We start from the raw sequence: 922,746 nt of genomic DNA on the forward strand, positions 1-922,746 counted from the left end.
TTGTACAGCTTTTCGATAGTCTCCAAAGAAGCTTCATCATTGAGATATTCTGTTTCCTCTCCAAAGAAAATAGTAGCCCAATCCTTATAGAACTCTGGGTCAGTCGAGAGGTGCTTTAGGGTAAATATCTCTTGCTCAGTCTCGAACTGCCAAATAAGTTCCCAAGGCTTATTCTCTTGAGCATAGATCACAAAAGGAATATCCTGTTCGTGATAATTTTTTCGATAGAAAGCCTGAAATTCCTTAGGAATCCGTTTTTCAAAATCAGCTGAAACTGTCTGAAAATTCTCACAGACACTGGGGACGATGATACACCCTTTCTCTGTGAAGAACAAATGAAGGGAAGGGCCATCTTCTTCCTCAAAATCAAAGCCTATACGTGCTTCTTGTCCCTCATATTCTTCTTGAATAGCTGGTGCATATCGGTGATAAGTCTCGAACTCTTGTCCACAGATAAGCAAGTCCAATACGGCTTGTGCCTTACAGATTTTTTTTAACGTCAACCAATGAGGTATCTGCTCTAAATCAGGAGTAAAATTCATTTTTGGTATATCAATTTAATTTAATTTTTTGTCTTTTCTGTACATATTTGGCCACAAATATACTTGCCTCATAGAGTATAAGTATAGGAATAGAGACGATCACCTGACTGGCCACATCAGGGGGAGTGATAATTGCAGCAACGATTAAGGTAACTATAATGGCATGCTTACGATACTTGCGCATGAAGTCGGGAGTAACAATTCCTAATTTTGCTAAGAAATAGATTATCACAGGTAGCTCAAAGATAAGCCCGCAAGAGATAACTGAAGAGCGTAGCATATCTATATAAGAAGCTATATCTATCTCATTCTTAACCATTTGCTCTCCTCCTACGACAGAGTAGGTAGCAAAGAAATGAATCGATAGAGGGGCTATGACATAGTACCCAAAAAGTACCCCAACAAAGAATAATACAGAAGTAACCCCTATGAATCCTCGTGCCATTTTTCTCTCCTTTTCATAGAGCCCTGGGGAGATAAAGCGCCACATCTCATACATCAGGTAGGGGAATCCAACTACAATACCTGTCCAAAATGAAATCCATAGGGTGGCCGAGAACTGTCCTGTCATCGTTCTATTCTGTATCACCAGTGGCAAACGGTCATTACAGAAATCTGTTTCAGAACCTAAGAACCGCCCTATCTCACAGAAAAATTTGTACGTAGGAAAGTTCCCCATGGTATGGGGTAGAATCACATATTTGAAAATGTAACTCTTAAAGAAAAAGGCTAAGAGAGCTACAGTGATGACAACAACGATAGAGCGAATCACATGCCAGCGCAACACTTCCAAATGGTCAAGAAAAGACATTTCCTCTTGAGGTCTCTCCATTACAAATCTATTTTTTGAGTATCGTTATAATTTACTTTTTGCTTGATCGTACCTCTCTCTAAGCGAATCACCGCTGGATTGGCACGTACCATTGTTTTCAGCGGGGTAACATCCATCGCATAGAAATCAAAAGAAAGTCCATATTGTCCCAATAGTTCCTGAGCTTTCTCAGGAGAAGGAGTAAGTCCTATGACCTTGTACCCTTGCTTGAGAGCCTTATCTGTCAGTTCTTTGATAGGACGGAAACCCTCCAAATTGGCTTTTCCCAGATCATAAGAAGTAACCAAAAGTAACTTGGGTTCAGCAAGTATTTGATTGGTAACATCCTCTGCGTCTTTCATTATCACAAAATCGTGAACAGGAGGCTCATACCCCTTGGAAACGAGCTCTGTTTTTACAGAAATGTAGGTACCTCCTTCCACTTCGGGGTAAGCCCCTTGAGTGGTAATAATCTGTTCTTTGTCCCCTACTTTGAATTTCCAATGATAATCATATACTGCCTTGGGAGCATTGGCGGGAATTTCCTTTTCCTTATTGATATCCACCCCTACTTTATAAGGACGAAAATCAATTATAGGTAAGTGATTGTGAGTGTAGTATACCAATCCCATACAAGCAAGCACCGTGATTACCAATATAGTAAGACATTTTTGGGGTGAGAAGAGAGGGCTTATATATCCACGAGCATACCACAGTGCAGCTGCCAATACCAAGAGTACCATATCCTTGGTAAAAGATCCCCAAGGGGTAAACTTCAGTGCATCTCCAAAACAACCACAATCTGTAACTTTGTTATAATAAGCACTATAGAAGGTAAGAAAACCGAAGAAAATAGTTAGCCCTAAGAGAGAAAGTAGCGTAAAATTTCTCAGATACCCCAAAAGCAACAACACTCCCAGAATAAGTTCAAATGCCACCACAAAAATAGCTATAGGGTAGGCATAAGGAATAAAAAAGGGCATGTCAAGTACATGGGGTTCGAAGTATTCTTCCAGTTTGAAAGAGAAGCCTACAGGATCGACCAGCTTCACAAAACCACTAATAATAAATACCACCCCTACTAAGAGGCGTACCAAAGAAACGCTAATTTTTTTCATTGTTTTTTATATTATTTTCTTGCGAAAGAATCAGTGCAAAAATAGCATAGTTTATCATATCTTGATAATTGGCCTTAACTCCTTCACTGATAAGCGTTTTTCCATCATTATCTTCTATTTGTTTGATTCTAAGAACTTTTTGAAAGATCAAATCCGTTAGAGAACTAATACGCATACTGCGCCATGCTTCCCCGTAATCATGATTTTTGCGGAGCATTAGTGCGCGTGTCTCCTCCACCATCTGCTCATAGAGGGATAGTGCTTGTTCGTAATTCAGATCAGGTTCATTAACTACTGACTTTTCTATTTGTATCAGTGCCATGATGGAATAATTGACTATTGCTACAAACTCGGTAGTCTCATCTTCCTGTATTTTTCGTTCTTTAGTCTCCTGAAGGGTGCGTATACGCTGTACTTTAATATATATCTGATCCGTAAGTGAAGGCAAGCGAAGGGTTCTCCAGGCACTCCCATAATCCTTCATCTTATAAGAAAAAATAGACTGACAGTGTGCTATTACCTTATTATATTGGGAAATGGTTTTATCCATAACTGCTTTAGAAAATTGCCGTAAAATTCGTTTAAAAAAACAAGAAATCTAAAAAAATAACAAATCTTTAACCTTAGCAAAAGATTATTTGTTTTACGGAACAAAAGTATAAAAAATATTTTGATATTCAAAATAATTTTCCAACTTATTCAAACTATTTTTTAACCCAAGATATTAAGGTATATATCAAATAAAAATAGTATCTTTGCCCCAAAAACCATGCAATTATTCTACAACGATTCCCTATATCCTCAAGTACAAGAAGTTACCTTTGACAAGGAAGAGAGCAACCACATTCACAAGGTATTACGAAAAAAAACGGGAGATCTACTCCACATCACCGATGGCAGAGGATACCTGTATGAAGCACAGATACAATATATTACAGACAAAAAATGCACTGCCCATATCCTCTCTCATAGCCTCGCCCCTACCCCAGCTTACCACTTACATATAGCTGTTGCCCCTACCAAGATGAACGAACGCTATGAGTGGTTCTTAGAAAAAGCCACTGAAATAGGTGTACATGAGGTTACACCTATCCTATGCGATCATTCTGAGAGAAAGACAATCAAAACCGAGCGCTTTGAGAAAATTCTCCTCTCGGCCATGAAACAATCCCTACAATGCTATAAGCCACAACTGAACCCTCCCATAAGCCTACTTGAATGGTTGGATACCATAGAGAGTAATAGTGTTGGAAAATATGTCGCCCACTGCCAAGAAGGAGCACGTGTACTCCTATTGGATAGGCTTGAGGAGCTTCCTCAAGAGACCACCAATCTTTGGGTACTCATAGGCCCTGAAGGAGATTTTTCTCAAAGAGAAATCCAAAAAGCATGCTCCAAGGGGTTCCTACCTGTCTCTTTATCCCCTAACCGATTACGCACGGAAACCGCTGCCATCGTCGCTTGTAGCTGTATTTCCGATATTTTTCAAAGAAAAAAGTAATTTTTTCAGTCTTCTATTGTATTTATTTTCAATCTTTTATAAGAGTCCCTCGTCTTTATTTTCAGGATATTTACAATTTTTTTGCGATTTTTTTTGGCAAATTGACGAAAAAATTGTAATTTTGGGGAAAATTAATCACAATAGTATTTCATTCAATGTCAGAAAACGAAAAAAAATCCATCAACGAAGTTTCTTTGGAAACTCCCTTGCAGGAGAAGCTAGAAAACACCTCTCTTGAATCATCTCCCGATTTCTTAAATGAAATCCAGCAGGAGAATGCTCGCAGTGCCGAAGATGCGGAGGAGAAAAAACGACATGATATTCCTATGCTCAATTATGAGAATATGGATTTGGAAACACTACAGCATGAGCTGAAAAAACTCATAGATACTGAAAAAATCCCTTCTATCAAGACTCACGTAGAGGCTATTAAAAAAGCCTTTGATAACCACTATGCTCAGCTTATAGAAGAGAAAAAACAACAATTCCTAAGCGAAGAGGGGGCTGAAGAAAAAGATTTTTCTTTCTCCCTTCCTATTCGTGATACCTTCTACAAAACTTATCAGCTATACAAACAACAAAAAGCTGCTTATCAAAAACAAATAGAAGGAGATCTCAAGAAAAACTTAGAAAGTAAACAAGAGATTATCAATGAAATAAAGAATCTTGTTTCCTTGGGCAAGGACGATATCGCATGGGATACCAATACCCTCTTGCGCAAATTCCTTGACCTGAAGAAAAAATGGTATGAGATAGGAGCTGTCCCTAGAGAACATTATAATGACATTTGGAATAACTTCAATCATCATACAGATAACTTCTTTGACTATCTGAGCCTCACGCGTAACTATCAAGAAAACGATTTCAAGCAAAACTTGGAAAAGAAAAACAAACTGATAGCAAGAGCAAAAGAACTTCTTCAGGAAGCTGATATTCAGAAGGCTTTCCGCGAATTACAACTTCTTCACAAAATCTGGAAGGAGGAAACCGGACCTGTGGAAAAAGAATACCGTGAAAAGCTATGGGAAGAGTTCAGTACTATTACTAAGGAAATTCACGATAAGCGACAAGCCTTCCTCAAGCGCTTAGAGGCTTCTTTTGTAGATAACAAACATAAAAAATTGGGCGTAATTAGCCAAATAGAAGAAATCAACAAACAACAATTCTCCTCTCACAATGATTACCAAAAAGCCATTGCAAGGGTGAACGAATTGCGCGAAGAGTTCCAAAAGATAGGTCGTGTACCTCAGGAAGATTCTGAACCTATTTGGCAACGATTCATCGAAGCTATACGCACTTTCAGCAAGCAAAAGAACCACTTCTACAAAGAGAATAAAAAGACTCAAAATGAGAACATAGCAAAACGCCAAGAACTGATTGCTATTGCCAATGAGCACAAAGATAGCTCTGACTGGGAAGTGGTAACCCCTCTTATCCAAAAAATCCAAGAAGATTGGAAACAGATAGGAGCAATCCCTCGCAAGCTCTCCAATGCCTTGTGGGAAGAATTCCGAGGCGCTTGTAACCATTATTTCGACAGACTACACAAGGAAAGAAAGAAACAGCACAAGGAAGAAGATGCTCATATAGAACAGAAAAAAGCACTCCTTGATCAGCTAAAAGCTTTCGTCCTTACAGGCAATAAAGAGGAAGACATAAAAGTCCTTGAAGATTTCCAAGAAAAATGGAATGCTTTAGGCAAACTTCCTGAAAGATTGCGTATGGTAGACACCCGATTCAATAAAATTATGGAGGCTATCTATAAGAAATTGAATTTCGATAAAAAGCAAATAGAACTTATCAAATACAATAACAAGCTTGATCATCTCCCTGAAGGAAGTAACTCTCTTATGCGAGAAGAAATCTTCATCCGCAAGAAAATAGAAGATACCCGTAAGGAAATTCTACAATTGGAGAACAACTTACAATTCTTCACCAATATGGACGAAAAGCATCCTCTGATGAGAGAGGCAGTAAAGAGCCTTCATGATCATCGAGAATCCTTAACTCTATGGGAAGAAAAATTAAAAGAACTTCGCCTAAAAGAAGCTAAGGAAGAAGCTGTCACTGCGGAGGAAAAAGCCTAAGGGAGAGCATTTCTACTGGAATAATTCCGAAAAGAGTGTCATACTATTTGTAAAAACTGCTCTTGTAAAGAGGGCAGTTTTTCTTTCCTTGATATAACTATATTGATTTTCAATTCTTTATTTTTAAAGAAAAAAAATCATTCAAAATATTTGTAAATACAAAAAAAAGTTGTATCTTTGCACCCGCAATTAAGAGTTATTATTATTTGCAATAGTGAGTTTATAGTTATGGTTTAGGAGAGGTGCCGGAGTGGTAACGGAGCAGATTGCTAATCTGTCGGCGGGTAACTGTCGCCTGGGTTCGAGTCCCAGTCTCTCCGCTTTTTTATCTTAACTTATTCGGGGTGTAGCGTAGTCCGGTTATCGCGCCTGGTTTGGGACCAGGAGGTCGTAGGTTCGAATCCTGCCACCCCGACTTTATTTTTTGTGGCATAGTTAATTTTTTAAATTTGAGGTCACGTAGCTCAGTTGGATAGAGCATCTGCCTTCTAAGCAGACGGTCACAGGTTCGAATCCTGTCGTGATCACCTTCGGGGTGTAGCGTAGTCCGGTTATCGCGCCTGGTTTGGGACCAGGAGGTCGTAGGTTCGAATCCTGCCACCCCGACAATAATACTTCTTATATATCTTCCTCCCTACTTTTTTATAGTTCCCTTTTTTGAAAGAAAGCTACTAATTTATCCAAGGCTTTTCCTCGGTGACTTATGTTATTTTTTTCTTGAGGAGTCATTTGGGCAAAAGTAAGTTTTTCCCCTTTGGGTAAAAATACAGGATCATAGCCAAAACCACCTTCTCCCCTACGTTCTTGAGTGATCTCCCCTTGGGCTATCCCTTCAAAAGAATAATGTTGTTCCCCTACACAAAGGGCAAAAACAGTCTTGAAGCGAGCCTGTCTTTCCCCTTTACCCTCCATATTCTTGAGCAATAGGGATATATTAGCTTCATTATTTTTCTCTTCCCCAGCATACCGTGCTGAATATACCCCAGGAGCATTGTTCAAAGCCTCAACTTCCAAGCCTGTATCATCAGCAAAGACATCATATCCATATTTCTCTTTTACATATAGCGCCTTTTGCAGTGCGTTTTCTTCTATAGTGGGAGAAGTCTCAGGAATATCCTCAAAGCAGCCGATTTCGTCCAAAGTAAGGAGTTCTATATCAGCAGGGAGCATACTCTGTACCTCCTTTAGTTTATTCTTATTATGAGTAGCAAATACCAATTTCATTTGATTACATTTTTACAGTTGTCATAATTTTCTCAACCAAGGAGCTACTTACTATCTTTTCATCCTCAGGATAGGTAAAAAGAATCATCTGAATAGCCTCTCCTCTTATAAAGAAGTAACTCTGATAGCGCATCTTTCTCACCTCTTTTTCCTTTTGTGTAAAAGAGCCAAATACCTTGTGCCCAGCTACCCCTTGTGCTGTGGTGTAAGTATCATCTTTTATGAGTATATTCTCCCCTTTGAAGTATTTCTTTAGCTCCTTTTCTATCATCCTAAGAACTAATTCGTTGAGCTCTTCTTGGGTTCTTTCTTGAGAAGCCTCCCCTTCTTGTCCTGTATAAAACTCGCTTAGATATTCCTTCAAGCTATTAGTAATCAACATGATAGAAATCGGACTATCGGAAGTAATATAAGTGAAGCGGTCTAACTCATTGGCTTTCTTTTCCCTTTTGAGCACCTCTGGAGTAGAGAGAGTAACAGCAGGATAGCCATAGGAGCTGGTGATCCAATGTTCTGTATTGAAAGTCTTTTCTTTACCTATGGTAAAGGCATACCAAGTACCTGCTAACAAAGCAAAAAGCAGTACTACCGCTGCCGATAGGGTGATTATATATTTTCTCCGCTTGCTTTTTCGCTGTTTTTCAAGCCTTATACGCTGATATTCGTCCTGCATATCCTCTTCTTGGGTCATATCAGGTAGCCCTTCATTGGTTTTTACCACGATAGACTCTATGGCCTTGCGATCACTCTCAGCCTCGTAATCCTCGGGTTTGGACTTGGCAAACTTAACCAAATCGGCTTTCTTCAATACCGTTCTGAGTTCATCCATTACTTGAGAAGAGAGATGGAGCTTTCCTGCATCCAAGAATACTTGTAGTTTGGCTAAAAGCTCATCAGTGGTACTTTCTGTAGCGGTGATATGTATCTCTTCTTCCAAATACTTACGAATAATATCTGTGAGAACGGAATAATATTCCTTGTGATTGGATTCTAACAAATAGCGAGAATTTTGCAAGTTTTTGAGCTTGAGTAATGCCCTGTCAAAAGGAGGTAGTGCTGCCTCTGTATCCAATTGTTGGCCTTTCTTTTTCCTGATAAAAAACCAATAAAGACTAAAAAGTACAGTCAAAAATACAATCCCTCCTACTATCCAATACCAAAAAGAGCTATCACTCTTAGCTTTTTTTACTTCTATAGCTGGCTTTATAGGATAGAGAGGCTGCTTAAGAGTATCCAAGACCACATCATGAACCACAAAAGAGAGAGAATCAGTCTGGTACTGATCCTTATTAACCCCAATTCGCAGCGAAGGCAGGGTATAATGTCCTGAATCGAACTGAGTGAGAGCATATTCCTTAATCAATCGGAATCGGTCACGCTCCTTGAAGGTATCCACAGGAGTCTGGCTAACGACCTCAAAGGGAGCAAACTGTTGCGCATCGGGAAAGGAAACCCTGGCGGTAGAGTCGGCTTCTACAGCAATTTTATAATGAATCTGTTCCCCTATTTTCATCTCACTGCGATCAGGGGCTGCCGAAATTTTCACCTGTTGCCCATAAGAGAGGAAAGGCAACAGCAGAAAAAGGAGATATATTTTTGTTTGCATAGCTTAAGCCCTATATTTGAAATATCCTAATAGTTTCTTGGTATAACTCTCATCGGTGCGGCACTGAAGTATTCCTGCTCCCAAGCGCCGGAAGGTTCTCTCGAAATAGTTGGTTCGCTCCTTATAGAAAGCCTCATAAGCTTTTTGTACCTTACTTGAGGTAGTATCTATATAAGAGAGTTCTTCTGTCTCAGCATCTTTGGCCAATATCACCCCTACATTAGGCAGGGTCATTTCTCTAGGGTCATATAAGCGTATACCTGTCAGGTCATGCTTACGAGCGGCTATCTGTAGAGGTTTTTGGTAATCATTCCCTATAAAATCCGATAGTACAAAAGTAATGGTTTTCTTCTTAGTTATCTTATTGAGAAACTCAAAAGCTTTGGCTATATCCGTCTGTTTGTTCTTAGGCTGAAACTCAATGAGTTCTCGTATGATACGTAAGATATGAGATTTCCCTTTCTTAGGTGGGATATAGAGCTCTATCTGATCAGAGAAGAGTATAAGTCCTGTCTTGTCATTGTTTTGCAGGGCGGCAAAGGCCAAGGTAGCCGCTATTTCAGTGAGTATCTCATTTTTGAACTGTTGTAAAGAACCAAAGAGCTCACTACCACTGACATCCACCAGTAGCATGAGAGTAAGTTCTCGCTCTTCTTCAAAGACCTTGACATAGGTTTCGTTGTAGCGAGCTGTTACATTCCAATCAATATTACGGATATCATCTCCATATTGGTAAGGGCGTACCTCGCTGAAGGTCATCCCACGCCCCTTGAAAGCAGAATGATATTCCCCTCCGAAGATGTTGTCACTCAGCCTCTTGGTCTTTATCTCTATCTTTCTTACCTTCTTTAAAATTTCTTTTGTATCCAATTTTTTAATGATTAATTATCAATAGTCAATGGTTAATTATTAATGATTAATGATTAATGATCAATTATCAATAGTTAGTACTATTATTACACCAACATTAATCACTAAACATTGATCACTGCTACAAATATCATGCAAAACTACAATACTTTTTCTAAAAGTTTTTTTAAAATGGAATATTTTTTTACTATAGGAGAAAAATTATCATCCAATTAAGAAATCTATTTTATTTTTATATATTTTTTATATAAAACAAGGGCGAATCAAAATTCGCCCTTATTCCTTTTATCATTTACTATTAATCATTGATAGCCTTAATACCTGGGAGTATCTTTCCTTCCAAGCTTTCCAACATGGCACCTCCACCGGTAGAGACATAGCTCACCTTGTTTTCGAAGCCAAATTGTTTCACTGCCGCTACTGAGTCGCCACCTCCTACTAAGGAGAAAGCTCCTTTTGCTGTTGCTTCAGCGACAAATTCGCCTACTGCAATAGTCCCTTTGGCAAAATTAGGCATTTCGAACACCCCTACAGGGCCATTCCAAAGAATAGTTTTAGAAGCCAAGATTACTTTCTTGAAGATTTCCAAGGATTTTTCTCCAGCATCCAAGCCTTGCCATCCATTAGGGATTTGGTCGATAGGCACTAACTGAGTAGATGCATTGTTATTGAAGTCATTAGCTGCTATTACATCCACAGGGAGATGTACTTGTACACCCTTTTCTTTAGCTTTTTTAAGAATATCCAAAGCCAAATCCAGCTTATCTTCCTCACAGATAGAGTTACCTATCTGTCCTCCTTGTGCTTTGACAAAGGTAAAAGCCATCCCTCCACCAATGATTAGATGGTCTATCTTATCCAAAATATTTTCTATGATGGTAATTTTGGAAGATACCTTAGAGCCTCCTAAGATAGCCGTTACAGGTTTTTCACCTGATTTCATCACCTTGTCGATACTTTCTATTTCCTTGGCAAGGAGATAACCGAAGTACTTATCATGAGGGAAGAACTTGGCTAAGATTGTAGTAGAAGCATGGGCACGGTGAGCAGTACCAAAAGCATCATTTACATATATATCCCCAAGCTTAGCGAGCTTAGCGGCGAAAGCTTCATCTCCTTTTTCTTCCTCAGGATAGAAGCGTACATTTTCCAGTAGGAGTACCTCCCCTACAGGTAGGTTTTTAGCTGTATTTTCAGCAACATCACCTATACAATCAGGCGAAAAATGAGTAGGTAACCCCAATACTTGACCAATTTGTTTTACCAAGTGAGAGAAAGAATACTTATCATCCTTACCCTTAGGGCGTCCAAAGTGAGAGAGCAGAATAGCACTACCTCCATCCCTTACGATTTTCATAATCGTAGGCTTAGCCGCCTCAATACGAGTGGTATCGGTGATTTCAAATTGTTCATTGACAGGCACATTGAAATCCACACGCACCAACACTTTCTTGCCTTTGCAAGAGATATCATTGATGGTCTTCATATATGATAAATTTAATCTTGTTCAGTTTTTAAGCCGCGCAAATATAGGTTTTTTTCTTGTAATAAACAAGATTAATTACTAATTTGTCATTTTATTAACCACCTCTTTCCCCTCTCTCGTATCCACTTCCCAATCGTAGGAAACTCCTTTGGGAAGCTCTTTGTAGTACTGTATCTTACGAATGCGAGTGAGGTAGGATTGCTGGGCGATAGCCCGCTTATGATCATCGGCAATTATGGTGATAAGGGTACGCTGAGGGTGGGTAAGCAACCATAGGAAATCTGCCTGACCATAGTCATCCGCCCAGTGAAGGATAATCCCCTCCTGAGGTAGGACAAGGGAAAGACGATGATACTGCCCTTTGCGCTTTTTAAAATCAGCTCGGACGGCATCTACTATATAAAGTTCTTTGTACAAGTAGCTCAAAAAAAGCTTCTTCTTGAGATAGTCCTCTCCCTCTATACGCTGGCGTAGTAGGGAAAATTGCTCTCGAAAGTACTTGCCTATTGCCTTAGCACGTTCTCTTGGGGATGAGCCAAAACGAGGATCATCGGGAGCTATCTGCTCAGTGGCTACCACAGTGATACTACCATCATAAATAACGAAATCCCCCTTGGGCTGCACCTCAGAGTTTCCATGTATGTAGACTAAGGTCAGTGGCTTTTTAAAGTGCTCAGCTACCACAAAAGCTCCCTTATGGAAGCGGTGAATCACATTGCTCTCCGAGCGCTTACCCTCAGGGAAGATCATAGCGGAGTAGCCATTGACAAAGTTCTTAGCAAAAATAGGCATTCCTTTTTCTATTCCCTCAGAGGCTGGGTAAAAGTCCATCGCTTGTACATAACGACCGAATACTATGGAATGATACACCCAATCATTGACCATATAGCTTACCCGTGGGGTGAGCATACCTATGGCAAGGGTATCGAGCCAAGAGCTGTGATTGGCAATCATCACCGAAGGCTTGGAAAAATCAATCTCTGAGGGATTCTCCACCCGCTTGCGCACAAAGGGATTCGAATAGAGTACCGAGGTGGTGAGCTTGGCGGCCAAGGTACGCAACCAGAGGGTTTTCCTCTTGGGAAATATTTTTAGAAGTAACCACCCTATATTTGAGAGAATTATAGAGAAAACTACATAATAAGTAATAGATAAAATGGCATTTACAAATATCCTCAACGAGATAGGTGACAGCCCCTTCTCTGGGCGACGACTAATAAAAAACTTAAACAGAGAAGGATAGAAAACAAAAGTCAAAAGCAAGGCTGAAAATATCCCAATCAGAGATACTGACGCGATAGACTTCAGAGCGGGATGCTTAGCAAAAATCAAAGTTCCTATGGCTAAGAAAGTAGTAATAGAAGCGAGCAATACCGAAACCTTATATACTGGGAGTTCATCCTTGCCTGTAGAATATTCCTTCTGTAGGGCGCAGGTCATAAAGATACTGAAATCCACCGAATGCCCCAGTACTAAGGTACAGACGATCATGCTAAAGACATTGAACTCCAAGCCAAATAGATTCATTAGCGCCGTAGTCACTACTCCTGTAAGAGCAATGGGAATAAGAGTAAGTAGCACCAGCTCTATACGGCGGAAGAAGAGCAGGAGGATAAAGAAAATCGCAAAGGAGGCATAGGAAGCCAAAGCCACCACATCATCCTTGAGTTTGCCTAAGAAAGTTTCACTAATCTGTTTGCGGTCTATGACGATAGTGGGAGTCTGGCGTTGTATCTGCTCAATAAAAGCCGTACGCTGCCCCTCGGTGAGCTTAACCAAATTGGCTATTGTATAGAAGCCATCCTTTTCAGTAATAAAATCCCCAATAGGAATAGCTGAAAGTGCTTTATAGGTTTGTAAATCGGTTATTGGTTGCTTAGGCTCACCGAGATAGGCAAAGAAAGGAGTATACATAGCAGGCTTAAACCCTGCTTCTTGTGCAAGAGTTGCCAGAGTGTATTCAAGTGTAGCACAGCGTTCTACATTCCAGAAAGTCCTCCATCGTGTCAAGCGCCTTTGCTGCTCTGCCAAGGGGAGTACGATTCCTCCTAAGGAGGAGAATTGTTGGAGCTTACCCTGATCCTTTAGCTGAGTGAGGGCATGGTAGAGCTGAGTATTTTGCGTCAGTGCCTCATCCAATGAATTTCCATAAGCAGTGGTATAGAGCGACTTATACTTACTATCGGTAAGGTTCTCCAAATGTGTCTGTGCCTTCTGGTAGCGCTCACTGAGAAAATTAACAGAAGCTATATCCCCATTGAATCTCACATCATGAAAGGCAGCAAAACTCCCTACTATAAGCAAAAAAGCCCCTGCCACCACCCATTTATTACGATGGAAGGGATACGCCCCTACCCTATCGAGTATGGTTTTGCGGGCTTCTATATTTTTATTTTTCCTATAGAAATGAGGAATGATCACCAAAGAGAGTAAGGCGGAGATCATAATTCCTACAGAGGCGAATATTCCCAAATCCTGCATAACCTCGGAATGTACAAAGAGGAGACATAGGAAGGAAATCGCTGTGGTGATGCTACTCAGTAGTATGGGAGTAGTTACCGAATGATAGAGTTCTTGTGTATCCTGAGTAGCCTTGTAGTGGGTGAGGATATGCAAAGAATAATCGATAGTCACTCCCAGCAATACTGCCCCTAAGCTAATAGAGATGGCTGAAATACTTCCCTTGAGTACATAGAGAAAAGCCAAGGCTGTAAGTACTCCAAAGAGAGAGGGTATAAAAGCAATCACAGGCACTGTAACACTTCGGTAGAAGAAGATAAGAAGTAGGCACAAGGCTGAAAGAGAGATCAGTACTGTGGTGAGTATATCTGTTTTGATTTGTGTGGCATTGCTTACCGAGATAAAGGGAGCTCCAAAGAACTCACAAGAAGCTTTACCAGCATATTGCTGATTGAATTCTCTCTGCAATTTTTCCAAAGCAGCTACAAAGGCGGCATTGTGCTCTGTGTCATTCCTATCAAAAGTAGGGTTAAGGAAAAAGAGGATATGGCGCTGATCTTGAGTGGTCAGATACCCTTGAGAGAGAGTGAGTTCTGTACCTACATTGAGCTGCTGGAGCTTTTGAAGTCCTCTGAAGGTTAGGGAAAAAGGATCCTTACGAACAAACTGTTGGGCTACCATACCCGCAGGGGTGAGCATCATGCGATAGTGAGCTCCCACCAAAGCACGCAGGCTATCGGGTTCCAACTTTCGAGAGAGGTATTGGTAATCCTCCTCTTCCAAAAACAAAGGCAGGTGCTCATAGACAAATCCCCAAGCCTCATCCACCTCTTCTTCTGGTACAATTCCTTGAATATCAGAAAAATAATTAGAAACTCGCTGGCGAAGACTGTCACAGAGCGCATCGGTAAATGATTGCATAGTAGCGAAATCCCCTTCTGCCTCTTGAGTGATGATCACTGAGACCTTATCAGAAAAGTTCAGCTGTTTGAGCACCTTAGCTGTAAGAGAGGTTTTTTCATTCTGTGGAAGTACCTTGGTGATATCCTCTTCAAAGTGTAAGCGCACCACTCCCCACAATGCTATTCCTATCCAAAGAACCAAGCATAAGAAAGAGAAAAATTTGTGTTTGGAAACAAAATTAAAGATTTTTACCAACATTATTTTTGGATATTCATTACTTTGCGTATTTCTTGCATGATACCCTCTCCGCCACTATGGAGCAGTTCTTGGGCACAATCTTCCGGAAAACTTCCTATACTATGGATGGGTATAGATTTTCTAACCTCTACAGCCTGTTTTCCATCCAAAGAAAAGAGATTTCCTACGAAGGAAAGGGTATCGCCTTCGAGAGTAGCTTTGGCACCAATAGGTGCTGTACAACCTCCTTCTAAGCGCTTGAGAAAGCGGCGTTCGATCTGGGTTTCTGTATCGGCTTTAGGATCATTGATCAAAGAGAGAGCCTCTAAAGTATAAGGATCACTATCCATAGCTACCGCCAAGATAGCCCCTTGCGCAGGAGCAGGAGTCATCCACTCAAGAGAGAGGCGCTGTAGGTGGTCTTGCGCTAAGCGTTCCAATGCCGCTGCAGCAAAGATAGCCCCATGCCAAGGGTGCTCATGTAGCTTGTGAAGCCGAGTAGCAATATTTCCTCTGAGATTCTCCACTTGGTGGGTGGGATAGCGGCGCAGCCATTGAGCCTTGCGCCTAAGACTTCCTGTGGCTATGGTAGCCTGTTCTTGGCTGAGAAAGTCCAAACCGTCCTTATAGACTAAGACATCCTGCACATTGGCTCGAGTGAGTACGGCACCCTTGACAATCCCTTTGGGGAGTGAAGTAGGAACATCCTTCATGCTATGTACGGCTATATCTATAGAGCCCTGTAACATAGCCACATCGAGCACCTTAGTGAATACCCCAGTGATTCCCATCTCATACAGAGGAATATCTAAAGAGAGGTCACCCTGCGACTTCACGGGGACTAAAGAGGTAGTATATCCAAAATTTTCTAAGAGTGTTTGTACCTTCTTGGCTTGCCAAAGTGCCAACTGGCTATCACGAGTACCTATACGTAGGGTCTTTTTCATTTTTTTCCTAATAACGGCCAAAGGTAGCACTTTTTTTACATCTACACAAGTAAAAAATTAATCCTTGATAATTGGTCATTATTTTGTACCTTTGTCCTCTTAAAAAGTCCTTTCCTATGCACCCACTTGCCTTAGAAATACTTAAGAAACATTGGGGATATGAGCAGTTCCGTCCAGCACAAGAGCCCATAGTGACTTCAATCCTTGAGGGAAAAGACACCTTAGCCATGCTACCTACAGGCGGGGGAAAGTCTATTTGTTTTCAAGTCCCTGCCATGGTCAAAAAGGGCGTTTGTCTGGTAATCTCTCCCTTGATTTCGCTCATGGAAGACCAAGTCAAGAACCTCTCAGAGCATGGTATTCCTGCCTTAGCCCTCACAGGAAGTATTCCCTACTATGAAATAGAGCGACTAATGCACAATGTGCAACATGAAGCCTACAAATTCTTATACCTTTCCCCTGAACGACTTGCAAATGAGGAAGTAATCTTCTATCTAAAAAGTACCCCACTGAACTATATAGTTATCGATGAGGCGCACTGTATTTCCCACTGGGGAAAGGACTTCCGTCCTGCTTATTTAGCCTGCAAAAACCTCAGAGAATGGTTCCCTACCCTCCCTATCATAGCCCTTACAGCCACTGCTACTGAAAGAGTCCAAAAGGACATCATAGAACACCTACAGATTCCACAAGCTCAGATCATCAAGGGGAGTCTTATCCGCTCCAATTTAGCCTATATGACCTACTGTATAGATGATAAGTGGGAACGCCTCACTCGTATTCTTCTCAAAAACAAAGAAAGTAGCATTGTGTATGTACGCAACCGCCGACTTAGTGAAGAACTGGCACAGCATCTGACTGACGAAGGCTTCACCGCTACAAGCTTCCATGGAGGATTGCCTGTGGAGGAAAAGAGCAAACGCTTAGGCATGTGGAAATTAGGCGATGTGCAAGTGATGGTCGCCACTAATGCCTTCGGAATGGGGATTGATAAGGCCGATGTACGCACCGTTATCCATTGGGATTTGCCCAGTTCCTTGGAAGACTATTTCCAAGAAGCAGGTAGGGCAGGTAGGGATGGACACAAGGCTTTTGCTATTGTGTTATATAACGATAATGATGTAAAAAAACTCTTAGTGGATACCCAGAGGAGCCAAGTGTCCCCTGAGTTTCTCAAAGAACTCTACCCCAAGCTATGTAGCCACTTTATCATCGCTACTGGAGAAGGCGAAGGAACAAGCCATTTGTTCAACTTGGCTGATTTTGCCTCCAAAACACAGATGGATGCTCTAAAGATCTATCAAGGATTGGAGGTATTAGACCGCAATGGGGTACTCTCCCTAAGCCAAGCCTTCTTCCGAAAAGCCAATGTACAGATTCTCCTCTCAAGTCGTGAGGTAATTGACTATTTGGACAACAACACCGAGCTAAAAGAACTGCTTTTTTTTCTCATGCGCAAATACTCAGGGATACACGAACAAGTTATTTCCTTCAGAATAGAAAAAATAGCTGCCAACCTACACCTGACCTCTCCAGAGATTCAGCAAAAATTAGAAAAACTACAACAAGATGGTATTATCAGCTACCGTAGTGAAAACACTGATGCTGAAATCACCTTTCTCATGCCTCGTGATGACGAGAGAACAATCAACTACATCTCCCCACAGGTGAGGTGGTACAATGAGAACAAAGTAAATCAATGTAATGAAGTCCTCGCCTATATAGAGCAAGAAGAAAAGTGCAACCAACGATTTCTTTTGGAATACTTTTCAGAAGAGACAAAGGAAGATTGTGGAATCTGTTCCTATTGTATCGCTCGCAAACAGAAAAATCTCTCAAAGACCTCTATTGAATCCATATCCGAAGAAATACTACGCCTTGTAAGCACCCATCCCATGTCCTCTCAGGAACTCTGTCGCAAGAGCTCTTATCACGAATGGGAGATACTACATGTACTCACCCTTCTGTTGGACAAGGAGAAAATCCGACTACTCCCTACCAATCAGTGGAGTGCCTGACTCCTATCCAAAAGCATTGCGCCAACAAGCGGGCAACGATGCGATAGGATCATCAACTGTAGAGGCGAATCGCAATTCGCCCTTTTTTAAAGTAGTGGGCAATTCGCTTTTCTTTAAAGTAGTGGACAATTCGCACTTCTTTAAGGTAGAGGGCAATTCATCCTTCTTTAAAGTGGAGGACAATTCACCCTCCTTTAAGGTGGAGGACAATTCATCTTTTTTCTTCAAGGGGAATACTGTCTCTTTTTCAATAGAAGGCGCTATGAATTCCTCCTTACTTTCAGTTTTTTCATTTACAACAGAAGTAGTATCCATGGTTTTTACAGAAAGTATTTCTTGATTATCCATACTATTTTGTTGTACAAATATTGACTGCTGTAGTACAAGGAGCTCTTCTTCCCAGCCTTTGATACTCATGAGAGTTTTGATTGCACTAAGTTGTTCCCGTATGGAAGGATAGACGATTTTTTCATTTTGCTTCTGACCTACTCCATTGGCAATAGACCAAAGCACTTGAATTACTTGTTTTTTCATTTTGTATAAGATTATTCAGGATATAGGGTTACCCTTCATTTCTAAATTTTTCAGATATCCAGATGCAAAATTACAACTTTTAAGAAGTAAAATCAATAGCAAAAATACTAATAAAAAGTTAAAACAATTTTCTATACACTTTAATGATACAGAACCTCAACTCTTTCCTATATATAGATATTGAAAATCAGAAAGTTACTTTATTTTAATCCTAATTTCAATCAAAAACTGAAAAAATGTCAGTTTTTTTTGATGGGTAAGCAATATTTTTTGTACTTTTGTCAGCTAAATTAACTGTGGTATATTTTTTGAATAGAGTATACCGTTTTTTTAAAATTTATTTAATCAAAAATTAATCAAATACATTTTATGAGTTTTATAAGTTCATTAATAAAAATCTTTGTCGGTGATAAGGCCAAGAAAGATATGAGAGAGATCGCCCCTTTGGTAACTCAAATCAACGCCCATCAGGCTCAGTATAAGTCATTGACTAACGATCAGTTACGAGCAAAGACTACAGAGTTCAAGGAGCGTATAGCCACCGCTCGCAAGGAGTATGAAGAAAAAATCCAATCACTCAAAGCACAAGCGGATACCACCGAAGACATTGACCAAAAAGAAGATTTTTATACTGAAATAGATAAGCTGACTGATGAGGCTTACAAAGCTGGAGAGAAAGTCCTCAATGACATTCTTCCTGAAGCTTTTGCCGTTATGAAAGAAACAGCACAGCGCTTTGTAGACAATTCTACTATTGAGGTAACTGCCGCACCTTATGACAGAGAACTTGCCTCCCTAAAAGATTATGTAACTATCGAAGGAGAAAAAGCCCTCTGGAAAAACTCATGGGATGCAGCTGGAAAGGCTATCACTTGGGATATGGTACACTATGATGTACAGCTTATTGGGGGGATTGCTCTTCACCAAGGAAAGATTGCTGAAATGCAGACTGGGGAAGGAAAAACATTGGTAGCAACCCTACCTCTCTACCTCAATGCTCTCACTGGCAATGGAGTACACTTAGTCACAGTCAATGACTATTTGGCACGCCGAGATAGCGCTTGGATGGCACCTCTCTTTCAGTTCCATGGACTTAGAGTAGAATGTATTGACAACTATCAGCCTAACTCACCAGGTCGCCGTATGGCCTATGCTGCGGATATCACTTATGGTACCAATAACGAATTTGGTTTCGACTACCTACGTGACAACATGGCACATACTCCAGACGAGCTGGTACAACGCCCTCACAACTTCGCCATTGTCGATGAGGTAGACTCAGTGCTTATCGATGACGCTCGTACACCACTTATTATATCTGGACCTATGCCTCGTGGAGAATTCCATGAGTTTGATGTATTCAAACCTGCAGTAGAAACCCTTGTGGAGAAACAACGCAAGCACTTAACCAATGTCCTTGCCGAGGCTAAAAAACTCATCGCAGAAGGCAATACCAAGGACGGAGGCGTACTCTTACTCCGTGTACACCGCGGTCTACCTAAGAATAAAGCACTCATCAAGTTCCTCAGTGAAGAGGGTATGAAGCAGCTCTTGCAGAAGACTGAGAACTACTACATGCAGGATAACAACCGAGAAATGCATAAGATAGATGAGGATCTACTCTTTGTTATCAATGAGAAAAACAACCAAATAGAACTCACTGACAAGGGAATCAATGAGATGTCCCAAGGGGAAGATAAAAACTTCTTCGTGATGCCTGATATCGGAGCTGAAATTGCCAATATAGAGAAACAGAACCTTCCTAAGGAAGAAGAAAATGCTCTTAAGGACAAGCTCTATCAAGAATTTGGAGAAAAGAGTGAACGTATTCATACAGTAAACCAATTGCTGAAGGCTTACACCCTATTCGAAAAAGATATAGAATATGTAGTTATTGACAACAAAGTCCTTATCGTAGATGAGCAAACAGGCCGTATCATGGACGGTCGCCGCTATTCCGATGGATTGCATCAGGCTATTGAAGCCAAAGAAAACGTACAGGTAGAAGCCGCTACCCAGACCTATGCGACCATCACCCTACAAAACTACTTCCGTATGTACCGCAAGCTCGCTGGTATGACAGGTACTGCCACGACAGAAGCAGGTGAGTTTTGGGAAATCTATAAGCTGGATGTAATGGAAATCCCTACCAATCGTCCTATTGCTCGCAAAGACCAAAATGACCAAATCTATAGAACCAAACGTGAGAAATACAATGCAGTTATCGAAGAGGTAGTTAGCCTATCTCAAGCAGGTCGCCCTGTACTGATTGGTACTACTTCTGTAGAAGTATCTGAGCTACTAAGCCGTATGCTTAAGCTTCGCAATATTCCTCACAATGTATTGAATGCCAAGCTCCATAAAAAAGAAGCTGAAATCGTAGCTGAAGCTGGTAAAAAAGGAGTTGTCACCATCGCTACCAATATGGCAGGTCGTGGTACGGATATCAAGCTCACTGATGAAGTAAAAGAAGCAGGTGGGCTAGCAATTATTGGTACAGAAAGACATGATTCCCGCCGTGTAGACAGACAGCTACGTGGTCGTTCTGGTCGTCAAGGAGACCCCGGTAGCTCTAAGTTCTTTGTTTCCTTCGAGGATAACCTTATGCGCCTCTATGGTATGGAGCGTGCCATTAAGTTCCTTGACCGCTTAGGACAAGGTCTCAAAGAGGGAGAAGTATTGGAACATCCTATCATCACTCGCAATGTAGAAAAAGCACAGAAAAAAGTAGAGGAAAACAACTTCGGTATCCGTAAGCGTTTGCTTGAATATGATGACGTAATGAATGCACAGCGTGAGGTGATTTATAAGCGTCGTCGCCATGCCCTATATGGAGAGCGCCTACAGGTGGATATTGCCAACATTATCTATGATACCTGTGAGGCTATCTTAGAGAGCAACAAACCTGGAAATGACTATAAGAATTTTGAGTACGAACACTTCAAATATTTTGGTATAGAACCTAAAATATCTGAAGAGGATTTTCACAAAAAACCTCAGAAAGAGCTTATCAAAGTCCTCTATCCACAACTCCTTGCCCTTTACAAAGAGAGATGTGATCGCAATGCTGCTATTGCTTATCCTGTGATCAAGAATGTATATGAGGATCAGAGCAATCAGTTCGAACGTATTGTCATTCCTTTCACTGACGGACAGAAGGGTATCAATATCACCACTGACCTGAAGGAGGCATACGAGAGTGAAGGTAAGCAAATCATTGTGGATTTTGAAAAAAATATTTCCTTGGCCATCATTGATGATGCTTGGAAAACCCACCTCAGACAGATGGATGAACTCAAACAATCTGTACAGTTGGCCACTCATGAGCAGAAAGATCCACTTCTTATCTATAAGTTCGAGGCTTACAATCTCTTCAAGGATATGGTGGATAAGGTGAATAAGGAAATTGTTTCCTTCCTTTTCCATGCACAACTCCCTACAGCGGAGCCTCCTGTACAAGAAGCTCATGAAGTAAGACGTGCCCCTGAACACTTACAAACTTCCAAGGAGGAAGTACTCAACTCCGATGAGTTAGCACAGAGAAACAGAGAGGTAGGACAACAAGCCTCCCCTGCTCCTCAGGTAACAGAGCCTATCGTACGTGAACAACCTAAAATAGGACGTAATGACAAGGTGACCATTCAAAATATCCTCAATGGAGAAACCAAAGAGATGAAGTACAAACAAGCCATTCCTTTCTTAGAAAAAGGAGAATGGGTGATCAAACGATAAACCTCATTTTTTAAGTTTTAAATTAATTTCAAAAAGAAGTATTTTCCCTTCTCTGGGAGATACTTCTTTTTTTGGTAATAAGGACTGAGTAAAAAAGTAAAGAATAAGCAGGAGGCTTTTCTTCATTCTTCACTCGAAGATGTTCTTCACTTTTTTTAAATAATGCTTGTATAATAAAAAAATTTTTTTTTACATTTGCCCTTCGAAAGTCTTTCTTTTCCAAATACTTGGATAAGGCATTCGCTAAAGAAAAATCAAAATTAATACCTTAATAAATTTCAAAACAATGAAGAATTTTTTTACCTTTTTCATTGCCTTATTCTTGGTAGCCTCATGTGCCAAGAAAGGTGGTTTCAAAGACAGTGATCCTACTCTTTTCAAGGAGTATATCTCTGGTTTTAGCTCAGGATACATCTCTGCAGATGCCCCTATCGAAGTAGTCCTCACCCAATTGGACAGTAAAGCACTTGAAGGGGTAGAGGTAGATAAGCTCTTCGACTTCTCTCCTAAAGTAGAAGGAAAGACAACTATCAATGGGAATTTCGTAAAATTTACCCCTGAAAATCCTTTAGAACATAACAAGGAATACCAAGTCACTTTCCATGTGGACAAGCTCTTTAAAGTAAAAAAGGACTTGGCCAATTTCTATTTCCATATCCGTACCAAAAGCCTTCAATTCGAGGTAAATGTACGTGATTTGCAATCCTATAACCAGAACTACTATTTCCTTAACGCCTCTATTGAAGCTAGTGACAATCTCTCCCCTGAGATTGTCTCTGATATCGTAAAAGCGAATATCAATGGGAAATCCCTTAGTGTAAGGGCCTTGACCAACGAAAAAAATACTGAAATACCTATTATTATTGACAGCATTCCCACCCCTATCGATCAGAGCCAAACCCTGATTATAGAATGGAATGGTAGTCAATATGATATAGAAAGTAGTGGCAGCAGCTCACTGAATATCCCTACCAATAACGATTTTGGAGTGGTACAGCTTCTGCAAAACGAAGGGGAAAACAATTCTTTCAATATAGTATTTTCAGCTCCCTTGCAGAAAAATCAAGAATTCCGAGGACTGATAGCTGCCGAAAACTATGATGGAGATTTCCGCTTCTCTACCTCTGGGAATACCCTGAAAGTATATGCCGACTCCAACTTTGAGAACGAAGTAAAAATATCTGTTTTCCAAGGAATTAAAAGCCAATATGGAGAACGCATGAAGTATGATTTCTCCGGAAAACTTGCCTTTGACCCTATCAAACCACAGGTGAGATTGGTACGCAATGGTACTATCCTACCCAGCTCACAGAACCTCAAGGTTAATTTCCAGACAATCAACCTGAAAGCAGTAGAGATTAGTGTACTAAAAATCTATCAGAACAACATATTACAATTCCTTCAGGAGAATGATTTGGGTGGTGCTTATCGCCTTCGTCGAGTGGGAGCTACAGTTGCCCAAAAGGTAGTTCCTATACAGGCTACCACCAAGAATTCCCTCTCCAAATGGAGTACTCATGCCATAGACCTCTCCAGGATTATCACTCCTGAACCTGGAGCTATCTATCGTGTGAAGATTGACTTCAAAAAAGAATATGCTCTAAATTGTAACAACGACAAAACTCCTATCAAGGAAGAAAATCTATTGGTCTTAGAAGAAGACGGCAATAGTGATTACTATGACTATGACGACTACGATTATGACTATGACTGGGAGGAAAGAGACGATCCTTGTAAGGATAGTTATTACTACCGTAAATCAGTAGAAACCAATATCTTGGCAACTGACTTAGGAGTAGTAGTAAAGCGTGGTCAAAACAATGACTATACCGTGGTGGTCAATAATATTCTTACTACCGAACCTGTAGATGGAGCTAAGATAGCCCTCTTTGACTATCAGCAACAGAAACTTACAGAAGCCACTACCAACAATGAAGGAAAAGCCCTCATGACGACCCAAAAACGTGCCTACTTTGCCGTTGCTTACAAGGACAACAATACTACCTATGTCAAAATAGAAGATGGTGCTTCCCAATCGGTAAGCAACTATGAGGTAGGAGGTATGGAATTAGAGAAAGGGCGTAGTGGATACATCTATACTGAGCGCGGAGTATGGCGTCCTGGAGATACTATCTCTGTAGGCTTTATCTTCAATGACTTTGCCAATAAGCTACCTGAGAGCCTTCCTATTAAGCTCACTTTCTCCGATCCTAATGGAAAAGTAGTACAACAGTTAGTCAAGAACTCCACCGCTGAAAACCACTACCTCTTTACCCTTCATACACAACCTGAGGCTATTACAGGAAATTGGTCATGCCAGATAAAAGTAGGAGCTTCTACCTACTCCAAAACAATTAAGATAGAGACGATCAAGCCTAACAGACTCAAAATCAACAACAGTCTGTCTGAGAAATTTATCTCCAACGAGGGACAAAATGCTTCTCTACAAGTAGACTGGCTACAAGGTACTCCTGCAGGTAATGTAAAAGTAGAGATTACAGGAAAACTTTATCCAAAAGTGAATCCTTTCAAAGGCTACGAAAGTTATACTTTTAACAATACTTCTTTCCCTTCTTCCTCCGAAGAGATTCCTATCTTTGAGGGACAAACCAATGAAAGAGGTAGTGCTTCCTTCTTCTTCCAACCCAAGAAGCTGGAAAATGCTACCCAGATGCTTCGAGTAAACTTCCTGACCAAAGCCAATGAGCAAGGTGGAGACTTCAGTACCGATGTGACTTCGGCTACTTATTCTCCTTTTGCTACCTATGTAGGGATAAAAGCACCTAATGACAACTATTATTATGAGACTGGAAAGGCTACGAAATTCCAAACGGTAGTCCTCTCCGAGGGAGGAAAACCTGTGGCAGGCCATAGGGTAAAACTCTATGCTTATAAAATAGAGAAAAACTGGTGGTGGGATATCTCAGAATACAATATCTCCAGCTATAATTCCTCAGACTCCAAAAGTCCCGCCTTCACCACCGAAGCCACTACAGGACAGGACGGAAAAGCCACTTTCAATATCCAAATAAAAAATGGAGAATCAGGCCGCTACTTCCTCTTGGTAGAAGACAGCCAAAGTAAGCACGAGGCTGGTATCGATGCACGCTTCTACTCTTGGGGAGAAAGTGGAGAGAATACAGGTACCGAAGCTACGATGCTCATGCTCACCACTAACAAGAAGGACTACAAGGTGGGGGAAAAAGCCATCGTTACCTTCCCTTCAGATGCTAACGGACGTGCCCTCATCTCGGTTGAGAATGGTAGCAAAGTGCTCAGAACCTATTGGGTAAATACCCAAAAAGGAAAAACCACTTATGAGGTTCCTGTATCAGAGGATATGGCACCTAATGTGTACCTATATGTAACCCTCCTACAACCCCATGCTCAGACCAAGAATGATGCACCTATCCGCCTATATGGTATCGCACCTATCTCGGTATATAATCCTAAGACCAAGATAGAGCCTATCATAGAAATGCCAGAAGTACTTCGCCCTGAGAAACAAGTAACTATCAAGGTCAGAGAAAAGAGCGGCAAGCCTATGACCTACTCCTTGGCTATCGTAGAGGACGGTCTATTAGACCTTACTCGCTTCAAGACCCCTAACCCATGGAATACCTTCTTTGCCAAGGCTGCTTTAGGAGTGAAAACCTGGGACATCTACAACGATGTTATCGGAGCCTTTGGAGGCACTATCAATCAGATATTTAGTATAGGTGGTGACGAAGATTTAGGAGCTGGAAATACCAAAAAAGCCAATCGCTTCAAGGCCTTAAGTATCGTAGAAGGTCCCTTCACCCTGAGTGGTGGCACCAAGACCCATCAGATCAAGCTACCTAACTATATAGGCTCTGCCCGTGTGATGGTAGTGGCTTCCGATGTGAAAAATAATGCTTTTGGTAGTGCTGAGAAAACCGCTACTATCAAGAGCCCTGTGATGGTATTGGCCTCTCTTCCACGAAAAGCCGTACCTGGAGAGACTATCACCCTGCCTGTTACTGTTTTCGCGAACGAAAAACAGGTGAAAAATGTTAGTGTCAGTGTAAAGACAAATGATAAATTCTCCCTCAGCAGTAGCACTCAACAAGTGAGCTTCGACCAGCCAGGAGAAAAAATGGTATACTTTACCCTAAAGGTAAAAGAAATAGGAATAGGCAAAATCACCGTAGAAGCCCTCTCCGGTGGAGAAAAATCCACCTATAGTGTGGATATGGATGTACTCAATCCTAATCCTAAGATATACCAAGTAAAGAATGTAATCCTACAGCCCAATACTTCGCAAAGTATTGCCTTTGAGGTATTTGGAGAAAAAGGAACCAATACAAGCACTTTGGAGCTATCCTCCTTCCCTGGAGTGAACCTTTCCCAGCGCCTCAAGTACTTAATAGAATATCCACATGGCTGTGGGGAACAAGTAACCTCAGGCGCCTTCCCTCAGTTGTATCTATCTGATTTTGAAAATCTTTCTTCAAAACAACAGCAAGAGGTACAACAGAATGTAAGTGCAGCCATACGCAAGCTCTCTCAGCATCAGCTTTCCAATGGAGGGTTCTCCTATTGGCAAGGTTCCGATTATGCCGATGAGTGGGTAACCTCCTATATCGGGCAGTTCTATATAGAAGCCGAGAAGAAAGGATTCTCTCTTCCTATGGGCAGCAAATCCAAGTGGTTGAACTACCAAAAGACTATGGCTCGCAACTGGACGTATAATGGAGCTCATTCCACCTTCAATCAGGCCTATCGCCTTTATACCTTAGCCCTTGCTAAGAGTCCCGATATGGCCTCCATGAACCGATTGAGAGAGACCAGCAGTATCTCCAACGAAGCCCTTTCACGCTTGGCAGCAGCCTATGCTATAGCTGGACAAAAAAATGTAGCCGCCTCCCTATTTAGCAAGGTAACCTTCGATAGTGGAAGTGAAGATAGTTACTACAGCTATGGCTCTCCTATACGCAACAACGCGATGTCCTTGGAGACTGCCCTATACTTAGGCAAATCACAGATTGCCGCTGAGTTGGCATTGAAGATTTCAGAAAAGCTCTCTTCCAGTGAGTGGCTTAGTACCCAGACAACTGCTTATGGCTTGTATGCCATGGCACTCTATGTATCCAAGAACAAGACCGGCAAGTCATGGACAGCTACCTACCAAGAAGGAAAAGACTCAGGTAGCCTTACGAGCAGTTCCACCGGATATGCCTCAAAAGCCCTTTCCTCACAGATAGGTAACCATAAGGTTAGTGTACAGAACAAATCGGCAGTAACCCTCTATGCTCGCGTAGTAAGCAGTGGTATCCTCCCTGTAGGAAAAGAATTGGTACAAGAGAATGGTCTTTCAGTAAGCACCCACTATTCGAATAAGAATGGCAGTCTTTCTGTAGAATCTCTACCACAAGGAACCAGCTTTACCTGTGAGATTTCGGTGAAAAACACCACTCAGAGTGCCGTGTCCAACATTGCTCTTACCCAATTTGTCCCCTCCGGATGGGAGATTGTGAACACCCGCTTTACCGACTATGATACCGATAGTAGCAAGTGGGATTATGCCGATATCCGTGATGATAGAGCCCATATCTATTTTGGACTTAAGGCAGGAGAAACCAAGAAGTTCACCCTCCAGCTCAACGCCTCTTATAAGGGTACTTACTACCTTCCAGGCAGCTTTGCAGAGGCCATGTATGATGCTAAGTATAACACCCATAACAAAGGCAGCTGGATCAAAGTAGAATAGCCTATGCTATTTTTAAGTTTTATTTATAGAATAAAACATGTGTTTTATAGAAAAAAATTCGTATCTTTGCAATCAAATACACAAAATATATGATTTCATTTGACCAAATCGACTTAATTCTATTAGATGAATTACAACGTGATAGCAAGCAATCCGTCAAGGAGCTCGCTAAGAAAGTGAATCTTTCTATCACCCCAGTACATGAGCGTATCAAGAAATTGGAAGCGCTGAATGTAATCCAAAATTATGTAGCTGTAGTCAATCCCGATGCCTTAGGGAAGACCTTGGTAGCCTATTGCCAAGTGAAGCTTGTACGCCATCAGGAGACACTCTTTGAGGAGTTTGAACAATATGTTCGCAATTTGGACGAAGTACAGGAGGCCTATTACATGGCTGGTCCTTATGACTTTTTGCTCAAGCTTATTCTTAAGGATATGAAAGACTATCAGAACTTTGTGGTTCACAAGATCTCGAAATTGGATATTATCTCCAATATTCAAAGTGCTTTCACTATCCAAAGTATTAAGAATACCTCTATGATCAAGTGTATATTGGACGAAGAAAATAAGGAGAACTAAGATGCACTTTGCTATTGCTGGAAATATAGGGGCGGGGAAAACCACCCTAACAGGGCTTCTTGCCAAGCATTATAAGTGGGAAGCACATTACGAAGATGTGTCCGACAATCCCTATCTGGATGATTTCTATGCCAATATGGAGCGATGGAGTTTCAACCTGCAGGTATTTTTCCTCAATAGTCGCTTTCGCCAAATTGTGGATATTCGTCAAAGCAAAAAGAACTTTATCCAAGATAGGACCATCTATGAGGATGCTTACATTTTTGCGCCCAACCTACATGCAATGGGGCTCATGACAGAAAGGGATTTCTGTAATTATCGTTCGCTCTTCGAACTTATGGAAAGTTTCATTCAGCCACCTGACTTGCTCATTTACCTGAGGAGTTCTATTGCTAACTTAGTGAATCAAATCCAAAAAAGAGGTCGCGAATATGAGAATAGTATCTCCATAGAGTACCTAAATAGGCTCAACCAGCGCTATGAAGACTGGATACGTAGCTATGATAGGGGAAAACTCCTCATTGTAGAGGTCGATAATATGGATTTTGTAAAGAATCCAGAAGATTTAGGAGAAGTAATCCAGCGTATAGATACTTCGATACATGGACTTTTCTGAGAAATTGATAAGAAAAAGGATTGCCCTAAGATAGGCAGTTCTTTTTCACTTATCTATATGAGTGAGGTAGTAGATCAGCATACCTGTCACATAATCATAATTCTGTATCCCCCCCTCTTGGGCATTGGCCTTGAGAAAGGTATCATAACTATTCTTGAACACCTCTTCCATAGGATTCTCATATTGACTCCAAAACTCAAAAGCTTCTGTATAGTTCTGCAAGACCCCAGCACGTAACTGCTGTGTATACTCCTTGTGCCGCTCAGGCGACAACTGCCTGACCTCCTTGAGCACATAGCGTAGAGCAAAAAGTGTTGCACTATACCTGAAGTAAGGTTCCCTGTGATGGTAAGTGGCCAAAAAGCCTATAAAATTAGCTTCCTTTTCGGAGGCATATCCCAGTTGATGGGCAACCTCATGTGCTGCTGTCACAGGGAAACTATAATGAGTAGCCAAATCATTGACCTGAGCTTCTCCTGTGAAGGGATTCAGATAACCACTATACCCCATATAGGTAAGCGCCTTGCTATATAAAGAGGATTTGACACTAAGGGTGTATAGGGCGAATCTCGGGAACTTATCAGAAAGCTTGCTATAACCCTGAGGTATTTTCTCATAGACCTCTCTAGGGGCGAATGGCATTTTCACCGCTTGTGTGTCAGCGGTGGACAATTGTTTATGTAAGGTATTAGCTTCTATGATAAGCCTCTTGGTAACCGCTTCTAACTCTGATTCAGTATAGGAAAAATCCCAACCCAACTGCACCGATAAGGGTTGCCTATAATAGTTGAATCCCCATAGAAAATAAAACAAACTCACTACCAAAACAAGACTCTCCCCTACCCTTTTAAGAAATCGAAGAGGTACCTTACGTATCTTTCCAAAATACTTGATTATATAGAGGATAGCTCCCAAGAGAAGTACTGTATATAGAATATCTCCTACAGAAAAAGGAATCCAACCGAGCAAAAAACGTACTGTCCTGCCTATATAGGGATAAATTCCTGTACTATACCACTGCTCAGTAAGTGTTGGCTCATAGCGGAAAACCCCATACAATACTACAAATAGCCCTATATAAAGGAGCTTTCCATAAGTTGTATATTTCTTTCTCATATTTCAACTGTTTTCAAATAACCTTCAACAAAACTCTTAATAGTTTCTGAGGAATAGTCTCCTCCTTTGGCATAAGAGATACCCATAACTTCTAAAGCTATAGCTTGGCACTGCTCATCATTAATAGTAATGGCTTTACTATCTAATATTTCTCTAACAATAACCATACATTTTTGCAGGTCTTCTGTTGTAGCATAAGGAGGTAAAGTTATTTTCATCAGAAATGGTACTTCACCGTGTCCTGTTACTCTATAGGCTTCTTTCCAAAATGTATGGCAACATTCACATCTATAAAGGGTAACCCATTGTGTAGGATAAAAAGCTATCTCTTTATAAGCTATTTTACCTTGAAAGTTTTTGATTGATTCCCCCTCTACAATATCTGTTAACTGGTTACAAACACATTGTTTCATTGTATAATTTCAAAATTACTTCCTTTAGTACTTTCTACAAGTATAATCCCTCCATCACAGATAAGACAAAACCCATTTGCCTTATCTTCAATAAGATATTCTTAGGTTATTTCATTATAGGTAATCTCAAAAGAAGGATTGTGCCAGCTGAAATTTCCTTGTATATATTTACTTCCTATAACTATAAGATATAAGGTTGCTGTTGTGCCCTTTTTTGTAAGGTATAGCACTACTCTCCTAAATGTAGGAGTATACTGAGTCAGAAGAACACTATCCGCTTTGAATTCTTTAAGTATAGTACCAATAGTTGTGAGGTCTGTTATAGTATTCATTTCTGTAATTTCTTTTCAAAATTCTTATAATCCATTAATTTCATTTAGATTGAGGATAATATTGTTGTGTTCTGACATAAAATCACGTTTTTCTTTATCCAAATAATAGATGGGTATATGATCATATTTAGGATGGGTAGGTTTTAGGTCACACAAATCGTTATCCCAATCATATTCTAAACTGAAATCGGTAACATCTACTATAAGTGCTTGTATAGGAGTCAGTTCTACAAATATATCTATGTTGTTCTGAATATAATTAGCCTCTAAACTTCCTTTATAAGGATAAATACCTATGAGCTTAAGCATTCCAATAGTATCATTTTCAGATAGAAATGTTTCTATTGTTACTTTGCTTAGCTGGCTATCTCGTTCTAATTTTTCCATTTTAGGCAATTGCTCATAATGCTTATATGAGGCATTGGGAAACTTTTTGATGTTCTTTTCTATCAAAAAATTGATAGCATCCAGTTTGCTTGTAAAAGGATTGGAAAATACTTTTTGAAGTGAGATAATCACTTCCTCTCTTATATTAGGAACAGTGTTGAAAATCAATTCTGTAAAATCTAAAATGCGACATACAGCTTTAGCGTTTTCATCTAAATTCTTTTCTATAAAGTAGCTCAATAATTGTTGCTCATCAGGGGTATTTATACGCCCCTTAAACTTTAAGTAAGTTATCTGAAAATAGGTGTTTTTGAAAACTGTCTTTTCAATAAACTCCAACCGAAAAGGAAATTTATCCTCTATATTGAAAGGAATAAAGTGTACTTGTTTTTCCATATCAAAACGGCTCTCCCACTATACGGGTTTTATACTCGCCTTTTACTATTTGCCAGCATACTTCGTAAGCATTAGCACCACTACCATTATGGGCAATAATGTAAATTGTATCTTCCTCTTTGTCATAATATACCGCATTATTATCAGTATACATAGCTACTTCGTACAAATCATCATAAGCACTTTTAGGGATAGATACGTTTTTGCCGTTGATAGTTACAATGATACTCTTGTAATGGTCTTCAGGTATAAAGGAGGTGTCCGTACCTTGAGCTCTCTTACCATCAATGATTAACTCCTCATAATATTTATATTTTTTCTTGGTAATCTTATGCTTAGTTTTGTCAAATGGCTGTCTGGTAAGGGTTACACTGATACCTTTACCAGCAATAGTAATACTATTGCCTTGCTCTTTACCTTTGCCGATAGAAGGCAAGTCTCGCACTTTCTTTAGGCGACTTTTATGTACATACCCTTTATCTACATACAACCAATTAAAAAATATCTCTTCACCAGTTTCATCTTGTATAGTATCAAATAAAGTATATACAAGCGTGTTGTTAGGCAAAGTGCCTACAATTTTGCTTTTTACGTTTCCTTTAGCACGAATGTTCACATAGCCGTCTTTGTCTTTTACTACGGCATAATCTCCAAGAGGACCTTGCGCAAAGGCATTGGTCGTAAGGAGGAAGAATAAAATAAGTAAGTGTTTCATATTCAATAGATAATTTATAATGAGTTTTTTTATCAAGTTATTTGTCGCTTTCCATACTTATATAAGTATCGTTTGAAAGTTTTTTAATAGATTTCAGATAATCTACTTTGTCTAAAACAACACGTTGTTCTTTGATGGTTTCTACTAAAATTTTAAAACGTTCTTCTTTGGCAATATTGTGTTTAATCAGAGAAGCATTAAGACTCTCTATATTGCTGAGTATAGCTAATTCATTAATACTGGCGATGTCCCTTATATTTTCACCCTTTAATGCTCTTTCAGGATTAGCTGCTTTCCATTGTTTAGCTGTACAGCCAAACATAGCGAGATTTAGCAAATTGGCTTCATCGGCATATACAAAGGCTTCTTTTAGGTCAGAAAGAGTGGGAAGTATATAGTTTTTAACAGCATCGGTATGGATATGATAGTTGGCCTTGCTTAAAATCCTTTTCACATTCCATTCCAAATTGTACTGATTGCTCTCTAACTCTTTAAGACGCTGATATTCTTTTATCAGATATAGTTTAAAAACAGGACTTATAGCTGCTCCAAATTCAAAAGCAATATCTTTATGGGCATAAGTACCTCCATATTTTCCTTTTCGTGATAAAATTCCAATAGCATTTGTACTCTCTACCCAATTTGAAACGCTAATAGTAAATGTTGGCAATCCTGCTTCTTTTTTAAAGTGGTCGAATTCGACCACTTTAAAATTAGGGTTATAAAGTATTTCCCAAGTACCTAAAAATTCTAATGTACTTCTATTTCTTATCTAGTTTTTTATTATATCAGCAGCTCTTGCTTCATCATTTTTACCTTTAGCCATATCTGTTAATGAAATATAATCCTGATTGTCTATTGTAGCTAAAGATATTTCAACATCTTGTACTTTAAGTTTATTATTTGTTGGTGTCATATATTTGGTAATTTTAGTTACATCATTAAAGTTGTCCTATAATACGGGTTATGTACTTGTCTTTTACTATTTGCCAGCACACTTGGTAAGCTAAACCAGCTTCGCCATTAACTGCATAAATATAAAGTGCCTCCGCTTCCTCATCGTAGTATATGGAACTGCTAAAATAGGAAATTTCATACAAATCATCATAAGCACTTTTAGGGATAGGTACATTTTTGCCTTTCATAGTTACAGTAATACTTTTGTAATGGTCTTGAGCTAGTGAACCGTCCCATCCATATATTATTTCTTTACCATCAATGATTAATTGTTCATAACTTCCCTGGCCTTTCTTAGTAATCTTGTGCTTGGTTTTGTCGAACTTCTGTTTGGTAATGGTCACTTTTACGTCCTTATCATCAAAAATAATACTATTGCCTTGCTCTTTTCCTACTATAGCACGAAAGTCAAATATTCTTTTCAAGCGACTTTGATGCACATACCCTTTATCAACTTCAATCCAGTTAGTAGGGTTAAATTCTTTATCAAAGAAACCATATACAAGTGTATTGTTAGGCAAAGTACCTACAATTTTGCTTTTTACATTTTCTTTGGCGCGAATGTTTACATAGCCGTCTTTGTCTTTTACTACGGCATAATCTCCAAGAGGACCTTGCGCAAAGGCATTGGTCGTAAGGAGGAAGAATAAAATAAGTAAGTGTTTCATAAGGTTTTCATTTTGAATAATCTTTCCACATGACAAAGAAAAGAATTTATTTTGACATAAAAAAGGATTTTACACTTTATTTACTCACAATTCAAAAAAAATACGTACTTTTGCCAAAAAAGTAAGATTTGAACCAGAGAACCCTTTTATTAGAAGTAAATCCACAGTCGTTCTATGGAGAACAGAACAGTAATATCGAACTACTTAGGAGCTATTTCCCAAAAATAAAAATTGTAGCTCGTGGTAATGAGATTCACATCTTCGGAGAAGAAGCCATCTTAGATGAGTTTGAGAGACGTGTAGAACAGCTTACTCTACATTTGGAAAAATACAATCACTTGGATAGAAATGTGATTGAGCGTATACTCACCTCTGATCATGGCACTTTGTTACCCTCTACCCTTTTGGACAAAGACTTCATTGTTCATGGAGTAAAAGGGAAGATCATCCGTGCCCAGACCCCTAATCAGCAAAAATTATTGGAGCTCATTGGGAAAAACGACATGGTTTTTGCCATAGGTCCTGCAGGTACAGGTAAAACCTATACAAGTGTAGCCCTTGCGGTAAGAGCGCTGAAAGACAAGCAAGTCAGGCGTATTATCCTCACACGCCCTGCAGTAGAGGCAGGAGAGAACTTGGGCTTCCTTCCGGGAGACCTCAAGGACAAGCTTGACCCCTATATGCAACCCCTCTATGATGCCCTGATGGATATGATTCCTATCGACAAGCTCAATAACTTCATAGAGAATGGCACCATTCAGATAGCTCCCTTAGCCTTCATGCGAGGGCGTACCTTGGACAATGCTTTTGTAATCTTGGACGAGGCACAGAATACCACCTATGTACAGATGAAGATGTTTCTCACTCGTATGGGACGCAATGCCAAGTTCATCATCACAGGAGACCCTGGACAGGTAGACCTCCCTAAGAAGGTAAACAGTGGACTGAGTGAAGCCCTACATATCATAAAAGGAATCAAAGGGATAGGCACCTTATTCTTGGATGATAAAGATGTAGTACGCCACCCCTTGGTCAAGGAAATCATCAATGCCTATAGCCGTGCTGAGAAGGAAGAAGATTAGAGACGCCTTTGAAGGAAGAAATCCTTAACTATCTGGCTACAAGGCTCTTCCAACACTCCCTGTACTACCTGAGTCTTGGGGTGTAGCAAATTACCAAAAAGATGGTAACCCCGCTTGGAATCCGTAGCTCCATAGACCACCTTGCCTATTTGACTCCAATAGAGCGCCCCTGCACACATGACACAGGGTTCCAAGGTTACATATAAAGTACAATCCATCAGATACTTACCCCCTAAATACTCACTTGCAGCTGTAATGGCTTGCATCTCGGCATGAGCAGTGACATCAGTAAGTTTTTCGGTAAGATTATGAGCCTTAGCAATAATTCGCTCCCCGATAGTAATAACAGCCCCCACAGGCACTTCCCCTTGTTCAAAGGCAATTTGAGCCTCTTGTAAGGCCTTTTGCATGAAGTAAGTATCCGATAATATCATAAAAATCTATTTATTAAAAACAAAATAAACTATGGCAGAACATAATGATTTTGGCAAAGAAGCCGAAGAGGAAGCCACCAACTACCTCAAAAACTCAGGTTATGAAATCTTAGCACGGAACTTCTATTGGCAGAGTGCCGAGATAGATATCATCGCTAAAAAGGATAATATTCTTGTGATTATAGAGGTAAAGGCAAGAAAATCAGCCTATTTCGGAGAGCCCTATTCCTTTGTCAACCCCCATAAGATACAGCTATTGGCCAAAGCCACCAATCACTATATCAAGATCAATGACTTAGATATGGAAGTAAGGTTTGACATCATCTCTATTGTAAAAAACAATGCCGAGTATCACTTAGAACATATAGAAGACGCCTTCTATCCCTTTTAAGTGATTGATTTATAAAGAAAAAACTACTTCAAAAGAGTAGTTTTTTCTTTTTTATCGTTTGTTTACTTTCTCTAAATATTTTTCGAGAGCCATGGTCATAGAAGGAGTCTCAGGCAGAGGTGCTTGAATATCAATTCGCAAGCCCGCCTCCTCAGCTGTTTTAAGAGTAGAAGCCCCAAAGACAGCCACTCGAGTAGTTCCCTGCTTGAAGTCAGAAAAATTCTGGAAGAGGGACTCGACCCCTGCTGGACTAAAGAAAGCGATAACATCGTATTTTACATCCTTTAGGTCGGTAATATCGGCATGAGCTGTCTTAAACAAGATTCCCCGCTTCCAATTAATTTTCAGATCATTCAATGACTTTTCTATGGCAGGGCTCAAGAGCTCAGAGGTTGGGAAGAAAAATTTTTCTTCCTTATGCTTTTTAAGGAAAGGAATAAGATCCGCAAAATCCTTCTTTCCTACATAAATCTTTCGCTTTCTATAAGTTATATACTTTTGCAGATAGAAAGCTACCGCTTCAGAGAGACAGAAATAGCGCATAGTGTCAGGCACTTTAAAGCGCATTTCCTCGGCTACTCTAAAGAAGTGATCTACGGCATTCCTGCTGGTGAGAATAATAGCCGTATGTTGTTGAAGTTCAATCTTTTGCGCTCTCAAATCTTTTCCTGTTACCCCTTGTACTTCAGTAAAAGGACGAAAATCAATTTTTACTTTGTATTTCTCTATAATCTGATGATAAGGTGAATTTTCTGATTGTTCAGGTTGAGAAACCAAGATTGTTTTAACTTTCATAAAATCTTTATTTATTGAGATATAATCAAATAATTAACAAAAACATAAGGTGCTATTTCAAAGGTGCAAAGGTACAAAATAAAATAATACCAATATTGTTTTATTTCATTTTTATATAGCTTGGCAAATGAAATGACTCCAAGAATTTGTATATACAAAAATATTACTAATGAAAAAGCCAAGAGATATATATTATTTCCAGTGGCATATATATTCAAAAAAAGTAAAAATACCAAAACAAAAGCGGCATAATTAGAATAGCTTAAGCGAATGAACAGGAAGGAACGAGAGAAAGTGTCAAAATCAAACACATAACTTACGAATCGCTGAAAGATAAATTTCAAGAATATAAAAAGTCCCACTCCCAACATCACCAGATACTGCTGAGGTATATTATAAAAAGAAATTTTTATAGCAAAAAATTCTAACAATAGCCAAATCGCTACACTAAGTATCCCTCCTTGTACCAGTAATAACAAAAAGGTAAAGAGTACGCCACTTCTTTCCTTTTTATTGAATATAATAATATACTTATTATTGACCAATAGATTCAGAAACTCCTTGAATCGAAAGACATGATATGTCTTTATAAAAGCCAAAAGAGCTAAGATTGTTACAAATAGGAAAGATATCCAATCCTTATTTTCAAAAGAGACAGGGATCCACTTCATACATCTTATTTTAAAGTATCAGAGGGCAATTCCTCCTGAGGGGAGGGTGGCTGAGGAGGTGTCAGCTGTTTTTGCAATAGGCTATCCTCCTTATTCAGTCGCATACTCACGGCGGAGAGTATCTTATTACACTTCTGGGGGTCGGAGGAATAATAAGAAATATTTTCTGCCAATTGTAAGCTATCTACCCCATATTTTTTATACAACATCGTTGAGGTGAGTATACCGCTCTGCTCATAGAAAGTAGCGTCTATGCTTTTGGCCGCATTGAGCAAGGCCAGATCATAGAACACAGCTTCCATCTCCTCTTCCGATAAGAGTTTCTTCGGGGGAGTAACTACTTGAGAACAAGCTATCAAGCACAAAAAAAGGATATTCAGATAGCAATATTTCACTTTCTCTTTTTGATTAACGGGGCAAAATTACAATATTTATTTTAAACCAGCAAAACAATTCAGGATAAAAATCTATAAAGTAAAAGAAAGAAGCAAAGAAAAACCTTAACTTCTTTCTAATTACTACTATCTTTTATATAAATTTCTCATTATTTAGCGATATTCACAGCTCTTGTTTCACGGATAACGGTAACTTTTACCTGACCAGGATAAGTCATATCCGTTTGTATTTTCTGAGAGAGATTGAAGGAGAGTTCCGCTGCTTTTTCATCGGATACCTTTTCACTTTCGACAATCACACGCAGTTCACGACCCGCCTGAATTGCATAAGCTTTTTTAACCCCTTGGAAAGAGAAAGCGGTATCTTCCAATTCTTTAAGGCGCTGGATATAAGAATCAAGCACTTGTCTTCGTGCTCCTGGTCTTGCTCCTGAGATTGCATCACATACTTGTACAATAGGAGAAAGCAGAGAAGTCATCTCAATCTCATCATGGTGAGCCCCTATAGCATTGCACACTTCAGGTTTTTCCCCATATTTTTGAGCCCACTCCATACCCAAGAGAGCGTGAGGAGTTTCAGTATCTGTTTCGGGAACCTTACCTATATCATGAAGAAGCCCTGCGCGCTTAGCCAATTTGACATTAAGTCCTAATTCGGCAGCCATGAGTCCACACAAGCGAGCCACCTCACGAGAGTGTTGCAAGAGATTTTGTCCGTAAGACGAACGATACTTCATACGCCCTACCGCTTTGATAAGTTCGGGGTGCAAGCCATGTATTCCTAAATCAATAATGGTGCGCTTACCTATTTCAGCAATTTCATCTTCTACCTGTTTAGTTGTTTTTTCTACGACTTCTTCAATACGAGCGGGATGGATACGCCCATCAGTCACGAGCTTATGAAGAGAGAGGCGTGCAATCTCCCTACGTACGGAATCGAAGCAAGAAAGGATAATAGCTTCGGGAGTATCATCTACAATAATTTCCACTCCAGTGGCAACCTCCAAAGCACGTATATTGCGTCCTTCACGACCGATGATACGTCCTTTTACATCATCTGATTCAAGATTGAATACAGATACACAGTTATCAATAGCCTCTTCCGTACCTATTCGTTGTATAGTATTGATAATAATCTTTCTGGCCTCCTGACGGGCAGTAAGCTTGGCCTCCTCGATAGTTGTCTGGATATAAGCCATAGCATCGGTCTTAGCCTCATTCTTGAGAGAGTCTACCAATTGAGATTTAGCTTCTTCGGCAGTTAGTCCAGATATTACCTCCAACTGTTTCACCTGACTCTTGTGCAGCCTGTCTACCTCTTCCTGTTTTTTATCTACCAAAGACATACGATGAGCGCACTCTTGATTTTTCTGTTCAAGCTCTTCATTGAGTTTTTTAGTTTGAGCCAGTTCATTGGATACTTGAGATTCTTTATCCTTAATACGCTTTTCTGCTTCAGATATTTTCTTTTCTTTAGAAAGAATCAGTTTTTCATGTTCAGACTTAAGTTCCAAGAATTTTTCTTTAGCTTGGTAGATTTTTTCTTTTTTAATATTTTCAGCCTCTACTTTAGCCTGCTTAAGGATATTCTGTGATTCTTCTTGAGCATCTTTCACTACCTTGAAAGCATATTTTTCTTGTTTTTTCTTCAGGACAAACCACACCAAAATACCCCCTATGAATACTCCAATAATGGCACCTACTACTAATGTTGTTATTTCCATAAAAATAAAATAATTATACAAAAAGCCTGCAAGAAGAAATCATATGAATAAACTCCTAAAAGCATATTTAGAGCTACCAAGCCCTTCAAGTATCCGCCAAGTGAAGACGGCACGCTTTGGTGGCTTGACTCACCCTTCTGAATTATTTTCTGTTGAGTTTACCAAAAAAACTATTCTTGCAGGCAGTAATCTTTATTACTTAGTTCTGTCAGTGTTTGATATATATTTTTTAATTTTTCAATATTTTCTTCTGTTTGGTATTCTTCAGTCAAGCCTTCATGAGAGAGAGGCATGGCTAAAGAAATAGCACACATAGCTAAGGAATCTTGTCTGTCCTTCACTGGAAAGTTTTGCTCAAAAAACCTAATCTGCTCATTGATCCTTTGCGCAGCCTTACGATAGGCTTCCTCTTGTTCAGGAAAAATCTTCAAAGGATATACCCTATCGGCTATTTTTAAGGATATGCGTAATTTTTCACTCATTATTGGGTCACTTATCTTGAGAAAGTTGGACAATACATTGTTCTATTTCGCGAATAAGGCTATTTATTTTGAGTTTGGCTTCCGTTCTTTTTTCATCACTGCCTAAAAGAGCTTGGGTTACCTTTAGGGCTTCATACTTTTGTTCATAGGCTTGTTTTTCACTTTGAGCCTTGTCAAGCATATGAGTAAGAGCTTCAACTTGCCCTAATAGCATACTATTTTTTTCTTCTAAAGAACGTACATATAGCTGCACTTGAGGAAGTAATAATTCTATTTTTTGTATCCATTCTTCCATAATTCTATAGAGAAAAACCCCTTACTTTTTGGTTGCAAAGGTAATACTTTTTGGAGTTATAAGCAACTATTTGTAAAAATTTTATTTCATTAATTTTTTTAATCAACATTTATGATTTTTTAATATCTTTGTACTATCAAAAACACAAATTCAAAATTATGTTATCAATCAATGATACTCAATTAGTTATACTTGACTTTCAGGGCAAGTTATCCCAGATTGTATACCAGAGTGAAACTGTCCTATCGAAAGCAAGTGCCCTTATCAAAGGTATTAGGCACTTAGAAATCCCTATCACTTGGGTAGAACAGACTCCGGAGAAATTAGGACAGACCACTCCAGAAATTGCCGAATGCCTCAGTGGACTGTCCCCTATGGAAAAATGTACTTTTTCAGCCTATGCCACTGAAGAAATTGCGCAAAAAATCCAAAGTCACCAGCGCAAGCAAGTCCTACTAATAGGAATAGAGACCCATATCTGTATCTGGCAAACCACAGAGGATTTGATTCAAGCAGGTTATGAAGTTTTTGTCCCTTGTGATGCAGTCTCCTCACGTACTCTGGAAAACAAACAAATAGGACTTCAGATGATAGAACAAGCACAAGGAAGGCTCACCTGTGTAGAGGGAGCCTTATTTTCACTTTTGAGAACTGCTAAGCACGAGAAGTTCCGAGATATAGCGAAACTTATCAAATAAAATCTTTTAGAAAGGTACATCAGGAATATCACTTCCTGAGCCGAAAGCATTGTTAGGATTTCCCTTAGGGAGTCCTGTAGAAGAAGCTTCCTCTTCCTGATTATTATATTTAGAAGAGAAGGATTGTACCTGGTCGGTCTGTTCCTCAGCATACAAAAGGTTTTTGAGATTGCTAAAGACCCCATTGACAAACTGCAGGCGAATATTGTCTAAGCCACCATTACGGTGCTTAGCAACAATAAATTCGGCTTGGTTTTCCGTAGGAGTCTGTGCGCTATCATCCCATGTTTCTAAGTTATAATAGCTTGGTCTATAGAGAAACGTAACGATATCCGCATCTTGCTCAATCGCTCCAGACTCACGAAGGTCAGAGAGCTGAGGGCGCTTATGTCCTGGCCTACTCTCGACATTACGCGAAAGTTGAGAGAGCGCTATCACGGGCAAATTCAATTCTTTTGCCAGCGCCTTGAGGTTACGAGAGATGGTTGAGATCTCTTGTTCACGATTCCCTGCCCCCTTGTTGGTCGTATTGGCCGTCATTAGTTGAAGGTAGTCAATAAAGATAATCTTAACCCCATACTTAGATACCATACGGCGCGCCTTGGCACGGAGGTCAAAGATAGAAAGTGAAGGCGTATCGTCGATATACAAAGGAGCTTCTAAGAGTTCCTGAGTCTTGGTATTGAGGCGTTCGAAGTCCTCCACATTGAGTTTTCCTGTACGGAGCTTATCAGAGCTTATCCCTGTTTCAGAAGCAATAAGCCTGGTAATAAGCTGTATAGAAGACATCTCCAAGGAGAAGAAAGCCACTGGAATCTTGCTATTGACAGCGATATTACGTGCCATACTAAGGGTAAAAGCTGTTTTTCCCATAGCAGGACGAGCTGCCACGATGATAAGATCCGTAGGCTGCCAACCCGCTGTGAGCTCGTCCACCTTGGTAAATCCTGAAGGAATCCCACTGAACTCCTCCTTTCGGTTATGGAGTTCCTCTATTTTCTTACGTGCCTTAATGACCAATTCCTTGGCAGACTCTGAAGTACGAGTAATATTTCCCTGAGTGATAGAAAAGAGCTTTCCCTCGGCGCTATCGAGCAAGTCAAAGACATCCGTTTCCTCATCATAAGCCTCTTCGATAATCTCATTGGACATTTTGATAAGTCTACGTTGGATATATTTCTGGATAAGGATACGGGCATGAAACTCAATATTAGCCGAAGAGGAGACCCTTTCGGTAAGATATACCAAATATCCCCCCCCTCCTATTTCCTTGAGCGTACCATCCTTGAGGAGCTGATCCTTAACAGTCATCAAATCTATCGGTTGAGAATCCTTGAACAACTTATAGATAGCCGCATAGATCTTCTGGTGAGCTGGTGAATAGAAAGCCTCGTCGGAGAGAATATCTATCACCTCATCGACTCCTCGTTTTTCTATAAGCATTCCCCCAAGCACCACCTCTTCCAGCTCCAGGTCCTGAGGCGGAATTTTCCCCCTTTCGAGGGTTGGAATGGTACGAGAAGAGGTTACGACCTCCATAGGTTGAGGAGAAATATTTTCCATATCTTTAATAATTAATCAATTACAAAAAAGGACAGTTTCCTTTTTTCTTTTGGCAAAAATACACGCATTTTCTCAATCTTTTCCCTTTTAGTTTTTCAACAAATCCGTGAGTATTGTGTAAAAGTTTGCTTACCTATTGATTATCAAAATAGAATTATAGCAAAAATCGTTCAAAAAATTATTTCTGCAAAAACTTCCCGACAGATAGTTTGTTGTTTTTAATAATTTTCATACCTTTGCAGTTGGTAATCTATATCTGAAAAAACACATGAGAGAAGTCACTCGCTTGTTCGATATTCCCTATTATCAGTTAGAGAAATATCCTATTGAGAATGCTTTAGTCACTAAATATAACAATACATGGACTCCTATTTCTTCTGAAGAATATGTAAAGAAGATCAACCAAGTAAGTAGAGCCTTATTGCGCTTAGGAGTACAGCCCCATGACAAGATAGCCATGGTTACCTCTAATAACCGTACAGAGTGGCATATTTTAGATATGGCTATCATGCAAATAGGCGCCCACAATGTTCCTATATACCCAACTATCCCCAAGGAAGATTACATATATATCCTGAACCATGCTGAGGTAAAATATTGCTTTGCATCGGACAAAGAGCTGTTTGAGAAAGTAAGTAGTATAGTTTCAGAAATAGCCACTTTGGAAGAAGTATTCACCTTTGATGCGGTAGAAGGCGCCAGAGGATGGAGGGAAATTCTTTCCTTAGGAGAGGATAATACCAATCAAGCTCAGGTAGATTCTCTCAAGGAACAGATTCAGCCAACAGATATGGCAACCATCATCTATACCTCAGGGACTACAGGTAAGCCCAAGGGAGTAATGCTCTCTCATGATAATATTATTAGTAATATCAAGAACTGCCAGGAGCGAGTTCCTGTAAAATCGGGAGATATCTGTCTTAGCTTCTTGCCTGTATGCCATGTCTTTGAGCGTATGCTCACCTACCTATATCAGTATAATGGAATACGCCTCTACTTTGCCGAATCCTTTGAAAAAGTAGCTGTAAATATTGGTGAAGTAAAGCCCCGCCTAATCACGGTAGTTCCTCGTGTAGTTGAGAAAGTATATGATAGTATCTACAGCAAAGGAGTTGCCCTCTCTGGAATAGCTAAGAGCCTATTCTTCTGGGCATTGCGATTAGGCTACCAATACGAGCCCTATAACCAAAAAGGATGGTGGTATTCGCTGAAGTTAAAAATCGCACGTAAACTCATATTCTCCAAATGGAAGAAAGCCTTAGGCGGTCAGCTACAGATGATCTGTGGAAGTGCTGCCCTGCAGCCACGCTTGGTGCGTGTATTTTCTGCTGCAGGTATTCCTATCTGGGAAGGATATGGTCTTACGGAGACCTCGCCTGTAATCTCAGTGAATTGTAAAAAGGGATACTTGTGGAAGATAGGTACCATAGGCAAGCCTATTGACCATATCGAAGTAAAAATAGCCGAAGATGGAGAAATCCTCTGTAAAGGAAGCAACATCATGCTGGGATATTATAAGAATGAAGAGCAGACCCACAATGCCATAGATGAAGATGGATTCTTCCACACTGGAGATATAGGCTTTTTGGACGAGGAAGGCTTCCTTACGATCACCGACCGTAAGAAAGAAATGTTCAAGACCTCAGGAGGTAAGTACATTGCCCCGCAATATATAGAGAACAAGCTCAAGCAATCCCGCTTCATAGAACAAGCAATGGTCGTAGGAGAAGGTGAGAAAATGCCCGCAGCCTTCCTACAGGTCAATTTTGCCTTCGTTCGCGAGTGGCTCAAGCGCCATGGAGACAAACAAACCCTTAGCAATGAAGCTCTTGTAAAAGACGAGCGCGTACGAGAACGCATAACACAAGAAGTAGAACACATCAATAAAAAATTAGGAAAATGGGAGCAAATCAAGGTCTTCGACCTCACCCCAGATGAGTGGAGTATTGATGGAGGCCACCTCACCCCTACCCTAAAGCTCAAGCGCCGTATTATCCTTGAGAAATACAAAGATATGTACAATACATTTTACAATAAAGAATCTTAGAAAATACTGATTATGATATACCGATTTAGAGTTATTTTGGATGTAGATACGGATGTATTCCGTGATATAGAAGTAGAAAGCCATATCAACTTAGAAGACTTTCACCAATGTATATCGAAATCCTTCGGGTTCAATGGAGAGGAAATGGCTTCCTTTTACAAGAGCGATGAGGACTGGAACCAAGGAGAAGAATATAGCCTTTTTGATACCGAAGGAGATACCCCAGTGATGGCCGATACCATTCTGGAATCCGTTATGGACGAAGATAACCGACATTTCCTCTATGTATATGACTTCTACAATATGTGGACTTTCTTTGTCGATCTCAAAGAAATAGGCCATGAACAAGAGGGAGTAAGCTATCCACATATACTAACTACCCATGGTTTTGTCCCAGAAGATGCCCCTGAGAAGAATTTTGTAGCTGAAGACTTCAATGAGTTCGACTCAGAGTTCAATGATTTCGAATTTGACCAAGATGAATTTGACGAATATCATGGTTACAATGATGATGAATTTTATTCCTAAGTAGCCAATGCCCCTTACTGACGTAGTTTTTTTTGGTATTCTTATAGTCACTATAGGAATCAGCTATTATGGCTTTACCCATGAGGTTTTCTTTAGGCGCTATATGTTCAATGTCAAAGCCGTACAAGGTGGAGACTACATACGCCTACTCTCGGCAGGCTTCTTACATGCCGGTTGGGAACACTTGATATTCAATATGATATCTCTATTCTTCTTTCATAAGGTTATTCTTGTAGGAATGGGAGTAGATGTCTTTATGCTTATCTATATAGGAGCCATTGTTTTCGGTAATCTTTTTTGCCTATATATCTATAGGCATCAGCCTTATTATTCCGCTATTGGGGCATCTGGAGGAGTTTCTGGAATTATCTTTGCTTCCATAGCACTTATGCCACACCTGAGAGTCAATTTTATTCCAGGTTGGCTCTTTGGGACGATCTATTTTGGTTATTCGGTATACCGGATGCTTGATCCTCGTATGGGGGACAATGTAGGACATGCTGCCCACTTAGGGGGTGCCATCTTTGGGATTTCCGTTATAGCTTTGTTGAAGCCCTTATTCATAGTTGAGAATGCACTCTACTTGGGGATTATGGCGCTCCCTTTAGCCTATATGGGATACCGATTGCTAAAAAAATAATTTTTTATACCTTTGCCCCCATCTTAATCAATCATTCACCATGTTAGAACTCTTTAATACCCAGATAGAATCTCTTTCGATTCATCAGGTAGGAAATATGCAAAAGGGAGAAAACCTATTTCTCTCCCAGCAACCCTATGCCCTTGATGACCAGATAACCAGTGTGCTCAAGGAATATTTCTTAAAACCTTTCAGAGAGAAGGAGGAAAACTTTATGCGCTTTGTGAACGACACCTCACTGGAGTTCAATGAGATGTTTGCCATAGTTACAGAGATTTTCGAAAACCCTTCGACTATACACACCCATTCGTTACGAATTGCCCAGCTACTATATGAACAGTCCAACCACCCTCATATCAAGTCTGGAGAGCTATATGTAGCCTACCTGACACACATCACCCTTGACAATACCAAGGTAGAAGCCATTGGTATCTTCAAGTCCGAGATGAAACAGAACTTCCTACAATTCGAACAAGGGCACAACCAATTAGATATTCTATTAGAAGAAGGAGTGAATGTCAATAAGTTAGACAAAGGATGCCTGATTTTCAATATCAACGAAGAAGAAGGCTATAAGATCCTCTCGGTAGATAGCAACCGCTATGATACCAAATACTGGACTGAACAGTTCTTAGGAATCGATGCTCTTGCCGATGATGCCTTCTTCACCAAGAAATACCTAAAGATGTGTCAGGACTTCGCCAAGGAAGTTGTCCTCCCTGCCGAAGGCAAACAAGAAGAAATCCTATTCATGAACCGAGCTGTGAATCACTTTGCTAAGAATGACGAGTTCGAGGAAACCCACTTCCTCAACGAAGTATTGGGAGACAAAGTATTCAAGAAAGAATATGCTGCCCATGAGGACGACGAAGACCAAAGCCCCAAGCAGGGTTATATGGATCTGATTCCAGAGTTTCACAACTTCAAAGAAACCAAGGGAAAGAAATACTATATAGAGGATGTCTCCTCCTTCCCTATTGTGAATAAAGCCGTATCGGACATGCGTAAGAAAATCAAGAATATCATTGACTTAGATACCAATATACAGATACGTATGGACTTCATCAACCCTGAATCCGCTGAGAAATTTGTAGAAAAAGGTTGGGATGAAGAACGTGGTATGTTCTACTATCTTATTTATTTTAATGAAGAAAAGAAAAGCTAATGAAAACACTTCCTACATGGGCAGAAAAGCTCAATGAATTAGGAGCCAAACACACTCCTTGTTTTTTTACAATCAATTATCAAGGGACTCAGGGGCATGTATTTCCCCTTACAGACCTACCCGAATCTGTTCGTTTTTCTTTCTCAGAGAAGACAGCCCCAACAGAGGCACCTATCACTATAGAAAAGCACCCTGTTCCCTACGAAGTTTTTGAAAAATCCTTCCAAAAAGCACATACCCACTTGGAAAAAGGAGATACGGAGCTAATCAACCTAACCCTTGCCACCGAAATATCACCCGTTTCCTTAGAAGAGGTATACCAAAAAGCCAAAGCCAAGTACAAGATTCTTTACAAAGATGAATGGGTATGCTTTTCCCCAGAGATTTTTGTAAAAATAGAAGATAACCATATAAAAACCTATCCTATGAAGGGTACCATCAGCGCTACTCTGCCCGATGCAGAAGCATTGTTGCTGAACAATCCTAAGGAGATAGACGAACACAAAAAAGTTGTCGCACTCCTTTCGATGGACTTAGCACAAGTGGCCTCAGATATACATGTAAGCCGATTCCGCTATGTAGATGTGATCGAAAAATCCACTGGTGACCTATTGCAAACCAGCTCGGAGATCATAGGTACCCTTCCCGATAATTGGCAAGCACAATTGGGCACGCTCCTTAGCAAGCTCCTTCCAGCAGGCTCCATCTGTGGGGCACCCAGAGAGAGCACTATGAAAGTCATCGCTGAGGCAGAAACCTATGACAGAGGATTCTATACAGGTATTGCAGGCGTATTCGATGGAAAGACCTTGGATACTTGTGTACTGATTCGCTTTATCGAACATATAGGGAAGAAATTCTATTACAAAAGTGGAGCAGGCATTACTGTACAGAGTAAGCCAGAGAGTGAATATAAGGAAATATTAGAAAAAATATACATTCCTAACTAAGAATGGAAGAAAGCAAGTTTATCGAGACTCTTAAACTTCTAAATGGAGAAATCTGTCATCTGAAGTGGCATGAAAAACGCTTAGGAGATACCTTTTCACATTTTTTTCCAAAAGAAAAGGTATTTCCTTTGACAGCCATCCTAAAAGAACAAGAACTTCCAGTGGAAGGAATCTATAAAATTCGCTTTGTATATAGTAGCCACAACTATATGATAGAGATACTTCCCTACCAGATAACCCCTATTGAGTCCGTAAGTTGTGTAAGTGCAGATGATGTAGAATATAGCTATAAGTATGCCCATAGAGAAGCCCTACTTCAGCTAAAGAAAGAGGCCAAAACAGATGAGGTGATCTTTGTGAAGAATGGCTTAGTGACCGATAGCAGCTATGCCAATCTTGTTTTCTTTGATGGCACAGAATGGGTTACCCCTACGACCTTTCTGCTGAATGGTACCTGCAGACAACGCTTATTAAGCGAAGGAAAAATAAAAGAACGGATTATTCATGCTACTGATATTCCCTCCTTTACCCATATAGGACTTATCAATGCCATGATTGGTTTAGGAGAATTATGCTTACCCCTGGATCGGATTTTTATAGATGAATAAATAATCCCCCTCTACATTATGTACTGATTCCCATGGCTGCTGCAACAGAGGTGCCTTAATCCCTTCAGAGAACTGGGATTTTCCTACGAAAATACGAGCTTCATCCCATAGCCCCTCACTTATGAACTGCTGGAGTACTTGTGCCCCTCCCTCTACAATGAGACTCTGTATTTGTCTATCATACAAATAATTACACATCTGATTTGGCATAGAAAGATCAGAAGAAAGACTCTCATAAGATACATGTTCGGTATTAGGAGACTGTTTAGAAGAAAAAACCACTGTAGGTTCCCCCCGAAAAACATTGAAGGTATCAAGCAAGGAATGCTCTCCCTCTATAACCAATCTTAAAGGATTTTTCCCCACCCAATGTCGTACTGTAAGAGAAGGATTATCCCTCTCCACTGTAGTTCTCCCCACTAAAATAGCACCTTCTTCGGCACGCCACAAGTGAGTTAGTTGCTGAGAGAATTCATTAGAGATCCATACAGGAGCCTGTTGCTCTTGGCGTAAAGGCGCTATAAGACCATTACGTGTCTGTGCCCACTTGAGAATAATATAAGGGCGTCCTTTGGAGTGAAAAGTAAAAAAACGAGAGTTCAGTGCTCGACATTCATTTTCCAAGACCCCTACAACCACCTCACGACCAGCCTTCTGCAGACGCTCAATACCCTTGCCTGCCACCTTAGAAAAAATATCCATACAGCCGATAACAACCTTAGGGATTTCCTTTTCTATAATCAGATCTGCACAAGGGGGTGTTTTCCCAAAATGTGCACAAGGTTCCAAGTTGACATACAAAACACTTTCCTTAAGCAGACTTGAATCCTTGACCGAAGCAATAGCATTGACCTCAGCATGAGGTTCCCCCGCCTTGGTATGCCATCCCTCCCCTATAATCTTACCCTGGTGGACAATCACACTGCCCACCAAAGGATTAGGATAAGTATAACCCAAAGCCTTTCCCGCCAAGGATAAGCAACGCTGCATGTATCTCTGGTCTGTAGTCATATTATATGCGCTGAAATTTGGCAGATACCCAGTTATTTCTCTCTATATGGCTTATATAATGAAGTCCTGCCGCCTGACTACACTCCTGAATAGCTGTCAAATCCTCCAGATAGAAGCCACTGACTAAAAGCACCCCCTGAGGAAGCAATGACTGGGCATAAGCAGGAATATCCGAGAGCAGTATATTACGATTGATATTGGCCAATATAAGGTTGTATTTCTCTCCAGCAATAACTGAGACTTCTCCTTGCTTTACAGTGATAAAATCACAATTGTTCTGCTGGACATTCTCTGTAGCATTCTCCACACACCAAGGGTCTATATCTATAGCTGTAATATCATGAGCCCCTCGTAGGGCTGCCATAATAGCCAAAATCCCCGTGCCACAGCCCATATCCAAGACCTTAACCTCCTGAAGAGATAGAGGAATAAGCTGCTGAAGCATCATATAAGTAGTCTCATGATGCCCAGTGCCGAAACTCATTTTTGGAGTAATCACAATATCATAGAGAGTAGAAGGTATTGGGTGAAAATTAGCCCGTACTGTACAGAGATTCTCTACTACAATAGGAGAAAAATTCTTTTCCCACTCCTCATTCCAATTGATCTGCTCTATCTCAGTCACTTGGTAAGAGATGGTAAATTCTGGATTGCCCAACAGATAAATATCCTCCAGAATATCCTCCCTCCAGAGGTCTTTGGAAATGTAAGCTTTGAGCCCCGTAGGAGTATCCACAAAACTATCAAAGCCTACTTCGGCAAGTTCTGCTGTAAGGATTTCAGCTCCCATCTCTGTAGGAGAAACTGTAAAATCGTATTCTATATAATTCATCTATAATAATTAATGATCAATGGTTAATGGTAGGTGCAAATATAGGAAGAATCACAATAACCACCAAATATTTCTCTTGTTTTTCTACTATAAAAATCGTACATTTGTGTATCTTTTACAGCGTCTCCCTACCCATGAAAAAATATACATCAGGCTACCGGTTTTGGACAAGAGGACAAAAGCGAGGCATTTTAGGCTTAGTTCTCTGTTGTACACTATTGCAAGTAGCTTATTTTGTAATAGATATACCTACACATACCACAGCTTTTTCTCAAGCACAGCTCTTGAGCTTTCAAGAGCGGATAGATAGCCTAAAATCCCAAGAACAAGCCCAGAAATATACTTTAAGCCCCTTTAACCCCAACTTTATCTCTGACTACAAAGCCTATCTCTTAGGGCTCTCCAAAGAAGAACATGCTCGGCTACAAGCCTTTAGAGAAGGAGGAAAGTATGTTAACTCCGCAAAAGAGTTCCAAAAGGTTACCAAAGTATCCGACTCCCTTTTGACTGTCATAGCCCCTCTGTTCAAATTTCCCGACTGGGTAAATCGAAAAAAAATGAACGATTCCTATCAAAGCAAATCCCCCGAAAAAATCATCAAGAAAGATCTCAATACTGCTACCGCCGAAGACCTATTGCCCATACGAGGAATTGGAGAAAAGCTCTCCGAACGTATCATAAAGTACCGAGAGCGCTTAGGAGGTTTCTCTCATAAGAAACAATTGAACGAGGTATATGGCCTTTCTGAGGAAGTCATCACAGAAGTATGGAAATACTTCGACCTACTCACTCTTGCACAGATTACCAAACTTGATCTGAACCAAGCCTCCAAAAGAGAATTGGCTAAGATACCCTACTTAGGTTATAAAGAGGCTGAAGCCCTCTTGATCTTCCGCTCAGAAAAGGGAAACATACAATCATTGGAGGAATTGCAAGCCTTAGGATACTCCCCTGAAAAGATAGAACAACTTAGCTGGTACCTAAAAGTGGAGAAATAAGGGCTTTTCTTTGGTTAATTGCATAATATATTGTACTTTTGCACTTTCTTTTTACAAAAGACTCACCTATGAATAAGAACCATTATGCCATCATCATGGCAGGGGGTGTTGGCTCTCGTTTTTGGCCTGTAAGTACTTGGGCTTTCCCTAAGCAATTTCACGATATGTTGGGTACAGGACAAACCCTTTTGCAGCGTACTTACCAGCGATTGACTAATTTTATCCCTAAAGAAAATATTCTTATTTCCACCAATGAGATTTATAAAAACTTGGTCAAGACACAACTCTCAGGTATCTCAGATGAGAACTTAGTCTTGGAGCCCTCCATGCGCAATACAGCACCCTGTATCCTCTATGCTACTATGAAAATCCAGAAACGCAATCCCAATGCGGTTTTCATTGTAGCTCCTTCAGACCATTGGATAGAACAAGAAGAAGAATTTCAAGAGAATGTAAAAGATTGTTTTGCCCTATGTGAAAAACAGGATATCCTGATGACCTTAGGCATCAAGCCTACTTTTCCTAATACCGGTTATGGCTATATACAGTACGACAAAACAGATCCACAACAGAGCAAAAAGGTACTCCAATTCACCGAAAAGCCTGACTATGAGCGAGCAAAACAATTTCTTTCGGAAGGGAATTACCTTTGGAACGCTGGTATCTTTATTTGGCACACCCAGAGTGTATTAAAAGCCTTTGAGAAATACCAACCTCAGATGTATGCGCTCTTCCAAGCAGGAGAAGCCACTTACAACACCCCTGAAGAATGGGAGTTTATCAAGAATAATTATGGAAAAGCAGAAAACACATCGGTGGACTATGCTATCATGGAACCCTCGGACAATATCTATGTATATCCAGTAGGGTTCGACTGGAATGACTTGGGTACTTGGGGTTCTCTTCATGAGAAATTGACTAAAGATTCCAATAACAACGCTGTAGTTAATGCCCTGACCTTATTCAAAAACGCTTCAGACAATATCATTCGTACCGATACCAACAAAGTAGTGATTGTAGATGGAATAGAGCACTATATCATAGTGGATACAGCTTCGGTACTGATGATCTACCCTAAAGAAAAAGAACAAAGTATCAAGGAACTCTTAGGAGAAGTCAAAGAGAAATTCGGCAGCAATCTCTCCTGATGGATTAAGAAATCATTTTTTGATATACCTTCAACAGATTTTCACAGACCTTCTCGTCTGTGAATTTTTGTACATAGCTGTAGCCTACTTCCCTCATCTGTTGTATACGCTCAGGGGAAGCAAGGAGTTGTTCTATGGCTTGTCGGATCTCCTGTGCAGTATTCTCAGTAGGATTCACATATATACTCCCCTTACCGCCAGCCTCCTCAAAGCAACTTCCCTGAGAGGTAATCACTGGAGTTCGGGAGAAAAGCGCTTCTATGATAGGGATACCAAATCCCTCAAATACAGAAGGGTAGCAGAAGATAGTTGCCTCTTGGTATATCATAGCCAGTTCCTGCATAGAAACTCCAGAAAGCACTCTTATCTGTGATTCCATATTATTCTCCTGGCAATAGGTTGCTATTTTTTCATAATAAGCAGTCTTCTTCCCTACCATAACCAACGGTAGGTCTGTCCCTTTGAGCGCTTTTACAATCTCCAAAGCATTCTTTCGCTCCTCTATAGCTCCTACATTGAGTACAAATCGGTCAGGAAGTGCATACTTTTCTCGTATTTTAGTTTTCTCCTCCTCTGTATAAGTTTGCTTAAAAGCGGCATGGCATCCCTGATATACCACCGATATTTTATTGGGATCTATATGGAAATAATCCACTATATCCCGCTTAGTCTGTTCACTAATGGCAATAATATGCTGCGATTTCTGGGCAGCATAGCGGAACTTAAGAGTATGTATTTTCCTATCAAAAGCAGTATACCATTGGGGGAAACGCAAGAAAATAAGGTCGTGTATGGTAACCACTGTAGGTACCTGCTTGTATATACCTATAGGAATCTCTCCCGAAAGTCCATGATAGATATCAAGGTGCTCCTTCCGAGCAAGAGTTGTGATATGAAAAAGACGCCAAAGACTCTTGAACCGTTTCCAGAAGAAACCCTTAGGAGTAATCTCAGTAGTCTTAGGAGAGAGTTTCACCCCTAAGAATTTCCTTTTCAAAGGATTAAAGAGCACCAATTCTGTATCAGTTCTCTCTTGTAAGATACGGATCAGGTCACGGCTATAGTTTCCCAAGCCACGAAAATTATGAAAAGCCCGCTTAGCATCGAATCCTATTCTCATTTCTTTGTTTTTAAAACCTCTTTCAAGAACTTAGCTGTATAGCTCTTTTTATTCTTGGCCACTTCCTCTGGTGTCCCGATAGCTACTACCTTTCCGCCACCCTTTCCGCCTTCGGGGCCTATATCAATAAGATAATCCATCATCTTGATTACATCCAAGTTGTGCTCTATGATAAGTACAGTATTACCCTTTTCAGTGAGTTTGTTAAGCACCTCCATCAGAATCTTTATATCCTCAAAGTGCAGTCCTGTCGTAGGCTCGTCCAAAATATAGAAGGTATTGCCTGTATCACGCTTAGAAAGTTCAGTAGCCAGCTTGATACGCTGCGCCTCTCCTCCCGAAAGAGTTGTAGAGGGCTGTCCTAAGGTAATGTATCCCAATCCCACCTCCTGTATGGTCTTGAGCTTTCGGTAGATTTTCGGGATGGGTTCAAAAAAATCTACAGCCTCATCTATAGTCATAGCCAATACATCGGCTATAGATTTTCCTTTGTAGCGAATCTCAAGAGTTTCTCGGTTAAATCGCTTACCATGACAAGTCTCACACTCCACCAACACATCGGGGAGAAAATTCATTTCGATGACCTTCATTCCTCCTCCTTCGCAGGTCTCACAGCGTCCCCCCTTGACATTGAAGCTAAAGCGCCCTGGTTTGTAGCCTCGAATCATTGCCTCAGGGGTATGAGTAAAGAGATCTCGTATCTCGCCAAAAACTCCTGTATAAGTAGCAGGATTCGAGCGCGGAATACGCCCTATAGGAGACTGATCTATATCAATCACCTTATCAATATGTTCCAGCCCCAAAATCTGCTTATAGGGCATGGGTTTCTTGAGCGCATGGTAGAAATGTGCATTGAGAATCGGGTAGAGAGTTTCATTGATCAAGGTAGACTTCCCCGAACCTGATACCCCTGTAACTCCAATCATCATTCCTAAAGGAAACTTTACCGATACATCTTTGAGATTATTCCCTGTACACCCTATGAGTTCTATAAAGTGTCCATTGCCCTTGCGTCGTTGTTTGGGTACCTCTATTTCCCGTTCTCCATTGAGATAAGAAGCTGTCAAGGTATGTGCTTTAAGCATTTCTTTGGGAGTCCCTGCAAAAATTACTTCTCCCCCGCCCTTGCCTGCTTTGGGACCAATATCAATCACATAATCCGCATGGAGCATCATATCGGCATCATGCTCTACCACCACTACAGAATTTCCTATATCTCGAAGTGATTTCAAGGAATTAATCAATCGTTCATTATCACGCTGATGCAATCCTATACTGGGTTCATCCAAGGTGTAGAGTACATTGGTAAGCTTTGAACCGATCTGGGTAGCCAAGCGGATTCGTTGTGCTTCTCCCCCTGAGAGGGTCTTAGAACTTCTTCCTAAGGAAAGATAGTCCAGGCCTACATCCAAGAGAAAACGTAAACGCTCATTGATTTCCTTAAGAATCTCATGAGCGATCTTCTCCTGCCTGTCAGAGAGTTTTTCAGGCAAGGTATCGAACCATTGCATAAGCTCCCCTATATCCATAGCCGAAAGCTGAGCTATATTCTTATCAGCTATATGAAAATACAAGGCTTCCTTCCTTAGGCGAGAACCCTCACACTCAGGGCAAGGCTTTTCTTCCATAAAATCCTTTGCCCAGCGCTGTATGGAGGAACTGCTTTCGGAATCTTGGTATTGTTGTTCTATAAAATTGACAATTCCTTCAAAATCAATAGAGAAATCACGGGTTACCCCCATTGTTTCAGACTTTTCGGAGAATTTTTCTTTCCCTCCAAAGAGAATCATATCTATAGCCTCCTTAGGGAGTTTTTCTACAGGATCAGAGAGCTTATGACCGAACTTTCGCAGTATTGTCTCCAATTGTTCGAATATCCAAGTCTTCTTCTCTGCCCCAATAGCTATAATTGCCCCTTGCTTGATGGAGAGTGACATATCAGGAATCAGCTTGCTTAGAGTTACCTCCTGTACTGTCCCCAATCCATTGCAGTGAGGGCACATTCCTTTAGGAGAGTTGAAAGAAAAAGTATTGGGCTCGGGCAGTGGATAGGAAATTCCAGTAGTGGGACACATTAGGTTACGGCTAAAATAGCGAGGAGCATCCTTTTTTTCAGTAAGAACCATCAGAATGCCGTTGCCATGGCGCATGGCCGTCTGTATACTCTCGCTCAAGCGGCGATGAGTGGTGTCATTATCCTTTATCTCCAAGCGGTCAATAACCACCTCAATATCATGGGTTTTGTAGCGATCAAGCTTCATACCATACTCTATCTCACGGATCTGACCATCTACACGTACTTTGAGAAACCCCTGCTTGGCGATTTGCTCAAAGAGCTCGCGATAATGTCCCTTACGTGACTGTACTACAGGTGCTAAGATATGGATTGTTTTGTCCCGATAATCCTCCAATATCAGCTGTTGTATCTGACCATCAGTATAGCTGACCATCTTCTCGCCTGTACGATAACTATATGCATCGGATGCACGTGCATAGAGCAAGCGCAGAAAGTCATAGATTTCGGTAATAGTACCGACGGTAGAGCGGGGCGACTTAGAAGTAGTCTTTTGCTCAATAGCTATCACAGGAGAAAGTCCGTCAATCTTATCCACATCGGGACGCTCTAATCCACCTAAGAACTGACGTGCATAAGCAGAAAAAGTCTCAATATAGCGGCGCTGTCCCTCAGCATAGATGGTATCAAAAACCAAAGAAGACTTTCCACTTCCTGATAAGCCTGTAACCACAACCAATTGATAACGAGGTATTTGCACATCTATATCCTTTAAGTTGTGAACTCTGGCTCCTTGTACTATAATATTTTTATCCTTTTTCATTCTATTATAAATAGCGGATTATGTTATGCGAAAAGCTACTTATCTTTGCCCTACATGCCTTATGTACATGCTCCGCTGGGGACAAAGATAAGTAGTTTTGTTATATACACGAAGAAAAACTTCTAACTAAGAAACTTAGGTAGCTCCCAATGATATTTTAGAGAAAGCATACGTACAGCAATCACCACACAGATGGTAATAAAAACGACCCATGAGTGATACTCAGCCATAACCCCATTGAGCAAGAAATACACTGTACCTCCTGCTACACAAGCTGTTGCATAGATTTCTTTTTGGAAAATAGCAGGCATCCTATTGGCCAAGACATCACGAATCACCCCTCCGAAACTTCCAGTCATAGTTCCCAGAACAATCGCAATGGTAGGTGAAAGGTCAAATCGAAGTGCCTTTTCTAAGCCAATGATGGTGAATACTCCCAACCCAATAGCATCAAAAAGTAATAGCCAGTAGTTCCAGTGTGCGGCAAACTTGTTTTTAAAAAACAAGGTAAAGACGACACTCACACCAATCATAAAGATATACATGAGATTCTTCATCCAGAAGACAGGAATACTTCCGATCATAATATCGCGAAGGGTTCCCCCACCAACCCCTGTGACGAAAGCCAAGATGAACATCCCGAAAATGTCCATACGACGCTCTAATCCGAGCAACACCCCAGAAATCCCAAAAACAAAAGTCCCTATAAGATCCCATAGATAAATAGGGTCAGAGACAATTAACCTCATTTCCTGGCTTAGGGAAGCAAGCCCATCGCTCAGACTTGAAATCACTTCATTCATTGTTATGATTCTATAAAAGATTTTATTGCATTTATCAGGTTAGCACTGGGTTGAAGCGCCTCTATACGCCATACCAGTTCCCCTTTGTGGAAAATCATATAAGTAGGAATCCCATTAATTTTTAGCTTTTGAGTAAGCTCTTTATTCTTATCAATATCGATCTTAATGACACGTACAGCATCGCCTAAAGAATCTGCCACCTGCTGAATAGAATCGGTCGCATCCTTAGCCAAATAATGCCATCCCGCATAAAAGACAATAAGCACAGGCTTATTAGTACTGATTATATCTCCAAATACAGACATGTTGATTATAGTTTTTACATTGAACCTAATATTTATAGGTTATTATTCACATACAAATATTTCAAAATCAGTTACTTATTAAAATTTTTCTGTACTACTATACCTATAAAATACAGCAAATATACAAATAGAATATTCCAAAATAAATGAGAATTATTCCATAACCTATTTATCCCTAAACAATTTTCCCCTACATAGTCATATTGATAGTAAGTAAAAGGGAAGCCTATATGTATATCATAGACTCTTGCTTGCTTTGGAAAAGGGAAAAAAGAGAACAAAGAAATACTAGAAAATATCAAGATGGGGAAAACAATTTTGTAAGATAATCTCAATATTTGCTTGAGTTTTCCTTCTGTCCTTTTATATAGTGCATACATTCCACAGCTAATTAGCATCGGAAATATAAGATCACATAGTAAAAATAATAAATTATCACTATGAGTATAAATGAAATATTGACAACCATCTCCCATAAAATTATATTGGAAAAAGGGAAATGGAAATCCTATCTGAATATTCCAAAAAGGATTTTTATCTATAAAAAGAAAAAAACTTATAAATGAAATAGTAAGGAACAATAATATTGTTACAAATACTAATTCACTGGTTTTTGATATTTTTCTGACCATAATTTTATATCTTCTTTCCTTATCATTTGTACTCCCCCTTTTCCTAATCCTCTTATATTTCCTTCATTTACTAAAAAGTCAATCATATTTTTTAGCCTAACAATATCATTTTTCATAAAAACAAAAATCCGTTGCAAATGTATAATTTTTTCTTCAAATAACAAAGAAAAATCTTCTATTTCCCTTCGGAAGAAAGAGCTTCTTTCGTTTTCTTTTTCAGTTCAATAACGGTGATTTCAGGGGGCATACCTACACGACCTGGAAAAGCCAAATAGCCAAAGCCACGATTGACATTGATATACCTATCCTTTTCCTTATAGACCCCTCCCCAATACTTATAGCGCCATCCAGCAGGGCTCCACTTGATCACTCCTGGAATCTCTATTCCAAACTGCATACCATGAGTATGCCCACTTAGGGTCAAGTGAATGAAATTAGGATCCTTGAGCACCTCATACTGCCAATGAGTGGGGTCATGAGAAAGCAATATTTTGAAATCCTTCTTATCTACTTGGCTTAAGGCTTGCTTTAAATTTCCTTTTTTGATAAATCCCTGTCCCCAGTTTTCCACTCCTACTACTGCTATACGCTGCTGCCCACGAGAGAGAAACACAGATTCATTATTGAGCAAACAAAAGCCTAACTGCTGATGAATCTGCTTGAGTGTCTCTAAGTTTTTAGCTTTTTCATCTGGGGAATCCCACTGCAGATAATCACCATAGTCGTGATTTCCCAATACGGAATAGACTCCATCCTTGGCATGTAGCTGCTTGAAGTGAGCTATCCAAGGACGCATCTCTTCAGCTTTGTTATTGACCAAGTCACCTGTGAAAAAGATAACATCTCCCTGTTGAGCATTGATCATATCAATCCCATATTGTACTTTCTCAGCATTGTCAAAGCTTCCTGAATGAATATCTGAGATATGCACTACTCGATAACCATCAAAAGCCTCAGGAAGATCATCAAAATATAGGGTATGCTTTACCACCCTATAGTTATACCTTCCCCAAAGCATCCCATAGATCATCCCCGCAAAAGGAATTGCCGCTACCCCCATCCCTATGAGGCTGACAAAACGTCGACGTGAGGGGATAACTTTCTCTTTTTTGGTACGGAAAGGTGCACAAAACAAGCGTACCAAGGTCTCTCCCATGAAAAATATACTGATAAGCGTAACAAATAGTAACCATGAGAGGAACAATCCAAAGGAAAACTGACGATGTTGATCCCATACACCAGCAAAGGATTCATTCCAAAAATAAAGGAAATAAAAAAAGAAAAAAGCCGATGCTGTATAATACAAATAAGTAAAAATCTTATACTTTACTGCCTTACGCACACAGAAAGCACCTAAAAGCACCATCAGTACGTAGAAAATACATAAATAATTAATAAAATGATGCATAATAATTAATGATTAATGACCAATACTTAATGATCAATAACAAATATTGCGATTACTTTCTTCTTTTTCTTTTAGAAGAGAAAGTATTAGAAGCTTCTTTACGTTTGCCACCTTTCTTCTTATCCTCTTTGTGAGAGAATTTTTTATCCTTGCTCTCTTTTTTTTCCTTTCTATCCCGTCTGTCTTTTCTTCCTTTACCCTCTGAGGAACGTTGTTGAGAGATTTCTATATGAATAGCACGATTATCCATCTTGAAATCGGCAAAGGTATCCAATACCAGCTGGGTCATCTCCGCTTCGGTATTGAAGAAAGAAAAAGTATCTTTTACATCTACCTTGAAAATATCATTTTTACCCAAACCAATATTTTCTCTAAGGAAATCCTTAAGTAGTTGCCAATTATAACCATCACGTTCCCCTATATTGATAAAGTAGCGTGTTTCGCCTTCAGAGGAGAAGGACTTGCCTTCGGAGGGTTCCGCATTGAGATCTTTGGACTTGCTATAATAGTTGTAAAAACGATTGAACTCTACCGCTACCATACGCTGGATCAGTTCCTCACGGTTTAGATTGCTCAGTACATCGTAAATGGCTGGCAGATACTCATTGACCGCTGGATTCACCTGTGTATCCTTAATCGTATTGGCCAAATGGTAGAGCTGTATCTCACAGATTTCCATTCCACTGGGGATAGACTTATACTCAAAAGTCTTCTGGATGATCTTCTCAATGGTCTTGATACGCTTAGCCTCACTCTTGGTTAGTATGACCATGGATACCCCCGACTTGCCTGCACGCCCTGTACGACCACTGCGGTGAGTGTAGGTCTCTATCTCGTCAGGAAGTTGATAATGAATCACATGGGTAATATCATCTACATCTATTCCGCGAGCTGCCACATCGGTTGCCACGAGCATCTGAATTTGCTTGGCACGAAAACCCTTCATTACCAAATCACGCTGGTTCTGGCTTAGATCACCATGTAGAGCAGCCGCATTGTAACCGTCCTCTATAAGTTTTTCGGCTACTGCTTGGGTATCACGCTTGGTACGGCAGAACACCACCGAAAATATAGATGGATTGGCATCAGCCAAGCGCTTAAGTGCCTCATAGCGCTGACGCCCATTAACAATATAACATTCGTGAAGTACATTGTTGGAAGCCTGATTCTTATGTCCTATAGTAATCTCCTTAGGATGGTGCATGAACTCTTTGGCAATTTTGGCCACCTCGGCAGGCATCGTAGCTGAGAAGAGCCAAGTATTCTTATCATCAGGTGTTTCGGATAATATAGAGCGGATATCCTCATAGAAGCCCATATTGAGCATTTCATCAGCCTCATCGAGCACACAATAGCTGATCTGCGCAATAGAGGTAAACTCACGGCGCATCATATCCTGCATACGGCCAGGGGTCGCCACGATAATATGAGCCCCTTTCTTAAGGCTACGAGCCTGTTCCTCTATACTTGCTCCTCCATAGATAGCCACAATATGCACCTGTGGCATATACTTAGCATACTGCTTGAGTTCGGAGGCGATCTGCAAACACAATTCACGAGTAGGAGCTAAGATGAGCCCCTGAGTCATACGCTGGGTAGGATCTATGAGTTGAAGAAGTGGAAAACCAAAAGCAGCAGTTTTTCCTGTTCCTGTTTGTGCCAGTGCCACCATATCGGTAGGCGCTTCAAGCAATACAGGTATAGCGGCTTGTTGTACCTCAGACGGACGCTCGAAGCCCAAGTCATCAATAGCTTCGAGTAGGGGTGCGCTTAGCCCCAATGTTTTAAATAAATTCATACAAATAGTAATAGGGTGCAAAGATAGAAATTAATTATCAATTACACCCTAATAATTTAGAAAATATATTTTTGCTATGCCTCTTGCAGGATTTTTATAAACTCGCGGAATAAGGTAATCCTTTGATATAATCTTCCATAAATTGCCAATCAGGATAAATCTTTTCTGAACTTGTTTTTTTTATAGGAAGTTTGATCTTTGAAATTTTTAATTTTTTCTGACTACATTTTCTTCCATAGTTATAACGATATTGCTCCCTATTTATGAGAGTTGTTATAAAAATTGCTATATAAATATTACAACCTTCAAATCTTGGCACAAGTTTCTCTACATGATCTGAAGCTGAAAAATTAAGTTTTTGATAGGCACAAAATCCTAATACTGCACTATCTATTGTAAACACATTTCCCTCCTCAGTATAATAGTTAAAATAATCTTCTATTCCATTATTTACTGCTTGTGTTGTAACATATGGATATACTCCTTTTCCATATTCTTCTAATACAATTAGAGGAGTTGTTTTAGAGCCTTTAACATCAAAAATTTCACTATAATCAAACCATGCCCATTCTCTATCACCCAATGAAACTTTATTATCTGAAAAAGATGTATTTGTAAAATTAAATATTTCAGAAGTATTGCTTTGATCCACTAAAAAAGAAACATAACTTCGCATTTTTCTTATAAAATCTTCATCAGTAAGAGTGCTATAGTCTGTTTCCATATAGGCTTCTACACACCATTCATCTTCTGCCTTTATCTCTTTTCTTACTGAAAGACCTGCTATTTCATCAAAATTATCATAAGCTGAAAGCCAACGCTTCTTTATATTTGTATAACGATTTCGTGCATCTATACGTCCCAAGTTTTTCCGTTTTTCAAAACCATCATCTTTGAAGTATCCAAACCATGTTTTACGTCCCTCATTAGGTCTATTAGCTTCAAATACCATTATGCAAGTAACTACACCTACAGGATAAAATAAATCATCAGGCATGGAAAGTACAGCCTTCAAATGGTGTTTTGCTAATATATTTTTTTTAACAGCTATCAATTCTTTTTCATTCTTTATAGCACAACTCATTTGTACAATAGCTACCACACGCCCATCTGCTTTAGGATCAAGTATTGAAAGAGCATGTTCTACAAACCGCATTTGCTGGGCATTACCTACATCATAAGGAGGATTAAGAAAGGCTACAGTTGGTTTATGATTATCAGCTATACTTTGGCCATTTATAAAACAACTTCCATTATATATATTTGATTTTCCATCTCCTCGGAAGCGCATACTTGCACAAGCATATGTAAACATATCAGAACGTAATTCACACCCACATATTTGACTTTTTCGGATATACTCTTTTTGAGCTATATCACTCCCAGCCATCTTGAAAAGACGTTGCATTCCTGATACTAAAAAACCTCCTGTTCCACAACAAGGGTCATAAATAATATCATTTATTTTCAGAGCTACTAAATCACAAAATAATTCCGTTATATGAGGAGGAGTAAGCACTAATCCTGATTTTTGTTCACTTCCTGCATATCGAATAAACTCAATATAAAATCTTCCTAATACATCATATGCTATATCTGAATGATTCACTAATGGAAGAACATTCTTTTCTAAATAAGAAATAAATTCTTTAGCAACCTCGAGAGTACTACGTGGATGCTTTTCTTCTTTATGTTTTATTGTAGTTTGTACAAAAAGAGGTTCATTAAGGATATTTTCAAATTCTCGTAAAAGAACTGTCTTGCTACGAACAATATCTTTTTCTACCTCAAAAACTGTATTGATAGCTGACAACATTAATCCTCCCAAATTTGTAATATTATCACTATTAGGGTATTTAACTTTAAAATTATCATTAATCAGAGCCAATAACATTGCTGTTATCATTGTACAACGCTTGTATTCAGGAATTGTATAAGCCTGAAACTCCTCATTCAAATATCTAGCTTTAAAAGCAATATCTTGAGTATAGAAACTCTGAATGAAAAACTGATCTTCAAAGAGCTGTATATAATCATCTATACCTAGTAATTTAGTATCTGTAAGTTCTGTATATGTTTCATTTTCTTTCTTCCAATAAAAGTGAGATACTTGTAACTCGGCTTCTGTTTCTCCACTTACGGCTATAGCTACTACATTGAAATCTTTAGATAATGCTTTTGCATAATGTAGTGCTCCATCCACAGCATAATCTTTAGACTTATTAAGCTCAACTGAACGATGTTTACTTACTTTAGGTTTACATTCAATAACAATAAGATAATTACTATTTGTTGGAAAAGATATAAAGAAATCTGGATAACCATTACCTTTTCCTCCTTTACTCTTACCTTTAAGCAATTCTATAACCTGCTTATTTGTAGATTTTTGTTCTTCTATTTTTATAGAATTAGGGTTTTTAGGAATGTAGAAAGGATCTTTCTTGAAGTGTGTTCTTACAATTTCTTCTGTGAGTCGTTCATTTGCCATTTTGATAAAGGATTTTTTTTCTCTATTCCAAACAGCAATAAAAAAACGGGACTGTTTCTTTAATTGCTTATTTATACTGAAGGAATCTGGTATATCCACGACACAAATAAGCACGAAACAGCCCACGCTTATGTGCGTGAGCTATTCGTCTGCTTATTCCTGTGTCTTTAAAATTTACCAGATTTTTCAGTATAGGAATAAAAGCCGAAGCTCTAAGTATTTTATATGTTAGTTATTACTTCACTCTTCTGTAATATGCGACAAAAGTAATATTATTTCCTGAAATACCCAAACATTATCATAGCAATTTTTATCTATGCAAATTAAATTCTTTTTAAACAATCAGATTTTTTATATCTATAAGCCCTCCTCTCTAAAATAAGCCGCTGGGTTATTAAGAAAAGTTTTGATAACAATATAGTGCTATACTTGTTCCAAGGGCGTGGCATTCATACCTGTCTCTGTGATTTCATAAATCAGAGCCCCTGGCATGGCCATGAGTATAGGTGAGTGGGTAGCGATGATAAACTGCGAATCCTCCCGCTTGAGGTGTTCCCTAATAAGATAGATCAGCGATAGCTGGTGTATAGGGGAAAGGGCGCTCTCTGGCTCATCGAAAATATAAAGCCCCTGCTTCTTCGTCCGCTCTGTGATGATATGCAAAAAAGCCTCTCCATAGGAAAAGGACGAGAGTTTCTGTCCATAATTCCACATCATGTTCTTGTACTCTCTGGTATTGTTGTTCACTGCCTCTAGCATACGAGAATGAGGCAATTCCTTAAAGGCTTGATAAGCCCATGACTTAGCATAATCATCTACTTTGGCTACATAATCACCAAAATCCTCTGCCCGAAAGAAAAAACCTTTGACCTTTTCGGTATTCATCTCCAATTTCATACATTCAGAAACCCTTTCTATAGGCTCAAAGGACTCTTGCATATAGTCCAAATAGCTATCTATACGGGGCAAACCCAATTTGTAGGCAATACTCTCTATCAGAGTGGATTTCCCTACGCCATTATCCCCTACGATAAAGGTTACCGCCTGCCCCATATCTATATGCTTGGCATAGCGTACAGCATAGGTGTTATAGGGAAAACTCTTGGTTCTCTCCGTTTCTATGTGTAATGAGCGTATATAGATAGATATCGTTTTTTATCTGCGGCAAAGTTGCTATCACTATTGGCCAAACTGTGACCGACTAATCTTTATGTTTTGTTAAAGTTTTCTTCTTTAAAATAGCAAACAAATGGCACTTGAGTCGTATAGAATATTTTCCTCCAAAAACTTGTATATTTCGCTGAAAACAAGTGCCCCATAGCCGAATAAAAAAGTTCATTTCTGCAAAAAGTAACAACAAGTGTTACCTTATGCAGAAATGAACTATCCATTTTTAATTATTTTTTAGCAGATATAAACTACATACTTATGTCAGCTCATCGACTCATTACCTCATTGACAAATTGGCTAATTGACAAATCAACTCATTGCCTCATCAGCTAGTTACCTCATTTCCTTAAGATCGGATTCAGCTCCTCATCGTTATACATCTTCATCTGTTTGTATACTTTCATATATTTTCGCCCTGCGGCGATGTCATCCAAGAGTTGGTCAAGGGCAAGAGAGAGGTCTTCTCGCTGTTGTAGAAGCACTCGTAGCTTTTCCTGGCACTTAGCAATATGTTCAGGGGTGGCATCAGTGCGCTCGGTTTCTTGCTGCATATGATAGATTTTTAGGGCTAAGATAGAGAGCCTATCCACTGCCCATGCAGGGCTCTCGGTGTTGATCGTTGCTCCTGCTTGAGGGACTACATCCTTATATTTATGAAGGAAATAGCTGTCTATATACTCTACTGTATCGGTGCGGTCTTGGTTGGAAGCGTCTATTTTTCGCTTGAGTAGGAGCGCTTCTTTGGGATCAATCTCAGGGTCACGAATGATATCTTCATAATGCCACTGTACGGTATCTATCCAATTTTTTCGATATAGAAGATGCTCAATAGTCTTACTATCGTACGGATTCTCAAAGGGTTGATTCACATCATCGGCTATATGATAGCGCAGGATACTCTCCCAAAAAATGTCATAAGCTAATTTACTAAACATATTCCTTGTTTTTTTTGCAAAAATATCGTTATTTTGCGTAATAAAAAAATTTATTTTTGAACAAATGATTATCCATCCTTTTGACCAGAGTCCATCATTGTTTTTAGAGTTTGTCGCCGAACTCAGAAATGTTGAAATACAAAAAGATAGAATGCGTTTTAGGAGAAACTTAGAGCGTATCGGTGAGCTATTGAGCTATGAAATGAGCAAGACCCTCCCCTACCAAACCCAACGGGTTGTAACCCCCTTAGGAGAAAAAGACATTCCCCGTATTAAGGATAAGATTGTGGTTTGTTCTATTCTTCGTGCAGGATTAGCCTTGCACCAAGGGATATTGAATTTCTTCGACAAGGCGGACAATGCTTTTATCTCGGCCTATCGCAAGCACACCTCCCCTTCGGAGTTTGAGATCTTGGTAGAGTACTTAGCCTCTCCCTCACTTGAGGGGAATATCCTGATCTTGGCCGACCCTATGCTGGCCACAGGACGCTCGTTTGTCAATGTATACAACTCCCTCCAGAGGCTGGGTACTCCAAAGGAAATACACCTTTTTGCGGTCATAGGTTCCCGACAAGGATTGGAGTATGTCAGTGAGCATTTCCCTGAGAACGCCCACTTATGGATCGCTACTATAGATGATCACCTGAATGAAAACAGCTATATCGTTCCTGGCTTAGGTGATGCTGGTGATTTGGCCTTTGGGGAGAAAATGCAGGGATAAGGATATCAAAATAGGAAAAGTTACTCTCTTTTTTGAAGAAGAAAAAATGGATAGTTTATACTATTTCCCTTCTACTATATAAGAGAGTGTATAGGAACCTGAAATAGAGACTAAAAAGAGAATATAGTTAAGAATTATAACGATACAAAAACGGAAGTGATCAACTCTTTTCCTATACTTATACACAACCGAGCTTGGTAGAATAGGAGAATTTTATTCAGTAATAAAAACGAAATATACTAACTTTTTTTGAGAAAACTGTCTTTTTTCATAGCTCTTATAGCCTTTTTTGGGTGTCAGTTGGTGCTGGCGCAGGATACGCTACGTACCAAAATCATCACAAATGACTCTATAAGGATAAAAAGTGACTCCTTATATAAGAGGATAGAGCGTAAAACACAGAAAAGCAAGCTTACTCGCAAGCTCCACGAATGGCTTTTCTCTTCCGTAAAGACAGATTCGTCCTCCCCTACTCCTGTCAAGAAGAAAGAAATATCTCCTTGGGGAGCTTACCAAGGAAAAATTATCCGCCATATCCATATCACCACTTATGATCCTCTGGGGTTCAATGAGCGGGATAGTACCCAACAGCCTAACAAGTGGGAAGTATTAGGAAACCGCTTTCATAACAAGACGAAAAACAAAGTAGTAGAGCGCTTATTACTCTTTAACCGCTATACCCTTTTAGACTCTATCAAGATCAAAGAGTCGGCTCGTGTATTGCGTAATCAGTCTCATATCCGTAGGGTCAGTATAGAGCCTATCCCTACCCATAGTCCGGATTCAGTGGATATAAAAGTAAATGTATTGGATAGCTGGAGCTTCTATGCTGATGCCTCAGGTTCCTTGAGAGAAGGAACCGTACGCGGATTTGAAAGAAACTTTTTAGGACTGGGACATCAGATCTCCACTCGCTATAGCCAGGAGATTCGAGGGAGTGCACGCCCGAGCTTTGGGATAGACTATGCCATTCCCAACCTATATGCTACCACTCTGAATACCGCCATAGGATATTCGTTTGACTTTGACCGATATTATTATAAATATGCCTCGGTCACCCGCCCATACTACTCTCTCTATACCCGCTGGGCAGCAGGGACAAATGTGTATGTACGCACCTTTGAAGATGGAATCCTAAAAAATGACTCTATCTACCGACAAGATTTTAAAGTAGCTGGAAAAAATATCTGGGGGAGTACCTCCGTACCGATTCTCAAAAGGCACACCCCTGCCAACCGAGTAACCAATTTAGTTTTTTCTTTGCGCTATTACCAAATAGGCTACCAAAAAGCCCCTGATACATTTCTTGATCCCGATCGTTTTTATTCGGATAAGGATACTTATTTGGCTTCTGTGGGGATCAACTATATAGGATATGAACAAGATAGGTATATCTTTCGTCATCAAGATATAGAAGATATTCCTATAGGAAAAAGTTTTACCCTTATAGGAGGCTTTCAGGAGAATTTAGGAGAAAGAAGACCCTACTTAGGGGGACGACTGATGTATGGAGATTATTTTTCCTTAGGATACTTTTCTGGGGATGTACAGATAGGGAGTTTTTTCAGCCATGACACACACAAGCAGAGTACCCTACGATGGGAATTCACCTACTTCTCCCCCTTGTTTCAGATAGGCAGATGGCACTTTAGACAGTTTGGCAAATGGCGTTCTGTGATAGGTCTCTCCCGCAAGGACTATATAAAAGATCGTGTGACCCTCAATGGCTCCACAGGGATTGTGGGCTTCGATAGTCCCACACTCACTGGAGTACATAAGTCTATCTTTACCCTACAGACCCAATCCTATTCGCCTGTTTCTCTCTGGGGATTCCGTGTCAGCCCCTTTCTGATGGCCGATATAGGCTTTATAGGTGATGACAATCATTCATTTTGGAAAGACCAAATACTAACCAAGTTTGGTATAGGGTTCTACATTACCAATGACTATGTTCCTTTGGGAAATTTTCAATTTTCCTTCATCTATATGCCACGTATTCCAGGGGTGGGAAATCACATACAGAAGTTTAGCGGGATAAGCAATACCGATTTCAGGCTTCCTTACTTCAACTATCATATTCCTGAGCTTATCCGCTATGAATAGGAAAAGTGTCTGCAACAGATTGGTTACAGACACTCTTTAGCTCTAAAGAAAACTCTCTCCAGTACTAATCCTCATAAAGCGGATTGGTATCCTGTTTGGAGAGTTCCTCTACCCTATTTTGTTTGTTAGTTTTAGCACGGGTGACAATTTTGCTGATGACATACTCCTCTTCCTTTTTCTGTCCTTGGAAGATAAGCTTTCCTGCCTTGGCTATATCCCCTATATATTTTTTGATCAAAGCATACATTTCCTTATTGGCTTGTGTATGGTACTTTCTCTCATTCATTAGGGTATTTTGCAAGACATTTAGTGCATCCAGCTGCTTGGTCTGTTCCACTATTTTTTCCAAGAACCCTTCAGGCATATCAGCAATTCTCTCTATATTATCGCTATAGTAAGGGATGGCATCGCGAACAGCCTTGACCACTCCTGCGATATTTCTACCATTGATCTTTGTCACCACCACCTTCAGCAGAGAAGTATCCAAACCAGATCGAGTGGCATAATCCTTAAGGAAAGTGATATTGCGGCGCAACTCATCAGCCTGTTTGTATAGATTAGCTGTAGTTTCCTTCTGCTTGATCACAATAGCATTGGTTGAATCATTGTTTTTCAGTTGGCTAATTGCCTTTTTGAAGTTCTCTAAATAAGAGGCATTCATAGTCTTATAAGTAGATGAAAAAGAATCCAAGTCCCTTTCAAAACTCACAGCGATAAAATCAGCTATTACCGCATAATCTTCATGCTTAATAGTAGGTGCTTTCATAAATATATTGGTTATAGGAGCTAAGAGATAGTAGCTCACAAATGATTGTGCAAAAATATATGTTTTTTTCTTATTTCACAAATTTATTTTAATTTTTTTCTTTCTTTTGGGTTTTAGAAAAAATAAAAGGCAAATGAGCATGAGACTCAGTTACCTTTTACATTTTTACTGTATAATATAATAGAAGTTACTGCATTTTTTTAGCTTCTATACTTAGGGTGGCGTGTGGTACTGCTTTAAGGCGTTCCTTATCAATAAGTTTGCCCGTTACACGACATACTCCATAGGTTTTATTTTCTATACGGATAAGTGCATTTTTCAGATCACGAATAAACTTTTCCAAACGGGTAGCCTGTGCCATATTGGATTCCTTACTCATCATCTCAGAACCTTCTTCGAAAGCCTTGAATGTAGGAGAAGTATCATCCACACTATTGTCTGCTCCATTGAGATAAGAATTGCGTAAAAACTCCAAATCCATTTGGGCTTTTTCCAACTTCTGTTCTATAATTGCCTTAAACTCTTGTAGGTCCTTATCCGAATAACGGACTTTTACTTCTTCCATAATATCAATGTTTTATTTACACTTATTTTTCCCTAAGAAATTTATAGAGAAATCCTTTTTTTGAATTGTGCAAAGATACAACATTTTTTTGAATATTTATAGCTTTTTTACAAATAAGTGTATGTCTTCCAGTAAAAAAATGACTTAAGTGTCTCTTTCTTAGTAAAATAATCACTTTTGTTAAACCTATCATACTTGAGTAAATAAGGAATTACTAAGTTCCTATCTCCATCCAAAAAGTTCGATTTTACCACATTGCTTTACCCCACTGAGTCCTTCAAAGGGATTTTTGTGTATTATTTGATATGCTTTATATTTTATTGAAAAACAATTAGTTACAATATTAATCTCCTGCTTTCAGGTTTCCTTGCAAATCCATATAGACCCTTTTCCCATTGAGGTATGCCATTATGCTCCCTTCTCCCGAATTGCTAAGAGAAACGAAATCATATATAAATGGAATGACTTCCTTGCCTTGGGTATTGACAAAACCATATTTTCCATCACGCATTGCCTCACAGATACCCTTGAAAAAGTAATCTCTTATCTGATCATATATCACAGGAATAACCTCCTTGCCCTGCTTATTGACATACCCCCATTTGCCATTGCGCTGCACTCTGGCTATGTTGAGTTCTTCTAAGGAAAAGTTTGCTGAAAAATAATCCGCCTGATCATACACAAAAGGAACCACAATCTTATCCTGCTTATCAATATAGCCCCACTTGCCATTGTACTGAACAGGGATGAGGCCGTCTCTAAAATAATTACTCTTAACCGCTTCATACTTACAGGGGACTATTTCCTTTCCTTGGTTATTGATAAAGCCATACTTTCCTCCAAGCATGACCAAGGCAGTTCCTCCATGGAATTGGCTCTTATATGGGTGGAAAAGGGCAAATCTCTCATAAATGGGCGGAGTCAAGACCTTTCCTGTTTCGGTTATATATCCCTTTTTCCCCTCCTTAACCACTACATAAATCCCCTCCGTAGGTGGATATATGGAAGCATAATCTAAGGGGATAATCACTTGGTTTTGCCAATTGATCAGCCCCATCTTGTTGTTCTTTATCACTCTTATCTGCTCTTGAGGTTTAGGGTAATATTCTTCTGTATAGATACGGTCATATTCGAAAGGGATGAGTGTTTTTCCTTCTCTGTCAATAAATCCCCACTTACCTCCCTTTTTTGCCTCAGTATAAGGAGTATTGTAACGGAATGATTTTGCTTCTTCATATAGAAAAGGGATAACCTTATTTCCCTTTGCATCCACAAAGCCCCACACCTTGTCAAGCCTCACTAATGCTCTATCGGAAACAAACTCCTCTGCCTGATCATACACAAAAGGAATGACTAATTTCCCTTGAGGGGTGATAGCCCCCCACTTATTGTTTTTCTTGACCCAAGCTATCTTATCTGGATAACCAAAGGGCTGAGCTTGCTCGTATTCAAGGGGGATGACCACTTCATTTTTAAGAGTTACATAACCATATTTTTTTGTTTTCCTATCTTGGACAATAAGGAGATCTACAAGCCCACTTCGCTTAATAGAGTCATATTTTTTTTGCCAATACTGAGCGAAACTGCTCACTCTTTTACCATAGAAATCCACCCCCGAGGAGAGTATCATTGGACTTTCTAATAGGTGCTTATAGGAAATAGTATCCTGCGCCATAAGTACGTGGACTAAGAAAAATGATATCCATAAAAAAACTGTTTTCATAAGATTTGAGCTATAATGAAACTAAGACAAATTATCTCTCTTCTTCTACCTCAACTAACAGCCAAATTAGCTACAATCCCAATTGTATAGGACATCATCAAACTTACAATGGGCTAAATCTTCTCTATTGATAAAGAAGTTCGCCACCCCTGCATCTCCAAACATCACTGAATACTGTTGGTTCCACTCAGATTCTATTTGTAATAATAGTGTATCATGAAAGTTATCATCTTCTCTTGGATCATATTGGGCAAAATCAGGATAACCTCCTATTTTATGTCCCACTCCATTAGACAGATATTTGTAAAACACTTTTAGCACTTCCTCTGGTAGCCCCCATAATCCTGGAAATTCTTCCGAAAAAGCAGCTTCCCATATCTTCTGCATCTCATCATAGAAATGTACATCTGCATAAGAGATGCCTTCTACTGACTTTTCAAAGCCCAATGCTAAGCTTTGGTTAGGATTAAAAGGAAGCTCAAGGGCATTTTCCTGTGTGAAAATATTATTTGTTTCTCTCTTTGAGGTACTTATCTTCGTATAAAGCTCCTTAATATATGCTATAGGAAGGCTTTCCTGTATCTCTGGAAAATAGCATATCCTCTTGGTATCATTCTGGCAACGATTCTCAAAATCAGCACCATAATACTCATCGCTGGCTATCCAAAATTGCAACAATCCTTTCTTAGGATATAGACTATTTTCAGGCAGTTGCTCACAATTGATTTGTGCCAACATAAAGAGAGGCTCGCCCTGAGAGGTAGTAGGTAATGTGCCCCCCTTGGTTATATAGGGAAGCCCTCCCAACTTACTCTCTGTAAGAGCCAGATTTTCACCCACTGAAAGGGTAATGTGTATTACCTCTCGTGCTGTCTCTACATTAAGCGAATCCGCCAATTGTTTGATTTGTTCTTCTGTAAATGTCATGACCTAAAAAATAGTTGTCAAATCAATTTGTAACTGAGGAAATTTCTCAGGGGCTACTATATCACCCGCAAAGAGCGGAAGCTGGGGCACATACCTGCCCTCTCTAAGTAGGTATATATCCAATTCTTTTTCTTCAGGACGTATCACCCAATACTCAGACACTTGAGCCTCTTGGTAAATCTCCATTTTCTTACGGAGTTCCTTCTCGGCATTGCTGGGCGAGACGATCTCCACCACCCAATCAGGTGCTCCATTACAACGCTTGCCGTCCTTGAGCTTCTCAGGATCACAGACGACACACAAATCGGGTTGTAGTACTGTGTTCTCCTTTCCGTCAGAAGAGGTCAAAACCACATCAAAAGGGGCTACAAAAAGCTCACACACCTTTCCTTCAAGGTAGTTATCTATCTGAGTAGAGAGCTTTCTTGATATCCGCTGATGCGCCACTGAAGCCCCTGACATTCTAAAGATCCTTCCTCGAAGCAGCTCCACCCGTTCCTCAAACTTCCACAACAGATAGTCTGCATAAGTGTAAAGACCATTGATAAGGTCTAACTGATTTATATTAGTAATTTCCATACATTTAATATTTAGTAGGGAATTGACATCCTTTCAATAGTTTTTATACTTTGGTTACTTTTATCATGTTATTTTATTTGAAATACTCTATTTTTCGTTCTACATAGAGAATAGGTACACCTTGTTCATAGTTAATGAGCTTGATCCAGTTTCCTTGTTTGTCATTTGTATAATGAAAAGTACTAAGTTTGTTAGAAGAAAAGGTCAAATGCTCAATTAAGCGACCATCTGGAGAGAATTTATTCAAAAAACCATTTTTCTCATTGCCATTTATCATAATATACTCCTCACTTAGTTTCTTATTCTTATCATAAATGTATTTAGAATCCCATATCGCATTTCCCACTCCTTGGAACAGGGAACATATCAGCTGATTTTCAGAATTGTACTGATAGAGTGCACGAGCACTTAGTTTCTCATTTCGGTAAGTATCTTTGCTGACAAGCTGTTTGTCCTTATAGGTATAGACTTCCTTAGCACTTGGGAGTTTATCTACATCTATATAGTTACATTCTATAAGCTGTCTATCAACATTATAGCTATATTTGCAAGTTACCCCTCCTTCCCCTTCTATCTGATTGAGAAGCTCCTCTGTTTTCTCTCCATCAGCATTGTATCTGTAAGAATCTCTTACGACTAATTGGTCTCGTACAAAAGTTGATTTGTCAATAAGCTGATTTTTCGTATCGTAAGTATATACTATCTTCTGGTGCAGTGTAGTGTCGAACAAACGTTTCTCTACTAAAAAACCATTGGAATTATAGGTAATTACCGAAGGTACAATATCTATCAAAAAGGCAGCAAAAAAGGCAACAGCCCCCATTCTCTGCATCAGGTACATTTGCTCTATTTTCTCAGATGGATAAAACCCCATAGAGAAAGGGTCTCCCTTGGTTATTTTTCCATCTTTCTCTATAGTAAAATAGAATGACGTTTCTACCGATTTCACCCTACCTTTCAGCCCCATCTTTGACCAATCAGTAGTTGCTGACTGTGCATAACTACACAGATAAGGTACTAATAACAATATGAATATGTGAAAAAACTTCTTCATCCCTCAAATTGTTTTTATCTTGTTCCTTAAAAAGTTACCTTAACTTGTTCAATTTACTTTCTTTATAGACCATTTTCCTGAGGTCACGAAAATGGTCATCTACATTGATACTCTGAGTTTTACATGAATCTACAGATCTATGAATAGCAATAATAAAATTCTCCCAGCGAGCATAGCCCAATATGGCTTGCAACTCACGTGCAAACCATATTTTCAACTCTCTCCTGTCTGTCTTCACTCTCTATATAATGTGTTATACTATCAAATGAGAGTTTGTACTGTACAATACTATTCTTGTCCATTATATTTTTTCAACAGCAATCTTAGTCACAATATCATCAAAAGCGACTTCTTCTCCTTGGAGAGTGTCGGCAAAGAGGATTTCATTGGCTAAGGTCTCTGCTTTGATATAGGCTTCATTGGCACGAACAGCCTTCTCAAGTGTATCTTGCTGTTGCAGGCGTATACGAATCCTATCGGTTACCTCAAGACCTGTATCTTTGCGAAGGTTCTGGATACGATTGACCAGTTCACGAGCGATACCTTCTGCGCGTAATTCATCTGTAATAGTAGCATCCAAAGCCACTACCAAACCTGTAGAGGAGCTAGCCACAAGCCAGCCTTCTATATCCTGAGAGGTGATTTCCACATCATCAAGGGTCAGTGTTAGGACTTTTCCATCAAGAGTGATTTCTTTAGTGCCTTGGCGCTCAAGAGCTTGTATGTCTTGCTGGGTAAAGTCATTGATTACCGTCGCTATATCCTTCATTTGTTTGCCATACTTAGGCCCTAGAGTTCGGAAATTAGGCTTGATTTGTTTTACCAAAATACCAGAAGCATCATCGATAAACTCAATCTCTTTTACATTCACCTCGTGCTTGATGAGATTAGCCACCGCCAATATCTCAGTTCTTTCGGCTTCACTAAGGGTAGGAATGAGTATCTTCTGCAAAGGCTGACGCACCTTGATCATCTCCCTCTTGCGGAGGGAAAGTACCAAGGAGGAGATATTCTGTGCTTTCTCCATCTTGCTTTCCAGCTGTTTATCAATGTATTCTGACTTGCTCTGAGGGAAATCCGTAAGGTGTACAGATGCTGCTTTATCCTTTCCTGTAGCCCCATTGAGGTCACGATAAAGCTTATCCATAAAGAAAGGTGCTACTGGAGCAGAGAGCTTGGCCACCACTTCCAAACAGGTATAGAGGGTTTGGTAAGCGGATATCTTATCCTCTTCGTACTCTCCCTTCCAGAAACGACGACGGCAGAGACGTACATACCAGTTACTTAGGTTCTCTTGTACAAAATCCGAGATGAGTCGGGTAGCTCGAGTAGGTTCATAATCCAAGAAAGCTTCTTTTACCTTGGCAATAAGCGTATGTAACTCGGAGAGAATCCATCGGTCTATTTCTGGACGTTTCTGCAAAGGCACTTCCGCCTCAGCATAGGTAAAGCCATCCAAATTGGCATATAGAGCAAAGAAAGAATAGGTATTATAAAGTGTTCCAAAAAACTTACGGCGTACTTCCTCAATTCCCTCTACGTCAAACTTAAGATTATCCCAAGGATTGGCATTGGAAATCATATACCAGCGAGTAGCATCTGCACCATATTTTTCCAAAGTTTCAAAAGGATCTACGGCATTGCCCAAGCGCTTGGACATCTTTTGACCATTTTTGTCCAATACCAAACCATTGGACATCACATTTTTATAAGCTACAGAGTCGAATACAGAAGTAGCAATAGCGTGAAGTGTATAGAACCAACCACGAGTCTGGTCAACCCCCTCGGCGATAAAGTCAGCAGGAAAAGCCTTGCCCTTATCGATAAGGTCTTTGTTTTCAAAAGGATAATGCACTTGTGCATAAGGCATAGAACCGGAGTCGAACCATACGTCTATCAGGTCACTTTCACGCTTCATAGGCTTTCCAGAGTCCGAAACTAAAACAATGGTATCTACAATATTCTTGTGTAGGTCTATTAGGTCATAGTTTGCCTCAGACATATCTCCAACCTTGAAATCCTTAAATGGATTTTCCTGCATGAGACCTGCCGCTACCGACTTGTTAATTTCAGTGATGAGCTCCTCAACCGAACCAATGATTTTCTCCTCCTTAGTATCCTCGGTACGCCAGATAGGTAGCGGGATTCCCCAGTAGCGAGAACGAGAGAGGTTCCAGTCGTTGATATTCTCCAACCAATTGGCAAAGCGTCCTTCACCGGTGGCCTTAGGTTTCCAGTTAATCTGCTGATTGAGTGATACTAATCGATCTCTTACCGCAGTCATCTTAACAAACCAAGAGTCCAAAGGATAGTAGAGCACGGGGGTGTCAGTACGCCAGCAATGAGGATAGCTGTGGACATATTTTTCCACCTTGAATGCCTTATTTTCGGTCTTGAGCAGAATAGCCAATTCTACATCCCAAGACTTCTCAGGTGCTTCCCCACTCTTGTAATATTCGTTCTTGATATATTTTCCTGCAGAAAGCTCAGGCACTTTGTCTCCTTTGAGAAAACGTCCTTGTAAGTCCACCAAGGGAACCAAGTTGTCATTCTCATCATGAACCAACATAGGAGGGATTCCATTTTCCTTCCCTACACGAGCATCATCCGCCCCAAAAGTAGGAGCTATATGTACGATACCAGTACCATCCTCAGTAGTTACAAAGTCACCCGGAATCACTCTAAAGGCTTTTTCTGGATTTTCAGCAGGAAGGAACCAAGGAATCAGCTGCTCATAGGTAGTGCCCACAAGGTCAGCACCCTTACATTCGGCCACGATCTGGTAAGGTACCTTCTTGCGATTTTCATCATTGGCATAAGCCACAAAATCAGCCTCCTCGGAGGTTTCAAAGAATTTTCCGGCAAGTTGTTTGGACACCAATGCTTTTGCCAATATCACTTGTATAGGTTCGAATGTATATTGATTAAAGGTTTTCACCAATACATAATCAATATTTTTACCTACTGCCAAAGCTGTATTGGAAGGCAAAGTCCAAGGAGTGGTCGTCCAAGCTAAGATATATACAGTCCCTTCAGGATTTCCGAGTTCCTTTGTTGCTTGAGGGGCAAAATTCTTTACCCTGAACTGGGCTACGATTGTCGTATCGCTTACATCGCGGTAGCAGCCTGGTTGGTTTAGCTCATGAGAGGAAAGCCCAGTCCCCGCCTTGGGTGAATATGGTTGGATAGTATATCCTTTGTAGAGCAAACCTTTGTTATACAATTGCTTAAGAAGCCACCATACCGTCTCCATATATTTGGGCTTATAGGTGATATAAGGATCGTTCAAGTCCACCCAATAACCGATCTGCTCAGTGAGGTTGTTCCAGATGTCGGTATAGCGCATCACCGCCTCCTTACAAGCTTTGTTATAGTCAGCCACAGAGATTTTCTTACCAATATCATCCTTGGTAATGCCTAATTCCTTTTCCACCCCCAATTCCACAGGAAGACCATGGGTATCCCAACCTGCCTTGCGGAATACCTGCGCTCCCAACTGGGTATGGAAGCGACAGAAAATATCCTTGAGGGCACGAGCCATCACATGGTGGATACCAGGCAGCCCATTGGCAGAAGGAGGTCCCTCATAGAAAATAAAAGGCTCCTTGCCATTACGGAAATCTATACTCTTTTGGAAGATATCATTGTCTTTCCAAAATTGCAATATCTCTTGGGCTATCTTGGTTAGTTCTAAGGCTTTGTACTCTGTAAATTTCATTTTTCTAATTATTAAATTGTCAATTGTTACATACTGTGGATTTCACAGCTAATTTTAAGGAAGCAAATTTACAACTTTTTCTCAATAAATCAAGTATTATTTTTAATTTTTAATATCGTTGCCCTTCTATTAGTCTTTGCAAAAATTTAACTTTACAGATATTGCTGTGTATGATAAAGTTTGTATATTTGCATATTCTTAAGCCTACTACTTTTAGTAGAGATATGAATTTTTAATTTGAGATAAAGAAACATAACATATTAAGCGTTTCGCTTTAGCACTTCCCGTTATAGAAAACGACCAATTTTTTAAATGTTACGAGGAAGTAAAAGTAGAAATGCCTGCGATTAACGTAGGCATTCCTTTTGCTTTGTAACATAGCCTTTGGTCGGGCTTCTATAACGAGTATAAAGGAATGTTTGCGTTTTTTTATTCATCAGAGATCCGCTAATCAAATTTTAATAAACAATGAATAAAATCTTCACATTAATCGCAGTTGCTTTAGTGGGATACACCCCTATTAAAGCCCAAAATGTCAAATTAGGAGTTAGAGCTGGTGCCAATATATCCACTCTTACAAATTTTAGTTCATATAGAAATACTCCCGAAAAAATAGACACCAGTGAAATAACTACTGGTCTTAGAATGGGAGGATATATAGGTTCCTTTATTGAATATCATATCACAGAACGAATCGCAATAGAGGGAGGATTTACTTATTCTTATCAAGGTGCTAATTTCAAAACAGGAAAACATACTACTACTGATACAAAAAATGGCAATACCATAAGAGAAGAAACTTATAATTTTAATAAAGGTAGCCACATTGTCTTCAATCAACTGAACCTACCTACATGGCTCAAATACAATTTCACTTCATCACTACAAGCTAAGACGGGAATAATCTTGGGATATCTTTTGAGTTCAAATGTTAAAAACAGTAATGACTCTTATAGTCCTAAACCTATAAACCGCTTAGATGTAGGATTGGGCATTGGAGGAGAATACAATTTCTCTTCAGGATTATTTATTGACACTAATTTTACCTTAGGACTTACTGAACTAAAAGTAAAAAATAGCAATAATTATACAGACCCAAGTTTTGAAAATCGGGTATTCCAAATAGGAGTTGGATACAAATTCTAATAATTTTAATAGGATAACAAAAAAACACTGCAAAGAAATTGCAGTGTTTTTTGTTATAAAATTTTTAGGCTTTTTAGTTTTCTCCATTACTAACAGCTACTAAAAAAAGTATCTCATTGGGCTTGGATATTTTTTAAAAATTATAAATATCTTTCTCTCCATTTAGAATCATTTCAAAATTCTATGTATTTCCTGAAAGAGAAAATGTAAAAGATTATCTTCTCCTCCTGATCCTTATAATTGTATTTCCTATTATTTGATAAGTATCTATATGCTTATAATACTTACAAACTCGACTGTTTTTAAAAAAAACTATGTGTAGTTACTCAATTTTTGCTAGAGATAATAGTCAGTTTTCCACATTCATCAATTGTTTGAGATTGTTCATTAACTATTTTGGACTCTAATTGTCAAATACCAGTAATGCCTCTAGAGAAATCATCACTTTTTGGAAAAAGAAAATAAACAAGGCCATAGGAGCCATTGCTGATAATAAAATTCTTCACCACGTACCAATCTATGGACACTCGTTAGTTATATTCTTCACTCCCCTATTCCTTTTATCTTTACGCCAAGTAGTGCCATGGAGGTCAGTACAGCCCCTATGGTTACTCCTACCAAACCATGCATATTGACCGATTGTCCCGTAACGTATAGGTTGGGAATATGTGTCTGTGGCATAATATGGTTTTGTCTTGTTCTGAGGATATTCTTCTCATAGCCATAGATAGCCCCTGTAGGGTTGCCTATATAATCGCGATAGGTCAGCGGAGTAGCGGTATATTGCGCTACTATACACCCCTTGAGCTGTGGAAAACGCTGATATACTACCTCCAAGAGTTGTTGGGCTTTTCGAGCCTTGAAGGCCTCATAGTCCACACCCCTACCCTGTGGTGCTATGAGTGTATGGGTTGTGCTTTCCCACTGACTGAGCTCTTGAGCATTCATGTAGGTTAGGATCGTCATATTATCAGCATAAGCCCCCCCATCCTTAGGTGGGTTCATGGAGAGCATATAGGTAGTGGGGAAAGTATCTGTTGTGTAATGGGTAGCCTGCCATACCTGAGAAGAATCTCTATGCCAATAGATATTATAGGGCAAGTAAGGAAAAGACTGCTTCTTGAGTACCAAGTGCAGCGAGAAGACCCCTGCAACGGGTGTCAATGCGTCTATCCGCTTGTAGTAGGCAGGTCTGAAATGGGTTCTCCCCGCTATGGATAGCAGCTGCTTTATATCTATATCCGAGACAAAGTCCGTAGCTATATATTTTTCCTGCTGAGAGGTAATCACCGAATAGATTTTCCCCTCTCTGTACTCAAAAGCAAGTGCCTTATTCTCAGCAAATAGTTCCACTCCTAAAGCACGTAATTCCCTAAGCAGTAAGGAGGTAATCTGAGAGCCTCCTTGGCGAAAACGCCAGGCACTCTCTATGTAAGAATTGACCGAAAGGGCATGTACATACAGGGGCGTGTACTCCCCTACGCCCCCATATAGAAAATTACTCCCTAAGAGTACAGCCTGCAGGCGCTCATTGGCAGTAAGGCTTTTGATATATTCCGTAAGAGATTGCTCCAGCCAAGACTGATCGTAGCTCCCCTCCAAGCGGAAACGATATAGGGGGAAGGCATCACAGACCTCTTTTATTTTAGTTATATATTGTTCCAAGGCCTCATGCTCTTGGGGAAAATAGGGTAATAATGCCCTTACAAAAGAAGTATATCCCTGTGCATGAGGATAAGCTATCTCCTCCTGACCAAAGCAAATATAATCAAACCCCTCCTGTGGCATGCGCTCTAAATCCAAATAAGGGAGGATACCTGCATAAGAAAAATAACTATAGAGGGTCTGCCCCTTATCAAGGCTACCCACATAGTGAACTCCCGTATCAAATAGGATTCCCTGACGCAAGAAAGTCTGCAAGTTGCCACCAAACTGTTTGTTCTGTTCAAGTACAGCTACTTTTTTACCTTCTTTGGCTAAGATAAGTGCGGTCATCAGTCCCCCAAGACCACTTCCTATGATTATTGTATCGTATTTCGAACGCATGGAAAGTTCCTTATATTGAAGGGACAAATATAGATATTTTTTACGAGATTAGAAAATTAATATTTCTAACTTCTTTTCTCGAATATTATTGTATATTTGCACTTGAATAGTTTATACGCAAGAATACATAGTGGCTATGGAAGAAATTTTATACAAATATCTCCCTCATGAATCGGTTATTCCTTGTTTTGCTCTGATTAAGGAATTGGGAATCTACCTAAAAATCGTCAATGAACGACAGAGTCGTCATGGGGATTATCAGCGGCTTCCTAATGGGCAACACAAAATTACGATCAATGCTAATCTGAACAAATACCGTTTTCTGATGACCCTCATTCATGAGATTGCCCACCTTGTAGCCATCGAGAAGTACGGTCGCCAGATCAAGCCTCATGGCAATGAGTGGAAACTGACTTACCAAGGGCTGATGCAGCCTTTCCTCCGTCCTGAGATATTCCCTAGGGAGCTGCTCTCCTATCTTGTTATTCACTTTCAGAATCCGTCGGCCAGTAGTGATACCGATGTACACCTATCTCTGGCCATGCAACAATATGATACAGAAGAACGCCGCAAACACTATCTCTTTGAACTACCTACAGGGAGCTTCTTTCGTACCGATGACGGACGTCTCTTCCGCAAAGGAGAAAAGAAAATCAAGCGCTATGAATGTACTGAGGTGGAAACCAACCGAAAATTTGTTGTACAGCCCCACGCCTTAGTAGAACGAGTAGAGCTAATATAAAAAGCCACTTGACTGCTCAAGTGGCTTTTTAGTATTTTAGAATCTATACGCTTATATGGCTTTACATCTTTCCTTGAGCCAAGCACGTTGTTCTTCACCTACTAAAGGACTAATTTTTTCCTCTACCCATTTGTTATAGTTATTGAGCCAATTGCGTTCTTCCTCGGTAAGTAGAGCAACATCAATGGCACGGGTATCCAATGGGCAAATAGTAAGTGTCTCCAATCCGTAAAAATCTCCAAACTCAGAAGTACCCTTTTTCTGTACTACAAAGAGGTTTTCTATACGAATACCATAACGTCCTTCGCAGTAGAGACCAGGTTCGTTAGAACATACCATGTGCTCAAGTAGAGCGACATCTCTTAGATCCTTACGAAGACTCTGAGGTCCTTCATGCACACAGAGATAGCTACCTACTCCATGGCCAGTACCATGACCAAAATCACGCATATTTCTCCATAGGATAGCCCTTGTAATGGCATCGAGCTGTACCCCACGAGTACCTGTAGGGAATAGAGTATTGCTTAGAGTAATCATGGCCTTCATCACCAAGGTGTAATCCTTCTTGAACTCATCAGAGAATTTTCCTAAAGGAATAATACGAGTAATGTCGGTAGTTCCTTCAGTATAGTGAGCTCCTGAATCGATTAGGATAGTACCTTCTGCCTTGACAGGCACCCCTGGTGTCTCGGTAGCATGGTGGTGAACTATAGCCCCATTGCCCAAATAGCCTACAATCATCGCAAAGCTATTGCCCAAGAAACCTTCTTGTTCGGCACGGAACTTATCCAAGATTTTCCCTAAGGAGTATTCGGTGAGCTCTACCTTACCTATATTCTTATCAAGCCAACAGAAGAAATTGGTCAGTGCCACCCCATCCTTAATCATCGCCTTGCGGAAGCCTTCGAGCTCTGTTTCGTTCTTAACAGCCTTGAGTAGCTGAATAGGAGAAACTTCTGTATATATGGTATTTTTAGGTTCTACTGTATTGAAAATAGATTGGTTAGCATCTGGAGAGAGCAATATTTTTTCTCCGTTTATATGACTAATTTCTTTGAAGAAATCGTGATAATCCTTCAGTTCTATATGATGCTGTTTCAGATAAGCCTTTACCGAATCATCACACTGTTTTAGCTCTGCAAAAAGCGTTGCTTTCTCTGGAGTAATAGAAAGGTAGGCGAGGAATACAGGATTAAAAACTATATCATTACCACGTAAGTTGGTTACCCAAGCCACATCATCCAAAGCTGTTACCAAAAAGTGAGTCACACCCTTCTTCTGCATTATCTTCCTAAGGGAAGCAATCTTACTAGTAGCAGATTCGCCTGTATATTTTTCAGGACGCACATAGATAGTTTGACGCTCATCCTTAGGTCTTTCCTTCCAAATCTTTTCGATAAGAGGAGCATCCACGATGGTAATATCTTTACGCTTGAGGGTCTGACTGAGCAAAACCCAAGTGTTATGAGGAGTACAAAGAGCATTGCATCCTACCTTAGCCCCCTGATGAAGTTCATCCAAGAGCCATTGATCACTCTCAGGGGCATCCTTAGTACCTTCTATATAGAAATCCACCCCTGTACCTGTGAGCTGATTTTTGGCCTGTACTAAGTAGCGACCATCTGTCCAAAGCACAGCCTTATCTTGGGTGATAAATACATAACCTGCTGAGCTATCGAAACTTGTAATCCATTTTCTTTCTTCCCAATAAGGGGTAAAGTACTCACTCATGTGAGGATCCGCATTGAAAACCACAAAAGCGTCCAAGCCATTGGCTTTCATCTCATTACGAAGTAATGATAATTTTTCTTTTGTTGTCATTATTTTTCTTTTTTAAAATATAGTTTGCAAAAACACTTCTGTCGCCCCTATCCCATAGCGAGCATAATCAGCATCTTGGTAGATGAGGTTGCTATAACGAGCAAAGAGTGTCTCCAACTCCGCCTTGAGCACTCCCTCCCCTACTCCATGTATAAAAACAATACGTGGAATCCCACGCTTGATGGCAAATTCTAACTGATGCTTAGCTTCTTCTATCTGAGTGGTGAGTATATCATAGTTGGTCATGCCGCGAGGGGTGGCAACCAATTTCTCTATATGTAAATCTACCTCCATGGCAGGAGCCACTTTTTTCTTAGCTTTTTTCCCTTTTAGTGTAGCTGTTTTTGTATTTTTTTCTTCCTTAGGAGCTATCCCTGTCATTCTGTGGTAATGCAAAGAAGCGTTTTCATCTATTTTGATCAATTCCTGAGGTAAAAAAGTAAGCAATAAGCCCTCTGAGGTCTCTACACACACACCCTGGGCAGTAATCTTAGTTACTTTCCCTTTGATAGATTCATCTATCACCTCCACTACATCGCCAATCGCTACCATTTTTTATTCTTAAAATGTTTGCAAAGGTACAAAAATAATCTTTAATTATCAACGATTATCGAATAATTAACACTTGACAAATTCCATAAAAAGGTGTACCTTTGCAAAATATTTCAAGTGTATACTTTCATGACATTTAGAACCTATATTTCCATACTATGTACCCTGATTCTTCTCTCCTGCAGCAAGGTAGAACCTGAAAGCTATTACCTGCAAAAGGCTACCCAAAAAGCATTGACTGAAGATGTCAACTATACTGTAAAAGATTTTATCTGGCGAGGACTAAACCAGTATTATCTATGGCAACCACAACAGGAGCTACTCTCCGATACACGATTCTCTCCGGCAAATGCTACCAATCCTGCTTATGTAAATTTCTTAAAAAGTTTTTCTTCTAATGAATTGCTTTTCAATTCATTGAAATACGAAGGGGATCGATTTAGCTATATCACTGACAACTATGAGGAATTGGAGGAAGAACTCCAAGGAGCATTACTCAGTACAGGTATGGAGTTTGGCATAGCTCAACTTACGGATATGAATAATATTATTATCGGGTATGTCCGCTATGTGATTCCTAATTCTGATGCTGAAAAGCAAGGAGTCAAGCGAGGAGATATATTTCTGGAGGTAGATGGAGAAAAGCTCTCCACTGAGAATTATCAAAGGCTACTGAGGGACAACAAAAACAAATCCATTACTTTTTCTTTTTACACCATCTCGGATGGAGGATTTCAGTTTTCAGCACATAAAATCATCTCCCAGCATACACTTCATGAAAATCCAATTCTCTTACACAAAATTCTTCAAAAAGGAGATAAGAAAATAGGATATTTGTTATATAATTCTTTCCTTAACCGTTATGATAAGGAACTCAATGAGGTATTTGGAACATTTAAATCAGGTGGAGTGACCGATCTTGTCCTTGATCTGAGGTACAATCCTGGAGGAAGTGTACAAACGGCCATCTATTTAGCCAGTATGATAGCCGGTACTGATACCCAAAAATTATTTGTTCGACAGACCTCTAATCCTAAAATGAAAGGTCGCTGGAAGAGCGATTATGCCTTTGAGGACAATATTGCAGGCACCCCTATCCACAGCCTAAAACTCTCCTCGGTATATATACTTACCTCCCGACAGACAGCCTCCGCTTCAGAATTGATTATCAATGGATTAAAACCTTACTTAAAAGTCATACAAATAGGGGATGTTACTGTAGGAAAGCCCTTAGCATCTATTACCATCAAGGATACCAAAAACAAAGATAACAAATGGGCTATGCAGCCTATTGTTCTTAGATCAGAGAATGCTAATGGATTTGGAGCTTATGAAAATGGAATTGCCCCTGATATCTTTCTAAGAGAGCAACTGGGTAGGTTGGGGGTCTTGGGTGATGAGAATGAGCCCCTACTGGCCAAGGCTATAGAAGAGATCACAGGTGTCCCTCGCTTTACTGCTTCCACCAGAAGCCGCCGCAGTACAAGAACAAAGGAACTATCCTTCAAGGATATAGACAATTCCAGAAGCGGTGCTGCCTATTATAACCGAATGTATATACCTAATCAAAATACCGATGAATAAAGAAATTCCTTGGCAAATAGCCAAAAACTATGAGGATATTACCTATAAGAAATATAATGGCGTGGCACGTATTGCCTTCAACCGTCCTGAAGTAAGAAATGCCTTTCGCCCTCGTACTACTTCCGAACTTATCGATGCTCTGAGAGATGCCACAGAGGACACCTCTATCGGGTGTGTGCTTATTTCCGCCGAAGGGCCTTCGCCTAAGGATGGGGTATGGTCATTCTGTAGTGGTGGAGACCAGCGTGTACGGGGTAAGCAAGGATATGTAGGAGAAGATGGTGCCCACCGCTTGAATATCTTAGAAGCACAGCGCCTAATCCGCTTTATGCCTAAGGTGGTTATTGCCGTAGTACCTGGCTGGGCTGTGGGGGGCGGACATAGCTTGCACGTGGTGTGTGATCTTACCTTAGCCAGCAAAGAGCATGCTATCTTCAAACAAACAGATACCGATGTAGCAAGCTTCGATGCTGGGTATGGTTCGGCTTACTTAGCCAAAATGGTCGGACAGAAAAAAGCTCGTGAAATTTTCTTCTTAGGAAGAAACTATTCTGCTCAAGAGGCTTTCGAGATGGGAATGGTCAATGCTGTTATCTCTCATGAAGAACTGGAAAGTACAGCCTTTGAGTGGGCACAGGAAATCCTTCGAAAATCACCTACCGCAATCAAAATGGCCAAATATGCCATGAACCTTACCGATGATGGTATGGTCGGACAACAAATATTTGCAGGAGAAGCCACTCGCTTAGCTTATATGACTGATGAAGCCAAAGAAGGTAGAGATGCTTTCTTAGAAAAGCGCAAACCTAATTTTGAAAAAAAATGGATTCCTAATTAGTCATTTTTGCCTAAATCCACCTCTCAAAAACTCATACCCACCGAGAGCAGCATGCCCGAAAACTTAGCAGAAGCTATATTGTGATATTGGTATTTTACCCCCATGTAGTAGTTCTTATAATAGTAATTACCTCCTACAGAAACAGAGAACATATCTGAGTAGTCAAAGGTAGTAAATTGTAGTGCATAGGCTAAGGAAAAAGGCTTACGAATAAAGACTTCTCCATCGCTGGTTAGGGCAAAGCCCCATTGTCGGACTTGGTTTCCTACATAACTTGCCCCTACCCCCCATGCTAAAGAGACATGCTCGGTACGAATACGATAGTATTGGGCTGTTAGGGACAAAGCGTCCAAATGTTCGGTGGGGTAACCTCGCCATTTCTCCCAAAAGTGTCTATAAGAGAGCTTGGCACCAAAGCGACTAGCAAAGCGTATCTTTGCTTCCAAGTGATTTTGGAAGAGGTGTTCACTTACAAAAAGTTCATTACTAAGCACTGTACGAAAGAGGGAAAAATCCTCTATCGAATGCTTATCATAAGTATAATCTCCCTTATCCTTATAATAGGGATAGGGAGATAATTCTGCGTGACGCATACGCCCTGACTTTTCATAGCTACTCTCTACCATTAAGTTATACCCCAAAACTAATGTAAGGTCTAAGAAAGCAGGCCAGAAGGAAATATCATCCCATGAGGAATTGTTTTGAGGGCTATCCTCGTAAGTACTATAAGTGTGTACCTCCTTTGACTCAGAGGAAGTACTCATAGGCGGAGAGGAGAGCTTATCTTTAGCTCTTTGTAGCTCTCCCTGTCCGTATCCTATATAAGTGAGTAGCAAGCTACTGATCATCAAAAAGAGTTTCATAATTTGGAATCGATGGCGTTTTTAAAATCCTTGATGATTTTTCTTTAGCAAATCATTTACAGACTTCACAGGGTTAAAGGTAATCTGAGGTACTTCTACAAAAATGCTTATCCATCCGGCCATTCCTCCATTCCACAAGCCTGGGAGTTCTAAGGCTTTTAAGGGGCGACCATCGTAAGATTTTTCAGTGATAAAGCTAAGTTTTTTGTCTTGGAACTCTTCCAAATCAAAGATTTCACCTTTGTAATTCTTGATACAGCACACTATATCTACCGGATTGAAGTGAGTAGAGGCTTTCAAGCGTTCCCATTGTTGGGGATTGTTCTTATCTATTTGAGCCATTTCAATAATCTGTAAGGACTCATTGCCATCCATATCTTTCACCCAGAAAGGTCCACCTCCTATTTCACCTTCATTCTTAACCATACCACACACACGTATAGGGCGATTGAGCACCTGATAGATATACTCAATCATATAGCGCTTAGCAAACTTATATACATAAGCAGGCACCTTGATATTCAATTCAGGAAGGAACTTGAGCACCTCAGGAAGATCCTTTTTCTTGAGTTTTTCCTTCTGAATCTGTCGGAGAATCTTATGTACCTTAGAGCGTGTATCCTCGAGCTTTCCTGCGAGTACTTCTTTGTAGAAAATAGCCTCATCGGTATAGGCTTCTGCTACCACATTGTCAATATTCTTGATAAAGATAATATCAGCATTGAGTTCGTTCAGATTTTTAAGCAAGGCGCCATGCCCAGCTGGGCGGAAAAGCAGTTGATTGTTTCTATCTCTGAAATACTCGTTGTCTAAGGTAAGCGCTACAGTATCAGTGCTTTCACTCTGATGAGAAAAAGAGACTTCAAAATGTACTCCATAATGCTTTTCTAAGTTAGGGCGAATCTCAGCCAAAGTATTGAGGAAGAGAGAAGTATACTCCTTATTAATCGTAAAATGAATATTGACGATTTCCCCTTGAGAGGCATAGAGAAAGGCTTCACGGAAGTGCTCTTCGAAGGCTGTTACTACCTTTTCCCCATATTTGTGGAAAGGGAAAAGTCCCTTAGGCTTATTCTTATAGTTGAAAGGCTCTTCTTCCAAAAGCAGCTTAGCTATACGGAGTTTCTGCTGATCTGAGGAAAGCCCCTCCAAGAGCTTGTGCTGCTCTATATATTTCTGTAGGGAATCATAAAAAGCAAACTGCGAGAGATACTCAAAGAAAATTTCTGCATTCACATTACCACTTTCCTTGATATACGCCTCAAAAGTCTGTTTCTCAGGATCAAAATCAGTGATAAAGGAAGAGAGAAACTGGAACATACGGGTAGCAGACCCTGAGGCAGGGACAAACTTAAGGATATCCAACCCGTTTTTTTTCTTCTGGTAGATGGCTACGTACTGAATGGCCTCATCGCGCGAGAAGGAGAGGATTCCACTGCCTACATGGGCAGGTGCTACCAGATTCACTGGAGGAACCCCTGCTAAGAAAATAGCTACTTGCTCTTGCAACTTGCTCACTTTAATCCCTTTTTCTCCTAAGAGAAGTTGGTCATACTCGGTCAATTCTTTCATGCTTTTAGTTTTTGGTTAATCTGTTGGATTCTGCTATCTAAATCCCCTTTCAAAACATAGAAAGGGATAGATTTTTTCTGTAAAAACTCCTTGAAGAAAGCAAAAATCTCTGCTCTCTCAGTTGGCTTGTCCCTAAGGTCATCAGCCACCCATGGAGTATCTATGTAGGTTAGGAAATAATGATCATACCGATGTGTGAAAGCATAACGCTCTATAATAGGATCAGACTTTCCATAATATATATAAGAATAAATAACTAACTCTATCAGACAAGTATCACAGAAGACATAGTCGTGAGCTCCCTGTACCGCCTTATTCTCCAAGTCCACTTGTCCTTTGGCTATAGGCAGCAAATCCTCCCAAGTACAAAGCTGCCGAAACTTATCCCACTTCTCTTGCAAGTAGAGTCGCATATATTCTGGAACCCATTGTGTATGGTAAGCCGCCGCCATGTATTGGCTTAGGGTCGTCTTTCCGGTGGATTCAGGGCCTAAGAATACGATTCGCTTACAAGAGCTGGGGTATTGTACAAATTCTTTCTCCATTCTCTATAGGCTAAAATAGCTATAATTGTAAAAATCACATATTGTAAAGCTGTGACTACAAAACCTTTGTAGGTATATAAAGGAATAGAAATCACATCCCCTACTATCCAAAAGAGCCAATTCTCTATCTTGCGCTTTGCCATAAGCCACATTCCTACCAAGAAAATAGCCGTTGTAAAAGCATCTACCCAGTCCGTCCACACAAAGTGCCCCCAACCTAAGGCTATCCCCTCCATAGAAAAATCATTATTGATATAAGGCTTAAAATAATAGACCAACATCACAAAAAGTCCACTCAGTAGAGCAAGGTATAGTGTTATCTTTCGATCCTTAGCCCCCATAGTAGCAATCTCCACATGAACATTATCCTGACTGTTTTTTGCCCAAAGCACCCAACCATACACACTCATAATAGTATAGTAAGCATTGATCAACATATCGCCAAAAAGCCTTCCTACCCATAGAAGATAGACAAAAAGTACTGTGCTGATAATTCCGGTAGGATATACCCAAATATTTCTTTTCTTTGAGAAAAGAACACTAAGCAATCCGAACAATACACCAAAAACCTCTACATAGATCAGATGAGTAGGTACGCCTTGGTATTGAGCAAATACCCAATCAAAAATGTGGTTCATAGTCGTGGCGATCAGATTTTACAATTTTTATATAAATAAGACCTTTCTCCAAGAGTTCAAAAACCTCCTTTACCTCATTGGTTAGCACCTCCATTACCCGATCATACTCTCCATATATCTGGGTGCTCAGCGGGTTCTCATATACGATAAGCCCTGAGGTCCTGAGCTTCTTGATAAAGTGAATAATCGGTGCTTCAAATTCGTCCTGCAGAGGACTAAGAGTAAGTTCTACTGATACTTTCATTATAAATTAAGATTTATTTTCAGATAGCAAATATACTAAAAAAAAACGAAACCACCTACATTTTTTGAATATATTTTTGCTCAAAAACATAAATAGTAGTATCTTTGCCTGCTGTAAAGCTAATTCTAACAATGATGGGTATAAAATTGCGTTTTTCTAAAAAATTCCTAAAAAAAGGTATGTTCTTCATCCTCTTTGCTTTACTGTTGGGTATAGTAGTGATCCACAATGCCAATAGTACTATCCACAAGAATGCTGAAGGAAAACTCTACACAGAGGTAGATAGTATTCCTAAGAACAAAGTAGCCTTACTCTTAGGCACAGGCAAATACCTCAAGGATGGACAGCCTAACCTGTATTTTCGATACAGAGTAGAGGCAGCAGCAGCTCTTTTCAAGGCTCAGAAGGTAGATTTTATCCTTATCAGCGGAGATAATAGCAGACAAGGATATGATGAGCCTACCGATATGAAAGAAGCCTTGGTAGCTATGGGCATTCCTGAGGGGAAAATATATTTGGACTATGCCGGATTTCGCACCTTGGATTCTGTCGTACGAGCTAAAGAAATCTTTGATCTGACAGCCTTCACAGTAGTCTCTCAGGCTTTCCATGACGAAAGAGCCATCTACTTAGCTGAGAAATACGGTATCAAGGCAATAGGCTTCTGTGCCCGAGATGTAGATAAATATTCGGGGATGAAGATAAGGCTGAGAGAGTATTTTGCCCGTGCTAAAGTGTTTTGGGACTTGAGCCTTGGGGTACAACCTAAGTTCTTAGGTGAGAAAATAGATATCCATTAATTGATGAAAAAAATAGGTGACTTATACTTAATCCCCAACTTATTAGGGGAAAGTGCAGTGAATGATGTTCTTCCTCTCAGAGTAACAGAGGTAGTCCTTCTATGCAATCATTTTATTGTAGAAAACCCCAAGAATGCTCGTCGGTTTATCAAGGCTATTGCTCCTGAAAAATCACAAGAATCCTTAGAACTTTTTCCGTTGAACAAACATACCGATCAAGCGGATAAGGAGACTTACCTATCCCACTGCTTGGAAGGGCTTCCCATGGGTATTATCTCCGATGCAGGTTGTCCAGCTATTGCAGACCCTGGTAGTGAAATCGTTCGTATGGCACACCAGCACGGGATTCGTGTAATTCCCTTGGTAGGCCCCTCCTCTATCCTACTGTCTCTGATGGCAAGCGGAATGAACGGGCAGTCATTTGCCTTCAATGGATACCTACCTATAGATAAGGACGAACGTAAAGCATCACTCAAGCGATTGGAAAAAAGAGCTAAGGAAGAACGTCAGTCTCAATTATTTATAGAAACTCCCTATCGCAATGAAGCCCTACTGCAAGAAATGCTACAGGTACTCTCCCCACACACCTCCCTATGTGTTGCCACCAATGTAACCCTTCCAGAAGAAGCTATCCACACCTATACTATAGGAGAGTGGAAATACCGATTCAAGGAGCTCCACTTAGAGAAACAACCCACTATTTTTATCCTATTATAAGATAGCTTATTAATCATTTGTTTATGCTTGAAAAAAAGAACTTAGAATATGAAAAAACTGTTTTGGTAGGAGTAATTACTGCCACCCAAAACGAAGAAAAAGCTCACGAATACTTAGATGAATTGGAATTTCTCACCTATACAGCAGGAGGAGAAGTCGTAAAGCGATTCACCCAACGCTTGGATACCCCCAATCCTAAAACCTTTATCGGAACAGGAAAGATGGAAGAACTCACCCAGTTTGTCCAAGACAATGAGATAGGCACCGTTATTTTCGACGATGAACTTACCCCTGCCCAACAGAATAATATAGAGAAGATACTTAGAGTCAAGATACTAGATAGGACAACCCTTATCTTAGATATCTTTGCCCAATGTGCACAGACCAGCTATGCACGTACTCAGGTGGAATTGGCTCAGTACCAATACCTACTCCCCCGCCTCACCGGTCTTTGGACTCACTTGGAACGCCAGCGAGGAGGGATAGGTATGCGCGGTCCTGGGGAGACAGAAATAGAAACTGACCGCCGTATTGTCCGTGATCGTATAGCGCTACTGAAGAAAAAACTCGAAACCATAGATAAGCAAATGGCTACACAAAGAGGAAATCGTGGCGCCTTGGTACGGGTAGCCCTTATTGGCTATACCAACGTAGGGAAATCCACCCTGATGAACCTTATCAGCAAGAGTGATGTCTTTGCAGAAGACAAACTTTTTGCTACCTTGGATACCACGGTACGCAAGGTAGTTATAGGAAATCTTCCTTTTCTACTGAGTGACACAGTAGGTTTTATTCGAAAACTTCCTACCGAGCTTATCGAATCCTTCAAGAGCACCTTGGATGAAGTAAGAGATGCCGATCTTCTCCTGCATGTAGTGGACATCTCTCACCCTAATTTTGAAGATCACATCGCTTCAGTGAATCAAATATTAGGTGAGATAAAGAGCATCAACAAACCTACTATCATGGTATTCAACAAGATAGATGCCTATACGCACCTAACTATAGAAGATGACGACCTAATGACCGAGAAAACCTCCCGTCACTTCTCTTTGGAAGAATGGAAACAAACATGGATGAATCGCATGAATGGAGATGCTATCTTTATCTCGGCTATCAACAAGGAAAATATACAGGAATTTAGAGAAAAAGTATACCAAAAAGTACGAGAAATACACGTCACACGCTTCCCTTATAACAATTTTCTATATCCAGAAATCGTTATAGAAGAAGAAGCTAATTCGTAAATCATACAAAAGTTTCGCAAGATTTTTAATTCATTGACTTTTAATACATTATAAAAATATTTATCTCCTAAAAACATCTTGCGAAACTTAAAATGAATGAACTGGTAAATCCTTTTTATTTTCCTATGCAGAAGCGAGAAAATATATTCCCCAACAGTTCATCATTGGTCACTGCTCCTGTGATACTACCCAAGTGATAGAGTACTTCTCGTATATCAATAGCCAATAAGTCCCCTGAAAGATGATTTATAAGCCCTTCTTCCACTTTCTCAAGAGCTTCTAAAGCATTTTTTAAGGCTTCATAATGGCGTATATTGGTGATAATAGTAGCACTTTCTGTTGAGGTGAGCTCCTTGGCATAGAAAGAAAGGAGTTCCTTGAGAGCATCTATATTGATTTTCTCTTTGGCGGAAATTCTTAGTTGTGTATAACCATATTTTGGTTCTATCTTATGAAGTTTTAATGATATTTCGCCATCAAATTCAGATAATCCTATATATTCATTATCTATTTTGTTATGCAAAAGCAATATCTTAAGTCCTTTTCGATAGTTTTCTTCTACAAATTGTACTACTTCATCGGTAGTATTCTCTTTTTCATTATAGAGATAGAGTACTATTTGTGCTTTTTTTATTTTTTCTTTGGCTTTTTCTACTCCTATAGCTTCTATTTTGTCTTGTGTGTCACGGATACCTGCGGTATCAATAAAGCGGAATGTAACCCCTGCTATATGGAGTATTTCTTCTATGGTATCGCGAGTAGTCCCCGCAATGTCCGACACGATAGCACGCTCCTCATTGAGCAAGGTATTAAGTAGGGTTGATTTGCCTGCATTGGGTTTGCCTACAATGGCCACTGGTATCCCATTCTTGATAGCATTACCTGCAGAGAAGGACTGTACCAGCCCTTGTAGAGTTGTTTTTATCCTTTTGAGTAGTTGTTCAAACTGACTTCTATCAGCAAACTCTACATCTTCTTCTGAGAAATCCAATTCCAATTCTATCAAAGAAGCAAAGTTAAGTAGTTCCTGTCGTAAATCTTCGATTTCAGAAGTAAAACCACCTCGCATTTGTTGCAAAGCTACTTGGTGAGAGGCTTTACTATCTGAGGCAATAAGGTCAGCAACTGCTTCGGCTTGGTTAAGAGCTAATTTTCCATTGAGGAAAGCTCGTTTGGTAAATTCACCAGCCTGGGCAAGCCTTGCCCCATTTGCTAAACACAATTTTATTACTTCCTGAGTAATATAAGCACTTCCGTGACAAGAAAACTCTACTACGGGTTCGCCTGTATAAGATTTCTTTCCTTTGAAAATAGTTGCTAAGCACTCATCAATTACTTGGTTTTCGCTTTTGATAGTTCCCAAATGAACGGTATGAGAAGGTGCTTCGGATAAAGGCTTTCCACTTACTGTTTTGAATATTTTGTCAGAGAGTTCGATAGCTTCTTTTCCTGATAAACGTATTACCGAAATAGCTCCCACACCTGTGGCAGTAGCCAAAGCAACAATAGTATCATCGGTATAAGGTGTTTTTTCTTGATTCATAGGTGAAATATTCTTTTTTATAGCTTTTAATTTTTATTTTTAATGATAAAAAGCCTATAAGTATTATAGAATTTATGATTTTTATAAGCAAATAATGCATAATCCCACTTAGGATGGGTATATACTTGATAGTTTTCGTATTGTTCTAAGGTTCCTCCTGAGATCGTACGATAAATCGTGCTGCTCTTTAATAGGTTTTCTCCATCGAACATAGTCATTTCTTTTTTCAGATGAAAGATTTTTCCATTTACCTCAATAGAAAGGAAAAGAGTACCTTCTTCCCAAGTGGTACGATAAGAGATTGATCCGCCTCCAATTCCTGAACCGGTATTACTTCCTGAACCTTCCACTTTGAAATATTGAGGAATGATTTTCTCACGTCTTTGGCTTTCTTCTTTAGGAATATTTTCATTTTTTTCAGAAAATAAGTCTATTCTTTTTCCTTTTGACATCTTATCATCATCAATGATATTCTCTTTTTCATAATCAGAAAGCTGTTCCATAGACCGAAAAGACTTATTGCCATCTATCGCCCAAGAACAATAACGATTCCCTTTGAAATCTACCAAATAATCCCCATAGAACCCATCAAAAAGATTCTCTATCCCATCTATTTTTTCTATTTTCAATGTATCAATCCTGTTTCCTTGCGTATCATATTTGGATAAATAACCTAAAGGTTTATCATCACTTATAATAAGTTCATTTTTCTGATTGACAAAAGCAAATTCTATTATTTTATCTTCTCCTTCAGGAAGCATCACCATCGTATTTCCTTCATAAGAAACAGTATTTCCACTAAGTGCTACATACTTTTTATATTTAGAAGGAAGTGTCATATCCGAAAATGTTTTTGCTATAGAATTATAAAGAGAATCATAACCAAAGAGACTTGCTATCAACGGAATGGCAAAAAGCCCCGAAATAAAAAGTCCTATTTTAGCTATTTTCCTTACTTTTTCTGATTTGTAAAAGAAAGAAAAATAGATGAGAACCCCAACCACTAATGTAAGTGTTATAGAAAGATATAGCATAGCAATTATGATAAAGAAAAATAACATATATTTTGCTATATCAGAATAAAATGCATAGAAAATCAAAAGTCCCAATACTAAAAGAAGAGGGCTTATAAGTACAAGGAATAATTTAGTATCTCCTGAAGCCTCTATATTATATACCACAATCATAAAGTACAAAGCATATAGTAAGATACTAACAAGAAAAACTTTCCAAAATCGTGGTTTTTTATTTTCCATAAGTGTAAAATTATTTTATAAGAGATGAATTATGTACTTTGATACATTTTCACATAGAGATATATAGCCAAAACCATATTATTGACATTACGAGTAAAATACTTGTTATCCAAAGTCCTTTCTTTGCCCATCTGTAGAAAAAACTATAAAATAAAAAGAATAATAAAGCTATAAACAAAGGAACTACTATAAGATTTATATAAAAATAGATCATCCAAGTATGGAAACTACTAAAATCAAAATAGTCCCAGTAGGGAAGGTATTCCATAATGATATAATAAAAATTGATAAGCAAAAGAATTATACTTATAACAATGCCTACTGAGATAGTCGGTTTCTTTTTCATAAACTAATGATAGTATAAAATATTATCTTTATAAATAAAGATAAATAGCAATTAGCAAAGTAATAACCAATCCTATTCTCGCCCATTTATAGAAGAAACTATAAAATAGAAAGAATAATAGATTGATCCCTATGATAAAATGGAATATATAGAATATAAAAAGATAAATAAAAAACTCTAAACTATTGTAATTAAGTTCAAAACCACTTTTTTCTATATAATATAAAAACGAATAAACAATAGATAACACAGTAAGTGCTATGTTTATAATGATTCCTATTTTGATATTCGGTTTCTTTTTCATATAATTATTTTTTGATTGAATAGAATATAAAAATACCTTGTAAGGATAAGAATCCTACAAGGTATTTTTTCTTATCGCTTGTCCTCAATCCCGAATTCCCTCCATTGTGTTTGTGGAATATCAATTTTTATAAGTTTTTTAAGGAAAGTAACCTTATTCTCCACCTCAGAGATAGCTTTGTTAAGCTCTTCGGTTTTTGTTTTGAGGTCAGCTTTTAGCTTTTCTTGCTCACTATTGAGCGTTTCCATTTTCTTACGAAGCTCCTCGAGCTTGGTAATGTCTTCAGCCTTTATTCCCAAAGGCAATTTGTCATTACGACCCTTTAGCCCATCTATCATTACAGATGATTCAGCTAAGTTTGTTGAAAAATTTTTTCTCGGCATAAATTTACTTTTTATATATTAAACAATGAATGAAAAGAATTTATTTTATACAGAAAATAAATTAGTATTCTTGAAAATCACGAATGAAATCACATAGAAAACCAATATACATACCACAAAAATAGTGCCAAAAATAATGAGAAACTTCTTTAATTCTCTATAATAGAAAATATAAATACTCAAAAAGAAAATTATTAATAATAATGTAACGAGAATAGCACATTTAATTGAAAAAAATAAAAGTTCAGAAGAATCATCAATCCACCAATTAGAAATTATAAACAAAATAGAAGGAACATAAATCATATATAGAATAATTATACTGCATAATACTATTCCTATTTTGTTTTTCTTATATATATAATACCCTAACAAATTCACTATAATAGAATAAATAAACAAATAAGAACAAATAATTGATGTAGCTATAAATTTGTCATTCATACCTTCTCTTATGAAAATATATAAAATATAAATTGAAATCAATAGAAAAAGTATAGAAAATACTTTTATCATTATTCTAAAAAAATGAGTTTTTTTCATATTTTTTTATTTTTATTTAATTATACAAATAGTTTATGTGATTTTATACCTTGTAAATGAACTACACAAGATGGTTATTTTATTTTACAATATGGAAAACGGATTAAACAAGATGTGTTTTCCATTTTACAAGATAGAAAATGAATTATACAAGGTTGTTTATTCTATTTACAAGATGGTATTTTCTATATTTTTGTGTTTTTGGATAGTTATGCTGAACAATATACAAAAATAATGCAATATAATAAAATAACCAACCAATGATATTTCTTTACATAGGTAAGCATATTGGCAAGCGAGATAAGCCAAGCTATCATTCCTATCATAATATAAATAAAGAATGTAACAACTTTTTCGTTCTTGATATTAAGTATATATACCTTATATTGCATAACATAATATGCCACAAAAGGAAGCCAAACCAATAAGGGAAATCTTTTTTTATGCTGTGTATGCTCTTTCATAATCTTTAAAATTTATTTTTTATTAAATAATATTGATATCCTGTGCTGAGTAAGTAATAAGATAAGTATTTATTTCTATATAATCTTATTTTATTGTGTATTTCAAGGGTTTCATTTTGATTTTCATAATAGCGAATGCCATCAGAGGTATCATCAAAAGGAAAAAGATTTTGACTATAGAAAGTCTTTAGGTGTAGTTCTTGTTCGTCCAAGAGTAAATTAAAATATACATAGCCTTGACTCCAATCTTCTTGAAAAGATTTCTCTTTTCCAAATAGATGAAGTCCTGAATTGGATGTATATTCCTTCAGATAATACATATATTTTATAGGGCTTTCTTGAGGAGCTATTCCTTTTTCTTTAGGAGGTTTTATGAAGTCGTTAAACAAATTAAAATCATCTGAAACAGGAAAATCCATATATTTTAGATAATAAAACTCTTGTGTATAGAAATAGTACAACTTATTTTCTTTTTTAATAATAACCATTGCATCTCTTTCGCTATCTTTTTGAATAATAACTATTAAATTGTTATTAGAATTTTTAAATGTACGTTCTTCCATATCTTTTTCTGAAGGTTGTTCCTCTTTTTTTAGCTCTTTCATAGGTAGAAAGTCCCTATTGCCATCTATCAAAAAAGAAGAATAGGATTTTTCATAAATATCTATCAAATATTTTTTTCTTACCACGATGTCTCTTTTTTGATTCACAAAATTTTCCAAATATAAAGTTTCCATATGGTTTCCTTCAGTATCATATTTCAATATACAATCTATATAAAATGTAGTTTCATCATCATAAAATTTATAATATATGAACAGATGACCTTCTTTATCAAGGAAAAATTCATGACCGGCGGGTATTTTACTTTGAGAAATAGGAGAAATTATTTTTCCTCTTTGATATATCTCTTTATTATCCAACAAATCATATTTTCTAAGTTCTTTGGGCATTTCTCTACATGAAACAAGGTATTTGTAATAGGAATATACCGAATAAGAATGTTTGAAAAGAAAAAATACAAGCATACAAATAGGAAATATACGTATAAAACGCTTGGTTATACTATTCTTTTGGAAATAATAATAAGCGAAAACACCTATTCCAAAAAAAAATGCGTAAAAAACATATAGTAATATTTTTTTCCTCTAAAGATGACTTCATAATCCCAATAAATAATCAATAAATAGGTTAATAAGAAAATAATTCCTGTAAGAGAGGCAAAAAACAGATGTGATAATTTCTTTTTCATCGTCATAAAATATTTATTTTATCATATAAACATATTCCCCATCATAGAAAATAGCATAAGATAGATGCTTATTGGTATAAAGAAACATATCTTTGTACTTCTCTAAAGTTTCTTCTTCATTTTCTATATAATAAGTAGGGGTTTTAAGTTGGTTATATCCTTTATAGTTAGATACTTTTTCTTTCTTAAAGTGAAAAGTATCTTTTCCTATTTTAAGGTCAAATAACAATTGTATATCAGAATAAGTCACCTCGCAATTTTCCCCTTGGTCATTCCTAAAAAAGCCATTCATAGTAAGATACTCATAATAAAAATCTTGTGGAAGAATATTTCTCCGCTCGAAAGAATACGCTCCCTTTTCTTCCTCTTCTTCTAATATAGAGAACAGATTACTTATTAGCATATTTTCATCCTGATCATCTCTGTACTGAGTATTCTTTTCTGACGTAGGAGGGAAAAAGTAATAGGCTTGGTCATCCTCTATAAATATTCCTATTATTGCAGGATATCCTCCACATTCTCCTTCATCAGAAAGGAATGTTTCGTAATAAGATATAGGTGCCCTCGTTTCTCTATGAGCAGGATCATATCCTGCCAAATATTCCATAGGTTGCATAATAAATGATCCGTCATAGGTATAATTTGCATATTCATAAGTACTAAGATCTATAATATAGTTTCCTTTTAGCAAAAACTCTCCTATTGCTTCTTCCTCTGGATGTGCCAAGAAGACACTGTACTTAACTTTTCCTATTGTATCATACACAACCATATAAGGAGGTGTCTCAAAAGGATCTTCACCTACAAGTTTCCCTGATATATAGAAAGGATTTTCCACATAATGCTTTTCTGTATATAGTACTACTAACTCGTGATTTTCATTAAGCAAACATTGTTTTATCTGATATCCTTCTTTAGGGGAAAGTAGTGAAAATCTCGTATTAGCTGTAACTCTTGTCGTATCTGCTAAGGAAAGGAAACGGTGTGCTTGTTCTTGCTTTCCGATACGTGAATATTGCAGAAACACTTCTTGGCATATATTGGGTGAATAAAGTACAAAGAGTACAAAAGCTGTAAACACCCCTATTCCATAGAAAAAAAATCTTTTAGCCCAACGATAATAAAAGCTATAGAAAACCAACATTCCCAAGGCAAAAGGGATAGGAACAAACTTTGCTAAGAACTTACCTCCCATTTGTGTAACTAAAGTATATATCTTATACACTATAAAAGCATAAGCTACAGCAAAAGCAATTCCTGTAAGAGAGGCAAAAAACAAGTGTAATAATTTCTTTTTCATAACTATAAAATATTTATTTTATGATGTAAAATCCTAACGGGGTGTGTAGTAGATAATATTTTAGATTTTTATTACTATACAAATATATATATTTACATTCTTCAATGGTTTCGATGTCGTTTTTCCAATAGTAAGTAGGGTGTTTTATACTTCTTTCATGATTTCCGTAGGTGCGATAATCCATTTTCAAAGGAAGTATTTTATCTTCTATCTTTAATCTGTAATATAACTCACCGTATCCTTTTCCCACCTCAAAAGACCAAGAAGGATGAAGTGGTTCTAGTCCTCTACATTCTATCATTTTGTCCAAATAATAAACGGGATCAATATGGGTACGTTGTGATGATTTTTCCCCTTTTACTAAATGGTCTTCATTATATAAGAACTTATTTCTGTAAGCTAATAGGAGAGGAGAGGATGTATGTTCAGGGAATTTTATTACATATTTTTCGTTATAGAAATAAAAATCGTCAGTAATATCATAAGAGGTAATGTAATAATATAATTGATTATCTTTTAGGAAAACAATTATAAATTGAGGGTCACCTGACTCGGGGAAATCACCTTTATCAGGAAGTGACCAATAAGAATTTTTTATAATATGACAATAAGGAGAATCTTTAGTTCTGTTATAATGAAAGTCTTTTACTTGTTGGAAATTCCACTTTTGAGAACCTTCTACTAATTTCATAGGACGAAATTCTTTATTTCCATCTACAAACCAAGATTTGTTATAAGTCCGACTATAAATATCTATTAGGCAATCCTCTATGAGAAATACTTTACTTTCTTTCTCCTTTGAATAATGAAAAGAAAGAGAATCGATAACCTCTCCCGCAGTATCGAATTTCCTCACAAGAGCTTCTAAGTCTCCTTCCTGAGGTCTTGAATCCCTATAGAGAGCAATGAGTTCGTTTTTCTCAGACATTGTATAGTTTTCCAAATCAAACCATTTGTAAGAATTAAAAGGAATAATCTCTTTTCCTTCTACAGAAATGGGATTTTCTCCTAGGGAAACGAATTTTTCAAGTGCGGGAGGAAAGTTTCTTTTGGAGTTGTAGAGTAAAAGTTTGCTAGACAATTCTCCACCATAATAAGTAAGGAATACTCCTATGAGCACTAAGAAAACAAAAGCAAGAATATAGATTCTTGAACCTTTGTGATGGATTCCTATATGAAAGAGAATGTTTGCAAAAGCAAGCAAGGCAAAAAATCCATAGAGATAGAAAAAAAGATACATAAAGTATCCGTTTCCTGTAGTACTAATTAAAATTATATTAAGAACTACAAGAATAAGAAATAATATAAAATAATTCTTCAATATATTTATCATAATTGTATTATATCTTGTATTCTACTATTATTTGGTTTAAGATTTCTACAAAGTTATGTTTTCTTTTATAGATTGTTTTAAGTTCGAGTACTAATTTTTTTATTGTATCAAGCTTCTCAGGGACTTCTTTAATCATATAGCGAATAGCTTTCCCTATAGTTTCATAGTCATTTTTTGTATACATTCTTTCGCAAAAGAAATGAACTAAATAGGCTAATCTTTCTATTATTTCTTCCTTGTAATATTTCTTTAGGTAAGGTAGGAAATACAAAGTAGTCTGAATATCTAATTCTTTTACATAATTCCAAAGCTTTTCATACTTATCTTCTTGTTCGTAAATAAAGAATAATGTAGGAGAAACGATTGAATAATTCCAATAACTTGATTTTTTTTCTCTTTTTTGGTTATAATCATCTTCGAGTTCCTTAATTTCTTTCTCTATCACCTCCTGTCACTGTTTTTCTGGATAGGTTTTTTTCCATTTTTCATAGTATTCTATACTTCCTTTGTCTTCCAAAGCAATTTCTTTAGCATAATGACGAATAGTTGGGATATCTTTTTCTAACTCAGCAATGTATACTAGGACTGCCTTCCATTCTTTTATTATATTTTGATTCCTTCCTTTTTGAGTTAGTGTCTTTATCCCTTCTTCTAGTAGTTTTTTTGCTGTTTTTAGATCTCTTTCTTCTATACAAGCTTGTATTTTTATTTTTCTGAGTTCAGGATCCTCAAGATTCTCATCAATTATCTTATTAACTCCCTCAGTATCTCCTTTTTGAGAAAGAATACTTATTTTTTCAGCTGTATAAATACGTTTGTCATACCCCGAAAGGTTCTTTTTAGAAAGAATTCTATCTAAGGCAGCTAAATATTCCTCTTCTTTTTGAAACTGTAGACAAATTCTCTTAGAAGCCTCTGTTATTTTCTTTCCATAATAATCATATTCGTAATTTGTCGCATTATATAATTCTTTTAATAGAAAAGAAGTAGCTTTTTCTTTTAGAGCAAGTGGCACTCTTTCGTCTTCAGCTAAGAAGATAATTGTATGAATCTTTGTCGGTCACAGTGGCAACCCATAGCCCATCCTCAAGTTCTTCTATGGAAGAAACTTTACCTTTTTCGAAAACTTCTCTGCCTTGTTTTACCAAAGTTTTATCAACAAACTTATCAAAATTCTCAATTGTCATAAGATCATATTTTAAGGAACAAAGATAGTGATAATAATGGTTAATTGTTGATTATTAATTGTTAATTATCACCTCCTTGTTCTTTATCTCTGAGTACTAAAGATAATTTTCCAATAAACAAAATATAACAAGTTAATAATCATCTGATTACAATAATTAAAAAAATACCACATAATATATAATTACAAACTAAAAAAGGGCAAATGAATCATTCGCCCTTATAATTATATAATTTATTAACAATTGACCATTAATCATTAACTACAATGTCTTTATTTACATTTCTGCTACCTACAAGGGCGTAGTATAGGATATACAAAAGGCCTATAATAACCACCCAATAGCTTTGTACATAGCCAAAGAGGTCAGCTATATAGCTCTGAAGAGTGGAGAGTATACCTCCTCCACAGACCATGACCATAAAGATACCAGAGGCAGCAGCTGTATACTTGCCTAACCCCTCAGTTGCCAAGTTAAAAATACCACCCCACATCACTGAGGTACAAAGTCCACAGAGGGTTAAGAACATGACACTTGCAGGAACTTCAGCCAGTCCAAAGGAAATATTTTTGTTGAAAACTGGCATATTCACCACTACATCTGTAGGTAAGAAGATAGCCAATAATACAAACAATAAGCCTAAGGAAGCGACAAAAGAAAGCATCACCTTGCTAGAGAACTTAGCCCCTAAAGCCCCCCCTACAAATCGGCCAACAAACATCAAGAACCAGTAAGTACCGACTACAGAACCTGCCGTTGTCGCATCGATTCCTAAGCCACCTTTGTCAACCTGAGCTGTCATGAAATAGTTCTCCACCCCTGGAATCCCTACTTCTACCCCTACATAGACAAAGATAGCAATAATACCAAATACAAAATGTCTGAAAGACAAGGCACTATGAGATTCTTTTGCCTTATTTTCTACTTTTTTTACAATATGGGGTTCTGGGATTTTCATCAAGGATAGTACGATAAAGACCAAGGCAAAGGTTCCCATGGCTAAGTATAAGGCAGGATTGGCCTTGTCTATAGAGGCTTTTTCTATATTCTCTCCTATGAGATAGCCTACAAAAACAGGGACAATAGTCCCCCCCATAGAGTTGAGCGCCCCTCCAAACTGTAATAATTGATTGCCTCGCTTACCTTCGCCTCCTAAAGTATTAAGCATAGGATTGACCACTACATTGAGCATACACATAGAAAAACCTGCAACAAAGGCTCCTATGAGGTAGACTGCATAACTCTCCATTGCACCCGATAGGAAGATGATACACACCCCTACAAATCCTACTATTACAGCTGTCAGGGCAGTCTTCTTATAGCCCTTTCGTTGTAACATTTGCCCTGCAGGAATTCCCATGAAGGCATAAGCAATAAAGTTGGCCAAGGTTCCCAATTGTGCTTGAAAATTGCTCGCCATAAATTGGCTCTTTATAATCACTCCCATAGGACTTTGCAAATTAGTCACAAAGGCTATCATAAAGAATAGGGCAAACATCATCAGAATAGGTAACAGATAATTTTTGTTTTCTTGATTTTGTTCCATCTCTGCTAAAATTTTTATTATAGCGACAAAGTTAAAAAATTATTTTATCATATCAAAGAAAAATTTTGCTTTTTTTAAGGATAATACTGCCATAAAAGTAAAAAATATAGGATAGGAATACACTCTACCAAAAGCCCACTATAGAAGGGAGATTGCTCCTCACGAGCAAAGAGAAGAAATAAAAGAGTAATACAAGCTATCCCTATTTGTATCAGTCGTAATGGAAGGGAAGTATGATAAAAGGAAAGTAGAAGATAACATAGCATAGTGATTATCCCTATAATTTTAGTCTTTCTCACTCCTAAGACTGTAGGAAATGTGTGCAGATAAGCACGATCCTCTATCCTATCACGAATATCGAAAGGGAGAATCAGTACACATATCCATAGAAAATATTGCAAGGAAAGCAGCCATACTTGCCAAGAGAAAAAGGATATAGCACTCTCTGACAAAGGCAGAAAAACCGCAGATAGTACCCAACAGAAGGCAACAATAGCTATTTTGAGAAAGGGAATACTCCTAAGATTTTGACTAAGAAAAGGAGCATTGTATAGGATACTCAACACCCCAGAGAGGAATAGTAGTATCTTCCCCTGTAAGTTGAGCAAAAAGAAACAATACCCCACTATAAGAACACAGCTCCACCATAAGGGATCCCGATACTTGAAGATGCCTTCCTTAGCAAAAGAATAAGACAAGATAGCCCCTGCCCATAAAGATAACAAATAAGGATAGGCTATTGGTTGATGAAAAATATAAAAGGTAGAAAGAGCTAAAGCTGTTACTGCAGAAGCTACAATAATATTTTCTCTGATAAAAAAGTGTAAAATAGTATAGAGTGTGGCTCTCATGGGGTTACCACCTCTATATTTACTTGTAGATTTCCTTTGTTAGGATTATCTGTAATATCCATAAAGGCTTTACGAGAGAGGTCTAACTCTTTTCCTTTGGTAAAGGGGCCTCGGTCGTTGACTTTTACCACTACTGATTTCCCGTTGGCCACATTGGTCACTTTCAGATAAGTACCAAAAGGATAGGTACGATGTGCTGCTGTGAGTTTGTTGTTGCTGAACACCTCTCCACTGGCAGTCTTACGTCCATTGAATTTGTTGTGATAATAGGAAGCTACTCCTGTAGTTGCCATAGTAGAGACTGTAGAAGAAGCCTCCGCTACTGATTTGTCTTTTTCAGATGTTGTTTTTTTCTTTTTGACAGCCATTTTGCTATTTTTATGAGTTGCTTTTCGCTGTTGTGTCATTTTAGAACTATGGCAACTCACCAAAAGAAAGAAACAACATAGCTTTAGGATAGAAGAAAGTTTCATAAGGAATATAATTTAATTGGTTATTCTTGCATATATAAGTCGATAAGTCCTTCAGGGGTTTCCACTATGATCTTTTTCTCTTTGCGATTGACCTCTTTGAGGAAGTTGTCATGTAGGGGAATAAGGATTTCCTTACCCTCATGCATTATTTCAAAAAGAGGTTGAGAGGAATTATCATTGATATGAGTGATGGTACCTATAGCCCCATAATTCACATCAAACACTTGAAAACCAATCACCTCATGATAATAGAACTTATTTCCTGTAAGCTTAGGCAAAAGGGTTAAGGGCAGGAATAAGTGATGCTTTAGGAGCGCCTCAGCATCGCGCTCAGTATCGACCTCCTCGAACTTGATACGTAGTAGGTCGGACTTATGCAGATTACATTTTTCTATGAAAAAAGGAACCAGTTCCTTGCCTAGTTCGACAAAGACTGATTCCATATTTTCAAATAAGGAAAGATCATCCGTGTCGGTCTTGACAAGGACTTCCCCCTTGAAGCTGAATTTGGAGACAATTGTTCCTACAAAGAAGCAATCTTCCCTCCTCATTAAGCTTCTGTTTCGTTAGCGGTTTCTTCAGAAGAAGATTCAGCAGGAGCTTCTGGAGCTTGAGCTTTAGCAGCAATAGCCTCTTTGCGTTTTTGGCTATAAGCTTGTTCTGCTTTTACGCTTTCTTGTTTGGCCGATGCTTTACCTTTTTGAAGAGCATCTTTCTTTTGGCTGATTTTTTGCTCTTTTTCACTAAGCCAAGCAGCGAATTTCGCATCGGCTTGTTCTTGAGTAAGGGCACCTTTCTTCACCCCTCCTTGCAAGTGGTATTTTAGCAATACTCCTTTGTAAGAAAGGATACGACGTGCTGTCTCAGTAGGTTGTGCACCGAAGTGAAGCCACTTAACAGCTTCATCAATATCAATCTCTATCTGAGCAGGGTTAGTGTTAGGATTATAAGTTCCTATCTTTTGGAGGAACTTACCATCGCGGGGAGCTCGCACATCAGCAGCTACTACCCAATAAAAAGGTTTACCCTTTTTACCATGTCTTTGTAATCTAATTTTTACAGGCATATTAAGACAATTAATGAGGTTCTCGACCTCTGTTATGTAATTTGGGCGCAAAAGTACTATTTTTTCTTCTGACAAACAAACTTTTTTAAAAAAATAATAACCCTCCCCTATTCGTTTGATAATCAAAATAGTAAATGCTTTTGTGAGATTTATTCTAAAAAAGGATGGATATTTCTTGTTATTTCCAAATAAATTAAATATCTTTGCGCTCAAAATAATGCGCTTTTTTTAAATAAAAAATATGGCTCAATACAAAGGTAAAATAGCACAGGTAATCGGTCCTGTGGTAGATGTTATGTTTCCTTCTGAAAAGGAAATGCCTAAAATTTATGATTCATTAGAGATTGTAGGTAAGGACGGACACACCTTGGTTCTGGAAGTACAATCTCACATAGGAGAAGATACTGTTCGTGCTATCTCAATGGATGCTACAGAAGGACTTAGCCGAGGTATGGAAGTAACGGCTACTGGTCGCCCTATCCAAATGCCTATCGGACATGATGTCTTTGGTCGCTTGTTCAATGTCATCGGTGATGGAATCGATGGGTTAGGCAACTTGCCTAAGGAAGGACAACATGGGCTCCCTATCCACCGCAAAGCTCCTAAGTTCGAGGACTTATCCACTGTAACAGAAGTACTTTTTACAGGTATTAAGGTAATTGACCTTATTGAGCCTTATGCAAAAGGAGGAAAAATTGGACTTTTTGGAGGTGCTGGAGTTGGAAAAACAGTACTTATCCAAGAACTTATCAATAACATTGCTAAAGGGCACGGAGGTCTCTCTGTATTTGCTGGTGTAGGTGAGCGTACTCGTGAGGGAAATGACCTTATGAGAGAAATGCTTGAGTCTGGTATCATTAAGTATGGAGAAGAGTTCATGCACTCTATGGAAGAAGGAGGTTGGGACTTGAGTAAAGTAGACAGAGAAGCTCTCAAGGAATCCAAAGCGACCTTTGTATTTGGACAGATGAACGAACCCCCTGGAGCTCGTGCTCGTGTAGCCCTTTCTGGGCTTACCATTGCCGAATATTTCCGTGATGGTGCTGGCGATGGAGAAGGAAAAGATGTACTTTTCTTCGTGGACAATATATTCCGCTTTACCCAAGCGGGGTCTGAGGTATCTGCTCTATTAGGGCGTATGCCTTCAGCAGTAGGATACCAACCTACTTTGGCTACTGAGATGGGGGCTATGCAAGAACGTATTACCTCTACCAAGAAAGGGTCTATCACCTCTGTACAAGCGGTATATGTACCTGCCGATGACCTTACTGACCCTGCCCCTGCGACTACTTTTGCGCACCTTGATGCCACCACAGTACTCTCTCGTAAAATTGCAGAGCTTGGGATCTACCCTGCTGTAGACCCATTGGATTCTACCTCTCGTATCCTTACTCCTGAAATCCTTGGAAAAGAACACTATGAGTGTGCACAGCGAGTAAAAGAGTTGCTTCAACACTACAAAGAACTACAAGATATTATTGCTATCCTAGGTATGGAGGAACTCTCCGAAGAGGACAAGCTCGCCGTAGCCCGCGCACGTAGGGTACAGCGCTTCCTCTCTCAGCCTTTCCACGTAGCAGAACAGTTCACCGGTATCCCCGGGGTATTTGTAGATATCAAGGATACAATCCGCGGGTTCAATATGATTCTCGATGGTGAGTTGGATCACCTCCCTGAAGCTGCTTTCAACCTCAAAGGAACTATCGAAGAAGTAATAGAAGCTGGTGAGAAAATGCTTGCTGAAGCACAAAACTAAGATATTATGGTATTAGAAATAGTAACTCCAGAAGCTGTGCTTTATAAGGGAAAGGTGAGTGTTGTTACGCTCCCTGGTGCTAAGGGCTCTTTCCAGATATTGGAAAACCACGCTCCTATCGTCTCCCTCTTGGAAAAAGGCACTCTTTCTTTCAGGGAAAGTGAAGCTCCTACTATCTGTGTGCAAGAACGCTTTGCTCAAGAAAAAGGAGAATACACCCTACCTATAGAAGAAGGGGTAGTAGAACAACAAGAAAACAAAATAATAGTACTTGCTCAATAGTTTATAAAGTTTAATTAGCTAAGTTAAAATGTAGGGGTCGAGTTTCTCTCGCCCCTACATTGTATTTTATGAATCATTTCTTTATCTCTTTCATTAAAATATTCACATGGGAAAAGACAAAAAACCTCTTTTGATAGAAAATGTTACCATAACCGATGCAGGTGCTAAAGGAAAAAGCATCGCACATGCCCCTGATGGTCGGGTTATATTTGTAGATAATGCGGTGCCTGAGGATATTGTTGATATATTGGTGACCAAGAAAAAAAAGGCTTTCTATGAAGGGACAGCTGTGAAGTTCCACCAAGAATCTCCACTGAGAGTAGTCCCCGTATGTGAGCACTTCACCTATTGTGGAGGGTGCCAATGGCAACATATGAACTACCAAAGTCAGCTCCACTACAAGCAAAAAGAGGTAGAGAACAATCTTAAGCGATTGGGAGGAATAATCCCTGAGGAGATCTTGCCTATTGTAGGTTGTAACAAACCTTATTTTTATCGCAATAAGATAGAATTTTCCTTTAGTGAGACACGTTGGCTTACCCCTGAGGAGATTACGAGCAAAGAGGAAATCGCAGACCGTCAGGGTCTCGGATTCCATATCGCTGGCGCTTGGGACAAGGTCTTGGACATTCGTAAGTGCCATCTGCAGGAAGATCCTTCCAATGCCATTCGCAATAAGATTCGAGAATATGCACTCTCACATGACTATTCTTTCTACAATCCTCGCAGCCACTCAGGGTGGCTACGTACTATGATGATTCGTATTTCCTCCATAGGGGAGATAATGCTCGTGATACAGTTCTTAGAGGAGAGAAAAGAGCCTCGGGAACAGCTACTTAACTATCTCCTATCGGAATTTCCTACCCTTACCTCGTTACAATATATCATCAATAATAAACCCAATGATACAATCTATGACCAAGAGGTTATCTGCTATCATGGGAGGGACTTTATCTATGAAGAAATGGAGGGATTGTGCTTTAAGATCAATGCTAAATCTTTCTTTCAGACCAACTCAACTCAGGCTTACGAACTCTACAAAGTAGTCAGAGACTTTGCCGCCCTCACAGGAGAGGAATTGGTATACGATCTCTATACAGGGACAGGTACTATTGCACAGTTTGTCGCTAAAAAAGCTAAAAAAGTCATAGGAGTAGAAGCAGTACCTGAAGCCATTGCTGATGCTAAGGAAAATGCTCAAAACAACCAAATAAGCAATGTAGATTTTTTTGTAGGAGATATGAAAAATGTCTTCAATGAAGAGTTTATCACCACTCATGGACTTCCTGATGTAATCATCACCGACCCACCTCGCGATGGTATGCATAAGGATGTAGTAGCTCAGATACTCCGTATAGCTCCCAAGAGGGTTGTCTATGTAAGTTGTAATAGCGCTACCCAAGCCCGAGACTTAGCCTTGCTACAAGAGAAGTATAAGGTGGTCAGAATATGTCCGGTAGATATGTTCCCCCAGACCTATCACATCGAAAATATAGCCCTATTGGAGGCAAAGTAGTCATAGTATTTGTCCTCCTTTTGGGTCTTTATAGCTCATTTTTGATAGATAGCAGGGTCTGCTTAACCTTTTTAAGTTTTTCGATAATTTCTATAGTGGAGAGCAGCTCTTTGGGTTTTTCCTTGAGCTTTAGCTTAGCTCCTTCTAAGGTATGTCCCTGCTCTTCTACCAGATGATATATCTGGCGAATATTTTCTATGTCTTTGTCTGTATATCGGCGTGTCCCTTTGGGGCTTTTCTTAGGAGAGAGTATTTCAAACTCTTTCTCCCAAAAGCGTATTTTTGAAGTATTCACGCCAAAGATATCAGCAACTTCCCCTATAGAATAATAGAGTTTTTTATAAGGAGTTGGCATTAGTCTAACGATTGGTTTCCTTGAGAAGATTTCTTGAGCATCTCTGCATATTCTTCTGCTGATAAGCTTCCATAATAGAAGTTGATAGGATTGAGGTGCTCCCCATTCTTCTTCACTTCATAATGCAAGTGAGGAGCCTCCGAACGCCCAGTGCTGCCTACATAGCCGATTACATCCCCTCGCTTTACTTTCTGTCCAGGACGGACATTATATTGGCTTAGGTGTCCATAAAGTGTCTCATAGCCATATCCATGATCTATGCGAATATGTTCTCCATATCCAGAAGAGTTGCTATCTGCTCTGGTTACCACTCCATCCCCTGTAGCATAGACAGCTGTTCCTGTAGGAGCAGAAAAGTCCATGCCATAATGGAATTTTCTTACTTTAGTAAATGGATCTGTACGAAATCCATAACCAGAAGCCATACGCTTAAGATCCTTGTTTTGCACAGGCTGAATGGCAGGTAAGGCCTGTAGTAATTTTTCTTTTTCTTTGGCCAGAGCCGCAATATCATCCAAGGATTTGGACTGTACAGCCAGCTCTTTTTGAAGTGTTTCCAATCGCTTGGTCATATCAATTAGCATGGATGAATTGCTGAATTTTTCTAGATATTCATATCGATTGACCCCTCCAAAACCACTCTTTCTCTGTGCATCAGGGATAGGAGTCATCTCAAAATAAGTACGATAAAGCGTATTATCACGATCAGCTATACGATCTAGCACCTCTTCTGCTTGTTGCATTTTTTTGTTCAAAATGGCAAATTGTGTCTCATTCTCCTTAAGTTCTCTCCTGAGAGAAAGCTCTTTAGGGGTCTGCATAAAGTTGATATTGTAGAGGATTAGAACTATAATCAGCGCAAAGAGAAAAGAGGAAAGAAGAAAGAAAAATAAGTACTTGAGGCGCCTTTTCCTATTATTAATTTGTTTGAAGGACAGCGTCTCAGAATCGTAATAATATTTAATCTTTGCCATACTTATTTCTTTATATTAGTTCTGTTACGGAGGCAAAAATACAATTTTTGTATTAAAGAAAAAAGCTTTTTATGATTTTTTACTTTTATTCATATTCTTCTCTATTACCCAAACGCTCTCTAAACAAGACATGTTATTGCTCTTTATGCTACTTTTATGTACAAATCTACCTGTACAGTTAGAAACATTAAATCCCTTGTCAGAAAACCCTTTCACAGATAATAGTATTAGGCAAGATTGCTCCTATATTGCTTTTTACACTTTCTTTAGTTCCTTATATTCATATAGTTATCTTTGTCTTTTATACTACAACATATTCTCCAAAAACCCCTTGGAGAAAGTTATTAGCTCTAAATAAGTAAATGTTTTTATAAAGTCTTGATTTATTCATTTATTTCCCAAGGAAAATAACTATCATAACTCAAAAAGTGCAATTCAAAGCCACCTGCTACAATATGATATTGAATTCCTTTATTAACCCCTTCTGCAGAAAAAGTGAATAAATCCCCAACTCCATTATGATTGTCAAGAAATCTGTTTTTATAGTTCTCATTCATTTTCTTCTTGAGCTGTAAATACTATTGGATTTTCTGAAGTTAAATCTAATTCCCACATAGTAGGCATATCTATATAGCAGACTTTTTTCAATATTATTTCCACTTGTTTGCCAAAAGAAGCATCCTTAGTTCCAAATAGTATTATCTCCTCTTCGTTAAAATCTACCATATAAATATCAAGCCAAAGAAATTTTTTCAGAATAATATTTGCTTCTGCAATCTTGTTAGTTCTAATCATCTCTCAAATGTATTCATTAAAAATGTTTTTATAAAGTTTCCCTTAATATCCTACGCAAGTAAGAACCTATCTTTTCAACTATTATTGGGGAATTTTTCCAAACAAACAGTTCAATATGAACTTCATATTCCATTCTTATTTTTAGGCAATGTTTCAAAAAGTTTATCTTCTATCCTTTTGGGAAAGACAAACTACTCCTCCCCTTTTCAGTAAATATGAGCTTGAGACTTGTTTTTATACTTCATTTTATTGAAGATACTCACTAAAAAACACCTCCAACTTATCAAACGGAAATACTCCAGCTTGATTGTCGTAAAAATCGGTGTGGCGGGCATTAGGGACAATCAGCAGTTCTTTTTTCTCGCTCCCAATTAACTTGTAGGCATCTTCGCTCATATAGCGCGAATGAGCATTTTCTCCTGCAATCATAAGAGTTGGTACCTCAATTTCATTAGCATAGGACAGTAGCGGGAAATTCATAAATGAAAGCAGCGTAGTGGCTGTCCAAACGTGATTAGAAACTGAACGCTCGTGGAAACCTCGTGGTGTTTTGTAAAACTCAATATAATCATTTAAGAATTGAGGCACTTTATCGGAAGGAGCATCCGGCATAGGATAACCTGGGGAAGGAGTTCCCGTCTCAGCATCCGTCCAACGGATAGCATTGAGTGAACGCTTCATTTCCAGACGCATTTCAGGCGTATTGGCATCAAAATAGCCTTTGCTGAATACGCGTGACATATCGTACATTACCATTGTGGCAACAGCCTTAATACGTGTATCGATAGCTGTAGCATTCAGGGCAAAGCCTCCCCAACCGCAAATACCGATGATTCCTATTTTTTCTCTATCTACAAAAGGTTGAATTCCTAAGCAATCTACTGCTGCTGAAAAGTCTTCTGTATTGATATCGGGTGATGCTACATTACGAGGTTCTCCACCACTCTCTCCAGTATAGGAGGGGTCGAAAGCTAAGGTTACAAAGCCTCTTTCAGCCATCGTCTGTGCGTAAAATCCTGAGGTTTGTTCTTTTACAGCTCCAAATCCGCCGCAAACAGCAAGGGCAGCGAGCTTCTTATCTTCGCTGTTTTTCGGGAAGTACAAGTCACCAATAAGGGTGATACCATAGCGGTTTTTGAATGACACTTTTTTGTGTTCAACTTTATCGCTTTTAGGGAAAATCTTATCCCAAGAAGCAGCATTTACAGGGTTTTCAGTGTTTTTGTTCATATTGCTAATATTTTAGTTTATACGATTTATTCATTATGAAAGAAGACACTCTTTACTTTTTCGTATTCTCCTTAGATACAAGCCTATAGCCAAGTATATCAATGTTGGGATGAGGCCAAAAAGAGGGGATACTAAAAGTGTTTTATCAGGTAAAATAATAGTAAATCCTTCTGAAATGAGAGGATTAAGGGCGTCTTTCATTGAGTGCATCAAAACTACCAATAAGAGTGAACGCGAGAGAAAGAAAATTTCGGTGTACATTATTGTCCAAACAGCAATGACCACAAGGCTCACCAAAACAAATAACTCTTTGCTATAAGGGAAAAAGGTTGCCTGATAAGCATCGTCTAAGAATATAAGATTGTATGGCAGGTGCCATATTTGACAGACGAATGCCACCACTACATAAATCACCCATTCGTTTTTGGTGAGTTGTTCCATTTTTACAGTGAGATAACCTCGAAAAGCCGTCTCTTCTAAGATATTTTTGATAAAAATGGGTAAGAAAGCAGTAGCAAAAACAGGGAGATAGGCGGCAAGACTAAACTTACTCACATCTACCCAACCTAATAGCTTGCCAACAAACATTGTTATACCAATAACCACGGGATAGACTGCAATAACAAAGATATACCAACGACTGTTTTGCTTGAAACGAGGTTTTAAAGGGAAATCTTTCCAACCATCGCCACCGAAAAGGCGGAGCAAAATCATACACACAATAGGAGAAGCAATAAAAATCCCTGATCCCAAAGACTCTAAATTAGAAGGTTCGCCAAGTAACTGGTTTACCCCAACGCCTATCCATCCGCAAGAGATGGCTACCAAGCTAAATAGGATTACATTCCGAAGTGTTTTTTTATTGGTTCTCATATTAAGGCAGATTTATTTTAATATTTCTAAAATTTTATCTTCGTCGTAAACAAGCATACCCACTGCGACCAATGAAGCGATACCATGTGCCAACATCCAACCTTTAGCAATGTCATTCTTCAGCTCTTGATCAGATATGTCTTGACATTCCTCGCTATTTTTCATTATTTCTACCACCCGCTCACTTTCGGGAAAAATGTCAGTAAGTTTTACATTGGTAACATTATCCATATAAAAAGCCTTGAATAGGGCGGGCTCGGTGTGTGCCATCCGTACGTATCCAAGTCCTAAATCCAAAAGAGTATTGCCTGTTTTTGAGTAACTAAGCATTACATTTTGAAGGAAAGCTAGTGCTTTTTTGCAGATTTCGGCTTTGAGATCCTCCATATTTTTATAGCACCAATAAATGGGCTGAGTGGAGCAACCTATTTGCTTAGCAATATTTCGGGCAGAAAGCACTGCAAAACCTTCCTTTCGTACCATCTCAAAAGCTGTTTCTATAATTATTTCTTGAGTTATTGTTGTAGGTTTCGGCATATATTTCTTTATATAACAATTGTAATATAACACCTGTTATTTTCGAGGCAAAAGTAGTACATTTTTTTGAATCAACAAAATATTTAAACAGAAAATAGAAAAACTACCTGTCAAACTAGCAAATACAACTTGTTTTATAGGAGATTTAGCATTTATCTACAATACAAAAATCTACACCATCACCTTCTATATAAAGGTTTACAATACAAGCGTTCTTATTTTGCAATTTGAGTTTAAAAGCCTTTATCTTATCCCCGATAATTTCATCAACCGAGAAAACACCTTCATTAACTAATTTACATTGTTTATCCAACAAAGAAATAAGCGCTTCGGGAATGTTATACGTATTAGTAATCTCCCCTACAAAATGTTGATATTGTATCCCCTTAGCCTGATACGTTCTATGCCAATGATAGGTGATTTTCCAAAAAGGAGTATTGTGTCTATCGGTAATAAGGTCTATCAAATTCATATCACTAACTTTTTAAAATCTCCCGTAAAGTATTAAAAACTTTCAAAGAAAAATCATTTTCATCAATGGCTTCTGGAAGCACTAAGTAATAGTAATATACCTTTGAAAAAACACAATAAAAATCATTGTAAAAACTATCATAAGGCTCCTGCTCAAACTCAAAGTATTTTGCCCCACAGTTTAGATTAGTTTCCTTTAGTTCCAAACAAAAACAACCTTCTCCATTGATAAGAGTGTTATAACCTTTCTCGTCGTGTAGAGTAAGCATCTTTTTATTCTTCCAAAAGAAATAACCTCTGTGGTCATATTCTTCTTGATTGAAATATTCCCATTGATACCCTATACTCTTAGCAAAATCCAACATTTTTTGTACGACTATCTCTATTGGTTTGTCCGAATAAAAGGGGTAAAACGCTCCTGTAAATTCCATAAAACTACCATTTTAAAAATTTATTGAGTTATACTCTCTACTCTTCCTCTGCTGCCCAATCATAAAAACTGCTTTTGCGCAATTGGGCTTCATACTGCTGAATGGTTTTTAATATTTGGTTATATTGTTTGTTCAGCTATAATTAGTTCTTTTATTTGAGTAGTAGGGCATTCTCCTTCTAAAAATAGCACTCCTGTACACCCTAAATCTATAAAATCAATAGAACGACCATATATTTCTATTTGTTTTAGGGTGAAATTTACCTCTACCAAAGTGTTATTGTCTTTTTTGCAAAGATTGAAAACCTCTCTTTTGTGAATAATATCCCCTGCAATCACTCTTCCTGCTACTGAAAATGTATTTTCATTAGTGTTTAAAAGCTTTTCTACTTGAAATATTTTATTCATAACATCAGTATTGTCAAAAGAAAAAGAATATCCCTGTTTTGTATTCTATAGCTTTATGAAGCATTACTAAAAATTCCTGCCCAATAGGTAGTTTGCTTATGGTATTAGCTTCTGTAACTTCATAGGCTTTTTGTAGCGCTTCTATCCCTATAATATCCTCCCATTCATAGTCATCAATAAGTTTATCTAATTCGTAATTAAGTTCGTGAAATAGGTGCGAGTTCCAAAGCTGTTGAAACTCTTCTTCTGTTAAGTTCCAATCTGTAAAGCCTTCTTCCGAATTCACATCGTTGATAAACTTATCCATTGCCTCCACACTTGTGAATGTTGATATTGTTTTAGAACTATGACTCATTGTTATCTATTTTAGGCAAAGATACTCTTTTTTTATTTTCTACTCTTCCTCTGCTGCCCAATCGTAAAAACCGCTTTCTCGCAATTGGGCTTCATACTGCTCAATAGTTTGTTCATCATAGTTTTCTCTTTGGATGAACTTTTCCTTTCCAAAATAAATATCCATTGGGTTCAGTCCATAGAGTTGAGCGATGAGAGTTGCTAAGTTCATACCAGAATAATGCTTGTGAAGCACATAAATCATTAGCCTAAAATCTGTTTCCTCTATTTTCGGAAAAGCCTTTTTGATAAACTGGAGTGATTTCTCAAACCACACTTTCTCTGGGGTTACTACCTTATTCAGCCAGTCGGTATACCACATTTCAAAGGTGAGTTTTTCTCCTTTTTCATTAAACTCAGGCGACAGTCCACCATAATCCTGACGACTATCGAGCCATATATAGCCTTTTTCCTTACCATTCACCACCAAAAGATAAGAAGCTCCGTGCCCTATATGGCATATTTGCAAGCAACCACTGATGCGCTTTGTATCCATATAGGCTTCCAGCTGCTCTTGGGTAGGGCGTTCACCACCGTCCCAATCAATACTATTAAGCCATTCTTCTTCATTCCAATGCTCGGTGTAAGGGAAAGGCATAGAGAGGTCTATAGTCCGGTCTTTCCACATCAAATCTTCCGTTGCTTCTTTAAGGGAACGCAATCCGTAATCGGGCCCCACACAGCCATTGGCGATTTGGGTAATGAAAGTACGATAATCGGCAGGGAAAGTGATGCGATTCTCTTTCTCTATTTTGGCTACTTTTGCTTCTTCCAATACGGGGTTCATATATACTTCTCTGTGTTTTTTTAGCTGAGGAAGTTCCAAAAGTATTTGCAATTTCTTTTTAATTTCTTCTATATTCATATATGTTGAATTCTGCGAATAGTGCACGCTGTTTTTTCTTTATCCTGCCATTACAGACTCTATAAAAACCAATTTTTGATTTTTCCATTTGAATCTCCAATAAGTAGCACTTTCTATAACTTCGTATTCACCAATATCGTATGCTCCTTTGATTTGATCTTCAGATACTTTTTCAGAGTAGCCATCTTCAAAACACACAATCTCAACCTCGCTACCCTCTATAGATATATAATATTTGTTGGTGCCTCTAAAATTATCAACCTTTACACTATAATACCCCTGATTTTTAATCCAATGAATATCATCTATATCTATTTTAGCAATGGTTTTACTAAAATGCTCATTATAGTTGTCTGTAGGAATAGGACTATGCTCTCTCTGTACTTCTGCTTTTAAACTTCGCAATGCTTCTATGAGTTTTTCTCTATCAGCTTTTAGTATTGCTGTGCGTTCTTGAAATAACTTTACATTCTGCTCTTCCACTACGTTGAGTTTCACCTTACTATTGTCACTTACAGGCTTATACCACGGTTTTTCATTAAAGTAATTGCTTATTTCATAGTCTTTAAACTTATAGCCTTTGCGAGCGTAGAGGTCATTGGTGAGGAAGCGTAATTCATCAATGCTCAATTTGCTGATTTGTTGTTCCTTAATCACTTGGGAGGCACAAGTGGCGCAATCTTTTAGCTGTGCCGTAGCGCTTAATGAGAACAACACTATTGATAAGAAGTATAAGTGTTTCATTGTAAAGTAATTTTTTCGCAAATATACTGATTTTATTTTATCTTCCCACAATTGACTGATAAATAACATCACTAAGACCTTGAGGATTTTCCCAAGCCATAGAATGACCTGCATTAGGAATTACCCTTACCTGAATATGTTCTGTTTGTAGTCTTTCCCAATCGGGGTCAGGCAAAGATTGTTCTCCAAAAATGAAGACTTTAGTAGTAGGAAGCTTATAAAGTATCTCCCTCCATGTAGGGAATTGCCCCTCTACTAAGGAAAGAGACTCCTTGAAAATAGCTGTTGGGTTTGTCAGAGAAAGACTTTTTGCCCACAATCTATTATTGTTTTGAATATTCTCTCTAATAAGCTCTTCATGTCCAAATTTTATAAAATCCTCGTAGGAATAGTTTGCTATCTTTTTGGAAAAAAATCCTCCTCCATTGTCCAAATTGGCTTCACTTAGGAGCAATAACTTTACTTTTTTGTCCAATTTTTCAGCTAATTTTATAGCTATTGCTCCTCCCATACTATGTCCGTAGATAACCAATTCCTCTAACTGTAGGTTTTCTACAAAGCTTTTTAGCAGGGAGGCATGACTTTCTATAGTATAAGGGAAATCATCACTATAATCACTAAATCCTGAACCTAATAGGTCTGGAATAATCCTGCGATGTGCCTGAATACTCCCTGAAGCAACAGTGAGATAATCCATAGAACCACAACACCCTAAACCATGTATAAAGAGGATAGGGATAAGACTGCCTGACAAATCGTGATAACGCAGCTGTCCAAAGTTTGTTTGATATACTTGCATACACTTATATTTTTGTCAAATAATTAAAAGCTTTTCTACTTGAAATATTTTATTCATAACATCAGTATTGTCAAAAGAAAAAGAATATCACTTTTTCTCTTTATCCTGCTAAAATAAACCTTACAAATACCAATTTTTGCTTATCCCAGCGGAACTCCCAACCTATATTGCTTTCCATAACCTCAAACTCATTTGTGTCATAGACTCCCTTAATCTTATCTTCTGATACTTTTTTAGAATGCCCATTTTCATCACACTGAATTGTCACTTTATTACCTTCAATCCATATAAAATATCGATTTGTCTCCTTAAAATCATCAATTTCTGCACTATAATACCCTTGATTTTTAATCCAGTGAATGTTATCTATATCTATCTTAGTAATCACTTTATTAAAATATTCTTCTCCATTATTTTTTAAAATAGAAATATTTCCTTTTTGAGCTTCTGCTTTTAAACTTCGCAATGCTTCTATGAGTTTTTCTCTATCAGCTTTTAGTATTGCTGTGCGTTCTTGAAATAGCTTTACATTCTGTTCCTCCACTGCGTTGAGTTTCACTTTACTATTGTCACTTACAGGCTTATACCACGGTTTTTCATTAAAGTAATTGCTTATTTCATAGTCTTTAAACTTATAGCCTTTGCGAGCGTAGAGGTCGTTAGTAAGGAAGCGCAATTCATCTATGCTTAATTTGCTAATTTTTTGTTCCTTAACCACTTGAGTTGCACAAGTAGCACAATCTTTTAGCTGTGCCATTGCGCTTAATGAGAATAACGCTATTGATAAAAAGTATAAATATTTCATATAGTCTCTAAACAGATTTGTTTTCTTTCTTGGTGCCACTTCTTAGCAATATATATCCCAAAGCCCCTGCAAGTATAGAGGCCGTTAGAATAGCAAATTTGGCTGCATCTTGTAATTCATGTTCCTTAAAGGAAAGCAAGGAGATAAAGATAGACATGGTAAAGCCTATCCCTCCCAATAGCCCTACGCCTATCATGTGTATCCAACGACTGGCATGTGGTAAGGTGCTTATCTTCAGCTTAACGGCTATAAAGGAGAAAAGGTTGATCCCTACGAGTTTGCCCAAGATAAGCCCTAAAACAACTCCTACTCCCAAAGAAGAGGATAATCCCTCTATCATACCTGACTTATAGGTGATATTGGTATTAGCCAAGGCAAAAACGGGCATAATGATATAGCCTACAGGGATTTGTAGGGCATGTTCCAGCTTTTCTAAAGGAGATTTTTTACCTTTTTCCGCATTAGCAGGCATAGTAAAGGCCAAAATAACCCCTGCTATAGTAGCATGTATTCCTGAATGGTGCATACAATACCACAAGAGTACTCCTAAGAGCAAGTAAAATACGATTTTTCTCACCTTAAGATAGTTCAACAAACATAATACGGCTATGATTCCCCCACTATAGAGCAGGTAACTCCAGTGAATCGCATCGGTATAGAAGAGGGCAATCACCACAATAGCTCCCAAGTCATCTACTATGGACAAGGCTACTAAAAAGACCTTAATCGCTATAGGCACCCCCCTGCCCAACATAGAGATGACTGCCAAGGAAAAGGCAATATCTGTAGCCATAGGAATCGCCCAGCCCTTGCTATAAGGTGTCCCATAATTCAGTAAGGAAAAGATAACCGCAGGCACGATCATCCCCCCTATAGCAGCTACTATCGGGAGGGAAGCACTCCTGATATCCGAGAGTTCGCCCTTGAGGATCTCCCGCTTGATCTCCAATCCTAGCAATAGGAAGAAGATAGCCATCAGGGCATCATTAATCCACATACTGATCGAATAAGGCCCTACCTCTTGGTCTAAGAGTGCCTGAAAACTTTCCGCCATAGGGGAATTGGCGATTGTCAAAGAAAGTACTACACAGAGGATCAACAACACCCCTGAGGATTGATTCTTAAGGAAGAATTCTTTTAAAATTGTAATTAGCTTCATGATAATTAATCTTTTATTATAATTTGATATTTAAATATTTATAATTGGGGAATCTGTGATTTATACTTAGTTTTACAATACTGAATTGTGCCAATAGTGGCACGCTTTAATAACAAAAAGAGACTATCCTTATCGGGGTAGTCTCTTTGGTATATTAGAGTTCTCTGAGACGTTATAGTCCAAAAGCCTTTCGGATGGTCTCTACATAGTCTAATTTTTCCCATGTAAAGAGCTCTACCTCAATAGTTTTGGTATTATGATAAGGAGAAGCGAATACTTTCTTTACCACCTCAGGACTTCTTCCCATATGACCATAAGCGGCTGTTTCGCTATAAATAGGATAACGCAGTTTCAAGCGCTGTTCTATATCATAAGGGCGTAGAGAGAAGATTTCTCTGACCTTCTGAGCGATTTGTCCATCGGTAAGTGCCACCTTGGAAGTACCATAGGTATTGACATAGACCCCTGTTGGCTCGGCTACCCCTATGGCGTAGCTTACCTGCACAAGCATCTCATCGGCTATGCCTGCCGCTACCATATTCTTAGCAATATGGCGGGTGGCATAGGCAGCACTTCTGTCTACCTTGCTAGGATCTTTCCCTGAGAAAGCACCCCCTCCGTGAGCTCCCTTGCCCCCGTAAGTATCTACAATAATCTTACGGCCTGTAAGTCCTGTATCTCCGTGAGGTCCTCCAATAACAAAGACCCCAGTAGGATTAATATGATATTTGATATTTTCATCAAAAAGATGCGCATAGTTGGAATACTGCTCTTTGATACGAGGGATAAGTATCTGAATCATATCCTCTTTGATCTTAGCAAGCATCTTTGCTTCGGTATCAAAAGGATCATGCTGAGTGGAGATCACAATACTATCTATGCGAACAGGCTTATTATCATCGCTATACTCAAGGGTTACTTGGCTCTTGGCATCGGGGCGTAAGTAAGTGATTTGGTTATTTTCACGGCGTAAAGTAGCCAATTCCCGTACAATGGCATGAGAGAGTGCCAAAGGCAATGGCATATAAGTATCCGTCTCACGAGTAGCATATCCGAACATCATTCCCTGATCGCCTGCTCCTTGTTCCTCTGGAGAGTGACGCACCACTCCTTGATTGATATCAGGAGACTGTTCATGTATAGCAGAGAGTACTCCACAAGAGTTGGCTTCGAACATATAATCACTCTTGGTATAGCCTATTCGCCTAATCACATCACGAGCGATTTGCTGTACATCGAGATAAGTTTTGGATTTCACTTCTCCGGCAAGAATCACCTGTCCGGTGGTTACTAAAGTTTCGCAAGCTACTTTGGACGAAGGGTCAAAAGCGAGAAAGTGGTCAATGAGAGCATCGCTAATCTGGTCAGCGATTTTGTCAGGGTGTCCTTCAGACACTGATTCGGAAGTAAATAAATATCCCATAAATTAAAGTTTATGAGGAGATTACTGGTTTAGCATCTTTTATCGTCATTGCGATGAGGTGGCAATCAGTCAAATCTGTCCTCGATTAATAGTGGGGCAAAGTTACGGTTTTTCATTGAGAAATAAAACAAATCAGTCTATTATTTTTCTCAGATAGATTTTTTTTCATTTTTGTTTGGTAGAAATAAAAAAATGTCTTACCTTTGCACCGTCAAAATGCGGGAGTAGCTCAGTTGGTAGAGCGTCAGCCTTCCAAGCTGAATGTCGCGAGTTCGAACCTCGTCTCCCGCTCGTTTTTTCATATTATTTTTAGATTTGTTGCGGGAGTAGCTCAGTTGGTAGAGCGTCAGCCTTCCAAGCTGAATGTCGCGAGTTCGAACCTCGTCTCCCGCTCGAAAAAAATCCTTGATGCTTCATCAAGGATTTTTTAGTTTATAAGGACGAATTGACTCACAAAAGAGTGAATTGACTCACAAAAGAGTGAATTGACTCACAAAAAGGGCGAATTGACTCACAAAAAGGGCGAATTGCAATTCGCCCCTACAGGGAGATTACCCTAATTTCTTCATTGATAAATACCAAAAAAGATTGTATTACCTCCCAGCCGGTTTGCTCAAGGGTCTGGGCATAGCGCCTTAGTTGTGCTTGATACTGGGGGTGATCTTCCCCCGTTTTGTAATCAATAATCACAGCTCTCTGTGTAGGCTTATGGTAAGCGACACGGTCAGGACGGAGGTACTCCCCTGTGATATCCAACCATTCACGTTCGTTGTAAATGATATACTCCTTAGTATAGTACTCTTTTAGCAAAGGATGAGTGGTAATTTTCTCCAATTGATGGCTCAGAGGTGCCATTTGCTCCTGAGAGATGCGTCCTTCCAAGAAAAAATGATGCAACAATTCAGGTATATCCTCCTGAGTGATAAGCTGTCCGAGGATCTCATGTAGAAGATTTCCACGAGCGATCGCCTCCTCTCGAGAGGTATTCCACATAGAACCTGATCGGGTTACGATAGTATAGGAAGGGGATATAACAGACCTTTGCTTAAAAGGAATATAATCATTCTCTCCTAAGGTAGCCCTCTCTATAGGAAGTATCTGACCAAAGGTATAGTGAGATTCAGAGGGATTCCACCTACCTTCGGCCTGTAGATAAGCCTGTAGCACCCCAGAAAGAGTAGAGATCTTCTCCTGTTCCTTCTCCTTGGGGCGCTGGCTGAGGATATAGAGCAGATCCTTGGGGCGTGTCATAGCCACATACATAGTATTGATAGCATCCAAGAGTTCCATTTGGCTCTGTTGTAGTACAATCTCCGCATCTATCTTTTCCAGACCACTATAGTCATCTATAAGCAAATGTTCAAAACCATGATATTGCTCCTTAGGTACACGTATCCAAAGGGTATCCTTACCTGAACGCAACGAATCATTAACATCTGTATAAATAACCACAGGAAACTCCAACCCCTTACTTTTGTGAATGGTCATAATAGATATTGCATTGACCCCTTCAGGAGCACTAATGGCCAGCTTGTCCTTCTTTTCTTCCCAATAGGTCAGGAAATCCGCAATATTACCATTGCGCACACTCTTATATTCGTATATGACATTGAGGAACTGTGCCAAATAAGCATCCGAAGGCTTGGTCAAACCAAATACTCTTATTGCATAACCGATACCCTCATAGAAAGAATATAAGTGAAAATGAGACAAAGAAAATCCCATAGCAGAGAAGAAAGCCTCCACTGGCTTATGAACATACTGACTCATAAAAGCGTGTAGTTCTGTAATTTGCTTCACCTTGGCATAGGAGAAAAGCAAGGCTATCTTTTCCTTTTCATTGGTTTGATATAATGAAATAGATATTAGGTGAATCAAAAACTGTATTTCAGGAATATTTTTAAGCAATAAAGCTTCTGAAGAAATAACATTATATCCTTTTTCAGACAATTGTGCAGCTATCTCAATACATTCTTTATTTCTCCTAGAGAGTATACAAATATCTTTATCCAAATAGCCATAACTTTTTGCTTCTTTTATATACTTTTCAATCGTTTCTATACGAATATCTGTTTGCTCAACTACATTTTCTCCTTCTATAACCTCTTCTTCCGAATTATTTGCTTCTTGAATGTTCTTCTTATCAATAAATTCTATACTTATAAACCCTCTTTCCGCTTCCCTGTCAGGAATTTTCTGTTCTGCCTCGAGATATAGCTCCCCATACCGATGCTTTCCACTATTATTAAAAAGCAAAGGATGAGTGGCCACAAAGTGGAAAAAACTGTTATTGAAGGCAATCACCTCCCGACGGCTTCGATAGTTATAGTCGAGATTCTGAACTTCTTGTATCAGGTGAAAAGGTTTCTTTTCCTTGTTATAGAGTTCCATGAACTGCTCTGCCCTACCCCCACGCCAGCGATAAATAGACTGCTTAGCATCACCCACGATAAGCAGTGACCCCTGCTGCTTGCTGAGGTTTTCACTATGTACTGCATCGGCTACTAAAGGGAGCATATTCTCCCATTGTAGGGTGGAAGTATCCTGAAATTCGTCTATGAAATAGTGTTGATAGCGGGTACCTATCTTCTCATATATAAAGGGAGAAGGTTCATCAATAATTGTCTGGTGGATAATGCTATTGAACTCAGAGATAGGCAATATATTTTCTTCCTCCTTGATTGCGATAATTTCCTCTTGTAGACTTTTGAGTACTGCCAAAAGAGTAACATTTTTTATCAAACGCTTATAAAACTGATCCCACCAATAACTTTTTTCTATAGAATGTAACAAATCGGATATCCATTGTTGATTTTCATCCAATAGTTGTGCTATTGCTGGATCCTTTTTTAATAATCCATTAGAATAAAGCGGTTTTTCTTCAGATTCGACAAACCAAACTCGGTCAAATACCCCCTTATCTATAGCAAAAAATCCGTTTTTTCTAATTTTATCAAAGAAATTATATAAAGAACCTCGGGTGAAATGATCCGCCGTGATTCCCTCCTTTTGAGTAAAAGTAAAGAAATGTTTTACAGCATCCTCTACCACTGTATACAATCCTTTACGCTGCTGTTTCAAATCTTCTTTGAGAGACTGAAAATCAGACAATTGTTTTTCTTCTAATTCCTTTATATAGGTATAATGATTCTCATTGGTCAAGAGCTTAGCGATATCAAAGAGCTCAGTCTCAATATCCCAATCCTTATCCTCTTCTATTTTATTGCGAGAGAACTCCAAAAGAAGTTTTGTAAGGAGCTGATTTTCATTAGCTTTCTTAAACAAATTTTCTATAGCCAAGCGCAAAAGATCATCTGTCTCCAAGAAAACTTCAAAATTAGGATTGAGCTTTAGGTCAAACGCAAAAGAGCGTATCAACCGCTGGTTAAAACCGTCAATAGTAGTAATAGTAAATCCTGCATAGTTATGCAGGATATGCTTTAAAACCTTCTGAGAACGCTCCTGTAACTCTTCATGAGAAAGAAGTAGCTCCTGAGCAAGCTGGACAAACATAATATCGTCCGAGGCCTTTTTCTCCCCTTCCTCTACCAAAGCATCGGGCGTAGAGAAAAGGAGTAACTGATTGATTACTCGTTCCTTCATCTCATTGACCGCCTTATTGGTAAAGGTAATGGCCAAGAGTGTCTTGTAGGCCTCTACATTCTTAGTAGCTAAAATAAGCTTAAGGAAAGACTTTACCAGTGTGAAAGTTTTCCCACTACCTGCCGATGCATTGTAGATTTGGATATTTCCCATAGGGCTTTACTTATTGTTATACAGATTCATAGTTGTATCCGCTCCTGCCAGACCAAAAGAGAGTATCGCCTCACTGATCTTTTCCAATCGTTCAGGAAGCAAAGCTACTTCATCTTCCCTCCAGCGCCCCAATACATAATCTATCTGGGTACCCTTAGCATAGTTGGCACTGATACCAAAGCGCAAGCGGGCATAAGTGGTGGTCTGGAGTTCCTCTTGGATATTCTTAAAACCATTATGCCCTCCATCCGAACCCTTTTTCTTGATACGAATACTCCCAAAAGGAATATTCAGGTCGTCGGCAATCACTAAGAGATTTTCTATAGGTATCTTTTCCTTTTCCAACCAGTACTTTATTGCTTTTCCACTCAGATTCATAAAAGTAGAAGGTTTCAGAAGAATAAAGGTACGCCCTTTGTGAGAAAAAGTAGCCACATCCCCCAAGCGTACTGTCTCAAAAGAGACACCCTTCTGCTGGGCTAAGTGCTCCACTGCTAAGAAACCTATATTGTGGCGTGTGTAATGGTATTCCTCCCCTATATTTCCCAGACCTACGATAAGATATTTCTTCATAACTTACTGCTGCTTAGCATATTGTACAAGATGTTGTAAGCGACGTATTGTCTCCTCACGCCCTAAGATAGCGATGATAGAGAACACATCTGGCCCCTTCATCTCCCCTACTAAAGAAAGGCGGATAAGTGGCATTACTTGTCCTAAATCAAGGTTATTCTGGGTAATAAAATCCTTGATCTGTGTCTCTATATGATGAGGAGTAAGGTCGGTAAGTCCTTCTATCACAGTTACCAACTGTGTTGCTATCTCGGCGGAGTTTTCCTTCCATTGTTTTTTGAGCGCCTTGGCATCGTACTGGGTAGGAGCTTCAAAGAAGAAGTGAGCCAAATCCCAAAGGTCAGTGAGGAAAGTCACGCGTTCGCGGATAAGAGACACTATCTCTGTAAGTTTGTCCTTGGAGACCTTTACACCTTTTTCTACCACTATGGGTGAGAAATCCTCCACGAGAGTAGCTACAGGTATTTTTTGCAAATATTGGTGATTGAACCACTTGATTTTTTCTATATCAAAGTGAGCACCCGCCTTATTGACCTTTTCTAAATCAAAGAGAGAGATCAACTCCTCTACTGAGAAGAGTTCCTGCTCTACTCCAGGGTTCCAGCCCAACAGCGCTAAGAAGTTCACTAAGGCCTCAGGCAAATACCCTCCTTCGCGGTAGCCCTTGGAGATATTTTTAGTTACAGGATCCACCCATTCCAGAGGAAATACAGGAAAGCCCATCTTGTCACCATCACGCTTACTAAGCTTTCCATTGCCCATACCCGCTGGCTTGAGAATCAGCGGCAGGTGAGCAAACTGAGGTGCCTGCCAGCCAAAAGCCCTATACATAAGCACATGCAGCGCCATAGAAGGTAACCACTCTTCGCCACGGATCACATGAGTAATCTCCATGAGGTGGTCATCCACAATATTAGCTAAGTGATAAGTAGGCATACCATCGGACTTGAAGAGCACCTTGTCGTCCAAGAGCTTGGTATCGACCACCACCTCACCACGGATAAGGTCGTGCAGGGTAAGAGTTTCTTGAGGCATCTTAAAGCGTACCACATATGGCACCCCTTCTTCTATACGTTTTTTCACCTCTTCTGGAGAAAGAGAGAAAGCATTGTTGAGCTTTTCGCGGTTATGCCAATTGTAGATAAAAGTCTCTCCGCGTTCTTCATAGGCCTTACGCTGCGCATCCAGCTCCTGAGCAGTATCAAAAGCATAGTAAGCCTCGCCCTTGTCCAAAAGCATCTGGGCATACTCAGCATAGATTGCCTTACGCTCGCTCTGGCGATAGGGAGCATGAGGCCCTCCCTCCTTGCCTACCCCCTCGTCATAGGTGATGCCGCACCACTGGAGGGCTTCCATGATATAGGCTTCTGCCCCCTCCACATAGCGCACTTGGTCAGTATCCTCAATACGCAAGAGGAAATCCCCACCATGCTTTTTAGCAAATAAATAGTTAAAGAGGGCAGTACGTAGCCCCCCTATATGTAACGGTCCTGTAGGACTGGGTGCAAAGCGCACCCGTACACTCTTAGCCATAAAATATATACATTTATCAGAGGGCAAAAATACGAATTATTTTCCAATTAGCACAGAAGCTGATTTGGTAATTTAAGATACAAGAAAAATCAAAGAATTTATCCTATAATCTAAAAATAGGCTGCCTTGAGAGGCAGCCTATTTTCATAAATCAATAAATCTAATTTTCTTTTAAACCATTCAACACCTTTTCTTCTATTTCTTTAAAACGTCCAAAAGATTGATATTTTTCTTCATTTTGATATAGTATCTTTAGAACTTCTTTACATTTACCTTCCTTTAATAAAGTTTCTAAATTATCAAAAAACGATTCAAGTTCTCCTTCCTTTTTCTTTGAAAGAGCTTGTTCATGTAGCTTACTAAATCTACTATATATTGCATAGGTTTCTTTATTTTCACTCAAACTTCTTAGAACAGATTCATAATCATTTTCATTCAAAAGCTTTTCTAAAGAATCAAAGTAATTCTTTGCTTTCATTAAACTCATTTTATAATCCGCTTTTCGCATCAAAGTAAAAAATTCTTCATAGGAAGAATAATTTGTAGCATTAGCATTTAATAGCTTTATTGCTTCTTCGCACTTTTCTTCATCTAATAGATTTTGTATTTTATTAAAGAAACTCCTAGCCTTTATATGTTGAATATTTTGTACTATTTGTTCTTTAGCTAATTTAAACTCTGGTAAAAAACCATATTTCTCCTCTTTTTGTTCTAAGAGCATAAGAGCTCCTTGAAGTTCATTCTTATTTCTTAGTTTCTGAAGCTCATCAAAAAAACTCTGAATATCTTTTTTATTTACTTCATTAAATGCTTCAGAATCCGAAGAATTAAGTTCTTCTTTGGATATTTCATTAGAAAAATCATTCTCTTTAAGACTGGCTTCTTGGAGTCTCAAACGCATATAAGCTACCTGTATCACACAAGGAATTGTAACTCTATAGGCAGGAGAGGCTATATCTATAGCTGTCCATAGTGCTGTAATAATCCAACCTATAGGGCCCAAAGCCACTCCTAAAGTTCTTGTCAGAGTAGCATTCCCTGCAAGAGTCAATCCTCTTCCTAACAAACTTTTTGCAACTGCATTAGCTACAACTACAGCCACTTTATAGGTTCCAAAACCTCCTAATCTAAGAGCTGTTAGAGCTCCTGCTGTTAGAGCTTGTTTTGTTCCAACTATTTTTCCAGCATTCATTTCCTTAAGGAAGTTTTTTAGTTCTTCCTCTGACATTCCTTCAATAGTTTTCTCCATAATAGATTGTAAAAAATATTGTTCTATTTGTTCTACACTATTGTTAGAATTAAAATTTACTTTCTGTTTTCTAGTTACATCTTCCAATATTTCTCTATAGGTAACCCCTGTTCCACGAAAAGTATTAGCAAAAGTATTTCCTCCATAATGTTGTAGTTCTTCTGCTATTTCTTTCCACATTATGGGTAAACTATGTGGATAATATTTTTTATAAGATTCTTTAGTTGTCAATTCTTCAGAAACACGTAATTGACCATCCTTGTCTTTAGTTAAGTAATCTACCAATATTTGTAGATCCTCTGTACTACAATATTGTAGAAATTCTAAATTTCCATCCTCTAAATATGCCATATTTTTATTATTTTTAATGTTTTAAGAATTTTCTAACTATATAAATATAATACTATTATTCTCATATTTACTATTATTTCTATATAAGAAAAGCTAACCCATTCTCAAAAAAATTATGAGCTGATTAGCTTATGTCAAAAATTTTACCATACGTCTATGAGCTATGCTATTTATAGTGCATGGAAATATTTTATTTGCTTGGGTCCTATTGTTTTGTGCTATAAGAACACTATTTTTCATTTGTTTAGAATTAACCTAATTGATAGATCAAAATTACGAATAATTTTTTAAATAAACAAAATTTTTAGAGATTATTTTTTCTTTTTGTAAAAGGTATTTTCTTACTTCATTGGTAGAAATAAAGAAATGCCCGTAACCTTTTTCTGTCAGACCTGAAATAAGTTTCTTGTCTAGTGACCATATTTTATGTTTGTATTGTAGATGAAAGGCAATGAAAGGGATATCGTCCACATCTATATCTTTAGTTATTTTCTCTGCTTTTAACAGGTTTGCCTCCGTTATATCCTTAGAAGTAAGAATAACAAACTCTTCTAAAATATTATAGAATTCTGTTTTTATCTGTTTTTGTGTTTTCTTAGTAATCTTTGCTATATCTGGCAAATGTTCTTCAATTTCTTCTAAAAGATAATCAGGAACTAAAAATTGTACATTTTTTCTTTCTGATAGTATTTTTGCTATCTCACCATGAGGTGCAGGGCACTATAAAAGATATTAGTATCTGTAATGACTATCATGATATACTTTTTTCAGCCCTTTTCTCATAAAATCGTTTAGTTGCTGCTTTCTTTGTTTTTTGAGAAAGCGCCAGTATCTCCTCTTTATATTTAAGAGGTATTCCATTTTCATCTTCTTCCAATAGTTCGGAGGCTGGCGTAGCCTTTGCTTTGGTAGTTATCTTTTTCTTTGTCTCCTTAGTTTTTGTAACCTTTACAAAATCAAGGGTTTCGGCCTCCTTTATATAGGCTAAGGCCTGGGGGCTATCATTGAGTACAGTAATTGTATATGGCATAAGTATTAGTTTTGAGTTTTGAATTCTTAGTTTTGAGTACAAAGGTAGAAATTATTTCCTAATAGTAAGCACAAAAATTATACCAAGGTAGAGATTAGAACGAAAAAGTGAAGAATCACATGAGGTAATTCTTCACTTTTCATTATTTATTCTTCACTTAAGAAAGTCTATTTTTTATCTTTCTTAAAGTGGGGTTTGTCTTTTTTTTCCTTATCGGAATGAGGTTTTTCTCTCTTTTCGAGATTTTCCGGACGTGGAAGGAGTGCCTTGCGAGATACACGAGTTTTCTTCGTCTTAGGATCTATACCAAGGTATTTCACTTCGATAATATCGCCTTCTTTGAGTACATCTGAAGGTTTCTCTACACGCTCCCATGCGATTTCGGATACATGTAGGAGCGAGTCCTTACCTGGGACAAACTCTACAAAGGCACCAAACTCTACCAAGCGAGCTACACGTACCTTGTACACCTCACCTTCTACAGGCTCAAAGGATACATGGTATACAGCATCTACCGCTTCTTGGATACCATCAGCATCGGTACCGAGGATCTCTACAATACCTAATTCGCCCACTTCTTCTACCACAATAGTAGTCTTAGTTCTTGCTTGTAGGTCTTGGATATTCTTACCACCAGTACCAATGAAAGCACCGATGTATTCCTTAGGCATCTCAAGGCGTACAATCTTAGGCGCATGTGGCTTCACAGTTGGGTTTGGCACGGCTATAGTATCGGTGATTTTACCAAGGATATGCATACGTCCTTCACGGGCTTGCTCTAAGGCTTTTTCCAAGATTTCATAAGTGAGTCCCTTGATCTTGATATCCATTTGGCATGCAGTGATACCATCCTTAGTTCCTGTTACCTTGAAGTCCATATCGCCCAAGTGGTCTTCGTCGCCCAAGATATCGGAAAGTACAGCGTATTTGTCGCCATCAGTGATGAGCCCCATGGCAATTCCTGAAACAGGTTTTTTCATCTGGATACCTGCATCCATAAGGGCTAAGGTACCTGCGCACACTGTAGCCATAGAAGAGGAACCATTGGACTCCAATATCTCAGAAACCACACGTACAGTATAAGGGCAATCCTCTGGAATCATACGCTTAAGTGCACGCTGAGCAAGATTTCCATGTCCTACCTCACGGCGAGAAGTTCCTCTAAGCGGACGAGCTTCCCCTGTGGAAAAAGGAGGAAAATTATAATGCAAGTAGAAACGTTCTTCTCCCTGTTCGGAAGGAATATCTATCACATTGGCCTCGCGAGAAGTTCCCAAGGTCACAGTAGTAAGAGACTGTGTCTCCCCACGGGTAAAGATAGCCGAACCATGAGGAGAAGGCAAGTAGCCAACCTCGCACCATATAGGACGTATTTGTTTAGTATTTCTACCATCCAAACGGAGATCCTCGTTGAGAATGAGGTTACGGACAGCTTCTTTTTGTGCTTTAGAGAAGTATTTACTTACCAAAGGAGCATATTCTTCCAATTCTTCTTCACTGAAGAGTGCTTTGCAAGCTTCTTTTACTGCGTCGAACTTGTCACTACGCTCATGCTTAGTTGTATTTTCCTTGGCAATAGCATAGCATTTATCATAGCAGAAATCATAGATCTTCTTAGCCACTTCTTCGTTCTCCTGTGGTACCTCATAGGTTCGTATAGTTTTCCCTACACGCTCACGGAGACGCTCTTGTGCTTCTATCTGTACCTTAATTGCTTCATGAGCAAAATGGATAGCATTGGCCATATCCTTTTCAGATACCTCATCCATTTCCCCTTCTACCATGGCAACAAACTCCTTAGAGGCTCCGACCATGATATCCATATCCGATTCTGCCAATTGCTGTGCACTTGGGTTGATGATGAACTCCCCATTGATACGCCCTACGCGTACCTCGGAGATAGGTCCATCGAAAGGGATGTCCGATACCGCCAAGCAAGCAGAGGCAGCGAGTCCCGCCAAGGCATCAGGCATCACGTTCTCATCATGAGACATGAGCTGAATCATCACCTGTACTTCGCAGTAGTATTCCTTAGGGAAGAGAGGTCGCAATACCCTATCCACCAAGCGCATTGTAAGGATTTCCTGATCACTGGGGCGTGCTTCACGCTTGAAGAAACCACCGGGGAAGCGCCCAGCAGCAGCAAATTTTTCACGATAATCTACGGTCAAAGGAAGGAAATCCACACCTTCACCTGCTTCCTTATTAGCAACGACTGTGGCCAAGAGCATGGCATTGCCCATTTGTACCACTACGGAACCATCGGCCTGCTTGGCCAATTTTCCTGTTTCAATGGAGATTGTACGTCCATCGGCAAGAGTAATTATCTCTTTTTTTACTTCTGGAATCATAAAAGTTTTTATTAAAATGAAACAAATAGTGTTGTGTTGCTATTGCTATTCCAATGAAAAACTATTTAATAAATATTTTAATGGCTTCTTTTTAAGAAAAAAGGGGCATAGAGCCCCCTTTTGTTGTGTAACAAAATTATTTTCGGATACCTAATTCCTTAATAATAGCACGATATCTCTCAATATCTTTTTCTTTTAGATAGTCTAACAGACTTCTGCGCTTTCCTACGAGCCTTACTAACGAACGCTCTGTATTGTAGTCCTTACGGTTGGCACGCAAGTGCTCTGTTAGGTGATTGATACGGAAGGTAAATAGAGCGATTTGCCCTTCTGTGGAACCTGTATTGGTTTCACTTCCTCCATGCTTTTTGAAGATTTCTGCTTTTGTTTCTTTTGTTAGATACATTCCAATATTGTTTAAAATGATTATTATGTATTTTTTAAATCGGGGGCAAAGGTAGTATAAATATTTTTTATACACAACTTTTTCTAAGAAAATCTTTATTCCCTCGAAAAAAGAAATACTCCTGCTATTGCAGAAGTATTCCCCACTCTATTCTTAACTTAATCATCATCTTCTTCGTCTTCATCGTCATCTTCGTCATCATCATCTCGCTGATCATGATAATCATCTCTGTAATGCTCCTCCTCTTCTTCTTCCTCTTCCTCATCATCATCGATATGAAGTGATGCTTTTGAAATATCCTTCTTACGCTTGAGGGCAATTTCATCCTCTCTGGACATTTCTAATGTGTCTGAATAATAATCGTCCTCATCCTCATCATAACGTTCCATAGAAGTAGCCAATCGAGTGCTTACTTTTACTAAATAAATAGTATCCTCTGTACGCACTTCTAACGCCTCTACAGTTTCATTTTTAGCATTCTTGAATCGGATAACATCATGATCTTGATAACCTTCTGGATATTTTTCTACCAGCAAAGCCAAGATGTCTTTGGTTAGTTTCTTATAGTCAACAATGGCTCTTTTCATTTATTTGTTTAAGATTTAAGCGGTGCAAAATTAAAAGAAAAAAATAAATATGCACTTTATCAATACGTTAAATAAAAAGTTATTTTTCATATTTAATTTAACTGATTTTACATTTTTTAGAGCTTTTGTATAGATTAAATTATGTTAATTATTGAAGTAATTGCCACAATCTATCCTTTAGGATTGTTATTCCTTGCTGAGCAACAGAGGAGATAAGTAGGTAAGGAAGGTCTAAATAAGCTGCCTGAAGTTCCTTCTCAATAAGTCCTTGAAGTTCTTGGTCTAACAAATCGGTTTTTGAGATAGCAAGGAGGCGCTGCTTGTCCAATAATTCTGGATTGTATTTCTCCAATTCTTTCAGAAGAATATGGTATTCCTCCACTATATTAGGGCTATCAGCAGGTACCAAGAAGAGCAATACAGAATTACGCTCTATATGTCGCAGGAAATAATGTCCTAAGCCTTTCCCTTGAGAGGCTCCTTCTATAATACCTGGAATATCAGCTATAACAAACGATTGAAAATCACGATATCGTACAATTCCTAAATTAGGTTTTAGAGTTGTAAATGGGTAATCCGCTATTTTGGGTTTGGCTGAAGTAAGCACTGAGAGCAGTGTAGACTTACCTGCATTGGGGAAGCCTACCAATCCTACATCGGCAAGTACCTTGAGTTCCAAGAGCAGTTCCCTTTCTTCTCCTGGGATTCCTGGCTGCGCATAGCGTGGAGTCTGGTTGGTCGAAGTGCGAAAATGCCAGTTACCCAATCCTCCTTTCCCTCCCTTGAGGGCTATTTTTTCTTCCTTATCTTCGGTAATCTCAAAAAGAACCTCGTCGGTTAGTGCGTCTTTGACAATAGTACCCAAAGGCACCTCCAAGTACACACTATTACCATCAGCTCCTGTACTACGATTGGCTCCACCATCTCCGCCATGTTCCGCTCGGAAGTGCTGTTGGAACTTAAAATTGATCAGTGTCCATAGGTTTTTATTACCTCGTATGATAATATCACCACCTCGACCTCCATCTCCTCCATCAGGCCCTCCTTTTTCTACAAATTTTTCTCGGTGCAAATGAGTGGATCCTTTACCTCCATTACCGGAGCGAACGTATACTTTTACATAGTCTGTGAAATTTCCTTCTGTCATAACATTCTACTATTTAATATATTATATGTATAAAATCTTTATTATTAAAATTACTATCAAAGGGGCTAGAAGAGGAAGAAGTAAGTTTGCATTTCTCTTTCCATAGGCTTTTTGTTTGTGTAATAAAATAGCCTCTATAATAAGGTATATAATCCAAATAGCAGAAGCTATTAGAGTGAAAAAAAATATTGTAATCGCATCCCCTGTACCACAGAAACTATGTGGATTGATAAAAGCAAAAGAGATACTTATGGCAACCATAATAAGTCCTACTAAGACTAATATACGATAAAAAATATGCATTAGAACTATCATAATATATGTAAGAAAAACAATCTAAGGTATACTAAAAAGAGAAGAAACGCTGCTATCTAAATTAGTTCAATAATAGATAATAGTTTTTTCATCACAAAATAATATTGTTAATTAATCATTAATCATTGTTCATTAATCATTAATTTTGTATCTTTGCTCTTTGATTATAATCATTCATTACTAATGAAAGTAGCTGTAGTTATGGGAAGTCAAAGTGATCTTCCTATCATGCAAGAAGCCATTGACTTCTTAAAAGAGAAAAAAATCCCTGTTTTGGTGGATATAGTCTCTGCTCACCGCACTCCGGAGAAACTTATTTCTTTTGGAAAAAATGCACATTTGCAAGGAATAGATGTCATTATAGCAGGAGCAGGGGGTGCTGCACACCTTCCTGGTATGCTTGCTGCTGTAAGTCCACTACCTGTCATTGGGGTACCTATCAAGAGTCGTAACTCCATCGATGGCTGGGACTCTGTACTTTCTATTCTTCAGATGCCCGCTGGTGTTCCTGTAGCTACGGTTGCCCTGAATGGAGCTAAAAATGCGGGAATCCTCGCTGCTCAGATCTTAGGTGTAGCCCACAAGGAGGTACAAGAGGAAATCTCCAAATACAAAAAATCCTTAGAAGAAGCGGTATTAATGATTAATATTCAATGATTAATCTGTTCGCTGACTTCTGTTACTTATTACCTAATTAAGTGTGGTATATAGATAAACATTAGTACTGCCACTACAGCAAAAAAGATCATGGTCACAGCCCCAGCAGCAATATCCTTAATCTCCCCTATTTTGGTATGAAAATCAGGGTGAACGAAGTCACAGAGCTTTTCCAAGCCTGTATTGAGCCCTTCTATAGCTAATAGCGCCCCGAAGGACAAAAGCTGAACCATCCATTCTGTTGGGGTAAGTTCGAAATAAAAGCCTAATCCTACAAAAACAAGAAACCCTATACTATGGGTGATAATAGCATCCTCAGTACGAACCAAGAGCCAAAAGCCTTGTAAGGCATAGCGAGTACTCTTGATTCGACCTATTACAAACTTTTTCATTTCTTTAATTTTAAAAAGCTATCCTCCTACACGCTTCACTTTGAAGCCTTTCCCTTTAAGAAATACCATGATCTTATCTCGGTAATCCCCTTGAATGATAATTTTTTCCTCTTTCACAGAGCCCCCAACTCCTAAGTGAGTTTTAAGCTCCTTAGCCAATATCTTGAAATCAGCATCGGCACCTGTATACCCTTCTATAAGAGTAACAGGCTTTCCATTACGCTTTTCATATTTACACAAGAGAGGTTCATCCTGTAACCAAATATTGGAAGAGGATTCCTCAGCAAGTACTTCCTCCTTATGGTCAGGAAAGAGCTTTTGGAGTTGTTCTCTTAGCATATTATTTTCTTTTTAGTACCTTTTCTACAGCACTGAGGATTCCCTCCTTGTCCAAACCATATTTACGCATGAGTTCGGCAGGAGTACCACTCTCGCCAAAGGTATCATTCACTGCTACTAACTCTTGTGGTACAGGATAGTGCTGTGCCAATACACGAGCTACACTCTCTCCTAAACCACCATAGTAGTTGTGTTCCTCACAGGTTACCACCGCTTTGGTCTTACGTACAGAGGAGAGAATTATTTCTTCGTCCAAGGGCTTAATAGTGTGAATATCAATCACCTCAGCCGAGATACCTCTTTGTTCTAAGACCTCACAAGCTTGTAATGCTTCCCATACTAAATGACCTGTAGCAATGAGAGTAACGTCGGTTCCTTCATTGAGCAAGAGTCCTTTTCCTATCTCGAAAGTCTGGTCTTCTGGAGTAAAGTTTGGTACAGCAGGGCGGCCAAAACGCAGGTATACAGGTCCTACATAGTCAGCGATTGCAATAGTTGCGGCTTTGGTTTGATTGTAATCGCAAGGGTTGATGACCACCATATTCGGTAGCATTTTCATCAGCCCTATATCCTCCAATATCTGGTGGGTAGCTCCATCCTCTCCGAGAGTCAATCCTGCATGGGAAGCACATACCTTTACATTCTTATTTGAATAAGCGATAGATTGACGTATTTGGTCATATACACGTCCTGTAGAGAAGGCTGCAAAAGTACCTGTAAAAGGGATTTTTCCACCTATAGTAAGCCCTGCGGCAATGCCCATCATGTTGGCTTCGGCTATTCCCACTTGAAAAAAGCGTGTAGGGTTCTCTTCTATGAATTTTTCCATCTTGAGCGAACCTATAAGATCCGCACAGAGAGCTACTACGTTGGGATTCTTGCGTCCTACTTCAGCAAGTCCTGCTCCAAAACCGCTTCTGGTATCTTTCTTACCTGTATCTGTATATTTTTTCATCTGACAATATTTTTAATGCTTTTATTTTTTCTTTCTAAACCTATTTGTGAGCTCTACAAAAAGAAGACTCAACAGCATAAAAGGAATGGTTATCACCATTAAGAAAGAGTTCCAAACTTTCCCGATAAGGGTCTCCTTTAGCTCAAACTCTCCATGGTACAACTCATTTCGCCTGTAATAGTTAGCAAATCGCCTTGTCTTAAGTAGCTCTGTTATGAGCGGCTTGGCAGGTGCATACTGATGTATGATTCCTAAAGTATCTATGGCATAAGCCACTACAGACATATTCTCTTTGAGAGCGAACTCCTTTTGAACAAAGGGCAATAAAGTATCCAACTCAGAGGGCGGGGTGAGCCAAATAGCCATAGTTTGTATGGTTTCTTTTTGTATGTCGGAGATAAAATCAGCTGCTTTTATATGCTGCCAACACTCTTGTAACACAATGGGTTCTGCCTGATTTTCCTCTGTAATAGGATAATCTTCTTCCTCTATATCCTCCCAATCATAGAAATCGGTCTGCTTGGCTGCCTTTTCATAAGTTTTGAGAAATGAATCCAAACTCTTGAACTGTGGTGCAAATACCGCCTCATCGTGCCTTACGATCGTAACTTTTCCTTTTAGAAAGCCCGAAGTATAGATAGCCACACAATCACTTTCTTGGTTGGAGAACAAGGGAAGTAGCTCAAAGCCTAGGTTACACTGCCTTATCCACTGAAGGGTTACCTCTCGCTCATTGTCATCCATGAGAATAACACCTCCATAAGGTTTGAAGTTCTGCAAAGGTAGTGGGTCTATCCCCTTTATTTCTAATAAAGTGGTCAGTTTCATTGCACTTGTGTATCAGAGTGCAAAGATACTATTTTTAATTCTATAAAACAAAAAAACTTTGTCAGCCTTTTGAGCTGACAAAGTGAGAAAAAGGAAAGTAATTGTTTCTACCAAGTGAAGGAAAGTCCTCCAATGATATTTCTTCCTACCCCTGGGATAAAATTAGTTTTATCATCGGGAGTTGCCACAGGGTTAAGGCGCATAGGAGGTGCGGTAACTTCTGCTTGCACCAGATAGCTGGAGGCGTATACCTTATCAGCTAAGTTATTTCCTTGTACAAAGAAAGTCCACTGACCTTTTTTATACCCCAAGCGAGCTCCTACAAGGCTGTAGGGATCTTGGTATAAAGTGTTTTTATGATCTATAGGAGTCTTTTGAGGAAGAGATTCGAGATTTACTTCTGCAAAAACACCTGAAGGATGTTTATAGGTGAGTGCCCCAAAAAGATAATGGGTGGGGATTCCTGCAATCTGATTTCCCTTGAGTTCTCCTCCATCGAAGTAAAAATCACTATAGTTATAGTTGATTGAAAGGGTGAAAGAGTCCTCAGCTGCAGAAAAGACATGAGTAAGGAAAGTAGATTGTAATCCAGCTTCTACCCCTCTGTGAATGGTAGCATAAGGAGTATTAACAGTATTTCCTCCTACCCCTACACTACCATCGGCTATGGTGAAGATCTCATCCTTTACCCATGATTGGTAAGCGCTGACATTCCACAGAAGTACCTGACCTATATTACCTTTGGTACCTACCTCCGCAGTGGAGGCTTTTTGTGCTTTTAGGTCGGAGATGGTAATAGTAGTAGGTCCAGAGTTTACATTAGAGCTATTGCTGTACACCACAGGAGGCACTGGAGGGCGGTTAGGATTAGGGGTAGCGCTTCCTGTAAGGCGTACAATCTCTAAGAAGGTGGGCGGTTCATAGCTGCGAGAGAAGTTGGCAAAAACCTGTGCACGATCATTGAGCTTATAGATAAGTCCGACCTTAGGATTAATGGCATTGTAAGAGAAATCCCCTATCACAGGAGTGGCCGCATTAGGGTTCGGTAAGGCACGTGCTTGCAAGCCATTGGGGGCAACAAAAAAGAATGGACGCCTTGCCCCAACAAACTTATCCTCTACTTTACGAGTGTCGTAACTTCCTTGTACACTTACATTGGCTAAGAAATTTGGAGTAATCTTATAAGTATCAGACACATAAGCTATAGCATGGCGTGCGGTAAGATCTTGCTTGGCAAAGAGTGCTCCAAAACTGCCACGATCGTTATGAAAACGAGATTGGTGCATCAGTCCTTGACTATATTGTAAACCTATGGTAAAATCGTTCTTCTCAGTAGTATTGGTATAAGAGAGACGTACCCCATAGTCATTATTGAAATCCTGACGGATACCATTGGCAATAGGATAAGTAAAAACATCATCGGCATATTGATAATAGAGAGTAGCCAAAATAAGATTATTGGCATTGATCTGATAAGCCAATTTGGTACCAAAGCGGGCAATTTTACTACTTCGGTTAGGCTTATCTCTCAGTACATTAGGTCCAAAGGCATAAGGGAAAGTAGTCTTAGGAGCCTTATTGATTTGTTTGTTATCACTTTCCATCTGATGACGAGTCAAAGGCCCTGGTATATCAAAATAAAGATCGGTAAAAGACGCATATAGTCGTGCTTCAAACTTATCAGAGAACTTATGTCCTGCATTCAAAAGTGCATTGAATCGCTTAGAACTATTATAGGTACGATATCCATCACTATGGTTATAAGAAGAAGCTACAAAAAGGTCACTTTTCCCTGAAGAAAAACCAGAGGATATGGTACTATTGAAGTAGTTAAAACTACCCGCTTCCATCTTGACACTTAGTGGAGAAGCATTATATCCATTCTTAGTTACAAAGTTCATCGCTCCCCCTAAAGTAGCGCCACCATACTCAAGTGCATTGGCTCCTCGATAGATTTCCACCAAGTTACTCACTTGAGGTTCCAATACACCTATAATGTAAGATCCATCAGCAAAGTTAATTGGAATACCATCCTGGGAGAGTGCCACCCCTCGAGATTGAGGGTTGCTCTGGATACCTGAACCACGGATATTCAGGCGAGGTTGGTCATTCCCTCCGAAGAAATCCTGAATGATAATTCCAGGCTCTCGCTGGAGTGCATCCTTAAGAGTCTGCGAACGCTGTATGTTTAAGTTCCTCAAATCCGCTAAGTTGGTACCTCCAGCTACCTTATCTAGCTTTGCCTTAGTCAGCCCCACGGAGTTGGCCACCAGACTTGGATTGTCTGAGATCGTCACAGGTTGAAGCTCTACAACTCCCGAAAGAGTCTCCTCTACCCCTCGGTGGAGAGTTGTTTCCACATAGGTCACCCTATTTTCGTTATCTTGCAATACTACAGGAAATTCCAAGGGAGTATATCCCTCCCGACTGACCTGTAAGGTAGGGTGTTCTTCCTCTACTAATAAGGTATATTCCCCTTTTGAGTCAGTAAGCACTTGTCTGCCTGAGGAAAGTGTGCGTACTAAGACCTCTGAGAGAGGCTCTTTCTTCTCATCAAGGATCTTCCCTTTGATTTTATACTGTTGAGCTTGCAGAGATAAGCCAAAGAAAATAGCTACAAAGAGCAAAAGATTTTTGTGTAAAATCATATACAATATATTTATTTAGACTGAGGCAAAATTACAACTTTTTTTTAGATATTTTTATTGTTTTGAAAATAAATTATTTTTTAACTAATTTACTTATTTTGATTGAATAAAAATTATTATCTCATAAATATTTGTAAATCAAATACCCATTTAAGATTTCATATTCTCAAACTCAAAATACACAAAATATTTCTGTAAAAGGGCTTTTTACCTATTAAAAAACTTTAACATAAAAAAAATGATGAAAGTACTTGCTATTTGAAAAAAAATAATTATATTTGTGGCGAAGTAAAAACAGGACATGAAAACTTTATTAAAATCTGTAACTATCATAGACAAGGAAAGTTCCTATCATGGAAAGAAGCAAGATATCCTTATAGAGGATGGCATTATCAAGCAAATTGCTTCCCAGATTCCTTCCTTAGACGATTGTCAGACCATAGCCGGTGGCTATATCTCACAAGGATGGGCAGATAGTAGTGTAAGTTTTGGAGAACCTGGATATGAAGAGAGAGAGACCTTAGCACATGGTATGACAGTAGCTGCTCGCAGTGGCTTCACCCAAGTGATGCTCAACCCTACCACTCACCCTATTACAGATACACGCAGTGGAGTAAACTATCTGAAGAGTGCTACAGTAGGAGCTATTGCAGAGGTCTTCCCTATAGGAGCTCTTACCACAGAGAGCAAAGGAGATTACTTAGCAGAGCTTTACGATATGCAGCGGGCAGGAGCGGTTGCCTTTGGGGACTATAAAAGAGGAATCTCTCAGGCAAATTTACTAAAAATAGCTCTACAATATACCGCCCCTTTTGGAGGAATTGTCCTCTCTTTCCCTTGTGATGCTTCTATCATGGGCAAAGGGGTTGTCAATGAATATATCACCTCTACCCGATTGGGACTCAAAGGGATTCCTGCCTTGGCAGAGGAGATCATTGTAGCGAGGGATTTGGCGATCTTAGAATATGCTGGAGGAAGACTCCACATTCCAACCATCTCCACTGCAGGCTCTGTAGCCCTTATCGCACAGGCTAAAGCAAAAGGACTGGATGTAAGCTGTAGTGTTGCCCTTGGGAATCTACACTTCACCGATGAGATATTAGAAAATTTTGATACCAACTACAAAGTACTTCCTCCCCTACGCCACGAGGAGCATGTGGAAGCCCTACGAGAAGGGGTAGAGAATGGTACTATTGATATGATAACTTCTGATCATTATCCCTTGGATATAGAGTGCAAAGCAAAAGAATTTGACCTTGCTGATTTCGGAAGTATAGGCTTAGAAGCCACCCTAGGAATACTTCTTACGCATTTTTCGGTAGAGAAAACCGTAGAAATGCTCACCAATGCTAAAAAGCGTTTTTCCCTTCCTTCTACACCTATTGAAATAGGAAAAAAAGCTAACATTACCCTCTTCACTGATCAAGGAGATTGGGTGATGAACAAAAAAGATATTATATCTTCTTCTAAAAATTGTGCCTTTGTAGGTGAAAACTGCAAAGGAAAAGTACAGGGCGTTATCACCGAAAGAGGACAATGGCTCGTGTAAATGCTACTCTTAACTTCTACAAAAAGTATTGTAATTAATTGTTTAACTTCGAGAACACTAAAAATTTTAAAAAAACTACTACCTATATTATATAGGCACTCTTATTCTACTTACTACCAAAAAGATGAAAGGTTTTTCTTTAAATTATTTGGTAAGACCTGCTATCATAGAGCAGGAGAATGGCAAATCTCCCGCCATCTTCATGCTACATGGCTATGGACAAAACAAAGAAGAATTCTTCTCTATAGCCAATGAACTCCCTCAGGAGTATATTGTTATTTCGGTACAAGCTCCCTACAAGCTATCCGATAGCCAATTCTTCTGGTATGCTATAGAGCTTGTCTCCTCCAAATGGTATGATATTGTGCAAGCGCAAGCTACCCAACACAAACTCTTGACCTTCATAGAGCAAGCTTGTGATCGGTTCAATATCGACATGGATAAGGTAACTTTCATAGGCTTCGACCAAGGGGGTATTCTAAGCCTCTCCTTGGCAATATCCTTCCCTGAAAAGGTACAAAGAGTGGTCGCTATCAATAGCTATATTGATAAAAAGCTCTTGAGCTTTAACTATCAAAAGAATAACTTTGCCAACCTAAGGGTCTGTTTGCTTCATGGTTATTCGAATGAGGTAGTTCCTTTGGAATGGGCAGAAGATACCATAACTTTCCTCAAGAATTTACTCATCCGTTATGATTTTCAGACTTTCGCCTCTGGACATGTATTTTCCGCAGAGATGTTCTATGCGGTCAAGACATGGATAGAAGAAAACAGTATTGCTGAGAATAACCCCTCATAACCTACTTATGTAAGTGCAAACCACATTCTTTGTTGGTTTTGTTCTCCCACCACCAGCGGCCAGCTCGGAAGTCTTCTCCTTCGCTGACGGCTCGGGTACAGGGAGCACAGCCAATACTAGGATATCCTTTGTCATGCAGGGGGTTATAGGGGATACCATGGCTACGCAAGAAGGATAGCACCTCCTGAGTCTTCCAGTGTAATAATAGGTGTACCTTGATGATCTGGTTGCTCTCATCCCATTCTACCATAGGCATCTGCTGCCTGTGAGGGGATTGCTCTGCCCTGAGTCCAGTGATCCATATTTTGTTCCCTGCTAAGGCTCGCCTGAGTGGTTCCACCTTGCGGATATGACAACAAGTCTGTCGCAAAGCGACTGAGTTATAGAAGGCATTGATACCATTATTCTGTACATATTCCTCTATTGCCTGTGCCTCTGGGTAATAAGGAGTGATCTTCGTATGGTAATATTCATTGGTCTGCTCCCAAGTGGTATAGGTCTCATAAAAAAGACGTCCAGTATCCAGGGTAAATATCTTGACATCAAATGAATTCTTGAGAATAAAATCTGTAATTACCTGATCCTCCATACCAAAGCTGGTGGAAAAAACTACTTTCCCTGGATATTTCTCAGTGATCAAGGCCAATATCTCTGTCTCTGAAAGAGTCTCTATAGCAGTGAGTAAGTTTGTAATTTCAGTGTTCATAAGTTCTTTTTGTTAGCGAAGGCAAAAGTATAAAAAATTATTTGACAAATTACTTTTACACATGCAAAATCTTTGTAAATTTGCAGAAAAATTCAAATAAGAATGATTCCTTTGTTTATAAGCACTCCTGAATTACTTTTTGTTCTCTTCGTAGCTGTATTGCTCTTTGGTACAGACAAGATTCCTGAAATAGCCCGTACCTTAGGCAAGGGAATGCGTCAGCTTAGAGATGCCACCTCTGAGATAAAGAATGAAATCAATAAAAGTGTAGACAAGGCAGGAATAGATACCTCCCTGATTGATGAAGTCAAAGAAGAAGTAGAAAAAGCCAAAGAAGGATTGGAAGATCCTTTTGGAAGTATCAAACGAAGTAGATAATTTGTCACAACAATACACAAGGGATTCAAAGAAATCCCTTTTTTAATATCAAAAACTAAAAATATATGGCCAAAGCAAGCAAAGAAACCCCTCTGATGAAGCAATATAATCAGATTAAGGCAAAGTATCCTGATGCCTTATTACTCTTCAGGGTTGGGGATTTCTATGAGACTTTTCGAGAAGATGCAATCAAGACCTCCCAAGTCTTAGGCATTGTGCTGACCAACCGAAACAATGGTGGAGAACAGACCGAGCTGGCTGGATTCCCTCACCATTCCCTGAACAGCTATCTCCCTAAGCTAGTCAAGGCAGGCTATAGGGTGGCTATCTGTGACCAACTGGAAGATCCTAAACTGACCAAGACCATTGTAAAGCGTGGTGTTACAGAACTGGTAACCCCTGGGGTAGCACTCAATGATGATATCCTACAGAGTGGACAGAACAATTTCTTAGCCTCCGTATGGCTGGATTCTCCTGAGAATGGTATCGCTTTTTTGGACATCTCCACTGGAGAATACTATGTAGCCCAAGGAGACAATGCTTATACAGATAAGCTATTGGAGAATTTTCGCCCTAATGAGGTATTAGTAGCCAAGAAACAAAGAAAGGATTTTGAGACACTCTTTGGCACACATTTTCATTGCTTTTCATTGGAAGACTGGGTATACAAGGGAGATTTTGCTTATGAGGCTCTTACCAAGCAGTTCAACACCAATTCTCTCAAAGGCTTTGCTATAGAGGAACTATCCAATGGTATCCTCTCGGCTGGTGCTATCCTACACTATCTATCAGAGACACAACACCATCACCTACAGCACATTACTTCCATCAAGCGAATTGTCAGTCAAGAGGCAGTATGGCTTGATAGGTTTACCATACAAAACCTTGAGCTCTATGGTGGGGCAAGCAACACCTCTGTTTCCCTTCTTGCTGTCATTGACAAGACTCTCTCTCCTATGGGTAGCCGTACCCTCAAGCGCTGGCTTGCCCTGCCTTTGACCTCTTTAGAACAGATACAAAAGAGACATCAAGTGGTTGCTTATCTAGTCGAAAATAGTGAAGTGCGAGAGAAAGTACGAGAGCAACTCCAGCGGGTCAATGACTTAGAGCGCCTTCTCTCCAAGGTTGTTACTACCAAGATAACCCCTCGCGAGGTTATCTACCTGAAGAACTCCCTAAGGGCTATCCTCCCTATACGGGAGCTTGCGCTCTCTTCCCCCTGTGCTGCCTTGACCTCCTTGGCTCAGCAAATACACCCTTTGGATACTCTCTGTGATCGGATAGAGACAATGCTCAATGAAGATGCTCCTGTCAATATCCTAAAGGGAGAGGTCATCAAAGAGAATTTTTCATCTGAATTAGACGAATTAAGAAATCTCTCTGTATCGGGGAAAAACTACCTTGATCAGATGCTCGAACGTGAGATACAGCAGACTCATATCTCTTCGCTGAAGATAGATAGCAATAATGTCTTTGGCTATTATTTCGAGGTACGCAATGTACACAAAGACAAAGTTCCTCCACACTGGATTCGCAAGCAGACTCTGGTGAATGCCGAGCGCTATATCACCGAAGAACTAAAAGAATATGAGGAGAAAATCACCCATGCCCAAGAGAGAATCACCGCTCTCGAACAGGAATTTTTCTCCCAGCTCATCACTGAGATTATCCAATACATCTCTCCTATACAACAGACAGCCACTGCCATAGGACAGATAGATGCCCTCTGTGGATTTTCTACCTTGGCTGTGGAGAATCACTATAGCTGTCCTACTTTGGACGATTCTCTTGTGATAGACCTCAAGGGAGCTCGCCACCCTGTAATAGAGAAGCAGCTCCCCCCTACTCAGCCTTATATTGCCAATGATATCTATTTGGACAATGAAAGCCAACAGATTATGATGATCACAGGGCCAAATATGAGCGGTAAGTCAGCCCTATTACGCCAAGTAGCGCTGATTGTACTGATGGCTCAAATCGGTAGTTTTGTTCCTGCAACAGACGCTAAGATAGGCATTGTAGACAAAATCTTCACTCGAGTGGGTGCCAGTGACAATATCTCCCAAGGAGAATCTACCTTCATGGTGGAAATGAATGAAACGGCACTAATTCTCAACAACCTATCCAACAGAAGCCTTATCCTCTTGGACGAGATAGGTCGCGGTACCAGCACCTACGACGGGATCTCCATTGCATGGGCAATTGCCGAATATCTACACGAGCACCCCACCCATGCCAAAACCCTATTTGCTACTCACTATCACGAACTCAATGAGATGCAAAATGAGTTCTCCCGTATCAAGAACTTTTCTGTATCGGTCAAAGAGGTCAAGGGTAGCATCCTTTTCCTACGCAAACTCATAGAAGGTGGTAGCGAACACAGTTTTGGTATCCATGTAGCAAAAATGGCGGGTATGCCCCAGTATGTAATCGAAAAAGCCAATAGTGTCCTAAAGAAGTTGGAGCGTAGTCATCAGTTAGAGGACAACAAAAAGCAACTAACCCAAAAGGAAGGGATGCAACTGAGTTTCTTCCAATTGGACGACCCTCTTTTAGAAGATATCAAGCGACAGATTCTCGATACCAATATTGATAACCTTACGCCTATAGAGGCACTAATGAAGCTAAATAATATCAAAAGAATGCTCCAAAAATAGATTCAAAATAGCCATCTTGATTCCTTTTGTAGCCTTGTGAAATCGATAAATTACAACTTAAATATCTCTATAGGAGTACCTTGTAACAAGTTTTCCAAAGCTTCAAAAGGATCACTTCCATAAAGAAGAAGCTCAAACCCTTCGGCATAGACTCTATTATCTTCACCAATAACTAAGGTGTAATAATCATCATATACCATTGCAAAAGGGATTAAGTTCTTTAAGTCAAAACTACTCTCTATGTAGGAATAATGTCCTTTGTTATTGCTTGTCAAAACCTTTTCTAAGGTAAAATCTATATAATTACCTCTTGCAGAGAAACTTTTATTTAAGAAATACCCCAAAAAGAGTATTAGTGAATCATTGATTGGCTCATAACCTTTTGATCGGTATAAGTTGATTATAAAATCTTTCTTGGCACTAAACTCTGTGGGGCTAATTTTATAATCAATAGCTATGTTGTTCTCAAGAAGTAGTTTCTTTAATCGATTTGTTATCATTATTGACCCTCTTCTATTTCCATTAATAAATGTTCCTGCAAACTCCCACTTACTTTTGTACCATTACAGAAGAGTTCAAAGGGATATTCTTGTTCATTAAAAGTAGCTATTCCATCAACATAGGCAAGCAGTTCTGTGATCGTCTCTATCATAATCATCTTAACAAACTCTCTAAGATTATTCCGATTATCCTCATCTATTGATTTATAAAGGGCTTGCGCTTTTTGCCAATAAAGATTTTTATAGGGTTCTTTGTTGAGCCCCTCCTCTAAAATACGAAAGTACCTCTCATATTCCTTCCTAAAGATTTCTTCTTTAATATTTTGAGCTATTAATTTTTCATCCATAATTGCTACTTTTATATCCACTAAAAAATAATCTTTTACTTATATCTGCTCTATTATAAAAGACTCAAAGTTCTTGGCTAATAGTTCTTCTTCATTAGTATCGTGATAGAATGTTTTTACTTTGTTCTCTGAATCTATAAAGATAATATCCCCATTTCCCTCTATGATATAACATATCCTGATTGGATACTATGGCAAACATTTATTTCTTTATAATAGTCTCTTATAGATTTTGTATAATCTAAAATGGTCTCTTGATTTTTATTATTAGGATCTTTAGAACAAGGTAACAAATCTACCCCTATGTATGCCCCTCCATAGGTCAATAGTACATATTTGAGAGCATCATCTATTGTAATACCCAATTCTTTCTCTGTACAATCAATATCCTTAGCATCATTTTTATAGCGAATGAAAAGCTTTCCTATTTCTGAGGAAAGGTAGGAATCTATTGTATTTTTAAAATTGTTTGTCATTACTTGTATTTGTTTGGGTTATCTTTTTTATAATTCTGCTACTAATTATCAACTTGTTGTCTTCCAATTTTCATTTATGTATATTGCCAAAATCCAGCTATAATTTCACCTGTTTTATTATGTTTGTAAAGATAAACTGCCCCATAAGAAAATATAACCATTTTCATAGATGGTACATCATAACCTTCTTCATCTATTGATAAGTAGAAACTGTAATCATCTGCTAATAATTTTTCATAATATACAGGATCATCATCTATAAAGTCAGGTGTTCCTCCTACTTGTACCAGATTAAACTTTTGTTTATCACTACTATAATTACTAATTGAGGAAGTTTTTCCTATCTGAGGTAATGAAAGATTATATTTATCTCCTTCATAAGAAAAATTATGTTCAACTACTTTGATAAGAATGTTTGGATAAGATTGATGATGTATCAATTGATTAAAATCATTAGAAATCAAAATAGATAACATCTTATCTTCTTTCTCAGGATGAACAAGTGTTGCATAGAAAGCATATCCTTCAGGGATTTCCGTTTCTATATTTATGGGAGGGTTCCCTCCTATACGTCCCTTAATACTTTCCTTATAGGGGATACATTGTGCATATAATGAGGTCATACTTAATCTTCCAACAATTCGTTTAAATCATTTACTAAATCATCTGCCACATCTTCAAGTATTTGTTGGCGATAATACTTATTGTTCTGTATTTTTTCTAAAATACTTACATATTGTACTACATCATAGGAGTTTAAAGTATAGGTTAAGTAATACAGTTCTCTTACTTCCTTTTCTTTCAAATAGTAAAGATCATTGAAAAGTATCGTTGATATATCAGTTACAACTATGTATTGTAGTACTTTTTCTTGATTGAGAATAAAATAAAGATTTTCCGTAATCTTTAAAATCACCAAATCTAATAGTTTATTACAATTGGTATAACTAAATACAAGGTTATCTTCACATAAGTACGAACGTGTATGAGTATAATCATCCACTTCAAAAGTAAAATCCTCTCGTGAAAGCTTGGTAAGTGTTGTAGGTTTTTGTTCTTCCAATAAGAAGGAGGGTAGAGAGGGAAGTATACAACTCCCTACATTGTGTTGCAAAATAATATTCACACCACTAAGGTGATTATTGATGTCAAAGAAAAATACATCGCCTGCTTCTTCTAAGCAAGTGTCGCTTTCTCCCCATTCCAAAAGTAGGGTTCTATTGATGATTTTATTCATAAGATCTAAATTCAAATATTAAACGTAACCTTTTGTGCCAATTCCACACTCACAATTATTTACAAGCATTCACAAAGGAGCTTAACTACAATCCCAATTGTATAGTACATTGTCAAATTGGCAAGCCGCCAGATCTTCAGGGGAGATAAAGAAGTTGGCTACACCACAATCGCCCCATAGGATTTCCTTGTTATCTACCTCATCAGTATCTATTTGCAAAAGAAGAAATGTATGAGGATCGTTCTCTTCACGAGGATCTACTTGTGTAAAGTATGTATATCCTCCTATCTTATGCCCTGTAGGATCTTTTAGTAATAAGTTATCAATTATTTGGCAAGTTTCCCGAGGTAAATCCCACATTTCCTTTATATCATCCGAAAAAGTCTCGTTCCACTTTCTTATAAACTCTCTTTCGGCGGCTTTTTCTTCTATTGAAAAGGTCTCAGTACCGTTGGTAAAGTGCAAAGCAAACTGCAAATTGGCATCAAAGGGTAAGTAACAGTTTTCAAAAGTATATTCTTCTATAAAATTCTCTATAGGTAAAGCTTCACCAATAGCAGGATAGTAGATCACACGTTTGTTATCATTGTTACAAAAATTGTTGAGATCTAAGCCATATAGATAATCTTCCGTAGCCGCTATCCAAAACTGCAAGAGTCCTTTTTGGGGGTACAAAGTATTCTCCGGCAACTGCTCACAATTAATTTGCGCCAACATAAACAGCGGTTTACCTTCGGCACTGGTAGGTAGAGTGCCGTCCTTAGGGATATAGGGTGTCCCACCAAATTTGCTATCGGTAAGGGCTAAGTTATCAGCTAAGGACAGCGAAATGTGAATCACCTCCCGCTGGGTAGTGGTGTTGAGGGCAGTAACGAATTGTTCGATCTGTGCTTGTGTAGGGGGCATATTTTTATTTTTGAAGTGAGTTAGAAAAAAGTATAGTGACGTCGCCTATCCTCTCCCCCCTAAAACCTGCTCCCTACAACTGCAATGTAATAGGGTCATTATTTTCTGATCTGAGGGTAACGGCTTTGCTGGTTTTTAGTGTGTTTTTGGTTACATCATCACCTGAAAGGTTCTGCTTGTCCTGAGTGTAATAGACTACAAAATGATAGATTTCACGCTCATCAAATTTATCTACACTTAGGGTAAAAATAGCTTTACCATTGTCATCAGTAGCTGTCGATTGGGCATGGAAAGTAGGTCTTGAACCATTTTTATTCTCCCAAGCCCACTGGTTGTAGGCGTAGACTACCCAGTTTTTTAGTGCATTGCCATTGGCATCCTTTAAGTAGAGGGTTACATCTACTTTGCCTTCCAATTTCTTAATTTCTTCCTTGCTACAAGCCACGATAGCAAGTACAATCAATAGGGTTACGATTATTTTTTTCATTTGATTACTTGTATTTAGTTGTTAGACATTAGTTTTGAGAAGACAAAGATAGTAAAAATTTTTTATATTTACACTTTTATCCCCAAATTCAAAGAAATAGATGATTTTATTCATAAAATTATATCTTTAGCCCTGATAATTATCTTCCCAATGAAAAAATATATTGTCAAACTTACAATTATCCAAATCTTCAGAGCTGATAAAGAAGTTAGCTATGCCTCCGAGATTTCCCCAACAAATCTCTTCCCCTTCTATGTTATCAATATCTATTTGCAGGAGCAGGAAAGTATGAGGGTCATTTTCTTCACGAGGATCATACTCAATAAAGTAAGGATAACCGCCTATTTTGTGTCCAGTAGGTTCTTTCAGTAGATAGGCATTGATTTCCTCACAGATATCATCAGGTACTTCATCAAAAAACTCATCAATGGTAGTTATATGAGTTGAAAAGGCTTCGTTCCATTTCTCAAAAAAGAGTTGGCTAGCAGCCCTTTCTTCTAAAGAAATACTCTCTGTGTCCTTTTTGAAATGCAAAGCAAATTGCCTTTTAGAATTAAAAGGTAGATTCTCATCATCGAAAGTATAATCGTTGATAAAATCGTCTATAGGTAGAGCTTCTCCAAAAGTGGGATAATGGATCACCCGCTTAAAATCATTGCTACAAGGAGCTTCATAATCCAACCCATATAGAGGAGCTTCTGTAGCCGCTATCCAAAACTGCAAGAGTCCTTTTTTGGGGTACAAAGTATTCTCCGGCAACTGCTCACAATTAATTTGCGCCAACATAAACAGCGGTTTACCTTCGGCACTGGTAGGTAGAGTGCCGTCCTTAGGGATATAGGGTGTTCCACCAAATTTGCTATCGGTAAGGGCTAAGTTATCAGCTAAGGACAGCGAAATGTGAATCACCTCCCGCTGGGTAGTGGTGTTGAGGTCAGTAACGAATTGTTCGATCTGTGCTTGTGTAGGGATCATATACTAAAAATTAAAAACTCAGAACTCAAAACTACATCAAGGATTCCTGTACTACTTTTTGGATTTTGGCACGGATATTCTCGGTAATCAGTTTTTTGTTATCAGAGGTGGGAAAGGTACGGTTGGAGAGGAATACATAAATGGTCTGAGTGGTGGGGTCTGCCCAAGCCAAGGTACCTGTAAAGCCTGTATGACCAAAGCTCTCAGGCGATACACAGCCACAGGTATAACCTCCCTGCCCTGGAAGCTGAGGTTTATCAAAGCCCAAGGCACGGCGATTGCGTTCGGAGATAAAATAACTCTTATTAAAAGCATCAAAAGCATTGGCGGAGAAGTAGCGTACTCCCCCATAGTAACCTTTCTGTAAGAAAAGCTGCATCATCTTGGCTACATCATTGGCCGTACCGAAAAGCCCTGCATGACCAGCTACTCCACCAAGCATCGCTGCTCCCTGATCATTTACATACCCTCGAAGAAGCTGTTGACGAAAACTCTTATCATCCTCAGAAGGCGCTATCTGTTCTTTAGGAAAGTGCTTTAGGGGTAGAAAAGTGAGCTGATAAGCACCCATACTTTGGTAAAAATCCTTTTCTACAGCCTCATTCAGCGGTTTTCCTTTAGTCATTTCTATATATTTCTGAAAAAGGTAATAGGAAAGATCACTATAAAGGTATTTTTTTTGCTTTATAAGATCACTTTGAGCTATTGATTGAAGAATAGTATCGCGATAATTCTCCTTTATAAAAATATTCTCCGCTACTTGAGTAGGATATTTGGGTGTAAGTGTTGCATTATAGATATCAGTAGAAAGAACTTTTGTCTTGCTATCGATAGTTTTACGATAGAAAGGCAACCAAGCTTGTAACTGTCCATAGTGAGAAAGAGCTTCCTTGACTGTGATATCTGCCTTGTTTGTTCCACTAAGCATAGGCAACAGGGTAGCGAGGGAAGCATTGAGTTTGATTTTTTGTTTGTCATACAGATCAATCAACTCAGGTACTGTAGCAAGTATCTTGGTAAGAGAAGCTAAGTCATATAAAGTATTATTGGTTACCTGTTCGGCATTCTTGTCATAGGTGCAGCGTCCAAAACTTTTTTGATAAACTACTACACCATTGCGTGCCACCAATACTTGTGCTGAAGGAGTCATCTGTTTTTGGATAGCATCGGTTACAATGGAGTCTATTTTGTAGAAATTGGCTGAGTTCAACCCTGCATTCTCCGCTAGGCCATAAGCCAAGCGGTTAAGAGGCTTGGTCGGGAGGTTACGCCCAAAAAGGATCCCTTTATGAGCCGTTACTGGCAATACCCCTTCAAAAGGAATCGCACCATAGATGAGCTGGGCGGCCTTCTGCTGAGCAAAGGGAGCATTCTGATAAGCTACGACCACCGCAGCAAAAGGGCTTAAGTCTGGCACATCCAAAAGCGCATAAGGCTTAGTAAAGACCGTGAGTATCACTTCCTTCTTCTCTCCAACAATTTTCTGTAAGAGGGCAAGCTCTTGTGTATTGAACTTATAGTCTGCCCAGGGAGAAGCATTGGATCGGTGCAAACCTATGATAATACGATCATAGGGTGCCATTTCCTTCTTGAGTGATTCCCAAGAGCCACTCTTGAGCTGTACTACATCCTGATAGTAGCGCAAGTTCTTGAAGAACTCCCAGCCTGAATCGTCTCCGAACTTGATATAAGCAGTTTTCTTAGTATCTAAGTTCTTCAGAGGAAGTACATTTTTAGCATTCTGCAGAAGAGTAATAGCTTTCTCATAAATCTTCTCAGTAAGGAGATCATCTTCCTTGGTATTGAGATCTTTGGTCAGATTGGTCAGAGCCACTGGTTTGTACTTATTGAGCCCTGCCCAATACTTAGCTTTAAGAATTTTCTTGACAGAATGTGCCAAACGATATTCGTTGATAGTACCAGCACTATACGCATTTTTGAGTGTCTCTATTCCCTTGATAGGATCAGAGGACATAAGTAACACATCATTTCCTGCCAAAAAGGCCTGTAAATCCACCTGAGAGGATTCTGCATAATCGGCTACCCCTTTCATCCCTAAAGCATCAGAGAAGATCAGCCCTTGGAAACCCAGCTGTTGCTTTATGAGTCCAGAGACAATTTTATAAGAAATAGATGCTGGCTTGCCTTCGTCCAAGGCAGGAACATTCAGGTGTCCTACCATTAGAGAGGCTACCCCTGCTCCAATGAGTTTTTGGAAGGGGAAAAACTCGGTACTTTCCAAGCGTTCGCGGGAAAAAGAAACTGTAGGAAGGGTCTTATGAGAATCTTTTTCAGTATCACCATGCCCAGGGAAGTGCTTTCCACAGGCCAAAACTCCTACACTCTGCATCCCTTTGGTAAAAGCCACCCCCTTTTGAGCAACATTGAACTTGCTTTCGCCAAAGGATCTGTTGCCTATGATAGGGTTTTGTGGATTGGTATTGATATCTATATCAGGAGCAAAATCAATATGTACGCCTAAGCGCTTACAGTGCTGAGCGATACGCTTTCCTGCTTGCTCCACCAAGGCATTATCCTTGAGAGCTCCGAGAGTCATATTCCACGGAAAGGCATAGACAGAGTCCAAGCGCATAGCCAGTCCCCATTCGGCATCCATGGCAATCATTAAGGGTACCTGAGCGGCTTCTTGAAACTCATTGGTGAGCTTGGCTTGAGCTACAGGACTTCCCTTGGAGAAGATAATCCCTCCTATATGGTACTTTTTGACAAGTTCCTTGATAGGTTTTTGTTGCTTGGCTGTATGTGAGCTAAATGCTTGTACCATAAAAAGTTGCCCTATCTTTTGCTCTAAGCTCATCGTTTTATAAATACTATCGACCCAGCGGGTTTGTGCTTGTTCGTCTTTGGTACGAAGTGGATCTATATTCTGCGAAAAAGAAAAAATAGGAATAAAAAGTAGTAAGGTAAAAAATCTCATTTTTGGTTTTTGTATTTTAAAGAGCAAAAATAAGGAAAAATAGCTCCTTACCAAAAGATAATTTATAAACAACTGCTAAATGAGCTCATTAGCAATTTAGCGGATCATCTACTGCCTTAGTGAGATAATAAAAGAACAAATTGAAGAAAATACATGGGGTGAATTGAAAGAAATACATGGGGTGAATTGAAAGAAATACATAGGGTGAATTGAAAGAAATACATAGGGTGAATTACAAAATACAAAGGGAAAATTGTAAAAATACAAAAGAGCGAATTGCAAAAATACAAAAGGGCGAATTACAATTCGCCCCTACAAGATTAACAATTAACCATTAACAATTAATAATTATTTAAAAAGTGTATTTATCTGAGTAATGGTTTGATCAAGGTCGCCCGAGGAGGTAAGAGCGACAATGCTGGTACCGACAATCACTCCATCAGCATACTGCCGCATCTGTTCTACATCGGCATGGGTTTTGATGCCAAAACCTAAAGATACGGGAAGGGAAGTCTGTGCTCTTACCTGAGTAATAAACTCCTTGAGACGTGGTAGATCCACCTGCTTACTTCCTGTAACCCCTAAGGAACCAATTGCATATACAAAACCTTCTCCCAAAGAGACAATAGGAGCAATACGCCCCTGTGAGGTTACACTTACCAATGGAATAAAGGCTATATGATGTGCTCTAAGCTTTTCTACTAACTCTTGTGCTTCTTCATAAGGCAAGTCTGGAATAATCAATCCTCGAATACCTACCGCTACACATTTCTCTAAAAAAGCATCTATCCCATACGCAAAGATCAAATTGTAATAAACCAAGAAGACCAAGGGCTTATGCACCTGCCCTTTTACCGAAGAGAGCAGGTCAAAAACGGTATCGGTGGTTACTCCTGCTTGGGAAGCAGCAAAGGAGGCCTGTGAGATGAGCTTACCATCGGCCAAGGGATCAGAGTAAGGAATGCCTATTTCCAAGATATCTATAGCAGTTCTATCAAGCTGAGAGAGAAACGCCTTAGTAAAATCCACATTGGGATAACCCGCTACAATATAGCCTATATTGACCTTTTCTTTTGCTGCGAATACTGCATTTATACTATTATTATTCATATTTTTCTCCTTTTAAGATTGAAAAAACGGTGTGCATATCCTTGTCTCCCCTACCCGATACATTCACTACAATAGTTTGTTTCTTATCCTTAGGAAGCGTCGGACAGAGTTTGCTTAGATAAGCCAAAGCATGGGCGCTCTCTATAGCGGGGATAATTCCCTCCTTACGAGTCGTGAGCAATAGAGCCTCCATAGCCTCAGTATCGGTAATAGGAGCATAGTGAGCTCGCTTAGTCTGGAACAGATGGGCATGCTCAGGGCCTATACCTGGGTAATCTAAGCCAGCAGAGATAGAATGTACAGGGCTTATCTGGCCGTACTTATCCTGCAGAACATAGGTTTTCATCCCGTGAATAATTCCCTCTCGCCCCAGAGTAAGAGTAGCCGCATGTCGGTCTGTATCTATCCCTTCACCTCCGGCTTCTACCCCATAAAGCTGAGTAGCAGGATCGTCCAAGAAGCCTGCAAAGATACCTATAGCATTGCTTCCTCCTCCTACACAAGCGATAACATGATCGGCATGTCTGTCTTGAGTAGCTAGTTGCTTACGAGCTTCACGACCTATTATGGACTGGAAATCTCTCACTATAGTAGGGTAAGGATGAGGTCCCACCACTGAACCAATCACATAGAAAACAGTTTCTATCTCAGCTACCCAAGACTGTATCGCCGCTGTAGTAGCCTCTTTGAGGGTCTTGAGACCGTCCTCTATAGCCACCACCTTGGCACCCAAGAGCTCCATCCGGAAGACATTCAGCTGCTGACGCTCCATATCTACAGCTCCCATATACACCTCACATTCTAATCCTAAGAGGGCAGCAGCGGTGGCGGTAGCCACTCCATGCTGACCTGCCCCTGTCTCGGCAATCACCTTTTTCTTGCCCATACGCTTGGCCAAGAGTACCTGTCCTAAAGCATTGTTGATCTTATGTGCACCTGTATGGTTAAGATCTTCCCGCTTAAGAAAGATATCATGCCCGTAGTGTGCGCTGAGGTTCTTTGCATAGTATAAGGGTGTTGGGCGTCCTACATAATTCTTAAGCAAATCCTCCAATTCTGCCTGAAAACAAGGATCATTTTTAGCTTTTTCATATTCTTTTTCCAACTCTATGAGAGCAAACATGGCCGTTTCAGGCACATATTGCCCCCCAAAGTTTCCAAAATAGGCTTTATTTGTCATATTATTAGTTTATTTATTATATTTCTCTATTCCTCTCCTATATTTCTCCATTTCTTTTATCAGCTTTTCTATAAGCTGACGACTCTTTCGGTTGTCCTGCTCTACTTTGCTATTGACATCTATGATCGCAGGTTGGTAGCTAAGTGCCTTTTGTACATTCTCTGCAGAGATTCCTCCTGCCAAGATAAAGCTGTAAGGTGTAAGCCTCTCCAATAGTTGCCAATTGAAAACCAATCCATTGCCTCCTTCGGATACCCCCTTAGTATCCAACAGAGGTAAATCCATATAGGGTAAATAGTCCTCCATAGGTAAAAGCTTATCCTTTATAGAAAATGCCTTCCATACCGTTATCCCTTTTGTTGTCAGCATCTTACAAATATCTGGAGATTCTTCTCCATGGAGTTGTACCACATCTATCCCTGTAAGGTTCACTGTATCTGCGATTTGCTCAAGTGAAGCATTTACAAAGACTCCTACAGTCTGCTTGCCTTCGCTATGAGCTATCTCGGTAATTTCTTTGGCTAATGCCAATGATACACAGCGAGGACTCCTTGGAGCAAAGATACACCCAAAATAATCAATGGGCAAGTTCTTCAAGTCCTGTATCTCCTCCAAACTACGGATACCGCATATTTTCAAAGCTGTTTTTTCCATCAGAATAAAAGTCCTTTCATGAGAGCTTCCCCTATAAGAAGTGCATCCACTCCAAGAGTCTCAGCATAATGTAGATCTTCCTTACTAAGGTAGCCACTCTCACTTACCACCAAGAGTGGAGCGCGTTGTTCTTCGGAAATCAAAGAAAGCAAACGTTCAGTAGTCTGCAGGGAAACCTCAAAAGTATTGAGGTTACGGTTATTAATTCCCAATATCTTTAGCTGAGGAATACGTAATGCTCTCTGCAGTTCAGCTTCATCATGTACCTCCACCAATACATCCATTTGCAAGTCATAGGCCAAGGCATGTAGTGCTTGTAACTGCTCATCAGAAAGCATTCTGACAATCAACAAGATAGCAGAAGCCCCTAAGAACTTAGCTTGTGCTACCTGAAAAGGAGTATAGATAAAGTCTTTTCTAAGGATTGGCACTTTAGGAAAAGCCTCCACCACTTGGGGAATAAAAGTGTTATCTCCCTTGAAATAAGCCTCTTCCGTTAGGATAGAAAAAGCCGCTACTCCATGCTCCACGTAATGAGTTGCCTGTTTTAAGAGGTCGAAATTCTCCAGTGCGATCTGTCCCTTAGAGGGAGAAGCCCGCTTGATCTCGCCTATAATACGTATGCCTTCTTGTGACAGCGCTTTATGGAAAGAAGGACGCGCCACAGAGGCCAGCTCCCGCTGGAGTTGGAGGTCTCTTTGCTGTTTTATTTGTGATAGTATATCCAAAGTAACTGTTAATTATTAATTATTAATGCTTTCTATTTCTTTAATGAGCCTATTTGTCAGAAGAACATATATAAGCATAAGCATAGGAAAATACCTATAAGAATCCCAAAATATGGTAATCCATGTCTCCTTTAGAGAGTAAGTACTCCAAGCGGCTACTCTATCTACAAAGAGCATATAATCAATACTATAGAATATGGATAATAGAGAAATCAAAATCAGCCCATACAAATACCCTCTTTTTTTCACTATTCTAAATAAAATAGTGAGTAGTATAGCCAAAACACCCATTCCTATAAGTAAAAATACAAAAATATCTTTCCAAAAAGAGCATTCTAAGCAAGAGGAGGACATACTATCCTTATAATCCTTCATGGATAAGAATAGGAAAACAGCATCTGTTACAAAGATAGCCATTATAAATAGTACGTATTTTAGTAGTTTTTGTCTCATTATTTCTGAAATGATTACTCTTTGTTGGCATTAATCATTTTAAGATAGTGTTCATACACTTTTCCGCTTCGGATAGCCTCCTGAATAAGAGGTTTAGCATCGGCAGGGTGCTTGACAAAGTCAGCTGTATAGAGTGCAAACATAGCATTAAGAATCACTATATCCGACTTGGGTGATTGCTCTTCTCCTTTGAGCGTTCTTAGAAGTATCTCGGCATTTTCCTCTGGGGTGCCTCCCTGTATATCCGCATGGAAAGCCCTTTTGAAACCAAACATCTCAGGAGCGATGGTATATTCAAGGATCTTTCCGTCCTTGACTTCTACTATCTTAGTCTCATCGCAGAGGGTAATCTCATCCAAGCCATCATTACCCCTTACGACCAAGGCATGTTTCCTGCCCAATAGCTGGAGTGTCTCGGCATATAAGCGCTGTACAGGCTCGTGGTAGAGACCTACCAGCTGATATTTGAGCTTGGCATTGGGGTGTAATAGAGGGCCTAATACATTGAATACTGTACGTATACCAAGCCTTTGTCTTACCTCCTTCACCTCCCCTACCAAAGGATGGAAGAAAGGTGCATGGAAGAAAGCCAAGTGTTCCTTTTGTAGGTGTTCCAATTGGGTTAAAAGATTGTTTTCCAATGGAATACCCAACTGACCTAATACATCGGAGCTACCACTCTGGCTGGTTACTGAGCGATTGCCATGCTTGGCTACCTTCACCCCCATAGCTGCTACAATAAAGGCTACTGTAGTAGAGATATTGATTGTTTTGAGGCCATCTCCCCCTGTACCACAGAGGTCTATCATAGGACTCTCATCGGCAAAGGTGGTACTATAGGCTAAAATATTCCTTACAAAAGCTGTTAAGGATTCCGGATAGAGACTCTTTTCAGAAATTAAAACCAAAAGAGCCCCTAACTGAACGATATCATACTGTTTGGTATGGATAACCTCACAAATTTCCTTGAAATCTCCATCGGTTAAAGGAATATTCTCCTGTAACTTCTTCAGTGCTGTCTTGAATACCTCATTGGCTCTTGCCTTCTCTTGAGCATGGTCGTCAGCCACTGAGGGCTGTAGCTTCTGAGTATAGGTAATAAAGTTCTTAATAATATGTTTGCCATACTCAGTAAAGAATGATTCGGGATGAAACTGTATACTATATATAGGCTTTTCCTTATGTTCTAAAGCCATAATGATATCATCGTCTGAAAGAGCTGTAATACGAATATTCTCAGGAAGTTGCTCCTTTCCTACATAGAGAGAGTGGTAGCGCATTACCTGAAACTGCTTAGGCAACCCTCTAAAGAGTAAGGTGTTATCATCAGTTACCCTTAGAGCAGAGGTTTTCCCATGTAGCGGCATTTCCATACGCTTAATTTCTGCCCCATTGACCATGCCAAAAGCCTGATGTCCTAAGCAAATTCCTAAGACAGGAATAGTGGTGTTTTTCTGAAGAATCTCCAAACAAATTCCACTATCCTTAGGATGCTTTGGTCCTGGGGAAAGTACGATGCGAGAGGGATTTAGAGCTGTGATCTCCTCCCATGTAATGGCATCATTACGCACTGTTTTGACCTCCTCTTCTGTGAGTTCCTGGAGATATTGTGCTACATTGAATACAAAAGAATCGTAATTATCTATCAGTAGTATCATTTCTCTTTGCAATTTTTAGTAAATACATTCAGTACAGAAGCCCGCTTATGACAGATCTCGTCATATTCCTTCTCCGAAACCGAGTCATATACAATGCCAGCTCCTGCTTGGATAAAGACCTTTGATACTTGCTCATTCTCAGCATTGGCTTTTTCAAAGAAGGCACTACGTATAACTATGGCCAATTGTACATTGCCATTGAAATGCAGAAATCCGATACCCCCTCCATAGACATTGCGCCTAAAAGATTCTAATTCATTAATAATCTCCATAGCCCGTATTTTCGGAGCACCACTGAGGGTTCCTGCAGGAAAGACGATGGAAATCACCTCAAAAGGAGACACTTCTGTTCGCTTGTCACCATACACATGGGATTCTATATGCATGATATGTTCGTAGCGAAGTATCTGCATCATGTCCTTGACTACCACAGAACCCTTTTGAGCGAATTTACCTATATCATTACGCGCCAAATCCACCAACATACGATGTTCGGCACACTCTTTAGGATCAGCCAATAGCTCCTGTTCCAACCGCAAGTCCTCATTAGCATCCTTCCCACGTGGACGTGAGCCTGCTATAGGGGCTATATGAATCTGACTACCTGTGATATCTACCAGAATCTCAGGCGAAGAGCCTACTACCTCGCCATAAGGAGTAGGAAAGTGAAACATATAGGGAGAAGGATTGGCCTGACTTAAATAACGATAGAAATCTAATGAATCCAAGTTACTTTCCAAAGATAACTGCTCACTTAGTACCACCTGGAAAATATCGCCAGAGCGTATATACTCTTTGGCTTTCTCTACCATTTGGTAGAAATGAGCCCGCTCTTGTGCAAGATCTGTATGCAATTGGTAGAAAACCTCAGGACCTGTAGGATTCTCTTGAACGGTAGCTTCTTCTAAGAAGTGGAAATACTGTTGCTCATCCCCATAAAAAGAATATACTTTGCTCACCTTAGAATAGTGCAGATAAGCCTTGGCGTTGGCAAAAACAAAAGCAGGAAAGTCATATTGCTTTTGACTTTTCTCAGGAATTTGTTCAAAAAAATGAATAGTCTCATAAGAGAACACCCCGAAAAGCCCTGCAAAAGGAGCAATAGATTTCTGTCTTTGGTGGTATTGCTCTAAGGAGGTATAACTATACTTGTAGGCATCCAAGTAATCACAGTCAATCCCAATAATCACCTGATTGACATCCTCGGCCAAGTAGGAGTTCTTATATCTTTCTTTGATAAAAGTATAATAAAAAAGAGGAGGAGCAGTTAAGAACATATTTTCATGTTGTTAGTGATTAAAGGCGCAAAGATATTAAATTAATTAAAGAAAAACAAGAAAATTTTCATACATTTGAGAAAGAAAATAATTTTTTTATCTAACATAAGCTATCAAACAATAAATATTCGTATCTTTGTCCCCAATAGCTTCTATGTAAAGAAACTGGCAAGATTTTTGCATATAGAAATCTTAAAAAATTTATTTTAAAAGTAAAATAAAATGGCAAAGACAAAAACCGCTTTTTTCTGTCAGAATTGCGGGGCTCAATATAGCAAATGGCAAGGACAGTGTTATGCCTGTAAGGAGTGGAATACCATTGTGGAAGAAGTAATCCAAAAGGAAGAAAAACACCAATGGAAAAAGGACGATGAGTCAGATACTCCTCGCTCGAAGAAAACTAACAAATACATTCCCCTGCATGAGATTACCACGGAAAAGGAAATGCGATTGGACAGTGGTGACCAAGAACTGAACAACGTACTTGGGGGCGGGATTGTCCCTGGCTCGGTGGTACTTATAGGAGGCGAGCCTGGAATAGGAAAAAGTACATTGTTGCTACAGATTGCCATGCGCATGCCCTACAAAACCCTATATGTATCGGGTGAAGAAAGCCAAAAGCAAATCAAAATGCGTGGGGAGCGTATCACCAATGCCCGCAACAACTGCTATATACTTACCGAGACGAAGACTCAAAACATCTTCCAACAGATAAAAGAACTTGATCCTGAAATCCTTATCATAGACTCTATACAGACCCTCCACTCGGACTATATAGAGGCCTCTGCAGGAAGTATCTCCCAAATACGAGAATGTACAGCAGAGCTCATCAAATATGCCAAACTCACAGGAGTACCCGTGATCATTGTAGGGCATATCACCAAGGACGGTACCATAGCAGGCCCTAAAATATTAGAACACATGGTAGATACTGTTCTACAGTTCGAGGGCGACCGCAACCATGTATTCCGTATCCTCAGAGCGCTGAAAAACCGCTTTGGTTCTACCTCCGAATTGGGTATCTATGAGATGCTTTCCACAGGCCTTAGAGAAGTGAGCAATCCTTCCGAAGTACTGCTCTCCAAGACAGATGAAAACAGTTCTGGTACCGCCATTGTAGCTACTATAGAGGGTATGCGCCCACTCATGATTGAGATACAAGCCCTTGTGAGTAGCGCTGTATATGGAACCCCTCAACGCTCTACTACAGGATTCAATGCTAAGCGCCTGAATATGCTCCTCGCGGTACTGGAGAAGCGTGCAGGCTTTCGCTTAGGGAGTAAGGACGTGTTTCTGAACATCACAGGGGGTATCTCGGTAGATGATCCTTCCACGGACTTGGGTGTGGCTATGGCGATACTCTCCTCCAACGAAGATGTGGCGATCCCTAAGACCTTTTGCTTTGCCGCCGAAGTAGGTTTAGGAGGAGAAATACGACCCGTACAGCGAGTAGAACAACGTATCTCGGAGGCAGAAAAGCTCGGTTTTGATACCATTTTTATCTCCAAATACTGTAAGCTCACCGCTGGTAAAAGGAATATCAATGTCATCACTTATGCCAAAGTAGAAGAGGTCATCGCTCACCTATTTGGCTAACTGAAATATTCCGACAAGGCACTCATAACTGGTTGTTTTGGAAAGAATCCTTACCTAAAATACTCCGTTCTGTGAGATAATTTTAATTTATAACGCTATGAAAAACTATTTACTCCCTTTTTTATTCCTTTTCTCTATTGTTATATGGGGAAAAAACGATCCTTTACCGAGAAAAAATAGAAAAACACATAAAACAATAGGCGATTTTTTTGGAAAAGTAAAATCTCTAAGTTCTATTAGCTGTAAGGTTATAAACGATTATAAGGGAGATATCATAAGAACAACTCGTGAGAATTATGATCATGAATATTATTATCTTTTTGATGAAAAAGGTAATATAACTCAAACTAATAAATATGATAATTCAAACAAACTCATAGAAGAGAAAAAATTTCTATACTCCTATAATGAAAATGACTTACTTATAAAAGAATTATATTATAAAAACAATGATTTGATAGGAAGCTATACTTACAAATATGACAAAAACGCCAATAAAATAGAAGAAACCTATGAAGATACTCAAAAAAACTACAAATATATAAGAAAATATAAGTATGATGACAAAAACCGCCTTATTTTTGTAAAAGAAAAAAACACCGATAGAGAAGACACACTCAATATTTTCAAAAGAACTTACAAAGATGATTTACTAATGGAAGAATATTATGGAGAAAAAAACTATTCTTATACCCATACTTATTTCTATGAAAATAAAAAATTAAAAACTAAAAAAGAAGAAAGTAGCAGTTTTGAAGGGTGTTATTTTACAAATACAGAAACTATATATACACACAATGACAAAGAACTTCCTATATCTTGTGATGTCTATATAAGTCATAAATTACAAAATAACATAACATATGAGTATGATGAAAAAGGAAAAGAAATAAAACGTGTCTATACTTTTCCTGATGATAGTCAATATAATTCTTATGTTACATACCAATACGATAAAAAAGGAAATTTGATTGAAGAAAATAATAGTCGTCTTTCTGAAAAAATAATCTATTTTTATGACGAGCATAATAACTGGATCAAGCAGGAAGTATATTACAACGACAAACTATCCCATATCTATGAAAGAGCTTTTACCTATTACGAATAAAATTTTAACACTATGAAAAACTATTTACTCCCCTTTTTATTTTTTTGTAGTACTTTAGTTGCTCAAAATACAACATACAAAGACACTACTTCCTATAAAACAAATGAAAAATACGACCAATTTTTCCCTAAACCACTTCGTGGGAAGATAAAAACGATGCATACGGTCGGTTGTAGGATAGAATATCAGGAAGATACTCCTGTTGCTGTATATCATCTTTTCCATAAGAATAAAATTGATCCTTATACCTACACCTATCACTTTGATAAAAGAGGTAATGATATAGCTTTTTATACTTATGATGCACTGGGAAATCTGATGGACTGGGAGATAAAAACTTTCAATAAGGCAGACAGTCTCACCTACCGAAAAATCTCTTATGTAATAGATAGTATTCGCCACTCTGCAGAAAGGTTCAATCTATATAATGATAAAAACTTACTTGTAGAGAGAAAAGACATAGACCGTTATGGTTCAAAAGTTTCTCTATATTTTTATAATGAGGAAGACAATATAATCAAAGAGGAAGACTATTATAAGGGCAAATTATTCTATACTGCTCTCTATACTTATGATGCTAAGGGTAAACTCCTCGAAAAAAAAGAAAAAGAGAAAAATCCTAAAAAACATTCCACTACTATATACGAATATGATACCTTAGGAAATCTTATTCGTATTACAGAAAAAGAAAAAGGAGAAAAATCCTATATCCTTACCAATAGAATTTATGAAAATAATACACTTATCAAAGAATATGATGATCATTCCTACGTATTGTACACTTATAAAGAAGGAAAACTTATAGAAACAGAAAGTTACTATACAGGAATAGGAATTGACTATATCATAGATAGAAAAGTTATTACCAAATATAACGAAAAAGGTCAAATAATTAAAAAATTAGAATATCAAGGAAATATTTTAGAGCAAGAAACAAACTATTTCTATGATGAAAACGGAAAAGAAATCAAAGGTATTTTATACAAGGGAGGAAAAGAAAAATCCAGATGGGAAAATAAGTATTCTCCTAAAGGATACCTTATAGAAAAAGCTTGGAAAAGGGAAAAAGGAAATCCAAAAACACTTTACTATTATGATGCTATAGGAAATTGTATCAAAATAGAGGAATATTATAAAGGAAAACTAACTAATATCTACGAAAGAATTTTTACCTATTATGAATAAAATATTTTAATAATGAAACATCTTTTAATCCCATTTCTATTCATTACTACTGTAATAGTTGCACAAAATACAGCTAACAAAGTAGAAAAATACAAAATAGATTCTGACTTAGCTTATCCTTTTGAGAAACCTCTTTTAGGAAAAGTAAAAAAAGTACATACAGCTCACTATTCTACAGTTGTAACTGTATTGAAAGATACTATCAAACGAGAACATTTTGTTGAAAATTATACTTATGGCTTTGATGAAAGAGGAAATGAAATAGAATTTATCAAGTATGATAAAGAAGGGAATATTTGGAATAAAGAAATAAAAAAATATAATGAAAAAGACCGTTTGCTCTATTCAAAAGAGACAAAAATCTTGGGTGAAGATGAAACTTATATAGAAGAAAACTCCTATTCATATAATGATAAAGGGTTTCTCATTGAAGAAAAAAGTTATGAAGAAGATCCTGATACAGGTATCTCCCATAGAAGAGAACTTTATAAATACAATAATGATCAAAAACTTATAGAAAACTCTTATTACTCAAATGATTCTTTGAAGAGACAAGTTCTTTATTGGTATGATAATAAAGGAAATCTTTTAAGGAAACTTTTTTATCTTGATAATAAGCCATATACTGATACAAAATTTGAATACAATCATATCGGAAACCTTATAAAAAAGACTGAAAACTATATAAAAACAGATTATAAACACGTAAAACAATACGAATATGATGCAAAAAACAGACTTATTCTTTTTACAAAGGAAGATGATGATACAAAAGAAATTATTTTAAAGATTATATATAAAGATGACTTACTTATAGAAATTTATGATAATAGAGATGATGAAGAGGTACATATTTTTTATTCTTACAAGAATAAAAAATTGATAAATAAAGTTATTTCTAAAAGTTTCTTTAATGGATGTTATTATGATTATATCAAAGAGAAGATTTTATATGATGAAAAGGGTCGTATAAAAAAATCATTTGATTACAAACAAAATAAAATAAAAAAAACCTACACCTATTATTACGATAACAAAGACAGAGTCATAAAGACAGAGCTATTATATACAGGAGACAAAAAGGAATATTGGATAGATAATTATGACACAATAGGAAACCTAATAGAAACTATTTATAAGAACGATGATTATAGAGATAAAGATAGCTACACTTACGACAACAACAATAACTTGCTTTCTAAAATAACTTACAAAGGAAATAAAGCAATAGAAAAAACATTTTATACTTATGATAAGTACCAAAATATTATAAAAATAGAAAAATATAATAATGGAAAGAACTATATTTACGAAAGAACATTTACCTATTACGAATAAAATATTTTAACACTATGAAACATTTTTTAATCCCATTTTTATTTATCTCCACTGCTGTATTTGCTCAAAATACAGCTAACAAAGTAGAAAGATATAAAATAAATCCTGCTATAAACGATGAGTTCAAAAAACCTCTTTTAGGAAAAGTAAAAACTATGCATACTGCCCATTATTTTATAGAGTATAATAAATATGACACTATAAAAAAGGAGCTTTTTGATAATAATTATACTTATGGCTTTGATAAAGAAGGAAGAGAAATTCTATTTATCGAATATGATATGCACGGCAATATAAGTAGCAAATATGAAAGGAGATACAACGAAAAAGATAGTCTTACTTATTTAAGAAAATTTATATGGGGAGAAAACTTTGGAACTTATATAGAAGAAAAATCTTATTTCTATAATCCATTAGGACTATTACAAGAATTAAAAGGTTATAGTCTTAAAGAAAGTGATCCTCTTTTTATTTACCGAGAGCTATACAAATATAATGACAAGCAACAACTCTTAGAAAGTCATTATTATAGCAATGATACACTCACAGAAACTACTATCTATTCTTATAATAACAAGGGAAAGCTTATAAAGAAGCTTGATTATTTAAAAGGAAAATTAGACTCGGAATACAAACTTGAATATGATGAAAGAGGCAACCTTATCAAAAAAGATTATCATTTTACACAATTCTCTATCAGTCAAAAAAGTATCACTAAGTACCAATATGATGACCAGAACAGACTTATCTTGGCTACAGAAAATATAGATGGAGATGAGAATATTCTCATTAAGAACATTTATAAAGATAACTTACCTATAGAAATTTATGAGAAGAATAGAAGTGAAGACGAAATACATATATTTTATCATTATAAAGAAAACCAACTTATAGAAGAAGAAAAATATACCAGATTTTTTAATGGACATTATTACAGTACTACTAAAGAAAAAATACAATATGATGAAAAATGTCGTATAAAGAAATTCTATGATTATGAAGAAGAAAAAATAGTAAGAACTTATACTCATTATTATGATGATAAGGATAGAATAATAAAAACAGAACTATTATACAGCAATAATAAAAAAGAATATTGGACAAATAGTTATGATATGACTAATAATCTTATAAAAACTATTTATAAAAATAATAAAGAAGCCGATAAAGATATTTATAGATATGACAAAAACAATAACTTACTCTCTAAAATAATTTATAAAGGAAATAAAGAAGTATATAAAGTACTTTATACTTATGACAAAAATAATAACTTACTTTCTAAAACAACTTACAAAGGAAATAAAGCAATAGAAAAAACATTTTATACTTATGATAAGTACCAAAATATTATAAAAATAGAAAAACAGTATAACGGAACAACTGATATTTATGAAAGAACATTTACCTATTATGAATAAAAATTTTTAGTCCTATGAAATATTTTTTATTTACCTTATTATTTTATTTTTCTTCCTGTTTTTATGTATCTCTTTTAGCACAAGAAGATGACCCTAATAGATATAGGGAGGAACACCTTAGAAACTTAGGCATTACTCCTCAAGGGAAAGTAAAATCAGTAGAAAAATTCATTTACCATTATGAAAATAGAAACGGAAAAGAGGTAAAGATATTCCCTAAGAATGCCAAAGTAGAACGTATGCCCGTACATAGCCGATATACCTTTGATAAAAAGGGAAATATTATAGAATTTTATAACTACCATACCGATGGAAAACTTTTCCAAAAGATATTTTACCAATACAACGGGGATAATCTACTTACAAAAGCAGACGAATACAAATACATAGAAGAAAACAATCCCCAGCACACAGAAGAAGAAATTTTCTACGAGGGAAAAGTAATGATCTCTAAAAAATACAAAATTGATGGCAACTTATTTGAAATAAGAATGTTGTTTGATAAAAACAAAAGGAAAAAAGCTATTTCAGAATATAGGAATAATACGCTCATTAATAAAAATAAATATTCCTATAATAGCAAAGGGAATATTACATACGAAAAAAACAAATCTATGAGCCTTTTAGGTGATGAAGCCTATGATACTTGGTATACATATACGAAAGATGGCACATTGCTTGCTGAAAAGAAAGAATGTTACTCCATATTTTGTTTTTATACTACTTACCAATATTTAGCCAATGATGAGGTATATGAGGAAACCACTTATACTACTCCCCTATCCGATGAAAAAGACGTCTCTAACAAGAAAACAAAATACTACATCTATGACTCCAAAGGAGCTATAGTAGAGATACAAACATACAAGGGAGAGGATTTTCGTTCCTACCACTGTATGGAAAACGATAAGGAAGTAGAAACTTATAGTTATTTTCTGGAAGGAGAGGTTATAAAGACTCTTTTTTCTTACAACAAGGACAACCAACTCATCAAGGAAGAAAATTTTAATCTCCTTACAGGCGATTTTACCTCTGGAACGTATTATATGTATGATGAGAAAGGAAATTTGCTACAAATAGATGACGGACAGATTCCTTCCCCTAATAGAACCATCTACCACTATGACAAATTCAACAATTGTACTGAGGAAATCTATTACAAGAATAATAAGCGTGTTGCTATTGTAGAAAGAATTTTCAACTATTATTAATGACTAATGACAAGAGGCTTCCCTTCTACTTATCAAAGATAAATGCTAAAAAGCATCCTGTAGCATAGCAAAGAATATCTTCAAAAGAGAAATAATTTCCTAGCAGAATATACCCAAGGGTACCTTTGCCAAAGCCAAAGAAAGCTGCCAGTTTAAAGTATTGTAGTATCTCTACAAATACGGCAAAGCAGAAAATCCCTATAAGTAATTTCTTGGTGTTCTTGATATGAAAAAAAGCTCTAATAAAACAATAGATCAGTATCACTACCAAAATATCTCCTAAGTATGCCCTTACAAAGGGAACACTCTTGAATACAGTGGCTATGGCTACCTCTACCAAAAAGATAATTAGGGCAGCGAAGAAGTATTTGGAATTGAATTTCATTGGTTTAAGTAATATTTTTCAATGACTGTTCTTACAGAGACAAAACCTATTTTACCTAAGTCTATTTCAGATAAGGGAATCCATTGTAAAGACTTGATTTCATCTTCCGCTCTTACAGAAACAGGGACATCCAAAGGACATTCATAAAAAATATCCATAGTACGATAAGGAATATTTTTGTACAAATAGTGATTGGGCTGGGTAGTAAGGTATTTTAGCTGATTAGGTACTATCTGTAAACCCAATTCTTCATTTACTTCACGACAAACAGCGGCTTCAGCATTCTCATCAGGATCTATAAAGCCTCCGGGGAGGTCTAACTTTCCCTTATCAGGATCTATATTGCGCACTGTAAAAAGAATTTCATCCTTACGCCTAAAGATAACCGCTACCGCAGCAGCTATATTGTGATAATACACAAAACCACATTGGTGACAAAGAAAACGTACCAAGCGAGGAAACTCCACATCTGTGCTGCCACAATGAGGACAATAGGTAAAAATATTCTCCATGATTACTCATTTTACAAGGACAAAGGTAGTAAAAATTGCACATATAAACACACAGAAAAAGAAAAATCATTTTATTCTCCAAAAGTCATTATTTTTTTGTATATTTGCTCTACACAAAAATTATCTATTCAAAAACAAAGATCATGTTAGTAAAGATCTATGGCAGTGCTGTTTATGGTGTAGAAGCCATCACTATTACCATTGAAGTAAATATAGATAAGGGTGTAGGCTATCACTTAGTAGGTCTCCCAGACAATGCCATCAAGGAGAGTAACTACCGCATAGAAGCCGCCCTACACAACAACCAATATAAAATCCCTGGAAAGAAGATCACCATCAATATGGCTCCTGCCGATATGCGCAAGGAGGGATCGGCCTATGACCTAAGTTTTGCTATAGGAATTTTAGCTGCTAACGGACAGATACAATGTGAGGAGATAGAGCGATATATCATCATGGGAGAACTCTCTCTGGATGGCAGCCTACAACCCATCAAAGGGGCGCTCCCTATTGCCATACAAGCCAGAAAGGAAGGATTCAAGGGCTTTATTCTACCTATACAGAATGCCAAAGAAGCCGCTATTGTGAACAACTTAGAGGTATATGGAGCAGAGAATATCAAGCAGGTTATCGACTTTCTCAATGGAGAAAATACCCTCCAGCGAGTGGAGATCAATACCCGTGAGGAGTTTTTCAAACATGTAGAGACCCCTGAGTTTGACTTTGCCGATGTAAAAGGCCAAGAGAGTGTCAAGCGCTGTATGGAGATTGCTGCGGCGGGTGGACATAACATCATACTGATAGGCCCTCCAGGTTCAGGAAAGACGATGCTCGCTAAGCGCCTTCCTGGCATACTTCCGCCTATGACCCTACAAGAAGCCTTAGAAACCACTAAAATCCATAGTGTAGTAGGGCGGGTAAAGGACAACGGACTTATCTGTCAGCGCCCTTTTCGTAGTCCGCACCATACCATTTCGGACGTGGCACTGGTAGGAGGGGGCAGCTATCCCCAGCCTGGGGAAATCTCCTTGGCACACAATGGTGTGCTCTTTTTGGACGAACTGCCAGAATTCAAGCGTAGTGTATTGGAAGTGATGCGCCAACCTTTGGAGGACAGGGAGGTTACCATCTCTCGTACTAAATTCTCCATCACCTATCCTGCTTCGTTCATGTTGGTGGCCAGTATGAACCCTTCACCCAGTGGTTACTTCAATGACCCTGACGCGCCTATGACCAGCTCTCCTGCCGAGATGCAGCGCTACTTGAGCAAAATCTCAGGCCCCTTGCTTGATCGTATAGACATTCATATAGAAGTGAATCCAGTACCCTTTGAGAAACTTTCTCAACGGGAAAAAGCAGAAAGCAGCACCTCTATCCGTGAACGGGTGATACAAGCTCGAGAGATACAAACACAGCGGTTTGCCCAGTACGAACACATCCACTACAATGCCCAGATGGGGAGCAAACAGATCAGGGAATATTGCCATGTAGAAGAAGCCTCCTTAGCTATGCTCAAGAAGGCAATGGAGCGACTAAGCCTCTCGGCACGTGCCTACGACCGTATCCTTAAGGTAGCCCGTACCATAGCCGATTTGGAAGGTAGTGAAAGCATTAAGGAATACCATATAGGAGAGGCCATCCAGTACCGAAGTTTGGATCGTGAAGGGTGGTTAGGAGGGATTTAGTAAGTAAGAAAGCTATTTTTTGTACATTTCAACGGGTTGTACACTGAGCAAGTCCTCCACAAGATTCTGGAACAACAATTGTGCTATACGTTCGGTTCCTTTATCTGAGAAATGTACCAAATCACTGGCAGCCATACGGTTATCATACCATATTTTCATAGAGTTTTTCCCACCCATTGCCTCATACATACTGAAGAAAGCAAAGCCATTTTCGGCGGCTTGTTTTTTCATTTCTGCTACCAGCTCAGGGATAATATCATAGGTAGTTTTGCTACTTCTACGGAGCATATCACTCGGCCCTATGAGCAAAAAGAGAGCATCAGGATTGCGTTTCTGTACCCATTGCATATTGGTAATAATACGTTTTACACTGGGAACTACCTTATTCTTGGTAAGATAAGGAACAAGATTCCCACCAAACTGGAAAATAATAATATCCGGTTTAAGCTCTCGGCTCATCGCATCATAAGTATCTTGTATACGTGTAAAATGGAAGCCAGAATCTCCACGTGTGGGAATATTATCAACTTGTACTCCCTGAGCACTCCCGACAGTTACCCCATAGAAATCAGGACTTTTGGTGCCAGAAAACTGAAATCTAAGCTTCTTCGGAGTGGCTGAGAGGTGAAGCTTATAGGCATGATAAGCACCATCGGCTATAAGTGTATCCTTCTTTATCTCTGTATTATTTTCATAGACTGTAACTAAAACAGGAACTGTACAATTACCATAGTGAACAGAAATATCTGTATATTGGCTCAGTGTAGGATAGTAAGAATAAGAGGGCGAAATAGTAAAAGAAGCTGTCTTTAGCCCAGCTGTTTCTCCACGAGCTGGTGCAAAACGACATACATTGGCATAGAGCCCATATTGGTTATTTGTTAAAAGATCTTTATTCTTACGCTGTTCAGCATTAAAGAGGGCATATCGATACCAATTTCCAGAAGTTTGCTCTATAATACTATGCTGTCCATAAGGCATCTTAATGGGAAAATACCCCGGTCCTGTCCCCCCATAGAGTAGCTGCAGGCCATTGCGCAAATAGGCTGTAATACGGTCTCCTTCTATTTTGGAATCTCCATAATGTAAAATACGACATGAAGGTTGGCTAAGCTTCTGGTGGAGCTTCTTAACAAAATCTCTTGGCGGATTAGGATAATATATCTGCCCCTCTACATTGCTCACAAGTTTAGGATTCCCGCCTTCCAAGAACACACCTATGGAATCTCTTAGCTGGGTCATATCCTCTGGAAAGACAAACGTTTTTGTATTGAATTGACCGGTTGCCAGAGTATCCTTTTTAGAAGTATTCTCTGGTGATTTCCCTTGTATAATGGCCATAGCCTTATCATTCTTGATGGCCTCTGTATGAGAGAATATATCCCAAAAGGTAGGGTATTTTAACTGAAAACTACCTATCTTTATTCCATGGGCAACCTCATTCTCTTCGTCCATATATTCATTACTGAGAAAGGTAAGCCATAGAAGAGATACCAAGACACTAATCATAAAGATTACTATTTTTTTAGGGGACATGTATGCTTCTTTTTTTCGGGTGCAAATATAGGAATAAAAATACAATCATAGGGGAACGGCTTTGTTTTTTAATCAATTACTTTTCAACAAAAGGAAGTTCTGGATCATATATTTCTTTAAGTAGTTCGATCAATTTCTGTTCAAATTCTTCACGTACTTGACTATCCACAAGGCTTATTTCCTTATCTTTTTGATTTCTAAACCCTATAAATCCCAGTTTCAATCTCCTAAAAGAATAGTTACCTACATATACATTGTCCGCATCTTGTATTATACCCATTTTGAATAATAGATAAGCATACATCAGCAGTTGAAAGGCTTTTGAATATTTGTAGTCTAATATAAGATTTTCCCAACCTTTATCCGAGAGTTTTACATCTTCCCTATCCACAATACCGGACTTATAATCCACTATATAAATATCGTTCCCTCGTCGTTCTACGCGGTCAATTGTTCCATTGAAACATATTGGAAAAGGAAATTCATCAAACTTTATATCTATCTGTATTTTTTGCTCTACAGAAAGTAATGTTACTACATTTTCAGAGACATTTTTTTCATCTATCGCTAAGAATTTCATCACATATTCTTCTATTGTCTGCTGTACAAATATATTTTTCCCAGATATTTCATCATTTTGTTGGTACTCTTTGAATACTATTTCTGTAGTTTCCCTTACTTTTTTTCTTATTTCATTTATATTCTTCTTAGAAATTATAGAATTTACATAAGGGGTATAAAGTAATTCCAATATTCTATGTATAATGGTTCCCAAGGAACGATCCTCTACAATTTCTTCTACTTCTGCCTCATCTCTTATATCTAATATTTGTTGCTGGTAGAAGTCTATAGGATTTCTCACATAAGTCGTAAGAGAGGAGGGCGAGAATCCTTTTCTATGTTTGGGATCTATTTTTGTAGCTATAGCAACCAATTTCTCTATAATATTCTTATCTTTTGCAATTTCTATCTGATTTTGTTTTATTATTTTCACCTCAGGGAACTTCACTTGAGATCTTATTCTATAATCAGATAACAATTGTAATACGAATCGACTTCTTTCACTTCCTCTGAGACCATCTGTATCTGTATTATAGAGCAGTATCGCTCGGTGAGTATGCTGGAGTATTCTATAAAAATAGTAAGAATACATATAGTCCGATTCTTTGTAAGTTGGCAATCCTAAATTAGCTCTTACATCAAAGGGAATTAACGAATTTACAGAATTCCCTTTAGGGAATATGCCCTCATTCATAGAGGTTATTAGCACATTTTTAAAATATATATTCTGCGCTTCCAATACTCCCATTATTTGCAAACCTCTTAGAGGTTCTCCTCTGAAACTTAACTTCTGTTTCACGAGCAAATCATTATATATATAGTATAAAGACTTCACATTATCTATATAATTATATTTTTTTTGCAGATAATGTATCTGGTTGAACAATTCATAGAAATTATATATATACTCTAAGTTTAATATATTCTCTTTATCACTTTTTTCTAAAGATTCTTTGATAACAAACAAGAGTTTTATAACATTTTCTATTAATTTACTTACCGAAATATCCTTTTCATCATCAAATAAAAGATTTATAAGCTCCCTATCTCCTTCTTTTACATACAAATCTAAAGTTTTCTTATATACATAAGAAAAATTATGTTCATTTATATAAGTTATTGTATCTCTTTTATAGTTTTCAGAAAGCAAATTACTCAAAAAAGGTTGTTCTAATAGTGCTTTTATTTCCTTATGATACCATCTACCAGAGATATATAACTTAAAATAAGCTGAAATCAAGTCATGTACAGGGGTCTGCTGCAGAGGATACCCCATAGTGATATTGATTGGGAGTTTATTGGTATCTATGGCTTGTAGTAAGGGAAGTAACATATCACTATCACTAAGCACAATTGCTGTTTGTTCCCATTCCTTCTCTGGAATTTCCTCTAAGAGAGTTGTCAGCAGATGTATTTGATTGACTTGCTTAGGAGTTCCATATATTTTTATCTCAGGCAAAGTCTTTTCCTCTGTAATCCATTTAGGTTTTCTTTCTCTTTGATAGTACTTCCACCTTCTTAGATAATTTTCTATAAAGTATCCTGCACTGTGTTGGTTATTGAGGAAGTGCTTTTCTATATCCCAATAGATATCCGCTTGCATTTCTTCCAGAATATATTGTATAATCTTTTCTTGAGCCACACTTAGCGCATTGAAGCCAACAAAAAGGTGTAATTTTTCTTTGTTTGCCTGCCTATAAGCATCAATCTGTTCGTAAGCTATTCTCGCGATAAATCCTTGATATCCTTGTTTTTGTTGGTACATCACCTTGTGGATTGCATTGTAGTATGTACCTAAAGTACGCCAGAACTCCAAGTGTCTTTGCTGCATAGGAGTAAGCTCCTCCCCTACCGACCAATGTTCGGCCTCCTTGATTGCCTCCATATAAGGGAATATATCCTTATAGGCAATCAGGTACTGGTCTATATCACTAAAATCCTTCCACAACATTCGTCCCCAGCCGACAAATTTTTCAAAATCATCGACCTCGGATTCTGTATGCTCCTTATACACCTTATAAAGTTCAAACAATCCTTGTAAGTCTGGCATCTTCTTTATTCCAGAGATGCGCTCCAAAAGATTGTCTAAAGTAATAAATTCTGGTGATATAGCAGCTTTGTGCACTTTTTCTGAGAAAATTTTCCTTAAAAAAAGAGCAGAACGCCTATGAGGGGTTATAAATATAACCTCCCCAGTAGGCGTATCAGCATAGTTTTCTAAATAGTCCTCAATAACTTGCTCTAAAAACATAACAATTTGAGTTTTCAGTTTTCAGTTCTTAGTTTTAAGCTTGAGCATACAACAACTCAAAACTCAAAACTATTTATCATTTTCCCTTTTTCTTCTTAGGCTCTTTGTTATTTTTATTATATTTGTGGTAGTAAGCCAACATTTTATAATAAAGCTTGGCCGCCAAGAAAGCCGTAGGTTTTGCTTGAGGACTATCCATGAGTTCTACTATATCAAAAGCTACTACATTACACTTTTTAAAAACCTTTTTCAGTAATTTTAGCGTAGGATACCACTGCAAACCACCTGGTTCAGGAGTTCCAGTAGAGGGGGCTATAGAAGGATCAAAAGCATCCAAATCTATCGTAATATATACATTACCTGATACTTTATCCAATACATCCTTGATCCAATTGTCATTCTTAGCAATCTCATGAGCGAAGAAAACTCTTTTGTGAGGCAAGTATTGCTTTTCCTCTGCATCCATTGAGCGAATGCCTACCTGCACAAGCTTGTGTTTTTGATTAGCCTCGAAAACCGCACAAGCGTGATTGTTCTTAGATCCGTGATACTCAGGGCGCAAGTCGGTATGTGCATCGAGCTGTAGGACAGTTAGGTTATGGTACTCCTCACCTACTGCTCTTATAGAACCTATTGAAACAGAGTGCTCTCCCCCTATTAGGGTAAATAATTTTTCTCTATCCTTAACCAATTCCTTTGTTTTTTGGTACACAGCCTCTACCATCTTCTCTGGAGAGCTTTTTTCAGAGACTTCCCCTGCCATATAGATCCCTTGCAAATAAGGTTCTGTATCTGTCTCTATATCATATAGTTCCATATTCTCAGAAGCATCCAAGAATAATTCAGGCCCTTTGTCAGCGCCTTTTCCCCAAGTGGAGGTACCATCATAAGGTACTGTTACCAATACTACTTTTGAATTTTCATAAGTCGCATTCTCAGCAGGTATACCTGCATATGTATTTTCCATCTTTGTATGTTTTTAAAATAGGGGTAAAAGTACAACTTATTAAGGAAATCACCATTGGATTTAACTGTATTTTATGAATTTTATTTGTTACTTTATTTGTGTAGATATTCTTTCTATATGTGGTAAAAAATATGTACTTTTGTGCGCTTTTCTCCCCTTAGTAAGGAGAGAGACTTCTTAACCCCTCTTTTTATGGACTTTGAAACGGTTATAAGCAATTCGTTTGCTGTCAAATATCTAAAAGAAACTATCGAGAATGATCGTATAGCCCATGCCCAACTATTCTCTGGAGAGGAGGGAGTGGGTACTCTTGCGATGGCCATTGCTTATGCTACAGAACTGCTGAGCAAAACAGGAGATACTAATACCAAGCTCAAGTGTGAACACCTCACTCATCCAGACTTACACTTTGCCTATCCCACTGCCACTACTATCAGGGTAAAGGATCACCCTACCAGCTCACTTTTTTTAGAAGAATGGCGTGAGTTTGTTCTTAGAAATCCCTATGGAAGTCTCTTTGACTGGTATCAGTTCATTGGAATTGCCAACAAACAAGGAAAGATAGGAGTGGATGATGCTAAGGAAATCACCTCTAAACTCTCTTTGAAATCCTTCGAGGGCGGGTACAAAGTGATGATTATTTGGATGGCAGAGCTAATGAATACCGAGTGTTCCAATAAGCTCCTAAAACTCTTAGAAGAACCTCCTGCACAGACTATTTTCATTTTGGTAGTAGAGAATGAAAATCTCCTCTTGGACACCATTCTTTCTCGCTGCCAGATCACACGTTTTACCAAATTGGGAGATGAGGTTATCTCCGATGCTCTGATAAAACAAGGTATAGATCCCTCTCAGGCACAGAAAATAGCCATTCGAGCCCAGGGAAACTACAACAAAGCGCTTTCTTTTCTGAATCAGAATAACGACAACCAATTCGAAGATTGGTTTGTTCGCTGGGTACGTATGGCCTACAGTGCTAAAGGAAATACAGAGGTACTTCCTCTCATACTTGCTTGGAGTGAAGAAATAGCCAAAGAAGGACGAGAGACACAAAAACTATTCTTGGAATACTGCTTAGAGGTGTTCCGCCAAGCACTCCTTGCCAACTATGGAGTAGAGAGCTTGGTATATATGCAGTTCAATTCCAATTTCAAAATACAGAATTTTGCCCCTTTTGTCCATCAGAACAATATCCAAGCCATTCAGAAGAATATAGAAGAGGCCATCTATCATGTCGGGAGAAATGGAAACTCTAAGCTGATACTTACTGACCTTTCCATCAAGCTCATTCGCCTGATTCACACCAAGGGATAAGGGGGTAAATATATTTCCCCTTGACTTTTCTCTGAAAATATTGTAACTTTGCAGTCCATAAATAAGTGAAGAGTGAAGAGTGAAGAGTGAAGAGTGAAGAGTGAAGAGTGAAAAGTGAAGAGTGAAAAGTGAAAAGTGAAAAGTGAAAAGTGACGACTGACAACTGACAACTAATTTCTGATAACTGACAACTAAAAAAACATCTAAATGTCTGAACGTTATACCATTACGGCAGCTTTGCCTTATACCAATGGACCTATACACATAGGTCATCTTGCAGGTGTGTATGTACCTGCTGATATTTTTGCTCGTTACCAACGATTGAAAAACAATGATGTTGCTTTTATCTGTGGTAGTGATGAACATGGCGTGGCTATCTCCATCAAAGCAAAAAAAGAGGGGACTACTCCTCAAGAGATTATCGACAAATACAACAAAATCATCAAGGATTCTCTCTTTGACTTTGGGATTTCTTTTGATAACTATTCCCGTACTTCCTTACCAATACATTACCAAACAGCTTCAGAGTTCTTCCGCACCCTCTATGACAAAGGAGATTTTATAGAAGAAACCTCTGAGCAACTCTATGACGAGCAAGCGGGGCAATTCTTAGCAGATCGCTTTGTTATAGGTACCTGCCCTAAGTGTGGCAATGAGGAAGCTTATGGAGATCAGTGTGAACGCTGTGGTACATCGCTCAATGCTACCGACCTTATCAATCCTAAGTCCACCCTTACAGGGAGCAAACCTGTACTTAGACAGACCAAACACTGGTTTCTACCCCTACAAGATTATACTGAATTTCTCGAAAAATGGATCATCGAAGGCCACAAAAACGATTGGAAACCCAATGTATATGGTCAGGTGAAAAGTTGGATAGATGATGGGTTACGTCCTCGTGCAGTAACACGTGACTTGGACTGGGGGATTCCTGTTCCTGTAGAGGGAGCTGAAGGAAAGGTACTCTATGTATGGTTTGATGCCCCTATCGGCTATATCTCCTCTACCAAGGAGTGGGCTGCTCGTGAGGGAAAGGATTGGGAACCCTATTGGAAAGATAAGGAAACCAAGCTCATTCACTTTATTGGAAAGGATAATATTGTATTCCATTGTATCATATTCCCTGCCATGCTCAAGGCAGAAGGTTCCTATATCCTTCCTGAAAATGTGCCTGCTAATGAGTTTCTGAATCTCGAAGGCAACAAACTCTCCACCTCTAAGAATTGGGCTGTATGGCTCAATGAATATTTAGAAGAATTCCCTTCCCAACAAGATACTCTGAGATATGTGATCACAGCCAATGCCCCTGAAACTAAGGATAATGACTTCACTTGGAAAGATTTCCAAGCCAGAAACAACAACGAATTGGTAGCTATCTACGGAAACTTTATCAATCGTGTGATGGTACTGACCGATAAGTACTACAAGGGAGTTGTCCCTTCTGTAGGAGAACTTACTCAAGTAGATAGGGAGGTTTTTGCCCAGATCAAAGAACTTATCCAAAAGATAGAACAATCCTTGGAGCGCTATCGTTTCCGTGAAGCCCAACAGGAACTGATGAACATAGCCCGCTTAGGTAATAAGTACTTGGCCGACGAAGAGCCTTGGAAACTTATTAAGGAAGACCCCAAAAGAGTAGAGACTATCATGTACATAGCTTTACATATAGCCACAGCTCTGGCTGTAACTTCTGAACCTTTCTTGCCTTTTACCTCTGAAAAACTCAAGCGCATGCTCAATTTTTCTACTATGGAAAAGGCACCTACTTGGCAGGATATACCTCTTTCAGATCGCTTGATCCCTCAGGGACACACTATAGGTGAGTCTGTCTTGCTCTTTGAAAAAATAGAAGATGAGGCTATAGAAAAGCAAATAGCAAAATTGGAAAAAAGCAAACAGGCCAATAAGCAAGCCATTACAAATGACCATACTACTGTAGTTCCTCAAAAAGAACTTATCTCCTATGAGGATTTCGCTAAGATGGATATTCGTATAGGTACTATCTTGGAAGCCGAGAAAATGCCTAAGGCGGATAAGCTCCTTATTCTAAAAGTAGATACTGGCATCGACCAGCGTACTATCGTCTCTGGAATCGCTCAAAGCTTTGATCCTAAGGAAATTATAGGAAAGAAGGTTACCGTACTTGCCAACCTCGCTCCTCGCAAACTACGTGGTGTGGAAAGTCATGGTATGATTCTTATGGTTGAAAATAGTGCTGGAAAATATGTATTCCTAAACCCTGATGCAGAGGGGATTGCCAATGGAACTGAAGTAAAATAAATTCAAAATAGCATCATGAAACAGCTTACATTACCTTTATTTTTATTAGGAAGTACCCTTGTACTTTCTTGTAAGAATAATACAGAAGAGAAAAAGACCCCTGAGAAGGAGAATACAACCATATCGGTAGAACGCCTGCAAGATTCCATTCAAAAGCTTTCTGACGATTTGGCTGAAGAGCGGTATTTTGATATCTCCTTTAATGAAGATGCGAGATACTTCTTCCATGAAAATGGAATAGATGACCCAAAAGAGTTTGTATTACAGCAACTTATGGCAACCAATATCACCAAAGACGAAAACCACCCCTTGATCTCTTACCGCCCTCGTCGCAACGCTAAGTTCCAAATCAATAAGATAAAACTGCTCAATCACCGATGGGTAATTTGCGACTTTTCGGATGGTTTGGATTGGGGAGAATTGTTACTGAAAATGACTCTTAATGACAACAAAACGCTTTCCTTTGAAGTATTGGATCAAACACTCTATGTAAGCGAACAAAAACCTTAGTATTATGAACATAAAGAATGCACAACTTGTCGTAGATAATTGGATAAAAGAACATGGTGTACGCTACTTCAATGAGTTAACAAATATGGCTCAGCTAACCGAAGAAGTTGGTGAAGTGGCGCGTATTATCGCCCGCCGTTATGGTGAGCAATCTGAGAAAGAAAGTGACAAGGCCAAAGACCTCGGAGAGGAACTTGCCGATGTTGTTTTTGTGGTGCTCTGTTTGGCTAATCAGACAGGGATTGACCTACAAGAGGCCTTTGATAAAAAAATGGAAGCCAAGACTAAGCGTGACCACGACCGACACCAAAACAATCCTAAGTTGAAATAACTCCTTTTTGACACCTATCTATGAAGCAGTTTTTCCTCTACCTATTACTTTTCTTTGTAGGCAACTCTCTCTATAGCCAAGAAAAAATCCGTTCGCTTACAGATCTCAAGGGCAAGGACCTCAAAGTAGGTTTAGTCCTTAGTGGCGGTGGTGCTAAGGGGCTGGCTCACATAGCTGCCTTGGAAGCAATTGAACAGGCAGGGGTAAAGATTGACTATATAGGAGGTACCAGTATGGGGGCTATCATTGGGGGGTTATATGCTGCTGGATATACCTCTCATCAGTTGGATTCTATCTTCCATTCAGTAGACTTTGAACGCATCATTCAGGACAATGTTCCCCGCTCAGCACAGAATTTTTACGAAAAGGAAAACCGAGATCGGTATATGATTTCTTTAGCTTTGCGCGATGGTAAGTTTGGTCTCCCTGCGGGACTCTCTCAGGGAGTGAATCTCTATAATTTCCTTAGCCAACTCACCTTTGGAGTCAGAAAGATTGATGATTTCTCCAAGCTGCCTATTCCCTTTCTCTGTATGGCTACCGATGTAGAGACCGGAGAGGAGGTTATCCTCGAACATGGGGATCTGGCACAAGCAATCATGGCCAGTGGCTCCTTCCCTACCCTGTTTGCTCCAGTAGAGATGGAAGGACGCTTCCTTACCGATGGGGGGGTGATGAACAATTACCCTATAGACGAAGTAAGGGCTAAGGGAATGGATATCATCATCGGGGTAGATGTACAATCTCCCCTAAAAACACGTAAGGACTTACGCTCTGCCAATAGTGTCTTATTGCAAATTACAAGCTATAAGATAGCCAATGATATGAAGGAAAAGCGGGAGAAAACGGACATCTATATTCATCCGGATATGAGCAACTACAATGTCATCTCCTTTGCTGAAGGACAAGCTATTATTGATTCTGGACGGGTAGCTACCAAAAAAGTATTCCCTCACCTACAATGGCTTGGGGACTTCCTTAAAAAAGAGGAAAAGCCTTTGCCTAAGATAAAAGTACATGATTCACTGCATATTGGCAACATAAGTTTTTCTGGTAACAAACACTATTCAGATGCCTATCTCCGTGGAAAATTAGGATTCCAATGGGGGGAAAAGATCTCTTTCAAGAATCTCAGAGACGGAGTGCAAAATATCATGGCCACTCAGAACTTTAAGAATATCAACTACCACATCTGTTCCATGGAGGAAGGGGAAGAATTGCGGTTCAACATAGAAGAAGCCCCCGCACAGACTTGGCTGAAGATGGCTGTTCACTACGACAATCTATACAAAACAGGAGTGTTGCTCAATATAAGCCGCTCCAGCCTCTTACAGAAAGACGACTTGTTCTCCTTTGATTTTATCGCAGGAGACAATATACGATACAAGCTAGATTATTATGTAGATAAGGGGTTCTATACCAGTTATGGTTTTCAGAGTCGGTATGATCGTTTCCGTCGAGACATCGCCTTTACTGGTTTTTCCCTCAACACAGGAGATACCAATATAGCACTCACCAGGCTCAAGAACCAATTCTATATACAATCCATCTTCCTTAGACAAAAATTTCTTGTAGGAATAGGTGGGGAACACGAATTGTATAGTATAAAGCTACAACCTGATAACTTCAATGAAAAAGTCAACTATTACTCTGCTTTTGGATACCTAAGATATGACTCCCTGGACGATGCTCATTTCCCAACAGAAGGAATATACTTCAATGCCACAGGACACTGGTACTTATATTCTCAAGGATATGGAGAAAGAATCAATCCCCTCTTTTTAGCTAAAGCTGATTTAGGAGGCGCTTGGAGATTTTCAGAAAGACTTTCTGCTAAGGCTATTTTCTCTGGCGGATTTCATTTAGGGCTTCCCAATGCGCCCTTTCTTCAGTATGTGTTTGGAGGACAAGGAGATAACCTATTCGGCAACTTACTTCCTTTCTATGGATATGATTACCTCAGTTTTGGAAATTATGACTTTCTCAAGGGGGAAATGACCCTAAGCTATCGTTTCTATAAGCGAAACTACATAAAAGCTATTGCCAATATAGCCAATGCCGAAGATAACATGTTTACTGAAAACAAATGGTTTTCTAGGCCTAAGTATACAGGATATGCCTTAGGGTTGAGTTCGGATACTATTATAGGCCCTATTGAGATCAAAGCCACTTACTCGCCCGAGACGAATAAGTTTCTTTGGCTTTTTAACATTGGTTTTTGGTTCTAATTTTCAAGTAGTTTTTGGATAATTGCCCCTGCCATATGTATACCAAAAAGGGCAGGCATATAGCTCATAGTCCCATAGTAAGAACGCTTGAAATTGGCACCATCGGTAAGTTCCATCATATCTTTGGCAGGCAATTCCAAGGAAAAGACAGCCTTGAACTTAGGATTAATTTTTTCCTTTTTGAGACGTTTGCGTATATGTCGAGCTAAAGGACAGTCTCTTGTTTTGGAAATATCAGCTACTTTTACCTTGGTAGGATCCAGTATGCCCCCTGCTCCCATACTACTGATAACCCTCACACGGTTGTCATGGCAGGCTCTTAGTAGGTTTAGCTTAGGGGTTATACTATCTATGCAATCAGCCACGTAGGAAAAAGTCTGCTCACTGACCAATTGATAGGCCATCTCAGGGGTGAGGAATTCATTGATAATAGTAAGTTTTAAGTCTTTATTGATGTCCTTAAGGCGTTCACCCATGAGTTGCGCTTTGCTTTTACCCATAGTAGAATCAAGGGCAACGAGTTGTCGGTTTTTATTGGTTGTATCCACCACATCTCCATCTACAATAGTTAGTTCTCCTACCCCAGCACGAGCTAAGAATTCTGCTACAAAGGCACCTACTCCTCCCAATCCTACCACAAGGACATGTGATTGCTCCAGCTTATGTATTCCTTCGTCCTTAATTACTAATCTTGTTCTTTCTCTCCACATGGTATTTAATGATTAATGTTCAATGATTAATGATAATAATCCAAATATTTATGTTATAGGCGAATTTTCTGACATATTCAATGATTCCAACTCGCAGACTTCACCCCTATACAATACTTTTCTGTCTTCATTTTTCATTCTTCACCGAATTTTGGCGGGCAAAGATACAATCTTTTTGTTAAAAGACAAAGTAAAAAACACCTTAACTCAAAATATTTCTCTAAGCCATTGTATTTCTTATTATTTTTCCCTACTTTTGCCCCTAAAAACATATACCATGAGAGTAATACATTTCTACAAATATCAGGGCACTGGCAATGATTTTATCTTAATTGACAATCGACTCAATACCTTTCCTAAAGAGGATACCAAGCTTGTAGCTCAACTATGTGAGCGCCGCTTTGGGGTAGGAGGCGATGGACTTATCCTTTTGGAGGATGACCCTGAGCATGACTTTTCGATGATATATTACAATTCCGATGGAAACCCAAGTTCCATGTGTGGTAATGGAGGGAGATGTATTGTAGCCTTTGCCCAAAAATTAGGCGTTATCCAAAAAGAAGAAACTACCTTCTCTGCCCCAGATGGACTGCACAAAGCACTTTTCAAAAACAACCTTATCCACCTACAAATGCAGGATGTAAGCCATATTGAAAAAGTAAAAAAAGGACTATTCCTCAATACTGGCTCTCCTCATTATGTAGAAGTAGTAAAAAACTTGGATAGCATGGATGTCAAGAAAAAAGGAGCAGAAATACGCTATGGAGTCCCCTTTAATATAGAAGGTGTCAATGTTAATTTTGTAGAGCCTATCGACGAAAATCATTTTAAGGTACGCACCTATGAGCGTGGCGTGGAGGATGAAACCTATTCCTGTGGCACCGGTGCTACTGCCACCGCTATTGCTATGCACAAAGGAGGAAAAACCAAGGCTGAGTACATCATCCTAGAAACCAAAGGAGGAAACTTAGAAGTTACTTTCGAAGTAAAAAAAGAATTTCTTGGACTAAAAATAAAAGAGTATACCAATGTATGGCTCATCGGAGAAGCGAACTTTGTTTTTGAAGGAACGATAACTGTATAGTTTTATGGTACGATTACGCGCTTTGGAGAAAACTGATTTGGATTTCCTTTACCAGTTAGAGAACGATCAGAGCCTATGGGAGGTGAGTGAGACACAAGCTCCTTTTTCCCATGAGACCCTCAGAAGCTACCTCGAAAATGCCCATCTGGATATATATGAGGCACGACAACTTCGTTTTGTCATTACGTACAAGGACAAAGCAGTAGGATGTATTGACCTATATGATTATAACCCGAAGAACAACCGGGCTTCTATAGGCATTGCTCTTATGGATTCTTTCAGGGGAAAAGGCATTGCCCATAGTGCCTTGCAACAATTGTGTAATTATGCTTTTTCTTACCTGAATATACATCAGTTGATAGCCTATATACCTCAGGACAATCTCCCTAGCCAAAAGCTTTTCAAAAACATAGGTTTTTTATGTATAGCCACTCTCAAGGATTGGTTGTTCTTCGAAGGAAAATACAAAAATGTGCTCATGTATCAGTACTTAAAAACTTAACTATAAGAGGTCTGTTAAGAAAAAATATACTTTATTGCACCACAATTCGTATTTTTTTCGTAACTTGCGCCTCTATTTCATAGGCTCTTTTTATAGAGCCATTAAACTTGGATTCTTATGACAAAAATTACAGCTGCTATAACAGGTGTAGGAGGATATGTGCCTGATTTTGTGCTATCTAATAGTTTATTAGAGCAAATGGTTGATACTACTGATGAGTGGATTACCACTCGTACAGGTATCAAGGAAAGACGTATTTTAAAGGAAGAAGGCAAGGGGGCTTCATTCTTAGGAAAGAAAGCCGTGGAGGATTTGTTCAGAAAAACAGGAACCAATCCAGCTGATATTGATTTGGTAATTTTCGCCAGTGTGACCCCCGATATGCCTGTGGCCATCTCTGGTGCTTACTTGGCTACCGAAATAGGTGCTGTCAACGCCTTTGCTATTGACCTTCAAGCAGCTTGCTCCAGTTTCCTATATGGAATGTCGGTAGCTGCCCGATACATTGAGTCTGGAAGATACAAAAAGGTACTCTTGGTAGGTGCTGACAAAATGTCCTCTATCATTGATTATACAGACCGAGCTACTTGTATCATTTTTGGAGATGGAGCAGGAGCTGTACTCTTTGAACCTAATTACGAAGGATTAGGAGTACAGGACGAGTACTTGCGCAGTGATGGTACAGGACGTGAATACTTGAAAATAGAAGCAGGAGGCTCTATACTTCCCACTACTATAGAGACTCTACAAGAAGGTAAAAATAACCTCTACCAAGATGGTAAAACTGTCTTCAAATATGCAGTATCTCGTATGGCTGATGCGACTGATATCATCCTTGAGCGCAACCACCTGAATGCTGAAAACTTAAATTGGTTGGTTCCTCACCAAGCCAACAAACGTATTATTGATGCGACTGCCGATCGTATGGGACTTACTCATGACAAGGTAATGGTCAATATCCAACACTATGGAAATACAACTTCGGCAACTCTTCCTTTGGCTTTGTATGATTACGAAAAACAGCTCAGAAAGGGCGACAATATCATCTTTGTTGCTTTCGGGGGAGGATTCACTTGGGGAGCTTTGTACCTCAAATGGGCATATAACCTCATACAATAACCTTTAGATTCTGGCAAAAAAGATAGAATTTGTTTAGGAAAATAGAAAGTGATTCCTATATAAAATAATTTTAGTATCTTTGCACAGAATTATTTCACCATTTATTAACTTATTAGATAATGTTTAACTCATTGAAAATATAATTATTTGCTATGGATTTAAGAGACATTCAGAATCTGATCAGATTCGTTGCCAAGTCAGGTGCCAGTGAAGTAAAATTAGAAATGGAAGATATCAAAATCACCATTAAAACCTCTGGAGAGGAAGGACGCCCTGAGACTGTTTTTGTTCAACAACCTTATGTAGCACAAGGACTTCCACCACAAGTACCTGTAGCTCCAATACCTCCTATGCCTGTGAGTGATCCTGCCAACATAGTGGCTACCAAAGAACATGATGATGAAGAAAACGGTAAGTATATCACTATCAAATCCCCTATTATTGGTACTTTCTACCGAAGACAAGCACCTAACAAACCCTTATTTGTAGAGGTAGGTGATAATATCGTACAAGGACAAACCCTTTGCGTGATTGAGGCCATGAAGCTATTCAATGAAATAGAATCCGAAGTATCTGGTAAGATCGTCAAAGTATTGGTGGACGATGCTTCCCCTGTGGAGTATGACCAACCTCTCTTCTTGGTAGATCCTTCCTAAGATGTTGTGCTAACAAACACTTCCTTAAGAGAAACAACTTAACTAACATTATATACTATATTGTATAGTATGACCTAAATAGTAAAGAAATGTTTAAAAAAATATTGATTGCTAATCGTGGTGAAATTGCTCTTAGAGTGATTCGTACCTGTAGAGAAATGGGAATAAAGACCGTTGCGGTATATTCCACAGCGGATGCCGATAGCCTACATGTACGCTTTGCCGACGAGGCTGTATGTATAGGCCCCGCTCCCAGCAAAGATTCCTACCTAAAAATAACAAATATTATCGCAGCAGCGGAAATCACCAATGCTGATGCCATCCACCCTGGTTATGGTTTCCTTTCAGAAAACGCTAAGTTTTCTAAAATATGCGCTGAGAATGGAATCAAATTCATTGGGGCTTCTGCAGAAATGATTGACAAAATGGGAGACAAGGCAACAGCCAAAGCTACCATGAAAGCGGCTGGAGTACCTACCATTCCTGGCTCTGACGGGCTATTGAAGGACATTGCTGAAGCTAAGAAAATAGCTAAGAAAATGGGCTATCCTGTAATGCTCAAAGCCACTGCCGGAGGTGGAGGAAAAGGAATGCGTGCTGTATGGAAAGAAGAAGACCTCGAAAAAGCGTTCGAGAGCGCTACTCAGGAGGCTGCTGCAGCTTTCGGTAATGATGGCATGTATATGGAAAAACTCATAGAAGAGCCTCGCCATATCGAAATCCAAATCGTAGGTGACCAATATGGAAAAGCTTGCCACCTTTCCGAACGAGATTGCTCTGTACAACGCCGCCACCAAAAACTCACAGAGGAGACTCCTTCGCCTTTTATGACCGATGAACTTCGTGCCAAAATGGGAGAAGCAGCTGTAAAAGCAGCTGAATCCATCAAATATGAGGGCGCTGGTACTGTAGAATTCTTGGTAGACAAGCACCGCAACTTCTACTTTATGGAAATGAATACACGTATCCAAGTAGAACACCCTATTACCGAACAAGTAATTGATTATGATCTTATCAAAGAACAAATCTTAGTGGCTGCTGGAGTACCTATCTCCGGACGCAACTATACTCCAAAACTACATGCTATTGAGTGCCGTATCAATGCGGAAGATCCATTCAATGATTTCCGTCCTTCCCCTGGTTGTATCACTGCTTTCCATGCTCCAGGTGGCTTCGGGGTACGTCTTGATACCCATGTGTATGCGGGTTATACAATCCCACCTAACTATGATTCCATGATCGCCAAACTTATCGTTACCGCTCAGACCCGTGAGGAAGCGATTGCTAAGATGAAGCGCGCCTTAGACGAATTTGTAGTAGAAGGTATCAAAACAACTATTCCTTTCCACAAACAACTTATGGAAAATCCTGACTATATAGCAGGAAACTACACTACCAAATTCATGGAAGATTTCGTCCTCCAGCCCAAAGGGAAAGACGAAGAATAAAAATAATTTTTTATACCAAAGTATTATGTCTGTAGAAAAAATCAAATGCTTAATTATAGGCTCAGGCCCAGCGGGGTATACCGCTGCTATCTATGCCGCAAGAGCCAATCTCTCTCCTGTATTGTACCAAGGAGAACAACCAGGAGGACAACTTACTACTACCAATGAGGTAGAAAACTTCCCTGGCTACCCTGAAGGAATTACAGGAACTGAGATGATGATGCAGTTTGAACAACAAGCCCGCCGCTTTGAGGCTGATATTCGTTCTGGCTGGGTTACCAAAGTAGATTTCTCTGCCAAACCCCTCAAAGTATGGGTGGAGGATAAGGAAATTCATGCCGATAGTATCATCATTAGTACAGGAGCTTCGGTCAAGTATCTCGGACTACCTTCCGAACAACATTATTTGCGAACAGGAGGAGGGGTATCTACCTGCGCCGTATGCGATGGCTTCTTTTACAGAAACCAAGAGGTGGCTATCGTAGGAGCAGGAGACTCTGCTTGTGAAGAAGCGCTCTACCTTTCCAAAATATGTAGAAAGGTAACCATGATTGTGCGTCGTGATGCTTTCCGTGCCTCTAAGATTATGGAAGAACGTGTAAGAAAAGTGGAAAATATTACTATTTTGTTCAATACAGAAACCGAGGAGATCCTCGGTGATGGACAAGTGGTTTCTGCTATCAGAGTACGTAACAACAAGACTCAAGAACTTTCCGAATTTCCTATCACAGGCTTCTTCGTAGCTATCGGTCATAAGCCTAATACAAATATTTTCGCTCCTTACCTCTCTTTGGATAAGGAAGGATATATTGAGAATGTACCAGGCTCCAGCCGTACCAATGTAGAAGGGGTATTTGTAGCGGGTGATGCTGCTGACAAGCACTACCGACAAGCTATTGTTGCTGCAGGAAGTGGTGCTATAGCTGCTATGGATGCCGAACGCTATTTAGCTTCTTTAGAACATTAATATTAATCTATTACTTATGGAGGTACATATCAGCCCTTCTTGGAAATCGTTGTTAAGCGAAGAATTTGAAAAACCTTATTTCAAATCCCTAACTGATTTTGTCAAAAAAGAATACAAAGAGCACACTTGCTATCCAAAAGGAAAAGATATATTTGCTGCCTTCGACCAATGCCCTATAGATAAGCTAAAAGTAGTACTCTTAGGACAAGATCCCTACCACGGAGAAGGACAAGCCAATGGCTTATCCTTCTCTGTCAATGAAGGAATTGCCCACCCTCCTTCCTTAGTGAATATTTTTAAGGAAATCCAAGAGGATATAAATGTACCTTATCCAGAGAGTGGTAATCTCTCTCGCTGGGCACAACAAGGAGTACTTCTGCTTAATGCCACTCTTACAGTACGCGCCAACCAGGCCGGTAGCCATCAGCATCAGGGATGGGAAACTTTTACCGACACTGTCATCAAGCTTGTCTCTGACAACTGCCAAGGGGTTGTCTTTCTTCTCTGGGGTGGTTTTGCCAAAAAGAAAACTTCCTTGATTGACACTAAAAAACATTGTGTACTCACCTCTGGACACCCCTCTCCCCTTAGTGCTAACCGAGGTTATTGGTTCGGGAACAAACACTTTAGTCAGGCCAATGCATACCTCTCCTCAGTAGGCAAAGAAATCATTGATTGGAAATAAAAACTGACATTTTGTCACAATTTTAGGTTTGGCATAGTCCTTGAAGATAGGTAAAGCGTACTAATTAAGATAAAAAAGATCAATACGATTATGAGTAAAATTATTGGAATAGACTTAGGAACCACCAACTCGTGTGTTTCCGTAATGGAAGGTAATGACCCTGTGGTTATTACCAATGCCGAAGGCAAGCGTACTACTCCTTCCGTAGTTGCCTTCGTAGATGGAGGGGAAATAAAGGTAGGAGATGCCGCTAAGCGACAAGCTGTTACCAACCCTAAAAAGACTATTTATTCTATCAAACGATTCATGGGGAATAAATTCTCTGATCTGGGAAAAGAAATTGGACGTGTGCCCTACGCTGTAGAACAAGGAGATAACGACACTCCTCGTGTGGATATTGATGGTCGTCTATATTCTCCTCAAGAAATCTCTGCAATGATTCTTCAGAAAATGAAAAAAACTGCTGAGGACTTCTTAGGACAACCTGTAAGCCGTGCCGTAATCACTGTACCTGCCTACTTCAACGATGCGCAGCGCCAAGCTACCAAAGAAGCGGGTGAAATCGCTGGATTGAAGGTAGAACGTATCATCAATGAACCTACTGCTGCTGCTCTTGCTTACGGGCTTGACAAGCAACACAATGATCATAAGATTGTGGTATTCGACTTCGGGGGCGGTACACACGATGTCTCTATCCTTGAATTGGGAGATGGGGTATTTGAAGTACTTTCTACTGACGGGGATACCCACCTTGGAGGAGACGATGTAGATGAAAAAATCATCAACTGGCTCGCTGAAGAATTCGAAAAAGAAGAAGGTCTAGACCTCCGCAAAGACCCTATGGCACTACAGCGACTCAAAGAAGCTGCTGAAAAAGCTAAAATAGAGCTTTCTTCTTCTATGCAGACAGAGATTAACCTTCCTTATATCACTGCTACTGCTACAGGACCTAAGCACTTGGTACGTACTCTTACCCGTGCTAAGTTCGAACAGCTTATTGAAGATTTGGTAGCTCGTACTATCGAACCTTGTAAAAAAGCGCTTGAGAATGCAGGTCTTCAAGTGAGTGACATCAATGAGGTAATCCTTGTAGGAGGTTCTACTCGTATCCCTGCTGTACAGGAAGCTGTAGAGAAGTTCTTTGGAAAGAAACCTAATAAGAGTGTAAACCCTGATGAGGTAGTAGCTATCGGTGCAGCTATCCAAGGTGGAGTACTTACTGGAGATGTAAAAGATGTATTGCTCCTTGACGTAACTCCGCTTTCCCTTGGTATCGAAACTATGGGAGGGGTGATGACTAAACTCATCGAAGCCAATACGACTATCCCTGCTAAGAAATCTCAGATATTCTCCACTGCCGCTGATAACCAGCCAAGTGTAGAAATACATGTACTACAAGGGGAAAGACCTATGGCTGCGGACAATAAGACTATCGGACGCTTCCACTTGGATAGTATCCCACCTGCACCACGTGGCGTGCCTCAGATCGAAGTAACTTTCGATATCGACGCCAATGGTATCATCAATGTATCTGCTACAGACAAAGGAACAGGCAAAACTCATGATATTCGTATCGAAGCTTCTTCTGGACTTACCCAAGAAGAAATCGAAAGAATGAAACGAGACGCTGAAGCCAATGCCGAAGCGGATAAAAAAGCACAAGAAGTAGCTACTAAAATGAATGAAGCTGATGCGCTTATCTTCCAAACTGAAAAACAATTAAAGGATTTCGGTGATAAGATCCCAGCTGATAAGAAAAGTGCTATCGAAAGTGCTTTAGAAGAACTCAAAGGCGCTTACGAAAGTAAAGACATTGCGGCTATCAATGTAGCTTTAGAAAAAATCAATGAAGCATGGAAAAAAGCTTCTGAAGATATCTACAAAGCACAACAAGAAGGTAGTGCTGCAGGAGGTCACTCCTCTTATGAAGCACAAGACCAACAGCCTAACAATGGCGGTGGCGACAACAATGTTCAAGATGTAGATTTTGAAGAGGTAAAATAAGCGTTGATTAGCAACGATTAGTAAATATTAAAAACTACTATAAACAATTTGGTTTATAGTAGTTTTTTTATTTTTAAATTAATATGGGCAATAGTTTAGATACTAAACAAAGTCATAAAGAGCAATGAGGATAACATAGAAAAACTGGCTGATGTAGTTTTTGCTTATCAAGATATTTTAAATTTAGTAGGTGAGTTTGAAAGCTCAGCTAGTTCACTAAATCATAGAATAAATAATTTTAAAACTTTATTTAAAGACATTTCTAAACAAATTGAAAGTACTACAAAATTTATTCCTAAGAATATCAAAACGGATTTATCTGAAAATACACTTTCAAGATTAGAACATTTCGAGAAGAAATCGAAATCATTAAAATACTTATTGATAGGTAGTTTTGTTTCTTTAGGAATAGCGATTATTGTAATGTTCTTATCATTTTATCTTTCTAAACAATGATATAGCACTAGTATAAAGACCAAAGAAGAAATTAGAAGCCAAATTTTTTAAGAAATGAGAGCAGAAGACAAGGAGTTTTATGATATATAAGTATTTAATCAATTGAAAATGAATAGTGAAATCATCAATAAATGGATTGAGAGAAATCCAAAACAAGGAAACAATTTTTTAAAATTTAAGGAAGGGTATGAAGCGAAGTGATTTTTTTAACTGTATTATTATTTATAATCAATTTATTATTGTATCTTTGCAAAATTAAACAGAAGATTGAATGCTTTTGATAAACATATGAATCAATTCAAAGATGAGTTTACCAAAAAGGACAAAGCAAATGTAGTTCCAAATGAATAATAGTTTCTATTATGACAGCACTTAAAAAATAAAATAAGAAAAAACTTCCTCTTCTTCAACGAACCTGATGTGAAGTAGGTTAGGCTGAAGAGAATAGTAAATATTTTCTATATTAGATATCATTGCAACAATTAAGAGGGTTATCAGAAGATAAAAAACTATTGGAAGTATCTCAAAAAGTTGAAGAGTGAGAATAACAAACTGTTTCTTGTAAACTAATTAGTTTAACTGCAAGCTCCTGATAAAAAATAGAATAAATGACTGTTTGTTGTTTTATTTATAAAAGTAATATTCAATATCAAAGTAAGAGATTTCAAATAGTTTGCTTATTAAAATAATAGTAAAGAAAGCCTACTAACTTTTCTAAAAAAGTATATTGAAAGGGGCATAGTCTGGCAATATAAAATGTCTGCAACAGATACACACTTATCTCTTTGGAGGGGTGTAGGAGTTTATACGAGAAATCTGAACTAAAAAGATATCCAAAGGAGGTTTTATTTTTTACTAATTATATTCACTTTCCTAATTTAGAATGAATGCCCCAAACTATCTTTGATGAGATTATAAACAAACATGTTGGAATGGATCTAGCTTATTTTTTTATTGAATGTAATAGTCACAATACCTCCATTTAGCTCAACCTTATCTAAAACGCTCTCTTAAACAATGTATGGATTTGAGTCAAAAAAAAAACACATATTTGTCAGCAGTGTGTGAGACTATTCCAGATAGTACATATTTTAAAGTATGGTTAAACCTATTGATGATTAAGAAATAAAAGATATTAATTATTCATACTATGTATGATCAAAATGAATAAGTTATAAAATAGGATACAATTCTATCAATGATTTGAAACTCTACTTCTTGTTACAGCTTAACTTCACTGATAAATATATTTAAAAGGAGTAAATCTACAAAATATAGAAGAATAAATTAATGTAAAAATATAGAAAAAATTAATATAAAAATAACTATTTATTATTCAAATTATATATACACAAGAATTTAAATTAAAAAATTATGGCACTTTCATTGACAGCAGAACAAAAAAGCCTTTCAGATATTCTATCTAAAAGAGAACAAATAATTATACCTCCATATCAAAGACCATATAGTTGGGGAATAGAAGAATGTTATCAATTATACCAAGATTTTTTAGATGCATATAACTCAGACTCTGATTATTTCATTGGTAATATAATATTAGCAGTTAGTGAAAATGAAAAAAAATTACCACGAATTATTGATGGACAACAACGTATAATCACAATATGGTTAATTTTCAAAGTGCTATCTACTTTTTATGAAGACCTTAGAATTCTTAAAGATATGACTCGTACATACGAATGGGATGGAAACCAAAGCAAAATAAAGATTAAATCCGATGTTATAGAATCTAAGGATTACCAAGATTTAGAAATAGTTTTCAATTGGGGTCTTTCTGATTTTTCAGATAATTTAAAAGAATGTCAGACTAAAACAGGTATCTTTTTTAGACCAACTAATCTCTCTCCTATCAAAGTAAATGGATTGTATTTCTTTTATTTATTCAAAGAGTTTGAGGAAAAAGAGGAAATAAATAAATTAAAGTTTTTTATTCGATTTATGCTTGAACGAATTTATTTATTACCTATAGAATTAAGTGATACGACTATTGATAGTGCAGAAAACAAAGCTCTAACTATATTTGAAACTATAAATAACAGAGGGATGGACTTGCAAGATGCTGATATATTTAAGGCAAAACTATACGCTAAAGCTATTTCTGAATCAGAAAAGGATAATTTTATCAAATTATGGTTTCATTTTCGTGACGAATGTGAATCTATAAAATTAAGCGTTGATGAAATATTTCGTTATTATTCTCATATTATTAGAGGTAGAGATGGTAATACCAAAAATGAGATTAGTATAAGAGAGTTCTTTACAGGTTCCAATTCCCCAATAAGTCGTAACACACAAAATGAGACTATGACTGATTTGTTGAAAATAACTTTGTTATTAAAAAAATATGACGAAAAGAAAAAAGAAGAAACTGAACTTGCAGCGTGGCTTCAACTAATAGATATCTATAGTAATAGGTATCCAAAATATGCTATTATTACATATTTATTCAAATATGGGTTCTCAGAAGAGATAGAACTAATTCATGTTTTAAAGTCTGTTGTTCGTTATTGTTATTTTAAGGGATCAACTTCTTCTATAAAATTTGGTATATATATAATTATAAAGCAAATATCATCGGGAGAGCGTATTAAGGACTATTATCAAGACGATGTTGATTCCGATCAATTTAATTATCTTGGAAGACTTAAATATGGATATGCACTGTTGGCTCACTATCTAGAAAATCCAATTTGTATTCCTGATTATAAAACAGATCGTCTATTAACATTACGTGATGAAGATAATCTTTCAGAAGATTGGAATAACCACCCACTATCTACACATATAGATGATTTAGGAAATTTAGTTATTCTTGATATTCATAAGAAGAATGAAAAATATTCAGATAAAATAGACTATTATCTTAATACAAAAAATGAAGAGTTAAAGAAATTTCTTATAAATAATAGAGATGGTATAAGTTATGCCGCTTTACAGAAAAGAACAAAATATAAAAAACAATTATTAGTTAATTTTTTCAATTTACATACAAACAATATTACCTATGAAAAAAATTGAGATAAATAATTTCAAGGCTTTTAATGCAGTGTTATCCTTAACACTAGAAGCTACAAAGAAAAATTTATTGCTATATGGAGAAAATGGTTCGGGGAAAAGTTCTATATTTGAAGCAATAAAGCTTATCTTCTATAACGATAGATTACTAAAAAATATTATATCTACTGGAGCAAATGAGGAACAAAAAGAAAGCGAGATAGAGGATTTTTATAATAATTATAAACATAAAGCTATAGCTTCCCCTATTGATATAAAAATTAACAATAGTGATTTTAAAAGTTTTAATATATCAGATTACCATTGCTATATGCTTTCACATATAGATATTTCGCACATGTCGCATAAGATAGAAGATGGCAAAATAATAAATATTGATATTATAAATTTAAAAAAAATATTAGAAAATCGTTTTTTTCCAGAGTTTGATACAAAAGATTTTTACGATAGATATAAGGAGAACATAATTACTGAGGTAAATAGAGCTTTAAAGGATGAGTTTATAGAAACACTTCAAATAGGTTTAGAAAATGAGGATTCAGATATATTTCTTGAAGATAAATCACACAATTTAAGAGAAAGTAATGGACTTAGCACCATTTTTAATGAGGCAAGATTACATTTAGTTGTAACCCTACTATTGTTAAGTATCATATTGAAATTGGAAGAAAAAGATTGTGTGTCTCATAAAATTATAGTCCTTGACGATATTGTTAATAGTCTTGATTCTAGTAATAGGAAATTTATTATGAAGTATCTTTTATCCAAATTTGCTAGTTTTCAAAAATTTATCTTTACTCATAATCTCGGATTTAATAATATAGCTGAAGATATAATTAAAAACAATAACGATGAGAAAGATAAATGGCATACAATGAATTTGTACCTAACTAATAGGGGGCCACAGTTATATGATTATGATGAAATAGCAACACCCGATAAAATAGAAGAAAAATTTAATAAAGGTGATTTAGGTCCCAGTACAGTTGGTAACATCATTAGAAAAAGATTTGAAGCAGACTTGAATGAGTTCTGTAAGATAATTCACGTGGGGAAAATAGAATTATCTAATTCTATAATTAAAAATTTATATAATAATAAACCACAATATTTTTTGAAAGTTGGAGATAAAATATCAGATGCTAATAATCTTGTGCAAGAAATCTATGATATCGTCCAATTAAAAAAATCAGATAAGAATAAAATAAGTGATATAAAAAATAGAATAAACGATTATACCAATAATGAAGATTTTTGTTCTCTATTATCAGTAATAAAAGAATTTACAGAAATAGAAAGGCATTTTATACATGGTTTATCTCATAGTTCAACAGCAGGAATGCCCGAATTTCAGCAGAAAGAAATGAAGGCGAGTATATTATTGCTAAAAAAATTTGAACAAGGTCTGAAAGGTCTGAAAGGAGGACTAGTGCAATGAAGTGTTCTGCACTGATATAATATAAGATACTTAGTAATCAATACTCTATTTTTAAGAATCAAATTTGTACCACAAATTTATAAATTATTGATTTTCAGTAATGGTTATATTTGAGAAAGTAAAATAATCGTTGATAATCAACGATTAGTAAATATTAAAAACTACTATAAACACTTGGTTTATAGTAGTTTTTTTAAATTAACGAGTAATATTTGTTTTTCTCATTTTTAAAATTATTATTAGATGAGGTATTATATTATTTTTAAACTAATCAAATAATTCAACTTGTTAATTGAATTATTTATTGTATCTTTGTCCAAAGTTCCCAAATTTTAGTGTCTTTTTCTAAATCACAAAACACTGATTTTTGGAAGCTTTTACTTTATTGAGAAAGTTTAAACAACTTCATGTATGAATCCAGAAACCAATCGTATAGAATACAAACAAGAACTTATAGATGATTTGGAGAAAGAGGTAGTCGCTTTTCTGAATTATCAAGAAGGAGGGATAATTTATATTGGAATTGACAAGAAAGGAAAGGCTGTGGGTGTCTCTGACATTGATGGAGATATGCTTAAAATCAAAGACCGACTAAAAAATAATATTATGCCTTCTTGTATGGGTTTGTTTGATGTATCTGCAGAAACTATAGATTCAAAAAATGTAATTAAAATCACATTGGCAAGTGGTACTGAAAAACCTTACTATATCAAGAAACTTGGGATGTCGGAAAAAGGTACATTTATTCGTATTGGAACAGCTGCCGAGCCAATGCCCATAAAAATGATAGAATCTCTGTTTGCCAAACGCACTCGTAACTCTATAGGCAAAATCAAGTCTCCAAACCAAAATCTTACTTTTGAGCAACTCAAAATATATTATGAAGGTTCAGGAAAAGAGCTAAATCAGCAGTTTGCACCCAATTTGGAACTTCTTACTGAAGAAGGACAATACAATTATGTAGCATATCTATTAGCTGATACTAATGGAATATCTGTAAAAGTTGCAAAATATGATGGTTTGGATCGTGTTGACTTGATCGAAAACAACGAGTATGGGTATTGTTCTTTGATAAAAGCAACCAAGCAGGTATTGGATAAGATAGGAGTAGAAAATAAGACATTAGCAAAAATCACACCCAAAGAACGAAAGGAAACCAAATTATGGAATCCCGTTGCCTTGCGTGAGGCTGTAATTAATGCTATTGTTCATAACGATTATACCTTGGAAGTACCTCCCAAATTTGAGTTCTTTGATGACAGAATTGAGATTACCTCATTTGGTAGTTTGCCACAAGGCATGACAGAGAAAGAATTTTTTGAAGGCTATTCGGTACCACGCAATAAAGAGCTGATGCGTGTATTTAGAGATTTGGATTTAGTAGAACATTTGGGGTCTGGCGTCCCTCGTATTCTAAGAAGCTATGGAAAAGAATGTTTCAAGTTTACAGAGAATTTTTTACGAATGATATTTCCTGTCTCCGAGCAAATGACCCAGCAAATGACCGAGCAAGTCACCGAGCAAGTCACCGAGCAAGTCACCGAGCAAGTCAAAGATTTGATTAAAATACTATCCGAAGAGATGGATAGACAAAAAATACAAGATATATTGGGACTTTCTCATAGGGAACACTTTCGAGCAAAATATCTAAAACCTGCATTGGAACAAGGATTTATTGAAATGACTATTCCTGACAAACCTAATAGTAGGTTACAAAAATATCGACTAACCATCTTGGGCAAACAATTGAAAGATAAACTATAAACTTAGATAGAAGTAGTAACTACCCAAGAAAGTGCTACTAAGTCAAGTAAGCAAATCACAACCTAATTTGCATCATAAAATATCAAGTAATTGATTTGCAATGATTTTCGTCTTTAAAGTTTTAAAATAAGATACTTCACTCAATAAAAAAACCACTCAAGAGAGTGGTTTTTTTATTATTCACTATTCATTTTCATTCTTCACTTAGAATGAGGTAAGAATACTTCTGCCAACATACAGCGAGCACTACCTCCTCCACAGATTTCTATAGTGGAAAGATCACTATAAAGAATCTGAGTATGTCGCTCTATAGCCTCGATTTGCTGAGGAGTAAGTGACTCGTAAGCTGTTTGGCTCATCACTAAGTAAGAATGTTCTTTGCCTTTTACCTCAAGCATATTACCTGCGTAATAATCAACCTGTTCTCTACTAATGGTAATGATTTCCTTTTTATCTTCTTTTAAATGGTTCAATACATTTTTGCGTTCCTTTTTATCCTCAATAGTATCGAGACAAACAATCGCAAAAGTCCTACCCAAGGCCATCATCACATTGGTATGATAAATAGGTTTTAGCTCCCCATCGGTTTTCTGAAAAGCTCTAAATATGACAGGAGTATATTCAAAATCCTCACAGAACTCAATAAATAATTCCTCAGAGGCTCTGGGGGATAGGGCACAATAGGCCTTGCGGTGTATCCTATCCAAGACCATGGCGCCTGTTCCTTCCAAGAAAATACCTTCATCCTCAGCTTCTGTATAGTCAAATACATTTTCTATCTCGAAGCCTGCCTCTTCGACTATATCGAGAATATCTTCTCGACGCTCTCTACGTCGGTTTTCAGCAAACATAGGATAGATGGCTACATCTCCATTGTTGTGGAAGCTAATCCAATTATTAGGGAAGATAGAATCGGGCGTATCCTGCTCGTATATATCCTCCACTTGAATGACATGTACCCCCACTTCCCTCAGCTTTTGAACTAATGTATCGAACTCCTGTTGTGCTTTCCGGTTGATTTCTTCTTGGGTAATATTTATTCCCTTCTGGAAATAATTATTGACAATCGTCTCCTCATTCGTCCTAAAACGAACAGGGCGTATCATCAATACAGTATCGGTAATTTGTTTTTTCATCTCCTAACACATTATTAATGATTAATGAGCAATGATTAGTGATTAATGTTTAATGATTAGTGATTAATGATCAATGATTCTATGTTTACTGTTTACTGTTCACCAATCACTGATCACTGCTTACTGTTCACTGATCACTGCTTACTGATTAAGTATATAAGCAAATATAAGAGGAGCAACAATAGTTGCGTCGGATTCTACGATATATTTAGGAGTATCTATATCGAGCTTACCCCAAGTTATTTTCTCGTTAGGCACAGCTCCTGAGTAAGAACCATAGCTGGTCGTAGAGTCAGAAATCTGGCAGAAATAAGACCAGAAAGGCACATCCTCCCATTCTAAGTCTTGATACATCATAGGTACGACACAGATAGGGAAATCTCCTGCGATTCCTCCTCCTATTTGGAAAAAGCCCACACCCTTACCTGAAGAATTATTTCTATACCACTCAGTAAGGTATATCATATACTCAATACCAGTCTTGACCGTAGAAGCCTTTAAGTTGCCTTTGATGACATTAGCGGCAAAGATATTTCCCGTAGTAGAATCTTCCCAACCTGGGCATATAATAGGAATATTTTTCTCCGCTGCAGCAAGTATCCAAGAGTTCTTTGGATCTATTTCATAGTATTGTTCCAATACTCCAGAGCGTACCACTTGGTAGAGAAATTCATGAGGGAAATAGCGTTCGCCCTTTTCCTCAGCCTTGTACCATACTTCTTCCAAATGTTTTTGAAGGCGGCGGAAAGCCTCTTCTTCTGGGATACAAGTATCAGTAACTCGGTTGTAGTGACTGTCCAAGAGCTCTCTTTCCTGTTCAGGAGTAAGGTCTCTGTAGTGAGGTACACGCTTGTAGTGAGAATGAGCCACAAGGTTCATAACATCTTCCTCAAGGTTAGCCCCTGTACAGGAGATAATATCTATTTTGCCTTGGCGAATCATCTCCGCCAAAGAAATTCCAAGTTCTGCAGTACTCATAGCCCCAGCAAGTGCCACAAGCATCTTACCACCTCCTTGTAGGTGGGCTTCATAACCCTTAGCAGCATCTACCAAAGCAGCTGCATTGAAGTGTAGAAAGTTCTTCTCAATGAATTGAGAAATAGGTCCTTTATTCATTTTTTTAAATATTTATTAAGTTATACATCTTTTAGAAAGGATAATTTATCCCTATATTAAAAACAAAATTAGAAAGTTTCAGCTCATTTGTCCAATGATGTGTCGCATATTTGGAAGGGTCATAGAGCTTCATTCCAAAATCACCACGGATAACAAAATAGTTCAAATCATAGCGCAATCCAAACCCTGTAGCCAGTGCTACATCTGCAATATCCGAGAAGCTATCGAGCTTATAATCTGTATTTTCTTCATCATCCATCAGGTGCCATACATTTCCAGCATCCAAGAACAAAGCCCCTTTGAGTGCATTGGCTATGGTAAATCGGTACTCGGCATTGGCGGTAAACTTGAAATTGGCTTCATTGAACTCCAAGGGAGAGCCCGAAGAACCTGGACCCAGAGAGTACGCTCGCCACCCTCTGTTGTCATTGGAACCTCCTGCAAAGTAGCTTCTGGAAAAAGGAATACTTTTCCCATTGCCATAGGGCATAGCAAAACCTATAAAGGTGCGAAAAGCAAATACCTCTCCTCCATTCTTCCTTATAGTCAGTGGAATGTGCTTGATATACTCAAGCTCCGCCTTGGCATATTGTGCATAGGTGACATCCAAGAACTTGCGCTGCCCTTGATCATCCTTAGGGAGCTTACGTACTATACTGAGCAATTGAGGGATATTACCTGCTGTCTCCACTTTTACTCGAAACTGCTCATAATCAGGATCGTAATAGTTAAATGTATTGTTAGACATATAGGTAAAACTCGTAGCCATGATAAGATCATTCTTAGTCATTCGATAATATCTCTGGAAGATATTATACAAATCCTTAGTATCTTGTGGATAGCCCGCATAGCCTCCCTGTTTGGACGCCCAGATCACATAAGCAATAGCCCCCTCTCGATCATTGAGATTGCCATCATTGTCCATCACAGCGGCGGGAGCATTGTGCTTTTTAGCCAAGTCATTCAGAGCGTTATACGAAGACCTGTACAATCGGAAATAGTTTTCAGGATTTTTGTTTCGGACAAATTCCACATCCAAGAGCTCCAATATATTGCGATTCTGTGTATTAGGACTCCAAGTATAGCGCAGCACTCCACTTGTCTTCTGCTTATCCAACCCTATATTCTGCTGGGTACTGGTAGTAAACTGCAAGATTGTCTGTGGAGTTTTGGAATAAGGAATCAGGGATTCTATACTTCCGAAAAACCAAATACGTGGTATCGTAAGGCGCAATCCTCCTCCATATTCGAATATATTAAAGAAAGCCGACGTTCCATCCAGAAATTGCTGTGCTCCCAGGGTTACACGAGGAGTTATCTCAAGGGTTTCCGCTCCTCGGAAAACATTCCTTGCGATCAGAGAGGTATTGAATCCTATTCCAAATTCCTGTATAGAAGAGCGAGAAAGCTCCAAGTTGGTCTCTATAGAGAAGCGAGAAAGTGGCTCCAAGAATATATCAGCCTCCAGAGTTCTTTCCAAAGAATCCTTCTTGGCATAGCGGTACTGTATGTTAGGGTACTTAAAAGCCCTAAGGTTATTGATCTGTCGGTAAGCATTGTTGCGGTCTATATCGCGATAGAGTGTATTGGGACGCAGCGCCATAGCATCATAGAGCGTCTGCTTACGATAGCGCAGCTTATTGCGATAGTAGTAGGTAATCCCCTTGTACTCCACAGAATCATAGGTAGTAGTTTGCAGAGAGGAGTCATAATCTGTATAGAGATATACTTTTTTGATAAGGTGTTTCTTATAAGTTTTTTCAGTAGGAGGATCCGTAGAGCGATCGGTATAATTGGCAATGGTGGTTGTTACATTGATCAACGAATCATTATTATAAGCTATAGTATCCCGCGCGATGGTAAAATCAATCGCACTTTGTTGGAAGTTATAGAACCCATTGTTACGCAAGAGGGTGGTGATACGAGAGCGTTCATTGGTAAATTTCTCCAAGGAGTAATGGGTATGATTCTTGATCAGTCGTTCACCTATATGCTTTTTGTAGAGTGTATCTATCTCAGGAGAGAGGATACGAGTATCCAGAGAATCAATATAGTATCGCATTCCCTTTTCTATAGAGTAGACTACAGCCGCCTCTTTTTTCTTTTCCAAAGGAAGGATGTCATGCTCCACCTTACTGTTATAGTACCCCACACTGTTATAATAAGCCTTGAGGACTTTGGTGGATTTGTTCACCTGAGCGGTATCCAATATAGCTGGAGGCTGTCCCATTCGTTGCAAGAGCCTGTCTTTTCCAGAGACCAAGAAAGATTTTCCCAAGCGCTGAGTTTGCTTTTTAGAAAGGAATCCATCCAAGAATCGATGCCATCGGGGATGGCGCTCGAGCCATTTTTGATAATTTTCTTCTGACTGATCATCCGCTAAGTTATAGATCAAAAGCCCTATAGGAATCCCCAACAATCTGGAGTTCGGTTCCTGGCGCAAGTATCCATATACATGGCTGTTCTTAGGCGCTTTTCCGTCCACATTGATATCATTTTTGCGCAAGAGATACGCTCCTTCAGGTACCTTCTTAGTAGGACTACAACCTGAAAGAGAGAACAAACACAGTAATAATAAGGCTTTTATAACAAAATTACACTTCATCCAGCAACTTAAAAAATTCGGCTCAAAATTACAAATTTTATATGGTATATCAATAATAAAAAAGCGTTAATTCTCTATTTTTAAGTAAGAAAGATAATTTTACCTTCTCATTCCTCATTTTCTAAGATGAGTACAATAGTTCTCTCTATCACAGCCATTATTACTTGCTTTTTTTAAAATTATGTTGTATTTTTGTGCAATAAAATTAAAGATTAATTTATATGGAAACAGAAGAAATTCTATTGGACTACATCCACCGTTGGTTTATGATATATAGACCTGAACTGGATTTGAGAAAGAACGAAGCTGAAAGAATTTTCAAAGAAATTCAGCAGGAACTTAATTTAGATGAAGTAGATAAACAATTTACTCAAGAAATTGATGGAAAAGTTTATTCTATAGAAGGAGCAAGAGAAGCTAAATACTCTATTATTAGGGAATATCTTGATGAAGTGTATTTTAGTCCTACCAATCAAGTATGTATGGAAGTGGCTGAAGAAAGAGAATTTTATCATACCACAGAATATATGAAAGATTTAGGTTTTCTATACTATGAGGAAATGGAAATGTTTATAGAGGTAGTTAAAAAATCTGAGTGGTTTAAAGAATATGAAGATACCAAAGAACTTCTAACTAATGAGGAATTTAGAAATAAAATAAGACAACTTTTCAGAGATAGGAAATGGAATAATTTTCTACCAGTACGAGAAGAAGAACCTTTCGACCCGACTATAATAAGTGCCTATCCTCCAAGAAAGGATTGAGACACCTCATTTTCATTATAACAATCTTTCTGCTGAAAAACAATTCCCTGTAGGTAAGGGCATAGTGTCTTTACCTACAGGGAATTAAAAAATACTGATATTTTCTTTTACTTTCTTCTTTTCTTAACAAAAATCACCAAAGCAATAAGTGCTACTAAGGCAGCAAGTCCTACCCAAAGGATATTGAGAGAGACTTTCTTTTTCTCTTGAGCAGTAGAGGTTTCTTCCTTTTTCAGAAGCTTACCATCCTTACTATCCTGCAGCTGAGTGGAGGACTCTTTCGCCTGCTTGAGCTGCTTTTGGTAGGCCTCAGCATTGGCTTGAGGTGCTTTTTGTGATATATAGGCTTGGAGCTTCTTATTCTCTGAAGAAAACTCTGATGAGGTTACCCCAAACTCTTTCACCAAATCCGTATGCAGGGTAGCGAGTTTGCTTATTTGTGCCTGAGATGCCTTCCACATTCCCTTACGAGTAGCCTCAAGCATCACTGCGGTGACTTCCTCCAAGGCTGTTGCATTCTCTCGACGAATAAAGTCGGTTACCCCCAATTGCTGTTTGTCCTCTATATAAGTAAGATACACTTCCTCCCATAGAGCATCATCGATCAGTTCTGGGCGAGTGGCTTCCCAGCCATGCATATTGGTTACAATTTCTTGGATTTGCCCTGCTGCAGCAGCTTTTCCCTTCATCATCTCCTTGATGTATTTAGGGTTTAGGATTGTTGAGCGTGCTTCCACTCCTATAGCTTCCTTGAGCTCTTGCATATGCATATTCTTATGATTGCGGTAATCCGCCAAGTATGCATCAGGATCCTTTCCTGTCACCTCCTTGATAGCGGCATTCATTCCTCCCATGAACTCATACACATGGTCAAGGCTCAGAGCTCCCCAAGTATTGTTCTGTCGGGGCTGGATGAGTACATCCGCATTCTTGATAGCTGCACGGAACATTCCTTCTTGAAACTGGCTCCAATTGTCTTTGCTACCATAGAAAGCGCCCATGTTATGCATATACACCTGAGCGATATCCTTTTGGGTTTCCCATTTATCTCCAGCATTGATCAGTTCCTTAATTCCTGTGTCGTACCTACCTTGCAAGCCTCCAAAAATACGCTGAGTGGCCATCTGTCGGGCTTGTTTTGGGGGTACTCCTGCTGCTACCAATTCTTTTTCTATATCCACACTACCAGCACTTACTTCATTAGTATAGGTCTCCTCTGGTAGGGCGCTGACCATTTCTATCGCCTTGGTAATAAGGAACAAGCGAGAAGCAGCCAAGTCACGGAACTGACCAGAGGTCTGTATCACCACATCGATACGAGGCCTACCCAACTCATCCGAAGGAATCAGGCGGATATCGCCTACCCTGCCAAAAGTATCCCATACTGGTTCTACTCCCAGCATATACAGTGCCTGTGCTATAGAAACCCCTTCTGTTTCGACAAATTCCGAACTCCAGAAAGTATAGGCCACCTTCTTAGGAAAATCCCCATGCTTATCCTTGTATTCCTTTAGGACATTCTGAGCCAAAGTCACTCCTCTGTCCCAAGCCAACTTGGAAGGAGTTGCCTCCGCATTGACTGCATACAGGTTATGCCCTGTAGGAACTCCCTTAGGATTGGCTACGGCATCCCCCCCTGAAGAAGGCGGTGTATAGCCGCCCTTAAGAGCGTTAAAGAAAGCTTTTTCCTCTGCTTGAGGACTATTTTGCAACCCCTCACGATAGGTAGCCACACTTAGGATTGACTTCTCGATATCCACAATAGCTTGTGCTCTATTGAGCTTGGCTTTCTTAGCGGCTATCTCTGCCAGTTCCTCCGGAGTCAGGGGTTTGCTTTCCACCTTCTTAGCCGGTGCTTTTTTGGTTTTTGTTGCCTTGCCTACGGCATCTGGTTTTTTCCCTTGTCCCTGAGAAGAAGGAGGTGTTGCTTTTTTCTCCATCTGTTTTTTCAAGAAATAAGGCATCCCACTTTCTGCTTCTTTGGCCAAAAGTTCCTTGGCTTTTTCCAGATCTTTAGGGACTATATGTGCATAGCTACAAATAAGCTCCGTGGTGACAGGCTTTCCTGAGAGAATCTGTCTGACCAAAGCTTTTGCTGGATTTAGGTATTTCTCAGAGAAGAAAACCTTTCTTTTAAGCTCTTTCTCAGTCACCTTCCCTTCGAGCTTATCCAGAGCAGCTATACTATAAGCGATGGGATCTGCGGACATCGCCATCACAGTGGAGAGAATCTTATCAGGAGCATAAGGTGTTCCCATGGTGTAGAGCTCCCCATTGATTTTCTCTGTAGCTATCTCTTCGGCAAAGTTGGACAAGCGGTCTATCTCCTCCTCGGTAAATGGTTTGGAAAGAATACTATCCAAACGCAAATCGCGATGTAAGCCCATACCTACGGCTAACTTTTTGATATGCAGAGAAATCGTATTTTTATCTACTTCTTGTTTGGATTTCTGATAAGCAAGAATCGCATTCTCTAATTCATTGAAAGTGTTGCGCATGTCACTTTCGGTAAAAGCAGGTGTCAGATAAGAGACTAAGGAGCCATACGAACGGCGCTTAGCAGTCATAGCTTCCCCTATATTTCCGATAGTATAGTAGTAAAAGTGTGGTACTGTGCCTACCAGAATATCCCCCCAATCGTAATCCGAGAGTGTCACCTGCTTATTAGGCGTAAATTCCAAAGAGCCATGAGTACCAAAGTGAATCAATGCATCCGCCTTTAAGCCATGTTGTATCCACAGATATGCCCCTATATAAGCATAAGGAGGAATCTCCTTTACTCCATGCTGCACCTTGAAATCATCCTCAGTACTGATGGCTGCGGGAGGTTGTGGAAGTATGGTTACATTACCAAAAGTAAGCTGAGCTACCGCCAAGTACTCTTTTCCTCCTTTCTCTGTGGAGAGATAAGTGCCAGGAACTGCTCCATTGCGAGTGATTACCTCCTTATAGAGCGAGGTAGGCAAGGCTTGTTTGAGCCAACTATCGAATTCGGTAGCCTCTACCAAAGCAGGATTTCCCTGAGAGAGAAAGCGCTCTATCTCCCCTTTAGCTCCTGCCCTATAAGTATTGGCATGATTGACCAGTAGCGTATTGAACTCCGCCACTGTAGCAGGGAGACCTTCTACCCGATACCCCTCCTTCTTGAGCTCTTGTAGAAAATGGTAGAGCGACTCGACCACCTCCAAGCCTTGTGCTACAGGAGGGTTAAGCCCTACCCCTTTGAAATATACAATAGCCAATTTCTTATCTTGATTGGCCTGCTTTTTCAGTTGGGTAAAATTGTGTATAATCTTAGCAAACTTAGCTGCACGGTTCTTGATGGCATCAAGGTAATAATAGCCATCCTTATTCTTCTGCTGAGCGATGACTACATAAGGATAAAGTGCTCCATCCAACTCAGGCATTACCACTGTTTGTCCTAAGAAGCCCCCTGCCATTCCCATAGGATCTTTTTCCCAATCTTCCTGCAAACTCAGTACAGAGAGCCCCGTAAAGAAAGGAATATTCTTTTGTTTTATCCAATTGATAAATGTCTCTGGAGCTCCCATCATCATCTGTCCATGAGGAAAATAAACAATCGCATCAGGGTTAATCTCTTCCAAAAACTCAATACGCTTGGACTGAGCCGTAAAAGGATATACATTCATACCCTCCTGTTCTAAGGCAGAAATCACCCCATTGAGATGTTCCTTATTTCCACCGAAAGGCTCATGTAGTCCTGCTACGATTGCTATACGAGGGGCACCTTCCTTATAAAAATTATGCTCTCTAATATATTTTTCATAAGCCTGTAGTGAATCAAAAGAAAGGTCATCATCCAAGTGAAAATATACATTCTCCTTGCGCTCAATAGCTGGTGCTGGTTCTTGGGCAAACCATTTCTTATCAATATACTTACGTACATAACGAGCCAAATTCTGGTAATTATCCCTATTGGCACTCTCCAAATACTCCGATATACGTTGGCTATCGGTTGCCCCTAAGCTATTGATATCATTGTCAGGATTGGTCACAGAAAAACTGTGGAAAGGCACCTTCTGAGAGATTTCTTGAAGAAGTTCCCGCTGCTCTTGGGTTATTTTCATTCCCATTCCCCAAATAAGTACAAAGTCATACCCTCTAAGCCGGTCGAGCTCTTCCAAAGGTACCTCATCGAAGCGGATAAACCTATCCTTGTTGGACAAAATCACATTGGACGATTGATAGCTTAGGAAGTTCACCAAGGCGATTCGTGTAGGCGCCACATACTTGCGCCAGAGAAAATACCCCCCTCCACAGAGAAGCAATGCCAGAAACAGCCATACTATTTTTTTTCTCATAGCATACGTAATTTACTCTTTTTTGTTATTAATATTTAGATTTATTTTATATAATTTACAGTAGCGCAAAAATACGATTTTTTTTGAAACTTCTCACTATGAAACGATTTTTTATTTTAGCAAGGGTCATTGAGTATAACAGAGGAAAGAGAATTGCACTATAAACAAGAGCGAATTGCCTGATGAGTAGGGAAAAATCGTTTCTTAAATCACGGGCGAATTGCAATTCGCCCGTACTGCTCTACAATAGCTTTACTTACACACTCATTCACACGACTTTCCCTATATCTCCCTATTCTCTGCTCTAAATGTTATCAACATTCATTGTGTTTTAATTATAAACATTTATAATTTATTTAATATAAATTCATATTAAAACCAACTAATTAACAACAGTAGCGTTTTTGTTGAAAATTATTTCATTATCGTTAATTCCTTATGCTAAAAACCCTCTTAAAACAAATACAATATGCTTATTTTCAATATATTACCATTAAATGTTTTTATAGCCATTTTTCTTAAAAAATGAACACTTATTATAGTTATTCACCATCCTTTTGCCAGAGATTCCCTCAATAGCTCGTAATTTTGCACTAACAATTTAGAGCCCAAAGAAGTGATAAACATTCCCCCTATAGAGACTCAAAAGGTTCCTATTGACTATCCTCATGGGATAGAATTATATATAAAGCGAGAGGACAAGACCCATGTACATGTTTCGGGAAACAAGTATAGAAAGCTTAAATACAATGTCCAAGAAGCGCTATCTAAGGGATACAAACGACTGATAACCTTTGGTGGCGCCTATTCCAACCATATAGCAGCCACTGCCTATGCAGGGAAAATGATTGGCATAGAGACCATTGGAGTAATTCGTGGCGACGAATTAGCCTCTGCTGTAACGACAAACCCCACGCTCCATTTTGCACAAGAGTGTGGTATGCAGTTTCACTTTGTCACTCGTGAGGATTTTCGCCTAAAACATACGGAATCCTTTAGGGAAGCACTTTTTGAGCGCTTTGGGGACTATTACTATGTCCCAGAGGGGGGTACCAATGCTCTGGCTATCAAGGGCACCGAGGAAATCCTTACGCCTGAAGATACCATATACGACTTTATCACCACCGCCGTGGGTACAGGAGGTACCATAGCTGGGCTTATCAATAGTGCTGCTCCTCACCAAAGAGTACTGGGATTCCCTGCCCTGTGTGGAAGGTTTTTAGAAGAAGAAATAAAAAAATGGATACACCCCAATGAACATTGGCAACTGATCCATGACTATAACTTAGGCGGATATGCCAAGGTAAATGATGATTTTATCCGCTTTCTAAATGATTTTTTTAGGCAAACACATATCCCCTTAGACCCTGTATATACAGGAAAGATGATCTATGGGGTTACCTGCCTGATAGAGAAGGGATTTTTCCCTGATAACAGTAAAATAATGGCTATCCACACTGGTGGATTGCAAGGCATATATGGAATGAACCAAAAACTTAATAAAAAAAAGAAAGAAATATTGGATTATGAAAAAGAAATTACTTAGCCTCTTAGTCCTGGTCGCGCTTGTAAGCTCTTGTGGTACTACCCAAAAAACTATTAGTTCACACAAGCCTATTGTCTCGCGTGTACCAGAGAAGGTACTCACTGAGAGCAAGCGCAGTGAAACCTATATCAATAAGGAAGTCCCTGAAACTCCTGAGGAGCTGAAAGCCACCTCGGCGGTGAAGGTAACCCCTGCCCTTATTCGTGAATATATCAACACCTATAAGGATATAGCTATGGTCGAGATGCAGCGCTATGGTATCCCTGCCAGTATCACCTTAGCCCAAGCCATCTTGGAGAGTGGCTCTGGACAAGGGCGCTTGGCACGCCATGCTCGCAATCACTTTGGCATCAAGTGCCATTATGGTTGGGAAGGAGATACCATCATCCATGATGACGATGCCAAAGGAGAATGTTTTAGAAAATACGAACATGCTGAAGCCTCTTTTGAAGACCATTCGCAATTCCTAGTAAACCGCTCTCGCTATGCCTCCCTCTTTGAGTTAAAGGCTGGTGATTACAAGGGCTGGGCTCATGGTCTAAAAAAAGCTGGCTATGCCACTGACCCTGGCTATGCACAAAAGCTCCTTTTGCTTATCAATAAGTACGAGCTACACCAGTATGATACAGAAGTACTTGGGTATGCCTACAAGGAAGAGAAATCCCTCTCCCCTATTCCCAACACCCCTCCCCTACCTATAGGTGCTAAGAAAGAAATAGCCAAAACAGCTCCTGCGAAGACAAACTCAACTCCTGCTAAGAATAGCACGGCTGTAGTACCCACTGGAGAAAAGAGTGTTGCCAAAAGAGAAAATACCCAGAAAAAGGACACTACAGCCCTTACTCAAAAAGTGGATAGCACTCAGGTTACACAAAAAGAAAAAGCTATTGTCAGAAAAGATAGTACTGAAGTGAATAATACCTCTGTCACAAAGCCCAATACACAGGCCAAACCTGAGGAAGTAGCTATGGAACTTATCAAAATGTACATTGTCAAGAAGGGAGATACTCTATATAATATATCCCGCCGATCAGGAGTGAGTGTAGAACAACTCATGAGCCTGAACAATATGAACAACTCAAATATCAATTTAGGACAAGTCCTCGTGATACGAGAATAAAACACCCCTACATGAAGCATATATGGAGCGCACTCTCTTGGGTAGAGAAAATCATTTTCATAATCAATGGAGGGATAGGCGTAATATTACTTTTCGCCTATCTACTCCCCTTTATACCTCCTCGCTACTTTGAGTATGCCTCCTTGAGTGTTTTCACTCCGATACTAATGCTTCTGAACATTGTTTTTATAGGTATATGGATCGCCCGAGGTAAGTGGATTTTCCTCTTCTCGGGCATCCTCTTTTGTATAGGACTTCCCTTTATACACCGTTTTGTACAGTTGCCTAAAAACAATGTCACTTCCCCTGAACAACTCAGTGTAATGAGCTTCAATGTACGACTGTTCAACCACTACAAATGGAGTTCTGATACGCTGCTAAGGGAAAAAATCCTTACCTTTGTCAAAGAAGAACATCCCAAGATCCTTGCTTTACAAGAATTTTACTACAAAGAAAAAGAGAGTTTCCCTTTTTACAAATATAAGAAATTCATCTACAAACACAAAAAAGATAAGATAGGACAAGCCATTCTCAGTGACTATCCTATTATAAACAGTGGCTCTTTGGACTTCCCCCACACTGGAAACAATGGAGTCTATGCTGATATTGTAGTCAATGGAGATACCCTAAGAGTATATAGTCTTCACTTTGAATCTTTTCACATAGAAGACACCGACATATCCCAAGAGAACTCCAAGCGAATTTTCCTAAAGCTACCTCGCAGGTTTGCCATTCAGCAAGCACAGGTAGAGCTTTTCAATGCCCATGCCGACAGCTGCCCCTACCCTATTGTGGTATGTGGGGACTTTAACAACACTGCTTTTTCCTACCTCTACCAGAAGTTCCAAGATAGGGGCTTAGTGGATAGCTTTGAGGAAGCAGGTAGCGGATTCGGGCGCACCTATGACTTCCCTTATTTTCCTTTCCGTATCGACTATATACTGGCTGATCCTTACTTTAAGATTACCTCCCACAAGGTATATACAGGAAGAGATTATTCCGATCACTTCCCTATCAGGGCCACCCTTAAAAAGAGGCAGTGAGCAGGGAACACAAAGCAGGGAAAAGCCTTCTGTAAATAGGAGACGGCTCTTAGTAGTCGTAGAATGAAGGCTCTTTACTTTTCACTCTTCACTACATACTCAAACTCATTTGCTTGACTACACTTTTTAGGGATGGCCCACGGATGAAAATTAACAATTAGCCCTTGACAATTAACAATTAAAATTCGTACTTTTGTGCCTTATAAAAATAATTCACATGGACTGGAATCCCAATCAGGTACTACTTGACCTGCATTTCATACAGATACGCTACTATAGTCTGATGTTTGTAATAGCCTTTTCCTTAGGCTTTTACATCATGAAAAAGATTTTTATATCTGAACATAAATCCTTGGATAAGCTTGATGCTTTAGTCATTTATGTAGCCATTGCGACCCTCTTAGGAGCTCGCTTAGGACATGTTTTTTTCTATGATTGGGACTATTTTAAGGAACATCCATTAGAAATCATCCTTCCTTTCCGCTTCTCTCCCACCTTCGAGATTACAGGTTTTTCAGGCTTGGCCAGTCATGGTGCTGCGGTAGGGATTATCCTTGCGATGATTCTATACATTCGTAAATATCCTGAGTTCAAACTCTCTTGGATACTTGACCGCATTGTGATACCTATCACCATAGGAGGTATGTTTGTTCGTTTTGGAAACTTTATGAACTCTGAAATTGTAGGAAAAGTGGTGGATAAGAGTTTTCCCTTAGGTGTAAAATTTCTACAATCAGGAGACTTTCCCATTAGCCAAGCCATGCAGCTCACAGGAGAGAATACCCCACAGAAAGCCTTTGCTATGATAGCCCAGAACCCTCAGTTTGTCGAGATCTATAACCAGATACAATACCGTCATCCTGTACAGTTATATGAGGCTATCTGCTACTTCTTCCTTTTTTGGCTGCTTTACTATCTCTACTGGAAAACCAACAAGAAAAACCAACCTTACTTTATCTTTGGAGTATTCCTCATTGCCCTTTGGACAATACGTTTCTTTACAGAATATGTCAAGGACAGCCAAGGAGGTATAGAAAATACCTTAGGCATCTTCTCCACAGGACAGTGGCTGAGTATCCCCTTTATCCTCGCTGGAGTATTCTTACTGTTTTTTAAGAAAAGAAATGTGTAACCTACTCATCACAAATGCTAAAGAAACTATTCTATAACGAACGTTTTGCAGCTATCCTTTGGGTGGGCTTGGCATTGGCTACTGTGATCCAAAATGTAGTCATTCGAGGTAGATTCAATAATTACCTTATCTTCGAAGGCGTATTCAATCACACTATCAAGCAATTGCCTCTCTTTGTTGCCTATCCTGAGGAATATGCGGATATGAACCATTATGGAGTATTCTTTAGTGCTATTATCGCCCCCTTTGCACTCTTACCCTCTGCGGTGGGGTGTAGTTTGTGGATTTTAGCCAATGTAGCTTTCCTCTTCTGGGCGATTCGTCAGTTGCCACTCTCCAAGGGTGTCATCATAGGTATTCTCCTTATAGCTGCACACGATATGTATACAGCTGCTGCTATGCAACAGTTCAACATCAGTGTCATTGCCCTATTGGTTGCTGCTTTTGTATTTGTAGAAAAAGGAAAAAGCCACTGGGCAACACTTTTTATTGTAATAGGTACCTTGACAAAGCTCTATGGCATTGTCGGTCTGGCATTCTTTTTCTTTGCAAAGGACAAAGGGCGTTTTATATGGTCAGGACTATTATGGTTAGCATTACTCTTTTGCTTGCCTATGCTATACTCCTCCCCCGAATATGTGCTTTCCCAATATCATGATTGGTATATTTCCTTATCTGAGAAGAATGGAGAGAATATGGATACCACTCACTATAATCTACAGAACCTCTCCTTTTTAGGATTTTTACAACGTACAAGACTGTTCAACAACAACCTAATTGTAATTGCCATAGCCTTAGTCCTTTTTGCTCTTCCCTATCTGCGTATAGGACAATACAAACACTTACGCTTTAGGCTCATGTTCTTAGCCTCAGTGAGTATATTCTTATGTCTGTTCAGTACAGGAACTGAAAATAGCACCTATATCATAGCTTATGTGGGTGTTGGCATTTGGTTTATGGCTTCCCCTAATACAAACAAAACTCTAAAAATCATCCTTTTAGTTTTAGCCTTTTTAGCTTCACTTTCTCCTACTGACCTTTTCAAACCACTGAAGGAGCCCTATATTATCCGTTATTCCCTTAGGGCTATACCTGTCACTCTTGTATGGATCACTCTCATTTGGGAAATGTGCTGCTTGGACTATGGAAAAGAGGATACTAACCCTAATGAAGTTTCGCTATGAAAAAGATAGATATCATCGTCCCTTGCTATAATGAGAGTGAGAATATCCGCCCACTATATGAGGCCATTAAGGAAGTTTTCGCTAAAGAGCTACCTGAGTATGACTTCAATTTATTATTCGTAAATGATGGTAGTGTGGATAGCTCCCTTCTTACACTTGAACAATTGGCCAAGGAAGACGAGCGAGTAAAATACCTTTCTTTCTCTCGTAATTTCGGTCATCAATTAGCTGTGAAAGCAGGCTTAGATCATGCCTTTGCCCCAGCGGTCATCTCCATGGATGCGGACCTACAACACCCACCAGCTCTAATCCCTACACTCATTCATAAATGGGAAGAAGGTGCTCAAGTAGTAGCTACCCTGCGCACCTATCCTCCAGAAATTTCTAAGAAAAAACGCAAGAGTTCCCAACAGTTCTACAAGCTGATCAACCTACTTTCTGATATTGAAATCAAAGAAGGCTCGGCTGACTTTAGACTACTGGATCAGACAGTGATAGAAGTCATTCGCCAGATGAAAGAGAATGAACCCTTTCTACGCGGTATGGTACCTTGGGTAGGTTTCAACCAAGTATATGTACCCTATACCGCTCAAGCACGCCATTCGGGAGAGACCAAATATACAATCAAAAAAATGTTCCAACTTGCTCTAAGTGGAGTTACTTCTTTCAGTGTAAAACCCCTCTACTTTGCAGTATTCTTAGGCTTTTTCTTTTCCCTACTCTCGGTGCTATATGTCCCCTATGTGATATATTCCTTTCTTAACGGATCAGAAATCTCAGGTTGGGCTTCCCTTATCATGACTATTGTATTTTTCGGAGGATTACAACTGATCATCTTGGGGATTATAGGAGTATATATTGGAAAAATATTTACCCAAACCAAAGAGAGGCCTGCTTATATTATTCAAGAAAAGCACTTATAACATAAAAACAACGAGAAACTAATGATTTACCTAAGTTTTGACATAGAAGAGTTTGACATGCCCAAGGAATACGGCTTTGATATTCCTTTTGAGCGACAGATGTCCATCTCTCGAGAGGGTCTTATTGCTATCTTGGACTTACTCAAAAAGCATGAGGCCAAGGCTACTTTTTTCTCTACAGTAGTTTTTGCTCAGAATGCCCCAGATCTTATCGAGCGACTCCTTGGTGAAGGACATGAGTTGGGCTCACATACCTATTACCATTCCAACTTTGCTATAGAGCACCTACTCTCTTCCAAGGAAGCCTTGGAAACTGAGTTTGGCGTAACTATAGAAGGGCTTCGTATGCCTCGCATGCTGGAGGTCGCTGCCACTGATGTCAAGCAAGCAGGCTATCTATACAATTCGTCTATTAACCCCACCTTCCTCCCAGGCAGGTACAACAAGCTACATGTCTCCAGATCCATGTTTTGTGAAGAAGGTCTCTGGCAGATACCTGCAGGGGTAAGTCCTTGGCGTATTCCTCTCTTTTGGCTTTCCTTCCATAACTTCCCCTTGTGGTACTATAAGCACCTTTTGAGCCGTACTGTAGGGAGTTTAGGCTATGCCGCCCTTTACTTCCACCCATGGGAGTTTACCGACCTACACCAAAAAGAGTTCAACTTTCCCTTCTACGTGATGCGCAACACAGGAGATGCTATGATTGCACGTTTTGATAAACTACTTAGCTTTGCTAAAGAGAAAAATTGGAAAGTAGAGAGATATAAAAAATTGATTGAAAGATAACAAAAGAATGAAAGTAAACAAAGATTTTTTTAGTAATATCATTAGCTACTTACCAGTAGCCGTGTGTTTGTTCTTATTAGCAATAAGTGTTACTTATATCTCTAATTACAGAGATGTTTGGTATGCCTTAACTATTACCTTTTGTGTAGATTTTTTTTACAATAAAAGATATCTCTCTTTCAAATTTAATAAAATAAGAATCTATTATAGTGTTGTTTTTCTTTTTTTCTGTTTATTTTTCATCTATCAACCTTTTGAGAATAGCTCGACCTATTCTCATTTATTATTAAGAAATAGAATCTGCCTATCGGGGCTTGCTCTTTGTGGGTTCTTCGGACTTAATAACAAACACAAATTGAGTTACTATCTTAACACAATTATTATTAGTGCAGTTGCTTCTATTATATACTTAGTATTTTTTAAAATAGGTTTTTTATCCTTCTGGGAAGCAGAGAATAAAATGGCTATCTTCACTCCTGCTCGAATTGAATTTATAAATAATCATATGGTATATAATGTCTATATGAATTTGGCTATTATCAGCATATGGTATATTGTATCCAATCAATACAAAATGCTACAAAAATGGAAACTGGGATTATATATTTTAAGTTTTCTATTTATTTTTGGGGTCTTATCTATTTCTGAAGGTAGAAGTGGATTCTTGATGTCTCTATTTATTATTTCTTGTATTTGCTTAAGAGAGGTTTGGAAAAGAAATAAATATGTTACCCTGATTGTAATAGGAATACTTTCAATTTTTGTATATAATAAAGTCACCCATCATCAACGTATTTCTGAAGAACAAATAAAGGGAGAACCACGCCTATTTTTGTGGGAAACAGCCAAAGAGGTTATTATGGAAGCTCCTATATTAGGAAGAGGAGCCAATGATGCTCAAGAAGCTTTTAACAAAGCCCGAACAGAAAGCTTAGATGAAACTTTTAAGCATTTTTGGCAACCTACAGATTTTGTAGATAGTCATAACCAATATATACAAACCACTATGGAATTTGGCATTGTAGGGCTTTGTCTGCTATTATTCATTTACTTTTCTCCTTATTTTTTTGCTGAAAAAAGGAGAAAAATATTCTCCTTTTTTGTCATTACTATCTTAGCTTTTCAATCAGTTTTCGATATGTTTATTACAGGACAATTTGCCAATTTGTTTATGGTATGTACCTTTATGATTCTACAATGTAGAGATGATATCAGCCCAAAAGACAATCATATAACCAAGCTTTGAAGGAATAGCTCTCTACTACCTCAGTAGGGAGTTTCTCATAATCAGAACGTATAAACTTTTCTAAGTCTTCTAAACTATCCTTATGTAGAATAAAAATATTATTAGGATTGTAGAAATCATAATCAACAACAGAGGTGTTATTGGTAATTAGCTTTTTTTCATACTTTAAAGATTCAAAAAAACGCAAAGAAAGTCCATTGTGCCCTATTGCTTTAAAATCTAAAAGGATTTTAGCATTTTTAACCATTTCTAAGTATTCTCCAAAGTCTATTTGCTGATCAAACAATCCTATATTTCTATTATTTATAGTAGGTCTTTTATCCTTATAATGAAGTAACTGAACATCGATAAAAACATCATATTTAGCTAATTCATTAACCACAAGAGTTGTGTCCTCTATTCGAGAAGGTGAATAACTTCCTCGATAGAAAACACCTTCATTTCTATAGGTCTTATTTGTGACCTCTTCTCCCTCAAAAAAGAAATTATGAGTCAGTCGCAAATTTGAATATGTTTCTTTGTATTTTTGATAATCTTCTGGGTCAAACACATAAAAAGTATCAAACATTGGAATACAAGCAAATACTTCTGAATATATATTGAGTCCATCCCACTGGTATCCTATTGTTTTTTTTCCTAATCTTAATAAATCTTGTAAAGCTTCTTGAGGGATCAGGTCTGGACGTATAATAAGTACATAATCAAGACTTTTTTCTGGTATATCCTTAACCCATTCTTTATAACAATCTATATCAAACTGCCTTCTTAGCTTGTTTTTATATTTTTTGTCTAAGAGAAATGTTTTCCTCAGAAAATTAATTATCTTTTCTTTCTTCTTTCTATAATGAAAGAAATTAGGAGGAAGTATAAGTTTCAAGTCCATTCCAACCTCCTTCATACCTTGAGAAAAATTTTCATATATGCTGAAATGATCAGGCATACATAATAAGATTTTTTTTTCCTTTAGTAAAGAATACTCTCTATTTTTTTTTGTATTATTTATAATCATTATAGCGCTATCTTTTTAATGCTATCCACACAAGCAATCATATATCCAAGAACTGAAAGAATACTTTTCTACCAATTCAGGAGGTAATTTTTGATAATCTGAATGCAAAAAGGTCTCTAAGTTCTCTAAATTATCTTTATGTAGAATAAAAATATTATTAGGGTTGTAAAAATCATATTCCTTTACTGAAAAATTGTCTGTAATAATCTTTTTCTCATACTTTAGAGCCTCAAAGAAGCGGAAAGAAAGGCCATTGTGTCCCAACTTGAAATCCAAAAGAATTTTAGACCTTTGTACTTTCTTTAAGTAATCTATAAAATTTATTTTCTCAGAAGTAATTTTTATATTTTTATTCGATAAAAAAGGTCTCTTATCCTTATAAACTAATTCAATATCTGTAGGAATATTATATTTATCTAATAATTTTTCTACAAATATAACATTTTTTATTCTATCTTCAAAATAACTTCCTACATAAAGAGCCTTTTTCTCTATGTTGTCTACTGTGGTTGTATTCTCTATATTTTCAAAAAAGAAATTATGACTTAATTTTATATTTGGGTATATTTCTTTATATTTCTGGTAGTCTTTAGGATCAAAAACATAAAATGTATCAAACTGACCAATATTATCAAAAACCTCTCTATCAGGATATTGTTCTAATCCATTCCAATGATAAGCAATATTTTTCTTTCCTATACGCAAAAGTTCCCCTATCTGATTATCTGTGACAAGATCTGGTTGCACAAAAAGCATATAGTCAATACTTTTAGATTCAATATTAGTTGTCTTATCAAGAAAATATTCAATATTAAATTGTTTTATCAGTTTATTCTTATATTGTCTGTCTCCTAAAAATAGTTTTCTAAAGAAATTAATTACTCTATCCTTCCATCTTTTATAGTAGAATACAGGAGGAACTATTAGGATTAGCTCCATCCCCAATGCCTTAATATCTGCTGCGAACAGCTCATATATATTAAAATAATTTGGCATACACAGAAGGATAGTTTTCCCTTTTAGTTTGGAAATGTCTTTATATTTATTTGTGTTGTCCATATACTTTGCTAAAGTTATATTTGTACCCAGTAAGGAGGATATGGTGATTTCTCTGGCATCGGTATTTTCCAAGGTTCCTTGGGAACGATAATATTTGCTCGCTCTTTATATTTGGAAAGATAAGCTCCCCACCAAGAGAAGGTACTATTTCCAATCACATAGTTCTTAAATTGGGTAAGTAAGTATAAATCTTGGAGTACTGTATTTCCTTTAACTAAAACTACTTCATATTGTTTGGACAGAGTTGTAATAATATCTTCTATTCCTTCAAAATCATCAGAAAGAATATACACCTTTTCCAGATTAATTCCTTGAGAGAGCTTAGCCAATCCCTCCAAATAATGAGGTGTTTCAATAATATGAAATAGAGCCCTGTTTTTTTCCTTTAGAAAATCTCCTCTGCGAATATGGAGTACTACATCATTTTCAGTGATGGAAAATTGTCTTGTATTTCCTGCTAATTCTTCTATAATTTTGTAAAGTCTCTCTATAAATTCGGGGGTTTGATAAAGATAAGACTGATACCACCCCATATGAAGATATATCTTAGATTCATATTGAGTCGCTGGCTCTTGGAAAACAGCAAATTGTCCTTCTTTTTCTACTTGTAATGCTATATAATTTTTAAAAAAAGATTTTTTAGCCATCTTTTTAGCCATTGAAAAAAAGAAATAGCTTAACCTACTGATAGGAAAACCTAATTTTTCAGTAATTTGAGAATAAACATTGCGCTTTTTCTTGTCCTTTGTATCCTTTTTCTGACGATCTGCACTATACATACATAAAGGCCCTACTCCTTTTTCTTTTAAATAAAAAGCATAAGCCAATATGTAAAGTTGATTCCCCAGTCCCCCTTGCTGGTATATATAATGTTTTTGTTTCATTTCTTTTTAAATTGTATATAAGTATTATATAAAAAAGGAAGTTTTATAAAAGAGAAAATCTTCCATCTGTATTTGAAAGGGATTTTTTTGTATTCATTTGAATAAAAAGAAGTTAGTCTTTCTTTCATCACTTGTTCTATAGATTTTTCTACCTCTTTAGAGAAAAGATAAAAACGTTTAATAGCGAAAAGACTTTGCTTGGCTGTCTTTTCAACAATTCTATTCCAATTAGGAAGTTTTTCTTTGTATTGGCAAGCAAAATCATACATTTCCATCACTCCCAAAAAGAAATGAAAAAATTTCTCTCCGCCTTTTTTATTAGAAAGACTATTAGAGTACTGAATATAATTGTATAAACAGTTATTAATAGTCACCATTTTTGTTGCTTTATCAAAAAGAAAAAACATAGATGCATAGTCTTCAAATATTCTTCCCAATGGAAAAGAAAAATTCTCTAATAATTCCTTTTTGAATAGTTTCCCCCAAGCATAACTTTTTAGTTGTCCATCTTCCAATAGTAAAGCTAAAGCCTCTATATGAGAGAATAGTTGTACTTTCTTATCATTCACTTGTGGAATTTCTTTTCCTCTAGTATCTATAAGTGTATACTGACAGACACTTATATCAGCACTGTTATCTATTAGTGCTTTATAAAGTTCCTCACAATAGGTTGTGGTTACATAATCATCACTATCTACAAAACATACAAAATCCCCTTCAAAATGTTTCAGACCTAAATTCCTAGCTCCTGAAAGTCCTTTATTTTCTTGATAAAAAACCTTTATTTGTGGATATTGCTCATACTGAGAAAGAATCTCTGCTGTTCTGTCTTGACTCCCATCATTAACCACTAATATCTCTATGGGAGCATAGGTTTGATCCAATAAAGAATCTAGACAACGTGCCAAATAAGTCTCTCCATTATACACAGGAACAATAATAGATATAAGTGGATTATTCATAGATTTTTACTTGCTCAATTAAATTATTTATCTGTTCCACTCCATTTGTACAACGGATATTTTTATTTTTCTTCAGCTCTTCTACCATCCGCAAGTGAGCCTCTGTAGGCTGCTTGGGATAGGTATTATGCTCCAAATGGAATTGTATAGCACCGAACTTTAATTTTCTTTGTTTGCAACCAAAATGAACCAATCGTTGAGCAAACTCCCAATCTTCAGGCCCCCAACCTTGAATATCCATATTATAACCATTGATGGCAAGAGCATCTGCTTTCCAATAAGCCATATTTCCACCTCCTACTCCATCTCCTGTTGCTTTTTCTTTAGGAGAAAACAACTGATTATAGAAAGGTATTCTAATACCGTGTTCTCGCATGGTTGTCCCCTGAAGAAAAATAGAAACCTTGAGACTCTTTTCCTTAAGCAATCTATCTGTTTCCTTCTGGCTAAGACATACTCGACGTCCTTTAGCTATACACTTTTCCTTAGCAAAATTAATATGATCTGCTATGAAATGTCTACCCAGTATTAAATCTCCATCTACTTGAATAATATAATCTCCTTTAGCCACCAAAAAAGCTCGATTGAGAATCACTGTTCTACGAAATCCCTTATCTTCATGCCAAATATGTATCACAGGAATAGGAAATTTTGTTCGATAAGTATCTATCAGTTCTTTTGTATTGGCAGTTGATCCATCATCAGCAATCAAGACTTCATCAGGTAAATGTGTCTGTCTCAGTACGCTCATCAGACATAATTCTAAAGCATCTGGTCGGTTGTAGGTAGTAATGAGTAAAGTTGTTTTCATCGGTGTAATTGCTGATATTCATATATTTTTGCCAAACAAGAGAATTTGTATTGAGCTTTGAGTACAGCAAAGATAAATCCTCTCTTGCCATCTAAGCAACCCTTCTTGATAAAATAGTACTTTATAAACCAGAAGAAAGGAGAAAAGAGCAGTTTGCCCCAACCTATACGCTTGCCTTTGCGGCGTTCCACCTCTTGAGTACTATAATTATTATTCTTACTGAGAATGGTTGTTACAGAATCATTAGCCAAGTGCTCTGAAGCTAAGTCTGTTCTATGGCGTGGTATCTTGATAACCTCCCCTTGTACCTTTACTGTTGAGTGAATTTCTTTAGGCCAATCGGCTCCTTCTTTCTTAAAAAAACGCAACTTGAAATCAGGATAAGCCGAACGCATATACTGATCTATAAAATAATTTTTAAAAGGAATATACACCCCTCCTATGGTAGGATTTTCTGTAATTTGGTAAAGGTATTCTCGGAGCTTGGTAGGAATGGTCTCATCAGCATCTATTACCAATACCCATGGATATTGTGCCTGAGCAATAGCAAAATTCCTTGCAGGCTCTACATAGGGATAACGCTCACAATAGACAATTTTGCACCCATATTGTTCTGCTATAGCAATGGTTCGATCACTGCTGTGCATATCACAAATAACAACTTCATCAAAATCCTTCGCTGTTTCTAAAACAGTAGCCAAATGTTTTTCTGCATTGTAGGTATTGATAATAACAGATATTTTCATAGAAAAGAGCCCTTGCATGATTTCTAAAGTGCAAATTTACTACTTTTTATTAAACGAACAAATTTATTTTTATGAAATTTTACACCGGCTGTCGCTTGTCCATCTCATGAAAAAAACTTATCTTTGCCCCGAGATACACAAACTCAAGATACAACATGAAAAAAGCTTATATCTTCCCTGGACAAGGTTCCCAGTTTGTGGGAATGGGAAAGGACTTATATGAGAGCAGTCCCCTTGCCAAATCACTCTTTGATGAAGCTAACCATATCTTAGGTTTTGCTATCACTGACATCATGTTTGCTGGTGATGAAGAGGCACTTAAGCAAACGCGTGTTACCCAGCCAGCTATCTTCCTCCACTCTGTGATCCAGCGACAAGTCTTGGGTGAAGCCTTCACCCCTGATATGGTTGCAGGACACTCCTTGGGGGAATTCTCTGCCTTAGTAGCCAGTGGAGTACTAACCTTCGAACAGGGTCTGCGCTTGGTAGCCAAGCGTGCTGAGGCTATGCAAAAGGCTTGCGAACTTCAGCGTGGCACTATGGCTGCTATCTTAGGGCTGGACAACGCTGTAGTTGAACAAGCCTGCAAAGATATCGAGGGCGTGGTAACTCCAGCCAACTATAACTGTCCTGGACAGTTGGTTATCTCTGGAGCCTATGAGGCGGTAGAGCAAGCCTGTGAAACACTCAAGGCGGCAGGTGCCAAGCGTGCTCAGATTCTTGCGGTAGGAGGCGCTTTCCACTCTTCTCTGATGAAACCTGCCGAAGAGGAATTGGCCAAGGCTATCGGAGAAATCACTTTTCAAAAACCGCTTTGTCCTATCTATCAGAATGTGACTACCACTGCCATGACCGATCCTGAGACTATCAAGAAAAATCTTATCGCTCAGCTAACTGCTCCTGTCAAATGGACACAAAGTGTACAACAGATGATTCAGGACGGTGCTACTACTTTCGTTGAACTTGCTCCTGGAAAAGTACTTCAAGGGTTAGTTAAGAAAATCAACAAAGAAGTAGAGGCTATCTCAGCTTAAAAGAAAATGTAAGAAAGCTATTGTCGTTCTCGAAAATAATCGTAACTTTGCCTCGCTTTAGGTAAAGCATTTAGAATAGTTGCTCATAATATGAAGATTAGAAAAGGCTTTCATCCTGCATGAAAGTCTTTTTTAGATTAAAAACCCTTATCATATAGAAATTTCCTATGGAATTGATCCGTGAAAAATTAGTTTTACCCAATGGAGGCAAGAAGCTTCTCTTGCACTCTTGCTGCGCTCCCTGTTCAGGGGAAGTAATGGAAGCTATCAGTGCCTCAGGTATTGAGTACACCATTTTCTTCTATAATCCCAACATCCACCCTAAAAAAGAATACGAAATCCGCAAGAATGAGAATATCCGCTTTGCTGAAAAACTCGGTATCCCAATTGTAGATGCAGATTATGATGTGGACAATTGGTATGAGAGAGCTAAAGGGATGGAATACGAGCCTGAGCGTGGCAAGCGTTGTACTATGTGCTTTGATATGCGTTTTGAGCGCACCGCTCTCTATGCATACGAACATGGTTTTGACACTATTACCAGTTCCTTGGGCATTTCTCGCTGGAAAAATTTTGACCAAATCAATGATAGTGGCTTACGTGCCGTTGCCCCGTACGAAGGGCTAACCTACTGGACACACAATTGGAGAAAAAAAGGAGGGTCTGCTCGTATGTTGGAGATAAGCAAACGTGAGCACTTCTATATGCAGGAATACTGTGGTTGTGCCTATTCTCTCCGCGATACTAACCAATGGCGCTTAGCCAATGGGAGAGAACGTATCCAAATAGGAGTAAAATTCTATGGAGTAGACGATAATGATAATGATAAACAATAAGAGTTATGCAACTAATTACTGATTATCAAAATGAGTTTGTTGCCTTTATGCAAGAGCACTTAAAGGAGCGAGAACCAAAAAATTTGTATGATCCTATCCATTATATCCTCAATGTAGGAGGGAAGCGCCTACGCCCGACCCTTACGATGCTCAGTGCAGATATTTTTGGAACAGATTACCACAAAGCACTCTATGCTGCCCTTGCGGTGGAGATTTTTCACAACTTCTCCTTGGTGCATGACGATATTATGGATGCAGCACCTCTTAGGCGTGGGCATCCTACAGTACATACTAAGTGGAACCTCAATACAGGAATCCTCTCTGGTGATACTATGCTTATTCTTGCCTATCAGTATTTTGAGCAGTATGAGCCAAATATTTTTCAAGAATTAGCCAAAATCTTCAGCAAAACTGCTATTGAAGTATGCGAAGGACAACAGTATGATGTAGATTTCGAGCAACAAGCACAGGTCTCCACTGACCAATATCTCAAAATGATTGCTTACAAAACAGCTGTCCTTGTGGGGGCTGCACTCCAGATGGGAGCAATCATTGCTCAGACCACAGAAGAAAATAAGCAAAAAATATATGATTTTGGGCTTGCCTTGGGCATTGCTTACCAATTACAAGACGATTATTTGGATACCTTTGGCGATGCTTCCTTTGGTAAGAAAATAGGAGGAGATATCCTCCAAAACAAAAAAACGCTCCTCTATCTCAAGGCTTTAGAGAAAGGTACTCCTGAACAAAAACAAGAATTGCTAACACTCTATTCCACTGAACCTAAGAGTGAAGAGGAGAAAATCGCTCGTGTAACTGAGCTTTTTATAGCTACTGAAAGTCATACCTTCCTTAGAGCACAAGTAGAGGCTTACACGCTAAAGGCATTTGCTATCTTAGATACTCTTGATGTCCCTGAAGAGAAAAAGAATATTCTAAAAGAATTTGGTAGTAGCCTTATGAATAGAACAATTTAATGGGTAATTATCAATTGTTAATGGGTAAAAATATATGAAAGTATTTGAAGAACTTAGAAAAGCTGGGATTGATAGCCATGACATAGAACAATTAGAAAAATTCTATGGAGAAGAGCGTTTTATCCGTGGAAGAGATGGTTTTATAGCTGTTGAAGATGAGGATTTTGAAGGAATGCAGGATTTTTTCAATGATTATACACTCTTTAATGATCTGAAAGTGATTCTTACCGATGAAAATTCCAATTATTGGTGTGTATTTGTAGGAGGGGCACGCAAGGGAATGGTTTGTCATCTTGATCACGAGTTCCAAGACCAACAACAACCTCGCTTTAAGAGCATCAGTCGTTTGCTTGAGGTTATTGAGCAGCATGAGGAGGCTTATGACTTCGATGAACTAAGAGAACTTCCTGAAAATGTATTTGACTTTCCTTCCAAAACCTTAGAAGACTTTCAGGGAAGAAAGCAGATTATAGAGCAGCTCTACCAAGAGATTGACAACCTTGACACAGAAGATGAGAGTTATGATCAAAACCGCTCTTCTCGTATCTACTCTATCATAGTCCTTTCTATTGCTTCGGAGGTAGAGACTCATATAAAACCTTTCCTTGACGATGAAGACGACTATGTGAGAGAGTTTGCCGAAACGGCTATGAAGTTCTGGAGAGGGAAAATAGTGACTTTTTAATTTTACTATTTTAGATACTTTATGAAATGGGTTACTTATCATAGGTTATTGATTATCCCTTCAGGGGTTAGGGGAATTATTTACCTCTTTTTCCTTTTCGGTTTCTGTGTAAGAGCCCAAGAGGTAGATTCCTATGAAGAGTTTGAATCCCTCAAAGGAAAAGTTCTCTCAGTGGAAGAGAATTACTATACTTCTTTGGAGCATTACCGCAATCGTACATATGAAACAGCGTACAAAACCCTAGAGATAGTAAAGCGCCGTATTACTTTTGATGAAAAAGGAAAAAAACAAACCTATGAGGAATATGATACGCCTACTCATTGTATAGTGAAGACCACTTTCCTATATGATAAGCTATATCGCCTATCAAGCTATACTAAAATCTATGACACAGGGGAACTTTCTGAAAAAGAACGAGATCATTGTTGGTCTGTCATATATCAGTATGATCCAATGGACAATGACCCAAAGGCAAGAAAAACCTCTGCGCTAACCTATCAAGGGAATCTGCTTAAGGAATATCGTACTTATACCTATGATTCTTTAGGACAACTGACAGAAGAGAAGATTTCCTCTATACAACAAAATCAAGGGAAAATATATGCTTCTACAACACATCTTACTTTTACTTATGACAAAGAAGGGAAAGTTACTTCCCTCAAGTGGGCAGCAATTCCTTCAGGCGATGTGCAATACCATGATGTTTTTGTCTATGATACTCAGGGAAAGATAAGTAAAAAAGAACATTGGTGGGACAATACTTCTTTTATAAAGTATTCGTATGAGTACAACGAGAAGGGGGATCTCGCTATAGAACAGAAAAAAGAAGGGGATGTTTTAGAAACTCCCAAAGTAAAATGTAATAATTCTTATCACTATACCTATACCTATGACACCTTTGGCAACTGGACTCAAAGAATATCGACCGCCGATGATGAGGTATTCCTTGTTACTGAAAGAATTATCAAATACAAAGAACCAGGAAACAGTCCCTCTTCGGAGGTAGTAAGATTTTCGAAGGGTAGGAGGAAGTGAACAAGGAATAGAAATTGTCCTTAACAACTATTCTCTTTAAAGAAAAAGAATAACTAGTATTTGCAACTAAAACCAATATTTGATGAGAAAATACCTACTTCTATTAGTATCACTTTACTCATTATTTTGCTGGGGACAAAGAAAAACCCATTTGCAAGAAATGAAACTTAATGGCGAGGTAAAATACCTAAAAGTGTATGAATACAACGATAAGGAATTGGATTTTGTAAAGGAATATTTCTTTAACCGTCAAGGAAACATTGAGAGAAATAATAATTATCAGAAAGGCCAGTTAAACAGTGAGTTCATCTATCATTATGATGATCAAGGAAGGTTTTCTTTCTATGAAATGAATTTCTATGGAGACTATGCCAAAGAAGGAAAGATTGTTTTTTCCTATAATAGAAAAGGAGATGCCATTCAAGAAGAGTATTACGAAAATGATAAACTCATACAATATACACAAAATAAATATGACAACAAGCATCATATCATTCTTTCCACAATTTATAGAGAGGAAAAAGAACTTTCTCATACAGAATTTGTTTACAATGACATAGACCAATTGGTAGAGGTAAGTAATTTTAATAATAAAAATGAATTACAAAGCACCCTTAAAAACTACTATGATTCCTTGGGAAATCTTTCCAAAAGTGACACTTACAATGCTAAGGGAGACAAAACTACTTCTCGAGAAATGGAATATGATGCATATAATAATGTGATCAAGGATAAGATTATTCTCGAGAGCAAGCGCTCTTTAGAGTACAATTACCGATACAAATATGATTCTCACCAGAACTATATTATGAAAGAAGACTCTAATACAAAAGTTAAAAAAGGAAATTTTGAGAGTGTATATCTGAAAGAAGAACGACAGATAGAGTATTATTAAGGATTAACCTTCAGTTACTAACGACAAAACCTAACAACAAACAACTATGGATTACGTATATACAACCACAACTGACAGTATCGCTACTGTAGAATTTGCCTCCGAACAGGCCAATGCACTCTCTATGGAATTACTGCAGCACTTGACCAAGGAGCTGGACACCCTCTCTGCTGACAAGGAAATAAAAGTAGTTATCCTCCGCAGTAAGGGCGAAAAAGCCTTCTGTGCAGGTGCTTTTTTTGACGAACTTGTGCAGGTAGATTCCTTAGAAAGTGGGCAACGTTTCTTCAGTGGATTTGCCCATGTACTCTGTGCAATTCGCCGTTGTCAAAAACCTGTCATAGGCAGGGCTCATGGCAAGGCTGTTGGTGGAGGGGTAGGCATATTGGCTGCCTGCGATTATGTATTTGCCACAGAAGCAGCTTCTATTCGCTTACCTGAACTGAGTATCGGAATAGGCCCCTTTGTCATCGCTCCTGCTATTGAACGAAAAATGGGGGTAGGTGCCCTTGCAGAACTCTCCTTGGCCCCTGACCTGTGGAAAAATGCATATTGGGCAGAGCGTAAGGGGCTCTATGCCTGTGTTTTCGAAAATATAGCAGACATGGACAAGGAAATTGGTTATTTTTCCCAAAGACTTGCTTCTTATCCTACGGAATCCTTAGTAGCAATCAAGCAAATTCTATGGAAGGATACCCCCTCTTGGGAGCCTCTTCTCTTTGAAAATGCAGAAATTACAGGGAGATTAGCCTTATCCCCTTATACTAAAGAAAAATTGAAACCTAAGAACAAATGATCTCACTACAACAGAACATCGCCGAGATACAAGAAAAAATAGCCAATGCCCCCGACAACAGCTATGCCATAGGGGTACTCATAGGGAGTCTCTTACCCTTTGTGGTATTAGTTATTTTAGGGTATCTCTTATATTCCTATTATAAAAATAAAAAACAGTCATAGAAAAATGTCAGTGCAAGAAACTACTTTGGAGATTCACTTGGACAATCTCCAGCACAATGTACGTCAACTCAAAAAACATCTCAAGGAAGGCACTCGCTTTTTAGCCGTAGTCAAAGCCAACTCTTACGGAAATAGCTCCGTTGCGGTAGCACAGTATTTGGAGAAAAAGGACTTAGCGGATGAATTTGCCGTGGCCTTCACCAGTGAAGGAATAGAACTTCGCAAGGCTGGAGTTACTCGTCCTATTCTTATTTTCCACCCTCAATTGGTGGATTTTGAAGACATCGTTCGTTATAACTTGGAACCTACCCTCTATTCCAAAAGGCTCATCACCCATTTTATAGACTTTGCCAAGGAAAAACAGCTACACCAGTATCCCTTCCACCTTAAGTGTAATTCAGGAATGAATCGTTTGGGTTTTTCAGTAGAAGAAATTGATGAGGCTTGTGAGCTACTCAAGGGACATGAGGAACTCAAAGTAAGAACTGCCTTTTCTCACTTATTAGCATCCGAAGACCTTCAGGCACGCCCTTTTATGGAAAAACAGATAGCTCTCTTTAAGGCTTTCCAGAAGAAATTGGAGAACCACTTCTCACACAAGATCATCTATCACAACTGTAATACCTCTGGTATACTCAACTACCCTGAAGCACATTTCGATATGGTACGCAGCGGGATAGGAATGTATGGATTTGCCAATGACCCTCGCCTACAGAAGGATTTCAAACCCATAACAACTCTCAAGAGCATCATCTCCCAGATACATACTATCCAGAAGGGAGATTATGTAGGATACAATTTTGGATTTCAAGCACAGAAACCTATGGAAATAGCCACCATTTCAGTAGGACATGCCGATGGGCTTAACCGTATCTATGGTAAGGAGGTAGGATTTGTTTTTATCAAAGACAAAAAATGTCCTATCGTAGGAAATGTATGTATGGACATGATCATGGTGGATATTACAGGATTGGGCTGTGAGGAAGGAGAAGAAGTTATCATTTTTGATGAGCGACACACCTCAGAGACCTTAGCTGAAAGCGCAAAAACTATCTCCTATGAACTAATTACCTCCCTTTCGCGAAGGATAAAAAGAGTATTCATAGAAGATTAATCTATTTATCTTAAAAATTTCTAAGGAAACTTTCTTAAAATACTCTTTAAGAAAGTTTTCTTTTTTTCTTGTTTTTTTTACATAAAAAATTAGGTTAATTCCTCCTTTATTCTTAACTTTGTGGTGATCTTACAAACAATGGAATCATTTCAGCTAAAAACTAATGCTATGAAAAGATACATCATTTTAACTATCTTATTGATAAGCAGTTTTACTATTACCAACTGTCAGAAAGAAACTGTAGTGGAACGTACCGAAGTACAAAAAGGCAACCTTATCCACTCAGGAACTGGAGCTCCCGATGCCTCCTTAGGTAGTATTGGAGATTACTATTTAGACCTTTCTACCTCCAACCTCTATGGAGCAAAGACAGCACAAGGCTGGGGAAACCCTATTTCCCTAAGAGGATTACAAGGAGAGAAGGGGGAGAAAGGGGACAAGGGAGATAAAGGAAATAAAGGAGACCAAGGCAACAAAGGAGACCAAGGTGAACGAGGCGAGCAAGGAGTCAAAGGGGATAAAGGGGAAAAGGGAGACAGAGGACTCAAAGGTGAACGAGGCAAACAAGGATTCAAGGGAGAGCAAGGACCTAAGGGTGAAGATGGAAAGCAAGGACCCAAGGGTGAAGATGGAAAGCAAGGACCCAAGGGTGAAGATGGAAAACAAGGACCTAAGGGTGAAGACGGAAAGCAAGGACCTAAGGGTGAAGACGGGAAGCAAGGACCTAAGGGTGAAGACGGGAAGCAAGGACCTAAGGGTGAAGACGGAAAACAAGGACCTAAGGGTGAAGACGGAAAACCTGGTTCTAATGGAAAAGATGGACAAGCAGGAGTCCCTGATAAAGGTGTAGGTCGTCTATTCTCGGGAACAGGAGCCCCAAAAAAAGAAATAGGCCAAGATGGAGATTTTTATATTGATATACTCCATAAAAGACTTTATGGACCCAAAGAAGGAGGAAACTGGGGAGATAACTTTATCAGTTTAATCCCTCCTGAGATACGCAGCTCCGATTATGAAATTGGAAATGATGAAGAAACAGGAGAGCAGTCCCTAACAAAATGGTTCTTAAAAACTATCAGGAAATTAGATATGAATAGTGTAGAGGAGTTGAGAAATGTAAAAGGTATTAGAATAGAGGTCTTCAAGGAATGCAAAAACTTGGAATCTATTATAATAGGGGAAAATGTAAGAATTATTGGATATGCAGCCTTCTCTGGACTCGATAATTTAAGCAAAATCACCTTAAATAATCAGTTAGAGAAAATCAATGGATATGCCTTTGCAAGTACAGGTATTACCAGTATCACAATCCCTAAAAATGTCAAAAAAATTGCTCATAATATTTTTGATAATTGTCAGAATCTAAAAATTATTATCATGAAGTCACAAAATCCACCTTCTTTAGATAAAGATTCATTCAAAAATATTTCTATAACAAAAATAATTATCTATGTTCCTGACAATAGTGTAGATACCTATATAAATGATTCTCAATGGAGTAAATATGAGAGATATATAAAACCTATTTCTGAAAAACCTAAAGACTAATAGGGGTATATTCATTTATACAATTTCTCGATATGAGTGGCACAAGCTACAAACTTGCACCAGCATAGAGGCACAAGAATTGTATCACTATATGAATATAAGATACAGATGCAATAAATTGCATCTCTGCCATGCGATTAATCAAAAGAGAATCACCTGATTGGTGTCTTTCTATATTACTCAAACTTTATAGCCTTAATGGGAGATATTCTGCTTACTATATAAGAGGGAACCAGTAACATGAGTAGGCAAGTGATAAGAATTCCTACATTAAGTGCTATGATATAGCCCATATGTAAGTAGATAGGAACTTCGGTTACATAGTACACAGTAGGATCCAGTTTCAGAGGAGCAAAATAATACTGTATACAGAGCAAACTAAGCCCTATAAGGTTTCCCCAGAAAAGCCCTAAGCCTATCAGGTAAGCTGCATTGTAGAGAAATATCTTACGAATATTCCAGTTGGTCGCTCCCAATGCTTTCAGCGTACCTATCATAGGTGTTCGCTCTAAGATCAGCACTAGGATGGCAGTAATCATATTCACCCCGCCTACAATCACCATTATAGCAATGATGATGAAGATATTGAGGTCAAAGGTATGAAACCACTCAAAAATAGTTGGATACTTCTGAGCAATTGTCTGTGAATCATAGGTAGTAGGAATATGATTATAGACATATTCCCCTACAGAATCCATCTGATCAAAGTCCTTGATAAAAACCTCAAAAAGCCCTACTTGTTGGGGTGTCCACTTATTTATTTTTTGTAGTTGGCGAATATCCACAAGAATATAAGTAGCATCAAATTGCTGAAAACCAGAAGCATATATTCCTGCTATAGTAAAATTGCGTTGGTTCGGTATCCCTTCACTCTCTTCCCTAAGGAAGAGAGTATTACAAGTGTCCCCTACGGAGAGTTCTAATCGGTTGGCCAAATATTGCGATATAAGTACCTCATTGCTAAGAGTATCAGAACTGAAATCAGGGAATTTTCCTGCTTTGAGGTAAGCCTTCATATACTGAGCATCAAAGTCCTTCCCTACTCCCTTAGCAATAATCCCCTCAAAAGTTTTTTCAGTACGGATAATCCCCCCCTTGGTGATAACCCCTTGTAGATGTAGTACCTTTTTCCCTTCTCGGTTGAAGAACTGAGGGTCTGTATAGAAATCCTCCTGATTCGAAATAGGCACAATAGAGACTTCTGAGCGATTGGTATCGTAATTGAATATCTGGATATGCCCATTGAGAGAGGCTATTTTCTGTCGGATACGTTCCTGTAAGCCCCTCCCTGTTGCAATAGCAATAAGAATCATTACCACCCCAAGTGCAATAGCACTGATGGCGATTTTGATAATTGGAGAAGAAATACTACTTTTGCCCCCTGAATTATGAACCAAACGACGGGCTATAAAAAATTCAATATTCAAAATAAAAAATGCAATTTTAGAATGAGCAAAATTACACTTTTTTTATTACTTATAGGTGTTTTTGGACAACTTTCTGCACAAAATATTTCTATTAAGAAATATGAGTATGTAGGAACTGGTGCCAACCAATCCTATCAGTACCTTCCTATGCTTGCAGGCAAGCGTATAGGAGTAGTTACCAATCATACAGGGATTATTCAAAAAATTGTCCATGAAAAGGACAGCACCATCACAGTACAGAACGAACATTTGGTGGATTTTCTTCTTGCCAAGAAGATAAACATCTCCAAGGTTTTTGCTCCTGAGCATGGTTTTCGGGGTACAGCTGATGCTGGAGAAGTAATCAAGGATGGAGTAGATCCCAAGACTAAACTACCCATTATCTCCCTATATGGGAAGAATAAGAAACCTACAGCAGAACAGCTTAAAGGAATAGAGGTCATGCTCTTTGACCTACAGGATGTAGGGGTGCGCTTCTACACGTATATCTCGACCCTACACTATGTGATGGAAGCCTGTGCTGAGAACTATATTCCCTTGGTAATCCTTGACCGTCCGAATCCTAACGGTCACTATATAGATGGGCCTGTACTGGAATCTTCTTATAAAAGCTTTATAGGTATGCACCCCGTCCCTGTGGTCTATGGAATGACCATTGCCGAATACGCCCAGATGATCAACGGAGAGAAATGGCTTAAGAACGGTATCCAGTGTACCCTGAAGATAGTGCCCCTTAAGAGCTATGACCGCAAGGCTATCTATCCCCTACCTGTAGCTCCCTCTCCTAATCTCCCCAATATGACTGCGGTAAACCTATACCCAAGCCTATGTTTCTTCGAGGGGACTAACATCAGTATGGGGCGTGGTACCCAATGGCAATTCCAAATATATGGCTCTCCCTATTTGGAAAAAACAGCCTTTACCTTCACCCCTAAGCCCAATGCTGGGGATAAGAATCCTAAATACAATGGAAAAGTATGCTATGGAGAAGATCTAAGCCATACTCCTACACTATCCACACTGAACCTTTCTTGGCTAATAAAGGCCTACGAACAGACTTCTGCTGTGAAGGTTAACTTTTTTTCGTCTTCCTTTGATAAGCTGGCAGGTAACAAAACCCTCAAAGAGCAGCTCCTCCAGCACAAGAGTGAAAAAGAGATCAAAGCAAGCTGGCAAGATGCTTTAGAAAAATTCAAAAAGACACGAAAAAAATATCTTTTGTATCCCTCTGATTTTTAAACTATAAAGAGTTTTTCCTTTATTTTTAAGAGGGTTAAAAATAAAAATTGTGGAGAAAATTATACAAAAAATATGCGCTATGTAAATTATATTTTTTATTTTTGTGCCATGAAAAGAGGGTATATTTACTCAAAAAACACCTATCAATAGAGTAAATACCTATCTTACAAGAACTTAAGTTTCTATGTTACATAAAGTTACCGCAAGTCAGATTGCACAAGTCCTCAATGGAACTGTCACTGGAGACCCTGAAGTAGAGGTTTACAAACTCTCCAAGATTGAAGAAGGGTGTCCTGGGACTATTACCTTTTTATCCAATCCTAAGTACAAGCACTTTATCTATACGACAGAGGCTTCTGTGGTGATTGTAAAGGATGACTTCCATCCAGAACAACCTATCAAATCTACATTGATTAGGGTAGCTGATCCTTATTTGGCATTTACACAACTATTAGAGTACTATAATCAAATGCGTATAGCTACCAAAGTAGGCATAGAAGAACCCGTGTTTATCAATTCTTCTTCTACTTTAGGAGAGAATGTGTATATAGGTGCTTTTACTTCTATTGGGGCACATTGTAAGATAGGCAACAATGTAAAGATATATTCCAACACCAACATAGGAGACAATGTCACAATAGGAGACAACACTATTATCTTCAGTGCAGTAACCCTCTGTGCGGACTCTGTAATAGGTGCCAATTGTATTCTCCACTCAGGGGTAGTCATTGGAGCGGATGGCTTTGGCTTTGCCCCTCAAGAAGATGGTTCCTACAAGAAAATCCCTCAGATAGGCAATGTAGTGATTGAGGATGAGGTAGAGATTGGAGCCAATACCACTATAGACCGTGCCACTATGGGCTCTACCATTATCCGAAAAGGGGTAAAAATAGACAACTTAGTGCAAATAGCTCACAATGTGGAAATAGGAGCTCATACGGTTATTGCCTCTCAAGCAGGGGTAGCAGGTTCTAGTAAGATTGGCGCACATTGTAGCATAGGTGGACAGGTCGGCATTGCAGGGCACTTCACTATAGGTAATAATGTAAAAATACAAGCCCAATCAGGAATTGGTAGAGATGTTAAGGACAATGAAGTAATTCAGGGTTCACCTGCCTTTACTTATATGGATTACAACAAATCCTATGTAGTATTCAGAAAACTTCCTGAATTGTTCAAGAAAATCGGTGAATTAGAAAAAAAGATTGATTCTTAACCTATTATGAATATTGAGCTATTGAAGGAATCTTTGAACCTACTCAATGATTTTCCAGAACATATATATTATATCAATTCAGGAGCAGAGTATCTAAGTATTTACAAACGTTGCCTGAAGGATATAGAGCAGATTGCTCAAGAAAGAGGCTCCGCTTATATAAAAGGCAAACTAAAAGAATATCCTACTCTTACAAGTAAAGAGGTTGATGAATATATTAGACTAAAAAGTGATGATAAAAGCCTGCTTTCCTTATTTTTTGAACGTATCTATATAGAAAACATTATTTGCTTATTTAGAACAGGAAGTTTTCCCCATAGTATAAAGAAGAAAATTTGTAAAGTAGCCAATATAAATCAGGAAATATTTAGAGTTATTGAAAAACCCATTTTAGAAACAATACTTTAATAGATATTAGAAAATTACGTAATTAAAAAATATATCTTGTGAAACAATATACATTAGCTGCCCCAGTTACCTTACAAGGAAAAGGGCTCCATACAGGAAAGAATGTAACCCTCACCCTAAAACCTGCCAATGAAAATACAGGGTTTGTATTTGTACGAGTAGACTTGGAGGGCAACCCAGTCATAGAAGCAGAAGCTTCCTATGTGACCAGTACCGAAAGAGGTACTGTCTTGGAGAAAAAAGGAGTTAAAATACAGACCTGTGAGCATATTCTTGCTGCATTGGTAGGTATGAACTTGGACAATGTCATCATGGAATTGGACGCACCTGAGCCTCCTATCATGGATGGTTCTGCTAAATATTTCGTAGAAGCCATTGAAAAAGTAGGGATTGTAGCCCAAGAAGCTGAGCGCCATGAGTATATTGTACACGAGGTAATTTCTTATAAGAATGAGGAGACAGGTTCTGAGATCACCCTTATCCCTGCCGATGAGTACCAAGTAACCACCATGGTGGACTTTGGCACTAAAATACTCGGTACCCAAAATGCCTATATGCACTCGCTTTCTGAGTTCAAGGATGATATAGCCAATGCTCGCACTTTCAGCTTTTTACACGAACTTGAAGTACTTTTGGACAAGGGACTTATCAAAGGAGGTGATCTGAACAATGCTATTATCTATGTAGATAAAGAACCTTCCAAGGAGACTATGGAGAAGCTTAAAAAAGTATTCAATCGTGACAATGTTACAGTAAAGCCTAATGGTGTATTGGACAATATAGACCTCCATTATTCTAATGAAGCAGCTCGACACAAGCTCTTGGATGTAGTAGGTGATTTAGCTCTCGTAGGAGTGCGTATTCGTGGAAAAGTAATCACTAACAAACCTGGACACTTTACCAATACTCAGTTTGCTAAAAAACTCTCCAAAATTATAGCCAATGAGCGTAAAAACGATATACCTAAAGTAGATATCAACCAAGCACCACTAATTGATACTGTGGGAATTATGAAACTTCTTCCCCATCGTCCGCCTATGCTCTTGGTAGATAAGGTATTCGAACTTTCTGATAAGCATGTCATTGCCACCAAGAGTGTTACCATGAATGAACCTTTCTTTGTGGGACATTTCCCTGGAGCACCCGTTATGCCTGGAGTCCTACAGATAGAAGCTATGGCTCAGGCTGGAGGGGTACTGATCCTTAGTACAGTTCCCGATCCAGAGAACTACCTAACTTATTTTATGAAGATTGACAATGTCAAATTCAAAAACCCAGTACTCCCCGGAGATACCCTTATCTTCAAGTTAGAGTTACTCACTCCTATCCGTCGAGGTATCTGCCATATGCAGGGGTATGCCTACGCCAATGGTAAACTCGTAACCGAGGGAGAACTTATGGCTAAAATAGTAAAAAGAGACGATAATCAAGAGTAATATGATGTATCCCTTAGTCAATATACACCCTGAAGCTAAAATCGCTCAGAATGTGGTAGTAGAACCTTTCTCTACTATTTGCAGAAATGTAGAGATTGGAGAAGGCACTTGGATAGGTCCTAATGTAACCATTATGGAAGGGGCTCGTATCGGGAAAAATTGTAAAATATTCCCAGGAGCAGTTATCTCAGCCATTCCCCAAGATCTTAAGTACAAAGGAGAAGAAACTACTACCCATATAGGGGACAACACTACCATCCGTGAATGCGTTACTATCAACAAAGGAACGGTGGATCGCATGCGTACTGTGGTGGGAAATAACTGCCTGATTATGGCTTACTCCCATATCGCTCACGATTGTATCGTGGGGGACAATTGTATTTTCTCCAATGGCACCACCTTAGCCGGACATGTAACTGTGGGGGATTGTGCTGTAATGGCTGGAATGACAGCTGTCTATCAGTTCTGCTCTATTGGGAGCTATGCTTTTGTTACAGGGGGTTCCTTAGTAGGAAAAGATGTGCCTCCTTATGTCAAGGCCGCTCGTAATCCTCTCTCCTATGTAGGGGTGAACTCTATTGGCCTACATCGTAGAGGATTCTCTACCGAGAAAATTCGTGAAATACAAAATATCTATCGTATCCTTTTCCAAAAGAAACTCAGTACTTCCCACGCCTTAGAATATATAGAGGCTGAAATGGAGGCTACTGTAGAGAGAGACGAGATCCTACAATTCGTTCGTCGCTCCCAACACGGTATTATGAAAGGATATGCAGGTATCCTTCCAGATGAAGGAAATATATAAAGTGCTATTTTCTTCTTAGCTTATAAAAAAGAGATGCAAATCATTGTATCTCTTTTTATTTTTCTATAATAGTTGTATCTTTGCCCTTTCATCATTAAAATACGTATAATATGTTTCAAACTCCTTATAACGCGGCGCCCTTTTCGCGCTTTACTGCTACCGACTATCTGCCAGCTATAGAGAAAGCTATCGGCGAAAGCCTTGCTCAAATCGATAGTATTACCCAAAATCCTGAACCTGCTACTTTTAAAAATACATTAGAAGCCTTAGCTTACACAGGCTTGGCGCTCGACCGACTTACAGCTATGTTCTTCAACCTCAACAGTGCCGAGACCAACGACACCCTGCAAGCCGAAGCCCAGCGCATCTCGCCTCTGCTTACTGACTACGGCAATGATATCCGCCTGAATGAAGCCCTCTTCAAGCGAGTAAAAACAGTGTATGACCAGCACGAAAACCTATCACTCACTGCAGAACAACAGACACTCCTTGAAAAAACTTACAAAAGTTTTACCCGCAATGGGGCTAATTTGTCACTTGATGACAAAGAGCGTTTGAGGAAAATAGACAAAGAGTTAGCCACACTCAAACTAAAATTCTCTGAGAATGTACTCGCCGAAACCCAACATTACCAATGGGTGATTACCGATAAAAATACCCTCAGTGGGCTACCTGATTTTGTCCTTGAAATGCTCGCCCAAGAAGCTAAAAAACGCAAGGTACAAGGCTGGGTCATTACCCTCGATTTACCTGTATATACTGTGGTAATGAAATATGCTGATAACCGCGACTTGCGTCAGAAACTCTTTACCGATTATCACAGTCGTTGTGCAGGAGAGAGTGCCTACAACAACGAAACCAATGTGTTGCATATTACCCAATTGCGACAAGCACGCGCCTCTTTGTTAGGCTACCCTAATTATGCTACCTTTGCTTTGGAAGAGCGTATGGCGGAAACTCCCGAAAAGGTGATAGCTTTCCTCAACGAACAGTTAGCAAAAGATAAACCTCAAGCTATTAAGGAATTAGAAGAGCTCAAAACTTTTTCTGGTCTCACCGATTTTCAGCAGTGGGATTTTGCTTACTATGCCGAAAAGCTGAAACAAGAGCGCTACCAAATAGACGATTCGCTCCTCAAACCTTATTTGGCATTAGAGAAGGCAGTGGAAGGAATGTTTGCGGTGGCACACAAGCTTTACGGCTTGCACTTCACTCTTACCGATGAGGTAGAAAAATACCACCCCGAAGTACAAACTTACAAAGTAACCGATGAAAACGGCAATTATCTCGCCCTTTTCTACACCGATTTTTTCCCTCGTGCAGGCAAACGCAATGGGGCGTGGATGACCTCGTACAAGGAGCAGTATAAAGATGAACAGGGGAACGATTCCCGTCCGCACATCTCTATAGTGTGCAACTTCACCCGCCCAACAGATACCGCTCCTTCTTTGCTCACCTTCAGCGAGCTAACGACCCTCTTTCACGAGTTTGGACACGCTCTTCACGGAATGCTTTCCAAGGTAACCTATCCTTCGCTCAGTGGTACCAATGTAGCCCGCGACTTTGTGGAACTCCCCAGTCAGCTGATGGAAAATTGGTGTTATGAAGAAGAAACTTTGCGCCTTTTTGCCACTCATTACCAAACGGGGGAACCTCTGCCTATAGAATGGGTGAAGAAAGTAAAAGCTGTTGAAGATTTTATGAAAGGCATTTTGAATGTACGTCAGTTAAATTTTGGATTTTTAGATATGGAGTGGCATACCTATCCTCATTTGGAACGCCTTGAAAATGTTCGTACTTTTGAACAGATAGTTACCAAAGCAACACAACTCTATCCACCTATTGATGTGATGTGTATTTCTCCTGCTTTCTCTCATATTTTCAATGGAGGTTATGCCGCAGGCTATTACAGCTACAAATGGTCGGAAGCCTTAGAGGAAGATGCTTTGGAAATATTTAAAGAAGCAGGCTTTTTCAACAAAGCAGTAGCTACGCGTTTCCGCAAAGAAATCCTTGAAAAAGGCAGTAGTGAAAAGGAAAGTATTCTCTATAAACGTTTTCGCAACTGAAATACATATCTTTGCTCGCTAATCATCATTATAAGTTCGATAATAAAAATCAAAATCAAAAATAAAAATGAATCAATCCCTCATCACCGCCATTGCTGAAGGCGATTTCTCAGCAATCCTAAACATTACAAGTCAGCTCACCGATAGTGAGCGTTATAGCACCATCACTGCTATCAAAGCATTAGACCCCTATTCGGAAAAAGATTTCCCAAGAAAGAATGTTGCAGCAAAAGACATTTACCACCATAACCATCTGGTATCTCAAGCTTTTTACTACGCTCTTATTACTATGGTACGCGAGGAAAGCGACATTGCTAAAGTGATGATGGACAGAAAGAATTATATAGGCGAACCTTATCAAGAAAACCCTTATGGGCTCTTCCGCTCTCGCTATATACAGTCTGTCATAGACTATTACGAGCAATTTCCGCCTGATGCTTATATCAAAAATGTGCTTAAAAAATGCTATACCAAAGAGATTAACGGACTCTCCTTTGGTTTCCAATGGTATTTCTATAAAAAAGGCTGGATTCCTTTTGACGAGGAACGTTTTGTTAGAAACTTATTGGAAGTGGATCTAATGGGTAACCGCTCAGTAACCGCCGATGCCCAATTCCTATTCCAATACCCCGAAGCCATTGAAAAAATACTTTTGCAGCTTTATCGTATAGAAACCAAAGTACTCGACCTTTCCAAATGGGAAAGCGATAACCCCTCAAGCAAAATGAGTACCTCTGGTGTTGCCAAAGTAACTACCTATTGGGACGAGGTATTTGAATTATTGGTGCATTATGGTTACCAAATCCCCCGTAGTTTTGTAGGGCAGCTTTTAGAATCATTGCTCAACCAATGGAAGAAACCCCACCTCGATTGGCACTGCCGTTTGCTCAAATGGCTTGCTCCTACCCAAGAGGAACTTTTAGCTCATCAACAAACGCTCTTTGCCGTTTTAGGCACTGGGGTAGGCAGTGTAGTGAAAACCGTTATGGAATACATTGTGTCTATTGCTAATGCGCCACAGTTTGATTTTGAGAGCTTTATGCAACAATTCCCGCTCGCCTTTACCGTAGAGAAACAACCTAAAGCACTCCTTCAAGGAGTAGAAATTTTGGCAAAGGAGTTCAAAAAGCACCCTCCTACCGATGTCAGCTACCGCGAACAATTAGCAGTCCTCTTCACTCAGCCCGATGTAAAACTACAAGAAGCTGTAGCTGAACTACTCACCACCTATTTCAACCAAGAAGGTCTCCCCGAAGTCATCGCACCTTATCGCGATTACCTAAAAGGCAAAGCCCAAAACCTCCTTGCAACCCTAAGTCCTTCAGAATCGTCCGCCCCGTCCGACTTGTCCGACAGCTCAGCCTCGTCCGAGAACTCCCAAACTGCCTATGCGGCTCGCTCTGCCTGTGCGGCTCGCACTCTGACACCTATTCCCTGTCCCCTGACACCTGAAAATCTCCTCTTCCTCCTTGGTGATTGTATCCGCGAGAAATCAGCCGCTACTATTGATGTTTTCTTTGATGCGCTGGTACGCTTGCAAGACCAAATCCCCGCGGATTATGCTGAGCAGATAAAGCCTTACCTCAAGCAACTTCTCGCTCGAGAGTGGTTTATGGGAACGATGCCTCTACTATACTTATTTTTAGACTCTTGGAGCAACCAAAGCCCTACCCCCCTTGTCTATGATACCGACAAGGAATGGAAAGAAATCCAAAAACTATACAAAGAAGATAAATATACACAAGCCGACAAACTCGACAAACCAAGAGTGATGCACATAGCTGCCAATCAAGCACAGCAGACTTTCCCTTATCTGTTTAATAAAATAGCACGCACACTCCAAAAGCTCAAAGAGAAAGACACCTTGCCTTTCCTTTCTACCCCTACACACGAACCTTTCTATATAGAGGCAGAAGTATTGGTCGATAAGCTCTTGCAATACGAAGCCCAAGGCAAAGCCCCCGACCTCGACGACCTGATTGTCGCCTGCAACCGCCTGCTCTTTTGGGAGGTTTCGGCAGCAGCCAAAGAAAAAGCCCAACAGCTCAAAGGCGACTATGCTCCTGCTATTCAGTATTACTTAGGTCTTACTGATAAGATACAATTAAACGAAGCACTTCTACCGCTATGGACGCAAATCACTCGCCTAAAACACCCCGATGAGGAGTTCAAAGTATTTGAAAATACTCAGGCAAAGAATATCCTTAGCGTAGTAAAACCTTTCTATATACGTTATGGTTGGGAGAAAAGAACTTATGCCAATGGTGAAGTAGGCGAAGAGTTCACCTATCACTGCAATCATTATTACAAATACAAGAATAAGAAAAGCCGTCCTACTCTTTACAACTATTACAATGCCAATGAAGGGAAATGCACTTCGGCTCAAGAGGCAGAATATAAATTAAGTCTCAACCCTCACTATCCTGATGCGATATTATGTGCTCACATAGCGCTCTGGGCAACGATGAATGAGGCAGACCAAGTGCGCGATATGACCCTACCTTTGGAAGCTGTTTTGCGCTACGACCTGCGTGTACGCCATAGCGGTTGGCTGTATATAGGCGCGTGTTTGCTCTTTGAAAAACGCCCCTCACGTGATTTGGCGTATGAGTATATTTGTCAGGCAATTGCTCGTGGTGAAGACTTAACTCACTTGAAAACTTACCTTGCCAATGTACTCGCTTGGGATTATCTGCCTATACCGCGCTTTATAGAATTCCTCGACCGCCCTAATCCACCAGCCGTAAAAGCCTTTGGCAAAGAAGTAGTACAGCTCTATTTAGAAGAAGTGAAGAAGCAGGACAAACTCCCGCGCAATCACAAAAAGTTAGCAGCTTTTAATGATTAGTCACTATTCATTTTTCACTTTTAAATTTTTTAGTTATGGAAGAAAACTTACTTTCTGCCATTAAGGCACACGATTTTACCGCTATACGCAATATTTGCTTTGGTCTTTCTGAGGAAGAGCGCAATAGCCTTATACATACCTTGCAAACAGTCCGTTGGGAACAACTATATCACAATACTCAAAATAAAGCTCCTCGCTTGGCTTTAGAAGAAAGAAATTATTTTTCGTATTCACTTTTATGTCTTTGTAGGACAAGTGAAGAATTGAAAGAAATAAAGTTGTCAGGAGAAACAATTTCTTCTAATGATCAGATGATACTCTATATGAGTAGAATTCACTTTTCAGAGATATTGAATTTGATAGAAACCCAAGAAGGAAAATACCTCATTACTTTGTTTAAATCTTTTTCTGAAGAAGATTTGCTAACCGAATTTGCCTTTCAGAACCTTTGGACTCTTTATCAAAAGGGTATTATTACCTATAATGAAAATCTCTTTATAGAAAAATTCTTCTTTTGGAACAATAAGCATATTACCGATGAACCTTTTGTAAATTTCTTATTAGAAAACAAGGAAATCAGTAAAAAGATTTTTGCTGTAGTACCCCAACATATCACCCAAGAGGTACCCTATCCTTCTGATGCTTGGAAAGAGTTGTACAGTATTTTGCAAGCTAAAGGATATTTCGCAGACCGTAGTATAGTAGGTAGTCATATAGAGGCATTACTAAATCCTTACAAAAAGAATGTGCTTGACTTTTATTGCCGTATTATTGAAACATTCGAGCCTACCCCGCAAGAACTTTTATCTAACCAACACACCCTTTTTGCCCTGCTTAGTAGCGACAAGACATCGGTGGTGAACTTTGTGATGAAACTCATCAAAGAGATATCCAGCGAAAAGGGCTTTGACTTTCAATCTTTTGCTGATAACTTTGCCCTATGCTTCACTACCCAAAAGATAGCCAAATCACAACTTATAGGTTTGGATATTTTAGCAAAGCATTACAAAAAGCAAGCCCCTACTAATCCCGACTACCGCGAACAATTAGCGGTACTCTTCACCGTCCCTGACGTAAAACTCCAAGAAAAAGTTGCCAACCTCCTCACCACCTATTTTAACCACGAAGGTCTCCCTGAAGTCATCGCCCCTTACCGTGATTACCTAAAAGGCAAAGCCCAAGACCTCCTTGTAACCCTAAGTCCATCAGAAAATTCAGAGAACTCCGAAAACTCCGAGAACTCCCACACCCCAAAAATTGCTCCTGTCGCTCGCATTCCTCATACTTGGGACGACCTGCTCTTCCTTATTGGCGACTGCATTCGTGAGCGTTCGCCTCTTGCTTTAGATCTTTTCTTTGAGGGCTTGAACCAGTTACAAGCGCAAATTCCAGCTGACTTCTCTCAGCAGATAAGTCCATACCAAAAGCAGTTGGGCGACCAGCCTTTTGAGTTCACTACTTACCGAAAATGTATGCGCTGGGTGATCGATGTTTGGGAGGGCAAAGCCTCGCTCTCTGATGATATTTTTGGCAGAAAACTCTATAACCCTGTGCCTTTCCTCCGTGATAAAACTAAGCGACTGCTACTAAAACTCAAGCAAGGCAACTCGCTTCCCTTTGTGAGTACCCCTACCCATAGTCCTTTTTATATAGATACACAGACATACTTGGAGCGCATTATCCAATATGAAAAAGCTGGCAAAACGCCTATGTTAGAAGATGTTATCGTGGGGCTTAACCGTTTGCTGCCTACGGAAGTTACCGAAGAGCAAAAGCAATTAGCTCTTTCACTCACAGGTGAGTATGCCACTGCCTTGCAATATTACTTTGAGGTAAACAAGCAAATAGCTGTAACTGATGCTACGCGAGTACTCTGGGGGCAAGTGTTACGCCTAAAAGACGTTGATGGGGTATTTTCGGAGTTAGAAATCCCACAAAAAACTAACTTACAAGGCTTGGTACGTCCGTTTTATCTGAAATACGAAGTGAAGCCTACCAAAATTAACGGTGTAGAACGGAATAAAATTATTTTGGAGGACAATTGGGATAAAACTTACGCCACTTATGTGTATTACAACGAGTTTGGAGCCAATTATTACAATGTATCGCCGATGAGCAAGGGGAAAGATGAGGATATTGACTATCAACTCAGTGTGAACCCACGCTATATAGATGGTTGGCTGTGCAAGTACCTGCTCACTTATGCCCAAGGTGTGGACGGAGAATCCCTTACTGAAGCTACTCGTGTGATGAGTCTGCTTTTGCAACACAACTTGCTTATTTATCACAGCGGTTGGCTAATGGTCGCTACTTGTCTTTTAGCCGAAAGGAAGGATTTGCGTGATTTGGCTACTGAATATATACTTTTAGCCCTCCAAAGAGGGGAAACGCTCACCTACCTTGCCGAAGCCATCGGGACCCTTTTAGCGCATAAATACGCTCCCATAGCCCGTTTTGTGGAGTTTTTGGATATCCCTACCCGAGACCCTAAAATAAAGGCTTTCCAAAAAGCGGTAGTAGAAGCCTATTTGCCTTTGGCTGAAAAATTAGAGAAGAAACCTACAAACCATAAAAAATTAGTAACCTATAATCTTTCATAAAAAATGAGAATCATAATTGTAATTTTTTTGTTAGTATCTGTGCGACTCTGGGGACAGCCTGGGGGAGGCGGCGGATTGCGTGTGTTGAATGTATATGATGAACACAAACGACCTGTTGATGTTGAACAATTAAAAGTAAAGCTTTTAAAACTGGACAGAGTGGCGAATATCGTTGCTGAGGAAGATTTTTATGTAGGAAGAAATGAGGAAAAAATGATAGTTATACCTCCTTCCAATCATTTTTCAAAGACTCAACAAGGGCTTGTTATTACCTATAAGAATAAAACTTATCGCATTGATTTTGAAGGCGTTATAGGTACGAATGGCGCTGGCCGTGTAGAAGAAATAGATTCTTTGGTACTGTTCAAACCTTATATACTGAGTAAACGCTCTTATGACTACCAAAGTCTCGGCAGGGAAGAGTTTAATAAATACTACATATTACGCGAAATAGCTGATAAGTATCTGAGTTGGGGAGTTACACCTGAAACCTATAAACACCTCTCGGTTATCGACCTAATGTATGACTCTCCTAAGTATGCCAACAATCGTAAGCCCAAGCCTTGGATGGAGAGTTTCAAGCAACTTAATGTTGATTACGGAGATAGCAATACGCACAGCAAGGAGGAATACGCTGATTATCTGAAAAGAATAGATGAAATGATATCCAAATATGGGGATTTAGAACCTTTTGTGATATTCAAAATGCGCTTTTTGTACAAAGAAGCTCATTATAAGGAGTTTATATCCTACTATGAAAAGAAATCTGCAGGATATAGGAATTTTTCTGGAAGAGCCATACAAGCCTATTGCTACCTAAAAGAATATGATAAAGCCATTGCTTTGGCTAAAGAGAGGGCGTCAGAGGAAAAAAGAGAATCCGAAGAATATTTCGGGAAGTTTGTTTATATATCGTATAATTTTGATTGGCTTTTTATAAAATCATACTATAAAAATGAATCTATAAAAAACGAGTTAGAATCCTTTGTCAGTGGAATTGATTTGGACAAAGATGACAGAAACCATTTAACAATTTTGAAAAGATTTGAAGAACTGAAACGCTACGACAGTTATAGAGAAAAGAAAAAACTCACTGACAAAGAGAAAGAACAGAAAAAATGCATGGAAGCCAATCTGCTGAAGGTATTTAAAGAAGGTTGCATTTTGTGTGATGATTTTGAGGATTGTCTTAAGGATTAATATAAATATGGTATCTTTGCCTAATAAATTGATAAATTAAATGAACGACTTTGAATATGCTTATCCGTTTGCCTCGGTGATAGAAGAGGCGAACGCTCACGAGAAGAATTTTATCTTTTCACACTGCTCAGAACTTAAAGAAGACAATGCAGTACCTTGTTTTTTCTGGGGGAATATCACGCAACCTTTTGTAGTAGCTAAGTGTCTTGCTACCCTGGCGAAGACCGTAGCCTCTCAGTTTGCTATCGCCCCAGGAGTGCTTGCAAAATTGCGTGACCCCATTATCTCGGTAGGGAATGGCGAATTGCTTTTTGAGGGCTTCTCTTCTTGCAATAGCGTTTATGCCCGTGTAGGGTTACGCAATGATGTGTTGGACGGCGATTTCTTGCAGAGCGGTTGTACTAATATCGATTTCAACGATGTAACCGTGCGCGCTTTCAATGCAGTAACCGCTTCGGAGAAAATGGTGCTTGGGATAGGACAAAAGCAGACGCATTTCATCACCGAAAAGCACAAATCTGTAGAGAAAAAAGTAACGCTTCCCAACCGCTGGATCAAAGGATTGGGCAACGTACAGGTATATCTTTCGGAAATGGATTTGGCATACCGCCTCAATAAAGCCGAAGCCATACAGCTTTTCCGCTCTTTGCCCAAACAAGCTGTGAAAAACGATTATTACTTGGTAAAACGCGGTGTAGGTTATAGTTTTGCCCCCACAGCAACTGCTGGAGCTATCAAAATAGGAGGAGTACACCGCTTGAACCTCTTACAGGGCTTACTATTGCTTGCCGATAGCCTGTATGTATACCGCAGTAGCAGTGAGCAATCAGTAGCTTTTGTGTTGCATTTCAAAGGGGTAGAAATGCTCTTTTTACTCTCGGACAATGTATATCGAGGTTTTTCGGGCGAAGGAAAATACTTGGAGCATATGATCGAAGAAGTACCTATGGAATGGCTTGTGGGGATTAACAATTTCTTCAAAACTAACGAAGTATTCTCACCAGCAATGGTAGCTATTGAAAACGATGTGAATATGGGCACGATGGCGACCCTGCAAGCATCGCTCTCGAGTATAGGGCTATTAGGCTACAACCTAACAGACAGCAATTATTTCTACCGCCGTTTGCCTTTCAAACCCCAGCGTTTGATCAGTTTGAATCCGCGATTGCAGAATGCCAAAAAGCTCACTGAAAATAATGAAGTACAAATCGTAGAGCAACGTGGTGATTATGTAAAAGCCATTGTAAAAGGAACAGGAGGAGTTACGCATACCGTTATTCTCGACGGCGAGAAAGCACAGTGCACTTGCAATTGGTACACCAATCACCAAACCAACAGAGGGTTGTGCAAACATATTTTAGCGACCAAGATGGTGAGTCAGTAAACTGATGAGTTAGTGAGTTAGGCGTTGTAGAATAAGGGATCGCACCTCTTCGCGTAGGGTATCTTTATCTTCAAGAGTTTTGCCATGTGTATAGACAGGAGGTAATACATCTACCCTCATCACGCCCATACTACCAGCGAAGAAGCGGAAAGGAAATCGTTTTTTGGTATCGTAGAAGATCATAGGCACGATAGGTATTTGGCACTCAATAGCGATGCGAAAGGCGCCATCTTTGAAGTTATCTAATACAATGCTCTCATCATCGGGGACACCTCCTTCGGGGAAGATACAGATGCTGAGACCTCTGTTGATACGTTCCATAGCTTGGGTATAGACCTCCCTCCTACTCTGAGGGCTTTTTCTATCTACCATTATAGCCACTCGCTTGTAGAAATAGCCGAAGAGAGGCAGTTTGGAGAGTTCTTTCTTCCCTACAAATACAAAGGGATTTTTACTGCAATAGAGCATCAACATAATATCCATCATACTATAATGATTGGCGACCAGCATATAGCTATGCTGGTCGTTTGGCACTGTATATTCACGTCTTATTTTAGGGAGAAAGCCCATCGCATAGAGTATAGGTGTAGCCCACAGGTGTCGCATTACCCAATAGAGGGAGCGATACCATTTTTTATGAGTGGTAAGCAGAAGCAATACTGGCAATAAAAGCACTATAAGAGTACCTACCAATATATAAAACCAAGTTCTCCAAAGTAACCAGAAGAGATATTTAGGAATTAGGGAGTAGCTATTAGGTATTGAAGGAATCACTTAATGAGCAGATTTTTTCAAGTAGCGATTAAAAAGAAAAATAGAAAAGGCCGTCAGTACCCCTAATCCGAAGATGATATACCAAAACTTATTAGGATGATAAGTATTCCATAACAGATCTGAAAGTTCTGTAGCAGAAAGATGCAATTTTTCTTGAGCTAACTCAAAGTATTGCTTCTTATTCAAGCTTTCAGGCAAAGTAATAGCACGTTTCTCCAATTCCATTTTTAGCAAAGAATGCTTATCCGACCACTTATCATATAAGTCCCCTGAGAAAAAACCTGTGAGATAACTCCCCACGGCCATAGGTAAGAAGTAAGTCCCTTGGTAGAGAGCCTCTTTCCCTTTAGGAGTGATTTTAGCAATAAAAGCTGAAATAGTAGGACCCACTGCTATTTCCCCTATCGCAAAAATAGCCGTTCCCAATACAGTGAAGATAACTTCCTTGAACATGAAAGTAAGAGTAACCCCTATGGTCATAACTATAGTCCCTCGAATCATAGCAGAGACCTGATCCATTTTCATCACAAAATAGGAAATTACCATCTGAGTTAGGATAATCATCACACAATCTATATTGCCAAACCATTCCGCTTTTATCTGTCCATTTTCAGTAAAAGTACTTCCAAAGAAAGGAATATTACGATTGATCCAGTCACTTTGCTGAGAAGAATCCACCCAATCTTCTATAAAATTGGGTAAAGTGTAAAACAATTGATTAAAAACTGTCCAAAAACCAACCATAAGAAGTAATAATATGGTTAGTTTTTTATCCTTAAGAGCACCTACTATGTTTTGTACAGAACCTTTTATCTCAGTTAGTAAGGGTATATTATACTTTCTTTCGGCTTTAGGCTCCTTATAGAAAAAAACAACTACCAAGAGATTAAAGACAATCACTACCATAGCTTGTACAAAAATCACCTTCCAACCCATAGTAGTACGTAGGTAGGACGACATCGCTGGTCCCAATAGTCCTCCTATATTACCCACCATATAGAAAAAACCAAAACCTAAGGTACTATTCTCTTCAGTGGTATGGCGTGCGATAATCCCCTGCACTACAGGGCGGAAAAAACTACATCCCACTGCAGCTAAGAGGAACGCAAGATAAATATCCCAGTAGGAGACAGCTGCACCCATTAGGTAGTAGCCTACTCCCATAATGAGACAAGAGATTAGCAAGGAAAGCTTATAACCTATCCTATCGGCAATCACTCCAAAGAACAGCGGCAAAAGAAATAAAATGGCGGTGATTTGTGCCATAATATTTCCTTTTTGGGTATGAGTAAGCCCCAAGCCTCCCTCATCGGTACCAGCTACCAAGTAAAGGGCTAATAGTGAAAAGATACTAAAATACGCCCATCGCTCAGTTAGTTGTAGGAAATTTCCTACCCAAAAAGTAGATGAGAACGATTTTAGAGTCTGTGTATAGGTTTTCTTTGTTTCTGACATTCGTTAGTATTTGTTATGGGCGCAAAAGTACAAAAATAATGCCAAAAAACAAACCATTGTCAAGTATAGTCATGTGGGCAATCAATAGCCTCATCTCTCTTTAGTCTTTATCATCATTTTATTATAGATATAAACAGAGATTATAGTGAAAGCCCCCATCGCTAAAACAAGAAACCACAGCTTATTAGGTTGGTAAGTATTCCAAAGAAACTCAGTAAGCTCAGCGGGGGACATGTGTAGTTGTTGCTCAGCTTGCTCAAAGAACTGTTTTTTGCTTAAGCCCTCTGGTAGAGAGAGCTGGCGCTGAAGAAGTTCCACTTTGAGCAAGGAATACTTATCCGACCACTTTTGATACAGATCTCCAGTAACAAAGCCTGTAAGATAATTCGCCACTGCCACCGGCAGGAACAGAGTCCCTTGGTAAAGAGCCTCTTTCCCTTTAGGAGTTATCTGAGCAACATAGGCATAGAGAGTAGGCCCTGCAATCATCTCCCCTATGGCAAAAATCACCGTACCTATGATGGTAAACCATACATTGTTAAAAACAAAAGTAAGCACTACTCCCAAAGTAGCGATCAGTGTTCCGCGAATCAGGGCACTGATTTGCCTAATACGCATCACCATATAGGAGATTGATACCTGAAAAAGAATAATCATCACACAATCGATATTCCCATACCACTCTGCTTTGATCTGTCCTTTCTCAGTAAGAGTAGTTCCTAAGAAGGGAATATACTTATTGATCCAAGCACTCTCTGGGGCAGAATCCACCCAGTCCTCTATGAAGTTGGGCAGGGTATAGAAAAGCTGATTATACACCATCCAATATCCCACCATAAGGAACAGAAGTATAGACAATTTCTTATCCCTAAGCGCTTCTATGATATTGCCAAAAGAACCCTTTATCTCCTGAAGAATAGGTACATTATACTCTCTGTTTATTTTTTTCTCTTTGTAGAAAAACAATACAACCAGAAGGTTGATAAAAATAATGATGGCTCCCTGTAGGAAGATAATACGCCACCCCATAGTAGTACGCAGGTAGGAGGAAAAGGAAGGACCAAAGAATCCCCCTATATTAGCCATCAGATAGAAGAGCCCAAAGCCCATAGTATTGGTCTGTTCATCAGTAGTACGGGCAATAATCCCTGATGCTACTGGTTTGAAAAGGCTACCTCCTATAGCCGCAAAAAGGAAAGCCAGATATACTGCCCAATAGCTACTTACGGTTCCCATCAGGTAATATCCCACACCTATGATTACAAAAGCAATAATAAGAGAAATCTTATAGCCTATACGATCTGCAATCACTCCAAAGAAAAGAGGAAGAAAGAATTGTATGGCTGTTACATTGGCTAATATATTTCCTTTTTCTATATGACTGAGCCCTAATCCCCCCTCATCCGTGGAAGCCACTAAGTAAAGACCTAAAAGAGAAAAGATACCAAACCAAGCACCACGCTCCATGATTTGGAGAAAATTAGCAACCCAAAAAGTAGGCGAGAAAGACTTAATTGTCTGAGAAAAAGATGGTTTGTTCTCCTGCATTTTTTATGTTTTAAAAAAAGACAAAACTACGTTTTTTCTCTTATTTAAAAGCAAATTATTTGTTAAAAATTTACTTTATGACTCACCAATTGAACTTTACCATAAACTCATGGATATTGCGTATACTTGCTGAGGCCTTGGGCTGTAGCGTACTTTCGAATCCATAACCTACTGAGAGATAGAACTTAGGAATATTGAACAATATATATCCATTGGCCGCTTGAGTGGTTCTATAAGTAGCCCCAGCCTCCAAGAAATCCCTATAAATAACAGAAGCTGTAGCACTCAGCTGATATTGACTCCCTTTGGAAACATAGAATAGATAAGAAGGCTTCACTGTAAAGTCCTCTGTAAGAGGGAAGTAATAACCCCCAGTACTATAGAGAAGCATTCTTTCAGAGACTGTGGTTACCCTATCCTCTACAAGCTTTGTTTTATCCGAAGCGAGCAGGTTGGGAGCTGAAGCTCCTATATAGAACTGCGGTCTTGTATAATAAACACCTACCCCTACATTGGGCTGGAATTTTCCTGAAATCCCTTGTAGATAAGGGTCATACTCCTTGTTATAGGTCTTAAAGCGTGTTCCATCAAGGTAATATAAGTTTCCTCCAGCCTTAAGCCCTAAATAAATAGTAGAGCTTTCTGTAAGAGGCAAGGAATAAGAAAAATCAGCAAAAAAAGCCGTTTGCCTCTGTAGAAATACCTTATCACTGACCACCGAACCAGCCAGTCCTATACGATTGGTAATACGGTGAGTGGTATTGAGTGTCTGTACTTGAGGGGCATCTACATTCAAGGATTGCATCCATTGGCTACGCAAGTTCAGTGAAATTGTATGTCCTTTTTCTTCTCCTACAGCAGCAGGGTTATTTATATTCTTGAGCTGATCATAGAAGATAAAATCTGTAGATTGTGCATTGAGAACTTCCCCAAAAAGGGTTACTGTCAGAAATAATAAGATTTTTTGTGCTTTTTTCATTTGTTAGTAATTAATATACAACCATCCTTCTTTGGTTTCTTTCGCTTTTTTAAGAGTAAGTATATAGTAATAGAACCCTTGAGGTACTTTCATACCATCGGTACCTATTCCCTGCCATTGGTTTTTATATCCATTTGCCTGATAGATAAGCTGTCCTTGACGTGTGAATATTTGTAAGGTATTCTGTGGGTACAAGCTTATTCGCTGTATGTAGAAACTGTCATTGATTCCATCACCATTAGGAGTGAATGCATTAGGAATCAGCACTATATCAAATTCGTTATCCTCCTCATCAGCTATTCCATCTCCATCAGCATCGGTATCACATACGTCCCCTACTCCATCCTTATCAGTATCTTTTTGATCAGGATTTGCCTTCGTAGGACAATTGTCTTTCTCATTAGGGACACCATCCCCATCTATATCGTCATCACATACATCGCCTATGCCATCTCCATCAGTATCTGCTTGATCAGGATTGGCTACATAAGGACAATTATCCCGAGAGTTAGGGATACCATCATTATCCATATCCTCATCACATACATCCCCTACTCCATCTCCGTCAGTATCTGTCTGGTCAGGGTTTGAGGTCTTAGGGCAGTTATCCTGGGCATTGAGTATTCCATCTCCATCTATATCCTCATCACAAGCATCCCCTATACCATCCCCATCGGTATCCACTTGGTCAGGATTAGGGGTATCAGGACAATTATCTACCTCATCCAAGACCTTATCATTATCCCTATCCCCACTACATATATCACCTTTTCCATCTCCATCAGAATCTTTTTGATCAGGATTGGGTTTGTAGGGGCAGTTATCCCTACCATTGGGGACACCATCCCCATCTATATCCTCATCACACACATCCCCTATACCATCTCCATCAGTATCTTTCTGGTCAGCATTGGGAGTATTGGGGCAATTATCATATGCATTGAGTACCTCATCTCCGTCCAGATCATCATCACATACATCCCCTATACCATCTCCATCGGTATCCTTTTGGTCAGCATTGGGTGTTTCTACACAATTATCTTGGCTATCCAAGATTCCATCACCATCCATATCTCCATCTTCACGTACTGTGATTGGCGCGAGGTTCACCGCCAAGAAAATATTCTCCTCAGCCCGAATCATAAACCTTCCTTGAGTGGTGGCCAAAGAAGTAGGAACTGTAAAGGTATAGCTACCATTATTCGGAATATTCCGAGCCAATACGATAGGAAAAGTTGCTCCTTCATCCAAAGAGAAATAGATACTGACCTTCTGGGTATTGACACTTCCTTTGTCTGTATCAGCCACATCCCAAGTGATGGTATGAGGCTTATTGACAAACCAATATGCTCTATTCTTATCCGAGGTAACCTTAAAAGGCCCTGCATCGGAGGCTACATTGATCTCCATCAGGGCATAACTGGTATTCCCTGTTACCCGATCATGCTCCCTATCATTACGTGCTCCTACCTTCTTATCCATTACTACAAAAGCCCATGTAAGTTTTCTCTTCACATTGGAGACTGTCTCCCAAGCACTTCTTCGGGTAGGATTTCTTTCGGTCAAAGTTCCTTGTAAGATACGTGACATACGAGGGATATAGCGCTGGGTAGACTCAGTGGGAGGAAGTGAACGTGCCATAGGCCCACGAGGAATATTGGGAGAGAAGCGATCATAAGTAATAGAACCCAAATTATCTGCTTGCTCCCAAGTGTAATAGAGCTTATCCCCATCAGGATCTGTTGCTGTACCATCAAGTACATAGGCAGTCCCTTTAGGAATGGTATAATTGGGCAAATCCGCTATCTGAGGGGGAGTATTACTTACATTCTCAGTGGTGGGACAACTTTGTTTTTTGATATAATCCACTATTTGTCGGACACTGATATGATTAAAATAAGGATCTGTACGAGATTGTACATCATTATTACCTGTAATCCCTGCATATCCCATGATTGTAGATCCACTACCTGGTTCTACCTGTACTCCATAACCTTCATTCTGCAGATTGTGTGTATGGTTTGCTCCCATTTGGTGCCCCAACTCATGGCAGAAGAAATCAATATCAAAGCGATCTATATCCATCGATCCTAAGTTTCCTGCTGAAAAAGCCTTTCCCTTGCTGTTATCATCACACACACAGCCTATGCACCCTGCATTCCCATTGGGATTAGTGGTATTGTGGAACAAGTGACCTACATCATAATTAGCCGTTCCGACCCTATCATCCAAGAATTTCTGTAACTGAGAACCTGTCCAATTTTGATTGATATAGTTTGAGAGATTATCATCCCTTCTATGTTCGATAAGTGTCTCCTCCCCACTGACCAATTGGAACTGTACAGACATCTGGGAACGATATACTTGGTTAGCTCGCTGAATGGTTGAAGCGATCTGAGCAAGCGTCTGAATTTTCCCTCCGAAGTATTGTGTAAAACTGCTGGTAGCAGCCACAGCAATACGTATAGTCCGCAATGTATGTTCGCTCTCATAGCTATTACGTTGTGTAGGAGAAGAAGTGGGTGTTTTCTTAGTGGCACCTTGGGTAGTACAATCAAAATGTACACTCTCTAAGACATCACTTCTTTGATACACCTTATGATTTTTCCCTCTCCTATCGATAGGTTGTACAAAAGTATAACTAAAATCCTGTTGAAATATAGCCGACAACCCCGCTGGAGACCAAGTGAAGCTAACTAATTGATCTGAATTATCAAGAGCATAGCCCGAATAGGTCTCTATCTGAGGATATCTCTGTGCCAACTCAGGAGAAAGCACTGCTGTCCTGCGTACCTTATAGGTTTTTACGGAAGTACCATCCGGTATATCTATATAGGTATAGTCTTGGGACGAACGTGCACTTGTGTTGTGCAAAGCTTTTTCAAAAGCTTTTCTTTCAAGAGTGTAATAAGTGTAAGTTTTTTCCTGTGCTGTAGATCGTTGTGTATTATTCTCTTTCCAATAAGATTGTGCGTAGAGTTTTGGCCATGAGAATAAAAGTAATAACAACACCAAAGAACGTAATTTGATTGTGAACATGAAGATTTGTTTTAGATAAAAGTATTTTTATTTAGATTATTTATTTGTTTTTATAAGCGTTGCAAAGTTACCACTTTTTACTGAGATTTTTAGATAAATTTTATATCCTTGCTAAGATTTCTTCTTTAACACACTACAAATGAATATATTAATTTAAAAAATTTAACATTTAATCAAAAATATGTTAGTAAATATCACTATTAATTTAGATATTTTTAGATATTTTTTTTGATTTACATCTTAAAAATATTCTATCCTAATTTGGATTAAAAAAGAATTAAACGTAAATTTGCAGCCAAAGATGTTATTTATAATTAATCTTAGTTTATTTCTACATTTCTAAAGATTATCATACATGAGCCTTATCTTAAGTTCATATAAAATAAGAATTAATTTTTACAATCTATAATTTACACAAAAATGAGAAAAATAATCATCTGCTCAGTGATGCTCCTAAGTCTCACTACTACAGTGCAATGTACTAAACAAACTACCGAAGAGCGTGAGGTAGAACAAGCTGGATCTGCTATCCTAAGGGGGGAAACGCCTCCTGTGGATAGTGTGGGAAAAGTTGGGGATTATTACATTAATGAAAAAACAGCAGAGTTCTATGGTCCCAAAAAATCTGCCGAAGAGGGAGGTTGGGGTGCTCCTGTTCGCTTTGGAAAAGATATCAGTAGCAAAGCACGTATCCTCTCCGGCACTGGAATGCCTAAGAATACCGATGGAAACGAGGGAGATTGGTATCTTGACAAAGAGACTAAAAAACTCTATGGCCCCAAGACTAAAAACCAATGGGGAAATGGTATCGTACTGGGAGGAAACCCTAACAATGGTTCCAATCAGGATAACGATGCTTCCTTACCTAATTACCGCTTAGGAGATGAAGGGAAAACCCTACTTGCTTGGACGAACCCCAAAACTCAAGTTATTGATATGCGTAAGGATGCCAAGCTAAACCAAGTAGAAAAGCTCGAAATTGGGGCTGTTTCTGAGCAACGTGCTTTACAGAAATTTGTTCTCGGCGACCAAGTGGGAATCATAGGAGCCTCTGCTTTTAAGAACTGTTTTTATTTGGAAGAATTTGTATTCAATCGCAAACTAACTACCATAGAGGAAACTGCCTTTCAGTATTGCTTATACTTGGAAACCATGGAGCTCCCTGAAGGATTGGAGGTCTTAGGCCAGCAAGCCTTTGTCAGCTGTGTAAAACTTAAAAAAGTAGTAGTTCCTTCTACTTGTAAAAATATACATGGGGCTGCTTTTGAGAAATGTGAAGCCTTAGAAGAAGTTGTCCTCAAAGAAGGTATAGAGAATATCTATACCAATGCTTTTCAAGGTTGTAAAACCCTACGAAAGGTGGTATTCCCAGCTTCTTTGAAAGGCTTAGGTGCTGGAATCTTCAAGGATTCTGGGGTGACAGAGGTAACCTTCAAAGGAAATGTCCCTGAGAGTGGTCTCGGACAGGGTACTGGAAGTCCTTTCGAAGGAGTCGCTACTCTTGAAAAAATCTATGTCCCTGAGCAGTTCATAGAGGATTATAAAGCTCAACTCTCTGACTATAAAAATATTATTCATCCTATTAAATAATAATTCCATGGGAAATCTAATCAAATCAATTGTTATATCTACCTTGGGATTATTCACTATCGCCTTTATTTCTACAAGTTGTAACAAGGAAACAGTAGAGCAGCTCAAGGTAAAAAAAGCCAGTCGTATCTATATAGGTGACGGCACTCCACTCTTGGACAAAGGAGAAGCAGGTGATTATTATATTGATAAGCTCACAGGACTTCTCTATGGCCCCAAATCCGAAGAAAATGGTTGGGGAAAAAATCCTATCAAGCTCCTTGATGACAAGCAGTTATCTGGTAATACTTTTGTATCTGGTCAAGGTGCTCCCTCAGCTGACCAAGGAAAAATAGGTGACTTATACATTGACAAACAGAATCTTAAGATGTATGGTCCTAAAAGTGAACAAGGTTGGGGCAACCCTTACGAATTGGGGGATAGAACCCCTCATACTCCCAAAGACGAATGGCCTGACTATAGGCTTAGCAAAGATGGCAAAACCCTCCTTGCTTGGGTAAACCAACGTACTATACACATTGACATGCGTACTGACTCGAAACTCAATCAAGTAACTACTATTGCCAAAGAAGCTTTTACCCCTTCGTATGGTCTTACTTCTATTATCATTTCTGACAATGTAACCAAAATAGAAGAAAGTGCTTTCTCCGCACTGCCCTTCTTAGAAGTGGTCACTCTTCCTGGTAGTATCAAGGAAATTGTACGAGGACTATTCAACCAATGTCCTAGACTTAGGGTCATCAATCTTAATGAAGGAATACAGAGCATAGGAGATTTTTCTCTCTCAGATGCAAGTTTTGAAGAAATTAACCTACCTTCCTCCGTACGCAAGATAGGTGGATATGCCTTTGCCAACAATGAAAAACTACTGAAAATAAAACTGCGTGAAGGCCTTAAAGAAATCGGAAGTAGTGCTTTTGCCCATTGTACAGAACTCACTCATTTTGAGATTCCTGCAAGTGTAGAACGCATAGGAGAAGGAGCATTTTCAGACTGCCATAATGTAAATACCCTTGTACTCCACTCCAAAGAGATTCCTAAGTGGCCTAACTATCACTTAGCTGATTTCGAAGAACTTGTGGACATATACGTTCCTGATGAAAGTGTAACCCTCTACAAAAATGACCCAGAATGGGAACCCGATTGGGGAAAGATAAAACCTATCTCCAAAATGCCCAAACAATAAAAAGGAGTTTGACTTAGCCTGCATCAGTGTAGGCTAAGTCAGCCCCTAATCATTCTTCTATTTTTTAATTCCAACTATCACTTTATGAAAAAAGTATTCTTAGCCAGTTTAGCCATTTTCACAGCTATTCTTATCCTCAATTGTAGCAAAGAGGAATCCAAAAACAACGCTTCTTTGAAGCCGTTCGAACTTACCCCTACCGAGGTAAAAGTACCCATAGGAGAAACTACAACACTTACCATTAGCTCTGGCAATGGCTCATATAGAATTAATCAAAGTACTGAAAGTAAGGAAATTGCAGAAATCACTCTAAACAACGAAAATCAAAATATCCTTATAAAAGCTCTTAAGTCAGGTACTACAACCGCCTCTGTCACTGATCTGCTCAGCAAGACAGATCTTACTATCTCCATACAAGCAATCATTCCTCCTTCTTACTATACCTTGAGTGAAGACAAAAAAACACTGCTTAAGTGGAATGATACTCATTTGGAAGAACTTGACCTTTCTTCTGACCCTATTCTCAAAGAAATTACTTCTATCGGACAAGGTGCTTTCAAGGAAAATAGTACCCTAAAGAAAATTACACTTCATGAAAAGATTGTTTTCCTCTCTAAGGAAAGCTTTGCAAAGGTATCCAAATTAGAGACTATCAAGCTACCTAATTCTATAACTTCTATAGGTGAAGGTGCTTTTGCTGGTTGTACAGCACTAAAGGAAGTTACACTTCCTGAAAATGATTCCTTTACCTCTATTCCTAAAAGAGCTTTTGAAGAATGTAAGAGCCTTAGTACCTTACACCTTCCTAACACAATTAATGAGATAGGTATTCTTGCTTTTGCTGATGCAGGGCTCAAGGAAATACATTTCCCTGAGAACCTACTGACAATTAACCAGCAGGCTTTTGCTGGCAATAAAGAGCTTACTGAAATCACAATTCCTAAGAATGTGACCCTTATCAGCTTAGCGGCTTTCCAAGAAACAGCCCTGAAGACCATTAAGATAGAAGCCACCCTCCCACCTGCCCTGAAGTTTGGCATAGATTCCCAAACACAACAAGCGATAGAACCTTTCCCCTCCTCTACCCTACAGAATATCTTTGTACCAGAGCATGTGACCCAGACCTATCGTGACAAAGAAGGATGGCATAACTACGCTACTATTATCAACAAAAACAAGGAATTCAAGCACTTAGTTATCCGCCCTACTGAGGTAACTCTTTTTGTAGATGAGGTAAAACAGTTAGAAATTGTATCTGGAAACGATGATTATGATCTCGAAAGACCAGAGAGCTCTAAAGAAATTGCGTTTATTGGAATCACTAACAATCAGAAAATATTAGGTGTCCGAGGGAAAAAAGTAGGCGCTTTCAAAGCTATCATTGTGGATAAGATAACCAAAGAGAAAGTAGAAATCTCTATCACAGTACTCAATCCTTTTACACTTTCTCCCAAGCAATTAACTCTTACTGTTGGGCAGAGCAAAGAAGTCATCATAGATGGCAATGGAGACTATGAAATCCCTACCAATGCTCATGTAAACCTCAGTCTTTCTGGAGATAAAAAGAAACTTATAGTCAAGGGATTACAAGAGGGAGATACACAAGTGGTTATCAAGGATAAGAAAGCCAATCTGTCAGCTACCCTAAGTATCAAAGTAACGGCCGCAGCACCCTCTATCAAAGAATTTAGCCTATCTGCAAGCCAACTCACTCTAAAGATGAACGAAGAGAAAAGAGTAATCCTACAAGGAAATGAAGATTATGAGATAGGAAACAGCCAAATGGCACAGCTTACCCTATCAGATGATAAGAAAACGCTTATCGTAAAAGCTATAAAAGCAGGAGAAGAAACCATTAAGATAAAAGACAAAAAGGCGAACAAGGAACTGCCCTTACATATTGCTGTCCTAAGGCCTTTTAGTATCAATCCAAGTACCTTGAATATCAAAGTAGGGCAAACTCAATCCATTGCTGTAGAGGGAGGAGGACGTTACCAGATAAGTCAAAACTCTTTGGTAGAGGTAGTCTCTCAGACAGAACATCTGATTACCTTCAAAGGGAAAACTGTAGGTAGTGGAAGTATCTCTATCAAAGACGAGCGTGCCAATAAGACCCTTGAGCTTACTGTAAAAGTTACACAAGCTTTAGTTCCCTTTCATATCTCCCCTTCTACCATACATGTGAAAGTAGGTGAGACAAAAACTGTAACTATCACTGGCAATGGAAAATATGAATTAAGTAAAACCTCCAGCCTTTATGTAGAACTAACCTTTAACCAAGCAGGAACACTTACTATCAAAGGGAAAGCCAAGGGAGAAGAAACTCTCTATGTACGTGACCTCAATAGTGTTAGTGAAGAGAAAGACAAAAATGACAACAAGGATCATGATTCCGAGGACAATGAAGAAGCCAAAAACTATGAGTCTCGTAAACTCACCATTACAGTAGTCCCAGCTGCTATGGCAAAACCATTCGAATCAGATGGTTATACTCTTAGCAAATGGCTAGATACCAATGAAGAAGTAGCGGATCTTACCAAATATCCTGAACTAAGTGAGGTAGAAATGATTGGTGAGGGAGCTTTCAAAGGACTTCCTAACTTAAAAACAGTTATCCTAACCGATAAAATCAATTTTATAGACAGTGAAGCCTTTATAAATTGTACCGCTTTAGAAAGTATCAAGTTTGGAGCAAATCTTGATGAAATAAGCGCTAGAGCTTTCTCAGGATGTACTAAACTTGCCAAAATAAATATTCCTAAGTACGTCAGACGTATAGGAGGTGGTGCTTTTGATGATTGCAATGCTTTGAAAACTATCATATTGCGTCATACACAAGTAGCTCCTTTCCACAATCAATTAGGTTATCTAAATGCTACCATCTATGTCCCTAATGATCTTGTAGATGAGTACAAGAACGATATGGATTGGGAACCCTATAAAAATAAAATAAAATCTATTTCTGAGCTAACTAATAGAAAAACAAGAAAATAATTACTTATAAAGATGAAAAGAATATATATACTTTCCTTACTTTCCTTACTGCTATTTGCTTGTCAAAAGGAGAACTCTCAAGGAAAAGAAAACCCTGGCAATCCTACACCAGAGAAGCCTCAGCCTACACCTATACCTCCTACTCCACCCACCAAGGAGAAGACCCCCGAGGAATTACTCGAAGGAGAATGGCGCTTACTTTCTATCAAAGATAGCAATGATCCTTTGGAGAGAGAGCTCTCCAACTGTAAGCGACAATCCTCTATTACCTTTTCCAAGGAGTACAAGGCATCAGAAGTTTCTTATTACTTAGACAAAGAATTGGGAGAATGCAAACATAATTCTCACCAATATACCGTAAGTATTCAGAAAGATCAACTTACCCTTACAGAAGGAGCCCAAAAAGAGACTTACACCTATCGGATTAAGGAAAATATTCTTACCCTTAGTTTTCCTCTAAAACAGAAAGATGGAAAAACTATCACAGTAACTACCACCTATAAAAAGGATTACCTATACAATCCTAAAAAGGAATTGGTGGGTACTTGGTATATTCATCACTTAAAAAGAGCGGGATATGATTACAATGATATACTGGAAAATGGACAATGTATGACTAAAGAAAAAATCATATTTACAGATACAGATATCAAAATCTATCAATATGATTTGGGTAGCTTACAGTGTAAAGAAGTCATCTACCAAGGAGCGTATGAGATTTCTGAAGATCTGAGTAAAATCATCGTTACCTCCAAAAGGAATGGATTCAAAGGTAACCGAGAATTCTTCCTCAGCGATGGCACCTTGGAACTATTTGGATATATAGCCAATGGGGATTTAGAACAGAAATTTTATAGAAAAGAAAAGAAATATACTGATGAGTAATAGGATTTTTTTTACCTTATTTTTCTCTTTATTCCCATATATCCTCCTATCTCAAGAAGAAAAAGATAAGATGTATTCTTTGGATTCTGTGGTCGTATCTGCTCAAATAGAACCCCAATCAATTAAGAAATCTGTTAAGAATGTACAGGTCATTAGCAAAGAACAGATTCAAAAAATGGGTGCAGTAAACCTCGCTGATGTGCTCAACCAATATGTCAATATCTCAGTACTTCCCAATGTAAATACTGGAAAACAGACAGTATCCATGATGGGATTAGGAGGAAACTATTTCAAGGTTCTGGTAGATAATATTCCCTTAGTCAGTGAGAATGGTTTTGGTAATAATACAGACCTTTCTCAGGTAAACTTGGATGATGTAGAACGTATCGAAATTGTAGAGGGAGCTATGGGAGTCACCCATGGAGCTAATGCTGTCACGGGTATACTCAACATCATTACTAAGAAAACAAACAAACATCGTTGGGAAGTGGGCTATACTATACAGGAAGAAAGTATCGGTTCCGAATACAATCTTTCGAATAAGGGGCGGCATATACAAACCTTCAAGGCCTCTCATAGCCTAAATGATTCTTGGTTTTTCTCCTTGGGAAGTACTCACAATAAGTATCAAGGATTTTGGAATGGATATCATGGAAAAAACTATTTCCAAACAGATGGGAAAAGAGGGTATCGTACCTCACCCTATGAGAGCCTACAGAGCAATGCTCTACTTAGCTATCGAAAAGATAAGCTAAAGCTCCTCTATAAGTTTGAATATATGAACGAACGGTTTGAAGCTTATGATCGCACTGCTGAATCTACCTTTAGTCCTCTCTACAGAAGTTATCATTTTGGGGATGACCGTCGTGACTTTTATTTGCGCTATTTCCATCATCTGAATCTCAATGGAGCACTCTCCAAGTGGCTCTATAATGTTTCTTTCTCTTACCAATACCAAGAACGCAAAGAAGAAGAGTTTCGCTATATGATCGAGTATCAAAAGGAAATCAATAATAAGGAAAGAAAAACACATTCGATGCGGGTATTCTACTCCACCGGAAGTGTAAGTCGTCCCTTAGCCCATAAGAAACTCCTCTGGCAAATGGGGTATGAACTGACACGTAATACGGGATTCTCCTTGATCAGCGATCAAGGACAAACCCTCAAGGAGGTAGAGCGACAGGTGGATAACTATGACCTATATTCTGTATTAGAATGGCATCTTTCTGATCATTTTTCCCTTCGCCCTGGGGGCCGAGTTTCCTTCCAGCGCCTTTTTCAGAACCAATATGCTTATTCCTTGGGTAGTAGATGGACTCTTGATAACCATTGGGAATGGAGGGCTTCTGTAGGAAAATCCTATAGGACTCCCAGCTTTGAGGAACTCTATACTAAGAGTGTCTTCTTAGGGCATGCTTTCTTAGGAAATGAGAACCTACTTCCTGAAAAAGGCCTCTCGGCAGAGACTAGTATCAAAAAAACTTCTCTCATAGGAGAAGAAGGGGTACTAACCCAGAGCTTAGGGCTTGATTATAACAATATCAAGGACAAAATCCATAGTGTACTCTTGGATATGACCAATGGAATGCCGCATACACAATATATTAATATCAGTAAGTACACAAGCTATAACCTCTCTACCTCTCACAGTCTAAAGTTATCAGCCTGGGAGGCTTCCCTAAGAGGTGCTTTTACTTGGATTTCTCAAAAAATTGATACAGAACGCTATAGAACTGATGATCGCTACCTACTGAATATCAATGCCAATGCTAGCCTTTCCTATACAATAGAGAAGTGGAATACTTCTTTTTCAGCTTATTACAAATTTGTAGGAAAGTCTCAGATGTGGCAAATGTCCAGTACAGGATATGTCATAGCTGACTTAGACCCCTATGGGTGGTTGGATGTTTCTATACAAAAAAGATGCTTTCAGCGAAAGTTAGAAATCACCTTAGGCTCACGAAATGTACTTAATACTATGGATGTGGGACTGTATCAAAAAACTATGGCTGGGGAAAAAGTGCGACTTAACTTTCCTATGGGAAATGGACGAAACTATTTTCTAAAGCTTACTTATAACCTGAATATAAATTAATTACATAAAGATATGAGAAAATATTTTTTGATGCTCTCCCTCATTGGAGGGCTATTGGTAAACTGCTCTAAAGCAGATGAAGCGGAGAAAAAACCGCTCCCCCCTACCCCCTCCCCAGCTCCTACCCCTTCTCCTGAGAAGAATCTTATAGAAGCAGGTAAGGCATATACCCTACTCCCTGAAGTAGGTGGAGCTAACGAACCCAATCAGGTATATGTAGATCTCAGTTCTGGGAAAATGACTTCCATAAGAAGAGATGCTTGGGACTTAGCTTTCTATTGTGGAGACGATTTCAGGGTTATCCTAAATCCCTCTATTGCTATGACGGTAAAGGAAACTCCTTTTACCGATATACACAAGTTTGTAGCTCCTGTATCTGAAATTCTCTTTGATGATGACCCTAAGCTACCTTCTCGAAAACCTATTGCCGATCACCTAATTGATGATCCTAGAGGTATCCTACAAGAAGAAGCAGGACTAAAAGGAACCGGTACGGCTATTGCACAGATTTCTGAAAAGGAAGGAGAAAATAAAGTATACCTCCTAAACCTTGGGAATGAGATAAGTACCACTACTCCTGAAACTGGAGGTATAAACCTACAAGGAGCACACCGAGGTTTTATGAAGATACGTGTAAAAAGAAGTGGTAATGGATATGAGATCTCTTATGCCAAAAATGATGAACTCAAAGATATCAAAACTGTTACTATCTCAAAGGATCCTGAATATAACTTTGTCTTCTTAAGCCTTACTACTGGACAAAAGGTACAAGTACAGCCTAAAAAGAAGAACTGGGATCTATGCTTTACCCCCTCTACTAGTTGGTTCAGTACTGAAAAAGAGAAAATAGGTTCTCCTTTTAATAGTACTACTTTTTTTCCTGATATGATTATCAGTAACCTACATGGCCAAACCAAAGCTACTATATTTCAATCCTCTGATAAGAGTGAAGAAAAGCGTAATGTTGAATATAGCGCTTATACGAAGGAGAAAGCCTTGAAAATTAATTTTTCTTTAGAAAAATATAATAACCAGATGATTATAGGTAGAAATTGGCGTGATAACCAACAGGGAGCTCTTATAAGAAATGAGTTATTTTATCTTATCAAAGATGGAGATGGAAACTACTTCAAGCTCAAGATATTATCTATGAAAAATGATAAAGGAGAGCGTGGTTACCCTGCCTTCGAATATGAGTTGCTAAAGTAGAGACAAAGGGTAAAACAAAAAGGCTGTCTGAAAAGTCTAAAATATTGTCTTTCAAAAGTTTAAATTGAATATTTTTATATTTTATTCTATTGAAAATCAGGTATTTTAGATTCTGTTATAGGGGCAAAGTCCGCGAACAAGCGGAGTATGTGATGCAATTTGCCCGCTAAAAACAAGACTTTTCGGACAGCCTCTTTTTTAGCACCTCTCGGCTACTTCCTTACAATCTCGCCTTATCTTCCTATAGAAAAGCGGATAGGTAAGCCAGTAGAAGAGCCATACAATAGGCATTAGTATCCATATAGCAAAGTACAGATATGCATGGAAACACTTAAGGAGAAACTTCCTTCGGGGACTCTGATAAATAGCTCTTGCCCAAATGCCAAACAGACGATTGGCTTTCTTTTCAGCTGAGAGTAGAAAGGGCTTTACTTGTACCCCCCCTTGAGCAACAATCTCTTTTTGCAAAGACTGCTGATACTCTCCTTTTTGTGAATGGTTTAAAACCAATTCTCCGTATTGAGTAGCATTGGTTATATCCTTTTGAGAAACTCCCGGTAGAGGAAAAATACCTAAGTACTTATCTTTCTTGCCTGTAAAGAGCCAATGAACAATTGTCAGTACACTGATATGGTTATAATGACGATCGGTAAGAGCAATATTAGCTACTATACGGGCACCCTTCTTCACAAGCATATTTCGTACTTTCTCTTGTGCTTTTATCCACATATTACGAGTCCCTGAGAGAGTTACTACTGGTTTTCCCTCCAAAAGTACTCGTGCTTGCTCACTTTTAAGAAAGGAAGTCACCGGAATAGATGGGGAAAGATACCATACTTGGTAGGCTAAAACCACAAGATCATATTCTTGTGTCTCGATATCAGGAGGCATTGCCTTTATTGGTTGAGGTAACTCTAAAAAAGACTCTGGAAAAGCCCCAAAAAAACTCTCATTTGTCCATGGAAAAGAATAAGGAGTCTCCATTTGTATCTCATAGAAATCTACAGGGATCCCTTGTTTTTGAAAAGGAGCTACAAAATTATCCGCTATTTCCTTGAGTTGACCTGACTGGGTGTAATATATTACTAATATACGTTTCATCCGAATTCTATTTCTCTGCATTACGCGCTTCAATCCACTTGCGGGCATTGATAAACGCCTCTAACCAAGGACTAACTGCTGTTTTTTCACTCGGATAGTACGCCCATTGCCAAGGGAAAACCGAACGCTCTATATGGGGCATTGTTACCAAATGTCGGCCTGTTTTGTCGCATAACATAGCCGTGTTGTAATCAGAGCCATTAGGGTTGGCAGGGTACTCCTGATAAGCGTATTTACCTACGATATTATATTCGGTTTCTGCCAATGGCAAGTGGAATTTCCCTTCGCCGTGTGATATCCATACCCCTAAGGTACTACCGGCAAGGGTGGAGAGCATCACCGAGTTGTTCTCTGGAATGGTTACTGATACAAAGCCACTTTCGTGCTTGCCACTATCGTTATGCCACATTTTTCCGTGCTCTGCGTGCTCAGGATTGATGACTTCTAACTCCATAAACAACTGACAGCCATTACAGATACCTACTGAAAGGGTATCGGGGCGGGCAAAGAAGTTATCCAATGCTTTTTTAGCTTGCTCGTTGTAGAGCAAAGCACCTGTCCAACCTTTGGCACTGCCTAAGACATCGGAGTTAGAGAAACCACCTACAGCCCCTATAAATTGTACATCTTCTAAGGTTTCACGTCCGCTGATAAGGTCGGTAGTATGTACGTCTTTCACATCAAAGCCTGCTAAGTATAGGGCATTTGCCATTTCGCGCTCGGAGTTGCTACCCTTTTCGCGTATCACTGCCGCTATAGGGCGTTTGCCTGCGGGGCGTGCGGGTTTTTCGCCCGTGAAATGTGCTGGGAAAGTGTATTGTAAAGGCTGTTCGGAGTAGTTTTGATAACGCTCGGTTGCCTTGTCGTTTTGAGTTTGTTGTTTATCTAACAGATAAGAAGTGAGATACCACACATCGCGCAATTCAGGGATATTGAAATGGTACGATTTTCCGAAATGGTGAATGGTAAGTTCTTGTGAAGTAGTTACTTCACCTATATTAGCCCATTCTAAGAAGTGTGCTTCCAAAGTAGCTTCAATGCTGCTATCGGCTTGTATTACCACCCCTGCATTTTCGGCAAAAAGGGTTTTGATAAGGTCTTCATCGGCAGAGAGTCCGCTCAAATCGATGGTAGCCCCTAAGTCGTTTTCGGCAAAGCACATCTCTAAGAGCGTTGTGATAAGTCCGCCACTACCAATGTCGTGTCCTGCTTGTATTTTACCTTCTTTTATGAGTGATTGTAATACGTTGAAAGCTGTTTTAAAACCTTCGGCATCTGTTACGGTAGAGGCTTTATCGCCTATTTTGTTTAATACTTGGGCAAAAGCTGAACCCCCTAATTCAAATTGAGCACCCGAGAAGTTGATATAATAAATGTTGCCTCCATTGCGTTTCAATACAGGTTCTACTACTTTTTGTACCTCAGTACAATGGGCAGCCGCCGAAATAATCACCGTACCTGGAGCAATTACATCACCACCGTCGGGGTATTTTTGTTTCATTGATAGGGAATCTTTACCGGTAGGGATATTGATGCCCAATTCAATTGCGAAATTAGAAGCGGCTTCTACAGCTTCGTACAAACGCGCGTCTTCTCCTTTATTGCGGCACGCCCACATCCAGTTGGCGGATAGCGATACACTTTGCAAGCCGTCTTTTAGTGGCGCCCAAACGATGTTAGTCAGTGCTTCAGCGATAGCATTACGACTACCTGCGGTAGGGCTGATGAGTGCCGTAAGAGGCGAATGACCTATGCTAGTGGCGATTCCTTCTTTGCCATTGTAGTCCAAAGCCATAACCCCTACGTTGTTCAAAGGGAGTTGTAGTGCGCCTGCACATTGTTGTTTGGCGACTTTACCCCCTACACAACGGTCTACCTTATTGGTAAGCCAGTCTTTACAAGCCACACTTTCTAATTGCAGTACTTGTACCAAATAGTTCTGTAACTGACTTGCATAGTAGTGTAACTCTTCGTAGTTAGTAACTACTGTTTCATCGGTCATTACGGTTTTTGGCGAACTGCCAAAGAGCGCGCTGAGGTCTAAATCCATTGGGCGGGTACCTTTCTTTGCAGAAGCAATGCTGAAATGCTTGTCGTTGGTAACCACACCTACCTCGTACATAGGCGCACGCTCGCGGTCGGCAATGGTTTTTAGTTTGGCAATAGCCTTTTCAGGCAATACCAATCCCATACGCTCTTGAGATTCGTTACCTATAATTTCCTTGTCCGATAGGGTAGGGTCGCCTACGGGCAGTTTGTCTAAGTCGATTTTACCACCGGTTTCTTCTATGAGTTCCGAAAGACAGTTGAGGTGTCCGCCAGCCCCGTGGTCGTGTATAGAAACGATAGGGTTCTCGTCCGATTCTACCATTGCGCGGATAGCATTGGCAGCGCGTTTTTGCATTTCGGGGTTAGAACGCTGTACGGCATTGAGCTCGATACCTGTGCCAAAAGCACCAGTATTGGCAGATGATACAGCAGCACCTCCCATACCGATGCGGTAGTTTTCACCGCCTAAGATAACGATTTTGTCGCCTTCCTTGGGGGTGTGCTTTATGGCTTGTGAGGCTTTGGCATACCCCACGCCTCCTGCTTGCATAATCACTTTGTCGAAGCCTAATTTGCGTCCGCCTTCTTCGTGTTCAAAGGTGAAGAGAGAGCCCGTAATGAGCGGTTGCCCGAATTTATTACCAAAATCGCTTGCCCCGTTAGAGGCTTTGATGAGGATATCCATTGGTGTTTGGTACAACCATTGGCGTTCTGCCATTCCTTTTTCCCAAGGGCGGTCTTCTTCTAAGCGAGGGTAAGCCGTCATATACACCGCCGTACCTGCCAAAGGCAAAGAACCTTGTCCGCCTGCGAGACGGTCGCGTATTTCACCTCCCGAACCTGTAGCCGCCCCGTTGAAAGGCTCTACCGTAGTGGGGAAGTTGTGGGTTTCGGCTTTGAGTGAGAGCACTGCCTCAAAAGGTTTTACCTCGTAGAAATCGGGTTTATCGGCACTTTTAGGTGCGAACTGGTCAACGGTAGCCCCTTTGATGAAAGCCACATTGTCCTTATAAGCCGAAACAATGCTATTAGGGTGTTCTTGCGAAGTCTTTTTAATGAGTTTGAAGAGGGTAGAAGGTTTTTCCTCACCATTGATAACAAAAGTACCATTGAAGATTTTATGGCGACAGTGTTCGGAGTTGATTTGCGAGAAGCCAAACACCTCCGAGTCGGTGAGTTTGCGCCCGAGTTGTTGAGAGAGATTTTGCAGATAGGCAACTTCTTCGGCGCTTAGCGCAAGTCCCTCTTGTTGGTTATACGCCTCGATATCATCGATTTCGAGTGTTGTTTGCGGTTGAATGTCGATAGTAAAACTATCTTGGGTAAGACCGTTGTATCGCTCAAAGAGCATAGGGTCGAAAGGCGTATTGGGGTCGGTTACCTCGTGGAACTCCTCGATGCGGGTAATCCCCTGAATGTCCATATTTTGGGTAATTTCCACCGCATTGGTACTCCAAGGGGTAATCATTGCCGCACGGGGTCCGATGAAAGTACCTTGAAGTGTTTGCTGATTGAGTTGCTCAGCATTGCCAAAGAGCCATTTGAGTTTGTTGAGGTCGCCCTCAGTGAGGGCAGCTTCAGTAGCTATCACATAGATAGTGTTTTTTGGGTTTTTAAAGAAGAGAAGCATTTTTTCAATAATTAATGGTTAATGATAAATGACGAATGACAATGTTAGTTTGTCATTCGTCATAAATGATTAGTTTTTTGCTGTATAAGTTACTTTTCCATCTATGGAAAGCTCTTGTGTTTTAGGATTATAGATATATTTACCTCCTTTGTAAGTACCATTGGTTTCCTGTTTTAAAATAGGATTCTGATCTTCATTTGTAATAAATAGCTCTACTTGGCTGTTGTCACCATCTTTGGCTACAATAAAGGCACTGATTACAGCCACTTCTTCCTTCTCTTCCACAGGATTCAGGCGGGTACCTACCTCAAATACTTGGATACATTCTCCACGAAGGACACTCCAAGTGAATCCTGCACTACCTATACAACCATGCTCATCTCTGTCATCTCCTACCATAGGAGTGTCCTGAGTAACTTCAGAGGTGCCTGTAGTGTTTTCTGATTGGTTGGGAGTGGTATTGTTACATGCGGTAAAAGAAACAGCAATTATAGGAAGTATAAATGTTGCTTTCATGAAACTTCATTTTGGATTAAGGCACAAAGATAAGAAATAAAAAGCAAAATAACATCCTCTGAGAAAAAATAATTTTTATCTTTCACACTCTACAAAAAATATGTACATTTGTAAAAAATTTCATCATGAATATTCTCTATACCTTAATCACTCGCTTGGTGGCCTGTGCCCTCCCCCTACTCTCTTTGTTTAGTAAGAAGATAAAGCTCTTCTACCGAGGGCGGAAGGAGAGTTTTCATATCTTAGAGACACATATTCAGGAGGATGACCAGATCATCTGGCTACATGCAGCCTCACTTGGCGAATACGAACAAGGACTCCCTATTATTAAGAAACTAAAAGAAGTATTCCCTGAGAAAAAAATTGTTGTTACTTTCTTCTCCCCCTCTGGCTATGAGGCGAAAAAGCATAGCAAGGATGCCGATGTTATTCTCTATCTTCCTATGGATATCCCTAAGAGGGTGAATCGCTTTCTTGATTTACTACATCCTGAAATGGCTATTTTTGTCAAATACGAATTTTGGCAGAATTATCTATTTGCTCTTAAGAACAGACACATACCTACTTATCTGGTTTCTGGTGTGTTCCGTAAAGACCAATTATTCTTCAAAAAAAGAAGCTATGGAATGCGTGCTGTGCTTCCTTGTTTCACTCATTTCTTTGTTCAGAATGAGAATGCCAAACTGCTATTGCAATCTATAGGATTTACCAATATAACAGTAAGTGGAGACACTCGTTTTGACCGAGTGATGGAGATACTCTCTCGTGATAACAAGCTTTCTTTCGTAGAAGAATTTCTCTCTGGTGCTCCTTGTATGGTTTTTGGTAGTTCATGGAAGGCTGACGAAGATGTATATATTCCTTTTCTAAATTCTTACAAAGGAAATATGAAGTTTATCATTGCTCCTCATGAAGTAGGTAACAAGGATAAAATATTATCTCTCAAAGAAAGAATTCATAAATATGTAGGCATTCTTTCTGAAGTAGATAAACAAAAATTACCCTCATACGAAGTTCTTATAGTAGACAAAATTGGTCTACTTACTAAAATATATAGTTATGCTTCTATTGCTTATGTAGGAGGAGGAATGGGGAAAAAAGGATTGCACAATATTTTAGAGCCTGCTGTATTCAGTATTCCTGTAGTAATAGGGAAAAATTATGAAAAGTTCAACGAAGCTAAAGATCTGATAGAAAGAGAAGGAGTTTTTTCTATAAAAGATACTGATGAATTTACAAAAATCGCTTCTTTTTTATTCACCAATGTTATACAAAGGAAGAAAGCTGGAGTACTTAACTATAATTATATCATTTCAAACACAGGAGCTACTAATGCTTTCGTTGATTTTGTAAATAAATAATATTATTTTGCATATATACAAAGAAAAACAGAATAAATAGCCTACTATTTATTCTGTTTTTATATACTTTTATTTAAGTATTTTTCTAATTATCCGACTGTACAACAAAAGGCAAAACCGATGTCTGTCTGATCAATTGAACTCTTTAGCAATACAGTACTATCTTAGAAAAAAGACTATTCACAAAGTGAATAGTCTAAATTTTTAGATATATAATTATTAAAAACAAATAAAACCCTTATAAGGGTTTTATTTATTTCTTTTTCAAGAATTCTTCTGCTAATTCTGGAGCCATTACTCCTTCGACGAAGGTATAAGCACCTGTTTTAGGAGATTTTACCATCTTTATTACTTTGGTCAATCTCTTTGATTTTCCTTGTAAAGTTGCTACTGTTTTCTTTGCCATAGTTTCGTTTATTTAATTTCTTTGTGAACAGTTACTTTCTTCAAGATAGGATTGTACTTTTTAAGCTCTAGCCTATCTGGAGTATTCTTTTTATTTTTAGTAGTAATATATCTTGAAGTTCCAGGCATTCCTGAATCTTTGTGTTCTGTACACTCTAAGATTACTTGTATTCTATTTCCTTTTTTAGCCATTGTTACAGTAAATTAATGAGTTATTTTATAAATCCTTGTTTTTTTGCTTCTTTGAGTACTGCGGAAATTCCTTTTTTATTGATGGTTTTTATTGCATTGGTTGATACACGCAAAGTAATCCATCTGTCTTCCTCTGGAATATAGAAACGCTTAGTGGTTAAATTCACCTTAAACTTTCTTTTTGTTTTGTTCATAGCGTGAGAAACATTGTTTCCCCCCATAGCTTTTTTACCTGTCAATTCGCAAACTTGTGCCATTTTATCACTTTTTAGTTTATTATTCAATCAGGGTGCAAAGTAACGAACTTTTATTGAAACCACCAAATTTTTTTTCATTATTTTTTTTCAATAAATCATGAATCATACTTTTTCATTCTTCACTTTTAATTCTTCCATCTTGCATAGTGAAAACCTTATCCGCCATTTGAGCTAATTCATTATTATGAGTAACAATTACAAAGGTCTGTGAGAAGGTATCTCTCAGGTCGAAGAACAATTGATGTAATTGCTGAGCACTCTCTGAATCAAGGTTTCCACTGGGCTCATCGGCAAAAATCACCGAAGGTTGATTAATCAACGCTCTGGCTACCGCCACCCGTTGTTGCTCCCCCCCAGAGAGCGCTTGTGGCTTATGAGTGATGCGATGAGAAAGTCCCAAATAGCCCAACAGCTCCTTTGCTCTGGCCTCTGCCTGCCTCTTAGATAGTCCTTTGATAAATGCCGGTATGCAGACATTCTCTATTGCTGTGAACTCAGGCAGAAGCTGGTGAAACTGAAATATAAATCCTATCTGCTCGTTGCGAAACTGTGCAAGCTTCTTTGCCGAAAGCTTTGTTACATCTATATCATTGATCTGAAGAGAACTACCCTCGTGCTTGGTCATCGTATCCAAAGTACCTAAGATATGTAACAGTGTAGTCTTCCCTGCCCCAGAAGCTCCCACTATGGAAACTACTTGAGCTTTATCTACCTGTATATCTACTCCTTTGAGTACATCTACTTGTCCAAATTTCTTATGTATATTTGTTGCTTTTATCACACCATTAGTTGTTAGTATTCGAAGGATCAGAGGTTAGTATCAATACCGATCACTGTTTTGGTACTTTGATAACATACGTCTTACCTGTCTTATTCTCCAAGGTAAAATCACGTATCCAAGGATTGAGCAAACGGATAGTCTTATAATTGGTTTTATAGAGCTTGGCAAAGTTTGCCAAATTTGTAATGGTTGAATCCACTGTAACATATTGTACTGGTTCTAGATCGTACAACTGACTTTTCTTATAGATAAATCCATATTTTTTAGGATTCTTCATTATCTCCTTTAGTGCCAAGATACGAAATACATAACGACTGGTTTCATTATTCAAGTGCAGATCGTAATAATCATTCACTTGTTGTTTGTTCAGCTGAGTACGGATACCACTCTTACCAGCATTATAGGCAGCAGCAGCCAATGTCCAGCTCCCCATTTCTTCTTTTGCTTTTTTCAGATACAGACAAGCGGCTTCTGTAGCTTTTTCTAAGTGATAGCGCTCATCCACCGTATTTTCCATTTCTAAGTTATATTCCTTCGCTGTTCCTTTCATAAACTGCCAAAATCCCGCAGCTCCAGAGGGAGAAACGACATTCTGTAATCCACTTTCGATAAGTGCCAAGTACTTAAAGTCATTAGGCACATCATACTTGGCTAGGATAGGTTCTATAATAGGAAAGAACTTATGGGCACGCTTGATCAAGAGAAGTCCATTGGATTGCCAATATACATTGATAAGCAGTTCACGGTCCAAGCGCTCACGCACATCTGATATTTGCAGCGGCACAGACTCACCTGCAAAATCCATTTTCTTAGGTAAGTCCCATGCCTTTATCTGATAGGTAGGCAAAGTATCTCTTTCGCCTGAAGCAGCCAACATCAAAGGATCATCCTCACTTAGAGTAGGTACTGCCACCTCTGTAGGAGCTGCTACTGCATTGATAAGCAACAAAGCAACTGCAGCAACCCCTATCCCACTGAATACTTTTTGGCAAATAGAACAAACTTTTTTCATCTTTTATTTATTACATCATTTATTATTAGTGTTTTTACAGCCTGACTTGTATAAATCATAACCCTACAACACCTTATCATTTTCAATCTGCAAAGGTAAATATTTTTCTTATAGAATATCAAAATATTTTTCTATTATATTTTTTTTGTGCTTTTTTAAGAATACAAGAAAAGACTGCCTGAGAAATTCAGACAGTCTTCTTTATATTGTTCAGGTATCAAGACCTATTAATCTTCATTTTTCCCTTTGCGAGAGAGTCCACTCCATACAAGTACTCCTATGATAGCTACCGCTACCAATTTTCCTCCATAACGAGTATAGAAATCCAATTTGTTAAGCTTTTCGCCATCCAAATTATTCTCTTTTAGGATTGCATCCATATCTTCCTTCTTTATATCATAATAAGCATCCTTATTATTGGCTTCTATAAGGACCAATTTAGGTTCTTCTTGTATCCAGAGAGGAAGGAAATAAGCTACATTGAACTCTTTGTGAAGACGGCCTATATCCACATAAGTAGACCCATTTTTGTACTCGTCTGTATCAGGTAAATCATGTACTTTCTCTAATACCTCACGACTCCCAATAGGAATTCCTACCTTAGCAAAGGCTTGTGTGGAAGCAAGTAGGAGAAATGCTCCCAAGAAGAATAATCTATTCATGGTAAAAAAATATTAAGAATTGAGCGACAAAAGTAACATTTATTTCACAATAAACAAATATAGAAGATAGTTATTTTTTTGTTAAATAAAATATCCAAAATTATTTCCTTCAAATATTGGTCATTTCAAGTATTTTTATTACCTTTGGCACTTAAAAAAAATGCAAAAAACCGTACATTTATGGACAGCCGATATACGATGCGTGGTGTCTCTGCCACCAAAGAAGAAGTACATAATGCTATCAAAAATATAGATAAAGGTTTGTTCCCTAAAGCCTTTTGTAAAATAGTACCCGATGATCTTACAGGCGATGAGAACTATTGCTTAGTGATGCACGCTGATGGTGCCGGTACCAAATCGGCTTTGGCTTATATGTATTGGAAGGCTACAGGCGACCTAAGTGTATGGAAAGGTATTGCCCAAGATGCACTTATTATGAATATAGACGATCTAATATGTGTAGGAGCTGTAGACCACATTATGCTTTCCTCTACCATCGGTCGTAATAAAAATCTTATCCCTCAGGAGGTGATTTCAGCTATTATCAATGGGACAGAAGAACTGATTGCGGAATTGAAAACTTTTGGGATAAACATCCATTCTACAGGAGGAGAAACAGCTGATGTAGGCGATTTGGTACGCACTATTATCGTGGACTCTACCGTTATAGCACGTATGAATCGTAGAGATGTAATTGACAATGCCAATATCAAGGAAGGAAATGTAATTGTAGGCTTGGCTTCGTATGGACAAGCTACTTATGAAAAGGAATACAATGGTGGTATGGGGAGCAATGGGCTCACTTCAGCACGCCATGATGTATTTGCAAAGGAATTAGCGTATCAATTCCCTGAAAGCTTTGATCCCTCCGTACCTAATGAGCTTGTGTATGCAGGTAGCAAACAACTCACTGATAGGGTAACTAATAGTCCTTTGGATGCTGGTAAACTTGTCCTCTCCCCTACCCGCACTTATGCTCCTATTATCAAGGAGATATTAAGACACTACAACAATACACAAATATGTGGGATGGTGCATTGCAGTGGTGGTGCGCAAACTAAGATATTACACTTTATAGACAATCTACATATTGTTAAAGACAATCTCTTCCCAGTACCTCCTCTCTTCCAGCTTATTCAAAAAGAATCTAATACTGGTTGGAAGGAAATGTACCAAGTGTTCAACTGCGGCCATCGCATGGAGCTGTACGTACCAGAAAAGGTTGCCACTGATATTATAGCTATCTCCGAATCTTTCGGCGTGCCAGCCCAAGTAATAGGACACGTAGAAAATTCAGATAAGAAACGCCTGACTATAAAAAGCGAATATGGCACTTTTGAATATTGTTAAAAACTAAATGGCAATACCCTTTGCGAAATCATCTTAATTAAGTATCTTTGCCACTGTTTTTTTTAATTTTACAAAGAGCTATCAGCCAATGTCAAAAACCAAATCCACCCCTGCAAAGAAAGAAACCAAAAAAAGTTCCACTTCCTTCCTTGAGAGAAAAGTCTCAATAGGAGTGGTTCTGCTATTTGTTTGTTTTATCCTTTGTGTCTCTTTCATCTCATTCATTTTCAGCTGGCAAGCAGACCAAAGTATTCTTTCAGAGCTTGCCGATAGGAACATACAATCACAGAATATTTTCAATAAGGTAGGCGCCTATATTGGGAATCTATTTATATACAAAGGGTTTGGTATTGCAGTCTTCATTCCCTTAGCTATCTTATCCCTTACTGCGCTGAAGCTCATTCTTTCGACCAAAACCAAGCTGCTCAACAAATGGTTTTGGGGAATTTTGTGGATGCTCTTCATCTCAGTTTCCTTAGGCTTTTTCTCCTCCGATGCAACTATCCTTAGTGGAATAGGTGGATACGAAATCAATGCCTACCTAAGAGACTACATAGGACGATTGGGAACAGCCTTGTTGTTACTTCTCATTTTATGCTTATACCTCATTGGGAAGCTACACCTTACCCCTGAAAAAATAAAAAATAGTTTTTCTTCAGGAGAGCTTTGGTTGAAAAATAAAAAAACTATCTGGAAATCCTCTGAGAAAATAACAAAAGAGGAAGATAAAACAGCAGAAAAACCATCTCACTTACCAGAAGAAGAAATTTTCACAATGCCCTCTACTGAGACAGAGGAAGAAAGAAAAGAGGAGGAGGACAATGCTATTGATATCTATACCCACAGGAAAGATATTCCTCTGCTGTATGACCAAGAGGAAAGCCCAGACACCACCATAGAAGATAAAGAGTTCAAAGTAGAAATCAAACAAGAGGAAATGGTCAATCCAGAGGATGTAGCTCGCCGCTTGGTGGAGGATTTCGGAGAATATGACCCTACCTTAGAACTCAAGAGTTATCAATTTCCTCCTATAGACCTACTCAAGGAATACAAAGAAGCAGGTGTAGTACGCAATGATGAAGAATTGGAGGAGAACAAAAACACCATTATCCAGACACTGCGTGATTACAAGATTGAGATTTCTCGTATCACAGCTGTCATAGGTCCTACCGTTACTCTTTATGAAATAACCCCTGCTCCTGGGGTACGTATCTCTAAAATAAAAAGCTTAGAGGATGATATTGCTCTATCCTTAGCCGCCTTAGGAATTCGTATCATTGCCCCTATCCCAGGAAAAGGTACTGTAGGTATAGAAGTCCCTAATAAAAATGCAGCCATGGTGCCTATGCGTTCGGTTATCAGTTCTGTTAATTTCCAAAAAGCAGAAATGGAACTACCTATCGCCTTTGGTAAGACTATTAGTAATGAAACCTTTGTCGTTGACCTTGCTAAAATGCCACATATGCTCATGGCAGGGGCTACAGGACAAGGGAAATCCGTTGGGCTCAATGCAGTACTTACCTCCTTACTCTACAAAAAGCACCCTGCCGAGGTGAAGTTTGTCCTTGTAGACCCGAAGAAGGTCGAGCTTACACTCTATAACAAGATAGAGCGCCACTTCTTGGCAAAACTCCCTGATAATGAAGAAGCTATAATTACCGATACTACCAAGGTTGTCAATACACTGAACTCTCTGTGTATAGAAATGGACAACCGATACACCCTACTAAAGAATGCTATGGTGCGTAATATCAAGGAATACAATGCCAAGTTCAAAGCACGCCAACTCAATCCTAATGATGGTCACCAGTTCTTACCTTATATAGTATTGGTAGTAGATGAGTTTGCTGACCTTATCATGACCGCTGGCAAAGAGGTAGAACTTCCTATCGCTCGCTTAGCACAGCTAGCACGTGCGGTGGGAATCCATCTGATTATCGCAACCCAGCGACCTTCAGTCAATGTGATTACAGGTCTTATCAAGGCCAACTTCCCTGCTCGTGTAGCCTTTAAGGTTTCTCAGTCCATTGACTCCAAGACTATCCTGGATGGTCCTGGTGCCCAACGACTTATCGGGAAAGGGGATATGCTCTACACCCAAGGCAATGACTTGATACGTATCCAATGTGCTTTTGTCGATACCCCTGAAGTAGAACGTATCGCCAACTTCATAGGTTCCCAGCGAGGATACCCTGATGCCTTCCTACTCCCAGAATATGTAGGAGAGGAAAGTGGAGGAAGTAGCCCTGAGGTGGATATGTCCAAAAAAGATTCCCTCCTGAGAGAGGCTGCTGAAGTCATCATCAGTGCTCAACAAGGATCTACTTCATTGCTCCAGCGTAAGCTGGAGATAGGTCATGCACGCGCCGGACGTATCATGGATCAGCTAGAAGTATTGGGAGTAGTAGGCCCTTTCAAAGGAAGCAAACCCAGAGAAATTTTCTTTGCTGATACGATGAGTCTACAAGAATTTTTAGATGAAAAAGGAATTTAGATTAAGTAAGATATAGAAGTACAATGAATACTATAAAGATAGCGGTTATTGGTCTGGGATATGTAGGCCTCCCGTTAGCACGCCTTTTTGCAACACGCTACCCCGTAGTAGGTTACGACAAAAAACAATCACGCGTAGATTCTCTAAAAAAAGGAGAAGATATCACCTTGGAAATAGACAGTTCCCTCCTTCAAGAAGTCTTATCTGAAAAAAATCCTACTACTACAGAAGGTGAAAAAGGGCTTTTTTGTACTGATAACTCAGATGAATTAAAGGATTGTAATTATTTTATCATCACTGTACCTACTCCTGTGGACATACATCATCGTCCCTTGTTGACCCCTTTGTATTCAGCGAGTGAAGTGGCAGGTAAATATCTCAAAAAAGGAGATATTGTCATCTACGAGTCCACTGTATATCCTGGTTGTACCGAAGAGGAATGTGTACCCATCTTAGAACAAGTCTCTGGACTGAAATATAACGAAGATTTCTTTGTAGGATACTCACCGGAACGTATCAACCCAGGGGATAAGCTCCATACTGTAGCGCATATTCTAAAAATCACCTCCGGATCCACTCCTGAAGTAGCTCAAAAGATAGATGCTCTATACCAGTCTGTCTTAGAAGCTGGCACTCATTTGGCACCTACTATCAAAGTTGCTGAAGCTGCTAAGGTTATAGAAAACTCTCAGAGGGATATTAATATCGCCTTTGTAAACGAACTGGCCAAGATATGCAACCTCTTGGAGATAGATGTAAGAGCCGTTTTGGAAGCCGCAGGCACCAAATGGAATTTTCTAAGATTCTCTCCCGGACTGGTGGGAGGACATTGTACAGGAGTAGATCCATATTACTTAGCCCAAAAAGCACAAGAGGTAGGCTATCACCCAGAAATTATCTTAGCCGGACGCCGAATGAATGATTCCATGGGAAAGTATGTAGCTGATCAAGTAATCAAACTCATGATAGCGCGCAATATCACCATTCATAAAGCCCATATTTTAGTATTAGGTATTACTTTCAAAGAAAATTGTCCTGATGTACGCAACACTAAAGTTACCGATGTGGTACGTCAGTTAGAATCTTTCCATACCCAAGTAACTGTATATGATCCATGGGCTAACCCTAAAGAAGTATGGGAAGAGCATCAGATACACTCTGTAACTACACTTCCTATCGAAAAATATGATGCTATTGTACTGGCTGTTGCTCATAAGGAATTCCTTGACCTCCCTTGGAAGGAATTGAGAAAAACACACAGTATTCTCTATGATGTAAAAGGAATACTCCCCGAGGCCGATGGACATTTATAAAAAATAAAAGCGTAGTTACCTACGCTTTTATTTTTTCTTGAGCCAATTGTACAATCTGGGAGACTACCTCAATAACTGTAGTGTCTGAATTGTCTATTTCTATAGCGTCGTCTGCTTTCTGTAGGGGAGATTCTGTTCTGTGAGTATCCTGATAATCACGCTCTTGTATATTCTTAAGTACCTGTTCATAGGAAGCCTGTTCCCCCTTCTGTTGTAGTTCCTCAAAGCGTCTTTGCGCACGTATTTGCTCTGAAGCTGTCATGAATATCTTTAGTTCGGCTTCAGGAAATACGACAGTACCTATATCACGTCCGTCCATAACTATTCCCTTTTGCTCTCCCATTTGTCGCTGTAGGTTCACCAAGTAAGCACGTACCTGTGGAATTTTAGCCACCTCACTCACATAGGTAGCTACTGTCATACTACGTATCTCTTTTTCTATATTCTCCCCATTGAGATATAGTTCAGAAGCTCCCCGCTGGGAGTTATATCGAAAGCTGATAGCGCTTTGCTTAAGAGCTGTCAATAATCCCTGCTCGTCTATAGACTGTTTTTCTTTTCCTTCTTCAGAAGAAGAAAGAAACTTCTGTTGGAGTGCCAAATAAGTTACAGCTCTGTACATAGCTCCTGTATCTATATATACATATTGCAAGGCATTAGCTACGAGCTTGGCTGTTGTGCTCTTTCCTGTGGAGGAATAGCCATCTATGGCAATGATAATTTTTTTCATGGTTTTAGGCAAAAAAATAACTTACCAAAAAACAAAATATGATTTTCAGTAAGTTATATTATTAAAGTATGATTTTGATTATTGTTCGAAAGTTGTTGTATTAGAAGGATTTTGCTTCAGCTTCAGTGCGTATTTTTCGGATAAGGAGCTTAGCCATACCTATATTGGCTGTATCGTCCAAGATAATATGATGCAATATTTTTCTACTTTGCAAGAGTCCTATAAGATGTGTCTGCCCCTCATATACCAAGCACACATCATCCACACTTTTATCAGCCAACCCTTCTGTATTTTCAAAAGAAAGTACTGCATTTCGAAAGATTTCTACTTGATAAGAACTGGCCAAGCGATTATCTACCCCAGGACGCGCCTTGTAAGCCAAGATAGAGCCATCCAAAGTACTTACCAAAGATACAGAAATAGTACCTGATATATTAGAAAAAAGCTCTTCTACATATCCGTTAAGAAATTGTTCCATGATTTAATGCTTTAGCTAAAAAATAATTTTCTGAAATGACTTTCCTTTTTAGGGGCTTCCTGTGTTATTTTAGGATAAAGCTCTGTTTGTACAGAGTCAAAAGTAACCACCTTAGTCATCGCTTCATAACATTTTTTATGGATGATACTAAGGATTCCATAGTTTACTTTTTTGGCATCAGTAATAAGATGTATAAGGTAATCAAAATCCTTAGACACATAGATCACATGAATCTGTTGACTGTTTGAGATAGTAATCTCTCGAAGAGAATCCTGGTATATATTATCAATATATTTGATCTCCTGAAGCGCATTTTTAGCTATTTCTGCTTCAAACTTTGCAGTAGCAGTATAATCGAATCCACTAAAAGATTGATTGTACAAGACTTCGCCATGTTCAGTTCCTATGAAGCTAACTGAGAGTATACCAGAGAGTTGAGCTCCCATCTGGTCGGCATATTTTTTGAATTCTTCTAAAATCATACTTTTAAAATTTTAATTAGGTTATCACACTGCAAATCTACAACGTTTTTCTGTAAAAAGCAAGTATTGTAATAGAATATAATCAACAAAATAACAAACCCTGTTAATAACAACACAAGATATTGTAAATTAATTCATTACAAACAAACATTACTTTTTACTTATCAATATATTTATCAGAAGCCAAATATCTGAGCATCTTCCTTATTCTGCTTATCTCTGGCCTTTTTCTTTTCTATATATTCTATATCTCTGTACCGATCATAGAAGCGGTAAGAAACTCCTACCCCTCCAAGATATCGTGTAGGAGTAGTTTTCCAACTGGCTCCTATAGAAGCATTTATCTGAAAATTCTCATCTATCAGATAGGAAGCTCCCATCCTTAGCAAAGAATCCTTGTAATAGTCACTGGTAATCCCTTCACTTTCCAAGAAAATACTCCAACGATCATCATAAAGATTGTGTGTTAGAGTAAAAATATAGCTATATTGTGCATGTTTAGAAGCCATATTGTTCCCCACCAAGTTCAAGACCAAAGCCACTTCGTTAAGTGGATGGCTCTGTAGAGCTATAATAGCCTTAGGAGTTATAATCTTATAATCCTCATTGTTTAATTCATAGAGATAGCGATTTTTCTCTAATATATTGAATCCAAGATACAGAGAGATAGCAGGAATCATCTTTCTCCAACTAAAATCGGCATTGGCCTTCCAGCTATAGACATTTGATTTGCTCAAGAAAACAGGATCATAGAAGAGGTATTTCGCACCTATGGTATTGCGCAGGAAGCCCAACTTACTGGAAGAAAGACCTTCTGCTGTGCGATTGCTATATAGAAAAGTACCATCACCAATGATCTCAAACTCATTTCTCCATACTCCATAACGAACCATATAGTTAAGCCCTATATTCTCCTGTGAAAGGTTGAGTGCTTCGTGTTTGTTTGTCTCATAATACACATCTGCTTCGGCTTGAGCTACCTTTTGCCCTACAGAATATGCTCCCATAGACCTTCCTGGCTTATTAGAGTTAATAATATCTGTATACTGAGCATGGGCTGTAATAGCCCATAGTACAAAAAAAGAAAACAACCCTTTTTTCATAAACAAAATCCTTTTATTCATATCTAATCTTATAATTTAGTATCACAATCTATAAAATAATTTCTATTTTTTCCATAGGTATTATAAGGCACAAAGATAAAAAAATTATTATTACAAACCCTATTTTTGTGTATTTTTTATTTGCAAAAAAAAACAGCAATAAGTTTCCCTATTGCTGTAAAAAATATAAACTATGAAAAAATTTTACATTTCGGTAATGATAAATTCACTACGTCTGTTCTTTTGATGTTCTTCTTCAGAACAAGGAACTCCATTGGAGCATCCATTAACGAGCTGTGTTTCTCCATATCCTTTAGCAGTGAGCCTGCTTCTATCAATACCTTGCTGTACCATCCACTCTAAAGTAGATTTTGCACGCCTATCAGAAAGAGCTAGGTTATAAGCGTCAGAACCACGGCTATCCGTATGAGACTTGATGGCAATCTTAATAGTAGGATGTTCCTTCATTACTTCAACAATCTTAGCCAAGTCCACAGCTGCATCCGGACGGATATTTGATTTGTCAAAATCAAAGTATATAATTTCTATATTAAAGAATTTAGCCAAATCATCCCCTACAGTAACTTTTTTCTTGATACTCTTTAGGAATATTTCTTGGTGAATTTCTCCATTCTGACGAATATTGATTTGTTCTTCAGCTACTGCATAATCTTCCTTCTGAGCTCGTACAAAGACAAAAGTATCATCACAATCTACAGGATTTTTTCCAAAGTCAAAAGTACCATTTGCTTCATTAGTTTTTTGGGTAATCTCTTTCTGTTGGCTATCAGAAAGAGTAAGCAATACATCGGAGAGTGTCTCGTGAGTATCAGCATCTTTTACAACACCCTTTATCACTTTATAACAATCGAACTCCAAAGGTCTGTTCTGTATAAAAGAGTAAATATCATCTTTTCCTTTCCCTCCAGGTCTATTAGAAGAGAGGAATCCCATGCTCTTTTGTTCATCAAGAATAAAAGCAAAATCATCATCGGGAGTATTCCCAGGACGACCTATATTCTGTAATCCTTTGAGAGAACCATCCTGATTGATCTTTACAGCAAAGATATCCAATCCTCCTAAACCAGGCAATCCATCAGAAGCAAAAAATAGTACATTATTCTGAGAGATAAAAGGAAAAGTCTCTCTTCCTTCGGTATTGATAATCTCTCCCAGATTCTCTGGTTTGCCATAGGTACCTTTATCATGATTTATTTTCACTCTGAAAATATCAGATTTCCCATGAGTTCCTACAATATCTGCAGCAAAATAGAGATATTTTCCATCAGGAGTAAGTGCAGGATGAGCTACACTATATCCGGTAACATTGAAAGGTAAGCGTACAGGCTCTGCCCAGGTATTATCTCCTTTCTTAACAGAACGATATAGCTCCAAGAGTATCTTTTCATCTCTATTTTTCTTTTTCTTTTCCTCTTTTGTAAGTGGTACCAAGTAGTTACGAGTAAAATAGATAGTATCCAAACTCTTAGTAAAAATAGGACTTGATTCATTGAGAGAGGTATTCAGTACAGAAGAGAAACGCTCTTCTCCATGTAAATTACCGTCTTTCAAAGAGGTCTTGAAAAGATCATAATATCCTTCTCCTGTCCACTTGGAAGCTTCTCTAAATAAAGAAGGTTTTCTACTTGCTGTAAAGACAACCGCATCAGGTCCATAAAAAGCAGTACCATACTCAGAATATTCTGTATTGATATCGACTGGTTTTATAGTAAGCCTGCCTGAATTATCTTTGATAACTTTCAGATAATCAGTATTTTCTTCCAATTTACGAGCTCTGATATCCTCACGACCAGTAAGCTTCATGAATTGTTGGAGTATAGCAGTAGCCTCTTGGTAACGTTCTGCAGATTTAAGAGTTTGAGCATAACGATAATAGTACTCTGGAGTAAGGGTATAATTATCCTTTTGCGCATTTTTGAACAGTTGGTCATACCATTTTAAAGCATTTGTATAATCTGCATTAAAATAATAGGAATTCCCCAAATTCTGCAAAATGGTCTGGTCTACATATCCTTGTTCTGCTATGCGTTCGTATATTTTGATAGCGTCCGCATAGGCATACTTACTATATAGTTCATTGGCTTTCTGTGCCTTTTTTTCATTTTCTTCTTTTTGTTTGTCATCTACTTGTGCAAAAATAGTTGAGAAAGGAAAAAGAAGAAGCATCAATATTGTTATCCTTTTTATCATTTTCCGTTTTTTTATTAGTCTATTATTAGAAGAATCGAGGAGAGATAATTTTCTTAATATCTCTGTAGAACTCATATCTGAGGAAAATCTCATGAGATCCAGAATTATACTTTCTCAATTCAGTAGTTTCCCAATCATAAGCATATCCTACAAACCAGTTTCTATCTATCTGGAAACCAGCCATAGCACTCACAGCAGCACTCCATCGCCAAGCAGCCCCTAGGACAAAACGCTCGTTGAAAAGGAAGTTCCCTGAAAGGTCTAACTGCAAAGGGCTCCCTGATACAATCTTCATCAGTGCTGCAGGTTTGAACTTAGTATTCTCAGAAAGGTCGAATACATATCCCCCCATGATATTATAATGCGGTTTTTCATTGATATCAGAAATAATTTTTCTTTCATCACTTCTAGAAAAAGTCTTTGTATCCAACAGGTAAGGAATAGAGAAACCTACATAGTATTTTTCTCCATAATAGTATAGACCAGCACCTATATTAGGTAAGAAAGAAGTCTCTTTTCCCTGAAAAGCATAATCATCAGCATCTACCAGATTCATCTTACTTCTATCAAATCGGTAGAAAGCACCTGCTGCTTTCAGACCAAAAGCCAACTTAGATTCCTCAAATTCCAAAGTATAAGAGAAATCTACATCTATCATATTGGTAGATTGAGGCCCTATACTTTCATGATAGATAGCCCCTCCCAAGCCAACATGTTTGCCTTCAATAGGAGTATGGATACTCAAAGATGCTGTCTTAGGAGCTCCATCCAAGCCTACCCATTGGTTACGATACAATCCAAATATACTGGTTGCTCCTCGAGAACCTGTATAAGCTGGATTTACCATCATTGTATTGTACATGTACTGTGTGTATTGCGAATCTTGTTGCGCTTTTGCTTGGTCTGCAAACAAAATCAACACGAACAATACGATCAATTGCGTTCCTTTTTTTAACATATTCTTTTTATTCATGAGCGTGCAAAGGTACAATAAAAACAAATGAATAAACAAATATTAGCTATCTATTCGAATCATTTTTTACACATTTTTAAATAACTTAATGAAAATCAATATTTTACGCATTTAAAAGTTATTAACAATTATAAGTTATTTTTTAAATACGAATAAATATATTTTGTGAAAGAAAATATATTTTTCTTAGCATATAAAATAAACAAAGGCTATCATATATTATGATAGCCTTTGTTTCTAAAATAATTAAATGTAACAGATATTTTATCTAATTCCGTGCATCATACGTTCTATAAGTCTATTGAGAGAAACCATGAGGATACCCAATATAAGCACAAAAGTTGAAATAGAAGCAAATACAGTACTTGCTCCAAGCTCTACTACATAGGAAGAGATAAGTCCTGCAAGCATATTAGCAAAAGCAGCTGCCATAATCCACACTCCCATGAATAAGGACGCAAAGCGAGCAGGAGAAAGTTTGGTTACTATAGAAAGTCCTACTGGAGAGAGAGAAAGCTCACCTATAGTATGCATCAAGTAAGTAAGAATCATCCAGATCATACTTGCCTTAACCATTTCGTTAGAGTTGTCCACGATATTGAGTCCTCCTTCCCATACAGCTCCTCTTTGGAAACCAGCTATGAGCATAAACCAGAACCCTATTCCCAATACAATGAGACCAAATCCCATCTTCAAAGGAGTATTAAGAGCTTGTCCCAAACGTGTATTCCAGAAATAAGCAAATACTGGAGCTAATAGTATCACAAAGAAAGGATTAACCATCTGCAACCAAGCGGTAGGTACTTCAAATCCGAATACATTTCTATCTATATATTTATTAGCATATAGATTAAAGGAAGCTCCTGCTTGTTCCATACCAGCAAAGAAGAAAACAGCAAAGAAGAAGAAAATAAAGATTACAGCAATTCTCTCTTTTTCTACACGAGTAAGAGGTGTCTTTTCTTCTTGTTTTTCTCCTGCTTCTAAGGAGTGGACATTAGCATTCTTAGGTTTGATTCCTATATCTCCTAAATATTTATTACTCAAGAATACAAATAAAAGCTGTCCTAATAGCGCTCCTATAGAAGCTGCCAAGAACCCATAACGATAACCGTGAGTAATTTGAACTACGCCATTGGCATCAGTATAGGTGGTAGCAAATATATTATCAGCAAGTAGTCCTACAATGAGTGGCGCTAATACAGAGCCTAAGTTGATCCCCATATAGAAGATAGAGAAAGCTGAATCCAATCGTTTGTCGCCTGGTTCATACAAATCCCCAACAATAGAGGAAATATTAGGCTTGAAGAAACCATTACCAATAACTAATAGGAACAAACCTCCATATAGGCCTATACGCCCTATCAATTGATTAGATTGTATATCTTCAGCAGACAAGGTAGATGCTGTAGAGGTAAAGAGTTCAGGTGCAAAGAGCACAAATAGCGCCAAGACTATGATAAACCCTCCAATGAGAATAGACTTACGTTGTCCTAAATATCTGTCAGAGAGCCATCCTCCAAAGAGAGGTGTAAAGTAACAGAGTCCTGTAGCAATACCATAAAGGGTTGTACTAAATTTTTCGTCATACCCAAGCCCTCCATTTAGCCATGTAGCTGTTAGGTAAAGCACCAAAATACCGCGCATCGCATAGTAGCTAAAGCGCTCCCACATTCCTGTAAAAAATATGAGATAAAGTCCCGCAGGGTGTCCTTTTTTTTCTGTATTCATTATTTATGCAATTAAATTATTTTATTACAAATTGTTCAAGACAAAGTTAGTTAACTTTTCATACAAATGATGGCGCGTATTTCCTCCATAGATACCATGGTTCTTATCTGGATAAATAGCCCATTCGAACTGCTTGTCGTATTGTACAAAGGATTCTATCAATCGCATAGAGTTCTGTACATGTACATTATCATCGGCAGTACCATGCACCAAAAGGAATTTTTTATTCAAATTCTTAGCATAAGTAAGTGGAGAGTTATTGTCATATCCTTCTGGATTTTCCTGAGGAGTCTGCATATAACGCTCTGTATACACAGTATCATAGAAGCGCCAATTGGTCACTGGAGCTACAGCTATTGACATTTTGAACACTTCTCCCCTTAGGATACAGTTGGAAGCCATAAAGCCACCAAAGCTCCATCCCCAGATACCTATACGATCTTTGTCGATATATTTGTAATTTCCTACAATCTTAGCAGCCTCTACTTGGTCTTCCAATTCGTATTTACCTAATTGTTTGTAAGTACATTTCTTGAAAGCAGCTCCTTTGTATCCTGTACCACGACCATCTACACAGAGTACAATATAACCCTTTTGAGCAAGCATATAATACCAAAAAGTATCAAATCCTGAGAAAGAGTTGTGTACTTGCTGAGAACCAGGACCTGAATATTGGAACATAAGCAATGGGTATTTCTTATTTTCATTAAAATCACTTGGCTTAATCATCCAAGCGTTGAGCTTGTCTCCATTCTTAGTAGTGAGTTCGAAGAATTCTTTTTTACCTGTATTATAGGTAGCAATCTTATCCTCTAATTCTTTGTTGTTGAGGATTTCCTTTACTACTTTCCCAGTCTTACTATCATTCAGTGTATAGAAATTAGGTTTTTGAGCACTTGAATATTCGTTGATAAACAAAGAAAAGTCAGGGCTGAAAGTGGCTTCATTAGTTCCTTCTGTAGTAGCTAATCCTTTTTTGTTCTTTCCTGAAAGGGCTATACTATAGATTCCTCTGTTGATAGATCCTGGTTCAGTAGATTGATAATAGATTTGTTTTGCCTTAGGATTGTATCCGTAATATTCTGTCACTTCCCATTTTCCCTGTGTAATTTGCTTAATAAGCTTTCCATTCTTGTCATAGTGATAGAGATGATTGTTACCATCTTTTTCAGAAGAGATGATAAAGCTATTGTCGTCCAAGAAAGTAAGATCATCGGTAATACTTACATAAGCCTTATCTACTTCGTGGTATACGGATTTGAATTTCTTAGTAGAAGCATCTACAAAAATAATATTGAAATCATTTTGGTGTCTGTTCAATGTTTGTACACTGAGAATATTGGCTTCTTTTGTCCATTGCAAGCGAGGAATATAGTAAGCATCCAAAGGAATCTGTGTAGCCTTTCCTGCTTTTACATCATACAAATAAAGGCTTACTACAGAGTTCTTTTCTCCTGCTTTTGGATATTTGAAAGTGTCTTTAGTAGGATACAAAGTAGTTCCATAGATATCCATAGAAAATTCTGGCACTTCATGTTCATCAAAACGAATATAAGCCAGTTGAGTACCATCCGCATTCCAATCGAATGTTCTTACAATAGCAAATTCTTCCTCATATACCCAATCGCTGGTACCATTGATTATTTTATTCTTCTCTCCATCAAAAGTTACTTGTTGTTCCTTTTTGGATTGAGTATCATATATGTAAATATTATTTTTATACACATACGCTACTTTATCTCCCTGTGGAGAGAAGAGAGGTTCTTGGATTTTTTTATCTGTAAGTTTAGCCAATTCTTGCTTTTTTAGGTCAAAAACATAGAAATCGGCTGAGAAAGAACGCCTAAAGATTGGCTCTTTGTTAGTAGCTATAAGGATTTTATCCTCCTGTTTGTTGAAAGTATAGCTATTGATACGTTTGATTTGTGGGAATTTTTTGGTATCAAAAAGCGTTTTTTCCTTTTCCAAAGTAGAAAAGTTATACAAATCAATAGTATAGTTAAGATTTGTATAATCATAATTGAGCACTGTATACTGGTTGGTATTCTTAAGTGCTGACAGATTGGTCATTCCCTTAGGATAAAAGGCATAATCTATCCAGATGTCCTTTAGGGTAATTTGTTTGTTTTGTGCACTCACATTCAGTGAGATAGCTAGCAAAAACAGCCAGAAATAATTCATTTTAGTTCTCATCTTTAGAATATTTTTTGTAGGATACAATTTTACGTTTTTTTTTTGATATATCAGTGTTTTTTATGCTTTTTTTAATCCACTTTGCTTATTTTTTTCTCCAAAACAAATGTATTCAACTGATTTACAGTTAAATACAAATATTAATATTTATCTTTAAGAAAAAAGCGACCTGATGTCTATCAGATCGCTATGATAAAATACAGCTATCCCTTTTTTATTTGAAAAATGAATGAGCAGTGACATCCATTCTCTCTGTTCCTTCTTTAGAGAATTTCACTAATTGTTTTACCCAATAGAAAAAGAATCCAAAGAGTACCACAAGCATAATCCAAGTGGCAATGTTGGCACCCCACCAAGAAGATAATTCTAATTTTCTTAGATAATCATAAGGAGCAAAAGCATATTGCTCAAAAAAATATTTGATTCCTCTGAAAAATGATGTCATGATGTTGTTGTTTTTAATGGTGCAAATATACAACTTTTTTTCTATTTTCCTACTTTTAAAAAAACTTTTTTTCCTTTTTCTATTTTTTCATTGTGTTTTATATAAAACAATTGTTTATCCGAACGACAGAGAATCAAGTAATCTCCTCCTTGAAAAAAGCAATTTTCTACCTCTGCTTGCCAAGGGGATTGATTGACAATATGTATCTGGTGAGGGTAGTATAAGTGTTCTTTTCCTTCCACTTGTACCTTATTAACCACATCGAAGAGGGTAGCTATATACTCATTCTGTGAGTAATAGACCTTCTCTGGAGTATCTATCAGGAGTTGTTTGCCATCCTTTATAATCATAATCCTATCCGAGAATCCCAAAGCTTCTTGGCTTTCATGAGTAGCAATAAGAGCGGTAATCTTATGATCCTTGAGAAAGGTAAAAAGATTTTGGCGGATACGATTCTTAAGAAAGCTATCCGTTTGGCTAAAAGGTTCGTCTAAAAGCAGCAACTCAGGTGCTTGTGCCAGCGCTTGCGCCAAGCCTACACGCTGTTTCTGCCCTCCACTAAGGAAAAGAGGCTTTACCTTGGCATAGTCCTGCATAAGGGTCATCTCCAATAGCTCTGCTACACGAGCTCGCTTCTTAGGCAAATCCAGATTTGAGAGGAATTTTCCCACATTTTCCTCCACTGTCATATAGGGCATCAGACCAAAATCCTGTGCCAAATATTTCATCTTAGGGAAGCCTGGCACCAGATTGTGCGAAGGTCCCAAGACAGGTGTTCCATTCCAAAAGATTTTGCCTTGTGAGAGGTCAAACAAACCATAGAGCGCCTTGAGTAAGGTGGATTTGCCTGAGCCACTGGCTCCTACTATGGAGAGTACCTCGCCCTGTGCGAGGGTAAAGTGAATATTTTCAAGGACTTGAGTATCGGTATAGGTATAGGATAGATTTTCTACAATAAGCATTGACTCTATATTTTATGGTGCAAAAATAAGAATTATTTCCAAAATGACCATTCTATCTCATTTGTTTGTTGTACCTTTGCCGAAAATTTATCTTTATGAAAGCACTGCTTAGTAAGCTTAAACCCTTCCTCTATGTAGGTGGTTTATATATAGTTATCTCTTTTGTCCTGAGGATTATCTTTATGGGACACCCCATTACCACAACCTCCTTTTCTTTGGGTCAGGTCTTGGGCATGCTTTTAGTAGGCTCCTTCAATGACATATTTATCACCATCTTAGCTCTTAGTATCTTGGTGATTTACTTCCTTTTTATCGCCAATGTGAAGTACCAAAAGCCCTATGGCTATATTATCCTTGGAGCAATGCTCTTGCTCTTGTGCTATATACAGTTTGTACCTAACAATATATTCTATCAGTATGGAGGTTCAGTAGAGGAAATCGCCTTATTCTTCTTTGGGGCAAAGACCCTTTGCTTTGCTGCGATGCTCTTTGCAGGTAAGTGGCGCAGACAGGTACGCCAAGTACTCTATTTCATTACTCTATTTATCTATACCTTTGCTATAGTGATGAATGCCGTTAGCGAATATTTTTTCTGGAATGAGTTCGGGATACGGTACAACTTTATCGCGGTGGATTACCTCATCTACACTACGGAGGTTATCGGCAATATTATGGAGAGCTACCCTGTAGTACCGCTCTTCTCAGGGGTGTTTGTCGTGGTACTTGCACTGACTATTTTCCTTTATAAAAAAACAAAATCTACCCTTGAGACTATCCCTAACCTCAAAGAAAAAGGCTTGTTCTTGGGGGGCTATGTGGTATTGTTCCTTTTGAGCTTGTGGGTTACCCCCAAGTTTGACAATATCAAGTCCAACAACGTGTTTGTTCAGGAGATACGCGCCAACGGGGTCTATAAGTTCTATTATGCTTTCACCCATAGCGAGCTGGACTTCTTCCAGTTCTACCCCACCCTGCCTGAAGAGGAGGCAAGAAGCACCTTTTTCAGTAATTTCATGATACCTTATCCTGGGTTTGGTGAGTGTGGCTTTCGAAACTTTGCCCCTATTAGGGAGCTACCTTATCCTGTAGAAGGAGAAGATGACGAACAGCATAAGAATGTGGTGCTTATCTCAGTAGAGAGCCTCTCTGCGGAGTTTATGGCGGCTTATGGCAATACTGAGGGCATTACTCCGTTCCTTGATAGCTTAGCGCAAAAGAGTATTTTCCTGACTAACTTATACGCTACGGGTAATCGCACCGTGCGAGGTTTGGAGGCTCTGACCCTTTGTGTACCACCTACACCAGGTGAGAGTATCGTTAAGCGCAAGGACAACAAGAACAAATTCACCACGGGGAGTGTCTTCAAGTCCAAAGGGTATAGCGTGAAATACCTTTACGGGGGCTATAGCTATTTTGACAATATGAAAGACTTCTTCGGAGGTAACGGCTACGATATCATAGATAGAGACAACTTTACTCCTGAGGAGATTACCTTTGCCAACATCTGGGGAGTGAGTGATGAGGATATGGCACGCAAAGCCATTAAGGAGATGAATGCCCAAGCGAAAACAGGCAAACCGTTCTTTAACCACTGGATGACCGTGAGCAACCACCGTCCTTTTACCTATCCAGAAGGTCGCATTGATATCCCTGGTACGGCTAAGTCGCGACAAGGTGGGGTAAAATATACTGACTATGCACTCAAGCTGTTCTTCGAGTTGGCTAAAAAAGAGTCGTGGTTTAAGGATACGGTATTTGTAATTGTTGCCGACCACTGCGCTTCGAGTGCTGGGCGTACCGAATTGCCCTTGGATAGGTATCGTATTCCCTGCCTTATCTATGCTGACTTCTTAGAAGCCGAACAGATAGATAAGCTCGCTTCTCAAATAGACGTGATGCCTACCGTAATGGAACTCTTGAACTTTTCTTATGAGAGCAAGTTCTTAGGTCAGGATATTTTCAGTAGGTTCTACAAGCCACGTGCTTATATCGCTACCTACCGCGAGCTGGGATACCTTACCCCTGACACTCTTTCCATTATCAAGCCTTTGCGTGAGCAGATACAATATAAAATAGTTCCAGAGGCTGAACAACCTAAGGTAGAGCTTCCTATTTTTTACCAACAGCTCAAAGTAGCTCAACCTGATGGAAAGTTAATGAAAAAATGTATATCCGCTTACGAAACCACCTATTTCTTGCTAAAGAATGGGGAACTGGATAAATAACCAACTACACCTATGGCCTTAGAACTGAGTACTTTTATTCCTATCATTAAGGAATTGGTGTATCATATTTCTATTGACGATTACGCCTCCATAGAGCGCAAGGGGCAAAATGGAGATATCCTTGTAGAGGATTTGGCTGAGGTGATTCATTGGTATCCTTATAAAATAATCCCTTTGCCTGATGAAGCATTTGACTTAGCAGAAAGTTGCTTCATAGAGGAGAAAAAGAGCCTTGATGTATATATTCCCTTCTGGACAAAAGAAGAGGGAAGAAGTGACCTAATGCTTGCTCTTTCGTGCTATATGAACGATGGGGCTGAGGAAGTCGTTATCTATGATGTATTTGTTCCCTAATACCCCCCTTATCTATGATTGATGTAGAACCCTTTATAAAAGAAGTGCTTGAAAAGAAAATCCCCGAAGAGAACCTAAGATTTTTTGGAGAGGATAACGAGGGCGTAGTGGTGGATTTCGAAACCGAAACGCACCTGAAAAGGTTTACCATATGGAGGAATTACCTGCGTTGTGATTACGAAGCCTTGTGTATAGCTACTGATAAGCTAAGCGTGTATGAGAGTAAGGAATTTGATAATGTGAGCCAGCTCATAAGTATCTTTAACAAATTCTATCATACCGCCTACTCTGAGATAGATACATTCATCAATCAACTTTATGAGGACTACCGAGCACGCCTAATAGATAGAGAAGAAATAGCAAATATCATAAGAGAAGACCATTATAGCAAGTACAAAGGGGATAATTATCCATATGAAAAATATCTTTCGCTCCTTTGGAAAGAAGAATATTTGAATGAGAAGGATATAGACCTATTAGACCTTTGTTTACTTTACCAATATATAGATAATGAGGTAGATATATTAGGGTATTTGGTAACAGGTCACGGAGGAGGTACCTATGAAGAATTTGAAGCGAAAGGTACCCTTGAAGCGATAAAGCCTAAAATGCAAGCCTTTGTAAACCGGTGTTATGAGCGTTATGAGGAGGTAATGCAAGAGTATATAGAAGCTCCAGAAAGATTTAAGAAGAAATAAACCATTTTATGCCTATCATCAGAGAAATTAGGGGAAAAGCCCCGATTATAGGAAAGAACGTATTTATAGCCGAGACTGCTGTCCTTATTGGCGAGGTTACTCTCGGAGAGAATTGTAGTATATGGTACAATGCCGTCCTTAGGGGCGATGTGAATGCTATTGTCATCGGCAATAAGGTAAATATACAGGACAATGTGATGGTACATTGTACCTATCAGAAAACCTCTACCAGTATCGGCAACAATGTCTCTATAGGGCACAATGCCATCATACACGGCTGTACCCTTAAGGACAATGTACTTATTGGTATGGGAGCCATCGTCTTAGACGGGTGTGTAGTGGAGAGTAACTCCATCGTGGCAGCAGGTGCCGTAGTTACCAAAGGTACCCATATAGGGTCAGGTGAGGTATGGGCAGGAGTCCCTGCTAAGAAGATTAAGGACATTTCTCCTGAACTCACCGAAGGAGAAATCAACCGTATCGCCAATGCTTATGTGAAGTATGCACAGTGGTACCAAGAAAGTGAAAAGTGAAAAAATGAAAGAAGAACAAATCCTTATCAAAGGAGCTAAATTACATAATCTTAAAAATATCAGTGTAGCTATTCCCAAAGGGAAATTGGTGGTGGTAACGGGGCTTTCAGGCTCTGGGAAATCCACATTGGCATTTGATACCCTCTATGCAGAGGGACAACGCCGCTATGTGGAAAGCCTAAGTTCCTATGCTCGCCAATTCTTGGGTAGGTTGGACAAGCCTAAGGTGGATTTCATCGAGAACATCTCCCCTGCTATTGCTATCGAACAGAAGGTCAATACCAGTAACCCTCGCTCTACAGTGGGTACCTCTACCGAAGTGTATGACTACCTAAAGCTACTCTTTGCTCGGGTGGGACATACCTTTTCACCCATTTCAGGTAGAGAGGTCAAGAAAGATACTGTCTCGGATGTGGTGGACTTTATCCTTTCCTTCCCTGATGAGCAGAAGCTATTACTGCTCTCCCCTATCGTTCCCAGTACTGGACGTACTTGCGAGCAAACTCTTCGCCTACTAGAGGAGCAGGGATACGCTCGTATCAAGTACCAAGGGAAAGTAGAGCGCCTGAGTGATTTGGATTTCAAAAAGGTTAAAGGTGATTTTTCCTTAGTAGTAGAGCGTATCGTGGTGGATCACGAAGAGGAAACCGCCCAGCGCTTAGCCGATTCGGTAAGCACAGCGTTCTTCGAAGGGAAAGGTGTATGCTTTGTGGAGAACTTAACCACAGGAGAGGCACATCACTTCTCCAACCAGTTTGAGGCAGATGGGATTACTTTCTTAGAGCCTAATGTGCATCTGTTTAGCTTCAATAACCCTTACGGGGCTTGCCCTGTATGTGAAGGCTACGGTGATACTATAGGGCTTGATGAAACTCTCATTGTACCCAACACCTCCCTTTCTGTATATGATAATGCTATTTATCCTTGGCGCGGGGAGACGATGTCATGGTTCAGAGATCAGTTGGTGAACAATGCCTACAAGTTTGACTTCCCTATCCACCGTCCTTGGTATGAGCTCACCGAAGCACAAAAGCAGCTTGTTTGGGACGGCAACGAGTACTTTACAGGACTTACCGCTTTCTTCAAGGAGTTGGAAGAAAAAAACTATAAGATACAAAACCGAGTAATGTTGGCACGCTATCGAGGCAAGACCACCTGCTATGCCTGTGGAGGTAAGCGGCTCCGCCCTGAAGCCAATTATGTACGGGTAGGAGGAAAGTCTATTTCTGACTTGGTCTCTATGCCTATCTCCGATTTGGTGGTTTTCTTTGATAACCTATCACTCAATACCTACGAACAAAAGGTCGCCGAGCGCCTCTTAAGAGAAATACACAACCGCCTGCACTACCTGTTGGACGTTGGTTTGGGCTACCTTACCCTCAACCGAAAGTCCAATAGCCTATCAGGGGGAGAGAGTCAGCGTATCAACTTGGCTACCTCCTTGGGGAGTAGTTTGGTAGGCTCCATGTATATCTTAGACGAACCAAGTATTGGGCTACATCCTAAAGATACGGAACGTCTTATCCATGTACTCGAATCACTTAGAGACTTGGGCAACACCGTCATTGTGGTAGAACACGATGAAGATATCATGAAAGCGGCTGACTATATCATAGACATAGGACCCAAAGCGGGTACTCTTGGTGGAGAAGTGGTTGCCACAGGCACCTATGAGGAACTCCTCAAAGCTCCTACCCTTACCGGAGAGTACCTCAGTGGTAGGCGCACTATAGAAATGCCTAAAAAAGCGCGTACCTCCAAGCACTTTATCGAAATCAAAGGCGCCCGTGCCAATAATCTAAAGAATATAGATGTTACCTTCCCCTTGGATATGCTCACCGTAGTAACCGGTGTATCAGGCAGTGGGAAAAGTACCTTAGTAAAGAATATCCTCTACCCTGCTCTTTTACGCAAGCTCGACCAACCTACAGACAAGATAGGCGAGTACAGCAGTATGGATGGGAAGTTCTCCTATATCAAGCGGGTTGAGTTTGTCGACCAAAACCCCATAGGAAAGTCCACCCGTTCCAATCCTGTAACCTACATCAAGGCTTACGATGATATTCGTCAGCTCTTTGCCTCCCAGAAACTTGCCAAGATGCGTGGCTATACCGCCAAGCACTTCTCTTTCAATACCGAGGGGGGACGATGTGAGACCTGCAAAGGCGAAGGAGAGGTAACTATAGAAATGCAGTTTATGGCCGATGTACATCTGACTTGTGAGGCTTGTGATGGCAAGCGATTCAAGCCTGAGATTCTGGAAGTTACTTTCCAAGGGAAGAATATACACGACCTACTGGAGACCACTATCGACGATGCCATAGCTTTCTTTACCGAGCACAAGCAGGAGAAAATTGCCCAAAAGCTCCTCCCCTTGCAAGAGGTAGGCTTAGGCTATGTAACCTTAGGCCAACCCTCCTCTACCCTCTCTGGTGGGGAAGCGCAACGTATCAAGTTGGCTTCCTTCTTAGTGAAGTCCTATCAAGAAACCCCAACTCTCTTTATCTTTGACGAGCCTACCACAGGACTACACTTCCATGATATCGGCAAGCTCCTACGCTCCTTCAATGCCCTAATAGATCGCGGGCACTCTATTATTGTGATAGAGCACAATGTAGAGGTCATTCGCCGTGCCGACCATATCATAGACTTAGGGAGAGAAGGCGGTGCCCAAGGAGGAAACCTCGTAGCTACAGGTACCCCAGAGGAGATTAGGAAGAATAAAAACAGCTATACAGGACAATATATATGAACAAGAAAGTCCTCCGTGCCCTCTACAGGCAAAAACGAGCTGCCATACCCCCTGAACAACAAGCCCTCTTAAGCCAGCAGATAGCCCAACAGGCTTTGAGGCTTCCCATTTGGGATAAGCAGGTTTTCCATAGTTTTCTTTCTATCATCTCTTTTGGAGAAGTGGATACCAGCTATCTTATCCGCCTTTTGCAGGAGCGAGGAAAAACGCTGGTCGTCTCTCGTACCCTAATGGAGACGGTACGTATGGAACATTTTTTATATGATCCTACCCAGATAGACACCAATAACAAATGGCATATCCCTGAACCCCAAGGAGGGATTCCTATAAAGAGTGAAGAGATAGAAGTCGTTTTTGTACCTCTCTTAGCTTATGACACCAAGGGCAACCGTGTAGGCTATGGAAAAGGTTTTTATGACATCTTTTTAGAAGAATGCAAGAAAGATACTCTCAAAGTGGGACTTTCTTTCTTCCCCCCTGAACCTCTCATAGAAGATGTAAGAGAAGGCGATATTCCTTTGGATTATGTAGTAACACCAGAAGGCATTTTTAAGTTTTGAATTAAGGGTTATAGGAATGAAGAATCATCTGTTGGAAGGAAAAGTAATAGGGCTACCTTTGAAAGAGCATCTGTTTCTGACAGGCTTAGTAACTCGTCAGAATAAAGATATCCTATTAGGTTACTTTTTTAGACAGACCTATAGAAACTTACCCACTATTACAGAGTGGAAACCGTCAGAAGTCTGCCTAATATGCTTATTTAGCGCATTGGGTATAAAAAACAAGGAATGGGAAATCATTGGAGACTTCCCTATGTGGAATAGGCAAGAATGGGAAGTGCCCACTTTCAAACTAAGAGACCCTATCAATGAAAGCGTATGCTATTGTACATGATGACGATATCATTTCTTCTAAAAGATACTGCATAACAGAAGAAGAAGCGGAGAAATATTACAGTGATGGAATCTATGGTTATAAAGCTGTAGAGGCTGTTCTATCTAATAAAATTGACCTGATGATTCATTAGTTATGAAAGAAATAGAATTGTTTAAACATATAAAGGATCGCCTTGGCTTGTTCGTACCCAATAGCACCTATGACAATTATGTATCCCTTATTATTGGCTATGATTTGGCTAAGGAACATACGCTGCTGAAAGGGTTCGACGAATGGTTAGCTTCTAAGTATAAGTTACCTCCTAACTTTGTCTTCTCTCAACAGATCAAATATTACCTATTCGAAAAAGAATTTGCTAAGACTTTAACCAAAGAAGATGAAATACTTTTAATCAATTGTTTGTATGAGAAATTAGTGGAATTTTGTCTTGATAAAGCTCTATTTGATTCATCTATTCCTAAAAATTAGATTAAGGGAACAAATTTGTCTGTATTATGAGTAAAATAGATGTTTTTACTGTAGAAAAGTTTATAGATAGATTAGAAAAGTTTGTTAAGCCTAACTTACCTACTGACGAACTTATCTCCTATGTAACAGCAATTATCAAAGATGCAAGAGAACTTATCTCTTTTGGAGAGAAAAGATTAGCCTTAGATATTTTACTGGAAAATCTCATAGAAGAAAAGATCATAATAGACAAAGAAACTTTATCATTATTAGCTACTATTGAGGATAAGGAGATATGTTCATCCATATCTTACTTATATAGTCTATCAGACAAAGGGTAACGCATCAGCCATATTGTTCAGACTTCTCCCCTTTCCTATCCATAGCAAACACCAAGTATAATTAATAAAGGCACGAGCGTTCCGCTCGTGCCTTTTTATCTGAAGAATTTGTAGAGATCCCCTAAACAAACTCTTTATCTATTAGCGTATTATAACAGAGATATCTACTCTTCGCGCTTTTTCTTTATCCACTGAACCGTCTATTCCTCTAAAAGCAGTAAGTATCCTTTGTAATGAGATTCCTTGCTTTTGAAGTAAGCGCGCTACACTCTCTGAACGCTTCATTGACAACTGATTATTGTACTCGGCTGAACCGACATTGCTCGCATATCCTTCTAATAGAATAGATAGTTCTGGATTATCTCGGAGCATAGCAACTATCTGATCCATAGCTTCTGTATCGTGAGGCAAAGGTACATACGCATTGTTTGCAAAGTAAATAGGAGTCTTTTTATTCCCATATTTAGCCAATAGGTCTTCTAATGTACGTCTTCTTTCTTCTGAAATAACCAAATTATCTCCTTTATGCTCTGGTGTTTTTACATTTTGTACTGCAATAGAAGATTCTTTTTGATCTTGTACATTATTATGATCCATTTGCTTTTTAGAGAGTAATAAGATAGAGTCTGTTCGCTGTTGAATTTTGTCAAGCTTATCCTTATTATTCAATGTAGCTAATGGAACCACTGCAGCTGCTAATAGTTTTTGCTGATTACTTAAATCTTTTATTGATTTATCTATCATGTCCAATTGCTTTTGTAGCGAAATATCCTTATTGGAATTATTAGCTATGGGCATTACTGCATTAGGACTACTTTTAGCTACATACTTTGCGCTATTAGGATCATTTCCAGCTACATACCTTGCTGCATTAGGGTTATTAGTTGCATATTTTGCTCTATTGAGATTACTATTAGTTACATACTTTACTGTATCTGTCAAATGAATAACCGATACACTGTCTTTTTTCATCATATAAGCCAATAGGATATCCAATTTTCTATTTACTTGCTCTATATCTGTATATGCTGAATCTGCATTTTGAGCTAAATAGTAAAAATTCTTCACCTCATTGGATTCATATATATTTGAAAGAGCCTTTTTCTGTTGAGATTTATGCAAATTAGCCAGTTTTTCTCCTCTTATTTTTCTCAATTTAGCCTCTGCAACCTTTTGTAAGAGTAATTGTAGTTCCTCTTTGGATAAAACAATATCTTTCTGCTGATTGTATAGTTTATCTTGAGCACAAATAAGAGTTGGAATAAACACTAATATAAATATAATCCCCTTTTTTATGATATTATTCATATTTCTGGGCTTTTTATTTACTTCTATTTATTGTAGTAGTTGTTTTTTTCCTTACAGGTACAACAACATTTGTTTTTTGGATATTTTCTTCTAAATTCTTAACAGAATCAAGTATAGACTGATTTATTTTTTGCTGTTCTTCTATCTTTTGGTTATCCTTATTAATCTCTAACAACAATTTTTCGAGTCTATCAATGCGTTGATCTGGGGTTTTTCCTTCTCCTTCTTCAATTTTATTAACTATTTCAGAGATCAATGTTTGTAATTGCTCCGGAGTCATTCTCACCAAGTTTGTTTGATTTTCGGAAGGATAAGGGATATGCTCAGCTACATAATTATTACGTAATTTTTCCCATTTTTCCTTTTCTTTTAGCAATAAAGAAGCGTTATTGATATCATTTTGACGATAAGCAAGCTGTATTTGTTTTTCAACAGTTGCGATTTGTGCATTATAATAGTCTATATCTTTTTGTTTTTGGGATATTGGCGTTGTTTTTGTATTATTTTGAACCTTTACTTGTTCTTTTCCTTCCTTAATCTCTGAGGTATGGATTTCATTAGCAAGATCTTGATAAGTATATTTTTCGTTTTCTTTGGCGAACTTGATACGGATACCTGCATTGTAGAAGACATTACTTTGCAACTTATTAGGTGATTTTAGAGCATTACTTGCACTCTCATTACCTGTAGTATATAAAAGATTGGCTACTCCAAAAAGTTCCAAATGTTTGCTTAAAGGAATAGCCAAGCCAATACCTCCTTTGGCAAAAATACTTGATTTGTTCTCCACAGTAGCCACTTTACCTTGATAGCCATTACCTACATTAAGATATCCTGCTCCTACTGTAATATAAGGAACCACACCATTAGATACATTAAGACGCGCTAAGAAATCTGCTCCATACAATGAGAGCTTATCAAAGTCTAAGGATACTTTTTCATCTTTCATTGCTTGATAATAGAATCCTCTTACTCCTATGTATTCTGTAAAGTCAAAACCTAACGAAGCTCCTGCTAAATATGTGTTGCGGAAGTTGTTATCGCTGTCAAAATCAATATATCCAATTGCAGGCGCCACTACAACCTTAAAATTCTTAAGATTCGTATAAGAATTGTCTAATTCTGTAAGCTCATCAGGATTACGACCTCCCAAATACAATTGTAAGCCAGCCTGCAAAGACCAATTGAGCATACTTTTATTGGAAACATTATCTGTTACCCATTGGTTATAAGTACTTGTTTTAGCTTCAGAAGGGTTGTGAAGGATATTAGAAGCATCAGAATTAAAATGTGTACCCTTTGCCTGAACATTGAGCGTAAGACGTCTTGTCAAATTAAATTTGCTCCCTAAACCAAAAGCATAATAAATGGCATCTTGTTTGGTTTCATTTGCTTTTATCGTTTGTATCCCAGCACCCAAAGTAACATAAGGCTGAAAGGAATAAGTCATCGGTATATTCCCTTTGAGTTCTCCTCCCCAGCTATGAACGTCTACATCGGTGGGAGTAAATACAGCCTTTATATTATCTGGCGCAGAAAAACCATCAATTCTGGATTTTAATCCTAATGATTGACTATACGAACCGAGTAATTCTAAGTTTTTACCAAAACCAAAACCTACATATCCACCAACCATAAAACCATTTTCTATTGCTGATTTCTTATTCCACAATACATATTCTGCGGTGGGAGCTATAGCAAAACTAATATCTTTAACTTGCGCTACTGCATTAAAACCTAATGTAATAGCAAAAAAACTTGTGAAAATTTTTCTTTTCATAAAATAACTATTCAATATAAAATCGGGAGCAAAAGTACAAAAATTTATATATCCAACAAAAAATTTTATATTTAAGTTTCAAAAGTTCTGTAATTTTATACCAAACCAATACATTTTATTGACAATCAGAAAATTATAAATACAATAAAACTGAAATTCTTTATTTTTAGTAGAGTCAAGAGAGATAAAACTACTTGGTTACAAATCTTAGTCGCTATTTTCTGAGATCATATTGATATATAATTAAATAGACCCTTTAAATAAATACTCATTTCTCTTAAACTCATTATATCATGATAAGACCTAAAGTCCTATATCTTAAAAGCGTTTCCCTAAAAACTACCAATGACTTTATTTATCAAATAATTAACAATTAACTATTGATAATTTATCATTAAAAGTTGTACTTTTGCCCTTATGTTATTAGATGATTTAAAAAAGCGCAGTGGAAACTGTTGCGAACTATGTGGAAGTACTACTTCCCTGAGTATCTACCAAGTACCTCCTTCCAAAGTAGGAGGGGTAGATGATAGTATTTTGGCTTGTGAAACTTGTATCAGCCAGATAAATAATCCCGAGACTATGGACAGCAACCATTGGCGTTGTCTGAATGATAGTATGTGGAGTGAGCACCTCCCTGTAAAAGTGGTGGCTTGGCGCATGCTAAACCGACTCAAAGGAGAGGGATGGTCGCTAGATTTGCTCAATATGCTATATCTTACAGATGAGGAACTGGCCTTTGCCCAAGCGCTTAATGACCACTTGGAAGAAGGAGAAAAAATCATCCACAAAGATAGCAATGGGGCAGTGCTCTCTGCTGGGGACAATGTGGTGCTTATCAAAGACCTAAAAGTCAAAGGTAGCAGTATGGTCGCCAAGCAAGGTACTGTAGTGCGCAAGATAGCCTTAGACCCTGAAAATTCGCAATATATAGAGGGGAAAGTAGAAGGACAACAGATTGTAATCCTTACCCAATATGTAAAGAAAACTACCTAATAATCAGTCTTAAACGATAATCTTTTGTTAAAGTATATTGAGGGAGAAAAAAATACACTACTTTTACGGCTGTAAAATCATTAATGACATACTATTATGAGTAAACAAGTTGAATTAATCGAACTTTACACCGCTGATCTAAAAGAAAAATGTGGTGTTGCTGAGCCTGATGTGGAACTACTTACCAAAGTAACCAAAGGATTAGGACCCTCTATCTACAATAACGATGCATCCAAAGTATCTGGTTCTGACCAGAAAGAATTGGACTTGGTTAAGAACAACTTCTTAATCAAAAAATTAGGCTTAAAGGATAGCCCTGAACTTGATACGGCTATCAATACCGTATTAGAACAATATGGCAAGTCCAACAAAAACAAGTATCGTGCTGTGGTTTATTATTTATTGACCAAACACTTTAAGAAAGAGAGTGTTTACAATAACTAATCTGTACTAACACATCTTCAGAGGCTGCCCCTATCATAAGGTAGCCTTTTTTCATTGAAAGAAAGAAAAATGAAAAGAATCATTCTATGCTTGCTCCCGCTGCTTATTGTAGGGTGTCAGTCACAACAAAAAGAAAAAAAGGAAGAAAAAAAGGAAGCCAAGAGTGTGTATATCAAGAATTACACCTATCCTGAACTCTCCAAGGAAGCCGCCGAGAATATACGCAATTGGTATGAACTAAAAACCATCTACCAGATATTGCTGAGTATCTCTCCTGAGCGACAAGCGGTCTCTATTCTACAAAATACGAATCCTGATTCGCTTTATGTATACAAGCGCCTTTACCCAAATACCAAAGAAAATATCCATATCAATGGGAATATACAGCAGGATTGGGGAATCATAGAAAGTCCTTCGGATACTATCTACAAGTTCATCAAACAAAAAGCAGAGGAAAGCGCTTTGTTCGCCTGGCAGGAAATTCTTCTTAAGGACATTCCTTACACTTTCTCTCTGAGGGTGCGCCCCTCTTCTGGCATCAAACATATCCAGCTAGAGATCACCCGCCAGAAGGATAAAAAGGCCATTCGTGAACAAGCACTCCGATTGGATAGTCTTTCTCTCAATACACTAGAACCCTACACCAAAGTCACCCCTCTAGAAGATGGGTGGATCAAAGTAGATATGCAAGTTGAGACCCCTCTATATGGGGAATATACCTTTGGCTTTGCTTACCAAGACAAAGAGGTTGCCAATGATTATGTTTCTTTCTATCGCTCTGAACTTCTTCTACCTATAAAGTATCAGGAAGAAATAGAAAAATCTGCAGAAAAACTCCTTGGCAAAGAAAAAAATATCAAGAGTTCATATAATAGCATTTATTTTTGGCTCTTCCAGCTCGAAGATGAGCTTCGCCAGCTATGGGCTAAGAATAATTTCCCTGAAAAGCTACAACGGGACGAGATCAAGGCGCGCCTTAAGCTCTTTGAAACCTATGTAAGAAACCTTTCCAGTGAGGTGAAGGAGAATCCTAACCTAAATAAGGAAGAAGTACAACAGGGAATATTAAACATTCGCAATGCCTTTGCTTCAGTGCTCCGTTATATCAATTTCCTTAATGAGGAAAACCTTGATGACAAGTTGGGCACCCTACTTAGAAGTCCCGATACACTGACTATTACCCCGGCAAAACCTACACCCCCTCAAGAATGATACGCACCAAAGCCATTGTGCTCTCTCACCTAAAATTCCGAGACACAAGCCTTATCGTACGTTGCTATACCTTGGAGGGAGTGCGTTCCTACCTGCTCAAGGGGGTATTGTCTCAGAAGAAAAAAGCACTCTCCCCTGCTTATTTCGAGCCCTTAAGTCAGTTGGAATTGGTCACCACCGAGCGCAATGATGGCTCCTTAGAGTACATCAAGGAGGCTAAGGTATGTTTCCCCTACAAGAAGCTACAACAGAGTGTCATACGCAGTTCTGTCTTGTTCTTTCTCTCAGAAATAGGCTGTAGTGTCCTACAGGAAGAACATCCCAATCCCTCGCTCTTTTCCTTCTGGGAAAAGAGCCTACAATGGTATGACAGAGCCGAATATTTTGCTAATTTCCACCTAAAGTTTCTGGTAGACCTCACCCTATATTTAGGAGTATTACCCAACACCTCGGCCATGGAACTTCCTTACTTCGACTTGGAGGCAGGAGTATTTGTCGCCATGCACAATGGTCACTCGCTTATGAGTGAGCAGGATAGTCTCTTGCTCAAGTTCTTTCTCTCTCACTCTCTGGAGGAAGTCTGTCTGCTAAAAATAAGCAGGGAGGAGCGCAATGGTCTCTTAGAACAGTTACTGAACTACTACCTGTGGCACCTACCCAATTTCAAAATACCAAAGTCTTGGGAAGTACTCAAAAGCGTATTATAGGTTTTGTTGCTAAAAAAATTTGTTGTACTTTTGTGGCGTGGTTATTATTGAACCATTGATGCTATGAATGCAAACCTAAATCCTGATAAAAGCAACCTTTCTCCCCAAGAATTGGATATAGAACGAGCCTTACGACCGCTTTCCTTTGACGACTTTACGGGGCAAGAGGCTATTTTGGAAAATCTTAAAATATTTGTCAAGGCTGCCAATCTGCGTGGAGAAGCCCTTGACCACACCCTCTTTCATGGGCCTCCAGGACTAGGAAAGACAACCCTAGCCAACATCTTAGCCAATGAGCTGGGGGTAGGTATCAAAATCACCTCAGGACCTGTCTTGGACAAGCCTGGGGACTTGGCAGGTCTTTTGACCAACTTAGAGCCACGTGATGTGCTCTTTATTGACGAGATTCACCGCCTTAGTCCCATAGTGGAAGAATACCTCTATTCGGCTATGGAGGATTATAAGATAGACATCATGATAGAGTCCGGCCCCAATGCACGTACTGTACAGATCAGCCTCAACCCCTTCACTCTTATTGGGGCAACCACCCGTTCGGGCTTACTTACTGCTCCTATGCGAGCACGTTTTGGGATACAGAGTAGGTTGCAGTACTATACCACAGAACTACTGGCCAATATCCTCCAGCGCAGTGCTCACATATTAGGAGTACCTATCTCCGAAGAGGCTGCCATAGAGCTGGCCGGACGTAGCCGAGGCACTCCTCGTATCGCCAATGCGCTGCTAAGGCGTGTACGCGACTTTGCTCAGATCAAAGGCAATGGTAAGATAGACATAGAGATTACTCGTTTTGCCCTAAAAGCTCTCAATGTAGATGCTCACGGCTTGGACGAAATGGACAATAAGATACTCCTTACTATCATTGATAAGTTCAAGGGAGGCCCTGTAGGGATCACTACCTTGGCCACTGCCGTTTCCGAAAATGCTGAAACTCTTGAGGAAGTATATGAACCTTTCTTGATCCAACAAGGGTTTATCATTCGTACCCCCCGCGGTAGAGAAGTTACTGACCTTGCTTACAAACACTTAGGGAAAGTACGATTCAAAGATGGGCAACCAACATTGTTTTAAGTGAATAATAAATAATGAAAAATATGCAATCCAATATAAAAGTAGTTACAGAGAATTTCCGAGCCATTGGTCATGCTGCTATACAAATCAATGGGATCACAGTAGTTGCAGGAGAAAATAGCTCGGGGAAAAGTACCCTTTCTAAGCTTTTGTACTATCTGTTCAATACCTCCTCTAATTATGAGGCATTGGTAAAAGAAGAATTAATGCGGAATTTTCTTGATTTATTCTTTTTCTTTAACATTACATATCGCACATATATTAATGATGATAGCAATATCAATAGAAAAATTATTGATAAAATTAAAGATTTAAGAAGTGAAGAAACCTACAAAAAACTATCTCTTAGAGAAATAGAGTTATATTTAATTACATTTATTGAAGAATTATATGCCAAATTAGATATACAGAACTCCAGATATAACAGCTATCTTAATGATATATTGGAAAATCAACAAGAAAAAGGAATTGAAGGGTTAAAATATTTTGTAAAAGAAAAAATAAAACAAGCAGAAAATAAAATACAAAAAAGGCCTACCTCTCTATTCTTAGATAAGTTATTAGATCTTTTTGAGGAAAAACTTCCTGAAACCTTTGAAGTTTCTGAAGATAATGAGATAATTGTATCTTTAAAAAAAGAAACCTTATCTCTTTCTTTTATGGTAAATAAAGCTATCTATATTGACACTCCTATGTCTATCTCTACATTGGATTATGATCACTGGGACGACCTTAATAAATTACTTAGAGAACAAGGAGATATAAAAAATAATCAGAAAGAACTGCTTTCTCTTATCTATAATAATATTCAGGGAGAAGCTGAATATAATATAAACTGGCCATATAGCCATTTTTCTTTTACTCGTGCCGATGGTAAGACTTTTGATCTCAAAGAAGTAGCCACTGGTATTAAGGCCTTTTCTATCATTCAGTTATTACTCAAAAATGGACATATAGATAATCGTACCCTGCTAATTATAGATGAGCCTGAATCGCACCTACATCCTCAATGGATCGTAGAGTATGCCCGTATAATCGTGCTCTTGCACAAGCATATAGGGGTAAAATTCTTCTTGGCAAGCCACAATCCTGACATGGTAAGTGCTATTCGTTATATAGCTGAAAAAGAAGGGGTATTAGATAATGTGAATTACTATTTGGCTGAAAAAGAAGAAGAAACATATCTATATAATTATCGTTCATTAGGTACTGAAATAGACCCTATCTTTGCTTCATTTAATATAGCTCTTGATAGAATTAACCAATATAGTTTACCATATAAAGATGATGAAATACAGTAAAGAAGAAACTTTAAAAACTTCTTTAGCTCAACAATTTAAGAGATGTGTTAAAGATTACAATATTATATTCAAAGATAATGATGACAATTTAGGTACAATACCTAACTATTTCATAGATGTAGAAGTTATAGATTTTGATTGTATAGAAAAAAAACTCTCAGATCTACAACATAGAAAACAAGTAAAATCAGTAGATAGTATTTTTGTAATTTCAGATAATTCTTTAAATAGAGAAATTGTATTAGTAGAGTTACGTTTGAATTATGTTAATATGGCTAATCTAGAAAAAAAAGAACTAGAAGAGAAAGTAGAAGAAACTATAAAAACATTAAAAAAATTTGAAAATATAAATATACATAGTGAATATTTTTTCGTGTTTCAACCTAATAGAACAGAAGAAGCAAGGAATAGGCTTAGCAGAATGAACCCTAGAATTCCTGCAACTTATATTTCAATAGATATTGATAGTCTTAAACAACGTTTCTTTAACAACCATTAATCATTAAAAAGATGTTATCAGAACAAGAAATCATTCGTAGAGAAAAACTCTCTAAACTCAAGGAATTGGGAATCAACCCATATCCTGCAGAACTATTCCCCGTGAACTTCCTCGCTAAAGACATAGAAACCCAATACGAAGAAGGTAAGGACGTGGTCGTAGCTGGCCGCCTGATGTCCTTCCGTATTCAGGGGAAAGCCTCTTTCGCTACCTTGCAGGACAGCTCTGGTCGCGTACAGCTCTACTTCAAGCGTGATGACCTCTGTCCAGGGGAGGACAAGACTCTCTATAATGAGGTATTCAAAAAACTCCTCGACTTAGGCGACTTTATCGGGGTGGAAGGTACCCTCTTCACTACCAATATGGGGGAAAAATCCATTGAGGTAAAGCAGTTCAAAGTCTTGTGTAAGACCCTTCGTCCACTCCCTCTCCCTAAGGTAGATGCCCAAGGAAAGGTACACGATGAGTTCAACGATGTAGAACAGCGTTACCGTATGCGCTATGTGGACTTGGTAGTGAATCCTCAGGTGAAAGAAGTATTCCTAAAGCGTAACCGCCTATTCAATGCCATGCGTGAGTACTTCAACAACCACGGATATATAGAGGTAGAAACTCCTATCCTTCAGGCGATCCCTGGGGGAGCTTCTGCGCGTCCTTTTATTACTCATCACAATGCTTTGGATATTCCACTCTATATGCGTATTGCCAACGAACTCTACCTTAAGCGCCTTATTGTAGGGGGCTTTGATGGGGTGTACGAGTTTGCCAAGAACTTCCGCAACGAGGGAATGGACAGAACCCACAATCCTGAATTTACAGGAATGGAAATATATGTAGCTTACAAGGACTACAACTGGATGATGGAATTCACTGAAAACCTCTTGGAGTACTGTGCTAAGGCGGTGAATGGCACCACCAAAGCCACCTTTGGCAAGCACGAAGTGGATTTCAAAGCGCCTTATCCACGTGTTACGATGACCGAAGCTATCAAGCGCTTTACAGACTTTGACATTACAGGAAAGAGCGAGGACGAACTCAGAGCTTTTGCCCAATCCATTGGCATAGAAGTAGATGATACCATGGGCAAGGGCAAGCTCATTGATGAGATATTTGGAGAAAAGTGCGAAGGCAACTTTATCCAACCTACCTTTATCACTGACTATCCTAAAGAGATGTCGCCACTTACCAAGGAACACCGTTCGGATAAGAACCTTACCGAACGCTTTGAACTTATGGTATGTGGTAAGGAAATCGCTAATGCTTATTCGGAGCTGAACGACCCTATCGATCAGCGCGAACGCTTTGAGGCACAAATGGCACTCTCCGAACGTGGTGATGACGAGGCGATGTTCATAGATCAGGACTTCCTCCGCGCCTTAGAGTATGGTATGCCGCCTACTTCAGGATTGGGTATCGGTATGGATAGGCTTATTATGTTCCTTACCAACAACGAGACCATACAAGAAGTACTCTTCTTCCCACAGATGCGCCCTGAACGCAAGGAAGTAGAACTCTCCGAGGACGAAAAACTAATCCTTGACCTACTTAAAAAGGATAACAAATTACCTTTGGAAGACCTCAAGGCCAAGACCGAATTTTCTAATAAGAAATGGGACAAGGCCATCAAAGGACTTACCGCTAAAAAAGTAGCGGCTGTCAGTAAAGAGGGAGAAACACTTTTTGTATCTATTAACAGCTAGTGGTTAAACTGCCAACTAATTAACATAACAAATCCCCAAGCCTTACAGCTTGGGGATTTTGTTTTTGCCTAATACCTCTTTATATAGAATCATAGGCATCTCCGTATGAGATAAAAGCTGAATTCAGCCAGTACCATTGTTGTCCTTTGCAAGCATAGATTCGCTCCAACAATTCTGTAAAACTCTTAGCAATAATAGCCTGCTCGCCTACTACCCCATAGCGATCCCAAAAGCTATCGTAACAATATCCCCATCTGTCTTTTGACAAATCAATGGTGATATATTGAGAGTGGCTATCATCAGCTATAAGAAACCAATTATGACTCATATCCTCCTTATGTTCCTCTCCTATAAGTACCTTATTAGCTCTTTCAAATTCTGTTAGCCCCACTATTTTTATCGAATAGGGAGCCTTTGGAAAGAAAACAATAGAATGATAATTCTCCAAATAAAACGTCAGATCTTCAGGAAGTCCTAAAGGTACATTTTTATGGGGTGTAGGTAATTTTCGGACCATACAATCTTTGTCTCTCTCTATTTCTACAATTATTTCATTGATTTTTTGCATAAGATAAACTGAGCACCAGCTACTTTCCTAATTTTATTTCTTCCCTTTAAGGGTATAAGTTCTCTCTAAAGATATGTCAATCAATCGTTTTGAACTATCAACTATGTATTGAGATAAATTGGTGTTTGTTGATTGTTCCTTTCCGTTTTACTTATTTCTAAAAATATTCCTATCTTCTAAAGAAAAAAGGCGGGGTGTTTGTAGTGTTTTTACTAATTTCATTTGCGCATTAACTTCATCTCTGACAATACTCTTATCCATATTATCAAAAAGATACCCCCATTTGTACGAGGCGATGATATACGAAATAACTTCCATAGGCGCATTGATGGCACGCTCTCCATACCTTTCTGCCTTTTGTTTTATCCCTTTGTAAATCTCATCAAAGCGACCTATTAAGAGAAGAATACACAGTTCAGGCAATATTTCATCATCATAACTTTCATATTTTTGCTGTAGAATATTCTTAGGATTTATAATTTCTCCTTGCTCATCTATTACAAAAGGATAGGTTTGTTCAAAAATAGACACTAACACTTCTCTTTTTTCATCTACCTGATATAACATTTCCCAACAAGAAAAATACATTTCACTAAATAGGGTGTATTCCTCTGGATACGCCTCTTTATAAGTGGCTAACACATCAAAAGGATAGGATATATTCCACAAATTCCAAAACAGTATATTATCCTTAGTAATATACTGAAATTCACGTTGTATATATTCCTTATATTCTTTATATTCCATAAATTAACTATTGCTCTCATTTTTAGCTGACCCTATTTTATACCTCACATTGTGGAATATGTTCTTTTAAAGATGCTTTTAGCTCCTTTGATACACCTTTAGCATCTTCAATGTTTAAACTTTTTAGTACAGGCATTTCTAAAAAGGCCTCTACATTTTTCAATTTCTTACATTGATGCAATAAAAGCTCTTTTAGGTGAGGAAATTGTAGAAACATAGTGCAATCTATTTCCTCTTTTATAGAGAACAATCTGGCTATTTCTAAACCTTCAAAGTAGGAAATTTTAGTATAATCAAACCCCTTTTTAGGTGATTTAGCACTGACTATTTTCAAGTTTAAATGTTTAAGATGTTCAAAAATATCTACATTTCCTACTTCGCCCAGTATGGCAGCCTCCAAGCATTTAAACTCTTTAATGATATGAATAGTATTAGGATGAAAGAGTTCTACCTCTATCCATTTCAAATTAGGGGCTATCTCCGGAGAAATACCCAACAAATCTCCGTTATCATCTCCTAGTATTCTAAGGCATTCCAAATTTTCCATTTTTACAAGGGGATTCCAAGAATAATGCTTGTCTGCCTGCTCTTCCTCTCTTGATAAGTTATGAAGGGTTAATGATATAAGGTGCTTGGGTAGCTGTTCCTCCGATAAAGGCAGAAACTGAACAGGTATTTGTAAGGCTTTAAGAGATGAAAGCCTTGCTATCTCATTAGGAAAATGAGCTAATGAAGGTTTCTCTACTATAAAAGATAGAAAAGCAACCTCATCTTCCTTAGAAGGAAAATCCCCCCAAGATTTTCTTATATCAAACAAATCTCCTCTGTTGGTACTGTCGTCTGTATTTAGCCAAGACCTTCCTATATCAAATAGATATTTATCTCGTTCTCTAATAATTAATTTTTTATACATAGAGTGTTTTTAAACTTTGTGTTTGCTAATACACTATGAGAAACGCTCCGCTCTCATTAACTATTATTTACCTATTGAAAATATTCCTTTCCTTAGGAAAAGACGGTATAGGTGCTACTTTACCTACTTTTTCAAGGGCAAGCCCTTTGATATCCAACTCGCTAAGAATGTTTTCCAACTCTTGAGTACAAAATAACTTCGTTTCTGAAGTAGCATCTCTAAATATTACATTCATAGAAGCCTCTTCATAAAAATACAAATCTTTATTCCTATATAACTCCATTCTCTTTAGATGACTTACCCCCTCATTATTTATCCCTTCTATTACATTTTGAATGTTGATAAAAACAAAATCTTTCTTTATATTAACAAATTTAAAAGGTAATAATTCTGCTTTTACATTAATTCTTCGGGTAAAAAGTGTTGCCTTTTCTTTCTCCATTACTAAGAAAGCTCCAGCTACACGAGCATCAAAACCGTCTTTTTTCCCTTTGTTGTCGAAGTTCTTGTACACTTCTCCTTCTAATTCCTCCCAAGAATCTATCAAGGATTGTCCTTTAAAGGTAATAAGCTTTGAAGTACCTCCTATTAATTTATAAGATTTATAAGAAGAATCATCAATTAATTGATATATATCCATATTTATTGTATTAAGAATGTTGCTTATTATGGCAAAGTGGTATGCTCTAAAATGGTTATAAACTCGCTGAATGTATCGCATACAAAATAGGTATTACAATCGCTATTGGAAGCCTCAAAAAAGTGAGAATGGTCATAAAAATGAATCCCTTTAGAGAAATCACCTACCTCTGTGGTTACTAAAAGGAGCATTCCTCCTCCTGGATCTCTCCCGATGACAAGGCTTTTGCTCGGAAAATCCTCACTGAACTCTTCATAGATTTTTATACATTTTTCTATATTATAGAAAAGATCAAACATAATGTATTCCTCTATATCCTTTACATAGAAATAGGCTTCATCAATGGTAGCACCGTCATTTTGGGCTAAAAAATTAAAATAATCACCGGGCAAGGTAAAACCTAAAAACTCCTGAAAAGCAAGAGCTTTTGCTTCACTCCCTTTGTTAATTGCTTTTATTTTCATACTTGTAAAATATTTGTTTTATGAATTGGTAAAGCGTTGGAAGCTTTTAATCCTGAAAATCATCATACTCAAAGTAATGCTCAATAGCTCCTAAAAGGACGTCTGTATCCTCGGTAGTTAGCGATTCATTATGATCAAACTTATTGTCAATAATGTCTTGAAAAATGCCTACTCCTGAAAAGTAAGCTACTTCAAATTGGGCTAATGATTCGGGGACTTCTCCATACTTAGTTTCAACAGAATTTTGTTCTTTACCCTCATCACTGGATAAAACCCAAAATGCTGCCTCTTGATAATTGTCCTGTTTTTCTCCTTCGATATAAATACCACCAGGGTAAGGCAATTGCTTGTAATCTTTGATAAGCTCTTTTATTGTTTTGTAATGTTGCATATTGATATATAAATTAAAATGTTAAGCAGTAGCAGTGGTGTTGGTATTTTTCAATGATTTTGATATGGAATCCATTATTTCTTTTATCCTATTGGCTGTAAGGATTCCTTTTTCTTCTCTCATTTCCTCCAACTCTTGTATAATGGCTCTAAATATATGTAATAGGTGATTTAGCTTTTTTAAGTCACCATTAATATAAAGATAAGCGGAAGATTGTTTTGCAATAATGTAACAATCTATCCAATCATTATCTGTTTTACCTTTCATTGGGTTAGTATTGAGTACAAAATCAAAATAATTACTTATATCAGCGGATAAGAGCCACCCTGGATTGTCTAACATTCTGATAGATACTCCAAGCTCGTGCTCCCAATCTCCATCTATTTGACTCATCGTCCAATTTTGTAACCATTCTACTATATTATCCATAAATAGTTTTGTTTTTTTAATTTCTAAAGAGAATGCACTTCTTCAATATCGGCTATAAAACTTTCAAAAATTTCATTATATATGCTATTTTTTTCATTATTTTTTGCTGAATAAACGCATTCTTTGATAAAAGGATCTCTTTTAAAACATAAAATAATATACAAAAGCGTTTCAAGTTCTTCTACAGAAGATATATCATTCAGCAATTTTAGATAAACACTTTTGTTGGCTTCCATATAGGTTATAATTGAGGGTAAAAGAGGGGCTTCCCTACCTACTGAAATAGGAATAAAGTACTCAAACGGATCTATTTCAGTATTATATTTAATTATTATATGCTCGCCTTGCGCATTTCTGTCGTTACCATTGAATATTTCGAAAATGATATTTAGAAGTTCGAGTCTGTTGTTTGTAATAGCTACCAATTCATTAAGAAATGGCAGTATATAAAAACAGCTTTCAGATAGACCTCCTTGTATAACAATTTGATTGTCTAATTGCCAATAAGCGATATTTCTTTTGTGTGGATCATCATCAATAAGGTTGCTCAATATATCAGCTATATTGTAATCTATAAAGCCTAAACAATCTTTTAGTGTTCTCCACGCTACTTTCCTGACGGAACTTAATATAATATCTAATGGTTTATTCATATCATTTGATAGCCTATTTATTATCAATTATCAAAATTATTAATATTCTTCAGATAGTAATAAGGATTCCAATTTTCAGGGGGTTCTATGGGTAAGGGGATTCCTAACTTTAAACTAATGAGGGTATCTATGTTCAGATAACTTTTAATAGAAAACGCTCCTGTTGTTTCGATTGAATATATCTTATCTAATGGATTGCTTTTATCATCAAAGTAATACCCAGGGCGTATTACATCTACAAAAGCAGCCCTTTTTACAGTAGGAAATAGCTTTATATCCGAGTGACCAATAGTTTTAAAATACCCTTTCCTCCAACCTAATTTATTGGTCAATATAGGAGGAAGTAATAAATCATATTTGTACAAGCTATCAGAAACATTTGCTATTTGTTCTGTACAATAATTGAAAATTTGGATATGTATAATGTCTTCTATTCCAAAATGATTAGAATTCGCATTTGCAACCACTCCGTAATAATAATCTTTCCCTTTGGGTTTTAGCACAAAAATATCTCCTGTATTTATATTCTTCCTGCTATTTGCCAAATGTTCTAAGTTGATAGCTATTTCTTCCATAATACTATTGATTACAATCCTTTTTGCGTAGAATTCTCTTTTTTACTCATTCCTTAATCCTGAAAATCATCATACTCAAAGTAATGCTCAATAGCTCCTAAAAGCACTTCTGTATCTTCAGTAGTTAGCGATTCATTATGTTCAAGCTTATTGATAATAATGTCTTGAAAAATGCCTACTCCTGAAAAATAAGCTACTTCAAATTGGGCTAATGATTCGGGGACTTCTCCATACTTAGTTTCAATAGCATTTTGCTCTTTATCCTCATTACTTGATAAAACCCAAAATGCTGCCTCTTGATAATTGTCCTTTTTTTCTCCTTCGATATAAATTATTCCAGGGTAAGGCAATTGTTTGTAATCTTTGATAAGTTCTTTTATTGTTCTGTAATGTTGCATATTGATATATAATTTATTTTGCTAATTATTAAATTTAGAAATGATTTTTAATTTTTGAATTGAATATGGCATAGAATATTTTTCTATCATTTTTTATAGTATAACTTTAATCTAAACAGGGAAAATTTTTAATTTTTCTAAAAACATTATTAACAGATTCTTTTTGCTTATTGGTGATTTTAAAATTTTTATATAGATATTTTAGTATAGAGTTTAAGAAATCTACTGAATAACCCTTTTTAATAGCTTTTTTAATCCAAAAAGAATATGAATAACACTTATGCAAATTATTTAACTTAAAAATTTCTGGAGCAGCATTCTCTATATTTAAAATATGTTTAACTTCATCATTCGTCAAGTCTTTTTTATCAAGAAAAACTGTATAATAATCTTTTAGAGGTTTATATGAAACTCCTTCAAATTCTTTTATAAGTTTATTTTCTCTAAGCTCAATGTATTCTATTGCCTTTTTCTTATTATCATCATCCCTACAAATATTTTGATGATTTCTAAGATGATTTCTTTCTTGATTCTCACTTTCTTCATCTTTCAAATTTTCTCTAATGTATCTTGTAAAATCAGGTATTGATTTTAAATCTACATTTACATTCTTTTCAGCACAATAATATCCAGAAGAAAATACTTCTCCTGTATTAGTATTTTTAACTACATACACTTTTTGTGAAGTTAGTTTCTTATTACAAAAATGGCATCGCTCAATTTCTATTGTAAAATCTTTCCTTAATAATTCATAATTAGTCATCTTCTGTTATTTTAGCTATTTTTTTCTTACTAAATACGAAAGTTAAATTATCTTACTGATTATAAACATACTCTTACTGGCATTCTTCAAAGGGAAAATACAACATAAAAACAACTTTAGTCTCTATAAAAACCAACTTTTAAGTTTTCTTTCTCTATGAGTTCCTTTAAAATATTACTTACAGCAAAATTAGACTTATATTTAACATCTCTAACTATTAGAAGATTGGGGGCGATATCTTCTTTTATAATGATAGGATCATCTATGATTGTGCCACCTCTTGCTAATTCTCTATGACCTGATTTTTCATAGTCTATTATAGGCATTATTGTATTAATTCTCACGGCGTAGAATAGATAGGAATCATTCTTTACCAGTACTTTACAAAGTACAAAATCCATTTCTCCATTCAAATGAGGTTGAATTACTTCTTTGAATCTTGCACTAAAAACAGGAATACCTCCCATTATTACATCTTCCAAATAATCTACTTCGAGAAGGATTTCTTTAGTTAGTCCTTCTTGAGCTATTGCTGTTAGTTCTAGATTTTCAATAGGTTCTCGTTGGTCAGAGAAGAATATTTTTCTAACCCTATCATAAGAACCTTGTATCTCAATATATGAATCACTATTTGAAATTAAAAAATACCACATAATTTATTCTAATCTTTGTGTTTTATAATTACTAGAATTATTCCTCTACTTTGGGATTATCTTTTAACCATTCTTGAATGTTCTTTGCTTCATTGAGTAAAAGGGCTCTATCTACATCGGAATTATCGTTAGGAATACACTCAACATTGATATAGACTTGCTCTCTCGGCTGATTGATTGAGAAAACACCTTCCTGATCCAATTTTTGCATCGCTTGTACCATTGCCGAGATTCTTAGTTCAAACTCTCGCTCTATTTCATCTTCGTCTTCCATATCAAAAATACTAGGATAAGTATCTAACAAACTTTGAACAGGCTTGAAATATTCCTCACCAAAAGCGTAATAAGGCGAATCGGCAAAGTTCCATTTGTATAACCAAATTTCTTCTTTGGGGTGTTTAGGTATCTCTCTGTCCAAGGCTTCATAAGACCAAGCCGATAGAATAGGTGCATAGCCCTCAGCAGGAGCAAGTAATACACAATTGTAATAATGTTCCTTGTTCTTAAACAATTCCAAGAATGCTTCTTTAGCACACTTATAGATAAGCTGACTTAATGCTTCTGTTCGTACTTCTTCTGTCATTTTAATTTGATGCTACTTGTTGAAAATATTGAGGGTTTATTACCTAATTATGGCAAAGTGGTATGCTCTAAAATGGTTATAAAATCGGTAAATGTATCACATACAAAGTAAGTATTACAATCACTATTGGAAGCCTCAAAAAAGTGAGAATGGTCATAGAAATAAATCCCTTTGGAGAAATCACCTACGTCTTCGGTTACTAAAAGGAGCATCCCCCCTCCTGGATCTGACCCGATTACAAGGCTTTTGTCGGGAAAATCATCACTGAACTCTTCATAGGTTTCTATACATTCTTCTATATCATAGAAAAGATCAAACATAATGTATTCCTCTATATCCTTTACATAGAAATAGGCTTCATCAATGGTAGCACCGTCATTTTGGGCTAAAAAATTAAAATAATCATCAGGCAAGGTAAAGCCTAAAAACTCCTGAAAAGCAAGAGCTTTTGCTTCACTACCTTTATTTATTGCTTCTATTTTCATACTTGTAAAATATTTAATTTGCCTCTACTCCTCACAAAATTTTTCGCCACTAATAAAAAACTATATGCCTATAGGTGCATAAACTATAAATTCTTGTAATAAAAGAAAACAGCTTCTTCTATATTGTAATGATTATTAGCACATTATATTTTTAACAACACAGCTGATACATTACCACCTATTTCAAGACCTGATACTTTGAGTTCATTCTATTTTATTTAATTCTTGACTTTCAGTTCCTATATTGATAAAGTAAATAGGTGTTCCTGATATATAGTAAAGATTATTGATGTATTCAATGTATATAATCCCCATTTCCTTAAGCTTATTATCGAAAACTATTTTAATCTTATTGTTGTCTGAAATAGCAGCTTCCATTTTCTTATATTCATATTTATCTTTGCCTTCTTCTATAATAAGATCTATATTATTTAAACTTTTAATATTGATGATATATTGGTATTTTATATTATCTTTATTCAATGTACTAAATAAGTATTTTCCTCTGAACAAATCTTCTAATTTGGAACTATAATCATAATCATCATCTAAACTATTTCTGTATCTATATTGTTTTTTTACTTCATCCCAACAAACATAAAAAGTTGATTTTTCAGGAATAACAATTTCAATAATATCTTTTTTATTCTTTTGTCCCGTCTGTATATAACTCCAAATCCCCTCTTCAAATTGATCATAAACTACAGATTTTACAGTTTCTTCTTTATAGTCATCAGTCTTATAGACGATATAGGGAGCTCTAATTTCCTTTTCATAACTATGAAAAATAACCAAGAAAGGAAATATATGTTTAGGATAGGTATCACTTCTATATCCTTTGTATCTAACAATGATAGCTATATCTTTTTCGTTATCATAATTAAAATCTCCATAACAAATGATTGGGCATATTGATTTTTTTGAATGTTATAATATCTCCAAAAATCTTCACTAAATTGTTTTTGAGCATCAATTAATTCAAAATCCTTATTTGATTGAATATAAGACAGAACATTATTAGGAATTATACAAACATCTAATTTTTCTGTTTTTTTACTTGAATTATTATTGACACAAGAAAATAGAGCAAATAGTATTAAAAAAAGATTTACTTTCATTTGATATGTTTAATTTGTATGTAAGTGATCCTTATTATTTGAAAGATACCCTAGTCCCTAGTAATCTTGATGTTTGTCTTTTTTGTATTTCACTGATTGGTAAAGCATTGAACCTTAATAACACTATATACTGAGGCTAAGACATTACCTATACTTATCGGGTAAGGGAAATATTTCCTCTACTTCAGGATAGTTTTCAAAATAATTACTCAGCCATAACTCAAAAGTTTTGTAATTGTCAAAGAACCCATATACATACCCTTTTTTCAATAAAGATATATAATATTCAAGAGGGACTACATATGGATTTCCATCTCTCATAATTCTTGAACATTCTATAAAGTATTCTTTATTATATGCGAGGAATATAGGTAAGTCAGGGAAATTAATATTTTCCTTCTCTATATCAATATGCCCTATTAATTTCCAGATCTTTTTTGTAATAGCTGTTTCTTTTCCAGATTTATACATTTTAAATCCTACTGACAAAAGCCTATTTAAATCGGTCGTAGCTTCCTCAGAATAGTAATTGAAAAAGCCAAAATGAAATCTTCCTATCCAACAAACATAGATGTACTTATTGTTAGGTAGTATAATTTCATATACATTTCCATATTTCTTGGCTTTTCCTTTTTCTGTATTCATAATCTTTGATTACACTTCTGCCTAAGGCTGCCCTTATCCTTAAAAACTAATTTCCACTACAAACCCCTCGTGTCCGCGTACATTGAAGACGGTGTTATCCTCAAAGAGGAGGTATTGCCCCTTGATGCCCATGAGCCTACCCTGATATTGTAGGGTCTTGGGCATGGTGAGGCTTGTAACCTTGGTAGGATACCTAAGGACGGGATAGTTGATATGATAGATAGGTACTTCTTCACTGAAGTAAGACAAGGTCTCTTGGGGTAGAAAAGCCTTTAAGCCTTGTTTGATCGTATTGAGATCCACTACTTGTAGGGTATTGGTCAGCATCTTGCGCCAATTGGTCTTATCGGAGATATGCGCCTTGAGAGCGACCTCCCCTATTCCTGCCAAGTAGCGGTTGGGCACCTCCAACATTACCAAAGCCTCATGAGCACCTTGGTCTATCCAGCGGGTAGGCATCTGTGTTTTGCGGGTAACACCTACTTTTACCTCACTGGAATTGGCCAAGTAGAGTAAGTGCGGTTGTAGCTGTACCTGTTGTTCGTAGGCCAAATCCCTATCCTCTATACCTAAGTGTGCCTTGCTCAGTTCTGGACGAATGATCCATTCCCCCACCTCAGGAGCTTCAAAAAAACACTTCTTACAAAGTCCCTGCCTGTATATCTCCTTGGGTTGCCCACAGTGCAGGCAGTGGTAACCGGCAAATCGTAAAGAGAATTGTTGTCCTAATAGGTCGTTCATGGGTAACTCTCCTTCTTCTAAAGAAAGGTAATATTGTATAGGGGTTTGCACCTCTGTTCGCATTTTTCTTAAAACCGTTTGGTAGGTATTCATATTTTTTGTACTTTTACGCTCGCTATAATGATTGACAAAAGTAGTAAAAATAAACCAAACCTCGAACATCTTTTTTAGAAAATATGGCTTTAACAATTATACATTCTATAGCTTCTTGGTTCTTGCGCAAGCGTATAGACCAGATAGAAGAATTCATCAAGCGCCCTCACGAAGTACAGGAAAATGTATGTGCCAAGCTCTTAGAAGCGGCACAGAGTACTGAGATGGGTAAGCAATACGACTTTATTTCCATTCGCAACTATGACGATTTTGCTTCCCGAATTCCCATATCTATCTATGAGGATATAGAGCCAATGATAGAGCGTGCACGCCGTGGAGAGCAGAATCTTTTCTGGCGTACCCCTATCAAGTGGTTTGCCAAAAGTAGCGGTACGACCAATGCCAAAAGTAAGTTTATCCCTGTGAGTGAGGAAGCCCTTCAGCACTGCCACTACAAGGCTGGCAAAGATATGCTTTGCTTGTATCTGAATAACAACCCCGACTCCAACCTTTTTACAGGAAAGAGTCTACGCCTTGGAGGAAGCAAGGAGTTATATGAGGAAAATGGCACCATCTTTGGCGACTTATCCGCCATACTCATAGACAACCTTCCTTTCTGGGCGGAGTTCAGCTGTACTCCCTCCACTAAAGTATCGCTAATGAGCGAGTGGGAAGCCAAAATGAAGGCTATCATAGCCGAATCCTCACGAGAGAATGTAACCAGCTTGGTAGGTGTTCCCTCATGGATGATGGTACTCTTGAGGCAAGCGCTTGCCTATACAGGGAAGGAAAATATATTAGAAATATGGAAAAACTTAGAGGTATATTTCCACGGCGGGGTGAGCTTTGTTCCCTATCGAGAGCAATATAAACAACTGATCCCTTCCGATACGGTGCGCTATTACGAAACCTACAATGCCTCTGAAGGTTTCTTTGCGATACAGGACAGAAACAATAGCGACGAAATGCTGCTAATGTTGGACTATGGTATTTTCTATGAGTTTATCCCTATGGATAGCTTTGGCACCCCTGCCCAAAAGGCCATTCCCCTATGGGAGGTAGAGGTAGGTAAGAACTATGCTATGGTAATCACCACCAATGCAGGGCTTTGGCGCTATCAGATAGGTGATACCGTACGCTTTACCTCCACCTCGCCCTATCGTATCAAGATCACAGGGCGCACTAAGCACCATATCAACGTATTTGGGGAAGAGCTCATCATAGAAAACACCGAAGAAGCGCTCAAGAAAGCCTGTCACGAGCACCACTGTAGCGTGATAGAATACACCGTGGCACCTATATTTATGCAAGGCAACAAAAGCGGTGGGCACGAGTGGATCATTGAATTCGAAACCGCTCCTGAGGATATAGAAGCCTTTACTCGTAGCTTGGATACTGCCCTAAAGGAGCTCAACTCCGATTACGAAGCCAAGCGCTATAACGATATGACTCTTGCCATGCCTAAGATCCATATTGCCCGAAAAAACCTTTTCCACGATTGGCTTAAAGAAAATGACAAGTTAGGAGGCCAACATAAGATTCCGCGCCTGTCCAATACCCGTGATTATCTTGAGGCTATTTGGAAGCTAAGGGATAATAATGCCAATCAATAGTAGAAAATGATTGTATAGCCTAATTCATCAAGATACAATAAAAATTACTATGAAGAAAAATATCATCAAAATACTAATTATATTGGGGTTGTTGCTCTTTATTGTTTTTGATATTATGTATCTTATGGGGTGCTATGTATCCCTAAAATTCCTAATAGAAGATAATCTCAGCTCGACAACGATAGATGTAATATATAATTTTGTTGATAAAGTTGCCTTTTTTTCCATAATCAATGCTTTAATCATCTCTTTATTAGGGGGATATATTCTTTTGAGAAACAAGAGAAATACAGTTGAGAGAAAAAATAAGTCCATCGCTATTTTTGCTTGTACATACATTGTCCTGCAATTATCAGTTATACTTTATAGCTACTATGGATTAAAATCTAATAGTAAGCAAGATATAATAGGACCCAGTGTTATGAAAAGTATAAATGATATGACCATAGGACTTTTTGCATTTCTCATTTTTAGCTTGATTATATGTTGTTTAATGGCACTATTTATCCATAAAAGACCTATAACTAATGATAAATAATTCAACAAAAGTTTTTTGGAAATATAATATTTCAATAGCCATTGTGCTTTTTGGAGTCTACCTTATGTCCGTTTGGGGACTTTTAAGGTATGATAATAGCAAGTTTGCCTATCCTATTCAAATTATATTGCCTATTACTATCTTACAATTACTCATAAGTATCATTTTTTGTATATCATTTTGGAGAAAACAATCCAAAACGCGTAGCTTATGGTTCATTATACTAATAGGGTTGCTGTTATTCTTAGAATTGCTTTGTATTCCACTAATAGCTATGTATGGAATAGCTAAAAAATGATTTTTATGAAACCCCTTAGTATCTTGTTTTACTTCCTCTGCTTTCCTGCTTTTATGTATAGTCAAAATAAACCTTTTTTGAATGTAACACTAAGAGTACAAAAGCATACACCCCTTATGGAGATTAGAAATACCACTGTGGATACCATACAACTATTTTCTAAACTGAAAAAAGAAAGTAAAGAAGCAAGTACTCATATCTTGGGCTTTAGGAAAGAAGGAAAACACTATACTGAAAGAGTATTGTATAGCTGCTATGAGTGTCTTGAGGATTATTTTTATTTAGGAAATACCAAAAATAACACCATAAAGATAGCACCTCAGAGCAGTATCAGTGCTTATTTTCCTTATTTATCCTCTGGAACCTATTATTTTGAGATACAAACTTTCTATATCTACCAGAAAAAGCGTTATGACTTGAAGGTAACAACCCCTGAAATCAATATCAACTAAATTTCCCTATAAGAATATGACAAAGTACCTATACCTTCCCCTTATACCTTTCTTTTTAGGTTGCCAGCAAAGGACAAAATTTGTAAAAAATATCCCCTTGCTCCCCAAAAAAGAAATAATTGTTCCCCAAAAAGATAGTCTCCCTACTATAGATTCATTAGCCAAGTATTATTCCTATAGCTCGGAGAACATAAATCAAGAGAATTTTGAAGAGGTTGTCTATGAGATTATTCAATGTTACAACAAGAAAGATACTACTGCGCTAAACAAACTCATACACCCCGATATTGGTTTGTATTTCTTGTACAAACCTGGGGGTGATGTCTATTGGGCAAACCAAAAACGGATATACCTCGACACGCTCTACCAAGAGAAGGAAAAAACTTTTATTGATGGATACAACCGAAAAGTATTGGTTACAGGAAAAATAGGCGTAGGAAAAGTACCTATTGAAAAAATAACAGAAAATATCGCCCCTGACGAATACAGCTCACTCACAGGTATCTTTTTTGTTGCACACCCCGAAGCTCAGAAAAAACTATCTTATTACATAACAAGTTCTCTAAGTACCTTCCCTTTTTCTCCAAAAGAGAAACAAGAAGCCCAAAGAACCTTAAAAAAGGCTAAAGAAATAGAGAAAACTACCCGTTGTATCATGACGTCTTGGAAAGAAGTATCTTCTTTTAGTAATAGTACCTACACAAACCATTTTATCTTTTACGTAACAAAAATAAAAGAAAAATGGTACCTGACTATGATAGATTTTTCTTGGATTGCTTAGAATAGAATTATATTATCTCACATAAGAATATTTCACCTTATTTTAATTTTATAATTCTTCATTATTTTCAGAAACAACTCATCATAATTATAAACCAATGCAATTATGCTACCAAAAAGAAGAATTAAACACTATATTTTCGTATTTTTATTTTCATTAGTTCTGTTTTCTTGTAAGAGAACGATCTCTGATACTACGTCTGATGAAAATGTATTCAGAAAAGATACTATTATTACAAATATCCTTGCTAATGAAAAAGAAAAAGAAGATAAGATTACAGTAGAGGAAAAAATTAACGATACAGAACTCTCCTCTTTTCTGAAAGAACTTCAGGTGTGCTTATCGCAAGGACAAGTCACAAAGATTGCTGATACTATGGTACATTATCCTCTCAAAGACGAAGGGCCGCTTTATGAAATGCTATACAGAGATATAGCGTATCAAGATGATTTCACGACAGAAGACAAACCCATTGTTAGAAAAGACTTTATAAAAATCTACCACCAATTATTCCCTAAGAAGTATATTGTCCTTTTTGAGAGGCTAAACATAGAGAAGATTGCCAAAGAGAAAAAATTTGAGTGGTGGAATAAGGAAAAAACTACCCTTATTGACTTCTCTTTCCTATCGGAAGATTCTTTCCAGATAAGTATCAGCTTTATGGAAAAGGATGTTGTAGGGGGATATAGCATCACATATCTTTTTAAGAAAATCAATGGAAATATCCTATTATATTTGGTACGTAGTATATAATTTCTTACCTTTGTACCGACAGAAATTACTGCTACCAATTTATAAAAATAGGTATCAACTCTTGATTATACATTAAAAAATTAATACACCTATGAAGAATTATCAAAATGTAACAGACTTACCCAATAACAACACAGTATTTTTGGTATGGGTATTCAAAAAAGATTTGGACAAAGCACAGCTTACAGCTGCTTTTGCAAAAATATGTGCTCTAATAGGAAACCTCAACCACTCTGTTGCCGACCGCTTCCCTGATGCTCGTGCGAGTGTAACCTTAGGCATTAGTCATAGTGGGTGGCTTACCTTAGGCTTACCTAAACCACTCCCTAAAGAACTCAAAGATTTTAAGCCTATCAAAGGCAGCAAGCATACAGCAGTAGCCACCCAAGGCGACCTTCATTTCCATATTCGTGCGCATAACCCCAGCTTGGCTTATGACATGGCCGCAACCATTGAGGATGTATTGCGTTCTGTAGCTGATTGTATTGTCAATGTACAAGGGTTCAGATATTGGGATGGGCGTGCCATCATTGGCTTCGTAGATGGAACGGAAAATCCTCAAGGAGAAGAAAGAGAACAGTTTGCCGTAGTAGGTGATGAAGATCCTCATTATCAAGGAGGCAGCTATCTATTTGTCCAGAAATATGTCCATGATATGAATGCTTGGCGTGCCCTCCCTGTAAGCGAACAAGAAAAAGTCATAGGTCGCAGCAAAGAGATGGATATAGAGATGGACGATGATACTAAGCCTTCCAATGCCCATTCTGCCCTTGCCAATGTGGGTGATGACCTAAAAGTAGTCAGAGACAATATGCCTTTCCATGACCCTACGAGTCACCAGATGGGTACTTACTTTATTTGCTATGCGAACACCTTTAGTACAGTAGAGAAAATGCTTACTAACATGTTCGTAGGTAACCCTGTGGGTAATTATGATCGCATATTGGATTTCAGTACTGCCGAGACAGGAACTCTTTTCTTTGTTCCTTCTCTTGATATGTTGGACGACTTCTCCGAACTATAGCCTGAAAATAACTAAAAACACTTTGCAAGGCGACTAAAAATATCTTATCTTTGTGCCCTCAAGAAAACCAATACCATATGAACTATTACAATATCAATCATAAGGACGAAATCGTTTCTTTCAAAGAAGCTACCCTAAGGGGGTTAGGAAAAGACAAAGGGCTTTTTGTTCCTAATCACATCCCTACTTTGCCAGCTTCTTTCTTTGAAGAAATTGCTCAAAAAAGCAACATAGAAATTGCCATTGAGGCACTTTATCCTTATGTAAATGACAGCTTCAGCCGTGAAGAACTTCAAAGAGTATTGGAGGAAGTATTTGTCTTTGACACTCCTGTAAAAGAACTCTTGAGTAATACCTCTGTTTTGGAACTATTCCATGGGCCTACCATGGCATTCAAGGATGTAGGAGCACGCTTTATGGCTCGTTGTTTAGGAAAATTCTCTGACAAGGATAACCCTACTACTGTAGTGGTGGCTACCTCTGGTGATACAGGAAGTGCTGTGGCTAATGGCTTTTACAAAGTGGAAGGCGTAAGGGTAGTAATCCTATTCCCAAAAGGGAAAGTAAGCCCTTTCCAAGAATACCAAATGACCTCCTTAGGAGCCAATATACAAGCGGTAGAAGTAGAAGGGACTTTCGATGACTGCCAAGCCCTTGTAAAACAAGCGCTTTCTGATGCCTCTCTCAAGGAGGAACGCGTACTAAGTAGTGCCAATTCTATCAATGTAGCTCGTTTTCTCCCCCAAATGCTTTACTACTTCTTCGCTTACAAGCAAGTAAAAGACCTCTTGGGCGGCAAGGATTGGGTGGTAGCTGTCCCCAGTGGAAACTTTGGCAACCTCACCGCAGGTCTATATGCCCATGCTATGGGGCTACCTGTGAGCAAGTTTGTAGCCGCGAACAATGCCAATGATACTTTTGCGCTCTACTTACAAACAGGTAACTATCAGGCCAAAGCCTCGGTTGCAACTCTTTCCAACGCTATGGATGTAGGAGACCCTAGTAACTTTGTCCGTATCCGAGAGCTATTTGACAATAATCTTGAAGCAATTCGCAAGATGATTACTGCTGTGGTGATCTCTGATAAAGAAACCTTGGACGAAATTGCCTACCTGCACAATACTTTGGGATATACTCTTGACCCTCATTCGGCTGTGGGACACTTGGCTTTACAAAAAACACTATTACCATCCCAGTATGGAACTGTACTGAGTACAGCCAGTCCTAAGAAATTCGACGAAGTCATTCGCCAAGTGATTCCTTCTTTTCCTGTCCCTGAAGTAGACTTGAGCACGTGTCATAAAAAGAGCATAAGCAATTCATATGAAGCCTATAAGGAAATCCTCCTTAGCTAAACCCCTATTCATCGTTGCTATAGGCCATACAAGCAAAACTCACCTTTGCACCTGCTCCTATGAGCAAGGTAGCACATTGAGTGAGGGTAGCTCCTGTAGTCACTATATCATCCACAAGGAGAATATGCTTACCTGCTATAGTTGTATCCTTGAGGACAAATTGTTCTTTGGACGATTTTTGTCGCTCTAACCAGTGCTTTTTTGCCTGAGCAGAATTGTATTGTTGCTTGATTAAAATATCCTCCATATAGGGTACTTGTAGCTGTGTGGCTATCTCCCTCGCAAAGAGTGTTACTTGATTGTAACCTCTTTTTTTCTTTTTCTTAGGATGCAGAGGTACGGGAATCACCAACTCTACCCCCTGAAAATAGTGAGATTGTGCCAACTCACAGGCGTACCATTGCCCAAGCCACAGCCCCACTTGCTCTCTGTTATGATATTTTAGGGCATGTATAAGCCGCTGACTCACTGTACCTTTTTCATAATAGAGTAATGCTGCTGCTTTCTCTACAGAGACCTTTCCCCAGAACTTCTTTATCATAGGGTTTTCACTATCTGGCAAAGTATCAAAATGAGTCTGTCGTAGTTCGTGGCGACAATTTACACAGAGAAAAGGCAGGTTATCCCCTATAATCTGAGTACAGCCCAAGCAGTACTTAGGAAATAGTACCGCCATTATATCCTTAAAAATAGAAAAACGCATAGCTATATAAGATAAAGAAACCACCTCTGAGTAAGAGATGGTTTCATTATATAATCCAAAATCTATGAATAAAAACTATTAGTTCTCAGCAACTACTTCAAAAGGAAGAGATACGATAACTTCTCGGTGTAAGCGTACAGAAGCCTCATACTTACCTGTTTGCTTGATATTACCTCCAGCTATGTAGATATATTTTTTATCCACTTGGTGTCCTGCTTTGAGCAGTTCCTCAGCGAGGTCATCATGATTGATAGAACCAAACAATTTGTTACCAGCACCTGCTTTAGCAAGTATTTTGATTTCCAATTGTTGGATAGCTTTGGCTAATTCTTTAGCGTCTTCTATGATTTTCTTTTCCTTGAAAGCTCTTTGTTTAAGATTTTCAGCCAATATCTTCTTAGCTGAAGGAGTTGCTAAGATAGCAAGGCCTTGAGGGATAAGATAATTGCGCCCATAACCGTTTTTCACGGTTACTATATCATCCTTGAACCCTAAGTTAGGGACATCATTTTTAAGTATAATTTCCATTGATTTCTTTGTTTAATTATTTTAACAAATCCGCTACATATGGCAATAGTGCTAAGTGACGAGCACGCTTAACAGCCACTGCGATCTTTCTTTGAAACTTCAGAGAAGTACCAGTAATACGACGAGGTAATAATTTACCTTGTTCGTTTATGAATTTCAATAAGAAATCAGGGTCTTTATAATCAATATATTTGATACCTAATTTTTTGAATCGGCAATACTTTTTATTCTTATTAGTATCAATATTCAGTGGAGTAAGATATCTGATATCTCCTTCTTTTTTTCCTTTTGCTTGTTGTTCGATTGACATTGTTTAAGCTTTTTTACTGTTCAACTTTGCTCTTCTTTTCTCTGCCCATGCAATAGCTTCTTTTTCAAGCCTTACAGTGAGATAGCGCATTACACGCTCGTCACGGCGGAATTCTACTTCGAAGCTCTCGATGATATCGCCTGGAGCTTTGAACTCAAATAAGTGATAAAATCCACTTTTTTTGTTTTGGATGGAATAGGCTAATTTCTTTAAGCCCCAATCTTCTTTTGCCACCATTTCAGCACCCTTTGAGGTTAAGAAATTTTCAAATTTCTCAACTGCTTCCTTTATCTGTGCTTCAGATAAAACGGGATTCAAAATGAAAACAGTTTCGTAATGATTCATAAAAACTTTTATTTAAATTGAGGTGCAAAGATAAAACATTTTTACCTTTGCACCAAATAATATTTATTATATTTTTGTATTTTACACAACTATATGAAAATCAGTATATTTTACTCCGTTTTGGAAGTATTATTTTCTGTGTCTTTTGCATTTTCTGCTGAATTACCCTCAGCAGATTGCTCGGTTTTTTCTGGAATAACTACATCTCCCTTCTTGGTTTTGAGCTTCCCTCTTGCCTCTTTTTGGAGCCTTTCGAGAGTCTGACTGATCAATTCCTTAGTCACAAAGTCTATTTCCTTAGCACCATAGGCACGCTGTAGTGCACGGAAAGCCTTCTGAGGTTCTTGGATACGTAGATAGTAATCTCCTTCTAAATAATCAGGTAGAGCAGTATCCTTATAATAAGGTTTTATATACTTAACCAATATAGGTATAGATTCAAAATCGGCATTCTTGAGTATAGCAGCATAAATACTCTTGACATCTTCCAATAAGGGCGCCTTGTCTATACCATACAAATCCTTGATACTCTTATACTTATCTTGCAAATACTGAGTGGTATTGGTTTGCACTCTCACCACCTTCTCGGCATATTCTCGCATAGTAATAGGACGATAAAGCTCAAAAAACAAATTTAAAGCCTCTGGAATTCCTGATACTGGGACTGCACTGATAGAAACTCTTGGAAATTCTTGATAATAATAAAAACCATTCGTATATTCCTTAGTATTCATAAGGTTGTGTAACTCTTTCACTTTCTTCAACTTAGCATTATCATCTATCTGCGCCCAACCTAAATAATAAAAAATGGGTCTTTTGAAAGAATCCACCTGTTCTGGCATAGAAGGAATTATTTTCTCAGTTACATTGGGAGAAAGAGAAATATAAGCATCAAAAAGTGCATTTTCTTTCAGTAAATAGTAATTGATAAAGTTACCTGCTTCCCCATCGCCTATAATTCCTTTGAAAGAGTTTACAGCATATTTACTCTGTACATGAGGAACAACGACTTGTCCTACAAATTCAAAGAAATTAGCGGTGTCATTGAAAGGAATTCCGGTTTCCTCTGGGATAGTAACATCACTCTCAGTATTATAGATACCTACGACAATTGCAGGTGGTACTTCCCCTGTTTTGTTGAAATAACGCATACTACTTACGGTAGGCTCTAAAAGGCTACTGGCATTGAGTACGACAAATAAGGGATATCTTTCCCGCTTATCATAGCCATCAGGAAGGACTATGGTAACCTTACGTGTTCCATCAAGGGATTTCGACCCCAAATTCTCTGTAGTAATCTGTGCCCATACATTTGTCATATAAGCACTTAGAAGAATCAGTAAAAACTTTTTCATCTTATAAATGTTTGTTATAGGTTTCAAAATAAAAATCATATGCATGTCTCTCATCTTTGGGGTGAAAGACACGCTCTATGAGTTCCCATTGGGTAAGATCTATCTCTGGGAAAAAAGTATCTGCTTCTATATGTGCCTGTACACGAGTAAGCTCTAAGGTGGTAGCCAAGGAAATCGTTTGCCGGTAGATCTCCCCTCCCCCTATGATAAAGGGTGAAGCATCTCTCTTTTTGGCTTCTATGATAGCCTCCTCTATGGAGGAGGTAACAACACAATGTTCCCTCTGAGGTAATTCCTCCCTTGAGATAATAATATGAGTTCGCTTAGGTAGCAGTTTTGGTAAGGACTCCCAAGTCTTTCGTCCCATAATCACACAATGCCCCATAGTCAGTTGTTTGAAACGTGCAAAATCATCAGGAAGATGCCATAGAAGCTGGTTGTTCTTCCCTATCCCATTTTCTAAATCCAAAGCGGCTATAAGTGTTAAAGACATTGTATGCTATTTGAACGAGGCAAAAGTACAATTATTTATTTATTTTTAACTCTTTAAAATGTTAAAATTTCATCCATTTGAAAAATATTTAGCTCCAAATAAAAAAGGCTGTCCTGAAAAAACTCTTCGAACAGCCTCTCTATTTCCGTATTGATAAATTCGCAAACCATTTCTTTTTGGTTATAAATAAACTTGCTATTTCAATAGCATGCCAAAAAAATGTTCTAAAAACTCTTGAAAGCTATTGGCATATAGACGATCTTCATTCATCATATAATCCCGAATATAAACAGGATATTCATTAGCTTGACCTACTTCCTCAATTTTAAAGAAATAAGTCTCTTCATCCATCTCTAAGAAAGCCAATTCATCCTTTTGGAATAGATTATTTTGCAAATTTACTTGATAAGTATAATAAATATCAATATCGGCATCCTCTTGATATTCAGGTGGAGCAATAGTTTTAAAATCAATTCCACAAACAGAGATAAATTCATAGTTTAATAACATCTCTTTATAACTATTGGGTAAAGGAAAACCTAATTTCTTTTCGGTTTGCTCTATCCAAGTTATATTTATAAAGCCTTTGGTTCCTACAGTTATTTTATCTTTATACTTTTCAATAATAGATTGTATCATTTTTTACAATATTATTACCTTAATTATATTCTCTCTTTTATAGTCAAACATATTTAGAATGCAAATAAATAGAACAAAAGGTTAATTCTTAATTTACTTTTTTCAAGAGCGATTTGCAAATCGCCCCTACGCTTGCTTATACCTATTTTTCGCAAACCACTTCTAATTAACTATAAAACTACCTAATTACCTATTTTATAGCTTCCTTCCCTACGGAGAGCTTTTCCTAAAATATTTATTACCAAACCAATACCCTAATTATTAGCTCTAAAAGTGAGGAGGGGTAGCTTTAGCACAACCTTTCTGTAATAATCAAAAAGCCGAAAATATTTGTTTCCTCTTGGGATAACAGATATTTTCGGCATATTCTTTCTTTACAAAATTGGCAAACTGACTAAAATTCTGTTTGACCTTGACATTAAGATTTTATTTTAAGAGCTTTTCTAAGACTTCTGCCAAGCGTGGATCAGAAGGACGTGGTGCATTAGGATCTACAATCTTACCATTCTTATCTATAAGAAGGAAAGTTGGAATCTGGTTAATATCATAGTCCAAAATAAACTGAGACTTGAAAGCATTATCAGCAATGAGTTGTACTCCCTTAAGATCATGAGCTTTTACAGCACTCTTCCAAGCTTCTTTGTCTTCATCGATAGAAATGCTTACGAACTCTATATTTTTACCATGGAACTTAGCTTCCAATTCTTTTAGATGAGGAATCTCACCCACACAAGGTTTGCACCATGAAGCCCATACATCTATATATACTAATTTTCCTTTGAAATCGGCCAAAGAAGCAGTGCCACCATCTATCTTTTCATAATTGGTAAATACAGGAGAATCCTTACCAGCAACCAATCGAGAAGCTACTTCGAAAGATTTTTGTGCCACTTGCTTGAGGTCATCTTCTTTTACATTCTTAAGAACGAAGTCCAATATCTCTTTGTTTTTACTGTTACCAGGAGCGATAAGACTCACTACTGCTTTAGCCAAATCAGTACGAATATTATCTGATTTGATAGATGAAGCCATTTTTAGGAAACCTTCTATCTGTTCTGGGTTACTGGCATCTCCAAGCATTTCAAAGTATTTACTGCGTACCAAATCTCTATAAGAATCTACAGCAGCATACTCTTGTGCATTATCATAATCTATCTGATCTCTTTCTGCATAGAAACCATCAGGAAGGATGGCCTCCTTACCTATAGAATAAGCATGGTAAGTAGGGTAAGCGATAAGATATTCTATATACTTATATTTAGCCCATTTTTGCTGATTTTCTACAAAATCATTATCAAAATTATAAGCCTTTAGCTTGGAGTCAAGTTCATTAAAAATGGATTTTATATTCTCTTTGAACTCTTGTGGTTTTTGTCCAAAGAGATTAGAGTCAGCCCCATTTATTTTTTCATTGATAAAATTCTCTTTTTCTATCAAATACTGTGTTTTCTTTGTTTCAGTTCCTGATACTGTTGTCTTGGTAATATCCTCATTGAGAGAAAGTTCTATATTGGTACCCTTATCCAAATACAAAGGTACCTGTACAGTCATATTCTCTATAAGATAGAAAAAATGATTATCAGTTATAGGACGAATGGTATCACGAAAAGTCCCATCTGAAAGAACAGGAATTTCCTTGTATATTTCATCATTGTGTGCCAAAACTATTTTTTGGCTCTCTCCTGGTAAGAATACTTTTCCTGAGATCACTGCATAATCCACATTCCCTTGGGCAGTCTTATCTTTACAGGCTGACAATAAGCTAAAGGCAGCTATACTTGTAATAAAAATTTTTTTCATTATTTCTTCTTTATTTCTGAAACTGAACTACAAAATTAGATAAAACAATTGAAAAAACAACTATTAATAAGAAAAAATGTATTGAAAATATTTTAATTCATTGTTTTTCAATACATAAAAGTTTTTAACAAAATAAATTTCCTTGTTCATATCTTGAAATTTGAGTAAAATTCACTATCTTTGCTCTCTCTTAGAACAACCCAGTGACAACAGATAAAACAATGGATACTTTGTGGGAGGAACTTACCACTAAGCTACTGAAGGATTTTCCCATAGGCAGAACCCTAAGTATAGATAGTATCCTATACCTGATAGGCTTACAGGAAGTAGGTAAGCTTCATGATACTTTTTCGAGAGATGACAAAATCAACCTCATACATGTAGGTACTTGTAAAGTATTAGAACCCTATGGATATTACTTTTTTGAATACAAAGACAAGGAAGGTTGGCCTTTCTATAGAAGAACTAAAGATCACCTCTCCCTAAGTGAACAGCAACAAAAAAGTCTCTTGAAAGAAGCTATCCTTTCCTATTTTATAAAAATGGATTATTTACCAACCAAACCCTAATAAATAATATAGTACACTTATGAAAATACTTACTAATGAGCAAATGCACGCTGCCGATCAGCAGACTATTGAAGAACAACAGATTACTTCTTGGGATCACATGGAAAAAGCCGCTTCAAACATTTTGGCTTGGATCAAGAAGAACCTCCCTGGAGACAACCCTTATCACATCTATGCTGGTGTGGGTAACAATGGAGGGGATGGACTTGCCTTAGGGAGAATGCTTGCCCAAATGGGTAAGAAAGTGAAGGTAACCATTGTCCCTTTCAGTGAGATTCATTCCGAAGATTTTACCAAGAACTTGAACTTACTCAAAGAGATACCCTCTGTTGAGATCCATACTCTTAGCCAACCAGAGACCTCTGAAGACTTCCTACAAGCCAATGAAAAACCTTTCCCAACCCTCAAAGGCAAGCCTGCCAAAGGTTTTGAAGAGTTTGTTGCTAACAAATATAATGGCACTCAGCCTATTACTATCGATGCTATTTTCGGTATTGGGCTTTCCCGCCGTGTATCTCCATGGGTACAGCGCGTATTCGAAGAAGTAAACCGCCAGAGAGGACTCATCATCAGTATAGACACACCTTCAGGACTTTACTTAGGAGAGGACAGACATGAGAAAGACCTCTTTGTAACCCCTCATGTAGTGCTTACCTTCTTCGCGCCTAAGCTTCCTTTCCTCCTTCCTCAGACAGGACGCTACATCCCTTATTGGGAAGTGCTGCCCCTCCCTTTATCCTTTGACTATCTCAAAGATGTAGCTACCGAATATGACTATACTACCGACAAAGAAATCAAGCGATTACTACGCACACGCCACCGTTTTACTAACAAAGGCACCTACGGACATGCCCTACTGGTAGGAGGAAGCTATGGGAAGATAGGAGCGCCTATTCTCAGCGGGAAGGCTACCCTCAAAAGCGGTGCTGGGATGCTAACACTGCTACTGCCTAAGTGTGGCTATAATATAGCACAAACAGCCCTCCCTGAAGCGATGGTACTTACCTCCTCACAAGAGGAAGCGCTCTCCCCTACCGAAATTCCTTTCCAGCCCAGCGCCATTGGAATAGGAGTAGGAATGGGTACCTCCGCTTATGCGCAAGGTACCTTAGCCTCCTTGCTTAGGACATTTGCCAATGTACCTTTTGTTATCGATGCGGACGCGCTCAACTTAGTAGCCTCCAGCGAAGACCTTCAGCGATCTTTACCTAAAAATACCATTCTCACCCCTCATCCTAAAGAGCTTGAGCGCCTTATAGGAAAATGGGCAAATGACTTAGAACGTCAAGAGAAAGTAAAGCAATTTGCTAAGAAATATAAAGTGATACTCATCGTTAAAGGAGCTTTCACTATGATTACTGATGGAGATCATTTTTGGGTAAACTCCACCGGCAACCCTGCTATGGCTACTGCGGGTAGTGGTGATGTACTCACTGGAGTACTCACTGGCCTGCTCTCTCAAGGATACACTCCCCTGAATGCTGCTATTGTAGGAACCTATATACACGGTAAAGCCGCAGATACTTATGTGAGAAATACCAAGAAAAACACCATGATTGCCAGTGATATTATAGATTATTTACAGTTCTAAACACCTAACTATAATTACTTAAAAAATGCTGTTACATATGTAACAGCATTTTTTTAGGTAAAAAAAACATTTTTATAAGTTTTTCTTTCATTTTTTTTTCATACCTTTGACGGCTAAAAAGTGTGTACTTTTTTCAAACCTCTATTCATGTTATTTTTTTGCTAACAAAATATAGATATTTAATATAAATAAAAGATATTATCATGGGATTTTTTGATTTCTTAACAGAAGAAATAGCCATTGACTTAGGTACTGCCAATACACTTATTATCCACAAAGATAAAGTAGTGGTAGATAGTCCTTCTATAGTGGCGCGAGACTTAAGCTCCAACAAAATCATCGCCGTAGGGAAAGAGGCTCAACTCATGCAAGGAAAAACGTATGAACGTATCAAGACGGTACGCCCCTTGAAAGATGGGGTCATCGCTGACTTCGATGCTTCTGAGCAGATGATCAACGCCTTCATAAGGAGTATTCCACCTTTGAAAAGACGTTTTTTCTCTCCTTCTCTTAAAATAGTGGTATGTATCCCCTCTGGAATTACCGAAGTGGAGATGCGTGCTGTGCGTGAATCCTGTGAAAGGGTCAATGGTAAAGAGATATTCCTAATCTATGAACCTATGGCGGCAGCTATTGGGATAGGCTTGGATATCATGCAAGCCAAAGGAAATATGATTATCGATATAGGAGGTGGTACGGCAGAGATTGCGGTAATCTCCTTAGGAGGTATCGTATGTGATAAATCTGTGAAAATCGCTGGAGATGTATTCACCAACGATATTATCTACTATATGCGTACACGCCACAACCTATATATAGGCGAGACTACCGCGGAGAACATTAAAATCAATACCGGTGCAGCTATTGAAGAGATAGATTCTCCACCTGATCCTATGTTGGTACAAGGTAGAGATCTACTTACAGGAAAACCTAAGCAGGTAGAGATCTCTCACAGAGAAGTGGCGAAAGCCTTAGACAAATCAATTCTCCGTATAGAAGATGCCATCATGGAAACCCTTTCTCAGACACCTCCTGAATTGGCAGCTGATATCTATAATACTGGAATCTATATGGCGGGAGGTGGTTCCATGCTTCGCGGCTTGGATAAGCGTATCTCCATGCGTACTGACCTACCTGTATATGTAGCAGAAGACCCTTTGCGTGCTGTAGTAAGGGGTACAGGTATCACTCTGAAGAATATAGATAAATTCAAAACTATCCTAATGAAATAGATGCGGCTGATTTTATTATTTTTCAAGCGTCAAAAGGATTTTTTGGTCTTCCTATTGCTTTTCATTTTTTCCTTTACCCTTGTTTTAGATAGAAATTCTTTTCAAAAATCAAAATTTCTATACATAGCTACAGGGGTAATGGGAGATGTGTACATGCTGCGAAGTGGTATAGAAGGGTACTTCAACCTTCGCCAGCAGAATGAGCTTCTCACACAGGAGAATGAAAGACTCCACAAGGAATTACTCAGTGTCAAAGCTAAAAAATTAGAAGAACTCTCCCAGGATCCTATTTTGCTATTCTCTCCTGAGAGCTATAGCGTGTACAGAGGGGAAGTTATCAAGAATAGCTATAATCTGTCCAAAAACTATCTGATTATCGACAAGGGAACTCGCGATAGTATCCATGAGGATATGGGAGTGGTTTCTCCTCAAGGCATTGTAGGGATTATTGACAAGGCCTCTGAGCGATTCTCATCAGTCCAATCTGTACTCAATACGCTTTCAAAAATCAGCGCTACCCACCAGAAATCAGGCTATTATGGCACTCTCTCTTGGGATGGCAAAGACCCTACCGTGGTACAACTCAGTGATATCCCAAGCCTTGCGACTATCTCCGTAGGAGACTCCATCGTCACTGCTGGGCATTCGAGTATCTTCCCCAAAGGGATTCCTATAGGAAAGGTCAAGAGTGTCAATGCCAATACTCGTGATAATTCTCTGTTATCACAGGTGAAATTGTTCACCAATATGCAGCAATTACAGCACATATACATCATCAAGAACAAAGAACAAGTTCCTATAAAACAAATAGAAGAGCAAATACAAACCCAAGTAGATGAATAGCTTAACATACATTTTTCAGCTCATAGGTTGGGTACTCCTACAGGGAATCGTCCTGAACAATATAAATTTGTTTGGGTATGCTGACCCTGCTTTGTATTTACTCTTCTTCATGACCTATCCTTCAGTGGAGAATAAGACACCTTTGCTTCTTTTGGCGACTCTTTCGGGGCTTGCCATTGATATTTTTTCGCAGACAGGAGGTATCTATACCTGCGCTACCCTCTGTGTTGTTTTCCTGCGTCCACTACTGATTCGTCTGTTCTTTGGGCAAAACTTTGACGAGCAACCCATAAAGCTCCTACAAGTGAGCTTCACCCTACGATTGCTTTATATTCTTTCCTTCACCTTTATTTTCCATATTATTTTTTCTATTTTGGAAACTTTTCAATGGGAACTATGGATATTCACCCTTCATAAGACCTTGATCAATATCCTACTCTCCACGATTGTTTGCCTATTGGTGGAACAACTCATCGGTAACCGCAAGGAGGAAAAATATTAGAAATCACCATAGTTCACTTGAAAACAAGGCAAAGCAAGCTCTCGTCGCCACATATCGACCACTTGGTTACGATCATCCAAAAGAAATTCTACGAAATATTTCCCTTGTATCTCTTCTAAGAAAAGTTCTTTTTTGATGATGTTATCCTTTCTATAATCATTGGTATCGCGCATAAGCAATAAATCATAATCTATCTGATACTTTGCAAGGAAGCGTTCGGTGGGCTCTCGGTAAGCATTCTCTCTTCCAGAGAGCAAGACAACCTTGTACCTCTGCTGCTTTGCCATCTTCAGCACCATAGCCACTGGAGTATTGAGCAAATCCTGATCCGCTGTAGAGGCGTTATATGGATCTCTTCCATTGAGCAAGGAAAGAGTCCCATCCAGATCACAGATCACTGCTTTTGGCAAAGAGGTGTCTTGGTTAGCATAAGTAAGAGAAGTCTCCTTCAGTGCTCTGGGAATAGGTTTGAAATCGAATTTCTCCTTGGTATATTGTAGTTGGGTTACATGTTTTTCTATGGCACTTTTAGGGATAAACTTACCCGTTTGCTCACAACGCTTATCACAGCGCTTAACTAATTCTTCCACAGGCAGGTCAAACACCTTAAAAGAAATATCAGCATACTCCGTATAAGTGCGTACCATATCCTCCAAAGAGCGCAAGGAGCTATTGGTTGCATCTATAATCACATTGGTACGATTCTTCAAAAGAGCAATTACGGAAGCCTCCACCATCTTGGTAATCCGTTCCTCATAGAAAGGAGACATCAGAGAATCGCCAAACTGCATCAGGCGAAAATCATCTCGATTCACTCGTACCCAATTATCCTCTGTACGAATAAAATAGCGGGCAAAGGTAGATTTCCCCGACCCTGGTGCTCCTACTAAGATAAGGAGCTTAGGAAAGTGATGTGTATTATTTTTTGTACTCATAATCTGCTATCTAATTGATTTTCTATTTCCTCACCTAATATACGATCCAATACTAAGTTTTTCAGTTCGTAGTTCTCTTCGCCAAGTTCATTATAAGGAATGGCCAAGAGTTTGGCATTAATCGCCCAGTCATTGATAGAACAACGGAGCTTCCCTTTGATATTTCGCTTTGCGATTTGCTCCTGTAGTCTATCTTGAAAATCCACTCCATAGACCAGTGTCAGGTAATCATTGTTGCGCACCTTGAAAGCTGGAGGCATCCCAGGAAGGAAAGCCGTACGAGGCTTGATGACCACCCCTTCTTCATCACTTTGGTTAACCTGATCTACCCAAGCACGTATCTGGGGGTACTTAGCCTCGAAATCCTCCCTATCTGCAAACTGATAATGGAGAAAATCATCATCATTTATTTGCTGAAAACTCAAATTGTCATTCACAAAGTGCTCTCTTCCATCGGTATATACCTCCTTAAGAATATTAAAAGGCTTAAAGAATGGGGCAGCTTCCTTGCCGAAAATATCCAACTGACGCTTGAAAAGCTGTATATTCTGCTGGTAGTGAGGCAAGTCCAAGAACTTAAAATCCCTTATCGACTGATACTGACGAATAATATGCATAGGATATTTGTCCTTGAGCTCTTTGGCAGAAAGCACCTTAGCATCAGCTACAAAAGAAAGATATGCTGGTTCCTGCTGAATCTTTTGCAATTTTTCATATAACGAACTCTGTACCAAATATTCAGCATGAATCTCATGAGAAATGTAATAAGCTGAGAACTCATTATTTATAAGTCCTTTCCCCAGAATAGACCAAGGCATCAACTCCGACTGAATGATACGAAGCTCCACCCCATCCCAAGAGAATCTATCATGTAACCCCTGCAAAGCTCGCAAGCATTGTTCTTGGTCTAAGTGATTGATTTTGTATCCGTTCCTACTGACCAAATACGTATCTTCCAATCGCCTATGCAGATAAATATCACAATAAGAACCCATGTACTTCTTTTCAATCACAATCTCCTTTACCCCATTGAGGACAAACCACAAAATCCCCTCATATAAGCTCTCTATCTCATTGCGCTCTACGGACTTAGGTGCGGGAGAGATGGTAGGGGAAAAAGCATTAATCTTATTCTTACAAAACCAATCTATTCGCTTTTTTATCAATGTTTTATCTTCCATATTTGTCTATATTTTTAAAAAGTTGATATCCTATATATTGTTTCAGATCAGGGCAAGCCCCCTTATAATAACAATCCCAATAACTAACGATACGGCTTTCAATACGCCTTTTCAGTTGAGGATTTTCAGCCAAGAAAGATTTTAACCTGCCCTTCATCTCCTTTGGAAGGTTTTTAGCAAGTACCTCCAATATCTCATGCACATAGTCTCCCAAGAGCAGGGCTACATAAGGCAACACAAAATCCTCCTTTGACTGTAATACCTCTTGGAGATATTGCTCCCTGAAGTATCCATTATGATGAGAGAGATACAAACAGTAGAGCATCAGTTCCTCTCGGGAAGTCAGCGATTTTGGATTATATTTACCAAAATACACCCTTTTTGGAATCACCAAAGATTCCCCTGAGAGTATCACCCTCTCCTGTCCCACCATCTCATGAAGACAAGCCTCTCTTTTGAGAAGAAAATCAGCCAACGCTGTAGCCTCTTGTATCAGATAAGAAGGAAATGCCTGAGAGATTAAGTGCCTTTCATCCATTGTTCTTTGTTTTACGAGTGCAAAGATACGATAGGACTACGCAATGTTCTTACGTAAGAAATATTTTAGGTTATTTTTAACGATTTCACTTCGAAAATTACCCTTAGACAATATTGTTTTTTTCATATTCTTTTTGTAATTTTGTACTTTGAATGAGACAAAGCAAAATACATATTCATTTCTTTGCTTTTTTGCTGCTTGTGTGCATGCTGAAAGTTGCTTTTCCTGTAGGTGAATTCTTCCATAACCACCTATCAGATAAGGAAGTATGTGCTCATGTCAATGGGAAAAAGTGCGATCACAGCACTCATATCTCCCAAGCAGAAAAGCACCATGATTGTGTATACCTACAGCTACACCACAGTTTTGTTCTCTCTACTTTTAGCTATCATCTGCTTGAGGTAAATGACAGTTTTGTATTTTTCTTTAGTGAAAAGACAACAGTCCTTACCTCCTCTACCTCTCTCTCCAGAGGGCCTCCTACCACTTCCATTCATTGTTGATTATCAACATGGTAAGAAATTAAAAATTCTTACCCTTATCAGGCGCTATTATATAGTGTCTTCCCCTTGTGTTCTTTTCACAGATCACTGATTATTAATCATTTATTATACCATGCGAAAGATTTTATGTCTTTTCCTTTTTGTCAGTGTTTTTTCCTTGTATGGACAAGAAACACTCCACTTAAGTATAGAAGACAGTCAGAAGCAACCCCTCCCCAGTGCCGTAGTGCACTTCATGGGAAAGCACTATGTAAGTGACAACAACGGGCGAGTAAGTATCCCAAAGCTATCCAAAGGGAAATACCCTATCAAGGTAAACTACTTAGGATTTTTGGACTATGAGGCTACTATCAGCATTCCTGCTGCAAATCCTTATATAATTACTCTGCAAGAAGAAGTCAACCTACTCTCAGGGACAACTCTTTTAGGAAAAGCATCCCAGCCACTGAAGGCGAATGCAACCCTTGACAAAGCACAGCTTCAGGAGAACTCCGGAGAGCAATTGGCCAAGGTACTCACTTCTGTATCAGGAGTTTCCATGATACAAACAGGAGCCACTATAGCCAAGCCTGTGATCCATGGCTTACACAGCAATCGTATCCTAATCCTCAACAACGAAGTACGCCAGGAGGGACAGCAATGGGGTGCTGACCATGCTCCAGAGATAGATCCCAGTGTAGCTGATAAGATTACTGTGATCAAAGGTGCTGATGCTGTACGCTATGGCTCTGATGCCTTAGGAGGAGTGATTGTCATCGCCCCTAATAAGCTCCCTTACGGAGATGGACTCCATGGAGAGATTGCTCCATCTTTTGCTTCTAACGGACGAAAAACAGCCACCTCGGTAAAATTAGAAAGCTCCATACCCAAACTCCACGACTGGGCTTGGCGCATACAAGGGTCCCTCAAGCGTTCTGGAGATATACACACTGCCGATTATGTACTGAACAATACAGCAGCTCGGGAAGCCAACTTTGCCATAGCCACAGGGGTACAAAAAGAAGTCGGTGCAGTGGAGGCCTTCTATAGCCGATATGAAAACGAAAGTAGTGTATTCTATGGCTCTCATATAGGAAATCTGGATGACCTTTTGGCTCGATTCGAAATTGGTCGCCCCCTGACCACCTACCCCTTTTCCTATAATATAGAAGCTCCAAAGCAGAAGGTTATACACCACCTATTCAAAGCCAAGGCTTACTACCTTCCCCCCTTTGGAGGGAAGTTCACCACCCAATATGCCTTCCAAAAGGATATCCGCCAGGAGTTCAGCCTACGACGATTGGATAGAACCCGTATCCCTGCTCTGAATATGTGGCTTACTACTCACTTGGTCGAAGCCTATTGGGAAAGTATAGACAACCCCCTCTGGAAAACAACCATAGGTGGGAGTTTCTCCCATCAGGACAACTATAACCAGCCAGGAACAGGAGTGGTACCTGTTATTCCTAACTTTGCCTCCATTAGCTATGGCGCCTTTGCTATTGAGAAATACCACAAAGGGAGATGGACTGGCGAAGCAGGCATTAGGTATGACTATAAGTACCTCAATGCTGATGGCTATGATATGTATTCTCAGCGTTATGGAGGAGAGCATAACTTCCACAATATCACCTATAGCTTAGGAGGAGCGTGGGAAGCTTCAGACAAACTATCACTGAGCAGCAATATAGGAGTCGCTTGGCGAGCTCCACAGGTGAATGAGCTCTACAGCAGTGGCTTACACCATGGAGCAGGGACTTACAATCTAGGAGATTCCTCTTTACATCCAGAAACAGGTGTGAAGTGGATTACTGCTCTTGACTATAAGAACCCTGACAAGGGGATAGACCTCAGTGTAGATGCTTATGCTCAAGTGATCAAGGGCTACATCTATGACTACCCCACTGGAGAGACGCGCACCCTATTCTCTGGAGTATACCCTATATTCCAATACACCCAAGCAGATGCTTTCTTTCGAGGGGCTGACTTGGAAGCACTGATAAGGCTTGCCCAATGGCATGATCATTCACAAAGCCTATCCTACGAGTTCAGAGGTGCTCTCGTTTTTGCCAATGAGCTAAAGACTGGCCGGTATTTTCCCTTTATTCCTGCTCCAAGGCTGAGCCAATCATTGCTGTGGAAAAGTGCTCCCCGAGGTATTTTTCAAAGTCTTGAGGCGAGTATAGGACATACCTTTGTTGCCAAACAAACTCGCTTTGAGCCCTCTCAGGAACTGGTTGCCACCACGCCCGAAGCCTATCATCTCTTTGAAGCAGCCATAGGGGGTACTATAAACATAGGGCCACACCAAAGCCTCGGAATCCGGCTCTCTGGAGAAAATCTGTTGAATAAGCTCTATAAGGAATACACCAACCGCTTTCGATATTACGCCCATGACTTGGGTAGGAATATATATTTGAGATTGAATTATAATTTTTAGAAAATATTGTTAAACACTAATTTTAGAAAAAATGAAAAAAATAACTAATGTATTAAAAAATATCTCATTGGCTATGTTTTCTTCTGTCCTTTTATTCTCTTGTTCTAAGGACGAAAACACAAGCCCAGATACCTCAGCCCCTACTATTGAGGGAGTGGAATTAGGAGAAGCAAATTCCAAAATAGGATATATAGGTGATGAGTTACATGTGGAAGCAACCCTTACCGCAGAAGGAACCATCCAACAAGCAAAACTACAAATTACTTATCAAAATGGGGAGTCCTCCTTCAAGATAGAGGAAGCTTTTGCTGATTTTGTAGGAAAAAAAGGAGGAAAAATACACAAACATGTAGATATTCCTACAGATGCTAAAGAAGGAAATTATGATTTTCAACTCTTTGTTACTGATCAGAATAACAAAACAACTTCCATAAAAGAGACACTAAAGGTAGTCAAGAAAAGAATTTTTACTGAAAATGAAGCACTTCCGTTATCTTCTCTACAATTAGGTATCCTAAATAAATATATAGGTCTAAAAAAAGAAGATTTTATAGCAAAATTTAGCAATGGAAATGTCACTTATGAACAAGATAGTCCGTTTGACCCATTAGTATATTATGCTACTAACAAAGAAGCTCCTTTCCAAAGATACAAAATACAAGTAAGTTTTGGCAATGTATTTGATTTGGACAAACTTCCTTATGAATCATACGAAGGTGTTGATAGCATTACCATTATTCCTGTAGATGCTAATGGACAAGAGGTAACCAACAACCAGTCCAAGGAAGTTTTTGAATATTTTGAAGATTATATCTCTTCTTTTAGCAAAAAACCTTACCAATACATTCGAGAAGATGACGACAAAGGATATTCTGAAAAAAGATTTAAAAAAGAAGAATTTTACAACACCTTCTCTAATGCAGAACTAAAGGAAACCGATGCTTCTATCCTATGGAATGCAAATCCGAACAAACCTGCATCCGAAAGTTCTAAGGCTAAAAATACTCCTATTGTAAAAATCAAATACAAAAGAGAAAGCCACACCTATGAAATTTCTTTAGAATTCAACCGCCCTAATGATTATAATAACAACCTAAAACAAAATTAAAAACACTTAGCATATGAAACGTATAACCAACACTTTTAAAACCCTATTGGCTACTGCTGCCTTAGGTTTTGTTCTTACTTCTTGTAGCAAAGAAGCCGCTACTCCGACCAATGAAAAAGAAGACAAAGGTCATGAAGACCCTGCTAAAGTAGAATTTGTGATTCGTCGAGGACATCTACATGGCGTTCGTTTCCATGGTGATCCAGAAAGTATCATTGCTCCTATACAAAAATTCAAGTTTGAATTGGACGAGCAGACCAAGAATTGGGTTCGTAAGGATATGGATGGAAAGATACTAACTCAAGAAAATCCTGTAGTAATGATCGAGGGTGCTCACTATGCAATGGAAATTATCTACTACAACTCCAAAGGACAACGCATGAACTATGAGTTTACTTCCGAACAAATGTTGCCTATTCACCAACATTTTTTTGAAGTAAGAGAATATACCAATACAAAAAAGACAAATGATGTAGGCACTGATATAGGTTCTTTATTCACTTATACTTACCGTGATACAAATCCTGAAAATGTACCTGTAGGTGATTTTATTGATTCCAAAAATAGTACTAAAAAATCCGAACTTACCGATAATCCATTAGGACTCAAAGGATATTTTTCTCCTACAAAAGCTTATGCTAAGTATGATATTCGAGTAAGTCTCTTTCATGTACTAAGAGGAACTAAAAATAAGAATAACGAAAAAGGAGTATTCTATCCTTTCAACGCTCCTGGCAGTGAACTAATAGCTCGTAGTACTACGGATTTTTCACAAAAAATACCCGTATATGTGATTACTTCCATCGCCTCTGGAGGAGGAGAAGAAGAAAATCGTTACTATAAGGAAGTAGCTGATTATTATGGAATCACTCCTGAGAGAGTGAAACAACTCATAGATGAAGCTCGTGACAAACACGATTCAGCTACTTACTGGATGTAGAAAGAATCAAAAAAGAAAATAATGACCAATGACAAATATCTCTCACAAATATTTGTTATTGGTCATTTTTATTTCTAAAAATTCTTTAATTTTATTCATAAATAAAACCTAAAATCAATGAAGATTCCATTTTTTTATTTTACTTTTGCGAAAAAATTTTCATGAAAGGAATTATTTTAGCAGGGGGTTCTGGAACAAGGCTCTATCCTATCACTAAGGGTATTTCCAAGCAGCTACTCCCTATCTATGATAAGCCCATGATTTACTATCCATTATCAGTGCTTATGCTCTCTGGTATTCGGGAGATTCTCATCATCACCACCAGGGAGGATGCAGATTCTTTCCACCGCCTACTGGGGGATGGAAGTCAGTTCGGTGTGCAACTCTCCTATGCCGTACAGCCCTCTCCTGATGGGCTGGCACAAGCCTTTATTATTGGAGAAGAGTTTATTGGAGAAGATGATGTATGCCTTATCTTAGGGGATAATATCTTCTATGGGCAGTCTTTTTCCAAAATGCTCTCCCAAGCGGTAGCCAATGTCAAAGAAGAGAGAAAAGCAACTGTCTTTGGCTATTATGTAAAAGACCCAGAGCGCTATGGTGTGGCCGAGTTTGACCCTGAGGGTAATGTCCTTTCTATAGAAGAAAAACCCAAAGACCCCAAGTCCAACTATGCGATTGTAGGGTTATACTTCTACCCGAACAAGGTCGTAGAGATTGCTAAGAAAATAAAACCTTCACAGAGAGGAGAGTTGGAAATCACCTCTGTCAATCAGGAGTTTTTATCTTCCAAAGAACTCAAAGTACAACTCCTAGGTCGTGGTTTTGCTTGGCTTGACACAGGCACTCATGATTCCCTAACGGAAGCCACCAACTTTGTAGAAACCTTAGAGAAACGACAAGGACTCAAGATATCCTGCTTGGAAGAAATAGCCTATCACCGTGGATGGATCTCCAAAGAACAAGTCACCAAGGTAGGTCAAGAACTATTCAAAAACGGATATGGACAATATCTTTTGGAGCTTGTAAAATAAAATCTATATATAATGAATACAATCAAAACAGCTATTGAGGGATTGGTTATTATAGAACCTAAGGTATTCTCGGACGAAAGAGGATACTTCTTTGAATCCTTCTCCCAACAGAAATTCGTAGAGGAAGTCTGCAATACCACCTTTGTACAAGACAACGAATCTAAATCCTCCTATGGAGTGCTCAGGGGCTTACACTTCCAGAGGCCTCCATATGCACAATCCAAATTAGTTCGTGTAGTCAAAGGGATTGTCTGGGATGTAGCTGTAGACATTCGCCGAGGCTCCCCTACTTTTGGTCAATATATAGGTGTAGAACTTACCGAACAAAACAAAAGACAGTTCTTTATCCCTCGTGGATTTGCCCATGGCTTTGTGGTACTCAGCCCAGAGGCTATCTTCCAATACAAGTGTGATTCTTTCTATGCGCCTACTCATGAGGGAAGTGTACTCTGGAATGACCCAACTATAGGTATTGATTGGAAGATTCCTCACAATGATATTATTCTCTCCCAAAAAGACCAACAAGGACCTCTCTTGCAAGAGGTATGGGAATTTGATTACAAAGAAAAATTATATTAAAACATCCATTATATGAAAAATATACTCGTTACAGGAGCCAGCGGACAGTTGGCTTTGGAAATCAAACAAGAATTACACAATTCTGTTTCCAATCATTATATTTTCACTACTAAAAACGAATTGGACGTCACTGATGCAGCTGCTATCAAAGCTTTCTTCAAAAAGAATGAAATAGAGTTGGTTATCAACTGTGCCGCTTATACCAATGTAAATGGTTCTGAGATAGACAAGGAGACCGCTAATCTGGTTAATCATCTGGCTGTAAAGAACATAGCCAATGCTTGTACTGAACAAGGAAGTGCTTGTATCCACCTCTCCACCGATTATGTATTCGCTGGAGAAAAGAATACCCCCTACACTGAAACCGATGCTACTTCTCCTCTGGGAGCGTACGGACAGACAAAACTATTAGGAGAAAGTGCCTTGCAACATTCTGATATTGACTTCCTTATCCTAAGAACCTCTTGGCTATACTCTGCCTTTGGGAACAATTTTGTAAAGAACATCCTACGCCTGAGCAAAGAACGCAAGGAGATCAAGGTGGTTTTCGACCAGGTAAGCACTCCTACTTATGCCAAGGATTTAGCCCGATTCATCATCTTTGTCATTGAAAATAAGCTATACCGAGGCCGACAGGATGTATATCACTTCTCCAACGAAGGAGTATGCTCTTGGTTCGATTTTGCTGTAGAAACACTCAGACTCGCTGGCAGTGATTGCAAGGTAATCCCTTGTAAAACACACGAGTTCCCTACTCCAGCAGCCCGCCCTGCTTACTCTGTATTGGACAAAAGCAAGATCAAAACCGATTTTAACTTTCCTATCCCCTATTGGAGAGATTCCCTCATTGCCCTAATGACAAATAATACCTCGTTAGTATAACTATGAAACACATCTTAATCACCGGAGGTGCCGGATTTATTGGAGCTAACTTTGTTGTATATTTCGTCAATAAATACCCTGATTATCAATTAGTAAACTTAGATAAACTCACCTATGCAGGAGACCTAAGCAACCTTGTAGAGGTTGAAAAAGCAAGCAATTATACTTTTGTACAAGGTGATATTTGTGATAGGGCACTGGTGGAATCCCTCTTTGAGAAATATCATTTCCAAGGAGTGATTCACTTTGCTGCGGAATCTCATGTGGACAATTCTATTGCCAACCCTGATGCTTTTATCACTACCAACATACATGGTACCTTTACCCTCTTGGATGTAGCGCGTCATCACTGGATGGAGGCACCTTTCGTAGTGAAAGAAGCGTACAAAGAGGCTCGCTTCCACCATATCTCCACCGATGAGGTGTATGGTACCCTAGGCGAAACAGGTCTTTTTACAGAGACCACTCCCTATGCTCCTAACTCCCCTTATAGTGCCTCCAAAGCTTCGTCGGATATGATTGTTCGCGCTTACTTCCATACCTATGGGATGAATGTAACCACCTCCAATTGTTCCAATAACTATGGGCCTAAGCAACATAAGGAAAAACTCATTCCTACCATTATCCGCAAGGCACTACAGGGAGAAGCCATCCCTATATATGGAGATGGAAAAAATGTACGTGACTGGCTCTATGTATTAGACCATTGTACAGGGATTGACCTTGTATTCCACCAAGGCAAGGCTGGAGAAACCTACAATATAGGAGGGCGCAATGAGCGTAATAACCTCTTTATTGCAGGACACATCTGCGAGATCTTAGACCAAAAGCGTCCACTCCCCAATGGTAAATCCTACAAAGACCTCATCGCCTTTGTACAAGACCGCGCGGGACACGATCGCCGATATGCCATTGATGCGACTAAGATAGAGACACAATTGGGCTGGAGAGCACAAGAGAATTTTGAGACAGGTATTGTAAAAACTATTGACTGGTATCTCTCTTATTTTAAAGATTTGCTATAGCCTAAGGCAATTTCTATTATGAAAGACATAGTAAAAGGGTACTTATGTGCCTTTATTTCAGCATTTACCTATGGATTGATTCCTCTTTTTATGATTCCTATCAAAAAAGAGGAATCTTTCTCGGTAGATGCCACTCTTTTTTATCGTTTCCTTATCGCCAGTGGAGCTATTGTTTTCTTCCTCTTTTACCAAAAGGAAAGATTGCATATCTCCTTCCGAGAAATGTTGATTATGAGTCTCTTGGGACTACTCTATGCCCTCTCAGCAGAGTTTCTCTTCCTGGCCTATGATTACCTTTCCCCTGGGATTGCCTCTACTATTTTTTTCAGCTATCCCATCATTGTTGCATTAGTATTGATCCTTTTCTACAAAGAGAAACTCACGATCCCTACGCTCCTTTCACTGTTATTAGTTGTGGTTGGTGTGGGGGTACTCAGTATCAAAAAGGGAGAAGCTCTAAACTATATAGGTTTAGGTATTTCCCTATTAGGTGCTTTGGTGTATGCCCTCTATATCCTCATTGTCAATAAAGTACGTATAGAATCCTCAGGAGTGAAGATTTCCTTCTACTCCATGCTTTTTTCCTCCCTTTACTTCTTGGTCAAGTCCCTTCTTCTGAGGGAAAGCATCTCCATTTCCTCTTGGGCATTAGCAGGAGATCTGACCTTATTTGCCATTATCACCACTTCCCTATCTTTGGTAACCTTAGTCTATGCTGTTCGCTATATAGGTTCCACTCCTACAGCTATTATGGGAGCTTTTGAACCGATTGTAGCTGTACTTATCAGTGTAGGACTCTTTGGAGAACAACTCACCCCTTCATTGGTGATAGGAGGTATGGTAATCATCACAGGAGTATTGATAGATATCCTCTTTAGGAAACACCCTAAGTAATCTATGGCAAAAAAGAAAAACCATTCCGCAATTAGAATGGTTTTCCTTCGTTAAAATATACAAAGAGTATTTAGTATCCAGCGTTCTGAGTGACGTTGCTGTATTCACTATTCCTTTCTAACTGAGGAATAGGGAAAACGAATAGATTATTAGGTACAGTTCGGTTATTTGCTGGATTAGTCGCTCCTGTTCGGCTATAATAAGGTACAGGATCTCCCCAACGGAGCAAATCCCAATAACGAAGACCTTCTCCTAAAAGTTCCCTAAGTCTTTCCTTCTTGAGTTCATCCAAAGTTACAGTTGCTGCTGCAGTAAGCCCTCTTTGTGTTCTAAGTTGGTTATAATAAGTAAGCGCAGAGGCTGCATTTCCTTTTTTCAGATAAGCTTCTGTTGCATTGAGCAATACCTCCTCATAACGCACCAACTTTACATTGGATTTGGATTGCAAGTCAGAGAATTTTCCATCTAAATAATAACCATCATCGCTACTTCCTACGACAAGACCTTTTCTTACATCATCATCTTCATACAAGCCATAAGCATAATCTGTCAGTAAGATTGTCCCATAACCACTACTATTGAACAGATATTCATAAGATTCAGCACCAAGAGAGCCATTAACACCGACAGCCAATTCAAATACACTATTGGTAGCGCTTGGTTTAGTAAAAGAGGTCTCCAGATCCGCTGCTGGTACTACAGAATATTTCCCAGAGGTAATGATCTCCTGAGAAAGAGAAATTACTCTCTCCCAATTTCCTTTATAGAGATAAAAACGAGACTGGTAAGCCTTTACTGATAAAGGAGATAATTGAGTTTTATTTGTAGCATCTACTAAATCAACAAGCGTTGTTCCTTGAGAATCAGCTACTTCTTGGAACAAATTAAGTGCTTTTTCCCAATCTGCTTCTATTTGGGCTTCTGTCTGTGCAATAGTTGCCCGAGAAGAGGAAGCTGTAGGGTTGTATTCCAAAGGAAGAGGAACTCCTAAATCACCTCCTGCATATTTCTGTCCATAAAGGCGTAGCAAATCAAAGAAAGCAAGTCCTCGAATAGCATAAGCCTGAGCTTTAAGGCTTTTAACCTCATTAGCTATTTTTGTGGTATCATTACTCTGTAGCCAAGTAAGATTATTAGCTGAATTAATAACGATATTTGCATTGGCCACCACCCTATAAATGGCATCCCAAGTCCCACGAGCATTTCCGTTATTGGCATCCATCGTATAGGTGCTTTCCCCTCTAAAGCGTCCTACGGCCAAGTTGTTATACATCTCATCAGAACGTACTTCTCCATAAGCCAAATAATAAGCTCCTAAATAATTCATATTACGCATTCCAGCATAAGCACCATTGACAAATGAGGTCAATTCCTCCACCGAGGTAAGAGGTTCTGCATTTTTAGACTGATAAAACTTAGTCTCTGTAAAATCCTTACTGCAAGAGGTCAGTGCTAATCCTCCCATAAGGAAAATAGAAGTATATAATATTTTTTTCATTTTTCTACATTTTATAGGTTAACATTTACCCCAAAACTATATGTTCTTAGGGAAGGAAGTGCAAAGGAAGTTTCTCCACTTATGTTCAAGTCTGGATCTCCTTTGAAATTTTTATCAAAGTTATGTGTCCATACATTGTTTCCTAACACATAAAATTCTAATCCTCTAAGATAGGTTCCTTCAAGCCATTCTGGTTTGAGCTTATAAGAGAATCTTAGTGTTTGTAATCTCACAAAATCTCCTTTGTATTGATAACGGGTAGAAAAACCTGTTGCATTTTTGTTTCCTTCGTTCAATACAGGTTTAGGATCCCTTGCATTTTTATTTTCAGGAGTCCAATAGTTTCCTATCTGAGACCTATAACCTGGATAATTTAACAACAATCCTCCATCACTATTGACATAAGAAGCGAACACATCTATTATTCTATTTCCTCCAGAATAAGTAAAGTCAAGAGAAAGGGTAAAATTCTTATAAGAGAGCTTTGTATCAAAACCGCCATAGAAAGTAGGCATTGGGCTTCCCTGCAATGCATACCCTGCTTTGTTATAATCCTTGGTTGTTTCTCCTCCTTCTCCATTGACATACCACAAAGGATCTCCATTATCAGGATCTACACCTGCCCATTTCTTCATCCAAAAAGAATTAACTGCTTCTCCTTTTCGTATGATACGACTACCAGATATGATCTCTTGTTTGTCTCCATAAAGTTTAGTTACTTCATTTTTTAGCGTGGTGAAATTTCCTCCCACACTCCAATTGAATCCATCACCTTCATTTTCAACTACTTTAGCATTGAAGGTAAGTTCTAATCCCTTGTTAACCATCTCACCTATATTCTTATATACACTTCCTCCAGAAGAGCCTTGTGCTCTGGAAAGAGGTACAGCAAATATCATGTCAGAGGTTTTCTTATAGAAATATGCTGCTGATAGAGTAATTCTATCCTTTAAGAATCCGATATCCAAACCTACATTCAGAGGAGACAAGGTTTCCCAACGAAGATCTCTATTCTCTACTCCATTGACATTTCCTCCCACCTGTTCATTATAATTAAGCAAATAAGAATAAGTCGCATAAGGGAAAACATCCACCATATTTCCTACAGAACCATAAGAGGCAGACAATTTCAATTGAGAAAGAGCTTTAGATTTCTTTAGAGCTTCCAAACGAGCAAAATCTACCCCTACTCCTACAGAACCAAAATATCCTGTTTTATTTTCTTCCCAGAAATTAGATACACGATCCTGACGACCAGAAAGGTCTAAAAGGAACAACTTATCATAATCATAATGGAAAGTAAGTGCATATCCACCTCGAGAACTTACAGCCTTTGTTCCTGATGCATCACGAGGTTTTATGAAGTTTGACAAAGTAGTTAGCCCACTAGGTCCTACATTACTCGCTGAAGCAGAAAGTCTTCTAACATCTGACTTATAGGCTTCTTGTATAAGATTTACATAAAAATTATTTTTCTCCTTATATTTGAAATCATAAGAAAGTATATTTTGCACATTAAAGCTAAAATAACGACTTGCATACCAGTTACTCAATCCACCTTCATCTTTACCATCACCATGAAGAGGTGTTAGGTATTTATCCTCCATAATATCCACATATTCTGGAGCGAAGACGAATTTGTAGGTAAGGTTCTTTAATATTTTGTAATCTGCTTGAAAATTTCCAAAAGCTCTTGTTGTTTGTGATTGTATATAATTAAGATTTTGAAGAGCTACTACATTATAGAATCCATTGGAAAGTTTTCCTCCTCTACCCCCATAATTCAAACTTCCATCCGTTTTGTAAGCACGATCTGTAGGGCGCAATAGATACTGTCCTAAGATAGGATTCGCATAATCTCCTCCACTAGGCATAGTCATTGTTTGGCTATAAGAAAGCTGTATATCTGTAGCTAAAGTCAAACGGTCATTAGCCCTATAAGTGATTTTATTACTATTAGTTACACGATGAAATCCTGTCTGTTTTACTATACCATCTTGCTTATAATACCCCAAGGAAGAATAATAGTCTATTCTATCTGTTCCTCCTGATACTGATCCATTTAGTTTTTGCACAAGAGCCATACTGTTTTCTGATTCTTTGCGCCAATCAGTACTAATATTTCTATTTTTGTATAAGGCCTGAAGGCTTCTTCCTGTAGCAGCAGTACTCAATGTTCCTGCTTCAAGGGCTGCCAAGAGAGCTGCTTTATCATTATTAGGGAATAACCTTGTTCCTTCTTTTGTATTCAAATAAGCATCATAGAGCAGACCAAGCCACTGAGAAGTAGAAAGGTTTTCTTCTCCTTTGAGTGCTCGTGATACGACCCCTACTTCACTATTAAAATTATATTTTGCCTCTCCTTTTTTACCAGATTTGGTAGTGATGATGATCACACCAGCTCCCGCATCAGCTCCATAAGCTGCTGTAGAGACCGCATCCTTCAGTACTGTGATACTTTCGATATCATCATCATTAAGATTGGCTAATATGTTAGAAGATGTCGCCCCTGAAGTAAGGCTTCCTTGATTAACCCTCACACCATCTATAATATAGATAGGATTGGTACGCCCATTGACAGAGGCAATTCCTCGTATACGGATGTTAGCCGCTCCTCCTGGTTGACCTGTGGTCACTCCTCCTTGGACTCCTGCTACTTTCCCCGTAAGAGCTTTATCAACAGAAGCCGAGGCACTATTAGAAAGATTATCCACCTTACCGATAGAACCGGTAGCTTCCTTGACTGCCTGCTTCTGCCCGAAGCCTACAAAGACAAATTCAGGGATTTCCTCCACATCCAAAGCAAGCAACACATCCCATTTTTTAGTTTTGGCCGTTACTTTGTGGACTTGGGTTTTGTACCCCATAGCGGAGACTTCTACCTCATCTCCATCTTTTACTTTCAGGGTATACACCCCATTCTCATCTGTTGAGACTCCCTCACTTGTTCCCTTGATAATTACAGAGACACCAAGCATAGGTTCCTGATTCTCATCCCTCACTACCCCTGTTAGGGTCTTCTTCTGAGCGAAGGACACTTGCAACACTCCTATAAAAAAGAGCATAAAGTAAACTACGTTTGTTTTCATACATCAATTTATTTTAACGACCTTGCAAAATTACAAAAAGAAATCATATAACAATATTTTTTAAATTATATTTAACTAAATAGATTAATAATTATATTATTATCAATTCAAAGGAATTATTATTGATTAATGCGTATTTTTAACTTTATTTAGCTAATATATAAGCATTTACAAAGGTTATAAAGCGTTAATTACGCACGATTAAGTCACTTTATTAAATAAAAAATATAATTATAAATAATTAATTAATAACTATTCATTTTATAAATGTAAATAATGCATAATATAGAAACAAATACTTTATTATCCTTTTTTCTCAGTATAATACAAAAAAAGAAAGCTATCGAGATGATAGCTTTCTTTTTTATTACAAAGGAGTTCCTTCTTTTGTTTTGAAACGATATTCTAAATAGGAGTAGGCATCTCTTGGGAGAATGCTTACCCATCTTTTATACTTAAGGAACCACTTAAAACGTATCGAAAAAATACCTTTGGTAAGGTAAGCGGCAATAAATGGATGTAGGTTCAGGGTAATCCTTCCGTTGTAGTTGCTTTGATAAATAATTTCTTCCAAATCGGTAGTCATACGTTCTATCAGGGTGATAGGAGCATCTACCTCATCTAATTTGCTAGGGTTTTCTTCTTTTGTTTTGATGTTGATTTCGGGGCGTACTCTTTGGCGTGTAATCTGAATAAGCCCGAACTTACTTGGAGGCAGTATCTTATGCTTGGCACGATCGTCCTTCATCTCTTCACGTAGTGCATCGAACAACTTTTGTCGGTTCTCTCCGTTACTCATATCAATGAAATCGACCACGATGATCCCTCCCATATCTCTTAGCCTCAATTGGCGTGCAATTTCTGTAGCTGCGATGAGATTCACTTCGAAAGCAGTAGTTTCTTGGTTTTCTGCTTTATTAGAATGGTTTCCACTATTGACATCTATTACATGAAGTGCTTCAGTATGTTCTATAACTAAATAAGCACCTTTGGTCATGGAGACAGTACGTCCTAGACCTGTTTTTATCTGTCTTTCTATATGGAACTTTTCGAAAATAGGCACTGAGGACTTGTAGAGCTTAACAATATTAAGCTTATCGGGAGCTATTTCTTGCAAATAATCTCGAATCTGGGAATAGAGTGACTCATTATCCACATGGATTCCGGTGAATGAATCATCGAACATATCGCGTAGTAGCGCTCCTGTTCTATTCATTTCACTAAGAATCTTCGAAGGGAAGGTTCCTTGCGCTATTTTTTTACACATTTGTATCCAGCGCTCGAAGGAATTTTGTAAGTCTTTATCCAAGTCCGCTACTTTCTTGTCCTGAGCTACGGTACGGATAATCACACCGAACCCTTTGGGTTTGATACTCTGTACTATACGCTTTAGTCGTTCTTTCTCAGCCTTACTTTCTATTTTCTGAGAAATAGAAATCCTTTCTGAGAAAGGCACCAATACCAAATAACGCCCAGCTATGGAAAGCTCAGAACTTATACGAGGTCCTTTGGTTGAGATAGGTTCCTTGACTATTTGTACCAAGATAGGTTGTCCTGCCTTGAGCACCTCCGAAATAGCCCCATTTTTATTAATATCAGGCTCTTGTTTGAAATCTTTCAAGGAATAATCCTTAATCTTTCCAGAGGAAACCTCCTTGATAAATTTGAGCAAGGAGAGCAGTTGAGGACCTAAGTCGTGATAGTGCAAGAAAGCATCTTTCTCATACCCTACATTCACAAAAGCCGCATTCAGTCCCTGAATAGGCTTGTGAATCTTAGCAAGCATAATATCCCCTACCGAAAGTCCGTTAGCATCTTCCTCTTTATGAAGTTCTACTAAGCGACCATTCTTAAGTAAAGCAAAATCTACATCAGAAGCCCCAGAACGAATAATTAATTCTTTGGTCATTCTGTTATGATTTTATTATTACAAATTCAGTTAAGATATATCAATATCTATTTTATATTTTCAAAGAACGAAAAAACGAGAAAAAGTAGTTATAAAACTACTTTTTCTTTTTGTGTCGGTTAGCTCTCGCTCTTTTTTTACGTTTATGCGTAGCTACTTTATGTCTTTTTCTTTTTTTTCCGCTTGGCATATTGCTAAAAATTAAAAATTAATACTCAGTTATTTTTTCTTTGCTTTCGCTTTTGATTTTGTTTCTACTTTCACCTTAGTTTTTACAGATTGTACAAACACTTTTGCTGGCTTGAAAGCAGGAATATTATGCGCAGGAATAGTAATAGTAGTGTTTTTAGATATATTCCTTCCTGTTTTCTCTGCTCTGGTTTTTACAATAAAACTTCCAAAACCTCTTAGATACACATTATCTCCTTTTTCTAAAGAATCCTTGATTCCTTCCATGAAGTGCTCCACTACATTCTGCACTTCTGTTTTTTCAATCCCTAACTTTTCTGAGATTTTTGCTACAATTTCTGCTTTTGTCATATTTCTTTATTTTTAAAGACCACAATAATATTTATAGTATGTTCGATCTAAATTAGGCTGTTTTATTCAAAAATAACACCCTTATTTTTATCGTTGTTTTCGGAGTGCAAATATACGAATAAATTACAAACCAACAAGTTAATAAAAAAATTTTTTTTATCCTCACCTTGCTTCTTCGATATATTTCTTTAATATATAAAAATATTTACTATTAAATTAATTATTATCAGAAAATAAAACCATAAAAATACCTTCTTTGAAATATAACACTACAATCTACACTTCTTGTATATTGCTTAGTTATAATCAGAGCTATTATCATGAGTTCGATATTTAGGGTAAACTTACAATCTAAATAATCCATAACTACAAAAAACATATATAATTCACAATCTATAGAAAGTGTTTTGTTATATCAAACTTGCTTTATCATAGAAAAAAATGCGCTTATTTGTTAAAATACCATTTTTTACTCAATTTTTTCTTCTTACTAAAAAACCCCACAATATACTATTAATCAGTATATTAAACTATATTATAGAGAAAAAAATCATTTATTTAATGTTAAACATGATAAAAAAAGTAGGTGCATATAAAAAAAACTAATAATTTTGCCCCGAAAACATAAGTTAATTCCTATGAAAAAGATTTTATTACTACTCGTAGCAGGTCTTATGGCTGTCTCTTGTAAAACTCAAGGAACCATTGCTAAGAGTACACAAGGGACTCGTCAAGCCAACAAAGTAATCAAGGGAGAATGGACACTTTCTTCTATTACTTACAATGAAAAAGGAAAGTATGAAATTACTTTACTTAATGATACTTCTAAAGAATGCTTTGAAGGAAGTTATTGGAAATTTGTTCCAAACAACTATCGAGGTATCTATACCATCAACAATACAGGCTGTGCAAGCGGAAATCGTCACTTTATCTTCACTGTACAGGAGATGGACAAAACTACAGGCTACTATGATTTCTTGCTCAAACCGACCAATGAGAAATATCAGTCAGAAACTAATGCTGGAGTACGCTTACACTTAGCATATCTTTCTGAAAATGAAATGCGTTGGGAACAGACCGTTCGTGTGGATGGTAAGCCTTTCATAATTACAATGAACTTTACTAAAAACTAAACCTAACTATTATGACAAAAGTATTCAAAAACATAACATTATTCTTAGTAGCAGCTTCTCTTTTGGTAAGCTGTGAAGCCTATAACAACTCCAACAAGACCCAGCGTGGGGCTGTAATCGGAGCTGCTGGTGGAGCTATCCTTGGAGCTATCCTTGGTAACAATGTAGGTAGTGGAGGTAATAGCGAACTTGGAGCTGTTATCGGTACTGCTGTAGGAGGTGCCGCTGGAGCTGTCATAGGGAACCAAATGGACAGACAGGCTAAAAAAATCGAGGAAGAGATTCCTGGAGCTGAAGTAAAACGTGTAGATGATGGTATCGTAGTTACTTTCGATGAGAAAAGTGGCGTTACCTTTGAGTTCAACAAAGCTGACCTTACTTCAGAAGCAAAGACCTTACTTACCAAAATGGCAGGTGTACTCAAAGAATATCCTGATACCAATGTGATTGTAGCAGGTCACACTGATAGCAAAGGAAAACCAGCTTACAACATGGGACTTTCTGAAAGACGTGCCAAAGCGGTAACTAACTTCTTCACTGCCAGTGGACTCAAAGCTTCTCGCTTCACTACCAAATGGTTTGGAGCCACTCAGCCAGCGTATGACAACTCTACCGAAGAAGGACGTGCTAAAAACCGTCGTGTAAATATTGCTATCGTTCCTAATGAAAAAATGAAGGAAGATGCAAAAAAACAAGCTCAAGAGTAAATTTTCATAGTTATTATTGTTTTAGTTATTCTATTTGAAAAGAGGTACAGCAATGTGCCTCTTTTTTTGTTATATTTCTTTATGAGAAATAAATTTTTATTCGTACATTTGCCAAAAAATAGAACTATATGAATAGTATTACTTCCACCGATTTTTCTTTTGAAAATCAAAAATCGCTCTACAAAGGAAAAGTACGTGATGTATACTCCATAGGGGAAGACCTCTTGGTAATGATCACGACTGATAGGCTTTCGGCTTTTGATGTTATTCTTCCCAAGGGAATTCCTTTCAAAGGACAGATTCTCAACCAGATAGCCAGCGAGTGCATGGAGCAGACCAAGGACATTGTTCCTAACTGGCTTTTAGCTACTCCCGACCCCAATGTCTCGGTGGGTATGTGCTGTACTCCCTTCAAGGTCGAAATGGTGATCCGTGGCTACTTGGCAGGACATGCTGCTCGTGAGTACCAAGCTGGTAAGCGTACTCTCTGTGGGGTAACACTCCCTGAAGGGCTTCAAGAAAATGCCCCTTTCCCCTCCCCTATCATTACCCCTTCTACCAAGGCGGAGAATGGCTTACACGATGAGGATATCTCCCGTGAAAATATTCTCAAAAAAGGTATCGTATCGGAAGAAGATTATGCAGTTATAGAAAAATACACCTATGATCTCTTCAAAAGAGGAAGTCAGCTAGCACTACAAAGAGGACTAATTTTGGTAGACACTAAGTACGAATTTGGCAAGACTAAGGAAGGTACTATAGTTCTCATAGATGAAGCTCATACTCCAGACTCTTCCCGCTACTTCTATGCTGATGGATATGAAGAACGCCTCAAGAGAGGGGAACCACAAAAGCAACTCTCAAAAGAGTTTGTCCGTCAATGGCTCATTGAGAATGGATTCCAAGGTCGCCCAGGGGAGAAAATCCCTGAAATGACTCCAGCTCATGTGGCTTCCATCTCAGAGCGATATATAGAACTCTACGAACACTTATTAGGAAAGAAATTTATCAAATCCGATACCACTAATATACAAGAACGTATCTATAAAAATGTAAGTGAATATTTGCGCAGCTTACTCTAATATTCTACTATTCACGCTTAATCTTTTTACACCCATGAATATACTTCTATTAGGTTCCGGAGGTCGAGAGCATGCCTTTGCCCATAGTCTCTCACAGAGCCCTCTTTGTGAAAAACTCTATATAGCACCAGGCAATGCTGGTACTGCTTTAGTGGGAGAAAATCTTGCCTTTGCCGCAACCGACTTTGCAGCTATCAAACAGTGCTGTTTGGACAAACAAATTTCTTTAGTGGTAGTAGGCCCCGAAGACCCTTTGGTAAAAGGAATTGTAGATTTTTTTAGCCAAGAGACTGCTCTTTCCCATATAGCCATCGTAGGCCCTACCCAGAGGGGGGCTACCCTGGAGGGTAGTAAGGAATTTGCTAAGGAATTCATGCAACGACACCAGATTCCTACGGCACGCTATGCTAGCTTTACCAAGGAAACTATCACTGAGGGCTTACACTTTTTAGAAACCATGCAGGCTCCTTATGTGCTCAAGGCTGACGGTTTGGCAGCTGGCAAAGGGGTTGTCATCTTAGAGAATCTACAAGAAGCCCAAGCCGAACTGAAGAAAATGCTTCTAGAAGAAAAATTTGGCAACGCAAGCCAAAAAGTGGTCATAGAAGAATTTCTAAGAGGGATAGAGCTCAGTTGTTTTGTCCTGACCGATGGAGATTCCTACTTGGTACTCCCTACCGCCAAGGACTACAAGCGTATAGGCGAAGGGGATACTGGTCTGAACACAGGGGGTATGGGAGCTGTCTCTCCTGTGCCTTTTGCCGATGCCTCCTTCATGAAGAAGATAGAGGATCGCATCATAAAACCAACTATTGAGGGACTCAAAAAGGAAAAAATCACTTACAGAGGGTTTATCTTCATTGGTCTTATCAAAGTAGGAGAAGATCCTTATGTGATAGAATACAATGTCCGTATGGGCGATCCTGAAACAGAAGTAGTACTCCCCCGTATACAAACGGACTTGGTGACTCTCTTGGAAGCTACAGCAAAAGGGAAACTCAGGGATGTCTCCCTCTTGATAGACCCCAGAAGTGCTACTACCGTAGTGGTTGTCTCCGGTGGGTACCCTGAAGAATACCAAAAAGGAAAAATGATCTCTGGACTTGATACTCAGGGAGAGAGTCTCGTATTCCATGCAGGTACTTCAGAAAAGGAAGGAAAGATAGTTACCGCTGGCGGACGTGTACTAGCTATTACTTCTTTAGACACTAATTTTAAGGATGCCCTAAAAAAATCATATAGTCAGATTGAAAAAATTTCCTTCGAAAATATGTATTACCGAAAAGACATTGGATTAGATTTGTAGTCTCTGATAAACCAAAAATATGAATAATTTGATAATGCAAAGATATGCATAAGCATATTTTTGCATTATTTTTTTAACTATTTATTCCCTCATAGCAATAAAAACAGCACAACTTACCTTAAAATCAATTATTTATAATCAATAAAAATTATTTTATTTTATTTTCGTATACAAAAAAATTTTTTTAACTTTGCCTAAAAATTTAATTACTTTAATTATCTTAAAAAAATCAAACATGAGAACGATTATTTATTGTATGTCTCTTTTCCTTGTTCCTGTATTTGCCTTAGCACAACAAGCTACTTTTAAAGGAAAAATTTCTGCTGAAGGGAAACCTGTCTTAGGCGCTGATGTTATCCTTCGCAAAGGACAAGAGATAAAAGGTACCTCCAGCCAAGCCTCTGGGGATTATCAGGTAAAGGTACCTGCCGGCACCTACAAGCTTACCATTTCTTCAGTAGGATTCAAGACTATTACTCAGGACATTTCCTTAACTGAAAACGAGGTACTTTCCAAAAATTTCTCTCTTGAGAAAGACCTGTTGGAGATAGACCAAGTAGTAGTTACAGCCACTCGTAACATTATCCCTCAGTATAAGTCGCCTGTGGTGGTCAGTAAGGTTACAGGACATATCTTTGAAACCACCCAATCACTAAGTCTTGCAGAGGGATTGAACTTTACCCCTGGCTTGCGTACAGAAACCAACTGTCAAAATTGTGGTTTTAACCAACTGCGTATTAATGGATTAGAAGGTTCTTATTCTCAGATATTAGTAAACGGTCGACCTGTATTTTCCTCATTGGCAGGAGTTTATGGATTAGAGATGATTCCTGCCAATATGATTGACCGTGTGGAGGTTGTCAGAGGAGCTGGTTCTGTACTCTATGGAGGAAATGCCATAGGAGGTACGGTAAATATCCTTACCAAAGACCCTACCCGCAATACTTTTTCTGTAGGAAATAGTCTATCACTTCTAAAAGATGGCTCTCCTGATAACACCCTCTTTGCGAATGCTTCTGTTGTTTCTGATGATTTTGACAAAGGACTCACCCTCTTTGCCTATCAACGCAATCGTAAACCTTATGATAGTAATGAGGATGGTTATTCTGAAATCACCAAACTACACAATACCACTTTTGGTGCAGATGCTTTTTGGAACCCTACAGAAAACAGCAAAGTAAAACTCAATTTGAACAGTATCAATGAGTTTCGACGTGGAGGAAACAAATTTGATCTACTCCCTCATGAATCGGATATTACCGAGCAATTACGTCACCGTATTCTTGCAGGAGATTTAGCTTTCGAACGATTCTCTGATGATCTTGTTCATAAATTTTCCCTATATACCTCTGCACAATATACCGATAGAGATGGATATTATGGAGGTGGTTTAGGTTATGCCGTCAATAGTAAAGCTGATTTCGATAACCTCAGTGCAGATGACCAAGAAGAATACTTCAAAGCACTGGCCAAGTATGGGCATACTACAGAACTCGTAGGCGTAGGAGGTGCTCAGTATGCTTACACCATCACTCCTGAGCTGAATCTCTCTTTAGGTAGTGAATACAAATATGATAAGGTAAATGACAATTATATAGGACAAAATCGTTCTGTAGACCAAGTAGTACGTACCTATGGCAACTACTTACAGGTGGAATGGAATCCGGCTAAAAAACTTACTTTGTTGGGTGGAAGCCGTTATGACTATGTAGATATCAAAGGTAGCTACCGCTTTGCAGGGGCGGATAAGGATTCTAACAAACAAATATCCAAATTTGTTCCACGCCTTACCGCCATGTATGATATTACTGAGACACTCAAACTACGAGGTTCCTTTGCACAAGGCTATCGAGCTCCACAAGCTTTTGACGAAGACCTACACACCGAAGTGTTGGACGGAGATCCTATCTTTGTGGAATTGGACAAAGACCTCACCAGTGAAACATCTAATAGCTACACAGCTTCTCTGAACTATACTAAAAGAGAAGGAAATACCCAAGCTAACCTTATCTTGGAAGGATTCTACACCCATATCAACAACCGCTTTATCAACCAAGATCTTACCGATATAGGCAATATCAAGCACAAGTTAAAGACCAATGCAACAGACCATCTCAAGATCATGGGCGTAAATGTAGAAGCAAATTTTGCTTTCGGTTCTCAGTGGATATGGCAGACAGGATTCACCTATCAGCAATCTCGCTTTTCCGAGCAGCAAACCATTTGGGAGAATGAAGATCCTACAGATCCTAAGAAAATCTCCTCCGACCGTGTAATGCGTTCTCCTGAACTATATGGCTATACTACCCTATCCTATACCCCTATAGCAGCACTAAAACTCAGCTATAATGGAGTATTTACCGGACAGATGTATGTTCCCCACGTGATTGAAGCTCAGTCAGGAGAACAAGTTATAGTAAAGTCTCCTAACTTCTATGAACAAAACCTCAGAGCTGCTTATACCTTCTCCCTCACAGACAATTACAAACTGGAGGTATTTGCTGGTGTGAAGAATATTTTTGACCAATATCAAAAAGATTTTGACAAGGGTAAAGATCGTGATGCCGATTACATCTATGGTCCACAACACCCACGTACTTACTTCATGGGACTGAAACTTTCTCTGAATTAATTGCGTTCTTTCAACAAAATAATAACTATGAATGAGGCTACCCAATTTTTTTTGGTAGCCTCTTTTTTCATTACTATACTAAGACAAATAAAAAGTTGAAATACAAAAAAAGCTTCTTATAAAATACAAGCTTTAGAATATAACAATTTTTTTTACTTTTCACTTTTCACTTTTCACTTAAATATGTATCTTTGCAAAAAATTCTTATATTAGGACAAACCCTTTATGCAAAAGATATATTATCTATTTATTACCCTTTTTGTTTTATTACATACGACCTTTGCTCAAGAGAATCCTTCTAAGAAGATTGAGATTGTCTATGCCGGTACACTTACTATTGACAATGATAAGTACCCTGGAGCGACAATCTTCAATTCTGATCAGGAACGCAAGGTACAGTTCCGCCATCAGGGAATGGATATCTGGTGTGATGTGGCCGTCCTCTACCAGAAAACCAATCAGGTGAAAGCTTTCGGTGAGGTCTTTATCCAACAGGGGGATTCCTTAAAAATGAATAGTGAATTTATAGAATACAATGGGGATACCAAAGTGGCTATTGCCAAAGAGAATGTAAAGCTCCGCAATGAAAAAATGACCCTTGAGACACAAGAACTATTCTTCGACCGCAATACCCAACAGGCTTATTACCTTAACTATGGCAAAATCTTCGATGAAGAGAATGTACTCACCAGCAAGGAGGGGCGTTACTTCGTGGGTCCTAAGAAAAGTCAATTCACCACACAAGTGAAAATCACCAATTCAGACTTTGTGGTAAACTCGCTTACCTTGGATTATTACCATGCTACAGGACATATCTATATGTTTGGACCTACCACCATCACTGGAAAAGAATACATAGCCTATGGTGAGAAAGGCTATTATGATTCCAAGACAGAGAAAGGCTACTTCATGGATCATGCCCGTATAGATTATGATAACAAAATACTCACAGGGGATAGCCTCTACTTCGATCGGTTTAAGAGTTTTGCATCAGGGACTAATAATCTGATCATTAGGGATACGCTGAATAAGACCCTTGTCAAAGGACATTATGGGGAAGTTTACAAGGCTCAGGATTCCATGTATATTACAAAAAAAGCACTGGTAATCAGTGAGGTAGAAAAGGGTAAAGACTCCATCTACATTCATGCTAAAAAGATTTTGGTCACAGGAAAGACTGGATCGCGTATCATTCGTGCCTATACAGGGGCTCGTATCTACAAAACTGATATACAAGGAAAATGCGATTCCATACACTCAAGTCAGATCACAGGACTTACTCGCATGATCCGAAATCCTATTGTATGGAGTGGAAAAAGCCAGATGACAGGAGATAATATCCATATTTTAGCCAATAAGCAAACGGAAAAATTGGACTCCCTGAGGGTCTTTGACAATGCTTTCCTCATAGAAAAAGATACACTGGGCACGGGCTTTAATCAAGTAAAAGGAAAACTCCTAAAAGGAAAATTCAAGGAAAACAAACTGAACAACGTCAATCTATATCAGAATACGGAGGTTATCTATTATGCCTACAATGATGAGCACTCCCTGGTGGGAATCAACAAGTCCAAATGTAGCCAAATCCGTATAGATTTCGCTCCTACTCAACAGATAGAGACCATTACTTTCTACAAGGATGTAGATGGGGCTATCTATCCTGAAGACAAAATTAGTAAAAAAGAGCTCCTCTTTCCCAATTTTAATTGGCGTGGAGATGAGATGCTCAAAAGCAAAGAAGATATTTTCCCTGAAGAGGAGAAGAATATTCAACTCGTTCCTATCCGCGGTATAAAATCCGAAGAGATAGACCTGATTGAAGAAAAATTACAACCAAAGATAGGTAACTAATGGCGCTTTGGAAAAAATATTTGCTTTTTTTATGGAAGTCTACCAATCAGCACGGGGTACACTCTCCCTTTGTATACCGATTGGTTACTCAGTGCTTCTATAATACTCAAAAAATTCCTTGTAAGCATTATCCCAAAGGAATTTCAAAGAGAAAAGGACAGTTCTTATTACGACTTATAGCGTACCTAAAGCCTAAAAGTCTGAAAATATATACTGACATAGCGGATTTTTCCTCCTTGTTCCCTATAGATAACACAGAGGAGACCTCCAAGGAGAAGGATCTTCTATTGTTCTATCAGTGGAAAGAATTTCCTTGTGCGAAGGAATTACTCTCACAGATGCACAATGATAGTCTATTGGTAATGGTTGCACCTCACCAGAGGGAAAATGAGATTTTTTACAAACAATTATTGAAAAATAAAGCCTTTAGTGTAGTAATAGATACCTTTTCTTTTGCTTTGTTTTTCATCCGCAAAGAGCAGGAAAGAGAAGTGTTTTTTATACGAAACAAATAATAATTAGTATCTTCACTGGTGCAAGTTTGCAACTGTCGCTTATCATAAGGGGAATTTTTTAGCTCCTTATAAAAGCGCAAGCTCTATTGATAGTAAGTAAGCACGAACTATCTGTTCGTGAAAGTATATAAATGTTTGATAACGACTAACACCTGAAACCTAACATGGAAAGAAAACAATTACTCAGCAGTAGAGAATTAGATGTGATTCTGCACCGCTTAGCCTGTCAGCTGATAGAGAACCATTTGGACTTCTCCGATACAGTAATCATAGGTATACAGCCCCGTGGAGTGTTGCTTGCCCAGCGCTTAGTGAAGATGCTTGAGGAAGAATATGGTGCAAAGGGAATACAATATGGAACCTTAGATATCACCTTTTTCCGAGATGATTTTCGCCGTGGAGAAAAGCCTTTGACAGCTAATACCACTGATATTCCTTTCTTGGTCGAGGATAAAAAAGTAGTCTTCATAGACGATGTGCTCTATACAGGGCGCAGTATCCGCGCAGCACTTACAGCCTTACAATCCTTTGGACGCCCCAGCAAAGTGGAGCTCTTGGTACTGATTGATCGACGCTTTAGTCGAGATCTCCCCATACAGCCAGACTATATAGGCAAGGCTGTAGATGCTATCAACAAGGAACGAGTGGTAGTATATTGGAAAGAACAAGACACTGAGGATGCTGTCTACCTCATAGAAAAAGTATAATCCCACCACATCACAATCTAAAAAAACATCACAATGAATCAACTAAGTGTCAACCACCTATTAGGTATCAAGTACCTCACTGCTGAAGATATAGAACTTATCTTCACCACTGCTGATCAGTTCAAGGAGGTCATCAACCGCCCTATCAAGAAAGTTCCTTCCCTAAGGGATATCACTATTGCCAATTTGTTTTTTGAGAATAGTACCCGTACACGCCTGTCCTTTGAACTGGCTGAAAAGAGACTTTCTGCCGATGTAATCAACTTTTCTGCGGCACAATCTTCTGTAAAAAAGGGAGAAACACTCATCGATACTGTCAATAATATCTTGGCCATGAAAGTAGATATGGTGGTAATGCGTCATCCCAACCCTGGGGCTGGGGTCTTCCTCTCCCAACATGTAAAAGTCCCCATCGTCAATGCTGGAGATGGTGCTCATGAACACCCTACTCAAGCTCTCTTGGATTCCTATTCCATTCGTGAGCGCTTAGGAAGTGTAAAAGGAAAAAAAGTAGTTATTATAGGAGATATTCTACACTCCAGGGTAGCCCTTTCCAATATCTTTGCCCTACACAAGCAGGGTGCTGAAGTAGCTGTATGTGGCCCTAAAACACTTATTCCTAAATATATACATGAATTGGGTGTACAGGTAGAGACAGATCTTAGAAAGGCGCTGCAATGGTGCGATGTTGCCAATATGCTACGTATTCAGAATGAACGTTTGGATATTCCTTACTTTCCTTCTACTCGCGAATATGTGCAACAATACGGACTTACCCAAGAAATCCTAGATTCCTTGGGCAAGGAAATAGTCATCATGCACCCAGGCCCCATCAACCGAGGGGTAGAGATCACCAGTGAAGTAGCCGACAGCCCACAATCCATTATCCTTGATCAAGTAGAAAACGGGGTGGCTATTCGCATGGCTGTCATCTACCTATTGGCCTCACAGATTAAGATGCAGTAGATTTTTTATTTTTGTAAGAACGCTTTCAATTGTTGTTGTAGAGAGTCAGAGGCTGTGCATAAGGGCAGGCGTACCTCAGGAGAACCTATTCCCAAGAGAGATAGGAGCGCCTTGATTCCTACAGGGTTTCCTTCTTTGAAAATTAGCTCCATTGCTTCTAAGAGCTGATACTGAATAGTGTTAGCCTCCTTATAATTTTCCTCCAAACCCTGACGTATCATTTGACTATAGCGCTTAGGAAAAGCCTGTCCCAATACTGAAATGGTACCATCACCTCCCAAGAGTACAGTAGGGAGGGCTGTGGCATCATCACCTGAGATAACCAAAAAGCCTTCAGGACGCCCTAGCAAAAGGTGCATAATCTGGACTATATTACCCGAAGCTTCCTTAATCCCTATAATATTAGGCACTTCCTTGGCCAATCGCAGTGTAGTATGATAGTCTATATTACTTCCAGTACGAGAGGGCACATTGTAGAGCAAGATAGGCACACGGGAGGCTTGTGCCAAGGCTTTATAGTGCTGAAAGATACCCTCTTGAGAAGGCTTGTTATAGTAGGGAGAGACTGAAAGTATCGCCACATAATCCTCTGGAGATACTTCTTGTACTTGTTCTATAAGTGCCTGAGTATTGTTCCCTCCTACCCCAAGTACCATAGGAAGTCGCCCAGCATTGGCTTTCTTTACAGTTTGTTTGACCAACTCTTTCTCTTCTGCCGAAAGAGTGGGGGTCTCCGCAGTGGTACCTAAGACCACTAAGTAATCAATCCCATTATCTATTTGATAATGTACCAATTGTTCAAGTGCTTGTACATCGACAGACTTGTCTGCCTTAAAGGGGGTAATAAGAGCTACCCCTGTACCCTGTAACATTTTCATTGTTTTCATTGTAGTGTGTTTATCAGTTTTTTTGCTTCTTGGATAAAAATAGTCCCAGACTCTAAGGGAGTATCAATGATAATATCATTAAAAGCAGGATCTATCCCACTGACTCCTATACGTAGCTTAGCCTTTACTCCCGAAGAGAGCAAGAGAAGTGGCAACTTAGGAGTGGAAAAAGCATTGATTAGCAAATCATACTCCAGTTCCCATAGCCTATCAGCATGATAGTTACGTATATTTCCCGAATAATTAATATCCTTCCAAGAGAATAGTGGAATCCCTTCTATTTGAATATCAGTTCCCTTTTCTTCATAACCCAAAATCACATAGTTTTCAGAATTGATACCATATCCTTTGATGAAATCTTTCAAGAAGTCTACCTTCGCTACCTGCTCTATATCGACGATACAACCTATACGAGCAATTTGTAACTTATTACCATTTAGATAATTAGCTCTATTTTTAAGATTCTTCTGAATCCTATTCTTGATTGCTATATTCTTAAATATTTTCAAAATAATTTTTCTAAGGATTTCACTGCAAATTTAATGAATATTTATTAATTTTGCACGCTGAAACTAAAACATTTTACATGAAAAATTTTCTTTTAAGATTATTCCTCCTATCTGTATTTTTATCATCTTGTAAATCAAACGGTTACTTTCCGCAAGCTATCCATGGAGAGCAGCTCCAGATTACCAAGGATACCGAAGAGGATGAACAGATTAAGGATTATCTATCACCTTTCCGTTATCACCTGAACAAATATTTGGACAAAGTACTTTCCTACAATAAGACTCCCATGCTCAAAGTCATTGACCCAGAGGTAATGAATATGCCTATAGGAAATTTCTTTGCTGACTCCCAGTGTGAACAAGCTGATTCTTATTTTCTCAAAAAGAGAAAGAAACATATTGACTTTGCTATGTTCAATTGGGGAGGAATCCGAACTGAAGTCCCTCAGGGAGATATTACCATCCGTCAGGTATTCCAAATCATGCCCTTTGAGAATCAATTAGTTGTAGCAGAACTCACTGGGGATATGCTCTACAACATGGCCAAATATTTAGTAGAAAGTAAGTTTCCTCATCCCCTTTCCAAGCAAGTACAACTGACTATCAATAAGCGTGGAGAGGTAGTGAGTTTCCTTATCAATAAGCGACCTGTACAGCGTAAAAAGCGCTACTTCGTATGTACTTTTGACTACCTATACCAAGGAGGAGACAAAATGAACTTCTTCAAGGATGCACTAAGTGTCACCAATATTGACTATACTTCAAGAGATGCTATCATTGATTTCCTTAGAAAAACAGATACTTTGGATTTCAAAACTGATGAACGATTCAGAATAAAAAAATAAACTTATGGAAAGACGTAATTTTGTAAAAAATATAGGCGCTGGGGCTCTCTTGTTGGGAATGGGAGGGGTTTCTTTTGCTCTTGACAAAGAGAAAACTCCTATTAAGAATTATAAGAAACATATCACTGTCCTTCATACGAATGATACTCATAGCCATATAGATCCGTTGCCTGTGGATGACCCTCACTACCCTGACAAGGGAGGAGTAGCTCGCCGTGCAGTCTTGATAAATCAAGTACGCAAGGAGAATCCCAACACCCTACTTTTTGATGCAGGGGATATCTTCCAAGGTACTCCTTACTTCAACTACTATGGAGGGGAATTAGAGTTTCGCCTTATGTCCATGCTCAAGTATGATGCTGCTACCTTTGGCAATCACGATTTCGATAATGGCTTAGAGGGATTACTCTCACAGCTTCCCCATGCCAAGTTTGATTTTATCAACTCCAATTATGATTTTAAGAATACCATCTTAGAAGGGAAAGCCAAACCTTACAAAGTATTTGTAGTAGATGAAGTACGTGTCGGAGTCTATGGCTTAGGAGTAGAACTCAAGGGATTGGTTACCAAAGAAAACTATCGTGAGACTAAGTACCTTGACCCTATAGAACTGGCTATTGATATGGAAAATAAACTCAAGAAAAATGAGAAGTGTGATATTATTATCTGTCTTTCTCATCTTGGTTATCAATATCGTACAGATAAAGTATGTGATATCACTATCGCTAAAAGAACCTATAACACCGACCTTATCATAGGAGGACATACGCATACTTTCCTTGGTGAACCTACAATTGTCAAAAACAAAAGCAACCGAGAGATTCTTGTCAATCAAGTAGGGTGTTATGGAATCAATTTAGGCCGTATTGATTTCTATTTGGACAATAAGATTACCAGTAGTGGTACTCAGATTTTGGTATAACAGGTAATAAAAGAAAAAGGCAATTCATGGATGGAACATCTTGAATTGCCTTTTTTGTTATCCTGCTGATATTTACTTTACATTGAATCGATACTTCATTCCTATTAGAAATTGGAATCCTTGTACAGGATAGGTAGACCAGCGTAGGTAGTTATCTCCTGTGACATTGTGCAAAGATGCAAAAGCCGTCCATCGCTTCAGGAAGGTATAATCCGTAGAGAAATTCAGATCAAAGAAGCCGTTCATTGTTACCTCTTCTACAGGTTGTGCCGCCAAAGGGTGCTTTATATCTTTTCTCTCTCCTACATAGAAGAAAGAAGCTCCTATATTCCACTGCGGAAGTACTTGATAAAGTACTGAAAAAGAAGAAGTAAAGAGTGGTAAGTTCCATGCCTCTTGGTCTGTTTCATCAAAAGAGTAAGTAGCTATCTTAAGTGTCCAATCCATACTGAATTTTTCAGAGAGTTTTCCAAGTAGGGAAGCCTTAGCTCCAAAGGACATAGCATCTTGGTACAGGATGCGGTAGGTATTATCATAGTGATAAGGCAAGCGAGTGGTCAGAGTATACTTTTCATTAGCTCGGAAAAGCGGCATTTGCTCTATTCGGGTATAGAAAGCCTTTACATCATACGAAAAGCCTTTGAACGCACGCCCTCTGACTCCTGCAAAGATGTCATAAGGAGTATAGGTAGGGTGTAGTTCTTGAGTTGGGGAAATATAGGGGTTCTCCACACTCTGCTCTCTATAGGTAACCTGCTTGAGATCCCCTGTAATCCCTCCATACCATACCACGCCTTTCCCTTGAGGATCATAAGAAAATTCTAAATCTGGGAAAACCCGGAACTTATCTCCGCTGTTATCATTCTCTTTAGCATAATATCCTCCCATCCCCACTCTCAGAGAAAATTCTTTTGTCGCATAGGTATAAGAAGGCCTTAACCCTAAAAGTACCGACTTATAGGATACTCCTTCGGTAGAAGCAAAGCCCCTATCGAAAGAGCCTTGGAGGAAGTCAGCTTCAGCTTTCAGACGAATAGTTTGTCCTTCCTTGAGAGCAAACCTCATAGAGGGGCGTAGGTTCAGATGCAGTTCGGAACTTTTGAAGTCGTCCTTCATCCCTTGTACAAAGAAATCCAAGCCCTCGAATGCCCCCTTGCTTAGGGTTAGCATTCCACTAAGTCCTCCATCGAGGTAACTCTGTTTGAGAGAGCCACTTATAGGCAAAAGACTAACATCCTCTACCCCATACCAATGTAGCATACGGTGTTGTACATTGGCTGATAGCCCCCACTGATATTCCTTCTGTAGAGAATGATACCCTGCTTGGAGTTGGGTATTGGCAAAATTGTTATCCAAAGTAATCCCTTTGACATCTCCACGGGAGGAATGATGGTTGAAGTCCACAAGAAAATCGTCCGTATCACTGATAGGTAGAGCCACAAAGGCATCGGCAAAAAGTGTCGCATAGTTCCCCAAGCCAAGTGCTGCATAGGACTGGTATAAGGTATCCCGTACAGACGATAGCGACATGCGTACCGCCTTTCCTTTCTCTGGGACAAAGGTAGAAGCCACTGGTACTGAGTGTGTTGTATAGGTCACCTTTTTCTTGGCTACTGTAACAGAATCCTTCTTAGGAGTCTCTTCCCTATCCTTATGTACATCGGCTATAGTTGGAGTATAAGGTTTTACAATATCCACAGATATAGTTTCCAGCTTATCCTTGTCCTTTACCTGAGCATATCCCCCAAAGGCAAAGAGAGAAAATACCATCAAAGATATATTATATATTTTACTCATTATCAATTATTTATTAGATTTCTTTTCATTTGCTTTTATCTCAGCCAAAGCCTCCTTGGCCTGAGCGGTAATCTCTGGATCGTTTTTAAAATTCTCCAATACACTATTGAGAATGTAGTTAGCCTGATAGAGATCCTTAAGTCCATAGAAGTTTTTAGCCATAACTATCAATCCCTTAGCAGAGAACTCCTTATAACCTCCGTACTCCTTAGCCAATTTTTGGACTACTTCATTTGATTTTTTATATTGCCCAGCTTTGTTCTTAAAATAGGCATCATAATAGAGAGCTTCTGCCATGAGGGCATCGGAGGCGGTCTTGCGCACCTCTGCATATTGTTTTTCAGCTTCAGCTTCATCTCCAGTAGCCATATAAGCACGTGCCATGATTACACGAGCATCATTCTTTAGGCGGTTATCAGCACCTTTCTCTGCCAATATTTTCTTAGCATACACTATAGCTTTGGCATGTTCCTTCTTCTTATAGAAGGCCTTCATCAGGTTCGAGCGTGCAAAAATGAGATTTTGTGCCACCGAAGAAGTCTTCTCTATCTCTTCGAGTAGAGGAAGTACTTTATCTGTGTCCTCTTTCTCCAAGTATATATTACTGAGCCTTACTAACACTTGTTCTGAGTATTCATTACGCCCTTGAGCTAAGACTTTCTCATAGAGTGGCAATGCCTTATCTTTTTGATTTTCATCAAAGTATATTTGTGCTAGATAAAACTCTGCTTGAGATGCCCCTATTCCCTTAGGATAATCCTTAAGATATTTCTCAAGTGCTACTTTAGCCTCTTGCTTTTTATTCTGAACATATAGGCGTTCGGCTGCATCGAAAGCTGCACTATCTATTTCGCTATCGGATACCTTCACATAGCCCAAGGCCTTAGCCCAAGCGGCATATTCCTCCATTTTCCCCATCTCTGCATAGATATTCTTAGCCGAGCTGACCGCCTGCATAGCCTCAGGCGAAGAAGGATATTTCTGAGTAATCTTCTTGAAAATAGCCAATGCTTTTTGATTTTCATTCTTGTTATAGAGCATCAGTCCTTCACGAAGCATAGCACGAGCAGTGTAGGTACCTTCTTGATACTGAGACTGTAACATCTCATAGAGTTCTGAGGCTTTTTCCATTTTCCCCTGTCCTACATAAGTATTGGCCAGTTCATAGATGGCATCCTCTCTGAGGTTGGACTTAGGATAATGGGTGATAAAGGCATTGAGAGCTTCTATCTTCTTAGGTACCCTATCTACTATACCATAGCTAATCGCTTTCTGGAAAGCAGCATAATCGGTATTGCTCACATTGGCTGTAATGACCTTATCATAGGCTTCCATAGCAGGCCAATACTTACCAGCGGCAAAGTAACTATCGCCTAAACGCAAATTGGCATCGGCAAGGCGAGAAGCCTCTGGTTGTGTCTGTATATACTTAGAGAAATACTCAGCAGCCTCTGCATATTTTTTTTGATTAAACAGAGCATACCCTAAGCCATAGAATGCATTGGGATATTCCGCAAGAGTCGTTTCCTTAAGAGCTAAGAATGCTGAAAAATCCCTCTGTGCTTCTGGGTATTCATGTAGCTGATAGTGGGTTTCCCCTGACCAATAAGTAGCTCTTGCTTGTACCTGAGATTGTGCTTTACTATTTTTAGCCTTTTGGAAATAAGGAAGTGCTTCCTTAAAATTGCCATCTCCATAGAGTTGCAAGGCATATAAGAAGGCAACCTGCTGATAGATTTTTGGATCAGGAGAAGTGGATTTCTCCAACATATTCAGTGCCGAAGGGAAGTTCCCTGAGGTGATATAAGAATCCAATAACAACTCCTTAAGTTCCTGTGTATGGTCATTAGGATAAGTATCTATATATGCTTGTATTACGGTAGGAGTGGACTCATAGGCATTCCCTACTTCATAGCTCAAGCGCGCATAGTTCAGATGAGCATCTTTCCTAATCTCAGACGAGAAATTCATCTGATAAGCATTACGAAAAGCATTGAGTGCCTGCTGTTTCTGCCCTGTTTTAAGATAACATTGAGCTAAGTGATAGTAGGCATTTTGAGCTACCTGATTTTTGCCATTGATAATTCTATTGAACTGACCTATTGCCTTTTGGTAATCGCCCTGTTGGTAATAAGCAAAACCTAAGTAATACAAGTCTGTATCGGTATAGGTGCCATTCTTTCCTTTGTAAGCCTCCAGATAAGGAATCGCTTTAGTATATTGTTTGAGATTAAAGTAGCTCTCCCCTATGATCTTGTTAATCTCGGAACGGTACTGGGGATTATTGGTTTTTTCTAATTGGTGTAATCCTTCCTCCAAAGCTTTTTGGAAATTTCCTTGTTTGAAGTTCATATCCGCCTGATAGTAAGAGAGGTTTTTGCTCAGCTCCTTTTCCTGTTCTACCTGTTGAAAAAACTGATTGGCCTGCTGGTAATCATCTGCATCATAGGCAATATAGCCCAAGTAATAAGCAGCCTTCTTGCCATACTCTTTGGAGTCTTTCACTTGGGAAAGGTATTGCTGTGCTGTCTCCTTGTCTCCATGAGCAAAGAGCGCATATCCATATTGGAAGTTGAACTTCTCATGCTGTTCTGCAGAGAGAGTAGGAATCTGTACTTTGTCGTACCAAGCTATGGCAGTCTTGGTATCACCTTTGTCAAAATAGTAATTCCCCATCTCGAAATTGGCATGAGTAGCATAGGGAGAAGTGGGATAGTCCTTTAGGTATTGTTGCATAAGTACATCGCCTCCTGTTTGGCGTCCTTGCAAGGCTGCTGAGGCTATATAGTAGCTACATTGCTCCTTCTGGGCTTGTGTGGTAGCTCGTCGTAACTCTTTTCTAAAAAAGTGAGACGAGGCCTTGTATTGCTTCTGATAATACAGAGAAAGTGCCTTTTGTAGCGTTTTGCTCTCATGGGTATACTGAGCAGTGCTCTGCCCCCAAGACACCTGTGAGAGGAGTGCTATGGTTAAGGCTGAAACAAATTTATATTTCATAATCTACATTTTTAATAATTATATTCTACTTTGATATGCGAAGAAGTAGGATGTGCCTGACAGGTGAGTATCATCCCCTTCTCTACTTCTTCTTGGGAGAGTACCTGATTGTTATCCATCTCGGCGCTACCTTCTGTTACCTTGCCTATACAACTGCTACATGCTCCTGTAAGACAGGAGTAAGAGACATCCAAGCCTTTGGACAACAATTCACTCAGAATCGTTGGCTTTCGTTCTATTGTAAGGATCTGTTCCTTTCCGCCTAAGCGAACAGTAATCTCTGCTGTTCCCTTATACTCTTTCTTAGGAGCTTCTGTTACGGTAAAGAGTTCTGTATGGATTTTCTTTTTCTCATAATTCTTCTGGAGCTCATCGCGAACGGCCTCGACCATCAGCTGTGGCCCACAGATGTAGAAGCGACCAAAGTCCACCTCCTGGTACTTACTCTCAAGCAAATGGTGTACCATAGCAGGATCTATATGTCCAAAAAGCGCATTTTTCTCATGGGATTTGCTATATACATATTGCACAAAGAACCTATCAGGATATTGTCTGTGGAGTTGTTCAATCTCAGGGGCAAACATGGTCGTCTGAGGAGTCCTGTTGCCATAGGCAAGAAGAATCTTACAAGTGGTTCTCTCCAAGGCTACCTTGATGATACTTAGCATAGGGGTAATCCCACTTCCAGCCGCAAAAAGACCTAAGTTCTCTGGAGAAATTTCAGGAATGTAGGCAAACTTTCCTTCTGGAGGGAATACCTCCAAGAGGTCTCCTACTTGTAACTGCTCACAAGCATAAGTAGAGAACAGACCATTGGGTATCTGTTTGATAGCCACACTAATAACATCTTCATAAGGAGATGAACAAATAGAATAGGCACGGCGTACAAGCTTCCCTTCTATTTCTTTTTCTAAAGAAATATATTGCCCTGCAAAGAAATCAAAGGAAAACTTCAATTCTTGAGGGATTACAAAAGATATTTTAACCGAATCCGCGGTAACTCTCTCTATCTGAGAGACGGCTAAGGATACTGATTTCATTCTTAATTGTTAATCGTTAATTGTCAATGATAGCCATATGAAGAGAACTAATCATTGACTGGCATTAATCATTAAATAGCACTCTTTGTCCTTTTTCCTCCAGATGGAGCGTTCCCTTCTCATAGGCCAAATGCCCATTGACAAAGGTATATGCCACTTTGTAATCAAAGGTAGTTCCCTCCAAAGGAGACCAGCCACATTTGTAAAGGATGTTATCCTTAGAAACTTGCCAAGGAGTGTGCTCTGATACACAGGCGATATCGGCATAATAGCCTTCTCGGAGAAACCCTCTCTCTTGTATTCTAAAAAGTATGGCAGGATTATGACACATTTTCTCCACCAATCGCTCCAAAGGAATTCCCCTTTTGGCAAACATGGTCAGGGCGGCCACTAAGGCATGTTGTACTAAGGGGGCTCCCGAAGGGATTTTCTGGAATTCCTTCTGTCCCTTCTCCTCCAGTGTATGGGGAGCGTGGTCAGTGGCAATCACATCGATACGGTTGTCTAAGAGAGCTTGCCAGATTCCTGCTCGATCCTGCTCGGTCTTTACCGCTGGATTCCATTTGATCAGCACTCCTTTTTCTTGGTAATCCTTATCGGTGAACCACAAGTGATGGATACATGCCTCTGCGGTGATTTTCTTCTGAGAGAGCGGCAAGGTATTGTCCAACAGCTCGGTTTCCTTGGCTGTAGAGAGATGAAAAACATGAAATCTTGCCCCTGTCTGCCGAGCCAAAGCAATCGCTCGTGAGGAGGAGAGATAACAAGCCTCTGCACTGCGAATCAGAGGGTGACATGCTACAGGAATCTCCGGTCCATAAATGGATAAATAATGAGCTAAGTTCTGACGAATGGTCTGCTCGTCCTCACAGTGAGCAGCAATCAGGGTAGATACATTTCTAAATATCGTTTCAATTGTTTTTTCATTATCCACTAACATATTCCCCGTAGAAGAACCTAAAAATAGTTTTACTCCTGCAGTATTTTTAGGATTAATATGCTTGAGTTCTTCTATATTATCATTCGTACCCCCCAAGAGGAAAGAGAAGTTGGCCAAAGAAGTACGAGCTGCGATGGCAAACTTGTCCTCCAAAGCAGCAATAGTAGTTGCCTGAGGAATTGTATTGGGTTGGTCAAAGAAAGTGGTTGTCCCTCCAACCACGGCAGCGGCGCTTTCTGTGGCAATAGTAGCCTTGTGAGTAAGACCTGGCTCTCGGAAATGTACTTGATCATCAATAACCCCTGGAAGCACAAGCATACCCTCCAGATCGATCACCCGATGGGCTTCCTTAGCTGATATATCCGTCGCTATTTTTGCAATACGCTCGTTTTCAATAAGTAAGTCTGCTTCTTGAATACGATTATCCGAGATAAGTTTGCCATTTTTTAGCAGTGTTTTCATCATTGTCACGATTTTAACCGTTATCCGACAGAGACAACGGCGATGCAAAGATACATATTAAAGTGAGAAAAGAAAAGAGAAAAACAAAAAATTAATCATTTTTTATCACTCATTAATCATTATTTCGTATCTTTGCACTTAAAAAGGCAACTTAAGCGCCTCTCTATTACCCCTTATACCCACCAAAGAGAGGGTTAAAACTTAAAAAAATGAAATCACGCAACAAACTTAAAATAGTAAATGACCCTGTATATGGGTTTATTCATATTCCCAATGAATTTATTCTCGATCTCATAGAACACCCTTATTTTCAGAGACTTTGCCGCATTTCTCAGATGGGACTTTCCTATTTGGTCTATCCTGGTGCTCGGCATACACGCTTCCATCACGCCTTAGGCTGTATGTACCTTATGCAGCAGGCCATACAGACCCTCCGCTATAAGCAGGTGGAAATCACCCCCGAGGAGGAAGAAGGACTATATATCGCCATTCTCCTACATGATATAGGTCATGGTCCTTTCTCTCATGCTATGGAACATAGTATTGTAGAGGGAATTTCCCATGAGGAGATTTCATTGGCTTTCATGGAGGAGCTCAATCGCCAGTTCGAGGGAAAGCTCTCCATTGCTATTGAAATTTTTCAGAAAAAATATCACAAAGAGTTCATGAACCAACTTATATCCAGTCAGCTGGATATGGACAGATTGGATTATCTCAAGCGAGATAGTTTCTACTCAGGGGTGAGTGAGGGCAATATCAACTCACAGCGCATTATCGCGATGCTCACCGTGAAGGACGACACACTGATTGTTGAGGAAAAAGGAATCTACTCCATAGAAGAATTTTTAGTTGCCCGCCGACTAATGTATTGGCAAGTATATCTGCACAAGACAAGTATAGGTGCGGAGTTTGTCCTTATTCGAATCTTAGCCCGTGTAAAGGAACTTACCCAACAAGGTAAAAAACTTCCCATGACCACGGCTTTGCGCTTCTTTGTTGAGAATCACATCACCAAAGAAACCTTTGACCGCCATGCACTACACCTCTTTGCGCAATTGGACGATTATGATATTATCTCTGGGCTCAAGGAATGGCAATATGGAGATGATTGGGTCTTAGCCAAGCTTAGCCAAATGATTCTCAACCGAGATTTGCTACGTGTAAAACTATACAAAAGCCCTGTCGAGAAGGAAAAGGTACAGGAACTCCTACAAGAGACTGCCCAACAGCTGAATATATCGGAAGATTTGGCACATTATTTCGTCTTTACAGGAGAAATCTCCAATACTGCCTACCGTAAGGATGAGCAGAATATCCTCATCTATACTAAGAACAATAAAATTGTAGATGTCACCAAAGCCTCTGACCAAATGAACTTAGATGCGCTATCCACTAAGGTAACCAAATATTATCTATGTTCTCTCAAATGATTAATACCAACAATAATTAAGCTCTAAAATCTGAGTATAAAAAAATTAATCATTAATGATTAATCATTAATCATTATTTTGTATTTTTGTCCCCTTGAATAAATAAGAATCAAATGAATCACTCTGACGATTTTATAGGTGAAAACCACATCAGTACCTCAGCTAAGACCCCTCTAAGAGCGGATGCTTTTTCTCTTTCTGATGAGGAGAAAATTGCCCGTATTGAGAAATCTATGGCTGATATTATGGAAACACTCGGTCTTGACCTTACCGATGATAGTCTCAAGGGTACTCCCCTAAGGGTAGCCAAAGCTTATGTAAAAGAACTCTTTGGAGGTCTTGACCCTAAGCACTGCCCCAGTTCTTCTACATTTGAAAACAATTATCACTATGGGGAGATGCTCATAGAAAAAAATATAGTCCTCTACTCCACTTGCGAACACCATTTCCTACCTATCGTAGGCCGTGCTCACGTGGGATACATCTCTAATGGGCGAGTATTGGGACTCTCCAAAATGAATCGTATTGTGGATTATTTTGCGCGCCGCCCACAAGTACAGGAACGCCTTACCATGCAGATCGTTCAGGAAATGCAGCGTATCCTCGGTACAGAAGATGTAGCTTGTGTGATTGATGCCAAGCACCTCTGCGTGAACTCTCGTGGTATCCGAGATATAGAAAGCAGTACCGTAACGGCCGAATATGGAGGGAAGTTCCAAGACCCCATCGTAAGAAAAGAGTTCTTGGAGTATATTAAGATGGAAACAAAATATTAGAGAGTTTTTAGTTTTTAGTGCTTAGTTTTTAGTTATTCTCCACTATCTACTACTCTATTTCCATGATACATCTATTTCTTAACTCAAAACTCAAAATTAAAAACTCAAAACTCCATTGAACTACTTAAACGAACTCAACGAGGCTCAACGGGCACCTGTGGTGCATAAGGACGGCGCTGTGATGGTAATTGCGGGTGCCGGTTCTGGGAAGACTCGTGTACTGACCTACCGTATTGCCTACCTTATACAACAGGGAGTAGACCCCTTTAATATCTTAGCCCTTACCTTTACCAATAAGGCCGCAAGAGAGATGAAGGAGCGTATCGGACGTATCGTAGGCCCCAGTGAAGCACGCAACCTATGGATGGGTACCTTCCACTCTGTTTTTGCACGTATCCTCCGAGAAGAAGCCAGTAAGCTGGGCTTCCCAAGAGATTTTACTATCTATGACCAACAAGATTCTCAGCGCTTAATATCGGCTATTATCAAGGAAATGGGGCTGGATAAGGAGGTATACAAGTATAAGCAAATAGCCTCTCGTATCTCTTCCTATAAGAATAATCTTATCACTGTAAAGGCTTATTATGAAAATCCTGAACTCCAAGAAGCAGATGCTATGGCTAAGCGCCCTCGCTTAGGGGATATCTATGCCAATTATGTAGATAGATGTTTCAAGGCAGGGGCTATGGATTTCGACGATTTGCTACTACGTACCAATGAACTACTGAATGTATTTCCTGAAGTTTTAGCTAAGTACCAACATAGGTTTCGCTATATCTTGGTAGATGAGTATCAGGATACCAACCACTCTCAATACCTTATCGTACGCGCTCTTGCCGATAGATTCCAAAATATCTGTGTGGTAGGGGATGATGCTCAAAGTATCTATGCCTTCCGTGGAGCAAATATTGACAATATTTTTAACTTCCAAAAAGATTATCCCAATGTAGGTGTCTATCGTTTGGAACAAAACTACCGCTCTACCAAGAATATAGTAGAGGCCGCTAACAATGTCATCGAACATAACAAAGCGCGCTTGGAAAAAGTCGTATGGACGGACAACGAAAGTGGAAACCGTATCAAGGTACATCGTAGTCCTACTGATGCTGATGAGGGACGCTTTGTGGCAGGAACTATCTTTGAGAGTGCTATGCAAGAGCAACTCCCTTATGGGAATTTTGCAGTACTCTATCGTACCAATTCGCAATCTCGTGCTATAGAAGATGCTCTACGTAAGCGAGATATTCCTTATCGCATCTACGGAGGACTATCCTTCTATCAGCGTAAGGAGATAAAGGATATCTTGGCTTATTTCCGCTTGGTAGTCAATGAAAATGACGAAGAAGCGCTACAGCGTGTAATCAACTTTCCTGCTCGTGGCATCGGAGACACCACCATGGAAAAACTCACCCTCTGTGCCAATGAGTTCAAGCTACCCATTTTTGAGATTATTAAGAACTTAGAGGTAATGGATTACGGACTGAAAATCAATTCCGCTACCCGAGTTCGCTTGTTGGAGTTTGCCAACATGATTCTCAGTTTCCGTATCATGATGGAGACTCAGGATGCTTTTACCCTTGCCGAACATATCGCTAAGCGTACTGGTATTCTCAACGAATTCAAGAAAGATGGCACCCCCGAAGGAGTCGAGCGCATGCAGAATATAGAAGAGCTTCTCAATGGGATTCGAGACTTTGTAGAAGGACAAGAACAGGTAGAAGAAGAGGGGAATTCCTTAGCCGAATTTCTCCAAGATGTAGCCTTGGCTACAGATATGGACAAGGAAGTAGAGGATGAGAATCGCGTATCCCTGATGACCATACACCTGGCCAAAGGATTGGAGTTCCCTCATGTTTTTATTGTAGGTATGGAGGAAGATCTCTTCCCTTCTGCGCTGAGCCAGAATACACGTACTGAACTGGAAGAGGAGCGCCGTCTTTTCTATGTAGCCCTGACCCGTGCTGAGAAACAAGCCTACCTAACCTATACCGAAAGTCGTTACCGCTGGGGTAAGTTGATGGATGCTGAACCCAGTCGCTTTATCGACGAAATAGAAGAACGCTACCTAGAGTACCTTACCCCTAAGGACAACTATCGCTACCGCCCTCTTGTAGATATTGATGCCTTTGCGCCTGTGGACAAGAGCAAACTGCGCCAACAGAAACCTACCAACAGCCCTCCGCCTGCCTACAAAAAGCCTAATGAAGACCAGCTCAAGAAGCTCCGACTACAGAAACCGGAACAAGCCAAACCTGTAGCCACAGGTGATATTCCAAAGGTTGCCGTCGGCAATATCATTGATCATGAGCGCTTTGGAAAAGGAACTGTCATAGAAGTAGAAGGTAGTGGCGCTGACCGCAAAGCCAAAGTACGGTTCGAAAATGGTGGAGAGAAAACACTGATCCTTCGGTTTGCCAAATTTAAAGTTCTTTAATCTTACCAATTTTTCTTGTAAAACAAAAAACTATGAAAGATATAACCCAAGAAGAGAGAAAAATCTATGCACTCTATGATAATAATACGATAAGAGTATACCAAGCATATAACGCTGAGATAGCGGAGGAAGCCCTGAAATTAGGAACCTTTGGTTCACATTTTAGCTTAACGAGAATGACCTGGATCAAACCTTCCTTTCTATGGATGATGTACAGATGTGGATGGGCTGAAAAAGAAAATCAAGAAAGAGTCTTAGCTATTGACATCAAAAGAGAAGCCTTTGATGAAATTGTTAGAAAATCGGTACTTTCTTCCTATAAAGCTGATTTGGGTATCACAGAAGAACAATGGAAAGAAGAAGTCAAAAATTCATTGGTAAGGTGTCAATGGGATCCTGAAAGAGACATCTATGGAAAACCAATAGGTAGAAGGTCTATACAACTTGGTATCAGAGGAGCCTTTGTAGAAAAATATGTAAATGACTGGATTGTAAAGATTACTGATATCACCGAGGAAGTCAAAAGAATAAAGCAACATATTGACAAAGGAACTTTCACTAAAGACCTCCTACCTAAGGAACAAGAGTATATAGTCCAGTAAAATTCTTGAATCTGGCGAAAGTATTTTATCCATAATAATTAGAAGAGGATATTTTGCCTTTTTTAATTATCTAAAGAATCCATAACAATACTGGTTTCTTGCTTTGCTGAAGTAGAGAATCCAAAAGCTTCATGAAAGCATTGGAAACAGCAGGACATCCCCAACTTAAAGGACTATAATGAGGATAAATCTCACTATCGGATACTGCCTCCCAAGAATGTAATACAATCAGTCGTTTCTGAGCATTGCTATTACTGTCTTCCAACCCTTCCAACCAATATTTTACCTTAATCCCCCATGAGCTATAATCACGCTTCCCTATTTTATATTTCCCTTTGGCAGAACAATGACTATTGACTTGATTACTGTATTGGACTTTTTCAAATTTGTCAGGATTGGAGGAAAATACATCACAACTACCATGAGTAACTAATTTCTCGTACAGATTTTTTTTCTGCTTGAAGTCGTATACGAAAAAACGATTTTTCCCCGAATGCAACCTCAAATCAATTAGAAAATAGAAATCTTCATTCATCTGATGAGCCTTACAATAGGCTAAGGCAATTGAATGCTGAGTAGTATAATCCTTAGGTAATTCTTGTGCTCCTAGTTGTTTTCCTTGCTGACAAGCAATACAAAACAACAATCCTAAATAAAAGAAAAAGTTTCTATTCTTTACTTTCCCTTTTTGTAAAAACATCTTTATCATTATTGATTTAGTAAGATTATCTTATATTACCAAGTTTTTCAAAGGACCTCCAATCCTTTTTTGTAGTAACTAACCCCTATTTCTTGATATAATTAGTATATTCCCCGCTAAGCCCGCAAGTCTCTAAAAGTTGGGCTAGTACCTTATCCATTTCGAAGAGGGCTTGGTAGCACTTGATTTCAATAGAAGCTAAGTATAGGTTGGCATCCGCTACATCGGTGGAGGAGGACAGTCCTTCGGAGAAGGCTTGGTTACGTACTCTCACCAATTCGCGAGCAAACTCTAAGCTCTCCTGTAGGCTCTGTAGCTGTTCACGCTGCTTTTCTATCTCGGTATAGTGTTTTTTAACCAAGGTCTGTACATCCTTCTCAGCTTGAGCGGTAAGTTGTTCTACACTTTCTCGTTGTGCTTTGGCTTGTGCCACTTTATTCTTATCAGAGAAACCATTGAAAATATTCCATTGGAGTCCTACACCTACCGCCCAATTATCTGGTTCGGTAAGGGGAAGGTTTTTCGACCAGAGATATTTCTTTCCTATCAGGGCTACATCAGGCAAGAAAGCCGCCCACTGCGCCTTGATATTCTGCTCTGTAAGTTCTTTTTTTAGATGTGCTTGTACTATGGATGGGAAATTTTTCTTAGCCAAGTCCTGATAATAATCCAAAGATTGCAAGGGAGCTACCTCAAAAAGAGGAGAGGAAAGAGTGGTTAGGGTGGAAGTCTCCTCGCCTATCACACCGGAAAGGGCTGTTTGCGCCAACTCTATATCCTTCTGGCAGGCAAGTACTTCGCGCTTGGCATCGGTAACAGCTTTCTTGGCCTGCATGGTCTCCACTGGAGCCACCATGCCATTTTTCTCTAATTTCTGAGCATTGGAATAGTGCTGCTCTGCAGTTTGCAGTGCCTTTTCTCTCACTTGCAAGGCTTGTTGGGCAAGCTGTACCTGAAAATAACGCTCTGCCAGTTCTGATATGAGCATATTTTCTGTTTTCTGACTTTCTATCTTAGCTATCTCATGATTGAGCTGGCCTACCTTATTACCCACACGTACTTTTCCTCCAGCAAAGACTACCCAACGGAGATCGGCAGAAAGTCGCCAGATATCTTGCTCTTGAAACTCATAGCGCCACTCTTGAGCAAAAAGTGGTTGAAACCTACCCACCATTTGAGCAAATACAGGTCCCAAAGTAGGTTTTAAGGGGGCTGGTATAGCATTACCCAACTGCCCTAACTGTGCTTGTATGGGGGCTTTGTATTTATCAAAGCTCAGAGAAAGAGGATCACTCAAGCGTGTATAGCTTGCATTGATACTCAGCTGAGGAAGATACAAACCCTTGTAACTTTTTTCTCCATATTGTGAAGCCTCGGCTTGTTTCTCCATTCCTTTGAGTTTCTGATTAGCCCCTCGCATACGGTCTAAAGCCTCAGAAAAGGAAAGGGATTGCGCAAGTCCTATTGAGGTTATACATAGGGGAAACAGCAGTATAGATACACTTCATTTCTATATTTTTTAGTAAATAACTTTTCTTATTTTTCAGCATGCAAAATTATAACACTTTAGGCAAAAAAAATAGCTTTTACCAAGCTAAATTTTTAAGATAGATTAAAAAAACATCATTTGCCTGCACGAATCACACTAAGAGTTTGCTGGGTAATACCTAAAAAAGAAGCCACATGTCCCAGAGGAACTCTCAAAAGTATCTGAGGATAATTCTTCAGCAAGAGCTCATAACGCTCCTGTGCCGTCTGAAACTTTATAGCATAGAGCCTATCGGATAGGTTCTTGAGAAAAGATATTAAGAGCATCCGCATAAAGCGCTCTAACTTAGGATAATTGTTGATAATAGCTTCTACTTGGACAAACTCTGCTACACGTACCCTACATGTCTCCAAAGCCTCCAAACCAAAATGATTGGGTTGATGAAAATAGATGTTGTCCAAAGAAGTATAGAAACTATTCTCTGCATAGAAAGCATGGGTAATGTCCTTGCCTTCCTTGGTATAGAACTGGCGGACAATTCCTTCTTCTATAAAGAAAACTTCTTGTGAGGAACTGCCTTCCTTGAGTAAGAGACTGTATTTTTTATATTCTCTTACTTGAAAAATAGCATCCAAAGCCTCAAGGGGTTCTTTTTGTATTTGTGTTTGTTGTTGTATGTAATCTATAAGAGACATCAATTATTAGGGAATAGGTAATAGTGAGCAGTAGTCACTTTTCATTATTTGCTCTTTACTCTCTGAGAAATTCTATATTGGCTCCACTTTTTTTGAGTGCTTCATTTTCCTTTGCCAAATCATAGGCTGTTTCTCCCAAGGAAGTAGTGAGCTTTTTATCTGCTCCATGCTCAACAAGGTATTGCAACAAAGTAGTATCTTTTGCCGTTAGTGCAGCCTTGATAAGAGGTGTCTCCCCGTCCTCATTTTGGCTATTGATATCCACAGAAGCCCAAGAGAGTACTTTTTTGACCAAAGCCTTATCCCCCTTAACTACTGCCATATGGAGTGCTGTATCTCCTATCGAATTAGGTGCTTGTAGGGCAACTAAGTATTTCCTGAGTAAGGTCACTTTTTGATCAAAATCCTCTTCATTATTTTTCTTTCGAGGATTATAGCTAGCTATAAGTGCCTCTATGACTCCCACACCTTTTTGATTGGTAGCACGTGTATCCGCTCCTTTTTCCAAGAGAAAATCAACCACTTGACTACTACTACGCTGCAAGGCAATTAATAAGGCTGTTTCTCCTTTATAATTAGCTCGATTGAGGTGTTCTTTACTTTTCTTAAGGAGTTTTACAATCTCAAGATTAGTGCCATAGCAAGCATTCATTAGGGCGGTATTTCCTTGTTTGTCCACCACATCGGTAGCAGCTCCCTTTTGGATAAGGTAGTCAATGGCTGGGAGGTCTTGACGGCGTGCCAAGTAATGAAGCGCATTAGCTCCTTTGTAATCGGTAGCGTTGGCAGAAATTTTTTGTACCTCTACCAGATACTTATAAGTTTCTATAGGATTGTTAGGCTGGCGTACAATCCCTTCGGCAGCCATAGGCAAGGCTTGGGGTGTAGGCTTTACTTTCTTACGAAGTGTCTTAAGCAAGTCTATATTCCCTTTTTTAGCAGCATAATCAAAAAGCGTAGCTCCACTAAGACTTGTTTGATTGATTTTCAATCCTTTCTCAACCAAATAATGGGTCAGACTAAGCTTATTATCATCAAAAGGCACCACCTTCATCAGTAAAGTTTCTCCTTGTTCATAGGTAGCTTTAGGATCTATCCCTGCTCTAAAAAAAGCTTCGTATAACTTGGGATTAGTTACCCCAAAAAGCGCTGCAAAGGTAATAGGAGTATACCCTTTGCTATCTTTGGCATGTATATCACTGCCCTGTTCAAGCAGGTAGTGAATGAGTTCTACATTGCCTTGACTAGCTGCCCAAAAGAGATAAGTACGACCATCATGAGTAGTCTTATGTACCCCATTACCTTGTTGTTCTATGAGGTAGATAGCTGTAGGGGTTGGCACTTTCCCCAGAATTGCGAAAGAAGGAGCATCAAAAGCCGCTTCATTGAGCTCAGAAGGACTATTCCCGTTCTTTATCTCTGTTACTACTTGTGCAATGGTCGTATGCTCATTCCAAAAATTACGATCCCAGAACACATTCTTCTGTTGGGAAAAAATGGGCATGATGCTCAAAAGACTCCCTATAACAAACAACTTTTTCATACAAATTTTATTTAAAGTAACAGAGGGCAAATATAAGAAAATAATTAGATATAATCTAAATTAATTTTATTTCTTTCTTAAAATTCAGGCTTGATTCCAAATCGGATACCAAAATAAGGATTTTTCACTCCATTGCGATCATTAAAGCTACTTCTCCATATGAAATCAACACGTATAGGACGGAAATTTCCTATTCCTATATTCTCTATTCCAAATCCATACTCCCAATAGAGTTTCTCTGGAGCATTGTAGTAGATATTGGAAGCACTCACCACTTTGTTTTCGTCCCTGAGAGTACCATAGGCCATTCTGGCCAAGAGCAAGCTACGCCATTTGGTCTTTTTAATCAGCGGCAGGCGATTCAGTAGGAAACCATTAAAATGATGTTCTGCATATACATTAATATAAGCATCAGTCACAAAGTCATAATAGTCTAACAATTGGAAAGTCCGGTTGAACTCTCGCTGAGAGGTTGCATAGGTCTGGTTGGCTGGAGTAGGAGTAAGCAGTGGCAAAGGTACTGCTCCAAATACTTTCCCTCCTTCCACTACTGTATGAAGGATTCCTATACTCCATAGGGGTTGTGGATAGTGAATCATCCCTTCCAAGCGAGAATAATCAAACTGACTATTGCGTATGCCTGAAAATCCCTTTGTATACTTAGCTCGGAAAGTAGGAAAAATATTCTTCCCATAGAATTGTTCTACCCCATAGCCATAAACATTTCTTGTAGGTGTATAGGTAAGTGTCAAAGAGGCATTAGCATCTGAATATTTATCAAAAACACCGCCTTCAGGCGAACGATACCCTATAGAAAAATGGTCTGGATCTGCCGATTTCATCTGCTGATAAGTACCCGATAGGGTAATGTGCAAATTGCTCTTAAACAATCCTATATCAGCTACTCCTTGAATACGCTTGTTCTGAGTAAGATAATAATTCTCCCCACGAGCTAAAAGAAAATTTGAGGCATTTTTAAGGTCTAAGCGAGCATCGTCCTTCTGAAGCATACTACCCAATTGTGAATAGTCATTCTGGTAAAGCCCTCCTATGACTACCCTTGGTTTGTAAAATAATAGATACTTAGCACTCATACCATACTTGAACTTTTTATCCAAAGTCCCATAAGCTCCATACAGATAGGTACGAAAACGATCATCATTACTCACAAAGCTCCTCAATCCAAAACGAAAACGATTTTTTTCTACATCATTGTTGGTAAAGGACTCCCACAACGAACCAAATTGAATATATTTTCCTATAGGAATATAACCAGAGGTAACAATATTTAGGGCATCCGAAATTCCTTTGATTCGCCTATTATCACCTACTCTACGTATGAGGTTCTGAGTTTTTGTCATTAATGAATCTCCATCGGACATTTTATTCCAATAAGTTTGTGGTTGGAAGAATTGATTGGTCTTATACTTCTCAACCGTGGCCAAATAAAAGGCTTCTTCCTTAGGAGCATTCAGCAGGTAATCAGAATAAGTAACATTCTTCTTCACATACATTCCTTTCTCCTCTTCGGACTTGGTCAGTACTGTAAAATCCCCTTCGTAATAATCTCTTTTGGGTAGTAACAGACTATCATTCACCCATTGGTATTCTTTCTCTACAGATAAGTTTCTCACAAAGTTCAAAGAAGCTTCCTTGATTGTATACATCTGTATAGAGGTGATAGCATAAGTCTTGCTATCCACCTTGAAATTCCCTTTGAAAAGCAAATCTTGATCTTGTTTGGGGAAGAAATAGATAGAATACAGCTCGCGCCCATCCCTTCTTATAGTATCATTCAGCACATAGGCATATACTCCATATCCATACTCAGAGAGTGGGCTAACAAAGGTTTTATCTAAGAGATAGAAAGAATTATCATACACATCGAATTCTCTAAAATTACGTGTAAATCGTTCCAAACCAAAACCTGTTTGTATAACCCCTTGTGTACGTTCTGCCTCTATATCTGTACGCTGGAGCTTACGCAAGTTATCCCCATACACTTGAGAGACTTCTTCTCTAAGATACATAGGCATAGAGAAGTATTGCTTGTACTTTTTCTCGGAAAGAATGTTTCTTATTTCTTTATATTCAGACTGTAAGGCTTTTTTTAGGAAAACAGAGTCTAAGTTGTTCAATCCCAACTCCACAGTCTCATAGCGTTTGTACTGATAAGCCTTGGTTTGGGTAAGTATATTTTTATGCTTATTAGCCCATATTTTTTGTAGAATAGGATAGGCTGGATTCTCCTTTTTCGAAAGATTCTTCTTAGGTTTTTCCACAAAGACTAAGGCCTCCAACTCTTCTATAGCCAACACTATTTTCAACTTTTCGGTATCATGCCCTTTGAGCTTTACTTCCTTAGTAGTAAACCCTACTGAAGACACTTCAATAGTGGTATAATTTTTCTGAGAGAAAAGAGAAAACTTACCGTTCTCATCACAAGCGGTTCCTATATGAGTGTTTTTAAAAATAACATTGGCAAAGGGAATCGGTTCTCCTTGCTCATCAATCACTTGACCAGAAACACGTGTTTGTGCTTGTACGAACAGTCCCCCTCCTAAGAATAAAAGTAGGGTAATAACAAATATTTTTCTGTGTAACATCATAATCTTTGATAATAATTTATTGGTTATCAAATGGTTCAAAATCATAATACTAACCTCTTCAGTACTTCTTGTATGGGGGTATAAGTAAAAGGAAGGGTATGGGTTATCCTCTCTCCATTGTAAGAGGAGACAGATTGTAGTGTTTGCACCATCTTAGGCGAGAGTTCTCGCTTCTTCCCAAAGAAGGATAAAAAAGTATCTGCATAGGAAAGCCAACGTAAGGCATTAGTGGATAGCATTTTTTTCTTAGGAAGCTCAGGATGGCTTTCTCTGAGGTACTCAAAAAACTGCTGATAGGAAAGATTTTCGCCATTGAGGATGAACCCCTGATTCTCTACAAAGGATTCCATAAGTAGTCGCATAGCATGGGCTACATCCTGAGCTGCTACAAAACCTGTTCCCCCCTGGGTAATATATCGACTTCTACATAGTTTTTGAATATTCATTGCTGAATGTTGTTCCACTCCTACTCCTACCACTACTGAAGGATATACCACTACCGCAGGCAAGCCCTCTTGTACTCCTCTCCATACTTCCATTTCTGCACTATATTTGCTCAGAGCATAGGCTTTGTCATTGGCAACAGATAGCTCTTGTGGAGTTTGTTCGGTAACCTCTGTTCCTTCTTTTGCTGAGAAAGTAGCAATAGTACTCACATAACAAAGTTTTTTCACTCCCCGATATAGGGCTATATTCACTATATTTGCAGTACCTTCTGCGTTGTTCTGATAAAGTAGTTGGGCATCTGAATCGTCAAAGGAGACCATACCTGCACAATGATAAAGGAAGTCTACCCCTTGTAGTGCTCTTTCTAAAGCTGGAACATCCAAAATATCGGCCTGTACCCACTCTATTTTTTGGATAATGGGCAAGGCATTAGGATTATATGTTTGAAATATTTTTTCTAAAAGAGAAGTGTTTTTACTCTTGCGATAAAGGGCTCTTATAGTAGTAGCACCAGCACAAAGTAGTTCATAGAGCAAATGAGCTCCTACCAGCCCTGTACCTCCTGTAACCACAATCATAATAGTACATATTTGGTAAAGATTTCTTTCTCAGATACCCCTTCAAATATCTCAAAAAGCAACTTTTGTAAATCTACTATTTGCACTGTAGTGAATACACATAGGTACTTACCACCACAGAAGGTAAGTATCTCTATACCTGGCTGAGAGTAGTCAAAATGAGCAGAGAGGTCTATGGCCTGTACTTTGCCGCGAAACTCCAAGAGTTCACAGAAGCGAAACTCCAAAATCTGTTCAGGCATCTGTACATAAAACCGGCGATCTCCTGGCTTTTGGTAGATGTGATAATATTTTGAAATTCCTATGGTTTTCATGGGGCAAAAATAAGTCTTTTCTACGAAATATAAAAATACTTACTCTAATAAGTTATTAACAATTCTTTTATTCTATTGACTTTTAACAACTTTCCTCCTTAGAGGTTATAATGTTTTTTGAGCAATTTCTCAAAACACTTAGCCGGTAATATGGCCTTTAACAATAGTGAGAGTCGTTCTATGAATTTTCCCTTTACATAGTGTCCCTTAGGATTCTTTTTTCTTATGATTTGGACAATCTTCTGAGCTATGGCTTCAGCAGGCATTCCTTTGTCTACATCCTCATTCATCAGTGGCAGTGCCTCGGCATATTGTTTGTAAGGAGAGCCCTCTATGGCTGGAGTATGAAAGCGCCGAGAAGCAATATCGGTAGCTACATCACCTGGAGCTAAGTTACAGAAGGTAATACCAAATTGTTGTGTTTCCATACGTAGTGTCTCTGTAAGCAGGGATAGGGCGCCCTTACTCGCCGAATACCCCCCTCTGAAAGGCAAGCCCATGTAGGATGCAATAGAAGTAATATTGATAACCAATCCTTTACACTGACTCCGCATGATAGGAAGTACTGCTTGAATAGTGCGTACAGCCCCAAAGAAGTTAGTCTCAAAGGCATTCTCCAAGGCCTCTATAGGAGTCTCCTCTATAGCTCCTGTGATGCCTACTCCAGCATTGTTAATAAGGATATCTATACGTCCTTCGCGCTCTATAATAGTAGCTATAACTTGCTGCACAGAAGCAGTATCTCGCACATCCATAGCCAACATAGTAACTCCTTGTAGAACTTCTTGAGGATTCCTTGCACTCCCATATACTATATATCCTGCCTTAGCTAAAAGCTCTGCAGTAGCCTTCCCTATCCCAGAGGAAGCACCTGTAATAAGTACGATTTCTTTCATGTTTTTTTGTTAGAAAGGACAAAAGTAGTCTTAAAAAAAAAGATACGCAAATTTTTTTAATAGTTCTTGACCTACTTGCCAAAAAAAATCGTACTTTTGTTTTTTGGAACACATCCTACTAAATTTCGACAAACCTATGAAAGAGTTTTTATCCGATCGTGTAAATAATATGGCACTCTCCGCCACCCTTGCCATGGCCGCCAAGGCTCGTGAACTAAAGGCACAGGGAAAGGACATCATCAGCCTTAGCTTGGGTGAACCCGATTTTGCGGTACCTGACTTTGTAAAACAAGCAGCCATCGAAGCTATTGAGCAGAATTACAACAAGTATTCGCCCGTGGATGGCTACATGGAACTAAAAGAAGTCATCTGTGAGAAATTCAAGAAAGACAACCACCTGAACTACACCCCTGATCAGATTATTGTATCAACAGGTGCTAAGCAATGTCTCTCGAATGTTGCTTTAGTGATGATCAACCCTGGTGATGAGGTCATCCTTCCTACCCCCTATTGGGTGAGTTATTCTGATATTACTAAAATCGCTGGGGGAGTACCCGTGGATATACCCACTACACTGGAAGACAACTTCAAGATTACTCCCGCACAGCTTGAAGCAGCTATCACTCCACGCACCAAAATGGTATGGCTTAGCTCCCCTGGCAATCCTAGTGGTACCATTTACTCTCGCGAAGAGCTAGAAGGCTTAGCAGAGGTACTCCGCAAATACCCTCATATCTTCTTCCTTTCTGATGAGATATATGAACACATTAATTATATAGGACAACATACCTCCATGGCTGAAATAGAAGGGATGTATGAGCGTACTATTACTGTTAATGGCCTCTCCAAGGCCTTTGCGATGCCCGGTTGGCGCATGGGATATATGGGAGCTCCCGCTTGGATTACCAAGGCCTGTGCCAAGATGCAAGGACAGATCACCAGCGGCGCCAACTGTATAGCTCAGCGCGCTAGTATCACCGCCCTGAAAGCTCCCTTGAGCAAAATACAATATATGATAGACGAGTACCGTCACCGTCGGGATATAGTACATGAATTACTCAACGAAATAGAGGGATTCAAGACCAATCTCCCTGAAGGAGCTTTCTACTTCTTCCCTGATGTATCTTACTATTTTGGCAAGACCCTGAGAGGAAAAACCATCCATAATGCAGGAGACTTAGCCCTGTACCTCTTAGAAGAAGCCCATGTAGCCACCGTAACAGGAGAAGCCTTTGGCAATGCTCGCTGCTTGCGACTCTCCTATGCTACCAGTGAAAAAGACCTTCGCGAGGCACTACGCCGTATCAAAGAAGCCCTAACTTTATAAAAACAACTATGACAGAAATACAACATGTTACCCCAAAAGAAGCTTGGGAACTTACCCAACAAGGAACTCTTCTTGTAGATGTACGAGAAACAGATGAAGTGAGTCAAAAACGCTATGATACCTCTCGTTATCTACACCTTGCTCTCTCGACTTTGCCCGAGAATTTCAGTCAAATTCCGACCAATGAAAAGGTTATTATCGGGTGCCGATCAGGAGTAAGAAGTCAGAAAGCGATTGACTTCCTCTTGAGTCAAGGTTATACCCATTTGGCAAACTTAGAGGGAGGTATCCTCGCTTGGGAAGAAGCAGGATTACCTATTATATAAACCGTAAAATAAATCTACTATTTTATTTTGTATTTCAAAATAAAGTCGTACCTTTGCAAAATCTTTGAGCAAACCATCAAGGGAAAGATATTACATAAAATAAATTAATGTATCACTAACCTATGCTATCTGTGCTCTCTCCCTTGGCTTATGGCATAGTTAATTTATCCTTATCAGCACATGGCTGAAATTACTAAAGAACAACAAGAACAGTTGGACAACTTCAACTGGACTAAGTACGAACAAGGTATTGACCAAGTAGACCAAGACAAACTCAATGAGTTCGAACGCCTTGTAAAAGACAACTTCGTGGACACTCAAGCTGATGAACTTGTCATCGGTACTGTAACTCACCTTACTGACCGCGAAGCTATCATTGACATCAATGCAAAAAGTGAAGGAGTTATCTCCCTCAATGAATTCCGCTACAATCCTAACCTAAAGGTAGGTGACAAAGTGGAAGTATTGGTGGATATCCGTGAGGATAAAACTGGTCAGTTAGTACTCTCTCACAAAAAAGCTCGTACCATCAAAGCATGGGACAGAGTCAATGCTGCTTTCGAAAGTGGAGAGATTGTCAATGGTTTCGTAAAATGCAGAACCAAAGGTGGTATGATTGTAGATGTATTCGGTATAGAAGCATTCTTACCAGGTTCTCAAATCGATGTAAAACCTATTCGCGATTACGACCAGTTTGTAAATAAAACTATGGAATTCAAGGTGGTGAAAATCAACCATGAGTTCAAGAATGTGGTAGTATCTCACAAAGCTCTTATCGAAGCTGATATAGAAGAACAAAAACGAGAAATCATTGGCCAACTCGAAAAAGGTCAAGTACTCGAAGGTATCGTGAAGAATATCACTTCTTACGGAGTATTTGTAGACCTCGGAGGAGTAGACGGACTTATCCACATCACAGACCTTTCTTGGTCTCGTATCAACCATCCTACCGAAGTATTGGAGCTTGATCAAAAGATCAATGTAGTAATCCTTGATTTCGATGATAACAAGTCCCGTATCCAATTGGGTCTAAAACAACTCCAAAAACATCCTTGGGAAGCTCTCTCTGACGAGCTTAAGGTAGGTGACAAAGTAAAAGGAAAAGTAGTAGTTATCGCTGACTATGGTGCTTTCGTAGAAGTAGCTGAAGGAGTAGAAGGACTTATCCACGTTTCTGAAATGTCTTGGAGCACTCACTTGCGTTCTGCTCAGGACTTCGTAAACATAGGTGATGAAGTAGAAGCTGTAATCCTTACTTTAGACCGTGATGAAAGAAAAATGTCTTTGGGTATCAAACAGCTTACTGTAGATCCATGGACTGACATCACAGCCAAATACCCTGTAGGATCTCGCCACACAGGAACTGTTCGCAACTTCACCAACTTCGGTGTATTTGTAGAATTAGAAGAAGGTATTGATGGACTTGTATACATCTCTGACCTTTCTTGGACTAAGAAAATCAAACATCCTTCTGAGTTCTGCGCTGTAGGTGACAAGATGGAAGTAGTTGTACTTGAGCTTGATGTAAATACACGTAAGCTTGCCTTAGGTCACAAACAATTGGAGGCTAATCCTTGGGATAAATACGAAAATGAATTTGGTGTAGGTACTATCCACCAAGGTACTATCTCTAAGATTACAGACAAAGGAGCTACTGTTCCTTTCAATGAAGATATCTTAGCCTTCGTCCCTTCTCGTCATTTAGAAACAGAAAGTGGCAAGAAATTGGGCAAAGGAGATACTGCTGATTTCAAGATCATTGAGTTCAGTAAGGAATTCAAGCGTGTAGTAGCTTCTCACACCGCTATCTTCAAAGAAGAAGAGGAGAAAAATGTGAAAGAAGCAGCTACCCAGGCTACACAGCAAGTGGAAAAATCCACTTTAGGAGACTTGGATGTACTCCAAGAACTCAAAGACAAAATGGAAAAGGAACAATAGTGGTTTAGTTTTTTTCATAATTTTTGTTTTAGGGTACTACTTTGTTCTAAAGTAGTACCTTTTTTTACTTTTTCAAACCTATTTTCTTATGAAACACATTCGCACCAACGAATATTTGGTATTTCTATATCGTATATTTTTAGCTTATGCTTTTTATATGATAGCTCGAGTATTATTCTTTTTGTTCAATAGAGATATTATCCCTATTGAAAATACTTCAGAATTTCTTTCTTTTTTATATTACGGAATTGCCTTTGATACTACAGCTATTTTATATGTGAACCTACTTTTTATACTATTGAGTATATTACCCTTGTGGATCAATACAAACAAAAACTATCAAAAGATTGTATTCTACATCTATTTTATTACCAATATCATAGCTTATAGTACAAACTTTCCTGATATGTTATATTATCCTTTTAGCAAGACTCGTCTTACTACAGCTTCGTTTGCTGTTATTGAAAATGAGAATAACAAAGGAACATTATTGCTAACTTTTTTGGGAATGTATTGGTATATGTTTATCCTATTTTTCTTATTGGTTGCCATATGGGTATATTTTTATAAAAAAATTCAAATTAGACCTATTAAAATAGGTAAGAAAAGCTATTTCATTTCTTCTTTATTCTTTTTTATCTTTTTTGGCCTACTCACCTTAGCTGGAATTAGAGGAGGAGATTTGGCTACTTCTACTCGCCCTATTAATATTTTAGATGCTAGCCGGCATGTTACTATAGCAGCACAAGCTGATATGATACTGAACACTCCCTTTACCTTAATTCGGACTATTGGTAAAAATAAGGGATTCAGAGAATATAATTTCGTATCTGAGGATTATATTGAAAAAAACATCAAACCTATCAAAGAATATCACCGAGAAGTCAATCAAAAGCCTAACATAGTTCTGTTTATTTTAGAAAGTTTTGGAAAGGAATATTGGGGATGTATGAATACAAGAGAAAATATTCCTAACTACAAATCTTATACTCCTTTCTTGGACTCCTTAGCACAACATTCTTATGTATTTGATAATGCTTATTGTAATGGTTGGCAATCTATCCATGGGATGTCCTCGATGTTAGCAGGTATTCCTACTCTAAAGGTTGCCTACACCTCCTCTCCTTATGTAAAACAACCTACCCAATCCTTAGTTTCTATAGCCAAAGAAATGGGGTACGATACTTCTTTCTTCCATTCTGCGCCCAATGGCTCTATGGGATTCTTAGGTTTCTCTAATATTTTAGGAATTGATCATTATTACGGAAAAACAGAATATAACAATGAGGCCGATTATGATGGTATTTGGGGAATTTGGGATGAACCTTTCTTTCAGTATATGAATGAAATATTAAGCAAGAAAAAAGAACCCTTTTTCTCTACTATATTCACAGTTTCCTCCCATCATCCTTTCCATATCCCTAAAAAATATGAAGGAAAATTTGACAAAGGAAACTTAGAAATCCATCAGTGTATTGGTTATACAGATTATGCGCTAAAAAAATTCTTCGAAAGCGCTAGGAAAGAACCTTGGTTTGAGAATACTATTTTTGCATTTGTAAATGATCACCCAAATCAAACTTATTATGATCGCTACAAAGAACCTATTACCAATATGGGAGCCGCTATTATGTTCTTCAGTCCAAATCCTTCCTTATTAAAACCAGGAAGATCTTCCGATATTGCCCAACAAATAGATATTTATCCCTCTTTAGTTGACCTGATGGGATATAACAAACCCTTCCGCTCATGGGGGCGCAGTCTATTTTCTCACACTGAAGAACCTAAAGCCTATATCACTGATGGGCACAACTATCGTTCTATGCAAGGAAACTATCTCTATATCCTTGATGAAAATGGCAAGGTCAATGGTATCTATAAAAAAGAAGATAGAGCCATGAAAAATAACCTCTTAGGCAAGGAAGACAATCCTGAAATCCAAAAAGGAATCCAAGACCTAAAGGCTTTCGTTCAGGACTATATGAACAGAATTATCCATCACAAATTAGACCCTAACAACAATTGATGTTCAATAATTTGCAAATAAACAACAAATAATTTTGTCCATCTGTTTTTATTTTGTAAATTTGTCGCGAAATAGATACTTTTTTATGGGAACAAATGTAGAAAATCAAGAAATAGTTAAAAAGGTTTTTACTAAATATTTAGAAGAGCATGCACATCGCAAGACTCCCGAGCGATATGCTGTACTTCAGGAAATCTATGATAGTAATGAACATTTTGATATTGAGTCTCTCTATATCAAAATGAAAAATAAAAACTATCGTGTAAGCCGTGCTACACTCTACAATACTATAGAAATTCTTTTGGATTGTGGGCTGGTACGTCGTCACCAGTTTGGACAAAACCAGGCTCACTATGAGAAGTCATACTTTGACCGCCAACATGACCATGTGATTCTTACCGACACAGGAGAAGTAGTGGAGTTCTGTGACCCTCGTATCCAAGCTATCAAGCAAACTATAGAGGAGGTTTTTGATATCACTATTGACAACCACTCTCTTTATTTCTATGGTAGGCGCAACAAAAAAGAAAACACTAACGAAGCTCAAAATCAATAATCATGTCAGTAGATTTGCTACTTGGTCTCCAATGGGGAGATGAAGGAAAGGGGAAGATAGTAGATGTTCTTACTCCTAAATATGATATCATTGCCCGCTTCCAAGGAGGGCCTAACGCAGGACATACCCTTGAGTTCGAGGGGGTAAAGCATGTATTACACACCATTCCTTCGGGTATCTTCCGCCCCAATGTTATCAATGTTATTGGTAACGGAGTAGTGATAGATCCTATCATTCTCCAAAAGGAAATAGAAGCATTAGACCCTTTTGGGATCGACATCAAGCAACGCTTACTAATCTCTCGCAAGGCTCATATCATCCTACCTACCCACCGTCTTTTAGACCAAGCTTCTGAGCTCTCCAAAGGGAAAGCTAAGATCGGCTCTACGCTCAAGGGAATAGGTCCTTGTTATATGGATAAAACTGGGCGTAATGGACTTAGAATAGGAGACTTGGAACACCCCAATTTCCCTGAGCTTTATAGAGAATTAACCGATAAACACCTCTCTATGATTGGCTTCTTTAAGGTGTCTTTGGAGTATGATCTTAAGAAGTTAGAAGAGGAATTTTTTGCAGCTATTGAGTCCTTGAAACAGCTCACCTTCATCGATAGCGAAGATTATTTCTACCATGCTCAGAAGGAAGGCAAAAAGATTCTCGCCGAAGGCGCACAAGGGTCTATGCTAGATATTGATTTTGGCACCTATCCCTTTGTTACTTCATCCAATACAACTGCTTCTGGTGCTTGCACTGGCTTAGGTATCGCTCCTAACCAAATTAAGAATGTTATGGGGATCTTCAAGGCTTACACCACTCGTGTAGGTAGTGGCTCTTTCCCTACAGAACTCTTCGATGAGACAGGAGAAAAAATCGCTCAGATAGGACGAGAAGTAGGAGCAACTACAGGGCGTAAGCGCCGTTGCGGTTGGCTCGACTTAGTAGCACTACGCTATGCTATCCGCCTTAGTGGAGTTACTCAACTGATGATGATGAAAGCAGATGTACTTAGTGGTTTTGATACCCTAAAGGTATGTACCGCTTATCTCTACAGAGGAGAGACCATTGAGCACTTCCCTTATGCAACTGAAACCGAGGAGATAACCCCTATCTATACCGAGCTTAAAGGCTGGTCTTCTGACCTTTCTGCTATAAAAAGTGCACATGACTTACCTAAAGAGCTTTTGGATTACATCCGCTTTATCGAAAAAGAAGTAGAAGTGCCTATCACTTTGGTTTCTGTCGGTGCGGATCGTACACAAACTATTTTATTTTAACTAACATATAAAAGAATGAAGCATATATATACCTACCTTCTACTCCTTTCTGCTTGTGTGCTAACTCCTTCTTGCAATACAGATGGAGACATTCAGCAGGTAGGGAGCAATATCTTAGGAGAACCTCTTTTCACACCTAAAAAGGATTCTATCCCTTTGGAATTCAATAATATAAAAGAAAGTGCTATTCAGACCAACGACCTGAATAATCCTATCTTCGGACAGCTTACCCAAGGAAGCTTAGGAACTACCAATGTCTCCATCGTAAGCCAAGTGGTGTTGAGCACTGCCAATCCTACTTTTGGAGAGAAAAACAAAACAGAAGAAACTTCTTCTTATAATGAAAATGAAACGGTAGAAAAAGTATATCTATACTTACCTTTCTATGCTACAGAAAAAACGGAAAAAGACCCTAATGATGCCTCCAAGACTGTCAAAACTTATAAGTTGGACTCCATCTACGGAAATAAAAGTGCTCAGTTCTCTATGAAAGTAGAGGAACTCAACTATAATCTAAGAAATATAGACAGTAATTTAGAGAATCAAGTCTATTATTCTAACACTTCACTTCCTACTGCTACAACCTTAGCTCAAGTGACTGTAGCTGGAGCTTCCAATCAGGCTATTGTTCGTAAGAAATTCGATGATCCTACTACCACTGAGAACGAATCCACTCAGGAAAAAGACAAACTTTCTCCTGGCTTTCGTATAGAACTCTCCCCTACTCTATTCCAAAGTTATCTATTAGATAAAGAGGGAGACTCCTCTCTTAGCTCAAGTGCTTCTTTCTCTCAAGTCTTGAAAGGAATTGTAATCTCATCCTCTAATTTTTCTCAAGATCTCTTGGCTCAAATCAATCTCAAGAATGCTAAGATTGAGGTGATCTACACTTATCTTTACAAAAAAGACAATCGTGATTATACCAAAAGAAATTCCTTTGAATTATCTCTCAATGGTATTTACTTTAACAAATATGAGGTTACCAACCAGAATGTAACCCTATCTGATGACTCGATTTATCTCAAAGGAGGTCAAGGATATACTGCTGAGATTACTATCCCTGAGAACAACCGTATCTTCCAAATGCTTAAGACAAAGAAACCTATTATCAACCAGGCCGATTTGCTCTTGTATGTGGATACTTCTAAAGTAAATGTAAGCCAATTGCCTTCTTATGTATTACCCTATAATGCAGATAAAGGGACTATATTGAGTGATTATGCAGGAGAACTTACCAATAAAATTTCTGCAGATATTTCTTCTATAGGAAAATTAAAGAAAGATAAGGCAGGTAATTACTACTATCATATACGTATTACTGACCACCTAACAACTCTTATCAAAAACAATGCAGATAATGTAAAAATAGGATTGGCAGTATCCACTCACCTCTCTCAGGATAGTAGAACAACTATCTCTGCAATGAAGAGTATTAAGTACAAAGATAGTAATAACCAAGAAAAGAAAACTGTCTTAGGAACAGCTGAAAACACCCTATATACTGTGCTTTATGGCAACAGCTCCTCTGTGCCTGAAGCTAAGAAGCTCAAACTTATTGTCTACTATACTCTGACAGAATAGAAAGCTAAAAAGAGGCTACCCTTTTCGGATAGCCTCTTTTGTTATTCTATTTGGTTTACTATTTTATAATGATGGTCTTGTAAGTATTGTAAGAGCCTCTCAAGTACCCTAAGGGTACGTTCTGAGGTATCATGCATTAGAATAATATTACCTTGTGACAACTTGGATACGATACGCTTAAACAGCCTTTCCTCATCCTTAATCACTGTATCCAACGAACGGATATCCCAACCTACTACTTTTTTCTTTGTTTGTCTTGCCGCTTTTGCTATATGCGGATTAGTAATCCCATAGGGTGGACGAAAATAAGGAGTAGTTACTCCCTCTTGTGTCAATATATTATCTACACGCTGTATTTCACAGATCATAGTAGTGGTGGAGACAAAACAGTTTTGGGGAATATGACTGTAGGTATGGTTACCTATCAGATGTCCTTCTTCTTTAATTCGCTGGAGAATCTGTGGATGTTTTTCCACCTGATGTCCTATACAAAAGAAAACTGCCTTAGCTTCATAGCGCTTGAGCAAATCCAAAAATTGAGGTGTAAGTTCGGTAGGACCATCATCAAAGGTGAGCACTACTTGCTTGACCTTTCTATCCTTTAAGTGATAAATAGTTGGAATAAAATAAGACAAGCGAATATCAAACACACCCCAAGAGAGTATTCCAACAAAAAGCAATATCACCCCAAGGTAATACCACCATCCTTGATGCAAGTAATAGCCTATCCCTATACCAAGGACTAAGAACAGGCAGTTATAGGTATGCTTGGTCATTTTAAAAACAATCTACTAAAAATTGCCCACTGGCTTTATAATACGCTGTCGAAAAAGGCATAGATTCATCTATCCACTGGGCTACATCCTTATACATAGATAACATACCACAGATCATAATCACTCCCCCTGTATCCAAAGTCTCTTTGACAAATGCAGCATCTCTCTTAAGCAAATCAGTCACATATCTCTTTTCATCTTGCTCTCTTGAAAAGATAAAATGGTATTCTCTTAGCTTTCCTTTTCTTTTCTGCTCATCAAAAAAAGCACTATATTCCTTGGATTTATCATTATTATGCCCAAATCCGGCATATATATGGAGCTCTTTGTTTTTATTCTGATCAACCATTCCTAAAAAAGGAGCAATCCCTGTTCCGCAACTAATAAAAATTACCTTTTTAGCCTCTTTAGGTATATGGAATGAGGGATTCGAAATAATGCGTGCCTTGAGCTGCTGCCCTTTCTGCAAATGATACAGATAGTTAGACCCCAATCCATGTGGATGTAGCTTCACAGTAAGCTGTATTTGTCCCCCTACTTTTCCTATCGAATAGAGGCGTTCCTGCTTGCCATCTGGATAAATAGCTAAAAGATCTCCAGAAGTGTATTTCTTATTTGTCTGCAATTGTAGGGTAAATATATGTCCCTCTCCTGTTTCTTTAATGGTATTGAGAACTTTTAGAGAGAAGAAAGGCGCTCTTTCTCCCTCATAAGCACTCTTCTGCTCACTTAGGAGAAGTTCACTATGTGTATTCCAACTCTTTACCCACTGCAGAAACTCTTCTATAGATTGATCATTAACTGTATACAGGGGCAAGAAAGGTTGTGCCCATGATTGCCCCTTGAGCTCTTGGTCTATAGCCTTAGCAAAAGCACAGTAATCTGGATAGAGCTTAGAGCCAAAACCTACCACGGTATAGGACATTTGCTCCTGTAGTGTACTATGAAGCAAAGAAAGAAACCTATCAGCATTGCTCGGTGGATTCCCCACCCCATAGGTGGAGGTAAATATAAGCAAATGACTTCCCTTAGGATAGCTCTGGTAGCTATTGAGAGGGGTAAGATAGGCCTTCTTTCCCAAATTCTGTAACTGAATAAGAACCTTTTGGGCTATCACAAGGGTATTTCCTCCCTCTGAACCATAGAGTATGATATACTCAGCCTCGGCTGGAGTGCAAGTATTGCGTACCTTTACCGACTTGCGAGAGAAGGTGATAGCAAATCCTGTATAGATAAAAAAGAGCATGCCCACACAGGAAAACACCAAAACTACCGCCCACCACACACTGGTACGCCCTGTGTGTAAATCCTTACAGAAACGAGCAAAAACCTGTGTCTTAGGATAAGTAATCTCACTGAGCACATTTCCCGTGAACTGACTCACTACCAGCTCCTTATCCTTGAGCTTTACCAAATAAGTATCTTCAGGAGTGGTATCGAAAGGAAACTCTACGCTCACCACCTTGTCCAAAGTGATCTGCTTAAATATAGCTATCTGTTGTACATCCATAGGATCTTCTCCGTCATAGGCTTCCTCTATGGTGTAATCTACTTGATGATTTGCCTCTATTTTTGCCCCTAAGAAACGATTGTATACAAGATAAGTGCCTGTAAGCCCTAATATTAGCAAAGGAATAAGCACCCATTTACCCAAAAGAGTATGATAGTAGCGAGAGAACCCATCTTTCACTGTTTTTTTAAAGAAATTTTTAGCCCCATTTTGCTTCTTAAAGATTAATATAAGCCCCGAAACTGAACTAAAAACTAAGAATAGTGCCATGAATCCCATAATAATACGCCCTACATTCTTCAGTTCCAAAGAGCGATGTAGAGAAACCATTTTCTTAACAAAAGTAGACTTTTCTTCAATCTTTCCCAATACCTTTCCTGTAAGGGGATCTATATGAGCATTCACCTCTTTTCCTTCCATATCTGTAGCCTTGATCACAGCAAAGCCTCGTGGATCTATAGTAAGAGAGCTGACATCGAGATAAGCACTCTTCACTCCAGCTATGGATTGAGCTAAGGTGATTTGATCAAGATTCTCTGCTCTATAAGAGGGATATTGCCGATCTATATTATTGATTCCTATGACAATCCCTGTTACAGCTGCTAAAGCAAAGAATACAGAGGCTACAATGGCCAATAGTAAATGGATATAACGTATCATTAGTTTTGAATTTCAGGTTTTGAATTTTAAGTTTCTAAAGATTGATAATCAGATTTTTTATTTACAAATTCTTGTAATTGAGTAAAAAATGGGAAGAATTCCTCTTCAAAAAGAGACTCTTCCGCTTGTAGGGAGGTTACCGCATACTGCATCTGAGAACGGAAGTCAGTACGCCTATCCATCTGATAGAGGATTTGAGCAAGACCTGAGTAACTTTGGTAGGCTTTGAGCCAATTATCTCGCATCATATAGCTAGCAATGGACTGCATTTGCGGGTTTAACACCTCCTTTTTCTCTTGTATAAGGGTATAAAAACGCTCAATATAGCCATCTAAATCCTCTGTTGAGAAGTTTTTCCAGTGTTTAGTCAAGAAATAGTCATAAAAAACATCAGTAATCACTCCTGCATAATGTCCATAAAAAGGCACCAACCTCTTTTTACTTTGTCGAAAAAGTGGATGGGCATCTGTAAAAGTATCTATCTGTCTATGTAGAAGAATCCCTCGTTGTACTTCTTTAGGATAGTTCAAATACTGTTTTCCTCGCACAGTATCCCCCATAAAGTTCCCTAATTTTAGTAAATCATCCCCTTCTCCTGATAAAAAAATATGCGCTAAAAAATTCATCTCCAATGATTAATGATTAATGATTAACGAATTATGAAATAATCATTATTGGCGTTAATCATTAATCATTACTATTTATCTTTAACAATCACAAAACGGGCTTTATAACCTGTCAGAAGAGCCCACGTTTGGTTGATAAGGACTTGATTATTATCATCTATCACGCGGAACTCGGCCGTATTAGGCCCATAGAGCCCCTGATTAAGAGCTTTGATTTCTATTTTATTAAACCCTACCTTTAGGGGAATATGTAGGCGCTGATAGTCGCCCCTGAGATACACATTGCTTATAACCAATTCATCGTTGAGGTATATATCCACTAAGTCCCCATCCACATCGGCATAGTCCCTACAGAAGATTCCCACTGCATCGGCTGTGCTGTTGAATTCCCCATAGGACTTATCTCCTCTGAGAGCAGAAAGGTCTTGCTCTTTATCTAGCTTCAGGTCGGTCTGGCTCTGTGGAAGGGTAAATTCTTTCTTGTCGTACTGTTTACGATATTGCCCTGTGAAGTCCACCCCTTTATCCTCTGAAGAAAAAGATGGAGTAGGGTGATCTTTCTGATAGTTCTTTAGCCAAGAAGATACTTCTGAGGTTTTTTCCTCACTACCTTTAGGCTGTTGAGGTGCTTCTTTCTTGGGCACAAGGATAAATTTCCCTGAAGAGAGTTTTTCAGGTTGCCCATATAGCTGGATAGAAAAGACAAAGAATAAAAATAAAAATGTTCTCATATAAGGGGAACGAGCAAAAATTATGCCAAATAAAAGGGCTGCCTAAAGTATTCTCTGGCAGCCCTTTATTAGGAATTATTTTTTCTTTATCAGGATAAGGTTTGAAGTGAACTTCTGTCCTCCCATCTCCGCTGTATCTGTGATGGTTAGAGTATCTCCTTTGACAGCGTAGTAGCTACGCTCTATACGTCCTGTCTCATTAGTTACTTTTAGACTATCCTTGGTAGCCTTGTAGGCTAAGTGGAAGACAGTCTCCTTACAATCAGCCTGAGGCATGAAAGTGTGATAGGTGATAGAATCCTTCCCAAAGTTAAGATAGGTCTTCTTAGTGCAATCATCCAAGGGTTGTTGTTTCCCATTTACAGTGATACTCTCCATTCTCCAATCTCCTGAAAGAGAGCCTTTTTTGTCAGAACAAGCACTTAGTAGTGCTAAAAGGGCAGTGATGCCTATAAGTCTTCTCATGAATGTAATTTTAAGTGCAAATGTACAGCTTTTCTTTGAATTGACCTAAAAAAATAAAATAAATCTTTTTAGTCTCGTGAAAATGTAGTACTTTTGGCATTTGTTTGCTATTGATGAAAAAAGTAGTCCTATTAGGAGGAGGGAATGTAGCCTACCACTTAGCTAAAAAACTAAGTCAAAGTACTGAATATCAACTTATACAGATATATAACCGCAGTCCCCTATCCCCTGAGTTTGATACCATTCCTGTGGAGAAGACCTCCCTAATGGAGGCACTGCTCCCTGCCGATATTTACATTCTCTCGGTAAAAGACCAGGCGATTGCGCCTTTGTCTTCCTCTCTTCCTTTTAAGGGACGATTGGTAGTACATACCTCTGGCAGTGTCCCTATGAAGGACTTAAGTGATAGGCAAAGGAGAGGAGTATGCTACCCCTTACAATCTTTTTCCAAAGAACAAGAAATAGATTTTTCCAAAATCCCCTTTTGTTTGGAAACTGAAGAAGCCACTGATTTTGACCTTTTGGAGGGTTTGGCTAAGGAATTTTCTCCCAAGTGCTATGCTATAGATAGCCTCCAGCGGCAGTATTTGCATGTGGCTGCTGTCTTTTTGAATAATTTTGCCAACCACATGTGGTATCTTAGTCAGCAGCTTTGCTCTAACCAGCAGATCCCTTTTGAGCTACTCCAGCCGCTACTGGAAGAGACCTGTCGCAAGGGATTACAACACAATTTCTTTGAAGGACAAACAGGGCCTGCCAAGCGTGGCGATAGAGCAGTGATAGAGAAACATTTACAACTGTTACAAGGTATAGAAAAAGACATTTACAAAGATATATCAACCTCTATATTAACAACTTATGGACAATAAAAATTACAAAGAGCTCCTCAGGGATATCACCACTTTTATCTTTGATATAGATGGAGTGCTTACCCAATGCCAAGTCTTGGTAACCAATGAAGGAGACTTACTACGTTCGTTCAATGTAAAAGATGGCTATGCCATCAAGCAGGCGATCAACCAAGGGTATCGTATCGCTATTATTACAGGAGGGAACAACATAGGTACCCGCCTGAGATTCGAGCAATTAGGCGTAACTGATGTATATATGGCCAACCACCTCAAGATAGAACCTCTAAAGGATTATATGGACAAATATAACCTCCATCCCAAGGAAATTCTCTATATGGGCGACGATATCCCCGATGTAGCTCCTATGAAGCTTGTCGGCCTCCCTACTTGCCCTCAGGATGCGGTCCCTGAGGTGAAGGCAGTAGCTCGATATATCTCTCATTTGGGAGGTGGCCAAGGTTGTGTAAGAGAGGTCATAGAACAGGTAATGAAGGTGCAGGGCAAATGGCTAACCGAACTTACTCACAGGCTTTAGGTGATCCCAAAAATAATTTGTACCTTTGTGCTTATATAATTTTGTAACTAAATGATAAACTATAACGGAGAAATACAACAAACCTCCCCTGCTCTTTCGGCTAAAAATCGCGGTTTCCTCTATGGAGATGGCGTCTTTGACCTTGTCAAATATGTAGAAGGGAAACTTATCTTCTGGGAGGAACACTACCTTAGGCTAATGGCTACCATGCGTATCTCACGTATGGATATCCCCGATAGCTTTACCCTTGAGTTCTTGGAGAGTGAAATCCAAAAAACTATCCAAGGTAATGCCCTTTCTGGCAAGCCTGTGCTAGTACGTACGACGATCTCTCGCAAGGAAGGAGGCGGATATACCCCACAGAGCCAAGAGGTGAACTATTGCATGGATATAGAAGGAATTACTACACCTTTCTACCAAAACCTTAACATCCCTTACGAAGTAGAACTTTTCAAGGATTACTATACTCAGGCAGACTTACTCTCTACGCTTAATACAACCAATCGAATGCTCCATATTATCGGAAGTGTTTTTGCCAAGGAGAACGATTATCAGAACTGTATCCTGATGAATACTCAGAAGAATGTTGTTAGCTTTCTGGATGGTAACCTCTTCTTAGTTTTTGGAAACCAAATAGTAACCCCTCCTCTATCCGATGGAGCCCCCAATGGGATTACTCGTAAGAAACTAATAGAAGCGCTTGGAAAAACAGAGGATTTCTCCTTGGAAGAGCGCAGTGTCTCTCCTTTTGAATTGCAAAAGGCCGATGAACTTTTCCTTACCAATACCCGTGAAGGAATACAATCTGTAACCAAATACCGCAAGAAAGAATTTCCTAACACTATAGCTGTCAAACTATTAGGAAAACTCAATACCCTTGCCCGATTAGGATAGATTATGAAACACACTTATTTTATCAAAACTCTCTGTATCAATATCTTATGCATAGCTTGTGCTCGTATTGGCTCTCCTACGGGAGGAGAACAAGACAGGACCCCTCCAAAAGTATTGCGTACCACTCCAGCGAATGGTTCGTTACACTTTACTGGAAATCATATTCGTATCTATTTTGATGAATATGTGACTCTTAAGGACATCCGTAAGCAACTAATTATCTCGCCCCCTATGGAAATATTCCCCAATATTACCCCTACAGGGAATGCTTCTAAATATATAGATATCAAGATATTGGATACACTGAAACCCAATACTACTTATACTTTCAACTTTGGTAAGAGTATACAGGACAACAACGAGGGCAACCCACTGAATTTCTATACCTATACCTTCTCCACAGGGGGGTATATTGACTCTCTTTCACTAAAGGGGCACATTGTAGATGCTGAAAATCCCAAAGCGGACAACTATGTAAATGTCATGCTCTATGAAGTAGGGGAGAAATTCTCCGATTCTGTTGTCTACAAGAAACCACCTATGTATGTGAGCAATACGTTGGATAGTCTTACCTCCTTCAAGCTCACCCACCTGAAGGCAGGAAAGTATCTATTGGTTGCTATGAAGGATAAGGACAACAACTATCTATTTGATCCTAAGACAGATAAAATAGGTTTCCATCAAGAATTTATCACCCTTCCTACCACAGATAGTTCCTTTGTACTTTCCTTATTCAAGGAAAAACTCCCTACGAAGGTATCCCGCCCTTTCCTTTCGGCGGAAAAACGTATTAGTATAGGTTACCAAGGGGAAAAAGACAGTATCAAGGTTCAGCCCCTTGACCCTCTCCCTGCGGATTTCAAATGGACAATAACCAAAGAACCTAAGAAGGATACATTATGGCTATGGTATCACCCTGATATAAAGGACTCGCTAAGACTACAAGTGAAGGGAACTGGAAAGACAGATATTTTTACTGTCAAGTATCGAAAAATGAAGGGAGAAAAGTTGGCCATCTCCAGCGAACACAAAAGTCTCTCCCCTACAGAGGAACAAATTACTTTTCTCTCCAATATCCCTCTGATTGCTTTCGACCCAAAAGTCTTGCAAATCAGGGATAAAGATAGTACATTGGTTGATTACAAAGTAGATTTTACTCCCAACTCAGAGAAAGTATCCCTTACCTTTCCTGTGAAAGAAGGAGAAAAATACCATCTTACGGCTCTAAGTGCCTTTGAGGATTTTTATCACCAGAAGAGTGACACCCTCAAAGAATCTTTTTCTGCCAAGCGGGCTGAGGATTTTGCTTCTCTAAAAGTCTCTTTCAAGGATTCTTTATCCTTGCCTTTTATTATAGAACTTACAGATAAGGACGGAAAGAATGTACTATATAGTCAATACATAGAAAAGAGCAGTCCTACTTATCATTTCCCTTACCTGAAGGCAGGGAACTATCTCTTGCGCATTGTAGAGGACAAGAACCGCAACAAAAAATGGGATACTGGAAACTTTCTCCAAAGAAAACAACCAGAAATCATTCGCTACTTTGCTAAAGAAATAGAATTACGTGCCAATTGGGAAGTAGAACAGGATATTTCCTTTGCCGAACAGGCTGAAGAAAAGCCCAAACAACCCAAAGAAAAATCTGTGGAAAAATGAAACAATACATCAACGAATTTGGTTACAATCTTCGCTTAGCGCTCCCTATTATACTCTCCATGCTAGGACATACCTTAGTAGGAGTGATTGATACGGCTATGGTGGGAAAGGTTGGCACCCTAGAACTGGCAGCAGCTTCCCTGGGCAATAGCTATGTGTTCCTACTGATGTCCTTTGGAATTGGTTTCTCTACAGTGATAACTACCCTTACTGCCGAATCGGTTAAAAAACATAATACAGCCGAGACAAAATCCATACTTACTCATGGACTACTAATCAATACCTTGTTAGGAGTGATTATATTTGCTGGACTCTTTCTCTCTAAGCCCTTAATGCTCTACACCCAACAGAAAGAGGAGGTTATCGCCTTGGCGGTTCCTTATGTACATATGGTAGCTGTCTCGATTATCCCCTTGATGTTCTTTCAAGCACTCAAGCAGTTTGCAGATGGTTTCTCTATCACTCAGTATTCACTTTATGTAACTATTACCGCCAATTTGCTCAATATTTTCCTCAATTATCTCTTTATTTATGGGAATTGGGGCTGCCCTCGTATGGGGGTATTGGGGGCTGCGGTAGGTACTTTGGCCTCACGAGTGGTGATGCCTATCCTACTATGGGGCATCTTATACAAGGATACTCGTATGACCCAGTATATGAAAAATCTTATGCCTAAGATAGATAGTACCATGATCAAAAAATTCATTCATATAGGGGTCCCCTCTGGTCTGCAAGTGGTTTTTGAAGCAGGAGTATTCATTGCTGCCACTTGGCTTAGTGGGGTACTGGGACAGATCTATCAAGCAGCCAACCAAATTGCCCTGAGTATAGCAACCTTGACCTTTATGATTGCCAATGGAATGAGTGTAGTGGCCATGATACGAGTAGGTAACTACAAAGGCATGGAGGATTATATCTCCCTGCGCCGTGTAGCCATCTCTATTTTCCTTTTCATACTCCTGACACAAGTGGTCTTAGGGGGGCTTATAGGGCTATTGCGCTACCAGCTACCAGAATTTTTTCTCAATACAGAGAAGCTCGACACCGTGGACAATATTGATCTTGTGATAGAAGAATCTGCTCATCTGCTCCTGATAGCCGCTCTTTTCCAAATAGTAGATGGCTTGCAGACGGTTGCCTTGGGAGCACTTCGCGGCTTACAAGATGCCAAGATACCTATGATCCTCTCTTTTATTTCTTATTGGGTGATTGCTTTTCCTATTTGCTACTACTTAGGACTGCATAGCTCACTGAAGACTACTGGTATCTGGATAGGGCTTCTGGTAGGACTGGCTTTCTCAGCACTATTACAAACCACTCGTTTTCTAATACTATCAAGCAGACTGATAAGGAATAATCAAACTAAGAACTAAGAACTAAAAACTAAAAACTAATTATGGCATCATTCCCTAAATTTTTGCTCGGTGATAATACCGATTATCCCGACGCTATTTTTATCATTCACACAGAATTTCCTCGCTTTATCCTCAACCTTGCTGACGATGAGGTAGAATGGTTGGAGGAGTTCGACAAGGAGGACGAAGAAGAACTCGAAGCCTCTGCTGAGAGTCTTATTCAGGAGGCTATCGCTTTCTATGACCGAGAAATAAGCCGTTATGAATAGCTTTATAGATACTCTAAATAGCCTTGACCAAGAGATGATTCTCTTTCTCAATGGCTTAGGCACCCCCCTATGGGATGGATTCTGGCTCTTTGTCACCAACAAATGGGGGGCTATTCCCTTGTATGCATGGCTGTGTTGGCTGTGTTATAAGCATCATTCTCTCAAGAGATTTTTCTTTATTCTTCTGTGTGTGGCGGTGATGATTGCACTTACCGACCAGCTCTCCAATCTCTTCAAGGTTCAGTTTCACCGTCTGCGTCCCTGCCATAATCCATTGATTAATGGACAACTGCGTTTTACTCGCTGTGGAGGTCAATTCGGTTATTTCTCTGCCCATGCCGCCAATACCTTTGCCTTGGCTATGTTCTTGGGTCAGGTGCTAAGACCTCTCTACCCAAGGCTTCTTATAATACTTTTGCTATGGGCTGCAGTGGTCTCCTATAGTCGTATCTACTTAGGGGTACACTACCCCTTCGATGTGCTTACAGGTCTGAGTATAGGACTTGCTATAGGCTATGGTATGTACTTTTTTTACAAGAAAATAATTGTCAAGAGAGTGAAATAATTGGCTATTATTCCAATTAGTTTACTTCTGAAATAAAAATAAAAAAAATGCGAGATTTTAGGACAATCTTGCATTTTTTACACCCAATAATCAATTTTTTACTTTATTTTCTTCCTGTTTATAAAAAATATTAATAATTAGATATATCAGCAATATAAACAGATTAAATCCCCCTAAAACATCTTCTTTATGCTTTATTATAAGAAAATCAGAAGTTACTTGATTCATTTCATACTGTTGAAAGGCTATACGTGAAGTTTCATAAGATAAGGGAACTATAAAAAACTCCCCCAATACAAATACAATAATCGAGAGTATAAGCAATAGTAAATTTTTTCGATTTTTTTGATATAAATAAATTACAATATTGTCTATAAAAAGCAACCACATTCCCTTAATCATTCCCAGTTGAACCATTGCATCTATAAATTGGCGTTGCCATAAGAAGAATAAAGTATCTTTTGGTATAGAAAGCATATTCATGGCTATAAAAGCCGAAATATTTCCTATTAATAAACTAAGCCCAAAAATAGCTATCAATTGAGCCATCCGTTGAAAAAAATTTTTATTTTTCATCTGTCATTCTGTTTTTAATTTCTGAGATGCAAAGTAACACAGAAGTGATGAGATAAAAATTAACTTTGGGTAATAAATTACATATAGGCTATTCTTCTTCTAATTCTGCTCAATGATTGTGGAGTAACCCCCACAAACGAAGCTATGTATTTCTGTGCAACCCGTTGTTCAATATTTTTATATTGTCTCATAAATTTCAAATAACGTTCTTGCGGACTATCAGCAAGTCCCGAAATGATGTAGTGTATGGCTTCGATAAAAGTCTCTTCAAGTAGTAATCTACCAAACCGTTCACCTTCTCTTATTTCTTTGTAAAATCGTTGCAGATTACTGTAAGAAATCATTTGTAAAACACTATCTTCAAGAGCAATAATTGTTTTTTGTGAAGGAGTCTTACTTATAAAACTCTCAAAATCGCAAATAAAAGTATCCTCCTCATTAAAATGTATAGTAAGTTCTTTTCCTTCATAATTGATAAATTGTCTTAAAAGCCCTTTATTTACATAAGAGAAATACTTACAAGTATTACCTTCTTGCAATAGTATTTCTCCTTTGGTAAGAGATAGGGGTTTAAAAAGCTCTTTTATAAAAGCACATTCTTCCTCTGAAAGAGTTATATATTTCCTTATCTTTTTTAAAAGCAATTCGTTATACATTTTATAAGATAATTATTTATTCTGATTTTTTATTTTTGCAAATAACTAACACTAAAACGATGGGAAAATATACGATTAATTAGCAGGTTTCTTGGTTTATCTTCCCCAAACCAGTTAATTATCCCAAATTCCCTTAACCTTTCTGATTTCTTCATAAAGAGGTTGATTATCTGGCAAATCCTTTAGCTCATTATTGATAATGTTATCAATAAACTCTCTACTAAACTTGAATTATATGCTTTATTTAATATATGTATTATAATTATTATTTTATCAACCCGTTGTACTTTTTAAATAATAGAGGATTTTGAATTATGAGTTTCTCAATAGAATCCTTATTTGTTTTCGTTTTATAAAAAATGTAAGGATTTTTTTATATCTTTTCCCATTGAATAAAATCAGGCCTTGCCTGTGTCTCGAAAAAGGATTGTGCAATCCTATAAAACTCATCAATAGTCAGCACTTTGTCCTTGCTAAGGAACACCTCTGTCCCGTGTATATCCTCAACAAATACCTCTATCCCTTCACTTGCTTTTCCTTTACTAATGTATTGTACCTCTTCTTCTAAATAGTAGATAACACATTTATTTCCCCTGACAAATGCAGATAATTGGGGGAATCCATTTTCCTTAAAAGTTAAAATAAAAAAATTGACCTCCTCTAAAAAACGTTTTTTTAGTAATATTTCTAATTCTTCCAAAGAATCTACAAAGTATTCTTGACTAAAATCATTTAAGTACATCATTCTTACTAATTTTCAATATTAAAAAAAGGCTACAATAGCTATGCGATTCACCGATTTCCCCTCTTATAATTAAGATAAGATATACAAAGGAATTTGTTTTTGCTGAAAAAACTCTTTGAACAACATCAATAGCAATCCATAATCATAGCAAATGGTATTTTCATCATAAAAGTTTCCCCTTATCTCTACTTTTTTATGAGTTTCAAGTCCTCTATGATAGCTGCGAGGATATTTCTCAGTAGGGTTATCAAGATCTGTAGTATAATAAAGCAACAAATATTTGCCCTTATCTATTTGACAAGAGATTGCATCCGAATCCCAACTATCCTCCAAAGATAAACGAAGCACTGCTTCTGTCTTCTTAGAAAGGGGAATAAGGTGATGTATTAATTCTCCCACAGAATTAACCATATACAACTGATTATCAATTGTTAGCATCATATATTTTCCAAAATATCTATAAGTGGTTCCAATATTTTCCCCTTAGGAGTAAGTTCATCATTGGCGTCAAATCCTTCTATATCAAGCTCATATACAAGCCAGTCTATAGCATCTTCTATATCTTTTTCTTGCATTTCGACACATACTTCATCCTCTTTAGAAGATAAGAGAGTACAGCAAGAAGAAGTTCCTTTTATGACCTCAATCAATAGGTTATATTGTGCTTGTGTTAGTACTATCTTCATTATCAAATATTTTTCTTTCACAAAATCCTAAAGATAAAAGTTTTTCCTTAAAAGCTGTAATAACACTAGGTGGTGTCGCTGATTCGTGTTTGATATTTACCAGTAATTTTGCTTTCTCCTCTTCTTCTATATAAGCTTCTCCTTCTTTATAAAAATACATCCAAGAGAAAAAACCATGATAAGAAATCGTCATTTCATCATATTCCTTATCTACTCGCACTATTTCTTCTTTGAGCTTTTCTCTTAAGTCACTAAAAGAAGTCTCTATCATAAAAAAACTCTCTATTGCCATCTTACTTTATCACATACCCAGCTGTGAGCCCTCGCTGGCTTTACCTTTTATCTGACTTACTATAATCCCTCCCGCCATAGCTACATTAAGGCTTTCTGCTTGTTGTAGCTTGCCAAAGCGCGGTATGGTAATAGCCCCATTGGCCAAGGCGGCCACCTCCGGGCTTACTCCATTGGCTTCATTACCAAGAACAATCACACAATCCTCTGGAAAAGTAGTTGTATAGAGGTTTGTTCCCTGTAGAGTAGCGACATATATGGGAAGTGCACAAGTAGCTAAAAAGCCTTCCAAAGAGAGATAATGCACCTCCACCCGTGAGAGTGACCCCATAGAGGCTTGTACGACCTTGGGGTTATAACAATCCACTGTCTGCTCACTACATAGAAGCGTTTCTATCCCAAACCAATCACATAGGCGAATAAGCGTTCCCAAATTACCTGGGTCTTGAATATTGTCCAAGGCCAAGATAAGCCCCTCTTGAAGTATCCCTTTTCTCTTGTGCTGTCGAAAGATAGCCACCCCCTCATCAGGATGCTTTAGAGTACTTAGCTTAGAGAGTTCCTCCTTGCTAACAAGGGTTAAGGGTTGCTGCCCAAGACTTGCAGAGAAGGTATCTGTAGCATAAATTACCTCAGCTTTGTAGCCTGCTTCGACAAACTCTACTATACTCTTCTTCCCCTCTACCACAAAGAGGCCTGTTTCGCTACGATGCTTCTTTTGAGAGAGTTTTTGTACTAACTTGAGTTGGTTTTTGCTTAGCATATAGGATAAATAATTGCAAGGCAAATATACAATTATTTTCGGAAAATATAGTATCTTTGCAAAAATATTCATCACTATGAAATACTACCTTATCGCAGGGGAAGCCTCTGGCGACTTACATGGGGCTAACCTTATGCGTGCCCTACAGCAGATAGACCCCAAGGCGGAGTTTTGCTTCTGGGGAGGGGATCGCATGGAGGCTGTTGGGGGAAAACTCATTAAGCATTACCGCGATTTGGCTTTTATGGGATTTTGGGAAGTGGTTACCAATCTTAGGACAATTCTTCGAAATATTGATTTTTGCAAACGAGATATCATACAATTTCAGCCTGATGCGATTATCTTCATCGATTATCCTGGGTTCAATATGCGTATCGCTAAGTGGGCTAAGCAGCGGGGGATCCCTACCCATTATTACATTTCTCCACAGATATGGGCTTGGAAAGAAAACCGTATCAAAGCAATCAAAAGGGATGTAGATGCTATGTATGTCATTCTACCTTTTGAAAAAGATTTCTATGAAGAGAAGCACCAATATCCTGTACATTTTGTAGGACATCCTCTGTTAGATGCTATTGCAGCTCGTAAGGAGGTTAGTGAGGAAGTATTCAAAAGAGAAAACGGCTTAGATGAGCGTCCTATTATTGCCTTGCTACCTGGTAGCCGTAAACAAGAAATTGCCAAGATGCTCTCAGTGATGCTCTCAGTGGTAGGAAGCTACCATCAGTATCAGTTTGTCATTGCGGGAGCACCTTCTTTAGGATATGATTTCTACAAACAGTTTATCAAGGAAGAAAATGTACATTTTGTCAGTGGGAAAACTTACGACCTGCTCTCTCATGCACATGCAGCCTTGGTTACCAGTGGTACAGCTACTTTGGAAACGGCTTTATTCCGTGTTCCTGAAGTGGTTTGTTACCGTGGCAATTGGATTTCTTACCAGATAGCCAAGCGGGTAATCAGCCTCAAGTATATTTCTTTGGTTAATCTGATCATGGATGCTCCTGTAGTCACCGAACTCATTCAGGGAGACCTCAATACCCGAAACCTCAAAACAGAACTAAACAAACTCCTTAATCCTGATTATAGAGAAAAACTTCTTAACAATTACGAAGCCTTGCGAGAAAAGCTGGGCAAAGAAGGCGCGAGCGAAAGGACTGCTCAGGCTATCTATACTTCATTACAAAATAAAGGGCATTACGATAGGAGCTAACACAGCAGTGAAGATTCCATTAAAAATCATCCCTAAGCTGGCGTAGATAGCGTGCTTTTCGCTAAGGTTAAAGGCAGCCATAATCCCCAAGGCATGGGAAGCCGTTCCCAAGGAAATACCTCGCCCCATTGGGCTTTTGATGCCTGTCCATTGGAGTACCTTAAAGCCTAAGATAGACCCCAAGATGCCTGTTACAATCACAGCAGCTACCGTAAGGGAGGTAATTCCGTGTAGGGTCTTGGACACTTCAAGGGCAATAGGGGTAGTAACTGACTTAGGAGCTAAGGAACGAATGATATGCTGATCAGCACCTAACCCTTTAACAATATAGCATACCGAGAGAATACCGACCAAGCTACCCACAAACTGGGAAACCAACAGCGGCAGGAGTTGTTTGCGAATCTTGGAGAGTTGTTGGTATAAGGGTACTCCCATAGCCACGATAGAAGGCTTAAGCCAAAAATCAATATACATTCCTGCATTGCTCTCATAAGTCTCATAAGAGATATTGAAGATCATCAGATACCCAATGAGGACAGAAACCGCTAACATGACAGGATTTAGAAATACTGATTTGTATTTCTGCTGGAGCATAAGGACTCCGTAATACACACCAAAGGTGATAGCTAAGAGGACTAAAGGATTTTCAAATATTCTCATGATGCTGTTTGGTTCTTTTGCGGATAAACTGATACACATGACCTGTTATGACCATTACTATAATGGTACTAAGGACAATAGCGGCACTGATAGACCAAAAATTCTTGGCAATAAGATCAAAATAAGCTAATATAGCCACGCTGGGTGGTACGAAAAACAGTCCCAAGTGAGAGATTAGCATATCGGAAAAAGCCTTGACCCAATGCAGCTTGATCCAGCCTAAGTGTAGAAAAAGGGTCAGTAGTATCATCCCTATAATACTGGAAGGAAAGTGAATTCCTGTAAGATAAACGATCAATTCTCCTAAGGCCAAACAGCCAAAGATAATAGCACAATATCTGATTAACATAGGATAGTGATTAAAACGGGCGCAAAATTACAACTTTAATGACAAATGACCAATGATAAATAACAAATCTTTTTCACCAACAAAAAAATCCGACCCATTGCTGAGTCGGATTTTTTGTATCATGGAAAATTTTTTTAACCTCCAAAGTCGTCAAAACGAATGTTTTCGTCAGGCATACCGAAGTCTTGTCCCATTTTCTGAACGGCTTTGTTCATCATCGGAGGACCACAGAAGTAGAGTTCAATATCTTCGGGGGCTTCATGTTTGCTCAAGTACTGTTCGATTACAGCATTGTGTACGAAGCCTAAGAAGCCATCTCCTTCAGTGTCGTGTATGTCTTTCTTAACTTTCCAGTTATCCTCTGGTAGAGGCTCGGAAAGTACGATAAAGAACTTAAAGTTAGGGAACTCTCGTTCTAGTTCGCGGAAGTGCTCTACGTAGAACAACTCACGCTTAGAACGACCTCCATACCAGTAAGTTACAGTACGTCCTGTCTTCAATGTTTTGAAGAGGTGGTATAGGTGCGAACGCATAGGCGCCATACCTGCTCCCCCACCTACGTACAACATCTCGGAGTTGGATTCGTTGATAAAGAACTCTCCATAAGGTCCTGAGATGGTTACCTTGTCTCCTGGTTTGCGAGAGAAGATGTAAGAGGAGGCTACCCCTGGATTTACATCCATCCAGCCGCCTTTAGCTCGGTCAAAAGGAGGGGTGGCGATACGTACATTAAGCATAATCTCACGTCCTTCAGCTGGGTAAGAAGCCATAGAGTAAGCACGCTCTGCTGGCTCTGGGTTTTTCATCACTAGTGGCCATAGCTTGAACTTATCCCATTCCATTTTGAACTTATCAGGTTCACCAGGGTGTTCTACTGGGTGGGCGGTGATATCAATATCGGAGTATTTCACCTCGCAAGGAGGGATTTCTATCTGAATATATCCTCCTGGTTTGTAATCCATATCTTCTGGGATTTCCACTACAAACTCTTTGATAAAGGAAGCCACATTGTAGTTTCTCACTACGGTAGCTTGCCATTTCTTGATACCAAATACTTGCTCAGGTACCCCGATTTTCATATCTTGTTTTACCTTTACTTGGCAAGCCAAGCGTACACCCTCTTTGAGTTCCTTTTTGGTAAAGTGAGGGGTTTCGGTAGGAAGTGCTTCTCCCCCACCCTCGTACACGTGGCATTCGCACTGCAAGCAGGATCCCTTACCACCACAAGCCGATGGCAAGAATATCTTCTCATTACCCAAGGTAGAAAGCAAGCTCCCTCCAAGAGGTACTTCTATTACCTTATCATTATTGATGGTAATCTTCACTGGCCCCGATGGGGTTAGTTTTTGTTTTACATAAAGCAAAATCGCTACTAACAAGAGGATTACTACTAATAATCCTACCACCGTTACCGTAATAGTTGTTAATATTTCACTTGCTAAAATCATTACTTAAGTCTTTTGTATTATTAGCTAATTTATCTGTTTTAACTTCTTGTTGAACGGTTGTCTCCTTCTTAGGTTCTTCCTTTTTGCTGCTACCACCAGTGAGCATACCTCCAAAGCTCATAAAGCCAATAGCCATAAGCCCTGTGGTGATGAAGGTAATCCCTAAGCCTCGCAAAGGTGCAGGTACATGTGAGTAACGTATTTTCTCACGAATGGCAGCTAAAGCCAAGATAGCAATAGCCCAACCCAAACCTGAACTTACTCCGTAGGCTACGGAAAGCCCGAAGGTGTGGATGGTCTCTTCTCGAGATTGCATAAATAGGGACCCCCCTAAGATCGCACAGTTCACCGCTATCAAAGGCAAGAAAATCCCCAAGGAGTTGTACAAGGAGGGAGAAAACTTCTCTACAATAATCTCAACCAACTGTACCATGGTAGCTACTGTGGCGATAAAGAGGATATAGGTAAGGAAGCTCAAGTCATAAGAAGCGTATTCCTCTCCCAACCAAGCCAAAGCACCTTCTTTAAGGATATATTGGTTAAGCAACCAGTTCATAGGTACTGTAAGGGTTTGCACGAATATAACGGCTGCTCCCAAACCTATAGCGGTAGATACCTTTTTGGATACCGCCAAGTACGAACACATACCCAAGAAGGTAGCGAAAATCATATTCTCTGAGAATACAGATTTAAATATCAGTGTTAAATATTCTAACATGTTCTTTTCGTTTTAAGTGATTAATGACCTTCTTCTATAAGGGATTTGTTGCGTGAGCGCTGTACCCATACTACAATACCATAGGTTACCAATGCCATAGGAGCCAAAAGCATAAAGCCGTTGTTTTCATAACCTAAAGCATACACACCTGTTTTCTTGATAGGATCTCCCAATACTTGGAAGCCAAGTAAGGTTCCTGAACCCAAAAGTTCACGGAAGAATGCAACAATCAACAAGGCAATAGAGTACCCTCCAGCATTTCCAAGAGCATCAAGGAAGGATTTTCCTGGAGGATTCCCCAAGGCAAATGCTTCAAAGCGCCCCATCAGGATACAGTTGGTGATGATAAGCCCCACATATACTGATAGCTGTTTGCTCAGATCATATACAAAGGCTTTAAGCACGAAATCCACTACAATTACCAAAGCTGCTGCTACAATCAGCTGGGCAATGATACGAATCTTGGGGGGTATCACATTTCTAAGTAGGGAAATGGCTACGTTCCCCATGGCCAATACGAAGGTAAAGGAAAGACTCATTACGATAGCCGCTTTGAGCTGTGCTGTGATAGCCAAAGCAGAGCATATCCCCAATACCTGTACCGTTACGGGGTTATTATCCCATAGGGGATCAGTTACTAATTTGATATCTTTTTTTGTTAGTCCCATAGTCTTATTGGTTTAAACTTTTAATATAGGATACATAAGGAGAAAGTCCATGCTGAATCATTTCGGCTACTCCATTTCCGGTAAGAGTGGCTCCTGCGATAGCATCTACTTTTCCGTCTTCTTTACGTGTATTTTCAGGGTCTCCATTACTTTTAGAGATTTGGATACTTTGGAAGTTTCCAGCTGCGTCTAATAAGTGCTCTCCTATGAAGTCGTCCATAAAGAAGCGTTCCTTAATATTAGCCCCTAAACCGGCAGTTTCTCCTTTGTGGTCAAAGAATACTCCTTGTACGATAAGGTCTTTGTCTACAGCAATATAACCCCAAATGGCATCCCACAATCCACGTCCGTTTACAGGAATGATGTAGAGAGTCTTACCATCTTTCTCTCCTACATAGAGGGGAAGTCCGTTGCGATGTCCATTGAAGTTGATAAGGTCTTCTGCTCCCTTTACTTCCTTAGCTGAGTTATCTGCTGGGTTGATTAGGTATTGTGCCTTTACATATTTATCAAACTCAGCATTGGCCTCTTTGGTAGTGAGGAAAGCTACTTTCCCTTCACCAAGAGCACCTTCGTTATGGCTCACTCCCATGGCGTAAAGGATATTTTGCTTCTTTTCCAATTTCTTATTTTCACTGATTTGGCCGCTAAGTGCGGAAGAAACCCCCGCAAGCAAAGCCCCTACGATTACCACCATCACAATGGCGAAAATCACGGTATACGAATTACTTTCTGTCTTGATTGCCATAATTATGCGGTTTTAGTAGTTAGTTTTAAGCGTTTTTTACGGCGAGACACATTGGCCTGTACCACAAAGTGGTCTATGGTTGGTGCCAACACATTCATCAGCAAGATAGCAAGCATCACCCCTTCTGGATAAGCTGGGTTGAAGCAACGTATCATAATAGCAATAAATCCTGCCAAGAAACCGTAAATATATTTCCCTGTGTTGGTTTGTGCTGCAGTTACCGGATCGGTAGCCATGAAGACAGCTCCAAAAGCCAAGCCTCCGATAAGCAGATGCTCATAGGCTGGCAAGCTCCACAAGGCGTAGAACTGAGTCCCTTCCATACTTGGTGCCAAGCAGTTAAAGATACTTCCCATTACAAAAGCTCCTACAAAGGTGCTGAGAATAATACGCCAAGAAGCAATCTTGGTGTAGATAAGGAACAAAGCCCCTAAGAGGATAAGCAAGGTAGAGGTCTCCCCTACTGAACCTGGGATAAACCCATAGAAAAGGTCAGATAGCTGGTAGGTACCTGTCTGTCCCTGAGCTAAGTTTCCTAAGATAGTCTCTCCAGATACGGCATCAAGCTGTGCTCCACCTGCGATTTCTTTAGCTCTGGCTACCGCTCCTTCTACCCATACCTTGTCCCCTGTCATAGAGGTAGGATAAGCAAAGAATAAGAATGCACGGATAGTAAGGGCTGGGTTGAGGATATTCATACCTGTACCACCAAATACTTCCTTACCGATAATCACCCCGAAAGCTACCGCTGTGGCAAGCATCCAAAGAGGTATATCAATAGGCACAATAAGGGGTACTAACATCCCTGTAACTAAGTATCCTTCTTCTACTTCGTGCTTGCGGATAGTTGCAAAAATGAACTCAATCCCCAAACCTACAAGGTAGGAAACGATCACCAAGGGAAGTACTTTCATAGCTCCTATACAGAAGTTTGCCCCACTCCAGAAGTCCCCACTGAAAAAGGACATACCTGCCTGAGGTTCCAAAGTACCAAAAGCCACTTGGTGTTGGTATCCTGCATTGAAAATACCAAAAATCAAGCAGGGAATCAGTGCCATAATCACGGTGTTCATAGTCCGCTTTAGGTCATCTGCTGCCTTAATGTGAGTACCCCCGTGGGTTACCTCATTAGGCGTATAAAGGAAAGTGTGGAGCGCATTGAAGGTTGTTTCCCACTTGGTTCCCTTATACTTTTCTTTTAGTGTATGTAATTTACTTTTTAAACTCATTTTATTATGAATAAGTTAATTATTTCTTTTTTATGGATTTGCGAATTAGTTTTAAAGCCCAATCATAATGACTTGATGTTGCCGAAACTAAGTAAGAGCCTAAGGAAGTACTCCCCGTCCAGTGATACTTTTTCTTAGTGAAAAGCTCCTCATCTGTGTGTTTCTGTATAAGTTGAAACACTTTGTTATGAGTGGCTTCAAAAAGTGATCGTATCTCAGTAAGTGACACTCCTTGACACTGCTCCCATATTTCTCGGTTGAGCTTAGGGGTGTCAGAAAAAGTATAGCCTTCTTTGGGGATTTTGGGTTTCTCACCTCGCATCCCTACCTCGTACCAGTTTAAGAATAATAAATGCCAATGATACAAGTGACCTATGACATCACGAATATTCCTATTCATAGTACCTTCCGGAAATGCTTTTTCTCGCTCTTTGTCTGATAGTGCTTCTATCAAAGAAAGTAACTTTTGGTAATTTTCTTTAGCTAAAAACTCTAAATCTTGTTTCGTTGCTGGTCTTGCCATTACACATAGGATTTTTCTCTTTTTAAATCAGTGATAAGCAGTGGATTGTCTGCCCTCATCTTATTGATAAGCTCCTCAACCCTACCTGTCTTGGGATCTTGCCATAACCAATCTAACTCCTCCTGAGTGAGACCTACCATTTGCAAGAAGGTTACTTCACCATTAGGGGTTTCTATAGTACCCAACTGTGGGTCAGGTGCAAAGGCAATCCCTACCAACTTGGTATCTGTATCCAATCGTATAGGTCCATTGGCTGGAATAAAGTGATAGGCTTCAAACCATTTTTTGCTATCAAAAACGTAACGCGCTAAGTTCTGCATCACATTCATAGCCCAATAGGGTTCATGTTTGGCATTATCTGCATTTTTGTCTCCTTCGAAAGGTACGATGCGAAAGGTGAACTCAAACCCCCATCCACTAAATTCGTTTTCAGCACTCTCTGGAGAATAATACAACTCACTCATCCCATAAGAGACGATATGTCGATGGAAAATCTGCTCATGATTATCATAAATACTAATGCCATCAAGAGGATCTTCTCCTCCAAACATGTATTTTATAATAGTCCCATAATGGCGAGGCTCTTGATCCACATATAGCTTATCCAAAACCTCATCTATCACATCCCATCCTACAGATTCATCCTCTTCAAATCGTGATTTGTATTGTTCTTCGGTGTATCTCATCATTAAAAAGATAAAAATTCTTGGTTATGGGCTTTTATCCCAATTCGTCCATCATAAGATCTAAACCATCTCTGATGATTTGCTGGTGTGGCTGTTTGGACACACATACAAACTCAGTCAAGGCAAAATCCTCAGGGGCTACTTCATAAGCTCCTAAGTTTTCCAATTCGTCCAAGTCCTTATACAAGCAAGCTTTGAGCAGCTGCATAGGGTAAATATCCAATGGGAATACTTCCTCATACATACCTGTTACCACGAAAGCACGTTGCTCTCCATTGGTATTGGTATTGAGGTTGTACTTCTTATTTGGGTTAAGCCAAGAGAAAGTCAAGGCTCGAGTGAGGGAAATCTTGTTGCTTATAGGTTTTGCCCAACCTAATAGGTCATAGTCATTACCTTCTGGGATGGCTGTAATCTGGTCATCATAGAAGCCTAAGAAAGTGTTTTCACATACTTTTTGACCAGTTAGTACATCTCCACTGATGATACGAGTATTGGCTGGATCTTTTACCCCTGTTCCTACCACACCCTTGATCTGTGCTCCTGCAATAGCAGTCACATAGTGAGGGTTCTCCATGGAAGCTCCTGTAAGCGCTACTGTACGAGTTAGGTTCAGGCGACCTGTAAGGAAGAGTTCTCCTATAACCACCAAGTCCTGAGGAGAAACCACCCATACTACTTCCCCTTTGTTGATAGGGCTGATTTTAGCTATTTGGGTACTCACATTCCCTGCTGGGTGTGGCCCTGATACGTTGTGCAATACAATATCCTTGAGATTGCGAAAAGGAGATAGAGAACTATCTTTGAATACAGAGACATGCACCTTGCCTGTAGTGAGCTTCGAAAGTGCAGTGAGTGCTACCTGTAATTCCTTTTCCTTCCCCTTGAGTACATATTCGTAATCAGGAGCTAAAGGATTGGTCTTGCAGGCTGAGATGAAGATCGCCTTAGGCTGACTATCTACTGAAGCAATCACGTCGTACGGACGTTGCTTAATGAGTGGCCAGCAGCCTGTCTGTAACAAATGTTCTTTGATCTGCTCAGGAGAAAGGGAGTCTACTTGCTTCTTTTCATATTCATGAAAAGACTGCTGAGCATCGGGAGTAATTCTGATTTCCAGAATTTTACGACGTTCTCCACGGATAATTTCCGTAATAGTACCACTAACGGGAGAAGGGAATAACACCCTTTCATCTCTTTTGTCGTAGAAAACGGGGTCTCCAGCTTTGACAGTTGCTCCTTCTCGAGCGATGAGCTTAGGGATTACTCTGTGGAATTCAGCAGGTCTAAGGCCATACACTTGGGAAAGCGGCGCTACCTTGGTGATGGCTTCAGCTTTTCCTTCCAGCTGAATATCCAAACCCTTACGAATGCGGATGTCGCTTGACATAGGATAAAAATTAGTTAGTTTCTTAAAAAGTCGTGCAAAAGTATTATTTTTTTTTGAATTGATTAGCTAAAATTTCTTTTTTAACAGCCTATTTTTGTTATTTATACTCTTTATAAATAACCCTGCACTTTCCCTACAGTTTTAAGGGGAAAACAAACGTATTTTTCAAGAGAAAAAAGTCTTATTTCCTGCTCTATTTTGTTATAAATTTGTTAAAAATGAAAGATTTATTATTGTTTTATTCGGCTAATTATCAACTACTTAAAATTTTTATAACAAAAAATAATCTTTTTTATTAGGTTTTATCCAAAAAAATACCTTACCTTTGTCCCATCAATCATTAAAATTTTAAGTAAAGATGAAAAAAATTCTTTTATCAGCTTTGGCTGTGTTCGCATTCAGCTTCGCTAATGCACAAGAACAAGAGATCGTTTCTTCTAAAGGAGAAAACTACCTACCACAACAAGGTGACTGGTCTACTAGGATTCAGTGCTAACAGTGCCTTAAGCTTTGTAGGAAATGCTTTTAATGGAAGTACTGGAAACTCTGTTGCATTTGACAAAAATGATGCTACAAAACTTCCTGGATTTGCTAACTCTGTTTCTTTCTTAGGTAAAAACTTTACTGAAGATAAAAAAGCAGATCGTTACACTGTTAACTTGCTTTTTTCTTATGAAAAACAAAAAGATGTAGATGCTACTACTCAATTTGGTCTTTTAGCAGGTTATGGTAAAGAATGGAGAAAAGGATCTACTCGTCTTCAAGGATTCTATGGTTTTGACGGACTTGTAGGATTTGGTATTCCTCAAAAGAATGCTTTCAGTTTCTTAATAGGAGCTCAAGGATTTGCTGGTGCTGAGTACTTTGTTTTCCCTAAAGTTGCTTTAGGAGCTCAGTATGCTTATGGTGTTTTTGTAAAACATGAATCAAGCGAAGATGCTCAAGGTAACAAAACAAGCAAATTTGGATTTAACATTGGTAACACTAACTCTGGTTTTGGAACTGCTTCTGTATTGTTAAACCTTTATTTCTAAGCCTTTAGAAGAATCTAAGAAATAAAAAAAACCGCTCTATAGAGCGGTTTTTTTTATTTCTCTTTTTCAAAGACGTAATGAATTGTGTCTCTTATGACGCTCTCCAAAACAACTACTAATGAGCATGACCTTCGCGGCTTCACTTTTCACTCCTTACTGTCCCAATCCCTTTCTCAGGCGTATAGCCGTAAGGACTTTCTTAGTATAGAGAGGAAAATCAGCATTGAGTATCCAGCCAAAGTATCCCGGTTCTTCTTCTAAAATCTCTTCTACTTTGCGCCCTTTGTGCTTACCAAAGGTAAAGATTTCTTCTCCTTTGTCATTATAGGCGATAAATCCCGCAAAATCGGCTATTTGGCTACGTGTAGTAAATTCACTCAACTGCTTGATATCATTGGGTAGGGTATCGGAATAGGTATCAAGTTGTGCCTTAAGAATTTCATAAGTAGCTTCGGTATCGGCGGCAGCTGTATGAGCATTGTCTAACTCTTTCTTACAATAGAACTTATAAGCAGCCGAGAGAGTACGCTGTTCCATCTTGTGGAAGATGGTTTGTACATCGACTGTTACACGGTTCTTCAGGTCAAAATCCACCCCAGCACGCAAGAGTTCTTCGGCCAAGAGGGGAATATCAAAGCGGTCGGAGTTATAACCTGCCAAGTCGGAATCCTTGATCATGGCGTGTATTTGCTTGGCCAATTCCTTAAAAGTAGGCGCCTGAGCTACACGTTCATCACTGATCCCATGTATGGCCGTGGAGGCTGCTGGAATAGGTATGGTGGGGTTCACCAGATAGGTCTTGCTCTCTCGGTTGCCATTAGGCCATACCTTGAGTATCGAAATCTCTACAATGCGATCACGAGAAACATCAGTACCTGTAGTCTCCAAATCAAAAAAACAGATAGGACGGGTAAGGTTCAATTCCATCTTCTATAGGGTTAAAAAAACAGCACAAAAGTAACGAAAAAAAACCATATAGTCCCCTTAGAGAAGAAATTTTATTTTTCCCTTTATTTTCTCCATTAAAATTCGTAACTTTGTGTCCATAATTACAAATTATAAATGTGATGAAATATACAAAGATTTTATCCTTAGCCGCACTGAGCACCTTAGGAGTAGCTCAGGCACAGAATGCCCCGTATTGGCAACAACATGTCGATTATAAAATGGATATCGACATGAATGTAAAGAACTACCAATATACTGGGAAACAGGAGCTTACTTACACCAACAACTCTCCTGACACACTTAAGGTAGTTTTTTACCATGTATTCCTCAACGCCTTCCAGCCCGGTAGTGAGATGGATGCCCGCCTCCAGACAATCCTCGACCCTGACCGCCGTATGGTCAATAAAAAAGAGGTAGATGGCAAGACTATCAACGAAAGCCGTATCGCTTCCCTTAAGCCTGAGGAAATAGGGTATGTACGTGTCAATTCCCTTTCCCAAGATGGCACTCCTGTAAAATATATAACAGAAGGTACCATCGTAAAGGTAGACCTCAACAAGCCACTACCTCCTCATAGCTCTACTGTATTGAAAATGGATTTCTCCGGACAAGCTCCAGTGATGATCCGCCGTACAGGGCGTAACAACCCTGATGGAGTAGCTCTCTCCATGACACAATGGTATCCTAAATTGGCCGAATATGACTATCGCGGATGGAATACCACTGAATATATCACCCGTGAGTTCTATGGTGTATGGGGCAACTATGATGTGAAGATTACCATCGACAAAGACTATATCATAGGAGGTTCTGGATATCTACAGAATAACAACGAGATCGGTTTTGGGTACGAAGATGCTGGAGTGAAGGTACCTAAAGTAAAAGGTAACAAACGTACTTGGCACTTCTATGCCCCTCAAGTTCACGACTTCGCTTGGGCTGCGGATCCTAAGTTTGTTCATGACAAGCTCGATGCAGGCAATGGGCTTACCGTACACTTCCTCTATAAAAACTACCCTGAGAACTGGAAGAAAATCCAGCCTGAGATGGTCAAAACCTTTGATTTCTACAACAAATACGTAGGTAAATATCCTTGGAAACAATACTCTTTCCTACAAGGAGGTGACGGAGGTATGGAGTATGCTATGTGTACCCTTATCGAAGGGGAAAAAGAATATAGCTCCTTGCTCGGAACTGCTGTACATGAGTTAGGACACTCTTGGTTCCAACACCTTTTAGCTTCTGATGAGACAGCTTATCCTTGGTTAGACGAAGGTTTTACCTCTTATATACAAGACCGCGCACTTGCTATGCTTGGGGCTAAAGAACCTTTCTCTGGATTCTATAAGTCCTACGGCAAATATGTAGCCTCTAAGTATGAGGAAACACCTACTCACCAGTCCGACCGCTTCAATACCAACTATGCCTACTCTGTAACCTCTTACAGTAAGGGAGCTCTCTTCCTCAGACAGTTGGAGTACATCATCGGAGAGAAAAATGTAGAGAAAACCCTCCAACTTTATTTCAAAAAATTTGCTTTCAAGCACCCTCAACCTCATGACTTTATCCGTTGTGCTGAGAAAGTATCTGGCATGCAACTACAATGGTACCTCAATGAGTTCATGCAAACACCTCACCATGTGGACTATGCGGTAGATAAAGTAGCTGCCAAAGGCAACAAAACTGAAATCACCCTCCGCCGTGTAGAGAGAATGCCTTTGCCTACCGATGTATTTGTAGTAGATAAAAACAACAAAACTCACTACTATTACATTCCTTTGCGTATGCAATTTGGTGAAAAGGAAAATCCTTATAGCTATGAGCGCAAGGTATTACCTACTTGGGGGTGGGCACATCCTACCTATACCTTTGAGGTAGATATACCTTTTGAAAATATTCAGAAAGTAGTGATCGATCCTAACCATGTCACCACTGATATTAACATAGAGAACAACACTTTCCAAAAATAGAAGGGTATTAGTTTTTTATATTACAAAAGAGAAGCCGTTCCCAATTGGGAACGGCTTTTCGTATTCTCAGAATAGTCCTTGTTTAGTGATGATTCTTCACCACTTCTTCATCACGATACTTGCAGCAGTCACTTACCTTATTATAATCTTCTTCTGAGGCTTCTACCTTATGAGTACCATCAGCAAGACTATTGGAGTGACCAACCTTGGCGATTGCCTCTTGTACTTGTGCTGTAGAGGTTTTTCTCTCGTCCAAGACAAGAGATAGCTGGTGTGAATCTACATTCCACTGGGCGTACTTGACCCCTTTTACTCCCAAGGCTGCCTTTTCTATACGTGCCTTACAAGAATTACAAATACCCTCTACATTGAGTTGTGCTTTTGCATTTTTACTCTGCGCTACCACAGGCAAAGTAAGGGCTAAGAAAGCCAAAAGTATGAATCTTTTCATGATAAATATATTTAAAAGTTGTTTTATTTCAGTTTAAAGCGCAATCCTGCATATATCATACGACCTTGCAGAGGAGCATAGGCCATAGAAGCATCAAAATAAGTGCCAAAAGGCTGATCGGGAGCTATAATAGCTCTTTTTTGGTAATAGTTAAACAAGTTTTCTGCACCGAGATATACCTCTATCATAGGAGAAAAGACACGAGTAATCTGTGCTTGGGTAGTGGTGTAGCCCGCTGCTGTATCCCCCATCTGATAGGCTACAGGATTGGCAGAGGTATCCGGTAGGCGCTGGCTACCTATAGCATTGAAGGTAGCATCCATACGCCACTGGCGCCCTTCTTGGGGTACAGTCTCATAGGAGAGATTCACCATCCAACGCTCTTTGGGTTGGAAGGGCTGAGTGCGTCGCCCTGAAGCATAATCTGTCTGTACATCGAACCACTTATAGGCTACCTTCAAGTGAGTGCGCTTAAGAATCTCATAGTTAGCCTCTATCTGGAAATTTGTAGAAAAACTCTTTCCTGTGAGGTTATAGAAACTCACTTCTCTGGGATTGTCCCAGTCCACCACCACCTGATTGGTGAAGTTGGTATAATATAGGTCAGCTACTATTTCTAAGTCTCTTTTCCCTAAGGTTAAATATTGGGTAAAGGAAAACCCATAGTTCCAAGCTATTTCTGGGGATAGTCCATAGGTTTTTCCAGTCTGTGTACCTCCAAGGCGTATTGTTCTTGCTGTGGAGAAGAGTTTTTGATTCTCAGAGAAGATACTTGCCAAGCGCTCTCCCCTACCTACTGCAAGGCGTAGCGTACCCTTCTTCCAAGGCATATAGCGCAAGTGGAAGCGTGGGGTAATGAAAGCCCCCATCTTGTTGTGATAGTCAGCCCTTGCGCCAGCTGTAAGCCCAAAGGTATCGCCTGCAGAGAGACTATACTCGAAGAATGCTCCTGCAGAAAAGTCCGTACGGTCATAGTTATCGAAAAGAGAGGTGGCTCCTACACGCTCGGTAATAATATCGGTGATGCTATTAACCCCTGTGGTAAAGGTGTGATTGGTATTGCCAATAATGGACTTGAATAGAGCATTAAGATAGATCGTCTTCTGAGAAATATCATATTGATTGAGTCCAAAATAAGAATCCTGTTCATACTGCTTATAGTCTGCCTGAAAGCCCAAACTCTGATATGGCATATCCTCCCATATATAACCGAGCTTAGCAGAAGCATTCAGTTGGTGGGTCTTATTCTCACTCTGCCAGAGAGCTGGGGCAGAAACAGATGAGAGTTGCCCTGCTTTTCTTGCGTCATAGAGATAATGTAGGGTAAGGTTGGACATCCAGCCTGTATTAGGATTGGCATATTGCCAGCGATTCATCAGGTTGATTTGGCTTCCTGTAGGTACATCCATAAAGCCATCCCCATTGTTGTCCATTTGCATATTTCGCACATTCCCATGTAGGTAAAGTCCTGTATGCCAATGATCTGAAACTTTGGTATTGAGGTGGTTATTGAGTTCAAAACGACCATCCTCACTCCCATATACATTCAAGTAGATAGGGGTATCCAGTATAGGTTTTACCAATTCGGTATTGATCTGTCCAGCGATACTCTCATAGCCATTGATCACACTCCCTGCTCCCTTGATAATCTGGATATTATCAACCCAAGAGCCTGGGATAAAGGTCATTCCATACACCTGTGAAGCACCACGTATACTGGGAACATTCTCTTGGGTAAGAGATAAGTATGGACTGGCAAGCCCCAACATCTTTATCTGCTTGGTGCCCGTTACTGCATCGGCCACAGCTACCTCTGTATTGGAGCTGGTCTCAAAGCTATCTGAGAGGTTGCAGCAAGCTGCCTTAAGCAATTCACCTGAATTGATATTGACCATACCTGCATTGTTCATTTGTAGGCGCTCGGTAGGTTTGCGCTTGGCTATGGTGACTTCTACCGCATCCAATTGATTGGCATCCTCCAACAAAGTTGAGGTAACAAATTTCACAGGATCGGTGATGGTGATCACTTTTGTTTTGAATCCCACATGGCTCACTACCAGCTTCTTGAGTTCTGGCTTGTACAACAGCTTGAAGTGACCTGTATCATCGGTTGTAGTCCCGATGGTAGTTCCCTCCCAATAGATACTCACTCCTGCTTCAGCAAAAGTTTCTGTAGCATCCTTGAGGGTAATTTTTCCTTGCACCATAGTCTGGGCAAAAAGAGATAAAGGTAGCATCAGTAATGCTAATATGATATATTTTTTCATTGTTAGTTTTCTTTTGATTTTATAGGATTTCAAAGGTGTTTTTTTTTGAAAACACACATAGAGACACCATTGATAGTGTCTTAACAAGATGCAAGAGCCTCCCTTCTACCATTATAGGCAAAGAATATGACTCCTGAAAAATAAAATCTGTCAGAAAAGCTAACAAAGAAATTGCTGAAAAAGAATCGGTATGTTCCTTGTCAGCTGTGGAGAAGAAGAATAAAAAGGCTGTTTTCCCTTCATAGAAATAGTTTCTATCAAGAAGACAACCTTAGGTGATATAATAGTAGGAACTACTTGTTTTTGAACAAGTTTTAAGGTATGTTCTAATTCTGTTTTTTCTAACCTTGCATAGGAAGGCACGGGTGCTACTTGACAGCAAGTATGCTTAGGAGCAGCTCCTTGTTTTTCTTTGCAGCACTCAGGTACATCCTCCTTGTGACAGGATTTTGCCTGCTTATGTTGTTGGGGATGCTGTTTTTGGCAGGCATGCGGGGTCGCTTCACTGGTAAGCGGTAAAGCTAACAAGCAAAGCGTCATCACAAAAGCACATATTTTAGCAAAAACAGTGTTCATCGCAAGATTATAAATCGGGGCAAAAGTACAATATTTTTCCTAAATAAAAAAATTTTTTCTTCTATTTCTCTGGCATAGAATATAAAATACCCTGTTTACAACATAAAAACACATTGAAAATCAATACATTAAATTACTTATAAAAAATGTTATAAATAAGACTTGTTTATCTCAAAAAAAGTTGTATCTTTGCCCTATCTTAATCTGAGTTATAAAACTAATTCTTGTGAAGCGTACTGTGAGTTTCATATTATCCTTACTCATACTGCTGATAGCCTTTCAGCAGACGCTTCTTATCGTGCACTACCATCTGAATCGAGACTTTATTGAGAAGGCTTACTGTATCAATAAAGATAAAAAAGAGATGGATTGTCATGGAAAGTGTCATCTTAAGAAAAATATAGAGGACACCTCCCACACCTCCGACAAGCTCTTAAATCTTAAAGATATAGACATTGTACTTCAGCAACCCTTTTCTTTTGAAACAGCTATAGTACATACTCTGGAGGAAATGCCTCCTTTCTTCTTCAAGGAACAATTGCTTATTCATAAAATAGTCAAAAAGCAAATGCGCCCTCCTATCTCTTCTTCTACTCACCTTTCCTAATGTAACCCATAAAAGGATTACTATGTCTTGCCTGTAAGGTATTTTCCACAGAATAAGCCTTTTCCACATGCTCTATTCCTATCCTATAAGGGCAAGGAGTACTCCCTATACATTAGCTAAAAAAATCCACAATTTATTTAAGAAGATATCTCTAAAAGAAAGAAAGAAATACTCATTCTATAGAGATAAGAATGAGTATTTCTTTTTCTATTCTCATTTTAACCACCTCATATTTCCCCTAATCCTAAGTAGGGCAGGAAAGTTATGCCCTTATCATATTAAAAATTTAATTATACATAAATGAGAAATTTCAGAACACTCGTTATCGCTACCACTGCAATAGCGGCACTTTCATCTTGCAGTAAAGACAATAATACTCCTCAGCCTGCCAAGCCTAATCCAGGACAAGAGGAAAAGCCTACTCCAGAACTACAAGGAAATGGAAAAATCGCCTTACAGTTCGAAAACTATGTAGGAGAAGAAAAACTCACCTTAGGAGCAGATGCTAATACTGCTAAAGCCTATACTTCCAATGGACAAACTCTCAAGTTCTCAGAGGTAAAATATGTGATTACCAATATAGCCCTTGTAAAAGCAGATGGTACCAAGGTTGCTTATCATACTGAAGACTTAGATAAGGGAGGTTTTCTTATCAATCAAGAAAACACCGCTTCTCTGTCCCCTATTCTTAGTGAAATTCCTGAAGGGGACTACAAAGGAATAGAATTTGGATTGGGGGTAAAAAGAGAGCTTAACAACCTCTCCTTACAAGACAAATTTCCTAATTTCTACCGCCTTACAGGTTCTTTCAAACAAGCACAAATCATGCACTGGGAATGGGCTAATGGCTATCGTTTTGTAAAGCTTGAAGGCTGGTATTCTAATCCTAATCACAAGGACAAAGATGGAAACCTTGCTCCTATTGCTGATGCTACTCTTTCTATTCATATAGGTAGTGCCCAAAAAGGGAAAAAAGCAGATCCTAATACATGGAATGCAAATGAAAACAGAGATGCTTTTCGTTTTATTTCTTTAGATTTCCCTAAACCTCTATCTATCAAAAAGAATGTTACAGGGAAAGTTACTATTAAAGCTAATTTTGACAAACTTGTCAATGGTACTAATAAAATAACTTTAACAGGAAAGATTCCTACCATTCATCATTTGAATGCTATGTTTCCTTTTGTGAATAACATAGGAGGAAATCAAGCACTTGATGGCAAGAAAATTATTGTGAAAGACATCAATGACGATAATAAAGCTCAAGAAGGTTTTGACAACTCAGAAAACTCTGTTTTGGACAAAGTTGGCATGTTTTCTGTTATTAATGTAGAATAATTACTTTCCTACTATACACTGCCTGTACTTAAGAATATTTAAGTGCAGGCTATTTTTTCCTTAACTATTTATATTTTCTATGAAAAACATACTAACTTTTTATCTTTTACTTTTCTTTTTATATTCCTGCAGCAAAAATAGTTCCGAAGAAGCTCAACAGATTACCAATCCAAGGCTTTCCTTGAACATTCCTTCCAATTTTCCTCCTCTAAACCCTTTTATTGAATCAGCTTACCCTACCCAGTACGGAGTAGCTTTAGGGGAAAAACTCTTTTATGACTCACGACTAAGCCATGACAATTCCATCTCTTGTGCCACTTGTCATATCCCAGAACAGGCTTATGCTGATAAAAATCCTCGTGCTGTAGGAGTGGCCGGTAGAATAGGACTCCGAAATACCCCTCCCATTCAGAATATGGCTTTTCTCACAGAATACATGTGGGATGGAGCGGTTACTGACCTTAAGGAACAGCCTGTAACTCCTATCGTCACTCATGAGGAAATGGACTCTTCTCTCTTGGAGGTAATAGAAAAACTCAAAGATGATCCAGCCTACAAGCAAGCACTACTCAAGGCTTATGGTGATACAAAATTCTCCTCAGAGCGTATCTTGGGAAGTATGGCTCAATTCATGTACACTTTGATCTCTGCCAATAGTAAGTATGATCGGGTAACTCGTGATCATACAGAGACTTTTACTCCTGTGGAGGAAAAGGGATATACCCTTTTTAAGCAGAAATGTGCTTCTTGTCACAAGGGGGCTCTTTTCACTGATGAATCTTTTAGGAATGTGGGGTTCCCAAAACATCCAGATGTAGTAGAAGAAGCAGGTCGAGGACGTGTCACAGGAAATAACGATGACCTTCATCGCTTTAGAGTTCCCTCTCTGCGCAATATAGAATACACAGCTCCCTATGGAAGTTTTGGACAGTTTGCCTCTCTGAAAGATGTTTTGGACTTCTTTTCCAATGGTGTTACTGATTACCCTAACTTAGATCCTATCTTGAAGAATAACGACAAAAAAATTCCTCTTACAGAAGAGGAAAAAGAAGCTCTTATTGCCTTTATGCTCACCCTAAGTGATAAGGCATTTGTAGGAAGAAAGTAACTACTTCGCCAGAACGGTTTTCATTTCCCCTTGGGCTATACAGATATCTTGTATGTAGGTTTCCATTCTCACTAAGGTAACCTCCATGAACTCTTGGAGAATAGTAATATAAGTGCGTATGGCCTCTCCTTTCTTGGGCAGTGCTTGTATTTCTATATGTTTTATGGCACCTATATATCCCATAGGGGTAGGTAGGGCTTTGAGGTAATATCCATAGCCCTTGTGTAGGGCAATGCTCTGTGCCATATGTTCTATAAGTCCAGAAGCGGAGAGGTTCCCCTCCTGTACGAAGATATTCTCCTGAGTGATCGTAAGTCCCACTACAGCAGTCTCAGGGGTATACTCCCACAGGGTATCAACCATGACCATTGGGGAGCGCTGAGGGATGAGTTGTATGATCTGCTCTGGTGCAGAAATAGGTAATTCTTTCATGTGAAGTCAAGGTATAAAAAGAGCGGCTACACAGCCGCTCTTTTACATTTAGGTATATTAGGCGTCTATATTGGCGTATTTGGCATTTTTCTCAATAAACTCACGACGAGGTGGTACATCGTCTCCCATAAGCATAGAGAAGATTCTATCGGCTTCTACTGCGTTTTCTATAGTAACCTTTCTTAGAGTTCTGTGGCGAGGATCCATAGTGGTATCTGCCAATTGCTCAGCATTCATCTCTCCCAAACCTTTGTAGCGCTGTACAGCTACCTTAGTCTGTGCTTGCTCATAAAACTCTTTGGTAATAGCATCACGTTCTTCATCTGACCAAGCGTATTGTTCCTTTTTGCCTTGCTTAAGCAGGTAAAGGGGTGGGGTGGCTATATATACATGCCCCTCCTCTATCAGCTCTCGCATATAGCGGAAGAAGAAAGTAAGGATCAAGGTAGCGATATGTGAACCATCCACATCGGCATCGCTCATGATGATAATCTTGTGATATCTTAGCTTACTAATATTAAGCGCCTTAGCATCCTCTTCTGTTCCTATAGTTACTCCAAGGGCGGTATAGATATTCTTAATTTCTTCATTCTCAAAGACCCTATGCTGCATGGCTTTTTCCACATTGAGGATCTTACCTCGAAGGGGGAGAATAGCTTGAAACTTCTGATCGCGACCTTGCTTGGCAGTACCTCCCGCTGAATCCCCTTCGACTAAGAAGAGCTCGCAGTTCTCAGGATTTTTATCTTGGCAATCAGCCAATTTGTTTGGCAGACCTGCCCCTCCCATAGGAGATTTTCGCTGTACGGCTTCGCGAGCTTTCTTAGCTGCCAAGCGGGCTTGAGCGGCAAGAATTACCTTATTTACAATCGTCTTGGCATCTTCAGGGTTTTCTTCCAAATAGCTCTCGAGCATATCGGAAACAGCTTGGGAAACAGCCGCAGTCACCTCTCGATTACCAAGTTTTGTCTTAGTCTGTCCCTCGAACTGGGGTTCCGCTACCTTGACCGAGATAATAGCAGTAAGCCCTTCACGGAAGTCATCTCCGGAGATCTCCAAGGGGTTTTTCTTGTCCTTACTGGCTTTCTCAAGCAAGCCTGACTTATCTGCATAGTTCTTCAGTGTACGGGTAAGCCCCATACGGAAGCCCTGAAGGTGGGTACCTCCCTCATGGGTATTGATATTATTGACATACGAATGGAGATTCTCATTGAAGGAATCATTATAAATCATAGCTACTTCCACAGGAATTTCGTTCTTTTCCCCTTCCATAGCGATAATTTTTTTGATAATGGGTGTACGATTACCATCCAAATATTGGATAAACTCTTCCAATCCTTTTTCTGAGTAGAATGTTTGGGAGATGGGCGCTCCTTTTTCATCCTGATGGCGCAAATCGGTTAGGGTGATGTGGATACCTTTGTTCAAGAAAGCCAACTCTCGGATACGATTGGCCAAGATATCATAGTTGAACTCCACTGTCTGTTGAAATATTTCCGTATCAGGCAGAAAAGTAACCTTAGTACCACGCTTCTCTGTTTTTCCTTTTTCCTTTACTTGATAGAGAGCTATCCCTCGCTCATATTCTTGTTCCCAGATTTTCCCATCACGAAATACGGTAGCCGTAAGGTGAGTAGAAAGGGCATTCACCACGGACACCCCTACACCATGCAGACCACCAGATACTTTATAGGAACCTTTGTCAAACTTTCCTCCAGCTCCTATCTTGGTCATAACCACCTCAAGGGCAGATACTCCTTCTTTCTTGTGTATATCCACAGGAATACCACGCCCATTATCCTCCACTGTTACTGAGTTATCTGGATTGATTACTACAGAAATAGTGTCGCAATAGCCAGCAAGTGCCTCATCAATGGAGTTGTCAAGCACCTCATATACTAAGTGGTGTAACCCCCTTACCCCTACATCGCCTATATACATGGATGGGCGCACACGTACGTGCTCCATCCCTTCCAAGGACTGAATATTATCTGCCGAATATTTGTTTGGGTCTAATTGTTCACTCATTATGTTTGTTACTAAAAATTCGGACAAAGATACAATGTTTTTTTTTCTCTCACAAATATTTTCAAGGAAAAATTAACGGCAAAGGATGGGAAAAGCGGGCAAGACCTCACAGCTGAATCTATGAGGAATAGAGGTCTGTGAATAGTCCCCCCTTGAGGATATAAGAGAATGAATCATTAACGATTAATCATTTGTCATTAATCATTAAAAGTTGTATCTTTGCACCCAAAAAATAACGCTTATGAAGTGGCAAGGACGACGACAAAGTGACAATGTGGAAGACCGCCGAGGGGTGAGTACCACAGGAAAAATAGCCGCCGGAGGGGGGCTGATAGGAATTGTTATTCTCCTCTTACAGATGTTCGGAGGAGAAACAGGACAGGCGGTAGCGCCTCTCTTAGAACAGTTTAACCAAACACAACAGACCTCACAAGTGGCCAATGAGGCTGACCTTACAGAAGAACAAAAACAGATCAAGGCTTTTACCGCTACAGTACTGGCTGATACAGAGGATATTTGGGAGAAAATATTCAGGGAAAACAATTTAGGTACCTACCAAAAGCCTACCTTAGTACTTTTCACCGATGCTGTACAGACTGCCTGTGGGAATGCCAGCAGTGCTGTAGGTCCTTTCTACTGCCCTGGAGATCACAAGCTGTATATGGATATGAGCTTCTTTGAGGAACTTCGTACTCGATTTGGTGCTAAGGGTGGTGACTTTGCCATCGCTTATGTGATGGCTCATGAAGTAGGTCACCATATCCAGACTCTCTTAGGCACTTCCCAGAAGGTACGCCAAGCTCAGCAAGGTCTCAGCCAAAAAGAAGCTAACAAACTCTCGGTAGCGCTGGAGCTACAAGCGGATTTCTATGCGGGAGTGTGGGCTCACTATGACAAACAATATCTCGATGCCGACGATATAGAAGAGGCCGTAAGTGCCGCCAATGCTGTAGGTGATGATGCCATCCAAAAACGTATGCAAGGACAAGTTGTCCCCGATTCCTTCACCCATGGTACTTCCAAACAGCGTGTAGAATGGTTTATGAAAGGATACAATACAGGAGATATCAATCAAGGAAATACCTTTAATAATAATTAATGATTAATGATCAATGATTAATCATTACTGGCATTAATCATTGATCATTATAGAAGTTGGGTAAATCAGCTTATCGCTACCTCTTATTAGGTAGAGGAAAGTCCGGACACCACAGAGCACTATAGCGGGTAACGCCCGTCCGCCGCAAGGCGAGGACCAGTGCAACAGAAAGCAAGTACAGTACGGCTGTAGTGAAATCAGGTAAACTCTATAGGGTGCAACGCCAAGTATACCGACAACTAAGAGTGGCTCGCTCAATGCCGGAGGGTAGGCGGTTAGAATGGTCTGGCAACAGCCCATCCAGATAAATGATAAGCACTTTCCCTCAAGGAAAGCACAGAATCCGGCTTATGATTTACCCACTTTTTTAGTAAAGAAAGAATCCTGAATATGAGATTTTTATAAGATCTCTCCAGAGAGTTTTTTTTATACTACAAAAGAAAAACCGTTCCAATTATGGAACGGTTTTTTTATTTTATCTTCTTTTGGGTATTGGAGAATTAGAACTTATATCCTACTCCTATTTGAATCACGCGATTATTGGTATAATTCTTAGAATCTCCATTTTTATCCAAATTGGCCAATCCCCAGTTATAAGAAGCCTCAAAGAACAATCCATTGTTAGGCAAGTTGTATTCTGCTCCTAAGCCAATACCATAGTCAAAATGGTTGTAGGCATTACTATCTATAGTTTCTGTCTTACCATTCGATTTTCCTTGTGCGCTAAGGATATATCCTGCATAAAGACCTGCTTTAGGACGGAACCCTTCGAAGTCATACTTTATCCAAACAGGGAGGTTAAGGGTGTGTTGTATATATTTTCGATCCCCTTCTTTTGCCTTAGCTCCTTGGTTAGAGTAAGTAAGTCCTGCATCCATAAGAACTACATCGTTAAAAGCAAATTCCGCCAAACCTCCTATATAGAAAGAAGGACGAATATTTGTTTCTACTTTTACATCATTTGACTTAGAAGCTACATTAGCAAGGTTAAGCCCTGCGCGAGCTCCAAATTTTACTTGTGCGTTGGCTCCAACTATGGTAAGAGCGGCAAACGCTACGGTCATTAAAATTTTCTTCATATTTTAAAGTTTATAGGATTCAGAATATAGGGTTAGGAAAAGTTTGTAAGGGCTAAAAATAATGTTTCTACTAAAATTACTTTTCCTATACTCCTTGTAATCCTTGATTAACTAAAAGAAGTGCACCAAAAACCATGCCAAAGTGATTTTTAGGTACTAAAAAGTGACACTAACTATGGTTTTTCCCAAAAATAATCAGGATCATGTGAGATATATTCTTCTTTCCCGTTAGGCTTTACAAATCCTGTAGGTAAGAGAGCAACAAAAGTAGTGGCTGTTTTCCTAAAACGACTTTCAGGGTTAAATTGACTTTGTAATGGACAAGAAAACCAATACAAGTTTTTTGCCATATAGTTCTCCAGATACTCTTCTTTGGTTTGCTTTTCCTTGTTATTCCAATTGGCATCTTCATTGAGTACCAAGGGCTTGTTATGTATCAGTCGATCTCTTACTTCTGCAATACTTAAGAGATTCCCTTTTTCGTCCTTTACATAAGCATTATTGGTAGGGTCTATCCATATCCATTTTTGTAATTGTGAAGAATATACACTATTAATTACATGACAATCTGAATCCTCTGGATTCTTAGGCATACAAGTTACATAACGAGAAGGAATACCCATTGCCAGATACATTTCATTGAGTGTAATAGCCAAATGCCTGCAATTTACTCCTTTTTTTGTCGCTTTATGATAGTTATAGATATCTATAGCATCAAACTCACAAAGAGCATAATTACCGCCATCATGAGCAATATTATCATGTACAAAGTGAAGTAATTTAAAAATCTTGGAGAGCTCATCCCCTGTTCCCACTACAGAATCCAACTTAAAATAATTTTTCACTTGCACAAGAGAAGGATCGGTAGCTGACTGATACGTAAAATGTGGAAGTGTATCCCTCTGCTCTTTTTGATAAGCTCCCGATTGCTGCAATAGTGCCAATTTATCAAAGGCTTTGAGCTTTTGTAGCAGCGCAACAAATTTCTTTTCCTTACGGATATTGACTAAATCTTTATCTGTCTTTACATTTCTATAATCATCATATCCGAAAGCTACTGCTTTCTCAAGAGCCGCAATGGCTTCTTTTTTCTTATTTTGCAACGCATATACACAAGCCAAATTATAATTCATACTTGCCTTTACTCCTCTGATGAGGTTTTTGTAGTCCTTTTGCTCCTTTTCACTAAGAGACACTTCTTCTAATTTCTTTATATATGTAAGGAGTAGCCGTTCCTCCTCTGCATATTTTTTACCTTCATGGAGTGCTTGTAGAGAAAGCTGTGCCTTTTGGAAATCATTGAAATAGTTCTGCAGAACAACGGATTGTATTTGAGCCTTTGTCAATGAGGTAAAAAGACTCAAAATAAGGAATAATAAATATTTTTTCATCTCTTAGGTGTTTTAAAATTGATGTACAAAATTACGATTTAAAAAAAAGAAATAAAAGAAAAACGCCTAAAATAATTAACCTCATAACAACAAAAAGACCAATAGCTGAGCTATTGGTCTTTTTGTTGTTATTGATTATTAATTAAATGTATATCGTATGGTAATTCCTGAACGAATGGTCGTCATCGGATAAGAGGTCGAAATAGCATATTTCGAGAAAGAATAATCGAAATAGAAGATTCCCGATAGGTTCTTGGAGAAAGCATAATCCGCTGTAAAGCGTGCCAGCCAGGAAGTTTGTCCATTGGTTACCTGATTATCGTCCAATTCCATATTGCGAATTACAGTATAGTCACTACGTAAGGCTATATCTGCCTTGAGGTTCAGGTCACTTTTGATAATCACATCACGCCCATTGAAGCGGGAAGCGAAGCTAATATCCTTAAAGCGGTAACCCAATCCTATACGATATTCACGGCGCATAAGCTCAGTGAGGTAGTTGTTGTCTAAGCTAATAGAGATAGTCCTATCACGGCGTATTTCTCCCATAATACTTAGCGAGTTCTGTAGCTCAGTATCTATACGTATCAGTGGAGAGAACTGCTCTACCAAGTTCACATTGGTGAAGAGTTTTTCGCTGCGGAAATTACCCCCTTGGTCTAACTGATCTGGGTTCTGGTAATACTCCAAGTTGGTACGGAAATCACTTAGTGCATAGCTTGAACGATAGCCATGGGTAAGGGAGAAGCGGCGGAAATTGTGCTTGATAAACTCCAATCGCATCAGTCCTGAATAGCGTACTGTCCATGCAGGAATAGGAATACTGCGGAAAGCACCCAAAGAAACCCCCTCGGCACTACGCCCTGTATAAGCGGCATAGAAGGCAGGCATCAGTACCGCTTGACTATTCTTACCATAGCCCTTAGGGAAACCATCAGCATCTATATTGTTCGGATTCGAAAGGTCGATACCTCGCTGTCTGGCCAATCGATTGGCTATGGTAAGCCTATTCTCCTTGAAAGTCTGGAAGGTCTTGGAACTATACTCATCCGATGGTGTAAAGGCCGTAAGAATCATATTATCCGAAATCACAAAGTTACCTGTGGTATTGCCTATCAGCGGATTGTAATAACCATTGATGGCATTAAAGGTCTCTGTGAAGTTATCTATATACTCTCGATCGGCTTTCAGGTCTATCTGTAGGTCATAGGCAGGTTGCAATCCAGCGGTAATATTAAGAGTCTTATTGGTAGAGCGAACAAACTGATCATTGAAATCAGCAAAATTGGTCAGCCAACCATGACGCCCTGCCTCATAGCGAATATCATCTTGCCAGCCAAAGGCAAAAGGCAAGGAAGGTTTGGAGGTACCAAAGAAGCCTACTTGTGGTAGATACCCTGGTAGCATGGTACCATTGGTCTCGGTATAGCTTACCCCTACACGCTTGATCATGGTTGCAAAACGCAAGAGATGATCCTTCAACGTTGTTTTCTGTCCTAATCCCTTGTTCTTCACTCCTAAAGTGGTATAGAAGCGGTCGAAGGTCATATTGGCAGTGAAATTATGGGTATTGGCATTCTGTACTTTATTGATCTGATGTCCTGCTACTTCCATAAGAGCATCAGAACCTCGTTGCCAATCGAAATCTCCTGTATAGGAATACGATGCCTTGACAAAGGAAAGGTAAGGCAACTTATCCAAAGGCAATTCGTAGTTGAGCTTGAAGGCCGACATGAAGTGGTTTGGAGTTCCTGGATTCCAGAAGTCATTCCACAAGGTAAGCTCTTTGTTCGTCTGGCGCTGTCCATTCTCCCAAGTATAATAGTTGCGAACAATATTGCTATTGGTCACATCATAGCTTAGCTTGAGCGACTTGGTCAGTGAGTAGTTCAGACCATATTGCCAATCAAAGAGGTAGTTGCGTTGTTGCAACTCTGGTAGAGGCACCTGATTGTTCGGATTCACTCCCAAAGGATACACCTCTCTAAACTGCTGACGGGCAAAAGTTCGTGTAATGGTAGGCCCTATATAGATATTGTTAGGCAATAGGTTGAAATTCACTTCCGATAACCATTTGAGATATTTATTGGTATTAACCTTCTGATTGGTTTTGAAGGGAGTCCATTTCACCTGTTCGAAGGCATGGGCATAGAGTACCCCTGTGCGCACATTCTGTTCCCTTTGGTTTTCTATCTCAAAATCATGGTGATCCATCTCATTATAAGCATAGTTCACCGTAAAGTTCTCTATACTATAGAACTTGGCTTTCTGCTCTTCCCCTAAATTCTTCTTGACTCCTATCAGGGAGATTCCTCGTCTGAGAGTATAGTCCTCAGCTTGGCGCTTGATAAGGTCTTTCTGCTCTTGAGTCTGTGCAGCATTGATGCGATCTTTGAGCTTAATATCCTCATACTGAGGGTCATATTCTGGTGTAGCTACAGAGGATGAACGGTTTAGCCCGATAGGCACTTGCATATTCCATTTTTTAGGGAAGAGCTTTCCTGCATTGATATTCATCATAGCATCAAGCTGTCTGAGTTCCTTGCGACTGCGCTCATTAGGTTTCTGTTCTACCGTACCAAAGCCTACAGTACTTATCTTACCCGTTACGGACATCTCCATGAAGTCAGCAGCATTGAGGTCTACGGCAGCTATCCCTGCCCAGCCTCCTTTGTTCTCAAGCTCTGCCATGCGCAATTCGTTGAACCACACTTCTCCACATACTTGATTGGAGGTAGCATTCTTGACCCCTACCATAATCACTTGTATATCAGCCAAAGACGGATTCCCCTTGATAGCATAGCGGTTCTGCCCAGCCACATGTGGGGTAGTACTTGGCGAAGAAATCAGGTTCAGTGCTGCATCATAATAGGTAAGGTTGGCCAAGTTACCGCTATTGATTCCCTTTGCTTTGATCTGGGTAAGAGCATCCATAGGAATATCGAATCGGTTCTGAGTAGGCCATATAGCATCGGCTAAGTAAGCTCCTGCTGGGGTTACCTGTAGGGGTAGCTCTACCTGATAGAAGTTCTCTGAAAGATCTGAGCCTAAGCGCACAAAGGCGACCATCTCTCCATCGGCAAGAGGTTGGTTCTTATAGCGCTCAGCATGAACAAACATCTTGATACGCTTGTACTGCCTTAGGTCGGCATTGAGGTTTTTATACACCCCACGTGCATCTCCTGTATTAAGGTCACATACGGTATAGGAGAGGGATTGCTCATTTTGGCTAACTATTGTATTATTCTGATTGATCTGCTCTCTGTATACTCCTGGTGGCATACGATATGGGATAGGCTGGCGAGTTTCGTTCTCGATAAGGCTGACCGAACCAATCTCGGTGTGGGTACCTGTGCCAGGAGCTGAAAGATCATCCTTGAGAGACTTGGTATAGTGTCGCCAGTCACCTCGTACCAGATCCAAAGTACCAAAGCGCAAAACTACATCGGAAGAGAAGCCAGTAAGGTACATACGGATGTGAGTTACCGAGCGGAGGTCTCCCCCACCACCATATTCTCTTCGGTTGGCATCTTTTACAGGTATCTTATACTGAATCCAACGGGCTAAAATAGGTTGTCCACTTGGGGTCTCAGCATATACCTCTCGGATATCGCTCACATAGCGATCGGTACGTTGTACATTGCCTCGGATAGGAACACGGTATTCGTAATAGCTATCCACAGTACTCATGGTATTGTCCTTATTAATATCCTCTACATCAGGGGTGAGTGAGGCTGCCTGACTATTCCCAGCTACAGGGGAATTTCCTTGGGTACCATTATAATTATAGTATCGACTAAGGATTCCTCCACTACGAGAGAGGTAATACTCATAGTTGTCCATAGCTGGGTCATTAGGGAACTCTGCTATATTATTGGCATAGATAGCTCTCTCCTGTGCATCAGTAAGACCATCTAAACCAATATCTTGCAAGGCTCTATTTTCTGTATTGCTGTCAAAAGCATAGAGGAGCGACTGTGCCACTGGAGTTTTCCCCCAAGTGGTTGCATAAGTGGGTGACTGTATAGAAAGTCCTGGTAATCCGTTTTCATATTGCTTCCTACCATCCTTGAGAATATCCTCAGAAATATTTCCTAAGTCAAAGACCAATTCCCCTGATATTGAAGGGGTAAATTCGCCCGAGGTATAAGGATCTAATACCCAGAATTGTATATATTCTATATTGTTTTCCTCAAAATTTGTTGCTGAAACCCCTCGCATAATACCTCCCCATTTGTCAGTAGCAGCCACAGAGGCCATGGCTGTAGGGTTGTTATTGTAAGGACCTTTAGCCGATGGGTAATAAGCTAGGTCTAAGGTATTCTGTACCAAAAGGTCTCCCTGTGCTAATTCTCGCTCTGGGAATATTTCTTTGACATAGATACGGCGGGTACTGTTTTTGGATATTTCAGTAGCACTGACATCACTAGGCTTATTATTGGTATAGAATACAGGATCTATAGTATACCAAGCCAATTTGGCACGACCATAGCCATTCTTTAAGTTCTCTGGATCATCAGGGGCAGTACCATAGAGAGTTTGGTTAGGGTAGGCTCCCTGACCAAAACGCAACGGAGTACTAGCCATTGACCAAGCTCTGAAACCGCGTATATCTACGGTAGTTTGCGCTCCCTCGAAGTCGTCGAGATAAGCGGTAGATTCTCCATCGAAATCGGTACTCTTAGGAGCACTAGGGCGCAAGAAAGCCACCTCTCCCCTTACGGAGATATTCGAAGGCACATCGCTCTGCAGGGAAGGTACCTTGTTGAGCAAGCGGGTAAGGAAAGGCAACTCTGTGGAATAGGTTCCTCCAAATCCAAAAATGGTATTGTTCACCGGTTCTTGCCCATAATTAGCTTTCTGAGTATAAGGGCGCTCTCGCATATTGATAAGCGAACCGCCTATGATGAACTTATCATTGAACTTATGCTCTATATTCACCCCCATAAAGCGGCGGCTTTGCCCTCCAAATATTAGGTTATTCTCTACAGATACCTGTATTGGCATATTGGAGTTCTCTATCGTTGGGTCTATGATTTGTACGGTTCCTTGTTGGTAATTCACTACATAGTCTATCCCTTCCTGTAGGATACGCCCTCCTACAGTTACACGCACTGAACCGCGAGGCACATTGTAGGCTCCCAAGGAAATGCCTCGGCTTCCTTTGGACTTGTAGCGCCCCTTGAGGGTGAATTTGTTCTTCTCAGCATCCTCCAAGGCTTTTGCCTTGATATCAGTATAGAGCGAACGGAATACGTATTTCTTCTGGTTGGCATTCCATGCCGTTGAGGTAGATTGGTAGGCGGTAGGATCTTGATAACGATTCCCGCCTCCGAGCTTATCATAGAGATACTTCCCAAAAGGCTCTACCTTGGTAAAAATAATCTTCCCATATTCAGGGTCTATAGTGATTCCTTCGACAAAGTCAAAGAAACCGTCTCCCCCATCCTGAGGGTCGTTATAGGCATTGAGTCGGTCAAAATTGAAGAGTTGAAGAAGGATCTTGCGGGTTAGTTCCCTATTCCAAGTGGTTTCATCTACAGGAGAAATATAGTTCACTGGCGAAGGGTCATTGTAGAAGATATTTAGGCGGAAGTTCTCGGGGTTGATCTGTGCGGTATTGAGAGAATATACGTTCTTCATCATCAGATTCCAGATAGGGTCTCCCACTACCAAGCGGTTACTCTTGAGCATCTTGAGTACCAAACAGTTATTAGTAATTTTGTTTTGCCCTGCTATATAAGCATTGGTGGTTGCGGATATCCCATCATTGGCAAACTCTCCTACTTGGTATACATTACCTTCGTAGGTATATTGGTAAGCCACTGCCAAGACTTCATCGTTATTAAGTCGCTGGCTCAGGGAGATATATCCTAATTGCTTATTCACCTTGAAGTCTCGTCCTTCTTCGAGTTTTTGGGCATTTTCCAATACGGCATAGTCAAATCCTTCATTGACCAAGGAAGACATGGATCCAAACCCAGAACGAATGGTGGCGACATCTCGGATATTTTTTGTCAATACAGACTGGGGAGAATCCATACGAGTAGGATCGTACATATTAGCCTCATTGGTAGGTCGATCTCCTATGGATCCACGGAAGAAGCCCACTGGGGCATTGCCTGCTATACGGGTATTCTCCGCTTTGGCTTCTCCTAAGTCCTGTAGGGCTACTATGTTACGAATGTTGGCAGTACGGTTGGAGCGATTGGTTGCCCACACTTCCACACGCACGATTTGCACTTTACTACGTATATAGGGATAGTTCTCAAGGGCGCGATCGTATTGGTCTCTGAAGAATTGAGAGAGAAAGTAGTTGCGGTTTTCGTCATAATCCAGGGCACGTATCTCAAAGTCTTGTAGAGTACCTCCCCCTTGAGCAGTGACGGTTTGGGACTGAGAGCGTTGTTCGGAGAAGACACCCGTTACTCGGGTACGACCGAACTGAAGTTCTGTCTTCACTCCAAAAAGGCTTTGGGCACCTGTAATCAGAGAGCTATTCAGTGGTAGGCTCACGTTCCCCAGTTCTACCTTACGCACAATATCGTCTTCATTGGGGGTGTATTCAAGCTTAAAAACATTCTGAAAATCAAAAGTTGCTTGGGTATCATACATAGCACTCAGTGATAGGCGTGTCCCTATCTTCCCCTGTATCCCTAAGCTAATCCTCTGATCAAAGTCAAGCCCATAAGAACTTCTGTATTCAGGACTGATGGATGGGTTGTCATTCTTATTATAGCGTATCCCAAGGTCAAAAGCTACATTTCCCTGTGGGATGATATCTATATTGTTCCCACCAAAGATGGACTCAAAGAGCTCTGATTTTACATAGAACTCTGGAAGCAAATCTCGCTGTGTATTGGCCGATTGGGGATTAGTAGCGGGCTGCATAGCTGCATTCTTCTCTCTGAAATACAAGCCCATACGCTCACGAAGCACCAAGTTCTCATACTCCTTGGGAGTGAGGAACATAGGAGTAGAGATATCATATGTCCCTACCTTTTCCGTATATACATACTTGTCCAAAGCGGCATTGTACTTATACTTTCGAGAGATTCTATCTGAATCTTTTAGCAACAAACGCCTCAGCGAGGTACTTGTCCTAACGGTATCCTTGACTTTTTCCTGGGGGGTATCCTGCTGTGCCCTAAGGGTAAGAGTAGGTGTGAGCAAGAAAAAGAAAAACAACTGTATGACTAATTTCCCGTTCATCTTTGTTTATAATTGTTTTAATGCTTGTTTGATAAGCTGTTCTACAGAGAATTCTTGTCCTGATTGGGTAAGGATTTTATTGACTACGGCTTCGGCCGCTTTCCTTGGATAGCCCAAAACTTCTAAAGCAGCCAGCGCTTCTTCTTTGCTTGATGGGCTTTGTGACGCCGTTACCAAAGAGGCGTTATCGCTTGTGAGCTTAACCATCTTCTCCTTCAGATCCAATATGATTCGTTGCGCTGTCTTAGCACCTATCCCCTTGACTGACTGTATGGTACGTACGTCTGAATTGACAATCGCACTCTGAAGCTGTGCCGGAGATAGTGAGGAAAGCATCACTCGGGCAGTATTCGCCCCTACACCTGATACAGAGATAAGTAGCGAAAAAATCTCTCGCTCGAACTTATCAAAAAATCCAAAAAGCGTATGTGCATCTTCCTTTATTTGCAAGTAAGTATATATCTTCAACTGCTGTGTATCAGACAATTGTGAAAATGTATGCAATGAGATATTCACCCAATAGCCTACCCCATTACAGTCTATAACAAGGTAGGTGGGTGTCTTCTCTACTAAGCATCCTTGTAGATGTGTTATCATAGGCTTGTGCTTTTTTATTCCCCATTGTGCATGAAATCATGCTTTTGCATAAGCTGCTCCTGAGTCTCCTTACAATTCTCATCTGGAATACAACAATCCACAGGGCACACAGCAGCACATTGTGGTTCCTCATGGAAACCTACACACTCAGTACATTTGTCGGGGACTATATAGTAATAGTCATCACTGATAGGCTTTTGTACCTCATCGGCATTAGCATGCTTTCCACTGGGCAAAATGATATTCCCACGGAGCTTGGTGCCATCACTATAGCGCCAATCATCAGCGCCTTCATAAATAGCATTGTTAGGACATTCAGGTTCGCAAGCCCCACAATTGATACAGTCGTCTGTTATTATAATTGCCATTTTTTTATTTTTTAGTAATAAAGTAATGTCAGAATTGGGGGATGTTTTATTGAGGGCAAAGATACAACATTTTCTTTGGCAAAAAGGAAAAACTATCTATTTTTAACAAAAAAACTGCTCACGTGTTTTTCACGTAGAGCAGTTTTATGCTGTATATATAGGTTATCCCCTACAAATCAATCATTTGTATTGCTGTGATTGCTGCTTCTATTCCTTTGTTTCCGTGCTTACCTCCGCTCCTATCTATGGATTGTTGGAGAGTGTTATCGGTAAGCACACAGAAGATTACTGGAATATCTTGGGTGGCATTCAGGTGGGCTATCCCATAGGTAACTCCTTGGCAGACAAAGTCAAAGTGCTTAGTCTCTCCCTGTATCACACAACCTATGACAATTATGGCATCCACAGCCTGCTCTATCATACGCTTAGCACCATTGACCAGCTCAAAAGCCCCTGGCACACTCCACTCTATGATATTCTCTGGCGAGAAACCACAATCCAAGAGGGTATCCACGGCTCCCTTACGCATATTATTGGTAATCTGTCCATTCCATTGAGAGGTGATAATCCCTACTCTCTTACCCACAACCGATGGCAGAGAATCCTTATCGTAAGTAGATAGATTCTTGTTCTCTGTTGCCATATTATTGGTTCATAAGGGTTTTTACACGGCTGATTTGCATATCTGCTGAAGTAGCTTCTTGGGATTTAGGATAGTCGTTTTTGATTTTCTCCAAGTACTCCAAAGCCTCTTTATAGTTCTTTTGCTCTTCTGCAACAAGAGCTGCTTTGTTCATATATATAGGAGCTGTAAGAGTGTTATCACTCTTATCAATAGCTTTTTTGTAATAATCCATTGCTTCTTTAGGTTGCTTAAGGGCTACAAAAGCATCTCCTATATTCCCTAAAGCCAAAGCACTTAGTATAGGATCCTCTGAAGAGAATTTGTCCAAGTGGGTTACCGCTTCCTTGTATTTGTTCAATTGTAGATAGGCCATTCCTGCTGAGTAATAGGCTACATTGGCTGCTTTGCTGGAAGAATAATCCTTAATCACTTGTAGAAATCCTCCATGACTCTTATCTCCATTGAGAGAAAGAGTAAATAGAGAATCGCGCTGTGCTGTTGTAGGAGCATTGAGAGCTTCATCAAATACGGTAAGGGCAAAAGATAGTTTTTCTGAGGCCTCAGTCTCTCGTGGAGTGGATACAAATTGTTTATATAACATATATCCCAAACCTACCACTACGACAGCTACCACGGTCAAGAGAATAGAACGCTGATTTCTCTGCACCCATGCTTCTGTCTTTCCTGCTTTCTCATCCAATGTCTGAAACACTTCTGCAGTGGTACTCTCATGTGATAATTGCTCGCTAGTGAGCTCTTTGGTTGGCTCTTCTTGTTCTCTTTCTTTCTTTGTTTGTCGCCCAGGACGATAGTTATTCTTCTTGTAAACTGACATAAATTTTTTGCTTTAAAAAGATTTTGCAAAAATAAAATTTTTATTTGTAATAAAGGGTGTTTTTCTCAATATTTTTTTATAATTTGCGCGAGTTTTTTCAAGCCCCTTTTTAGATGTTCCTAAAACGACTTTACATATTGAATTTCAAGAATATAGAAAGCCGAGACTTTTCTTTTTCTCCCTCTCTCAATTGCCTAATTGGTGACAATGGAGTGGGAAAAACGAATTCTTTGGACGCTATTTACCACTTAGGAATGACCAAAAGCTACTTCTCATCGTCTACTTTGATGAATATTCGTTTAGGGGAAGACTTCTATCTTATCGAGGGAAATTTCGAAAAAGAGGGACGGGAGGAGACGGTCGTTTGTAGTGTAAAAAAAGGTCAAAAAAAAATCCTCAAACGCAATGGCAAGCTTTATGAGAAACTCGCCGATCATATAGGCGCCTTCCCTATAGTGATTATCTCACCCTCGGATCGTGACCTTATTCATGAAGGAAGTGAGGCGCGTCGCAAATTCTTGGATGGACTTCTGAGCCAGCTATATCCAAGCTACCTCGATACATTACTTAGGTACAACAAGGTCTTAGCCCAGCGCAATACCTTACTCAAGTCCTTTCATGAGGGGCAATACCTTGATCCTGACACACTTGATATCTATGATGACCAGCTTTCACTATATGGAAACAAAATCTTTCAGGTGCGTTTGGCTTTTCTTGAGTCTTTCCTACCTATCTTTCAGGAGCAGTATACACACCTCTCCCAAGGGAAAGAACAGGTAAGCATCCGCTATGAGAGCCGCTTGCTTGGACAGGATTTCAAGAACCTTCTCAAGGAGAGTTTCCCTCAGGATAGTGCCGCTCAATACACCACTGTAGGAATCCATAAGGATGACCTCCTCTTGGAAATCAATGGGCAATTGGTCAAGAAGTTTGCCAGCCAAGGCCAACAGAAATCATTCCTTATCGCACTGAAATTAGCTCAGTTCCATTGTTTGTATAAGCAGACAAAGACCACTCCTATTCTTCTATTGGACGATATTTTCGACAAACTGGATTCCAAGCGTGTCGCACAGCTGATTTCCTTGGTTACTCGTCCACCCTTTGGACAGGTTTTCCTCAGTGATACCGACAAAGAACGTACGGAAAACATAGTAAAAGAAACAACCTCTAATTACCATCTTTTTTATTTGTAGAAATTTATCTACAAATATTTTTGTGTAATTAAAAAAATTCCTATATTTGCACCCTCAAACTGCATATTAGAATGAAAGATAAAAAACGCGATCTAAAAGCGTATGATATTCACTTTGCAGGATTAAAAGATGGCGAACATCTCTTTGAGTATCAAGTAGATAATCATTTTTTTGAGTTCTTTGATTATCATGAGTTCAATAGTGTTAATCACTTAGTACAGGTGCGCTTACAGAAGAAAAGTACACTCTTAGAGTTGGATTTTTCCGCTCAAGGCACTATCAATATCAATTGTGATATCACTGATGAACCTTTTGATCTCCCCACTCAGGCTCAGTCTCACTTGGTTGTCAAGTTTGGGGAAGAATATAATGATGATAATGAAGAGCTGCTTATTCTCCCTCAGGGAGAGCACACTCTCAATGTAGCTCAATATATCTATGAGATATTGGTACTATCAGTACCTGCAAAGCGTGTGAATCCTAATACACAGAGTTTTGCACAAGCCATGGAAACTCTTGAGGCACTCAGTCCAAAAGAACTTGACGAGGCTGAAGATGATTCCCAAATAGATCCTCGATGGAACGAATTAAGAAAATTGTTGAACAAATAAAAAAATAAGAAAATGGCACATCCCAAACGAAGACAATCCTCTACACGCAGAGACAAAAGAAGAACTCATGATAAAGCTGTAGTTCCTCAAATAGCTAAAGATGTAACTACAGGTGAGTTCCACCTATACCACCGCGCTCACTGGTTTGAAGGTAAGTTGTACTACCGTGGTCAAGTCCTTATCGACGAAACTCCTAAAGAAGCTCAAACCGAAACAAAATAAACAAGAGGTTTTTTTATAAGAATGTTATAAGAACTCTTCCCCTTTTTTAGGGAAGGGTTTTTTCATGTAGATATATAGGGGGTATTTGTTATGTTTTTATAAAGACACCCTTTTTTGCATAAGCGAAATATCTAAAGCAATGCTTCCTTAGCAAGAGAGTCGCTACAAATCTATAAAAATCAAAAGACTATCCCCTTTTAGAGGATAGTCTTTCTTTATGAATTATAAAATAGACATTGCTATTTATTTGTACATCACTTTCTTCACAGCTTTGATTACATCCTGTGCATTAGGCAACCATTCTTGTAACAAGGCTGGTGAATAAGGTGCTGGAGTATCGGCGGTAGTGATACGTTGGATAGGAGCATCCAAATAATCGAAGATATGTTCTTGTACTTGGTAAGTAATTTCTGAAGATACAGAACCAAATGGCCATGCTTCTTCGAGAATCACCAAGCGGTTAGTCTTTTTCACAGAAGCGAAGATAGTTTCCCAGTCCATAGGGCGAACTGTACGAATATCTATGATTTCACATTCTATTCCTTCTTTAGCCAATTCCTCTGCTGCTACAAAGGCTTCTTTGATAATCTTACCAAAAGAAACAATAGTTACATCCTTTCCTTCTCGCTTGATATCGGCTACACCAAGTGGAATAGTGTATTCTTCTTCTGGCACTTCTCCCTTGTCTCCATACATTTGTTCTGACTCCATGAAGATTACAGGATCGTTATCACGGATAGCTGATTTGAGCAATCCCTTAGCATCATAAGGAGTAGAAGGTACTACCACTTTGAGCCCTGGACAGTTCGCAAACCAGTTTTCGAAAGCTTGTGAGTGGGTAGCTCCCAACTGTCCTGCAGAAGCGGTAGGACCACGGAATACGATAGGAATATTAATCTGTCCTCCAGACATTTGGCGCATCTTGGCTGCATTGGAAATAATCTGATCCATTGCGACCAAAGAGAAGTTAAAGGTCATAAACTCTATGATAGGACGACATCCATTCATGGCAGACCCTACTCCGATTCCTGAAAACCCACTCTCTGCAATAGGGGTATCTATGATTCGCTTAGGACCAAATTCGTCCAACATCCCCTTGGAAGCCTTGTATGCTCCATTATATTCTGCTACTTCCTCTCCCATGAGATAAATAGAAGGATCACGACGCATTTCTTCACTCATTGCTTCGCAAACAGCTTCTCTGAATTGTATTGTTCTCATTGTATTTATTTTATATCAATCTTTTAATGACTAATGGTTTATGATCAACAGTTAGCTACTAAAACCTTCTAAAGACCTAAAACCTTAGAATCGTGCAAAGTTACGTATTTTTTTTATTTTACACAAAATCTGTTATCAATTTTGCGATAAAATTTATTTGTTCTTTGTCCAATTCTGTGTGCATAGGCAAGGAGATAACTTCCTGTACCAGCTCATTGGTAGCAGGAAAATCCACTTCACGATAGCGACTATCCTCATAGGCTTTTTGCTTGTGCAAAGGTATCGGGTAGTAGATACCAAAGGGTATTCCATGCTTTGTGAGGTGTTCGGCCAAGGCATCTCGCTTACCGCCTAATATACGTATGGTATATTGGTGGAATACATGCGAGGTATCTCCCTGAGGAATCTCAGGGGTGATGATATTTGGATTGCCCTGCAACCCCTCGGTATAGAGACGAGCAGCTTCTCTTCTCTTTTGGTTATAGCTATCCAAGTGTGGTAATTTGGCACGAAGCACACAGGCCTGTAGAGAGTCCAAGCGAGAGTTCACCCCTACTACATCGTGATGATAGCGTATATACATCCCATGATTGACTATGCCTCGTAGGATATGTGCCAACTCATCATCATTGGTAAAGATAGCTCCCCCATCTCCGTAACAACCTAAGTTCTTGGAAGGGAAAAAGCTGGTAGCCCCTACATGTCCTATAGTACCTACTTTCTGTTTGCGCCCATCACTCCAAGTGAAATCAGCCCCTATGGCTTGTGCATTGTCTTCTATGACATAGAGGTTGTACTCCTTGGCTATCTGCATGATAGCTTCCATATTGGCCGGACGACCGTATAGGTGTACTGGTACGATCGCCTTGGTCTTAGGAGTAATGGCCTTGCGAATTGCTTCTATATTTATATTAAAGGTATCTTTATCCACATCTACCAGAACAGGGGTAAGTCCCAATAGGGCTATCACCTCCACTGTAGCCGCAAAAGTAAAATCAGCAGTGATTACTTCATCACCTCTTTTTAGGCCTAAGCCCATCATGGCTATCTGGAGAGCATCAGTTCCGTTGGCACAAGGAATCACATGCTTCACCTGCAAATAGGCTTCCAATTCCTTCTGGAATGCCTGTACCTGAGGACCGTTGATAAAGGCAGCGGAATCCAATACTTCTGCAAAAGATGCTTGTATTTGTGCTTTCAAGGGTTCATATTGCCCTTGCAAGTCTACCATCTGAATTTTCTTCATGGTCTTTGTTTTTTATCGCCTGCAAAATTACGAAATAATGATTAATTTTTAATGATTAATGATTATTTTTTTTACTATAGAGTCGCATAACCTTGCGCCCTCTATCTCTCATAGGATAAGCGAGCTTTTTCCTGTTATTTAAAGAAATGTTAAATATATAAATTAGACCAAATACAAATAATATCTTTGCAGCCTGAAATTTTCCTATATGAAGTGTTTTGCAATAGTTCTTTTTTTCTTCTTCTCTTGGAGTTATAGTCAGCAACAACTGCTCTCTGGAGTGGTACAAGATGAAAATAAGACACCATTATTAGGCGTGAGTATCATAGATAAAAATACAAAAAAATGGGCTATCACCGACGAAAAGGGACAGTTTTCTCTCCCTTTCTTAGAAGAATATGATCTTGATATTCAGCTTTTGGGCATGGAAAAGAAAACACTCAAAGGAAGAGATACTTCTATAATCATCACTCTCAAGGAAGAGACGCTCTCCCTTAAGGAAGTTGTGGTTACTGCAGATAAGGTTAAGGACAAAACCAGCTCAGCCATTACCTTGGACAAATATGCGATCTCTCAGTTCCAATCGCTTTCCCTATCCGATGTACTCCAACAGCTCCCAGGGCAGGCGATCAAGAATATTGACCTGACAGCTCCTAAAAGTATTCAACTGCGTTCTGCACTTTCTTCGCTTAACAACGCTTTTGGGGTGGGCTTCATCATAGACGATATGTATATATCCAATGATGAAAATATGCAATCCTATGGCTATACACGTATAGGTGGAAGTAATACTGCGGCTTTCTCTCATATGAATAGTTCTATTGACCTACGTACCATTCCCGCGGCTAATATAGAGAAGGTAGAAGTGATCAGTGGTATTGCCGATGCTAAGTATGGCAATGCTACCTCGGGTCTTATCATTATAGAGCGCAAAGCGGGAGTCTCTCCCTTACAGCTCTCGGCTTCTATGGTAGGAGGTGGAAATACGATTAATGTACAAAAGGGTTTTAAGCTACCTAAAAAATGGGGAAGCCTGAGCCTTTCCTTGGATTACCTCAACTCCAATAGTGACCCTCGCAACGATCTAATGTCCTTCAACCGTCTCTCTGCTACAGGTATATGGAGTACTTTCAATGCTTCTCAAAAGCTAAAAAATACCCTAACACTCTCAACAAGCAGAAACTTAGATGGCAGTAAGCAGTATCAAGAATTGGACGATACCTTTCGCAATGGTTCTTCCAAAAAGGAATATAGCTACTCACTAAGCAATCGTGTCTCTTGACAGATAGATAACTCTTGGATAGACCTGCTGAGCGGTTCGGTAAGTATATCTTATACAAAAACAGATTCTTCCAAAGAATCCTATGTCAATGGCATTGGCAATGTTGTTCCCTTAGCAGATCGCACTTCCTTTCACCAAGGGGTCTATACCCCCGTCTCCTATATGTCGATCGAACGTACTATAGGTGAACCCCTCAACATCTCTACATCTGTGAGTGCTTCCAAGACACTCTCACATGGTTATTTCCGCCACTCGCTCTCTGGGGGAACAGGATTCACTTATAGTGACAACATCGGAGAGGGAAAGGTCTTTGATTCGAACTCAGCCTCTATTATGACCTCCCTTATGCCCAACAGAAGCGGGGATAGTCAGCAGGGAGTACGCCCACTGAATTTCAATAGATATGTAATTGCCAATAAGCTCTTTCACTTTTACTTACAGGACAATATCTCTTATACCTTCAATGACCGTCAGTCTCTACTGGCCAATATAGGGCTTCGCTATGAAAACCAAAATGGTTTTTCCTCTCTTAGCCCGCGTATCAATACCGCTTTTGTACTCTCCCCTTCTGTGAAGTTTCGTGCAGGCGTAGGGCTCTCTACCAAAGCTCCTTCTCTGGTGAATCGCTTTCCTGGTAATGTCTTTTTTGACATCTTGGTCAAGGACTTGCGTACACGTGACTATGCGGTGAACTATATACAGACACATGTAGTTGAGCGCCCCGAGGTGTCTCTCTTGCCTGCCAAAGCGTGGAAATATGAAGTAGGAGCGGACTTCAATCTTCCTTTCGTTCGTATGAACCTTACAGGCTTCCTCAATCATAATTTTGACAACTTTGAGAACACCCCTCACTTAGGACTTTATCCTATTCCTGAGCTGAGCTTTACTAACAATCCAAACCCCACGCTCCCTCCTTCCTATACCATTACAGGATATAAGGACATTGTCTTAGAATACCAGACGATAGGGAACACCAAACGAAACAAGGATATAGGGGTGGAACTGATGATGCACTTCAACAAAATTGAGGCGCTCAATACCCAATTTACACTCTCTGGCAGCTATGTATACTCTGAGTCCGATAGTACTTTGCCCAATCGTGAAGCTAATGCCAATGTAGCAGATACCGAGCATAAATATATCTTTTATCCCAGAGACATCAATCGTGCTGATAAGCTCAGCCTACGACTTACCACCTCTTACCACCTATCTTTCTTGGGACTGCTCGCCTCCCTAACTATTGAACAATTTACCTTTAGCAATGCTTTTGCCTCCATTAAGGATATTTATCCCTTGGGGTATCTCAATGATCGCTTGGAATATACAGAAATTCCGCCATCAGAGCGTACTAATAATCAATATCAGGCACTACATAGGGTTACTAAAGAAAAAAATAGGGATAGTCGTACACCTATATATCACAATTTCCACCTGCGTCTGACCAAGGAGCTCCAGAATGGACTTTCACTCTCTTTTTATATCAACAATGTAGCCAATTACCGCCCTACCATTATCATTAATGGGAGCGAAAGACGTATGAATGAGGATATCTCTTTTGGAGCTACAGCTACTTTCAAATTTGGAAAATTGTAATTCAAGAAGCAATAAGCAGTGGTATATGATGAAGAATCAGCTGACCACTAACCCATAACACCTAAAACCTTTAAAAAAATGAGAAAAATTATTTTTGCTTTATCATTAACAGCCCTTCTGAGTGCTTGTCGCAAGGATGACGACAGCTTTGGCAGTGGAAATGACAATGGACAAGTGTCCCGCATCGCCTACACCATAGAGACTACTTATGGGGATAAGTTCAACAACCTCAAGGCCGCTGGATCTGTGGTGAAACTCACCGACACCTCTACTGGACAACAATACGAAGCCACTACCTCCGATGAAGGAAAGGCTATCCTACAGCTCCTCCCTGGTACTTATAACATAGAGGTATCCAAATCCCTTACGAAAGAACAGAACAACAGCCTTTTTGGTTTTGACAACGAGGCTAATTTCGCTGCTTCCAAGCAAGGAGTCATTATCTCCTCAACCGCTAATTCTCTCTCTTTCAAGATGAGTGCGGCTCGTATGGGAGACTTGGTGATCAAGCAGATATACTATACAGGTTCTGATACAAAAAAAGCAGCCAACTATCATGATAATTTCTTTGAGGTGTACAACAACTCCTCCGATACGATCTACTTGGATGGTATCTATTTTGCCAAATTACAAGGAGTTCAAAAGTATATAGCCTCCAATGCTGGAAAAAAAGGATATACTGCCAACGGACAATACAACTGGGCGGAAGCACAAGGCTTGGAAGGATTGGGCGAAAAGGCCAATACCGATTATGTATATGCCAAAACAGTCATCGCTTTCCCTGGCACTGGCAAGGACTATCCTTTAGCTCCTGGCAAGTCTAAGATTGTAGCCAGTTCCGCTCGTAATCACAAAGAACCACTCCCTGGCAAGCCTGCAGTACAGAATCCTGAACTCACCATTGACCTAAGTCATGCCCATTTCGAGGTATACTTAGATCCTTCTTTTGTAAAAGATGGAAAATCGTTAGACACTGATAACCCTGCTGTTACGAACATGGTCATACTTCACAAAAATGGAGGTAAGGACTTTCTCTTAGACACCCAAGGCAGAGAGGCTTATATCCTCTTTAGGGACACTAAGGAGAACTTTGAGGCTTACAAGCGTGTTCCTCTTCCAACCGTTACCAATGCTGATTCTAATAGTGCCAAATGTGTACAGATTCCTTTGGATAAAATCATCGATGGGGTCAATGCCCAGCACAATAATGCCAACAACTCCCTCCCTCATCGCCTCCCTGACAGCATAGATGCAGGAGAGCTCAAGGCTAAAAGTGCCTTCTCTTCTGAAGTATTTATCCGCAAAGTCAAAGAGGTTAAGAATGGTTTCACTCGCTACCAAGATACGAACAATTCTACCAATGATTTTCAGTTAAAAGACAATGAATTTGACCTTAGTGCCTTAAATGAATAACCTGTAGGGGCGAATTGCAATTCGCCCTTACATATTTTTATATTGCAATTCGCCCTCTCATATTTTTATATTGCCATTCGCCCTTACATATTTTCATATTGCAATTTGCCCTTTTATTTATTTTTACCATGAAAAGATTCCTTTTACCCTTGTGTATGCTCTTTACACCTATTCTTTATGGACAAATAGCCCCGGATACGGATATGTTTGCCAAGATGTACACTATATACGAACAGACTCCTATTTTTCTGACAGAAATACCTGTAAAAAATTTTACCCTCAGTAGTGTATACCTCAATCACCAAGAAGGAAATCTCCGCTTAGGACAACAACCCAAGGAACAAACTGACTTTGGCTTACAGTCCTATGGGTTTTATAAACATAAGGAAATACGTTTTTTAGGTCGGCTGAATATGCAGCGTATCTACCAAAGAAACAAGGCTTGGAATCTCTCTGAAGGAGAAGTACAAGCCAATGGTCTCATGCCTGATCCCCACTACTTTGCAGTAAGTCGTCCAGCTCCTTGGGTAAACCAACAATACAATATTTTTGGAGGAGTATCCCTCCCTCTATACCAACAGGTATGGTCTCTCTCACTCTCTACCCATATCAACTATGAGGAGAAATTCCGAGAAACCTACGATCCTCGTCCTAAAACAAGCCATAACGAGCTCCATTTTGCTGCACAAACAGCCTTGCGCATTTTCCCCAAGCACAAAATAGCCCTCTCTGGAGAATATGGATTCAACAAAATGGTCGATAAAATGAAGTTTGCCGATGAAAATGGACAGAAACCACTGAACTTAACTAAGTACAACCGTTGGCAACTTGGCTACGGTAATTTTCAACTCTCTTCCTCCTCCAATAACAAACGTAAGAATGACTATTATGGCTTTGCTCTTGGCTATCATTATACAGGGCTACAGCACAAGTTCTTGGTAGAAGGAAGTTACCGAAATACCCTAACTCATACCTTCCTCAATGCCAATGATAGTGAGTCTGATTTGGATATCATTGCCCGCCTATACGAAGATACTTTTATGGCTAAGGCTCATTATCTTAACCAACTAAAAGAAGACCAAGTACTGAGTCTCTCCATAATTGCCTCCCAAAGAGAAGCCTCGAACCGCCTTGTGATGCGGCAAGGACGTTCTTACCGCTCCTACCAAGAGGATATCACCTTCTCTGCCAATCTGCTAAAAAATATCGGTACTACCACTCGCGAACTCGCCTTTGAAGCTGTTTATCAAGGAGCTTATCAAAAAGATATCATTGCCAAAACCCTTACCGATCATAGTACTTTAGCTCTTTCTCTCCTATGGGCTAAGGAATATGAAGTGGACACTTTCTTGGTTCGTCCGACTGTAAAAGGTACTGTAATTTTCCCTTTGTATAACAAACTTATCAATCAAAATACAGATTATCACAAACCCTATTCTGAATCGGACTATGCAGCCCGTACTCTACGCCTTTTCTATGAGGAAGTAGTCTACCCTGACCATGAATTTTTCCATACTACCCGCTATCAGTTTTCTTTAGGAACTGACCTTAAGAAGCGTCTTTCCAAGCAAACCTTACTGATCACAGGCATCCATTCGACCTATACGACCTCTTTCAAAGGAAGAGATCGCTATGGAGCGGCTATCTCTATTTCACTACTCAAATAAAAATCGTATCTTTGCCTCCACAACTATACCCCTTAATTTCTATAACCCTAAAACCCTAAAATGAAAAAAATACTTATCTTACCCCTTTGTATGGGAGTTTTCTTCTCTTTCACTCGGCTGAAAGACTCCTTGTATGAACCTGAATATATCGCCCAACTCCGAGAAACCTATAGCAGTGGAGATACGAAAAACTGGGAAGCTCCTTTCTTGGACGAAAGTGTCAAGGCTCACTATGTGGAGATAGGATCCTTACCTAAACTCTCTTTCCCAGAAAACAACCCTTATTCCGATGCTAAAAAGGAGTTGGGTAAGCTCCTTTTCTTCGACCCTCGCCTATCGAAATCCAAACAAATATCGTGCGCCAACTGCCATGACCCCGAATTGGCATGGGCGGATGGGCGCAGTGTCTCTTTCGGGCACAACCGCAAGAATGGGGTAAGGAACTCTCCTTCAGTGTTCAATATGGCGTATCATACTACCTTCTTCTGGGATGGAAGAGCAAGCACATTAGAATCTCAGGCTATGTTTCCACTTACCGATCCGGTGGAGATGGCCTCCCACGAGGCAGTAGCTGTAAAGCACATCAAGCGTATCAAGGGCTATCGTCCTTACTTCAAGGAAGCTTTTGGCGATGAGAAGATTACCCTTACACGTATCTTCGAGGCCATTGCCACCTACGAGCGTACCATTGTCAGCGGCAAAAGCAAGTTTGACCGCTTTATCTCTGGAGATAAAAATCTCTTCACCGATGAGGAGGTCTTGGGCTTACACCTATTCCGCACCAAGGCACGCTGTGTGAACTGTCACTTCTCTCCCCTATTCTCCGACCAGCAATTCCATAACTTAGGCCTTTCCTACTATGGGCGCAAGCATGAGGACTTAGGGCGCTTCAAGATCTCTAAGGACACTGCCGATGTAGGGCGCTTCAAGACAGCTTCCCTTCGAGAAGTAGCTCGTACCGCTCCCTACATGCACAACGGGCTTATCCCTTCCTTGGACGAGGTCATCCAGATGTATGATGCAGGCATGGCGCACCCTAAACCACGCAAAGATCAGCAGAACGATCCCCTATTCCCTACCACAGATCCTCTATTACAAAAGCTCTCCCTTACCAAAGAGGAAAGAGCCGCTCTCAAGGCTTTTCTTCTAACACTCAACTCCCCTGCCAAGCGAGAAAAAATGCCTGAATTACCATGATTTAGTGATTTAGAGGTTTAGAATTTAAGGGTTATAGGGTTTTAGCTAAAATCCTATAACCCTAAATATTTCTATAAATCCTTTATCCTTACTCTACTAAACTATTGTTAATTATTGATTGATAACAACTTATATTTCATACTTTTGCCTCCTAAATATAACTATATTAAAAATAAAAAGTATGAAAAAGCTCATCTTTTCGGCTCTTGTAGCCACAGCAGTATGCATTTCCTCTTGTTCCAAAGAAGGCGATGGAGGAGGCAATAGCAATGGACTCCCTGGTACACTTTATGTGGATTTCGCTACTGATGGTATTCAGTCCTATAACTTCTCTAATGGAAAGCTCAGTAAGGTTATCAAGACCATGAATGGAGCAGGTATCACAGGGTGCGATATCACCTACGGAAGTGGTGAAATAGCGATTTCAGTGGGTATTGTTCCTTTGTCGGTAGGAGTAGAACAAGATACACAGACCTTTCTGCTTCGCCCTTGGGACGGCAAAAATGCACAATTTTCCTATAAAGAAGTGCCACAAACGGGCAATATCTTTTCTTTCACTTGGACACACCCTACTAAAAGTTTTTACAAAGAAAGTATTATTCGCATCTCACCTAACAAAAAATATATAGCTGTGGACAGCAACTATTGGGAAGAACGCGGTGTGCTTTTGTTTAATACTCAAACTGGTAAGCTCATTGCCGATTTTTCTAAAGGGCTTACCAAAGATGACTTTAGTAACCAAAGCACCCCTGTATGGACAGAAAGTAATGAGATGTATAGCGCTATCAAGGGTGTCCTATATCGTTGGAAAGAATCTTATGGAGACCGTGTAGAAAAAGTACTTACACTCAATGAAGGTAGGGGTGCCAGCGGAGTAACGGTAAATCCCCAGGGTACTCGTGTGGCTTTTCGCTATAACAAACACCTTTGGGTACAGAATATAGACGGCAGCGACCTACACCAAGTAACCACTTCTGAAATAAAAGATTTCAAATACGAAGGAGAATACCACCCTGTATTCTCCCCCGATGGTAAGTATATTGCACTGGTAGGTTCTTCCCGAATTGGAGGAAGCTGGACGGACTACGACCCTCTGCAGCCCCGATTTGGAGGTACTGTGGTAGTAGGCAATGGCTACGGCTATGTATTTGTAATTCGTGATGATGGCAAACTCTATGATCTTGAAAACGACAAAAGCGGCTTTATCGTACTACGCAAAGAAGGAGGTAAAAGTGGGGTCCCTGCTTATTTTAGTGGTATGATGTGGCGATAATGATCGATGTTTAATGTTTAATGATTAATTCTATGAAAAAACTGATTCTCTTGGCTCTTGTAGCCACAGCATTATTTGTTTCCTCTTGTTCCAAAGAAGGTGATGAAGGGGGCACTACAGGATCATTAGGTGTTACAGGAAGTACGCTTTATTTTGCTTTTGGCGGTGAGTATAATGCCTATAACCTTCAGCAGTCCCGCTATATAGAGCGTTTTGGTACTACTGACGCTTTAGGAAAAATAGATATCTCATGGGATAACAAACGTATCTTAGCTGGCTACGAACGCCTTTCTTTCAGTGATTATGGGGGACATTGGCTTACTTTTTCTTATCGCTCACTCCCTTCTTTGAGCAAAGAGGTACTTGCTACCCGTGAAGACGTTATACAACAGAATATCTCTACTTGCTACTATAACTATACTGAGATTGCACAAGGAAGGAGAGCAGGATGCTTCCTCTCTCCTAATGAAAAATACATTGCGATTGACTCCAAATCGGTAACAGGTGCTACTGACCACCCTGTAACGATTATTAACCGTGAGACAGGAGCGGAAGTGGATAGCTTTGCTCTTGAAAACTACCGCCCTAGTGAGGTCTTTATCATCGGGTGGACTGCCGATAATTCCTTAGTGATGGGCCTAGAAAATACTATCTTTAAAGTCAGTGAGGCAAAGAATTGGGCTATTGAGGAGCTAACACGCCTTCCTTTTAATTTTTTCCATATAACCATAAATCCCCAAGGAACACAACTGGCTTTTCGTCGTGAAGACAAACATATTTGGGTATATGACCTTCTCCAGAAGAAAGCGTCCCAAGTAACCACCAGTGATGTAGAAATGACTACCGCACCCAGTGCCCTCTATTCGGGAGGAGAATCTAACCCTACCTTTTCGCCTGACGGCAAGTATATTGCCCTTTTGGGGCAAGCACGTGCTTCCTTCACGCCCAACTGGATGCAACTTGGTGGGACTCTTAGCCTATCCGATATACTGATTCTTGTCAGCAATGACGGTACTCTTCACAACTTGGATAAGGAAAACGACGGCAAAACCTTCTACCCCAAGGATGGAGATACTCCTATATTTTCCAGTGGAAGTGTCATTTGGAGATAACTTTGTTAAACCTTAATTTCTTTTTATCATGAAAAAGCTCTTTTTTTCGGCTCTTGTAGCCACTATAGTATTCATCTCTTCCTGTTCCAAAGAAGATGGAGGAGGAGGAAGTGGCAGCGGCCTCCCTGGTACGCTCTATGTAGATTTTGCCACTGATGGTATCCAATCTTACAACTTCTCTAATGGCAAGCTCAGCAAGGTTACCAAAACAATGAATGGCCCTGGTATTACAGGTTGCGATATTACCTACGGAAGTCAGGAAATAGCACTGGCTATCAGTACCGACCCCTCACGAGGCACTCAAGATACCCAAACTTTCTTGTTGCGACCTTTCGATGGTGACTATGTATGGTTCGCCTATGATAAACTTCCAAAAACAGGCAACACTTTCTCGTTTAGCTTTACTTATGACCCTAAGGAGTTCTACAAAGAGTGTATTATTCGCCTCTCGCCCAATAAAAAATTTATCGCCGTTGATTCCTATGAATGGGACGAGCGAGGGGTGCTCTTACTCAATACCGAGACAGGTAAGCTCATAGCCGACTTCACCAAGGGACTTACCCGTGACGATTTGGGCTATCAAAGCACACCCGTATGGACTGAAAACAACGAGATGTATAGTGCGATCAAGGGAGTACTTTATCGCTGGAAGGAGGCCTACGGAGACCGTGTAGAAAAAGTTCTTACACTCAACGAAGGCAAAGGTGCCAGCTATGTAACGGTAAATCCACAAGGTACTCGTGTGGCTTTTCGCTATAACAAACACCTTTGGGTACAGAATATAGACGGCAGTAACCTGCACCAAGTAACTACCTCCCAACTCACTGGCTCTAACAAAGCCGATGGTGAATATCACCCTGTATTCTCCCCCGATGGCAAGTATATTGCTCTTGTAGGAGCACCCACTGTAGGGCGTGCTTGGACAGACTATGACCCATTACAACCCAGCCAAGGAGGTGTTGTGGTAACAAGTGGTGGCTATGGCTATGTGTTTGTAATTCGTGATGACGGCAAACTCTATGACCTTGAAAACGACAAAAGTGGCTTCATTGTGCTCCGCCAAGGAGGAGGCATACATGGAGTACCCTCTTACTTCAGCGGGATGATGTGGAGATAATGGTCAATGATTAATGATTGATTCTATAAAAAACTGATTCTCTCGGCTCTTGTAGCTATAGCATTATTCGTTTCCTCTTGTTCCAAAAAGGGAGATGGTGGCGGAGGTGGTAAATATTATGATGTTACTGACCCTCAAAACAAAAAAAGAACTATTGCTTGCTGTGAAGAAGGTGCTACTTTTGATTAGGTAAACTACAACGTATCTAACAGACAAAAAACACCTATCCCGTTTTAGATTTAGCGAAGATAAACAAACGTTTTTCTTTGGTAATGATAATACTACTTTAGTCTTCCAAAAATAAATCTAAAAATTTCTTGTAACATTCAGGAAAATATTGTATTTTTGTGCACAAAATTCTTAAATGATAAAAAAAATGGATAAAAAAACTACAGCTCTCGTGTCATATATCACTCTTATTGGGTGGTTGATTGCGTTTTTTACAGGAAAAGATGACGCTGATGACTTTGTGAAATTTCATTTTCGCCAGTCTTTAGGGTTACACATTACCTCTTTTGTGTTCTGTATTGTACTGGGAATCATTATTTCCATTGTTCCTGCCTTAAGTTTCTTAGGACTTATTGGTCTTGTATTCTTTGTACTTATGGTCTTGGGAGCTATCAATGCCAACAAAGGAGAGAAAACCCCTCTTCCTATCATTGGACAATATTTCCTAGAAAAATAAAATCACAGTTCTCAGCGATCTGTAAAACAACAAACAGGTAATAGTGATTAGTAATTGATCTCTATTACCTGTTTGCTATTTATGTGGACACTCGCTGGCTTTACTCTCATACTCACTCACGCGACTTTATCTATTACCTAACATAAAGATATCCCTTCTTCATATAAGACACTCCCTGTTGGTAATAGTGTATCACGTAAAAATACGTACCTGTAGGAAGGCGTTGTCCACTACCTACCACTCCACGGACATTAGCATAGCCCCTAAAGACATCGCTTCCTTGTTGGTAGTGAGTACTTTCATATACTTTCAATCCCATTTCATTAAAAATAACTACTTCTATAGGAGTGTTATCATCTGTATTCTCTATCTTAAAATAGTTTTGACTTCCACTCTCTGTAGAAATCCCATTATATACAGCTATTCCTTTATTTAACTCTGGCATGGGAGCAGGTACTGGCTTAGGCTCTGGGATAGGAGCTGGCTTAGGCTCTGGGGTAGGAACCGGCTTGAGCTCTGGAGTAGGAGCTGGCTTAGGTTCTGGAGTAGGAGCTGGTGTATCCTTTTTAAGCTTTATAGTAATAACCTGTGTATGAGTGGCTTTATTACCATTGCTATCACTCACAAGCCATTGATAGGTAATACGATCAGAAGTTTCTTCCTTAGTAGGAGTGACCGTAAGGATACCCTCACAATTGTCTTGTGCTGTAAGGGGGAGACCTTCTGGTATAGGATCTCCGTGTAGGATCTCCTTAGGTCGTGGTAATTGTCCTATCCATACAGGAGCTTTGTCATCTTTTACTGTAATAAGCTGTAAGTGAGTCACCTCTCCACAATTGTCTTTAGCTTTGTAGGTTCGCTCCATCACATAGTCATTAGGAGCATGTTGTACTTTTATCCTATCCTGATATGTCACTTGGGGAGTACTACAGCCTCCTGAAGTCAAAGGGAGTTGCACAGAGGGTACTTTTCCACTACAATCCACAGTAATGGACTGAGGTAGTGTATGTGCTACAAAAGAAAGTGGTTGTGGGGTATTACTCTTTTGTGGGTCAATAGTAATAATCTGTTCATAGCGGTTTTCATTATGGGCTGCATCTTCAGCAAACCAAGTATTGCGTTCTCCTATCTTTTTACCTTGCTTGTCATAGATAGGTTCAGAACTTGAAGAAACCTCTACTCGAGAATCACAATTATCCGTAGCTGTAAGGGTAGGTTTGGAAGGTATTTCGCTCTCATCCTTTACGGTTAGGTTCGCAGGATAGGCTGAAAATTCTGGTCGTTGGGTGTCTTTTAAGAAAATTTGCTGAACATGGCGGATAGCCGGGGCATCAGCCGCATAAGCCGTCCATACTCGGGTGAACTTGTAGGCTTTCTTATCACCCTCGGTCATTTCTTCCTCGTATTCTATCTCAACCGAATCGCTTCCTTCTGCCTGCAATGTGGCTTTAGGAGGAATCTCTCCTCGGCACTGTACATGTATATCTTGGGGAAGATCTCCTACAAAATGTAGGGTCTTGGTAGGAGCTTCTTTCTCAAAATAGATATATTGCACAAAAGTAGCTTTGTTTTTACATTTATCAGTAGCTACCCAACGGCGCAGTATATGGTCGGGATATGTTTCTTCTGAAAAAGAAACCTCTGCTTTTTTGTTCCTACATTCACCATGATCAGATTGGGCTGTAACCTCTGCTCTTTCAGGTATTTCCGTTCTTTTTACAGTAATAACTGGCTTGGGCAAATTATAGAAGATGATACTCGAACTCAACATATCCAGCGTATAGGGTTTATCTGGATAGACCGCATAAGCTATATGATCCAGTACTTCTATCTTAAAGGTGCCCTCCACATAACCAGCATAGCCTTTCCATCTTTTTGCTTGAGGGAAAATCACTGTTGCCTTTCCACTATTAGGTACTCCTTCTGCCAAGACATAGTCATAGGTCTTTCCATAGTTATCCGAGAAAAGAATACGTACCTTACTATCTGGAGCAAATAGCCTCTTATCTACATTCCAGTGTAGGGTAACATTCTCTCCTCGCTTATATCTACCTGATCTACTTTCCCCTATAATATTTGTAATTCTAAAAGGGGTTCCATCTTTTATTTGTACTTTCGTCTGATACACATCATAGAGAGGCGTATGAGGCTTGCCCTCCTTATAAGCCCCTATGGAGCCATCACAGACACCTAACCAAAAAGTAAAATCCCCTGTTTCGTATTCCCCTGTGAATTTGTAAGGAACCTCTTTCCATTCATTCGTATTTCTATCCTTAGTATATGGACGATAGAAAGCAATTTTATTATCCGTAGTAGGACGGTTAGAGGGAAAACGAGCCTTCCCAAACATCTTAAAATCAGCCTGATGTGCCATATAGAGTAAGGGGTCTCCATCAGGATCTCTTGCTTCTATGGTAAATTGGAAATAGGTATTAGGAGGTAAGGTATAGCTTTTTTTGAGTTTGCTACGGTCTATCATTGGAGCCTTGTTATCGGAGGGTTCCCCATAAGGGATATTCGGCTGAGGAAGCCCCACGAGCTGAGTACGTGCCTTATCGGTATAGTAGGCATCATGCAGATTGGTACGATTATGAATGGTATAGATGGAGGGCAGGGAAAAATAAGTCCCATAAGGGTCATTGATATAACTCATGATAGAGTTGCCCCTATCGGGTTCAGTAAAAGAAGAAGCTGTCGCACCTCCTATGGTAAAGGTATGGGCAGAACCTAATAGGTGCCCAAGCTCATGCAGAATAATATAGAACTCCTCATTGGCCACACAGCCTCCCTTGAGCTTACCTGTAATCTCTCCCAGATGTGCCAATCCTCGATTGTCCTTATATACAGCAAAGACAATACCTGCATCGTAATTTTCCTCCCCTATGAGCTTATTAAAAGCATCTGTAGCCGTATTTACAACAGTACGCACCAACGGCTTATCGGGATAGACCTCTTTTTCCTTAGTATCTCGGATGAGGCGTGGATCATCTACTAATTCAAATTGGTAACCCAACTCCCGTCCGCATACCTCATTGAGTTTGGTTTGTACATCCACCATAAAGGCCTTGGCTAGTTCCATACGTCCCTGACAGTGTCCTTTGTAAAAGCTATAATCTATCAGCATAGCCAAGCGGAAAGTCCTCATTACATGCACATTATACAGCACTCGTTTGTCCTCGGAGGGTAGAGATTCCTCTGCAAGAATTGTTCCTCGACTAAGAACTTGTGAAGAGGGGCGTATATCGCAATCCCCTTCTTGGCAAGTAGCACAGGAAGTAGCTCTTTGGGAGGGGCTAACCCTAAGCAGTCCCTTCTCATCTGTGAGAAAATAGGTATGCCCTTCATGCCATATTTCTCCCGAAAAGCTATTGGAAGACAAAGAGATACTTCCTGAAAACACTCCCTCATGGTAGGCTACAAAGCTGCGAAAACCTTCTTGAGAAAGCGAATTTTGTCGAGGACGCCACTCCAGATCAAGACGTCCCTCATTAGTAGGGACTGCCCAATGAACAGGCGCTTCTGATGAAAAACGCGCCAAGACATCTGCTGTTTTCTCTTGAGCATAGAGCATGGAGGTACTAAACCATGTAAATACCACAGAAAACAAATAATATATTTTTTTCATTTTTAATAAAATAATAATCAACGATTACTTCCTATCTACCAAATAGTAAAAATTATCTAAGATACAAATATCCTTTCTTTGTATAAGGTACTCCCTGATAATAATAGTGTAAGATATAAAAATAAGTCCCTGAAGGCAGGCGTTGCCCCTTGCCTACTACGCCACTCATATTGGCATAACCGTGGAAAAGAGCTCCTTTTTCTTGATAATGAGAACTCTCATATACTTTTATCCCCATTTCATTGAAGATAAGCACTTCTATGGGAGCATCAGGATCTGTATTTTCTACTTTAAAATAGTTTTGAGAATCTTCTACAGAGGAAACTCCATTATACACAACTACTTCTTTTTGCTTTAGCTCTGGTATGGGAGTAGGTACTGGTTTTGGAGCGGGTTCCGGAGTGGGAGCTGGCTTAGGCTCCGGAGTAGGAGCTGGCTTAGGCTCTGGAGTAGGAGCTGGCTTAGGCTCTGGAGTGGGGGCCGGTTTAGGCTCTGGAGTGGGGGCCGGTTTAGGCTCTGGAGTGGGGGCCGGTTTAGGCTCTGGAGTAGGTATTTCTTTTTTACGATTGATAGTAATTACTTGGGTATGAGCAATTCTACCCCCGCAATCATCAGTAGCTATCCACTGATAGATGCGCTTTACTAGTTTACCCTCTTTCTTTTCTTCTGTTACAGAAGGAGTTACTATAGGATTATTACAAGAACTTACCGCACTAAGATGTGCCTGTTCTACGATAGGTTGTCCCTCTTCTATTATCATATCCTGAGGAAGAACTCCTACAAAAGCCAAGGGAAGAGAAGAATCCTTCTCTATGGTAAAACCGCCTCCTTGTTGAGGATTTTCAGCAGTCACAGCGAAAGCAATTCCTTCCATCACTTCTATCTTAATCACCCCTGCTCCCACCTTGAGGTTTGTGTTCCCATAGTTTTTCTTTCCTATAGATAGGTTGGGCAAGACAAGCTCATAACTCCCCGTATTGTCCACGCCTTCAGCTAAGGTATAGGGAAAGGTTTGCCCATGATCCTCAGAGAGGCGAATGCGCACCTTGGTATCCCTAAATAGCTCAGAATCCACCGCCCATGTAAGGGCGATCCTCTGCCCGCCTCTATAGGTCTTTCCAGCTGTAGAAGTAGTGATTTTGAAGGGAATCCCATCACGCACTTCCACTTGGGTTTCTGCCAAATCATACTGTACAATATGATCCACAGTAGGAGTCTCCAAGGCATCACTCACTCCAAGCCAAAAAGTAAAAACCCCTGTTGTCTGCCCACTGATCCAGCTATTGGACACCTCTGCTCCTGTTTGTTTGCTATACTCTCTCTTGAAGGCTATCAAAGGGCTGTGGCTACGCTGAGGAATGATGTACTGTGCGATAGAAGAATCTTCGCCCAAGCGGACATCACGCTGCTGTGCCATATAAGTAAGAGATGGACTATCGGGATCTGTGGCGGAAATAGCAAACTGAAAATAGGTATCTTTGGGCAAAAGGTATTGCTTTTTTATTTTTGTCTTATCTATATGAGGAGGCTGAGTACCCAAAGGAATTCCTCCTACAGGAACCGCTGCTACCAGATGCTCACGAATCAGTTGGATACTAGAGAGGGAAAAGAAGTCTCTAGGACTACCTGTACTCATGACTGATTGCCCATTGTCATATTCGGTTTTCTCACTAGCATAGTCAAACTTTTTCCCACTAAAAGTATGCCTTCCCCCAAAAAGGTGACCTATCTCATGAGCAATAACTTCTTTGGTAGGAAAAGCAACTGCTGCCCCTTTATATTGGTCTTGATACACGCCTCGGATATGGGCAAGCCCTCGTATCCCCTTGGAACTAGTATAAGAGATACAAATTCCTACATCATAGCTATCACTCCCTATCCGATTGTTGATAGTTTCAGTAGAAAGACCTATGACATAGCTTGCATTGTGTGTATGGGTAAAAACTTCCTCTGCAGGGACTTTGATAATCAATCGCTCATCCCTAAGTACCTCAAAGCGTACGCCTATATCACGCATATATAATTCATTAAGAAAATCCTCTGTTTTTTGCCAAAAAACCTTTACTTTCTCGGTATTCTGAGCAAAAGTAGCGCTCTTATAAGCATTGTGAGTGACGTAAATAGCCAAGCGATACACCCTAAGAGTTTGCGTATTGGAGATGGTGGGTTGAGCAATTACCTTTGCTAACCCTAAGAATAACAAAAAGATACACAAAAGAGAATTTCTCATGAGAATTATTTCTTAACAAAAGGCAAAGGTAGTAAAAAATATTCTAAAAATAGTATCGATTTCTCAAAAAATTTCACCCTCTCAACATTCGTTTAAAAATGGAAAAATGGAGACAAAAAGAATCAATACATTGCCCACAAGCTACATCTGTCATTTTGTCAGCCTTACAAGTATGGTATTATCTTTGCTAAAGAATAGGCAAAATTCGAATACAAATGAAAGGACAAATAAACGTTTCTGTGGAAAATATCTTTCCACTCATTAAAAAATTCTTATATAGCGATCATGAGATTTTTCTTCGTGAACTAATCTCCAATGCGACAGATGCCACTCTTAAGCTCAAGCACCTTTGCCAAATTGGGGAAGCTAAAGTACCTTATGGCAATCCAATTATCGAAGTCAAGGTCGATAAGGAAGGTAAGAAAATCCATATCTTAGACCAAGGTATCGGAATGACTGAGGAAGAAGTGGAGAAATACATCAACCAAATCGCCTTCTCTGGAGCTGAAGAGTTCCTAAACAAATATAAGGATTCCGCCAAAGACACCGGTATCATCGGGCACTTTGGTCTGGGCTTCTATTCGGCTTTCATGGTAGCCGATAAGGTGGAAATCTTGACCCGTTCTTACCAAGAAGGAGCACAAGCAGTACGCTGGGAGTGTGATGGCTCCCCTGCCTATAGTATAGAACCTATCGAAAAAGAAGGACATGGTACTGAAATTATCCTTCACATTGCCGAAGACTCCACTGAGTTCTTAGAAGAAAGTAAGATCCGTGAACTCTTAGTGAAATATAACAAGTTCATGCCTATTCCTATCAAATTAGGCATGCGCAAGGAGGCGCTCCCTCGTCCTGAAAATGCTCCCGAAGATTACAAAACAGAGTATAAAGAGGTAGATAATATCATTAATAACCCTACCCCTGCTTGGACAAAACAACCTTCTGACCTTACCGACGAAGACTACAAGGCTTTCTATCATGAGCTATACCCCTCGCAGTATGAAGATCCTATGTTCAGTATTCACCTGAATGTAGATTATCCTTTCCATCTGACAGGGATACTCTATTTCCCTAAGCTAAGCAACGACATGCAATTGCAGAAAGATAGAATCCAACTCTACCAAAATCAAGTCTTTGTAACTGACAATGTAGAGGGTATCGTCCCTGAGTTCCTTACTCTTTTGCGTGGGGTAATCGACTCTCCAGATATTCCCTTGAATGTCTCTCGTTCGTACCTACAAGCCGATGGTAATGTAAAAAAGATTTCTAGCTATGTAACTCGTAAGGTAGCTGACAAGCTACAATCCCTTTTCAAAGAAAACCGCGAGGATTTCGAGAAAAAATGGAATGATATCAAAATCGTAATAGAATATGGGATGCTCTCCGAAGAAAAGTTCTTCGAGAAAGCTCAGAAATTTGCTCTATACCCTACTGTAAATGACAAATACTATACCTTTGAAGAGCTTTTAGAAAAGATAAAACCCTTACAAACCAATAAGGACGGGCAAACTATCATCCTCTATGCCAACAACAAGGAAGCCCAACACAGCTACATCGCTGAAGCAGAGGCTAAAGGTTATGAGGTACTCCTCTTGGACTCCCCACTGGTATCTCACTTGATTCAGAAATTGGAGACTACTCAAGAGAAAATATCTTTTGCCCGTGTAGATGCCGATTCTATAGAGAACCTTATCAAGAAAGAAGATACTCAAATCTCCAAACTTTCTGAGGAGGAAACCGAAAAGCTCAAGGACTTTGTAACCACTGCCATAGAGAATACTGCCTATACAGTACAACCAGAGGCTTTGGATAGCGAAGCGACTCCTTTCCGTATCACCCAACCCGAATTTATACGTCGTATGAAAGAGATGCAAGCGGTAGGCGGAGGCATGGGCTTCGGAGGCTTCCCTGAGATGTACAACTTGGTCGTAAATACCAATAGTCCCTTAGCCAGTCAAATCCTCTCCACTACTGATGAGGTCACTCGCAAGGCACTGATTAGTCAATCCTTCGACCTAGCTCGTCTCTCCCAAGGATTACTCAAAGGAGAAGCCCTAACGGAGTTTGTCAAGCGCAGTTTTAGTTTGTTGAAATAAAATAGTATAAATAAGGGAGTTTTACAACTCCCTTATTTATTTTATCATTCTTCCTATTTTAAAATATCCATGTTAGGACACTTATTTCACATAGAGAAATCCTTTTCTCACTTCCTTTTGTCCCCTATGTGAACAAGTAAGTATATAGAAATAAGTACCTTGAGGCAATCTTTGTCCCTTCCCTACTACTCCACTTACGTTCGCATAGCCTCGGAACACCTCTCCATTTTCTTGATAATGATTACTTTCATATACTTTTAATCCCATTTCATTAAAAATCATTACCTCCATAGATGTAGGTATATCATACCCCTCTACCTTGAAATAGTTCTGTGAATTGTCCTGAGTAGAAACAGCGTTATATATGGCAATCTCCCTCGTTTCTTCTATAGAATCAGGTATTGGTTCTGGCTTAGGATCAGGAACAGGCGTTGGCTCTGGTTTAGGAACTGGCTTTGGCTTGGGAGCAGGTACAGGTTCTTCTTTTTTGGGAAGAATAGTAATTGTCTGAGTATATGTTACCTGATTCCCACAATCGTCCTGAGCAACCCACTGATAGACTATTTTTTGTTCGCTCTTCTGTTGTGTAGGCATCACCTGAAAGGTTCCTTTGCAATCATCCTGAGCTGTAAGGACTTGTCCCTGAGGAATAGCAGCACCTTGCTCTATTGTTTTGTCCTGTGGAAGCTCTCCTACAAAAACAGGAGGAAGAGCATCTTTCTTAGTGATATATTGTTCAAAGGTAAGCCTGTTTTGACACTGATCTTCAAAGGTATAGGTACGCTTTAGGGTATATAACTCTGGGCAATACTTTTGTATCATCTGCTCAGAAAGAGAAAAAGTTATCTTATCACAACCTCCTTGAGTCTCTATAGAAGCTGGTGGAGGAAGAGCTTCTTTGCAGCTTAGGGTTACATATTGTGGAGGAAGCGTTGTTGCAACAAAAGTCAAGGGTTCCTTATTAGGAGTAGGCTCTTGAGGAGCAGAGGTAGGAAACCCTATCTTGTTCTCCCCTATTCGTATGAGCTGAATATGCTCTATTGTATGTCCGCAACTATCCTTAGCGGTAAAAATACGTTCTATAGCCACATCAGGAGCATAGGACACCTCATTACGGCGATCTTGATAGCTTACTTGAGGGGTAGAACACCCTCCCATCGCAGTGGGCAATTCCGCAGGAGGTATAGCAGCCTCTTTCTTTACTGAAATATCCTGAGGAAGAGAAGTAGGAACAAACTGTAATGGCTCTGGTGCCTGTTGGTCTTTTTCTATCATAAAGCCACCCTGCTTATAGGGAGAGCGTGTGGTAAGTGCATAGGCCAAGCCGTCAATCACCTCAACCTTGATAATTCCCTTTCCCTTGAGCTTGCCAAAATGACCACGAGTAGTACCTATGGCTACATTAGGAAGGGTTACCTCACAATGTCCATTATTTGGAGCTTCTTCTACCAGTACATACTTATAACTCTTTCCTGAATCGTCAGAAAGAAGAATACGCACCTTGCTCTCTGGAGAAAAAATCTGTTCATCTACCTGCCAATGAAGCGTAAGACGTTCACCTGCGCGATAGGTTCTATTGTGTGTATAAGAACCATTATCAAAATTTTGTATCTCAAATGGTTTTCCCTTCTTGATTTTTACTTTTGTTTCTACTACATCATACTTAGGGACATGATAAGGATTCGCAGGATTGTGATCGGCAACTCCTATCCAAAAAGTAAAAGTTCCTGGGCGATAAAAAATAGTTCCCTTGGCTTGAACAAAAGTATTATGTTCGGCTTCTACCCATTCCTCTTGGAAACGGATATGAGGTGTAGCAGTTCCCTTATAAGTAAGGAACTGTGCATTGGAGCGTGAGGAATGAAAACGTCTGTCAGCAGGATGCGCCATATAGGTTAGTGCGTCCCCCTCTGGATCTCTACCTGTAAGATAAAACTGAAAATAAGTATTCTCAGGGATTACATATTCTCTCTTAAGGCGCGCCTGCTCCAGTATAGGTGGTTTATTCTCGCTTTTGACACCATAGACCAAATTGCTTCCGGTATCCTTTACACGTTTTCCCGCTTCTTGAGTACGTGCCTGATCGGTATAATAAGCCATGGAATTGCCCAAAAAAGCGCGGATAATCTGTACACTGACTAAGGAGAAGAAATCACGAGCATACTCATGTCCATAGCTCATAATAGACTGTCCACTATCTGTTTCTGTTTTTTCAGAATATTCTCCTCCATTAGAGAAAGTATGATCCGCGCCGAACATATGACCAATCTCATGCGCTATAGTCGAAGGCCCCTTGGGGCGTGCTGCTCCATTGGCTTTCTGATGTGTCTGATAGGCAGCATATACTGCAGCTAAGCCATTGTAATTCTGTCTGAAATCGGTAATAATTACTGCCAAATCATAGTCCTTACTATCATAATGCTTATTGAGGGTAATGGTACCCATATCTACCACCTCATTTCCACTAATAAGGGAAGGGAAAAGAGCACTTTGTGGAGTCGTAAAAATAAGCCTATCATCATCTATCACCTCGAAATGCACTCCTATATCATTGCCATAGAGTTCGTTAAGAAAAGTCTCTGTAGCATACCAGAAAGCCCTAATTTTGTTCTTATCCTTATTGAAAGGGGTTTTCATGATATAGTAACTATAGTCCACCGGCAAGGCAAGGCGATAGAGTCGCCATACTCCATCGGTATGAATAAGGCTCTTAGGATAAAGAGAGTTGTAGATGGTAGGTTGTGTGATAGGAGGATCGTTTTCGTCCTTATCTGCTTGAGGAAACATATTACGAAAGCCAATTCCTTGGGGTATAGTCCGTTTTTGGGTTTCTTTTCCCTGTGAGGGGGTTGTTCCACAGCGCGCGTTTTTCTGTAGAATGACTTCCAATTTTCCTTTAGGAGAAGTCATAAGCTGATAAGATTTCCCTTTGTAGAGAATTTCTCCATAAAGCAATCCCTCAGCCAAAGAGAGTGTCCCTACAAAAGTTTCTTGGTGATAGCCTACAAAAGTACGGTATCCTTTGGCATTGAAGGTTCCTTTTCGCTCCTGCCAGCGAATCAGTAAGGGCTCTTTCACAGCGGGGAGCTGAGGAGACCACTGAGGAGCTGTTTGTTCAAATAGAGCATATATCGTCTGCACATCTTCTTGTGCTTGAACCACTTGTACACTCAGCCACAAAAAGAGACAACGAAAAAAAGTTTTCATCAGATAACAAGATTACAGTAAGGCAAAAATACGATTTCTTTCTTACTTTTTAAGATTTTTCTTGTTAATATAAATGTTAATTTTTAGACAATAAAATGAGTGATTAATACTAAACCATGCAATAAGCAAAGTAAGTTCAACACTAAGATATTAAAGATAACAAAAGTAAAGAATTTATATTATCTCAGTATTATTTCCATTGGAGAGGGAAGTCTATAAGCATGGAGTATGTGAGTACAAGTTTTGAAAATAAGACAATTTCTTTTTCTTACAAGAAAAATTCATAGAATAAGAAGAATATTTTAAATTTCTTCATTATTTCTAACTATCAATTCATCTTATTCAATTCCTGAAATATTATTTCTTCAATAGCATTAATATCATTTAACTGATTTCTTTCTATAAAGATTTCTCTATTAGAAGCAAAATTTAACAACTCTACTATTTTTTTATTAGCTTCTTTCATATTATTCTTACCATCAATCATATCTTTTTTAAAGCAAGTAATAGCTTCTACATATTTTTCCTTAGCCTCGCTTGTTTTATTATCCAATATTAACAACAGTCCTAAATTTGCTATTGCTACCCCATTATTAGGATCTATCTCAATAGCTCTCAAATAATTTTCATAGGCTTTAGGTAGGTCATTTTTGAGATAATACTCCCAACCAAAATTATTATAGATATTTGATTTTTCTCTATTAGCACTTTGATGTTTTTTTCTATACTCATCTTCACAACTTTTCACAATTTCATCAAAATAATTTTTATAAGATTCCTCATATTTAAATAATGATATCAGTTCATCTGCTCTCTTCTCTCTCATTATTTTAGATAGGCTACATGCTGTTAATTCATCTGAAACCTGTTGAGAATATTTATATTTAAAATGCCCATTAAAAGTTTTCTCCATAAACTCCTTTAAGCTTTCAACCGAAGGAGATGATTTATACCAATCTGCATTTTCTCTTGTTATTGCTATAGCTTCTATCTTCACATTAACTCCTAAAGAAGAACTAGGATTCTTAATTCCTATATATACATACTGAAAAGATGGATTATTTATCATTATCAATCCACTTCTAAAATTCTCCCTCGTTCCTTCTATATTATAATATAAAGATTGCCCCCAGTTATCTCCTTTGCTCGTAAAAACATCCAAATTTTGTCTATCTAACAAATAACTATCCACAACACCTCCACTCCCAGAAGGAATTGTTACTGTTGTTGTCATTCCTTTTGCAATAGTAGAGGCTCCTCCTGTAAGTGTTGCCGCAGCCAACTGTCCTAAAACATTTAAGGCTTCCCCTTCTTTCTCTCCTTTTGTAGTTGTTACCACATAAAACCACCTTAATGTATTTGGGGGTATTTCTATTGGGAAATACACCCTTGTTTTTCCTCCTATTTTTGTAGCACTATTAACATATATTTGTTGAGAAGATAATACTCTTACCAATTTTTCCCCTTCATTAAGTGTAATTTGATAACTTTCTTCCTTTGGAGTTTCTTGGCTGCTTATGGAGTAACTAATAAACAACAAAACAATAAAAATCCAGTTATTCTTCATAAGTCATTAATTTAAAAATTTGCTAAATAAGTATTTTGAATCTATTTTAGCCTTGTCTATTGAATAGGTTTTATTCCTACTATACGAGCTTCCCTTATATCTATGAATTTTGCCTTAGAATCCATTTCTGTCCAATCTTTAAAAATAGTACTTCCTGTCCCTATCGCTGTTGTCTCTATTAAAATATAGTCTTGTCTATATTCTGGAGATAATTTGTTCCCAACAGCAAGATACATATGAGAAGGTTCTGTCACTAAAAAGCAAGTTAATCCTATTTTCTCAAAAACACTCGCCAATAAAACACTACCATCTACACAATTTGCTTGTTTATTAGCAATTGTATTTTCTACAAAACGCACATTTTGACTAAATATTTTCGATGATGTATTACTTGTTCGCGTAATACTACTATATTTCATTCCCTTAACCTTAAGATATAAGGCTACCCAAATTATCTGATGTAACACATATTCTTTACCTAACTGATAACCTAACCAACCTTTGAATTCTGGACTGAAACTCCAATAGTCAGATACTTCTTTTAGAAAATTTTCTACCACTTTACTATCTTCATTTACATATGCAGCAAAAAAAGGAGTAAAATCTATAATTTCTCCTTTACTATCTTTAGCTGCATAAACACACTCATTAATACTCCTATATGCTTGTTCAATAGTTTTAGTAGTTATTAATTTGTCAGTCTTGAAATCTATAAGTTCTATATTGAAATGAGTGTAGCCAGGTTTATCTATATTAATAAAATTATCATATCTCCACAAAGGAGCTATTTCTATCTGTGTATTCCCTCTCAAAATAGATTTATCTACAATTATTTCATTGATAAATTTATCATTTCTAATCTTTATCCTTCCTTGAAATTCTTTGTCCGAATCTATACTTAGATAAAAGTATGGAGTCTTTTCTTGCTGTTGTTTTTTGGCTATACTATAAAAAAAAGAAGGATAGAGTACGTTCTCAAGACTTTCATCAGTTCTCACTTCCATTGTCACTATAGGAAGCTTTTCCTCTATTTTTGTTTGAGGCTGATTATCTGGCTTCTGTTCTGAATTAGACTTTTGTAGCTCTCCACTATCACTTTTACTACATCCAGCTGTTATTATAGCTCCCGCTATAAGTAACAAAGAAATAATTTTTTTCATAAAATATTTACAATTATATTTAGTTTCTTATACAAATAAAAAAGCGCAAACATTCCTATCTGCTTGATTTCTGAAGCCCGACCAAAGGCAATGTTACAAAGCAAAAGGAATGCCTACGCTATGGTAGGCATTTCCACTTCACTTTCCCGTAACATTTAAAAAATTGGTCGTTTTCAGAAATCAGGAAATAATGATAAAGCGAAACGCTATATGTCTTATTTTTTTATATTTTTATCTTATTCTTAAAGATGTGCAAATTTACGAAATTTTTTTATTATACAAAATTTTTCTCAATATTTTTTTCTATGAATAAATTCCCATTGTTGGCACATTTCTTGCAGTTCTTTTATACCCTTTATGATAGAAATACAATAGCAAAAAATCCTTATAAGAGAGCTACAAATTCTATCCATAGCAGGCATAAACTACAAAAAACACACTGTAAAAGATCATTGATCATTAAGCATTGATCATTGTTTATATACCAAAGGTATCGAAAGAGTGCTTTCGTTTCCTACTTTATCGGCTACAGTGAGTTCAAAAAGGTAGTCTTCACCTTCAGTGAAATATTTATCAGAAAGGGTAAAGAAGAGCAGCCCTTCCTTATGTTCGTACTCCATAAGTACCCATTGTCCATTGATGGTGGCACGATACTTGCCTATCCCACTGAAATTATCTTTGACACTGACCTTGAGCTTGTCGAGCTTGCTTATATTGTTCTTTATCTTGGAGAAGTTCAGCGGCTTTACCACTGGGGGTATCTTATCGGTGGTAAGAACAAAATTGCCCAAGGTCTTCACTCTGGCTGTGAGTATCTTATCCCTGCGATAAGAGCCCTGGTAATACTTACCCTTACCCCTTACTGAGGCAATACATACATAAGGAAGTTCTACCTCGGAATACTTATCCCCATTGAAAACCAGAGTATATTGTTTCTTTAAAGGTTGGATAGGCGCTTTTACCGATAGGGTATCTCCTTTTTGCTGTACCTCTATATAAGTATCGTGGAAAAAAGTATTTTCAGGAAAGAATACCGAAGCTTGATCGGTTTTGTACATATTATCACGATTGGCTACTAAGAGGGTTCCTTTGCTAAGGGTTTCTTCTGCCTTAGGGGATAGCACTTCTTTTTTCCCTTCTATGGGAATGGTAATAGTGGATTTGTTGTGTGCAAAATCTTCTACCTCGACAGTAATGATATAGAAAAGGCCATCCTGAATCTCTATAACACCGTTATTTTCAGCTAAGGTATAGTTGGATAGCTTATTATAAGGTTCCTTGTAGAGAAGCTGTACTCGAGCCCCTGTCTTGACAAAAAGAGGAAAATCTATCAGGGTATTGATATAGGGATCCTCCCCAGAGATAAGTTCATCGAAAGTATATGAGATCTTAGGTGCCCCATTGACCGAGAGAGTTACCTTATACACCCCAAAGGTATTATAAGTACCGGTCATCTTATCTATTGCCTTGATACCTATCCCAATTTTCCCTTGAGCGGTAATCTTAGCTGTGTGGTAGTCATTCTTCTCTTTAGCCAAGTATAGCGCCTTCTTTTCTTGTCTGCCCTCTATAGCAGCTGCATCGTTCAAAGGATACGCCACTACTTGATTTATGATAGGAGAGAGATCATCTGGACAAGGATAGCCAAAGAGCAAGGGATTATAGGCATTTTTGGTCTGTGTATCGCGAATCTCATAGTGTAAGTGAGGGGCAGCACTTCCTCCTGTATTGCCACTTACAGCGATCCAATCTCCTTTTTTCACTGGGAAATCAGTCGGTGTAAAGTCCCATTCCATTTCATATTTTTCGGCTTTGTACTGTTGCTCCTTGACAAACTTCTCTATCTCAGGAGCAAATTTTTGTAGGTGGGCATACACTGTAGTATAGCCATTAGGATGATCTATATACATCACCTTGCCATAGCTATAGGTACTAACCTTAATGCAAGAGATATACCCATCGGCAGTGGCGTATACATTCAGCCCCTGCTTCCCATCTGTTTTGATATCCATCCCCCCATGAAAGTGATTGGGACGTAGCTCACAGAAATTCCCTGCATAAGAGAGGGGAATGTCCAAAGGAGAAGCAAAATAATCTGTTGGGTGTTCTCTATGGGTAGTCTGAGCCCAAAGAAGAGTCGCTGAAAAATATAATAAAAGGAAAGAGATTTTTTTTATCATCTTATATAAAATAAACAAGCGGCAAAATTACAGGTTTTTCTCTTACAAATCAAGAAGTTTTCATGATTCTTTATCTTCTTCGTTTTACCTTGACAAGAATAGATAACAAAAAAGCACCTATATTGATAAAATCACTGATAAAAAGAGTATAAAGCCATAGCATTCCTGCGTAGAAATCGCCTTTGAAAAGGATATAGAACAGATACTGATAAAGGATATGGAGTGCAAAACCTATAGCCAAAGACATAGGGATAAAATAAGACATTGCTTTTTTGGAAAAGAAATATACCCCTATAAGAAAAGGAATTGAAAGCAATAAAGCCTTCATATAGAGAGAAATATTGTCTGTTAAGACCTGATAACTCATCACTCAAATTTTCTGCAAAGGTACTAAATATTTCTCAGAACAAAAAAATCACTATCAAAAAAATCTATAGTAATAAGCCTTTTATTTCATTTTTTGTAGTACTTTTGCTCCAATAAAAATAGACCTATATGAAACTTAGTTGGGGCACAGGGATTCTCCTGGCCATCTTAGCCTTTGTAGGCTTTATCATGTATTTCTTTGTCATTACTTTAGTGGACAAGCAGTATGATCATGAATTGGTTACTGAGAACTATTATGCTCAGGAATTAGACTTTCAGAAGGACATTGATGCTCAGAAACAGACACTTGATGCGCACATGCAAGTGGAACTCTCCTATACCAAGGGTGCCAAAGAGGGAATTCGCTTTGACTTTCCTTCGGAGGTTACAGGCAAGTCGGTGGTAGGAGTTATCTCTTTCTATCGCCCTTCGGATAGCAAAAAAGACTTTACCTTGCCTATCACCTCCTTGGATAACTGCTCTCTAAAAGTCCCTGCCGACTTGCTCTCTGAAGGGCGCTGGAATATCCGTGTGGAATATAGTTTTGAAGGAAAGAATTACCTAACCCTATTCGACAAAGTTAATTATTAGATGCTCGTCCTCGCTTTCACTTTAGGACTATTTGGGAGTCTTCATTGTGTAGGTATGTGTGGCCCTATTGCTTTGCTGATTCCTCTGCAAAGACAGCGCAAGGGCTTTCGCTCCCTCCAATTAGGTGCTTATTTCATAGGTAAAACCCTTGCCTATGCCCTTATGGGCTTGCTCTTTGGTCTTGTAGGAGAAGGGATTTTTATCGCTGAGTACCAGCAGGAATTTTCTATTTTTGCAGGTCTTCTGATGATTCTTATGGGGCTTTTCTCCCTATTGCACCTCAGAGTAAAAGGTCTTGGCAACCCACTGCTCAAGGGATTTTCTCTACTGAAAAATGCCTTAGGAAAGCAACTTTCGAAAAAGACCCTCACAAGTTCGCTCTCTATTGGTTTTCTCAATGGGTTTCTACCCTGTGGACTTGTCTATACTGCCCTATTTGGAGCGCTGGCTATGGGCAATTGGTGGGGAAGTATGATCTATATGACCGCCTTTGGAGTGGGTACCATTCCCTTGATGCTCTTACTCATCCTCTTAGGTGATTTCTTGCCTCTTGCTCTTAGAAGAAGGCTCAACCAATGGCTACCCTTAGTGGTCATTTTGGTAGGGATATTGTTCATTTTACGCGGCTTAGGTCTAGGTATTCCATACCTCTCCCCAGGAGATACTCATCTGATACTCCACCCAAAGGCAGATTGCTAATGCTTATTATTTATGAAAAACTTTTGCTTATTACTTCTGCTCTTGTTTACCTCCTGTGGTATCTTTCATAAGAAGATAAGTCCGCCAGAGACCTCTCTATACTCTTCACAGACACCTGTGGTGGAGAATCTTCACGATTCGTTGTATTCCTTTGGGGACAACTATCTTATCCGCAACAAGCAAGGGATATGGGAGCTGTACCTCTCTGGTAACCCACTACAATTGGGACTCAATTCTGGCGCCCTGACCCAAAGGCTCTACCACCGTCAGGACAGTCTTCTTTTTACCAAGCTCAAAGACTTTGTCCCCTCCGAGCGGAAACAGCGCTTTCTGTACAAATTTCTCAAATGGTTCAATCGGGATATCGATAAGAATATCCTCCCCATCTATAGAGCAGAACTCTACGGACAATCCCGCTATGCCGATAGCCTCTTTGACTATATAGCTCCTAAGTATGAGCGCAGCCTATACCTACACTCAGCCCATGACATAGGGCATGCCTTACAGGATCTGATGCTGGTAGGGTGCTCCTCCTTAGCCGCATGGGGCAGGCATACCGAAGGGGGGAAGCTCCTTATAGGGCGCAACTTTGACTTCTACCTCTCAGACGATTTCGCCACCGAGAAAATCGTTCGCTTCGTTCGTCCCACTCAGGGGTATCCCTTTATGTCTTATGCTTGGGGGGGAATGATTGGGGTCATGTCGGGCATGAACACTGAAGGGCTTACTGTAACGATTAATGCAGGTAAGTCCAATATTCCTCTGAAAGCACGCACCCCCATCTCTCTCCTGTGTAGAGAAATATTACAATTTGCCACCACCACTGGAGAAGCTATCGCAATTGCAAAAAAAAGAAAAATATTTGTCTCCGAGGCGATTATGGTAGGTAGCGCTAAGGAAGGCAAGGCTATCCTGATAGAAGTCTCTCCTAAGAAGTTCGGCGTATATGAGGTAGATAATGGTCTGCTGCTGTGTGCCAATCACTTTCAGAGCACCCCCTACCTGAAGGACAAGAAGAATCGCAAACAAATAGCCCAGACCCACACCGCTTACCGTTATAAAAAAATGCAAGAATTAGTGTCTGAAAATGAACGCCTTACCCCTAAGGGGATAGCTGCTATACTACGCAATACTGAGGGGCTGGAAGGCAGAGCTTTAGGCTATGGTAACGAAAAAGCCCTTAACCAACTTCTGGCACATCATAGTGTTATCTTCTCCCCAGAGGAACGTATCGCTTGGGTCTCTACAGCTCCCTATCAGTTAGGAGAGTTTGTCGCCTACGATCTAAAAGAAATTTTCAAAGGAGAAAAATATGCTCCCCATACAGTATATCCACAGACTAATGAGAATATCCCTGCGGATCCCTTTCTTTATACACAAGCCTATAAGGACTATGAAGCCTACAGATACCTCGAACAGCAACTCAGCCAGCAATTGAGAGAGAAAACTACTATACAGATAAGTGATTACCTACCTCTAACCTTCCTCAATCCCGATTATTGGAAAGGCTATTACCTACTGGGAGAGGCTTATTGGGCAAATGGGCAATATGAAGAAGCCAAAGAACAATATAAAATAGCGCTGACGAAAGAGATTCCTTATGCCGTAGAAAAGGAACATATAGAAAAGAGACTTAAAGATTGAACCTTTGGGCTCATTCTTCCTCCGATGACATATCAAAAGGAAGGGTATAGAAAAACTCATCAAGGAAAACTTCCCCAAAGTCCGCTGTATCAAGCTGTATTTCTTGTTTCTCTCCATTGACCAAGGTAATTATCCCTATTTTGTGAAGCAGTATAGCATCGGGCTGGGCATAGAAAGTAACATAGCTTTTGACTTGTTTTTGAGTATCCCCATCTGAATAACCGCCTTGCCCTTCTGTGGTGAAGTATTTCCCTTTGACCACGATCTCATAGGAATTATCTCCATAGAGACTACTCTTTAGGTGAAGTCCTTCATTGACAAGCACCTTGTACTGTTCCTTTTCTTGACTTAGCAGTACAATAATAGGCTGTTGTGGCATTCTGGAATTGGTAGGACAAAAAACAAAGATATAATCCTCATATCCATCCCCATTAAGGTCTGCTGACTTCTCCTTGTCCTTTGTATAGAACCCAACCGACTCTATACGAGTAACAAAAGCCGTAACATCGGTGATATGTACCTGATCCTTGTTGGGCTTAATCAGTTGCTCTTCCAATCCCTGTGATGCTTTAAGGTATTCATAAATATTCCATGGATTATTGGTTATGGAGATAGGTTCTTCCCTTGTCCAATGTCCATCCTTGAGCTTATAGAAAATAATCTTGGCGAATCCCTTCATCCTATATCCACTGACGGAATCTGGTTCCAAATATTTCTTATCGACAATGGCAAGCAATACATTAAAGTTCTGAGCTATCTGTTGGGGAGACATCTCCTTGATAGGATTGAAGACTACATCCACCCATTCCTGTTTGTCTCCATAATACATAGCAGATCTAACTACCTTGACATCGAACTGTTCATTCTTTGGATAGAGAAAGATATCCACCTGCCCGAAAGGGTTTTCCTCCTCTGGACAAGCCTCATTAGCAAAGTAATAACCATTTTTTTCGATATCCTTCAGCTCACTCAGGTCAAAACGTGCACAGCCGATGAGCTTGTACAGTGCCGCCTCTACCTTAGGTGTGAGAGGTTCATCATTGATGGTAGGGGTATGCTTAGGACACCCCCACAAAAGAAGTGCTAAAAAAACTAAGAGGATTCTATACATAATAGATTAGGGTTAATTTGTAAGAGGCAATAAATTACGTCTCTACTTCACTCAAAAATATTCTATCTGTCGCTCGATAATCGTCTTTGGTTTGCCATCTTGATACTCAAAACGCTCTACCCAATTGCCATTTTTATCATATTTGTAATGAAAGGTATTCTTCTGAGCAAAATTCCTCTTGAGCAACGAAAGAATACGATCGTAATCTCCATGACCATTGTAGCGATATTTTCCTTTGTTGAATATATTCTCTCCTTTGTCCACTATATGTTGTTCCTGCTCCAAGAGTCGCCCTTTACTATCATAGGAAGAGTGAATTTTCATAGAAAAATCCTCTCTTAGGAAATTACTTTCCTTGGCCAATCCCTTGTCATTATAGACAAACAAAGCAGAATACTCCAAGTCTCCATTCTGATCATAGGTCTCTTCCTTGGTCACATTACCTTGTGCATCACAATTGAAGAGTGTAAGCCCCACCTTTTCCTTTTTCGGGTTGAGGTGTAGCTTGTACTTCTTGACTCCCTGGGCATTGTACACATACTCATAGCGAAGTGTCTCGGCATTCTTATCATCAAAATAGATTTCCAAGATAATATTTCCTTGCGAATCAAAAGTTTTTTCCAGATTCATCTCGGCTATAAGTGCCCCCTTCTGCGCCATTGCGCCATTTTCTATGACATGATATCCCTTAATACGAAGTGTTTTTATAGCTTTTTGGAGCCTTTCCCTACTCCAATCTGTCTTATGTTGTCCATAGGAGAGAGAAAAGACCCCCCAGAAGCAACAGATATATAACAACCTACATATTTTCATCATTCAAGAATAAATTACTCCCTTATTTTACGCTGTTGAGCAGCTCTGATACGCTTAAGTCTAAGCATCACCTCGTCTTGATAAAGGGCTTTCTTAGCTACTTTTCCTACTGTAAGTCCCTGTACTAAGATAGAGAACAATACGACTATATAAGTAATCTGCAAAAGTGTTTCCTTCATCCCTGCATGATCCTGAGGAATAGAAAGCACCAAGGCGATAGAGACGCCCCCACGTACTCCCCCCCATACCATAGTAATGAGGGAACCTGGTGAATAGGAGCTGACCTTGCGCAAAATCGTTTGTGCAGGTATATAAATAGCCAGTGCGCGCCCCAAGAGACATACGATAATAGTGATAGCACCTAGAAGAAACTGCTTATCCAAATTGTCAATCAATAGCATCTCAAAACCTATAAAAAGGAAGAGGATAGCATTCATAATCTCATCCACAATCGCCCAGAACTTACTAAGATAATCCCTATTTTCCTCACTACTGGCTTTCTTTCCTACATTACCCACAAAAAGTCCTGCAATAACCATTGCCAAAGGAGAGGACACATGAGAGGCCTTAGCAATAAGGAATCCTCCCATAACCACCGCAAGGGTCACTAGCACACTCACATGGTAATCATCTGCTTTTTTCATCATCTCAGAAGCAAGAAAGCCTAAAATCACTCCTAGGAAAATTCCTCCTCCTGCCTCCAAAAGAAAAAGCTTAGTAATGGCATTGAACGAAGGCTCAAAAGTTGCATCAGTAGCCAGCTTGAGTACCACAGCGAACATCACCACAGCTACCCCATCATTGAAAAGAGATTCTCCTGTGATCTTCGTCTCAATACGCTTGGGTACATTGGCCTGCTTGAGTACGCCCAAAACCACAATAGGATCCGTAGGCGAAATAAGAGTACCAAAGAGCAAGCAATATACATAAGGGATATCCATTCCTACCCAATGAGCAATATAGTACAACAGACCAGAAATAATAAATGCTGAGAGCACTACACTCACAGTAGCATAGGTAAAAATAGGCAATTTATACTCCTTCAAATCGGAGACATTGATATGTAATGCAGCTGCAAAAAGCAGGAAATTAAGCATCGCACTCATCAAGATTTCTGTAAAGTCGAACCCCTGCAAGAGAGACTCCAACTTATGAGAGAGACCTGCAAAAATGACCTCTCCAAAGAGACGTATCCCCACCGATACCATCATGGCGACAACCATAATCCCTATAGTCATTGGAAGCTTTATGTACCTTACATTCACATAAGAAAACAAAGCTGCCAATACAATAATTACAGAAAATGCGTAGTATAATTCCATATTGTTTTTAATTTGGGCAAAAATACAAAAATAATGATAAATGACAAATGACTAAAGAGAATTTTATTCGTTATTTGTCATGCTGCCACTCTTTAGAAGAAGGCAATATACTTTTAGCCTTTTTCAAGAAGTTATCTCGAGAACACCTTTTTGCAATTTCCTCTTCAAGTAGCATTTTTTCAAGTAATTCTTTCTGAGCCCGCCACATTTCATAAGTGATTTTCTGGGGGGTTATCCTCCAATCGTCCAAGGAGATAAGCATCTTGACAGCATTGAGCTACTCTCGTATAGAGGGGTAAGCTATCTTCTCCCTTTGTACTTGAGGCTGCCCCCTTAACAATACACTATAGGATCTAGTAATCAGTACTAAAATTCAAAACTCAAAACTTGTTTGCCGTTTGTTATTATTTTTGTATTTTTGTACCCTGAAAACATTTGAAAAATGCTTAAAAAACTTACTCAAATCCTTATTTCTACACGCCTAATGGCGATGCTTTTCTTAGTCTATGGAGCGGCTCTTGCTATGGGTACTTTTGTAGAAACATGGTACAATACTGACACCGCAAAAATCTGGATCTACAATGCTTGGTGGTTCGAACTCATCATGGTACTTTTTGTAGTGAATTTCATAGGAAACATTGGTAGGTATCGCCTACTCAAGCGTGAGAACTGGGCTGTCTTTGTCCTACATGCTTCTTGGATTTTCATTATCGTAGGCGCTGGAGTTACTCGATACATCAGCGATGAGGGCAAGCTCGCCCTACGTGAAGGCGAGGAGGCTGACTTCTACACCTCAGAGCTGACCTATATTACTGCTCAGGTCGATGGGACCTATGAGGGACAACCCTTGCGTAAAGCCAAACAGACAGAGGTGCTCTTCTCAGAGTTCACCTCGAACAACTACAACTGGGCTTCGGACTTCAAGGGTAAGGATTTCCATATAGAACTCACCCGATTCATAGCCAATGCTGAAGAATCCTTTGTAGAGGATCCCTCCGGCGAGGAATACCTCAAGATTGTAGAAAGCTCTGGAGGGGAAGGACACGAACATTATCTCAAAGTAGGTAGTCTCGAGAACTTTCATGGGCTACCTATTTCCCTGAACAAAGCTACCGAAGGGGCTATCAACCTACAGATTACTCCAGAAGGAAGCTATATCAGTAGCCCTTATTTGGGCAGCTATATGACTATGACAGACCAAAAGGTTTTCACTGTGGCTAAGGATAGTATGCAACCCCTCCAATATCGCTGTCTATACAACATAGAGGGCATGCGCTTTGTATTACCAGAACCTCTTAAGAAAGGAAAAATGGTTATGGCTTCTATTGCGGCAAACAAACGAACTGCAGCAGACCAAAGTGCCCTTCTGATGAAGATCAGCTGTGGTGGAGAAACCAAGGAGGTAGAGGTACTCGGTAGGCGTGATGTGATCAACCCTCCTACTTCGGTAGAGGTAGGTGGACTTACCTTCCACCTGAACTATGGCTCGGTACGTACCCCCCTACCCTTCAAGGTGAAATTGGATGACTTTATTGCAGACAAATACCCTGGTACTGATCGTAGCTACTCTTCTTTCAAGAGCAAAGTGACCGTAACCTCTCCCGAGGAGTCTTTCAAATACGATATCTACATGAATAATATCCTTAACTATAAGGGCTATCGCTTCTTCCAAGCCAATTTCTTTCCTGATGAGCAGGGAACTATCCTCTCTGTAAATCATGATTTTTGGGGCACTTTACTTACTTATATTGGTTATACCCTACTCTATATTGGCCTTATTGCCAGCATGTTCTTTGGAAAGACACGCTTTGTACAACTGAGTCAAAAACTCAAAAAACTCTCCCTCAAGCGCAAAGGAACCCTCACCCTGTTGGCGCTGTTCTTCTGGGTCGGAGGATATGCTCAACATAACTCTTTTGAACTAACTCCCAAACAGATAGACTCCCTTATCAAGGTTACTACCGTGAAAAAGGAACATGCTGACCGCTTCGCTCACTTAGTAATACAGGACGAAGATGGTCGTATGAAACCTATCAATACCTTTGCCTCAGAACTACTGAGAAAAGTGAGCAAAGCAGATACTTTCCGAGGATTGGATGCCAATCAGGTATTCCTCTCTATGCTTCTGAATCGTCAGCTATGGTACAATGTAGATTTTTTCTATATCAAAAAAGATAACGACAGTCTACATAAGATTTTAGGTGTAGAAAAAGGTCTCAAACGTGTACGTGCTTTGGACTTCTTAGACCAAGAATATAACAACAAACTTAACCCCTACTTGGTAGAGGCTTATTCAACTTCCAACCCTAACCAATTCCAAAAAGAATTCAAAGAAGTGGACATGAAGATGCACCTTTTAGAACGTGCCCTTTCGGGAAGTATGTTGCGTATCTTCCCGCTGAAGGATAGTCCTAACAACAAGTGGATTTCCCCATTGGATATCTACGAGAATCCTCGCTATACCCAAGATACATTGGAAGCTGGGTTTATCAAGCATGCCTTCCGCTGGTACCTCTCTTCGGTAAAAGAAGCGACTGAAACGGGGGATTACACAGAGGCCGACAAGATTTTGAGTTTGCTCAAGGAAAACCAACGTGCCGTAGGTAATGCTGTGATCCCTTCTGAGAGGCAAATCGATGCTGAGATTCTGTACAACAAATATGATGTTTTCAAAAGTCTCTTTAGCTGGTACTTATATGTAGGAACTCTGATGTTCGTTGTGCTAATAGCTCGTATTTTCAGAGAGCGAAAAGCACTACGCATCATCACCCAAGTGTGTACAGGGTTACTCTTTTTCCTCTTTGCCCTACATACCGCAGGACTTGCGTTCCGCTGGTATATCTCAGGCCACGCCCCTTGGAGCGATGCCTATGAGAGTATGATTTATGTAGCATGGGCTACCATGGGTATTGGTCTGTGCTTTGCCCGTCGCTCACCACTGAGCCTCGCCTCCACCGCCTTTGTAACCTCCATGATCCTGATGATAGCACACTGGAACTGGCTTGACCCTTCTATAGGCAACCTACAGCCTGTACTCAATAGCTACTGGTTGATGCTCCATGTGGCCGTGATTGTAGGTAGCTATGGTCCTTTTACCTTGGGCATGATCTTAGGAGCTATTAACCTCTTACTCATGATTCTTACCACGTCGAAGAACCGAGAAAAAATCAAGGGTGTAATAGATGAACTGACTATTGTCAATGAGTTAGCCCTTACCGTGGGACTTATCATGCTCACCATTGGAAACTTCCTAGGAGCTCAATGGGCCAATGAGAGCTGGGGACGCTACTGGGGCTGGGATCCGAAAGAAACATGGGCACTGGTGAGCATCATGGTCTATGCCTTTGTGATTCATATGCGTATTGTTCCCTCCTTACGTGGCGTGTGGGGCTTTAACTTTGCCAGTGTGGTGGCCTTTGCTAGTATCCTGATGACCTATTTCGGGGTTAATTTCTACCTTTCAGGACTACATAGCTACGCCAGCGGAGAAAAAGTCATTACTCCAAACTTTGTCTATTATGCCGCAGTATTGGTCGTGATTTTAGGAATTGTCTCTTTTATCAGAAGAAAAAAACTTAAAGAATAATTACCCATGAAACCTGTTTATTTATTTCTCTCCAGCATACTGCTCTTTGCCAATTGTCAGAAAAACAATTCTGAAGAAACAGTTCTCTCTGTCCCTACCGATTACAGTCAGATGGAGATGAAACAGTATACAGAAAGTCAAGCAGACATTCTTAATCCTGAACGAGGATTCTATACCCATCGTGGGTTCTCTGCGAATAAGAAAGAAACACTCTCTGTCAGTGATATCCAAAAATATCGCAAGGAAGGCATTTCTCTTGTTTTCACGATCTACTATTTGAGAGAATTCCGAGATAGGCCTATATCTGAGGCTTTTCTTGAGCAAATTCGTCACAATATGAGAGTACTCCGCGAAGGAGGTAATAAGGCTATTCTACGCTTTGCTTATACTTCTTCCAGAGACGAGAAACCTTGGGATGCTCCTTGGGATATTACCCAAAGACACATCGCTCAGCTCAAGCCTATTCTGCAAGAATATTCAGATGTCATTTGCTTAATGGAAGCTGGCTTTGTAGGGGTGTGGGGAGAATGGTACTATACAGATAACTATGTGTACAAGCCCAAGGAGGGAGAGTATACCCCTAGAGCTCGTGTTCTTACCGCTCTTTTGGATGCACTTCCTTCGGATAGAATGATTGCTGTACGTACGCCTCAGGCCAAGCTCCTCACTCAGGGCATCAGTGCCAAAGATACTCTTAGCGCTTCGACAGCCTTTCAGGGAACTCCTCTATCTCGTATTGCCGCACATAATGATTGCTTTTTAGCAGACAACGATGATAGAGGCACCTTTGCCAACAACCTCTCATACCGCAATTTTTGGAAGGCAGAAAGCAAATATGTCGCCATGGGGGGAGAGACTTGTGCTCTTTCTTCCTTAGCTGTATGTAGCAATGCCTTAGAACAACTCTCTCAGTATCACTGGTCTTACCTCAATCGAGACTATCATCAAGATGTTTTCGAACAATGGAAAGGAGGGAAATGCCTTGATGAAATCCAAAAACGATTGGGCTATCGCTTCTCTTTAGTCAAAGGGTATTTCACGAAGACTCCTAAGATAGGAAGTCCTTATCAGATAGAATTACAGCTAAAAAATACTGGATGGGCTTCCCCTTTCAATCCTCGTAGCGTAGAACTATTGTTCATCTCTGAGGAAAATCCTCGTGAGAAATACAAAATCACCTTGACAGATGATCCTCGCTACTGGTTTGCTGGAAAAAAAAGCACCATAAAGGCTACTTTTTTGCTACCTAATAGTATGGCAAAAGGCAAATATACTATCTACCTAAATCTCCCCGATCCTCGAAAGACCCTTTCCCTAAGAAAAGAATATAGTATCCAACTGGCCAATAAGGATATATGGAATCCACAAAAAGGATACAACAAGATACAAGAGATTACACTCTCTGAAATAGGGGAAAATAACTTAGGAAATATACACTCTTTAGCAAAGTTTGCCGAATAAAAATGAGATTATTTTATTTCAATATCTTTGGGAAAGGGAATGCCCTTATTGATTACAATTCAGGATGTATCTTGCAAGAATTTAGAAACGAACATCACAGAGAAATAACCTAATACAATGCACTTGGGGTTGAGATATTACCTGCTAAAACACATAGCTCTCCAAGCACAAGCGGATATAGGAAATATCTTCTCTGTAAAAGCAGGAATTGCTATGAAAATTTAATCAAAAAAATCGTTATTTCTCCGATAAAAATTGTATTTTTGCACCATAACACAATTGTGATTATTCAATGAAATATACACAAAAAAAACCGGCTATAGTCCTCTTGGAGGATGGCACTATTTTCTATGGGAAAGCCGTAGGAAAAGAAGGAAGTGCCTTTGGGGAAATCTGTTTTAATACAGGGATGACAGGGTATCAGGAAATCTTCACCGACCCTTCCTATTATGGACAAATTATGGTAGCTGCTACCGTTCATATAGGTAATTATGGAACTTTCTCCCAAGAGAATGAGTCCGAAGGAGTAAAGATTGCAGGGCTTGTATGTCGCAATTTTAGCGAATTTGGTTCTCGCCCTATCAGCGAAGAGACTTTAGGAGACTTCCTCGAAAAACAAGGTCTATTTGTGGTAAGTGAGGTAGATACTCGCGCCTTGGTCTCCTACATCCGTGACCATGGAAGTATGAACGCTGTACTCTCCACCGAAGTGGACAATATAGAGGGGCTCAAAGCCCAACTTAAGGCACAACCGTCCATGAAAGGACTGGCCTTAGCTCCTAAAGTATCTACCAAAGAAACTTATTTTGTAGGTGATGAAAATGCGCCTTTGCGTGTTGCTGCTTTGGACTTAGGGATCAAGCGCAATATATTGCGCAACTTAGCTGCTCGTGGAGCCTATATCAAGGTTTTTCCCCATACCGCTACCTTTGAGCAGCTCAATGCCTTTGCTCCTGATGGTTTCTTCCTCTCCAATGGTCCTGGAGACCCTGAGCCCCTGACCGAGGTAATAGCTCTTACCCAAAAACTTATTGAAAGTGGCAAACCTATTTTTGGTATCTGCTTAGGCCATCAGCTTATTGCCCTCTCCCAAGGAGTACCTACCTATAAGATGCGTAATGGGCATAGGGGAATCAACCATCCTGTAAAAAACCTCCTTACAGGCAAAGATGAGATTACCTCCCAAAACCATGGATTCGCTGTTGATAAGGAATTAGCAGAAAAGAACCCTAATATAGAGATCACCCATCTACACCTCAATGATGGTACAGTAGCGGGTATTCGCCTAAAGAACCGCCCCGTATTTAGCGTACAATACCACCCTGAAGCAGCTCCAGGCCCTCATGATGCCAGCTACCTCTTTGACCAGTTCATTGAGTTAATGACAAGTAACAAGTAACTAATAAAATAACACGCCTTGTAGGTTATGCAGGGCGTGTTGCTATTTTAGACTTGTAATACCTGTCCATAAAACAAAGTTGATGGAAGAGTTTTCCCTATTAGTTTTTGATACTGATAAATAAATTCTTCAAAGGTAATTTCTTCTTCTCCCTTTGACATATAGAGCACTTCCTTATCTGTATGGTCAAAAACAATCCTCATTTCCTTGTCCTCTAAAAGAAATATATCCTCTTCATATCCTACTTTTTCATAGAAAACCAACCTGCTGATTATTTGATTTTTAAGTACATATATCTTTTTCTGTAGCTTTTCTTGCTTAACTACATTACCCATTTCTGTAAAAATCTCTGTGTCAGCAGTTATTTCTACTAAAGGAAGTCCTAATGCTTCCCTATAACTGTTTTTTAAGACTGAAGTAAGCGAAACTTCTGTTCCTTTCTCACTTGGCGAAAGTTTTCCTTTAAGAAAATTCTTTTCTTTTCCTCCACCAATATATAAGTCCCAATAAAGGAAGAATAAACCAAATATAAGCATATACAAACTGTAATACAACCGATATCCAAAAATCCTTAGAGAATCCCTCCATACCTCTATTCTTTCTCCAAGAGCTGTCTCTGCATATCCATTGTAAGGTGATAACTCTCCTCCATAGGAACTACCTTTCGGCTAACAGCTTCTATCTGCTGTCCTTCTTTTGTCCAGAGGAAAGGAAAAAAAGAAAATACCTGATTTCCATTAAGTTTGAAAACTTCTTCCTGCCATCCGTCCCAATAGAAAGGTTCATAAAACATATGTATATCTCCGCCCAGTGTCCAGCTAACAAATTCAGAATAGCCGCAATTCATAGGTTCCCAAGAGAGTGTATCAGGGGCTAAATAGTACATCTGTCCTAAATCATTTTGTCCAAAAGCACCACCATTGATAGCAAAAAGTCCTCCTAAGATATCATCGGCTACCAAGAGGAATGCAGGCGGCTCTCCATAGTTCTCAAAAGTTTTTCCTTTATTCCACTGGAACATCCCTCTGTCCAATCTTTCACAGCCTGAACCTAAAAGACGTATCCAACCACCATCTATAAGAATACCCCCTGTCTCATAAATAATAGCTCCCATAGGTGAGCGAGTAGTTACTTGTGCGTTCAGTAGTTCTGTTTCGGCTCGCTTAGCATCCCGAGGTAATACTTCGTAGGGATTGGTAGCCTCTTGCATCCATTCTTGTACCAAGTCCCAGCCTGGCTCTTCTTTATTGATCAATTCTTCTAATGTTCTCATATCCTGCTTTTTTATAAAAATATTGCCTTACAGGAGTGTAAGGCAATATCTCAAATATTAAGTCAATAACTTTATTTTACATAATTTTGAGCTACTTCTTTGGCTACTTTTTCCAATACAGAAGTAATCTCATCATTGATTTTTCCTGCTTTAAGCTCCAAGAGGACATCCTGGTGCGCTGTACGAAGGTTCTCCAAGTATTCTTTTTCGAACTCACGTACTCTCTCTACAGGAATTTGGCGCAATAGGTTCTTAGATCCTACATAGATAATTGCTACCTGATCTTCTACCTTATATGGAGTGTTAGAAGATTGTTTAAGGATTTCCACATTGCGTTTTCCTTTCTCAATTACATTGCTTGTAGCTGCATCAAGGTCAGAACCGAACTTAGCAAAAGCTGCTAATTCGCGGAACTGTGCTTGGTCAAGCTTAAGAGTACCTGCTACCTTCTTCATAGACTTGATCTGAGCCGATCCCCCTACACGAGATACAGAGATACCTACGTTGATTGCGGGGCGCACTCCAGAGTTGAAGAGGTCAGACTCAAGGAATATCTGTCCGTCAGTGATGGAAATCACGTTGGTTGGGATATAAGCAGAAACGTCTCCAGCTTGAGTCTCTATCACAGGTAATGCAGTAAGAGATCCACCACCCTTTACGAGGTGCTTGATAGAGTCTGGAAGGTCATTCATATTGCGAGCTACATTATCATCTTTGATTACCTTAGCCGCACGCTCTAAGAGACGAGAGTGCAAGTAGAACACGTCTCCAGGGTAAGCCTCACGTCCTGGTGGGCGACGAAGCAAGAGAGATACCTCACGGTAAGCCATCGCTTGCTTGGAAAGGTCATCATAGATAATAAGGGCAGGACGACCTGTATCACGGAAGTACTCCCCTATAGCTACCCCTGCAAAAGGAGCATATACTTGCATAGGAGCAGGATCAGAAGCATTAGCCGCTACGATAGTAGTATAAGCAAGAGCTCCTGCATCTTCCAAAGTTTTAGCGATTCCTGCCACAGTAGAAGCCTTCTGACCAATGGCTACATAGATACAATATACAGGGTTACCTGCATCATAAAATTCTTTTTGATTGAGAATGGTATCGATACATACCGTTGTTTTCCCTGTCTGACGGTCACCAATCACAAGCTCACGCTGACCACGACCGATAGGAATCATGGCATCAATAGCCTTAATTCCTGTTTGCAAAGGCTCATTCACTGGTTGGCGATAGATTACCCCTGGAGCCTTACGCTCGAAAGGCATTTCGTAAAGTTCGCCTAAGATAGGGCCTTTGCCATCGATAGGTTCCCCTAAGGTATTGATTACACGACCTACAATCCCCTCCCCTACCTTGATAGAGGCAATGGTTTTGGTACGCTTTACAGTATCTCCTTCTTTTATTTGAGTAGAAGAACCGAGGAGTACTACCCCTACATGATCTTCTTCTAGGTTGAGCACCATTCCTTCTTGTCCAGACTCAAAGTGGACAAGCTCCCCATTTTCAACTTTGGAGAGACCAAAAATGCGAGCAATCCCATCTCCTACTTCTAACACCGTCCCTACCTCTTCCAAAGATACAGACGCATCGAAGTTTGCTAGTTGTTTTTTAAGAATCGCTGAAACCTCAGCCGCCTTTATTTGTGCCATTATTTTTATGTATGAATATTCTTTTTATTTGTTCTAATTTTTCTTTTAGAAACACTTCTATAAGTTACCGCGCAAAGATACAAAAAAAAATTATATCTACCATACTTTTACAAAGAAACTTTTTAATGATGAATGATTAATGGCTGATGGAGCTATCACAAAAAAACAGCCGCATTCCTGCGGCTGTTTTTGAAAGAATAGTTATAATTGTTTTCTATCGTTTGGCAAAAATAAGTTTCTTACCAATAAAATCTGTAGTCATTCCCATATTCTTCAAGGCGTCTTGATAGTTAGCCAAGTTGATATTCTTATAGGTCAAAGGATATTGAAGACGCTGAGGAAAATCAACCCCTTCCACCAAAGAAGTAAATGTATAAGTAGATACTGTAACATTTGTTTTCTTATCTCTTATAGGTAAAACCATAGGATTTACTTCTCCATTTTTAATAAGAACAGTAGGATAACCTGTACGACGATATTCAGTCCAAGCCTCATTAGGATTCATATAGAGAGCTATATACTTCTGAGTAAGTACATTTTCCTTATTAGCAGCTAAGGTACTTCCTGCAGCGATACGTGTTTTGAAAGTAGCAATATCGGAAGCAGAAACACCCCATTTTTGCATAGAGGCTTCCACCCCTTTCTCATACCAATCTTGACTCCAAGTACCATTCACTAAGAAATTAGCTTCTGCGAGTAAGAAACATACTTCAGAATATTCAATAAGTACCTCTGCATAATTAGGGTTCAATATCTTAGAAGAGAAAAGTGAAACCAATTTTCCTGAATTAAACTGAGAATCACTATAGGTTTCATCTATTCCATAAGGCATTCCTACATACTTAGTAAGGTCTGTAGATTCTTGATAAGCACCTGCCTTTATATTCTTAAGAGAGGTATTCTTAGGAGCAAAATATTTTTGCAAACGAGGGTCTACGCCAAAATTTCCTCTTTGTCCTTTGAGAAGATCTACAAAGGTATTCGCAGGAGAATAGTCTGTTCTTCTACCTATAAAATAGTTACTATAGATAGGTGAAGGATTGGTATCATTATTCTCATAAGGAAGTTCTACAGTATCGGCATTAGAAGCCATTACAGGATACTGAGTAGTATTATTCAAAATCTCTGTAATAGTTTGTATTGCTTTTGCTTTAAGTTCAGCATCTGACACATCAGAAAGATGTATAGCAATACGCAAACGCAAAGAGTTTCCGAATTTTTTCAATTTCTCAGGAGTTTTAAAAAGATCATCCCCAGCAGTGAATACATTCTTAATAGCATTCCCCTTAGAATCAACAGTTTTAATTTGAGTTACCGCTTCTTTTAGATCATCTAAGATATCCATATAAATATCCTTTTGAGAAGCATATATAGGGGAAATGTATTTTTCCAACTGTAGTGCTTGGAACTTAGGATTATCTTTCCCGTGCCAAGAATAATAAGGTACATCCCCATAAGTTTCAGCAAGCATACTGAAAACATATCCCATCATGATACGGGAAGCAGCAATTTGGTTATCATTATCCCCATAAAGAGCTGTTTTTTCCTTAGTTTTAGGATCTGTATTAAGCTCTATAATTTCCTTATAGTCCCCTGCTACTTGGTAGCAAAAACGCCAAATATAATCTCCTGCTGTATCACTATAAAGGAATCTACTTTCCTTAGTATAAGCGGTTTGAGCTGTATATTGCATCCAAGAGCGCACAAGCTTACCAGAGGTTGTAGAATAACGAGTGTAATCCATGAATCTCTTGTTAGAGCCATTGAACAAGGCATAAGAAAGAGAATTTTTAGGCTTATTGGGGTTTGTATTGATTTCTTCAAAATCTTTTTCACAGCTGGAGGTGGCAAAAAGTAGCCCTACCCCACATAAAATAGATACTATTTTTTTCATGTTCGTCATCTTAAATTTGTTTTATAATTTTAAACCTAAGCTCATACCAAAGGAACGAGTAGAAGGCAAAGAAGATTCACCGATTCCCTTGTTAGATGCAGCGATTTCAGGATCCATACCATCCCAAGAGAGTCCTGTAGTCCAAAGATTGTTTCCAAAGATAGAGATATTAACTCCTTTGATATGTTTTTTCTCTGTTAGAGGCACATCATAAGAAAGAGTTACACTTCTGAGCTTAAAGTAAGTTGCATCAAAAATATTTTGAGAATCTACCCCTCGATAATAAAGACTACCATACTCTTTAGGAGTCAATATTTTGTCGTTAGGTTGTCCGGCTTTTGGAGTACCAGGAGCAAAGACACCTGGTGCTACAATACCTCTCTGTTCTTTTTTACCATTTCTTTCTACTTCATCACGCATACCGTTATCAACAGTTTCACGTAACATTCCTGTGTACATACCCAACATATAGGCATTAGCAAAATATTTTCCTCCTTTTTGGAAATCAAATAAGAATGATAGACTCACAGGACCATATTTAAATGAATTTCTAAGTCCCATAGTATAGTCAGGGATAATAGTACCTAAAGCCTTAGGCTCAGAAGTAAGGTACTTACCTTGTGAATCTACTAACCTATTACCCTTGTCGTCATATACGAAATCTCTACCAAAAAGCTGTCCATAAGCTTGTCCTTCGATTGCATAAAGAGAAACCAATCCTGAACTATCATTAGTGATTTTGTAACGAGTAGTACCTGGGTAAAGTTTCAAGAGCTTATTGTTATTTTTAGCAAAGTTCCAGCTTACATTCCAAGAGAATTTACCTACTTGAACTGGAGTTGCAGAAAGAGATACCTCAATTCCTTTGTTAGACATTTCTCCACTATTCACCATTTTGTATACATAACCATTGGCTCCATCTACAGGTAATGGAATGATAAGGTTCTTAGAAAGAATATCATATACAGAAACATTGGCAGAGAGGCGATCTTTGAAAAGGCGCAATTCCAAACCAGCTTCTTTAGTTTCTTTGATTTCAGGAACCAAATCAGGATTGTTCTGTGTATAAGGGTGTAAGTAGTTAGGGCTTCCATTGAAAGGTAATCCAATAGTAGGATAAGTAAGCAACTGATAAGGACTTGTATCATTTCCTGCTTGTGCCCAAGCTACACGTACCTTTCCATAAGAAAGCCAAGAAGGTTTGCTCTTCCATGCTGAAGTAAATACGAAAGACCCTGTTACTGAAGGATAAAATACAGGCTCTGATACGGTAGAGAAATAGTCCTTACGTCCTGTAGCCTCTACGAAAACCATTCCTTTGTATCCGAAAGAAGCCATACCAAAGATACTATTAGTACGTCTCCAGTTACGATAGTTAGTAGAAGAAGGTGTCTCTGCACTATTTTCCAAGTTATAGAAATCTGGAAGTACAAGTCCTCCATTCGTTTTTCCTTTTACCCAATGATATCTTCCTTCACGACGAGCCAAACCAACAAAGCCTGTCAAAGTAAAGTCTTTTCCTAAGTTTGGTGTATAGTGCAAACGAGTTTCGTAATTGAAATCAGAGTTTGTATAATTAGTTGTTTCGTAAGAAGATTGTTCTTTAGAACCTACCGCTACACGAGCTTCTGTATTAAGAGAATAGATATCTCCATAGATCTTACCCACCCAGTACAAATTATCTGTGAAATTATAAGTAAAACCAATATTACCGAAGAAACGATGACGCTTGTCATTGCTGGTGTTTTCATACATTGTCCAATAAGGGTTATCTGCATAACGAGGAGTACCATCTGTAACAGATTTTCTATTCCAAGTACGATGTGTTCCATCTGGAGCTTTGTAATAATTTTCCAAATTCTTCATATCCAACTGACGTTGTGTCCATGCATACAATACTTTGGAAATAGGGTTCTTCATAGTATAAGAGTTTTCTGGGTTATCACGAGAGGTGATAATGTAGTTAAACCCACCTTCACTCTTGAGTTTGTTGCTCAATTTAGAATTAAAGCTAAAAGATACATTTGTTTTCTGAAGTTTGGTATTAGGCACAATCCCTGTTACTTCGTTATTACCCAAAGAAAAACGCAAATTAGTTCCTCCTACAGCTCGAGATACAGAAACAGAGTTAGCTATATTGAATCCTGTTCGATAGAGCTTGTCTACGTCATTCTTAGGAGCTTGCCAAGGCACTGGTTTGAGATAGTGCTCTGGAAGATATTTTTCATCATATGCATACCAAGGAAGATAAGGAGTTCCATCATACTTAGGGCCCCAGCTTTCATCGGTTTCATAAGCAGGAACGTTATATTCTTTTCCATCTTTGGTGTAGGTTTCAAAAGTAGGCTTTCTACCACCTCCATATTGATTTTGAAGTTTAGGAGCTATGTATGCTCTTTCAACAGATACAGAAGATTTTACATCAATAGTAGTTTTTCCTGCTTTTCCTGATTTAGTGGTATAGATAATTACCCCATTACCTCCACGGCTACCATAGAGAGCTGTTGCAGCACCTCCTGAGAGGACTGTTACAGACTCTATATCCTCTGGGTTGATATCCCCAGCGGCATCTCCAAACTTACTATCAGTACCCCCGACAGTTGCCATTGGCACCCCGTCGATTACGATAAGCGGTTGGTTACTACCTGTGATACTACCTACCCCACGAATGGTTACATTGGTATTTCCCCCCATGGAAGAAGTAGTACTAGTCTGTACCCCTGCTACGTTACCAGAGAGTCCTTGGTCGGCATCTGTTTTTTGGGTAGCATATCCTACAGCGTTTTTATCACGCTTGATACCCAAAGCCCCTGCTTCACCACCTTCTTGAGCGGAGACAGGCTGAAGAATTGCATCCATAGTGGTAGAGATACCTACCTTCATTTCTACATTCTTGTACCCTGCGGCAGAGAACTGGATCACTTCCCCCTCTTTGGCCTTAATTGTATAAGCCCCTTCAGGACTTGTCTTAGTGGTACGAGTAGTGCCGAAAACCGTTACACTAGCTCCTGCTACAGGCTTTCCTGTAACATCTTTTACGCTCCCAGAGAGATTCTGTTGAGCGAATGTCATTGTCGTAAAGACAAAGCAAATCCATAAAAATAATTTTTTTAAGTTCATATCTCTTGTATATTCATTAGTGGCACAAATTTACGTTTTTTATTTGAATTATGAACGATTTTATTTAATATTTTTTTTACATATACTCACGTTAATACTCATTATTATGCATAAATTTAACAATTATTATGTGTTATGTTTATTATTTTGATTTAATTTGACAATATAAGAAAATAAATTCTTCATACATAATAATAAGTTGCTACTCTTTATAGATTTTTTATACACTTCTTTGAACAAAAAGATTGCCCAAAAGAGGCTCTAATAGTCTATTTTTAAAACCTTTTTGGGCAATCTTAAAATGAATGGAATTAATTATATTAATGTCTTGCAAAGATTAGCTTCTTAGCCATAGAATCCTCTGACATATTCATATTTTTAAGGGCTTCTTTATAATTTTCAAAATTAATAAGCTTATATGTAGTCGGATAGTATAGGCGCTCAGGCAGGTCTGTAAGTTCCGCTACAGTAGAGGTGAAGGTATAAGTAGTCTCCCCTGAAGTAGTTGGTTTGTTCAAAGGAACTGTTTCTCCCACCTTAATAAGTGTCTGAGGATATCCTGTTCTCCTATACTCAGCCCATGCTTCGTTAGGATTCATATATAATGCTATATATTTTTGGGTAATCACATTTTCTTTATTAGCCGTGGGAAGTCCATTAGCAAAATTTGTTGCTACAGTGGTATCTACTCCCCATTTTTCCATAGAAGCGATTACTCCTTTTTTATACCATTGAGAATCCCATCCATTTACTTCAGAGAGCAAGAAACATACCTCTGCATACTCCATATAGACTTCTGCATAGTCTGCCTTAAGAATCCTTTTTCCAAAGAAAGATACATCCCTTCCTGAATTAAACTGAAAGTCAGCCATGCTTTCTTCCATTCCATAAGGCATTCCTACATATTTAGAAAGATCTGTAGATTCTTGATATCCATCTCTTGCTTGGTATTTAGTAAGCCCTTTGACTGCAAAGTATTTCTGTAAGCGAGGATCCACTCCATAATTACCTCTTTGTCCTTTTAATAATTGTACAAAACTATTAGCAGGGGCATAGTCGGTACGATTATTCACATAATAGTTCCTAAATATAGGAGAAGGGTTTGTGTTGTCATTATCAAAAGGACGCTCTACTGTATCTGCATTGGACTGCATCACCTTAGTTCCATCCTTAAGCTCATTGATGGTTTCATTTGCCAAGCTCCTAAGTTGAGAATCCGTCACTTCATGTACACGAACAGCAATACGCAAACGGAGTGAATTAGCAAAACGCTTCATTTTTTGAGGCGTACCAAAGATACGATCCCCTTGAATGAACACATAGGGTTGTGATTCATCTATCTGATCAGTTGCTTCTTTAAGTTCCTTGAGTAGATCCATATAGATTTCCTTCTGTGTAGCATATTTAGGAGAAATATATTTATCCATCTGTAAAGCTTGGAAATTAGGGTTTTCTCTACCTCCCCAAGAATAATAAGGGATATCTCCAAAAGTTTCTACTAAGAGATTGAAAGTAAAAGCCATCATAATACGAGCTGCTGCTATTTGGTTGGCATTACTTCCATATTTAGCAGTTTCATTCTTTGTTTTTGGATCCGTATTAAGTTCTATTATATCCTTATAATTACCAGCAGCCTTATAAGGGTATCTCCATAGGTAATCTCCTGAATTATCTCGATATAAGAATCTACTTTCGGTAGTATAAGTTGTCTGTGCGGTGTATTGCATCCAGGAACGCATCATCTGTCCTGAAGTAGTGTACACCCTTGTATTACTCAGAATAAGCTTATCTGAGCTATTGAACAAGGCATAACTCAAAGGCTTCTGAGGTCTGTTGGGATTGGTATTGATTTTCTCAAAATCTTTCTGGCAACTAGTACTTAGTAATAATCCCACCCCACAAAATATAGTTGTTAATATATTTTTCATTTCTTTATTATATTAAATTTTTTACAATTTTAATCCTATGCTCATACCAAAAGAGCGAGTAGTTGGTAAGGAAACTTCCCCTATCCCTTTGTTAGAAGCGGCTGTTTCAGGATCCATACCATCCCAGTCAAGACCTGTAGTCCAAAGATTGTTTCCAAATAGAGTAATATTCAATCCTTTGATATTCTTCTTTTCAGGTAGAGGAACATCATAAGAGATGGAGACATTTCTCAATTTTAAGTAAGTAGCATCGAAGATATTTTGAGTATCAATACCTCCTCGATAGAATCCTTCTCCATATCTTTTAGGAGAGAGTACTTTAGTATTGCGCTGTCCATTGGCCAAAACCCCATCGAGAACAATACCTCTTTCTTCTACTCTTCCATTTCTTGTAATCAAATCACGTATTCCATTTTCAGTAGTTTCTCTCAACATACCTGTAGACATTCCCACCATGTGAGCCGCTGAGAAATACTTGCCTCCTTTTTGGAAATCGAACTTAAAGGACACACTCAAGTGGCTATATTTGAGAGTATTGGAAAGCCCCATAGTATAATCTGGAATAATAGACCCTAAGGATTTTAACTCTGAAGGAGCGTATTTACCATTAGCTTGAATAATCTTATTTCCTTTATCATCATATTTAAAATCTCTACCATAAAGCTGTCCAAAAGCCTCTCCTTCTATAGCGTAAAGAGACACCAAACCATATCTATCCGATGTTACTTTGTATCGCTTGATACCAGGAGCCAATTTGATCAATTCGTTTTTGTTCTTAGCAAAATTCCAACTTACATTCCATGAAAACTTACCTACTTTCACTGGAGTTGCAGATAGAGAGACCTCAATCCCTTTATTGGACATTTTTCCACTATTAACCCTTTTGCTAATAAAACCATTAGCCGCATCAACAGGAAGAGGAATAATAAGATCCTTTGAAAGAATATCGTATACAGAGACATTGGCAGAAAGGCGATCTTTGAAAAGACGTAGTTCTAATCCTGCTTCTTTAGTTTCTTTTATTTCTGGTACTAATTCTGGATTATTCGATACATCAGGACGAGAATAATCAGGAGCTCCTCCGAAAGGATTGTGTACAGTAGGATAGGTTACCAATTCATAAGGATTGGTATCATTTCCTGCTTGAGCCCAAGCTACACGTACCTTACCATAAGAAAGCCAAGAAGGTTTCTTTTTCAAAGCTGAAGTGAATACAAAGGAGCCTGTTACTGAAGGATAAAATACAGGTTTGGAAACAGTCGAGAACCAATCTTGGCGTCCTGTTAGCTCAACAAAAGCCATTCCTTTATATCCGAAAGAGAACATTCCAAATACACTATTGGTACGTCTCCATGAAGCATAATCAGAGGCTTGAGGGGTTTCCTTACTATTCGCTAAGTTATAGAAATTAGGAGAGACAAGACCTCCAACTGTTTTCCCTGAAGACCAACCATATTTTCCATTACGACGAGAGAGCCCAATAAACCCTGTTAGTGTAAAATTCTTTGAAAGCTTAGGTGTATAGTGCAAGCGAGTTTCATAGTTGAAATCTGAGTTATTATAGACTGTTTTAGTATAATAAGGAGTTCCAAAAGAACCTACTGCTTTTCTATCTTCCTTAGTGAGACTATAAATATCTCCATAGATTTTTCCTACCCAATATAATTGGCTTGAGAATTCATAAGTAAAACCTATATTTCCGAAGAAACGATGACGCTTATCATTATTCGTGTTTTTATTAAGTTCCCAATAAGGATTATCTACAAATTTGGGTTCAGCATTATTCCATGTTGTTCTATTCCAAGGTCGCTGATCTCCAGCCTCATTTTCATAATATCTTTCCAAATTTCTCATATCCAACTGTCTTTGGCTCCAAGTATAATGCACTATAGCCAAGGGATTATTCACTGTGTTGGAAAAATCAGGATTATCACGTTCTGTCAAGACATAGTTAACTCCCCCTTCACTTTTGAGTTTTGAAGACAACTTAGAATTAAAATTGAAAGAGAAGTTTGTCTTCTGTAATTTGGTTGTAGGAACAATCCCTGTTACTTCATTATTTCCTAAAGAGAAGCGAAGATTGGTTCCTGACAAGGAGCGAGATACAGAAATAGAATTAGATATTCCCACTCCTGTTGTATAGAACTTATCTACATCATTATCTGGAGCCTTCCAAGGCACTGTTTTCAGATATTTCTCTGGAAGATATTCTTTGTCAAAAGCATACCAAGGGAGGTATTGTTGGTTTTCGAATTTAGGCCCCCAGCTTTGATCTACTGCATAGCGAGCTATTTTATATTGTCGTCCATTGATATTGACTGTTTCAAATCGTTGAGAATCTCCACCTCCATACTCGTTTTGCAGCTTAGGAGCAATATATATTTTTTCAAAAGTTACCCCTGATTTCACGTCAATAGAGGTCTTTCCTGCTTTTCCCGATTTGGTCGTATAAAGAATTACTCCATTACCTCCACGGCTACCATAAAGAGCTGTAGCGGCTCCTCCCGATAGGACAGTTACAGACTCTATATCTTCAGGATTGATATCCCCTGCAGCGTCTCCGAACTTACTATCAGTACCTCCGACAGTAGCCATAGGCACTCCATCGATAACGATCAAAGGTTGGTTACTTCCTGTAATAGTACCGACCCCACGTATGGTCACATTGGTATTTCCTCCCATAGAAGAAGTCGTATTGGTCTGCACCCCTGCTACACTCCCTGAAAGGTTATCACTGGCACCTGCTTTTTGAGCGGTGTAACCCACAGCATTTTTATCACGCTTAATACCGAGAGCCCCTTCTTCTGCGGCAGCTTCGGCCTGTGGGAGTACCACATCAATAGTAGTAGAAACCCCTACTTTTACCTCCGTACTCTTGTAGCCAGAGGCTGAAAAATGGAGTACTTCATTTTCCTTAGCAGAGATTGTATAGGCTCCCTCTGCATTGGTTTTAGCGTTGCGCTGAGTTCCTACCACAATAACAGAAGCCTCTGGTAAGGGTTTCCCTGTACTATCCTTCACACTTCCAGAAATTTTCTGTTGAGCAAAGGTCGTAGCTGAAAAAGCTATAAAAAGATATAGCCACAATTTTTTAAAATTCATATCCTTTGTGTTTTTATTAGTAGGACAAATTTACGTTTTTTTTTCTGAATATCCATCACTTTCTGTATATTTTTTTTAGCACTTTATATTTTTTTAAACATAAATCATACATAACAAATCTTATAAAAACTTAATTCATTGATTATAAAGCAGCTTAGAGACAAAACAGACAAAAGGGGGAGATAGTAAAAAAAAAAAAGAGACTGTCGGGAAAGACAGTCTCTTTTTGTTAAGAGATTATTTAATTACTAAAGAAACAAACTAAGGGCGACGTTGACCTCTATCAAAGATAAGTCTCTTGGTAAGAATATCTGTAGTCATCTGCATTGATTCCAATGCTTTCTGGTAATTAGCCTCATTAATTACTTTGTATGCTACAGGATAAAACAAACGTTCAGGAATATCTGTAAGATCGGCTACTAAGGACTCAAATCTATATTTAGTTTGTCCTGCCTCAGTAGGAATATTTAAATCAGTTTCCTCATTTACTTTAATAAGGGTATGAGGATATCCTGTACGGCGATATTCAGCCCAAGCCTCATTTGGATTCATGTAGAGAGCAATATACTTCTGAGTCAATACATTTTCCTCATTAGCTGCAGGAATTGTATTCAAGAAGTTAGTTATTTTAGTACTATTTACTCCCCATTTTTTCATAGAAGCTTCTACACCTTTCTTATACCATGTATTATCCCATCCGTTTGCTTCAGAAAGAAGGAAGCATACTTCAGAATATTCCATGAATACTTCAGCATAGTTAGGTTGGAGTATTCTACTACTGAAAAATGAAACCGCTACTCCTGATTTAAACTGGAAATCGGCCATACTTTCGTCCAAACCATAAGGCATTCCTATATAGTCATTGAGATTGTCACTTTCTGTATAGCGTCCGTCACGAGCCTGATACTTAGTAAGTCCCTTAGGAGCGAAGTATTTTTGCAAGCGAGGGTCTACTCCAAAATTTCCTCTTTGTCCTTTGAGTAACTGTACAAAGCTATTAGAAGGAGAATAATCCACACGATTGCTTACAAAGTATTCTTTGTAGATAGGAGCAGGGTTTGTATCGTCACTATCAAATTGGAGCTCTACAGTATCCGCTTCACTTTGCATTACTGCAGTACCTGCTTTTAGTTCATCAATGCTCTGTTGTGCAAGGGTTCTAAGCTCTGTATCTGATACATCTTTCAAACGAATCGCAAGGCGTAGGCGCAAAGAGTTGGCAAAACGTCTCATCTTATCAGGAGTTTCAAAGATATAATCTCCTTCCTTGAACACATAGGAATCACTGACTATTTGTGCAGCAGCTTCCTTAAGTTCTTTCAACAAATCTGTATAAATTTCCTTTTGAGTAGCATATACAGGAGAAATATATTTTTCCAACTGTAAAGCTTGGAAACGTTCTGGATTAGGAGAACCATAGGAATAGTAAGGTACATCTCCAAAAGTTTCTACCAAGAGTGCAAATGTATAGGCAAGCATGATACGTGCTGCTGCAATTTGATTTTCACTTTTTCCATAAGTGGCCATTAGTTCCTTAGTCTTAGGATCGGTATTCAAATCAATGATGTCCTTGTAGCCCCCAGCTACTTGATAAGGGTAGCGCCATAGGTAATCCCCTGCATAGTCACGGTATAGGAAACGGCTTTCCTTAGTATAGGTGTCCTGAGCTGTATATTGCATCCAAGAGCGAAACATCATTCCTGAGGTGGTATAGTTACGAGTATTCTTGAGGAAGAGTTTCGTAGATCCATTGAACAATGCTGTAGGAAGTGCCTGTTGTGGTCTATTAGGATTGGTATTAATTTCTTCAAAATCCTTTTGACAACTGGTGGTAGTACCCAAGAGAGCAAGCCCACCTAAAATTATGATTGCTAATCGTTTCATATCATATTCTATTTAAAGTTATAATTTTAATCCTACACTCATACCGAAAGAGCGTGTAGTAGGAAGAGAGATTTCTCCTATCCCTTGATTAGAGGCAGCTGTTTCAGGATCCATACCATCCCAATCCAATCCAGTTGTCCAAAGATTATTACCAAAGAAAGAAACATTCACATTCTTGATATATTTAGTACTTGGTAGAGGGACATCATAGGATAGTGACACACTTCTGAGCTTTAAGTAAGTTGCATCGAAGATATTTTGTTTGTCCACAGCACCTTGGAAGAATCCTTCTCCATAGGTCTGAGGGTCAATTCTCTTCGTATTGACAGCTCCACTTCTTGTGACACCAGGTAGAACAATCCCTTTTTGATTCTTAGGTCCTGTAGGATCATATTCACGTATACCTCCTGCAACTGTCTCACGAAGCATACCTGTACTCATCCCTGTCATGTGAGCGGCAGAGAAGTAATTACCTCCTTTTTGGAAGTCAAATACGAAAGAGAAGTTCAAGCGACCATATCTGAAGCTATTGGTAAGTCCCATAGTATAGTCAGGGATGATATTTCCTAAGGCTTTAAGTTCAGAAGTTGCATATTTCCCATTGGATTGTACAATTCTATTTCCCTTGTCATCATATACAAAGTCTCTACCATAGAGTTCTCCAAAAGGACGGCCTTCTATCGCATAGAGAGATACCTGTCCGTATTTGTCCCAATTCACCCTATAGGTTCTGATACCAGGAGCCAATTTTTCCAATTTGTTTTTATTCTTAGAGAAGTTCCAGCTGAGGTTCCAGTTGAATTTTTCTGTCTGTATAGGAGTTACAGACAAGGTTACTTCCACCCCTTTGTTGGACATTTCCCCACTGTTTACATATTTCCAGTTATATCCGTTGGCAGCATCTATAGGTAGTGGGATGATAAGGTCTTTGGAGAGAATATCATATATAGAAGCATTGATAGAAACACGATCCTTGAAGAAGCGAAGTTCGAGACCTGCCTCCTTAGTTTCCTTAATCTCAGGTACTAGGTCTGGATTGTTGGATGTATTGGAGCGAATATAGTCCGGACTACCTCTAAAAGGAGTATTTACGAGAGGATAGTTCATCAATCGGTAAGGACCAGTATCGTTACCCGCTTGTGCCCAAGCTACACGTGCTTTACCATAAGAAAGCCAAGAAGGTTTGCTCTTCCATGCAGAAGTAAAGACAAAGGAACCTGTTACAGAAGGATAGAATACAGGCTTGGACACAGTAGAGAACCAGTCCTGACGACCAGTTACTTCCACGAAAGCCATATTCTTGAATCCAAAAGAAGCCATTCCATATACACTATTAGTACGTTGCCAAGAAGAATAATCAGAAGCTTGTGGTACTTGCTTACTGTTAGACATATTATACAAATTAGGAACTACCAAACCTCCTACTGTTTTTCCACTTGACCAAGCATAACGGCTTTCACGACGAGACATACCGATAAATCCGGTAAGAGAGAAGTTTTCCCCTAACTTAGGAGTATAGTGTAAGCGGGTTTCATAGTTGAAATCGGTATTATTATACACAGTTTTCTGATAGCTTGGCACCCCATAAGCCCCTACTGCATTTCTATTTTCTTTGGTATAGTAATAGATATCTCCATATACTTTTCCTACTAAGTAAAGATTTTCTTTGAAGTGATAGGTAAGTCCCAAGTTTCCAAAGAAGCGGTGACGCTTATCATTATTGTAGTTCTTATATACTTCCCAATAAGGGTTATTAGCGAACTTAGGTTCTTCATTATCCCAAGCAGTACGGTTCCAAGTACGTTGTCCTCCAGCTGGATCTATGTAATATTTTTCCATTTTTTCCACATCCAATTGACGGTGGCTCCAAGCATAGAATACATTCGCCAAATCATTATTCACTGTATTGGCAAAATCTGGATTGGTACGGGAAGTTATTACATAATTGAATCCCCCTTCACTCTTAAGTTTTTTAGAAAGATCTGCACTAAAACTGAAAGCAAGGTTTGTCTTGTGCAAATCGGTATTAGGGACGATACCATTTACCTGATTGTTACCTAAGGAGAAACGGAGGTTGGTACCTGAGAGGGAACGTGTTACTGAGAAAGAGTTAGACATCCCTACCCCTGTACGATAGAATTTTTCAATACCTTTTTGTGGAGCTACCCAAGGTACAGGTTTTAGATAATGTTGTGGAAGATATTTTTGGTCAAAAGCATACCAAGGAAGGTACATTTTACTAGAGTCATACTTTGGTCCCCAGCTTTGGTCTACTGCATAACGGGCTAAATTGTATTGCTGTCCATTGATTGTAGCTCTTTCAAACTGCTGAGAATCTCCACCTCCGTATTCGTTCTGAAGAACAGGAGCTATATAAGCCGTTTCAAAGGTAACTCCAGATTTGACTTCAATAGAAGTTTTTCCACCTTTACCTGATTTGGTAGTAATAAGGATTACCCCATTACCTCCACGGCTTCCGTAGAGTGCTGTTGCAGCACCTCCAGAGAGTACGCTTTGGGATTCTATATCCTCAGGGTTGATATCACTGAGCGCATCCCCTGTGTTCTTACCATCTCCTACGGTAGCCATAGGCACCCCATCAATTACGATAAGTGGTTGGTTACTACCTGTTACGGTACCTACCCCACGAAGGATGATATTGGTATTCCCACCCATAGAAGAAGAAGAACTGGTTTGAGCTCCCGCTACGGCACCTGAGAGGTTCTGTCCTCCCTCTGTATTTTGGGTATTGTACCCCACAGCATCCTTGTTACGCTCGATTCCCAAGGCACCTGCTTCCTGTTTGTTTTCCATAGGGAGCAATACTGCATTCACTACGGAGGAGAGCCCCACCTTAATTTCTACGTTTTGATACCCCTGAGCGGAGAAGCGAAGCGTTTCCTCAGCTTGTGCTTGGATCGCATATGCCCCCTCGGAGTTAGTTGTTGCACTACGGCTGGCGCCTACCACTTGCACGATAGCTCCGGCCACGGGTTTCCCTGTGCTATCCTTCACACTCCCTTTTACAGATTGTTGTGCAAAGGCCATTGTCGTAAAGACAAGGAAACACAATAGAAGTAATTTCTTTAGGTTCATATCTCTTTATGATATTTGATTAGATACCCAAAAGTACGTTTTTTTTCGCTATTATCCTACAGCCAAAGATAAAAACCAAAAAAATTATGTCCTACTTATTATTTATAATTTTTTATACTAAAAAAAGGGAGATTATACCCACTAAAAAAGAAAAATATACTGTTTTTTATAATTTTATTTTTACAAGGCTTTTAAGAAGAAAGAAGGGATATTTGTCTTTTTTTAGACAAAAAAAGCCATCTTTTATAAAGATGGCTTTAAAATATGATTACAAATTCACTTTTACTGACGTGTAGCGAAGATTAGTTTATGAGATCTAGCATCATTAGGATTCCCCATGTTCTTAAGAGCTTCTATATAATTTAAGTTGAGCCCAGTATAGGTATCTGGATAGTTCAATCGATCTGGTATGCCACTAACATCCTTAGCAGAAGGTTCCTTTTTGAACTCATATACAAGAGGATTTCCTTCGGGATAGTTACCTCTTACACGTTCGCCTACTTGGATCAGTGTTTTAGGATAGCCTGTTCTACGATATTCTACCCAAGCTTCATCTGGATCCATATATAAGGATATGTACTTTTGGGTAAGGACATTTTCCTCATTCGCTGCAGGGAGTGCTGCCATAAAGTTAGATTTTCTAGTACCTGTGATATCCCATCTGTCCAAAGAAGCTTCTACCCCTTTTCTATATAGAGCATTATCCCATCCTCTTAATTCAGAGAGGATAAAACATACTTCTGAGTAGTCCATAAGTACTTCTGTAACAGTAGCAGACAATATTTCTTTAGAGAAAAGAGAAACTCTATCTCCTCCATTGTACTGGTCAGTAGTAGCTCCTTCTTGCATACCATAAGGCATCCCTACATAACTAGTAGTATCGATAGGATTGCTTTGATCTAAGGTATAACCATAGTACACATCCCATTTACCCATACCTTTAGGTGCGAAATACTTTTCCATACGAGGATCTACACTTCCAAAGTTCAGACCTCTGTCATTAGCTTTTTTATTATTTCCTGCAAGAAGTTTTACAAAATTACTAGAAGGCAGATAGTCCACACGGTTTCCTACATAATAATCATAGTAGATTGGTGCAGGATAGGTATAGTTATCCTCAAAAGATAATCCTACTCTTTCTCCTTCTCCCAAAAGTTCAGTTTCTGTACCTACAGTGGTGTAATGATTAATAATATCCGTAACTTTTTGTTTCAATTCAGCACCTAATACAGTAGCATTAGCTCCTTTCAAGTGATTAGCAATGCGCAAGCGCAAAGAGTTGGCAAATTTTTTCATTTTTGCTGGAGTACCAAAAATAAAATCTCCATCTTTAAATACATAAGAAACAGAAGTATCCATCTCACTTATGGCTTGGTCTAATTCTTTGAGAATATCCAAGTAAATATCCTTTTGAGAGGCAAATACAGGAGTTACATAAGTATCTGTCTGCAAAGCTTGGAACTTAGGATTATCGGGATTCAAAGCAGAATAATAAGGAACATCTCCAAAAGATTGTACCAAAAGACTAAAAGTATAAGCCATCATGATACGAGCTGCGGCTATCTGGTTTTCATTCTTTCCATAAGCAGCAACCAATTCTTTCGTTTTAGGATCCGTATTAAGATCTATAATAGTCTTATAATCCATAGCCCGCTTATAACCTTGAAAATAAATTGTACTAGGTCCATTAGGATCCAATAGGTAACGACTTTCCTTAGTGTAAATAGGCTGTGCGGCATATTGCATCCATACACGCATTTGCTTCATATTATCATATCCTCTTGTATTATTCATCAGAGCTTGGTTACTGCCATTGAATAAAGCGTAGGTAAGGTAATCTTCTGGTACGTTTGGGTTTTTATTAATTTCTTCAAAATCCTTTGTACAACTTCCTAAGAGGAGTCCAACTCCTAAGGTGGCTATTAGAATTTTTTTCATGTTCGTCCAATTTTAGTTTATTATTTTATAATTTTAATCCTACACTAAGCGCATAGCTTCTGATAGTAGGCAAGGAAGAGTTCCCCATCCCTTGGTTATACATAGCTGTTTCAGGATCCATACCATCCCAAGCCAAGGCTCCTGTCCATAGGTTATAGCCAGAAAGGGTGAAGTTCAATCCCTTGATATATCTGGTCTCTGTTAGTGGCACATCATAAGAGAGTGATACACTACGAAGTTTCAAGAAAGTAGCATCAAATACAGCCTGTGCATCAATTCCTTTATAGAAAGTAGTTCCATGCTGTTTAGGACTGATGGCTTTGGTATTCTTCACTCCTGTAGAAACAATACTTCCATCAGCTTGTTTGTGTCCTACAACCCCATCAAGTACAATCCCTTTTTGTCCATTAGGTCCATTAGGATCTCTTTCACGCATACCATTTTCTACTGTTTCACGGATAGTACCGGCATACATACCCAAGGCATAAGGTCCTGCATAATAGCTACCTCCATGAGAGTAGTCAAAAGTAAAGGAAAGGCTTAAATTACCATAGGTAAGAGTATTGGTAAGACCTGTAGTAAAATCAGGGTTGATATTACCTAACACCTCTTTTTTAGGAGATATGAAATAATTACCTTCTTCATCCACTAGGCGATTTCCCTTGTCGTCATATACATAATTACCTCCATAGATTTCTCCAAAAGGACGACCTTCTACGGCATATAACTCTACATTTCCATAGTATTCCCAAGTGACTTTATAACGAGAAAGCCCAGGAGCTAATTTGAGAAGTTTATTTCTGTTGCGAGAGAGATTCCAGTCCAAAGTCCAGCTAAACTTATCTGTCTGAACAGGAGTAGCAGAAAGAGTTATCTCGAAACCACGATTCACCATTTCTCCACTATTTACCTTTTTATAAGTGTAGCCATTGGCAGCATCTACAGGCATAGAAAGGATAAGATCTTTGGAGAGAATATCGTAATAAGAGAATCCTAAAGAAAGACGACCATTGAAGAATTGCAAGTCGATACCAGCTTCTTTAGTTTCTTTGATTTCAGGTCTTAGTTCTGGATTTTTCTTTTCTGTAGGCACTAAATAATATTGAGCTCCCTTGAATGCTTGGTATACAGAAGGATATGTTTTGAGTACATAAGCAGAAGCATCATTACCTACTTGAGCCCATCCTGCACGGAGCTTGCCATAAGTAAACCAAGAAGGCAAGTTCTTGAAGGAATTAGAGAATACATAAGAAGCCGTCACTGAAGGATAGAAGATGGAAGTAGAGACTGTAGAGAACCAGTCATTACGCCCTGTTACTTCTACGAAGGCAGTACCTTTGTATCCGAAAGAAGCCATACCATATACACTATTGGTACGTGTCCATGAAGAATAAGTTATCCCTTTAGGTCTTTCTTTACTATTAGCTGCAGAATAATAGTTAGGGACGATTAATCCTCCTTGCGTTTCTGCCCCTACATATTCATATTTATTTTGGGCACGAGCAACTCCTACGAATCCTGTAAGGGTAAAGTTTTCTCCTAAGTCAGGATTGTAGTGCAAACGAGTTTCATAGTTGAAAGAAGAATTGTCATAGATATATCTTGAATATTGAGAAGTATCATGAGAACCTACTGCGGTTCTGGATTCGGTAGTAAGTGCATAGATATCACCATACATTTTACCTACTAAGAAGAGCTTGTCAGTAAAGTTGTAAGTAAGCCCTAAGTTACCAAAGAAACGGTGACGCTTATCGTTTTGAGTATTTTCATAGAGCATCCAATAAAGGTTGTCTGCAAAGTTAGGTTTTGGATTTTCCCAACTTGTTCTGTTCCAAGTACGTTGTTCTCCAATGGGTGATTTGTAGAATCTTCTCAAATTCTCCATATCTAACTGACGCTGTGTATATCCATACAATACAACAGAGAAACCTCCATTATCATTGGCATCAGCATAGGTATAGTTAGGATTTTCACGTACAGTGATAGAATAGTTCAACCCTCCTTCTGCTTTTAGTTTTTTAGAAAGCTCTGAAGTAAAGCTAAAAGCAAGACTGGTACGGCGTAGCTCTGTGGTAGGCACTATCCCTGTAGTTTCGGTATTTCCTAAAGAGAAACGCAAGTTAGTTCCTGAAATAGAACGTGTAATAGAAGCTGAGTTATTGATATTCATCCCTGTACGGAAGAACTTATCAATATCATTCTTAGGAGCTTGCCAAGGCACTGGTTTTAGGTAATGCTCTGGAAGATATTTTTTATCAAAAGCATACCAAGGTAGGTAAGGAGTACCATCATACTTAGGACCCCAACTTTCGTCTACTTCATATTGAGGAAGATTGTAGGTAGTTCCATTGATCAGTTGTTGTGTAAAGTCCAAGCTAGAACCACCTCCATATTCGTTCTGTAATTTAGGAGAGATATAAGCTCTATCAAAGGATACAGAAGAGTTGATATCAATAGCAGTTTTTCCTCCCTTACCAGACTTAGTAGTATAGAGAATTACCCCGTTACCACCACGGCTACCATAGAGAGCAGTAGCTGCTCCTCCAGTAAGTACCGTTACAGATTCGATATCATCCTTGTTGATTTCGCTGGCTGAGTCTCCATATTTGGATCCCATATCTACCATAGGTACCCCATCAATTACGATCAGTGGTTGGTTACTACCGGTAACACTTCCCTTACCACGGAGTTCCATTTTGGATCCTTGCATCCCTCCTGAGGAAGTAGCTGTAAGTCCTGCCGTTTTCCCTTTGAGGTCTTCGCCTCCTTCCAAGGTAGTATCGGTATAACCTGCGGCGTTGGCATCACGCTCTACCCCAAGAGCACCTACTTTTTTGTTTTCTTCGGTAGCCAAAGGAAGTACAATATCAATTGTGGTTTCTAAACCCACCTTTTTTTGTACATTTTGATATCCCTGAGCAGCAAATTGCAGCGTTTCCTCAGCTTGTGCCTCTATCGAATATCCTCCATCGGAGTTAGTAGTTGCAGAGCGACTGGTGCCTATCACAAGTACAGTAGCACCTGTCACAGGTTTCCCTTTGCTGTCTTTCACACTCCCCTTAATGGTCTGTTGTGCAAAAGCCATTGTTGTAAAAACAAGGGAACACAATAAAAATAGTTTTTTTAAATTCATATCTCTTTATGAAATTTGATTAGCGAACCAAAAGTACGTCTTTTTTTTTAATTGACCAACGAGAAAACAGTATTTTTTCCGCAGAAAATGTGTTAAATTTATGTTTCAATTCTAAATCATTCAAAACAAAGAAGTTCTATATTTTTAGGAGAAAATATCCGTTATTAGTTCTAAAGAAGGATAAACTACTCTCTTTGTTATAAAAATCAACCATTTATAAAAAGAAAGAAGCGATTTTTTTTCTGTTTTTAGACAATAGAATTTTTTTCGAGAAAAGTAAAGAAAGAAGGGAAAGAAGAAACCTTCGCTCGCACCAGCGAGGAGGTATGTGTTGATAAGTTGGTTAATAACTTATCTACTCTTGTGGAAAAACCCATCTTTTTCTACCTACCTTTGCCCTACCACAAAAAAAGACTTGTATATGATTTATTATTCTGACTTGCAGGTAGTTCTGCAAGAGGTGCCTGGAGAAATCAGCCTATGTGTGAGTGTGACGGGCTGTCCACTGCGCTGTAAGGGATGTCATTCACCTTTTCTTTGGAAAAAAGGTACTGGATCTGCTCTGACAGATGAGGTATTTGTTGCAGCTCTTGAGCGCTACAAGAACATGCTCTCCTGTGTACTCTTCATGGGAGGAGAATGGGAAGCAGAGGCACTGATCCACAAACTACAAATCGCACGCTCTTACTCCTTACATACTTGCTTATACACCGGACTGATAGAGGAGGAAGTGCCCCCCGCTATCAAACAAGAGCTTACTTGGCTCAAAACAGGTCCCTGGATAGCATCCTTAGGAGGACTCTCCTGCCCTACTACTAACCAACGCTTTATAAAGGTAAGTACTGGAGAAGTGCTTAACAAACTCTTTTATAAGTGAAGACCCAAGAGCGAAAAATTAAAAATCAACTCTCATAATTAAAAACTCAAAAACCCAAAACTTAATTTTATACCATAAATATATGTCTATGATTCGACTTACACAAAATCAAATTCAACAGAAGATTGACTTTATTAGCCAGTATCTGCAAGCGAGTAATGCCGCTACTGCCTCACAGGTAGATGCCAATGCCAATGTCACCAGTAAGAATATTGCTACCATGGAGGCGGAAATCAACAAGGATATCAATATCCAAATCAATCGAGAACTTGTCCGCCGCAAGATTGAGGAACTTTTCGGAGAGGAACTTTCCCGAGAGTATATTCGCCAGATAGAAGCGCATGAGATCTATGTACATGATGAGACTTCGCTCAAGCCCTATTGTGTTTCCATCAGTATGTATCCCTTCCTTTTAGATGGACTCATGAAGCTTGGGGGGGAGAGTCGTGCTCCAAAGCACTTGGAAAGCTTCTGTGGAGAGTTCGTCAATTTGGTTTTTGCCATCAGCTCGCAATTTGCTGGAGCCTTGGCTACGGTAGAATTTCTCTTATACTTTGATCATTTTGCAGCCAAGGACTATGGAGAGAATTACCTGGAGACCCATCCCAAGATGATAGAGAACCACTTGCAGCATGTAATCTACGCGATCAACCAGCCTGCGGCAGCCAGAGGATATCAGTCTGTCTTTTGGAATATCTCCCTATATGACGAACCTTATTTTGATAGCATGTTTGGTGATTTTGTATTCCCAGATATGAGCAAACCTTCGTTTGCCCGCTTATTCAAGTTACAACATTTTTTCCTTAAATGGTTCAATGCCGAGCGCCTCAAGGCTATACTAACCTTCCCTGTGGTAACAGCAGCTATGCTTACCTCAGAGGGTAAGCCTGTCGATAGTGCCTTTGCCGATATGTGTGCTGAGGAGCTCAGCGAAGGCAATTCCTTCTTCGTATACCAATCTGAGAGTGCTGATAGCTTGGCCTCCTGCTGTCGCTTACGCAATGAGATTTCCGATCACACCTTCAGCTACTCACTCGGGGCAGGTGGAGTGGCAACAGGGTCTATCAATGTGATCACACTAAATATGAACCGCCTTGTACAACAAAACCGCAACCTATCAGAAGAAGTACGCAAGATACACCGCTACCAAGTGGCTTTCCGCAAGCTTATAGAGGAATACAAGGCAGGAGGATTGCTTCCGGTATACGATGCTGGCTTTATCTCTCTTGACAAACAGTTTCTTACCATTGGAATCAATGGTATGGTGGAAGCCGCTGAGTATCTGGGAATTGCCCCAACCAACAACGAGCAATACAAGGACTTCGTGCACCATCACCTAAAAATCATCTATGAAGAGAACCGCAAGGCACGTGAAGTGTATGGATATATGTTCAATACTGAGTTTGTCCCTGCAGAGAACTTGGGAGTGAAGAATGCCCTATGGGACAAGAAAGATGGACTTTTCTCCCCTCGTGAATGCTATAACTCCTACTTCTATGCTGTAGAAGATACACAGGTGAATGCCTTAGACAAAATTATCCTCCACGGCAAGGAAATTATCCAATACTTGGATGGAGGGTCTGCCCTACACTTGAACTTGGAGGAAACGCCCAACAAAGAAGGCTTTCTCAAGCTGCTCAACGCAACGGCATTGGCAGGTTGTAACTACTTCTGTTTCAACATTCGTATCACAATATGCAACGAATGTAACCATATAGATAAGCGTACACTCTTTGAGTGTCCTGAGTGCCACAGCGAGAATGTGGATCACGCTACCCGTGTCATTGGCTACCTAAAGCGTGTATCTTGCTTTAGCACTGCTCGCCAGAAGGAACATGCCCTTAGACACTACCATGTACAGTGAGCAGTGAACAGTAAGCAGTGAACAGTAAGCAGTGAACAGTGAGCAGTGAACAGTGAGCAGTGAACGGTGGCGGTGAATTTTTTATGAGAAAAATTTGTCAGATAGAAAAAAAGGCGTATCTTTGCACCCGCTAAGTAACCTCTGGCGAAGGACGTGTATGTTGCTTAGGATTCACTTAATTAATTTTATATTTTTTATGGAGTCTTTATTAAAGTACGTACAAGACAATCTCATTGCTAAAAAAGATTTTCCTGATTTTTCCACAGGGGACACAATCACAGTGTACTATGAGATCAAGGAAGGTGAAAAATCACGTGTTCAGTTCTTCAGAGGTGTGGTAATCCAACGCCGTGGTACAGGAGCTACTGAGACATTTACTATTCGTAAAATGTCTGGAGAAGTAGGGGTAGAACGTATCTTCCCTATCAATATGCCTGCTATCCAAAAAATTGAAGTAAACAAACGCGGGAAAGTACGTCGCGCTCGTATCTTCTATTACCGTGAATTGCGTGGTAAGAAAGCACGTATCAAAGAAATACGAAAATAATATTTTTATTGTATTCAAAAACAGAAAAAGGTTGTCTCTTGACAGCCTTTTTTTGTAATACTAAAGACTTTCCTTATTATTCCTGACTCATGAGTAAGATTTTTATCAACGGGCTCTCGTGTATCTCCCCACAGCCTACATTTACAGAGGAATTTCCTATGACTCTCTTAGACCATAGCTTAGAGAATGTTCTCTGTGCTATAGAGCCCTCATACAAAGAATACATCTCTCCGGCAGCCAGCAGAAGGATGGCCAAGGGAGTAAAAATGGGTACCGCTACAGCCATGACATCCCTAAAGCAGGCAGGTATTTCGCTACCTGATGCCATCGTGGTAGGTACTGGTCTGGGATGTATACAGGATTCGGAGAAATTCCTCAAGGGAATCTTGGACAACCAAGAGCAGCACCTCACCCCTACCTCCTTTATCCAGTCCACTCATAATACTGTAGCTGGGCAAATCGCCCTAAACCTACAGTGCAAAGGACTGAACTTCTCCTATGTAAATGGTGCTGTTTCCTTTGAGAGTGCCCTATTGGAAAGCATACTCCTGATACAGGCAGAAGGTCTACACCATATATTGGTTGGCGCTGTGGACGAACACGCACCCCACACCATCTACCTATATGAACTCTCAGGAGCCATCAAGAGCAAAGAAGCCCTACAACAGCCCTCCCCTACTTCAGGGATTCGTATGGGAGAAGGAGCTACCTTCTTTGTCCTGAGTGATACCTTTGGCGAAGAAACCCTCGCCGAATTGGTCGATGTTACTTTCTGTAACCAATTAGAGAACAATAGTATAGAGCACTTCACACACACATTCCTCTCCCAAGAAGGGCTTGAGCTCTCGGATATAGATCTGATTGTTTCTGGTAGGAATGAAAACCAAGATGACACCCCCTATTTTGAAAACTTCGAGCGCTTGTTCCCCAATGCTACCACACTGATATACAAACACCTAACAGGAGAATTCTTCACCGCCTCCGCTATAGGAACCTGGCTGGGATGTCAGGCACTTCAAGGAAAAGAAATCCCCAAAGCCTTTTTCCTTAGAAAGAACTTAGACAAGCCTTTGCAATATGTATTACTATACAACCAATACTTAGGAAGAGAACACAGTTTAGTGTTGTTAAGAAAAAAATAACATCTTTCTTACTATTAAACTTGCTGTTGGTATTATTTTTTTTCATACTTTTGTCCTTTATTACTAAAAAATAAATTTTATGTCATTTACATTACCCCAACTTCCTTACGCTTATGAAGCACTTGAGCCTTCAATAGATGCGCGTACTATGGAAATTCACTACACCAAGCACCACAAAGCCTATACTGATAATCTGAATAATGCCATTGCAGGAACCCCTTTAGAAGGAAAAAGCATTGAGGATATTCTCCTACATTTGGACACAGAAAACAAAGCTGTTCGCAACAATGGTGGAGGATACTACAACCACAATTTGTTCTGGGAAATTCTTACTCCTAAGAAAGGAACTGCCCCAAGTGAAGAGCTGGCTAAGGCCATAGATGAGGCTTTTGGTTCTTTCGAGAATTTCAAAACGGCCTTTTCCAAAGCTGCTGCCACCCAATTTGGTTCTGGATGGGCTTGGCTTACTGTACAAAAAGGAGGAAAGGTAGCAGTATTGTCCACTGCAAACCAAGACAATCCGCTGATGCCTCATGTAGGTGGTGGTACTCCCATCTTAGGATTGGATGTATGGGAACATGCTTATTACCTGAACTACCAAAACCGCCGTGCTGACTATATAGAAGCCTTTTTTGCTATTATCAACTGGGAAAAAGTTAGCCAACTATACCACCAACATGCATAGTTTTTATTATTTTCTCTTAAATAGAAAAATTTGGCACAATTATTGATTGCATCTATAACAAATAGAAACTTTTAAAAGAAATCACCCATGAAACCTAAAAAGAACCCCAATGCTGACCTGAAAAAACGTACAGGTTTATTCTTTTCCATAGGGCTTGCTTTGGCTACTTTCGCTAGCCTATACGCTCTAAATTATCGTTCTGTAGATAAAGAAAAAGGAAAAATTGAGTTTGACAAAGTTGTAGATCTTACCGAAGATGTGAAGGACTTCACTATGGAAGAGAACACTCCTCCTCCCGCAGCTCCTCCTGAACCTCCTAAAGAGGTGGAGCCAGAAGTGATCAAGCAGGTAGACAACACGAAAAAAGTAGAAACCGATTTCAAACCCACCGATACCAACAAAGAAGACAATGCTAACACAGCTCGTCCTGAGATCAAGTCAACTGGCGGGGTTCTTGGAGGTACTGGTACTGGTGATGAAGAGATAGAAAACGATGTCCAATTCTTTGCTATCGAACAAAAACCTATGTTCGAACAGTGTAAGGGGTTGCCTAAGGAAGAACAAGAGAAATGTTTTAAGAAATCCTTGGATGCCTTTGTAAACAAAAATCTTGTCTATCCAGATGCAGCTATCCAAATGGGTTCTCAAGGACGTGTGGTGGTTCAGTTCCGTATCAAAAAAGACGGAAGTGTAGAGGTGATTAATACTCAAGGGAAAGACAAAATTTTAGAGAAAGAGGCTCGTCGTGTAATCGAAAAACTACCTAAGCTTATCCCTGGAAAACAACGTGATAGGCCAGTGGCGGTAATCTTCTCTTACCCTATTGTATTCAAGCTAAACTAATGATTTTTAGCAATTATATTTGAAAGAGGCTATCTGAAAGAAAAATTCTGTTTTTAGTAAGCAATTGCTATTCAAGAGCGAAATTATCCCAAAAACAGTATTCTAATTTTTTCAGATAGTTTCTTTTTTAAAGAGTACTCTCATGCATCAGAAACTAAAATCAGTGTTGTGGATAGGTAGCTGTGTAGCCTTAATAGCTTTGGCTGCATGGGGGATTCATGCCCTACGCAAAGGACAGTCTCATGGATTCTATATAGTAGGCAAAGCCCCTGCTTTCTGTCTTACTGATCAGCATGGACAGCATATTTGCAACAAAGATTTTGAAGGAAAGATCTGGGTGGTGGATTTCTTCTTTACCTCCTGTCCGACCATTTGTCCTGTGATGACAAGTCATATGGTTGCCGTACAAGATGCCTTTGCTGACCATAGTATCGGGATTGCCTCTTTCTCTATAGATCCCCAGGTAGATACTCCTGAAGTATTACAGACTTATGCTCGGGAAAAAGGTGTACGTTCTCCCCACTGGCACTTACTTACAGGGGATAAAAAGGAAATCTACCGTATTGCCAACGAAGGATTCAACATCTATGCGAAAGCAGGAGACACACCTGAGAATTTTGAGCATTCAGGACTCTTTGCTTTGGTAGATACTCAAGGAAACATTATATGCAGAAAAGAGAAAGGGAAACCCATTCTCTTTTACAATGGGATGACCCCAGAAGGCATAGCCATGCTTATAGAAGATATCAAAAAGTTAAAACAATAACCTTTTTATTTTGAAAAAATCCCCTGTTCAACCCAAGAAACATTTAGGTCAACACTTTCTCACCGACCTAAGTATTGCCCAACAGATAGCCAATACTTTATCCGAAGTAGGGTATGATAAAGTATTGGAAATAGGTCCCGGTACTGGGGTGCTCACCCAATTCCTTTTGGAAAAAAATATAGAAGTCTTTGTCATCGAAATTGATACAGAATCAGTAACCTATCTTGAACAACACTTCTCTAAGCTCAAAGGTCATATATTGGGAGAGGATTTTCTAAAGTTCGACATTGTAAGCCATTTCTCTAAGAAGCCTTTTGCCATTATTGGTAACTTCCCTTATAACATCTCTTCCCAGATTGTATTCAAACTATTAGAGATAAGAGACTTTGTACCTGAATTTTCAGGTATGTTCCAGAAGGAAGTAGCAGAGCGCATCTGTGAGAAGGCAGGAAGCAAGACCTATGGAATTCTCTCAGTACTTACCCAAGCCTTTTATGATACAGAATACCTCTTCACTGTAAGCGAACATGTATTCAATCCACCCCCAAAAGTAAAAAGCGGTGTGATACGCCTCAAGCGCAAAGAGAACTATGCTCTTCCGTGTGAGGAAAAACTCTTCTTCCAGATAGTCAAGACCGCTTTTGGCCAACGCAGAAAGACCCTACGCAACAGTCTCAAGTCCTTTCTAATAGAAAAAGAGTCGCTCAAAAGCGACCCCTTATTCGATAAGCGCCCCGAGATGCTCTCCGTGGAGGAGTTCATCACTCTTGCGCAATGGTTAGCCTAAAGTCTTAGGAATAGATTCCTCCATTGATATTGACCACCTCTCCTGTGATATAGCTTGCCTTCTGGGAGACAAGAAAACTCACTAAATCGGCCACTTCCTGAGCCTTGCCAAAGCGCCCCATAGGAATCATTCGGGAGAGTTCCTTCTCGTCCAAGGCTGCTGTCATATCCGTCTGTATAAAACCTGGAGCTACCGCATTAACCGTGATATTGCGCTTGGCTACTTCTTGTGCCAAAGCCTTAGTAGCTGCTACCAAAGCTCCCTTAGCCGCAGAATAATTTACCTGCCCTTCGGTACCCTTTACTCCTGAAACAGAAGCAACATTCACAATACGTCCATAACGATTTCTCAGCATTTTCTGGATAAAAAAATGCGTCACATTATAGAAACCATCCAAGGTTGTTTTCAGTACTTTTTCCCAATCATCATAGGGCATCCACATAAATAAGCCATCGCGAGTGATACCCGCATTATTGACAATCACCTCTACCAGTGCTTCTTTGTTCTGCTCTTGCCAGAGAGAGAGCACCTGCTCGGTTTGCTCCTTGTCAGTAACATCAAAACAAAGTAGCTCCGCAGTAGCTCCTAAGCGCTGTACCTGTTCAAGGGTTTCAGTTGCAGCAGAGGCATTACTCTGATAATTAATCAGTAAATGGTAGGAAGTATCCAAGGCCAGTTGTTCGCAGATAGCCCTACCTATCCCTCGAGAACCTCCTGTTATAATAGCGCATTTCTTCATTTCTACTTTTTATTAACAAACAATGATCCGTGAATAGTGTAAGAGACTGTCCGAAAAGTCCAAAAACAGTATTTTTCAAAGTTTAAATTGAATGAATATTTTAAAATTTTATTCTATTGAAAATTAGTTGTTTTGGGTTCTGTTGTAGGGGCGATTTGCAAATCGCCCTTCAGGAATAAGATTTTTCGGACAGCCCCTGAGTGATCAGTGTCATTGATTAATACAATTGAGGATATTTGATAGGATTTATCTCATTCATCATAGCATATACCTTTTCAAAGATATCCTCTGCATTGGGCTTGGAGAAATAGTCCCCATCAGAAGCATAAGCAGGTCGGTGTGACTTAGCGGTAAGTGTCTGAGGTTTGCTATCGAGATAGCGGTAAGCATTCTGATTCTCTACAATCTCCTGTAATAGATAAGCCGATGCTCCCCCTTCTACATCCTCATCTACGATCAGTAAGTTATTAGTTTTTTGGACACTCTTAACCGTATCATGATTGATATCAAAAGGAATGAGCGACTGAGCATCAATAATTTCTATACTAATATCCACCCTATCCAATTCCTTAGCGACCTGTTCTACAATACGCAAGGTAGAGCCATAGGATACCACAGTGATATCCCTACCTTCACGGATTTTTTCCACTACTCCGATAGGTGTGGTGAACTCTCCTAAGTTGGTAGGCATTTTCTCCTTAGTACGGTATCCATTGAGGCATTCCACTACAAAAGCAGGCTGATCTCCTTGCAAAAGTGTATTGTAGAATCCAGCCGCTTTAGTCATATTGCGAGGCACTAATAAATATACTCCTCTAAGGAAGTTCAGCAGCCCTGCCATAGGTGATCCAGAGTGCCAGATGCCCTCCAAGCGATGGCCACGAGTGCGGACAATCAAAGGGGCTCTCTGGTAGCCACAACTACGATAACTTAATGTAGCTAAGTCATCGGTAAGAGTCTGTATGGCATAGGGAGTATAGTCAATATATTGAATCTCAGCAATAGGGCGCAGTCCTCGCATAGCCATACCTACTCCCTGTCCTATGATAGTAGATTCTCGTATGCTGGTATCATTTACACGAGTGACTCCATACTTCTCTTGTAGACCTTCTAACCCTTGATTTACATCGCCTATCTTGCCTGTATCCTCACCAAAAGTAAGTAGTGTCGGATACTTAGCCAATAACGCATCAAAGTTATCCCTTAGTACAATACGCCCGTCCACCTCTGGAGCATCTGGGGCATATTCAGGATCTACTTTCTTTACAAGAATAGGATTTTTATCCGTCTCGCTATAGAGATGAGCACTATATTTCTCTTGCAATTTTTCCTGAAGATCACCAAGCCATTTCTTAAGATTTTCTACCGCTTCATTCTCTTCACCTACAACCCAGCGCAAGACCTTGCGAGCAGTACTTACCACATCACGATAGAGAGGGGTCTCTATTTCGGCCAAGGCATCCTTCAAGCGAGAAATCTCCAAGCTATTGAAACACTCTTTTTCCATTTCATAAAGCAAGTTAATCAGCTCTCTTTTTGCTGTTTTAATAGGAGTCTGATACTCCTGCCATGCTTTATCTCGTGCTTCTCTAACTTGTTTTTTTGCTTCTTCCTCTATAGCAGAGAGTTCCTCGGAAGTCGCTATCCCATTTTCAATCAACCACTTACGGAATTGTACATTACAATCAAACTCCTTTTCCCATTCCAGACGTTCACTACTTTTATAGCGTTCGTGAGAGCCCGAAGTAGAGTGTCCTTGTGGTTGGGTAAGCTCTGTAACATGTATCAAAGAAGGCACATGCTCGGTGCGTGCCAAGTGACCTGCCTTGGCATACGTATCCATCAGTGCAGGGTAGTCCCAGCCCTTGATAGTATATATCTCAAACCCCTTGTGATTAAAATCCCTTTGGAAGCCCTTGAGCGCCTCAGAGATACTTTCCTTAACTGTATGATAGGCCGCAGGTACCGAAATCCCATAATAATCGTCCCATACACTCATCACCACAGGTACCTGTAGTACTCCTATAGCATTGAAAGCCTCTAAGAAAAGGCCTTCACTGGTCGAAGCATTTCCTATGGTACCCCAAGCCACCTCGTTCCCATTGTTAGAGAACTGCTCACTTCCTTCTATAGAAAGGGTACGATACACCTTGGAAGCCTGAGCCAGCCCCACCAAGTGAGGAATCTGTCCGGCAGTACAGGACACATCGCTGGCTGTATTATATTGATCCACCAATCTTTTCCAGTTTCCTTGCTCATCAAGACTATGAGTGGAGAAGTGTCCGCCCATCTGGCGGCCACCACTATGGGGTTCATGGGTTATATCATTATCGGCATATATCCCCGCAAAGAACTGCTTGGGGGTATACTCGCCTATGGCCAGCATGAAAGTCTGGTCACGATAGTAGCCACTACGGAAATCTCCTTTTTGGAAAGCTCGTGCCATAGCCAATTGAGGCACTTCCTTTCCATCACCAAAGATACCAAACTTAGCCTTGCCTGTAAGGACTTCTTTACGCCCCAAGAGACTACATTCGCGACTGAGCACCGCTATAGTATAATCCTCCAAGGATTGTCTTTTCAACTCGTCAAAAGGCATACTCTGTAAAAAAGAGGTCGTTGCATCCATAAAAAATTCGTTTTCTGAAATAGAGCCCAAAAGTACATAAAAAATAATTATTTGCCAAGAAAAACTACCTAAATCTCTACTTTTAACAAATAAAAAAGGCTACTCCAAAGAGAGCAGCCTTTACCATAATCTAAAATGAAAAATTTAAACTTTTAGAATTTCAGCTTCTTTTTTAGCCAGTACTTCATCTATTTGTTTGATATACTTATCGGTAAGTTTCTGTACACGCTCTTCAGCATCTTTTTTTACATCGTCAGAAGCTTCCGTTTTCTTTATATCCTTATTAGCCTCTTGGCGAGCATTACGCACCCCTATCTTAGCTTCTTCGCTTTCTCCTTTGGCTTGTTTTACCAATTCTTTACGTCTTTCCTCTGTCAAGGGCGGCACACTGATAATGATTGTTTCTCCGTTGTTCATAGGGTTAAAGCCCAAATTGGCAACCATAATAGCCTTCTCTATAGTAGAAAGCATATTTTTTTCCCAAGGTTGTATACTGATAGTACGAGAATCCGGAGTATTGACATTGGCCACTTGGCTCAAGGGAGTCTGTGAACCATAGTAATCCACATACACACTACCAAGCATCTGAGGAGAAGCCTTTCCTGCACGTATGTTGAGCAATGATTTTTCTAGGTGGTTTACCGAACCTTGCATCGCTTCCTTAGTGCTTTCTAAAATAAAATCTATTTCTTCGTTCATAAATAGTTATTTTTGTATTTGCTACATTCTTTTTAACGCGACAAAGATACAATATTTAAGTGAAAAATAAAAAAGAGAAAGACATTTTTTTTATTTTATACTGATAAACAATATTTTACAATTAAACAAAGTTCAATAACACTTATTAACATTTTAAAATAAACTCTCTGTATATCAAGATTTTAAAAATTAAACAAAGATACACCCTTTCCTATATTTACATTTGTTTAAGAAATTATAGCGTTAAAATCACCTTAATTTAAACATGAAAAGTTCATTTTTTAACTTTAATTTAATCAAATAAGTATTGCTTATTTAGAAAATAGATGTACTTTTGTCAAAAAGTAAAAGCACTCTCTGTAAGAAATAATCCAACTTACAAGTATCTTGACAGAGGCAAACCTTCTAAATTAGATTGCTTATGAGAAAATTTTCACTCTATAATTTCCTTTCCTTATTAGTGCTAACATCTTGCCAGAACCAAGAACCAGATCTCATGATTGAGGATTTTGAATCGGCTTCTTTTGCCAATTGGACTGTCGAAGGTGATGCTTTTGGAGAGACACCTGCCCAAGGGAGTCTCTCGGGAGAGCAACCTGTGACAGGCTTTCAAGGGAGCTACTTAGCCAATAGCTTTCACAATGGAGATGATTCCCGAGGAATACTCACCAGTAAGCCCTTCCGCATAGAGCGTGACTTTATCAACTTTCTTATAGGAAGAGGGATGTCCGAGGACACCTATATAGAACTCCTTGTCGGTGAGCAGCGTGTAGCCAAATCCCATAGTCCTGTAGAGAGCGAGGCCCTACAACTGATGAGCTGGGATGTAAAAGCCTATAGGGGGCAAGAAGCCTCCTTACGCATCGTGGATAACCAGCGAGGTAGCTGGGGACATATCCTTATCGATGCGATAGAACAAAGTAATCAATATAAGAGTAACATTATGGAAAACTATACCCTTACCTATGATATCTCCCAGAAATATCTCTTGCTCCCCATAGAGGACAGTGCCCCAGAAACAAAGGTACAACTCATGGTAGAAGGCAAGGAAGTGGGAGTGGCCATGGACATTCGCTTGGCCAAAACACACATTGAATATTGGCTTCCCCTCCCTGTGGATGCCTACCGAGGAAAGAAAATTTCTTTGGTTTTCGGGCAAGCCATGAAGGGAGATATGGGCATCAGCCAAATAAAACCTTCAGATACTTTTGATCTGAACTATGATGAGCCTTATCGCCCTTACTATCACTTCACTCCCGAATATGGTTGGATGAATGACCCTAATGGAATGGTATATCACAACGGCGAATACCACCTCTTCTATCAGTACAATCCTTATGGAGTACGCTGGGGAAATATGCATTGGGGACATGCTGTAAGTGAAGATATGATGCATTGGAAACACTTGCCTATAGCACTGGCACCTGATCCATTAGGAGCTATCTTCTCAGGAAGTGCTGTGGTGGACAAGGACAACACCGCTGGCTTTGGCAAAGGGGCTATCGTGGCCTTCTATACCTCGGCTGGAGAACGACAGACCCAGTCTATCGCTTATAGTTTGGATAATGGTCGCACCTTTACCAAGTACGAACACAATCCTGTGATTGCCAATCCAAATATAGCAGACTTCAGAGACCCTAAAGTATTCTGGTATGCACCCCAAAGGAAATGGATCATGTCACTGGCCACTTCACAAACCATTACTTTTTATGCTTCTAAAAACCTTAAAGAATGGGAGCGACTTAGTGAATTTGGCCAAAATATAGGAGCTCATACGGGCGTATGGGAATGTCCAGATCTCTTCCCCCTCTCCTATGAAGGAAAGACTAAGTGGGTGCTTTTTGTCAGTATCAACCCCGGTGGTCCTAATGGAGGCAATGCTACCCAATACTTCATTGGAGACTTTGATGGTACTACCTTCACCCCTGAGGCTCTTCCCTACCCTTTGTGGATAGACTATGGTCGGGACAACTATGCAGGAGTGACTTGGAACAATATTCCTGAGAGTGATGGACGTAGGCTTTTCTTAGGATGGATGAATAATTGGGACTATGGTAATAGCGTACCTACCAAGAATTTTCGCAGTGCGATGACTCTTCCCAGAGAGCTAAGACTACAGCACAACGGATCACACCTTGTAGTGGCCAGTTTTCCTGTAAAGGAAGTAGGTGATGAACAAGATAACCAACCTATTATTATGAATAAGCTTGCAGAAAATCCCCTACCTATTGGTGCCGATTTCTATAATAATGGGTATGTGGTAAGCTTCACTGTAAAGCTCAATGCTCTTAAGGCTTTTAGATTTGCACTCCAAAATAGCAAGGGAGAAAAGATAGTGTATTATTTTGATACAGAGGAAAAAAACTTTGTTGTAGACAGAAGAAAAAGCGGTCTTACAGACTTCAGTAACAACTTTGCTGATCCCCTGATCGTAGCTCCCCTAATCCCTAAGAAAAGCTACACTATACACTTATGGGTAGATAAAGCCTCTGTTGAAGCCTTTGTAAATGGAGGAGAAGTAGTGCAGACCAATACTGTTTTCCCTACAGAGCCTTACAACCAACTATGGTTTGACCTAAGGGGAAATACTGTTGTTAGTGTAGAGAATATCACCCTTTACAAGATAAAAAATCAATAATTTCCAAAAAAGCAGAGGAATATCGATTTCCTCTGCTTTTTATTGTATCACCACTTTAAAAATATCTAAATATGAGACATAAAATCGTAGGACTGGGAGAGATTCTCTGGGATGTATTCCCTGAAAGAAAGGTATTAGGAGGAGCTCCTGCCAATTTTGCCTATCATATCTCCCAATTTGGGTTCGATGGTTGTGCTGTAAGTGCTATTGGCAACGATCCTTTAGGTACAGAGATTTTAGATAGCTTAGCCCAGAGACAACTCAACCATCTCATAGAAAAAACTGATTTTCCCACAGGAACGGTCAAGGTCAGTATCGACAACTGGGGGGTTCCTTGTTATGAGATCTGTGAAGATGCAGCTTGGGACAACATTCCCTTTACCCCTGCCATAGCAGAGATAGCCAAAGAAACTCAAGTGGTCTGTTTCGGTTCCTTAGCCCAACGACATGAGGTTTCCCGAGCTACCATTCACGCTTTCTTGGACGCCATGCCTAAGGATAGTTTGAAAATCTTTGACATCAACCTAAGATTACATTACTATACCAAAGAGGTTATCGAAAGATCATTAGAAAGAGCTGATATACTGAAAATTAATGATGAAGAGGTGGTAAAGATAGCCCAACTCTTTGGCTGGAACCTATCTGAAAAAGAAGTGTGTAAGCGCTTACTAAGTATGTACAATCTTGATATACTGATACTTACTAAAGGAACTGAAGGTAGTTGGGTACTTACCCCTAAAGAAGAGTCCTTTTTGGCAACCCCAAAGATTAGTATTGCTGATACAGTAGGGGCGGGAGATTCCTTTACCGCTGCCTTTATTGCCTCCCACCTACATGGGCGTTGTCTTAGTGCTTCCCACCAATTGGCAGTAGAGGTATCAGCCTATGTATGCCAACAACATGGTGCTATGCCACGCCTTGCCGATGCACATTTAGAACTATTTAAGTGATGTGTTCTGTAGGAGATAGTGATAAAATTTTTCAAAGATAATCTTGAACCATACGGTATATATCTGAGGATTTTGCTCAATATCTTCCCTTATAGCCTCTAAGGAAAGCCATTTCCAAGAAGCTACTTCCTCAGGGTTAATCTCAGGAGGAGTATCACTACAGCCTATAAGAACATGATCATACTCATGCTCGGTAAGACCATTATCAAAAGGAGCCTTATAGACAAAGGAGAAGACTTCCTGAAGGGGGACTTTCATACCCATTTCCTCCTGCAGGCGTCTCTCTCCAGCGGCTATATTGGTCTCCCCTGCTCTGGGATGACTACAACAGGTATTAGTCCAAAGGTTGGGAGAATGGTATTTACAGGCTGCACGCTGCTGTAGAAGCACTTCTTTTTTAGAATTGAAGACAAAAACAGAAAATGCCCTATGTAGAAGCCCCTTCTGGTGTGCCTCCATTTTCCCCATAAGCCCTATGGGTTCATCCTTTTCATTGACTAAGATTACCTGTTCTTCCATAAGTATCAGTCAATCAATGATTCATAGTTCATGCGATCACCTTTGGTAAGTCCTAACTTATCCGAAAGTCCTCCATTAATCTCCAATACATACATGGCATTCCCTTCTGAAGGACGAGATTCCTCGGAAAGAGGGGTAGCATTTTTGGCAATACTTACGATCTGCTTATTTTTATCCAAATATATGATATCCAAAGGGATATAAGTATTACGCATCCAGAATGAACGAGGTTGTTCCTCATGGAAGACAAAAAGCATTCCTTCGTTATCCTTCATTGATTTTCGGTACATAAGCCCTAATTCTGTTTCCTGTTGGGTACGGGCAAATTCTATCTGGAAAGTCTTGATCAGGGTACTATCTTTTTTGTAGAAAGAGAGATCACCTTCGTGGGTGAAAGGAGGTTCATACTCCCTTATAGGCTCATCATTAGGAATTATTTGCTGGGGAAGTGAATCTTCGGCTCCTCGTCCGAAGAAATAAGGCAATATTGTCGCCAACCCTACCAATAGAAGGCCTCCCATAAGAATATTGGTGAAATGTTTTCTGAAAAAATCCATGAATTATACAATTAGTTTTTTAAAGGGCAAAAATACAAAAAAATAATGATTAATGATTAATTTTTAATGATTAATTCCTCCTTGCCAATTCCACTCCTTTTGTTATTGATCATTAATCATTAAATATTGATGGCGTTATTATATAATTTTTCCCACAAAGAAAAGCACACACATGAGAAAAGTAGAAAGTGCTACTACTTTCAGCTGAGAGTCAAAATCCTTAGGATTCTCTACCTTTTTGACATAAAACAAATGAAATACCAAAGGAATAAAAGCAATGATGTACAATACCTTATAGCGAAACTCAAAGTTCATTACACTATAGAGCATCATCAGAAACATAGGAATAATAATAAGTAGATAATGGTAATACTTAGCTAAGGGTAGACCTATTTTGACCACTATGGTCTGTTTGCCCATTTGTCTATCATTATCTATATCTCGCATGTTATTGAGGTTCAGTACCCCCATACTCAGCATTCCACAAGCAGAGGCGGGTAACAGTACCCAAGGATCAAACTGTTTGGTATAGAGCATATAAGAGCCCATCACACTTACCCAACCAAAAAAGATAAATACAAATACATCTCCTAAGCCCTTGTAGCCATAGGCAGATTTTCCTACAGTATAGCGAATTGCTGAAAAAATAGCTCCCCCTCCCAAAAATGTAAAAAGGAGTGCCAAAACCCAATGTTCGCTAAAAGAAACTCCTATGAGCACTAAAGCCGCAATAGCGGAAAGAATAGCTGTGATGACAACTACACGCTTCATTTCAAGTAAGGTCATCGCTCCTGTCTGTATAGCCCGCTTAGGGCCTAAGCGCTGATCATTATCCGTTCCTTTTTGTGCATCTCCATAATCGTTGGCATAATCGGAAAGCACTTGGAACAATACTGTTGTCAGTAGCGCTAAAAGAAAAATAGGCCACTGAAAAGCTCCTTGTCCATAGGCAATAGCACTTCCTAATAAGATTCCAGAGAGGGAAAGAGGAAGCGAGCGCAAGCGAGCAGACTGATACAAGCTATGAAATGTAATCACAATAACTATTATTTTAGTAATACACACAATACCCCAAGCACTGGCTCGGGGTATCAAGATCTATAAATTAAACAAACTATCTCTCGGTACAGTTACATCCACCGATACCTTGGAACATGTCGATTCCGAGAGTAATCATATGAGAACCAGAGTTATACGAACGTATGGTGTTCAGGTTGAGGTTGTACCCATAAGCGAAGTAAAACACCCCTTTCTTCAGTCCCAACATAGGCCCTACAGAAAGTGGCTTGAAGGCCTGATCATTCACAAATCGAGCAGTGGCTCCTACCCAGTAATAGTCCTCAAAATCAAACCAACGGAACTTTACATTCGCATCGGTTAGAGAGCGGCTATCCCCCTCTCTGTATTGCACAAATACAGAGGGCTCTATCTCCAAGATACTGCTGGGAGTACGCTTATAACGGTACCCTGCGTATAGATTATAGTTTCTTAGGGTAGTAGGCTCTTTTACATCGAACATCTCTTTGTTCTTATTCAGGATATTCGTCGCTGCCAAGCTGGCAAAAATACCCTTATAACGATAGAGTACCCCTACCTCAAAGTTGTGATTAATCATCGCTCGGTTATCCGTTACAGCAGCATCCGCTCTAGGACGCCCTGCCTCGGTGAACTTATCGATATCTATACGGAAGGCATTGACCAAGTAAGAGATCCCAAACGATACAAAATGGCTATCGTAACTATCCAAGGTCAAGTGATGCGAGAAAGTAGCCTTCGCTCCCATCTGCTTGGTGTATCCATTTCGGTCATTATACAAGCTCAACCCCAGTCCACTGCGATTCCCCAAGCGCATATCGCCCGATAAGCTCTGGTAGTCCGGTGCCTCCTTGAGACCCACCCATTGGCTGGTTGCCGATAGGCGCACCCGTACGTTGTTTCCTATACCCGCATAAGTGGGCATAATCAAAAATTCACTGTCGGCCAAGTACTGATTCCCTGAGGGTAATTGCAACTCTTGTCCAAACACACTCGGCATGCCCATAAGCACACATATGTATAACGCTAGTTTTTTCATCATCCTTTTTTTAAAATTTATTTATAAGCTCTCAGTGGTCAGTTGTCAGTTATTGAAAACTGACAACTGATAACTGACAGCTGATAACTGTTATCTGTATAAAGTAAAGTGTCCTTTGAATTCTCTACCATCGGATTCCTCACCCAAGGTGATGATATACCAATAGTCTCCCGTAGGCATTTCCTTGCCATTGTAAGTACCATCCCAGCTTTGTCCCTGAGAAAGTTCCTTGAGCAAGCGACCATAACGGTCAAATATCAAAGTATGGATATTCGGATACTGCTGCGTATTGCGCGGTGCCCAAGTATCGTTCTCACCATCTCCTGTAGGAGTGAAGAAGCGTGGGATTTCTATATCATAGTATTCTACATAGAATACCTCTTCTGCGGTACATCCCTTACTGTCTTCCACTCGCGCTTCTATACGCTTCTTGAGCTTATTGTCGCTTGGGTCTACTCCCTCTGGGTCTTGCTTCCTTACGATGTAAGTGCCATTGTTACCCTGATGTACGCCATTGATATAGTAAGTATAATCCGGAACCCCGTTCTTACCTAAGAGCGGTAATTCGTTGATATCTGGATGACGACTTGGATCCTTGATCAAAGTCAACTTCTCTACTACTGGGATCACCACTGGGCTAGTCTCTCCCTCACAGTTAGTTCCCGCATCACTATAGTATAGCTTGATAGACTGTGGCAAGGACGAAGGCCTTACACTGCTGTGTGTACGACTGATGCGTGCCTGTGCTCCAGAGGTCATACCCGCGGCAAAAGAGTGCTTAGTGACTCCATTGTCAAAAGAGTATTGTACCTTGGTGAAGTCCACCGTAGCATCCTCAAAGGTCAGTACTACATAACCCTGATATTCATTGTCCTCACAGTTGTCCTCATAAGTGGCCTTAATATCTAACTTAGGTGCCGCAGTTAGTGAGAACAAATCGGACTCTCCTGCACAGCGCTTGCCGTCCATCGCTCTTACTCGGTAGTTCACTCCGGCCCTGAGACCTGCTATCTCTTTAGGGAAATCTGCCGTCTTGACCTTATCCAAGCGATTGACTACCACATCGCGGTCTGCCTCTACCAATTCCAAACTATAGATGTATGCCAAAGCACCTCCTGCATCTGGATCTGGAGTCTGAGTTCCTCCTGTGACAGAGACACTTACCTTACCTGTATCTCCATGGCATACCAAGTTGCTATTGCTCACTCGGGTTACCTGTATCTCCGGTGGAGTACCCAAGGTAAACTGTACACTCTTCTCACAGTTCCAACGGTCTCTTACATACAAGGTATAGTTACCTGCTGGTAAATTGGTGAACTCATTGCTTAGCTGCAATGGTCTGATGGCTCCTTCTATATCGTGATATAGTTCGTAATAGTAAGTGGTTGTCAGAGTCGTTGCCGTAGGATCATCCACAGCTCCTCCTCGTGCATTCTTCACCACTACCTTACCATCGCGCTCATTCTTACAAGATACCATGGTGATCTCTGGGGCGTCAAAGTCTATTGGATCTGGCTTGACTACTTTATCTACATTCACCGTAGGAGTTACCACACAGCCCCATGCATCTTCTATCTGGAAGGTGAAGGTAGCCCCTGGTGCTGCCGCTCCTGGCACTCCGGTGAAGAGCCAACGATTGTATACCTGATTGGCTGTCTGAGTGTGGCCATTATCTCCTGTCATCGTTACCTTATAAGGTGCTATACCTCCGGTGATATCAATAGAGATTTCCGCGCTACCTGTCGCACTACAATCATCCGGTACTCTAAGCTTGGCCGCCATATTGATAGGCTGGTCTGCCTGACGGATGGTAAAGTTTGCCGGAATCTTAGTGATACAGCCCGTAGAAGTGGATTCCGCTTCTGCTGTATAGGAACCATATGCTAAGGTATTGAGCGTATGGGTAGCTGAACCTGCCGGAACAGTCACTGTTATAATCGGATCTGTAGGACGGGTAAGGCTCTTGATTCTTAGGGTATACCCTTGGGTAGCCTGGTTCACCCCGCCGCTGTTCTCTAAGTCTAAGTCTTCCAAGGTAAAGGTGATAGAACCATCATTACCTCCGTAACACTTCACTGGTTTTTCCTCTGTCGCGGTGAGCGAGAAGGTATTCGGATCCTGTACCTTGTAGGTAGTACCATAGGTCACACAGCCGGTTTCATCATTGGTTGCCACCACACTGTAGTTGCCCATAGGCACATTGGTAAAGGTATGAGTAGCCGTAGTTGCTCCCGCAGGTACTGTTATCTGTACCGTTTGGTGAGAGCTATCCGTTACACTTCTTAGTGCTAAGCTTACTCTTATAGGATCCCCTCCGGCTGGCGTAAGGGTGGCTTCCACCTTCACATCCTCGCCTGCTCGACAGGTAATATCGGTAACCTCTGTGGCGGTGACTGTACTTATCTTCACAAACGGCTTGATCGCTGTTGGGAATGGCTTAGTCACCTCTGCACATTGGTACTGTGCATCCTCTACTCTTAGGGTAAAGTTACCTCCTGTCTCATCCGAGATAGTGAAGGTAGGCTCGGTAAGGTCTATATTACCCGGTACCGGAGTTCCTCCCTTGAGTAGGGTGAAGCGGTAGCGTCCACTACCTCCAGTGATGGCGGTCTTTGGTAAGCTGAGCTTAGCCAATACCTCCTGATCTCCACTACACTGGAACTGGGTTGCTGCCTCTTGGGTCATATCTATCTCTATAGGTTTCACCCCATAGATCGTAAATTCTGTTGTTGCAGTACAGCCATTGGCTGCCTTAGCCTCTACCGTATAGATGATTCCTCTTACATCTCCTAACAAGCCCTTGAAGGTCACCTGTCTACCATTGTTCTGCCAATCCACATAGGTATTGGACGCTACCACATTGGTATGGGTCGCTGGGATGGTCGCCAATGCAGTCACTGCACTATTGTCATCCGCATAGCGGGCTGCCTTCAGACTATAGCTCATCGGAAGCTGACTCTCTGGAGCCGCTACCAAGGTTGCTGATCCTCCTCCATTTACATCCAAGAGGTCTTGGTTGGCATTATAACACTTCGAGTCGGTACTGTTGTCCAATGACAATATCGGTAATACCTTGTCATTGACCGTAAGGGTACGGCTGAATGGACAACCTCCGTGGGTGGTATCCACAATCTCTACTCTATAACGTCCTGGCTGGGTGATTGGCACGGTAAAGGCACCAAATCCACTCATTGGGGTATCGTTCACTATCACTATATCTCCTCCTACATCTTCCTTGAGCACTCTATAGATGTGTGGGTTTGCAGGGTTATGGTTGGCGATATTGTCTACCTTAAGCTCTCCATTGCCTGCCGCACCTGGCTGACAGGTGATAGGCTTGGACTGTGTCAAGTCAAAGCTGATCTTGCCTTGGAAGACAAAGTTCACAGCCGCACTCTTACATCCATTCTGGTCATAGATGGTGATATCACGTGCTGTAGACGATGCATACACACGATAGATATATCCTTCCCATACACTTGGACCTGTCTGGGTGAACTGTATTGGCTGTTGTGGCCCTTCAGTTCCTCCCGCTGGCTTAAAGGTATAGTAGTGTTGTCCCTTACCTATCTGGCTGAGAGTTACTTTCACTGTATATTCTGTACCTACCACACATGGGTTTTCTACCTCTGCTTTGGTAGCCACTGGAGCAGGATCTTCCTTCACTGTTACTGCTTGAGAAATATGACAGTCATTAGCATCTCTTACATGTACATACCATGTAGCTCCCGCTGAGGTACCCTTGATCTTGCCTCCAAAGGTAGTCTCAAAAGTCTCATCCAAGAGTACATCACGGCTATTGGTACCTAGCACTGCAGCATGTGCCCACTGAGCATCCGTAGGCTCTGTGCTAGCTTGGCTTATCGTATATTTGTAAGGACCCACTCCATCCTTGATGGTTACCTTCACCTGTGCAGTCTCATTAGCCGAACCTGAACAAGCTGAGTTTCTCAACAAGTCGGTCTGTACAAAGGCCAATGGCTGAGCAGCACGAAGTACCGTAAAGACTTTGGTATCCATTACGCAGTTCTGTGCCGTTCCATCTCTTACCACCAAGATATATGTCTTGTTCTCTGTAAGGCCTGTTACCGTTTGCTGGATCACACTCTTACCTCCCGATGGAGTCGAAGCGGTACCTGAAGCTATTGGACTTTGTGCTCCTGGACGAGTATCAAATGGATAAGTATACAACTCCCACTTAGGTGCCGTAGTACCCGCAAAGGCACTCAACTCATAGTGTAATATTACTGATCCTGTAGCACCTGCTCCACAGAGGTTTGGCTTACGTTTTTCAGTAATTGTTACCCCTGGAGTAGCTATATTCGGTCTGAAAGTACCATCCAACAAGGTCTTACATCCCTTATACTCTACTGCAATTCTATAAGGAGTCTTCGCCAAGAGGGTAAACTCTATTTCTACTTTCTTGTTGTTTCCTGTACCTGTTATGTTTCCTGTAGTACCTGGTATCCAAGTGAGCAAACCACTGCCCAGCGGTCCATCTCGGTAGATGGCTACACTTAGTTGGGTCTCATCTATTTCTGCACCATCCTCAAAGAACTCTATCTTTTGCTTAGCTGTATTACAGTCTACCTGTACTACATTGCCCGCATTGGCTTTGATCTGAGAGCCTCCTATCTGTACCACTGGTAATGTTACCTTACAGCCAGTAGCCATATTGGTGATCGCTGGATAGTAATCCCCTGGTGCCAAGAAATTAAAGGTCTTAGTAGCTCCTGTGGAGTTTACATAGTTCTCTCCTGTCACCTGTGGCGTACCTGCATGATTTTGTGCAGGGGTAGTATAGTTACTATCAGTATACAAGGCCATATAATAGTTGCCTTGTAAGCCTGTGGTAAAGCTTAACTCTATCTCTCCTAAGCTGCTTGCTCCTGAGGTACAAGAGATATCTTTCTTCCTTACCAAGGTAAGCACTGGTGCTTCTATTTCCTTGATTTCCAAATCTACAGAAGTCTTACATCCCTTAGCATCAGAGAGTTCCACCTTATACCAGCCTTTGCTCAAGTCTCGACCGGTATTGCTTGACTGTAGGGTCTCTGCACTACCTGGAGTGGTAGCATATTTGTAGATCTTTATCACATAAGGAGCTACTCCCTTAGTTCTATCAATCGCATCTGTTATCGGTAAGTAAGCCGTTCCATCATATACACCTATTACGCCCGTAGACTCTCCTGTACAAGCTACCATGCTGGCTGAAAGACCAGGACTTGTAAGGAAGGCTGGAGTTTCAGCTTTTACTTCCTTGCTTACTATATGTTCACAGCCGTTGGCATCTACCACCTTGAAGTGGTATTCTCCTGCAGTCTTGACTGTGATTAAGTAGGTTGTCGTAACCCCTGGGGTGGCATTGATCAGTACATTGCCGCCGTCTGTATCTGTCGTTGGGTTATAACCCGATGGATCTGTAGCTACGCCGCCTCGCTTCCAAGTGAAGGTATAAGCCCCTGATATTTGGGCACCTCCCTTGGCCTCAATGGTGATCTGCTCTTGTGGGGTGGTACATCCAAAGGCATCATCTGAGCTAAGACCTACTTCCATCACCTGAGGGATCACTACCACTTGGGTAAACTCACAGCCTAAGGCGTCTTTTACTTTTATGGTATAGCTTGCTGGATTGAGACCATCAAAACGGTATTCGGTTGGGTTGCCTGGGTCACTTACCCAAGTGGTTCCGCCATCCTTACTAAATTCATAGCCTCCATTACCATTGTTCACCTGTACCATCACCTCGCCTGTCCTACCTGACTGTAAGCACAAGGTTGGGGTCAAGGTTACATCTATATCTATCTTCGCAGGTATAAACTTCTGCTCTATATTCGAAAGACACTCATTCGCATCCTTAATTCTAAACTGATAGTGTACTCCATCGGTAAGGTTCACCACCGTAGCTGTTGTTCCTGTCCATGTCACATCCGCTGTAGGTACATCCACAAAGTCTGCATCAGCAGGGCCTTTCTTCTGTACTGTATATGGAGCTCGTCCGTAAGCTACACGAATGATCGCTCTGGCTGTCGTGTAAGGTGCCACACAACCCTTAGGAGAGATCTTCACCTCTTCTATGGTCAAGGCAGGAACATCATTGATACGTGCCTCTACCCCACCTGCGGTGATCTCACACAAGGTACCATCTGGGTTTACCATACGTACTTTCAAAGTATGAGCTGGATCCGAAGGCGCTGTCACTGGAGCTGGTATCTTTAGCTCGTCTGTACCTACCAAAGTAGTACTCCTATATGCTCCTCCGTTGAGCTGGTACTCAAAGGTAGCTCCAGCCTTGATGTTTCTGAGTTTTACCAATAGGGTACCCTCGCCACCATGACACTTAGGAGGTTCTACCTGAGTGATGGTCGCACCAAAGCCTTTGCTTGGCTCTACCTGTACCGAGATAGGCTCTCCCGACTGGCAGTTCTTAGTAGGCTGGATCACTTCTATCTCATCCAGACCCACCGCAGCATTGTTCACGCCCGCTTCTATAATCAAGCGGAACTGGGTGTGCTGGTTGAAGCCTTCCAAATCCTCAAAGGTCACTTCGCCACTCTGCCATGTACCTCCCTGCGCTGCTGCTGGAAGGGTACGTACAAAGGCTGTCGTACCTGAGCCCCCTGGATTGGTCACCTGTAGGGTCACTCTCAGTAGTACACTCGCGGCTGTATTGGCATCATTGCCCAAGTTCACATACTTGAACTTCACTGTTGCCTTAGCTCGTGGTACCACATTCTGTATATCTTTCACATACAAGCGGTTATCGCTTGGTGCTGTGTGTATCGCATAGTATCTGCCTGTACCTGCCAAAGAGCGGTAGGTAGTTGGAGTGGCTGGTAACTGCTTGGTTACCACATGTACTCCGGCAGAAAGTATGCCTGTTGTCTTAGCAGAACCTACTCCTGTAGGAGCCCCGTCGCTCTCGTCAAGGTCTTCCATATCGGCAAAGGTCTCATTGTAGAGCTGGTTCACCGACTCGGTAGCGGGTTCTGTATAGTATACTCGAACTAAATATGGCGTAGCTCTGCCTGCCAAACCTGTATAACGCATCGCATTGCCTAAGTTTGGCGCTTGACGTACGCCGCCGTCCAAGCTATATTCATAGGTATAAGTAGCTCCCCCTGGAGCGGTTGGCGTTACTGTAAAGGTTCCGTTGCCACCACAGTCATAATCCACTGTAGAAGCTGCCAAGGTTGGTTTGGTCAAGTCTTTCTTGGCCATTACCTCGAACTCGGCAATACAGCCATTGCTATCCTTTACAAATACTTTAACCTTAGGATTGGCTTGGCTACCTCCGTCCACCAACAACGTTCTATCTGTGCTGTAGGAGCCTGTACCTGAGGTAGACATAAACTGATAGCTGCCAGAACCTCCCTTCACCCAGTTCACCTTGAGCAAGAACTTGCCATTGTTACCATCGCAGTTGTTCGCACTCACTACCCCTATAGAGGCTTCTATAGGTGCTGGTGATTCTATACGTACATCTCGAACAATCTCACAACGGCGTCCACCTCCTCCACTATTGAAGAGGTAGCTAAGGGTCACTCTATACTTACCTGCTGAAAGGTTGTTGAACTGTCCCGCAAGGTTGTTCTGTGCTGGGAAGCTCGTATCCATAGTGCCGTCGGTCTTGTATTTCTCCAACTTCACACTTGGACTTGGTACATTGCTCTCCAAGAACTTAGCCGAGATGCTTCCTCCATGCTGGGTCGCACATGTAAGGTCTACCTTGGTCACCTCTACCGCATAGCGAGAGGCTTGGTTTACCTGCACCTCATTGGTCAAGGCATATCTATCATCATTATCTCGTACCAAGAAGATATACTTACCTTCTCTTGGGACTTCTATCCAAGAGGAGAATACATCTGGTACCGTACCTACTGCATTGGTAGGGGTAATTGCACTTGAGAAATCCCCATCAGGAAGCTGCTCAAATACCTTGCCCGCATACTCTGTCTTGGCCAACTGACCATCTATCTTATATATAAGGTATCGGTAGTTACGTACCCCACCGTATACCGTAAAGTTATATTTAGCTTTGTTACACTCTGTAGTAGACCACTCTCCAGTATATTCTACCTCTGCCTTCATGGTCTCCAAGCGGTTGATCGTTACTGTCTGTTCAAAGGTACAACCATTGAGCGCACCACCCTTAGCCTTGATCACTATTCTAAAGGTATCTTGGCTCCTATTGTTCGGTACTTCCAGACCTGTTACGTCGACCTTGTGCATATTGGCGCCTGAAGCAGGGCCATCTCCTGTGAAGGTTCTACCATCAGAGCGGGTAGCTACGTACTCATACTGTACTCCATGGGTACCCATCTCGAAGTTCGCTGCCCCTAAGCTCAAGGCTGTATGTGGGGTAGGGGTTCCTATTAAGGTTCCTGAGAGTTGGGTGGTGAAGACCTCAAAGTAGAACTCTCTAGTACAAGTACCATTGCCCACCTGTAAGCGGTACTTACCTGGGGTAGTACCTCCTATGGTAAAGCTCCTATCGGTAGATACTGTAGACCAGCATGCCGCACTGGTATTATAACAGTTCGGCTGGTTGGCATTGCTACAGCCTGAGCCCTCTTTCTGCCATTTTACTCCTGACTGGTGGTAGGCTACCTGCAATACCTTGCTGCCTGTACCTCCACAGAAGTAGAAGTGGCTTTGCCATTTGGTGTTATCCGTAGCACATACCCCACCTACATTGCCCGCTAAGGCTCTGATAGGATCTACCGTGGTATCGCTCTTGTCCACCAAGCGGATCACTTCTGTAGTCTTCGCCTCAATACCACTACAAGTGGCTATCTTCTCTACTGTATAGTAGCCTGCCGCACTTACCGCCTGGCTACTAGTGGTACTTGCCAATGGAGTCAAACTACCTGGCTGTCCACTATACCACTTATATGAGGTATAGCCCGTACCCAAAGCTGTAAGCGTGAAGCTGCCGCCACAGTAGAGTTCCTCACGTGGGCAGGTAGCACGGCTGTCAATCTCTGCCGCGATGCCATCCCCTTGGATGGTATTCTCTGCCGTACATCCTGCACCTCCTACTGCATAGACAAGCTCAGGCTTCGCTGTGAGTATTGACTGACATGCATTCACATACGCATCACATCCCTGATCCTGCTTGATCTTGATCGGGATATATGCTGAGCGTTCCGCATTCTGTGCCAATACGCCTCCAGTGATATTTGCCAAGATCAGTACTCTCGGGTTGCCTGTGTCATAGCTTACATTCACCGCACCGCCCAACTGAGAGGTAATTATCGCAGGGTCATTCGCCGCAGGTAGCTCATAGTTGGTGTTGGTGTTATCTGGCATGGTAATCCTCAAGGCACCTGTACTGATAGAAGTAGCTGTAGTATTCTTAAGCGTTACCTTATAATATACTGTACTTCCTTTGGCCACTGAAGTGAGAGCTGTAGTGCCGCCCACATTGGCCACAAAAGAACTGGTGATCTGAATATTTATATTCGGAGCCGTTACCGTTACCTTGAAGCTCTTGGTAGCTGCTGTACCCCCTGCTATCTTGCCCTCTACCTTATAGGTTACCGTAGATTCGCCCACAGGGAAACCATTCCAGCTGGTGGCTGGCGTATTACCATTGGCATCCGGCGTAGGGGTATATTTACTTCCATCTGGCTTGGTTACCTCCCAAGTGAGCTTGTAGCCACAGCCCGCCGTGTCATTGATCGTAGGGGCTGTCCAGCTTACATCCGCTGCACACTGGTTCACTGGCAGTACTCCTGTCTTATCCGATAAGCCTGTGATATCCGATGCCGCAAAGTTGCTGCGGGTCAGGTTCACCTGCTTCTTGGCTGTATCCTTAGATACTGGAGTACATCCAAAACCTGGTTTCATCTTATAGGTAACCCAGTACTCCGCATCCACCGTAGGATTCAAGGTGATCGAAGGACGCGTCTTATCCGCTACTCCTGAAAGAGCCGTAGCTGGACTTGACTTCCACTCCAACTCATACAAACTCGCTGGTAAGTCCACACTCAATGTCAATGGAGTACCCGCACATGCCGTCGTCGCTGAGGTACGTACCTGTGGATTCTGCAAAGAACCAAACTCAGGGACAGGTACCAAACGATCCAAACAACCTGACTCAAACTTCACTTCATAACTGTCACTGCCAGAAAGCCTTGGAATGTTACTGAAAGTTGCATAAGCATCTTCCAAGTTTGCAGGACGGGTAGCTACCCTTACAGGCGCCACCTGAGTACCATCCGAGTGAGTAGCTATCGCCTTTGTCCCTCCTGATACCTTATATAAGGTATAGGTAATAGGATATTGTGGCTCAGATCCCGCAGGCAACTCAACCCTTACCATCCCTGTATTCGGATTCGAAGGATCACACATGCCGATGTTAACCGTTGGAGTAACATCACTATATTCTCTAATCTCAAATTCTTTATAGATCAGTGTTTTACATATAAATCCTGTTCCTCTTTCTGTAGGTTGGAAATGATACATATATCCTCTTTCGTCTGCTACATCCAAAGGTACTACAGAATGGTAACAAGGCCCTAAAGTAATTCCTAAGATATACTTTCCTGGAGGAAGATCTTTTATCTCTTGCTTATAATACCTTCTGGTAGGATCTGCTCCATCGGTAGCAGGTATACCAATAGCTTTATAAGCTGAGGAACCTACTCTTTTGTGTATAGGTTGACCATTATTCAGATCTTTGAAGACATACATTCCCCAAAATCCAGAAGCAGTAAGCTTATCCACACTAGCTTCAAAGACTACCTTCCCCCTACTTGATTGTCCCCCTTGTGCACAATCTGTAGTTACCTTAGGTTCTTTGATATCAAAAGAAACATCATTAATCGCATTTATATCAATAGTAAATGACCTTGTTGACCCACATTGATCAGATAACTTTACATTATATTTTCCTGTAGGAAGGTCGAACATTTGATATAGGTTTTTATTCCCTAAATTCATACTTGGATAGAAAACTTTTGTCCAAGGGAATTTGTACCTATATGTTCCTGCTAAGTTCCAAGGACCTCGTACAGTAACATCCTGAATGTTAGGCTGTCCATCTGCTCTTTCTATAGTTACTGTTAGCTTATTGTTGTCTGTTATGAAATCCAGTCCTGCGAGTTGAGGATTATCATGTCCTAAGAAAAATTTATTTCCTCTTCCTGATATATCTAATACTCCTGCTACGGATCCTCCTACCGAATATCTTATAGCTGATAGTGTATTAAATCCTGCAAGCTCTGATTGAGTGAATACTTTGGAAAGATAATGTTTGCAATTCTTTGTATTTGTTCCATCAAGTGTTCCTGTTGCTTCTGCATATTCTACTTGATAGGAAGTAGCTGTAGTATTATGTATTTTTACTTCATGAACATTTCCATTTATCTCATCAAAGAAAGTAAATAGTCCATCCCCTCCTGTAGTAGGAGTCTGCCAAATCCCTGATAGGTTTACTCTACTCTGCAGACCCGTAGTATTACAGAAAGCATTATAAAAGGCTCCTCCACTGGCCAATTGAAATCTAGTACTGATAACCACATCCTTGTCACAAGGAGTAGCTGTTGTAGTATTAGGTAATACTTTAATTGTAGATTCAGGTATATTAGTTGGAGGAGTAACTGTATGAGTAAGATTTCTTGTCACTCCATTACAATCTGAATAGTCTACAGTAATGACATCTCCTGCCTTTACAAGATTAGTCATTGTATGAACCTTTGGTCTCCACCAATTCCAAAAACGGAATTCTTTATTAGCTCCATAGAAGACTCCTTCTGTATCTGTCCCAGATACCGGTAAAGCATCATTTTTATCAAACTCATTGGTAAATACAGTCGTTCCTCCACGAGTAACTTTGATAGTAATCTTATAGGGAAAATAACGACTTTCCACCATTCGCTCATTATAATGTGCTGATATAGCAACTTTGTAATCATTACAATTAGCACAAGATGGAACAAGGTGAAGATTTAAGTAATCAGGAGAATAGACATAGGGATTCATCAAAATCCTTTCTGCAGTACATCCTCCTCCTTCTATTGTAACCTTATAATTCTTATTAGCTTCTAATTTTTTACCTGTATCAGGCTCTATATTTAGAACTACTCCTGCAGTAGCTGTAACAGCCCTAGTGTTTACAAGCACTTCATTAGTATCCTTATTGATTACCTTTATAGTATAGCTTCCTGAAGTATGTACATCTAAGGCAATCACACCATTGGCACCTACTGTCTGTCCAGTTTTCAGTGGACGACAAGTTTCCATAGTCAGGTTACGAATAAAAGAACCTGACGCAGCCTGTGTAGTAATACTACGCACGTTTTTCGGCTCAGTAAGAGAACAAGTTCCCCCACCGGCACGATCTTCCACTTCTATGTCATATTTTGTACTTGGCTTAAGACCTGTGATATTGACAGTTGTCTCAGTCCCCGTTTTATTAGTAGCAGGGGAAGTAAAGGTAGGAGTTGTTGCCCCAGGAGCATAGAACTTCACTACAAAGGGACCTGAACCATCCTTAATCTTGAGCGCCACTTTTCCGTCAGTTGCACATTCTCCTGTAGCAGCTGTCTGTGTAGCTTTGGTCATATCCACAGAGAAGCGCCTATAGGTACTTACCACCGTAACACTCAATGCAGTAGGATGCGTATCGCTACCATCCTTCTTTTCAAGCTTTACCTTATAAGTTCCTGAGGAGAGGTTAGCGAAGTCTGCTTTCCCTGCGGCAGAGAGGTTCTGTCGTGCTTGCACCGCACCAGCACTGTCGTACAAGACCGCCCAGTACTGGCTAATACAATTGGTATCGGCAGAGGCCAAGGCAACCTTGACAGTACCGCCACAGGTAGTATTCTCCACTGTGGCCGTATAATTCACGCGGCACTGCTGGGCTTTCCCTACTATAGAGATAAGAAATAAAAGTATGTATAATAGTGATCTCATAATATAGTTATCGGATTTGGCTACTATCATCTTCTTATAATTGTTAATTATTAATATCAATTGTTAATTAGAGGAGAAATCTACACTTCTTTTTAGCTATAAAATAGTCTTTTACCACATGGATACTTTTCTCCCATGAAACATATTTTCCGGGCAAATTTATGAAATATTATTAATATCACAAGTATTTTTTTGTATTTTTTTTTCACAAAACAAAATTTAACATTCCGCTTGTGAAAAATAAAAAGGAGATGAATATAATTCATCTCCTTACTTATTGTTATACTGATTGTTAAACTGACCTTAAGCTTCTCCTGAACCAGAGAAGTGTGTCTGTGAAGCAAAGACTTCCCCATCGGAAAGTGCCTCTTTGTCTTGCTCATACTGATAGAGGTTGGTGCTGAGGTTTTGCATGAGTTGTTTGGCTTGTGAAGGGGTCATAATCACTCTACTCTGTACTCGTGCCTTGGGCATCCCTGGCATAATAGAGACAAAATCCAAGACAAATTCTGTTTCTGAATGATTGACTACCACCAAGTTCGAATAGATACCCGTAGCCACCTTATCATCAATCTCTATGTTGATTTCTTTTTTTATGAGCTTTTCCATGAGATTATAGGTTGATATTTTGCTTAGCTAAATCCTTGCGAGCGCCTACTATGATATTCTCATAACGTTTCATACCAGTACCAGCAGGGATACGGTGACCTACAATAACATTTTCCTTAAGTCCGTCGAGGGTATCTACCTTACCTTGTACGGCAGCCTCATTGAGTACTTTAGTCGTTTCCTGGAAGGAAGCGGCCGAGATAAAGGACTTAGTCTGTAGGGAGGCTCGTGTAATCCCTTGCAATACAGGAATTGCAGTAGCAGGGATGACATCGCGAGCGGCAACAAGGTTCTTATCCTGACGCTTAAGGAGAGAGTTCTCATCACGAAGCTGACGCATGGTCACAATCTGTCCTGCTTTGAGATTTTCAGAATCTCCAGCATCTATGACAACCTTCTTACCGAAGAGCTTATCATTTTCTTCGATGAAGTCATCCTTGTGAACCATTTGTTCTTCGAGGAAGAGTGTATCCCCTGGATCTTGTATTTCTACCTTACGCATCATCTGGCGTACTACCACTTCAAAGTGTTTGTCATTGATCTTCACCCCTTGGAGTCGGTATACCTCTTGCACCTCATTAACCAAATACTGCTGTACTGCTGAAGGTCCTTTGATACGTAGGATATCCTCTGGAGTTACCGAACCATCGGAAAGAGGCATCCCTGCACGTACATAGTCATTCTCCTGTACCAATACCTGAGAAGAGAGTTTTACCAAGTAAGTACGCTTTTCTCCTGTTTTGGATTCTATGAAGATCTCACGGTTACCACGCTTTACTTTACCAAAGGAAACAACCCCATCGATCTCGGCTACAATAGCTGGATTGGAAGGATTACGTGCTTCGAAGAGCTCTGTTACACGTGGAAGACCCCCTGTGATATCCCCAGACTTGGCGGACTTACGAGGGATTTTTACTAAGATCTTACCTTCTTTAATCTTTTCCTTGTCATCCACCATGATGTGAGCTCCTAACGGTAAGGTGTACGAACGTAAGATATTTCCGCTCTTATCCTGAATATGTAGGGTAGGAATGAGTCGTTTGTTACGAGATTCAGAGATCACTTTCTCTTGGAATCCTGTTTGTTCGTCTATCTCAACCTGGAAGGTAACCCCTTGTTCTATATTTTCGTAGACAATCTGTCCGGAGAACTCGGAGATAATCACCGCATTATAAGGATCCCATTGGTTGATCACCTCTCCTTTTTGTATAGTATCTCCATTTTTCTTAAAGATAAAGGAACCATAAGGAATGTTGGAGGTACTTAGTACCATACGGGTATGAGGTTCTAAGATCTTCACCTCGGAAGTACGAGAGATCACCACCTCTACTGGATTTCCGTCATAATCTTCTCCCTTAACTGTCTTAAGGTCATCTATTTCGAGGATACCATCGAAGTGCGCAATAATTTTGTTTTCCTCGGAGATATTACCTGCAGTTCCCCCCATGTGGAAAGTACGCAAGGTAAGCTGAGTACCTGGCTCCCCGATAGACTGAGCAGCTACTACTCCTACGGCCTCTCCTATCTGTACCATCTTACCGGTGGAGAGGTTTCGTCCATAACATTTAGCACAAATACCATGCTTAGCTTCACAGGTAAGTGCTGAACGCACTTCTATAGATTCGATAGGAGCCTGATTGATCTTATCCACGGCATCTTCGCGAATTTCTTCTCCTGCAAGGACAATAATTTCTTCATTAAGTGGATTGACAATATCATTGAGAGCTACACGGCCTAATACACGTTCACCCAAAGTCTCAATAACCTCTTCATTTTTCTTGAGGGCATGTACCTCAATACCACGGAGGGTTCCACAGTCATCAGTATTGATAATCACATCCTGAGATACATCCACCAACCTACGAGTAAGATAACCCGCATCGGCTGTTTTAAGCGCTGTATCGGCAAGTCCCTTACGCGCTCCGTGGGTAGAGATAAAGTACTCTAAGATAGAAAGACCTTCCTTGAAGTTCGAAAGGATCGGGTTCTCAATGATCTCGCCCCCACCAGCGGTAGATTTCTTTGGCTTAGCCATCAGACCACGCATACCGGTAAGCTGGCGAATCTGTTCCTTGGAACCACGCGCCCCAGAGTCAAGCATCATATATACAGAGTTGAACCCTTGTCTGTCCTCACTGATACGCTTCATCGCTAAGTCAGTAAGGCGGGCATTGGTAGAAGTCCATACATCGATCACCTGGTTATAACGTTCGTTATTGGTGATAAGTCCCATGTTATAGTTACCAATGATTCCCTGTACTTGTTCATTGGCATCGGCAATCATCGCTTGTTTTTCCTGAGGGATAATGATATCACCTAAGGAGAAAGAAAGTCCTCCTTGGAAAGCAAACTTATACCCCATAGACTTGATATCATCCAAGAATTCTGCAGTGCGAGGAATACTTGTTTTCTTAAGTACGTGACCGATAATATCTCGGAGAGATTTTTTGGTCAATACCGTATTAATATATCCAGCCTCTATAGGAACAACCTCATTGAAGAGGACACGCCCTACAGTGGTTTCTATAAGCTTAGTTACAATATTTCCATTTTCATCTAAGTCCTTAGTACGCACCTTGATAGAGGCATTCAGATGTACCTTACGCTCGTTATAAGCGATATTCACCTCCTCAGGAGAGTAGAACACAGAGCCTTCACCAGCGATAGGTTCTTCTGGGGTACTCTTGCGCATCTTAGTAATATAGTACAGACCCAAGACCATGTCCTGAGAAGGTACAGTAATAGGTGCCCCATTGGCAGGATTCAATATATTGTTGGAAGCCAACATCAGCATTTGAGCTTCGAGAATAGCCTCAGGCCCCAGTGGCAAGTGTACAGCCATCTGGTCACCATCGAAGTCCGCGTTGAAAGCGGTACATACCAATGGGTGAAGACGAATTGCTTTTCCTTCAATAAGCTTTGGCTGGAAAGCTTGAATCCCCAAGCGGTGCAAAGTAGGAGCACGGTTCAGTAGTACAGGGTGTCCCTTGATTACATTCTCCAAGATATCCCATACTACAGGCTCTTTTTTATCAATAATACGCTTAGCTGATTTCACAGTCTTTACGATACCACGCTCTATGAGCTTACGTATCACAAAAGGCTTGTAGAGCTCGGCAGCCATATTCTTAGGCAAACCACATTCGTAAAGTTTCATTTCAGGCCCTACAACAATTACCGAACGCGCAGAATAGTCCACACGCTTACCTAGCAAGTTCTGACGGAAGCGTCCTTGTTTCCCTTTGAGAGAGTCTGAAAGAGATTTCAGCGGACGATTGGCATCGGTCTTTACAGCAGAAGACTTACGAGTATTATCGAAAAGTGAATCTACAGATTCCTGCAACATACGCTTTTCGTTGCGCAAGATCACATCTGGTGCTTTAATTTCGATCAATCGCTTAAGACGATTGTTACGTATAATCACGCGTCGGTATAGGTCATTGAGGTCAGAGGTTGCAAAGCGTCCCCCATCCAAAGGCACCAATGGGCGCAATTCAGGAGGAATCACAGGGATAACCTTCATAATCATCCATTCAGGCTTATTCTCACGATTTTTCTGAGAATCACGGAAGGCCTCTACCACTTGCAATCTCTTGAGCGCCTCAGTCTTGCGCTGTTTAGAAGTCTCTGTATTGGCCTTGTGACGAAGGTCATAAGAGAGTGCATCGAGATCTAAGTCATGAAGCAAATCGAAGAGAGCTTCAGCCCCCATCTTTGCTATGAACTTATTAGGATCTGTATCTTCCAAATATTGGTTTTCTATTGGAAGAGACTCCATGATATCCAAATATTCTTCCTCGGTAAGGAAATCCATCTTCTCAATAGGATCTCCATCAATCGTTTTAGCTATCCCTGGCTGGATTACGATATAGCGTTCGTAATAGATAATCATATCCAACTTCTTGGAAGGCAGCCCAAGGAGATAACCAATTTTATTAGGAAGTGAACGGAAATACCAAATATGCGCTATAGGCACTACCAGATTGATATGCCCCACACGCTCTCTACGTACTTTTTTCTCAGTTACTTCCACTCCACAACGATCACACACGATGCCTTTATAGCGGATACGCTTATACTTACCACAAGCACACTCATAGTCCTTCACTGGGCCGAAGATGCGCTCACAGAAGAGACCATCTCGCTCAGGCTTGTGGGTGCGGTAGTTGATGGTTTCAGGCTTAGCCACCTCTCCACGAGAAACGGCCAAGATACTCTCAGGTGAAGCCAATCCGATAGAGATTTTGTCAAATCTCAAAGTTGCATTTTTCTCTTTTACTCTTGCCATAGCACTTTTTAATAACAAAATTTGTCCCATTTGGAAAAATACACGAAAAGAGGAGGCTACACAACCTCTTGATTATGTTGCCTTCTCTACCTTTGTTTTTCTATATAAATAAATGAAAAACAAGTACTTATATGTATCAAAAAAGTCAAAATAACTTCTCTTGAATACTTTTCCAAATTGGGAGCAAAGATACAAAAAAAATTTTACAATCCAATATTTTCTTTAATTATTTTTGGCCGTTGCCAATTCCTCTTGTAAGTTAATAACATTTTTTGTAAAAACAATGGAACTCGCTACATTACACAAATTAGTTCAAGTAATAGAAAAATTATTATCCTTAAAGCATTATTTATTTACAAAAAAACGTATATTTGTACTCGTAATCCACTGGAATAAAACTCTTTACACACATCTCATCTCACAAAAAATTAAAATAGTAAAATACTATTTATTTTAGAATAATACACTAATATTAAAAATATTTACAATTTTAATAATCACTTTATACAGTTTTAGTACTAATTATTTAGATAACAATCATCAATATACATGCTATGAAAAGAATACATCTTGCATTCCCTTTGGTTGCTACATTCGCAGCAATCACTTCTTGTCACACTACAAAGGAGGAAAAAACAACTCCTTTCAATCAAGATCAGTTTCCTCCTGCTCCTGTAGCTGAGCGAATCTCTCAAATTTTTGAGAATTTCGGAGAAAAGCGTACCGACCCTTATTACTGGCTTAAGGACAAAACCAATCCTAAAGTCATAGAATACCTTAAAGCAGAAAATGCTTATACTGATACAGTAATGGCTTCTACCAAAAAACTGCAAGAGACCATCTATAATGAGATTCTCGGGCGCATTAAGGAAGATGACCAAACTTATCCCACCTTTGACAATGGTTACTACTACTACAACCGTAGCGAAAAAGGGAAACAATATCTCACCTATTGCCGCCGAAAAGGATCCATGGAAGCCCCTGAAGAAGTCTTCTTTGATGTGAACCAAATGGCAGAAGGGAAAAATGCTTTCATCTTCGAGGGGTATTTTATCAGTCCAGATAATCAGAAAGCTGCTTATCTGTATAATGAAACAGGCTCCTATGCGGAATATACCTTAAAAATCAGAGACCTTTCCACAGGTAGTGATATCAACTTCCGTGTGGAGGGGGTCGCTTCTGTGGCTTGGGCAAATGATAGTAAGACCCTCTTCTATAGTACGATTGATAAGTCCTTGCGCTCCCATCAGATCCATCGTCAAGTGTTGGACGCCCCTAACTCTGAGCTTCTTTACCAAGAGGATGATGCTCGTTTCTCTACTTATGTCTCTGCCGATAAGCTCAAAAGGCATATATGGGTGTTCAATGAAAGTTCCTCTACCTCAGAGACACGTTATCTCTCTGCAGATAACCCTACCCAGCCGCTAAAAGTCTTCTTGCCTCGTACCCAAGGAGTGGAATATGCCGTATACCCACATAAGGATTACTTCTTCCTTCGTTATAAGGATGACAAGCACCTCAATGGAGAAATGTACAAACTACCTTTGGTAGGATATACTGACCGTACTCTTTGGAAAGAGTTCCTTGCTCATGATCCCAACACACGTATTGAGGGAATTGATGTACTGAAGGATTATGTAGTGGTATCCTTGCGCAAAAATGGGCTTACTCAGTTAGAAGCACTCCCTGTAGCAGGAGGTGAAAAACACGTAGTCTCCTTCCCTGAACCTGTATATTCGGTCTCCTTGAAAGAAAATCCTATGTATGACTCTGGTTCTTTCCGCTATTCATACACTTCATTGAACCGCCCTACTACCCTTTATGAATATGAGATAGCTGAAGGAACAAGCAACAAACTCAAAGAACAAGAAGTGCCTTCAGGATTCAATCCTGACGATTATACTGTGGAAAGACTATGGGCTACCGCTCCTGATGGCGTAAAAGTCCCTATGGCAGTAGTGTACAAAAAAGGTCTCAAGCGAGACGGATCCGCCCCTGCGCTCTTGTATTCCTATGGAAGCTATGGTAGTAACTCCAGAGTGTATTTCAGCACTTCCTACTATAGCCTTATTGACAGAGGTTTTGTCTTTGCTATTGCTCAGATACGCGGAGGTAGTGACTTAGGAGAACAATGGTACGAAGACGGAAAGCTCCTCCATAAGAAAAATACCTTTACTGACTTTATTGCCTGCAGTGAGTTGCTTATCAAAGACAAGTATACTTCTGCTGACAAGTTAGCCATCGCAGGAGGATCTGCAGGAGGCTTGCTCATGGGAGCTGTAACCAATATGCGTCCTGACCTATACCATACCGTGGTAGCACAGGTGCCTTTCGTGGATGTGGTAACTACCATGCTGGACGATACACTCCCTCTTACCACAGGTGAATATGAGGAATGGGGAAATCCTAATGAGGAAGAATATTTCCGCTATATGCTTTCCTACTCCCCTTATGATAACATCAAAGCACAAAACTACCCTAATATGCTCGTAACGGGCGGGCTTAATGACTCTCAAGTACTCTTCCATGAACCTGCTAAGTATGTAGCCAAGCTTCGCTCGCTTAAAACCGATACGAATCTCTTGCTCCTACACATGGACATGGATTCCGGACACGGAGGTGCCACAGGTCGCTATGGTAGAATTAAGGATACAGCCTTTGAATTCGCCTTTATCCTCAAGTGTATTGGAATAGAGAAATAAAGTATAATAACTAACTATTTATGAAAAATTAAAGAGGTTGTTTGAAAAGCCTTGTTTTTAGCGGGCGAATTACAATTCGCCCCTACAACAGAATCTAAAATGCGTGATTTTCAATAGAATAAAATTTAAAAATATTCAATTTAAACCTCTGAAAAACAATATTTTATACTTTTCAGACAGCCTCTTTGTTTGTAAAATATTCTTTATCATGGTTTAGGATAGATCTTATCAGAAAAGGCACTCCAATAATTAGCCCTTTTGTAACGTTCTACCGAAGAGGAGGGTACATATATCTTCTGTAGAGCTGTACTCCTGAAAGGGTTGTTTACCAAAACTGGAGGATTTACCGCAAGGATAGTCACTGTTTTTAGTTTGTTACAATACCAAAAAGCATCATACCCTATAGCAGTGAGGGTTGCTGGCAGAAAAACACTTTCCAATTCCATACATCCAGAGATTCCTACTGTTTGTATTTCAGTAAGTTCTGTATTTTCCAAATGGAGTACCTTGAAATAATTCCAACTGATCGCTCCAAAACCCAATTTGTTTACCTTATTGAAATAAATTTCTTCGAGTTTGGCAAAAGAGAAAGCACTGTCAGACAACAAACGTATATTAGGAAGAGTCACCTTCTTAAGATGGGCATTGAAAAAAGCCTTTTCTCCAAAATCCACCATAGCAGCCGTGTTGAATACAACTTCTCCACTAAGATCCGCCTCTTCAAAAGCAAAGGCTTCTATCTCCTTGAGATTGTCTGGAAAAGTAATGGATTGTAAGTGCTTATGTTCCTTGAAAGCACCTTCTCCTATAGTATTAACCTTTCTAAGCTCATTATCGGCTTGCATATCAAGAGAAGTGGTATTAGGATTTTTCCATTTTATAAGTGTACGCCCATCCCCACTAATATCATAATTCTCGGTGGAACGAATGGAGTTGGCTCTATTGTTATCCCCATCACCTTTGGAACACCCCATCAGTGCGAAGAATATTGAGGTTAGTAATAAAAAATTTTTCATTTGACAAATACTTATGTTATGGAATCACCTGAATATAATCTGCGAACGCCTTCCAATAATAATCTCTTTTATAAAGAGAAAGGAGCTCCTCTGGCTGACTGGGCACATAGATTTTTGGGAAGGTAACTTTGGAAATACCATAGAAAGGATCTCCTTCATAATAAGGAGGATACAGAGAAAGTATAGTAAAACTATCCAATGTCTTACAATTGGCAAAAGCTTTATCTCCTATAGGTTTTAGATTCATTGTTACTGAGAGTACAACCTTTTTCAGCTGGCTACAATTGGCAAAGGCCTCCTTCCCTATTCCTTCCACGTTTGCTTGAGTGAGGTCTACTTGTTCTAATACCTCACAGCCATAAAAAGCTCCGTCTCCTATAAGTTTCGTCTTGGCGAAAGTAACCTTTTTAAGTTGTTTGCAATCGGCAAAAATACGATTAGAGAGCGCTTTAGTATTAGGAAGTATAACCTCCCTAAGGTTAGACTGATAGAAGGTTTTCTCCCCAAAGACTACATTTGAATAAGAATAAAAGTGAAGACCTTCACTCAGATCTGTCTGAGCAAAAGCCTCAACACCTATTTCTTTAAGATTATCCGAGAGCGTTATCCCTTTGAGATTCTTACAACCCTTGAAGGCTTCATCAGCAATGGTATTGATCTCTCGCAACTTGCTATCGGCTTGCATATCTATATAAGAGAGACTTTGATCTTTCCATTTTACAAGTGTGAGTCCATCATGGCTAAGCTGATAGTAGCTCGAAGGAATATCACTATGCCCCCTACCTTCCTTCTGACAACCTACTAAGAGTATAAACAAAAGAAATAAGAAAAGTTTTTTCATTATATTGACTTTAGAAGTTAAAAAAAACAAATTACAAGAGTGCTTCTTACATTAGTGTATAGTAATCTCCTGTGCAAAAGACTCAGACAAGAGCCTAATCTGTGAGGAAAAGACAACCTTATAAGTACCTGCGGGCACACTATCATCAATAGTAAAAGTAGCCGTTGTGTCCCTATGATCAAAAGTATCTATAGTTGCTTTGAGCTCTCCATCCTTAAATAGGAGCAGACTACAATACCTATAATCACCATTGGTTCGTCCCACACTTGTATAAGTAAAATATTCTCCAGTGAGGGTCAGTGTATCTCCTGTCCTTAGAGAAGTCTGAGAAAGAGAGTGGATCAAAGGTGCATGAGCTACCTCTATTTCTATAGGTTCTTTCTGGCTATTGACAAAAGGAAGTACATACTCTTTTCCCTTCCCCTTGATAACAAAATCAAAGTCCTTACCACCTATCAAAGGGGTAGAAGGCGTATCAAACATCAAAAAATGAACATTATAAGAACCAGTATAAGTTACAGCAAGAGGATAGTCCTGCCCATTCTTTCTCAAATAATAAGTATATTTGGCCAAATCCTCTTCCTTGGCATATATAACTGTATTAAATTTCTGCAAATGAGTAGTAGCCAATACAGTGACTGGACCTTCAAAATAATTGATATCCAACACCTTCAACACAGGAATACCATTCTCTAAGACAAAAAAGTCACTTGAGGCCTCTTCTTTGTCAAAAGTTGCCTTAAGACTATATTCACCATTCTTGTAAGAGGCAGGCAAAACTACATCTACCCTTCTCTCCTTCTTATCTATCTTCTGTACTTTCAACTCATAAGAGATAGAAAAATCTTTTCGGTTGACCAATTGTACCTTGATTTGCTCCTTTTTCACAGGTAAGGTATTGGTATTGAAAGAAACTACCTCTCCCCCTTGCTTGTCTTTGGCAAATCCTTGAGGAATAGGTTCTATAGCTATAGGTACCTGTGGTTGCTCAGTTTTCTCAACTGTCACCACTACTTTATAGGTCTTAGTGGTCTTGTCCTGAGCCGTTACAGTATAGTTTACTGGTTTTGTAAAATCCTGAGCTACCCCTGTATTAGGACTAAGCGTTGCTCCTTTGGAAATTGTAATTGTAGGGCTAAGCGCCTCCACTGGAGTATCTTCAGGTAAAGAAACTGTAATATCTGTCCCTTTGATAAGAGCCGTATAGGGCTTATCTTCCAGAGTAAAGACAAACGAAAGAATATCCTTTTCTGCATTCAGTGGAAGTGATTCAGAATCATCCTTCTTGCATCCTACAGCCAGAAGCAAGAGGCATAAAGCATAAATTTTTTTCATTACAAAAGCTTTTAAAGTGTTTTATCTGAAGGCAAAGGTAATAAATAATCATCTACAACAAAGCAAAAATGTATAATTTAACACCATCAATTCCTCTCCACTTCCAAAAAACACAAGAGGAGCTCCTCCAGAAGTCTCTGAAGTTCTCCTCTTATGGTTTTCTCTTAAGAAGTACCTTAATATTCGAATGACACTTTTTTATCAGGATTGCCTGTCCAATACGCTTTGTAAAGATTCAGACTATCGACGATTTGCCCATACAAGGCCTCATTTTGCTGGCGGACATCGTCCAAATGGTAGAACTTAGCCAATACCTGCTTTTGTTCTATCCATTCCAAAGACTGCATGCAGTCATCCAAGCCATCCAAAGTATAACCAAAATAGTCGGGCAAGGAAAAGGTTTCCTTCATCTTGTTCAAGAAAGCACGCTCGCTGCGAACATTTCTCAAATCAACATGAATTTCCATGGCATTTTTTCTAAGGTATGCATATGTACTCATACTATTAGTAAATATTTAAAATAGTGTTTTTACTTATGGAACTATACTTGGAGCACTCCCATATTAAATGTTTTTTTAAGAGGGGCTCCATTGGCAGCCTCAATTCCCATAGATATCCATTGTCGAGTATCTAAGGGGTCTATGATTGCATCCACCCAGAGATGGGCTGCAGCATAGTAAGGAGAGGTCTGCTCATCATATTTTTTTTGAATATTCTCTAATAGTTCTTGCTCCCTTTCTGGAGAGAGTGTCTCTCCTTTGCGCTTAAGGGTAGCTGTCTCTATCTGCAAGAGCACTTTAGCTGCCTGCACACCGCCCATCACAGCCAAATTGGCCGAAGGATAGGCGACAATAAGACGAGGATCATAGGCCTTGCCGCACATGGCATAGTTGCCTGCTCCGTAAGAATTGCCTACAATAATGGTAAACTTAGGGACAACCGAATTGGCCACAGCATTAACCAGTTTTGCTCCATCCTTGATAATCCCTCCGTGCTCGGACTTGCTCCCTACCATGAATCCTGTAACATCCTGAAGGAACACCAAGGGTATTTTCTTTTGGTTACAGTTGGCTATAAAGCGTGTTGCCTTGTCCGCACTATCGGAATAGATGACACCTCCTACCTGCATTTCTCCTTTTTTGGTTTTGACTACCTTGCGTTGGTTAGCGACAATTCCCACCGCCCAACCATCGATACGGGCATAGCCTGTGAGAATGGTTTGTCCATATCCCTCCTTGTATTCCTCCCACTCGGAATCATCTACTAAGCGGAGGATAATCTCCTTCATATCATAGGGTTGTGTCCTACTCTGGGGGAGTATACCATATATATCAGCTGGATTAAGCTTAGGCTTAGCACTCTTTATTCTGCTAAAACCTGCCTTGGAGCTCTCCCCTATCTTATCCACTAAGTTCTTAATTACCTCAAGAGCATCTTGGTCATTCTCACATTGATAATCCGTCACACCACTGATCTGGCAATGAGTAGTAGCTCCTCCTAAGGTCTCATTGTCAATATCCTCACCTATAGCAGCTTTCACCAAGTAGCTCCCTGCAAGGAAGATACTCCCTGTTTTGTTGACAATCAAGGCCTCGTCACTCATAATAGGCAAGTAAGCTCCTCCTGCCACACAACTCCCCATGACAGCAGCTATTTGCACGATCCCCTCGCTACTCATCTGAGCATTGTTACGGAAGATACGTCCAAAATGCTCCTTATCGGGAAACACCTCATCCTGAAGTGGTAGGAACACCCCAGCACTATCTACCAAGTAGATAATAGGCAAGCGGTTTTCCATAGCAATCTCCTGAGCACGAAGGTTCTTTTTACAAGTCATCGGAAACCAAGCGCCAGCCTTGACTGTTGCATCATTGGCCACGACAATCACCTGATGACCGCGCACATAACCTATCTCCACCACCACTCCTGCAGAAGGGCAGCCCCCATATTCTCTATACATACCTTCGGCAGCAAAAGCCCCTATCTCCACGCGAGGCTTGTCCTTGTCCAACAGATAGTCAATGCGCTCACGAGCTGAGAGCTTTCCCTGACTGTGAAGCTTCTCGAGGGCTTTCTCTCCCCCTCCAAGTTTTATCTGTTCGCATCGCTGACGCACCTGATCCCGTGCCAGCTTGTTATAGTCCTCGTTCTTATTAAAAGCTAAATCCATGTTGGATATTTGACGTTGCAAAGTTAAGAATTTTTATTATTTGCACAATTTTTTATGTGACTTTTTTTGTTAAAAAATACTGACAATTGTTATATAAAATATAACAAATATTGATTTTCAAGTATTTGCATGAATAAAAGTTATTTCACCTCACTTAGGCGTACATAGCGTACGTACCCTGTGCCAGAGACTTTCTCTTTGAGTGATTCGGTGGTGAAAGGGACTTCTGCATCGGTCGTATAGTAATACTGATCCTCAACTGCCGATTCAAAACGAAGCTTATACCCCTGATTCAAGAGCTTATTGTCCAAGTCCAAAACAATCGTCTTGCGATCCCCCTGAGTGATGGAGGCACCTGTGAGCGCATCCACTTTTTCTTTCTTAGCAGTATAGAAGTCATACCACTTCTTGAGAGCATCGTAGTACTTACTATTGTCCCCGAAGACATGTAGTGTCTTGAGATAACTCCCCTGGGGATCTATAAGGGAGACCACCATATAAGCTGCTTCTCCAGAATAATTGGTCATCTGAACCATACACTTATATTTATTTTGAGCCTGAGCGGACAAAGCCAACAGTACTACACACAGAAAACAAAATTTCTTTACCATAAACTAAAATGTTTTTAAATTATAAGGTGCAAAGATAGTAAAATCTCTATTATTAAAACTTATTCTATAATAGAAAAAATCTATATAAACAAGGTTGATTGTATAGATTTTATTTATACTTTTGCACCCAGAAAATAAAAATAGAAGTTTCATCTTTAAAAACAAAAAAAATATGTCTTTAGTTGGAAAAAAATTCCCTAATATTACCGTTGACGCTATGTCAGAAATGGGTGACAACCTCCGTATCAATATCCTAGAGGAGGCTACTAAAAAGAATAAAAAAGTAGTTCTTTTCTGGTATCCTAAGGATTTTACCTTTGTTTGTCCTACAGAGCTACACGCTTTTGAGGAACTTCGTGGAGAGTTCGAGAAGCGCAACACTATCATCATAGGTGCTTCTGTAGATACTTGCGAGGTACACTTCGCTTGGCTAAATACTCCTAAAGATCAAGGAGGTATAGAAGGTGTCACCTATCCTATCCTTGCCGATACGACTCGTAACCTCTCCAATGCCTTAGGAATCTTGGATGCTGATCCTGTATATAATGAAGAGCAAGAATCCTATCTAATAGAAGGTTCCAATGTCACCTACCGTGCTACTTTTCTTATCGATGAAAACGGAAAGATATTCCACGAGAGTGTGAATGACATGCCACTAGGACGCAATGTAAAAGAATACCTCCGCCTTATCGATGCCTACACTCATGTACAAAAATTTGGAGAAGTATGCCCTGCCAACTGGGAAGAAGGTAAGGAAGCTATGAATGCCGATAGAAAAAGTACTGCTGAGTACTTAGCCAAACATTAATAATCTTATTGTCTTATAAAAAACGCAACCCTTACTCTTAATTATTTTATCTTATGTTAGTAGAACTTACCAGCGATACCTTAGCAGAAGTGATACAAGCCAACAAGAAAGTGGCAGTACAGTTCTCCGCCTCTTGGTGTGGTAACTGTCGTATCATGAAGCCGAAATTCAAAAAGCTCGCTTCAGAGAAGGAAGATATTGCCTTTGTCATCGTAGATGCTGAGCAATTCCCTGAATCACGCAAGCTTGCCAATGTAACTAACCTACCTACTTTTGCTATCTTTGAGGATGGACAGCTCATAAGAGATGTACAGACCAATAAGCAAGAGGTACTAAATGAATTAATCGATGAAATTACCCGTAATTAAGCATCTCGCCCAGTTTGTAGAAGCCAATGATGAAGATTACCTGATAGAGGCAATAGAGGTTTTGGAATATCTTACCGAACTTCCGTCCCTTAAGGAAGAGGAATTGAACGTGATAGGGGAACTACTCTCCAATATGTATGGAGCCTTGGAAGTGGAAAAACTCATCAAGGCAGGAACCCCTCAGAAAGAAGCGCTTAATACCTTTATGCAAAGAGTACTTGGTGCAATTGACAAATAAAATAAATTTAGAAAGTTAGTTCTTTTACAAAACAGGTGGTATCTGAGATACCACTTGTTTTATTTTCCTTTCAAGGCTTCTACTATCCTTACACACTCCATAGCTTCTTTTACATCATGTACTCGAAGAATATCTGCTCCATGGAGCAAGGCAAAGGTATTAAGCACAGTAGTACCATTGAGAGCTTCCTCGGCAGATGTTTCCAAAAGCTTATATATCATAGACTTACGAGAGATTCCCACCAATATAGGACAGTCTAAAATATCGAATATAGCCAAGTGCTGCATCAGTTGGTAGTTCTGTGGGAGGGTTTTAGAAAAACCAAAACCAGGGTCTACGATCAGGTCATTGATTTTCAGTTGTCTTGCTTTATCTTTTATCTCAGAGAAATAGTAAAGAATATCCTTGGTAAGGTTTTGATACTCCGTATAGGACTGCATGGTCTGTGGGGTACCTCGCATATGCATAACGATATAGGGGACTTGGTAGTGAGCAACGACGTCCCAGATAGGAGGATCTATCTGTCCGGCAGAAATATCATTGATTATACACGCCCCTGCTTCCAAACTCTGGCGAGCCACTTCAGCACGGAAAGTATCCACTGAGATGCGAATCTCAGGAAAATGTTTTACCAAGGCTTCCACTACAGGCACCACTCGTTGTAGTTCTTCTTCAGCCGAGACTTCAGCAGCATTAGGGCGGGAGCTATACCCACCTATATCCACAAAAGTAGCACCCAAAGCGAGCATTTGCTCAGCCTTAGCAAGGATTTCAGTACCCTGTACACGACTCTGGGCAAAAAAAGAATCGGGGGTTACATTGAGTATTCCCATTACTTTGGGGGTATCAAAGGAGAGAAGTTCTCCTCGACAGTTTATTGACTTCATTAGCTTTGAGTTTTGGTGTTTTTAGTCTTTAGTTGATTTCTGATATCTGACAAATATGGCACGGAAACAGCCCACTATAATCCAGTACAGCAGGCTCATAATGGGAATCAAGAAGAATAGGAATTCACTATGATCCGTAGAACAAGGCGGATAGTCTCCTATGAAATCTTTGATAAAATGATATGCCCAACTATGTAATATACAGAATAAGAAGGGGATTCCCACCACATCAAAGAAGTTGTACTTGCGGCGCCATAAGTAACACAAATGAATAATTATAGCCACTACAATCAGAATAAGCGCTATCCCTATAGGCTCTATATTCAAAAAAAATTGCTGTAAAGGTGTCAGTTGCTTATTGAAATACCAATAGAATCCTTCTCTTATATTTTTATCACTTGCCTGCCAACGAAAAGTATTGTTAGCCTCCTCTAAAGAAACTTTTAAGGAAGTTTGTTTGAGGATCAAATCATTCGCACAATCCATAGTCACTTCCACTGGAGGATAATCTTTTGAATATCCTTCAAAAGGAGTGTAATATTGCAAAGAGAAATCATTGAGAAAACCACTACCTGCTATATCCAAAGCTGCTTCATATTGGATTTCTATGATATTCTCTCCCACCTTGAGGGGAGTCTCGAAATACACCACATCATTTAGCTCCCTAATAGGAATTGTATATTCTGAAAATATGACATGGTAGTCTACATGGGTAGAATCTCCATAACTTTTTTCTTTACTAAGAAAAGAATAGTCCTTTTCAGGAGCTAAAGGTATAGGAGTTATCTGTTGACCATTTACCTTAATGATTCCACGCTGTTGTACACTATCAGAGGCGATAAAGAAGAACACCACTAGCTCCTCTCTCTTAGATTGCACCCGATAACGATCTGAAAGAGCTACGTATTTGTTATCAGGATAGGAGACGCCTTGCTTATCAAACAGGCGAATATGTAATTTTTCCTGAGTTATTAGCAAGTCCTCCACTGGAGTAGGCATACACAATCCAGTAAAGATTCTACGGTCTAAAAGCTTATAACATAAGGGCATAGAAGTGCAACCTACGAGCCATAGACACAATAGAACAAGAAGACTTGAGTTTTGGATTTTGAGTTTTAAGTAGGACATTAATAGCAAGGAATTTTGATTTGTATTTCGCTTTTTTGTAAAAGTAAAACTACAAAAAAATAAGGTAATTAGTTCATACAAAAGAAGATATTAGAGAGCGTTATTTGAACAGTTTTTCAAAATTAGAGACGAATTGGCAAAAAGCAGTGCTGGATTTACACATTATCATAACTATCCTATCCAAAGTTGTAGAGAGTATACTTAACTTACTATAATTCCTTTTCTTTTACTCTAAGAGAATCTATGTACAGTTCAAGTTTCTTACTATTATAAAAATCTATACATTTCATAATTGTTAGATATATTTTCTCTCTATTATCATCTGCAAGGTAGGTATTATATTCTTTTTTATGCCATTCCTTGACAAGACGATCAAAAGATAGGTTATTTTTTGTTAGGTTGGCCTCCAGCCCTCCATAAGTAATATAATCCTCCCTACTTCTATCTATGAACAAAGAGTATAAATCGGGGTTTTCTTTTACAATTTGTTCATATTCGTATTCCATACAATTACAAAAAGCAATGTTTTTTAGAATTAATAGCTTGTCATCCTTATTTTTTATCTTTTTCTGTAAAAGCGGGGTATCATAATAAATATCATCCGTTTTTGTTGCTGCTGTGCAATATTTTTCATCACTTGCTTTATATCTCTTCTCTAATACTACACGAACAGAATCTAAGTATTTTTTAAGTGCCTTACTATTGTAGAAATCTAAACACTTCATATAAGTAGGATAGCGTTTAGGACTTCCTTTCTCTTGAAAGGTTTTATAATAGGGTTTACTTAACCAATTTTCAACGAGCTTATCAAGGGTAGGATTTGCTACTATCCACTCTATATCGAGATGCTCACTACACTGAAGATATCCACCTGTAGTAGCATCAGGTATCAATTTGTAAGTATTGGGTTCCTTCTTTTTTATACCGAACACTTCTTGTCCAAAACATTTGCAAAAAGCTACATTTTTAAGCATCAATAAATCATCTTCTAATGTTTTATCTTTCTTCATTGTCAATACTTCATTGTCAATTTCTTCCTCTTGCTTTATTTCCTTTGTTTGAGCAGAAGAGGTTTGGGAGGAAGTTTCCTTTAGCAACTTCCCTTCACTATTTTGTTTATTATTACAACAAAACAAAAAACTTGATAACGATATAAATAAAAAGTATTTCATATAATTTTAATTTGTTTATGCTCTTACTTTATACATCCGAAAGAGAAAAAGTATTGTCTAAAAATACGATCATTACCTTTCTATATACTAAAGTTATTCATAATTTCTTGTATAGACCCAGAGAAGAGAATTATCTTGGTTCGAGACACCTACTTCTATAAAGACAGTAGCCAAAAAGGCTTTCTCCTTAAGGAAAAACGGTTTGGCTTCTGCCCACTTCTCGGTAAAAATATGCTGCTTTTCCCCCTTATCCTCATAGAAAAGACTATACGGAATAGCATCAAGAAGGCGAAATTTCTGTATCTTTTTTGAAATGCATATAACAGATTCTCTTTCGAAGTCATTCCCAAAAGCCCTAACTATATCACAGCAATTTCCTTGTATAAAATAATCTGCTCCTTTTTTGAGTAATTGGATATTGGTTAAAACTACTTTTCGGGAGGTTCTATCGGTAGTATCTACGTTATCACAATCACATTTCTTTTGAGAAAATGGTTTTCCTTGTTGAGAAAACACTTCCCCAGCTTGAGAGAAGAACAGCATGCTTAAGAGAATTATCAATTTTGAGTTTTGAGTTTTGAATTTCAAATGTATCATTACCTATCAGTCATTATAAGGTTAGTGGTTAGGAGGTAGACTCCTAACCACTGCCTTTTTATTTCCAATCTTTTTTCTTAGAGGTCTTCCCTATTCCAGAGTTAAAGCTATTGGTAGGATCCAGCTCCTTATAGAAGTTTTTAAGAGGTTCCTTGGCGTGGTATAGGTGGCCTACGTTGTGTTCGGCAGGATATTCTGCTCCACGCTGATCGAGTATCTTGAGCATTTCCTCCTCTATCTCCTCACAGTTATAGCCCTTCTTAATCACATAGTCCTGATGGAATACATGACACATGAAGTGTCCATAATAGAGCTTATGGAGTATTTTGTTGTCCAATTCTGGAGGAAGTTGTTCGAACCAATCTTCTTCATTGCGCTTAAGGGCAATATCCAAGGCAACAATATCTTCTACTTCCTTCTCATGTACAGAGCGGTAACGAATAGCAGCCGAAGCCACGGCGAAGCGCAAGAGCATGGCTGCCTGAGCTAGGTCTGCATCACACTCAAAGTAAGCTCCTTTGCTCTTATCGGAAAAATATTCTTTGAGGTATTCGCGGGCTTCTTCTACGCCTTTGCCTCCCATTTTGAGGATCAGATGATGTTCATATTGGTTGCGATAATCCCACATGATCTGAGGCAGATGCTTGGGCATAAGTTTGGAAGTTCCTTGGAGAAATTTTTCACTAAAGTGGTGTGGCATAAAAGGAAGTTTTTTAGCCACACGGTCTGCCCATGCCTTCAGAGAGAAGAGTTTAGGTAAGTATTCAGTGCCTACATGCTTGATATACCAAAATGTATCCTTACCATACTTAGCTGCAATATCAAAGGCAGTGCGGTGGATATATTCGCCAGAGATAGGAATCTGCTCGAAAGAGCCCAACATGTGTCGGCGTAGCTCGGTCAGCACTTTGGTATCATTGGTGCCTATATAGAATACGGCTGTGTGCTTCTCAGCAGGAAAAGTATCCACACGTACGGCAAAAACAGCCAAGCGACCTGCACTTCCTGAAGCCTCATATAGGCGAGCAGGGTCTGCATTGAATCGGGCAGGGGTATCAGCATCTATCTGGCGTACATGATTGCAGTAATCGTGGTCGTGCCCTTTCTTATCTGTTTGGTGAATATCCTTTCTTTGGTATTTTCCCTCTTGGAGGTTGGTGAGTATCTCCTTGGGAGTTTCGCCAAGGTCTATCCCTAAGTGATTAATCAGTTCCAGCTTACCTTCTGCATTGCACTGTGCATAGAGCGCCATCTCGGTATAGGCAGGGCCTCGCTGTACAAGAGAGCCTCCAGAGTTGTTACACACACCACCAATCACAGAAGCCCCTATACAAGAGGAACCAATTACGGAATGAGGTTCTCTGTTATAGGGTTTTAACTCCTGTTCCAAGTGGTTCAGGGTAGAACCTGGTAGACAAACTGCTTGCTCTCCTTCGAGGATAATTTGGATATTATCATTGCGCATGGTATTGATAATCACCACATCGCGGTCATAATCATTTCCAAAAGGATTGGATCCTCCTGTGATACCTGTATTGGCTGCTTGGGAAATAACAATCACATCAGCCTCGGTACAAGCCTCCAACACTTGCCATTGTTCCCAAAGAGTTGCTGGTCGCACCACTGCCAAGGCATTTCCTGTTCCAAAGCGATATCCTGTACGATAGCGCTCGGTCTGCCCTGGGTCGGTCATTACATACCTTGCCCCTACTATTTGGCGTAGTTTTTCTAATAAGTTTTGTGTATTCATGGGATTAGTTTTTAATTCTAAGTTTTGAGTTACTGAAAATTAATCATTTTTCACTCCCTTTCTAAGCCATTCCTTATAGGTCTCCACATCCACATACTGTACTGGAGTAGAGAGCAGTTCAGTATTGGGAGAGAGTAGCACATAATAAGGTTGGGAAGCTGAGGAGAAATTCACCTCTTGGAAAGTAGCCCACTTGTCACCTATGGTTTTAATATATTCTACACGCCCATTACGGTGCTTGAAATCAAATTGTTTGTCCTTAGGTAGCTCTTCTTTGTCATCTACATAGAGAGAGATCAGAACGTACTTCTTCATAAGTTCTTTCACCTGAGGATCCGTCCATACATGTTCTTCCATCTTGCGACAATTGACACAAGCCCACCCTGTAAAGTCCAGCATAACAGGCATATTATGTTCCTTGGCATAGGCCATTCCCTCATAGTAATCCTTGAAGACGATTTGATCATTTTTGTGTTCCTTAGGGAAGAAAGCATAAGATTCTGGAGGAGGGAAACCACTGAGTACCCTCAGACTGTTCTTACCAAAAAGACCTAAAAGTAGATATATAGAGAAGGCAGCCGAAAGTACACCTATGATCAAACGTCCCTTCGAATATTGTAAGAGAGGCTTGCGGGGCTCATCATGCGGAAAGCGAATCAATCCAAACAAATATAGGGTAAGCAAAGCAAAGAGGACAAACCAAAGTCCTACAAACACTTCTCGCTTGAGCAATCCCCAGTGCTGTACAAGGTCAGCATTGGAAAGGAACTTAAGAGCAAAAGCCAATTCCAAGAAACCTAAAAACACTTTCGCTGTGGTCATCCACCCTCCTGACTTAGGTAAAGAGTTGAGCCAAGACGGAAACAAGGCAAAGAGCACAAAAGGTAAGGCCAAGGAAAGTCCGAAGCCTGCCATTCCTAAGGTAAGCTGTATGGCTCCCCCCGAAGAGAGCGAACCTGCCAAGAGAGATCCCAAGATAGGCCCTGTACAAGAGAAAGATACGATAGCCAAGGTCAATGCCATAAAGAAGATCCCAATCATCCCCCCTACATTGGAGGCATTGTCCATCTTATTCCCCCAAGAAGACGGTAGAGTAATCTCATAAAATCCAAAGAAAGAAAAGGCAAAGATTACAAAAATCACAAAAAAGACCACATTGAGCCATACATTGGTAGAAATATTATTGAGAATCTCTGGGTCTATATTGTCCAAGAAATGGAAAGGAATACTCAAAAGGACATAGATCAGTAGAATAAAGAAACCATAGAGGAAGGCATTGAAAATACCTTTCTTACGTGTCTTGCTCTGTTTGGTAAAAAAGGATACCGTAAGAGGAATCATAGGGAATACACAAGGGGTAAGCAAGGCTATGAAGCCACCGAGAAAGCCTAAAAGGAAAACTGTCCAGTTGGACTCCTGTTCTGTCTTTCCGATAAGTTCTTTGTTTTTGAGAGGTATCTCCAACTGCTTGGCCATATCTTCACTACGGCTATCTATCTGTTTTTGTTCCACCTGGGCTGCTGAACCATCCAATGAGAAAACAAAATCTTCTTTGAGATTGATACACACATCTATACATGCCTGGCAAAAGATATTCCCCTTGATATGTTTTACATTAGGGTCGGTGATTTTTACCTTTTGGGTGATTTTTATTTCCTTTTCAAAGAAAAGTTCATCCACCCCAAAAACATCGTTGAAAGTCTTCTGAAGGCCTTCCTCTTGGGATTCTCCCACCATCTCTATCCCTTCTGTAGTGGTATAGGTAATGACCATAGGGAGGGCACCCCCCTTGGGGTTGTTCTGAGAATAGACATGCCACTTAGGAGCTATCTTCCCCTTGAAAATAAGCAGATACTCTGTATCGGAGAGTTTCTCTTGGGAGAAAGTCCATTCTACAGGGTTGTCGTTCTGTTGTCCTGCCAAGGGACTGTTAAAAGAGATTTGTGCTTTTGCAAAAGGAATTGCCAGTAGCACCATTAGAAAAGTAAGTAGGTATCTTTTCATCTTCTATTAAGTATTTTAGTTATTCAAAAGTAAGATTAATCATCACCCCACGGGTAAAAATCCCTTTAAGGTTTCCTGTCCAAGGGCTGGCAGGATCACTATCATGGATCAGCTCATTGTCTATGGAGAATAATCCTCTTATAGAAGGGGTAAAGCGGAAGTGAGGGGTATAGAAGTCTATCCCAAAGCCCAATTCGTAGAAATAGACTATAGGTTGGGTACGGAACTTACCTTCGCTGTTATCCGAACGAGACTTATTATTGGCACTGAGGTTAATGCCCACAGAAGTCCCAGCGGTAATATAAGGTTTGAAGTTGTCCCAACGCTTAGAGCCATATTTTAGAAGTACAGGGATATATATATAGGTAGAGAGTACCTCGCGCTTGCGGTCGGTCTGTTGGGTCAAGAAAGGAAATTCCAACTCTCTTTTGTTATAGATAAGTCCTGGCTCAAAGCGCAGACTCAGATGATCTATCAAGCGTAGATCCCCCGTAAGACCTACATTGAAACCATAAGACCGCTTGGTCTGTATATCCGTGAGCGGTGGATTGGTATAGTCAAGTGCTTGATAGTCCACACGGAAATCAAGCGTATTGATTCCAAAATAGTACCCCCATTGGAATTTTTGATAGTCAAAATCTTCCAAATTGATAATTGGTTGTGCTTTTACCAACAAAGGCAACAGGAATATAAGCAAAGTAATTTTCTTCATAATATTTTATTTATCAGCTATATATATAGTAGCTACTCCTAAGGATTGAGGAATAAAATGCACCTTTGAGAAGCCTATTTCATCTTTGAGGATTCCTGACAGTTTCTTTCCAAAAGGAAACTTTGCTGCCGATTCAGACAGATAGGAATAAGCATTCTTGTTCTTGGCTAAGAGTTTCCCCATCAAGGGCACGATAAACTTGGTATAGAGTTTGTACCCCTGTTTGTAAGGGAAGCGAGTAGGTACAGAGGTTTCCAAGATCACCAAGCGCCCCCCAGGACGCAATACTCGCCTGAGCTCAGAAAGTCCCTTGTGAAGATTTTCGAAATTGCGTATCCCAAAAGAGACAGTTACTGCATCAAAACTGCCATCAGCAAAAGGCAAATTCTCACTATCGGCTACTTGCATGACAATTCGCTCAGAGAGTCCTAATTCTTTGACCTTTTTCTCCCCTACCGAAAGCATCCCTTGGGAGATATCCACAGCAGTAATGTGAGCAGAAGGAATCTTAGAAAGTTCTATAGCCAAGTCGCCTGTACCGGTGGCTACATCAAGAATAGTGCCAGGTTTTATCTGAGCTATTTTTTCTCTTACATGCTTGCGCCAAGAGATGTCCATACGCAAGGTCATTACTCTATTTAGTCCATCGTAAGAAGGAGAAATGGTGTCAAACATTTCTTGCACTTGCTCTTTCTTTCCTTTGTTCGAATTCTTATCAGGGGTTACGATCTCTTCTTGTTGCATGAATTCTATTTTTAGGCGCAAAGGTACAAAATAATGATTAATGTTCAACGATTAATTCTATAAAATACTTCCCTTGCCCATTCCCCCCTAACCCCTGAAGGAAAAAAAGAGAACAGTGGTCAGTGGTTAGGGACTATCCACTAACCACTGACCACTGAGAATTGTTACTACTTACTGACTATTCGTACATACCTCCAAAGCGAAGTCCGAAGAAGAAGTTCATCTCCTTAGCCCCTCCTGTGAGGTTACCTAAGATACTACGAGAACCAAAGACAAGAGGTCCTATATGGAAACCTGTTCCTACATTGAGTTTGGAGATTTGGTTGTAGCTTATAGGAAGGAAAGCTCCAAAGATTCCAGGTCCGAAACGTGTCTCGTAACGAGGAGTAAGCACAAAATCATTAGCATAGCGTGCATTGTACTCATTCTTGGACACTACATTGAGCTGGTTAGAAAGATTCAAATAGAACCCATCTATAAAACGATAATCCAAATCAATGTTCAAAGTAGTAGGCAATGAGGAAGAGAAGGAAGTCCCCTGTAATGAAGTTGGTGAAGGAATTTTATCCAAACTTCCTTGCATATTATCAAGGTTAAAATCTTGATTATGAATAGTATAATTGTAAGATTTTGAATTGGTTGTATAGCTAAGCTTACCCAAATCCAACAAGGAAACTCCTACTTTGAATCGGTAAGGAACATGCCCATCGCAGTTAGGGCAACCATCCTCATTGAACTCATAAATAACTCCCAAGTCAAACCCCACTGTAGTTGCGTGAGTTTCGAGCACATTGAAAGAAGAGCCCAATACATCCAAGCCCCCACTTCTGACCTCTGCATGACCATCTCCTATATGCATGATCACATCTCCGTTTTCACGACGAAGGGTTACATTGTCCTGATTGACACCAGAGAATCCCATACGGTAACTTCCTGTTCCCTGTACGAGCTTAACTCCAGCTCCCAATCTTATAAGGTTATACCCATCATTCATTACTGTATAGCTCCATACAGCACCTATTTCCTTGAAAGCATTTACCAAAAGATTCATGTCATTAATCCCTTGTACTTTGTAGTACTGAGAAGGATCTGTAGGAAGTTGCATATTCCCTACCCCAATAAGTCCTTGAAGCACCTTAGCATCAATTCCTGTAGTATTGGCCATCACACGCATACGTGTTACTAAGCCCAAAGCATGTTCCTTATTGATACGGAAAATAGCTGAAGGCCCTAACACATCGGCAGTAAGTCCTGCATTAATCACCTTAGAAGTACTCAATCCATCGGTAAACTTATTAAAGGATTTTTCCAAATTAAACGAAAATGCCATGTCATTGTTCCCCAAGTTGGCATCTACAGCAACCAAATTCACATCCCAAGGACGTGCCCCAAGAGCATGTGCTGGATTAGAAAGGGTAGTGGTCACCCCTCCATAGGTACTTGTCCTAAGCCCTGTAAATGATTGTTGAGCAATACCTTGATAGGCTACTAAAGTCAATAATGAAAGAAAAATTTTTTTCATAACAATTTATTTATTTTATGGGGCAAATGTACAAAAATAATATATAACAACTTAGTTTAAATTGTTAATTAAAAATTAAATTAAGAAAAATAAAATATTTTATAAAAAGAGTTATTTATAGTAGGCAAAGAAAGCTTTATAATTCATTTTTATTTCGTACTTTTGCAAAAAAAATAAGATTATGGATTTCTTATCATTAGCTCAGAACCGCTATACTACCAAAATTTATAACGGAAAAACACTTTCGAAGGAAACTCTTGAACAATTAAATGAGATTCTTCGCCTAGCACCCTCTTCTATCAACAGCCAACCATGGGAATTTATCTTGGTAGGAGATAAGCGTAAAGATTAAGTTTTTGCACCTCTCTCCCTAATGAATGAAGAGCGGGTAAAACAAGCCAGCCATATTGTTATCTTCAGGGTATTGGAGAGTGTAGAACGTTTTGAAGAGGAAGCCCCTTCTTATATCTCGGAAGGAGGACGGACTTTCTATCAACAATATATCAAACCTCAGGGCGAAGCTCATGTCAAGGCTTGGATGGGGCACCAAGTATATGTAGCCTTAGGGTATTTCCTTGCCGGATGTGCTGCTATGGGAGTGGACTCAACCCCTATGGAAGGAATCTTACCTAAAGAATATGACGAACATCTCCCTAAGAACGGCTATCAAACTCTCTTTGCTGTAGCCATTGGTTATCGTGATCCAGAAGACAAAAACCAACCCTCTATCACTCCCAAAAAGAGAAAAGAATCAGTAGTCAGAGAGCTGTGAACAAGAATCAATTCCCCCTTCGGGGTTAGGGGGAATAAACAGAGGTCAAGTATAGCCCTTGTCGATAAGTCCTTCTATATCTTTTCCCTGTGGAGTTAAGGTTAGCTGAGGTGTAGTATTTTTATCTTGAATTATAATTCATTAAGGAACTATAAACCCTCTCCAACATGAGAACTGAAATAAGACATTAACATTCCTCTGGATAAAAAGTCCAACCTTTGAGTTTCTCCTTCTTATACTTTTTCATAAAAGCTTCCTCCACCCATATGCTACGAAGACTATCCTCGTTATAGAAAAAGATGCCTTCTTTAGAATGTTGGGTGATATGTAGTAACTTATGCTCCGTTTCTATAAGGCTATTATTGGAATATATCTTCGCAGGCACCCACTCAAATATTCCTGGACACTGTTTTTCAAAGAAATCCATTGCCTTTTTATTTAGCAAATAGATATAGACTCTATTAATGGATATACAATCCCATTTGGCAGCAATAGCTTCGAAGTCGGTAAAGTCAAGTCGAATGTTCAAGTGTATAGGTTCAGGATCTCCGAACATCAAATAATCAGTAATAGAACCCTTTACAGACTGGAAAGCACCGTATGCTCTACTTGGGTAATTGTTGGAAGTGCCTATGGTATATAGCATTTTATTAAGTATTTGGTTTTAGTGATTGATATAGAAATGAACTTCTGATGAATAAGAGTTAGCTCTCTATTACTTTTTTGAGATCTACTCCCATCTTTTGGTACTTTTCTTCTAAGGCTTCTAATAAGTATTCGAATACGTCAGCATAGTAGAAAGAGGGATTACTTTCATTTTCTTGAAGTTTGGTCTTTATATATCTGTAGATGCCGATAGTTCCTTCATAATAAACGTAGGTATTTACTATTTCAGTGAGCTTTTCTGGCAGGAAATCGGGAGCTTTGATAAGGGCATTTATCATCGTAAGCAAGCAAAGGTCTGAGGACTGTTTGTATAGTTCCTTGCTTGCATAAACAAGAGCTGCCTTTGTATCTGAATAATCCAAGCCTTCTATATGGGTAAGTAGCTCCTTGTAGTGTGATTCTATAGTCATAACGAATGTATTATCCCCTTATTTTTGGGGACAAATATACAAAATTAATCCTTCGTCTCCTATGAAAATTCTCTTATCTATTCCTCTTTTCTCGTTTCTCCTCTTTACCCCCTCAATTAATTAACAATTGACCTTTGACAATTAACAATTAAAAATTGTATCTTTGCCCCACTCTTTTACAAATATACAATCATGCTCAATGTCAGTGGCTTATCTATTTCTTTCCAAGGGGAAACACTTTTCTCGGATGTGGCTTTTATGCTCATCGGGGGGGATCGTGTAGGGATTATCGGTAAAAATGGTGCAGGAAAATCCACCTTGCTCAAGATGCTCTCAGGGGAGCTCCCTCCTGATACAGGTACCATTGCCTTGGAGAAAAATGCAAAAATAGGTTACTTAAAACAGGATATTGACTTTGTCGCAGGACGTACTGTTCTTGAGGAGGCCTATCAGGCTTTCACTACCCTGATGCGCTTAGAAGAAGAATTAGACCATATCCACCATGAGATAGCTGAACGCACTGACTATGAGAGTGATAGCTACAATGATTTGCTGATCCGCCTGCACGATGTCACTCATGAGTACGAGATCCATGGAGGATATACCTATAAGGGAGATACCGAACGTATCCTTTCAGGTTTGGGCTTCTCTCGGGAGGATTTTTCCCGCCTAACGGATAGTTTCTCGGGAGGGTGGCGCATGCGTATAGAGCTGGCCAAGCTCCTCTTGGAAAAAAATGACATACTCCTACTGGATGAGCCTACCAACCACCTTGACATAGAGTCCATTATATGGTTTGAGGGCTTTCTCAAGTCCTTCCCTGGAGCGGTGGTGATTATCTCCCACGACAAGATGTTCCTTGACAATGTCACCAATCGTACCATTGAGATTGTGGCAGGGCGTATCTATGACTATCCCAAGCCTTATTCTGCTTTCTTGGAACTAAGAAAAGAGATGATTACCCAACAGCTTGCCGCTCAGAAGAACCAAGAAAAGATGATTCAGCAAACGGAAAAGCTTATCGACAAGTTCCGAGCCAAAGCCTCCAAAGCCTCTATGGCACAGTCGCTCATCAAAAAGCTCGACCGTATAGAACGTATCGAGGTAGATGAGCAGGAAACTGCCGTAATGTCGGTACGCTTCCCCCTCTCTCAGCAACCGGGGAAAGTAGTATTGGAAATAGACCATGTCAGCAAGAGTTATGACAAAAAACTGATTCTCAAGGATATAAGTCTGCTTGTGGAGCGCGGTTCCAAAATAGCCTTTGTCGGGCAGAATGGACAGGGAAAAACTACCCTTGCCAAGATGATTATAGGAGAAATACCCTACGAAGGAAACATTCGCTTAGGACACAATGTGGAAATAGGCTATTTTGCTCAGAATCAAGCGCATTACTTGGATGGCGAGCTCACCCTACTGGACACAATGCTTAATGCTGCCAACGACTCCAACCGTACCAAAGTACGTGATATCCTCGGTGCTTTTCTCTTTCGTGGTGATGAGGTAGAGAAAAAGGTAAAAGTACTCTCTGGAGGCGAACGCAATCGCTTGGCATTGGCCAAAATGCTCCTCTCCTCATTCAATGTCCTAGTTATGGACGAGCCTACCAACCACCTTGACATTGCCTCCAAGAATGTGCTCAAGCAGGCACTACAACGCTTTGAGGGAACACTCATTATCGTATCCCACGACCGTGACTTCCTCACTGGACTCACAGATAAGGTATATGAGTTCAAGAACCATACTATCAAAGAATATCTCGGCGATATCGACTTCTACCTAGAACAAAGAGCAGTATCTTCCTTCCGCGAAATAGAAAAAGGTGAAGAAGTTAAAAAAGAAATTGTAGTAGAGAAGGAAAAAGCCCTTTCCTATGAAGAACAGAAAGAACGCAAGAAGCTCACCAACCAGCTCAGTAAGGTAGAACGACAGATCAGTGATCTCGAAAAAGAAATCGCCCAGATGAATACCCAAATACAAAATACCCCTACCCCTGAGCTTATGGAGCAATATGGAAACAAGAAAAAACAACTCGATAACCTTATGGAGGAATGGGAAAAAATTTCATTAATGATCAATAATTAATGATTAATGATCAATGAACAATGATTAATGATTATTTCTTGTAAAAACTAATAACTAATAACTATTCACTGATAACTGTTCACTGATAACTGACAATTAACAATTAAAGAAGATGAACCCATTTATAGTATCCGCTCGCAAATATCGTCCACAGTCTTTTGTCGATGTAGTGGGACAAAAGGCCATTACTGATACCTTGGAAAATGCCATTGCCAACGATCACTTGGCTCAGGCACTGCTCTTTACAGGGCCTCGAGGAGTGGGTAAGACTACTTGTGCCCGTATCTTGGCTAAGAAAATCAATGAGAAGACCACCCCTACTGAAGGAGATAATGATTTTGCTTTCAACATCTTTGAACTGGATGCGGCCTCCAACAACAGTGTGGAAGGAATCCGATCTCTCATCGAGCAAGTACGCATCCCCCCTCAAGTAGGTAAATATAAGGTCTATATCATTGACGAGGTGCATATGCTCTCCAATGCTGCCTTCAATGCCTTTCTCAAGACCTTGGAGGAACCGCCTGCACATGCAATCTTTATTCTGGCCACTACCGAGAAACATAAGGTGATCCCGACCATCCTCTCTCGCTGTCAGATATTTGACTTTAAGCGTATTACTATCAATGATGCTCGTGAATATCTCAAGTATATTGCTAAGGAACAAGGGCTTGAAGCCGAAGACGAAGCACTACAAATCATTGCCCAAAAGGCTGATGGAGCTATGCGCGATGCCCTTTCTATCTTTGACAGAGTGGTAAGTTTCTGTGGGAAGACAATTACCCGACAAGCGGTATCGGAGATACTCAATGTATTGGACTACGATACTTATTTTAAGGTTACCGACCTTATCGTGAGCAATAACATCCCTCAACTACTCATTGAGTTCAATAGTATTCTCGCCCATGGCTTCGACGGACAACACTTTATAGCAGGCTTAGCTGGACATTTCAGAGACCTTATGGTCTGCAAAAATAGCCAAACTGTATCCCTTATGGAAGTCGGTGAGGAGACCCAAAAAAAATATATTGAGCAGACTACCAAGTGTGACTTTCCGTTCTTGGTGGAGGCACTACGCATAGCTACCCAATGCGATTTGGAATATAAGACAAGCCGTACCCCACGTCTTTTGGTGGAGCTGGCTCTGATGCAATTGGCTTCACTTACCTACCAGGGGGATAAAAAAAAAATGATGGATATATAATCCCTGCGGCTGTTTTTTATCAAAGACCTATTCAAATTACTGAAAATAAATCAGTTACAAAAGAGCCTTCTTCACAAGAAAATGCTCCTGTCTCCCAGACTCCTCCCAAGGACAGTGTTTCAGCTACTTCTCTTAAGAGCATTCAGCTCAAGCATGAAGCTGCTAAGATACGTGATCAGCACCAAGCACAAGCCCAGCATACAGCTCGAGACAGCTATACACAGGAAGATTTCGAGGGTGTCTGGAAACAGATGTTGGCCATCTTAGAAAAAAGAGGTGAACACCTACTAATCAGTCATTTAGGGAAAGATTCTGCCCCTACTATAGCAGAGGATGTAATTCTTCTGGAAGTAGGCTCAGAGCTTGCTTTGATAGAAACCCGTTCCCAACAGGAGCGATTGCTCACCTATATCCGCAAGTCGCTGAACAACTACAACATTACGCTACAGATTACTGTGAACAAAGAAATTGCCCCTGTCACTGCTTATACTCCTGAAGAGAAGTATTTAGCACTGAAGGAGCAAAATCCACTTTTGGAAACTTTTGTTCGTGAGTTAGGCTTACAATTTTAAGTTCTTATTTGAAGAAAGGAAGGGGAGTCTTACCATCCCATTCGTAAGGCTCTTGCCCTTGTTGGAAGATACGCGCCGTAAGCTTTCCCTTGAGAGTAAATTTGCCGTTTTCTATCACTAACCAACTACCTTCTCTTAGTCCTATGACAGGGGTATCATTGAGAACATGGAACTCATTGATACGTGTCTGTCGTGTTTCTCCTTTGTGCTTACTCTTAGGATCTGGATCCAAGTAATGTGGATTGATATTGAAAGGCACCACTCCTAAGGTCTTGAAGCTGGGCGGGTAGATGATAGGCATATCATTGGTTGTCTGCATACTTTGCCCTGCTATATTGGTACCTGCACTAGCTCCCATATAGGGGGTTCCTGCATTGACCGCTTCACGTAGGGGCTCCATTACCCCATTTTCATATAGCTGAGTAACCAAGAGGAAAGTATTCCCTCCTCCAGTGAAGATTGCTTTGGCCTGCTTCACTGCCTCAGCGGGGTTGGCAAAAGTGTGAATCCCCACTACTTTTTTCCCTATGGTAGCGAAGAAATCCTTTGCTTTTTGGGTATATTCATCGTGAGAAATACCACTGGGGCGAGCATAAGGAATGAAGAGAATTTCGTCCACTCCAGCGAAAAACACCTTGAGTTCTTCCTTGAGATAAGACAGATACGTACCTCCATAAATAGTTGAAGTACTGGCAAGTAGAATTTTTTTCATCTTTGCTTGTTCTTGAGAAGGTTTTGGGGCGCTCTGTCCTTGTCCATATACAAGGCCTGTTATGAGCAATGCCCAAAGAGTAATTAATATTTTTTTCATGTTTTTAAAATTTAGAATACTCCCCCAAAATTACGAATTTTACAGGAACTATCCTAATAAAAAAAGATTTTTATGGCTTTGATAGTTCAAAAGCAATTTCCTCCAGATTCTTATCCCAAGTCACACGAGCTCCTATAAGCTTGCTCTCTTGAAAATAAAACTCAAACTGATCAACCTCATAGTAGCGATTCTTCTTTGTTTGTGGGATCCTGAGGTGATTCCCCTTGAGTGTCCAAGAGCGGGTATCCTTGCGAAACACCTGTTTGGTCACTCTATCTTCCTCTTTTACAATTACTTGTTTCTTTTCAAAAATAAGATAGAGATTCACTTGTGGGTGCTGCTCGTCGCTATGCTTATAGAAAGGTTCTCCATTGATTTCAGGGGTATATTGTGTAACATCTGCTACGAAAGTCTTCCCTATGAGGTCTTCCTTTGTCATTTGTCCTCTCACAAAAAAAGAACTCAGGAATGTAATGAGTAGTAATAGTTTTTTCATATTTTTAATCTTTATAAGCATCAGGATACTTCTTTCTAATCTCTTGGATATATTCGTCCCAACCATATTTATAATACTCAGGGGCAGGGGAAAATTCTCCTGCACCCATATCCAAATCACCTGCACAGGGAACACGATAATGCCCCCAACTCACTTGCTGAGACTTATGTGTTTGCTTGCTTGTCCAAGTCCCTATATAGGCATTATTCAAGTAAGGATCTGCCATAAGATAGCCATCATTATATTCTATCTTTCCCTTTTTGGAGAGAAACCACCATAAGAGTACTTTGCCCTTGAATACCCCCGTGGCTGGGAGGTCTTCATATTCGTCCAAAATGAAATCGCCCACGGCCACGCCTTCCTCCTGTACACCACTATTTTCTGTGTAGAGATCATTTGTGGTATCTTCTGGTTTGCCTGAGATAAGTTGGGTAAGGGTTATACTCCCCTTGAATTGTCTGACATTCTTCCCTACTCGTGTCCTCCCCGCTATTTCATACACCAAAGGATTCTGAGGATTGCGCTTAGCAGAAGAAATCAAGACCACTAAGCGTTTTTTATGAACCCCTATAGCCCCTAAATAATCTGTACTTTGATTGAGAATAATGGAGGAGAAGTCCGCCTTCTGAATATCTATCTTGGAGGGATAGGTTTTGTCATAGAAGAGGGTCATTTTGCTTAATACATCCTTATAGGTACAAGGCTGTGCCATAGCTGAAGAGAACAAACCGAATAGCAGAATAAAAGTCACTTTTTTCATATCTATAAGTTTAAAAAAGGGATAGAGTCTCCCCTATCCCTCTTAGTAAATATTTTTGACTTATTTCATCGCCTGAATAATGGAGATAAAATCATCTGCTACAAGGGCAGCTCCTCCTATGAGGCCTCCGTCTACATCTGGATTAGCAAAAAGAGAAGCCGCATTCTTGGCATTACAGCTGCCACCATATAGAATAGTGAGATTATCGGCCACTTCCTTGCCATACTTATCTGCTACGGTCTTGCGGATAAAAGCGTGTATCTCTTGCGCTTGCTCTGGAGTAGCTGTCTCACCTGTACCAATAGCCCATACTGGTTCGTAAGCAAGTACAATATGCTTCCAAGCATCCTCAGGTAAGTGGAAAAGAGCTTTTTCTATTTGGCGCTGCACCACTTCAAAGTGTTTCTCTGCCTTACGTTCGGCAAGTTTCTCCCCTATACAGAAGATGATACGGAACTGATGAGCAAGGGCAGTATCTACCTTTTTGGCGAGACTTTCGTCCGTTTCATTAAAGTACTCACGACGTTCGGAGTGTCCTAAGATAGTGGTTCTAACCCCTATAGCCTCAAGCATAGAAGCGGATACTTCTCCAGTGAAAGCCCCTTTTTCAGCAAAGTGCATATTCTGTGCAGCTACCACAATAGGACTCCCTTTTGTTTTTTCCACTGCTAAAGCCAGATTCACAAAAGACGGGGCTATAATCACCTCTGCCTTAGTCTGTGGGAGCTTCTGTAGCAAAGCGGCAATGAGCTCTGCGGATTGCCCCGCATCATTGTTCATTTTCCAGTTTCCTGCAATTATTTTTTTTCTCATAAGTCTGTTATTTTGATTAAGTAATAGATCTTTTCTAATTCAGGTGTAAAGATACTACTTTCCCTCAAGAAATGCAAGTTTTATTTCACTCCATGCATAAGTTTTTTGATCATAGGGTGCAGAAGAATTACCAATATTCCTGCTCCTGCGGCTATGACTGCAAAAATAAGGAAGAAAGTACTTAATCCATAGTTTTGCTTGACATACTCTATCTGTCCACCTAAGGTTGCAGCTATCTTTTGAGCAATAGCAATTCCTAAGTACCACATACCGAACATGAAGGCAAGCATTCTGGCTGGTACTAACTTGGAAACATAGGAAAGTCCCACCGGAGAGATAAATAATTCTCCTAAAGTATGGAATAGATAGGTAAGGATAAGGAATATTACAGAGATCTTCGCTCCTTCGCCCAAGCCTGTAGCGCCTAACCATATAGCGATATACCCAATGGCCACGAAGAACAATCCAAAGCCATACTTGTAGGCCGCTGGAGGATTGAATTTAGATTCCCATATCTTCGATACAGAGGAGGCTAAGGTAATGACAAAGAAGGGGTTAAGCACAGAGAACCACGATACAGAGATTTCAGATTCTGTCTTGGCAAATTCACTCTTGAGCATATACACTACTACCACCCAGATGAGGGAAAAACATAATAGGAGAATCATATTAGTAATCGGGATATGTTTCCAAGTGGCCATCGCAAGCCTTATGAGTACATAGAAGATAATGATCAAGGGCACCACCACAATAAGGCTATTAATGATATTGAAGATAAACAATCCATTGCCCGTAAGGCTTCTATCCACATGATCACGAGCAATAATAATCAATGAAGAAGGTGCTTGATCGAAGGTTATATAAAAGAACATGATAAAGATTGCCAAGCTCACCACTGCCAACATACGGCTGCGCACTACCCCTTCATAGCGCATGATACGGGAGAAGAGTACATAGATAAAGAGCACTAAGGTAATGATGATAAAGAGCGTTTGTCCTCTCATAAGGGAGCTATTCGCCCAGGCAAAGACATCATACATGCCATTCTTAGACAATGGATCATTGAAAGCATAAGTGAGTCCCAAAAGGGTTACTATCGTAATGAGGATTGTATCGGTAAAGGTAAAAGGATTACGCTTATCTGTATCTTCTTTTTTGACTTCTGTGGCCTGTTTTTCCTCTTTTTGTTGAGGAAGCGCTTGCTTAAGTACCCCTAAATCTCCCATAAGGTTCTTTGCGAAAACAAATTGGATTGTTCCCAATGCCATAAAGATACCTGCCAGTCCGAAGCCCCAACTCCAGCCATGAGTCATTGCTAAGTACCCACAGAGCATGGTACCAAAGAAAGAGCCTGAATTGACCCCCATATAGAAAATGGTATAAGCACTATCCTTCTTATCGGCATGTTCCTTGAACATTTCCGAGAGGATAGAAGGGACATTAGGCTTGAAGAATCCTACCCCTATCACTAAGCAAGTAAGCCCTATGTAGAACATCACAGGGATAGAGAGGAAGAGACAGAGCTGTCCTATAGTCATGATCACCGCTCCAGTAATCACAGCATTGCGCGCCCCGAGGTACTTATCGGCAATGATCCCCCCCAAGACAGGAGTTAGGTATAGGAGCATGGCATACGTTCCATAGAGCGAAGCCGCTTGCTCAGCCGTCCAGCCCCAGCCTCCCTTAGGATCCCCTAGAAGAATCTCGGCGGTTAGAAATTGTACCAAAAGGACACGCATTCCATAGAAGGAAAAGCGTTCCCACATCTCAGTGAAGAACAAAAAGAAAAGTCCCGAGGGCTGCCCCAGTACTTTTGTGTCAAAATAATGTTTCTTTTGCTGTTCCATAGTATTTATAATGATTTTTTGTGTTTCCTATACGGTTATTATTTCTATAAAGAGCTGTTAATTAATACATTGGTTATAAAAAAAGCTTCTTTGAAAACGGCTATAAAAATAGGTTTTTTTTCTGAAATTACCTAATTTTTTTTTATTTTTCATATCATTTTTTCTACACATCTCCTTGAAGAGCTATAACAAAGAATATAATATAAGCCCAAAGAAGTATTTATAGAATAAATCATTGAACATTATTCATTATTTTGTATCTTTGCCCTTTGTTTACTAACCTTGTTTTTTCATTATGAAAAAAGGACTCCTATTTTGCTTTTTACTTATCAGCTTCTATAGTTTGGGACAAGCGTCCATAAACAAGGAAAAGGACACCCTTTCCCTACTTTTTGCTGGAGATATCATGGGACACTCCCCTCAGATCACATCTGCCTATAATAAGACAACACAACGATATGAATATGAGCCTGTCTTTGCTAAAGTAGCCCCTATCTTCAGGGAAAATGACTATGTAATAGCCAACCTAGAGGTAACCCTCGGTGGGAAACCTTATACAGGATATCCAACCTTCTCCTCGCCCAATGCCCTAGCGGCAGCTTGCTATAAGAGTGGTATCAATGTGATGGTAACGGCGAACAACCATTCCTGTGACCGTGGAAAAAAGGGAATCACCAATACACTATATCAGTTGGATTCTTTGGGAATAAAGCATACAGGCACCTTCTATGACCTAATAGACAGGGCTCGTAGGAACCTGCTTGTGCTGAGGAAAAACAATATTCGTGTAGGAATCCTTAACTATACTTATGGCACCAATGGCCTACCTATCCCTGAACCTACCCTTGTGAATCTACTTGATACCCTCCAGATAAAAAAAGACCTACAAAGTGCCCACGCCCACAGGCTTGACAAACTCATTGCGGTAGTACATTGGGGAGTAGAATATGCTACCAAACCCAACCAAGCCCAAAAAGACATGGCCAATTTCCTCCTGAGAAATGGAGTGGATGCTATCATAGGGGGGCACCCACATGTACTCCAACCTATGGAGAAAAATACTAATGACCAATTTGTTGCCTATTCCTTGGGCAACTTTATCTCCAACCAGCGCAAGCGCCATACCGATGGCGGCCTGATGGTTAAGCTCTCTTTTGTCAAAAATAAAGAAGGAAAGACGAAATTTCTGATTCCTCAGTACTACCTCACTTGGGTACATATCTATCAACAAGAGGGGAAAAACCACTATGAGATACTCCCTTGCGCACAAGTAGAAAAGGAAAATTTCAAAGGACTGGACAAAGAGAGTACTAAGCAGATAAAACTCTTTATCGAGGACTCTCGCAAGCTTTTCCTTGAGAATAATATAGGATATATAGTTGAGAAGAAATAGAAAATTAAAGAAATAAAGAAATGAACCTACCAGAAGAACTCCGTTATACCGCAGAGCACCTTTGGATAAGATCCGAAGGAGACTTATTCTATGCAGGAATTACCGATTTTGCACAGCAGCAACTCAGTGATATTGTATATGTAGAAGTAGAAACCGAAGGAGAAACCCTTGGCAAAGACCAAGTATTTGGCACTATAGAAGCTGTAAAGACACTCTCAGACCTCTTCATGCCTCTCTCTGGAGAGATTATCGCCTTCAACAAAGAGCTTGTACGTAAGCCTGAACAGATTAACAAAACTCCCTATGAGTCTTGGATTATCCAAATAAAACCTACTGCTCCCGCTGAGTTAGAAGAATTACTATCTGCTGAAGAATATGCATCAATGATCAATGAGTAATGATCAACGTTCAATGATTAATCATTAAACATTAATCATTATTCAAGTACATCTGTCGGACTTTCTTAAAGAGTTCGGAAGAGTAAACAAAGTCAGTAACGGCCTCGTTATCCGTCTTGAAGATAGTATCCTTACTACCTTCCCACTCTTTGTACCCATTCTTGAGGAAGATAATCTGTTCCCCTATCTCCATGACAGAGTTCATATCGTGGGTATTGATAATGGTGGTGATGTTAAACTCTTCTGTTACGGTATGAATTAGATTATCTATAACAATAGACGTCTTAGGATCCAGTCCTGAGTTAGGCTCATCACAGAAGAGGTACTTAGGCGAGTTCACCACTGCACGAGCAATGGCCACACGCTTTCGCATCCCCCCCGATATCTCGGCAGGTTTCTTATGATGGGCATTGACCAGATTCACCTTTTCCAAGACAAAATCCACCCTATCCTTCATCTCGGCAGGGGTCAGAGAAGAAAACATCTGCAGCGGGAACATCACATTCTCCTCCACAGTCATGGAATCAAAAAGCGCACTCCCTTGGAAGACCATTCCCATCTCTTGGCGCAACTTACGACGTTGTTCCTTATTCATATCGGCATACTTGACCCCATCATAGATAATATTGCCACTATCAGGAATGTGTAAGCCCAAGAGAGTCTTTAGGAAAACGGTCTTTCCGGAGCCACTCTGCCCTATTATAAGGTTTGTCTTTCCTTTGTGAAAAGTTGCCGAGATTCCTTTGAGAATCTCTACCCCGTCAAAGGATTTTTTTATATCTTGTACTTCAATCATTTACGTAAGGAGAATTTGAGTAATAATAAAATCAATAATAATAATTGCCACACTTGTCCATACGAAGGAAATGGTACTAGCCTTTCCTACATCCAAGGCGCCCCCCTTCATATAATAGCCGTGATAGGCCGGAATAGTCGCCAGCACAAAGGCAAAAATAACACTCTTAATAAGTGCATAGGTGATATCGAAAGCGCGGAACTGTAACTTCAAACCTTCCAAGAACTCTGCCGAGGTAGCATAGTGCCCTACAGTAGCTGCAATATACCCTCCATAGATACCCAAAGCCATCGCCATAGTAATGGCAAAAGGATACAAAAGCAAGGCAATAATCTTAGGAAAGATAAGGTAATTAAGAGAATTGACCCCCATGATATCCAAGGCATCTATCTGTTCGGTAACACGCATAGTCCCAATACTTGAAGTGATAAAGGAACCCACCTTCCCCGCTACTATGATAGAGGTAAAGGTAGGAGCAAACTCCAGTACAATGGTCTGACGGGTGGCAAAGCCAATAAGACTCTTAGGTATAAGAGGGTTATCTATGTTCAGTGCCATCTGTATGGCAATTACCGCCCCGACAAAGAGCGAGATAAAAGCAATAATCCCCAACGATCCATACATAAGGTCATCTATCTCCTTCATTATAAGCCTTTTCATCATAGCCCACTTGGTACGCTTGCGGAATATTTCGTATATCATTAGGAAATACCTTCCTATAGCTTCTAAATGTTTCATACTAACTATTCGAGAGGGCAAAGATACAAAAAAAGTAAAAAGAGAAAGAAGGAAATGAAAAAGTTTTCTATTTTTCTTTTACCTTTGAGATAAAAACCATTCTATTTTTCACTTTTCTACTTCCATCAACAGCCTTAAAATAAAAGATATAATTTATTAAAAAAGTTAAATATTGAATAGCAGCAACAACAAAACGATAAAAATAATTCTCTTTTATTTTTCAAGAGAAAGAACTATTTCATTCATTATCAATAATTAATACTCCCTTAACATTAAATAAAATATATTCACCAATTATTTTATTTTAATAAATACAATTGTATTAAATAGTATTAAAACAATTATCAATTCAAAATATTAACAAACAAAACTATCAATTTTTTATTTTTAACAAAAAACATGCTTTTAAAATTCTTAAAGAACACGATATTGAAAAAAACATATAGAATTATTTGTTTTTCTCACTTTTTTTTACGAATATTTGCAAAACTAATTGTGCGAATATATATAAAAACATGAAGAGAAAATGGCTGTATGTGCTGTTAGGGTTTTTATGCCTAACAGCAACTGGGCTGTATGCCCAAGAAAGTACCATAACGGGAATTGTAAGAGATGAGGAAGGAAAACCTCTCTTAGGTGTCTCCGTAGTTGTCAAAGGAACCACTCGAGGGGTTGATACCGATTTGGATGGTAAATATTCCATAAAAGTGCCTGATGAAAAAGCAGTTCTTGTTTTTTCTATGTTAGGAAGTAAGCCCGTGGAGCGTGTAGTAGGCAATCACAAGGAGCTGAACGTCACTCTCAAAGAGGATGTTACTGAGCTTACAGGTCTTGTCTTCAATGGTTATCAAGAAATTGACAAGAAGCTTTTCACGGGTAATTCCCAGACACTAAAAATTGACAACATCAAACAAGATGGAGTAGTCGATGTAGGTCGTATGCTTGAGGGACGCTCCGCTGGGGTCAATGTACAGAACCTTTCAGGTACTTTTGGTACATCTCCTAAGATTACTATACGTGGAGGTTCCTCTATCTTTGGAGATACCAAACCCCTCTGGGTAGTGGATGGAGCTGTACAGGAGGAGGTGGTGAACCTTTCCTTTGAACAGTTAGCCTCTGGAGATGCCTCAACCCTAATTAGCTCAGCAATCTCAGGGCTGAATGCCAATGATATTGAGAGTATAGAAATCCTCAAGGATGCTTCCGCACTTTCCCTATATGGAGCACGTGCGCTTAATGGAGCCGTAATCATTACTACCAAAAGTGGAAAACGCAATGTGAAGACACAATTGAGCTACCAGTTGGAGGAGTCTGTACGTATGATTCCTAATTATGCACAGTTCGACCTGATGAACTCCCAAGAGACCATGAGTGTCTATCGTGAGTTGGAGCAAAAGGGCTACTTAGACCGAGCTACTTATACAGCTGCTCAGCAAGGTGGGGTTTACCAGATCATGTACCGAAATACCGATACTTATGATCCTGCTACTGGTCGCTTTCTATTGCAGAACAGTCCAGAGGCACGTAATGCTTTCTTGCGCAAATATGAGTATGCCAATACGGACTGGTTCAAAACCCTCTTCCGACCTTCCTTAACTCAAAATCATACCTTGAGTCTTAGTGGTGGAGGAGAGAATACGACTATCTATAGTTCCTTAGGCTTCTTTGTAGACCCAGGATGGACGATAGCCGATAGGGTACACCGTATTACCGGAAATATAAAGACCACTTATGACCTCTCTTCTAAGGTGAAGATAGGTATTCTAGCACAAGGAGCCATCCGTAACCAAAAAGCACCGGGTACCTTCTCCCGTTCGAGCAATCAGGTAACAGGGGAGTACGAACGTGATTTCGATATCAATCCCTTCAGCTATGCACTCAATACTACTCGTGCACTACGTCCCTATGATGATGAAGGCAACTACGACTATTATCGTATGAACTATGCACCTATGAATATCCTTAAGGAGCTTAAGAATAATTATATAGATCTGAAGATGATGGAGTACAAGCTCCAAAGCGACTTAGAGATCAAATTCACTCCAGCGCTTAAGTACAAGTTCTTAGGTTCGGTACGCTATGCCCAAAGTACCCAAGAGCATACGATCACCGAAGGTTCCAATGTGGTAGGGGCTTATCGTGCCAACGATAATATGATTATAGGGGAGCGCAACCCATTCCTATACCGCAACCCTGATGATCCTTCAGCCCTTCCGCAAGTGGTACTTCCCAACGGAGGTATCTATAAGTTGGAACAAAATAACCTCCAAAGCTACTACTTACGCAATGCCTTGGAGTACAATAAGGCTTTCAAAGACCAAGATGAGCAGGACAAGCATACCCTTAAGCTCTTCTTAGGACAAGAATTCCGTTATACCGATAGGGATAACCAATCCTTCGATGGTTATGGCTATCAGTTCAATCGTGGTGGAGTAGTCTTTACTGATCCTCGAATCATAGAGAAGGTGATTGCCGATAATGCCCAATACTTTGATCGCTCTACCGGTCGTGAACGAGGAGTAGCTTTCTTCTCTCAGGCATCCTATGGCTTCCGCAACCGTTATATTCTCTCTGGTACACTGAACTATGAGGGTTCTAACCAACTTGGTAGAAGCCGTAAGGCTCGCTGGCTCCCTACTTGGAATATCAGTGGCCGCTGGAATGTAACCAACGAACATTTCTTGCCTGCGACCCATGCCCTCTCTAACCTCTCTTTCCGCCTTAGCTATGGACTGATTGCAGGACTGAACAATATAGGAAATGCCTTACCTATCATGGCTAGTACCATCACCCCCCGCTTCCGCAACCAGGATAATGAACGCCTAATCCGTATCCTTTCTCTCCAGAACTCTGACCTTACTTGGGAGAAGGTGTATGAGACTAACTTCGGTACTGACATAGGCTTCCTTTCCAATTCGATCTCCCTCTCGGTAGACCTCTACCAGAAGAACTCCAAGGACTTATTAGACATTGTGCGTACTTCCGGTATGGGAGGGGAAATGAATAAGTATGCTAATGATGCCTCCATGACCACTCGTGGGGTTGAGCTAGTACTAGATACTCGTAACTTCAAGACTGAGGATTTCACTTGGAGTACCAGTGTGAACTTTGCTTATTTTAAGCAAGAGATTACCTCCTTGGCCAATGCCTCCAACAGTGTTTTCAACTTAGTACGTGAGACAGGGGGCAATGTATTGGGTAATCCACGCAACACCCTCTATTCCTATGATTTTGCAGGTCTTAATAGCCAAGGAATGCCGCTATTCAACCTTAAGGGAGGAAGTAGAGACTATAAGGATATTGATTTCCAAGATCGTGATAATATCCTCTCCTATCTCAAGAAAGAAGGAGCGGTGGATCCCAACATCACAGGAGGACTTAGCAATACTTTCCGTTACAAGAATTGGGAGCTAAACTTCCTCATTACTATGCAAGCGGGTAATAAGATTCGCAAGGCACCCCTCTACAAAGGAGCTGGCTATGATGACTTAAGTGTCTTCCCAAGAGAGTTCAAGAATCGCTGGGTAGCCCCTGGAGATGAGGCCTTAACTCAAATACCTGGCATTGTCTCTCAGCGAACACTCAATGAGGAAAACAAGGCCTATATCTCAAGAGCTTATAGCGCCTATAACCACTCTACCGCTCGTGTAGTCGATGGCTCTTTTGTACGTATGAAGAGCATCTCCCTATCCTATACCTTTGATAAGGAAGTTTTGGAAAACCTAAACTTAGGCAACCTAACCCTACGCTTACAAGCTTCCAACCCCTTCCTAATCTATGCTCATAAGGACTTGAACGGACAGGATCCAGAATTCTTCCGCTCTGGAGGAGTAGCCTACCCGATCACACCCCAATATACCTTTACCATTAATCTTGGAATCTAACAAAACAGCAACTCATGAAAAGAAACAAATACTTGTCCCTCTTAGCCTTAGCCCTTACCTTGGTGCTGAGCGCTTGTAACAAAATATTAGACGACCTACCTGATAGCCGTACAGAAATAGATAGTCCTGAAAAAATAGAGGAACTCTTGGTCGGCGCCTATCCTAATCGCTTTCCTACTTACATCGCAGAGATGATGAGTGATAATGTAAGCGAAAAGACCTCCTTCTTAGGAATCTCAACCCTTAATACAGATATGTATTTCTGGAGAGATAACAATGAGATAGATGGGGAGGACAATACCCCAACCGACTATTGGATAGCCTGCTATGCGGCCATTGGGGCAGCCAATCAGGCTTTGGAATCCTATGCCGAATTAGGCGAGGCAGCACGATATAACTATATCAAAGGAGAAGCCTTGGTAGCACGAGCCTATGCCCATTTTATGTTGGCTTACCTTTGGTGTAAGCCTTATAATGAGGCTACCGCTGCCTCTGATTTGGGATTGGCCTATATTACTACCCCTGAAAAGCATGTCTTTGGACACTACACCCGTATCCCACTTAAGGAATATTATGATGCTATAGAGCGCGACCTCACCCAAGGGCTTCCCTTGCTTGATGATAGCAAATATAAGCAACCTCGTTTCCACTTCACTACAGCGGCAGCTCATGCCTTTGCTACGCGCTTCTACCTAATGAAAGCCCAGTGGAATAAGGTAATTGAACATGCCGATGCCGTTTTGGGAGCCAATGCAGAAACCAAGCTCAGAAACATAAAAACCCTCAATGCGGTAGCCCTTGAGTCCAGAAGTGCTTACTATACAGAATCCACTAACCCATCCAATATACTTGTGGGTACGGCTCGTTCTGCCTTGGCCTATCGTTTCCAGACTCATAAGTATAGCCTAACTTTGCAAAAGATGGCGGAGATCTGCTCTCCTCGTAATACCCATCCTTTGAACTTCTCCAATATCAGTTGGGAAGCAGTCAATTCGGCTTTGGGAGATGGGGCAGGTAATATTGTCTTTCCTAAGTCTAACTACTACTATAAGTATGTAAATCGTTCGGCAGGCACTAGGGTTTATTATAGTGCAGCGGTTTTGTTCTCTTATGACGAGGTCTACCTCAACCGCTTGGAGGCCTACCTAATGTCCGGCAACTTAGATCAGTTCCGTAGTGACCTCTTTACCTATCTCATTCCTAAGACCCATAATAGCTCCCGACCCAATGAGGCCTATCCTTTCCCTCGTATGACCTTCGAGCGCTATATGACTCAGGCGGCACTTGATAGGCGTTATCAGGGTAGAGGAGTTGATTTCGATCCTTCCTATCCTCTCTCAACCCGACAGAGAGAATGGCTCCAAGCGGTAGTGGATATCCGACGAGTGGAGTTTGTACAAGAGGGCTTGCGCTGGTTTGATAACAAGCGCTTAGGGATGAAGGTCGTGCATAAGGTGGGCGATGGCCAAATAGAACTCACCAAGGGCGACCCGCGTCGAGAGCTTCAAATTCCTAATAGCGCCCTTGAATTTGGTATGGCACCCAACCCTCGTTAATCTTTTAATTCTTTGAAGTATGAAAAAAATAACCTATATATGCGTTGCCCTTTCTGTTGCCCTTTCCAGCTGCAATAAGAAAGAGACACTCGATCCCCAAAGTGTGATCCATGACGATACGGATACCCCCACTGCCTTGGATACCTATATCCGAAACGAATATATCAATTCCTATAATATAGAGGTCAATTACAAATATGTGGACATCAACTACGAGATGGGGCGCTACCTATATCCACCGACTGAAAGCAAGGTACAGCCTTTCTTGGAGATGATCAAGTATGTTTGGTTAGGAGCCTATCAGCAGGTAGCCGGTACGACCTTTGTTAGCCAAGTAGCTCCTCGACAGATAAGCCTTATCGGAGGGCGTAACTTGGATCCTCAGCGCAATCCTGAGACCTACCTCTTCGAGGAAACTCTCGGTCAGGCTGACAATGGGGCTAAGATCACCATCGCTCGCGTTGACTATTACGATCCAGCCCATCCAAATGAGGAGAATATCAGGCACATTATCCATACCATTCAGCATGAGTACTGCCATATCATCAATCAGCATAAGCCTTTTGCGCCTGAATTTGGGAAAATAACCCCCGATGATTACAGTTCTTCTTGGCATGGTAAGACAACAGCTCAGGCCAATGCCTTAGGCTTTATTACCAACTATGCAGCGGCAAACCCCTTTGAGGACTTTGCCGAAATGACCTCTCATATGCTCATGAAGTCCAAGGCGCAATGGGATGCCGCCCTCAATGCCATGCCTGAGAAAGGGAAGGTAGCTCTTAAGAAGAAAGAAGCCTTTATCGTGGAGTACTTCAGAGCCGAATGGGGTATTGACTTCTATCAGCTCCAAGGGGTCGCTTACCAAAGAATGCGAAACTATTTGTAAACCAAAACAGATACTAAAATGAGAAAAATATTATACCTACTCGCTATCATAGCTGTAGCCGGATGTCAGAAGAACGAACCTGACTTGCTCATGGGTAAGAATGCTTCCGAACGTATACAGCAGAACAAGGAAAATCTCAAAAAAACGCTCTCGGAGGCGCCTTATGGTTGGAAATTGAGCTATTTTCCTAAAAAGAATACCTTCGGAGGCTATACCTTTCTAATGAAGTTCACCCTCGGAGGACGCGTAACGATGGTGGCTGATTTCGGTAGTGGAACAACCCCTCAGGAGAGTGGCTACCAAATTCAGGAAGGACAGGGTCCCCTTTTGGTCTTTACCACCCGAAACTACATTCATACCCTGCTCGAACCTCTTACCTATAGTTTAGACCCTCGTGAGCATATCGGTAAAGGTCTCGAAGGTGAATTTCAGTTTGTCTATATAGGGCAGGAGGGCGATAAACTTAAGTTCAAAACCCAACGAAAGGCAACCGAACAATTCCTTTATTTCGAGAAGGCCACTGCCGAGGATTGGACAACTATAGGTACTCAGGGTGAACAGCTCGATGGTATTGATCATACCTATTACCTAAAAGTAACTTCTGCTCAAGGGGTGGAGAATTACTTTGTAAGAAGTGCCTTCCGCATGTTCCTCTTTACCTCCATGCAGGATAGCCACAAAGCAAGCCGAGCAGGTATTGCAGTGAATTCTAATGAACTGACCTTCACTCCTTCGTTGGAGATAGCAGGAGAAAAATTCACTCATATGACAGCAGTGCCAGGAACTCCTCCGCTGAACTATAGAGCACAAAGCAATGGAGTGACTATTGAGCTAAGACACTTCAACAATCCTATGGATGAGTTCGAATCCCAAGGAGATGTTGTCACTGACTTTATAGTACTCTTAGGCGATCAAGCACATCTTAACTTGCCTTATATGAGTGCGGACTTCAAAAGAGACTTCTATACAGAGGTAGGCGAAGGGAAATTCTTCTCCTATGAGCTACTCTTCCAATCCGATGCGGATACCCCTCTCTTGCGGGTAGGCTATACCCCTACAGGAAACCAAAATGATAGAGTGTATTACGCATACAAATGCAACTATGAAATCCGTGATAAGAAGATATACATCACCTTCATAGGCGAGCATGAGGATATGGATGAGTTCTGGATAGATCCTAATAATGAAGAAATTCTACAGATGGCACAGGAGCGATTGACTCATTTTATTCAAATGAGCTCGCAAGGTATCTATCTTTGGAAGTCCAGCTTATCGGCAACCTTGGGACCAGTATACTATATGAGAAGTATCTCAGAACCTAAATATTACTTCCCTGGCACAGTAAACCAAGCCGTGGAAGAATAAGAGATATATTGTTAATAATGGTTAATGATTCATCCCATGCGAGGATGAATCATTAACCATTATTGAATTATTATATATTTCTCATTGGTCATTTCTTATTTAATTCGTATCTTTGCACTTAGAAATAATCTAAATCAAAATGGATCAAATCTCACAAATTCTTTTCTTAGTATCCGACAGCTTGCTCATTCCAGACATCATAGTGCTGTTGATACTCTTTGTACGCGCGCTACTGCTCTCTGGAAGCTTTTATAACCAATTCATTACCAAATACAAAAACCAACGACAGCTCTCCCCCATCTTGGAGACGCTCTCCCCTGAGTCACTACCTCGCTTACAGGAAGCGCTCCCCGAGAAGGACAATTCTCTCTTTGTAAAACACCTGCGTAAGATCCTACTTCGTCCTACCGACGGGGCTTATGCTGATTATATGATTTCCAATTTTGAGAATGAGGCTGAAAAGGATATCGTCACCTCCAAACTACTCTCCAAGGTAGGCCCTGTACTGGGACTTATCGGAACACTTATCGCCATGAGCCCTGCTCTTACAGGTCTCTCTCAGGGGGACATCTCCAAGATGGCTTCCAATATGCAGGTGGTCTTCGCCACCACTGTAGTGGGACTGGTGGTAAGCTTAGTAGGGCTTATCACCCTACAGTTCAAACAACGCTGGTATGCCAAAGAGGTAAACCAGTTAGATTATATTTCCCGTATTGCTACCCAACAAACTCCTGAGAAATGAGAAATACCCGAAGAACAAACCCATTCAAGGACGACGATGCTGATCCACTAAGTGTCGTGGTCAATCTCTTCGATGTCGCCATGGTTTTCTCCGTTGCTCTGATGGTCTCCATGGTGATGAATCTGAACCTCTCTGCCTTTTTCACAGGAGGAGACTTTACTATTGTCAATAAAAATGGAGATGATATGGAGATTATCCAGAAAAAAGGAGAGAAAATTACCAAATACAAAACTGCTAAAGGGGCTTCCTCTTCGAGTTCCTCCAAGGACAAAGGTAAGCGATTGGGAACCCTCTATGAGAATGAGGACGGAGAGAATATTTTTGTCCCAGACTAATCTTTCGAAAGCTTATGTTATCACAGTCACTCAGGGGATATTCCCTTATCTTAGCCTCTGCTTCTCCTCGTAGAGCACAGTTTCTCAGGGACTTGAACCTACCCTTTGAAGTTCGCATTAAGCAAACGGATGAGCACTATCCCAAAGACTTAAAAGGGGCTGAAATTCCCTTATATATTGCCCAAGAAAAAGCCCATGCTTTCTCGGGAGAAATCACTGAAAAAGAAATTCTTATTACTGCTGATACCCTTATTTGGTTCGAGGGTAAGGCTATCGGCAAGCCCAAGGACTATGCTGATGCCATGGCAACACTAAAGGCTTTCTCTGGGAAAACACACGAGGTTATCACCGCTGTATGCCTGAAAGGAAAGGAGCAACAAAGGGCTTTTTATGAGAGTACTCAGGTGACTTTCTCCGCCCTTACCCCTGAAATGATTGATTACTATCTTACTCACTACCAACCTTTTGACAAGGCTGGCAGCTATGGGATACAGGAATGGATAGGTGCTGTAGGAATTACCCAAATCAAGGGGTCTTATAACAATGTTGTAGGCTTCCCTACTCAGCGGTTTTGGAAGGAACTCACCGAGATGATAGCCTCCCAAGCTATATAGTTCGCTCTATGACGTAAGTGACTATCTGTAGCAGTGCTTTTTTATAAGGAGAATCCGGAAAGCGATCCAATATAGCCACCGCTTTTGCTTGGTATTCTTTCATTTTCTTCTGGGTATAGTTGATTCCTCCATGTGCTTTGACAAAGGCAATGACTTCTTTCACCCGTTTTTTGTCTGTATTGTGATTTTTGATGCTATTGATCAGCCAATGGCGGTCTTTTTCGGCAACCGTATTGAGGGTATAGATTAGTGGGAGAGTCATTTTTTGTTCCTTAATATCGATTCCTGTAGGCTTTCCAATAGCTTCTTCTGTATAATCAAAGAGGTCATCCTTTATCTGGAAGGCCATCCCGACATATTCTCCAAAAAGGCGCATTTGCTCTATCACTTGGCTATTTTCAGGAGCTACCGAGCAAGCTCCCATAGCACAGCAAGCGGCAATGAGGGTAGCCGTTTTCTGGCGGATAATCTCATAATATACTTCCTCGGTGATATCCAATCTGCGCGCTTTTTCCATTTGTAAGAGCTCTCCCTCACTCATCTCTCGTACTGCTACGGAAATGATTCTCAATAGATCAAAATCCCCATTGTCTATAGAAAGAAGTAGTCCCTTGGAGAGGAGATAATCCCCTACCAGAACTGCTATCTTATTCTTCCACAAGGCATTGATGGAGAAGAAACCACGCCTTTTGTTACTATCATCTACGACATCGTCATGAACTAGAGTAGCCGTATGGATCAGCTCAATGACCGCCGCTCCTCGGTAGGTACGCTCCTGTACGAGTCCTTCAGAGACAAGCTTTGCCACCAAGAATACGAACATGGGGCGCATCTGTTTCCCTTTGCGGTTTACTATATAGTGGGTGATACGATTGAGCAAGGCCACCCTTGAGGACATAGAGTCTCTGAACTTGTCCTCAAAGGTGGCCATCTCCTGAGCGATAGGCTCTTTTATTTGTTCTATGATTTTCGCCAAAGCAAAAAGTTATTTATATCTTACTCCCATTCCAGAAGGCGTCTTTCCCCTTCTATGGTTTTTATATCGGTAATATCCTGAGACATTTCTATCACTCCGCGATAGTTCTTTTGAGCATCGCGTACAGCGAAGTAGCGTACATAGATGAGTCTACCACGATAGTTGAACCAGAAGTTAGCTTCATTCTGGGTACCATTGCGGAAGGCTTCTACAATCTTCAGTACTGTCCCTACACTCTTAGGAGGGTGACAGAACTTCACCTCGCGGCCTATGATTCCTGCACTACGAGGGAATACTCGTTCCTCTCCTCGGTTGTAGAAGATTACCTTGTCATTCTCATCGACAAAAGTAATATCAATAGGTAAGGTTTTGAGCAATAGGTTCACCTGTTCTATGGTCATATAGCCTTCGTCGTAGTGCTGTGCATTTTCATCAAAAACCACATCAGTACGTAGGGTAGTATCCTCAGAAGGGTGTATATATCCGGATTCATTAGGGTAAGTAGGTGGTGGAGTAGGAAGCATCCAACCAATCTCGTCCTCTCCTTGGCGCATCTTGATCCAATCCTCTTCAGAGAGAATCTCCAATGAGCGGGCAAAAAGAATGTTGTACTCTACAGAGAGTAAGCGCTGGAGGTTGTCCTCCACATATACCATATTCTCTTTAGCTTTAGCTAAATCCTTCTCTTCTAAGTTCTTTCTGACCAAGCGGAACATATCGCGAATGGTATCGTGGAATGACCACATATTCTGAGAAGGGTTCGTCCACCCCTTTTGCTCCAAGAAAGGAAATAGCTGATTTTCTTTTCTTTGGAATCGCTTCTCCACGGAGGAAAGGTGATTGAAGAGATTATAGAACTTCTGATAATCCTTCTCGGGATCCGTTTGCATGATTTCTTCTAAAAGGTTTTGGATAAGTTCTGTTTCATGCAAATAAGTGCGTATAGGGTGTCCTTCGGCTAATTCTGAATACATAAATAAAGGGTATTAAATAGGTGGCAAATGTACGAAATTTTTTTGAGGAAAGAAACATAAATATTTGCTTTGAGAATAAAAAAAAATATGCTATCTTTGCTCTCTAAATTTTTTGATATAAATACAATGGCAAAAGAAACAACTTTTGATGTACTTATTGAGATTCCAAAGGGAAGTAGAAACAAGTACGAATATGATTTTGATTTAGGAAAAATGCGCTTCGATAGAATGCTCCATACCTCCATGGTGTACCCTACTGACTATGGTTTTATTCCAGAAACTTTGGCCGATGATGGGGATCCTTTGGATGTATTGGTGATCTCCACCATTCCTTTTTTCCCTGGATGTGTAGTAGAGGTAAAACCTGTGGGTATCCTCTATATGTCCGATGAAAAAGGAGGGGACGAAAAAGTACTTTGTGTGCCTAAGGCCGATCCTATGGTAAAATCACTCAATGAACTTGACCAAGTAAACCCTCACCTTACTAAGGAAATAGAACACTTCTTCAAAGTATACAAAGACTTGGAAAACAAGAAGGTAGAAGTACGTGGCTGGGGAGATGCTCAGAAAGCGCTTGAGGTATACGAAGAATGTATCGCCCGCTACAAAGGACAAAGTGCAAAGAAATTTGTTCTTTAATGATTAATACCAACAATGATTAATGCCAACGCCTATTAATCATTGACCATTAATCATTGATCATTAACCATTAATCATTAAAAAAGATGGCAAAAAAAGAAAAAGATAAAGTAGAGGAAATCAAGGACAAAGATGCCAAAGCCCAAGCCCTGAAGCTCGCCTTGGAGCGCTTAGAGAAATCCTTCGGTAAGGGGACTGTAATGCGCCTTGGGGACAAAGTAGCTGAGAAGGTAGAGGTTATCCCTTCTGGCTCCTTAGGGTTGGATATTGCCTTGGGGGTAGGAGGTTATCCTCGTGGTAGGGTCATTGAGATCTTCGGTCAGGAATCCTCTGGTAAGACCACCCTAACCCTACATGCGATTGCTGAGGCTCAAAGACAAGGAGGTTCTGCTGCTTTCATAGATGCAGAGCATGCCTTTGACCCTTATTATGCTAAAAAAATAGGAATCGATATAGACAACCTAATCGTCTCCCAGCCAGACAATGGAGAACAAGCTCTTGAGATTGTTGATGGTTTGGTACGATCCGGTGCGGTAGATATTATTGTAGTGGACTCTGTGGCTGCCCTTACTCCTAAGGCTGAAATAGATGGGGAAATGGGAGATTCCAAAATGGGAGTACATGCCCGATTGATGTCACAGGCGCTACGCAAGATCACTGGTAGTATCAGTAAAGCCAATTGCGTGGTAATGTTCATCAACCAGCTTCGAGACAAGATAGGTGTTACTTTCGGAAATCCTGAAACAACCACTGGGGGGAACGCACTGAAATTCTACTCGTCCGTACGTGTAGATGTACGCCGACAAGCCGCTCCACTGAAGAACAAAGACGGGGAGGCTTATGGTAATCTTACCCGAATCAAAGTGGTGAAAAATAAAGTAGCTCCTCCTTTCCAGAAAACAGAATTTGAAATTATCTATGGAGAGGGTATCTCCAAGGTTTCTGAAATCGTAGATTGGGGTACCGAATTCGACATCCTCTCCAAGAGTGGTGCTTGGTATAGTTATCAAGGAACACGCCTTGCCAATGGTCGTGATGCGATGAAGGCTTTACTTCTTGACAATCCCGAAATGGCCGAAGAGATTGAAAACAAAATCAAAGAGGCTGTCAAGGAAGGAAAAGTAGTAGTGAAGAAAAAAACCAAAAGCAGCAGTAGCAAATCCAAAGGAAAATCCAATGAGGATGACGATGATAATTACGACGAACCGGAGGATGACGACAACTATCCAGATGAAGAAGACGATGATTAATAACAAAAAAACCGCTCTTTTGGGGAGCGGTTTTTTCTATTTATATAATATGGCATCAGAAGAGATGGAAGGTAGCGCGAGCAAAGACATAGCGTCCATTGAGCCCAAACTGAGAAGTGGCTCGTGAATAGACAAACTGGTCATTATTGTTATTAACCTTGACATTTTTCTCAGGATAAAGGTCAAAGAGGTTATTCACCCCAAGGGTAAAAGAGGTCTTCGGAGTGAAGTTATACGCTATAGAAAGGTCAGTGATTATTTTCCCACGGATCACTTGGTGTCCCCGCTCATCGAATACAAAATCTCCTACTTGGTCAGCAGTTCGAATGATATCAGGTCCTGTTGCCTTGCCATAATAAGTATTGCGCAAGTAGCCATTCCATTTTCCTATGGTAAGATTGTGAGAAAGTGTCGCTTTGAAGCGAGGGATTACCTCTTCCAAAAGTACTCGAGAGCGCTCGGAGAAGAATTTCTCCTCAAGTCCTGCAGCCTTGATAGCTCTTGGGGTATGTATCTCTCCTACCTTTTTAGTTTGGGTAAGGTTAAAAGCAAAATCATTGGTCAGGGAGAGCTTATCGTTTTGTAACGAATGGCTCAGTACTACATCTATCCCTTTGGTTTCTACATCTACCGCATTGGCAAAGAACTGTACGGTATTGACATTGGCCAAATCAAATATTTGTTTGAGTTCATTCTCAGCAGTAGTATTCCCTGCAGGACGAGAAAAAGCTTCAGTAAGGATAATACGGTCATCCACACGGATAAAGTAAGCATCGGCACTGAGAGAGAGACCCGCCTTAGGTACTTTCAAAGCGAAACCTGCACTAACCGACTTGGATTTTTCTTCGCGAAGCTTATCTATTCCAAAGAGTTCTGCTGCACGAGAGATATTGTTGAAAGTACCTGTTTCCTGCAATACTCCATTGATCTGCAAGGTATTGATATTGGTATAATACAACTGATGAATAGAAGGAGCACGGAAGCCGGTAGAGGCAGCCCCGCGGAGATTCACATTCGGAAAGAGTTTTACACGTGTAGCGAGCTTATAGTTAAAGGTATTTCCAAAGTCTGAATAATGTTCATAACGCACTGCAGCATTAGCCAACAACCATTTGGTAATATCTGTTTCGAATTCTCCATACCCTGCCACTACATTACGTGTTTTGGTAAGAGCACTTTCTTTCCTAAATCCAGGGAGCACTTGTGCCCCTCCAGGGAGTGCGTTCCCAAAAAAGTCAGTTGTCTTTTGGCTGCTTGGTGCTCCCAACGGGAGTACTCCGCCATGTATATCATAGGTAGCATAGGAGAGTTCCTCGCCTGCCACTGTACTATAAGCCTCATGACGCTGCTCCAATCCAAAAGAAATATTAGCCTTTTCAAAGAGCTCAAGAGGGCGAGAGAAGTCTAAGTTGATCGTATTCTGCAGGAAGCGTAACTTACCAGCATCGAAGGAGTCCGGAGAGGCAAAGCGTAAGCTGGTATTGCCTGTATTCTTAATGGTGTAGGCGAACTCATTGCGACCAAAGGTATTACTCAAGTCGATATGCCACTTCCCTACTTCTCCACGTATCCCTGCCGAGATAGAGGAATCCTGTATGTCGGTAGTTATCTTAGGCAAATATCCATTGGGATGTAAGCCTGTGAAAGTACGAGCTTGGTTAGGACGACGGAAGAAGCCTCCTGCCTCTCCATAGCGATAACTCTGCCCTCCGAAAGCATAAAGTTCCCAGTGCTTAGAGAAAGGAATCACTGCATTGATAAAGAACTGAGTCCCCAAGAGACTGGATTGGCCTACATGCATATTGAAATCTTTGCGCCCCAAGCCTCGGTAAGCGAGTTCCTGCTCGGTAAAGTCCTTCTTGAGAAGCGGCTGCAAGGCTGCTATAGAGGTAGCACCCTGTATCTGAGAGAGATAGCTACTATCAAAATAATCTACCTCCTGAGCATAACCTTTGATAAGCCCTAATAGGCGAGAGTCTGCATCTACATTGATATTGCTAAAGTACCCCGATAAGTTGTCATTGTGCTCAAGAGCACGCAGTTCTATAGCATTGTAAGCATTGAAAATATCTCCATCAAAAGTACCTGCACGATGAGTTGTGTTACGGAACTGAGCAGAGAAAGTTAGGTTGAAGAATCCCCCCTTCTTGCCCAATTCGGTACCGTAATTAATATCCAGCTGACCTTGTCCGCCATCAAAGTCACCCCTATGGTCATTAGCCTTAGGTGTAAGGTGACCTCCATAACTTACCTGAGCGGAAAGCCCTTTTTCTTTTTTGAGCTCTAAGTTCATCACCCCTGCGATGGCATCCGATCCATACTGAGCAGAAGCTCCATCACGCAATACCTCTATACGAGAGAGCGCAAAGGAAGGAATCGTATTCAGATCGGTTCCTACAGTGCCTCGCCCTGGAGTCCCATTGACATTGATAAAGGCAGAAGTATGTCGGCGCTTTCCGTTGAGAAGTACCAAAGTTTGATCAGGCCCCAACCCACGCAACTGAGCTGGGTCAAGGTGATCCGAACCATCGGACACCACTTGAGTAGTGGAGGTAAAAGAGGGTGCTATACTATTGAGTATCTGGTTAATATTCGCCTGTGGCTGTGTCTTGCTTGTTTTGGTCACATCGAAGACATCCACCGGTACAGGGCTGTCAATCTTAGTGCGTCCTCCTGCACGAGAGCCCACCACCAAGAGTTCAGGAAGTTCCTCGGCTTCACTCTCCAAGGAGACTAAGAGTTGTTTGTGCTTGCCTACTTTGACTTCCTTCGTCTTAAATCCTATATAGGAAAAGACAAGAGTTTCTTCGGGAGATACTCTGAGGGTAAACTCTCCTTTCTCATTGGTCGTAGCCCCTCTGCTGGGACTATTCTTTATCAAGATGGTAACTCCCAAGAGAGGCTCCTTTTGATCATCAGTAACTTTCCCTTTGAGGGTCTGTGCTCCTGCCACTGTGGCGAGGAGAAAAAAAGCAAGGCTTAAAAGCTGTTGTCGAATTTTTGTTCTCATTCGGTCTAATAATTTAGGGTTATAAGTTTAAAAAGAAAAAAGAAAGCAACGATACTACATCATTGCTTTCTTTTTAGAATATCTATACTATGGACAAAATAAATTATGATGTCTTACTAAGGGTAAGCCATTGAGCAACACATCATGTTATTTCTTCGAATAATACTCATTCTTAATTATTAATTTTCAATTGTTAATCCTTTTCCACCGTTCATTGTTCACGATTTCAGGCGCAAAGGTAGTAAAAATTTTTTAATTACAAAACAAAAATAAATATTTTTTTTATTATTTTTATTTTATATAGTTTAAAAGCCTACTGCCACATCATCTCCACGAGGATCAGCACCTCCTTCTAAGCTACCATCTTTCTCTACCAAAATAGCATCTACACGACCAATAATTACAAAGTTTTCTTCCTTAGGCACATAGCCTTTAGCCTTCAGCTTACTGATGACCATAGGGTCAAAACCTTTGGGCTCGAACATGACATCGTCCGGTAACCATTGGTGGTGAAAGCGAGGCTTGCTTACCGACTCCTGCATAGTCATACCATACTCAAAGACATTGAGCATACACTGGAGTACAGAAGTAATAATGGTAGAGCCCCCTGGGGTACCTATAACCATACGGAGCTTGCCATTTTCCTCTACTATAGTAGGCGACATAGAGCTAAGCATTCGTTTGTTGGGTGCAATAGCATTCTTTTCAGACCCCACTAATCCGTAGGTATTTGGCTCCCCTGGCTTGATACTGAAATCATCCATTTGATTATTGAGGAAAAAACCAGCTCCTTTTACATATACCTTGGAACCATAATTGGTATTAAGAGTAGTGGTTACAGCTACCGCATTGCCCTCGCTGTCGACGATGGAGTAGTGAGTGGTCTCATCACTCTCATAACCGACCACCTTACCATGAGCTATCTCACTGGACTTGCTAGCCTTATCCCAAGAGAAGGTACTCATACGCTGTTTTAGATAGTCAGGAGAAAGTAGTGTCTGGGTAGGTACCTTTACAAAATCAGGATCCCCCAAAAAGTAAGCCCTATCGGCATAAGCACGTCGCTCAGCCTCTACTAAGAGCTGTACATATTTTTCCCCATTGTGAGGGTATTGCCCAATCTTGTAAGGCTCTATCGATTTGAGTATCTGAGCGATACAGAGCCCCCCACTGGAAGGGAGTGGCATAGAGGAAATGGTATAATTCTTATAATTGAATGTAATAGGAGTACGCCACTGAGAGTGATAGTTCTTCAAGTCTTCAAAAGAGAGAATCCCCCCTAATTCTTGGACATAGCTTACGATACGCTTGGCAGTCTCTCCCTCGTAAAATTCAGCGCGACCATTGTCTCGGATACGCTCTAAGGTCTGTGCTAGTTCCTCATACTTAAAACGCTCACCTGCCTTCCATCCATTCTCAAAAGGAGTGACATAATTATTGGCTTTTTTTATCTGTTCTACATTTTTCCCCATGTAGAAATCCGCCTGTAAGGGAGTGATGACCACCCCATTGCGAGCTAAATCGATAGCTGGTTGTATAAGCTCTGCCATAGGGAGTTTTCCAAATTTCTGATGTACTTCAAAGAGTGCATCTATCGTACCAGGCACCCCTATCGCAAGCGCCCCAAGGGTACTCTTACCAGGAATCACCTTGCCATTGGCATCCAAGTACATATCACGATGTGCTTTGTTAGGTGCTTTTTCTCGATAGTCCAAAGCGCCTTTTTCTCCATTAGCCAAACGGTATACCATAAAGCCTCCCCCGCCTATATTCCCAGCATTGGGGTAAGCCACTGCCAAGGCTAATTCTGTAGCCACCATTGCATCAAAGGCATTACCTCCTTTTTTAAGGATTGCAAGCCCTATCTCGGAGGCTTCCCTCTTGGCACTCACGACCATAGCATGCTTGGCCAATACCCCTTTTTTCTGTCCTGTAGCTACTTTCCCAGTAGTGCATGCACTCACTAATAAGAAAAGAAGTGCTCCAAAAAATGAAAAGATTCTTTTTACAATCATAATATTTTTGCTTTATTTCAATTCAATGGCAAATATAGTTATTTTTTTGAAATAAAAAAGGGGTTTGTAAAAAAACTTCTCTTCTTCCCTATGAAGCTGTTTAAACTTTTCCTTAATAATAAAGTAAAAGCTCCCAAGAATTAGTAATTTTGTGTTTGAGAAAAAAGAATACCAAAATTCAGGAGCTTTGGACAAAGATACAATAAATCATTGGATTATTCCCTTTTTAAGTGTAGAAAAAAGATTTAGTTTCAATAATGGAGCGCAATTAGCTTTTACTTTCCTACCCTATATGTTTTTTTTCCTATTCTCAACAATTGATATTGCAAATGCTTATGGCTATAAAGTCTCATTGATCCAAAAACTTCTATAGTTTCAGTGTCATTTTTAAAGTAATAGGTAGGTAGTGCACTGAGTTCTTCTTGAGATTTAACAGTTTCAAAGCGTGTTTTTAGATGATAGGTAAGAAAAGGTTTTATAATATGGTAATATAAAATGGTGGCATATCCATAGTTATCTTGGTAAGTTTGTACATATTGAGGCTGAATATAAGTGCGTTTTAGGCTCCTTTCTTGTATAGGAAAACGTTTTTCGTCGAATAGTTCAGGGTAATTGTACTGAGTTTTCAATGTTTCTTTACCAAGATCGGTGTAGAAATACTGCCATTTGTCATCTTTTAGGAAGAAAACTTTGCTCTTTTCCCTCTTTACTATTTTAAAGCAAGTGGCTTTAGTTTTTACATTGTTTTCAAAATAAGTTTGTTGTTCCTCTTTTGTCCAATTTTTAGAGGCTTCTACAAAGGTCATAGGCAAGAAATCTTCATCATCATTTAAGAAGAACGAACTATAGGTATTATCAGCAATATTGATTATATAATCATCTACAATATAAGCTACTTTTCTATGATCATCATCAGTGGGTACTTCTATTGATTGCTGATATCCTAAGGTATCGAATTTTACAATATAGGAGGACATACGATCATCTTGAACCATAACCACTTCATTTAGGTGATTGAGAAAACAACTAGTGAGATCTTCTGATTCATTAGTAGGAACTTCGTGAATACAATGTCCTTTCTCTTGGGCACAAACCGATACTTCATAGTCTAAATCTTCATAGTTTTGGTAAGTTATAGGTAAGTTTTTTTCAGAACTCAGTTTAGAGAAAGAAACGTTCAATTCTTTCATTATCCAAGCAAAGAAAGCGATGGAACAACCTATTGCTCCTAAGGACAATATTATCTGCTTGTAGTAGATAGCATAGAAGAGCCATATCCCTAAAATCAAAGGAATAGGAAAAAAAAGAAGCCACACTTCTGAGTATAAGCTTGTGGAAAACTCATTGACAAGAAAGATAAAAAAAGCAGCAAAGAAAATGCCAACGAGTAGTGCCGGTAAAAAGAGGAATTCTTTCATAAAATTTCAATTTTCAGAGACAAAAATAAGAAAAACAGGTAATTTATCAAACAAAAAATTACTTTTTAATACTTGAATTTAGGTTCTTTTTGGCTAATAAAAGCAATTGATTTTCCTGCTTTACTTTTGGAAATACAGTTATCTGATAGGTGTTCTGAAAATATTGAACAAAGCCCCTATTCCGCTGTGCTTGGGATTTGTTTTTTACAATTGTATTGAAGAGAATTACCCCATTAGAGTTCAGAAGTGTATTCAATTGCAAGAAAAAGGGAGGAGCAAAGAGGAAAGAAGGCATCTGGTCATCTTGGAATATATCCACAATGATCAAATCATATCTCTCTGAGGTATTTTTTACATACTCCTGTGCATCTTGGATAAATAATTGTAGATTTTTCACCTTGTCCAAGTCAAAGAATTGTTTGCCTATAGCAATTACTTCTGGGTCGATCTCTACCCCATGTATTTCTCCATCAAATGCTATTTCCTTTACCAAGGTTTCCACTACACTCCCTGCGGCAATACCTAAGATCAGTATCTTTTTTTGCTTTTTTATAGCGCTAAAGCCTATTTGCTCAAGCCCAAAGCGCAATACCTGCTGGAGCCTTCCATAAGAATAGTCGGTATTAGGCGAATTGAGTAGCTTTTTCCCATTAAGAAGGGTTACCGAAAGGGTTCCACTGACCGTGGAGGTTCTTTGGTGGAGAGATAAAGGAAAAATATAACTAAGGATACGCCTGAACATTGGTTTTTCTTCTATGGGATGTCTAAATATTTATGCATTTGTAAGGAGATTTTCCACTGAGGATTTTCCATGACATAGTCCACTATGAGAGGTACCATTCGCTCCCTTCGGCTCCACTCGGGCTGCAAATAGCGGATACAGTCAGGCTGTGTAAGGGCAGACATTTCTTCTGCAAAGAGAAAATCATGATGGTTGTAGATAATCATTTTCAGCTCACTTGCCTGCTGATGGACTTCAGGCAAGGGGCGTTTGTTTTTCTTAGGAGACAGACATATCCAGTCCCATACTCCTGTAAGAGGGTGAGCTCCAGAGGTTTCTATATGGGTACGCGCCCCCTTACTCTTGAGTAATTCTGTAAGGGGTTGTAGGTTGTACATAAGGGGTTCTCCTCCTGTAATGATGATCGTTTTGGAATGTGCCAATGCCCTCTGAGCAATCTCTTCAATAGGTACTCGTGGGTGTACTGAGGCATCCCAACTCTCCTTGACATCACACCAATGGCAGCCTACATCACAGCCCGCTAAGCGAATAAAATAAGCTGCGGTACCTCTGTAAAATCCTTCCCCCTGTATGGTGTAAAAATCCTCCATAAGGGGTAATATTGTTCCATCCATAGTTCTTTTTAGGTAAAGTCGCAGAAAGGCAAGTAATAGAATCACAATTTGCCCAATATATTGGGCAAATTGTGATTCTTCTCTGTTATTGAGCTAATTGCGATTCGCTCCCTATTGTTCTTGTTGTACTCGGCGGGAGTAATCCATAGATACGGCAGAGCGTTCGAACTTGAGTTTCCCAGAAAGGGTCTCTACAACCACTGTAGTATCGGTAAGCTCTACGATTCTTCCATGCAGACCACTCTTCATGATAACCTTGTCTCCCTTCTTGAGCGCTCCATAGAATTTTTTTTCTTGTCGCTGTCTTCTCATAGAAGGAAAAATCATAAAGACACACATGATCACCACCATGATAATGAGAAAGGTGAAGTTGCCTCCTCCTGCTTGAGGAGCTGCTTGTAGTACTATATTCATATAAATTGCGTTTTTTACGGTTTTACATTTGCATTGATAGTGAGGGTTTCTGTTCCCTGTTCGGTATTGGTCGTAAGGGTTACCGTCTTGGTAATATTTCCATTACCAGAGCCATTGTAGACTACCTTAATAGCTCCTGTCGCCCCTGGTGCGATGGCTTCCTTAGGATACTCTGGTACGGTACATCCACAGCTACTGGAGGCATTGGTGATTACCAAGGGTACCTTCCCTGTGTTCTTAAAATTAAAAAGGGTTTGTACTTCCACCCCTTGCTTTATTTCCCCAAAGTCATGAGTGGTTTCCTCAAACTTTATCTGAGGAAATTGATTAGCTTTTTCAGCCAACTCCTGAGCCTCTTTGAGGTTGTTTTGATTGATCTTTCCAGCAGCATCTGTGCCCTTATCTGCACAAGAAGCCAAGAAAGCCATTCCTGCTAAAACAAATATTTTTTTCATAAAACAGTTTTTATAATAATTATTGGTTAACGACTGATTTTTAATAATTTACATATTTTTTTCTAAGCACTAACCATAGGAGTACTATATTTTTTTATCAAAGTGCAAAGGTAGTAAAAAATATTGATCACTATAACAGTCCTCTTCCTATTTTCTTAAGTTTCCCTTCTTGTTGGAAATCCTTAGAAAGGGTATCAAGGATTCCATTGACAAAGACACTGCTCTTAGGGGTAGAATATTCCTTGGCAATCTCCACATATTCATTGAGTGTAACCTTGACAGGAATACTGGGGAACTTAAGGAACTCTGCAATTCCCATCTTTATCATAATTGCATCCAATTCGGTGATACGATCGGCATCCCACTTAGGAGTCTTCTCTACCAAATACTTATGGAAGGCCTCATCGTTAAGCACGGCCTTTCTTAGAAGCTCAATGGCAAAGTCCTTGTCGGACTTATCCTTGAACAAAGGAGGTAGAAAATCAGCTACTCCTCCCTCCGATAATCCCTTAAGAATCTTTACAATAAGGGTATTGATAATAGGGAAATCATCATCCCAAGTAATCTCCCTATCCGATAAGAAGTCAAAAAGTTCCTCATTGGGGGCAATCACCTCCATATATAAGTCAATAAGTAGTTGCTTATCTGCTTGGAAACTTCTCTCAAGAGTGCTGTGGCGACGATACACTTGGCTCTCGACAATCTTGTTATAGAGGATATTTACATATTCATTATAGGTATGCCAAGAGAGTTTTTTTTCTGCTTCGATAGCCTCCTTCAGGGGCTCATTGGTTGTAATAAGTTGTAGCGCTTTGTTCTCACAGAAGAGAGTGTGTGAGAGATTTTCATCACGGATGAATTTGCTTTTGGAGAGGGCATGCATCTGTGAAGAGCGTTCCTGTAGTGCACCCCATAAGCCCATAAGGGAGATGTACAAACTATACATATTATCCATACTTGAGAGTAGGAAGGATTCCCCTCTTTGCAAGTTATGATTTTCCTCCTTGTGCAGTGCATAGATCGCCTGCATCACCTTTACACGGATGTGCCTACGTGTGAGCATAAAGAACTTTAATTAATTGCGATTTTAGCGGCAAAAGTACATATTTTATTTTTTATACCCTTTGTTTTTCCTATTTTTATTTTTAAACAATTTATATATACCTTATTTACAGTGTTTTATAAAACAAAAATCTTCATATCCACCAATCGAAAAAGTTATCAACAATTCAATGTTGATAAAATAAGTCTTTTGTTTATAAGTCTTTAGCTCTTTCTTACTTTTTTCTCTTGCATAACCCTATTGAATAACCTAATTTTGCCGATATTTTCTAACCATGACACAAAACGAAATAGACCATATCCTACAACATATTAGTGAAGGGAATAAGCTCTTGGCAGTAAAAGAGCTGATGGACAAAGCTCAGATAAGCCTGAAAGATTCAGCAGAGATTATCAACCTAATTGCTGAGGGCAAGGAAAGCGATCTGAATGTCTGTCTACAACGGATCAAAGGAGGAGGTTTTTCAGAGCAGCCTTCCTCTCATATAGCTGAGGGGGCATACATTTCACAGAGCAAAATAAAAGAAATACAAGAGTTTGTCCACCAAGGGTACAAGCTTGCAGCGGTCAAGGCTCTGAAGGACGCTTCTGGAGTAGACCTAAAACAGGCCAAAGATATTATTGACGACCTTGATTTAGACAACACTATAGATCTCAACGCTCGTATTGCATCGGCCAAGAGTCATTACTCGGAGAGCTATGAGAGGATTAGTGCTACCTCAGATGCTGATGGTTCCAATGTACATTTCTATTATCAGAAGGGCAATGTCAAGGAAGAGGTAACTCCAGGTCACCCCATGTGGGAACGTGTAAAAGCCCAGTACAGCCATGGGTGGGAGGGAGCGCCTGAGGACATCGTCAAAGCCAGAGAACCTTTCCGAAAGGCCGTCCTTGAGATGGAAGCACAGGCAGGAGTCTCTGGTGGAAAAAGAGAAGACACCCTCTTTATTAAGAAAAAATCTTTCAATATTTTTGAGGGTATCAAGTGGTACTTTATCCTTGCCTTAGCAGCATGTATTATATATATGATATGGTCAATCTTTAATAGAGCCTGACCATGAACTATAGACAATTGATAATTAACAATTAAAAAAGATGGGAATTTTTGACAAAAGAGAGAATTACAAGCCTTTTGAGTATCCCGAAGTAATGAAATTCGTGGATATGATGCACCAAACATTCTGGGTGCATTCGGAAGTAGAATTTACCGCTGATATACAGGATTTCAAGTCCAATCTCAGCCTGGTAGAAAAAGAAGCTGTAAAGCGTGCACTCTTAGGTATTGCACAAGTAGAAGTAGCCGTAAAAACATTCTGGGGTGACCTCTATGATGTGTTTCCTAAGCCTGAGTTCAATGGACTGGGAGCCACCTTTGCCGAATGTGAGTTCCGCCACTCTGAGGCTTATTCACGCTTATTGGAGGTATTGGGCTACAACAATGAGTTCGAAGCACTCTTGGAAGTACCTATTTTCAAAGAAAGAAATACCATACTGAAAGAATACTTAGCCAAGAATCGTGAAAATGCGATGGAGCGTATCCTCTTCTTTACCTTAATTATAGAGAACGCTTCCCTATTCAGTCAGTTTGCCACTATTCTTTCCTTTACCCGCTTCAAGGGGTATATGAAGAATGTAGCCAATATCATCGCTTGGACTTCCGTAGATGAGCAAGTACATGCCAATGCCGGTATCTATATCCTTAAGACTATTTTTGACGAAAATCCAGAATTCCGTACTAAGGCAAAGAAAGAAGCTACTGAGTTTATCCGCGAGTACATTCTTTTGGAAGACAAAATGTTAGACTGGATATTCGAAGAAGGAGAATTAGAGTTCTTCTCCAAGAAGGATTTGGCTAACTATATGCGTTACCGCTTGGACGATGCCCTCACCCAGTTAGACTTAGGAAAGCCTTTCGGTATTACAGCCGAAGAAGCAAAACCTATGCTTTGGTTCGAGGAGGAGGTTTTTGTCAATGAATTAGACGACTTTTTCGCCAAACGACCTACTGCCTATACCAAGCACGACAAGAGTATCACCGCCAACGATTTATTCTAACACTGACCCAAACAAAATCTAATCTTTTACCAAACCATGAATCTAACCAAAGAAATCAATCAGGAAATCCACCTTATCGACACGGATTATTTCACCTTAGGAGAATACATCTATATGGCTATGGGACTGGTCAAGAAGCATCGTGTATGTATAGCCGTAGCCTACAAGATAGATTATTGTATCAAGAAAGCACTCCAGTTTGCTGAAGTAGACCCCGCGATAACCTTCACTCATATCAACAAAGTAAAGGTAGGAGAAACTGAAGCCCAAAAGCGATTCGAGTGGAAATCCTAAGAAGACAAATTTTTCTTGCAAAAAAGTTTGGCTATTTATAAAAAAAGTCTTACTTTTGCGCCCAAAATTGAATTAATTAAAAGCAACCGAATTATGTATGCAATTGTAGAGATAGCAGGGCAACAATTCAAAGTTAGCAAAGACCAAAAGATATTTGTTCACCGCTTGGACGAGAGTGAAGGAAGCGAAGTAATCTTCGACAAAGTACTTCTCATAGACCAAAATGGAGCAATTACCCTTGGCGCCCCCGCTATAGATGGTGCTTCTGTGCAAGCCAAAGTATTACGCCATGTAAAAGGAGACAAAGTGCTCGTTTTCAAAAAGAAAAGACGTAAAGGATACAAAGTAAAAAATGGTCACCGCCAGTTTTTCACTGAAATCTCTGTAGAAGAAATCCTTGCTACTGGAGGAAAAAAGGCTCCTGCAAAAGAAAGCAAACCTAAAAAATCTCAAAAAGACGACCTTACTAAGGTAGAAGGTATTGGTCCTAAAGCTGCTGAAGCTTTGGCAAAAGCTGGAGTAGATACTTTTGAGAAATTGTCTAAAAAATCTGTAGAAGAGATTCGTACCATTTTGGTAGAGGCAAGCAAAACCTTAGCACACCTTGATCCTCAGACCTGGGCTCAACAAGCACGCCTCGCTGCTGATGGCAAATGGGATGAGCTTAAAAAATGGCAAGACGAACTCAACGGAGGTATTGTAAAATAATGTATAACCGCTTGAATATCAAGTAAATAAATTAAAATAATATGGCTCACAAGAAAGGTGTCGGTAGTTCTAAGAACGGTAGAGAATCTCACTCTAAACGACTTGGCGTAAAGATATATGGTGGTCAGCTTGCTATAGCTGGTAACATCATCGTTCGCCAAAGAGGAACAGTACATGTAGCTGGAGAAAATGTATATATGGGTAAAGACCATACACTACATGCAGCTATTAGCGGAATTGTAAAGTTCCAAAAGAAAAAAGATAACAAATCTTATGTTTCTATCCAACCATTGGCAGAAGCATAAGAAGGAATATAACTCTTTTTTTAACTTCTAAGCAGTAAGATTTATCTCTTACTGCTTTTTTTATTGACAAAAAAAACGTACTTTTGTAGCACTAAAATTCTATAAAAGATGAAAAGAATAAGTTTCCTCTTAGCATTGTGTTTGCCACTGATTGGCTTTTGCCAAAAACAAACCATTGCCACCGACAAAGCCACCTATGATGGGAGCTTGTGGGCTAAGCGCTTGAACTACCTCCAATGGGTACAAGGCACTGATAACTATATGTATTACAAGGACAACAACCTTGCGATCTTTGACTCAAAAGGCACCCAAGTAGGAGGGATCGACCTTCAGAAGCTCTCCCAGACCTACTCCCTAAAGGGTAACCCTACCATCTCCTATATAGATGCTAACCAAGTAGTCATTGAGGAAGGGAATAAGTTTCACATTTATGACTATGTGATAGAAAAACCACTCTTCACCATTACCCTGCCTGAGAATGCACAGAATGCAGAGTACAATCACACCCAGAGAGCTGTTGCCTATACTCTGGACAACAATTTGTTCTTGGCTACTGCCGAAGAACCTCGCTTCCCTATTGCTGTCTTCAAGGACGAAAACATTATCTCTGGACAGTTCATCCACCGCAATGAGTTCGGTATTCAGAAAGGTATCTTCTGGTCTCCTAACGGAAACTATATAGCTTTCTATCAGAAAGATGTAAGCCAAGTAACTAATTATCCTTTGGTAGATATCAACACCACCCCTGCCTCTGTCAAAAGTATCAAGTATCCTATGGCAGGAGGAAAGAATGAAATCGCTAAAGTGGGGGTATTCGATGTAGCTAAAAAGACTACTTCCTATCTAAAGATAGACAATCACGATGCCCATTACCTAACCAACTTGGCTTGGACTCCTGATGAGAAACAAATCCTCTTAGCGGAAGTAAATCGTGGACAGAATCACTGCGACCTAAATACTTATAACCGTGAGACAGGAGAGAAAAATCAAACTCTTTGGAAAGAAAGCAATTCCAAATGGGTAGAGCCAGAAACTGCCGCTATTTTTATCCCTAACCATCCTAACGAATTTATCTGGCTTAGTGAAAAAGATGGATTCATGAACCTATATGTATGTGCGACCAACTCTACCAAATCACGCCAACTCACTTCTTTCAAGTGGGTGGTAGAAGAAGTCTTAGGTTTCGATGCTAAGGGAGAAAATGTATTTATAAAAGGAACTGGCGAAGACCCTCGTGAGAGACACCTCTATAGTGTAAATATTCGAAAAGGAACTGTCAAAAAACTCACTACCAAAGCAGGAGCTCACTCAGGATTGCTCAGTGATGGAGGACGTTACTTATTGGATATCCACAGTGCGGTAACTACCCCATACAATGTCTCCCTGATAGATATCAACAAAAATACTTCGAAGACCTTCTATGAAGCTCCTAATCCTAATGATAAGTATGATCTGGGAACTATAGAGTTTCTCACTCTAAAAGCCGATGATGGCACCCCTCTCTATGCCAAGATGGTAAAACCACGTGACTTCGACCCTAATAAGAAATATCCTGTATTGGTGTATGTGTATGGAGGTCCTCATGCACAGTTAGTGATCAATCAGTGGAATGCAGCTACTTACCCTTGGATGCTTGCTATGGCTCAAAATCAGCAATATATCATCTTCACTTTGGACAATCGTGGCTCTGAAAATCGCGGATTCGCTTTTGAAAGTGTCATCCACCGCAACCTGGCTACCTACGCTATGAAAGACCAAATGGTAGGAGTAGAATACTTAAAATCACTTCCTTATATCAATAGCAAGCGTATGGCTGTATATGGTTGGAGCTTTGGAGGATTCCTTACTTCTTCGCTTATGTATCGTCACCCTGGCACCTTCACCACTGCTGTAGCTGGGGGAGCTGTAATCGACTGGAAATTCTATGAAGTTATGTATGGCGAACGCTACATGGACACTCCTGAAGAAAATCCAGAAGGTTACCAAGACAACCTTGTGACCAACTATATCAAGAACCTACAGGGCAATATCCTCTATATCCATGGGTATATAGACCCTATTGTGGTACCTCAACACATGCTTACCATCTCTCAAGCAGCAATCAAGGAAGGCAAGGTAATCCATGCCATGCTATACCCTAACCAAGAGCACAACGTGCGAGGAGGAGAATCTATCCACTTGACAAAAACTATCTTGGATTTCATTCTTAAAAACAATGTAGAAAATCCAGTAAATGCCGCAAACTAATTTTCTTCATAATTCAAACCTTTACTTTATTTAAATGACAAATGGCAAATAACCGATGAATATCGGTTATTTGCCATTTGTCATTTCTTCTTTGGGGATAGAAGAGTTATCAGAACGCTTGCTTGAGATCCTTTTGTAGATCTTCTATATCCTCCAATCCTACAGAGAGGCGAATCAGATCCGAAGTCACTCCAGTGAGCGCCTGTGCCTCCTGACTAAGTTGCTGATGGGTAGTACTGGCAGGATGTATGATTAGCGACTTGGTATCGCCCAAATTGGCCAAGAGAGAAAATATTTTTACATTATTCACCGTTTTCTTAGCCGCTTCGAACCCTCCCTTAAGACCGAAAGTCACCAAACCACTCTGACCTCCTTGCAAGTATTTATCAGCCAACGCTTTGTAAGGACTGTCAGCCAATCCGGGGTAATTTACCCAAGCCACTTCAGGTTGTACTTTGAGCCACTGAGCCAGTGCCAAAGCATTTTCGCTATGCTTCTTTACACGAATAGAAAGTGTTTCTAAGCTCTGCAAGATCTGAAAAGCATTGAAGGGACTCAGTGAAGTACCTAAGTCACGCAAGCCTTCTATACGCACCTTAGCAATGAAAGCCAAATTACCTAAGGCTTCATGTAGTACCAATCCGTGATACCCTGCAGAAGGCTCGGTAAATTCAGGAAACTTACCACTACTCCAATCGAAGTTACCTCCATCAATAATTGCTCCTGCGAGAGAAGTACCATTGCCTCCTATATATTTGGTAAGAGAATGTACCACTATATTAGCTCCATACTTGATCGGATTGAGCAATACTGGAGTAGCAACCGTATTGTCTACTATCAAGGGAATTCGGTGTTTTTGAGCCACCTTGGCAATCTCTTCTATATCCAATACATCCAGCTTAGGATTTCCCAGAGTCTCTATAAAAATAACACGGGTATTGTCCTTTACTGCCTTGTCAAAGTTGGACACTTCCTTAGGATCTACAAAAGTAGTGGTAATCCCAAGACGAGGGAGTGTTACATTAAGTAGGTTATAAGTACCTCCATAGAGACTATTGGACGATACGATATGCTCTCCCGTACGCAAGAGGGTAAGGAAAGCAGTAGTCAGCGCAGCCGCTCCAGAGGAGGTTACCACAGCGCCTACTCCTCCCTCTATGGCAGCCAAGCGTTGTTCCAATACATCATTGGTAGGATTATTAAGTCTTGTATAGATATATCCAGGAACGGAAAGATTGAATCTTCCTGCAGCATCATCTGCATTTTCAAATACATAAGAGGAAGTTTGATAGATAGGCACCGCCTGAGCTCCTTGGTGAGCCTGTGGATCATACCCTGCATGGAGGGCGTTAGTAGACTGTTTAAATGTACTCATGTTTTTCTGTTTTAAAATATAGTTATATATTTTTATTTTCTAAATAGACCGCAAAGATAGAAAATATTTTTAATATATACAATATCAAAAAGAAATTTTTATTTATAGAAATTAAAAAAAGGCTATTCTTTTGAAGAATAGCCTTTGATAATTTATAAAAAAGAACTTAGTCTAAAACTGATATCCTACCCCAGCTAATACACTGATGGTGGCAGCAGGCATAATACCTCCCCAAGCACTATGGCGAGTGGTAAAGTACTTACGATTTAGAAGATTCAACGCATTGAGGTTCACATTCCATTTCTTTATACTGTAGTTCGCTGTTGCATTGAGCAAGAAGAACCTAGGAATAGCTCCCACATTGCCATTAGCTGAACCTGCTTCTGTATTTTTGGTATCAGAGAACTGAGTACTTACAAAGTTGCCATAGCCATTGAGCGTAAGCACACCTCCTGCACATTCGAGTTGATACTTAGCACCGGCGGTGGCTGTATAGCGAGGGGCATAAGGTACACGATTTCCCTTGTACATACCATATTCTATGGTTGCTTTTTGGATAGCTCCACTTCCATAGAGTTTCAATCCTTCTATAGGATAGATAGCTCCACTGACCTCTATTCCTTGGTGTAGTGCCTTACCTCCGTTGTTAAGCACTCCTCCTTCACGGAATATTTTGTGATCAAAATCCAGAATATAAGCAGCCAATTCTACTTCTAACCAATCGGTAGGAGTGGTACGCAACCCCAACTCATAGTTATTGGATGTTTCCGCGTCCAAGTCACCATTGGTTTCAAAGGCTATACGTATCTGAGGCATTTTATATCCCTTAGAATAAGTAAGATAAGCACGGTAATTTTCAGAAAACTTATAGAAGAGACCCAAAGAGTAGATGAAAGCATCCTCATTGGTATTATCCCACTGATTACGGAAGTAATCCTCTTTGTCGTAATTGACAAAGGTGTAGCGCAATCCAGGGTTGATGTTAAACTTATCAGTGATATGGAATTCGTCAAATACATAGCCTTCTACCACAGCAACCGTATTGGCTGAGTTAGCTGTTGTTTTCCCTGATTTTTCGCCCATTTTATCACCTGCCACAGATACTTCATGGGTGATATCGGTATGCAAGCGAATACCCGCTAAGAGCTTGTTTTCCTTACCAAAGAGTGTATTGGTACGCTCATAGTCGGAGAAGAGTCCCACCGAAGGAATATCACGAAGAGCTGCGGTAAACTTGCGCTTTGTAGCATCGGCATTGCGGTTGTCGAGCCACCAATCACGCTTGAGGTAACTTCCGTAGAGGGAGGTAGTAAGCGAATTATCTTCATCAAAAGTACGTTTGTAGGAGATAGCTGTACTAAAGCGTCTGGCCTCGAAGAAATCATGAGGATTCACCGATTGCTCAGGATCAGCATCCCATTGTGCCTGACTGAGCCCCCCTGGAGTGTCAGAATACTCAGTAAATCCATTGACAAAAAAGCGCCATTCGTTTCTCTCCCCTACTTTCACCGTAGCATTGCCTGTAAAATCGTTTACTGCATAGCGACTACGTGATTTCCTAAAACCATCTCCTTGGCGACGATGGAAACCTGCATAGTAGTTCATGGCTCCTTCATTGGTATTTCCTACTGTTTCCACTCCTATATTGAGCGCATTATGATTTCCATACTGGAGATTAAGACCTGTATAAGGCTGAGCGGCACCTTTTTTGGTGATAATATTGACTACCCCACCTATACTACCACTTCCATAGAGAGCTGGAGAAGCCCCTTTGATTACCTCTATACTCTCAATAGCCCCCACAGGCATCATATAGTATCCACCCATGTCAGAGTAACTCTGTCCAATAGGAATCTTCCCATCGATAACTACCAACGTATTGCTATTACGAGCAGGGTCTATTCCTCTAAGCCCTATCCCAGGTCTGAGACCTCGTCCGTCCTCATCTATATAATTGACCCCAGGCATAAAGCGAACAGCATCTCCTACGGCAGGAATAGCCAATTCTTTAATCTGTGTAGCAGAAACGACATTTACAGTACCTGCAAAGTCCTTGATTTGTCGCTTAATCCCAGTGGAAGTAACTGTTACCTCAGGTAGTTCCTCTTGAGAGACTTTCATCTGTACATTGAGCACGGTACGTCCCTGTAGTGCAATCTCTTGGGTGTGAAAGCCTAAAGACTTGAATACAAGCACTGCATTCTCATCCACACGTAGGGTGTAATACCCATCCTTATCCGTAGCGACACCTCGTTGAGAGCCTTTTACAAGCACATTCACCCCAAGAAGTGGATTCCCTTGGGCATCGACTACACGCCCTTCTACTTGGATTTCCTTCTGTTGTCCCATAATACTATAAGAGGGAACCTTATCTGCGGCATTAGCCTGAGGAATAGTCAAAGCTACCATTGTTGTAAGAAGTAGCTTAGCTATCATTTGTGTTTTCTTTTTCATAAAGAACACTTTTAATATAACTAAAAACGGCGCAAAAATAATTATTTCTTTTGAATCTATATTTTTATTTAGATTTATTTTAAGATAAATTTTATCCTAAACCAATGAAAAAGACTTTCTCTTAATAAAATAAGAGCCTTACACCTTCTCTTTTTCATAGAGAAATAGAGCTATACCCTTGTTTTGAATAGTGCGTAAAAGTAAGAATATAATTTATTTTGTCTTGTCTAATGTGTAATCCAAAAAAATGATGTATTTTTGTCACAAATTTCAAACGAATGTCAAAAGGTGTTCTTTTAGTGAACTTAGGCTCTCCTAACTCAACCTCTGTGAAGGATGTAAGAGCGTATTTAGATGAATTTCTTATGGATCCCAGAGTGATTGATTTGCCCTACCTCAGCCGTGCTTTCTTGGTAAAAGGGATTATCCTACGTACCCGCCCCAAGCGATCAGCAGAGGCTTATCGCAAGGTATGGACAGCGGAAGGTTCTCCGCTGATTGTCCATACAAGACACCTAAGAGAGAAGGTACAACAAGGGACAGATATCCCCGTAGCTATGGCTATGCGCTATGGGAAGCCTTCTATAGCTTCAGCCATAGAATCGCTCTACAAGCAGGGCGTTCGGGAACTTTTGCTCATCCCTCTATACCCCCAGTATGCCATGTCCACTACCGAGACCATCTCCGTATTGGCTGAGAAAATCATTCGCAAGCACTATAAGGATATGTGCCTAAGCGAGCTGCCACCCTTCTACAATAATCCTGAATATATAAAGGTATTGGCGACCTCTATTAGGGAACACCACAAGGAGGATGAGTACCTGCTCTTCTCCTATCATGGAGTACCTGAGCGGCATATCTATAAGAGCGATATTACCAAAGAGCACTGCCAGCTCAATGACATTTGCTGCAACACCCTCTCCCCTGCTCACCAATATTGCTACCGCCACCAGTGCTTTGCCCTAACCGAGTCTATTGCCCGAGAGCTACAACTCACCCCAGCGCAATATGGTACTTCTTTTCAATCGCGCTTAGGGCGTGACCCTTGGCTTCAACCCTATACCGATACCACTCTGGCTGCTCTTCCTGAAAAAGGTATCAAGCGATTGGCCGTGGTGACCCCAGCCTTTGTAGCTGACTGCTTGGAGACTCTGGAGGAGATCGCTATGGAAGGCAGAGAAACCTACTTAGAACACGGTGGAACACACTACAACTATATTCCTTGCCTAAATGACCGAGAAGACTGGGCAAAAACCCTCCTTTCTTGGATTGAAAAATGGCAAAATAAATAGGTTATTAACAGAGATACACAAGTTGTGCATAATTAGTCACGAATGGTATTTCCTTCCCTCTTTTTCTTAATAAAACAGTTAATATGTAATACATAATAAAGGTTCTATGTTAATAAAATCTTTACAAACCAACCTTTTGATTGTTGATAACTTCGTTTATAACCTACTTTTGAGGACGTTTACAGAGCAAAGGTTTTGACAATTAGAAATAAATGCTTACTTTTGTGCCATGAAAAAAACCTAATTAAAAGTAAAAAATGAATATTGTAATGTTAAGCAAAACTAATTGATTATGAGAAAAAGATTTTACACCCTATTAGCTTTGTCGTTACTCTCCACTGCTATCCTATCGGTGAGTTGTAATAAGGACAAAATTGATTTTGGAGGAGGAAGTGATCCCAACTCTATCTCTCAAGTAACCACTGGTAGTGGTGCTCCTACTGCGGGGCAAAAAGGAGATTATTACTTTGATTCTACTTCCAAGACTCTTTATAAGAGAAAAGGTTCTTCTTGGACAGGAATTGCCACTATGAATCTTAATGGAAACTTGCTTTCTGGTCAAGGAAAAGCCAAACCCAGTCAAGGGAACAATGGAGATTCCTATATTGACACTAAGACCAATACCATTTATGAAAAAAAGAATGGGGTATGGTCTGCTTCTTCAGAAGGTGAGATTGTTATAAAAGATGCCAATTTCAAAGCAGCACTACTTGCTATTGTAGGTATTGATGCCAATAAAAATGGTAAGATAAGCCCTGCGGAAGCTCAGGCTGTAACAGGATTTTCAGTAGCTGGGAAAGAAATCGCTACCTTAGAAGGAATAGAGGCCTTTACCAACCTTGAAAGCTTGGATGCTAATGACAATAAGCTTACTACTGTTAATCTAAGTGGACTCACTCACCTAAAAAAACTCAACCTTACGAACAACCTACTCTCAGGAGAACTTAACCTAAAGGAACTTAAATATCTTGCTAATGATAAAGTAAAAATCGTAGCAGGTAATACTTCTATAGAAAAGATATTTGTCGCTGATGAAGCAAAAGCAACAGCTATGAACAATTTTGAGCATACGACCAAATATACTTTCTCAGGAGAATTAGAACGAATTTTGGACTTAGACCCTGTTATCAAAGCAGCACTATTGGCAGATAATAACCACCCTGATCGCAATGGAGATGGTGAAATCACGAATAAAGAAGCCGAAAGATTCAACAAACCTATAAGTATTATTGCTACTGGGATCAAATCTCTCAAGGGGATGGAATATTTCAAAAAAGCTACCTCTCTGGTTATTCAGGCACCTGCTGGACAAAAAAATGTCCTTGTAGATGGACAAGTTTCTTTGGCTGACTTTACAGAAATAGAGAGCCTTACCATTGCCAATACAAAGATGACTAAGCTCACTCTAAGCAACTTCCCTAAGCTCAAACATCTTATCTTGACAGGAAATGAACTTACTGAGGTTGTACTTAGTGGTATGCCAGAGTTGGTTTCTCTGAACCTCGAAAGAAATAGCTTAACCAACCTCAATGGAATCACTACCCCTGAGAATACCTTCCCTAAGCTAACAGCACTCAACCTTAGAGAAAACAACCTACAAGGATAGCTTGATCTTTCAAAGATTACAGCAAACCTAAGAGAAAATGCAAATGGAGTACAAATTTTGCGTGCAGGTAATAATTCAGGAGTGGTTCGTATCAAGGTAAAAGATCAAGATACCGCCAATGCTCTAAATACAAATGATGCAGGAGCAGGCAAATACCAAGTAGATGGTAGTGGAGGAAGTAATCCTGAAGTTCCTATTCATGACAGCCGATTAAGACTCCTTACTCTTGAGAAATTGCAAGCTATTATGACTTCCCAAGAATTCCGTGGACGCTTCCCTGGTGGAAAGAATGATACTACAGGAAAAATCTATAAGTCGGACTTAGATAGAGCTGATTTCCCTACTGCGTTAGAATTAGATGGTAGTGTTAGAGACCTTTCTGGATTAGAATACTTCTCTAAGGTAAAGAAACTTACCATATACACTTCTACACCAACTACTCTGAACCTTACAGGTATGGACAGTCTTGAGGAAATAATATCCACAGGAAGTACTATTGAGGTAATTCAAGGTAATGCCCCAAGACTTAAAAAGATTATCCTAAGGAATTCACATAGAGTAAAGAAAATAAATGTGGTTAATTCTTCTAACATAGAACAAATCACTATTGAAGAAGATAGTAATATAGCTAACCACATAGAATGTATCGCTGTACCTGCCAATAGAGTAGATACTGTTAAACAAAATATCAACTTAGGCAATAGTCCAGCTAAAACAACTGCTTACAGAAGCAAAGTACAATCATTCCCATGTAATTAGGTTTTGGACATTACATATGTGAAAAGGCTCTCCACTTGTTGGAGGGCTTTTTCTTTTTAAGTGAAGAATGAAGAGTGAAAAGTATACCCAGAATGACATAAAGAACGAGGCAAAGCTACTTTGATTTGCCTAAAAAAAGAGGCTGCCCTTTTGGACAGCCTTATTTTGCTATTAACCATTGATCATTAATCATTATTTCTTATACTTTTCTAAGATACTTCTAGCTCTTTCCACTGCCTCTTGATGGGAAACAGGAGCATTGGAGGTTTGGTAAAGTGGTGTAGTACGAGCAGCTGGTTCCTGATAAGAAGAAGTTGATTCCTCGTAAGAAGAGTTTGATTCTGGGTGCTCAGGCACTTCTTCAAAGGTGATGTTCTTCGTAACTGTCTGAGGCACCAAGGGATTGGTAGCACTTAGCGGATCGGTAGTAGTCAAAGAGGCGGCAGTACTCTGAGCTACCACTGGCTCTGGAGTGTTCTGAACAGCTATAGGTGCTGGTGCACTTTGGGGAACTATTGTAATAGGTGTATTTTGAGGTGCTACACTGTTCTTTTCTACATAATTCTCTTGTAGGTCTCTCTTGAGTACATCCAATTCTTTTTCCTTGAAAGAGAGCTTTTGGCTCACTGCTTCTAATTCTTTTTCCTTGAGAGAGAGCTTATTATAGGCTTCTTTGGTAAACTCTTCCAATTCTTTTTCCTTACGTAAGAGTTTGTCATAGGTTTCCGTAGAGAGGATCTGTAGTTCTTTTTCCTTGAGGGAAAACCTATCATAGGCTTCTTTGGTCAAAAGTACGAGCTCTCCACCTCTCTTATCTGTAAGGAAAAGAGGGGCTAAAACAGGTAACTCTATCTTAAAGAGTTGCTCATTTTCGCCTAAGGTAGCTCCAGCAAGCTCATTCTCATGCCCATGAGCTACATCTTCAGGAATAGCTATTTCTATACCTATATTAGAAAGGGCATTGATAACCAATTGGTATTGTTGAAAATCCAATTTTTCTTTTAATGGAATTGTATTACTCATAATCGTCATATTTTGGGCAAAGGTATAATAAAAAAATCGAAAAACAAACAAATTTTTATGTTATTTTTCCTCTTTTTATTATTTTTTCCCACCATTAACAGTTGATAACTTTAGGCAAATAACCATTCGCTTATAGAGCGAATGATCATTCACCCCTACGTTATTGCATAAAATATATTAAAAAAATAATAGCAAATGATTTTTTTTGTAATTTTGCGAACAATAGTAAAAGAAAAATTATGGAAAAAGATCCACAAGAAGTTGCTGAGTTCTATGCAAAACTCAAATCAGAATTGGAGAAAACAACGGTCTTCCCCAGCGAATACCTATATAAGTTTATCCTACCTGCTACTCAAGAGAAGAGAGAGGCTATAAGAGCTGTTTTCAAGGATACACAAGCTACTATAGAAGAAAAGCCTTCGTCTACAGGAAAGTATATCAGCTATTCTATACGCCTTGAGGTACAAGACCCTGATCAGGTAATTGCCTATTACCGAAAAGCAGGCGAAATAGAGGGAATCATCTCTTTGTAGCGAAGAGTGAAAAAAGTTTACCTGTTACCTAAAGAAAAATGAGCAAGCTATTATCTATCACCTATTATCTATTATCCATTATCTGCATTGGGTCGGCCTCAGCGCAGAGCAATGCGGAGCTTTTTGCACAGGCAGGAAGTGCCTATAATCGGGGAGACTGGCAGGAGGCTATAGACAATTATCGGCGGATTCTCTCCAAAGGGGAAGCCTCAGCAAGCCTGTACTACAACTTGGCCAATGCGTACTATAAGACAGAGGATGTAGCTCATAGTATCTATTATTATGAGAAGGCGCTAGAGCTCTCTCCTGAGGATAAGGCCATACAGAACAATCTCAAATATGCCCAGCAGATGGCTTTGGATGCGATAGTCCCCTTGCCTAAGCTATGGTCACAGCGCGCCATGGAAGCCCTGAGCCGCTGGAATTCTCCTAATGGTTGGGGAGTATGGGCTGTGGTGAGCATGTGCCTCTTTGCAGGATTTTTCTTCTGTTATTATTTCTTGGAAAAAATCCTCTACAAGCGTATCTTCTTCACGCTGATGGTTGTAGCTTTTTTAGGTTCTGTATCCAGCTTTTTTTTAGGTCGCACCGTAAGCCATTATGTGCATAGCAATCACTACGGCATCCTCTTTGATAAGGAAGTGCGGCTCTATGAACAACCCAACACCTATAGCAAGGAAGTATTTTCCCTACATGAGGGAGCTAAAGTAGAAATCCTTGACCAATTCAAAGAATGGTATAAGCTCAAAGTCGCCGATGGTCGTATAGGCTGGGCTAAGAAACATAGCCTAAGGAAAATATGATAATGATTAATGAATAATGATCAATGATTAATAGCTTATATATTAATCATTGATCATTAAAAATTTAATCACTACTTACATATGTATAGCTCTCTTGGCGGTAGCATCGAGGCAAGCCTCTTTGACCGCTTCACTATAGGTAGGGTGTGCATGACAGATACGGGCAATATCCTCTGCACTGGCACGGTATTCCATAGCTACTACCGACTGGGCGATAAGGTCAGAAGCACGCGCTCCAAGAATATGCACTCCGAGAATCTCATCAGTGGAAGCATCCGCTAAGACTTTTACAAAACCATCCGTTTCTTGACTGGCGCGAGCACGTCCCAAGGCACGCATTGGGAACTGTCCTACTTTGTAAGCACGCCCTTCCTCCTGCAACTGTTGTTCTGTCTTTCCTACAGCTGCTACCTCAGGGGTAGTATATACAGCCCCAGGAATCAGGTTGTAGTTTATGTGAGGTTTTTCTCCTGCTAAGAGTTCGGCTACATATACGCCTTCTTCTTCTGCCTTATGAGCCAACATAGCCCCACGAATCACATCGCCTATAGCATAGATATGAGCAGCAGAAGTCTGCAAGTGTTCGTTTACTTCTATCTGTCCACGTGAGTTGAGCTGTACACCTGCTTTCTCCAAGCCCAATCCCTCGGTATAAGGGCGGCGACCGGTGGCCACCAGGCAGTAATCTCCTTCGAGTACAAGCTCTCCATTAGGAGCATCAGCCTTGACTATCACGGAGTCCCCTACACGAGAGACTTCCTTCACTTTGCTATCTGTATAAATCTCAAATCCTTGTTTCTTAAGCACTTTGGCAAGTTCTTTGCTAATGGCGGCATCCATTGTAGGGAGGATGTTAGGAGCATATTCTACCACTGAGACCTTAGCCCCTAAGCGTAAGTACACCTGTCCAAGCTCCAGCCCAATAACCCCTCCACCTATGATAATCAAGTGCTTAGGTACTTCACGAAGGCTTAGCGCCTCAGTGGAGGTAATCACACGCTGCTTATCCAAAGTAATAAAAGGCAGTGCTGAAGGCTTAGAGCCTGTTGCGATGATAAAGTGAGTTGCAGAGAGTGTTTCAGGCTGAGCCCCCTCTACCTGTATCTCAGTAGGAGAGGTAAAAGAAGCCTTTCCGTGGAATACATCTACATTGTTTTTCTTCATCAGGAAGTTGATTCCCTGTGTGTTTTGATCTACCACCGCCTGTTTGCGCTCGACCATTTTAGCAAAATCCACCATGATATTCCCATCAATTTCTATCCCATGAGAAATGGCGTGTTTGTGGGTATCCTCCAAGAGGTGCGTAGAGTCCAAGAGCGCTTTAGAAGGGATACAGCCCACATTGAGGCAAGTTCCTCCGAGGGTGTTATACTTCTCTACAATTGCGGTTTTCTTCCCCAACTGAGAGGCGCGAATAGCCGCTACATAGCCCCCTGGGCCTGCTCCTATAACAATAACATCGTAATTTTTCATTATGACACATTTAAAATATTTATCTCCAAGTAGCCTGTAGTAGGGATTTCTTTTAAAAAGAAATAGCACACTACTGCAATGCGCTACAAAGGTAGTTATTTTTTTTTAGATCACAAAATTAATTTTCTTGGGAACACTTCTTTTAATATTAAATAACAAACAAATAGGGCAATAAGGTAATGATAAAAAAAATAACTGAAATATGTTATTGTATTATTATTTTTTACTACCTTTGCAGAATTAAAAAGATATATATTATATGAATAAAATTCTTTACATTGTAGCCCTATCCGCTCTTTGGGTAGGCTGCCAGAACACCGCTCCTGCGGGGAATGCGTCCACCTCTGGGGACACCTCTGAGAAAATCACCATAGGAGACCATTATATAATAGACGGTACAGCACCCGTAAAAGAGGGCGCTCGTATCTTCCTCTACCAATACAAAGACAGGGTATATACCCCTGTGGATTCGGTTGCTCTTGACAGCCAAGGGCGTTTCCACTTTGAAGGAAAGACTGCCGAACCATTAGTCTACGCCCTACGCCTGAACGGCAGCGGCAAGCGTGCTCACTTATATATAGAAAATAGCCCTATTAGCCTGATTCTCAATCCTGATTGGAATTTCGAGTTTCTCCGCTCCAGCGATGGTACTCAAGTTTTCGAGCTCTACAACCGTATGGCACTGAACAATGCCTTGGATCTCCCTAAAGAGATCAAGGAAGCTCCTGCCTCTCCGCAGCTGGCTTACTTCTTGGCACGCAATGCCTACCGCTATGACTTCCCTACCCTATCCGCCCTACGTAAGAGCTTGGACAAATCCTTGGACAACAATCCCTATATCAAAGAATTAGACTTAGCTCTTGAGCAACTCTCCAAGATACAACCCGGAGCAGAAGCTCCAGAAATCGATTTGGTAGATGCGCAAGGAAAAAAAGTATCTCTTAAGGATTTTCGTGGCAAAAAACTCTTAGTAGATTTCTGGGCATCTTGGTGTCCTGACTGCCGCAAAGCAAGTCCAGAACTAGTAGCTCTATACAAAGAACAAAAGGACAAAGGGTTAGAGATACTCAGTATTTCTCTTGATGAAGATACCTCCGCATGGCAGGCTGCCATAGCCAAGGATCAATATACTTGGCCACAGGCCTTAGCCAAAGGAGTATGGCAATCCGATGCCGCACTCACCTATGCCCTTAGATGGATTCCTACTTATATGCTCTTAGACAAAGATGGGAAAATCCTCTCCAGAGGTATACAACTCAGTTCTGTAATCAGTAATCAGTGAGCGGTGAGAAGTGAACAGTGAGCGGTGAAGAGTGAAGAGTAAATGGGGTAACGATTCGATCCTCGCATCTCTGACCTAAACGCTGGCTAAGATCCCTCCTCATTAGTATAATCATCCGTAGAGAGGCTATTTGTTGCGCCTTAACAAATTGGGCTATACAAAATATTTTCTACTATTGATTAGCATTATTTCCTATTATATATAAATTTTTGGCACGGTTTTTGCGATTTAAATAATCAATTAACCAAGCTAATGAATAATTAGCTGTAAAATTCATAAAAGATGAAAAAAATCGCACTTTTATTAACATTTATGCTCATAGGAATGACCCAAGCTATAGCACAGAATTTCGGGTTCAAAGGAGGATACAACTACTCTTCTCTCAATGGAGAAGTAGCCAATGATTCAAGTCTAAAGGGGCGCAGTGGATTCTATGTAGGAGCCCTATTGGAACTACCCTTAGGAGATGTCATCTCCCTACAACCAGAGCTTGTCTACTCACGACAAGGAGCTTCTTGGGAGTACAAAACTCTTGGCACCACTACAACCAAAGATCTCAAGATGGACTACCTAAATATCCCTGTGATGGCTAAGGTGAACCTGGGACCTCTTTTCCTACAGGGAGGAGTACAGTTTGGCTTCTTGGTGGGCAAACCTGAGGTAAGCTATACAGTGGGCAACCTAAGTAACTCCCAGAAGTTGGACAAAGATGCTTATGCCGCTTTTGACTTCGGGGTAGGAGCGGGATTAGGGATCAACTTTAACTCTCACTTCTTCGCAGAAGCACGCTACACACACTCCTTGACCAACTCTTTTGACAACAGTAACACTTCGCTAAGAAATGCACGTATCAGCGATACCAACAATTTCAAGAATGCCGTACTTTCCTTGGGGGTAGGAGTGAAGTTTTAGATAAAGCCACGTGAGCGCGTATATGAGTAAAACCTAACATACCTAAATAACAAAGAAAAGCGAGATTTTAAAAATCTCGCTTTTTTATATTTTGATTACTGCCTACTGAAATCTAACTACTGATTTTAACAAGTCAAATCTTTAAATTTGTGTTTTTATTAACTAAGTAAAGAAGAGGATATTTTGTACCTTTGCCACACTAACAATAAACTGAAAAAATAATGAAAAAAATTATGACATGCCTTGCGGCTATGGCAGCACTAGTAGGTTGCAGTAAAAGTGATGATAATGGAGGAGGTATTTCTATCTCTGAAGGTACCTTTCCTAAGAAAATTGTCCACAAAGCAGAAAATGGCAACATTAGCTATGAAATAACTAATAATGTTCAAGGAGAAAAAATACTTTCTACTACTTCTATTTCCTACAAACGTGATGGCAGTATAGAAAGCAAAATCTTAATCTCTTTTTCTTATGAGGGAGACTATCCTAAGGAAGCTACTTATAAAAGATCAAAAACAAATGGAGAAAATGAGAACTATACCGAAACCTATTCTTTTGTGGATGGAAAACTAAAAAACACTACGCTAAAACACGATACGAATCCTAGAGCAACAAAAACTACTACTTATAGCTACCATAATGATGGAAAATTGGCTAAGGTTCTTGTTGAAGAACCACGTAAATCAAGTCTAAATGGACAAATAATGGAGGACATTTATGTTACAGAAACCGATTATACACATACAGGTAATGTAATCACAGCTACTGAGAAAAGATACTTTAAAGATACTCAAGGGAACAAACGAGATGAAAATACAAGTCTAACAACCTATACCTATACTTTTGAAAATGAAAATCTGATTAAGGAAACTGAAAACTCTACTGAATATTATTCTACTACAGAGTATACTTATGATGGAAAAAACAACCCTCTCTTTCAAAATTTCAAAAAACTAATCGACCCTGATTATTTTAATGATGCAAAGAACTCCAAGAACAACATACTTACTAGAAAGATAACTACTAAATATAATTACAACAACTCTACTATAGTAAATGAATATGTATATGAGCACACTTATGCAGATAACAATTACCCTCTTACTGAAAAAGTATTCGATAAAACAACTGAAAACGGGGTAGAAAAGAAGGAATTAGATGAGACTACAGAGTATGCTTACTAATCCAAATAGTTCGTTTTCAGGGAGTAATCGCTTAGTCTGAAACTCATAACTAAAAAAGCTGTCCGAAAAGTCTTATTCATGAAGGGCGATTTGCAAATCACCCCTACAACAAAACCTAAAACAACTGGTTTTCAATAGAATAAAAATTGAAAATATTCGATTTAAACTTTGGAAAATAATGTTTTGGACTTTTTGGACAGCCTCTTTTACATTTCAACTATTAAATTTAACATACCAAATCTTTTAATTTATATTTTTATTAACTAAAAAGAAAAAGGCAATTTGTACCTTTGTGGCAATAATAATAAATTAAAATATCATGAAAAAAATCATGGCAAGCCTTGTGGCTATCGCAGCATTAGTGGGCTGTAGTAAAAGTGATGATAATGGAGGAGGTATTTCTATCTCTGAAGGTACCTTTCCTAAGAAAATTGTCAACAAAGGAAGTAGTGGCAACGTTAACAATGAGACAATTTACAACCTCCAAGGAGGAAAAATACTCTCTACTACTTTTATTTCCTATAAGCCCGATGGGGATATAGAAAGGAAAAGCTTAATCTCTGCTTCCTATGAGGGAGACTATCCTAAGGAAATTACCCATACAGAATCAATAACAAATGGAGAAAAAAAGAACTATACCGAAACTTATTCTTTTGTAGATGGAAAACTAAAAACTACCATTAAAAAATATGATAATTCTGATAGGGCAACTACTACGACTTATAGCTACCATAATGATGGAAAATTGGCAAAAGTTCTCTTTGAAGAACCAGGTAACGCAGGTCAAAATGGACAAATAGAAAAAATCACTTTTGTTACAGAAACCGATTATACGCATACAGGCAATGTAATCTCAGCTGCTGAGAAAACATATACCAAAGATGCTCAAGGAAACAAACGAGATGGAGATACAAGCCTAACAATCTATACCTATACTTTTGAAAATGAGAATCTGATTAAGGTAACTAAAAGTACTACGGGTCATGAATCTACTACAGAGTATACCTATGATGGAAAAAACAATCCTAATTTGCAAAACTTTATCAAACTAGTAAACCCTAATTATTTTATTAGTACAAGTGGCTCTAAAAACAATATACTTACTCAAAAAACGACTTATAAAGGCGACCATAACAACGCTAATCCTTATGTAAGTGAATATGTATATGAGTACACTTATGCAGATAACAATTACCCTCTTACTGAAAAAATATTCCGTAAAACAACTGAAAATGGATTAGAAAAGAAGGAATTAGATCTGACTACAGAGTATACTTACTAATCCAAATAGTTTGTTTTCAAGAAACAATCCCTTGGTCTGAAACTTATAACTAAAAAGCGAGATTTTAAAAAATCTCGTTTTTTTACATTCCAACTATTAAATTTAACATGCCAAATCTTTTAATTTATATTCTTATTAACTAAAAAGAAAAAGGCAATTTGTATCTTTGTGGCAATAATAATAAATTAAAATATCATGAAAAAAATCATGGCAAGCCTTGTGGCTATCGCAGCATTAGTGGGCTGTAGTAAAAGTGATGATAATGGAGGAGGTATTTCTATCTCTGAAGGTACCTACCCTAAAAAAGTTGTCAACAAAGGGAGTAGTGGCAACATTAGCTACGAGACAAGTTTCAATATCCAAGGAGGAAAAATACTCTCTAGTACTTCTACTTCCTATAAGCCTGATGGGAGTGTAGAAAGCAAACTCTTAAGATCCTTTTCCTATGAAGGAGACTATCCTAAGGAAGCTACTTATACAAAATCGAGAACAAATGGAGAAAAAGAGAGCTTTACTGAAACTTATTCCTTTGTGGACGGAAAACTAAAAACTACTACACGAAAATATGGTACAGCTCATAGACCAACTACTACTACTTATAGCTACCATAGTGATGGAAAATTGGCTAAGGTTCTCGTTGAATCTCCAGGTAACTTAGGGCTTCCAAATGGACAAACAGAAGAAATCACTCTTGTTACAGAAACCGATTATACACATACAGGTAATGTAATCTCAGCTGCTGAAAAAAAATATACCAAAGATGCTCAAGGAAACAAACGAGATGGAGATACAAGCCTAACAAACTATACCTATACTTTTGCGAATGAGAATCTGATTAAGGTAACTGAAAGTACTACAAATCATGAATATACTACAGAGTATACCTATGATGAAAAAAACAATCCTCTTCTGCAAAATTTTTTCAAACTATTAGGGCCTGATTATTTTACCACTAAAAATGGTTCTAAAAACAATATACTTACTCAAAAAGAAACTCGTAAAAATAACAATGATAGTCCTTATGTAAGTGAATATGTATATGAGTACACTTATGCAGATAACAATTACCCTCTTACTCAAAAAATATTCAGTAAAACAACTGAAAATGGGTTAGAAAAGAAGGAATTAGGTGAGATTGTTGAGTATACTTACTAATCCAAATAGTTCATTCTGAGAGAGTAATCCCTTAGGCTAAAACTTATAACTAGAAATGCAAGATTTTATAAAATCTTGCATTTCTTTGTTTTGATTGTAACCTACTGGAATCTATTTAACAACTTTAACTCATTAAGGTTTGTATTTTATATTTTTATTAACTAAACGGGGGGGATATTTTGTACCTTTGCCGCACTAACAATAAACTGAAAAAATAATGAAAAAAATTATGGTAAGCCTTGTGGCTATCGCAGCATTAGTAGGCTGTAGTAAAAGTGATAATGGTGAGGAAGGAACAATTGTTCCAAATAATTACCCAAAAAAAATCACTATGAAAGAAGAGGATGGAAAAATACTACATACAACAGAGTATACCATCTTAGATGGAAAAATATTATCTTATACCTCTCAACAATACGAAAATGGTACTCCAAATATAAAAAAATCCATCAATACTATTTCTTATGATGGAAATTATATAAAAGAAGTAAAACAACAAGGTGGTTGGGATGCAGACAAAATAGAGACTTTTTCCTATAAAGATGGAAAACTCGAAAAAAAGGTTATCAAATACAATGCTTCTCCAGACAAAACCTATACTGTAAGCTACGAATACAGTGGAGAAAACCTTTCTACTATCAAAGGAGAGCCAATAGTAACTGTTCGTAGAAATAATGGTAGAGAAGAAGTACAGATCAGTCGATATCAAGATTTTACTTATACCCGTTCAGGAGAACAAATGGTTGAGAATATAGAGACTTACATATTGGACGAGCAAGGAAATAAAAAGGACTCTTCTTTAGAAACTAATAAATACACCTTTAGCGGCAATGATTTGATAAAAAAAGAGGAAACGACTCCTTTCCAAAGTATTACTTATGAGTATACTTATGATACTTCTAAAAAGAATATCAAGCGTAACAATGTATCCACTATATTAGATCCGAATTATTTCACTGATGGGGAAAGATCAGAACATGCGCTCAAAACTAAGAAGAGAGTCTACAATGGAACCACTACAGAGTATGAATATGTATATGAGTATAAAAATGACCAGTTGGTAAAGGAAGAAAGATTTAAGAAAAAAGATTCTGGTAATGTATTAGAACTCACCACAGAGTACGAATACTAAGAACTAATAAACATAAAAAAAGAAAGGCTGTCCAAAAAAGACAGCCTTTTTTTATTGTTCATTATTCATTGATCATTACTCATTATCCTCGTCTGTCTCGAAGAAATAATCTTCACGAGGGAGGGTTTGTACCAAATGCTGCAAGCGTGGATCCCGCCCAAGGGCGGTACCAAAAGAGAGTTTTATGCCGGAGGCCAAAAGCTGGTGTGCCAGAGCTTCGCTCTTTCGAAAACCGTGAAGTATCCACAGACCTGTAGCCCCTGTTTCCTTTCGCAGTCGGATGATCTCCCCAAAGCTCCTTACACAATGGATAATAAGCGGCTTTTGCAGCTCTTGGGCAAGGGAGATATGCCAGCGGAAAATTTCTTCTTGTAGCACAAGGGGCGAAGAAGCCCTTTTGTCCAAGCCGCATTCGCCTATGGCCACACAAAGCGGATGGGTAGCACGTGCTACGACCTGTTCCCACTGCTCTCGGCCTTCCCCCTTGATATAACAAGGGTGTATACCCACCGAGAAGACTCCTTGTTCATACGTATCCTCAGGGAAGCAGTTCTGAACCTCTTGGCTATGGCGTGCCTTGTGTGTATGGATATTGGGATAAGGAAAAAGAGGGTTACTATTCATAAGGGAAGAGTTCTACCGCCTTAGCATATACCCGAGCAGACTCCCACCCCTTGTAGAGAAGGTAGTCTGCGAGCTTGCGGCGTGCTTTTTGAATATTCTTTTCAGAGATTGTATCCGCTTTCTTCTGGGCTAAGGTATCGAAAACCTCTTCATAGTCCTCCTCGATCTCCTCCATAGCACAGGCTATATTGTAGCGAGAGATAGCGCGGAGCTTCAGCTCTCGAGTGATCCGTACCCTTCCCCATTTTTTGAAGCGGAACTTACCACGGGCAAAGCTACGGGCAAAACGCTCCTCATTGAGGTAGTTATCCTCGATAAGGTGCGTGAGAATAAGGTCAATTGCCTCTGGGATCATACGCATCTGGCGGAGCTTGGCAACGACTTCCTTATGGCAGCGCTCCTGATAAGCACAGAAGCGTTCCATACGTGCAGTGGCTTCCTGCACTGTATAAGTCTTGACCGTATCACTCATATTAGAAAGCACTCATCCATGTCTTCCAAGGAAGTACTCCCAAGATAAGGAGCAATCCCAAGGCATAGAATACCAAGATACGCTTAAAAGCTCCTATATCCGTTTTCTGTTTCTTATGTAGAGACCAGCCGATAGTAATCAGCGCTACAGCTACGAGTCCAAAAGGATGTTCTACCAACATCTTCCTAAGGTAAGCATCCTTCATCACTCCAGCCCCCATAGCAGACCAGCTCTGGAACAGAGGGGTTACAAAGTAAAGGATCAACCCTAAGGTAACCTGTAAGTGCGTGAATATCAGTGCAAAGAGATTAATACGCAAGTCTGCCTTGGTATATTTGCGCTTTTGTAAAACCCCTAATAGGGCATTGACAACAGCAAAACAAAGTACTGCCAGCACTATATAGGCAGTAAGCGAATGGGTAGTTCTTAGTAATGTATACATCAAGTTAGTTTTGAGTTCTTAATTTTGAGTTTTGAGTTCTTAGTTTTGAGTTCTTAATTTTGAGTTTTGAGCTCTTAGTTTTGAGTCCTTAGAGTTTTAGAACATTAATCATTAATCATTGATCATTAATCATTAAAATTAAATTCTTTTCCATCTTCGCTTAGGAGGGTATTGGGAAAGAGGGTTTGGGCTTCTTCTTGGAAGACTCTTTTATCCTTGTATCGGGAGGAATAATGTCCTAAGATAAGGGTTTGTACCCCTGCTGCTTGTGCTATTTGTGCCGCCTGTAGCGCTGTGGAGTGTTTGGTTTTTTCAGCCAAAGCTCGATTATCCTCTAGGAAAGTACTCTCATGGTAGAGTACCTGAACTCCCTTAATCAGTGGGACGATCTCGGGGCGGTATATCGTATCACTACAAAAGGCATAACTCTCAGGAGGTGCTGGAGGAAAGCTCAAAAGCTCATTGGGGATACACTCTCCAGAATCCAAAAGGATATCCTTGCCATTTTTAATATTCTGATAGTAGCACACATCGATACCATATTGCTGCACCGCATCTACATTGAGCTTACGCTCTTTGTTCTTCTCCTTGAATAGAAATCCATTAGCATAGATACGATGGTCTAGAGGAATGGTGGTTACGGCCACCTTGTCGTCTTCGAAAATCAGTTGGCTCTCCTTCCCTTCCAGCTCGTGAAAATAAAGCGGGAAGACCATATGAGCCCCACTGACCTTGAGCAATAGCAGCATGGCTTCTTTAGCCCCCTTAGGAGCATAGATATGTAGCTCCGCTTCCCTACCCTGTAGCTGGAAAGTGGAGATCAACCCCGCCAACCCATAGAAATGATCCCCATGGAGGTGGGAGATAAAAATATGCTTAATGCGAGCAAACTTAGCACTGGATTGCCTAAGAGCCATCTGGGTACCTTCTCCACAATCAATCAAGAAAAGGTGTCCTCGCATCTCAAGAAGCTGAGCGGTAGTACGTGCCTTATCCCGAGGAGAAGCACTATGGCAGCCTAAAGTAGTTAATTTCATTCTATCAATGAGTGAGAACTATTTTTCGGCAAAGATACAAAATTAATAACAAATGACAAGTGCCCCTTGATAAATAAGTTGCCAAAAAGAGTGAAGCGTGAAAAGTGACTGCTCATCACATTAGTGTTCACCGCTCACTAAATTAACAATTGACCTTTGATAATTAACAATTAAAATTCGTACTTTTGCCCCTTGTAATAAATCACAAAGAAAAAACGACATGAACGAAATACGACATAACTGGACAGCTCAGGAGATTATAGATATCTATAACAGACCTTTGATGGACTTACTCTATGAGGCTGCAACAGTACATCGCCAATACCATGACCCGAATACCGTACAGGTATCTACCTTGCTTTCAGTTAAGACTGGAGGTTGCTCAGAGGACTGTTGCTACTGCTCTCAGTCGGCACGCTACCACACGGAGGTGGAGATAGAGCCCATGATGAGCCTCTCACAAGTAAAGGCGCAAGCCTTGCGAGCGAAAGCCTCTGGGAGCTCACGTGTATGTATGGGGGCTGCTTGGCGCAATGTGAAAGACGGCCCTGAGTTCGAGCAAGTATTGGAGATGGTACGTACTATCAATAAGCTCGATATGGAAGTGTGCTGCACACTGGGGATGATTACGGAGAACCAAGCCAAGCGCCTAAGCGAAGCAGGACTCTATGCCTACAACCACAACTTAGACACTTCCGAGGATTATTATAGCGAGATCGTAACCACTCGTAGCTACGAAGACCGCCTCAAGACAATAGAGAATGTACGCAAGACAAGCATCACTATATGTAGTGGAGGTATCATAGGGATGGGGGAATCCCTCGAAGATAGAGCAAAGATGCTCGTAGCCCTCTCCACCCTAGATCCACAGCCAGAGTCTGTACCTATCAATGCCTTAGTACCTATAGAGGGTACTCCTTTGGAGGAACTCCCTCCTGTGGATATCTGGGAAATGGTACGCATGATCGCTACCGCCCGTATCGTGATGCCTCAGTCTCAGGTACGTCTCTCGGCAGGACGTATGAATATGTCCCGCGAAGGACAGGCCTTGTGCTTCTTTGCTGGAGCAAACTCCATCTTTGCTGGAGACAAGCTTCTGACAACTCCCAACCCTGACATCAAGGAGGATATGCACATGCTCGAAGCCTTAGGCATGCGTACCCAAAAACCTTTCGAGAAACACCCTCAGCCGGTGACCGTGGAGGCTGCTGACTCACAGATACCCGCCCTCGGAGAAAAACCTAAGTGGTCAAGACCCAATAAAGTGAATAGTGAAAAGTAAAAAAACACCCCTGATAAGCATGCTTATCAGGGGTTTGGTTTTGTAAAGGGTGGAGTATGGGGCTCGAACCCACGACCTTCGGAACCACAATCCGACGCTCTAACCAACTGAGCTAAAACCACCATTTATTTCGGGTGCAAAAGTAATACTTTTTTTCTAAATAGAAAAATTTTTATTCGTTTTTTTGTCATTTTATTTGTAAAATCACTCTTATTACTGATTATCAAATGTTTAACATACACCTCTCCCCTATCTATCCCTTTTACTAAATAGAGGCATATAATAATGAAAATCAATAATTTAAGTTTCGAAAGTTTTATAAGTTACTGATTATTATCTTGTTATAAATATAATTATAGCCTAAAAATAGCTGTATAATCTAAATTCATTTAAGACGTCATAAAAAGTTAGCAAATAACATTTTACCCCTTTATTGGCATACGGTAACTTAAAACTCAAAACTCAAAATTATTCCGTATATTTGCCTCCAAAAAAGAATTTTACCTAAAACCCTAAATTCATGAAATGGTTTTTACTCTTATTAAGCACAGCCCTTTACGCCAATGACGGAGCTTTCTTCGGTTCGGGCAATCACTTGGTTCCTATCAGAGAAACGGATATTTCTGTACAAAAAGAAATCCTATATCTGAAGAAGATACAGAACAAATATATAGAAGTCTCTGTCTATTACGAGTTCTTCAACCCCAAGGAAGACAAGGAAATCACTGTAGGCTTTGAGGCAGAAAGCCCCAACGGCGATGTAGATGGTGCTCCAAAAAACGGACACCACCCTTATATGTTCGATTTTACGGTAAACCTCAACAACGCCTTCCTCCCTTACCAAATCGCCTATGTAACCGATTCCCTCTATGCCAAAGGAGGGAAAATAAAGAGCATAGACCTCAACACCTTCGATGGGAATAAGGACGGCAACGATATTGATTTCAGGTATGTCTATCACTTCAAAGCCAAGTTCAAAAAGGGGGTCAATATCCTCAAGCATACCTACAAATACAATATATCTCAAGACATCGCCTACAACTACCACTTTGACTATATCCTCACCGCTGCCAACCGCTGGGCGAACAAGCGCATAGACGACTTTACCCTCATTGTAGATATGGGCGCCTTCCAAACCGCTTCCATCGAACGCACTTTTTTCAAAAGCGGCAGAGAATGGCTTCTCAGTGGCGTAGGCAAAATCACCGAAACAACCCTGAAAGGCGGAGGAGACGGTACTGACCTGAATACTACCAACTTCTATGTACAGCAGGGACTACTATTCTTTCAGAAGAAGAACTTTAGCCCCAAGGGCGAACTCCATATCTGGGATTGGGCATTATGGATGCATCAGAGTGTGGGCTTCCCTATTGACTACCCCTTCACCATTGACCTACCCAACTTCAAATACGAAACAGAACCCAAAACAGAAGAAGAGAAGCGCCTGCTACGCAATCTCCCCTTTGCCCGCCGCGGCTATATCTTCAAGGACAAGACACTACAAGCCTTCTATAACAAACAGGATTGGTACCAGCCTAACCCTAGCTATATCCCTGAAGTAGAGTACCTGACCCCAAAGGAAAAAGAACTGATCAATAGCCTAAAATAAAACGGATGAAGAAAGAAATACTCATAAGTAGTGATGGTAATTATGACAATTTAGTCGCCGAAATCTACATTGATGGCAAATATATCGCGCTTGTTAGCTACGATGAAGATCATAATTTTTTCGTAGAAACACCTACCATGAATCGAAGCAATGAGGAAATAATAACCCATAAGGTAGAATACAATACCTTTATCGAACTATTAGAAGAAGCTAAAAACAGTTTAAAATGACCATAGGATAATCCCCTCACTAGTTCGCTTCTTGCAGCTCGTGCCCATTATAAACAGCCCCTATGGCTCTAGTCTGAGATAAAACCAAAGGTCTTATTATAATTCGTGGGAGATTTTGTTATATTGAACTCACGTTAGTTTAGAAAACAATTCATCAAAATATGTAATGGTCAAAATAGAAAAAATCACAAGAGGACAGATCACCATATCTTACAAAGGTCAGTATTACAATATCTTAGGCGAGGGTCTTTTACTAACTGAGGGAAATGCCTATAGTTACATTATCTATCGCAATTCCTTAGATAATACACTTTCCTCTGTGGAACAAGAGACTATATTACAGGCTATTATAGAACATTTTTCGAGCAAAGGACAAAAAATAATTATTGAATAGTTTGTTTCTCAACTCTTAATTTACAAAGATGAACCATCATTTAGAAAACCATTATTCAGGCGATTGGGCTTGGAATCAGTTTGTAAGTCTTTATGAGGAATTCGACACCAGCAATTCCCTTACCAAAGAACTATTACAACAGCTGAACTATCATAGGGATATTGCCCAAGTGATTTGGGGAAAATTTGAATCCAGCAGCCTCTCTGTCATCACACAGCCTGTGCCTGCTTTAGACAATCTAAGCATTGCCGACTGTATCGCAGCTCCAAATCTCCTACAAAGATTAAAGGAATGTCTTATGAGAATGGAATAGCCCCCATAACTGAAAACTCAAAACTCAAAACTCAAAACTCAAGTTTATGTATTGGATTTTACTTATTATAGCAGGCCTTTTCGAGGTCGCTTTTACTTTCTGTCTTGGCAAAGGAAAAGAAACACAGGGTACCACTATGTACCTATGGTATGGAGGTTTCTTGCTCTGTACTTTTGTGAGTATGTCTCTGCTGATGAAGGTTTCCCAACACCTCCCCTTAGGCACTGCCTATGCTGTATGGACTGGCATAGGAGCGGTAGGTACCGCCTTAGTGGGAATTTTCGTCTTCAAGGAACCCGCTTCCTTCTGGCGCCTCTTCTTTCTCTCTACCCTCATAGGCTCTGTAGTGGGACTCAAAGCAGTATCTAGTTAGTTTTGAGTTTTGAATTCATAGTTTTGAGTTTTGAATTCATAGTTTTGAGTTCGTAGTTCCCAGTTTATAGTTCGTAGTTCTCTGTTTATAGTTATGAGTTCGTAGGAAACTCAAAATTCAAAACTTAAAACTCAAAACTAATTTGGTATAGTTTTTGCTACAAATTCCCCTTTAGAAAAACAACCGTAGAATGAAAAAAATAGTTTTTATTGCTAGTATGCTATGCTTTCTTAGTGAAGGAATGGCTCAGATCAAGCTCCCTCAGCCCAGCGTGAAGGGAAGTATAGAACAAGTGGTAGGACTCACTGAGGTAGAGGTAGACTATACCCGCCCTGCCAAGCGAGGAAGAAAAATCTTCGGAGAGTTAGTCCCTTACGGACGTGTATGGCGTACTGGAGCCAATGAGAATACCACCATTTCCTTTAGTGAAGATGTAATGATCACAGGGAAAGTACTCCCCAAAGGAAAATATGCCCTATACACGAAGCCAGAAATGGACAAATGGACTTTCTATTTCTACAAGAAAAATGATAACTGGGGGCTTCCCCAACCATGGGAAGAAAGCCAAATAGCCCTACAAGCTGAGGGCAAGCCTATCCCCTACCCTATGGAAACAGAATACCTCACCATAGAGCTAAACCCTATCAACTATAACGATGGAAAAATAGCTATTCGCTGGGATAAGACCCTCATAGAACTGCCTTTCCATACCCATACGCAAGAGCAATCCATGGATAATATAGCGGACAAGATCACGGCTGAGTCCTCCGCACGTGATTATTACGAAGCGGCGAACTACCTACTCAATGCCAATGGAGACCTCAACAAAGCTAATGAGTTCATTACCAAATCCCTTAGCATGCAGGAAGATGCTCCCTACTATATGTATCGCGCACAAGCCATCATCCTCTCTAAGTTAGGAAAGACCAAAGAAGCTATCAAAGCCGCAGAAACCTCCCTACAAAAAGCCAAAAAAGCAGGTAATGAGGATTATGTCAAAATGAATCAGGATTCCATTTCCCAGTGGAAGAAAAAGAGATAGGAATAAAAAAAATAACAGGTAATAGAAATAGAACTATTACCTGTTACTTTTTTAGCTATTCTGCCTCTATGTAACCGAAGATGGGGAGATGAATACTTATCTTTACATTATCCCCTACAATAGCTCCCAAAAAACCACTTCCTACACCGAAAGACTTACGTGAAAGCTCAAAATCCATTTTGAAAACATTTCCTTCTGTAGTAAAAGGAATCTCCTTACTTAGCGTTTTCCCTTTTATCTTTATATCAAAGGTACCGAGGTATTTCCTTTCAGATACTTCAGTGATTTTGGTAGACTGCATTTCGATATAGGGATAAGTAGCAGCATCAAACCACTCTTCACTTTGCAGGTGTGCATCTCGCTTTTTGTTTCCGGTATCTACACTGGCCACTCGTACTCTTCCAAAGATCTTTCTGTCTAAATGTATGTCATGTAAATAGTTCTTAAACTCCCCCTTTATCGTGAGAAAACCTTTCTTGATAGAGAAAGTAATAAACGCTTTTGTTTGCGTTTGTCCCCAAAGAGGGTTCGTTACCACTGTAGCAAAGAATAGGGAAAACCCTATAAATAGCTGTTGAAATAGGTGTGTTTTCATTTTATGAATTAAGTAATTTTTGTTAGTTCCTTTGTCATTTATACATATCAATATCTATCCAAGCATTAAGCCTGTGAAGTAGTTCTAATATTTTGTTATCAAAAACGATGGCAGGGCAGCTCTCCTCAGGACTCATTTCTACACAAAAAAGTAATTTTGAAGTAAGAGCAAACGCTTTGATAAAAGAAGCTAATTCTTCCAAACAAGGCGTTACCTGAGCGGCAAATACTTGCAAATTATCTTCTATAAGAAGAGTTTCAAGAGGAGCAAAGTTATATTCCCAAAAAGTCTCTTCACTGACACGATATTTTAGTCGGTCTCCCTTATAAGCGGTTTGAGTAGGTGGAAAACCCATGATATTGGTTACCTTATCCACATCAAAATAGTCTCCATATATACAGAAGGAAAGCCGAATAGTGGTTGGTTTGTGTTTCATTTGTTGGTTATTTGTTATCTACTGACGACTGATTTTTGATTCCTATTCTAACATAGGTGCGCTTATCAATATCTTCCGAGAAGTATCTGCATATAGTAGGCATATACAGATACCCATCATTACTAAAAAACTCAGGTTCTTTTTCATCATAATCAAGTAACCAATAATGAGGCTCCAGAGTAATCAGTTTTTTAAAAGTAAAAGAACGCTTCTTTTCTACTTTATAGAGCGTTAGGATTATTGAAAAATAATCGCTATATACATCCACTACATACTTGCCATCAGGTGTGGGGAGAGGATTGCGCCCCATTTCCACCTCTGCTCCTGTTTGCTTATCTATAAAAAGAGCTTCCCAGCTTCTGTAGACAACACGCGACACTACATATTGCTCTAAGTCAGGTATTTCTCCTAAATAGAGATAAAATGTAACTTGTGTATCTTCTGGAGGCCCTTCATCTACCAATGTTACTATTTGCTTTTTACAAGGAAGGGTCATTACTCCTGATTCTTGCTTAATGGCCAAGCTATCTTTCTTGAGAAAATCATAACGATGCTTGAGTGCTTGCTGATACACCTGCCGAGGTATCCTTTCTATCGTAAAAAATTTACCAAAAGTAGTAGTATCTGATATTTCACCTCTTCCATCGTTGATAGCCTCCAAAAGCTTCTTTTCTGTAATATCAAGTAAATCTTCTACAAGTGGCCATTCTGGTTTTTTTACAAGTATATCCTCTTCTACCTTTTGTTGCCTTTGAAAGAGGTTACAGCTGGTAATACTTAGTATTAAAATAAGAGAGATAAAATATTTCATAGATTAGTTATAATAGTGTTTACTGATTTCTGATTCCTATCTTGATATACATTCGTTGTTTATTGGGGTTATTATGCTCATCAAAGAAATTACCCACCACGTTCATAGGCGCATACAAATAGTCATTTTTACTAAAGAAAATAGGTTCTTTATCAAGATCATAGACATCCCAGCTCTTTGTATATCCTTCTACTAAGGTGTCTATTTTCAGCGGTTTTATATGTTCTATACGATACAAAGAAATAAGCCTATCCAAATCATAGTAGTCCCTACCTATATTGATGATATACCTCTTATCAGCAGAGAGAAAGGGAAACTTCTCAAATCTTCTTTTCTCTCCCGTGGTCTTATCTATCAAGATATAAGCCAATGATCTTTCAGTATCTTCCAATACCACATACTGATCAATAGCAGGTATATTGCCTAAATAGGTATAGATCATATCAAAATGTTTATCCGCAAGTTCAGATATATCATCTTTTAGATAAACCGTCCTCTGTTTGCACACAAAAGTAAGTTTGCCTTTCTTTTTTACAATCGCAAGTGTATCTCTTTGAAGGAAATCTACTTTATTTTTCAAGGCTTCTTGATATTCTTCAGAAGAGACTTGATTTATATTCAGATACTTAGAGATAGTATCAGAAATATCTCCATAGATACTCTCTACAAGTACCTCCCCTGTCATTTTGGACTTCAGGGCTTCCCAATCTCCCATGTCTTCTTTTTCCACATAGCCTCTTTCCGTTTTATAAAGTTCCTTTCCTTCGGCTATAATCTCCAACTTATCCCCCATTATGCAAAAAAGCGATGGTATAGAGTCTGTCAAACTAGCATATATCGTTGTTACATCTTTAATCACATACAACTCCTTCTCCACAGGCACAAACACTTCATCTTTCCAGAAACTCGCCACACTTTCCCCTGCCGGCTGTTGTTTTTGGAAAAGGTTACAGCCTACAAACGATAAGATTGATATGTATAGTAATAAGTTTCTCATTTCTTAGCACATTTTTTAGTTCCTTTTTCTACTAATATCTCTTTATAAGTTCCACTCTTTGTATAAAAAGTAAAGATTATAGCCGTCATTACATAATTCTCACAACCTTTACAACATTCTTTTATAAGATTTTCCCCCAGAATGTCTGCTACAAAAATATGGTCTCCTTGTTTGAACTCAAAAGCCGTATATTCACGATATAGGAAAAAATCATCAGCATTAGGGTCACAACAATAACGGTCATATACTTTGCGCCTCATCTTCTTATCAAGATGTTTGGCTATATGTTCATCTATAAAAAACTGGCTTCCCTTAAAGCAACCTTCTATTACTGAGGCTTCAAACGACTTATGAACATAGGTTACTTTTTCAATTGCTTCAGTAGGTATCTTCTCATCAAAGCAAATTCGCTCCCCATCTACAAAGGTAACACACCGCTGCTGACTATAAGTATTTCCTACCCATAAAATCCCTAAAAAGTAAAATATCCATCTTGTCATAGTAACTATTATTTGATTCCTATCTTGATATACATTCGCTGTTTGTTAGGATTATTATGCTCGTCAAAAAAGTTTGGGATAACATTCATCGGAGCATATAAGGAACCATTTTTACTAAAAAAGATGGGGTCTTCATCAAAATCATAGGTTGCCCACCATTTTATGTCTTCATTTACTAAAGTTTCAATCACAAATGGTTTTATGCTTTTTATGCGATACAAAGAAATCGTTCCCACTAAATCTTCATAAGCTCTCCCTATTGTAATGATATACTTCTTATCGGGAGAGAGAAAGGGAAAACGGTCAAAATCAGTTTGCTTACCAGTGGTTTTATCTATAAAGATATAAGCATAAAAATCTTCAGAATCTTCAAAAACTAAATATTGATTGAGAATAGGAACATTCCCTACATAAGCATAGGTTGTAGAAAAAGGATCTTCAACGCTATCAGACTGGTCTTTTAGATAAACTGTTTTATGCTCACAAGGGAAGGTAAGTTTGCCATTCTTTTTTACAATTGCAAGGGTGTCTTCTATGAGGAAATCTATCTTATTTCTAAGAGCTTCTTGATATTCTTCATAAGAAATTTGATCTATACTTAGGTATTTAGTGATATGATCGTTAGAATTTCCGTTAATATCTACATTTCTTGAAAGATCATCCCCAGTGATTTTAGTTTTCAGGGTATTCCAATCTCCTACATCTTTCTTTTTTATATAATCTCCTCTATCAGTTTGGTAAAACTCATTTCCTTCTGCACTTATTTTTATTTTCTCGCCGAAAAGATAATAATCTTCCCGTTCTTCCTTATCAATCACATACAACTCCTTCTGTACAGGCACAAAGACTTCTTCTTGTTGTTGCTTTTCCTCTGCCGCAACACTTTCCCCTGCCGGCTGTTGCCCCTGAAAGAGGTTACAGTTGGTAGATAACAATGCCAAAAATATTACAATGTGTTTCATTAGTTGGTTATTTACTGATACCTGTCTTTGATCTTGATCCTTACATACTTACAAGGCTTATCCTCCTCTTTATAATTATATTCATAGCTATCTAAAGCATCCATGGCAACATACAAGCACCCGTCTTTGCCAAAGAAAGTAGGTCTATTTTTAGATGCTTCGTAGGCTACCCAATAGCGAATCCAAGCGGATACTACAAGTTCGATAGCAAAAGGATCTTTGTTTAGTACCTTATATAGCGCAATAGCAGTAGCCCCTCCCATCTCTGTCACCCCAAGAGTGATGATATACTTTCCATCAGGCGAAAGGTAAGGGTGGCTTTCTATTTCTGTCTCGTGCCCTGTTCTTTTATCTATAAAAAACTTATCTCCAGCCTCATAGTAGTAACCTGCTATAAGATATTGGTGTATGGGCTGCATCTCTCCCTCGTATTCATAGACTTCCAAGTCATCTTGAGGAGTCATTTCTACATCCTTAAGCTTAACCACAGTATTGCTACAAGGGAGTAAGAGTATTCCCTCTTTCTTTTTTATAGCAAGGGTATCTTTCACCAAAGGAAAGTATCCATTTTTCTTTGCTTTTTGATATTCTTCGTAAGAAATCAAGTCAATTGTAAAGTATTTGGAAAGGGTAGTTCCTTCTTTTTCATCTACAAAAGTCTCTCCCTCCCTTTTACCTATAAAATGGACATCTTCTAATACTTCCTTGGTGAATTGGATATCCTCATAGCTTCCCATATCTTCCTTACGAAGATACCAATCCCAATTGCTTTTTATCTTATAGAAATGCTCCGACTCCGCTTCTATCTCAAAAAGATTTCCAAAAGAACTCTCCTGTTTATCAGGATTGCTAAGAAGATCAGGCTCTGTATATTGTAGTGCTGTATGGCTGATTACATACAACTCCTTGTCCACAGGCACAAAGACCTCCCGCTGCTTTTGCTCTGTAGATCCTACAGGTTGTTGTCTTTGGAAAAGATTACAGCTTGCTAATAATGATGTTACAAAGATTATTGCAATATGTTTCATTGGTTATTTGTTATTAATCAGTATTTCACCATTCATTCCCAGTGTGGTGATGAATTGAGGAGTAAGTTACAAATTGGCGCTTGTTAAGACCTATTCATAATAGGTAAAGTTTCTCTCTATAAGATACTCTAAACTATCTCTAAAGAATTTAGCCTCATAGGTACAGTTGTTATATATATCATATTTGTAAATCGTTTTACCTGTAGTTTCTATAGTTCTCGTTCTCTCATTAAAAGATTTGTAAAGTTCCATAGTACAATTTCCCTTATCATCATAAGTATAATAAACGCCTCCTTGTAGCTTCCCCTCGGGAGAAAACTCTTCTTGCTTAGTCGTTTTTCCATTTTCTTCTCTCCAGAAAGTAACACTTTTAAGAGTCCCTTGTACATAAGTATAATTTTCTTTCAATTTCTTATTCTCATAGCAATAAGAAGTACCTACTTTGAAATCATCCATACCGATGTATTGGTCTTCTACGAGGTCACCATTCGCATCATAAGTATAATAAGTGATGGTCTCATTCCTCTTTTTATCTTTTTCTTCTGAGTAAATTTCGTAAGAAGTTTTCTGCCACACTTTTCCGTTAGAGAGATAGGCATAGGTAGTTGTATTTTCTTCTTTGTTAATAAGACTTTTGTATTCCTCTTGGGTCAGATTTCCTTTGTCATCATAAGTGAAAGTAATTTTAGTCTGTAGTTTATTTCCAGCATACGCTGAAATACTTTCTTTTTGGTCTTTGTGATTGAACTTAGTAATATCCTTGAATACATTCTTTTTTTTCTTATCAAAATTCGTACTTATCACTGTTTCCCTTAAGGCTACTTCTTTTCCTTTATATGTATAAGTTTCCAAGGAATGTGCTACTTCTTTTTTGTCTTGATATTGGAAACTTTCTATATGTGAAGGGAGCCAAAGGTCGTTATAAGTAAAAATCTGCTTGTACTTTACACTACTTAAGGTATCAAATATTTGTATTTCAGTGATATTGCCCTCTCTGTCAAAGCTATATTTGCAATGTTCGTTCGTGCTATTGGATTCATTGTCATTAGGGAGCCTTTTCTTATCTACCCCTTCGGATTCTTCACCTATATAATAGATTCTCTCCACGGATTTTACACGTCCCTGAAGTGTGCCTCCAAAAACTTCTAATTGTTCCTCTGTATATTTGCTTTTATTCTTCTCTTGTGCCGAAAGAGAAAAACAAAAGCAGAAAAGTAATGTTATATTAAAATAAGATTTCATAGTAAAAAAGGGTTTAAAAGGGTTTATCTCCATTATAGGAAGTTAACCATATGGTTAAATTACCCATTCTCTACTCTAATGGATATGGGAACAAAAGGACAGATAAGTATTCTCTTTTTTCCTCAGTCGAAAGTCCCTTATAATAATCATTCTGTTCTAACCTTTTCTCTATGTCCTCTAAAATCTCTTTTTGTCTCTGTTTACTTTGATGTAGAGGAATAGGATTTTCTTTTAAAATTTTCTCAAATATTGAATTGATAAAAGGACTGTCTTTAAATATATCTGCTTCCTCATCTTCACAAGTGAATTTTATATAATTAAGTAGTTTTAGTAAGGCATTTACCTCTGCTGGGGTCAATAAAAATGTTACTTCTTTCATATATTTCAAGTTCTAATAATGTGTTTTTAATTCAACTTTTTCGCTTGGGTGTGAGTATTTGCCCCCCTGTATTCCCTTATCAATTAAGCCTTAAAAAACGCTTCTCTCTATGATATAGGATTTTCAATATTTTGGGGAGAGTATTAAAGCTCTACTACCCCCTTGATTCCTTACCAACTTGTGATAGGTCGACGTATATTCTCCCAAAAAGGAGCTACATATTCATTGTAAAAACACAACCTTGTTAAGTTGTCTCCTTCAATACTAATTCCTAAAGCAGGTATAACTATCCAATCACCGCGATATAATACTTTTTCAGTCCTTATAAGTCTTTTTATATCTTTATCATTATTCAAATCATAATCTCTTACAAGTATCTTATCAAATAAACGAGGCGTTTTTACATATATGCTACAAAGCAACTGATTGTAAAATTCAAACAATAAAGAGGCACTTTCAAATATCTTCTTCCCTCCAATCCCTTCTACGGGCATTGTTGTGATGTGGTATTCCTTTTTAAAATCCTCTAAAGTAGTATCAAATACAAATTGATTAACGGATTTAAAAGGATTTATTTCCAATATATTAGAACACCTCAGCAAACTATCTTCTATCAATTTATATGCTTTTGGAACATACAAATCTACCAAGGAACTATCAAAAACTAATACTTGTGCAAAGATTTTGTTTTTTAAATCAATGTACAAAGACAGCTGTAAGTTTGGATAAATATAGAAGTCTCCATCTATAATAGGCTTTTCTTGTGCAATTGTATCAAGAGTAGCTACTGTAATCCTTTTGCCATATACTTCTATCTCTTTTACATCCCGAACAGAAATAGTCTGAATACGCTTATTTTCTATTTCAAAGAAAAATGTAAGCGAATTCCTTTCTATTCTTGTTATATCGGAGAAATCTCCCACTTGAAATGTATCTATTTTTCCTTTTTCGATATGAATCATAGTTTTTTGATAGTATAGTACTTACGGTATTTTGGACAATAATGAATAGACACAACCTACAAGCTTACCAGTTTACGCTCCAAGTAATCCAAGTTTTTCAATTGCTCATAATCAGGGTATAGTATCTTAAAGTCGTTGTATAATTTTTGTTTTACAGCTTCTATTTTATGCAGTAATTTTTTGATGGTGAACAACGACTTTCTTTGTCCATTGAATAGGATACGAACATACTCTTCATCCTCTCTTCTGAGGGAAAAATGATAATCATCATACACACTAAATACTTCATTTTTTGTTTCTTCTCCCGAAACTATTTTCTCTAAATTATCAGCAAAAACAATGAAGAATTTAAGCAAATCAGCCTGAAAATGAAAAAGAGTTTTATCATCATTTAAAATTAAAACCTCTCCCCATAGCATTTTCTCAACGATTTCAGATTTAGAAAAATGATAGTAGTTTTCCCTTTTTACTTTTTTATATATTTCTAAATCAATCTGATATAGGATTATTATATTACCTTTTTTCATAGTCATTTAGTTTTCTCAAAAGTGCTATCTTTCACGAAGGGCTTTTGTATTGTACTGATTGGAAAGGTTTTGAAGCTTTAAGAACATATCTAAAATCACCCTTCACCTAATACTATGTACTTAATGCCTAAAAGATTCAAATCATCTATGATTTTTAATATTTTGTGTTTTTCTATAGCTATTACTTGCAAATTTTTGATAGGAGCTATATCACTTATTTCTTTAATAGGATTATAGAACATATACAGTTTTTTCAAATGAGGTAGGTGTTCTAACCCTATTAAACTCTCTATTTTATTTTCTTGTACATCTAAAAACTCAAGAGATTTTAATTTTTTAAAAGGAAGAAAATTAGTAAATGGAGAATCATATAAATCTAAATGTTTTAGTTTTTTACAATTTTCCAATCCTTCCAATTTTTGATTCGTATCTGTATTATAGCCGTGCAAATTCCGTAAATTTGGTGTGCTTTTCAAAGAATAAAAATCAAAATCTTTAAAATCTACATATAAATTCTCTAATTTAGGAAAGGATTTATCTATAAACTTAATATAATTATTTGTTGTGCGTAATTCTTTTAAACTGGGAATATTTACATTTGCTAAATTCGTTATTGAAGTATCCGAGATGTTTAATATTTTAATTGAATTACTACTAATATTCAAATTGGTTATCTTTTTATTTTTTGTAATCTCTAAAGTCTTTAAAGCTGGGAAATTAGGAAAGTTATCAAATACATCCATATGGGGGAAAGAGCAACATTCTAAGGTTAAGTCTCTAAGTTGCTCCAATCGCTTTAACTCGCTTAAATCTGACAAATTACACTTATAAAAGGTTATTTCTTTCAGAGTATCCGCAAAAGGTAAAAAATCATCAAGAGAATCAATATTCTCTTCAGAAAATATTATTTCTACTACTTTATTTCGGTATAGCCGTATAGCACTCCTTTGGGAAGAAATGTAGTTTGCTGAGATATTATTTAAATTGTATTTCTTTATTAGACCTGATAACATATATTTATCTTTTCACATATCCAGCTTCTGTATCAAATTTTATTGAGTTGTTTTTTTATTTCCTCGACTTGTTTTAACATAGCAAAAGATTCTGTTTCATAATAATTATCTTCAAATTCGTTATTTTTAATTTTCTCAATCCGGTTTTCCAATAAAGGAATAAAAGCTACAGAATCAAAATCTTGAAAATGACCTTTGTATTTTATCAACAACTCTTTTAGATAGATAAGAATATCACTACAGAGTTCATTACGCATTTCGTCCTCTGAAAGATCTACATATTTATTTAAAACAAGCATTTGGTCTATATCAAGTTCATCTTTTTTTCGCATATACCGAGCATACGATTTTAATTTACCTTTTTCAATATCTTTTATATTAAACAGCCTTAAAATAATACTTAATGATATGTGATGCCTGTCTATTTTCTGTAATTGATTAGATATAGATTCCTGCCATATCATATTATTTAGATTGTCAATTATATATCTTGCAACTTTTATTTGTTTTACATTATTTTCAAAATTCCCAGCGTATCTTGATTCGTAAGTTATCTTTAAAAAAATACCCATAAGTTCTTGTTTTTTTGTATTTTTTGATTCGTATCAGCATTATAGCCGTACGATTTCCATAGATTCGACCTATTAATTAACATGAGTTCGATATAACGAAAGCTCCCACTGATTTTCACGGATTTCACAGATTTTCTATGTCTGTGTAATTGTGTTGTTGCGATTTACACAGATTTGTATAAGACCTTTGGTCTTATTTATCCGTGAAAATTACAGAATTACGCTTAGTTGTATCATTTTCTCCGTGAAAATCCGTGGGAGAAAAAATATAATTTTGCTTACGTCGAACTCACGTTAGTTGTTAGCTATCAGTGTTTTACAATTCATCACGCTGGTGATGAATTGAGGCTAGTTTTTTTCTCTATGAGATAATACTTTTCAAGGTCTCTGTTTTACTGCCTGTAGCAATAAAAGCATCATGATGATTAATAGCTATAAGCCATTCGTATTTCTTAGAAACAAAATAAAACTCATCATAATGACGAAGTTCTCCTATAAGTGGGAGTACTGGGGTTATCCTCCCTTCATAAAACCAAAACTTATCATTCTGAGATTCTGCAAAGATAAAGAATATCTCTTCCTGTGCATCAATAAGTTCAGTAAGATAATTTTCAGGATTATGGGGCGGAACAAAAGCAACCGCTTCTTGAGAGAAATCCTCCCAAAGCCAATAGTACCTACCTCTTTGATGCTTACAGAATGTCTTATAAATCTGAGTCTCTACAGCTTTCCATTCATCTATCCCTAATGGGCAGAAATCCTCTGAAGAAATCTGCAATTGAACCACTAATTGTGCTATTTCTGTTCTAAGACTTGTCCAGGTTCGTTTTTTCTTTACCATTAGTTATTTCATTTGTTTGTTTTTGAATGAGTTGAATTATATAATTACCTCTGCCAAACTGCCTTTTTTGGTAGCATTCAGTCTCTGACTTCTGACCACTGACTACTGACTACTGACTACTGATCCAAACCACTAAACAAATCAGGTTGTATCACCTCTGGCGTAGCAGTTTCCTCCTCTTCGGTAGCGGTTTCCTCCTCTTGGGGTTCTTCGTATGGAAGTGGCTCCAAGGGGACAATCTCCTTGATACGCTCAGTAGAGAGCTGGTTGCCAATGGCTTTGATACCCTTGATAGCGATAAACTCTTCTATATTAACTATTTGGTTTTCAGCACGCTCTCTGCCTGTCTTGGTAAATACTACCTCGGCCATAGGACGCCACTGGGTGGAGACAAAGAGCAGCTGAGACTTAGGATGGTCGGAGATGACCAGTTCCTCTCGGTTAGGATTTTCCACCAAGAAGCGTTTGATAAAATAGCGTTCCTTTTCCCCTTCGTAATGGATTACTGAAATGGGCTTTTCAGGGTTCCATTTCTCTATAATCAGCAGGTTCGGGTCAAAGTGTAGGGAGAGGTCAGGGATTACCGTCTTGACGATGGCATCCTTGCTGATAAGTAGCAACCTATCCTCTCCCTTGAAGGAGCCGAGTAGCTCTCCACGCCCCTCGGTATTGAGACGGTGTACGATAGGGTCGTACCATATCTTGCGTGGCTTGAGGGTAGAAACGCCTTTTTCCTTGAGCTCTATACGCTTGATGGCATATTTGGTTACGATGTTTCCGCGAGAGGCTCTTCCTTTGATAAGGATATCGGCAAAATTGATATCCCATTTGAGCTTCTTCACGCTCCCTGCTTGGCGAAGTATAACAGAGATTACCTCGGCTTCCCCATTGGGGTTAGCCGAGAAATACAGTACTTGGGAGTCCTTATGAGGCTCTACCACATCGTATTCCTTGTCTCGGATAATTCCTGTAACAGTAAAGCGCTTGATATAGGAGATCTTATCATTCCCGTTGCGGTATACCAAATTGTATACTGTACGGGTGTCATTCTTCTTAAATACTCCTACATGAACAATATTCTTGCCTATATAGCTCTTTTCGGTAACCTTAGTGATAATCATCTTTCCATCGGCAGTGAAGACAATTATATCATCTATATCACTACAATCAGCTACATATTCGTCCTTCTTGAGGGATGTCCCTACGAAACCTTCTTCTCGATTGACATAGAGTTTGAGATTGCGCACGACAACCTTGGTTGCCTCAATGGTATCGAACGGACGTATTTCGGTCTTACGGTCTTTGCCCTTTCCGTATTTTTTTTGGAGATTTCTGAAATAATCTATGGCAAAGGCAATGAGGTTAGCCAAGTGATCTTTCACCTCTGCTATATTCTCTTCTATCTTGAGGAGATTTTCCTCCGCCTTGTAAGTATCATATTTAGTGATACGAATCATAGGAATCTGGGTGAGGCGCTCCAAGTCCTCATCGGTGATAGGGCGCAGGAGTTGTTCTGCAAAAGGCTCAAAGCGCTTATATAAGTAGGCATAGAGTGATTCCTTATCACTATAGTTTTTGAAGTCAATATACATCTCCTCACGGATAAATATTTTCTCCAAGGAAGCATTGTGCCACTTCTGCTCAAGGTCATCGAGCTTGACCTCCAATTCTTTTTTGAGAATCTCTACTGTCCTATCCGTGCTTTTCTTTAGGATATCACTTACCCCTATAAAGAGAGGTCTACTCCCCTCAATTACACAACAAAGAGGAGATACGGAGGTCTCACAATCGGTGAAAGCATAGAGTGCATCGATAGTCTTATCTGGAGAAATTCCTTTGGGCAAGTGTACTAATATTTCTACATTGGCAGCGGTATTGTCATCTACCTTAAGTACCTTTATCTTACCTTTTTCATTGGCTTTGAGAATAGAATCTATCAGGGAAGAGGTAGTGGTGCCAAAAGGTATCTCGGTGATGACCAAGGTAGATTTGTCCCTCTGAGCGATACGAGCTCGTACCCTGATACGCCCTCCACGCATACCATCACTGTATCCAGCAGCGTCCATAATCCCTGCGGTAGGGAAATCGGGATACAGCTCAAAGGGCTTGCCTTCGAGGTAAAGTACAGAAGCATCAATGAGTTCGTTGAAGTTATGAGGTAGGATTTTGGTAGAGAGTCCTACGGCAATTCCTTCTGCTCCTTGGGCTAAGAGCAGGGGAAACTTCACAGGTAGGTGTACAGGCTCGTCATTACGGCCGTCATAACTCTTCTGCCACTGGGTAACCTTAGGGCTAAAGAGGACGTCCAGAGCAAATTTGGAAAGGCGAGCCTCGATATATCGAGGAGCAGCAGCATCGTCGCCAGTGAGAATATTCCCCCAGCTTCCCTGAGTATCGATCAGCAATTCTTTTTGCCCAAGCTGAATAATAGCATCCCCTATGGAAGCATCGCCATGAGGGTGGTACTTCATGGTATTCCCTACTATATTGGCTACTTTGTTATAGCGACCATCCTCCAGCTCATCCATAGAGTGCATGATACGACGCTGTACAGGCTTAAAGCCATCCTCCAAGGCGGGGACAGCACGTTCGAGGATTACATAGGAGGCATAATCGAGAAACCAATTCTGGTACATCCCACTGATACGAGTAATGGTCTCTTGAGGTTCCCCTTGTAGGGCTTGTGGTGGTATAGGGTGTTCTTCCATAAAATAAGGTAAAAGGTAATAGATAATAGGTAATAGGACATCTGTTACCTGTTTCCTATTACCTATTACCTTATATTAAAATTGTTGTCCAAAGATAAAATGTGTCTCCCAACCATGAGGAGTGGTTTGTCCGTTGATACCATCATATCCATATCCGAAGTCAAACCCTAAGAGTCCAAGCATAGGCATAAAGATACGTACTCCAAAACCAGCAGAGCGCTTGATATCGAACGGATTGTACTGAGAGAAACTTCCGAAGGAGTTCGCCCCTTCTGCAAATACCAATCCGTAGATGGAAGCCATAGGCTTGAGGGTAATTGGGTAGCGTAATTCCAAAGAGAACTTGTTATAGATCACATCTCCATCGCGTGAGGAGAGAGATTGGTTCGGGTAACCACGCATTTGTATATATTCCCTACCCTCTAAAGAGTTGTAGGACATTCCATCTCCTCCTACTAAGAAACGTTCGAAAGGTACAGTACCTCTGTCTCTGTTATAGTATCCTAAGTAACCGAAATCCACAGCAGGGCGCAGTACGAGCTTATCTACGAGATTGAGATACCAGTTACCTTGCAATCGCAGCTTATAGTACTCCAACCACTTAAAGCGCTCTTGGTCTATCTCCCCGATACGGTTAGTATTCTTGTTAGCCTCCGCCACAGCACGCTGTTCCATGAGGGACTTGTAATCTACCCCATTGAAAAGAGAGTAAGGGGGAGTGAGCTTGGCTGTAATGGTAAAGTCACTACCTCCCAAAGGAAATATAGGGTTAGGCCCACTGGAACGACGACTTAGCGATACGGTATAAGCCAAGGCATTCGAATGTCCATTCCCAAAAGTAAAGAGCGTAGTGTTATAGTTCCTTAGGTCATAATAGTTGTAGCTGACGTACTGAGCCAATTGGAAATAATCATCAGGTACTCTCAGCCTTTTGGCCAATCCTAAAGTAACCCCTGTGATATAGAAGCGCTTGCTCTTATCTACATCATAGGTATAATAGTTATAGTCATAGCTCACAGAATAGTTGAACCCTATAGAGAACTGAACGGGTCTCTCTCCTCCCATCCATGGCTCCATGAAGGAGAAGCTAGCCACCCTATAAGCACGCCCTACACTGACATTGAGAGCTAACTTCTGGGCATCTCCCATAGGGAGGGGCTTATAGGACTTCTTATCGAAAATATTCTGTATAGAGAAGTTATTGAAGTTCAACCCGAGGGTTCCCATGAAGCCTCCCCCGCCATAACCTCCTTGCAGCTGTATCTGGCTGGAAGAACTGGTATCATTGAGCACATACTCTAAATCCACTGTACCGGAGTTCGGATCTGGATTCTTGATCTGAGGGTTGATGCTTTGTGCATCGAATATCCCCAACTGGGAAAGCTCTCGTACGGTACGGATTACATCTTCTTTGGAATAGAGATACCCTGGGCGTGTACGCAATTCTCGATAAATGACCTTATCATTGGTAGTGGTATTACCTGTTACCGTAATATTATTAAAGTGAGCCGGTTTCCCCTCATGGATACGTATCTCGAAATTGATCGTATCATTCACTACCGAAGTCTCCACAGGATTGATCTGAGAGAAAAGGTATCCTGTATTCTGGTAGAGGTTGGAGATACTATTGGCATCAGGATCTTTAGGGTCATTGATACGATTACGTAGCTGTACACCATTGTATATTTCTCCTTTCTTAAGTCCTAATATGTGATCCAACATCTGGTTGCTATAGACACTATTTCCGAGGAACTTAATATCACCAAAATAGTATTTTTTCCCTTCTTGCAAAGATATTTTTAGGTTGATATTCTCCTTGCCATCATAGAGAGTATCATGAGTGATACGCGCATCACGATATCCGTTTTCCTTATAGAAATCAATCAAGGAAGCTAAGTCTTCGTTGTACTTATCTTGCACATACTTAGAGCGTTTCCAGAAGCGTCCGAAGAAGCGTTGTTTGGTCTTTTTCATCTTGCGGCGGAGCTTGCTATCGGCAAATTTTTCATTTCCTTCAAACGATATACTATTGATTTTCACCTTGTTACCCCTATCTATACGGATAAGCATACGTTCCTTGGTACCCAAGGAATCCGCTGGAGAAGTAGTAATATGTACCTTGGTATTTAGGTAACCTTCCTTGCGATACTTATCAGTGATATAGGACTTAGTCTTGGCGATGAGGCTCTCATTGACCTTCTTTCTGGATTCCAAATGAGTCTTGTCCAATTCAAGCTTTTTGAGGAGTTCCTCTGCTTTTCTCTTGCGAATCCCCTCTACCTTGACCTCAGTGAGTTCAGGAATCTCCTGAATGACAAACTCCAAGAAGACCTTATCCCCCTCTGTTTTGGCTATATATATATCTATATCATTGAATACCTGATAGTTCCAAAGCTTATGAATGATTCGGGTAAATCGTTCGCTGGGGATGGTAATCCTATCTCCAACCTTCAGTCCAGAGGCAACAATGATAGTCTGTGCATTGTAGTGCTTAGCTCCTTTGACCTCTATGCCCCCAATGACAAAATCTCTACCTTTTTCCAAAGCGGTAAGATTCTGTTCCTGCGAGAGGGTATCAATAACAGCCACCGACTGGAGAGTATCTCTCACAGTAGTAGCCTGATGGGTTTCCTCTTGTTGCCCATAGGCGGTATGGAGAAAAAGTATCCCAAAAATGTATATGAAAGTTCTTCTCATACTAACTAAGTTGTTCACTGGTTTTTCCAAATCTGCGTTCTCTATTTTGATAATTAAAAAGTGCTTTATGTAGTTCCTCTGAAGAAAAGTCAGGCCATAGGACATCGGTAAAGTAGAGCTCAGCATAAGCTATTTGCCAGAGCAAGAAGTTACTAATACGACATTCTCCACTGGTACGTATAAGCAAGTCCACGGGAGGAATCTCCTTGGTATAAAGAGCCGCTTGCACTCTCTCTGCAGTGATTTCGTCCAAGGAGAGTTCGCCCTGCTGTACCTTTTGAGCTATGTGTTGTACCATCTGGAGGATCTCCTGTTGTCCTCCATATCCCAAAGCCAAGCTTACCACAGTCTTGGTATTACCCTTAGTAGCTTCCATGGCTTTGTGGAGTTCCTTTTGGATTTTGGAAGGCAAGCTTTCTAAATCCCCTATAGCATTGAGGCGTACATTGTTCTGCTGCATGATCTCCACCTCTTTCTTAAGATAACGAGATAGTAAGTGCATAAGCGCCTCCACTTCCAGTTTGGGGCGCTTCCAGTTCTCTGTAGAAAAAGTATAGAGAGTCAGGTAAGGAATCCCTAACTGGGTTACCTCCTGTATAATTTCGCGCACGGTCTTAGCGCCTTTTTCATGCCCCAAAATGCGTTGTTTGCCTCGTTGTTTTGCCCAACGCCCATTCCCGTCCATGATAATTGCCAAATGTCGGGGGAGCATTTTACTTTCTATATCCATTGGCTTATCTGCAAGTTACTATCAAGTGTGCAAAGATATGATTTTTTTGGCAAACCTGAAAAAATTTATATCTTATTTGGCAAATTCGAAACAATTACATTTTTTAGCTCCGAAGGTATAGGTAAGGTATAGTCCTGATACCATGTACCAATCGTTGGTATTGAGATTGCCGAAGTGTACCCCTTTGCCCGATTTACTTCCATCAAGATTGTTGGTAAAGGTATAGCGCATACTCACTTCTGCCCCTACTAAGAAGCGGGATCCCCATAGGCGAGTCTTGACACCCAAGGTAAAAGGTATTGCCCATGATTCATCACGCTCTGGGTAGGTCTGATACTTGGCATGCTGACTGGGGGTGGTAATATCGTCAAAATACAATCGATCCATCTTGAAATAATAGAAGCCTGTATGTACATAGGGGGTAAAAAGAAGCTTAAAAGGCTCATGGGTATCGAAATGCAGAAAATCATACTCCACACCTGCTCCCATCTCGACCATGCGATTCTGGAAAGCAAAGTCCCTGTTACGACGGGCATCGGTGGTGGCTCTACGGTCGCTATCCCAGAGGTCAAACCACTTGATATCGGCACGTAGAGAGAGCTGTTTGCGGATATTGCGCTTGTAGAGTAAGCCTATAGCGGGCTTGGTGGGAAAGACATAATAAGTAGAACCAATGTCCGCAATGGGGTTCACTCCTCCGAAGAAAACCCCTATTTCATTATACTGCCCCCACCCCTTCGTGATGGCACAGCAGGTAAGTATCAACCAAAGAAAATATTTATGCATTACTCTATAATTGTTAATCGTTAATTGTTAATTTCAGGGGAAGGTTAAGTTTTCGATTTAGTAAGAACTAATCACTGATTATTGCCCTGCAAAAGAGATTGTACCGCTGAGAGACAGAGACTAAAAAGTACAGCATACCAAAATCCCTCAATATGAATTCCCTCAATAAGCCTATCTGCCAATATTATAATAATGGTATTGATAATGATGAGGAACAATCCAAAGGTGATCATGGTAATAGGTAAAGAAAGTACTATCAAGATCGGCTTTAGAAATATATTGAGTACTCCCACTACCAAGGCAAATAACAAGGCATCCGAAAAATCCCTTACTTGGATATGAGGCAATACCTTGCTCAGCCCCAATATGAGAATACTGGTAATAATCAGATTGACTATATACTTCATTTTGTGATTATTTTTGTAGGAATTGATAAGTAATTTCGAAAAATTCTTTAGGCTTTTCCACCTGTACCCAGTGTCCAGCATCGGGTATGGTTACAGCCTCAGCCTTAGGAAAATGTTGCATGATCAGGGGCATATCCTCTGGCAATACATAGTGAGACTTTCCTCCTATCAAAAAGAGTGTTTTCCCTTGATAGATAGTTCCTACCGGGAGCGCTGTACCTATCTCGGCTACACGCTCACGCAGTACAGGTAGGTTGATACGCAGGGCCAACTGATCTGCTGTCTTTCTATAGACATTCTTAAGCAAGAACTGGCGTATAGGGACATCTATGATGAACTTGCCTAACTGCTGATCAGCCTGCTCACGAGTCTTGATCTGAGAAAAGTCCAAGGTAGAGAGGGCATCCAAGATGACCTTGTGGTGCACTGGATAGTACTTAGGCGACATATCGACCACCACGATACGTTCAGCCCGCTCAGGATAAGTGACTGCCAAGAGCATAGTAGTCTTCCCTCCCATAGAATGCCCAATAAGAGGTGCTGAGGCGATCTGGTGATAATCCATATAGCGAATCAGATCCTCCATCATAAGAGTATACGAAAATTCAGGAGAATGAAAGCTATGCCCATGATTACGAGCATCAATCACATGTACCTGATACCCTTTTTCAGCAAAGTGAAGGGAGTGGGTACGCCAGTTGTCCCCCATACCTAAGAAACCATGAAGGATAATTAGCGGCTTTCCCTCTCCTACTATTTGAGAATTAATAAGCTCCATATTATTATACTATTTGAGACGATACAGATACATACTCACCACATTCTGAAGGCCTAAGTAGAGAGCCTCACTAATGAGGGCGTGCCCTATGGAGACTTCCAAAAGGCCAGGTATCTGCTCTTTGAAATATTGTAAATTGTCCAAACTAAGATCATGCCCTGCATTGAGCCCCAACCCGACCTTCTGAGCTACCTCAGCAGCCTGTACATAAGGGCGAATCCCCTCCTTGTTGCCACGAGCGTACTCTCGAGCATAGGCTTCTGTATAGAGTTCCACACGGTCGGTTCCTGTTTTAGCAGCAGCCTCCACCATACGTTCTACAGGATCTACAAAGAGAGAGGTGCGAATCCCATGACGCTTGAACTCGGCAACAATTTCCGTCAGATATGCCCCATGAGTAAGGGTATCCCAACCAGCATTGGAGGTAATAGCATCCTCAGCATCAGGGACAAGGGTTACTTGTGTAGGCTTCACCTTGAGGACAAGGTCTACAAACTTAGGAATGGGATTCCCTTCTATATTGTATTCTGTATGTACTATTTCCTTGAGATCTAAGGCATCTTGGTAGCGGATATGGCGCTCATCGGGTCGTGGGTGTATGGTAATCCCCTCCGCTCCAAAGTCTTGTAAATCAGTAGCTACTTGCAACAAATTAGGAACATTCCCACCTCGTGAATTGCGAAGAGTAGCTATCTTATTGATATTTACACTGAGCTTTGTCATTTGAATATACTTTTAACAAGGGGCAAAGGTACAAATTATCCTCCACATTTACAATCAGGGCCACCCCCACATTTTTTTTTCTTAGTGAAAAAGAATTTTTTTACTAAAAAAACAATGGCTAATGCCACTAAAGCATAGGTAATAATATCTTGTATCATCTGTATACTATTTTCGTGACAAAGGTACAAAATAATGACAAATAATTAATGCTCAATGATTAATGACAAACAATAAATTTCAAAATATTGTAAATCAAATATTTGCAAATTTATTTCACTAAAAATAAAAAAAAATTCTTGAAAAAAATGCTTTTAAATTTTTTTTTTCGGAAAAAATATGTACCTTTGCAAAGATTTTTTTACTATCTTTTTTATTAAAAGATTATTTTTTTAAATTAGAAAATGGAATACCGACTCACGGAACTCATATTAGCACAGCGAAACAACATTACCAATACGCTTCCAAAGAAAAAAGCAGAGGATTTTATAGATGGTCTATACCGCTTGCTCTTCTCCTTGGATACAGAACCTTGCCAATGTAGTTATGAGGTAGAACAAAAACTGAAAGCCAAACAGTTGGAATTTTCCGAGATTATCTATGACTATTTCAGAGATAACCAACGTGCTCAGCAGGCAACCACTACCTTTTTCTCTTCTATAGAGGAGGTCTACTGCCGATTGCTCCGCGATGCACAAGCCATCTTGGACAATGACCCTGCGGCACAGAATTTGGAAGAAGTATATATAGCTTACCCTGGCTTCTATGCGATTGTGGTACATCGCTTTGCCCATCAGCTATGGCTACAGGACTTGAAGCTTTTAGCCCGCGTGTGGAGCGAATTTGCCCATAGCAAGACCGGAATAGACATTCACCCTGGTGCGCAGATAGGAGACAATTTCTGTATAGACCACGGAACAGGTATTGTCATAGGAGAGACCTGTGTGATTGGTAATAATGTAAAAATATACCAAGGAGTTACCCTTGGGGCGCTATCGGTAGCCAAGGATAAGAAAGATACCGTACGCCACCCGAATATTGGTGACAATGTGGTCATCTACTCCGGAGCAACCATCTTGGGTAGTGGACATATAGGACACGACAGCACTATAGGGGGCAATGTATGGCTTACCGAAGGAATAGACCCCTATACCGTAATCTATTACAAGAGTGAGATGATAACCAAAGGAAAAAACCTATCACCTGAACCTATATTTTTTCATATATAAACCTTAATACATAACCTATAATTATATTTTTATGAAGTACAACAACATTTTGGGAGCTATCGGAAACACTCCCGTGATTCGTTTGGCCAAGCTTTTCCCTTCACACCAAGTTTGGATTAAGCTTGAGAAGAGCAACCCTGGAGGAAGTATCAAGGATCGTATCGCCTTGGCTATGATTGAGCAAGCTGAAAAACAAGGGCTTATCAACAAAGATACCACTATTATAGAACCCACCTCTGGGAATACTGGAGTAGGTCTTGCTCTTGTAGCAGCTGTAAAAGGGTACAAGCTCATTCTGGTAATGCCTGAATCCATGAGTGTGGAGCGCCGCAAATTGGTCTCTGCCTATGGAGCTTCTTTTGTGCTTACTCCTAAAGAAAAAGGTACTGGGGGTGCTGTAGAGAAAGCCAAAGAATTGGCCGCTTCTATCCCTAATTCTTGGGTACCTCAACAGTTCGAAAACCCTGCCAACCCCGAGATACACCGCCTAACGACAGCACAAGAAATCGTGAGCGACTTCCCCGAAGGAGTAGACTACTTTATCTCTGGAATTGGTACCGGAGGGCATCTCTCTGGAATTGGAGAAATACTCAAAGCGAAATTCCCTCAGACCAAAGTATTCGGTATAGAACCTGCCACCTCTGCTGTGCTTAGCGGAAACAAACCCGGCCCTCACCCACTACAAGGTATCGGAACAGGCTTTATCCCTAAGACACTCAATACTTCTATCTATGATGGTATCATCACCATTGATAAAGATGAAGCTTATGACTATACCCGCCGCTTAGCCCGAACAGAAGGTATCTTAGCAGGTATCTCCACTGGAACTTCTTTAGCCGCTATCGCTAAGAAACTCCCTGAAATCAAAGCTAATGAAGTGGTGCTTACTGTCAACTATGACTCTGGAGACCGCTACTGGTCTGTAGCTGACCTCTTCGAGGAAAACCCTAATTAATGATTAATGACTCCCATTAGTATTGGAAATTAACCATTGAAGACTAACAATTATTTATGCGTTTACTTATCCAGCGAGTCAAAGAAGCACAAGTAGCCATTGGAGGAAGGATTCATTCCCAGATCTCCCAAGGGCTACTTCTGCTTTTAGGTATAGAAGAGAGTGATAGCCAAGAGGATATTGATTTTCTCTGTAAGAAAACAACTCAAATCCGTCTGTTCAACGATGATAATGGGGTGATGAACCTCTCGGTACAGGAAGCAGGTGGTGCCCTAATGGTAGTAAGTCAATTCACCCTATATGCCCAGACAAAGAAGGGGAACCGCCCCTCCTACATTCGAGCGGCAAGACCCGAAAGGGCAATTCCTCTATATGAGCAGTTTGTCCATACCCTACAACAACTATCAGGAAAGGAAATTGCCACAGGAGTATTCGGAGCCGATATGCAGGTAAGCCTATGCAACGATGGCCCTGTTACTATCTTTATCGACAGCAAAATGCGTGACTTCTAAAGAAGAAATCACGCATTTTTTTATAAATAAGGTTTCGACAATATTTACGCTCTTACTGGAAGGTTCATCACAAGGTCTATATACAAGTTCACCTTGTCCTTGAGCTCCTTACGATTGACAATAAAATCCAAGAAGCCATGTTCTTGTACAAACTCTGCTGTTTGGAAGCCTTCTGGCAAGTCTTTTCCTGTGGTATCCTTTACCACACGAGGCCCTGCAAAGCCTATCAGTGCGCCAGGTTCGGCTATATTGATATCCCCCAGCATAGCAAAGGAGGCAGTCACCCCACCTGTAGTAGGATCTGTACAAAGTGAGATATAAGGCAAGCCAGCATCATCAAGCTGAGCGAGCTTGGCGGAAGTTTTGGCCATCTGCATCAGAGAGAAAGCAGCCTCCATCATACGAGCTCCTCCGGACTTGGAGATCATCATAAAAGGCAATCGGTTCTTGATGGCATAGTCGATCCCGCGGGCAATCTTCTCCCCTACGACACTTCCCATAGAGCCTCCGATGAAGTCAAAATCCATACAAGCAATAACAATCTCACGCCCTTTGGACTCTCCTACTGCACAGCGCACAGCATCATATAGATCCGTTTTCTTCTGAGCTTCCTTGAGCCTGTCTTTGTATCGCTTTGTATCCTCAAAATCCAAAGGATCCTTGGACTTCATGGTCTTGTCCAACTCGCTGAACTTCCCATCGAAAAGAATTTCAAAATATTCCTTGCTACCTATACGAACATGATAGCCATCCTCAGGGCTTATATAACAGTTCTGAGCAAGCTCTTCTGTTTCTACAATTTTCCCAGTAGGAGACTTGTACCACAATCCCTGTGGAATATCTTTTTTCTCCTCTGTGGCGGTCTGTATCCCCTTTGTTTTTCTCTTAAACCAAGACATATATTTTTCATTCTCTTAGCCCATATCCATCTCTGACATAGTTCTCTTTCACAAGATACATTCTAAGAATTTTTGCAGGGCAAAGTTACTATTTTTTTCTCAGATGGCGATTTCTTTTTATGTTAATATTGACAAGTTTTTATTCACAATTTATAACATATTGAAAATCAAATATATACGAATTCTTTGTGAAAAATATTTCTTTTTGAAAAAAATAACACCTTAAAATGTTTTTATTTAGAAATAAAAATGTAACTTTGCAGTAAATATTAAATATTACCGTTATGTCTAAAGTAGGAAATGCATTAGCTGCTCTGCTTGTAGGAGCTGCTATTGGTGCAGGAGTAGGAATTCTTTTTGCTCCTGACGAAGGAAAGAAAACACGCAAGCGTATCCGCAAGTCCTTAGAAGGAGTTTCTGACAATCTCAGAGATCGTCTCACTCACCTGAATGAGGATTTGAAGGAGAAAAAGCTCAAATTCAAAGGCACCTTGGAGGAAAATGTAGAGAAACTTCTTTCCAAGTCTAGCTATAAGGCAGAGGAACTTATCAATGCTTTAGAGCGTAAACTCGAGGACCTAAAAAAGGCCAATGCTAAATTTCAAAAATAACCCCTAAGCAAATCATTATGGCACTCCAGCAACTAAAGGAAACCGCACAGACCCTCCCCGATGAGGTACAGTCCACCTTGAATTCTCATTCAGAGTACTACAAGCTATATATATTCCGTATCATAGCCAAGTCCACTATGGGCTTTGTAAGCCTATTTGTGGTAGCCCTCTTTGTGCTAATCATTGCGTTTTTCTTAGCTTGTGCCTCTGCTTTTGCTTTAGGAGAATGGCTCGGTAGTATGGCCTTAGGATTCCTCATCATGGGAAGTGTATTCCTTATCATTCTATTTGTTATCTACAAATGGAGAAAGAGTTTTGTACACAAGCCTATATTAGGAAAATTATCTGAAATATATTTCAAAGAATAGTACTATGGAAAGAAAATACACCTCACTGGATGAAATAGAAAAAGACCTACACGCCCTAAAGCTTAAAAAGGACGTAGACTTGATGTGCCTAAAGACTGACTATCAGACTCTTGTACGCAATCTCTCCGTTTCTCAGTTGTTCTCAGACTCTGTCTCTGAACTTACACAAGCCTTTGTGAGCAAGCAGAAGAGCCTTCTTTCCTTAGCAGCAGGATTTCTGCTTAGAAGATTTTTTAGATAGGTAGTAGCCAATATTTTACACTATTTTTTTAAAAAAATAAGGTGTAAAATTTTGATATATGCAAAAAAGGTTGTACTTTTGCACCCTGAAAAAAGCGAGGTCTTGTAGCTCAGCTGGTTAGAGCACCTGACTCATAATCAGGGGGTCCTTGGTTCGAGCCCAAGCTGGACCACCTCAAAGAAAAAGCACTTACAATCATGTAAGTGCTTTTGTTATTTGTAAGTAGAACTGCCTTAAGCTAGGGATCACTATAACAATGTTATCTGAGACAACTCCTTCCCTATCTCTCTTATTCCATTTTGAATTTCTAAAAGTCTTTTTTCGGATGCCTTACTTTTCCCCGTTGCATATTTTCTTATCATCACTGGGCTAACGGCTATTCTGCGTGCCAACTCAGCCATATTGAGTTCAGGAAGCTGTTTGCTTATACCGTCCAACTCTATTTCATAGACAAACTCTACTCCATTTTTGTAACGATTGACAAAATCCCAATCATTATCTTTTTCACATTCCTCCATAAGTATTTTGTCAATATTTTTTGCTCTTCTTATATAGGGCGAATTGCCATTCGCCCCTACATATATCTACACTAATTTTATGAGGCTTTACTTATTAATCATAATTTGCTTAAAATCTTCTCTACAATCAGTCTAATTCATTAAAAAAATTAGAGACACTTTTTACTCATAAAAAGTGTCTCTAAATTATTACAATTTAAAACTATTCAGTTTTATTTCTAAAGACAAGGCCATTGTCAAAGGAATCTATCAATACCAGACTACCTGCCTTGATCTTTCCTTGGAGTATTTCCTTGGAAAGAGCATTCATTACTTCTTTCTGGATAACACGCTTTACAGGTCGTGCTCCAAACTGAGGATCATATCCACGCTTAGCCAAGTAATCTATCGCTTCATTGGTAGCCTCCAAGGTGATGTTCTCACGGGCTACTAACTTGATGATACCACCCAACTGCAAGCGTACAATTTGCTTGATATTGTCCTGAGTAAGAGGTGTAAACATTACTATATCATCTATACGATTGATAAATTCAGGACGCACTGTTTGCTTGAGCAATTGTAGTACTTCTTCTTTTGCCTTCTCGGTGGCTTCCTCTGTATCCTTATATTTTTCAAAACTTTCCTGAATGAGGTGGCTACCCATATTGGAAGTCATGATAATAATCGTATTCTTGAAGTCGGCCGTACGCCCCTTATTGTCTGTAAGTCGTCCTTCGTCCAAGACCTGCAAAAGAATATTGAACGTATCAGGGTGTGCCTTCTCTATCTCATCCAATAAGACTACAGAGTAAGGGCGACGACGCACGGCTTCGGTGAGTTGTCCACCTTCGTCATACCCTACATATCCGGGAGGTGCTCCTACCAAACGGCTCACCGCATGTTTTTCCTGATATTCACTCATATCGATACGAGTCATGGCATTCTCATCGTCAAAGAGATATTCGGCCAAGGCCTTGGCAAGCTCGGTTTTCCCAACCCCAGTGGTACCTAAGAAAAGGAAAGAACCTATAGGTTTTTTAGGATCCTGCAAGCCTGCACGACTACGGCGGATAGCATCAGAAACAGCCGCGATGGCTTCTTCCTGTCCTACTACGCGCTTGTGAAGCTCTTCCTCTAAGTGAAGGAGCTTTTCACGCTCGCCCTGCATCATCTTGGTTACTGGCACTCCCGTCCATTTGGCAATCACCTCAGCGATATCCTCACGGGTAACCTCTTCCTTGATCATGGTCATCTCATGCTTGTCGATTTCCTTTTGGAGTGCTTCAAGCTTTTCTTCCTCTTGGGTTATCTTCCCATAACGGAGTTCGGCCACCTTACCATAATTACCCTCACGTTCGGCACGCTCGGCCTCTATCTTATAGTTTTCTATATTGTTCTTGGCGGCTTGTATCTCGTCCACAAGGGTCTTTTCTCCCTGCCATTTGGTAAAGAGAGCATTGCGTTCTTCCCTTAGGTTACCTACCTCTGCATTGAGCATACGGAGTTTTTCCTCATCATTTTCACGCTTGATGGCCTCTATTTCAATCTCCAGCTGCATGATCTTACGGTCGAGTACATCGAGCTCCTCAGGCTTGGAGTTGATCTCCATACGAAGCTTAGCAGCCGCCTCATCCATCAGGTCAATAGCCTTGTCCGGTAAGTAGCGGTTAGGAATATATCGCTCGGAGAGCTCTACCGCTGCAATGATAGCCTCATCCTTGATACGTACCTTATGGTGTGCTTCATATTTTTCCTTGATACCACGAAGAATAGAAATAGCACTCTCAGTATCAGGCTCTTCGACCATTACTTTTTGAAAACGACGCTCTAGTGCCTTATCCTTTTCGAAATACTTCTGGTATTCATCCAAAGTTGTTGCCCCAATGGCGCGAAGTTCTCCACGTGCCAAAGCTGGTTTTAGAATATTAGCGGCATCCATAGCCCCTTCTCCTCCACCTGCTCCTACAAGAGTATGGATTTCATCGATAAAAAGAATGATATTACCATCGGAAGAAGTTACTTCTTTTACTACCGATTTGAGTCGTTCCTCGAACTCTCCCTTGTACTTCGCTCCTGCAATAAGAGCCCCCATATCCAAGGAATAGATTGTTTTATCTTTTAGATTTTCAGGCACGTCTCCATTGACAATACGGTGTGCTAGTCCTTCGGCAATAGCTGTCTTCCCTACCCCAGGTTCCCCTACGAGCATAGGATTGTTCTTGGTACGACGGGAAAGAATCTGAAGTACACGACGAATCTCCTCATCACGCCCGATGACAGGGTCTAGCTTGCCACTGTGTGCCAACTGGGTTAGGTTCTTCGCATACTTATTGAGTGAATTGTAGGTATCTTCTGCTGAAGCGGAAGTAACACGCTCGCCCTTGCGAAGCTCGGTAATGACCTTCTCAAATTCCTTTTCAGTCACTCCCTGTTCCTTGAGCGCTTGTCCTACTTGGTTTTTTACCTTGAAAATAGCCAAGAGCAAGTGCTCTATGGAGACATACTCATCATTCCTTTTCTTAGCAATATTACTTGCTTCCAGAAGTACTTCTCCTGCGGTACGAGAGAGCGACATTTGACCTCCCTGTACCTTAGGATAAGAAGCCAAAGCCTTATCCACCGCTTGAGAGAGTGTAGCGGTATTCACTTGCAACTTTTTAAGTACAAAAGGCAGTACGTTATTGTCCACCTCTTGGATACCCTTGAAGATATGCTCTACTTGGATATCTTGTTGCCCAAGACCCTGAGCCAGTTGCTGAGCTCTTTGGATAGCCTCTTGGGACTTAATAGTATAGTTGTCAAAATTCATTTTCTTTACAATTTAAGGGTTATAGAATTAATTATTAAGGAGTGAGGTTCTTAGAAATTAAAGAATTATAGAATTAGGTTGTTCTTTTAATTCTTCACTTTCTTCCCCCTCCTTGTCCCTTATCTATCAAGAAGTATTCCAAATCTCAAAAACTGACAAATTGGCATGTTTTTAAGATTTTATACTTACAGAAAAAGAAATTTATTTTGATTTTCAATTGATTAAAACATGTAAAAATGACATGTTTTCTTATTACAGAAAGTATCTAATGAAGAAATATAATCTTGAGAAGGCATTAATAGACGCAGATGCAATAAATTGCGTCTTTGTATTCTGTATTAAAAAATGACAAACTGGTATATTTTACTCCTTGATTCGTCTTATTATCTTTTCTCTAAACTCCCTGATCAAATCCTTAAACTCCTCAGGCAGATAGGTAAGTGCTTTCTGCTCAATTTCTTTAGGAATACCATAATAAGCCTCGGCTATACCGCCTGTAATGGCGGCAAGGGTATCACTATCACCCCCTATGGAGACGGCAAGGCGAAGGGCACTCTCGAAATCGTGGCTTTCTAAAAAGCAGATAATGGCTTGTGGTACTGTCCCTTGGCAAGTTTCATCGAAACGATATGTTCGGCGAAGCTCCTGACAAGTCATAGAGAGGTCATACCCATAGAGCCAGCAGACTTTCTTTTTTATCTGTTCTTTGTTTTTTCCCTCAAGAGCCAAAGCAATGGCATAAGCGACACACTCAGCACCCTTGACCCCTTCTGGATGGTTGTGAGTACATTCAGCACTCTCGCGAGCAAAACTTAGCACCTGGTCCATGCTCCCTAACCAACCACAAGGAGAGACACGCATAGCAGAACCATTGCCAAAACTATTGTATGGTTGTGGATTTTCACTACGTATCCACTGACCAAAACGCCCTCCATAAGATCCCATAGGCGAAGGGTATCTCCTACACCAATAGAGCAGACTATCCTTGAAAGATTTTCCATGAAGCAGTGCATCAGCGATGGCGATGGTACATATAGTATCATCGGTAAAGCTGTTATCAGAAGTAAACAACTCAAAATCTGTAGTATGGATATTGGCAAACTCATATCGAGAACCTACAATATCTCCTATAATAGCACCTAACATAACGAATAGTGAATGAATGATTAATGAATAATGACCAATAACTAATACCCAAGAGGATTAGTTATTGGTCATTTGTACTTATAGAAGTGGAGAATACGGGATTCGAACCCGTGACCTTTTGCATGCCATGCAAACGCGCTAGCCAGCTGCGCCAATCCCCCATTATTTTTCAGCGGCAAAGGTACACCTTTTTTCTGAATCTTCCTAATCTTTTTTTATTTTTTTCTTCCAGAACGCTCTAAGATATAACAAATGAATACCTAATATACAGATGTTTGTTATAGAAACCTTTTCTTCAAAAATATTTTCGTAATTTTGCCCGAAGAATATTAGATTTTATTCCTCATACCCAAACAAATAAAGTGTAAGCTACTAAAAGACTTTTCGCTATTCTACCTTATGGCCTTCTTGCTATTGGTATTTATCATTTTCTTTATAGGATTCTTCCTCTATAGAGAAGAAGAGCTCTCCCCTACTGGTATCCGTTATCCTATGATCTGGGGGATTTGCTATGCATATCAAGAAGTTTTTTACTTTGTGCAGCGATATATCCCTTTGTTCTTTCCTTGCGCCTTTCTTTCTGTAGCCCTATTATCTTTCCCTCTGGGGACTTTGTTTGCCCTTATCATCAATGGGCTTCTTAACAAAATAGATTTGGAGAAAAAATAAAACTATCCTGAAAAAACATCAAGATAGTTTTTGAAAAAGTGGTCTCACCAAGAATCGAACTTGGATCAAAAGTTTAGGAAACTTCTATTCTATCCGTTGAACTATGAGACCCCTTCTATTATTGAGGCGCAAAGATACAAAAAATAATGATTAATTATTAATTATTATTTGTTAATTCTTAAACTGGCCTCTGTTTACTAACCTTTGGCAACTGAACGACGGATTTCTCCTATCCAAAGTACTATACTGGTGGCTCCGATGATAATAGCCCAATCCACTAACTGCAATGGAGTTACACTGAACATTCCTCCCCCAAAGGTAGTGATAAATACTTGTCCTAAGACAATCGCTGCAGCAATCATCAAGAAACCTTGGCTCTTACCCATATTATGGAAAGCACTCCTTCCTGTACGATAGGCTTTGGCATTGAACATATTCCAGAACTGCAAGAATACAAAAATGGAAAAGAACAACGAAAGCTCATAAGCAGATAGGCTTCCCTTGGGTGCTCCAAAGTGAAAGAAGTGGCTCATATAGTCCCCTAAAGAGAATTGTGTCAAGCTGGTAATATCTTCGTTTTTAAAATATTGTATAAATCCAAAGAGTAGTAATACAAAGAATCCACCTACCCCGAAGATTCCCTTGGCCATGGCACGGCTGATGATATTTGCCTTGCGTGGACGTGGCTTGTCATGCATCACACGGTGGCTTGGTGGCAAGGATGCCAAAGCCAAAGCCGCAAAAGTATCCATAATAAGGTTCACCCATAGCATCTGGGTTACAGTCAAAGGTGATTCTACCCCTAAGAAAGCCCCAATGAGCACAATGATACACGCAGCCACATTGATCGTCATCTGGAAGAGAATAAAGCGCTGAATGTTCAAGTAGAGCGAGCGCCCCCACATCACCGCCTTGCCAATACTACTAAAGGAGTTGTCCAAGATAGTAATATCACTGGCTTCCTTGGCTACAGAGGTACCATCGCCCATGGAAAGTCCTACCTGAGCCGCCTTGAGCGCTGGGGCATCGTTAGTCCCGTCACCAGTTACAGCGACTACTTCTCCTTTTTGTTGCAACAGGTTCACCAAGCGCGCTTTGTCCAGCGGACGTGCACGAGAGATGACTCTAAGGTCACTCACACGCTCCAAGAGGTCAGCATCGCTCATAGTGGCAAACTCAGCTCCTGTGATATGGTTGCGATCGGTACAGCTCTCGTCCCATAGGCGTATCTGTCGAGCAATTTCCTTGGCAGTACCTGGGGTATCCCCTGTTACAATCTTCACCTGAATGCCCGCCTGCATACATTCCTCAATAGCTGCAGGCACGTCTGCACGAACAGGATCAGAAATAGCTGTGACACCGATAAAATGTAATCCTTTGACTACTAACTTGCCATTTTCGGAGATGATCGCTTTAGGATCGTCTATTTCCTTGTAAGCAAAACCAATGGTGCGCATCGCCTGGTTTTGGTATTGGAGCAACTTAACTTCGAAATCAGCTTGGGAGAGAGTCGAATTTAGTCTTCCTCCCTCCTGACAGAAAGTCATCACAATCTCAGGAGCCCCTTTTACATAGAGTATATTTTTCTTTAGCGTAGGTGAATAGATGAGCGTCGCCATATACTTACGCTCGGTGGAGAAGGTAAGCTGTTGTAGCACTTCACTTTCCTCACGTATAGGCAAGTAGTTGATACCCTTGCCATAGAGCCAAAGAAGAAGCGCCCCTTCGGTAGGATTGCCCAGTACACTGGGTTTTTCCTTATCAGAAAAATCAAGATAAGCAGTGGAATTGACCGCCATAGACTCGGCGATAAGTCGATCGGCGAAAGAACTATCTGGGAACTGATTAAAGTATGTTTCGTAGATAGTCATTTGATTCTGAGTGAGTGTACCTGTTTTGTCGGTACAGATTACTGTAGTAGCTCCCATGGTCTCGCAAGCATGCATCTTGCGTACGAGGTTGTTGGTAGCCATCATACTGCGCATACTGTAGGCCAAACTCAGGGTAACACTCATAGGCAACCCCTCCGGCACAGCAACCACTACTACTGTAATAGCAATCATCACAGTATTAAGTAGATACCCTCCGAAAGACACCCAATCAAGGTTATCCAAACTATGGGTAGGATCTGCAAAATAAACAATCAGTCTTCCTACGATGACAAGGGCAGCAATTCCGTAACTCACCTTGGTAATAAGGTCAGCCAAACGGTCTAACTGCTCATTGAGTGGTGTTTTTACAGAATCATCGATCTGTACCCCCTCGAACACTTTCCCATATTCGGTAGCATCTCCCACCTTTTTTACCTCAAAAATACCATGTCCATCGGCTACTGAAGTACCGCGGCATACATAATTAGTAGGATAGGTAGCTTCTGCCTCGAAGTCCTCTGGAAGAATGCTCTTGTGTACGAGGGGTTCCCCTGTAAGGGTGGATTCATTCAGGTGAAGGGAGACAGCCTCCAACAACTCCCCATCGGCAGGTACTTCCTCTCCTGTCTCAATGATGACAATGTCCCCCACGACAATATCCTTCTTTAGCACTTGAGTGATGCGTTCATTGCGAATGACCTTGTAATAAATATCGTCATTGACCTGATTGAGGATTTCAAATTGCTTGTTTGCTTTTTGTTCAAAGTAGAAAGCGACTCCGGTGGCTAAAAGAATCGCAAAGAGGATACCCACAGGCTCTAAGAAAGCATGGATACCGGTATCATGTACTGTATATTCGTAGAAAGAAACTCCAAAAGAAAAGACCAACGCCACCAATAGGATGATGATGATAGGGTCGGTAAATTTCTCTAAGAACTGTTTCCAGAGTGGTTCCCCCTCCACCGCAGTAAAGGTGTTTTCGCCATACTTTTGGCGACTTTCAACAACTTGGGCATCGGTAAGCCCTTTGTAGTGATGTTTTTCAGACATATAAAGATATCATTTACAAGGGGCAAAAATACTATTTTTATCTGAATAAAGAGAGGTTTTGGGATTTATATTTTTCCCATGTTAAGAAGTTTTGGAGGAAATAGGTAAAAAATCACTTTGCCATGATTTCTAAAAACTGTTGGGGAGAGAGTATAGAGAGATCATCTACAGCAAAATCTTTGATATTGCGAGTGATGAGCATGGGGATATGGTGTTCTTTGGCAGTGAAATACTGAAAAGCGTCTTCTAAATCCTTAAACGAGGATTGATGGGCTAAGAAGATGATTCTTTCATTAAAGGGGAGGATCTTGGCAAACCCATAAAGGATTTCTAATTGTTCTTTTACCTCGCTGATTCTGAATTTTTTAGATAAGAGATAGGCTATTGTGGCAACAGATAAGGAACTTATATTGACCTTTATATTTCTCATAGCACAATAGTCAAAGAGTCTCTCTGCATTTTTGTAAAATCCTCTCCTTTCAAAAAGATAGTCTAAAAGGATATTTGTATCTACAAACACTTGTTTCATTATGCTAATTCTTTCTCTTCAAGATATTTATATCGTTCAACTTCTGAATCCATACCTTTTAATACTCCCTTTAGTTTTCTAAAAGCAGCCATTTTTTCTCTGTAATCAACAACAGGCATCTCGTCATAAATAGATATGAATTCCTCCAATTTTTCTATTATATATTCATTCAGATCAAAGTCATTTTCCTTAGCACATTGTTGAGCCTTTTCAAGAGTAACGGGATCTATGTCTATAGTGTATTGCATGATTGTCAGTTTTTAGGGGTTAGTAATATGGGTGCAAATATACGATTTTAATCATCATCACCCCACCAGTGTCCATGACTAGATTCACTATGATGATTCTCAGAAGTATTGTTCTGGTTATAATCAATAAATTTTTTGATAGAAATCCCTGTGGCAGCTACAGAAGCCAGTAGAGAAAGAATAAGTATTCCCTTAGCTAAGCCATAGATAAAAGCAAAATATAGCCCTACTCCCGATAATAAAATGACTACAGCCCCTCCTATAAAAGCTATTTCTCCTAAGAAAGGCAATAGAGAGGCTACAAAAACAAATAAAGCTAATATCCCTACGATAACCCCTAAGAGCGCTACAAGGGTTTTCTTCGTGCCTTGAGCACGAGAAGGGGTAAGCTGTTTTTCCACGTATTTGTTGAAGTCTATGCCTTTTTCCTGCGCATAGAGCTGTGCTTTCTGGAAAATAATAGGATCTATGTCAATAGTATACTGCATATCTGTAAATATTTATGGGGCAAATATACAACTTTTTCAGGAAATATAATAGCAAATAATTCTTATTTCACTTCAGACTCACTGCGAATACCTTTTTCATCTATTCGGCAGCACCACTTTACATAAGGATAGTACTCTGTAGTGTTTGCCGTTACATAGCCCGAGGCAACAAGGTCATCACGATTGTTCTGCTCATCCCCATCGCCCATATAGATATTTACTTTCAAACCTTCGTATAAGGATATCAGCTCTCCACATACATTCTCTCGAGCGTCTTTTTGAGAAAATAGTACCAGATCATACTCCAAGAGTTCGTTGAAATCTACAGAAAAAAGCAGGTGAGTGTCTGTCTTTTCCCATAAGTCCTTTACAAAGCCGTAAGCTATCTCATTCTCAGGTTTTATCTGTTGGATCGTAGTGGGCAGGTACCAGCCACGACCGCCTATTTTTAGGTGGTCATAGTAGGCAAGTGCCTTTACTCGACAGCCATGGGAGAACCAGTGCAAAGGATGCTTTTCATAATCCCGCAATAAGCGGGGTGTATCCTCCACAGCGACCAAAGCTACTACTTGCGCTCCATAACGTACCAGTACTAAGTCGCCTACAAGGAGCTTTTCGAAAGTCTGTACCGCCTTGCCTGAGCAACCTATATAGCCCGTAGCAACAATACGACGGGTGTCTTCGGTTGTCCAAGTAGTAGCGCCAGTGGGGTGAAGTTGTATATGCCAAAGATTCATATTGTAGGTAATTTATATTGAAGTAAAAAATCCTTCACCTCCTGCGTAATTCTCCTGCTTTCACGCGCTTTTTGGATGGTTTTGTTTTGGGCAAAGGGAGAGAGGGTTTGGCTTTGAATAAGAGGCAGGGTTGCTTCGTACTGTTTGGCCAAGGCAGTGGCGAAGTACCAAGCAATCATCATATTGACATAGTATTCGTCCGACTGGATGCTGGCAACGAGGGAGAGCATTTCATTCTCAAAGTAGTCATCTAAGTAATTGGACAACAGCAGCCCTATGCCATAGCGAATGGTGTAGGGCTGTGGGCTTTTGAGCCACTGGAGGATATGGACATAGGTCTCCCTTGGGTGCTTCTGAAAGAGCTTAGGAGAAAAGGTATCACACACCGCCCAATTATCTATATAAGGCAAAAAGGCTTCCGTATAGGCGATGGCCTTGTCAAAGGCTTTCACTTGTTCTATGAGAAAGCCATGTAAGAGGTTTTCCTCATGGTAGTAGTGGGGAAGTGAGTTGAGGAACAGCGCTACGGCTTCAGGCTGTTGCTTAGTAAGGTCTTTGGCTGCTTTGCGTAGGGCAGGCAGGCGTACCCCTATGATACGCTCACGGGAAAGAGTAGGGATAAGCTTATGTGTAAAATCACCATAGGGTATATCTTGCAGCGTAAGCAACAATGGTACAAAGGAGCTTGCTTGGGACATGATCAGAAGGTTCGTTAGAGAAGACAAAGGTACAAAAAAATAACAGTTTTTCGTGGTAATTCTCTATTTATTTCGTACTTTTGCCCTTTGCTTAGAGGAACATTGAACATTGAACATTGAACATTGAACATTGAACATTGAACATTGAACATTGAACATTGAACATTGAACATTGAACATTGAACATTGAACATTGATAATTAAACATTAAAAAAGTGCTTACCGAACAAGAATTACATAATTTGGCGATGAATATCGTGGGAGAGGCTTTGCAGGAGCTGGGCTGGGAGTTCTTATTGGTCAATAGTGACCGCAAGAAGAACCCTCAGTTTGTCTGTATAGATCCGCAGGGACAAAAGAGCTTTATCATTGTACGCCCTATTTTGCAAGGGGATGACCCCGATGTATACGACCCTGTCCTGATGGAAGCTGTACACCGCAAGGCACAGGAGCATAAGGGCGATGCCTATTGGGCAGGTGTAGGGCTCTATGATGTAGCCAACCCATTAGCCCCATTGGAGCATGGCAAGTCCTACCAAGTGGATTTCAGAGGTCTTTTAAAAATTGAATAAATGAAATATCTATATACCTTATGTATAGCCGTCTTAGTGACCGCTTGTGAGACGACCCCAAAGGAGAATGTCTATTATATAAAAGGGGAGGCACAAGGTACTACCTATAGTATTACTTATATTGCCAAAGCTCCTGTGGAAAAGACAGCTATTGATTCTATACTACAGGTCATAGACCTATCGATGTCTACCTATATAGATAACTCTTTGATCTCCAAAATAAACAGGGGAAAAAATCTACCTATAGATCCACATTTTGAGAAGGTTTTTTCAGCTTCTTTTGATATATATTGGCAGAGTAAAGGAGCCTTTGACCCTTCTATAGGACAACTGATCAATGCTTGGGGCTTTGGCAAAAAGGAAAACCATATCCCGCCTACTCAAAAGCAGATAGATAGCCTGCTTGCCCTAACTGGTATGGATAAGGTGCATTACATAGACACCCCCAGAGGTGCTTTTATAAGAAAGGATAACCCTAATATACAATTGAATTTCAACGCGATAGCACAAGGTTATACCTCCGATGTGATTGCCGATTACTTTCGCTCTAATCAAATCTCCAATTTTATTGTAGAAGTAGGGGGTGAGTTGGCTATTTATGGGAAGAATATCCTCAAGGACAAGCCTTGGAGAATAGGTATCGATAACCCTCTGCAAAAACCAGAAGAAGATAGGGAGATTATCGCTACTGTGGAGCTAACAGATTGTGGCTTGGCTACTTCCGGAAACTACCGCAAGCTCTGGACGGATTCGATTTCTGGGCAGAAATATGTACATACCATTAACCCTAAGACAGGTCGTCCACAACCAAGTAATCTGCTCAGTGCTACTGTGATAGCACCTTCGGCTATGCTTGCCGATGGCTATGCTACTACCCTGATGGCCTTGGGAGGCATAGAGAAGGCTAAGGACTTCCTTGCACAGCACAAAGAGCTCAAGGCAGTGCTCCTCTATTCCGATGAAGCCCATAAGGGACAGATACAGAAGTATGTGACTGAGAACCTTTCCGTAGAGTTCGAGAACCAAACCTTATCCGAAAATTAATTTGCGAATATTCGCTTGTTAGTTCCATTTTTATTACTATCTTTGCCCAATTAAAATACGTTTTATGAAAAAATTACTAAGCATTGTAGCGCTCTTAGTTAGTATAGTAGCTATAGGGCAGACAAAGAAACTACATCTGAAGGGAAGCAACCTTCAGTGGGAAGCTAAAAAAGTGGTTGCTGGGGGGCATAAGGGAACTCTTGCCTTCAAGTCTGGCGAGCTTACCTATAAGAATAATGAACTCACAGGGGGTACTTTTGTAGTAGATATGAACTCTCTGGCGGTTACTGATGAGGGAATGGATGCCAAAGGAAAGGAAAAACTCATAGGGCACCTCAAGTCCGATGATTTCTTCTCTGTAAAAAAATTCCCAACCGCAACCCTTACACTAAAGCAGGTAACCCGTACCCAACAGGGCTACAAGGCTAAGGGAGACCTTACTATCAAGGGAATCACTAAGCCTGTAGAGGTGGAGCTCCTTAGAACTGCTGTAGAGGGATATGCTTCTACTTTGGTGGTGAACCGCACCGAGTTCGACATCAAGTATGGCTCTGGAAGCTTCTTCTCCAACTTGGGAGACAAGGCTATCGAGGATAATTTCACACTCTACGCCTTTGTAATTCCTGAAAACTAAACTGTAAGTTGATTTGGTGATTTTATATACAAGAATACCTTTGGCGAAGTAATTTTGCCAAAGGTATTTCATCATTCTAACCCTATTATGTGCCATGAGAAAAATTATTACAATACTATCTATAGCTGCCTTCTTGCTTTCTTTTACCGCAGAAGGACAAGTGAAAAAGAAAAAAAATAAAGCCCAGACAGTACAGACAGATAAAAAACCCTCGGGAGCTAAGAATACTTCTTCCCTAAAAGGAAAGAAAGGGAAAAAAACTTCTAAAAAAATGATTGCCCACCCTATAGATACCGAATCAAGCAGTATACAGTGGACGGGCAAGAAGATGATTGGAGCTTCCCACCAGGGAGTGCTTTCGTTCAAGTCGGGCGAATTGGTTTTCTCCAAGGAGGGCAAGCTCAAAGGGGGCAGCCTGGCGGTGGATATGTCGTCCTTAAGGGTATTAGACCTTACTGATAATCGCCGTGGCAAGCTCGAGGAACACCTCAAGTCAGGGGATTTCTTCTCTGTCAAGGAATACCCCTTAGCTACCTTGCTAATAAAACAAGTGACCGAGATAAACAACAAAAGTTATGAGATACAGGCAGATATGACCATCAAAGGCACTACCAAGCCTATAGTCTTTGTACTGATTCCAGCCATCGCACAGCGCAGCTTCCAGACGGCTCTTACTATCGATAGAACCGCCTATGGGGTGAGTTTCGCTGCTGAGAGCTTCTCGGACTACTTAGGGGACAAGGCTATCGATAAGTTCTTCTCCCTGAACGTTACTCTTATTTACTAACAACCCAGACTTTACGATGAAAAAATTATTCCTTTTAGATGCTTATGCATTGATATTCAGAGGCTATTATGCCTTTATCAAGAATCCTCGTATCAACTCCAAGGGGATGAACACCTCTGCCATTGTGGGCTTTATGAACTCCCTTTTGGAGGTCATCCGCAAGGAACAACCACACCTCTTGGCTGTTTGTTTTGACAAAGGAGGAAGCCAAGAGCGCTCAGCTCTTTTCCCTGAATACAAGGCCAACCGCGAAGAGACCCCCGAGGCCATTCGCTTTGCTATTCCCTATATCCACCAGATACTCCACGCTATGCAGATCCCTGTGATAGAAAAAGAAGGATATGAAGCAGATGACATCATAGGCACCTTGGCCAAACAAGCGGAAAAACAAGGATATACAGTGTATATGGTCACCCCTGATAAGGACTATGGGCAACTGGTAAGCCCTAATATCTTCATGTATAAGCCTGCCCGTGGGGGCAAGGATACCGAGATATGGGGGGTGGAAGAGGTCAAGGAGAATTTCCAAGTGGAAAACCCAGAGCAAGTGATAGACCTCTTAGGTATGATGGGCGATGCGGTAGATAATATCCCTGGCCTACCAGGGGTGGGAGAGAAAACAGCGCAAAAGCTCCTCAAGGAATTTGGCTCCTTAGAGAACCTCTTGGACAATACAGATAAGCTCAAGGGAAAACTCCGTGAGAATATTGAAGCAAACAAGGACAAAGGAATCCTCTCCAAGACCTTGGCTCGTATCATCTTGGATGTGCCTGTAACCTTTGATGAAAAAGACTTTGAACTCTCCTCGCCAAAAATGGCTGAGATAGAACCCCTATTCGAGGAACTGGAGTTCCGCACCATGCTCACCACCCTACAAAAGGCCTTCAATGTGGCTCCTGTATCCACCCAACCCGACTTGTTCTCCTTAGCTGGACAACCCTCCCCTATTGCAGGAACAGCAACCCCTTCACTCTTTGACTTAGCGCCTTCCAAAAAGCTCCAAACAATCAAGGATGTTCCTCATGAGTATCAACTACTAACCAGTGAAGACGAAGTAAAAGCCCTATTGCCTGAGCTACTGAAACAAAAAGAAGTATGTTTTGATACCGAAACAACCTCCCTGGACGAAATGGAAGCCCAGATCGTTGGCTTGGCATTCTCTTGGGAAGTACACAAAGGCTATTATATCCTCTTTCCGGAAGATTTCTCCCTTGCCAAAGAGTGGCTTAGCCTTTTAAAACCCTTTTTTGAAGCAGAAAACATACTCAAGATAGGTCAAAACCTCAAGTATGACCTTAAGATTTTGGCCAATTATGACATCGAGGTAAGGGGACAACTCTTTGACACCATGATCGCTCATTACCTGCTCAATCCAGATATGCGACACAATATGGATTTGCTTTCGGAAGCATACCTAAGCTATGCCCCTGTTGCTATAGAAAGCCTTATCGGCAAGAAAGGCAAGGGACAACTCTCCATGCGCTCGGTACCGGCCGAACTGCAAAAGGAATATGCTGTAGAGGATACCGATGTCACCCTACAACTCAAACATACCTTTCTCCCTCTGTTGGAAAAAGACAAAATGACCCCACTCTTCACTGAAGTAGAAGCGCCTTTGGTTCGCGTATTGGCTCAGATGGAATATGAGGGTATTGCAGTAGATACAGCTTTCCTCTCCCAGCTCTCCAAAGAAATTAACACCGATCTTATCGCCCTACAAACGGCTATCTTTCAACAAGCTGGGGAATCCTTTAACCTCTCCTCTCCCAAGCAATTGGGGGATATCCTTTTCGAGAAGCTAAAGTTACTTTCCAAACCCAAGAAGACCAAGACTGGACAATATGCTACTTCCGAGGAGGTACTATCCGAACTGGCTTCTCAGCACCCTATTGTAGCCAATGTATTGGAGTTCCGCGCCTTACAGAAACTACAGAGTACCTACACCGATGCCCTTCCCCGTGAGGTGAACCCGCGTACAGGGCGTATCCATACTACCTTCATGCAGGCAGTAACCGCTACGGGTAGGCTTAGCAGCAACCAACCCAACCTGCAAAACATTCCTATCCGCACCCCTCGTGGTAGCCAGATTCGCAAGGCCTTTGTTCCTCGCGATGAGAACTACACCCTGCTCTCGGCCGACTATTCGCAGATAGAACTGCGCATCATAGCCGCACTGAGTGAAGAAACGCATATGATAGAGGCCTTCCTCGACGGACAGGACATCCACCGCTCTACCGCTGCCAAGGTATTTGGCGTACCCTTGGAAGCCGTGACCAAGGAGCAGCGTAGCCATGCCAAAACAGTCAATTTTGGAATCATCTATGGAGTATCGGCCATAGGGCTAAGCCAGCAAACCTCGCTAAGCCGCAGCCAAAGTAAGGAACTGATTGATACCTATTACAAGACCTATCCTAAGCTCAAGACCTATATAGAACAGCAGATTTTCTTTGCTCGCGAACACGGATATGTACAGACTCTCTTAGGGCGTCGTCGCTATCTGCCAGATATCCATTCCCGAAATCAGGTAGTGAGAGGGGCTGCCGAACGCAATGCCGTAAATGCCCCTATACAAGGAAGTGCTGCCGATATTATCAAAATAGCCATGGTACGTATCGCTGAGCGTCTTGAAAAAGAGAAATTGGCTACCCGCATGCTCCTACAAGTACATGACGAATTGCTCTTTGACGTTCCTAAGAGGGAACTCGAAGTAGTAACCCCTCTTATCCGTGAGGAAATGGAACATGCATACGCTCTTTCTGTTCCCCTTATCGTGGAGATAGGAACAGGGAATAACTGGCTGGAAGCCCACTAAATAATGAGTCATGAGTCATGATGAACAGCCCCACCCTTTGCTGAGAATGTCTCTTAGGCAACTATGGGAGTTATTCCCCATCATTCTTTCCCCTTTTAACCCACTGTGGAGGGAATGGTTTGAGGAAGAAAAGTCTTTTCTCCTAAAACAATTGGCTCATGAAAAGGTGTTGAGAATTAGCCATATAGGTAGTACTGCTATTGGTGGAATATGGGCAAAACCCATTATAGATATCCTTGTAGAGATACCCCGAGAAGCTTCACTTTCACAGATCAAAGAGAAGCTTCTTGAGGCAGGCTATCTCTGTATGAATGAGACTCCAACAAGAATCACTCTCAACAAAGGGTATACTTTAGAAGGTTTTGCTGAGAAGGTATTTCACCTACATTTGCGCTATGGAGGGGATAATGATGAGTTGTATTTCCGAGATTATGTACAGGAACATCTGTTGGTGGCAAGGCAATATGAAGCGCTTAAAATCTCCCTATGGAAACCTTATGAGCATGATAGAGATGCTTATACAGCGTATAAGACGGACTTCATAAAAAAATATACACAAATAGCCAAAAAAATGTACCAAGGACGGTATGAAGTTGTTTAAAATTAGGCAAGCAAATGGCTGGTTTTACAGATATAAAGGTTTAGTGCCTTGATATAACTTGGATTAGAATGTTCCTATAAGGTTTTATCTCCAAGTCCTCAAAAAAATTTAAACACGTTTATTATGATAATTTGAAATATTATCTATTACGATTTCCTTATATTTTTTATCCATAAAAGTAGAAAGAAGAAAGACAAGCATGATAAGATATATACAATCTTATATTCTATTTTTCCTACAAATAGGATATCCTTTTCTTTATCATAATAAAAAATATCATCATTATATTCCCCTTCTTTTAATTTGCCTGGATAAGGAATTCCTTTATATACGCTGTTATTATATGTAACATCACAGGTAGATGATGATTTTGCAAACCTATAAATATTAAGAATATATACTTTAACGGGATCGTTATATTTTATGAAATCCTCTTTATTTTTTATATCAACATAAGCACTCACTGTAAATACCAATACGGCAAGAAAGAATATAAAATATATATAGTGATTCCAAGAATAAAATTTCTTTAATGCTTTCATTTTCTATCGAAATGGTTTCAATTAACTTTTGTCTGAATAGTTTTTTATGGTAATTTGAAAGATATTTAATATGATAAGAGTCTTTTTACCCACGTTTCATTCATATGGGTCATTATCTCATTATAATTTTCATTTTTAGGTGATACAATTTCAAAATTCAAAAACCAATTTTCTAAACCATCAACATACTCGTAAATATGCAGTATATCATCATTTGAAAATCTAATGAAATAAGCTATAGCCTCATCTTCTTTTATTTCTTTTATATAAACATCATCCTTTTCTAACTCAGGATACTCCAACTTTGTCCATTTAGATGTTATTAGGTTTAATGTTTCATTCTTTTTTATTTGAAATTTACAAGAATCAAAGTATAAATATTCAGTATCTTCAAACTCCAATATCATTTTAAGCCCATAATGACCTTCTTCTACTAAATAATAAATACCTTTTACTTTTTTCAATTCGTTCAAAACCATAATGTTTTATTTTTTTCTTCTCAGTACAAGCTCTCAATGTGCGTTGGCAGGGAAAAATTAGTTATTAATAGTTATCTTTCTGGCAAAAATATATTTTAAACTAAACCTCAATAAAAGATACCCCATACTAATAGAAAAAAGTATAAGCAAGGTTCTGTAGGGCCTATAATTCCCAATATATAAAATATAAAGGATAAGGAATAAATGAGGGATAAGCATCAGTTGCCTTTTAGCAAAAAATAAAAGGGTACAACCCACTAAAGTTACAGGGAAATAATACAGAAATACAAAATGAATAATTATTCCAAAAGATAAATCTCTTTTAAAAGAATAGTATTTTTTATAAAAATCAACACCCCAATTGTGTAGTAAAACAGCCAATAGCCAAGCTACAAAAATAACTAATATACAAAGTATTACTTTCTTTACCATATGATGTTTATATTTGAGTCTCTTTCTTTAGAAAAACTAACAAATCATTTTTAAATCTCTTCTTATCAAAGTCTTTGACTTTTTTAGGGAGTTTATCCAAATTTTCTAAACTCTCTATGATTTTGTTTTCCAATATCTTTTTACTTTCTTCATCTGATACTGAAATAAATTCTTCATATTCATCCGCATTGAAATTAAATTCATTGATAAAAAGCTTGTGCATTCTCAGCTCTTCTCCTGTAAACCTATTTTTAGTGGTTTTATCATCTATATAAATAGGTTTTTTAGGCTTATTAAATTTTTCAAATCCTTCGGGTGGTAAAATGCAAATACACCCTATAATATAATCTTTTATATCTTCCCCATAATTTTTATCTTGAAAATATTCTTTTAAAGCCTCTGATAAGGCAATGATTAAATGAGATTTATGCTCTGCTTTTTTGTCTATTGTAATTGATATTCCAAATTTCATATTGAAGTAGTTTAAACTTTTCAAATAAAGTAAAAGTTCCCGAAAATTAGTAATTTTGTGTTTGAGACAGTTCAGTAACTTTGGGCAAAGATACAATAAATCATTGGATTATTCCTAAGAAATATTTTGTTATATCATTTCTTATTTGTATTTTTGCGAAAAATATGCAAAAACAGAATTATGATAGTATTGCAAGATTTTAGTTTCGGAAACTTCCGATCTTTCAAAGAAATACAGACTCTAAGTCTTTCCAAAGCACCTCTGACTTCCACCAAGGATATTGCCTTGGAATCTACACATACTTTCAAGTACAAAGACAATGCTTTCCTAAAGACAAAAGCTATCTATGGAGCAAATGCTAGTGGGAAAAGTAATGTTATAAAGGCTTTGCATGCTTTTATAAAAATAGTATCTGATTCTGTAAAAGACAACAAGGTACTTTTACTGATGGATTCTTTTATAAGTATTGAAACCATATATCAGGCTGCTTTCTTTCAGATGATTTTCTATATAGATGAAGTAAAATATCGCTATGGGTTTGAAGTCCAAACAGGGAGAATTACCTCCGAATGGCTCTATGGAAAAAAGGGAAAACGAGAATTGTGTTATTTTATCCGTGAGGGTAATACAATTACAGAGATAGACAAAACAAACTTTGCCGAAGGGGTTATCTATATGAACCTCACCCAACAAGGGGGCGATACAGGGGAAATGCTTTTATCTACCAATTTATTTCTTACAGTCTTGGCTTCCTTTGGCTTTGGAAAGATATCCAAGCATATCACTAATAATCTAAGTAGTATTAATATCATCAGTGGACTGAGCAACCCTGCAATGATGAGTTATGCAAAAGAAGCTTTAGAAGATAACACTAAAAAAGAGTTTATTATTAGTATGCTAAAAAAAGGAGATACCTCCATCGATGACTTAGAGTTGAGAGAACCTGAAAAATCTGTTGATTTAGAAAAACAGAAAAAAACACAACTACTTGTTTCTAAAAGAAAATATATGGGAGGTTTAGCCCATGGGGTTTTTTCTTTTGAAAAATACGAATCGGAGGGTACACGTAAGCTTTTTGAATTAAGTCCTTACATTTATGAAGCTCTCAAAGAAGGGCGTCCTCTGGTGATTGATGAGTTCGATGCTCGCTTCCACCCTCTGTTAACTAAGCGTATTGTACAATTATTCAATTCGGAAGAGAACAAACAAACACAGTTCATTTTCGTTACTCATGATACTTCTTTGCTATCTAATAACCTTCTAAGACGCGATCAGATTGAGTTTGTCGAAAAGGATGAAGAAGGCGCCAGTCATCTCTACAGCTTAGCCGAGATCAATGGGGTACGTGCAGAAGCCTCTTTTGAAAAGGATTATATCCATGGTAAATATGGGGCAATTCCTTGGGTAGAGGATTTTTCAGAATTAGTAACCAATTCATAAGTGATATGGGGAAGAAAACCAAAGCTATAAAGGTTACTGATCAAGGAAAACCTTGGGAAAAGCGTAAAAATAGCTACCAATATGAAGCTATTAGAAAAGCTAATAAAACCATATTGATCGTCTGTGAAGGGCAGACTGAAGAATGGTACTTTAGCAAATTTCCTGTTATTTCCCTACTTGTAAGATGTGTCAACCTACAAGGGCAATCCAAGATGAATTTAGTACAAGCCACTCAGGAGATTGTAAAAAATGAGGATTTCACCTTTGACGAAGTGTGGTGTGTATTTGATATGGATGTACAAAATAGTGATAAAGACTTTGCTAACTTTGATAATTCTATAGATAGAGCCAAATCCTTGGGTTACAATGTAGCTTATTCTAATGATTGTTTTGAACTATGGCTTTTATTACATTACAAGGATATACAAAGCACTCAAAATAGAGAATATTACTATGAACAGTTGGGAAAATACTTTAAGATGAATTATGTAAAAGAAGGCAAGAGACTTGATTTCTGTAAGAGGCTCTATACACTACTGCAAGAAGATAATAATTCTTCTGAATTACAGGCTATTGCTCGTGCTGAGAAGTTACATCTTAGACAAAAAGACCTCCCCTATCACCAACAAAAACCCGTGACCCTAGTATACCAATTGGTACAATTGCTCAAAGAATACAAAAGAGTATAACAGAACTACCTCTTTTCCGATTCAATAAAAAAATAGTATCTTTGCAAAAAAATAGAAGATTATGAGTACTTTTAATAAAACTCTTTCCTTATTACAAGACCTTATAAAACAAAGTGGGGGCAAACCGATTCATTTTGGCAATGAAACCTATTGTTTTTCTCGACAAAGTGAGGTTACTCCTGAACAACTTACGCTTTTTGAACAACAATATAATGTGCAACTGCCCGAGGACTTCAAAAACTTTCTTCTTACCTTGGGTGCTTGTACCCTTTTCGAGGATGAAAGAGGTTTTTCGTATCAGTTCTATCACCCTGAACAATGGGAAAGCTATGCTAAAGAGGTCTTTGAGGGGACAGGGGTCTATTTATTCCCTCATATCCTTTTAGTCTGCTATCCCACTGTAGGCCATCAGGCAGGGTTTGTATTGGGCGAAAAAGATCAGTTTGGAATTTTCTACTCCGATATCCCTCCTGAGTATTGGGAAGAAGATACCGAATTAGTCCCTTTCTCCCAGTGGCTTGAAGAAGAAATAGAAATGTGCAAAGGATAATGAAAATCATTCTTAAAACTTTAAAATACCTCGCCTACAGCATATTAGGCTTGGTAGCCTTCCTTTTACTCTACCTGCTCTCGGCAGTGATACTCTCCCGTATTGAGGTCAATGCCAAAGAAGTTAGCACAGAAGAAGAGACCATTTGGGTACTCTCCAATGGAGCCCATACGGATATTATCATGCCTGTGAAGAATGACCTTTTCGATTGGCAGAATATTGTCAGCCAGCAAGATACACGATGGAAAGGACAAAGTCCCTATATTGCTTTAGGGTGGGGGTGTAGGAAGTTTTACTTAGAAACACCCACTTGGGCTGACCTGAAATTTACTACAGCCTTTCAAGCGGTTACAGGACAAGGGGGCACTCTCATGCATGCTACCTTCTATGAGGAGATTCCCTCCTCTGATATGATAGCTGCACTCTCTGTCAGCCAAGCCCAATATAAGAAGTTGGCGGAGCACATCTCACAAACCTTTGTCCTGAAAGAAGGTAAGGCGCTCCTTGTTCCCACCGATGCCGTGTATGGGGATACCGATGCTTTCTATGAAGCTAAGGGACACTATCAGCTGTTTTTCACCTGCAATAGTTGGACAAATAAAATGCTTAAAAACAGTGGTATACGCGCTTGTGTATGGACACCTTTTGCCTTTGATATTATGCGGAATTACCAAGAAAAAAATTAACAGATTAATCATCATTCATTAATCATTAATTTTGTACCTTTGCCCTTTAGTAGCATTTAGATTTTTATTCCTGTGAACATATCTTATTTCAAGCAATCTTTCTTTATATTGCTTTTAGCAGCCCTTCTTTTTGTAGGGCTAAAACCTTATTTACCTACTCGTATCTTCCCTGAAGGGAATGCCTCTTCTACCAATGTGGTTGTGGATAGTCTGATGCTGGAGGCTCTCTCGGGCAAGGATATTGAGGAGGTACTGAATGAGAACAAAGATACACTCGCTCATGGAAAAGCCCCCAAGCACAGGACCTCTGACTCCCTCAAGGGGCAAACTCCCCAACAGTATCTACAGCCTTTCTTTGAGAAACTGCAACACTTAGAAACTACAGGGCAAGGGCATGTGCGCATTGGGTATTTCGGTGACTCTATGACCGATGGGGACTTTATCGTACAGGACTTACGTGCACTCTTCCAAGGAGCTTTTGGAGGTAATGGAGTAGGTTTCTTACCCATCACCTCGGAGTCTGCCGCCTCACGAGGAAGTGTACATCACACCTATTCGAACAATTGGAAGCGAGAATCTTATGTCAATGTAAAGCGTCCAACCCGTCCCTTTGGAGTTGCCGGACAGGTCTTCTTTGTAAAAAGCCCAGCCCTTACTTGGGTCTCCTACAAGGCCTCTGCTCAGCCTCATATCAACCAAATGTACTCTCCTACCCTTTTCTTCGGACAATCAGGGAATACGGAAGCATATGTGGAGATTCGCCACGAAGGAGATACCACCCGTATCGTAAAGCCACTGAACGCCTCCAAACGACTCAACAGCCTCACCTTAGCCAAAGGAAATGTAAAAGGAGTACGTGTGAACTTCTTCAAAGCGGATTCTATCCCTATCTATGGTATCAACTCTGCCAGCGATGGAGGGGTACATGTAGACAATTTCTCCAGTAGAGGGAATTCAGGTTTGCCTCTTTCCCTATTCAATACTGCACTGATGCAGGACTTTGATACCGCCTTGGGCAATTATGACCTTATCGTATTGCATTTTGGAGCTAACGTACTGAACTACGGTACTTTGGACTACCGATGGTATGAAAAAGGTATGACCAAAGTGATCAACCAATTGCGTACTTGCTTCCCCAAGGCATCCTTCCTAATCATCTCCACTGCCGACAAATCATCCAAGTATGGCATGGAAATGAAAACAGACAATGCTGTAGTACCTCTTTCCTTAGCACAAGAGTCCTATGCAAAGCAGACACATGCTGGATTTATCAACCTATACAAGCTCATGGGTGGCGAAGGCTCCATGCTCAAGTGGGTAGGGGCTACTCCTCCCTTGGCAGGAAAGGACTATACTCACTTCAATGCTCGTGGTTCCAAGAAGGTAGCCCAGCTATTGTACAAAGAACTGATGCGAAAATACTTATCCTTCAAGCATCCTAAATCCTCAACCGAGAAGATAGATGAGCTCATGCAGACCTCCAAGGATTCTCTCCTACACAAGGATTCCATACTGGACTTTTTGGATCCTAAGAAGAAACCTTAACCACTCTTCTCTACAGACTGAAAAACAATCTGTTTATACTAAAAAATAATAAGAACTTTAGCCAATCCTATAACATTTTTCTATCAGGATAATTCTCTAAAAAATCTATTCCTAAAACAGAGAAAAATTCATATTATTATTTTGGTATTCAAATAATTTGCTGTAAATTTGTAACGCCTAACGAAAGAAATGACAACAACCGGAAAGATAGAACTAATGGCTCCTGCAGGTAGCTTTGAATCCCTGCAAGCTGCCTTGGACAATGGGGCTGATTCTGTATACTTTGGAGTAGAACAGCTCAATATGAGAGCTCGCTCGAGTATCAACTTTACTTTGGACGACTTGGACGAGATTGCGCGCCGCTGTAAGGAAAAGAATGTTCGCACTTATCTGACACTCAATACCATCATCTATGACCATGATCTCTCCATCATAAAGACTTTATTGGACAGAGCCAAGCAGGCTCATATCACAGCAGTCATTGCGATGGATCAGGCTGTAATCGCTTACGCAAGGCAAATAGGGATGGAGGTACATATCTCGACCCAGATCAATATTACCAATATAGAAACCGTGAAGTTCTATGCGCTTTTTGCTGATACTATGGTGATGAGCCGTGAGCTTTCCTTGCGACAGATCAAGAAAATATGTGAACAAATAGAGAGAGAACAGGTCAAAGGCCCTTCAGGGAACTTGGTAGAGGTAGAGATTTTTGGACATGGTGCCTTGTGTATGGCTGTCTCTGGAAAGTGTTATTTGAGCTTACATTCTCACAACTCCTCCGCCAATAGAGGAGCTTGCAAGCAGAATTGCCGCAAGAAATATACAGTAATAGACCAAGAAAGTGGATTCGAGATAGAATTGGACAACGAGTATATGATGTCCCCCAAGGACTTATGTACCTTGGATTTCTTAGACCAGGTGATTGATACAGGAGCTAAAGTACTCAAGATAGAAGGGAGAGGTCGCGCCCCTGAGTATGTAGCGACCGTAATTCGCACCTATAGAGAGGCTATAGACGCTTATTATGAGGGCACTTACACCAAGGAAAAAGTAGAGAAATGGATGGAAGCGCTTGCCACTGTATACAATCGTGGTTTCTGGGGTGGGTATTATCTAGGACAGAAATTAGGAGAATGGAGCGGTGTTCCTGGCTCTCAGGCTACTCAGAAGAAAGTGTATATAGGCAAGGCCATGCACTTTTTCCCGAAAACGAATATTTCTGAGTTCAAAATCGAGGCTTTTGACATCAAGCGAGGGGATAAGCTCCTTATCACAGGCCCCACCACAGGGGTACAGGAACTCATCTTGGAGGATATGTATGTCAATGACCAACTCTCTGAGAGTGCCAAGAAAGGAGATTCTTGTACCTTCCGTACCGAATTCCGCACCCGCCCCTCTGACAAGCTATATAAGATAGTTAGTAATCAGTGAGCGGAGAACAGTGAACAGTGATCTTAGAGATAGTAACAAATCAATAAATTAGCGAATGTCAGATGAATACTCTAACAAACTAACAGATGATATTGTAAAGTATGGTTTTGAGGTAATAATGGTTCCACAAACCAATTACTTGCCATCTTTTGCCTATACTGTAGGTCTATGGAAAAGCTACAAGCATCCTGAACTTATTTCCTTAGGATTGCCTATAGATACACTCCATACTATGCTCAATACTGTAGCCTTTGAAGTAATAAAAAAAGAAAAACTGATAGAAATAGGTAGGAATTATCATGATATATTAGAAAAATATCCTGTACAATTCTTAACAGTGGATAAGCGTAATATCCCTGATTATTTTGGCCAGGCAATTAGTTATTACCAAACAGTCGATTTTCCTGCTTTGCAACTGATATGGCCTGATGACAAAGGAATATTCCCATATGAATCAGATTTCAGAGAAGATCTTATCTACTTACAACCGCTCTTAGATAGGAATGCTGATTTCAAATTCAGAGAAGACAAACTCTGTCCTGTATTCACAACATCAGCTTGGTTAGAAAATCAGCAACCTATTGTAGATGTGATACATGATAAAGAGGGCCATTGGTTTTTTCTTCCTTTGGGAGAACCTGATTGGAAATTAGTGTCCTTGGAAGAACTAATAAAAGTTGATCCTACTCTCAATGATGTTTTTGATCTTGATTATGGGGAGTGTGCCAATAGAGAGTTTGTAGGAGGAAGATGGAAAAGAGATATTTATGAGGAATAGTTACCATAATTAATATACTGATTTTTATACTATATTTATTCTTAGCCTCTAAACTTATTCGATTATAGCAGAATTAAGTTATGGAAATTGTTTTAAATACCTAACAATGAGTATAGTATCCGCTTTTACTTATTACGTAAATTTAAATATTATGAACAAATTACATTTTTATTTTTTTTCAAAGACACTCCTCTTCGCTGGGCTTTTGCTCTTTTCTTGCTCTAAGAAAGACAATGGGCAGGAAGCGCCTAAAACCCCCACAGAGACAAAAGCAGTCCCTCCTAAGCCTTATCCTGCTCCTGCACCTATAATCAATTCCTTTGGGACGTATTACGGGCAGCGACAGAGCCTTTTTGAGCTACTGCCTATCTCCTCCGATGATATTGTCTTCTTAGGCAATAGTATCACCGATGGAGCTGAATGGGGAGAACTCTTTGCCGATATACATGTGAAAAACAGAGGCATCAGTGGGGATATCACTGATGGGGTATTGGCACGCTTGGGGAATATCCTCAGGGGAAAACCTAAGAAGATTTTCTTGATGATAGGTACCAATGATCTGGCATTGAATATTCCTGTACAGACCGTAGAGGGAAAAATTAAAAATATTATCCAAAAGATAAAAACTGATAGTCCTAGCACTAAGCTATATATACAGAGTGTATTGCCTACCAATCATTCCTTTGGGCTTTTCTCAGGACATATGAAACACACTTCTATTGCAGCACTGAATGAGAAGATAAAGGTACTCTGTCAGGAAAATGGGCTCACCTATATTGATCTGTATAAGGAACTGGTTACCTCAGGTTCACAACTATTAGACCCAGCTTATACCAATGATGGGCTTCACTTGGTAGGAGCAACATATTTCAAATGGCGTGATTTTGTTTTACCTTTTGTAAAAGAATAAGATAGAAATACATACTAAAAGAATAAATACTATACTATATGAAGAGATTTTTTAAAATGGCCTTGTTCTTAGGGGTATCAGCCCTCTATGGACAGCAAGGCGGGATGTGGATTCCTTCACTATTGGAAGGAATGAACGCTAAGGAGATGAAGACCTTGGGCATGAAAATGACTGTGGCCGACATCTACAGTGTAAACAAATCAAGTCTCAAGGATGCAGCACCTCACTTCAATGGAGGATGCTCCTCAGAGGTAATCTCTGACAAGGGATTATTACTTACCAACCACCACTGCGGTTATGGACAGATCCAAGCACACTCTACGCTGCAGAATGACTACCTTGCCAATGGATTCTGGGCAAAAAGTCTGGCTGAGGAACTTCCTAACAAGAACCTAAAAGTTACCTTTATGGTGCGTATCGACGATGTCACCAAGCAGGTACTCAAAGGTACAGAAAGCATCACTGACGAGACTGAAAAAGCCAAACTCATCGAGAAAAATATTGCTGAGGTCATCAAAACAGCTCCGAAAGAGGCTTGGCAGGAAAATAGTGTAAAGGCTTTCTATGATGGAAACCAATACATTCTCTTTGTCACAGAGACCTTCAAGGATGTACGCTTGGTAGGAGCTCCCCCCTCCTCTATCGGTAAGTTCGGTTCCGATACAGACAACTGGGTATGGCCTCGCCACACTGGGGATTTCTCCCTATTCCGTATCTATGCTGACAAAAACAATCGCCCTGCGGAATACTCCAAGGATAATGTCCCTTACAAGCCTAAACACTTCTTCCCTATCTCTCTCAAGGGAGTAAAAGAAGGAGACTTTGTTTTGGTCTTCGGTTACCCAGGAACTACTCAAGAATATTTGCCTTCAGCTGCTGTGGCTCAGATACAGAATGTGGTGAACCCTGCCAGAGTAGGTATACGCGATGTAGTACTCAAGGTACAGGATAGCTATATGCGCAAAAACCAAGCTATCAAAATAAAATATGCTGCCAAGTATGCGCGTATCGCTAATTACTGGAAAAAATGGACTGGAGAAACCAAAGGACTTATAAAATCCGATGCTGTAGCTCTCAAGCAACAACAGGAAGCCAAATTCCAACAAGCAATCCAAAAAGCAAACAAACAAGCTCAGTATGGCAACCTCCTTTCTGACTTCAACCGTTTGTACAAGGAAATAGAACCTTATACCCTTGCGGCCAACCTCAACTCTGAGTTTATCTACCGCAATGTGGACTTACTCTCCAATGGTTATCGTTTGCTCCAATTACAAAAAGTACTAGAAGACAAGGGAGAACAAGCTTTCAATGATAGGAAGAAAAACCTTCTGAATACCTTCAAGGATGTGTTCAAAGACAATGACAAACAAGTAGATAAGGATGTCTTCGAAAAAGCAGTCATCTTCTATGCTGCTAATATGCCTAAGAACTTGCTTGCCAACTCTTTGAAGAACTTTGATGCTAAAGCATTGGCTGACAATCTTTATGGTAATTCCTTCCTAACCTCCCTCTCTGGTGTAGAGAGCGTTCTGAATCTTTCTGCAGCTCAATTCAATGAAAAGATGAAAAGTGACGTAGGAATACAGTTTGTTCGCGAACTTAAGGATATGAATGATACTCAGGTATTCCCTGTATATGATCGTCTCAATACACAGATACATGCCTTACAACGCACCTACATGAAAGCCATCTTGGAATTTTCAAAACCATCAGATAGAATCTTCCCTGATGCCAATGGTACCCTACGTGTAACCTATGGAAAGGTAGCAGGCTTCTCTCCTGCCGATGCGGTTACCTATAGTGCACACACTACCTTGGACGGAGTGATGGAAAAATATGTTCCTGGGGATTACGAATTTGACGTACCACAGCACTTGCGTGACCTACAAGCGAAGAAGGATTTCGGTCGCTATGGAGATAAGAATGGCAAGATGCCTCTATGCTTCCTTTCTACCTGCCACACTACAGGAGGTAACTCTGGAAGCCCTGCCATCGATGCCAACGGAAACCTTATCGGACTTAACTTTGACCGTGTGTGGGAAGGTACTATGAGTGACATTCACTATGATCCTAAGCTATGCCGCAATATCATGGTGGACATTCGCTATGTGCTTTTTGTTATCGACAAATATGCCGGTGCAGGTCACTTAGTCAATGAAATGAAACTCGTTAAGTAAGATTTTTTCATATTATTTTGGTTTTTAAATTTGCTTCGCCCTGAAAAACACTTCTCTCGATGACTAAGAAGCGTTTTTCGGGGCGAAGTTTTTACTCAAATCTGTCTCTTATGTTTAGTTTTGTATTTATTTTCGTCTTTCTTTTAGCCATTTTAGCTATACTTTTTTTTATTGGGATCTACTTACATAAGCAAAATGTCCCCCTTTGGCAGTATCCCATAGCTTTTATCTATGTGTTATGGCTTTTATTGTTCCTTTTTTTAAGTTCTTTCTTTGGAGCTGAATATACTACCGCTATAGACCCTGCAGATGGAGAGAGCTACACCTTTATTTCGGTGCAGTATTGGCCTACCTTTCTTACCTATTTTCTTCTGTATCATATAGCACTTGGGACACTTTGGGTACGCCGAGCAAAACTACCTCCACTTCCTTTGGTGCTTTGTTTGTGCTTCTTATATATAGGGATTGCCGTGAATATTGGTATCGCCAGCCAAGTATCCTCTGGAGAAAATGGTGATTTTATCCTTGCTTCCTTTCCTATATTTAGTTCTTTTATAGCCATATTGGTTATAGGCCGTACACTTATGGCCGTTCGAGAAGAGCTTTCCACAAAGACCTTTAGGATTCGGTGGCTCAATAAGCTCAATACATTGCTTTCTTCACGCTTTACAGTCCTTACTTGGTCTGTTATCTTGGTCTTCCCTATCTTTGCATTTATTACGCTCTTACTGATGCTCTTTGGTCAGGACTATGATTCGGTAGCCAAAGGCTTTACGGAGACGACCACTTGGGCATTTTCGCAGAAGGAGCACCCTCCTTATTTAGAACACACAGGGCACTACCTATGTACAGTGGCCGCCTGTGGCTCGCCACGCTTAGTGAAGCCCTTGCGTTGGGGCAAGCGAGGAGGCAGGCCTATCATCGTCAATCGTCAGTTACAGATAGCCAATGCCTTTGAGGAGCTTGTCGCCGACTTCTCCCCTGCGCTACACCGCTTCTTGCGTACCAATTATGACAAATACGGATATGACCTTTCCCAGAAGATCAACACCCCCTTTGCTTCCAATCTCACTTATTTGCTAATGAAGCCCTTGGAATGGTTCTTTTTGCTTTGCTTATATACCTTCTGCCTGCACCCTGAGAAGAAAATAGAAAAACAGTATAGGAGCAGTGAGCAGTGATCTTTTGTCTTTACTTTCTACTTTATAAAACTTGCAATGCCTTCTACAAGTTCGGTGGGGACAGGAAGATCAGGATTTAGATAAGATTGCTGGTTTTCTTCCATTGTTTTTACCTTTTTGAGTACATGGTTCATACCCTCTATAAGAAGAAGTTGTGCCTTGGGTTGGGCTTCTTTGAGAAGTTGTGCTTGCTTGCTTTCCACTTGCAAATCATTGGTACCCTGAACAATAAGAATAGGTATTGATAGTTTTGCTATCTCTTGAGTAGGTTCATATTTGAACCAAGAGATAAGGTAGGGTTGGACACTTTTTCTAAATACAGGTGCCAAATAAGAGGAGAGATTCTCTACGAGTTCGCCTTTTCTTAACTGATTGATCACTTTTTGACTTTCCTCCTTGAGTTGTGGAGCATTCTTTGCTATTTGTTCTTCTATAAGGGTAGCACTGCTACTGCCTGCACCTGAAAGAGAAACAAACTTGGAGATGACTCCCTTTTGTGCAACAAGAAGACCTATCAAAGCCCCTTCAGAATGACCAACAAGAGTGATATTTTTATATTTCTTCTTAAAATAATCCACTACTAAAAGAGCATCCTTCACCTCGTCTTCGAAAGTCATTTTCTCTTCCTGTGCAGTTCCATTTTTTATCTGTGCAATAACACGCTTGTCATAACGAAAAGTTGCAATACCCTTCTGAGCCAATCCTTCTGCAAGATATTTCAGAGAATTATTCTTGAATTGTACTTGATTCCCATCGCGGTCAGTGGGTCCAGAACCTGCTATCAGTATCGCCAAGGGAGGCTGTGCACTTCCTTTAGGAGAGAGTAAAGTACCCTGCACTTCAGCGTCTATAACGACCTGCTGACTATCGTAATTCCCTTCTTGAGCAAAAGCTCCAAAACAAATAAAAAATAAAAAGATAAAAGATTTCATGATAAAAACAGTTTAGGGTTATACCCTACAAAGTTACAAAAAAATTTCATTCTTCACTTTTATTCTTCATTTTTTACTCTTCACCACATACCCAAGCTCATTCACTTGGCTACTCTCTTCATTCTTCATTCTTCATTCTTCACTCTCTTCACTCCCTTAAGGAAGAAGACTATAGTACACAAGAGCAACAGCCAGATATAATAGCTCTGGGCAATCATACTGCTATAATTCACATCGACCCCTAAGAGCTTGATAAGCAGTAGTACTTGTGCTCCATAGGGAATAATCCCCTGTACAACACAAGAGGAAATATCAAGAATCGAAGCTGTCTGTATAGGAGAGATTTTATATTCTTCACTGATTTTCTTTGCCACAGGCGCACTGATGACAATAGCCACTGTATTATTGGCCACAGCCGCATCTATCAGAGCGACTAAGAAACCTATCCCTGTAGCTGCACGTCCTTTGTTCGTAATGAACTTTCCTATTTTCTGGGTAAGGAAAGAAATCCCCCCTTCCCTTTCTATAAGATATGCCAACCCTCCGGTGAAGAGGAATACCAAGAAAATATCATTCATAGAAGCAAATCCCTCGAAAATAGTCTTGCTATAGCTCAAGAGGTTAAAAGTACCATACCAAAAGCCTAAAATCCCTGAAAGCACTGTACCTATCAGGAAGGTTACATATACATTGAGCCCAGCCACTGCCAAGATAATAACAGCGATATATGGTAGTAAGTTCATCCATTGTATAGATACCTCCTCTTGGCTGAGTGAATGTCCACTGGGATGAAGTAACACCCCTACAACAATAAGTATCAATACTGTAAGCACAGAAGCAGGCAAGGCAATCTTCCCATTCATACGGAACTTATCCTTCATCTCACACCCCTGCGACTGAGTAGCTGCAATGGTCGTATCGGAGATAAAAGAGAGATTATCCCCGAACATAGCCCCTCCCAAGAGCGCTCCTGCGATAAGCTCTACATTGACATTGGGTAGAGAGACAAAGCCCGCCGCTATAGGTGCTAAGCTCACGATAGCCCCTACTGAAGTACCTGAGGCAAAAGAAAGGAAAGAGGCGATAACAAAAACCCCTGCATATAAGTATTGTAAGGAGAGATAATTCTTGGTGATTTGTACAAAAGTATCTGTAGCGCCTATCTGCTTAGTTACCACACTGAAAGCTCCTGAGAATAAAGCGATTAAGCACATCATCAAGATACTGGGATTCCCTGCTCCCTTGATAAAAGCAGCTACATTCCCCCCTATCCCATTGCGACGGAAGATAAAAAAGGCAGCTATAATCCCTATCAATACTGCAATAGGAGCTGGAAACTCATAAAAACTCCCATACTGAATACCGCTCCATAAGAAAACGGCTACAAAAATAATCAAAGGCAAAAGCGCTATGGCACTTGCTTTTTTTGTTTCTGAAGACATTCTAAAAATATTTTACGAAATAAAGCGCAAAGATAGAAAAATTTTTCCTAATAATTACTCTTTACTTCCTATTTTTTTAGGGGCAATGCTAAGTCGCTTTCTTTTTCGATAGGAATATCAGTATATTCTAATTTCCAGCCCATGGTATGAGTAAGAATAAATATCTTAGAAAGTTCTGTAAGTAAGCGGTTTTGGGCATTGCTTCGTAGGGAAGATTGTTCTATTTTACGAGAGATAAGATCGGTAACCCGCTTGTTGATCTTGTTGTGATCCTCGGCTGTAAAAGGATTGAAGGAGCTTTCCTCTATATTGTAGTACTGCACCTTAGGGTATATCTTGAGCTCCTCTGGAGGGATTTGGGTAAGGCGCACCACCTTGTGAGCCTCATCTATCTCATAGCGAAGCTGGTGCAAGTCATAGGAGATAGTCGCTTCGGCATTGACCACTACCAGTGCCTTTTTGTCAAAGGACACCCAATTATTGAAGTATTTCTTGGCATCTTGGTAGGTCATAATTTCCGAAAAATAGCCTTCGGTAACTACCAATTTACCCACATTGTTGATCTGCTGTACAATCAGTGCACTATCCTCAGTAAGAGAACTGTGATCTTGCTCTTTTTTGAAAAAATATTGCAACAGAAACGCTGCACCTATACCTATTAAAAGGCCTAATAAAAGTTTTCTCATGGTTATAAATATTATTTTTTGCCTATTACTCACAGTCCTACTGTGAAGACTCGTTGGTCACATACTCGCATACGACTTTACTTTTCACTCCGAGTGCTTCCTTATTTTCTCTTCCATCTTTTTTATTTTCTCCTGTAGAGCAGCAAGGAACTGTAGGTGTTTTTCCCCCTCTGGGTTAAAGGGACGATGCGCCAAAGCCCGGTGAATACTGCCCACCTCCTGCATGAGGGACTGCGCCTCAGTGGTAAAAAAAGTCTCCACAAAGCGTTCCCATACATACTGCACCGCCTGCTCGGTGGGGTGGAGCATATCCTCCTTATAAAAACGATAATCCCTTAGCTCATCCATCAGAATCTCATAGGAAGGAAAGTAGAAAAGACCTTCTGCCCTCTGGGAGGTGCCTGTACCTAAGAGTGCATGTATTGCACAGAGCAACAAGGACTTACTCAGCTGATTCTCCACCGCTCCATCGCGAAGATGCCTCACTGGGGAAAGGGTAAAGATAACCTTGATCTGAGGCTGTCGCTCCCTCACCAAAGCGACTATATGCTCTAAAGAAGCCTGTATCTGTTGGGCAGAGAGTAATTGTTTGCTAAAAATCTTCTGAGGTTGCTTATGACAATTGGCCACTATATTTCCCGTAGCGAGGTGTTCATACACCCAGGCCGTCCCCAAGGTAAGAATCAAAAAGGAAGCTTTGCTGAGTGCTTCCCCTACTTCCTTAACTTCCTGATTCAGATGCTCCAAGAGGGTAGGAAGCGAGGGATTTGCCCACTGGGAATGTAGGTCAAAGGAGAGCCACAGATCCTCCTCAAGAAAGAAATCCTCCTCAGTGAAAAGCTGTCCTAAGCACGTCCGTTCCAGACTTCGCTCAATGGCCAAAGGATGAAAGAGAGTGCCAAAAGGGTGGGTGAAAAAAGGCAACTTATAGTAGGCGAACTTCTCCTGCATGTGTGCTGCAAAGCATGAGCCCATACTCACCACAGGGGTCGCATAGGAAAGCTGGTTATCCTCCGCCACCGGAGAAATGGGTATCTTAGTAGTAAAGTTCATAGACAGCAGCAAATGTACAAAATAAATTAGTAATACCAACCAAGATCCTACAAATTTATCAAAATGCCGATCCCCTCAAGTATCTCAATGAAACTAACAAATAATTAGCTAATGGGCAATTTGTTCATATTGCTGATAACCAGCCTTGAGGAGGTTTTGTACTTCTTCTATCAAGGAAAAAGGAGAGAGTACCTTTACATAGCAGCTGCGGGCACATATTTCCATTACAAAATCATAAGTAGGAACCAATCTCAGGCGGATACGCACCTCCTGATCATTGTCTACTAATAACTCCTGGGTAGGGTGTAGTGGGAGGCTCTTAATATACTGTCCCTGCTCGTAGTTGAAGGAAAGCACAATCTCCTGAGGTTTCTCGTCTGTAGCGATAGAGATGCCGAAAGCATTGCTAAAAAGTTTCTCGAAATCTACTTCCTTACGCACTACGGGAATATCCAATACCTCCAGATGAGAGATGCGATCCAGTCCAAAGCACTTAAGCCCCTCCGTTCCTATCGAATCTTCCCCCACCAAGTACCATCGGCGCTTATACTCCTTGATCGCATAGGGGATCACCCTTCGAGAATGGGGCACCCCTTCCCAGAACTTAGTATAGTCAAAGCGGATGAGCATGCGCTCCTGTATGGCCTCGATAATATCCTCCAAGAAACGCAATGAGCTTTGTTGCTGTCGTTCGAAGAGGAGGATATTGGAAAGCTCCTTACTCCGGCGATAGGCATTCATCAGCAAGAGATTGTCGAAGAAGGCGTATTTGTTGGCAAAGTCATTCTCCTCCAACCGCCATTTTTTATCCTCGAAGACCACCTCCACGTCGAAGAGGTCACTGAGCAAGCGGCGGTCGCGCTGGAAGGTTTTTTCACTAAAGCGAAGCTCCTCGATCTGGAGGCGTCCCGCATCGTATTCGTTGTCATGTACATTCTCCAAGCGCTCTTTGAGCTCCTCATAGGTAAGCCCCCCGCTCTCTTTGTGCCTTTCTAATTCCTTGATAATCCGTACCAGACGGAATATCTGATCTACTTTTGCCACAATTTTAATGATTAATGGTTAATTGTTAATTGTTAATGACTGTTGCTTCACTTTTCATTCTTCACTTTTCATTCTTCATTCTTCACTTCTATATATTTTCCCCACTCAAACCCCTCGTGTTCCTCTCGCATCACATAGCCGAGTTGGTTAGTGGTTAGTATGGTCTTGCCAAGCCTGAAATCAGGTTGGTTGAAGTGATGATGCCCATAAATCCAATAGTCGATGGCGCTTTTTTCTATGAAATCGGTTAGGTCAAGGACAAAGGCATCGTTCAGTACGCTGCCCAAATACATCTCAGGGTAGTACTTGAGGGTAGGGACGTAGTGGGTAGCTACAATGATATGGTCTATCTCTCCAGCCTTTTTTGCTTGAGTAGCTGCTTTGACGGCTTTTTTGAGGAACTTAACCGCTGTTTTGTTGAAAGCGTTAAAGTCAGCGACCTGTAGGGAGTCTATCTCCTCTCCCTTTTCGGGGTTCTGCACGGTGATATAGTGAAAGTCGCTCATACCATGCTTGATTTTGGCGGCATTCTTCGTACTGATATGACTCCACATCGTACATAGGATCAGCTGAGTACGACCGATACGCTCGGTATAGTTGTCCACCAAAAAGAGATTTCGTATCTCCTTTATAGGTTGTTCGTAGCGAGTAGCAGCGTAGGAGTGGGTAAAGATATAGTACTCGTGGTTACCAGGAATCCAAAATACTTTTTTGTAGCCCTTGCATAGGTCTGCTATCTCGCTCTTATACATTATGTTAGATAGCTTCACAAAGGGGCACAAGTCCCCTGCAATGATTAGGACATCGCCCACCCGCTCTATGGTGTTGTTGTCAATCCAGTTGAGATTGTCTTGAAATTCAAGATGTAAGTCGGAAAAGTATTGTATTTTCATGAAGGTGTTAGGAGTTTAAGGAATTAGATTATGTTTATCATTTTATGGCAAAGATATGAAAAATAGTGGACAAACTACGACCACCTTAATGAATAATTTTGAATGATTAATGTTCAATGCTCACTGACAACCGACCACTGATAACTATATATTGATAGTCAATTATTTACAGAATAACAGGTTTGTTGTTAATAAAAAGTAGTGTTTTATATTTCTTTTTTGGGGATTATTCATTATATTTGCGGGATATTAAAAAACTGCAATAATGAAAGGAGAAACAACAAGTCCTAACTACCTCTTTGAGGTTAGTTGGGAGGTCTGCAACAAGATAGGGGGCATACATACGGTATTGGCCACCAGGGCAACAATCCTCAAGGAACAGTTTGCCCAAAAGTATATCACCATAGGTCCTGACCTGTGGCTACGCAAGGAAAACCCTGAATTTGTCGAAGATACCTCTCTCTTTCCTTCTTGGCTCAATAGGGCGCAACAGGAGGGCTTGCGTGTACGTACGGGGTATTGGAATATCAAGGGAAAGCCTATTGCTATCTTGGTGGATTTCTCCCATTATATCAGTGAAAAAAATGAGATTCTTACCTACTTTTGGAATACCCAACAGCTGGATTCCTTGGATGCTTCTTGGGATTATACCGAGTCGGTACTCTTTGGCTATGCCGTAGGTAAGGTCATCGAGAGTTTTGTCCACTTTCAAGTAGGGGCTCGTGAACGTGTCATTGCGCATTTTCATGAGTGGATGACAGGTACAGGCTTACTATATCTTAAGGAAGCGCTCCCTGAGGTGGGAACTATCTTCACCACCCATGCCACTGTATTGGGGCGCAGCATAGCCGGCAATGGCTGGGCGCTATACAACTACTTGGAGGAATACAAGCCTGAGGAGCTCGCTTACCGCTTCTCTGTACAGCATAAGCACTTCTTAGAACAAAAAGCCGCTGCTGGAGCTGATATATTCACCACGGTGAGTGACATCACTGCCCGCGAATGCAACCACTTCCTATCTCGCAACCCTGAAGTGATCACCCCCAATGGCTTCGATGAATCTCATATCATGGACAGAACCAGCTATTTAGAACGACACAAACGCGCTTCTGGAAAGCTCTGGGAGGTGGCTGAAAAAGTTACCGGAACTACTTTCGAGGAAAAACCTTTCTTTGTAGCCATCAGCGGACGTAATGAATTCAGAAACAAAGGAATAGATGTATTTATCGATACTTTAGAGCAAATCAACAAGAAGGCTACACTTCCCCGTGAAATAGTGGCTTTTATCCTCATTCCTTCTGATTATGAAGGGGTTAATACCATTTCTCAGCCTTATACCACCCATTTGGTTAAGAACGAATTTCACAATACTATTTTCTCCAAGCTCAAGGAGGCACAGCTCTTCAACCATGTAGAGGACAAGGTCAAGGTAGTGTTCTGTCCGAGCTACCTCTTGGGTAGTGATGGGGTGTTCAACCTTCCTTACTATGACCTACTGACAGGGATTGATCTTAGTGTATTTCCTTCGTACTATGAGCCTTGGGGCTACACTCCCTTGGAGAGTCTGTGCTTAGGAGTGCCTACTGTCACTACTTCTTTGGCAGGCTTCGGTTCTTGGGCTTTGGGACATTTTCCTAATGAAAACCTTGCCCTAAGGGTGCTCAATAGGGACGACAATAACTATGTGGAGGTAGTCGAAGGGGTTACCCGCCAGATAGAAAAAATAGCAGGGCTCTCCCCTACCGCTTACGAGGCGCTTTGGGAGGATGCCCAACAGATAGGCAAGGCAGCTCTCTGGGATAAGTTCTTCGCTTACTATCAAGAGGCTTACACCCTTACCCTTGAGCGTATGCAACCTCGCCTACAGAATAGACCTATTGCCGATACTGAGGCTTCGCGCTACTGGGAACAGTCCCAACAAATCAATACACCTTTCTGGCGAAGTGTCATCGTACACCGTTCTACTCCGGAAAAGTTCAAAGCTCTTGAGGAAATGGCCAAAAACCTATGGTGGTCATGGAATGAAGAGGCCGAACAGCTCTTCAAGAGTATAGACCCCGAGGAGTGGCACCGAGTGCACAAGAATCCTATCCTGCTTCTGGACTCTATTTCGGTGAGTCAGTTCAAGGCGCTTGAGAATGATACTCAATTCATGGCACGCCTACACAAGGTATATGCGGACTTCCTTACTTATATGGAAAAGAAGAAGGAAATGATTAGCCCTTCCATCGCTTACTTTAGTATGGAATTTGGCTTGCACTCCTCTCTGAAAATCTATTCAGGGGGCTTGGGTATCTTGGCAGGAGACTACCTCAAGGAAGCCAGTGACAAGGCCACCAAGATTACTGGAGTGGGCTTGCTGTACCGTTATGGGTATTTTACCCAAAAAATATCTGCCTTTGGGCACCAAGAATCCGAGTACGAAGCACAGGACTTTACCAAAATCCCTGTTTCCCCAGTTACTGATAGCGAGGGCAAATGGCTGAAAATCTCCTTAGACCTACCAGGGCGCACCCTCTATGCACGGGTGTGGCGGGTCGATGTAGGACGTATTGAACTATATCTGTTGGATGCGGATTTCGAAGACAATAGCGAAGAAGACCGCACCATCACTCACCATTTATATGGTGGAAACTGGGAAAACCGCCTCAAGCAGGAAATGCTCTTGGGCTTAGGGGGTATCAAGGTACTCCGCAGCTTAGGGGTAAGCTACGACATTTATCATTGCAATGAGGGACATGCCGCCTTGATTGGCTTGGAACGCCTGAACAAGTTTATCAACGAGTTCCACCTCTCCTTCTCCGAAGCGATAGAGGTAGTACGTGCTTCATCACTCTTTACCACTCATACACCAGTACCCGCAGGGCACGATGCCTTCGAGGAAGGTATGCTCCGTGCTTTCATAGGCGACTATGCAGAGAAGTTGCATGTGGATTGGCAACAGATTCTCGCCTTAGGTAAAATAAATGTCTCTGATCCTCATGAGAAATTCTCTATGAGCTTCTTGGCAGCGAACCTCTCTCAGGAGGTCAATGGGGTAAGTATGCTCCATGGCGAGGTGAGTCGTGAAATCTTCAAGGATATGTGGAAAGGTTATTTCCCTGAGGAGCTGCACATTAGCTATGTAACCAATGGGGTACACCGCCCTACTTGGACAGCCCCTCTATGGAAGGAAGTAGAACAAAAATATTTCAAGAAAGAAGGGGGAGCCTATACCGCCGCTTCTTTTGAGGGTATCTACAATGTACCTGATGAGAAGATCGCACACATACAGCAGGAACTCCGTACCAAACTCGTGGGGCGCATCAAGAACAATCTGAAAGAGACCCTGAACATCACTTACTTCACGCCACGTGAGATTGTCGAGGTATCCGATACCCTGCGTGATGATGTGCTTACCATTGGTTTTGCCCGTCGTTTCGCCACTTATAAGCGTGCCCACCTGCTCTTTACCAACCTTGACCGATTGGATGCCATCGTGAACAACCCCGATCGTCCAGTACAGTTTATCTTTGCCGGCAAGGCGCATCCTGCGGATAAGGCTGGACAAGACCTGATTAAGCACATTGTAGAGATATCCAAACAACCACGCTTCTTAGGCAAAATTATCTTCCTCTCCAACTACGATATGGACTTGGCGCGTGCGCTTATCCAAGGGGTGGATGTATGGATGAATACTCCTACACGCCCTCTGGAAGCCTCTGGTACCAGTGGGGAAAAAGCTGCTATGAACGGGGTAATGCACTTCAGTGTATTGGACGGCTGGTGGGTAGAGGGCTATCGCGAGGATGCCGGCTGGATGCTCCCTCAAAAACGTACTTACGAAAACCAGCAGTACCAAGACGAATTGGATGCCGAGCTGATATACAATATCATAGAAGACCAAATAGCTCCTGCTTACTATAACAAGGACAGTAATGGTATCTCCATACAATGGTGCAACTTTATCAAGAATACCATTGGCAAGGTAGCACCTCAGTTCACTACCTATCGTATGCTCTCCGACTACGAAAGGCAGTACTACTACCCTCAGCAAAAACGTTCGGCACTGCTCAGAGCCAATGGTTTTGAGAAGGCAATCGAACTCTCCCAGTGGAAGAAGCGGGTGGCGCATGAGTGGCCTGAATTGCGCGTAGAAAAGGTGGTAGCTCCTAAGCGTGATCGTGAGCTTATCTCCTTGGGCAATATCTATGAGGCTACGATCGACCTCTACCTTGGAGAACTTACCCCTGAGGATGTGGGCTTAGAACTGGTGGTCACTTGCAAAGAAGAGGGACAGCTGAAGGTAACCCAACTGATACAAGCAGAACTGATATCCTTCTCTGGTCGTGTGGCTTCCTATAAGCTCTCCACCTCCACGGAAGATGCTGGCTTATTCATGATTGCTCTACGCCTATACCCCAAGCATGAACTCCTCCCTCACCGACAAGACTTTGCTCTGGTGAAGTGGCTCTAAATAATGATTAATGTTTAATGATTAATGATTAATGACTAGTGACTAACCATAACGGATTAGTCACTAGTCATTTTTTTGCTTACTGTTCACTGACCTCTGCTCACTGCTCACTGACCTCTGCTCACTGTCTCATGCACTAGCATAGGGCGATTTGCAAATCGCCCCTACCACAGGACGCAAAAATTCTCATGCCTATATGAGGCGACCTCTGTTCACTGCTCACTGACCTCTGCTCTCTGTTCACCGACCACTGTTCACTGCTCACTAACAAGTTATCAACAAAATGAAAAGTTATAACCAATCCTGTGGTATATAAGCCAAAAAGTTGTACTTTAGCTCCCTGAAAAAACACAAATTCAATCATTTGTAATGTATTGAAATACAATTGATTATTGTTTTTAATTACTTATAAAAAGACGATGTTTTCCAAGAATGATGACCTTCGGGAGGCTGTCACGCGCTATGAAAAGATGCTTCTGGAGCACGAGACAATTTTTTTTGACAGTTACCAGTATGAAGATATTATCTTATATTATTTAGAATATGCTAAGTATGCCAAGGCAAAACAGGCCTTAGAGGTAGCACTGAGCCAATACCCTACAGCTTCTGCTTTACGCTTGCTGCAAGTGGAAATACTCATCTATGAGGATAATCTACAACAAGCAGGGGAGATTCTCGACGATATCCTTCGCGAAGAGCCGTACAATGCCGAGATACATGTACAGCGGGCTAACCTATATTCTAAAAAAAATGACCATATCAAGGCTATAGAGCTCCTCAAGTATGCTGCCTCTCTATCAGAGGAGCTATCTGACATACACTCCCTTATCGCAATGGAGTATATGTACATGGAGGAATATGCCTTGGCTAAGAAATACTTCAAAAAATGCTTAGCTAAAGACCCTGAGGACTACTTTTCCCTCCAGCAGTTGCTTCACTGTTTTGACTTCCTCAAGGAAGATGAGCAAGCCATTGCTTTTCTCACAGCCTTCCTTGACGAAAATCCTTATTGTGAGGTAGCATGGCATAGCTTAGGCAAGCAGTATATGGTGCAGAACAACCTGCAGGAAGCCCTCCGAGCGTTCGACTTTGCCATCATCAGCGACGATACTTTCACTGGAGCCTATTTCGAGAAAGGAAAGGTACTGGAACTGCTCAAGGACTACAAGCAAGCTATTGAAAACTACAAGATTACCCTTTCTCTTGACGATCCTTCTTCTTTTGCTTACCTACGTATAGGTATCTGCTATGAGAAGTTAGGAGAGAGTGCCATGGCCGAGCAATATTACTTCAAGGCAGTGCATGAGGATCCCCAGTCGAGCAAGGCATGGCTGGCCTTGGTGGACTACTATGTAAGGGAGAACGATTACACAAAAGCCGAAAAATACGTCTCCAAGGTACTCCTCAATGAGGGCGACAACCCCTCGTTCCTACGCCGTTGTGCCGAGGTATACGCTCATGTAGGTAGGCGAGAGGATGCCATACAGATATATACCCAAGCGATAGACTTAGGCGATTACTCCGTGGAGATACGCAATGAGCTATCTGACCTACTGCTTCAGGAGAAAGCCTACGAACGTGCACTAATGCTATCGCTGAGTACACTTCATCTATATCCACAAGAGGTTAGCGCCTACTATCGTATAGGCATCGCCTACCATATGCTGGGAGAGAAAGAAAAAGAATATACCTACCTCGGTACCGCTCTTAAGCAAGGAGGCGAATGGCTTGCTTATTTTGAGAAAAAATATCCAGAGGTGTTCTCCTTCTGTCCCCTTGTAAAAGAAATTGTAAAGAACACTGACAAACACTAAAAAATATAAAACACTATGGAACACTTTCAGAGTTGGAGCGACCTTGTCAATCCGGAATTTTACATCAAGTTAGGAGGTTATTGGCTCGTTCTTTTTATCATCTTTGCCGAGACAGGGCTTTTTGTAGGCTTTTTCCTTCCTGGGGATAGTCTGCTCTTCATTTCGGGTATCTATGCAGTACCTATGGTGAGGGATACCTTTGGAATCACCGGCAGTGATCTTTTGGATACAACCATCATAGCCTCTTCTATATCCCTGGCAGCCATCATAGGAAATATGGTCAGCTACTGGTTCGGCAGGCGTAGTGGGCATGGATTGTATGAGCGTAAGGATTCGTTCTTCTTCAAGCGTAAATACTTACTCAAAGCACATGTATTCTATGAAAAACACGGAGCTGTAGCGGTGATTGCGGCGCGTTTTCTTCCTATCGTACGCACCTTTGCCCCTATCGTAGCGGGGATTGTCGGGATGCGCCGGGGCAAGTTCATGGTATACAATATCATAGGTGCTGTAGCATGGTCTTTCTCTCTTGTCTTCATGGGGCACTACTTGGACAAGCTCTTTATAGAGCAGTTTGGCATAGACCTCAAGAAACACTTGGAGCTCATCGTGCTCTTTATCGTACTAATAACCACCGCTCCTATCCTCATCAAGCTCTTTATGCCAAGTAAAGAAAACAATGAGAGCAATGATTAATAACAAGCAGTTGGGGGTAATAATGAGGCTGTCCGAAAAGCCTTTTCTTTAGTAAGGCGAATTGCAATTCGCCCCTGCGATAGAACCCAAAACAACTGAAATTGTTTTAGCCAACATTAGGGTAGAGACGCAATTCATTGCGTCTTAAAAGGTTATTCGATAATATTTTACAGTTATATACTGAAAAAAATCCGTATAAGCAGTGCTTATACGGATTTTTCTAATGATTAATAATTTTGAGTAATAATGGAATTGATCATTAATCACTGATCATTGAGCATTATTTAGAATCCCAATTCTTTTTTCACATCGTTGAAGAGATCTTTTCCATCAGAAACGATGACACCTGCTCCAGCAGCGGAATCCAATACATACTGATAGCCTTGTGTTTTAGCTACTTTTTGTACTGCTTTTTTCGCTTTTTCCATAATAGGCTCTATGAGGGCTTGGCTTTTCTTTTGGTATTCCTCAGAAGCGGTTTGTTGTGCTTGACGGATGTTGTTCTGCATAGTCTCCAAGGCACGTTGTTCTTTTTCTAACTCAGCTTGTTTTTCTTTGAGTTGGGCTTCTGTAAGAGCATTTACTTTGCGTTGGAAATCCTCCAATTTCTTTTGGTATTCCTTCACAGAGGCTTGGATATCATTGGTATAAGATTGTTCCAATTTCTGCAATTGTGCTTGAGCGGTTTTCATCTCAGGCATCTCCTTAAGGAGCTTCTGAGAGTCGATGTGTGCTATTTTGGCTTGTGCCATAGCAATTGTAGTCCCACCAAGGACAAAGGCTGCTGTCAATACCCAATTTCTAATTTTTCTTATCATTTTTCTATGTGTTAAATTATTTACTTCTTTAAAATAGGTAAAGTGGCGTGAGCGAGTCAGTAAGACTCATAGGCGAATTACAATTCTCCTCTACATTCTTCACTTTTCACTTTTGGCTCCCGCTGCTTTCTGTTGTCTTTTCTTCTCTAAGGCTTGTTGGCGTTCTTGTTCACGTTTTTGCCTATTTTCGAGTTGTTTTTGCTTGATACGCTCTCTCTCGGCTTGTCGCTTGGAGAGGGCTTCCTGATGGGCGCGCTGGCGTTCTTCTAACTTGCGTTGGCGCTCATCCTTGAACTCAAAACTGAGGTTTTCCTTGAGCAAAGTGCTTATTTCCTTATTTCTATCCTCGGCATTGTCCTTTCTCTTGAGTAAGCGTAGGACAATCTTAGTGATGTCATTTTTCTCATCAGCATAGATCGAAGCAGCATCATCGGAGGTGAATATATAGTCAAACTTTTTGGTTTTTCCTATCTGCTGAGTGATGTTGAATACCTGATCCTGAATAGGCTGCACAAGCTTCCAGCGCTGGGTGATATAGTCCCCGTTTTCAGCTCCAAAGCGTTTTTGCTTATAATCCTCCAAGTTCTGTTCGAGTACCTGAATCTCCTCTTCCCTATCCTTGACTGTCTGGGGGGTAAGCAGGGGTTTTTCAGCCTCTAACTTTTGCTTGCGTGTATCTATTTCTGCCTGTTTTTCCTCTATCTCCTTCTCCCATTGTGCCACTTTTTGGCTTAGCTGCTCACTGGCTACTTTGTATTCCTCCATATTGTTGAGGATATAGTTCATATCCACATAGGCAATCCTTGTGGCCTTCTGCGCCCATAGGGACGAGGTAGCTACCAAAGACAAAGAAAGAAAAAAAGCTTTTATATTCATGATTATGGTATATAAAATATCGTGCCAAAATTAATCATTTTTTCCCGAATAATAATGATTTAAGAATTATTTATGCTTATTAAGTTGTTTTTGGCTGTTTTTTTATTGATTGTACTGCTTATCATCAGGGCATGGCCAAGCGAGGTCTTCCACGGGGGAGGTCATCTCAGGACGGTATTCATAGTGCCACCACTCGGAAAAGATAGGCTTAAAATTATGCTTTCCCAAAACCTCCTTGAGCAATTGGCGATGGGCTAAGACTTCCTTGGGCAGGTCGGTATAACTATGGTGTGCCTTGGGAGAGAAGGTATCAAAGGGAGTACCCATATCCACTTCCTTACCGGTGGCTATCTCAACCAAGGTAAGGTCTACTGCGGCGCCTCGGTTGTGCTTGGAACCCTTGGCAGGATTGGCCACATAGTGGGTACCAGGGAGTATCTTCCACATCTTCTTCTGTACCGAAAGCGGTCGATAGCAGTCAAAGAGCTTAAGGGAATAGCCCCGCGCGACAAAGTCCTTCTGTGCTGCTACCAAGGCCTGTGCCGTAGCTTTTCTCAGGTAACACTCCGCACAATCATACACTACCTGTCCGAGGAAATTATCTGCCGTAGCATACTTCATATCCAAGAGTATTTCTGGAGATAGGGTCTTTATATTGACAAACTTATCCTCTATCGAAGGGTGCTTGGCGGATTGTTTCTTCTGAGCAGTAAGAGAGAAAGTGCTTACGAAGGAGCAGAGAACAAGCAAAGATATACGTACAAACATCTACAAATCAGTATATTAGTTGGACATTCGCAACCACTTGAACAATTCCTTATACGAAGGTTTTTTTCCATAGGAGAGAATCCCCACACGGTAGATACGTGCTGCTACCCAGATACTTAGGAAGAAAAAAGCATAGAGCAATCCCAAGGAGAGCAGCAACTCTCCCCAAGAGACTCCAAAGGGAATACGCATGAGCATCACTACCGAGGAGGTCAAGGGAATATAAGAGAAGATAACCGATACAGTGCCATGAGGGGCTTCTATTACAGTAAAGATTCCTACATAGATTGCCAAGATCAAGGGGGTCAGCACCGGAAGGAGGAACTGCTGAGTGTCCGTTTCGTTATCCACAGCAGCACCTATCATGGCATAGAAGGCACTATATACCAAATACCCCCCTATGAAGTAGAGCAAAAAGCATACTGAGAGCTTACCCAAAGGCAGGGTGTTCACCTCAGTTATAAAATCGGAGAGCATATGGGAATCCGCCGTAGCGGGTACACTGCCCTGTAGTGATGGCAAAAAGGATAGTAGTGCCCCACCCAAGAGCAGCCAGATGGCAAACTGGGTGATGCCCACCAGCGAGGTACCAATAATCTTGCCCAAAAGCAAGGTGCGAGCCGGTACGGAGGAGATAATCACCTCCACAATACGATTGACCTTCTCCTCAATGACACTACGCATGATCATATTACCATACACTACGATGAAAATCATCAGCAGATAGCCTGCCATACTACCAAAGATGAGCTTGATCCAACCGGCTGCCTCAGAGCTTTTATCTCCAGAGAAATTGGTTAGGGAGATCTTCACTCGCTCTTGTGCTTTATCTATCTGAGAAGGATCTATATTTTCCCGCTGTAGGTTGCGGAAGAACAAGGCCTTTTCTACCTTTCCTTGTATTTTTTCCAAGAAAGTAGGACTAGGAGTATCTTCGCTAAAGAACTCAAAATGAGTAGCTTGTGCATCTATATACAAGAGCCCATAGTCACCTTGCTTTTGTGATTGCTTCTGTAGAGTGGACAAATCACCTTCGCTGGTGTAGGAGTAGGTTATCCCTGCATCTGCCTCAAAGGCTTTGACAAAGGAACCGCTGAGGTCTAAGACCTGTATATGGCGCTTGGTGTTGCTATTGACCTGAGTGAGGTAGCCTATCACTAAGGACAAGACTACCACTGCCAATGGACTAAGCAGGGTCATCAGCAAGAAAGATTTATTGCGTACCTTAGTGAGGTATTCGCGGAAAATGATAAGACGTAACTGTTTCATAACTCGTGCAAAGTTACAACTTTATTAGCAATTATACAAACGGTTTGCGACAAATAATCATGAGCTTATTTCCTATTCCTCCCAAGGTAAAAAACAGATAGCAATTACCTCCTTCGGCTATGGAAAAGCGCTCGCGTATCTCAGCCACTTTCATCGGAAAATTGCGCACGGTGATATTGGCCTGTTCTATCTTGCCACTCTTGAGGAGTTTTCGGTCATAGGGGAGAATCTCATCAATGAGGAAGACTCGTCCTGGAAAATCAGGAATATACTCCTCTCCTAAGAGCAGTTGAGAATCCTTGTTCAGATAAGCCAACCCATAAGCAAGTCCCACTGGGAAGAGCCCCTTCCCCTTGACCAAGGCGGCATTAGGCTCATAGAGGTAGCGACAGAGATAGCCGCGGGTCATAGGAATATCCTTTTGGTCTATTTCTGAAGGGAAAAAGCTAAAAATATCGGTACGGGTAGGCAGCATATTGACTGTCTTGATCTGCACCTCCCTTGCAAGAGGTGTCTTTTTCAGCAGGAAAAGGAGTTCCTTGACCTCGCCCTCTATCGCTACGATATGTATCTCATGTGTTTGGGGTAGCTGGGTAAGTGCCCGACTAATATCAAGCATGGGAGAAGCTTTGAGCAAAATCGTATCCGTATATTGCCAAAGAAAATCAAGGCTATGAGGCACATCGGGGGTGCAGTCCTCTAAGAAAAAGACCTTGCGCTTGTGGCTATCACGGCGGGCAGGGTCTAAGTATATCACATCATAGTGCTTACCCTCACTTGCCAAGTAAGCATAAGAATCCTGTGCTACACAGTGGATATCAGCCCCCAATACAGCAAAGTTGTGAGCCACTATTTCCGAGAGTTCTTCCTGTAGTTCACAGTGAGTGACACTTTTGCAGTGCTGAGCGAAGAAGTAATCATCCACCCCAAAGCCCCCCGTAGCGTCTAATAGATGACCTGTGACCAAAGAGGCTTTGTAGCGTGCGGTAGCCTCGGACGAGGCCTGCTCCAAGGAGAGCTTGGCAGGATAGTAGATCCCCTGGGTCCTGTGCCAGAGAGGGAGCTTGTCCTTGGCTTTCTGGCGACCTAAGAGCTGCTGCGAGAGTTCGCTCGCACTCACCCCCGAGAAAGGAGATTTCTTGAGGGCAAACTTCGGGGCTTCCTCCCAGAGGTGTTCTTGCAGGTAGGCCTGTATCTCGGGGGTTACTAATTGGTAATTGAGCATGTTATATCTTGACTGTAAGCAACTGTACGAGTTTGTTGTTAGGAAAAACTGCCTTGAGAATGACCTTGAGTACTGTATAAGCAGGGATAGCCACAACCATACCCGCTATACCAAAAAGAGTACCAATAACCAAAGTGACAATAAATATCTCCAAAGGACTGGATTTCATAGAGTTGGAGAATATAATAGGCTGACTAAAAACATTATCTATAAACTGAGTAAAGAGGAAACCTATCAGTACATAGAGGGTTTTTGGAAGGATAACACTCTGCAAGTCGGCATCCATAAAATTGGAGATAGTGAGCACAGAGATGACCACCGCACCTATCATAGGTCCCACGTAAGGAATCAGATTGAGCAACGCACAGAGAAAAGCAATAATCAGCGCATCCTTGACCCCAAAGATAAGCAGGACAATAGTAAGCAGGATAAAGACCACACTTAGCTGTAAGAACAAGCCAACAAAATAGCGGGAGAGAATTGTCTTGATGTCCTCCAAGGTCTCACGTACCTTAGGTAAGCGCTTGGGCTTAACCAAACTAAGAAAACCTTCACTGATAGCAGTACCATCCTTCATAAAGAAAAAGGCAATGAAAAGGACAGAGAAAAGTCCTATCCCTATATTGCTAATAACTCCAATAAAGCCATTGAGGACAGAGGAGATATCCTCCATATTGAGCAACTCAGGGATATTGGCCACTTGAGACTCCATCCTACCCATGCCTAAGGAATGAAGTAGGTTATCTAAGAAACGATGAACATTATCGTTCAAGGCCTTAAAATCAATAGAAGCTAAGTTCTTCCCTTGCGAAATAAGTAGCGGTACAAAGAGGCTGATAATTCCCGCAAAGAAACTCATGATGATGGCAATGGCAGTGACTGTCGCCCAAGTGTTTTTGAACTTGAGCCTGCGCTTTAGGAAGCCTACCATAGGTCTGCCTATGAGGGCTAGTACCGCCGCCAAGACGATATAGATAATAATGTTCTGTAGCTTATACAAAGCTAAAGCCAGTAGGACAATGCCTACCATAATCCCCACCGCTTTGAGGATTCCTTGTGCAATGGTGTTCGATGTCATTTTATTTTTATTTTGTCACCTAAATTATTTAATAAATTCCCCTACCAAAATCCTATTTCCACTCTCAGGAGAAGCTCCACGAAAGAAAATCCCCTCAAAGATAATGTATTTGTCCTCAAAAAAACCTACATTCTTATTGAAAACTAACAAACCATCCATTGGGATATGGTGTGTTTTCCATGTTTTCCCCTTATCAAAAGAAAAACGCAAGGTATTTCCCCGACTATGAAGGTTTGTATAATCGCAGATAAAATCCTTATAAAAATAATACTTTTCACGATTCTCTTTAGTTATCTTACGGACAAAGTTTTCCTCAAGGTCGTAAATTGTTTTCTCATACTTTTCTTCATCTTCTTTATTTTCAACTTTTTGTAGAGAAAGAGGCGTATTATTGTTTGAATAATCTTCTGGAAGAAAATAATCATACTTATGCTTGAGTTGTTTAAAGAGCTTATCTTCTCCTGTAACTACATTATAAGTGCGGAGTTCTAATATCATATCATAATATAAGATATCTCCATTCTGATGAATAGGGTAATACGGATAATTAGTAAATTTCTCAGGTATTTCATATGATTTTATAGAATCCTGAGTTAATACATCTACCAAAAAACGTATTTCATTCCTTTTGCATTTTAAAAAGCGACCATCAAAATTACTATAGTGGATTTTATTCCTTCTATCATACTTATCTATTTCCTTTATCTTAAGAGTTTTATGATTAAAGAGGTATACATATTCATATTTATAATCAGAGGTATAAATGATACTGTTATCCTTCGTATAGGCTACAGCATCATATACATCATCTCCATCAAGAATGAGTTCTTTGTAGGATTGTCCTCTATCAGTTGAGATATAAAGTACGGCTTGTTTTTCTGTAGCAGTGGGATCAAATTCAGGTGTATCCTTCTGTGCTCCTAAGACAATAATATTTTCGGTAGGTGAAAATACCACACTTAATTGTTTGTCTGAGCCAGGATTGAAACCATTGTTTCTTTTTTTGTACAAATCTATAAAGTCATATTGGGCTGTCCACCTCATATTATTATCAGAGACAAAAGTGGTACAATGGGTAAACAAAAGTAATAGACCTCCTAAGCTTAGGTATATCAAAAGTTTATTTTTCTTGATCTTCATAGGATATCCTTTTATTTTTATGGTCTTATTTCAAAAATCTCCTCCATGATTTATTGCTGTCCCCAGAGTGAATGGTTTCTATTGGGGGCGATGGAAGGCGAATTGCCCCTTTGAAGGGCGAATTGCCTCTCTTTTGAAGGGCGAATTGCAATTCGCCCCTACGGCAGGGCAATTTGCCTCCTATTGGGGGAGTGAATTGTCTCCCCTTGGAAGGGCGAATTGCAATTCGCCCCTACAAGTGTGCCACAACACCTCTTGAAGGTATCTTTCATTGGTTATTGTCCCCTATCTCGTTCTCGGTTCTCTTATTCGCCTATATGGCGCGGCCTGCTCGAATCATTCGGTCGTTGTCATTGAGGTCTTTTCTAAGAAGGGCTTTAAAACCTTTTTTGTGGAGCATCTCAAGGGTCTGCTGACCTAAGTATTGATTTATCTCAAAGTAAAGTGTCCCCTCTTCTGTAAGGTTTCGGGCGGCTATCTCTGCTATTTTCTCATAGAAAAGCAAAGGGTTGTCATCAGGAACAAAGAGTGCCAAGGAGGGTTCGTAGTCTAAGACATTGGCGTGCATCTCTTTTTTCTCTAATTCTCGTACATAGGGAGGGTTGGAGACAATAATATCATAGGAAGTCCCCAAATCCTCCACCCCAAGTATATCCTGCTGAAGGAAAGTGATGGCCACTCCATGGCGCTTGGCATTCTGCTGAGCTACTGCCAGCGCTCCTTCACTGATGTCGATAGCTGTCAGGGAGGCCTGTGGCAGATGTTTTTTTAGAGCAATGGCAATAGCACCACTTCCAGTGCCTATATCCAAGATACGCAGCTGCGGTGCTGCCATGTAGGAGGTGACAATCCAGTCCACCAGTTCTTCTGTCTCTTGTCGAGGGATGAGTACCCTCGAGTCTACATAGAGAGAGAGCCCTAAGAAATGTGCCTTCTGGTAGATATATTGTATAGGGATATTCTTGCTTAGCTCTTGGCATACCCGCTGAAGCTCCATCTTTTTTTCTTGGGCGATTTCTTGGTCATGATATAGGATTGCTTCTACTTGATTCATTCCCAAAGTCTCTTCCATGATTATAGAGAGGATACTTGTGCGCTCAGCCATATCATAACTAAGAAAATGCTGAACGAAATATCGTTTGAAGTCACCTACCGTCATTATTTTTTCTTTGCTTTAGTAAAAATATCACGAATGAGCTGCTTGAAGGTATCGAAATCGACCTTGTAAGTGAGTCCGACCCCTTGGGAGTAGTCTATCTTATCGATGAGATACTGCTGGAGTTCGTTTTCTCGGTTGAATATCTTAGCACTGAGTCGGCCGTCCTTCGTTAGGAGGAACTGTACCTCAAAGTCTCCTGCTACAGCTGTCTGGGTGACCCCTCCTACAGGGATTCCCAACTTACCATTGAAGAGGACACGATCGGTAATCTGAGTGGATACAGTGATTCCTAAGCGGTCAGCACTGTTGTAAGCACGGTTGGGGTCTATCGTACCTGCCTCATAGCTCACCCCAAGGTTGAGCTTATCATCCTCACTTGAGAGGAGTTGGTTAAAGATTCCTGCTGCGGTCTCAAGCATATTGTAAGCCAAGAGCTTCTCCCCTGCTGCGGCATCGCTCAGGAAGTTACCTTGTGCCAAGAGGGAGAATGCCTGCAATTGCTTTTTGTCAGAGCTCTCCAAGCGGTAGTTCAGCTCAGAAACCAAGCTTGGGCTACTATCGGGAAATTTCAGGTCAAAGACCGTTTCAGGATGCGCTAAGTCCCCTTGTAGGTTGATAATCACCTGAGTCTGTATCTTTCGGTTGTACTGAGAAGAGTTGAGCAAGACGGAAGGGTTCGCATAGAGGGTATAGGCAGCCCTGAGGTTTTGTAGGGTCGCTCCCATAGGGTCGCCATTCCAAGAGATAGACCCATTGGGCAACACCTTGAATTTCTTATCGATGAGTCCTTCGTACTTGAAGTTATACTCCCCTGAGGTAGTGATAAAGTCCCCCCACATATTGAACTTGCCATTGGTATTGATCTCCATCAGCAGTGTTCCCGCCCCACGACCTATGAGACTGGAGTTGTTCTTAGGATCCACGATAATCTCCACCTCGGCCGAAGGAAGGATATCGACCTCGAAGTGTAGCTCCAGACCTTGGTAGGTCTTGACCACGAGATTCTTTTTACTCTTTTCCTTGGAGACAAAGGTGATAAAGGAGTCATCGCCCACTGTCTGGGTATCACTCAGTGGAATCTTGAACTTAGTACCTTCTCCAGTTACAGCATTGACATTGATTGTCAGCGCATTGACATCCCCAATGATATTCGCCTTACCTACGATAAAACCTGTTCCATAGAAAAGATCATTGTCCTTGGCCGAGGTGTTCAGAGCCAGAAAGCGCTTATTCTGGGTGTCAAACTTCAGATCCAAGTACCAGTCGGTAAAGCGACGGTGTGAGATAAGCCCATTGAAAAGAGCCTTGGTCTTATAAGCTGTATCGGTAAGGGTTATATCTTTGAAAATAAATTTGTTATCCTCCAGAAAGATTTGTGCATTGTCCGAGAGCTCCATATCTATATTCAGATAAGGGACTCCAAGTCCAGCCTGGGAGAGCTGTAGCACCCCTTCCACCTTAGGCTTGGAAACCTCGCCTGTGATCTGAGCCTCTCCGGAGAGTGCCCCCCGAAGGTTGGAGAGTATATCCTGCATAAAAGGCCCGAAAGGCTTGAGGTTAAGCTTGGTAAGGGTGGCACGCAAGTCCAAGTACGTATTGGCATCCTTGATAAATATATTCCCTTGTGCCAGTAGTCCCTCACCCAAGCCATTGAGGAACTCCAGTTTCGTCTTGAAGGAGGTAAGGTCTTCGTTACCGGAGATATTGGCTTGTAGGTCTCCCATCTCGTACTTGTTGAGCATAAAGCTCTTGAGGGTCAGATCCGCCTCGGGAGTGTATTTGTTTCTATCCTGCATGAGGGAGAGGTGACCATTGAGCACTCCTGCCAAGTCTAAGTTGTCTATAGCAGGAATTATCTTATTGATATCCACCTTATCAAAAACCAAGTGGAGGTCTTTGTAATTGTTATGCTTGGAGGCCATCCCGTTGAAGGTAATAGACTCATCCTTATGATGGAGGGTAAAGGGGCGTATAGTGATAGAATCGAGCTTGCGATTGATGCGCAATTGGTTTTCACTACGCTGATCAAAAGCCCATTCGTTCCCCTTGAAATAGATTGTGGAGTGCTTCATCCCGATCACCGACTCCCTACGCTCATTGATGGTGTGATAGAGCTTGATGGTATAGTCATCCTCGGAATTCTTGCCCCCCTTGAATTCCGTTTGGAAGAAAAGGGTATCGTTCACGGAGGTATTCAGTACATTCAGATCAGATATCTTATAGTAAGGATTCTGGATGGAAGACATCTGGATCAGAGACCTATAGACAGGGTTCTTCTTGTCATACTCAAGATTGACCCCACGAAGAGAATAATCCGAGATATTGATATAAGGCGAACGGAAATTGAGCTTGAAATCATAGTCATCGCCCACCAATTTCCCTCGGATAAAGGTATTCGGAGCAAAAGAAAGCTCAGGGAAGAATATCTCAATGATTTTGTTATATATCTTGAAATCAAAGGTGAGGTACTGTCCCTGCATGACCTTGAAAGGCTTATAGTTCTCAAACCCATAAGCCAAGGTATTGACCAAGACCTTCCCTATTTCGGCAAATTTAAATTCGCCTTGCACCTTACCCGAAATAATATCCGAGGACTCCAAGGTAATGGTTCTAAGGCTGGTGGTATCCTTCTCTATATTGATAGCAAAGTCGGCAAAGTCATACGTCTGTGAATTTTTCTGGTAAGAAGCATTCTTGAGCACCACCTTCCCCACCATGTTATCTATCGTATTTCCAGTAATGTCCAAATCGATTTCCCCTTTTACCTTGGCAATAGAATCCTTCTTTACCAAGCCCAAAGCCTTCAGGTCTATATACTTCATCTGACCAGAGAGCATATAGTTCGAGCGCTGGGAGGAGGTGATATCCGCCATTCCCTTGAAGTCCATCTGTAGGTTGTCATCCCCTATAGATGCCGTTGCCTTGATCTTTTTGTTGAAATACTCTGCATCAAGCTTGATATCCTTATATAGGTAATCCTTATAGGAAACCTCCCTGACATTCCCATGCAGAGATAATTTTTGTAACTTCTTAAGGCTCAATCCTGTACCTACAAACTGTAAGCCCGCTGAGAGCTTTCCTAAGTCTTTGACTTCAAGTAGGTTACCCAGCTGTAACTGATAAGTATCGATAGTACCTTTGTAGGTAGTCTTATTCAAGTCCTTCAGTCCGTAGAAAGAGCCACTGAGAATAAAGTCTCCTTTTTGGGTAAAGACATCGGCATCCAATAGAAGGTCTTGGGTAGTATAGGTCAGCTCCGTTTGTCCCTCGAGAAGGCCAAAATCGCGGAGTTCTTTGGGAAGACTCTCGCCGATGAGCTCGGGCATAAGCCCTACCAGATCCGAGTAAGAGGTGGAGAAATGGGAGAAATCCCCCCAGAAGACAAAATCCTTGTCCGAAGAAAAAGCATTCCTGAGAAGGATATCCTGTCCCTCTATGTTTGTATTGGCATGATATAGATGTACTTCCTTGATAGAGAGGTTGTTCAGTGTTCCGGAGAACTTCCCCTCTACCTCAAGAGTTTTCCCCTTACCAAAGCCATTATAGAATCCGTTGATATCATCAGTTCCTATGAAGGAACTTCTAAGCTCTGCGCGGACAGTAATCTTGTTGAGGAAGTCGGCAAAGCTATTATTATAAGGCTCAAAAGCCAAATCAGCATCTATATGAGTGGAGGGAGTACGGATATTCACCCGATCCAGAAAAATCAAAGAATCCGTATATTGGAAATAGGTTTCAAGCTCTTCCACCTTCAGGTGATTGTCAAAGAGCAGTGAACCCTTCTTCATCTGGAACTTCACTTCGGAATCCACAATATCGAAATCCACAATTGTTCCAGCGATATGTTTTATATCCGTCTGTATAGGGTTTTCCCCCTGTGCGATATTGTAATCACTTACACGAAAATGCGTATCGCGAAGCTTGATGGTATTGGCTCGCATGACAAAGGGATCCTTGCTACGAGGTGTACCACTATCAAAGCGAGAGACGAACACATCCAGATTGGTCAGGGTATCCCCTTTGTGAGTCTTCATATTCAAGAAGAGCTCATTGGTCTCGATATGAGAGAAGATCAGATTGCCATCCATCGCCGCTTTGAGGTCGAGCAGTGGGGTGCGGATACTCTGAGCTGCGATCAAGGTATCCTGATGATGGTCGCGGATAAGTACCCCATCGAGCCCTACCATGCCCGTAAGGCTGATGGATACCTTATCTATATGTATATTGACATTGTAGTCCGTGTTGATACGCTCCATTACCCATGAGGCCAACTTGGTTTGTACCGCTGGAATCATCAGGGCGAGGAATATAAAAATAAGCGTATAGATTCCTATTTTTATAATCGTTTTAAGTATACGGAATATCTTGCCTATCACCTTGTGTGCTTATTTTAGAGAGGTTAGCTAATGTATAAAATTGGGCACAAATGTACAACAAAAATATCTTTTTTTGCGAGATGTTTTGTTTTTTTTAGTGATTAGAAACCCATAGGCAACTTATTCAGATGCTTTTCTCTCTTGGGGTGTTCCCAATATAATACCGACTTAGGGGCTATCGTTTTACAAAAGTCATGACCAAAGGCATTTTTTTGTCGCCTTGTTCTTTCACCAAAGAGAGGGTAAGTGTTTTGCCTGATATGCTTATAGTAGGTACTGTCTCGTTGTTCCCTTCTTTGTATTTTACTAAAACTTTAGAGCCAGATGTTGTATAAGTCCCTATTTTTTTATGAGTCTCAGAACAGAGACCACCATCGATTCCTGCATATTCTGTTTTAGTATATTCTGTTTCTGTAAAAACTATATTTGACTGCTTAGCACAAGAAGAAAGTCCCTGAGGTTGCCCTCCATAAGTGACACTCTCTAAGTACCAAGAGCCTACAAGATCCTTAGAAGAGAGGTCTTCTGACTTATCACAAGAGATTGCCAAAATAGCGATGACTATAAAGGTTGCTTTTAAAATATTTCTCATCATAATACGTGTTTTTTGAGTTTCAACTGTGGCAAAGGTATAAATAATTATTCTTTGACAATGAACAATTAACAACTTTTGACACGAGATTTCCTTAAATTAATCATTGACAAATACTGATAATGTTGTACCTTTGCCGCATAAAATGACTATGGGCTATTTCCCTTTTCTACAGAAATGAACGACATACCATATATATTAGCTATAGAATCCTCTTGTGATGATACCTCAGCGGCAGTGATGCAGGGAGACAAAGTTCTCTCGAATGTGATTGCCTCCCAGAAGATTCACCAAGAATACGGAGGTGTAGTACCAGAGCTGGCCTCGCGTGCTCACCAGCAGCATATCATTCCCGTTGTACATCAGGCCTTGCAGCGAGCAGGAGTGGGCAAGGAGCAACTCTCAGCCATTGCCTTCACTCGAGGGCCTGGCTTGCTGGGGTCGCTATTAGTAGGCGTTTCCTTTGCCAAATCCTTAGCACTCTCCTTAGGAATTCCTTTGGTAGAAGTCAATCACCTCCAAGGACACATTCTCTCCCACTTCATAGACCAAGAGGGGCAGGAGAAACCTTCCTTTCCTTTTTTGGGAATGACCATCAGCGGGGGGCATACCCAGATTCTCAAGGTCAGTGACTACTTCACTATGGAAGTTCTGGGAGAGACACAGGACGATGCCACAGGCGAGGCTTTCGACAAGACAGCCAAGATACTCGGTCTCCCCTACCCTGGCGGTCCCTTGATCGACAAGTATGCCCAAAAAGGCAACCCAAAGGCGTTTGCTTTCCCTTTCCCTAAGGTAGAGGGGCTAAACTTCAGCTTTTCAGGACTGAAGACCGCAGTGCTCTATTTCATACAGAAGGAGGTAAAGGAAAATCCAAACTTTGTCCAAGAACACTTGGCCGATATCTGCGCTTCGGTACAATATACTATCATAGAAATCCTTATGCGCAAGCTCAAGAAGGCAGTCGAACAGACAGGTATACGCCAGATTGCCATAGGAGGGGGCGTCTGTGCGAACTCAGGGCTGAGAAGTGCGCTGAAAACCTATGGCGAGAAATACCACTGGAGGGTCTTTGTCCCCCCCTTCGAGTATTGCACCGACAATGCTGCTATGATAGGTATCGCCGCTTATTACAAATATTTACAAAAAGACTTTGCCGATATGCATGTCACAGCACAGGCAAGATACCATTTTTAAGGGATTGAGAAATATAGAAATGAGGGATAAAGGGTTTTAGCCAAGGTACTATTAATTCTTTACCCCTAAAACTCTCTAACCCTAACATCCTGACACCTAATACCCTTTAATCCTAATCATTATGAAGATCGCTATTGTTTGTTATTCTACTTTTGGAGGAAGTGGAGTGGTAGCTACCGAGCTGGGGGTTGCCCTTGCTCAGAAAGGCTATCAGATACACTTTATCACCTATGGCCAGCCAGTGAGGCTCTCAGCCTTTCATAAGAACATCCACTTGCACCAAGTATATGTGGAGGAATACCCTCTATTCCGCTATCAGCCTTACGAACTTGCACTCTCAAGCAAGATGGTGGAGGTAGTACGCGAATATAATATCGACATTATCCATGCTCACTATGCCATTCCCCATGCCTATACAGCCTTCATGGCCAAGGAGATTCTCCGCAAGGAAGGTTTGGAAGTGAAGATCATCACCACCCTACACGGCACAGATATTACCCTGGTAGGGAACCATCCTTACTACAAGACTGCGGTAAACTTCAGTATCAATGCCTCCGATGCAGTGACTGCTGTCTCAGAGAGCCTCAGAGATATGACCTATGAGCTCTTCGATGTACAGAAACACATCAACGTAATTCCGAACTTCATCAATGTAGAAAAGAAAAAAAGTGAGCCCAAGCGCTGCCAGCGTGCTATGTTGGCAGAACCTGACGAGCTGATACTCACCCATGTGAGCAACTTCCGCAAGGTAAAAAGAGCCTGCGATGTGGTGCGTATCTTCCACAAAGTACTCCAACAGAAGAAAGCACGCCTGATCATGGTCGGTGATGGCCCCGACAGAGAGAATGCCCAAGCCCTTGCCCATGACTTGGAGATACAGAACTACGTTAATTTTTTGGGTAACTACTTGGATGTGAACGACATACTCTGTTCGAGCGACTTATTCCTACTTCCTTCAGAATCAGAGAGTTTTGGCTTAGCTGCCTTGGAAGCGATGGCAGAAGGAGTGCCTGTCATCTCGAGCAATGCTGGAGGAATCCCTGAGGTGAATAAGCAGGGTGTATCAGGCTTTCTCAGCCCTGTTGGTGATGTGGACGACATGGCACGCAACGCCCTTACTATCCTTCATGATCGGGAGACCCTCGCCCGGTTCAAGGCACAAGCCTTAGAGAGAGCCAGCCTTTTCGACGAAAAGAGGATCATCCCTATGTATGAAACGGTATACCATGAACAATGATTAATGATTAATGAGCAATGATTAATAAACATTTTTCACAACTTATTAATTGTTAAAAAATACAATTATTATAGATATTATAGCTACATTTGCAGCAAAATAATATCAAAAACCAATTTTACGACAGGATCTGAAATACAAGAAGCTCTTGACAAGCTTTGCTTAGAAATGAAAGACAGTCTATCTGGATTCCTTTTCTGTGGAATCCTCAAATGTTCCGATGGGACTATTATGGCAAAGGCCTCCGCCTCTGTCGAGCTGTTAAAAACCGCTGAAGAAACAAGCCCTTTCTTCACCACGATTGTAACACAGGTGAAAAATGTTGTTTTCCTAAGTGAATCCCTACAAATCAAAGAAATACATAGTATTCTTATAGAGACCGACAAGGTCACCTATGTCATCGGGGTTTCGAATAAGGGAAAGTTTTTTAACCTCTTAGTCTTAGAAAGAGACAAAGCCAATATGGGCATCGCAAGAGCACTCATTGAGAAAAGTAGACCCCTTGCTATGGCCTTGGACGAACAACTTTAGCCCTGTGCAGAAGCATTTTTCAAAAGCACAGGTAGGAAATACCCAACTTGTGCTTTTTTAGTACCTTTACCAAACTTTGTTAAAAAAATCTTTTTAGAAGATACAAACACGGCATTTTCAATAATATAGGCACTTTGGAGAAGTTATCTCCTCTTTAAGAGAAAAGCCACTCTGTTTTTGAGTAAAAAAAAAGAGAGGAAATTGTAGTTTTTTTAAAAAAAATATGTACCTTTGTCCCATAAAATACTAAATCTATTTTTTAATGAAATCAGTGAAACTAACGCTTGCTGTATTGGCTACTATGGCCATGGTAAGCTGTGGCGGTGGTAGCTCCAATGGAGATAATGCCAATACTGACAACAGCACACCCAGCACAACAACCGAGACTCCTGCAGCGACTAATACTCCTGCTACAGAAACCCCTGCAGCCCCTACTGGTGGTGCTGGAGTAGACCTAAGCAACAAAGGAATAGGCCCTGTAAAAGCAGTGAATCCACCATTAGGAAATACTGTAGATCAAGCCTTGGCAGCCAAAGGACAAGAGCTATTCAAGCTCAATTGTACTGCTTGCCACAAGCCAACTAAGAAGTTCATAGGACCTGCTCCTAAGGGCATCTTGGAAAGACGTTCGCCTGAATGGGTAATGAACATGATCCTCAACCCTGAGGAAATGATCGCCAATGACCCTATCGCGAAGCAACTCTTAGTAGAGGCTAACGGATCACCTATGGCTAACCAACACCTTACAGAAGAACAAGCCAGAGCTGTCTTAGAGTACTTCCGTACTATTGAGTAAGCTCTCAAAGAGAGAAAGTCTGTTTAGAGCACTCAAAAACTCTAAGCAGGCTTTTACTCCCTAAATCAAACTTTTAGGATATAAATATTTTTAAATAAATTGTTTTATGAAAACAAGCAAATTGTTATCTTTGGCAATTGCTGGAGCTTTTCTTGCCAGTTGTGGAAATGGCAGCAAAAGTGACAACAATAAGTCTGGGGCTATGGGAGCTTCAGATGCTGCCTCCAGAGTGTATGTAGCACCAGGACAATATGACGAGTACTATGCATTCCTATCAGGAGGGTTCAGTGGACAACTTGCCACTTACGGACTTCCTTCAGGACGACTACTCAAAGTGATTCCTGTGTTCTCACAAGACCCAGAAAAAGGATATGGTTACAACGAAGAAACCAAGCCTCTTTTGCAAACTACCCATGGGTTCATTCCTTGGGATGACACCCACCACCCTGACCTTTCTCAAACCAATGGAGAAGTAGACGGACGCTGGATCTTCATCAACGGGAACAACACTCCTCGTGTAGCCCGTATTAGTCTCAAAACATTCGAAACAGAAGAAATTTTGGAACTTCCTAACGTAGGGGGTAACCACTCTTCTACTTTCGTAACTCAAAACACTGAGTATATCGTAGGGGGAACTCGCTTCTCTGTGCCTATTCCTCAGGAAGACGTAGCCATCAAGGATTACAAAGGAAAATTCAAAGGAGCTATCTCTTTTGTGAAAATCAATCCTGATTCAGGGGCTATGAACCTCGAATTCCAAATCCTTATGCCAGGATTCAACTATGACTTAGCTCACGCTGGTAAAGGAGATTCTCACGGATGGGTATTCTTCACCACTTACAACACTGAGGAAGCTAACACTCTTTTGGAAGTAGAAGCTTCTGAAAATGACTATGACTACATCGCAGCGATCAACTGGAAAGTAGCTGAGGACTATATCAAACAAGGTAAATTCACCGAAATGAAAGCTCCTCACTACCATAACACTTACAGTGATGAGACACACACAGGTAAGAGTGAAGTAGTAGAAACTGTAAAAATCCTTGACGCTTCTCAGCTTCCAGGATTGGTATACCTACTTCCTACCCCTAAATCTCCTCATGGAGTGGACGTAGACCCAACAGGGGAATACATCATTGGTAACGGAAAACTTTCTTCTGATCTTACTGTACACTCTTTCTCTAAAATGCTAAAAGCTATCGAAAACAAGGCTTTCGATGGTGAAAAATATGGTATTCCTACTATCAAAATGGATGCTGTAGTAGCTGGTGTAGTAAAAAGTACAGGTCTTGGCCCATTGCACACTGAGTTCGATGACAAAGGTAATGCGTATACTACTTTCTTTATCTCCTCAGAAGTTATCAAATGGAAAGTAGGTACTTGGGAGGTATTGGATAGAAAACCAACCTACTATGCTCCTGGTCACCTTATGATCCCTGGTGGAGACTCTCGTAAGCCTTTCGGTAAATATCTCGTTGCAATGAACAAGATTACCAAAGACCGTTACCTCCCTACCGGTCCTGAACTTTGCCAATCTGCACAGTTATTCGATATCTCTGGAGACAAAATGGAACTCCTCTTGGACTTCCCAACTATCGGAGAGCCTCACTATGCACAGGCTATCCCTGCTGACAAGATAAAAGCACAACAAACCAAAATCTATGCACTTAAGGATAACCACCACCCTTACGTAACTCGTACCGATGCCGATGCTAAGGTAGTAAGAGAAGGTAACAACGTACATGTGTACATGACTTGTATCCGTAGCCACTTCTCTCCTGACAACATCGAAGGTATCAAAGTGGGTGACACTGTATACTTCCACGTAACCAACGTAGAACAAGACTGGGATATCCCTCATGGATTCTCTGTATTGGGTGCTCAGAATGCAGAATTGCTTATCATGCCTGGACAAACAGAAACCCTCGTATGGAAACCTACTAAAGTGGGTGTATGGCCATTCTACTGTACAGACTTCTGTTCTGCTCTTCACCAAGAAATGCAAGGATACATCCGCGTATCTGCTGCAGGAAGCAACACTCCGCTTAAGTGGAGCCTCGGTAGCGACGAATAATTTATATAACCAAAAAAAGGCTGGTCTCGTATCAGCCTTTTTTACAAATTTTAATTGAAATGAAAGCACGAATTTTAATGGTAGTAGCCTCCCTTTTGCTACTCTTACTCTTTATTTTCCCTATCTGGAGTATCAAGTTGGATGCTCCTCAATATCCAGAAGGTATCAAAATGTATATCTGGATTAACGACATTAATGGAAAGAGCAGCTTCTCTGCCCAAGAGGATGAACTTTCCATCCATACCATTGAGAATATCAATCTGCTAAACCACTATATAGGAATGAAGCATATTCATGCTGAGAATTTCTGGGAATTCAAAGCCTTCCCATGGGTCATCGGCAGCCTCCTTGTTTTGGGCTTGCTCATCGCCTTTGCAGGCAAGAGAATCCTTTACTTTGCATGGGCTGCTCTTATGGGAGTAGCAGGTGTATTGGGAATGTATGACTTCTATAAGTGGGAGTATGACTATGGGCACAACCTAAGCGACACCGCTCAGATCAAAATCCCTGGTATGGCCTACCAACCTCCTTTCTTTGGAGGTAAGGAACTGCTGAACTTCTATGCGGAATCCTACCCAAGCTGGGGTACTTATGCCATGGTCTTGGCGGCAGTACTCGCCTTAGTAGCCTTCTTCATCAGTAAGAAAAAAGTAGCTTAATTAATCTTAAGAGAAAAAATCATCTTAGTAGTGACTTAATTCATTGCTAAGATGATTTTTTTTCTTATATTTGCAGTCTAAATATCGCAACATGAAAAAAGTATTATCTCTATTGAGCCTTGGGCTCCTTATGGCTTCGTGTGCCCCTAAGGCAGAGCCTATTGACTATGGGAAGGAAGAATGTGCCTTCTGCAAGATGACTATTGTAAGTCCTCAGTTCGCCTCAGAAGTGGTTACTCAGAAGTCCAAAGCCTTCAAGTATGATGCCGTGGAGTGCATGCTCCAAGCCCCTCAAGAAGACCAAGTAGCGCTGCACTTGGTGTGTGACTACCTCAAGGAAGGCAACCTAATCGATGCTACCAAGGCTACTTACCTTATTTCCAAAGAAATAGAGAGCCCTATGGGAGCTCACTTGGCTGCTTTTGCCTCCCGTGAGGATGCCCAAAAGATACAAAGGGAAAAAGGAGGAGAACTCTACGACTGGCAAGGTATCCAAGCTAAGTTCCAAGGACATCAGCACCCTGCAAATGAGGATCATGGTAACATGCACGACCATTAATAGACCATCACTATCAAACCTATGCTAAAAAAACTAATATTCCTTATCATATGCTTTCCTCTTTTAGGGAAAGCACAATCCCTCCAAGTATGTCCTCAGTGTCCTATAAGTACTATAGCTCAAGCTGTCGCTATTGCTAAAAGGGGTGATACTATTGTAGTACAAAAGGGTACATATCCAGAGAATAATATACTCCTTAACAAGCCTCTAACCCTTATCGGGAAAGACAGACCGGTCATCAATGGGCAGTTCAAGGGAAGTATTCTCAAAATCCAAGCCGATAGCATCACCATTAAGGGCTTCCGCCTGGCCAATGTTCCTTTCAAAGCTACAGAAGAACAAGCAGCTATACTCTTAGACAAATCCAAAAATTTCGTTATAGAGGATAATATCATGGATCAAGTATGCTTCGGCGTGCTCCTGAGAAAGGGACGTGATGGTATTGTAAAAAACAACAAGATTTTTTCCAATGCTACCCAACAATATAACTCAGGAAATGCTATACACCTATGGAGCTGCAAGAATATAAGAATCATTGGTAATGAATCGGCTAACTGTCGTGATGGTATCTATATACAATTTTCATCTAAGTCCTATATTGAGAATAACTACTGCCATGGAAACCTACGCTATGGACTACACTTTATGTTCTCGGACGATAACGAATATCACCACAACAAATTCACTAAAAATGGTGCAGGTGCCGCGGTGATGTTCTCCAAGCGAGTAAAGATGAACGGGAATACTTTCCAAGACAACTGGGGGCCGGCCTCCTATGGACTGTTGCTCAAGGAGCTGTACGATTCCGAACTCACAGGCAATACCTTCTACCGCAACACCATCGGTATCAATGGGGAGAACTGTACCCGTATGAAGTACAACGAAAATATCTTCAGTGAGAATGGTTGGGGAATCCGTATCCGAGGAGGGTGCTATCAGAACGATTTCTGGGATAATAATTTCCTGAACAACACCTTCGATGTGGCTTATGATAACAATGTGAATGACAACAAGTTCTATGATAATTATTGGAGTGACTACACTGGTTATGACCTGAACAAAGATGGTATCGGCGATGTCCCCTACCGCCCAGTGAAGCTCTTCTCCTATATCAGCAACCGTACCCCAGAGAGTATTGTACTCTTGAGAAGTCTTTTTATCGACATCATGAACTTTTCGGAGAAAGTAGCACCTGCCTTTACTCCTGAGAACCTGGTCGATGAGACCCCTCGTATGAATCCTTTTTCTAAAAAGAAAAACTAATAATCAACTAATTACCCTAATACATCTATGATAGAATTCAAAGATATACATAAGAAATACGGCAAATTGGAAGTGCTCAAGGGCGTGAACTTTACCATCAAGGATGGGGGGATTATCGCCATCTTAGGCCCTAATGGCTCTGGGAAGACAACCTCCATGAAGAGTTTCTTAGGCATGGTGGTGCCTACCAAAGGGGATATCCTTTTCAATGGGAAGTCCATCAAAGGACAATGGGCTTATAGGGAGCAGATCTCTTACCTCCCTCAGATAGCCAACTTCCCCAGCAACCTCAAGGTGAAAGAGCTTATCTCCATGATCAAGAACATCAAGAAGGTGCCTTGTAATGACCAAGAACTCATAGAGCTCTTTGGCCTACAGAAGCATCTGAATAAGTCCTTGGGGAATCTCTCTGGAGGAACCAAGCAGAAGGTGAACTTAGTCTTGACCTTCATGGTCGATGTGCCTGTACTGGTCTTGGACGAGCCTACCTCAGGACTTGATCCTATCGCCGTTTTAGCACTGAAAAAGCTCATCCTTCGCGAGAAAGAGAAGGGAAAAACTATCCTAATCACCTCCCACATCCTTAGCTTCTTAGAGGAACTCTCCGATGAGATTCTCTTTATCTTAGAAGGGAATATCTACTTTAGAGGAACCCCTCAGGAACTCTTAGCAACCACCCAAAAGGACAATTTCCAAGAAGCCATTGCCGAACTCCTAAAAAACGAAAAATATGCTTAAGATTATCCGATATACTTTTTTTGACCTTATCCGCAGCAGTTGGACATATTTCTACTTTGGGTTCTACCTGATCCTAAGTAGTATACTCCTATTCCTGAACCATGATATATCCAAATCGGTCATTACCCTGATGAATGTAATTATTGTTCTTATTCCTTTGATTTCCACCATCTTCGGGGTAATGTATTATTACAATGCTCGTGAGTTCATTGAGCTACTCTTAGCCCAACCGATACCGAGGAAGCATATTTTCTTAGGGCAGTACTTGGGGATTTCACTATCACTTTCCTTAAGCCTTGTTATCGGGCTGGGGGTACCTTTTCTACTATACGGATTGTTCCTATCTTCGGAAATATTCAACTTCCTGATGCTGATTGTCACAGGGGTGTTTCTTAGCTTTATTTTTGTAGGAATTTCCTACCTTATTGGGCTCTATTATGAGAACAAGATCAAGGGCTTTAGTTTGGCTATTTTTATATGGCTTTTCATGGCGGTAATCTTCGATGGTATCTTCCTAATATGCTTTATGGTATTCCGCCAATATCCTTTGGACTCATTCTCCCTTGCGATGATTTTAGCCAATCCGATAGACCTCTCTCGTATCCTCATCCTGCTGAAACTCGATATATCAGCACTGATGGGCTATACCAGTGCTTTCTTTAAGTCATTCTTTGGTTCGACCACCGGTATTGCTGCTTCCTTGGGCTCCCTGAGCTTATGGGTGATAGCCATTATCTTCTTGATCCTAAGAAAGATTAAGAGAAAAGACTTTTAATAATGATCAATGATTAATGTTTAATGATTAACCCTGTAATTTCTATAATTCTATAACCCTGTAATTTCTACAACCCTAATATTCTAAATTATGTATAAAGTAGTTCTTTTACGTCATGGACAGAGTGAATGGAACAAGCTCAATCTATTCACTGGATGGCAAGATGTAGACCTCACTGAGCAAGGAGTACAAGAAGCCCGTGAGGCTGGTCGTGTACTCAAGGAAGAGGGATTCCGCTTTGATGTGGCTTATACCTCTGTCCTCAAGCGAGCTATCAAGACACTGAACAATGCCCTGGAAGTGATGGGCGAGCTATGGGTACCTACCTATAAGAGCTGGCGCCTGAACGAGAAAAGCTACGGTGCCCTACAAGGACTTAACAAGGCTGAGACAGCTGCCAAATACGGCGAAGATCAGGTGCTCCTCTGGAGACGCTCCTACGATGTACAACCACCACTATTGGAGAAAAGCGACGAGCGTCACCCCTCTCATGACCGCCGCTATGACACACTCACCGATGCTGAGAAGACAGCTGGAGAGAGCCTCAAGGACTGTTATGATCGCATGCTCCCCCTTTGGTTCAGCGATATCGCTCCTGCAATCAAGCAAGGAAAAAGTGTAATCATTGCCGCTCATGGTAATAGCTTGCGCTCCTTAGTGCAATACTTGGACAGCCTCTCTGAGGAAGAAATCCTAAAACTCAATATCCCTACTGGGGTGCCATTGGTATACGAACTCGATGCCGACCTAAAGCCTATTAAGCACTACTACTTAGGCGACCAAGAGGCCATCGCTGCCGCTATCAATAGCGTAGCTAATCAAGGGAAGAAACAGTGAGCAGTGAAGAGTGAAGAGTGAAAAGTGAAAAGTGAAGAGTGAGCAGGCTGTTCCTCATACTTGTTCACGCTACTTTACCTATTACCTAAAAAAAGCCGCATAAGGAGATTTCCTTATGCGGCTTTTTAGTAATATTATTCATTAATCATTGACCATTAATCATTAATTAATGATATCGAATCCTGTATACTTGCGCAATACCTCAGGGATCAGGATACCCTCTGGGGTTTGGTAGTTTTCCAAGATACCTGCCAAGACACGAGGCAATGCCAAGGAGCTACCATTGAGGGTATGGACAAGCTGTGTTTTGCCTTCGCTATTGCGGAAGCGGAGCTTGAGTCGGTTGGCTTGGAAGGTCTCAAAGTTGGAAACAGAGCTTATTTCGAGCCATTTCTCCTGAGCGGTAGAGTATACCTCGAAGTCATAAGTAATAGCTGAGGTAAAGCCCAAATCACCCCCACAGAGGCGTAGGATACGATAAGGGAGTTTCAGTTCGTTGAGAATACCCTTGACATGCTCTACCATCTGAGTGAGTGCTTGGTAGGAACGGTCGGGATGTTCTATACGGACAATCTCTACTTTGTCAAACTGGTGCAAGCGGTTTAGCCCTCTTACATGTGCCCCATAGCTACCTGCTTCGCGACGGAAACAAGGCGTATAAGCGGTACAACAGATAGGGAAATCCGCTTCGGAGAGAATCACATCACGGAAGATATTCGTTACAGGCACCTCGGCAGTAGGAATCAGGTAGAGGTTATCGAGCTGTACATGGTACATCTGTCCTTCCTTGTCAGGAAGCTGTCCGGTACCATAGCCAGAATCCTCATTGACCATATGAGGTACTTGAAACTCTTGGTAGCCTGCGGCGGTATTCTTGTCCAAGAAGTAAGAAATCAAGGCTCTTTGCAGTTTTGCTCCCTTACCCTTGTATACAGGGAATCCCGCTCCGGTGAGCTTCACCCCGAGTTCGAAGTCGATAATATCATATTTTTTGGCTAATTCCCAGTGAGGGAGTGCCCCTTCGTAGAGGGCGGGAATCTCTCCTGCTTGGAATACATTGAGGTTGTCCTCTGCTGATTTTCCTTCAGGAACAATCTCGTTAGGGATATTAGGGATACGGTAGAGCACCTGAGTAAGGGAGGTAGCCGTCTGGTCAAGTTCTGCATTGAGACGCTTAGTAAGCTCCTTATACTGAGCGGTTTGTTCTTTGGCAGCTTCGGCTTCTTCCTTTTTCCCTTCCTTCATCAGCGCGCCTATTTCCTTGGAGAGCTTATTGCTCTTAGAAAGCGCTTCATCGAGCTCCGTTTGGAGTGCACGACGCTTTTCATCCAAAGCAATAGCCTGCTCTACAAGCTCCAATTCACCGAAATTTCTCTTCTTAAGTCCTGTGAGAACCTTCTCTTTATTCTCTCTTATGTAACTGATTTGCAACATAGTATATCGTTGATTTTAAGTTAGTTATATCTTACAAAACACTTTAGACCCTTTGGGGATTTTTCTATTTTCCTCTCAGGAGGTCACCCCCCTCACAAGGGGTCAGTATATGAAGTACAAAGATACTACTATTTTTTTATTTTTCCGAATATTATTTTAAAAATATTAGAGAAGTGAGGGATTAGGGAGGGAAAAGTGAAAAATGTAGCTAGTGGAGACAAAAATTGCGTCTCTACGTTATGGTAGAGACGCAATAAATTGCGTCTGTATTTATTGCATCTGTGTTTATCGGATTACTTAAGTACTCTACTGGTTTTGGCATAAGCCTTCTGCCAATAGTCCTCAGAGAGGCTGGAGACAGTAATACCTTGAGAAGTAGAAGCGTGTATGAACTTAACTTCATCGCCCGTACCTACCACGATACCTACATGGCTGATACGGTTGCGCTTGCGGGTAGTCTTGAAGAAAAGCAAATCGCCTACCTGAGCTTGGCTTAGGGGAATATCCACACCTTGGGTAGACATCTCAGTAGAAGAGCGGCTCAGGGGAACATTGATGGAGCTAAAGGCGGTGCTTACAAAGCCCGAACAATCCATTCCCTCGCGGGTAGTGCCTGACCACTTATAGGGGGTTCCTATATACGAATAAGCGGCATCGATAAGGGCTACTACCCTATCCTCAGCACCCATAGCCTCTAAGTCGGGCTTTACCAAGAGTTCTCCTCGGCGGCTGATCGGCATGGACTCGTCTATCACTGCATTCTCATAGCGGGAGATATTTCCAAAGTCTGTCGCTGCTATGAGCATATCATTCTTTCCCTCTAGGTAGGTAGGATTGTCCACCAAAGGTTTCGAAGGACGGTTCTGCGCTTGCACTTCTTGGTGATACGCTGTGCCTGCAAAAAAAAGTAGAATAGGTAGTATTTTTTTCATAGATCCATATTTTGAAAAGCACCTGCAAAGTTACGGAATTAATTGATTACTTGTACCTTTCTTTTCTTATTTTTTTCTTATTGTTGAAAAAAAGATAAGTTTTCAATTTTCAAATTGTTAAAAACAATCCAGTTACGTATATTATTCACAATTTTTCATTATTTTTGCACCTAAAAACAGATGATTCGCCTTCTAAGTACCAAGCTCCTTTTGCCCCAAGAAGTAGAGGCTTTTGCTGCCTTAGGCTTTCAGGTGGAGTCTCTTCCGCTTATCAGAGTACAGCTATCAGAGACTATAGAGGCTTTTCCTCAAGCAGATTTTGCTATCTTCACCAGTGGGAATGCATTGGAGGCACTGCAGAAACATCCGGCAGCTAAAGCGCTTGCTCCGCATAGGGCTTTCTGTGTAGGAGCCAAGACCCGAGAGCGCCTCGAGAGTGCAGGCTGGGAGGTGATAGCTTCTTTTGGCTATGCTCAGCAGCTGGCCAACTACTTAGTGGAACAGTACGCCAGCTATTCCTTTGTCTTCTTCTGTGGGGAGAGCCGTATGGAGACCCTGCCTAAAGTACTTGCTAAGAGGGGAATCCCTTGCCATGAATGCCTTACTTACACTACAGAGCTGACACCTAAGAAGTTATCCAAGCACTACGATGGGCTGCTCTTTTTCAGTCCCTCGGCAGTGAGGAGCTTTCTTGCGGCAAATAGCTTTGCTGAGGAAAAAATTTTCTGTATAGGAAGTACGACACAAAGTGCCCTCCCTGAAGGTGTTAGCAGCTATATCGCGCAGTCGCCTACCTTGGAGGGAATGATGGAGCGATGCCGAGAGATATTCAACAATAGACAAACGTAATTTATGATAAAAAATGACCTTTTCCTAAGGATTCTCCAAGGAGAGAAAACCGAGCGTCCTGCCGTGTGGATGATGCGCCAAGCGGGGCGTTACCTACCTGAATTCAGAGCCTTACGCGCCAAATATGACTTCTTCACCCGCTGCCGTACCCCTGAGCTGGTTGCCGAGATTACCACTCAACCGGTAGATATCGTAGGGGTGGATGCGGCTATCCTCTTCAGTGATATTCTGGTGGTACCCCAAGCGATGGGGATACATATCGAGATGAAAGAACAAGTAGGTCCCTACCTACCGCACCCCATCCGTACCAAAGCGGATATAGAGCGCGTGCAGATACCCGAGGTATCCGAGGCATTAGGCTATGTGATGGAGGGAATCCGCCTTACCAAGGAGCGCTTGGCAGGGGAAGTACCCTTGATAGGCTTTGCAGGAGCACCATGGACTATCTTCTGCTATGCAGTAGAAGGAAAAGGGTCTAAGAACTTTGATACAGCTAAGTCATTCGCATTCTCCTACCCAGAGTGGACAGCTGAGTTCCTACAGAAAATCACTGATACGACCATCGCTTACCTAAGAGAAAAGGTAAAAGCTGGAGTGGATGCCCTACAACTCTTCGATAGCTGGGGAGGGGTGCTCTCTGCAGAAGACTATCAGAAGTACTCCTGGCCCTATACCCGCCAGATCGTGGAGGCGCTCTCTGAGGAAGTCCCCGTGATTGTCTTTGCCAAAGGCTGTTGGTATGCCCTAGAAGAGATGAGCCAGAGCAAGGCAGCAGCTCTTGGGGTAGACTGGACCTGCTCGCCCGAGATGGCACGCAAGCTCACCGGTGGCAAGAAAGTCCTACAAGGCAACTTAGACCCTGCATGGCTCTTGGCACCTATCACCCAAATTAAGGAGAAAACCCAACAGATGATCCGCGCCTTTGGCAAAGAACACTATATAGCCAACTTAGGACATGGTATCCTCCCAGAAGTACCCGTGGAGCATGCCCGTGCTTTTGTAGAGGCTGTCAAGAATTTTAAGGAGTCATAAGCTCAATAGCCTTGGCCACCCCTGTGGAGGCTTTCTGTGCGATAACTGTAAGATCCCCCTTGCTGTGTAGTGAGGGGTTTGGGTCTATGTAGAAGATAGGGGTACCCTCCTTGACATAGTCTATAAGACTTGCCGCAGGATACACCTGTAGGGAAGTCCCTATAATCATCAGTATATCTGCGGAGTACACCTGTGCTATAGCCTTCTCCAGCATAGGCACTTCCTCGCCAAACCATACGATATGGGGGCGCAATTGCGCTCCAGTAGGGCTCTTGTCTCCCACATGGATATCCCCTGTACAAGGGTAAGTCACCTCAGGGTTGTCCACCCCACGACTCTTGAGCAATTCGCCATGTAGGTGGATGATGTTATGACTTCCTGCCCGCTCGTGTAGGTCGTCCACATTCTGAGTGATAATGACTACCTCATAGCGTTTTTCTAAATGTGCCAAAAGGCGATGTGCCTCATTGGGCTCTACCTGAGAGAGCTGGCGGCGGCGCTGGTTGTAGAAGTCCAGCACCAAGGCAGGGTCGGCCGCAAAGCCTTCGGGAGTAGCTACCTGATTGACATCATAGCCCTCCCAAAGACCTCCCGAATCACGGAAAGTACTAATGCCACTTTCGGCAGAAATACCCGCTCCGGTAAGTACAACTAATTTTTGCATTTGTTTATTTGATTGTTTTTCTAAAATAGCCACACTCACGAATCACCTCTTTGTAGTACTGGGTGTGCCTATACTTATTCCTAAGTTCCTGAAAGCCCTTCCAATCCTTGACAAGGACATCATCAGCCCATGCCCCACCATAATTATCAGGCTTGCTAAAATACGCCTCTATATAGAACTCATTGCGCTCTATTTTGGCAAGTAGGTAAGCCATTTTAGCCCTTTGTTCATCGGTAGTGGCATGCTTTTGAGCCAAGAGGTAATACTTTTTAGCATTTCCCATACCAAGGAGTACTTCTTGATTCTCTGGGTTGATGCCTAAACCATATTCGCCTATAATTCTATTATGATAGAAAGCACGAATACTTCCAAAATAAGAAGCATTATAGAAAGCATTCCCTATCAGAAGGGCATTGTTATATACATCCTCTCCTTTGGTGATTTTCCCCTGCATTTCTTTTACTTTTTCTAAGAAAGAGAGCTTAGAGTATTTCACCTTTTGTGGCATGGCATGTTGGCAATCATTACAGTCCTTGATAAATCCATTGAAAGGATTGGCGGGTAATATATAGTCACTGAGCTTTATTTTTTTCTTTTCCATCCTTCGTGTCACTTCATTATATACATTTTCCTCTTGGAAAGGCACCTTCTTGAGCTCGGCTATTGCTTTAGAGATATTATCCTCATAGAAAGCATAGATAGCCCTACTCTCATAGATATCGCCCAAGGTATAGGTATAATACTCAGCCCAGAACTTTTCCCAAGGTGTTTTGTTGCCCTTGAGCAGGAGTTGCTCCATGGCCAGAGACTGTTGTCCATTCTTATAGAATCCTGCTTGAGGCGAGGTAAGCTCCCACATAAGCGTATTATTAGCTTCCTTGTACAAGCGTGAGAGATAGGCTCTTACAAAAGAGAAGGCGTAACCATAGCGCATATCCTCATTCTTTTTGTGTGTCCAGAGCCATTGGATATCCTTCAGGAGCTTGTCCTCCGCTTCTTTGGAGATTTGTTCAAGGCTACTTACCTCATTGAGAGTCTCCAAGAGGCGTACTTGGTCTTGCATAGCGGTGTTTTTGGCCTCTGTTTTTGCTTTTTTCAAAAAGGAAGCAGCACCTTGGAAATCATTGCGAAACATAGAGAGGTAGCCCGCAGCAATATGCCAGAGGTAAGGGTTGGCAAGTGTTTCTTTTTGTGCTGTCTGCAACACCCATTGGGTATCGAAATCCTTGGTCACCACCCTATGAGTATAAGAGCGGTATCCCTTATAGGAAGCCATAATCACCCACTTGTCATCATAAGTATTGGTTTTAATCTCTATTCTATTGATATAGCGAGTAAGAAGGAAATCCACATATGGCGAGCGAGGCTCTAAGGCAAGAATATGCTCAATAGCCTCTTTCTCATTGCGATAATAGCCTTGCATAGCCCAAAGTGCCGCTGCCTGAGAGGGTTGCAGACCTTGTGCAATGGCACTAACCTCATTATCTGTGAGAGGATGATATTCATAAGTAGCCGTTTGCCTTAGTGCTGGCACCTCATGGAAGAGAGTAGCTAAAAGCGCATTGGCTTTGCGATAATTCTTCTGAGCGATATAAGCCCCTGCTACATAGTGCAGCGCACGGTAGTAGAGCGCATTCTTAGGTTGGTCACGGTGTGTCTGCTCGAAATAGGCAATCACCGCACTGCGGTCATAGGAGTAGAAGCGTAGGCGCAGGGCTTGGAACCACATACGATTGGCAAAGAAAGCATCCTTATCCTTCTGCGCCGAAGCATAGAGGTTGTCTGCCTTTTGTATCTGTAGCTGTTGTACCTTTTCCACCTTACGATTTTCATAATTCCAAGGGTCATAAGGCATATTGGTAGCCCCCTCGTTGCCCACAGCTATGCGTAGGAAGTCTACGAAGTTTTGCGTTTTTTTGGGATATTCCTTCTGCTCGATACGGCGAAGTGCTTTTTGTGCGTCCTGAAGCTTGGTCTTAGGATTGAAGAAGAGAGAAAGCCAGCTCTCGGCATTGGGCTGTTTGGCTTGCCCCAAATAAGTACGCCACTCTTTGGCATCAGCGGTGAGCTGATCACTTTTCTTTTCATCTATATCTATATAACCTCCATAGAAAAAAGAGTCTTCGCTGAGGAATAAGGCTTTATAAGAGGTATTGCCCACAGCTATCTCGGGAGAGAAAACCGAGTTGTAATAATCCCCCAAGCCTTCTCCTGCACAGGCATAGAGATAGGCACCGTAGCCTATACCCGCGAGCACGGATAGTTTAACGCAAGTCTTCAAAAAGTTTTTTTTCATAAGTAGTAATGTTTTTATTCAAATCATACAAAATAATCTCCTTGGGGGGTTGTTTCATATATTTGATCAAGTCAGCCTTCATCTCTCTGAGGTTTTCAGGGGTGATTTCTTCTACCTTGACCACATCCCCCTTTTGCCAGAGCCTGCCGAGGTAGTTGGTTTGGTGGGTCACCAGATAGGAAGAAGTCTCCCCCATGCGCTCCACCCCCTTGATTGTATCCATCTGGGCTGTGGTAAGCCCTCCGATGAGCGCATTGACATCGCCCGCTATGGAGTGTACCCCCCAGCTAAAGAGCGGCAAGGCAAGATCCAAAGGCAAAGGGTAGCCCCTGAGCGAAGGCAAATAACGCTTGGCCACCTCTCGGTCATAGATAGAATTGCTCCCCGTGGCGGTAATCTTGCCCATATTATAGTACATGAGTACTCCCCTCTCCACAGGAGGGACGCCCGTAGTATCCTGATACTTCACCTGATGCAGGCGAATGGTCGCCGAGAGGTGATATGGGTATAGCCCCCTGAAGTGCTCCAAGAAAGCGAAATAACGTTCCTTGCTTGAGAGCGACCAATCACAATCGAACTGTACCTCCCCTACGGTGAGATGATAACTATTATTAATCTGTTCTATATACTTACCCACCTTGGCGGCGAGTGCTTTAGGATCCGTTTGTTTGTCTAGGAACACCTCATTCTTGAGGTATATCACCGGGACAACTTGCTTGCCCACCAGTGCCACACTATCCATCTCGATAGGAGCAATAGGGACAGCCTCCCCACCTCTGAGGCCTACATCGCAGTAGCGCACATAGAGCTTTGTTATCCTTTGCTCGGTGAGAAAGCCCTCCTGCTCAGGAGTCAGGGAGAGAGAGGTGCGCCAATAATATACCGCAAGGCTTGCCACAGGGGTGGTTCTTTGGCAGGCCAAAGATACAAAAACTAAAAAAAATAGTAAAAGTTTTTTCATCACAAATGTTCTTCCATCATTTCTGGTAAGTCTTCATCAATATGCCAATCATAGTCAAACATATAGATAGAATATAAATAAGATAAATAACTGATTTAATTTGCTTATTTTAAAGAGCGAATTGCTATTCTGAAAGGGCAAGTTGCTATCCTATAAAAGGGCAAGTCGTAATTCTGCAAGGACGAATCGCAATTCTGCAAGGACGAATCGCTTCCTATAAGAGGGCGAATTGCAATTCGCCCCTACAGTTCGCGAGCCATTTCTGATTGACTATAAAGCATTGGCTTCTAAAAACTATGGAGCAAAGATAGTGAAAAATAAATAAATGCTATCAAATGACCATCAAATAAAAACTCATTGAATATCAATGATTTAATTTTCAAAAGGACTTTCCTATCAAATGACCATCAAATAAAAAATTACATCCTTTTATAAATCTGTAATGTTTCATTATCAGATATTCTTCCTTGTTTTTCAAGGTTTTTAGAGTTTTACTTCTTGATTTATAGTTAAACGAAAATAGATTTCGAATAAATAGGCTTGTTTTTAGGGGGCGTCTGCAAAACGCCTGTACACCACACACTGTAAAGGTGATTGATTATTGGGGTGTGGCGATATGAATTTAGTATAACCAATTCTATAATATAGGAGGAAGTCCTTCTTTTTTGCGTTTTTTATTATCCATTTTGTCGCTTTCTTCACGTAGATTATCAATGTGATGATAGGTAAAATTATCCAATGAAAAATTCTTGTATTTATAAGTCTTTTCGTATTGATGATGTCCCCACGATTCAACATGAATACTGTCTATACAATATTGAGAATTTACATAGATTTTTGAACCAAAATAATTATTGCCAGACATATCTACATTTATTATAAATCCATTTTCATAAGTTGATAATGAATGAACACTATGATAACCAACAGAATATAAAGCTTGTTTATAGATTTTATACTTAGCTTCATCATTGCCTTTTTTCGCCAAAAGTAACCATTCATACTCTCTGTTAGGAAGGCAATTTGTTGCTCCAAGTGTAGAATAATAAGGTCTTAATATAGCAATGCTATCATTATTGGGGGTTTTTATAGCTTCATCAATTTCATAAAAAGTAGAGATATAAAGATTAAATCTTTTTTGGTAGTTAGAATATCTGTGAAAATCTTCCTTACAATCATAATCTTTTGGAGTTATAATCGTATCGTATTTATCGTTTGATTTAACTTTTTTAGTTGCAAGAATAAGGTTCTTGTGGGTATTGTTATCTAATTTTATTGAATTCTTTTTGCTTATAAAAATAATAACCAAAACTATAAAAGCAATACTTACTAATATATAAAAAATCTTTTTCATAAATTTATAGTTAAACGAAAATAGGCTTATTTTTAAGGGGCGTTTGCAAAACGCCCGTACACCACGCACTGTAAAGGTGATTGATTATCGGGGGTGTGGCGATGTGGATTTAGTATAACCAATTCTATAATATAGGAAGTCCTTCTTTTTTACGCCTTATATTATCCATTTTGTCGTTTTTTTTGCGTAGATTATCAATGTGATGATAGGTAAAATTATCCAATGAAAAATTCTTGTATTTATAAGTCTTTTCATATTGATGATGTCCCCACGATTCTATATGAATGCTGTCTATACAATATTGAGAATTTACATAAGTGTCCGACCGAAAACCACTAACGCCAGACATATAAACTTCTATTACAAATCCCTCTTTATATTTAGATATTTCTTGATGTATATCAGGATATAAGACATCATTGTAGATTTTTGTTTTATTTTGGTTTTTTATGTTCTTACGCTGTATAATAAGTAATTTTTTGTGGATTTTCTCAGGGTAACAATCTCCCAAACCTTCAATATAAAAAGGGGTTAATGTGGCTAAACTATCATTGTTAGACAATACATTCTCATCTCCTATAATGTAAAATTTAGAAATATGATAATTATAACGCTTTTCATATTGCTTTACATTATAGTTGCAATTATATTTAAAAATATCCTTAGGAGCAAAAATAGTATCTATATTTTCGATTTTTACTCCTTTGTTTAATTCCTTATCAAATTTGATAGGATAGATGCTCTTAAAAAAAGCAGACATCATAAAGAAATAAAAAACAAATTTAATTAGAAGATTTATCATCTTTATAAGGTTTTTAGAGTTATACTTCTTGATTTATAGTTAAACGAAAATAGATTTCGAATAAATAGGCTTGTTTTTAGGGGGCGTTTGCAGCACATACCCAGCTATCGCTGGCTTTCCTACACAACATACTCTAAAAGTGATTGATTATCATAAATACTCATAAATGATAAAGCGACCTTGGGAGTTGGTGGGGATTTTTATTTTCTTTTCGCCTTTGATGAAGTGAAAATTGCGATGTGTTTCCCCATTGTCGATGATGGTGCCGTGCTTTTTGTCTATTTTGATATGGTATTCGTACATATCAGCTTCAAAAGGCAGGTCTTTGCCATAGGTATTATAGCGTTTGTGAGGTATATAACCTTCTGAACCTCCGCTGTAAAACTCCAGAGCGCTGCCTCGGTGGTTGTATTTGGTTACATATTCGCCATAATATTTTTCACCTTTTAACGTATAGAGTCTGCTTGGGGCTAAAGAAATGTTTTGACTGGCGTGCAATACATACTTTGCTTTGATGTACTTCACTTGCTGTAAGGAGTCTAAGACTTGTGGTGAGAGTTGAGCAAAGGTATTGGCAATACAAGCAATAACGAGTAAGAGTGTTAATTTCATAGAGTATAAGTTTTAATATTTTTACATTTCTATCAAATGACCATCAAATAAAAACTCATTGAATATCAATGATTTAATTTTTAAAAGGTCTGTTCTGTCAAATGACCATCAAATAAAAAATTACATTCTTGGTTTTATAAAGAGAGTAAGGTGGTATCGCTTAACCATTTAGCTGAGTATGCTATAGTATCCTTGACCCTTACCCAATTCATAAGAGAGCACTTGTACAATAGCACAGGGGATCACTCAAGCGCGCACTTGTATTTCCCAATGAAATAATATAACTATTTGCTGTGATTTTAGGATAATGAGTCATAAACAAATTCTCTGATAATAGTCTGCAAAAATACTAATTTTTCTCAGACTTAGCTATAATTATATAATTATATATAAAAAAATTACCCTCCTTTGGAGGGAGGGCAATTTTATCATATTAACTTCTTAAGTTTGATAATAAGAAAAAAATTAGTTGTTTTTCTTCAGTAGGTCACGGATCTCAGCTAAAAGCTCTTCCTGAGTAGGTCCTGCTGGAGCTTCAGGAGCTGGTTCTTCTTTCTTTTTGAACTTATTGATTCCTTTAACCAACATAAACAATACGAAAGCTACACACAAGAAATTAATCACGGCAGCTAAAAATTTTCCATACGCTACCCCATTCCATACAAGGTCTTGTAGGTTTTCAGCACCTGTAGCCTTGAAAGCAGGAGTAAGTAGTAGTGGTGTAATCACATCGGCAACTAAGGAAGAGACAATCGCTCCAAAAGCACCCCCGATGATTACCCCGATGGCCAAATCAACTACATTGCCTTTTACAGCAAATTCTTTGAATTCTTTTAAAAATCCCATAACAAAATCTATTATATTTTGGGGGCAAAAATAAATGTTTTATTTGAATTGACAAAGAAAAATTATAAAATATAAAAAATAAGTCCTATTTTTAGGATATTACTTTGCAAATTTTGCCCATTTTGTGAATTTTCACCCTTGAATAGGGGACGAAGTGCATATTGTAGATACACATTCCAAGTATTATGCCCGACAGCTATATAGAGTTTTGCATCCATATATCCCTTAAGGTTGGGGTCGGAAAGGCTATAGCTCCCTTCACTACCTGAGAATTTGTAGCGTGAGGCAAAGGTATAGGTAGGCTTCACCCCTGTATATATCCTCCAGAACTTATGGGAATAGGGTGTGGAGGTACGCCAGCGGAACTCAATAGGAAAGCCTATCGAATGCTGTTCGTAGTAGGAATCTTCTACTTTTTTATCGCTGATAGAGATGATCTCATAGGACATCTGCCCCTCGATCTGCTTGGCTTGTATGTTCAGGTACAGAAGGTCATAGCTGTAACTGACCCCTGCGGCAAAACCTATATTGCGCTGCTTATTCAGAGGAATGTCTCGCTGATAGCCCCCAAAGAGACTTCGCGAGAAGCTGTGTTGCCTCACCCCTGATGGTCTGGAAACCACCCAATCATAACTGATCCCTATGTGGAATTGGTCTTCTAAGTACTTGTTGTCCAAGGCTAAAGAATCCGATTGTCCGTAGCTAACCATTCCCAAGAACAGGCTTATCCATAGTATATAATTCCTCATGAAAAAAAATTTGAAGCAAAAGTACAAAATCTAACAAATATAATTTCTTTTTTAACAAAAAAAAACGTACCTTTGCGCGAGTAAAGAGTGAAGAGTGTAGCCAGCGAGTGCCCACAGCTGGGTATGTGGTGAAGAGTGAAGAGAGGTTCCCCTATATTGGCATGAGGGCTTTTGCATCCTGTTGTAGGAGCGATTTGCAAATCGTCCTATGCTGTTGTGAGGGACAGTGAACGGTGAGCAGTAAGCAATAAGCAGTGAAAAATTAATCCTTTATAAAAGTGAATATACTCAGAAGAAACCGTAGGCTTCGTGTAAATGAAACTATACGAGCCTTAGTAAGGGAAACAACCATAACACCCAATGATTTTATTGTGCCTCTTTTTGTAGTAGAGGGGCTTGGTATCAGGGCAGAGATTCCTTCCATGCCTAATTATTATCGCTATAGCTTGGACTACTTAGCCCAAGAGGTGAAAGAACTGTGGAGCTTGGGGATCAAGAGCGTATTGCTCTTTGTCAAAGTACCAGATCACCTTAAGGACAACGAAGGAACAGAAGCAATCAACCCTGACGGACTTATGCAACGAGCCATCAAGACTGTCAAAGAGGCGACTCCTGATATGCTGGTGATGACTGATGTCGCACTTGACCCTTATTCCATCTACGGACATGATGGTATTATTAAAAATGGGGTGGTAGAGAACGATACTACCGTATCGATATTGGCACAAATGAGCCTTTCGCATGTAAGAGCAGGGGCTGACTGGGTAGCTCCCAGCGATATGATGGATGGGCGTATAGAGCAAATCCGTCTTTTCTTAGACAAATACAATTATACCAACGCAGGTATCATGGCTTATTCTGCCAAATATGCTTCTGCCCTCTATGGTCCTTTCCGAGATGCCTTGGATAGCGCTCCTGTAGATGAGCAGGATATCCCTAAGGATAAGAAAACCTACCAGATGGACTATGCCAACCGCTTAGAAGCAATCAAGGAAGTGATTATGGATGTGGAAGAAGGTGCTGATATGGTGATGGTAAAACCTGGTATCGTATATTTGGACGTAGTACGCGAGGTGAAGAATGCAGTGAATGTACCTGTATCCGTATACCAAGTATCTGGAGAATATGCCATGATCAAAGCCGCTGCTCAAAACGGATGGTTAGACCATGATGCTATCATGCTTGAACAGATATACGCTATCAAGCGTGCAGGAGCCGACCTTATCGCCTCCTACTTTGCCAAGGATGTTGTCAAATTGTTATAGATTTCTTTTTCATTCTACTTAATTTTAAAATCCTTCTGTAAAAAATTATGGGAGGATTTTTTTATTTTTCCATTTATTATTGTAGCTTTGCAAAAAAAATAGTTATGAATATCCGGAAATTTGCAGGTATCGATATTGGCTCCAATGGGGTTCGATTACTGATTGCCAACATATTAGAAGAAGAAGGCAAGACACCTATTTTCTCCAAAGGGAGCCTTGTGAGAGTGCCGATTCGCTTGGGTGCCGATGTCTTCGAACAAGGGCGTATAAGTGCTGAGAATGCCTCACGCCTGAGTGATACCATGCAGGCCTATCACTTGCTCATGAAGGTACAAGGAGTAGAGGCTTATCGTGCTTGTGCTACCTCAGCCATGCGCGAGGCTACCAATGGCACAGAGATTGTCCGAGAGATAGCCCAGCATACAGGGGTGCAAATAGAGATTATAGGAGGGGCAGAGGAAGCAGCGATTATCGCCAATACTGACCTGCATACCCTTGTGGAAAGTGATAAAAACTATTTGTATATAGATGTGGGAGGGGGTAGTACTGAGTTCACCATCTATAGTCAAGGAGAGGTACGTGCTGCCAGGTCTTTTCCCATAGGAGGAGTGCGCCTACTGAAAGGGAAAGTCGACGAGCAAGTATGGGAGGAGCTCAAGGAGTGGATACACATCCATACCAAAGGGCTCAAAACAATAGAGGCCATAGGCTCTGGAGGCAATATCAACAAGATATTCAAGGTCTCCGGCAAGCGCAAGGACAGCCCTCTTTCGCTGCATTTCTTGGAGGATTACCTCAAGGAAATCAACTCACTGAGCTATGAGGAGCGTATCCGTGACTTAGAACTCAACCCTGACCGTGCGGATATCCTTCCTTTGGCATTGCCTATCTACATCAAAGCCATGAAATGGGCAAAGATAAAGCATATCCTCGTTCCGAAAGTCGGTCTGGCCGATGGGATTGTAAGACAACTCTATTTGTCCAGTGAACAGTGATAAGTTGTCAGTGATCAGGGGTCAGGGGTCAGGGGTCAGGCTTACTGCTTACTGCTCACTGCTCACCGCTCACTGTTCACCGCTCACTGTTCACTGTTTCTTTTTCTTCTTAAGGATAGGGTCTATGATATTGAGATTCTCGAAGGTGATAGCCCCCCTTATGACCCCTGAGATGACATTGTATAGTGCATCTATAATGCTTATTTTGAGTTCGTTGCTATGATACAGCAGACTTATCTCACGAGCGGGAGAGGGTTCCTCGAAGTAGTGAAGGTTCTTCTTTTCTTCCTTAGAGAGATCTAAGGTATGTAGGTAAGGCAAGAGTGTCATGCCCATGCCCTCATTGGCAAGCTTGATCAAGGTCTCAAAGCTACCACTCTTGATCTCAAGGCTGTTGTCCTTGCCCTTATCCGAGGAGCTATTCTCCTGACAGATATTCAATACACTTTCGCGAAAACAGTGTCCATCCTGTAGCATAAGGATATCGTTGAGATGAAGGTCAGAGACTTGGATTTTCTGATTTTCAGTCAGGTGGTATTTTGCATTGGGGATATAAGCGACAAAAGGCTCATAGTAGAGAGGGCGCTCTATAAGATGCTTTTCGTGCAAGGGAGTAGCCACAATGGCCACATCCAGGGTACCTTCTGCGAGCTCACGGATACACTCTCGGGTGGTCATCTCCTCCACCTTGAGCTCGACCTTAGGATATTTCTTAGTAAAATTGTTCAGAAACATAGGCAACAAGGTTGGTGCTACTGTAGGGATAATCCCCAATCGGAAACGCCCGCCTATGAACCCCTTATGCTGGGCAATAATGTCCTTGATACGTTCGGACTCACTGACAATGCTCTCGGCCTGCTGAAGGATCTTCTCCCCTACTTCTGTGACGCGAAGAGGCTTTTTGGCACGGTCAAAAATAAGCACATCCAGTTCTTCCTCCAAGCGCTGTACTTGCATGCTGAGTGTAGGCTGAGTGACGAAACACTTCTGGGCGGCCACACTGAAATTCTTATACTGAGCTACAGCTAATATATATTGAAACTGTACTATTGTCATAAAAAGAATAGTGATTAAATTTTGGGCAAATGTACAAAAAAATAAATACCTAATGGCTATAATTTCCTTTGTTTACTCTTAAAAAACAACTAACAAACGTTAAACTTATGTGTATCTACACTAATAAAGCTGCTAAGTAAAGGATTTTTATTACTTTTACGCTCATTTTCTAAGTAGATTAAAAAGTGCATACCCGAACCGAACGTTACAATCGTAGGAAGCTCATTTCTTCTTATTTTTCTGTCACCCTAAGTATTACCTTAGTTTTATTCCTCTTAGGGTTATTGGGTTTTTTACTTATCAACGTGAAAAACTTCACCGATAGTTATAAGGAACACCTAATTATCCATGTTTTTCTCAAGGATACGGCCAAGGAAGCCGACATAGAGCAATTGCAAAAAAGTCTTTCCTTAGCCTCGTACACCAAACAGGTAGAGTTTATCTCCAAGGAGCAAGCTGCCCAGTCCTTCAGTGAGGAGATTGGGGAGGACTTTATCTCCTTCATAGGGGACAATCCTCTGGAGAACTCTTTTGATCTGGCACTGAAAGCCGATTATGTAACCCCTCAGAAGATGGAAGAAGTCAAGGAGAGTATCCTGCAGAATGCCTCGGTCAAGGAAGTGAACTATGACAAGGATTCGGTCAAGAAGATACACTCCAATATACAGAGTATCAGCTTGGTCATCCTGGCAGTTTCGGCGATTTTTACCGTGGTGGCCATGCTGCTTATCAATGCTTCTATACGACTCTCTGTATACTCTAAGCGATTTATTATCAAGACTATGCAGCTGGTAGGGGCTACCAAAGCCTTTATCAGGCGTCCCTTTATCATCACCAACATCTGGTTGGGGATTCTCAGTGCTATATTGGCGTGTGCTGCCTTGGCTTTTACCTTCTATGCCATAGACCAATCGTGGCCAGAATGGGGGCTTATTATGCACTATCGAGATTTTATCTGGGTGGGCGCTGCCCTGTTCCTTATTGGGGTATTCCTCAGCTGGATCAGTACCTATTTTGCAGCTCAGCGGTTCTTGAACCTACATACCGACGAGCTTTATTACTAAAGCAACACTATGCTACCATTTGAAAAATTCATAGGCCTTTTTTCGGTGGTCAGGGGGTATAATATCATGATGATCTGTATCGCCCAGTATCTGACGGCCATCTTTATCCTTTCGCGCCAGCCACTAAGGCAGGTGTTATTGGATCCGCGCCTTTTTGCTATTGTCTTGGCAGGAGCTTTGGCGGTGGCTGGTGGATATATCATCAATGCTTTTTATGACCAAGAAAAAGACCTAATCAATAAGCCTACACGTACCCTGATGGAGCGCATGGTAGGGCAGCATACTAAGCTCTCACTATACTTTATACTGAATTTTCTTTCCGTAATAGTGGCCAGTTATGTATCCTTCCGAGCGGTGTTGTTCTTCTCTATCTATATCTTTATGATGTGGTTTTATTCCCACAGAATCAAGAAGATAGTATTGGTAGGAAATATCGTATCAGGGATACTCTCTATTATTCCTTTCTTTGCTATTTTTGTATATTATCACAATTTCCAAAAGATTATCTTTGTCCATGCCGCTTTTCTCTATTACCTACTCTTGGCGAAGGATTTTGTGAAGGACTTGCAGAATATCAAAGGGGATTTTGCTTTAGGCTACCATACCATCGCCACCGACTATGGGGAGCGTAGTTCCAAGCAGCTCATCACTGTGCTCATTGGTCTTACCCTTGTGTGTATCTACTTTCTGACAGCCTTCCCCGACACGGGTAGTATGAAGTACTACTTTATTCTGACAGCCATCATCCTTCTGGGAGGCTTTTTGCCAATACTCTGGAAAGGACGCACCCAGATACATTATGCTTTTTTGAGAAACCTACTGAAAGTTATCATCGTGGTAGGGGTATTCTGTATCGCGCTGATCAGGCGATGAAAAACGTTTTGAGTGAAGAGTGAAGAGTGAAGAGTGAAAAGTGAAGAGTAAAGAGTGAAAAGTGAAATTGCATCACCCTAATAGGCATCTCTACCAAGACCCTATCATACACGAATCATTGATCATTGAACATTAATCATTGTTCAGCGTCTTCTTATTTTGCTTAGAAGCCAGCCCAAGAAGAAAAGAGAGGTGAAGAAAAGAAATACTTTCCCTATGAGCCATAGGTTGATAGGATCACTCTTAGGCACATAAATAATCTGTCCACTGGCAGTCATCGCTAATCCCATCAGGGTTACCCATATACTCATGAGCAAATGTAGTTCCAAGCGAAGTTCACGCTCGGGTACCAAGGCGTGGAATCCCCAAGCCCCCAAAAGAAAACCTGCTATGGTAAGAGCGATGAATGCAAATGTAACTTCCCCAAAATCAACTCCTGAAAAGAAAAAGAAACTCTCTGTAAGCCCCAAGAAAAGACATGGAAAGAGTAGCACTCCTGGGAACCAAAGCAAAATTCTTGCCCAGCGGTTGCGCTTCTCCTCATAGAAGGCCTTAAGGGAGATAAAGCAGAAGAAGAGCCCTATGACCGACTCTATGGTAACCAATACGGCCATATTGCTCAGCACCTTAGTGTCACTAAGCCATTGAGAGATAGTTAGTTGCGATTGTTCTGTAGCAAAGTCAGACACTCCATAGAGAAAGGCACCTACTCCCAAGGAGAAGAGCAAGACATGCCAAAACCTCCAAAAACTCAGTTTGAGCACGGAATTGATAAGAATACAAAGGAGTAAAAGAAAAAGCATTGTTTAATGATTAATGATCATTGTAAAAAGGCCACAGGGTCACCCTCGAAGCTCACCTCGATATGTTCTTGTAAGGAGGTAGAAAGGGAAATACCCTTGAAATCGGCCTTGATAGGATATTTCTTATGGTTACGATTCACCAAAACGGCTGTTTTGAGCTGTTTGAGGGGGACAGAGAGAAAGTGTCGTACCCCATAGATCAGAGTAGCACCACTGCTGAGCACATCATCGACCAAAACCACGGATTCTCCTCGGTAGGCTTCTTCCGGCAGAGAGGTGGTCACGGGGGCTAAGGGGTCTGTTTTCTTGACAAAGACCTTGCACAGGGTGATAGGAATTGGACAAAACTGTTGCAGTTGCTCATAGAGCTTTTCGGCTAAGATATAGCCATTTTCGGCTATCCCCGCAAGGATAAAGCGCTCTTGGTGAATATTCGCCTCGTATATCTGATAGGCGATACGGCGAATCTTATGTTCTATCTGGGTTGCATCTAAAATGATAGTCATAGAGATTTAGGTTTTAGAATTATAGAAATTAAGGGTTATAGGGTTTTAGAATTTAAGGGTTATAAGGTCTTAGAAATTAAGAGGAAAAAGAGTTTAGGTATTGATAATTAGCTCTGATTCTCCTTCATTTTTCACCACATACCCAAGCTCATTCGCTTGGCTACACTCTTCACTCCCCTCATGTGCCGACATAGGGCAATTTGCAAATCGCCCCTACAACAGAACGAAAAAGCACTCATGCCTAATATCAATGATTAATGTTCAATGATTAATGATCTCTGTTCACTTTTCACTCTTCACTCTTCACTTTTCACTTTTCACTCCCTCACGTGCCAACATAGGGCGATTTGCAAATCGCCCCTACAACAGAACGAAAAAGCACTCATGCCTATATCAATGATTAATGTTCAATGATTAATGACCTCTGTTCACTTTTCACTCTTCACTCTTCACTCTTCACTTTTCACTCCCCCACTCTTCGTCTTCTTCGCTTGAGAAGAAATCGTCGAGGTCGCGGCGGTCTTTTTTGGTAGGGCGACCTTCGCCTTTCTTGCGATAATACTCTTGGGCGAGCTGTCGGAGTTCCTCTTGTTCAAAGGCTTCTTCGGGGGTGTGGTCTATACAATAGAGCCCTACGAGCTTAGCCCCTACCCTACTGGTGGGGATGTCCAAGACTTCTATCTCGTAAGTAATGGCACCCTTGCGTACTTGTATCTTATCCTGTGGGAAGACCTCCTTGGAGGCTTTGGCGATTTCCCCTCCGATGCGGACATGTCCTTTCTTACAGGCCTCCGTGGCGATGTTGCGTGTCTTATAATACCGCACACACCATAGGTATTTGTCTATTCTCACTTTAGTTAGGGGTTGGGGGTTAGGAGGTTATGAAACCTAAATTGATTAAAAAATCATGCAAAAATACAAGAATTTTTCGTAACTTGCGCCCAAATTCGAATATTTATTTTTCATAAGATGATTAGAAGAAGTTTGCTATTACTTAGCTGTGGGGCTATCTCCTTGTTTTCCTGCAAGAAAAGTGGTGATGACAGCCAGAAATTACGAGAAATGTCCGAGGTAGTGGTGGAGAATGACAATGACATACAAGCCTACCTCAAGAGTCATTATTGCGAATTGGACGCTGATAAGAATATAGTCTTAGGCACTCTGGCGGGCAATACAGGGAAGACCTCCCTATGGGACAGCCCCAACCTAAAGCGTAAGACCCTGAAAGTGCCTGATATACACGGCAACTACATCAACCATACGATGTACTACCTTATCCTACAAGAGGGAGCAGGGGCACAGGCAACCATCGCTGACCGCTCTTATGTGCTCTACAAGGGACTGACTCTCAAGGATAAAGTCTTTGAAGACGGCATGCGCTTTACCCAGAGCAACTGGATGGACTTACTCGGCACCCGTGCCAGCGCCTACCAAGGAGGAGCCATCATCGGCTTTCGCGAAGCGGTAGCGACCCTCAAGGCCTCCACTGCTAAACCTACCGAGGTGGGGGATGGCACCCTGAAAGCACCTACCGACGGAGGGATGGGTATCTTCTTCTTGCCTTCAGGACTGGCTTACTTTGCAGGTACTACAGGACTACCGGCCTACACCCCTCTGATATTCGAGATCAAACTTATCTCCACGGCCAACTATGACCATGACGGAGACGGCAAGCCTTCTATCCAAGAGATTAACCATCAGGAAGATGGCACCATAGTCTTTCCTGACTGCAATGGCAATGGTACTGTGGATTACTTAGATGCCTACAACTGCAACTAACAAAGAATGACACTATCATGAAAAAACAAATTCCTAACCTACTGACCCTGCTAAACCTTTTCTGTGGGATCATCGCCCTGAGATATGCGCTATCACAAGCCTTTGACTGGGCATTGTTTTGGTTTTTCTTAGGCATCACCCTTGACTTCTTCGATGGGTTTGTAGCCCGTATTCTGAAAGTCTCCTCCCCTCTGGGCAAGGAACTGGATTCTTTGGCGGATTTGGTAACCTCAGGACTTGTTCCTGGGCAGGTAATGTATTGGCTGATCAGCTATTCGGCGGCTCATTATGGACAGACATTACACTTTTTTCTGCCCTTTGCGGGATACCTTATCACCTTGGCCTCCGCCTATCGCTTGGCCTGTTTCAACCTTGACACCCGCCAGAGTGATTCCTTTATAGGGCTGCCTACTCCGGCTAATGCTCTCTTTATCATCTCCTTAGGACTTATCGTAAAACAAGCTGTCTACCTGAAAGCCATTCCCCTATGGGGCACCCTGCTTATCACCTTAGCCAGTTGTGTGCTACTGAATAGCAACCTAAGACTCTTGGCACTAAAGTTCAAGGATTTTTCTATAAAAAACAACCTTCTCAAGTATCTTTTGCTACTTATAAGCGTGGTTTTACTGGTTCTTATGAGAGAAAGTGCTTTCCCTCTTATTATTTTGGCATACATCTTGCTATCTGTAGTGGGAAATCTGAAAAAAGAAAAATCATGAGAAAGACATTTTTGAAAAAGGCATTCTGTAGCATCCTCTTTTTGGCTGCTGCTATGGGATATAGCCAAGAGGCGGGGAGCATAGGTACCCTTTTGCGCAATGAGGCAAAGGCATCGGATATCAACTCGGTGCGTATCCAAGTGGATGTACAAGGGGGTTCACAGCGCAAGCCCAACTTGGGAGACTACCGCACCCCTCCCTCCCAGTATACCTGGAATCCTGCGCCCTATGGGTATAGTGAGGTATTCTTGCGTATTGCCGATCGCGGCTACTTCACAGTAGTTCTGGGCGACCAGCAGATCAGCAGCCCCTCGGGGAAGTTTCGCTTCTTCGATGTGCGCTCTGGAGCTCTGCCACTCTCGATCTATCTCAATGGCTTCTTGGTGTACCAGACTACCCTGAGAACTGCTGAAAACCAACGCAGTGTGTTGGACTACTTTGTACAATATGGCCTCTATGAGCTCGAACGCTACCCTATAGAGAAGGATTGGTACGGAGGCGAATGGAATGATATCTGGAACAACCCCTACCGTGCAGGACGCCAGCTAAGTCATGCCCCTCATATACAGGTAATGCCTCAGGAGGTTTTCTCCAACTTCTTCGCTGCTTATAAGAGACTGACCTTCGACAACGAGCGTATCGGCTTCATCCGTCAGCAGCAAAATACCGCCTATACAGCGGCACAGATCAAGGATCTCTTATCCCGATTCGACTTCGATAACAATAAAGTAGATATGGGCAAGCTCCTCTTCCCACTGTGTGCAGATCGCGGAAACTTTTTTATTGTATATGATATATTTACCTACGATAGTTACAAGCGACAACTGATGGATTTTGTAGCTTCGTACCGACAATAATTTGAAAAGAAAGAATATAATGGTTTTCAAAAAGAAAAATTACCTATGGATGGCCTTGGGCTTAGCCCTTATCGCCATTGGCTTTATCACCATGAGTGGCGGGGGGAGTGACAATCCGAAAGTCTTCAACCCTGATATTTTCAGTTTCCGACGTATCAGCCTAGCCCCAGCCCTAGTGTTATTGGGCTTTGCGGTGGAAGTATGGGCTATTTTGTACACCGATAAAAAGGAAAAAGAAAGCTAATGGACTTACTACAAGCAATTATAATAGCGATTGTAGAGGGGCTTACGGAATACTTGCCCATCTCCTCCACAGCGCATATGATCTTCACCCGAGAGCTTATGGGAATTGCGGAGGACGATTTTTTCAAGATTTTCGCCCTATGTATCCAGTTTGGTGCTATTTTAGCAGTAGTCACCCTATATTGGCGCAAGTTTTTCGACTTCAGCCGCTGGCAGTTTTTTGTCAAGTTAGGATTTGCCGTACTTCCTGCGCTGGTCTTGGGCATGCTCTTGGACGATTATATTGATTCGGTCATGGGAGCGCCCGTGTATATAGCTATCATGCTGATTGTCGGAGGAGTTGTTCTCCTATTCATTGACCGATTTTTCAAGCATCCGACCATTCTTCAGGAGAAGGATATCACCATCAAGAAAGCGGTAATTATAGGGTTTTGGCAGTGCCTTGCGATGATGCCCGGCACGAGCCGTTCGGCAGCCTCCATCATAGGGGGGATGCAGCAAAAACTCTCGAGAGAACTCGCCGCAGAGTTTTCCTTTTTCTTAGCCGTACCTACCATGCTTGCGGTAACTGTATACTCGCTCTTTCTCAAGGAATACCACGGTACAGGCACCCCTATCAAGGGCTATACCCTCTTGGCTGAGAACAGCGACAAGCTCTCTATGTTTCTCATAGGCAATGTAGTAGCGTATATCGTGGCAATCATTGCCATCAAAGGGTTTGTAAACCTTATCAAGAAATATGGCTTTTCCCTATGGGGCTATTATCGTATCCTCGCAGGAACCCTGTTGCTACTCTTTTTATAGTGAAGAATGAAGAGTGAACAGAGGTTATTAATCATTAATCATTGAACATTGATATTGGCATGAGGTTTTTTGCGTTCTGTTGTAGGGGCGATTTGCAAATCGCCCCTATTGACGGGAGAGCATTAATCATTAATATAGGGACTGTCCGAAAAGGCTTGTTTTTAGTGCGCGAACTGCAAATTGAATGGACGATTTGCAAATTGAATGGACGATTTGCAAATCAAGTGGGCTATTTGCAAAATCAAGTGGGCGAATTGCATCACATACTCCGCTGCGCCAGCTCGCGGACTTTGCCCCTACGACAGAACCTAAAAACAACTGATTTTCAACTAAATAAATATGAAAAAATATCTATTATTTTTACTCCCTATATTGGGATATTCGCAAGCGATAGACCTGAGTCTTTCGCTAAAGAACAAAGAGAAATATGTGCATAAAATCTCCTCCGAGGTATCCTCCACACAACAAATAGATGGGGCACAGGTGGAGACCAAAGCACTTAGTCGCATGCGCATTCGCTATACCTTCGGCAAGGAGGACAAGCTGATCTACCCGATGACTCTGCGCTATGAAGAGGCATCCCTGGAAGTATCTACCAAGGTGAATGGCAAGGAGATGCCCTTAGAGAAGATTCCAGACTATACCAACCAAGCAGCCAAGGAGCTACTGGAGCAACCCCTCAAAGGAGAGCTAAGCACCAAGGGGAAAATTGTCAAAATAGAGCCTTTGCAACCCCTTGTAGAGCGTGCCATGAGGACTTTGGAGAAAAAGCATGCCAAGAATAACCCCTTGACTTCCTTCGAAAAGCAGCAGATACAGATGCAACTGGAGGCAGCTTTCTCGGAGACTACCCTACAATCGAACCTCTCCAATGTGCTCTCCATATTGCCCCGACAGCGGGTGGCTATAGGGGACTCGTGGGAAATCTCGTCCTTCCTCTCCAAGGAAATGAATGTACCTATCAAGACCCGATATACCCTGGTAGAAGCGCTCAATGGGCAGCTCCATATCCAAGGAAAATCTGTTATCGCCACTGACAAACAGAAGGTGATCCTCCAGCAAGGGCAATATGTATTCTTCACCATGCAAGGACAGGTGGACATAGATATTTGGCTCGATGCCCAGACGAAGTGGATTCTCAAGGCTACCGCGCTACAGACCCTCAAGGGAGAAACAGAAGTAGAGGGCGACCTCTCCCACCAAAAAGGCAAGGTAATCCCCTTCGAAAGTCAATCGAAAATAATGATCAATGATTAATGATTAATGAGCAATGAACAATGATTAAACGTTAATCATTAAACATTATTAGTGTCCCTTAAAAAAATAAAATTTTTTTTAAGTATTTGATATATAGTTATTTATAAAGGTTTTTAAATAAAACGGATTTGATTTTTCCTTTTATTGTAGAGAACCTTTATTCTTTGACGAAAGAGCTACAAACCTTGTTTATGGTAAGTATGAGCTAAAGTCGCTGGATAACATGGAAGTGAATATGTGATTCACGCCAGCACACAACGACTATAATATTTAACGGTACATTAGTGATTAATCATTGATCATTAAACATTAATCATTAAAATAGATTTCACTTTACTTTAACGGGATAATTGAGAAAAAAGTAATAATTTAGCGCCATCATTCAAACACATACAAAAAAACATATCATGAATGTAGATATCAGCCAAATCAATGAGAAAATAGAGCGAGAAAGTGTATTCATAGATACCCTCAGAGCCGAGATGTCCAAGGTAATCGTAGGGCAACACCACATGGTCGATGCGCTGCTTATAGGTCTCTTAGGTCGTGGACATATCCTCTTGGAAGGGGTACCGGGACTTGCTAAGACTCTATCCATCAATACATTATCAAAAGCCATACAGGCTACCTTCAGCCGAATCCAGTTTACCCCTGACTTGCTTCCTGCCGATGTGATAGGTACGATGACCTACAATGTAAAGCAGAATGAGTTTTCAATCAAGAAAGGGCCTATCTTTGCTAACTTTGTCTTGGCCGATGAGATCAACCGAGCTCCTGCCAAGGTGCAGTCTGCCCTATTGGAGGCTATGCAAGAGCGCCAAGTGACCATAGGCGATACTACTTTCCCTTTGGATAAGCCTTTCCTTGTCATGGCTACACAAAACCCTGTGGAACAAGAGGGTACTTACCCACTTCCAGAGGCACAAGTGGATAGGTTCATGCTCAAGGTAGTGATAGACTATCCTAAAATCGATGAAGAGCAATATATCATGCGTGGCAACCTCGCCGGAGAGCGTCCGAAGGTGAAGGCTGTGGTGACTACAGATCAGATTCTTCATGCACAGAAGGCAGCTTCCGAGGTGTATATGGATGAGAAGATAGAGAAGTATATCCTTGATATTATTTTCGCTACTCGTTACCCTGAGAAATACCAGCTTGCGGAGCTAAGCCCGCTTATCCAGTTTGGGGCTTCTCCACGTGGTAGTATCAACCTCGCTGTAGCGGCCAAGTGTCATGCCTTTATCCACCACCGCGGCTATGTGATTCCTGAGGATGTACGTTCGGTAGTCTTCGATGTGCTTCGTCACCGTATTGGTATCACCTATGAGGCAGAAGCCGAAAATATTTCCTCTATGGAAATCATCCACAAGATAGTCAATACTGTGGAAGTACCATAAGAGTGAAGAGTGAAGAACGAAGAGTGAAAAGTGAAGAATGTAGCCAGCGAGTGCTCTCAGCTGGGTATATAGTAAAAAGTGAAGAACGAAGAATGTAGCCAAGCAAATGAGTTTGGATACACTTTTCATTCTTCACTTTTCACTTTTCACCACATACCCAAGCTCATTCACTTGGCTACATTCTTCACTCTCCTGAGGTTGGTCAGGGAAGCATTCAGTTCGAAGCCTAATAGGAGGATAGTAGCATTGAGCCAGATGTACAATAGGAAGATGAGCAGCGCCCCTATGGAGCCATAGAGCTGGTTATACTGAGCAAAATTCTCTATATACACCCCAAAACCATAGGTGGTGAGTATAAAAAGAATCAAGGTCAGCAATGAACCTGCCGAGAAAAAGCGCCTGCCCCGATCGGTGGTACCAAAATGGAACAAGATAGAAACCACCAGATAGGCTACAAAAATAAAAAATATCTTCTTCACCACAGGGAAAAAATAAGGATTGCTATTGAAAAAAGAAAAAATTCTCATCCCTTGTATATACTCAAAGGCCAACCATAGAATCACGGAAAAGAGAATCAAGAAAATTAGTAGCATCGCCACTCCCATGGAGATAAAGTACTGCTTGAGCGCCCCACGGGTAGCCCTGACATGATAGGAGTATTCAAAGCCTCCAAATACGGCATTGATACCATTAGTGGTCAGAAAGATAGAGAGGACAAACACGGTGGAGAGCAAGCCTGCACGCTTCTTCCCTGCAATATCAAAAAATATCTCCTCAAAGAAACCATGGGTACCAGGGGGCAATAGACTGTCCAAGAAGACCCAAAAATCCTGTTGGAAATCATCAATTGGGATATAGGGAATCAGGTTCAGCACGACGAGCAAAAAGGGAAAAATAGCGACAAAAAAGCTATAAGAAATAGCACTCGCCCTATAAGTAAGTGCCCCCTTTACAATCCCTATGGTATAGAGCAACAGCAAGTCGTATAGGGAAAACTGCTGTCCTTTTCCCAAGGAAATTTTCTTGAGGAAACAGGCTAATTTGTTGAGAATAGGAATTTTATCTATTTTTTCTTCGACCTCTTTGTACATAGTGCATTGTTTTGTATAGGTATGAGAAAGCCCCACAGAAGTTTTTAGAGCTTCTGTAAGGGATATTTTTCTACTTGTTACTTGTCTTAGGCAGCTTGTTCTTTTTGTAGCTTTTTAGCGGCACGTTTTTCTTTAAAGCGCTCTATAGCCGCACCAAATACCCAATAAGGCACTACATAAGTAAGCAAAAAGATCATAAGCCAAAAGCCCATAGTAGCAATTCCTAAGAAGGCTAAAAAGCCTAAATATTCTTGAAAAGAAAAATCTACTTGCATGTTGTTGTTTTTTTCTGGGGCAAAGATACAAAAAAAATTATCAATGAGTAATGGTTAATTGTTAAATTTTCAGAGGTCAGTGAGCAGTGGTCAGTCGTCAGTGGTCAGTGGTCAGTCATCAGTGAACAGTGAGCAGAGGTCAGTAAGCAGTGAACAGTGAGCGGTGAGCAGAGGTCAGTGGTCAGTGAACAGTGAACAGGGAGCAGTGAACAGAGGTCAGTCGTCAGTGAGCAGTGGTCAGTGAGCAGTGAACGGTAAACAGTTAAAAGATCCCTTATGATAGGCACAAGCGAAACGCTCGCGCCAACAAGAGAGGAGCGGGGAGAATTGGTGAAATGAAAGTTTTTCACCATCTCTCTTGTTTTATCAAAAAATTTACTACCTTTGTGGCATAAAATAACAAATTAAGTTTTATGAAAAGAATTTTATTAACAGCAATGGCTTCTATAGCCTTGTTAATTTCCTCTTGTGGGAAAAGTGATGATTCCTCCGGAGATATCACCGGTATCTGGCAAAAAGAGTCCGAAACAGTCAATGGACAATCCCAGACAATTAATGAATGTGAAAAGAAATCTGCGGTTGTTTTTACCCAAAATCAGTTAACTTTTCATGATTTCAGCTACAGACCAGGGTTTTGTACATATACTAAACAACTTCATACCTACAAAATAGAAGGGAATGCTATTAAAAGTAATGAAGATCCCAGTATAAGTTTTCCTTTCTCTGTTTCAGGAAATACATTAACTATTGAATCAGTACACGGTCAGGAAAAAACTATTCTCAAATATAGAAAAATCACCCAAGCCGAATTAGATGCTATTTTAGCTACTGCTAATAATAACAATGGAGGGGGAAATAAAAATGCTCAAAATTTGGAAGGTATTTGGCAAATAGAATCTGAAACTGTCAATGGACAATCTCAGAGAATTAATGATTGTGAAAAGAAAACTGTGGCTGTTTTTACTAAAAATCAGATAACTACTCATGATTTTATAGAAAACGCAGGGGTTTGTAGATATTCTAAAAGTACTAAATCCTACAGAATAGAAGGGAATGTTATTAAAAGTGATACAGATCCTGATGAAAGTCTTTCTTTCTCTGTTTCGGGAAATACATTCACTATTGAATTTGTAGAAAATGCAAAAATATTTGTTTTCAAATATAGAAAAATCACCCAAGCCGAATTAGATGCTATTTTAGCTACTGTTAATAATGGAGGGAACTAAATAGCTTAAAATTTTTACAAATAAAAAAACACTGCAATTTTCATTGCAGTGTTTTTTTGTTTATCTTAAAAATTATTGGAAATGCGAATCAAGAGTAAGACGCAATGAATTGCGTCTTACTACGGAAACAGAGAGCAACGATTAATCATTGAACATTAATTATTGAACATTAAAAATTAATCATTAACCATTGATAATTATTTTGTATCTTTGCCCCTTAAAAACATCAACAGAATGAAAGCAGGTATTGTAGGGCTCCCCAATGTAGGGAAATCCACTTTATTCAATTGTTTGTCAAACGCTAAGGCACAGAGTGCAAACTTTCCTTTTTGTACTATTGAGCCAAACTTAGGAGTAGTGAATGTCCCTGATGCACGCTTGGAGAAGCTCGAGGAGCTGGTGCATCCCGAACGTGTACAACCCGCTACGGTCGAAATCGTGGATATCGCAGGGCTTGTCAAAGGTGCAAGCAAGGGGGAAGGCTTAGGCAACCAATTCTTAGGAAATATACGCGAATGTCACGCCATCATACATGTATTACGCTGTTTTGACAATGACAATATCGTACATGTAGAAGGTTCGGTAGATCCTATTCGCGACAAAGAAACTATAGATATAGAACTACAGCTCAAGGACTTAGAGACGGTAGAGAAGCGCCTGGAGAAGGTGACCCGTGCCGCCAAGGCGGGGGACAAGGTAGCGCAAAAAGAACTTGCCCTCTTGGGGCGTTATCGCGAGGCCTTGCTCAAGGGGATTTCTGCACGTGCGGTCGAGCTAAGCGAGGAAGAGCAAGAGCTCAGCCAGAGCTATCAGCTGCTTACGGCCAAACCTATCCTATATGTATGTAATGTAGATGAGGCTTCCGCTGCCACAGGCAACAAATATGTAGAGGCAGTACGTGAGGCGGTTAAGAATGAAAATGCACAAGTAATTGTACTTGCGGTAGCCACCGAGGCCGATATAGCTGAATTGGAGACCTATGAAGAGCGCCAGTTATTCCTTCAGGATATGGGACTGGACGAGCCAGGGGCATCGGTACTTATCCGTGCCGCTTATAAGCTATTGAGCCTACAGACATACTTCACCGCAGGAGTGAAGGAGGTACGTGCTTGGACTATTCCGGTAGGAGCGACCGCTCCGCAGGCCGCAGGGGTGATACACTCCGACTTCGAGCGTGGGTTTATCCGTGCAGAAGTGATTGCCTACGAGGATTTTATCTCCTATGGCAGCGAAAGCAAAGTGAAAGAAGCCGGCAAGATGCGTGTAGAAGGAAAAGAGTATGTAGTGAAGGATGGCGATATCATGCACTTTAGATTCAATGTGTAGATTTCAATGATCAATGATTAATGATTAATAATTAACAATTGAAAATTAACAATTAATCATTAAAAATTGTATCTTTGCCCCCAAATAATTTAATATATCGCCGTGAAAATATCGAAAGAAGCTAAAACCGCAATTATCATACTCTTAGGAGTAGGGAGTTTTATTTTTGGATATAACTTCCTGAAGTCCACGCCTTTGTTCAGCTCGGACAAGAACTATCATGCTGTATTCACCCACTCTGGGGGCTTGCAGACAGGGACGAATGTCACTGTAAATGGGGTTACCGTAGGGGCTGTGAAGAAGATTCAGATAGACCCTGCTACCGCCAAGATCATCGTAAGCTTTTCCTGTAAGAAGGACTTTACCTTCTCCAAGAACAGCCAAGCGGAGATCTACAGCAGTCTGCTTGGCAACACAGGGCTACAGATACTCCCTGCTCTCGATGGCGCTCCACAGGCACAGCCTGGGGATACCCTACCCTCACATATCCAAGCGAGCTTGATGGATGCCATCGGAGCCAACTTAGAGCCTACCGCCAAGAACCTCAACAAGGTACTCTCCTCCACCGATTCGCTCATGACCACCTTCTCCCGTACCCTCGATGCCAAAGCACAACAGGATATCAAGGAGAGCTTGGCCAACCTGAACGTGACCCTACAACAGATGAGCCGTGCTTCAGTGAGCCTCAATAACCTATTGGCGTCCGCTCAAGCTCCTCTGCACAAGTCCTTGCACAATGTAGAGACCCTCTCTGGCAACTTCGTACAACTGAGTGACTCGCTCTCCAAGCTCCAAGTAGGCAAACTCATGGCACATGTGGAAAGCACCCTTACTCAGGTAGATGGCCTGCTCAAGGAAGTACAAAAAGGCGGTGGTACCGTAAGCAAACTCCTGAGTGACCCTAAGCTATACAACAACCTACAGACAGCAACCTCCGAACTGGGACTCCTAATGGAGGATATCCGCCTGAACCCCAAGCGCTATGTACATATCTCTATCTTTGGAAAGAAAAACAAAGAGTATGAGACCCCGACTAAGGTAGAAACGCCCATCTCAGAGAGAATCAGTGAATCAGTGAACAGTGAGCAGTAATCAGTCGTCAGTGAGCAGAGACTATAACCTTTAAATCCTAAATTCCTAAAGAACTCATAGTGGCTATACTATTGTTTATACTTATATTAGCAGCGGGCATAGGCTTTTTTGTAAGGAATATGCTGAGACTTCGCAGGGCAATACACTTGGGGGTAGCTCAGGATATTACCGACCGCCCTAAGGCAAGGCTCTTACGTATGCTCCGCTTGGCTTTAGGACAAGGAAAAATGGGGGTACGCCCTGTGGCGGGAATCCTTCACCTATTCGTATATATAGGCTTTATCATTATCAATATAGAAGTACTGGAAATCCTCATCGATGGAATCTTTGGTACTCATAGGGTGCTACACTTCTTAGGAGGGTTTTACAACCTGCTTATCGGCAGTTTCGAGGTCTTGGCGCTGCTGGTTCTCATAGGGGTAACCGTTTTCTATGTACGCCGCAACATACTGAAAATCACACGTTTTCAGAAGAAAGAACTTCAGGGGCGACCTCGTCGTGATGCCAATATCATCCTCTATGCCGAGGCGGTGATGATGACCCTTTTCTTAGTGATGAACGCCTGTGACCTACTCTTGCAAGAGCGAGGTGTCACCCCTTATGTGCAGGCGGGTGCCTTCCCCATAAGCCAGTGGCTTTCTCCGCTTTTTGCTTCTCTCTCCTCCCCTACCCTGATTCTCATAGAGCGCGGGGCATGGTGGGGACACATTCTCGGGATTTTAGCTTTTTTGAACTATCTATACTACTCCAAGCACCTACATATCCTCTTGGCGTTCCCTTATACCTACTTTGCGCCCATAAAACCCAAAGGTGCTATGGACAACCTCCCTACAGTCACACGGGAGGTACAACTGATGCTCGGCACTATAGAGGATACAGGCGAAGGTGAGGAGACCACGCCTACCTTTGGTGCTTCAGACATCATGCACCTAAGTCGTGTGCAGCTGCTTGCCGCCTATGCTTGTACCGAATGTGGGCGCTGTACGGATGAGTGTCCTGCCAACCAAACGGGCAAGCTCCTTTCCCCTCGGAAAATCATGATGGACACCCGCCGCCGCACCCAAGAGGTAGCGGAGAATATAAGGCACAACAAGGGTACTTTTGTCCCTGACCAAAAAGCGCTCTTGGGCGACTACATCACCCCTGAAGAGCTCTGGGCATGCACCACTTGTGCCGCTTGTGTAGAGGCTTGTCCTATGGAGATCAGTCCCCTGTCAATCATTGTGGAGATGCGCCGCTATATCGTCATGGAACAATCTGCCGCTCCCGCCTCACTGAACAAAATGATGACCCAAATGGAAAATACCTCTTCCCCATGGGGCTATAACCCCGCCGAAAGAGAATTCCTTAATAATGATCAATGAACAATGATTAATGATCAATGGACATTTTTGGCTCTAGACTCAAAACACTCTTATGCACCTTCCAAACTCATTGACGATACAGATACGCGCTTACATGACTTCCCTTTCATTACCTTAGAAAACATATCACATTTCTTTTATTAGAATATTCGTTTGTATTTATGAAAGTAATAACTATCACACATTACAATTATGATTTACGGATATATTAGAGTTAGCAGCGACAAGCAAACGGTAGAGAATCAACGCTTTGAGATTAGCAATTTTTGTAAGCATCAAAATCTTTCAATTGACGACTGGATAGAGGAAACTATCAGTGGCACAAAGAACTATAGCAAACGAGAACTTGGCAGGTTACTCAAAAAAGTGAGGAAAGACGATATTATCATTTGCAGCGAGTTGTCCCGCCTTGGACGTAACCTATTTATGATTATGGAGATACTGAATATCTGCATGGCAAAAGAGTGTCGTGTGTGGACTATCAAGGACAACTACCGCCTGGGAGATGATATACAGAGCAAGGTCCTTGCCTTTGCTTTTGGGTTATCCGCTGAGATAGAGCGTAACCTTATCAGCCAGCGAACCAAAGAAGCTTTAGCAAGATTAAAAACGGAGGGTAAATCAATAGGACGTGGAAGCGGACGGAGAAATAATCTACTTAATTTAAAGTGTTCATCTAAACATGAATTTATATTAAAGCAATTAGCCCTTGGTGTTAGCATTCCTAAAATAGCCAAGGAGATCAAAGTCGCAAGAGGTACACTGTATAGATACCTTGCCTATACAGAAGTACGACTACCAACAAAATCTGCAAATGGAAGATGGGAAAGAGGAATCTATTAATAACATCCAGTTTTTGAAGACTAACTCAGGCAAGAAGGGTGAAGGAATGCCTGTAGTTCGTAACCCTCAATTCTATTTTAGAGAGGGTTTTTGTTGGAATAATGTTTTGACAACGTATCTGAAATGTAGAAAGAAAGAAAAAACCGTGCAAAGCACTGAAAGTATGAGTTTTTTCTCATGTTCAGATGAACTACCAGAATATTTCTTTATATGCCTTATGAATTCTAAATTAGTGGCTCAATATGTTGATTGTTTTGTCAATTCCACTTCTCATTGTACTACTGGTGACGCAAAACTTATACCTGTGATTATCCCAACAATCTCAGAATTGGAACAGTTTAAGGAGATTTTTAATAAGGCTTTTAGTATGAAAGAATCAGTGGCTAAAGAGATAGCCACTGACTCAGAGATAGCGCAAAGTCTTTTAGAAACAGAGATTTTGAATGATGGATTGATTGCTCAATTATATTCGATAAAGAGTTAATACTTTCTGGTTTAATAAACACTGAATTTCTTCCAGCTTTTTTTCCTCTACAGATATGTTTAAAGAGGGAGAAAAGCTGTGTTTCTTTAGATCAATCGCCTGTTGAACAATCCTCTGTAAATCACACAATTCTTCTTGCGTAGGTATGATTACAGGCAATTGTCGTGCATCATTAATTTGGAAATGAGAAGTATTATTGATAAAATTATCTACATATAAACTTATGAATTCCGAGTTAATCAAGCTAACATAATACCAATCAGGAAGTTCCGTTATCGTAAAAAGACTCATACTTAATACGTCAAATACTCCATTAGACTTTATTCGAGCCTTTAAATAGGTAGAATTCACATCTATCCAACAAAAACCCTCTCTAAAATAGAATTGAGGGTTACGAACTACAGGCATTCCTTCACCCTTCTTGCCTGAGTTAGTCTTCAAAAACTGGACGTTCTCTTTAGACCAAGCAATAGCAAAGGGAGTCTCAAGATACCAACGGTTCCCTTCTTTATCTCCTTTATCATAAGGAACATAATAATTCTTTGATGTATCAATGCCATTTTCTTTTTCTTCTTCGGATAATTCATCAACATTAGCTAACTCACTATCTTCAATAATTTTATAGATGTATCCTTTATCAAAAATATCTCGCCCATACTGCTCCTTAAGAGAATCAAACAATGTAGCAATCTCTTTCTCAGAGAGAGAGTCAAGAAAGTCATTTTCATTGGCAAAGTTTGCCATCTGTGGAATAGACACTTTTTTCTTTTTGATAGCTTCGGCTAATTTCTTAGGACGAGAACTTATGATATTCTTAGCCAATTTTGTAGAACGACGTACAGCAATGTATTTTCCGTTGTTAGCTGTTGCAAGTCCTTGGCCTCCTTCCGTCAGACAACCCAAGAGAGCAACATCACCAGGTTTCAAACTGGCTCTATAAGCCTCAAGTTCTTGTTGGTTCTTTGCAATTTTCCTCGATGTTTCTATTTTGTCCCACCACTTTTCATAGAGTTCTTTGACTTTATGACCATATAATTGGTAAATACGTAAATTCAAGTCAGTTGGCTTGAATATTACGGAGTTCTGAGTATCCAAATAGATGTCTTGTTTTATTGGAGGAAAAATCAAAGGATTAGACAAGTCCTTTGTACCATCCATGAACCTTATCAGATGTTCTTTAGGCATAGAATGCTTAACAACCTGAATAATACAAGTATCAACCATTACTGCATCAAAAGGATTCGTAGTGTCAAATATGTAATTAATTTGATTACTCAGAATCAAATCACGCATATTTCGTTTAGTTTGAGTCGTCCAAAAAGTCTTTGGTATAATGTAAGAAAGCGAGCCTCCATCTTTTAAAAGCGACATACCTTTAAAAGTAAATAGGTTGTATGTATCATCAGAAAAACCAAATTCTTTTTCATACTTCCTCTTGTCTTCAATAGTGACACCCTTTGTCGAAATATACGGCGGGTTTCCAATAACAATATCGAAGCCCTCTTTTGAGGGTCGAGAAAAAACATCATGGAACCAAGTATGCCATAGAAAAAATTGACTGTTTGCAGATAGATCTAAGTTCTCAAAGTCAATATAAATATGTTGTTCAATAAGTTGTTGTTTAACAATGTCTACAATATCTCTTCTCAACTGTACTTTCTTGTCATGTGCTGGGCAAGCGTAGTATTCTGCAAGTTTGTCGCGTAGCTTCTTACGATAATCCTCTAACATGTTATCAAAGATAGTCATAACTTGTCCTGATTTTAGCTTATTTTCTGTCATTGTTGAGAGATCTACCCCTTTGTACTGTTCTAAAAGGGAATTCCCCTGCATAATCTTAAAATCAAGGTTAGGGAGTACCTCTGGTGATTTTTCCTCTACAATCAAAGCAAGCCAAAAACGCAATCGGGCAATCTCCACCGCACCGCGCTCTATATCAACGCCATAGATATTATTCTGTATGATATGTCGCTTGATATCAGCCGCTTTCTCCACAATATTAAGTTCGATAGCCGAACGGCATAGGAATAGCTCACGCAGCAAACCCATCGGGAAAGCGCCTGACCCGATAGCAGGGTCACATATTTTCACCTCGATAAGTTTTTGTTCGATCTCTTCTTTCAACTCTCCAAGTGACTCCACATCATGTGTAGTAACGAACTGACGAATAGGCTCTTTGTCTTCTTCTCTTTGGTCAGTTTGCAGATAAGCAATCAAGCTTTCACGGCACATATACTGGACAATCTCCTTTGGAGTGTAGAAAGCGCCCTTATCCTTATTGTCCTCCAACAAATTTTCAAAGATGCGACCAAGCATTTCGGGGTCGACCCCCACTTCAGCATCATTCGGGTCGTTTTCGTCGATGGTAAAGTTATATTGGGAGAGCATTGTCAGCAAATCCTTAAAATAATTGGAAGGGAAACAAACCGTCTTCTCATCAAGATTGTCTCTCTCAAATAATCCTCCATTGAGATAAGGAATGCGATGGTTGCGAAAGCCTTCAACTTTCGTGTCATAAAGGTCGCCCCTATCCGAACGGTTACAGTCCAAGCCTTTCGCAAAAAGATCTTCTAAAATATCATCAAGGAAGTTTTCTTTTTGTTCTTCAGAGGCATTTTCAAAAAGGTGTAACATAAAGTTATGGTCACCTTCGCCCCATTCCTTTCCAGCAGGAACACCAAGCCAGCCCTTCTTTTGGAGGAAATGAAGGAAGACAATACGTCCAAAGAGTTTCTTCACATAGTCTCGTATGGGTTTTTCCTCACGATCGCGAATTTTGTCTGCTGTCATACCCGTATGGTCAAAGTCTGTATCAATGAAGTTCTGGCGCATTCCATTGTCTGGCTTGATCATGTAACTGACAAAAGCCTCGTATTGAGCCTTGTATTTTCCAAAGAACTCCTTAGAGAGCGCTTCCACATTGAACGCATCTTCGATATCTTTAATCTCAAGGGAATCTCTTTTGTCATATAGCCCCATGAAGTTATCAGTTGCCGTGCGGCATGACTGACCAGGACCTAACAAGAAGGTATATCGCTTACTGTCGGTGCTCTCTTCCTTGTTGCCACTCTTTCGACAATAGGTAAAACGCCAATCCCAACGTGTGTCATCCTCGTAATGGAACAACATGAAGGCACAAGAGAACTGATCCATAACCGTACGTACGAGCCGCTGGATATTTACACGGTTGCGCTCCATCATCACTCGATCGCTGACCGTTACATCGAAAATCTGCAAGGGTTCTACACCTACATATATCTTTCCTACTTGCTTCATACTGTGTATTCCTGTGGCCTGAGCCAATTGTCGTCGTTCTGGCTGACTGTCTAAAAGTTCCGCCTCAAAACCATCCTCAAAGTCCTCTTGACCGAAAATGGGGAAAATGACATTATCGAGGAACGAACTCCAGCCTTGATACCGGCCGCTTAAATACTCTTTTAATAATTCTTTATTCATGGGGGTTGTTTGTTTACTTAATGGTTGCTAATACAATGGATGCTTCTCCTTGTTTGCTTTCTACATTGGCGACGAGTTTACCGATTTCCCGCTCCAGAATTTCGTCAATATCTTGTTGTTCGATGGAAAAAAGACGAGAATCGCGTTCTTCTAATTCTCGACCAATTGCCAATACTTTTTTGATAATATCAAAACTTCCTCGGTCAACCAATTTACGAGCATTTTTTAGCAAATTTTTTGAATGAGGTGACAAACCAGAGGTATTGTTGATCTTCACTAACATTTCTTTGGCAGCTGTTGCCTTGTCACCAGCCCTTGACTTATTGATACGGATAAAGTATTGGTTATAAGTCTTAATAGCCTCCGCCGACAACTGCTGCCAATTATCTGGCAGTGGAACACGTTTGGCATTTTTATCCACCCGTATATCCTCAAGTAGTTCAAAATGAGAAATTTCCTTTGCCTTTCCTTCGGCATCTATTTTGATGGCAAGTATTCCAGATCGTGGAGCTCTTACCATAAAATATCCCGTGCCATTTGTTGCCTGCGCTATTTCCCACCCCTGAGTGGTCTGATCTATTTGCAAATAACGTTCTGGATGATCTTCTTTGTATTGTTTCAGCTCATCTACATATTTCAGCAAAGGAGACTCCTCTCCGTCAAAGGCTTTGGCAATATCGTAATGTACCACACTTTCCTCTTCCGAGAAAATCTTGCTATCTTCACCAAAGAGGACATGGAAGGATTGCAACTTGGTATGTGCCTTACGCACCAATTGTATCTGTGCATCACCCTCGGCACTTGGCATGAAATTATAGACAAAGACAAATGGCTCCTTACTACCGATACGGTTTACACGCCCTATACGCTGCATCAGACGAGTAGAGTTCCAAGGGGTGTCATAGTTCAGAATAACATTAGCACGGTGAAGGTTTACCCCCTCTGCCAAAACTTCAGTTGTGATGATTACATTGTAGTCGTCCTTCCATTCACCTTCGTAATTAGCATCAAAGTTCTCTTCAATTATTTTTTCCATTTCATCGCGATTGACAGCTGTAATAACAAGAGGTTTATAGCCCTTTGCCTTAACAGCTCTTGCAAGTGCTTGAACAGTATCAATTGCTTCTGAGAAGATAACTAACTTTCCAGAAGTGTTTTTTTGAGGATTGAATAATTCAGGTTTGAGATTTTCCTTGAAAGCATCGAACTTCGGGTCTTGTGGGTTCTTCGCCCATCGATCATAAAGATTGGTAATAAGTCGGAGGTCTTCTTTCAGTTCGCTAAAGTATTTCTCCTTGAAATCTTTACGCTGATATTCGGCATTCTGCCCCTTTTCGTTACGTCCTTGTTCTGTTAGCTTCTTTATCTTGGCTCTGATGTCTTCTACACAATCATGAAACGAAACTTGTTTGTTACGTTTCTCGGTCTTAGCTTCGTAGTCAAGTTCTTTGTTCACATCTATATCCGGACAAACAAAGATGGTGTCGTTCTCCCACATCTTAATCATGTTCTCTGTGTAACGACGTAGGTTCAAGAGGGATTGGGTGAAAGCGGTGAATGAACTCTCGAGACGCTTGACAAGAAGAATCTGCATAATGGTGGCAAGCTGCTTGGACACATCGCTAACACTACGGTTACCTCGACCTGTATGTTTCCTTTCATTGGCAGGATCGGTAAAGTATTCAATAGCACGATAACGAAAATATCTTAACCATTCATCAGTCTGCAACTTTTCCTCATTTGTAGGAGCTATAATTTTCATGGTGTCAGAGAAAAGCTGTGCCAACTCATCATCCATGATATATTCAAGGTTGTTAGGCCCAACAATTTTTGGGAATACCAAACCTTGTGCCTCCATATCCTCCTTGTAATATTTCTCAACATCTGTTCTTGTACGTCGTTCTAGAATGTCACTTAACACACAATCACGTAGCCGCTTTGAAATAGCATCCAGACGTTGGTCACGTTCCTCTGCTGGAATATCATTTTTCCTATCTATAAGCTGTTCATATTCTCGGTTGACATCTGCAAAGAATCTTTCGATATTTCCACTTTCAGCTTTTTTCAATGTACTGTCGTTGTGGTTACGCTCAAAGAGATAAATCTGATTCTTTAAGTCATTTGGTTGGTTGTTCTGAGGTGTGGCAGAAAGAAGACCCACATACGGATATACCCCAGTATCAAAACCAATCTTCTGTATCAGTTGATCAAGAGACTGGTACATCAGTGTGGCACTGTTACGGAACTTATGACTTTCGTCTATTACAATAAAACCGTAATTCTTTTCTTGCAGTGTTCCTCCAAAGTCGCCTGAATCATTGTTGTCATCATCGGCTTCTTCCCAGTCTTCATCATCAGTAATATTTCCGATACGTCCAGTTGTAATGAAGTCAATGAATGGCGTAATCTTCTCGTCAGTATCTTTATCGAAGGCAGCAATAGTTTTCTTCCAGCTCGATTGAATAGCAGGAGGCGTGATAATCAGCACTTTACGCTCTCTCCCATCCTCTTCCGGTACGGAGAGGAAACGCTTAATGATGAGCGTACCAATAATAGTCTTTCCAAGTCCCACCACGTCTGCCAACATAAAGCCACCATGTTCACGCATGATGCTAAGACACCGTTTGACGGCATCAACCTGATATTCTAGTTTGTGAATATTTGCTGGCAGATAGGATTCTATTTGTTGTCCGAGTGTTTTATCTACAATATCACCAAACTTAATTTGTAACAATTTGATATATTGTTCATAAGGTGTGAATTCTTTTGGAGTATCTTTTTGTATATCAATGTAGATAGGAGATTTTTTAATAATTTGCTCCAAAAACTCTTGTGTCCAGTCTTCTGAGAGTTCCCACTTTTCTTCGAACCAACAAATGTGTCCTTTTGCATTGGATCCACGTGTAGGTCGAGCCGTGATACGTGTAGGGTCTGTTTCAAGATAATTCAATTCTGCATTTCCTAACAATCCCTTCTTTGTAAAGTTAGAACTTCCAATGATCCCAAAAGAATGTGAAGTTCCTGAAAAAATATAGCATTTAGAGTGTAAAAATTCATCTTCTTCTTTTGAATTTTTAGTGTATATGCGTATCTGAATTTTGCTACTCCCGCCATATTTGAGCAATAGCTTAATAACATCTTCATATTCCTCTTTTATTTCTAGATCGCGTATATCTGTGCGTATAAAGTCATAAGGATAAGTAGCATCTTTGTACTTAGGATTTTTAAGCATTGAAGTATAGACATAAGGATCTTTACCAATGAGAAGTTCAAATGAAGTTCCCTCTCGCTCTAAGAAGCTTGTGAGTTCATTGAGAACAAGTGTCATCCCTGGAATATCCCAGTATCCAGTTGCAATCTGAATTTTATCAATACCCTCAGTCAAGATACATCTCTTGAGATAGGTCTCCATTGAGAGTGTATCAGAAGAATTATCTATAAGGTTATTGTGCATCATTTTATTAATTCTTTAGGTGAAACATTGAGCCATTCTGTCACTTCGAAGATAATGGTGAGGGAGGATTGCTTACAATGATAGTTTATCTTGATATTGATTGCAAAGTTATGAACTTATAATGAATAAAACAAGAAATTCAGCACTTTTACACCATATCAAAAGATTTTTTCAGTGAAAGGATACGAAAGTAATTTCTTAAATTATTAATGATGATTGAAAAACAACATGAGTTTGCCCATACAACAAGCAGAGAATATATGAAGATTCAAGAGATAGAGCCTCCCTGATCAAGTTTTTCTCAAAAACACTTACAAAACTCTATATATCAATTATTTAACCACCTCCCCCATAACCATTCTTTCCTCCGAAAAAATTTTGGAAACTTTTTTTGTTTATTTAGTTTTTTGTATTACCTTTGCACCCGAAAAACTGAAGAGTGTTTTGAGTGAAGAACGAAGAGTGAAGAACGAAGAGTGAAGAATGAAGAGTGTAGCCAAGCGAATGAGCTTGGGTATATGGTGAAGAGTGAGTAACTGTTCACTGACCACTGACAACTAACGACTGACAACCGACGACTAACGACTGAGTGAGATAATGGAGATAATACCACGTGCCTTTGAGTATTTCATGCAGTATGGGTTTAAGACCTTTACAATGGATGATTTAGCGCATAACTTAGGAATTTCTAAGAAAACCCTTTACGAGCAATTTGCCTCGAAACAGATTTTAGTAGATGCTTGTTTGGATTATGCTTTGGAGATGTCTTGCTGTAGAACAGAAACATTTTTTTCTAAGGAAGACAAAAGTGTTATAGAAAATGTCTTTTTAGGACAAAAGGAGGTGGAACATCTCTTCAATATGAAGAGTGCTCGCCCCTTATGGGAACTTAAGCGCTATTTTCCAGATACTTACAAGCGCATGGATAAGGAATTTGCTCAGGCGGATGCTCTCTTTATAGACATGCTCTTCGAAAGAGGTTGGAAGGAGGGGCTTTTTCGCAAGGATATCAATATCAAGTTCTATAAGCAGTTCTACACCCAAGTACAGCGATTGCGCTCCTTCGAAGAGGCTTTCGACGAAAGAGATTTCCCCTTCTGGGAGACTATCTATACCATGATGGAGTATTTCTTTAGAATCATTGTCAATGAAAAAGGAATGAAAGAACTGGAAAGAGTCTTGTCAATGATCAATGATTAATGATCAATGATTAATGATTAATGATTCTAAAACCCTTTATTATCTAAAAAATAAATTAGTAGAAGTGAAACATATTTTTATTACCATACTAAGTATCTGCGTGGGGACAGGTTCCCTATGGGCGCAGGAGGTAGGCAGGGAACTCACCCTCTCACAAGCTATTGGCTATGCTCTCCAGCACAAGGCGGCTGCTCAAAAGGCTCAAATAGAAGTCCGCAAGAGTGAATACAAGATCAAAGAGGCTCGTGCCAATGCCTTGCCTACTATCGCGGGCTCTGCGGGGCTCGTCTATAACCCTAAGCTACAGGCTACTTATATAGATGGGAGCGCCTTTGCTTTCCCTGGAATGCCTGTATCCAATGAGCCCAAGAAGCTCGAAATGGGGCAGAAATGGGCGTCCTCAGCAGAGTTGAAGCTCACTCAGGTGATCTTTAACCAAGCGGTATTTATCGGCCTGAAAGCGGCTCGTACCACCCGTGAATTCTATCAGCTCAATGAGCAGCTCACCCAAAACGATATTATCGAAAAAGTAGCTCAAGCCTATTGGCAAGTATACCAAGGAGAACAAGCTCTTGAAAATGTGCGTGTAAACCTCGAACTTACCGAGAAAACGGCTAAGATAGTCGAAGGGTCATACAAAGCGGGGTTGGCCAAAAAAATAGACCTTGACCGCGTAACCGTAGCCCTGAACAACCTACGTTCCGCTGAGCAACAAGCCATGAGTGGCTTACAAGTGGCTACCCTCGCCCTGAAATACATGATAGGTATGCCTATGAATGAGCCTATCTCCTTGCCTAAGGAAGCCTTCAAAGCAGATTATTCGCTGGTTTTTGAAAAAGGAAATGCCTCTGAGCGTACCGAAATAAAAGTACTTGAGAAGCAAAAAGAGCTCCTTAGCCTCAGCACTAAAGCGCAGCGCAGCGGACTCTACCCGTCTCTCGCCCTACAAGCTACCTATGGCTACTTAGGGATGGGACCCAAAGTTCCTATCTTCTACGGGAAGGCTGATAAGGTGTATTGGTCTGACTACTCGGCCATTACCTTAGGACTAAAAATACCTATCTTCTCTGGCTTCGGCACCCGTGCCAAGATAGAACAAGCTAAGATGGAAGAAGAAGCCCTCGAAGCGACCCTGAAGGATACACGCCTTGCCTTAGACTTAGCCCAAGAGAGTGCCCAGACAAAGCTGGCTAACAACCTACTGACCATACAGACTCAGGAAGAGAACGTGAAACTGGCCAACGAGGTACTCCAAAATACTCAAAACAACTATCACCAAGGACTCGCCTCTCTCAATGACCTTTTGGAAAGCGAAAGAGCCCTATCCGATGCTAAAAATAGCTATACCAACGCTCTACTTTCCTACAAACTCGCCGAAATAGAGTTACTTAAAGCACAAGGAAAACTTGAGACAATGATCAATGATTAATGATCAATGATTAATGATCAATGATTAATGAAAAGTGAAGAATTACTATGGTAGTTCTTCACTTTTTATTTTTAAAAATATCTTTTGTTATTTGGTAATTATTTTGTATTTTTGCCCCAGAGAAACAAATTAAATCACATTTATAATGAAAAAAATTCTATTCTTAGCCTTAACAGTGGCTGCCTTTATTGGTTGTAGCAAAAGTAGCGATGACCCAAAAAGCGATGACCCAAAAGAAAACAGAATTCCTGCAAGTTATTACAAACTTAGTGAGGATGGACTTACACTTCTGAAATGGGAAGATACTAACACTACTTCTCTTGATATGCAAGCAGATAGCAAACTTCAAAAAGTAAATACAATAGCTGCAAATGCTTTTAGAGATAGTAAGGTAGAAAACATTACACTCCCTAATAACCTGAAAGAGATAGGAGATTATGCCTTTATCAATTCAAGACTTCATACGATTACTTTTAATACTTCGTCCTCTGTTACTTTTGGACAAGCTGTGTTTGAAGATACTCAATTAGTTTCCGTAAAGTTGCCTAACACCAAAGAAATACCTGCTTCCTCTTTTTCTGGCTGTGTGAATCTAAAAGAAGTACAATTCGGTAAGACTGAAAAAATAGGAGAAAGAGCCTTTCGAGGTTGTGTAGCTCTTACTCAGATCAACTTAGACAACACCACCCTTACCGAAATAGGAGAAAGAGCCTTTGCTGGTTGTGAGAATGTAGAAAAAGTAATCTTACCATCCACTATCAAGAAAATAGATAAAGTGGCTTTTTTTGCTTGTTTTCGCTTGTCTACTCTTATTGTAAAAGCAATTGAAGTACCTACTTTAGTAGATCCAAATGCTCTCAATAATGGTTCATCAATAAGAAGAAACATCCTTGTACCCTCCTCAAGTGTACAAAAGTACAAAGGAGCTCCAAATTGGAATTTCTACAGTGATGAAATCTCTGCCATTCTTGAGATTTAGAAATCAAAAAACTATACAACTCTGAGTGAAGAATTACTATGGGTAGTTCTTCACTCTTTGTTTTTTCTTTTATCGGCCAATGCAGACAAAATGTAATGAATTACATAATAAGACGTAATGAATTACATAATAAGACGCAATAAATTGCATATAAGACGCAATAAATTGCGTCTCTACGTACCTATACCGCTCCCTTAAAATTGCAGGGTCAGGGCGGCGCCAAAGGTGTTATGTGTAGGTTCCCAGATGGGGAGCACCGAGAGGGAGGACGAGGTCTCTGGGATAGCCTTTTCTATGGGGAGGGGTTGTTTTCTTTTTCCTAAAATACGTGAGGTATACGGGAAAAGCAGGTAAGAGAGCTTAGCCGAGAGAATGCCTATCCCCGCTCCTGCTACGACATCGGAAGCCCAATGGCGGTTGTTATGGATACGCAAGAGCCCCACTCCTGCCGCCACTGCGTAGCCGCCTATGCCTATCCATGGATCGTAGTGCTTGTACTCCTGATAGAGTATCTCCACTCCGGTGAAGACAGTGGCGGTATGCCCTGAAGGAAAGGAGTTGTGAGTACTTGTATCAGGACGATGATGGCGTACGGTATACTTGGTTGCATTGACAAATATGGCGGTAAGGGCATAGGCAGTAGCCCCTATGACCAAGCGTTCCTTGAGAGTGTGGGCAGGAGGCAAGCCCAAATTGGGGAATGCAAAAACACTGGCTATGGGTAGGTATTGTACATAATCATCGGCACGTACCTTGCCCTTGACATTCTCCACGACATAGCGCTGCAATTTGTGGTCAAAATGGGAATCGATAGAAAAGGCACCACGAGCGATGAGCACCGCAGGAATAGCCAATGACCAGGGGTTTACATACGGCTTTGCCACTACTGGCTCAGTAGGCGCTATTGCAGCTATGGTATCGCGCTGCAAGCTATCCAAAGGATATACACTCTCTTGTAGCGGAGAGGAATCAGTGAGCAGCAAAGCACTGCAAGCTCGCGCCAGTGAAGGAGCTAACAAGGAAAATATACAAACGGCTAAAAATAAAAACCTTTTCATAATGAGTTAATGATATTAGTCTTCAATCAAAGAGATAAATCAAGGGTTCAATTTTTTGTATAATCTAATTCATTAAAAATCAATAAATTAATACACGATTTATTGCATCTCTACTACGCTTTATATTAAGCGAAAAGAGTGAAGAATTACTCTCAAAGGTAACTCTTCACTCTTCACTTTTATATTGATCATTGATCATTGACCATTGATCATTCTTTAGTCTTCTAAGCGGATATCCAAGCCCAATCCCTTGAGTTCGTGCATGAGTACGTTGAAGGACTCAGGCAAGCCTGGTTCAGGCATGGTATCGCCGTGTACGATAGCCTCGTAGGTACGGGCACGACCGATGACATCGTCGGACTTAACAGTAAGGATCTCGCGAAGGGTGCTGGAAGCTCCATAGGCTTCGAGAGCCCATACCTCCATTTCCCCGAAACGCTGACCTCCGAACTGTGCTTTACCACCGAGTGGTTGCTGGGTGATAAGAGAGTAAGGACCGATAGAACGGGCGTGCATCTTATCGTCGATCATGTGACCGAGCTTGATCATGTAGATCACCCCTACGGTAGCCTTCTGGTCGAAGCGCTCTCCGGTACCTCCGTCATAGAGGTAAGTATGTCCGAAAGCAGGTACACCTGCCTCATTGGTATATTCGGTAATCTGCTCGAGGGAAGCTCCGTCGAAGATAGGGGTAGCAAACTTCTTGCCGAGTTTCTGACCTGCCCATCCGAGTACGGTTTCGTATATCTGACCGATATTCATACGAGAAGGTACCCCAAGTGGGTTGAGTACGATATCCACAGGAGTTCCGTCCTCAAGGAAAGGCATATCCTCATCACGTACGATACGGGCTACGATACCTTTGTTACCGTGGCGACCGGCCATCTTGTCCCCTACTTTAAGTTTACGCTTCTTAGCGATGTATATCTTGGCGAGCTTCATGATACCCGCAGGTAGCTCATCCCCTACAGTGAGGGTGAACTTGTCGCGGCGGAGCATACCCTGAAGGTCGTTAAGCTTGATTTTGTAATTGTGAATCAAGTCGTTGATTAGCTCATTGGTATGCTCATCGGTAGTCCAACCACCAGAGAGCAAGTGTGTATAGTCTTCTATTTCTTTGAGACCTCTTTGGGTATGTTTTCTACCCTTAGGAATCATTTCTTCCCCTAAATCATTGAATACCCCTTGAGAGGTTTTTCCATTGACCAAAGAGAAGAGTTTTTCGAGGAGGACATCCTTAAGCGCCTCTGCTTTAGCGTTGAACGCTGCATCGAGGGCTGCCATTTCGTCTTTTTCTTTGGCACGTTTTTGTTTGGTCTTCACCGCACGGGAGAAGAGTTTTTTACCGATAACCACTCCTTCGAGGGATGGAGAAGCCTTCAGAGAAGCATCCTTCACGTCGCCGGCTTTGTCACCGAAGATCGCTCTAAGGAGTTTTTCCTCAGGAGTAGGATCGCTTTCTCCCTTAGGAGTCACCTTACCGATAAGGATATCCCCAGGTTTGATATTGGCTCCGATACGTACGATACCGTTTTCATCGAGGTCTTTGGTAGCATCCTCGGATACGTTAGGGATATCGTTGGTGAGTTCCTCTACCCCGAGCTTAGTATCACGTACATCGAGGGTATACTCGTCGATATGGATGGAGGTGAAGATATCCTCACGGATTACACGTTCGGAGATCACAATCGCATCCTCGAAGTTGTACCCTTTCCAAGGCATGAAGGCTACCTTCATATTGCGACCTAAGGCGAGTTCACCTTGTTCGGTAGCATATCCTTGGCAGAGTACTTGTCCCTTATGCACACGGTCACCCTTGCGCACGATAGGTTTTAGGTTGATACAAGTACCTTGGTTGGTACGGCGGAACTTAATAAGGTTATAGGTAGTCAGTCTACTATCGAAGGAAACAAGGATTTCGTCTTCGGTGCGGTCGTACTCGATGACAATTTTGTCGGCATCCACATAGGTTACGGTACCTTCTCTTTCGGCATTGATAAGTACGCGGGAGTCGGTAACTACACGTTTTTCGAGGCCTGTACCCACGATAGGGGCTTCAGGGCGCAAGAGCGGTACCGCCTGGCGCATCATGTTGGATCCCATAAGCGCACGGTTGGCGTCGTCGTGCTCCAAGAAAGGAATAAGGGAAGCAGAGATGGAGGCGATCTGGTTAGGCGCCACGTCTATGTAATCCACTTCTTCGCGAGAGACGACAGGGTAGTCCCCATCTTCTTTCACTACCAAGCGTTCGTCGAGGATATTTCCTTGGTCGTCCACCTGAATATTGGCTTGAGGAATCTTAAGACCTTCTTCCTCTTCGGCACTCATGTATACGAGTTCGTCGAGTTTTATTTTTCCATTTTCTACCTTGCGGTAAGGAGTCTCTATGAATCCCATGTTGTTCACCTTGGCATATACAGCCAAAGAGGAGATAAGACCGATGTTAGGACCTTCAGGGGTTTCGATAGGACAAAGGCGTCCGTAGTGAGTATAGTGTACGTCACGTACCTCAAAGCCTGCACGTTCGCGGGAGAGACCTCCAGGACCGAGGGCAGAGAGACGGCGCTTGTGGGTGATTTCGGCCAGCGGGTTGGTCTGATCCATGAACTGGGAGAGCTGGCTGGTACCGAAGAAAGAGTTGATCACCGAAGAAAGGGTCTTGGCGTTGATCAAGTCCAGTGGTGTAAAGACCTCATTGTCACGTACATTCATACGCTCACGAATGGTACGTGCCATACGAGCCAATCCCACGCCGAACTGAGCGGCGAGCTGTTCGCCTACGGTGCGCACACGACGGTTGGAAAGGTGGTCGATATCATCAACCTCGGCTTTGGAGTTGATAAGCTCGATGAGATACTTCACAATGGTGATGATATCTTCCTTGGTAAGTACCTGTTTTTCCATAGGGATATCGAGCCCTAATTTTTTATTCATACGATAGCGCCCTACATCGCCCAAGTTGTAGCGTTGGTCAGAGAAGAAGAGCTTATCGATGATGTCGCGAGCGGTTTCCTCATCGGGTGGTTCTGCGTTGCGCAACTGACGGTAGATGTGCTCTACGGCCTCCTTTTCGGAGTTGGTAGGGTCTTTCTGGAGGGTGTTATGAATGATGTTGTAGTCCACACTGCGCTCATCTTCCTTATGAAGGAGGATGGTCTTGGCATTGGATTCTACAATCTGGTCGATATGTTCTTTTTCGAGGATGGTATCACGGTCAAGGATGATCTCATTACGCTCGATAGATACCACTTCGCCTGTATCTTCGTCCACGAAGTCCTCATGCCAAGTGTTGAGCACACGGGCAGCAAGGCGACGACCGAGGTATTTCTTAAGACCTGTCTTAGAGACTTTCACCTCTTCTGCCAGGTCGAATATCTCGAGGATATCCTTGTCACGCTCGAAGCCTATGGCACGGAAGAGAGTCGTTACAGGCAACTTTTTCTTACGGTCGATGTAGGCATACATGACATTGTTGATATCTGTAGTAAATTCTATCCAAGATCCTTTGAAAGGAATGATACGAGCCGAATAGAGCTTGGTACCATTGGCATGGTAAGACTGTCCGAAGAACACCCCTGGCGAACGGTGTAGCTGAGAGACAACCACACGCTCAGCCCCATTGATGATAAAGGTACCACTACCAGTCATATATGGGATGGTACCCAAATATACATCCTGTACAATGGTCTCGAAATCCTCATGTTCTGGGTCAGTACAAAAGAGCTTAAGACGAGCCTTGAGGGGAACACTATAAGTAAGTCCACGCTCTATACACTCCTCCACAGAGTAGCGAGGAGGGTCTATGAAATAGTCCAAGAACTCCAGTACAAACTGGTTGCGGGTGTCGGTGATAGGAAAATTCTCCTTGAAGGTGCTATATAGCCCCTCGCCACTTCTGGCATCCGACTTGGTCTCCATCTGGAAGAAATCTTGGAATGATTTCACCTGAATATCCAAAAAATCCGGATAGTCAGGCACATGCTTGGTTGAAGCAAAATTAATTCTGGAAGATTGGTTCGTAAGCATCTTTTTGTTAATGATTAATGATTAATGATTAATGATCAATGGCTTTAGACTCCTAATTCAATGATTAGATTTTACACAATTCATCATTGTAGGTATTGCCTTGAATCATTAGCTATAAAATATACACGAAAAGACACAGCCTTCAGGACAGAACTATCCCAAGGACTGAGTGCTATCAGCTGTGTGTATTACAAGACATATACTTCTTTCAAGGGGGCAAAGATACAAATTTATTTTTATAATAAAAAACTTTTTTTGAGTTTTTTATCCCAAGGACGATTTGGAATGGGGGCAATTGAAAACATGGGCGAATTTGGAATAGGGGCAATTTGTAACATGGGTAAATTTGTAATAGGGGTAATTTGCAATATGGGCGAATTGCAATGTGGGCGATTTGCAAATCTCCCCTACAACGTGCGCAAAAGAACCCATACCATGCCCGTGATGCTTTTTTGTGTATTTACATGTATATTTGTGAACATCCTGATAACACCCGTGTAGGGGCTAATTGCAATTAGCCCTTCCACATGGGGGCGATTTGTAACATGGGTAATTTGCAATATGGGCGATTTGTGACATGGGCGATTTGCAAATCGCCCCTACGACGCACGCAAAAGAACCCATACCATGCCCGTGATGCTTTTTTCGTATATTTACATGTATATTTGTGAACGTCCAGTAAACACACGTGTAGGGGCTAATTGCAATTAGCCCTTCCACATGGGGGTGAATTGTAACATGGGTAATTTGCAATATGGGTAATTTGCAATATGGGCGAATTGCAATTCGCCCCTACGACGCACGCAAAAACCTCATGCCAATATCAATGTTCACTGCTCACTGTTCACTGTTCACTGACCTCTGCTCACTATCTTTCTAAAAGCTGGATTATAGAGGACTTCTTGGTCGTATTGCTTACGCAGGCGGTAGATGGTCGATGGAGCGCGCCCCAGCAGCAGGCAGAGCTGGGAGATGGTGGCGCCCTCTTGGCAGGCTAAGTGCACCAAGAACAAGCGCGCATATAGGTGCTTAGGCACTCGACTGGTCGAACATATCTCTTGCACCAAACAACCCGTCAGCCGGCAGACCCTCGTGAGGATTTGCCCAAGACGCTCATGGCTCAGCCCCGTGGGACAACTCGCTGACTCTCACGAAGATGACCAGTTCCTTTCCCTCTCTTGCGAAGGACTCTTGGCCTTCTCAAAGGTATAGCGGATGCTACCTCCCAAGGCCTGAACGGTGGTATACAAATGTACAAAAACTTCTCGATAGGATTCCTCTATCGATTCTTCTGGAATGGTAATATAAAGCATTTTTTTAATTGTTAATTGTTAATTGTTAATGATTAATGAGCAATGGTTAATGGTTAATTTTTAATGATTAATTTTTAATGATTAATTTTTAATGATTAATGATCACCTGTCAATATAGGCGATTTGCAAATCGCCCCTACAACAGAACGCAAAAAACCTCATGCCAATATCAATGATTAATGATCAATGTTTAATGATTAATGACCTCTGTTCACTGCTCACTGACCTCTGTTCACTATTCACTGACCTCTGTTCACTATTCACTGACCTCTGATCACTGACTTCTGTTCACTGACCTCTGATCACTGACTTCTGCTCACTGCTCACTGACCTCTGTTCACTGTTCACTGACCTTTGTTCAAAAAAGTATTTCAAGGCGATTTCTTTTTTCAGGGCGATTTCCTCATAGAGGGAGGCGGAGGGGTTGTATCTGGGTCTGTTCTCTTTAGAGAGTTCGAGTCGTTCCTTCTGGTAGCGAGCCTGTAGGAGTTTTTTTTCCTCTGGGGAGAAATCAGGGAGCATGCCCACCTGCCGCATAGCATCGAAGAGCCAAGAGCAGAACAAGGGCATTTGTCCGGTTTGCAAGTACTGCTGCTGCATCTGCTGGGCGAGTACTTCTATGCGTTCTGGGGAGGGAGGTGCAGGGGGTGTCTGCTCTGGGGGAGTCCTCTCGAGGGAGAGGTGAGGATGGTTTTGGCGTGTTTTCCTAAGCCAAGAGACATACTTGGTGAGTACCTGAGCTATATAGGGAGCATTGATCAGGTTGTAGTGCGCAGTAGCTTCCCCCAGTTCCCCATAGCGCTCGAGCTGGAATGCCTTGTGGAGCTCCTCCAAAGCCAAGTGAGCAAAGCGGCTATAGATAAGGTTGGAGATATCCTCCTTGTTCATGGCATCAATAGTGCCCTTGATACCTATCAAAGCCGCATGCTGAGTGACAATCAGTCCAATGGCCATACGGGCTATGGGCTCGGGCTGTTCTCGCAAAGGAGCAAAGTCTCTGAGCTTCTCGACAAAGCCTACGGGAGAAAGCCCATTACCAACCTTGGAGATTTGCGCTAAGAGAAGCTGCGGTTTGTCTTCCTGCCACATAAGTGTTGGCTTGTGTGGTATTGTTGTTAGTCTCTGCGGACAAGATGTTTCCATTTTCATCGATAACTAAGGGTTGAGATTGTTTGTTTTTGGGGAAAGATTGCTGTTTGTTCTCATGGGAGCGCCGTGTTTCCCAGTGTCGTATAGCAGCGCGCCAGTCCTTCATAGGCTGATTCCCCACGCGCCAGCCCTTGGAGGCATAGAAGCTACAGAAGCTCTCAGGGGAGATATCATTGCCGCGCTCCCTACAATAGGCCGCCACTTCTGCAGGAGAGGGAGGGGTAAATGCCTTGACTGAGGATTTTTCTTTTTCTTTTTGCGCGGAATTTTTTTCTTTTTCTTCCTTAAGCGTCTCTACCGAAAGCTCTTGAAAATCAATTTCTTTGATGCCACTTTTTTTTACACTCGCGTTTTTTTGTTTCTTTTTTTCTAAAAAAGAAAGATCATTATCATTGACATTGACATTATCATTATCATTGACATTATCATTATCATTAAGCGATAAATTTTTCGGGGGGCGATTTTCCTTATCGGGGGGCGATTTTTTCATCGCTTGGGCGATACTCTCAGCATCTTCTAAAGAAAGAGTTCCTTCGAGCACTTTCTGATAAAGATCTTTATGCCATCTCTTAAGATTTCCCATGCGCCCACTCACTTTACTTGATACGACTGTTTTATGATATTTATCTTCATCTCTATCAAGGGTTTGTTGTATAAACCCGAAGGCGATTTTTGCCATGGGCGAGAGCGTAGGTGTTTTGCCATTGAGGGCATACTGGGCTACTGCTTGGTACAGTTCGAGCTGAATCTCTGCGGGTAATTGCTCCATTACGTTGAGCCAATCACGATAAAATACAAATGAATCCTTCATAATAATCAATGTTCAATGACTAACGATTAATGATCAATGAGTAATGATCAATGAGTAATGAGTAACAGACTACTAATTGACATTAAAAACGTTGCAAAATTACAACATTTTGAAGCCAAAAACAAGAGATTTAACATATAAGAGGGCAGTGAACAGTGAGCGGTGAGCAGAGGGCAGTGAACAGTGAACAGAGGTCAGTGAACAGTGAGCGGTGAGCAGAGGTCATTAATCATTGATCATTGAACATTGCTCATTAATAATTGATATTGGCATGAAGGTTTTGCATCCTGCTGTAGGGGCGATTTGCAAATCGCCCTTGTCTGTGTTGACAGTAAGTAGTGAGCAGAGGTCAGTGAGCGGTGAGCAGTGAACAGTGAGCGGTGAGCAGTGAGCAGTAAGCAGAGGAAGTTAAATAGAAAAAATCGATAGTGGTATAGAAAAAAAATAATAAAAATCTATTGGTCAAAGAAGAAAACTACCCTACCTTTGCACCGTCAAAGAAACAAAAAGATAAATTGTTTTTCATATATTAGATTTTGTGGTTAGAATTGGTAAAAGAGAGCGCAAGCTCTCTTTTATTTTTTACCGCTCACTGAGCCTAAAGTCTTGCACTTTCATAGGAACACGTTCGGGGTCGTTGGTATTGGCGCGGAAGGTGACAGGCTCGGAGGTCTTGTAACCTGAAGCACTCGCCTGTAGGGTATAGTTATGATCCACTTGTAGCACTACTGTATACCCCCCTTGAGTATCGCTTGGAAGGGACTGTTGATCACCTGTGGTAAGGTCTTTCAAGATAATCATCCCGCCTGCTATAGCCACATGATTACGTCTATTCATCAGTGTACCAGTCACTTTGTAAGTGGTAGGGCGCTGCTGTATTCCCTCCAGCGGATCTTCTAAAACAGAAGAGGGAAGTGACGCCGCCACTACACTTCCCCCTACTATTGCAGTAAGCAACCCTGCAAAAAACAACTTTTTCATATTTATTAGATTTATTTTTTCTGATTTACAGGGCAAATATAAAAATTTTTTCATTGTTTGTCGACTTTATTTTGTTAATTGTATTTATTTTAACAATTTTTAGAACCTGGAAACAAAGCCCTCTGTATGGGCGATTTGCAAATCGCCCCTACGACACACGTAAACATACTCACACCATGCCCGTGATGCTTTTTTTGTGTATTTACATGTATATTTGCGAATGTTCAGAAAACACACGTGTAGGGGCTAATTGCAATTAGCCCTCCCACATCGGGGCAATTGAAAACATGGGCGAATTTGAAATATGGGCGAATTGTAATGTGGGTGAATTTGCAACAAAGGCGAATTGCAATATGGACGAATTGCAATTCGCCCCTACAACGTGCGCAAACATACTCACACCATGCCCATGATGTTTTTCTGTGTATTTACATATATTTACACGTATTTACATCTATACTTGCGAACGTCCAGAAAACACACGTGTAGGGGCTAATTGCAATTAGCCCTCCCACATGGGCGAATTTGAAATGTGGGTGAATTTGCAACAAGGGCGATTTGAGGCAAAAACGCACGCAACAGCATAAGGGTGAATTGCATCACATACTCCGCTGCGCCAGCTCGCGGACTTTGCCCCTACGACACACGCAAAAAACCTCATGCCAATATCACTGACCTCTGCTCACTTTTCACTCTTCACTTTTCACTCTTCACTCTTCACTTTTCACTGCCCTCTCCCCTCCCACTTCTATTCTCATTTCTCACAACGATTCTTCTTGACTTGTACATCAAAAATGTTGTATTTTTGCATCGAATTTAAAACAGGTCTTAGGCGTTAGTCTACGAAACCCTAATACCCCATAATCCTAAAACCATGAACAAAGAAGAATTTTTATCGCTCTTGACAGAGAAATTTTCAGCAATGGATGCCGCTCGCTTGGAGACCTTGGCTGCTTCCTTGGCTGCCCAACAGCCTGATGCTCACCAAGGACAAGCCTTGGTCAATAAGCTCACCGCAGAGCAAGTGGCGGACTATCTTGCGGCAACAACCCCCACTCCGACAGGCACACCCCCTTCTGTAGCAGGGGATACCCCAAGTGCTGCGGACTCCTTGGACAAGCGCATCGAGGAGAGTGTACGCAAGGCTGTACTGGCTTTCGAACAGCGCCTAAGCCTATTCGAGACACAACAAAAACAACAGCTACAACACAACCGCCTTCAGGAGGTACTCGCTCAGTGCCAAGATAGCAATTTCCGCATGCAGAGTCTGCGCGACTTCCCCCTAATGCACTTTGCTACCCCTGCCGATTTCGAACAATATCTACAACAAAAGAAAAATGACGTACAACAGGCAAATCAAACCCTCGCCAACAGAAGCTTGGCATTACAACACCCGCCTTTTTACACCAAGGAGACACCGCTGCAGAATGTCTCTCCTGCGGTGGTCTCTTTTATCCAACTCCAAGCCAACGCGCAGCAACAATTCAAAGGAAAACAAGTATAACTCTTTTACCAACAACGACCTATGAAATTACACATTACCGAATCCTACCCCTCCCCGGGTCTTTTTATGCACACCCTGGCCGACCTCTCCGGTGGGGTAACCATTACAACAGAGGTCTTAGGGGGCGCTAAACTGATCGCAGGAACGCCTATCGGCAAGGACTCCCTCGGGCGCTATGCCGTGGTGAAAACAGCCCGAACCTCTACTACCCTGACAAGCGCCTCTGCCACTGAGATAAAGATTGCCAAGGGACATCACTTCCTCCCTGGGGACTATATCGCTGCAGATACCGCTAAGGGGCAGAAAATCAAAACAGTCAATAAGCAAAACCCTGAGTATGACCTCCTGACTCTTGAGACGGCTTTAGCAGTGGAACTCCCTAAGGAAACACCGCTATTCCAGTCCAAGGGCAATGACCTCCTCCCCAAGGTGACCCCCGTGGCCTTGGCCTCTTACACCTGCTTGGTGCCTATGCGCGACGACCTTTTCTGTGCCGCTTGGGTGAGTTGCGTAGTGAGTGAAGCCCTCATGCCCCCTATGCCTAAAACCATCAAAGACGCCCTCAAAGGAGTTATCTTTTTATAATGATCAATGTTCAATTGTTAATTGTTAATTGTTAATTGTTAATTGTTAATTGTTAATTGTTAATTGTTAATTGTTAATAATTAATAATTAATTATTAATCATTATTCATTATTCATTATTCATTATTCATTATTCATTAATCATTAATCATTAATCATTATTCTCTAATTATTAAAAAAATGAATGCATCACTTATGACAGGTCTTAACCAGACCGATTTGCAAGCGGTTGTAGGCTCCTACAATCTCGAACAATATTATTATCCTACTCTTTTTCCTTTGCGAGAGGCTTCTACCCTCTCCTGGCGTATGCTTCAGGGGCAAGCAGGGCTGAAAGTAGCCGGAGATATCATCGCTCGTGGCGCTTCTATTCCTAAAAAAAACCGCAAAGGACTCTCTAAGCTCTCTGGGGATATCCCTAAGCTCTCCATCGCTCGCGAGAAGAATGAGGACGAACTCACTGAGTACGACCTAATGGTAGCTGCCTGTGGCGCCAATCCCGATATGCTCTCCCTTATCGAGTTCTGGGCTGATGACACCAAGGCCTGCTGGCATGGTATCGCTGCTCGTGCCGAATGGATGGCGCTCCAACAGATTTCCTTAGGACGCTTCTCGCTGACGACCGAGAACAACGCTTCTGTGGTAAGTCAGTACGACTTGGATTACCAAATCCCTGCCGCTCAGAAAATAGGAGTAGAGGCCTCTTACAACAATAATACCACCGGAAAACCCCTCTCCAAGGACTTCATCAAGGCCTTGCGCTTAGGACAACAGCTCCATGGAGTCTCTTACAAATATGCCTTTATGAACGTGGATACCTTCCTGAAGTTTGCCTCACAAGAGGAAGTAGGCAAGCGCTGTGCTCCCTATGCGAATGCTCCCCTTGCCGATGCTCCTGACCTGAGTACCGTCAACACCTACCTTGCCAAGCATGCCGAGACTTATCGCGGTTTGCAGATCATCGTCATCGACCAAGAGATCTCCTTGCAATCCATCAGTGGAGAGACAAGGACGGCCAACCCCTTCGAGGACGACGTGATTCTCTTCTCCGAAAGCAAGGTCTTGGGCAACACCTACTGGAAAGCTCCTATCGATATGAAGATGACTTCCTCCCACGCCCTAAAGGTGCTCCACGGGCATACCCTCATCAAGAAGTATTCCGAAGAATCCCCTGTGCGCGAGGTCACCGAGGGTATCGCCAACCTCTTCCCTGCCTGGAACCTCGCCGCTCGCTCCATCCTTATGCAAACCAACAGCACCTCATGGAACAAGAACTAATGACCAATGCTCTATACCTGAGCCGCACCCTCTCGCCCTTAGGGATAGAGAAGGAAACCCTCGAGCTGCTTCTGCTCAAAGCGCAGCTATCTCCACAAGCCCCCGTGGAGATAGCCCGCTGCGACAGAGCCATCTACCAATTCTTCTCCTTGATACTGGCACCCGCCTCCCTGAAGAAAAGCGAAGGTGCCTATTCCCAAAGCTGGAACTTAGAAGCCCTCAAGGAGTACTACACCGCCCTATGCTATGAGCTGGGCGAGCGCAACATCCTCTTCCCCTCCCACGCCCCTAAACTCAACGATCAATCACAGATATGGTGAGGGGAGCGGAGGGAGTGAAGAGTGAAGAACGAAGAATGAAGAACGGAGGGAGTGAAGAGTGAAGAACGAAGAATGAAGAACGAAGAATGTAGCCAGCGAGTGCCCACAGCTAACTTCACTTTTCACCACATACCCAAGCTCATTCGCTTGGCTACACTTTTCACTTTTCACTTTTCACTCTTCACCACATACCCAAGCTCATTCGCTTGGCTACACTTTTCACTCTTCACTTTTCACTCTTCACCACATACCCAAGCTCATTCGCTTGGCTACACTTTTCACTCTTCACTCTTCACTCTTCACTCTTCACTCTTCACTCTTCACTCTTCACTCTTCACTCTACTCAAAAATGCTTTACCCTCATTATCTTTTTCTTCTTACTCCTTCCCTCTCCCAGCAGCGGGCGGATGGCACATGGATGGCCAGTACCCTCTCGCGCTCCTTTGCCTGTCGCTGCTTGCAGGAGGCCAATAGCAAGGGGCAGGAAGTACCTCTGGCCAATAGCCTCTACCATCATGTACAGACCGCCAATGCCTCCTTTCGCCGCTTCGCCTATGTGGTGTACCTCCCCCGCGATGCCCCACACATTGCCGAGGGCTCCCTTATCCTTATTACCAACGACCCCGAAGGCAACAACCCCCGTAGCTGCTCCATCGTACAGAAATACGACCAAGGACAGCTGCATAATAGAATCTTTTTATAATCATTATTTTCGTGACTTTCGAAATAGAAACCCACCTTTACCAGCTTCTTTCCACCCCTGAGGTAAGGAAGCGTCTTGGACTCAGCGGGGGCATTTACTTAGGCAATGACCGTCCTAATGACTCACAGAAGGAGGATATAGTCATCCAGTGTCTTGCCTGCCGCTACCTTCGCCCCAAGGGACAACCCCCGAGTGAGAAGCTACCCCCTCCCAGTGGGCAGGCACAGATTCTCCTCTACGTCCCTGATCATTACGTATATATGGGGAGGATAGGCGCCCAATACGTATCCCCACGCTACCGCCTGAAAGAACTCTGCCAAGAGGTTATCAGCGCCCTACGTGCCTCATGGGTACAGGGAAACATACACTATATTATTGACAAACAAACTCTTACTTCTTTTGCAAAAATACACCAACATGCAGCCACTATCACCCTACGATTTTAAGAAACAATATCTCCCCTACGCCCTTGAGAGCGAACGACTTACGGGTATTTCCGCCCTATTTAGTCTTGCCCAAGCGGCGCTGGAGACAGGCTGGGGCGCCCATACCCCCGGCAATATGTTTTTCGGTATCAAGGCCACCGCACTCACCCCTGACCACCTCAAGCAGCTGTTACGCACCCAAGAGATACTCCCTAAGCCCGCTCGTAAGGGCGACTTCCCCGAGATTCTCAGCATCACCCCGCTACCCAATGGCAAATACCTACACGTGGTCAAGGACTGGTTTCGCCGCTATGACTCCCCCGCTGAGAGCTTCCTGCACCACGCCCGACTGCTCACCCGCAACCCTCGCTACCGCCAAGCACTCCTCCACCGTGAAGACCCTCTCGCCTTTGCTCACTTCATCGCACAAGCAGGCTATGCCACCGACCCCGACTACGAAGGCAAACTCAGGAGAATTATACGAAAGATCAATGAACAATGATCAATGAACAATGATTAATGAACAATGATTAAAAATTAAAAATTAAAAATTATTATGAAATTTTTCTTTTTCTCTCTTTTACTCCTTGTCAGCTGTAGGAGTGTCAAGAAAAGCCAAGAGCATACACAACTTTTCCAGCAACGTGATTCTGTGGAAGCCTATCACGAGTATAGGGGCGAGAGTCTCTTGCGGGAGTGGCATTCGCAAGAAATCGCCTTGGAGGTTGTCCCCGCCGATAGTCTCGCCCCTGCTGCCTGGTCTTCGCCCCTGCCCCTCTCGCCCGAACGAGTGCCCTCCTTGTCCCTTTCGCCCCTGCCAGCGCCCTCCTTGCAAGGAGTGGTTATCTCCCAGCAGAAGACAGCACAAGGGCAGACCCTTTCCATACAAGGGGCGAAGGTGCTAAAACTGCACTTTAGGGAGAAAACACTCCAGGAGCAGCTCAAGGAGCATGAGCAGCGAACCACAGAGAAGCAGACCCACCAGACCCATATTCGGGACACCCACAAACAAACCTTTGATCTGAGGAGACACCCCTACTTCTCCCTTTTCCTTTGGGGCGTGGCGATGCTACTTCTTTTTCTATTACACCCGAGAAAACAAAAGTAAATGTTTCAGCTTTATTTTGTACCTTTGTAGCGAAAAAGACTCAGAGGGGAATGTTATTAATACTCTTATGGGGGGTTCTTAAAACTAAATTCTTTAATCAGGTAGAAAAGTTTATAGATTTTCATACACACAAAGATAAGGGAGAAAATACAAACATTATCTTTCCCAATAAAAAATATGTATTTGCTCTAAACTATACAACAAATCTAATGTCTTATACTGATTTATTAGCTCCTTATCCTTGTTATAGTACTTGGTGTTGGCAATGGGCTATTGTAAATCCTGCTATTAAAATTGAAATTGAAAACGAAAAAAGAAGATGAAACACTTATTATTTACAGCATTCTTACTATTAGGAACTTTTAACTATGCCCAAACTAAGGTTATAGTACCTCATCCTGAAACAGGAAGAGAGATGTTTTATTGAGGTATCAAAATAATTTCATATATTTGCTCTCTGAAAATTAATGTATTATGGAATTATTTAAGGGACAAAGCCTCTTAGAGTTTACTGAACGCTTTAAAACAGACTTAGTAATAATGGGAAGAATTTTCCTACATTACATAAGATAATACATCAAGTAACGTTTCCCAAAGTCAATTAGCATGTAGCCAAATAGACACCTCAAAAAATTTTTTCTAATTATTTTTGAGATTTCTTTGCAAAATACGAAAATTATTACTATCTTTGCAGAAAACCATGTTATTATGAACGAAAAAAGAAATATCAAGCAAAAAATTAATTTGTTTATAGGTTCCATAGGAGCCTTTATAGGAGTGGCGGTATTTGTAGCCTATATTCCTCAAATTATGGCCAACTTAGAGGGGCACAAAGCACAACCTTGGCAACCTTTGTTTGCAGCGGGGTCTTGTCTTATCTGGGTGGTGTATGGCTGGACAAAAGAGCCTAAACCAGATTATATTCTCATTATCCCCAATTTGGTAGGGGTAGTTTTAGGATTCTTAACTTTTATTACTTCGCTTTAAAGCTACTTGTATGTTTTTGCTTTGTCCTTAAAAGCAAAAACGATCACTAATCCCTACTTTGGAATAATTTGAGGTATCAAAATAATTTCATATATTTGCACTCTGAAAATTAATGTATTATGGAATTATTTAAGGGACAAAGCCTCTTAGAGTTTACTGAACGCTTTAAAACAGACTTAGTAATAATGGGAAGAATTTTCCTACATTACATAAGGTAATACATCAAGTAACGTTTCCCAAAGTCAATTAGTATGTAGCTAAATAGACACCTCAAAAAAGAAATATTAAATAAAATAATTAATGAGCAATTATGAGAGTATTTTTAGTATTACTATATTTGTATGCTTCCTATGTAATAGCACAATCTAAAAATGAAACGTTTGATTTTAAGCTCGCTAAAGAGCTTGAACATAAAAGGGGGGTATTATTGAAAGAGGTATATATGAAAGAAGGGTGCAGAGTTTATGATATAGATTTTGACAAAGAAGAAGGGGGGTATATAGAGGAAAGTTTGCCCTCCCCTTCTTTTATAACACGCCGTAAAGATTATTATCCGAATGGAAAAATTAAAAGCATCAAGCATTTTATAGGAGAAAATGTACTTATCGGAAAATCTGTTTATTACAATAAAAAAGGTGTTAAAAGAATTGTAGATGAAGATAAGAAATTCAAGAAAATTAAATATCCTTATATTTTACAATTCTTGGAAAAGAAAGGGCATATCAACCTTAAAACTGGAAAAGGTAGAATTGTTGATATTAGAGGAACAAATTATTTTGGATTTGAATTATATTATGTACAAAAAATGAATATGTGGAAAGTTGTGATAAAAGATGGTTACCCAAAAGATAAATGTTTAGAGAAATATATAGAATTAGCAAAAAAAGAAAAATATATAGAATTAGCAAAAAAAGAAAAACAAAAAAGAGAAGAGGATCATCTGATAGTTTGTACATATAGAAATTGTGATCTACATTATTTTATAGATGCAATTTCTGGAAAACAGATTTCAAAACAAGAGTACGCAAAAAGATATAAAGCAGCATTTGGTAAAGAGAATGAAAGACTTGATTATATCTTTACAGAGCCGTGATATAATTTTTGAGTTGGCAGCTTCTTAAACGCTGGTGAGCAAACTGCTGCACACGAAGTTTTGCACAGTATTGGGTTAGATCATACTTTTGAAAAGAATAGTGATGACTTCATCTATAAAGGGGAACAAACAGATAATAAACGTGTTTAAACTTTTTTGAGGAACTTGGAGATAAACCCTAATAAGAGCATTCCAATCTAAGTTACATCAAGATACTCGTATCTCATTATCAAACCTTTATATCCGTCAAGCCAACCATTTGCTGGTTCAATTTTAAACCTATTTTTGTACAATTCTTCATCAAAATAAACATCTGGTTGCTCTCCATTATTAAAGCTAAATCTTCTTTTTTACACTTAAAAAGGGAATAATCCAATTATTTATTGTATCTTTGCCCAAAGTTCCTGAATTTTGGTGTTTTTTCTCAAACACAAAATTACTAATTTTTGGGAACTTTTACTTTATTATAGGAAAAAGTTTAAACAGATTCAATATGAAAAAATTACTTTTAATTGTCATGGTGGCAGCTCACTTTGTGGCTTTTGGACAAAAGAAGAAAAAATCTATTCCTCCACCACCTGAAAAAATTACCAAACAAAAAGTGCAAAAATCTCCTTACCGAAGGGTTTTTGAAGATAATACGGTGCTTGCTTTCCAATGGAGAATGGAAGTAAAGGATTCTACTATTATCGCTAATGAAGACAGGATGATTTATAAAATCTATCTTGAATTTCGGTCGCTTAAAGAATTAAGATTTTATAATATTTCTGCTCTGAAAGTAATTTACTCTGTAGAAAAAGGAGCTAAATTGGATAAAAACCTTACCCCTCTTATGTTTTATACTGATTTAGTGGATTATCCATGGTTTTCTGAATCCGTTAAAATTGTTGGCGATAATGTAGAACTAACAAATGATAAAACGAAAGAAAAGCAAATTTTTAAGATTTTTTTAGATAAGGACAAGAAAAATATCATTAAGCTCCAAGATTCGAAAACAAAGAAGGAGTTCTTCCCAACGGAGGATTTTTATTATCCAGCTGTTAGTATATAGTATAGGTTTTTAATAGAAAAAGAATGAGTAATGAAAAAAGTATTTGTATTATTCAGTTTAGTGATAGGGCTTTCTGTAAAGGCTCAAATCACGGTGAGAGGTGTGGTTTCGATGAGAAATGAAGGTAGAAACTATTGAACTGTGGTATACCATTTGTGAAAGATCAATAGGCGAGGTAATTGTCAACTATATGATACGCCCAGAGGAAACTGATGAAATCCTTGCTGTGAAGTATGACTTAAATGGGGAAATCCTTGCTATTGACTGGGAAAGTTAATTTATAGAGTAGAAGTTTTTACAAAAAACGTGTTTAAACTTTTTTTAAAAACTTGGATATAAACCCTAATAAAAGCATTCCAATCCAAGTTACATCAAGATACTCATATCTCATTATCAAACCTTTATATCCGTCAAGCCAACCATTTGCTTGTTCAATCTTAAACCTATTTTTGTACAATTCTTCATCAAAATAAACATCTGGTTGCTCTCCATTATTAAAGCTAAACCTTCTTTTTTACACTTAAAAAGGGAATAATCCAATTATTTATTGTATCTTTGTCCAAAGTTCCTGAATTTTAGTGTTTTTTCTCAAACACAAAATTACTAATTTTCGGGAACTTTTATTTTATTATAAGAAAAAGTTTAAACAGCTTCTTCTCTAAAAAGTTTAAACAGCTTCAATGTAAAAAACTAAAAATAAATATACATGGAAAAAATGTTAAAAACAATAGGCTTAGTACTCTTACTACTGACCTCTTGTGGCAAAGACGATTCTAACCCTAATAGTGGTAACGGCAATAACAACAGCAATGTTACCCCATCTGCTGAACAAAAAGCAATTGTTATCACTTCATATAGCAAAAACTATGGTTATGCAGGTGATAGCATAGATATTTTAGGGGAGAATTTCCCTAAAAAAGAACAATGTAAAGTAACTTTTGGAGACACCGAAGCTACTATCACCTCAGTTTCATCTGATGGCAAAAAGCTCACCCTTATATTACCTCGCAGTAGCACTTATTTGCCAGAACTAAAATTCCATTTCGGCGAAAAAGCTATAATAGAAAACAACGTAACCAATGACTATGAACAAAAAATAGGTATCATTGATAAAGTCATAGGACAATGGGTAAAAACTCAATGGGATGTAGCCAATGCTTCTTATTGGTATAATGTAAAAACCCAAATCATAGGAGATTACATATATAGTACACAAGTACGGGAGAAATCCTCTGGAAATATTGTGGTTTTTAGCAAAGATAATGGCATCACTTGGGAAAAATGGGCAAATACAGGTGTATGGAGTTATATTTCTGATTTTTATATTACCTCCACTCACGAAGGTCTGAATGTAAATTCTAGTGGTGTATACAAAGTACCTATTGGAGGAACAAAAACTCCTAACCCTTTTATTAATAGTGGAAAAGAAATTTTTTACAATAAAAATATTACTTTCAATAGAGTAATTTGTGATGATGAAATGAAAAATATCATTGTGGTCTCAATAGCTGGCGACGTCTATAAATCAACTAATGGGAAAGATTTTTATCCTGTAAGAGAAGTTAATACCCGTAGACTTGTTGATTATCAATTTTGTGCTTTTAAAAGAGATGTAAACCATATATGGATTGGTGGATTGGATGACAAAAATCACAAAGCTATAATACTATTCTGTAATGGTAATAATGAACAATGGACAGAATATGTATTTGAAAATGATCCCGAAGGAATGGCTGTCGATGTGGATTTCCCTACTAATCAAATAGGTTATTGTTTAATATCATCTCAAGCGAATCAGAGAATATACAAATCTACTGATGGGGGATACTCTTGGCAGAAATTACCTTTTGAATTTCCTTTAATAGCTTATCACTCCTTGGCCTTTAAAGATGAAAATATAGGCTGGGAATCATCAAGCAAAGTTATCTACAAAACTACTGATGGAGGCTATACTTGGCAAAAAGAGTTTGAAGGCGAAAGCAGAATCAAAAAACTCTATTACACTGAAAATGTACTTTATGCTTTTGCAGAAGATGGTCTGTTATACCGCTACTATTTTAAATAGTGAAATTACTTAACCCCCATTGGGATACTATGATTTTTACTTGCGAAGTGAAAAACTACTGATATAAAAGCTGTTGCAAGGTAAGATTTGCAACAGCTTTTATTTATTTTCTATCCGAAAGACTTTTTACTTGTCTCTTTCTTCTATCTTCAGAATAGATAAGGAATTGCAACTAATGCGGAGCAAGCCTATCATGCACATAGGGATGAGCGTCTTTTGCGGGAGTGGCATTCGCAAGAAAGCGCTAGAGGAGCAGCTCAAGCAGCATGAGCAGCGAACCACAGAGAAGCAGACCCACCAGAGACATATTCGGGACACCCACAAACAAACCTTTGATCTGAGGAAACACCCCTACTTCTCCCTTTTCCTTTGGGGCGTGGCGATGCTGCTTCTTTTTCTATTACACCCGAGAAAACAAAAGTAAATGTTTCAGCTTTATTTTGTACCTTTGCAGCCATTATGAAAGATATTCGTGCTTTAAAAAAAGAAGAACTACAAGCCTTTTTCCTCTCCCATGGGGAAAAGGCTTTTCGTGCTAACCAAGTATATGAGTGGCTTTGGAGCAAGGGGGTTCACTCCTTCGAGCAGATGACCAACCTCTCCAAGGAGACCCGCCAGTTGCTTTCGGAGCATTTTGTCATCAACCATATCAAGGTGGATACCATGCAGCGCAGTGAGGATGGTACTATCAAGAATGCCGTACGCCTACACGACGGGCTGTATGTGGAGTCCGTGCTCATCCCCACCGATACGCGTATCACCGCCTGTGTCTCCAGTCAGGTAGGGTGCTCACTGAACTGCTCTTTTTGTGCTACAGCACGCCTTAAGCGTATGCGCAACCTCTCTCCTGATGAGATTTTCGACCAAGTGCTCACCATAGACCAGCAGAGTCGCCTCTACTACGGGCGTCCGCTGCGCAATATCGTCTTTATGGGCATGGGCGAGCCTCTGATGAACTACCCCAATGTGATGAAGGCTATCGAGCGCATCACCTCCGAGAAAGAGGGGCTGGGCTTCTCTCCCAAACGCATCACCGTATCCACTTCGGGCGTCTCCAAGCTCATCCGCAAGATGGCCGATGACAAGGTCAAGTTTCGCCTTGCCGTATCCCTACACTCGGCTATCGAGGAGACACGCAACAAGATCATGCCTTGGACGGTGGACTTTCCCCTTACCGAGCTGAGAACCGCCCTCCAATACTGGTATCAGCAGACCAAAAGCCGCATTACCTACGAATATGTAGTCTGGAAAGGGATCAATGACACCCCCAAGGATGTAGAGGCGCTGGTGGCTTTCTGCCGCTTTGCTCCCTGCAAGGTAAACCTTATCGAATACAACCCTATCGACGAGGGACTCTTCGAACAAGCCGACGAAAAAGCACTACAATTGTATAAAAGAAAACTCGAAGAAGCAGGTATCACCACGACCATCCGCTACTCTCGTGGCAAGGACATCGATGCCGCCTGCGGACAATTGGCCAATAAGCAGTAATGGGGGGGAATTGTAACATAGACGATTTTGTAATGTGGGCGAATTGGAGTACATACTCCGCTGCGCCAGCTCGCGGACTTTGCCTCTACGACGCACTCAAAAGAACCCACACCATGCCCGTGATGCCTTTTTTGTGTATTTATATGTATTTACACGTTTTTACACATATATTTGCAAACGTTCGGATAACACACGCGTAGGGGCGAATTGCAATTCGCCCTCCCATTATGGGTAATTCGCCCTTCCGTTATGGACAATTCCCTCCTACGACTTCTCGCTGATGAGCTGGCAGCTCTCCCCATCGAATACGGCATAAGTATAGTAGTGTATCCAATCTCCTGTATTGATATAGGTAGCCTCCCCGCCGAGGTCTATAGTCATAGGTAGGTGGCGGTGACCAAAGAGAAAGTAGTCATAGTGCTTACTCTGGAGCTTGCGGCGGCAGTATTGCACAAGCCATTCCTTGTCTTGGCCAAGGAAATGCACATCCTCGTCACCGGAGATAAGCTTGTTCTTCACCGAGAGATATTGTGCCAAGCGTACCCCAATATCGGGGTGTAGCCAGCGGAAGAGCCACTTACAAAAGGGGTTGGTAAAGACTTTTTTCATGCGCTTGTACCCCTTGTCACCAGGGCCTAAGCCGTCGCCATGGCCTATGAGAAAGTGCTTGCCACGGCAGATAAATTCTTGTGGACTGCGGTATACAGGGATATCCAATTCCTGGGGGAAGTAGTCATCCATCCACAGGTCGTGGTTGCCTACAAAGAAGAAGATAGGCAGTCCACTATCGCGAAGCTCAGCGAGCTTGCCCAATACACGTACAAAACCGCGGGGTACCACTGTCTTGTACTCAAACCAAAAGTCAAAGAGGTCTCCTAAAAGAAACAGCGCCCCCGCATCAGTCTTGATAGTATCCAGCCAATGCACAAAGCGCGTCTCGCGCTCCCGACTCTCTTGGTAGGTCGGTGCGCCTAAGTGATTATCCGAAGCAAAATACAGCTTCTTGCCTGCTGGTAAATTTATTTCCATGTTTTCATCTGTAGGAAGCTGTCCGAAAAGTCTTATTCATGAAGGGCGATTTGCAAATCGCCCCTACAACAGGATCTAAAACAACTGATTTTCAATAGAATAAAATTTTAAAATATTCATTTTAAACCTTGAAAAACAATATTTTATACTTTTTCGGACAGCTTCTCCCTTATGTAGTAATAATTGAAAATTATGGGCAAATTGCTCACATACTCAGTTGCACCAACTCGCTAACTTTGTCCCTACAACGCATGCAAAAATACACCCAAAGAAGAAATTCTTCACGTCCTTATTCTTCACTTCTTCATCACACACCCAGCTGTGGGCTCTCGCTGGCTGCGTTCTTCATTTCTTCCTCTTCATTCTTCACTTTTCTCTCTTCACTCTTCACTCCATGAGAGCTTACCGAGAGTACGATTCCCAGTGCCATACAGGTCATCCAGATGGAGGTACCCCCTGTAGTGAAGAAGGGCAAGTTCTGCCCTGTTACTGGCAAAAGACCTACGGAAACGCCCATATTGACAAACCCTTGGAAGACAATCGGGATTCCCACCCCTAAGACCAACAATTTACCGAAAATAGTGGTGGCTTTCATCGAGATGACCACAAAGCGCACCAGCATAATGATAAATAGCAGTATCAGGGCAGAGCCCCCCAACAGTCCATATTCCTCGACCACTATAGCAAAGATAAAATCCGACGAACCCTGAGGCAAGAGGTTCTTCATCACGCTCTTTCCTGCACCTTGCCCCCAGAATCCACCCGAGACAATGGCCATCTTGGCACGCTCCGACTGGTAGTTCTCTTCCTTGTCCTTGCTCATAAAGGTCTCTATTCGGTTCTTCCACGTGTCCACACGATGCGGAAAAGCATCCGGAAAGGCTTTTACAACCAACATGAACAAGGCAAAGAGCAACACTGCCAGTATACTACTGCCCAGTATGTACTTAATCGGGTAGCGCCCTATATAGAGCACCATCAGCACCATGGCGTACATCATCGCCCCTGTGGAGAGGTTTGGCAGGGTAACCATCGCCAGGGTAATCCCTACAGGCAGCCACAAGGGCAATATACTCTCGGCGAAGCTATACTTGGTCTCATACACCTCGGCCAAGTACGAGGCTACATACATCAGTAGGATAATCATAGCAAAAGCCGATGGCTGAAAGGAAATCCCCATGATGTAGATCCAGCGGCTAGCATTAGCCCCCTCTATGGTGCTTCCCTTGAGCAAGGCAAAGAAAAGCAATATCCACGAAAGCAGCAACCCCAGTCGCGCCAATGGGCGAAAATAACGATATGGAAACCTATGGATTAGGTAGATGATCAGAAGCCCCGCCGCGATCAACCCCACATGCCTTATCAGGTATCCACGTGTGGAGATACCTGTCCTTTCCAAATACACCAAGTTGCTGCTCGAGCTATACACTGGCAGAAAGGAAATCAGGGCAAAGAAGAGGATGACTCCCCAAAGGGAAATATCCCCCTTGAGATAGCGTCTGAAGCGTTCCATAGGATTGTTTTTTTATAGCATATTTACATAATGCTTGAACTGGTTGCCTCTGTCCTCATAGCTCTGGAAAAGGTCAAAGCTGGCACAGGCGGGAGAAAGCAATACGGTGTCTCCTTCTTGAGAGAGTCCACGACCTACCTGTACGGCATCCTCCATGGAGTGAGTCTCTATGATGGTAGGAACGATACTTTGGAAAGTCTGTATAATCTTCTGATTATCAAGACCTAAGCACACAATCGCTTTTACTTTCTTGCTTACATACGGAATCAGTGGTGTATAGTCATTTCCTTTGTCCTGCCCCCCAACAATCCACACAAGTCCTTCCTCCATGGAGTCCAAGGCATAGTATACGGAATTGACATTGGTAGCCTTGGAGTCATTGATATATCTGACACCCTCTACCTCACGGACAAATTCCAAGCGGTGGGGTACTCCCTGAAAGGTCATCAGACTGTTGCGAATGTTCTGGTTGCGTACATTCAATAATTTGGCAACCATGGTGGCTCCCATGGCATTCTTTAGATTGTGTTTTCCTTTAATTGTCAAATCTTTAGTGGACATCTCGAATATATTTTGGTTAACATTTACATACATATTTTTCTCATCAAGGCTCCAAGCGCCTCTCTCGAAAGTTTTTTCCAAGGAGAAGGGCAAAAGTTGTGCTTTTACTTGACCTTTGTTAATCTCTTGGACGGTGACCGGATCATCTGCATCATAGATCAGATAATCGACCGCTTGCTGGAACTCGGTGATGCGCATCTTGGCATCTATATAGTTCTGAAATTCATAGTTATACCTGTCCAAATGGTCAGGGGTGATATTGAGCAATAGGGCTATATGTGGGTGGAAGGAGGTAATATCGTCCAGCTGAAAACTACTGATTTCCAATACATAATATTCCTTAGGCTCTTGAGCTACCAAGCGGGCAAAGCTGTATCCTATATTGCCCCCTACTCCTACCGAAAGACCGGCCTCTTTAAGCAGGTGGTATACCAAGGTCGTGGTCGTGGTCTTGCCATTGCTCCCTGTGATGGCGATAATCTTCGCATCCGTATAGCGAGAGGCAAATTCTATCTCGGAGATAATCTCTATTCCTTTGGCCTTGGCTTGCTGCACTATAGGCACTTTATGAGGAATCCCAGGGCTTTTGATAATGCAATCGGCAGAGAGGATTTCGCTTTCGGTATGTTGGCCTTCCTCCCAGCGAATGCCCTTGGCATCCAGCTCCTTCTTGTATACCTCCTTCAGGGGTGATTTGTCTGAGAGAAACACCTCCCAGCCTTTTTGTTTTCCGAGAACAGCAGCCCCTGTGCCACTCTCTCCGCCTCCAAGTATAACTAATTTCATGCTAAGGGTTATAGATATTTAAGGTTATAGAATTATAGATTTTAAAGGTTTTACTCATTAATCATTGATCATTAATCATTAATCATTGATAATTGATAATTGATAATTAATCATTAATCATTGTCTATCGGATTTTCAGGGTAATAAAGGATATCAGTGCCAAGATAATTCCCACGATCAGAAAGCGCATTACTATTTTACTCTCATGATAGCCCTTCTTCTGATAGTGGTGGTGTAGGGGCGACATGAGGAAAATCCTACGTCCTTCGCCATATTTCTTTTTCGTATATTTGAAATACGCCACTTGCAACATCACCGAGAGGTTCTCCATAAGGAAGATACCACAGAGTACCGGGATAAGCAGCTCCTTGCGCACCATGATGGCCAGCACCGCAATAATCCCTCCTATGGTTAGGCTACCGGTATCCCCCATGAATACCTGTGCGGGATAGGTGTTGTACCACAAGAAACCGATGAGCGCTCCTACCATCGCCGCTATGAAGATGGTCACCTCTCCCACATGCGGTATATACATGATATTGAGGTACTCTGAGAAAATCGTATTCCCGGATATCCATGCAAATATCCCCAAGGTAAATACGATAATCGCCGAACTCCCCGCTGCCAGCCCATCGATACCATCGGTTAGGTTGGCTCCATTGGATACGGCAGTGATGATAAATATCACTATGGGGATAAATATCAACCATACCCAGTGCTTATAGTTCTCTCCTGTCCACTTGATCAGCGAGGCATAGTCCAATTCGTTGTTTTTCATAAAGGGAATGGTCGTCTTAGTCGATTTTACTTCGGCCATCTCCGAGAGCGGACGACGCTGCGCTTGCGTCTGTACCATGCGGGAAGCCTGTGCATTCTCGTTCTTTACGGTAACATCCGGATGAAAGTAGAGAGTTGCCCCTACGATAATCCCCAGAGATACCTGCCCTAAGACCTTGAAACGCCCCTTGAGTCCATCCTTGTTCTTGCGAAATACCTTGATATAGTCATCGATAAAACCAATCAGCCCCATCCACAGGGTGGTGATTATCAGCAGGATGATATATATATTGTCCAAGCGTGTCAGTAAAAGCACCGGAATGAGCAAAGCCAAAATAATAATAATCCCCCCCATGGTAGGTGTACCGGATTTCTCCTTCTGCCCCTCCAGCCCTAAGTCTCGCACGGTCTCGCCCACTTGCAAGCGATACAAAAGACCTATGATACGCTTTCCACTAAGGGTAGCGATGAGCAGCGCTAAAATAGCAGCTATCCCCGCCCTGAAGGAAATATACTGGAACATCCCCGCCCCCGGCAGGTTATACGCTCTATGTAAATAATCAAATAAGTAATATAACATAACCACAATTAAGTGAAAAACGAAGAGTGAAAAGTGAAGAATGCACATCCTGCATCCATTCTTTTTCTATCTGTCTTCTATTCACTTTATCTTTTATCTATTAATTCCCTTATTAAGTGAAAAACGAAGAGTGAAAAGTGAAGAATGCACATCCTGCATCCATTCTTTTTCTATCTGTCTTCTATTCACTTTATCTTTTATCTATTAATTCCCTTATTAAGTGAAAAACGAAGAGTGAAAAGTGAAGAATGCACATCCTGCATCCATTCTTTTTCTATCTGCCTTCTATTCACTTTATCTTTTATCTATTAATTCCCTTATTAAGTGAAAAACGAAGAGTGAAAAGTGAAGAATGCACATCCTGCATCCATTCTTTTTCTATCTGTCTTCTATTCACTTTATCTTTTATCTATTAATTCCCTTATTAAGTGAAAAACGAAGAGTGAAAAGTGAAGAGTGAAAAGTGAAGAATGCACATCCTGCATCCATTCTTTTTCTATCTGCCTTCTATTCACTTTATCTTTTATCTATTAATTCCCTTATTAAGTGAAAAACGAAGTATGAAAAGTTAGGGTAAAACGCAATGAATTGTGTCTCTACAGAAAACTACGCCAATTAGGATTCCCAGCTATGAACACTCGCTCTCTTCACTCTTCACCACATACCCAGCTGTGAACACTCACTCTCTTCATTCTTCACTCTTCACTCAAAACCACTCTTCACTCAAAACCACTCTTCACTCAAAACCACTCTTCACTCCCTTCTGATTAATCCTTTTTTTTCCTGTTTTTATAGAAGTCACAAGAATAGAAATAATCTCATCACAATCTTTTTGAAAACTATTTTTTATTTTCTCATCAAAATGTTCTGTATCATATAGCAAAGAAATCCAGTAAAGTGTTTCATTTGCCTCTTTCAAAGCTATGGAAAGTTTAGAAACAAAATCAGAAATACTTTGAGCATATTCAGCCTCTCTTATAAGAGCACCTATAGCAGTACCACTTCTAAGTAACTGTTTGCTCAGTACATATTCATTACTTTCTCTTAGAAATTTTGAAAGTTTTACAATCCTGATAGCAAAGTTATATGTTTTCTTAGACAATATTCCTTTTTTATCTTCCTGCAACTCTTTCTCTTCCATTTTCTTTGTATTTTTAATAATTCAAGTTTCCCAAGCTACTTTTAGGTTATAATTTTATTTATAACAATATGATAATCAACAACATGTACCCCCCTATCACATCCTCACGCCTCTTCACTCTTCACTCTTCACTCTTCACTCTTCACTCCCCTCGCTTCTTCCAGATCGTCAAAGTGTGTCCTTACGCCCTTGACTTCCTGATAGGTCTCATGCCCTTTGCCTGCTATTAGGAGGATATCGCCTTTTTGGGCAAGGTGGCAGGCTACTTTTATCGCCTGTCGCCTATCGGTCACTGTCATACTCTTGTGCTGGTTCTCTGGGGTGATTCCCGCTTCCATCTCTCGGAGGATTTCCTGGGGATCTTCCTCACGAGGGTTGTCGGAGGTGAGTATCACCTTTTCACTGAGCGAGGTAGCTATATGTGCCATGATAGGTCGCTTGCCTTTGTCACGATTCCCGCCACAGCCTACCACGGTGATAAGCCGCTGTGAGGAGTCTTTTATGTCAAGGATCGTTTCTATCACATTCTGCAAGGCATCAGGGGTGTGGGCATAGTCCACGATTACTGTCACCCCACTGGGGGAGACAAAGTACTGAAAGCGCCCAGCTACACTCCTAAGGGTGCTGATCTGGGTGAGTACCTCCAGAGGTTCCTCGCCCAAGAGTACCGCTGTAGCATAGATGGCCAAGAGGTTATAGGCATTGAACCTGCCTATGAGCGAAGTCCATACCTCGTGACTGCCCACTCGTAGGGTCATCCCTGCAAAGGTGCTCTCCAAGAGTTGTCCCTTGAAGTCGGCAGCACGCCCAAGAGCATAGGTATGCTTGTGTGCCGAGGTGTTCTGAAGCATATACGCCCCATTCTTATCCTCTACATTGGTCAGCGCAAAGGCTGTTTTTGGCAATTGGTCAAAGAACGTCTTCTTCGTATCGCGATACTGCGCAAAGGTCTCATGAAAATCTAGGTGGTCTTGCGTGAGGTTGGTGAACACTCCGCCGGCAAAAACCAGCCCTTCTATACGATGTAGCGCGATGCCGTGCGAACTCACTTCCATGAAGCAGTGTGTTACCCCTTGATCCACCATGCGGCGCAATACCTTGTTCAGGGTAAGCACATCCGGAGTGGTGTTGTGTGTCTCCTCGCGCTCTTGGTCTATATATATGGCTATGGTAGAGATCAGTCCCACCTTGTAGCCCAATTGTCGAAATAGCTGATAGGATAGGCTGGCTATGGTTGTCTTGCCATTGGTACCTGTAACCCCTACTAGGCGCAATTGCTCACTGGGGTGCCCATAGAAGTGGGCGGCTATCTGTCCCATGGCGCGGCTCGTATCGGTCACTTGTACATAGGTTACCCCCTCGGCAAGTGCTTCGGGGAGGTCTTCCACGACCAACACCTTTCCTTGTTGGGCAATTACCTCTGGTATGAAACGATGCCCATCGGTATGTGCGCCTTTTATAGCAAAAAATAGCGTATTAGGGGTAATATCTCGAGAACTCTGGGTGATATTTTCCACTTCCTGTGAGGTATCTCCTATGGTTTGGAGTACTTCTACGCCTTGTAATAGCTCTTTGAGTAACATAATTCCCTATAAAAATTTCAATCGTATGGTCTTGCGTCCGCCTATATACTCCCCTCCTGCGATGGACTGCGCGGTCACACGCCTGCCTGTCCCCTCTATGGTGACACTCAAGCCTAAGTTCTCCATGATGGCTATGGCATCCATCGCTTCCATACCCAATACATTGGGCACTATGGTCTTGTATTTATTGAGTATCTCATTATACTGTTCGTAACTCTTGGCCACTTGTGGGGAGGTCGTCTCTATATCGTCAATGGTGTCAATGAGCAAGGAGTTGGTGTATATCTTCTGGGCTATACTCTTGAATACAGGCCCTGATACATCAGCTCCATAATACCCTATCTGCTTGTCAGGGTTGTGTATGACCACTATACAAGAGTATTTCGGGTTTTGAGCAGGGAAAAAACCTGCAAAAGAGGATATATACCCTAGCTTGGACTTATCCTTATAGTCTTTCTGTGCTGTCCCTGTCTTCCCTGCCATGGAGAAGTTGGGCGAATAGAGGCTCTTTCCAGTCCCGTACTTGACGGTATTCTCCAGTACTTTCTTGACCACCTCGGCGGTCTCTGGCGTACAAATGGAGCTATTGAGCACCTCTACGTCAAATTTTTGTATCGACTTATTCCATTGCTTCACCTCGCGTATCATGCGAGGCTTGAGCATCATCCCATTGTTGGCAATAGCATTGTAGAAGGTGAGCACCTGTAGGGGGGTCATCTCCAGCCCGTAGCCGAAGGCCATCCACTCCAGAGCAATCCCACTCCAGCCACGCTGATTGGGCTGCGGTACGAAGGGTGTCCCTTCTCCCAGAATAGGCATGCCTAACTTCCTGTTTAGGTGCATTTTATTTATCCTTCCGACAAACTTCTTTGGGTCTTTCCCGAAGAGGTCATGCACCATCTGCACGATGGCCGTATTGGACGATACTTGCATGGCTTTGGAGAGGTTGATCGTGCCATAGCCACGGCGGTTGGAATCCCACACCTCTCTCCCATAGAAGGAGATCACCCCTTTCTTGGTATCCACCGTATAAGTAGTATCGATCTTGGCTTCTTCTAAGGCGACCACTAGGGAAACGGTCTTGAACACCGAACCGGGTTCGTAAGTCTCTCCCAAGGCATAGTTGAAGCGCTCCCCATAGCTACCATCCTTGTTGCGCCCCAAGTTCGAAATAGCCTTGATTTCTCCCGTGGCCACTTCCATGACCACCGCACAGCCATGATCCGCTTGATAGGTCTCCAGCTGCTTGAGTAGGGCGTGGTGCGCAATATCTTGTATATTTATATTAATGGTCGAAACCACATCATAGCCGTCCTTGGGCTCTATCTCGTTGCTGTCCTCTATGGGCTTCCATTGCCCTTGGGCGATCTTCTGTTTCAGATGCCTGCCCTCTACTCCGGAGAGGTATTTGCTGAAAGCACCCTCCAAACCTACCTTGAAGGTATTCCCTTGTCCATCGGTGCGCTCATATCCTACGATACGCTGGGCTATCGCCCCCAAGGGATATTCCCGCGAACTGCGCCCCTCCACGATGAGCCCTCCTTTGTAGGCTCCCTTGGAGAAAAGAGGAAACTGGCGAATGCGTGCACACGCATCATATCCAAGCCCCCGCGCAATAAGGAAATACTTATTCTTGTTCTTACGTGCTCCCTTTAGCGCCTCTTGGTAATAGGACGAAGGTCGAGAGAAAAAACGCCCCAAAGAGTCGCTCAGCGCCTTCAGATGCGTGTCAAAATTCTTCTTCGAAGGGGTCATCGCATCAAAATGAATATCATAACGCGTGATCGAAGTCGCCAAAAGACTCCCATCATCCGAATACAGATTCCCTCGATTGGGCTCTATGACAAATTCCTTGATGGTATTCTCAGCAATCAGGTCGCGATACTTCTGTCCATTGAAATACAGCCCGATAAGCTTGGAGACAATCGCTATAGCAAAGATAAACAGCCCTATGCCCACCAAGATGGTGCGCAAATTCACTATCCTATCTCTTTGTATTTCCTTACTCATCTTTGACTAATACCTTTATTTTATTCGGTGGTGTCGGTGACTGCTTCAGTCCAGTGTCCTTCAGTGAGGAGAGTATCGTGGACTCGAGCTTTACTTTCTGCAAGCGTGAACGTACGTCCACAAACTCGCTGCGGAGCTCCTTTACCTCCCCTTCCAGCTTGGCTATGGCATATATCTTTTGGTCTATCAAGTGACCACTATATATCATGATGATACCTATAAACAAAACAAAAAGAATCACTGCCCAATTCCTCATAGCATGTGCCCCTATGAGAAAATCTGCCTTGAACAGTTTTACAAATTCTTCTTTTATTCTTTGCATTGTATTCGGTTTTTAGTTTTTAGTTGTTAGTCGTTAGTTTTTAGTTTTCAGTTTTTAGTTGTTAGTCGTTAGTTACTCATTCTTCACTTTTCACTCTTCATTCTTCACTCAAAACTCTCTTCACTCAAAACTCAAAACTCTTCATTCAAAACTTTTTTCACTCGTTCTGCTACTCTGAGCTTAGCACTACGGGCGCGGTTGTTGCGGGCTAACTCCTCGGCAGTGGGCAGGATAGGCTTACCTACCTTGCGGAAAGGCACTTGTATATTCCCATAAAAATCCTTCTCTGGCTCTCCTGAAAACTGCCCATCGCGAATAAAGCGCTTGATGAGCCTGTCTTCCAAAGAGTGGTAGCTGATCAGGGCTATACGCCCCATAGGCTTCACTATATCAGGAAGTTGCAAAAGCAACTCCTCCAAGGCGCTCAGCTCCTGATTCACCTCTATGCGAATGGCTTGGTAGAGCTGCGCTAAATGTTTGTTTTCCTGATTCTTAGGAAAATATCGCTGTACCACCTCCTTCAGAGCGGCGGTGGTGGTGATCGGTGCGGCCTCTCTATGTTGCACAATGGCCTGTGCCAATTTCCTACTCTGGGAAAGCTCCCCATAGCGAAAGAAAATTTCACTAAGCTCCTCTTGCGAATAGCCATTGACCACTTCCTTTGCTGAGAGCGGTTGCTCAGGATTCATACGCATATCCAGTTCCCCCTCCATACGAATGGAAAAACCGCGTTCGGCGGTGTCAAACTGGTGAGAGGAAACCCCAAAATCCCCCAATACCCCCGATACTTCCTTCACCCCATAGAAGCGTAAAAAACGCTTGATATGCCTGAAGTTCTGCCCTATGAGGGTAAAGCGGTCATCGGCGATCGCATTGGCTTGTGCCTGCGGATCTTGGTCAAAGGCAAACAACCTTCCCTGGGGGGAAAGCTGCTCCAAAATGGCACGCGAATGCCCCCCTCCACCGAAGGTTACATCCACGTAAGTACCTGCAGGATCTATCGATAGCCCCTCGATACACTCGGTAAGGAGTACCGGTATGTGATAACTATTCTCCTGCATCTGCTCCCATAATTTTTTCTGTCAGCGCCATGAACGCCTCCTCATCGATACTGGCTATTTCCGCCTCATAACACTCTCTGTCCCATACTTCTATGAAGTTCAGGGCAGGAGCCAAAACGACTTCCTTATCGATCTTGGCAAATTCCAACAAAGGCTTGGGAATGAGAAAACGCCCAGAGCCGTCCACCTCTACCTCCTTGACCCCCGCCGTGTACTTGCGCAAATAATCCAAGTGTTGCTTGGAAAAAAGATTCAATTTCGAGCGCATCTTCTCCATGATTTCCTGCCATTCGCCCTGCGGATACAGCTCTATACACCCTTTAAAAATCGAAGGCTTTAGAATAAATCCCTTATGTAACTCACTCTCTAACACGGCTTTAAGCCCCACAGGGATCGTTACACGCCCTTTGGAGTCCGCCTTGCATTCGTATGTTACAAAAGTCTGTATCACTTTGAGTCATTTTATCGGGTCAAAGGTACAAACTTTTTCCCACTTTCTCCCACTTTCTCCCACTTTTTTTTATCAACAAAGATTTTTTTGACTTTTGTCCATAAAAAAACTTTGCCAATCCCTGTAGGCATTGGCAAAGTCGATGAATTAAAAAATAGTTAATGATGAATATTCGCAGTGCGAAAAATTAAGAATTGAGTATCTTAGTAGAATTTAGCTCTATTATCCTTAATATCAGCAGTAGCTTCCAAGGCTGAGAAAAGATCTTGAGAAGCACGGTTGAGCTTCTGGTTTCTCAAAGGCGCCATGTAACTACTATAGTTAGGCAATGCAGGAGCGATGTCCTTCTGTGTCACTTGAATAACGTATACTCCGTTGTCCCCTGCGATTGGTTGGCTTACTTTTCCTTGAGGCAAGGCAAAGGCAGCGCCCAACACACTTGGTTCACTTCCTTGTCCGGGAAGGGCAGGATATTCTTGGGTTACATTCTCTGCTGTTTGTATATTTCCAGCCTGTCCAGAGGCTTGCGCTACTTGCTCCAAGGTACTTCCCTTGAGCTTCTCTGAAAGCTGTTTGGCTTTCTTCTCTTTGATAAGGATAGGCGCTACTATAGGACGCGCATCGGAGGCTGAGGCTACTCCCTCGCTGATCTTCTTAGTAAGCTGCGCGATTATATAACCATCCTTAACATCTTCACGGTGTATATCACCTACTTTGGTATCATCTGCAAAAGCCCATCTGACCAAGGCGCGGTTGTTACCCAGACCTGGGATATCTTCAGCCATAGCATCCAAGTTATTAGCAGGCAATACATTGTATCCCGCTTTAGCTGCCAAGGAAGCAAAGTCCTTAGGATGCTGTAGCGCTTGTTCGTTGAAGGCGGTAAGCTTGGTATAGATTTCGTTCTGTGTCGCTTTAGAAGGCTCGATATTGCGTACAATGGTAGCCAATTGTACCCCTTCTCTCTGGTCAGTAATCTTGATGATATGGAATCCGAAATTCGTTTCTACAAGCCCTATATCGCCTACTTTTCCATGGAATACATAGTCGTTGAAGGCAGGCACCATCATCCCTGGTGAGAAGAAGTCAAGGTCTCCTCCATTAGGAGCGTTGGACGAGTCATCGGAATTAACCATTGCCAAGGCTGCATAGTCCTCTCCTGCTTTTACTTTTGCCAAGATATCTTCCGCTTTTGCTTTGGCTTCTTCTTTGGTACGAGTGATGGTCTCATTACCTGGGAGAGAACCCTTATAAGCGATAAGAATATGGCTTGCTCTCATCTGGGCATTAGGCTTTTTGGAGAGCATACGGGTATAGCGATAGGTGTTCCCTTCTTTGTAAGGACCATAGAGGTCTCCTACAGGGAGGTTGTAGAGTGCCTCAGCATGATCGGCAGGAAGCCTGTCCTTACTTACGTAGAGGCTATCGAAAGGCACATCAGAATTTTCATTTACGAACTGTGGCACATCCTTAGTAGCCAAGGCGCCGAAGCCAGGAAGGGTATCGTTGGCTTGTTTTTGGCTATTATATACCACTCTGGGAGCGTTAAGGGCTTGTAGGCTCTGCTCTACCTGCTTGATATCCGCTTCAGAGGCAGTCTCAGTAACCCATACGAACTGAATATTGCGCATTTCTTTCTGCTCGAACTGTTTTTTGTGAGCTTTTACATACGCATCTATCTCAGCATCACTTACCTTGACCTCACTATCAGGAATACTTGTGTAGGGCAAGGTTACATAGTTGAAGGTTACTTTGTCCGCTTGACGGTGGTAGGCATCCTCTCCGTCCTTGAGAGTCACACCCAATCCAGCACGAATTAGGCTAAGGTATAGCTCACGCTTGGCACCATCCACGTAGGATTTCTCTTCTGCTTGCCATTGTTGGTACTGGGCGGGGTTGACCTTCTTAATCTGAGCGATCACTTGGGCAAACTTAGCTATGGAGAATTGCCCTTTTTCATCCTGAAACTGAGGGTCTTGTGCATACTGAGGCACACGCTTGATCATGGCAAAGATCTGTTCTTTGCCCACTGAGATTCCCAGCTTTTCGAACTGTTGGTCTATGATTTTCCCTTGTACCGCCTGTTGCCATAGAGCATTGACGATATAGCCTTGTCCTATGCTTCCCCCCATGTTGCGGGTGGTGTTCTCCACTTGAGTAGAGAACTCTCGATAGGAGATATCATCCCCATTTACACTCCCTATCACCAATTGGTCAGGGGTGGTGTTACGGCTAAAAATACCGGAGATAACAAAGGCAAAAAGCGCTAATCCAATTACAAGGATTAGGAATACAGTACGTTTTCTGATTTTTTCTAAAACGGCCATTTTTTTAGTTTTGAGTTTTGAGTTTTGAATTTTGAGTTCTCATCCTGCTCACCGACAACTGTTCACTGACAACTGTTCACTGACAACTGTTCACTGACAAACTGACAACCCAAAAAATCGGGTGCGAAATTACAAAATTTTTACCAATTTTGAAAGTTTTATTTCCTTTATTTATTCACACCTTGTTCTAACAGAGAGAGATACATGTAAGTATTTGATTTTATGAAATATACAACTATAGCAAGACAACCGAGCCTCTAAAAGCCTTCTTTGAGGAAACTGTATTCTTTTCTTTTTTCCAGCTGATGTAAAGCCAATTCCTTTATTTTTATATCATTAGTCTCAGATGCCAATTTTTCTAATGCTAAAAGACTCTCAGGCTGTGGTTGCGCTCCTATAGCATAAATGATTTTTCGTATATAAGGATATTTGAAATCTTGCCTATTTTTCATTCCAAGGAGAAATGTCTTTTTTCAAATTCTGATGCTTTTTAGAGCTGTTTTATTAGCCTTTTTGCTCGTCCTAAAACTAGTTTGTCCACAGATTTTCAAAGAAATAACAAACTACTTTCTTTGCTTGTAAGACTTATCTCTATAAGCTTATTTCAGGACAAGATAAAGCAAAATATTCTATTCCTCTCTTTCAAAAATATGTAACGTATGATTACTATCTAAGATATACACCTTATTTTCTGAGACTTTTAAATCTCTAAGGCGAGTAAAACTATCATCTCTTTCCACTACTGCAATAGGCTCTGAAATATAGATAATTTCCTTGGTATTGATGTCTAAAATACCGAATTTTAGTTTTTCAGCAAGATAAAAATACAATAAATTATCTTGAACAACATAACTTCCTGCAGTATCATTTGCTTTTTTGATGTTGTACTTTTCAAACTCTTCTTGTAAGCCATATTGAGTAACAAAAGGAGGGGCTTGATTTAAATCTATTTCAATAAAAACATCTACTGCTAAGCCTAAAATTTTTCCTTTTTCACTATTTAAGAGATAATCACTTCTAAAAAAGCCTTTGCTATCATCATAAGAACTCGTACTTGTTTTTCCTATAGCTTGGTGATATTCAGGGATACGATATTTTAATTCTCCTGTTTCAATATCTAAACCTATAAAGCCTCCTATCTCTATAAAAGCCCAAAGAATATTGTTGTATATACCTATAAGTTTATATACTTTAAAATATCTTTCTTCATCCCACGAATTTTTCCACTTCCCAAATGAAGCAAGAGAAAACTCCCACAGATGTTCTTTCTTTTGAATAGAAAAGGCTCTGATAGACATTACATCATCGTATATTTTATCCTTTTTGTATGTATATACATATATACCCATTTGGAAAAAACTTATAGAAAATTTGTCAATATTTCCCAATACCATAAGATTCCCTTCTCTATCCAAAAGAGCTGTAATGAATATTTTTTGCTGTTCATCTAAAAAATAAGTTTCTAAAAACTCTTTAGATAAATACAAAAAAGCTTTGTCTTTTCCTTCTTCTATTAATTCTAAATTTTCGTTGAAGATTTTATAATTATTCTCCCACTCACTACAATAGAATTTACCATTAAAAGTAGCAAGCGGACTTAGTGGCGTTTTGTAAAGCATTTGCTTTTTTTCGCCACATTGAAGTTCGTGTGATGTATTGATGTAATAAGGTTTACCTTTATAGATAACATAATCTCTTACATTATCTATTTTAGAATCTAGTTTAAACATTTTATTGTGTTTTTATTGCATTTTGCTAAAGGTATAAGGACTTTTAGGGTACTAAAATAGGCATTTCTCTGAAAAATAATAGCTTAGATGTTATTCCTCTCTTTCAAAAATAGGCAACGTATGATTACTATCTAAGATATAGACTATCCCTTGTTCATTTTGATTTCAAAAAATAAAAAAGGAAAACATGTGATTGCCTTTCAATCCGTTAAACACAACTACTACCAACTTGGAACAAAGGTATAAAAAATTCTTGAAGTAGTATCCTTTCCCCCTTAAAAATAAGATTTGGTGTGCAAGAGATCTTTGCACACCAAATCCTACATAAAGCCTCCGCTTACCGCTCCCTCTTTCAACTCCCTTAAGTCATTGATCATTAATTTAAGTTTCGCCAGTTCTGTAACTTATTGATATTCAAAAACCTCCCCCTACCCCCTCCAAAGGGGGAATGAGATAGTTTATGATTCTCAAGAAGTTAGAGAGAGGACATTTTCCAGATTGATAGACAATTTTTATCTTTTTCAACGAATTTATTCCCCCTCTCGGAGGGGGCAAGGGGGAGGTTTATTTTTCAATATATTGATTATTAATTAATTACAAATCTAATTATAACCTAAAAATGACCTGCGAAACTTAAATCATTAATCATTAATAAAGACTCTCACGGTAATAATCCTATTATCAGAGACTTCTTCTACCAAGAAGCGGAAACGATCTATTTCTATCTCTTCATTACGTTCAGGAATGGACTCATGTACGTCCGTCACCAAGCCTCCTAAGGTGTCGTAGTTCTCGCTCTCGGGGAGGGCGAGCTTGTATTTCTCATTGAGGTACTCCACTTCCAAGCGTGCTGAGAACACATACTCCTTGTCCGAGATGGGGAGTTCCTTGGTATGTATTTGGTCGTGCTCGTCCTCTATCTCCCCAAAGAGTTCCTCCACGATGTCCTCAAGGGTCACCAAGCCCGAAGTACCCCCGTATTCGTCAAAGACAATCGCCATACTCTGGTGCTTCTTAATCAGCGTATCCAAGAGCTTGGAGATGTATATCGTCTCGGGAACAAAGGTAATCGGACGCAAAAACTCTCGTATGGTCTTAGGCTTCTTGAAGAGGTCAAAGGCATGTACATAACCGATGATATCATCTATATTCTCCTGATACACAAGGATTTTTGAATAATTCGAACGTACAAAAAGGTCTCTAAGACAGGCCACACTCTCCTGTATACTGATGGCGATGATCTCCGTGCGGGGCTTCATGATATCCCGTGCCTTTACTTGGGAAAAGCCTAAAGCATTTTGGAATATCTGTACCTCACTATCCATCGTCTTATCCTCGGACATGTTCTCTATCTGCTCAGAAATGTAGTTTTCCAATTCTTCCTTGGAAAAGGTCAAACGAGTCACATCGCCTTGGGTGTTGAAAAATACGTGTAGGATATTGTCCGACAACCAAATAACAAAAGCTGTGATCGGGGAAAATATCAAATAAAGCACATAGGTCACCGGCGAGAGGGCTCTAAGTAGCGTATTGGAATATATCTGAAAGAAAACCTTCGGCAGGAACTCTCCTGTGATGACAATCACTAAGGTCGAAATAATCGTCTGCCAGAGTATCCCATGGAAATATTCTGGGAGGTAGCTTAGGATCAACTTGCCCATCTCTATTCCATAGATTACCAAGGTGACATTGTTCCCTACCAACATGGTTGCGATAAACTTGGACGGCTTGCGGGTGAGTTTCTCTAAAATACTCCCGATAACCCCTCCTTGTTTCTTCTCTATCTCCAGTTGTACCTTGTTCGAGGAAACATACGCTATCTCCATCCCTGAGAAATACGCAGAGAAGAAAAGCAATACAAGTATGATAATAATCGATGTTAACAACTTATTTAATGATTAATTTTTAATGTTCAATTTTTAATCTTCTATTCACTGACCTCTGCTCACTGTTCACTGACCTCTGTCACACACCAACATAGGGCGATTTGCAAATCGCCCCTACAGCAGAACGCAAAAACCCTCATGCTAATATGGGGCAACCTCTGTTCACTATTCACTGACCTCTGTCACACACCAGCATAGGGCGATTTGCAAATCGCCCCTACAGCAGAGCGCAAAACCCTTATGCTAATATGGGGTGACCTCTATTCACCGCTCACTGTTCACTGACCTCTGCTCACTGACCTCTGACCTTGAGTCATTGATCATTAATCATTGATCATTGATCATTAATCATTAATCATTAATCATTGATCATTAATCATTGATAGCTACTCCTTCACGGGTATAATTCCTGTGATTTTATGGGCTTTTAGGTGGGTGAATCGCTTATCAAAATCCATACCTATCCCCTTGGTAATAGAGCCCTGTAGGCTGTCTATATACTCAAAAGGTTGCTCGGTGAATACCCAGTCGGTATTGGCTTGCCAGAAGAGCTCTGAGGTCTTGAGCACCTTGCCGTCATAGGTGATAATCTCCACACTATCACGCAGTTGCACCATCTGAGTAGGCAGGTAATAGATGCCATACCGTGCCTTGATGATATTCTCATGTGCCTGCTCATCATAGAGCTTGAGCACCAAGCCCTTAGGAAACTCCGTATAGGGAAACTTCTGAGTGGAAAAATCCTTGTTCAGTGCACTCTCCAGTACCGTCCTTACCTTGGTCGAATCGGTGTAGATAAGGCGGAAATTATACGTCTCCCCATTGGGTATTTTCTCCTGTGAATCTGTGCTTTTCTTAGCCGCCTCTTCACACGAGAAAAACATTGTAAGGACAAGAAGCCCTACAATGTTCTTAAGCAAATATACCTTTATATATGTGTGTATCATAACTGTGGTACCTTAACCGATTGGCCTATCCAACACTTGAAGGTGATAGTCTTCCCTGCCAAGCCTGAACTGAATATATCGGCACGTGAGGGAGCGAGCTTATCATAGTGTGCTGCCAATTTCTCCAAGCCTCCTTTTCTTGCGGTGGAGGCTGCCAGCCAGTATACAGCGCGCTTTTCGAAAACAGTAGTACCACAATCATTCGCCGCAGAGGCATACGCCTGTGCCATCACCTGATAAGCAGAGGCATTGGACGGATTGAAGGACAAGGCTTTCTGTGCATAGCTCACTGCAGTGCTGCCAGAGTATTTGGTAGCTATTTTTACTAAATAGCTTGATTTCCTCAAGGGGTCTTTCTCCAAATCCACCGCTTGGTTGAAGTACTTCACGGCCTCAGTTGTATTCTTTTGTTTTTCCTTTAGGATACCCAAGTATAGCGCAGAAGAAGCCGATGGGGCTAACTGGTTCAAGCGCTCTACGATTTTGACAAATAGCGGATCGGTGGTACACTCCTTGTCGGAGAGCTTGGCTGCTGCACGGCGCAACCACTCGGTGTTGTCCTTGTTAGCATCATATACCTTTTGGTAAAGAGGTACAAGGTTCTTACAATCTGCCAATTGTCCCAAGGAATTATCCACACTCTCGGTGATGTTCTTGAGGTTCTCCACACGAGTACGGGCTACTTGTAGCTGACCTTTTTCCTTATCAGTCAGTGTATTAGCTTCTTCCTTAGGCAAAAGCTCATTCATACGTACTGAGAGCTTGTTGTTCTCATTTTCTATGATTTCAGATACATTGTCATACACATCGAACACCTCTTGTAGGGGTTTCTTATTAGCCTTGTATAGGTCTAAGGCTGTAGCAAAGTACTGATAGATAGCTGTATCATCGGCAAAAGCATCCTTATCCTGCTTATATACCCCGTCCAGAAGGGCAAAAAGCTCCTCTTTGGTACCCTTATTGTGCTCTATGAGTATATATGCCTGATGGATTTGGTTGTTAGCTGCAGAGAACTTTTGTGGAAAATATTGATTATATTTATTATAAAGCTCTTGTAAGTCTTTGATATATTTATCCTTATCCACTCCCTTACTAATCTTATCCCTGAGGATACGCTCCCCATATTGGAAAGTAGACTGGTAGAGTTCAGGGCAATTGTCATAGACAAATTTCCAAGAAGGATAAGCCTCATCATAGTTTTTTAGCTTGGCTGCCTCCACATATACGGAGGCCTTCATAGGACAATCTTGCTTCTGCGCGAAAGCCGTTACTGTCCCCATCAAGAGGAACCCATACAATAATTTCTTTTTCATTTTTCTATTTTTTAAGGGGTTATATCAATTATCAATTATCAATTATCAATTGTCAATTGTCAATTATCAATTATCAATTATTAATCATTAATCATTGTTCATTGTTCATTGTTCATTATTCATTATTCATTATTCATTATTCATTGAGCATTGTTCATTAATCATTAATCATTGTTCATTAATCAATGATTAATGGTATTTTGTTCTCTGGAACCACTTATCGCTAAGGGTAAGGGCTAAGTGTAGGGTAAAATAGTTTTCCTTAAGGAGAGAAGTATCTCCCTTGCGCCCCCAAGTAGCCCCAAAGGAAACATTGGAAAGCCCTTTCATAGGTAGGGTAGCTCCAAAAGTCATGCCATAATCGTTGATAGACTTGTCTCGAAGCACGATTCCTGTGCGCTCGTAGTAGAGCCCAGCACGATAAGTAACTCGTTTCCAGTATTTTGTATATGCTGTATTGTGTGGCAAATAAAATCCTCCTACTGAGAATTTGTACGCATTTTCATAACTTACAAACGAGGAAGTTACAAAAGGATTGGAAAAATTCTGCATTTGTACAAAATTGGCAGTAGCTCCGACAAACCACTCATTAGGGTTGCCCACTCCTGCCGAGATTGCCCATTCGGAGGGCAAAGTCAGGTGAGTACGCCTCAGAGAAGCATCGGTCACCTCTCGACTATCTTTGATGATAAAATTGCCATTATTAGGCAAAAGCGAATAGAGGGTCAGGTTGTTATCCGATCTAAGGGTGGTCTGTGGCTTATAGGAAAGTCCTGTGTTGAAGCTGAGCTTTTCGGTAAGAGCGCGCTCATACTGCACTCCCATGGTAAAGCTGCCGCCACGGTATAGGGACTGACTGTCCTCACGGGTGATGTACGCCAATACAGGTGAACTATAGAGATTGCTCAGGTTGCTACGACCGAAGTTGAACCCGCCGGCCACTCCTATGCGAAGTCCATTTATAACCTGGTAGCCCAAAGCCATATAGGCTTGGTTCACCCCACCACTTCCCTCATAGGAATAGTACTGTTCACGCCCCTGTATCGTCTCTTTCGATAGCAGTCTATACCCTACGGAGGTATACGGACGCAAGCCTACTGAGAAACCTAAGTTCTTATAGATAGGAAACGAAAGGTTCACATAGTCCAATAGGAAAGTACGCTCCGAATAGCTATCACTCTGGGAATGCATACGGCGAATATCATAGGACGAAGCCAAAGAAAATACGGTACGCTTGAGCTTGGCCAAAGACGCCGGATTGCGCACATCCACACTGGTAGAATCCACATAGGCATTCATCCCGCCCATCAGTGCATTCTCAATATTCCCCTCATAACGCCTGTCTCCCAATCCATAATAGGAAAAAGGAGAGTTCGTGCCCTTCTGCCCATAGGCAAAAGAAACCATGAGCAAAGCTAAAATAAGTCTTATCTTCATAAAGATTGATCGTTAATGATGACCGCCTACACCCTTGTTTTGGGCAGACAAGCCGTCATTATTGTTACGAATTGCAAATATCCAACTTTTTTAGCATTTACACAAGAAAAAAGAAAGGTTTCCTTGTTAAACTTTTGTTTATTAAAAAACATGAATTTTAAACCGCTGAAAAACAATAAAATAGAAATTAATGAAAAAATTTTTCGAATTTTTCTTGAAAAACACTTGCAGGAAAGAAAAAAAGTCGTACCTTTGCACCCGAATTAACCAACCATGGTGCCTTAGCTCAGTTGGTAGAGCAAAGGACTGAAAATCCTTGTGTCCCTGGTTCGATTCCTGGAGGCACCACCATTAAAAACTGAAAGACTACTTTTTCTTGAGGAAAAGTAGTTTTTTGTTTATCCCCATCATTGATCATTAATCATTGAACATCAAAATGCGTATCATTCTTTCCGGCGGGGGTACAGGAGGTCACATCTTCCCTGCCATCGCTATAGCCAATGAGCTAAAAAAAAGATTCCCTACGGCCGAGTTCCTTTTTGTGGGTGCTGAGGGGAAAATGGAAATGCAGCGGATACCCCAAGCGGGCTATCCTATCGTGGGGCTACCCATACGTGGGCTACAGCGCAAGGCGAGCCTCTCGACCTTAGCCTTCCCCTTCAAGCTCCTCTCAAGCCTATGGAAGGCCTACCGCATCCTCAAGAAGTTCCGCCCCGATATGGTCATCGGCACCGGTGGCTATGCCTCCGCCCCTACCCTGAAAATAGCACAATGGCTCGGCATCCCTTCTTTTATTCAGGAGCAAAACTCCTACGCTGGGGTCACCAACAAGTGGGTAGCCCGTGGCGCTAAGGGTGTCTTTGTCGCCTATGACCACATGCAGCGCTATTTCCCTCATTCCCCTATCTTCCTCACTGGCAACCCTATCCGTGAAGAGGTAATCGAAATCAAGGACAAAAATCCTGAGGCTTTTGCTTCCTTTTCCCTTGACCCTGATGCCTTCACCCTTGTGGTGATTGGTGGGAGCTTAGGAGCTCGAAAAATCAACGAATTGGTAAAAACACATTTGGACTTTTTCCAAGAGAAAAAGGTACAAATCCTCTGGCAATGTGGCTCTTACTACTTCGAGGAATACCGCCAATACGATAGCCCCCAAGTGCGTGTCCTCCCCTTCGTGGAAGACATGAAAGCCGCCTTTGCCATCGCCGATGTGATTCTCTCCCGCGCAGGAGCCAGTACTGTGAGCGAACTGGCCGTCGTAGGCAAGCCCGTCATCTTCGTACCCTCCCCCAATGTCGCCGAAGATCACCAAACCAAGAATGCCCAAGCGATAGTCGACCAAAACGCTGCCCTACTGCTTCGGGAAGCGGATATTGCCTCGCACTTCGCCCCTATGTTCTCTACACTCTGGAGCGACCCTGCCAAAAGAAAAGAGCTCTCCGATAACTTCAGAAAGCTCGCTCGACCCCACGCTACACAGGAAATCGTAAATATAATGATTAATGAACAATGATTAATGCTCACTTCCATACATTCAGTGTCCTAAATACAATAGACGATAATTCACTAATAAATTATTATGAAAACAATATTTTTCTACCTTTTCTTAATGAGTTTTACTGCCTCTTTTGGACAAAAACAAAGAACGGATCTTCAAGAAGAAAATCTAAAAGGAAAAGTAAAAACAACAATTACTACCTACTATAATGCTGTTCTCAGAGATGGAAAGATAGTACGTGATGGCTACCCAAAATATAGATATTATTCCAAAGAGGTTGTTTATAATAAAGATGGTAACATGCTAAATGTCAAAGAAATAGGAAAAGACGCCTTTGTACAACAATATTATTTCTATGACAAAAAAGGTAGAAAAATAAAGAAACAAGAATCTAAGCATCATGGAGAACCAGAACTTGCTTCCAAGTATAGCTATGTCCAAGGAAAATGCATTGAAAAACTCTATATAATAGGAGAGCTTTATTGCATTGATACTTTCAAGTACAACGCACAGGGTGATCCTATCGAAAAAAGATCTATAGGAGTAGGGCAATATAGGCAAGACTATGACTATAGGGTTAGCCTGAAGTATGATTCTTCCAGAAGATTGATTGTCACCAATTTATCAGAAGAACAACGGATTACCAAATATACTTACAACAAAGAAGGGCATTTAGAAAAAGAAATACTCTCTGAAGATGGTGATTGGATAGAAACTACACTATATAAGTACATTTCTTTTGACTCACAAAAAAACTGGACAGAACGTATTATGTATTTAACAGATGATGCGGGGGTAAGCAAACCTTTTTTTATAGAAACACGCAAACTGACTTACTATGAAAAATAAACAAGCCCTCTCCCTCTAAAAGAGAGAACAATGATCAGTAATTAGCCTATTACTTCGTTCACTGACCCCTGCTCACTGACCTCTGTTCACTGACCTCTGTTCACTGTTCACTGACCTCTGTTCACTGCTCACTGACCCCTGCTGAGTCTCTCTATTTCTCTTTTGACTACCGCCAAGTCCTCCTGATAGGTCATACCGAACCATACAGCATCGGTAGGCACTACCTCCACTACATAGCCCTGTGCCATGGCATGGCTCACCAAGGTAGGTATGTAGAACTCCGCCTTGGGATCGTCCTTGTACTGAGCGATAAAGTCCTGAAAGAGAGGTACTCCCATTTCGAATATATCAGGGGTAAAGCCCCAGAAGTTCATCGATACGAAGCTCGAGAGGGCAAAGCGCTCTCCTGTACGTTCGTCGGTAGCTTCATCATCACTTGTTTTAAGGAGCTTGGTGCGCTCTTCTATGCTAAGGAGGTGGTTGTCAGCACTTACCGTACAGATACCACGGGATACCGTACCATTCTCACTTAGGGTATTGCCCAAGCGATAGCCTGCCGAGTAGAACGTCTTTTCCTTGCCTGTACGCAAGGCTTCTGCCATCATCTGGAAAGAATGACGCCCGTAGAAGTCGTCCGCATTGATGATAAGAAAAGGAGTATCTACAAGCTCCTTAAGGCATAGCAAGGCATGTCCTGTCCCCCATGGCTTCTTACGTTCCACAGGGTTATGCTTGTCCTGACATACAAAGGCAAGCTTCTCGGAAGGAAACTTCTTCTCAAGGTGTGTTCTTAGTGCCTCCTCTATCTCACTACGTACAATCAGTACTACTTGGTCAAAACCTGCCGCAAAGGCATCTTGTATAGAGTAATCCAAGAGAATGGAGTCTCCATGTATGGGCACGATTTGTTTATCTGCCCCAAAACGCGACCCCAAACCGGCCGCAAGTATCGCTAAGGTTATCTTCATCAATAATAATGGTTAATGGTTAATGAACAATGAGTAATGAGCAATGATTAATGGTTAATGATTAATGAGCAATGAGTAGTTAAGGAATTAATCATTATTGGCATTGATCATTAATCATTAAATAAAAAACTTTCTAAAGCTAATCTGTAACTCTCCATACCAAAGCCTACAATTACCCCTTTGGCTACCGCAGCTATATAAGAGTGGTGGCGGAAGGCTTCACGGGCAAAGGTATTGGAGATATGTACCTCCACCACAGGGGTGGTGATGGCACGTATGGCATCGTGTAGCGCCACGGAGGTGTGGGTATAGGCTCCTGCATTCAGGATAATGCCGTCATAGCTAAAGCCCACCTCATGGAGCTTGTCCAAAAGAGCCCCCTCGTGGTTGGACTGGAAATAGCTTAGCTCCAACTGGGGGTAAGCCTGCTGAAGGGTGGCAAAGTATGCCTCAAAGCTATCTGCTCCATATACACTGGGCTCACGCTGCCCCAAGAGGTTCAGGTTAGGCCCGTTGATAATAATCACTCGCATAGGCTATTCGTTCATATGTGGGAGCACTTCTTTGCCAATTTCGTCCAAGACTTCTGCCATAGGACGCGAACAAAACTTGGCAATGAAGATTGTATGGTTTACTCCCATAAATTTAAGGGTTTGTAACAAGTCAATCAGATAGTTACGACCTAATCTGAAGCCCAATTCTATATTGATAGGCTCCGCTGATGGATCCTCCAGAAGGTCTATATATAGGGGTTGTATATAGGGCTTATCCACCTGGTTGTGCTTCTTGAGGGCTTCTTTCCAGTTCTGTATGATATTCTTGGTATAGGCGAACTCACGAGGGTAGTATATCCAGCCATCGCCATTTTGGGCGATCCAGTCGAGGTTGATTCCTCCAGCATGTCCAGTGATATACATCGGGATACGCTTGTTCACAGGCTTAGGAATCACATCTGCCTCGCCCTGCATCTTCCCGAAAGAGGTATCATAGTGTGGAAAGTCATCCTTCCAAAAAGTACGTATGGTCTCTATCTGTCGCATGAAGTCTATACTACGGTTCTCATACGGCTTATTGAAAGCTGGGTACTCTATAGCTCGGTCTCCTGAGGCTACCCCCAGGTGCAAGCGCCCAGGAAAAAGCCTATCTATACTGGCTGCTGCTTTGGCAAAGTGGATCGGGTGGCGTAGAGGCAATACCATACTGGCAGTACCAAGCTTGATACTCTGGGTCAAGGTCGCAATATGTGCCATATAGATCCACGGATCGTAGATCTGCCCTACATCACGGAAATTAGGATCAAAAAGAGGTACATCCCTCACCCAAAGAGTATCAAACCCTAAGGACTCCGCCTGCTGAGCCAGCCTAATCTGTTCTTCTTTATTCATCTGAGGTATTGGCCCCTCAAAAGCCTCTATAGGGAACAACACCCCCATGGTAAGTTTGTCCGTTGCTATCATCTTGAATTTTGAGTTTTGAATTTTGAGTTTTTAGTTATTTAGGATTAAAGGGGTTAGTTCTTTAGTATTAAAAGGGTTAGTTCTTTAGTATTAAAGAATTATACGGTTTTAGCTCCTGCTCACTGTTCACTGACCTCTGCTCACTGCTCACTGACCCTGAGGTTGCAAAGTTACAATAATTTATTTATAAAAAACTATTTACTCAACAAAATATCCGCTGTGCCTCCCTGAAAGTATTCGTATGTGCCTCGAGGATAATCGAGAGCTTAGGCGAATACCCGCCTCCCATGCTGCATTGTACCGGTATGCCTCGCTTTTGGCATTCTTCGAAAACAAACCTATCCCGCTGAGCACAGCCCTCTAGGGTAAGGCTAAGCAAGCCAAAACGATCACTCTCTAGTACATCTACTCCCGATTGGTAGAAGACAAAATCCGGCCGATGCCGCTCAAAGAGCGCAGGAAGGGTCGCCTTCAGCAGGGACAAATACTCCTTATCTGTAACCCCCTTGGGGAGCTCTATATCGTTGTCCGACTGCTCTTTGACAAAGGGATAATTCCCCTTGGCATGCATAGAGAAGGTAAAGACTTCCTCCCGATGGGCAAAGATCTCCGCAGTGCCATTGCCCTGGTGTACATCCAAGTCGACAATCAGGATACGCTTAGCACGGCCTGTCTTAAGCAGATAAGCAGCCGCCACGGCTTGGTCGTTGAGCATACAAAAGCCCTCTCCCCTATCCGAGTAGGCGTGGTGTGTGCCTCCGGCTATATTGAAGGCTACACCTTCCTCCAAGGCGTAGTGTGCCCCATCTATAGTACCTTGCACCAGGGTTAGCTCCCGTGCTACGAGCTGTGGACTCTGCACAAAGCCGATGCGGATACGAGTACGTTCGGGCAAGTGTAGCCCCACGAATGCCTCCACATACCCCCGATCGTGCGCCAAGGAAGCATCTGCTATACTGACCTTAGCAGGGGCAAAAAAATCCTCCACCTCAGCAACCCCTTCCCACAGCAACTGCTCATGCAAAAGTGCGTACTTCTCCATAGGGAAACGATGGTTCTCAGGCACAGGATGCGTGTATATAGGATCAAATGCTATTTTCAGAATTATAGAATTTAAGGGTTATAGGGTTATAGAATTTTTAGAATTATAAGACACAATAAATAACATCTCTACGGGAGTATTGACTGCTCACTCTTCATTCTTCACTCTTCATTCTTCATTCTTCACTCTTCACTCTCAAAGCTGCCATATAGAATCCATCATACCCTTGGGTAGCGGATATCTTGTGTTGTTCCACCAGTGTAAAGCGCTTACCTGCCTCACTGGCGAGGAAGTGCTGCACTTGCTGCTCGTTCTCAGAGGGGAGTATGGAGCAGGTGGCATAGACCAAGCTACCTCCTTCCTTGACAAGCAGACTGTATTGAGCAAGCAACTGCGCTTGTGTCTTTCGTATCTCCTCCAAGAACTCAGGGGTGAGCTTCCACTTGGTATCTGGGTTGCGGCGCAGTACGCCCAAGCCCGAACAAGGAGCATCGATAAGCACCCTATCGAAAGTGCCTCGCTGGCGCTTAAGGTACTTAGCCTCTATCAGACGTGCTTCTATATTGTAAGCTCCATTGCGCTTTGCCCTGCGAGAGAGTTCGTCGAGCTTCTGTGGGTATATGTCCATAGCTACGATCTTACCCTTGCCCCCCATCAGCGCTGCCAAGTGAAGGGTTTTTCCCCCTGCCCCAGCACAGCAATCGGCTACCTTCAAGCTGCCTTGTGAGGGATTCCACGCACCTAAGAGCAAAGGAGCCACCCGCTGTGACGAGGCATCTTGTAGCTCAAAAAGCCCCTGCTTGAAAGCCTCCGAGAGGAATACATTGGCACGCTTTTTCAGCTGAAGTGCATCGGGGTTGCCCTCCAAGGGCTCTGTTTCATAGCCTTCCTTAGCCAGCTGTGTACGTAGGGCTTCCCTATCTATCTTGAGGGTATTGACTCTAAGTACCACAGCTGCCTGTTGGTTCAGGGCATGAAGCTCCTCACCCCATGCCTCCTCTCCAAGCTCTGCCACCCCAAGAGCATCTAACCAATCAGGAACAGACTCCCGAAGGGCTCGCACACGGGAAAGCTCATCAAAGCGCCCCTTGATACGGCGCTCTGGTGTACCTTCGAAATACCACTCAGGCAAGGTAATGCCACGAAGCACTGCCCATACGGCAAAAACCCGACGGCTGCTCTGCACTGTAAAAGGTGCCTTCTCCTGTGCTATCTCTGTATAAAGTCGCTTATAGCGCACCAGCTCATAGAGCGTCTCGGCGATAAAAGCCCTATCCTTGCTCCCCCAGCGCTTATCACGCTTGAGCAGCCGCTCAATGACCTTGTCGGCATACAAGCCGTCATTATTGATTTGCATAAAGCCGTCTACTACGGCATCTACTAAGTTTCGGTGTAGTCGCATGTTTCTTTCTCTTCTGTGGCAAAAGTACGTTTTTTTTTCTATTAACAATTAACAATTAACAATTGATAATTGATAATTAATATCGTATCTTTGCCCCCTATTTCAGTCAGCAGTGACTGAACTGTCACCTAATTTAAATAAAATGTTTCAACAAATCCTTTCCTTTTGCCTTCCTGCGGTAATTGTTGCCGTATTGGCTTATTTTTTCTTTCAATTGTACTTCAAGAACGAAGACAAAAAGCGCAATTACCAACTCCTCAAGGACTTACAGCGAGAAGCACTTCCCTTGCGCTTGCAGGCGTATGAGCGCTTAGTACTCCTTTTAGACCGCACCAGCCCTCAGAAGCTCGCCCTAAGAGTAGCCCCCGCTACTGCGGACAAGCAGGCGTATGAGTTGCTCCTTATAGAGCATATCAATGCTGAGTTCGAACACAACATTACCCAGCAGATTTTCGTCAGCGAAAACCTCTGGAATGTCATCCTCATTAGCAAAAATGCTACCTTGCAGATCATCCACCGTATCGCCACCGATACCAATATCCCGGATGCACAAAAACTCCGCGAGGCGATCATCACGGAGTTTACGAACAAACCTGCTCCTTCAACCAATGCTATCTCTCACTTAGTCAACGAGATAAACACTTTCATAGGGAAATAACACTATACATTGTCCACCGCTTCTACGGTGAGCTTGTCATCCTTGAGCTGCTCCCTCAGTAGGCCTTCTATCCCCTGCTTGAGGGTAATGCGCGAGGAAGGACAACCATTGCATGCCCCTTGGAGAACAACCTTCACTTTGTGGGTCTCTTTGTCATAGCTGACAAACTCTATATTTCCTCCATCGCTTGAGACAGCAGGGCGGATATATTGGTCTAAGAGGGCTACTATTTTCTTACTATAAATATCTCCTAAGCGAGGCAATCCCTTCGGGCGATCTTCCTCACTGACAGCCACTTTCACCACTGTTTTACCTTCCATAAGGTACTGGCGGAGGAACTCTCGTGTCTCCATCATCACCTCCTCCCAAGGGGTGCTGCGGGGTAGGCGTGTGATGGATACATAGTTGGCGTCAAAGAATACAGATTTGACAAAGTCAAAACCAAACAAAGCCTGCGCCAAGGGAGAATTCTCCGCCTCTTCTATCGTTTTGAACTCATACGGACGACTTACCAGCTTCTTATTGGCTACAAACTTCATCGCCATAGGGTTCGGCGTACTCTCCACATAGATAGTCACCGGAATACGCTTAGGTGCCGCTTCCTGGGTTTCCTCTCCAGGGACATACACCAAGGCTTCCCCTTGGCTAAGGGCTGTCTCTATCTGTCCTACAAGCTCTGGAGCAACTTCCTCCCAGCGGATATTACCGGTGGATTGCAGCGCAATAAAGTTTGCCGAAAAGTATACTGTATTGATAAAGGGCAAGCGCAATAGCTCACCTGCCAAGGGAGAATCCTGCGTATTATCCCCCTTGCTATATTGGTAGTTCCCCTTGACCAACACCACTGGTGCTTCTAACTGAACAATGGTAGGGTCTGCTGTGTATTTTATTTGTAACTTCATAAATATCTGTATGTTATATACTATCTATTTGCTATATTATAGTTCATTGGATTCTATGATAACCACTGCTTTTTGTATCAATAGGTTGTTAGGCAAGGAGATACGCTCTCCTGAAGCTGTCTTGAGCAGGGTATAGAAGGAGCTGATATCCTTGATTTCTGCCTCTATAGGGCATTCTTTGTCCAAAATACGAATTTTGTCCCCTATCTTGAAGGGGAAAGAGAAGAAAAGAATGATCCCCGCAGTGACATTGCTCAGTATAGACCATTGGGCAAAGAATGCCACTCCTATCACCGTAAGAATAGAGGAGATAAAGAGGAATATCTGGTCAGGCTTCACCCCCCAGATGGAGATAATCACCACTGCCGCCAAAAGTCCTAATAGGAAATCAATGTATTTTCTAACCAATTGCACCCGTGCCTTGGTGAACTGTGTCTTCTGACCAAAACGATTCACGATAGAATCCGTAAAATACTTTAAAATAAAAAATACCAACAACGCTACTCCTGTTGCGATAATCTGCGGGTATCTCTCTAATACAAAATCAAATATCATAAACTATATATAAAAGAGTTCAGGCTGCAAATATACAACTTTTTTTAATGATTAATGTTCAATGATTAATGTTCAATGATTAATGTTCAATGTTCAATGATTAATGATTACTCCTCTGACCTCTGTTCACTGTTCACTGACCCCTGCTCACTGTTCACTGACCCCTGTTCACTGATTACTGCTCACTGATTACTGCTCACTGCTCACTGACCCTTGTTCACTGACCCCTGCTCACTGTTCACTGCTCACTGTTCACTGCTTACTGTTCACTGCTTACTGATTATCAATATATTAAAAAATATTTTCTTTCGATTGAAAAAAATATTTTGATTATTTAAAAAAAAGAAGTAATTTTGTCAGACATACTACGCAAAAAAAAGAACTGTTATTTTACAATACTTTTTAGATTATGAAGACCGAATTTATTTCCGCTAAGAGAGTTATTATCCTGCTCTTAGCTACACTTTTCTCTGGCTCTATGCTCCTGTGGCTTCCCTATGAAGCTCAGACAAATAGAGGGATAGCTCTCTTGATATTAGTGGCTATTCTTTGGCTTACCGAGGTGATTCCTATCACCATCACGGCGCTGGCAGTACCTATCCTCTCCATTTTCTTAGGACTGGTAGAAACCAAGCCTGCTTTGCAACACTTTGCCAATCCGACCATCTTTCTCTTCTTTGGAGGATTTGCCTTGGCGACCTCACTGAGTGTCAATGGATTGGACAGATATATAGCTCATAAAGTGCTATCCTTAGCACGGGGTAACCTTTTAGTAGCCATATTGCTACTTTTCCTTGTTACAGCCTTGCTCTCCATGGGTATTAGCAATACCGCTACTGCGGCTATGATGATTCCCTTGGGTGTGGGCTTGCTTAAGGGGTTGCCTTATGAGGAAAACAAAAAAGCGTATTGGTTTGTTATTCTGGGGATTACCTATTCTTCCAGTATAGGAGGGATGGGTACCTTGGTAGGTAGTCCACCGAATGCCATCGTCTCCTCAAACCTTCATATCACTTTCCAAGAGTGGCTATGGTACGGAATGCCTATTGTGGCAGGACTTCTGCCTCTGACTATTATCTTTCTTTACATCTTCTTCCGCCCCAATCTCAAGGACGCTATTATCTCTCCCAAAGGAGAACAGACACATCAGGTAGCAACAACCTTAGGAAAAAAACAGTGGGCAGCGATTGTTATATTCGTCCTTACGGCACTCTTCTGGGTGTTCTCCACTCAGATCAACCCAGTTCTCGCAGGCTTGTTTGGCTTGGAGAAAATAGCCGATTTCGATAGTGTAATCGCCATGACTGCGGCTATCTTGGTCTGCGTGTTCAACGTGGTAAGCTGGAAACAAATCCAAGAGAATACCGACTGGGGAGTACTGATGCTCTTCGGGGGCGGACTTACCCTAAGCGCGGTGCTCACCTCCTCCGGAGCCAGCAAGGCGATGGTGGATTCCATCGTGGAGCTGATACGTTCGCAGAACTATTTCATAATAGGATTGTTAGTATCAACTTTCATCGTATTTCTCACCGAGTTCACCTCCAACACTGCCTCTGCGGCGCTTCTGGTACCTATATTTATTTCCATCGCCGAGCAGTTAGGGGTAAATCCTACGGGCTTGGCCATGATCATCGGGATAGGGGCTTCTTGTGCCTTTATGCTCCCTGTGGCTACTCCACCTAATGCCATTGCCTTTGGTACGGGATTGCTCCCACAGCGCGTCATGCTCAAGGCTGGTTTCTGGCTTAATATTATTAGCATCCTCTTTATCTCCGTAGTAGGATACTATTTTTGGAATAAGTAAGCAGAGGTGATAAAAAATTAATCACTAATCATTGAAAATTGACAATTATTTTTGTATCTTTGCGCACGCAAAAAATGAATTAAAAGAAAGCTATGGCTAACCTTAAAGAGATCCGAAACAGAATATCTTCGATCAACTCCACTATGCAGATTACCAGCGCGATGAAGATGGTATCTGCTGCTAAGAGCAAGAAAGCACAAGAGGTCATCACCGCGATGAAGCCCTATGCCAATACTTTGGGCACCTTGCTTCAATCACTTAAAGATGCTTTGGGCAATGAGAATCCATTCCTCGAAAGAGCCGAAGAAAAGCGTATTCTTATAGTGGCTATTACCTCTGACAGAGGTCTCTGTGGAGCGTTCAACTCTGCTGTGGTTAAGCATACTCTTTCTCTCCTACAAAAATACCAAGGAAAAGAAGTAGAGGTGCTCACTATCGGAAAAAAAGGAAACGACATCCTCAAGAAGACAGATAAGGTAAGCCGCTATTGCGAAGGATTCTATGACCACATGGATTTCCAAAAAACAGCCTCTTTAGCTCAGGAACTTATCGATGCCTACCTATCAGGCAAGTATGATCGTATCCTATTAGTATACAATAGCTTCAAGAATGTAGCTACCCAGATCCTTACCGAGGAAGTGTTCCTTCCTTTGCAAATCTCAGAACAAGAAGAAGCGGCTCAAAGTGAATACCTCTATGAGCCTTCTGCCCAAGAGATTGTTCAGGGGCTGATTCCTAAGAGTCTCAAGTTACAGATTTACAAAGTATTGCGTGATTCCTTAGCTGCTGAGCATGGGGCTCGTATGACGGCTATGCACAAGGCTACGGACAACGCTACCGCACTGCGCGATGAGCTCACCCTCACTTACAACAAAGCCCGACAAACAGCTATCACCAACGAAATCCTCGAAATCGTTTCTGGTGCCAACGCCCTTAACGGGTAGGCAGTGAACAGAGGTCAGTGAACAGTGAACAGAAGTCAGTGAACAGTGAGCAGAAGAATAATCTTTAATCATTGATCATTAACCATTGAACGTTGAACATTATTCATTAATCATTGAACGTTGAACATTAATCATTATTAAAAGTTGTACATTTGTAAAATATACCAAGGAGCCATTATTGTGAATGGTTCCTTTGCTTTTGAGATGTTGGGAGGTGATTTTGTCACCTTTGCCAAGGGCGCCTATAAGCACTTAGGGATTGACTATCCCAAGTTCTTCAAGATGGACGCCCTAAGCAAGCTCGCTTTCTTGGGAATGGAGTACCTCCTCCCTACCCTACCCTCTGAGGAAAAAGAGGATATGGCGCTGCTCTTTGCCAACCACTCCGCCAGCTTGGACACCGATCTGAGACACCAAGCCTCTATAGAAGACCCTAAGAACTACTATCCCTCTCCTGCAATATTTGTATATACCCTACCTAATATCTGCTTGGGAGAAGTCGCTATCCGCCACAACCTAAAGACGGAAAACTCTTTCTTCGTATTTGACCAATATCCCGAGGATTTTTTTGATTCCTATAGCCACTACCTCCTTCAAAAGGGCATCGCAAAAAAAGTCCTCTGCGCATGGGTAGAACTCATGGCGGAGGACTATAAGTTATTAATTAACGTATTAGGATAAAAGTATTCTCTTAGTAGGTATAAGTGGTAACCGTATTTCCTCCTTCAAATATTTCTGTTTTCTTGGTAGGATAGCCTTTGTCATTAGTCTCATAGGTATACGTATAAGTTCTAGAATTTGTGTGACCATTGTCATTATAGGAATCTGTTCTCTTAGTATACATATTGTAGCTATGATCTGCATCATAAGGACTGTAGTTGTAGAAATAGCTAGGATCAAGTATTCTACGCTCAAAAGAAGCATCAGGATTCTTTACAGCAGTATTATATTCGTATTCTTGGGTATTAGTGAATCTTACAGTACCTAGGTCATCCTTACTTTCTTGTAAAAATTTGGTCACATTTCCATTCACTATGGTATAAGTATTGGTGCTATTAGGAGTAGAGCTGTTCTTTTCTACCACTGTAGTCGCATTAGGATACTCATAGGTGACTTGATAGGTCGGGTGAATAGCTTTAGAGACCTTACCTTCGGCATTGTATTCAAATTTTACTACCTGAGTAGAACCTTCTCTGGTATTCTTCATCTCAGTGATTTGGTTTTTCTCATTGTAAGTATATTCTGTTTTATTAGTAAAACTTCCATTATAGGTTTCTTCTACTACTGTAGGATATTTCTTGTCCGTGTAAGTAACATTAGTAGTTCTAGTAGCAGTAGCATCTTTTACCCCATTTTGGTAACGTTCTCTAACAACCGTTTTTACCTTGTTGTTCTCTAGGGTATAGGTAGTTTGGCTGTAGTTTTGGTCATCTCCTCTTTTTTCAGTAGGATATACTGCAGGTACTTCTGAAGGAGTTACAGGGTTACCCCCTCCATTATTTCCTCCCCCATTGTCATCACTTTTACTGCAAGCCGCTCCCACAAGAGCTATACTTGCTAGGATAAACATTTTTTTCATGATATTTTTACTTTTAAAATTACATGGCAAAGATATTTATTTTTTCGATAGCTACAACAAAAGTATAAAAAACTACGCACGAATTGTAGAAAATGGTGCACGAACGGTAAAAAAAGTGCTTTTTTAACAAAAATAGGTTCTCCTTAAGAAAATCCTCTTATAGTAATAAAAAAATCCTCTGTACATGGAGGAATCCATCACAGAGGACTATAAGTTATTGATTAATGTAGATAAAAGTTATCTCTTAGTAGGTATAAGTGGTAACCTTAGGAGTATTTCCGGCTTTTGTTTCTGTTTTCTTAGTAGGATACCCTTTATCATTTTTCTCGTAGGTATATGTAGCAGATATTCTTTTAGGGAGTTCATACTGACCATCGGTTCCTGATTTAGTGATTTCAGTAACTACATTTTTGCTTCTTTCTGGAGAATAGCGATCTTCCTCAAGATAATAATTAAGGTCTACTAATTTCAGCTCTAAAGAGGCATCAGGATTTTTTATAGTAGTGTCATATTTGTATTCCTCTACGGCACTACCTATGACTTTTCCTTGGTAGAATCTTTCCAGAACCTTTTTAGTAAGATTTCCATTTTCAAAAGTATAGGTCAAAGATTCATTCGTATTCGTACTATTTTTTTCCACTACAGTATTTGCAGTAGGATATTCGTAAGTAATCGTATAAGGCTGTTCATTTGTAGCAGAGAAAGTCATTTTAGAGAGTCTTCCCTGAGCGTCGTACTCATGTACATATCTTGTTGTTATATTATTATGAGTAGCTTTGATCTCTTCGATCTGATTTTTCGCATTGTAGATGTACTCTATTGTACGAGTTTCAGTATCTTGCGTTTGCTCTAATTTGGAGGGAAGTCCTTTGGCATTATAAGTAACATTAGTAGTAATGGTCTCGTTATTTACCTTTTGACCATTTACGTAATTATCTATAACCACACTCTTTACTTTGTTGTTTTCTACGGTATAAGTAGTGAGGTCATATTCTTGGTCAGTTCCTTCTTTCTGAGTTGGGAATACTGCAGGCTCCTCTGTGATGAAAGGGTCGCCACTTATCGTGCTGTTGCTTATTACTTTGTTTCCTCCTCCATTGTAGACACCCACGTTGTCGTCATTTTTACTACAAGCCATTCCTACAAGAGCTAAACTGGCTAGAATAAACATTTTTTTCATGGTATTTACTTTTATTATTTATGGGCGCAAAGGTACTTATTTTATTCGGCAACCATACTCTTAAAGCAAGAAATTTTTCATGAAATGTACAAAATCGTGCACGAACGGTAAAAAACACTCCTTTCTTAACAAAAAAGAGGCTACCCTTTTCGGATAGCCTCCATATCAGTAATAAAACCAAATAAATTTCTATATACTAATAGTGAAAATGTTCACTCTCATGCATAAGAGGGTGATTTTTCTCCACTAAAGGAGCCTTGGTAAGGGTGCGGAAGGTAACAAAGGTAAAGAGTCCAAAAAAGAACAATACACTACCTATTTCACCTGCTCCTATGCACCACTGATCCCCTACTGTAGCAGGCATGATCATATTGAAGAAATCCAAATAGTGTCCTACTAGGATAACTACTGCCATGGTTCCTACTACCCAAGGTTTGCGCTTGATATCGGAATCCACCAAGATAAGCAGTGGCAAAAGGAAGTTGATAGCAAGCATGCTCAGTACGATAGGCTCATAGTGCTCTAAGCGGGTTACGAAGTAGGTTACTTCCTCTGGGATATTGGAGTACCAATACAAGAGGTATTGGGAGAACCAAAGATAAGTCCAGAAGATAGAGAACCCGAAGAGGTATTTGGCCAAATCGTGCAAGTGACTGTCATTGACATGCTCTAAGTAGCCTTGGCTTTTGAGGGTTACAGTAACTAAGATAATAGCTGCAATAGCTGAAGCAATCAAGCTACCAAATACGTACCAACCGAATAGGGTACTGAACCAGTGAGGATCCACACTCATCACCCAGTCCCAAGACATCATGGACTCACTCACGAGGAAGAATACCAAGAAGCCTGCTGACCATTTGAAAGCCTTGACGAATGGACGATTATCATGTGCCTGATCCTGTGCTTTGGAGAGCTTGCGAGTAATCTGGCGATAAGCAATCCAGCCAAGCATATATACGGCAGCACGCACCAAGAAGAAAGGCACATTCAGGTAGCCTGTCTTGCCCTGAATTACCTTATCATGCGCCACTACCGCAGGATCCATCCAGATAAAAAGGTGATTGAAGTGTAGGCCTGAGAATACCAATAGGAGGAAGAAAATAAGTGCTCCTATAGGCAAATAGCCTGTGATACCCTCCATCACTCTAAAGAGAATTGGAGCCCAACCTGCCTGAGCAGCTCGGTTAATGGCGTAAAATGCCAACACCCCTAAGGAGATAAGCATAAAGAACAAGGCCGCTACGTAGAGGGCTGCCCAAGGCTTATTCTGTAATAAGTGTAGCACATGCTCAGCGTGAGCGGGATCATGGCTGGCATGAGCGCCCAAAGCCTCCACTGTACTGGGGGTAGCGATAAAGCTATACCCTATGCCTAAAAGCCCCACTACCATACTGATGATGGCTACTAATTTGATTTTTCCTGAAAACGAATACATAATTCTTCTTATCTTAAGTGGGTTATTTGTTTAAGAGTTTGTTACGGAGTTGCTCCACATAGAGGGCTACCTGCCAGCGCTCTTTCTCAGTGATCTGAGAAGCGTATGAGCCCATGGCATTGCGTCCGTGATAGATAACGTAATAGATACTTCCTTGGGTAATCTCCCTATCCTTATAGTTAGGCACCCCTAAGTATTTGTCACGCTGTACCAAGATTCCCTGTCCGTCCCCTTCAGCACCATGACACACCATACAATAGATGTTGTATAGAGCCGCTCCTTCCTTTAGGTGATCCTTCAGGGCTAAGCTATCGGCCAGTAGTGGGTTCTTTAGGTTGGCCTTAGCCTGCTCATACCCTTCGTTTGTATTAGGGTAGAGAAAAGGCATCCACCCACGCTTAATAGTGTGCTCTGGTGGAAGCTGTGCCTCCATGCCATTCTTGAGGGCTTGGTTCCCTTGGGGGGCTTCCTGATAGGTCTCGTAGCCCACAGGGAAATACATGTCCGTATCGGCCATGTACTGATAGTTAGGCTTGTCCTTATGGAAGCAAGAGGTAAGGGCACAACTTGCTATCAATAAAGAGAGTATATATCTTTTTTTCATATCTGAATTGCTTTTTTGTCTGCTAATTTTACCTCTACTGCTCCGGTGGATTCTAAGAATCTCACCACTTCTTGCTCGTTGCCATCACTGGCTACTTCCATAAGGAAATGGTCATCGGTGGTACGAGGATCTGGATTCTCAGCCTTCTTATAGGGATATAGCTTACTACGCATGTAGAAAGAGATTACCATAAGGTGGGCAGCGAAGAATACTGTCATTTCGAACATGATAGGCACGAAAGCAGGTAAGTTCGTGATATACGTAAAGTTAGGTTTTCCCCCAATGTTACGTGGCCAGTCATCGATCATGATATATTTCATCATCAGGGTAGCCACAGTAAGCCCTATACACCCATAGATGAAAGAAGCGATGGCAAGGCGTGTGTGCTTGAGTCCCAAGACCTTGTCAAGCCCATGTACAGGGAAAGGTGTATATACCTCCTCGATCTTGAGGTTGGCTGCGCGCACTTTCTTGACGGCGTCCATCAGCACGTCGTCGTCGTTATAGATTGCATGTACTACTTTCTTACTCATAACTAATGGGAATTATTAGGGTTAGCGTCTCTTAATTTTTTATATTTCTCTCCGGAGGATTTGAGGATGGATTTCACCTCAGCTTGTGCTATCACTGGGAAAGTACGTGCGTACAAGAGGAAGAGCACAAAGAAGAATCCGATAGTTCCTGTATAGATCCCTATATCGATAAGGGTAGGAGAAAACATCGTCCAAGAGGAAGGTAGGTAATCGCGGTGCAAAGAGGTTACGATGATCACAAAGCGCTCGAACCACATCCCTATATTTACTACGATAGAGATACAGAAGGAGAAGAGGATACTACGGCGTAACTTCTTAATCCACATGAACTGAGGTGAGAATACGTTGCAGGTCATCATCATCCAGTAAGCCCACCAGTAAGGTCCTGTAGCACGGTTAAGGAAGGCATATTGCTCATACTCTACTCCAGAGTACCAAGCCACGAAGAGCTCAGTGATATAGGCACAACCTACGATGGATCCTGTGATCATTACCACAAGGTTCATCAGCTCGATGTGTTGTAGGGTGATATAGCTCTCAAGGTTGCAGACCTTACGCATGATGATAAGCAAGGTATTTACCATGGAGAATCCCGAGAAGATCGCCCCTGCCACGAAGTAAGGCGGGAAGATGGTGGTATGCCAACCAGGGATTACAGAGGTAGCAAAGTCAAAGGATACGATGGTGTGTACAGAAAGTACCAAAGGGGTAGCCAATCCTGCCAATACCAAGGATACTTCCTCAAAGCGTTGCCAGTCCTTAGCGCGACCACTCCATCCGAAGCTCACTAAGCTATAGATTTTCTTTTGGAATGGTTTTACAGCTCTATCGCGTAGCATGGCGAAGTCAGGCAAAAGCCCTGTCCACCAGAACACTAAGGATACAGAGAGGTAAGTGGAAATCGCGAACACGTCCCATAGTAGAGGGGAGTTAAAGTTCACCCACAAGGAACCAAATTGGTTAGGTATAGGAACTGTCCAGTAGGCCAGCCAAGGACGCCCCATGTGAATAATAGGAAAGAGACCCGCCTGTACTACCGAGAAGATAGTCATCGCTTCGGCAGAGCGGTTGATGGCCATTCTCCATTTCTGACGGAAGAGTAACAATACGGCGGAGATTAGGGTACCAGCGTGACCGATACCTACCCACCATACAAAGTTGGTGATGTCCCAAGCCCAACCTACGGTCTTATTCAATCCCCATACGCCTATCCCCGTAGATACGGTATAGACGATACAGCCCAATCCCCACAAGAAAGCAGTAAGGGCTATTGAGAATACTATCCACCAAAGGCGATTGGCTTTCCCTTCGACAGGGCGCGCTACATCCACAGTAACATCGTGGTAGGTCTTGTCGCCTACTATTAGTGGATTGCGTATAGGTGCTTCGTAATGCGATGCCATATTTTTTAGTTTTGAGTTTCGGGTTTTGAGTTTTGAGCTACTAACTAAGCACTCAAAACTCAAAATTATTAACTATATTAATCGTTGTTTCTTACTTTTACTTGATAGAATACGTTAGGACGTGTACCGATATGTTCGAGTAGGTGATACATACGCTCGTCCTTGCTTAGGGTTACGATAGGATCCTCTGGGTTGTTCATATCTCCGAAGGTCATCGCTCCAGTACCACAGGCTGATGCACAAGCGCAAGCGTCGTTGAACTCTCCTACCTTCACCTGGCGGTTTTCACGCTTAGCACGTAGGATTACCGCTTGGGTCTCTTGGATACAGAAAGAACATTTTTCCATCACCCCACGAGAGCGTACCACTACATCTGGGTTGAGTACCATCTTACCATAATCATCGTTCATATGGTAGTCGAACTCATTGTTATTGCTGTATAAGAACCAGTTGAATCGACGTACTTTGTAAGGACAGTTATTAGCACAATAGCGAGTACCTACGCAACGGTTGTAAGCCATGTGGTTTTGTCCTTGCAATCCGTGAGAGGTAGCTCCTACTGGACAAACAGTCTCACAAGGGGCATTGTTACACTGCTGGCACATTACTGGCTGAAAGACCACTTGTGGATTATCAGAAGGGGTTTCCATTTCTCCGAAGGTAGAGAGTGAAGCACTTAGCCCTTCTATACCTTCTACTTTCTGCATATCACCCTCGAAGGACTCTTCTGAGGAGTAGTAGCGGTCGATACGCAACCAGTGCATATCGCGTGAACGCCTTACCTCACTCTTACCTACTACAGGCACGTTGTTCTCAGCATGACAGGCAATCACACAAGCCCCACAACCGGTACAAGCATTTAGGTCGATAGAAAGGTTGAAGAAATGCCCTGTAGAGTTGTCAAACTCTTTCCATAGGGTCACAGAAGTAGCTTTTACCTCCTTGTGATCAAGGGATACTTCTGGTTTTTTGTTCCACTGGTGGACATCCTTGGTAAGGAATTCCTCTAAAGTGGTTTCCTTGACGATATCTCCACGTCCCATAAGAGTATTGTGGAGCTGTACGCAAGCATATTCGTGAGTACCCTCTGCTTTTTTGATAGAGGCTACGGGTTGTACTGGGTTAAGGTTGTTGTAGAGTGCATACGCATTGACCCCTACTTGCATTTCTTTCTTCATGCCGGCCTTTCTTCCGTAACCGAAAGCAAGTCCTACCGAACCTTTTGCCTGTCCTGGTTGGATAAGTACTGGTACTTTGAGCTTCACATCGCCTACTTGTATCTCGGCATAGTCCCCATCGAGACCGCCATTGGCTACGTGCCAGTTCTTGATACCGAGCTCTTTAGCATCGGCAGCGGACATGGTTAGGTAGTTATCCCAGCTCACACGGGTGATTGGGTCAGGGAGTTCTTGTAGCCAAGGGTTGTTGGCTTGTTGTCCATCCCCGAGACCGGTTTTGGTATATAGGGTAAGCTCAAATCCTTGGGCAGGGGCAGCTGTAAGTGCAGTGAGCATAGGGGCTACATCTTGCACAAAGGATTTTTCTGCTAATACACGCTCTTTGGAAGAGTGATAGAATCCATCATGTTGCGCTTTTTCCCAAGCATATCCCTCGGCGAGGATATTGGCTTTCCAGAAAGCTTTGATATATTCGTAGTAATTGGCATCCTTACCAGCCCATTTGAGAAGCGCCTCTTGCAATTGGCGGGTATCAAAGAGAGGACGGATGGTAGGTTGCATGAGGGAGTAATAGTCTGCACGCATACGTACATCTCCCCAAGACTCCAAATAGTGAGGAGCCGCAGCCAAGTAAGTAGTTTTCAGCGCTGTCTCATCTGCACGGAGTGTGAAAGCCACAGAAGTACCTACCTTCGATAGGCCAGACTCAAAAGCCATAGCATCGGCAGCAGGAAGGGTGTAGAGAGGATTCACATTCGAAGTGATCAGTACCCCTACCTTACCAGCATTCATATCTGTCAAGAGCTGCTTTAGGGCTGCGCTATTTCCTTGGCGGATATATACAGGATTATCATAGTTAAGCACTTGGCTGTGAAGTACTTCCTCGTTAATTTCCAGTGCAAGGCTTTGTGCATTGACATCCTGAATACCTGTAACCACTACCGCTTGTCCGCCTGCTTTCATAGCTTGCTCAGCGGCTTTCTTGAGGGCTGCTTCTGCACGCTCAGGAAGGCTTCCTCCTACGCTCTTACCACAGAGGTATCCGTAGAATTTGGCCAAGGCAATCTTAAGCTCAGAAGGTTTTAGCGCTACACGTACATCGGCATTGGCACCAGAGAGAGACATGTTGCTTTCGAATTGGTAATGCTTGGACATCTTACCGGTTTTGGTAGGGATACGTCCTTTGGCATATTCCTCTTCGTAGCCTCCTTGCCAGTCAGCGATGAAGTCTGCTCCGAAGGAAACAATTACTTTCGCTTTGGAGAAATCATAGTCTGGTAAGGCACGCTCGCTATATTTCTTTTCGAAAGCAAGTACAGCAGCTTCTTCTGAAACAGCATCGTAGATTACATGCTTAGTATTAGGATATTTTTCAGTAAATTCTTTGATAAGGTTCTCTGTAGAAGGGCTGGCGAGAGTACCTGTAAGGACAACAATCTGTTTTCCTTGTGCTTGTGCGTCATTGAGCGCCTTCACTACGGCTGTATCAAGTGTATCCCAAGTGATATTTTCAGACCCTTTCTGAGGATTTTTGGCACGTAGGCTATCATACATAGAGAGTACAGAAGCCTGTACACGGGCATTACCACAGCCACGGAAAGAGGCTTCGCGGTTGTTCTCCACACGGATAGGGCGTCCTTCACGGGTTTTGACAAGGACAGAAGCAAAGTCAAACCCATCGGCCATAGTAGTGGCATAGTAGTCAGGGATACCTGGGCGTATCTGCTCAGGGAGTACTACGTAAGGGATAGCCTTGTGTACAGGTCCTTCGCACGCAGCTAAGGCAGCCGCAGCAGTAGTGAAACCTACATACTTAAGGAAGTCACGGCGTGTGGTGGAGCTCTCCTCCATCGCTTCTTGGTTGCCCAAGAATTCATGTTCGCCTGAATATAAGGTAGGGAGCTTATCAACAAACTCATTTTGATGAATCTGCTCTATCACGGGGTTGTTTGTATCCAACTCCTCTACACTTCTCCAATATTTTTTTTCTGATGACATGTTCTTAATTGTTAATTGTTAATTGTTAATTGTCAATGACTTTATGACTCTTTCTTTATCACTGGTTACTTTTCATTAATCATTAATCATTGAACATTAATCATTATTAGTAGTGGCACTTACCACACTCTAAACCACCGAGCTCGGCGATAGTAAGTTTTCCTTTACCTCTTTTCGCAGCCAATTGTTCATGTATTTTTTCATAATACGGATTGGCATCATTCACTTCGGTAGTGCGGTGGCAGTTGATACACCATCCCATGGTAAGGGGTGCATGTTGCTCAACCACTTCCATAGTTTGTACGTCGCCATGGCACTGTTGGCAAGCCACTCCTGCTACAGTAACGTGCTGAGAGTGATTGAAGTACACATGGTCAGGAAGGTTGTGGATACGTGTCCATTTTACAGGTTTTTGTACTCCTGTATAGGCCATATTTTCAGGATCCCAACCCACTGCTTGGTATAGTTTTTGGATTTCCCCATCGTAGAACTCTTTGGTATACTGAGCGGTTACAGGTCCGGTATACTCATCGATAGTCTTATGACAGTTCATACATACGTTCAGGGAAGGGATACCTGCAGTCTTGGAAGTACGTGCTGCTGAGTGACAGAACTTACAATCTATCTGGTTGTCCCCAGCATGGATTTTGTGAGAGTAGTGAATCTCCTGTATTGGCTGATATCCTTGGTCTACACCCACTTGCATAAGATAGCCATAGGCAAAGTAAGTAGAGGTAAAGAACAAGAGAAGTCCTACCACAACGGTAATAATTTTATTCTTTACAAAGACATTCCACAAAGGATAGTATTTACTTTGTTTGAGGTATTCTTCTTGGTTGTTTTCTTTGGCTAACTTCTTGATTTCGCGATTGGTCTTGAAGACAATAGCCAAGAAGATAAGTAAAAGTGCTGCAGAGGCGATTCCCAATACCAAAGCAAGAGATCCTTTGCCTTTGGGCGCTGTAGGAGCTACAGCAGGAGTGTCGGTAGCTGCAGTAGCTGTATCTGAGGTAGCAGTAGCTGGAGTATCTGTTGCAGGAGGGGTAGCAGGGGCAGCAGCTTCTGCTTTAGAAGGATCAGCGATATAGGCCAATACATTGTCAATATCCCCATCGGAGAGGATACCGTCATAGGCAAGCATAGGTACTTTGTTGTACTCTTCGAAGATAGCTATAGCATCCTTATCACCTGCATCGATAAGGGCTTTGCTATTTTTGATCCACTTGTGTAGCCACTCAGCGGACTTCCTTTCGGTAATACCTCCCAGTGGAGGCCCTACGAGCTTGCCATCTAACTTATGACAAGCCGCACAGTTGGCTTTGAACAAGTCCTTCCCCTTAGCTGCATCCCCCGAGGCGTCTTGTCCAAATAAGTAAATAGGGAGAAATGCTGCTAAAAGCCAGAACTTCTGCAACTTACTTCCCTTATGGTTCTTACTCTTTTTCATATAAAAAAGCTATTAAAAAAACAAAAACTATCGATTTTTTATGTATGATAACTAAGGGAACTCCCCCTATATATATCACGGTGCAAAAATATAAATTCTTAATGAAATTTAAAAGAGGGCAATGCCTTTTTCTTGTAATTTGTAAAAAGTCTAAATAAGATGAAAGTGAAGAGGTAAAAAGTGGCTATTCATTTTCACTTTTTCAGTTCTTCTGAGGTGAAGTGGAAGTATTTGTTTTCCTTTTGAGTAGCTTCCTCCTGAGCAGCATTGTCCTTGACTACATAGAAATAAGTGCCTGTCTCCAAATCCTTAACTAAGGCTACATCTCCTGTATATCTTCCTACAGAAAACTTCAAACAGACTCTATAATGCGGCAACTTGAGTACTTGTGCTACGTAAGTGGCTACTTCTTCTTTAAAAGAAGGATTATAAGAGATATTTTCTCCATTACACTTGAAAACATACTTTGCAATAGAATTAATATCGTTAATCTGCTCTGCATCCTGAGCTAATTGCTTATCGTAATCGAGATCTCCTGTACTTTTGATTAGGTAAAGTACCCCTTTGGATGATAAATGAATATAGAACTTACCCAAATCGGCGTCTATTTTTTCATAATTCATCTGACATCTTATTCCAGAAACAGAGAAAGAATCTACATGAAAGGATACATAATGTCTATTTATTTTTTCATAGACCCCAAGAGTAGAAGGAGAACAATCGCCCTCAGATGAGGTAAAAGAAGAAGCAATAAAAATCTTATTCTTAATAAAGTTTATTTTGTACCCTCTTTTTTCTTTAGTTTGCCTTTCTAAACGATACATATCCATAGAGGTTTTTTTTCCAAAGAGTTCATAGAGATACCACTCACCTTTTATCTTATTTTGAGTGAATGCTAAAGTATAACTTCCTAAAAGAAGTGTGAGAATAATTAGTCTCATATTGTTTGATTTTATACAGAGTACAAAGTTAGTGAATTTTTTTTCTAATAGCAACCAGAACGAAATTCTTTTTTTGGGGTTAGGAGTATTAAGTGTGAGTGCTTTGGGAGGTTTCATTCATGGTATTCTGCTAAGTGTGGGAATGATTGTTTTACAGACTCTTATGGTACTTATGAAAAAATCAATGCGTTTTATATCCGCTTTCATCTTAGCAAAATAACCAATAGTTGTGATGTAAAGACTCAAAGAAAGAAGGAAACTAGCCTTTATTATATATAAAGTATCTGAGAGAGAAATATACCTTATCAAAAGTACAGGCGACCTGATAAAAGACCAACAAAAAGCAGTGAACAGTAAGCAGTGAACAGTGAGCGGTAAGCAGTGAACAGTGAACGGTAAACAGTAAACGGTGAGCAGTGAACAAGGCTAAGTCAGCGAATTGTTCTTATACTCCGCTTAGAACAGCGTCTTAGGCACTCTTTTCTATTCCTTTATCTATCATAGTTTAGTTCTATGTACCAATTGTCACCTAATTCTTTAACTAAGTAACAGTTTTTCATTGAATCATAGCGCTTTTCGGACATATCTACCTCTGGCGGACAGATTTCTACATCATTCATTTGGCTGAAATTCTTTTTTGTATAAAGAAAATTTTTATCAACACCCCAACCTATTCCTCCATAGGAATAATAATTGAAACTGGTCTCATTATCAGAAAGGACTGTTATTCCACTACATTGTATATTTTGTAGCAAGGAATCCAATTTTCTCTTTTTGCTTATACTCAATTGATTGAAATAAATAGAATCCTTTACATTTTTATATTTTCCTTCCACTAAAATAGGGGGATAATCAAATGCAGAAATTGTATCCTCTGCGATGACTTGCCGAATCATTTCAAAATCAGTTTTATGCTTGTTAAAATGATGCATCATTTCCTCGTCAGTAGGGTCTTTCACAGCTGGTTTGCAGCTTTTTATAGCAAAAAGTATTAACAATAGGATTTGTATCCGCATGGTTCTATAATTAAAAGGCTTTTTTATTTCTACATTCCCCTATAATGGCATCAGGTTCATAGAAATTACCATATTTTTGGTAATATCTTATGATACCAACTTGTTCTGAGGTATCTTCCTTACATTTCCCTATATAAAAAACACCTATACCGTTTTGCTCTTGATAATGATGTATATATTCTCTAAGATATCCACCTACTCTTTTGCTTTCTATAAAAGCTTTGGTACTTGAAGAATATTCATAGAACTCCATAAAATCTTTTCCTTTTTGATTTTTGATGTATTCTATAATTGCCTTTTTTACCTTATCCGGAGATTGGGACAGATTTTTTACTAAAACTAACCCCTTTATGGCCTTAGATTCTACAAATTGCACTTTTCCTCCCTCACAAGAGAGAAAAACTACCAAAAATAGTAATAATATCCTCATAGCAAACCTTGTTGTGTATTTATTCTGGCTTTATAAGCCAACAAAACGCACTTCTCTCCGTTACGAACTTTTTAATAGTTAATGTAAGTTCAATATAACGAAAACTCGCACAAATTCAGCAAGTAGCCTCAATTGGCATGAGGGGAAACCTAATTGGCATAGTAGAGACGCCATAAATTGCGTGTTACCCTATTAGCCCCACACTGGCAGGGAATTACCCTACCCTATTCAAGGGCGAATTGCAATTCGCCCCTACTCACTCTTCACTTCATCGTAGATAACCTCTTGGTCTTGGCAAAGAGGTTTGAGTTCTCTTTCTATAAAAGGAATAATGTCCGCCTTGTAGGCTTTGGGGTAGAGTAGGTGTATATTAGCCCCAGCATCAAGGGTAAAGCAAAGAGGCTTTTGAGTGCTCGCCCGTAGATACCAAATCTTCTCAATGGCAGCAATGGTATTAGGGCGCATAAGTAGGTAGTAAGGGTCTGAGGTCATCATCATAGCGTGTAGGGCGAGGGCTTCGCTCTCTACTAAGGCCATAAAGCCCTTGAGGTCTCCCTTTTTGAGAATACTCTTAAGGGCTGCGATATGTTCACGAGCCTGTAGAAAACGTGCCTCAGCATACGGGTGTCCTATCATGAGCTGATGCCCCTTGGTGCTACTTACAGGCTTTTGCCCCTTATCAATAAGTAGAATGGTATCCTGATAGGTATTGAAAACTTCATGTACATCCTCCATAGGGATTCCGTAGAGGTCGGAGCTACCCATCACAGCCGAATGTTCCCCCCAGAGCACTACCCCTGAGTAGGTACTACGGCAGGCACTACCCGATCCCAAACGGGCTAAGAAAGAGGCTTTTTCATGAAAAAATTGCTCTGTCATCTTAGGGTCAAAGAGCTTTTCTATTTTCATCAAGCATACCGCCAAAGCAGCCATAGCACTGGCTGAAGAGGCTATACCGGCACTGTGAGGGAAAGAATTGCTCGAACGGATCACAAAGTAATAATCCCTGAGAAAAGGTATATAGTTGCGGATACGGGTGAAAAAGGTTTCTATCTTGGGTAAGAAATTATCCTTAGGTTCCTCATCGAAGAAGAAATCAATCTGGAAGCTACTGGTAAAGTCCGTTCTAGGCGTCATCTCTATGACAGTCTCTGTATAAGAATGAGACAGCGTGAAGCTAATAGAGGGGTTCATAGGGATTTGTTCGTCTCTTTTTCCCCAATATTTCACTAAAGCAATATTGCTATAGGCACGATGACGCACCTTTGCGGCCTCTACCCTCTCACTATAGGCCTTAGGGATGAATTTTTCTACAAGCATTTATTTAATATGATTGAATGATCAATAATTATATAGTTATTTGCGTGTGCAAAGATACAAAAAAGAACCATGTCAAGATAAAATGAAAAATAAAGTGTGAAAGAGGTTGTCCGAAAAGTCTTATTCATGAAAGGCGATTTGCAAATCGCCCCTACAAGAGGATTTAAAACAATTGATTTTCAATAGAATAAAATTCGAAAATATTCGATTTAAACTTTGAAAAAATAATGTTTTGGACAACCTCGCTCACTGTTCACTGTTCACTGTTTTACCATATTTTGATTCTTTCCTCAGGTTTTCTATAGAGTTTGTCACCTTCTTTTACTTGGAAAGTCTGGTACCAAGCCTCCACGTTGGTCAGTGGGGCAAAGGCACGGAGGTAGTCAGGAGCATGTGGGTCTGTCTTGATCTGGTTGGCAAGGTTCTGATCAGTAGTCAGGGAGCGCCATACGGTAGCCCACGCGATGAAGAAGCGTTCGTTTTGGGTGAATCCACTTATTTTTCCTACATCACCATGGTCTTTTAGGTACATTTGTAAAGCATCGAAGGCGATATTGGCACCGCCAAGGTCTGCAATATTCTCTCCATTGGTGAAGATTCCATTGACAAAGATTCCCTTGACAGGTTCATATTGGTCATATTGCTTGGCGAGGGCTTGTGTTGCTTTTTCGAAATTTGCCTTATCGGCGGGGCTCCACCAGTTTTGTAGATTTCCATCAGCATCGAACTCAGCACCACTATCGTCAAATCCATGGGTTATCTCATGCCCAATGATCCCCCCGATAGCCCCAAAGTTCACAGCAGGATCTGCCTCGAAGTTGAACATAGGCGCTTGTAGGATGGCCGCAGGGAAGACAATCTCGTTGTAGAGCGGATTGTAGTAGGCATTGACTGTTTGTGGGGTCATGCTCCATTTGGACTTATCCACGGGCTTGCCAACCTCGTCAAGGCTCTTTTGGTAATACCACTGGGAGATGTGTTGTAGGTTTTCGGCAAGGGAAACTTTAGGGTCTATGATGAGCTTGGAATAATCCTCCCACTTGTCAGGATATCCCACCTTCACTCCGAGTTTGTCGAGCTTGACAAGGGCTTTTTTCTTAGTTTCTTCACTCATCCAAGAGAGGTTTTTGATATGCTCCACAAAGCTCTTTCTTAGGTAGCTAATCAGGGTAAGCATCTGTTCTTTGGCTTCTTTAGGGAAATATTTCTCTACATAGAGTTTGCCAAAAGCTTCTCCCAAAGATCCATCGATGACACCAAAGGCGCGCTTGGTGATGGAGCGTTGCTCTTGTTGGCCACGGAGGTACTTGTTATAAAACTCGAAGGAGAGGTTGTCGAGCTGTTCATTGAGGTTGGTGATATTGCTCAGTACCAACATATACTTGAGATAGTCCTTAAGCAAGGGCAAGTTAGCAGCATTGATGAACTTGTCATAGTCTTTGTACAAACGCATTTGGGTGAGGATCACCTTGTCCTGTGTCATCCCTACGTTCTTGAGCAAAGCAGGCAGGTCGAGATTCTTGACCAAGGCTTTGAGCTCGGTCATGGTCTGAGGGTTATAGCTTAGGTTAGGATCACGGCTTTCCTCATTGGTGAGCATGAGCTTGGCGATACTTTTCTCAAAAGCCACCTGTTTGCTTGCTTTCCCCTTAGGGTTCTTTTCACCAATGGCTTCGAATACCTGAGCTACAAAGCCTTCATACTTTTGCAAAGCCTCGGTATTGCTGGGGCTTTCCTTTTGGTAGTAGTCGCTGCCCATCCCTATGGAGAACTCACTCAGATAGGCAACATTGGTATTGGAGTCCTTCATATCGGCATAAGCACCCCAGCTACAGATAGGGTTATTGCCTGTGAGCGTTGCCTCCTCTAAGTATTTCTGTAGATCGGCGAGGGAGGCGATAGCATCAATCTTCTTGAACTGTCCCTCGATAGGGGCAAGACCTTGTGCATTGCGCGTAGACCAATCGGTGTATTGGCGGAAGAGGGTTTGTATCTTTTGACCTTCAGAGCCTTCGGGATATTCTTTTTTGTTCAGGTCATCAAGAATTGAAAGACAGTTGTTTTCAGTGATTTCATCCAGCATGTAGTAGGTACCCCATGAGGTCTTATCGGCTGGAATTTTTGCTGTTTTCATCCACCCTCCATTTACATAGTTATAGAAGTCGTCTTGTGGGCGGACAAGGGTATCCATCGCCGATAGGTCAAGTCCTTTTTCTTCGACCTTGTTCTGTGCTTCCTTAGCTGGGTTGCCACAGGCAGCCACTAAGGAAAGAGAGAGAAATAAAGAAATTTTATTCATTGTGTTTCTAATTTAGATTATAGACTTTGTTAGATAATTAGGTAATTGGGCTTCCATTTTCAATCTTCCTTAAGTTCTCCACGCTACCGCAAGCATTTCGCTCATGCCTATCACAAGGGAGCTATTAGCCCTCTTAAGAGAGTTCACTCTGGGTGCTGGCATTCACCGCCCTCTGTTCTCTGTTCACTATTCACCGCTCTCTGTTCTCTGTTCACCGCTCACTGCTCACTCTAATTAGAGTATCCAAATCGGCGGAGCTGTCCTAAGTCGGAGCGCCAGTTTTTATTGACCTTCACATAGAGTTCCAGGTGAATCTGCTTGCCAAAGAATTTCTCCAAGTCATAGCGAGCTTGCGTGCCTACTCTCTTGAGGGCTTCACCGCGATGACCTATGATAATACCCTTCTGACTGTCGCGCTCTACCATGATGATACTACGGATACGAATAATCTCGTCCGTCTCGCTAAAAGTCTCTGTCTCCACCTCCACTGCATAGGGGACTTCCTTCTTGTAGTTCAGAAGGATCTTCTCACGTATAGTCTCATTGACAAAAAAGCGTTCGGGCTTATCGGTAAGCTGGTCTTTGGGATAGAAGGCGGGGGATACAGGCAGTAGCTCCAAGATACGATGAAAGAGTGGCGCTACGTTGAAGTTCTCCAAGGCTGAGATGGCATAGATCTCCCCCTTAGGAACTTGCTGTTGCCAATAGGCAACGGCTTGCTTGACAGTCTCCTCATCGGAGCGGTCTATCTTATTGATTAGCACCAAGACAGGCACTTTTGCTTGGTTGATCTTGCGGAAGAAGTCGGCATCCTTGAGTTCCTTCTCCCCTATCTCGACCATGTAGATCAGGATATCTGCATCCTCGAAGGCATCCTTGACAAAGTCCATCATAGAGTTTTGCAACTGGTATGCTGGCTTGATGATCCCAGGAGTATCGGAGAAGACCACTTGAAAGTCGTCCCCACTGACAATCCCAAAGATACGATGCCGCGTGGTTTGTGCCTTGGAGGTGATGATCGAAAGTCGCTCGCCTACAAGAGCATTGAGCAAGGTAGATTTCCCCACATTGGGGTTCCCTATAATATTGACAAATCCTGCTTTATGTTCCATTTTCTTTTAGGAGTTAGGAGGGTTAGAATAGGTAATAGTATCATTAATCATTGAACATTGTTCATTAATCATTGATTATCGTTTTCTATTGACAATCTTAACAACGGCCATGATGAGGGCACCCATCGCGACAAAGCTCAGGAGGGTAGCCCACCAGTAACTAAGGAATAAGCCCCTGAGTACCACAGCAAAGACAATAGCAAAGAGCAGCAAGGTAGCCACCTCATTGGCCATGCGTAGCTTCACTGAGCTATAGCGGGTGCGCCCCTGTTGTAGTTCCCTGAGGGTACGCCAACTCCAATAGTGGTATACTAACAAGAACACCACTCCTAAGAGCTTGATATGCATCCACCCCTGAAGGAGATATGCCCACTGTGTCGCCCACAGCATATAAGCTCCAGTGAGCACCACAATCACCAATGCTGGCACCGTGATGATATTCCACAAGCGCTCTTCCATAAAGCTATACTGCCTGTGGAGGATACCTCGTTCTGGCTCACTCTTGCCCTGTAGCGCTTCTGTATGATAAATCAACAAGCGCACTATATAGAATATCCCTGCAAAATAACTAACAACAAAGATAATATGTAATGACTTGATTATTAAATACACTTTTTAAAATGTTCGATGATTTCTTACTTTCACTTTGCAAAGTTACGAAATTATTTTAGAATATAAGCCATTAATCATCATTGATTGTTCACTAATCATGATTCTCAGTTCTCCTCTCACTTCTCTACGTTTCTTTGCTTGACTTCACCCTGTGTGATATCGTACTTTTGCAACATAAGCAGTGTTAGCCAAATTATTATTTATCATGTTTGATTCTCAATTTTCTTCTCTTTCTCCTTTGCAGGCGATACAGTTTCTTCAATCAGGGAGAGACACCACAGCACCAGATCCCGCTGCGGCACGTCGGGCTCTTGATCCACGACAACACCCTGTGAATAATCCCCTCTTGCGTCGTGACAAGCGTGTCTCCACCTCCGAGGGGCTCTATACGGAGCCTGTTGCCCGTATTGCCCTGCCTTTGCAACAACTCATCATCAAGCGCTCAGTGGCTTTCCTCTTTGGCAAGCCAGTACGCTATGAGTACACCAAGGATACCCAGGAGCACGAGCAGGCTTTTGCTATACTGGAGAATATACTCGCCCAGGCCAAGGAGAACAGTCTGAACCGCCGCTTGGCACGTGCCGTGTTTTCCTATGGAGAATGTGCAGAGCTATGGCATGCCCTACCACTGGCTACCCCCTCTCTCGCCTATGGTATCCCCTGTGCTTTCAAGCTCCGCTGTTCGCTCTTCTCCCCTGCCTTTGGCGATAGCCTATACCCCTTCTTCGATGCCGTGGGAGATATGGTCGCCTTCTCCCGCGCCTATACGGTCGACGATCCCTCTTCTTCCCTACATGGCAAGGCCGCTTACTTCGAGACCTACACTGCCCATTTTCACTATCTGTGGAAGAATACCTTAGGCGACTGGACTCTCGAAGAGGGATACCCCGTGGCCAATCCTATCGGGAAAATCCCCGTGGTATATGCCCACCAGCCTCAGCGCGAGACACAGATAGTGGATCCTCTTATCGAACGATTGGAACACCTCTTGTCCAACTTCGCCGAAACCAACGACTACCATGCCTCTCCCAAGATTTTCGTCACCGGACACATTCAGGGATGGAGCAAAAAAGGCGAAGCAGGTTCTATCATAGAAGGCGACAAGGATGCTTCTATGCAGTACATCTCGTGGAACAGCGCTCCCGAGTCGGTCAAGCTCGAGATGGATACCCTACTGAGAATGATCTACACCCTCACCCAGACCCCAGACATCTCTTTCCAAAACCTCCACTCCATGGGTACCCCCTCAGGTGCTGCCCTTAAGCTCCTTTTCTTGGACGCCTCGCTCAAGGTTCAGGACAAGCGCGAAATCTTTGATGCCTATCTGGCACGCCGCCTGAGTATCCTCAAGGAATACCTCGCCCTGCTCCACACCCCACTGAGAGAGGCCGCCGCCTCCTTACAAGTAAAAGCAATGATACAACCCTTAATTAATGATTAAAAATGAAACGTATCGCTATTTTTCTTACTCCTTTAGTACTTTTGTATGCCTATGATAAGCAGATAGCCCTACGGGATAGGCTGTACTATCTATGGCATACCCTTTCGACTTGCGCCCCCATAGTGGTGCTTGCTAACTATTTTTATGCATGGCAACAGACCCATCAGGCTTTTATCATCGCCTTAGTGGTAGCCCTCTCGGTCAATCTCGTCATTGGGGCACTCTACCATATACGTAACCACTCTTTCTCTTGGAGAGCACTCTTGATCAAAAACGCTCAGATGCTTGGAGTTGTCGCCGCTGTATATCTCCTCTTAGACCTCTTGAAAGTCCCCTTGAGAGAAACCTCCACCGGCGAAGTCTTCGAAAGCACCCTACAGATGATGACCTTGCTATACCCAGTGAGCAAGGCCATCAAGAACATCTTTGTACTCACTTATGGCAAGTATCCTCCCTCTTGGGTGATCAAAGCATTGTATAACTACGAAAAAGAAGGAAAACTCAAGGAGTTCTTTGTCAATGAATAGTGTCAATGATTTATATCCCCTACAGAAAAAAATAGGAATAAAAACTCAAAAAAATTTTCTTATCTTAGAAAAAAAAGTTATACCTTTGTGGGGAAAAACAACTCTTAAAATAAAATGCTATGATAAAAAAGCTACTACTCCTTAGTCTCTTTTGCCCTACCCTGATGTGGGGACAGGAATATCTGCGTAAGAATCTCAACGAGGAAGGTACCACCTATATCAAGGCCAGTCTCTCTGCCACCTTCTGGGCAAGATACTACGAAGCGAACCCTCACACACAGATCAATGGTACTGAGGTGAGCCGTGTTACTGACTTCTCAGTACGTCGCTTACGTATCAATGTACAAGGACAACTCACCCCTAAGCTCTATGTATATGGGCTCTTCGGAGGGAACAACTACAACTTCACCAGCAAGAATGAGGATCGTATAGGTATCCTTGACCTCTATGCGGACTATCAGCTGCTCCCTGAGCTAACTCTTGGATTGGGAAAATTCGGATGGAATGGTAGCCGCAACGCTATGAAAGCCAGTGGTAGTATGATGGGATTGGATGCTCCTAGCTTCCCACTCTTCACCGTGAACAAAAACGATGATGCCGTCCGTAGCCTCGGTGCTTTCGCTAAGGGACAGATACAACAACTCAGCTATGTCTTTACCATCAAAAGCCCATACACCGTAACTACTGAACCTAAGGAAGGGGTAGTGGATTATGCCAAAAATGCTCCTCATAAACAATATTCTGCCCACCTAAAGTATGATTTTTGGGAATTGGAAAGCAACAAAACTCCTTATACAGCAGGTACTTATGTAGGAAAGAAAAAGGTACTAAACCTCGCCCTAGGGGGGGTATACCAAAAGGATATGATGAGTGAACTCCAAAATAGTGTAGTTAAGTACTACGATTATAAGAATTTCTCCGCCGAACTCTTCCTCGATACCCCTCTTTCCGAATGCAACGATGCTATTACCATCAATGCAGGCTACTATTATACTGATTTCGGCCGTGACCATATCCGATACATAGGCAATAACAACGGAAGCCCTTCGATCATGAAAGTCTCTTCCAACGAATACCTCAATGGTGCAGGAGCCGCCTATCCCATGATGGGATCAGGTAGTACCTATACCCTCTTAGCAGGCTACCTTTTTGGCAAAAGTGAAAAATTCGATGCCCGTATACAGCCCAATGTCAGTGTACAATACTCCAAATTCCATGGGCTTAACGACGCTATGGTAGCCTATGACCTCGGTGCCAATATCTTCTTCAAAGGTCATAGTAACAAGCTCAGCTTCTGCTACCAAAACCGCCCTATCTATAACCAACAGAAAGAAGTGGCCATGCGCAAGGGAGCCTTTATTGTTCAATATCATATTGTCTTGAACTAATACAGCTAAAAGACAACTAAAGTAGAGAAAATAGGCTATCCGAAACGGATAGCCTATTTGTTATTAAGGATGCATTTTTAAGAAAGACTTTTTTACAAATCAATTATAAAATACCTACTGCCAAGTACAAAAGTAGCTTTGCCATCATTCACCATAAGTTCTTGTACTTCATACACCTCTCCACATTCGTTTTCTTGAGAAGCGCCTTTTATTAGTATTGTATAGGTTTTTGTCCTATTTTTCAACAGAAGGGTTTCACCGCTATTATCTTTAAAAAAATCCCTTGGAAGAGTACCACCATCCAACATAATGTCCTTTGCATTATAACCTTCTATCCAAGATAACCCTTTTTTTATGGAAAATATATTCTGTTCTCTTTTGTCCCTTATCTTTAGGAAAATAGCATTGTCATCTATTTCTCCTTGTTTGAAAAAAGAGGAATATTCTGGAGAATTCTCCTTGACCCTGATATATAGTTTATAAGGCCCCATGTCACATGGATCCGAATCCTTTTTGTAACTACAATTACAAAAGGAAATCACTAAAAGAAATAATATAAAAAACTTTTTCATAACTAATAAATATTATTGATTATTCTAAGTATATAGGTATTTTCTCTCTTTGTATGTCCTTACTGAAAAGTACATTCTTCCCATAGATATAGAATTAGGGAAGAACCCTAATTGGAAAAGTATATACTCCTTTTTGTAGTTCTGTAGCTGTTAGTACAGTTTTCTTTTTCTTAAAGAAAATCAATCTTCACTATTTGACTACAAAGGTAGTCCTTTTTCAGAAATATTCAAAATATTTTATGTTAAAAATATTGTCTTCCTGAGCGAAAAAATGATTCTTTTCTTTTTGGTAGAAAAAAAGGAATTTTGTATCTTTGCCTTTAATTGTATCATAAATAATATAGGGGCGAAAAATTCTCAGAGAGTCCTCTCTTTTGGACTTTGCCCCAAAAAAGAGATTGCATGAAAGCCGTATTTTTAGACAGAAACACCCTATCCTCCCACATGGAACTCTCCGTACCTGAGGGAGTTACCCAGTGGGTCATTTATGAGAGTACCCGCCCTGAAGAGATCATCACACACTTGGCAGGAGCGGATATCGCCATTACTAACAAGGTGAAGATAAGGCGAGAACATCTCAAGCAACTTCCTCAGCTCAAGCTCATTCAGCTCACTGCCACTGGAATGGACAATATAGATACCCAGGCCGCCAAAGAATTGGGCATAGAGGTCAAGAATGTCGTGGGCTACTCCACTGAAAGTGTGGCCGAACACTTCTTTATGCTCATGCTCGCTTCACTCAGGGGGCTCAAGCCTTACCATACCGCTGTGGAGACAGGAGTATGGCAAGCCGATGGACGTTTCTGCCTTACCGAGCCTACTCTCTTGGACTTGCATACCCGCACCTTGGGCATCATAGGAGTGGGACATATAGGCAAGGCTATCACCGAGCGCGCCAAAGCCTTTGGCATGCGCGTACTTTGGGCAGAACGCGAAGGAAAAGACCCTCGCAATAGCGACTATACCCCCTTCGACCAGGTACTCGCCCAGAGCGATGTCCTCTCCCTGAACTGCCCCCTCACCCCCGAAACCCACCACCTGATCTGTGAGCGCACCTTAGCCAAGATGCAGCGAAAGCCCTTACTTATCAATGTGGCTCGTGGCGCTGTAGTAGATCCCCAAGCGGTATACGATGCCCTACAACAAGACAAGCTCCTAGGCTTTGCCTCCGATGTATTCGAACAAGAACCCCCTCGAAAGGACGACCCTCTTATGCAACTCGCTCAGCACCCCAGAGTACTGCTCACCCCTCACGTAGCTTGGGCTAGCGAGTATGCCCTAGACAAACTCTGGAAAAAAGTAAAAGAACAGATAGAACAGTTTATCCAATGAAAAACAAAGAACAAAATGTAACTTTCCACTCTTCTCTCTTTTTTCTGTGTTTGCTCCTCTGTGCCTGCAAGCAGTCTAAAGAAAATACCCCTGAGGATAGTACTCCTGCCTCTACTCCTACTGAGGAGGTACAGATCACCTACCTTAGGGAAAACCCCTCGCCTGTAGTGGCGTATGACTCTATCCCCAAGCCCATCTATACGGATGATATTGACTTGTATGAGCCTAATCGGAGCTTTGACTTCAAGAGTATATACTTCTCCATCTCCACTATATATAACAACGATTCCTTAGATATTCCTCCCCAATATATCAAGGAACAGAAGAAGATGAGCCGAGAGGCATTGAGCTACTTTCCCTTGGAGGGCAAGTACCGCCAGAATATCTTCGAGCGAATGAAACTGACGCCTAAGGATACTATTTTTCTCTATAGTTATCAGGAAAATCAACTTAGAAAATACCCTCTAGCGGATACTCGCTCAGTAGCAGCGGTGAATGTATATGCCGATATAGAGAATATCAGCGCTTGGGATTATGAGATAGGCTTTGAACTACAACACGCCAAGGATTCTATTGTATCCCCCTTGTCCGATCTCTTTTTCAATTCCTTTGTCTATATAGGGAAAGAGAGCCCTTTTTCCTTAGAATCGGGGATAAGACAGATGCAGTGGAAAAAAGTCAGTCCTAAGGAGTTTCCAGCTTCTTATAAACTCTTGGATGATAATTACTTAGTGGGTAATACCTACAAGTATGTGTTGGCTGAGGTGATTTGTTATGTACAGGATTTTGATTTTGATAGTAGTAAGAGTGAGGACACCTACTATGGTAGCAAGCGCTATTTCGTGGCGGTAGATGCCAAAAGTAAGAAGATTATCAAGCGGGCTTTCTTTGAAGAAGGTGAATCTACCTCTTTTGCTCCCTTAGACAATGGTCAGATGTCCCCCTTTATCGGACGATTTCTCAAGGGTAAACCCTTAGCCATCTACGGATTGGTGTATGAGAGCTTTGGCTGTAATCCGATTATCTTCTTGGACGATGCCTATGAGAATATCTACCCAAGATGTGATAACAGACACTGATATAATGATGACCCATAATCATATTTTTTTCGTACCTTTGCCGCTAATCCCCTAACATCTAAAACCTAACATCTGAGAATGAAGAATCGAGTAGTGATCACCGGAATGGGTATCTATTCCTGTATAGGCACCTCCTTGCAGGAGGTACAAGCGTCCTTGTACGAGGGGCGTTCTGGCATCATCTATGATGCCGAACGTAAGAAATATGGCTATCGCTCCGCCCTTACAGGGGCAGTGCCTTCTCCCCAGCTCAAGGAGCTCTTGGGGCGTAGGGAGCGTATCTCCATGGGGGAAGAAAGCGAATACGCATATATGGCCACTCTTGAGGCTATGGCTACCGCTCAGATAGATGCCGACTACCTCAAAACTCACGAAGTGGGAATCCTCTATGGCAACGACAGTGTCGCCGAATCGGTGATTCTGACCAACGACCGCATCCGCGAGAAACAGGATACTACCTTAGTAGGATCGGGAGCTGTATTCCGTACAATGAATTCGACGGTAACGATGAACCTCTCCACACTCTTTGCTCTCCGAGGTGTCAATATGACCATCAGTGCCGCCTGTGCCAGTGGCTCCCATGCCGTGGGATTGGGTTACCTACTCTTACAGAGTGGCATGCAGGAGATGATACTCTGCGGAGGCGCTCAGGAGACGAACAAATACAGCATGGGCAGCTTCGATGGCTTAGGTGTATTCTCCATGCGCGAGGATACCCCTGAACTAGCCTCCCGCCCCTTCGATGCTTCGCGCGATGGCTTGGTGCCCAGTGGGGGAGCGGCAACACTGGTACTAGAAACCTATGAGAGTGCGCAGCGCCGTGGGGTACCTATCCTTGCCGAAGTGGTAGGCTATGGCTTCTCCTCCAATGGCGGACATATATCCACTCCCAATGTGGAAGGCCCTGCGCAAGCAATGGCTCGTGCACTGGCCAATGCCTCTATGCAAGCCTCCCAGATAGACTATATCAATGCCCATGCCACCTCTACCCCCATAGGCGATGCCAATGAGGCTAAAGCCATTCATCAGATATTTGGCAGCCAGACTCCTGTGAGCTCCACCAAGTCCATGACCGGACATGAGTGCTGGATGGCCGGCGCTAGTGAGATTATCTACTCCATACTGATGATGCAACACGACTTTATCGCCCCTAATATCAATATAGAACGCTTGGACGAGGATTCCCAAAAGCTCAATATCATTACCCATACCCAAGAGCGCCCTATCAGAGCCTTTCTTTCCAATTCATTTGGGTTTGGAGGTACCAACTCGGCTTTGGTAGTGAAGAGTGAAAAATGAAGAACGAAGAGTGTTTTGAGTGAAAAGTGTAGCCAAGCGAATGAGCTTGGGTATGTGGTGAAGAGTGAGTAACTGATCACTAACGACTAAAAGAATGAGTATCCGACAATTATTCAAACATACTGCCATTTATGGCTTGGCTACGGTAATGCCTCGTTTGCTGAACTTGGTACTGACCCCCTTGCACACCAGTGCTCGTACGCTTTCGCAAGCACAATATGGGCTCTATCAGGGACTTTTTGCCTATATGATATTGGGCAATGTACTGCTAACCTATGGTATGGAAACAGCCTTCTTCCGCTTTATGAATCGTGAGGAAGACCCCAAGCGTGTGGCAGCTACTTGCCTGACGTCCTTAGTCGTTACGACCCTTGTCTTTTTAGGGGTAGGCCTACTCCTATCTCAGTCTATAGCTGTATGGCTGAGCTACCCTGCTATCTATATCCGTTATGCTATATGGATACTTGCTTTGGATACCTTGGTGGCGATTCCCTTTGCTTGGTATCGGTATTCAGGACAATCACTACACTATGCTTTTATCAAAATCGGCAATGTAACGGTGAACTTAGGGCTGAACCTTCTTTTCCTCCTCTATTTTCCTTTTTTGGAGAGCAAGGGCTACCGACTCCCCCTAATGGAGCTTGTCAGTGACAAAACTCAATACATTTTCTTGGCAAACCTCATTGCCAGCCTACTGACCTTTATCTACATGTTACCCCTATATAAGCGTATCGGCTTCTTGTGGGACATAGCTCTATGGAAGCGACTCTTTCAGTATGCTTTCCCTGTACTGATAGCAGGAATAGCCTTTTCTATCAATGAGGCTTTTGACCGTGTCTTTATACGTATGCTCTACCCTGCCTCCCAAGCTGATGCCGTAGTGGGGCTCTATTCAGGTTGTTACAAGATGGGCGTATTTATGACCCTTTTCATCACTGCGTATAAGCTAGGGGTGGAACCCTTCTTCTTCTCCAATGCAGCGGATAAGAATGCTCCACAGACCTATGCCAAGGTAACTGAATACTTTAGTATCTTTGCCGGTGGAATATTCCTCTTTGTCTGCGTATATATAGACCTCTTCAAGTGGTTGCTCATCCCTAACAGTGCCTATTGGGAAGGGTTGAAGATTGTTCCCTTTGTTCTTATGGCCAATCTGTGTTTAGGACTCTATCATAGCCTATCGGTATGGTACAAAGTCACCGACCGCACCCATTGGGGAGCGATTATCTCGCTTATTGGAGGAGGGATTACCATCGTGGCCAACCTTAGCCTAATCCCGCTATGGGGGTATATGGGAGCTGCGGTAGCTACTTTCTTAGCCTATGGCGGGATGATGCTCCTATCGCTCTGGATAGGGCAAAGAAAATACCCTATCCCCTACCCTTGGCAGCGTATAGGTAGCTTTCTCCTGTTATCGACAGGGCTCTCCTTAGCTTATTTCTATATAGGAGATCGCAATCTTTTTGTAGGAAGTACCGCCGTAGTAGGGTATGCTTTCTTAGCCTACAAAAGCGTAAAGAGAGTGAAAAATGAAAAATGTAGCTAGGCTCATGAACTTAGTTACCACATTCTATAGAACCCTATAATTCTATAACCCTTAATTTCTATAACTCTATAACCCTAAAAATTATGGAAGTAAAAATTATCAATCATTCTGGGCATGACCTCCCTGCCTACCAAACAGCCCAATCGGCAGGGGTGGACTTGCGTGCTTGCCTAAAGGAGTCCGTGGTACTCCACCCTATGGAACGCAAGCTCATTCCTACAGGACTCTTTATAGAACTCCCCGACGGGTACGAGGCACAGGTAAGACCTCGTAGTGGCTTAGCTCTCAAGCATGGAATTACGGTACTCAACAGCCCTGGCACTATCGATGCCGACTACCGCGGTGAAATCTCTGTACTGCTGATCAACCTCTCCCAAGAGAATTTCGAAATTGCCAATGGAGAACGCATTGCCCAGATGGTCTTTGCTCCCTATACTGCCGCAACCTTTGTCCCTGTTGAGGAACTCTCCCAAACAGAAAGAGGCACAGGAGGGTATGGAAGCACAGGAAAGCAGTAAAGAATTTCCTCCCTAAGGGGTAGAAAAAGAAAAAAGACTTGCTGGTGGGCAGGTCTTTCTTCTTCTTTCTGTATGAAAAAATGCACTTATTTTAGGAATCAGTTTTTAAAAAATAGTAGGAAAATTGCCTTTTATCCTTCCTTATAAAGAATCAGAGTGATATAAATAATAATTGTTTAGTTTAGTTGGAATCTTTAACTCTTTCTTGTTAGTTGCTTGTTTCACGAAAGCCTTTGCTAGGCGGACAACACACTATTCTTTGTAAGGTGACAAAAGGCAATACATATACCTACTTTTTCATTCTACTACTTATAATTGGTTATATAAAAGGAATTGCCAGGCAATGTCCGATATTCTTTTTGAAGAAATTTGTGCTATTAGAGTCGAGAAAGACAAGCCTCCTTTTGGGTGAGGGAGACTTATCTCCTTTACTCTAATCTAAAATAAAAACACAAAAAATCTAATTACTATATAAAGAGATGAAAACTTCTTTTCTTAGTCTATCTTTGTTTAATACAGCAAAGAACCAAGCACCCGTAATATTTTGGTGATTTAGTTTTTTTATAATTTCAGGTGCTTTATCCCTTACTGTCTAAAATAAAAAACGCAAAAAAATCTAATCAACTTTAGCGAGAAAGATAGTAAATTTTCTTATAAAGAAATTAACACTGTAGCAATAGTGTCTATAACTATCTTTCTGTTTTCTGCTACAAAGGTAATAGTTTTTTTATAGATGTCAATAGGTAAGGGCAAAATTTGTCATGAACTGTATGTATTCGCGCACGAACGGTAAAAAAAATGTTTATTTTAAGATTTTTCCGTCCTTATTTTCAGCCTCCAGAGCCGCCCATTGTTCTCGAGACACCTGTACACGCAAGCCTCCTTCGAGCCATAAAAAAGGTTTATTGGTACGGATAATATAGTCTCGGTTGACAATCGCCTTACGCGCATTAGCCAAGAAGATAGGTAGGTGATATTCAGCACAGAATCGATGGATCTCTTCCCAAGTAAGTTTGAGCTGAATTGCTTGTCTGGAGAGCGTATGGAGCACCTTCAGGCGAGGATTCTGTTCGTCCTGCAAGAAACAAAGGATTTGCTTAGGGAATACCCTGACACTCTGTTTGAGATAGTTCTCTATAAAGACAGGTGTTTCTTTTTCTCCCTCGGCAAGTGCCTCCGCTTCGGAAACATACTGAGAGAGGTTTTCTGTCAGTTGTAGGAAAATAGGTTTAACCAAATACTTTTTTACCAACGGAAACTCATTGAAGACCACCTGAGGAATTTCCGGATTCTCCCCTTGGTAGCCTGTAAAGAAGATAATATAAGGGGTATATCCTACCATATTGCGGTGGATATGAGAGAGAATGGGGTAGGAGTTGCCCCCTCGGATACTCCAATCGGTAAAGATAAGTTCTGGACGGTGTGTCTGGATCAGTTGTATAGCCTCTTCCAGATTGTCCGTAGGCGATACAGGGTGCCACTGAAGATAACGCTCCATACGAGCGGTAATATTTTTCCAGATGTTTTTATCATCTTCTATAATAATGTACTTAAAGACTGATTTTTTCATAATTGATAGATTTTTTGAGTTGTATAATAGTCGTAGTTCCAGGATACTTGAGGTCATCTTTGTCCCTTTCGGTCATGGTGATCGTAATAGCATCATCGAAATGCTTGTCGAGAATCTTGAGGATACGTTCTATATTCTTCAGTCCTGTTCCATGGCGCTGCACGCCCGCCATTTTCTTGGAAGCCGCCACGCCAATCCCATTGTCCGAGATACTGATTCCATACATATTGGGGCGCTCCCAGAAGGCGATACGCAGCTGGTAAGGCGGTTCAGTACGATGTCGCAAGCCATGGAGAAGTGAGTTCTCCACAATCACCTGAACAACCCCCATCGGAAGGCGATAATCGGGAGGGATCGCTCCAAAATTCTCTACCTGTACCTCAAGGTCTGGAAGGAAGATCTCCTTCTGAATGGCGATGGTATTCTCGGTGAGTTTCCACTCCTGTTCGAAGGGGATAAAAGGGGTCTTGTCCTGCGAATAGCGGTGCATAATCGAAATATTCTCCCCTATATGCGAGAGGATTCGCTCGGCATGTGGGTTGTCATAGAGCTCCGCCCCAAGGCTATTGAGGGCATTGAGCATAAAATGAGGGCGGAACTGCTTGCCCAAATTCCCTATAGTGAGCAAGGCTATCTCCTTGTCCTGCCTATCCATACGCCTCATGTTGTGGAGCAAATAACCTCCTGTAAGAATAGGAATCAAGATAATCAAGAGCCAAAAGAAGGTATCTTGCCAGAAATATTTTCTAATAATAATAGGGTATTCATAGCGAGTGAAACTCCCATCTGTTTGGCATACTATCAGGGAAAAGACATAGTTGCCGGTGGAGAGATTCTGGTAGCGGTATTCGGTATCGATAGAGATAGCCCCTTGGTCGATGACATCATCACTATTCTCCTTACGCAGAGAAGCATTGACATAGCGGGGGAGGTTATCCTTGCTTTGGTAATGCAATCGTATATCAAAAGAACTCTCATTAGCCCCGAGAATAATAGGGGCATCGGCACGGGAGTCATAAGTATTTTTCCCTGTATTGATCGTCAGGGTAGGCTCCACGGGATAATCAGGCAGGGAGAGCCACTGGGCGATATTCCACTGAAAGAGCATATTGGAGGAGGCAAACCAGATATGATCATCAGAATCTCGGCTGGCCACACAAGTATGTTCTATAGGTGCTTGCAAGTTCATGGCATAGGGATTCAGGTAGCGCACCCTAATCTTTCCCTTGTAGAAATCCGAGAGCGAGAGCACAAGGATACGGTTGGAGACCCCCACGATGAGGTAATCCCGCCACTGATGAAGAAAGACAATGGGGCGGATATTCCCCGTCAGCAGTGGATGATTGACTATTTGGAAATTAGTCGGATCCAGCTGATTAGTCCCCTTGGGCATCCACCGATAGAGCTGTCCCTTTTCGGTACCGAACCAAAGCGTACCAAAAGAATCCTTCAGAATCGCATAGCCTCGAATAGGCGTTTGTTTTTTATCAAAAAAGAGTGTTTGTGCCTTATCTTTTTCAGGGATATAGCGAGCGATACCCTGCATGGAGATCACCCAGATATTCCCCTGGGAATCCTCGGCAATGCCCTGACAGTGATTCAGAGCAAGCCCCTCCTTGTGGGTGACACGTCGCCAAGGAGTACGTATTTCCAGATGTTCCAGTGCCTTGTAAGCCAAGCCGTTGCCCTGTACTGCCGTATAGAGCACACGACCCGAGGTCAGGAAGTTGCAAGTAGAAACAATCGTATCACTCACCTTTTGGTAAGCCGTAGGAGAGCGGAAAAGATACATTCCCTTTTGTTGGGTATTGAATAAGACTTTTTCCCCAATAGCCAAGGCGCCATTGGCACACTGTAAGTTGCGCAAAGGGCTCTCCTCTATCTTGAGCGAATCTACCACAGAGAAGCCCCCGTTATAACTTCCTGCCCAGAGCTTCCCCGAAGGGGTGAGCGCAATAGAGAGCAGCCCGTCGGTATTGGTATGATTATAGAGTCTTGGATAGATCCTCAGATAGGTGAAAATACGGTAGAACTGGTTCCCCCCAGCGATATAGAGACTATGTGAATCCTCAGAATAGGCCTTGTAGGCAGCCGATTTCATAGTGGTAGTAATAACCACTGGCGAGAGCTGTTTCTCTAAATCATAGAGTGTCAGTCCATTGCTATCATTGTAGAGATAATAGCGCCCACCATTCTTATTCTCGCTCTTATTGGCAGGGAGCACTCGAGTTATGACCGTATGATTATACTGGAAAAGTCCTTCATTGTTCGGTCGGATAAAGTAGAAATCGCTCAAGGAGCGCATATATATAGGCAAAAAAGATTCTGGAAAGGTCGTTTCTGGTTCTTTGCTCGTAAGGGATCTCAGTGAGGTTGTCGTTTCTGAGAGAATACAGCGATAAGGAACGCTATTGACCGAGATAGCGAAGATAGGATCTGGGTTTCGCTCCACCTCCTGAAAGAACTTGCCATCATAGCTCATGAGCTTGTAGAGATTCTCTGTGGCGGAGTAGATGGTGAAATAGATTATTTTATCAATAAGAACAAAGTGGCTATACTCCCCATCAGGAAAGCCTATTTCTCGTTGTTCAAGGTTTTTATAAGAATTTCCCGTATAGATAGCCTTGGAAAAACCATAGAAATAGTTGTCCAAGAGCTTGTATTTTTTATGGAATACACCTACATCTTTTCCTTTGAAAAGCAGTTCTACCTCTGTATTGTGCAAGGCATAGAGCTCATTTTCTTCTGAAGAGAAGAGCAGCTCTCCCTCTGAGCCTACCTGTAGGGGTTGGTTCATACTGAAGAAGTCCTTATTGATATTATAGCGTGTGTATTGCAACGCTCTATGTTCCCACTGCGGAAGTGACTGAGAGAGGGACACATGAACAGGGAGTAATAAGCAGAGAGCAGTAAGCAAAGAGCAGTAAGCAGTGAACAGTGAACAGTGAGCAGTGAGCAGTGAGCAGTAAACAGCGAACCTTTTCTCCCTTTGAGGGTAGGAAGAGTAAAAAATGCTTTAAGTGAAGTGTGATTAGGGCATAGTAGGGCAACCTTTGCGCTCCAAAGGCTTGCCAAGCTTTTCTTGAGGGCTTGGAGGAAAAGAATATAGAGTATCTTGCGTTTCTTATTTCTCATATTGCAATGGGCAGTAGCTTAGCTATGGGTAGCTCGTCTTTCGCTTATGATAACTAAACCCTAAAATAAGCCACTTTCGGCGCAAAAGTAAAAAATTTTTCAAAAAAAACAAAGAAATTCTACAAAATAACTATTTTATCCCTAATAAAAACTAAGTATAAGTTAAACTAAGTTAATAAATTTTTCTCATGTTCTCGCGAGACCCCTACCCATTTGCCTTCCACATAAGCTAAGTTGACACAGACAGTATTCAAAAAGGTACAACATAATTAATGATTAATGAACAATGATTAATTGATTATCTGAAAAATAATTCTTACCTTTGTACCCAACAATTTAATATTAAAATTTATGAGTATTATTGGAACACTTATTATTGGTGCCATCGCAGGATGGCTAGGAGGTACTCTTTACAAAGGTAGCGGATTAGGCCTTCTCGGGAATATCATTGTAGGTATTCTTGGAAGTGGCGTTGGGTATTGGCTTTTAAGTGTGCTTCATATATCTCTTGGAGAAGGATGGATTGGTGCCATCTTGACGGGAGCTATTGGCGCTATTGTTATTTTATTCTTGATAAATCTGGTATCTAAAAAGAAGTAATAAAACAAAAAAAGAGCTAGTATTTAAAAATGGAAAAATGCAGTCATTGGAACTTAGCTACGAAAATCCATTTTACAAAAGAAAATCCCCGAAATAATATTTCGGGGATTTTTCTTAGATGTTTCGTCTTTTAGAACTATCTGCTAGCGTTAGCAATCCAGGTCTTTCCGTCTGTAGTATAGAGCATGGTCAATGAAGAGGCATCAATTTTAATGTATTTTACACCATCTTCGAAATCGATGTTCACCAACCTGTTATCTCCTTCTTTTTTGAATCTAACACCTTTTAGGTCTTCAATACCATCTGAAAAACGGAAATAATAATCATTCCCTGTTTTTACAACTGTTACAGAGCCATTTTCAGTAGATTTTTTATCCTTATTATCAGAATAAGATATTTTCCCATTGTAAGTCCCTACAAAAATATCATGTTTTGTTGGGTTATATTTCTTACCACAAGAAGTTAAAGAAAAAGCTACTATGGATAAACAAATCAAAGTAACTACAGTGAAAATTTTCTTCATGATTAATAAAATTTAAAATGTTAGTGTTTAACTCAATTGCTTTTTAGCTTCTTTTTTCATAGAAGCCAATTTTTTTTCCAGTAAATCAATTAGGTCTTCAGATTTATAGTCGTATTCTGATAAAAGACCATCAACTTTTTCTTCTAAAGATTCCTTTATATCCATTGATTTTTTACGTAGAGTCTTTGTAAGACTTTCTACTTGTTCTTTCAATTCATCTACTTTATCAGTTATAGAATCTTTAATTTTTTTACGTGTGTTTTTTCCTTTGTCTGGGGCAAAAAGGATCCCCAAACCTACTCCTACAGCGGTTCCTGCCGCTAGTCCTAATAATGTGTTTGCTATCTTTGACATAACTTAAAAATTTAAAAAAATTAATTTTATATTTGCTCTGAACGAGTATTTAAACTCTGATTCTTTGCAAAGGTACAAAATAAAAATGATAAAAACAATTTTTAGATGATTTATTTAATAAAAAAGATAAAAAAAATAATTTAGGAAATATAAATCATGATTATTTTCTATATATAACTCATGAAAATCACTTATATATCTTATTTGTATAGAAAATTACTGAAAGATTCCAAAAACATATAGAAAATACTTTTTCAAAACTAAAATTTTATTATATAAAATAGTTTCCCAATAGTAGAAGAAAATCCATTTTACAAAAGAAAATCCCCAAAATAATATTTTGGGGATTTTTCTTAGATGTTTCGTCTTTTAGAACTATCTGCTAGCGTTAGCAATCCAGGTCTTTCCGTCTGTAGTATACAGGATGTTCAATGAAGATGCGTTAATTCTGATTACTTTTAAACCATCTTGCAAATCAACATTTACTAAAGTGTTATCTCCATCTTTTTTGAAGCTAACACCTTTTAGGTCTTCAATACCATCTGAAAAACGGAAATAATAATCATTTCCTGTTTTAACAACTGTTACTGAACCATTGTCAACAGATTTTTTCTCTTCTCCTTTCAAGAAAGAAATTTTACCTTTGTAGGTTCCTACAAAAAGGTCATTGTCTGCTGGGTCATCATTCTTGCTACAAGAAATAGACGAAAATGCTACTAGTGATATACACACCAAAGTAACTAAAGTGAAAAACTTTTTCATATCTGATAAAATTTAAAAATGTTTCTATTAATATTTACTCAATTATTTTTTAGCCTCCTTTTTCATAGACGCTATTTTTTTCTCTAATAGACTAATGATATCTTCCGATTTATCCTTCGATTCGGCTAAAAGATTGTCTACCTTTTCTTCTAAAGATCCTTTGAGTTCTGATGTTTTTTTACACAAATTTTTAGTAAGACTTTCTACTTGTTCTTTCAATTCATCTACTTTATCAGTTATAGAATCTTTAATTTTTTTACGTGTGTTTTTTCCTTTGTCTGGGGCAAAAAGGATCCCCAAACCTACTCCTACAGCGGTTCCTGCCGCTAGTCCTAATAATGTGTTTGCTATCTTTGACATAACTTAAAAATTTAAAAAATTAATTTTATATTTACTCTGAACGAGTATTTAAATTTTTTGCAAAGGTACAAAATAAAAATGATAAAAACAATTTTTAGATGATTTATTTAATGAAAAAGGTAAAAAAAACAATTTAGGCAATATAAATCATGATTATTTTCTATATATAACTCATAAAAATCACTTATATATCTTAAACGAGTATTTAAATTTTTTGCAAAGGTACAAAATAAAAATGATAAAAACAATTTTTAGATGATTTTATTAATAAAAAAGATAAAAAAAATAATTTAGGCAATATAAATCATGATTATTTTCTATATATAACTCATAAAAATCACTTATATATCTTATTTGTATAGAAAATTACTGAAAGATTTCAAAAACATATAAAAAATACTTTTTCAAAACTAAAATTTTATTATATAAAATAGTTTCCCAATAGTAGAAGAAATGAGTTAAACGCTCTCTGTTCACTATCCACTTTTTTTTGTATCTTTGTGCGCTGATAACGATAAAAAAATATATTATGGCAGAAACCTACACCTATGAAACCTATAAAGAGCTGATGGACAATCTATTAAAAGAAGGAAAAACCTCAGGAGAGGACCAATCGGAATTCATGGTCTCCCTAACCAAGCTTAACCGTCAGCGTATCAAGCGCTTGGACAACACCTTAGAGCTCACGGCTGAGCAGACTGCTTTTTTTGCCAACCTTACAGGAGAGCAGTCATGGGTGGTTATCTCCGAATGTTGGTGTGCGGATGCGGCACAGATCCTACCCGTAATTGCCAAAGTAGCCGAGGCTAATCCGCATATTCACCTCTCGATAGTGCTCCGCGATGAGAATCCTGAGCTGATGAACCAATACCTCACCAATGGAGGCAAGGCCATTCCTATCCTTATCATCTCGGACAAGGCTACCGGAAAAGTATTACATGTATGGGGACCTCGCCCCAAAACCGCTACCACCATGGTAGAAGCCTACAAAAAAGAGCATGGCAAGCTCTCCCCTGAGTTCAAGGAAGACCTCCAGAAGTGGTATAACCAAGACAAGGGACAAAGTATTATCCAAGACCTTATCTCTCTTTTTTCCTAATGAAGATTCTACTCTCCCCTGCCAAACGAATGGCTGCCTCTTCCGCCTCTTACTCCATGGTAGGCGTTCCTACACAAGCGCTTTTCCAGAAGGAGATAGCACAGGTTCTGGCACCCCTAAGAGCCCTCTCGCCACGAGAGCTGGCTCCCCTGATGGACATTTCCCCTCGTATAGCCGAGCAGAGCTGGCAATACCACCAAGAGATCTCCCTACCCCTGAATGAAAAGAACGCCAAAGAGGCTCTCTTTGCCTATAGGGGCGATGTATATGATGGATTGGATGCTGATACTCTCTCAAGCGAAGAGGTACTGTGGCTACAAGATCGATTGCGCATTCTCTCTGGACTCTATGGGATCGTAAGACCCTTAGACCTGATTGCGCCATACCGCCTCGAGATGGGCACCAAGCTCTCGGTAGCAGGAAAGGCTACCCTGTACGAATTCTGGGAAGAGAAGCTCACCCAAGCCCTCAAGAACGAACTTGAAAAGTACGAACCTGTGGTAAACCTCGCCAGCAACCAGTACACCAAGGTGATCAACCGCAAGAAACTACCTGTGCCTGTGGTAGATATTACCTTTAAGAACTGGAAGGGCGATACGCTCAAAACTATTGTCCTATACACCAAGCGCGCCCGTGGGCTGATGGTACGCTATATAGCCCAAGAGCGAGTGACTACTCTCGAGCAGCTCAAGGGCTTCCAAAAAGGAGGCTATCACTTCTCAGAGGAACTTTCTCATGAGAACGAATTGGTATTCGTCGCAGGATAAAGGGCAAATAAAATATTTACATAGATCTCACCTTGATTTATAGAAAAAATGTTGTTATACGAAAAATTTCAAGAAAGTAAGGGCGTCACTACCGATACCCGCAAGGAACTGAAGGACACTCTTTTTTTCTGCCTTCAGGGGGAAAACTTTGACGGCAATACCTTTGTCCCCTTAGCCCTCGAGAAAGGGGCTAAGTGGGTTGTTACCAGCGATCCCCAATGGAGCTCAGAGCCCAAGGCTATCGTGGTGAAGGACACCCTATGGGCGCTCCAAGAGTTGGCGACTTATCACCGCCAAAAATTGGGCACTCCCATCATTGCCCTGACAGGAAGCAATGGAAAAACTACTACCAAAGAGCTCATCTACAGTGTGCTCAACCAATCTTTTAACGCTCTCAAGACAGAAGGGAACCTGAACAACCACTTAGGTGTACCCCTTACCCTACTGCGCCTAACATTCGAAACAGACATTGCCATCGTGGAGATGGGCGCCAATCACCCTGGGGAGATAGCCCGACTCTGCCAGATAGCCGATCCAGATTTCGGTTATATCACCAACTTCGGTCGTGCTCACTTGGAGGGATTCGGTTCCTTCGAGGGGGTGATTCGTGCCAAAAGTGAGCTATACCAATACCTGAAGAAAGACAATAAGTGTATTTTCTTTTCCGAGGACAACTCTTTGCAGCGAGAGCTACTGGAGGGCTACGAGCCCACCTATTCGTTTTCACTCGAGGGCAGAGAGGGCGCCAACCTCCAGCTAAGCCTCCTAAAGAGTATCCCCACCGTCACCCTTGAGTGGGCAGGGCAGGAGTTCTCCAGCGCTCTGATAGGCAATTACAATGCCACCAATATAGCCGCGGCTATGTGTATAGGGCGCTACTTCAAGCTGAGCGCTGAGGCGATTCGCCGAGGTGTGGAGGGGTATATACCCACCAACAACCGCTCCCAGTTTGTGGAAAAGACTCGGGGCAATAGGGTACTGATGGATGCCTACAACGCCAACCCCAGCAGCATGCACGCTGCTATAGAGGCTTTCCAAGCCCTCCCCTCTGCACATAAAGTGCTGATTCTGGGAGATATGAAGGAATTGGGGGCTTATAGTGAGAGAGAGCACCAGCAGTTAGTTACCGATATCGCCGCCTACCCATGGACAGCCGTACTACTCATAGGAGAGAATTTCGGGCGGACACAGACCGATTTCCTCAAATTTGCCACGCCAGCAGAAGCCAATGCCTACCTAGCGGCGCATCCTTTTTCCGATACCCTTTTCCTTGTCAAAGGCTCTCGCTCTATGACACTGGAGAAGATAGAAATATAACCCCATGAAGATACTACTCTTGTCCGATACACATAGCTATATAGACGAGGCTATCCTCCAGCATGCTCTTTGGGCAGATGAGGTATGGCATGCAGGAGATTTTGGCTCCCTTGCGGTAGCCGAACAGCTACAGGCGGTAAAACCCCTCAGGGGGGTCTATGGCAATATAGATGGAACCGAGATACGCGCTCTTTTCCCTGAGCGGCAGCTTTTCGAATGTGAGGGGGTACGGGTGGCCATGATTCATATAGGCGGCTATCCCTCCCACTATGCCAAGGGCATTCCCCAATGGCTCGTGCAGGAGAAACCAAAGATATTTATCGCTGGCCATTCGCATATCCTAAAGGTCATCTATGACAAGAAATACGAGCTGCTACACCTGAACCCTGGGGCTATTGGCAAATATGGCGCCCAAAAGAGCCGTACTATGCTGCGCTTCGAGATTACCGAGGGGAATATCTCCCATATGGAAGTAGTCGAATATGACAAGTGACCAGCCTCTATTCTGGCACTGGCAAGTCCTTTTGGAAAGGAGAGGAAAAAGTAAAATTTTTTACAAGTAAAATTTCCCTCATCTGAAAAAAAGACGTACCTTTGCACTTTGAAGCGTGAAGAATAGCTACTCATTTGCTTTTTAACTATTGATTTGCATCATTAATCATTAATAATTATTACCTTTGCCAAAAATAAAAATTATGAGTGCCATCAGATTACAAGCAATAGTTCAAGAGGCTGATATTCCTTACATAGAGAGATTCTTAAAAGGAATAGCAACTGATATTATTTTTGAGGAAGAGGAAGATTATTTCAGCATCCTTACTCCCGAAGATATTGAAAATATAGCTATATCAAAGGAGCAAGGAAAGTTGGGTATGGTAACAAAGAATGAAGATGTTTTCAATCAAATTAGAGAACTAAGGGAAAGAAAATGGAAATAGTTTGGACAGACAAAGCTCTGGAAAATTTGAAAGAAAATCTTGAATTTTGGGATACCCATAATGAAACTCCCTCCTATTCTGACAAAATATTATTTGAAATTGAAAAATTAATCTATGAGCTTTCCAACAATCCTTTGTCTTAGGTAGATACAATGAAAAACTTAATCTCTATGTAAGACCCATTCTCAAAGGAAGATTTCTGATATTTTTTGAAGTTAGAAACAAAAATGGGGAAGATTTTATAGAAATTCAGTATTTCAGAAGCTCAAAACAGCAACCACTAAATTAAAGGCTATATCTAAAGAATAGCTACTTACTTATTTTGTTTAATTATTCTTGCATTATTACCTAAATTGAAAGTTATGAGTTTAGAATCAAAGATAATGGAAGCGCTTAAGGAGGCGATGAAGGCAAAGGATACTATTGCCTTGGAGTCCTTACGTGCGGTAAAATCGGCTATCCTTTTAGCAAAAACAGAGGCTTCTGCAGGGGATACCCTCTCAGGGGAAGAGGAAATAAAACTCTTACAACGCTTGGTAAAGCAGCGCAAGGAGAGTGCTGAGCTCTACCAAAAACAAGGCAGAGAGGACTTGGCTACTCCAGAGCTGGCACAAGCGGAAATCATCGCTAAGTTTCTTCCTGAGCAGCTCTCCGAAGAAGCTGTGGAGACCACCATACGTGCCATTGTAGCTCGTGTAGGGGCTTCGTCCATGAAAGACATGGGCAAGGTCATGGGTGAGGCGAACAAGGAACTCGCCGGCAAGGCCGATGGCAAGCTCATCGCTACTGTAGTGAAGCGTGTACTATCATAAAATATAAATATTTCACTAAAAAGGCCGCATAGTTCAACTGGATAGAATATCAGATTTCGGCTCTGAGGGTTAGGGGTTCGAATCCTCTTGCGGTCACTATAAGGTAACGCGATTTTAATCTCTGCGTTACCTTATATTTTTTCTCAATCATTTCCCTCTTTTTATTATATAAATCACTGACTGACAAGTATATAAATAAAAAATCCCCTTACACTAAGTTTGTCTAAAAAATACTTTGGGAATATGATAATTAATTAGTACTTTTGCACTTTGTGTTGGAGTTTTTTAATTTTCTAATTATCAATAGATTACAATTTCTAATAGCCTAAGATAGAACGATATCTTCACAAGCCCAAAGACATGTTACGTAACTGTTCGCCTTATACCTTTATCATACTCTCCTTCCTCGCCCTAATCATGGTGGGCACCCTGCTGTTGTCCTTACCATTTGCTCATGTGAGTGAAGGTGGTTTTACCTTCTTCGAGGCTCTCTTTACAGCGACTTCAGCGGTGACCGTCACAGGGCTTACTGTCTGTGATGTACACAGCACTTTTTCTATATACGGGGAAATAATAGTACTCTTGCTCATACAGTTAGGCGGATTAGGAATCCTCACCCTATCCTCAGTGATTATACTGCTCATCACCAAGAAAATCAGCTTTTATACCAAGCGCTTGGTCTCGGAGGGGCTCAACCACGAGGCCAAGATAGACCTATATTCGCATATCAAGAAGGTTGTCTTCGTTGTGCTACTTATCGAGGCCATAGGAGCGGCACTACTCTTTTTTGTCTTTGTGGGACAATATCCGTGGTACAAAGCTCTTTATTATGCCATATTTCACTCAGTATCTGCATTTTGCAATGCCGGCATCTCTCTGTTTCGTGATAGCTTGGAGGGGTATACTATGCATTGGGGCATGAATATCATCATCTCCCTATTGATTATCTTCGGAGGCTTAGGTTTTACAGCCATTATTGAGCTCTACGAATACCTCATAGGCAAGAGGCGGAAGATCAGTGTTAATTCCAAGTTTTCCACCCTAATCACCTTACTTCTCTTGGGAGTGGGTACTTTCTTATTTTTTATTTTAGAATACCGCTATATAGGGGAGCTAACGGATGGGAGTGTTCAGCAGCGTCTTTTGGTAAGTTTTTTCCATTCGGCGTCCCTACGCACGGCGGGGTTCAGCACGGTATCTATAGCAGGTATCTCAGGGGCTACAGCATTGTTGTGCATGCTACTGATGTTCATAGGTGCTTCGCCCAACTCCACTGGGAGTGGTATCAAGACAACAACCTTTGGGATTCTCTATCTTGGGGTACGCACCTCCCTACTGAACAAGCGGTATATAGAATACTCTAAAAGGCGTATCTCCTGGCAGTTGTTCAATAAGGCATCAACCTTGGTATTTATCGCCTTCTCCTATATTATGATAATGGCAATCCTGATGATGTATTTTGATAGGGATAAGGAACCTATCAAGGTACTCTTCGAACTGATGTCGGCTTTCTCGACCTGTGGCCTTTCGATGGGGCTTACCTCGTGGCTGAGTACTCCCTCGCAGGTGATCCTGCTCATTACCATGTTCTTAGGTAGGGTGGGACCTCTGACCATTGTCTTGGCTTTCTCCCGAGAACGCAATGTAGGCAAATACAAATATCCTAAGGAAAACATATTAATCGGATAAACGTATGAAGAAGAATTTTTTAGTGATTGGATTGGGAGAGTTTGGCAAGTCCGTTGCCAAGACCCTATATAAGAACAAAGCTACCGTGATGGCGATAGACTCGAACGAGGAACTTATCAAGCAGGCGCTTAACGAAGGTATCCTGGACGAAGCGGTGATTCTGGACGCTACAGACGAGATTGCTCTGAAGAATGTAGTCAAGGACGATTTCGACATGGCTTTTGTCAGTGTCGGGGACAATATACAAGCAAGTATTCTTATCACCCTACACCTGAAGGAGTTAGGGATTGATCATATTATCTGTAAGGCGGTAAACCATACCCAAGGGAAGGTCTTGGAGAAGATCGGGGCTACTCAAGTGGTCTTTCCAGAGGAGTCTATGGGAGAAAAAATCGCCTATTCCATGCTACACCCCACCATCATTGAGTACTTCAAGTTCTCCGAAGACTACTTTATATATGAGATAAAAATCCCTAAAAGCTATGTAAACAAATCGCTAATGGAGCTGAACTTGCGCCATAAGTATGAGATCAATATCCTTGCGGTAAAGCACTCCGATGGCAAGATGAACGTAACCCCCGATCCTAATGTACGCCTAAGTCAGGACGACCTGCTGATCGTCTTAGCCCGAGAAAATACGATTGGGAAAATCATGTAAGAGCGTAGGAGGCACGATTTATTGTGTCTTAACGAAATAGATTCTACAAAAAAATCAACTCTTGATTTGTTTTATTACCTCTCCTCTTCCCTATTTTTAAGGATCTACACTGTAGGAAAGTATTACAGGGCGGAAAAGCGCTGTGGAGTAGAAACTCTGTTCTAAGCGAAGGATATAGTCCTTGACCATGGGCAAAGGTACTTTAGGGGCTATCTTGAGCAAGATATGCTTGATATACTCATTGCGAATACGCGAGATAGGGGGAAACTCTGCCCCGAGTACTTCCACGGGATAGCCAGCGAGCCCTGTACGCAAGCCATCGGCAAACCATTGTCCAGCCTGATTGATACGCTCAAGTTCCCTATGACGGAAAATGATGCGCACCAAGCGATAGTAGGGAGGATAGTGAAAATCGGAGCGTTCTGTGAGCTGTGCTGTCATCATAGCCGTATACTCCCCTTGCTGAATCCTTTGTAGGGTCTCTTGGAAAGGGTTATAGGTCTGTATGAGCACGCGTCCTTGCTCTTTGCGCCCGGCACGGCCTGCTATATGGCTTAGCAGCTGGAAGGCGCGTTCGCTGGCGCGAAAATCCGGCTGATGGAGGAACAAATCGGCATTCATCACCCCAACCAATCCTACCTTGGGAAAGTCCAGTCCCTTACTTACCATTTGTGTACCGACAAGGATATCCGTTTCTCCCCGCTCGAAGTGGTGGATAATCTTCTCGAACCCATATTTCCCCTTGGTGGTATCCATATCCATACGCTCTATACGTGCCTTAGGGAAAAACTGTAGCAGCTCTTCCTCTACCTTCTCGGTACCCAGTCCTTTTGTCTTGAGGGAACTATGCTCGCCACAAGCAGGGCAGCTCATAGGAGTAGGAATGGTATACCCACAGTAGTGGCAGCGCAATTGGTTCTGCAATTGGTGATAGGTGAGGGAGACATCACAGTTGGGACACTGTGGAATCGTATCACATTTGTCGCATTGTAGATAGGGCGCATAGCCACGGCGATTTTGTAGGAGAATCACTTGTCTATGCTGGGCGAGGGTCTGCTCGATAGCCGCCAGAAGGGTATCGGAGAAGTGTCCTTGGAGCTCCTTTTTCTTGGTTTTCTCCTTGAGGTCTACCAACTCGATCGTAGGGGCTTGTATCCCTGTATAGCGCTCAAGGAGCTGTACAAAACCGTACTTTCCCACTTGAGCATTGTAGTAACTCTCTGCAGAAGGTGTAGCCGAGCCTAAGAGTGTCTTTGCCCCGTGTAAGTGTGCCAACATCAGTGCGGTATCCCTTACCTGAAATCGTGGGGGGGTCTGTTCCTGCTTATAGGAAAGATCGTGTTCCTCATCGACAATGACCAGTCCCAAGTCGTGGAAAGGTAAGCAGACAGCCGCTCTTACCCCGAGCACAAACTGTGCCTTGGGCTTATTGGCCAAGACATTGTTCCACACCTCGACCCGCTCATGGGAAGAGTATTTGCCGTGATAGACACTCATTTTGTCCCCGAAGAAATGTTCCAAACGGTTCATCAGCTGTACGCTGAGGCCTACTTCAGGTACTAAGTAGAGAACGCTTTTCCCCTGAGCAAGTGTTTGCTCTATGAGCTGACTATAAAGGAGTGTTTTCCCCGAAGCAGCCACCCCTTGTAGTAGAACTGTATTCTTCTGAGTGAATTGCTTCTGTACCTCTTCTAACGCCTTTTGCTGGGCAGGAGTGAGCTCCCATGTATCGCTATCGGAGGCAAAAGAGACCCTATCCACTGCCTCGGTATACACCTCCAAGATTCCTTTTTCCACTATTTTTTTCAGTACAGAAGCACTTACCTCAGCCTTTTCCAAGAGCTGCTGCGGGGTGATGCTGGTCTGTTTCTGAGAGCGCAGCGCCACAAAAGCCCAGAGGAGCTTTTCCTGCGCCTTGGAGGTGAGGGTATCGCCCTCCAAAAGGGTATTGAGTGCATTCCTATCCTCATAGGTAGAGGATAAGCGTAGGTATTTCTCTACCTTGGGTTGGTATTTCTCAAAAATCTTTTCACTTAGGCGAATGGCATCTTTCTCAAGTAATGATTTAAGCACCCCAATGGGATTTTTCCTCTGGAGCACCTTCCCTACTTCCTTGGTTGTCAGTGAAGAAGCCTGCCCCAGCGCCTCGTAGACCAAGAACTCCTCATCGGAGAGAGTAGCGACAGTGATTGGCGTAGAGGTCTTCTCCACTATGGTTTCACTCTCTAAGAGCAAGGAAGAAGGCATGCCCATCTTGAGCACTTCGCCGAAGGTGGAGAGGTAGTAGGTACTTATCCATGAGAAGAGTTGTAGCTGTCTGTAAGAGAGCATGGGCTGCTCATCGAGAATAAACTCAATGGGCTTGGTAGGATAGGACGGTTTGTGCTGATGTACACGGATGACCACCCCTGTATATATTTTGGCTTTGCCAAAAGGTACCACCACGCGCATTCCTGCCCTGAGGAAATCCGCTTGTTCGGGATTGACCTCATAGGTAAAGGCTTGGCGTAGGGGTAGGGGAAGGGCTACATCGGTATAGTACATAGGCGGCAAGGGTTAGGCTTTTTGCTCGTTCCAGTAATAACTATCCGGATAGATACGCTGACCAAAAATTGCAGTTCCCACCCTTACGATGGTAGCTCCTTCGGCAATGGCAACTTCCAAGTCGCCGCTCATCCCCATGGAGAGTTCATAAGGCTGTACATCGGGGAGGTTCAGGGCAAAGATCTGTTGTTGGATGCTCTTGAGTAGCTGGAAGCACTTGCGGACCTTGTCCTCTTCCGCACTGAAAAGGCCAATGGTCATCAGCCCACGGATATGGAGGGTAGGCAGCTGTGCCACTTGCTGGGTAAGCGCTAAGGCCTTCTCAGGAGCCACGCCGAACTTGCTCTCTTCGCCAGAGGTATTCACTTGTATAAATACGTCCATCTCTCTTCCTGCCTGAGAGAGCTTTTGGTGGAGCTTCTCGGCTAAGTCGTAGCGGTCCAGAGACTCGACACAGCTAACGTCATACTTGAGGATATCCTTGATCTTATTGGTCTGCAAGTGTCCTATGAAGTGATTGGTATGCGGGGTTGCCTTGAGCGCCTCGTATTTTTCTTTGAGTTCCTGCACCTTATTTTCCGCAATAAGGGTGTAGCCGGCAGCAAATGCCTGCTGGATGCGCTCGGGGTTTACCGTCTTGGTCGCCAGTAGGAGCTTGACCTCTTTAGGGTCGCGGCCAGCAGCCTGACAGGCCTTATCGATACGTGCTTGTACGTGCTGAAGGTTGTGTAGGATAGTGTCCATTTTTTAAGGAATTTTAAGGATTCTTAGGGTTGCAGGAGGTAAGGGGTTTTAGCCCATAAGTTCTGAAAGCTAATAAGTAACTATAGGCTATGGAGAACCCTCTATCCTGAAACACAAAAAGCAAGGGCAAATATACAATTTTTAATTGTTAATTGTCAATGGCTAATTGTTAATTATTAGAAAGCAGTGAGTGGTTGTCATTAATCATTGATTATTAAGAAATATTTTTGTATATTTGCGCTTTAAAAATAACCTTATGATTATGGATTCAAATTATAATTCAGGCTACAACAAAGGTAGCTACAATTTTCATTATCAAAAGGATAATAAATTAGTCGCTTACTCTACAGAGAGCGAAAGAGCGGCATTCTACCGCAAGACCTATACTCATGTAGCCTTGGCTATTTTGGCGTTTATCCTTGTGGAAACGGCTTTGTTTCGCTTGATTCCTCCATATTTTATTGAGGATATGTTTGCAGCACCCTTTATTGCTTTTTTTGAGGTTGGCATTTTATTGTTGGGGTCTTTTATGGCTACCAAATGGTCTCATTCGCTCAATAAGAATACCCTATACCTAGGTTTGGGATTCTATGTGCTTTTGGAAGCGATATTTTTTTTCCCGTTTATCGGCGCGGCCGTAATGATGAGTTATACAGAAGTGCTTTGGCAAGCGGTGATTATTACCCTATCGCTTTTTACAGGGATTACTACCGTGGTTTTCATGACACGCTTGGACTTTTCTTTCCTTAGAAGTGTGCTTATCATAGGCGGTTTTCTTTCCTTGGGACTTATCGTAGCTGGCGTTCTCTTTGGAAATGATGTAGGTCTTTGGTTTTCTATAGGAATGGTGGCATTTGCCGCTGGATCTATTCTCTATGAGACTTATCGTATCAAAAATAAATACACTACCGAGCAATATGTAGGTGCCGCTCTACAACTATTTGCCTCTGTCATGGTTCTATTCTGGTATGTATTGAAGATTCTCAGTCGTTTTCCAAGAGGTCTGAGATAACAATAATAGCAAAATAGGCAAGAGAAGTCATATCTCTTGCCTGCTTGCTGTCTTATAAGACAATATAAATTAAAAATCTACGAATTAAGATGCAATGAATTAAGAAACAACAAATTGCATCTCTGCTATGGGATCACGCTGCTAATACTCTTTAGTATCTATATCCATAAGGGTCACACGCCCTGTGAAGATTCCCATTCCTACCCTAATGGCTAATATATAGCCACAGACTCCTGAGATTCTCTTATCCAGAAACCCAAAAAGCAAGGGCAAATATACAATTTTTAATGGTTAATTGTTAATTATTAAGGAGTATTAATCATTGAACATTAAAAAATATTTTCGTATATTTGCGGTCTAAAATAATGTCATTATGGAGACAAATTACAATTCTGGCTACAACAAAGGTAGCTACAATTCTCATTATCAAAAGGATAATGAATTAGTCGTTTACTCTACAGAGAGCGAAAGAGCGGTGTTCTACCGCAAGACCTACACCCATGTAGCCTTGGCTATTTTGGCGTTTATCCTCGTGGAAACGGCTTTGTTGCACTTGGTTCCAGTGGAGCTTATCGAGGCGATGTTCGGCAGAAGATTTATTTGGCTTTTGATCATAGGCGGATTCTGGTTGGGGTCTGTTATGGCCGCCAAATGGTCTCACTCGCTGAATAAGAATACCCAATACTTAGGCTTGGGATTCTATGTGCTTTTGGAGTCAATCATCTTCCTTCCGTTGATCTATATGGCGTTAGCTTATGTAGGTACAGAAGTGCTTTGGCAAGCAGCGATTATCACCCTTTCGCTTTTTGCAGGGCTTACTGCGGTGGTTTTCATGACACGTTTGGACTTTTCTTTCCTTAGAAGTGTGCTTATCATAGGCGGTTTTCTCTCCTTAGGGCTTATCGTAGCTGGTGCTCTCTTTGGGTTTGAGCTTGGTCTTTGGTTTTCTATAGGAATGGTGGTATTGGCCGCTGGAGGTATTCTCTATGAGACTTATGCTATCAAAAATGAATACACTACCGACCAATATGTAGGTGCCGCCCTACAACTATTCGCCTCTGTCATGCTTCTATTCTGGTATGTATTGAGGATTCTCCTTTCAAGAAAAAACTAAAAATCAGTTGTCAGTTGTCAGTGAGCAGTGACCATTGACCATTAATCATTGACCATTAATCGTTAATCATTGATCATTGACGACTGCCAATACTCTTTGGTATCTATATCCATGATAGTAAGGCGGTGGCCAAAGCCTGCCCCTGTATCAAGGTTCCAGATATGATGGCGGCACATAGGTTGGTCTGTACCATAGTTAAGGGTGGGGGTATGCCCTATATAGATTTCCTTATACAAGGTCAGGCGCTTAGGATAGTACGGATCGGAGGGCGACATATCCTCCGAAGTAGCAAGGGCTAACTCCCAAAGTGTTCTGTCCCAATAGAAATTTTCTGTAAAAAACTCATGTGCCACGCCCCCTCGGTTGGTAAAGCCTGCATGTAGGAAAAGACGATTTTGCCCATCCAAAAGGTAGTTCCTCAGAGACTGAAGGAAGTCGATATGTGACTGCTTGTCGTCCTTGGTATAGTCCTTATATGCCTCTTCTGTAGCCTTACCCCCATGGGAGCGCCAGAGTTCGGACATGGGTTTGCCCAAGAGGAAATCACAGCACAGAGCATCGTGGTTTCCTCTAAGGCAAATCACCTGATGAGTTTGCTGTAGGGCAATGAGATAGTCAAGCACTTGGGGGGTGTGCTTGCCCCTATCGGCATAGTCACCCAGGAAGATCAGTAGGTCATCGGGGGTTACCTTAGCCCGCTCCAAGACCTCAAGTAGCGCCATGTAAGCACCATGTATGTCACCTATAACGAGTGTTCTCATAAGGATAGTGGTTAGTGGTTAGTAAACTCATTGACTAATTGGTGAATGATATTCCTTTGCTCTTACATAAGTTTTTTACCTGCTCAGACATAAGGATAGCCGTGCCGTCAATGGTTTTTAGATTAGGCACCTGAGAGATATCCACCTCGGTAAGGGATTCGATATCAAACACATCATCCTCTCCATCCCAGAAGGGGATCAGCTGGGCATAAATCTCATTGCCTCCATCAAAGTACAATTCTGTCACCAAAGAAGCCAAAGAAGCAGGAATCGGCAAGTCCTGAAACCATTTCTTTACCTCGGGAATGATTTCAAAGTAATACTCCTCAGGGTCTATGTCACGCTTGGTATAGTTCTCACAGAAATCATATACGTCAAACTTAGGTTTTAGCACCTCTTGGACATACATGAGCTCTTGTACAACGGCCAATTTAAAATTAAAGCTCTTAAACTGTAAGCATTTTTCCTCTGACAAAGGAACCGCCCATTTGTTGGGGTCTTTTTCCTTACTTGGATAAGCCTCATCAGGGACGTAACTCACCTCATAATCACGGAAAGGCATCGCTTCCTGTGCTACTCGCCCTGCTATCGCTTTCTTAGAGAGGTCTTTAAGCTCCTTGTATAGCTTTTCGGTATAGACACAGCTAACAGTCCAAGTATCCAACGCTACATCAAGTCCAAAAGGATCTGTACATCGCTCCTTGGAGATATAGGACAAAGGAGATTTCCCTGCTATGGTAAAATCCCCCGTAAAGAGTCCCTTGGGTCGGAAGGCAAAGTAATCAAAGGTAACCCTCCGCTGCCAATCCTTATCATCCACCACTCTAAAGGCAAGGGTGGAAAGCGTTTCGTCCTTTTTCTCAAAGACATACACTCCCAAGCTATCCCATAGATACATAGCCTTATATGGAGATCCCTCATCGGTGATAAGAGAGATCCGAGGTTTGCCGAATACTTCTGTAAGTCGAGGCACAGAGAACTCTAACAAAAGTTCGTTATTGATGAGCAGCCCTGAATCGCTGACGTCTATATCGAGTTGTTTTTTTATTATTGACCCAAAAAAATTCTTTATGTTCATAAACCTTAGATAACAATTTATATTACTTAACCTTCACCCAGTAATATCGCTTTTCTTTAGCAAAAAAGACATGCCATTGTCCATTGATCTTAAAGGCTTTTAGGCAACTTGGCGTATTTACGCTTGAAAGCTCTTCCACAGGAAAATACTGGTATAACAAAGAGCTTTCTCCCTTCAGGGCGTGTGTATCTTTGTCAAGGCGTTGCATCTTTAGCCCGCTGAAAAAGCCATCATAATACTCATAAAAAGCCACAACAGACTCTTCGTCCTGCTCCATAATTTGGGTGTCATAGATATCATCCGGTGAAGATACACTATGCTTTTGCGAAGGAGAGGCAATAGAGTAGAAGTCAAAAGTATCATTGGCATCCATATCTCCATAATACTGTTTTTTTCCCCAGCTTAGATAAGTAGTTCCCCACTCAAATTCCTTTCCTAAAAGAGTCTTTTCAAGTAGCTTGGTAGCATTGCACTTTAGAAAATAGACCCCCTTTTCTGTTTTCAACTGAAATACAAAGTTATCTGTCGCTCCTGTGGCAATATCTTGTGTGTGGTGCTCTAACTTCTTAGGATTGTCCAGTAAAGGGTTGAGCGGTATCTTCCCCTCTATCTTACCTGTTTTAGTATCGAGTGTCATCACTTGAAACTCATTTGTATCTTTTTTTTGGACAAGGAAATACATACATTCAGCAGTGGTGTAGCACTGTACTATTTCATATTCAATATCTTGATAATAAACATAACGATAAGACCTGTTAGGCTCAGGGGCGACATCAGCAGAGGCTATCTGCTGGTAGAAGAGGGAATCATTTACCCTTTTAGGAATATATTTTGCCCAAACAAAATGACTATTAAGCGTATATAGTGTATCATTTTGAGCATAAAAAGTCACAAAAGCAGTAGCATCAGGCTGCTCTTCCGAATAGATACGTCCTCGTTCTACTTTGTCATTTTGAACATCAAACACCAAGAGTTCTGGGACTGGATAATACTCAGTTCCTTGGGCAAGGTTATATACTTTCTGAGTCTCTTTGTCCAAAGCATAGAGCCTATAGCTGTCAATAAATTCCTGAAAAGTTTCTATATGAGCAGGTAGGTGTTTGACCAAGGGAAAGGAGTAGTTTTGGAACCGTTGCCACCATTTCCGCCAAGCTTCTTGGGTAAGCTCCTCGGGTAAGGGAACAATAGTTTTTAGAAGATAGCTTAGTGAGCTTAACTTTTCTTGGGCTAACTCACTCATTAGCTCTTGTTCCTTAAATTCGTCGTAACCTCCGACCATTTTCCCATCCTTATCCACTCCGTCCCAAACTATTGTTCCTATGGTAGTTACTTTTTGTTTGCTAGACAAAGCTTCTATCCATTGGGGTATATCCCGAAAGTCATCATTATTGTTAATCTCTTCATAGTAGATAGGGATTCCTTTTTTGATTTTCTCCATAGGGGATAAGGGCAGTTCTTCAGGATAAGAGAGGGTTATTTTCTTGCCTTGCTCATCGGTATAGAAGGCTTTCTTAGTATAATAGACATCAGGCGCATTAGGAATCGGGAGTATCTCAAAAGAAATAGGGATATCGTACTTGTAGGTAATTTTGTCCCCAAAGAGAGGAATCAACAAGATAAGAGAAGTCCCCAACCTCTTAGCATCCAAGGGGCTGAGCTTAAGGAAATAGGCTCTATCCTCAAGAAAATATACATTGCCTTTCTCTAATACAAAGAGTGCTTTTCGGATATTGCCATAGAGGTTAATCGTGCGATACTCCTGCTTGAACTCACCTGTAACTACGCTACCTTGTGCTAAAGCCGTACAGGAAAAGAAGAAAAAGAAACTAAGGATACATATTCTCATAATGATTTATTTAAGCTAAGGGCAAAGATAATGAAAATTCCCCTAACTTTATAAGGGAGTTAGGGGAATTTTTAGAGGAGATAAAAAATACCCTTTTATTGTATGCCAATTGAATAAAAATTCGTAACTTTGCGTGCCTTTTCTTTTTAAGAGTAGGCTTTTAAGTTTGTTAAGTATTAACTATCAATCTATTTTATAATGAGTACAAGCATTAGAGAATTAGAACCCAAAGAGGTATGGAATCGCTTTGCGGACATCAACGGGGTGCCACGTCCCTCTAAAAAAGAACAAAAAATCACTGCCTTCATGGTAGATTTCGGTAAGAAATTAGGCTTAGAGACTACTTCCGATGCTATAGGAAATGTGATTATCCGAAAACCTGCTACCGCTGGTTTGGAAAACAAAAAAACAATCATTCTGCAGTCACACTTGGATATGGTATGTCAGAAGAACAATGACACTGTATTCGACTTCGATACCCAAGGAATAGAAACCTATATAGATGGCGACTGGGTACGTGCCAAAGGTACTACTCTAGGGGCAGACAATGGTCTGGGTGTAGCTACCATCATGGCCATCCTTGAGAGCAAGACTATCGCACACCCTGCCATAGAAGCGCTCTTCACCACTGACGAAGAGACAGGTATGACAGGAGCTAAAGAGCTCAGCCCTAAAGCTCTTACAGGAGAGATCCTCCTAAACCTAGATACAGAAGAAGATGACGAGATAATCATAGGCTGTGCTGGTGCAGTGGACGTTTCCGCTTACCACGACTATACAGAGGAAGCGACCCCTAGTGGGGTAGTAGCTTACCAGCTTAGCGTAACCGGCCTGATGGGAGGTCACAGTGGACAGAATATCCATATGGGGCGCGGTAACGCTAACAAAGTGATGAACCGCCTATTACTCGGTCAATATGAAAAATACGGCTTACGCATCAGCCAATTGCATGGTGGAGGTTTGCGAAATGCTATTCCTCGTGAGAGTGAAGCTCTTGTAGTGGTTCCTGCTGAGCACAAAGCTGCTTTTGAGAAAGAATTTGCAGAAAATGCAGCTCTTATCAAGAAAGAACTACACCCAGTAGAAGTGGATCTTTCTATCACCTTCAAGGAAACAACTGCTCCTAGCAAAGTAATGGATGTGAAGTCTCAACTAGCCTTTGTTAGAGCGGTAGCTACGGCTCACTCTGGTGTATATGCTATGAGCCGCAGCGTAGAGGGCTTGGTAGAGGCCAGCAACAACATCGCTAATGTAAAAGTAGAAAATGGAAAAATAGCTATCTTGTGTATGACTCGTTCTTCTGTGGACAGTAGCAAGCATGATTTGGCTACTAGCTTGCAAGCGGCATTCGAATTGGCTGGATACCGAGTAGAATTCTCCGGATCATACCCTGCTTGGGAGCCTAATGCAGATTCTCCTATCTTGCATGTGCTCACAGATATATATGAACGTATGTTCCAAGAGAAACCAAAAGTAGCTGCTGTCCACGCTGGATTGGAATGTGGTCTTCTAGGGGAGCACTTCTCACATATCGATATGATCAGCTTCGGACCTACCATCCTCGGAGCCCACTCTCCTATCGAAAGAGTATGTATCTCCTCTGTACAGAAATTCTGGAAATATCTGTTGGAAATCCTAAAAAATACTCCTAACAAATAATCAATGATCAATGATTAATTGTCAATGATTAATGTTTAATGATCAATGGATTAAGACGCAATAAACTCACGTCTCTACCGAGGGTAGAGACGTGAGTTTATTGCGTCTTAGCCTATTGTGGAACTTACCAAATAGGAGTGATTAACAATTGCCAATTAACAATTAACAATTAATCATTGACAATTACAAAAAAATGCGTATCTTTGCCCAATGAATATGAAAGGAAAAGTACTTGCTTTTATAGTGGTTCTTTCGTTTGCTTTTTCGAGCTGTGGTGAATACCAAAAGGCTTTAAAATCAGATGATTATGAACTAAAATACAAAGTTGCCAAAGCGCTCTATGATAAGGGAGACTACAATCGTAGTATGCGACTTTGGGAGAAGGTGGTGGGCTATTATATCGGTCGTCCCCAAGGAGAAGACGCTTTGTACATGTATGCCGATAGTTTCTATAAGCGAAAGAAATATCTATTGGCAGGGTATCAGTATGAGCGATTTCTAAAGAATTATCCCCGTAGTGAAAAGGCTGAAGAAGTCTTGTTCCTGCAGGGGAAGTGTAACTTTTTGGAGTCTCCTAAGTACAGTCTGGATCAGGATGCTACCTACAAAGCTCTTGACCAGCTACAAGAGTATATAGATAGATATCCCAATGGCGCCTATCTCAGAGAAGCGAACAACATGGTCTTGGAACTACTGAACAAGCTTCAGCACAAGAGTTTTGAGATTGCCAAAGGATATGACAAGATTCGCGACTATCAGGCTGCAATCAAGTCCTTTGACAACTTCTTGGTAGAGAACCCTGGTTCTACTTTCCGCGAAGAAGCGATGTACTACCGCCTACACTCTGCCTATGAACTGGCCAAAAACAGTATCAAGAGTAAGGAAAAACAACGCTTTGAGGAAGCCAAAAACTATTACGAACTATTCTCACGTACCTACCCTGAGTCCAACTTTATGACAAAGGCAAACAGAATGTATCAAGATATTTTAAAGAAAATAAGTGAATTATGATAAATTTGAAACGCATAGATGCACCACAAAGCACTATTACCTATGACAAAAACAAGATAGATGCTCAGACTGGGAACATCTATGAAGCTATTTCCATCATAGCCAAGCGTGCTTCACAGATCAATGCAGAGATTAAGCACGAATTGGAAGAAAAATTGGAGGAATTCGCCATTAATAATGATAGTTTAGAAGAAGTTTTTGAGAACAAGGAACAGATAGAAGTCTCCAAGTTCTACGAAAAACTTCCTAAGCCACAGGCTATTGCTGTAAAGGAATGGCTCGATGGGGAGATATATTATCGTTATACAGATGAGAAAAACAATCATGAATATTCTTCCCTCGCTTAAGGGGAAAAAAATACTTATAGGAGTCTGTGGCGGTATTGCTGCCTACAAGCTCCCGCACCTCATACGCTTGCTTGTCAAAGAACAGGCAAGCGTTAAGGTTATTATGACTCAAGCTGCCCATGATTTTGTGACACCGCTGACACTTTCGGTAGTCTCGAAAGAGAAGGTATACACCGATTTCAAGACAAGTGACGCGCAGTGGAACAGCCATGTGGAGCTTGCCCAGTGGGCAGATGTAATGCTCATCGCCCCAGCCACTGCCAATACCTTAGCCAAGATGGCTACAGGAGGCTGTGACAACTTGCTTTTGGCCACCTACCTCTCGGCCAAGTGTCCTGTCTTCTTCGCTCCTGCGATGGACTTGGATATGTATGAGCACCCCACCACCCTGCACAATATCGACCTCTTGACCTCTTATGGCAATCATCTGATACCCAGTGAACATGGAGAGTTAGCCAGCGGCCTGGTGGGCAAGGGGCGCATGGCGGAGCCCGAGACGATAGCAAGAGCCCTATCTGAGTTTTTCTGGAAAGAAAAGCACCTTTTCCAAGGGGAAAAAATCCTTATTACCGCCGGACCTACCTACGAAATGATAGACCCCGTGCGCTTTATAGGCAATTTTTCTTCAGGCAAGATGGGAGTAGCTTTGGCGAATGTCGCCACCAGTATGGGTGCCGAAGTTACCTTGGTCTTAGGCCCTACCCCTCCCCATGAGATAGATCCTCGTGTAAGGGTGGTCTCAGTAGTGAGTGCTGCTCAGATGTATGAGGCTACCACTACTGCCTTTACCCATACCGATATCGCTATATTGGCGGCGGCTGTGGCTGACTATAAGCCTCAAGAGCAGGCCCCCGAGAAGATCAAGAAAAAAACCGATACACTGACCCTAACTCTCGTCAAGACACAAGATATCTTGGCTTCCTTAGGTAAGAGTAAGCAGCAACAGCTCTTGGTGGGATTCGCCTTGGAGACAGAGAATGAGCTGGAGAATGCCCGAGGTAAGCTCGTTCGTAAGAACTTAGATGCTATCGTGCTTAATTCGCTTAGAGACAAGGGTGCTGGATTCTCTGGTGATACTAACCAGGTGACCTTTATCACCGCACAAGGCAGAGAAATCCCCTTCCCTCTACAGTCCAAGACCTCTATCGCTGAGGAAATCCTCAAGGCTATCCATGAGCAGCTCTTGAGAGAAACCAAGAAATAATTTTTAAATTTTATCCTTATGAGAAAACTTATCTTACTCTGCTTACTTATATTCACAATGACGGCAAATGCACAAGAGCTTTCCTGTCGTGTGACTGTCAATACCCAGCGTATCAACCAAACCAACCAGAGGGCTTTTGTAACACTACAGCGTGCCCTACAGGAATTTGTCAATAAAACCCAATGGACGGATATCAAAGCCAGAGAGAATGAGCGTATCAACTGCTCTTTTGTGCTGACCCTCTCCTCCTATGAGAATAACAACTTCAAGGCCGACCTACAGGTACAGGCTTCCCGCCCTGTATATGGCAGCACCTACCCCACCCCGCTGCTGAACTACCAAGAGAAAGATATCACTTTTTCCTATTTGGAAAACGAACCGATCTACTTCAACCCTAATACTTTCACTTCCAATCTCTCCTCTATCATCGCCTATTATGCCTTGATTATCATAGGCTTGGATGCTGATACCTTTGCCCCCAACGGAGGAAACCCCTACTTTGAACAAGCTCTTGCGGTGGTGCTCAATGCCCAAAGCAGTTCCGATAGTGCTTGGCAACAGAATGGTTCCAACAATCGCTGGCAAATGGTCACCGACCTCTTGGCTGAGGACTTTGCCGGTTTCCACAAGGCTTTGTACACCTATCACCGTCAGGGATTAGACCTCATGGCTCAGGATATACAAAAGGGAAAAAACCAAATCGGTGCTGCCCTCTTGGAGCTAAGCCAGATCAACAATAGCCGTATCAACCGCTTTGTCTCTCAACTCTTTTTCGATGCCAAGGCCGATGAAATCTCACAACTACTCTCAGGCGGGAAACCCTTGGACAAGAAGGAAGAAGTACGTGCTGTATTGCTCAAGCTCGCTCCTACACGCGCCCAAGAATGGAACCAAATAAAGTAAACGGTGAGTGGTGAACAGTAAATGGACAAGCATGAAAAACATTTTATTTATCCTATCTATATTCCTCTGTGGGGAGGGGTTCTCTCAAGAGGCCTTTGCTTTTTTTACTCAAAATGGCAAGCGAACCTCCTACAGGAAGCTACTGAGAAAAAGTAAGAAAGCGGACATTGTGCTCTTTGGAGAATATCACAACAATCCTATTGCTCATTGGTTAGAGGTAAAACTCACCAAAGACCTCTTAGGCAAGCGTTCGCTGATATTAGGAGCGGAAATGTTCGAGCGAGACAACCAAGATGCCCTCGATGGCTACCTTGAAGGAACTATTGACCAAAAAGGATTGGACACCTTGGCACGCCTATGGAAGAACTATAAGACCGATTACAAGCCTTGGGTGGATTTGGCAAAAAGAGAAAAACTCCCTATTGTAGCGACAAATATCCCTCGGAAATATGCCAATCTCGTGTATAAGAAAGGATTACAAGCTCTTGACACCCTTCCTTCGGCAGAGCGAAAATGGATAGTATCGCTCCCCTTTCCCTATGATGGCAAGCTTTCCCAGTACGAGAAGATGAAAAAGATGGCTCGCCACAACCCCGAGAATCTTCCTATGGCACAGGCTATTAAGGATGCCACTATGGCCGAATCCATAGAGACACACTACAAGAAAGGGAGTCTGTTCCTACACCTAAATGGGAGCTATCATTCCGACTTCTTTCAGGGTATTTATTGGTATCTGCGTAGGCGAAACCCTAATCTCAAGATACTCACTATCAGCACTCTATCACAATCTAATCTAAAAAAACTACCCTCAGAGGCTTACGGACAAGCCGACTTTATTTTAGTGGTAGATGAGGATATGACAGGCAGTTATTAATCATTACATTATCCATACTTTACATATTTTTACAACGAATCAAGAATGTTCTCATGAAAAGACTTTTACTCATGTCATTACTTTCTTTGGCTGCTATAGCCTGCCAAGAGAAGAAAGCCCCCACTACAGCAGCGGCAGAAACGCCACAAGAAACTCAAGAAAAAGCCGCACCAACGCTGACCTACTCTAACTTAGTAGATACACCTACTCAAGAAAAAGTGCAGCAAGCCCTTATCGCCGCAGGGATATCTGAGGCTCACGCAGCTGCTTTCTTAGAGAGTGTTGCCCTCTTCAACCAGACAGCCGGAGCAAAGGCAAACCTTGTCCCAGAGGGTTTTGTCACTATTGACAGCCTACTGCCTAAGTATGACGAGGTCGCTATACAAACGGACTGGATGAGCAAATACCCAGCCTTTCAGGGGTATAACTGTCGCTTGACCTCCTTTACCCTTTTGCGTGACTTGATCTCCTTCCCTATTGGAAAAAAATTCGACAGCAAAGCAGAAGACGAGGTACTCTTTATAGATCGTGAGTCCTTGCGCAACGCCCCTAAAAAGCTCTTTACCCCAGCCGAGGAAAACGACTTCTTCGCGCTCTTCACCGAAGTGCCTACTACCAATACCAAGGATATAAACCTCCATTTGCAAGCGATGCAAAAGGCATGGCAAGCGCGTGGTATTGCCTTCCGCTATGCTAATGATCCTACAAAAGCATCCCTTATCTCAGTTGTTTTCCACTCTCAGCTCACCCCTGAGGAAAATATGATCTTTGTAGGCCATGTGGGAGTACTCCTCCCCTTTGAAGGGAAACTTCTTTTTATCGAAAAACTCGCCTTCCAAGAACCTTACCAAGCTATCCTCTTTGCCAACCGCACCGAGCTAAGCGATTACCTGATGAACCGCTACGATGTAGAATGGGAACAACCCAATGCAATTCCTTTTATCATGGAGAATGACCAGCTGATGGACGGCTATCGTCCCAACCCCTATAAAGTAGGGGCGAATAGCAATTCGCCCTCTCTTTAAAGGGCAATTCGCCCTCTCTTTAAAAGGCAATTCGCCCTCTCTTTAAGAGGCAACTCACCCTTACGTAGAACCCTTATGAAAAGATTATCCCTTATCCTCTTAGCCTTGTGGCTTTTTGCCTGCAAGCAAACTCCCCCTATCACTGAGCAGCCTATGAGCCCAGAGATAGAGGCAAAGCTCTATGAACTACTCAAGAGGGTCTCCTATACCTCGCATGAGCTCCCCGATTATGAATTTTTCTATAGCAATGTCGCAGATATACCCTCTCATTTAGATCCTGTCTTTGGGAAAGTAGATATTTCTCTACTGCCCAAAACAGCAGCGTTCAATCCCTACATTTTGGAAAATTTTTCCGATGATCTGCTACTAAGTGAGAACCTTACCCAAGCCATACATAAGCTCTCCCCCAAGGAGATCGCTCGCTATTTTGATGTATATATCTCAGCTATCGACAACCAATATTTTTCAGGAGAAAAAGAGAATGAGACAAGTGATGAGCAAGGGGCTATCTATGTTCCTTTCAAGCAGGTAACCTATCTGCTCAAGGATGGCGTATGGAGCAAAGGAGCTTCTTTCTCCACCTCTACCAGAGAAGAAATCAGCACTCTTGAGGATAACCAAATAAGCTATTGGCGGGGGATCATCGCCCCTTACAAGGACATATGCCAAGTGGAGAAACCTACTGACCTATCTGAAAGCATTGTCCGTATGGGGAAATATGACTTAGAGCAACAGCTCTCAAGCTGTGACCTTAATGAGGATGGACAGGGGGATTACCTCTTTGTCTTCTCCGAGCAGAGAAACGACCCTAATGCACACCAAAGAGTGGTAATCCTGCTCAGCGGAGAGGGAGTACATAAGTATAGGCTCTTGATAGCACCCGATTTTTGCGACAAGGAGTGGCCGCTCCACCAAATAGTATGCAAAGGCAATTACTTTACCATAGAGTTCAAGGATGACAAATTTGTCGCAGAGCTATATATCACCTTCAAGTACGATAAGCATACCAATAATTTCCTACTCCATCGCTACGGATATATAGACCTCAGTGGAGGCACACAAGAACCCAAAAGAGAAGTACAGCTTACCACCAAGGACTTTGGAGAAATCTTCTTTGAGGACTTTTATGCAGAACAGCTCGATTACCTCATTGATGACAGATTTTCAAAGATGGAAGAGTGATGATTATTAAAAAGGTGAACAGTCACACACAATCAGCTGTGCCCATTCGCTGACCTTATCCCTACACAGCCCCTTATGAAAAGATTATCTCTTATCCTCTTAGCCTTGTGGCTTTTTGCCTGCAAGCAAGCCCCTCCTCCTATCACGGAGCAGCCTATGAGCCTAGAGATAGAGGTAAAGCTTTATGAACTCCTCAAGAGAGTACCCTATACTTCCAACGAATACCCCGGTTTAGAGTTTTTCTATAGTAATGTAGCAGATATACCCACACATTTGGACCCTGTCTTCGGAAAGGTAGATATTTCTCTCGTATGGTTTATCCACTTCACCAGATAGTCTGCAAAGGAGGGTACTTTACCTTTGAGTTCAAAAAAGACAAATTTGTTGTTGAGGAATATATTACTTTCAAGTACAACAAATATGCCAATAATTTCCTACTCCACCGGCTTGGTTGCATTAACCTCGGTATGGATAAGGAAAATCCCTATAGGGAAGTACAGCTTACCTCCAAGGACTTTGGAGAGGTTTTCTTTGAGTATTTTGGTGAAGAAACATTTGATGAAATAATTGATCGTCGATGGTCAGGAGAAGAGAAATAAGAAACATTTCAACGATTGGATAAAAAGATTAAAAAAATAATTGTATTTTAACTTCTTTATTTAATTATTTCTTCGTACCTTTGCTCTTTAAAACAAAAATTACGGCAACAACAATACAAGCAACGATTAACAATGTGGATATTCCACTATTTCAAGCCCTTTTTGAGAAGTTTAGGGTTAAAATGATTGTAGTGGATCCCCAAAAAACTTATCCCATAGAAAAAGCTATACCCAATAAAGAGACTATAGAGGCTATAGAAGAGGGAAAAAAATTGATTGAAAAGCACAAAAAGGGGCTTATAAAGGGGCATAAAAGTGCTGAAGAATTGTTCAATGAAATCTTATCAGAAGATGAATGATATAGAAGAACAAGAAGAGCTTTTATATGAATTATATTATGCCACAATATTTAAAAAAGAACTCAAGAAGTTTAAAAAACAACCTGATAAAATTCAGAAGATATTAGCCGTTGTAAAACTATTAGAAAAGGGAGGGGTCTCTCAGATTCCTAAAAAGATGAAACCACACATGTTGGTAGGACAATATCAGGGATGCTTAGAGTCATATAGAGGGAGATTTACTCCTTATATGGCAACAAGATGATGAAGAAATGGTAATTGTGTTGGAACGATTAGGTTCACATTCAGAACTTTTCAGTTAATAGAAAACTCAAAATTCAAAACTAACAACTCAAAACTTAATAGCATATGAACAAAATTCACTTGTATTCTTGCCTCGCCCTAATGGTGGCTTGTGGCAATCCTGCTAAAAAAGACAACATGAAAGAAGAAACAACTGACAAAGGTCTTGACCTCTCGGCTATGGATACTTCTGTACGTCCGCAAGATGATTTCTACAACTATGTCAATGGAGGGTGGATGAAAACTGCCAAAATCCCTGCGGACAAACCTTCTTGGGGTACCTTCTATATGCTCCGCGAGGAAACTGACCAGCAGTGCCTTTCCCTCTTGGACAACCTACTGAAAACCTCCTACCCCGACGGCTCTGATGGGCAAAAAATCCAAGCTATTTACAAAACCTATATGGACATGGATGCCCGTAACAAGGCAGGTTTGGAGCCTCTCCAACCTTATCTAAAGAAGATAGAGGCTATCAAAACCCTTGCTGACTTGCAGGCTTACCTCGAAGAGGCTACCCCGCTAGGAGAGAACCCTGTATGTGGCTGGGGAGTCTATGCCGACATGAAGGATTCCAACCAGAATGCGGTATATCTAAGCAACTTTGGCTTAGGTCTTGGTCGTGACTACTACCAAAAACAAAGCCAAAGCAATACGGAAGCCATAAGCAAATATCAGATCTTTGTTGCCGATATCTTCAAGCTCCTTGGCGATGCTGCCGCTGATGAAAAGGCTCAAAAACAAGTAGCTTTCGAGAAAGACTTGGCCAAACTTATGCTTACCAATGAGGAAGACCGCGACCCGAACCTTAGCTACAATCCTCAAACCATGGAGGAACTCTCCAAGCTGGTAAAGAACCTCAATATCCCTGCCTTACTCAAGAAAGTAGGGGTAAATACCGATAAGGTAATCGTAGGGGAAATACGCTTGTACAAAGAATACGATAAGTTTGTCAATGAGAAGAACTTACCCCTACTTAAGGATTACCTCCGTTATAACTTAGTAGCAAGCAATGCGGGATATCTCAATGGGGCTTTGGACGAACTTTCATTCAACTTCTATAGCAAATACCTCAATGGACAGCAGGAACAACGCCCTATGAACAAGCGTGCGCTTTCTCTTATCAATGGGGTAGTAGGAGAGGCTTTCGGAAAACTCTATGTAGAGAAATATTTCCCTGCTAAAGCCAAAGAAGAAATGGTTACTTTGGTGGATTACCTTAAGAAAAGTTTCGCAGAGCATATCAAGAATGTTACTTGGATGAGCGATGCTACCAAGGAAAAAGCTCTCCATAAGCTCAGTACTTTCAAGGTAAAAGTAGGTTATCCAGACAAGTGGAAGGACTATTCTAAGATGTCTCTCTCTGCCGATGCTTCACTCTTTGATAACTTGCTCAAAGTTGCCCAGTGGGCTTACCAAGAAGAGTTGGATAAGGTAGGTAAGCCTGTAGATAAAACCGAATGGGGCATGACTCCACAGACTGTGAACGCTTATTACAACCCATTGTATAACGAAATCGTATTCCCTGCGGCTATTTTGCAAGCACCTTTCTTTAGCTTTGAAGCGGATCCTGCTGTGAACTTCGGAGGAATAGGTGCTGTCATTGGTCACGAAATCACTCACGGATTCGATGATAGCGGTGCCCAATTCGATGCCGATGGTAACCTACAAAACTGGTGGACTCCTGCCGATAAGGAGAACTTCGATAAGGTAACCAAAGCACTCGCTGCTCAGTTTGACAAATATGAACCTGTAAAAGGTGTCTTCGTGAATGGTACCTTTACCAATGGAGAAAATATCGCTGACCTTGGTGGGGTAAATATCGCCTTCGATGCGCTCCAAATGTATCTCAAAGACCATGGAGCAGTTGCCGATATCAGTGGATTCAACCAAGACCAACGCTTCTTCCTCTCTTGGGCAACTGTATGGCGTACCCTCTCCACCGACCAGTATATGACCAACCAGGTGAAGACTGACCCCCATACCCCAGGATACTTCCGCGCCTTTGCTCCTCTGACCAACGTAGATAGCTGGTACAAAGCTTTCGATGTAAAAGAAGGTGATAAGCTCTACCGCAAACCAGAAGATCGTGTGAAAATATGGTAATTCCTTTTTAAGGTAAAAGATAAAAAGTAAAAGGTAATAATGTTTTACCTTTTACTTTTTTATTTATAAAAAGATTAATACCTAACAAATAATTTATAAAAGAAATGAAATCCTATCTTATTTCAACAGTAACGGACTTTATTGATGCACCTATTGCATTGGTATATAGTATTGTTACAGATAATAGTAATTTTCAGTGGCGAAAGGAAGTTAAGGATATTGAGTTATTGGAAGATGATTTTATTGAATATTACAAAGCAGGAGGACATACACGCTTCAGTAATATTCGAAAGATAGAAAATGAGTATTATACCTTTACTATGCGGCATAAGCTATTTATTGGAGAATGGGAAGGGAAGTTTGAATCCTATAGAGGAGGTACTAAAATTTACTTTCAAGAGAAGATACATATCAAAAATTTCTTTTTAAGGCTTATAGCTCCTCTTTTCTGGAAATTGAAACGGATACAACAGAACTACATTATTGCACTAAAACAGGAAGTATATGCAAACAAATAAGTATTTATCATTATGGCTTCCGATAATGGGACTTCATGCCTTGCACCAAGTAGAAGAGAGTATATCCTTTTGGCAATGGTATATTGATTTTGGGGATAAAATACCCACTTGGTTACAATTGCCAAGAATCTCAGACAATGCTCATTTGGCACATGACCACCCCGAATATTTTGTAGGAGCTTCTATAGGGCAACTCGCTTTAGTAACCCTTGTTGCTTTTTTATGCCGAAGGAGCGAAAAAGCTACCAGAATAGCTCTCGGGGGATACCTTGTAGGTCTTAGCTTTTTCTTAGTATGGCATATCTTGATAAGCTACTTTACCCATTCCTATTCACCTGTAATGGTCACCTGCCTTATGGGAGTATACCTTATTCCCAAATGGATTTACAAAGTAGTGAAAAAATAACAATACTTTGTCTTGCATAGTACTGTTATAATTCGTACCTTTGCGGGGTAATTCAATTTCATTTTTCTATCATGAAAAAAATAAACTTCAAAATGGGTTGGTTCGCATGCCTTTCCTTGGTGGTGGCTTGTGGTAATTCCAACAAAGAAGAAGCCCCTAAAGTATTTACTGAAAAAGGACTTGAACTCTCCGCTATGGATACTTCCCTACGCCCTGGAGACGACTTCTATAACTATGTTAGTGGCAGCTGGATGAAAACTGCTAAAATTCCTGCCGACAAACCTGCTTGGGGTTCCTTCTATATGCTTATGGAGAAAACCGATGAGCAGTGTCTTTCTATCCTTGACGACCTTCTCCAAAAGGAATATCCCAAAGGAAGTGAAGGGGAAAAAATACAAACCCTCTACAAAGAATATATCTCTTGGGATAAGCGTAATGCTGACGGATTGAAGCCTTTAGAATTGTATTTTCAAAAGATTGATGCAATACACTCCTTAAATGATTTGCAAAACTATTTGCAAGAGATGACCTCTAAAAGGGCAAATCATATCTGCCCTATAGGTGTATATGCCGATATGAAGAACTCCAAAATGAATGCTGTATATTTAGGAAATTTTGCTTTGGGGTTGGGTAAGGATTACTATCAAAAGGAGAATCCAAGCAATACCGAAGCCTTAGCCAAGTACCAAGACTATGTAGCTGATATCTTCAAAGTCCTAAAGGATCCCCTTCCTCAGGAAAAAGCAAAGCAAATCGTAGCCTTTGAAAAGAATATTGCCAAATACATGCTTACAAGTGAAGAAGAGAACAATCCAAATCTCAGCTATAACCCTGTGACAACAAAGGAATTAAGCACCTTAGTGAAGAATCTTAACTTACCTGAGTTGCTTGAAAAAGTGGGAGTTCATACCGATGGGGTTATCCTCACGGAAATAGGCCTCTATAAGCATTACGATACTTTTATTAATGAGAAAAATCTACCTCTGATTAAGGATTATCTCAGGTACAAATTGGTTACTCTCAACAGTAACTTCCTCACCCAAGAGCTCAATGATCTTACTTTCAATTTCTATAACAAATACCTGATGGGACAGCAGGAGCAACGCCCTATGAACAAGCGCGCTCTGGAACTGATCAACGGAATTCTTGGAGAAGCTTTCGGTAAGCTCTATGTGGAAAAATACTTCCCTGAAAAAGCTAAGGATCAGATGCTTACCCTGATAGATTATCTAAAGAAAAGTTTTGCCCAGCATATCAAGAATGTAACTTGGATGGGGGATACTACTAAGGAAAAAGCGATGGAGAAGCTCCACAAATTCTCTGTAAAGGTAGGCTATCCTGACAAGTGGGAGGATTATTCTAAACTCACTATGAACCCTGAAGTATCTCTATTTGAGAATATCACACAGGTAGGAGAATGGGCTTTTCAAAAAGCATTGGACAAAGTAGGAAAAGAAGTAGATAAAACCAAGTGGGTGCTTCCTCCTCAGACTGTCAATGCTTATTATGACCCTACGAGCAATGAGATTGTTTTCCCTGCTGGAATTCTTCAACCTCCTTTCTTCAGCTTTGAGGCAGATCCTGCTGTGAATTTTGGAGGAATTGGTGGGGTAATCGGTCATGAGATGACCCATGGCTTTGATGTCAGTGGAGCTGAGTTCGATGCCGATGGTAACCTACAAAACTGGTGGACTCCTGCCGATAAGGAGAACTTCGATAAGGTAACCAAAGCACTCGCTGCTCAGTTTGACAAATATGAACCTGTAAAAGGTGTCTTCGTGAATGGTACCTTTACCAATGGAGAAAATATCGCTGACCTTGGTGGGGTGAATATCGCCTTCGATGCGCTCCAAATGTATCTCAAAGACCATGGAGCAGTTGCCGATATCAGTGGATTCAACCAAGACCAACGCTTCTTCCTCTCTTGGGCAACTGTATGGCGTACCCTCTCCACCGACCAGTATATGACCAACCAGGTGAAGACTGACCCCCATACCCCAGGATACTTCCGCGCCTTCGCTCCTCTGACCAACGTAGATAGCTGGTACAAAGCTTTCGATGTAAAAGAAGGAGATAAGCTCTACCGCAAGCCAGAAGACCGCGTAAAAATATGGTAGTCTCTTTTTAAGGTAAAAGATAAAAAGTAAAAGGTAATAATGTTTTACCTTTTACTTTTTTTATTTATAAAAGGATTAATACCTAACAAATAATTTATAAAAGAAATGAAATCCTATCTTATTTCAACGATAACTGATTTTATTGATGCGCCTATTGCATTGGTATATGACATTGTTACAGATAATAGTAATTTTCAGTGGCGAGAGGAAGTTAAAGATATAGAGCTGTTGGAAGAAGGTTTTATTGAATATTACAAGGCAGGAGGGCATACACTCTTTAGTAATATTCGAAAGATAGAAAACGAGTATTATGCCTTTACAATGCAGCATAAGCTATTCATTGGAGAATGGGAAGGGAAGTTTGAATCTTATAAGGGAGGTACTAAAATCTGTTTTCAAGAGAAGATACATATCAAGAATTTCTTTTTGAGGCTTATGGCTCCTCTTTTTTGGAATTTGAAACGTATACAACAGAACTACATTATTGCACTAAAACAGGAAGTATATGCAAACAAATAAGTATTTATCATTATGGTTCCCGATAATGGGACTCCATGCCTTGCACCAAGTAGAAGAGAGTATATCGTTTTGGCAATGGTATATTGATTTTGGGGATAAAATACCCACTTGGTTACAATTGCCAAGAATCTCAGACAATGCTCATTTGGCACATGACCACCCCGAATATTTTGTAGGAGCTTCTATAGGGCAACTCGCTTTAGTAACCCTTGTTGCTTTTTTATGCCGCAAGAGCGAAAAAGCTACCAGAATAGCTCTCGGGGGATACCTTGTAGGTCTTAGCTTTTTCTTAGTATGGCATATCTTGATAAGCTACTTTACCCATTCCTATTCACCTGTAATGGTCACCTGCCTTATGGGAGTATACCTGATCCCGAAATGGGTGAAAAAAGTCGTCAGAGGGTAGTGAAGCATGTATTAAGAAATAATAAATTAATACACAATAAATTACATCTGTACAATAAAAAACCAATAATAATTCATATTTGTATGAATCATTATTGGCATTAATCATTGATCATTACTCATTACTCACTGAATCATTTTTTCAAACTCTTCTTCCGATAGGATAGGGATGCCCAATTGGGTCGCTTTCTCGAGTTTGCTCGGCCCCATATTGTCTCCGGCTACTACATAGTTTGTCTTGGAAGAGATGGAAGAGCCGACCTTGCCTCCGTGGCTTTCGATCAGCGCCTTGATTTCGTCCCGCGAATAGCGTGCAAAGACTCCTGAGACTACGAGTGTTTTCCCCTTCAGTGCCTCGGAAAGAGACGTTTGTGCTGTTTCCTTAAGAGCAAACTGTAAGCCATAGCCCTGTAAGCGTTCGAGGATTTCCTTATTCCTGTCATCGGCAAAGAACTCGATGACACTCTGGGCGATACGGTCTCCGATTTCATCTATCTGGATGAGCTGCTCATAAGGAGCGGCACGGAAAGCCTCCAGTGTCTTATAGATACGGGCAAACTTCTTGGCGACGCTCTCCCCTACCATACGGATCCCCAAGGCAAAGAGCACTCTCTCGAAGGGTACTTCCTTGGATTTTTCTATTCCTGTAATTATATTCTGTGCACTGCGGGTGCCCATACGCTCGAGGTTTTGTATCTGCTCGGCTTTGAGTTCATAGAGGTCGGCATAGTTGTGTATGAGCCCTGCTCGGAACATCAGCTCTACCGTCTCGGAACCCAAGCCCTCTATATTCATCGCCTTGCGGGAGATGAAGTGCTGGATACGCCCTGTGATCTGTGGGGGGCAGCCATAGGCATTGGGGCAATAGTGTTGTGCCTCGCCCTCATTGCGTACCAGCTCACTGCCACACTCAGGACAATGGGTGATAAAGGTCACAGGAGTAGCTTGCTCGTGGCGTGCTTCGAGCTTTACTCCCGTAATCTTAGGGATGATCTCTCCTCCCTTTTCGACAAATACTTGATCGCCGATATGGAGTCCGAGCTTGGCTATCTGGTCTGCATTGTGCAGAGAGGCGCGCTTTACAATAGTCCCCGCCAAGAGCACCGGAGAGAGATTGGCTACGGGGGTAATAGCGCCTGTACGCCCTACCTGATAGGAGATACTCTCCAGAGAGGTAGTTACCTCTTCGGCCTTGAACTTATAGGCTATCGCCCAGCGAGGAGACTTGGAAGTGTAGCCCAATTCCTGTTGTGCTTGGTAGTCATTGACCTTGATCACCACCCCATCGGTTTCATAGGGGAGATCATGGCGGCGGGTATCCCAATAGTTGATAAACTCCATCACCTCGTCGGTGGAGTGGCATAGCTTGGACTGCGAAGGCACCTTGAACCCCCAATCGCGTGCTTTCTGGAGACTGTCGAACTGGTTGTCCACAGGGAGATTGTCGCCCACTACATAGTAAAGCAAGCAGTCAAGCGGTCGCTTGGCGACCTCGGCGGTATCTTGTAGTTTCAAGCTTCCGCTGGCGGTATTACGCGGGTTCATATAGGGGTCTTCGCCCTCGGCGATACGCTGTTCGTTCATCTTCTTGAACCCTTCCTTGAGGATGATAATCTCCCCGCGGATATGGAAATGGTCAGGGTAGTCCCCCTTGAGTGTCAAGGGCACACTGCGGATGGTACGTACATTGGCGGTAATCTCATCGCCCTGTACCCCATCGCCACGAGTGGTAGCCTGTACCAGCTGCCCATGGTCATAGGTGAGATCTATCGAAGCCCCGTCGTACTTGAGCTCACAGACGAATGAGACCTTGTCCGTGCCTAAGCCCTTAAGAACACGCTTCTCCCACTCCTCTACCTCTTCTTTGGAATAGGAGTTGTCCAAGGAGTACATGCGGAACTCGTGGGTTACCGTAGGGAAATTCTTGGTAATCTCCCCCCCTACTCTCACGGTAGGCGAATTGGGGTCTTTGTACTGGGGGTATTGTGCTTCCAAATCCTGTAAGGCCTTGAGTTTTTGGTCAAACTCATAGTCGGAAATAGAAGGGGTGTCGAGCACATAATAGTTGTAGTTATGCTCATTGAGCTCCTTGCGAAGCGCTTCGATTTGTTGTAAAATAGAATCCATTTCTTTTAGGGGTTAGGGATTAGTGACTGACCACTGATTTCTGATAAAGTGCAAAAATACAAAAAATATCTTGTTCCCCTAAAGATAAATACGTAAATTTGCAGCTAGAGAATTATCTATAAAATCCTTTGTACTATGGGACATTCATTATCCAATGCAACTGCAAAGAAACAAACTGTAACACAAGCGGTTATCTTTGGTTTAGGACTATTTGCTTTGCTCTTTTTAGTCCTTAAGTTTGTCAATGGCTACTCAGCTATGGGCGCTCTCTTTATCTCTGGAGTAACAGCCATATTGGCGGCTATCACTTGGGGAATAGTAAGCCACTATCTGAAGAAATAGTGGTTAGTGGTTTCAAGAGTAGAACTACAAATTCAACTCTTGATTGGCATTAGTAACTCAAAATAAAAACTCAGAACTTGAAAAGTATTGCATTCATATTAGGTCTTTATCTTGTGGCATTGTTGGTATTGCCATATAGTGATATGCCTATATATGAGGGCAATGATACGGCTGAGATGAGTGCATCTCACTCTCATTCTTCTGGTGATATAGACCTATGCAACCCGCTATGTATCTGCAATTGCTGCCAAATGGTACTTTCTCTTCCTGTCTCTGAAGAGACGCCCTTGGAAACACTTTCTCCTATTATAGAAACCAAACACTTGATTTCCTACCCCTATATTATTATAGATTCCTCCTACTTGGGAAATATCTGGGGTCCTCCTAAAATAGCTTAATTCTTCAACATAAGGGTGAATTGCCATTCGCCCCTACTTTACTTTGACTGGTGCGTTTTTGTAATTCGTGCCAACATTATCTATTTATTACATACAAAATTCCATGAAAAATATCATTATACTGCTCTTTGTTCTCTTTGGCGGTAGTATCCTCTATGGGCAGGAGCAAAAAATAAGCGGACATATTACCTCCGCAACGGATAAAACACCTCTTTTGGGCGTTTCCATACGCATCAAAGATACTCCAAGAGGCACTACTACCAATGAACAAGGAGATTTCTCTATCAAAGCAGCCTCTGGAGAGGTACTAGTATTCTCCTTTATTGGATTTAGAAGCCTTGAATACACTATTACCCAGACTAATATTCCCCTTATCCTTGAATTAGAGGAAGAAGAGACCGAGCTGGAGGGGCTGACTATCACCTCCACACGTAGTAGCCGTACCATAGAGAAAGTGCCTACTCGTATTGAGCTTATTACAGCTGAAGAGCTAGATGAAAAAGCCAACATGCGCCCCAGTGATTTGCGGATGCTACTGAGTGAAAGCACTGGTATACAAGTACAGACAACCTCTCCAATCAGTGCCAATGCAGGTATTCGTATCCAAGGATTGGATGGGCGCTATACCCAGATACTCAAGGACGGATTCCCTGCTTACTCTGGAGCTGCCAGTGGCTTGGGTTTGCTGCAAACGCCCCCCTTGGACCTCAAGCAGGTGGAAGTCATCAAGGGTACCAGCTCCACCCTCTATGGAGGAGGTGCCATAGCAGGATTGGTCAATTTGATCTCTAAGACCCCTACCCCAGCGAGAGAGCTACTTTTTCATATAGACGGCACATCGGCTAAGGGATTAAACTTGAATGCATTCTATGGACAAAAATTCAATCATGTAGGTACCACTCTTTTTGCTTCTCATAGCAGAAACCAAGCCTATGCACCAAGTGACACTCCCTTTTCTGCCATTCCTCGCTTTGAACGCTGGGTAGTGAATCCCAAGCTATTCCTCTATTTTGACGAAGACACCTCGCTGAACATAGGGATAAATGCCATGGTGGAGCAGCGGTTAGGAGGACATATAGAGTACTTAAGGGGCAATACCGACCCTGCCTATCACTATTTTGAGGAAAACAATACTCATCGCTATGGTGGCCAGCTAACATTTGACCACCATATAAGTGAGGATTCCCGATTCCAGCTAAAGAGTAGTATTAACTACTTCCAAAGAGAAATTGTCCTGCCTGATTATCGTTTTTCAGGAACACAGCTAAGCAGCTTTACAGAAGGGTTCTATGGTTTGGAAAGAGAAAAAACAGACTGGATTATAGGAGTAACCCTTTTAGATCATCGTTTTAAGGAACAGCCTCTTACTACCTTCCCTTTGAGAGATGAGCAGGAGATGATTGTAGGAGGATTTGCCCAAAATACTTGGAAAACCGCCCCATGGTTGGAGATAGAAAGTGGTTTGCGCACCGATTTTGTCAAAGACTATGGATGGGTAGTACTTCCTAGGCTAGCCAGCCTCTTTCACCTATCAGAGAAACTCACTTCCCGCATATCAGGCGGATTGGGGTATAAAACACCTACCTTATTCACAGAGGAAAGCGAACGATTTCATTATCAAAACATCTTGCCTGTGAGTAGCCAAAAGAATCGGTTGGAGAAGAGTTATGGCGCCAACTTTGATATTAATTACCAGACCCTTTTAGGAGAGGAATGGACTCTGAGTATCAATCAACTCTTTTTCTATACCTACTTAGACCATCCGCTATTGCTGGAAAACCTATCACCTAAGAAGTATCACCTAACCAATATAGAAGGGCATATCCACACCAAAGGATTGGAAACCAATGTAAAAATAGGTTACAAAGACTTCAAACTTTTCTTGGGTTACACCCTAACCAACACTCAATTACATGAGGGAGATGTCTTTACGGACAATCTGCTTACTGCTAAGCACCGTACCAACTCTATTTTGTTTTACGAAGTGGAAGATAAGTGGAAAATCGGGTTAGAAGCCTATTATTTCAGTTCACAGCTGCTGAGTGATGGAGAGCGTGGGCATCCTTACTGGATGACAGGTTTTATAGTAGAGAAATTATGGAAACATTGTTCTGTTTATATCAATTTTGAAAACTTCTTGGATGTACGTCAGACCCGTTTTGGAAGTATCTATACAGGTAGTGAACGTGCTCCCGTATTCAAAGATATCTATGCTCCCTTGGACGGTTTTGTGTTCAACGGAGGTATTAAGCTCAAGCTATAAGAAAAAGGCTGTCCTGCTTTCGCGGGACAGCCTCTCTTTTTTGAAGACAACTATATTCAATTATTAAATCACTCCTTGGTCGAGCATCGCATGGGCTACTTTCATGAAACCAGCGATGTTGGCTCCTTTTACATAGTTGATATATCCTTCTTCTTGTCCATACTTGAGGCAAGCGTTGTGGATAGACTCCATGATCTGGTGAAGCTTAGCATCTACCTCTTCGGAAGTCCAAGAAAGGTGAGCGGCGTTCTGAGTCATTTCCAAACCAGAAGTAGCTACCCCACCGGCATTGACAGCCTTACCTGGAGCGAAAGGCAATTTCACATCTTGGAAAGCTTTGATAGCCTCAGGAGTACAACCCATGTTGGACACCTCAGCTACGAGTTTCACTCCATTAGCGATAAGAGTCTTAGCATCGTCTCCGTCCAATTCGTTTTGGAAAGCACAAGGCAAAGCAATATCAGCAAGCACTCCGTAGCGGATATTTCTATAAGTATCTCACAAGGGGTGGAGAAGTTCAGTTCTCCTGCTTCTATAATGATTCAATTCTCTGATAGCTTTTCCCAAGAGTTGGATGAGAATACCTTAGAGAAACTTATTTTCTGCTTAGAACAAACTCAAGATTTGCAATATGCTGTGGTTATTTCTGAAAAATTGGAAGATAAAGTGCCTACAATAGGAAGAAATCTCTGGATTGGACACCTCACTTACTTCTCGAATGACCTTTTTTCAGAATTGTCTATATCTGTTCCAGGGATAAAGGTAATACAAACAGCCTTAGGACAGCTATTTTCATTAGGAGACACCCTTGATCTATCAGAAGAAACTATCAAAAAAGCAAGGACTCTAAGAGATTTGTTAGAAAAAGGCGTTAGCATCAGCTAATTTTAGGACAGGGCACTGCTCTCTATTGAATTGTGCTACTCTCTGAAGGGCGAATTGCACTACTCTGAAGGGCGAATTGCACTACTCTCTGAAGGGCGAATTGCACTACTCTCTGAAGGACGAATTGCACTACTCTCTGAAGGACGAATTGCACTACTCTCTGAAGGACGAATTGCACTACTCTCTGAAGGACGAATTGCACTACTCTGAAGGGCGAATTGCAATTCGCCCCTACAGCCTGCTGTTCACTGCTTACTGCTCACCGCTCTCTGTTCACTGAAATCACTGATCAGTATAGTATTTTTGTCGGCGTGTTTCTCTAGATTTGTTATCCTTGCTATAAATCTCCTCATAATCAGGTGTATAGAGCGCATCAGGGACTACATTGTAGTCAAATATTACCTCTGCTTCTCCATCGGGGATATTGCCATAGATCTTAATAAAGTGCTTGACATAGCCTATATTTTTCTTGCTATCATTAACAATCCTAATTGTCCCTATCTCCCCTGTTCGGATAAGGCCTATAGCATTTTTATCTACTGCCATACAGCCACAGGAAGTTTGTACATCGGTAATTTTCAGAAAATGTTTTCCTGTATTCTTGATATTGATATTAATCTCAAACTTCTCGCCTTGTACTACAGGGTAATAATGGCGCACAGGGTCCATAATCTCTATGGAGGTAGGTGGATATAGCTCTGAAGCATCACGACAGCTCGCTAAGAAAAGACTTGCAAAAGATAGGTATATCAGTAAAAATCTCATTGTTTTAGGATTAAAGGGTTTTAGAAATTAAGGAATTAGGCGAATCTCAGAAGTGGCTAACAAGTTACGTTGGTTTGTCCTATTCCTATAGATCCGTACTTGGGTTACATCACTATCGCTCAGGTCTATATCTGTGGTAAGAGTACGAGCGAGTACCCCTGCTTGTGGGGGTGGGAGCATCGTCTTGTAGAGCTTATCATTTTTGTAAATCTCTATTTTTGTCGGCATATAGAAGCGCCCCTTTTCGTCTTGTAGAAAAGTAAGAGCTATTTTTTTTGCTTTTTTGGCCTCGGGGGGAAGCTGTACCTTCAGATCATCTACAGAATTAATCACCCAACCGATATGATAATCCAAAGGAAAGCCCTCTACCCCATCGGTAAGGGGGGATAGGTCTTGGTAGTCTTCGTCCAAGGTACATTGTGCCTCCAGCATCTGTCCTAAGAGCAAGTTTTGGAAATCAGCCCGTGCAAGCAAGCTATTCCACTGCTCTATATAGCCCTTGAGGGTACCCTTTTCGTCCTCTTGATAGCGTGCCATTTCCTTGTATTTTTCGCTAGTGGCTAAGGCAGCGAGCCACTGTTTCACCTCAGGGCGTGGCTGTAGGGTATTTGCTTGGCGCTGGGCAAAGCCATAGCTACTATATCCCTGCCTATAGGCGAGCTGTAGGCGGGTAAAGCTAAGTGCTGCATAGAGCTTCTCTAAGGCTTTGCGTTCCTCCCCTTGTGCCTCGAAGCGTAGCGTAGATAGCTTATCATAGAAGCTCACAAACTGTGCCGGATCGAGATAAGCCTCCTGAGCATGGGCGAAATTCCCATAGGGCTGTAGGGGTTTGCTTTGCTGCTGTTGGGCATTCTCCAAGGAAAGATAATAGGCTGTCATCAGTGCCCCTGATACAGGATAGTATTGTCGGAAGAATCGAGTAACTAGCTCGTCCACCGAGAGACTTTCGTCTATGAGCAAAGAGGTGATGACAAAGGTCTGCACATCGGCAAAGGTGCTGTAATCATAGCCACTGCCATTGACAAATACTCCTTTGACGCCTTTCTCCTTGAATACCTTCAGCTGCTTTTGGAACCCCTTTAGGATAGGGTAAGGGGTAAAGTAATCATCGAAATCACAAGCATAGTCCCACAGGTATACCTCAGGGGTCTTTGCTTTCCACTGAGCAAGAGCTTGGTAGAAGGCTTCTGTAGCTTTGCCACTGGGTAGGGCTATCCCTTTGGGTAGATCGATAGTGCTTATAATCACTCCCGTATTATCGGCCAATCTCTCCGTGGGAGGAGTGCGGGTGGTCCGATAGCCAGAGGTATAGAAAGTATGCTTAGGAAAGCGCTTGGCAAGCTTATTGACCAGATAGCTCACCGAGGGAGTGGCATTGGTGGGGGTACTCCCCAGTGACTTATTCTTAGGGGTATCACTCACTATAGGGTTATCATTGGGCATGATGACAAACTTCATAGGGGGTTCCGCACCGAAGTTGTCTATGATGTAGTGCTCTACTTCTTGGTAAAGGGCATCGGAAGTGAAATCCAGTTGGGATTCATTGCGCTTGCCCTCTACCGTAGCATAGAGAGCCTTGTTGTTCTTGTCAATCACTTTAGAGAGGTTGTGCCCCCATAGTCCCCAATCTATCTCTACATTATGGGTGTTATAGATTTGGTTATATTTTTGGTTTAGGTTGGGGAGGAAATGTGGTTCACGGTAAGCAAAGGCAAAAGAAGCACATCCCTTACCGAGGTTGATAATAGATGGGTTGAGGTCGGGCGCCTCTACCGAAGGATCATCTTCGCTGATGCGCTTTATCATTTGGTATATCAGCCACTGGAGGCCTCGCTCCGTCCGGGCGGTAAGCAGCCACTGTTGCCCATCATTCTTCAGACAATAGTCTGTGGAGAGGGCAGTGTCCACCTTTACTTTCAGGGTGAGATAATCCTTCTGTGAACTTGCCAAGAGCACCCGCTGGCGATCGGTTACTCTGTTTTTGAGATGATCATAGAAGTACTGTGCCCATTTTTCATCTATGGCGGAGGCATGGGGTTGCGTGGAGATGGCATAGCCCTTCGCCCTGAGAGAGATAGGTACCTCAGCAGCTGCGGCCGTACTCTCGGCATTGCTCTGACAGGTGCCCAACAGGAGAAAATAAAGGGTTACTATACTAAAACGAAACATTTATTCCAAAGATTAGGTTATACAAATCGCTATAATCTACCCCATTGTAGTAGTTGTACCATACCCCAGAGAGGGACAGTGCCACCTTGTCCACGAGCATATACTGCGCCATTCCTCCGAAGTTGGCATTGGTGGTGGAGAACTGCCCATAGAGTTGGTAATTGAGAATCTCATCGACTGGAGCCGAACCTACCCCTCCGAAGATTGCCAAGAAGCTACGCTTGTCCAAGAGGTCATACTGTATTCTCCCAAAAGTGTTGTAATACAGACTATTGTTAAAAGACACTCCTGTGAGCTTGACCAAGAAAGAGAAGTCTTCCAGCGACTTAGTCGCACCTAAGTGTGCTTGGATAAGCTGTGGTGTATCCTCACTTCGGAGCTTCTTATACCCTACCCCCATTTGGGCTTCCCACTCATTGCGCAAGGCTCTGTATATAGTAACATTCCCCATATACTCCGGAAAATAATGATTGGAGAGTGCTGCATCTATATCGAAATACCACTTGTAGCTTAGTATATGTGTCCATCCTACTTGTCCTTGGAAGGCTCGCTTGTCTGCCCTCCCCGATGAGGAAAGTCCCAAAGTATAGGTATTCTTAGGCTGATACCTATGGTACAGAGCGGTAAATATCCCTGGCAACTTGGTATCTTTCAGCTGGTTCTGCTGGTAGGAGAATTGTATCTCATTCTTATAAGTCTTGTACTTGAGGTAGTTCAGATGCCTTTTGAACTCAGCAAGCTCCACCAAGGACGGATTGAACTGTCGCTGGTAATAGTAGGCGCTATCATACTGCTTTTGCCCCTCGAATATACGTCCTCGCTCATACTGCAAGTTCTTGTTCAGGGGGTCATACTGTAGTGCCTTGAGCAAGGTGTGCTGTGCTTGGTCATAATCCCTTTGCTTATACTCCTTTTGCGCCTGCTTCTCAGCCGCTTCAGCGTAGACCTTGGAAAGGTCTTTGTTATAAGCATATTTCTCAAGGTAAGGCTCTAAAGCATTTATCGCTTCCTGAGGTCTATCGGTGCGGGTGTAGGCATAGGCCTCTTGTTCTACAAAGTAAAAATCATCTGGATAGAGAGCCTTTCCCTTCTGGGCATAGCTCAGTACTTCATCTTCCTTTTTCAGCAGGGAAGAAGTCGCCACAATATACCTAAGTCCTTGATTGCTATTTTCCTTGAGCGTCATCAGTTTTTTCTGTTGCTCATAGGCAGTGGTAGCATCTCCTTTTTCATTGAGGTACTTGATATAAGCCAAAGCCGTTTCCTCATATCCACTGATATAGAGGTCGTTATCCTTGGCATCACTTTCCCCTATGAGTTTTTCATAGATCTCCAAGGACTGCGGATACTGCCTCAGGGCGGATAGTGCTGCTGCTTTTCTTAGGTAGCCTCCCTTGCTCTGAGGATATTGCTGGATAAGGAGCTCTGCCTGTTCTAAAGCCTTGTCATACTGATGATTATTGAGATAGGCTCCATATAGGGCAGCGATGGCATCCTCTCGCCACTCGAAGGACGGCTGTGCTGCCACCCATTGCAAATCGGGGATGGCCTCGGTATACCTTCCTTGTTGTGCCAACTGCTGCCCTCGGTTATAGCGGTATTGTAGGTAGTTATTTCGTATATCCGCATCGTTGGGATACTTCGAGAAAAGCTCCTCCAAGACCTTATATGCCTCCTTATCTTGCCCTGAGAGCATAAGGTAGGTGTATTTCTTAGACAACAGATCCTTGGTACGTCCGCGGCTTTTGATACCCTTTTCTATATATACAGCAGCATCGGTATAGTAGCCCTTGGTCAGGGAATTATTGATAAGGTAGTCCAGTGCCTCTGCATTGGAGGGGTTGTTCTCATAGAGCTTGCCATAGAGCACATAGGGGTCGGACTGGTTTTGGTAGAGAGCCGCCTGAGCAAGCAAGTCATTGTAATTCTTGAGCATCTGAGGGGACTTATTGCCCTTTTTCATTTCCTGTTGGATAAACTCTACCGCCTCCACTGGACGATTCATCTCGGAGAGAATACCTATTTTTCGATTGATAAGCTCTTGGTTATTAGGCAAGTTCTGCAAGCCTCGATTCACATACGTCAGTGCCTTCTCCTTGTCCCCCGAGAGGAGGTATGTATTGGTCAGGGTGAGATATGCCTCTTCATCCTTAGGATTCAGGCGGAGGGTCTCTTGCTCCATCTTGATGGCTTCCTCTATATTTCCTTTCTTTTTCTCTTGGGAAGACTGCACCTGAAGGGAGTAGAGGTAATCCTTTTTGAACTGTTCATCCTGAGGGTAGATCACTCGGATGCGCTTGAGCAAGCGATTTGCCTCTATATCATTGCCTTGTAGGCGATAAAGGGCAATCTTCTTGCGCCAGAGTTCGGCGTCATAGGGGCGGGTCTCCAGCAGCTCATTCACGTAGCATATCGCACTGGAATAATGCTTCTGTGTGGTCTCGATACTGGCCAAGATCTCCTTGGCTGCCACATGCTTAGGAAGCTCATCCAGCGCCCTTAGCAAGTGGTAGCGTGCCTTGTCATTATCTTGCTTTTGGTAGTAGTACTTCCCCATGTAGAACTGAATATCCCCATTCTTAGGATACTGAGTTATATTCTTATCCAACAGCTTCTTAGCCTCTTCATACTGCCCTTCTTTGAAGTAACTATCAATCAGCTTGAGCTCCTTCTTATCCTGTGCTACAACCGAGATACATGGAAGCAGGAGCAGCAGTACACTATATATTTTTGTCATTTTCATCTTTTGCATTTTTTAGTTTTGAACCGCTACAGGTTGCTGCTTCTTATCAATCCCCTTGCGGGTCATTTCCCCCCATTCGAAGTTTTTTTTGGATAAAAAACTGATATACCCTCGAATACTGAAATAGACTATCAGCAGGTGATAGGTAAAGGGTTCTATCAGGGTGATGGCAAACAGTCGAAAATACTCCCTGAGCCTCTTGTAATGCTGCTTGGTGACATAGTCAAAGACAATAGCCGAGGAGGAGACCATCAGCCCAAAAAGGTAAATAGTTCCGAAGATCAGAAGGGCATTCGTATAGTTCATTTTCCCTATGATAAGCAGGTAGATAAGTGTTCCCCAGCCGACTATTTCAATAAGT

General features: G+C 40.4%; 814 protein-coding genes, 12 tRNA genes, 1 other RNA gene and 6 pseudogenes (2 of these 833 running past the window's edge). 377 read left to right on the forward strand and 456 right to left on the reverse strand.

Translation table 11 applies throughout. From position 1 onward, the window contains the following. The 4 genes in view from CGC50_RS01935 to CGC50_RS01950 are tightly spaced (at most 10 nt apart) and all read right to left on the reverse strand, a layout consistent with a single transcriptional unit that may run on beyond the window. Positions 1–542, reverse strand: partial view of a hypothetical protein gene (locus CGC50_RS01935; RefSeq protein ID WP_002668218.1) — the 5' portion only. 109 nt of this gene lie to the left of the window's left edge; the window shows 542 of its 651 coding nt (coding positions 1–542); the start codon lies at positions 540–542; the stop codon falls past the left edge of the window. A gap of 10 nt (positions 543–552) precedes the next feature. After that, on the reverse strand, positions 553–1,374 hold the full coding sequence (gene tatC, locus CGC50_RS01940) for a twin-arginine translocase subunit TatC (RefSeq protein ID WP_095909465.1): 822 nt from the start codon (positions 1,372–1,374) through the stop codon (positions 553–555). Continuing rightward, positions 1,374–2,471 carry a BT_3928 family protein gene (locus CGC50_RS01945; protein WP_095909466.1) on the reverse strand — a complete coding sequence of 366 codons (1,098 nt, stop codon included), beginning with the start codon at positions 2,469–2,471 and terminating at the stop codon, positions 1,374–1,376. Before CGC50_RS01945 ends, tatC begins: the two co-directional genes overlap by 1 nt. Next, positions 2,458–3,021 carry a DUF1599 domain-containing protein gene (locus CGC50_RS01950; RefSeq protein WP_095909467.1) on the reverse strand — a complete coding sequence of 188 codons (564 nt, stop codon included), beginning with the start codon at positions 3,019–3,021 and terminating at the stop codon, positions 2,458–2,460. The genes CGC50_RS01945 and CGC50_RS01950 overlap by 14 nt, the downstream gene beginning before the upstream one ends. Positions 3,022–3,240: 219 nt before the next feature. Here CGC50_RS01950 and CGC50_RS01955 point away from each other — a divergent pair, with 219 nt between their 5' ends. The 6 genes from CGC50_RS01955 to CGC50_RS01980 all read left to right on the forward strand — a co-directional run bounded on the left by CGC50_RS01955 (position 3,241) and on the right by CGC50_RS01980 (position 6,665). Beyond that, the gene (locus CGC50_RS01955) at positions 3,241–3,972 is read left to right on the forward strand and encodes a 16S rRNA (uracil(1498)-N(3))-methyltransferase (protein WP_095909468.1); all 732 of its coding nucleotides are present in this window, start codon (positions 3,241–3,243) and stop codon (positions 3,970–3,972) included. 155 nt (positions 3,973–4,127) lie between these two features. Next, on the forward strand, positions 4,128–6,059 hold the full coding sequence (locus CGC50_RS01960) for a DUF349 domain-containing protein (protein ID WP_095909469.1): 1,932 nt from the start codon (positions 4,128–4,130) through the stop codon (positions 6,057–6,059). A 236-nt stretch (positions 6,060–6,295) separates the two neighbouring features. Next, positions 6,296–6,379: transfer RNA gene (locus tag CGC50_RS01965), tRNA-Ser, on the forward strand. Between the two features lie 20 nt (positions 6,380–6,399). Next, positions 6,400–6,474: transfer RNA gene (locus tag CGC50_RS01970), tRNA-Pro, on the forward strand. 38 nt (positions 6,475–6,512) lie between these two features. Next, positions 6,513–6,586 (forward strand) — tRNA-Arg (locus tag CGC50_RS01975). A 4-nt stretch (positions 6,587–6,590) separates the two neighbouring features. Beyond that, positions 6,591–6,665 (forward strand) — tRNA-Pro (locus CGC50_RS01980). 36 nt (positions 6,666–6,701) lie between these two features. Here CGC50_RS01980 and CGC50_RS01985 read toward each other — a convergent pair. The 6 genes from CGC50_RS01985 to hemC form a co-directional block, all read right to left on the reverse strand. Further along, positions 6,702–7,283, reverse strand: a complete 582-nt coding sequence (locus CGC50_RS01985; RefSeq protein WP_095909470.1) for a non-canonical purine NTP diphosphatase — start codon at positions 7,281–7,283, stop codon at positions 6,702–6,704. Between the two features lie 4 nt (positions 7,284–7,287). Continuing rightward, positions 7,288–8,889, reverse strand: a complete 1,602-nt coding sequence (locus CGC50_RS01990) for an oxygen tolerance domain protein (RefSeq protein WP_095909471.1) — start codon at positions 8,887–8,889, stop codon at positions 7,288–7,290. A gap of 3 nt (positions 8,890–8,892) precedes the next feature. Further along, on the reverse strand, positions 8,893–9,759 hold the full coding sequence (locus CGC50_RS01995; protein ID WP_095909472.1) for a DUF58 domain-containing protein: 867 nt from the start codon (positions 9,757–9,759) through the stop codon (positions 8,893–8,895). A 298-nt stretch (positions 9,760–10,057) separates the two neighbouring features. Continuing rightward, entirely contained in the window at positions 10,058–11,245 is a 1,188-nt protein-coding gene (locus tag CGC50_RS02000) for a phosphoglycerate kinase (protein WP_095909473.1), read from the reverse strand. 78 nt (positions 11,246–11,323) lie between these two features. Next, on the reverse strand, positions 11,324–14,866 hold the full coding sequence (locus tag CGC50_RS02005) for an MMPL family transporter (RefSeq protein WP_095909474.1): 3,543 nt from the start codon (positions 14,864–14,866) through the stop codon (positions 11,324–11,326). Then, positions 14,866–15,792, reverse strand: coding sequence for a hydroxymethylbilane synthase (gene hemC / locus CGC50_RS02010; protein ID WP_095909475.1), 927 nt, complete (start codon positions 15,790–15,792; stop codon positions 14,866–14,868). The genes CGC50_RS02005 and hemC overlap by 1 nt, the downstream gene beginning before the upstream one ends. A 116-nt stretch (positions 15,793–15,908) precedes the next feature. Between hemC and CGC50_RS02015 the strand changes: the two genes are divergently transcribed. Next, positions 15,909–17,810, forward strand: coding sequence for a RecQ family ATP-dependent DNA helicase (locus CGC50_RS02015; protein ID WP_095909476.1), 1,902 nt, complete (start codon positions 15,909–15,911; stop codon positions 17,808–17,810). A 3-nt stretch (positions 17,811–17,813) separates the two neighbouring features. Here CGC50_RS02015 and CGC50_RS02020 read toward each other — a convergent pair whose 3' ends face one another. Further along, positions 17,814–18,344 (reverse strand): hypothetical protein, encoded by a 531-nt coding sequence (locus CGC50_RS02020; RefSeq protein WP_095909477.1) that lies wholly within the window; start codon positions 18,342–18,344, stop codon positions 17,814–17,816. A 369-nt stretch (positions 18,345–18,713) separates the two neighbouring features. Between CGC50_RS02020 and secA the strand changes: the two genes are divergently transcribed. From secA to CGC50_RS02050, 4 genes are all read left to right on the forward strand, one after another. Further along, positions 18,714–22,076: a preprotein translocase subunit SecA gene (gene secA / locus CGC50_RS02030; protein ID WP_095909479.1), complete on the forward strand. Its 3,363-nt coding sequence runs from the start codon at positions 18,714–18,716 to the stop codon at positions 22,074–22,076. A 286-nt stretch (positions 22,077–22,362) separates the two neighbouring features. Beyond that, positions 22,363–27,807, forward strand: coding sequence for an alpha-2-macroglobulin family protein (locus CGC50_RS02040; protein ID WP_095909481.1), 5,445 nt, complete (start codon positions 22,363–22,365; stop codon positions 27,805–27,807). An 89-nt stretch (positions 27,808–27,896) separates the two neighbouring features. Next, positions 27,897–28,385, forward strand: coding sequence for an Lrp/AsnC family transcriptional regulator (locus tag CGC50_RS02045; protein ID WP_002668093.1), 489 nt, complete (start codon positions 27,897–27,899; stop codon positions 28,383–28,385). A 1-nt stretch (position 28,386) separates the two neighbouring features. Beyond that, complete coding sequence (locus tag CGC50_RS02050) at positions 28,387–29,001, forward strand: deoxynucleoside kinase (RefSeq protein WP_002668258.1); 615 nt, start codon at positions 28,387–28,389, stop codon at positions 28,999–29,001. Between the two features lie 45 nt (positions 29,002–29,046). Here CGC50_RS02050 and CGC50_RS02055 read toward each other — a convergent pair whose 3' ends face one another. The 8 genes from CGC50_RS02055 to CGC50_RS02085 form a co-directional block, all read right to left on the reverse strand. Further along, the gene (locus tag CGC50_RS02055; protein WP_095909482.1) at positions 29,047–30,117 is read right to left on the reverse strand and encodes a DUF3810 domain-containing protein; all 1,071 of its coding nucleotides are present in this window, start codon (positions 30,115–30,117) and stop codon (positions 29,047–29,049) included. After that, positions 30,114–30,335: a succinylglutamate-semialdehyde dehydrogenase gene (locus CGC50_RS14285; RefSeq protein WP_198541651.1), complete on the reverse strand. Its 222-nt coding sequence runs from the start codon at positions 30,333–30,335 to the stop codon at positions 30,114–30,116. The genes CGC50_RS02055 and CGC50_RS14285 overlap by 4 nt, the downstream gene beginning before the upstream one ends. 296 nt (positions 30,336–30,631) lie before the next feature. Next, positions 30,632–30,862: a hypothetical protein gene (locus CGC50_RS02065; RefSeq protein WP_232781163.1), complete on the reverse strand. Its 231-nt coding sequence runs from the start codon at positions 30,860–30,862 to the stop codon at positions 30,632–30,634. A 24-nt stretch (positions 30,863–30,886) separates the two neighbouring features. Then, positions 30,887–31,645: a hypothetical protein gene (locus CGC50_RS02070; RefSeq protein ID WP_095909484.1), complete on the reverse strand. Its 759-nt coding sequence runs from the start codon at positions 31,643–31,645 to the stop codon at positions 30,887–30,889. A 1-nt stretch (position 31,646) separates the two neighbouring features. Beyond that, positions 31,647–32,360: an SH3 domain-containing protein gene (locus CGC50_RS02075; protein ID WP_095909485.1), complete on the reverse strand. Its 714-nt coding sequence runs from the start codon at positions 32,358–32,360 to the stop codon at positions 31,647–31,649. 37 nt (positions 32,361–32,397) lie between these two features. After that, complete coding sequence (locus tag CGC50_RS02080; protein ID WP_262482358.1) at positions 32,398–33,132, reverse strand: KilA-N domain-containing protein; 735 nt, start codon at positions 33,130–33,132, stop codon at positions 32,398–32,400. After that, positions 33,133–33,276 (reverse strand): hypothetical protein, encoded by a 144-nt coding sequence (locus tag CGC50_RS14375; RefSeq protein WP_232781164.1) that lies wholly within the window; start codon positions 33,274–33,276, stop codon positions 33,133–33,135. It abuts the gene before it with no gap. A 25-nt stretch (positions 33,277–33,301) separates the two neighbouring features. After that, positions 33,302–33,985, reverse strand: a complete 684-nt coding sequence (locus CGC50_RS02085; RefSeq protein ID WP_095909486.1) for a hypothetical protein — start codon at positions 33,983–33,985, stop codon at positions 33,302–33,304. Positions 33,986–34,113: 128 nt separating this feature from the next. Between CGC50_RS02085 and CGC50_RS02090 the strand changes: the two genes are divergently transcribed. Continuing rightward, positions 34,114–35,067, forward strand: a complete 954-nt coding sequence (locus CGC50_RS02090; protein WP_095909487.1) for a PhoH family protein — start codon at positions 34,114–34,116, stop codon at positions 35,065–35,067. Here CGC50_RS02090 and CGC50_RS02095 read toward each other — a convergent pair. Continuing rightward, positions 35,064–35,501: a nucleoside deaminase gene (locus CGC50_RS02095; protein WP_002667969.1), complete on the reverse strand. Its 438-nt coding sequence runs from the start codon at positions 35,499–35,501 to the stop codon at positions 35,064–35,066. The genes CGC50_RS02090 and CGC50_RS02095 overlap by 4 nt on opposite strands. A 31-nt stretch (positions 35,502–35,532) precedes the next feature. Between CGC50_RS02095 and CGC50_RS02100 the strand changes: the two genes are divergently transcribed. Next, positions 35,533–35,892, forward strand: a complete 360-nt coding sequence (locus tag CGC50_RS02100; RefSeq protein WP_002668180.1) for a YraN family protein — start codon at positions 35,533–35,535, stop codon at positions 35,890–35,892. Between the two features lie 51 nt (positions 35,893–35,943). On the opposite strand, the gene CGC50_RS02105 is transcribed toward CGC50_RS02100, so the two are convergent. From CGC50_RS02105 to CGC50_RS02130, 6 genes are all read right to left on the reverse strand, one after another. Next, entirely contained in the window at positions 35,944–36,687 is a 744-nt protein-coding gene (locus CGC50_RS02105; RefSeq protein ID WP_002668241.1) for a uroporphyrinogen-III synthase, read from the reverse strand. Positions 36,688–36,698: 11 nt separating this feature from the next. Then, complete coding sequence (locus CGC50_RS02110) at positions 36,699–37,358, reverse strand: DUF4271 domain-containing protein (protein WP_002668461.1); 660 nt, start codon at positions 37,356–37,358, stop codon at positions 36,699–36,701. Between the two features lie 5 nt (positions 37,359–37,363). Then, positions 37,364–37,753: a DUF4296 domain-containing protein gene (locus tag CGC50_RS02115; RefSeq protein ID WP_002668368.1), complete on the reverse strand. Its 390-nt coding sequence runs from the start codon at positions 37,751–37,753 to the stop codon at positions 37,364–37,366. Positions 37,754–37,902: 149 nt separating this feature from the next. Then, a complete protein-coding gene (gene rny, locus CGC50_RS02120) occupies positions 37,903–39,477 on the reverse strand; it encodes a ribonuclease Y (protein ID WP_095909488.1) in 1,575 nt (524 codons plus the stop codon). A gap of 170 nt (positions 39,478–39,647) precedes the next feature. Next, on the reverse strand, positions 39,648–39,959 hold the full coding sequence (locus tag CGC50_RS02125) for a cell division protein ZapA (protein ID WP_095909489.1): 312 nt from the start codon (positions 39,957–39,959) through the stop codon (positions 39,648–39,650). Positions 39,960–39,966: 7 nt separating this feature from the next. Continuing rightward, on the reverse strand, positions 39,967–40,254 hold the full coding sequence (locus CGC50_RS02130; protein WP_002668235.1) for a hypothetical protein: 288 nt from the start codon (positions 40,252–40,254) through the stop codon (positions 39,967–39,969). A 158-nt stretch (positions 40,255–40,412) separates the two neighbouring features. Here CGC50_RS02130 and CGC50_RS02135 point away from each other — a divergent pair, with 158 nt between their 5' ends. After that, the gene (locus CGC50_RS02135) at positions 40,413–40,952 is read left to right on the forward strand and encodes an isochorismatase family protein (protein WP_002668418.1); all 540 of its coding nucleotides are present in this window, start codon (positions 40,413–40,415) and stop codon (positions 40,950–40,952) included. Between the two features lie 6 nt (positions 40,953–40,958). Here CGC50_RS02135 and dnaB read toward each other — a convergent pair whose 3' ends face one another. Next, the gene (gene dnaB / locus CGC50_RS02140) at positions 40,959–42,515 is read right to left on the reverse strand and encodes a replicative DNA helicase (protein WP_002668547.1); all 1,557 of its coding nucleotides are present in this window, start codon (positions 42,513–42,515) and stop codon (positions 40,959–40,961) included. A 268-nt stretch (positions 42,516–42,783) separates the two neighbouring features. Here dnaB and CGC50_RS02145 point away from each other — a divergent pair, with 268 nt between their 5' ends. Genes CGC50_RS02145 through CGC50_RS02170 form a run of 6 tightly spaced genes read left to right on the forward strand, consistent with a single transcriptional unit; the run spans position 42,784 to position 48,453 of the window. Continuing rightward, positions 42,784–44,562, forward strand: coding sequence for an AMP-dependent synthetase/ligase (locus CGC50_RS02145; RefSeq protein ID WP_095909490.1), 1,779 nt, complete (start codon positions 42,784–42,786; stop codon positions 44,560–44,562). A gap of 12 nt (positions 44,563–44,574) precedes the next feature. Further along, the gene (locus CGC50_RS02150) at positions 44,575–45,090 is read left to right on the forward strand and encodes an IS1096 element passenger TnpR family protein (RefSeq protein WP_002668236.1); all 516 of its coding nucleotides are present in this window, start codon (positions 44,575–44,577) and stop codon (positions 45,088–45,090) included. 7 nt (positions 45,091–45,097) lie between these two features. Beyond that, positions 45,098–45,730, forward strand: coding sequence for a rhomboid family intramembrane serine protease (locus CGC50_RS02155; RefSeq protein ID WP_095909491.1), 633 nt, complete (start codon positions 45,098–45,100; stop codon positions 45,728–45,730). 40 nt (positions 45,731–45,770) lie between these two features. Beyond that, positions 45,771–46,895, forward strand: a complete 1,125-nt coding sequence (locus CGC50_RS02160; RefSeq protein WP_095909492.1) for a nucleoid-associated protein — start codon at positions 45,771–45,773, stop codon at positions 46,893–46,895. After that, a complete protein-coding gene (locus tag CGC50_RS02165; RefSeq protein ID WP_095909493.1) occupies positions 46,895–47,845 on the forward strand; it encodes an aminodeoxychorismate synthase component I in 951 nt (316 codons plus the stop codon). Before CGC50_RS02160 ends, CGC50_RS02165 begins: the two co-directional genes overlap by 1 nt. Positions 47,846–47,847: 2 nt before the next feature. After that, positions 47,848–48,453, forward strand: coding sequence for an aminotransferase class IV (locus CGC50_RS02170; RefSeq protein WP_095909494.1), 606 nt, complete (start codon positions 47,848–47,850; stop codon positions 48,451–48,453). Here CGC50_RS02170 and ribD read toward each other — a convergent pair. Together ribD and prmA are read right to left on the reverse strand one after the other, a co-directional pair. Continuing rightward, entirely contained in the window at positions 48,421–49,464 is a 1,044-nt protein-coding gene (gene ribD, locus CGC50_RS02175) for a bifunctional diaminohydroxyphosphoribosylaminopyrimidine deaminase/5-amino-6-(5-phosphoribosylamino)uracil reductase RibD (protein ID WP_095909495.1), read from the reverse strand. The two genes, CGC50_RS02170 and ribD, sit on opposite strands and share 33 nt — an antisense overlap. Position 49,465: 1 nt before the next feature. Then, positions 49,466–50,296, reverse strand: coding sequence for a 50S ribosomal protein L11 methyltransferase (gene prmA, locus CGC50_RS02180; RefSeq protein WP_095909496.1), 831 nt, complete (start codon positions 50,294–50,296; stop codon positions 49,466–49,468). A gap of 134 nt (positions 50,297–50,430) precedes the next feature. On the opposite strand from prmA, the gene CGC50_RS02185 reads away from it, so the two are divergent. Together CGC50_RS02185 and CGC50_RS02190 are read left to right on the forward strand one after the other, a co-directional pair. After that, the gene (locus CGC50_RS02185; RefSeq protein WP_198541629.1) at positions 50,431–51,294 is read left to right on the forward strand and encodes a ComEA family DNA-binding protein; all 864 of its coding nucleotides are present in this window, start codon (positions 50,431–50,433) and stop codon (positions 51,292–51,294) included. 68 nt (positions 51,295–51,362) lie between these two features. After that, positions 51,363–52,442 (forward strand): mannose-1-phosphate guanylyltransferase, encoded by a 1,080-nt coding sequence (locus CGC50_RS02190; RefSeq protein WP_095909498.1) that lies wholly within the window; start codon positions 51,363–51,365, stop codon positions 52,440–52,442. A 4-nt stretch (positions 52,443–52,446) separates the two neighbouring features. Here the strand turns inward: CGC50_RS02190 and CGC50_RS02195 are convergent, their stop codons facing one another. From CGC50_RS02195 to CGC50_RS02240, 10 genes are all read right to left on the reverse strand, one after another. Further along, the gene (locus CGC50_RS02195; protein WP_095909499.1) at positions 52,447–53,562 is read right to left on the reverse strand and encodes a glycosyltransferase family 4 protein; all 1,116 of its coding nucleotides are present in this window, start codon (positions 53,560–53,562) and stop codon (positions 52,447–52,449) included. Continuing rightward, positions 53,559–56,399, reverse strand: coding sequence for an excinuclease ABC subunit UvrA (gene uvrA, locus CGC50_RS02200; RefSeq protein ID WP_095909500.1), 2,841 nt, complete (start codon positions 56,397–56,399; stop codon positions 53,559–53,561). The genes CGC50_RS02195 and uvrA (CGC50_RS02200) overlap by 4 nt, the downstream gene beginning before the upstream one ends. Positions 56,400–56,521: 122 nt before the next feature. Continuing rightward, complete coding sequence (locus CGC50_RS14380; protein ID WP_095911259.1) at positions 56,522–57,148, reverse strand: trimeric intracellular cation channel family protein; 627 nt, start codon at positions 57,146–57,148, stop codon at positions 56,522–56,524. Between the two features lie 56 nt (positions 57,149–57,204). Then, positions 57,205–57,507: a thioredoxin family protein gene (locus tag CGC50_RS02210; protein ID WP_002667960.1), complete on the reverse strand. Its 303-nt coding sequence runs from the start codon at positions 57,505–57,507 to the stop codon at positions 57,205–57,207. A 598-nt stretch (positions 57,508–58,105) separates the two neighbouring features. Further along, entirely contained in the window at positions 58,106–58,303 is a 198-nt protein-coding gene (locus CGC50_RS13735) for a hypothetical protein (protein WP_157909405.1), read from the reverse strand. A gap of 11 nt (positions 58,304–58,314) precedes the next feature. After that, positions 58,315–59,547, reverse strand: a complete 1,233-nt coding sequence (locus CGC50_RS02220; RefSeq protein WP_095909502.1) for a metallophosphoesterase — start codon at positions 59,545–59,547, stop codon at positions 58,315–58,317. Positions 59,548–59,599: 52 nt separating this feature from the next. Further along, positions 59,600–61,345 (reverse strand): DEAD/DEAH box helicase, encoded by a 1,746-nt coding sequence (locus CGC50_RS02225; protein WP_095909503.1) that lies wholly within the window; start codon positions 61,343–61,345, stop codon positions 59,600–59,602. A 94-nt stretch (positions 61,346–61,439) separates the two neighbouring features. Further along, positions 61,440–63,833, reverse strand: a complete 2,394-nt coding sequence (locus CGC50_RS02230) for an N-6 DNA methylase (RefSeq protein ID WP_157909406.1) — start codon at positions 63,831–63,833, stop codon at positions 61,440–61,442. 423 nt (positions 63,834–64,256) lie between these two features. Further along, positions 64,257–64,976 (reverse strand): AAA family ATPase, encoded by a 720-nt coding sequence (locus tag CGC50_RS02235; RefSeq protein WP_095909505.1) that lies wholly within the window; start codon positions 64,974–64,976, stop codon positions 64,257–64,259. Between the two features lie 365 nt (positions 64,977–65,341). Continuing rightward, positions 65,342–65,938: a DUF4254 domain-containing protein gene (locus CGC50_RS02240; protein ID WP_002668444.1), complete on the reverse strand. Its 597-nt coding sequence runs from the start codon at positions 65,936–65,938 to the stop codon at positions 65,342–65,344. A gap of 64 nt (positions 65,939–66,002) precedes the next feature. Between CGC50_RS02240 and upp the strand changes: the two genes are divergently transcribed. Together upp and CGC50_RS02250 are read left to right on the forward strand one after the other, a co-directional pair. Next, positions 66,003–66,659: a uracil phosphoribosyltransferase gene (gene upp / locus CGC50_RS02245; protein WP_095909506.1), complete on the forward strand. Its 657-nt coding sequence runs from the start codon at positions 66,003–66,005 to the stop codon at positions 66,657–66,659. A 249-nt stretch (positions 66,660–66,908) separates the two neighbouring features. Further along, positions 66,909–68,762, forward strand: coding sequence for a BamA/TamA family outer membrane protein (locus CGC50_RS02250; protein WP_095909507.1), 1,854 nt, complete (start codon positions 66,909–66,911; stop codon positions 68,760–68,762). 64 nt (positions 68,763–68,826) lie between these two features. Here the strand turns inward: CGC50_RS02250 and CGC50_RS02255 are convergent, their stop codons facing one another. The 8 genes and pseudogenes from CGC50_RS02255 to ileS all read right to left on the reverse strand — a co-directional run bounded on the left by CGC50_RS02255 (position 68,827) and on the right by ileS (position 78,094). Beyond that, positions 68,827–69,528 (reverse strand): hypothetical protein, encoded by a 702-nt coding sequence (locus tag CGC50_RS02255; RefSeq protein ID WP_095911260.1) that lies wholly within the window; start codon positions 69,526–69,528, stop codon positions 68,827–68,829. A gap of 187 nt (positions 69,529–69,715) precedes the next feature. Then, on the reverse strand, positions 69,716–70,093 hold the full coding sequence (locus CGC50_RS02260) for a TraR/DksA family transcriptional regulator (RefSeq protein WP_002668060.1): 378 nt from the start codon (positions 70,091–70,093) through the stop codon (positions 69,716–69,718). Positions 70,094–70,436: 343 nt separating this feature from the next. Beyond that, positions 70,437–71,816, reverse strand: a complete 1,380-nt coding sequence (locus CGC50_RS02265; RefSeq protein WP_232781166.1) for a WG repeat-containing protein — start codon at positions 71,814–71,816, stop codon at positions 70,437–70,439. Between the two features lie 66 nt (positions 71,817–71,882). Then, complete coding sequence (locus CGC50_RS02270) at positions 71,883–72,743, reverse strand: YwqG family protein (protein WP_095909508.1); 861 nt, start codon at positions 72,741–72,743, stop codon at positions 71,883–71,885. Positions 72,744–72,746: 3 nt separating this feature from the next. Beyond that, positions 72,747–73,322 carry a Uma2 family endonuclease gene (locus CGC50_RS02275; protein ID WP_095909509.1) on the reverse strand — a complete coding sequence of 192 codons (576 nt, stop codon included), beginning with the start codon at positions 73,320–73,322 and terminating at the stop codon, positions 72,747–72,749. Between the two features lie 73 nt (positions 73,323–73,395). Continuing rightward, a complete protein-coding gene (locus CGC50_RS02280; protein WP_095909510.1) occupies positions 73,396–74,376 on the reverse strand; it encodes a hypothetical protein in 981 nt (326 codons plus the stop codon). A gap of 67 nt (positions 74,377–74,443) precedes the next feature. Further along, positions 74,444–74,678, reverse strand: a pseudogene (locus tag CGC50_RS14290) (DNA damage-inducible protein D); the annotation flags it as partial. Next, on the reverse strand, positions 74,678–78,094 hold the full coding sequence (gene ileS, locus CGC50_RS02290; RefSeq protein ID WP_095909511.1) for an isoleucine--tRNA ligase: 3,417 nt from the start codon (positions 78,092–78,094) through the stop codon (positions 74,678–74,680). The pseudogene CGC50_RS14290 and the gene ileS, both read right to left, overlap by 1 nt. 468 nt (positions 78,095–78,562) lie before the next feature. Between ileS and CGC50_RS02295 the strand changes: the two genes are divergently transcribed. Continuing rightward, a complete protein-coding gene (locus CGC50_RS02295; protein WP_095909512.1) occupies positions 78,563–79,240 on the forward strand; it encodes a porin family protein in 678 nt (225 codons plus the stop codon). A gap of 543 nt (positions 79,241–79,783) precedes the next feature. On the opposite strand, the gene CGC50_RS02300 is transcribed toward CGC50_RS02295, so the two are convergent. Next, positions 79,784–81,286, reverse strand: coding sequence for a phytoene desaturase family protein (locus CGC50_RS02300; RefSeq protein WP_095909513.1), 1,503 nt, complete (start codon positions 81,284–81,286; stop codon positions 79,784–79,786). Positions 81,287–81,422: 136 nt separating this feature from the next. On the opposite strand from CGC50_RS02300, the gene CGC50_RS02305 reads away from it, so the two are divergent. Continuing rightward, positions 81,423–82,028 carry a SprT-like domain-containing protein gene (locus CGC50_RS02305; RefSeq protein WP_002668276.1) on the forward strand — a complete coding sequence of 202 codons (606 nt, stop codon included), beginning with the start codon at positions 81,423–81,425 and terminating at the stop codon, positions 82,026–82,028. Between the two features lie 51 nt (positions 82,029–82,079). Here CGC50_RS02305 and CGC50_RS02310 read toward each other — a convergent pair whose 3' ends face one another. Both CGC50_RS02310 and CGC50_RS02315 read right to left on the reverse strand, forming a co-directional pair. After that, a complete protein-coding gene (locus CGC50_RS02310; protein WP_095909514.1) occupies positions 82,080–83,849 on the reverse strand; it encodes an aminopeptidase P family protein in 1,770 nt (589 codons plus the stop codon). A 12-nt stretch (positions 83,850–83,861) separates the two neighbouring features. Beyond that, entirely contained in the window at positions 83,862–84,401 is a 540-nt protein-coding gene (locus CGC50_RS02315; protein WP_002667985.1) for a Smr/MutS family protein, read from the reverse strand. A gap of 129 nt (positions 84,402–84,530) precedes the next feature. On the opposite strand from CGC50_RS02315, the gene CGC50_RS02320 reads away from it, so the two are divergent. Both CGC50_RS02320 and CGC50_RS02325 read left to right on the forward strand, forming a co-directional pair. Next, positions 84,531–85,985 (forward strand): S41 family peptidase, encoded by a 1,455-nt coding sequence (locus CGC50_RS02320; protein WP_095909515.1) that lies wholly within the window; start codon positions 84,531–84,533, stop codon positions 85,983–85,985. Continuing rightward, positions 85,978–86,823 carry a 1,4-dihydroxy-2-naphthoyl-CoA synthase gene (locus CGC50_RS02325; RefSeq protein WP_095909516.1) on the forward strand — a complete coding sequence of 282 codons (846 nt, stop codon included), beginning with the start codon at positions 85,978–85,980 and terminating at the stop codon, positions 86,821–86,823. Before CGC50_RS02320 ends, CGC50_RS02325 begins: the two co-directional genes overlap by 8 nt. A gap of 23 nt (positions 86,824–86,846) precedes the next feature. Here CGC50_RS02325 and CGC50_RS02330 read toward each other — a convergent pair whose 3' ends face one another. Genes CGC50_RS02330 through CGC50_RS02350 form a run of 5 tightly spaced genes read right to left on the reverse strand, consistent with a single transcriptional unit; the run spans position 86,847 to position 90,685 of the window. Then, a complete protein-coding gene (locus CGC50_RS02330; protein ID WP_095909517.1) occupies positions 86,847–87,686 on the reverse strand; it encodes a hypothetical protein in 840 nt (279 codons plus the stop codon). A 21-nt stretch (positions 87,687–87,707) separates the two neighbouring features. After that, the gene (locus CGC50_RS02335; protein WP_002668365.1) at positions 87,708–89,258 is read right to left on the reverse strand and encodes a DUF4301 family protein; all 1,551 of its coding nucleotides are present in this window, start codon (positions 89,256–89,258) and stop codon (positions 87,708–87,710) included. Further along, positions 89,255–89,803 (reverse strand): AAA family ATPase, encoded by a 549-nt coding sequence (locus CGC50_RS02340; RefSeq protein ID WP_040359932.1) that lies wholly within the window; start codon positions 89,801–89,803, stop codon positions 89,255–89,257. The genes CGC50_RS02335 and CGC50_RS02340 overlap by 4 nt, the downstream gene beginning before the upstream one ends. Beyond that, a complete protein-coding gene (pnuC, locus tag CGC50_RS02345) occupies positions 89,749–90,441 on the reverse strand; it encodes a nicotinamide riboside transporter PnuC (protein ID WP_095909518.1) in 693 nt (230 codons plus the stop codon). Before pnuC ends, CGC50_RS02340 begins: the two co-directional genes overlap by 55 nt. Beyond that, on the reverse strand, positions 90,425–90,685 hold the full coding sequence (locus CGC50_RS02350; RefSeq protein ID WP_002667963.1) for a thiamine-binding protein: 261 nt from the start codon (positions 90,683–90,685) through the stop codon (positions 90,425–90,427). The genes pnuC and CGC50_RS02350 overlap by 17 nt, the downstream gene beginning before the upstream one ends. 131 nt (positions 90,686–90,816) lie before the next feature. Between CGC50_RS02350 and CGC50_RS02355 the strand changes: the two genes are divergently transcribed. From CGC50_RS02355 to hflX, 3 genes are read left to right on the forward strand one after another with little or no spacing between them, the layout of a single operon-like run. Beyond that, positions 90,817–91,485, forward strand: a complete 669-nt coding sequence (locus CGC50_RS02355; protein WP_394363706.1) for a SanA/YdcF family protein — start codon at positions 90,817–90,819, stop codon at positions 91,483–91,485. Between the two features lie 3 nt (positions 91,486–91,488). Then, positions 91,489–92,202, forward strand: coding sequence for an SAM-dependent methyltransferase (locus CGC50_RS02360; RefSeq protein WP_002668484.1), 714 nt, complete (start codon positions 91,489–91,491; stop codon positions 92,200–92,202). Between the two features lie 23 nt (positions 92,203–92,225). Then, complete coding sequence (gene hflX, locus CGC50_RS02365) at positions 92,226–93,449, forward strand: GTPase HflX (protein WP_095909519.1); 1,224 nt, start codon at positions 92,226–92,228, stop codon at positions 93,447–93,449. Between the two features lie 115 nt (positions 93,450–93,564). Here the strand turns inward: hflX and mnmE are convergent, their stop codons facing one another. The 15 genes from mnmE to CGC50_RS02450 form a co-directional block, all read right to left on the reverse strand. Continuing rightward, positions 93,565–94,992: a tRNA uridine-5-carboxymethylaminomethyl(34) synthesis GTPase MnmE gene (gene mnmE, locus CGC50_RS02370; RefSeq protein WP_095909520.1), complete on the reverse strand. Its 1,428-nt coding sequence runs from the start codon at positions 94,990–94,992 to the stop codon at positions 93,565–93,567. Positions 94,993–95,018: 26 nt separating this feature from the next. Continuing rightward, a complete protein-coding gene (locus CGC50_RS02375; RefSeq protein WP_095909521.1) occupies positions 95,019–96,248 on the reverse strand; it encodes a hypothetical protein in 1,230 nt (409 codons plus the stop codon). Between the two features lie 721 nt (positions 96,249–96,969). After that, positions 96,970–97,281, reverse strand: coding sequence for a membrane-binding protein (locus tag CGC50_RS02390; RefSeq protein WP_095909524.1), 312 nt, complete (start codon positions 97,279–97,281; stop codon positions 96,970–96,972). 752 nt (positions 97,282–98,033) lie between these two features. Beyond that, on the reverse strand, positions 98,034–98,288 hold the full coding sequence (locus CGC50_RS02400; protein ID WP_095909526.1) for a hypothetical protein: 255 nt from the start codon (positions 98,286–98,288) through the stop codon (positions 98,034–98,036). A gap of 5 nt (positions 98,289–98,293) precedes the next feature. Then, positions 98,294–99,241, reverse strand: a complete 948-nt coding sequence (locus tag CGC50_RS02405) for a hypothetical protein (protein ID WP_232781168.1) — start codon at positions 99,239–99,241, stop codon at positions 98,294–98,296. A gap of 312 nt (positions 99,242–99,553) precedes the next feature. Further along, the gene (locus CGC50_RS02410) at positions 99,554–100,840 is read right to left on the reverse strand and encodes a hypothetical protein (RefSeq protein WP_095909527.1); all 1,287 of its coding nucleotides are present in this window, start codon (positions 100,838–100,840) and stop codon (positions 99,554–99,556) included. A gap of 13 nt (positions 100,841–100,853) precedes the next feature. Beyond that, positions 100,854–102,080, reverse strand: coding sequence for a hypothetical protein (locus tag CGC50_RS02415; RefSeq protein WP_095909528.1), 1,227 nt, complete (start codon positions 102,078–102,080; stop codon positions 100,854–100,856). A 100-nt stretch (positions 102,081–102,180) separates the two neighbouring features. Then, positions 102,181–102,618: a hypothetical protein gene (locus CGC50_RS02420; protein WP_095909529.1), complete on the reverse strand. Its 438-nt coding sequence runs from the start codon at positions 102,616–102,618 to the stop codon at positions 102,181–102,183. Between the two features lie 6 nt (positions 102,619–102,624). Then, positions 102,625–103,188 (reverse strand): hypothetical protein, encoded by a 564-nt coding sequence (locus CGC50_RS02425; RefSeq protein WP_095909530.1) that lies wholly within the window; start codon positions 103,186–103,188, stop codon positions 102,625–102,627. A 10-nt stretch (positions 103,189–103,198) separates the two neighbouring features. Then, entirely contained in the window at positions 103,199–103,360 is a 162-nt protein-coding gene (locus CGC50_RS13740; protein ID WP_157909407.1) for a hypothetical protein, read from the reverse strand. A gap of 250 nt (positions 103,361–103,610) precedes the next feature. Then, on the reverse strand, positions 103,611–104,906 hold the full coding sequence (locus CGC50_RS02430) for an MFS transporter (RefSeq protein WP_002668413.1): 1,296 nt from the start codon (positions 104,904–104,906) through the stop codon (positions 103,611–103,613). Positions 104,907–104,980: 74 nt separating this feature from the next. After that, positions 104,981–105,757, reverse strand: a complete 777-nt coding sequence (locus CGC50_RS02435; RefSeq protein WP_095909531.1) for a UbiA family prenyltransferase — start codon at positions 105,755–105,757, stop codon at positions 104,981–104,983. Further along, positions 105,754–106,230 carry a septal ring lytic transglycosylase RlpA family protein gene (locus CGC50_RS02440; RefSeq protein WP_095909532.1) on the reverse strand — a complete coding sequence of 159 codons (477 nt, stop codon included), beginning with the start codon at positions 106,228–106,230 and terminating at the stop codon, positions 105,754–105,756. Before CGC50_RS02440 ends, CGC50_RS02435 begins: the two co-directional genes overlap by 4 nt. A gap of 20 nt (positions 106,231–106,250) precedes the next feature. Continuing rightward, positions 106,251–106,781: a ribosome maturation factor RimM gene (gene rimM, locus CGC50_RS02445; RefSeq protein ID WP_095909533.1), complete on the reverse strand. Its 531-nt coding sequence runs from the start codon at positions 106,779–106,781 to the stop codon at positions 106,251–106,253. Further along, positions 106,781–107,296, reverse strand: coding sequence for a 30S ribosomal protein S16 (locus tag CGC50_RS02450; protein WP_095909534.1), 516 nt, complete (start codon positions 107,294–107,296; stop codon positions 106,781–106,783). The genes rimM and CGC50_RS02450 overlap by 1 nt, the downstream gene beginning before the upstream one ends. A gap of 241 nt (positions 107,297–107,537) precedes the next feature. On the opposite strand from CGC50_RS02450, the gene atpD reads away from it, so the two are divergent. From atpD to rlmD, 3 genes are all read left to right on the forward strand, one after another. Then, entirely contained in the window at positions 107,538–109,052 is a 1,515-nt protein-coding gene (atpD, locus tag CGC50_RS02455) for a F0F1 ATP synthase subunit beta (protein WP_002667929.1), read from the forward strand. A gap of 6 nt (positions 109,053–109,058) precedes the next feature. After that, positions 109,059–109,334, forward strand: a complete 276-nt coding sequence (locus CGC50_RS02460) for a FoF1 ATP synthase subunit delta/epsilon (protein WP_002668077.1) — start codon at positions 109,059–109,061, stop codon at positions 109,332–109,334. Between the two features lie 106 nt (positions 109,335–109,440). Then, on the forward strand, positions 109,441–110,850 hold the full coding sequence (gene rlmD, locus CGC50_RS02465; protein ID WP_095909535.1) for a 23S rRNA (uracil(1939)-C(5))-methyltransferase RlmD: 1,410 nt from the start codon (positions 109,441–109,443) through the stop codon (positions 110,848–110,850). A 28-nt stretch (positions 110,851–110,878) separates the two neighbouring features. Here the strand turns inward: rlmD and CGC50_RS02470 are convergent, their stop codons facing one another. The 17 genes from CGC50_RS02470 to metK all read right to left on the reverse strand — a co-directional run bounded on the left by CGC50_RS02470 (position 110,879) and on the right by metK (position 123,111). Next, positions 110,879–111,205 (reverse strand): MerR family transcriptional regulator, encoded by a 327-nt coding sequence (locus CGC50_RS02470; RefSeq protein ID WP_002668391.1) that lies wholly within the window; start codon positions 111,203–111,205, stop codon positions 110,879–110,881. Continuing rightward, positions 111,205–112,179 carry a peptidoglycan DD-metalloendopeptidase family protein gene (locus CGC50_RS02475; RefSeq protein ID WP_002668184.1) on the reverse strand — a complete coding sequence of 325 codons (975 nt, stop codon included), beginning with the start codon at positions 112,177–112,179 and terminating at the stop codon, positions 111,205–111,207. The genes CGC50_RS02470 and CGC50_RS02475 overlap by 1 nt, the downstream gene beginning before the upstream one ends. A 383-nt stretch (positions 112,180–112,562) precedes the next feature. Further along, positions 112,563–112,736, reverse strand: a complete 174-nt coding sequence (locus tag CGC50_RS14030; RefSeq protein WP_232781169.1) for a hypothetical protein — start codon at positions 112,734–112,736, stop codon at positions 112,563–112,565. Beyond that, positions 112,729–112,974 carry a hypothetical protein gene (locus tag CGC50_RS14035; protein ID WP_232781171.1) on the reverse strand — a complete coding sequence of 82 codons (246 nt, stop codon included), beginning with the start codon at positions 112,972–112,974 and terminating at the stop codon, positions 112,729–112,731. Before CGC50_RS14035 ends, CGC50_RS14030 begins: the two co-directional genes overlap by 8 nt. Before the next feature lie 246 nt (positions 112,975–113,220). Beyond that, positions 113,221–114,204 carry an alpha/beta hydrolase gene (locus tag CGC50_RS02485; protein ID WP_095909536.1) on the reverse strand — a complete coding sequence of 328 codons (984 nt, stop codon included), beginning with the start codon at positions 114,202–114,204 and terminating at the stop codon, positions 113,221–113,223. Between the two features lie 33 nt (positions 114,205–114,237). After that, positions 114,238–115,077: a CPBP family glutamic-type intramembrane protease gene (locus CGC50_RS02490; RefSeq protein WP_095909537.1), complete on the reverse strand. Its 840-nt coding sequence runs from the start codon at positions 115,075–115,077 to the stop codon at positions 114,238–114,240. A 12-nt stretch (positions 115,078–115,089) separates the two neighbouring features. Beyond that, positions 115,090–115,614, reverse strand: a complete 525-nt coding sequence (locus CGC50_RS02495; protein ID WP_095911263.1) for a TetR/AcrR family transcriptional regulator — start codon at positions 115,612–115,614, stop codon at positions 115,090–115,092. A gap of 145 nt (positions 115,615–115,759) precedes the next feature. Continuing rightward, positions 115,760–116,086 carry a hypothetical protein gene (locus CGC50_RS02500; RefSeq protein WP_095909538.1) on the reverse strand — a complete coding sequence of 109 codons (327 nt, stop codon included), beginning with the start codon at positions 116,084–116,086 and terminating at the stop codon, positions 115,760–115,762. 4 nt (positions 116,087–116,090) lie between these two features. Further along, on the reverse strand, positions 116,091–116,516 hold the full coding sequence (locus CGC50_RS02505) for a hypothetical protein (protein ID WP_095909539.1): 426 nt from the start codon (positions 116,514–116,516) through the stop codon (positions 116,091–116,093). 119 nt (positions 116,517–116,635) lie between these two features. Continuing rightward, complete coding sequence (locus tag CGC50_RS02510) at positions 116,636–116,923, reverse strand: hypothetical protein (RefSeq protein ID WP_095909540.1); 288 nt, start codon at positions 116,921–116,923, stop codon at positions 116,636–116,638. 13 nt (positions 116,924–116,936) lie between these two features. Next, entirely contained in the window at positions 116,937–117,278 is a 342-nt protein-coding gene (locus CGC50_RS02515) for a hypothetical protein (RefSeq protein ID WP_095909541.1), read from the reverse strand. A 39-nt stretch (positions 117,279–117,317) separates the two neighbouring features. Continuing rightward, a complete protein-coding gene (locus tag CGC50_RS02520) occupies positions 117,318–118,181 on the reverse strand; it encodes an SMI1/KNR4 family protein (protein WP_095909542.1) in 864 nt (287 codons plus the stop codon). Between the two features lie 39 nt (positions 118,182–118,220). Further along, positions 118,221–118,925, reverse strand: coding sequence for a YARHG domain-containing protein (locus CGC50_RS02525; RefSeq protein ID WP_095909543.1), 705 nt, complete (start codon positions 118,923–118,925; stop codon positions 118,221–118,223). 37 nt (positions 118,926–118,962) lie between these two features. Continuing rightward, complete coding sequence (locus tag CGC50_RS02530; RefSeq protein ID WP_095909544.1) at positions 118,963–119,724, reverse strand: alpha/beta fold hydrolase; 762 nt, start codon at positions 119,722–119,724, stop codon at positions 118,963–118,965. Between the two features lie 100 nt (positions 119,725–119,824). Beyond that, complete coding sequence (locus CGC50_RS02535) at positions 119,825–120,529, reverse strand: YARHG domain-containing protein (RefSeq protein ID WP_095911264.1); 705 nt, start codon at positions 120,527–120,529, stop codon at positions 119,825–119,827. A gap of 7 nt (positions 120,530–120,536) precedes the next feature. Next, on the reverse strand, positions 120,537–121,688 hold the full coding sequence (nhaA, locus tag CGC50_RS02540; RefSeq protein ID WP_002668075.1) for a Na+/H+ antiporter NhaA: 1,152 nt from the start codon (positions 121,686–121,688) through the stop codon (positions 120,537–120,539). A gap of 172 nt (positions 121,689–121,860) precedes the next feature. Further along, positions 121,861–123,111 (reverse strand): methionine adenosyltransferase, encoded by a 1,251-nt coding sequence (gene metK, locus CGC50_RS02545; protein WP_095909545.1) that lies wholly within the window; start codon positions 123,109–123,111, stop codon positions 121,861–121,863. Positions 123,112–123,329: 218 nt separating this feature from the next. Between metK and CGC50_RS02550 the strand changes: the two genes are divergently transcribed. Both CGC50_RS02550 and CGC50_RS02555 read left to right on the forward strand, forming a co-directional pair. Continuing rightward, positions 123,330–123,402: transfer RNA gene (locus CGC50_RS02550), tRNA-Gly, on the forward strand. A 29-nt stretch (positions 123,403–123,431) separates the two neighbouring features. Further along, positions 123,432–123,504 (forward strand) — tRNA-Gly (locus tag CGC50_RS02555). 147 nt (positions 123,505–123,651) lie between these two features. Here CGC50_RS02555 and CGC50_RS02560 read toward each other — a convergent pair. From CGC50_RS02560 to obgE, 10 genes and pseudogenes are all read right to left on the reverse strand, one after another. Continuing rightward, entirely contained in the window at positions 123,652–126,867 is a 3,216-nt protein-coding gene (locus CGC50_RS02560; RefSeq protein WP_095909546.1) for a UvrD-helicase domain-containing protein, read from the reverse strand. Positions 126,868–126,873: 6 nt separating this feature from the next. After that, on the reverse strand, positions 126,874–127,440 hold the full coding sequence (gene pth, locus CGC50_RS02565) for an aminoacyl-tRNA hydrolase (protein WP_095909547.1): 567 nt from the start codon (positions 127,438–127,440) through the stop codon (positions 126,874–126,876). Positions 127,441–127,443: 3 nt separating this feature from the next. Continuing rightward, the gene (gene gltX, locus CGC50_RS02570; protein WP_095909548.1) at positions 127,444–128,973 is read right to left on the reverse strand and encodes a glutamate--tRNA ligase; all 1,530 of its coding nucleotides are present in this window, start codon (positions 128,971–128,973) and stop codon (positions 127,444–127,446) included. 160 nt (positions 128,974–129,133) lie between these two features. Then, on the reverse strand, positions 129,134–130,573 hold the full coding sequence (locus CGC50_RS02575) for a DUF3944 domain-containing protein (protein WP_095909549.1): 1,440 nt from the start codon (positions 130,571–130,573) through the stop codon (positions 129,134–129,136). A gap of 273 nt (positions 130,574–130,846) precedes the next feature. Beyond that, positions 130,847–131,328, reverse strand: a pseudogene (locus CGC50_RS02580) (PIN domain-containing protein). Then, positions 131,325–131,603 (reverse strand): glutaredoxin-2 domain protein, encoded by a 279-nt coding sequence (locus CGC50_RS02585; protein ID WP_095909550.1) that lies wholly within the window; start codon positions 131,601–131,603, stop codon positions 131,325–131,327. The pseudogene CGC50_RS02580 and the gene CGC50_RS02585 overlap by 4 nt, the downstream one beginning before the upstream one ends. A gap of 167 nt (positions 131,604–131,770) precedes the next feature. Continuing rightward, complete coding sequence (locus tag CGC50_RS02590; RefSeq protein ID WP_095909551.1) at positions 131,771–133,954, reverse strand: polyribonucleotide nucleotidyltransferase; 2,184 nt, start codon at positions 133,952–133,954, stop codon at positions 131,771–131,773. 136 nt (positions 133,955–134,090) lie between these two features. Beyond that, positions 134,091–134,360, reverse strand: coding sequence for a 30S ribosomal protein S15 (rpsO, locus tag CGC50_RS02595; RefSeq protein WP_002668244.1), 270 nt, complete (start codon positions 134,358–134,360; stop codon positions 134,091–134,093). A 158-nt stretch (positions 134,361–134,518) separates the two neighbouring features. Next, positions 134,519–134,947 carry a DNA primase gene (locus CGC50_RS02600; protein ID WP_095909552.1) on the reverse strand — a complete coding sequence of 143 codons (429 nt, stop codon included), beginning with the start codon at positions 134,945–134,947 and terminating at the stop codon, positions 134,519–134,521. Between the two features lie 148 nt (positions 134,948–135,095). Further along, a complete protein-coding gene (gene obgE, locus CGC50_RS02605; protein ID WP_095909553.1) occupies positions 135,096–136,094 on the reverse strand; it encodes a GTPase ObgE in 999 nt (332 codons plus the stop codon). Positions 136,095–136,592: 498 nt separating this feature from the next. Between obgE and purE the strand changes: the two genes are divergently transcribed. After that, a complete protein-coding gene (gene purE / locus CGC50_RS02615) occupies positions 136,593–137,066 on the forward strand; it encodes a 5-(carboxyamino)imidazole ribonucleotide mutase (RefSeq protein ID WP_095909555.1) in 474 nt (157 codons plus the stop codon). A gap of 29 nt (positions 137,067–137,095) precedes the next feature. Here the strand turns inward: purE and CGC50_RS02620 are convergent, their stop codons facing one another. The 5 genes from CGC50_RS02620 to CGC50_RS02640 form a co-directional block, all read right to left on the reverse strand. Continuing rightward, entirely contained in the window at positions 137,096–137,458 is a 363-nt protein-coding gene (locus CGC50_RS02620) for a diacylglycerol kinase (RefSeq protein ID WP_095909556.1), read from the reverse strand. An 18-nt stretch (positions 137,459–137,476) separates the two neighbouring features. Continuing rightward, positions 137,477–137,797, reverse strand: coding sequence for a translation initiation factor (locus CGC50_RS02625; RefSeq protein WP_095909557.1), 321 nt, complete (start codon positions 137,795–137,797; stop codon positions 137,477–137,479). Between the two features lies 1 nt (position 137,798). Further along, positions 137,799–138,752 (reverse strand): transketolase family protein, encoded by a 954-nt coding sequence (locus tag CGC50_RS02630; RefSeq protein WP_002668387.1) that lies wholly within the window; start codon positions 138,750–138,752, stop codon positions 137,799–137,801. A gap of 21 nt (positions 138,753–138,773) precedes the next feature. Continuing rightward, positions 138,774–139,580 carry a hypothetical protein gene (locus tag CGC50_RS02635; RefSeq protein ID WP_095909558.1) on the reverse strand — a complete coding sequence of 269 codons (807 nt, stop codon included), beginning with the start codon at positions 139,578–139,580 and terminating at the stop codon, positions 138,774–138,776. Positions 139,581–139,687: 107 nt separating this feature from the next. After that, on the reverse strand, positions 139,688–142,228 hold the full coding sequence (locus CGC50_RS02640) for a TonB-dependent receptor (RefSeq protein ID WP_095909559.1): 2,541 nt from the start codon (positions 142,226–142,228) through the stop codon (positions 139,688–139,690). A gap of 301 nt (positions 142,229–142,529) precedes the next feature. On the opposite strand from CGC50_RS02640, the gene CGC50_RS02645 reads away from it, so the two are divergent. Both CGC50_RS02645 and CGC50_RS02650 read left to right on the forward strand, forming a co-directional pair. Further along, positions 142,530–143,777, forward strand: coding sequence for a dihydroorotase (locus CGC50_RS02645; RefSeq protein ID WP_095909560.1), 1,248 nt, complete (start codon positions 142,530–142,532; stop codon positions 143,775–143,777). Positions 143,778–143,901: 124 nt separating this feature from the next. Beyond that, positions 143,902–144,576: an alpha/beta hydrolase gene (locus tag CGC50_RS02650; RefSeq protein WP_095909561.1), complete on the forward strand. Its 675-nt coding sequence runs from the start codon at positions 143,902–143,904 to the stop codon at positions 144,574–144,576. 1 nt (position 144,577) lies between these two features. On the opposite strand, the gene CGC50_RS02655 is transcribed toward CGC50_RS02650, so the two are convergent. Further along, complete coding sequence (locus CGC50_RS02655) at positions 144,578–145,282, reverse strand: phosphoadenylyl-sulfate reductase (RefSeq protein WP_095909562.1); 705 nt, start codon at positions 145,280–145,282, stop codon at positions 144,578–144,580. A gap of 102 nt (positions 145,283–145,384) precedes the next feature. Between CGC50_RS02655 and CGC50_RS02660 the strand changes: the two genes are divergently transcribed. Both CGC50_RS02660 and mutS read left to right on the forward strand, forming a co-directional pair. Beyond that, complete coding sequence (locus tag CGC50_RS02660; RefSeq protein WP_002668343.1) at positions 145,385–145,660, forward strand: Sec-independent protein translocase subunit TatA/TatB; 276 nt, start codon at positions 145,385–145,387, stop codon at positions 145,658–145,660. Positions 145,661–145,725: 65 nt separating this feature from the next. Beyond that, positions 145,726–148,317, forward strand: coding sequence for a DNA mismatch repair protein MutS (gene mutS / locus CGC50_RS02665; RefSeq protein WP_095909563.1), 2,592 nt, complete (start codon positions 145,726–145,728; stop codon positions 148,315–148,317). A gap of 50 nt (positions 148,318–148,367) precedes the next feature. On the opposite strand, the gene CGC50_RS02670 is transcribed toward mutS, so the two are convergent. The 16 genes from CGC50_RS02670 to CGC50_RS02745 form a co-directional block, all read right to left on the reverse strand. Continuing rightward, positions 148,368–148,817, reverse strand: a complete 450-nt coding sequence (locus CGC50_RS02670; protein ID WP_095909564.1) for an SUKH-3 domain-containing protein — start codon at positions 148,815–148,817, stop codon at positions 148,368–148,370. Further along, the gene (locus CGC50_RS02675; protein ID WP_157909408.1) at positions 148,817–149,164 is read right to left on the reverse strand and encodes a hypothetical protein; all 348 of its coding nucleotides are present in this window, start codon (positions 149,162–149,164) and stop codon (positions 148,817–148,819) included. The genes CGC50_RS02670 and CGC50_RS02675 overlap by 1 nt, the downstream gene beginning before the upstream one ends. Before the next feature lie 161 nt (positions 149,165–149,325). Beyond that, a complete protein-coding gene (locus tag CGC50_RS02680) occupies positions 149,326–149,640 on the reverse strand; it encodes an SMI1/KNR4 family protein (RefSeq protein ID WP_095909566.1) in 315 nt (104 codons plus the stop codon). A 74-nt stretch (positions 149,641–149,714) separates the two neighbouring features. Continuing rightward, positions 149,715–150,263: a hypothetical protein gene (locus CGC50_RS02685; RefSeq protein ID WP_095909567.1), complete on the reverse strand. Its 549-nt coding sequence runs from the start codon at positions 150,261–150,263 to the stop codon at positions 149,715–149,717. Between the two features lie 2 nt (positions 150,264–150,265). Beyond that, on the reverse strand, positions 150,266–150,877 hold the full coding sequence (locus CGC50_RS02690) for a hypothetical protein (protein WP_095909568.1): 612 nt from the start codon (positions 150,875–150,877) through the stop codon (positions 150,266–150,268). An 81-nt stretch (positions 150,878–150,958) separates the two neighbouring features. Next, on the reverse strand, positions 150,959–151,783 hold the full coding sequence (locus tag CGC50_RS02695) for a YwqG family protein (RefSeq protein ID WP_095909569.1): 825 nt from the start codon (positions 151,781–151,783) through the stop codon (positions 150,959–150,961). Positions 151,784–151,856: 73 nt separating this feature from the next. Next, the gene (locus tag CGC50_RS02700) at positions 151,857–152,270 is read right to left on the reverse strand and encodes a hypothetical protein (RefSeq protein ID WP_095909570.1); all 414 of its coding nucleotides are present in this window, start codon (positions 152,268–152,270) and stop codon (positions 151,857–151,859) included. Between the two features lie 126 nt (positions 152,271–152,396). Then, positions 152,397–153,245 carry a YwqG family protein gene (locus CGC50_RS02705; protein ID WP_095909571.1) on the reverse strand — a complete coding sequence of 283 codons (849 nt, stop codon included), beginning with the start codon at positions 153,243–153,245 and terminating at the stop codon, positions 152,397–152,399. A gap of 31 nt (positions 153,246–153,276) precedes the next feature. Beyond that, the gene (locus tag CGC50_RS02710; RefSeq protein ID WP_095909572.1) at positions 153,277–156,183 is read right to left on the reverse strand and encodes a glycoside hydrolase family 3 N-terminal domain-containing protein; all 2,907 of its coding nucleotides are present in this window, start codon (positions 156,181–156,183) and stop codon (positions 153,277–153,279) included. A gap of 348 nt (positions 156,184–156,531) precedes the next feature. Next, the gene (gene trpA, locus CGC50_RS02715; protein ID WP_095909573.1) at positions 156,532–157,293 is read right to left on the reverse strand and encodes a tryptophan synthase subunit alpha; all 762 of its coding nucleotides are present in this window, start codon (positions 157,291–157,293) and stop codon (positions 156,532–156,534) included. Next, entirely contained in the window at positions 157,286–158,473 is a 1,188-nt protein-coding gene (gene trpB / locus CGC50_RS02720) for a tryptophan synthase subunit beta (RefSeq protein WP_095909574.1), read from the reverse strand. The genes trpA and trpB overlap by 8 nt, the downstream gene beginning before the upstream one ends. A 9-nt stretch (positions 158,474–158,482) precedes the next feature. Next, positions 158,483–159,127, reverse strand: coding sequence for a phosphoribosylanthranilate isomerase (locus CGC50_RS02725; RefSeq protein WP_095909575.1), 645 nt, complete (start codon positions 159,125–159,127; stop codon positions 158,483–158,485). Beyond that, positions 159,127–159,855, reverse strand: a complete 729-nt coding sequence (locus CGC50_RS02730) for an indole-3-glycerol phosphate synthase TrpC (protein ID WP_095909576.1) — start codon at positions 159,853–159,855, stop codon at positions 159,127–159,129. The genes CGC50_RS02725 and CGC50_RS02730 overlap by 1 nt, the downstream gene beginning before the upstream one ends. Before the next feature lie 15 nt (positions 159,856–159,870). Continuing rightward, the gene (locus tag CGC50_RS02735) at positions 159,871–160,308 is read right to left on the reverse strand and encodes a hypothetical protein (RefSeq protein ID WP_040360252.1); all 438 of its coding nucleotides are present in this window, start codon (positions 160,306–160,308) and stop codon (positions 159,871–159,873) included. A gap of 14 nt (positions 160,309–160,322) precedes the next feature. Continuing rightward, positions 160,323–161,966 carry an anthranilate phosphoribosyltransferase gene (gene trpD / locus CGC50_RS02740; protein WP_095909577.1) on the reverse strand — a complete coding sequence of 548 codons (1,644 nt, stop codon included), beginning with the start codon at positions 161,964–161,966 and terminating at the stop codon, positions 160,323–160,325. Continuing rightward, positions 161,963–163,243: an anthranilate synthase component I family protein gene (locus tag CGC50_RS02745; RefSeq protein WP_095909578.1), complete on the reverse strand. Its 1,281-nt coding sequence runs from the start codon at positions 163,241–163,243 to the stop codon at positions 161,963–161,965. Before CGC50_RS02745 ends, trpD begins: the two co-directional genes overlap by 4 nt. Before the next feature lie 222 nt (positions 163,244–163,465). Here CGC50_RS02745 and radA point away from each other — a divergent pair, with 222 nt between their 5' ends. From radA to CGC50_RS02775, 6 genes are all read left to right on the forward strand, one after another. Then, complete coding sequence (radA, locus tag CGC50_RS02750; RefSeq protein WP_095909579.1) at positions 163,466–164,839, forward strand: DNA repair protein RadA; 1,374 nt, start codon at positions 163,466–163,468, stop codon at positions 164,837–164,839. A gap of 97 nt (positions 164,840–164,936) precedes the next feature. After that, positions 164,937–165,947 (forward strand): hypothetical protein, encoded by a 1,011-nt coding sequence (locus CGC50_RS02755; protein WP_095909580.1) that lies wholly within the window; start codon positions 164,937–164,939, stop codon positions 165,945–165,947. A 12-nt stretch (positions 165,948–165,959) separates the two neighbouring features. Further along, on the forward strand, positions 165,960–167,132 hold the full coding sequence (locus tag CGC50_RS02760; protein WP_095909581.1) for a hypothetical protein: 1,173 nt from the start codon (positions 165,960–165,962) through the stop codon (positions 167,130–167,132). 12 nt (positions 167,133–167,144) lie between these two features. Continuing rightward, entirely contained in the window at positions 167,145–168,470 is a 1,326-nt protein-coding gene (locus CGC50_RS02765) for an RHS repeat domain-containing protein (protein ID WP_095909582.1), read from the forward strand. 14 nt (positions 168,471–168,484) lie between these two features. Beyond that, the gene (locus CGC50_RS02770) at positions 168,485–169,891 is read left to right on the forward strand and encodes an ATPase (protein ID WP_095909583.1); all 1,407 of its coding nucleotides are present in this window, start codon (positions 168,485–168,487) and stop codon (positions 169,889–169,891) included. Positions 169,892–169,905: 14 nt separating this feature from the next. Beyond that, positions 169,906–171,102 (forward strand): RHS repeat protein, encoded by a 1,197-nt coding sequence (locus CGC50_RS02775; protein ID WP_095909584.1) that lies wholly within the window; start codon positions 169,906–169,908, stop codon positions 171,100–171,102. Positions 171,103–171,127: 25 nt separating this feature from the next. Here the strand turns inward: CGC50_RS02775 and CGC50_RS02780 are convergent, their stop codons facing one another. Together CGC50_RS02780 and CGC50_RS02785 are read right to left on the reverse strand one after the other, a co-directional pair. Further along, complete coding sequence (locus CGC50_RS02780) at positions 171,128–171,487, reverse strand: ribosomal maturation YjgA family protein (protein ID WP_095909585.1); 360 nt, start codon at positions 171,485–171,487, stop codon at positions 171,128–171,130. After that, positions 171,484–171,999, reverse strand: coding sequence for an NUDIX hydrolase (locus CGC50_RS02785; RefSeq protein ID WP_095909586.1), 516 nt, complete (start codon positions 171,997–171,999; stop codon positions 171,484–171,486). The genes CGC50_RS02780 and CGC50_RS02785 overlap by 4 nt, the downstream gene beginning before the upstream one ends. Positions 172,000–172,142: 143 nt before the next feature. Here CGC50_RS02785 and CGC50_RS02790 point away from each other — a divergent pair, with 143 nt between their 5' ends. Continuing rightward, positions 172,143–173,684 carry a YifB family Mg chelatase-like AAA ATPase gene (locus CGC50_RS02790; protein ID WP_095909587.1) on the forward strand — a complete coding sequence of 514 codons (1,542 nt, stop codon included), beginning with the start codon at positions 172,143–172,145 and terminating at the stop codon, positions 173,682–173,684. A gap of 12 nt (positions 173,685–173,696) precedes the next feature. Here CGC50_RS02790 and CGC50_RS02795 read toward each other — a convergent pair whose 3' ends face one another. From CGC50_RS02795 to speB, 3 genes are all read right to left on the reverse strand, one after another. Beyond that, positions 173,697–175,220 (reverse strand): SGNH/GDSL hydrolase family protein, encoded by a 1,524-nt coding sequence (locus tag CGC50_RS02795; RefSeq protein WP_095909588.1) that lies wholly within the window; start codon positions 175,218–175,220, stop codon positions 173,697–173,699. A gap of 76 nt (positions 175,221–175,296) precedes the next feature. After that, positions 175,297–178,032, reverse strand: a complete 2,736-nt coding sequence (locus CGC50_RS02800) for a PD-(D/E)XK nuclease family protein (RefSeq protein WP_095909589.1) — start codon at positions 178,030–178,032, stop codon at positions 175,297–175,299. Between the two features lie 76 nt (positions 178,033–178,108). Further along, positions 178,109–178,999, reverse strand: coding sequence for an agmatinase (gene speB / locus CGC50_RS02805; RefSeq protein ID WP_095909590.1), 891 nt, complete (start codon positions 178,997–178,999; stop codon positions 178,109–178,111). A 192-nt stretch (positions 179,000–179,191) separates the two neighbouring features. Between speB and CGC50_RS02810 the strand changes: the two genes are divergently transcribed. The 5 genes from CGC50_RS02810 to CGC50_RS02830 all read left to right on the forward strand — a co-directional run bounded on the left by CGC50_RS02810 (position 179,192) and on the right by CGC50_RS02830 (position 185,662). Next, entirely contained in the window at positions 179,192–180,313 is a 1,122-nt protein-coding gene (locus CGC50_RS02810) for a DNA polymerase III subunit (RefSeq protein WP_095911265.1), read from the forward strand. 207 nt (positions 180,314–180,520) lie between these two features. Beyond that, entirely contained in the window at positions 180,521–182,593 is a 2,073-nt protein-coding gene (gene metG, locus CGC50_RS02815) for a methionine--tRNA ligase (protein WP_095909591.1), read from the forward strand. A 15-nt stretch (positions 182,594–182,608) separates the two neighbouring features. Then, entirely contained in the window at positions 182,609–183,103 is a 495-nt protein-coding gene (locus CGC50_RS02820) for a hydrolase (RefSeq protein WP_095909592.1), read from the forward strand. A gap of 4 nt (positions 183,104–183,107) precedes the next feature. Continuing rightward, positions 183,108–183,434 (forward strand): nucleotide pyrophosphohydrolase, encoded by a 327-nt coding sequence (locus CGC50_RS02825; protein ID WP_095909593.1) that lies wholly within the window; start codon positions 183,108–183,110, stop codon positions 183,432–183,434. Between the two features lie 20 nt (positions 183,435–183,454). Continuing rightward, the gene (locus tag CGC50_RS02830; RefSeq protein ID WP_095909594.1) at positions 183,455–185,662 is read left to right on the forward strand and encodes a patatin-like phospholipase family protein; all 2,208 of its coding nucleotides are present in this window, start codon (positions 183,455–183,457) and stop codon (positions 185,660–185,662) included. Here CGC50_RS02830 and CGC50_RS02835 read toward each other — a convergent pair. Next, the gene (locus CGC50_RS02835) at positions 185,659–186,372 is read right to left on the reverse strand and encodes a tRNA threonylcarbamoyladenosine dehydratase (protein ID WP_095909595.1); all 714 of its coding nucleotides are present in this window, start codon (positions 186,370–186,372) and stop codon (positions 185,659–185,661) included. The genes CGC50_RS02830 and CGC50_RS02835 overlap by 4 nt on opposite strands. A gap of 277 nt (positions 186,373–186,649) precedes the next feature. On the opposite strand from CGC50_RS02835, the gene dapF reads away from it, so the two are divergent. From dapF to CGC50_RS02895, 11 genes are all read left to right on the forward strand, one after another. Then, a complete protein-coding gene (gene dapF / locus CGC50_RS02840) occupies positions 186,650–187,456 on the forward strand; it encodes a diaminopimelate epimerase (RefSeq protein ID WP_095909596.1) in 807 nt (268 codons plus the stop codon). Positions 187,457–187,460: 4 nt separating this feature from the next. Next, positions 187,461–187,958: a GNAT family N-acetyltransferase gene (locus tag CGC50_RS02845; RefSeq protein ID WP_002669661.1), complete on the forward strand. Its 498-nt coding sequence runs from the start codon at positions 187,461–187,463 to the stop codon at positions 187,956–187,958. A 117-nt stretch (positions 187,959–188,075) separates the two neighbouring features. After that, positions 188,076–189,077, forward strand: a complete 1,002-nt coding sequence (locus CGC50_RS02850) for a beta-ketoacyl-ACP synthase III (RefSeq protein ID WP_095909597.1) — start codon at positions 188,076–188,078, stop codon at positions 189,075–189,077. A gap of 152 nt (positions 189,078–189,229) precedes the next feature. Then, the gene (gene accB / locus CGC50_RS02855; protein WP_002669679.1) at positions 189,230–189,733 is read left to right on the forward strand and encodes an acetyl-CoA carboxylase biotin carboxyl carrier protein; all 504 of its coding nucleotides are present in this window, start codon (positions 189,230–189,232) and stop codon (positions 189,731–189,733) included. An 89-nt stretch (positions 189,734–189,822) separates the two neighbouring features. Next, entirely contained in the window at positions 189,823–191,181 is a 1,359-nt protein-coding gene (gene accC, locus CGC50_RS02860) for an acetyl-CoA carboxylase biotin carboxylase subunit (RefSeq protein WP_095909598.1), read from the forward strand. A 22-nt stretch (positions 191,182–191,203) separates the two neighbouring features. Beyond that, positions 191,204–192,148 (forward strand): thioredoxin-disulfide reductase, encoded by a 945-nt coding sequence (gene trxB, locus CGC50_RS02865; protein ID WP_198541653.1) that lies wholly within the window; start codon positions 191,204–191,206, stop codon positions 192,146–192,148. Between the two features lie 16 nt (positions 192,149–192,164). After that, complete coding sequence (gene ung, locus CGC50_RS02870) at positions 192,165–192,833, forward strand: uracil-DNA glycosylase (protein WP_002669658.1); 669 nt, start codon at positions 192,165–192,167, stop codon at positions 192,831–192,833. 90 nt (positions 192,834–192,923) lie between these two features. Then, positions 192,924–194,837, forward strand: coding sequence for a molecular chaperone DnaK (gene dnaK, locus CGC50_RS02875; RefSeq protein ID WP_095909600.1), 1,914 nt, complete (start codon positions 192,924–192,926; stop codon positions 194,835–194,837). Positions 194,838–196,667: 1,830 nt separating this feature from the next. Next, entirely contained in the window at positions 196,668–198,332 is a 1,665-nt protein-coding gene (locus tag CGC50_RS02885; RefSeq protein WP_095909601.1) for a DUF262 domain-containing protein, read from the forward strand. Next, positions 198,319–199,767: an ATP-binding protein gene (locus tag CGC50_RS02890; RefSeq protein ID WP_095909602.1), complete on the forward strand. Its 1,449-nt coding sequence runs from the start codon at positions 198,319–198,321 to the stop codon at positions 199,765–199,767. Before CGC50_RS02885 ends, CGC50_RS02890 begins: the two co-directional genes overlap by 14 nt. A 411-nt stretch (positions 199,768–200,178) precedes the next feature. Further along, positions 200,179–201,531 (forward strand): Fic family protein, encoded by a 1,353-nt coding sequence (locus tag CGC50_RS02895; protein WP_095909603.1) that lies wholly within the window; start codon positions 200,179–200,181, stop codon positions 201,529–201,531. Positions 201,532–201,731: 200 nt separating this feature from the next. Here the strand turns inward: CGC50_RS02895 and ctlX are convergent, their stop codons facing one another. The 3 genes from ctlX to tamL form a co-directional block, all read right to left on the reverse strand. Further along, on the reverse strand, positions 201,732–202,667 hold the full coding sequence (ctlX, locus tag CGC50_RS02900; RefSeq protein WP_095909604.1) for a citrulline utilization hydrolase CtlX: 936 nt from the start codon (positions 202,665–202,667) through the stop codon (positions 201,732–201,734). Positions 202,668–202,808: 141 nt separating this feature from the next. Continuing rightward, positions 202,809–203,783, reverse strand: a complete 975-nt coding sequence (locus CGC50_RS02905) for a deoxyhypusine synthase family protein (RefSeq protein ID WP_095909605.1) — start codon at positions 203,781–203,783, stop codon at positions 202,809–202,811. 31 nt (positions 203,784–203,814) lie between these two features. Beyond that, the gene (tamL, locus tag CGC50_RS02910; RefSeq protein WP_095909606.1) at positions 203,815–206,388 is read right to left on the reverse strand and encodes a translocation and assembly module lipoprotein TamL; all 2,574 of its coding nucleotides are present in this window, start codon (positions 206,386–206,388) and stop codon (positions 203,815–203,817) included. A 221-nt stretch (positions 206,389–206,609) separates the two neighbouring features. Here tamL and CGC50_RS02915 point away from each other — a divergent pair, with 221 nt between their 5' ends. Beyond that, complete coding sequence (locus tag CGC50_RS02915; RefSeq protein WP_095909607.1) at positions 206,610–207,152, forward strand: hypothetical protein; 543 nt, start codon at positions 206,610–206,612, stop codon at positions 207,150–207,152. A 107-nt stretch (positions 207,153–207,259) separates the two neighbouring features. Here CGC50_RS02915 and CGC50_RS02920 read toward each other — a convergent pair whose 3' ends face one another. Then, positions 207,260–211,474: a cobaltochelatase subunit CobN gene (locus CGC50_RS02920; protein WP_095909608.1), complete on the reverse strand. Its 4,215-nt coding sequence runs from the start codon at positions 211,472–211,474 to the stop codon at positions 207,260–207,262. A gap of 616 nt (positions 211,475–212,090) precedes the next feature. Between CGC50_RS02920 and CGC50_RS02925 the strand changes: the two genes are divergently transcribed. From CGC50_RS02925 to CGC50_RS02960, 8 genes are all read left to right on the forward strand, one after another. Beyond that, positions 212,091–213,020 carry a 1-aminocyclopropane-1-carboxylate deaminase/D-cysteine desulfhydrase gene (locus tag CGC50_RS02925; protein WP_095909609.1) on the forward strand — a complete coding sequence of 310 codons (930 nt, stop codon included), beginning with the start codon at positions 212,091–212,093 and terminating at the stop codon, positions 213,018–213,020. Further along, positions 213,001–214,140, forward strand: a complete 1,140-nt coding sequence (locus tag CGC50_RS02930; protein WP_095909610.1) for a glucosaminidase domain-containing protein — start codon at positions 213,001–213,003, stop codon at positions 214,138–214,140. Before CGC50_RS02925 ends, CGC50_RS02930 begins: the two co-directional genes overlap by 20 nt. Positions 214,141–214,151: 11 nt before the next feature. Then, positions 214,152–215,183 (forward strand): endonuclease/exonuclease/phosphatase family protein, encoded by a 1,032-nt coding sequence (locus tag CGC50_RS02935; protein WP_095909611.1) that lies wholly within the window; start codon positions 214,152–214,154, stop codon positions 215,181–215,183. Between the two features lie 217 nt (positions 215,184–215,400). Further along, positions 215,401–216,315: a prolipoprotein diacylglyceryl transferase gene (lgt, locus tag CGC50_RS02940; protein WP_198541630.1), complete on the forward strand. Its 915-nt coding sequence runs from the start codon at positions 215,401–215,403 to the stop codon at positions 216,313–216,315. Positions 216,316–216,329: 14 nt separating this feature from the next. Beyond that, complete coding sequence (locus CGC50_RS02945; protein ID WP_095909612.1) at positions 216,330–217,499, forward strand: glycosyltransferase family 87 protein; 1,170 nt, start codon at positions 216,330–216,332, stop codon at positions 217,497–217,499. Further along, on the forward strand, positions 217,496–218,422 hold the full coding sequence (locus CGC50_RS02950) for a glycosyltransferase family 2 protein (protein ID WP_095909613.1): 927 nt from the start codon (positions 217,496–217,498) through the stop codon (positions 218,420–218,422). The genes CGC50_RS02945 and CGC50_RS02950 overlap by 4 nt, the downstream gene beginning before the upstream one ends. Positions 218,423–218,443: 21 nt before the next feature. After that, complete coding sequence (locus CGC50_RS02955; RefSeq protein WP_095909614.1) at positions 218,444–219,208, forward strand: polysaccharide deacetylase family protein; 765 nt, start codon at positions 218,444–218,446, stop codon at positions 219,206–219,208. A gap of 7 nt (positions 219,209–219,215) precedes the next feature. Continuing rightward, a complete protein-coding gene (locus CGC50_RS02960) occupies positions 219,216–220,454 on the forward strand; it encodes an O-antigen ligase family protein (RefSeq protein ID WP_157909409.1) in 1,239 nt (412 codons plus the stop codon). Here the strand turns inward: CGC50_RS02960 and CGC50_RS02965 are convergent. Genes CGC50_RS02965 through CGC50_RS02990 form a run of 6 tightly spaced genes read right to left on the reverse strand, consistent with a single transcriptional unit; the run spans position 220,420 to position 225,925 of the window. Further along, positions 220,420–221,463: a hypothetical protein gene (locus CGC50_RS02965; RefSeq protein ID WP_095909616.1), complete on the reverse strand. Its 1,044-nt coding sequence runs from the start codon at positions 221,461–221,463 to the stop codon at positions 220,420–220,422. The two genes, CGC50_RS02960 and CGC50_RS02965, sit on opposite strands and share 35 nt — an antisense overlap. 21 nt (positions 221,464–221,484) lie before the next feature. Beyond that, entirely contained in the window at positions 221,485–222,594 is a 1,110-nt protein-coding gene (locus tag CGC50_RS02970; protein ID WP_232781173.1) for a hypothetical protein, read from the reverse strand. Continuing rightward, entirely contained in the window at positions 222,537–223,406 is an 870-nt protein-coding gene (locus CGC50_RS02975; protein ID WP_095909618.1) for an alpha-1,2-fucosyltransferase, read from the reverse strand. The genes CGC50_RS02970 and CGC50_RS02975 overlap by 58 nt, the downstream gene beginning before the upstream one ends. Further along, a complete protein-coding gene (locus CGC50_RS02980) occupies positions 223,403–224,368 on the reverse strand; it encodes a glycosyltransferase family 2 protein (RefSeq protein WP_095909619.1) in 966 nt (321 codons plus the stop codon). Before CGC50_RS02980 ends, CGC50_RS02975 begins: the two co-directional genes overlap by 4 nt. Continuing rightward, a complete protein-coding gene (locus CGC50_RS02985; protein WP_095909620.1) occupies positions 224,361–225,179 on the reverse strand; it encodes a glycosyltransferase family 2 protein in 819 nt (272 codons plus the stop codon). The genes CGC50_RS02980 and CGC50_RS02985 overlap by 8 nt, the downstream gene beginning before the upstream one ends. Then, positions 225,176–225,925, reverse strand: a complete 750-nt coding sequence (locus CGC50_RS02990; protein WP_198541631.1) for a glycosyltransferase family 2 protein — start codon at positions 225,923–225,925, stop codon at positions 225,176–225,178. Before CGC50_RS02990 ends, CGC50_RS02985 begins: the two co-directional genes overlap by 4 nt. Before the next feature lie 155 nt (positions 225,926–226,080). On the opposite strand from CGC50_RS02990, the gene fabD reads away from it, so the two are divergent. The 10 genes from fabD to CGC50_RS03035 all read left to right on the forward strand — a co-directional run bounded on the left by fabD (position 226,081) and on the right by CGC50_RS03035 (position 235,009). Next, positions 226,081–226,959 (forward strand): ACP S-malonyltransferase, encoded by an 879-nt coding sequence (gene fabD, locus CGC50_RS02995; protein WP_095909622.1) that lies wholly within the window; start codon positions 226,081–226,083, stop codon positions 226,957–226,959. 167 nt (positions 226,960–227,126) lie between these two features. Continuing rightward, a complete protein-coding gene (locus tag CGC50_RS03000) occupies positions 227,127–227,795 on the forward strand; it encodes an epoxyqueuosine reductase QueH (RefSeq protein WP_002670368.1) in 669 nt (222 codons plus the stop codon). Between the two features lie 5 nt (positions 227,796–227,800). Further along, on the forward strand, positions 227,801–228,772 hold the full coding sequence (locus CGC50_RS03005; RefSeq protein WP_095909623.1) for a polyprenyl synthetase family protein: 972 nt from the start codon (positions 227,801–227,803) through the stop codon (positions 228,770–228,772). A 34-nt stretch (positions 228,773–228,806) separates the two neighbouring features. Next, positions 228,807–229,457, forward strand: a complete 651-nt coding sequence (locus tag CGC50_RS03010) for a hypothetical protein (RefSeq protein WP_095909624.1) — start codon at positions 228,807–228,809, stop codon at positions 229,455–229,457. A 21-nt stretch (positions 229,458–229,478) separates the two neighbouring features. Further along, positions 229,479–230,492 (forward strand): RHS repeat domain-containing protein, encoded by a 1,014-nt coding sequence (locus CGC50_RS03015; RefSeq protein ID WP_095909625.1) that lies wholly within the window; start codon positions 229,479–229,481, stop codon positions 230,490–230,492. An 82-nt stretch (positions 230,493–230,574) separates the two neighbouring features. After that, a complete protein-coding gene (locus CGC50_RS03020) occupies positions 230,575–231,387 on the forward strand; it encodes a hypothetical protein (protein WP_095909626.1) in 813 nt (270 codons plus the stop codon). 46 nt (positions 231,388–231,433) lie between these two features. Then, positions 231,434–232,183, forward strand: a complete 750-nt coding sequence (locus tag CGC50_RS03025; protein ID WP_095909627.1) for an enoyl-CoA hydratase/isomerase family protein — start codon at positions 231,434–231,436, stop codon at positions 232,181–232,183. Further along, positions 232,180–232,347, forward strand: a complete 168-nt coding sequence (locus CGC50_RS13855) for a hypothetical protein (RefSeq protein ID WP_002670606.1) — start codon at positions 232,180–232,182, stop codon at positions 232,345–232,347. The genes CGC50_RS03025 and CGC50_RS13855 overlap by 4 nt, the downstream gene beginning before the upstream one ends. A gap of 4 nt (positions 232,348–232,351) precedes the next feature. Beyond that, positions 232,352–233,461, forward strand: coding sequence for an alanine racemase (gene alr / locus CGC50_RS03030; RefSeq protein WP_095909628.1), 1,110 nt, complete (start codon positions 232,352–232,354; stop codon positions 233,459–233,461). Between the two features lie 168 nt (positions 233,462–233,629). Next, positions 233,630–235,009, forward strand: coding sequence for a leucine-rich repeat protein (locus tag CGC50_RS03035; RefSeq protein WP_157909410.1), 1,380 nt, complete (start codon positions 233,630–233,632; stop codon positions 235,007–235,009). Between the two features lie 176 nt (positions 235,010–235,185). On the opposite strand, the gene CGC50_RS03040 is transcribed toward CGC50_RS03035, so the two are convergent. After that, the gene (locus CGC50_RS03040; RefSeq protein WP_095909630.1) at positions 235,186–236,436 is read right to left on the reverse strand and encodes an ABC transporter permease; all 1,251 of its coding nucleotides are present in this window, start codon (positions 236,434–236,436) and stop codon (positions 235,186–235,188) included. 21 nt (positions 236,437–236,457) lie between these two features. On the opposite strand from CGC50_RS03040, the gene CGC50_RS03045 reads away from it, so the two are divergent. The 10 genes from CGC50_RS03045 (at position 236,458) to CGC50_RS03090 (ending at position 251,641) form a co-directional block, all read left to right on the forward strand. Further along, positions 236,458–237,675 (forward strand): exo-beta-N-acetylmuramidase NamZ family protein, encoded by a 1,218-nt coding sequence (locus CGC50_RS03045; RefSeq protein ID WP_095911267.1) that lies wholly within the window; start codon positions 236,458–236,460, stop codon positions 237,673–237,675. Positions 237,676–237,859: 184 nt separating this feature from the next. Next, positions 237,860–238,891 (forward strand): UDP-3-O-(3-hydroxymyristoyl)glucosamine N-acyltransferase, encoded by a 1,032-nt coding sequence (gene lpxD / locus CGC50_RS03050; protein WP_002670746.1) that lies wholly within the window; start codon positions 237,860–237,862, stop codon positions 238,889–238,891. A 6-nt stretch (positions 238,892–238,897) separates the two neighbouring features. Beyond that, entirely contained in the window at positions 238,898–239,299 is a 402-nt protein-coding gene (locus tag CGC50_RS03055; protein WP_002670554.1) for a hypothetical protein, read from the forward strand. A 38-nt stretch (positions 239,300–239,337) separates the two neighbouring features. Next, a complete protein-coding gene (locus tag CGC50_RS03060; protein WP_002670755.1) occupies positions 239,338–240,735 on the forward strand; it encodes a bifunctional UDP-3-O-[3-hydroxymyristoyl] N-acetylglucosamine deacetylase/3-hydroxyacyl-ACP dehydratase in 1,398 nt (465 codons plus the stop codon). A gap of 1 nt (position 240,736) precedes the next feature. Further along, positions 240,737–241,540, forward strand: a complete 804-nt coding sequence (gene lpxA, locus CGC50_RS03065) for an acyl-ACP--UDP-N-acetylglucosamine O-acyltransferase (protein ID WP_095909631.1) — start codon at positions 240,737–240,739, stop codon at positions 241,538–241,540. 110 nt (positions 241,541–241,650) lie between these two features. Next, positions 241,651–243,609, forward strand: a complete 1,959-nt coding sequence (locus CGC50_RS03070; protein ID WP_095909632.1) for a M3 family metallopeptidase — start codon at positions 241,651–241,653, stop codon at positions 243,607–243,609. Between the two features lie 67 nt (positions 243,610–243,676). Continuing rightward, the gene (locus CGC50_RS03075; protein WP_095909633.1) at positions 243,677–246,457 is read left to right on the forward strand and encodes a DUF6493 family protein; all 2,781 of its coding nucleotides are present in this window, start codon (positions 243,677–243,679) and stop codon (positions 246,455–246,457) included. Positions 246,458–246,492: 35 nt separating this feature from the next. Next, complete coding sequence (locus CGC50_RS03080) at positions 246,493–249,057, forward strand: DUF6493 family protein (protein ID WP_095909634.1); 2,565 nt, start codon at positions 246,493–246,495, stop codon at positions 249,055–249,057. Between the two features lie 3 nt (positions 249,058–249,060). Further along, positions 249,061–250,257, forward strand: a complete 1,197-nt coding sequence (locus CGC50_RS03085; RefSeq protein WP_095909635.1) for a hypothetical protein — start codon at positions 249,061–249,063, stop codon at positions 250,255–250,257. Between the two features lie 40 nt (positions 250,258–250,297). After that, entirely contained in the window at positions 250,298–251,641 is a 1,344-nt protein-coding gene (locus CGC50_RS03090; protein WP_095909636.1) for an SWIM zinc finger family protein, read from the forward strand. A 9-nt stretch (positions 251,642–251,650) separates the two neighbouring features. On the opposite strand, the gene CGC50_RS03095 is transcribed toward CGC50_RS03090, so the two are convergent. The 5 genes from CGC50_RS03095 to CGC50_RS03115 form a co-directional block, all read right to left on the reverse strand. Next, complete coding sequence (locus CGC50_RS03095; protein WP_095911268.1) at positions 251,651–252,382, reverse strand: lysophospholipid acyltransferase family protein; 732 nt, start codon at positions 252,380–252,382, stop codon at positions 251,651–251,653. Between the two features lie 33 nt (positions 252,383–252,415). Then, positions 252,416–253,870, reverse strand: a complete 1,455-nt coding sequence (locus tag CGC50_RS03100) for an MFS transporter (RefSeq protein ID WP_095909637.1) — start codon at positions 253,868–253,870, stop codon at positions 252,416–252,418. A 90-nt stretch (positions 253,871–253,960) separates the two neighbouring features. Continuing rightward, positions 253,961–255,418 (reverse strand): MFS transporter, encoded by a 1,458-nt coding sequence (locus CGC50_RS03105; RefSeq protein WP_095909638.1) that lies wholly within the window; start codon positions 255,416–255,418, stop codon positions 253,961–253,963. An 82-nt stretch (positions 255,419–255,500) separates the two neighbouring features. Continuing rightward, entirely contained in the window at positions 255,501–256,397 is an 897-nt protein-coding gene (locus CGC50_RS03110; protein WP_095909639.1) for a PorP/SprF family type IX secretion system membrane protein, read from the reverse strand. Between the two features lie 3 nt (positions 256,398–256,400). Then, complete coding sequence (locus CGC50_RS03115; protein ID WP_095909640.1) at positions 256,401–259,436, reverse strand: thrombospondin type 3 repeat-containing protein; 3,036 nt, start codon at positions 259,434–259,436, stop codon at positions 256,401–256,403. Positions 259,437–259,856: 420 nt separating this feature from the next. Here CGC50_RS03115 and CGC50_RS03120 point away from each other — a divergent pair, with 420 nt between their 5' ends. From CGC50_RS03120 to CGC50_RS03145, 6 genes are all read left to right on the forward strand, one after another. Beyond that, positions 259,857–261,026 (forward strand): leucine-rich repeat domain-containing protein, encoded by a 1,170-nt coding sequence (locus tag CGC50_RS03120; protein WP_111986515.1) that lies wholly within the window; start codon positions 259,857–259,859, stop codon positions 261,024–261,026. Between the two features lie 7 nt (positions 261,027–261,033). Next, the gene (locus CGC50_RS03125) at positions 261,034–262,212 is read left to right on the forward strand and encodes a leucine-rich repeat domain-containing protein (RefSeq protein ID WP_002670681.1); all 1,179 of its coding nucleotides are present in this window, start codon (positions 261,034–261,036) and stop codon (positions 262,210–262,212) included. An 84-nt stretch (positions 262,213–262,296) separates the two neighbouring features. Beyond that, positions 262,297–265,206, forward strand: coding sequence for a leucine-rich repeat domain-containing protein (locus CGC50_RS03130; protein ID WP_095909641.1), 2,910 nt, complete (start codon positions 262,297–262,299; stop codon positions 265,204–265,206). A gap of 12 nt (positions 265,207–265,218) precedes the next feature. Further along, positions 265,219–266,091 carry a lipocalin-like domain-containing protein gene (locus CGC50_RS03135; RefSeq protein ID WP_095909642.1) on the forward strand — a complete coding sequence of 291 codons (873 nt, stop codon included), beginning with the start codon at positions 265,219–265,221 and terminating at the stop codon, positions 266,089–266,091. Beyond that, on the forward strand, positions 266,084–268,186 hold the full coding sequence (locus tag CGC50_RS03140; protein ID WP_095909643.1) for a TonB-dependent receptor plug domain-containing protein: 2,103 nt from the start codon (positions 266,084–266,086) through the stop codon (positions 268,184–268,186). Before CGC50_RS03135 ends, CGC50_RS03140 begins: the two co-directional genes overlap by 8 nt. Before the next feature lie 12 nt (positions 268,187–268,198). Continuing rightward, entirely contained in the window at positions 268,199–269,395 is a 1,197-nt protein-coding gene (locus tag CGC50_RS03145) for an HmuY family protein (protein ID WP_232781175.1), read from the forward strand. 198 nt (positions 269,396–269,593) lie between these two features. On the opposite strand, the gene CGC50_RS03150 is transcribed toward CGC50_RS03145, so the two are convergent. The 3 genes from CGC50_RS03150 to CGC50_RS03160 all read right to left on the reverse strand — a co-directional run bounded on the left by CGC50_RS03150 (position 269,594) and on the right by CGC50_RS03160 (position 274,691). After that, complete coding sequence (locus CGC50_RS03150; protein WP_095909645.1) at positions 269,594–270,496, reverse strand: flavodoxin; 903 nt, start codon at positions 270,494–270,496, stop codon at positions 269,594–269,596. 7 nt (positions 270,497–270,503) lie between these two features. Continuing rightward, entirely contained in the window at positions 270,504–274,175 is a 3,672-nt protein-coding gene (purL, locus tag CGC50_RS03155) for a phosphoribosylformylglycinamidine synthase (RefSeq protein WP_095909646.1), read from the reverse strand. Positions 274,176–274,244: 69 nt separating this feature from the next. Beyond that, positions 274,245–274,691, reverse strand: coding sequence for a hypothetical protein (locus tag CGC50_RS03160; protein WP_095909647.1), 447 nt, complete (start codon positions 274,689–274,691; stop codon positions 274,245–274,247). 125 nt (positions 274,692–274,816) lie between these two features. On the opposite strand from CGC50_RS03160, the gene CGC50_RS03165 reads away from it, so the two are divergent. Continuing rightward, positions 274,817–276,052: a 3-deoxy-D-manno-octulosonic acid transferase gene (locus CGC50_RS03165; RefSeq protein WP_095909648.1), complete on the forward strand. Its 1,236-nt coding sequence runs from the start codon at positions 274,817–274,819 to the stop codon at positions 276,050–276,052. 253 nt (positions 276,053–276,305) lie between these two features. Here CGC50_RS03165 and CGC50_RS03170 read toward each other — a convergent pair whose 3' ends face one another. The 6 genes from CGC50_RS03170 to CGC50_RS03195 form a co-directional block, all read right to left on the reverse strand. After that, complete coding sequence (locus CGC50_RS03170) at positions 276,306–276,458, reverse strand: DUF4295 domain-containing protein (protein ID WP_002670441.1); 153 nt, start codon at positions 276,456–276,458, stop codon at positions 276,306–276,308. 8 nt (positions 276,459–276,466) lie between these two features. Further along, positions 276,467–276,649: a 50S ribosomal protein L33 gene (gene rpmG / locus CGC50_RS03175; protein ID WP_002670724.1), complete on the reverse strand. Its 183-nt coding sequence runs from the start codon at positions 276,647–276,649 to the stop codon at positions 276,467–276,469. Between the two features lie 20 nt (positions 276,650–276,669). Continuing rightward, positions 276,670–276,906, reverse strand: coding sequence for a 50S ribosomal protein L28 (gene rpmB, locus CGC50_RS03180; protein ID WP_002670675.1), 237 nt, complete (start codon positions 276,904–276,906; stop codon positions 276,670–276,672). A 112-nt stretch (positions 276,907–277,018) separates the two neighbouring features. Next, the gene (locus CGC50_RS03185; RefSeq protein ID WP_095909649.1) at positions 277,019–277,687 is read right to left on the reverse strand and encodes an ABC transporter ATP-binding protein; all 669 of its coding nucleotides are present in this window, start codon (positions 277,685–277,687) and stop codon (positions 277,019–277,021) included. A gap of 49 nt (positions 277,688–277,736) precedes the next feature. Beyond that, positions 277,737–278,699 carry a lytic transglycosylase domain-containing protein gene (locus CGC50_RS03190; protein ID WP_095909650.1) on the reverse strand — a complete coding sequence of 321 codons (963 nt, stop codon included), beginning with the start codon at positions 278,697–278,699 and terminating at the stop codon, positions 277,737–277,739. Positions 278,700–278,926: 227 nt separating this feature from the next. Then, positions 278,927–279,361: a hypothetical protein gene (locus CGC50_RS03195; protein ID WP_095909651.1), complete on the reverse strand. Its 435-nt coding sequence runs from the start codon at positions 279,359–279,361 to the stop codon at positions 278,927–278,929. 180 nt (positions 279,362–279,541) lie between these two features. Between CGC50_RS03195 and CGC50_RS03200 the strand changes: the two genes are divergently transcribed. From CGC50_RS03200 to CGC50_RS03210, 3 genes are all read left to right on the forward strand, one after another. Further along, positions 279,542–280,711: an AIR synthase related protein gene (locus CGC50_RS03200; protein WP_095909652.1), complete on the forward strand. Its 1,170-nt coding sequence runs from the start codon at positions 279,542–279,544 to the stop codon at positions 280,709–280,711. A gap of 88 nt (positions 280,712–280,799) precedes the next feature. After that, positions 280,800–283,205: an FtsK/SpoIIIE family DNA translocase gene (locus tag CGC50_RS03205; protein ID WP_095909653.1), complete on the forward strand. Its 2,406-nt coding sequence runs from the start codon at positions 280,800–280,802 to the stop codon at positions 283,203–283,205. 23 nt (positions 283,206–283,228) lie between these two features. Further along, positions 283,229–284,518 carry a nucleotide sugar dehydrogenase gene (locus CGC50_RS03210; RefSeq protein ID WP_002670393.1) on the forward strand — a complete coding sequence of 430 codons (1,290 nt, stop codon included), beginning with the start codon at positions 283,229–283,231 and terminating at the stop codon, positions 284,516–284,518. 19 nt (positions 284,519–284,537) lie between these two features. On the opposite strand, the gene cmk is transcribed toward CGC50_RS03210, so the two are convergent. The 10 genes from cmk to CGC50_RS03260 all read right to left on the reverse strand — a co-directional run bounded on the left by cmk (position 284,538) and on the right by CGC50_RS03260 (position 295,826). Beyond that, a complete protein-coding gene (cmk, locus tag CGC50_RS03215; protein WP_095909654.1) occupies positions 284,538–285,248 on the reverse strand; it encodes a (d)CMP kinase in 711 nt (236 codons plus the stop codon). Between the two features lie 100 nt (positions 285,249–285,348). Next, entirely contained in the window at positions 285,349–285,726 is a 378-nt protein-coding gene (locus tag CGC50_RS03220; RefSeq protein ID WP_095909655.1) for a hypothetical protein, read from the reverse strand. Positions 285,727–285,737: 11 nt separating this feature from the next. Further along, entirely contained in the window at positions 285,738–286,208 is a 471-nt protein-coding gene (locus CGC50_RS03225) for a hypothetical protein (RefSeq protein WP_095909656.1), read from the reverse strand. Positions 286,209–286,384: 176 nt separating this feature from the next. After that, positions 286,385–287,311 carry a transporter gene (locus CGC50_RS03230; RefSeq protein WP_095909657.1) on the reverse strand — a complete coding sequence of 309 codons (927 nt, stop codon included), beginning with the start codon at positions 287,309–287,311 and terminating at the stop codon, positions 286,385–286,387. A gap of 204 nt (positions 287,312–287,515) precedes the next feature. Beyond that, positions 287,516–289,522 carry an OmpA family protein gene (locus CGC50_RS03235; protein WP_095909658.1) on the reverse strand — a complete coding sequence of 669 codons (2,007 nt, stop codon included), beginning with the start codon at positions 289,520–289,522 and terminating at the stop codon, positions 287,516–287,518. Between the two features lie 25 nt (positions 289,523–289,547). After that, positions 289,548–290,480, reverse strand: coding sequence for a PorP/SprF family type IX secretion system membrane protein (locus CGC50_RS03240; protein ID WP_095911269.1), 933 nt, complete (start codon positions 290,478–290,480; stop codon positions 289,548–289,550). A gap of 279 nt (positions 290,481–290,759) precedes the next feature. After that, positions 290,760–292,226 (reverse strand): peptide MFS transporter, encoded by a 1,467-nt coding sequence (locus CGC50_RS03245; RefSeq protein WP_095909659.1) that lies wholly within the window; start codon positions 292,224–292,226, stop codon positions 290,760–290,762. A gap of 24 nt (positions 292,227–292,250) precedes the next feature. Beyond that, positions 292,251–294,419, reverse strand: coding sequence for a S9 family peptidase (locus tag CGC50_RS03250; protein WP_095909660.1), 2,169 nt, complete (start codon positions 294,417–294,419; stop codon positions 292,251–292,253). Between the two features lie 214 nt (positions 294,420–294,633). Further along, the gene (locus CGC50_RS03255; RefSeq protein ID WP_002670570.1) at positions 294,634–294,864 is read right to left on the reverse strand and encodes a DUF6341 family protein; all 231 of its coding nucleotides are present in this window, start codon (positions 294,862–294,864) and stop codon (positions 294,634–294,636) included. Between the two features lie 41 nt (positions 294,865–294,905). After that, a complete protein-coding gene (locus tag CGC50_RS03260; protein ID WP_095909661.1) occupies positions 294,906–295,826 on the reverse strand; it encodes an ABC transporter ATP-binding protein in 921 nt (306 codons plus the stop codon). 95 nt (positions 295,827–295,921) lie between these two features. Here CGC50_RS03260 and CGC50_RS03265 point away from each other — a divergent pair, with 95 nt between their 5' ends. The 9 genes from CGC50_RS03265 to CGC50_RS03305 all read left to right on the forward strand — a co-directional run bounded on the left by CGC50_RS03265 (position 295,922) and on the right by CGC50_RS03305 (position 304,073). Then, complete coding sequence (locus tag CGC50_RS03265; RefSeq protein ID WP_095909662.1) at positions 295,922–298,051, forward strand: LTA synthase family protein; 2,130 nt, start codon at positions 295,922–295,924, stop codon at positions 298,049–298,051. 12 nt (positions 298,052–298,063) lie between these two features. Further along, a complete protein-coding gene (locus CGC50_RS03270) occupies positions 298,064–298,405 on the forward strand; it encodes a DUF7668 domain-containing protein (RefSeq protein WP_002670397.1) in 342 nt (113 codons plus the stop codon). A gap of 14 nt (positions 298,406–298,419) precedes the next feature. Further along, complete coding sequence (locus tag CGC50_RS03275) at positions 298,420–299,103, forward strand: immunity protein TriTu family protein (RefSeq protein ID WP_095909663.1); 684 nt, start codon at positions 298,420–298,422, stop codon at positions 299,101–299,103. Positions 299,104–299,111: 8 nt separating this feature from the next. Next, the gene (locus CGC50_RS03280; protein ID WP_095909664.1) at positions 299,112–299,636 is read left to right on the forward strand and encodes a gamma carbonic anhydrase family protein; all 525 of its coding nucleotides are present in this window, start codon (positions 299,112–299,114) and stop codon (positions 299,634–299,636) included. A 4-nt stretch (positions 299,637–299,640) separates the two neighbouring features. Further along, a complete protein-coding gene (uvrA, locus tag CGC50_RS03285) occupies positions 299,641–302,388 on the forward strand; it encodes an excinuclease ABC subunit UvrA (RefSeq protein ID WP_095911270.1) in 2,748 nt (915 codons plus the stop codon). After that, complete coding sequence (locus CGC50_RS03290; RefSeq protein ID WP_095909665.1) at positions 302,385–302,948, forward strand: 5-formyltetrahydrofolate cyclo-ligase; 564 nt, start codon at positions 302,385–302,387, stop codon at positions 302,946–302,948. The genes uvrA (CGC50_RS03285) and CGC50_RS03290 overlap by 4 nt, the downstream gene beginning before the upstream one ends. Positions 302,949–302,964: 16 nt before the next feature. Continuing rightward, entirely contained in the window at positions 302,965–303,282 is a 318-nt protein-coding gene (locus CGC50_RS03295) for an Imm26 family immunity protein (protein ID WP_232781176.1), read from the forward strand. 135 nt (positions 303,283–303,417) lie between these two features. Further along, on the forward strand, positions 303,418–303,753 hold the full coding sequence (locus tag CGC50_RS03300) for a hypothetical protein (RefSeq protein ID WP_095909666.1): 336 nt from the start codon (positions 303,418–303,420) through the stop codon (positions 303,751–303,753). A gap of 26 nt (positions 303,754–303,779) precedes the next feature. Then, positions 303,780–304,073 (forward strand): hypothetical protein, encoded by a 294-nt coding sequence (locus CGC50_RS03305; RefSeq protein ID WP_095909667.1) that lies wholly within the window; start codon positions 303,780–303,782, stop codon positions 304,071–304,073. 141 nt (positions 304,074–304,214) lie between these two features. Here CGC50_RS03305 and CGC50_RS03310 read toward each other — a convergent pair whose 3' ends face one another. Then, a complete protein-coding gene (locus CGC50_RS03310) occupies positions 304,215–305,381 on the reverse strand; it encodes an OmpA family protein (RefSeq protein WP_095909668.1) in 1,167 nt (388 codons plus the stop codon). 13 nt (positions 305,382–305,394) lie between these two features. Next, on the reverse strand, positions 305,395–307,161 hold the full coding sequence (locus tag CGC50_RS03315; RefSeq protein ID WP_095909669.1) for an outer membrane beta-barrel protein: 1,767 nt from the start codon (positions 307,159–307,161) through the stop codon (positions 305,395–305,397). A 417-nt stretch (positions 307,162–307,578) separates the two neighbouring features. Between CGC50_RS03315 and CGC50_RS03320 the strand changes: the two genes are divergently transcribed. The 8 genes from CGC50_RS03320 to lysS all read left to right on the forward strand — a co-directional run bounded on the left by CGC50_RS03320 (position 307,579) and on the right by lysS (position 315,109). Beyond that, entirely contained in the window at positions 307,579–308,157 is a 579-nt protein-coding gene (locus CGC50_RS03320; protein ID WP_095909670.1) for a PhnA domain-containing protein, read from the forward strand. 96 nt (positions 308,158–308,253) lie between these two features. Beyond that, complete coding sequence (locus CGC50_RS03325) at positions 308,254–308,601, forward strand: DUF2853 family protein (RefSeq protein ID WP_002670565.1); 348 nt, start codon at positions 308,254–308,256, stop codon at positions 308,599–308,601. A 69-nt stretch (positions 308,602–308,670) separates the two neighbouring features. Beyond that, positions 308,671–309,813 carry a hypothetical protein gene (locus tag CGC50_RS03330; RefSeq protein WP_095909671.1) on the forward strand — a complete coding sequence of 381 codons (1,143 nt, stop codon included), beginning with the start codon at positions 308,671–308,673 and terminating at the stop codon, positions 309,811–309,813. After that, entirely contained in the window at positions 309,810–310,520 is a 711-nt protein-coding gene (recO, locus tag CGC50_RS03335; protein ID WP_095909672.1) for a DNA repair protein RecO, read from the forward strand. Before CGC50_RS03330 ends, recO begins: the two co-directional genes overlap by 4 nt. 63 nt (positions 310,521–310,583) lie before the next feature. Further along, entirely contained in the window at positions 310,584–311,609 is a 1,026-nt protein-coding gene (gene ruvB / locus CGC50_RS03340; protein WP_095909673.1) for a Holliday junction branch migration DNA helicase RuvB, read from the forward strand. 23 nt (positions 311,610–311,632) lie between these two features. Further along, positions 311,633–312,910, forward strand: a complete 1,278-nt coding sequence (locus tag CGC50_RS03345; RefSeq protein ID WP_095911271.1) for an AAA family ATPase — start codon at positions 311,633–311,635, stop codon at positions 312,908–312,910. Continuing rightward, on the forward strand, positions 312,894–313,409 hold the full coding sequence (locus CGC50_RS03350; protein ID WP_095909674.1) for a hypothetical protein: 516 nt from the start codon (positions 312,894–312,896) through the stop codon (positions 313,407–313,409). Before CGC50_RS03345 ends, CGC50_RS03350 begins: the two co-directional genes overlap by 17 nt. A gap of 11 nt (positions 313,410–313,420) precedes the next feature. Further along, positions 313,421–315,109 carry a lysine--tRNA ligase gene (gene lysS / locus CGC50_RS03355; RefSeq protein WP_095909675.1) on the forward strand — a complete coding sequence of 563 codons (1,689 nt, stop codon included), beginning with the start codon at positions 313,421–313,423 and terminating at the stop codon, positions 315,107–315,109. A gap of 79 nt (positions 315,110–315,188) precedes the next feature. On the opposite strand, the gene CGC50_RS03360 is transcribed toward lysS, so the two are convergent. The 18 genes from CGC50_RS03360 to CGC50_RS03445 form a co-directional block, all read right to left on the reverse strand. Further along, positions 315,189–315,626, reverse strand: coding sequence for an SMI1/KNR4 family protein (locus CGC50_RS03360; RefSeq protein ID WP_232781177.1), 438 nt, complete (start codon positions 315,624–315,626; stop codon positions 315,189–315,191). Positions 315,627–315,824: 198 nt separating this feature from the next. Next, positions 315,825–316,424, reverse strand: a complete 600-nt coding sequence (locus CGC50_RS03365; RefSeq protein ID WP_095909677.1) for a hypothetical protein — start codon at positions 316,422–316,424, stop codon at positions 315,825–315,827. Positions 316,425–316,461: 37 nt separating this feature from the next. Next, the gene (locus CGC50_RS03370; RefSeq protein ID WP_095909678.1) at positions 316,462–317,337 is read right to left on the reverse strand and encodes a hypothetical protein; all 876 of its coding nucleotides are present in this window, start codon (positions 317,335–317,337) and stop codon (positions 316,462–316,464) included. A 67-nt stretch (positions 317,338–317,404) separates the two neighbouring features. Next, positions 317,405–317,977, reverse strand: coding sequence for a hypothetical protein (locus CGC50_RS03375; protein WP_095909679.1), 573 nt, complete (start codon positions 317,975–317,977; stop codon positions 317,405–317,407). 26 nt (positions 317,978–318,003) lie between these two features. After that, a complete protein-coding gene (locus CGC50_RS03380; protein WP_095909680.1) occupies positions 318,004–318,441 on the reverse strand; it encodes an SMI1/KNR4 family protein in 438 nt (145 codons plus the stop codon). Positions 318,442–318,487: 46 nt separating this feature from the next. Beyond that, on the reverse strand, positions 318,488–318,832 hold the full coding sequence (locus tag CGC50_RS03385) for a hypothetical protein (RefSeq protein ID WP_095909681.1): 345 nt from the start codon (positions 318,830–318,832) through the stop codon (positions 318,488–318,490). 21 nt (positions 318,833–318,853) lie between these two features. After that, positions 318,854–319,261, reverse strand: coding sequence for an Imm53 family immunity protein (locus CGC50_RS03390; protein WP_095909682.1), 408 nt, complete (start codon positions 319,259–319,261; stop codon positions 318,854–318,856). A gap of 23 nt (positions 319,262–319,284) precedes the next feature. After that, the gene (locus CGC50_RS03395) at positions 319,285–319,914 is read right to left on the reverse strand and encodes a hypothetical protein (RefSeq protein ID WP_095909683.1); all 630 of its coding nucleotides are present in this window, start codon (positions 319,912–319,914) and stop codon (positions 319,285–319,287) included. Positions 319,915–319,937: 23 nt separating this feature from the next. After that, complete coding sequence (locus CGC50_RS03400; RefSeq protein ID WP_095909684.1) at positions 319,938–320,489, reverse strand: Imm26 family immunity protein; 552 nt, start codon at positions 320,487–320,489, stop codon at positions 319,938–319,940. Between the two features lie 53 nt (positions 320,490–320,542). Continuing rightward, positions 320,543–320,887 (reverse strand): hypothetical protein, encoded by a 345-nt coding sequence (locus CGC50_RS03405; protein ID WP_095909685.1) that lies wholly within the window; start codon positions 320,885–320,887, stop codon positions 320,543–320,545. 106 nt (positions 320,888–320,993) lie between these two features. Further along, positions 320,994–321,650, reverse strand: a complete 657-nt coding sequence (locus CGC50_RS03410) for a hypothetical protein (protein WP_095909686.1) — start codon at positions 321,648–321,650, stop codon at positions 320,994–320,996. A 116-nt stretch (positions 321,651–321,766) separates the two neighbouring features. Continuing rightward, positions 321,767–322,303: a hypothetical protein gene (locus CGC50_RS03415; RefSeq protein WP_095909687.1), complete on the reverse strand. Its 537-nt coding sequence runs from the start codon at positions 322,301–322,303 to the stop codon at positions 321,767–321,769. Positions 322,304–322,340: 37 nt separating this feature from the next. Then, positions 322,341–322,886 carry a DUF4303 domain-containing protein gene (locus tag CGC50_RS03420; RefSeq protein ID WP_095909688.1) on the reverse strand — a complete coding sequence of 182 codons (546 nt, stop codon included), beginning with the start codon at positions 322,884–322,886 and terminating at the stop codon, positions 322,341–322,343. A gap of 47 nt (positions 322,887–322,933) precedes the next feature. Then, a complete protein-coding gene (locus CGC50_RS03425; RefSeq protein WP_095909689.1) occupies positions 322,934–323,371 on the reverse strand; it encodes an SMI1/KNR4 family protein in 438 nt (145 codons plus the stop codon). Positions 323,372–323,575: 204 nt separating this feature from the next. Beyond that, entirely contained in the window at positions 323,576–324,166 is a 591-nt protein-coding gene (locus CGC50_RS03430; protein ID WP_095909690.1) for a hypothetical protein, read from the reverse strand. 62 nt (positions 324,167–324,228) lie between these two features. Further along, a complete protein-coding gene (locus CGC50_RS03435; RefSeq protein ID WP_095909691.1) occupies positions 324,229–324,489 on the reverse strand; it encodes a hypothetical protein in 261 nt (86 codons plus the stop codon). A gap of 144 nt (positions 324,490–324,633) precedes the next feature. Then, positions 324,634–325,134 carry an Imm26 family immunity protein gene (locus tag CGC50_RS03440; protein ID WP_095909692.1) on the reverse strand — a complete coding sequence of 167 codons (501 nt, stop codon included), beginning with the start codon at positions 325,132–325,134 and terminating at the stop codon, positions 324,634–324,636. 39 nt (positions 325,135–325,173) lie between these two features. Further along, positions 325,174–325,968 carry a DUF2797 domain-containing protein gene (locus CGC50_RS03445; protein WP_095909693.1) on the reverse strand — a complete coding sequence of 265 codons (795 nt, stop codon included), beginning with the start codon at positions 325,966–325,968 and terminating at the stop codon, positions 325,174–325,176. A gap of 83 nt (positions 325,969–326,051) precedes the next feature. Here CGC50_RS03445 and CGC50_RS03450 point away from each other — a divergent pair, with 83 nt between their 5' ends. The 7 genes from CGC50_RS03450 (at position 326,052) to thrC (ending at position 332,782) form a co-directional block, all read left to right on the forward strand. Next, entirely contained in the window at positions 326,052–327,581 is a 1,530-nt protein-coding gene (locus tag CGC50_RS03450) for a GH3 auxin-responsive promoter family protein (protein ID WP_095909694.1), read from the forward strand. Positions 327,582–327,630: 49 nt separating this feature from the next. Next, entirely contained in the window at positions 327,631–328,119 is a 489-nt protein-coding gene (locus tag CGC50_RS03455; protein ID WP_095909695.1) for a hypothetical protein, read from the forward strand. Positions 328,120–328,494: 375 nt separating this feature from the next. Further along, positions 328,495–328,869, forward strand: coding sequence for a hypothetical protein (locus CGC50_RS03465; RefSeq protein ID WP_157909411.1), 375 nt, complete (start codon positions 328,495–328,497; stop codon positions 328,867–328,869). A gap of 16 nt (positions 328,870–328,885) precedes the next feature. Further along, positions 328,886–329,650 carry a hypothetical protein gene (locus CGC50_RS03470; RefSeq protein WP_095909698.1) on the forward strand — a complete coding sequence of 255 codons (765 nt, stop codon included), beginning with the start codon at positions 328,886–328,888 and terminating at the stop codon, positions 329,648–329,650. A 105-nt stretch (positions 329,651–329,755) separates the two neighbouring features. Beyond that, positions 329,756–330,403, forward strand: coding sequence for a hypothetical protein (locus CGC50_RS03475; RefSeq protein WP_095909699.1), 648 nt, complete (start codon positions 329,756–329,758; stop codon positions 330,401–330,403). Positions 330,404–330,494: 91 nt separating this feature from the next. After that, positions 330,495–331,427 (forward strand): Dyp-type peroxidase, encoded by a 933-nt coding sequence (locus CGC50_RS03480; RefSeq protein WP_095909700.1) that lies wholly within the window; start codon positions 330,495–330,497, stop codon positions 331,425–331,427. 77 nt (positions 331,428–331,504) lie between these two features. Further along, a complete protein-coding gene (gene thrC, locus CGC50_RS03485; RefSeq protein WP_095909701.1) occupies positions 331,505–332,782 on the forward strand; it encodes a threonine synthase in 1,278 nt (425 codons plus the stop codon). Positions 332,783–332,786: 4 nt separating this feature from the next. Here the strand turns inward: thrC and CGC50_RS03490 are convergent, their stop codons facing one another. The 8 genes from CGC50_RS03490 to CGC50_RS03525 form a co-directional block, all read right to left on the reverse strand. Next, positions 332,787–333,485 carry a ComF family protein gene (locus tag CGC50_RS03490; RefSeq protein WP_095909702.1) on the reverse strand — a complete coding sequence of 233 codons (699 nt, stop codon included), beginning with the start codon at positions 333,483–333,485 and terminating at the stop codon, positions 332,787–332,789. Positions 333,486–333,563: 78 nt separating this feature from the next. Next, positions 333,564–334,013 carry a 50S ribosomal protein L9 gene (gene rplI, locus CGC50_RS03495; protein WP_002670708.1) on the reverse strand — a complete coding sequence of 150 codons (450 nt, stop codon included), beginning with the start codon at positions 334,011–334,013 and terminating at the stop codon, positions 333,564–333,566. Positions 334,014–334,029: 16 nt separating this feature from the next. Further along, on the reverse strand, positions 334,030–334,323 hold the full coding sequence (gene rpsR / locus CGC50_RS03500) for a 30S ribosomal protein S18 (protein ID WP_002670530.1): 294 nt from the start codon (positions 334,321–334,323) through the stop codon (positions 334,030–334,032). Positions 334,324–334,326: 3 nt separating this feature from the next. Further along, positions 334,327–334,668, reverse strand: coding sequence for a 30S ribosomal protein S6 (gene rpsF / locus CGC50_RS03505; protein ID WP_002670395.1), 342 nt, complete (start codon positions 334,666–334,668; stop codon positions 334,327–334,329). Between the two features lie 110 nt (positions 334,669–334,778). After that, entirely contained in the window at positions 334,779–336,023 is a 1,245-nt protein-coding gene (locus CGC50_RS03510; protein WP_095909703.1) for an alpha/beta hydrolase, read from the reverse strand. A gap of 1 nt (position 336,024) precedes the next feature. Next, positions 336,025–336,516 (reverse strand): dihydrofolate reductase, encoded by a 492-nt coding sequence (locus tag CGC50_RS03515; RefSeq protein ID WP_095909704.1) that lies wholly within the window; start codon positions 336,514–336,516, stop codon positions 336,025–336,027. Between the two features lie 195 nt (positions 336,517–336,711). Then, positions 336,712–337,155, reverse strand: coding sequence for an SMI1/KNR4 family protein (locus CGC50_RS03520; protein WP_095909705.1), 444 nt, complete (start codon positions 337,153–337,155; stop codon positions 336,712–336,714). A 426-nt stretch (positions 337,156–337,581) separates the two neighbouring features. Then, positions 337,582–338,955 carry a TlpA family protein disulfide reductase gene (locus CGC50_RS03525; RefSeq protein WP_095909706.1) on the reverse strand — a complete coding sequence of 458 codons (1,374 nt, stop codon included), beginning with the start codon at positions 338,953–338,955 and terminating at the stop codon, positions 337,582–337,584. Between the two features lie 221 nt (positions 338,956–339,176). Between CGC50_RS03525 and CGC50_RS03530 the strand changes: the two genes are divergently transcribed. From CGC50_RS03530 to mreD, 5 genes are all read left to right on the forward strand, one after another. Further along, positions 339,177–339,524 carry a hypothetical protein gene (locus CGC50_RS03530; protein ID WP_232781178.1) on the forward strand — a complete coding sequence of 116 codons (348 nt, stop codon included), beginning with the start codon at positions 339,177–339,179 and terminating at the stop codon, positions 339,522–339,524. Positions 339,525–339,543: 19 nt separating this feature from the next. Next, positions 339,544–341,115: an NAD(P)H-hydrate dehydratase gene (locus tag CGC50_RS03535; RefSeq protein ID WP_095909708.1), complete on the forward strand. Its 1,572-nt coding sequence runs from the start codon at positions 339,544–339,546 to the stop codon at positions 341,113–341,115. A gap of 203 nt (positions 341,116–341,318) precedes the next feature. Beyond that, entirely contained in the window at positions 341,319–342,347 is a 1,029-nt protein-coding gene (locus tag CGC50_RS03540; RefSeq protein ID WP_002670762.1) for a rod shape-determining protein, read from the forward strand. Next, positions 342,348–343,190, forward strand: a complete 843-nt coding sequence (gene mreC, locus CGC50_RS03545) for a rod shape-determining protein MreC (RefSeq protein ID WP_095909709.1) — start codon at positions 342,348–342,350, stop codon at positions 343,188–343,190. Continuing rightward, positions 343,183–343,692 (forward strand): rod shape-determining protein MreD, encoded by a 510-nt coding sequence (gene mreD / locus CGC50_RS03550; RefSeq protein WP_095909710.1) that lies wholly within the window; start codon positions 343,183–343,185, stop codon positions 343,690–343,692. Before mreC ends, mreD begins: the two co-directional genes overlap by 8 nt. Here mreD and CGC50_RS03555 read toward each other — a convergent pair. Genes CGC50_RS03555 through CGC50_RS03565 form a run of 3 tightly spaced genes read right to left on the reverse strand, consistent with a single transcriptional unit; the run spans position 343,689 to position 346,346 of the window. Continuing rightward, positions 343,689–344,627, reverse strand: a complete 939-nt coding sequence (locus tag CGC50_RS03555; protein ID WP_095909711.1) for a phosphatase domain-containing protein — start codon at positions 344,625–344,627, stop codon at positions 343,689–343,691. The two genes, mreD and CGC50_RS03555, sit on opposite strands and share 4 nt — an antisense overlap. Beyond that, positions 344,624–345,808: a DNA ligase-like domain-containing protein gene (locus CGC50_RS03560; RefSeq protein WP_095909712.1), complete on the reverse strand. Its 1,185-nt coding sequence runs from the start codon at positions 345,806–345,808 to the stop codon at positions 344,624–344,626. Before CGC50_RS03560 ends, CGC50_RS03555 begins: the two co-directional genes overlap by 4 nt. After that, a complete protein-coding gene (locus CGC50_RS03565; RefSeq protein WP_095909713.1) occupies positions 345,798–346,346 on the reverse strand; it encodes a hypothetical protein in 549 nt (182 codons plus the stop codon). The genes CGC50_RS03560 and CGC50_RS03565 overlap by 11 nt, the downstream gene beginning before the upstream one ends. A 152-nt stretch (positions 346,347–346,498) precedes the next feature. On the opposite strand from CGC50_RS03565, the gene CGC50_RS03570 reads away from it, so the two are divergent. From CGC50_RS03570 to CGC50_RS03610, 9 genes are all read left to right on the forward strand, one after another. Then, the gene (locus CGC50_RS03570) at positions 346,499–346,849 is read left to right on the forward strand and encodes a hypothetical protein (protein ID WP_232781180.1); all 351 of its coding nucleotides are present in this window, start codon (positions 346,499–346,501) and stop codon (positions 346,847–346,849) included. A 112-nt stretch (positions 346,850–346,961) separates the two neighbouring features. After that, positions 346,962–349,268 (forward strand): TonB-dependent receptor, encoded by a 2,307-nt coding sequence (locus CGC50_RS03575; RefSeq protein WP_095909714.1) that lies wholly within the window; start codon positions 346,962–346,964, stop codon positions 349,266–349,268. 31 nt (positions 349,269–349,299) lie between these two features. Next, positions 349,300–350,376 (forward strand): DUF4625 domain-containing protein, encoded by a 1,077-nt coding sequence (locus CGC50_RS03580; protein ID WP_232781181.1) that lies wholly within the window; start codon positions 349,300–349,302, stop codon positions 350,374–350,376. Between the two features lie 13 nt (positions 350,377–350,389). Beyond that, positions 350,390–351,316 (forward strand): RNA polymerase sigma factor sigma-70 region 4 domain-containing protein, encoded by a 927-nt coding sequence (locus tag CGC50_RS03585; RefSeq protein ID WP_095909715.1) that lies wholly within the window; start codon positions 350,390–350,392, stop codon positions 351,314–351,316. Between the two features lie 161 nt (positions 351,317–351,477). Further along, positions 351,478–352,350, forward strand: a complete 873-nt coding sequence (gene rfbA / locus CGC50_RS03590; protein WP_002670763.1) for a glucose-1-phosphate thymidylyltransferase RfbA — start codon at positions 351,478–351,480, stop codon at positions 352,348–352,350. A gap of 12 nt (positions 352,351–352,362) precedes the next feature. Beyond that, complete coding sequence (gene rfbC, locus CGC50_RS03595) at positions 352,363–352,929, forward strand: dTDP-4-dehydrorhamnose 3,5-epimerase (RefSeq protein WP_002670525.1); 567 nt, start codon at positions 352,363–352,365, stop codon at positions 352,927–352,929. A gap of 12 nt (positions 352,930–352,941) precedes the next feature. Beyond that, the gene (gene rfbD / locus CGC50_RS03600) at positions 352,942–353,811 is read left to right on the forward strand and encodes a dTDP-4-dehydrorhamnose reductase (protein WP_002670682.1); all 870 of its coding nucleotides are present in this window, start codon (positions 352,942–352,944) and stop codon (positions 353,809–353,811) included. A 2-nt stretch (positions 353,812–353,813) separates the two neighbouring features. Further along, complete coding sequence (rfbB, locus tag CGC50_RS03605; RefSeq protein ID WP_095909716.1) at positions 353,814–354,836, forward strand: dTDP-glucose 4,6-dehydratase; 1,023 nt, start codon at positions 353,814–353,816, stop codon at positions 354,834–354,836. Between the two features lie 18 nt (positions 354,837–354,854). Next, on the forward strand, positions 354,855–355,730 hold the full coding sequence (locus tag CGC50_RS03610; protein WP_095909717.1) for a DMT family transporter: 876 nt from the start codon (positions 354,855–354,857) through the stop codon (positions 355,728–355,730). 70 nt (positions 355,731–355,800) lie between these two features. Here the strand turns inward: CGC50_RS03610 and CGC50_RS03615 are convergent, their stop codons facing one another. The 4 genes from CGC50_RS03615 to CGC50_RS03630 form a co-directional block, all read right to left on the reverse strand. After that, positions 355,801–357,228 (reverse strand): RagB/SusD family nutrient uptake outer membrane protein, encoded by a 1,428-nt coding sequence (locus CGC50_RS03615; protein WP_095909718.1) that lies wholly within the window; start codon positions 357,226–357,228, stop codon positions 355,801–355,803. An 11-nt stretch (positions 357,229–357,239) separates the two neighbouring features. Beyond that, positions 357,240–360,317, reverse strand: coding sequence for a SusC/RagA family TonB-linked outer membrane protein (locus CGC50_RS03620; RefSeq protein WP_095909719.1), 3,078 nt, complete (start codon positions 360,315–360,317; stop codon positions 357,240–357,242). 367 nt (positions 360,318–360,684) lie between these two features. After that, on the reverse strand, positions 360,685–362,226 hold the full coding sequence (locus CGC50_RS03625; protein WP_095909720.1) for an Rne/Rng family ribonuclease: 1,542 nt from the start codon (positions 362,224–362,226) through the stop codon (positions 360,685–360,687). A 219-nt stretch (positions 362,227–362,445) separates the two neighbouring features. Beyond that, positions 362,446–362,766, reverse strand: coding sequence for an HU family DNA-binding protein (locus CGC50_RS03630; protein WP_095909721.1), 321 nt, complete (start codon positions 362,764–362,766; stop codon positions 362,446–362,448). A gap of 638 nt (positions 362,767–363,404) precedes the next feature. On the opposite strand from CGC50_RS03630, the gene CGC50_RS03635 reads away from it, so the two are divergent. From CGC50_RS03635 to CGC50_RS03675, 9 genes are all read left to right on the forward strand, one after another. Beyond that, complete coding sequence (locus CGC50_RS03635) at positions 363,405–363,899, forward strand: lipocalin family protein (protein ID WP_095909722.1); 495 nt, start codon at positions 363,405–363,407, stop codon at positions 363,897–363,899. Positions 363,900–363,910: 11 nt separating this feature from the next. Next, a complete protein-coding gene (locus CGC50_RS03640) occupies positions 363,911–364,606 on the forward strand; it encodes an OmpA family protein (protein ID WP_002670772.1) in 696 nt (231 codons plus the stop codon). A gap of 128 nt (positions 364,607–364,734) precedes the next feature. Beyond that, complete coding sequence (locus CGC50_RS03645; protein ID WP_095909723.1) at positions 364,735–365,688, forward strand: phosphoribosylaminoimidazolesuccinocarboxamide synthase; 954 nt, start codon at positions 364,735–364,737, stop codon at positions 365,686–365,688. Positions 365,689–365,722: 34 nt separating this feature from the next. Next, complete coding sequence (purD, locus tag CGC50_RS03650) at positions 365,723–366,994, forward strand: phosphoribosylamine--glycine ligase (protein ID WP_095909724.1); 1,272 nt, start codon at positions 365,723–365,725, stop codon at positions 366,992–366,994. A gap of 235 nt (positions 366,995–367,229) precedes the next feature. Then, positions 367,230–369,626 carry a TonB-dependent receptor gene (locus CGC50_RS03655; RefSeq protein ID WP_095909725.1) on the forward strand — a complete coding sequence of 799 codons (2,397 nt, stop codon included), beginning with the start codon at positions 367,230–367,232 and terminating at the stop codon, positions 369,624–369,626. A gap of 225 nt (positions 369,627–369,851) precedes the next feature. Then, positions 369,852–371,477, forward strand: a complete 1,626-nt coding sequence (locus CGC50_RS03660; protein ID WP_095909726.1) for an OstA-like protein — start codon at positions 369,852–369,854, stop codon at positions 371,475–371,477. Then, positions 371,477–371,992, forward strand: coding sequence for a hypothetical protein (locus CGC50_RS03665; protein WP_095909727.1), 516 nt, complete (start codon positions 371,477–371,479; stop codon positions 371,990–371,992). Before CGC50_RS03660 ends, CGC50_RS03665 begins: the two co-directional genes overlap by 1 nt. 164 nt (positions 371,993–372,156) lie before the next feature. Then, the gene (gene pyrR / locus CGC50_RS03670) at positions 372,157–372,699 is read left to right on the forward strand and encodes a bifunctional pyr operon transcriptional regulator/uracil phosphoribosyltransferase PyrR (protein ID WP_095909728.1); all 543 of its coding nucleotides are present in this window, start codon (positions 372,157–372,159) and stop codon (positions 372,697–372,699) included. A gap of 33 nt (positions 372,700–372,732) precedes the next feature. Beyond that, positions 372,733–373,665 (forward strand): aspartate carbamoyltransferase catalytic subunit, encoded by a 933-nt coding sequence (locus tag CGC50_RS03675; RefSeq protein ID WP_095909729.1) that lies wholly within the window; start codon positions 372,733–372,735, stop codon positions 373,663–373,665. 5 nt (positions 373,666–373,670) lie between these two features. Here the strand turns inward: CGC50_RS03675 and dapA are convergent, their stop codons facing one another. Both dapA and CGC50_RS03685 read right to left on the reverse strand, forming a co-directional pair. Further along, positions 373,671–374,543 (reverse strand): 4-hydroxy-tetrahydrodipicolinate synthase, encoded by an 873-nt coding sequence (dapA, locus tag CGC50_RS03680; RefSeq protein ID WP_095911274.1) that lies wholly within the window; start codon positions 374,541–374,543, stop codon positions 373,671–373,673. Between the two features lie 5 nt (positions 374,544–374,548). Further along, positions 374,549–375,061: a DUF6913 domain-containing protein gene (locus CGC50_RS03685; protein ID WP_095909730.1), complete on the reverse strand. Its 513-nt coding sequence runs from the start codon at positions 375,059–375,061 to the stop codon at positions 374,549–374,551. A 77-nt stretch (positions 375,062–375,138) separates the two neighbouring features. On the opposite strand from CGC50_RS03685, the gene CGC50_RS03690 reads away from it, so the two are divergent. Both CGC50_RS03690 and CGC50_RS03695 read left to right on the forward strand, forming a co-directional pair. Then, entirely contained in the window at positions 375,139–375,906 is a 768-nt protein-coding gene (locus CGC50_RS03690) for a 5'-nucleotidase C-terminal domain-containing protein (protein ID WP_095909731.1), read from the forward strand. Between the two features lie 4 nt (positions 375,907–375,910). Next, positions 375,911–376,828: a metallophosphatase gene (locus CGC50_RS03695; protein ID WP_095909732.1), complete on the forward strand. Its 918-nt coding sequence runs from the start codon at positions 375,911–375,913 to the stop codon at positions 376,826–376,828. Between the two features lie 72 nt (positions 376,829–376,900). On the opposite strand, the gene CGC50_RS03700 is transcribed toward CGC50_RS03695, so the two are convergent. From CGC50_RS03700 to CGC50_RS03715, 4 genes are all read right to left on the reverse strand, one after another. Continuing rightward, positions 376,901–378,625, reverse strand: coding sequence for a TonB-dependent receptor (locus CGC50_RS03700; protein ID WP_095909733.1), 1,725 nt, complete (start codon positions 378,623–378,625; stop codon positions 376,901–376,903). Between the two features lie 6 nt (positions 378,626–378,631). Then, positions 378,632–381,622 (reverse strand): tetratricopeptide repeat protein, encoded by a 2,991-nt coding sequence (locus tag CGC50_RS03705; RefSeq protein ID WP_095909734.1) that lies wholly within the window; start codon positions 381,620–381,622, stop codon positions 378,632–378,634. Between the two features lie 11 nt (positions 381,623–381,633). Further along, positions 381,634–382,662 (reverse strand): ferredoxin--NADP reductase, encoded by a 1,029-nt coding sequence (locus tag CGC50_RS03710; RefSeq protein WP_095909735.1) that lies wholly within the window; start codon positions 382,660–382,662, stop codon positions 381,634–381,636. Positions 382,663–382,726: 64 nt separating this feature from the next. Continuing rightward, on the reverse strand, positions 382,727–384,064 hold the full coding sequence (locus CGC50_RS03715; protein ID WP_095911275.1) for a dihydroorotase: 1,338 nt from the start codon (positions 384,062–384,064) through the stop codon (positions 382,727–382,729). A 209-nt stretch (positions 384,065–384,273) separates the two neighbouring features. On the opposite strand from CGC50_RS03715, the gene CGC50_RS03720 reads away from it, so the two are divergent. The 4 genes from CGC50_RS03720 (at position 384,274) to CGC50_RS03735 (ending at position 389,306) form a co-directional block, all read left to right on the forward strand. Further along, entirely contained in the window at positions 384,274–385,494 is a 1,221-nt protein-coding gene (locus CGC50_RS03720) for an HD domain-containing protein (protein WP_095909736.1), read from the forward strand. A gap of 113 nt (positions 385,495–385,607) precedes the next feature. Next, complete coding sequence (gene folE / locus CGC50_RS03725; RefSeq protein WP_095909737.1) at positions 385,608–386,270, forward strand: GTP cyclohydrolase I FolE; 663 nt, start codon at positions 385,608–385,610, stop codon at positions 386,268–386,270. Between the two features lie 115 nt (positions 386,271–386,385). Further along, a complete protein-coding gene (locus CGC50_RS03730) occupies positions 386,386–388,704 on the forward strand; it encodes an ATP-dependent helicase (protein ID WP_095909738.1) in 2,319 nt (772 codons plus the stop codon). A gap of 32 nt (positions 388,705–388,736) precedes the next feature. Further along, the gene (locus tag CGC50_RS03735) at positions 388,737–389,306 is read left to right on the forward strand and encodes a DUF4291 domain-containing protein (protein WP_095909739.1); all 570 of its coding nucleotides are present in this window, start codon (positions 388,737–388,739) and stop codon (positions 389,304–389,306) included. Positions 389,307–389,376: 70 nt separating this feature from the next. Here CGC50_RS03735 and CGC50_RS03740 read toward each other — a convergent pair whose 3' ends face one another. The 8 genes from CGC50_RS03740 to CGC50_RS03775 form a co-directional block, all read right to left on the reverse strand. After that, positions 389,377–390,006 (reverse strand): murein L,D-transpeptidase catalytic domain-containing protein, encoded by a 630-nt coding sequence (locus CGC50_RS03740; protein WP_095909740.1) that lies wholly within the window; start codon positions 390,004–390,006, stop codon positions 389,377–389,379. 85 nt (positions 390,007–390,091) lie between these two features. Next, positions 390,092–391,396 (reverse strand): TolC family protein, encoded by a 1,305-nt coding sequence (locus tag CGC50_RS03745; protein ID WP_232781183.1) that lies wholly within the window; start codon positions 391,394–391,396, stop codon positions 390,092–390,094. A gap of 233 nt (positions 391,397–391,629) precedes the next feature. Continuing rightward, positions 391,630–392,190, reverse strand: coding sequence for a Crp/Fnr family transcriptional regulator (locus CGC50_RS03750; RefSeq protein WP_095909741.1), 561 nt, complete (start codon positions 392,188–392,190; stop codon positions 391,630–391,632). 55 nt (positions 392,191–392,245) lie between these two features. After that, on the reverse strand, positions 392,246–393,733 hold the full coding sequence (locus tag CGC50_RS03755) for an ankyrin repeat domain-containing protein (protein WP_095909742.1): 1,488 nt from the start codon (positions 393,731–393,733) through the stop codon (positions 392,246–392,248). 77 nt (positions 393,734–393,810) lie between these two features. Next, a complete protein-coding gene (locus tag CGC50_RS03760; RefSeq protein WP_095909743.1) occupies positions 393,811–396,342 on the reverse strand; it encodes a DUF5686 and carboxypeptidase-like regulatory domain-containing protein in 2,532 nt (843 codons plus the stop codon). A gap of 41 nt (positions 396,343–396,383) precedes the next feature. Continuing rightward, entirely contained in the window at positions 396,384–397,367 is a 984-nt protein-coding gene (locus tag CGC50_RS03765) for an NAD-dependent epimerase/dehydratase family protein (RefSeq protein ID WP_095909744.1), read from the reverse strand. Then, a complete protein-coding gene (locus CGC50_RS03770) occupies positions 397,364–397,681 on the reverse strand; it encodes a hypothetical protein (RefSeq protein WP_095909745.1) in 318 nt (105 codons plus the stop codon). Before CGC50_RS03770 ends, CGC50_RS03765 begins: the two co-directional genes overlap by 4 nt. 98 nt (positions 397,682–397,779) lie before the next feature. Continuing rightward, complete coding sequence (locus CGC50_RS03775; protein ID WP_095909746.1) at positions 397,780–398,577, reverse strand: SDR family oxidoreductase; 798 nt, start codon at positions 398,575–398,577, stop codon at positions 397,780–397,782. A 136-nt stretch (positions 398,578–398,713) separates the two neighbouring features. Between CGC50_RS03775 and CGC50_RS03780 the strand changes: the two genes are divergently transcribed. The 7 genes from CGC50_RS03780 (at position 398,714) to CGC50_RS03810 (ending at position 407,605) form a co-directional block, all read left to right on the forward strand. Then, positions 398,714–399,904, forward strand: a complete 1,191-nt coding sequence (locus CGC50_RS03780; RefSeq protein WP_002670659.1) for a pyridoxal phosphate-dependent aminotransferase — start codon at positions 398,714–398,716, stop codon at positions 399,902–399,904. 8 nt (positions 399,905–399,912) lie between these two features. Continuing rightward, positions 399,913–400,230, forward strand: coding sequence for a rhodanese-like domain-containing protein (locus tag CGC50_RS03785; RefSeq protein ID WP_095909747.1), 318 nt, complete (start codon positions 399,913–399,915; stop codon positions 400,228–400,230). A 180-nt stretch (positions 400,231–400,410) separates the two neighbouring features. Further along, a complete protein-coding gene (rpsA, locus tag CGC50_RS03790) occupies positions 400,411–402,168 on the forward strand; it encodes a 30S ribosomal protein S1 (RefSeq protein ID WP_095909748.1) in 1,758 nt (585 codons plus the stop codon). Between the two features lie 88 nt (positions 402,169–402,256). After that, complete coding sequence (locus CGC50_RS03795; protein WP_095909749.1) at positions 402,257–404,194, forward strand: LTA synthase family protein; 1,938 nt, start codon at positions 402,257–402,259, stop codon at positions 404,192–404,194. Positions 404,195–404,279: 85 nt separating this feature from the next. After that, entirely contained in the window at positions 404,280–404,750 is a 471-nt protein-coding gene (locus tag CGC50_RS03800) for a Fur family transcriptional regulator (protein WP_002670702.1), read from the forward strand. A 2-nt stretch (positions 404,751–404,752) separates the two neighbouring features. Next, a complete protein-coding gene (locus CGC50_RS03805; protein WP_095909750.1) occupies positions 404,753–406,024 on the forward strand; it encodes an adenylosuccinate synthase in 1,272 nt (423 codons plus the stop codon). 15 nt (positions 406,025–406,039) lie between these two features. Further along, positions 406,040–407,605 (forward strand): DUF4270 family protein, encoded by a 1,566-nt coding sequence (locus CGC50_RS03810; RefSeq protein ID WP_095909751.1) that lies wholly within the window; start codon positions 406,040–406,042, stop codon positions 407,603–407,605. A 41-nt stretch (positions 407,606–407,646) separates the two neighbouring features. On the opposite strand, the gene CGC50_RS03815 is transcribed toward CGC50_RS03810, so the two are convergent. From CGC50_RS03815 to CGC50_RS03835, 5 genes are all read right to left on the reverse strand, one after another. Next, a complete protein-coding gene (locus tag CGC50_RS03815; RefSeq protein ID WP_095909752.1) occupies positions 407,647–408,381 on the reverse strand; it encodes a polysaccharide deacetylase family protein in 735 nt (244 codons plus the stop codon). Position 408,382: 1 nt separating this feature from the next. Beyond that, a complete protein-coding gene (locus CGC50_RS03820) occupies positions 408,383–410,551 on the reverse strand; it encodes a PepSY domain-containing protein (RefSeq protein WP_095909753.1) in 2,169 nt (722 codons plus the stop codon). A gap of 26 nt (positions 410,552–410,577) precedes the next feature. After that, entirely contained in the window at positions 410,578–411,177 is a 600-nt protein-coding gene (locus CGC50_RS03825; RefSeq protein ID WP_095909754.1) for an acyl carrier protein phosphodiesterase, read from the reverse strand. Positions 411,178–411,248: 71 nt separating this feature from the next. Continuing rightward, the gene (locus CGC50_RS03830) at positions 411,249–411,908 is read right to left on the reverse strand and encodes a hypothetical protein (protein WP_002670562.1); all 660 of its coding nucleotides are present in this window, start codon (positions 411,906–411,908) and stop codon (positions 411,249–411,251) included. A gap of 75 nt (positions 411,909–411,983) precedes the next feature. Further along, complete coding sequence (locus CGC50_RS03835) at positions 411,984–412,373, reverse strand: lipocalin-like domain-containing protein (protein ID WP_002670458.1); 390 nt, start codon at positions 412,371–412,373, stop codon at positions 411,984–411,986. Between the two features lie 113 nt (positions 412,374–412,486). On the opposite strand from CGC50_RS03835, the gene CGC50_RS03840 reads away from it, so the two are divergent. From CGC50_RS03840 to CGC50_RS03870, 7 genes are read left to right on the forward strand one after another with little or no spacing between them, the layout of a single operon-like run. Continuing rightward, positions 412,487–413,242, forward strand: a complete 756-nt coding sequence (locus CGC50_RS03840; RefSeq protein ID WP_095909755.1) for a Rossmann-like and DUF2520 domain-containing protein — start codon at positions 412,487–412,489, stop codon at positions 413,240–413,242. After that, positions 413,232–413,759: a KdsC family phosphatase gene (locus tag CGC50_RS03845; RefSeq protein ID WP_002670514.1), complete on the forward strand. Its 528-nt coding sequence runs from the start codon at positions 413,232–413,234 to the stop codon at positions 413,757–413,759. The genes CGC50_RS03840 and CGC50_RS03845 overlap by 11 nt, the downstream gene beginning before the upstream one ends. A gap of 51 nt (positions 413,760–413,810) precedes the next feature. Beyond that, on the forward strand, positions 413,811–414,653 hold the full coding sequence (locus tag CGC50_RS03850) for an aminotransferase class IV (protein WP_002670657.1): 843 nt from the start codon (positions 413,811–413,813) through the stop codon (positions 414,651–414,653). 3 nt (positions 414,654–414,656) lie between these two features. Continuing rightward, a complete protein-coding gene (locus tag CGC50_RS03855) occupies positions 414,657–416,312 on the forward strand; it encodes an Ig-like domain-containing protein (RefSeq protein WP_095909756.1) in 1,656 nt (551 codons plus the stop codon). After that, entirely contained in the window at positions 416,309–417,685 is a 1,377-nt protein-coding gene (locus CGC50_RS03860; RefSeq protein ID WP_095909757.1) for an MATE family efflux transporter, read from the forward strand. The genes CGC50_RS03855 and CGC50_RS03860 overlap by 4 nt, the downstream gene beginning before the upstream one ends. Positions 417,686–417,708: 23 nt before the next feature. Further along, positions 417,709–417,936, forward strand: coding sequence for a hypothetical protein (locus tag CGC50_RS03865; protein ID WP_002670689.1), 228 nt, complete (start codon positions 417,709–417,711; stop codon positions 417,934–417,936). Continuing rightward, the gene (locus CGC50_RS03870; protein WP_095909758.1) at positions 417,929–418,501 is read left to right on the forward strand and encodes a phosphatase PAP2 family protein; all 573 of its coding nucleotides are present in this window, start codon (positions 417,929–417,931) and stop codon (positions 418,499–418,501) included. Before CGC50_RS03865 ends, CGC50_RS03870 begins: the two co-directional genes overlap by 8 nt. Before the next feature lie 90 nt (positions 418,502–418,591). On the opposite strand, the gene CGC50_RS03875 is transcribed toward CGC50_RS03870, so the two are convergent. From CGC50_RS03875 to CGC50_RS03905, 7 genes are all read right to left on the reverse strand, one after another. Beyond that, on the reverse strand, positions 418,592–419,077 hold the full coding sequence (locus tag CGC50_RS03875; RefSeq protein ID WP_095909759.1) for a hypothetical protein: 486 nt from the start codon (positions 419,075–419,077) through the stop codon (positions 418,592–418,594). A gap of 77 nt (positions 419,078–419,154) precedes the next feature. Further along, positions 419,155–419,733, reverse strand: a complete 579-nt coding sequence (locus CGC50_RS03880; RefSeq protein ID WP_095909760.1) for a Crp/Fnr family transcriptional regulator — start codon at positions 419,731–419,733, stop codon at positions 419,155–419,157. A gap of 373 nt (positions 419,734–420,106) precedes the next feature. Continuing rightward, positions 420,107–420,478, reverse strand: a complete 372-nt coding sequence (locus tag CGC50_RS03885; RefSeq protein ID WP_232781184.1) for an immunity protein — start codon at positions 420,476–420,478, stop codon at positions 420,107–420,109. Between the two features lie 69 nt (positions 420,479–420,547). Further along, complete coding sequence (locus CGC50_RS03890) at positions 420,548–420,919, reverse strand: DUF6911 family protein (protein WP_232781185.1); 372 nt, start codon at positions 420,917–420,919, stop codon at positions 420,548–420,550. Then, positions 420,916–421,164: a hypothetical protein gene (locus tag CGC50_RS03895; protein ID WP_095909761.1), complete on the reverse strand. Its 249-nt coding sequence runs from the start codon at positions 421,162–421,164 to the stop codon at positions 420,916–420,918. Before CGC50_RS03895 ends, CGC50_RS03890 begins: the two co-directional genes overlap by 4 nt. Next, a complete protein-coding gene (locus CGC50_RS03900; protein WP_232781186.1) occupies positions 421,133–421,435 on the reverse strand; it encodes a peptidase in 303 nt (100 codons plus the stop codon). Before CGC50_RS03900 ends, CGC50_RS03895 begins: the two co-directional genes overlap by 32 nt. Before the next feature lie 30 nt (positions 421,436–421,465). Further along, positions 421,466–422,218, reverse strand: a complete 753-nt coding sequence (locus CGC50_RS03905; RefSeq protein WP_095909763.1) for an RNA methyltransferase — start codon at positions 422,216–422,218, stop codon at positions 421,466–421,468. A 76-nt stretch (positions 422,219–422,294) separates the two neighbouring features. Here CGC50_RS03905 and lpxB point away from each other — a divergent pair, with 76 nt between their 5' ends. Further along, positions 422,295–423,431, forward strand: coding sequence for a lipid-A-disaccharide synthase (gene lpxB, locus CGC50_RS03910; RefSeq protein WP_095911278.1), 1,137 nt, complete (start codon positions 422,295–422,297; stop codon positions 423,429–423,431). Here the strand turns inward: lpxB and CGC50_RS03915 are convergent. From CGC50_RS03915 to CGC50_RS03960, 10 genes are all read right to left on the reverse strand, one after another. After that, positions 423,399–424,091, reverse strand: a complete 693-nt coding sequence (locus CGC50_RS03915) for an LrgB family protein (RefSeq protein WP_095909764.1) — start codon at positions 424,089–424,091, stop codon at positions 423,399–423,401. The genes lpxB and CGC50_RS03915 overlap by 33 nt on opposite strands. Further along, entirely contained in the window at positions 424,078–424,440 is a 363-nt protein-coding gene (locus CGC50_RS03920) for a CidA/LrgA family protein (RefSeq protein ID WP_095909765.1), read from the reverse strand. Before CGC50_RS03920 ends, CGC50_RS03915 begins: the two co-directional genes overlap by 14 nt. A gap of 134 nt (positions 424,441–424,574) precedes the next feature. Next, the gene (gene nqrF / locus CGC50_RS03925; RefSeq protein WP_095909766.1) at positions 424,575–425,888 is read right to left on the reverse strand and encodes an NADH:ubiquinone reductase (Na(+)-transporting) subunit F; all 1,314 of its coding nucleotides are present in this window, start codon (positions 425,886–425,888) and stop codon (positions 424,575–424,577) included. After that, complete coding sequence (nqrE, locus tag CGC50_RS03930; RefSeq protein ID WP_002670669.1) at positions 425,872–426,606, reverse strand: NADH:ubiquinone reductase (Na(+)-transporting) subunit E; 735 nt, start codon at positions 426,604–426,606, stop codon at positions 425,872–425,874. Before nqrE ends, nqrF begins: the two co-directional genes overlap by 17 nt. Positions 426,607–426,626: 20 nt before the next feature. Further along, the gene (locus tag CGC50_RS03935; RefSeq protein ID WP_095909767.1) at positions 426,627–427,274 is read right to left on the reverse strand and encodes an NADH:ubiquinone reductase (Na(+)-transporting) subunit D; all 648 of its coding nucleotides are present in this window, start codon (positions 427,272–427,274) and stop codon (positions 426,627–426,629) included. 4 nt (positions 427,275–427,278) lie between these two features. Next, positions 427,279–428,022 carry a Na(+)-translocating NADH-quinone reductase subunit C gene (locus CGC50_RS03940; protein ID WP_095909768.1) on the reverse strand — a complete coding sequence of 248 codons (744 nt, stop codon included), beginning with the start codon at positions 428,020–428,022 and terminating at the stop codon, positions 427,279–427,281. A gap of 2 nt (positions 428,023–428,024) precedes the next feature. Continuing rightward, positions 428,025–429,251 carry an NADH:ubiquinone reductase (Na(+)-transporting) subunit B gene (locus CGC50_RS03945; protein WP_095909769.1) on the reverse strand — a complete coding sequence of 409 codons (1,227 nt, stop codon included), beginning with the start codon at positions 429,249–429,251 and terminating at the stop codon, positions 428,025–428,027. 19 nt (positions 429,252–429,270) lie between these two features. Further along, positions 429,271–429,774, reverse strand: coding sequence for a DinB family protein (locus CGC50_RS03950; protein ID WP_095909770.1), 504 nt, complete (start codon positions 429,772–429,774; stop codon positions 429,271–429,273). After that, entirely contained in the window at positions 429,774–430,460 is a 687-nt protein-coding gene (locus tag CGC50_RS03955; protein ID WP_095909771.1) for a suppressor of fused domain protein, read from the reverse strand. Before CGC50_RS03955 ends, CGC50_RS03950 begins: the two co-directional genes overlap by 1 nt. Positions 430,461–430,494: 34 nt before the next feature. Continuing rightward, positions 430,495–431,850, reverse strand: coding sequence for a Na(+)-translocating NADH-quinone reductase subunit A (locus CGC50_RS03960; protein ID WP_095909772.1), 1,356 nt, complete (start codon positions 431,848–431,850; stop codon positions 430,495–430,497). Between the two features lie 358 nt (positions 431,851–432,208). Here CGC50_RS03960 and CGC50_RS03965 point away from each other — a divergent pair. After that, positions 432,209–432,884 (forward strand): annotated as a pseudogene (locus tag CGC50_RS03965) (hypothetical protein). A gap of 153 nt (positions 432,885–433,037) precedes the next feature. On the opposite strand, the gene CGC50_RS03970 reads toward CGC50_RS03965, so the two are convergent. After that, on the reverse strand, positions 433,038–433,811 hold the full coding sequence (locus CGC50_RS03970; RefSeq protein ID WP_095909773.1) for a 3'-5' exonuclease: 774 nt from the start codon (positions 433,809–433,811) through the stop codon (positions 433,038–433,040). A gap of 140 nt (positions 433,812–433,951) precedes the next feature. On the opposite strand from CGC50_RS03970, the gene CGC50_RS03975 reads away from it, so the two are divergent. Next, the gene (locus CGC50_RS03975) at positions 433,952–435,802 is read left to right on the forward strand and encodes a M1 family metallopeptidase (protein WP_095909774.1); all 1,851 of its coding nucleotides are present in this window, start codon (positions 433,952–433,954) and stop codon (positions 435,800–435,802) included. 82 nt (positions 435,803–435,884) lie between these two features. On the opposite strand, the gene CGC50_RS03980 is transcribed toward CGC50_RS03975, so the two are convergent. The 3 genes from CGC50_RS03980 to CGC50_RS03990 all read right to left on the reverse strand — a co-directional run bounded on the left by CGC50_RS03980 (position 435,885) and on the right by CGC50_RS03990 (position 439,096). Beyond that, positions 435,885–436,253 (reverse strand): heavy-metal-associated domain-containing protein, encoded by a 369-nt coding sequence (locus tag CGC50_RS03980; protein WP_095909775.1) that lies wholly within the window; start codon positions 436,251–436,253, stop codon positions 435,885–435,887. A 23-nt stretch (positions 436,254–436,276) separates the two neighbouring features. Beyond that, positions 436,277–438,520 carry a TonB-dependent receptor gene (locus CGC50_RS03985; RefSeq protein WP_095909776.1) on the reverse strand — a complete coding sequence of 748 codons (2,244 nt, stop codon included), beginning with the start codon at positions 438,518–438,520 and terminating at the stop codon, positions 436,277–436,279. 159 nt (positions 438,521–438,679) lie between these two features. Next, complete coding sequence (locus CGC50_RS03990) at positions 438,680–439,096, reverse strand: hypothetical protein (protein WP_095909777.1); 417 nt, start codon at positions 439,094–439,096, stop codon at positions 438,680–438,682. Positions 439,097–439,322: 226 nt separating this feature from the next. On the opposite strand from CGC50_RS03990, the gene CGC50_RS03995 reads away from it, so the two are divergent. The 3 genes from CGC50_RS03995 (at position 439,323) to CGC50_RS04005 (ending at position 442,149) form a co-directional block, all read left to right on the forward strand. Beyond that, positions 439,323–439,703, forward strand: coding sequence for a hypothetical protein (locus tag CGC50_RS03995; protein ID WP_095909778.1), 381 nt, complete (start codon positions 439,323–439,325; stop codon positions 439,701–439,703). A gap of 300 nt (positions 439,704–440,003) precedes the next feature. After that, positions 440,004–441,041 carry an MbnP family protein gene (locus CGC50_RS04000; protein WP_095909779.1) on the forward strand — a complete coding sequence of 346 codons (1,038 nt, stop codon included), beginning with the start codon at positions 440,004–440,006 and terminating at the stop codon, positions 441,039–441,041. A gap of 79 nt (positions 441,042–441,120) precedes the next feature. Continuing rightward, the gene (locus CGC50_RS04005) at positions 441,121–442,149 is read left to right on the forward strand and encodes a cytochrome-c peroxidase (RefSeq protein WP_095909780.1); all 1,029 of its coding nucleotides are present in this window, start codon (positions 441,121–441,123) and stop codon (positions 442,147–442,149) included. On the opposite strand, the gene CGC50_RS04010 is transcribed toward CGC50_RS04005, so the two are convergent. Both CGC50_RS04010 and gyrB read right to left on the reverse strand, forming a co-directional pair. Further along, positions 442,150–442,581, reverse strand: coding sequence for a hypothetical protein (locus CGC50_RS04010; RefSeq protein WP_095909781.1), 432 nt, complete (start codon positions 442,579–442,581; stop codon positions 442,150–442,152). It lies immediately after the preceding gene. A gap of 57 nt (positions 442,582–442,638) precedes the next feature. Beyond that, positions 442,639–444,609: a DNA topoisomerase (ATP-hydrolyzing) subunit B gene (gene gyrB / locus CGC50_RS04015; RefSeq protein WP_095909782.1), complete on the reverse strand. Its 1,971-nt coding sequence runs from the start codon at positions 444,607–444,609 to the stop codon at positions 442,639–442,641. A 241-nt stretch (positions 444,610–444,850) separates the two neighbouring features. Between gyrB and ypfJ the strand changes: the two genes are divergently transcribed. Together ypfJ and rnpB are read left to right on the forward strand one after the other, a co-directional pair. Continuing rightward, a complete protein-coding gene (gene ypfJ / locus CGC50_RS04020) occupies positions 444,851–445,708 on the forward strand; it encodes a KPN_02809 family neutral zinc metallopeptidase (protein ID WP_002670749.1) in 858 nt (285 codons plus the stop codon). A 57-nt stretch (positions 445,709–445,765) separates the two neighbouring features. Next, an RNA gene (rnpB, locus tag CGC50_RS04025) (RNase P RNA component class A) lies at positions 445,766–446,074 on the forward strand. A gap of 134 nt (positions 446,075–446,208) precedes the next feature. On the opposite strand, the gene CGC50_RS04030 is transcribed toward rnpB, so the two are convergent. From CGC50_RS04030 to CGC50_RS04060, 7 genes are all read right to left on the reverse strand, one after another. After that, entirely contained in the window at positions 446,209–446,787 is a 579-nt protein-coding gene (locus CGC50_RS04030) for a porin family protein (RefSeq protein ID WP_095909783.1), read from the reverse strand. A gap of 173 nt (positions 446,788–446,960) precedes the next feature. Continuing rightward, a complete protein-coding gene (locus tag CGC50_RS04035; protein ID WP_095909784.1) occupies positions 446,961–448,178 on the reverse strand; it encodes a transglutaminase-like domain-containing protein in 1,218 nt (405 codons plus the stop codon). Positions 448,179–448,316: 138 nt separating this feature from the next. Next, positions 448,317–455,390 (reverse strand): T9SS outer membrane translocon Sov/SprA, encoded by a 7,074-nt coding sequence (gene sov / locus CGC50_RS04040; protein WP_095909785.1) that lies wholly within the window; start codon positions 455,388–455,390, stop codon positions 448,317–448,319. Positions 455,391–455,396: 6 nt separating this feature from the next. Beyond that, positions 455,397–455,987 carry a Holliday junction branch migration protein RuvA gene (gene ruvA / locus CGC50_RS04045; RefSeq protein ID WP_095909786.1) on the reverse strand — a complete coding sequence of 197 codons (591 nt, stop codon included), beginning with the start codon at positions 455,985–455,987 and terminating at the stop codon, positions 455,397–455,399. A gap of 14 nt (positions 455,988–456,001) precedes the next feature. Continuing rightward, positions 456,002–456,355 (reverse strand): 4Fe-4S dicluster domain-containing protein, encoded by a 354-nt coding sequence (locus CGC50_RS04050; RefSeq protein WP_002670062.1) that lies wholly within the window; start codon positions 456,353–456,355, stop codon positions 456,002–456,004. A 169-nt stretch (positions 456,356–456,524) separates the two neighbouring features. Next, the gene (gene ribH / locus CGC50_RS04055; protein WP_095909787.1) at positions 456,525–456,998 is read right to left on the reverse strand and encodes a 6,7-dimethyl-8-ribityllumazine synthase; all 474 of its coding nucleotides are present in this window, start codon (positions 456,996–456,998) and stop codon (positions 456,525–456,527) included. Position 456,999: 1 nt separating this feature from the next. Then, on the reverse strand, positions 457,000–457,815 hold the full coding sequence (locus CGC50_RS04060) for a tetratricopeptide repeat protein (protein WP_095909788.1): 816 nt from the start codon (positions 457,813–457,815) through the stop codon (positions 457,000–457,002). Between the two features lie 113 nt (positions 457,816–457,928). Between CGC50_RS04060 and recF the strand changes: the two genes are divergently transcribed. The 3 genes from recF to rpmF all read left to right on the forward strand — a co-directional run bounded on the left by recF (position 457,929) and on the right by rpmF (position 459,841). Next, the gene (gene recF / locus CGC50_RS04065; RefSeq protein WP_095909789.1) at positions 457,929–459,008 is read left to right on the forward strand and encodes a DNA replication/repair protein RecF; all 1,080 of its coding nucleotides are present in this window, start codon (positions 457,929–457,931) and stop codon (positions 459,006–459,008) included. 71 nt (positions 459,009–459,079) lie between these two features. Further along, a complete protein-coding gene (locus tag CGC50_RS04070; RefSeq protein WP_095909790.1) occupies positions 459,080–459,619 on the forward strand; it encodes a YceD family protein in 540 nt (179 codons plus the stop codon). A gap of 12 nt (positions 459,620–459,631) precedes the next feature. After that, positions 459,632–459,841 carry a 50S ribosomal protein L32 gene (gene rpmF / locus CGC50_RS04075; RefSeq protein ID WP_002670042.1) on the forward strand — a complete coding sequence of 70 codons (210 nt, stop codon included), beginning with the start codon at positions 459,632–459,634 and terminating at the stop codon, positions 459,839–459,841. A gap of 243 nt (positions 459,842–460,084) precedes the next feature. Here the strand turns inward: rpmF and CGC50_RS04080 are convergent, their stop codons facing one another. Both CGC50_RS04080 and CGC50_RS04085 read right to left on the reverse strand, forming a co-directional pair. After that, a complete protein-coding gene (locus tag CGC50_RS04080; protein ID WP_095909791.1) occupies positions 460,085–461,062 on the reverse strand; it encodes a pyruvate dehydrogenase complex E1 component subunit beta in 978 nt (325 codons plus the stop codon). A 118-nt stretch (positions 461,063–461,180) separates the two neighbouring features. After that, a complete protein-coding gene (locus CGC50_RS04085; RefSeq protein ID WP_095909792.1) occupies positions 461,181–462,308 on the reverse strand; it encodes a DegT/DnrJ/EryC1/StrS family aminotransferase in 1,128 nt (375 codons plus the stop codon). 208 nt (positions 462,309–462,516) lie between these two features. Here CGC50_RS04085 and CGC50_RS14040 point away from each other — a divergent pair, with 208 nt between their 5' ends. From CGC50_RS14040 to CGC50_RS04125, 9 genes are all read left to right on the forward strand, one after another. After that, positions 462,517–463,590, forward strand: a complete 1,074-nt coding sequence (locus CGC50_RS14040) for a carboxypeptidase-like regulatory domain-containing protein (protein WP_232781187.1) — start codon at positions 462,517–462,519, stop codon at positions 463,588–463,590. Between the two features lie 27 nt (positions 463,591–463,617). After that, positions 463,618–465,183, forward strand: coding sequence for a TonB-dependent receptor domain-containing protein (locus CGC50_RS14045; protein ID WP_394363708.1), 1,566 nt, complete (start codon positions 463,618–463,620; stop codon positions 465,181–465,183). Between the two features lie 78 nt (positions 465,184–465,261). Beyond that, positions 465,262–466,596, forward strand: a complete 1,335-nt coding sequence (locus CGC50_RS04095; RefSeq protein ID WP_095909793.1) for a DUF4876 domain-containing protein — start codon at positions 465,262–465,264, stop codon at positions 466,594–466,596. 128 nt (positions 466,597–466,724) lie between these two features. Next, the gene (locus tag CGC50_RS04100) at positions 466,725–468,263 is read left to right on the forward strand and encodes a DUF6850 family outer membrane beta-barrel protein (RefSeq protein ID WP_095909794.1); all 1,539 of its coding nucleotides are present in this window, start codon (positions 466,725–466,727) and stop codon (positions 468,261–468,263) included. Positions 468,264–468,323: 60 nt separating this feature from the next. Further along, the gene (locus CGC50_RS04105) at positions 468,324–469,460 is read left to right on the forward strand and encodes a cytochrome-c peroxidase (protein ID WP_095909795.1); all 1,137 of its coding nucleotides are present in this window, start codon (positions 468,324–468,326) and stop codon (positions 469,458–469,460) included. Positions 469,461–469,641: 181 nt separating this feature from the next. Next, a complete protein-coding gene (locus CGC50_RS04110; protein WP_095909796.1) occupies positions 469,642–470,733 on the forward strand; it encodes a TolB family protein in 1,092 nt (363 codons plus the stop codon). A gap of 32 nt (positions 470,734–470,765) precedes the next feature. Further along, on the forward strand, positions 470,766–471,845 hold the full coding sequence (locus tag CGC50_RS04115) for a TolB family protein (protein WP_095909797.1): 1,080 nt from the start codon (positions 470,766–470,768) through the stop codon (positions 471,843–471,845). Between the two features lie 28 nt (positions 471,846–471,873). Then, positions 471,874–472,962: a TolB family protein gene (locus CGC50_RS04120; RefSeq protein WP_095909798.1), complete on the forward strand. Its 1,089-nt coding sequence runs from the start codon at positions 471,874–471,876 to the stop codon at positions 472,960–472,962. Positions 472,963–473,338: 376 nt separating this feature from the next. After that, positions 473,339–473,647: a DUF4870 domain-containing protein gene (locus CGC50_RS04125; protein ID WP_002670116.1), complete on the forward strand. Its 309-nt coding sequence runs from the start codon at positions 473,339–473,341 to the stop codon at positions 473,645–473,647. 133 nt (positions 473,648–473,780) lie between these two features. On the opposite strand, the gene CGC50_RS04130 is transcribed toward CGC50_RS04125, so the two are convergent. Together CGC50_RS04130 and CGC50_RS04135 are read right to left on the reverse strand one after the other, a co-directional pair. Then, positions 473,781–477,272 carry a reprolysin-like metallopeptidase gene (locus CGC50_RS04130; RefSeq protein WP_198541632.1) on the reverse strand — a complete coding sequence of 1,164 codons (3,492 nt, stop codon included), beginning with the start codon at positions 477,270–477,272 and terminating at the stop codon, positions 473,781–473,783. A 52-nt stretch (positions 477,273–477,324) separates the two neighbouring features. Continuing rightward, positions 477,325–479,502: a reprolysin-like metallopeptidase gene (locus tag CGC50_RS04135; RefSeq protein WP_095909799.1), complete on the reverse strand. Its 2,178-nt coding sequence runs from the start codon at positions 479,500–479,502 to the stop codon at positions 477,325–477,327. A 215-nt stretch (positions 479,503–479,717) separates the two neighbouring features. Here CGC50_RS04135 and htpG point away from each other — a divergent pair, with 215 nt between their 5' ends. Beyond that, the gene (htpG, locus tag CGC50_RS04140; protein ID WP_095909800.1) at positions 479,718–481,598 is read left to right on the forward strand and encodes a molecular chaperone HtpG; all 1,881 of its coding nucleotides are present in this window, start codon (positions 479,718–479,720) and stop codon (positions 481,596–481,598) included. Positions 481,599–481,679: 81 nt separating this feature from the next. Here htpG and CGC50_RS04145 read toward each other — a convergent pair whose 3' ends face one another. The 5 genes from CGC50_RS04145 to CGC50_RS04165 all read right to left on the reverse strand — a co-directional run bounded on the left by CGC50_RS04145 (position 481,680) and on the right by CGC50_RS04165 (position 490,040). After that, the gene (locus tag CGC50_RS04145) at positions 481,680–484,805 is read right to left on the reverse strand and encodes a reprolysin-like metallopeptidase (RefSeq protein WP_095909801.1); all 3,126 of its coding nucleotides are present in this window, start codon (positions 484,803–484,805) and stop codon (positions 481,680–481,682) included. A 328-nt stretch (positions 484,806–485,133) separates the two neighbouring features. Further along, on the reverse strand, positions 485,134–486,372 hold the full coding sequence (locus CGC50_RS04150) for a tetratricopeptide repeat protein (protein WP_095909802.1): 1,239 nt from the start codon (positions 486,370–486,372) through the stop codon (positions 485,134–485,136). 56 nt (positions 486,373–486,428) lie between these two features. Beyond that, the gene (locus tag CGC50_RS04155; RefSeq protein ID WP_232781188.1) at positions 486,429–487,532 is read right to left on the reverse strand and encodes a hypothetical protein; all 1,104 of its coding nucleotides are present in this window, start codon (positions 487,530–487,532) and stop codon (positions 486,429–486,431) included. Positions 487,533–488,002: 470 nt separating this feature from the next. Then, on the reverse strand, positions 488,003–489,712 hold the full coding sequence (locus tag CGC50_RS04160; protein ID WP_095909803.1) for a M23 family metallopeptidase: 1,710 nt from the start codon (positions 489,710–489,712) through the stop codon (positions 488,003–488,005). A gap of 70 nt (positions 489,713–489,782) precedes the next feature. Further along, positions 489,783–490,040 (reverse strand): hypothetical protein, encoded by a 258-nt coding sequence (locus tag CGC50_RS04165; RefSeq protein WP_232781189.1) that lies wholly within the window; start codon positions 490,038–490,040, stop codon positions 489,783–489,785. Between the two features lie 167 nt (positions 490,041–490,207). On the opposite strand from CGC50_RS04165, the gene CGC50_RS04170 reads away from it, so the two are divergent. Genes CGC50_RS04170 through CGC50_RS04180 form a run of 3 tightly spaced genes read left to right on the forward strand, consistent with a single transcriptional unit; the run spans position 490,208 to position 493,012 of the window. Continuing rightward, positions 490,208–490,669, forward strand: coding sequence for a FixH family protein (locus CGC50_RS04170; protein ID WP_095909805.1), 462 nt, complete (start codon positions 490,208–490,210; stop codon positions 490,667–490,669). Further along, positions 490,670–491,368: a sulfite exporter TauE/SafE family protein gene (locus tag CGC50_RS04175; RefSeq protein WP_095909806.1), complete on the forward strand. Its 699-nt coding sequence runs from the start codon at positions 490,670–490,672 to the stop codon at positions 491,366–491,368. It abuts the gene before it with no gap. 12 nt (positions 491,369–491,380) lie between these two features. Further along, positions 491,381–493,012: a C45 family autoproteolytic acyltransferase/hydolase gene (locus tag CGC50_RS04180; protein ID WP_095909807.1), complete on the forward strand. Its 1,632-nt coding sequence runs from the start codon at positions 491,381–491,383 to the stop codon at positions 493,010–493,012. A gap of 10 nt (positions 493,013–493,022) precedes the next feature. Here the strand turns inward: CGC50_RS04180 and CGC50_RS04185 are convergent, their stop codons facing one another. From CGC50_RS04185 to CGC50_RS04195, 3 genes are read right to left on the reverse strand one after another with little or no spacing between them, the layout of a single operon-like run. Beyond that, on the reverse strand, positions 493,023–494,123 hold the full coding sequence (locus CGC50_RS04185; RefSeq protein ID WP_095909808.1) for a hypothetical protein: 1,101 nt from the start codon (positions 494,121–494,123) through the stop codon (positions 493,023–493,025). A gap of 51 nt (positions 494,124–494,174) precedes the next feature. Beyond that, positions 494,175–494,939, reverse strand: a complete 765-nt coding sequence (locus CGC50_RS04190) for a hypothetical protein (protein ID WP_198541633.1) — start codon at positions 494,937–494,939, stop codon at positions 494,175–494,177. 11 nt (positions 494,940–494,950) lie between these two features. Further along, complete coding sequence (locus tag CGC50_RS04195) at positions 494,951–496,258, reverse strand: cation:proton antiporter (protein WP_095909810.1); 1,308 nt, start codon at positions 496,256–496,258, stop codon at positions 494,951–494,953. Between the two features lie 442 nt (positions 496,259–496,700). Here CGC50_RS04195 and ccsA point away from each other — a divergent pair, with 442 nt between their 5' ends. From ccsA to carA, 3 genes are all read left to right on the forward strand, one after another. Then, on the forward strand, positions 496,701–499,844 hold the full coding sequence (ccsA, locus tag CGC50_RS04205) for a cytochrome c biogenesis protein CcsA (protein WP_095909812.1): 3,144 nt from the start codon (positions 496,701–496,703) through the stop codon (positions 499,842–499,844). A 6-nt stretch (positions 499,845–499,850) separates the two neighbouring features. Continuing rightward, positions 499,851–501,305, forward strand: a complete 1,455-nt coding sequence (locus CGC50_RS04210; RefSeq protein WP_095909813.1) for a DUF4832 domain-containing protein — start codon at positions 499,851–499,853, stop codon at positions 501,303–501,305. Positions 501,306–501,597: 292 nt separating this feature from the next. Further along, on the forward strand, positions 501,598–502,704 hold the full coding sequence (carA, locus tag CGC50_RS04215; protein ID WP_095909814.1) for a glutamine-hydrolyzing carbamoyl-phosphate synthase small subunit: 1,107 nt from the start codon (positions 501,598–501,600) through the stop codon (positions 502,702–502,704). A 47-nt stretch (positions 502,705–502,751) separates the two neighbouring features. Here carA and CGC50_RS04220 read toward each other — a convergent pair whose 3' ends face one another. The 11 genes from CGC50_RS04220 to CGC50_RS04275 all read right to left on the reverse strand — a co-directional run bounded on the left by CGC50_RS04220 (position 502,752) and on the right by CGC50_RS04275 (position 525,724). Next, the gene (locus tag CGC50_RS04220) at positions 502,752–503,240 is read right to left on the reverse strand and encodes a hypothetical protein (protein WP_095909815.1); all 489 of its coding nucleotides are present in this window, start codon (positions 503,238–503,240) and stop codon (positions 502,752–502,754) included. 56 nt (positions 503,241–503,296) lie between these two features. Beyond that, positions 503,297–503,977, reverse strand: coding sequence for a DUF2625 domain-containing protein (locus tag CGC50_RS04225; protein ID WP_095909816.1), 681 nt, complete (start codon positions 503,975–503,977; stop codon positions 503,297–503,299). 71 nt (positions 503,978–504,048) lie between these two features. Continuing rightward, positions 504,049–505,629 (reverse strand): F0F1 ATP synthase subunit alpha, encoded by a 1,581-nt coding sequence (gene atpA / locus CGC50_RS04230; RefSeq protein ID WP_095909817.1) that lies wholly within the window; start codon positions 505,627–505,629, stop codon positions 504,049–504,051. Positions 505,630–505,843: 214 nt separating this feature from the next. After that, positions 505,844–507,523, reverse strand: a complete 1,680-nt coding sequence (locus tag CGC50_RS04235; RefSeq protein ID WP_095909818.1) for a SusD/RagB family nutrient-binding outer membrane lipoprotein — start codon at positions 507,521–507,523, stop codon at positions 505,844–505,846. A 21-nt stretch (positions 507,524–507,544) separates the two neighbouring features. Beyond that, positions 507,545–510,643 (reverse strand): SusC/RagA family TonB-linked outer membrane protein, encoded by a 3,099-nt coding sequence (locus CGC50_RS04240; RefSeq protein ID WP_095909819.1) that lies wholly within the window; start codon positions 510,641–510,643, stop codon positions 507,545–507,547. A gap of 320 nt (positions 510,644–510,963) precedes the next feature. Beyond that, a complete protein-coding gene (locus tag CGC50_RS04245) occupies positions 510,964–512,571 on the reverse strand; it encodes a SusD/RagB family nutrient-binding outer membrane lipoprotein (protein WP_095909820.1) in 1,608 nt (535 codons plus the stop codon). Positions 512,572–512,592: 21 nt separating this feature from the next. After that, positions 512,593–515,673 (reverse strand): SusC/RagA family TonB-linked outer membrane protein, encoded by a 3,081-nt coding sequence (locus CGC50_RS04250; RefSeq protein ID WP_095909821.1) that lies wholly within the window; start codon positions 515,671–515,673, stop codon positions 512,593–512,595. Between the two features lie 261 nt (positions 515,674–515,934). Further along, positions 515,935–517,557, reverse strand: a complete 1,623-nt coding sequence (locus CGC50_RS04255) for a SusD/RagB family nutrient-binding outer membrane lipoprotein (RefSeq protein ID WP_095909822.1) — start codon at positions 517,555–517,557, stop codon at positions 515,935–515,937. 18 nt (positions 517,558–517,575) lie between these two features. Further along, on the reverse strand, positions 517,576–520,653 hold the full coding sequence (locus CGC50_RS04260; protein ID WP_095909823.1) for a SusC/RagA family TonB-linked outer membrane protein: 3,078 nt from the start codon (positions 520,651–520,653) through the stop codon (positions 517,576–517,578). Positions 520,654–520,935: 282 nt separating this feature from the next. Beyond that, the gene (locus tag CGC50_RS04270; protein ID WP_095909825.1) at positions 520,936–522,591 is read right to left on the reverse strand and encodes a SusD/RagB family nutrient-binding outer membrane lipoprotein; all 1,656 of its coding nucleotides are present in this window, start codon (positions 522,589–522,591) and stop codon (positions 520,936–520,938) included. Between the two features lie 25 nt (positions 522,592–522,616). Next, positions 522,617–525,724, reverse strand: coding sequence for a SusC/RagA family TonB-linked outer membrane protein (locus CGC50_RS04275; RefSeq protein WP_095909826.1), 3,108 nt, complete (start codon positions 525,722–525,724; stop codon positions 522,617–522,619). A 421-nt stretch (positions 525,725–526,145) separates the two neighbouring features. Between CGC50_RS04275 and nrdG the strand changes: the two genes are divergently transcribed. From nrdG to rsmA, 8 genes are all read left to right on the forward strand, one after another. After that, entirely contained in the window at positions 526,146–526,601 is a 456-nt protein-coding gene (gene nrdG, locus CGC50_RS04280; RefSeq protein ID WP_095909827.1) for an anaerobic ribonucleoside-triphosphate reductase activating protein, read from the forward strand. 88 nt (positions 526,602–526,689) lie between these two features. Beyond that, positions 526,690–528,465 carry an anaerobic ribonucleoside-triphosphate reductase gene (gene nrdD, locus CGC50_RS04285; protein WP_095909828.1) on the forward strand — a complete coding sequence of 592 codons (1,776 nt, stop codon included), beginning with the start codon at positions 526,690–526,692 and terminating at the stop codon, positions 528,463–528,465. A gap of 196 nt (positions 528,466–528,661) precedes the next feature. After that, on the forward strand, positions 528,662–529,012 hold the full coding sequence (rplS, locus tag CGC50_RS04290; protein WP_002670037.1) for a 50S ribosomal protein L19: 351 nt from the start codon (positions 528,662–528,664) through the stop codon (positions 529,010–529,012). 89 nt (positions 529,013–529,101) lie between these two features. Beyond that, positions 529,102–530,154, forward strand: coding sequence for a beta-ketoacyl synthase chain length factor (locus CGC50_RS04295; RefSeq protein ID WP_095909829.1), 1,053 nt, complete (start codon positions 529,102–529,104; stop codon positions 530,152–530,154). 79 nt (positions 530,155–530,233) lie between these two features. Next, positions 530,234–530,839, forward strand: a complete 606-nt coding sequence (locus tag CGC50_RS04300) for a superoxide dismutase (RefSeq protein ID WP_095909830.1) — start codon at positions 530,234–530,236, stop codon at positions 530,837–530,839. A gap of 87 nt (positions 530,840–530,926) precedes the next feature. Then, the gene (locus tag CGC50_RS04305; protein WP_095909831.1) at positions 530,927–531,682 is read left to right on the forward strand and encodes an energy transducer TonB; all 756 of its coding nucleotides are present in this window, start codon (positions 530,927–530,929) and stop codon (positions 531,680–531,682) included. Between the two features lie 142 nt (positions 531,683–531,824). After that, positions 531,825–532,448: an SCO family protein gene (locus tag CGC50_RS04310; RefSeq protein WP_095909832.1), complete on the forward strand. Its 624-nt coding sequence runs from the start codon at positions 531,825–531,827 to the stop codon at positions 532,446–532,448. A 10-nt stretch (positions 532,449–532,458) separates the two neighbouring features. Continuing rightward, complete coding sequence (rsmA, locus tag CGC50_RS04315) at positions 532,459–533,235, forward strand: 16S rRNA (adenine(1518)-N(6)/adenine(1519)-N(6))-dimethyltransferase RsmA (RefSeq protein ID WP_095909833.1); 777 nt, start codon at positions 532,459–532,461, stop codon at positions 533,233–533,235. A 4-nt stretch (positions 533,236–533,239) separates the two neighbouring features. Here the strand turns inward: rsmA and fabG are convergent, their stop codons facing one another. From fabG to frr, 3 genes are all read right to left on the reverse strand, one after another. Continuing rightward, positions 533,240–533,974: a 3-oxoacyl-ACP reductase FabG gene (gene fabG / locus CGC50_RS04320; protein WP_095909834.1), complete on the reverse strand. Its 735-nt coding sequence runs from the start codon at positions 533,972–533,974 to the stop codon at positions 533,240–533,242. 217 nt (positions 533,975–534,191) lie between these two features. Further along, the gene (locus tag CGC50_RS04325) at positions 534,192–536,603 is read right to left on the reverse strand and encodes a thiamine pyrophosphate-dependent enzyme (RefSeq protein WP_095909835.1); all 2,412 of its coding nucleotides are present in this window, start codon (positions 536,601–536,603) and stop codon (positions 534,192–534,194) included. A 144-nt stretch (positions 536,604–536,747) separates the two neighbouring features. Then, on the reverse strand, positions 536,748–537,302 hold the full coding sequence (gene frr, locus CGC50_RS04330) for a ribosome recycling factor (protein WP_095909836.1): 555 nt from the start codon (positions 537,300–537,302) through the stop codon (positions 536,748–536,750). Between the two features lie 421 nt (positions 537,303–537,723). Here frr and CGC50_RS04335 point away from each other — a divergent pair, with 421 nt between their 5' ends. Together CGC50_RS04335 and CGC50_RS04340 are read left to right on the forward strand one after the other, a co-directional pair. After that, positions 537,724–539,940: a GH32 C-terminal domain-containing protein gene (locus CGC50_RS04335; protein ID WP_095909837.1), complete on the forward strand. Its 2,217-nt coding sequence runs from the start codon at positions 537,724–537,726 to the stop codon at positions 539,938–539,940. Between the two features lie 71 nt (positions 539,941–540,011). Beyond that, positions 540,012–540,890, forward strand: coding sequence for a carbohydrate kinase family protein (locus CGC50_RS04340; protein WP_095909838.1), 879 nt, complete (start codon positions 540,012–540,014; stop codon positions 540,888–540,890). Here the strand turns inward: CGC50_RS04340 and idi are convergent. From idi to rpoC, 7 genes are all read right to left on the reverse strand, one after another. After that, positions 540,879–541,409 carry an isopentenyl-diphosphate Delta-isomerase gene (gene idi / locus CGC50_RS04345; RefSeq protein WP_095909839.1) on the reverse strand — a complete coding sequence of 177 codons (531 nt, stop codon included), beginning with the start codon at positions 541,407–541,409 and terminating at the stop codon, positions 540,879–540,881. The two genes, CGC50_RS04340 and idi, sit on opposite strands and share 12 nt — an antisense overlap. A 5-nt stretch (positions 541,410–541,414) precedes the next feature. Continuing rightward, positions 541,415–541,966, reverse strand: coding sequence for a DUF192 domain-containing protein (locus tag CGC50_RS04350; protein ID WP_095909840.1), 552 nt, complete (start codon positions 541,964–541,966; stop codon positions 541,415–541,417). 138 nt (positions 541,967–542,104) lie between these two features. After that, on the reverse strand, positions 542,105–543,004 hold the full coding sequence (gene menA / locus CGC50_RS04355) for a 1,4-dihydroxy-2-naphthoate octaprenyltransferase (protein ID WP_095911281.1): 900 nt from the start codon (positions 543,002–543,004) through the stop codon (positions 542,105–542,107). Between the two features lie 76 nt (positions 543,005–543,080). Beyond that, positions 543,081–544,040, reverse strand: coding sequence for a PorP/SprF family type IX secretion system membrane protein (locus CGC50_RS04360; RefSeq protein ID WP_095911282.1), 960 nt, complete (start codon positions 544,038–544,040; stop codon positions 543,081–543,083). Between the two features lie 90 nt (positions 544,041–544,130). Further along, complete coding sequence (locus CGC50_RS04365; protein WP_157909412.1) at positions 544,131–556,961, reverse strand: T9SS type B sorting domain-containing protein; 12,831 nt, start codon at positions 556,959–556,961, stop codon at positions 544,131–544,133. A gap of 303 nt (positions 556,962–557,264) precedes the next feature. Next, on the reverse strand, positions 557,265–557,570 hold the full coding sequence (locus CGC50_RS04370) for a DUF3467 domain-containing protein (protein ID WP_002668674.1): 306 nt from the start codon (positions 557,568–557,570) through the stop codon (positions 557,265–557,267). 4 nt (positions 557,571–557,574) lie between these two features. Further along, on the reverse strand, positions 557,575–561,858 hold the full coding sequence (gene rpoC / locus CGC50_RS04375; RefSeq protein WP_095911283.1) for a DNA-directed RNA polymerase subunit beta': 4,284 nt from the start codon (positions 561,856–561,858) through the stop codon (positions 557,575–557,577). Between the two features lie 554 nt (positions 561,859–562,412). Between rpoC and CGC50_RS04380 the strand changes: the two genes are divergently transcribed. Beyond that, positions 562,413–564,560: a S9 family peptidase gene (locus CGC50_RS04380; RefSeq protein WP_095909842.1), complete on the forward strand. Its 2,148-nt coding sequence runs from the start codon at positions 562,413–562,415 to the stop codon at positions 564,558–564,560. A 206-nt stretch (positions 564,561–564,766) separates the two neighbouring features. Here the strand turns inward: CGC50_RS04380 and CGC50_RS04385 are convergent, their stop codons facing one another. The 6 genes from CGC50_RS04385 to CGC50_RS04410 form a co-directional block, all read right to left on the reverse strand. Then, positions 564,767–565,576, reverse strand: a complete 810-nt coding sequence (locus tag CGC50_RS04385; RefSeq protein ID WP_095909843.1) for a leucine-rich repeat domain-containing protein — start codon at positions 565,574–565,576, stop codon at positions 564,767–564,769. Positions 565,577–565,592: 16 nt separating this feature from the next. Next, positions 565,593–566,417: a leucine-rich repeat domain-containing protein gene (locus CGC50_RS04390; RefSeq protein WP_095909844.1), complete on the reverse strand. Its 825-nt coding sequence runs from the start codon at positions 566,415–566,417 to the stop codon at positions 565,593–565,595. A gap of 51 nt (positions 566,418–566,468) precedes the next feature. Continuing rightward, positions 566,469–567,752, reverse strand: coding sequence for a DUF5018 domain-containing protein (locus CGC50_RS04395; RefSeq protein WP_095909845.1), 1,284 nt, complete (start codon positions 567,750–567,752; stop codon positions 566,469–566,471). A gap of 176 nt (positions 567,753–567,928) precedes the next feature. Beyond that, a complete protein-coding gene (locus CGC50_RS04400) occupies positions 567,929–568,252 on the reverse strand; it encodes a barstar family protein (protein WP_095909846.1) in 324 nt (107 codons plus the stop codon). Positions 568,253–568,293: 41 nt separating this feature from the next. Continuing rightward, the gene (locus CGC50_RS04405; protein WP_095909847.1) at positions 568,294–569,922 is read right to left on the reverse strand and encodes an acyl-CoA carboxylase subunit beta; all 1,629 of its coding nucleotides are present in this window, start codon (positions 569,920–569,922) and stop codon (positions 568,294–568,296) included. 140 nt (positions 569,923–570,062) lie between these two features. Then, positions 570,063–570,533 (reverse strand): DUF2271 domain-containing protein, encoded by a 471-nt coding sequence (locus CGC50_RS04410; RefSeq protein ID WP_095909848.1) that lies wholly within the window; start codon positions 570,531–570,533, stop codon positions 570,063–570,065. A 172-nt stretch (positions 570,534–570,705) separates the two neighbouring features. On the opposite strand from CGC50_RS04410, the gene CGC50_RS04415 reads away from it, so the two are divergent. Genes CGC50_RS04415 through CGC50_RS04425 form a run of 3 tightly spaced genes read left to right on the forward strand, consistent with a single transcriptional unit; the run spans position 570,706 to position 571,947 of the window. Next, positions 570,706–571,341, forward strand: a complete 636-nt coding sequence (locus CGC50_RS04415) for a peroxiredoxin (RefSeq protein WP_095911284.1) — start codon at positions 570,706–570,708, stop codon at positions 571,339–571,341. 53 nt (positions 571,342–571,394) lie between these two features. Beyond that, on the forward strand, positions 571,395–571,709 hold the full coding sequence (locus CGC50_RS04420; protein ID WP_002668677.1) for a thioredoxin family protein: 315 nt from the start codon (positions 571,395–571,397) through the stop codon (positions 571,707–571,709). Further along, complete coding sequence (locus tag CGC50_RS04425) at positions 571,690–571,947, forward strand: DUF6952 family protein (protein WP_095909849.1); 258 nt, start codon at positions 571,690–571,692, stop codon at positions 571,945–571,947. The genes CGC50_RS04420 and CGC50_RS04425 overlap by 20 nt, the downstream gene beginning before the upstream one ends. 59 nt (positions 571,948–572,006) lie before the next feature. Here the strand turns inward: CGC50_RS04425 and folP are convergent, their stop codons facing one another. The 9 genes from folP to CGC50_RS04470 form a co-directional block, all read right to left on the reverse strand. Next, complete coding sequence (gene folP, locus CGC50_RS04430; RefSeq protein WP_095909850.1) at positions 572,007–572,834, reverse strand: dihydropteroate synthase; 828 nt, start codon at positions 572,832–572,834, stop codon at positions 572,007–572,009. A 21-nt stretch (positions 572,835–572,855) separates the two neighbouring features. Then, on the reverse strand, positions 572,856–573,884 hold the full coding sequence (locus CGC50_RS04435; RefSeq protein ID WP_232781190.1) for a hypothetical protein: 1,029 nt from the start codon (positions 573,882–573,884) through the stop codon (positions 572,856–572,858). A 287-nt stretch (positions 573,885–574,171) separates the two neighbouring features. Then, on the reverse strand, positions 574,172–575,134 hold the full coding sequence (locus CGC50_RS04440) for a hypothetical protein (RefSeq protein ID WP_111986519.1): 963 nt from the start codon (positions 575,132–575,134) through the stop codon (positions 574,172–574,174). Positions 575,135–575,227: 93 nt separating this feature from the next. Beyond that, entirely contained in the window at positions 575,228–575,695 is a 468-nt protein-coding gene (locus CGC50_RS04445) for a hypothetical protein (protein ID WP_232781192.1), read from the reverse strand. Between the two features lie 94 nt (positions 575,696–575,789). After that, complete coding sequence (gene dld, locus CGC50_RS04450) at positions 575,790–577,481, reverse strand: D-lactate dehydrogenase (RefSeq protein WP_095909853.1); 1,692 nt, start codon at positions 577,479–577,481, stop codon at positions 575,790–575,792. A gap of 39 nt (positions 577,482–577,520) precedes the next feature. Then, positions 577,521–579,485 (reverse strand): protein-disulfide reductase DsbD family protein, encoded by a 1,965-nt coding sequence (locus CGC50_RS04455; protein WP_095909854.1) that lies wholly within the window; start codon positions 579,483–579,485, stop codon positions 577,521–577,523. Between the two features lie 19 nt (positions 579,486–579,504). After that, positions 579,505–580,197 (reverse strand): type IX secretion/gliding motility protein PorT/SprT, encoded by a 693-nt coding sequence (gene porT, locus CGC50_RS04460; protein ID WP_095909855.1) that lies wholly within the window; start codon positions 580,195–580,197, stop codon positions 579,505–579,507. A 6-nt stretch (positions 580,198–580,203) separates the two neighbouring features. After that, a complete protein-coding gene (gene ubiE / locus CGC50_RS04465) occupies positions 580,204–580,941 on the reverse strand; it encodes a bifunctional demethylmenaquinone methyltransferase/2-methoxy-6-polyprenyl-1,4-benzoquinol methylase UbiE (protein ID WP_095909856.1) in 738 nt (245 codons plus the stop codon). Positions 580,942–581,119: 178 nt separating this feature from the next. Continuing rightward, on the reverse strand, positions 581,120–582,463 hold the full coding sequence (locus CGC50_RS04470) for a DUF5723 family protein (RefSeq protein ID WP_095909857.1): 1,344 nt from the start codon (positions 582,461–582,463) through the stop codon (positions 581,120–581,122). A 181-nt stretch (positions 582,464–582,644) separates the two neighbouring features. Here CGC50_RS04470 and CGC50_RS04475 point away from each other — a divergent pair. Beyond that, positions 582,645–583,235, forward strand: a pseudogene (locus CGC50_RS04475) (nitroreductase family protein). 187 nt (positions 583,236–583,422) lie between these two features. Here the strand turns inward: CGC50_RS04475 and CGC50_RS04480 are convergent. Both CGC50_RS04480 and CGC50_RS04485 read right to left on the reverse strand, forming a co-directional pair. Further along, positions 583,423–583,881 carry a hypothetical protein gene (locus tag CGC50_RS04480; protein WP_095909858.1) on the reverse strand — a complete coding sequence of 153 codons (459 nt, stop codon included), beginning with the start codon at positions 583,879–583,881 and terminating at the stop codon, positions 583,423–583,425. A 58-nt stretch (positions 583,882–583,939) separates the two neighbouring features. Further along, on the reverse strand, positions 583,940–584,311 hold the full coding sequence (locus CGC50_RS04485; protein ID WP_095909859.1) for a hypothetical protein: 372 nt from the start codon (positions 584,309–584,311) through the stop codon (positions 583,940–583,942). A 192-nt stretch (positions 584,312–584,503) separates the two neighbouring features. Here CGC50_RS04485 and CGC50_RS04490 point away from each other — a divergent pair, with 192 nt between their 5' ends. From CGC50_RS04490 to CGC50_RS04500, 3 genes are all read left to right on the forward strand, one after another. Next, positions 584,504–586,396, forward strand: coding sequence for an ABC-F family ATP-binding cassette domain-containing protein (locus tag CGC50_RS04490; protein WP_095909860.1), 1,893 nt, complete (start codon positions 584,504–584,506; stop codon positions 586,394–586,396). Positions 586,397–586,508: 112 nt separating this feature from the next. Beyond that, positions 586,509–587,597 (forward strand): DNA polymerase III subunit gamma/tau, encoded by a 1,089-nt coding sequence (gene dnaX, locus CGC50_RS04495; RefSeq protein WP_095909861.1) that lies wholly within the window; start codon positions 586,509–586,511, stop codon positions 587,595–587,597. 251 nt (positions 587,598–587,848) lie between these two features. Further along, positions 587,849–588,169 carry a hypothetical protein gene (locus CGC50_RS04500; RefSeq protein WP_198541634.1) on the forward strand — a complete coding sequence of 107 codons (321 nt, stop codon included), beginning with the start codon at positions 587,849–587,851 and terminating at the stop codon, positions 588,167–588,169. A gap of 4 nt (positions 588,170–588,173) precedes the next feature. Here the strand turns inward: CGC50_RS04500 and pepE are convergent, their stop codons facing one another. The 5 genes from pepE to CGC50_RS04525 form a co-directional block, all read right to left on the reverse strand. Next, positions 588,174–588,881 (reverse strand): dipeptidase PepE, encoded by a 708-nt coding sequence (pepE, locus tag CGC50_RS04505; RefSeq protein WP_095911286.1) that lies wholly within the window; start codon positions 588,879–588,881, stop codon positions 588,174–588,176. A gap of 169 nt (positions 588,882–589,050) precedes the next feature. Then, the gene (locus CGC50_RS04510; protein WP_157909413.1) at positions 589,051–589,476 is read right to left on the reverse strand and encodes a hypothetical protein; all 426 of its coding nucleotides are present in this window, start codon (positions 589,474–589,476) and stop codon (positions 589,051–589,053) included. Positions 589,477–589,480: 4 nt separating this feature from the next. After that, complete coding sequence (locus CGC50_RS04515; protein ID WP_095909864.1) at positions 589,481–590,236, reverse strand: hypothetical protein; 756 nt, start codon at positions 590,234–590,236, stop codon at positions 589,481–589,483. A gap of 60 nt (positions 590,237–590,296) precedes the next feature. Then, positions 590,297–591,049, reverse strand: a complete 753-nt coding sequence (gene tpiA, locus CGC50_RS04520) for a triose-phosphate isomerase (RefSeq protein WP_095909865.1) — start codon at positions 591,047–591,049, stop codon at positions 590,297–590,299. A gap of 80 nt (positions 591,050–591,129) precedes the next feature. Beyond that, positions 591,130–592,896, reverse strand: a complete 1,767-nt coding sequence (locus CGC50_RS04525; RefSeq protein WP_095909866.1) for a peptide MFS transporter — start codon at positions 592,894–592,896, stop codon at positions 591,130–591,132. A 295-nt stretch (positions 592,897–593,191) separates the two neighbouring features. On the opposite strand from CGC50_RS04525, the gene CGC50_RS04530 reads away from it, so the two are divergent. Together CGC50_RS04530 and gcvH are read left to right on the forward strand one after the other, a co-directional pair. Further along, positions 593,192–594,289: a CapA family protein gene (locus CGC50_RS04530; RefSeq protein WP_095909867.1), complete on the forward strand. Its 1,098-nt coding sequence runs from the start codon at positions 593,192–593,194 to the stop codon at positions 594,287–594,289. A 20-nt stretch (positions 594,290–594,309) separates the two neighbouring features. Further along, complete coding sequence (gene gcvH, locus CGC50_RS04535) at positions 594,310–594,687, forward strand: glycine cleavage system protein GcvH (protein ID WP_095909868.1); 378 nt, start codon at positions 594,310–594,312, stop codon at positions 594,685–594,687. A 31-nt stretch (positions 594,688–594,718) separates the two neighbouring features. Here gcvH and CGC50_RS04540 read toward each other — a convergent pair whose 3' ends face one another. Further along, positions 594,719–595,483, reverse strand: a complete 765-nt coding sequence (locus CGC50_RS04540; protein ID WP_095909869.1) for an ABC transporter ATP-binding protein — start codon at positions 595,481–595,483, stop codon at positions 594,719–594,721. Beyond that, positions 595,484–596,221, reverse strand: coding sequence for an MlaE family ABC transporter permease (locus tag CGC50_RS04545; RefSeq protein WP_095909870.1), 738 nt, complete (start codon positions 596,219–596,221; stop codon positions 595,484–595,486). A 515-nt stretch (positions 596,222–596,736) separates the two neighbouring features. On the opposite strand from CGC50_RS04545, the gene CGC50_RS04550 reads away from it, so the two are divergent. From CGC50_RS04550 to CGC50_RS04580, 7 genes are all read left to right on the forward strand, one after another. Further along, positions 596,737–600,105: a SusC/RagA family TonB-linked outer membrane protein gene (locus CGC50_RS04550; RefSeq protein ID WP_095909871.1), complete on the forward strand. Its 3,369-nt coding sequence runs from the start codon at positions 596,737–596,739 to the stop codon at positions 600,103–600,105. A gap of 14 nt (positions 600,106–600,119) precedes the next feature. Next, the gene (locus CGC50_RS04555; protein WP_095909872.1) at positions 600,120–601,661 is read left to right on the forward strand and encodes a RagB/SusD family nutrient uptake outer membrane protein; all 1,542 of its coding nucleotides are present in this window, start codon (positions 600,120–600,122) and stop codon (positions 601,659–601,661) included. Positions 601,662–601,680: 19 nt separating this feature from the next. Then, on the forward strand, positions 601,681–602,547 hold the full coding sequence (locus CGC50_RS04560; RefSeq protein WP_095909873.1) for a substrate import-associated zinc metallohydrolase lipoprotein: 867 nt from the start codon (positions 601,681–601,683) through the stop codon (positions 602,545–602,547). An 18-nt stretch (positions 602,548–602,565) separates the two neighbouring features. Continuing rightward, entirely contained in the window at positions 602,566–603,912 is a 1,347-nt protein-coding gene (locus CGC50_RS04565) for a DUF4302 domain-containing protein (protein WP_095909874.1), read from the forward strand. Between the two features lie 139 nt (positions 603,913–604,051). Next, entirely contained in the window at positions 604,052–604,654 is a 603-nt protein-coding gene (locus CGC50_RS04570) for a MotA/TolQ/ExbB proton channel family protein (RefSeq protein WP_095909875.1), read from the forward strand. Further along, positions 604,651–604,989: a DUF2149 domain-containing protein gene (locus CGC50_RS04575; RefSeq protein ID WP_095909876.1), complete on the forward strand. Its 339-nt coding sequence runs from the start codon at positions 604,651–604,653 to the stop codon at positions 604,987–604,989. The genes CGC50_RS04570 and CGC50_RS04575 overlap by 4 nt, the downstream gene beginning before the upstream one ends. A gap of 14 nt (positions 604,990–605,003) precedes the next feature. Further along, positions 605,004–605,603, forward strand: a complete 600-nt coding sequence (locus CGC50_RS04580) for a Maf family nucleotide pyrophosphatase (protein WP_095909877.1) — start codon at positions 605,004–605,006, stop codon at positions 605,601–605,603. On the opposite strand, the gene CGC50_RS04585 is transcribed toward CGC50_RS04580, so the two are convergent. Beyond that, a complete protein-coding gene (locus CGC50_RS04585) occupies positions 605,596–606,534 on the reverse strand; it encodes a polyprenyl synthetase family protein (protein WP_198541655.1) in 939 nt (312 codons plus the stop codon). The genes CGC50_RS04580 and CGC50_RS04585 overlap by 8 nt on opposite strands. 65 nt (positions 606,535–606,599) lie before the next feature. Further along, positions 606,600–607,553: a DUF438 domain-containing protein gene (locus CGC50_RS04590; protein WP_095909879.1), complete on the reverse strand. Its 954-nt coding sequence runs from the start codon at positions 607,551–607,553 to the stop codon at positions 606,600–606,602. Positions 607,554–607,679: 126 nt separating this feature from the next. Between CGC50_RS04590 and CGC50_RS04595 the strand changes: the two genes are divergently transcribed. After that, positions 607,680–608,192, forward strand: a complete 513-nt coding sequence (locus CGC50_RS04595) for an inorganic diphosphatase (RefSeq protein ID WP_002668715.1) — start codon at positions 607,680–607,682, stop codon at positions 608,190–608,192. Positions 608,193–608,278: 86 nt separating this feature from the next. Beyond that, on the forward strand, positions 608,279–609,442 hold the full coding sequence (gene recA, locus CGC50_RS04600; RefSeq protein ID WP_095909880.1) for a recombinase RecA: 1,164 nt from the start codon (positions 608,279–608,281) through the stop codon (positions 609,440–609,442). Positions 609,443–609,497: 55 nt separating this feature from the next. On the opposite strand, the gene CGC50_RS04605 is transcribed toward recA, so the two are convergent. From CGC50_RS04605 to CGC50_RS04645, 8 genes are all read right to left on the reverse strand, one after another. After that, positions 609,498–612,452 (reverse strand): TonB-dependent receptor, encoded by a 2,955-nt coding sequence (locus CGC50_RS04605; protein ID WP_095909881.1) that lies wholly within the window; start codon positions 612,450–612,452, stop codon positions 609,498–609,500. A 305-nt stretch (positions 612,453–612,757) separates the two neighbouring features. Further along, the gene (gene ggt / locus CGC50_RS04610) at positions 612,758–614,467 is read right to left on the reverse strand and encodes a gamma-glutamyltransferase (protein WP_095909882.1); all 1,710 of its coding nucleotides are present in this window, start codon (positions 614,465–614,467) and stop codon (positions 612,758–612,760) included. 275 nt (positions 614,468–614,742) lie between these two features. Beyond that, positions 614,743–615,885, reverse strand: coding sequence for a hypothetical protein (locus CGC50_RS04620; RefSeq protein ID WP_095909884.1), 1,143 nt, complete (start codon positions 615,883–615,885; stop codon positions 614,743–614,745). Between the two features lie 58 nt (positions 615,886–615,943). Continuing rightward, complete coding sequence (locus CGC50_RS04625) at positions 615,944–616,627, reverse strand: spermidine synthase (RefSeq protein ID WP_095909885.1); 684 nt, start codon at positions 616,625–616,627, stop codon at positions 615,944–615,946. An 11-nt stretch (positions 616,628–616,638) separates the two neighbouring features. Next, positions 616,639–617,241 carry a 7-carboxy-7-deazaguanine synthase QueE gene (locus CGC50_RS04630; RefSeq protein WP_095909886.1) on the reverse strand — a complete coding sequence of 201 codons (603 nt, stop codon included), beginning with the start codon at positions 617,239–617,241 and terminating at the stop codon, positions 616,639–616,641. 111 nt (positions 617,242–617,352) lie between these two features. Next, the gene (gene yajC, locus CGC50_RS04635) at positions 617,353–617,655 is read right to left on the reverse strand and encodes a preprotein translocase subunit YajC (protein WP_002668770.1); all 303 of its coding nucleotides are present in this window, start codon (positions 617,653–617,655) and stop codon (positions 617,353–617,355) included. Between the two features lie 14 nt (positions 617,656–617,669). Further along, complete coding sequence (locus CGC50_RS04640; protein ID WP_002668671.1) at positions 617,670–618,110, reverse strand: DUF1573 domain-containing protein; 441 nt, start codon at positions 618,108–618,110, stop codon at positions 617,670–617,672. A 130-nt stretch (positions 618,111–618,240) separates the two neighbouring features. Beyond that, the gene (locus CGC50_RS04645) at positions 618,241–619,173 is read right to left on the reverse strand and encodes a transcription antitermination protein NusB (protein ID WP_095909887.1); all 933 of its coding nucleotides are present in this window, start codon (positions 619,171–619,173) and stop codon (positions 618,241–618,243) included. Between the two features lie 274 nt (positions 619,174–619,447). Between CGC50_RS04645 and CGC50_RS04650 the strand changes: the two genes are divergently transcribed. From CGC50_RS04650 to CGC50_RS04675, 6 genes are all read left to right on the forward strand, one after another. Further along, complete coding sequence (locus CGC50_RS04650) at positions 619,448–620,227, forward strand: hypothetical protein (RefSeq protein ID WP_232781193.1); 780 nt, start codon at positions 619,448–619,450, stop codon at positions 620,225–620,227. Between the two features lie 40 nt (positions 620,228–620,267). Beyond that, entirely contained in the window at positions 620,268–621,227 is a 960-nt protein-coding gene (locus tag CGC50_RS04655; RefSeq protein WP_002668643.1) for a ribonucleotide-diphosphate reductase subunit beta, read from the forward strand. Positions 621,228–621,263: 36 nt separating this feature from the next. Continuing rightward, positions 621,264–621,521, forward strand: coding sequence for a hypothetical protein (locus CGC50_RS04660; protein ID WP_002668667.1), 258 nt, complete (start codon positions 621,264–621,266; stop codon positions 621,519–621,521). A 93-nt stretch (positions 621,522–621,614) separates the two neighbouring features. Next, a complete protein-coding gene (gene rplU, locus CGC50_RS04665; protein ID WP_002668652.1) occupies positions 621,615–622,229 on the forward strand; it encodes a 50S ribosomal protein L21 in 615 nt (204 codons plus the stop codon). 41 nt (positions 622,230–622,270) lie between these two features. After that, positions 622,271–622,534: a 50S ribosomal protein L27 gene (rpmA, locus tag CGC50_RS04670; RefSeq protein ID WP_002668700.1), complete on the forward strand. Its 264-nt coding sequence runs from the start codon at positions 622,271–622,273 to the stop codon at positions 622,532–622,534. 108 nt (positions 622,535–622,642) lie between these two features. Further along, complete coding sequence (locus tag CGC50_RS04675) at positions 622,643–624,781, forward strand: S9 family peptidase (RefSeq protein ID WP_095909888.1); 2,139 nt, start codon at positions 622,643–622,645, stop codon at positions 624,779–624,781. 109 nt (positions 624,782–624,890) lie between these two features. Here CGC50_RS04675 and CGC50_RS04680 read toward each other — a convergent pair whose 3' ends face one another. Both CGC50_RS04680 and CGC50_RS04685 read right to left on the reverse strand, forming a co-directional pair. Further along, positions 624,891–626,156 carry an O-acetylhomoserine aminocarboxypropyltransferase/cysteine synthase family protein gene (locus CGC50_RS04680; protein ID WP_095909889.1) on the reverse strand — a complete coding sequence of 422 codons (1,266 nt, stop codon included), beginning with the start codon at positions 626,154–626,156 and terminating at the stop codon, positions 624,891–624,893. Positions 626,157–626,327: 171 nt separating this feature from the next. After that, the gene (locus tag CGC50_RS04685; RefSeq protein ID WP_095909890.1) at positions 626,328–628,610 is read right to left on the reverse strand and encodes a TonB-dependent receptor; all 2,283 of its coding nucleotides are present in this window, start codon (positions 628,608–628,610) and stop codon (positions 626,328–626,330) included. 278 nt (positions 628,611–628,888) lie between these two features. Between CGC50_RS04685 and hemH the strand changes: the two genes are divergently transcribed. The 3 genes from hemH (at position 628,889) to CGC50_RS04700 (ending at position 632,267) form a co-directional block, all read left to right on the forward strand. Continuing rightward, positions 628,889–629,902 (forward strand): ferrochelatase, encoded by a 1,014-nt coding sequence (gene hemH / locus CGC50_RS04690; protein ID WP_095909891.1) that lies wholly within the window; start codon positions 628,889–628,891, stop codon positions 629,900–629,902. 292 nt (positions 629,903–630,194) lie between these two features. Next, positions 630,195–631,508 (forward strand): leucine-rich repeat domain-containing protein, encoded by a 1,314-nt coding sequence (locus CGC50_RS04695; RefSeq protein WP_157909414.1) that lies wholly within the window; start codon positions 630,195–630,197, stop codon positions 631,506–631,508. 57 nt (positions 631,509–631,565) lie between these two features. Continuing rightward, entirely contained in the window at positions 631,566–632,267 is a 702-nt protein-coding gene (locus CGC50_RS04700) for a hypothetical protein (protein WP_157909415.1), read from the forward strand. A gap of 192 nt (positions 632,268–632,459) precedes the next feature. Here the strand turns inward: CGC50_RS04700 and CGC50_RS04705 are convergent, their stop codons facing one another. Continuing rightward, positions 632,460–633,290: a hypothetical protein gene (locus CGC50_RS04705; protein ID WP_095909894.1), complete on the reverse strand. Its 831-nt coding sequence runs from the start codon at positions 633,288–633,290 to the stop codon at positions 632,460–632,462. 239 nt (positions 633,291–633,529) lie between these two features. On the opposite strand from CGC50_RS04705, the gene CGC50_RS04710 reads away from it, so the two are divergent. Both CGC50_RS04710 and CGC50_RS04715 read left to right on the forward strand, forming a co-directional pair. After that, positions 633,530–633,823, forward strand: a complete 294-nt coding sequence (locus CGC50_RS04710; protein ID WP_095909895.1) for a DUF493 domain-containing protein — start codon at positions 633,530–633,532, stop codon at positions 633,821–633,823. Between the two features lie 38 nt (positions 633,824–633,861). Then, the gene (locus CGC50_RS04715; protein WP_095909896.1) at positions 633,862–634,626 is read left to right on the forward strand and encodes an SH3 domain-containing protein; all 765 of its coding nucleotides are present in this window, start codon (positions 633,862–633,864) and stop codon (positions 634,624–634,626) included. 75 nt (positions 634,627–634,701) lie between these two features. Here the strand turns inward: CGC50_RS04715 and lpdA are convergent, their stop codons facing one another. Continuing rightward, positions 634,702–636,099, reverse strand: coding sequence for a dihydrolipoyl dehydrogenase (gene lpdA / locus CGC50_RS04720; RefSeq protein WP_095909897.1), 1,398 nt, complete (start codon positions 636,097–636,099; stop codon positions 634,702–634,704). 259 nt (positions 636,100–636,358) lie between these two features. On the opposite strand from lpdA, the gene CGC50_RS04725 reads away from it, so the two are divergent. The 6 genes from CGC50_RS04725 to CGC50_RS04750 all read left to right on the forward strand — a co-directional run bounded on the left by CGC50_RS04725 (position 636,359) and on the right by CGC50_RS04750 (position 643,046). Next, positions 636,359–637,381, forward strand: a complete 1,023-nt coding sequence (locus tag CGC50_RS04725; RefSeq protein WP_095909898.1) for a TlpA disulfide reductase family protein — start codon at positions 636,359–636,361, stop codon at positions 637,379–637,381. A gap of 282 nt (positions 637,382–637,663) precedes the next feature. Then, on the forward strand, positions 637,664–638,293 hold the full coding sequence (locus tag CGC50_RS04730; RefSeq protein ID WP_095909899.1) for a porin family protein: 630 nt from the start codon (positions 637,664–637,666) through the stop codon (positions 638,291–638,293). A gap of 221 nt (positions 638,294–638,514) precedes the next feature. Then, the gene (locus tag CGC50_RS04735; protein WP_095909900.1) at positions 638,515–639,477 is read left to right on the forward strand and encodes a hypothetical protein; all 963 of its coding nucleotides are present in this window, start codon (positions 638,515–638,517) and stop codon (positions 639,475–639,477) included. A 319-nt stretch (positions 639,478–639,796) separates the two neighbouring features. Then, positions 639,797–640,759, forward strand: a complete 963-nt coding sequence (locus CGC50_RS04740; protein WP_095909901.1) for a hypothetical protein — start codon at positions 639,797–639,799, stop codon at positions 640,757–640,759. A gap of 195 nt (positions 640,760–640,954) precedes the next feature. After that, the gene (locus tag CGC50_RS04745) at positions 640,955–641,914 is read left to right on the forward strand and encodes a hypothetical protein (RefSeq protein WP_095909902.1); all 960 of its coding nucleotides are present in this window, start codon (positions 640,955–640,957) and stop codon (positions 641,912–641,914) included. Between the two features lie 217 nt (positions 641,915–642,131). Then, on the forward strand, positions 642,132–643,046 hold the full coding sequence (locus tag CGC50_RS04750; RefSeq protein WP_095909903.1) for a hypothetical protein: 915 nt from the start codon (positions 642,132–642,134) through the stop codon (positions 643,044–643,046). 75 nt (positions 643,047–643,121) lie between these two features. Here CGC50_RS04750 and CGC50_RS04755 read toward each other — a convergent pair whose 3' ends face one another. The 4 genes from CGC50_RS04755 to CGC50_RS04770 all read right to left on the reverse strand — a co-directional run bounded on the left by CGC50_RS04755 (position 643,122) and on the right by CGC50_RS04770 (position 645,621). Further along, positions 643,122–643,670, reverse strand: coding sequence for a TatD family hydrolase (locus CGC50_RS04755; RefSeq protein WP_095909904.1), 549 nt, complete (start codon positions 643,668–643,670; stop codon positions 643,122–643,124). Next, a complete protein-coding gene (locus CGC50_RS04760) occupies positions 643,663–644,142 on the reverse strand; it encodes a regulatory protein RecX (RefSeq protein ID WP_095909905.1) in 480 nt (159 codons plus the stop codon). The genes CGC50_RS04755 and CGC50_RS04760 overlap by 8 nt, the downstream gene beginning before the upstream one ends. Before the next feature lies 1 nt (position 644,143). After that, positions 644,144–644,584: a hypothetical protein gene (locus CGC50_RS04765; RefSeq protein ID WP_198541635.1), complete on the reverse strand. Its 441-nt coding sequence runs from the start codon at positions 644,582–644,584 to the stop codon at positions 644,144–644,146. 125 nt (positions 644,585–644,709) lie between these two features. Continuing rightward, positions 644,710–645,621, reverse strand: coding sequence for a ribonuclease Z (locus CGC50_RS04770; RefSeq protein WP_095909907.1), 912 nt, complete (start codon positions 645,619–645,621; stop codon positions 644,710–644,712). A 220-nt stretch (positions 645,622–645,841) separates the two neighbouring features. Between CGC50_RS04770 and bioB the strand changes: the two genes are divergently transcribed. Next, on the forward strand, positions 645,842–646,903 hold the full coding sequence (bioB, locus tag CGC50_RS04775; RefSeq protein ID WP_095909908.1) for a biotin synthase BioB: 1,062 nt from the start codon (positions 645,842–645,844) through the stop codon (positions 646,901–646,903). Positions 646,904–646,950: 47 nt separating this feature from the next. Here bioB and CGC50_RS04780 read toward each other — a convergent pair. After that, positions 646,951–647,026, reverse strand: a tRNA-His gene (locus CGC50_RS04780). A gap of 397 nt (positions 647,027–647,423) precedes the next feature. Between CGC50_RS04780 and CGC50_RS04785 the strand changes: the two genes are divergently transcribed. From CGC50_RS04785 to CGC50_RS04810, 6 genes are all read left to right on the forward strand, one after another. Continuing rightward, positions 647,424–648,512, forward strand: a complete 1,089-nt coding sequence (locus CGC50_RS04785) for a YARHG domain-containing protein (protein WP_095909909.1) — start codon at positions 647,424–647,426, stop codon at positions 648,510–648,512. 5 nt (positions 648,513–648,517) lie between these two features. Then, positions 648,518–648,742: a hypothetical protein gene (locus CGC50_RS04790; protein WP_095909910.1), complete on the forward strand. Its 225-nt coding sequence runs from the start codon at positions 648,518–648,520 to the stop codon at positions 648,740–648,742. Between the two features lie 166 nt (positions 648,743–648,908). Further along, complete coding sequence (locus CGC50_RS04795; RefSeq protein ID WP_095909911.1) at positions 648,909–649,136, forward strand: Imm74 family immunity protein; 228 nt, start codon at positions 648,909–648,911, stop codon at positions 649,134–649,136. Between the two features lie 28 nt (positions 649,137–649,164). Continuing rightward, positions 649,165–649,449 (forward strand): hypothetical protein, encoded by a 285-nt coding sequence (locus CGC50_RS04800; RefSeq protein WP_095909912.1) that lies wholly within the window; start codon positions 649,165–649,167, stop codon positions 649,447–649,449. Between the two features lie 46 nt (positions 649,450–649,495). Next, complete coding sequence (locus tag CGC50_RS04805) at positions 649,496–649,822, forward strand: DMT family transporter (RefSeq protein WP_002669307.1); 327 nt, start codon at positions 649,496–649,498, stop codon at positions 649,820–649,822. A gap of 190 nt (positions 649,823–650,012) precedes the next feature. Next, positions 650,013–650,864 carry a DUF2911 domain-containing protein gene (locus CGC50_RS04810; RefSeq protein WP_095909913.1) on the forward strand — a complete coding sequence of 284 codons (852 nt, stop codon included), beginning with the start codon at positions 650,013–650,015 and terminating at the stop codon, positions 650,862–650,864. 55 nt (positions 650,865–650,919) lie between these two features. On the opposite strand, the gene CGC50_RS04815 is transcribed toward CGC50_RS04810, so the two are convergent. From CGC50_RS04815 to CGC50_RS04920, 22 genes are all read right to left on the reverse strand, one after another. Next, complete coding sequence (locus tag CGC50_RS04815; RefSeq protein ID WP_095909914.1) at positions 650,920–651,459, reverse strand: YceI family protein; 540 nt, start codon at positions 651,457–651,459, stop codon at positions 650,920–650,922. A gap of 34 nt (positions 651,460–651,493) precedes the next feature. Next, complete coding sequence (locus CGC50_RS04820) at positions 651,494–651,895, reverse strand: DUF4279 domain-containing protein (RefSeq protein ID WP_095909915.1); 402 nt, start codon at positions 651,893–651,895, stop codon at positions 651,494–651,496. Positions 651,896–651,902: 7 nt separating this feature from the next. Continuing rightward, positions 651,903–652,706, reverse strand: coding sequence for a hypothetical protein (locus CGC50_RS04825; RefSeq protein ID WP_095909916.1), 804 nt, complete (start codon positions 652,704–652,706; stop codon positions 651,903–651,905). A 19-nt stretch (positions 652,707–652,725) separates the two neighbouring features. Then, positions 652,726–653,703, reverse strand: a complete 978-nt coding sequence (locus tag CGC50_RS04830; protein ID WP_095909917.1) for a hypothetical protein — start codon at positions 653,701–653,703, stop codon at positions 652,726–652,728. Next, positions 653,700–654,203: a hypothetical protein gene (locus CGC50_RS04835; protein WP_095909918.1), complete on the reverse strand. Its 504-nt coding sequence runs from the start codon at positions 654,201–654,203 to the stop codon at positions 653,700–653,702. The genes CGC50_RS04830 and CGC50_RS04835 overlap by 4 nt, the downstream gene beginning before the upstream one ends. 8 nt (positions 654,204–654,211) lie before the next feature. Further along, positions 654,212–655,165, reverse strand: coding sequence for a hypothetical protein (locus CGC50_RS04840; RefSeq protein WP_095909919.1), 954 nt, complete (start codon positions 655,163–655,165; stop codon positions 654,212–654,214). An 11-nt stretch (positions 655,166–655,176) separates the two neighbouring features. Next, positions 655,177–656,193, reverse strand: a complete 1,017-nt coding sequence (locus tag CGC50_RS04845) for a hypothetical protein (RefSeq protein ID WP_095909920.1) — start codon at positions 656,191–656,193, stop codon at positions 655,177–655,179. 90 nt (positions 656,194–656,283) lie between these two features. After that, positions 656,284–657,435 (reverse strand): hypothetical protein, encoded by a 1,152-nt coding sequence (locus CGC50_RS04850; RefSeq protein ID WP_157909416.1) that lies wholly within the window; start codon positions 657,433–657,435, stop codon positions 656,284–656,286. Positions 657,436–657,505: 70 nt separating this feature from the next. After that, on the reverse strand, positions 657,506–657,814 hold the full coding sequence (locus tag CGC50_RS04855) for a hypothetical protein (protein ID WP_095909922.1): 309 nt from the start codon (positions 657,812–657,814) through the stop codon (positions 657,506–657,508). A 170-nt stretch (positions 657,815–657,984) separates the two neighbouring features. Further along, the gene (locus tag CGC50_RS04860) at positions 657,985–658,776 is read right to left on the reverse strand and encodes a hypothetical protein (protein WP_095909923.1); all 792 of its coding nucleotides are present in this window, start codon (positions 658,774–658,776) and stop codon (positions 657,985–657,987) included. Between the two features lie 56 nt (positions 658,777–658,832). Beyond that, a complete protein-coding gene (locus tag CGC50_RS04865) occupies positions 658,833–659,303 on the reverse strand; it encodes a hypothetical protein (protein WP_157909417.1) in 471 nt (156 codons plus the stop codon). 95 nt (positions 659,304–659,398) lie between these two features. Next, positions 659,399–660,316 carry a leucine-rich repeat domain-containing protein gene (locus CGC50_RS04870; protein ID WP_095909925.1) on the reverse strand — a complete coding sequence of 306 codons (918 nt, stop codon included), beginning with the start codon at positions 660,314–660,316 and terminating at the stop codon, positions 659,399–659,401. A gap of 32 nt (positions 660,317–660,348) precedes the next feature. After that, positions 660,349–660,888: a hypothetical protein gene (locus CGC50_RS04875; protein ID WP_198541636.1), complete on the reverse strand. Its 540-nt coding sequence runs from the start codon at positions 660,886–660,888 to the stop codon at positions 660,349–660,351. Between the two features lie 361 nt (positions 660,889–661,249). Beyond that, positions 661,250–661,729, reverse strand: coding sequence for a DUF6756 family protein (locus CGC50_RS04880; protein ID WP_095909926.1), 480 nt, complete (start codon positions 661,727–661,729; stop codon positions 661,250–661,252). Between the two features lie 116 nt (positions 661,730–661,845). Continuing rightward, entirely contained in the window at positions 661,846–664,437 is a 2,592-nt protein-coding gene (locus CGC50_RS04885) for a DNA gyrase/topoisomerase IV subunit A (RefSeq protein WP_095909927.1), read from the reverse strand. Between the two features lie 75 nt (positions 664,438–664,512). Next, a complete protein-coding gene (locus CGC50_RS04890) occupies positions 664,513–667,134 on the reverse strand; it encodes a BamA/OMP85 family outer membrane protein (protein ID WP_198541637.1) in 2,622 nt (873 codons plus the stop codon). A gap of 1 nt (position 667,135) precedes the next feature. Next, entirely contained in the window at positions 667,136–667,864 is a 729-nt protein-coding gene (locus tag CGC50_RS04895) for an isoprenyl transferase (protein WP_095909928.1), read from the reverse strand. A gap of 72 nt (positions 667,865–667,936) precedes the next feature. Then, positions 667,937–668,650: a type IX secretion system protein PorG gene (gene porG / locus CGC50_RS04900; RefSeq protein ID WP_002669354.1), complete on the reverse strand. Its 714-nt coding sequence runs from the start codon at positions 668,648–668,650 to the stop codon at positions 667,937–667,939. Positions 668,651–668,721: 71 nt separating this feature from the next. Next, positions 668,722–669,057: a phage holin family protein gene (locus tag CGC50_RS04905; protein WP_002669168.1), complete on the reverse strand. Its 336-nt coding sequence runs from the start codon at positions 669,055–669,057 to the stop codon at positions 668,722–668,724. A gap of 7 nt (positions 669,058–669,064) precedes the next feature. After that, entirely contained in the window at positions 669,065–669,835 is a 771-nt protein-coding gene (locus tag CGC50_RS04910; RefSeq protein WP_095909929.1) for an alpha/beta fold hydrolase, read from the reverse strand. A 9-nt stretch (positions 669,836–669,844) separates the two neighbouring features. Beyond that, positions 669,845–670,558, reverse strand: a complete 714-nt coding sequence (locus CGC50_RS04915; RefSeq protein WP_002669372.1) for a pyridoxine 5'-phosphate synthase — start codon at positions 670,556–670,558, stop codon at positions 669,845–669,847. Between the two features lie 35 nt (positions 670,559–670,593). Further along, the gene (locus tag CGC50_RS04920; RefSeq protein WP_095909930.1) at positions 670,594–670,716 is read right to left on the reverse strand and encodes a FeoB-associated Cys-rich membrane protein; all 123 of its coding nucleotides are present in this window, start codon (positions 670,714–670,716) and stop codon (positions 670,594–670,596) included. 243 nt (positions 670,717–670,959) lie between these two features. Between CGC50_RS04920 and epsC the strand changes: the two genes are divergently transcribed. Genes epsC through dtd form a run of 3 tightly spaced genes read left to right on the forward strand, consistent with a single transcriptional unit; the run spans position 670,960 to position 673,251 of the window. Next, on the forward strand, positions 670,960–671,784 hold the full coding sequence (epsC, locus tag CGC50_RS04925) for a serine O-acetyltransferase EpsC (RefSeq protein ID WP_002669366.1): 825 nt from the start codon (positions 670,960–670,962) through the stop codon (positions 671,782–671,784). Positions 671,785–671,815: 31 nt separating this feature from the next. Next, entirely contained in the window at positions 671,816–672,739 is a 924-nt protein-coding gene (gene cysK, locus CGC50_RS04930; RefSeq protein ID WP_002669337.1) for a cysteine synthase A, read from the forward strand. Positions 672,740–672,795: 56 nt separating this feature from the next. Beyond that, complete coding sequence (gene dtd, locus CGC50_RS04935; RefSeq protein ID WP_002669264.1) at positions 672,796–673,251, forward strand: D-aminoacyl-tRNA deacylase; 456 nt, start codon at positions 672,796–672,798, stop codon at positions 673,249–673,251. A 44-nt stretch (positions 673,252–673,295) separates the two neighbouring features. On the opposite strand, the gene accD is transcribed toward dtd, so the two are convergent. Next, entirely contained in the window at positions 673,296–674,150 is an 855-nt protein-coding gene (gene accD / locus CGC50_RS04940; protein ID WP_002669238.1) for an acetyl-CoA carboxylase, carboxyltransferase subunit beta, read from the reverse strand. Positions 674,151–674,434: 284 nt separating this feature from the next. On the opposite strand from accD, the gene CGC50_RS04945 reads away from it, so the two are divergent. From CGC50_RS04945 to CGC50_RS04960, 4 genes are all read left to right on the forward strand, one after another. After that, complete coding sequence (locus tag CGC50_RS04945) at positions 674,435–674,761, forward strand: YtxH domain-containing protein (RefSeq protein ID WP_002669188.1); 327 nt, start codon at positions 674,435–674,437, stop codon at positions 674,759–674,761. Between the two features lie 17 nt (positions 674,762–674,778). Continuing rightward, a complete protein-coding gene (locus tag CGC50_RS04950; protein WP_002669195.1) occupies positions 674,779–675,129 on the forward strand; it encodes a hypothetical protein in 351 nt (116 codons plus the stop codon). A gap of 4 nt (positions 675,130–675,133) precedes the next feature. Continuing rightward, positions 675,134–675,370, forward strand: coding sequence for a DUF6327 family protein (locus tag CGC50_RS04955; protein WP_002669290.1), 237 nt, complete (start codon positions 675,134–675,136; stop codon positions 675,368–675,370). A gap of 98 nt (positions 675,371–675,468) precedes the next feature. Beyond that, positions 675,469–675,542 (forward strand) — tRNA-Ile (locus tag CGC50_RS04960). A gap of 76 nt (positions 675,543–675,618) precedes the next feature. Here the strand turns inward: CGC50_RS04960 and CGC50_RS04965 are convergent. The 4 genes from CGC50_RS04965 to CGC50_RS04980 all read right to left on the reverse strand — a co-directional run bounded on the left by CGC50_RS04965 (position 675,619) and on the right by CGC50_RS04980 (position 679,983). Beyond that, positions 675,619–675,888: a transcriptional regulator gene (locus CGC50_RS04965; RefSeq protein WP_002669266.1), complete on the reverse strand. Its 270-nt coding sequence runs from the start codon at positions 675,886–675,888 to the stop codon at positions 675,619–675,621. A 202-nt stretch (positions 675,889–676,090) separates the two neighbouring features. Further along, positions 676,091–678,676, reverse strand: a complete 2,586-nt coding sequence (gene clpB / locus CGC50_RS04970) for an ATP-dependent chaperone ClpB (protein WP_095909931.1) — start codon at positions 678,674–678,676, stop codon at positions 676,091–676,093. A 363-nt stretch (positions 678,677–679,039) separates the two neighbouring features. Further along, positions 679,040–679,822, reverse strand: coding sequence for an ADP-ribosylglycohydrolase family protein (locus CGC50_RS04975; RefSeq protein ID WP_095909932.1), 783 nt, complete (start codon positions 679,820–679,822; stop codon positions 679,040–679,042). Positions 679,823–679,909: 87 nt separating this feature from the next. Beyond that, positions 679,910–679,983: transfer RNA gene (locus CGC50_RS04980), tRNA-Ala, on the reverse strand. 238 nt (positions 679,984–680,221) lie between these two features. On the opposite strand from CGC50_RS04980, the gene CGC50_RS04985 reads away from it, so the two are divergent. Then, positions 680,222–680,491 carry a hypothetical protein gene (locus CGC50_RS04985; protein ID WP_232781194.1) on the forward strand — a complete coding sequence of 90 codons (270 nt, stop codon included), beginning with the start codon at positions 680,222–680,224 and terminating at the stop codon, positions 680,489–680,491. 39 nt (positions 680,492–680,530) lie between these two features. Here the strand turns inward: CGC50_RS04985 and CGC50_RS04990 are convergent. The 7 genes from CGC50_RS04990 to CGC50_RS05020 form a co-directional block, all read right to left on the reverse strand. After that, a tRNA-Arg gene (locus CGC50_RS04990) sits at positions 680,531–680,602 on the reverse strand. Positions 680,603–680,688: 86 nt separating this feature from the next. Next, the gene (locus CGC50_RS04995) at positions 680,689–683,412 is read right to left on the reverse strand and encodes a calcium-translocating P-type ATPase, PMCA-type (protein ID WP_095909934.1); all 2,724 of its coding nucleotides are present in this window, start codon (positions 683,410–683,412) and stop codon (positions 680,689–680,691) included. A 112-nt stretch (positions 683,413–683,524) separates the two neighbouring features. After that, positions 683,525–683,941: a type II toxin-antitoxin system VapC family toxin gene (locus CGC50_RS05000; RefSeq protein WP_095909935.1), complete on the reverse strand. Its 417-nt coding sequence runs from the start codon at positions 683,939–683,941 to the stop codon at positions 683,525–683,527. After that, entirely contained in the window at positions 683,941–684,189 is a 249-nt protein-coding gene (locus CGC50_RS05005) for a hypothetical protein (protein WP_095909936.1), read from the reverse strand. Before CGC50_RS05005 ends, CGC50_RS05000 begins: the two co-directional genes overlap by 1 nt. Before the next feature lie 47 nt (positions 684,190–684,236). Next, positions 684,237–684,677, reverse strand: coding sequence for a hypothetical protein (locus CGC50_RS05010; RefSeq protein ID WP_095909937.1), 441 nt, complete (start codon positions 684,675–684,677; stop codon positions 684,237–684,239). A gap of 62 nt (positions 684,678–684,739) precedes the next feature. Next, positions 684,740–685,414: a hypothetical protein gene (locus CGC50_RS05015; protein WP_095909938.1), complete on the reverse strand. Its 675-nt coding sequence runs from the start codon at positions 685,412–685,414 to the stop codon at positions 684,740–684,742. Further along, the gene (locus tag CGC50_RS05020; protein WP_095909939.1) at positions 685,411–686,112 is read right to left on the reverse strand and encodes a DNA alkylation repair protein; all 702 of its coding nucleotides are present in this window, start codon (positions 686,110–686,112) and stop codon (positions 685,411–685,413) included. Before CGC50_RS05020 ends, CGC50_RS05015 begins: the two co-directional genes overlap by 4 nt. Before the next feature lie 248 nt (positions 686,113–686,360). Here CGC50_RS05020 and CGC50_RS05025 point away from each other — a divergent pair, with 248 nt between their 5' ends. The 6 genes from CGC50_RS05025 (at position 686,361) to CGC50_RS05050 (ending at position 692,562) form a co-directional block, all read left to right on the forward strand. Continuing rightward, positions 686,361–686,684, forward strand: coding sequence for a hypothetical protein (locus tag CGC50_RS05025; RefSeq protein ID WP_050769241.1), 324 nt, complete (start codon positions 686,361–686,363; stop codon positions 686,682–686,684). After that, positions 686,685–687,728: an FAD:protein FMN transferase gene (locus CGC50_RS05030; RefSeq protein ID WP_095909940.1), complete on the forward strand. Its 1,044-nt coding sequence runs from the start codon at positions 686,685–686,687 to the stop codon at positions 687,726–687,728. It begins immediately after the preceding gene. Between the two features lie 64 nt (positions 687,729–687,792). Next, positions 687,793–688,362 (forward strand): YceI family protein, encoded by a 570-nt coding sequence (locus tag CGC50_RS05035; RefSeq protein WP_095909941.1) that lies wholly within the window; start codon positions 687,793–687,795, stop codon positions 688,360–688,362. Between the two features lie 94 nt (positions 688,363–688,456). Beyond that, complete coding sequence (locus CGC50_RS05040) at positions 688,457–689,149, forward strand: YceI family protein (protein WP_002669271.1); 693 nt, start codon at positions 688,457–688,459, stop codon at positions 689,147–689,149. 16 nt (positions 689,150–689,165) lie between these two features. Further along, a complete protein-coding gene (polA, locus tag CGC50_RS05045) occupies positions 689,166–691,961 on the forward strand; it encodes a DNA polymerase I (RefSeq protein WP_095909942.1) in 2,796 nt (931 codons plus the stop codon). A gap of 10 nt (positions 691,962–691,971) precedes the next feature. Further along, positions 691,972–692,562 carry a GrpB family protein gene (locus tag CGC50_RS05050; protein ID WP_095909943.1) on the forward strand — a complete coding sequence of 197 codons (591 nt, stop codon included), beginning with the start codon at positions 691,972–691,974 and terminating at the stop codon, positions 692,560–692,562. A 146-nt stretch (positions 692,563–692,708) separates the two neighbouring features. Here the strand turns inward: CGC50_RS05050 and CGC50_RS05055 are convergent, their stop codons facing one another. From CGC50_RS05055 to CGC50_RS05070, 3 genes are all read right to left on the reverse strand, one after another. After that, positions 692,709–693,104, reverse strand: coding sequence for a hypothetical protein (locus CGC50_RS05055; protein ID WP_095909944.1), 396 nt, complete (start codon positions 693,102–693,104; stop codon positions 692,709–692,711). 65 nt (positions 693,105–693,169) lie between these two features. Next, positions 693,170–693,583, reverse strand: coding sequence for a hypothetical protein (locus tag CGC50_RS05060; protein ID WP_095909945.1), 414 nt, complete (start codon positions 693,581–693,583; stop codon positions 693,170–693,172). Between the two features lie 439 nt (positions 693,584–694,022). Continuing rightward, positions 694,023–694,487 (reverse strand): hypothetical protein, encoded by a 465-nt coding sequence (locus CGC50_RS05070; RefSeq protein WP_095909947.1) that lies wholly within the window; start codon positions 694,485–694,487, stop codon positions 694,023–694,025. A 180-nt stretch (positions 694,488–694,667) separates the two neighbouring features. On the opposite strand from CGC50_RS05070, the gene CGC50_RS05075 reads away from it, so the two are divergent. The 10 genes from CGC50_RS05075 to CGC50_RS05120 all read left to right on the forward strand — a co-directional run bounded on the left by CGC50_RS05075 (position 694,668) and on the right by CGC50_RS05120 (position 705,877). Next, positions 694,668–695,927: an AAA family ATPase gene (locus CGC50_RS05075; protein ID WP_095909948.1), complete on the forward strand. Its 1,260-nt coding sequence runs from the start codon at positions 694,668–694,670 to the stop codon at positions 695,925–695,927. 5 nt (positions 695,928–695,932) lie between these two features. Then, positions 695,933–696,616: an RloB family protein gene (locus tag CGC50_RS05080; protein WP_095909949.1), complete on the forward strand. Its 684-nt coding sequence runs from the start codon at positions 695,933–695,935 to the stop codon at positions 696,614–696,616. 61 nt (positions 696,617–696,677) lie between these two features. Beyond that, positions 696,678–697,166: an SMI1/KNR4 family protein gene (locus CGC50_RS05085; protein ID WP_002669172.1), complete on the forward strand. Its 489-nt coding sequence runs from the start codon at positions 696,678–696,680 to the stop codon at positions 697,164–697,166. After that, positions 697,166–697,852: a TIGR02117 family protein gene (locus CGC50_RS05090; protein ID WP_095909950.1), complete on the forward strand. Its 687-nt coding sequence runs from the start codon at positions 697,166–697,168 to the stop codon at positions 697,850–697,852. The genes CGC50_RS05085 and CGC50_RS05090 overlap by 1 nt, the downstream gene beginning before the upstream one ends. A gap of 72 nt (positions 697,853–697,924) precedes the next feature. Next, a complete protein-coding gene (locus CGC50_RS05095; RefSeq protein ID WP_095909951.1) occupies positions 697,925–699,397 on the forward strand; it encodes a GDSL-type esterase/lipase family protein in 1,473 nt (490 codons plus the stop codon). A gap of 189 nt (positions 699,398–699,586) precedes the next feature. After that, positions 699,587–700,831: a peptidase U32 family protein gene (locus CGC50_RS05100; protein ID WP_095909952.1), complete on the forward strand. Its 1,245-nt coding sequence runs from the start codon at positions 699,587–699,589 to the stop codon at positions 700,829–700,831. A gap of 55 nt (positions 700,832–700,886) precedes the next feature. After that, on the forward strand, positions 700,887–701,609 hold the full coding sequence (locus CGC50_RS05105) for a DUF4262 domain-containing protein (RefSeq protein WP_095909953.1): 723 nt from the start codon (positions 700,887–700,889) through the stop codon (positions 701,607–701,609). A 151-nt stretch (positions 701,610–701,760) separates the two neighbouring features. Beyond that, a complete protein-coding gene (locus CGC50_RS05110) occupies positions 701,761–702,519 on the forward strand; it encodes a GDSL-type esterase/lipase family protein (RefSeq protein WP_095909954.1) in 759 nt (252 codons plus the stop codon). 38 nt (positions 702,520–702,557) lie between these two features. Continuing rightward, positions 702,558–704,696, forward strand: a complete 2,139-nt coding sequence (locus CGC50_RS05115) for a S46 family peptidase (RefSeq protein ID WP_095909955.1) — start codon at positions 702,558–702,560, stop codon at positions 704,694–704,696. Between the two features lie 110 nt (positions 704,697–704,806). Further along, entirely contained in the window at positions 704,807–705,877 is a 1,071-nt protein-coding gene (locus tag CGC50_RS05120) for a DUF6688 domain-containing protein (protein ID WP_095909956.1), read from the forward strand. A gap of 17 nt (positions 705,878–705,894) precedes the next feature. Here the strand turns inward: CGC50_RS05120 and CGC50_RS05125 are convergent, their stop codons facing one another. The 6 genes from CGC50_RS05125 to CGC50_RS05150 form a co-directional block, all read right to left on the reverse strand. Next, a complete protein-coding gene (locus tag CGC50_RS05125) occupies positions 705,895–706,809 on the reverse strand; it encodes an alpha/beta hydrolase (protein ID WP_095909957.1) in 915 nt (304 codons plus the stop codon). Positions 706,810–706,934: 125 nt separating this feature from the next. Beyond that, positions 706,935–708,251 (reverse strand): Na+/H+ antiporter NhaC family protein, encoded by a 1,317-nt coding sequence (locus CGC50_RS05130; protein ID WP_095909958.1) that lies wholly within the window; start codon positions 708,249–708,251, stop codon positions 706,935–706,937. A gap of 68 nt (positions 708,252–708,319) precedes the next feature. After that, positions 708,320–708,937 (reverse strand): DUF4230 domain-containing protein, encoded by a 618-nt coding sequence (locus CGC50_RS05135; protein ID WP_002669346.1) that lies wholly within the window; start codon positions 708,935–708,937, stop codon positions 708,320–708,322. A gap of 84 nt (positions 708,938–709,021) precedes the next feature. Next, the gene (locus tag CGC50_RS05140; RefSeq protein ID WP_095909959.1) at positions 709,022–709,990 is read right to left on the reverse strand and encodes a GSCFA domain-containing protein; all 969 of its coding nucleotides are present in this window, start codon (positions 709,988–709,990) and stop codon (positions 709,022–709,024) included. Between the two features lie 108 nt (positions 709,991–710,098). Further along, positions 710,099–711,034 (reverse strand): helix-turn-helix transcriptional regulator, encoded by a 936-nt coding sequence (locus CGC50_RS05145; RefSeq protein WP_095909960.1) that lies wholly within the window; start codon positions 711,032–711,034, stop codon positions 710,099–710,101. A gap of 68 nt (positions 711,035–711,102) precedes the next feature. Beyond that, entirely contained in the window at positions 711,103–711,927 is an 825-nt protein-coding gene (locus CGC50_RS05150; RefSeq protein ID WP_095909961.1) for a metallophosphoesterase, read from the reverse strand. Positions 711,928–712,192: 265 nt separating this feature from the next. On the opposite strand from CGC50_RS05150, the gene glgP reads away from it, so the two are divergent. From glgP to CGC50_RS05165, 3 genes are all read left to right on the forward strand, one after another. Then, complete coding sequence (gene glgP / locus CGC50_RS05155; RefSeq protein ID WP_095909962.1) at positions 712,193–716,383, forward strand: alpha-glucan family phosphorylase; 4,191 nt, start codon at positions 712,193–712,195, stop codon at positions 716,381–716,383. Positions 716,384–716,802: 419 nt separating this feature from the next. Beyond that, positions 716,803–718,197 (forward strand): tetratricopeptide repeat protein, encoded by a 1,395-nt coding sequence (locus tag CGC50_RS05160; protein WP_095909963.1) that lies wholly within the window; start codon positions 716,803–716,805, stop codon positions 718,195–718,197. Between the two features lie 15 nt (positions 718,198–718,212). Beyond that, positions 718,213–718,893: a DedA family protein gene (locus CGC50_RS05165; protein WP_095909964.1), complete on the forward strand. Its 681-nt coding sequence runs from the start codon at positions 718,213–718,215 to the stop codon at positions 718,891–718,893. Between the two features lie 284 nt (positions 718,894–719,177). Here the strand turns inward: CGC50_RS05165 and CGC50_RS05170 are convergent, their stop codons facing one another. From CGC50_RS05170 to CGC50_RS05215, 10 genes are all read right to left on the reverse strand, one after another. Beyond that, a complete protein-coding gene (locus CGC50_RS05170) occupies positions 719,178–719,711 on the reverse strand; it encodes an OmpH family outer membrane protein (RefSeq protein ID WP_095909965.1) in 534 nt (177 codons plus the stop codon). A 99-nt stretch (positions 719,712–719,810) separates the two neighbouring features. Further along, a complete protein-coding gene (locus tag CGC50_RS05175) occupies positions 719,811–720,587 on the reverse strand; it encodes an OmpH family outer membrane protein (protein WP_095909966.1) in 777 nt (258 codons plus the stop codon). 102 nt (positions 720,588–720,689) lie between these two features. Next, the gene (locus CGC50_RS05180; protein WP_095909967.1) at positions 720,690–721,355 is read right to left on the reverse strand and encodes a M15 family metallopeptidase; all 666 of its coding nucleotides are present in this window, start codon (positions 721,353–721,355) and stop codon (positions 720,690–720,692) included. A gap of 15 nt (positions 721,356–721,370) precedes the next feature. Beyond that, positions 721,371–722,624 carry an ABC transporter permease gene (locus CGC50_RS05185; RefSeq protein WP_002669158.1) on the reverse strand — a complete coding sequence of 418 codons (1,254 nt, stop codon included), beginning with the start codon at positions 722,622–722,624 and terminating at the stop codon, positions 721,371–721,373. 31 nt (positions 722,625–722,655) lie between these two features. After that, positions 722,656–723,849: a THUMP-like domain-containing protein gene (locus tag CGC50_RS05190; protein ID WP_095909968.1), complete on the reverse strand. Its 1,194-nt coding sequence runs from the start codon at positions 723,847–723,849 to the stop codon at positions 722,656–722,658. Position 723,850: 1 nt separating this feature from the next. Next, positions 723,851–724,927, reverse strand: a complete 1,077-nt coding sequence (locus CGC50_RS05195; RefSeq protein WP_095909969.1) for an AI-2E family transporter — start codon at positions 724,925–724,927, stop codon at positions 723,851–723,853. A 24-nt stretch (positions 724,928–724,951) separates the two neighbouring features. Then, entirely contained in the window at positions 724,952–726,067 is a 1,116-nt protein-coding gene (locus CGC50_RS05200) for a hypothetical protein (protein WP_095909970.1), read from the reverse strand. Positions 726,068–726,380: 313 nt separating this feature from the next. Then, on the reverse strand, positions 726,381–727,226 hold the full coding sequence (gene prmC, locus CGC50_RS05205; protein WP_095909971.1) for a peptide chain release factor N(5)-glutamine methyltransferase: 846 nt from the start codon (positions 727,224–727,226) through the stop codon (positions 726,381–726,383). Continuing rightward, positions 727,226–731,602 (reverse strand): translocation/assembly module TamB, encoded by a 4,377-nt coding sequence (locus CGC50_RS05210; RefSeq protein WP_095909972.1) that lies wholly within the window; start codon positions 731,600–731,602, stop codon positions 727,226–727,228. Before CGC50_RS05210 ends, prmC begins: the two co-directional genes overlap by 1 nt. Before the next feature lie 175 nt (positions 731,603–731,777). Beyond that, positions 731,778–732,194, reverse strand: coding sequence for a lipocalin-like domain-containing protein (locus CGC50_RS05215; protein WP_232781195.1), 417 nt, complete (start codon positions 732,192–732,194; stop codon positions 731,778–731,780). A 177-nt stretch (positions 732,195–732,371) separates the two neighbouring features. Here CGC50_RS05215 and tsaD point away from each other — a divergent pair, with 177 nt between their 5' ends. The 11 genes from tsaD (at position 732,372) to gpmA (ending at position 742,860) form a co-directional block, all read left to right on the forward strand. Beyond that, positions 732,372–733,391 (forward strand): tRNA (adenosine(37)-N6)-threonylcarbamoyltransferase complex transferase subunit TsaD, encoded by a 1,020-nt coding sequence (gene tsaD / locus CGC50_RS05220; RefSeq protein ID WP_095909974.1) that lies wholly within the window; start codon positions 732,372–732,374, stop codon positions 733,389–733,391. A gap of 121 nt (positions 733,392–733,512) precedes the next feature. Beyond that, positions 733,513–734,628, forward strand: coding sequence for an N-acetyl-alpha-D-glucosaminyl L-malate synthase BshA (bshA, locus tag CGC50_RS05225; RefSeq protein ID WP_095909975.1), 1,116 nt, complete (start codon positions 733,513–733,515; stop codon positions 734,626–734,628). A gap of 168 nt (positions 734,629–734,796) precedes the next feature. After that, positions 734,797–735,159 (forward strand): hypothetical protein, encoded by a 363-nt coding sequence (locus CGC50_RS05230; RefSeq protein WP_095909976.1) that lies wholly within the window; start codon positions 734,797–734,799, stop codon positions 735,157–735,159. A gap of 262 nt (positions 735,160–735,421) precedes the next feature. Beyond that, a complete protein-coding gene (locus tag CGC50_RS05235; RefSeq protein WP_095909977.1) occupies positions 735,422–735,955 on the forward strand; it encodes a c-type cytochrome in 534 nt (177 codons plus the stop codon). A 106-nt stretch (positions 735,956–736,061) separates the two neighbouring features. Continuing rightward, positions 736,062–738,029 (forward strand): Sec-dependent nitrous-oxide reductase, encoded by a 1,968-nt coding sequence (nosZ, locus tag CGC50_RS05240; protein ID WP_095909978.1) that lies wholly within the window; start codon positions 736,062–736,064, stop codon positions 738,027–738,029. A gap of 59 nt (positions 738,030–738,088) precedes the next feature. After that, positions 738,089–738,688 (forward strand): hypothetical protein, encoded by a 600-nt coding sequence (locus CGC50_RS05245; protein ID WP_095909979.1) that lies wholly within the window; start codon positions 738,089–738,091, stop codon positions 738,686–738,688. Between the two features lie 91 nt (positions 738,689–738,779). Then, complete coding sequence (locus tag CGC50_RS05250; RefSeq protein WP_095909980.1) at positions 738,780–739,247, forward strand: nitrous oxide reductase accessory protein NosL; 468 nt, start codon at positions 738,780–738,782, stop codon at positions 739,245–739,247. Between the two features lie 21 nt (positions 739,248–739,268). Then, complete coding sequence (locus CGC50_RS05255) at positions 739,269–740,510, forward strand: nitrous oxide reductase family maturation protein NosD (protein ID WP_198541638.1); 1,242 nt, start codon at positions 739,269–739,271, stop codon at positions 740,508–740,510. A 27-nt stretch (positions 740,511–740,537) separates the two neighbouring features. After that, positions 740,538–741,248 carry an ABC transporter ATP-binding protein gene (locus CGC50_RS05260; protein WP_002669335.1) on the forward strand — a complete coding sequence of 237 codons (711 nt, stop codon included), beginning with the start codon at positions 740,538–740,540 and terminating at the stop codon, positions 741,246–741,248. After that, on the forward strand, positions 741,241–742,023 hold the full coding sequence (locus CGC50_RS05265; RefSeq protein ID WP_095909981.1) for an ABC transporter permease: 783 nt from the start codon (positions 741,241–741,243) through the stop codon (positions 742,021–742,023). Before CGC50_RS05260 ends, CGC50_RS05265 begins: the two co-directional genes overlap by 8 nt. A 90-nt stretch (positions 742,024–742,113) precedes the next feature. Then, a complete protein-coding gene (gpmA, locus tag CGC50_RS05270; protein WP_095909982.1) occupies positions 742,114–742,860 on the forward strand; it encodes a 2,3-diphosphoglycerate-dependent phosphoglycerate mutase in 747 nt (248 codons plus the stop codon). Positions 742,861–743,022: 162 nt separating this feature from the next. On the opposite strand, the gene serS is transcribed toward gpmA, so the two are convergent. Then, positions 743,023–744,294, reverse strand: coding sequence for a serine--tRNA ligase (serS, locus tag CGC50_RS05275; RefSeq protein ID WP_095909983.1), 1,272 nt, complete (start codon positions 744,292–744,294; stop codon positions 743,023–743,025). A 293-nt stretch (positions 744,295–744,587) separates the two neighbouring features. After that, entirely contained in the window at positions 744,588–745,226 is a 639-nt protein-coding gene (locus CGC50_RS05280) for a C40 family peptidase (RefSeq protein WP_095909984.1), read from the reverse strand. Positions 745,227–745,406: 180 nt separating this feature from the next. Here CGC50_RS05280 and CGC50_RS05285 point away from each other — a divergent pair, with 180 nt between their 5' ends. Then, positions 745,407–746,075 (forward strand): uroporphyrinogen-III synthase, encoded by a 669-nt coding sequence (locus tag CGC50_RS05285; protein WP_002669183.1) that lies wholly within the window; start codon positions 745,407–745,409, stop codon positions 746,073–746,075. 3 nt (positions 746,076–746,078) lie between these two features. Further along, positions 746,079–747,107: a uroporphyrinogen decarboxylase gene (hemE, locus tag CGC50_RS05290; RefSeq protein ID WP_095909985.1), complete on the forward strand. Its 1,029-nt coding sequence runs from the start codon at positions 746,079–746,081 to the stop codon at positions 747,105–747,107. Here hemE and CGC50_RS05295 read toward each other — a convergent pair. From CGC50_RS05295 to CGC50_RS05330, 8 genes are all read right to left on the reverse strand, one after another. Further along, a complete protein-coding gene (locus CGC50_RS05295; protein ID WP_095909986.1) occupies positions 747,094–747,771 on the reverse strand; it encodes an SIR2 family NAD-dependent protein deacylase in 678 nt (225 codons plus the stop codon). The genes hemE and CGC50_RS05295 overlap by 14 nt on opposite strands. Before the next feature lie 4 nt (positions 747,772–747,775). Next, entirely contained in the window at positions 747,776–750,067 is a 2,292-nt protein-coding gene (locus tag CGC50_RS05300) for a hypothetical protein (RefSeq protein ID WP_095909987.1), read from the reverse strand. Then, positions 750,036–751,028, reverse strand: coding sequence for a hypothetical protein (locus tag CGC50_RS05305; protein ID WP_095909988.1), 993 nt, complete (start codon positions 751,026–751,028; stop codon positions 750,036–750,038). The genes CGC50_RS05300 and CGC50_RS05305 overlap by 32 nt, the downstream gene beginning before the upstream one ends. Before the next feature lie 637 nt (positions 751,029–751,665). Further along, positions 751,666–752,382 carry a hypothetical protein gene (locus CGC50_RS05310; RefSeq protein WP_095909989.1) on the reverse strand — a complete coding sequence of 239 codons (717 nt, stop codon included), beginning with the start codon at positions 752,380–752,382 and terminating at the stop codon, positions 751,666–751,668. Between the two features lie 124 nt (positions 752,383–752,506). Then, positions 752,507–753,184, reverse strand: a complete 678-nt coding sequence (locus CGC50_RS05315; protein WP_157909418.1) for a hypothetical protein — start codon at positions 753,182–753,184, stop codon at positions 752,507–752,509. 150 nt (positions 753,185–753,334) lie between these two features. Further along, positions 753,335–753,796: a hypothetical protein gene (locus CGC50_RS05320; RefSeq protein WP_095909991.1), complete on the reverse strand. Its 462-nt coding sequence runs from the start codon at positions 753,794–753,796 to the stop codon at positions 753,335–753,337. Positions 753,797–754,261: 465 nt separating this feature from the next. Continuing rightward, a complete protein-coding gene (gene mscL / locus CGC50_RS05325) occupies positions 754,262–754,642 on the reverse strand; it encodes a large conductance mechanosensitive channel protein MscL (RefSeq protein ID WP_095909992.1) in 381 nt (126 codons plus the stop codon). Between the two features lie 62 nt (positions 754,643–754,704). After that, positions 754,705–755,391, reverse strand: a complete 687-nt coding sequence (locus CGC50_RS05330; protein WP_095909993.1) for an outer membrane beta-barrel protein — start codon at positions 755,389–755,391, stop codon at positions 754,705–754,707. 278 nt (positions 755,392–755,669) lie between these two features. Between CGC50_RS05330 and hemB the strand changes: the two genes are divergently transcribed. Together hemB and CGC50_RS05340 are read left to right on the forward strand one after the other, a co-directional pair. Continuing rightward, positions 755,670–756,656, forward strand: coding sequence for a porphobilinogen synthase (gene hemB / locus CGC50_RS05335; RefSeq protein ID WP_002669315.1), 987 nt, complete (start codon positions 755,670–755,672; stop codon positions 756,654–756,656). Positions 756,657–756,760: 104 nt separating this feature from the next. Continuing rightward, positions 756,761–757,651 carry a Ppx/GppA phosphatase family protein gene (locus CGC50_RS05340; RefSeq protein ID WP_095909994.1) on the forward strand — a complete coding sequence of 297 codons (891 nt, stop codon included), beginning with the start codon at positions 756,761–756,763 and terminating at the stop codon, positions 757,649–757,651. 90 nt (positions 757,652–757,741) lie between these two features. Here the strand turns inward: CGC50_RS05340 and CGC50_RS05345 are convergent, their stop codons facing one another. After that, positions 757,742–758,707 (reverse strand): hydrogen peroxide-inducible genes activator, encoded by a 966-nt coding sequence (locus CGC50_RS05345; RefSeq protein WP_095909995.1) that lies wholly within the window; start codon positions 758,705–758,707, stop codon positions 757,742–757,744. 185 nt (positions 758,708–758,892) lie between these two features. Between CGC50_RS05345 and CGC50_RS05350 the strand changes: the two genes are divergently transcribed. Then, positions 758,893–759,771, forward strand: a complete 879-nt coding sequence (locus CGC50_RS05350; RefSeq protein ID WP_095909996.1) for a cell division protein FtsX — start codon at positions 758,893–758,895, stop codon at positions 759,769–759,771. A 9-nt stretch (positions 759,772–759,780) separates the two neighbouring features. Next, positions 759,781–760,644, forward strand: coding sequence for a geranylgeranylglycerol-phosphate geranylgeranyltransferase (locus CGC50_RS05355; RefSeq protein ID WP_002669148.1), 864 nt, complete (start codon positions 759,781–759,783; stop codon positions 760,642–760,644). A gap of 143 nt (positions 760,645–760,787) precedes the next feature. Here the strand turns inward: CGC50_RS05355 and CGC50_RS05360 are convergent, their stop codons facing one another. The 3 genes from CGC50_RS05360 to CGC50_RS05370 form a co-directional block, all read right to left on the reverse strand. Continuing rightward, positions 760,788–761,447 carry a hypothetical protein gene (locus tag CGC50_RS05360; protein ID WP_095909997.1) on the reverse strand — a complete coding sequence of 220 codons (660 nt, stop codon included), beginning with the start codon at positions 761,445–761,447 and terminating at the stop codon, positions 760,788–760,790. Positions 761,448–761,464: 17 nt separating this feature from the next. After that, the gene (locus CGC50_RS05365; protein ID WP_002669258.1) at positions 761,465–761,953 is read right to left on the reverse strand and encodes a phosphoribosyltransferase family protein; all 489 of its coding nucleotides are present in this window, start codon (positions 761,951–761,953) and stop codon (positions 761,465–761,467) included. A gap of 456 nt (positions 761,954–762,409) precedes the next feature. Further along, positions 762,410–762,805, reverse strand: a complete 396-nt coding sequence (locus CGC50_RS05370; RefSeq protein WP_095909998.1) for an RNA-binding S4 domain-containing protein — start codon at positions 762,803–762,805, stop codon at positions 762,410–762,412. A 117-nt stretch (positions 762,806–762,922) separates the two neighbouring features. Between CGC50_RS05370 and CGC50_RS05375 the strand changes: the two genes are divergently transcribed. The 7 genes from CGC50_RS05375 (at position 762,923) to CGC50_RS05405 (ending at position 769,009) form a co-directional block, all read left to right on the forward strand. After that, positions 762,923–763,732, forward strand: a complete 810-nt coding sequence (locus CGC50_RS05375) for an FKBP-type peptidyl-prolyl cis-trans isomerase (RefSeq protein ID WP_198541639.1) — start codon at positions 762,923–762,925, stop codon at positions 763,730–763,732. Positions 763,733–763,749: 17 nt separating this feature from the next. After that, positions 763,750–764,451, forward strand: a complete 702-nt coding sequence (locus CGC50_RS05380; protein WP_095909999.1) for a CDP-alcohol phosphatidyltransferase family protein — start codon at positions 763,750–763,752, stop codon at positions 764,449–764,451. Continuing rightward, positions 764,448–765,308: a DUF4476 domain-containing protein gene (locus CGC50_RS05385; protein WP_095910000.1), complete on the forward strand. Its 861-nt coding sequence runs from the start codon at positions 764,448–764,450 to the stop codon at positions 765,306–765,308. Before CGC50_RS05380 ends, CGC50_RS05385 begins: the two co-directional genes overlap by 4 nt. A 19-nt stretch (positions 765,309–765,327) precedes the next feature. Beyond that, positions 765,328–765,552 carry a DUF3098 domain-containing protein gene (locus CGC50_RS05390; RefSeq protein WP_095911291.1) on the forward strand — a complete coding sequence of 75 codons (225 nt, stop codon included), beginning with the start codon at positions 765,328–765,330 and terminating at the stop codon, positions 765,550–765,552. Beyond that, complete coding sequence (locus CGC50_RS05395) at positions 765,552–766,355, forward strand: undecaprenyl-diphosphate phosphatase (protein ID WP_095910001.1); 804 nt, start codon at positions 765,552–765,554, stop codon at positions 766,353–766,355. The genes CGC50_RS05390 and CGC50_RS05395 overlap by 1 nt, the downstream gene beginning before the upstream one ends. Positions 766,356–766,694: 339 nt before the next feature. Beyond that, positions 766,695–767,612 (forward strand): DUF6263 family protein, encoded by a 918-nt coding sequence (locus CGC50_RS05400; protein WP_095910002.1) that lies wholly within the window; start codon positions 766,695–766,697, stop codon positions 767,610–767,612. Between the two features lie 407 nt (positions 767,613–768,019). Beyond that, a complete protein-coding gene (locus CGC50_RS05405; protein WP_095910003.1) occupies positions 768,020–769,009 on the forward strand; it encodes an AAA family ATPase in 990 nt (329 codons plus the stop codon). A 167-nt stretch (positions 769,010–769,176) separates the two neighbouring features. Here CGC50_RS05405 and CGC50_RS05410 read toward each other — a convergent pair whose 3' ends face one another. Continuing rightward, positions 769,177–770,100 (reverse strand): YihY/virulence factor BrkB family protein, encoded by a 924-nt coding sequence (locus CGC50_RS05410; RefSeq protein WP_095910004.1) that lies wholly within the window; start codon positions 770,098–770,100, stop codon positions 769,177–769,179. A gap of 86 nt (positions 770,101–770,186) precedes the next feature. Continuing rightward, a complete protein-coding gene (locus tag CGC50_RS05415) occupies positions 770,187–770,375 on the reverse strand; it encodes a hypothetical protein (protein WP_002669248.1) in 189 nt (62 codons plus the stop codon). A gap of 413 nt (positions 770,376–770,788) precedes the next feature. Here CGC50_RS05415 and CGC50_RS05420 point away from each other — a divergent pair, with 413 nt between their 5' ends. The 6 genes from CGC50_RS05420 (at position 770,789) to CGC50_RS05445 (ending at position 776,710) form a co-directional block, all read left to right on the forward strand. Continuing rightward, complete coding sequence (locus tag CGC50_RS05420; protein WP_095910005.1) at positions 770,789–771,601, forward strand: lipocalin-like domain-containing protein; 813 nt, start codon at positions 770,789–770,791, stop codon at positions 771,599–771,601. Positions 771,602–771,835: 234 nt separating this feature from the next. Next, positions 771,836–772,927, forward strand: a complete 1,092-nt coding sequence (ychF, locus tag CGC50_RS05425; RefSeq protein ID WP_095910006.1) for a redox-regulated ATPase YchF — start codon at positions 771,836–771,838, stop codon at positions 772,925–772,927. A 102-nt stretch (positions 772,928–773,029) separates the two neighbouring features. Continuing rightward, positions 773,030–774,019, forward strand: a complete 990-nt coding sequence (locus tag CGC50_RS05430; protein WP_095910007.1) for an MlaD family protein — start codon at positions 773,030–773,032, stop codon at positions 774,017–774,019. A 119-nt stretch (positions 774,020–774,138) separates the two neighbouring features. After that, on the forward strand, positions 774,139–775,383 hold the full coding sequence (locus CGC50_RS05435) for a 4Fe-4S dicluster domain-containing protein (protein ID WP_394363709.1): 1,245 nt from the start codon (positions 774,139–774,141) through the stop codon (positions 775,381–775,383). 192 nt (positions 775,384–775,575) lie between these two features. Then, positions 775,576–776,226, forward strand: a complete 651-nt coding sequence (locus CGC50_RS05440; RefSeq protein ID WP_095910008.1) for a master DNA invertase Mpi family serine-type recombinase — start codon at positions 775,576–775,578, stop codon at positions 776,224–776,226. Beyond that, positions 776,198–776,710 (forward strand): restriction endonuclease subunit S, encoded by a 513-nt coding sequence (locus CGC50_RS05445; protein WP_198541640.1) that lies wholly within the window; start codon positions 776,198–776,200, stop codon positions 776,708–776,710. Before CGC50_RS05440 ends, CGC50_RS05445 begins: the two co-directional genes overlap by 29 nt. Here the strand turns inward: CGC50_RS05445 and CGC50_RS05450 are convergent. Next, the gene (locus tag CGC50_RS05450) at positions 776,690–780,166 is read right to left on the reverse strand and encodes an Eco57I restriction-modification methylase domain-containing protein (RefSeq protein ID WP_095910009.1); all 3,477 of its coding nucleotides are present in this window, start codon (positions 780,164–780,166) and stop codon (positions 776,690–776,692) included. The genes CGC50_RS05445 and CGC50_RS05450 overlap by 21 nt on opposite strands. A 13-nt stretch (positions 780,167–780,179) precedes the next feature. Next, on the reverse strand, positions 780,180–783,623 hold the full coding sequence (locus CGC50_RS05455; RefSeq protein ID WP_198541641.1) for a helicase-related protein: 3,444 nt from the start codon (positions 783,621–783,623) through the stop codon (positions 780,180–780,182). 594 nt (positions 783,624–784,217) lie between these two features. Here CGC50_RS05455 and CGC50_RS05460 point away from each other — a divergent pair. From CGC50_RS05460 to CGC50_RS05470, 3 genes are all read left to right on the forward strand, one after another. Beyond that, a complete protein-coding gene (locus tag CGC50_RS05460; protein ID WP_198541642.1) occupies positions 784,218–784,820 on the forward strand; it encodes a TetR/AcrR family transcriptional regulator in 603 nt (200 codons plus the stop codon). A 64-nt stretch (positions 784,821–784,884) separates the two neighbouring features. After that, positions 784,885–786,249 carry a TolC family protein gene (locus CGC50_RS05465; protein ID WP_095911294.1) on the forward strand — a complete coding sequence of 455 codons (1,365 nt, stop codon included), beginning with the start codon at positions 784,885–784,887 and terminating at the stop codon, positions 786,247–786,249. Positions 786,250–786,394: 145 nt separating this feature from the next. Continuing rightward, positions 786,395–787,228, forward strand: coding sequence for a leucine-rich repeat domain-containing protein (locus CGC50_RS05470; RefSeq protein ID WP_095910011.1), 834 nt, complete (start codon positions 786,395–786,397; stop codon positions 787,226–787,228). A 194-nt stretch (positions 787,229–787,422) separates the two neighbouring features. Here the strand turns inward: CGC50_RS05470 and CGC50_RS05475 are convergent, their stop codons facing one another. The 7 genes from CGC50_RS05475 to CGC50_RS05505 form a co-directional block, all read right to left on the reverse strand. Beyond that, positions 787,423–788,286 (reverse strand): phosphatase PAP2 family protein, encoded by an 864-nt coding sequence (locus tag CGC50_RS05475; protein ID WP_095910012.1) that lies wholly within the window; start codon positions 788,284–788,286, stop codon positions 787,423–787,425. 216 nt (positions 788,287–788,502) lie between these two features. Next, a complete protein-coding gene (gene rpoB / locus CGC50_RS05480) occupies positions 788,503–792,312 on the reverse strand; it encodes a DNA-directed RNA polymerase subunit beta (RefSeq protein WP_095910013.1) in 3,810 nt (1,269 codons plus the stop codon). Between the two features lie 851 nt (positions 792,313–793,163). Next, positions 793,164–793,376 carry a helix-turn-helix domain-containing protein gene (locus CGC50_RS13640; protein WP_157909419.1) on the reverse strand — a complete coding sequence of 71 codons (213 nt, stop codon included), beginning with the start codon at positions 793,374–793,376 and terminating at the stop codon, positions 793,164–793,166. 84 nt (positions 793,377–793,460) lie between these two features. Further along, positions 793,461–793,625: a hypothetical protein gene (locus tag CGC50_RS13745; RefSeq protein ID WP_157909420.1), complete on the reverse strand. Its 165-nt coding sequence runs from the start codon at positions 793,623–793,625 to the stop codon at positions 793,461–793,463. A 288-nt stretch (positions 793,626–793,913) separates the two neighbouring features. Next, positions 793,914–794,714, reverse strand: a complete 801-nt coding sequence (locus CGC50_RS05495; RefSeq protein ID WP_095910016.1) for a hypothetical protein — start codon at positions 794,712–794,714, stop codon at positions 793,914–793,916. Then, positions 794,659–795,585, reverse strand: coding sequence for a DUF6291 domain-containing protein (locus tag CGC50_RS13750; protein ID WP_157909421.1), 927 nt, complete (start codon positions 795,583–795,585; stop codon positions 794,659–794,661). Before CGC50_RS13750 ends, CGC50_RS05495 begins: the two co-directional genes overlap by 56 nt. Before the next feature lie 582 nt (positions 795,586–796,167). Further along, positions 796,168–796,566 (reverse strand): carboxypeptidase-like regulatory domain-containing protein, encoded by a 399-nt coding sequence (locus CGC50_RS05505; protein ID WP_095910018.1) that lies wholly within the window; start codon positions 796,564–796,566, stop codon positions 796,168–796,170. 874 nt (positions 796,567–797,440) lie between these two features. On the opposite strand from CGC50_RS05505, the gene CGC50_RS05510 reads away from it, so the two are divergent. From CGC50_RS05510 to rlmN, 16 genes are all read left to right on the forward strand, one after another. Then, the gene (locus tag CGC50_RS05510; RefSeq protein ID WP_095910019.1) at positions 797,441–798,070 is read left to right on the forward strand and encodes a hypothetical protein; all 630 of its coding nucleotides are present in this window, start codon (positions 797,441–797,443) and stop codon (positions 798,068–798,070) included. A 21-nt stretch (positions 798,071–798,091) separates the two neighbouring features. Continuing rightward, complete coding sequence (locus CGC50_RS05515; protein ID WP_095910020.1) at positions 798,092–798,655, forward strand: hypothetical protein; 564 nt, start codon at positions 798,092–798,094, stop codon at positions 798,653–798,655. A gap of 179 nt (positions 798,656–798,834) precedes the next feature. Next, the gene (locus tag CGC50_RS05520; protein ID WP_232781196.1) at positions 798,835–799,932 is read left to right on the forward strand and encodes a major capsid protein; all 1,098 of its coding nucleotides are present in this window, start codon (positions 798,835–798,837) and stop codon (positions 799,930–799,932) included. Beyond that, on the forward strand, positions 799,917–800,252 hold the full coding sequence (locus CGC50_RS05525) for a DUF6706 family protein (RefSeq protein ID WP_232781197.1): 336 nt from the start codon (positions 799,917–799,919) through the stop codon (positions 800,250–800,252). Before CGC50_RS05520 ends, CGC50_RS05525 begins: the two co-directional genes overlap by 16 nt. A gap of 349 nt (positions 800,253–800,601) precedes the next feature. Further along, entirely contained in the window at positions 800,602–800,955 is a 354-nt protein-coding gene (locus tag CGC50_RS05530) for a hypothetical protein (RefSeq protein ID WP_095911295.1), read from the forward strand. Between the two features lie 11 nt (positions 800,956–800,966). Next, positions 800,967–801,401 (forward strand): hypothetical protein, encoded by a 435-nt coding sequence (locus CGC50_RS05535; protein WP_095910022.1) that lies wholly within the window; start codon positions 800,967–800,969, stop codon positions 801,399–801,401. Next, positions 801,373–801,882, forward strand: a complete 510-nt coding sequence (locus tag CGC50_RS05540) for a glycoside hydrolase family 73 protein (RefSeq protein WP_095910023.1) — start codon at positions 801,373–801,375, stop codon at positions 801,880–801,882. Before CGC50_RS05535 ends, CGC50_RS05540 begins: the two co-directional genes overlap by 29 nt. Positions 801,883–801,936: 54 nt before the next feature. Continuing rightward, entirely contained in the window at positions 801,937–802,488 is a 552-nt protein-coding gene (locus tag CGC50_RS05545; RefSeq protein ID WP_095910024.1) for a hypothetical protein, read from the forward strand. Positions 802,489–802,538: 50 nt separating this feature from the next. Beyond that, the gene (locus CGC50_RS05550) at positions 802,539–802,811 is read left to right on the forward strand and encodes a hypothetical protein (protein ID WP_095910025.1); all 273 of its coding nucleotides are present in this window, start codon (positions 802,539–802,541) and stop codon (positions 802,809–802,811) included. A gap of 385 nt (positions 802,812–803,196) precedes the next feature. Next, positions 803,197–803,475, forward strand: coding sequence for a SemiSWEET family transporter (locus CGC50_RS05555; RefSeq protein WP_002666358.1), 279 nt, complete (start codon positions 803,197–803,199; stop codon positions 803,473–803,475). Positions 803,476–803,785: 310 nt separating this feature from the next. Further along, a complete protein-coding gene (locus tag CGC50_RS05560; protein ID WP_095910026.1) occupies positions 803,786–804,568 on the forward strand; it encodes a hypothetical protein in 783 nt (260 codons plus the stop codon). Positions 804,569–805,061: 493 nt separating this feature from the next. Then, positions 805,062–805,619: a hypothetical protein gene (locus tag CGC50_RS05570; RefSeq protein ID WP_095910027.1), complete on the forward strand. Its 558-nt coding sequence runs from the start codon at positions 805,062–805,064 to the stop codon at positions 805,617–805,619. A gap of 118 nt (positions 805,620–805,737) precedes the next feature. After that, complete coding sequence (locus tag CGC50_RS13650) at positions 805,738–805,896, forward strand: DUF2004 domain-containing protein (protein ID WP_111986529.1); 159 nt, start codon at positions 805,738–805,740, stop codon at positions 805,894–805,896. A 429-nt stretch (positions 805,897–806,325) separates the two neighbouring features. Further along, entirely contained in the window at positions 806,326–807,684 is a 1,359-nt protein-coding gene (locus CGC50_RS05580; RefSeq protein WP_232781198.1) for a WD40/YVTN/BNR-like repeat-containing protein, read from the forward strand. 130 nt (positions 807,685–807,814) lie between these two features. Further along, on the forward strand, positions 807,815–808,108 hold the full coding sequence (locus CGC50_RS13755) for a hypothetical protein (protein WP_157909422.1): 294 nt from the start codon (positions 807,815–807,817) through the stop codon (positions 808,106–808,108). Between the two features lie 35 nt (positions 808,109–808,143). Next, positions 808,144–809,175 (forward strand): 23S rRNA (adenine(2503)-C(2))-methyltransferase RlmN, encoded by a 1,032-nt coding sequence (rlmN, locus tag CGC50_RS05590; protein ID WP_095910030.1) that lies wholly within the window; start codon positions 808,144–808,146, stop codon positions 809,173–809,175. Between the two features lie 264 nt (positions 809,176–809,439). Here the strand turns inward: rlmN and CGC50_RS05595 are convergent, their stop codons facing one another. The 17 genes from CGC50_RS05595 to CGC50_RS05685 all read right to left on the reverse strand — a co-directional run bounded on the left by CGC50_RS05595 (position 809,440) and on the right by CGC50_RS05685 (position 830,629). Further along, positions 809,440–810,204 (reverse strand): UDP-2,3-diacylglucosamine diphosphatase, encoded by a 765-nt coding sequence (locus CGC50_RS05595; RefSeq protein WP_095910031.1) that lies wholly within the window; start codon positions 810,202–810,204, stop codon positions 809,440–809,442. Positions 810,205–810,511: 307 nt separating this feature from the next. After that, on the reverse strand, positions 810,512–811,717 hold the full coding sequence (locus CGC50_RS05600; RefSeq protein ID WP_095910032.1) for an FtsW/RodA/SpoVE family cell cycle protein: 1,206 nt from the start codon (positions 811,715–811,717) through the stop codon (positions 810,512–810,514). A gap of 12 nt (positions 811,718–811,729) precedes the next feature. After that, positions 811,730–813,064, reverse strand: a complete 1,335-nt coding sequence (gene murD, locus CGC50_RS05605) for a UDP-N-acetylmuramoyl-L-alanine--D-glutamate ligase (RefSeq protein WP_095910033.1) — start codon at positions 813,062–813,064, stop codon at positions 811,730–811,732. A gap of 124 nt (positions 813,065–813,188) precedes the next feature. Further along, positions 813,189–814,421 (reverse strand): phospho-N-acetylmuramoyl-pentapeptide-transferase, encoded by a 1,233-nt coding sequence (mraY, locus tag CGC50_RS05610; protein ID WP_095910034.1) that lies wholly within the window; start codon positions 814,419–814,421, stop codon positions 813,189–813,191. Positions 814,422–815,157: 736 nt separating this feature from the next. Further along, positions 815,158–815,562 (reverse strand): four helix bundle protein, encoded by a 405-nt coding sequence (locus CGC50_RS05615; RefSeq protein ID WP_095910035.1) that lies wholly within the window; start codon positions 815,560–815,562, stop codon positions 815,158–815,160. Positions 815,563–815,690: 128 nt separating this feature from the next. After that, positions 815,691–817,145, reverse strand: a complete 1,455-nt coding sequence (locus CGC50_RS05620; RefSeq protein ID WP_095910036.1) for a UDP-N-acetylmuramoyl-L-alanyl-D-glutamate--2,6-diaminopimelate ligase — start codon at positions 817,143–817,145, stop codon at positions 815,691–815,693. A gap of 6 nt (positions 817,146–817,151) precedes the next feature. After that, positions 817,152–819,155 carry a penicillin-binding protein gene (locus tag CGC50_RS05625; RefSeq protein WP_095910037.1) on the reverse strand — a complete coding sequence of 668 codons (2,004 nt, stop codon included), beginning with the start codon at positions 819,153–819,155 and terminating at the stop codon, positions 817,152–817,154. Beyond that, entirely contained in the window at positions 819,148–819,477 is a 330-nt protein-coding gene (locus CGC50_RS05630) for an FtsL-like putative cell division protein (protein WP_095910038.1), read from the reverse strand. The genes CGC50_RS05625 and CGC50_RS05630 overlap by 8 nt, the downstream gene beginning before the upstream one ends. A 131-nt stretch (positions 819,478–819,608) precedes the next feature. Beyond that, the gene (rsmH, locus tag CGC50_RS05635) at positions 819,609–820,538 is read right to left on the reverse strand and encodes a 16S rRNA (cytosine(1402)-N(4))-methyltransferase RsmH (protein ID WP_095910039.1); all 930 of its coding nucleotides are present in this window, start codon (positions 820,536–820,538) and stop codon (positions 819,609–819,611) included. Continuing rightward, entirely contained in the window at positions 820,525–820,989 is a 465-nt protein-coding gene (locus CGC50_RS05640; protein WP_002667373.1) for a division/cell wall cluster transcriptional repressor MraZ, read from the reverse strand. Before CGC50_RS05640 ends, rsmH begins: the two co-directional genes overlap by 14 nt. Positions 820,990–821,192: 203 nt before the next feature. Beyond that, positions 821,193–823,316 carry a peptidylprolyl isomerase gene (locus tag CGC50_RS05645; protein ID WP_095910040.1) on the reverse strand — a complete coding sequence of 708 codons (2,124 nt, stop codon included), beginning with the start codon at positions 823,314–823,316 and terminating at the stop codon, positions 821,193–821,195. A gap of 257 nt (positions 823,317–823,573) precedes the next feature. Then, positions 823,574–823,768, reverse strand: a complete 195-nt coding sequence (locus tag CGC50_RS05650) for a hypothetical protein (protein ID WP_095910041.1) — start codon at positions 823,766–823,768, stop codon at positions 823,574–823,576. A gap of 177 nt (positions 823,769–823,945) precedes the next feature. Continuing rightward, positions 823,946–825,046 (reverse strand): hypothetical protein, encoded by a 1,101-nt coding sequence (locus CGC50_RS14050; protein WP_232781199.1) that lies wholly within the window; start codon positions 825,044–825,046, stop codon positions 823,946–823,948. 641 nt (positions 825,047–825,687) lie between these two features. Then, positions 825,688–826,932: a hemolysin family protein gene (locus tag CGC50_RS05665; RefSeq protein WP_095910043.1), complete on the reverse strand. Its 1,245-nt coding sequence runs from the start codon at positions 826,930–826,932 to the stop codon at positions 825,688–825,690. Positions 826,933–827,318: 386 nt separating this feature from the next. Then, entirely contained in the window at positions 827,319–827,879 is a 561-nt protein-coding gene (gene lptC / locus CGC50_RS05670) for an LPS export ABC transporter periplasmic protein LptC (protein WP_198541643.1), read from the reverse strand. Beyond that, entirely contained in the window at positions 827,876–829,192 is a 1,317-nt protein-coding gene (locus CGC50_RS05675; protein WP_095910044.1) for a tetratricopeptide repeat protein, read from the reverse strand. Before CGC50_RS05675 ends, lptC begins: the two co-directional genes overlap by 4 nt. Before the next feature lie 189 nt (positions 829,193–829,381). Then, positions 829,382–830,629, reverse strand: coding sequence for a porin family protein (locus CGC50_RS05685; protein ID WP_095910046.1), 1,248 nt, complete (start codon positions 830,627–830,629; stop codon positions 829,382–829,384). 15 nt (positions 830,630–830,644) lie between these two features. Between CGC50_RS05685 and CGC50_RS05690 the strand changes: the two genes are divergently transcribed. The 4 genes from CGC50_RS05690 (at position 830,645) to CGC50_RS05705 (ending at position 832,976) form a co-directional block, all read left to right on the forward strand. Further along, on the forward strand, positions 830,645–830,896 hold the full coding sequence (locus CGC50_RS05690) for a hypothetical protein (protein ID WP_095910047.1): 252 nt from the start codon (positions 830,645–830,647) through the stop codon (positions 830,894–830,896). An 8-nt stretch (positions 830,897–830,904) separates the two neighbouring features. After that, positions 830,905–830,980, forward strand: a tRNA-Phe gene (locus CGC50_RS05695). Between the two features lie 85 nt (positions 830,981–831,065). Next, the gene (gene murG / locus CGC50_RS05700; protein ID WP_095910048.1) at positions 831,066–832,142 is read left to right on the forward strand and encodes an undecaprenyldiphospho-muramoylpentapeptide beta-N-acetylglucosaminyltransferase; all 1,077 of its coding nucleotides are present in this window, start codon (positions 831,066–831,068) and stop codon (positions 832,140–832,142) included. Between the two features lie 66 nt (positions 832,143–832,208). Beyond that, the gene (locus CGC50_RS05705; protein WP_002667486.1) at positions 832,209–832,976 is read left to right on the forward strand and encodes a hypothetical protein; all 768 of its coding nucleotides are present in this window, start codon (positions 832,209–832,211) and stop codon (positions 832,974–832,976) included. A gap of 128 nt (positions 832,977–833,104) precedes the next feature. On the opposite strand, the gene CGC50_RS05710 is transcribed toward CGC50_RS05705, so the two are convergent. The 5 genes from CGC50_RS05710 to CGC50_RS05730 form a co-directional block, all read right to left on the reverse strand. After that, positions 833,105–833,944, reverse strand: coding sequence for a nucleotidyltransferase family protein (locus CGC50_RS05710; protein ID WP_095910049.1), 840 nt, complete (start codon positions 833,942–833,944; stop codon positions 833,105–833,107). Positions 833,945–834,054: 110 nt separating this feature from the next. Further along, positions 834,055–834,477 (reverse strand): type II 3-dehydroquinate dehydratase, encoded by a 423-nt coding sequence (gene aroQ, locus CGC50_RS05715; RefSeq protein ID WP_002667310.1) that lies wholly within the window; start codon positions 834,475–834,477, stop codon positions 834,055–834,057. 3 nt (positions 834,478–834,480) lie between these two features. Next, complete coding sequence (locus tag CGC50_RS05720; protein WP_095910050.1) at positions 834,481–835,401, reverse strand: LLM class oxidoreductase; 921 nt, start codon at positions 835,399–835,401, stop codon at positions 834,481–834,483. A gap of 202 nt (positions 835,402–835,603) precedes the next feature. Continuing rightward, positions 835,604–836,467, reverse strand: coding sequence for a histone deacetylase family protein (locus CGC50_RS05725; RefSeq protein WP_394363707.1), 864 nt, complete (start codon positions 836,465–836,467; stop codon positions 835,604–835,606). 151 nt (positions 836,468–836,618) lie between these two features. Further along, positions 836,619–837,845 (reverse strand): RsmB/NOP family class I SAM-dependent RNA methyltransferase, encoded by a 1,227-nt coding sequence (locus CGC50_RS05730; RefSeq protein ID WP_095910052.1) that lies wholly within the window; start codon positions 837,843–837,845, stop codon positions 836,619–836,621. Positions 837,846–837,987: 142 nt separating this feature from the next. On the opposite strand from CGC50_RS05730, the gene CGC50_RS05735 reads away from it, so the two are divergent. Beyond that, entirely contained in the window at positions 837,988–838,503 is a 516-nt protein-coding gene (locus tag CGC50_RS05735; RefSeq protein WP_002667580.1) for a DUF7935 family protein, read from the forward strand. Positions 838,504–838,505: 2 nt separating this feature from the next. Here the strand turns inward: CGC50_RS05735 and CGC50_RS05740 are convergent, their stop codons facing one another. Continuing rightward, entirely contained in the window at positions 838,506–839,405 is a 900-nt protein-coding gene (locus CGC50_RS05740; RefSeq protein WP_095910053.1) for a NifU N-terminal domain-containing protein, read from the reverse strand. Positions 839,406–839,441: 36 nt separating this feature from the next. Then, positions 839,442–839,960 (reverse strand): mechanosensitive ion channel domain-containing protein, encoded by a 519-nt coding sequence (locus CGC50_RS05745; protein ID WP_095910054.1) that lies wholly within the window; start codon positions 839,958–839,960, stop codon positions 839,442–839,444. Positions 839,961–840,369: 409 nt separating this feature from the next. Here CGC50_RS05745 and CGC50_RS05750 point away from each other — a divergent pair, with 409 nt between their 5' ends. The 3 genes from CGC50_RS05750 (at position 840,370) to CGC50_RS05760 (ending at position 843,389) form a co-directional block, all read left to right on the forward strand. Beyond that, entirely contained in the window at positions 840,370–841,764 is a 1,395-nt protein-coding gene (locus tag CGC50_RS05750; RefSeq protein ID WP_095910055.1) for an SLC13 family permease, read from the forward strand. Positions 841,765–841,856: 92 nt separating this feature from the next. After that, complete coding sequence (atpG, locus tag CGC50_RS05755; protein ID WP_095910056.1) at positions 841,857–842,708, forward strand: ATP synthase F1 subunit gamma; 852 nt, start codon at positions 841,857–841,859, stop codon at positions 842,706–842,708. A gap of 144 nt (positions 842,709–842,852) precedes the next feature. After that, on the forward strand, positions 842,853–843,389 hold the full coding sequence (locus CGC50_RS05760) for a 3-oxoacyl-ACP synthase (RefSeq protein ID WP_095910057.1): 537 nt from the start codon (positions 842,853–842,855) through the stop codon (positions 843,387–843,389). Positions 843,390–843,399: 10 nt separating this feature from the next. Here the strand turns inward: CGC50_RS05760 and CGC50_RS05765 are convergent, their stop codons facing one another. The 15 genes from CGC50_RS05765 to CGC50_RS05835 all read right to left on the reverse strand — a co-directional run bounded on the left by CGC50_RS05765 (position 843,400) and on the right by CGC50_RS05835 (position 861,795). Then, positions 843,400–844,287, reverse strand: coding sequence for a hypothetical protein (locus tag CGC50_RS05765; protein WP_095910058.1), 888 nt, complete (start codon positions 844,285–844,287; stop codon positions 843,400–843,402). A gap of 244 nt (positions 844,288–844,531) precedes the next feature. After that, positions 844,532–845,467 carry a hypothetical protein gene (locus CGC50_RS05770; RefSeq protein WP_095910059.1) on the reverse strand — a complete coding sequence of 312 codons (936 nt, stop codon included), beginning with the start codon at positions 845,465–845,467 and terminating at the stop codon, positions 844,532–844,534. A gap of 196 nt (positions 845,468–845,663) precedes the next feature. After that, positions 845,664–846,902 (reverse strand): hypothetical protein, encoded by a 1,239-nt coding sequence (locus CGC50_RS05775; RefSeq protein WP_002667445.1) that lies wholly within the window; start codon positions 846,900–846,902, stop codon positions 845,664–845,666. 22 nt (positions 846,903–846,924) lie between these two features. Further along, positions 846,925–847,506: a c-type cytochrome gene (locus CGC50_RS05780; protein ID WP_002667576.1), complete on the reverse strand. Its 582-nt coding sequence runs from the start codon at positions 847,504–847,506 to the stop codon at positions 846,925–846,927. Further along, complete coding sequence (locus CGC50_RS05785; RefSeq protein ID WP_095910060.1) at positions 847,503–848,039, reverse strand: DUF3341 domain-containing protein; 537 nt, start codon at positions 848,037–848,039, stop codon at positions 847,503–847,505. The genes CGC50_RS05780 and CGC50_RS05785 overlap by 4 nt, the downstream gene beginning before the upstream one ends. Positions 848,040–848,041: 2 nt before the next feature. After that, positions 848,042–849,442, reverse strand: coding sequence for an NrfD/PsrC family molybdoenzyme membrane anchor subunit (nrfD, locus tag CGC50_RS05790; protein ID WP_002667263.1), 1,401 nt, complete (start codon positions 849,440–849,442; stop codon positions 848,042–848,044). A 77-nt stretch (positions 849,443–849,519) separates the two neighbouring features. Beyond that, on the reverse strand, positions 849,520–852,618 hold the full coding sequence (locus CGC50_RS05795) for a TAT-variant-translocated molybdopterin oxidoreductase (protein WP_095910061.1): 3,099 nt from the start codon (positions 852,616–852,618) through the stop codon (positions 849,520–849,522). A gap of 106 nt (positions 852,619–852,724) precedes the next feature. Next, the gene (locus tag CGC50_RS05800; protein WP_095910062.1) at positions 852,725–854,065 is read right to left on the reverse strand and encodes a c-type cytochrome; all 1,341 of its coding nucleotides are present in this window, start codon (positions 854,063–854,065) and stop codon (positions 852,725–852,727) included. Positions 854,066–854,259: 194 nt separating this feature from the next. Continuing rightward, positions 854,260–855,006: a hypothetical protein gene (locus CGC50_RS05805; protein ID WP_095911297.1), complete on the reverse strand. Its 747-nt coding sequence runs from the start codon at positions 855,004–855,006 to the stop codon at positions 854,260–854,262. Positions 855,007–855,497: 491 nt separating this feature from the next. Next, positions 855,498–856,022, reverse strand: a complete 525-nt coding sequence (locus CGC50_RS05810) for a DUF4948 family protein (protein ID WP_198541644.1) — start codon at positions 856,020–856,022, stop codon at positions 855,498–855,500. 10 nt (positions 856,023–856,032) lie between these two features. Further along, positions 856,033–856,452 (reverse strand): hypothetical protein, encoded by a 420-nt coding sequence (locus CGC50_RS05815; protein WP_157909423.1) that lies wholly within the window; start codon positions 856,450–856,452, stop codon positions 856,033–856,035. A gap of 252 nt (positions 856,453–856,704) precedes the next feature. Then, positions 856,705–857,772 carry a diphosphomevalonate/mevalonate 3,5-bisphosphate decarboxylase family protein gene (locus CGC50_RS05820; protein ID WP_095910065.1) on the reverse strand — a complete coding sequence of 356 codons (1,068 nt, stop codon included), beginning with the start codon at positions 857,770–857,772 and terminating at the stop codon, positions 856,705–856,707. A gap of 268 nt (positions 857,773–858,040) precedes the next feature. Further along, positions 858,041–860,071 carry a M13 family metallopeptidase gene (locus CGC50_RS05825; RefSeq protein WP_095910066.1) on the reverse strand — a complete coding sequence of 677 codons (2,031 nt, stop codon included), beginning with the start codon at positions 860,069–860,071 and terminating at the stop codon, positions 858,041–858,043. 230 nt (positions 860,072–860,301) lie between these two features. Then, complete coding sequence (gene era / locus CGC50_RS05830; RefSeq protein WP_002667400.1) at positions 860,302–861,183, reverse strand: GTPase Era; 882 nt, start codon at positions 861,181–861,183, stop codon at positions 860,302–860,304. A gap of 75 nt (positions 861,184–861,258) precedes the next feature. Further along, the gene (locus CGC50_RS05835; RefSeq protein ID WP_095910067.1) at positions 861,259–861,795 is read right to left on the reverse strand and encodes a CopD family protein; all 537 of its coding nucleotides are present in this window, start codon (positions 861,793–861,795) and stop codon (positions 861,259–861,261) included. A gap of 205 nt (positions 861,796–862,000) precedes the next feature. Here CGC50_RS05835 and CGC50_RS05840 point away from each other — a divergent pair, with 205 nt between their 5' ends. From CGC50_RS05840 to CGC50_RS05850, 3 genes are all read left to right on the forward strand, one after another. Next, positions 862,001–863,236, forward strand: a complete 1,236-nt coding sequence (locus tag CGC50_RS05840) for a phage portal protein (protein WP_095910068.1) — start codon at positions 862,001–862,003, stop codon at positions 863,234–863,236. Positions 863,237–863,238: 2 nt separating this feature from the next. Further along, positions 863,239–863,763, forward strand: a complete 525-nt coding sequence (locus CGC50_RS05845) for a hypothetical protein (protein ID WP_198541645.1) — start codon at positions 863,239–863,241, stop codon at positions 863,761–863,763. 119 nt (positions 863,764–863,882) lie between these two features. After that, positions 863,883–865,151: an OprO/OprP family phosphate-selective porin gene (locus CGC50_RS05850; RefSeq protein WP_232781201.1), complete on the forward strand. Its 1,269-nt coding sequence runs from the start codon at positions 863,883–863,885 to the stop codon at positions 865,149–865,151. A 92-nt stretch (positions 865,152–865,243) separates the two neighbouring features. Here CGC50_RS05850 and CGC50_RS05855 read toward each other — a convergent pair whose 3' ends face one another. Further along, positions 865,244–865,723 (reverse strand): hypothetical protein, encoded by a 480-nt coding sequence (locus CGC50_RS05855; RefSeq protein ID WP_157909424.1) that lies wholly within the window; start codon positions 865,721–865,723, stop codon positions 865,244–865,246. A 402-nt stretch (positions 865,724–866,125) separates the two neighbouring features. Between CGC50_RS05855 and CGC50_RS05860 the strand changes: the two genes are divergently transcribed. The 5 genes from CGC50_RS05860 (at position 866,126) to dut (ending at position 871,497) form a co-directional block, all read left to right on the forward strand. Continuing rightward, positions 866,126–867,055 (forward strand): D-2-hydroxyacid dehydrogenase, encoded by a 930-nt coding sequence (locus CGC50_RS05860; protein WP_095910070.1) that lies wholly within the window; start codon positions 866,126–866,128, stop codon positions 867,053–867,055. After that, positions 867,052–868,134 (forward strand): hypothetical protein, encoded by a 1,083-nt coding sequence (locus CGC50_RS05865; RefSeq protein WP_095910071.1) that lies wholly within the window; start codon positions 867,052–867,054, stop codon positions 868,132–868,134. The genes CGC50_RS05860 and CGC50_RS05865 overlap by 4 nt, the downstream gene beginning before the upstream one ends. Before the next feature lie 78 nt (positions 868,135–868,212). Next, positions 868,213–869,433, forward strand: coding sequence for a beta-ketoacyl-[acyl-carrier-protein] synthase family protein (locus CGC50_RS05870; protein WP_095910072.1), 1,221 nt, complete (start codon positions 868,213–868,215; stop codon positions 869,431–869,433). Positions 869,434–869,527: 94 nt separating this feature from the next. Next, complete coding sequence (locus CGC50_RS05875) at positions 869,528–870,979, forward strand: lipopolysaccharide biosynthesis protein (protein ID WP_095910073.1); 1,452 nt, start codon at positions 869,528–869,530, stop codon at positions 870,977–870,979. Between the two features lie 83 nt (positions 870,980–871,062). Beyond that, on the forward strand, positions 871,063–871,497 hold the full coding sequence (gene dut / locus CGC50_RS05880; protein WP_095910074.1) for a dUTP diphosphatase: 435 nt from the start codon (positions 871,063–871,065) through the stop codon (positions 871,495–871,497). An 802-nt stretch (positions 871,498–872,299) separates the two neighbouring features. Here dut and CGC50_RS05885 read toward each other — a convergent pair. After that, positions 872,300–873,067: a response regulator gene (locus CGC50_RS05885; RefSeq protein WP_095910075.1), complete on the reverse strand. Its 768-nt coding sequence runs from the start codon at positions 873,065–873,067 to the stop codon at positions 872,300–872,302. After that, on the reverse strand, positions 873,048–875,984 hold the full coding sequence (locus CGC50_RS05890; protein ID WP_232781202.1) for a histidine kinase: 2,937 nt from the start codon (positions 875,982–875,984) through the stop codon (positions 873,048–873,050). The genes CGC50_RS05885 and CGC50_RS05890 overlap by 20 nt, the downstream gene beginning before the upstream one ends. 569 nt (positions 875,985–876,553) lie before the next feature. Between CGC50_RS05890 and CGC50_RS05895 the strand changes: the two genes are divergently transcribed. After that, positions 876,554–876,802: a GlsB/YeaQ/YmgE family stress response membrane protein gene (locus tag CGC50_RS05895; protein WP_095910076.1), complete on the forward strand. Its 249-nt coding sequence runs from the start codon at positions 876,554–876,556 to the stop codon at positions 876,800–876,802. 136 nt (positions 876,803–876,938) lie between these two features. On the opposite strand, the gene CGC50_RS05900 is transcribed toward CGC50_RS05895, so the two are convergent. The 4 genes from CGC50_RS05900 to CGC50_RS05915 form a co-directional block, all read right to left on the reverse strand. Continuing rightward, positions 876,939–877,325, reverse strand: coding sequence for a hypothetical protein (locus CGC50_RS05900; protein ID WP_095910077.1), 387 nt, complete (start codon positions 877,323–877,325; stop codon positions 876,939–876,941). Between the two features lie 27 nt (positions 877,326–877,352). Then, positions 877,353–877,679: a YtxH domain-containing protein gene (locus CGC50_RS05905; RefSeq protein WP_095910078.1), complete on the reverse strand. Its 327-nt coding sequence runs from the start codon at positions 877,677–877,679 to the stop codon at positions 877,353–877,355. Positions 877,680–878,054: 375 nt separating this feature from the next. Continuing rightward, entirely contained in the window at positions 878,055–878,441 is a 387-nt protein-coding gene (locus CGC50_RS05910; protein ID WP_095910079.1) for a hypothetical protein, read from the reverse strand. 42 nt (positions 878,442–878,483) lie between these two features. Further along, on the reverse strand, positions 878,484–878,801 hold the full coding sequence (locus tag CGC50_RS05915; RefSeq protein WP_095910080.1) for a YtxH domain-containing protein: 318 nt from the start codon (positions 878,799–878,801) through the stop codon (positions 878,484–878,486). A 529-nt stretch (positions 878,802–879,330) separates the two neighbouring features. On the opposite strand from CGC50_RS05915, the gene CGC50_RS05920 reads away from it, so the two are divergent. The 9 genes from CGC50_RS05920 to CGC50_RS05965 all read left to right on the forward strand — a co-directional run bounded on the left by CGC50_RS05920 (position 879,331) and on the right by CGC50_RS05965 (position 886,081). Further along, the gene (locus tag CGC50_RS05920; protein WP_095910081.1) at positions 879,331–879,900 is read left to right on the forward strand and encodes a thioredoxin family protein; all 570 of its coding nucleotides are present in this window, start codon (positions 879,331–879,333) and stop codon (positions 879,898–879,900) included. Then, positions 879,900–880,667: a peroxide stress protein YaaA gene (yaaA, locus tag CGC50_RS05925; protein WP_095910082.1), complete on the forward strand. Its 768-nt coding sequence runs from the start codon at positions 879,900–879,902 to the stop codon at positions 880,665–880,667. The genes CGC50_RS05920 and yaaA overlap by 1 nt, the downstream gene beginning before the upstream one ends. A gap of 48 nt (positions 880,668–880,715) precedes the next feature. Then, positions 880,716–881,984 carry a UDP-N-acetylmuramoyl-tripeptide--D-alanyl-D-alanine ligase gene (locus CGC50_RS05930; protein ID WP_095910083.1) on the forward strand — a complete coding sequence of 423 codons (1,269 nt, stop codon included), beginning with the start codon at positions 880,716–880,718 and terminating at the stop codon, positions 881,982–881,984. A gap of 4 nt (positions 881,985–881,988) precedes the next feature. After that, on the forward strand, positions 881,989–882,477 hold the full coding sequence (locus tag CGC50_RS05935) for a metallophosphoesterase family protein (RefSeq protein WP_095910084.1): 489 nt from the start codon (positions 881,989–881,991) through the stop codon (positions 882,475–882,477). A gap of 202 nt (positions 882,478–882,679) precedes the next feature. Continuing rightward, positions 882,680–882,922, forward strand: coding sequence for a hypothetical protein (locus CGC50_RS05940; RefSeq protein WP_095910085.1), 243 nt, complete (start codon positions 882,680–882,682; stop codon positions 882,920–882,922). Positions 882,923–883,284: 362 nt separating this feature from the next. Next, positions 883,285–883,734 (forward strand): GatB/YqeY domain-containing protein, encoded by a 450-nt coding sequence (locus tag CGC50_RS05950; RefSeq protein WP_095910086.1) that lies wholly within the window; start codon positions 883,285–883,287, stop codon positions 883,732–883,734. A gap of 22 nt (positions 883,735–883,756) precedes the next feature. Continuing rightward, positions 883,757–883,830: transfer RNA gene (locus tag CGC50_RS05955), tRNA-Arg, on the forward strand. Between the two features lie 264 nt (positions 883,831–884,094). Further along, a complete protein-coding gene (locus tag CGC50_RS05960) occupies positions 884,095–885,423 on the forward strand; it encodes a TrkH family potassium uptake protein (RefSeq protein WP_095910087.1) in 1,329 nt (442 codons plus the stop codon). Positions 885,424–885,427: 4 nt separating this feature from the next. Next, positions 885,428–886,081 (forward strand): potassium channel family protein, encoded by a 654-nt coding sequence (locus CGC50_RS05965; RefSeq protein WP_095910088.1) that lies wholly within the window; start codon positions 885,428–885,430, stop codon positions 886,079–886,081. A gap of 96 nt (positions 886,082–886,177) precedes the next feature. Here CGC50_RS05965 and priA read toward each other — a convergent pair whose 3' ends face one another. Then, positions 886,178–888,625, reverse strand: a complete 2,448-nt coding sequence (gene priA, locus CGC50_RS05970) for a replication restart helicase PriA (protein WP_095910089.1) — start codon at positions 888,623–888,625, stop codon at positions 886,178–886,180. Positions 888,626–888,637: 12 nt separating this feature from the next. Beyond that, positions 888,638–889,369, reverse strand: a complete 732-nt coding sequence (locus CGC50_RS05975) for a YggS family pyridoxal phosphate-dependent enzyme (protein WP_095910090.1) — start codon at positions 889,367–889,369, stop codon at positions 888,638–888,640. Between the two features lie 262 nt (positions 889,370–889,631). On the opposite strand from CGC50_RS05975, the gene CGC50_RS05980 reads away from it, so the two are divergent. Beyond that, on the forward strand, positions 889,632–890,381 hold the full coding sequence (locus CGC50_RS05980; RefSeq protein WP_095910091.1) for a Bax inhibitor-1/YccA family protein: 750 nt from the start codon (positions 889,632–889,634) through the stop codon (positions 890,379–890,381). A gap of 141 nt (positions 890,382–890,522) precedes the next feature. Here CGC50_RS05980 and CGC50_RS14245 read toward each other — a convergent pair whose 3' ends face one another. Then, entirely contained in the window at positions 890,523–890,654 is a 132-nt protein-coding gene (locus CGC50_RS14245; RefSeq protein ID WP_262482349.1) for a hypothetical protein, read from the reverse strand. Between the two features lie 100 nt (positions 890,655–890,754). On the opposite strand from CGC50_RS14245, the gene CGC50_RS05985 reads away from it, so the two are divergent. Next, positions 890,755–891,495, forward strand: a complete 741-nt coding sequence (locus CGC50_RS05985) for a Bax inhibitor-1/YccA family protein (RefSeq protein ID WP_095910092.1) — start codon at positions 890,755–890,757, stop codon at positions 891,493–891,495. A 62-nt stretch (positions 891,496–891,557) separates the two neighbouring features. On the opposite strand, the gene CGC50_RS05990 is transcribed toward CGC50_RS05985, so the two are convergent. The 3 genes from CGC50_RS05990 to CGC50_RS06000 are packed head-to-tail and all read right to left on the reverse strand — an operon-like array spanning position 891,558 to position 895,180. Continuing rightward, on the reverse strand, positions 891,558–892,256 hold the full coding sequence (locus tag CGC50_RS05990) for a metallophosphoesterase family protein (RefSeq protein ID WP_095910093.1): 699 nt from the start codon (positions 892,254–892,256) through the stop codon (positions 891,558–891,560). Positions 892,257–892,290: 34 nt separating this feature from the next. Then, positions 892,291–893,334, reverse strand: a complete 1,044-nt coding sequence (locus CGC50_RS05995) for a DUF6892 domain-containing protein (protein ID WP_095910094.1) — start codon at positions 893,332–893,334, stop codon at positions 892,291–892,293. A 22-nt stretch (positions 893,335–893,356) separates the two neighbouring features. Then, positions 893,357–895,180 (reverse strand): hypothetical protein, encoded by a 1,824-nt coding sequence (locus CGC50_RS06000; protein WP_095910095.1) that lies wholly within the window; start codon positions 895,178–895,180, stop codon positions 893,357–893,359. 198 nt (positions 895,181–895,378) lie between these two features. Here CGC50_RS06000 and CGC50_RS06005 point away from each other — a divergent pair, with 198 nt between their 5' ends. The 18 genes and pseudogenes from CGC50_RS06005 to CGC50_RS06085 all read left to right on the forward strand — a co-directional run bounded on the left by CGC50_RS06005 (position 895,379) and on the right by CGC50_RS06085 (position 910,694). Then, on the forward strand, positions 895,379–896,839 hold the full coding sequence (locus CGC50_RS06005; protein WP_095910096.1) for an aminoacyl-histidine dipeptidase: 1,461 nt from the start codon (positions 895,379–895,381) through the stop codon (positions 896,837–896,839). 210 nt (positions 896,840–897,049) lie between these two features. Then, positions 897,050–897,850, forward strand: a complete 801-nt coding sequence (locus tag CGC50_RS06010) for an outer membrane protein assembly factor BamD (RefSeq protein ID WP_095910097.1) — start codon at positions 897,050–897,052, stop codon at positions 897,848–897,850. Continuing rightward, the gene (locus CGC50_RS06015; RefSeq protein ID WP_002667417.1) at positions 897,847–898,197 is read left to right on the forward strand and encodes a DNA-directed RNA polymerase subunit omega; all 351 of its coding nucleotides are present in this window, start codon (positions 897,847–897,849) and stop codon (positions 898,195–898,197) included. The genes CGC50_RS06010 and CGC50_RS06015 overlap by 4 nt, the downstream gene beginning before the upstream one ends. Beyond that, the gene (gene coaBC / locus CGC50_RS06020) at positions 898,175–899,401 is read left to right on the forward strand and encodes a bifunctional phosphopantothenoylcysteine decarboxylase/phosphopantothenate--cysteine ligase CoaBC (protein WP_095910098.1); all 1,227 of its coding nucleotides are present in this window, start codon (positions 898,175–898,177) and stop codon (positions 899,399–899,401) included. Before CGC50_RS06015 ends, coaBC begins: the two co-directional genes overlap by 23 nt. A gap of 18 nt (positions 899,402–899,419) precedes the next feature. Further along, the gene (gene porD, locus CGC50_RS06025) at positions 899,420–900,304 is read left to right on the forward strand and encodes a type IX secretion system protein PorD (protein WP_095910099.1); all 885 of its coding nucleotides are present in this window, start codon (positions 899,420–899,422) and stop codon (positions 900,302–900,304) included. Positions 900,305–900,335: 31 nt separating this feature from the next. Next, positions 900,336–901,178, forward strand: coding sequence for a ChaN family lipoprotein (locus tag CGC50_RS06030; protein WP_095910100.1), 843 nt, complete (start codon positions 900,336–900,338; stop codon positions 901,176–901,178). 53 nt (positions 901,179–901,231) lie between these two features. Further along, positions 901,232–902,203: a DUF4300 family protein gene (locus tag CGC50_RS06035; protein WP_095910101.1), complete on the forward strand. Its 972-nt coding sequence runs from the start codon at positions 901,232–901,234 to the stop codon at positions 902,201–902,203. Between the two features lie 75 nt (positions 902,204–902,278). Then, on the forward strand, positions 902,279–903,385 hold the full coding sequence (locus CGC50_RS06040; RefSeq protein WP_095910102.1) for a hypothetical protein: 1,107 nt from the start codon (positions 902,279–902,281) through the stop codon (positions 903,383–903,385). 75 nt (positions 903,386–903,460) lie between these two features. Next, positions 903,461–903,721, forward strand: coding sequence for a hypothetical protein (locus tag CGC50_RS14060; protein WP_232781203.1), 261 nt, complete (start codon positions 903,461–903,463; stop codon positions 903,719–903,721). Further along, on the forward strand, positions 903,697–903,984 hold the full coding sequence (locus CGC50_RS14065; RefSeq protein WP_232781204.1) for a hypothetical protein: 288 nt from the start codon (positions 903,697–903,699) through the stop codon (positions 903,982–903,984). The genes CGC50_RS14060 and CGC50_RS14065 overlap by 25 nt, the downstream gene beginning before the upstream one ends. 80 nt (positions 903,985–904,064) lie before the next feature. After that, positions 904,065–904,343 (forward strand): flagellar motor switch protein FliM, encoded by a 279-nt coding sequence (locus tag CGC50_RS06050; RefSeq protein ID WP_232781205.1) that lies wholly within the window; start codon positions 904,065–904,067, stop codon positions 904,341–904,343. Then, positions 904,336–904,645, forward strand: a pseudogene (locus tag CGC50_RS06055) (type II toxin-antitoxin system YafQ family toxin). The gene CGC50_RS06050 and the pseudogene CGC50_RS06055 overlap by 8 nt, the downstream one beginning before the upstream one ends. 46 nt (positions 904,646–904,691) lie before the next feature. Continuing rightward, positions 904,692–906,728, forward strand: a complete 2,037-nt coding sequence (locus CGC50_RS06060; protein ID WP_095910103.1) for a M13 family metallopeptidase — start codon at positions 904,692–904,694, stop codon at positions 906,726–906,728. Between the two features lie 104 nt (positions 906,729–906,832). Next, positions 906,833–907,246: an SRPBCC family protein gene (locus CGC50_RS06065; protein WP_095910104.1), complete on the forward strand. Its 414-nt coding sequence runs from the start codon at positions 906,833–906,835 to the stop codon at positions 907,244–907,246. Continuing rightward, positions 907,233–907,652 carry an HXXEE domain-containing protein gene (locus tag CGC50_RS06070; protein WP_095910105.1) on the forward strand — a complete coding sequence of 140 codons (420 nt, stop codon included), beginning with the start codon at positions 907,233–907,235 and terminating at the stop codon, positions 907,650–907,652. The genes CGC50_RS06065 and CGC50_RS06070 overlap by 14 nt, the downstream gene beginning before the upstream one ends. Positions 907,653–907,723: 71 nt before the next feature. After that, on the forward strand, positions 907,724–909,769 hold the full coding sequence (locus CGC50_RS06075) for a M13 family metallopeptidase (RefSeq protein WP_095910106.1): 2,046 nt from the start codon (positions 907,724–907,726) through the stop codon (positions 909,767–909,769). A 105-nt stretch (positions 909,770–909,874) separates the two neighbouring features. Next, entirely contained in the window at positions 909,875–910,288 is a 414-nt protein-coding gene (locus CGC50_RS06080) for an SRPBCC family protein (protein WP_095910107.1), read from the forward strand. Next, positions 910,275–910,694, forward strand: a complete 420-nt coding sequence (locus CGC50_RS06085; RefSeq protein WP_095910108.1) for an HXXEE domain-containing protein — start codon at positions 910,275–910,277, stop codon at positions 910,692–910,694. Before CGC50_RS06080 ends, CGC50_RS06085 begins: the two co-directional genes overlap by 14 nt. A gap of 125 nt (positions 910,695–910,819) precedes the next feature. On the opposite strand, the gene ligA is transcribed toward CGC50_RS06085, so the two are convergent. Then, entirely contained in the window at positions 910,820–912,820 is a 2,001-nt protein-coding gene (gene ligA / locus CGC50_RS06090) for an NAD-dependent DNA ligase LigA (RefSeq protein WP_095910109.1), read from the reverse strand. A 135-nt stretch (positions 912,821–912,955) separates the two neighbouring features. Between ligA and CGC50_RS06095 the strand changes: the two genes are divergently transcribed. The 3 genes from CGC50_RS06095 to CGC50_RS06105 all read left to right on the forward strand — a co-directional run bounded on the left by CGC50_RS06095 (position 912,956) and on the right by CGC50_RS06105 (position 915,823). Then, the gene (locus CGC50_RS06095; RefSeq protein WP_095910110.1) at positions 912,956–913,162 is read left to right on the forward strand and encodes a hypothetical protein; all 207 of its coding nucleotides are present in this window, start codon (positions 912,956–912,958) and stop codon (positions 913,160–913,162) included. A 77-nt stretch (positions 913,163–913,239) separates the two neighbouring features. Continuing rightward, positions 913,240–913,560, forward strand: coding sequence for a DUF6660 family protein (locus CGC50_RS06100; RefSeq protein WP_157909425.1), 321 nt, complete (start codon positions 913,240–913,242; stop codon positions 913,558–913,560). Between the two features lie 103 nt (positions 913,561–913,663). Then, positions 913,664–915,823 carry a TonB-dependent receptor gene (locus tag CGC50_RS06105; protein ID WP_016420019.1) on the forward strand — a complete coding sequence of 720 codons (2,160 nt, stop codon included), beginning with the start codon at positions 913,664–913,666 and terminating at the stop codon, positions 915,821–915,823. A gap of 63 nt (positions 915,824–915,886) precedes the next feature. Here CGC50_RS06105 and CGC50_RS06110 read toward each other — a convergent pair. After that, positions 915,887–916,285, reverse strand: a pseudogene (locus CGC50_RS06110) (NADP-specific glutamate dehydrogenase); the annotation flags it as partial. Positions 916,286–916,330: 45 nt separating this feature from the next. Here CGC50_RS06110 and CGC50_RS06115 point away from each other — a divergent pair. Continuing rightward, positions 916,331–916,708 carry a hypothetical protein gene (locus tag CGC50_RS06115; RefSeq protein ID WP_095910112.1) on the forward strand — a complete coding sequence of 126 codons (378 nt, stop codon included), beginning with the start codon at positions 916,331–916,333 and terminating at the stop codon, positions 916,706–916,708. A 54-nt stretch (positions 916,709–916,762) separates the two neighbouring features. Beyond that, positions 916,763–916,918 (forward strand): hypothetical protein, encoded by a 156-nt coding sequence (locus CGC50_RS13760; RefSeq protein WP_157909427.1) that lies wholly within the window; start codon positions 916,763–916,765, stop codon positions 916,916–916,918. 72 nt (positions 916,919–916,990) lie between these two features. Here the strand turns inward: CGC50_RS13760 and CGC50_RS06120 are convergent, their stop codons facing one another. The 4 genes in view from CGC50_RS06120 to CGC50_RS06135 are tightly spaced (at most 27 nt apart) and all read right to left on the reverse strand, a layout consistent with a single transcriptional unit that may run on beyond the window. Further along, entirely contained in the window at positions 916,991–917,473 is a 483-nt protein-coding gene (locus CGC50_RS06120) for a DUF1573 domain-containing protein (protein ID WP_095910113.1), read from the reverse strand. Positions 917,474–917,500: 27 nt separating this feature from the next. Continuing rightward, entirely contained in the window at positions 917,501–919,642 is a 2,142-nt protein-coding gene (locus CGC50_RS06125) for a DUF4838 domain-containing protein (protein WP_095910114.1), read from the reverse strand. Further along, positions 919,629–922,385: a tetratricopeptide repeat protein gene (locus CGC50_RS06130; RefSeq protein WP_095911302.1), complete on the reverse strand. Its 2,757-nt coding sequence runs from the start codon at positions 922,383–922,385 to the stop codon at positions 919,629–919,631. Before CGC50_RS06130 ends, CGC50_RS06125 begins: the two co-directional genes overlap by 14 nt. Before the next feature lie 12 nt (positions 922,386–922,397). Then, positions 922,398–922,746, reverse strand: partial view of a glycosyltransferase family 2 protein gene (locus tag CGC50_RS06135; protein WP_095910115.1) — the 3' end only. Its footprint extends 1,088 nt past the window's final position; the window shows 349 of its 1,437 coding nt (coding positions 1,089–1,437); its start codon lies beyond the right edge, outside the window — the gene reads right to left on this strand; the stop codon is at positions 922,398–922,400.

The organism is Capnocytophaga gingivalis (assembly GCF_002302415.1).
GTDB lineage: Bacteria > Bacteroidota > Bacteroidia > Flavobacteriales > Flavobacteriaceae > Capnocytophaga > Capnocytophaga gingivalis.

Bases quoted from the DNA above. Each gene is read 5' to 3' on its own strand.
- tatC (WP_095909465.1), bottom strand. From the start codon at position 1,374: ATGGAGAGACCTCAAGAGGAAATGTCTTTTCTTGACCATTTGGAAGTG.
- CGC50_RS01945 (WP_095909466.1), bottom strand. From the start codon at position 2,471: ATGAAAAAAATTAGCGTTTCTTTGGTACGCCTCTTAGTAGGGGTGGTA.
- CGC50_RS01950 (WP_095909467.1), bottom strand. From the start codon at position 3,021: ATGGATAAAACCATTTCCCAATATAATAAGGTAATAGCACACTGTCAG.
- CGC50_RS01955 (WP_095909468.1), top strand. From the start codon at position 3,241: ATGCAATTATTCTACAACGATTCCCTATATCCTCAAGTACAAGAAGTT.
- CGC50_RS01960 (WP_095909469.1), top strand. From the start codon at position 4,128: ATGTCAGAAAACGAAAAAAAATCCATCAACGAAGTTTCTTTGGAAACT.
- CGC50_RS01985 (WP_095909470.1), bottom strand. From the start codon at position 7,283: ATGAAATTGGTATTTGCTACTCATAATAAGAATAAACTAAAGGAGGTA.
- CGC50_RS01990 (WP_095909471.1), bottom strand. From the start codon at position 8,889: ATGCAAACAAAAATATATCTCCTTTTTCTGCTGTTGCCTTTCCTCTCT.
- CGC50_RS02000 (WP_095909473.1), bottom strand. From the start codon at position 11,245: ATGAAGACCATCAATGATATCTCTTGCAAAGGCAAGAAAGTGTTGGTG.
- CGC50_RS02005 (WP_095909474.1), bottom strand. From the start codon at position 14,866: ATGTTGGTAAAAATCTTTAATTTTGTTTCCAAACACAAATTTTTCTCT.
- hemC (WP_095909475.1), bottom strand. From the start codon at position 15,792: ATGAAAAAGACCCTACGTATAGGTACTCGTGATAGCCAGTTGGCACTT.
- CGC50_RS02015 (WP_095909476.1), top strand. From the start codon at position 15,909: ATGCACCCACTTGCCTTAGAAATACTTAAGAAACATTGGGGATATGAG.
- CGC50_RS02020 (WP_095909477.1), bottom strand. From the start codon at position 18,344: ATGAAAAAACAAGTAATTCAAGTGCTTTGGTCTATTGCCAATGGAGTA.
- secA (WP_095909479.1), top strand. From the start codon at position 18,714: ATGAGTTTTATAAGTTCATTAATAAAAATCTTTGTCGGTGATAAGGCC.
- CGC50_RS02040 (WP_095909481.1), top strand. From the start codon at position 22,363: ATGAAGAATTTTTTTACCTTTTTCATTGCCTTATTCTTGGTAGCCTCA.
- CGC50_RS02045 (WP_002668093.1), top strand. From the start codon at position 27,897: ATGATTTCATTTGACCAAATCGACTTAATTCTATTAGATGAATTACAA.
- CGC50_RS02050 (WP_002668258.1), top strand. From the start codon at position 28,387: ATGCACTTTGCTATTGCTGGAAATATAGGGGCGGGGAAAACCACCCTA.
- CGC50_RS02055 (WP_095909482.1), bottom strand. From the start codon at position 30,117: ATGAGAAAGAAATATACAACTTATGGAAAGCTCCTTTATATAGGGCTA.
- CGC50_RS14285 (WP_198541651.1), bottom strand. From the start codon at position 30,335: ATGAAAATAACTTTACCTCCTTATGCTACAACAGAAGACCTGCAAAAA.
- CGC50_RS02065 (WP_232781163.1), bottom strand. From the start codon at position 30,862: ATGAATACTATAACAGACCTCACAACTATTGGTACTATACTTAAAGAA.
- CGC50_RS02070 (WP_095909484.1), bottom strand. From the start codon at position 31,645: ATGGAAAAACAAGTACACTTTATTCCTTTCAATATAGAGGATAAATTT.
- CGC50_RS02075 (WP_095909485.1), bottom strand. From the start codon at position 32,360: ATGAAACACTTACTTATTTTATTCTTCCTCCTTACGACCAATGCCTTT.
- CGC50_RS14375 (WP_232781164.1), bottom strand. From the start codon at position 33,276: ATGACACCAACAAATAATAAACTTAAAGTACAAGATGTTGAAATATCT.
- CGC50_RS02085 (WP_095909486.1), bottom strand. From the start codon at position 33,985: ATGAAACACTTACTTATTTTATTCTTCCTCCTTACGACCAATGCCTTT.
- CGC50_RS02095 (WP_002667969.1), bottom strand. From the start codon at position 35,501: ATGATATTATCGGATACTTACTTCATGCAAAAGGCCTTACAAGAGGCT.
- CGC50_RS02100 (WP_002668180.1), top strand. From the start codon at position 35,533: ATGGCAGAACATAATGATTTTGGCAAAGAAGCCGAAGAGGAAGCCACC.
- CGC50_RS02105 (WP_002668241.1), bottom strand. From the start codon at position 36,687: ATGAAAGTTAAAACAATCTTGGTTTCTCAACCTGAACAATCAGAAAAT.
- CGC50_RS02110 (WP_002668461.1), bottom strand. From the start codon at position 37,358: ATGAAGTGGATCCCTGTCTCTTTTGAAAATAAGGATTGGATATCTTTC.
- rny (WP_095909488.1), bottom strand. From the start codon at position 39,477: ATGGAAATAACAACATTAGTAGTAGGTGCCATTATTGGAGTATTCATA.
- CGC50_RS02125 (WP_095909489.1), bottom strand. From the start codon at position 39,959: ATGAGTGAAAAATTACGCATATCCTTAAAAATAGCCGATAGGGTATAT.
- CGC50_RS02130 (WP_002668235.1), bottom strand. From the start codon at position 40,254: ATGGAAGAATGGATACAAAAAATAGAATTATTACTTCCTCAAGTGCAG.
- CGC50_RS02135 (WP_002668418.1), top strand. From the start codon at position 40,413: ATGTTATCAATCAATGATACTCAATTAGTTATACTTGACTTTCAGGGC.
- dnaB (WP_002668547.1), bottom strand. From the start codon at position 42,515: ATGGAAAATATTTCTCCTCAACCTATGGAGGTCGTAACCTCTTCTCGT.
- CGC50_RS02145 (WP_095909490.1), top strand. From the start codon at position 42,784: ATGAGAGAAGTCACTCGCTTGTTCGATATTCCCTATTATCAGTTAGAG.
- CGC50_RS02150 (WP_002668236.1), top strand. From the start codon at position 44,575: ATGATATACCGATTTAGAGTTATTTTGGATGTAGATACGGATGTATTC.
- CGC50_RS02155 (WP_095909491.1), top strand. From the start codon at position 45,098: ATGCCCCTTACTGACGTAGTTTTTTTTGGTATTCTTATAGTCACTATA.
- CGC50_RS02160 (WP_095909492.1), top strand. From the start codon at position 45,771: ATGTTAGAACTCTTTAATACCCAGATAGAATCTCTTTCGATTCATCAG.
- CGC50_RS02165 (WP_095909493.1), top strand. From the start codon at position 46,895: ATGAAAACACTTCCTACATGGGCAGAAAAGCTCAATGAATTAGGAGCC.
- CGC50_RS02170 (WP_095909494.1), top strand. From the start codon at position 47,848: ATGGAAGAAAGCAAGTTTATCGAGACTCTTAAACTTCTAAATGGAGAA.
- ribD (WP_095909495.1), bottom strand. From the start codon at position 49,464: ATGACTACAGACCAGAGATACATGCAGCGTTGCTTATCCTTGGCGGGA.
- prmA (WP_095909496.1), bottom strand. From the start codon at position 50,296: ATGAATTATATAGAATACGATTTTACAGTTTCTCCTACAGAGATGGGA.
- CGC50_RS02185 (WP_198541629.1), top strand. From the start codon at position 50,431: ATGAAAAAATATACATCAGGCTACCGGTTTTGGACAAGAGGACAAAAG.
- CGC50_RS02190 (WP_095909498.1), top strand. From the start codon at position 51,363: ATGAATAAGAACCATTATGCCATCATCATGGCAGGGGGTGTTGGCTCT.
- CGC50_RS02195 (WP_095909499.1), bottom strand. From the start codon at position 53,562: ATGAGAATAGGATTCGATGCTAAGCGGGCTTTTCATAATTTTCGTGGC.
- uvrA (WP_095909500.1), bottom strand. From the start codon at position 56,399: ATGAAAAAGGATAAAAATATTATAGTACAAGGAGCCAGAGTTCACAAC.
- CGC50_RS14380 (WP_095911259.1), bottom strand. From the start codon at position 57,148: ATGAGGTTAATTGTCTCTGACCCTATTTATCTATGGGATCTTATAGGG.
- CGC50_RS02210 (WP_002667960.1), bottom strand. From the start codon at position 57,507: ATGTCTGTATTTGGAGATATAATCAGTACTAATAAGCCTGTGCTTATT.
- CGC50_RS02220 (WP_095909502.1), bottom strand. From the start codon at position 59,547: ATGCATCATTTTATTAATTATTTATGTATTTTCTACGTACTGATGGTG.
- CGC50_RS02225 (WP_095909503.1), bottom strand. From the start codon at position 61,345: ATGAATTTATTTAAAACATTGGGGCTAAGCGCACCCCTACTCGAAGCT.
- CGC50_RS02230 (WP_157909406.1), bottom strand. From the start codon at position 63,833: ATGGCAAATGAACGACTCACAGAAGAAATTGTAAGAACACACTTCAAG.
- CGC50_RS02240 (WP_002668444.1), bottom strand. From the start codon at position 65,938: ATGTTTAGTAAATTAGCTTATGACATTTTTTGGGAGAGTATCCTGCGC.
- upp (WP_095909506.1), top strand. From the start codon at position 66,003: ATGATTATCCATCCTTTTGACCAGAGTCCATCATTGTTTTTAGAGTTT.
- CGC50_RS02255 (WP_095911260.1), bottom strand. From the start codon at position 69,528: ATGAAAGCACCTACTATTAAGCATGAAGATTATGCGGTAATAGCTGAT.
- CGC50_RS02260 (WP_002668060.1), bottom strand. From the start codon at position 70,093: ATGGAAGAAGTAAAAGTCCGTTATTCGGATAAGGACCTACAAGAGTTT.
- CGC50_RS02265 (WP_232781166.1), bottom strand. From the start codon at position 71,816: ATGAAAACAGTTTTTTTATGGATATCATTTTTCTTAGTCCACGTACTT.
- CGC50_RS02270 (WP_095909508.1), bottom strand. From the start codon at position 72,743: ATGACATTTACAGAAGAACAAATCAAACAATTGGCGGATTCGCTTAAT.
- CGC50_RS02275 (WP_095909509.1), bottom strand. From the start codon at position 73,322: ATGGAAATTACTAATATAAATCAGTTAGACCTTATCAATGGTCTTTAC.
- CGC50_RS02280 (WP_095909510.1), bottom strand. From the start codon at position 74,376: ATGAAGAAGTTTTTTCACATATTCATATTGTTATTAGTACCTTATCTG.
- ileS (WP_095909511.1), bottom strand. From the start codon at position 78,094: ATGAAATTTACAGAGTACAAAGCCTTAGAACTAACCAAGATAGCCCAA.
- CGC50_RS02295 (WP_095909512.1), top strand. From the start codon at position 78,563: ATGAATAAAATCTTCACATTAATCGCAGTTGCTTTAGTGGGATACACC.
- CGC50_RS02300 (WP_095909513.1), bottom strand. From the start codon at position 81,286: ATGCGTTCGAAATACGATACAATAATCATAGGAAGTGGTCTTGGGGGA.
- CGC50_RS02305 (WP_002668276.1), top strand. From the start codon at position 81,423: ATGGAAGAAATTTTATACAAATATCTCCCTCATGAATCGGTTATTCCT.
- CGC50_RS02310 (WP_095909514.1), bottom strand. From the start codon at position 83,849: ATGACAACAAAAGAAAAATTATCATTACTTCGTAATGAGATGAAAGCC.
- CGC50_RS02315 (WP_002667985.1), bottom strand. From the start codon at position 84,401: ATGGTAGCGATTGGCGATGTAGTGGAGGTGATAGATGAATCTATCAAA.
- CGC50_RS02320 (WP_095909515.1), top strand. From the start codon at position 84,531: ATGACATTTAGAACCTATATTTCCATACTATGTACCCTGATTCTTCTC.
- CGC50_RS02325 (WP_095909516.1), top strand. From the start codon at position 85,978: ATGAATAAAGAAATTCCTTGGCAAATAGCCAAAAACTATGAGGATATT.
- CGC50_RS02330 (WP_095909517.1), bottom strand. From the start codon at position 87,686: ATGAAACTCTTTTTGATGATCAGTAGCTTGCTACTCACTTATATAGGA.
- CGC50_RS02335 (WP_002668365.1), bottom strand. From the start codon at position 89,258: ATGAAAGAATTGACCGAGTATGACCAACTTCTCTTAGGAGAAAAAGGG.
- CGC50_RS02340 (WP_040359932.1), bottom strand. From the start codon at position 89,803: ATGGAGAAAGAATTTGTACAATACCCCAGCTCTTGTAAGCGAATCGTA.
- pnuC (WP_095909518.1), bottom strand. From the start codon at position 90,441: ATGAACCACATTTTTGATTGGGTATTTGCTCAATACCAAGGCGTACCT.
- CGC50_RS02350 (WP_002667963.1), bottom strand. From the start codon at position 90,685: ATGAAAGTATCAGTAGAACTTACTCTTAGTCCTCTGCAGGACGAATTT.
- CGC50_RS02355 (WP_394363706.1), top strand. From the start codon at position 90,817: ATGATGGGTATAAAATTGCGTTTTTCTAAAAAATTCCTAAAAAAAGGT.
- CGC50_RS02360 (WP_002668484.1), top strand. From the start codon at position 91,489: ATGAAAAAAATAGGTGACTTATACTTAATCCCCAACTTATTAGGGGAA.
- hflX (WP_095909519.1), top strand. From the start codon at position 92,226: ATGCTTGAAAAAAAGAACTTAGAATATGAAAAAACTGTTTTGGTAGGA.
- mnmE (WP_095909520.1), bottom strand. From the start codon at position 94,992: ATGAATCAAGAAAAAACACCTTATACCGATGATACTATTGTTGCTTTG.
- CGC50_RS02375 (WP_095909521.1), bottom strand. From the start codon at position 96,248: ATGGAAAATAAAAAACCACGATTTTGGAAAGTTTTTCTTGTTAGTATC.
- CGC50_RS02390 (WP_095909524.1), bottom strand. From the start codon at position 97,281: ATGCCGAGAAAAAATTTTTCAACAAACTTAGCTGAATCATCTGTAATG.
- CGC50_RS02400 (WP_095909526.1), bottom strand. From the start codon at position 98,288: ATGAAAGAGCATACACAGCATAAAAAAAGATTTCCCTTATTGGTTTGG.
- CGC50_RS02405 (WP_232781168.1), bottom strand. From the start codon at position 99,241: ATGCCCAAAGAACTTAGAAAATATGATTTGTTGGATAATAAAGAGATA.
- CGC50_RS02410 (WP_095909527.1), bottom strand. From the start codon at position 100,840: ATGAAAAAGAAATTATTACACTTGTTTTTTGCCTCTCTTACAGGAATT.
- CGC50_RS02415 (WP_095909528.1), bottom strand. From the start codon at position 102,080: ATGTATCTTTTTTTCTATCTCTATGGATTTTTTGCCTTGCTTGCTTTT.
- CGC50_RS13740 (WP_157909407.1), bottom strand. From the start codon at position 103,360: ATGACAATTGAGAATTTTGATAAGTTTGTTGATAAAACTTTGGTAAAA.
- CGC50_RS02430 (WP_002668413.1), bottom strand. From the start codon at position 104,906: ATGGAACAAAATCAAGAAAACAAAAATTATCTGTTACCTATTCTGATG.
- CGC50_RS02435 (WP_095909531.1), bottom strand. From the start codon at position 105,757: ATGAGAGCCACACTCTATACTATTTTACACTTTTTTATCAGAGAAAAT.
- CGC50_RS02440 (WP_095909532.1), bottom strand. From the start codon at position 106,230: ATGAAACTTTCTTCTATCCTAAAGCTATGTTGTTTCTTTCTTTTGGTG.
- rimM (WP_095909533.1), bottom strand. From the start codon at position 106,781: ATGAGGAGGGAAGATTGCTTCTTTGTAGGAACAATTGTCTCCAAATTC.
- CGC50_RS02450 (WP_095909534.1), bottom strand. From the start codon at position 107,296: ATGCCTGTAAAAATTAGATTACAAAGACATGGTAAAAAGGGTAAACCT.
- atpD (WP_002667929.1), top strand. From the start codon at position 107,538: ATGGCTCAATACAAAGGTAAAATAGCACAGGTAATCGGTCCTGTGGTA.
- CGC50_RS02460 (WP_002668077.1), top strand. From the start codon at position 109,059: ATGGTATTAGAAATAGTAACTCCAGAAGCTGTGCTTTATAAGGGAAAG.
- rlmD (WP_095909535.1), top strand. From the start codon at position 109,441: ATGGGAAAAGACAAAAAACCTCTTTTGATAGAAAATGTTACCATAACC.
- CGC50_RS02470 (WP_002668391.1), bottom strand. From the start codon at position 111,205: ATGCCAACTCCTTATAAAAAACTCTATTATTCTATAGGGGAAGTTGCT.
- CGC50_RS02475 (WP_002668184.1), bottom strand. From the start codon at position 112,179: ATGGCAAAGATTAAATATTATTACGATTCTGAGACGCTGTCCTTCAAA.
- CGC50_RS14030 (WP_232781169.1), bottom strand. From the start codon at position 112,736: ATGAATGAGAACTATAAAAACAGATTTCTTGACAATCATAATGGAGTT.
- CGC50_RS14035 (WP_232781171.1), bottom strand. From the start codon at position 112,974: ATGATTAGAACTAACAAGATTGCAGAAGCAAATATTATTCTGAAAAAA.
- CGC50_RS02485 (WP_095909536.1), bottom strand. From the start codon at position 114,204: ATGAACAAAAACACTGAAAACCCTGTAAATGCTGCTTCTTGGGATAAG.
- CGC50_RS02490 (WP_095909537.1), bottom strand. From the start codon at position 115,077: ATGAGAACCAATAAAAAAACACTTCGGAATGTAATCCTATTTAGCTTG.
- CGC50_RS02495 (WP_095911263.1), bottom strand. From the start codon at position 115,614: ATGCCGAAACCTACAACAATAACTCAAGAAATAATTATAGAAACAGCT.
- CGC50_RS02500 (WP_095909538.1), bottom strand. From the start codon at position 116,086: ATGAATTTGATAGACCTTATTACCGATAGACACAATACTCCTTTTTGG.
- CGC50_RS02505 (WP_095909539.1), bottom strand. From the start codon at position 116,516: ATGGAATTTACAGGAGCGTTTTACCCCTTTTATTCGGACAAACCAATA.
- CGC50_RS02510 (WP_095909540.1), bottom strand. From the start codon at position 116,923: ATGAATAAAATATTTCAAGTAGAAAAGCTTTTAAACACTAATGAAAAT.
- CGC50_RS02515 (WP_095909541.1), bottom strand. From the start codon at position 117,278: ATGAGTCATAGTTCTAAAACAATATCAACATTCACAAGTGTGGAGGCA.
- CGC50_RS02520 (WP_095909542.1), bottom strand. From the start codon at position 118,181: ATGAATATAGAAGAAATTAAAAAGAAATTGCAAATACTTTTGGAACTT.
- CGC50_RS02525 (WP_095909543.1), bottom strand. From the start codon at position 118,925: ATGAAACACTTATACTTCTTATCAATAGTGTTGTTCTCATTAAGCGCT.
- CGC50_RS02530 (WP_095909544.1), bottom strand. From the start codon at position 119,724: ATGCAAGTATATCAAACAAACTTTGGACAGCTGCGTTATCACGATTTG.
- CGC50_RS02535 (WP_095911264.1), bottom strand. From the start codon at position 120,529: ATGAAATATTTATACTTTTTATCAATAGCGTTATTCTCATTAAGCGCA.
- nhaA (WP_002668075.1), bottom strand. From the start codon at position 121,688: ATGAAGCTAATTACAATTTTAAAAGAATTCTTCCTTAAGAATCAATCC.
- metK (WP_095909545.1), bottom strand. From the start codon at position 123,111: ATGGGATATTTATTTACTTCCGAATCAGTGTCTGAAGGACACCCTGAC.
- CGC50_RS02560 (WP_095909546.1), bottom strand. From the start codon at position 126,867: ATGGGAAATATCCAAATCTACAATGCATCGGCAGGTAGTGGGAAAACT.
- pth (WP_095909547.1), bottom strand. From the start codon at position 127,440: ATGAAGAAATATCTTATCGTAGGTCTGGGAAATATAGGGGAGGAATAC.
- gltX (WP_095909548.1), bottom strand. From the start codon at position 128,973: ATGGCTAAGAGTGTACGGGTGCGCTTTGCACCCAGTCCTACAGGACCG.
- CGC50_RS02575 (WP_095909549.1), bottom strand. From the start codon at position 130,573: ATGGCATATTTAGAGGATGGAAATTTAGAATTTCTACAATATTGTAGT.
- CGC50_RS02585 (WP_095909550.1), bottom strand. From the start codon at position 131,603: ATGCCATATACAATTACTGTACTCAATGATAGCCCCCAGGCCTTAGCC.
- CGC50_RS02590 (WP_095909551.1), bottom strand. From the start codon at position 133,954: ATGATTCCAGAAGTAAAAAAAGAGATAATTACTCTTGCCGATGGACGT.
- rpsO (WP_002668244.1), bottom strand. From the start codon at position 134,360: ATGTATCTAACAAAAGAAACAAAAGCAGAAATCTTCAAAAAGCATGGA.
- CGC50_RS02600 (WP_095909552.1), bottom strand. From the start codon at position 134,947: ATGAAAAGAGCCATTGTTGACTATAAGAAACTAACCAAAGACATCTTG.
- obgE (WP_095909553.1), bottom strand. From the start codon at position 136,094: ATGACAGAAGGAAATTTCACAGACTATGTAAAAGTATACGTTCGCTCC.
- purE (WP_095909555.1), top strand. From the start codon at position 136,593: ATGAAAGTAGCTGTAGTTATGGGAAGTCAAAGTGATCTTCCTATCATG.
- CGC50_RS02620 (WP_095909556.1), bottom strand. From the start codon at position 137,458: ATGAAAAAGTTTGTAATAGGTCGAATCAAGAGTACTCGCTATGCCTTA.
- CGC50_RS02625 (WP_095909557.1), bottom strand. From the start codon at position 137,797: ATGCTAAGAGAACAACTCCAAAAGCTCTTTCCTGACCATAAGGAGGAA.
- CGC50_RS02630 (WP_002668387.1), bottom strand. From the start codon at position 138,752: ATGAAAAAATATACAGATACAGGTAAGAAAGATACCAGAAGCGGTTTT.
- CGC50_RS02635 (WP_095909558.1), bottom strand. From the start codon at position 139,580: ATGAAACTGACCACTTTATTAGAAATAAAGGGGATAGACCCACTACCT.
- CGC50_RS02640 (WP_095909559.1), bottom strand. From the start codon at position 142,228: ATGATTTTACACAAAAATCTTTTGCTCTTTGTAGCTATTTTCTTTGGC.
- CGC50_RS02645 (WP_095909560.1), top strand. From the start codon at position 142,530: ATGAAAACTTTATTAAAATCTGTAACTATCATAGACAAGGAAAGTTCC.
- CGC50_RS02650 (WP_095909561.1), top strand. From the start codon at position 143,902: ATGAAAGGTTTTTCTTTAAATTATTTGGTAAGACCTGCTATCATAGAG.
- CGC50_RS02655 (WP_095909562.1), bottom strand. From the start codon at position 145,282: ATGAACACTGAAATTACAAACTTACTCACTGCTATAGAGACTCTTTCA.
- CGC50_RS02660 (WP_002668343.1), top strand. From the start codon at position 145,385: ATGATTCCTTTGTTTATAAGCACTCCTGAATTACTTTTTGTTCTCTTC.
- mutS (WP_095909563.1), top strand. From the start codon at position 145,726: ATGGCCAAAGCAAGCAAAGAAACCCCTCTGATGAAGCAATATAATCAG.
- CGC50_RS02670 (WP_095909564.1), bottom strand. From the start codon at position 148,817: ATGATAACAAATCGATTAAAGAAACTACTTCTTGAGAACAACATAGCT.
- CGC50_RS02675 (WP_157909408.1), bottom strand. From the start codon at position 149,164: ATGGATGAAAAATTAATAGCTCAAAATATTAAAGAAGAAATCTTTAGG.
- CGC50_RS02680 (WP_095909566.1), bottom strand. From the start codon at position 149,640: ATGACAAACAATTTTAAAAATACAATAGATTCCTACCTTTCCTCAGAA.
- CGC50_RS02685 (WP_095909567.1), bottom strand. From the start codon at position 150,263: ATGACCTCATTATATGCACAATGTATCCCCTATAAGGAAAGTATTAAG.
- CGC50_RS02690 (WP_095909568.1), bottom strand. From the start codon at position 150,877: ATGAATAAAATCATCAATAGAACCCTACTTTTGGAATGGGGAGAAAGC.
- CGC50_RS02695 (WP_095909569.1), bottom strand. From the start codon at position 151,783: ATGCCCCCTACACAAGCACAGATCGAACAATTCGTTACTGCCCTCAAC.
- CGC50_RS02700 (WP_095909570.1), bottom strand. From the start codon at position 152,270: ATGAAAAAAATAATCGTAACCCTATTGATTGTACTTGCTATCGTGGCT.
- CGC50_RS02705 (WP_095909571.1), bottom strand. From the start codon at position 153,245: ATGATCCCTACACAAGCACAGATCGAACAATTCGTTACTGACCTCAAC.
- CGC50_RS02710 (WP_095909572.1), bottom strand. From the start codon at position 156,183: ATGAGATTTTTTACCTTACTACTTTTTATTCCTATTTTTTCTTTTTCG.
- trpA (WP_095909573.1), bottom strand. From the start codon at position 157,293: ATGAATAATAATAGTATAAATGCAGTATTCGCAGCAAAAGAAAAGGTC.
- trpB (WP_095909574.1), bottom strand. From the start codon at position 158,473: ATGACAAATAAAGCCTATTTTGGAAACTTTGGGGGGCAATATGTGCCT.
- CGC50_RS02725 (WP_095909575.1), bottom strand. From the start codon at position 159,127: ATGGAAAAAACAGCTTTGAAAATATGCGGTATCCGTAGTTTGGAGGAG.
- CGC50_RS02735 (WP_040360252.1), bottom strand. From the start codon at position 160,308: ATGAGACAAAAACTACTAAAATACGTACTATTTATAATGGCTATCTTT.
- trpD (WP_095909577.1), bottom strand. From the start codon at position 161,966: ATGATACTACTGATAGATAATTACGATTCTTTTGTATTCAATGTAGCA.
- CGC50_RS02745 (WP_095909578.1), bottom strand. From the start codon at position 163,243: ATGTTCTTAACTGCTCCTCCTCTTTTTTATTATACTTTTATCAAAGAA.
- radA (WP_095909579.1), top strand. From the start codon at position 163,466: ATGGCAAAGACAAAAACCGCTTTTTTCTGTCAGAATTGCGGGGCTCAA.
- CGC50_RS02755 (WP_095909580.1), top strand. From the start codon at position 164,937: ATGAAAAACTATTTACTCCCTTTTTTATTCCTTTTCTCTATTGTTATA.
- CGC50_RS02760 (WP_095909581.1), top strand. From the start codon at position 165,960: ATGAAAAACTATTTACTCCCCTTTTTATTTTTTTGTAGTACTTTAGTT.
- CGC50_RS02765 (WP_095909582.1), top strand. From the start codon at position 167,145: ATGAAACATCTTTTAATCCCATTTCTATTCATTACTACTGTAATAGTT.
- CGC50_RS02770 (WP_095909583.1), top strand. From the start codon at position 168,485: ATGAAACATTTTTTAATCCCATTTTTATTTATCTCCACTGCTGTATTT.
- CGC50_RS02775 (WP_095909584.1), top strand. From the start codon at position 169,906: ATGAAATATTTTTTATTTACCTTATTATTTTATTTTTCTTCCTGTTTT.
- CGC50_RS02780 (WP_095909585.1), bottom strand. From the start codon at position 171,487: ATGAAATTCAATTCCAAATACTTCTTCGCTGCCCTAATTATCTTTTTG.
- CGC50_RS02785 (WP_095909586.1), bottom strand. From the start codon at position 171,999: ATGGAGAATATTTTTACCTATTGTCCTCATTGTGGCAGCACAGATGTG.
- CGC50_RS02790 (WP_095909587.1), top strand. From the start codon at position 172,143: ATGTTAGTAAAGATCTATGGCAGTGCTGTTTATGGTGTAGAAGCCATC.
- CGC50_RS02795 (WP_095909588.1), bottom strand. From the start codon at position 175,220: ATGTCCCCTAAAAAAATAGTAATCTTTATGATTAGTGTCTTGGTATCT.
- CGC50_RS02800 (WP_095909589.1), bottom strand. From the start codon at position 178,032: ATGTTTTTAGAGCAAGTTATTGAGGACTATTTAGAAAACTATGCTGAT.
- speB (WP_095909590.1), bottom strand. From the start codon at position 178,999: ATGGAAAATACATATGCAGGTATACCTGCTGAGAATGCGACTTATGAA.
- CGC50_RS02810 (WP_095911265.1), top strand. From the start codon at position 179,192: ATGGACTTTGAAACGGTTATAAGCAATTCGTTTGCTGTCAAATATCTA.
- metG (WP_095909591.1), top strand. From the start codon at position 180,521: ATGTCTGAACGTTATACCATTACGGCAGCTTTGCCTTATACCAATGGA.
- CGC50_RS02820 (WP_095909592.1), top strand. From the start codon at position 182,609: ATGAAACAGCTTACATTACCTTTATTTTTATTAGGAAGTACCCTTGTA.
- CGC50_RS02825 (WP_095909593.1), top strand. From the start codon at position 183,108: ATGAACATAAAGAATGCACAACTTGTCGTAGATAATTGGATAAAAGAA.
- CGC50_RS02830 (WP_095909594.1), top strand. From the start codon at position 183,455: ATGAAGCAGTTTTTCCTCTACCTATTACTTTTCTTTGTAGGCAACTCT.
- CGC50_RS02835 (WP_095909595.1), bottom strand. From the start codon at position 186,372: ATGTGGAGAGAAAGAACAAGATTAGTAATTAAGGACGAAGGAATACAT.
- dapF (WP_095909596.1), top strand. From the start codon at position 186,650: ATGAGAGTAATACATTTCTACAAATATCAGGGCACTGGCAATGATTTT.
- CGC50_RS02845 (WP_002669661.1), top strand. From the start codon at position 187,461: ATGGTACGATTACGCGCTTTGGAGAAAACTGATTTGGATTTCCTTTAC.
- CGC50_RS02850 (WP_095909597.1), top strand. From the start codon at position 188,076: ATGACAAAAATTACAGCTGCTATAACAGGTGTAGGAGGATATGTGCCT.
- accB (WP_002669679.1), top strand. From the start codon at position 189,230: ATGGATTTAAGAGACATTCAGAATCTGATCAGATTCGTTGCCAAGTCA.
- accC (WP_095909598.1), top strand. From the start codon at position 189,823: ATGTTTAAAAAAATATTGATTGCTAATCGTGGTGAAATTGCTCTTAGA.
- ung (WP_002669658.1), top strand. From the start codon at position 192,165: ATGGAGGTACATATCAGCCCTTCTTGGAAATCGTTGTTAAGCGAAGAA.
- dnaK (WP_095909600.1), top strand. From the start codon at position 192,924: ATGAGTAAAATTATTGGAATAGACTTAGGAACCACCAACTCGTGTGTT.
- CGC50_RS02885 (WP_095909601.1), top strand. From the start codon at position 196,668: ATGGCACTTTCATTGACAGCAGAACAAAAAAGCCTTTCAGATATTCTA.
- CGC50_RS02890 (WP_095909602.1), top strand. From the start codon at position 198,319: ATGAAAAAAATTGAGATAAATAATTTCAAGGCTTTTAATGCAGTGTTA.
- CGC50_RS02895 (WP_095909603.1), top strand. From the start codon at position 200,179: ATGAATCCAGAAACCAATCGTATAGAATACAAACAAGAACTTATAGAT.
- ctlX (WP_095909604.1), bottom strand. From the start codon at position 202,667: ATGAAAAAACAAATTACCGATACTGTATTGATGATACGCCCTGTTCGT.
- CGC50_RS02905 (WP_095909605.1), bottom strand. From the start codon at position 203,783: ATGAATAAAGGACCTATTTCTCAATTCATTGAGAAGAACTTTCTACAC.
- tamL (WP_095909606.1), bottom strand. From the start codon at position 206,388: ATGAAGTGTAATTTTGTTATAAAAGCCTTATTATTACTGTGTTTGTTC.
- CGC50_RS02915 (WP_095909607.1), top strand. From the start codon at position 206,610: ATGGAAACAGAAGAAATTCTATTGGACTACATCCACCGTTGGTTTATG.
- CGC50_RS02920 (WP_095909608.1), bottom strand. From the start codon at position 211,474: ATGAGAAAAAAAATAGTATGGCTGTTTCTGGCATTGCTTCTCTGTGGA.
- CGC50_RS02930 (WP_095909610.1), top strand. From the start codon at position 213,001: ATGAAAAAGAAATTACTTAGCCTCTTAGTCCTGGTCGCGCTTGTAAGC.
- CGC50_RS02935 (WP_095909611.1), top strand. From the start codon at position 214,152: ATGAAGCATATATGGAGCGCACTCTCTTGGGTAGAGAAAATCATTTTC.
- lgt (WP_198541630.1), top strand. From the start codon at position 215,401: ATGGACTGGAATCCCAATCAGGTACTACTTGACCTGCATTTCATACAG.
- CGC50_RS02945 (WP_095909612.1), top strand. From the start codon at position 216,330: ATGCTAAAGAAACTATTCTATAACGAACGTTTTGCAGCTATCCTTTGG.
- CGC50_RS02950 (WP_095909613.1), top strand. From the start codon at position 217,496: ATGAAAAAGATAGATATCATCGTCCCTTGCTATAATGAGAGTGAGAAT.
- CGC50_RS02955 (WP_095909614.1), top strand. From the start codon at position 218,444: ATGATTTACCTAAGTTTTGACATAGAAGAGTTTGACATGCCCAAGGAA.
- CGC50_RS02960 (WP_157909409.1), top strand. From the start codon at position 219,216: ATGAAAGTAAACAAAGATTTTTTTAGTAATATCATTAGCTACTTACCA.
- CGC50_RS02965 (WP_095909616.1), bottom strand. From the start codon at position 221,463: ATGATTATAAATAATACAAAAAAAAATAGAGAGTATTCTTTACTAAAG.
- CGC50_RS02975 (WP_095909618.1), bottom strand. From the start codon at position 223,406: ATGAAACAAAAACATTATATATACCAGCAAGGGGGACTGGGGAATCAA.
- CGC50_RS02980 (WP_095909619.1), bottom strand. From the start codon at position 224,368: ATGAATAATCCACTTATATCTATTATTGTTCCTGTGTATAATGGAGAG.
- CGC50_RS02985 (WP_095909620.1), bottom strand. From the start codon at position 225,179: ATGAAAACAACTTTACTCATTACTACCTACAACCGACCAGATGCTTTA.
- CGC50_RS02990 (WP_198541631.1), bottom strand. From the start codon at position 225,925: ATGAAAATATCTGTTATTATCAATACCTACAATGCAGAAAAACATTTG.
- fabD (WP_095909622.1), top strand. From the start codon at position 226,081: ATGAAAAAAGCTTATATCTTCCCTGGACAAGGTTCCCAGTTTGTGGGA.
- CGC50_RS03000 (WP_002670368.1), top strand. From the start codon at position 227,127: ATGGAATTGATCCGTGAAAAATTAGTTTTACCCAATGGAGGCAAGAAG.
- CGC50_RS03005 (WP_095909623.1), top strand. From the start codon at position 227,801: ATGCAACTAATTACTGATTATCAAAATGAGTTTGTTGCCTTTATGCAA.
- CGC50_RS03010 (WP_095909624.1), top strand. From the start codon at position 228,807: ATGAAAGTATTTGAAGAACTTAGAAAAGCTGGGATTGATAGCCATGAC.
- CGC50_RS03015 (WP_095909625.1), top strand. From the start codon at position 229,479: ATGAAATGGGTTACTTATCATAGGTTATTGATTATCCCTTCAGGGGTT.
- CGC50_RS03020 (WP_095909626.1), top strand. From the start codon at position 230,575: ATGAGAAAATACCTACTTCTATTAGTATCACTTTACTCATTATTTTGC.
- CGC50_RS03025 (WP_095909627.1), top strand. From the start codon at position 231,434: ATGGATTACGTATATACAACCACAACTGACAGTATCGCTACTGTAGAA.
- CGC50_RS13855 (WP_002670606.1), top strand. From the start codon at position 232,180: ATGATCTCACTACAACAGAACATCGCCGAGATACAAGAAAAAATAGCC.
- alr (WP_095909628.1), top strand. From the start codon at position 232,352: ATGTCAGTGCAAGAAACTACTTTGGAGATTCACTTGGACAATCTCCAG.
- CGC50_RS03035 (WP_157909410.1), top strand. From the start codon at position 233,630: ATGAAAAGATACATCATTTTAACTATCTTATTGATAAGCAGTTTTACT.
- CGC50_RS03045 (WP_095911267.1), top strand. From the start codon at position 236,458: ATGAGCAAAATTACACTTTTTTTATTACTTATAGGTGTTTTTGGACAA.
- lpxD (WP_002670746.1), top strand. From the start codon at position 237,860: ATGTTACATAAAGTTACCGCAAGTCAGATTGCACAAGTCCTCAATGGA.
- CGC50_RS03055 (WP_002670554.1), top strand. From the start codon at position 238,898: ATGAATATTGAGCTATTGAAGGAATCTTTGAACCTACTCAATGATTTT.
- lpxA (WP_095909631.1), top strand. From the start codon at position 240,737: ATGATGTATCCCTTAGTCAATATACACCCTGAAGCTAAAATCGCTCAG.
- CGC50_RS03070 (WP_095909632.1), top strand. From the start codon at position 241,651: ATGTTTCAAACTCCTTATAACGCGGCGCCCTTTTCGCGCTTTACTGCT.
- CGC50_RS03075 (WP_095909633.1), top strand. From the start codon at position 243,677: ATGAATCAATCCCTCATCACCGCCATTGCTGAAGGCGATTTCTCAGCA.
- CGC50_RS03080 (WP_095909634.1), top strand. From the start codon at position 246,493: ATGGAAGAAAACTTACTTTCTGCCATTAAGGCACACGATTTTACCGCT.
- CGC50_RS03085 (WP_095909635.1), top strand. From the start codon at position 249,061: ATGAGAATCATAATTGTAATTTTTTTGTTAGTATCTGTGCGACTCTGG.
- CGC50_RS03090 (WP_095909636.1), top strand. From the start codon at position 250,298: ATGAACGACTTTGAATATGCTTATCCGTTTGCCTCGGTGATAGAAGAG.
- CGC50_RS03100 (WP_095909637.1), bottom strand. From the start codon at position 253,870: ATGTCAGAAACAAAGAAAACCTATACACAGACTCTAAAATCGTTCTCA.
- CGC50_RS03105 (WP_095909638.1), bottom strand. From the start codon at position 255,418: ATGCAGGAGAACAAACCATCTTTTTCTCAGACAATTAAGTCTTTCTCG.
- CGC50_RS03110 (WP_095909639.1), bottom strand. From the start codon at position 256,397: ATGAAAAAAGCACAAAAAATCTTATTATTTCTGACAGTAACCCTTTTT.
- CGC50_RS03115 (WP_095909640.1), bottom strand. From the start codon at position 259,436: ATGTTCACAATCAAATTACGTTCTTTGGTGTTGTTATTACTTTTATTC.
- CGC50_RS03120 (WP_111986515.1), top strand. From the start codon at position 259,857: ATGAGAAAAATAATCATCTGCTCAGTGATGCTCCTAAGTCTCACTACT.
- CGC50_RS03125 (WP_002670681.1), top strand. From the start codon at position 261,034: ATGGGAAATCTAATCAAATCAATTGTTATATCTACCTTGGGATTATTC.
- CGC50_RS03130 (WP_095909641.1), top strand. From the start codon at position 262,297: ATGAAAAAAGTATTCTTAGCCAGTTTAGCCATTTTCACAGCTATTCTT.
- CGC50_RS03135 (WP_095909642.1), top strand. From the start codon at position 265,219: ATGAAAAGAATATATATACTTTCCTTACTTTCCTTACTGCTATTTGCT.
- CGC50_RS03140 (WP_095909643.1), top strand. From the start codon at position 266,084: ATGAGTAATAGGATTTTTTTTACCTTATTTTTCTCTTTATTCCCATAT.
- CGC50_RS03145 (WP_232781175.1), top strand. From the start codon at position 268,199: ATGAGAAAATATTTTTTGATGCTCTCCCTCATTGGAGGGCTATTGGTA.
- CGC50_RS03150 (WP_095909645.1), bottom strand. From the start codon at position 270,496: ATGAAACGTATATTAGTAATATATTACACCCAGTCAGGTCAACTCAAG.
- purL (WP_095909646.1), bottom strand. From the start codon at position 274,175: ATGCTTCTCTTCTTTAAAAACCCAAAAAACACTATCTATGTGATAGCT.
- CGC50_RS03160 (WP_095909647.1), bottom strand. From the start codon at position 274,691: ATGAAAGCAACATTTATACTTCCTATAATTGCTGTTTCTTTTACCGCA.
- CGC50_RS03165 (WP_095909648.1), top strand. From the start codon at position 274,817: ATGAATATTCTCTATACCTTAATCACTCGCTTGGTGGCCTGTGCCCTC.
- CGC50_RS03170 (WP_002670441.1), bottom strand. From the start codon at position 276,458: ATGGCAAAGAAAACAGTAGCAACTTTACAAGGAAAATCAAAGAGATTG.
- rpmG (WP_002670724.1), bottom strand. From the start codon at position 276,649: ATGGCTAAAAAAGGAAATAGAATACAAGTAATCTTAGAGTGTACAGAA.
- rpmB (WP_002670675.1), bottom strand. From the start codon at position 276,906: ATGGCACAAGTTTGCGAATTGACAGGTAAAAAAGCTATGGGGGGAAAC.
- CGC50_RS03190 (WP_095909650.1), bottom strand. From the start codon at position 278,699: ATGAAAAAAGTTTGTTCTATTTGCCAAAAAGTATTCAGTGGGATAGGG.
- CGC50_RS03195 (WP_095909651.1), bottom strand. From the start codon at position 279,361: ATGAATAGATTATTCTTCTTGGGAGCATTTCTCCTACTTGCTTCCACA.
- CGC50_RS03200 (WP_095909652.1), top strand. From the start codon at position 279,542: ATGGACAGCCGATATACGATGCGTGGTGTCTCTGCCACCAAAGAAGAA.
- CGC50_RS03205 (WP_095909653.1), top strand. From the start codon at position 280,800: ATGTCAAAAACCAAATCCACCCCTGCAAAGAAAGAAACCAAAAAAAGT.
- CGC50_RS03210 (WP_002670393.1), top strand. From the start codon at position 283,229: ATGAATACTATAAAGATAGCGGTTATTGGTCTGGGATATGTAGGCCTC.
- cmk (WP_095909654.1), bottom strand. From the start codon at position 285,248: ATGAAAAAAATTATCATTGCCATAGATGGCTATTCCTCCACAGGAAAG.
- CGC50_RS03220 (WP_095909655.1), bottom strand. From the start codon at position 285,726: ATGGAACAATTTCTTAACGGATATGTAGAAGAGCTTTTTTCTAATATA.
- CGC50_RS03225 (WP_095909656.1), bottom strand. From the start codon at position 286,208: ATGATTTTAGAAGAATTCAAAAAATATGCCGACCAGATGGGAGCTCAA.
- CGC50_RS03230 (WP_095909657.1), bottom strand. From the start codon at position 287,311: ATGAAAAAAGGGTTGTTTTCTTTTTTTGTACTATGGGCTATTACAGCC.
- CGC50_RS03235 (WP_095909658.1), bottom strand. From the start codon at position 289,522: ATGATAAAAAGGATAACAATATTGATGCTTCTTCTTTTTCCTTTCTCA.
- CGC50_RS03240 (WP_095911269.1), bottom strand. From the start codon at position 290,480: ATGTTAAAAAAAGGAACGCAATTGATCGTATTGTTCGTGTTGATTTTG.
- CGC50_RS03245 (WP_095909659.1), bottom strand. From the start codon at position 292,226: ATGAATACAGAAAAAAAAGGACACCCTGCGGGACTTTATCTCATATTT.
- CGC50_RS03250 (WP_095909660.1), bottom strand. From the start codon at position 294,419: ATGAGAACTAAAATGAATTATTTCTGGCTGTTTTTGCTAGCTATCTCA.
- CGC50_RS03255 (WP_002670570.1), bottom strand. From the start codon at position 294,864: ATGACATCATTTTTCAGAGGAATCAAATATTTTTTTGAGCAATATGCT.
- CGC50_RS03260 (WP_095909661.1), bottom strand. From the start codon at position 295,826: ATGCTTATTGTAGAAAATCTATCCTATACCTATACCGATACTCAAGTC.
- CGC50_RS03265 (WP_095909662.1), top strand. From the start codon at position 295,922: ATGAAAGCACTGCTTAGTAAGCTTAAACCCTTCCTCTATGTAGGTGGT.
- CGC50_RS03270 (WP_002670397.1), top strand. From the start codon at position 298,064: ATGGCCTTAGAACTGAGTACTTTTATTCCTATCATTAAGGAATTGGTG.
- CGC50_RS03275 (WP_095909663.1), top strand. From the start codon at position 298,420: ATGATTGATGTAGAACCCTTTATAAAAGAAGTGCTTGAAAAGAAAATC.
- CGC50_RS03280 (WP_095909664.1), top strand. From the start codon at position 299,112: ATGCCTATCATCAGAGAAATTAGGGGAAAAGCCCCGATTATAGGAAAG.
- uvrA (WP_095911270.1), top strand. From the start codon at position 299,641: ATGAAAGAAGAACAAATCCTTATCAAAGGAGCTAAATTACATAATCTT.
- CGC50_RS03290 (WP_095909665.1), top strand. From the start codon at position 302,385: ATGAACAAGAAAGTCCTCCGTGCCCTCTACAGGCAAAAACGAGCTGCC.
- CGC50_RS03295 (WP_232781176.1), top strand. From the start codon at position 302,965: ATGAAGAATCATCTGTTGGAAGGAAAAGTAATAGGGCTACCTTTGAAA.
- CGC50_RS03300 (WP_095909666.1), top strand. From the start codon at position 303,418: ATGAAAGAAATAGAATTGTTTAAACATATAAAGGATCGCCTTGGCTTG.
- CGC50_RS03305 (WP_095909667.1), top strand. From the start codon at position 303,780: ATGAGTAAAATAGATGTTTTTACTGTAGAAAAGTTTATAGATAGATTA.
- CGC50_RS03310 (WP_095909668.1), bottom strand. From the start codon at position 305,381: ATGAATAATATCATAAAAAAGGGGATTATATTTATATTAGTGTTTATT.
- CGC50_RS03315 (WP_095909669.1), bottom strand. From the start codon at position 307,161: ATGAAAAGAAAAATTTTCACAAGTTTTTTTGCTATTACATTAGGTTTT.
- CGC50_RS03320 (WP_095909670.1), top strand. From the start codon at position 307,579: ATGTTATTAGATGATTTAAAAAAGCGCAGTGGAAACTGTTGCGAACTA.
- CGC50_RS03325 (WP_002670565.1), top strand. From the start codon at position 308,254: ATGAGTAAACAAGTTGAATTAATCGAACTTTACACCGCTGATCTAAAA.
- CGC50_RS03330 (WP_095909671.1), top strand. From the start codon at position 308,671: ATGAAAAGAATCATTCTATGCTTGCTCCCGCTGCTTATTGTAGGGTGT.
- recO (WP_095909672.1), top strand. From the start codon at position 309,810: ATGATACGCACCAAAGCCATTGTGCTCTCTCACCTAAAATTCCGAGAC.
- ruvB (WP_095909673.1), top strand. From the start codon at position 310,584: ATGAATGCAAACCTAAATCCTGATAAAAGCAACCTTTCTCCCCAAGAA.
- CGC50_RS03345 (WP_095911271.1), top strand. From the start codon at position 311,633: ATGCAATCCAATATAAAAGTAGTTACAGAGAATTTCCGAGCCATTGGT.
- CGC50_RS03350 (WP_095909674.1), top strand. From the start codon at position 312,894: ATGATGAAATACAGTAAAGAAGAAACTTTAAAAACTTCTTTAGCTCAA.
- lysS (WP_095909675.1), top strand. From the start codon at position 313,421: ATGTTATCAGAACAAGAAATCATTCGTAGAGAAAAACTCTCTAAACTC.
- CGC50_RS03360 (WP_232781177.1), bottom strand. From the start codon at position 315,626: ATGGTCCGAAAATTACCTACACCCCATAAAAATGTACCTTTAGGACTT.
- CGC50_RS03365 (WP_095909677.1), bottom strand. From the start codon at position 316,424: ATGGAATATAAAGAATATAAGGAATATATACAACGTGAATTTCAGTAT.
- CGC50_RS03370 (WP_095909678.1), bottom strand. From the start codon at position 317,337: ATGTATAAAAAATTAATTATTAGAGAACGAGATAAATATCTATTTGAT.
- CGC50_RS03375 (WP_095909679.1), bottom strand. From the start codon at position 317,977: ATGGATATATATCAATTAATTGATGATTCTTCTTATAAATCTTATAAA.
- CGC50_RS03380 (WP_095909680.1), bottom strand. From the start codon at position 318,441: ATGAAAATAAAAGCAATTAACAAAGGGAGTGAAGCAAAAGCTCTTGCT.
- CGC50_RS03385 (WP_095909681.1), bottom strand. From the start codon at position 318,832: ATGCAACATTACAAAACAATAAAAGAGCTTATCAAAGATTACAAGCAA.
- CGC50_RS03390 (WP_095909682.1), bottom strand. From the start codon at position 319,261: ATGGATAATATAGTAGAATGGTTACAAAATTGGACGATGAGTCAAATA.
- CGC50_RS03395 (WP_095909683.1), bottom strand. From the start codon at position 319,914: ATGAATAAACCATTAGATATTATATTAAGTTCCGTCAGGAAAGTAGCG.
- CGC50_RS03400 (WP_095909684.1), bottom strand. From the start codon at position 320,489: ATGGAAGAAATAGCTATCAACTTAGAACATTTGGCAAATAGCAGGAAG.
- CGC50_RS03405 (WP_095909685.1), bottom strand. From the start codon at position 320,887: ATGCAACATTACAGAACAATAAAAGAACTTATCAAAGATTACAAACAA.
- CGC50_RS03410 (WP_095909686.1), bottom strand. From the start codon at position 321,650: ATGACTAATTATGAATTATTAAGGAAAGATTTTACAATAGAAATTGAG.
- CGC50_RS03415 (WP_095909687.1), bottom strand. From the start codon at position 322,303: ATGTGGTATTTTTTAATTTCAAATAGTGATTCATATATTGAGATACAA.
- CGC50_RS03420 (WP_095909688.1), bottom strand. From the start codon at position 322,886: ATGACAGAAGAAGTACGAACAGAAGCATTAAGTCAGCTTATCTATAAG.
- CGC50_RS03425 (WP_095909689.1), bottom strand. From the start codon at position 323,371: ATGAAAATAGAAGCAATAAATAAAGGTAGTGAAGCAAAAGCTCTTGCT.
- CGC50_RS03435 (WP_095909691.1), bottom strand. From the start codon at position 324,489: ATGAAAGTAAATCTTTTTTTAATACTATTTGCTCTATTTTCTTGTGTC.
- CGC50_RS03440 (WP_095909692.1), bottom strand. From the start codon at position 325,134: ATGAATACAGAAAAAGGAAAAGCCAAGAAATATGGAAATGTATATGAA.
- CGC50_RS03445 (WP_095909693.1), bottom strand. From the start codon at position 325,968: ATGAATACCTACCAAACGGTTTTAAGAAAAATGCGAACAGAGGTGCAA.
- CGC50_RS03450 (WP_095909694.1), top strand. From the start codon at position 326,052: ATGGCTTTAACAATTATACATTCTATAGCTTCTTGGTTCTTGCGCAAG.
- CGC50_RS03455 (WP_095909695.1), top strand. From the start codon at position 327,631: ATGAAGAAAAATATCATCAAAATACTAATTATATTGGGGTTGTTGCTC.
- CGC50_RS03470 (WP_095909698.1), top strand. From the start codon at position 328,886: ATGACAAAGTACCTATACCTTCCCCTTATACCTTTCTTTTTAGGTTGC.
- CGC50_RS03475 (WP_095909699.1), top strand. From the start codon at position 329,756: ATGCTACCAAAAAGAAGAATTAAACACTATATTTTCGTATTTTTATTT.
- CGC50_RS03480 (WP_095909700.1), top strand. From the start codon at position 330,495: ATGAAGAATTATCAAAATGTAACAGACTTACCCAATAACAACACAGTA.
- thrC (WP_095909701.1), top strand. From the start codon at position 331,505: ATGAACTATTACAATATCAATCATAAGGACGAAATCGTTTCTTTCAAA.
- CGC50_RS03490 (WP_095909702.1), bottom strand. From the start codon at position 333,485: ATGCGTTTTTCTATTTTTAAGGATATAATGGCGGTACTATTTCCTAAG.
- rplI (WP_002670708.1), bottom strand. From the start codon at position 334,013: ATGGAAATTATACTTAAAAATGATGTCCCTAACTTAGGGTTCAAGGAT.
- rpsR (WP_002670530.1), bottom strand. From the start codon at position 334,323: ATGTCAATCGAACAACAAGCAAAAGGAAAAAAAGAAGGAGATATCAGA.
- rpsF (WP_002670395.1), bottom strand. From the start codon at position 334,668: ATGAATCATTACGAAACTGTTTTCATTTTGAATCCCGTTTTATCTGAA.
- CGC50_RS03510 (WP_095909703.1), bottom strand. From the start codon at position 336,023: ATGAAAAAGTTTTTACTGATTCTTCTAAGTGCTTATATGACAAATGTA.
- CGC50_RS03515 (WP_095909704.1), bottom strand. From the start codon at position 336,516: ATGTCTTTAACACTTATAGCCGCTTTGGATTTAGAAAATGGGATAGGG.
- CGC50_RS03520 (WP_095909705.1), bottom strand. From the start codon at position 337,155: ATGATACAATCTATTATTGAAAAGTATAAAGATAAAATAACTGTAGGA.
- CGC50_RS03525 (WP_095909706.1), bottom strand. From the start codon at position 338,955: ATGAAAAAAATTTTTATTACAAGTATAGCTGCCTTTAGCTTATTGTCA.
- CGC50_RS03530 (WP_232781178.1), top strand. From the start codon at position 339,177: ATGGATACTTTGTGGGAGGAACTTACCACTAAGCTACTGAAGGATTTT.
- CGC50_RS03535 (WP_095909708.1), top strand. From the start codon at position 339,544: ATGAAAATACTTACTAATGAGCAAATGCACGCTGCCGATCAGCAGACT.
- CGC50_RS03540 (WP_002670762.1), top strand. From the start codon at position 341,319: ATGGGATTTTTTGATTTCTTAACAGAAGAAATAGCCATTGACTTAGGT.
- mreC (WP_095909709.1), top strand. From the start codon at position 342,348: ATGCGGCTGATTTTATTATTTTTCAAGCGTCAAAAGGATTTTTTGGTC.
- mreD (WP_095909710.1), top strand. From the start codon at position 343,183: ATGAATAGCTTAACATACATTTTTCAGCTCATAGGTTGGGTACTCCTA.
- CGC50_RS03555 (WP_095909711.1), bottom strand. From the start codon at position 344,627: ATGAGTACAAAAAATAATACACATCACTTTCCTAAGCTCCTTATCTTA.
- CGC50_RS03560 (WP_095909712.1), bottom strand. From the start codon at position 345,808: ATGGAAGATAAAACATTGATAAAAAAGCGAATAGATTGGTTTTGTAAG.
- CGC50_RS03565 (WP_095909713.1), bottom strand. From the start codon at position 346,346: ATGGATGAAAGGCACTTAATCTCTCAGGCATTTCCTTCTTATCTGATA.
- CGC50_RS03570 (WP_232781180.1), top strand. From the start codon at position 346,499: ATGAGACAAAGCAAAATACATATTCATTTCTTTGCTTTTTTGCTGCTT.
- CGC50_RS03575 (WP_095909714.1), top strand. From the start codon at position 346,962: ATGCGAAAGATTTTATGTCTTTTCCTTTTTGTCAGTGTTTTTTCCTTG.
- CGC50_RS03580 (WP_232781181.1), top strand. From the start codon at position 349,300: ATGAAAAAAATAACTAATGTATTAAAAAATATCTCATTGGCTATGTTT.
- CGC50_RS03585 (WP_095909715.1), top strand. From the start codon at position 350,390: ATGAAACGTATAACCAACACTTTTAAAACCCTATTGGCTACTGCTGCC.
- rfbA (WP_002670763.1), top strand. From the start codon at position 351,478: ATGAAAGGAATTATTTTAGCAGGGGGTTCTGGAACAAGGCTCTATCCT.
- rfbC (WP_002670525.1), top strand. From the start codon at position 352,363: ATGAATACAATCAAAACAGCTATTGAGGGATTGGTTATTATAGAACCT.
- rfbD (WP_002670682.1), top strand. From the start codon at position 352,942: ATGAAAAATATACTCGTTACAGGAGCCAGCGGACAGTTGGCTTTGGAA.
- rfbB (WP_095909716.1), top strand. From the start codon at position 353,814: ATGAAACACATCTTAATCACCGGAGGTGCCGGATTTATTGGAGCTAAC.
- CGC50_RS03610 (WP_095909717.1), top strand. From the start codon at position 354,855: ATGAAAGACATAGTAAAAGGGTACTTATGTGCCTTTATTTCAGCATTT.
- CGC50_RS03615 (WP_095909718.1), bottom strand. From the start codon at position 357,228: ATGAAAAAAATATTATATACTTCTATTTTCCTTATGGGAGGATTAGCA.
- CGC50_RS03620 (WP_095909719.1), bottom strand. From the start codon at position 360,317: ATGAAAACAAACGTAGTTTACTTTATGCTCTTTTTTATAGGAGTGTTG.
- CGC50_RS03625 (WP_095909720.1), bottom strand. From the start codon at position 362,226: ATGACCAAAGAATTAATTATTCGTTCTGGGGCTTCTGATGTAGATTTT.
- CGC50_RS03630 (WP_095909721.1), bottom strand. From the start codon at position 362,766: ATGACAAAAGCAGAAATTGTAGCAAAAATCTCAGAAAAGTTAGGGATT.
- CGC50_RS03635 (WP_095909722.1), top strand. From the start codon at position 363,405: ATGAAAAAGATTTTATTACTACTCGTAGCAGGTCTTATGGCTGTCTCT.
- CGC50_RS03640 (WP_002670772.1), top strand. From the start codon at position 363,911: ATGACAAAAGTATTCAAAAACATAACATTATTCTTAGTAGCAGCTTCT.
- CGC50_RS03645 (WP_095909723.1), top strand. From the start codon at position 364,735: ATGAATAGTATTACTTCCACCGATTTTTCTTTTGAAAATCAAAAATCG.
- purD (WP_095909724.1), top strand. From the start codon at position 365,723: ATGAATATACTTCTATTAGGTTCCGGAGGTCGAGAGCATGCCTTTGCC.
- CGC50_RS03655 (WP_095909725.1), top strand. From the start codon at position 367,230: ATGAGAACGATTATTTATTGTATGTCTCTTTTCCTTGTTCCTGTATTT.
- CGC50_RS03660 (WP_095909726.1), top strand. From the start codon at position 369,852: ATGCAAAAGATATATTATCTATTTATTACCCTTTTTGTTTTATTACAT.
- CGC50_RS03665 (WP_095909727.1), top strand. From the start codon at position 371,477: ATGGCGCTTTGGAAAAAATATTTGCTTTTTTTATGGAAGTCTACCAAT.
- pyrR (WP_095909728.1), top strand. From the start codon at position 372,157: ATGGAAAGAAAACAATTACTCAGCAGTAGAGAATTAGATGTGATTCTG.
- CGC50_RS03675 (WP_095909729.1), top strand. From the start codon at position 372,733: ATGAATCAACTAAGTGTCAACCACCTATTAGGTATCAAGTACCTCACT.
- dapA (WP_095911274.1), bottom strand. From the start codon at position 374,543: ATGAAAATGTTACAGGGTACAGGGGTAGCTCTTATTACCCCCTTTAAG.
- CGC50_RS03690 (WP_095909731.1), top strand. From the start codon at position 375,139: ATGAAAAATTTTCTTTTAAGATTATTCCTCCTATCTGTATTTTTATCA.
- CGC50_RS03695 (WP_095909732.1), top strand. From the start codon at position 375,911: ATGGAAAGACGTAATTTTGTAAAAAATATAGGCGCTGGGGCTCTCTTG.
- CGC50_RS03700 (WP_095909733.1), bottom strand. From the start codon at position 378,625: ATGAGTAAAATATATAATATATCTTTGATGGTATTTTCTCTCTTTGCC.
- CGC50_RS03705 (WP_095909734.1), bottom strand. From the start codon at position 381,622: ATGAAATATAAATTTGTTTCAGCCTTAACCATAGCACTCCTCTCACAG.
- CGC50_RS03710 (WP_095909735.1), bottom strand. From the start codon at position 382,662: ATGAAATCAGTATCCTTAGCCGTCTCTCAGATAGAGAGAGTTACCGCG.
- CGC50_RS03715 (WP_095911275.1), bottom strand. From the start codon at position 384,064: ATGAAAACACTGCTAAAAAATGGCAAACTTATCTCGGATAATCGTATT.
- CGC50_RS03720 (WP_095909736.1), top strand. From the start codon at position 384,274: ATGAAATCACGCAACAAACTTAAAATAGTAAATGACCCTGTATATGGG.
- folE (WP_095909737.1), top strand. From the start codon at position 385,608: ATGAATCACTCTGACGATTTTATAGGTGAAAACCACATCAGTACCTCA.
- CGC50_RS03735 (WP_095909739.1), top strand. From the start codon at position 388,737: ATGAAAGATATAACCCAAGAAGAGAGAAAAATCTATGCACTCTATGAT.
- CGC50_RS03740 (WP_095909740.1), bottom strand. From the start codon at position 390,006: ATGTTTTTACAAAAAGGGAAAGTAAAGAATAGAAACTTTTTCTTTTAT.
- CGC50_RS03745 (WP_232781183.1), bottom strand. From the start codon at position 391,396: ATGGAGAAACAAGCCGAGGCTTCACAATATGGAGAAAAAAGTTACAAG.
- CGC50_RS03750 (WP_095909741.1), bottom strand. From the start codon at position 392,190: ATGTCTCTTATAGATTACATACAACAACAAACACAAATACAAAAAGAA.
- CGC50_RS03755 (WP_095909742.1), bottom strand. From the start codon at position 393,733: ATGAAAAAGTTGTTTGTTATAGGGAGTCTTTTGAGCATCATGCCCATT.
- CGC50_RS03760 (WP_095909743.1), bottom strand. From the start codon at position 396,342: ATGATGTTACACAGAAAAATATTTGTTATTACCCTACTTTTATTCTTA.
- CGC50_RS03765 (WP_095909744.1), bottom strand. From the start codon at position 397,367: ATGATTGTGGTTACAGGAGGTACAGGGCTGGTAGGAGCTCATTTGCTC.
- CGC50_RS03770 (WP_095909745.1), bottom strand. From the start codon at position 397,681: ATGAAAACCATAGGAATTTCAAAATATTATCACATCTACCAAAAGCCA.
- CGC50_RS03775 (WP_095909746.1), bottom strand. From the start codon at position 398,577: ATGAAAGAAATCGTACTTATTACAGGTGCTTCCTCTGGGATAGGGAAG.
- CGC50_RS03780 (WP_002670659.1), top strand. From the start codon at position 398,714: ATGAAAGAGTTTTTATCCGATCGTGTAAATAATATGGCACTCTCCGCC.
- CGC50_RS03785 (WP_095909747.1), top strand. From the start codon at position 399,913: ATGACAGAAATACAACATGTTACCCCAAAAGAAGCTTGGGAACTTACC.
- rpsA (WP_095909748.1), top strand. From the start codon at position 400,411: ATGGCTGAAATTACTAAAGAACAACAAGAACAGTTGGACAACTTCAAC.
- CGC50_RS03795 (WP_095909749.1), top strand. From the start codon at position 402,257: ATGAAACACATTCGCACCAACGAATATTTGGTATTTCTATATCGTATA.
- CGC50_RS03800 (WP_002670702.1), top strand. From the start codon at position 404,280: ATGGGAACAAATGTAGAAAATCAAGAAATAGTTAAAAAGGTTTTTACT.
- CGC50_RS03805 (WP_095909750.1), top strand. From the start codon at position 404,753: ATGTCAGTAGATTTGCTACTTGGTCTCCAATGGGGAGATGAAGGAAAG.
- CGC50_RS03810 (WP_095909751.1), top strand. From the start codon at position 406,040: ATGAAGCATATATATACCTACCTTCTACTCCTTTCTGCTTGTGTGCTA.
- CGC50_RS03815 (WP_095909752.1), bottom strand. From the start codon at position 408,381: ATGACCAAGCATACCTATAACTGCCTGTTCTTAGTCCTTGGTATAGGG.
- CGC50_RS03820 (WP_095909753.1), bottom strand. From the start codon at position 410,551: ATGATACGTTATATCCATTTACTATTGGCCATTGTAGCCTCTGTATTC.
- CGC50_RS03825 (WP_095909754.1), bottom strand. From the start codon at position 411,177: ATGAATTTTTTAGCGCATATTTTTTTATCAGGAGAAGGGGATGATTTA.
- CGC50_RS03830 (WP_002670562.1), bottom strand. From the start codon at position 411,908: ATGAGAACATTTTTATTTTTATTCTTTGTCTTTTCTATCCAGCTATAT.
- CGC50_RS03835 (WP_002670458.1), bottom strand. From the start codon at position 412,373: ATGAGAAGACTTATAGGCATCACTGCCCTTTTAGCACTACTAAGTGCT.
- CGC50_RS03840 (WP_095909755.1), top strand. From the start codon at position 412,487: ATGAAAAAAGTAGTCCTATTAGGAGGAGGGAATGTAGCCTACCACTTA.
- CGC50_RS03845 (WP_002670514.1), top strand. From the start codon at position 413,232: ATGGACAATAAAAATTACAAAGAGCTCCTCAGGGATATCACCACTTTT.
- CGC50_RS03850 (WP_002670657.1), top strand. From the start codon at position 413,811: ATGATAAACTATAACGGAGAAATACAACAAACCTCCCCTGCTCTTTCG.
- CGC50_RS03855 (WP_095909756.1), top strand. From the start codon at position 414,657: ATGAAACACACTTATTTTATCAAAACTCTCTGTATCAATATCTTATGC.
- CGC50_RS03860 (WP_095909757.1), top strand. From the start codon at position 416,309: ATGAAACAATACATCAACGAATTTGGTTACAATCTTCGCTTAGCGCTC.
- CGC50_RS03865 (WP_002670689.1), top strand. From the start codon at position 417,709: ATGGCATCATTCCCTAAATTTTTGCTCGGTGATAATACCGATTATCCC.
- CGC50_RS03870 (WP_095909758.1), top strand. From the start codon at position 417,929: ATGAATAGCTTTATAGATACTCTAAATAGCCTTGACCAAGAGATGATT.
- CGC50_RS03875 (WP_095909759.1), bottom strand. From the start codon at position 419,077: ATGAAAAATAAAAATTTTTTTCAACGGATGGCTCAATTGATAGCTATT.
- CGC50_RS03880 (WP_095909760.1), bottom strand. From the start codon at position 419,733: ATGTATAACGAATTGCTTTTAAAAAAGATAAGGAAATATATAACTCTT.
- CGC50_RS03885 (WP_232781184.1), bottom strand. From the start codon at position 420,478: ATGATGTACTTAAATGATTTTAGTCAAGAATACTTTGTAGATTCTTTG.
- CGC50_RS03890 (WP_232781185.1), bottom strand. From the start codon at position 420,919: ATGATGCTAACAATTGATAATCAGTTGTATATGGTTAATTCTGTGGGA.
- CGC50_RS03895 (WP_095909761.1), bottom strand. From the start codon at position 421,164: ATGAAGATAGTACTAACACAAGCACAATATAACCTATTGATTGAGGTC.
- CGC50_RS03900 (WP_232781186.1), bottom strand. From the start codon at position 421,435: ATGATAGAGACTTCTTTTAGTGACTTAAGAGAAAAGCTCAAAGAAGAA.
- CGC50_RS03905 (WP_095909763.1), bottom strand. From the start codon at position 422,218: ATGCTAAGCAAAAACCAACTCAAGTTAGTACAAAAACTCTCTCAAAAG.
- lpxB (WP_095911278.1), top strand. From the start codon at position 422,295: ATGAAATACTACCTTATCGCAGGGGAAGCCTCTGGCGACTTACATGGG.
- CGC50_RS03915 (WP_095909764.1), bottom strand. From the start codon at position 424,091: ATGAGAATATTTGAAAATCCTTTAGTCCTCTTAGCTATCACCTTTGGT.
- CGC50_RS03920 (WP_095909765.1), bottom strand. From the start codon at position 424,440: ATGTTAATCAGATATTGTGCTATTATCTTTGGCTGTTTGGCCTTAGGA.
- nqrF (WP_095909766.1), bottom strand. From the start codon at position 425,888: ATGATTTTAGCAAGTGAAATATTAACAACTATTACGGTAACGGTGGTA.
- nqrE (WP_002670669.1), bottom strand. From the start codon at position 426,606: ATGTTAGAATATTTAACACTGATATTTAAATCTGTATTCTCAGAGAAT.
- CGC50_RS03935 (WP_095909767.1), bottom strand. From the start codon at position 427,274: ATGGGACTAACAAAAAAAGATATCAAATTAGTAACTGATCCCCTATGG.
- CGC50_RS03940 (WP_095909768.1), bottom strand. From the start codon at position 428,022: ATGGCAATCAAGACAGAAAGTAATTCGTATACCGTGATTTTCGCCATT.
- CGC50_RS03945 (WP_095909769.1), bottom strand. From the start codon at position 429,251: ATGAGTTTAAAAAGTAAATTACATACACTAAAAGAAAAGTATAAGGGA.
- CGC50_RS03950 (WP_095909770.1), bottom strand. From the start codon at position 429,774: ATGGCAAGACCAGCAACGAAACAAGATTTAGAGTTTTTAGCTAAAGAA.
- CGC50_RS03955 (WP_095909771.1), bottom strand. From the start codon at position 430,460: ATGAGATACACCGAAGAACAATACAAATCACGATTTGAAGAGGATGAA.
- CGC50_RS03960 (WP_095909772.1), bottom strand. From the start codon at position 431,850: ATGTCAAGCGACATCCGCATTCGTAAGGGTTTGGATATTCAGCTGGAA.
- CGC50_RS03970 (WP_095909773.1), bottom strand. From the start codon at position 433,811: ATGGAATTGAACCTTACCCGTCCTATCTGTTTTTTTGATTTGGAGACT.
- CGC50_RS03975 (WP_095909774.1), top strand. From the start codon at position 433,952: ATGAAATATACAAAGATTTTATCCTTAGCCGCACTGAGCACCTTAGGA.
- CGC50_RS03980 (WP_095909775.1), bottom strand. From the start codon at position 436,253: ATGAAAAGATTCATACTTTTGGCTTTCTTAGCCCTTACTTTGCCTGTG.
- CGC50_RS03985 (WP_095909776.1), bottom strand. From the start codon at position 438,520: ATGAAAAAATATATCATATTAGCATTACTGATGCTACCTTTATCTCTT.
- CGC50_RS03990 (WP_095909777.1), bottom strand. From the start codon at position 439,096: ATGAACACTGTTTTTGCTAAAATATGTGCTTTTGTGATGACGCTTTGC.
- CGC50_RS04000 (WP_095909779.1), top strand. From the start codon at position 440,004: ATGAGAAATTTCAGAACACTCGTTATCGCTACCACTGCAATAGCGGCA.
- CGC50_RS04005 (WP_095909780.1), top strand. From the start codon at position 441,121: ATGAAAAACATACTAACTTTTTATCTTTTACTTTTCTTTTTATATTCC.
- CGC50_RS04010 (WP_095909781.1), bottom strand. From the start codon at position 442,581: ATGAAAGAATTACCTATTTCTGCACCAGAGCAGATCATACAACTCATC.
- gyrB (WP_095909782.1), bottom strand. From the start codon at position 444,609: ATGAGTGAACAATTAGACCCAAACAAATATTCGGCAGATAATATTCAG.
- ypfJ (WP_002670749.1), top strand. From the start codon at position 444,851: ATGAAGTGGCAAGGACGACGACAAAGTGACAATGTGGAAGACCGCCGA.
- CGC50_RS04030 (WP_095909783.1), bottom strand. From the start codon at position 446,787: ATGAAGAAAATTTTAATGACCGTAGCGTTTGCCGCTCTTACCATAGTT.
- CGC50_RS04035 (WP_095909784.1), bottom strand. From the start codon at position 448,178: ATGAAAAAATATTTATTATTCCTTATTTTGAGTCTTTTTACCTCATTG.
- sov (WP_095909785.1), bottom strand. From the start codon at position 455,390: ATGAACGGGAAATTAGTCATACAGTTGTTTTTCTTTTTCTTGCTCACA.
- ruvA (WP_095909786.1), bottom strand. From the start codon at position 455,987: ATGATAACACATCTACAAGGATGCTTAGTAGAGAAGACACCCACCTAC.
- CGC50_RS04050 (WP_002670062.1), bottom strand. From the start codon at position 456,355: ATGGCAATTATAATAACAGACGACTGTATCAATTGTGGGGCTTGCGAA.
- ribH (WP_095909787.1), bottom strand. From the start codon at position 456,998: ATGGCAACAGAGAACAAGAATCTATCTACTTACGATAAGGATTCTCTG.
- CGC50_RS04060 (WP_095909788.1), bottom strand. From the start codon at position 457,815: ATGTCAGTTTACAAGAAGAATAACTATCGTCCTGGGCGACAAACAAAG.
- recF (WP_095909789.1), top strand. From the start codon at position 457,929: ATGTTCCTAAAACGACTTTACATATTGAATTTCAAGAATATAGAAAGC.
- CGC50_RS04070 (WP_095909790.1), top strand. From the start codon at position 459,080: ATGAAAGATAAAAAACGCGATCTAAAAGCGTATGATATTCACTTTGCA.
- rpmF (WP_002670042.1), top strand. From the start codon at position 459,632: ATGGCACATCCCAAACGAAGACAATCCTCTACACGCAGAGACAAAAGA.
- CGC50_RS04080 (WP_095909791.1), bottom strand. From the start codon at position 461,062: ATGAGAACAATACAATTCAGAGAAGCTGTTTGCGAAGCAATGAGTGAA.
- CGC50_RS04085 (WP_095909792.1), bottom strand. From the start codon at position 462,308: ATGAAGAAAATTCAGATGGTAGACTTGCAAGGGCAATATGAACCCTTG.
- CGC50_RS14040 (WP_232781187.1), top strand. From the start codon at position 462,517: ATGAAGTGTTTTGCAATAGTTCTTTTTTTCTTCTTCTCTTGGAGTTAT.
- CGC50_RS04095 (WP_095909793.1), top strand. From the start codon at position 465,262: ATGAGAAAAATTATTTTTGCTTTATCATTAACAGCCCTTCTGAGTGCT.
- CGC50_RS04100 (WP_095909794.1), top strand. From the start codon at position 466,725: ATGAAAAGATTCCTTTTACCCTTGTGTATGCTCTTTACACCTATTCTT.
- CGC50_RS04105 (WP_095909795.1), top strand. From the start codon at position 468,324: ATGAAAAAAATACTTATCTTACCCCTTTGTATGGGAGTTTTCTTCTCT.
- CGC50_RS04110 (WP_095909796.1), top strand. From the start codon at position 469,642: ATGAAAAAGCTCATCTTTTCGGCTCTTGTAGCCACAGCAGTATGCATT.
- CGC50_RS04115 (WP_095909797.1), top strand. From the start codon at position 470,766: ATGAAAAAACTGATTCTCTTGGCTCTTGTAGCCACAGCATTATTTGTT.
- CGC50_RS04120 (WP_095909798.1), top strand. From the start codon at position 471,874: ATGAAAAAGCTCTTTTTTTCGGCTCTTGTAGCCACTATAGTATTCATC.
- CGC50_RS04125 (WP_002670116.1), top strand. From the start codon at position 473,339: ATGGATAAAAAAACTACAGCTCTCGTGTCATATATCACTCTTATTGGG.
- CGC50_RS04130 (WP_198541632.1), bottom strand. From the start codon at position 477,272: ATGAAAAAAATATATTATTTGTTTTCTGTGGTATTTACATGGTTTAGT.
- CGC50_RS04135 (WP_095909799.1), bottom strand. From the start codon at position 479,502: ATGAGAAATTCTCTTTTGTGTATCTTTTTGTTATTCTTAGGGTTAGCA.
- htpG (WP_095909800.1), top strand. From the start codon at position 479,718: ATGAAAGGACAAATAAACGTTTCTGTGGAAAATATCTTTCCACTCATT.
- CGC50_RS04145 (WP_095909801.1), bottom strand. From the start codon at position 484,805: ATGAAAACTTTTTTTCGTTGTCTCTTTTTGTGGCTGAGTGTACAAGTG.
- CGC50_RS04150 (WP_095909802.1), bottom strand. From the start codon at position 486,372: ATGAAGAATAACTGGATTTTTATTGTTTTGTTGTTTATTAGTTACTCC.
- CGC50_RS04155 (WP_232781188.1), bottom strand. From the start codon at position 487,532: ATGAAAAAAATTATTTCTTTGTTACTTATAGCGGGAGCTATAATAACA.
- CGC50_RS04160 (WP_095909803.1), bottom strand. From the start codon at position 489,712: ATGATAAAAAAAATCTCTTTCCTTTTATTATATTTTTCAGCGACTCTT.
- CGC50_RS04165 (WP_232781189.1), bottom strand. From the start codon at position 490,040: ATGAAGGCTTTATTGCTTTCAATTCCTTTTCTTATAGGGGTATATTTC.
- CGC50_RS04170 (WP_095909805.1), top strand. From the start codon at position 490,208: ATGAAACTTAGTTGGGGCACAGGGATTCTCCTGGCCATCTTAGCCTTT.
- CGC50_RS04175 (WP_095909806.1), top strand. From the start codon at position 490,670: ATGCTCGTCCTCGCTTTCACTTTAGGACTATTTGGGAGTCTTCATTGT.
- CGC50_RS04180 (WP_095909807.1), top strand. From the start codon at position 491,381: ATGAAAAACTTTTGCTTATTACTTCTGCTCTTGTTTACCTCCTGTGGT.
- CGC50_RS04185 (WP_095909808.1), bottom strand. From the start codon at position 494,123: ATGTATAGAATCCTCTTAGTTTTTTTAGCACTTCTTTTGTGGGGGTGT.
- CGC50_RS04190 (WP_198541633.1), bottom strand. From the start codon at position 494,939: ATGATGAAAATATGTAGGTTGTTATATATCTGTTGCTTCTGGGGGGTC.
- CGC50_RS04195 (WP_095909810.1), bottom strand. From the start codon at position 496,258: ATGGAATTATACTACGCATTTTCTGTAATTATTGTATTGGCAGCTTTG.
- ccsA (WP_095909812.1), top strand. From the start codon at position 496,701: ATGCTTAAAAAACTTACTCAAATCCTTATTTCTACACGCCTAATGGCG.
- CGC50_RS04210 (WP_095909813.1), top strand. From the start codon at position 499,851: ATGAAACCTGTTTATTTATTTCTCTCCAGCATACTGCTCTTTGCCAAT.
- carA (WP_095909814.1), top strand. From the start codon at position 501,598: ATGAAATATACACAAAAAAAACCGGCTATAGTCCTCTTGGAGGATGGC.
- CGC50_RS04220 (WP_095909815.1), bottom strand. From the start codon at position 503,240: ATGCTTATATTTGGTTTATTCTTCCTTTATTGGGACTTATATATTGGT.
- CGC50_RS04225 (WP_095909816.1), bottom strand. From the start codon at position 503,977: ATGAGAACATTAGAAGAATTGATCAATAAAGAAGAGCCAGGCTGGGAC.
- atpA (WP_095909817.1), bottom strand. From the start codon at position 505,629: ATGGCACAAATAAAGGCGGCTGAGGTTTCAGCGATTCTTAAAAAACAA.
- CGC50_RS04235 (WP_095909818.1), bottom strand. From the start codon at position 507,523: ATGAAAAAAATAGTATCTATTTTATGTGGGGTAGGGCTACTTTTTGCC.
- CGC50_RS04240 (WP_095909819.1), bottom strand. From the start codon at position 510,643: ATGAACTTAAAAAAATTATTTTTATGGATTTGCTTTGTCTTTACGACA.
- CGC50_RS04245 (WP_095909820.1), bottom strand. From the start codon at position 512,571: ATGAAAAATATATTAACAACTATATTTTGTGGGGTGGGATTATTACTA.
- CGC50_RS04250 (WP_095909821.1), bottom strand. From the start codon at position 515,673: ATGAATTTTAAAAAATTGTGGCTATATCTTTTTATAGCTTTTTCAGCT.
- CGC50_RS04255 (WP_095909822.1), bottom strand. From the start codon at position 517,557: ATGAAACGATTAGCAATCATAATTTTAGGTGGGCTTGCTCTCTTGGGT.
- CGC50_RS04260 (WP_095909823.1), bottom strand. From the start codon at position 520,653: ATGAACCTAAAGAAATTACTTCTATTGTGTTTCCTTGTCTTTACGACA.
- CGC50_RS04270 (WP_095909825.1), bottom strand. From the start codon at position 522,591: ATGAAAAAAATTCTAATAGCCACCTTAGGAGTTGGACTCCTCTTAGGA.
- CGC50_RS04275 (WP_095909826.1), bottom strand. From the start codon at position 525,724: ATGAATTTAAAAAAACTATTTTTATTGTGTTCCCTTGTTTTTACAACA.
- nrdG (WP_095909827.1), top strand. From the start codon at position 526,146: ATGATTTATTATTCTGACTTGCAGGTAGTTCTGCAAGAGGTGCCTGGA.
- nrdD (WP_095909828.1), top strand. From the start codon at position 526,690: ATGATTCGACTTACACAAAATCAAATTCAACAGAAGATTGACTTTATT.
- rplS (WP_002670037.1), top strand. From the start codon at position 528,662: ATGGAGTCTTTATTAAAGTACGTACAAGACAATCTCATTGCTAAAAAA.
- CGC50_RS04295 (WP_095909829.1), top strand. From the start codon at position 529,102: ATGAGTAAGATTTTTATCAACGGGCTCTCGTGTATCTCCCCACAGCCT.
- CGC50_RS04300 (WP_095909830.1), top strand. From the start codon at position 530,234: ATGTCATTTACATTACCCCAACTTCCTTACGCTTATGAAGCACTTGAG.
- CGC50_RS04305 (WP_095909831.1), top strand. From the start codon at position 530,927: ATGAAACCTAAAAAGAACCCCAATGCTGACCTGAAAAAACGTACAGGT.
- CGC50_RS04310 (WP_095909832.1), top strand. From the start codon at position 531,825: ATGCATCAGAAACTAAAATCAGTGTTGTGGATAGGTAGCTGTGTAGCC.
- fabG (WP_095909834.1), bottom strand. From the start codon at position 533,974: ATGAAGAAATGCGCTATTATAACAGGAGGTTCTCGAGGGATAGGTAGG.
- CGC50_RS04325 (WP_095909835.1), bottom strand. From the start codon at position 536,603: ATGGATGCAACGACCTCTTTTTTACAGAGTATGCCTTTTGACGAGTTG.
- frr (WP_095909836.1), bottom strand. From the start codon at position 537,302: ATGAACGAAGAAATAGATTTTATTTTAGAAAGCACTAAGGAAGCGATG.
- CGC50_RS04335 (WP_095909837.1), top strand. From the start codon at position 537,724: ATGAGAAAATTTTCACTCTATAATTTCCTTTCCTTATTAGTGCTAACA.
- CGC50_RS04340 (WP_095909838.1), top strand. From the start codon at position 540,012: ATGAGACATAAAATCGTAGGACTGGGAGAGATTCTCTGGGATGTATTC.
- idi (WP_095909839.1), bottom strand. From the start codon at position 541,409: ATGGAAGAACAGGTAATCTTAGTCAATGAAAAGGATGAACCCATAGGG.
- CGC50_RS04350 (WP_095909840.1), bottom strand. From the start codon at position 541,966: ATGGATTTTTTCAGAAAACATTTCACCAATATTCTTATGGGAGGCCTT.
- CGC50_RS04360 (WP_095911282.1), bottom strand. From the start codon at position 544,040: ATGAAAAAACTAGCGTTATACATATGTGTGCTTATGGGCATGCCGAGT.
- CGC50_RS04365 (WP_157909412.1), bottom strand. From the start codon at position 556,961: ATGAGATCACTATTATACATACTTTTATTTCTTATCTCTATAGTAGGG.
- CGC50_RS04370 (WP_002668674.1), bottom strand. From the start codon at position 557,570: ATGGAAAAGCTCATAAAAAAAGAAATCAACATAGAGATTGATGATAAG.
- rpoC (WP_095911283.1), bottom strand. From the start codon at position 561,858: ATGGCAAGAGTAAAAGAGAAAAATGCAACTTTGAGATTTGACAAAATC.
- CGC50_RS04380 (WP_095909842.1), top strand. From the start codon at position 562,413: ATGAAAAGAATACATCTTGCATTCCCTTTGGTTGCTACATTCGCAGCA.
- CGC50_RS04385 (WP_095909843.1), bottom strand. From the start codon at position 565,576: ATGAAAAATTTTTTATTACTAACCTCAATATTCTTCGCACTGATGGGG.
- CGC50_RS04390 (WP_095909844.1), bottom strand. From the start codon at position 566,417: ATGAAAAAACTTTTCTTATTTCTTTTGTTTATACTCTTAGTAGGTTGT.
- CGC50_RS04395 (WP_095909845.1), bottom strand. From the start codon at position 567,752: ATGAAAAAAATTTATGCTTTATGCCTCTTGCTTCTGGCTGTAGGATGC.
- CGC50_RS04400 (WP_095909846.1), bottom strand. From the start codon at position 568,252: ATGAGTACATATGCATACCTTAGAAAAAATGCCATGGAAATTCATGTT.
- CGC50_RS04405 (WP_095909847.1), bottom strand. From the start codon at position 569,922: ATGGATTTAGCTTTTAATAAGAACGAGGACTATAACAAGCTGGCACGG.
- CGC50_RS04410 (WP_095909848.1), bottom strand. From the start codon at position 570,533: ATGGTAAAGAAATTTTGTTTTCTGTGTGTAGTACTGTTGGCTTTGTCC.
- CGC50_RS04415 (WP_095911284.1), top strand. From the start codon at position 570,706: ATGTCTTTAGTTGGAAAAAAATTCCCTAATATTACCGTTGACGCTATG.
- CGC50_RS04420 (WP_002668677.1), top strand. From the start codon at position 571,395: ATGTTAGTAGAACTTACCAGCGATACCTTAGCAGAAGTGATACAAGCC.
- CGC50_RS04425 (WP_095909849.1), top strand. From the start codon at position 571,690: ATGAAATTACCCGTAATTAAGCATCTCGCCCAGTTTGTAGAAGCCAAT.
- folP (WP_095909850.1), bottom strand. From the start codon at position 572,834: ATGAAGTCAATAAACTGTCGAGGAGAACTTCTCTCCTTTGATACCCCC.
- CGC50_RS04435 (WP_232781190.1), bottom strand. From the start codon at position 573,884: ATGCCCTTATGTTATAAGCTTTTAGACCGTAGAATCTTTACTGGATTG.
- CGC50_RS04440 (WP_111986519.1), bottom strand. From the start codon at position 575,134: ATGAAATACTTTTTATTTATATCGTTATCAAGTTTTTTGTTTTGTTGT.
- dld (WP_095909853.1), bottom strand. From the start codon at position 577,481: ATGAATACACAAAACTTATTAGAAAAACTACGCCAAATAGTAGGGGCA.
- CGC50_RS04455 (WP_095909854.1), bottom strand. From the start codon at position 579,485: ATGAAAAGATACCTACTTACTTTTCTAATGGTGCTACTGGCAATTCCT.
- porT (WP_095909855.1), bottom strand. From the start codon at position 580,197: ATGAAGAAAATTACTTTGCTTATATTCCTGTTGCCTTTGTTGGTAAAA.
- ubiE (WP_095909856.1), bottom strand. From the start codon at position 580,941: ATGCAACAAGAAGAGATCGTAACCCCTGATAAGAATTCGAACAAAGGA.
- CGC50_RS04470 (WP_095909857.1), bottom strand. From the start codon at position 582,463: ATGAAAAAAATTTTTCTTTCATTATTGACTTTAGTAGCCTATCAAGGT.
- CGC50_RS04480 (WP_095909858.1), bottom strand. From the start codon at position 583,881: ATGCTATATACCATAGGCACTTCCAACAATTACCCAAGTAGAGCATAC.
- CGC50_RS04485 (WP_095909859.1), bottom strand. From the start codon at position 584,311: ATGACTATAGAATCACACTACAAGGAGCTACTTACCCATATAGAAGGC.
- CGC50_RS04490 (WP_095909860.1), top strand. From the start codon at position 584,504: ATGCTCAATGTCAGTGGCTTATCTATTTCTTTCCAAGGGGAAACACTT.
- dnaX (WP_095909861.1), top strand. From the start codon at position 586,509: ATGAACCCATTTATAGTATCCGCTCGCAAATATCGTCCACAGTCTTTT.
- CGC50_RS04500 (WP_198541634.1), top strand. From the start codon at position 587,849: ATGTTGGCCATCTTAGAAAAAAGAGGTGAACACCTACTAATCAGTCAT.
- pepE (WP_095911286.1), bottom strand. From the start codon at position 588,881: ATGAAAAAAATTCTACTTGCCAGTACTTCAACTATTTATGGAGGTACG.
- CGC50_RS04510 (WP_157909413.1), bottom strand. From the start codon at position 589,476: ATGAAAAAACTATTACTACTCATTACATTCCTGAGTTCTTTTTTTGTG.
- CGC50_RS04515 (WP_095909864.1), bottom strand. From the start codon at position 590,236: ATGAAAAAAGTGACTTTTATTCTGCTATTCGGTTTGTTCTCTTCAGCT.
- tpiA (WP_095909865.1), bottom strand. From the start codon at position 591,049: ATGAGAAAAAAAATAATTGCAGGAAACTGGAAAATGAACAATGATGCG.
- CGC50_RS04525 (WP_095909866.1), bottom strand. From the start codon at position 592,896: ATGGAACAGCAAAAGAAACATTATTTTGACACAAAAGTACTGGGGCAG.
- CGC50_RS04530 (WP_095909867.1), top strand. From the start codon at position 593,192: ATGAAAAAAGGACTCCTATTTTGCTTTTTACTTATCAGCTTCTATAGT.
- gcvH (WP_095909868.1), top strand. From the start codon at position 594,310: ATGAACCTACCAGAAGAACTCCGTTATACCGCAGAGCACCTTTGGATA.
- CGC50_RS04540 (WP_095909869.1), bottom strand. From the start codon at position 595,483: ATGATTGAAGTACAAGATATAAAAAAATCCTTTGACGGGGTAGAGATT.
- CGC50_RS04545 (WP_095909870.1), bottom strand. From the start codon at position 596,221: ATGAAACATTTAGAAGCTATAGGAAGGTATTTCCTAATGATATACGAA.
- CGC50_RS04550 (WP_095909871.1), top strand. From the start codon at position 596,737: ATGAAGAGAAAATGGCTGTATGTGCTGTTAGGGTTTTTATGCCTAACA.
- CGC50_RS04555 (WP_095909872.1), top strand. From the start codon at position 600,120: ATGAAAAGAAACAAATACTTGTCCCTCTTAGCCTTAGCCCTTACCTTG.
- CGC50_RS04560 (WP_095909873.1), top strand. From the start codon at position 601,681: ATGAAAAAAATAACCTATATATGCGTTGCCCTTTCTGTTGCCCTTTCC.
- CGC50_RS04565 (WP_095909874.1), top strand. From the start codon at position 602,566: ATGAGAAAAATATTATACCTACTCGCTATCATAGCTGTAGCCGGATGT.
- CGC50_RS04570 (WP_095909875.1), top strand. From the start codon at position 604,052: ATGGATCAAATCTCACAAATTCTTTTCTTAGTATCCGACAGCTTGCTC.
- CGC50_RS04575 (WP_095909876.1), top strand. From the start codon at position 604,651: ATGAGAAATACCCGAAGAACAAACCCATTCAAGGACGACGATGCTGAT.
- CGC50_RS04580 (WP_095909877.1), top strand. From the start codon at position 605,004: ATGTTATCACAGTCACTCAGGGGATATTCCCTTATCTTAGCCTCTGCT.
- CGC50_RS04585 (WP_198541655.1), bottom strand. From the start codon at position 606,534: ATGGCCACCTTTGAGGACAAGTTCAGAGACTCTATGTCCTCAAGGGTG.
- CGC50_RS04590 (WP_095909879.1), bottom strand. From the start codon at position 607,553: ATGTATTCAGAATTAGCCGAAGGACACCCTATACGCACTTATTTGCAT.
- CGC50_RS04595 (WP_002668715.1), top strand. From the start codon at position 607,680: ATGGCAAAAGAAACAACTTTTGATGTACTTATTGAGATTCCAAAGGGA.
- recA (WP_095909880.1), top strand. From the start codon at position 608,279: ATGGCAAAAAAAGAAAAAGATAAAGTAGAGGAAATCAAGGACAAAGAT.
- CGC50_RS04605 (WP_095909881.1), bottom strand. From the start codon at position 612,452: ATGAGAACAAAAATTCGACAACAGCTTTTAAGCCTTGCTTTTTTTCTC.
- ggt (WP_095909882.1), bottom strand. From the start codon at position 614,467: ATGATTGTAAAAAGAATCTTTTCATTTTTTGGAGCACTTCTTTTCTTA.
- CGC50_RS04620 (WP_095909884.1), bottom strand. From the start codon at position 615,885: ATGAAAGAATTCCTCTTTTTACCGGCACTACTCGTTGGCATTTTCTTT.
- CGC50_RS04625 (WP_095909885.1), bottom strand. From the start codon at position 616,627: ATGTTCAGGCGTATCCTTAGTTATATTTTTCCTTTATCTCTCCACCAA.
- CGC50_RS04630 (WP_095909886.1), bottom strand. From the start codon at position 617,241: ATGGATGGAACAATATTACCCCTTATGGAGGATTTTTACACCATACAG.
- yajC (WP_002668770.1), bottom strand. From the start codon at position 617,655: ATGAATATAGTACTACAAGCAGCTCCTCAAGCAGGAGGAGGCAACTTC.
- CGC50_RS04640 (WP_002668671.1), bottom strand. From the start codon at position 618,110: ATGAAAAAAATATTTGTTTTAGCAGGAATGGCTTTCTTGGCTTCTTGT.
- CGC50_RS04645 (WP_095909887.1), bottom strand. From the start codon at position 619,173: ATGCTCACACGTAGGCACATCCGTGTAAAGGTGATGCAGGCGATCTAT.
- CGC50_RS04650 (WP_232781193.1), top strand. From the start codon at position 619,448: ATGACACAAAACGAAATAGACCATATCCTACAACATATTAGTGAAGGG.
- CGC50_RS04655 (WP_002668643.1), top strand. From the start codon at position 620,268: ATGGGAATTTTTGACAAAAGAGAGAATTACAAGCCTTTTGAGTATCCC.
- CGC50_RS04660 (WP_002668667.1), top strand. From the start codon at position 621,264: ATGAATCTAACCAAAGAAATCAATCAGGAAATCCACCTTATCGACACG.
- rplU (WP_002668652.1), top strand. From the start codon at position 621,615: ATGTATGCAATTGTAGAGATAGCAGGGCAACAATTCAAAGTTAGCAAA.
- rpmA (WP_002668700.1), top strand. From the start codon at position 622,271: ATGGCTCACAAGAAAGGTGTCGGTAGTTCTAAGAACGGTAGAGAATCT.
- CGC50_RS04675 (WP_095909888.1), top strand. From the start codon at position 622,643: ATGAAAAGAATAAGTTTCCTCTTAGCATTGTGTTTGCCACTGATTGGC.
- CGC50_RS04680 (WP_095909889.1), bottom strand. From the start codon at position 626,156: ATGAGTACATTTAAACAGTCTACTAACGCCCTCCATGCAGGGTATGAT.
- CGC50_RS04685 (WP_095909890.1), bottom strand. From the start codon at position 628,610: ATGAAAAAGAAAACACAAATGATAGCTAAGCTACTTCTTACAACAATG.
- hemH (WP_095909891.1), top strand. From the start codon at position 628,889: ATGTCAAAAGGTGTTCTTTTAGTGAACTTAGGCTCTCCTAACTCAACC.
- CGC50_RS04695 (WP_157909414.1), top strand. From the start codon at position 630,195: ATGAGAAAAAGATTTTACACCCTATTAGCTTTGTCGTTACTCTCCACT.
- CGC50_RS04705 (WP_095909894.1), bottom strand. From the start codon at position 633,290: ATGAGTAATACAATTCCATTAAAAGAAAAATTGGATTTTCAACAATAC.
- CGC50_RS04710 (WP_095909895.1), top strand. From the start codon at position 633,530: ATGGAAAAAGATCCACAAGAAGTTGCTGAGTTCTATGCAAAACTCAAA.
- CGC50_RS04715 (WP_095909896.1), top strand. From the start codon at position 633,862: ATGAGCAAGCTATTATCTATCACCTATTATCTATTATCCATTATCTGC.
- lpdA (WP_095909897.1), bottom strand. From the start codon at position 636,099: ATGAAAAATTACGATGTTATTGTTATAGGAGCAGGCCCAGGGGGCTAT.
- CGC50_RS04725 (WP_095909898.1), top strand. From the start codon at position 636,359: ATGAATAAAATTCTTTACATTGTAGCCCTATCCGCTCTTTGGGTAGGC.
- CGC50_RS04730 (WP_095909899.1), top strand. From the start codon at position 637,664: ATGAAAAAAATCGCACTTTTATTAACATTTATGCTCATAGGAATGACC.
- CGC50_RS04735 (WP_095909900.1), top strand. From the start codon at position 638,515: ATGAAAAAAATTATGACATGCCTTGCGGCTATGGCAGCACTAGTAGGT.
- CGC50_RS04740 (WP_095909901.1), top strand. From the start codon at position 639,797: ATGAAAAAAATCATGGCAAGCCTTGTGGCTATCGCAGCATTAGTGGGC.
- CGC50_RS04745 (WP_095909902.1), top strand. From the start codon at position 640,955: ATGAAAAAAATCATGGCAAGCCTTGTGGCTATCGCAGCATTAGTGGGC.
- CGC50_RS04750 (WP_095909903.1), top strand. From the start codon at position 642,132: ATGAAAAAAATTATGGTAAGCCTTGTGGCTATCGCAGCATTAGTAGGC.
- CGC50_RS04755 (WP_095909904.1), bottom strand. From the start codon at position 643,670: ATGAATAGTAACCCTCTTTTTCCTTATCCCAATATCCATACACACAAG.
- CGC50_RS04760 (WP_095909905.1), bottom strand. From the start codon at position 644,142: ATGAGTGATACGGTCAAGACTTATACAGTGCAGGAAGCCACTGCACGT.
- CGC50_RS04765 (WP_198541635.1), bottom strand. From the start codon at position 644,584: ATGTATACATTACTAAGAACTACCCATTCGCTTACTGCCTATATAGTG.
- CGC50_RS04770 (WP_095909907.1), bottom strand. From the start codon at position 645,621: ATGAAATTAACTACTTTAGGCTGCCATAGTGCTTCTCCTCGGGATAAG.
- bioB (WP_095909908.1), top strand. From the start codon at position 645,842: ATGAACGAAATACGACATAACTGGACAGCTCAGGAGATTATAGATATC.
- CGC50_RS04785 (WP_095909909.1), top strand. From the start codon at position 647,424: ATGAAATGGTTTTTACTCTTATTAAGCACAGCCCTTTACGCCAATGAC.
- CGC50_RS04790 (WP_095909910.1), top strand. From the start codon at position 648,518: ATGAAGAAAGAAATACTCATAAGTAGTGATGGTAATTATGACAATTTA.
- CGC50_RS04795 (WP_095909911.1), top strand. From the start codon at position 648,909: ATGGTCAAAATAGAAAAAATCACAAGAGGACAGATCACCATATCTTAC.
- CGC50_RS04800 (WP_095909912.1), top strand. From the start codon at position 649,165: ATGAACCATCATTTAGAAAACCATTATTCAGGCGATTGGGCTTGGAAT.
- CGC50_RS04805 (WP_002669307.1), top strand. From the start codon at position 649,496: ATGTATTGGATTTTACTTATTATAGCAGGCCTTTTCGAGGTCGCTTTT.
- CGC50_RS04810 (WP_095909913.1), top strand. From the start codon at position 650,013: ATGAAAAAAATAGTTTTTATTGCTAGTATGCTATGCTTTCTTAGTGAA.
- CGC50_RS04815 (WP_095909914.1), bottom strand. From the start codon at position 651,459: ATGAAAACACACCTATTTCAACAGCTATTTATAGGGTTTTCCCTATTC.
- CGC50_RS04820 (WP_095909915.1), bottom strand. From the start codon at position 651,895: ATGAAACACAAACCAACCACTATTCGGCTTTCCTTCTGTATATATGGA.
- CGC50_RS04825 (WP_095909916.1), bottom strand. From the start codon at position 652,706: ATGAAATATTTTATCTCTCTTATTTTAATACTAAGTATTACCAGCTGT.
- CGC50_RS04830 (WP_095909917.1), bottom strand. From the start codon at position 653,703: ATGAGAAACTTATTACTATACATATCAATCTTATCGTTTGTAGGCTGT.
- CGC50_RS04835 (WP_095909918.1), bottom strand. From the start codon at position 654,203: ATGACAAGATGGATATTTTACTTTTTAGGGATTTTATGGGTAGGAAAT.
- CGC50_RS04840 (WP_095909919.1), bottom strand. From the start codon at position 655,165: ATGAAACACATTGTAATATTTTTGGCATTGTTATCTACCAACTGTAAC.
- CGC50_RS04845 (WP_095909920.1), bottom strand. From the start codon at position 656,193: ATGAAACATATTGCAATAATCTTTGTAACATCATTATTAGCAAGCTGT.
- CGC50_RS04850 (WP_157909416.1), bottom strand. From the start codon at position 657,435: ATGAAATCTTATTTTAATATAACATTACTTTTCTGCTTTTGTTTTTCT.
- CGC50_RS04855 (WP_095909922.1), bottom strand. From the start codon at position 657,814: ATGAAAGAAGTAACATTTTTATTGACCCCAGCAGAGGTAAATGCCTTA.
- CGC50_RS04860 (WP_095909923.1), bottom strand. From the start codon at position 658,776: ATGATTCATATCGAAAAAGGAAAAATAGATACATTTCAAGTGGGAGAT.
- CGC50_RS04865 (WP_157909417.1), bottom strand. From the start codon at position 659,303: ATGAAAAAAGGTAATATAATAATCCTATATCAGATTGATTTAGAAATA.
- CGC50_RS04870 (WP_095909925.1), bottom strand. From the start codon at position 660,316: ATGTTATCAGGTCTAATAAAGAAATACAATTTAAATAATATCTCAGCA.
- CGC50_RS04875 (WP_198541636.1), bottom strand. From the start codon at position 660,888: ATGGGTATTTTTTTAAAGATAACTTACGAATCAAGATACGCTGGGAAT.
- CGC50_RS04880 (WP_095909926.1), bottom strand. From the start codon at position 661,729: ATGGTAAAGAAAAAACGAACCTGGACAAGTCTTAGAACAGAAATAGCA.
- CGC50_RS04885 (WP_095909927.1), bottom strand. From the start codon at position 664,437: ATGGAAGAACACCCTATACCACCACAAGCCCTACAAGGGGAACCTCAA.
- CGC50_RS04890 (WP_198541637.1), bottom strand. From the start codon at position 667,134: ATGAGAAGAACTTTCATATACATTTTTGGGATACTTTTTCTCCATACC.
- CGC50_RS04895 (WP_095909928.1), bottom strand. From the start codon at position 667,864: ATGGATATAGAAAGTAAAATGCTCCCCCGACATTTGGCAATTATCATG.
- porG (WP_002669354.1), bottom strand. From the start codon at position 668,650: ATGCATAAATATTTTCTTTGGTTGATACTTACCTGCTGTGCCATCACG.
- CGC50_RS04905 (WP_002669168.1), bottom strand. From the start codon at position 669,057: ATGAAGTATATAGTCAATCTGATTATTACCAGTATTCTCATATTGGGG.
- CGC50_RS04910 (WP_095909929.1), bottom strand. From the start codon at position 669,835: ATGGAGCTTATTAATTCTCAAATAGTAGGAGAGGGAAAGCCGCTAATT.
- CGC50_RS04915 (WP_002669372.1), bottom strand. From the start codon at position 670,558: ATGACAAAGCTCAGTGTAAATATCAATAAGATAGCTACTCTTCGCAAT.
- CGC50_RS04920 (WP_095909930.1), bottom strand. From the start codon at position 670,716: ATGATACAAGATATTATTACCTATGCTTTAGTGGCATTAGCCATTGTT.
- epsC (WP_002669366.1), top strand. From the start codon at position 670,960: ATGGAATACCGACTCACGGAACTCATATTAGCACAGCGAAACAACATT.
- cysK (WP_002669337.1), top strand. From the start codon at position 671,816: ATGAAGTACAACAACATTTTGGGAGCTATCGGAAACACTCCCGTGATT.
- dtd (WP_002669264.1), top strand. From the start codon at position 672,796: ATGCGTTTACTTATCCAGCGAGTCAAAGAAGCACAAGTAGCCATTGGA.
- accD (WP_002669238.1), bottom strand. From the start codon at position 674,150: ATGTCTTGGTTTAAGAGAAAAACAAAGGGGATACAGACCGCCACAGAG.
- CGC50_RS04945 (WP_002669188.1), top strand. From the start codon at position 674,435: ATGTCTAAAGTAGGAAATGCATTAGCTGCTCTGCTTGTAGGAGCTGCT.
- CGC50_RS04950 (WP_002669195.1), top strand. From the start codon at position 674,779: ATGGCACTCCAGCAACTAAAGGAAACCGCACAGACCCTCCCCGATGAG.
- CGC50_RS04955 (WP_002669290.1), top strand. From the start codon at position 675,134: ATGGAAAGAAAATACACCTCACTGGATGAAATAGAAAAAGACCTACAC.
- CGC50_RS04965 (WP_002669266.1), bottom strand. From the start codon at position 675,888: ATGGAGGAATGTGAAAAAGATAATGATTGGGATTTTGTCAATCGTTAC.
- clpB (WP_095909931.1), bottom strand. From the start codon at position 678,676: ATGAATTTTGACAACTATACTATTAAGTCCCAAGAGGCTATCCAAAGA.
- CGC50_RS04975 (WP_095909932.1), bottom strand. From the start codon at position 679,822: ATGTTAGGTGCTATTATAGGAGATATTGTAGGTTCTCGATATGAGTTT.
- CGC50_RS04985 (WP_232781194.1), top strand. From the start codon at position 680,222: ATGGCCTTCTTGCTATTGGTATTTATCATTTTCTTTATAGGATTCTTC.
- CGC50_RS04995 (WP_095909934.1), bottom strand. From the start codon at position 683,412: ATGTCTGAAAAACATCACTACAAAGGGCTTACCGATGCCCAAGTTGTT.
- CGC50_RS05000 (WP_095909935.1), bottom strand. From the start codon at position 683,941: ATGAAACAAGTGTTTGTAGATACAAATATCCTTTTAGACTATCTTTTT.
- CGC50_RS05005 (WP_095909936.1), bottom strand. From the start codon at position 684,189: ATGCAATACACTATAGACATAGATCCCGTTACTCTTGAAAAGGCTCAA.
- CGC50_RS05010 (WP_095909937.1), bottom strand. From the start codon at position 684,677: ATGCAGTATACTATTGACATAGATCCTATTATTTTCCAGAAAGCACAG.
- CGC50_RS05015 (WP_095909938.1), bottom strand. From the start codon at position 685,414: ATGAATCTTTGGCATATACAACTTCACCCCACTGGCGCTACTACTTGG.
- CGC50_RS05020 (WP_095909939.1), bottom strand. From the start codon at position 686,112: ATGTCCCAAGCAAGCTCCTTTGTACCATTGTTGCTTACGCTGCAAGAT.
- CGC50_RS05025 (WP_050769241.1), top strand. From the start codon at position 686,361: ATGAATATCGTGGGAGAGGCTTTGCAGGAGCTGGGCTGGGAGTTCTTA.
- CGC50_RS05030 (WP_095909940.1), top strand. From the start codon at position 686,685: ATGAAATATCTATATACCTTATGTATAGCCGTCTTAGTGACCGCTTGT.
- CGC50_RS05035 (WP_095909941.1), top strand. From the start codon at position 687,793: ATGAAAAAATTACTAAGCATTGTAGCGCTCTTAGTTAGTATAGTAGCT.
- CGC50_RS05040 (WP_002669271.1), top strand. From the start codon at position 688,457: ATGAGAAAAATTATTACAATACTATCTATAGCTGCCTTCTTGCTTTCT.
- polA (WP_095909942.1), top strand. From the start codon at position 689,166: ATGAAAAAATTATTCCTTTTAGATGCTTATGCATTGATATTCAGAGGC.
- CGC50_RS05050 (WP_095909943.1), top strand. From the start codon at position 691,972: ATGAGTCATGATGAACAGCCCCACCCTTTGCTGAGAATGTCTCTTAGG.
- CGC50_RS05055 (WP_095909944.1), bottom strand. From the start codon at position 693,104: ATGAAAGCATTAAAGAAATTTTATTCTTGGAATCACTATATATATTTT.
- CGC50_RS05060 (WP_095909945.1), bottom strand. From the start codon at position 693,583: ATGGTTTTGAACGAATTGAAAAAAGTAAAAGGTATTTATTATTTAGTA.
- CGC50_RS05070 (WP_095909947.1), bottom strand. From the start codon at position 694,487: ATGAAATTTGGAATATCAATTACAATAGACAAAAAAGCAGAGCATAAA.
- CGC50_RS05075 (WP_095909948.1), top strand. From the start codon at position 694,668: ATGATAGTATTGCAAGATTTTAGTTTCGGAAACTTCCGATCTTTCAAA.
- CGC50_RS05080 (WP_095909949.1), top strand. From the start codon at position 695,933: ATGGGGAAGAAAACCAAAGCTATAAAGGTTACTGATCAAGGAAAACCT.
- CGC50_RS05085 (WP_002669172.1), top strand. From the start codon at position 696,678: ATGAGTACTTTTAATAAAACTCTTTCCTTATTACAAGACCTTATAAAA.
- CGC50_RS05090 (WP_095909950.1), top strand. From the start codon at position 697,166: ATGAAAATCATTCTTAAAACTTTAAAATACCTCGCCTACAGCATATTA.
- CGC50_RS05100 (WP_095909952.1), top strand. From the start codon at position 699,587: ATGACAACAACCGGAAAGATAGAACTAATGGCTCCTGCAGGTAGCTTT.
- CGC50_RS05105 (WP_095909953.1), top strand. From the start codon at position 700,887: ATGTCAGATGAATACTCTAACAAACTAACAGATGATATTGTAAAGTAT.
- CGC50_RS05110 (WP_095909954.1), top strand. From the start codon at position 701,761: ATGAACAAATTACATTTTTATTTTTTTTCAAAGACACTCCTCTTCGCT.
- CGC50_RS05115 (WP_095909955.1), top strand. From the start codon at position 702,558: ATGAAGAGATTTTTTAAAATGGCCTTGTTCTTAGGGGTATCAGCCCTC.
- CGC50_RS05120 (WP_095909956.1), top strand. From the start codon at position 704,807: ATGTTTAGTTTTGTATTTATTTTCGTCTTTCTTTTAGCCATTTTAGCT.
- CGC50_RS05125 (WP_095909957.1), bottom strand. From the start codon at position 706,809: ATGAAATCTTTTATCTTTTTATTTTTTATTTGTTTTGGAGCTTTTGCT.
- CGC50_RS05130 (WP_095909958.1), bottom strand. From the start codon at position 708,251: ATGTCTTCAGAAACAAAAAAAGCAAGTGCCATAGCGCTTTTGCCTTTG.
- CGC50_RS05135 (WP_002669346.1), bottom strand. From the start codon at position 708,937: ATGAGAAAACTTTTATTAGGCCTTTTAATAGGTATAGGTGCAGCGTTT.
- CGC50_RS05140 (WP_095909959.1), bottom strand. From the start codon at position 709,990: ATGAACTTTACTACTAAGATACCCATTTCTCCGGTGGCGGAGGATAAC.
- CGC50_RS05150 (WP_095909961.1), bottom strand. From the start codon at position 711,927: ATGAAAATACAATACTTTTCCGACTTACATCTTGAATTTCAAGACAAT.
- glgP (WP_095909962.1), top strand. From the start codon at position 712,193: ATGAAAGGAGAAACAACAAGTCCTAACTACCTCTTTGAGGTTAGTTGG.
- CGC50_RS05160 (WP_095909963.1), top strand. From the start codon at position 716,803: ATGTTTTCCAAGAATGATGACCTTCGGGAGGCTGTCACGCGCTATGAA.
- CGC50_RS05165 (WP_095909964.1), top strand. From the start codon at position 718,213: ATGGAACACTTTCAGAGTTGGAGCGACCTTGTCAATCCGGAATTTTAC.
- CGC50_RS05170 (WP_095909965.1), bottom strand. From the start codon at position 719,711: ATGATAAGAAAAATTAGAAATTGGGTATTGACAGCAGCCTTTGTCCTT.
- CGC50_RS05175 (WP_095909966.1), bottom strand. From the start codon at position 720,587: ATGAATATAAAAGCTTTTTTTCTTTCTTTGTCTTTGGTAGCTACCTCG.
- CGC50_RS05180 (WP_095909967.1), bottom strand. From the start codon at position 721,355: ATGTTTGTACGTATATCTTTGCTTGTTCTCTGCTCCTTCGTAAGCACT.
- CGC50_RS05185 (WP_002669158.1), bottom strand. From the start codon at position 722,624: ATGAAACAGTTACGTCTTATCATTTTCCGCGAATACCTCACTAAGGTA.
- CGC50_RS05190 (WP_095909968.1), bottom strand. From the start codon at position 723,849: ATGCTCAATTACCAATTAGTAACCCCCGAGATACAGGCCTACCTGCAA.
- CGC50_RS05195 (WP_095909969.1), bottom strand. From the start codon at position 724,927: ATGACATCGAACACCATTGCACAAGGAATCCTCAAAGCGGTGGGGATT.
- CGC50_RS05200 (WP_095909970.1), bottom strand. From the start codon at position 726,067: ATGAAGATCAAGAAAAATAAACTTTTGATATACCTAAGCTTAGGAGGT.
- prmC (WP_095909971.1), bottom strand. From the start codon at position 727,226: ATGACGGTAGGTGACTTCAAACGATATTTCGTTCAGCATTTTCTTAGT.
- CGC50_RS05215 (WP_232781195.1), bottom strand. From the start codon at position 732,194: ATGAGAAATATTTTAAAAGCAACCTTTATAGTCATCGCTATTTTGGCA.
- tsaD (WP_095909974.1), top strand. From the start codon at position 732,372: ATGAACGACATACCATATATATTAGCTATAGAATCCTCTTGTGATGAT.
- bshA (WP_095909975.1), top strand. From the start codon at position 733,513: ATGAAGATCGCTATTGTTTGTTATTCTACTTTTGGAGGAAGTGGAGTG.
- CGC50_RS05230 (WP_095909976.1), top strand. From the start codon at position 734,797: ATGAAAGACAGTCTATCTGGATTCCTTTTCTGTGGAATCCTCAAATGT.
- CGC50_RS05235 (WP_095909977.1), top strand. From the start codon at position 735,422: ATGAAATCAGTGAAACTAACGCTTGCTGTATTGGCTACTATGGCCATG.
- nosZ (WP_095909978.1), top strand. From the start codon at position 736,062: ATGAAAACAAGCAAATTGTTATCTTTGGCAATTGCTGGAGCTTTTCTT.
- CGC50_RS05245 (WP_095909979.1), top strand. From the start codon at position 738,089: ATGAAAGCACGAATTTTAATGGTAGTAGCCTCCCTTTTGCTACTCTTA.
- CGC50_RS05250 (WP_095909980.1), top strand. From the start codon at position 738,780: ATGAAAAAAGTATTATCTCTATTGAGCCTTGGGCTCCTTATGGCTTCG.
- CGC50_RS05255 (WP_198541638.1), top strand. From the start codon at position 739,269: ATGCTAAAAAAACTAATATTCCTTATCATATGCTTTCCTCTTTTAGGG.
- CGC50_RS05260 (WP_002669335.1), top strand. From the start codon at position 740,538: ATGATAGAATTCAAAGATATACATAAGAAATACGGCAAATTGGAAGTG.
- CGC50_RS05265 (WP_095909981.1), top strand. From the start codon at position 741,241: ATGCTTAAGATTATCCGATATACTTTTTTTGACCTTATCCGCAGCAGT.
- gpmA (WP_095909982.1), top strand. From the start codon at position 742,114: ATGTATAAAGTAGTTCTTTTACGTCATGGACAGAGTGAATGGAACAAG.
- serS (WP_095909983.1), bottom strand. From the start codon at position 744,294: ATGTTGCAAATCAGTTACATAAGAGAGAATAAAGAGAAGGTTCTCACA.
- CGC50_RS05280 (WP_095909984.1), bottom strand. From the start codon at position 745,226: ATGAAAAAAATACTACCTATTCTACTTTTTTTTGCAGGCACAGCGTAT.
- CGC50_RS05285 (WP_002669183.1), top strand. From the start codon at position 745,407: ATGATTCGCCTTCTAAGTACCAAGCTCCTTTTGCCCCAAGAAGTAGAG.
- hemE (WP_095909985.1), top strand. From the start codon at position 746,079: ATGATAAAAAATGACCTTTTCCTAAGGATTCTCCAAGGAGAGAAAACC.
- CGC50_RS05295 (WP_095909986.1), bottom strand. From the start codon at position 747,771: ATGCAAAAATTAGTTGTACTTACCGGAGCGGGTATTTCTGCCGAAAGT.
- CGC50_RS05300 (WP_095909987.1), bottom strand. From the start codon at position 750,067: ATGAAAAAAAACTTTTTGAAGACTTGCGTTAAACTATCCGTGCTCGCG.
- CGC50_RS05305 (WP_095909988.1), bottom strand. From the start codon at position 751,028: ATGAAAAAACTTTTACTATTTTTTTTAGTTTTTGTATCTTTGGCCTGC.
- CGC50_RS05310 (WP_095909989.1), bottom strand. From the start codon at position 752,382: ATGAAAAAGATTTTTTATATATTAGTAAGTATTGCTTTTATAGTTTTG.
- CGC50_RS05315 (WP_157909418.1), bottom strand. From the start codon at position 753,184: ATGATAAATCTTCTAATTAAATTTGTTTTTTATTTCTTTATGATGTCT.
- CGC50_RS05320 (WP_095909991.1), bottom strand. From the start codon at position 753,796: ATGAAATTAACACTCTTACTCGTTATTGCTTGTATTGCCAATACCTTT.
- mscL (WP_095909992.1), bottom strand. From the start codon at position 754,642: ATGGGATTTTTAAAAGAATTCAAAGAATTTGCTGTAAAAGGCAATGTA.
- CGC50_RS05330 (WP_095909993.1), bottom strand. From the start codon at position 755,391: ATGAGGAATTATATACTATGGATAAGCCTGTTCTTGGGAATGGTTAGC.
- CGC50_RS05340 (WP_095909994.1), top strand. From the start codon at position 756,761: ATGAATATCCGGAAATTTGCAGGTATCGATATTGGCTCCAATGGGGTT.
- CGC50_RS05345 (WP_095909995.1), bottom strand. From the start codon at position 758,707: ATGACAATAGTACAGTTTCAATATATATTAGCTGTAGCTCAGTATAAG.
- CGC50_RS05355 (WP_002669148.1), top strand. From the start codon at position 759,781: ATGCTACCATTTGAAAAATTCATAGGCCTTTTTTCGGTGGTCAGGGGG.
- CGC50_RS05360 (WP_095909997.1), bottom strand. From the start codon at position 761,447: ATGCTTTTTCTTTTACTCCTTTGTATTCTTATCAATTCCGTGCTCAAA.
- CGC50_RS05365 (WP_002669258.1), bottom strand. From the start codon at position 761,953: ATGACTATCATTTTAGATGCAACCCAGATAGAACATAAGATTCGCCGT.
- CGC50_RS05375 (WP_198541639.1), top strand. From the start codon at position 762,923: ATGATTAGAAGAAGTTTGCTATTACTTAGCTGTGGGGCTATCTCCTTG.
- CGC50_RS05380 (WP_095909999.1), top strand. From the start codon at position 763,750: ATGAAAAAACAAATTCCTAACCTACTGACCCTGCTAAACCTTTTCTGT.
- CGC50_RS05385 (WP_095910000.1), top strand. From the start codon at position 764,448: ATGAGAAAGACATTTTTGAAAAAGGCATTCTGTAGCATCCTCTTTTTG.
- CGC50_RS05390 (WP_095911291.1), top strand. From the start codon at position 765,328: ATGGTTTTCAAAAAGAAAAATTACCTATGGATGGCCTTGGGCTTAGCC.
- CGC50_RS05395 (WP_095910001.1), top strand. From the start codon at position 765,552: ATGGACTTACTACAAGCAATTATAATAGCGATTGTAGAGGGGCTTACG.
- CGC50_RS05400 (WP_095910002.1), top strand. From the start codon at position 766,695: ATGAAAAAATATCTATTATTTTTACTCCCTATATTGGGATATTCGCAA.
- CGC50_RS05405 (WP_095910003.1), top strand. From the start codon at position 768,020: ATGAATGTAGATATCAGCCAAATCAATGAGAAAATAGAGCGAGAAAGT.
- CGC50_RS05410 (WP_095910004.1), bottom strand. From the start codon at position 770,100: ATGTACAAAGAGGTCGAAGAAAAAATAGATAAAATTCCTATTCTCAAC.
- CGC50_RS05415 (WP_002669248.1), bottom strand. From the start codon at position 770,375: ATGCAAGTAGATTTTTCTTTTCAAGAATATTTAGGCTTTTTAGCCTTC.
- CGC50_RS05420 (WP_095910005.1), top strand. From the start codon at position 770,789: ATGAAAAGAATTTTATTAACAGCAATGGCTTCTATAGCCTTGTTAATT.
- ychF (WP_095910006.1), top strand. From the start codon at position 771,836: ATGAAAGCAGGTATTGTAGGGCTCCCCAATGTAGGGAAATCCACTTTA.
- CGC50_RS05435 (WP_394363709.1), top strand. From the start codon at position 774,139: ATGCTGAGACTTCGCAGGGCAATACACTTGGGGGTAGCTCAGGATATT.
- CGC50_RS05440 (WP_095910008.1), top strand. From the start codon at position 775,576: ATGATTTACGGATATATTAGAGTTAGCAGCGACAAGCAAACGGTAGAG.
- CGC50_RS05445 (WP_198541640.1), top strand. From the start codon at position 776,198: ATGGAAGATGGGAAAGAGGAATCTATTAATAACATCCAGTTTTTGAAG.
- CGC50_RS05450 (WP_095910009.1), bottom strand. From the start codon at position 780,166: ATGAATAAAGAATTATTAAAAGAGTATTTAAGCGGCCGGTATCAAGGC.
- CGC50_RS05455 (WP_198541641.1), bottom strand. From the start codon at position 783,623: ATGATGCACAATAACCTTATAGATAATTCTTCTGATACACTCTCAATG.
- CGC50_RS05460 (WP_198541642.1), top strand. From the start codon at position 784,218: ATGGAGATAATACCACGTGCCTTTGAGTATTTCATGCAGTATGGGTTT.
- CGC50_RS05470 (WP_095910011.1), top strand. From the start codon at position 786,395: ATGAAAAAAATTCTATTCTTAGCCTTAACAGTGGCTGCCTTTATTGGT.
- CGC50_RS05475 (WP_095910012.1), bottom strand. From the start codon at position 788,286: ATGAAAAGGTTTTTATTTTTAGCCGTTTGTATATTTTCCTTGTTAGCT.
- rpoB (WP_095910013.1), bottom strand. From the start codon at position 792,312: ATGCTTACGAACCAATCTTCCAGAATTAATTTTGCTTCAACCAAGCAT.
- CGC50_RS13745 (WP_157909420.1), bottom strand. From the start codon at position 793,625: ATGCTTTATATTACCATTCCAGAAGAATCGATAGAGGAATCCTATCGA.
- CGC50_RS05495 (WP_095910016.1), bottom strand. From the start codon at position 794,714: ATGTGGCAGGAAGACAAACCGCAGCTTCTCTTAGCGCAAATCTCCAAG.
- CGC50_RS13750 (WP_157909421.1), bottom strand. From the start codon at position 795,585: ATGAAGGATTCATTTGTATTTTATCGTGATTGGCTCAACGTAATGGAG.
- CGC50_RS05505 (WP_095910018.1), bottom strand. From the start codon at position 796,566: ATGAAAAAGTTGTTTTTTGCAGGGTTGCTTACTGCAATAGTAGGGGGA.
- CGC50_RS05510 (WP_095910019.1), top strand. From the start codon at position 797,441: ATGAACAAAGAAGAATTTTTATCGCTCTTGACAGAGAAATTTTCAGCA.
- CGC50_RS05515 (WP_095910020.1), top strand. From the start codon at position 798,092: ATGAAATTACACATTACCGAATCCTACCCCTCCCCGGGTCTTTTTATG.
- CGC50_RS05520 (WP_232781196.1), top strand. From the start codon at position 798,835: ATGAATGCATCACTTATGACAGGTCTTAACCAGACCGATTTGCAAGCG.
- CGC50_RS05525 (WP_232781197.1), top strand. From the start codon at position 799,917: ATGGAACAAGAACTAATGACCAATGCTCTATACCTGAGCCGCACCCTC.
- CGC50_RS05530 (WP_095911295.1), top strand. From the start codon at position 800,602: ATGCTTTACCCTCATTATCTTTTTCTTCTTACTCCTTCCCTCTCCCAG.
- CGC50_RS05540 (WP_095910023.1), top strand. From the start codon at position 801,373: ATGCAGCCACTATCACCCTACGATTTTAAGAAACAATATCTCCCCTAC.
- CGC50_RS05545 (WP_095910024.1), top strand. From the start codon at position 801,937: ATGAAATTTTTCTTTTTCTCTCTTTTACTCCTTGTCAGCTGTAGGAGT.
- CGC50_RS05550 (WP_095910025.1), top strand. From the start codon at position 802,539: ATGTTATTAATACTCTTATGGGGGGTTCTTAAAACTAAATTCTTTAAT.
- CGC50_RS05555 (WP_002666358.1), top strand. From the start codon at position 803,197: ATGAACGAAAAAAGAAATATCAAGCAAAAAATTAATTTGTTTATAGGT.
- CGC50_RS05560 (WP_095910026.1), top strand. From the start codon at position 803,786: ATGAGAGTATTTTTAGTATTACTATATTTGTATGCTTCCTATGTAATA.
- CGC50_RS05570 (WP_095910027.1), top strand. From the start codon at position 805,062: ATGAAAAAATTACTTTTAATTGTCATGGTGGCAGCTCACTTTGTGGCT.
- CGC50_RS13650 (WP_111986529.1), top strand. From the start codon at position 805,738: ATGAAGGTAGAAACTATTGAACTGTGGTATACCATTTGTGAAAGATCA.
- CGC50_RS05580 (WP_232781198.1), top strand. From the start codon at position 806,326: ATGGAAAAAATGTTAAAAACAATAGGCTTAGTACTCTTACTACTGACC.
- rlmN (WP_095910030.1), top strand. From the start codon at position 808,144: ATGAAAGATATTCGTGCTTTAAAAAAAGAAGAACTACAAGCCTTTTTC.
- CGC50_RS05595 (WP_095910031.1), bottom strand. From the start codon at position 810,204: ATGGAAATAAATTTACCAGCAGGCAAGAAGCTGTATTTTGCTTCGGAT.
- CGC50_RS05600 (WP_095910032.1), bottom strand. From the start codon at position 811,717: ATGGAACGCTTCAGACGCTATCTCAAGGGGGATATTTCCCTTTGGGGA.
- murD (WP_095910033.1), bottom strand. From the start codon at position 813,064: ATGAAATTAGTTATACTTGGAGGCGGAGAGAGTGGCACAGGGGCTGCT.
- mraY (WP_095910034.1), bottom strand. From the start codon at position 814,421: ATGTTATATTACTTATTTGATTATTTACATAGAGCGTATAACCTGCCG.
- CGC50_RS05615 (WP_095910035.1), bottom strand. From the start codon at position 815,562: ATGGAAGAGAAAGAGTTGCAGGAAGATAAAAAAGGAATATTGTCTAAG.
- CGC50_RS05620 (WP_095910036.1), bottom strand. From the start codon at position 817,145: ATGTTACTCAAAGAGCTATTACAAGGCGTAGAAGTACTCCAAACCATA.
- CGC50_RS05625 (WP_095910037.1), bottom strand. From the start codon at position 819,155: ATGAGTAAGGAAATACAAAGAGATAGGATAGTGAATTTGCGCACCATC.
- CGC50_RS05630 (WP_095910038.1), bottom strand. From the start codon at position 819,477: ATGCAAAGAATAAAAGAAGAATTTGTAAAACTGTTCAAGGCAGATTTT.
- rsmH (WP_095910039.1), bottom strand. From the start codon at position 820,538: ATGCAGGAGAATAGTTATCACATACCGGTACTCCTTACCGAGTGTATC.
- CGC50_RS05645 (WP_095910040.1), bottom strand. From the start codon at position 823,316: ATGGCCGTTTTAGAAAAAATCAGAAAACGTACTGTATTCCTAATCCTT.
- CGC50_RS05650 (WP_095910041.1), bottom strand. From the start codon at position 823,768: ATGAAAAATAGGCAAGATTTCAAATATCCTTATATACGAAAAATCATT.
- CGC50_RS14050 (WP_232781199.1), bottom strand. From the start codon at position 825,046: ATGTTTAAACTAGATTCTAAAATAGATAATGTAAGAGATTATGTTATC.
- lptC (WP_198541643.1), bottom strand. From the start codon at position 827,879: ATGATACACACATATATAAAGGTATATTTGCTTAAGAACATTGTAGGG.
- CGC50_RS05675 (WP_095910044.1), bottom strand. From the start codon at position 829,192: ATGAAAAAGAAATTATTGTATGGGTTCCTCTTGATGGGGACAGTAACG.
- CGC50_RS05685 (WP_095910046.1), bottom strand. From the start codon at position 830,629: ATGAAGATAAGACTTATTTTAGCTTTGCTCATGGTTTCTTTTGCCTAT.
- CGC50_RS05690 (WP_095910047.1), top strand. From the start codon at position 830,645: ATGATGACCGCCTACACCCTTGTTTTGGGCAGACAAGCCGTCATTATT.
- murG (WP_095910048.1), top strand. From the start codon at position 831,066: ATGCGTATCATTCTTTCCGGCGGGGGTACAGGAGGTCACATCTTCCCT.
- CGC50_RS05705 (WP_002667486.1), top strand. From the start codon at position 832,209: ATGAAAACAATATTTTTCTACCTTTTCTTAATGAGTTTTACTGCCTCT.
- CGC50_RS05710 (WP_095910049.1), bottom strand. From the start codon at position 833,944: ATGAAGATAACCTTAGCGATACTTGCGGCCGGTTTGGGGTCGCGTTTT.
- aroQ (WP_002667310.1), bottom strand. From the start codon at position 834,477: ATGCGAGTGATTATTATCAACGGGCCTAACCTGAACCTCTTGGGGCAG.
- CGC50_RS05720 (WP_095910050.1), bottom strand. From the start codon at position 835,401: ATGATAGCAACGGACAAACTTACCATGGGGGTGTTGTTCCCTATAGAG.
- CGC50_RS05730 (WP_095910052.1), bottom strand. From the start codon at position 837,845: ATGCGACTACACCGAAACTTAGTAGATGCCGTAGTAGACGGCTTTATG.
- CGC50_RS05735 (WP_002667580.1), top strand. From the start codon at position 837,988: ATGTTTCAACAAATCCTTTCCTTTTGCCTTCCTGCGGTAATTGTTGCC.
- CGC50_RS05740 (WP_095910053.1), bottom strand. From the start codon at position 839,405: ATGAAGTTACAAATAAAATACACAGCAGACCCTACCATTGTTCAGTTA.
- CGC50_RS05745 (WP_095910054.1), bottom strand. From the start codon at position 839,960: ATGATATTTGATTTTGTATTAGAGAGATACCCGCAGATTATCGCAACA.
- CGC50_RS05750 (WP_095910055.1), top strand. From the start codon at position 840,370: ATGAAGACCGAATTTATTTCCGCTAAGAGAGTTATTATCCTGCTCTTA.
- atpG (WP_095910056.1), top strand. From the start codon at position 841,857: ATGGCTAACCTTAAAGAGATCCGAAACAGAATATCTTCGATCAACTCC.
- CGC50_RS05765 (WP_095910058.1), bottom strand. From the start codon at position 844,287: ATGAAAAAAATGTTTATCCTAGCAAGTATAGCTCTTGTGGGAGCGGCT.
- CGC50_RS05770 (WP_095910059.1), bottom strand. From the start codon at position 845,467: ATGAAAAAAATGTTTATTCTAGCCAGTTTAGCTCTTGTAGGAATGGCT.
- CGC50_RS05775 (WP_002667445.1), bottom strand. From the start codon at position 846,902: ATGTATTCGTTTTCAGGAAAAATCAAATTAGTAGCCATCATCAGTATG.
- CGC50_RS05780 (WP_002667576.1), bottom strand. From the start codon at position 847,506: ATGAAAAAAAGATATATACTCTCTTTATTGATAGCAAGTTGTGCCCTT.
- CGC50_RS05785 (WP_095910060.1), bottom strand. From the start codon at position 848,039: ATGAGTAAGAAAGTAGTACATGCAATCTATAACGACGACGACGTGCTG.
- nrfD (WP_002667263.1), bottom strand. From the start codon at position 849,442: ATGGCATCGCATTACGAAGCACCTATACGCAATCCACTAATAGTAGGC.
- CGC50_RS05795 (WP_095910061.1), bottom strand. From the start codon at position 852,618: ATGTCATCAGAAAAAAAATATTGGAGAAGTGTAGAGGAGTTGGATACA.
- CGC50_RS05800 (WP_095910062.1), bottom strand. From the start codon at position 854,065: ATGAAAAAGAGTAAGAACCATAAGGGAAGTAAGTTGCAGAAGTTCTGG.
- CGC50_RS05805 (WP_095911297.1), bottom strand. From the start codon at position 855,006: ATGAGACTAATTATTCTCACACTTCTTTTAGGAAGTTATACTTTAGCA.
- CGC50_RS05810 (WP_198541644.1), bottom strand. From the start codon at position 856,022: ATGCGGATACAAATCCTATTGTTAATACTTTTTGCTATAAAAAGCTGC.
- CGC50_RS05815 (WP_157909423.1), bottom strand. From the start codon at position 856,452: ATGAGGATATTATTACTATTTTTGGTAGTTTTTCTCTCTTGTGAGGGA.
- CGC50_RS05820 (WP_095910065.1), bottom strand. From the start codon at position 857,772: ATGCTTGTAGAAAAATTCATCCCTAAGGCCTATAGTGAGAGGGTAGAG.
- CGC50_RS05825 (WP_095910066.1), bottom strand. From the start codon at position 860,071: ATGAATAAAATTTCTTTATTTCTCTCTCTTTCCTTAGTGGCTGCCTGT.
- era (WP_002667400.1), bottom strand. From the start codon at position 861,183: ATGGAACATAAAGCAGGATTTGTCAATATTATAGGGAACCCCAATGTG.
- CGC50_RS05840 (WP_095910068.1), top strand. From the start codon at position 862,001: ATGTTTGATTCTCAATTTTCTTCTCTTTCTCCTTTGCAGGCGATACAG.
- CGC50_RS05845 (WP_198541645.1), top strand. From the start codon at position 863,239: ATGAAACGTATCGCTATTTTTCTTACTCCTTTAGTACTTTTGTATGCC.
- CGC50_RS05850 (WP_232781201.1), top strand. From the start codon at position 863,883: ATGATAAAAAAGCTACTACTCCTTAGTCTCTTTTGCCCTACCCTGATG.
- CGC50_RS05855 (WP_157909424.1), bottom strand. From the start codon at position 865,723: ATGAAAAAGTTTTTTATATTATTTCTTTTAGTGATTTCCTTTTGTAAT.
- CGC50_RS05860 (WP_095910070.1), top strand. From the start codon at position 866,126: ATGAAAGCCGTATTTTTAGACAGAAACACCCTATCCTCCCACATGGAA.
- CGC50_RS05865 (WP_095910071.1), top strand. From the start codon at position 867,052: ATGAAAAACAAAGAACAAAATGTAACTTTCCACTCTTCTCTCTTTTTT.
- CGC50_RS05870 (WP_095910072.1), top strand. From the start codon at position 868,213: ATGAAGAATCGAGTAGTGATCACCGGAATGGGTATCTATTCCTGTATA.
- CGC50_RS05875 (WP_095910073.1), top strand. From the start codon at position 869,528: ATGAGTATCCGACAATTATTCAAACATACTGCCATTTATGGCTTGGCT.
- dut (WP_095910074.1), top strand. From the start codon at position 871,063: ATGGAAGTAAAAATTATCAATCATTCTGGGCATGACCTCCCTGCCTAC.
- CGC50_RS05885 (WP_095910075.1), bottom strand. From the start codon at position 873,067: ATGAAAAAATCAGTCTTTAAGTACATTATTATAGAAGATGATAAAAAC.
- CGC50_RS05895 (WP_095910076.1), top strand. From the start codon at position 876,554: ATGAGTATTATTGGAACACTTATTATTGGTGCCATCGCAGGATGGCTA.
- CGC50_RS05900 (WP_095910077.1), bottom strand. From the start codon at position 877,325: ATGAAGAAAATTTTCACTGTAGTTACTTTGATTTGTTTATCCATAGTA.
- CGC50_RS05905 (WP_095910078.1), bottom strand. From the start codon at position 877,679: ATGTCAAAGATAGCAAACACATTATTAGGACTAGCGGCAGGAACCGCT.
- CGC50_RS05910 (WP_095910079.1), bottom strand. From the start codon at position 878,441: ATGAAAAAGTTTTTCACTTTAGTTACTTTGGTGTGTATATCACTAGTA.
- CGC50_RS05915 (WP_095910080.1), bottom strand. From the start codon at position 878,801: ATGTCAAAGATAGCAAACACATTATTAGGACTAGCGGCAGGAACCGCT.
- CGC50_RS05920 (WP_095910081.1), top strand. From the start codon at position 879,331: ATGGCAGAAACCTACACCTATGAAACCTATAAAGAGCTGATGGACAAT.
- yaaA (WP_095910082.1), top strand. From the start codon at position 879,900: ATGAAGATTCTACTCTCCCCTGCCAAACGAATGGCTGCCTCTTCCGCC.
- CGC50_RS05930 (WP_095910083.1), top strand. From the start codon at position 880,716: ATGTTGTTATACGAAAAATTTCAAGAAAGTAAGGGCGTCACTACCGAT.
- CGC50_RS05935 (WP_095910084.1), top strand. From the start codon at position 881,989: ATGAAGATACTACTCTTGTCCGATACACATAGCTATATAGACGAGGCT.
- CGC50_RS05940 (WP_095910085.1), top strand. From the start codon at position 882,680: ATGAGTGCCATCAGATTACAAGCAATAGTTCAAGAGGCTGATATTCCT.
- CGC50_RS05950 (WP_095910086.1), top strand. From the start codon at position 883,285: ATGAGTTTAGAATCAAAGATAATGGAAGCGCTTAAGGAGGCGATGAAG.
- CGC50_RS05960 (WP_095910087.1), top strand. From the start codon at position 884,095: ATGTTACGTAACTGTTCGCCTTATACCTTTATCATACTCTCCTTCCTC.
- CGC50_RS05965 (WP_095910088.1), top strand. From the start codon at position 885,428: ATGAAGAAGAATTTTTTAGTGATTGGATTGGGAGAGTTTGGCAAGTCC.
- priA (WP_095910089.1), bottom strand. From the start codon at position 888,625: ATGTACTATACCGATGTAGCCCTTCCCCTACCCCTACGCCAAGCCTTT.
- CGC50_RS05975 (WP_095910090.1), bottom strand. From the start codon at position 889,369: ATGGACACTATCCTACACAACCTTCAGCACGTACAAGCACGTATCGAT.
- CGC50_RS05980 (WP_095910091.1), top strand. From the start codon at position 889,632: ATGGATTCAAATTATAATTCAGGCTACAACAAAGGTAGCTACAATTTT.
- CGC50_RS05985 (WP_095910092.1), top strand. From the start codon at position 890,755: ATGGAGACAAATTACAATTCTGGCTACAACAAAGGTAGCTACAATTCT.
- CGC50_RS05990 (WP_095910093.1), bottom strand. From the start codon at position 892,256: ATGAGAACACTCGTTATAGGTGACATACATGGTGCTTACATGGCGCTA.
- CGC50_RS05995 (WP_095910094.1), bottom strand. From the start codon at position 893,334: ATGAACATAAAGAATTTTTTTGGGTCAATAATAAAAAAACAACTCGAT.
- CGC50_RS06000 (WP_095910095.1), bottom strand. From the start codon at position 895,180: ATGAGAATATGTATCCTTAGTTTCTTTTTCTTCTTTTCCTGTACGGCT.
- CGC50_RS06005 (WP_095910096.1), top strand. From the start codon at position 895,379: ATGAGTACAAGCATTAGAGAATTAGAACCCAAAGAGGTATGGAATCGC.
- CGC50_RS06010 (WP_095910097.1), top strand. From the start codon at position 897,050: ATGAATATGAAAGGAAAAGTACTTGCTTTTATAGTGGTTCTTTCGTTT.
- CGC50_RS06015 (WP_002667417.1), top strand. From the start codon at position 897,847: ATGATAAATTTGAAACGCATAGATGCACCACAAAGCACTATTACCTAT.
- coaBC (WP_095910098.1), top strand. From the start codon at position 898,175: ATGAATATTCTTCCCTCGCTTAAGGGGAAAAAAATACTTATAGGAGTC.
- porD (WP_095910099.1), top strand. From the start codon at position 899,420: ATGAGAAAACTTATCTTACTCTGCTTACTTATATTCACAATGACGGCA.
- CGC50_RS06030 (WP_095910100.1), top strand. From the start codon at position 900,336: ATGAAAAACATTTTATTTATCCTATCTATATTCCTCTGTGGGGAGGGG.
- CGC50_RS06035 (WP_095910101.1), top strand. From the start codon at position 901,232: ATGAAAAGACTTTTACTCATGTCATTACTTTCTTTGGCTGCTATAGCC.
- CGC50_RS06040 (WP_095910102.1), top strand. From the start codon at position 902,279: ATGAAAAGATTATCCCTTATCCTCTTAGCCTTGTGGCTTTTTGCCTGC.
- CGC50_RS14060 (WP_232781203.1), top strand. From the start codon at position 903,461: ATGAAAAGATTATCTCTTATCCTCTTAGCCTTGTGGCTTTTTGCCTGC.
- CGC50_RS14065 (WP_232781204.1), top strand. From the start codon at position 903,697: ATGGTTTATCCACTTCACCAGATAGTCTGCAAAGGAGGGTACTTTACC.
- CGC50_RS06060 (WP_095910103.1), top strand. From the start codon at position 904,692: ATGAACAAAATTCACTTGTATTCTTGCCTCGCCCTAATGGTGGCTTGT.
- CGC50_RS06065 (WP_095910104.1), top strand. From the start codon at position 906,833: ATGAAATCCTATCTTATTTCAACAGTAACGGACTTTATTGATGCACCT.
- CGC50_RS06070 (WP_095910105.1), top strand. From the start codon at position 907,233: ATGCAAACAAATAAGTATTTATCATTATGGCTTCCGATAATGGGACTT.
- CGC50_RS06075 (WP_095910106.1), top strand. From the start codon at position 907,724: ATGAAAAAAATAAACTTCAAAATGGGTTGGTTCGCATGCCTTTCCTTG.
- CGC50_RS06080 (WP_095910107.1), top strand. From the start codon at position 909,875: ATGAAATCCTATCTTATTTCAACGATAACTGATTTTATTGATGCGCCT.
- CGC50_RS06085 (WP_095910108.1), top strand. From the start codon at position 910,275: ATGCAAACAAATAAGTATTTATCATTATGGTTCCCGATAATGGGACTC.
- ligA (WP_095910109.1), bottom strand. From the start codon at position 912,820: ATGGATTCTATTTTACAACAAATCGAAGCGCTTCGCAAGGAGCTCAAT.
- CGC50_RS06095 (WP_095910110.1), top strand. From the start codon at position 912,956: ATGGGACATTCATTATCCAATGCAACTGCAAAGAAACAAACTGTAACA.
- CGC50_RS06105 (WP_016420019.1), top strand. From the start codon at position 913,664: ATGAAAAATATCATTATACTGCTCTTTGTTCTCTTTGGCGGTAGTATC.
- CGC50_RS06120 (WP_095910113.1), bottom strand. From the start codon at position 917,473: ATGAGATTTTTACTGATATACCTATCTTTTGCAAGTCTTTTCTTAGCG.
- CGC50_RS06125 (WP_095910114.1), bottom strand. From the start codon at position 919,642: ATGTTTCGTTTTAGTATAGTAACCCTTTATTTTCTCCTGTTGGGCACC.
- CGC50_RS06130 (WP_095911302.1), bottom strand. From the start codon at position 922,385: ATGAAAATGACAAAAATATATAGTGTACTGCTGCTCCTGCTTCCATGT.